The organism is Sphingomonas chungangi, from assembly GCF_013778325.1.
GTDB classification, from domain to species: Bacteria; Pseudomonadota; Alphaproteobacteria; order Sphingomonadales; family Sphingomonadaceae; genus Solisphingomonas; species Solisphingomonas chungangi.
In genome coordinates this window covers 1-769,913 of record NZ_JACEIB010000027.1, presented here as the reverse complement: position 1 = coordinate 769,913, position 769,913 = coordinate 1, and the positions used below count along the sequence as shown (strand labels likewise).

At 66.8% G+C, this 769,913-nt stretch carries 740 protein-coding genes, 7 tRNA genes, 2 other RNA genes and 4 pseudogenes; 419 read left to right on the top strand and 334 right to left on the bottom strand.

Annotation, left to right across the window (positions count from 1 at the left end; genetic code table 11):
* Positions 1 to 386: 386 nt before the first annotated feature.
* From HZF05_RS21595 to HZF05_RS21570, 6 genes are all read right to left on the bottom strand, one after another.
* Positions 387 to 1,568, bottom strand: a complete 1,182-nt coding sequence (locus tag HZF05_RS21595) for a glycosyltransferase family 4 protein (protein WP_246332123.1) — start codon at positions 1,566 to 1,568, stop codon at positions 387 to 389.
* Positions 1,568 to 1,903 (bottom strand): GtrA family protein, encoded by a 336-nt coding sequence (locus HZF05_RS21590; RefSeq protein WP_160364506.1) that lies wholly within the window; start codon positions 1,901 to 1,903, stop codon positions 1,568 to 1,570. The genes HZF05_RS21595 and HZF05_RS21590 overlap by 1 nt, the downstream gene beginning before the upstream one ends.
* Before the next feature lie 131 nt (positions 1,904 to 2,034).
* Complete coding sequence (locus HZF05_RS21585) at positions 2,035 to 3,039, bottom strand: ferritin-like domain-containing protein (RefSeq protein ID WP_246332122.1); 1,005 nt, start codon at positions 3,037 to 3,039, stop codon at positions 2,035 to 2,037.
* A complete protein-coding gene (locus HZF05_RS21580; protein ID WP_246332121.1) occupies positions 3,036 to 5,264 on the bottom strand; it encodes a xanthine dehydrogenase family protein molybdopterin-binding subunit in 2,229 nt (742 codons plus the stop codon). Before HZF05_RS21580 ends, HZF05_RS21585 begins: the two co-directional genes overlap by 4 nt.
* A gap of 2 nt (positions 5,265 to 5,266) precedes the next feature.
* Complete coding sequence (locus tag HZF05_RS21575) at positions 5,267 to 6,247, bottom strand: FAD binding domain-containing protein (RefSeq protein WP_160364504.1); 981 nt, start codon at positions 6,245 to 6,247, stop codon at positions 5,267 to 5,269.
* Complete coding sequence (locus HZF05_RS21570) at positions 6,244 to 6,795, bottom strand: 2Fe-2S iron-sulfur cluster-binding protein (protein WP_160364503.1); 552 nt, start codon at positions 6,793 to 6,795, stop codon at positions 6,244 to 6,246. The genes HZF05_RS21575 and HZF05_RS21570 overlap by 4 nt, the downstream gene beginning before the upstream one ends.
* Before the next feature lie 139 nt (positions 6,796 to 6,934).
* Here HZF05_RS21570 and moaA (HZF05_RS21565) point away from each other — a divergent pair, with 139 nt between their 5' ends.
* The 4 genes from moaA (HZF05_RS21565) to HZF05_RS21550 all read left to right on the top strand — a co-directional run bounded on the left by moaA (HZF05_RS21565) (position 6,935) and on the right by HZF05_RS21550 (position 9,033).
* Positions 6,935 to 7,963 (top strand): GTP 3',8-cyclase MoaA, encoded by a 1,029-nt coding sequence (gene moaA, locus HZF05_RS21565; protein ID WP_160364502.1) that lies wholly within the window; start codon positions 6,935 to 6,937, stop codon positions 7,961 to 7,963.
* A 29-nt stretch (positions 7,964 to 7,992) separates the two neighbouring features.
* Positions 7,993 to 8,250 carry a hypothetical protein gene (locus tag HZF05_RS21560; protein WP_181638936.1) on the top strand — a complete coding sequence of 86 codons (258 nt, stop codon included), beginning with the start codon at positions 7,993 to 7,995 and terminating at the stop codon, positions 8,248 to 8,250.
* 179 nt (positions 8,251 to 8,429) lie between these two features.
* A complete protein-coding gene (locus HZF05_RS21555; protein ID WP_160364500.1) occupies positions 8,430 to 8,603 on the top strand; it encodes a hypothetical protein in 174 nt (57 codons plus the stop codon).
* Positions 8,596 to 9,033: a DoxX family protein gene (locus HZF05_RS21550; RefSeq protein WP_160364499.1), complete on the top strand. Its 438-nt coding sequence runs from the start codon at positions 8,596 to 8,598 to the stop codon at positions 9,031 to 9,033. Before HZF05_RS21555 ends, HZF05_RS21550 begins: the two co-directional genes overlap by 8 nt.
* Before the next feature lie 132 nt (positions 9,034 to 9,165).
* Here the strand turns inward: HZF05_RS21550 and HZF05_RS21545 are convergent, their stop codons facing one another.
* The 5 genes from HZF05_RS21545 to HZF05_RS21525 form a co-directional block, all read right to left on the bottom strand.
* Positions 9,166 to 9,579 (bottom strand): low affinity iron permease family protein, encoded by a 414-nt coding sequence (locus HZF05_RS21545; RefSeq protein WP_160364498.1) that lies wholly within the window; start codon positions 9,577 to 9,579, stop codon positions 9,166 to 9,168.
* Between the two features lie 118 nt (positions 9,580 to 9,697).
* Positions 9,698 to 10,003, bottom strand: coding sequence for a hypothetical protein (locus HZF05_RS21540; RefSeq protein WP_160364497.1), 306 nt, complete (start codon positions 10,001 to 10,003; stop codon positions 9,698 to 9,700).
* A gap of 20 nt (positions 10,004 to 10,023) precedes the next feature.
* Positions 10,024 to 10,626: a general stress protein gene (locus HZF05_RS21535; protein WP_160364496.1), complete on the bottom strand. Its 603-nt coding sequence runs from the start codon at positions 10,624 to 10,626 to the stop codon at positions 10,024 to 10,026.
* Positions 10,627 to 10,687: 61 nt separating this feature from the next.
* Entirely contained in the window at positions 10,688 to 10,945 is a 258-nt protein-coding gene (locus tag HZF05_RS21530) for a GlsB/YeaQ/YmgE family stress response membrane protein (protein ID WP_160364495.1), read from the bottom strand.
* A 120-nt stretch (positions 10,946 to 11,065) separates the two neighbouring features.
* Complete coding sequence (locus tag HZF05_RS21525) at positions 11,066 to 12,568, bottom strand: helix-turn-helix transcriptional regulator (protein WP_160364494.1); 1,503 nt, start codon at positions 12,566 to 12,568, stop codon at positions 11,066 to 11,068.
* A gap of 155 nt (positions 12,569 to 12,723) precedes the next feature.
* On the opposite strand from HZF05_RS21525, the gene HZF05_RS21520 reads away from it, so the two are divergent.
* From HZF05_RS21520 to HZF05_RS21505, 4 genes are all read left to right on the top strand, one after another.
* On the top strand, positions 12,724 to 14,466 hold the full coding sequence (locus tag HZF05_RS21520; protein WP_246332120.1) for an FAD/NAD(P)-binding protein: 1,743 nt from the start codon (positions 12,724 to 12,726) through the stop codon (positions 14,464 to 14,466).
* A complete protein-coding gene (locus tag HZF05_RS21515; RefSeq protein WP_160364493.1) occupies positions 14,463 to 14,975 on the top strand; it encodes a DUF1543 domain-containing protein in 513 nt (170 codons plus the stop codon). The genes HZF05_RS21520 and HZF05_RS21515 overlap by 4 nt, the downstream gene beginning before the upstream one ends.
* A 90-nt stretch (positions 14,976 to 15,065) precedes the next feature.
* Positions 15,066 to 16,262, top strand: a complete 1,197-nt coding sequence (locus tag HZF05_RS21510) for a DUF2252 family protein (protein ID WP_160364492.1) — start codon at positions 15,066 to 15,068, stop codon at positions 16,260 to 16,262.
* Positions 16,262 to 16,756, top strand: a complete 495-nt coding sequence (locus HZF05_RS21505; RefSeq protein WP_160364491.1) for a nucleoside deaminase — start codon at positions 16,262 to 16,264, stop codon at positions 16,754 to 16,756. Before HZF05_RS21510 ends, HZF05_RS21505 begins: the two co-directional genes overlap by 1 nt.
* 18 nt (positions 16,757 to 16,774) lie before the next feature.
* Here HZF05_RS21505 and HZF05_RS21500 read toward each other — a convergent pair whose 3' ends face one another.
* From HZF05_RS21500 to HZF05_RS21465, 8 genes are all read right to left on the bottom strand, one after another.
* The gene (locus HZF05_RS21500) at positions 16,775 to 18,172 is read right to left on the bottom strand and encodes a phospholipase D-like domain-containing protein (protein ID WP_160364490.1); all 1,398 of its coding nucleotides are present in this window, start codon (positions 18,170 to 18,172) and stop codon (positions 16,775 to 16,777) included.
* Between the two features lie 340 nt (positions 18,173 to 18,512).
* A complete protein-coding gene (locus HZF05_RS21495; RefSeq protein ID WP_160364489.1) occupies positions 18,513 to 18,713 on the bottom strand; it encodes a helix-turn-helix transcriptional regulator in 201 nt (66 codons plus the stop codon).
* Positions 18,714 to 18,969: 256 nt separating this feature from the next.
* Positions 18,970 to 19,045: transfer RNA gene (locus tag HZF05_RS21490), tRNA-Lys, on the bottom strand.
* A gap of 95 nt (positions 19,046 to 19,140) precedes the next feature.
* Positions 19,141 to 20,256, bottom strand: a complete 1,116-nt coding sequence (gene rodA / locus HZF05_RS21485; RefSeq protein ID WP_160364488.1) for a rod shape-determining protein RodA — start codon at positions 20,254 to 20,256, stop codon at positions 19,141 to 19,143.
* On the bottom strand, positions 20,253 to 22,367 hold the full coding sequence (gene mrdA / locus HZF05_RS21480) for a penicillin-binding protein 2 (RefSeq protein ID WP_160364487.1): 2,115 nt from the start codon (positions 22,365 to 22,367) through the stop codon (positions 20,253 to 20,255). The genes rodA and mrdA overlap by 4 nt, the downstream gene beginning before the upstream one ends.
* A gap of 4 nt (positions 22,368 to 22,371) precedes the next feature.
* The gene (gene mreD, locus HZF05_RS21475; RefSeq protein ID WP_160364486.1) at positions 22,372 to 22,908 is read right to left on the bottom strand and encodes a rod shape-determining protein MreD; all 537 of its coding nucleotides are present in this window, start codon (positions 22,906 to 22,908) and stop codon (positions 22,372 to 22,374) included.
* Positions 22,908 to 23,792, bottom strand: a complete 885-nt coding sequence (locus tag HZF05_RS21470) for a rod shape-determining protein MreC (RefSeq protein WP_160364485.1) — start codon at positions 23,790 to 23,792, stop codon at positions 22,908 to 22,910. Before HZF05_RS21470 ends, mreD begins: the two co-directional genes overlap by 1 nt.
* Positions 23,793 to 23,934: 142 nt before the next feature.
* Positions 23,935 to 24,978, bottom strand: coding sequence for a rod shape-determining protein (locus HZF05_RS21465; protein WP_160364484.1), 1,044 nt, complete (start codon positions 24,976 to 24,978; stop codon positions 23,935 to 23,937).
* Positions 24,979 to 25,127: 149 nt separating this feature from the next.
* Between HZF05_RS21465 and mutL the strand changes: the two genes are divergently transcribed.
* The gene (gene mutL, locus HZF05_RS21460) at positions 25,128 to 26,897 is read left to right on the top strand and encodes a DNA mismatch repair endonuclease MutL (protein ID WP_160364483.1); all 1,770 of its coding nucleotides are present in this window, start codon (positions 25,128 to 25,130) and stop codon (positions 26,895 to 26,897) included.
* Positions 26,898 to 26,952: 55 nt separating this feature from the next.
* Here mutL and HZF05_RS21455 read toward each other — a convergent pair whose 3' ends face one another.
* Positions 26,953 to 27,231, bottom strand: coding sequence for a hypothetical protein (locus tag HZF05_RS21455; protein WP_160364482.1), 279 nt, complete (start codon positions 27,229 to 27,231; stop codon positions 26,953 to 26,955).
* Between the two features lie 284 nt (positions 27,232 to 27,515).
* Between HZF05_RS21455 and HZF05_RS21450 the strand changes: the two genes are divergently transcribed.
* The 5 genes from HZF05_RS21450 (at position 27,516) to kdpC (ending at position 32,688) form a co-directional block, all read left to right on the top strand.
* Positions 27,516 to 27,908, top strand: coding sequence for a glycine zipper 2TM domain-containing protein (locus HZF05_RS21450; RefSeq protein WP_160364481.1), 393 nt, complete (start codon positions 27,516 to 27,518; stop codon positions 27,906 to 27,908).
* Positions 27,909 to 28,256: 348 nt separating this feature from the next.
* Entirely contained in the window at positions 28,257 to 28,346 is a 90-nt protein-coding gene (gene kdpF, locus HZF05_RS22240; RefSeq protein ID WP_160364480.1) for a K(+)-transporting ATPase subunit F, read from the top strand.
* Between the two features lie 16 nt (positions 28,347 to 28,362).
* The gene (gene kdpA / locus HZF05_RS21440; protein ID WP_160364479.1) at positions 28,363 to 30,066 is read left to right on the top strand and encodes a potassium-transporting ATPase subunit KdpA; all 1,704 of its coding nucleotides are present in this window, start codon (positions 28,363 to 28,365) and stop codon (positions 30,064 to 30,066) included.
* Between the two features lie 11 nt (positions 30,067 to 30,077).
* Complete coding sequence (gene kdpB / locus HZF05_RS21435) at positions 30,078 to 32,102, top strand: potassium-transporting ATPase subunit KdpB (protein WP_160364478.1); 2,025 nt, start codon at positions 30,078 to 30,080, stop codon at positions 32,100 to 32,102.
* Positions 32,103 to 32,112: 10 nt separating this feature from the next.
* Positions 32,113 to 32,688, top strand: coding sequence for a potassium-transporting ATPase subunit KdpC (kdpC, locus tag HZF05_RS21430; protein WP_160364477.1), 576 nt, complete (start codon positions 32,113 to 32,115; stop codon positions 32,686 to 32,688).
* Between the two features lie 3 nt (positions 32,689 to 32,691).
* Here kdpC and HZF05_RS21425 read toward each other — a convergent pair whose 3' ends face one another.
* The 5 genes from HZF05_RS21425 to HZF05_RS21405 form a co-directional block, all read right to left on the bottom strand.
* A complete protein-coding gene (locus HZF05_RS21425) occupies positions 32,692 to 33,234 on the bottom strand; it encodes a DUF1697 domain-containing protein (RefSeq protein WP_160364476.1) in 543 nt (180 codons plus the stop codon).
* A 42-nt stretch (positions 33,235 to 33,276) separates the two neighbouring features.
* Entirely contained in the window at positions 33,277 to 33,468 is a 192-nt protein-coding gene (locus HZF05_RS21420) for a hypothetical protein (protein ID WP_160364475.1), read from the bottom strand.
* A 180-nt stretch (positions 33,469 to 33,648) separates the two neighbouring features.
* The gene (gene metK / locus HZF05_RS21415) at positions 33,649 to 34,848 is read right to left on the bottom strand and encodes a methionine adenosyltransferase (RefSeq protein WP_160364474.1); all 1,200 of its coding nucleotides are present in this window, start codon (positions 34,846 to 34,848) and stop codon (positions 33,649 to 33,651) included.
* A gap of 46 nt (positions 34,849 to 34,894) precedes the next feature.
* Positions 34,895 to 36,451 (bottom strand): apolipoprotein N-acyltransferase, encoded by a 1,557-nt coding sequence (gene lnt, locus HZF05_RS21410; RefSeq protein ID WP_160364473.1) that lies wholly within the window; start codon positions 36,449 to 36,451, stop codon positions 34,895 to 34,897.
* Positions 36,452 to 36,535: 84 nt separating this feature from the next.
* Positions 36,536 to 37,213, bottom strand: a complete 678-nt coding sequence (locus HZF05_RS21405; protein WP_160364472.1) for a hypothetical protein — start codon at positions 37,211 to 37,213, stop codon at positions 36,536 to 36,538.
* A gap of 183 nt (positions 37,214 to 37,396) precedes the next feature.
* Here HZF05_RS21405 and HZF05_RS21400 point away from each other — a divergent pair, with 183 nt between their 5' ends.
* A complete protein-coding gene (locus tag HZF05_RS21400) occupies positions 37,397 to 37,822 on the top strand; it encodes a VOC family protein (protein ID WP_160364471.1) in 426 nt (141 codons plus the stop codon).
* Positions 37,823 to 37,865: 43 nt separating this feature from the next.
* On the opposite strand, the gene HZF05_RS21395 is transcribed toward HZF05_RS21400, so the two are convergent.
* The 4 genes from HZF05_RS21395 to HZF05_RS21380 all read right to left on the bottom strand — a co-directional run bounded on the left by HZF05_RS21395 (position 37,866) and on the right by HZF05_RS21380 (position 41,437).
* A complete protein-coding gene (locus HZF05_RS21395; protein WP_160364470.1) occupies positions 37,866 to 38,126 on the bottom strand; it encodes a hypothetical protein in 261 nt (86 codons plus the stop codon).
* A gap of 158 nt (positions 38,127 to 38,284) precedes the next feature.
* Positions 38,285 to 38,575, bottom strand: coding sequence for a hypothetical protein (locus HZF05_RS21390; RefSeq protein WP_181638935.1), 291 nt, complete (start codon positions 38,573 to 38,575; stop codon positions 38,285 to 38,287).
* Positions 38,576 to 38,675: 100 nt separating this feature from the next.
* Complete coding sequence (locus tag HZF05_RS21385) at positions 38,676 to 40,016, bottom strand: PQQ-dependent sugar dehydrogenase (protein WP_160364469.1); 1,341 nt, start codon at positions 40,014 to 40,016, stop codon at positions 38,676 to 38,678.
* Between the two features lie 74 nt (positions 40,017 to 40,090).
* Entirely contained in the window at positions 40,091 to 41,437 is a 1,347-nt protein-coding gene (locus HZF05_RS21380) for a methyl-accepting chemotaxis protein (RefSeq protein WP_246332119.1), read from the bottom strand.
* 183 nt (positions 41,438 to 41,620) lie between these two features.
* On the opposite strand from HZF05_RS21380, the gene sdhC reads away from it, so the two are divergent.
* Genes sdhC through HZF05_RS21355 form a run of 5 tightly spaced genes read left to right on the top strand, consistent with a single transcriptional unit; the run spans position 41,621 to position 45,621 of the window.
* Positions 41,621 to 42,067, top strand: a complete 447-nt coding sequence (gene sdhC, locus HZF05_RS21375; RefSeq protein ID WP_160364468.1) for a succinate dehydrogenase, cytochrome b556 subunit — start codon at positions 41,621 to 41,623, stop codon at positions 42,065 to 42,067.
* Entirely contained in the window at positions 42,067 to 42,456 is a 390-nt protein-coding gene (gene sdhD / locus HZF05_RS21370) for a succinate dehydrogenase, hydrophobic membrane anchor protein (RefSeq protein ID WP_160364467.1), read from the top strand. Before sdhC ends, sdhD begins: the two co-directional genes overlap by 1 nt.
* Entirely contained in the window at positions 42,456 to 44,258 is a 1,803-nt protein-coding gene (sdhA, locus tag HZF05_RS21365; protein ID WP_160364466.1) for a succinate dehydrogenase flavoprotein subunit, read from the top strand. Before sdhD ends, sdhA begins: the two co-directional genes overlap by 1 nt.
* Before the next feature lie 9 nt (positions 44,259 to 44,267).
* Positions 44,268 to 45,122, top strand: coding sequence for a restriction endonuclease (locus HZF05_RS21360; protein WP_160364465.1), 855 nt, complete (start codon positions 44,268 to 44,270; stop codon positions 45,120 to 45,122).
* Positions 45,097 to 45,621 (top strand): hypothetical protein, encoded by a 525-nt coding sequence (locus HZF05_RS21355; RefSeq protein ID WP_160364464.1) that lies wholly within the window; start codon positions 45,097 to 45,099, stop codon positions 45,619 to 45,621. Before HZF05_RS21360 ends, HZF05_RS21355 begins: the two co-directional genes overlap by 26 nt.
* Before the next feature lie 9 nt (positions 45,622 to 45,630).
* On the opposite strand, the gene HZF05_RS21350 is transcribed toward HZF05_RS21355, so the two are convergent.
* Positions 45,631 to 46,374 carry an SDR family NAD(P)-dependent oxidoreductase gene (locus HZF05_RS21350; protein ID WP_160364463.1) on the bottom strand — a complete coding sequence of 248 codons (744 nt, stop codon included), beginning with the start codon at positions 46,372 to 46,374 and terminating at the stop codon, positions 45,631 to 45,633.
* Positions 46,375 to 46,589: 215 nt separating this feature from the next.
* Here HZF05_RS21350 and creD point away from each other — a divergent pair, with 215 nt between their 5' ends.
* Positions 46,590 to 47,939, top strand: coding sequence for a cell envelope integrity protein CreD (gene creD / locus HZF05_RS21345; protein ID WP_160364462.1), 1,350 nt, complete (start codon positions 46,590 to 46,592; stop codon positions 47,937 to 47,939).
* Here creD and HZF05_RS21340 read toward each other — a convergent pair.
* Positions 47,936 to 49,084: an alpha-hydroxy acid oxidase gene (locus tag HZF05_RS21340; RefSeq protein ID WP_160364461.1), complete on the bottom strand. Its 1,149-nt coding sequence runs from the start codon at positions 49,082 to 49,084 to the stop codon at positions 47,936 to 47,938. The genes creD and HZF05_RS21340 overlap by 4 nt on opposite strands.
* Positions 49,085 to 49,195: 111 nt before the next feature.
* Here HZF05_RS21340 and HZF05_RS21335 point away from each other — a divergent pair, with 111 nt between their 5' ends.
* The 11 genes from HZF05_RS21335 (at position 49,196) to HZF05_RS21285 (ending at position 60,920) form a co-directional block, all read left to right on the top strand.
* Positions 49,196 to 49,990 (top strand): succinate dehydrogenase iron-sulfur subunit, encoded by a 795-nt coding sequence (locus HZF05_RS21335; RefSeq protein WP_160364460.1) that lies wholly within the window; start codon positions 49,196 to 49,198, stop codon positions 49,988 to 49,990.
* A 10-nt stretch (positions 49,991 to 50,000) separates the two neighbouring features.
* Positions 50,001 to 50,453 (top strand): PaaI family thioesterase, encoded by a 453-nt coding sequence (locus tag HZF05_RS21330; protein ID WP_160364459.1) that lies wholly within the window; start codon positions 50,001 to 50,003, stop codon positions 50,451 to 50,453.
* 2 nt (positions 50,454 to 50,455) lie between these two features.
* Positions 50,456 to 51,568, top strand: a complete 1,113-nt coding sequence (gene zapE / locus HZF05_RS21325; RefSeq protein WP_160364458.1) for a cell division protein ZapE — start codon at positions 50,456 to 50,458, stop codon at positions 51,566 to 51,568.
* Positions 51,569 to 51,724: 156 nt separating this feature from the next.
* Positions 51,725 to 52,060 (top strand): heavy metal-binding domain-containing protein, encoded by a 336-nt coding sequence (locus HZF05_RS21320; protein ID WP_220129920.1) that lies wholly within the window; start codon positions 51,725 to 51,727, stop codon positions 52,058 to 52,060.
* Positions 52,060 to 52,362: a hypothetical protein gene (locus HZF05_RS21315; RefSeq protein ID WP_160364457.1), complete on the top strand. Its 303-nt coding sequence runs from the start codon at positions 52,060 to 52,062 to the stop codon at positions 52,360 to 52,362. The genes HZF05_RS21320 and HZF05_RS21315 overlap by 1 nt, the downstream gene beginning before the upstream one ends.
* Positions 52,363 to 52,507: 145 nt before the next feature.
* Positions 52,508 to 53,470, top strand: a complete 963-nt coding sequence (gene mdh, locus HZF05_RS21310) for a malate dehydrogenase (RefSeq protein WP_160364456.1) — start codon at positions 52,508 to 52,510, stop codon at positions 53,468 to 53,470.
* Positions 53,471 to 53,539: 69 nt separating this feature from the next.
* Entirely contained in the window at positions 53,540 to 54,430 is an 891-nt protein-coding gene (gene sucD, locus HZF05_RS21305; RefSeq protein ID WP_160364455.1) for a succinate--CoA ligase subunit alpha, read from the top strand.
* A gap of 90 nt (positions 54,431 to 54,520) precedes the next feature.
* On the top strand, positions 54,521 to 57,448 hold the full coding sequence (locus tag HZF05_RS21300; RefSeq protein ID WP_160364454.1) for a 2-oxoglutarate dehydrogenase E1 component: 2,928 nt from the start codon (positions 54,521 to 54,523) through the stop codon (positions 57,446 to 57,448).
* 30 nt (positions 57,449 to 57,478) lie between these two features.
* Entirely contained in the window at positions 57,479 to 58,681 is a 1,203-nt protein-coding gene (odhB, locus tag HZF05_RS21295; RefSeq protein ID WP_160364453.1) for a 2-oxoglutarate dehydrogenase complex dihydrolipoyllysine-residue succinyltransferase, read from the top strand.
* A gap of 120 nt (positions 58,682 to 58,801) precedes the next feature.
* On the top strand, positions 58,802 to 60,196 hold the full coding sequence (gene lpdA / locus HZF05_RS21290; RefSeq protein WP_160364452.1) for a dihydrolipoyl dehydrogenase: 1,395 nt from the start codon (positions 58,802 to 58,804) through the stop codon (positions 60,194 to 60,196).
* A gap of 58 nt (positions 60,197 to 60,254) precedes the next feature.
* Positions 60,255 to 60,920, top strand: a complete 666-nt coding sequence (locus tag HZF05_RS21285; RefSeq protein WP_343046936.1) for an esterase/lipase family protein — start codon at positions 60,255 to 60,257, stop codon at positions 60,918 to 60,920.
* Positions 60,921 to 60,926: 6 nt separating this feature from the next.
* On the opposite strand, the gene HZF05_RS21280 is transcribed toward HZF05_RS21285, so the two are convergent.
* Complete coding sequence (locus HZF05_RS21280; RefSeq protein ID WP_160364451.1) at positions 60,927 to 61,619, bottom strand: hypothetical protein; 693 nt, start codon at positions 61,617 to 61,619, stop codon at positions 60,927 to 60,929.
* Positions 61,620 to 61,759: 140 nt separating this feature from the next.
* Between HZF05_RS21280 and HZF05_RS21275 the strand changes: the two genes are divergently transcribed.
* Positions 61,760 to 61,906, top strand: coding sequence for a lmo0937 family membrane protein (locus HZF05_RS21275; RefSeq protein WP_160364450.1), 147 nt, complete (start codon positions 61,760 to 61,762; stop codon positions 61,904 to 61,906).
* On the opposite strand, the gene HZF05_RS21270 is transcribed toward HZF05_RS21275, so the two are convergent.
* On the bottom strand, positions 61,903 to 62,826 hold the full coding sequence (locus HZF05_RS21270) for a glutaminase (RefSeq protein ID WP_160364449.1): 924 nt from the start codon (positions 62,824 to 62,826) through the stop codon (positions 61,903 to 61,905). The two genes, HZF05_RS21275 and HZF05_RS21270, sit on opposite strands and share 4 nt — an antisense overlap.
* A gap of 116 nt (positions 62,827 to 62,942) precedes the next feature.
* Here HZF05_RS21270 and HZF05_RS21265 point away from each other — a divergent pair, with 116 nt between their 5' ends.
* The gene (locus HZF05_RS21265; RefSeq protein WP_160364448.1) at positions 62,943 to 63,569 is read left to right on the top strand and encodes a trimeric intracellular cation channel family protein; all 627 of its coding nucleotides are present in this window, start codon (positions 62,943 to 62,945) and stop codon (positions 63,567 to 63,569) included.
* 107 nt (positions 63,570 to 63,676) lie between these two features.
* Here HZF05_RS21265 and HZF05_RS21260 read toward each other — a convergent pair whose 3' ends face one another.
* Together HZF05_RS21260 and sppA are read right to left on the bottom strand one after the other, a co-directional pair.
* Positions 63,677 to 64,204 (bottom strand): GNAT family N-acetyltransferase, encoded by a 528-nt coding sequence (locus tag HZF05_RS21260; RefSeq protein ID WP_343046935.1) that lies wholly within the window; start codon positions 64,202 to 64,204, stop codon positions 63,677 to 63,679.
* Entirely contained in the window at positions 64,201 to 66,087 is a 1,887-nt protein-coding gene (gene sppA, locus HZF05_RS21255) for a signal peptide peptidase SppA (RefSeq protein WP_160364447.1), read from the bottom strand. The genes HZF05_RS21260 and sppA overlap by 4 nt, the downstream gene beginning before the upstream one ends.
* 263 nt (positions 66,088 to 66,350) lie before the next feature.
* Between sppA and groES the strand changes: the two genes are divergently transcribed.
* The 3 genes from groES to HZF05_RS21240 all read left to right on the top strand — a co-directional run bounded on the left by groES (position 66,351) and on the right by HZF05_RS21240 (position 69,488).
* A complete protein-coding gene (gene groES, locus HZF05_RS21250; RefSeq protein WP_160364446.1) occupies positions 66,351 to 66,638 on the top strand; it encodes a co-chaperone GroES in 288 nt (95 codons plus the stop codon).
* Between the two features lie 50 nt (positions 66,639 to 66,688).
* Positions 66,689 to 68,332, top strand: a complete 1,644-nt coding sequence (gene groL, locus HZF05_RS21245) for a chaperonin GroEL (protein ID WP_160364445.1) — start codon at positions 66,689 to 66,691, stop codon at positions 68,330 to 68,332.
* Positions 68,333 to 68,510: 178 nt separating this feature from the next.
* Positions 68,511 to 69,488, top strand: coding sequence for a helix-turn-helix domain-containing protein (locus tag HZF05_RS21240; protein WP_160364444.1), 978 nt, complete (start codon positions 68,511 to 68,513; stop codon positions 69,486 to 69,488).
* Positions 69,489 to 69,495: 7 nt separating this feature from the next.
* Here the strand turns inward: HZF05_RS21240 and HZF05_RS21235 are convergent, their stop codons facing one another.
* The 4 genes from HZF05_RS21235 to HZF05_RS21220 all read right to left on the bottom strand — a co-directional run bounded on the left by HZF05_RS21235 (position 69,496) and on the right by HZF05_RS21220 (position 72,136).
* Positions 69,496 to 69,723, bottom strand: a complete 228-nt coding sequence (locus HZF05_RS21235) for a hypothetical protein (protein WP_160364443.1) — start codon at positions 69,721 to 69,723, stop codon at positions 69,496 to 69,498.
* Positions 69,724 to 69,910: 187 nt separating this feature from the next.
* Positions 69,911 to 70,792, bottom strand: a complete 882-nt coding sequence (locus HZF05_RS21230) for an ion channel (protein WP_160364442.1) — start codon at positions 70,790 to 70,792, stop codon at positions 69,911 to 69,913.
* 142 nt (positions 70,793 to 70,934) lie between these two features.
* Positions 70,935 to 71,165, bottom strand: coding sequence for a hypothetical protein (locus HZF05_RS21225; protein ID WP_160364441.1), 231 nt, complete (start codon positions 71,163 to 71,165; stop codon positions 70,935 to 70,937).
* Between the two features lie 128 nt (positions 71,166 to 71,293).
* Entirely contained in the window at positions 71,294 to 72,136 is an 843-nt protein-coding gene (locus tag HZF05_RS21220) for an MlaA family lipoprotein (protein WP_160364440.1), read from the bottom strand.
* A gap of 125 nt (positions 72,137 to 72,261) precedes the next feature.
* Here HZF05_RS21220 and HZF05_RS21215 point away from each other — a divergent pair, with 125 nt between their 5' ends.
* From HZF05_RS21215 to HZF05_RS21195, 5 genes are all read left to right on the top strand, one after another.
* Positions 72,262 to 73,206, top strand: coding sequence for an ArsR/SmtB family transcription factor (locus tag HZF05_RS21215; protein ID WP_160364439.1), 945 nt, complete (start codon positions 72,262 to 72,264; stop codon positions 73,204 to 73,206).
* The gene (metF, locus tag HZF05_RS21210; protein ID WP_160364438.1) at positions 73,206 to 74,144 is read left to right on the top strand and encodes a methylenetetrahydrofolate reductase [NAD(P)H]; all 939 of its coding nucleotides are present in this window, start codon (positions 73,206 to 73,208) and stop codon (positions 74,142 to 74,144) included. The genes HZF05_RS21215 and metF overlap by 1 nt, the downstream gene beginning before the upstream one ends.
* The gene (locus HZF05_RS21205; protein WP_160364437.1) at positions 74,141 to 75,187 is read left to right on the top strand and encodes a homocysteine S-methyltransferase family protein; all 1,047 of its coding nucleotides are present in this window, start codon (positions 74,141 to 74,143) and stop codon (positions 75,185 to 75,187) included. The genes metF and HZF05_RS21205 overlap by 4 nt, the downstream gene beginning before the upstream one ends.
* 118 nt (positions 75,188 to 75,305) lie before the next feature.
* Complete coding sequence (gene metH, locus HZF05_RS21200) at positions 75,306 to 77,939, top strand: methionine synthase (RefSeq protein WP_181638933.1); 2,634 nt, start codon at positions 75,306 to 75,308, stop codon at positions 77,937 to 77,939.
* 70 nt (positions 77,940 to 78,009) lie between these two features.
* On the top strand, positions 78,010 to 78,939 hold the full coding sequence (locus HZF05_RS21195; protein WP_160364436.1) for a right-handed parallel beta-helix repeat-containing protein: 930 nt from the start codon (positions 78,010 to 78,012) through the stop codon (positions 78,937 to 78,939).
* Here HZF05_RS21195 and HZF05_RS21190 read toward each other — a convergent pair.
* The 4 genes from HZF05_RS21190 to moaA (HZF05_RS21175) form a co-directional block, all read right to left on the bottom strand.
* Entirely contained in the window at positions 78,936 to 80,009 is a 1,074-nt protein-coding gene (locus tag HZF05_RS21190; protein ID WP_160364435.1) for an NAD(P)H-dependent flavin oxidoreductase, read from the bottom strand. The genes HZF05_RS21195 and HZF05_RS21190 overlap by 4 nt on opposite strands.
* 115 nt (positions 80,010 to 80,124) lie before the next feature.
* Positions 80,125 to 80,199, bottom strand: a tRNA-Asn gene (locus HZF05_RS21185).
* A 97-nt stretch (positions 80,200 to 80,296) separates the two neighbouring features.
* On the bottom strand, positions 80,297 to 81,100 hold the full coding sequence (locus tag HZF05_RS21180; protein WP_160364434.1) for an NAD kinase: 804 nt from the start codon (positions 81,098 to 81,100) through the stop codon (positions 80,297 to 80,299).
* Positions 81,097 to 82,107 (bottom strand): GTP 3',8-cyclase MoaA, encoded by a 1,011-nt coding sequence (gene moaA, locus HZF05_RS21175; protein ID WP_160364433.1) that lies wholly within the window; start codon positions 82,105 to 82,107, stop codon positions 81,097 to 81,099. The genes HZF05_RS21180 and moaA (HZF05_RS21175) overlap by 4 nt, the downstream gene beginning before the upstream one ends.
* Positions 82,108 to 82,341: 234 nt before the next feature.
* On the opposite strand from moaA (HZF05_RS21175), the gene HZF05_RS21170 reads away from it, so the two are divergent.
* Positions 82,342 to 84,288, top strand: coding sequence for a putative bifunctional diguanylate cyclase/phosphodiesterase (locus HZF05_RS21170; RefSeq protein ID WP_160364432.1), 1,947 nt, complete (start codon positions 82,342 to 82,344; stop codon positions 84,286 to 84,288).
* Positions 84,289 to 84,446: 158 nt separating this feature from the next.
* A complete protein-coding gene (gene tgt, locus HZF05_RS21165) occupies positions 84,447 to 85,568 on the top strand; it encodes a tRNA guanosine(34) transglycosylase Tgt (RefSeq protein WP_160364567.1) in 1,122 nt (373 codons plus the stop codon).
* Position 85,569: 1 nt separating this feature from the next.
* Here the strand turns inward: tgt and HZF05_RS21160 are convergent, their stop codons facing one another.
* The 6 genes from HZF05_RS21160 to HZF05_RS21135 form a co-directional block, all read right to left on the bottom strand.
* Positions 85,570 to 85,914, bottom strand: a complete 345-nt coding sequence (locus HZF05_RS21160; protein ID WP_160364431.1) for a hypothetical protein — start codon at positions 85,912 to 85,914, stop codon at positions 85,570 to 85,572.
* Positions 85,915 to 85,988: 74 nt separating this feature from the next.
* Positions 85,989 to 87,377: a glycoside hydrolase family 47 protein gene (locus tag HZF05_RS21155; RefSeq protein ID WP_246332117.1), complete on the bottom strand. Its 1,389-nt coding sequence runs from the start codon at positions 87,375 to 87,377 to the stop codon at positions 85,989 to 85,991.
* A gap of 127 nt (positions 87,378 to 87,504) precedes the next feature.
* Complete coding sequence (gene rpsI / locus HZF05_RS21150; protein WP_160364430.1) at positions 87,505 to 88,038, bottom strand: 30S ribosomal protein S9; 534 nt, start codon at positions 88,036 to 88,038, stop codon at positions 87,505 to 87,507.
* Positions 88,038 to 88,517 (bottom strand): 50S ribosomal protein L13, encoded by a 480-nt coding sequence (gene rplM, locus HZF05_RS21145; protein ID WP_160364429.1) that lies wholly within the window; start codon positions 88,515 to 88,517, stop codon positions 88,038 to 88,040. Before rplM ends, rpsI begins: the two co-directional genes overlap by 1 nt.
* Before the next feature lie 131 nt (positions 88,518 to 88,648).
* Positions 88,649 to 89,497: a hypothetical protein gene (locus HZF05_RS21140; protein ID WP_160364428.1), complete on the bottom strand. Its 849-nt coding sequence runs from the start codon at positions 89,495 to 89,497 to the stop codon at positions 88,649 to 88,651.
* Positions 89,494 to 90,570, bottom strand: a complete 1,077-nt coding sequence (locus tag HZF05_RS21135; protein WP_160364427.1) for a COX15/CtaA family protein — start codon at positions 90,568 to 90,570, stop codon at positions 89,494 to 89,496. Before HZF05_RS21135 ends, HZF05_RS21140 begins: the two co-directional genes overlap by 4 nt.
* A 126-nt stretch (positions 90,571 to 90,696) precedes the next feature.
* Here HZF05_RS21135 and HZF05_RS21130 point away from each other — a divergent pair, with 126 nt between their 5' ends.
* The 6 genes from HZF05_RS21130 to HZF05_RS21105 all read left to right on the top strand — a co-directional run bounded on the left by HZF05_RS21130 (position 90,697) and on the right by HZF05_RS21105 (position 95,362).
* Positions 90,697 to 91,104 carry a MerC domain-containing protein gene (locus HZF05_RS21130; protein ID WP_160364426.1) on the top strand — a complete coding sequence of 136 codons (408 nt, stop codon included), beginning with the start codon at positions 90,697 to 90,699 and terminating at the stop codon, positions 91,102 to 91,104.
* A gap of 10 nt (positions 91,105 to 91,114) precedes the next feature.
* On the top strand, positions 91,115 to 91,600 hold the full coding sequence (locus tag HZF05_RS21125) for a Fur family transcriptional regulator (protein ID WP_160364425.1): 486 nt from the start codon (positions 91,115 to 91,117) through the stop codon (positions 91,598 to 91,600).
* A gap of 120 nt (positions 91,601 to 91,720) precedes the next feature.
* Positions 91,721 to 93,646 carry a 1-deoxy-D-xylulose-5-phosphate synthase gene (dxs, locus tag HZF05_RS21120; RefSeq protein WP_160364424.1) on the top strand — a complete coding sequence of 642 codons (1,926 nt, stop codon included), beginning with the start codon at positions 91,721 to 91,723 and terminating at the stop codon, positions 93,644 to 93,646.
* Between the two features lie 242 nt (positions 93,647 to 93,888).
* Positions 93,889 to 94,509 carry a PadR family transcriptional regulator gene (locus tag HZF05_RS21115; protein WP_160364423.1) on the top strand — a complete coding sequence of 207 codons (621 nt, stop codon included), beginning with the start codon at positions 93,889 to 93,891 and terminating at the stop codon, positions 94,507 to 94,509.
* Positions 94,510 to 94,662: 153 nt separating this feature from the next.
* Positions 94,663 to 94,950 (top strand): DUF2218 domain-containing protein, encoded by a 288-nt coding sequence (locus HZF05_RS21110; RefSeq protein WP_160364422.1) that lies wholly within the window; start codon positions 94,663 to 94,665, stop codon positions 94,948 to 94,950.
* A 97-nt stretch (positions 94,951 to 95,047) separates the two neighbouring features.
* Entirely contained in the window at positions 95,048 to 95,362 is a 315-nt protein-coding gene (locus HZF05_RS21105) for a hypothetical protein (RefSeq protein WP_246332116.1), read from the top strand.
* A 36-nt stretch (positions 95,363 to 95,398) separates the two neighbouring features.
* On the opposite strand, the gene HZF05_RS21100 is transcribed toward HZF05_RS21105, so the two are convergent.
* From HZF05_RS21100 to HZF05_RS21090, 3 genes are all read right to left on the bottom strand, one after another.
* Entirely contained in the window at positions 95,399 to 96,445 is a 1,047-nt protein-coding gene (locus HZF05_RS21100; protein WP_181638949.1) for a YeiH family protein, read from the bottom strand.
* A gap of 2 nt (positions 96,446 to 96,447) precedes the next feature.
* Entirely contained in the window at positions 96,448 to 97,656 is a 1,209-nt protein-coding gene (locus HZF05_RS21095) for a glycosyltransferase family 4 protein (protein ID WP_160364420.1), read from the bottom strand.
* Positions 97,657 to 97,821: 165 nt separating this feature from the next.
* Positions 97,822 to 98,781, bottom strand: coding sequence for an SDR family NAD(P)-dependent oxidoreductase (locus HZF05_RS21090; protein WP_160364419.1), 960 nt, complete (start codon positions 98,779 to 98,781; stop codon positions 97,822 to 97,824).
* 148 nt (positions 98,782 to 98,929) lie between these two features.
* Between HZF05_RS21090 and HZF05_RS21085 the strand changes: the two genes are divergently transcribed.
* Both HZF05_RS21085 and HZF05_RS21080 read left to right on the top strand, forming a co-directional pair.
* A complete protein-coding gene (locus tag HZF05_RS21085; RefSeq protein ID WP_160364418.1) occupies positions 98,930 to 99,817 on the top strand; it encodes an AraC family transcriptional regulator in 888 nt (295 codons plus the stop codon).
* A gap of 80 nt (positions 99,818 to 99,897) precedes the next feature.
* Positions 99,898 to 101,235: a methyltransferase family protein gene (locus HZF05_RS21080; protein WP_160364417.1), complete on the top strand. Its 1,338-nt coding sequence runs from the start codon at positions 99,898 to 99,900 to the stop codon at positions 101,233 to 101,235.
* A gap of 3 nt (positions 101,236 to 101,238) precedes the next feature.
* Here HZF05_RS21080 and HZF05_RS21075 read toward each other — a convergent pair whose 3' ends face one another.
* The gene (locus tag HZF05_RS21075; RefSeq protein ID WP_160364416.1) at positions 101,239 to 102,612 is read right to left on the bottom strand and encodes a glutamate--cysteine ligase; all 1,374 of its coding nucleotides are present in this window, start codon (positions 102,610 to 102,612) and stop codon (positions 101,239 to 101,241) included.
* 79 nt (positions 102,613 to 102,691) lie between these two features.
* Positions 102,692 to 103,423, bottom strand: coding sequence for a 16S rRNA (uracil(1498)-N(3))-methyltransferase (locus HZF05_RS21070; RefSeq protein WP_160364415.1), 732 nt, complete (start codon positions 103,421 to 103,423; stop codon positions 102,692 to 102,694).
* 116 nt (positions 103,424 to 103,539) lie between these two features.
* Between HZF05_RS21070 and HZF05_RS21065 the strand changes: the two genes are divergently transcribed.
* The 5 genes from HZF05_RS21065 (at position 103,540) to HZF05_RS21045 (ending at position 108,184) form a co-directional block, all read left to right on the top strand.
* Entirely contained in the window at positions 103,540 to 104,211 is a 672-nt protein-coding gene (locus HZF05_RS21065) for a L,D-transpeptidase family protein (protein WP_160364414.1), read from the top strand.
* A gap of 44 nt (positions 104,212 to 104,255) precedes the next feature.
* Complete coding sequence (gene ubiA / locus HZF05_RS21060; RefSeq protein ID WP_160364413.1) at positions 104,256 to 105,179, top strand: 4-hydroxybenzoate octaprenyltransferase; 924 nt, start codon at positions 104,256 to 104,258, stop codon at positions 105,177 to 105,179.
* A 32-nt stretch (positions 105,180 to 105,211) separates the two neighbouring features.
* Positions 105,212 to 106,558 (top strand): TldD/PmbA family protein, encoded by a 1,347-nt coding sequence (locus HZF05_RS21055; RefSeq protein ID WP_160364412.1) that lies wholly within the window; start codon positions 105,212 to 105,214, stop codon positions 106,556 to 106,558.
* A 5-nt stretch (positions 106,559 to 106,563) separates the two neighbouring features.
* Positions 106,564 to 107,352 (top strand): 3'(2'),5'-bisphosphate nucleotidase CysQ, encoded by a 789-nt coding sequence (locus HZF05_RS21050; protein ID WP_160364411.1) that lies wholly within the window; start codon positions 106,564 to 106,566, stop codon positions 107,350 to 107,352.
* A gap of 175 nt (positions 107,353 to 107,527) precedes the next feature.
* Positions 107,528 to 108,184: a L,D-transpeptidase family protein gene (locus HZF05_RS21045; RefSeq protein ID WP_220129919.1), complete on the top strand. Its 657-nt coding sequence runs from the start codon at positions 107,528 to 107,530 to the stop codon at positions 108,182 to 108,184.
* Positions 108,185 to 108,311: 127 nt separating this feature from the next.
* On the opposite strand, the gene HZF05_RS21040 is transcribed toward HZF05_RS21045, so the two are convergent.
* Positions 108,312 to 109,301, bottom strand: coding sequence for an NAD(P)H-dependent flavin oxidoreductase (locus tag HZF05_RS21040; RefSeq protein ID WP_181638941.1), 990 nt, complete (start codon positions 109,299 to 109,301; stop codon positions 108,312 to 108,314).
* A 163-nt stretch (positions 109,302 to 109,464) separates the two neighbouring features.
* A complete protein-coding gene (locus HZF05_RS21035) occupies positions 109,465 to 110,721 on the bottom strand; it encodes an aspartate kinase (protein WP_160364409.1) in 1,257 nt (418 codons plus the stop codon).
* Between the two features lie 69 nt (positions 110,722 to 110,790).
* Between HZF05_RS21035 and ubiG the strand changes: the two genes are divergently transcribed.
* A complete protein-coding gene (gene ubiG, locus HZF05_RS21030; RefSeq protein ID WP_160364408.1) occupies positions 110,791 to 111,519 on the top strand; it encodes a bifunctional 2-polyprenyl-6-hydroxyphenol methylase/3-demethylubiquinol 3-O-methyltransferase UbiG in 729 nt (242 codons plus the stop codon).
* On the opposite strand, the gene HZF05_RS21025 is transcribed toward ubiG, so the two are convergent.
* Positions 111,516 to 112,316, bottom strand: coding sequence for an SDR family NAD(P)-dependent oxidoreductase (locus HZF05_RS21025; RefSeq protein WP_160364407.1), 801 nt, complete (start codon positions 112,314 to 112,316; stop codon positions 111,516 to 111,518). The two genes, ubiG and HZF05_RS21025, sit on opposite strands and share 4 nt — an antisense overlap.
* Positions 112,317 to 112,386: 70 nt before the next feature.
* On the opposite strand from HZF05_RS21025, the gene HZF05_RS21020 reads away from it, so the two are divergent.
* Entirely contained in the window at positions 112,387 to 112,833 is a 447-nt protein-coding gene (locus HZF05_RS21020; RefSeq protein ID WP_160364406.1) for a winged helix-turn-helix transcriptional regulator, read from the top strand.
* Here the strand turns inward: HZF05_RS21020 and HZF05_RS21015 are convergent.
* Both HZF05_RS21015 and HZF05_RS21010 read right to left on the bottom strand, forming a co-directional pair.
* On the bottom strand, positions 112,821 to 114,239 hold the full coding sequence (locus HZF05_RS21015; protein ID WP_160364405.1) for a peptide MFS transporter: 1,419 nt from the start codon (positions 114,237 to 114,239) through the stop codon (positions 112,821 to 112,823). The two genes, HZF05_RS21020 and HZF05_RS21015, sit on opposite strands and share 13 nt — an antisense overlap.
* Positions 114,236 to 114,907, bottom strand: a complete 672-nt coding sequence (locus HZF05_RS21010) for a glutathione S-transferase family protein (protein ID WP_160364404.1) — start codon at positions 114,905 to 114,907, stop codon at positions 114,236 to 114,238. Before HZF05_RS21010 ends, HZF05_RS21015 begins: the two co-directional genes overlap by 4 nt.
* Before the next feature lie 70 nt (positions 114,908 to 114,977).
* Here HZF05_RS21010 and HZF05_RS21005 point away from each other — a divergent pair, with 70 nt between their 5' ends.
* Complete coding sequence (locus HZF05_RS21005; RefSeq protein WP_343046938.1) at positions 114,978 to 115,292, top strand: type II toxin-antitoxin system ParD family antitoxin; 315 nt, start codon at positions 114,978 to 114,980, stop codon at positions 115,290 to 115,292.
* Positions 115,289 to 115,585: a type II toxin-antitoxin system RelE/ParE family toxin gene (locus HZF05_RS21000; RefSeq protein WP_160364403.1), complete on the top strand. Its 297-nt coding sequence runs from the start codon at positions 115,289 to 115,291 to the stop codon at positions 115,583 to 115,585. Before HZF05_RS21005 ends, HZF05_RS21000 begins: the two co-directional genes overlap by 4 nt.
* 45 nt (positions 115,586 to 115,630) lie before the next feature.
* Here HZF05_RS21000 and gltB read toward each other — a convergent pair whose 3' ends face one another.
* From gltB to HZF05_RS20975, 5 genes are all read right to left on the bottom strand, one after another.
* Complete coding sequence (gene gltB, locus HZF05_RS20995; protein ID WP_160364402.1) at positions 115,631 to 120,160, bottom strand: glutamate synthase large subunit; 4,530 nt, start codon at positions 120,158 to 120,160, stop codon at positions 115,631 to 115,633.
* Positions 120,157 to 120,825 carry a DUF2059 domain-containing protein gene (locus HZF05_RS22055; protein WP_160364401.1) on the bottom strand — a complete coding sequence of 223 codons (669 nt, stop codon included), beginning with the start codon at positions 120,823 to 120,825 and terminating at the stop codon, positions 120,157 to 120,159. The genes gltB and HZF05_RS22055 overlap by 4 nt, the downstream gene beginning before the upstream one ends.
* Complete coding sequence (locus HZF05_RS20985) at positions 120,822 to 122,282, bottom strand: NAD(P)-dependent oxidoreductase (RefSeq protein WP_160364400.1); 1,461 nt, start codon at positions 122,280 to 122,282, stop codon at positions 120,822 to 120,824. The genes HZF05_RS22055 and HZF05_RS20985 overlap by 4 nt, the downstream gene beginning before the upstream one ends.
* Before the next feature lie 157 nt (positions 122,283 to 122,439).
* Positions 122,440 to 123,249 (bottom strand): undecaprenyl-diphosphate phosphatase, encoded by an 810-nt coding sequence (locus HZF05_RS20980; protein ID WP_160364399.1) that lies wholly within the window; start codon positions 123,247 to 123,249, stop codon positions 122,440 to 122,442.
* 87 nt (positions 123,250 to 123,336) lie between these two features.
* A complete protein-coding gene (locus HZF05_RS20975; protein ID WP_160364398.1) occupies positions 123,337 to 124,272 on the bottom strand; it encodes a complex I NDUFA9 subunit family protein in 936 nt (311 codons plus the stop codon).
* A 145-nt stretch (positions 124,273 to 124,417) separates the two neighbouring features.
* On the opposite strand from HZF05_RS20975, the gene HZF05_RS20970 reads away from it, so the two are divergent.
* Positions 124,418 to 124,504: transfer RNA gene (locus HZF05_RS20970), tRNA-Leu, on the top strand.
* Between the two features lie 380 nt (positions 124,505 to 124,884).
* Positions 124,885 to 125,079 (top strand): annotated as a pseudogene (locus HZF05_RS20965) (IS3 family transposase); the annotation flags it as partial.
* A 33-nt stretch (positions 125,080 to 125,112) separates the two neighbouring features.
* On the opposite strand, the gene HZF05_RS20960 reads toward HZF05_RS20965, so the two are convergent.
* On the bottom strand, positions 125,113 to 125,901 hold the full coding sequence (locus HZF05_RS20960) for an IclR family transcriptional regulator (RefSeq protein WP_160364397.1): 789 nt from the start codon (positions 125,899 to 125,901) through the stop codon (positions 125,113 to 125,115).
* Positions 125,902 to 125,908: 7 nt separating this feature from the next.
* Positions 125,909 to 127,054 carry an FAS1-like dehydratase domain-containing protein gene (locus HZF05_RS20955; RefSeq protein WP_160364396.1) on the bottom strand — a complete coding sequence of 382 codons (1,146 nt, stop codon included), beginning with the start codon at positions 127,052 to 127,054 and terminating at the stop codon, positions 125,909 to 125,911.
* Between the two features lie 437 nt (positions 127,055 to 127,491).
* On the opposite strand from HZF05_RS20955, the gene HZF05_RS20950 reads away from it, so the two are divergent.
* The 8 genes from HZF05_RS20950 to HZF05_RS20915 all read left to right on the top strand — a co-directional run bounded on the left by HZF05_RS20950 (position 127,492) and on the right by HZF05_RS20915 (position 136,724).
* Entirely contained in the window at positions 127,492 to 129,492 is a 2,001-nt protein-coding gene (locus HZF05_RS20950) for a TonB-dependent receptor domain-containing protein (protein WP_160364395.1), read from the top strand.
* An 88-nt stretch (positions 129,493 to 129,580) separates the two neighbouring features.
* Entirely contained in the window at positions 129,581 to 130,798 is a 1,218-nt protein-coding gene (locus HZF05_RS20945) for an MFS transporter (RefSeq protein ID WP_160364394.1), read from the top strand.
* The gene (locus tag HZF05_RS20940) at positions 130,795 to 132,360 is read left to right on the top strand and encodes a class I adenylate-forming enzyme family protein (RefSeq protein ID WP_160364393.1); all 1,566 of its coding nucleotides are present in this window, start codon (positions 130,795 to 130,797) and stop codon (positions 132,358 to 132,360) included. Before HZF05_RS20945 ends, HZF05_RS20940 begins: the two co-directional genes overlap by 4 nt.
* The gene (locus tag HZF05_RS20935) at positions 132,357 to 133,115 is read left to right on the top strand and encodes an SDR family NAD(P)-dependent oxidoreductase (RefSeq protein ID WP_220129918.1); all 759 of its coding nucleotides are present in this window, start codon (positions 132,357 to 132,359) and stop codon (positions 133,113 to 133,115) included. The genes HZF05_RS20940 and HZF05_RS20935 overlap by 4 nt, the downstream gene beginning before the upstream one ends.
* A 10-nt stretch (positions 133,116 to 133,125) precedes the next feature.
* Entirely contained in the window at positions 133,126 to 133,833 is a 708-nt protein-coding gene (locus HZF05_RS20930; RefSeq protein ID WP_160364392.1) for a CoA transferase subunit A, read from the top strand.
* Between the two features lies 1 nt (position 133,834).
* Positions 133,835 to 134,485, top strand: coding sequence for a 3-oxoacid CoA-transferase subunit B (locus HZF05_RS20925; RefSeq protein WP_160364391.1), 651 nt, complete (start codon positions 133,835 to 133,837; stop codon positions 134,483 to 134,485).
* Positions 134,486 to 134,490: 5 nt separating this feature from the next.
* Positions 134,491 to 135,663 carry an acyl-CoA dehydrogenase family protein gene (locus HZF05_RS20920; protein ID WP_181638932.1) on the top strand — a complete coding sequence of 391 codons (1,173 nt, stop codon included), beginning with the start codon at positions 134,491 to 134,493 and terminating at the stop codon, positions 135,661 to 135,663.
* Positions 135,660 to 136,724: a phosphotransferase gene (locus HZF05_RS20915; protein ID WP_160364390.1), complete on the top strand. Its 1,065-nt coding sequence runs from the start codon at positions 135,660 to 135,662 to the stop codon at positions 136,722 to 136,724. Before HZF05_RS20920 ends, HZF05_RS20915 begins: the two co-directional genes overlap by 4 nt.
* Before the next feature lie 164 nt (positions 136,725 to 136,888).
* On the opposite strand, the gene HZF05_RS20910 is transcribed toward HZF05_RS20915, so the two are convergent.
* The gene (locus HZF05_RS20910; protein ID WP_160364389.1) at positions 136,889 to 137,269 is read right to left on the bottom strand and encodes a DUF427 domain-containing protein; all 381 of its coding nucleotides are present in this window, start codon (positions 137,267 to 137,269) and stop codon (positions 136,889 to 136,891) included.
* Between the two features lie 44 nt (positions 137,270 to 137,313).
* Positions 137,314 to 137,439, bottom strand: a complete 126-nt coding sequence (locus tag HZF05_RS20905; protein WP_281367546.1) for an SDR family oxidoreductase — start codon at positions 137,437 to 137,439, stop codon at positions 137,314 to 137,316.
* A gap of 514 nt (positions 137,440 to 137,953) precedes the next feature.
* Here HZF05_RS20905 and HZF05_RS20900 point away from each other — a divergent pair.
* The gene (locus tag HZF05_RS20900) at positions 137,954 to 138,244 is read left to right on the top strand and encodes a hypothetical protein (protein ID WP_160364388.1); all 291 of its coding nucleotides are present in this window, start codon (positions 137,954 to 137,956) and stop codon (positions 138,242 to 138,244) included.
* Between the two features lie 34 nt (positions 138,245 to 138,278).
* Here HZF05_RS20900 and HZF05_RS20895 read toward each other — a convergent pair whose 3' ends face one another.
* The 4 genes from HZF05_RS20895 to HZF05_RS20880 form a co-directional block, all read right to left on the bottom strand.
* A complete protein-coding gene (locus HZF05_RS20895) occupies positions 138,279 to 139,040 on the bottom strand; it encodes a molybdopterin-binding protein (RefSeq protein ID WP_160364387.1) in 762 nt (253 codons plus the stop codon).
* Positions 139,037 to 139,855, bottom strand: a complete 819-nt coding sequence (locus HZF05_RS20890) for a cytochrome b/b6 domain-containing protein (RefSeq protein ID WP_160364386.1) — start codon at positions 139,853 to 139,855, stop codon at positions 139,037 to 139,039. Before HZF05_RS20890 ends, HZF05_RS20895 begins: the two co-directional genes overlap by 4 nt.
* 62 nt (positions 139,856 to 139,917) lie before the next feature.
* Positions 139,918 to 140,199 carry a pentapeptide MXKDX repeat protein gene (locus HZF05_RS20885; protein ID WP_160364385.1) on the bottom strand — a complete coding sequence of 94 codons (282 nt, stop codon included), beginning with the start codon at positions 140,197 to 140,199 and terminating at the stop codon, positions 139,918 to 139,920.
* Between the two features lie 70 nt (positions 140,200 to 140,269).
* The gene (locus HZF05_RS20880; RefSeq protein ID WP_246332114.1) at positions 140,270 to 140,950 is read right to left on the bottom strand and encodes a DUF1223 domain-containing protein; all 681 of its coding nucleotides are present in this window, start codon (positions 140,948 to 140,950) and stop codon (positions 140,270 to 140,272) included.
* Between the two features lie 140 nt (positions 140,951 to 141,090).
* On the opposite strand from HZF05_RS20880, the gene HZF05_RS20875 reads away from it, so the two are divergent.
* Together HZF05_RS20875 and HZF05_RS20870 are read left to right on the top strand one after the other, a co-directional pair.
* On the top strand, positions 141,091 to 141,627 hold the full coding sequence (locus tag HZF05_RS20875) for a sigma-70 family RNA polymerase sigma factor (RefSeq protein WP_160364383.1): 537 nt from the start codon (positions 141,091 to 141,093) through the stop codon (positions 141,625 to 141,627).
* Positions 141,624 to 142,265 (top strand): DUF1109 domain-containing protein, encoded by a 642-nt coding sequence (locus HZF05_RS20870; protein ID WP_160364382.1) that lies wholly within the window; start codon positions 141,624 to 141,626, stop codon positions 142,263 to 142,265. Before HZF05_RS20875 ends, HZF05_RS20870 begins: the two co-directional genes overlap by 4 nt.
* Positions 142,266 to 142,291: 26 nt before the next feature.
* Here HZF05_RS20870 and HZF05_RS20865 read toward each other — a convergent pair whose 3' ends face one another.
* The 6 genes from HZF05_RS20865 to HZF05_RS20840 form a co-directional block, all read right to left on the bottom strand.
* Positions 142,292 to 143,197 carry a mechanosensitive ion channel family protein gene (locus tag HZF05_RS20865; RefSeq protein WP_160364381.1) on the bottom strand — a complete coding sequence of 302 codons (906 nt, stop codon included), beginning with the start codon at positions 143,195 to 143,197 and terminating at the stop codon, positions 142,292 to 142,294.
* A gap of 69 nt (positions 143,198 to 143,266) precedes the next feature.
* On the bottom strand, positions 143,267 to 144,157 hold the full coding sequence (locus HZF05_RS20860) for a glycoside hydrolase family protein (protein WP_160364380.1): 891 nt from the start codon (positions 144,155 to 144,157) through the stop codon (positions 143,267 to 143,269).
* Position 144,158: 1 nt separating this feature from the next.
* The gene (locus tag HZF05_RS20855) at positions 144,159 to 144,926 is read right to left on the bottom strand and encodes an SDR family oxidoreductase (protein ID WP_160364379.1); all 768 of its coding nucleotides are present in this window, start codon (positions 144,924 to 144,926) and stop codon (positions 144,159 to 144,161) included.
* A gap of 89 nt (positions 144,927 to 145,015) precedes the next feature.
* On the bottom strand, positions 145,016 to 146,263 hold the full coding sequence (locus HZF05_RS20850) for a DUF2254 domain-containing protein (protein ID WP_246332113.1): 1,248 nt from the start codon (positions 146,261 to 146,263) through the stop codon (positions 145,016 to 145,018).
* Complete coding sequence (locus tag HZF05_RS20845; protein ID WP_160364378.1) at positions 146,260 to 147,453, bottom strand: cation:proton antiporter; 1,194 nt, start codon at positions 147,451 to 147,453, stop codon at positions 146,260 to 146,262. Before HZF05_RS20845 ends, HZF05_RS20850 begins: the two co-directional genes overlap by 4 nt.
* 40 nt (positions 147,454 to 147,493) lie before the next feature.
* Positions 147,494 to 148,720 (bottom strand): permease, encoded by a 1,227-nt coding sequence (locus HZF05_RS20840; RefSeq protein WP_181638931.1) that lies wholly within the window; start codon positions 148,718 to 148,720, stop codon positions 147,494 to 147,496.
* 161 nt (positions 148,721 to 148,881) lie between these two features.
* Between HZF05_RS20840 and HZF05_RS20835 the strand changes: the two genes are divergently transcribed.
* Positions 148,882 to 150,897 (top strand): GAF domain-containing protein, encoded by a 2,016-nt coding sequence (locus HZF05_RS20835; protein ID WP_160364376.1) that lies wholly within the window; start codon positions 148,882 to 148,884, stop codon positions 150,895 to 150,897.
* A 17-nt stretch (positions 150,898 to 150,914) separates the two neighbouring features.
* Positions 150,915 to 151,289, top strand: a complete 375-nt coding sequence (locus HZF05_RS20830) for a response regulator (protein ID WP_160364375.1) — start codon at positions 150,915 to 150,917, stop codon at positions 151,287 to 151,289.
* Positions 151,290 to 151,718: 429 nt separating this feature from the next.
* Here HZF05_RS20830 and HZF05_RS20825 read toward each other — a convergent pair whose 3' ends face one another.
* Together HZF05_RS20825 and HZF05_RS20820 are read right to left on the bottom strand one after the other, a co-directional pair.
* Positions 151,719 to 152,141 (bottom strand): response regulator, encoded by a 423-nt coding sequence (locus HZF05_RS20825; protein WP_160364374.1) that lies wholly within the window; start codon positions 152,139 to 152,141, stop codon positions 151,719 to 151,721.
* Between the two features lie 94 nt (positions 152,142 to 152,235).
* Positions 152,236 to 153,981: a hypothetical protein gene (locus HZF05_RS20820; protein WP_160364373.1), complete on the bottom strand. Its 1,746-nt coding sequence runs from the start codon at positions 153,979 to 153,981 to the stop codon at positions 152,236 to 152,238.
* Positions 153,982 to 154,225: 244 nt separating this feature from the next.
* On the opposite strand from HZF05_RS20820, the gene HZF05_RS20815 reads away from it, so the two are divergent.
* The 8 genes from HZF05_RS20815 to HZF05_RS20780 all read left to right on the top strand — a co-directional run bounded on the left by HZF05_RS20815 (position 154,226) and on the right by HZF05_RS20780 (position 164,688).
* Positions 154,226 to 155,665 carry a sensor histidine kinase gene (locus HZF05_RS20815; protein ID WP_160364372.1) on the top strand — a complete coding sequence of 480 codons (1,440 nt, stop codon included), beginning with the start codon at positions 154,226 to 154,228 and terminating at the stop codon, positions 155,663 to 155,665.
* A gap of 124 nt (positions 155,666 to 155,789) precedes the next feature.
* Positions 155,790 to 156,215 carry a hypothetical protein gene (locus HZF05_RS20810; protein WP_160364371.1) on the top strand — a complete coding sequence of 142 codons (426 nt, stop codon included), beginning with the start codon at positions 155,790 to 155,792 and terminating at the stop codon, positions 156,213 to 156,215.
* A 54-nt stretch (positions 156,216 to 156,269) separates the two neighbouring features.
* Entirely contained in the window at positions 156,270 to 156,950 is a 681-nt protein-coding gene (locus tag HZF05_RS20805; RefSeq protein WP_160364370.1) for a response regulator transcription factor, read from the top strand.
* Positions 156,951 to 156,963: 13 nt separating this feature from the next.
* On the top strand, positions 156,964 to 158,364 hold the full coding sequence (locus HZF05_RS20800; RefSeq protein WP_160364369.1) for a sensor histidine kinase: 1,401 nt from the start codon (positions 156,964 to 156,966) through the stop codon (positions 158,362 to 158,364).
* A gap of 120 nt (positions 158,365 to 158,484) precedes the next feature.
* On the top strand, positions 158,485 to 161,712 hold the full coding sequence (locus HZF05_RS20795; RefSeq protein ID WP_160364368.1) for an efflux RND transporter permease subunit: 3,228 nt from the start codon (positions 158,485 to 158,487) through the stop codon (positions 161,710 to 161,712).
* Positions 161,702 to 162,862, top strand: coding sequence for an efflux RND transporter periplasmic adaptor subunit (locus HZF05_RS20790; protein WP_246332111.1), 1,161 nt, complete (start codon positions 161,702 to 161,704; stop codon positions 162,860 to 162,862). Before HZF05_RS20795 ends, HZF05_RS20790 begins: the two co-directional genes overlap by 11 nt.
* Complete coding sequence (locus HZF05_RS20785; protein ID WP_160364367.1) at positions 162,855 to 164,297, top strand: efflux transporter outer membrane subunit; 1,443 nt, start codon at positions 162,855 to 162,857, stop codon at positions 164,295 to 164,297. Before HZF05_RS20790 ends, HZF05_RS20785 begins: the two co-directional genes overlap by 8 nt.
* A gap of 4 nt (positions 164,298 to 164,301) precedes the next feature.
* Positions 164,302 to 164,688: a hypothetical protein gene (locus HZF05_RS20780; protein WP_160364366.1), complete on the top strand. Its 387-nt coding sequence runs from the start codon at positions 164,302 to 164,304 to the stop codon at positions 164,686 to 164,688.
* Between the two features lie 265 nt (positions 164,689 to 164,953).
* Here HZF05_RS20780 and HZF05_RS20775 read toward each other — a convergent pair whose 3' ends face one another.
* The 15 genes from HZF05_RS20775 to miaA all read right to left on the bottom strand — a co-directional run bounded on the left by HZF05_RS20775 (position 164,954) and on the right by miaA (position 178,409).
* On the bottom strand, positions 164,954 to 166,093 hold the full coding sequence (locus tag HZF05_RS20775; protein ID WP_160364365.1) for a DUF1501 domain-containing protein: 1,140 nt from the start codon (positions 166,091 to 166,093) through the stop codon (positions 164,954 to 164,956).
* Between the two features lie 5 nt (positions 166,094 to 166,098).
* The gene (locus tag HZF05_RS20770; protein ID WP_160364364.1) at positions 166,099 to 167,529 is read right to left on the bottom strand and encodes a DUF1800 domain-containing protein; all 1,431 of its coding nucleotides are present in this window, start codon (positions 167,527 to 167,529) and stop codon (positions 166,099 to 166,101) included.
* A 43-nt stretch (positions 167,530 to 167,572) separates the two neighbouring features.
* A complete protein-coding gene (locus HZF05_RS20765; protein ID WP_160364363.1) occupies positions 167,573 to 168,037 on the bottom strand; it encodes a periplasmic heavy metal sensor in 465 nt (154 codons plus the stop codon).
* On the bottom strand, positions 168,038 to 168,433 hold the full coding sequence (locus HZF05_RS20760) for a hypothetical protein (RefSeq protein ID WP_160364362.1): 396 nt from the start codon (positions 168,431 to 168,433) through the stop codon (positions 168,038 to 168,040).
* Entirely contained in the window at positions 168,426 to 168,980 is a 555-nt protein-coding gene (locus HZF05_RS20755; RefSeq protein ID WP_160364361.1) for an RNA polymerase sigma factor, read from the bottom strand. The genes HZF05_RS20760 and HZF05_RS20755 overlap by 8 nt, the downstream gene beginning before the upstream one ends.
* A gap of 39 nt (positions 168,981 to 169,019) precedes the next feature.
* On the bottom strand, positions 169,020 to 169,337 hold the full coding sequence (locus HZF05_RS20750) for an EF-hand domain-containing protein (protein WP_246332110.1): 318 nt from the start codon (positions 169,335 to 169,337) through the stop codon (positions 169,020 to 169,022).
* 191 nt (positions 169,338 to 169,528) lie between these two features.
* Positions 169,529 to 169,789 carry a GCG_CRPN prefix-to-repeats domain-containing protein gene (locus HZF05_RS20745; RefSeq protein WP_160364359.1) on the bottom strand — a complete coding sequence of 87 codons (261 nt, stop codon included), beginning with the start codon at positions 169,787 to 169,789 and terminating at the stop codon, positions 169,529 to 169,531.
* A 702-nt stretch (positions 169,790 to 170,491) separates the two neighbouring features.
* Positions 170,492 to 172,030, bottom strand: a complete 1,539-nt coding sequence (locus HZF05_RS20740; RefSeq protein ID WP_160364358.1) for a 2-isopropylmalate synthase — start codon at positions 172,028 to 172,030, stop codon at positions 170,492 to 170,494.
* 246 nt (positions 172,031 to 172,276) lie between these two features.
* Positions 172,277 to 172,897, bottom strand: coding sequence for a YceI family protein (locus HZF05_RS20735; protein ID WP_160364357.1), 621 nt, complete (start codon positions 172,895 to 172,897; stop codon positions 172,277 to 172,279).
* A 72-nt stretch (positions 172,898 to 172,969) separates the two neighbouring features.
* The gene (locus HZF05_RS20730; protein ID WP_181638930.1) at positions 172,970 to 173,578 is read right to left on the bottom strand and encodes a YceI family protein; all 609 of its coding nucleotides are present in this window, start codon (positions 173,576 to 173,578) and stop codon (positions 172,970 to 172,972) included.
* A 140-nt stretch (positions 173,579 to 173,718) separates the two neighbouring features.
* Positions 173,719 to 174,738: a ketol-acid reductoisomerase gene (gene ilvC / locus HZF05_RS20725; protein WP_160364355.1), complete on the bottom strand. Its 1,020-nt coding sequence runs from the start codon at positions 174,736 to 174,738 to the stop codon at positions 173,719 to 173,721.
* Positions 174,739 to 174,790: 52 nt separating this feature from the next.
* The gene (ilvN, locus tag HZF05_RS20720) at positions 174,791 to 175,306 is read right to left on the bottom strand and encodes an acetolactate synthase small subunit (RefSeq protein WP_022692608.1); all 516 of its coding nucleotides are present in this window, start codon (positions 175,304 to 175,306) and stop codon (positions 174,791 to 174,793) included.
* 5 nt (positions 175,307 to 175,311) lie between these two features.
* A complete protein-coding gene (locus tag HZF05_RS20715) occupies positions 175,312 to 175,647 on the bottom strand; it encodes a hypothetical protein (RefSeq protein WP_160364354.1) in 336 nt (111 codons plus the stop codon).
* On the bottom strand, positions 175,647 to 177,398 hold the full coding sequence (locus HZF05_RS20710) for an acetolactate synthase 3 large subunit (protein WP_160364353.1): 1,752 nt from the start codon (positions 177,396 to 177,398) through the stop codon (positions 175,647 to 175,649). Before HZF05_RS20710 ends, HZF05_RS20715 begins: the two co-directional genes overlap by 1 nt.
* Before the next feature lie 72 nt (positions 177,399 to 177,470).
* Entirely contained in the window at positions 177,471 to 178,409 is a 939-nt protein-coding gene (gene miaA, locus HZF05_RS20705; protein WP_160364558.1) for a tRNA (adenosine(37)-N6)-dimethylallyltransferase MiaA, read from the bottom strand.
* Here miaA and serB point away from each other — a divergent pair.
* Complete coding sequence (gene serB / locus HZF05_RS20700; protein WP_160364352.1) at positions 178,408 to 179,307, top strand: phosphoserine phosphatase SerB; 900 nt, start codon at positions 178,408 to 178,410, stop codon at positions 179,305 to 179,307. The two genes, miaA and serB, sit on opposite strands and share 2 nt — an antisense overlap.
* A gap of 135 nt (positions 179,308 to 179,442) precedes the next feature.
* Here the strand turns inward: serB and HZF05_RS20695 are convergent, their stop codons facing one another.
* Both HZF05_RS20695 and HZF05_RS20690 read right to left on the bottom strand, forming a co-directional pair.
* A complete protein-coding gene (locus HZF05_RS20695) occupies positions 179,443 to 179,757 on the bottom strand; it encodes a hypothetical protein (RefSeq protein ID WP_160364351.1) in 315 nt (104 codons plus the stop codon).
* Between the two features lie 52 nt (positions 179,758 to 179,809).
* Positions 179,810 to 180,829 (bottom strand): SPOR domain-containing protein, encoded by a 1,020-nt coding sequence (locus tag HZF05_RS20690; protein ID WP_160364350.1) that lies wholly within the window; start codon positions 180,827 to 180,829, stop codon positions 179,810 to 179,812.
* Between the two features lie 150 nt (positions 180,830 to 180,979).
* On the opposite strand from HZF05_RS20690, the gene HZF05_RS20685 reads away from it, so the two are divergent.
* From HZF05_RS20685 to HZF05_RS20675, 3 genes are read left to right on the top strand one after another with little or no spacing between them, the layout of a single operon-like run.
* The gene (locus tag HZF05_RS20685) at positions 180,980 to 181,693 is read left to right on the top strand and encodes a ParA family protein (RefSeq protein ID WP_160364349.1); all 714 of its coding nucleotides are present in this window, start codon (positions 180,980 to 180,982) and stop codon (positions 181,691 to 181,693) included.
* Positions 181,694 to 181,707: 14 nt separating this feature from the next.
* Positions 181,708 to 182,325 carry a hypothetical protein gene (locus HZF05_RS20680; protein ID WP_160364348.1) on the top strand — a complete coding sequence of 206 codons (618 nt, stop codon included), beginning with the start codon at positions 181,708 to 181,710 and terminating at the stop codon, positions 182,323 to 182,325.
* Between the two features lie 23 nt (positions 182,326 to 182,348).
* Complete coding sequence (locus HZF05_RS20675; RefSeq protein WP_160364347.1) at positions 182,349 to 183,773, top strand: SPOR domain-containing protein; 1,425 nt, start codon at positions 182,349 to 182,351, stop codon at positions 183,771 to 183,773.
* Positions 183,774 to 183,930: 157 nt separating this feature from the next.
* Here the strand turns inward: HZF05_RS20675 and HZF05_RS20670 are convergent, their stop codons facing one another.
* Genes HZF05_RS20670 through HZF05_RS20650 form a run of 5 tightly spaced genes read right to left on the bottom strand, consistent with a single transcriptional unit; the run spans position 183,931 to position 188,528 of the window.
* Entirely contained in the window at positions 183,931 to 185,181 is a 1,251-nt protein-coding gene (locus HZF05_RS20670) for a dihydroorotase (RefSeq protein ID WP_160364346.1), read from the bottom strand.
* Positions 185,178 to 186,167 carry an aspartate carbamoyltransferase catalytic subunit gene (locus HZF05_RS20665; RefSeq protein ID WP_160364345.1) on the bottom strand — a complete coding sequence of 330 codons (990 nt, stop codon included), beginning with the start codon at positions 186,165 to 186,167 and terminating at the stop codon, positions 185,178 to 185,180. Before HZF05_RS20665 ends, HZF05_RS20670 begins: the two co-directional genes overlap by 4 nt.
* A 40-nt stretch (positions 186,168 to 186,207) precedes the next feature.
* Positions 186,208 to 186,906, bottom strand: coding sequence for a hypothetical protein (locus HZF05_RS20660; RefSeq protein ID WP_160364344.1), 699 nt, complete (start codon positions 186,904 to 186,906; stop codon positions 186,208 to 186,210).
* A gap of 51 nt (positions 186,907 to 186,957) precedes the next feature.
* Positions 186,958 to 187,413, bottom strand: coding sequence for a Holliday junction resolvase RuvX (gene ruvX, locus HZF05_RS20655; protein WP_160364343.1), 456 nt, complete (start codon positions 187,411 to 187,413; stop codon positions 186,958 to 186,960).
* Complete coding sequence (locus HZF05_RS20650; protein WP_160364342.1) at positions 187,410 to 188,528, bottom strand: DUF3089 domain-containing protein; 1,119 nt, start codon at positions 188,526 to 188,528, stop codon at positions 187,410 to 187,412. The genes ruvX and HZF05_RS20650 overlap by 4 nt, the downstream gene beginning before the upstream one ends.
* Before the next feature lie 137 nt (positions 188,529 to 188,665).
* On the opposite strand from HZF05_RS20650, the gene gatC reads away from it, so the two are divergent.
* The 3 genes from gatC to gatB all read left to right on the top strand — a co-directional run bounded on the left by gatC (position 188,666) and on the right by gatB (position 192,016).
* Positions 188,666 to 188,965, top strand: coding sequence for an Asp-tRNA(Asn)/Glu-tRNA(Gln) amidotransferase subunit GatC (gene gatC, locus HZF05_RS20645; protein ID WP_160364341.1), 300 nt, complete (start codon positions 188,666 to 188,668; stop codon positions 188,963 to 188,965).
* Positions 188,965 to 190,446, top strand: coding sequence for an Asp-tRNA(Asn)/Glu-tRNA(Gln) amidotransferase subunit GatA (gene gatA, locus HZF05_RS20640; RefSeq protein WP_160364340.1), 1,482 nt, complete (start codon positions 188,965 to 188,967; stop codon positions 190,444 to 190,446). Before gatC ends, gatA begins: the two co-directional genes overlap by 1 nt.
* Before the next feature lie 91 nt (positions 190,447 to 190,537).
* Positions 190,538 to 192,016 carry an Asp-tRNA(Asn)/Glu-tRNA(Gln) amidotransferase subunit GatB gene (gene gatB / locus HZF05_RS20635; protein ID WP_160364339.1) on the top strand — a complete coding sequence of 493 codons (1,479 nt, stop codon included), beginning with the start codon at positions 190,538 to 190,540 and terminating at the stop codon, positions 192,014 to 192,016.
* Between the two features lie 33 nt (positions 192,017 to 192,049).
* On the opposite strand, the gene HZF05_RS20630 is transcribed toward gatB, so the two are convergent.
* The gene (locus HZF05_RS20630) at positions 192,050 to 192,925 is read right to left on the bottom strand and encodes an aldose 1-epimerase family protein (protein ID WP_160364338.1); all 876 of its coding nucleotides are present in this window, start codon (positions 192,923 to 192,925) and stop codon (positions 192,050 to 192,052) included.
* Positions 192,926 to 193,077: 152 nt separating this feature from the next.
* On the opposite strand from HZF05_RS20630, the gene HZF05_RS20625 reads away from it, so the two are divergent.
* The 8 genes from HZF05_RS20625 (at position 193,078) to clpX (ending at position 200,954) form a co-directional block, all read left to right on the top strand.
* Positions 193,078 to 193,833: a hypothetical protein gene (locus HZF05_RS20625; protein ID WP_160364337.1), complete on the top strand. Its 756-nt coding sequence runs from the start codon at positions 193,078 to 193,080 to the stop codon at positions 193,831 to 193,833.
* Entirely contained in the window at positions 193,830 to 195,020 is a 1,191-nt protein-coding gene (locus HZF05_RS20620; protein WP_160364336.1) for a M48 family metallopeptidase, read from the top strand. The genes HZF05_RS20625 and HZF05_RS20620 overlap by 4 nt, the downstream gene beginning before the upstream one ends.
* A gap of 5 nt (positions 195,021 to 195,025) precedes the next feature.
* Complete coding sequence (locus tag HZF05_RS20615; RefSeq protein WP_160364335.1) at positions 195,026 to 195,637, top strand: hypothetical protein; 612 nt, start codon at positions 195,026 to 195,028, stop codon at positions 195,635 to 195,637.
* A gap of 90 nt (positions 195,638 to 195,727) precedes the next feature.
* Positions 195,728 to 195,812 (top strand) — tRNA-Leu (locus tag HZF05_RS20610).
* 57 nt (positions 195,813 to 195,869) lie between these two features.
* Positions 195,870 to 197,618, top strand: a complete 1,749-nt coding sequence (tig, locus tag HZF05_RS20605) for a trigger factor (RefSeq protein ID WP_160364334.1) — start codon at positions 195,870 to 195,872, stop codon at positions 197,616 to 197,618.
* A 114-nt stretch (positions 197,619 to 197,732) separates the two neighbouring features.
* The gene (locus HZF05_RS20600; protein ID WP_160364333.1) at positions 197,733 to 198,683 is read left to right on the top strand and encodes a glycosyltransferase family 2 protein; all 951 of its coding nucleotides are present in this window, start codon (positions 197,733 to 197,735) and stop codon (positions 198,681 to 198,683) included.
* A 232-nt stretch (positions 198,684 to 198,915) separates the two neighbouring features.
* Positions 198,916 to 199,572 carry an ATP-dependent Clp protease proteolytic subunit gene (locus HZF05_RS20595; RefSeq protein WP_160364332.1) on the top strand — a complete coding sequence of 219 codons (657 nt, stop codon included), beginning with the start codon at positions 198,916 to 198,918 and terminating at the stop codon, positions 199,570 to 199,572.
* 113 nt (positions 199,573 to 199,685) lie between these two features.
* Entirely contained in the window at positions 199,686 to 200,954 is a 1,269-nt protein-coding gene (clpX, locus tag HZF05_RS20590; RefSeq protein ID WP_160364331.1) for an ATP-dependent Clp protease ATP-binding subunit ClpX, read from the top strand.
* A gap of 70 nt (positions 200,955 to 201,024) precedes the next feature.
* Here the strand turns inward: clpX and HZF05_RS20585 are convergent, their stop codons facing one another.
* Positions 201,025 to 201,459 carry a hypothetical protein gene (locus tag HZF05_RS20585; protein ID WP_160364330.1) on the bottom strand — a complete coding sequence of 145 codons (435 nt, stop codon included), beginning with the start codon at positions 201,457 to 201,459 and terminating at the stop codon, positions 201,025 to 201,027.
* Positions 201,460 to 201,703: 244 nt separating this feature from the next.
* On the opposite strand from HZF05_RS20585, the gene lon reads away from it, so the two are divergent.
* The 3 genes from lon (at position 201,704) to HZF05_RS20570 (ending at position 204,728) form a co-directional block, all read left to right on the top strand.
* Positions 201,704 to 204,046, top strand: coding sequence for an endopeptidase La (gene lon, locus HZF05_RS20580; protein WP_425505652.1), 2,343 nt, complete (start codon positions 201,704 to 201,706; stop codon positions 204,044 to 204,046).
* Positions 204,047 to 204,211: 165 nt separating this feature from the next.
* Positions 204,212 to 204,484 (top strand): HU family DNA-binding protein, encoded by a 273-nt coding sequence (locus tag HZF05_RS20575; protein WP_160364328.1) that lies wholly within the window; start codon positions 204,212 to 204,214, stop codon positions 204,482 to 204,484.
* Between the two features lie 169 nt (positions 204,485 to 204,653).
* Positions 204,654 to 204,728, top strand: a tRNA-Val gene (locus HZF05_RS20570).
* Positions 204,729 to 204,742: 14 nt separating this feature from the next.
* Here the strand turns inward: HZF05_RS20570 and HZF05_RS20565 are convergent.
* A complete protein-coding gene (locus tag HZF05_RS20565) occupies positions 204,743 to 205,279 on the bottom strand; it encodes a hypothetical protein (RefSeq protein ID WP_160364327.1) in 537 nt (178 codons plus the stop codon).
* A gap of 267 nt (positions 205,280 to 205,546) precedes the next feature.
* Between HZF05_RS20565 and HZF05_RS20560 the strand changes: the two genes are divergently transcribed.
* The 14 genes from HZF05_RS20560 to pbpC all read left to right on the top strand — a co-directional run bounded on the left by HZF05_RS20560 (position 205,547) and on the right by pbpC (position 224,578).
* Positions 205,547 to 205,623, top strand: a tRNA-His gene (locus tag HZF05_RS20560).
* A gap of 90 nt (positions 205,624 to 205,713) precedes the next feature.
* The gene (locus HZF05_RS20555) at positions 205,714 to 206,757 is read left to right on the top strand and encodes a Glu/Leu/Phe/Val family dehydrogenase (protein ID WP_160364326.1); all 1,044 of its coding nucleotides are present in this window, start codon (positions 205,714 to 205,716) and stop codon (positions 206,755 to 206,757) included.
* A 72-nt stretch (positions 206,758 to 206,829) separates the two neighbouring features.
* The gene (gene ccmC, locus HZF05_RS20550) at positions 206,830 to 207,549 is read left to right on the top strand and encodes a heme ABC transporter permease CcmC (protein ID WP_160364325.1); all 720 of its coding nucleotides are present in this window, start codon (positions 206,830 to 206,832) and stop codon (positions 207,547 to 207,549) included.
* Positions 207,546 to 207,674: a hypothetical protein gene (locus HZF05_RS22235; RefSeq protein WP_281367545.1), complete on the top strand. Its 129-nt coding sequence runs from the start codon at positions 207,546 to 207,548 to the stop codon at positions 207,672 to 207,674. The genes ccmC and HZF05_RS22235 overlap by 4 nt, the downstream gene beginning before the upstream one ends.
* A complete protein-coding gene (gene ccmE, locus HZF05_RS20545; RefSeq protein WP_160364324.1) occupies positions 207,671 to 208,108 on the top strand; it encodes a cytochrome c maturation protein CcmE in 438 nt (145 codons plus the stop codon). The genes HZF05_RS22235 and ccmE overlap by 4 nt, the downstream gene beginning before the upstream one ends.
* A gap of 118 nt (positions 208,109 to 208,226) precedes the next feature.
* Positions 208,227 to 210,164 carry a heme lyase CcmF/NrfE family subunit gene (locus HZF05_RS20540; RefSeq protein WP_160364323.1) on the top strand — a complete coding sequence of 646 codons (1,938 nt, stop codon included), beginning with the start codon at positions 208,227 to 208,229 and terminating at the stop codon, positions 210,162 to 210,164.
* Positions 210,161 to 210,700, top strand: coding sequence for a DsbE family thiol:disulfide interchange protein (locus HZF05_RS20535; RefSeq protein WP_160364322.1), 540 nt, complete (start codon positions 210,161 to 210,163; stop codon positions 210,698 to 210,700). The genes HZF05_RS20540 and HZF05_RS20535 overlap by 4 nt, the downstream gene beginning before the upstream one ends.
* Positions 210,697 to 211,104: a cytochrome c-type biogenesis protein gene (locus tag HZF05_RS20530; protein WP_343046934.1), complete on the top strand. Its 408-nt coding sequence runs from the start codon at positions 210,697 to 210,699 to the stop codon at positions 211,102 to 211,104. Before HZF05_RS20535 ends, HZF05_RS20530 begins: the two co-directional genes overlap by 4 nt.
* The gene (locus HZF05_RS20525; RefSeq protein WP_160364321.1) at positions 211,101 to 211,754 is read left to right on the top strand and encodes a tetratricopeptide repeat protein; all 654 of its coding nucleotides are present in this window, start codon (positions 211,101 to 211,103) and stop codon (positions 211,752 to 211,754) included. The genes HZF05_RS20530 and HZF05_RS20525 overlap by 4 nt, the downstream gene beginning before the upstream one ends.
* Before the next feature lie 147 nt (positions 211,755 to 211,901).
* Positions 211,902 to 213,854, top strand: coding sequence for a potassium transporter Kup (locus HZF05_RS20520; RefSeq protein ID WP_160364320.1), 1,953 nt, complete (start codon positions 211,902 to 211,904; stop codon positions 213,852 to 213,854).
* Positions 213,855 to 213,928: 74 nt separating this feature from the next.
* On the top strand, positions 213,929 to 215,002 hold the full coding sequence (locus HZF05_RS20515) for a DUF2336 domain-containing protein (RefSeq protein ID WP_160364319.1): 1,074 nt from the start codon (positions 213,929 to 213,931) through the stop codon (positions 215,000 to 215,002).
* Positions 215,002 to 216,375: a sensor histidine kinase gene (locus HZF05_RS20510; RefSeq protein WP_160364318.1), complete on the top strand. Its 1,374-nt coding sequence runs from the start codon at positions 215,002 to 215,004 to the stop codon at positions 216,373 to 216,375. Before HZF05_RS20515 ends, HZF05_RS20510 begins: the two co-directional genes overlap by 1 nt.
* A gap of 96 nt (positions 216,376 to 216,471) precedes the next feature.
* Complete coding sequence (locus tag HZF05_RS20505) at positions 216,472 to 222,186, top strand: alpha-2-macroglobulin family protein (RefSeq protein WP_160364317.1); 5,715 nt, start codon at positions 216,472 to 216,474, stop codon at positions 222,184 to 222,186.
* A gap of 322 nt (positions 222,187 to 222,508) precedes the next feature.
* Entirely contained in the window at positions 222,509 to 224,578 is a 2,070-nt protein-coding gene (gene pbpC, locus HZF05_RS20500; RefSeq protein WP_160364556.1) for a penicillin-binding protein 1C, read from the top strand.
* 11 nt (positions 224,579 to 224,589) lie between these two features.
* Here the strand turns inward: pbpC and HZF05_RS20495 are convergent, their stop codons facing one another.
* Positions 224,590 to 225,276: a zf-HC2 domain-containing protein gene (locus tag HZF05_RS20495; RefSeq protein ID WP_160364316.1), complete on the bottom strand. Its 687-nt coding sequence runs from the start codon at positions 225,274 to 225,276 to the stop codon at positions 224,590 to 224,592.
* A 3-nt stretch (positions 225,277 to 225,279) separates the two neighbouring features.
* Positions 225,280 to 225,810: an RNA polymerase sigma factor gene (locus HZF05_RS20490; protein WP_160364315.1), complete on the bottom strand. Its 531-nt coding sequence runs from the start codon at positions 225,808 to 225,810 to the stop codon at positions 225,280 to 225,282.
* Between the two features lie 28 nt (positions 225,811 to 225,838).
* Here HZF05_RS20490 and HZF05_RS20485 point away from each other — a divergent pair, with 28 nt between their 5' ends.
* A complete protein-coding gene (locus HZF05_RS20485) occupies positions 225,839 to 227,152 on the top strand; it encodes a S8 family serine peptidase (protein ID WP_160364314.1) in 1,314 nt (437 codons plus the stop codon).
* Between the two features lie 87 nt (positions 227,153 to 227,239).
* Complete coding sequence (locus tag HZF05_RS20480; RefSeq protein WP_246332109.1) at positions 227,240 to 228,022, top strand: hypothetical protein; 783 nt, start codon at positions 227,240 to 227,242, stop codon at positions 228,020 to 228,022.
* Positions 228,023 to 228,076: 54 nt separating this feature from the next.
* Here HZF05_RS20480 and HZF05_RS20475 read toward each other — a convergent pair whose 3' ends face one another.
* The 5 genes from HZF05_RS20475 to HZF05_RS20455 form a co-directional block, all read right to left on the bottom strand.
* Positions 228,077 to 231,208 carry an autotransporter outer membrane beta-barrel domain-containing protein gene (locus HZF05_RS20475; RefSeq protein WP_160364313.1) on the bottom strand — a complete coding sequence of 1,044 codons (3,132 nt, stop codon included), beginning with the start codon at positions 231,206 to 231,208 and terminating at the stop codon, positions 228,077 to 228,079.
* Between the two features lie 142 nt (positions 231,209 to 231,350).
* Positions 231,351 to 233,774: a TonB-dependent receptor gene (locus tag HZF05_RS20470; protein ID WP_160364312.1), complete on the bottom strand. Its 2,424-nt coding sequence runs from the start codon at positions 233,772 to 233,774 to the stop codon at positions 231,351 to 231,353.
* Between the two features lie 38 nt (positions 233,775 to 233,812).
* Positions 233,813 to 234,736 carry a FecR family protein gene (locus HZF05_RS20465; protein WP_160364311.1) on the bottom strand — a complete coding sequence of 308 codons (924 nt, stop codon included), beginning with the start codon at positions 234,734 to 234,736 and terminating at the stop codon, positions 233,813 to 233,815.
* A 43-nt stretch (positions 234,737 to 234,779) separates the two neighbouring features.
* Positions 234,780 to 235,286 (bottom strand): RNA polymerase sigma factor, encoded by a 507-nt coding sequence (locus tag HZF05_RS20460; RefSeq protein ID WP_160364310.1) that lies wholly within the window; start codon positions 235,284 to 235,286, stop codon positions 234,780 to 234,782.
* Positions 235,287 to 235,296: 10 nt separating this feature from the next.
* The gene (locus tag HZF05_RS20455; RefSeq protein WP_160364309.1) at positions 235,297 to 236,832 is read right to left on the bottom strand and encodes an MDR family MFS transporter; all 1,536 of its coding nucleotides are present in this window, start codon (positions 236,830 to 236,832) and stop codon (positions 235,297 to 235,299) included.
* Positions 236,833 to 237,047: 215 nt separating this feature from the next.
* Between HZF05_RS20455 and HZF05_RS20450 the strand changes: the two genes are divergently transcribed.
* From HZF05_RS20450 to HZF05_RS20415, 8 genes are read left to right on the top strand one after another with little or no spacing between them, the layout of a single operon-like run.
* Positions 237,048 to 238,397 (top strand): efflux RND transporter periplasmic adaptor subunit, encoded by a 1,350-nt coding sequence (locus HZF05_RS20450; RefSeq protein WP_160364308.1) that lies wholly within the window; start codon positions 237,048 to 237,050, stop codon positions 238,395 to 238,397.
* A gap of 11 nt (positions 238,398 to 238,408) precedes the next feature.
* Entirely contained in the window at positions 238,409 to 241,534 is a 3,126-nt protein-coding gene (locus HZF05_RS20445; RefSeq protein WP_160364307.1) for an efflux RND transporter permease subunit, read from the top strand.
* Positions 241,531 to 244,830, top strand: coding sequence for an efflux RND transporter permease subunit (locus HZF05_RS20440; RefSeq protein WP_160364306.1), 3,300 nt, complete (start codon positions 241,531 to 241,533; stop codon positions 244,828 to 244,830). Before HZF05_RS20445 ends, HZF05_RS20440 begins: the two co-directional genes overlap by 4 nt.
* Positions 244,827 to 246,302, top strand: a complete 1,476-nt coding sequence (locus tag HZF05_RS20435; RefSeq protein ID WP_160364305.1) for an efflux transporter outer membrane subunit — start codon at positions 244,827 to 244,829, stop codon at positions 246,300 to 246,302. Before HZF05_RS20440 ends, HZF05_RS20435 begins: the two co-directional genes overlap by 4 nt.
* Entirely contained in the window at positions 246,299 to 246,661 is a 363-nt protein-coding gene (locus tag HZF05_RS20430) for a winged helix-turn-helix domain-containing protein (RefSeq protein WP_160364304.1), read from the top strand. Before HZF05_RS20435 ends, HZF05_RS20430 begins: the two co-directional genes overlap by 4 nt.
* A gap of 33 nt (positions 246,662 to 246,694) precedes the next feature.
* Positions 246,695 to 247,504 (top strand): molybdate ABC transporter substrate-binding protein, encoded by an 810-nt coding sequence (modA, locus tag HZF05_RS20425; RefSeq protein ID WP_425505646.1) that lies wholly within the window; start codon positions 246,695 to 246,697, stop codon positions 247,502 to 247,504.
* A 4-nt stretch (positions 247,505 to 247,508) separates the two neighbouring features.
* Positions 247,509 to 248,207: a molybdate ABC transporter permease subunit gene (gene modB, locus HZF05_RS20420; RefSeq protein WP_160364303.1), complete on the top strand. Its 699-nt coding sequence runs from the start codon at positions 247,509 to 247,511 to the stop codon at positions 248,205 to 248,207.
* On the top strand, positions 248,197 to 248,811 hold the full coding sequence (locus HZF05_RS20415) for an ATP-binding cassette domain-containing protein (protein WP_160364302.1): 615 nt from the start codon (positions 248,197 to 248,199) through the stop codon (positions 248,809 to 248,811). Before modB ends, HZF05_RS20415 begins: the two co-directional genes overlap by 11 nt.
* Position 248,812: 1 nt before the next feature.
* Here the strand turns inward: HZF05_RS20415 and HZF05_RS20410 are convergent, their stop codons facing one another.
* The gene (locus HZF05_RS20410) at positions 248,813 to 249,505 is read right to left on the bottom strand and encodes a glutathione binding-like protein (protein ID WP_160364301.1); all 693 of its coding nucleotides are present in this window, start codon (positions 249,503 to 249,505) and stop codon (positions 248,813 to 248,815) included.
* 147 nt (positions 249,506 to 249,652) lie between these two features.
* On the opposite strand from HZF05_RS20410, the gene HZF05_RS20405 reads away from it, so the two are divergent.
* Positions 249,653 to 251,929 carry an NADP-dependent malic enzyme gene (locus HZF05_RS20405; RefSeq protein WP_160364300.1) on the top strand — a complete coding sequence of 759 codons (2,277 nt, stop codon included), beginning with the start codon at positions 249,653 to 249,655 and terminating at the stop codon, positions 251,927 to 251,929.
* A 4-nt stretch (positions 251,930 to 251,933) separates the two neighbouring features.
* Here the strand turns inward: HZF05_RS20405 and HZF05_RS20400 are convergent, their stop codons facing one another.
* Both HZF05_RS20400 and HZF05_RS20395 read right to left on the bottom strand, forming a co-directional pair.
* The gene (locus HZF05_RS20400) at positions 251,934 to 253,619 is read right to left on the bottom strand and encodes an amidohydrolase (RefSeq protein WP_160364299.1); all 1,686 of its coding nucleotides are present in this window, start codon (positions 253,617 to 253,619) and stop codon (positions 251,934 to 251,936) included.
* Positions 253,616 to 254,485 (bottom strand): NAD(P)-dependent oxidoreductase, encoded by an 870-nt coding sequence (locus HZF05_RS20395; protein WP_160364298.1) that lies wholly within the window; start codon positions 254,483 to 254,485, stop codon positions 253,616 to 253,618. The genes HZF05_RS20400 and HZF05_RS20395 overlap by 4 nt, the downstream gene beginning before the upstream one ends.
* 61 nt (positions 254,486 to 254,546) lie before the next feature.
* Between HZF05_RS20395 and HZF05_RS20390 the strand changes: the two genes are divergently transcribed.
* The 6 genes from HZF05_RS20390 to HZF05_RS20365 all read left to right on the top strand — a co-directional run bounded on the left by HZF05_RS20390 (position 254,547) and on the right by HZF05_RS20365 (position 260,951).
* Complete coding sequence (locus tag HZF05_RS20390) at positions 254,547 to 255,797, top strand: threonine ammonia-lyase (protein WP_160364297.1); 1,251 nt, start codon at positions 254,547 to 254,549, stop codon at positions 255,795 to 255,797.
* A 209-nt stretch (positions 255,798 to 256,006) separates the two neighbouring features.
* Positions 256,007 to 256,804, top strand: coding sequence for an arginyltransferase (locus HZF05_RS20385; protein WP_160364296.1), 798 nt, complete (start codon positions 256,007 to 256,009; stop codon positions 256,802 to 256,804).
* A gap of 87 nt (positions 256,805 to 256,891) precedes the next feature.
* A complete protein-coding gene (locus HZF05_RS20380; protein ID WP_160364295.1) occupies positions 256,892 to 258,382 on the top strand; it encodes a circularly permuted type 2 ATP-grasp protein in 1,491 nt (496 codons plus the stop codon).
* The gene (locus tag HZF05_RS20375) at positions 258,382 to 259,317 is read left to right on the top strand and encodes an alpha-E domain-containing protein (protein WP_160364294.1); all 936 of its coding nucleotides are present in this window, start codon (positions 258,382 to 258,384) and stop codon (positions 259,315 to 259,317) included. Before HZF05_RS20380 ends, HZF05_RS20375 begins: the two co-directional genes overlap by 1 nt.
* Positions 259,317 to 260,150 carry a transglutaminase family protein gene (locus tag HZF05_RS20370; RefSeq protein WP_160364293.1) on the top strand — a complete coding sequence of 278 codons (834 nt, stop codon included), beginning with the start codon at positions 259,317 to 259,319 and terminating at the stop codon, positions 260,148 to 260,150. Before HZF05_RS20375 ends, HZF05_RS20370 begins: the two co-directional genes overlap by 1 nt.
* A gap of 54 nt (positions 260,151 to 260,204) precedes the next feature.
* A complete protein-coding gene (locus HZF05_RS20365) occupies positions 260,205 to 260,951 on the top strand; it encodes a proteasome-type protease (protein WP_160364292.1) in 747 nt (248 codons plus the stop codon).
* Here the strand turns inward: HZF05_RS20365 and HZF05_RS20360 are convergent.
* The 3 genes from HZF05_RS20360 to ubiE form a co-directional block, all read right to left on the bottom strand.
* The gene (locus tag HZF05_RS20360) at positions 260,938 to 261,792 is read right to left on the bottom strand and encodes an alpha/beta fold hydrolase (protein WP_160364291.1); all 855 of its coding nucleotides are present in this window, start codon (positions 261,790 to 261,792) and stop codon (positions 260,938 to 260,940) included. The genes HZF05_RS20365 and HZF05_RS20360 overlap by 14 nt on opposite strands.
* Complete coding sequence (gene ubiB / locus HZF05_RS20355) at positions 261,789 to 263,318, bottom strand: 2-polyprenylphenol 6-hydroxylase (RefSeq protein ID WP_160364290.1); 1,530 nt, start codon at positions 263,316 to 263,318, stop codon at positions 261,789 to 261,791. Before ubiB ends, HZF05_RS20360 begins: the two co-directional genes overlap by 4 nt.
* A gap of 133 nt (positions 263,319 to 263,451) precedes the next feature.
* On the bottom strand, positions 263,452 to 264,186 hold the full coding sequence (gene ubiE / locus HZF05_RS20350; protein WP_160364289.1) for a bifunctional demethylmenaquinone methyltransferase/2-methoxy-6-polyprenyl-1,4-benzoquinol methylase UbiE: 735 nt from the start codon (positions 264,184 to 264,186) through the stop codon (positions 263,452 to 263,454).
* A gap of 61 nt (positions 264,187 to 264,247) precedes the next feature.
* Here ubiE and mutM point away from each other — a divergent pair, with 61 nt between their 5' ends.
* The 3 genes from mutM to dnaA all read left to right on the top strand — a co-directional run bounded on the left by mutM (position 264,248) and on the right by dnaA (position 267,252).
* Positions 264,248 to 265,063 carry a bifunctional DNA-formamidopyrimidine glycosylase/DNA-(apurinic or apyrimidinic site) lyase gene (mutM, locus tag HZF05_RS20345; protein WP_160364288.1) on the top strand — a complete coding sequence of 272 codons (816 nt, stop codon included), beginning with the start codon at positions 264,248 to 264,250 and terminating at the stop codon, positions 265,061 to 265,063.
* Positions 265,064 to 265,169: 106 nt separating this feature from the next.
* Entirely contained in the window at positions 265,170 to 265,433 is a 264-nt protein-coding gene (rpsT, locus tag HZF05_RS20340; protein WP_160364287.1) for a 30S ribosomal protein S20, read from the top strand.
* Positions 265,434 to 265,875: 442 nt separating this feature from the next.
* Positions 265,876 to 267,252, top strand: a complete 1,377-nt coding sequence (dnaA, locus tag HZF05_RS20335) for a chromosomal replication initiator protein DnaA (protein ID WP_160364286.1) — start codon at positions 265,876 to 265,878, stop codon at positions 267,250 to 267,252.
* On the opposite strand, the gene HZF05_RS20330 is transcribed toward dnaA, so the two are convergent.
* The 5 genes from HZF05_RS20330 to secB all read right to left on the bottom strand — a co-directional run bounded on the left by HZF05_RS20330 (position 267,249) and on the right by secB (position 272,753).
* Positions 267,249 to 268,049, bottom strand: a complete 801-nt coding sequence (locus HZF05_RS20330; RefSeq protein ID WP_160364285.1) for a metallophosphoesterase — start codon at positions 268,047 to 268,049, stop codon at positions 267,249 to 267,251. The two genes, dnaA and HZF05_RS20330, sit on opposite strands and share 4 nt — an antisense overlap.
* Before the next feature lie 67 nt (positions 268,050 to 268,116).
* Positions 268,117 to 268,803, bottom strand: a complete 687-nt coding sequence (locus tag HZF05_RS20325) for a DUF4136 domain-containing protein (protein WP_160364284.1) — start codon at positions 268,801 to 268,803, stop codon at positions 268,117 to 268,119.
* A 94-nt stretch (positions 268,804 to 268,897) separates the two neighbouring features.
* Entirely contained in the window at positions 268,898 to 269,920 is a 1,023-nt protein-coding gene (gene trpS / locus HZF05_RS20320) for a tryptophan--tRNA ligase (protein WP_160364553.1), read from the bottom strand.
* 537 nt (positions 269,921 to 270,457) lie between these two features.
* The gene (gene murJ, locus HZF05_RS20315; protein WP_160364283.1) at positions 270,458 to 272,044 is read right to left on the bottom strand and encodes a murein biosynthesis integral membrane protein MurJ; all 1,587 of its coding nucleotides are present in this window, start codon (positions 272,042 to 272,044) and stop codon (positions 270,458 to 270,460) included.
* A gap of 205 nt (positions 272,045 to 272,249) precedes the next feature.
* Complete coding sequence (gene secB / locus HZF05_RS20310) at positions 272,250 to 272,753, bottom strand: protein-export chaperone SecB (RefSeq protein WP_160364282.1); 504 nt, start codon at positions 272,751 to 272,753, stop codon at positions 272,250 to 272,252.
* Between the two features lie 200 nt (positions 272,754 to 272,953).
* Between secB and HZF05_RS20305 the strand changes: the two genes are divergently transcribed.
* The 3 genes from HZF05_RS20305 (at position 272,954) to HZF05_RS22355 (ending at position 275,392) form a co-directional block, all read left to right on the top strand.
* Positions 272,954 to 273,613: a Tim44/TimA family putative adaptor protein gene (locus HZF05_RS20305; protein WP_160364281.1), complete on the top strand. Its 660-nt coding sequence runs from the start codon at positions 272,954 to 272,956 to the stop codon at positions 273,611 to 273,613.
* A complete protein-coding gene (gene mltA, locus HZF05_RS20300; protein WP_160364280.1) occupies positions 273,610 to 274,815 on the top strand; it encodes a murein transglycosylase A in 1,206 nt (401 codons plus the stop codon). Before HZF05_RS20305 ends, mltA begins: the two co-directional genes overlap by 4 nt.
* 199 nt (positions 274,816 to 275,014) lie before the next feature.
* Complete coding sequence (locus tag HZF05_RS22355) at positions 275,015 to 275,392, top strand: Smr/MutS family protein (RefSeq protein WP_343046933.1); 378 nt, start codon at positions 275,015 to 275,017, stop codon at positions 275,390 to 275,392.
* A gap of 458 nt (positions 275,393 to 275,850) precedes the next feature.
* Here the strand turns inward: HZF05_RS22355 and dapE are convergent, their stop codons facing one another.
* Entirely contained in the window at positions 275,851 to 276,984 is a 1,134-nt protein-coding gene (dapE, locus tag HZF05_RS20290) for a succinyl-diaminopimelate desuccinylase (RefSeq protein WP_160364278.1), read from the bottom strand.
* 47 nt (positions 276,985 to 277,031) lie between these two features.
* Here dapE and HZF05_RS20285 point away from each other — a divergent pair, with 47 nt between their 5' ends.
* Positions 277,032 to 277,472 (top strand): cupin domain-containing protein, encoded by a 441-nt coding sequence (locus tag HZF05_RS20285; RefSeq protein WP_160364277.1) that lies wholly within the window; start codon positions 277,032 to 277,034, stop codon positions 277,470 to 277,472.
* Positions 277,473 to 277,667: 195 nt separating this feature from the next.
* On the opposite strand, the gene HZF05_RS20280 is transcribed toward HZF05_RS20285, so the two are convergent.
* From HZF05_RS20280 to HZF05_RS20250, 7 genes are all read right to left on the bottom strand, one after another.
* Complete coding sequence (locus HZF05_RS20280; RefSeq protein WP_160364276.1) at positions 277,668 to 278,336, bottom strand: glutathione S-transferase family protein; 669 nt, start codon at positions 278,334 to 278,336, stop codon at positions 277,668 to 277,670.
* A gap of 186 nt (positions 278,337 to 278,522) precedes the next feature.
* Entirely contained in the window at positions 278,523 to 279,170 is a 648-nt protein-coding gene (yihA, locus tag HZF05_RS20275; RefSeq protein ID WP_181638929.1) for a ribosome biogenesis GTP-binding protein YihA/YsxC, read from the bottom strand.
* Entirely contained in the window at positions 279,167 to 280,858 is a 1,692-nt protein-coding gene (gene yidC, locus HZF05_RS20270) for a membrane protein insertase YidC (protein ID WP_160364275.1), read from the bottom strand. The genes yihA and yidC overlap by 4 nt, the downstream gene beginning before the upstream one ends.
* A 39-nt stretch (positions 280,859 to 280,897) precedes the next feature.
* Positions 280,898 to 281,110, bottom strand: a complete 213-nt coding sequence (gene yidD / locus HZF05_RS20265) for a membrane protein insertion efficiency factor YidD (RefSeq protein ID WP_110156770.1) — start codon at positions 281,108 to 281,110, stop codon at positions 280,898 to 280,900.
* Complete coding sequence (gene rnpA, locus HZF05_RS20260) at positions 281,107 to 281,427, bottom strand: ribonuclease P protein component (RefSeq protein WP_160364551.1); 321 nt, start codon at positions 281,425 to 281,427, stop codon at positions 281,107 to 281,109. The genes yidD and rnpA overlap by 4 nt, the downstream gene beginning before the upstream one ends.
* A gap of 17 nt (positions 281,428 to 281,444) precedes the next feature.
* Positions 281,445 to 281,579: a 50S ribosomal protein L34 gene (rpmH, locus tag HZF05_RS20255; RefSeq protein WP_026094665.1), complete on the bottom strand. Its 135-nt coding sequence runs from the start codon at positions 281,577 to 281,579 to the stop codon at positions 281,445 to 281,447.
* A 99-nt stretch (positions 281,580 to 281,678) separates the two neighbouring features.
* Positions 281,679 to 282,041: a hypothetical protein gene (locus tag HZF05_RS20250; RefSeq protein WP_246332106.1), complete on the bottom strand. Its 363-nt coding sequence runs from the start codon at positions 282,039 to 282,041 to the stop codon at positions 281,679 to 281,681.
* A gap of 181 nt (positions 282,042 to 282,222) precedes the next feature.
* Between HZF05_RS20250 and HZF05_RS20245 the strand changes: the two genes are divergently transcribed.
* From HZF05_RS20245 to HZF05_RS20220, 6 genes are all read left to right on the top strand, one after another.
* Positions 282,223 to 283,731 (top strand): YifB family Mg chelatase-like AAA ATPase, encoded by a 1,509-nt coding sequence (locus HZF05_RS20245; protein ID WP_160364274.1) that lies wholly within the window; start codon positions 282,223 to 282,225, stop codon positions 283,729 to 283,731.
* Positions 283,732 to 283,753: 22 nt separating this feature from the next.
* Entirely contained in the window at positions 283,754 to 284,296 is a 543-nt protein-coding gene (locus HZF05_RS20240) for a DUF805 domain-containing protein (RefSeq protein ID WP_160364273.1), read from the top strand.
* A 100-nt stretch (positions 284,297 to 284,396) separates the two neighbouring features.
* Entirely contained in the window at positions 284,397 to 285,350 is a 954-nt protein-coding gene (locus tag HZF05_RS20235; protein ID WP_160364272.1) for a metallophosphoesterase family protein, read from the top strand.
* A 25-nt stretch (positions 285,351 to 285,375) separates the two neighbouring features.
* Entirely contained in the window at positions 285,376 to 285,720 is a 345-nt protein-coding gene (locus HZF05_RS20230) for a cupredoxin domain-containing protein (protein ID WP_160364271.1), read from the top strand.
* Positions 285,721 to 285,752: 32 nt separating this feature from the next.
* Positions 285,753 to 286,352, top strand: a complete 600-nt coding sequence (locus tag HZF05_RS20225; RefSeq protein ID WP_160364270.1) for a sigma-70 family RNA polymerase sigma factor — start codon at positions 285,753 to 285,755, stop codon at positions 286,350 to 286,352.
* Positions 286,349 to 287,143 carry an anti-sigma factor family protein gene (locus HZF05_RS20220; RefSeq protein WP_160364269.1) on the top strand — a complete coding sequence of 265 codons (795 nt, stop codon included), beginning with the start codon at positions 286,349 to 286,351 and terminating at the stop codon, positions 287,141 to 287,143. Before HZF05_RS20225 ends, HZF05_RS20220 begins: the two co-directional genes overlap by 4 nt.
* A gap of 251 nt (positions 287,144 to 287,394) precedes the next feature.
* Here HZF05_RS20220 and HZF05_RS20215 read toward each other — a convergent pair whose 3' ends face one another.
* Positions 287,395 to 288,015, bottom strand: coding sequence for a murein L,D-transpeptidase catalytic domain family protein (locus HZF05_RS20215; RefSeq protein WP_160364268.1), 621 nt, complete (start codon positions 288,013 to 288,015; stop codon positions 287,395 to 287,397).
* A 515-nt stretch (positions 288,016 to 288,530) separates the two neighbouring features.
* Between HZF05_RS20215 and HZF05_RS20210 the strand changes: the two genes are divergently transcribed.
* From HZF05_RS20210 to HZF05_RS20195, 4 genes are read left to right on the top strand one after another with little or no spacing between them, the layout of a single operon-like run.
* Complete coding sequence (locus HZF05_RS20210) at positions 288,531 to 290,363, top strand: cellulose biosynthesis cyclic di-GMP-binding regulatory protein BcsB (RefSeq protein ID WP_160364267.1); 1,833 nt, start codon at positions 288,531 to 288,533, stop codon at positions 290,361 to 290,363.
* A 1-nt stretch (position 290,364) separates the two neighbouring features.
* Positions 290,365 to 291,354 carry a UDP-glucuronic acid decarboxylase family protein gene (locus HZF05_RS20205; RefSeq protein ID WP_160364266.1) on the top strand — a complete coding sequence of 330 codons (990 nt, stop codon included), beginning with the start codon at positions 290,365 to 290,367 and terminating at the stop codon, positions 291,352 to 291,354.
* 10 nt (positions 291,355 to 291,364) lie between these two features.
* Complete coding sequence (locus HZF05_RS20200) at positions 291,365 to 292,804, top strand: glycosyltransferase family 2 protein (RefSeq protein WP_160364265.1); 1,440 nt, start codon at positions 291,365 to 291,367, stop codon at positions 292,802 to 292,804.
* Positions 292,801 to 293,940: an NAD-dependent epimerase/dehydratase family protein gene (locus HZF05_RS20195; protein ID WP_160364264.1), complete on the top strand. Its 1,140-nt coding sequence runs from the start codon at positions 292,801 to 292,803 to the stop codon at positions 293,938 to 293,940. Before HZF05_RS20200 ends, HZF05_RS20195 begins: the two co-directional genes overlap by 4 nt.
* 178 nt (positions 293,941 to 294,118) lie before the next feature.
* Here HZF05_RS20195 and HZF05_RS20190 read toward each other — a convergent pair whose 3' ends face one another.
* The gene (locus HZF05_RS20190) at positions 294,119 to 295,189 is read right to left on the bottom strand and encodes an endo-1,4-beta-xylanase (protein WP_160364263.1); all 1,071 of its coding nucleotides are present in this window, start codon (positions 295,187 to 295,189) and stop codon (positions 294,119 to 294,121) included.
* A 171-nt stretch (positions 295,190 to 295,360) separates the two neighbouring features.
* On the bottom strand, positions 295,361 to 296,446 hold the full coding sequence (locus tag HZF05_RS20185; protein ID WP_160364262.1) for an endo-1,4-beta-xylanase: 1,086 nt from the start codon (positions 296,444 to 296,446) through the stop codon (positions 295,361 to 295,363).
* 89 nt (positions 296,447 to 296,535) lie between these two features.
* On the opposite strand from HZF05_RS20185, the gene HZF05_RS20180 reads away from it, so the two are divergent.
* A complete protein-coding gene (locus HZF05_RS20180; RefSeq protein ID WP_160364261.1) occupies positions 296,536 to 297,339 on the top strand; it encodes a transporter in 804 nt (267 codons plus the stop codon).
* 599 nt (positions 297,340 to 297,938) lie between these two features.
* Here the strand turns inward: HZF05_RS20180 and HZF05_RS20175 are convergent.
* The gene (locus HZF05_RS20175; protein ID WP_160364260.1) at positions 297,939 to 299,225 is read right to left on the bottom strand and encodes a citrate synthase; all 1,287 of its coding nucleotides are present in this window, start codon (positions 299,223 to 299,225) and stop codon (positions 297,939 to 297,941) included.
* A 65-nt stretch (positions 299,226 to 299,290) separates the two neighbouring features.
* Positions 299,291 to 300,715, bottom strand: a complete 1,425-nt coding sequence (gene gltX / locus HZF05_RS20170) for a glutamate--tRNA ligase (protein ID WP_160364259.1) — start codon at positions 300,713 to 300,715, stop codon at positions 299,291 to 299,293.
* Between the two features lie 110 nt (positions 300,716 to 300,825).
* On the opposite strand from gltX, the gene HZF05_RS20165 reads away from it, so the two are divergent.
* Both HZF05_RS20165 and HZF05_RS20160 read left to right on the top strand, forming a co-directional pair.
* Positions 300,826 to 303,114 (top strand): ComEC/Rec2 family competence protein, encoded by a 2,289-nt coding sequence (locus HZF05_RS20165; RefSeq protein ID WP_246332105.1) that lies wholly within the window; start codon positions 300,826 to 300,828, stop codon positions 303,112 to 303,114.
* Positions 303,115 to 303,223: 109 nt separating this feature from the next.
* On the top strand, positions 303,224 to 303,409 hold the full coding sequence (locus HZF05_RS20160; protein ID WP_160364258.1) for a hypothetical protein: 186 nt from the start codon (positions 303,224 to 303,226) through the stop codon (positions 303,407 to 303,409).
* A gap of 13 nt (positions 303,410 to 303,422) precedes the next feature.
* Here HZF05_RS20160 and HZF05_RS20155 read toward each other — a convergent pair whose 3' ends face one another.
* Positions 303,423 to 303,932, bottom strand: coding sequence for a hypothetical protein (locus HZF05_RS20155; protein WP_160364257.1), 510 nt, complete (start codon positions 303,930 to 303,932; stop codon positions 303,423 to 303,425).
* A 190-nt stretch (positions 303,933 to 304,122) separates the two neighbouring features.
* Here HZF05_RS20155 and HZF05_RS20150 point away from each other — a divergent pair, with 190 nt between their 5' ends.
* A complete protein-coding gene (locus HZF05_RS20150) occupies positions 304,123 to 304,749 on the top strand; it encodes a hypothetical protein (RefSeq protein ID WP_160364256.1) in 627 nt (208 codons plus the stop codon).
* 12 nt (positions 304,750 to 304,761) lie between these two features.
* Here HZF05_RS20150 and HZF05_RS20145 read toward each other — a convergent pair whose 3' ends face one another.
* The 11 genes from HZF05_RS20145 to HZF05_RS20095 form a co-directional block, all read right to left on the bottom strand.
* Complete coding sequence (locus HZF05_RS20145; RefSeq protein WP_160364255.1) at positions 304,762 to 305,553, bottom strand: SDR family oxidoreductase; 792 nt, start codon at positions 305,551 to 305,553, stop codon at positions 304,762 to 304,764.
* Between the two features lie 68 nt (positions 305,554 to 305,621).
* Positions 305,622 to 306,299: a transcriptional repressor LexA gene (gene lexA, locus HZF05_RS20140; protein ID WP_160364254.1), complete on the bottom strand. Its 678-nt coding sequence runs from the start codon at positions 306,297 to 306,299 to the stop codon at positions 305,622 to 305,624.
* A gap of 70 nt (positions 306,300 to 306,369) precedes the next feature.
* The gene (locus HZF05_RS20135) at positions 306,370 to 307,557 is read right to left on the bottom strand and encodes a molybdopterin molybdotransferase MoeA (RefSeq protein ID WP_160364253.1); all 1,188 of its coding nucleotides are present in this window, start codon (positions 307,555 to 307,557) and stop codon (positions 306,370 to 306,372) included.
* Positions 307,554 to 308,021: a cyclic pyranopterin monophosphate synthase MoaC gene (gene moaC, locus HZF05_RS20130; protein ID WP_160364252.1), complete on the bottom strand. Its 468-nt coding sequence runs from the start codon at positions 308,019 to 308,021 to the stop codon at positions 307,554 to 307,556. The genes HZF05_RS20135 and moaC overlap by 4 nt, the downstream gene beginning before the upstream one ends.
* Entirely contained in the window at positions 308,018 to 308,809 is a 792-nt protein-coding gene (trpC, locus tag HZF05_RS20125; protein WP_160364251.1) for an indole-3-glycerol phosphate synthase TrpC, read from the bottom strand. Before trpC ends, moaC begins: the two co-directional genes overlap by 4 nt.
* Positions 308,809 to 309,804, bottom strand: coding sequence for an anthranilate phosphoribosyltransferase (gene trpD, locus HZF05_RS20120; protein WP_160364250.1), 996 nt, complete (start codon positions 309,802 to 309,804; stop codon positions 308,809 to 308,811). Before trpD ends, trpC begins: the two co-directional genes overlap by 1 nt.
* A 12-nt stretch (positions 309,805 to 309,816) precedes the next feature.
* Entirely contained in the window at positions 309,817 to 310,569 is a 753-nt protein-coding gene (locus tag HZF05_RS20115) for a phosphodiester glycosidase family protein (protein WP_160364249.1), read from the bottom strand.
* A complete protein-coding gene (locus HZF05_RS20110; RefSeq protein ID WP_160364248.1) occupies positions 310,566 to 311,159 on the bottom strand; it encodes an anthranilate synthase component II in 594 nt (197 codons plus the stop codon). The genes HZF05_RS20115 and HZF05_RS20110 overlap by 4 nt, the downstream gene beginning before the upstream one ends.
* Positions 311,160 to 311,373: 214 nt before the next feature.
* Positions 311,374 to 312,774 carry a methyl-accepting chemotaxis protein gene (locus HZF05_RS20105; RefSeq protein ID WP_246332104.1) on the bottom strand — a complete coding sequence of 467 codons (1,401 nt, stop codon included), beginning with the start codon at positions 312,772 to 312,774 and terminating at the stop codon, positions 311,374 to 311,376.
* Positions 312,775 to 312,841: 67 nt separating this feature from the next.
* The gene (gene trpE, locus HZF05_RS20100; RefSeq protein WP_160364246.1) at positions 312,842 to 314,344 is read right to left on the bottom strand and encodes an anthranilate synthase component I; all 1,503 of its coding nucleotides are present in this window, start codon (positions 314,342 to 314,344) and stop codon (positions 312,842 to 312,844) included.
* Between the two features lie 11 nt (positions 314,345 to 314,355).
* Positions 314,356 to 316,305, bottom strand: a complete 1,950-nt coding sequence (locus tag HZF05_RS20095) for a peptidylprolyl isomerase (protein ID WP_160364245.1) — start codon at positions 316,303 to 316,305, stop codon at positions 314,356 to 314,358.
* 140 nt (positions 316,306 to 316,445) lie between these two features.
* Between HZF05_RS20095 and tpiA the strand changes: the two genes are divergently transcribed.
* The 4 genes and pseudogenes from tpiA to pyrG all read left to right on the top strand — a co-directional run bounded on the left by tpiA (position 316,446) and on the right by pyrG (position 320,932).
* On the top strand, positions 316,446 to 317,186 hold the full coding sequence (gene tpiA / locus HZF05_RS20090; protein WP_160364244.1) for a triose-phosphate isomerase: 741 nt from the start codon (positions 316,446 to 316,448) through the stop codon (positions 317,184 to 317,186).
* A gap of 187 nt (positions 317,187 to 317,373) precedes the next feature.
* Positions 317,374 to 317,919 (top strand): GNAT family N-acetyltransferase, encoded by a 546-nt coding sequence (locus HZF05_RS20085; RefSeq protein ID WP_160364243.1) that lies wholly within the window; start codon positions 317,374 to 317,376, stop codon positions 317,917 to 317,919.
* 574 nt (positions 317,920 to 318,493) lie between these two features.
* Positions 318,494 to 318,677, top strand: a pseudogene (gene secG / locus HZF05_RS21675) (preprotein translocase subunit SecG); the annotation flags it as partial.
* 617 nt (positions 318,678 to 319,294) lie between these two features.
* On the top strand, positions 319,295 to 320,932 hold the full coding sequence (gene pyrG / locus HZF05_RS20075) for a CTP synthase (RefSeq protein WP_160364241.1): 1,638 nt from the start codon (positions 319,295 to 319,297) through the stop codon (positions 320,930 to 320,932).
* A gap of 104 nt (positions 320,933 to 321,036) precedes the next feature.
* Here pyrG and HZF05_RS20070 read toward each other — a convergent pair whose 3' ends face one another.
* Together HZF05_RS20070 and HZF05_RS20065 are read right to left on the bottom strand one after the other, a co-directional pair.
* The gene (locus HZF05_RS20070) at positions 321,037 to 321,246 is read right to left on the bottom strand and encodes a hypothetical protein (protein ID WP_160364240.1); all 210 of its coding nucleotides are present in this window, start codon (positions 321,244 to 321,246) and stop codon (positions 321,037 to 321,039) included.
* A gap of 36 nt (positions 321,247 to 321,282) precedes the next feature.
* Positions 321,283 to 321,447 carry a hypothetical protein gene (locus tag HZF05_RS20065; RefSeq protein ID WP_160364239.1) on the bottom strand — a complete coding sequence of 55 codons (165 nt, stop codon included), beginning with the start codon at positions 321,445 to 321,447 and terminating at the stop codon, positions 321,283 to 321,285.
* 369 nt (positions 321,448 to 321,816) lie between these two features.
* On the opposite strand from HZF05_RS20065, the gene proS reads away from it, so the two are divergent.
* Genes proS through HZF05_RS20050 form a run of 3 tightly spaced genes read left to right on the top strand, consistent with a single transcriptional unit; the run spans position 321,817 to position 325,041 of the window.
* Entirely contained in the window at positions 321,817 to 323,133 is a 1,317-nt protein-coding gene (gene proS, locus HZF05_RS20060; protein ID WP_160364238.1) for a proline--tRNA ligase, read from the top strand.
* Positions 323,130 to 324,377 carry a lipoprotein-releasing ABC transporter permease subunit gene (locus tag HZF05_RS20055; protein WP_160364237.1) on the top strand — a complete coding sequence of 416 codons (1,248 nt, stop codon included), beginning with the start codon at positions 323,130 to 323,132 and terminating at the stop codon, positions 324,375 to 324,377. The genes proS and HZF05_RS20055 overlap by 4 nt, the downstream gene beginning before the upstream one ends.
* Positions 324,370 to 325,041 carry an ABC transporter ATP-binding protein gene (locus HZF05_RS20050; RefSeq protein WP_160364236.1) on the top strand — a complete coding sequence of 224 codons (672 nt, stop codon included), beginning with the start codon at positions 324,370 to 324,372 and terminating at the stop codon, positions 325,039 to 325,041. The genes HZF05_RS20055 and HZF05_RS20050 overlap by 8 nt, the downstream gene beginning before the upstream one ends.
* Here the strand turns inward: HZF05_RS20050 and HZF05_RS20045 are convergent.
* Positions 325,038 to 325,739, bottom strand: coding sequence for a L,D-transpeptidase family protein (locus HZF05_RS20045; protein WP_246332103.1), 702 nt, complete (start codon positions 325,737 to 325,739; stop codon positions 325,038 to 325,040). The genes HZF05_RS20050 and HZF05_RS20045 overlap by 4 nt on opposite strands.
* Before the next feature lie 133 nt (positions 325,740 to 325,872).
* On the opposite strand from HZF05_RS20045, the gene HZF05_RS20040 reads away from it, so the two are divergent.
* Positions 325,873 to 326,631 carry a hypothetical protein gene (locus tag HZF05_RS20040; protein ID WP_160364235.1) on the top strand — a complete coding sequence of 253 codons (759 nt, stop codon included), beginning with the start codon at positions 325,873 to 325,875 and terminating at the stop codon, positions 326,629 to 326,631.
* Positions 326,632 to 326,636: 5 nt separating this feature from the next.
* On the top strand, positions 326,637 to 327,026 hold the full coding sequence (locus HZF05_RS20035; protein WP_160364234.1) for a hypothetical protein: 390 nt from the start codon (positions 326,637 to 326,639) through the stop codon (positions 327,024 to 327,026).
* A gap of 112 nt (positions 327,027 to 327,138) precedes the next feature.
* Here HZF05_RS20035 and clpA read toward each other — a convergent pair whose 3' ends face one another.
* Complete coding sequence (gene clpA, locus HZF05_RS20030) at positions 327,139 to 329,460, bottom strand: ATP-dependent Clp protease ATP-binding subunit ClpA (RefSeq protein WP_160364233.1); 2,322 nt, start codon at positions 329,458 to 329,460, stop codon at positions 327,139 to 327,141.
* 136 nt (positions 329,461 to 329,596) lie between these two features.
* Positions 329,597 to 329,794 (bottom strand): DUF1192 domain-containing protein, encoded by a 198-nt coding sequence (locus tag HZF05_RS20025; RefSeq protein ID WP_160364232.1) that lies wholly within the window; start codon positions 329,792 to 329,794, stop codon positions 329,597 to 329,599.
* Between the two features lie 96 nt (positions 329,795 to 329,890).
* Between HZF05_RS20025 and HZF05_RS20020 the strand changes: the two genes are divergently transcribed.
* The 14 genes from HZF05_RS20020 to HZF05_RS19955 all read left to right on the top strand — a co-directional run bounded on the left by HZF05_RS20020 (position 329,891) and on the right by HZF05_RS19955 (position 345,520).
* On the top strand, positions 329,891 to 330,874 hold the full coding sequence (locus HZF05_RS20020) for an NAD(P)H-quinone oxidoreductase (RefSeq protein WP_160364547.1): 984 nt from the start codon (positions 329,891 to 329,893) through the stop codon (positions 330,872 to 330,874).
* Between the two features lie 85 nt (positions 330,875 to 330,959).
* The gene (locus HZF05_RS20015; RefSeq protein ID WP_160364231.1) at positions 330,960 to 331,577 is read left to right on the top strand and encodes a glutathione S-transferase family protein; all 618 of its coding nucleotides are present in this window, start codon (positions 330,960 to 330,962) and stop codon (positions 331,575 to 331,577) included.
* A gap of 116 nt (positions 331,578 to 331,693) precedes the next feature.
* The gene (locus HZF05_RS20010) at positions 331,694 to 332,353 is read left to right on the top strand and encodes a hypothetical protein (RefSeq protein WP_246332102.1); all 660 of its coding nucleotides are present in this window, start codon (positions 331,694 to 331,696) and stop codon (positions 332,351 to 332,353) included.
* 170 nt (positions 332,354 to 332,523) lie between these two features.
* Positions 332,524 to 333,216 carry a DUF1013 domain-containing protein gene (locus tag HZF05_RS20005; protein WP_160364545.1) on the top strand — a complete coding sequence of 231 codons (693 nt, stop codon included), beginning with the start codon at positions 332,524 to 332,526 and terminating at the stop codon, positions 333,214 to 333,216.
* A 236-nt stretch (positions 333,217 to 333,452) separates the two neighbouring features.
* Positions 333,453 to 333,695 (top strand): exodeoxyribonuclease VII small subunit, encoded by a 243-nt coding sequence (locus HZF05_RS20000; RefSeq protein ID WP_160364230.1) that lies wholly within the window; start codon positions 333,453 to 333,455, stop codon positions 333,693 to 333,695.
* Between the two features lie 4 nt (positions 333,696 to 333,699).
* Positions 333,700 to 334,602, top strand: a complete 903-nt coding sequence (locus HZF05_RS19995) for a polyprenyl synthetase family protein (protein WP_181638928.1) — start codon at positions 333,700 to 333,702, stop codon at positions 334,600 to 334,602.
* Positions 334,603 to 334,613: 11 nt separating this feature from the next.
* Positions 334,614 to 335,144: a pantetheine-phosphate adenylyltransferase gene (gene coaD, locus HZF05_RS19990; RefSeq protein WP_160364228.1), complete on the top strand. Its 531-nt coding sequence runs from the start codon at positions 334,614 to 334,616 to the stop codon at positions 335,142 to 335,144.
* A 67-nt stretch (positions 335,145 to 335,211) separates the two neighbouring features.
* Positions 335,212 to 335,943, top strand: coding sequence for a peptidylprolyl isomerase (locus HZF05_RS19985; RefSeq protein WP_160364227.1), 732 nt, complete (start codon positions 335,212 to 335,214; stop codon positions 335,941 to 335,943).
* 18 nt (positions 335,944 to 335,961) lie between these two features.
* Complete coding sequence (gene queA, locus HZF05_RS19980; RefSeq protein ID WP_160364226.1) at positions 335,962 to 336,990, top strand: tRNA preQ1(34) S-adenosylmethionine ribosyltransferase-isomerase QueA; 1,029 nt, start codon at positions 335,962 to 335,964, stop codon at positions 336,988 to 336,990.
* A 103-nt stretch (positions 336,991 to 337,093) separates the two neighbouring features.
* Positions 337,094 to 339,190 carry an NAD-dependent DNA ligase LigA gene (gene ligA, locus HZF05_RS19975; RefSeq protein ID WP_160364225.1) on the top strand — a complete coding sequence of 699 codons (2,097 nt, stop codon included), beginning with the start codon at positions 337,094 to 337,096 and terminating at the stop codon, positions 339,188 to 339,190.
* Positions 339,191 to 339,221: 31 nt separating this feature from the next.
* Positions 339,222 to 340,091 (top strand): phenylalanine 4-monooxygenase, encoded by an 870-nt coding sequence (gene phhA, locus HZF05_RS19970; protein ID WP_160364224.1) that lies wholly within the window; start codon positions 339,222 to 339,224, stop codon positions 340,089 to 340,091.
* 68 nt (positions 340,092 to 340,159) lie between these two features.
* The gene (locus HZF05_RS19965; protein WP_160364223.1) at positions 340,160 to 341,566 is read left to right on the top strand and encodes an APC family permease; all 1,407 of its coding nucleotides are present in this window, start codon (positions 340,160 to 340,162) and stop codon (positions 341,564 to 341,566) included.
* Between the two features lie 58 nt (positions 341,567 to 341,624).
* Complete coding sequence (gene dnaE / locus HZF05_RS19960) at positions 341,625 to 345,176, top strand: DNA polymerase III subunit alpha (RefSeq protein WP_160364222.1); 3,552 nt, start codon at positions 341,625 to 341,627, stop codon at positions 345,174 to 345,176.
* A gap of 2 nt (positions 345,177 to 345,178) precedes the next feature.
* A complete protein-coding gene (locus HZF05_RS19955) occupies positions 345,179 to 345,520 on the top strand; it encodes an Mpo1-like protein (protein WP_160364221.1) in 342 nt (113 codons plus the stop codon).
* Here the strand turns inward: HZF05_RS19955 and HZF05_RS19950 are convergent.
* A complete protein-coding gene (locus HZF05_RS19950; RefSeq protein ID WP_160364220.1) occupies positions 345,517 to 345,711 on the bottom strand; it encodes a hypothetical protein in 195 nt (64 codons plus the stop codon). The two genes, HZF05_RS19955 and HZF05_RS19950, sit on opposite strands and share 4 nt — an antisense overlap.
* Before the next feature lie 125 nt (positions 345,712 to 345,836).
* Between HZF05_RS19950 and HZF05_RS19945 the strand changes: the two genes are divergently transcribed.
* Complete coding sequence (locus HZF05_RS19945) at positions 345,837 to 346,043, top strand: hypothetical protein (protein WP_160364219.1); 207 nt, start codon at positions 345,837 to 345,839, stop codon at positions 346,041 to 346,043.
* 5 nt (positions 346,044 to 346,048) lie between these two features.
* Here HZF05_RS19945 and HZF05_RS19940 read toward each other — a convergent pair whose 3' ends face one another.
* A complete protein-coding gene (locus HZF05_RS19940) occupies positions 346,049 to 347,137 on the bottom strand; it encodes a PA0069 family radical SAM protein (protein WP_160364218.1) in 1,089 nt (362 codons plus the stop codon).
* 55 nt (positions 347,138 to 347,192) lie between these two features.
* Here HZF05_RS19940 and HZF05_RS19935 point away from each other — a divergent pair, with 55 nt between their 5' ends.
* Both HZF05_RS19935 and HZF05_RS19930 read left to right on the top strand, forming a co-directional pair.
* Complete coding sequence (locus HZF05_RS19935) at positions 347,193 to 347,531, top strand: VOC family protein (protein WP_160364217.1); 339 nt, start codon at positions 347,193 to 347,195, stop codon at positions 347,529 to 347,531.
* 77 nt (positions 347,532 to 347,608) lie between these two features.
* Positions 347,609 to 347,938 carry a hypothetical protein gene (locus HZF05_RS19930; RefSeq protein WP_181638948.1) on the top strand — a complete coding sequence of 110 codons (330 nt, stop codon included), beginning with the start codon at positions 347,609 to 347,611 and terminating at the stop codon, positions 347,936 to 347,938.
* Positions 347,939 to 347,967: 29 nt separating this feature from the next.
* On the opposite strand, the gene HZF05_RS19925 is transcribed toward HZF05_RS19930, so the two are convergent.
* The 4 genes from HZF05_RS19925 to HZF05_RS19910 form a co-directional block, all read right to left on the bottom strand.
* A complete protein-coding gene (locus HZF05_RS19925) occupies positions 347,968 to 348,636 on the bottom strand; it encodes a methyltransferase domain-containing protein (protein WP_160364216.1) in 669 nt (222 codons plus the stop codon).
* The gene (gene moaB / locus HZF05_RS19920; RefSeq protein WP_160364215.1) at positions 348,633 to 349,160 is read right to left on the bottom strand and encodes a molybdenum cofactor biosynthesis protein B; all 528 of its coding nucleotides are present in this window, start codon (positions 349,158 to 349,160) and stop codon (positions 348,633 to 348,635) included. Before moaB ends, HZF05_RS19925 begins: the two co-directional genes overlap by 4 nt.
* A gap of 1 nt (position 349,161) precedes the next feature.
* On the bottom strand, positions 349,162 to 350,886 hold the full coding sequence (locus HZF05_RS19915) for a lytic transglycosylase domain-containing protein (RefSeq protein ID WP_343046932.1): 1,725 nt from the start codon (positions 350,884 to 350,886) through the stop codon (positions 349,162 to 349,164).
* Between the two features lie 74 nt (positions 350,887 to 350,960).
* Complete coding sequence (locus tag HZF05_RS19910; protein WP_160364213.1) at positions 350,961 to 351,677, bottom strand: uracil-DNA glycosylase family protein; 717 nt, start codon at positions 351,675 to 351,677, stop codon at positions 350,961 to 350,963.
* Positions 351,678 to 351,811: 134 nt separating this feature from the next.
* Between HZF05_RS19910 and HZF05_RS19905 the strand changes: the two genes are divergently transcribed.
* From HZF05_RS19905 to HZF05_RS19870, 8 genes are all read left to right on the top strand, one after another.
* A complete protein-coding gene (locus tag HZF05_RS19905; protein WP_160364212.1) occupies positions 351,812 to 353,464 on the top strand; it encodes an electron transfer flavoprotein-ubiquinone oxidoreductase in 1,653 nt (550 codons plus the stop codon).
* A gap of 76 nt (positions 353,465 to 353,540) precedes the next feature.
* The gene (locus HZF05_RS19900) at positions 353,541 to 355,205 is read left to right on the top strand and encodes a tetratricopeptide repeat protein (protein ID WP_160364211.1); all 1,665 of its coding nucleotides are present in this window, start codon (positions 353,541 to 353,543) and stop codon (positions 355,203 to 355,205) included.
* Positions 355,205 to 356,056, top strand: coding sequence for a 4-(cytidine 5'-diphospho)-2-C-methyl-D-erythritol kinase (locus HZF05_RS19895; RefSeq protein ID WP_181638927.1), 852 nt, complete (start codon positions 355,205 to 355,207; stop codon positions 356,054 to 356,056). The genes HZF05_RS19900 and HZF05_RS19895 overlap by 1 nt, the downstream gene beginning before the upstream one ends.
* Before the next feature lie 82 nt (positions 356,057 to 356,138).
* Complete coding sequence (locus HZF05_RS19890) at positions 356,139 to 356,873, top strand: enoyl-CoA hydratase/isomerase family protein (RefSeq protein WP_246332101.1); 735 nt, start codon at positions 356,139 to 356,141, stop codon at positions 356,871 to 356,873.
* On the top strand, positions 356,870 to 357,643 hold the full coding sequence (locus HZF05_RS19885; RefSeq protein ID WP_160364209.1) for an N-formylglutamate amidohydrolase: 774 nt from the start codon (positions 356,870 to 356,872) through the stop codon (positions 357,641 to 357,643). Before HZF05_RS19890 ends, HZF05_RS19885 begins: the two co-directional genes overlap by 4 nt.
* Positions 357,644 to 357,654: 11 nt before the next feature.
* Complete coding sequence (locus tag HZF05_RS19880) at positions 357,655 to 358,038, top strand: hypothetical protein (RefSeq protein ID WP_160364208.1); 384 nt, start codon at positions 357,655 to 357,657, stop codon at positions 358,036 to 358,038.
* Positions 358,035 to 359,423, top strand: coding sequence for an NAD(P)H-hydrate dehydratase (locus HZF05_RS19875; protein ID WP_160364207.1), 1,389 nt, complete (start codon positions 358,035 to 358,037; stop codon positions 359,421 to 359,423). The genes HZF05_RS19880 and HZF05_RS19875 overlap by 4 nt, the downstream gene beginning before the upstream one ends.
* A 157-nt stretch (positions 359,424 to 359,580) precedes the next feature.
* Positions 359,581 to 360,729: a class I SAM-dependent RNA methyltransferase gene (locus HZF05_RS19870; protein WP_160364543.1), complete on the top strand. Its 1,149-nt coding sequence runs from the start codon at positions 359,581 to 359,583 to the stop codon at positions 360,727 to 360,729.
* On the opposite strand, the gene HZF05_RS19865 is transcribed toward HZF05_RS19870, so the two are convergent.
* The 3 genes from HZF05_RS19865 to HZF05_RS19855 form a co-directional block, all read right to left on the bottom strand.
* The gene (locus HZF05_RS19865) at positions 360,726 to 360,869 is read right to left on the bottom strand and encodes an entericidin EcnA/B family protein (RefSeq protein WP_160364206.1); all 144 of its coding nucleotides are present in this window, start codon (positions 360,867 to 360,869) and stop codon (positions 360,726 to 360,728) included. The genes HZF05_RS19870 and HZF05_RS19865 overlap by 4 nt on opposite strands.
* A 56-nt stretch (positions 360,870 to 360,925) precedes the next feature.
* Positions 360,926 to 361,987: a 1,9-bis(guanidino)-5-aza-nonane synthase gene (locus tag HZF05_RS19860; protein WP_160364205.1), complete on the bottom strand. Its 1,062-nt coding sequence runs from the start codon at positions 361,985 to 361,987 to the stop codon at positions 360,926 to 360,928.
* 79 nt (positions 361,988 to 362,066) lie between these two features.
* Positions 362,067 to 363,257, bottom strand: a complete 1,191-nt coding sequence (locus HZF05_RS19855; RefSeq protein WP_160364204.1) for a type III PLP-dependent enzyme — start codon at positions 363,255 to 363,257, stop codon at positions 362,067 to 362,069.
* A 192-nt stretch (positions 363,258 to 363,449) separates the two neighbouring features.
* Here HZF05_RS19855 and HZF05_RS19850 point away from each other — a divergent pair, with 192 nt between their 5' ends.
* Positions 363,450 to 364,373, top strand: coding sequence for a threonine ammonia-lyase (locus HZF05_RS19850; protein ID WP_425505650.1), 924 nt, complete (start codon positions 363,450 to 363,452; stop codon positions 364,371 to 364,373).
* Positions 364,370 to 364,561 carry a hypothetical protein gene (locus HZF05_RS19845; protein ID WP_160364203.1) on the top strand — a complete coding sequence of 64 codons (192 nt, stop codon included), beginning with the start codon at positions 364,370 to 364,372 and terminating at the stop codon, positions 364,559 to 364,561. The genes HZF05_RS19850 and HZF05_RS19845 overlap by 4 nt, the downstream gene beginning before the upstream one ends.
* A 32-nt stretch (positions 364,562 to 364,593) precedes the next feature.
* On the opposite strand, the gene HZF05_RS19840 is transcribed toward HZF05_RS19845, so the two are convergent.
* The gene (locus HZF05_RS19840) at positions 364,594 to 365,232 is read right to left on the bottom strand and encodes an alpha/beta hydrolase (RefSeq protein ID WP_160364202.1); all 639 of its coding nucleotides are present in this window, start codon (positions 365,230 to 365,232) and stop codon (positions 364,594 to 364,596) included.
* 105 nt (positions 365,233 to 365,337) lie between these two features.
* Between HZF05_RS19840 and HZF05_RS19835 the strand changes: the two genes are divergently transcribed.
* The 3 genes from HZF05_RS19835 to HZF05_RS19825 are packed head-to-tail and all read left to right on the top strand — an operon-like array spanning position 365,338 to position 367,846.
* Positions 365,338 to 366,411 (top strand): cysteine desulfurase family protein, encoded by a 1,074-nt coding sequence (locus HZF05_RS19835; RefSeq protein WP_160364201.1) that lies wholly within the window; start codon positions 365,338 to 365,340, stop codon positions 366,409 to 366,411.
* Positions 366,408 to 367,514 (top strand): cysteine desulfurase family protein, encoded by a 1,107-nt coding sequence (locus HZF05_RS19830; RefSeq protein ID WP_160364200.1) that lies wholly within the window; start codon positions 366,408 to 366,410, stop codon positions 367,512 to 367,514. The genes HZF05_RS19835 and HZF05_RS19830 overlap by 4 nt, the downstream gene beginning before the upstream one ends.
* Positions 367,511 to 367,846 carry a 2Fe-2S iron-sulfur cluster-binding protein gene (locus HZF05_RS19825; protein ID WP_160364199.1) on the top strand — a complete coding sequence of 112 codons (336 nt, stop codon included), beginning with the start codon at positions 367,511 to 367,513 and terminating at the stop codon, positions 367,844 to 367,846. The genes HZF05_RS19830 and HZF05_RS19825 overlap by 4 nt, the downstream gene beginning before the upstream one ends.
* A 3-nt stretch (positions 367,847 to 367,849) precedes the next feature.
* Here HZF05_RS19825 and HZF05_RS19820 read toward each other — a convergent pair whose 3' ends face one another.
* Entirely contained in the window at positions 367,850 to 368,275 is a 426-nt protein-coding gene (locus tag HZF05_RS19820) for a GFA family protein (RefSeq protein WP_246332100.1), read from the bottom strand.
* 37 nt (positions 368,276 to 368,312) lie between these two features.
* Here HZF05_RS19820 and ffs point away from each other — a divergent pair.
* The 3 genes from ffs (at position 368,313) to HZF05_RS19805 (ending at position 370,344) form a co-directional block, all read left to right on the top strand.
* Positions 368,313 to 368,410, top strand: an RNA gene (ffs, locus tag HZF05_RS19815) — signal recognition particle sRNA small type.
* Positions 368,411 to 368,437: 27 nt separating this feature from the next.
* Entirely contained in the window at positions 368,438 to 370,027 is a 1,590-nt protein-coding gene (locus HZF05_RS19810; RefSeq protein ID WP_160364198.1) for a DNA polymerase III subunit gamma/tau, read from the top strand.
* A complete protein-coding gene (locus tag HZF05_RS19805) occupies positions 370,024 to 370,344 on the top strand; it encodes a YbaB/EbfC family nucleoid-associated protein (protein ID WP_160364197.1) in 321 nt (106 codons plus the stop codon). The genes HZF05_RS19810 and HZF05_RS19805 overlap by 4 nt, the downstream gene beginning before the upstream one ends.
* A 51-nt stretch (positions 370,345 to 370,395) precedes the next feature.
* Here HZF05_RS19805 and HZF05_RS19800 read toward each other — a convergent pair whose 3' ends face one another.
* Complete coding sequence (locus tag HZF05_RS19800) at positions 370,396 to 371,148, bottom strand: class I SAM-dependent methyltransferase (RefSeq protein WP_160364196.1); 753 nt, start codon at positions 371,146 to 371,148, stop codon at positions 370,396 to 370,398.
* 62 nt (positions 371,149 to 371,210) lie between these two features.
* Entirely contained in the window at positions 371,211 to 371,936 is a 726-nt protein-coding gene (gene mtgA, locus HZF05_RS19795) for a monofunctional biosynthetic peptidoglycan transglycosylase (protein WP_181638939.1), read from the bottom strand.
* Between the two features lie 170 nt (positions 371,937 to 372,106).
* Between mtgA and HZF05_RS19790 the strand changes: the two genes are divergently transcribed.
* Positions 372,107 to 372,415, top strand: a complete 309-nt coding sequence (locus HZF05_RS19790) for a PilZ domain-containing protein (protein ID WP_160364195.1) — start codon at positions 372,107 to 372,109, stop codon at positions 372,413 to 372,415.
* A 69-nt stretch (positions 372,416 to 372,484) separates the two neighbouring features.
* Here HZF05_RS19790 and rpoH read toward each other — a convergent pair whose 3' ends face one another.
* Both rpoH and HZF05_RS19780 read right to left on the bottom strand, forming a co-directional pair.
* Complete coding sequence (gene rpoH, locus HZF05_RS19785; protein ID WP_160364194.1) at positions 372,485 to 373,393, bottom strand: RNA polymerase sigma factor RpoH; 909 nt, start codon at positions 373,391 to 373,393, stop codon at positions 372,485 to 372,487.
* Between the two features lie 58 nt (positions 373,394 to 373,451).
* Positions 373,452 to 374,405, bottom strand: coding sequence for an RluA family pseudouridine synthase (locus HZF05_RS19780; RefSeq protein WP_160364193.1), 954 nt, complete (start codon positions 374,403 to 374,405; stop codon positions 373,452 to 373,454).
* A 154-nt stretch (positions 374,406 to 374,559) separates the two neighbouring features.
* Between HZF05_RS19780 and HZF05_RS19775 the strand changes: the two genes are divergently transcribed.
* From HZF05_RS19775 to HZF05_RS19725, 11 genes are all read left to right on the top strand, one after another.
* On the top strand, positions 374,560 to 375,207 hold the full coding sequence (locus HZF05_RS19775; RefSeq protein ID WP_160364192.1) for a histidine phosphotransferase family protein: 648 nt from the start codon (positions 374,560 to 374,562) through the stop codon (positions 375,205 to 375,207).
* A gap of 189 nt (positions 375,208 to 375,396) precedes the next feature.
* Positions 375,397 to 377,733 carry a chemotaxis protein CheA gene (locus HZF05_RS19770; RefSeq protein WP_160364191.1) on the top strand — a complete coding sequence of 779 codons (2,337 nt, stop codon included), beginning with the start codon at positions 375,397 to 375,399 and terminating at the stop codon, positions 377,731 to 377,733.
* A gap of 1 nt (position 377,734) precedes the next feature.
* Positions 377,735 to 378,169: a chemotaxis protein CheW gene (locus tag HZF05_RS19765; protein ID WP_160364190.1), complete on the top strand. Its 435-nt coding sequence runs from the start codon at positions 377,735 to 377,737 to the stop codon at positions 378,167 to 378,169.
* Positions 378,170 to 378,246: 77 nt separating this feature from the next.
* The gene (locus HZF05_RS19760; protein ID WP_022692290.1) at positions 378,247 to 378,612 is read left to right on the top strand and encodes a response regulator; all 366 of its coding nucleotides are present in this window, start codon (positions 378,247 to 378,249) and stop codon (positions 378,610 to 378,612) included.
* 16 nt (positions 378,613 to 378,628) lie between these two features.
* Positions 378,629 to 379,747, top strand: coding sequence for a chemotaxis-specific protein-glutamate methyltransferase CheB (gene cheB / locus HZF05_RS19755; RefSeq protein ID WP_246332099.1), 1,119 nt, complete (start codon positions 378,629 to 378,631; stop codon positions 379,745 to 379,747).
* Positions 379,738 to 380,580, top strand: a complete 843-nt coding sequence (locus tag HZF05_RS19750; protein WP_343046931.1) for a CheR family methyltransferase — start codon at positions 379,738 to 379,740, stop codon at positions 380,578 to 380,580. Before cheB ends, HZF05_RS19750 begins: the two co-directional genes overlap by 10 nt.
* 39 nt (positions 380,581 to 380,619) lie before the next feature.
* Entirely contained in the window at positions 380,620 to 381,333 is a 714-nt protein-coding gene (locus HZF05_RS19745) for an N-acetylmuramoyl-L-alanine amidase (RefSeq protein ID WP_160364189.1), read from the top strand.
* A gap of 43 nt (positions 381,334 to 381,376) precedes the next feature.
* Positions 381,377 to 381,738: RNase P RNA component class A (rnpB, locus tag HZF05_RS19740), an RNA gene on the top strand.
* Positions 381,739 to 381,820: 82 nt separating this feature from the next.
* Positions 381,821 to 382,474, top strand: a complete 654-nt coding sequence (locus HZF05_RS19735; protein WP_160364188.1) for a YoaK family protein — start codon at positions 381,821 to 381,823, stop codon at positions 382,472 to 382,474.
* Positions 382,475 to 382,526: 52 nt separating this feature from the next.
* Positions 382,527 to 383,063, top strand: a complete 537-nt coding sequence (locus tag HZF05_RS19730) for a J domain-containing protein (RefSeq protein ID WP_160364187.1) — start codon at positions 382,527 to 382,529, stop codon at positions 383,061 to 383,063.
* Positions 383,064 to 383,071: 8 nt separating this feature from the next.
* Positions 383,072 to 383,359, top strand: a complete 288-nt coding sequence (locus tag HZF05_RS19725) for a (2Fe-2S) ferredoxin domain-containing protein (protein WP_343046930.1) — start codon at positions 383,072 to 383,074, stop codon at positions 383,357 to 383,359.
* Between the two features lie 141 nt (positions 383,360 to 383,500).
* On the opposite strand, the gene HZF05_RS19720 is transcribed toward HZF05_RS19725, so the two are convergent.
* The 9 genes from HZF05_RS19720 to pspA form a co-directional block, all read right to left on the bottom strand.
* Entirely contained in the window at positions 383,501 to 383,917 is a 417-nt protein-coding gene (locus tag HZF05_RS19720; protein WP_160364185.1) for a hypothetical protein, read from the bottom strand.
* 2 nt (positions 383,918 to 383,919) lie between these two features.
* Positions 383,920 to 384,333, bottom strand: coding sequence for a SufE family protein (locus HZF05_RS19715; RefSeq protein WP_160364184.1), 414 nt, complete (start codon positions 384,331 to 384,333; stop codon positions 383,920 to 383,922).
* Between the two features lie 109 nt (positions 384,334 to 384,442).
* Entirely contained in the window at positions 384,443 to 384,685 is a 243-nt protein-coding gene (locus HZF05_RS19710) for a hypothetical protein (RefSeq protein WP_160364183.1), read from the bottom strand.
* A 23-nt stretch (positions 384,686 to 384,708) separates the two neighbouring features.
* Entirely contained in the window at positions 384,709 to 385,080 is a 372-nt protein-coding gene (locus HZF05_RS22460; RefSeq protein ID WP_425505645.1) for a hypothetical protein, read from the bottom strand.
* Between the two features lie 18 nt (positions 385,081 to 385,098).
* A complete protein-coding gene (locus tag HZF05_RS19700; RefSeq protein ID WP_160364182.1) occupies positions 385,099 to 385,350 on the bottom strand; it encodes a hypothetical protein in 252 nt (83 codons plus the stop codon).
* Positions 385,351 to 385,369: 19 nt separating this feature from the next.
* Entirely contained in the window at positions 385,370 to 385,678 is a 309-nt protein-coding gene (locus HZF05_RS19695; protein ID WP_160364537.1) for a hypothetical protein, read from the bottom strand.
* 44 nt (positions 385,679 to 385,722) lie between these two features.
* Complete coding sequence (gene pspC / locus HZF05_RS19690) at positions 385,723 to 386,103, bottom strand: envelope stress response membrane protein PspC (protein ID WP_160364181.1); 381 nt, start codon at positions 386,101 to 386,103, stop codon at positions 385,723 to 385,725.
* A gap of 30 nt (positions 386,104 to 386,133) precedes the next feature.
* The gene (gene pspB, locus HZF05_RS19685) at positions 386,134 to 386,430 is read right to left on the bottom strand and encodes an envelope stress response membrane protein PspB (RefSeq protein ID WP_160364180.1); all 297 of its coding nucleotides are present in this window, start codon (positions 386,428 to 386,430) and stop codon (positions 386,134 to 386,136) included.
* Positions 386,431 to 386,434: 4 nt separating this feature from the next.
* Positions 386,435 to 387,115 (bottom strand): phage shock protein PspA, encoded by a 681-nt coding sequence (pspA, locus tag HZF05_RS19680; RefSeq protein ID WP_160364179.1) that lies wholly within the window; start codon positions 387,113 to 387,115, stop codon positions 386,435 to 386,437.
* Positions 387,116 to 387,486: 371 nt separating this feature from the next.
* Here pspA and pspF point away from each other — a divergent pair, with 371 nt between their 5' ends.
* Entirely contained in the window at positions 387,487 to 388,509 is a 1,023-nt protein-coding gene (gene pspF / locus HZF05_RS19675; RefSeq protein WP_160364178.1) for a phage shock protein operon transcriptional activator, read from the top strand.
* Between the two features lie 223 nt (positions 388,510 to 388,732).
* Entirely contained in the window at positions 388,733 to 389,359 is a 627-nt protein-coding gene (locus HZF05_RS19670; RefSeq protein WP_160364177.1) for a superoxide dismutase, read from the top strand.
* Between the two features lie 96 nt (positions 389,360 to 389,455).
* On the opposite strand, the gene HZF05_RS19665 is transcribed toward HZF05_RS19670, so the two are convergent.
* From HZF05_RS19665 to HZF05_RS19640, 6 genes are all read right to left on the bottom strand, one after another.
* Positions 389,456 to 390,292, bottom strand: coding sequence for a DUF1521 domain-containing protein (locus tag HZF05_RS19665; protein ID WP_160364176.1), 837 nt, complete (start codon positions 390,290 to 390,292; stop codon positions 389,456 to 389,458).
* A 101-nt stretch (positions 390,293 to 390,393) separates the two neighbouring features.
* The gene (gene ispZ / locus HZF05_RS19660; protein WP_181638926.1) at positions 390,394 to 391,011 is read right to left on the bottom strand and encodes a septation protein IspZ; all 618 of its coding nucleotides are present in this window, start codon (positions 391,009 to 391,011) and stop codon (positions 390,394 to 390,396) included.
* A 66-nt stretch (positions 391,012 to 391,077) separates the two neighbouring features.
* Positions 391,078 to 392,022: a signal recognition particle-docking protein FtsY gene (gene ftsY / locus HZF05_RS19655; RefSeq protein WP_160364175.1), complete on the bottom strand. Its 945-nt coding sequence runs from the start codon at positions 392,020 to 392,022 to the stop codon at positions 391,078 to 391,080.
* A complete protein-coding gene (gene mtaB / locus HZF05_RS19650) occupies positions 392,019 to 393,344 on the bottom strand; it encodes a tRNA (N(6)-L-threonylcarbamoyladenosine(37)-C(2))-methylthiotransferase MtaB (RefSeq protein ID WP_160364535.1) in 1,326 nt (441 codons plus the stop codon). The genes ftsY and mtaB overlap by 4 nt, the downstream gene beginning before the upstream one ends.
* A 50-nt stretch (positions 393,345 to 393,394) precedes the next feature.
* Positions 393,395 to 394,213 carry a diaminopimelate epimerase gene (gene dapF / locus HZF05_RS19645; RefSeq protein WP_160364174.1) on the bottom strand — a complete coding sequence of 273 codons (819 nt, stop codon included), beginning with the start codon at positions 394,211 to 394,213 and terminating at the stop codon, positions 393,395 to 393,397.
* 49 nt (positions 394,214 to 394,262) lie between these two features.
* Complete coding sequence (locus HZF05_RS19640; RefSeq protein ID WP_160364173.1) at positions 394,263 to 395,903, bottom strand: putative bifunctional diguanylate cyclase/phosphodiesterase; 1,641 nt, start codon at positions 395,901 to 395,903, stop codon at positions 394,263 to 394,265.
* Between the two features lie 410 nt (positions 395,904 to 396,313).
* On the opposite strand from HZF05_RS19640, the gene ffh reads away from it, so the two are divergent.
* The 6 genes from ffh to rplS all read left to right on the top strand — a co-directional run bounded on the left by ffh (position 396,314) and on the right by rplS (position 400,346).
* A complete protein-coding gene (gene ffh / locus HZF05_RS19635; RefSeq protein ID WP_160364172.1) occupies positions 396,314 to 397,810 on the top strand; it encodes a signal recognition particle protein in 1,497 nt (498 codons plus the stop codon).
* 44 nt (positions 397,811 to 397,854) lie between these two features.
* On the top strand, positions 397,855 to 398,295 hold the full coding sequence (gene rpsP / locus HZF05_RS19630) for a 30S ribosomal protein S16 (protein ID WP_160364171.1): 441 nt from the start codon (positions 397,855 to 397,857) through the stop codon (positions 398,293 to 398,295).
* A 140-nt stretch (positions 398,296 to 398,435) separates the two neighbouring features.
* The gene (gene rimM / locus HZF05_RS19625; protein ID WP_160364170.1) at positions 398,436 to 398,921 is read left to right on the top strand and encodes a ribosome maturation factor RimM; all 486 of its coding nucleotides are present in this window, start codon (positions 398,436 to 398,438) and stop codon (positions 398,919 to 398,921) included.
* On the top strand, positions 398,918 to 399,226 hold the full coding sequence (locus tag HZF05_RS19620) for a hypothetical protein (protein WP_160364169.1): 309 nt from the start codon (positions 398,918 to 398,920) through the stop codon (positions 399,224 to 399,226). Before rimM ends, HZF05_RS19620 begins: the two co-directional genes overlap by 4 nt.
* Positions 399,223 to 399,969 carry a tRNA (guanosine(37)-N1)-methyltransferase TrmD gene (gene trmD, locus HZF05_RS19615; RefSeq protein WP_160364168.1) on the top strand — a complete coding sequence of 249 codons (747 nt, stop codon included), beginning with the start codon at positions 399,223 to 399,225 and terminating at the stop codon, positions 399,967 to 399,969. The genes HZF05_RS19620 and trmD overlap by 4 nt, the downstream gene beginning before the upstream one ends.
* Positions 399,966 to 400,346 carry a 50S ribosomal protein L19 gene (gene rplS, locus HZF05_RS19610; protein WP_160364167.1) on the top strand — a complete coding sequence of 127 codons (381 nt, stop codon included), beginning with the start codon at positions 399,966 to 399,968 and terminating at the stop codon, positions 400,344 to 400,346. Before trmD ends, rplS begins: the two co-directional genes overlap by 4 nt.
* A gap of 207 nt (positions 400,347 to 400,553) precedes the next feature.
* Here the strand turns inward: rplS and HZF05_RS19605 are convergent, their stop codons facing one another.
* The gene (locus HZF05_RS19605) at positions 400,554 to 401,435 is read right to left on the bottom strand and encodes an MBL fold metallo-hydrolase (RefSeq protein ID WP_160364166.1); all 882 of its coding nucleotides are present in this window, start codon (positions 401,433 to 401,435) and stop codon (positions 400,554 to 400,556) included.
* A gap of 136 nt (positions 401,436 to 401,571) precedes the next feature.
* Between HZF05_RS19605 and HZF05_RS19600 the strand changes: the two genes are divergently transcribed.
* Positions 401,572 to 403,788 (top strand): S9 family peptidase, encoded by a 2,217-nt coding sequence (locus HZF05_RS19600; RefSeq protein ID WP_160364165.1) that lies wholly within the window; start codon positions 401,572 to 401,574, stop codon positions 403,786 to 403,788.
* A gap of 206 nt (positions 403,789 to 403,994) precedes the next feature.
* Here the strand turns inward: HZF05_RS19600 and HZF05_RS19595 are convergent, their stop codons facing one another.
* Positions 403,995 to 404,804 (bottom strand): DUF2189 domain-containing protein, encoded by an 810-nt coding sequence (locus HZF05_RS19595; protein WP_160364164.1) that lies wholly within the window; start codon positions 404,802 to 404,804, stop codon positions 403,995 to 403,997.
* A gap of 188 nt (positions 404,805 to 404,992) precedes the next feature.
* On the opposite strand from HZF05_RS19595, the gene HZF05_RS19590 reads away from it, so the two are divergent.
* The 3 genes from HZF05_RS19590 to HZF05_RS19580 are packed head-to-tail and all read left to right on the top strand — an operon-like array spanning position 404,993 to position 406,724.
* A complete protein-coding gene (locus HZF05_RS19590; protein WP_160364163.1) occupies positions 404,993 to 406,021 on the top strand; it encodes an aspartate-semialdehyde dehydrogenase in 1,029 nt (342 codons plus the stop codon).
* A 44-nt stretch (positions 406,022 to 406,065) separates the two neighbouring features.
* Positions 406,066 to 406,308, top strand: a complete 243-nt coding sequence (locus tag HZF05_RS19585; protein WP_181638946.1) for a FitA-like ribbon-helix-helix domain-containing protein — start codon at positions 406,066 to 406,068, stop codon at positions 406,306 to 406,308.
* Complete coding sequence (locus HZF05_RS19580) at positions 406,308 to 406,724, top strand: type II toxin-antitoxin system VapC family toxin (protein ID WP_160364162.1); 417 nt, start codon at positions 406,308 to 406,310, stop codon at positions 406,722 to 406,724. Before HZF05_RS19585 ends, HZF05_RS19580 begins: the two co-directional genes overlap by 1 nt.
* 5 nt (positions 406,725 to 406,729) lie before the next feature.
* On the opposite strand, the gene HZF05_RS19575 is transcribed toward HZF05_RS19580, so the two are convergent.
* A complete protein-coding gene (locus HZF05_RS19575) occupies positions 406,730 to 407,293 on the bottom strand; it encodes a YybH family protein (RefSeq protein WP_160364161.1) in 564 nt (187 codons plus the stop codon).
* Between the two features lie 85 nt (positions 407,294 to 407,378).
* On the opposite strand from HZF05_RS19575, the gene HZF05_RS19570 reads away from it, so the two are divergent.
* A complete protein-coding gene (locus HZF05_RS19570) occupies positions 407,379 to 407,816 on the top strand; it encodes a GFA family protein (RefSeq protein ID WP_160364160.1) in 438 nt (145 codons plus the stop codon).
* 6 nt (positions 407,817 to 407,822) lie between these two features.
* Here HZF05_RS19570 and HZF05_RS19565 read toward each other — a convergent pair whose 3' ends face one another.
* Positions 407,823 to 408,128 carry a PspC domain-containing protein gene (locus HZF05_RS19565; protein WP_181638925.1) on the bottom strand — a complete coding sequence of 102 codons (306 nt, stop codon included), beginning with the start codon at positions 408,126 to 408,128 and terminating at the stop codon, positions 407,823 to 407,825.
* Between the two features lie 201 nt (positions 408,129 to 408,329).
* Between HZF05_RS19565 and HZF05_RS19560 the strand changes: the two genes are divergently transcribed.
* The 3 genes from HZF05_RS19560 (at position 408,330) to HZF05_RS19550 (ending at position 410,836) form a co-directional block, all read left to right on the top strand.
* On the top strand, positions 408,330 to 408,776 hold the full coding sequence (locus HZF05_RS19560) for a GFA family protein (RefSeq protein ID WP_160364158.1): 447 nt from the start codon (positions 408,330 to 408,332) through the stop codon (positions 408,774 to 408,776).
* On the top strand, positions 408,757 to 409,524 hold the full coding sequence (locus HZF05_RS19555; RefSeq protein WP_160364157.1) for an alpha/beta fold hydrolase: 768 nt from the start codon (positions 408,757 to 408,759) through the stop codon (positions 409,522 to 409,524). The genes HZF05_RS19560 and HZF05_RS19555 overlap by 20 nt, the downstream gene beginning before the upstream one ends.
* Before the next feature lie 70 nt (positions 409,525 to 409,594).
* The gene (locus HZF05_RS19550; RefSeq protein WP_160364156.1) at positions 409,595 to 410,836 is read left to right on the top strand and encodes a GGDEF domain-containing protein; all 1,242 of its coding nucleotides are present in this window, start codon (positions 409,595 to 409,597) and stop codon (positions 410,834 to 410,836) included.
* A gap of 34 nt (positions 410,837 to 410,870) precedes the next feature.
* Here HZF05_RS19550 and HZF05_RS19545 read toward each other — a convergent pair whose 3' ends face one another.
* Together HZF05_RS19545 and HZF05_RS19540 are read right to left on the bottom strand one after the other, a co-directional pair.
* Positions 410,871 to 411,347: a peroxiredoxin gene (locus HZF05_RS19545; RefSeq protein ID WP_160364155.1), complete on the bottom strand. Its 477-nt coding sequence runs from the start codon at positions 411,345 to 411,347 to the stop codon at positions 410,871 to 410,873.
* A gap of 69 nt (positions 411,348 to 411,416) precedes the next feature.
* Positions 411,417 to 412,370 carry a glycosyltransferase family 2 protein gene (locus HZF05_RS19540; protein ID WP_160364154.1) on the bottom strand — a complete coding sequence of 318 codons (954 nt, stop codon included), beginning with the start codon at positions 412,368 to 412,370 and terminating at the stop codon, positions 411,417 to 411,419.
* Positions 412,371 to 412,472: 102 nt separating this feature from the next.
* Between HZF05_RS19540 and HZF05_RS19535 the strand changes: the two genes are divergently transcribed.
* The 10 genes from HZF05_RS19535 to trxA all read left to right on the top strand — a co-directional run bounded on the left by HZF05_RS19535 (position 412,473) and on the right by trxA (position 429,296).
* Positions 412,473 to 413,033, top strand: a complete 561-nt coding sequence (locus HZF05_RS19535; protein ID WP_160364153.1) for a YqgE/AlgH family protein — start codon at positions 412,473 to 412,475, stop codon at positions 413,031 to 413,033.
* A gap of 120 nt (positions 413,034 to 413,153) precedes the next feature.
* The gene (gene ahcY, locus HZF05_RS19530; protein WP_160364152.1) at positions 413,154 to 414,566 is read left to right on the top strand and encodes an adenosylhomocysteinase; all 1,413 of its coding nucleotides are present in this window, start codon (positions 413,154 to 413,156) and stop codon (positions 414,564 to 414,566) included.
* Between the two features lie 188 nt (positions 414,567 to 414,754).
* Entirely contained in the window at positions 414,755 to 417,904 is a 3,150-nt protein-coding gene (locus HZF05_RS19525) for a TonB-dependent receptor domain-containing protein (RefSeq protein WP_160364151.1), read from the top strand.
* 144 nt (positions 417,905 to 418,048) lie between these two features.
* Positions 418,049 to 420,397, top strand: coding sequence for a sensor histidine kinase (locus HZF05_RS19520; protein ID WP_160364150.1), 2,349 nt, complete (start codon positions 418,049 to 418,051; stop codon positions 420,395 to 420,397).
* A complete protein-coding gene (gene tsaE / locus HZF05_RS19515; protein WP_160364149.1) occupies positions 420,394 to 420,840 on the top strand; it encodes a tRNA (adenosine(37)-N6)-threonylcarbamoyltransferase complex ATPase subunit type 1 TsaE in 447 nt (148 codons plus the stop codon). The genes HZF05_RS19520 and tsaE overlap by 4 nt, the downstream gene beginning before the upstream one ends.
* A complete protein-coding gene (locus tag HZF05_RS19510) occupies positions 420,825 to 421,826 on the top strand; it encodes an aminoglycoside phosphotransferase family protein (RefSeq protein WP_484592871.1) in 1,002 nt (333 codons plus the stop codon). Before tsaE ends, HZF05_RS19510 begins: the two co-directional genes overlap by 16 nt.
* Positions 421,823 to 422,590: a nucleotidyltransferase family protein gene (locus HZF05_RS19505; protein WP_343046928.1), complete on the top strand. Its 768-nt coding sequence runs from the start codon at positions 421,823 to 421,825 to the stop codon at positions 422,588 to 422,590. The genes HZF05_RS19510 and HZF05_RS19505 overlap by 4 nt, the downstream gene beginning before the upstream one ends.
* Positions 422,583 to 425,513, top strand: a complete 2,931-nt coding sequence (addB, locus tag HZF05_RS19500) for a double-strand break repair protein AddB (RefSeq protein WP_160364148.1) — start codon at positions 422,583 to 422,585, stop codon at positions 425,511 to 425,513. The genes HZF05_RS19505 and addB overlap by 8 nt, the downstream gene beginning before the upstream one ends.
* Positions 425,510 to 428,887, top strand: coding sequence for a double-strand break repair helicase AddA (gene addA / locus HZF05_RS19495; protein WP_160364147.1), 3,378 nt, complete (start codon positions 425,510 to 425,512; stop codon positions 428,885 to 428,887). The genes addB and addA overlap by 4 nt, the downstream gene beginning before the upstream one ends.
* 88 nt (positions 428,888 to 428,975) lie before the next feature.
* Complete coding sequence (gene trxA / locus HZF05_RS19490) at positions 428,976 to 429,296, top strand: thioredoxin TrxA (protein ID WP_160364146.1); 321 nt, start codon at positions 428,976 to 428,978, stop codon at positions 429,294 to 429,296.
* Between the two features lies 1 nt (position 429,297).
* On the opposite strand, the gene HZF05_RS19485 is transcribed toward trxA, so the two are convergent.
* The 3 genes from HZF05_RS19485 to argJ are packed head-to-tail and all read right to left on the bottom strand — an operon-like array spanning position 429,298 to position 431,750.
* Positions 429,298 to 430,092 (bottom strand): inositol monophosphatase family protein, encoded by a 795-nt coding sequence (locus HZF05_RS19485; RefSeq protein ID WP_160364145.1) that lies wholly within the window; start codon positions 430,090 to 430,092, stop codon positions 429,298 to 429,300.
* Positions 430,089 to 430,520 carry a GFA family protein gene (locus tag HZF05_RS19480; RefSeq protein WP_160364144.1) on the bottom strand — a complete coding sequence of 144 codons (432 nt, stop codon included), beginning with the start codon at positions 430,518 to 430,520 and terminating at the stop codon, positions 430,089 to 430,091. The genes HZF05_RS19485 and HZF05_RS19480 overlap by 4 nt, the downstream gene beginning before the upstream one ends.
* Positions 430,521 to 430,523: 3 nt before the next feature.
* Entirely contained in the window at positions 430,524 to 431,750 is a 1,227-nt protein-coding gene (argJ, locus tag HZF05_RS19475) for a bifunctional glutamate N-acetyltransferase/amino-acid acetyltransferase ArgJ (RefSeq protein ID WP_160364143.1), read from the bottom strand.
* A 171-nt stretch (positions 431,751 to 431,921) separates the two neighbouring features.
* Here argJ and HZF05_RS19470 point away from each other — a divergent pair, with 171 nt between their 5' ends.
* The 6 genes from HZF05_RS19470 to HZF05_RS19445 all read left to right on the top strand — a co-directional run bounded on the left by HZF05_RS19470 (position 431,922) and on the right by HZF05_RS19445 (position 438,461).
* Positions 431,922 to 432,239 carry a hypothetical protein gene (locus HZF05_RS19470; protein WP_160364142.1) on the top strand — a complete coding sequence of 106 codons (318 nt, stop codon included), beginning with the start codon at positions 431,922 to 431,924 and terminating at the stop codon, positions 432,237 to 432,239.
* Positions 432,240 to 432,375: 136 nt separating this feature from the next.
* Complete coding sequence (locus HZF05_RS19465) at positions 432,376 to 432,960, top strand: energy transducer TonB (RefSeq protein WP_160364141.1); 585 nt, start codon at positions 432,376 to 432,378, stop codon at positions 432,958 to 432,960.
* A gap of 107 nt (positions 432,961 to 433,067) precedes the next feature.
* A complete protein-coding gene (gene secA, locus HZF05_RS19460) occupies positions 433,068 to 435,812 on the top strand; it encodes a preprotein translocase subunit SecA (RefSeq protein WP_160364140.1) in 2,745 nt (914 codons plus the stop codon).
* A gap of 77 nt (positions 435,813 to 435,889) precedes the next feature.
* Positions 435,890 to 436,546, top strand: a complete 657-nt coding sequence (locus HZF05_RS19455; RefSeq protein ID WP_160364139.1) for a DUF969 domain-containing protein — start codon at positions 435,890 to 435,892, stop codon at positions 436,544 to 436,546.
* Positions 436,543 to 437,454, top strand: a complete 912-nt coding sequence (locus tag HZF05_RS19450) for a DUF979 domain-containing protein (RefSeq protein WP_160364138.1) — start codon at positions 436,543 to 436,545, stop codon at positions 437,452 to 437,454. The genes HZF05_RS19455 and HZF05_RS19450 overlap by 4 nt, the downstream gene beginning before the upstream one ends.
* Positions 437,451 to 438,461 (top strand): DUF2891 domain-containing protein, encoded by a 1,011-nt coding sequence (locus HZF05_RS19445; protein WP_160364137.1) that lies wholly within the window; start codon positions 437,451 to 437,453, stop codon positions 438,459 to 438,461. The genes HZF05_RS19450 and HZF05_RS19445 overlap by 4 nt, the downstream gene beginning before the upstream one ends.
* Here HZF05_RS19445 and HZF05_RS19440 read toward each other — a convergent pair.
* The 5 genes from HZF05_RS19440 to HZF05_RS19420 all read right to left on the bottom strand — a co-directional run bounded on the left by HZF05_RS19440 (position 438,451) and on the right by HZF05_RS19420 (position 443,964).
* Positions 438,451 to 438,762 carry a PilZ domain-containing protein gene (locus HZF05_RS19440; RefSeq protein ID WP_160364136.1) on the bottom strand — a complete coding sequence of 104 codons (312 nt, stop codon included), beginning with the start codon at positions 438,760 to 438,762 and terminating at the stop codon, positions 438,451 to 438,453. The genes HZF05_RS19445 and HZF05_RS19440 overlap by 11 nt on opposite strands.
* Before the next feature lie 62 nt (positions 438,763 to 438,824).
* Complete coding sequence (locus HZF05_RS19435) at positions 438,825 to 440,078, bottom strand: N-succinylarginine dihydrolase (protein WP_160364135.1); 1,254 nt, start codon at positions 440,076 to 440,078, stop codon at positions 438,825 to 438,827.
* Positions 440,065 to 441,081 (bottom strand): arginine N-succinyltransferase, encoded by a 1,017-nt coding sequence (locus HZF05_RS19430; RefSeq protein WP_160364134.1) that lies wholly within the window; start codon positions 441,079 to 441,081, stop codon positions 440,065 to 440,067. Before HZF05_RS19430 ends, HZF05_RS19435 begins: the two co-directional genes overlap by 14 nt.
* Complete coding sequence (locus HZF05_RS19425; protein WP_160364532.1) at positions 441,078 to 442,283, bottom strand: hydrolase; 1,206 nt, start codon at positions 442,281 to 442,283, stop codon at positions 441,078 to 441,080. Before HZF05_RS19425 ends, HZF05_RS19430 begins: the two co-directional genes overlap by 4 nt.
* 46 nt (positions 442,284 to 442,329) lie before the next feature.
* The gene (locus HZF05_RS19420; protein ID WP_220129913.1) at positions 442,330 to 443,964 is read right to left on the bottom strand and encodes an ATP-binding protein; all 1,635 of its coding nucleotides are present in this window, start codon (positions 443,962 to 443,964) and stop codon (positions 442,330 to 442,332) included.
* 222 nt (positions 443,965 to 444,186) lie between these two features.
* Here HZF05_RS19420 and HZF05_RS19415 point away from each other — a divergent pair, with 222 nt between their 5' ends.
* Genes HZF05_RS19415 through HZF05_RS19405 form a run of 3 tightly spaced genes read left to right on the top strand, consistent with a single transcriptional unit; the run spans position 444,187 to position 448,430 of the window.
* Positions 444,187 to 445,359: an HlyD family secretion protein gene (locus HZF05_RS19415; protein WP_160364132.1), complete on the top strand. Its 1,173-nt coding sequence runs from the start codon at positions 444,187 to 444,189 to the stop codon at positions 445,357 to 445,359.
* Positions 445,360 to 445,362: 3 nt separating this feature from the next.
* Entirely contained in the window at positions 445,363 to 446,985 is a 1,623-nt protein-coding gene (locus HZF05_RS19410) for a DHA2 family efflux MFS transporter permease subunit (protein ID WP_343046927.1), read from the top strand.
* Positions 446,985 to 448,430 (top strand): efflux transporter outer membrane subunit, encoded by a 1,446-nt coding sequence (locus HZF05_RS19405; protein WP_160364131.1) that lies wholly within the window; start codon positions 446,985 to 446,987, stop codon positions 448,428 to 448,430. The genes HZF05_RS19410 and HZF05_RS19405 overlap by 1 nt, the downstream gene beginning before the upstream one ends.
* A 7-nt stretch (positions 448,431 to 448,437) precedes the next feature.
* Here the strand turns inward: HZF05_RS19405 and HZF05_RS19400 are convergent, their stop codons facing one another.
* On the bottom strand, positions 448,438 to 449,004 hold the full coding sequence (locus tag HZF05_RS19400; RefSeq protein WP_160364130.1) for a cytochrome b/b6 domain-containing protein: 567 nt from the start codon (positions 449,002 to 449,004) through the stop codon (positions 448,438 to 448,440).
* A gap of 93 nt (positions 449,005 to 449,097) precedes the next feature.
* On the opposite strand from HZF05_RS19400, the gene HZF05_RS19395 reads away from it, so the two are divergent.
* On the top strand, positions 449,098 to 450,531 hold the full coding sequence (locus HZF05_RS19395; protein WP_160364129.1) for a glycosyltransferase family 2 protein: 1,434 nt from the start codon (positions 449,098 to 449,100) through the stop codon (positions 450,529 to 450,531).
* On the opposite strand, the gene HZF05_RS19390 is transcribed toward HZF05_RS19395, so the two are convergent.
* The 3 genes from HZF05_RS19390 to HZF05_RS19380 are packed head-to-tail and all read right to left on the bottom strand — an operon-like array spanning position 450,528 to position 452,607.
* On the bottom strand, positions 450,528 to 451,277 hold the full coding sequence (locus tag HZF05_RS19390; RefSeq protein WP_343046937.1) for a kinase: 750 nt from the start codon (positions 451,275 to 451,277) through the stop codon (positions 450,528 to 450,530). The genes HZF05_RS19395 and HZF05_RS19390 overlap by 4 nt on opposite strands.
* 28 nt (positions 451,278 to 451,305) lie before the next feature.
* A complete protein-coding gene (locus HZF05_RS19385) occupies positions 451,306 to 452,268 on the bottom strand; it encodes a 2-hydroxyacid dehydrogenase (protein WP_160364127.1) in 963 nt (320 codons plus the stop codon).
* Between the two features lie 42 nt (positions 452,269 to 452,310).
* Positions 452,311 to 452,607, bottom strand: coding sequence for a hypothetical protein (locus HZF05_RS19380; protein ID WP_160364126.1), 297 nt, complete (start codon positions 452,605 to 452,607; stop codon positions 452,311 to 452,313).
* Positions 452,608 to 452,879: 272 nt separating this feature from the next.
* Between HZF05_RS19380 and HZF05_RS19375 the strand changes: the two genes are divergently transcribed.
* The gene (locus HZF05_RS19375) at positions 452,880 to 453,254 is read left to right on the top strand and encodes a hypothetical protein (RefSeq protein WP_160364125.1); all 375 of its coding nucleotides are present in this window, start codon (positions 452,880 to 452,882) and stop codon (positions 453,252 to 453,254) included.
* On the opposite strand, the gene HZF05_RS19370 is transcribed toward HZF05_RS19375, so the two are convergent.
* On the bottom strand, positions 453,251 to 454,657 hold the full coding sequence (locus HZF05_RS19370) for a helix-turn-helix domain-containing protein (RefSeq protein WP_160364124.1): 1,407 nt from the start codon (positions 454,655 to 454,657) through the stop codon (positions 453,251 to 453,253). The two genes, HZF05_RS19375 and HZF05_RS19370, sit on opposite strands and share 4 nt — an antisense overlap.
* Positions 454,658 to 454,767: 110 nt before the next feature.
* Here HZF05_RS19370 and HZF05_RS19365 point away from each other — a divergent pair, with 110 nt between their 5' ends.
* The 9 genes from HZF05_RS19365 (at position 454,768) to HZF05_RS19325 (ending at position 466,068) form a co-directional block, all read left to right on the top strand.
* Positions 454,768 to 456,294, top strand: coding sequence for a carboxyl transferase domain-containing protein (locus HZF05_RS19365; RefSeq protein WP_160364123.1), 1,527 nt, complete (start codon positions 454,768 to 454,770; stop codon positions 456,292 to 456,294).
* 11 nt (positions 456,295 to 456,305) lie between these two features.
* Complete coding sequence (locus HZF05_RS19360) at positions 456,306 to 457,487, top strand: acetyl-CoA C-acyltransferase (RefSeq protein WP_160364122.1); 1,182 nt, start codon at positions 456,306 to 456,308, stop codon at positions 457,485 to 457,487.
* Positions 457,487 to 457,927: a methylmalonyl-CoA epimerase gene (gene mce / locus HZF05_RS19355; protein WP_160364121.1), complete on the top strand. Its 441-nt coding sequence runs from the start codon at positions 457,487 to 457,489 to the stop codon at positions 457,925 to 457,927. The genes HZF05_RS19360 and mce overlap by 1 nt, the downstream gene beginning before the upstream one ends.
* Positions 457,928 to 458,000: 73 nt before the next feature.
* Positions 458,001 to 460,205, top strand: a complete 2,205-nt coding sequence (gene scpA, locus HZF05_RS19350) for a methylmalonyl-CoA mutase (RefSeq protein ID WP_181638924.1) — start codon at positions 458,001 to 458,003, stop codon at positions 460,203 to 460,205.
* Positions 460,205 to 461,191 carry a biotin synthase BioB gene (gene bioB, locus HZF05_RS19345; RefSeq protein WP_160364119.1) on the top strand — a complete coding sequence of 329 codons (987 nt, stop codon included), beginning with the start codon at positions 460,205 to 460,207 and terminating at the stop codon, positions 461,189 to 461,191. Before scpA ends, bioB begins: the two co-directional genes overlap by 1 nt.
* On the top strand, positions 461,192 to 461,743 hold the full coding sequence (locus HZF05_RS19340) for a hypothetical protein (protein WP_160364118.1): 552 nt from the start codon (positions 461,192 to 461,194) through the stop codon (positions 461,741 to 461,743).
* Positions 461,744 to 461,746: 3 nt separating this feature from the next.
* Complete coding sequence (locus HZF05_RS19335) at positions 461,747 to 463,741, top strand: ATP-binding protein (RefSeq protein WP_160364117.1); 1,995 nt, start codon at positions 461,747 to 461,749, stop codon at positions 463,739 to 463,741.
* Positions 463,742 to 463,940: 199 nt separating this feature from the next.
* The gene (gene wecB / locus HZF05_RS19330) at positions 463,941 to 465,038 is read left to right on the top strand and encodes a non-hydrolyzing UDP-N-acetylglucosamine 2-epimerase (RefSeq protein ID WP_160364116.1); all 1,098 of its coding nucleotides are present in this window, start codon (positions 463,941 to 463,943) and stop codon (positions 465,036 to 465,038) included.
* Positions 465,031 to 466,068 (top strand): 3-hydroxyisobutyryl-CoA hydrolase, encoded by a 1,038-nt coding sequence (locus HZF05_RS19325; protein ID WP_160364115.1) that lies wholly within the window; start codon positions 465,031 to 465,033, stop codon positions 466,066 to 466,068. The genes wecB and HZF05_RS19325 overlap by 8 nt, the downstream gene beginning before the upstream one ends.
* Before the next feature lie 28 nt (positions 466,069 to 466,096).
* Here the strand turns inward: HZF05_RS19325 and HZF05_RS19320 are convergent, their stop codons facing one another.
* The gene (locus HZF05_RS19320) at positions 466,097 to 466,297 is read right to left on the bottom strand and encodes a hypothetical protein (protein WP_160364114.1); all 201 of its coding nucleotides are present in this window, start codon (positions 466,295 to 466,297) and stop codon (positions 466,097 to 466,099) included.
* 118 nt (positions 466,298 to 466,415) lie between these two features.
* Here HZF05_RS19320 and HZF05_RS19315 point away from each other — a divergent pair, with 118 nt between their 5' ends.
* Together HZF05_RS19315 and HZF05_RS19310 are read left to right on the top strand one after the other, a co-directional pair.
* The gene (locus HZF05_RS19315; protein WP_160364113.1) at positions 466,416 to 468,752 is read left to right on the top strand and encodes a ribonuclease R family protein; all 2,337 of its coding nucleotides are present in this window, start codon (positions 466,416 to 466,418) and stop codon (positions 468,750 to 468,752) included.
* A 3-nt stretch (positions 468,753 to 468,755) separates the two neighbouring features.
* A complete protein-coding gene (locus tag HZF05_RS19310) occupies positions 468,756 to 469,841 on the top strand; it encodes an AI-2E family transporter (RefSeq protein WP_160364112.1) in 1,086 nt (361 codons plus the stop codon).
* On the opposite strand, the gene dcd is transcribed toward HZF05_RS19310, so the two are convergent.
* From dcd to HZF05_RS19295, 3 genes are all read right to left on the bottom strand, one after another.
* On the bottom strand, positions 469,838 to 470,392 hold the full coding sequence (dcd, locus tag HZF05_RS19305) for a dCTP deaminase (protein ID WP_160364111.1): 555 nt from the start codon (positions 470,390 to 470,392) through the stop codon (positions 469,838 to 469,840). The genes HZF05_RS19310 and dcd overlap by 4 nt on opposite strands.
* Before the next feature lie 420 nt (positions 470,393 to 470,812).
* The gene (gene mfd / locus HZF05_RS19300; protein ID WP_160364110.1) at positions 470,813 to 474,286 is read right to left on the bottom strand and encodes a transcription-repair coupling factor; all 3,474 of its coding nucleotides are present in this window, start codon (positions 474,284 to 474,286) and stop codon (positions 470,813 to 470,815) included.
* Between the two features lie 138 nt (positions 474,287 to 474,424).
* The gene (locus HZF05_RS19295; protein ID WP_160364109.1) at positions 474,425 to 474,712 is read right to left on the bottom strand and encodes an FAD assembly factor SdhE; all 288 of its coding nucleotides are present in this window, start codon (positions 474,710 to 474,712) and stop codon (positions 474,425 to 474,427) included.
* Positions 474,713 to 474,783: 71 nt separating this feature from the next.
* On the opposite strand from HZF05_RS19295, the gene recG reads away from it, so the two are divergent.
* Positions 474,784 to 476,847, top strand: coding sequence for an ATP-dependent DNA helicase RecG (gene recG / locus HZF05_RS19290; RefSeq protein ID WP_160364108.1), 2,064 nt, complete (start codon positions 474,784 to 474,786; stop codon positions 476,845 to 476,847).
* 189 nt (positions 476,848 to 477,036) lie between these two features.
* The gene (locus tag HZF05_RS19285; RefSeq protein WP_160364107.1) at positions 477,037 to 478,227 is read left to right on the top strand and encodes an HD-GYP domain-containing protein; all 1,191 of its coding nucleotides are present in this window, start codon (positions 477,037 to 477,039) and stop codon (positions 478,225 to 478,227) included.
* Between the two features lie 116 nt (positions 478,228 to 478,343).
* Here HZF05_RS19285 and HZF05_RS19280 read toward each other — a convergent pair whose 3' ends face one another.
* Together HZF05_RS19280 and tyrS are read right to left on the bottom strand one after the other, a co-directional pair.
* Positions 478,344 to 478,676: a PilZ domain-containing protein gene (locus HZF05_RS19280; RefSeq protein ID WP_160364106.1), complete on the bottom strand. Its 333-nt coding sequence runs from the start codon at positions 478,674 to 478,676 to the stop codon at positions 478,344 to 478,346.
* Positions 478,677 to 478,786: 110 nt separating this feature from the next.
* A complete protein-coding gene (tyrS, locus tag HZF05_RS19275; protein WP_160364105.1) occupies positions 478,787 to 480,016 on the bottom strand; it encodes a tyrosine--tRNA ligase in 1,230 nt (409 codons plus the stop codon).
* A gap of 32 nt (positions 480,017 to 480,048) precedes the next feature.
* On the opposite strand from tyrS, the gene HZF05_RS19270 reads away from it, so the two are divergent.
* Positions 480,049 to 481,149, top strand: coding sequence for an anhydro-N-acetylmuramic acid kinase (locus HZF05_RS19270; RefSeq protein ID WP_246332098.1), 1,101 nt, complete (start codon positions 480,049 to 480,051; stop codon positions 481,147 to 481,149).
* A gap of 36 nt (positions 481,150 to 481,185) precedes the next feature.
* On the opposite strand, the gene HZF05_RS19265 is transcribed toward HZF05_RS19270, so the two are convergent.
* From HZF05_RS19265 to HZF05_RS19245, 5 genes are all read right to left on the bottom strand, one after another.
* Positions 481,186 to 481,851, bottom strand: coding sequence for a DUF6975 family protein (locus HZF05_RS19265; RefSeq protein WP_160364104.1), 666 nt, complete (start codon positions 481,849 to 481,851; stop codon positions 481,186 to 481,188).
* A 133-nt stretch (positions 481,852 to 481,984) separates the two neighbouring features.
* Positions 481,985 to 484,030, bottom strand: a complete 2,046-nt coding sequence (gene rpoD, locus HZF05_RS19260; protein ID WP_160364103.1) for an RNA polymerase sigma factor RpoD — start codon at positions 484,028 to 484,030, stop codon at positions 481,985 to 481,987.
* Positions 484,031 to 484,038: 8 nt separating this feature from the next.
* Entirely contained in the window at positions 484,039 to 485,913 is a 1,875-nt protein-coding gene (gene dnaG, locus HZF05_RS19255; RefSeq protein WP_160364102.1) for a DNA primase, read from the bottom strand.
* Positions 485,910 to 486,263: an endonuclease domain-containing protein gene (locus tag HZF05_RS19250; RefSeq protein WP_246332097.1), complete on the bottom strand. Its 354-nt coding sequence runs from the start codon at positions 486,261 to 486,263 to the stop codon at positions 485,910 to 485,912. Before HZF05_RS19250 ends, dnaG begins: the two co-directional genes overlap by 4 nt.
* 89 nt (positions 486,264 to 486,352) lie before the next feature.
* Entirely contained in the window at positions 486,353 to 486,808 is a 456-nt protein-coding gene (locus tag HZF05_RS19245) for a GatB/YqeY domain-containing protein (RefSeq protein WP_160364100.1), read from the bottom strand.
* Positions 486,809 to 486,940: 132 nt separating this feature from the next.
* On the opposite strand from HZF05_RS19245, the gene carA reads away from it, so the two are divergent.
* The 5 genes from carA to HZF05_RS19220 all read left to right on the top strand — a co-directional run bounded on the left by carA (position 486,941) and on the right by HZF05_RS19220 (position 493,186).
* Complete coding sequence (carA, locus tag HZF05_RS19240; RefSeq protein WP_160364099.1) at positions 486,941 to 488,113, top strand: glutamine-hydrolyzing carbamoyl-phosphate synthase small subunit; 1,173 nt, start codon at positions 486,941 to 486,943, stop codon at positions 488,111 to 488,113.
* Entirely contained in the window at positions 488,110 to 488,538 is a 429-nt protein-coding gene (locus HZF05_RS19235; RefSeq protein ID WP_181638923.1) for a DUF5412 family protein, read from the top strand. The genes carA and HZF05_RS19235 overlap by 4 nt, the downstream gene beginning before the upstream one ends.
* Positions 488,539 to 488,541: 3 nt before the next feature.
* Positions 488,542 to 491,877, top strand: coding sequence for a carbamoyl-phosphate synthase large subunit (carB, locus tag HZF05_RS19230; protein ID WP_160364097.1), 3,336 nt, complete (start codon positions 488,542 to 488,544; stop codon positions 491,875 to 491,877).
* An 84-nt stretch (positions 491,878 to 491,961) separates the two neighbouring features.
* Entirely contained in the window at positions 491,962 to 492,441 is a 480-nt protein-coding gene (greA, locus tag HZF05_RS19225) for a transcription elongation factor GreA (RefSeq protein WP_160364096.1), read from the top strand.
* Between the two features lie 103 nt (positions 492,442 to 492,544).
* Entirely contained in the window at positions 492,545 to 493,186 is a 642-nt protein-coding gene (locus HZF05_RS19220; protein WP_160364095.1) for a rhomboid family intramembrane serine protease, read from the top strand.
* A 96-nt stretch (positions 493,187 to 493,282) separates the two neighbouring features.
* Here the strand turns inward: HZF05_RS19220 and HZF05_RS19215 are convergent, their stop codons facing one another.
* From HZF05_RS19215 to HZF05_RS19190, 6 genes are all read right to left on the bottom strand, one after another.
* A complete protein-coding gene (locus HZF05_RS19215) occupies positions 493,283 to 493,498 on the bottom strand; it encodes a DUF4170 domain-containing protein (RefSeq protein WP_160364094.1) in 216 nt (71 codons plus the stop codon).
* 155 nt (positions 493,499 to 493,653) lie between these two features.
* Entirely contained in the window at positions 493,654 to 494,256 is a 603-nt protein-coding gene (locus HZF05_RS19210) for an MlaC/ttg2D family ABC transporter substrate-binding protein (RefSeq protein ID WP_160364093.1), read from the bottom strand.
* A gap of 99 nt (positions 494,257 to 494,355) precedes the next feature.
* Positions 494,356 to 494,886 carry a hypothetical protein gene (locus HZF05_RS19205; RefSeq protein WP_160364092.1) on the bottom strand — a complete coding sequence of 177 codons (531 nt, stop codon included), beginning with the start codon at positions 494,884 to 494,886 and terminating at the stop codon, positions 494,356 to 494,358.
* A 12-nt stretch (positions 494,887 to 494,898) separates the two neighbouring features.
* A complete protein-coding gene (locus tag HZF05_RS19200) occupies positions 494,899 to 495,270 on the bottom strand; it encodes a DUF3618 domain-containing protein (RefSeq protein ID WP_160364091.1) in 372 nt (123 codons plus the stop codon).
* The gene (locus HZF05_RS19195; RefSeq protein WP_281367543.1) at positions 495,267 to 495,602 is read right to left on the bottom strand and encodes a phage holin family protein; all 336 of its coding nucleotides are present in this window, start codon (positions 495,600 to 495,602) and stop codon (positions 495,267 to 495,269) included. Before HZF05_RS19195 ends, HZF05_RS19200 begins: the two co-directional genes overlap by 4 nt.
* A 23-nt stretch (positions 495,603 to 495,625) precedes the next feature.
* Positions 495,626 to 496,207, bottom strand: a complete 582-nt coding sequence (locus tag HZF05_RS19190; RefSeq protein WP_160364089.1) for a hypothetical protein — start codon at positions 496,205 to 496,207, stop codon at positions 495,626 to 495,628.
* Between the two features lie 159 nt (positions 496,208 to 496,366).
* On the opposite strand from HZF05_RS19190, the gene eno reads away from it, so the two are divergent.
* From eno to HZF05_RS19170, 4 genes are all read left to right on the top strand, one after another.
* On the top strand, positions 496,367 to 497,653 hold the full coding sequence (gene eno, locus HZF05_RS19185) for a phosphopyruvate hydratase (RefSeq protein WP_160364088.1): 1,287 nt from the start codon (positions 496,367 to 496,369) through the stop codon (positions 497,651 to 497,653).
* 67 nt (positions 497,654 to 497,720) lie between these two features.
* Complete coding sequence (locus HZF05_RS19180) at positions 497,721 to 498,035, top strand: FtsB family cell division protein (RefSeq protein WP_160364087.1); 315 nt, start codon at positions 497,721 to 497,723, stop codon at positions 498,033 to 498,035.
* A gap of 279 nt (positions 498,036 to 498,314) precedes the next feature.
* Positions 498,315 to 499,376, top strand: a complete 1,062-nt coding sequence (gene pdhA / locus HZF05_RS19175) for a pyruvate dehydrogenase (acetyl-transferring) E1 component subunit alpha (protein WP_343046926.1) — start codon at positions 498,315 to 498,317, stop codon at positions 499,374 to 499,376.
* A gap of 1 nt (position 499,377) precedes the next feature.
* Positions 499,378 to 500,808 carry a pyruvate dehydrogenase complex E1 component subunit beta gene (locus tag HZF05_RS19170; RefSeq protein ID WP_160364086.1) on the top strand — a complete coding sequence of 477 codons (1,431 nt, stop codon included), beginning with the start codon at positions 499,378 to 499,380 and terminating at the stop codon, positions 500,806 to 500,808.
* A gap of 42 nt (positions 500,809 to 500,850) precedes the next feature.
* On the opposite strand, the gene HZF05_RS19165 is transcribed toward HZF05_RS19170, so the two are convergent.
* The 3 genes from HZF05_RS19165 to HZF05_RS19155 are packed head-to-tail and all read right to left on the bottom strand — an operon-like array spanning position 500,851 to position 504,163.
* A complete protein-coding gene (locus HZF05_RS19165; protein WP_160364085.1) occupies positions 500,851 to 501,492 on the bottom strand; it encodes a TadE/TadG family type IV pilus assembly protein in 642 nt (213 codons plus the stop codon).
* 11 nt (positions 501,493 to 501,503) lie between these two features.
* Positions 501,504 to 502,127, bottom strand: coding sequence for a TadE/TadG family type IV pilus assembly protein (locus HZF05_RS19160; protein WP_160364084.1), 624 nt, complete (start codon positions 502,125 to 502,127; stop codon positions 501,504 to 501,506).
* Positions 502,124 to 504,163 carry a TadE/TadG family type IV pilus assembly protein gene (locus tag HZF05_RS19155; protein ID WP_160364083.1) on the bottom strand — a complete coding sequence of 680 codons (2,040 nt, stop codon included), beginning with the start codon at positions 504,161 to 504,163 and terminating at the stop codon, positions 502,124 to 502,126. The genes HZF05_RS19160 and HZF05_RS19155 overlap by 4 nt, the downstream gene beginning before the upstream one ends.
* A gap of 136 nt (positions 504,164 to 504,299) precedes the next feature.
* Here HZF05_RS19155 and HZF05_RS19150 point away from each other — a divergent pair, with 136 nt between their 5' ends.
* Both HZF05_RS19150 and HZF05_RS19145 read left to right on the top strand, forming a co-directional pair.
* Entirely contained in the window at positions 504,300 to 504,974 is a 675-nt protein-coding gene (locus HZF05_RS19150; RefSeq protein ID WP_160364082.1) for a hypothetical protein, read from the top strand.
* Positions 504,975 to 505,001: 27 nt separating this feature from the next.
* Positions 505,002 to 505,499: an EF-hand domain-containing protein gene (locus tag HZF05_RS19145; RefSeq protein ID WP_160364081.1), complete on the top strand. Its 498-nt coding sequence runs from the start codon at positions 505,002 to 505,004 to the stop codon at positions 505,497 to 505,499.
* On the opposite strand, the gene trmFO is transcribed toward HZF05_RS19145, so the two are convergent.
* Positions 505,496 to 506,821, bottom strand: a complete 1,326-nt coding sequence (gene trmFO / locus HZF05_RS19140; protein WP_160364080.1) for a methylenetetrahydrofolate--tRNA-(uracil(54)-C(5))-methyltransferase (FADH(2)-oxidizing) TrmFO — start codon at positions 506,819 to 506,821, stop codon at positions 505,496 to 505,498. The genes HZF05_RS19145 and trmFO overlap by 4 nt on opposite strands.
* 80 nt (positions 506,822 to 506,901) lie before the next feature.
* Between trmFO and HZF05_RS19135 the strand changes: the two genes are divergently transcribed.
* A complete protein-coding gene (locus tag HZF05_RS19135) occupies positions 506,902 to 507,450 on the top strand; it encodes an HdeD family acid-resistance protein (protein WP_160364079.1) in 549 nt (182 codons plus the stop codon).
* Between the two features lie 106 nt (positions 507,451 to 507,556).
* Here HZF05_RS19135 and gyrA read toward each other — a convergent pair whose 3' ends face one another.
* Positions 507,557 to 510,349, bottom strand: coding sequence for a DNA gyrase subunit A (gene gyrA / locus HZF05_RS19130; protein ID WP_160364078.1), 2,793 nt, complete (start codon positions 510,347 to 510,349; stop codon positions 507,557 to 507,559).
* Positions 510,350 to 510,647: 298 nt separating this feature from the next.
* On the opposite strand from gyrA, the gene HZF05_RS19125 reads away from it, so the two are divergent.
* Positions 510,648 to 511,937 carry a tetratricopeptide repeat protein gene (locus HZF05_RS19125; protein WP_160364077.1) on the top strand — a complete coding sequence of 430 codons (1,290 nt, stop codon included), beginning with the start codon at positions 510,648 to 510,650 and terminating at the stop codon, positions 511,935 to 511,937.
* 54 nt (positions 511,938 to 511,991) lie between these two features.
* Here HZF05_RS19125 and HZF05_RS19120 read toward each other — a convergent pair whose 3' ends face one another.
* Positions 511,992 to 512,471 carry an Lrp/AsnC ligand binding domain-containing protein gene (locus tag HZF05_RS19120; protein ID WP_160364076.1) on the bottom strand — a complete coding sequence of 160 codons (480 nt, stop codon included), beginning with the start codon at positions 512,469 to 512,471 and terminating at the stop codon, positions 511,992 to 511,994.
* A gap of 171 nt (positions 512,472 to 512,642) precedes the next feature.
* On the opposite strand from HZF05_RS19120, the gene HZF05_RS22350 reads away from it, so the two are divergent.
* The 6 genes and pseudogenes from HZF05_RS22350 (at position 512,643) to HZF05_RS22035 (ending at position 516,936) form a co-directional block, all read left to right on the top strand.
* Positions 512,643 to 514,433: a histidine kinase dimerization/phospho-acceptor domain-containing protein gene (locus HZF05_RS22350; RefSeq protein ID WP_181638922.1), complete on the top strand. Its 1,791-nt coding sequence runs from the start codon at positions 512,643 to 512,645 to the stop codon at positions 514,431 to 514,433.
* A gap of 3 nt (positions 514,434 to 514,436) precedes the next feature.
* On the top strand, positions 514,437 to 515,480 hold the full coding sequence (locus tag HZF05_RS19110) for a polysaccharide deacetylase family protein (protein WP_160364074.1): 1,044 nt from the start codon (positions 514,437 to 514,439) through the stop codon (positions 515,478 to 515,480).
* A 30-nt stretch (positions 515,481 to 515,510) separates the two neighbouring features.
* Positions 515,511 to 515,586 (top strand) — tRNA-Ile (locus tag HZF05_RS19105).
* Positions 515,587 to 515,681: 95 nt separating this feature from the next.
* A pseudogene (locus HZF05_RS22455) lies at positions 515,682 to 515,894 on the top strand (Arm DNA-binding domain-containing protein); the annotation flags it as partial.
* Positions 515,895 to 516,097: 203 nt separating this feature from the next.
* Entirely contained in the window at positions 516,098 to 516,454 is a 357-nt protein-coding gene (locus tag HZF05_RS22450) for a phage integrase central domain-containing protein (protein WP_425505644.1), read from the top strand.
* 89 nt (positions 516,455 to 516,543) lie between these two features.
* Entirely contained in the window at positions 516,544 to 516,936 is a 393-nt protein-coding gene (locus HZF05_RS22035; RefSeq protein ID WP_246332095.1) for a tyrosine-type recombinase/integrase, read from the top strand.
* A 272-nt stretch (positions 516,937 to 517,208) separates the two neighbouring features.
* On the opposite strand, the gene HZF05_RS19095 is transcribed toward HZF05_RS22035, so the two are convergent.
* Complete coding sequence (locus tag HZF05_RS19095) at positions 517,209 to 517,367, bottom strand: hypothetical protein (RefSeq protein WP_181638945.1); 159 nt, start codon at positions 517,365 to 517,367, stop codon at positions 517,209 to 517,211.
* 268 nt (positions 517,368 to 517,635) lie between these two features.
* Between HZF05_RS19095 and HZF05_RS19085 the strand changes: the two genes are divergently transcribed.
* Complete coding sequence (locus HZF05_RS19085; RefSeq protein ID WP_425505642.1) at positions 517,636 to 517,854, top strand: DUF5818 domain-containing protein; 219 nt, start codon at positions 517,636 to 517,638, stop codon at positions 517,852 to 517,854.
* Between the two features lie 63 nt (positions 517,855 to 517,917).
* On the opposite strand, the gene HZF05_RS19080 is transcribed toward HZF05_RS19085, so the two are convergent.
* Positions 517,918 to 518,136: a hypothetical protein gene (locus HZF05_RS19080; RefSeq protein WP_160364072.1), complete on the bottom strand. Its 219-nt coding sequence runs from the start codon at positions 518,134 to 518,136 to the stop codon at positions 517,918 to 517,920.
* Between the two features lie 108 nt (positions 518,137 to 518,244).
* On the opposite strand from HZF05_RS19080, the gene HZF05_RS19075 reads away from it, so the two are divergent.
* The 11 genes from HZF05_RS19075 (at position 518,245) to HZF05_RS19025 (ending at position 528,629) form a co-directional block, all read left to right on the top strand.
* The gene (locus HZF05_RS19075) at positions 518,245 to 519,444 is read left to right on the top strand and encodes a LysR family transcriptional regulator (RefSeq protein WP_343046925.1); all 1,200 of its coding nucleotides are present in this window, start codon (positions 518,245 to 518,247) and stop codon (positions 519,442 to 519,444) included.
* A 67-nt stretch (positions 519,445 to 519,511) separates the two neighbouring features.
* On the top strand, positions 519,512 to 520,393 hold the full coding sequence (locus HZF05_RS19070) for an NAD(P)-dependent oxidoreductase (protein WP_160364071.1): 882 nt from the start codon (positions 519,512 to 519,514) through the stop codon (positions 520,391 to 520,393).
* Positions 520,390 to 521,406: an amidohydrolase family protein gene (locus HZF05_RS19065; RefSeq protein ID WP_160364070.1), complete on the top strand. Its 1,017-nt coding sequence runs from the start codon at positions 520,390 to 520,392 to the stop codon at positions 521,404 to 521,406. The genes HZF05_RS19070 and HZF05_RS19065 overlap by 4 nt, the downstream gene beginning before the upstream one ends.
* Positions 521,403 to 521,828, top strand: a complete 426-nt coding sequence (gene ligA, locus HZF05_RS19060) for a protocatechuate 4,5-dioxygenase subunit alpha (protein WP_160364069.1) — start codon at positions 521,403 to 521,405, stop codon at positions 521,826 to 521,828. Before HZF05_RS19065 ends, ligA (HZF05_RS19060) begins: the two co-directional genes overlap by 4 nt.
* Positions 521,828 to 522,670 carry a class III extradiol dioxygenase subunit beta gene (locus HZF05_RS19055; protein ID WP_160364068.1) on the top strand — a complete coding sequence of 281 codons (843 nt, stop codon included), beginning with the start codon at positions 521,828 to 521,830 and terminating at the stop codon, positions 522,668 to 522,670. The genes ligA (HZF05_RS19060) and HZF05_RS19055 overlap by 1 nt, the downstream gene beginning before the upstream one ends.
* A 136-nt stretch (positions 522,671 to 522,806) precedes the next feature.
* Complete coding sequence (locus HZF05_RS19050) at positions 522,807 to 523,748, top strand: Gfo/Idh/MocA family oxidoreductase (protein WP_160364067.1); 942 nt, start codon at positions 522,807 to 522,809, stop codon at positions 523,746 to 523,748.
* Positions 523,749 to 523,752: 4 nt separating this feature from the next.
* Entirely contained in the window at positions 523,753 to 524,760 is a 1,008-nt protein-coding gene (locus HZF05_RS19045) for an aldo/keto reductase (RefSeq protein WP_160364066.1), read from the top strand.
* An 8-nt stretch (positions 524,761 to 524,768) separates the two neighbouring features.
* Positions 524,769 to 525,443, top strand: a complete 675-nt coding sequence (gene ligK / locus HZF05_RS19040) for a 4-carboxy-4-hydroxy-2-oxoadipate aldolase/oxaloacetate decarboxylase (protein ID WP_160364526.1) — start codon at positions 524,769 to 524,771, stop codon at positions 525,441 to 525,443.
* Positions 525,436 to 526,491: a 4-oxalomesaconate tautomerase gene (locus tag HZF05_RS19035; RefSeq protein ID WP_160364065.1), complete on the top strand. Its 1,056-nt coding sequence runs from the start codon at positions 525,436 to 525,438 to the stop codon at positions 526,489 to 526,491. The genes ligK and HZF05_RS19035 overlap by 8 nt, the downstream gene beginning before the upstream one ends.
* Entirely contained in the window at positions 526,488 to 527,381 is an 894-nt protein-coding gene (locus HZF05_RS19030) for an amidohydrolase family protein (RefSeq protein WP_160364064.1), read from the top strand. The genes HZF05_RS19035 and HZF05_RS19030 overlap by 4 nt, the downstream gene beginning before the upstream one ends.
* Before the next feature lie 513 nt (positions 527,382 to 527,894).
* Complete coding sequence (locus tag HZF05_RS19025; protein WP_160364063.1) at positions 527,895 to 528,629, top strand: FadR/GntR family transcriptional regulator; 735 nt, start codon at positions 527,895 to 527,897, stop codon at positions 528,627 to 528,629.
* A gap of 113 nt (positions 528,630 to 528,742) precedes the next feature.
* On the opposite strand, the gene HZF05_RS19020 is transcribed toward HZF05_RS19025, so the two are convergent.
* From HZF05_RS19020 to HZF05_RS19000, 5 genes are all read right to left on the bottom strand, one after another.
* A complete protein-coding gene (locus tag HZF05_RS19020) occupies positions 528,743 to 529,852 on the bottom strand; it encodes a glycoside hydrolase 5 family protein (protein ID WP_160364062.1) in 1,110 nt (369 codons plus the stop codon).
* 25 nt (positions 529,853 to 529,877) lie between these two features.
* Entirely contained in the window at positions 529,878 to 531,008 is a 1,131-nt protein-coding gene (locus HZF05_RS19015) for an aldose epimerase family protein (RefSeq protein ID WP_160364061.1), read from the bottom strand.
* A gap of 73 nt (positions 531,009 to 531,081) precedes the next feature.
* Entirely contained in the window at positions 531,082 to 531,708 is a 627-nt protein-coding gene (locus HZF05_RS19010; RefSeq protein WP_160364060.1) for a 2-dehydro-3-deoxy-6-phosphogalactonate aldolase, read from the bottom strand.
* Complete coding sequence (locus HZF05_RS19005; protein ID WP_160364059.1) at positions 531,705 to 532,592, bottom strand: 2-dehydro-3-deoxygalactonokinase; 888 nt, start codon at positions 532,590 to 532,592, stop codon at positions 531,705 to 531,707. Before HZF05_RS19005 ends, HZF05_RS19010 begins: the two co-directional genes overlap by 4 nt.
* Complete coding sequence (locus tag HZF05_RS19000) at positions 532,589 to 533,446, bottom strand: SMP-30/gluconolactonase/LRE family protein (protein WP_160364058.1); 858 nt, start codon at positions 533,444 to 533,446, stop codon at positions 532,589 to 532,591. Before HZF05_RS19000 ends, HZF05_RS19005 begins: the two co-directional genes overlap by 4 nt.
* A gap of 121 nt (positions 533,447 to 533,567) precedes the next feature.
* Here HZF05_RS19000 and HZF05_RS18995 point away from each other — a divergent pair, with 121 nt between their 5' ends.
* Complete coding sequence (locus HZF05_RS18995) at positions 533,568 to 535,154, top strand: sodium:solute symporter family transporter (protein WP_160364057.1); 1,587 nt, start codon at positions 533,568 to 533,570, stop codon at positions 535,152 to 535,154.
* Positions 535,155 to 535,188: 34 nt separating this feature from the next.
* Here HZF05_RS18995 and HZF05_RS18990 read toward each other — a convergent pair whose 3' ends face one another.
* Positions 535,189 to 536,112, bottom strand: coding sequence for a Gfo/Idh/MocA family protein (locus HZF05_RS18990; protein WP_343046924.1), 924 nt, complete (start codon positions 536,110 to 536,112; stop codon positions 535,189 to 535,191).
* Between the two features lie 91 nt (positions 536,113 to 536,203).
* Between HZF05_RS18990 and HZF05_RS18985 the strand changes: the two genes are divergently transcribed.
* The 4 genes from HZF05_RS18985 to HZF05_RS18975 all read left to right on the top strand — a co-directional run bounded on the left by HZF05_RS18985 (position 536,204) and on the right by HZF05_RS18975 (position 540,311).
* A complete protein-coding gene (locus HZF05_RS18985; protein ID WP_160364055.1) occupies positions 536,204 to 538,003 on the top strand; it encodes an IlvD/Edd family dehydratase in 1,800 nt (599 codons plus the stop codon).
* Between the two features lie 310 nt (positions 538,004 to 538,313).
* Positions 538,314 to 538,985, top strand: a complete 672-nt coding sequence (locus HZF05_RS22225) for a family 43 glycosylhydrolase (RefSeq protein ID WP_281367542.1) — start codon at positions 538,314 to 538,316, stop codon at positions 538,983 to 538,985.
* Positions 538,942 to 539,352: a family 43 glycosylhydrolase gene (locus tag HZF05_RS22220; protein WP_281367541.1), complete on the top strand. Its 411-nt coding sequence runs from the start codon at positions 538,942 to 538,944 to the stop codon at positions 539,350 to 539,352. The genes HZF05_RS22225 and HZF05_RS22220 overlap by 44 nt, the downstream gene beginning before the upstream one ends.
* Positions 539,331 to 540,311, top strand: a complete 981-nt coding sequence (locus HZF05_RS18975; RefSeq protein WP_160364054.1) for an alpha/beta hydrolase — start codon at positions 539,331 to 539,333, stop codon at positions 540,309 to 540,311. The genes HZF05_RS22220 and HZF05_RS18975 overlap by 22 nt, the downstream gene beginning before the upstream one ends.
* 1 nt (position 540,312) lies before the next feature.
* Here the strand turns inward: HZF05_RS18975 and HZF05_RS18970 are convergent, their stop codons facing one another.
* From HZF05_RS18970 to HZF05_RS18960, 3 genes are read right to left on the bottom strand one after another with little or no spacing between them, the layout of a single operon-like run.
* Complete coding sequence (locus tag HZF05_RS18970) at positions 540,313 to 541,704, bottom strand: L-serine ammonia-lyase (RefSeq protein ID WP_160364053.1); 1,392 nt, start codon at positions 541,702 to 541,704, stop codon at positions 540,313 to 540,315.
* Between the two features lie 46 nt (positions 541,705 to 541,750).
* The gene (locus HZF05_RS18965; protein ID WP_160364052.1) at positions 541,751 to 542,512 is read right to left on the bottom strand and encodes a molybdopterin-dependent oxidoreductase; all 762 of its coding nucleotides are present in this window, start codon (positions 542,510 to 542,512) and stop codon (positions 541,751 to 541,753) included.
* Complete coding sequence (locus HZF05_RS18960) at positions 542,509 to 543,312, bottom strand: cytochrome b/b6 domain-containing protein (protein ID WP_160364051.1); 804 nt, start codon at positions 543,310 to 543,312, stop codon at positions 542,509 to 542,511. The genes HZF05_RS18965 and HZF05_RS18960 overlap by 4 nt, the downstream gene beginning before the upstream one ends.
* Before the next feature lie 222 nt (positions 543,313 to 543,534).
* Here HZF05_RS18960 and HZF05_RS18955 point away from each other — a divergent pair, with 222 nt between their 5' ends.
* The 3 genes from HZF05_RS18955 to HZF05_RS18945 are packed head-to-tail and all read left to right on the top strand — an operon-like array spanning position 543,535 to position 548,370.
* Positions 543,535 to 545,313, top strand: a complete 1,779-nt coding sequence (locus HZF05_RS18955; RefSeq protein ID WP_160364050.1) for an SLC13 family permease — start codon at positions 543,535 to 543,537, stop codon at positions 545,311 to 545,313.
* Between the two features lies 1 nt (position 545,314).
* Positions 545,315 to 546,733: a hypothetical protein gene (locus tag HZF05_RS18950; protein ID WP_160364049.1), complete on the top strand. Its 1,419-nt coding sequence runs from the start codon at positions 545,315 to 545,317 to the stop codon at positions 546,731 to 546,733.
* Positions 546,734 to 546,750: 17 nt separating this feature from the next.
* A complete protein-coding gene (locus tag HZF05_RS18945) occupies positions 546,751 to 548,370 on the top strand; it encodes an acyl-CoA dehydrogenase family protein (RefSeq protein WP_160364048.1) in 1,620 nt (539 codons plus the stop codon).
* On the opposite strand, the gene HZF05_RS18940 is transcribed toward HZF05_RS18945, so the two are convergent.
* From HZF05_RS18940 to HZF05_RS18910, 7 genes are all read right to left on the bottom strand, one after another.
* Positions 548,348 to 549,835, bottom strand: a complete 1,488-nt coding sequence (locus HZF05_RS18940) for a hypothetical protein (RefSeq protein WP_160364047.1) — start codon at positions 549,833 to 549,835, stop codon at positions 548,348 to 548,350. The two genes, HZF05_RS18945 and HZF05_RS18940, sit on opposite strands and share 23 nt — an antisense overlap.
* Complete coding sequence (locus HZF05_RS18935; RefSeq protein WP_160364046.1) at positions 549,832 to 550,824, bottom strand: glycosyltransferase family 2 protein; 993 nt, start codon at positions 550,822 to 550,824, stop codon at positions 549,832 to 549,834. Before HZF05_RS18935 ends, HZF05_RS18940 begins: the two co-directional genes overlap by 4 nt.
* Positions 550,821 to 551,753, bottom strand: a complete 933-nt coding sequence (locus tag HZF05_RS18930; RefSeq protein WP_160364045.1) for an NAD-dependent epimerase/dehydratase family protein — start codon at positions 551,751 to 551,753, stop codon at positions 550,821 to 550,823. Before HZF05_RS18930 ends, HZF05_RS18935 begins: the two co-directional genes overlap by 4 nt.
* A gap of 9 nt (positions 551,754 to 551,762) precedes the next feature.
* A complete protein-coding gene (gene rfbG / locus HZF05_RS18925; protein WP_160364044.1) occupies positions 551,763 to 552,809 on the bottom strand; it encodes a CDP-glucose 4,6-dehydratase in 1,047 nt (348 codons plus the stop codon).
* A gap of 106 nt (positions 552,810 to 552,915) precedes the next feature.
* Positions 552,916 to 553,692, bottom strand: a complete 777-nt coding sequence (gene rfbF, locus HZF05_RS18920) for a glucose-1-phosphate cytidylyltransferase (protein ID WP_160364043.1) — start codon at positions 553,690 to 553,692, stop codon at positions 552,916 to 552,918.
* A gap of 37 nt (positions 553,693 to 553,729) precedes the next feature.
* Positions 553,730 to 554,593 carry a transketolase family protein gene (locus HZF05_RS18915; protein WP_160364042.1) on the bottom strand — a complete coding sequence of 288 codons (864 nt, stop codon included), beginning with the start codon at positions 554,591 to 554,593 and terminating at the stop codon, positions 553,730 to 553,732.
* Complete coding sequence (locus tag HZF05_RS18910; RefSeq protein WP_160364041.1) at positions 554,586 to 555,431, bottom strand: transketolase; 846 nt, start codon at positions 555,429 to 555,431, stop codon at positions 554,586 to 554,588. Before HZF05_RS18910 ends, HZF05_RS18915 begins: the two co-directional genes overlap by 8 nt.
* A gap of 67 nt (positions 555,432 to 555,498) precedes the next feature.
* On the opposite strand from HZF05_RS18910, the gene HZF05_RS18905 reads away from it, so the two are divergent.
* From HZF05_RS18905 to HZF05_RS18895, 3 genes are all read left to right on the top strand, one after another.
* Positions 555,499 to 556,416 (top strand): class I SAM-dependent methyltransferase, encoded by a 918-nt coding sequence (locus HZF05_RS18905; RefSeq protein WP_246332094.1) that lies wholly within the window; start codon positions 555,499 to 555,501, stop codon positions 556,414 to 556,416.
* A 48-nt stretch (positions 556,417 to 556,464) separates the two neighbouring features.
* On the top strand, positions 556,465 to 557,079 hold the full coding sequence (locus HZF05_RS18900; protein WP_160364040.1) for a TetR/AcrR family transcriptional regulator: 615 nt from the start codon (positions 556,465 to 556,467) through the stop codon (positions 557,077 to 557,079).
* A gap of 289 nt (positions 557,080 to 557,368) precedes the next feature.
* Positions 557,369 to 557,743, top strand: a complete 375-nt coding sequence (locus HZF05_RS18895) for a hypothetical protein (RefSeq protein WP_160364039.1) — start codon at positions 557,369 to 557,371, stop codon at positions 557,741 to 557,743.
* A gap of 111 nt (positions 557,744 to 557,854) precedes the next feature.
* On the opposite strand, the gene HZF05_RS18890 is transcribed toward HZF05_RS18895, so the two are convergent.
* Together HZF05_RS18890 and HZF05_RS18885 are read right to left on the bottom strand one after the other, a co-directional pair.
* A complete protein-coding gene (locus HZF05_RS18890) occupies positions 557,855 to 558,364 on the bottom strand; it encodes a GAF domain-containing protein (RefSeq protein ID WP_160364038.1) in 510 nt (169 codons plus the stop codon).
* Positions 558,361 to 559,278 carry a GGDEF domain-containing protein gene (locus HZF05_RS18885; RefSeq protein WP_160364037.1) on the bottom strand — a complete coding sequence of 306 codons (918 nt, stop codon included), beginning with the start codon at positions 559,276 to 559,278 and terminating at the stop codon, positions 558,361 to 558,363. The genes HZF05_RS18890 and HZF05_RS18885 overlap by 4 nt, the downstream gene beginning before the upstream one ends.
* A 179-nt stretch (positions 559,279 to 559,457) precedes the next feature.
* Here HZF05_RS18885 and HZF05_RS18880 point away from each other — a divergent pair, with 179 nt between their 5' ends.
* Positions 559,458 to 559,988, top strand: a complete 531-nt coding sequence (locus tag HZF05_RS18880; protein ID WP_343046923.1) for a GNAT family N-acetyltransferase — start codon at positions 559,458 to 559,460, stop codon at positions 559,986 to 559,988.
* Here the strand turns inward: HZF05_RS18880 and HZF05_RS18875 are convergent.
* The 5 genes from HZF05_RS18875 to HZF05_RS18855 all read right to left on the bottom strand — a co-directional run bounded on the left by HZF05_RS18875 (position 559,968) and on the right by HZF05_RS18855 (position 562,915).
* Positions 559,968 to 560,444, bottom strand: coding sequence for a YbaK/EbsC family protein (locus HZF05_RS18875; protein WP_160364035.1), 477 nt, complete (start codon positions 560,442 to 560,444; stop codon positions 559,968 to 559,970). The two genes, HZF05_RS18880 and HZF05_RS18875, sit on opposite strands and share 21 nt — an antisense overlap.
* Positions 560,445 to 560,463: 19 nt before the next feature.
* Positions 560,464 to 560,739, bottom strand: coding sequence for an HU family DNA-binding protein (locus HZF05_RS18870; protein WP_160364524.1), 276 nt, complete (start codon positions 560,737 to 560,739; stop codon positions 560,464 to 560,466).
* Between the two features lie 86 nt (positions 560,740 to 560,825).
* On the bottom strand, positions 560,826 to 561,800 hold the full coding sequence (locus HZF05_RS18865) for a quinone oxidoreductase family protein (protein WP_160364034.1): 975 nt from the start codon (positions 561,798 to 561,800) through the stop codon (positions 560,826 to 560,828).
* A gap of 11 nt (positions 561,801 to 561,811) precedes the next feature.
* On the bottom strand, positions 561,812 to 562,279 hold the full coding sequence (locus HZF05_RS18860; RefSeq protein WP_160364033.1) for a GreA/GreB family elongation factor: 468 nt from the start codon (positions 562,277 to 562,279) through the stop codon (positions 561,812 to 561,814).
* A gap of 63 nt (positions 562,280 to 562,342) precedes the next feature.
* Positions 562,343 to 562,915, bottom strand: a complete 573-nt coding sequence (locus HZF05_RS18855; protein WP_160364032.1) for a DUF5655 domain-containing protein — start codon at positions 562,913 to 562,915, stop codon at positions 562,343 to 562,345.
* A gap of 72 nt (positions 562,916 to 562,987) precedes the next feature.
* Here HZF05_RS18855 and HZF05_RS18850 point away from each other — a divergent pair, with 72 nt between their 5' ends.
* The gene (locus tag HZF05_RS18850) at positions 562,988 to 565,042 is read left to right on the top strand and encodes an NAD(+) synthase (protein WP_160364031.1); all 2,055 of its coding nucleotides are present in this window, start codon (positions 562,988 to 562,990) and stop codon (positions 565,040 to 565,042) included.
* On the opposite strand, the gene HZF05_RS18845 is transcribed toward HZF05_RS18850, so the two are convergent.
* A complete protein-coding gene (locus HZF05_RS18845; protein ID WP_160364030.1) occupies positions 565,039 to 565,242 on the bottom strand; it encodes a hypervirulence associated TUDOR domain-containing protein in 204 nt (67 codons plus the stop codon). The two genes, HZF05_RS18850 and HZF05_RS18845, sit on opposite strands and share 4 nt — an antisense overlap.
* Before the next feature lie 67 nt (positions 565,243 to 565,309).
* On the opposite strand from HZF05_RS18845, the gene HZF05_RS18840 reads away from it, so the two are divergent.
* Both HZF05_RS18840 and HZF05_RS18835 read left to right on the top strand, forming a co-directional pair.
* On the top strand, positions 565,310 to 566,425 hold the full coding sequence (locus HZF05_RS18840) for a glycoside hydrolase family 130 protein (RefSeq protein WP_160364029.1): 1,116 nt from the start codon (positions 565,310 to 565,312) through the stop codon (positions 566,423 to 566,425).
* Positions 566,426 to 566,499: 74 nt separating this feature from the next.
* A complete protein-coding gene (locus HZF05_RS18835) occupies positions 566,500 to 566,721 on the top strand; it encodes a hypothetical protein (protein WP_160364028.1) in 222 nt (73 codons plus the stop codon).
* Here the strand turns inward: HZF05_RS18835 and HZF05_RS18830 are convergent.
* Positions 566,708 to 567,988, bottom strand: a complete 1,281-nt coding sequence (locus tag HZF05_RS18830) for an MFS transporter (RefSeq protein WP_160364027.1) — start codon at positions 567,986 to 567,988, stop codon at positions 566,708 to 566,710. The genes HZF05_RS18835 and HZF05_RS18830 overlap by 14 nt on opposite strands.
* Positions 567,989 to 568,138: 150 nt before the next feature.
* Here HZF05_RS18830 and pgsA point away from each other — a divergent pair, with 150 nt between their 5' ends.
* Genes pgsA through HZF05_RS18815 form a run of 3 tightly spaced genes read left to right on the top strand, consistent with a single transcriptional unit; the run spans position 568,139 to position 569,430 of the window.
* Positions 568,139 to 568,708, top strand: coding sequence for a CDP-diacylglycerol--glycerol-3-phosphate 3-phosphatidyltransferase (gene pgsA / locus HZF05_RS18825; RefSeq protein WP_160364026.1), 570 nt, complete (start codon positions 568,139 to 568,141; stop codon positions 568,706 to 568,708).
* 3 nt (positions 568,709 to 568,711) lie between these two features.
* Positions 568,712 to 568,966: a molybdopterin converting factor subunit 1 gene (moaD, locus tag HZF05_RS18820; RefSeq protein WP_160364025.1), complete on the top strand. Its 255-nt coding sequence runs from the start codon at positions 568,712 to 568,714 to the stop codon at positions 568,964 to 568,966.
* Positions 568,963 to 569,430 carry a molybdenum cofactor biosynthesis protein MoaE gene (locus HZF05_RS18815; RefSeq protein ID WP_160364024.1) on the top strand — a complete coding sequence of 156 codons (468 nt, stop codon included), beginning with the start codon at positions 568,963 to 568,965 and terminating at the stop codon, positions 569,428 to 569,430. Before moaD ends, HZF05_RS18815 begins: the two co-directional genes overlap by 4 nt.
* Here HZF05_RS18815 and HZF05_RS18810 read toward each other — a convergent pair.
* On the bottom strand, positions 569,427 to 570,326 hold the full coding sequence (locus HZF05_RS18810; protein ID WP_160364023.1) for a LysR substrate-binding domain-containing protein: 900 nt from the start codon (positions 570,324 to 570,326) through the stop codon (positions 569,427 to 569,429). The two genes, HZF05_RS18815 and HZF05_RS18810, sit on opposite strands and share 4 nt — an antisense overlap.
* A gap of 107 nt (positions 570,327 to 570,433) precedes the next feature.
* Between HZF05_RS18810 and HZF05_RS18805 the strand changes: the two genes are divergently transcribed.
* The 4 genes from HZF05_RS18805 (at position 570,434) to HZF05_RS18790 (ending at position 572,779) form a co-directional block, all read left to right on the top strand.
* Positions 570,434 to 570,976: a peroxiredoxin gene (locus HZF05_RS18805; RefSeq protein ID WP_160364022.1), complete on the top strand. Its 543-nt coding sequence runs from the start codon at positions 570,434 to 570,436 to the stop codon at positions 570,974 to 570,976.
* Positions 570,977 to 571,109: 133 nt separating this feature from the next.
* Positions 571,110 to 571,628, top strand: coding sequence for an alkylhydroperoxidase, AhpD family (ahpD, locus tag HZF05_RS18800; protein WP_160364021.1), 519 nt, complete (start codon positions 571,110 to 571,112; stop codon positions 571,626 to 571,628).
* A 102-nt stretch (positions 571,629 to 571,730) separates the two neighbouring features.
* Entirely contained in the window at positions 571,731 to 572,438 is a 708-nt protein-coding gene (gene epsC / locus HZF05_RS18795; protein ID WP_160364020.1) for a serine O-acetyltransferase EpsC, read from the top strand.
* Positions 572,435 to 572,779, top strand: coding sequence for a DUF2794 domain-containing protein (locus HZF05_RS18790; RefSeq protein ID WP_160364019.1), 345 nt, complete (start codon positions 572,435 to 572,437; stop codon positions 572,777 to 572,779). Before epsC ends, HZF05_RS18790 begins: the two co-directional genes overlap by 4 nt.
* Here HZF05_RS18790 and HZF05_RS18785 read toward each other — a convergent pair.
* From HZF05_RS18785 to HZF05_RS18770, 4 genes are all read right to left on the bottom strand, one after another.
* A complete protein-coding gene (locus HZF05_RS18785; protein ID WP_160364018.1) occupies positions 572,776 to 573,012 on the bottom strand; it encodes a hypothetical protein in 237 nt (78 codons plus the stop codon). The genes HZF05_RS18790 and HZF05_RS18785 overlap by 4 nt on opposite strands.
* 85 nt (positions 573,013 to 573,097) lie before the next feature.
* Positions 573,098 to 574,183: a hypothetical protein gene (locus HZF05_RS18780; RefSeq protein WP_160364017.1), complete on the bottom strand. Its 1,086-nt coding sequence runs from the start codon at positions 574,181 to 574,183 to the stop codon at positions 573,098 to 573,100.
* 169 nt (positions 574,184 to 574,352) lie between these two features.
* Positions 574,353 to 575,945 (bottom strand): isocitrate lyase, encoded by a 1,593-nt coding sequence (locus HZF05_RS18775; RefSeq protein ID WP_160364016.1) that lies wholly within the window; start codon positions 575,943 to 575,945, stop codon positions 574,353 to 574,355.
* A gap of 40 nt (positions 575,946 to 575,985) precedes the next feature.
* Positions 575,986 to 576,159, bottom strand: a complete 174-nt coding sequence (locus tag HZF05_RS18770) for a hypothetical protein (RefSeq protein WP_181638921.1) — start codon at positions 576,157 to 576,159, stop codon at positions 575,986 to 575,988.
* A gap of 255 nt (positions 576,160 to 576,414) precedes the next feature.
* On the opposite strand from HZF05_RS18770, the gene HZF05_RS21670 reads away from it, so the two are divergent.
* The gene (locus HZF05_RS21670) at positions 576,415 to 577,290 is read left to right on the top strand and encodes a hypothetical protein (protein ID WP_220129909.1); all 876 of its coding nucleotides are present in this window, start codon (positions 576,415 to 576,417) and stop codon (positions 577,288 to 577,290) included.
* Between the two features lie 34 nt (positions 577,291 to 577,324).
* Here HZF05_RS21670 and HZF05_RS18760 read toward each other — a convergent pair whose 3' ends face one another.
* The 6 genes from HZF05_RS18760 to HZF05_RS18735 all read right to left on the bottom strand — a co-directional run bounded on the left by HZF05_RS18760 (position 577,325) and on the right by HZF05_RS18735 (position 583,007).
* On the bottom strand, positions 577,325 to 577,960 hold the full coding sequence (locus HZF05_RS18760) for a hypothetical protein (RefSeq protein ID WP_160364015.1): 636 nt from the start codon (positions 577,958 to 577,960) through the stop codon (positions 577,325 to 577,327).
* Positions 577,960 to 579,096, bottom strand: a complete 1,137-nt coding sequence (locus HZF05_RS18755) for a hypothetical protein (RefSeq protein WP_160364014.1) — start codon at positions 579,094 to 579,096, stop codon at positions 577,960 to 577,962. The genes HZF05_RS18760 and HZF05_RS18755 overlap by 1 nt, the downstream gene beginning before the upstream one ends.
* An 80-nt stretch (positions 579,097 to 579,176) precedes the next feature.
* On the bottom strand, positions 579,177 to 579,875 hold the full coding sequence (gene phoB / locus HZF05_RS18750; RefSeq protein WP_160364013.1) for a phosphate regulon transcriptional regulator PhoB: 699 nt from the start codon (positions 579,873 to 579,875) through the stop codon (positions 579,177 to 579,179).
* A 4-nt stretch (positions 579,876 to 579,879) separates the two neighbouring features.
* Positions 579,880 to 580,584, bottom strand: coding sequence for a phosphate signaling complex protein PhoU (gene phoU, locus HZF05_RS18745; RefSeq protein WP_160364012.1), 705 nt, complete (start codon positions 580,582 to 580,584; stop codon positions 579,880 to 579,882).
* Positions 580,585 to 580,699: 115 nt separating this feature from the next.
* Entirely contained in the window at positions 580,700 to 581,590 is an 891-nt protein-coding gene (locus HZF05_RS18740) for a substrate-binding domain-containing protein (RefSeq protein WP_160364011.1), read from the bottom strand.
* Positions 581,591 to 581,777: 187 nt separating this feature from the next.
* Positions 581,778 to 583,007 carry an ATP-binding protein gene (locus HZF05_RS18735; protein WP_160364010.1) on the bottom strand — a complete coding sequence of 410 codons (1,230 nt, stop codon included), beginning with the start codon at positions 583,005 to 583,007 and terminating at the stop codon, positions 581,778 to 581,780.
* A gap of 100 nt (positions 583,008 to 583,107) precedes the next feature.
* On the opposite strand from HZF05_RS18735, the gene HZF05_RS18730 reads away from it, so the two are divergent.
* From HZF05_RS18730 to HZF05_RS18700, 7 genes are read left to right on the top strand one after another with little or no spacing between them, the layout of a single operon-like run.
* Positions 583,108 to 583,536, top strand: coding sequence for a hypothetical protein (locus HZF05_RS18730; protein ID WP_160364009.1), 429 nt, complete (start codon positions 583,108 to 583,110; stop codon positions 583,534 to 583,536).
* Between the two features lie 12 nt (positions 583,537 to 583,548).
* Positions 583,549 to 583,815, top strand: a complete 267-nt coding sequence (locus tag HZF05_RS18725; protein ID WP_160364008.1) for an HPr-rel-A system PqqD family peptide chaperone — start codon at positions 583,549 to 583,551, stop codon at positions 583,813 to 583,815.
* Positions 583,812 to 584,660: an HprK-related kinase A gene (locus HZF05_RS18720; protein ID WP_160364007.1), complete on the top strand. Its 849-nt coding sequence runs from the start codon at positions 583,812 to 583,814 to the stop codon at positions 584,658 to 584,660. Before HZF05_RS18725 ends, HZF05_RS18720 begins: the two co-directional genes overlap by 4 nt.
* Positions 584,657 to 585,670 carry a nucleotidyltransferase domain-containing protein gene (locus tag HZF05_RS18715; protein WP_246332093.1) on the top strand — a complete coding sequence of 338 codons (1,014 nt, stop codon included), beginning with the start codon at positions 584,657 to 584,659 and terminating at the stop codon, positions 585,668 to 585,670. The genes HZF05_RS18720 and HZF05_RS18715 overlap by 4 nt, the downstream gene beginning before the upstream one ends.
* 33 nt (positions 585,671 to 585,703) lie before the next feature.
* Entirely contained in the window at positions 585,704 to 586,027 is a 324-nt protein-coding gene (locus HZF05_RS18710) for a metalloregulator ArsR/SmtB family transcription factor (protein WP_160364006.1), read from the top strand.
* A complete protein-coding gene (locus HZF05_RS18705; RefSeq protein WP_160364005.1) occupies positions 586,014 to 586,472 on the top strand; it encodes an SRPBCC domain-containing protein in 459 nt (152 codons plus the stop codon). The genes HZF05_RS18710 and HZF05_RS18705 overlap by 14 nt, the downstream gene beginning before the upstream one ends.
* The gene (locus tag HZF05_RS18700) at positions 586,469 to 586,948 is read left to right on the top strand and encodes an SRPBCC domain-containing protein (protein ID WP_160364004.1); all 480 of its coding nucleotides are present in this window, start codon (positions 586,469 to 586,471) and stop codon (positions 586,946 to 586,948) included. Before HZF05_RS18705 ends, HZF05_RS18700 begins: the two co-directional genes overlap by 4 nt.
* On the opposite strand, the gene gph is transcribed toward HZF05_RS18700, so the two are convergent.
* Positions 586,945 to 587,610, bottom strand: a complete 666-nt coding sequence (gene gph, locus HZF05_RS18695; protein WP_160364003.1) for a phosphoglycolate phosphatase — start codon at positions 587,608 to 587,610, stop codon at positions 586,945 to 586,947. The two genes, HZF05_RS18700 and gph, sit on opposite strands and share 4 nt — an antisense overlap.
* A gap of 61 nt (positions 587,611 to 587,671) precedes the next feature.
* Here gph and glmU point away from each other — a divergent pair, with 61 nt between their 5' ends.
* Together glmU and glmS are read left to right on the top strand one after the other, a co-directional pair.
* On the top strand, positions 587,672 to 589,042 hold the full coding sequence (gene glmU, locus HZF05_RS18690) for a bifunctional UDP-N-acetylglucosamine diphosphorylase/glucosamine-1-phosphate N-acetyltransferase GlmU (protein WP_160364522.1): 1,371 nt from the start codon (positions 587,672 to 587,674) through the stop codon (positions 589,040 to 589,042).
* Positions 589,043 to 589,119: 77 nt separating this feature from the next.
* Positions 589,120 to 590,943: a glutamine--fructose-6-phosphate transaminase (isomerizing) gene (gene glmS, locus HZF05_RS18685; RefSeq protein WP_160364002.1), complete on the top strand. Its 1,824-nt coding sequence runs from the start codon at positions 589,120 to 589,122 to the stop codon at positions 590,941 to 590,943.
* Between the two features lie 131 nt (positions 590,944 to 591,074).
* Here glmS and HZF05_RS18680 read toward each other — a convergent pair whose 3' ends face one another.
* Entirely contained in the window at positions 591,075 to 591,497 is a 423-nt protein-coding gene (locus HZF05_RS18680) for a winged helix-turn-helix transcriptional regulator (RefSeq protein ID WP_160364001.1), read from the bottom strand.
* 104 nt (positions 591,498 to 591,601) lie between these two features.
* Here HZF05_RS18680 and HZF05_RS18675 point away from each other — a divergent pair, with 104 nt between their 5' ends.
* Positions 591,602 to 592,372 carry an SDR family oxidoreductase gene (locus HZF05_RS18675; RefSeq protein WP_160364000.1) on the top strand — a complete coding sequence of 257 codons (771 nt, stop codon included), beginning with the start codon at positions 591,602 to 591,604 and terminating at the stop codon, positions 592,370 to 592,372.
* A 55-nt stretch (positions 592,373 to 592,427) separates the two neighbouring features.
* Here the strand turns inward: HZF05_RS18675 and HZF05_RS18670 are convergent, their stop codons facing one another.
* Positions 592,428 to 592,850 (bottom strand): organic hydroperoxide resistance protein, encoded by a 423-nt coding sequence (locus HZF05_RS18670; protein ID WP_160363999.1) that lies wholly within the window; start codon positions 592,848 to 592,850, stop codon positions 592,428 to 592,430.
* Positions 592,851 to 592,992: 142 nt separating this feature from the next.
* On the opposite strand from HZF05_RS18670, the gene HZF05_RS18665 reads away from it, so the two are divergent.
* Positions 592,993 to 593,430, top strand: coding sequence for a MarR family winged helix-turn-helix transcriptional regulator (locus tag HZF05_RS18665; RefSeq protein ID WP_181638938.1), 438 nt, complete (start codon positions 592,993 to 592,995; stop codon positions 593,428 to 593,430).
* 168 nt (positions 593,431 to 593,598) lie between these two features.
* Here HZF05_RS18665 and HZF05_RS18660 read toward each other — a convergent pair whose 3' ends face one another.
* The 3 genes from HZF05_RS18660 to HZF05_RS18650 all read right to left on the bottom strand — a co-directional run bounded on the left by HZF05_RS18660 (position 593,599) and on the right by HZF05_RS18650 (position 600,068).
* Entirely contained in the window at positions 593,599 to 595,857 is a 2,259-nt protein-coding gene (locus HZF05_RS18660; protein WP_160363998.1) for a beta-glucosidase family protein, read from the bottom strand.
* 8 nt (positions 595,858 to 595,865) lie between these two features.
* Positions 595,866 to 597,440, bottom strand: coding sequence for a tryptophan halogenase family protein (locus tag HZF05_RS18655; RefSeq protein ID WP_246332091.1), 1,575 nt, complete (start codon positions 597,438 to 597,440; stop codon positions 595,866 to 595,868).
* 105 nt (positions 597,441 to 597,545) lie between these two features.
* Positions 597,546 to 600,068 (bottom strand): TonB-dependent receptor, encoded by a 2,523-nt coding sequence (locus HZF05_RS18650; protein WP_160363997.1) that lies wholly within the window; start codon positions 600,066 to 600,068, stop codon positions 597,546 to 597,548.
* Between the two features lie 206 nt (positions 600,069 to 600,274).
* On the opposite strand from HZF05_RS18650, the gene HZF05_RS18645 reads away from it, so the two are divergent.
* The 12 genes from HZF05_RS18645 to HZF05_RS18590 all read left to right on the top strand — a co-directional run bounded on the left by HZF05_RS18645 (position 600,275) and on the right by HZF05_RS18590 (position 612,314).
* Positions 600,275 to 600,826 carry a gamma carbonic anhydrase family protein gene (locus HZF05_RS18645; protein ID WP_343046922.1) on the top strand — a complete coding sequence of 184 codons (552 nt, stop codon included), beginning with the start codon at positions 600,275 to 600,277 and terminating at the stop codon, positions 600,824 to 600,826.
* Positions 600,827 to 600,898: 72 nt separating this feature from the next.
* The gene (locus HZF05_RS18640; protein ID WP_160363995.1) at positions 600,899 to 602,380 is read left to right on the top strand and encodes an aldehyde dehydrogenase; all 1,482 of its coding nucleotides are present in this window, start codon (positions 600,899 to 600,901) and stop codon (positions 602,378 to 602,380) included.
* Positions 602,377 to 603,750, top strand: a complete 1,374-nt coding sequence (locus HZF05_RS18635) for a glutamine synthetase family protein (protein ID WP_160363994.1) — start codon at positions 602,377 to 602,379, stop codon at positions 603,748 to 603,750. Before HZF05_RS18640 ends, HZF05_RS18635 begins: the two co-directional genes overlap by 4 nt.
* Positions 603,751 to 603,867: 117 nt before the next feature.
* Positions 603,868 to 604,731, top strand: coding sequence for an ABC transporter permease (locus tag HZF05_RS18630; RefSeq protein WP_160363993.1), 864 nt, complete (start codon positions 603,868 to 603,870; stop codon positions 604,729 to 604,731).
* Entirely contained in the window at positions 604,728 to 605,567 is an 840-nt protein-coding gene (locus HZF05_RS18625; RefSeq protein ID WP_160363992.1) for an ABC transporter permease, read from the top strand. The genes HZF05_RS18630 and HZF05_RS18625 overlap by 4 nt, the downstream gene beginning before the upstream one ends.
* Before the next feature lies 1 nt (position 605,568).
* Positions 605,569 to 606,687, top strand: a complete 1,119-nt coding sequence (locus HZF05_RS18620; RefSeq protein WP_160363991.1) for an ABC transporter ATP-binding protein — start codon at positions 605,569 to 605,571, stop codon at positions 606,685 to 606,687.
* Entirely contained in the window at positions 606,684 to 607,445 is a 762-nt protein-coding gene (locus HZF05_RS18615) for a gamma-glutamyl-gamma-aminobutyrate hydrolase family protein (RefSeq protein WP_160363990.1), read from the top strand. The genes HZF05_RS18620 and HZF05_RS18615 overlap by 4 nt, the downstream gene beginning before the upstream one ends.
* Entirely contained in the window at positions 607,442 to 608,857 is a 1,416-nt protein-coding gene (locus tag HZF05_RS18610; protein WP_160363989.1) for an aspartate aminotransferase family protein, read from the top strand. Before HZF05_RS18615 ends, HZF05_RS18610 begins: the two co-directional genes overlap by 4 nt.
* A gap of 2 nt (positions 608,858 to 608,859) precedes the next feature.
* A complete protein-coding gene (locus HZF05_RS18605) occupies positions 608,860 to 610,215 on the top strand; it encodes a glutamine synthetase family protein (RefSeq protein ID WP_160363988.1) in 1,356 nt (451 codons plus the stop codon).
* Positions 610,216 to 610,217: 2 nt separating this feature from the next.
* Positions 610,218 to 611,531, top strand: a complete 1,314-nt coding sequence (gene aptA, locus HZF05_RS18600) for an omega-aminotransferase AptA (protein ID WP_160363987.1) — start codon at positions 610,218 to 610,220, stop codon at positions 611,529 to 611,531.
* 20 nt (positions 611,532 to 611,551) lie between these two features.
* Positions 611,552 to 611,911 (top strand): GFA family protein, encoded by a 360-nt coding sequence (locus HZF05_RS18595; RefSeq protein ID WP_246332090.1) that lies wholly within the window; start codon positions 611,552 to 611,554, stop codon positions 611,909 to 611,911.
* A gap of 127 nt (positions 611,912 to 612,038) precedes the next feature.
* Positions 612,039 to 612,314, top strand: coding sequence for a hypothetical protein (locus HZF05_RS18590; RefSeq protein ID WP_160363986.1), 276 nt, complete (start codon positions 612,039 to 612,041; stop codon positions 612,312 to 612,314).
* Between the two features lie 68 nt (positions 612,315 to 612,382).
* Here the strand turns inward: HZF05_RS18590 and HZF05_RS18585 are convergent, their stop codons facing one another.
* The gene (locus HZF05_RS18585) at positions 612,383 to 613,432 is read right to left on the bottom strand and encodes an aldo/keto reductase (RefSeq protein ID WP_160363985.1); all 1,050 of its coding nucleotides are present in this window, start codon (positions 613,430 to 613,432) and stop codon (positions 612,383 to 612,385) included.
* 181 nt (positions 613,433 to 613,613) lie between these two features.
* On the opposite strand from HZF05_RS18585, the gene HZF05_RS18580 reads away from it, so the two are divergent.
* The gene (locus HZF05_RS18580; protein WP_160363984.1) at positions 613,614 to 614,702 is read left to right on the top strand and encodes a mechanosensitive ion channel family protein; all 1,089 of its coding nucleotides are present in this window, start codon (positions 613,614 to 613,616) and stop codon (positions 614,700 to 614,702) included.
* A 41-nt stretch (positions 614,703 to 614,743) separates the two neighbouring features.
* Entirely contained in the window at positions 614,744 to 615,067 is a 324-nt protein-coding gene (locus HZF05_RS18575) for a hypothetical protein (RefSeq protein WP_181638919.1), read from the top strand.
* A 7-nt stretch (positions 615,068 to 615,074) separates the two neighbouring features.
* Here the strand turns inward: HZF05_RS18575 and HZF05_RS18570 are convergent, their stop codons facing one another.
* From HZF05_RS18570 to otsB, 4 genes are all read right to left on the bottom strand, one after another.
* Positions 615,075 to 616,361 carry a methyl-accepting chemotaxis protein gene (locus HZF05_RS18570; protein WP_160363983.1) on the bottom strand — a complete coding sequence of 429 codons (1,287 nt, stop codon included), beginning with the start codon at positions 616,359 to 616,361 and terminating at the stop codon, positions 615,075 to 615,077.
* Between the two features lie 116 nt (positions 616,362 to 616,477).
* Positions 616,478 to 617,887, bottom strand: a complete 1,410-nt coding sequence (gene otsA, locus HZF05_RS18565; protein ID WP_160363982.1) for an alpha,alpha-trehalose-phosphate synthase (UDP-forming) — start codon at positions 617,885 to 617,887, stop codon at positions 616,478 to 616,480.
* Positions 617,884 to 619,713, bottom strand: a complete 1,830-nt coding sequence (locus HZF05_RS18560) for a glycoside hydrolase family 15 protein (RefSeq protein WP_160363981.1) — start codon at positions 619,711 to 619,713, stop codon at positions 617,884 to 617,886. Before HZF05_RS18560 ends, otsA begins: the two co-directional genes overlap by 4 nt.
* A complete protein-coding gene (otsB, locus tag HZF05_RS18555) occupies positions 619,680 to 620,447 on the bottom strand; it encodes a trehalose-phosphatase (protein ID WP_181638918.1) in 768 nt (255 codons plus the stop codon). Before otsB ends, HZF05_RS18560 begins: the two co-directional genes overlap by 34 nt.
* 169 nt (positions 620,448 to 620,616) lie before the next feature.
* Between otsB and HZF05_RS18550 the strand changes: the two genes are divergently transcribed.
* The 6 genes from HZF05_RS18550 (at position 620,617) to HZF05_RS18525 (ending at position 625,762) form a co-directional block, all read left to right on the top strand.
* On the top strand, positions 620,617 to 622,215 hold the full coding sequence (locus HZF05_RS18550) for an MFS transporter (RefSeq protein ID WP_343046920.1): 1,599 nt from the start codon (positions 620,617 to 620,619) through the stop codon (positions 622,213 to 622,215).
* Between the two features lie 28 nt (positions 622,216 to 622,243).
* Entirely contained in the window at positions 622,244 to 623,362 is a 1,119-nt protein-coding gene (alr, locus tag HZF05_RS18545; protein ID WP_160363980.1) for an alanine racemase, read from the top strand.
* Positions 623,359 to 624,156: an MlaE family ABC transporter permease gene (locus HZF05_RS18540; protein WP_160363979.1), complete on the top strand. Its 798-nt coding sequence runs from the start codon at positions 623,359 to 623,361 to the stop codon at positions 624,154 to 624,156. Before alr ends, HZF05_RS18540 begins: the two co-directional genes overlap by 4 nt.
* Entirely contained in the window at positions 624,156 to 624,911 is a 756-nt protein-coding gene (locus HZF05_RS18535) for an ABC transporter ATP-binding protein (RefSeq protein WP_160363978.1), read from the top strand. Before HZF05_RS18540 ends, HZF05_RS18535 begins: the two co-directional genes overlap by 1 nt.
* Before the next feature lie 78 nt (positions 624,912 to 624,989).
* Positions 624,990 to 625,160 (top strand): hypothetical protein, encoded by a 171-nt coding sequence (locus tag HZF05_RS18530; protein ID WP_160363977.1) that lies wholly within the window; start codon positions 624,990 to 624,992, stop codon positions 625,158 to 625,160.
* 50 nt (positions 625,161 to 625,210) lie between these two features.
* Positions 625,211 to 625,762 carry a YkgJ family cysteine cluster protein gene (locus HZF05_RS18525; protein ID WP_160363976.1) on the top strand — a complete coding sequence of 184 codons (552 nt, stop codon included), beginning with the start codon at positions 625,211 to 625,213 and terminating at the stop codon, positions 625,760 to 625,762.
* Positions 625,763 to 625,769: 7 nt separating this feature from the next.
* Here HZF05_RS18525 and ybaK read toward each other — a convergent pair whose 3' ends face one another.
* The 3 genes from ybaK to HZF05_RS18510 are packed head-to-tail and all read right to left on the bottom strand — an operon-like array spanning position 625,770 to position 628,479.
* On the bottom strand, positions 625,770 to 626,243 hold the full coding sequence (gene ybaK / locus HZF05_RS18520) for a Cys-tRNA(Pro) deacylase (protein ID WP_160363975.1): 474 nt from the start codon (positions 626,241 to 626,243) through the stop codon (positions 625,770 to 625,772).
* 5 nt (positions 626,244 to 626,248) lie between these two features.
* The gene (locus tag HZF05_RS18515; protein WP_160363974.1) at positions 626,249 to 627,421 is read right to left on the bottom strand and encodes an acetyl-CoA C-acetyltransferase; all 1,173 of its coding nucleotides are present in this window, start codon (positions 627,419 to 627,421) and stop codon (positions 626,249 to 626,251) included.
* 41 nt (positions 627,422 to 627,462) lie between these two features.
* Positions 627,463 to 628,479, bottom strand: coding sequence for an alpha/beta hydrolase (locus HZF05_RS18510; protein ID WP_246332089.1), 1,017 nt, complete (start codon positions 628,477 to 628,479; stop codon positions 627,463 to 627,465).
* Positions 628,480 to 628,564: 85 nt separating this feature from the next.
* Between HZF05_RS18510 and phaR the strand changes: the two genes are divergently transcribed.
* Positions 628,565 to 629,122 carry a polyhydroxyalkanoate synthesis repressor PhaR gene (phaR, locus tag HZF05_RS18505; RefSeq protein WP_160363972.1) on the top strand — a complete coding sequence of 186 codons (558 nt, stop codon included), beginning with the start codon at positions 628,565 to 628,567 and terminating at the stop codon, positions 629,120 to 629,122.
* A 6-nt stretch (positions 629,123 to 629,128) separates the two neighbouring features.
* On the opposite strand, the gene HZF05_RS18500 is transcribed toward phaR, so the two are convergent.
* The 9 genes from HZF05_RS18500 to HZF05_RS18460 form a co-directional block, all read right to left on the bottom strand.
* Complete coding sequence (locus HZF05_RS18500) at positions 629,129 to 629,695, bottom strand: hypothetical protein (protein ID WP_160363971.1); 567 nt, start codon at positions 629,693 to 629,695, stop codon at positions 629,129 to 629,131.
* A gap of 12 nt (positions 629,696 to 629,707) precedes the next feature.
* Positions 629,708 to 630,370, bottom strand: coding sequence for a hypothetical protein (locus HZF05_RS18495; RefSeq protein WP_160363970.1), 663 nt, complete (start codon positions 630,368 to 630,370; stop codon positions 629,708 to 629,710).
* The gene (locus HZF05_RS18490; protein WP_181638917.1) at positions 630,367 to 631,377 is read right to left on the bottom strand and encodes a class I SAM-dependent methyltransferase; all 1,011 of its coding nucleotides are present in this window, start codon (positions 631,375 to 631,377) and stop codon (positions 630,367 to 630,369) included. Before HZF05_RS18490 ends, HZF05_RS18495 begins: the two co-directional genes overlap by 4 nt.
* Before the next feature lie 62 nt (positions 631,378 to 631,439).
* A complete protein-coding gene (locus tag HZF05_RS18485; protein WP_160363969.1) occupies positions 631,440 to 632,945 on the bottom strand; it encodes a TadA family conjugal transfer-associated ATPase in 1,506 nt (501 codons plus the stop codon).
* A 108-nt stretch (positions 632,946 to 633,053) separates the two neighbouring features.
* A complete protein-coding gene (locus tag HZF05_RS18480; RefSeq protein WP_160363968.1) occupies positions 633,054 to 633,371 on the bottom strand; it encodes an ATP synthase F1 subunit epsilon in 318 nt (105 codons plus the stop codon).
* Positions 633,372 to 633,532: 161 nt separating this feature from the next.
* On the bottom strand, positions 633,533 to 634,984 hold the full coding sequence (gene atpD, locus HZF05_RS18475) for a F0F1 ATP synthase subunit beta (protein WP_160363967.1): 1,452 nt from the start codon (positions 634,982 to 634,984) through the stop codon (positions 633,533 to 633,535).
* Between the two features lie 17 nt (positions 634,985 to 635,001).
* The gene (locus HZF05_RS18470) at positions 635,002 to 635,901 is read right to left on the bottom strand and encodes a F0F1 ATP synthase subunit gamma (RefSeq protein ID WP_160363966.1); all 900 of its coding nucleotides are present in this window, start codon (positions 635,899 to 635,901) and stop codon (positions 635,002 to 635,004) included.
* A 354-nt stretch (positions 635,902 to 636,255) separates the two neighbouring features.
* Positions 636,256 to 637,785, bottom strand: coding sequence for a F0F1 ATP synthase subunit alpha (atpA, locus tag HZF05_RS18465; RefSeq protein WP_160363965.1), 1,530 nt, complete (start codon positions 637,783 to 637,785; stop codon positions 636,256 to 636,258).
* 2 nt (positions 637,786 to 637,787) lie between these two features.
* A complete protein-coding gene (locus HZF05_RS18460) occupies positions 637,788 to 638,342 on the bottom strand; it encodes a F0F1 ATP synthase subunit delta (RefSeq protein WP_160363964.1) in 555 nt (184 codons plus the stop codon).
* 215 nt (positions 638,343 to 638,557) lie between these two features.
* Here HZF05_RS18460 and HZF05_RS18455 point away from each other — a divergent pair, with 215 nt between their 5' ends.
* Complete coding sequence (locus tag HZF05_RS18455; RefSeq protein ID WP_160363963.1) at positions 638,558 to 639,019, top strand: DUF1203 domain-containing protein; 462 nt, start codon at positions 638,558 to 638,560, stop codon at positions 639,017 to 639,019.
* Positions 639,012 to 640,046 (top strand): bifunctional DNA-binding transcriptional regulator/O6-methylguanine-DNA methyltransferase Ada, encoded by a 1,035-nt coding sequence (ada, locus tag HZF05_RS18450; RefSeq protein WP_160363962.1) that lies wholly within the window; start codon positions 639,012 to 639,014, stop codon positions 640,044 to 640,046. The genes HZF05_RS18455 and ada overlap by 8 nt, the downstream gene beginning before the upstream one ends.
* Positions 640,047 to 640,049: 3 nt before the next feature.
* Here the strand turns inward: ada and HZF05_RS18445 are convergent, their stop codons facing one another.
* Both HZF05_RS18445 and HZF05_RS18440 read right to left on the bottom strand, forming a co-directional pair.
* Positions 640,050 to 640,538, bottom strand: a complete 489-nt coding sequence (locus HZF05_RS18445) for an EF-hand domain-containing protein (RefSeq protein ID WP_181638916.1) — start codon at positions 640,536 to 640,538, stop codon at positions 640,050 to 640,052.
* Between the two features lie 102 nt (positions 640,539 to 640,640).
* Positions 640,641 to 642,809: a primosomal protein N' gene (locus HZF05_RS18440; protein ID WP_160363960.1), complete on the bottom strand. Its 2,169-nt coding sequence runs from the start codon at positions 642,807 to 642,809 to the stop codon at positions 640,641 to 640,643.
* A 93-nt stretch (positions 642,810 to 642,902) separates the two neighbouring features.
* On the opposite strand from HZF05_RS18440, the gene HZF05_RS18435 reads away from it, so the two are divergent.
* The 5 genes from HZF05_RS18435 to flgM all read left to right on the top strand — a co-directional run bounded on the left by HZF05_RS18435 (position 642,903) and on the right by flgM (position 645,686).
* Complete coding sequence (locus HZF05_RS18435; RefSeq protein WP_160363959.1) at positions 642,903 to 643,403, top strand: GNAT family N-acetyltransferase; 501 nt, start codon at positions 642,903 to 642,905, stop codon at positions 643,401 to 643,403.
* On the top strand, positions 643,403 to 643,747 hold the full coding sequence (locus tag HZF05_RS18430; RefSeq protein WP_160363958.1) for a hypothetical protein: 345 nt from the start codon (positions 643,403 to 643,405) through the stop codon (positions 643,745 to 643,747). Before HZF05_RS18435 ends, HZF05_RS18430 begins: the two co-directional genes overlap by 1 nt.
* A gap of 56 nt (positions 643,748 to 643,803) precedes the next feature.
* Positions 643,804 to 644,364 (top strand): DUF484 family protein, encoded by a 561-nt coding sequence (locus tag HZF05_RS18425; RefSeq protein WP_160363957.1) that lies wholly within the window; start codon positions 643,804 to 643,806, stop codon positions 644,362 to 644,364.
* Positions 644,349 to 645,269, top strand: a complete 921-nt coding sequence (locus HZF05_RS18420; protein WP_160363956.1) for a tyrosine recombinase XerC — start codon at positions 644,349 to 644,351, stop codon at positions 645,267 to 645,269. Before HZF05_RS18425 ends, HZF05_RS18420 begins: the two co-directional genes overlap by 16 nt.
* A gap of 117 nt (positions 645,270 to 645,386) precedes the next feature.
* Positions 645,387 to 645,686, top strand: coding sequence for a flagellar biosynthesis anti-sigma factor FlgM (flgM, locus tag HZF05_RS18415; protein WP_160363955.1), 300 nt, complete (start codon positions 645,387 to 645,389; stop codon positions 645,684 to 645,686).
* Between the two features lie 25 nt (positions 645,687 to 645,711).
* Here the strand turns inward: flgM and gshB are convergent, their stop codons facing one another.
* From gshB to rsmI, 3 genes are all read right to left on the bottom strand, one after another.
* Complete coding sequence (gene gshB / locus HZF05_RS18410; RefSeq protein WP_160363954.1) at positions 645,712 to 646,665, bottom strand: glutathione synthase; 954 nt, start codon at positions 646,663 to 646,665, stop codon at positions 645,712 to 645,714.
* 121 nt (positions 646,666 to 646,786) lie between these two features.
* Positions 646,787 to 647,137 carry a YraN family protein gene (locus HZF05_RS18405; RefSeq protein ID WP_160363953.1) on the bottom strand — a complete coding sequence of 117 codons (351 nt, stop codon included), beginning with the start codon at positions 647,135 to 647,137 and terminating at the stop codon, positions 646,787 to 646,789.
* Positions 647,134 to 647,967 carry a 16S rRNA (cytidine(1402)-2'-O)-methyltransferase gene (gene rsmI, locus HZF05_RS18400; protein WP_181638915.1) on the bottom strand — a complete coding sequence of 278 codons (834 nt, stop codon included), beginning with the start codon at positions 647,965 to 647,967 and terminating at the stop codon, positions 647,134 to 647,136. Before rsmI ends, HZF05_RS18405 begins: the two co-directional genes overlap by 4 nt.
* Positions 647,968 to 647,980: 13 nt before the next feature.
* Between rsmI and HZF05_RS18395 the strand changes: the two genes are divergently transcribed.
* Positions 647,981 to 649,171, top strand: coding sequence for a penicillin-binding protein activator (locus HZF05_RS18395; RefSeq protein ID WP_160363951.1), 1,191 nt, complete (start codon positions 647,981 to 647,983; stop codon positions 649,169 to 649,171).
* Between the two features lie 16 nt (positions 649,172 to 649,187).
* On the top strand, positions 649,188 to 649,547 hold the full coding sequence (locus tag HZF05_RS18390) for a DUF1428 domain-containing protein (protein ID WP_160363950.1): 360 nt from the start codon (positions 649,188 to 649,190) through the stop codon (positions 649,545 to 649,547).
* Positions 649,548 to 649,648: 101 nt separating this feature from the next.
* On the opposite strand, the gene hemW is transcribed toward HZF05_RS18390, so the two are convergent.
* The 3 genes from hemW to rph are packed head-to-tail and all read right to left on the bottom strand — an operon-like array spanning position 649,649 to position 652,106.
* Complete coding sequence (gene hemW, locus HZF05_RS18385) at positions 649,649 to 650,788, bottom strand: radical SAM family heme chaperone HemW (protein ID WP_425505639.1); 1,140 nt, start codon at positions 650,786 to 650,788, stop codon at positions 649,649 to 649,651.
* 2 nt (positions 650,789 to 650,790) lie between these two features.
* A complete protein-coding gene (rdgB, locus tag HZF05_RS18380; RefSeq protein ID WP_160363949.1) occupies positions 650,791 to 651,393 on the bottom strand; it encodes an RdgB/HAM1 family non-canonical purine NTP pyrophosphatase in 603 nt (200 codons plus the stop codon).
* The gene (rph, locus tag HZF05_RS18375) at positions 651,390 to 652,106 is read right to left on the bottom strand and encodes a ribonuclease PH (RefSeq protein WP_160363948.1); all 717 of its coding nucleotides are present in this window, start codon (positions 652,104 to 652,106) and stop codon (positions 651,390 to 651,392) included. The genes rdgB and rph overlap by 4 nt, the downstream gene beginning before the upstream one ends.
* Before the next feature lie 229 nt (positions 652,107 to 652,335).
* On the opposite strand from rph, the gene hrcA reads away from it, so the two are divergent.
* The 4 genes from hrcA (at position 652,336) to HZF05_RS18355 (ending at position 655,201) form a co-directional block, all read left to right on the top strand.
* Positions 652,336 to 653,376, top strand: coding sequence for a heat-inducible transcriptional repressor HrcA (hrcA, locus tag HZF05_RS18370; protein WP_160363947.1), 1,041 nt, complete (start codon positions 652,336 to 652,338; stop codon positions 653,374 to 653,376).
* Positions 653,373 to 653,939 carry a nucleotide exchange factor GrpE gene (gene grpE, locus HZF05_RS18365; RefSeq protein WP_160363946.1) on the top strand — a complete coding sequence of 189 codons (567 nt, stop codon included), beginning with the start codon at positions 653,373 to 653,375 and terminating at the stop codon, positions 653,937 to 653,939. The genes hrcA and grpE overlap by 4 nt, the downstream gene beginning before the upstream one ends.
* Positions 653,940 to 654,023: 84 nt before the next feature.
* Complete coding sequence (locus tag HZF05_RS18360) at positions 654,024 to 654,485, top strand: hypothetical protein (protein WP_181638914.1); 462 nt, start codon at positions 654,024 to 654,026, stop codon at positions 654,483 to 654,485.
* A gap of 56 nt (positions 654,486 to 654,541) precedes the next feature.
* On the top strand, positions 654,542 to 655,201 hold the full coding sequence (locus tag HZF05_RS18355) for a glutathione S-transferase family protein (RefSeq protein WP_160363945.1): 660 nt from the start codon (positions 654,542 to 654,544) through the stop codon (positions 655,199 to 655,201).
* Between the two features lie 101 nt (positions 655,202 to 655,302).
* Here HZF05_RS18355 and dnaJ read toward each other — a convergent pair whose 3' ends face one another.
* Positions 655,303 to 656,418, bottom strand: coding sequence for a molecular chaperone DnaJ (gene dnaJ, locus HZF05_RS18350; RefSeq protein WP_160363944.1), 1,116 nt, complete (start codon positions 656,416 to 656,418; stop codon positions 655,303 to 655,305).
* Positions 656,419 to 656,588: 170 nt separating this feature from the next.
* Positions 656,589 to 658,481: a molecular chaperone DnaK gene (gene dnaK, locus HZF05_RS18345; RefSeq protein WP_160363943.1), complete on the bottom strand. Its 1,893-nt coding sequence runs from the start codon at positions 658,479 to 658,481 to the stop codon at positions 656,589 to 656,591.
* 169 nt (positions 658,482 to 658,650) lie between these two features.
* Here dnaK and HZF05_RS18340 point away from each other — a divergent pair, with 169 nt between their 5' ends.
* Genes HZF05_RS18340 through queG form a run of 4 tightly spaced genes read left to right on the top strand, consistent with a single transcriptional unit; the run spans position 658,651 to position 660,981 of the window.
* A complete protein-coding gene (locus HZF05_RS18340; RefSeq protein WP_160363942.1) occupies positions 658,651 to 659,094 on the top strand; it encodes a copper chaperone PCu(A)C in 444 nt (147 codons plus the stop codon).
* Complete coding sequence (locus tag HZF05_RS18335; RefSeq protein WP_160363941.1) at positions 659,094 to 659,549, top strand: vgr related protein; 456 nt, start codon at positions 659,094 to 659,096, stop codon at positions 659,547 to 659,549. The genes HZF05_RS18340 and HZF05_RS18335 overlap by 1 nt, the downstream gene beginning before the upstream one ends.
* A gap of 41 nt (positions 659,550 to 659,590) precedes the next feature.
* Positions 659,591 to 659,842, top strand: a complete 252-nt coding sequence (locus HZF05_RS18330; protein WP_160363940.1) for a hypothetical protein — start codon at positions 659,591 to 659,593, stop codon at positions 659,840 to 659,842.
* A 17-nt stretch (positions 659,843 to 659,859) separates the two neighbouring features.
* Positions 659,860 to 660,981 carry a tRNA epoxyqueuosine(34) reductase QueG gene (gene queG, locus HZF05_RS18325; RefSeq protein ID WP_160363939.1) on the top strand — a complete coding sequence of 374 codons (1,122 nt, stop codon included), beginning with the start codon at positions 659,860 to 659,862 and terminating at the stop codon, positions 660,979 to 660,981.
* A gap of 85 nt (positions 660,982 to 661,066) precedes the next feature.
* Here queG and HZF05_RS18320 read toward each other — a convergent pair whose 3' ends face one another.
* On the bottom strand, positions 661,067 to 661,447 hold the full coding sequence (locus tag HZF05_RS18320) for a hypothetical protein (RefSeq protein ID WP_160363938.1): 381 nt from the start codon (positions 661,445 to 661,447) through the stop codon (positions 661,067 to 661,069).
* 116 nt (positions 661,448 to 661,563) lie between these two features.
* Between HZF05_RS18320 and HZF05_RS18315 the strand changes: the two genes are divergently transcribed.
* On the top strand, positions 661,564 to 662,559 hold the full coding sequence (locus HZF05_RS18315) for a PfkB family carbohydrate kinase (RefSeq protein ID WP_160363937.1): 996 nt from the start codon (positions 661,564 to 661,566) through the stop codon (positions 662,557 to 662,559).
* 68 nt (positions 662,560 to 662,627) lie between these two features.
* Here HZF05_RS18315 and HZF05_RS18310 read toward each other — a convergent pair whose 3' ends face one another.
* The 8 genes and pseudogenes from HZF05_RS18310 to hisB all read right to left on the bottom strand — a co-directional run bounded on the left by HZF05_RS18310 (position 662,628) and on the right by hisB (position 668,412).
* Complete coding sequence (locus HZF05_RS18310; protein WP_160363936.1) at positions 662,628 to 664,199, bottom strand: amino acid permease; 1,572 nt, start codon at positions 664,197 to 664,199, stop codon at positions 662,628 to 662,630.
* 117 nt (positions 664,200 to 664,316) lie between these two features.
* The gene (locus HZF05_RS18305) at positions 664,317 to 664,697 is read right to left on the bottom strand and encodes a histidine triad nucleotide-binding protein (protein WP_160363935.1); all 381 of its coding nucleotides are present in this window, start codon (positions 664,695 to 664,697) and stop codon (positions 664,317 to 664,319) included.
* A 125-nt stretch (positions 664,698 to 664,822) separates the two neighbouring features.
* A pseudogene (locus tag HZF05_RS18300) lies at positions 664,823 to 665,131 on the bottom strand (phosphoribosyl-ATP diphosphatase); the annotation flags it as partial.
* Positions 665,132 to 665,181: 50 nt separating this feature from the next.
* Positions 665,182 to 665,574: a PEP-CTERM sorting domain-containing protein gene (locus HZF05_RS18295; protein WP_181638913.1), complete on the bottom strand. Its 393-nt coding sequence runs from the start codon at positions 665,572 to 665,574 to the stop codon at positions 665,182 to 665,184.
* Between the two features lie 132 nt (positions 665,575 to 665,706).
* The gene (gene hisF, locus HZF05_RS18290) at positions 665,707 to 666,468 is read right to left on the bottom strand and encodes an imidazole glycerol phosphate synthase subunit HisF (protein ID WP_160363933.1); all 762 of its coding nucleotides are present in this window, start codon (positions 666,466 to 666,468) and stop codon (positions 665,707 to 665,709) included.
* A complete protein-coding gene (gene hisA, locus HZF05_RS18285) occupies positions 666,465 to 667,214 on the bottom strand; it encodes a 1-(5-phosphoribosyl)-5-[(5-phosphoribosylamino)methylideneamino]imidazole-4-carboxamide isomerase (RefSeq protein ID WP_246332088.1) in 750 nt (249 codons plus the stop codon). The genes hisF and hisA overlap by 4 nt, the downstream gene beginning before the upstream one ends.
* On the bottom strand, positions 667,211 to 667,822 hold the full coding sequence (hisH, locus tag HZF05_RS18280) for an imidazole glycerol phosphate synthase subunit HisH (protein ID WP_160363932.1): 612 nt from the start codon (positions 667,820 to 667,822) through the stop codon (positions 667,211 to 667,213). Before hisH ends, hisA begins: the two co-directional genes overlap by 4 nt.
* Entirely contained in the window at positions 667,819 to 668,412 is a 594-nt protein-coding gene (hisB, locus tag HZF05_RS18275; protein ID WP_160363931.1) for an imidazoleglycerol-phosphate dehydratase HisB, read from the bottom strand. Before hisB ends, hisH begins: the two co-directional genes overlap by 4 nt.
* 98 nt (positions 668,413 to 668,510) lie before the next feature.
* Here hisB and HZF05_RS18270 point away from each other — a divergent pair, with 98 nt between their 5' ends.
* From HZF05_RS18270 to fumC, 3 genes are all read left to right on the top strand, one after another.
* A complete protein-coding gene (locus HZF05_RS18270; protein ID WP_160363930.1) occupies positions 668,511 to 668,990 on the top strand; it encodes an SspB family protein in 480 nt (159 codons plus the stop codon).
* Positions 668,991 to 669,062: 72 nt separating this feature from the next.
* Positions 669,063 to 669,518 carry a hypothetical protein gene (locus HZF05_RS18265; protein ID WP_160363929.1) on the top strand — a complete coding sequence of 152 codons (456 nt, stop codon included), beginning with the start codon at positions 669,063 to 669,065 and terminating at the stop codon, positions 669,516 to 669,518.
* Between the two features lie 89 nt (positions 669,519 to 669,607).
* Positions 669,608 to 670,996 (top strand): class II fumarate hydratase, encoded by a 1,389-nt coding sequence (gene fumC / locus HZF05_RS18260; protein ID WP_160363928.1) that lies wholly within the window; start codon positions 669,608 to 669,610, stop codon positions 670,994 to 670,996.
* A 144-nt stretch (positions 670,997 to 671,140) separates the two neighbouring features.
* On the opposite strand, the gene HZF05_RS18255 is transcribed toward fumC, so the two are convergent.
* The 3 genes from HZF05_RS18255 to purB are packed head-to-tail and all read right to left on the bottom strand — an operon-like array spanning position 671,141 to position 675,548.
* On the bottom strand, positions 671,141 to 673,690 hold the full coding sequence (locus tag HZF05_RS18255; protein WP_160363927.1) for an HWE histidine kinase domain-containing protein: 2,550 nt from the start codon (positions 673,688 to 673,690) through the stop codon (positions 671,141 to 671,143).
* A complete protein-coding gene (locus HZF05_RS18250; RefSeq protein ID WP_160363926.1) occupies positions 673,691 to 674,236 on the bottom strand; it encodes a biliverdin-producing heme oxygenase in 546 nt (181 codons plus the stop codon).
* On the bottom strand, positions 674,229 to 675,548 hold the full coding sequence (purB, locus tag HZF05_RS18245) for an adenylosuccinate lyase (protein ID WP_160363925.1): 1,320 nt from the start codon (positions 675,546 to 675,548) through the stop codon (positions 674,229 to 674,231). Before purB ends, HZF05_RS18250 begins: the two co-directional genes overlap by 8 nt.
* A gap of 157 nt (positions 675,549 to 675,705) precedes the next feature.
* Here purB and HZF05_RS18240 point away from each other — a divergent pair, with 157 nt between their 5' ends.
* Positions 675,706 to 676,155: an EF-hand domain-containing protein gene (locus HZF05_RS18240; protein ID WP_160363924.1), complete on the top strand. Its 450-nt coding sequence runs from the start codon at positions 675,706 to 675,708 to the stop codon at positions 676,153 to 676,155.
* Between the two features lie 315 nt (positions 676,156 to 676,470).
* Here the strand turns inward: HZF05_RS18240 and radC are convergent, their stop codons facing one another.
* On the bottom strand, positions 676,471 to 677,151 hold the full coding sequence (gene radC, locus HZF05_RS18235; RefSeq protein ID WP_160363923.1) for a RadC family protein: 681 nt from the start codon (positions 677,149 to 677,151) through the stop codon (positions 676,471 to 676,473).
* Positions 677,152 to 677,264: 113 nt separating this feature from the next.
* Between radC and HZF05_RS22345 the strand changes: the two genes are divergently transcribed.
* The 8 genes from HZF05_RS22345 (at position 677,265) to HZF05_RS18195 (ending at position 683,674) form a co-directional block, all read left to right on the top strand.
* Positions 677,265 to 680,429, top strand: a complete 3,165-nt coding sequence (locus tag HZF05_RS22345; RefSeq protein WP_160363922.1) for an intermembrane phospholipid transport protein YdbH family protein — start codon at positions 677,265 to 677,267, stop codon at positions 680,427 to 680,429.
* Between the two features lie 47 nt (positions 680,430 to 680,476).
* Complete coding sequence (locus HZF05_RS18225) at positions 680,477 to 680,662, top strand: YnbE family lipoprotein (protein WP_160364514.1); 186 nt, start codon at positions 680,477 to 680,479, stop codon at positions 680,660 to 680,662.
* On the top strand, positions 680,659 to 681,048 hold the full coding sequence (locus tag HZF05_RS18220; RefSeq protein ID WP_160363921.1) for a YdbL family probable chaperone protein: 390 nt from the start codon (positions 680,659 to 680,661) through the stop codon (positions 681,046 to 681,048). Before HZF05_RS18225 ends, HZF05_RS18220 begins: the two co-directional genes overlap by 4 nt.
* Before the next feature lie 105 nt (positions 681,049 to 681,153).
* Positions 681,154 to 681,474 carry an AtpZ/AtpI family protein gene (locus HZF05_RS22025; protein WP_160363920.1) on the top strand — a complete coding sequence of 107 codons (321 nt, stop codon included), beginning with the start codon at positions 681,154 to 681,156 and terminating at the stop codon, positions 681,472 to 681,474.
* Positions 681,475 to 681,506: 32 nt separating this feature from the next.
* Entirely contained in the window at positions 681,507 to 682,298 is a 792-nt protein-coding gene (locus HZF05_RS18210) for a F0F1 ATP synthase subunit A (RefSeq protein ID WP_181638912.1), read from the top strand.
* A 41-nt stretch (positions 682,299 to 682,339) separates the two neighbouring features.
* Entirely contained in the window at positions 682,340 to 682,573 is a 234-nt protein-coding gene (locus HZF05_RS18205; protein WP_160363919.1) for a F0F1 ATP synthase subunit C, read from the top strand.
* Positions 682,574 to 682,628: 55 nt separating this feature from the next.
* The gene (locus HZF05_RS18200) at positions 682,629 to 683,120 is read left to right on the top strand and encodes a F0F1 ATP synthase subunit B family protein (protein WP_160363918.1); all 492 of its coding nucleotides are present in this window, start codon (positions 682,629 to 682,631) and stop codon (positions 683,118 to 683,120) included.
* Positions 683,121 to 683,131: 11 nt separating this feature from the next.
* Complete coding sequence (locus HZF05_RS18195) at positions 683,132 to 683,674, top strand: F0F1 ATP synthase subunit B family protein (protein WP_160363917.1); 543 nt, start codon at positions 683,132 to 683,134, stop codon at positions 683,672 to 683,674.
* 155 nt (positions 683,675 to 683,829) lie between these two features.
* On the opposite strand, the gene HZF05_RS18190 is transcribed toward HZF05_RS18195, so the two are convergent.
* Complete coding sequence (locus HZF05_RS18190) at positions 683,830 to 684,375, bottom strand: DUF4337 family protein (RefSeq protein ID WP_160363916.1); 546 nt, start codon at positions 684,373 to 684,375, stop codon at positions 683,830 to 683,832.
* Positions 684,376 to 684,462: 87 nt separating this feature from the next.
* Here HZF05_RS18190 and HZF05_RS18185 point away from each other — a divergent pair, with 87 nt between their 5' ends.
* The 5 genes from HZF05_RS18185 to leuB all read left to right on the top strand — a co-directional run bounded on the left by HZF05_RS18185 (position 684,463) and on the right by leuB (position 689,683).
* On the top strand, positions 684,463 to 684,840 hold the full coding sequence (locus HZF05_RS18185) for a putative quinol monooxygenase (protein ID WP_160363915.1): 378 nt from the start codon (positions 684,463 to 684,465) through the stop codon (positions 684,838 to 684,840).
* Between the two features lie 31 nt (positions 684,841 to 684,871).
* Complete coding sequence (uvrC, locus tag HZF05_RS18180; protein ID WP_160363914.1) at positions 684,872 to 686,794, top strand: excinuclease ABC subunit UvrC; 1,923 nt, start codon at positions 684,872 to 684,874, stop codon at positions 686,792 to 686,794.
* A gap of 71 nt (positions 686,795 to 686,865) precedes the next feature.
* Positions 686,866 to 687,819: a polysaccharide deacetylase family protein gene (locus HZF05_RS18175; RefSeq protein WP_160363913.1), complete on the top strand. Its 954-nt coding sequence runs from the start codon at positions 686,866 to 686,868 to the stop codon at positions 687,817 to 687,819.
* A 38-nt stretch (positions 687,820 to 687,857) separates the two neighbouring features.
* A complete protein-coding gene (recO, locus tag HZF05_RS18170) occupies positions 687,858 to 688,592 on the top strand; it encodes a DNA repair protein RecO (RefSeq protein WP_160364512.1) in 735 nt (244 codons plus the stop codon).
* A gap of 47 nt (positions 688,593 to 688,639) precedes the next feature.
* Positions 688,640 to 689,683, top strand: a complete 1,044-nt coding sequence (leuB, locus tag HZF05_RS18165; RefSeq protein ID WP_160363912.1) for a 3-isopropylmalate dehydrogenase — start codon at positions 688,640 to 688,642, stop codon at positions 689,681 to 689,683.
* A 39-nt stretch (positions 689,684 to 689,722) separates the two neighbouring features.
* On the opposite strand, the gene HZF05_RS18160 is transcribed toward leuB, so the two are convergent.
* Positions 689,723 to 690,271 carry a glutathione peroxidase gene (locus HZF05_RS18160; RefSeq protein ID WP_160363911.1) on the bottom strand — a complete coding sequence of 183 codons (549 nt, stop codon included), beginning with the start codon at positions 690,269 to 690,271 and terminating at the stop codon, positions 689,723 to 689,725.
* 82 nt (positions 690,272 to 690,353) lie between these two features.
* Here HZF05_RS18160 and metZ point away from each other — a divergent pair, with 82 nt between their 5' ends.
* From metZ to HZF05_RS18145, 3 genes are read left to right on the top strand one after another with little or no spacing between them, the layout of a single operon-like run.
* Positions 690,354 to 691,562 carry an O-succinylhomoserine sulfhydrylase gene (gene metZ / locus HZF05_RS18155; RefSeq protein ID WP_160363910.1) on the top strand — a complete coding sequence of 403 codons (1,209 nt, stop codon included), beginning with the start codon at positions 690,354 to 690,356 and terminating at the stop codon, positions 691,560 to 691,562.
* Positions 691,559 to 691,957, top strand: coding sequence for a Co2+/Mg2+ efflux protein ApaG (gene apaG / locus HZF05_RS18150; RefSeq protein WP_160363909.1), 399 nt, complete (start codon positions 691,559 to 691,561; stop codon positions 691,955 to 691,957). The genes metZ and apaG overlap by 4 nt, the downstream gene beginning before the upstream one ends.
* On the top strand, positions 691,954 to 692,742 hold the full coding sequence (locus HZF05_RS18145) for a LysR family transcriptional regulator (protein WP_160363908.1): 789 nt from the start codon (positions 691,954 to 691,956) through the stop codon (positions 692,740 to 692,742). The genes apaG and HZF05_RS18145 overlap by 4 nt, the downstream gene beginning before the upstream one ends.
* Before the next feature lie 25 nt (positions 692,743 to 692,767).
* Here the strand turns inward: HZF05_RS18145 and HZF05_RS18140 are convergent, their stop codons facing one another.
* Positions 692,768 to 694,624: a M1 family metallopeptidase gene (locus tag HZF05_RS18140; protein ID WP_160363907.1), complete on the bottom strand. Its 1,857-nt coding sequence runs from the start codon at positions 694,622 to 694,624 to the stop codon at positions 692,768 to 692,770.
* 181 nt (positions 694,625 to 694,805) lie between these two features.
* Between HZF05_RS18140 and HZF05_RS18135 the strand changes: the two genes are divergently transcribed.
* Positions 694,806 to 695,240 (top strand): UrcA family protein, encoded by a 435-nt coding sequence (locus HZF05_RS18135; RefSeq protein ID WP_160363906.1) that lies wholly within the window; start codon positions 694,806 to 694,808, stop codon positions 695,238 to 695,240.
* Between the two features lie 35 nt (positions 695,241 to 695,275).
* On the opposite strand, the gene HZF05_RS18130 is transcribed toward HZF05_RS18135, so the two are convergent.
* Both HZF05_RS18130 and HZF05_RS18125 read right to left on the bottom strand, forming a co-directional pair.
* Entirely contained in the window at positions 695,276 to 695,656 is a 381-nt protein-coding gene (locus HZF05_RS18130; RefSeq protein ID WP_160363905.1) for a PilZ domain-containing protein, read from the bottom strand.
* Complete coding sequence (locus tag HZF05_RS18125) at positions 695,656 to 696,135, bottom strand: MarR family winged helix-turn-helix transcriptional regulator (protein ID WP_160363904.1); 480 nt, start codon at positions 696,133 to 696,135, stop codon at positions 695,656 to 695,658. The genes HZF05_RS18130 and HZF05_RS18125 overlap by 1 nt, the downstream gene beginning before the upstream one ends.
* Before the next feature lie 107 nt (positions 696,136 to 696,242).
* On the opposite strand from HZF05_RS18125, the gene HZF05_RS18120 reads away from it, so the two are divergent.
* From HZF05_RS18120 to HZF05_RS18100, 5 genes are all read left to right on the top strand, one after another.
* On the top strand, positions 696,243 to 696,956 hold the full coding sequence (locus HZF05_RS18120) for an NAD-dependent deacylase (protein ID WP_160363903.1): 714 nt from the start codon (positions 696,243 to 696,245) through the stop codon (positions 696,954 to 696,956).
* Positions 696,957 to 697,106: 150 nt separating this feature from the next.
* Entirely contained in the window at positions 697,107 to 700,037 is a 2,931-nt protein-coding gene (locus HZF05_RS18115) for a TonB-dependent receptor (RefSeq protein ID WP_160363902.1), read from the top strand.
* Positions 700,037 to 701,578: a glucoamylase family protein gene (locus tag HZF05_RS18110; protein WP_160363901.1), complete on the top strand. Its 1,542-nt coding sequence runs from the start codon at positions 700,037 to 700,039 to the stop codon at positions 701,576 to 701,578. The genes HZF05_RS18115 and HZF05_RS18110 overlap by 1 nt, the downstream gene beginning before the upstream one ends.
* Positions 701,575 to 703,845 carry a glycoside hydrolase family 3 N-terminal domain-containing protein gene (locus tag HZF05_RS18105; protein WP_160363900.1) on the top strand — a complete coding sequence of 757 codons (2,271 nt, stop codon included), beginning with the start codon at positions 701,575 to 701,577 and terminating at the stop codon, positions 703,843 to 703,845. The genes HZF05_RS18110 and HZF05_RS18105 overlap by 4 nt, the downstream gene beginning before the upstream one ends.
* 57 nt (positions 703,846 to 703,902) lie before the next feature.
* Positions 703,903 to 704,181, top strand: a complete 279-nt coding sequence (locus tag HZF05_RS18100; RefSeq protein ID WP_220129908.1) for a GlsB/YeaQ/YmgE family stress response membrane protein — start codon at positions 703,903 to 703,905, stop codon at positions 704,179 to 704,181.
* Here HZF05_RS18100 and HZF05_RS18095 read toward each other — a convergent pair.
* Positions 704,178 to 704,330, bottom strand: a complete 153-nt coding sequence (locus HZF05_RS18095) for a hypothetical protein (RefSeq protein ID WP_160363899.1) — start codon at positions 704,328 to 704,330, stop codon at positions 704,178 to 704,180. The genes HZF05_RS18100 and HZF05_RS18095 overlap by 4 nt on opposite strands.
* 235 nt (positions 704,331 to 704,565) lie before the next feature.
* Between HZF05_RS18095 and HZF05_RS18090 the strand changes: the two genes are divergently transcribed.
* Entirely contained in the window at positions 704,566 to 704,715 is a 150-nt protein-coding gene (locus tag HZF05_RS18090) for a hypothetical protein (protein WP_160363898.1), read from the top strand.
* A gap of 9 nt (positions 704,716 to 704,724) precedes the next feature.
* Here HZF05_RS18090 and HZF05_RS18085 read toward each other — a convergent pair whose 3' ends face one another.
* The 3 genes from HZF05_RS18085 to HZF05_RS18075 all read right to left on the bottom strand — a co-directional run bounded on the left by HZF05_RS18085 (position 704,725) and on the right by HZF05_RS18075 (position 709,630).
* A complete protein-coding gene (locus HZF05_RS18085; protein ID WP_160363897.1) occupies positions 704,725 to 706,812 on the bottom strand; it encodes a prolyl oligopeptidase family serine peptidase in 2,088 nt (695 codons plus the stop codon).
* A gap of 5 nt (positions 706,813 to 706,817) precedes the next feature.
* Positions 706,818 to 708,839 carry a M13 family metallopeptidase gene (locus tag HZF05_RS18080; protein ID WP_160363896.1) on the bottom strand — a complete coding sequence of 674 codons (2,022 nt, stop codon included), beginning with the start codon at positions 708,837 to 708,839 and terminating at the stop codon, positions 706,818 to 706,820.
* Positions 708,840 to 708,925: 86 nt separating this feature from the next.
* Positions 708,926 to 709,630 (bottom strand): glutathione S-transferase N-terminal domain-containing protein, encoded by a 705-nt coding sequence (locus tag HZF05_RS18075; RefSeq protein ID WP_160363895.1) that lies wholly within the window; start codon positions 709,628 to 709,630, stop codon positions 708,926 to 708,928.
* 180 nt (positions 709,631 to 709,810) lie between these two features.
* Here HZF05_RS18075 and HZF05_RS18070 point away from each other — a divergent pair, with 180 nt between their 5' ends.
* Positions 709,811 to 710,047, top strand: coding sequence for a hypothetical protein (locus HZF05_RS18070; protein WP_160363894.1), 237 nt, complete (start codon positions 709,811 to 709,813; stop codon positions 710,045 to 710,047).
* On the opposite strand, the gene HZF05_RS18065 is transcribed toward HZF05_RS18070, so the two are convergent.
* From HZF05_RS18065 to lepB, 6 genes are all read right to left on the bottom strand, one after another.
* Positions 710,044 to 712,791: a TonB-dependent receptor gene (locus tag HZF05_RS18065; protein ID WP_181638911.1), complete on the bottom strand. Its 2,748-nt coding sequence runs from the start codon at positions 712,789 to 712,791 to the stop codon at positions 710,044 to 710,046. The two genes, HZF05_RS18070 and HZF05_RS18065, sit on opposite strands and share 4 nt — an antisense overlap.
* 97 nt (positions 712,792 to 712,888) lie before the next feature.
* Positions 712,889 to 713,557, bottom strand: coding sequence for a peptidylprolyl isomerase (locus HZF05_RS18060; protein WP_160363893.1), 669 nt, complete (start codon positions 713,555 to 713,557; stop codon positions 712,889 to 712,891).
* A 22-nt stretch (positions 713,558 to 713,579) separates the two neighbouring features.
* Positions 713,580 to 714,272: an HAD family hydrolase gene (locus HZF05_RS18055; RefSeq protein WP_160363892.1), complete on the bottom strand. Its 693-nt coding sequence runs from the start codon at positions 714,270 to 714,272 to the stop codon at positions 713,580 to 713,582.
* Positions 714,272 to 715,168 carry a GTPase Era gene (gene era / locus HZF05_RS18050; protein WP_160363891.1) on the bottom strand — a complete coding sequence of 299 codons (897 nt, stop codon included), beginning with the start codon at positions 715,166 to 715,168 and terminating at the stop codon, positions 714,272 to 714,274. Before era ends, HZF05_RS18055 begins: the two co-directional genes overlap by 1 nt.
* A complete protein-coding gene (gene rnc, locus HZF05_RS18045; RefSeq protein ID WP_160363890.1) occupies positions 715,165 to 715,833 on the bottom strand; it encodes a ribonuclease III in 669 nt (222 codons plus the stop codon). The genes era and rnc overlap by 4 nt, the downstream gene beginning before the upstream one ends.
* Positions 715,830 to 716,678, bottom strand: coding sequence for a signal peptidase I (lepB, locus tag HZF05_RS18040; RefSeq protein WP_343046919.1), 849 nt, complete (start codon positions 716,676 to 716,678; stop codon positions 715,830 to 715,832). Before lepB ends, rnc begins: the two co-directional genes overlap by 4 nt.
* A 134-nt stretch (positions 716,679 to 716,812) precedes the next feature.
* Between lepB and gor the strand changes: the two genes are divergently transcribed.
* The 4 genes from gor (at position 716,813) to HZF05_RS18020 (ending at position 721,290) form a co-directional block, all read left to right on the top strand.
* Positions 716,813 to 718,159, top strand: a complete 1,347-nt coding sequence (gor, locus tag HZF05_RS18035; protein WP_160363889.1) for a glutathione-disulfide reductase — start codon at positions 716,813 to 716,815, stop codon at positions 718,157 to 718,159.
* A gap of 63 nt (positions 718,160 to 718,222) precedes the next feature.
* A complete protein-coding gene (locus HZF05_RS18030) occupies positions 718,223 to 719,962 on the top strand; it encodes an aspartyl protease family protein (protein ID WP_160363888.1) in 1,740 nt (579 codons plus the stop codon).
* Positions 719,963 to 720,063: 101 nt separating this feature from the next.
* Positions 720,064 to 720,888 carry a flagellin N-terminal helical domain-containing protein gene (locus HZF05_RS18025; protein WP_160363887.1) on the top strand — a complete coding sequence of 275 codons (825 nt, stop codon included), beginning with the start codon at positions 720,064 to 720,066 and terminating at the stop codon, positions 720,886 to 720,888.
* 60 nt (positions 720,889 to 720,948) lie between these two features.
* Positions 720,949 to 721,290 (top strand): polyhydroxyalkanoic acid system family protein, encoded by a 342-nt coding sequence (locus HZF05_RS18020; protein WP_246332087.1) that lies wholly within the window; start codon positions 720,949 to 720,951, stop codon positions 721,288 to 721,290.
* Here the strand turns inward: HZF05_RS18020 and HZF05_RS18015 are convergent.
* Positions 721,263 to 721,901, bottom strand: a complete 639-nt coding sequence (locus tag HZF05_RS18015) for a hypothetical protein (protein ID WP_160363886.1) — start codon at positions 721,899 to 721,901, stop codon at positions 721,263 to 721,265. The two genes, HZF05_RS18020 and HZF05_RS18015, sit on opposite strands and share 28 nt — an antisense overlap.
* 60 nt (positions 721,902 to 721,961) lie before the next feature.
* Positions 721,962 to 723,842 carry an acetate--CoA ligase gene (gene acs / locus HZF05_RS18010; protein WP_160363885.1) on the bottom strand — a complete coding sequence of 627 codons (1,881 nt, stop codon included), beginning with the start codon at positions 723,840 to 723,842 and terminating at the stop codon, positions 721,962 to 721,964.
* Between the two features lie 133 nt (positions 723,843 to 723,975).
* Between acs and HZF05_RS18005 the strand changes: the two genes are divergently transcribed.
* Together HZF05_RS18005 and galE are read left to right on the top strand one after the other, a co-directional pair.
* Positions 723,976 to 725,901, top strand: a complete 1,926-nt coding sequence (locus HZF05_RS18005) for a S9 family peptidase (protein ID WP_343046918.1) — start codon at positions 723,976 to 723,978, stop codon at positions 725,899 to 725,901.
* A 3-nt stretch (positions 725,902 to 725,904) separates the two neighbouring features.
* Positions 725,905 to 726,915 (top strand): UDP-glucose 4-epimerase GalE, encoded by a 1,011-nt coding sequence (galE, locus tag HZF05_RS18000; protein WP_160363884.1) that lies wholly within the window; start codon positions 725,905 to 725,907, stop codon positions 726,913 to 726,915.
* Positions 726,916 to 726,942: 27 nt separating this feature from the next.
* On the opposite strand, the gene HZF05_RS17995 is transcribed toward galE, so the two are convergent.
* Together HZF05_RS17995 and HZF05_RS22215 are read right to left on the bottom strand one after the other, a co-directional pair.
* Positions 726,943 to 727,383, bottom strand: a complete 441-nt coding sequence (locus HZF05_RS17995; RefSeq protein ID WP_160363883.1) for a hypothetical protein — start codon at positions 727,381 to 727,383, stop codon at positions 726,943 to 726,945.
* A gap of 117 nt (positions 727,384 to 727,500) precedes the next feature.
* Positions 727,501 to 730,563, bottom strand: a complete 3,063-nt coding sequence (locus tag HZF05_RS22215; RefSeq protein WP_160363882.1) for a matrixin family metalloprotease — start codon at positions 730,561 to 730,563, stop codon at positions 727,501 to 727,503.
* 169 nt (positions 730,564 to 730,732) lie between these two features.
* On the opposite strand from HZF05_RS22215, the gene HZF05_RS22210 reads away from it, so the two are divergent.
* Positions 730,733 to 735,394, top strand: a complete 4,662-nt coding sequence (locus tag HZF05_RS22210; RefSeq protein ID WP_160363881.1) for a beta strand repeat-containing protein — start codon at positions 730,733 to 730,735, stop codon at positions 735,392 to 735,394.
* 24 nt (positions 735,395 to 735,418) lie between these two features.
* Here HZF05_RS22210 and HZF05_RS17980 read toward each other — a convergent pair whose 3' ends face one another.
* On the bottom strand, positions 735,419 to 735,778 hold the full coding sequence (locus HZF05_RS17980; RefSeq protein WP_160363880.1) for a hypothetical protein: 360 nt from the start codon (positions 735,776 to 735,778) through the stop codon (positions 735,419 to 735,421).
* A gap of 341 nt (positions 735,779 to 736,119) precedes the next feature.
* Between HZF05_RS17980 and HZF05_RS17975 the strand changes: the two genes are divergently transcribed.
* Together HZF05_RS17975 and HZF05_RS17970 are read left to right on the top strand one after the other, a co-directional pair.
* Complete coding sequence (locus HZF05_RS17975) at positions 736,120 to 738,264, top strand: type I secretion system permease/ATPase (protein ID WP_160363879.1); 2,145 nt, start codon at positions 736,120 to 736,122, stop codon at positions 738,262 to 738,264.
* Positions 738,261 to 739,694, top strand: coding sequence for an HlyD family type I secretion periplasmic adaptor subunit (locus HZF05_RS17970; RefSeq protein ID WP_160363878.1), 1,434 nt, complete (start codon positions 738,261 to 738,263; stop codon positions 739,692 to 739,694). The genes HZF05_RS17975 and HZF05_RS17970 overlap by 4 nt, the downstream gene beginning before the upstream one ends.
* Before the next feature lie 4 nt (positions 739,695 to 739,698).
* Here HZF05_RS17970 and HZF05_RS17965 read toward each other — a convergent pair whose 3' ends face one another.
* Positions 739,699 to 741,009 (bottom strand): UDP-glucose dehydrogenase family protein, encoded by a 1,311-nt coding sequence (locus tag HZF05_RS17965; protein ID WP_160363877.1) that lies wholly within the window; start codon positions 741,007 to 741,009, stop codon positions 739,699 to 739,701.
* Positions 741,010 to 741,210: 201 nt separating this feature from the next.
* On the opposite strand from HZF05_RS17965, the gene rfbA reads away from it, so the two are divergent.
* From rfbA to HZF05_RS17890, 15 genes are all read left to right on the top strand, one after another.
* Entirely contained in the window at positions 741,211 to 742,092 is an 882-nt protein-coding gene (gene rfbA / locus HZF05_RS17960; RefSeq protein WP_160363876.1) for a glucose-1-phosphate thymidylyltransferase RfbA, read from the top strand.
* Positions 742,089 to 742,634, top strand: coding sequence for a dTDP-4-dehydrorhamnose 3,5-epimerase (rfbC, locus tag HZF05_RS17955; RefSeq protein WP_160363875.1), 546 nt, complete (start codon positions 742,089 to 742,091; stop codon positions 742,632 to 742,634). The genes rfbA and rfbC overlap by 4 nt, the downstream gene beginning before the upstream one ends.
* Positions 742,631 to 743,494 carry a dTDP-4-dehydrorhamnose reductase gene (gene rfbD, locus HZF05_RS17950; protein ID WP_160363874.1) on the top strand — a complete coding sequence of 288 codons (864 nt, stop codon included), beginning with the start codon at positions 742,631 to 742,633 and terminating at the stop codon, positions 743,492 to 743,494. The genes rfbC and rfbD overlap by 4 nt, the downstream gene beginning before the upstream one ends.
* Entirely contained in the window at positions 743,491 to 745,590 is a 2,100-nt protein-coding gene (locus HZF05_RS17945) for an SGNH hydrolase domain-containing protein (RefSeq protein WP_160363873.1), read from the top strand. Before rfbD ends, HZF05_RS17945 begins: the two co-directional genes overlap by 4 nt.
* Positions 745,587 to 746,600: an NAD-dependent epimerase/dehydratase family protein gene (locus HZF05_RS17940; protein ID WP_160363872.1), complete on the top strand. Its 1,014-nt coding sequence runs from the start codon at positions 745,587 to 745,589 to the stop codon at positions 746,598 to 746,600. The genes HZF05_RS17945 and HZF05_RS17940 overlap by 4 nt, the downstream gene beginning before the upstream one ends.
* Before the next feature lie 143 nt (positions 746,601 to 746,743).
* Entirely contained in the window at positions 746,744 to 747,184 is a 441-nt protein-coding gene (locus HZF05_RS17935) for a hypothetical protein (protein WP_160363871.1), read from the top strand.
* The gene (locus HZF05_RS17930; protein ID WP_160363870.1) at positions 747,181 to 748,587 is read left to right on the top strand and encodes a GDSL-type esterase/lipase family protein; all 1,407 of its coding nucleotides are present in this window, start codon (positions 747,181 to 747,183) and stop codon (positions 748,585 to 748,587) included. The genes HZF05_RS17935 and HZF05_RS17930 overlap by 4 nt, the downstream gene beginning before the upstream one ends.
* 215 nt (positions 748,588 to 748,802) lie before the next feature.
* Positions 748,803 to 749,897 carry a Gfo/Idh/MocA family protein gene (locus tag HZF05_RS17925; RefSeq protein WP_160363869.1) on the top strand — a complete coding sequence of 365 codons (1,095 nt, stop codon included), beginning with the start codon at positions 748,803 to 748,805 and terminating at the stop codon, positions 749,895 to 749,897.
* 35 nt (positions 749,898 to 749,932) lie between these two features.
* Entirely contained in the window at positions 749,933 to 750,808 is an 876-nt protein-coding gene (locus tag HZF05_RS17920; protein WP_160363868.1) for a WecB/TagA/CpsF family glycosyltransferase, read from the top strand.
* Between the two features lie 55 nt (positions 750,809 to 750,863).
* Complete coding sequence (locus HZF05_RS17915) at positions 750,864 to 751,745, top strand: hypothetical protein (protein ID WP_220129906.1); 882 nt, start codon at positions 750,864 to 750,866, stop codon at positions 751,743 to 751,745.
* A gap of 15 nt (positions 751,746 to 751,760) precedes the next feature.
* The gene (locus tag HZF05_RS17910; protein WP_160363867.1) at positions 751,761 to 753,422 is read left to right on the top strand and encodes a GMC oxidoreductase; all 1,662 of its coding nucleotides are present in this window, start codon (positions 751,761 to 751,763) and stop codon (positions 753,420 to 753,422) included.
* Positions 753,423 to 753,424: 2 nt separating this feature from the next.
* On the top strand, positions 753,425 to 754,651 hold the full coding sequence (locus tag HZF05_RS17905) for a glycosyltransferase (RefSeq protein WP_160363866.1): 1,227 nt from the start codon (positions 753,425 to 753,427) through the stop codon (positions 754,649 to 754,651).
* Positions 754,648 to 755,610: an aldo/keto reductase gene (locus HZF05_RS17900; RefSeq protein WP_160363865.1), complete on the top strand. Its 963-nt coding sequence runs from the start codon at positions 754,648 to 754,650 to the stop codon at positions 755,608 to 755,610. The genes HZF05_RS17905 and HZF05_RS17900 overlap by 4 nt, the downstream gene beginning before the upstream one ends.
* Positions 755,607 to 756,710, top strand: coding sequence for an acyltransferase family protein (locus HZF05_RS17895; RefSeq protein ID WP_160363864.1), 1,104 nt, complete (start codon positions 755,607 to 755,609; stop codon positions 756,708 to 756,710). The genes HZF05_RS17900 and HZF05_RS17895 overlap by 4 nt, the downstream gene beginning before the upstream one ends.
* A gap of 55 nt (positions 756,711 to 756,765) precedes the next feature.
* Positions 756,766 to 759,501 carry a hypothetical protein gene (locus HZF05_RS17890; RefSeq protein WP_160363863.1) on the top strand — a complete coding sequence of 912 codons (2,736 nt, stop codon included), beginning with the start codon at positions 756,766 to 756,768 and terminating at the stop codon, positions 759,499 to 759,501.
* Between the two features lie 16 nt (positions 759,502 to 759,517).
* Here HZF05_RS17890 and HZF05_RS17885 read toward each other — a convergent pair whose 3' ends face one another.
* The 3 genes from HZF05_RS17885 to HZF05_RS17875 are packed head-to-tail and all read right to left on the bottom strand — an operon-like array spanning position 759,518 to position 763,026.
* Positions 759,518 to 760,723, bottom strand: a complete 1,206-nt coding sequence (locus HZF05_RS17885; protein ID WP_160363862.1) for an acyltransferase family protein — start codon at positions 760,721 to 760,723, stop codon at positions 759,518 to 759,520.
* Positions 760,724 to 760,731: 8 nt separating this feature from the next.
* Positions 760,732 to 761,880 carry an endo-1,4-beta-xylanase gene (locus HZF05_RS17880; RefSeq protein ID WP_160363861.1) on the bottom strand — a complete coding sequence of 383 codons (1,149 nt, stop codon included), beginning with the start codon at positions 761,878 to 761,880 and terminating at the stop codon, positions 760,732 to 760,734.
* Positions 761,881 to 761,883: 3 nt separating this feature from the next.
* Positions 761,884 to 763,026: a glycosyltransferase gene (locus tag HZF05_RS17875; protein WP_160363860.1), complete on the bottom strand. Its 1,143-nt coding sequence runs from the start codon at positions 763,024 to 763,026 to the stop codon at positions 761,884 to 761,886.
* A gap of 394 nt (positions 763,027 to 763,420) precedes the next feature.
* Here HZF05_RS17875 and rfbB point away from each other — a divergent pair, with 394 nt between their 5' ends.
* The 4 genes from rfbB to HZF05_RS17855 all read left to right on the top strand — a co-directional run bounded on the left by rfbB (position 763,421) and on the right by HZF05_RS17855 (position 768,161).
* The gene (rfbB, locus tag HZF05_RS17870; protein WP_160363859.1) at positions 763,421 to 764,479 is read left to right on the top strand and encodes a dTDP-glucose 4,6-dehydratase; all 1,059 of its coding nucleotides are present in this window, start codon (positions 763,421 to 763,423) and stop codon (positions 764,477 to 764,479) included.
* A 69-nt stretch (positions 764,480 to 764,548) separates the two neighbouring features.
* On the top strand, positions 764,549 to 766,039 hold the full coding sequence (locus tag HZF05_RS17865) for an oligosaccharide flippase family protein (protein WP_160363858.1): 1,491 nt from the start codon (positions 764,549 to 764,551) through the stop codon (positions 766,037 to 766,039).
* Positions 766,040 to 766,059: 20 nt separating this feature from the next.
* Positions 766,060 to 767,094: a glycosyltransferase family 2 protein gene (locus HZF05_RS17860; RefSeq protein ID WP_160363857.1), complete on the top strand. Its 1,035-nt coding sequence runs from the start codon at positions 766,060 to 766,062 to the stop codon at positions 767,092 to 767,094.
* Positions 767,091 to 768,161 (top strand): acyltransferase family protein, encoded by a 1,071-nt coding sequence (locus tag HZF05_RS17855; RefSeq protein WP_160363856.1) that lies wholly within the window; start codon positions 767,091 to 767,093, stop codon positions 768,159 to 768,161. The genes HZF05_RS17860 and HZF05_RS17855 overlap by 4 nt, the downstream gene beginning before the upstream one ends.
* Positions 768,162 to 768,348: 187 nt before the next feature.
* Here HZF05_RS17855 and HZF05_RS17850 read toward each other — a convergent pair whose 3' ends face one another.
* Positions 768,349 to 769,677: a hypothetical protein gene (locus tag HZF05_RS17850; RefSeq protein WP_160363855.1), complete on the bottom strand. Its 1,329-nt coding sequence runs from the start codon at positions 769,675 to 769,677 to the stop codon at positions 768,349 to 768,351.
* Between the last annotated feature and the right edge of the window lie 236 nt (positions 769,678 to 769,913).

Here is a 769,913-nt window from a genome sequence, read left to right as displayed (position 1 = left end):
TGAAGCCGTTCGATGACCTCGAAGACAACCATTGGCAACCGGGCACAAGAAAGACAGCGACATGCGCAAATCAATTAGACAACATTGCGGCCTGACAATTTCCGGGCACCCATTGTCTAAAGCCGCCCGTTCAATCGAAGCGCGCGCGATCCATAACGTTCCCAACCAGCCGGGTGGTTGTTCGAGAGGACATGGCGTAGATGGATTCGCATCGCGACGAGGGATTCATACGATGGGAGCGCGCAAGCCTAACCGGCTCGACAAGCTGCGGCGGCGACTGGATCTCGTACCACCGGTCAATGAGCGCCGTACTGAACCCAAGCCCGAGAAACCGCCAGTGGAGCGGCCGACGTTGATCGAAGGGTCGAGGCGTCCGCGTCTCAGCGTCAAATGGTGACCCTGCCGGCCGATTGACGCTGGTTTCGGTTGATTAGTGATGGATGCTGAGCGCTTCGCACGGTCTGATAGACGCGTTCGACCGCGGCCGAGACATCGCTCCACGCATAAGCGTGGCTTTTGCGTTCGGCATGGGTGCCGATTTTGTGGCGGAGGTCAGGCGACCCGATCAGGGCTTCGAGCGCAGCGACATAGGCGGCGACGTCGTCGGCGGAGCAAAGCCACCCGTCGCTTCCATGGTCGATCAATGCCCGCGCGCTCGGTGCGTCGGCACTGACGACGGGCAAGCCACATGCCATTGCCTCGAGCACGACATTGCCGAACGTCTCGGTCATGCTGGGGGTGAGCATGATGTCGGCACTGGCAACCGCGCGCGCCAAGTCCCGGTCCTGGAGATGACCGGTCGCAACGACGCCGGCGAGCTCCGCGAAGTCGCTTCGGGCAGGACCGGCCCCGACCAGCAATGGGCGAACCGGTCGGCCGCGCGCCTGAAGCGTGCGGATCACCTCGACATAGGTTTCAACGCCCTTTTCGAGCACCAGACGGCCGAAGAACAGCACGACTGTCTCTTCATCGGCGATTCCCTGCGCCCGACGCCAAGCCATCTCGCGCCGCGTCGGATCGAAGATCGTGCGATCGACACCCCGGCTCCAAACAGTCACCCGCTCATCTCCCCGCAGGCGGCGCATGGCGACCGCAAGCGTCTCGGTGGGGGTCAGCACATGGTCGGCGCGACGATAGAAGCGGCGCAGATGCGTTTCGACCATGGGCTTGAGCCAGCCGAGCCGGTAATAGTCCAGATAGGTCTCGAACAAAGTGTGCTGGCTCGCGATTGCCGGCACGCCGCGCCTTTTCGCGAAGGTGAGCGCGCGGCTGCACAGGATGTCGGGTGTGGCGACATGGACCAGGTCGGGAGCGAAGCGGTCGATGTCCTCTCGGATCGCGGCGGGAAGGCCGAGCGCGAGCTGAAATTCGCCCCGCACCGGAAGCCGCACGGAGGGCACCGGGACCAGCGTTCCGGCCGGCTCGAAGGCCGGGGTCGAGGTCACCGGCGAATAGGCGCGAACGACATGGCCGGCCTCGGCCTCGAGATGATGCACCAGCCGGTTCAGCGCCTGGTTCGCGCCTTCGCGCAGATAGTTGTAGTTGCCCGAGAAGAGCGCGATCCGCATCACAGCCGCCGGAAATTGAGGATGGCGTTGAGCAGGAACACGGCGAGGCCGGCGAACACCGAGACCAGCACGCGGGCGACGATATAGTTGATCGGGGTGTAGTCGAGAAATGCGGCGTAGAGCGTGACGGTGATCGCGAGGCCAAGGGCCGCGTTGATCAGGAAATAGGCATAGCCCGATGTCAGCCCCCGCTCGGTGCCTGCGAAGATCCACGTCCGGCCGAGCGCGTAGTGGATGGTGTTGGCGACGACGAAGCCGAATGCGGCGGCTTCGAGCTTCCCCCAGCCAAGCCGCACCAGCCCCCAGAGCAGGACGAGGTCGAACAGGAAGGTCATGCAACTGACCGCGGTATTGCGGCCCAGCATTGCGGCAGCGCGGCGCGACAGTATGCGCCGTGCTAAGCGCGGCCGGTCGGTCGCAGTCGGATAGGTTTGGGCTGCGGGTTCCAACGGTCCAAGGTGTTCGCTCACAACGGCGCGCCGGCACCCGCGAGCGTAATCGCCGTTGGTGCGGTAGCGTCATTCGCATCACACCACGCTGTTCGGCGCTTGAGCTGCGGCGTCAGGAACAGGATCGGTAGCTTTAGGAACAGCAGTTCGGAATGGATGAAGCCGTCGATGCAACGCTCCCACCATGTCGAGCGATGGACGCTGCGCCGCTCGAGCCACGCTTCATAGGGCGCCCAGTGGCTCGGCTCGTCGCGACGGATGATCCGGAAGATTCTCATCAGCGTTGCATCGCCGCGCACGATTGGATGACGGAGCAGCGTCTCCACCTGCTGGTATCCGCGCCGCTCGGTCAACGCGATGACGCGGCAAAGCCGCTCGAACAGCGCGTCCCGTTCGACCAGATCGGTCGTATCGAGATCGTCGATTGACGAACCGAACATGATCTCAACGAAGCGGTCGATGTGGCCGCAGGTGCGGTCGACGCTGAATGGCATGACGCCGCGCAGCTGGAACCAGCGGCGGAACATCTCGTAATGCTTCCGCTCGTCGGCGCGGTGCTTTTCGATCGCGGAAAGAAAGCAGGGATCAAGCGGCGTTCGCGCCTTGATTGCCTCGATCACCCGATCGATGGCGGTGTATCCGCGATGCTCGTTATAGACGTAGATCGAGCCCAACAGCTCGAGATAGCGGCGACGAAACCATTGGATCATGTGGGGGTGTCTCGAAGCGAGAGGAATATCGACAATGACGGTGTTTGAAGGATGTTCCCGCACGAGATTATCGGCGACTTGCGCACCCGAGCGAGACTGCTCCGGTTGTCGAGTTGAGCAACCTAAAGCGATTGCCCTCGGGCGTCCTCGTCGGCTCGCGAAACGGTGGACATTGATTGGCTGCAGTCGGAGGCTCGTGCGACACGCCCTTATCAAGGCGGTGGCGATGATCGCGCGGGGCGTATGACGATAAGCCAGAGGTGGCGAGAGCAACATCCGGGGCGCCGTTAAAGAGCCCACCTCCGGCGTCATTTCATGTCCGGCAATCCGGCGAGTAGCTTGTCCAGCGTGATCGGAAACTCGCGCACGCGGACACCCGTCGCGTTGTAGACGGCATTGGCGACGGCCGCTGCGGCGCCGGATATGCCGAGCTCGCCGATGCCTTTCGCGTGGATCGGGTTCGCGTGGATGTCGCGCTCCTGGAGGAAATGCACCTCGAGCTGCGGCACGTCCGCGTTCACCGGCACGTGATACTCCGCCAGATCATGGTTCACGAGCTTGCCATTGCGGGTGTCGTGGTAGAGTTCCTCCGTCAGGGCAGCGCCTATGCCGAAGGTCATACCGCCGAGGCACTGCGACCGCGCGGTCTTGGCGTTGAGCACCCGGCCGGCGGCGAACACTCCGAGCATGCGTCGTACCCTGATCTCGCCGGTGACCATATTCACGCCCACCTCGGCGAAATGCGCACCGAAGGAGGCCTGCGTCGTCTCCTTCTCCTGCTTGCCGGGCTTGATGTGCCCGGTCGCTTCCAGGCCTTCGCCGGCAAGCTCTCCGATCGACACGGACCTATTGGCTCCGATCGCCATGCCGTCCTTCAGCGTGAGGGCATCCGCTTCCACATCCATGGCCTTTGCGAGCTTGTCCTTGAGCATCTCGCAGGCGAGGTAGACGGCGGAGCCCGACGACCCCGCGCCCCACGAGCCGCCCGATCCCGCGGCTGGCGGCGCGTTCGTGTCGCCAAGCTCCAGCGTGATACGCGCGACGGGAATGCCGAGGATCTCCGAGGCGATCTGCGCGAGGATCGTGTAGCTGCCCGTGCCGATGTCGGTCATTGCCGAGGACACCGTGGCCGAACCGTCCGGGTGTATCTCGACCTTGGCCGAGGATTCCATCAGCATGTTGCCGCGCACCGCGGATGCCATGCCCATCCCGACGAGCCACTCTCCGTCGCGCCGCGCAACCGGTCGCTCCTTCCATCCAAATCGCCGGGCGCCTTCGTCCAGGGCGGCTGTCAGGCTGCGGGACGAGAAGGGCACGCCTTTCTCCGGATCGATCGAGGCGTCGTTGAGTTTGCGAAGCGCGACCGGGTCCATGCCGAGCCTCTCGGCCAGTTCGTCCATTGCGCATTCGAGGCCGATCATGCCGACCGCCTCGCCAGGTGCGCGCATCGAGCCGGAAAGGACATAGTTTACGGGGATCTGGAGATGGCTGATCAGGCGGTTCTCGCCCGCATAGAGCATGTGTGTGCCGATGCCGACGGGCTCGAAATAGTCTTCGCCGGGCTGGTTCGAGACGTAGCTCTCCTGACCGATCGCCGCCAGCCGGCCGTCCGCATTCGCCGCGAGCCGGAGCCGCTGTTCGGTGTTGGAGCGGCGCACTGTCGCCTCGAAGACCTGCTGGCGCGCCATCACGGCCTTCACGGGCCGACCGACCTGCTTGGCCGCGATCGCCGCCGCCACGCTTTCCGGCGCAATGCCGAGCTTCGATCCGAAGCCGCCGCCGATGTAGCGCGAGACGATGCGGACCTTCTTTGCCGACAGGCCCAGAGACTTGGCGAGCTGCGACGCGTCCGAGGTCGGCATCTGATAGGCGCCGTAGAGCGTCAGCGAGCCGTCCTCCTCCCACACCGCCGTCGATGCGTGCGGCTCCATCGCCGCGGAGTTCTGGCTCGGTGTCGTGTAGGTCACGTCGATCGAGACCGGTGCTTCCGCCATCGCTTTGTCCACGTCGCCCTGCGCGAAGTGGCCTGGCGTGACGAGGTCCGGCGGCGTGTAGGCCTCGTCCCGATTTACCGCGAGGTCGAATACGCCTTGGCCGGCTTCGTAAGTGACGGGAAGCTGCAGCGCTGCGTCCCGCGCCGCCTCGTAGCTTTCCGCGACCACGATCGCGATGATCTCGCCTGAAAAGGCGATCTCCTGGACACCCTGCGTTGGCGCTTTCGTCTCACCGCCCTGGCCTGCGACCCGGATGAAGCGCTTGAAGTCCCAGACCACGTCGATGACGCCGGGAAGCGAGCGCACCGCGTCCGCATCGATCGAGACGACCTTGCCGGCACCTATCCGCGCACTGACGAGGAAGCCGTAGGCGAGATTGTCGAACTCGTATTCCGCCGCATAGGTCGCCGCGCCCGAGACTTTCTTCGGGCCATCGACGCGGTCGAACGGCCGGCTGATCGCACCCTGCACGCCGGTGTCGAGCAGGCTGGACGGATGCGGCTTGTCCATCGTCAGGCTGTTGGTGGTACCGAGACCGAACATGCTCATGCTCCCGTCAGATCGCGCAGGACCGCGATCAAAGTGCGGCGTGCCAAGGGTAGCTTGAAATCGTTCGAGCCGTGCCCCTTGGCATCGGCGACAAGCGCGTCGGCTGCGGCGGCAAACGCGTCGATGGTCGGCGCTTGTCCGATCAGCGCAGCCTCGACGGCGGGATCGCGCCATGGCATCGGTCCCAGGCCGCCGAACGCGAGCGATGCGTTCGCGATCCTGCCGCTCTCCATCCCGATGATCCCGGCGACGGAGACGAGCGCGAACGCGTAGGAGGCGCGGTCGCGCACTTTCCGATAGGATTGCCTGCCGCTTGGGGGCTTCGGCAAGGCGATGTGCGTGATAAGCTCGCCCCGCTCCAGCACGGTCTCGATGTGCGGCGTGTCGCCGGGCAGGCGGTAGAAATCGTGGATCGGTATCCGGCGTCGATCGCCATCGGCCTTCAGGGTGACGATGGTCGCGTCCAGGGCGCGCATTGCTACCGCCATGTCGCTGGGATGCGTCGCGATGCAATGCTCGCTCGTGCCGAGCACGGCGAGGATCCGGTTGATCCCGCCGATCGCATCGCATCCGCTCCCCGGCGAGCGCTTGTTGCAGCGCGACGCGAGGTCGTAGAAATAGTAGCAGCGCGTCCGTTGCAGGAGATTGCCGCCTGTCGAGGCCTTGTTGCGCAGCTGGCCCGAGGCGCCCGCCAACAGCGCGCGGCTCAGGACTTCATAGTTCGCGATTACGCGCGGGTCCGCGGCGAGATCGCTGTTCGGCACCATCGCCCCGATGAGCAGCCCGCCATCCTCCGCATCATCGATGGTCGCGAGATCGAGTCTGCTGATGTCGACCAGCTTCGCTGGGGTTTCGACCTGCAGCTTCATCAAGTCGAGCAGATTGGTGCCGCCGGCGATGAAACGTGCTCCGTCGGTCGCGATGTCGCGGACCGCCGCCTCGGGCGTATCCGCCTTTTCGTAGATGAAGCTCTTCACGCCAAAACCTCCCCGATCATCGCGGCGTCCTTCTCGTCGGCCGTCCGGCCCTCCGGTTCGGCCTGGGCGACCTCGCGGATCGCATCGACGATGTTGGGGTAGGCGGCGCAGCGGCAGAGGTTGCCGCTCATACGCTCGGAAATCTCGCCGTCGTCGAGCAAGGGGGCGGCCAGATCCTCGGATACATGGCTCGGCCAGCCCTTCGCGACCTCGTCGAGCATGCCGACGGCGGAGCAGATCTGGCCCGGCGTGCAATAACCGCACTGGTATCCGTCGTGGCGGACGAAGGCTTCCTGCAACGGATGCGGGTCGCCGATCTGCCCGAGGCCTTCGATCGTCGTGATCTCGTCGTCCTGATGCATCACAGCCAAAGTGAGGCAGCTGTTCACCCGCCGGCCGTCGATCAGCACGGTGCACGCACCGCACTGTCCATGGTCGCAGCCCTTCTTGGCACCTGTCAGCCCGAGATGCTCCCGGCACAGGTCCAGGATCGATGTGCGGATGTCGACGTCGGCCTCATAAGCCCGACCGTTGATCGTGAAGTGCATGGCGCGTCCCTCAGTTCGTCGAGCGAGAACGCCGCGCATTGCCTTCATGTTCAAACGGCGGCTGTGGACCCTGGAAATATCTTGGCGGTACGCTCGCTTTCCTGCGCGCCACGTGAGATCGTCGAGCGTTGGGAACCCGATGAACACAATCGCACCTGATCGAGAGGCCCTGCGTCGCCCGCTCGCCGACAGTTTCGGCCGCCGCATCACCTATCTTCGCCTTTCGGTCACCGACCGGTGCGACCTGCGCTGCCGTTACTGTATGAGCGAGGCCATGACCTTCATGCCCCGCAGCGAACTGCTGACGATCGAGGAGTTGGGATTGATCGCCGACGCCTTTGTCGCCCGTGGCGTCAAGCGGATCCGACTGACCGGCGGCGAGCCCCTCGTCCGGCGGGGAATCGACGACCTCGCTCTGCACATCGGGCGACAGTTGGGCGCGGGGAACCTTGACGAACTTACCCTGACGACGAACGCCACCCGGCTCGCAGAGCATGCGCACCTTTTGGTTCAGGCGGGCGTAAGTCGGGTCAACGTCAGTCTCGACAGTTTGGATGCCGATCGCTTTCGCCTCATCACTCGGACGGGGAACCTAGATAAGGTTCTGGGTGGGATCGCGGCGGGCAGGGCGGCGGGCCTGGCCATCAAGATCAACATGGTCGCTCTCAAGGGAATTAACGAGGACGAGATCGAGCCGATGATCCGCTGGTGCGGTGACGAGGGCTTCGACCTGACGCTTATCGAGACGATGCCGCTCGGCGTCGTCGACGAGGACCGGACGGACAGATACCTCCCGCTCGACGGCGTTCGCGAGCGCCTTGCGGAACGGTTCACGCTTGATCCGATAGCGGACCGCACGGGCGGGCCGGCACGCTACCTCCGGGTTCGCGAGACCGGCACCCACCTCGGGCTGATCACTCCACTGACGAACAACTTCTGCGACGGGTGCAATCGCGTCCGTCTCACGGCATCGGGGCGACTTTACATGTGTCTGGGACATGACGACCGGATCGATCTGAAGGCCGTCCTGCGGAACGATGGTAGAGGTGCCATTGATGCGGCGCTGGACAGCGCGCTGCTGTCGAAACCCGAACGTCACGCGTTCCGCATAGCAGGCCGCGGCGCGGCTCCGGCCGTCGACCGACACATGAGCGTCACCGGTGGCTGAGATGCCGGTACGAATTATGGCGAGCGGCGTTGGCGAGCGCGATGTGCCAACGGTTTATTGTCAAGCAGCCGCCCGCGAGATCGCAACGCTACGGAAATATTGAACTGCGCGCTCGTCTGGACATAGTGTTTGAAGTCGCTGCGATCGACGGGGGGCACCAACAGCGGTTCCAGCTTCGCGACGGCGAAACTCAACAATTTTCCCGCGCCAACGGCGGCTTCTGTTCCTACCGGACACTCACTCGCCTTATCGGGACGACGACGAATGGTCGCTTGCTGTATAAATGAAAGGGCCTGCGTTCGCAGAGGGAAATCGTCGCCGCTCACCGCGCCTCTGGGGCGCCGGTTTAGAGCGAGGTCCGATCTCCGGTGCAAGCCCGAGCGTTGTTTCGGGTTCGATTGCCATTCCACCATCGGGTGCCGATCCCTTCAGCCAATAGTTGTCAGCGGCAGAAGGAGACATCGCGATGACGACAATCGATGCTCGTGCTCATAACCGGCCCTCGAATGATGGTTGCAACGTGACCCAGGACCCAAGGCAGGCCTCTCTGATGGACACAGTCAGCGAACCCGATCCGGAGAGCGATCCTGCGGAACAGATCGAGGAAAAAGGAGAGCCCTTCGACGGCAACCATGCCTGACGCCGTGCACATACGCTGGACCGGCTCCGGTATAGCTCGCATCACCCTCGCGCCGATCTATGCGATCGCTGGCATCCTCCACATCGCGCACCCTGGCCCCTTCATCTCGGTTACGCCGCCAGCAGTCCCCCATCCCGGGTTGGTGATCCTGTTGACAGGGGTTGCTGAACTGGCTGGCGCAATCGGCCTTTTCATCCCGCGCACCCGCTATCTGGCGGGCATCATGCTCGCTTTGTATGCAGTCTGCGTATACCCGGCGAACATCCTCCAGGCGGTCCACGATCTGGGAACTGGCCACGGTCTCGGCTGGGCGTATCACTACCCGCGCCTGTTCGCCCAACCGTTCATCTGCTGGTGGGCGTTGGTCGCCGGCGGGGTCGTTGGAGGTATTCGACGCGGCTCGTACAAGCAGCGAGGCGCCACGCCCTAAACCCGCGACGCCTTGCCGCTTGTCGTGCTGTGAAAAGGAAGAATCCCGCGAGCTAGGTGGCAATCAATTGGGCGCATCCGCGTCAAGTCCGCCGATGTGTAATTTGGCATGCTCGACAACGCGAACAAGCCGTCAGGTCCGTTTGATCAGCCTGTCTACGCTTTCCTCGGGGGCCGGCTTGCCGTCCTTGCCGTCCTCGCCGCATTCCTCTTCGAGACTGCGGCGGATACCCTGTATCTCCCTGTCGGTATGATGCTCGATCCCGATGAACTGGCTTCGGGCCTCGGCTAGAGACCGGATGATCTCGTCGAGCTTGGCCTGCATGGCAGCACCATCGCGGTTCTGGGAATTCTGGATCAGGAAGACCATGAGGAAGGTCACGATCGTGGTCGAGGTGTTCACGACCAGCTGCCATGTGTCGGAATAGTGAAACACCGGTCCCGTGGCACCCCACAGAATCATCAGAGCCAGCGCGATGATGAAGGCCACGGGCTGACCCGCGAAGGCCGCGATACGGCTGGCGATGCTGGTGAAGATGCGATCCATGGTTACGCCTGAAGCCTGTTCGTTTCGGAAGCAAATTAAGCTTCCTCCATCTGCGGACGATTGCCCGCCGCGCCGATAGCAAGACGGCCAGGCGCAGTTCGCCTGGCCGCTCACATCCTTATTCTTCCGTTGTGACATTACCCTTGAAATCGAGCGCGACATGCATCTCAGTGCCGTCCTTCTGGGCGGTTCCCCGCCAGATACCATCCTTGTCCTTTTTCAGCTGTGACACGTGCGTGAAGCCGGACTTTAGGATGTGTTTGCGCGCCTCGGTCTGCGTGAAGCTGTTGGCACCGCGGCTCGCCGCGCCTTCGTTCACGGTGTGCGCGGATTTGATGGCTGCGTTGTCCTTGGCGCCTGCCTGTGCCAGCGCGGGCGCGCTGACCAGCAAAGCGACACCAATGAGGGTCGAGGTCGTCTTCATGCTGTCATTCCTTTTTTTGCTCACGACCGTTCGAAGCGCATGCGTTCGGCCTCGATCTCGTCAGCGGAATAAGACGGCGCGGCTTCGTCGAAGCGGCTCCAGCCTTCGCCTTCATAGGCGCGGCGACGATCGGCAATGTTGACCGTGCGATCGTCGCTGAGGATCGCGCGGGCGGTTGGAACGAGAGGCTCGTCGACCTTCGCCGTGACGAGCGTACCGCCTCGGCGGACTCCCTCGGCGTAGACATGCGCGTCGGCTTCGGGGACGCCCGCATGGGTGAGAGCGCCGACCAGGCCACCGGCTATTCCGCCGATGACGGCGCCGCCGGCCGCCCCGGCCGCAGTTGCCGCCAACCAGCCGGCCGCGACCACCGGACCGATACCGGGGATTGCGAGCAGACCGAGGCCGGCGAGCAGGCCTCCCAATCCGCCGACCGCGGCACCGATACTGGCTCCTGCGCCGGCATCCTGAGCGACCGGGTCGAGTTCGTCACGATGTGCGCCACGGACGTCGTTGGCAACGAGACTGATGTCGCGATGCGCGACGCCTGCGGCTTCGAGATCCTGGACGGCGCGACGTGCGTCGTCGTACCGGTCGAACAGCCCTGTGAGGGTCTGGGTCATGATATCTCTCTCCTGTGTCCGGCCGTAAACCCGCCGGCTTTGTTGGTGTGATGACGAGGGTTCAGCGCGCCGTGCCGCGGATGACCATGTGGTAGAGCACGAGCACGACGATCGCGCCGATGACGGCCACCACCAGGCTGTAGATGTTGAGCCCTGTGACACCAGCTGCGCCGAATTGATTGAACAGGAAGCCGCCGACGACCGCACCGATCACGCCGAGCACGATATCGAGGATGACACCCTCGCCGCTTCGGTTGACGATCTTGCTGCCGATGAAGCCCGCGATCAGGCCCAGCACGATCCATGCAAGAATGGACATAGGTCTTCTCCGATTGCTCCCGGAATTGGTTTCCGGATGCTGGAGAAGCTAAGAGGGAAGGGGAACTGGCCAAAGATGCGCCAGCACCCCATCGTCAGGTGCATCGGCACCCATTCGACCTTACTGAGGCTCGGCGGGGCCGAGATGGTGCCCACGATCGCGGGCCCAGATGATCGCCTCGGCGCGGCTGTGCGCGTCGATCTTGGCATAGAGCCTGGCAACGTGATTGCGGACCGTGTTGCGCTTGAGGCCCAGCGTATCGGCGATGACGTCGTCGCTTCGCCCCTGGGTGATCAGGCCGAGTACCTCTCGCTCGCGTCGCGTGAGTTCGACGGTTGGCAGCGCCGACCCTTGCGGTGCGGCAGGCGCCCGCAGCGCCGCCAATCGATCCATGATCTTCTGGCTGAGCCAGCTCGAATCCTGCATCGCGCCTTCGATCGCAGCAATGAGATCGAGTTCGGTGCGTTTGCGCTCGCTAATGTCCAAGAACGCAGCGAGGATGCAGAACTGGCCGTTGATCGTGACCGTTTCCGCCGACGCCAAACAGGTCACCAACTCGCCTTCACGGGCTTTCAGCTGGACCTCATATCCGCGAAAGGCGCCGCTCTCGGCGATCTTCCTTTCGATCTCGCGCCGCGTCGCCGCGGTCTCGAACAGTTCGAGGTCGGCGGGCTTGCGGCCGACCACGGACTCGTATCCCCAATCGGTCAGCGCCAGGAAGGCGTGGTTGACGTTGAGAATGCGGTGACCATCGAGGCTAGTGAGCAGCATGGGGACCGGGGCGAAGCGGAATGCGGTCGCAAACCGCTCCTCACTCTGCCGAAGCGCCTGCTCCGCGCGGTGTCGGGGTTCGAGATCGGCGAACGTGAAGATCATGCAGGGTTCGTTGTTGGGCATTTCGGCGGGATGACCGGCCAGCAGCACCAGCTTGGAGTTGCCGGCGGGGAGCGGCAAGCCGGCCTCCATCTGCGGAATGGTGTCGCCGTCTTTCAGGAGAGCCTTGGCCTTGTCGCGCTGTTCCGCTTCCGAGAGTATATCGAGATCATAGAGCGTGTGCCCGACGATCTGGTCGCGATCCCAGCCCGACAATTCGAGAAAACCTTCGTTGACCCGCACGAAACGCAAATCGGCTCGCCGCACGATGAGCGCCGGGGCCGGGTTGGCGTTGAACATGCTTTCGAAGCGCTCTTCTGCTTCATAAGCTTCGGTCGCGTCGCAGATGATCAGCACGAGACATTCGGGCTCACCCGCTACATCCTTCAGCACGAGTCCGCGCTCGCGGTGGATCCAGTCCGGCTCGCGTGTTCCATGCTTGCGCACCTCGACGACGAGATCGTCGAAGGTTTCGCCGCGGCACAGGCGTGCCATCGGCGTGACATCCTTGCCGATCTCACGGCCGCCTCTCAGCCGCAGGTCAAAGCGCTGACTGTAGGCCTTGACCGTGGTCCCCATGTCCGCGAGCGCGTCGCATCCGTGCATTCTCAGCGCCGACGGGTTTGCCGACAGGATCTGGCCATCCGGAGAGAGACGGATGACTCCGTAGCTCAAGGTTTCGATGATCTGTTCAAGTTGCGTGCGGTCGGGTGATAGCGCAGCCGCCGGGGAAGACTTCTTCTTGGTCATCGCGGCCAGACCAAAAAAGGCCGCGCTTTCTGCGGTTTGACGACGTCGAATTGCTGACATGGCGCCATTGCGGTTCTCCGCCTCCGGGAGCGCGCAAGCGGGTAGGGTTGTTCCATTATCGCCTTCCGAGGCCGCGCCCGTATCGACCTGCCCCTATGCTGCTCTCGATCTCCGTCGATTCACCTCAAGTTCCCCCGGTATCGTTTGCTGGCGGCGGACGTTCAGCGGCGATGACATCCACGATTGCATTCGTCGGCGCAGGCCCGACGACCATCTATACGCTCCATGCGCTGATAGAGGCAGCGCGGCAGCCGCTTTCGCTGACGATATTCGAGCAGCAGCCGAGCGCCGGTCGAGGAACGCCATATCGGCCAGGATGGAACGATCCGGCCATGCTCTCGAACATCGCCAGCATCGAGATCCCACCTCTGATCGAAACCCTCGTCGACTGGCTGCGCGCCCAGCCGGCGGATCGTCTCGCCAAGCTCGGCGTCGATCCGGCGGACATCGGGGAGCGCGTTTTCTATCCGAGGCTCGCGCTTGGTGATTATCTCCACGACCAGTTTCAGGCTCTGCTCGAACGAGCCCGCGTCCAGGGGCACGAGGTCGACGTCCGCATTCGAACTCGGGTCCTGGATGCTTTGAGCCAGCCTGATGGAATGATCCTGTCGGTGCGGGCGCGGGGTGGTGCGAAGACGCAGGAGAAGTTCGACCATGTCGTGCTGGCGACCGGCCATCAATGGCCGGACGAGCCGGAAGTGCGGCCCGGCTATTTCTTGAGCCCGTGGCCAGCGTCGGCGCTTGCCACGATCCGTCCCTCTGCCGTCGGAATCCGGGGCACGTCGCTCAGTGCGATCGATGCCTCGGTAGCGCTGGCGCTACGATATGGCACGTTTGACGCCGAAGAGGACGGGCGCCTGCGCTACGAGCCCGCCGCCGGCGCCGATGGCTTTCGCATGACCATGATGTCGCGCAAGGGACTGTTGCCAGAGGCCGATTTCTTTCATCCCATCCCCTATGAGCCGCTGACCATCTGCACGGCAGACGCAATCGAGGCGATCATCGCGGACGACGATGTAAAGCCGCTCGACGCGGCCTTTGCGCTTTTCAAGCGGGAGCTGGCAGCCGCGGACCCCGATTATGCCGCGGAGATCGAGCTCGAAGGCCTGTCGCTCGAGGAATTTTCCGACCGCTATTTTGCAGAGCGGGGAGACCTGGATCCGTTCGATTGGGCGGAATGGAACCTGACGGAGGCGAAGCATAACCATGCAGCGCGCATCACGGTGCCCTGGCGCTATGCGATCCTGCGCATGCATGAGACACTGGGAAACTTGGTCCCTCATCTCGACCAGGAGGATTACCGGCGCTTCTCGCAATTCCTGAAGCCCGTCTTCGTCGACGATTATGCGACGGTCCCGCATGAATCGATCGAGCGGATGCTCGCCCTGCACCGCGCCGGCAAGCTGGACATCCTCGCCATCGGCGATGACCACCGCGTCGATAGCCACCGCGAAGAGGGTGGCGCAGTAGTTCATATCGGTGACAAGCGCCTGACCTTCCCAGCCTTCATCGAGGCGACCGGACAGCGTCCTCTCGGGACCAAGGACTTTCCGTTTCAGTCGCTGCTCGACCAGGGCATCGTGCGCGACGCCCCTACGACCGATCCGCGGGAGGCGTCGCGGGGTATCGTCATCGACGACCAGTTTCACCCCGTGTCTGATGCCATTCCCGACGACCAGCTATTCTGCCTCAGCCTGCCCTTCCTGCTCGGCCGACATCCGTTCAGCCAAGGCATCACCAGCTCCCATGAAATGGGCAAGGTCGTCGGAGAGCAGGTCGCATTGGCGGTCGCGCAAGTTGCAGAGATGAGAGCCAACCCCGCTGTAGAGGCGGCATGAAGCTGTTCGCCGTCTACGTCGGAGGCGAGCACGCTGCCGCGAACATCGAACTGCACGACATGCGCTTCATCGTCGCACCGACGCTGCGCGACACTTTTTCCGAGCTGCGACGGCAGTGGTGGGGAAAGCCTGGCAGTCTGCATATCGACTGCTGGGCCGAAATCGACCAAGCCGATGGCTACGACGTGTCGCTGCGGCCCGAACCCTTCCAGGGATCCGAGCACCTCTTCTTTGTTAATCTCGGCGGCTACGAGCCTGGCGAATTCACCGAGCGCCACAAGTCGGTCTTCGTCGTGGCGGAAACCGAAGCCAAGGCGAAGGCGCGAGCGCTCAAGACAGTAACCGGCTGGAGCCTGCTCCACCGGGACAATCTGTATGAGGCCGAGCAGGCGTTTGCGCTCGATCAGGTGGCCGGCAGCTCCCGCCTGCATCTCCATCTCACGCGGAGCCAGGAACCCCGGGAACTCGCCTTCACCTGCGACTACATGCCGATACGAAAACGCGATTGATCCTTCTCCGGAGTTTCAGCTCATGCATTGGCCCCTGATCAACCACCCGCCTGTTAACAGATCGAGCGCCGTCACATTGGCCACGTCCTGATGCCGTTGATCGACGAGCGCCGCGCCGACCTCGAGCGCACGCGCGATCTCAAGATGGCGCGCTCTGTCCACGCCTATGTGCGGGGCAACACCGCGCAATTCTACCAGTGGCTGGCGGCCTCTCCGGTCGCTGATTCAATCCCGGCCGGTCCGCCGGTCTGGATTTGCGGGGATTGTCATCTCGGCAATCTGGGGCCGCTCGCCGATGCCGACCATGAGATCGATATCCAGATCCGCGATCTCGACCAGGCGGTCATCGGCAATCCTGCGATGGACCTGATCCGACTCGGCCTCTCGCTGGAGACAGCAGCGCGAAGCTCGGATCTCCCCGGCGTCACGACCGCGAAAATGGTCGAGGCGATGATCGATGGCTACGCCCGCGCCCTGACGCCCGAGCCGGAAGACGATCCGCTGGAGCCGGATGTCGTTCGGTCCGTCAGACGCGAGGCAGCGGGCCGCAAATGGCGGCATCTTGCTAACGAGAGACTGGAGGATGTCGAGCCGGAAATCCCGCTCGGCAAGCGCTTTTGGAAGCTCGACAAAGACGAGCGACGAGCGATCGACGCCCTGTTCGAGGATCCGGACGTCCGGTCGCGCGCGCTGTCGCTGGCCGGGCTTGGGCCCAAAGGGCGTATCCGGGTGATCGACGCGGCTTACTGGCGGAAGGGCTGCAGTTCGCTCGGCAAGCTGCGCTACGCCGTCCTGCTTGGTGTCGCCGGGAAAGGCGACAAGGCGGAGAATTATGCGCTCGTCGATATCAAGGAGGCTGTGGCCTCGGTCGCGCCTGCGGCGCCAAAGGTCTCGATGCCGGACGGCCCCGCAGAGCGCGTCGTGATGGGCGCCTGTGCGCTCTCGCCCAATCTCGGCGAACGGATGATCGCGGCGAAGCTCCTCGAAAAGCCGGTGGTACTCCGCGAGCTTGCTCCCCAGGATCTCAAGATCGAGGTCGATCAGTTCTCTCGGAAGGAGGCGATCGAGGCCGCGACTTATCTCGCTTATGTCGTCGGGATCGCCCACGCGCGCCAACTGACGTCGGATCAGCGACGTGAATGGCGGCAACAACTCGTGTCGGGCCAGGACGGCGACCTGGATGCGCCTTCCTGGCTTTGGCGGAGCATTATCGATCTCGCGGGCGCGCACGAGACGGGCTATCTCGAACATTGTCGGCGCTTTGCCCTCGCAGCGGAGCACGCTTGATGGGCGCGCTTCTCGACGAGAAATGGATGCGGCTCGCAATCGAGACTGCCACCCAGGATGGAGCCGACCCCGCAAAATCTCCGATCGGCTGCGTGATCGTCCTCGATGGGAAGGTGCTCGCAGCCGAGCGCAACCAGACCGAGCCTCTGAATGACGCGACGGCGCATGCCGAGATGATGGCGATCAGAAAGGCTGGTGCCGCACATGGTGACATGGAATTGCGCGGTGCGACGCTTTACTCGACGCTGCAGCCCTGCGGCATGTGCACGATGGCTTCTGTCTGGTCGAAGGTCGGGCGCGTCGTTTATGGCGCGCAGCGCGAAGATGTCCACCGGATGTATTTCGAGGCCCGCCACGTCGATACGATTGGCTTCGTGGAGGCCGCCTATCGCGACGATCTAGAGATAGAGGGAGGCTGCCTACGCCGTGAATGCGCCAAGCTTTATTACGGGCCCGATGACGATGTCCCGATCGATGATCAGGGAAATCTGTAGCACACGCGCCTGTCCCCGCTATCGATGCTTCGATCGGCGTAGTCGCCGGAGCAGCCCGCCGCCGGTCATCGGCTCGAACATCTCATCCGGACTCTCGGGGTCGAGCACCTCGTTGTCCGCAAGCCATTTGGTGACGGCAGCCAGGTCGGGAATCTGATAGGGTCGAAGCGAATGACCGGCCCGGCGCAGCCGCTCGATCGTCGCGATCAGCGAACCCGTCTGTTTGAGCACCGCGGCTACCCGCTCGGGCGGAACATCGAGATGTTCCGCAAGCAGTCCATTCCGGACGCCGGCGATACTGTCTTCAAGACCACTCCCCGATTGGCGGGCGGAATCGACCGAGACATCGCATTCGGTGTCGAGCCTCATCGATCGATTGTTGAGGTTGGCCGAGCCAATCCTGAGTTCGCAGTCATCGACGATCGTGATCTTTGCGTGGACGTAGATGGGCTCGCCAGCAGAGGTGAAGGGGTGGTAGATCGCCAGCCGACCATGCCGGTCACGGGCTTTGAGGGCGGCAACGAGGCGAGCCCGCGCGCTGTCCATCGCGATCGGCTGTAGCCAGCCTTCGGCGGTCTGAGGGTTGAGGATGACGATCTCGGGACCGTCCTCCTCTTCGAGCCGCTTGCCGATCGCCTCGGCGATGCGGCGGCACGCAAAATACTGGCTCTCGCAATATAGGAACCGCTTCGCAGATGCGATCTGACGGAGAAAAAGTTCCTCGATCTCATAGATCGGTTCCTGATCCTCCATCTTCGGATGCGTGCGCGCGATCGCGACATCCACGTCTGAGAATGTCGGCGCCAGTCCGTCCGGCCAACAGTTGACCTCGCCCTCGACCGGCGCGAGGCGTTTGCCTGTCGCGCGTTCCCAGCGGTCTCGACAGCCTTGCGCCAACGCTCCGGCTGCGGGACCGCTGAGCGCGGTCGTGGCATCATGCCAGGGCGGGTATGGTTTGCCGTCGGGACCGGTGCGACCGGGATCATTGTCGTGATGCGCCCGGCTATCCCAGCGTGATCCCGTCATGTCGATCCCGCCGCAAAAGGCAAAGCAATCGTCGATCGAAACGATCTTCTGATGATGGGACGATCCAGTCGGATGGTGGCCATCCAGCTTGAGATGAATGCGCGGGTGTCGCATCCATTTCAGCACGCGAAGCGCCGTCGAACCCCGGAACATCCCTTTGAGCGCGCCTACATCCCATCGCAGCAGATAGAGATGGAGGTCGGGGTTGCGCTCGATCAGCCAGGACAGCAGCTCACCGATTTGAGCGGGCTCGCCTGGAAGGCGCTTAGCAACATGCAGATCGACCCGGGAGTCGAAATCCCAGCCGACGAGCATGATGCGCTGCCGGGCCTGGAGAAACGCCTGGCGCGCGGTGGCGAAGTAATCCTCCGCGTCGACGATGACGGCCATTTGGTCGGCACGCTCTATGCGCCAGGTGCCCTCATATCCTTCGCGCAATCCATGTATCCCCGTGCTTCTCGCCGAAGCCGAAAGCCCTTAGCAGCTTCCGACGAAAGAACCGCCCCGACTGTTTCGGCCGACAACGGCAGAGCCGGCACAGCGCTCTTACTCGCGAGATTAACGGGTCGCTGGTTTTGGGCTTAGCAATTTTGCAACTAAGCGGCAGAGTCTGATCGAGAGCGGACCGGCTCTCGACCGCCCTGTGGCGCACCGCGACACTGAGGCTCAAGGACTGCGACCCCGAAGCGCGCTGTGATCACGCAGTTTAACGAGGTCGGCTCGGCCAGAGTCAAGGATCGCGTCGATAGTCGAGCGGCGCATCCATCCACTTCAGGACAGCCGACAACCGCCACGCCACCGCCCTTACTCCGATCCGTTCTTGTTTTGGGAATGTGCCATCGGCGACCATCCTATAGATGGCTGCCCGCGATCGTCCGGTACGCTCAATGACACCGGCAATCTTGATGAAGCGATCTTCCGAGACTTCCATGCAAACCGATCCTGAATCGGTCTGCCCGCGGAGCAGGTTATGCATTTGAAGCTGCCGCTGGGCAAGCAGCCTCGATTCGAAATGCTTTGCGCCAGCGGAGAGAGGGGCGACACCCTTATCCAAGGAGGTACCAAAACAGCGCACTGAAGCGCATCGGAAATGTTGCCCAGATGTTGCCCAGGAGACCGAATTTCGGAACCTGCGAATCGCAATTTTGCCGCCATCGGCCGCAACACGCTATAAAATGAGGAGATTTTGGTGGACGCACTTGGGCTCGAACCAAGGACCCGCTGATTAAGAGTCAGCTGCTCTACCAACTGAGCTATGCGTCCACACAGCGGAGAGGCCGGTGCCGGCCCTCGTTGGGAGGCGGCCAACTAGCAACCGAATCTCCGGCTGTAAACTGCTTTGTGTTGTGTCCGCGAAATTATCCGAAGGCGCCGCCCGGGCGGCGCTGGCTGCGGTCGATCGCCATCAGCAGGCCGAGGATGATCAGCACGGTCATCACCGCCGATCCGCCGTAGGAAACCAGTGGCAAGGGCACGCCGACGACGGGAGCCAAGCCCATCACCATCGCCAGGTTCACCGCTACGTAGAAGAAGATGGTGGTGGCCAACCCTGCCGCGGAAAGCCGCCCGAAACGGGTCTCCGCACGCTGGGCGACGCCCATGCCCCACCACACCACGCCCAGGAACGCGCAGATCAGGATCACGCCGCCGATCAGCCCCCATTCCTCGGACATTGTGGCGAAGACGAAGTCTGTCTGGCCTTCGGGCAGATAATCGAGGTGGCTCTGCGTGCCGTTCAGGAAGCCCTTGCCGAAGATGCCGCCCGATCCGATCGCGATCTTGGACTGGGTGATGTGATAGCCCTTGCCGAGCGGATCGAGATCGGGATCGAGGAAGATCAGGATGCGGTTGCGCTGGTAATCGTGGAGCATGCTCCACGCGCCCGCGCCGAGCGGGATCGCGGCCAGCACGCCACCGATGAACAGACGGAGCGGCAGGCCGGCCATAAACATCGTGACGAGCGCGCCCAGCGTCACCATCGTCGCGGTGCCGAGGTCGGGCTGGATCAGGATCAGGCCCGCCGGCACGCCGATCAGCAGCAAGGCGGGCCAGATTGCCGTCCAGCGTCGAATCTCGCCGGCGGGCAGCAGATCGTAGAAGCGGGCGAGGGTCAGCACGATCAGCGGTTTCATCAGCTCGGAAGGCTGGAGGCGGATGATGCCGAGGTTGAGCCAGCGCTGGCTGCCGCCCGCCACCTTGCCGAGCAGTTCGGTTGCAATCAGTGCGAGGATCAGCGTCACGTAGGCGGGCGCGACCGCCTGCTTGATCTGTTCCTCGCGCAGGCGCGAGATCGCTATCGACATGCCGAGGAACAGGCAGAAACGCGCGCCCTGTCCCAATGCCCAGGGCTGGAGGCTGCCGCCGGCGGCCGAATAGAGCACGGTCAGGCCGAAGGCGGTGATGCCGATCACCGTCAACAGCACCTTCCACGGCAATTGCGCCAGAGGGGCGGGGACGAGCGAGTTGCGGATCATTCGGGCGTCGCCTCGTTGGCGGGGACGGCGGTGTTCGCAGGCGCGGCGGTATCCTGCGTGTTGTCGGGTGCCTCCGAAGGTGGTGCGACGGCGGTCGCCACCGAGCTGTCCGGCGGCTGTGCGGCATTGGCCTGCGCGCCCATGTCGCCCTCGTCGGCGGGGGCGCCTTGGGGCTGGGCGAGCGCGGCCTGCTGCGCCGCCCAGTCGGCCTTCTCCTTGGCCATCCGGGTGTCGATGTCGCCGCCCCAGCTCGGCTGCAGCTTGGCCAGCGTGTCGAGCGCGCGCTGCTTGTCGAACAGATAGGTGTAGGCGTCGCGTGCGATCTGCGCGGCGGCGGCGCCGTGGCCCGCATGTTCTAGAATGATGCCGGCGGCGTAGCGCGGGGTTTCGACCGGCGCGAAGGAGATGAACAGGCCGTGGTCGCGCAGCTTCCATTCGCCCTGCGTGCCGAGCGCCTGCGCCCGGCCGGCAGCGCGATCGGCCATGCTGATGCGACGGACCTGCGCCGAGCCGGTCTTGCCGCCCATCGCGACGCCCGGCACCTGGATGCGCGCGCTGTTCGCCGTGCCGCCGGGGCCGACCACGTCGCCCATCGCTGAGTGGATGATGGCGAGATGCTCGGCCGAGACGCCCATGCTCTGCGGCGGCTGGTCCGAATGGCGGTGGACGACGCGCGGGATCAGCGTCTTGCCGCTGGCGATGCGCGCCGCCGCCACCGCGATCTGCAGCGGGTTGACCAGCGTGTAGCCTTGGCCGATCGACGAGTTCAGCGTGTCGCTGACCGTCCATTCCTTGTGGTATTTCCTCAGCTTCCAATCCGGATCCGGCACCGTGCCGTAGCGCTGGGAGCCGAAGGGCAGCGGATATTTCTCGCCGAGGCCGAGCCGCTTGAGCATGTCGGCGAATACCTTGGTGCCGACCTTGCGGGACATCTGGTAGAAATAGATGTCGCAGCTCTGCTCGATCGCGCGGTGCATGCTGATGGCGCCGTGGCCCTGGTGCCGCCAGCAATGGAAGAAGCTGTTGCCGACGCGCAACGCGCCCGAGCAGGCGACGGTCTCGTCCGGCGACACGCCGGCCTCGAGCAGCGCCAGCGCGTTCATCGGCTTCACCGTCGAGCCGGCCGGATAGAGGCCCTGTAGCGTCTTGTTGACGAGCGGCAGGTGATCGTTGGCCGACAGCATGTTCCACTCGTCGTGGCTGATGCCTTTGGAGAAGCTGTTGGGATCGTAGGCCGGCATCGAAACCATGGCGAGGATGTCGCCGGTCTGCGTGTCGATCACCACCGCCGAGCCGGACTGGTCGCCCATCCGCTCGGCGATGTAATCCTGCAATCCTGCGTCGATGGTGAGCTGGAGAGTGTTGCCGGGCGTCTCGGCCCTGGCGGGCAGTTCGCGCACCAGCTTGCCGCGCGCCGTGACCTCGGACGGCTTGGCGCCGGGCTGGCCGCGCAGGAAATGGTCGAAGCTCTTCTCCAGCCCCTGCTTTCCGATCTTGAAACCCGGCGTGATGAGGAGCGGGTTCTTGTCCTTCTTATAGTCCTCCGCCGACGCCGATCCGACATAGCCGATCAGATGGGCCACCGCCGGCCCCGCCGGATAGGAGCGCGAGAAGCCGCGCGCCGGCACCACGCCGGGCAGGTCCGGCAGGCGCAGGTTCACGGCGGCGAAATGCTCGTAGTCGAGATCCTCGGCCACCTGCACGGGCTGGAAGCCCGCCGCCTTGGGCAGATTGTCCTGCAGCCGCTCGATATCCTCCGGCGCGAGCTGGAGGAGATTCTGGAGCAGCTCGATCTCGCGCTTGGGATCGTCGAGCAGATCGGGGATCAGGTCGACGCGGAAATCGGAGCGGTTGATCGCGATCGGCTGGCCGGTGCGATCGATGATCCAGCCCCGGCGCGGCGGGATCAGCGTGGAGCGGGCGCGGTTGCTCTCCGCAAGCGCGGCATATTTGTCGTGCTCGGCGATGGTCAGCCACGCCATGCGGCCGACCAGCACGGCGCCGATCGCGCCCTGCGCGGCACCGACGAACAGCGCACGGCGGCTGAACGAGAATGTCTGCTGCGCCTCGGTGACGAGGCGCCCGCCGCGCGGAGGCTTGCCGAAGTTCAAAGGCTCAATCCTGTGCGCGGATTTTCCCGATCGCCAGCCGCCAGCGGTCGAGACGCGCGCATAGCCGCCCGATGATCGGGAAGCACAGGATCGAGATGGCGATCTGCGGCAGGATCAGCCGGATCGGCGTGGCGCCGCCCGTCCAGCAGGCGATCGCCCAGCCCGCGACCATCGCGAAGGCGATGGCGATCGCGGCGAGCAGCCATTCCTGCCAGTAATCGCGCCAGAGCAACCGTCCCTCGACCAAATCGGCGAGCAGCAGGCACGCCGTCCATGTGACCATCCCCGTGCCCAGCGTCTGCCCGGTCAGCAGATCATCCGCAAGACCGAGCGGCAGGCCGATCCACGCCATCCAGATTTCCGGGCGCAGCAGCCGCCACGCCAGCAGCATCAGCAGGCCGAGCGGCGGCCATGTGGGGGAGAGCGCGACGGTCGGCATCAGCGCGGTCGCCGAGCCGAGCAGGGTCGAGACGATCGGCACCACCTGCGCGCGTATCTCGATGGCGCGGGTGGGCGGCGCGGAGCTGGCCGGCGCACGCATCAGGGCTTGGCGGTCTTGGTGGGCTCGGGCGGCGGCGGGAGACCGGCGAAGGGCTGCTCCACCGTCGCGTAATCGAGCTGCGCCGGGTTGGCGAGCGGCCAGGCCACCGCGACGTCGCCGTCCTTGCTGAGGATCACGGCTACGGGAACGTCGGGCGGATAGAGGCCGCCGGTGCCCGAGGTCAGCACGATGTCGCCCCGGTTGAAGGGATTGCCGCCGGCACCCAGCGGGCGGATCTCGATCGATCCGTCGCCACGACCGGCCGCAAGAGCAGGAGCGCCGCCGCGCGCGAGGCGAACGGGGACGACGCTGGAACTGTCGGTGATCAGCAACACGCGCGAGGCGATCATGCCCGCATCGACGACATGGCCGACCAGCCCCTCGGGCGAGCGCACCGGCTGGCCGGGCTCGACGCCTTGCGCACGGCCCGCATCGAGCGTGGCATAACGGCGGCTGCTCACCCCGCTCGAGCCGACGATGCGCGCCACGGCGACCGAGCCGCCGCGATCGTCGACCAGCTTGAGCATCTTGCGCAGCCGCTCGTTTTCCAGCGCGAGGATGCGCGCGCGCACCAGCGCTGCGCGGTCGCGATCCAGCTCGCGCGCCATCTCGGCGTTCTTGGAGCCGGCGTAGAAATAGGCGCCGATGCCGTCGACGACTTTGCCTGCCCCGCGCACCACGCCGCGCGCCGCGCTGGAGATCGGCGCGGTCGCATCCAGCGCGCCGCCGCGGATAACGCCGAAGCCTGTCGGATCGACGTGCGCGATCACCACCAGCCCCAGGCCGACGAGGATTCCCGTCACCGCGATCACGTAGCTGAAGAACAACCCGTATTGCGCACGCCGGGAAAAACCGGGCCGCTTGTTGCGGGACGGGGCCTTCATGATGCCACTCCGCCAGCCACAAAATCTCCGTTCGCCCTGAGCTTGTCGAAGGGCTGCCTTTCTCTCGGGAAGAAGGAAGGACAGTGCTTCGACAAGCTCAGCACGAACGGGTTGATGGGCAAGATGTCCTCTGTGGGATGCCTCAGGCGGTCAGCAGGACGCCGCGATAGATCGGCTCTTCGAGCGCGCGGCCGGTGCCGAGCGCCACGCAGGTGAGCGGATCGTCCGCGATGGTGACGGGCAGGCCGGTCTCGTCGCGCAGCACCTCGTCGATGCCCTGGAGCAGCGCGCCGCCGCCGGTCAGCACGATGCCCTGGTCGACGATGTCGGCGGCGAGCTCCGGCGCGGTGTTCTCCAGCGCGATGCGCACGCCCTCGACGATCGTGCCGACCGGCTCGGCCAGCGCGTCGGCGATCTGGCCCTGGTTGATCGTGATCTCCTTGGGCACGCCGTTGACGAGGTCGCGACCCTTGATGTGGATCGTCTCGCCAATGCCGTCGGCGGGCATCTTGGCGATGCCGACTTCCTTCTTGATGCGCTCGGCGGTCGATTCGCCGATCAGCAGGTTGTGGTTGCGGCGGACGTAGGAGGCGATCGCCTCGTCCATCTTGTCGCCGCCGACGCGCACCGAGGTGGTGTAGGCGAGGCCGCGCAGCGACAGCACGGCGACTTCCGTCGTGCCGCCGCCGATGTCGACCACCATCGAGCCGACCGGCTCGGTGACGGGCATGTCGGCGCCGATCGCGGCGGCCATCGGCTCCTCGATCAGGAAGACCTGGCTGGCGCCGGCGTTGGAGGCGGCGTCACGGATCGCGCGGCGCTCGACCGAGGTGGAGCCCGACGGCACGCAGATCACGATCTCCGGGAAGCGCCAGGCGCGCATCTTGCCGCCATGCACCTTGTGGATGAAGTGCTTGATCATCTGCTCGGCGACGTCGATGTCGGCGATCACGCCGTCGCGCAGTGGGCGGATCGCCTCGATCGTCCCGGGGGTCTTGCCCATCATCAGCTTGGCGTCCTCGCCGACGGCGCGAACCTTCTTGACGCCCTGGATGGTCTCGATCGCAACCACCGACGGCTCGTTCAGCACGATGCCCCGCCCACGCAGGTAAACCAGCGTGTTGGCGGTCCCGAGATCGATCGCCATGTCGTGCGACATGAATTTGAAGAAACGACTGAACAACATCGTGTGCCCGCTCTCGCCCACTATCGCCGGCCTGGCCCCGTGGCCGGCATGATCCGGATGCACCGCTTCCACCGCCCCCGAAAAGCGGCCGAAAAACCTCTGATCGCAAGTGGTCGCGGAAGCCAGCCGCTTGGGCTAGGACTTGTGCCATGTCAATACGCCGCCTCCCCGAGCATCTGATCAACCGCATCGCAGCGGGCGAGGTGGTGGAACGGCCGGCCAGCGCGTTGAAGGAACTGGTCGAGAACGCGATCGACGCAGGCGCCACGCGGGTTTCCGTGACGCTAGGGGATGGCGGGCTGTCATCCGTGGAGGTGGCGGACGACGGCTGCGGCATGACGCCCGCCGAGATGGCGCTGGCGCTGGAGCGGCACGCCACCTCGAAGCTGCCTGACGATGCGATCGAAGCGGTTGAAACGCTTGGTTTTCGGGGTGAGGCGTTGCCCTCCATCGCCAGTGTCGCGCGGCTGATCATCGAAAGCCGCGTCAAGGGGGCGGATGGCTGGCGGCGAGTCGTCGATAATGGCATGGTCGCGGCCGAGGGGCCGGCGGCGCTCCCGCCCGGTACGCGGGTGCGGATGGAGGCGCTGTTCGATCGGGTGCCTGCGCGGCGCAAGTTCCTGCGATCGGCGCGATCGGAATATGCGGCCTGCGTCGATGTCGTGAAGCGTCTGGCGATGGCGCGGCCGGAGATCGGTTTCACGCTGGAGCATGACGGGCGCCGCGTGCTCTCCGTCCCGCCGGGCGAGAGCGAGCCGCAGCGGGTGGCGGCGCTCACCGATCGCGAGCTGGCGGGCAACAGCGTGGTACTCGATCACGCGCGGGGCGAGGTGCGGCTTGAAGGCGTCGCCGGGCTTCCCACCTTCAACCGGGGCGTGGCGGACCACCAATATCTCTTCGTCAACGGCCGGCCGGTGCGCGACCGGCTGCTCGTCGGCGCGGTGCGCGCGGCCTATCAGGAGATGCTGGCGCGGGACCGGCATCCGGTGGTGGCCCTGTTCATCACGCTTCCGGGCAGCGAGGTCGACGTCAACGTCCACCCCGCGAAGACCGAAGTCCGCTTCCGGGAGCCGGCCCAGATCCGGGGATTGATCGTGGGGGGGCTGCGCGCTGCGCTGGACGCGGCCGGCCATCGCAGCGTCCAGCGCCCGGCTGCGGATGCGCTGGCGGCGTGGCAGTCGGAGCCGATGGCGCCGATTGCGGCGGCTCTGCCCCTGCCGGTCGAGCAGCGCCAATATGGCGTCTGGGACTCGCGGCCATCCTTCTCTCATGCTCCTGCCGCGCCGGCGCCGCAGGGCAGGGCGGAGGTGGCCGTCTCGGCCCCGCCCGCCGCCGTCGAGCACCCGCTCGGCATCGCGCGCGGGCAGGTGGCGGCGACCTACATCGTGGCGGAAGCCGAGGACGGCCTGGTCCTCGTCGACCAGCATGCCGCGCACGAACGCCTGGTGCTGGAGAGGATGCGCCGCGCGATGGCGGACGGCGGCGTGGCGTCGCAGGCGCTGCTGCTGCCCGAGGTGGTCGAGCTCGACGAGACGGGCTGCGACCGTCTGGAGACGCGACTGGAGGAGCTCACCGCGATGGGGCTGGAGCTCGATCGTTTCGGTCCGCGAGCGATGCTGGTCCGCGCTGTGCCGGCGATGCTGGGCCGCACCGACGTGCGCGGCCTCGTTACCGAGCTCGCCGACGAGCTCGCCGCCTATGACGAGGCGCTGTCGCTGCGCGAGAAGCTGGATGCGGTGGCGGGCACGATGGCCTGCCACGGATCGGTGCGCGCCGGCCGCATCCTCTCTGTCGCCGAGATGAACGCGCTGCTGCGCGAGATGGAGGTCACGCCCCATTCCGGCCAGTGCAACCATGGCCGTCCGACCTGGGTAAAGCTCGGCCATGGCGACATCGAGAAACTGTTCGGCCGGAAATGAAAAGCCCCGCCTGCACGGGGCAGACGGGGCTTCTTTGGCAAAGCGTATGAAACGGTTACGGGCTCGTCGACTTGTTATTGTCGTCGAACGCACCGGCGGCGGCGGCGATGCCGACACCCGCGCCGGCCGCACCGACGAGCGCAAGAGCGAGCACACCGCCCTGCACGACGTCGGAACGCTTGCCCTTGGCGGTGGTACCGATACGGGCACCGGCGTTCATCTGCGCCACGGCGATCGGCGACAGCTGGACGGTCGACGGACGAACCGCCGCGACGCCCGACTGCGCGACGAGCATCGTGACGGCAGCAACGGCCATCAACTTCGTCGTTTTCATCGAAGACTCCCTTCATGAACGGCGATTTTGTTGCGCCGCGGGATGAAAGTATCATGGAAAGATCGCGTTGGGCAGCGCCCTATGGTCGATTGGTAGACGGAAATGCGCATTTGGACGCATTTCAATTCCGCAATGCGCAATGAGCCAGCCGGCAAGCGCCGGGATTCGAAACTTCGCTCCATTTTGTTCGTTTCGACCCTGAACCGATGCTGACGATCCAGTTCAGGCATCGCTCAAGGGCACGATGCTAAGGCGTTGGTGTCCAGACGAATGGGAGTGACAGGATGTTGAGGAAATTCGCCACTGCTGCTGCACTTGCGAGCATGATCGCAGCGGGCTCGGTCGCGCCGGCGCAGGCGCACGGCCATCATGGCTGGGGCGGTGGCGGCCATTACGGCCACGGCGGCGGCTGGGGTGGCCATCACGGCTATTACGGCGGCGGCCGGGGCTATTATGGTGGTCATGGTTATTACGGACGGGGCGGCTATTACCGCGGCGGCTATTACGGCCACTGCCACAGCGGCGGCGGCACCGGCGCGATCGTAGGCGCGCTGGCGGGCGGCCTGGCCGGCAATGCCATCGCCGGCCCCGGTGACCGCACCACCGGCACGATCATCGGCGCCGGCGGCGGCGCGCTGCTGGGTCATGCGATCGGTCGTCACCGGGTGCGCTGCTGATCTCCTGAGCTTTCCGCGCGACGCGGTGAGTACCGATTCCGACGACGGGTGATCCTGCCTCATCGAGTGCGGGGTCACCCGTCCTCGTTCGAACAGCGCGCCGCTACGCCGCGCGAATCCTATGCCGATCTTATGCAGGCGGCACCGGCCCGGTCTCGAATCCCTACGACCATCGCGCCTAATCCACTGTCGTCGCTGCCGGCGACGGCTGGCGGACGCTCATCCGCGGTCTCCTTTCATCCGGACACATCCTTATGCAGGACTTTCTCTGGATCGCCGCCATGGTCGGGCTGCTGGCGGCGACGCTCGCCTATGTCCGCCTGTGCGACCACGCCTGAGGCGCACGCCGTGACCCTCGACCTCTGGCTCGCCGGGCTGACCGCTGCCGGCCTTCTCGTCTATCTCGTCGCCGTGCTGCTCCGGCCCGAGCGATTCTGAGCCTGGAGACACTGACATGACCGTTTCAGGCTGGATCCTGATCCTCGCCTTCGTGGGTGTCTTGCTGGCGCTGACCAAGCCGGTCGGCGACTGGCTGTTCGCGCTCTACGAAGGCCGCCGCACGCCGCTCCATGCCGTGCTCGGCCCCGTCGAGCGCGGCTTCTACCGCCTGTCCGGCATCGATCCGGACGAGGAGCAGAGCTGGCGCCGCTACGCCGTGCACATGCTGGTGCTCAACGCGGTGCTGATGCTGTTCACCTACGCGATCCTGCGCCTGCAGGTGCTGCTGCCGCTCAACCCGATGGGATTTGCCGGCCTGCCCCAGCATCTTGCGGCGAACACGGCGGTGAGCTTCACCACCAACACCAACTGGCAGAGCTATTCGGGCGAGTCGACCATGTCGAACCTCAGCCAGATGCTCGGCCTCACCATCCACAACTTCATGAGCGCCGCGACCGGCATCGCGCTCGCCTTCGCGCTGTTCCGTGGCTTCGCGCGGCACGAGGCGAAGGGAATCGGCAATTTCTGGGCGGATTGCACCCGGATCACGCTCTACCTGCTGCTGCCGATCTCTTGTCTCTACGCGCTGTATCTCGTCGCCAGCGGCGTGCCGCAGACGCTCGCCGCCTCGGCGAACGTCACCACGCTGGAGGGCGTCAAGCAGACGCTGATGCTGGGGCCGGTCGCTTCGCAGGAGGCGATCAAGATGCTCGGCACCAACGGCGGCGGCTTCTTCAACGCCAACTCCGCGCACCCGTTCGAAAACCCGACGGCGCTCACGAATTTCGTGCAGATGCTGTCGATCTTCCTGATCGGCTTCGGCCTCACCTGGTGCTTCGGCAAGGCGGTGGGCAATACGAAGCAAGGCTGGGCGATCCTCTCCGCCATGGTGCTGATCTTTCTCGCCGGAGTGGCCGTCTGCTACTGGCAGGAGGCGTCTGGCAACCCCGTGCTCCACCATCTCGGCGTCCCAGGCGCCAACATGGAGGGCAAGGAGGTGCGCTTCGGCGCCGCCGCCTCCGCCTTGTTCGCGACCGTCACCACCGCCGCCTCGTGCGGTGCGGTCAACGCCATGCACGACAGCTTCACCGCGCTCGGCGGCCTCGTTCCCCTGTTCAACATCCAGCTTGGCGAGGTCGTGGTCGGCGGCGTCGGCGCGGGAATCTACGGCTTCCTGCTCTTCGCCATCCTCGCCGTGTTCGTCGCGGGGCTGATGGTGGGCCGCACGCCCGAATATGTCGGCAAGAAGATCGAGGCGCGCGAGGTGAAGCTCGCGGTGCTGGCGATCGCGGTGCTGCCGTTGGTCATCCTCGGCATGACGGCGATCTCCAGCGTCGTCGCGCCGGGCCTCGCCGGGCCGCTCAACAAGGGGCCGCATGGTTTCTCGGAAATCCTCTATGCCTTCACCAGCGCGGTCGGGAACAACGGCTCCGCTTTCGCCGGGCTGACCGCGAGCACGCCTTATTATGACGGCATGCTGGCGGTGGCGATGTGGATCGGCCGCTTCTTCATCATCGTGCCGATGCTGGCGGTCGCCGGATCGCTCGCCGGCAAGAAATATACGCCGGAGAGCGCGGGCTCCTTCCCGACGACCGGCCCTTTGTGGGTGGGCCTGCTGGTCGGGATCGTGCTGATCCTCGGCGGCCTCACCTTCCTGCCCAGCCTCGCGCTCGGCCCGATCGCCGATCATCTCGCGATGATCCACGGCCAGCTCTTCTGAAGGTCACGACAATGGCCCGTTCCGCCACTCTCTTCACGCCCGAGCTGATCCTGCCTGCGGTGGGCGACTCGTTCCGCAAGCTCAATCCGAAGGAGCTGGTCCGCAACCCGGTGATGTTCGTCACCGCCTGCGTGGCCGCCCTGCTCACCATCCTGCTGGTGGTGGAGCATGACGGCCTCGGCGTTGGTTTCAAGCTCCAGCTCGTCGTCTGGCTCTGGCTGACCGTACTGTTCGGCACCTTCGCCGAGGCACTCGCCGAGGGACGAGGCAAGGCGCAGGCCGCCTCGCTCCGCGCCACCAAGGCCGAGTTGACCGCCAAGCGCATGAAAGGCTCGTCGATCGAGCCAGTGCCCGCGAGCGCACTGCGCAAGGGCGACGTCGTGCTGGTCGAGACCGGCGATCTGATCCCCGCCGACGGCGAGGTTGTGGAGGGCGTCGCCTCGGTCAACGAGGCCGCGATCACCGGCGAGAGCGCGCCCGTGATCCGCGAGGCGGGCGGCGATCGATCGGCCGTCACCGCCGGCACGCGGGTGATCTCGGACCAGATCAGGGTGTGCGTCACCGTCGATCCCGGCCAGGGCTTCCTCGATCGCATGATCGCCCTGGTCGAAGGCGCCGAGCGGCAGAAGACCCCCAACGAGATCGCGCTCACCATCCTGCTTGTCGGCCTGACGATCATCTTCCTGATCGCGGTCGGCACCATTCCCGGCTTCACCGCCTATGCGGGCGGCGCGGTGCCGGTGGCGATCCTCGCGGCTTTGCTGATCACGCTGATCCCGACGACGATCGCGGCCCTGCTCTCGGCGATCGGCATTGCCGGGATGGACCGTCTGGTGCGTTTCAACGTGCTCGCCAAGTCCGGCCGCGCGGTGGAGGCGGCGGGGGACGTCGATACGCTGCTGCTCGACAAGACCGGCACGATCACCATCGGCGACCGCGCAGCGACGGAGTTCCGCCCGGTCACCGGCGTGACGCAGGCCGAGTTGGCCGAGGCGGCTCTGCTCGCCAGCCTCGCCGACGAGACACCCGAGGGGCGCTCTGTCGTGCTGCTCGCCCGCGAGAGCTTCGGCGTGAAGACGCAAGCGCTACCCGATGGCGCGGAGATCATCCCCTTCACCGCACAGACCCGGATTTCGGGCGTAAAATTCGGCGAGACGCTGATCGAGAAGGGCGCCGTCGATTCGATCCTCAAGGCCCATGCGGGCATGGGCGATTCCACCGCCGCCACCGATCTGCGCCGTGCCACCGAGGAAATCGCCCGCGCCGGCATGACCCCGCTGGCGGTCGCGAAGGACGGCCGCCTGCTCGGCTCGATCGCGCTGAAGGACATCGTGAAGGCCGGCATCAAGGAGCGGTTCGGCGAACTCCGCAAGATGGGCATCCGCACGGTGATGATCACCGGCGACAACCCGCTCACCGCCGCCGCCATCGCCGCCGAGGCGGGCGTCGACGATTTCCTCGCGCAGGCGACGCCCGAGGACAAATTGGACCTCATCCGCAGGGAGCAGGCCGGCGGCAAGCTCGTCGCGATGTGCGGAGACGGCACCAACGACGCCCCCGCGCTCGCCCAGGCCGATGTCGGCGTGGCGATGAACACCGGCACGCAGGCGGCGCGCGAGGCGGGCAACATGGTCGATCTCGACAGCGACCCTACCAAGCTGATCGAGGTCGTCGGCCTCGGCAAGCAGCTGCTGATGACGCGCGGCGCGCTCACCACCTTCTCGGTCGCCAACGACGTCGCGAAATATTTCGCGATCATCCCGGCGATGTTCGTGGCGATCTATCCGGGGCTGAAGGTGCTCAACGTCATGGGCCTCGCGACCCCGCAGTCGGCGATCCTGTCGGCGATCATCTTCAACGCGCTGATCATCCCGCTGCTGGTGCCGCTTGCGCTCAGGGGCGTGAAGTACCGCCCGATCGGTGCCGGCCCGCTGCTGCGCCGTAATCTCGCTATCTACGGGCTGGGCGGCCTGATCGCACCCTTCGTCGGCATCAAGCTGATCGACCTGCTGGTCGGCGGCCTGCACCTCGCCTGAGGATCATATCATGAGCAACGATCTCACCACCTCACTCCGCCCCGCGCTCGTCATGACCGGGCTGTTCGCGCTGACGCTCGGCATCGCCTATCCGCTCGCCATCACCGGCGTTGCGCAGGTCGCCTTCCCGCATCAGGCGAACGGCAGCCTCGTCGAGCGGGGCGGCAAGGCTATCGGCTCCACGTTGATTGGCCAGAATTTCGCGAGTGACCGCTATTTCCACCCGCGTCCATCCGCCGCCGGCAAGGGGTATGATGCGACTGCCTCGTCAGGCTCCAATCTCGGGCCGACGTCGCAGGCGCTCGCCGATCGCGTGAAGGGCGACGTCGCCAGGCTTCCCGTGACGGGGAAACCGATTCCACCCGACCTCGTCACCACCTCCGCCTCGGGCCTCGATCCCGATATCAGCCCCGAGGCGGCTCTGTATCAGGCGGACCGGGTGGCCACCGCGCGTCACCTCGATCCGGCACAGGTGAAGGCGTTGGTGCGGCGGTCGGTCGACACGCCGATCCTGGCTTTCCTCGGCGATCCGCACGTCAACGTGCTGGCGCTCAACCGCGCGCTGGATGCGATTGCGGCGCGCTGACGCTCAGCCCCCGGTCGCCATCTCCTGCAGCTTGAGCAGCGTGTTCCAGTTGCGACCGGTGGCGGGCGCGCCGACCAGTCGGTCGATCAGTGTCGGCGCCAGCTTCGAATCCGCTACGCCGTTGGTGAAGTGGAGCGCGATGTCGCGCGTGCCCCAGGCGGCGATCTTCTCGCCATGCTTCGCGCGCTCGCGCAGCGCTTCGATCGCGTCCGCTTGCGGCGGCTCTTTGCACGCGAGCAGGTGGAGCGCCTTGGGGGCCTCCCTCGCCTCATCGGGGAAGGGACAGGTCTCGATCAGCCTGTCCCACTGCGCGGCGGTGCGGACGACCACCGGCACGTCCAGCTCGAAGCGGGCGTGTATCAGCTTGGCGAGCGCCGCCTCGACATCCTTCGCGCTGCCATGATCGAGCACGACGTTGCCGCTCTGGATGTAGGTCTTCACCTCACCCAGACCTTCCTCGGCGCAGGCAGCGCGAAGCTCCGCCATGGGCAATTTGCGGGTCGATCCGACGTTGATGCCGCGGATCAAGGCGATGAGGCGGGCCATGGCGAGATGCTGCCCGACTCCGCGCGCCGATGCCAGTGCGACTCAGGCGGTGGATGCCGCGTCGCTCTCCGCGCTGCTGAACACGCGGCGGGATCGGCACCAGATCTCGAAGGGATCGTGGGGATGGATGCCGCGCCCCGCCGCGATCGCCTCGCGGTCGGTTTCGGCAGCGATGTCACGACCCTGCATGATCCTGCCGGTAGTCGGATTCAGCCCATAGAGGCGATAGTGCATAGGCGCGCTCCGTCGTCGGCCGGCGGCGGAAACAGGGCCACGGGCCGACGCCTGATCGCTCCCCCCGGAGACGATAGAATGCACCCTAGCAGCGAAACGGATATCCGTTGCTAATCGGGATCAAGTTTTCGGAAGTTCGTTGCGGGGCCGGAGAATGCCGGGCCGGCCCCGCGACACCGATCAGATCGTCGCCTTCAGCTTGTCGACGAGGTCGGTCTTTTCCCACGGGAAGAAATCGCCTTCGGCGTCGCGGCCGAAATGGCCGTAGGCGGCTGTCTTCTGGTAGATCGGCTTGTTGAGGCCGAGATGCTCGCGGATGCCCTTCGGCGTCAGGCGCACCAGCTTGGGCAGAGCCGCCTCGATCTTCGCCTCGTCCACCGTGCCGGTGCCGTGCGTGTCGACGTAGATCGAAAGCGGCTCGGCGATGCCGATCGCGTAGCTCAACTGGATCGTGCAGCGCTTGGCGAGGCCGGCGGCGACCACGTTCTTGGCGAGGTAGCGTGCGATATAGGCGGCCGAGCGATCCACCTTGGTCGGGTCCTTGCCCGAGAAGGCGCCGCCGCCGTGGGGGGACGCGCCGCCATAGGTGTCGACGATGATCTTGCGACCGGTGAGGCCCGCGTCGCCGTCCGGGCCGCCGATCTCGAACAGGCCGGTCGGGTTGACGTAGATCTGTTCCTCGGCGGGCAACCAGCCTTCGGGCAGAATCTTGGCGAACACGCCCTTCACATAGTCGCGCAGCTTGGCCTGGCCCGCCTCGTTGGAAAGCTCGGCCGAATGCTGGGTGGAGACGACCAGCGCCGTCGCCTTCACCGGCACGCCGTTCTCGTACTTCAGCGTCACCTGGCTCTTGGCGTCGGGCTCGAGGAAGGGGGCGGCGCCCGAATGGCGATCCTCCGCCATCGTCTCGAGGATCTTGTGGCTGTAATAGAGCGTCGCCGGCATCATGCCGGGCGTCTCGTCGGTGGCGTAGCCGAACATGATGCCCTGATCGCCCGCGCCCTCATCTTTGTTGCCGCTCTCGTCGACGCCCATCGCGATGTGGGCGGACTGCGGGTGCAGGTTGTTCTCGAAACGGAATTCCTGCCAGTGGAAGCCGGACTGCGCGTAGCCGATCCGCTTCACCGTGCCGCGCACGGCCTCCTCGATCTCGGCCTGGATGCCGGGCGCCCAATTGCCTTCCTTGTCCATGATGCCCTTGCCGCGGATTTCGCCGGCCAGCACCACCAGGTTGGTGGTCGTCAGCGTCTCGCAGGCGACGCGCGCCTCCGGGTCCTTGGAGAGGAAGAGATCGACGATCGCGTCGGAAATCTGATCGGCGACCTTGTCCGGATGGCCCTCGGACACGGACTCGGACGTGAAGAGATAGTCACTGCGCATAAGGTCGGATGATCCTCGGAAGCCAACGGACGATTTAAGGGAAGCTCTATATAAAGCTATCCTTATATCGCCTAGCGGCAAATGCCAGCCCGGCGAGAAGCAGGGCTATCAGCCCCACCGCCCAGTTGCCCATATGCGAGAAAGGGGTGGCCGGGCGGGGCGCGGGAAGGGGAAGCTCGATCATGCCGCTCTGATGGGCGTCGATCGAATGGAGGATGCGGCCGTCGGCGTCGATCAGGGCCGATATGCCGTTCTGGGTAGCGCGGGCGATCGGCAGCCCTTCCTCGATCGCGCGCATCCGCGCCTGGGCGAGATGCTGGGGTGGGCCGGACCGGCCGAACCAGGCATCATTCGATGGCGCGAAGATGAAGTCCGGCCGATAGACCTCGTTCACGACACGGCCCGAGAAGACGATCTCGTAGCAGAGCTGCATGCCGACCTTGCCGAAGCCCGGCACGTCGATGGTTGCGGGGCCGGGGCCGGGGCGGAAGTCGATCGCGCCGGGGACGAGGCGCGAGAGGCCGAGCGCGCTCATCAGCGGGCGCATCGGCAGATATTCGCCCCACGGCACGAGATGCGCCTTGTCGTAGCGGGCGTAGAGCGCGCCGCCATAGCCGATCGTGAAGATGCTGTTGCCGGCTTCGATCTCCTCGCCCGTCTTGTCGCGGATCGGGGATTCGCCGCCGCCCATCAGGAAGTCGGTGGGGCCGAGGATCGAGGCGACCTGCTCGCGGGCGGCCGGGTCCTCGAGCACGTTCTGCTCGATGCCGGATTCGGGCCACAGGATCAGGCGCGGCTTGTCTCCGGGGACGCCGGACAGCGCCTGCTCCAGCGCGAGATGCTTGGCCGCCTGCTGCGGATCGAAGCGCTCGCCCTGATCGATATTGGGCTGGATGATGCGGACCACCGGCCCCTTGGGGAAGGGCGGAGGCGGGGGAGGCGCAAACTGCCGGAGCAGCGCCGGCACGACATAGAGGCCGATCAGCAGGCCGAGGCCGATCGCGGCGGGAACGTTGGTCGCGGTGGCGATCGTCTTGCGGGTGAGCGCTTCCTTCGGCCGCATCGCGAGGATCACGATGAAGCCGGCCGAGGACACCACCAGCCCGGACAGCGCATAGGTGCCGACGAGGCGCGCGGCGTGCGCCAGCGGCAGATCGACCATCGAGACGGAGACGGGGTTCCAGGGGAAACCGGTGAAGACGGTGGCGCGCAGCCATTCGCACACGGCCCAGCCCGCCCCGAACAGAAGGGCCATGGTCGCTGCGCCGCCACGCAGCCTCCGCGTTCCCCACCAGGCGGCGAACACCGCCAGTGCCGGATAAATGGCGAGATAACAGGAGAGCAGCACGACCGCGACCCAGCCGAGCCACGCCGGCATGTTGGCCTGGTAGGTGAAGGCCTTGGCGATCCAGTCCAGCCCCAACACGAACTGGCCCAGGCCGAACAGCCAGCCGATCAGCGCGGCGCGCCAGCCCCGCTCCACCTTCGTCAGCGGCAAATAGAGCAGGCCGAAAGCCAGCAGCGTCAGTGGCCAGAGATTGAACGGCGCGAAGCCGAAGGCGGAGAGGATGCCGAGAAGCAGCGCGATTCCGAACGGAGCCATGGGCGCCCGCTAGACGGTTGCGCGCGCGAAAGGAAGCCGCGCGAGCAGCCCTCTCCCGCTTTCGCGGGAGAGGACCCGTCAAAGTCAGTGCGTCGACGTGGCGAGCGCCGTCTGCGTTACGCTGGCGGCGGCGGGCGCAGCTTCGGCTGCCTTGTAGTGCGCCAGCACCGTCAGTGCCGCGACCACGTCGGCCGGCAGCGTGACCGGCTGCTGCACGGGCGGAGGCGCGGCGAGCGCGACCACCGGGGGCAGGGCCTCCTCCTTCGCCGGCATGGCGGCCGCCATCACGACGGGTGTCGCCGGAGCCGCGCAGGCGCCGCCGGGCAGCGAGGCCGGGAAGACTCGCGACTCGGCCACCTGCTCGAGCTGGGCGGGCGCCGCCGCCGACCCCTCGTGCGCCAGCGCCGCCGCCTCGGCGCAGGTCGCCTCGGTGGTGGCATCGTCGCCGAACACGTTGGCGAGCGACGTGGCGAAGCGGTCGTAATCCGTCTGGTTGCCGCCAGCGGCCGCAAAATGCTGCTTGATCACGAAATTGGCCGCCGCGATCGCATCCTTCTGCGCGATCACGAAGCCGTCATAGTCCGCCGAGATGTCGATATGCGCCGCGCGGCACCGCAGCGCCGCCACCATCAGCATTGTCTGCATGTCGCGGACCTGTGCGGCACCTGTCTCGCGTGCTGTCCAGCAGCCCGCCTGCGCAGGCGCAGCCGCCCCCATCGCCGCGAGCACGAGGCCCGCGACCCACTTGTTAACCTTAGCCATGTTACTCGTCCCCGGCCGGCGCCCCCCGATTGGATCACCGGCACGGACGAAAGTGCGGTGCGCGCCTTTCCCGAACCTTTCCGGACATGGTTAGTATTGCCGCTTCGACCTTGGTATGTCGTTGTGATCTCGTAACTTTCGGCCTTGTTCCAAGCTCGGTTCGGTAAGCGCTATATTGACCTTATGAGCCTGCGCCCCTTCCATCTCGCTTTTCCGGTCCACGATCTCGCAGCGGCGCGCGCTTTCTATGGCGGCACGCTCGGTTGCGCGGAGGGACGGAGCAGCGATTCGTGGGTGGATTTCGATCTCTACGGTCACCAGATCGTTGCGCATCTTGATAGCGGGCGGGTGTCGGCCGATGTCGCCTCGAACCCGGTCGACGGGCATGATGTACCGGTGCCGCATTTCGGCGTCGTCCTGGGCTGGGGGGAATGGCACGCGCTCGCCGAACGGCTGGAGGCGGTGGGAACCGATTTTGGGATCGCGCCGCATATCCGCTTCGTCGGCCAGCCGGGCGAGCAGGCGACGATGTTCTTCCGTGATCCTTCGGGCAACGCGCTGGAGTTCAAGGCCTTCCGTGATCCGGCCAAGCTGTTCGCGACCGCATGAGGAAAGGGCCGGACGTTTCCGCCCGGCCCTTCGTCGTCAGCCGTTACCAGCCGTAATAGCCGCGGCCCTCATAGCCGTTATAGCCATAGTGGCGATGATGGTGGCGCCACTCGCGCTCTCGCTCGTGACGCCAATGGTCGCGGCGCCAGTCGCGATGGCGATCCCAGCGGTCGCCACGATCCCAGCCGTGGTGGTGACGATAGCCGCGGCCGTAGCCGTAATCGTGGGCAGAGGCAGGGGCGGCGGCGATCGCCGCCGTGCCGAGCGTGATGGCGGCAGCAAGCATGGTAAGACCCGTGCGCATGACGATACTCCTTCTTCTCATGACACGACTCACTCTAAGACCGGCCGCGTGAACTCGCGCTGAGAGGCATGTTCATAGGAGGGCAATCGTCCGGCCAGCTTCGCCAAGAAAAGGCCGGGCGTCTCCACCCGACCTTTTTTCGATCGCCAAGGAAGGTCTTACCAGCGGCGACCGTGCCAGCCGCCACGATAACCGTGGCCATACCAGCCACGATGCCAACCGCCATAGTAACGGCGGTGCCAGCCGCCGTAATAGCCGCCGTAAACGACGGGCGGCGGGGCGTAATAGCCGCCGTAATAAGCGGGGTAATAGCCGCCGCCGTAATAAGCCGGATAGGCCGGGGCACCGAAGCCGACCGACACGAAGGTCCGTGCCGAGGCAGGGGTGGCGACGACCGCGGTGCCGGCCAGCGCCGTGGCAGCGGCAAGGGCAATGGGAACAATACGCATGACGACACCTCTCGATTCGTTTCAGCATTCCATGTCTAGGCGTGTGCGGCTGAACCGGTGCTGATTGCCATGTTCACCTGCGCGCAAGCCTGATCCCGGTTCAACGCGCAAGCGGGGCAGTCGCTCCCGCCGGCGTCGCGCCGGTCACGCGCCAGATCGCATTGCCGCCGTCGTCCGCCACCAGCAGCGCGCCATCCTTCGCGATGGTCACGCCGACCGGACGGCCGTGGGTCTCGGTACCGTCGGGCGCGAGGAAGCCGGTCAGCACGTCGACGGGCTTGGCGCCGGTCGGGCGGTTGCCCGCGAAGGGCACGAATATCACCCGGTAGCCGGACGGCGGCTTGCGGTTCCACGATCCGTGCTGGCCGACGAAGGCACCGCCGGCAAAAGCCGGGCCGAGCTTCTGCCCGTCGGCGAAGGTGAGGCCGAGTGAGGCGGTGTGGGCGCCCAGCGCGTAATCGGGCTTGCGCGTCTCGTCGATATAATCGGGCTCCGGATCCTTCACCCGCTTGTCGACATGATCGCCCCAGTAGCGCCAGGGCCAGCCGTAGAAGCCGCCGGGCTGCACCGAGGTCAGGTAATCGGGCACGAGGTCGGAACCCAGCTCGTCGCGTTCGTTGGCGACTGTCCACAGCGTGCCGTCCGCCGTCCAGCCCATGCCGTTGGGGTTGCGGATGCCGGCGGCGTATGTGCGGTGCGCGCCGGTCCTGGGATCGACCTCCCAGATCTGGGCGCGATCCTTCTCCACCGCGATGCCCTTTTCGTCGACGTTCGAGTTGGAGCCGATGGTGACGTAGAGCTTCGATCCGTCCGGCGAGGCGATGACGTTCTTGGTCCAGTGGTGGTTGATCGTGCCGGCGGGCAGGTCGGTAATCTTGCGCGGCTTGGCCGTAATGGCGGTATCGCCGGTCTTGTACGGGAAGGCGAGCAGCGCGTCGGTGTCGGCAACGTAGAGCGTGTCGCCGACCAGCGCCATGCCGAAGGGCGAGTTCAGTCCGGAAAGAAACACGCTTTTCTGGTCCGCCACACCGTCGCCGTTGGTGTCGCGCAGCAGGAGGATGCGGTTGGGGCTGGGCGAAGCGCCACCCGCCTTCCTCAGCGCCATCCGCTCGAAGAAGCCGCGCAGGCCGGTGGCATCGTCGGGCTTGGGCGGGGCGTTGCTCTCGGCGACCAGCACGTCGCCATCGGGCAGCACCAGCAGCCAGCGCGGATGGTCGAGCCCGCGCGCGAAGGCGTCCACCTTCAGGCCGGGCGCAGGGGTGGGCGTCTCATCATCCTTCCAGCCGATGATCTTGGCGATCGAGACGGTAGGGATGAGGTGATGCACCTCGGGCAGGAGAGTGGGGTTCGGACCTTCTTCCGCCGAGACGTCCTGCTTCGCCTTCTCGCCGCACCCGGCAAGAAGGAGGGCGAGGGCGAGGGGGATGAGCGCACGCTTCATGGGAACGTCTCCAGCCGGGCGATCTGGTGTCGCCTATGGCCGGAACGTGCCGCGTGCGGAATGGATGCGTGGTGTCAGGCCGCGACGCGACTGACGAATTCTCCCGTGGTGCTCTCGAGGCGGGCGAGCTGATCGTCGACCGAGCGGAAGCCCGATTCGATGCGATCGATGTCGGAGGCGACCGCCTCAGTATCGACGCGGATGGCGGCGATGGTTCCGGACATCGAGTCGGCGGCGAGCGCGGTCTCGTCGACGGCGGCGGTGATCATGGTGACGGTCTGGGCCTGCGCCTCCATCGCCTCGCGGATGCGCTGGGCGGAGGTCTGCACCTCGCCGACAATGTCGCGGATCGAGCCGTTGACGTCGAGCGTCTGGCGCGAGGCGGACTGGATCGCGGCGATCTTGGCGGCGATGTCGTCGGTGGCGCGCGCGGTCTGGGAAGCGAGGCTCTTCACCTCCTGCGCGACGACCGCGAAGCCGCGGCCGGCGTCTCCGGCACGCGCCGCCTCGATCGTGGCGTTGAGCGCGAGCAGGTTGGTCTGGCCGGCAATGTCGCGGATCAGGCCGAGGATCGATTCGATCGCCTGGGCGTGGCCGGAGAGCGCATCGGCGACGACCACCGCCTGGGTGGACTGGTCGGCGGCGCGGGTGGCGACGCCGGCGGCGATCTCGACCTCGCGGCGAGCATCCTCGATGGCGCGGATCAGGCCGGCGGCGGTCTGCGCCGCCTCGCGCATCGCGACGGCCGACTGCTCGGCGGCGGCGGCGACTTCCGAGGCCTTGCCCAGCATGCCGCGCGCCGACTGCGAGGTCTGCACGGTCTGGTCGCGCAGCACCGACGAATCGGAGAGCGTGGTACCGAGGATCGCCGTCATCTGCTCGCGGAAGGCGGTGCCGGCCGACGCGCGCTCCTCGTTCGAGCGTTCGCGATAGATCTTGGTGATCTCCGAGAAGAGGATTTCGAGCTGGATCGAACCCAGCAGACGCAGCGTCTCCGCCGTCTCGCGGACGAAGGCTCGGTCTTCCGGGCAGCGCTCCCGAACGAGATCGAGCATGGCGGTGCCCATCGCATGGATGAACTGCACCACGACCGGGGTTGGGATCTGACGCTCGACGATCATGCGGCCCTCGCGGGCAATCATGCGCACCCACTCGGCATCGATCGGACCGCGCAGCGCGCGGCGCTGGCTCTCGTGCATCCGCTCGGAAAGCCTGTCCTGGTCGACGCCGGGAAGGGCTGCGATCTCGTCCCAGCAGCGGCGGCAGACTGTGACCAGATCCTCGCCGATGCGCCCCCACAATGCGGCCAGCCGCTGCCCGAATGCGCCGTCGCTGTTATAGGCCTGCAGTCGCTCCTCGATCGCCCGCTCGCTCAGCGAGACCATGCCGCCGTGCGGCAGGCTGGGGGAGGCATAGGTCATTAGAGGCTCACTCCGCATGTCGGTCTTCGCGAACCTGATAGGCGCGCAGTGGTAAATGAGCCGTTATGCACGATCGCCCGGACGGCCGAAAAAGGCGGCTCGCCCTCCGCTCCATTCATGTTGCATCGCGCCACCGTTTGGACCAAAGACCACCGCAACAAAGAAGATCGAGGGTGATTGTCCGTGTCCAGAAACGCCGCCCGGCCGCTATCCCCGCATTTGAGCATCTGGAGATGGGGCCCGCACATGCTGGTCTCGATCCTGCACCGCGCCACCGGCACGGCGCTGGCGATCGGCGGCGGTGTGATGCTCACCTGGTGGCTGGTCTCCGCCGCGATGAGCGCGGACGCCTACAATATCTTCTACCACTGGGTCGTCCAGTCGGACTCGTCGAGCCCGCATGAGGGCGCGCAGGCGCTGGTCAACATCCTCGCCAAGATCGTCGGCATCGGCCTGACCTGGAGCCTGTTCCAGCACATGGCCTCGGGCGTGCGGCACTTCGTGCTCGATACGGGCGCGGGCTACGAGCTCAAGACCAACCGTATGGGCGCTCTGCTCACCATCGCCTTCTCGATCACCGCGACCCTGGTGGTGTGGGCGATCCTCGTTGCAACCGGGAAGGTGTTCTGATGGGTACGGGAACCGGCCTTGGCCGCGTGCGGGGCCTCGGCTCCGCCAAATCGGGCACACATCACTGGTGGCTGCAGCGGGTCACCGCCGCCGCCAACCTGATCCTGATGATCTGGTTCGTGGTCTCGATCGTGCGCCTGCCGGTCGTCGATCACCAGGCCGTCGTGCTGTGGCTGAAGTCGCCGCTGGTGGCGGTGCCGCTGGTGCTGCTGGTGCTCTCCACATTCTGGCACCTGCGCCTCGGCATGCAGACCTTCATCGAGGATTATGTGCATGACGAGGGCAACAAGGTGGCGGTGCTGCTGCTGCTGAACGCCTACGTCTTCCTGTGCGGCGCGCTCTGCGTCTTCTCGATCCTCAAGATCGCCTTCGGCGGGGTGCCCGCATAATGACTGCTTCCTACAAGATCATCGATCACGTCTATGATGCCGTCGTCGTCGGGGCCGGCGGATCGGGCCTGCGCGCCACCATGGGCTGCGCCGAGAAGGGCCTGAAGACGGCCTGCATCACCAAGGTGTTCCCGACGCGCTCGCACACGGTGGCGGCGCAAGGCGGCATCGCGGCGAGCCTCGGCAACAACACGCCGGACCACTGGACCTGGCACATGTTCGACACCGTCAAGGGATCGGACTGGCTCGGCGACCAGGACGCGATCGAATATATGGTGCGCGAGGCGCCTGCGGCGGTGATCGAGCTGGAGCACGCGGGCGTGCCGTTCAGCCGCAACCCGGAAGGGACGATCTACCAGCGCCCGTTCGGCGGCCACATGCAGAATATGGGCGAAGGCCCGCCCGTGCAGCGCACCTGCGCCGCGGCAGACCGTACCGGCCACGCCATGCTCCACGCGCTCTACCAGCAGAGCCTCAAGTATGACGCCGACTTCTACATCGAATATTTCGCGCTCGACCTCATCATGGAGGACGGCGTCTGCAAGGGCGTGATCGCGCTCTGCATGGAAGACGGCACCATCCACCGCTTCCGCAGCCACGCCACCGTGCTGGCGACGGGCGGCGGCGGCCGCATGTATTTCTCGGCGACCTCGGCCCACACCTGCACCGGCGACGGCGGCGGCATGGTGCTGCGCGCCGGCCTGCCGCTGCAGGACATGGAGTTCGTCCAGTTTCACCCGACCGGCATCTACGGGGCGGGCGTGCTGATCACCGAGGGCGCGCGCGGCGAGGGCGGCTACCTCACCAACTCGGAAGGCGAGCGCTTCATGGAGCGCTATGCACCGTCGGCCAAGGACCTCGCTTCGCGAGACGTCGTCGCCCGCTCGATGGCGATGGAGATGCGCGAAGGCCGCGGCGTCGGCCCGAACAAGGACTATATCTACCTGCACCTCGATCATATCGATCCCAAGGTGCTGCACGAGCGGCTTCCGGGTATCACCGAGACCGGCAAGATCTTCGCCGGTGTGGATCTCACGCGCCAGCCCCTGCCTGTCACGCCAACGGTCCACTACAATATGGGCGGCATCCCCTGTAACTATCACGGCGAGGTCGTCACGCTGAAGGACGGCGAGCCGGACACGGTGGTGCCCGGCCTGTTCGCGGTCGGCGAGGCGGCCTGCGTGTCGGTGCACGGCGCCAACCGCCTCGGCTCCAATTCGCTGATCGATCTCGTGGTGTTCGGTCGCGCGACCGGCTTCCGCATCGCCGAGCTGGTCCAGCCCAACTCCAAGCACGGCGCGGTGGTGACGGCGGCGGACGACAAGGCGCTCGCCCGCCTCGACCATTACCGCAACGCCTCGGGCAGCACGAAGACGGCGGACATCCGCCTCGACATGCAGCGCACGATGCAGAAACACGCCGCCGTGTTCCGCGACACCGCGCTGCTCAGCGAAGGCGAGAAGCATATCGACGAGGTCTATGCCAAGCTCTCCGACGTGCAGGTCTCCGATCGCTCGCTGATCTGGAACACCGACCTGATCGAGACGCTGGAGCTGGACAACATGCTCCCGCAGGCGGTGATCACGATGCACTCGGCCGCCAACCGCAAGGAAAGCCGCGGCGCGCATATGCACGAGGATTTCCCCAAGCGCGACGACGCCGAGTGGATGAAGCACACGATCGCCTGGTTCGACTATGCGAACGGCGCGAAGGATCTGGTGAAGATCGACTACCGCCCGGTGCACGACTACACGCTGACCGACGACGTGAGCTACATCAAGCCGAAGGCGCGCGTGTATTGAGAGCGAATCGTGCGAGACGTTCCTACCTTCGATTCGCTGATGTGGCCTACTTTGGTTGCATTGAAGGCGACAGGTGGGTCGGCGTCAAATGAAGAACTTTTAGCAAAAATTATCGAGCTAGATGCGATTCCTGATGAAGTGGCATCTATCGTTCATACGGACGGGCGGCAGACAAAGCTCGCCTATAATCTTGCGTGGGCGAAGACCTATCTCAAGAAGGACGGGGTTCTCGATAACAGCCAGCGCGGTGTATGGTCACTCACCGAAAAGGGTGAGGGCATTACCAGGGAGCAGGTTCGTCTTATTCCTGCGGCCGTAAGAAAGGCTGATTTTGAACGCCGCCGCGATGTGGAGGGAGCGCCTACGACTGGCGCGGGAGAACAGGACGATAGCGAAAGCGAGGTGGCGTCCTGGCGCGACCGGCTTCTGTTGGTTCTCAAGAGCATGGAGCCTGCAGCGTTTGAGCGCCTGTCTCAGCGCATCTTGAGGGAAGCGGGCTTCGTTAAAGTGGAAGTCACAGGTCGATCCGGTGATGGCGGTATAGACGGCGTCGGAGTACTTCGGCTGAATCTTCTTAGTTTTATTACGCTATTCCAGTGCAAGCGGTATGTAGGTACGGTTGGGCCGGGAACGGTTCGAGATTTTCGAGGTGCTATGGTCGGCCGGAGTGACAAAGGATTGATTATCACGACCGGCACTTTCTCAACCGATGCAAGACGCGAGGCGACGAGAGATGGCGCACCAGCCATCGATCTAATTGATGGCGACCAACTCTGTACTTTGCTCAAAGATCTTAAGCTTGGTCTGAAGACTGAAATCGTTGAACGCGTTACCGTTGATGATGGTTGGTTCGCTCAACTTTAGTTCAACCTCGTCAACCCTTTGGCAAACTCTGCCGCGCTACCCTGCCGCCGTCATGTCCTATCGGAGACTCGTCCGGCGGCCGGAGTTCGAGCCGCGCAGCGATTCCGGCGCCGATCTCAGCGCCGGGTGGCGGGAATTCGTGCTCGCCGAGGTCGGCTATGACGAGGTCGCGCGCGAGCGGATCGCGCGGCGGGCGGATCGCCGGCGGGCCTTGGCGCGCTTTCTCAAGGGCCTGCTGTTCGGGCTGATCGTGGCCGCGCTGGCGTTCGCGGCGACATTCGTTGCGCGCTCGTGGCGGGAAGGGCGGTTCGATCGCTACCTGCCCAAGAGGGAAGAGGCGCCCACGCCGCCGTCGCCCTCCGCCCGCTGGGTGCATCAGGTTCCGGCAAAGGTGACCGGGCGCGATACCCACAAGGAATTCCCGGACATTCTGGTGCCTCCGCCCCGCATGTCGTCGGCCGATGCGGACGCTGCCACACCGGCCGAAGATGACGACTGACCGCTCCGGTCAGATCGAGAAGCCGCCGTCGATGTCGATCGTGGTGCCCGTGATCAACGAGGATTCGTCGCTCGCCAGGAAGGCGGCGAGGTTGGCGATTTCTTCCACCTTGCCGTAGCGGCCGATCGCCATCAGCGGCACCAGCACCTTGGCGAAATCGCCGTCCGCCGGGTTCATGTCGGTATCGACCGGGCCGGGCTGGATCACGTTGACGAGGATGCCGCGCGGGCCGAGATCGCGTGCCCAGCCGCGCGCCAGCCCGGCGACCGCCGCTTTGGTTGCGCCGTAGATCGCGCCTCCCGGTGTCGGCATGGTATGGGCGTTGACGCTTCCGATGATGATCACGCGGCCTCCGTCGCGCAGGTGCGGGATGGCGGCACTGGTGCCGGCGAATACACCGTCCACGTTGACGCCGAACTGCTGCCGGTAGCTGCCATCGCCGATCTCGCCTACTGGACCGAACTCGGCGACGCCGGCATTGTGAACGAGGATGTCGAGGCCGCCGAGGAATTCAGCCGCCTGGACGACGGCGGTGCGGCTGGCGGCCATGTCCGACGCGTCGGCGCGGATGGCGAGCGCTTTGCGGCCCTCGGCCTCGATCGCGGCGACCGTTTCGGCGGCGGCCGCCTCGTTGCCGGCATAGGTGATGACGACATTCGCGCCCTCGCGGGCCAGGCGCCTGGCGATCGCGGCGCCGATGCCGCGCGATCCGCCGGTGACGAGGGCGGTCTTGTCGGTGAGCATGGTGGTCATGGTCTGTCTCCAGAGGGTGGCCGGGAGGCTTGCCCTTGAAGCGGCAAGATACGCACGATCGTCGACCGTAACAGTCGGTAAGTGTGATCCGGATTGTTCTATAAAATAGACAAGATGATCGACCTGCATCGCTTCTGCATCGAAACTTCGGGAGCTTCGCATTTCGCTTCGCTGAGTCGGCGCGCTATGCCTCGCACAACAGGGAGGATGCGCATATGGCGACTGTCGCCGGAAAACCGGCCCCGGCCCGCACGCCGGGCTACAAGTTCGGGCTGGTCGTGTTGCTGGCGGCGCTGCTCGCGATCCCGCTCTTCTCGGTCTATCTGCTGGTCTACGATCGCCAGTCCCAATCGACCACCGCCAAGGATGCGATCGTCGCCGGCTGGGGTGACACGCAGACGCTCGCCGGCCCCTATCTGGTCGTGCCTTTCACCCACATGGTGCAGACCACCACGACCGAGAACGGCCAGACCCAGACGCACCAGGAAAGCCGCGACGATTCGCTGGTGATCGCGCCGACGAAGCTGGCGATCGACACGCAGCTGGAGCCGCAGCTGCGCAAGGTCTCGATTTACGAGGCGGTGATCTACACCGCCGACGTGCATGCGGCGGGCACCTTCCAGCTGCCCGATCTCGCCAAGCTCAACATCGATCCGGCCTCGGTGCACCTCGACCAGGCGCAGATCGCGATGGGGATCAGCAGCGCCAAGGGGCTCGCCGGATCGCAGCCGGTCGTCAGCGTCGACGGGCAGCGGCTGCCCCTGATCCCGGGATCGGGGCTGAGCGCGAACGACGGCAACGGCTTCAGCGGGCGGCTTGCCGGGCCGGTCGCGGCGGCGCGCGCGATCCCGTTCGACATCGCCTTCCAGCTGCGCGGCCACGACAGTCTGGCACTCGCACCGTCCGCGCAGGACACGCAATGGCATGTCTCGTCCAGCTGGGCATCCCCGAGCTTCCTCGGCGCCTTCCTGCCGGCGGCGCGCACCGTGACCAAGCAGGGTTTCGCCGCCGACTGGCGGATCGGCAACCTCGCGCTCAATCGCCCGATCGTCTCGATCGGCGAGCGCGATCCCGATCCGAACACGCAGGTGAGCGTCGCTCTGCTCGACACGGTGGATTTCTACAGCGAGGTCAACCGCGCGACGAAGTATGGCTTCCTGTTCATCGGCTTCACCTTCGTCGCGCTGCTGATGTTCGACATCCTGATGGGCGTTGCGGTGCCGGGGCCGGCCTATCTGCTGGTCGGCATCGGGCTGATCCTCTTCTTCGTGCTGCTGCTCGCCTTCGCCGAGTTGATCGGCTTCACGCCCGCCTACCTGCTGGCGAGCGGGGCGATCGCGGTGCTGCTCGCCTGCTATGCGGCGGCGATCCTGAAGAGCTGGCGGCGGGGTGGCACGGTCGGCGCGATGCTGGTGGCGCTCTATGCGGTGCTCTACGTGCTGCTGAGCCTCGAGGCCTACTCCCTGCTGATCGGTTCGCTGCTCACCTTCGCGGCGCTGGCGGCGGTGATGTACTTCACCCGCCGCGTGAACTGGCGGATCGCGGCGGAGGGGGAGGAAGCCTAACGCCAGCGCAGATTGGCGCGCGACAATTCGCCCACATTGCGTGCCCCCATCAGCTTCATGTCGCGCTCGATCTCGTCGCGCAGGCGACCGACGATGCGCTCGACCCCGGGCTGGCCCGCCGCCGCCAGCGCGTAGAGATAGAGCCGGCCGCCGCTCACCGCCTTCGCGCCGAGGCTGAGCGCCTTCAACACATGGCTGCCGCGGCGGACGCCGCCGTCTAGGATCACCTCGATCCGGTCGCCCACCGCGTCGACGATCTCGGCGAGCTGGTCGAACGGCGCGCGGCTGCCGTCGAGCTGACGGCCGCCGTGGTTGGAGATCATGATCGCGGTCGCGCCGATATCGACGGCGCGGCGGGCATCCTCCACCGACATGATGCCCTTCAGGCAGAAATGGCCGCCCCAGTCGGCGCGGATGCGCTCGGCGTCGGCCCAGTTCATGTTCTGGTCGAGCATCGTGTTGAGATAATCCGCCACCGAAATGGCGGTGTTGGTGCCCGCCGAGACATGATCCTTGAGGTTGGGCAGCTCGAAGGCGTCCCGCAGCAGGTAGTTGAGCGTCCAGCGCGGGTGGAACGCGAAACTCGCGGCCGATCGCGGCGTCAACCTAGGCGGGGAGGTGAAGCCGGTGCGCAGGCAGCGCTCGCGATTCCCTCCGACGATCGTGTCGACGGTCAGCGCGATCGCGTCGAACCTGGCTTCCTTGCAGCGCTCGATCATCGACCGGTTCAGGCCCGTATCCTTGTGCACGTAGAGCTGAAACAGCTTGGGGCTCGAAATGGTGCGGCCGATCTCCTCGATGCTGACGGTGCCGATCGTGGAGATGCCGAACCATGTGCCGAACTTCTCCGCCACCGCCGCCACCGCGCGCTCGCCCTGCCAGTGAAACAGTCGCTGCAGCGCGGTGGGCGAGAGGAAGAGCGGCATCGCGATCTCCCTGCCCATCAACGTGATGCGCATGTCGATCGTCTCGACGCCGGCGAGTACGCTGGGCACCAGGTCGCAATCGGCGAAGGCGGCGGTGTTGCGGTCCTTGGTCAGCTCGTCGTCGGCAGCGCCGTCGATATAGTGGAAGATCGGGTAGGGCAGGCGGGCCTTCGCCAGCTTCCGGAAATCCTCGACATTGTGGCAGTCGCTCAGCCGCATCGCGCTCTCCCTTTGCCCCCGGCATAGCGCAGCGCAGCAAATGTCTCACATAGGACTTTGACACGGGGCGCCGGGGCGCTAACGGGGAGCGAACGCGAAAGGATCGTCTCGGTGGCCGAATTCTCTCTCCCCGCCAACTCGAAGATCAAGGGCAAGGGCAAGACGTACAAGTCGACGTCCGGCGGCCACAAAAAGCGCAGCTTCAAAATCTATCGTTACGATCCCGATTCGGGCGAGAACCCGCGCTACGACCGCTATGAGCTCGATCTCGACGAGACCGGCCCGATGGTGCTGGACGCGCTGATCAAGATCAAGAACGAGGTCGACCCGACGCTCACCTTCCGCCGTTCCTGCCGCGAGGGCATCTGCGGTTCGTGCGCGATGAACATGGACGGCAAGAACGGTCTCGCCTGCACCACCGCGATCGAGGATTGCGGTGGCGGCAAGGGCGAGCTGCAGATCACACCGCTGCCGCACCAGGACGTGGTGAAGGATCTGGTGCCGGACCTCACCCACTTCTACGCGCAATATGCCTCGATCAAGCCGTGGCTGCAGACGGTCACGCCGGCGCCCGCCGGGAAGGAGCGCCTGCAGTCGCCCGAGGATCGCGAGAAGCTGGACGGCCTCTACGAGTGCATCCTGTGCGCCTGCTGCTCGACCTCGTGCCCAAGCTACTGGTGGAATTCGGACCGCTTCCTCGGCCCGGCGATTCTACTCCAGGCCTATCGCTGGCTGGCCGACAGCCGCGACGAGATGACCGGCGAGCGGCTCGACGAGCTGGAAGATCCCTTCCGCCTCTATCGCTGCCACACCATCATGAATTGCGCGAATGTCTGCCCCAAGGGCCTCTCGCCCGCCAAGGCGATCGCCGAGATCAAGAAGATGGAAGTCGAGCGCGCGGTCTGATCGCGTGGGCATGATTCTGTCGCCGTCTGGACCCCGAACCGAGGGGCCGGACGAGGATGGCTTCTACACGACCTATTTCGAGGGACCGAGCTTCAACGGCACGTTCGGGGAGATCCGCAGCCGCGTCGAAGGCTCGGTCGCGCGGGTCCGCATCGCGACGGGGCCGGGGCGAGCCAATCCGCTCGGTGCGTTGCATGGCGGCTTCCTGCTCGGCTTCCTTGATCAGGCGGTTTTCGTTGGCCCGGCGACGCTGGGCCGGCTCGTCATGCCGAACTGGGCGGTGACGCTCAACTTCGCGACCCAGTTCATGGCGCCCGGTCGCGCCGATCTCCCTCTCGATTGCGTGATCGAGGTCGTCAGCGAGACCGGCAAGCTCCTGTTTTTGCGCGGGCAGATGGAGCAGGAGAGGCAAGCGCTGCTGACCTTTCAGGCGACGCTCCGCAAGATTCGTCTCGGGGGCTGATCATGGCCAGGGTGCTCGCCCGCTACGATGCGCTCGTCTCGGCGGGCGAGCTGCGGCCGGATCCCGCGCAGCGGTCCGTCGCGCAGCGGCTGGACCGGTGCGCCGGCCAGCTGGAACAGGCGCCCAAGCGGGGATCGATCCTGTGGCGCGCGCTCGGCAAGCGGCCCGAGCCGGTGAAGGGCGTCTATCTCTGGGGTGGCGTGGGGCGGGGCAAGTCCATGCTGATGGACATGTTCTTCGCGCAGGCCGACATCAAGGCGAAGCGCCGCGTCCACTTCCACGAATTCATGCAGGAGGTGCACGATCGCCTGCGTGTCGAGCGATCGCGCGAGGTGCAGGACCCGGTGATGCCGGTCGCCGACGCGATCGCCGAGGAGGCGCGGCTGCTGGCGTTCGACGAGATGATCGTCACCAATTCGGCCGACGCGATGATCCTTAGCCGCCTGTTCACGCGGATCATGAGCCACGACGTGACGGTGGTGGCGACCTCCAACCGCGCGCCCAACCAGCTCTACCTGAACGGGCTCAACCGCGAGCATTTCCTCCCCTTCATCGCGCTGCTGGAGCAGAAGCTCGACGTCATCGGGCTGGACGGCGAAACCGATTACCGCCTCGCGCGCCTCGCCGGTTTCCCGACCTGGTACGTGCCCAATGGCAAGGCGGCGACCGAGGCGCTAAGTCGCGCCTTCTTCCGCCTCACCGACTTTCCGGTCGAGGATCGCGCCAACGTGCCGTCCGAGGACATTGCCGTGCCGGGCGGGCGCGAGCTGCACGTGCCGAAGAGCCTGAAGGGCGTCGCCGTCTTCTCCTTCGCAAGGCTGTGCCGCGAGCCGCGCGGCGTGCCGGACTATCTGGCGATCGCGCGGCGCTATCACACCGTGATCGTGGTCGGCATTCCGCTGTTCGACGCGGACCGGCGCAACGAGGCGGCGCGATTCAAGCTGCTGGTCGATACGCTGTACGAGCATGGCGTGAAGCTGCTCGCGGCGGCGGATGCCCAGCCGGAGAAGCTCTACGCGGGCGGCGACGACGGCTTCGAGTTCGAGCGCACGGTGTCGCGGCTGATGGAAATGCAGTCGGCGGATTATCTTGCGAAAGGGCATGGCGTTTCCTGATTGGTGAAAGCCATCCTCCGTTCGTCCTGGGCGTAGTCGAAGGACGGGCTGCAAGCGCGGCGCCTGAGGCCCGCACTTCGACTACGCTCAGTGCGAACGGGGTATATAAAATCGCCCAGGTGGCCTAGCTTGCCTCCATCAACAGGGGAGGCCCGGATGCCCGAAGGCGTGATCGTTTCCACCACCGAAACCGTCGCGGGGCACCGCACCGTCGCCACGCTGGGCCAGGTGTTCGGCGTGGTCGTCCGCTCGCGCGGGATCGGCGGCAATATCGCGGCCGGTCTGCGATCGATCGTCGGCGGCGAGATCAAGGAATATACCTCGCTGGTCGAGGAGACGCGGCGCCACGCGATCGATCGGCTGATCCAGAACGCCACGCTCATGGGCGGCAACGCCGTCGTGATGATGCGCTTCGACTCGGGTTCGATCGGCGAAACGATGAACGAGGTCGTCGCCTATGGCACGGCCGTGATCATCGAGAAGGACGGCTGATGCTGCGCTCGATCGTCGCGGTCGTCTCGATCGTCTTCGTCGCCTTCGGGCTGGCGCTGACGTGGATGGATCGCGCGGGCTGGCCGATGCTGGCGGTGGCCCTGCTGTTCGCCTTCGGTTGCCTCTACGAACGGCGCTATCACGCGGGCCGCGCGGGGCTTTCGCCGGACGCGCGCTTCCGCCCCACGGGTGAGCGTTTCGCCGATCCGGAGACCGGCCGCGCGATGACCGTCTGGGCCGATCCCGCGACCGGCGAGCGTCGCTATGTCGCCGACGGGGAGCCGCCCACTCCGATCCCTTGAGCAGGTGCAGCAAAAAAGCTTGTGAAAGCGCTGTCAGGGCGGTTGCCCCCGCGCGATCATGGGTCTAAGCGCAACCCGCTTTTCCGGCTGGCCGCCGGTTCTCGCGCGGCCGCGCCCACGTAATGACTGACCCCGTGGAGGCATAATGGCACGCAAGAAGATCGCGCTCATCGGCGCCGGCAACATCGGCGGCACGCTCGCCCATATTGCCGCCCAGAAGGAACTCGGCGACATCGTCCTGTTCGATGTCGTGGACGGCGTGCCGCAGGGCAAGGCGCTCGATCTCTCGCAGTGCGGACCGGTCGAGGGCTTCGACGCCAAGATCACCGGCACCAACGATTATGCCGATATCGCCGGCGCCGACGTGATCATCGTCACCGCCGGCGTGCCGCGCAAGCCCGGCATGAGCCGCGACGATCTGCTCGGCATCAACCTCAAGGTCATGAAGGCGGTGGGCGAGGGCATCAAGGCGCACGCGCCGGATGCCTTCGTGATCTGCATCACCAACCCGCTCGACGCCATGGTGTGGGCGCTGCGCGAATTTTCCGGCCTGCCGCACGAGAAGGTGGTGGGCATGGCGGGCGTGCTCGACTCGGCCCGCTTCTCGACCTTCCTCGCGCAGGAATTCGGCGTCTCGATCCGCGACGTGAACACCTTCGTGCTCGGCGGGCACGGCGACACGATGGTGCCGGTCGTCCAGTATTCGACGGTCAACGGCATCCCGGTGCCGGATCTCGTCAAGATGGGCCTTTCCACCCAGGAGAAGATCGACGCGATCGTCACCCGCACCCGCGGTGGCGGCGGCGAGATCGTCGGCCTGCTGAAGACCGGCTCGGCCTTCTACGCCCCGGCCGCCTCGGGCATCGCGATGGCGGAGGCCTATCTCAACGACCAGAAGCGCATCCTGCCGGTCGCGGCCTATGTGTCCGGTGAGTACGGCGTCGATGGCCTCTATGTCGGCGTGCCGGCGGTGATCGGCGCCGGCGGCGTCGAGAAGATCGTCGAGATCGAGCTGGACGAGGAGGCCAAGGGCAACCTTCAGGTGTCGGTCGACGCCGTGAAGGAACTGCTGGTCGCCTGCAAGGGCATCGACGAGAGCCTCGCGTAACAACAGACAAATCGCCCGCGCCGGTCTCCCGATCGGCGCGGGTTTCATCGAAAGGGTAAGCGGGACCGTATGTCGATCCTCGTCAACAAGAACACCAAGGTCATCACCCAGGGGATGACCGGCAAGACCGGCACCTTCCACACGAAGGCGGCGCTCGACTACGGCACCCAGATGGTCGGCGGCGTGACCCCGGGCAAGGGCGGCACGATGCACGAGGAGCTGGGCCTGCCCAACTTCGACACCGTGCACGAGGCCGTCGCCAAGACCGGCGCCGATGCGTCCGTGATCTACGTTCCGCCGCCCTTCGCCGCCGACTCGATCCTCGAGGCGATCGATGCGCAGGTTCCGCTGATCGTCTGCATCACCGAGGGCATCCCGGTGCTCGACATGGTGCGCGTGAAGCGCGCCCTCTCCGGCTCCAAGTCGCGCCTGATCGGGCCGAACTGCCCGGGCGTGCTGACGCCGGGCGAGTGCAAGATCGGCATCATGCCGGGCAGCATCTTCTCGAAGGGCTCGGTGGGCGTTGTTTCGCGCTCGGGCACGCTTACCTATGAGGCCGTGTTCCAGACCACCAACGAGGGCCTCGGCCAGACCACCGCTGTCGGCATCGGCGGCGATCCGGTCAACGGCACCAACTTCATCGACGTGCTGGAGCTGTACCTCGCCGACGAGGCGACCAAGTCGATCATCATGATCGGCGAGATCGGCGGCTCGGCCGAAGAGGAAGCGGCGCAGTTCCTGATCGACGAGGCCAAAAAGGGCCGCAAGAAACCGATGGTCGGCTTCATCGCGGGCCGCACGGCGCCTCCGGGCCGCCGCATGGGCCATGCCGGCGCGATCGTGTCGGGCGGCCAGGGCGGCGCCGAGGACAAGATCGCGGCGATGGAAGCCGCCGGGATCGTCGTGTCGCCGAGCCCGTCCGAGCTCGGCGTGACGCTCTCGAAGGTGCTTAAGGGCTGATTAACCATGCGCCGGCCAGATGGCCGGCGCAAACCATTGTATGAGGCCCGGTGACAGCGTTTCCCCGACCGGGCGTGCGAGGACGGTGACATGGGTTACGAGGGTCAAGAACTCGATTTCGCGGGCGCGAGCCCCGCGTTCGTCGAGGATCTGTACCGGCGTTGGCAGCGGGACGAGGCTTCGGTCGATCCCACCTGGGGCAATTACTTCCGCTCCGTGGAGCAGGCGGTGTCCGGCCCGAGCTGGCAGAAGCCCAACTGGCCGCCGACCGAGACCGACCAGCTGACCGCCGGCCTCGATCCCACCCAGATGCAGCCGGCGCCTAAGCCTGCCAAGGGCGGCGCCGCCAAGGCCGCCCCGCAGGCCGAGGAAGCCCCCAAGGCGGCCCCGTCCGGCGCCACCGTCGAAGCCGCCGCGCTCGACTCGATCCGCGCGATGATGCTGATCCGCACCTACCGGGTGCGCGGCCACCTCGCCGCCGATCTCGATCCGCTCGGCCTCACCAGCCGCGACCTGCCGGCCGATCTCACGCCCGAATATCACGGCTTCCTCGACAGCGACCTCGACCGTCCGATCTATCTCGGCGGCACGCTCGGCCTCGATCGTGCGACGGTGCGCGAGATCGTCGACATCCTGCGCCGCAATTATTGCGGCCATGTCGGCCTCGAATACATGCACATCGGCGATGTCGAGGAGCGCCGCTTCCTGCAGGAGCGGATGGAAGGCCGCGACAAGGAGATCACCTTCTCGCCCGAGGGCAAGCAGGCGATCCTCTCCAAGGTCATCCAGGGCGAGCAGTACGAGAAGTTCCTCGGCAAGAAGTACGTGGGCACCAAGCGCTTCGGCCTCGACGGCGGCGAGAGCGCGCTGCCGGCGCTGGAAGCGGTCATCAAGTATGGCGGCGCGGCCGGCGTCGAGGCGATCGAGATCGGCATGCCGCATCGCGGCCGCCTCAACGTCCTCGTCAACGTGATGGGCAAGCCCTATCGCGCGGTGTTCAGCGAGTTCGCCGGCGGCTCCGCCAACCCCGAGGATGTCGGCGGTTCGGGCGACGTGAAATACCACCTCGGCACCTCGACCGATCGCGAATTCGACGGGATCAAGGTCCATATGTCGCTCGCCGCCAACCCCTCGCATCTCGAGGCGGTGGACCCGGTGGTGCTGGGCAAGGCGCGCGCCAAGCAGACCAAGCTCAAGGACAATGCGCGCTCCAAGGTGCTGCCGATCCTGATGCACGGCGACGCCGCGTTCGCCGGGCAGGGCGTGATCATGGAGTGCTTCGGCTTCTCCGGCCTGCGCGGTTACTCGACGGGCGGCACGATCCATTTCGTCGTGAACAACCAGATCGGCTTCACGACCAGCCCGCAGTTCGCGCGGTCCTCGCCTTACCCGACCGATATCGCCAAGATGGTGCAGGCGCCGATCCTGCACGTGAACGGCGACGATCCCGAGGCCGTCACCTTCGCCTGCAAGCTGGCGACCGATTTCCGCCAGACCTTCAAGCGCGACGTCGTGATCGACATGTGGTGCTATCGCCGCTTCGGCCACAACGAGGGCGACGAGCCGGGCTTCACCCAGCCACTCATGTACGACGAGATCCGCAAGCATCCGCCGGTCTCCGCCATCTATGGCGAGCGCCTGAAGGCCGAGGGCGTGATCGACGATGCGTGGGTCGCCGCCGAGGAGGCCAAGGTCGTCGCCACGCTGGACGAGGAGTTCGAGGCGGGCAAGAGCTACAAGGTCAACAAGGCCGACTGGTTCGAGGGCGACTGGGCTGGCCTGCAGCAGGCCAAGGAGCTCGGCCGTCGCGCCGGCACCACCGCCGTCGCGAAGGACCAGATCGACAAGCTCGTGCCGATCCTCACCGAGGCGCCGGCCGGTTTCAACCTGCACAAGACGCTGGCCCGCGTGCTCGATGCCAAGAAGCAGATGTTCGCCTCCGGCGAGGGCTTCGACTGGGCGACCGGCGAGGCGCTGGCGTTCGGCACCCTGCTGCTCGACGGCTACGGCGTGCGCCTCTCCGGCCAGGACGTGGTGCGCGGCACCTTCTCGCACCGCCATGCCGGCTGGAACGACCAGAAGGACGGCCATCGCTACTTCCCGCTCTCCGAAGTCGATCGCAGCTTCCAGGTGCTCGACAGCCCGCTCAGCGAATATGGCGTGCTCGGCTTCGAGTACGGTTACGCCTCCGCCGCGCCCAAGACGCTGGTGATGTGGGAAGCGCAGTTCGGCGATTTCGCGAACACCGCGCAGGTGATCATGGACCAGTTCATCTCGGGATCGGAGAGCAAGTGGCTGCGCTCCAACGGCCTCGTGATGCTGCTGCCGCACGGCTATGAGGGGCAGGGGCCGGAGCATAGCTCCGCCCGTCTGGAGCGCTATCTCCAGCTCTGCGCCGAGGACAATATGCAGGTCGCAAACTGCACCACGCCGGCCAATTACTTCCACATGCTGCGCCGGCAGATGGTCCGCGATTTCCGCAAGCCGCTGATCGTGATGAGCCCGAAGTCGCTGCTCCGCCACAAGGCGGCGGTGTCGAAGATCGAGGACTTCATCGGCGACAGCCGCTTCCATCGCGTGCTGTTCGATCCGAAGGCGCCGGCCGACAAGGACGTGCGCCGCGTCGTGCTGTGCTCGGGCAAGGTCGCCTACGATCTGTTCGACGCGCGCGACGAGGCCGGCGACGCCAACACCGTCATCCTGCGCTGCGAGCAGCTCTATCCCTTCCCGAGCGACGTCATCGTCGAGCAACTCAAGGCCTATACCAACGCCGAGACATTGGTGTGGGCGCAGGAAGAGCCGAAGAACCAGGGCAGCTGGACCTTCGTCGAGGATCTGCTGGAAGAGTGCCTCGTCGAAGCCGGTGGCAAGGTGCAGCGCCCGGTCTATGCCGGCCGCAAGGCATCCGCTTCCACCGCGACCGGATCGGCAAAGCGCCACGCCGCCGAACAGAAGCAGCTCGTGGCCGATGCGCTCGGCCACACGCCCGAAACCTCCTCGTCGGCCAAGGCCGCCTAAGAACCGAATTCTGGAAAGCAGGACAATTCCATGACCACCGAAGTGAAGGTGCCGGCCCTCGGCGAATCGATCACCGAAGGCACGCTCGGCCAGTGGCTCAAGAAGCCGGGCGACGCCGTGAAGGTCGACGAGGCGATCGCCAGCCTGGAAACCGACAAAGTCGCCATCGAGGTGAACGCGCCGGTCGCCGGCGTGATCGGCGCGCTGACGGTGAACGAGGGCGACACGGTCGAGGTCGGCGCGGTGATTGCGACGATCGAGGAAGGTGGGGCCGCTGCCGCGTCCGCTCCGGCGCCCAAGGCGGAGGAGAAGGCTCCGGCCGCCGCCGCGCAGCAGGCTCCGGCCGAGCCGTCCAAGACCAGCGACGCGCTGTCCCCCTCCGCCAAGCGCGCGGCGGGCGAGACCGGCGTCGATCCGTCGACGGTCGCCGGCACCGGCAAGGATGGCCGCGTGACCCGCGTCGATATCGAAGGCGCTGCCGCTTCCAAGCCTGCTGCTCCGGCTCCGGCCGCTGCCCCGGCCTCGTCGGGCGGTCGCAAGGAGGAGCGCGTGAAGATGACGCGCCTGCGCCAGACGGTCGCCAAGCGCCTCAAGGAAGCGCAGAACACCGCAGCGATGCTGACCACGTTCAACGACGTGGACATGTCGGCCGTGATCGAGGCGCGCGCCAAGTACAAGGATCTGTTCGAGAAGAAGCACGGCGTCCGCCTCGGCTTCATGGGCTTCTTCGTGAAGGCCGCCGTGCAGGCTCTCCGCGACATCCCCGCCGTCAACGGATCGATCGAGGGCGACGAGATCGTGTACCACGATTATGTCGACGTCTCGGTCGCGGTCTCGGCGCCGAACGGCCTCGTCGTGCCGGTGATCCGCGACGCGCAGGACCTGTCGGTCGCCGGCATCGAGAAGACGATCGGCGATTTCGGCAAGCGCGCCAAGGACGGCACGCTCAAGATGGAAGAGATGAAGGGCGGCACCTTCACCATCTCCAACGGCGGCGTGTTCGGCTCGCTGATGTCGACCCCGATCATCAACCCGCCGCAGTCGGCGGTGCTGGGCCTCCACCGTATTGAGGATCGCCCGGTGGTGGTGGATGGCCAGGTCGTCGTCCGCCCGATGATGTACCTCGCGCTCAGCTACGACCACCGCCTGATCGACGGCCGCGAGGCGGTGACGTTCCTGGTGGCGCTCAAGAACGCGATCGAGGACCCGACCCGGCTGCTGATCGACCTGTAAGTTTCGCGCGCGAAATCTTATATCTCCGTTCGGGCTGAGCCTGTCGAAGCCCCGTCCTTCCTTTTTGCGAAGGCGAAGAAAGACAGCCCTTCGACAGGCTCAGGGCGAACGGAGTTTTCGATGGCTGACTACGACTTCGACGTCCTCGTGATCGGTGCCGGGCCCGGCGGCTATGTGGCCGCGATCCGCGCGGCGCAGCTGGGGCTGAAGACCGGTTGCGTGGAGAGCCGCGCGACGCTCGGCGGCACCTGCCTCAACGTCGGCTGCATCCCCTCCAAGGCGATGCTGCACGCGAGCGAGTTCTACGATCACGCCGCGAACGGCCACCTCGCCAAGCTCGGTATCAAAGCGTCGGGCGTGGAGCTCGATCTCGACACCATGCATGGCCAACGGCTCGATGCGGTGAAGAACCTGACCGGCGGCGTCGAATTCCTGTTCAAGAAGAACAAGATCGAGTGGCTGAAAGGCCATGCCACCTTCGAGAGCGCGGACAGCGTGAAGGTCGGTGATCGCACCGTGCGGGCGAAGAATATCGTGATCGCCACCGGTTCCTCGGTGACCCCTCTGCCGGGCGTCGAGATCGACGAGAAGGTGGTCGTGTCCTCCACCGGCGCGCTGGAGCTCGCCAAGGTGCCCGAGACGATGGTCGTGATCGGCGGCGGCGTGATCGGGCTGGAGCTCGGCTCGGTGTGGAAACGCCTCGGCGCCAAGGTCACCGTCGTCGAATTCCTCGACCAGATGCTGCCCGGCTTCGACGGCGATGTCCGCAAGGAAACCAACAAGATCATGAAGAAGCAGGGTCTGGAGTTCAGGCTCTCGACCAAGGTGACGGGCGTGAAGGTCGATGGCGGCAAGGCGACTCTCACCGTCGAGCCCGCCGCCGGTGGCGCTGCCGAGACGATCGAGGCGGACGCGGTGCTGGTCTCGATCGGCCGCAAGCCGAACACCGACGGCCTCGGCCTCGACAAGGCGGGCCTCGAGGTCAACAAGCGCGGGCAGATCGAGATCGACCATGATTTCCGCACCAAGGTGCCGGGCATCTGGGCGATCGGCGACGTCGTGCCCGGCCCGATGCTCGCCCACAAGGCCGAGGACGAGGGCATCGCGGTGGCCGAGAACATCGCCGGCCAGACCGGCATCGTGAACCACGACGTGATCCCGAGCGTGGTCTACACCATGCCCGAGATCGCCGGCGTCGGCCTCACCGAAGAGGCCGCCAAGGAGCGCGGCGAGGTGAAGGTCGGCAAGTTCCCGATGCTCGCCAACTCGCGCGCCAAGACCAACCACGAGCCGGACGGCTTCGTGAAGGTGATCGCCGACGCCAAGACCGATCGCGTGCTCGGCGTGTGGTGCATCGCCTCGGTCGCCGGCACGATGATCGCGCAGGCCGCGCAGGCGATGGAATTCGGCGCCACCAGCGAGGATATCGCCTACACCTGCCACGCCCACCCGACCCACTCGGAGGCGGTGAAGGAAGCGGCGATGGCTGTCACCGGAAAGCCCATCCATATCTGATCCCGCCAAGTCCGAAGATCGCGACCGCCCCCCGAGCTTCGGCCAGTGGGCGGTCGAGGTGCCGCGCGCGGCCTTCGCAGTCGCCTCGCTGGTGCCTGCTCGCCGGATGCTGGAAGCGGCGCCCAAAGGCGACGGGCGACCGGTGATGCTGTTGCCGGGGCTGGTCAATTCGGATTTCTCGATGGCGATCATGCGGCGCTATCTCAACCGGCTGGGCTATCGCGCGGTCGGTTGGGGGCTGGGCCGCAATCTCGGCGCGCGGGCGATCGGCGCGGAGGGCGGCAAGCTGCTTGCGCAGGTCGCGAAGCTGCACGGCCAGACCGGCGAGACGATCACGCTGATCGGCGTAAGCCTCGGCGGCATCATGGCGCGCTTCGTGGCGCATCGCATGCCCGATGCGGTGCGCGAGGTGATCACCGTCGCCTCGCCTTATGCCGGCAATCCGCGCGCGACGCGGGTGTGGCGCCAGTTTCAGTGGCTGACCGGTGAGAGCCTGAATAATCCGGACGTCATCGCCCGGCGGATGGAGATCGTGAAGCCGCTGCCGGTCCCCGCCACCGCGATCTGGAGCCGCAGCGACGGCCTCGTCAACGGCCTGATCTGCCGCGCGCCGGATGAACCGGGGCTGCGGTGCATCGAGATACGCAGCGGCCATCTCGGCGTGCAGGTCCGCCCGCAGACGTTGCGCGCGATCGCGGATGTGCTCGGCGGTGTAGCGCGCTGATCCAGATCAGCTTGTCGGCCACTCCGGCCGCGCGGCGAGCGGCTTGCCGTCCGCGCCAAGGTGGCATTGATCCCGGCCGTGCCGCATATCGGCGACGTCTTTGGGAAGCGGCCGGATACCCATTTCGCCGATATTGGCGAGATACTGGTCTGACGCGATCACCATCCACCGATTCAGCGAACGCAGTCGCGCGGACGCGAGGAGAATGCGATCCCGCCCGGTCGCGTCGATGGCCGGAGCCTCCAGATCGGAGAGCAACTGCGTCTCTTGCTCGTTCCAGTTCGCCATGATCCGGATCGCCGAGAACTGGCCGGCATATTCGAGCATCTCATCCGGCTTCATATGCGCGGACGCCTGCGACGTGGTCACGACCGTCCACGCATCGGTCGTCCAGATCCGGACTGGGATATCGGGGTGGGTGTTCGGATCGATCGACTTCCCGGCCCGTACGACGGTATCCACCGACTTGAGATAGGCGAGCGCGCAATCCGCCATCGCCTTGCGCTCGATCGCGAGAACGGCCTCGTCCCGCAACTCCGATCGCATCGTGTCGCGCGCTTCGTGGACCTGTTCGCGCCAGTGCAGGATCTCGGCGATCTGCTCGGCGCCGAGCGCGATCATCACGCCCAGCACGATGATGCCGACCTCGCCGAAAAATTCCCGCCAGCCGTGGACCGGTTTGATCTTGTGGATGTCCATGCGCCCCCCGCTGCAGCCCTTCTCCCATTAACCGGCAATTCAATCGTTGTCAGCCCGTCACGAAATTCGGAACGGACTGAAAGGCGTGGCGTTTTGAAAGTCTTCCCGCCGTCTGGGTGGCGGGTGCAGGGAGACGAACCATGCTTTGGACGATCGCCGTCATCCTCGTAATTCTGTGGCTGCTAGGCTTCGGCTTCCATGTTGCAGGCGCGTTGATCCACCTGCTGCTGGTGATCGCGCTGATCGTGATCGTGGTGCAGCTGGTGACCGGCCGCCGCGGGGTCTAGCCCGCGAACACGCTCCAGCCGGTGGCCTCCGCAAGCCTTTCGAGCGCGAGGCCGCCGAGCTGCGAGTTGCCGCTGGCATTGAGCCCCGGCGACCACACCACGATCGAGGCCTTGCCCGGCACCACCGCAAGGATGCCGCCGCCGACGCCCGACTTGCCGGGCATGCCGACGCGGAAGGCGAAGTCTCCGCTTGCGTCGTAATGGCCGCAGGTCAGCATCAGCGAGAGGATGCGCCGGGCACGGCGCGCGGGGACGACGCGGCCACCGTCGGGGTGCAGGCCGCCGAGCATCAGAAAGCGTCCGGCCCGCGCCAGCTGCCGGCAACTCATCTCGATCGCGCAGGCGTGGAAATAGCTGCCAAGCACCAGGTCGGGCGCGTGGTGGAGCGTCCCGTAGGACTTCATGAAATGGGCGAGCGCACGGTTGCGCTCGCCGGTCTGTTCCTCGGACCGGGCAACCGTCTCGTCGATTGCGATCGTCTCGTCGCTGGCAACGTAGCGGACGAACTGGACAAGCTCGCCGATCGCCTCGCGCGGGCGATAGCCGGCGAGGTTGACGTCGGCGAGCACGATGGCGCCAGCGTTGATAAACGGGTTGCGGGGAATGCCCTTCTCCGCTTCCAGCTGGACGATCGAGTTGAACGCATTGCCCGAGGGCTCGCGGCCGACGCGGCCCCACAACCGGTCGCCAACCTTGCCGAGCGCTAGCGTGAGCAGGAAGACCTTCGAAATGGACTGGATCGAGAAGCCGGCCTCCGCATCGCCGCCGGTGAAGGTCTCGCCCTCGGCGGTGGCGATCGCGATGCCGAACTGCGCGGGGTCGATCTTGGCGAGGCTGGGGATGTAGCTTGCCACCGTGCCGCGATCCGGGGCGGTGCGCATTTCCTCGACGATGGCCGCGATGATATTCGAAAGGTTCATGGCGCCCCTTAAACCCGTTCGGGCTGAGCTTGTCGAAGCCCTGTCCTTCTCCTCGAGCGCTTAAAGGGAAGGACAGCCCTTCGACAAGCTCAGGGCGAACGGAGTAGAGACCGGGCATGCACCCTCACCTGCTGCCCGAGCTCAACCCCCTCTACCCCTGGCTCGATCGCGCCGGCCTCGCAGTGTTCGCGGCGTCGGGCGCGCTGGCGGCGGCGCGGGCGCAGCGGGACATCGTGGCGGCCTGCTTCTTCGCGATCGTCACCGCGACCGGCGGCGGCACGATGCGCGATCTGCTGATCGACGCGCCGGTCTTCTGGATGCACGATCCGGTGCCGGTGATCATCTGCCTGGTCACGGCCGCGGCGGTATGGCTGGTGCCGCGCCGTTGGTGGCCGGAGCGTGCGCTCGACTGGTGCGACGCGGTGGGGCTCGCGGCCTATGCGGTCTATGGCGCTGGCAAGGCGCTGCATTTCGGCATCCCGCCGCTGCCCGCCGCGATCATGGGCGTGGTGACGGCCTGCATGGGCGGCATCATCCGCGACGTGGTGGCGGGCGTGCCCTCGATCATCCTGCGCCGCGAACTGTACGTGACGGCGGCGGCGCTGGCGGCGGGGTCGTTCGTGGGGCTGACGCTGCTCGGGCTGATCGCGCCGTGGCCGATGCTGATCGCGGTGGTGGCGGGGTTCGGGCTACGCGCCGGATCGATTGCGCGGGGGTTGTCGCTGCCGGGATACAAGGGCTGATACCCCCCACTGTTTGGGCTGAGCCTGTCGAAGCCCTGTCCTTCTTCTTCAGCGCCGGGCCGAAGAGAAGGGCAGCACTTCGACAAGCTCAGTGCGAACGGATGATTTTAGGCGAGAGGTTCCTTGGGTTCCCTCATCCTCTCCGCCAGATCCTTCTGCCAGAATACCACATCGTGCCAGCCGCCATGCTTGTAGCCGATGCCGGGCTGGGTGCCGGTGTCGACGAAGCCGAGCCGTTCGTGCAGCGCCGTCGAAGCGGGGTTGCCGGCGGTCATCACCCCCATCGCAGCGACGAAGCCGCGTCGGTGCAACTCATCCAGCAAAGCCCGGTAGAGCGGCGTCCCGATCCGCTGCCCTCGCGCGGCGTCCGCTACGTAGATGCCGGTTTCCGCCACCCAGCGATAGGCGGCGCGAGTTCGGTAGGCGGAGCCATAGGCATAGCCCAGCACCGCGCCGTCGACCTCGGCCACCAGCCAGGGATGGGTCGGGGTGATCCGCTCGATCCGGGCGCGCATCTCCTCCGCGTCGGGCGCATCGATCTCGAAGGTGATCACCGTGTCGGTCACGTAGGGTCGGTAGATCGCCGCGATCGTCTCCGCGTCGTCGGGCGTCGCCGGCCGTATCGTCAGCGTCACAGCGCCGCCTTGGCCATCATCGCATGCGCGGCGCGGATGTCGGCGGGCGAGGGCGGTTCACCCCCGCACTCCAGGCAGCGCGCCTGCACCGCCGGGCCGGAGAGGATGCGCCGCGCGTCACCCAGCGCCCGCGCCAGCGCCAGGTCCGGCTTCTGCCTCAGCGTGCCGAACGGATCGACCGCCGCAGTGGCGTCGTCGCTGCTGCTGCTGCTGTTGCCGGTGAGCATCCTGAGGAAGCGCACGAAGGCCGAGCTTTCGCGTTCGATATAGACCGGATGCACCTTGTCCGGATCGAGCTTGGCGCGCTTCGCCGCTTCGTCGATCGCGTCGTCGAGGCTGCCGAAGCGATCGACCAGCCCGATCTTCTTCGCGCTCATGCCGTCCCACACGCGGCCCTGCGCGATCTCCTCCACCTTCGCGACCGGCATGTGGCGCGCCTGCGCGACGATCCCGGTGAAGCGGGCGTAGGTCTGGTTGATCCCGGCCTGGATGAGATTGTCGACCACCGGCGTCGTGCCGCGCAGCACGTCGGGCTGGCCGGAGAGCGGCGTCGCACCGACGCCGTCCGCCGACAGGCCGACCTTGGCGAGCGATCCCTCGAAGGTCGGGATGATGCCGAACACGCCGATCGATCCGGTGATCGTGTCGGGATCGGCGTAGATCACGTCGCCCGCGGTCGACACCCAATAGCCGCCGGACGCCGCCACCGTGCCCATCGACACGACCACCGGCAGCCCTTTGGCCTTGGCGGCGAGGATGGCCGAGCGGATGCGATCCGACGCCGTCACCGATCCACCGGGCGAGTCGACCCGCACCACCAGCGCCTTGAGGTCGCCCTTGGCCACCGCCTTGCCGAGCGCGTCGGCGATGCTGGTGCCGCCCGCCGTGCCCTGCGGCGCCTTGCCGTCGACGATGTCGCCGGCGATGGTCAGCACGCCGATCGCCGGGCCGGAGGTGGAGGCGGGGTTGGCCTGCACCCAGTCGGCGAGATCGATCTTCTTGTAGCTGCCGGGCGCGGCCTTGTCGGGCGTGCCGGCGATCTGCGCGACGCGGTTGCCGAAGGCGATGCGATCACCCAGATGATCGACCAGCCCGAACGAGGCGGCGACCTCGGCCAGCGTGCCGTTGGGCGTCTGGCCCGAAGTCAGCTGCGCGAGATAATTGGCGAAATGCGCCTTGGGCCGGGCCTTGCCGACCTCAGCCTGCCAATTGCCCCACAGCGCATCGATCAGCGCCTGGTCTTCCTGCTTGGCCTCGGGCGAGGCTTCGGTGCGGGTATAGGGCTCGACATAGCTCTTATACTTGCCGACGCGGTAGATGTGCGCGGTGACGCCGAGCTTGTCGAGCAGGCCCTTGTAATAGAGCTGCGATCCGCCCGGCCCGGCGGTCAGCACCGCGCCCAGCGGATCCATCCACACCTCGCTCGCGTGGCTTGCGAGCAGGTAGCTGGCGTCGTCGTAGCCGATCGCGAAGGCGAGCACCGGCTTGCCCTTGGCGCGCACGTCGTCGAGAGCGGCGCCGACCTGGCTGATCGCCGCCTGGCCGCCGCCGGTGAAACCGTCGAGATCGAGCACCACCGCCTTCACCCGATCGTCGTCGACCGCTTCCTCGATGGCGCGGGTGACGTCGCGCAGGCGATACTGGTCCTGATCCGAGCCGCCGCCGCCGGAGATCAGATCGGTCGCGCTGACATCGGAGGGCTGTTCGGCGAGGCTGCCGTGCAGATCGACTAGAAGCGCGCCGCCGCCTGCCGGTATCTTGGTCTTGCCGCCGGCGGCGAGGCCCGCCGAGATCAGCCCGAAGAAGATCAGCAGCACGATCAGTGCCAGCGCGTCCTTCACGCCGACGAGGAACTTCCAGAGACCTTTGAAGAAGCGCTTCACGTGCCGTCACCTTTTCGTCTTGCGTCCGGGCTAGAGGATGGGCGGAGCGCTGGCAATCGGCCTGTCCCGGTGCAGGCACGCATTACGTCCGGCGGCTTGAAAATTTCCGCGCGAGGTCGCCTTGACGCTTCCGCATCGCTCGCCATATCTCGCGCTGGCACTCGCCTATGGGGAGTGCTAACAATGCCATCAATGCCGGCATCCGAGTCTCTCCCGCCGGGAGGGGGCGGGGGCCGGTAGCACACCGAGGAAAGGGTAGCCTCATGAATTTCCGTCCCCTGCACGATCGCGTGCTTGTGAAGCGCGTCGATGCCGAGGAGAAGACCTCCGGCGGCATCATCATCCCCGACACCGCCAAGGAAAAGCCGCAGGAGGGCGAGGTCGTCGCCGCCGGCGCCGGCGCCAAGGACGAGACCGGCAAGGTCACCCCGCTGGACGTCAAGGCCGGCGACAAGATCCTGTTCGGCAAGTGGTCGGGCACCGAGGTCAAGATCGACGGGCAGGACCTGCTGATCATGAAGGAATCGGACATCCTGGGCATCATCGGCTGAGCCGAACCCCAAGATCGTTCTTCAATCTATTCTAACTCAAGGAATTTCAAATGGCTGCGAAAGACGTCAAGTTTTCGCGTGACGCCCGTGAGCGCATGCTGCGCGGTGTCGACATCCTCGCCGATGCGGTGAAGGTGACCCTGGGCCCCAAGGGCCGCAACGTCGTGATCGACAAGTCGTTCGGCGCCCCGCGCATCACCAAGGACGGCGTCACCGTCGCCAAGGAGATCGAGCTCAAGGACAAGTTCGAGAACATGGGCGCGCAGATGATGCGCGAAGTGGCCTCGAAGCAGAACGACAAGGCCGGCGACGGCACCACCACCGCGACCGTGCTCGCTCAGGCGATCGTGCGCGAGGGCATGAAGTCTGTGGCCGCCGGCATGAATCCGATGGATCTGAAGCGCGGCATCGATCTGGCCGTGACCAAGGTCGTCGAGGACATCAAGGCGCGCTCCAAGCCCGTCTCCGGCACCAATGAGATCGCCCAGGTCGGCATCATCTCGGCCAATGGTGACGAGGAAGTCGGCCGCAAGATCGCGGAAGCGATGGAGAAGGTCGGCAAGGAAGGCGTCATCACCGTCGAGGAGGCCAAGGGCCTCGAGTTCGAGCTGGACGTCGTCGAGGGCATGCAGTTCGATCGCGGCTACCTGTCGCCCTACTTCATCACCAACCCGGAGAAGATGTCGGTCGAGCTCAACGACCCGTTCATCCTGATCCACGAGAAGAAGCTGTCGTCGCTGCAGGCGATGCTGCCGATCCTCGAGGCGGTGGTGCAGTCGGGCCGTCCGCTGCTGATCATCGCCGAGGACATCGAGGGCGAGGCTCTGGCCACGCTCGTCGTGAACAAGCTGCGTGGTGGCCTGAAGGTCGCGGCCGTGAAGGCGCCGGGCTTCGGCGATCGCCGCAAGGCGATGCTCGAGGACATCGCCGTGCTCACCAAGGGCGAGGTGATCTCCGAGGATCTCGGCATCAAGCTCGAGTCCGTGACGCTCAACATGCTCGGCACCGCCAAGCGCGTCTCGATCGACAAGGACAACACCACGCTGGTCGACGGCGCCGGTGACGAGGGCTCGATCAAGGCCCGCGTCGAGCAGATCCGCCAGCAGATCGAGATCACGACCTCCGACTACGACCGTGAGAAGCTTCAGGAGCGCCTCGCGAAGCTGGCCGGCGGCGTCGCCGTGATCAAGGTCGGCGGCTCGACCGAGGTCGAGGTGAAGGAGCGCAAGGACCGCGTCGACGACGCTCTCCATGCGACCCGCGCGGCCGTGGAAGAGGGCATCGTCCCGGGCGGCGGCGTGGCGCTGCTGTACGCGGCGAAGGCGCTCGACGGCCTGAAGGGCGCCAACGACGACCAGACCCGCGGTGTGGACATCATCCGCAAGGCGCTGCAGTCGCCGGTCCGCCAGATCGCCCAGAATGCGGGCGTGGACGGTGCGGTGGTCGCCGGCAAGCTGATCGACGCCAACGACGAGACGCTCGGCTTCAACGCGCAGACCGAGACGTACGAGAACCTCGTCGCCGCCGGCGTGATCGACCCGACCAAGGTCGTCCGCACCGCGCTGCAGGACGCCGCCTCGGTCTCCGGCCTGCTCATCACCACCGAGGCTTCGGTGGCCGAGCTGCCCGAGGACAAGCCCGCGATGCCGGCGATGCCCGGCGGCATGGGCGGCATGGGCGGCATGGACTTCTAATCCGCAGCACGGGGTTCTCCCCGCGCGGAAGTCGCCGAACAGAGGGAAGGGCCGGAGGAGCGATCCTCCGGCCCTTTTCCTATACGGACATACCGGACGAGTCCCGTGGACATCTCATCTTGCAAAGTCCGGATTATCGCTGCATCGCACAAGCAAGCGGCGCCGGGGGTGCAAGGGCATGGCTTTGCTGGATAATTCCGACGATCGATTGATTCCGGTCATCCGCTTCTCGACCGACGGCATGCGCCAGTCCGATGCGCACGAAGCCTGGCTGCAACGCGACTGGCCGAGCGCCAATATCCTGTTCGACACGACGCCGCTGGTGCCGTTCAGAACGACATCCGAGGCGTTCCAGCTCGGTTCGCTGCTGATCATGCACGCGAAGATGGGCAGCCAGCGCTGGGCGCGCGACGAGAAGAGAATCCGCCGCGACGACATCGATCACGTCACTTTCAGCGTCCGCGTTTCCGGTGGCGCGCGGGGTGAGGCGAACGGGCGCTCCTTCCACGCCGCGACGGGGTCGATCGTGGCCGTCGATCTCGCCCGTCCGAACAGCCACGATTCCGATTCCTCGCGCACCATCCAGATCGCCGTGCCGCGGGCGATCACCGAGGCTCGGCTGGGACGGGTGGAGCATCTGAACGGGGCGATCGCCAGTTCGTTTGGAGCTGGCTTGGTGCGATCCCACATCCTCCAGCTCTGTAGCCGAATCGGTGCGATTCCGGGCAACCAGCAGGATCGGCTGGCGGACACCGTGCTCGATCTGCTTGCGGTCGCTTATGCCGATAGCGGCGTGATCGCGCCCCGCGAGCGAGGCGACGCCGCCCTGCAGTATAAGGCGCGGCAGCAGATCGAGTCCCGGTTGGGCTCGCCGTCGCTGACGGTGGCGGCGCTCTGCAAACAGATGGGGTTTTCGCGATCGACCTTGTACCGCCTGTTCCACGACGAGGGTGGCGTGCAGACATTCATCCGGCAGCGGCGGCTGGAGGCCGTGCGCAGCGAGCTGTCCGATCCGGCGATCCGGGCGCCGATTACGGAAATTGCCGAGCGCTGGGGATTTTGCGACGCCGCCTATCTGGGGCGTCTGTTCCGCGAGAGCTACGGCATGACGCCGGGCGAAGCGCGCAACCAGGCGTTGGAGGCCTCGCGCAGCTAGCGAGCGGCTACCTGTGCGAGGCCTCTTCTTCTGCCTGTCGCGACGTCTGGCGCTCCTCCCGTCGCCGGGGGCTCGCATCCTTGCGCTCGTCGAACGCGCGCCATTGATCACGCTCGTCCTTGATGAGCGATGCGCCGCAGCGGACGCATTCCGATCGCCAGTTCAGGCCATCGTCCCAAATCCGCCGCTGCGACCGGACATGGCCTGAAAGGCGGCAACGCAACTTCGCGAACATGCAGTTCCCCCCCGGAACCAGACACCGGCACTCCCGGGCGGCGGGATGGGCGCTTCGGAGGGCAACCGCAACCGGCTCGCCTATTGCCGGTGTGTCATCGGCATTGAGTGCGTTTCAGCGCGAGACCTACCTTGTAACCACGAGCAGCGAACAAAGGGTCTGTCGATGCGAGTCGGCCCCGGCTCGGTCAGGGCACAGGGATGGTCACTGAACCGGCCCTTGGATGCGCGTCGTGGAGCTTCGTCAGGTCGAATTCCAGCAGATCCCGGCTGTCGTCCATCATGTCGGCGAACTCGTGGTCGATCAGCACCGCCTCGCGCGGATAGCTCTCGCCGCCGAGCGCCTGGCTGGCCAGCAAGGTGTCGGTGCCGCTGACCGTCACGGTCAGGCGGAATTCGCCGTCGCCGCGCAGCGTCTCCAGCATCGGCGAGCCGTCCTCGATCTCGTGGACCAAAGTCCAGGCGAAGGCCATCGAGGGATTGTGCGAGCGGACCAGCGGCAGCTCGACCAGTTGGCGGTAGGAGCGCCCGTCGGTCAGCGTCACCTTCTCCAGCCAGGACATCTGGGCAGAGACGTCGGCGATCGGCCGCAGCCGGGTCGAGGCGACGCGCACCATCAGCACCGATCGGTTCTCGCGCCTGCCGATCACCGCGATGCGGCTGAACACGAAGCTGGTGCGCGGCCTTGCGAAGCGGGCGAAGATCAGCCCGGTCATCGTGGCCGAGAAGAACAGGCCGAGCAGGATCTCGATCGCCGCGATGAAATGGCCGAGATGGGTTGCCGGCGCCATGTTGCCGTAGCCGACAGTGCCTAAGGTCTCGACCGAGAAGAAGAAGCCGTCGGCGATCGATCCCGGCGCGGCGTTGATCAGCGCGCCGGGCAGCGCCGCGTAGAGGATGCCGAAGGCGAGGTTGATCAGCACGAAGAAAACGGCGACGAGGCCGATGAACGCCGGCCAGCTCATCTCCATCGTCGCGTAATAGAGGTCGCTCGCGGCGGACGGCCGGCCGATCTTGACCGCGCGGAAGCCGCCGAGATCGAGCATGTGGCGGCGGGGGCGGCGTGGCATGGCCCAAGCCTAGTCGAGCGGCGCGGAGATCGCCAGCCGCCGCGGATCGGCTGGATGATCGCTAGACAAAAAGGCCGCAGCGCCCCGTGAGGAGCGCGCGGCCTTTCCGTTCACCGATCGGGCTGAAGCCCGACCTGGATGACTACATCGCGTTCGAAGCGTTCGCGTCGGTCGCGGCGGCGTTGTCCACGGCGGCGGCCGAGTTGTCGGTCGCGTCGGCGGTCGCGGCGTTGACGTCGGCGATCGCGTCGTTGGCGGCCGCGTTCAGATCGGCCGAAACGTCCGCGTTGTTGGCGGCGTCGGTCTTCTTCGAGCAGGCGGCAGCGCCCATGGCAACCGCAACGATGAGCGGCAGCGCGACAATCTTCTTCATGTGCGTCTCTTCCCTGATGACGGAGCACTGGTTCGGCTTACCGGGTGCATATTTCAGCAAGCCCCCCCAAGCCGTCCGCAGGCCTAGCGCCTTGCGCGCCGCCTTGCAATGCCGAGTGTGTGGCGGGTTTATTTCGGCGATGCACCGGTCTCCGGCGTCGGCGCAGGCTGCGGCTGGTCCGGCGTGGGAACGGTCGCGGCGGGTGCTGCGCCGTTGTCCGGCCCGAGATCGTCGAGCGCGGCGTTGAGCGCGGCATCGTCGCTGCCGCCGTTGCCGCCGTCGTCGCGATCCTCGATCTGCGCCTGACGATGCTGGAGATAGGCGGAACGCGCGACCGCGTAGCTGTCCGCGCTGCTATCGAGCAGCGAATCCGCGCCGGAGTCGATCAGGTTGGCGCGCGCATCGACGAATTCGAAGGCGGTAAGCCCTGCTGCGGGCCAGAAGCTCAGTTCCTTGCGGATCACGATGCGATACGGATCGACCCATTGCGAGGCGATCGTGCCGATGCCGTCGCGGATCGTCGTCGGGCCGTAGAGGGGCAGCACGAGATAGGTCGATTTCTTGGCGCCCCACACCGCGAAGGTCTGGCCCAGATCCTCGGGCGTCTTGGGATAGCCGTTGCGGCCGGCCACATCCATGAAGCCGCCGAGGCCGACCGTCGTGTTGATCACGAAGCGGCCGAGCGAATTGAGCGCACGCTTGGGCTTGCCCTGCAGCATGCCGTTGATGAAGGAGAACGGCTCCGTCACGTTGTCGAGCATGTTGGAGAGGCCGTGGCGCACCGGATGCGGCATCACGGCGATATAGCCCTTGGCGACGGGCTTCATCACCGCCTTGTCGAGCCCTTCGTCGAGCTTCCACATCTTGCGGTTAAAGCCTTCGTAGGGATCACCCGGAGTCTTGGGGCCGGTGGTCGCGCAAGCGGCCAGAAGCATGAGAGCGGGGAGGGCTTTCCAGGCGCGCGTCGACAAATCATCCCCCCTTTCAGGAACGGCGGTGTAACACTTTCGCCGGAGATAGGTTGCCGCTTGCCACGCAGGAAGAGGCATCACAAGGCGATTGACCGATATAAGGATATCTTTATATCGTTATCCCAATGAAGGACGCGCTCGCCATCTTCCGTGCTCTCGCCGATCCGACCCGGCTCAGGATCGTCGCGCTGCTGCGCGTGATGGAACTTTCGGTGGGCGAACTGGCGCAGGTGCTGGGGCAAAGCCAGCCGCGGGTCTCGCGTCACGTGAAGATCCTCGCCGATGCGGGCCTCACCGACCGTCGGCGCGAGGGGAGCTGGGTGTTCCTGGCGTTGGGCGATCCGCACCGGGTGTCGCCGGTGTTCGATGCGATCGACGCCTGGGGACAGGGGGATGTGTCGGGCGATCTCGCCCGCCTCGATGCGGTGCGGGCCGAGCGCTCTATTGCTGCCGAGCGCTATTTCGAAGGCCATGCGGCGGAGTGGGACGCGATCCGTTCGCTCCACGTCGCCGAGGCCGAGGTGGAGGCGGCGATCGGCCGTGCGCTGGGTGAGGGGCCAATCGGACGCCTCGTCGATGTCGGCACCGGCACGGGGCGGATGATCGAATTGCTCGGGCCGCGCGCGGAGAGCGCGATCGGGATCGACCGTTCGCCGGAAATGCTCCGCTTTGCCCGCGCCAAGCTTTCCTCGCGCGCGGAGATGGCCAAGGCCGAGCTACGGCAGGGCGACATGTATGCCCTGCCGCTTCAGGACCGGTCCGCCGATGTCGTCGTGCTCCATCTGGTGCTGCATTATGCGCAGCAGCCTGCGGCTGCAGTGGCCGAGGCGGCAAGGCTGCTCGGGCCCGGCGGCCGCTTGCTGATCGCCGACTTCGCGCCGCACGAACGCGAGGAATTACGCGATCAGGCCGCGCACGCCCGCCTGGGCTTCTCGGATCAGCAGATGGCCGAGTGGTTCGGCGCGGCGGGGCTGGCCCCGGCGCAGATCGAGGCGCTGGCGGGCGGAGAATTGACCGTGAAGCTGTGGCTGGGCGAGCGCCCGGCCGAGTCGGTCCGGAGGGTTGCGTGATGCCGACGATGTCCGAACTCGAAGAGGCGCGCCGCGCGCTCGATGCGCCGCTGTTCGCCGATCTGGCGGGCGACGCACAGGTGTCGTTCGAATTCTTCCCGCCGAAAAGCGAGAAGATGGAAGCGCAATTGTGGGATGCGATCCAGACACTGAGCCCGCTGGGGCCGCGTTTCGTCGCCGTGACCTACGGCGCGGGCGGCTCGACCCGCGAGCGCACCCATGCGACCGTCGCGCGGATCGCCAGCGAGACCGCGATTCCGGCCGCCGCGCACCTCACCTGCGTCGATGCGACGAAGGAGGAGGTCGACGAGATCGCGCGGGCCTATTGGGAGGCCGGGGTGCGCCACATCGTAGCGCTGCGCGGTGATCCGCCGCGGGCGGGCGAGAGCTTCGAGCAGCATCCCGGCGGCTATCGCAACGCCGCCGATCTGGTGGCGGGTCTCCGGAAGATCGCGCCTTTCGAGATTTCGGTTGCCGCCTATCCCGAATGCCACCCGGATTCGCTCTCCGTCGCGGCCGATCTTGAAAATCTGAAGGCCAAGATCGATGCCGGCGCGACGCGGGCAACGACGCAATTCTTCTTCGAGCCCGAATGCTTCTTCCGCTTCCGCGACAAGGTGGCGGCGCACGGCATGGACATCGAGATCCTGCCCGGCATCATGCCGGTGACCAACTTCGCCGCGATCAGCCGGATGGCGGCGATGAACGGCACCGCCGTGCCGAGCTGGATGGGCCGCCTGTTCGAGGGGCTGGACGATCACCCCGCCGCGCGCCAGCTGGTCGCCGCGACGGTCGCTGCCGAGCTCTGCCGCAAGCTCTATGCGGGCGGGGTGCGCCACTTCCATTTCTACACGCTCAACCGCGCCGAGCTGGCCTTCGCGATCTGCCACCTGCTCGGGCTGCGCGCGAACGCCAAGGCGCTGGAGAAAGCCGCATGAGCAAGGCCGATCTATTCCGCGCCGAGGCCGCGAAGCGCATCCTGCTGACCGACGGCGCCTTCGGCACGATGATCCAGGGCTATGGCCTCGACGAAGCCGCCTACCGCGGCGAGTACGACACCGGCTTCGACCAGAAGGGCAATAACGACCTGCTGGCGCTGACCCGGCCGGACATCATCGATGCGATCACCCGCGAGTATCTGGCAGCGGGATCGGACATCGTCTCCACCAACACCTTCAACGCCAACACGATCAGCCAGGCTGATTACGGCGCCCAGTTTCTGGTGCGCGCGATGAATCTTGCAGCAGCGAAGATCGCTCGGCAGGCGGCCGACGATTTCGAGGCGAAGGACGGCCGCCCGCGCTTCGTGGCGGGCGCGGTGGGGCCGACCAACAAGACGCTGTCGCTCTCGCCCGACGTCAACGATCCCGGCTTCCGCGCCATCGACTTCGACGAGCTGAAAGAGGTGTATCGCGATCAGGTCGATGCGCTGCTCGACGGCGGGTGTGACTTCATCCTGATCGAGACGATCTTCGACACGCTGAACGCCAAGGCCGGCATCATGGCGGTGATCGAGGCCGGTGATGCGCGCGGTGAGCCGGTGCCGCTGATGATCTCGATGACGATCACCGACATGTCCGGCCGCAATCTGTCCGGGCATTCGGTCGAGGCCTTCTGGGCGGCGGTGCGCCATGCCCGGCCGCTGACGATCGGGCTCAACTGCTCGTTCGGCGCGCCGCAGCTGCGCCCGCACGTCGCGACGCTGGCCGCGCAGGCCGATGCGCTGATGATGGTCTATCCGAACGCCGGCCTGCCTAACGAACTGGGCGCCTATGACGAGGAACCGCACACCACCGGCGGCTTCATTGCGGAGTGGGCGGCGACCGGGCTGATCAACATCGTCGGCGGCTGCTGCGGCACCACGCCCGCGCACATCGCGAAGATGGCCGAGGCGGTGCAGGGGCATACGCCGCGCGCATTACCCACGCCGCCGGTGAAGATGATGCTCGCCGGTCTCGAGCCGTTCGTGATCGCGGCCTAATCCGCCGCCCCCTTTTGCCGAACATCCGTTCGGCCTGAGCGCAGTCGAAGGCCATGCGCGAACGGTGGCTGCACTTCGACTTCGTTCAGCGCGAACGGACCTTGGAAGATCGAGTTTGATGGCCACCGCACCCGACATGACGCCCGATGACGAACCCCGGACCCGCGCCACCTTCGTCAACATCGGCGAGCGTACCAACGTCACCGGATCGGCGGCGTTCAAGAAGCTGATCATGGCCGGCGACTATGTGAAGGCGGTCGAGGTCGCGCGCGCGCAGGTCGAGAACGGCGCGCAGGTGATCGACGTCAACATGGACGAGGGCCTGCTCGACGCCGAGCATGCCATGACCACCTTCCTCAAGCTGATCGCCGCCGAGCCGGACATCGCGCGCGTGCCGGTAATGGTGGACTCGTCCAAGTGGTCGGTGATCGAGGCGGGCCTCAAATGCGTATCGGGCAAGCCGATCGTCAACTCGATCAGCATGAAGGAGGGCGAGGAGGCCTTCCTGTATCACGCCCGCAAGTGCATGGCCTACGGTGCCGCCGTGGTCGTCATGGCGTTCGACGAGACCGGCCAGGCCGACACCAAGGCGCGCAAGATCGAGATCTGCGGGCGCGCCTACAAGCTGCTCGTCGGCATCGGCTTCCCGCCCGAGGACATCATCTTTGATCCCAACATCTTCGCGGTGGCGACGGGGATCGAGGAGCACAACAATTATGGCGTCGACTTCATCGAGGCGACTCGGGAAATCCGCCAGCGCTGCCCGCACGCCCATATCTCCGGCGGCCTCTCGAACCTCAGTTTCTCGTTCCGCGGCAACGAGCCGGTGCGCCGCGCGATGCACTCGATCTTCCTGTACCACGCCATTCCGGCGGGCATGGACATGGGCATCGTCAACGCCGGACAGCTCGACGTGTACGACCAGATCGATCCCGAGCTGCGCGTCGCCTGCGAGGACGTGATCCTCAACAAGGACCCGGACGCCACCGAGCGGCTGATCACGATCGCCGAGAAATATCGCGGCCAGAAGGATACGGTCGCCGAGAAGGCCGCCGAGGAATGGCGCGGCTGGCCGGTGGCGAAGCGGCTGGAGCATGCGCTGGTCAAGGGCCTCGACGCCTTCGTAGTCGAGGATACCGAGGAGGCGCGGCAGAATTTCCCGCGCCCGATCGAGGTGATCGAAGGCCCGCTGATGGACGGCATGAATGTCGTCGGCGATCTGTTCGGCTCCGGCAAGATGTTCCTGCCGCAGGTGGTGAAGTCCGCGCGCGTGATGAAGAAGGCGGTGGCGCACCTGCTGCCCTTCATCGAGGCTGCCAAGGAAATCGGCGCGCGCCCCAAGGGCCGCATCGTGATGGCGACGGTGAAGGGCGACGTGCACGACATCGGCAAGAACATCGTCGGCGTCGTGCTGGCCTGTAACGGCTACGACATCATCGATCTCGGCGTGATGGTGCCGTGGACGCAGATCCTGGAATCGGCGAACGAGAATGACGCCGACATGATCGGCCTCTCCGGCCTCATCACCCCCTCGCTCGACGAGATGGTGACGGTTGCGGCCGAGATGCAGCGGATCGGCATGACCATGCCTCTGCTGATCGGCGGCGCGACCACGTCGAAGGTCCACACCGCGATCAAGATCGCGCCGGCTTACAAGGGGCCGGTGGTGCATGTGCTGGACGCATCGCGCGCGGTGGGTGTCGCCTCGACGCTGATGAGCGACACGCAGAAGGACGGTTTCGTCGAGAAGACGGCCGCCGAATATGACGCGGTCCGCAGGGCGCGCGAGGGCAAGGGCCAGAACGAGCTCGCCACGCTGGCCGAGGCGCGGGCGAATGCCTTCGCCTTCGATCCGGCGCAGATGGCGCCTGCGGCGGCGAAGCCCGGCCTGCATGTGTTCGAGGATTGGGACCTCGCCGACCTGCGCGACACTATCGATTGGACGCCCTTCTTCCGCGCCTGGGAACTGGCCGGCAACTTCCCCACGATCCTCGACGACGCGGTGGTGGGGGAGAGCGCCCGCTCGCTCTACGCCGACGCGCAGGCGATGCTGGACCGGATTGTCGCCGAGAAATGGCTGACCGCCAGGGGTGTGGCGGGCCTGTGGCCGTGCCGGCGCGACGGCGACGACATTCTGGTCCGCTCGGGCGATGCCGAGGTGCGGATGCCGATGCTCCGCCAGCAGATCAGGAAGCGCGAGGGGCGGGCGAACATGTGCCTCGCCGATTTCATCAGCCCGGACGGGGACTGGATCGGCGGCTTCGCGGTGACGGCGGGCCACGGGATCGACGAGCGCTCCGCCGCCTTCCGCGCTGCCCACGACGACTATAGCGACATCATGCTCAAGGCGCTGGCCGATCGCCTCGCCGAGGCCTTCGCCGAGCGGCTGCACGCGCATGTCCGCGCCGATCTGTGGGGCTATGCGTTGGGCGAGCAGCTGACCAACGAGGCGCTGATCCGCGAGCAGTATCGCGGCATCCGCCCCGCGCCCGGCTATCCCGCCTGCCCGGATCACAGCCTCAAGCCGATCCTGTTCGATCTGCTCAAGGCGACCGACGCCACCGGCGTCACGCTGACCGAGCATTTCGCGATGCTGCCGACGGCCGCCGTCTCGGGCTTCTATTTCGGTCATGCCGACAGCCAGTATTTCGGCGTCGCGCGGATCGGGAAGGACCAGCTGGAAGATTATGCCCAGCGGCGCCAGGTCGATATCGAGACGGCAGAGCGCTGGCTGCGTCCCAATCTGGACTAGGCGAACATGACGAGCGCTTGAGGGCGGCGGCGGTCAATGGCAGCGTCCGCGCGCCATAGGAGTACGCCCCATGAAGTCTCTCGCCGCGTTCGTCGTGCTGTTGTCCGCCACCGCCGCGCAGGCACAGTCCGCGCCGCCCTTCGTGGTGCAGGAGAGTGGCAAGGGCTTCTGGCGGCTCGACGATGCCGTGAAGTCGGTCAACGGCGGCGACGCGACGATCGTAATCGCGCCGGGCACCTATCACGATTGCGCGAAGGTGAATCAGGGCCGCGTCGCCTTCCGCGCGAAGGTTTCGGGCAGCGTGATCTTCGACGGCGGCATGTGCGACGGCAAGGCGACCCTGGTATTCGAGGGCACGGATGCGATGGTCGACGGCCTGACCTTCCAGAACCTCTCCAACCAGGACGGGAACGGCGCCGGCATCCGCCTGACCAAGGGCAACCTCACGGTGATGAACTCCATCTTCCGCAATTCGGAGGAAGGTATCCTGACGGGCGAGGATCCGAACGGGGAAATTCGAGTCGATCGATCGACTTTCAGCGGCCTCGGCAGCTGTGCGAAGTCGTCCGGCTGCGCGCATGCGCTCTATGTCGGCCATTACGGCAAGCTCTACGTGACCCGCTCGCGCTTCGAGAAGGGGCGGGGCGGCCATTATCTGAAGACCCGCTCGGCCGTGGTCTCGATCACCGACAACAGCTTCGACGACGCGCAGGGACACGGCACCAACTACACGATGGACCTGTGCGCGGGTGCCACCGGCCTGATCGCGCGCAACGTGATGTCGGGCGGGCCGGACCGCGAGAACCACTCCGCCTTCATCGTGATCGGCGCCGAGCAGCGCGACAATCCGTCCGCCGGCCTCACCATCACCGGCAACACCGCGACGCTGACGCCGGGTGTAAGTTATTCGACCACCTTCGTGGCCGATTACACGCACGAGCCGATGAAGATCAGCGGCAATACGCTGGGTCGCGGCATCAAGGATTTCGAGACGCGCTAATCGCGGCTGCGCGCCTCTTCCAATTCGCGCGCCAGAGTCGCGACCAGTTCCGCCGCCGGCATGAAGCGGACGAGGGGTGCGCCTTGCCCCGCCCACTGGGCGCCGAAGCCGTATTCGCCGCGCGCCTTGCCGGCGGCGTGCAGTGCCTTCCCGAGATCGTAGGCGATCGGATAAGCGGGGATGGCGCCGCTGGGAACGGTGGCGCCGATCGCCGTGAATCGGTTGGCGAGCGAACGCGCGGGGCGGCCGGAGATGGCGCGCGTCATCGTCGTGTGATGCGCGGCATCGCTGGCGAGCGCGGCCCGATATCCTTCATCGGCCAGACTCTCGTCACAGCCGACGAAGGCGGTGCCGAGCTGTGCCGCCGCGGCACCGAGATCGAGGGTGGCGGCGATGTCGGCACCGTCCATGATCCCGCCCGCCGCGATCACCGGTAGCCGCGTCTCGCGCACCAGCAGCCGGACGAGCGCCATGGTGCCGAGCCGGTCATCGGGCTGGTCGGGATCGAAGACGCCGCGATGGCCGCCGGCCTCCCAGCCTTGCGCGACGATCGCGTCGATACCTGCCGCCTCGATGGCGCGCGCCTCGGCGAGGCTGGTCGCGGAGGCGAGCAGGAGGATGCCGGCTTCACGCAGGGCCTGTAGAGCGGCGTTCGAGGGAAGCCCGAAGTGGAAACTGACGACTGCCGGTCGCGCATCCAGCAACATACGCAGCATCGCCTCGTCGGCCACGAAGCTGCGGTAGATTTCGGAGAGCCCGGCGGGGGGCGTCGCGCCCAGCGTCTCGAACTCGGGCCGTAACCGCGCGATCCATTCTCCCTCGACAACGGCATCGGCAATCGCCGGACGGTGGCAGAACAGGTTGACGTTGAAGGGCTTCGATGTCCCGTCCCGAGTTGCCGCGATCATCGCGCGGGCTTGCCCGGCATCCACCGCGCCCACGCCGATCGAACCGAGCCCGCCTGCCTCGCTGACAGCCGCTGCCATGGCGGGCGAGGACGTGCCCGCCATCGGTGCCTGTATGATTGGTAGCCTGACGCCGATCCGATCGAGCAGGGAGGTAGCCGTCATGCTGCGTCCTCGCGGATTCGGGGCCGGCAGGCTTCCGGGCCGTTCGCCGTCGATAGTCGACGCAATAGAAATCGGCCGGAGGAGGCTCCGCATGGCAAGCCGGAAATCGTCGGAATGGCTCCCCGGGTAGGATTCGAACCTACGGCCGCTCGATTAACAGTCGAGAGCTCTACCGCTGAGCTACCGAGGAATGGCCATTTCGCATCACCCGTTTCCGGGCGAGGCGCGCCCTATGCAACGTCTGCCGGGGCGTTGCAACCCCCTTCGCACCGCATGGCTAACAAAGCCTAAACGGCGAATTGCTCCATGGTTATACGATCGTCGAGAGCATGCTCGGGATCGAACATCAGCGTCAGCGCGATCGATCGGTCCATCGAGATCTGCACCACTGAAACGTCGCGGATCTCGCGCTGGTCAGCGACCGCCGAGACCGGGCGCTTGACCGGGTCGATCACCCGGAAGGAGACGCGTGCCGTCTCGGGTAGGATCGCGCCGCGCCAGCGCCGCGGGCGGAAGGCGCTGATCGGGGTGAGCGCGACAAGACCCGAGCCGAGCGGCAGGATCGGCCCCTGCGCGGACAGGTTGTAGGCGGTGGAGCCCGCCGCCGTCGCCACCAGCACGCCGTCGCAGACCAGCTCGGGCAGAACCACCCGGCCGTCGACGCTCACCTCCACCCAGGCGGTCTGGCGCGTCTCGCGCAGCAGCGACACCTCATTGATGGCGGGCGATGCGAAGCGTTCGCCGTCGATCGTCTCGGCATCCATGCGCAGCGGCGCGACCGAGAAGCTGCGCGCGCGCGCCAGCCGATCCGACAGCGCATCCAGTCGCCACTCGTTCATCAGGAAACCGACCGTGCCGAGATTCATGCCGAACACCGGACGGACGCGGTGCCGATCCAGCATGCCGTGCAAAGTCTGGAGCATGAAGCCGTCGCCACCGAGCGCGATGACGACGTCGGCGTCGTCCACCATCGTGAACTCGTAGCGCGCGCGCAACTCGGCCTCCGCAGCCTGCGCAGCGGGCGCGGGCGAGGCGACGAGCGCCATGCGGCGAAGCTCCTGCCGGGTATCCCGGCCTCTCTGGTCGCTCATCCGCCGGTGACGCTCATGTGACGGGACACGGCGGGCGCCGCGCCGCGTCCGGCGATCGCGAAATGGTGCCGGCGCGGCTTGAGGCGGAGCGCTTCGTCGATCGCCTCGTCGAGCGCGGCACGGCCGCCCCCGCGCAGCGCTTTCTTGAGATCGACGTGATCCTCGTGGCCCAGGCACATCGTGAGCTTGCCGTCGATGGTGACTCGCAGCCTGTTGCATCCCTCGCAGAAATTGTCGGTGAGGGGGGTGATGAAGCCGATCCGTCCGCCCGTCTCGGCGACGCGGGCGTAACGCGCCGGGCCACCGGTGCGATGTGTGTCGGGGACGAAAGTGAAGCATTCCTCGAGCCGGGCACGCACGCCATCGAGCGGCAGATAGCGATCCGTCCGGTCCTCGTCGACGACGCCCAATGGCATCGTCTCGATCAGCGTGAGATCGAAGCCGCGATCACCGCACCACCGGATCATCGGTGCGATCTCGTCCTCGTTGAGTCCCTTGAGCGCCACCATGTTGATCTTGACGCGCAGCCCGGCGGCCCGTGCCGCTTCGATGCCGCCGAGCACCTGATCCAGATCGCCCGTTCGCGTGATATGACGGAAGCGATCGGGATCACGGCTGTCGAGACTGACGTTGATCCGCCGCACGCCGGCATCGAACAGCGCTCCGGCATGATCGGCGAGGCGGGTCGCATTGGTGGTGAGCGTCAGCTCCTCCAGCCCTTGCCCGATCTGCCGGCCGATGCTGCGCGCCAGATCGTCGATGCCGCGTCGGGCGAGTGGTTCGCCGCCGGTCAGCCGGATGCGCGTGACGCCGCGCGTGACGAAGGCATTGGCCACCTCCGCCAGTTCCTCCAGCGTCAGCACCTCGCGGCGCGGCAGGAAGGACATCGCCTCGCTCATGCAATAACGGCAGCGCAGATCGCAGCGATCGGTCACCGAAAGACGGACATAGCTGATCCGCCGGCCGAAGGCGTCGCTGAGCGACGGCGCGGGGGAGGGGATCGCCATGACAGGGAGTTAGGGCCTCGGATGCCCGCCAGCAAGCCCAGCCGCGCCCATCGCGGGACAGATCGAGCGGCGAATCCCATTGGAGGCTTGAGGTGCGCGCGATAGCGTGCTTCCGCTCCGGGCCCATTGCGAGCCCGGAGGGGGAGAGCGACCATTTCGGCCAGCGACGAGTTTCCGGCGGGTTCGGCGCCTCTGTTCCTGCTGTCGTTCCGGCAGCGTGACGAGCTCGCCCATATGGCGGAGCGCGCCGGCTGGGCGGCGATCGCGGCGCGGCGCATTGAGGGGCTGGAGCGGCGCTTCCTCGCCAGCGGCGCATCCGTGGTGGTGATCGACGCACGCGCAACGCTTGCGGAGGGACTGGCGGCGGCCCGTCAGCTTTCCGATGCGGTGCAGGCCAATGGCGCTGCGCTGCTCTTCCTCGTCGGGCGGCGCGAAGCCTCGGCGGTGGCGGCCGCATTCGAGGCCGGGGCGACTCACTACCTCGCCATGCCCTTCGCCGAAGGGGAGTTCGCGCAGGCGCTCCGCTTCGCCCAGCGCCATGCCGAACGGCTGGCCGGCGGGCATCGCGCGGCGGCGGGCCGGGCGCGGCTGGTCGAGAGCGAGGCGATGGTGTGGCGCTGGTCGCCGGAGAAGCCCGCCAAGCTCGCGCTGAGCCCTGCGCTGGCGCAGGCGAGTGGCTTCGCCGAGGAGCAGACCGAGCTACCGCGCAACGTGGCCCAGCGGCTGCTCGGGCGCGGCGGGATGCGCGCGGCGCTGCACGCTGTGGCGCGGCTGCGGCAGGAGGGCGGCGTCTCGCCCTTCGCGCACAATGCGCTCGACGGGCGTCGCGTCGCGCACCACGTGATGTGGGAGGAGGGGACGATCGTCGGCCATGTCGAGCCGCTCGATGCGACCCGCGCTTCCGACGCCGCGCCGCGCGATCCTCTTACCGGCCTGGATGACGGCTATGGTGCGCGGCGCTGGATCGAGGGGCGCATCGCGCAGGGGCAGGCGCCGATCCTGATCGTGCTCGGCCTGTCGCGCTTCGACATGGTCAACGCCGCCTTCGGGCGCCCGGTGGGGGACGCGATCATCCGGTCGGTGGCGCGCCGTATCGAGCGGCTGGCGGTAGGCAGCGGCGCGCGGCGTCGGCTGGTCGCGCGGCTGGCGGGTGCCGAGTTCGCGGTCGGCCTGCCCCAGCCGGCGACGATCGAGGAAGCCGAGATGCTGGCCGGCGAGCTGGTCGCGGCGATCGCGCGACCGTTCGTGGCGGGCGAGCATGTCGTCAATCTGACCGCGCGCGTCGGCATCGCCAGCGCCGGCGGATCGGATGCCGGCGAGCTGTTGCGCCATGCCAGCCTCGCGCTCGCCGATGCGCGCGAGCAGGAGCCGGCACGGGTCCGCGTCTTCGAGCTGGGGCAGGAAAGCCGCCGCGCCGAGGACCGCCGGCTGGAGCTTGATTTGCGCCTCGCGCTCGACGAGGACCGGATCGAGATCCTCTGGCAACCGCAGGTCGCGGTGGCGAGCGCCGAGATCATCGGCGTCGAGGCGCTGGCGCGCTGGAACCACCCGGTGCTGGGCGAGCTCGGTGCCGAGGCGTTGTTCGCCGCCGCCGAACGCTCCGATTATCTGGTCGAGCTCTCCCGCCATGTTCAGGCCAAAGCGATCAAGGCAGCGGCGGCGTGGGATGGGGAACTGGCAGGGCTGCATGTCGCAGTGAACGTCACGGCCGCCGACATTGCCGAACCGGGCTTCGCCGAGCGGATGCTGGCGATGGCGGCCCAGGCCGGTCTCATCGATCGGCTGACGGTCGAGATTACGGAGAGCGGGTTGATGGAGGATCTGGGCAGCGCTGCGGAGTTGCTGGCCCAGCTCCGCTCGGGCGGCCTGCGCGTCGCGATCGACGATTTCGGCACCGGCTATTCCAGCCTTGCATATCTGAAGGCGCTGCCGCTCGACACGATCAAGATCGACCGCCGGCTGACGCAGGACATCGCCGGATCGGCGCGTGACCGCATCGTGGTGCGTGGCGTGATCGACATGGCCCGATCGCTTGGGTTGGCCGTGGTGGCGGAAGGAGTGGAGACCGAGGAACAGCTCCACCTGCTCGCGGCTGAGGGCTGCACCTATTATCAGGGCTTCCTCTGCTCGCCCCCGGTGGATGTGCGGGCGATGGAAACGCTCCTGAACCGTTCGTCCTGAGGAGGGACTGAGCGGAGCGCAGCGAAGTCGAAGGCCCGTCTCGAAGGACGCTGCTCCGGGAGCTATGCTTCGAGACGCCACTTCGACAAGCTCAGTGGCTCCTCAGCACGAACGGTGCGGATTTGGAAGTGGCGAGAAATCTCGTAAAGCCCGCCGCCATGACTCGTTTCTCCTTCACCATCGCCGCCACCGACGGCCGCGCCCGCACCGGCGCGATCGCCATGCGGCGCGGCGAAATCCGCACGCCTGCCTTCATGCCGGTCGGTACCGCAGGCACCGTCAAGGCGGTGAAGCCTGCGGACGTGCGCGCGGCTGGCGCCGACATCATCCTCGGCAACACCTATCACCTGATGCTGCGGCCGGGTGCCGAGCGGGTCGCGAAGCTGGGCGGGCTGCACAGTTTCATGCAATGGGATCGGCCGATCCTCACCGATTCGGGCGGTTATCAGGTGATGTCGCTGTCGGCTCTCACCAAACGGAGCGAGGAGGGCGTGGCCTTCGCCAGCCATCTCGACGGGTCGCGCCACATGCTTTCCCCCGAGCGATCGATGGAGATCCAGCGCCTGCTCGGCTCGGACATCGTCATGGCCTTCGACGAGCTGGTGCCGACCACCTCGACGCGCGAGATGCAGACCGCCGCGATGGAGCGATCGATGCGCTGGGCGCGGCGATCGCGCGATGCCTTCGATGCTGGCGGCGCGCATGCGGAGCGCGCGGCGTTGTTCGGTATCCAGCAGGGCGCGCTCGACGAAGGGCTGCGCAAGGCCTCGGCCGATGCGCTGCTCGACATCGGGTTCGACGGCTATGCGGTCGGCGGCCTTGCGGTGGGCGAGGGGCAGGAGGCGATGTTCGGCTGCCTCGATTACGCACCGGGCCAGCTCGATCCGATAAAGCCGCGCTACCTGATGGGTGTCGGCAAGCCCGACGACATCGTCGGCGCAGTGGAGCGCGGCATCGACATGTTCGACTGCGTGCTGCCGACCCGCTCGGGACGCAACGGGCAGGCCTTCACGTGGGATGGGCCGATCAACATTCGCAACGCCAAGTTCGCGGAGGACCAGACCCCGCTCGACCCGGAAAGCCCGACTGCCCGGTGGACCAAGGCCTATCTCCATCACCTGATCAAATCGGGCGAGATGCTCGGTGCGATGCTGATGACCGAGCATAATCTCTGGTTTTACCAGCGGCTGATGCAGGGTTTGCGTGATGCGATCGCGCAGCAGCGGCTGACGGCGTTCGCCGACGATTTCCGGGCGCGATACAAGGGCGGAAAGGGCTGAGTTACTTCAGCTCCTTCATCGCCATGTCGCGCAGCGCCTTGCGGGTCTTGTCGGTGTTTCCCTTCACGAAATCTGCCGTGTTGCCGAGCTGGTAGAGCTGCGCCAGCGCAGAAAGCGAGGAGGCGTAGTTCGCCTCCTTCGTGCCGCATTCGGCGATGGCGGCGTCGGCCACCTTGTCGTGATCCTTGACCTTGCCGGCCTTGTGGTGCGTCTCCCTGAGCACGCAATTGCGCCACTGGCCGTAGGCGAACACCTCCGTCGCGGTGACGCGATCCTGCGCGGATTGCCCATCGGCGGGCGTGGTCGTGGGAGCGGCCAATTGCGCCGCGACGAGAAACACCAGCACCGAAAACTCCCGCGTGGAGCGATTATCATACAAAAGAGAGGGTGAGCGGCGTCAAGCGTGAAAGGGCTTTGAATTCACGCCCCGCGCCGGAATCCCAGCAGCACGTTGCCCTCGGTGGAGAGGTAGTTGCGCTTGTAGTCGAAGCGCGGCGTGTCGGAGAACAGCAGGTAGTAATATTTCATCTGCTCGGACCACCAGTAACCGGGGCAATGATCCGCCTGCCGCTTGGGATTGGACGTCACGTCGGCGAGATCGGTGTAACCGTAGGTCGCCTTGTTCCAGCGCTTCATGGCTAGGAAGTGGGCGCGGCCGATCTCCCGCCAGCGGGGCTCGGGATCGAGCAGCCAGAGGTTGAACGCCGCATCCGCCAGCTCCGGCCGCAGCGAATTGCTCACCTGTGTCGGCCGGACGGCGGCGTAGTCATAGCCCTCGGGTAGCACACCGTAGCGATCCTGCACCGTCGCCCAGCTTTCGGTATAGGCGGCGCCCTGCTTCATTGCGCCTCCCTGACCCAGCAGCCCGCCATAGAAGGAGGCAAGCTCGTCCTGCTCGGTGGTGACGATCGCACCCGTTTCGAAATCCACATCCGGAAACCATAGCCGGCTGCCCTTCCAGACCTGTTGATGCTTCAGGATCGCGGCCGTGCAGGTGTCGTACATCCGCTTCCATTCGGGATCGCCGAACAGCTGCCAGCCGTCCCACAGATATTCGAAGAAGCTGTCGCCATAGGAGCCGACCGTTGCGGTGCGGGATTTCCATTCGCCGCTCAGCACGTCGATCTGCGTGGCGACCAGATCGAGTTTCGACCGGCGATCGAACACGGCAAGCGCCGCCTTGCGCGCGGCATCGCTGTAGCGCGGATCCCCGGTGAGGCGGCTGAGCGTCCCCCATTCGGGCCAGTAGGTGGCGATGCCGGCGGGGCTGTTGACGCCGTTCCGCACCGCGCCGGTCTTGAGGTTGATCGTGCCCCACGGCATGCCGGTCGGCGTGCCGAACGCCGGGAGCAGGCGATCGGCGAGATCTTTCGCTTTCGCGAGTAGCACCGGATCGCCGCAGGCATGATGCGCGGAGAGCAGACCGCCGACCAGCCGGATCGAGGTCTCGAACACAGAGACATCGCCGTCGACGTCGAAATCGAGGTTCGCCTTCACCCAGTCGACGCCGTCCTGGAAGCGGCTGTCGAGGCCCATCACCCACAAGGTATCGAGCGCCTCGATCAGGCTCAGCCCAAGATGATGGCCGTTCCTGAGCGGGAAGCTGGAGACGGTGCGGCTGACCGGCCTGATCTCGTCCTTGCCCCAGGCGTGGGCCTTATACTGATCCCATGCCCAGGCCATCTGGGTCTTCACGTCTTCGGCCAGTGTGCGCCAGTCGGCGGGGCCGGATCGGCCGACGGAGGCCAGCCCGGCCCCGCTCCACGCCGCCGCCGCGCCTGCCATCACGCCACGCCTGCCGATCCGCATCGCGAAACCTCGCAAAAGCCGACCCTCTAGCGGAGGAGCAAGCAGCCTCGCAACGTGCCGCCCAAACGGAAAGGGCGGCCCCGGCATCCCGGGACCGCCCTTCCGAAAGGCTCGCTGTCCTTGAAGCTTAGCGCTTCGAGAACTGGAAGCTGCGGCGGGCCTTCGCCTTGCCGTACTTCTTGCGCTCCACCGCGCGGCTGTCCCGGGTGAGGAAACCGGCGGCCTTGACCGGCGAGCGCAGCACCGGCTCGAAGCGGGTCAGTGCCTGGGCGATGCCGTGCTTCACGGCACCGGCCTGGCCCGAGAGACCGCCGCCCTTTACGGTGGCGATCACGTCATACTGGCCCTCGCGCTCGGACACGCCGAACGGCTGGTTGATGACGAGGCGCAACGTGGGGCGCGCGAAGTAGATTTCCTGATCGCGGCCGTTGACCGTGATCTTGCCGGTGCCGGGCTTCAGCCACACGCGGGCGACGGCATCCTTGCGGCGGCCGGTGGCGTAGGCGCGGCCCTGCGCGTCGACCTGCTTCTCGCGGAGCGGGGCGGCCGAGACGGTCTCGCCGAGCGGCGCGGTGGCCGGGCCACCGGCAACGGCCGGAGCCGGAGCCTCGCCCCCGGTCAGGCCGGCGAGATCGGAAAGGGACTGGCGATTGTCGGACATCAGGCGCCCACCTTGTTCTTGCGGTTCATCGACGCGACGTCGAGGACTTCGGGGTTCTGCGCGGTGTGGTCATGCTCGGCACCGGCGAAGATGCGCAGGTTGCGCATCTGCTGGCGGCCCAGCGGACCGCGCGGGATCATGCGCTCCACGGCCTTCTCAAGCACGCGCTCCGGGAAGCGGCCCTCGAGCACCTTGCCTGCGGTGATCTCCTTCAGGCCGCCGGCATAGCCGGTGTGCTTGTAGTAGATCTTGTCCTTCAGCTTCTTGCCGGTGAAGTGGACCTTGCCGGCGTTGACGATGATGACGTTGTCGCCGCAATCCATGAACGGGGTGAAGCTCGGCTTGTGCTTGCCGCGCAGGATGTTGGCGACGATCGAGGCGAGGCGGCCGACGACCAGCCCTTCCGCGTCGATGAGAAGCCACTTCTTCTCGATGGTGGCGGGCGTCGCCACCTTCGTGGTTTTCATGAGCGCCTTCATGGCCCCAATCTCCAGTTCGTATAAACAAAGCGCGCGACCCGTCGCCGGATCGCGCCACGGCGGCCCCAATGACGATTCGGGTGCTGAAAGTCAAGCAACGGCGCGGGTTTTTAGAAGGGTATTATGATACCCTATTGCGAGACGAGCATCAGGCCGCGCTGCGAGACGGGGCGCTCGCCGCCCGGTGCGGCGGGGTCGATCCGGGCGAACTTGCTCACGGACGAGAGAAGAAGGCCGCTGCTTGCCGACAGGCTCGTCTCGCGATGCTCGTGCAGGCTTTGCACAGCGATGGCATCGGCGGGGGCGCCGGTCGTGCGCGTCTGCGCGGCGATGCGACGGGCGGCATCGGGATCGCTGGAGAGATCGGCGCTGTAGCGGATCGCGCCGTCCCGGTCGGTGTCTCGCCGCACCGTCCCGCTGCAGGCGATCGGGATGCCGAGCGGCGTGTCCATGGTTTCGGCGAGCGGTCCGGAGCCGCCCTCCGGTAACGGCGGCAGCGACAGGCCGAGCAGGGCGATGGCGGGGCCTTTCAGCATCGCTTCGCGGGCCGGTGCCGGCATGGCCCGGAAGCCCGCCAGCATCGGGCCGATACCGTTGCGCGGCGGGGAGGCGGTCGCGGCGGCCTGTTCGATCGACTGGACGACGCGCTGCCAGGTCGCATCCGCATCGATCACCTCGCCGGGCTCGCCGGCGGCGGAGAGCCGGGTGGCGACCGGGATACCGATGAAGGGTTTCATACCCGCCCGAAAAGAAGCGGCCGCGGCGTCCGGAGCCTGCGCCTCGGCCGAAAGCGCGCGCACCGTCAGGATGTAGCCGGTGCCGTCGCGCGTGAAGCGCACCTCTTCGGTAAGGGTGAAGTGCGCCGCCGATCCATCCGGCGCGATGCGATCCTCGGTCTGGCGGTAGACGAGGGGCTTGTCGATCGGCGGAGCGAAGGGCAGGGCATCGGCCGCGAGCAGGGCGGTAGCGAACAGGATCATGCCGCGCGTGTCTCGCCCAGCGCGTGGCTGCCCCATATCAGGGTGCCGAGCAGGACGGTGGCCATCGCCTGATGTGCCACCGCGATCTCGATCTGCACGCCGGTGAGCAGCGTCGCGATGCCGAGCAGGATCTGCGCGATCACCGCCGCGACGATCGCGGTCGCGGCGCGGCCGCTGCCCGCCTGCTTCGCGAAGCGCGCGACCGCTATCACCGCGACCAGCGCCACCCAGGCCCACCAGCGATGCACGAACTGCACGGCGATCGGATTGTCGACGAGGTTGCGCAGCGTGGACCATTCAGGGCGCCAGCCGCCGGCCGGGAACCAGTCGTCGCCCATCTTGGGCCAGCTCGAAAAGGCGTAGCCCGCGCGCAAACCGGCGGTGAATGCGCCCAGCATGATCTGCAAGGCGAGGATGGCGATCGCTGCCGCCGCCAGCGGCACCAGTCGCGCCGGTTTCGAGGCGGGGTCGCGGGAGAGCGCGAACAGGTCGAGCGCGGTCCAGATCAGGTAGGAATAGATCAGCAGCGCGGTCAGCAGGTGCGCGGCGAGACGGATATGGCTCACCTCGGTGCGGAACTGCAGACCCGAATAGACCATCCACCAGCCGACTACGCCCTGCAGCCCGCCCAGCAGGAAGATCGCCACCGCGCGCCGGCCGAACCCCTCGGGGATCGCGCGCCGCCACCAGAACACCGCCAGCACCGCCAGCAGCACCGCGCCGATGCCGCGGGCGATCAGGCGATGGAGATATTCCCAGAAGAAGATGTGCTGGAACCCTTCCAGCGTCATGCCCTGGTTGAAGGCCCTGTATTGCGGGATAGCCTTGTAGCCGTCGAACGCCGTTTGCCATTGCGCGTGGGTGAGCGGCGGGATGGCGCCGAGGATTGGATCCCACTCGACGATCGAGAGACCGCTCTCCGTCAGCCGGGTGATCCCGCCGACGATCACGATCGCCAGCACCATCGCCGCGACGACGAGCAGCCAGACGCCGAATGCGCGCGGGGCGGGGCGCGGCGCCGCGGGGCGGCCGGGGAGGCGGATCAGAAGCGAGGAGGCGAGGACTTCGGACATCGAAGCCGCTCTAGCGTGGTGGGATGCGCACCGCCAATGCCCAAAACACCGTCAGCCCGAACGGAATTTGCGGCTGCGCAAATGTGATATTGTATCATTGTCCGCCCGGTGCCATATGCGCCGGCGATGGCGACGCACCTCCCCGAGTCTCCGCGTGAGCGGGCCACCAGCCGCCTCGATCGGATCGCGATCGGGCTCTCCAGCCTCTGCCTTGTCCACTGCGTCGCGACCGTGTTGCTCGCCGCGACCTTCGCGACGGCGGGCGCGGCGCTTGCCAATCCGGCGTGGCACGAGATCGGTTTCTCGCTTGCCATTTTTATCGGCGCCGTCGCGCTCGGGCGGGGCTATGCCGCGCACCGCGATGCTCGGCCGCTGCTGATCGGTCTTGCCGGGCTGGCGTTGATGGCGATCGGCCTGATCCGGGCGGAAGGCCTGCCCGAAATCCTGTCGACCATGGCGGGCGTCGCCCTGCTCGCATTCGCGCATCGATTGAACGCACGAGGCCACCTTGCCGGAAGCCGCGGCCACGCCTAATTTGGCGGCTATGGCCACCGCCACCAAACATTCGCACGCGCACCATCATGGCGCCGCCCTCGCCGAGGCCGCGCAGGCCGAGCTGGAATCGCGCGGCGAACAGTGGACGCAACTCCGCGCCGCGGTCTTCGAGATCCTGAACGGCTTCGAAAAGCCCGCCTCCGCCTATGACATCACCGAGCAGCTTTCCGCCGCGCAGGGGCGCCGGATCGCGGCGAACAGCGTTTACCGCATCCTCGATCTGTTCGTGGGCTCCAACCTCGCCCAGCGGATCGAGAGCGCCAACGCCTACATCGCCAACCCGCATCCGGGCTGTCGGCACGACTGCATCTTCCTGGTGTGCGACACGTGCGGGCAGGCGACCCACGTCGACGACGACGCGGTGGCGGCCAAGGTGCGCGAGGCGGCAGAAAAGGTCGGCTTCGCGCCGGAGCGTCCGGTGATCGAGGTGCACGGTGTCTGCACCGATTGTGCCGTGAAAAGCACAGCTTCCTGACAATTCTGCCCGATTTTCGCCGGAAACCCGCGCCATAAGCCAGAGCTGTGGATTAAGGTTTGTTCACCGTTCGACAGGGCGAATGGCTTGGCGTAAGCAGCGCGGTCCAAGGAGATTTTTGTGTCCGAACGCCCCTTCACCCCCCTTTTGGATACCGTCATCGTCCCCGCCGACCTGCGCAAGCTGAAGCCGGAGCAACTCCGCCAGCTGGCCGAAGAGCTGCGCGCTGAGATGATCTCGGCCGTGGGCGTGACGGGCGGCCATCTGGGGTCGGGCCTCGGCGTGGTCGAGCTCACCACCGCACTCCATTATGTGTTCGACACGCCCGACGACAAATTGATCTGGGATGTCGGGCACCAATGCTACCCTCACAAGATCATCACCGGCCGGCGCGACCGCATTCGCACGCTGCGTCAGGGCGGGGGGCTCTCGGGTTTCACCCAGCGCGCCGAGAGCGAATATGATCCGTTCGGCGCAGCGCACAGCTCGACCTCGATCTCGGCGGCTATCGGCTTTGCCGTAGCGAACAAGCTGGCGGGCAAGCCCGGCAAGGCGATCGCCGTCATCGGCGATGGATCGATGTCCGCCGGCATGGCCTACGAGGCGATGAACAATGCCGAGCAGGCGGGCAACCGGCTGGTCGTCATCCTCAACGACAACGACATGTCGATCGCGCCGCCTGTGGGTGGCCTTTCGGCCTATCTGGCGCGGATCGTGTCGAGCCGGCCGTTCCTGTCCTTGCGCGATCTCGCCAAGAAGTTCGCCAACAAGCTGCCGCGCCCGCTCGCCGAGGCCGCGCGCAAGACCGACGAGTTCGCCCGCGGCATGACGATGGGCGGCACGCTCTTCGAGGAGCTGGGCTTCTATTATGTCGGCCCGATCGACGGCCACAATCTCGATCACCTGATCCCCGTGCTGGAGAATGTGCGGGATGCCAAGGACGGCCCGGTGCTGATCCACGTCGTCACCAAGAAGGGCCATGGCTATGCCCCGGCCGAGGCGGCGGCGGACAAGTATCACGGCGTCCAGAAGTTCGACGTGATCACCGGCGAGCAGGCCAAGGCTCCCGCCGGCCCGCCGAGCTATACCGGTGTGTTCGCCAAAGCGCTGATGGCCGAGGCCGAGCGCGATCCGACGATCGTCGCGATCACCGCGGCGATGCCGGGCGGCACCGGCCTCGACAAGTTCCAGCAGAAGTTTCCGGAGCGGACGTTCGACGTCGGTATCGCCGAGCAGCATGCCGTGACCTTCGCGGCGGGCCTCGCCGCGCAGGGGATGCGGCCGTTCGCAGCGATCTACTCGACCTTCCTGCAGCGCGCCTACGACCAGGTGGTGCACGACGTTGCGATCCAGAACCTGCCGGTGCGCTTCGCGATCGACCGCGCCGGCCTGGTGGGCGCGGACGGATCGACCCACGCCGGTTCGTTCGACGTCACCTATCTGGCGACGCTGCCGAACATGGTGGTGATGGCGGCCGCCGACGAGGCCGAGCTGGTCCACATGGTCCACACCGCTGCCGTGTACGACGACGGCCCGATCGCGCTGCGCTATCCGCGCGGCAACGGCATCGGAGTGGCGCTGCCCGAGACCCCGCAACAGCTGGAGATCGGCAAGGGCCGCATCGTCCGCGAGGGCAAGAAGGTGGCGATCCTGTCGCTCGGCACCCGGCTCGAGGAGGCGATGAAGGCCGCCGACCGGCTCGACGCGCAGGGCCTCTCCGCGACCGTCGCTGACCTGCGCTTCGCCAAGCCGCTCGATCAGGCGCTGATCCGCAAGCTCTGCGCTACCCACGAGGTGGTGGTGACGATCGAGGAGGGCGCGGTCGGCGGCGTCGGCGCGCATGTGCTGACGCTGGCGTCGGACGAGGGGCTGACCGATGCCGGCCTCAAGATCCGTACCTTGCGCCTGCCGGATATCTTCCAGGCGCAGGACAAGCCCGAGAAGCAATATGCCGAGGCCGGTCTCGATGCGGACGGTATCGTCGAGACGGTGCTGAAGGCGCTGCGCCACAATTCGGTCGGTGTGATCGGCGGCGCGCGGGCATAAAGCCCGCCGCCAACGGATTCGATCCGGCTGCCTTCAAAACCGTTCGTGCTGAGTAGCCGCTGAGCCTGTCGAAGCGGCGTATCGAAGCAATGCCACGCGCGCCAAACCCTTCGATACGGGCCTTCGACTACGCTCAGTCCCTACTCAGAGCGAACGGGAGACAGGAATGTCTAAGATATATCTTGTATAGATCGCTATCTAAGATATATCTAAGTGCGATTCAGATAGGAGATAGTCACATCATGCGTTTTGGTTTTCACCATCGCGGTGGCCGCCACGGCCACCATCAGGGCCATGAGGAATGGCATGCCATGCGCGGCGGCTTCGGTCGCGGCCGGGGCTTCGAGCATTTCATGGCCCATTTCGCGGAAGGCCGCGAAGGGCGCGGCGGCGGTCGTCGCCGGTTGTTCGACGGGGGTGAGCTCCGGCTCGTCCTGCTCCGCCTGATCGGCGACCAGCCGCGCCACGGCTACGACCTGATCCGCGCCATCGAGGAGCGCACCGCCGGCGTCTATGCGCCGAGCCCGGGCGTGGTCTATCCGACTCTCACCATGCTGGGCGACATGGGGCAGATCGAGGAGCAGGCTCCAACGGATTCTGGCTCAGGCAACCGCAAGGTCTTCGCCGCCACCGCCGAGGGCCTGAGGGTCCTCACCGAAAAGGCCGAGGAGGTCGCCGAGTTGATGGCGCGTCTCGACGGGCTGGGCGAGGCGCGCGAGCGCACCGACAGCGCCTCGATCCGCCGCGCCATGCACAACCTCAAGGCGGTCATCATCCACAAGCTGGCCGATGCCGAGATCGAGACGATCCAGGAAGCCGTCGCCCTCATCGACGAGGCGGCCGGCAAGATCGAGCGGCTCTGACAATGACGCGGCTGGAGCTTCTGCGCTGCCGCCTCGGCCTCGAAGCACGGAAATCCGCTCGGGCTGAGCCCGTCGAAGCCCTGTCCTTCTTCTCGAAAGGGAAGGGCAGCACTTCGACAAGCGCGGTGCGAACGGAAGAAGGGATATGCATCCATGAGTAATGCTGCCACCGCGATCACCCCCACGACCAATGCCAGCCGCTACCTTCAGCAGCTCGCTAAGCACTGGTCGCACAAGCTGGAGGTGGAGTTCACTCCCGTCCACGCCACGATCCGCTTCCCGAGCGGGGCGGTGGCGACGCTCGACGCAAACGAGGAGGCGCTCACCTCCACCATTGAGGCTCCCGATTCCGAGACGCTCGATCGGATGAAGACGGTCGTCGCCGAGCATCTCGACCGCTTCGCCTTCCGCGAGGCGCCGCTGCCGTTCGCCTGGAGCTGAGGCGGGCTGCGATGAACGGACGACGAACGCCGTTGCGTCATCCGCCTCGGCACCGCATCATCGCGCGGTGACCAAGCGAGGCGGAGACGACACAGGCATGAGCGCGCGTAACGAGGGCAAGTTGCCCGAGAATGTGGACCGGCTGCACGGGGACAAGCGCTCCACCGTCGTTTCGGACGAGCTCAACAAGCTGCTGACGCTGCTGCGCGATTCGCTGCCCAAGGAAGCGGCGATCAGTTTCCTGTTCGACGGCAGGCTGTCGGTCAGGATCGACGTGCGCCAGCTCGAGCAGGTGCTGGCGATCGAGATGGTGCTGCCCCAACTCGGCGGCGGCATCTTCCACGACGTACAGCGCGGCCAGGCGCCCAACCACAGCTTCATGCACCGGGTTACGGCGCGGGTGGACCGGTAGGCTTCTCATCCTCCCCATCTGCGATGGAGAGGATGTTCAGCGGATCAAAAACGCCGCCGTCGCGCACGACAGCACCAGCGCCACAACGCTCGCGATCGAGATCGTCAGCAGCGGCTTCGGCCCCGTCTCCAGCAGGCTCGCCATCGGCGAGCGGATGCCCGTGGCGGTCACCGCGCAGACCAGCATCGCGGTGGCGAGATCGGTCGCGCCCTCGCCGATCTTCGCGGGTACCATCCCGGTCGAATTGATCGCCGCCAGCACGAAGAAGCCCGCCACGTACCAGGGGAGGATCGGCTGCTTGGCGGTCTGCTCGCCCTGCTGCGGGAAGAGCCGCGCGACGATCGCCAGCGCGGGGGCTAGCAAGGCCACCCGCGTCAGTTTGACGATCGCGGCATTCTGCCCGGCCGCCGGGCTGAACGCATAGCCCGCGCCCAGCGATTGCGCGACGTCGTGGATCGCGGCGCCCAGCACGAATCCGGCCTGCTTGTCCGCGAAGCCGAGATGGTGGCAGATCGCCGGATAGGCGACCATCGCCGCAGCACTCCATGCCGCGATGCCGACCAGCACCAGCGCAAGCTGCGCCTGGCTGACCCGCTTCTCGCCCAACACCGTCGCCAGCGCGAGCGCCGCCGAGGCGCCGCAGATCGCCACGGCGCCGCCGGCCAATGCCCCGAATGCACGACCGAAGCCGAGCCGCTCCGCCGCCAGCACGCCGGCCAGCATCGTCGCCGCCGTGATCACGATCACCGCGACGAGCGCCACCGGTCCAAGCCCCACCACCTGCGCCAGCGTCACCCGCGCCCCGACCAGTACGATGCCGATCCGCAGCAGCGTCCGCGACGCGAAGGCGAGGCCCGGTCCCAGCCGCTTGTCGCCGTTGAGGAAGTTCAGCGCGAGGCCCACCAGCAGGGCCATCAGCGTCAGCGGCGCACCGTAATGCTCGGCGAGATAGGCGGAGGCGAAGGATGCCAGTACGGCCACCACCAACCCCGGCGGATAATCCCGCCAGCGCTCCTCCTTCGGCGGCTGGATATCGCCGTAGAGATCGGCGGCGACCGGAAGAGGGCGGGGCGGGGCGTCCAAGCTCAGGGCCGCCGGCTGCCGGGCCACGGCACGCGCTGAAGGCCGGGCGTGCCCATGCTGCCGCGCTCGCGCTGGCGGCCGATGCGCAGATATTGGTCGACCAAGGCCTGGTTCACCTTGTCCCATTCATAGGCGCGGCTGGCGACGCGGCCGGCATGGCCCGCCGCCCGACGCTTGGCATCGTCCTGTACGTAATGCGCCAAGGCGTCGGCAAAGAAATGGATCGCGCCGGGGCGCACCAGCTCGCCGGTGATGCCGGGTTCGACGAGGCTCTGGCTGCCGGTGGCGTCTGCCGCGATCACGGGGATGCCCGCCGCCATCGCCTCCAATGTCACGTTGCCGAATGTCTCCGTGACGGAAGGGTTGAACAGCAGGTCCATCGAGGCGGCCGCCCGGCCGAGATCGCGGCCGCCCTGGAAACCGGCGAAGACGGCGTTCTCGGGCAGGCGTTTCTCGAACCAGTCGCGCGCCGGGCCGTCGCCGACGATCAGCAGGCGGTGCTTCACGCCGCGTCGGATCAGTTGGTCCACGGTGTCGGCGAAGACGTCGAGGCCTTTTTCCATCACGAGGCGGCCGATATAGCCGACCGCGACCTCGTCGTCGGCGATGCCGAGCGAGCGGCGCCATTCCGTATCGCGCCGCTCGGGCGAGAAGATGTCGCGCTCGACACCGCGCGACCAGATGCCGACATCGAAGTTCATGCGCTGATCGCGCAGCAGCTGCGCCATCGATTCGGACGGCGCGAAGATCGCGTCGCAGCGACGGTAGAAGCGGCGCAAACCCGCCTCGACCAGCCCCTCCATGAAGGCGAAACCGTAATAGCGAGGATAGGTTTCGAACCTCGTATGGACGGAGGCGACCACCGGCAGCTTGTTCTTGTGCGCGTGGCGCACGGCCGCGTGGCCCAGCACCTCCGGCGAGGCGACGTGCATGATGTTGGGATCGAAGCGGTGGAGATCCTTCTTCACGCCGGGCGTGAGCAGGATCGGCGCGCGATATTCGGCACGTCCGGGCAGGGGGATCGCCGGCACGCCGACCAGATCGCCGACGTGATCGAAGGCGGGTCTGCTCACCTTGGGGGAGTAGATGCGCACCGCGGCGCCCTGGCGCAGCAGATATTCCACCAGCCGGTTGAGCGCTTGGTTCGCGCCGTCGCGCACGTAATTGTAGTTGCCGGAAAACAGGGCAACGCGCAGGTCCGTCACGTCCATCGGCGGCTCATAGGCCGGGGCGAGCGCGAGGTGAAGAGCGTAACGAACCTGTGCCTGCTCCCGGCCTCCATTCGCGCTGAGCGATGTCGAAGTGCAGCCAACGGCCGCGCATGGCCTTCGATTTCGCTCAGGCCGAACGGATGTCAGGATCGGGTGGGAAGAGGATCAGAACGTCTCGCCGACCATCTCTTCGCTTTTCGCCCAGAGCGCCGTTGCGTTGTCGGGATCGAGCGCATAGGCCTGCACGCCGCCGCGGATGCCCGGATCGCGTGAGATGTCAGCGACGTGGCAATCCTCGCAATAGCGACCGCCCGCCTCATCCGTGCCGGCGACGAAGCCAGCCCAGACCGAAGTGGCCGCGCCCTGCGGGATGGTCTTCCATGCGAAGCTCTGGCCCTCGGGCTGCGATGCGTTGAGCCGATCGACCAGCGCCTGCAACTCGCCCTCGCTCATGTGGCGGCCGAGCTCGGTCTGGATACCGCCCGGATGGACGGCGGTGGCGCGCACGCCGCGATGCTTGTGGCGGCGATCGAACTCCACCGCGAACAGGATGTTGGCGGTCTTGGAGCGGCCATAGGCGCCGAACGGCGTGTATTCGGTCGTCTCGAAATTCGGATCGAGCAGGTCGACGTCCGAATAGCGATGCCCGGCCGAGGACAGGTTCACCAGCCGACCGCCGTCCTTGATCAGGCCGACGACGCGGTTGACCAGCACGAAATGGCCGAGATGATTGGTGCCGAACTGCATCTCGAAGCCATCGGCGGTTTCGCGCTTCTCGGGCACCGCCATCACGCCCGCATTGGCGATCACGACGTCGAACTTTTCGCCCTTGGCATCGAGCGCATCGGCGCAGGCGCGGACGCTGGCGAGCGAACCTAGGTCGCATTCGACGAATTCGAGCTTGCCCGGTCCGTCGATCTCGGCGGTGGCGCGGCGCGCCTTGTCGAGATCGCGCGCGGCGCCGACGACATGCGCGCCGTGGGCGACCAGCACGCGCGCCGTCTCGACGCCGAGCCCGGCCGAGACGCCGGTGACGAGCACGCGCTTGTCCGAAAGATCGATGCTGTCGAGGACCTCGTCGGTGGTCGAGGTCGCGCCGAAGCGGGTGAGGGTGATGGTATCCATGATCCGGTGATCCTCCTTCTGGATGAGCGGGAGATAGGAGGACGGCGATGCCGGTGAGCGCCCGATGCTGCCCGATCCTTGCCCGATCCTCTCAATGACGGGAAGGGAGTGCTTGCCATCGCGGCGCGGCGATCCGATCTTGCCACTCATGGATATGATGCTCGAGGAGATGCGCGCGCTGGTCGCGCGCCATGCCGGCGCGCCGGTCTCGCCACGGTTGCGCCTGACGGTGTCGCAGTCGACCGCGCCGACGCCGCCGACGCACGGCCTCTATCAGCCGATGCTCTGCTTCGTCCTGCAGGGCGGGAAGCGCGTGATCATCGGCGATCGGATGATCGACTACCGCGCCGGCCACTTCCTCGTCGCCTCGGTCGATCTCCCGGTGATCGGCCAAGTGACGGAGGCGAGCACTGAAAAGCCTTATATGGTGGTAGGCCTCAAGCTCGATCCAGCAGCGATCGCCGCCTTGCTGATCGACCTGCCGCATGCCGGCGAAGGGCCCGGCGAGGCGGGGATCAGCATCAGCGCGATGACCGCCGATCTGCTCGATCCGCTGCTGCGCATGATGCGGCTGCTCGATACACCGGGCGACGTGCCGGTGATGGCCCCGATGCTGGAGCGCGAGATCCTGTACCGGGTGCTGCAGGGGCCGCAGGGAGCGATCCTGCGCCAGATCGCGCGGAGCGACAGCCGCCTCTCGCAGGTCCGTCGCGCGATCGAGTGGATCCGGCAGAACTATGCCGAGCCCCTGCGGGTGGAGCAACTCGCCGGGCTGGCGGGAATGAGCGCTTCCTCCTTCCACCGCCATTTCAAGGCGGTGACGGCGATGAGCCCGCTTGCCTACCACAAGCAGATCCGCTTGCAGGAAGCCCGCCGCCGCCTGATCGCCGCGCCCGCCGAAGCGGCACGTGTCGCCTATGCGGTGGGCTATGAGAGCGCCTCCCAGTTCAGCCGCGAATATGCCCGGATGTTCGGAAGACCGCCGATGCGCGATGCCGCGAGGCTGCGGGCGGGTCAGGCGCTGGAGGATGCGTGACTGTCTTTCTTCCGCGATCTTCACCGCTTGCTTACGGCTGATCGGTTAGGCAGCCTGTCCTGAACAGGGACACCGATGCCATGGACGACAGCAACGCCACTTCCCAAACTCCGCGCTCGGCGGTGTCGGCGGCGGTCGGTTTCGTGGGGCTGGCCGGCCTCGGCCTGTTCTATATCGCCGTCCGTATCTGGCATTTCGATGCGCCCTGGGTGCCGCTTGCCGGGTTGCTCGCCTGCGCGGCGCCGATGGTGCTGTGGTCGGTGCTGGTCGATCGCGTCCACCGCAACCCCACCACCGGCATCGACTGGACAGCCGAGCCGCGCAGCTGGCGCGATGCGTTCGACACCGGCCTCGTCAAGCTTGCCGGCCTGTGGGCGACCTGGGGGCTTATCGCCTGCTTCTACGCGCTTGGCCGCTGGTATTGGAGCGACGGCAGCTATCTCTACGCGATGCAGGTGCTGTCGACCGCCCTGATCCCGCTGGTCGCGCTTTCCATCCCCTACGTGGTCTGGCTCGATCGTCGCCTGATCGACCGGCAGGACGGCGCCTGGGTGTTCGGCCACTGGCTGATGACGCTGGGCAGCGGCTTTGATCCGGCGCTGAAACCAAAGCTCGCCGAGCATTGGCGAAGCTGGGCGATCAAGGGCTTCTTCACCGCGTTCATGTTTTCGGCGCTGCCAGGCAACTGGAGCTCGGCCATCCACGCCTACCCGCGGCAGATGTGGGATGATCCCATGAAGCTCGCCGAGGCGACCGCCGCGCTAATGTTCCTCGTGGACGTCAGCATCGGCACGGTGGGCTATATCCTGACGCTGAAGCCGCTGGATTCGCATATCCGATCGGGCAATCCGTTCATGCAGGGCTGGGTGGCGGCGCTGATCTGCTACCCGCCCTTCATGCTGATGAACAACGGCGGCCCGCTCGATTACAGCCCGGGGCAGCTCGGCTGGGAGCGCGCCTTCTCGGATCACCCGATGCTCCAGCCATTGTGGGCCTTCGCGCTGATGGGGCTGACCGGCTGCTACGCCTGGGCGACGGTGGCGTTCGGCATCCGCTTCTCCAACCTCACCTATCGCGGCCTGCTGACCAACGGGCCGTACCGCTTCACCAAGCACCCGGCCTATCTGTCCAAGAACCTGTTCTGGTGGATGTCGACGCTGCCGATCCTGACCACCACCGGCTGGTGGGGCGATGGCGCGCGCAACACGGTGATCCTGGCGCTGATCAGCGCAGTCTATTTCTGGCGCGCCAAGACCGAGGAGCGCCACATGTTGCGCGAAGACCCGGCATATCAGGCCTATGCCGACTGGATGGCCGAGCATGGCGCGATCACGAAGTGGTTCGTCCGGGCGCAGCGGCTGTGGAGGGCGCCGCCTAGCGCTGTGCCGCTGGCAACGCCGGCGGAGCAGCGTCGATAGCCATCAGTACGCCATCTCGTCATAGACACGCGTGATGTCGCCGCCCCACGAGCCATTGTAACGGTCGAGCAGGTCCTGTGCGGGCACCCTGCCGCTCGCCACGATCTCGTGGAGCGGGGTGAGGAAGCCGGTCTCGTCGTCGCCGGACGCGTTGAAACGCTGGCGGGCAGCGAGGCCCTCGTGGGCGATCTCCAGCACCTGCTTGCCGAGATCGAGGAAGGAGCGACCGCGCGGGCCTTTCGTATCCAGCGCGAGGCGAGGCACCTGCTCGCGGATGCGGTGATGGTCCTCGACCGTCCAGTGCTTCACCAGATCCCAGGCCGCATCGAGCGCCTGGTCGTCGTAGAGCAGACCTACCCAGAAAGCCGGGAGCGCGCAGATCTTGTTCCACGGGCCGCCGTCCGCGCCGCGCATCTCGAGGAAGGATTTCAGCCGCACTTCGGGGAAGGCGGTGGAGAGATGGTCGTTCCAGTCGGCCTTGGTCGGCTTCTCGCCGGGCAGGACGGACAGTTCACCCTTCAGGAAATCGCGGAAGGAGAGGCCGGCCGCATCGACGTAGCCGCCCTCGCGGAAGGCGAAATACATCGGCACGTCGAGCATGTAGTCGGCATAGCGCTCGTAGCCGAAGCCGTCCTCGAACACGAAGGGCAGCATGCCGGTGCGTTTCGGATCGGTGTCGGTCCAGATGTGCGAGCGGTAGGAGAGGTAGCCGTTGGGCTTGCTCTCGGTGAAGGGCGAATTGGCGAACAAGGCGGTGGCGAGCGGCTGGAGCGCGAGGCTCACGCGGAACTTCTTCACCATGTCCGCCTCGCTGGAATAGTCGAGGTTGGTCTGGATGGTGCAGGTCCGCAGCATCATGTCGAGGCCCAGCGAGCCGACGCGCGGCATGTGGTCCAGCATGATCTTGTAGCGGCCCTTGGGCATGATCGGCAGTTCGGCGCGGGTCTTGTCCGGCCAGAAGCCGAGACCCAGGAAGCCGATGCCGAGCTTGTCGCCGATCTCCTTGCACTGGGCGAGGTGGCGGCCGGTCTCGGCGCAGGTCTCGTGCAGATTGTCGAGCGGGGCGCCGCTGAGTTCGAACTGGCCGGCGGGCTCGAGGCTGATGCCGCCGTCCCGGCCGGTGAGGCCGATGACGTTCTCACCCTCGATGATCGGCGTCCAGCCGAACTTGGTGAGGCCGATCATCAACGCGTGGATGCCGCCCGGCTCCTCGTAGGAGGGCGCGCGCTTGCTGTCCTTCCAGAACACGAACTTCTCGTGCTCGGTGCCGATGCGCCACTGATCCTTCGGCTTCTCGCCCTTCTGGAAGACGGCGAGCAGATCGTCGCGCGATTCGATGATCGGATCGGCGGCGGTGGAGGCGGTGCGGGTCGACATCGCCGCGCCCTAGCCGTTACCGATCGGTATGGAAAGGGGTCTCATTGCCCCCTCGCCGGGAGGGAGAGGGACCATCTCGCTACCAATCCCCCGCCGCACTCATCCACACGGCCGCCGCCGCCAGCGCCGCCGTCTCGGCGCGCAGGATGCGGGGGCCGAGCGAGATGCCCCGCGCCTGTGGGTGTGCGCGGATCGCGTCGCGCTCTTGCGGGTCGAATCCTCCCTCCGGCCCGATCAGGATCGCGGCGGGGCCGGGCTGAGGGGTGAAGCGCTCGCCGCCGGTCTCGTCCGCGAAATACAGCGTGCGATCGGCGGGCCAGTCCCTGAGCAATCGCTCCAGTTTCACCGGCTCGTCGAGCGCGGGAAGCGCCGTGCGGCCGCATTGCTCGGCCGCCTCGATCATGTGCGTGCGCAGGCGATCGAGGTTGAGCTTGTCCACGACCGATCGGCGCGTCAGCACCGGCACGAAACGGTCGACGCCCAGCTCGCAGGCTTTCTCGGCCATCCAGTCGATACGCTGGCGCTTGATCGGGGCGACGACCATCCAGAAATCGGGCACGGGCTCGCGCGGGGCGAGATGCGTCACCATCTGCAGCCGGGCATCGCGCTTTCCGGAGGACGACAACTCGGCCGCCCACTCGCCACTCTTGTCGTCGAAGCAGCGCACCGCGTCGCCGGCCCTGAGCCGCATCACGTTGATCAGGTAGTTGGCCTGCGCGGAATCGAGCGTCACCTGGGCGCCCTCGGAGAGCGGCTGGTCGATGAACAGGCGCGGCGCGCTTTCGGGCGGCCAAGTGGGGGTGGCGGGCATGATCCTCCATGAGCGTCGTTTCGGGCCAGCCTAGCGCCGATCGTCGCGTCCCGCGATGAGGCGATGCGCGCGACAGCATGCTTTCCGTTAATCCTGTCGTGGCATAGACCGGAACCATGCAGAAGCAGCGCCTCCTTTCCTTCGTCATGCGCCACAAGGTCTGGCTCACGGCGGCGATCGGCATCGCGGCGCTGGCGCCGGCCGTCGTGCGCATCGCGGACACCGTCGGCGGCCAGGCGGATGCGCGGCCGGCGCCGCACCAGCCCGTGGCGAAGCCTGCGAAGGTGGCTGCTGTCGTGCGACCCGCCAAAGCCGATGACGCCAGCTACGCCGTGAAGCGCGTGCTCGACGTGCCCGAGCCGATGAAGATCGGCGACTATGTGTGGAACGAGGACGGCGCACCCAAGACGGGCCGGATCATCATCACCGTCGATCTGGCGGCGGGCGTGATGTCGGTGTTCCGTGATGGCTACGAGATCGGCGCGGCGGCGATCATGTACGGTGCGGACGATCACCCGACCCCGCTCGGCGTGTTCGCGATCTCGCAGAAGGACGCGCATCACGTATCCAACCTCTACGACGCGCCGATGCCCTACATGATGCGGCTGACCAACGACGGCATCACCATCCACGGATCGAAGATGCGCTGGAACGGCGCGACCCACGGCTGCGTCGGCGTGCCGGAGGATTTTGCCCACAAGGTGTTCGATCAGGTGAAGCTGGGCGACCGCGTGATTGTCACCAAGGGCGAGATGCTGGGCGTCGGCGAGGCGATCAAGGCGGCCTGAACCGCGCCATGGCATCCCGCCGCCGATCGGGCTAGGGCGGGGCGATGACCGCGATCCCCTCCGACACGGCGGTGCCCGATACCGAACGGCGCGGGCTGCTGCGGCTGCTCCCCGCCGGTGTGCGGCCCTACGCGCTGCTCGCGCGTTTCGATCGGCCGATCGGGGCGTGGCTGCTGTTCTGGCCGGGCGCCTGGGCAATCTTGCTGGCGGGGCCGTCGGCAGCCGAGGCGGTGCGGCTGATCGTGCTGTTCGGCATCGGCGCGATCGCGATGCGCGGCGCGGGATGTGTCTATAACGACATCGTCGATCGCGATCTCGATGCCCGCGTCGCGCGCACCCGCGACCGGCCGTTGGCGAATGGGCGGGTGACGCTGAAATCGGCCTGGGCCTTCCTGATCGCGCTCTGCCTGATCGGGCTGGCGGTGCTGGTCGGGCTCGACTGGCCGGCGCGCTGGATCGCGGTGGCGAGCCTCGCCCCCGTCGCCTGCTATCCCTTCATGAAGCGGATCACCTGGTGGCCGCAGGCATGGCTGGGCATCGTCTTCTCCTGGGCGGCGCTGGTGGGCTGGGCGGCCGCCGCCGGCGTGGTTCCGGCGGCTGGGCTGTTGCTCTATGCCGGATCTATCCTCTGGGTGATCGGCTACGACACGATCTACGCGCTGCAGGACATCGAGGACGACGTGCTGGCCGGCGTGAAGTCCTCCGCGCGCGCCATGGGTCGGCATGTGAAGCCCGGTGTAGCGGCCTGCTATGTCGGGGCACTGCTGTTGTGGGGTGGGGCCTACTGGCTGCGGCGCCCCGATCCTCTTGCCCTGCTGGCGCTGCTGCCGATGGCGCTGCACCTGATCTGGCAGGCGGCAACGATGGATACTACCGACCCGGCGGGCGCGCTCCACCGCTTCCGATCGAACCGAACGGCGGGCCTGCTGATGGCGATGGCGGCGCTGGCGGTGGGAAGCGCGGGCTAGACGGGGGTCGGCCGGCTTCCTAAGTGCGATCCATGTTGACCGTCGCCGAAGCCCAGACCCGCGTCTCCGATCTCGTCGCCCAGGCGAAGAAGGCGGGCGCCGATGCCGCCGACGGCCTGTACGTCTGCAACGAATCGACCGCCGTGTCGGTGCGGCTCGGCGCACTCGAGGATGTCGAGCGGTCGGAGGGCGAGACGATCGGGCTCAGGCTCTTCGTCGGCCGCCGATCGGCAAGTGTCTCGTCGTCGGACCTTTCGGCCGAGGCTCTGGCGACGTTGGTCGACCGCGCCGTCGCGATGGCGAAGGAGGCGCCCGAGGATGCCTATGCCGGTCTCGCGCCCGAGGATCGCCTGCTGCGCGGGGACGCGCCTTCGGTCGATGGCGACGACGCCACGGGCGTCCCGCCCGAGGAGCTGCGCGCCCGCGCCCTGATCGCGGAGGAGGCTGCACGCGCCGTTTCCGGCGTCACCAACAGCGAGGGCGCGTCCGCTAGCCACGGGCGGACGATCATCGCGCTCGCCACCAGCCACGGCTTCACCGGCGGCTATGCGACCAGCGGCCACGGCTGTTCGGCGAGCGTGATCGCGGGCGAGGGCGGCGCGATGCAGCGCGATTACGCGCACCGATCCGCCCGCCACCTCGCCGATCTCGAAGGGGCCGAGGCGATCGGCCGCCGCGCCGGCGAGCGGACCGTGGCGCGGCTCAACCCGGCCAAGCTCCCGTCGGGCGCGATGCCGATCCTGTTCGATCCGCGCGTCGGCGCCAGCCTGCTTGGCCATCTGGCGGGCGCCATCACCGGCTCGTCGATCGCGCGCAAGACGAGCTTCCTGCTCGATGCATTGGAGACGGAGGTGTTCGCCAGGGGCATCACCATCGTCGACGATCCGCTGCGCGCGCGGGGCCTCGGCTCCAAGCCATTCGACGGCGAGGGCCTGCCCACCGCGCGGCGCGCTCTGATCGCGGACGGCGTGCTGACCGGCTGGCTGCTCGACAGCGCCTCGGCGCGCCAGCTCGGCCTCCAGCCGACCGGCAACGCGCAGCGCGGCGTCGGGGGGCCGCCGGGTGCGGGAACGACCAACCTCTACATGGAAGCGGGATCGCTCTCGCCCGCGGAGCTGATGAAAGACGTGAAGCGTGGCCTCTACGTCACGGAGCTGATCGGGCAGGGCGTGAACCCCGTCACAGGCGACTATTCGCGCGGCGCCGCCGGCTTCATGATCGAGGACGGGGAGATAGGCGCCGCCGTAGCCGAGATCACCATCGCCGGAAATCTGAAGGACATGTTCCGGGCTGTCGTCCCCGCCGACGACCTGAAGTTCGAGCGCGCCACCGACGTGCCGACCATCCGCATCGACGGGATGACCGTAGCCGGTGCCTGATCCCAATGACTGACTGGCGCCTCGACGCCGTTGCCGCCATGGCCGCCGAAGCCGGCGCACTGGCGCTCGGCAGGGCGAAGGATGGCTTCAGGCGCTGGGAGAAAGCTGGCGGCGAGCCGGTCTGCGAGATCGATCTTGCGGTGGACACGTTCCTGAAGGCGCGACTCGCGAAGATCGACCCCGAGGCCGGCTGGCTTTCCGAGGAAACGGCGGATGACAAGGCGCGGCTCGCCAAACAGCGCGTATGGGTGGTCGATCCGATCGACGGCACGCGCGACTATCTGCGCGGGCGGCCCGGCTGGGCGGTATCGGTGGCGCTGGTCGAGGATGGGCACCCCGTGCTCGGCGTGCTGGAGGCGCCCGCAAGGGGCGAGCGCTGGACCGCCATTGCGGGCGAAGGCGCATGGCGCAATGGCGAGCCGATCCATGTGACGCCGCGTGACGCGATCGTCGGCGCGCGCGTCCCCGCCGATCAGCTGCCACGTCGGGACAGCGATCTGGTGTCGGTTCCCAAGCCCAATTCGATCGCGCTACGCATCGCGATGGTCGCCGCCGGAGAGGCCGATCTGGTCGCGACCATGCGCTGGGGCCACGAGTGGGACATCGCTGCCGCCGTGCTGATCGCGTCGGAAGCCGGGGCGACGATCACCGATGCGCTCGGCGTGCCGCTGGCGTTCAACACGGCCAGCGCCGAGGCCTTCGGCGTGCTGGTGACGCCGCCCGGCATCCACGCGGCCGCCGTCGAGCGGCTTGCGGCCTATGCCGCCATAGCGGAGCGCGTCGGCGCGCGCTGAGCGCATTCCGCTTTCGTCAAGCGCAATCGTGGTGAACGCGACGACTTCGCGGCACCAATCGTCGCGTTCGTCGTTGTGTCGAGGGAATCGGCATCGCGATCGCAACGTGCTGCTCGTCGAGCGACGGACGGCATAGGAGCGTTCGCGCCCGGGAGGACATGGAAGGGAAGTCGCCATGCGTCGTTCGTTTTCGATGGCTCTCGTTGCGACTGCGATCATGGCGGCTGCGATCCCTGCGCAGGTGCTCGCGCAGGGGCCGGTGCCGGCCTTCGATCCGGTGACGGCCGGCGACGCGCCGGTGCTGAGCATCGCCGATGCCGATACGCTGAAGCCCGGCGAATATCTCTGGCATCCGGAGCTTGGCTCGGACGGCGCAGTGGCGCTGGTGGTCGATCTCGATAAGCAGGTGGCGTTCGTCTATCGCGGCGATGCGCTGATCGGCATCACGACGATCTCGACGGGCAAGGACGGCAAGGAGACGCCGCTTGGCACCTATCCGATCCTGCAGAAGGAGGTGAAGCACCGCTCCAACCTCTATGGCGCGGCACCGATGCCCTATATGCAGCGGCTGACCTGGGACGGCGTGGCGCTGCACGCCGGCAGCGTACCCGGCTATCGCAGCTCGCATGGCTGCGTGCATCTGCCCGATGCCTTCGCCAAGGCGCTCTACGACGAAACAGATGTCGGCGCGACGGTGGCGATCACCGAGGACGGCACCACCATGGCGGACGCGCTGCCGATAACGCCGCAGGTAACCCCGGCCGATCCCGACGCGCCGACGCTGGACGATACCGAGCAGGCCCCCGCCGTGGTGGCGAGCAGCGCGCCTTGATGTCCGGAAATTAGCAAAGATACCGTTCGCACTGAGCGAAGTCGAAGCACGGGCTACAAATGATGTCGCCTGAGGCCCGTCCTTCGACTTCGCTCGGGAAGAACGGAGTGTTTGTGGCTGGCGTTGTTTATCCGCCCGAGCGGCGTTCCAGCGCGTGCGCGCCCTCGTCGACAAGGCTCCTGAGGATCTCCGCCAGCGGCTCCTCCTTCGTTACCATGCCGACCGACTGGCCCGCCATCACCGAGCCATGCTCGACATCGCCGTCGATCACCGCGCGGCGCAGCGCGCCGGCCCAATAATGCTCGATCTGGAGCTGGGCCTCCATCATCGCGACCCTGCCCTCGTCGAGCGCCTGCGCGACCTCGCGCTGCTTGGCGGTGAACAGCTCGCCGGCCGCATTCTTGAGCGCGCGCACCGGGATCACCGGCAGGCGGGGGTCGATCTGCACCGAGGCGATCGCGTCGCGGGCCGAGGCGCGGATGAAGGCCTTCTTGAAGTTCGGGTGCGCGATGCACTCGGTCGCGCATACGAAGCGCGTGCCGAGCTGCACGCCGGCCGCGCCCATTTCCAGATAGCCGGCCATCGCCTCGCCGCGCCCGATGCCGCCCGCGACGAAGACGGGCAACTCGGTCGCCACCGCCGGCAGGATCTCCTGCGCCAGCACGCTGGTCGAGACCGGGCCGATATGACCGCCGGCCTCCATCCCCTCGATCACCAGCGCATCGACGCCGGAGCGGACCAGCTTCTTCGCGAACGCCAGCGTCGGCGGGAAGCAGATCACCTTGGCGTCCGAACCCTTGATCCGCTCGATCGCGCCGCCGGGCGGCAGCCCGCCCGCCAGCACGACATGGCCGACACCGTGCTTGGCGCACACATCGATCAGATCGTTGAGCATCGGGTGCATGGTGATGAGGTTGACGCCGAACGGCTTGACGGTGAGCGCCTTGGTGGCGGCGATCTCGGCATCGAGCAGTTCGGGCGACATCGCCCCGCAGGCGATGACGCCGAAGCCGCCGGCGTTGGACATGGCCGAGACGAGGTTGCGCTCGCTCACCCACGACATCGCGCCCGCCATGATGGCGACCTCGCTCCCGAGGAAATCGGTGCCCCGCTTCATCAGGCGGGCGAGGCGATCGTGGCCTACTCCCTCTTCCGCTTGCGGGAGAGGGTTGGGGTGAGGGGCCGAGTGGAGCGAGGCTTCTGAGCTATCCATGGGCGTTGCCATAGAAGAAAGAAGACCCTCACCCAACCCTCTCCCGCAAGCGGGAGAGGGCTAGAGATTACGCCGCATCCTCCGCGTCCAGCCCGTAGGCCGTGTGCAGCACGCGCACCGCAAGCTCGGTATAGTCCTGGTGGATCAGCACGCTTACCTTGATCTCGGACGTGGTGATCGCCTGGATGTTGATGCCGCGCCCGGCCAGCGCCTGGAACATCGTCGCCGCGACGCCCGCGTGGCTGCGCATGCCGACGCCCACCACCGAAATCTTGCAGACCTCGGTATCGGGCACCAATTTCTCGTAGCCGATCGTCTCGCGCGCCTTCTCCAACACGTCGAGCGAGCGGGCCAGCTCGGCGCCCGGCACGGTGAAGGTCACGTCGGTCGATCCGGTGCCGTGCGCGACGTTCTGCACGATCATGTCGACGTTGATGCTCGCCTCGGCCAGCGGGTTGAAGATCGAGGCCACCGCGCCGGGGCGATCGGGCACCGCGACCAGCGTGATCTTCGCCTCGTTGCGGTCATAGGCGATGCCGGTGATGAGCTGCTGTTCCACTTGGCCTTCTCCGATTTCGTCTTCCCCCACCACGAAGGTGCCGGGGGTGGGCTCGGCGTCCGGGTCTCCGAAGGAGGAGAGTACCTGAACGCGCACCTTCTCCTTCATGGCGAGCCCCACCGAGCGGGTCTGGAGCACCTTGGCGCCGACCGACGCCAGCTCCAGCATTTCCTCGTAGGTGATCTTGGGGATTTTTCTCGCACGCGGGACGATGCGCGGGTCAGTCGTATAGACGCCGTCGACGTCGGTGTAGATGTCGCACCGATCGGCCTTCATCGCCGCCGCCACCGCCACCGCCGACGTGTCCGAACCGCCTCGGCCGAGCGTGGTGACGCGGCCTTCCTCGGTCTGGCCCTGAAAGCCGGGGATCACCGCGACTTCGCCCGAAGCGAGGCTGGCGTTGAGCGCCTCGGTGTCGATCGTCGCAATGCGGGCGGAGGCATGGGCGTCGGACGTGCGGATCGGCAGCTGCCAGCCGAGCCAGCTGCGCGCCGGCACTCCGATCGCCTGCAGCGCGATCGCCAGCAGGCCGCTCGTCACCTGCTCGCCCGACGCGACGACGACATCATATTCCTTCGCATCGTAGAGCGGCGAGGCCTCACGGCAGAAATTGACGAGGCGATCGGTCTCGCCCGACATGGCGGAGACCACCACCGCGACCTGCTCGCCCTTGGCCCACTCGCGTTTCACCTGCCGCGCCACGTTGCGGATACGCTCGATGCCCGCCATCGACGTGCCACCGAACTTCATCACGATACGGGCCATGGGACTGCTCGATTGTTGCGGCAGGAATTGCCTGTGGGAAAGAAAGAGGCGCCCTGTTAGGGGCAAGATATGAGTGACGCAACCACGATCGATCCCGCCGAAGCCCAGCATTTCGGCAGGCTCGCCGCCGAATGGTGGGACCCGAAGGGATCATCCGCGATGCTGCACAGGCTGAACCCGGTGCGGCTGGGTTTCGTGCGCGAGACGGTGGACCAGCATTTCGGCACGGAGCGCACCGAGCGGCGGCCGCTGGCGGGCAAACGCGCGCTCGATGTCGGCTGTGGCGCGGGGCTGCTGACCGAGCCGCTGGCGCGGATGGGCGCTGAGGCGACGGGGCTGGACGCGGCGCCCGAGAATATCGCGGCGGCGACTCTCCATGCCGAGGGGCAGGGGCTGGCGATCGATTACCGCCACGGCAGCGTCGAGACGCTGGGCGCAGGCGAGACCTTCGATCTGGTCTGCTCGATGGAGGTGGTGGAGCACGTCACCGATCCGGCGGCGTTCGTCGCCGGGCTGGCGCGTGCACTGGCGCCCGGCGGGCTGATGATGCTCTCGACCCCCAACCGCACTGCGCTCTCGCGGCTGGCGCTGATCACGGTTGGCGAGGGGACCGGCCAGATCCCCAAAGGCACGCACGACTGGCAGAAATTCCTGAAGCCCGACGAACTGGAGGCATTGCTCCAGCAGGCCGGGCTCCGGGTGATCGAGACGCGCGGGCTGTCGCTCGATCCGATGAAGGGCTTCGTCCTCTCGAACGACGTCCGGATGGATTATCTGATGGCGGCAGTGGTGGCTTAGGCGGCCACCGCCTCCCGATAGCGCTCCGCCACCGCGCTCTTCGACAGGTTCGGGCCCATCGCGGCGCGGGCTTGCTGCATCGCGTCGAACTGGCCCATGTCGGGGAGCGGAGGGATGGTCACCGGCTCGCGGCGATCGAAGCCGACCAGCGCGGCGTCGACGAGATCGTCCGCCGCCATCACGAAGCCTTCCGGGAAGGCATCAACATCCTTGCCCGAACGCTCCCAAATCTCGGTGCGCGTCGCGCCCGGCAGCACCGCCTGCGTATAGACCCCCTTTTCCGAGAGCTGCGCGGCCATCGCCTGGCTGAGGTTGAGCAGGTGCGCCTTGGTGCCGCTGTAGACGCCGTCGAACATCTCGGGCGCTAGCGCCAGCACAGAGGCGATGTTGATCACCGCGCCCTCGCCCTTGGCCGCGAACACCTTCGCCGCCGCCGCCGCGAGCCGGGTCGGCGCGGTGATGTTGAGCGCGATGATGCGGCTGAGTTCGGTCGGCCCGTTCTCGAGAATGCTGCCGTTGAGCGACATGCCGGCATTGTTGATCAGGATGCCGATGTCGCCCTTAGCCAGCCGCACTTCGATCTTCGCGAGGTCGGTATCGAGGGTGAGATCGGCCCCGATGATCTCGATCGCGACGCCGGTCTGGCCGCGCAGGCGCTCGGCCAGCGCCTCCATGCGACCCATGTCGCGGGCAACGAGGACGAGGTCGTGGCCGCGCTTGGCGAAGCGATCCGCATAGACCGCGCCGATGCCGGTGGACGCTCCCGTGATGAGGACGGTGTCCTTGTTGATGCTCATGATCTGTCTCCGTTCGACTCGGTCCAACGAGTCGCTTGCGTTTTGATAGTTACGTGACTATCATTGTGCAATGGACACCGGGAAATTTTCCGCCGGACCTTGCCCCGTCGCCCGCGCGCTGGTCCGGGTTGGCGACGCCTGGAGCATGATGATCCTGCGCGACGCGGGCTATGGCGCCACGCGTTTCGACCAGTTCCGTACCTCGCTGGGCATCGCGCCCAATATCCTGACGCGCCGGTTGGCGGCGCTGACGGAGGACGGATTGCTGGAGAAGCGCCGCTATTCGGAGCGCCCGCCGCGCGACGAATATGTGCTGACGGAGAAGGGGCGCGATTTCCTGCCCATCCTCGCCGCGATCGGTGCGTGGGGCGCGAGACATCATGGCGAGGGCGGCACCAGCCGGATCGTCGATGTCGAAACGGGAGTGCCGGTGGAAACGGCCGTGGTCGATCGCGCGACGGGCCGGCCGCTGGGGGCGTTCAAGACGCGGCTGGTGTTGCCGGATCAGGCCGGCTGAGGTTCCGCTTCCGGATCGACGGTCGGTGCCAGCAGGCGCCCCGCGGTGCTGCGCGCGATCAGGAAGATCACGCCGGCCAGCGCCATCAGCGCCGAATGCATGCCCCAAAAGGCGGTGCCCGATATGACTTCCATGAGCGTTGCCAGCTTGGCGACGATCAGGCCGGACAGAAACAGGGCGATCAGGAACACCGCGATCATCGTCGATCCAAGTGCCTTCGGTGCGGCACGCGAATACAAGGCCAGCCCGACCGGATAGGCGTTGGAAAAACCGATATCGTTGATCAGGTGGAAGCTTACCGCCCAGACGAGGCCGACCTTCTGGCCGGTCGCCGCCTCCTGGATCGATCCTGCCACCAGCGCCAGCGGCGCGAGCGCGGCGATGAAGGTACCGATCGTCATCTTGGTGATCTCGTCGGGCTCCTTGTGGTTGGTGCCCCACCAGCGCCAGAAGATCACCGATCCGCCGATCGTGACCACCGAGACGATGGCATCGAGCGAGAGCAGATAGGCGGCCGACAGCTTGTGGCCCATGAACGACAGGCTGTAGTGCAGATCACCCCAGATCAAATAGCCGCCGAGCAGTTGCTGGTTGCCGACGAAGGCCAGCGCGATCACCGGCACAAGCAGCAGCAGGATCGCGACGCGCTTGCCTTCGCCGGGCGCCAGCTTCGGCCGGGGCTCGACGATGCCGCCCTCATGCTCAGGTGCCGGCTCGGGTGGCAGCCAGCGCAACCCTGCCACATAGATGACGAGGCCGACCACCATGCCGATCCCGGCCGCGCCGAAGCCCCAGTGATAGCCGAGCGCCTGCGCCAGCCCGCCCGTCACCAAAGGCGCAAAGATCACCGCGATCTGGATCGCCATCGTGTAGATCTGGAAGGCGTCGGCACGGCGCAGGTCGCCCGCCGCGTAGAGATCGCCGACCTGCGTCGCGAGATTGCCCTTGAACAGTCCGACGCCGGTCAGGATGCAGACCAAGGCGGGCAGATAGGTCTGGTCGAACGCCATCAGGAAGTGGCCGAGCGCCATTAACGCCGCGCCGGCAATCACCGCGTGGGTGCGGCCGGTGATGCGATCGGCGATCAGGCCGCCGAACAAAGGCGTGAGATAGACGAGACCCCCATAGATGCCCGCGATCGCTCCACCCAAGGTCAGCGGCGTAAGTGTGCCGAACAGGGCCTCCAGAAAGGCGCGGAACGGGCCGAAGCCCCAAATGCGCTCGATATGACCCGGCTGGAACAGTGCGTCCTTGCCGTAGAGCGGCAGCAGCGCCGACATGCCGTAATAAGAGAAGCGCTCCCAGAATTCGGTGAAGGCGAGGAAGCCCAGCCCGCGCGGATGGCCGATGAAGGCGCGATCGGTCTGGTAGGCCGGAATGGCCTCGTCGTCGTTGGAAGGGATCATTCCCAGAAATCGACCTTATCGTAATGCGGGGGGGGCGTGATCACCTCCATACGCTCGGACAGCATCGGGCGGAAGGAGGGGCGGCTCTTCAGCCCGGCATACCATTGCTTCGTCTGCTCGTGCCCGCGCCAGTCGATCCCGCCGAGATAGTCGGCGACGGACAAGTGCGCGGCGGCGGCGAGATCGGCGAGGCTCAGCACCGGGCCGCCCAGCCAGCGGCGATGATCGATCAGCCAGTCGATATAATCGAGGTGGCCATTGGCGTTCTTCATCGCCTCGCGCAGGATCTTGGCGTCCGGCGAGGCGCGATGGACGAGGCGCTTGAGCATGCGCTCCTCCATCAGCGGGCCGACCACCTCGCGGAAGAACTTCTCGTCGAACCAGGCGACCAGCCGGCGGATCTCGGCGCGCGCGGCGGCGTCGCCGGGGATCATCGGCGCGCGATCGATCGTCTCCTCGAAATATTCGCAGATCGCCCAGCTGTCGCGCAGGCGAAGCTGCCCCTGCACCATCACCGGCGTGGTGCCGGCGGGGTTGAGATCGATGAACTCGTCGCGATGCAGCCAGGGCGATTCGCGGACCAGCTCATAGCCCACCCCCTTCTCGCCCAGCATCAGCCGGACCTTGCGGGAGAACGGGCATAAGGGGAATTGCAGAAGCTGCCACATGATCGCCCCTGCTTAGGGGCGGGATGGGGCGGGGGGAAGGGGGCGTGTATGGAGGACGCAATTGCGGACGATGGCATTTTTTGCCATATGCGAGCGAGGAGATCACGGCATGGCATCCATGAACATTTCGCTGCCCGATCCGATGCGGGACTATGTGCAGAACCGGATCGACAGCGGCCAATATGCCAGTGTCAGCGACTATGTGCGCGACCTGATCCGTCGCGATCAGGGCGGGGTCGAGGACGAGGAGCGTTGGCTGCGCGATCTGGATGCTTCCATCGTGCAGAGTCTTGCTGAAATGAGTGCAGGCGGCGGCGTCGATCTCGACGAAGCCTGTGACATGGCACTTCGCGATCTGGACAGGGCGGGCAAGGCTCGCCGGTGAGAGTCGTTTTCTCATCTCTCGCTGTCACCGACCTGAGGCGGATCAGCCAGTTCATCGCCCAGGACAATCCCTCCCGCGCCGTTTCCTTCGTGGCGGAGTTGCGCGAAACGGCGCTGCGGCTTGCCGATCTGCCGCAAGGCTTCCCTATTGTGCCGCGCTATGAACGCCACGGCATTCGTCGGCGCTCATGGAAGGGATATGGAATTCTCTATTCGGCGCTTCCCGACCGCGTGTTCGTCCACCGCATCATCGGCCCTGGCCAGGATCTCGACCGCGTCTTGCGATTGAGTTGATGCCGTTGTCGTCACCTCGGGTCGAGCCCGAGGTGACGACAGCGTTTATTCAGCCGCCACCGCCGTCGCCTCGTCGCTCAGCGGGTGCGAGAGCCGCGTCACCATCTCCTTCGGGCAGACCTGCCAGATGCGCGCGCGCCAATGCGCCCAGTCGGCGAGCACGGTGTGCGCCCACTTGCTGTCGGTGCGTTGCGCATGCTCCTCGATGAAGGCCTTGCAGACGCCTTCCCAATGGGCCGAGGCGAAGCGCTGCCAGAGGATGCTCTCGGGGTTGGCGTGGCGCTCGAAACGGCCGTCCTCGTCGAGGATGAAGGCCATGCCGCCCGTCATGCCGGCGCCGAAATTCTCGCCGACCGATCCCAGGATCACCGCGACGCCGCCGGTCATGTACTCGCAGCCGTTGGCGCCGCAGCCCTCGATCACGACGTTGGCGCCGGAGTTGCGCACCGCGAAGCGCTCGCCCGCCTGGCCTGCCGCGAACAGCGAGCCCGAGGTCGCGCCGTAGAGCACGGTGTTGCCGATGATCGCGTTGCGGCGGCTTTCCAGCGGCGAGGAGACGGTCGGCCGCACCGCGATGATGCCGCCCGAAAGTCCCTTGCCGACATAATCGTTGGAATCGCCGAACACCTCCAGCGTCACGCCCTTGCACAGGAAGGCGCCGAGCGACTGGCCGGCCGATCCGCGCAGGCGGACGTGGACGTGTCCGTCCGCCAGATGGCTCATGCCAAACTTGGCCGTCACCTCCGCCGAGAAGCGCGTGCCGACCGCGCGGTGCGTGTTGCGCACCGAATAGGTCAGCTGCATCTTCTCGCCGCGCGCGAAGACGGGGGCGGCATCGCGGATCATCTGCGCGTCGAGGCTGTCCGGCACCTCGTTGCGATTGCCCTCGATATTGTAGCGGCGGAGGTGATCCGGCGCGTCGACCTTGGCGAGGATCGGGTTGAGATCGAGGTCGTCGAGATGCTCGGCGCCGCGGCTGACCTGGCGGAGCAGCTCGGTGCGGCCGATGATCTCGTCGAGCGAGCGCACGCCCAAGCGGGCGAGGATCTCGCGCACCTCCTCGGCGATGAAGGTCATCAGGTTGATCACCTTCTCGGGCGTGCCGACGAACTTGCTCCGGAGCTTCTCGTCCTGCGTGCACACGCCGACGGGGCAGGTGTTGCTATGGCACTGGCGTACCATGATGCAGCCCATCGCCACCAGCGACAGCGTGCCGATGCCGAACTCCTCGGCGCCGAGGATCGCGGCGATCACGATGTCGCGCCCGGTCTTGAGGCCGCCGTCGGTGCGCAGCTTCACCTTGTGGCGCAGGCCGTTGAGGGTGAGGACCTGATTGGCTTCGGTGAGGCCCATCTCCCACGGCGTGCCGGCGTACTTCACCGAGGTCTGCGGCGAAGCGCCCGTGCCGCCGACATGGCCGGCGATCAGGATCGCGTCGGCATGCGCCTTCGCGACACCCGCCGCGATCGTCCCGATGCCCGCCGACGAGACCAGCTTCACGCACACGCGGGCGCGCGGGTTGATCTGTTTGAGGTCGTAGATGAGCTGCGCCAGATCCTCGATCGAATAGATGTCATGGTGCGGCGGGGGTGAGATCAGCATCACGCCCGGCGTCGAGTGGCGCAGCTTGGCGATGAACTCGGTGACCTTGAAGCCGGGCAGCTGGCCGCCCTCGCCGGGCTTGGCACCCTGCGCGACCTTGATCTCCAGTTCCTCGGCCGAGCCCAGATATTCCGCCGTCACGCCGAAGCGGCCTGACGCCACCTGCTTGATCACCGAGTTGGCGTTGTCGCCATTCTCGTAGGGGACGTAGCGCGACTTGTCCTCGCCGCCCTCGCCGGAGACGGCCTTGGCACCGATCCGGTTCATGGCGATCGCCAGCGTCTCGTGCGCCTCCGGGGAGAGAGCGCCCAGCGACATGCCCGGCGTCACGAAGCGCTTGCGGATCTCGGTGATCGCCTCGACCTCGTCGATCGGGATCGCCTCGCGCGCCCAGTTGAACTCCAGCAGATCGCGCAGATAGACCGGCGGCAGATCGCGCACGCCCCGCGAAAATTGCAGGTAGGTCGAGTAGCTGTCCGTGCCGACCGAGCTTTGCAGCAGGTGCATCAGCGTCGCGGAATAAGCATGCGTCTCGCCGCCGGCGCGCTGGCGGTAGAAGCCGCCGATCGGCAGCGTCGCCACCGACGCGTCGAACGCCTTTTCGTGCCGCTCGACCGCATTGACGCGCAGCGAGGCATAGCCCTCGCCCGAAATCTTGGCCGGCATGCCGGGGAAGAGATCGTTGCAGAGCGCGCGGCTGAGGCCCACCGCCTCGAAATTGTAGCCGCCGCGATAGGAGGAGATCACCGCGATCCCCATCTTCGCCATGATCTTGAGCAGACCGTCGTCGATCGCCTTGCGGTAGCGCTTGATGCACTCTTCCAGCGACCGCTCGCCGAACAGGCCGCGCGACTGGCGGTCGGCGATCGCGGCTTCGGAGAGATAGGCGTTCACCGTGGTTGCACCGACGCCGATCAGCACCGCGAAATAATGCGTGTCGAGGCACTCGGCCGAGCGCACGTTGATCGAGGCGTAGGAGCGCAGGCCCCGCCGCACGAGGTGCGTATGCACGGCGGCGGCGGCCAGCACCATCTGGATGGCGCAGCGATCCGGCCCGACATGCTCGTCGGTCAGGAACAGCTCGGAACGGCCCTCGCGCACCGCCTGCTCGGCCTGGCGGCGGATCTCGGCGATGGCGTTGCGCAGCGCCTCCGGCCCGCCCGAGGGATCGAATGTGCAGTCGATCTCGGCGGTGGTCGCGCCGAAATAGGCCTTGAGCGTCGCCCAGTCGGTCGACGACAGCACCGGCGAATCCAGCACCAGCACGCTCGATTGGACCAGCCCGGTATCGAGGATGTTGGCCAGGTTGCCGAAGCGCGTCGACAGGCTCATCACCCGCGTCTCGCGCAGGCTGTCGATCGGCGGGTTGGTCACCTGGCTGAAATTCTGGCGGAAGAACTGGCTGATGACGCGCGGCTTGTCCGAGATGACGGCGAGCGGCGTATCGTCGCCCATCGATCCGATCGCCTCCTTGGCATCCTCGACGGCGGGGGCCAGGATCAGCTCCATATCCTCCATCGTCTGCCCGGCGGCGACCTGGCGGCGGACCAGCTCGGCGCGCTCGAAGCGGACGAGATGATCGCCTTCCGGCACCGGCAGATCGGCCAGCGTGCGGAAGCCCTTCACGTAATCGGAGAAGGGATGCTCGCCCGCCAGACGGTCCTTGAGCTCAAGATCGGAGAACAATTTGCCCTCGTCGAGATCGACCGCGATCATCATGCCCGGCCCGATCCGCCCCTTGGCGATGATCGTGCTCTCCGGCACCACCACCATTCCGGTCTCCGAACCGACGATCAGCAGGTTGTCGGCGGTCAGCGTGGTGCGCAGCGGGCGCAGCGCGTTGCGATCGACGCCCGCCACCACCCAGCGCCCGTCCGTCATGGCGAGCGCGGCGGGGCCGTCCCACGGCTCCATCACCGAGGCGTAATACGCATACATGTCCCGATGCTCGGGCTTCATGTCGGTCGAGTTCTGCCACGCTTCGGGCACCAGCATCAGCTTGGCGGTGGGCGCGTCGCGGCCGGCGCGCACGATCGCCTCGTACACGGCATCGAGCGCGGCGGTGTCCGAAGCGCCGGCCGGGATCAGCGGCTTGATGTCTTCGGAATGCTCCCCGAAGGCGATCGCCGCCATCTTGATCTCGTGGCTCTTCATCCAGTTCTTGTTGCCGCGGATCGTGTTGATCTCGCCGTTATGGGCGAGCGTGCGGAACGGCTGGGCCAGCCACCATTGCGGGAAGGTGTTGGTCGAATAACGCTGGTGGAAGATGGCGAAGCGGCTGACGAAGCGCTCGTCCATCAGGTCCGGGTAGAAGACCGACAGCTCTTCGGCGAGGAACAGCCCCTTGTAGATGATCGATCGGCACGACAGCGAGCAGATGTAGAAGCCCTGGATCTGCGCCTCGATCACCTTGCGCTCGATACGCCTACGGATGAGGTAGAGGTTCTTCTCGAACTCGGCGGCGTCCATCTGGTCCGGGGCAGGGCCCTGGATCATGATTTGCTCGATCTCGGGGCGCGTCATGAGCGCCTTCTCGCCGATCACCGAGACGTCGACCGGCACCTGCCGCCAGCCGTAGATGGTGTAGCCGAAATCGATGATCTCGCTCTCGACGATGGTGCGGCACGCCTCCTGCGCTCCGAGATCGGTGCGCGGCAGGAAGATCATGCCGACGGCGAGGCGCCCGGCGCCCGGCTTGTGGCCGCCATTCTCGATCGCGTCGTCGAAGAAGTGGACGGGCAGCTCGACGTTGATGCCGGCGCCGTCGCCGGTCTTGCCGTCGGCATCGACGGCGCCGCGGTGCCACACCGCCTTCAGCGCGTCGATCGCGGCGGAAACGACGCGGCGCGAGGGCTGCCCGTCGGTCGCGGCGACGAGGCCGACACCGCACGCATCGCCCTCGAATTCGGGGCGATACATGCCGTGCTCGGCGAGATAGGCGTGCTGGGGCGTCGGCAGCATGTGGTCGGTCATCGTGCGCTCCCCGAATGAGCGTTGTATTGGGCGAGGGCAGCGTCCATGCCGGCGTTGCCATCTCGTTCGATTTCAGACTTGAGCGATTGAGCCCAGCCGATCCTGATTTTATGGCGTTCGAGATTGGCGGCCTCGAAATCGCGAGCCGCCGAGGTCTTCGCAAAGGCGGCCATTTGCTGCCGTTCCTTGCGCGTAAAGAAACGGTCCAATCCGAAACGAGCCGGATTTTCCATTCCTTCCCGATCTATGCTCGAATAACCCTGAGCGATCAGTTTTCTGCCCAGCGGGCTGCGGAAATGGGCCAACAAAGCGTTCAAGTCGGCAATCGATAGCTTGCGGTCGAACATGGCGGCAATTCGACGCTGTCCAGCTGGATATTCTCTGCGCAAGATCGCCGCTTCCGCCGATTGCCCGGCGTCCAGCACCGATTCAAACTCTTTTGGCCGCTTGCGGGCGATCGAAGCGAATTTGGGCTCCTGAGGCGCAGTTTCTTCCATGATCTCCCGAAAGATGCGCCCGCTATCCGCGACGATCTTATCTGCCGGGTCGAGCAGATCGGCTAGTTGCCTTCCCAGAGTTTCGGTGTTGGACGCTGGAGCTTGGGCAGGGACCGGCAATGCGGTCGCCACCGCCGCCATTCCGAAAATGAGCGCTGCGGTCTTCACGCCGCCACCGTCTCGGCAGCCTTCGCGGCCTTCGCCTTGTCCTTGAGCCAGCTGTGCATCCGCTCACTGACATCGCGGCCGTCGCGGACCCCCCACACGACGAGGCTGGCGCCGCGCACGATGTCGCCAGCCGCGAAGACGCCCGGCAGCGAGGTCTGCATCGTCTTGTGGTCGACGCGCAGCGTGCCCCAGCGGGTCACCGAAAGTTCCGGCGCGCCGAACATCTGCGGCAGATCCTCGGGATCGAAGCCGAGCGCCTGGATGACGATATCGGCGTCGAGACGGAATTCGCTGCCCGGATCGGCCTCCGGTGCGCGGCGGCCCGAGGCGTCCGGCGCACCGAGACGCATGCGGGACGCGCGCACGCCCGCTACCTTGGCGTCGCCGTCGAAGGCGTCCGGCGCGGAGAGCCAGACGAACTCGACGCCTTCCTCCTCGGCATTCGCCACCTCGCGCTGCGATCCCGGCATGTTGGCGCGGTCGCGGCGGTAGAGGCACTTCACCGACTTGGCGCCCTGGCGGATCGCGGTCCGCACGCAGTCCATCGCGGTATCGCCGCCGCCGACCACGACGACGTTCTTGCCCTCGGCATTCAGCCCGCCGTTGAGGAACTCCGGCACGACATCGCCGAAACCCATGCGGTTCGACGCGATCAGGTAATCCAGCGCCTTCACCACGCCGCCCGCGCCGACACCCGGCGCCTTGATCGCGCGCGCCTTGTAGACGCCGGTGGCGATCAGCAGCGCGTCATGCTTCTGGCGCAGCTCGGCGAGCGTCGCGTCCTTGCCGACCTCGAAGCTCAGGTGGAAACGGATGCCGCTGTCGCGCAGCCGCTCGAAGCGGCGGTTGACGACCTCCTTCTCCAGCTTGAAGCCGGGGATGCCGTAAACGAGCAGGCCGCCGGCGCGGTCGTGCCGATCGTAGACATGCACCTCATAGCCGTGGCCGCGCAGATATTCGGCCGCCGTGAGGCCTGCCGGCCCCGCGCCGATGATGCCCACGGATTGCCCCGAGCGATCGCGCACCGGGGTGATCGGCTCGACCCAGCCTTCCTTCCAGGCGGTGTCGGTGATGAACTTCTCGATCGATCCGATGGTGACGGCGCCGTGGCCGGAAAATTCGATGACGCAATTGCCCTCGCACAGCCGATCCTGTGGGCAGATGCGGCCACAGATCTCCGGCATGGTCGAGGTGGCGGCGGAGAGCTCATAGGCTTCGCGCAGCCGGCCTTCGGCGGTGAGGCGCAGCCAGTCCGGGATATGGTTGTGGAGCGGGCAGTGGGTCGAGCAATAGGGCACGCCGCATTGCGAGCAGCGCCCGGCCTGCTCCTCGGCCTTGGCGGTCAGGTACGCCTTGGTGATCTCGGCGAAGTCCTCGGCGCGCACTTCGGGTGCACGCTTTTCGGGATAGGCCTGGCCCGTCCCCACGAACTTCAGCATCGGATTCTCAGCAGCCATCGCAACCTCCACTCGGAGGCTGCGAAAAGCATAGATTCAGGGCAGAGTCACGAAAGGATTCGGCGATAGGTCAGCTAGTATGACCATATTATGGCCAAAATTTTGCCGATCCGCTCGAATTGCGCGCCGGGAAGATTTCGATAGGTCCGATTCGGCCTTACTTCATCATCAGCCAAGCTAGCGCACCGGCTCCGGCAATGATGCGATACCAAGCGAACGGGCCGAAGCCGTGCTTGGTCACGAAGCCGACAAAGGCCTTCACCACCACGAGCGCGACGAGGAACGACACGAGGAAACCGATCGCAATCTCGCTCGCTCCGACATGAACGACACCGGGGGGCAGGGGAGCGGGCTTCTTGGCAAGCTCGACCACCGTCGCGCCCAGCATGGTGGGAATGGCGAGGAAGAAGCTGAACTCAGCCGCCGTCCGCCGCTCGACGCCCAGCGACAGCGCGCCGAGGATGGTCGCGCCCGATCGGCTGACGCCCGGGATCATTGCGAGGCACTGGACGATGCCGATGCCGAGCGTCGTCTTCACCGGCACGTCCGCCACGCCGGCGATCGTCTGCCGCTTGGCCAGCTTTTCAATCACGAGGATCGCAATGCCCCCGACGATCAGCGCGACGCAGACCAGCTTCGGCTTCGAAAGCAGCGCCTCGATCTTCTTGTGCAGCGCCAACCCGATCACGGCTGCCGGTAGGAAGGCGAGCAGAATGTTGCGCACGAAGCGGATCGATTCCGGCCGCCGCGCGATCAGCCCCATCAGCACCGCCCAGAAGGTCCGCCAGTAGAGCACCACAATCGCGAGGATCGCGCCCAGCTGGATGACGATGTCGAACGTCGCCCACGCCGTGTCGTCATAGCCGAGCAGTGCGCCCGCCAGGATCAGGTGGCCGGTCGACGAGACGGGCAGGAACTCGGTGAGGCCCTCGACGATGCCGAGGATGATTGGCTGCAGGATCATCATGCGCGCATGTCTCCCTTATTGCGGCGCACAAGGGAAGGGCGCGCTTGGGTTAATTCTTGCCAATGTTTCCCGGATGGGGAGGGCTCCTCAGAAGGCCTTCCGCTCCGCCCCGAAACGGCCCTGCCTGCGGTAGCGCACCAGCCACGACGGCGCGACCGCGCCCAGCGGCGTCGGCTGCACGCCCAGCGCGGTGAGACCCTGCATGCCCGGCGTCACGATATTGTCGTGCTGAAGCATCCGCCACTGGTCCTTGGTGATCGGCGCACCGGGCAGGAAGCCGAAGCTCGCGATCAGGCCGGAAAGCGCATCGGGCAGGTCGAGGAAGGTCGGCGTCGCGCCGATCATCGCTGCGGTCCGGCGGACGAGCTCGCCCATGGTGAGCACTTCCGGGCCGCCCAGCTCGAACGACGCGCCGCCATAGGTCTCCGGCGCCAGCGCCGCCTCGGCGATCGCCTTGGCCACGTCCGCCACGAACACCGGTTGGAACTTCGTGCCCGCGCCCATGATCGGCACGGCCGGCGCGGACTGGATCATCGCGGCGAAGCGGTTGATGAATTCGTCCTCCGATCCGAACAGGATCGACGGGCGGATGATCGTCGCGCCCTCAAAGGCAGCCTGCACTGCCGTCTCACCCTCGCCTTTGGTGCGGGCGTAGGGTACATCGGAAGCGGCATCGCCTCCGATTGCCGAGACATGAACCATCGCCGTGGCGCCCGCCGCCTTCGCCGCATCGGCGACATTGCGCGCGCCGTCGACCTGCACCGCCTGGAAATCGCCCGACATGATGCCGACGAGGTTGATCACCGCGTCGCTGCCCTGCACGGCGCGCTCGACGGTCTGGCGCTTGGTGACGTCGGCGGCGATGAACTGTGTCTGGCCGAGCCCGCCGAGCGGCTTGACGAAGAATGCGCGCTTGGGATCGCGCTCGACGATCCGCACCCGCGCGCCGCGCTGGAGGAGTGCCTGCGCGACATAGCGCCCCAGGAACCCGCCGCCGCCGAACACCGTGACCAGCCGAGTCATGCTACCAACCTCATCCTTGCGCGAACCACCGTACTGCGCCGCATTGCCAACGCTGGAGCGCGAAAACAAGGCGTCAGAAAAAAGAGTGGGGGAGGGGCGTTGACAAGCCCGAGCCCCCGCCGCTAGAGGCCGCCGCCTACCCCGTGCCCAGATGGCGGAATTGGTAGACGCACCAGCTTCAGGTGCTGGCGATCGCAAGGTCGTGGAGGTTCGAGTCCTCTTCTGGGCACCACTCCCGGTCAAAGCTGGGCACCACCGGCTTGCCGATAGCGACGCCTGCCTCGAGGGCAGCCATCGGTCCGGAGACGATGACGTCGTTGAGCGCGACGCGGACATCGGACACGAACATCCGGATGTAGGATGATCGCATGGCCTGATCGTCCCCTCTGAGCTTGGTCTTGAGCAGGTCGCCGAACCGGTCGACGCTTTCCTCCGTAATGCGGGTCGTGCCGCGCGACAGCTGCGCCTCCAGCGTGTCGATCCGGGCGGAGACCGTCGCGAGATGAGCGCGGTTGGTGGCCATGCGATCCGCAAAGATCGGATCTCTAGGTCCGATGTCGCCTTGTTCGACCAGGATGAGCAGCCGCTCGACGGCGCTACGCAGCCGGGTCTGCAGAGAGCTTCTTCTCGTCGCTCAAGCGTGAGCGCATCCGGCGCCGCACCTATAAAACGCGCGAGGAAGCTCGGCAGGACGTGTTCGATTACATCGAGATGTTCTACAACCCGGTGCGCAAGCAGGCCAGGAACAGGATGCTGTCACCCGTCGAGTTCGAACGGCAGCAGATTCTGAAAGCCGAAGGCGTCTAGAAAACTAGGGGCTGCTCGGTCGTGTATACGCCCTCAGGCGGAGTCGGAAGAAACTTTTCCCGCGGCAGGCATATACACGGGAGCACCACTGCGAAGCGAGAGCTCTCCCGCGGCGTCGAGGAGCAAGCGCACGAGACGTGGTTCCTCGGATGGCAAAACTTTGTCGTCAGGAAACGCCAGGCTCAAGACACCGATGATATTCTGCGACTTTCCGACCACAGGAGCACCGATCGCGCCGAGCCCTAAAGTCGATTCGTTGCGGACGACGCTATAGCCTTGGCGAGCGACCTGCCCGAGAATGTCTCGCAACATGGGGAGATCGACCACCGTGAAAGGGGTGATCTTGGCAAGACCCTCCCGTTCAAGGATAGCATTCTGCTGCTCTCTGGTTTGATAGGCGAGCAATACCCTGCCGGCAGAGGTTGCATGCCAAGGCATGAACATGCCTGCTCGCCAGCCGGTTTGCATTAACATGGGGCCTTCAATTCCCATGAAGTAGACAACTTTCCCTTGCGCGACGATCGAGAGGCGAACGCTCTGGCCGCTGCTATCCACCAGTCCCCGCATGATAGGGAGGCTGGCCCGGACAAGCTCACTGCCAGCCAGGAACCGCGAGCCGAGCGAAAACGCCAGGAAGCCAACGGAATATCGCCGTGTCGCTGGATCCTGCGAGACAAATCCACTGTCCCTAAAGGTCGCGAGTATCTTCGAAACCTGTCCCTTGGTGAGTTCGCAGCGCGCTGCGAGCTCACCAACGCCCCAGCTGTCCTGATCGCTGGCAAAGGCTGATAGCACCCTCAACGCCGTTTCCAGAGATTTCATTCGCTTGTTACCCGGCGGCTCCCTTGAGAGGCAGTTCAACAACCGCACGGCCCGTTGCTGTGACCTCTCCCGTCTGGATTACAGCCGAGAGCATGATCTCGACAAGGCCCCTGCCGCCGTCGATCCGCTTGCCGACGACTTCCCCGCGCGTATAGGTCACATCGCCGAAGATGACGGGCTTTTTCAGCCTCACGCTCAGTGAACGCATTTCAGCGTCGTCTCCCATCCAATTCGTAACGCATGAGCTCAAGAAGCCAATCCGCTGAGGCCCGTTATCATATGGCCCGGGCATGCCCAGTTCACTGACCGCGATCTTGGCATCCTGATGGCCGATAGACGGCAGCACGGCTGCGCCATAGTAGCTGGGGTCGTAATTGTTGGGAAGCAACTCGGGTGAATTGCGCGCCCAATGGCCATATTTCCATCGCAACTTGGTCGACTTGTATCCGGACGTTCCCACTGCACCTGCATAATAGGCCGTCATGTCGATCTGGATCAGGGGCCCCCGGGCCGTGCCGGGCAGCTTTTCGCCGACCGCGACATCCTCCCAGAACAAAGCCTCCTTCCCGCGGCGATACTCGTTCATGACGGCCGCCTCGATCTCGGCCATTTCCTGCGACGTATATGTAGCCGCAGGACGTGCTTCATAGCGCAGGCCTCCTTCGGCCGACTGTCGAGGGACGCGGAAGCAATGGGAGAAGACCTGGCCGACACGTTCGCCGTCTTCGGTCCAGTAGCTTACATCGCCGGTCTGGAGTACCATCCGGGAAACCTGATCGCCGCTCACCTCCTTAGCGCCGCTATATTCAGCTTTTGCTACTATCGCTTCGTTGCGGCGCAGAGGCCGATCAAAGGTCCAGTCCGCGCCCGCGTAAAACCATTGGATATCGGGAAGTCCCGGCGCTACAACCGCATCGAATATTCCGTAGAGAAATGTTGGTGGCGCAATAATTGTTCCCCAACGCGAATTATTAGCATAATTTGGATCGCTATATAGCGGGTTATCGTCACCAATTCCCCACGCGTAATGGCGAATAGTGTCTCGCGAGGCTTCGTTATTCCATTGCTCGATACGGATGTCGGTACCAAGCAACGCCTTGGCCTGAGCGTACGATGAATCGTCGAGCGACGGCGCTAGAAGGGAATCTGCCATCCTATTCCTCCGTTCAGTTTCTTATTACGAAACTATGTTCCGTTTTCAGCACCCATTCGTACGCATGTCAATGCGCATTGGCGGGCCATCGTCGACACATGACCGGAAAATGTTTCTCTATAAGAAACCTAGTATCACAATGGTTGACATGGGCTGAGCCGTCTGCCACCCCGTCGTTCGAAAGCCCGGCGATAAGAGCGGGCTCGTCGATAATTCGCACGCCGATGCTTGGAGGTGAGGAGATGGGGATGTTTCGTCGGATTGGGCTCGTTGGTTCGTCGCTGCTCGTTGTGGCGTTGCTCGCTCCCGGTGTTCGGTCGCAGACCGTCCCCGCTGACAATACGTCTCCTGCCGCAAGCCCGACGTCGGCTGCCTCGGAGGCGCCATCGGCTGCTGCTCCATCGACGGCGCCTGCGTCATCCGGCGGGGGAGACATCGTGGTGACCGCCCAGCGGCGCTCGGAGCGCCTTGTCGACGTGCCTGTATCGATATCGGTCGTTCCCGGTGCGCAGCTATCTCAAGGCGGGGCTTCTATCGAGGCCGCTACCAAGCTTGTGCCGGGCGTCGTAATCGCGCGCAATGGGCTCGCGATTCAGCCAACGATCCGCGGCATAGGAACGAACGTGAGCGGAGTGGGCGTGGATCCCAACGTCGCGATCTATCTCGATGGTGTCTATCAATCGAGCCAAGCCGGCAACATCTTCGATCTGGTCAATGTGGATCAGGTCCAGATTCTCAAAGGGCCCCAAGGCACGCTTTTTGGCCGCAACGCGACTGGCGGTGCGATCCTCGTCACCACCAAGGCGCCGTCGTTTACACCGACGGCGGAGTTCAACCTCTCCTATGCGCGCTATAACGAGGTAACGGCGAACGCTTATGGCTCGACCGGTATCGGCGACAAGGTTGCTGTCGACCTGGCCGTCTATTACCGTCATTCGGACGGATGGATGCGGGATCTCCGCACCGGGCAGGACGTTAACGAGCAGCGCAGCTACGATGTCCGCTCAAAAATTCTGTTCGAGCCGACGGACAAGCTGAAATTCACTCTGGGCTTGTCGCATTCCTACACGTCGGATCCGACCGGTTTCGCCTTCGAGGCGCTGAACGGCGACAGTATCGGCCGGCCTAGGCCCGGTTCGACACCGATCGCTGCCGATCGCAACGAACTCTCGCAGGACACGCTGCCGGTTATCCAGATCAAGGCAAATAATATCCAGCTCAATGGATCTTACGATCTTGGGTTCGCGACCTTGGCATCAATCACCGATTATCGGACCGAGCGGGATCATTTTGTTGCCGATCTGGACAGTAGCTATGCTCCGGTTCAATATGAATCCTATACGCCGCATTATCGCGATTTCAGCCAGGAGGTGACGCTGACCTCACCGTCCCACGGGAAATTCACGTGGGTGGCCGGCGCCTATTATTTTCACGAGAAGGCATACATTTCCGATTTCTATCTGAACGGATCGAGTTACATCGACTCCGACGTCCACACGGACGCGGTCGCGGGCTTCGCCGACGGCACCTACAACATAGGTCGACTGGCGTTGATCGGCGGCATTCGCTTCAGTTCGGAGCAGAAGCAGTTTGCCGCGGATCGCCCATCGACGGGCGCAAGCGTGGCGGACAAGACGCGGTGGAACAGCTGGACTCCGCGAGCGGGCCTCCGCTTCACACTGTCACCGCATGCGAATATTTACGCGACCTATAGCAAGGGGTTCAAGAGCGGCGCCTACAATCCTACCAGCCTCGATACCAAGCCGATCAATCCCGAGAAAGTCGACGCCTACGAGATCGGCTTCAAGTCGTCGACGAGATTGCTGTCGATCAACCTTGCGGCGTTCTATTATAACTATAATGACATACAGGTCAGTGCCTACGATTTCTCGGTCGGGACACAGCGCCTGTTCAATGCGGCCCGCGCCAAAATTTACGGTGCGGAAGCGGATGCGGCCTACCACGTGACGGATGCGCTGGATGTCCATGCCGCCTTTGCCTACACGCACAGCGAATATTCCTCTTTCCCCGGTGCGCCGCAATTCCTGCCGGCGCCTCCCGGCAATGTCGGCAACGTGTCCACCTCCGGCGGTATTGACGCGAGCGGCAACGCCATGATCCGCGCGCCGAAATTCACCGTCAGTGGCACGGCGAGCTACAAGATCGATCTGCCCAAGGGATCGGTCACCATTTCGGCCACGCCCTATTGGTCCAGCCGGGTCTACTACACCTTCGACGAGCGCCTGAGCCAGGCGCCGTATTTCACGATGGACGCCCGGATCGCGTGGGCACCGACCGACAGGCTAACCTTGTCGGTTTTCGGACGGAATCTGACTGACAAGACCTACGCCACTTACATCACGGCAAGCCAGGCGCGCGACGGCGTGCAATTTGCCCGGCCGCGGACGTTCGGCGTCGCACTCGGCTTCAAATATTGATCCGAAATCCAAAGTACGGGCGGGTGGTGGCCGGACGACCCGATCTTCGCCATCGCCCTACTCCCCAAGGATAAACCAGAGCGCTGAGATGGAAGAATTCGAGAAGAATTGGACGGTTGCGTTGCTCAGTTTTCTGGGTGTGGCGTTCAGCATCCAATCCATACCCTTCTATAGCTTCGGCATCATAGCGCCTCACATCGCGAAAGAGTGGGGCTGGTCGATGAGCGACGTCATCTTCGGCATCACCATCGTGATGTTCTCTCTCGTGCCGTTGCCACCCTTGATCGGACTGCTGGCCGATCGCATCGGAACCCGCGCCGTCGTGCTGGTGTCCGCCGTCGTCTTCGGCGTGTCGCTCTTCGGCCTTGCTGTGATCCCCCCGTCGCGGCCGCTCTATTACGGCCTGTGGGTCGTCATGGCGATCGGTGGCGCCGGGACTTCTCCGATGGTCTGGGCGCGCTATGTTTCGCGCTTCTTCACTGTTCACACGGGATTGGCGATTGGTATTGCGGTAACGGGTGCCGGCGTATTCGGCACGGTGGTGAAACCGATCCTCACTACCTTCGTCCTCCACCATGGTTGGCGACCCGGCATGATGATGCTCGGTGCGCTGTCGCTCGTCATTGTGCCGCTTGGTCTCCTGACGTTCCGGGACGATTCCGCTGACGCTGGAGCGGCTGCAGCCGGTTCACCCCATGGGCCGGACGGCGTGACGCTTCAAGAAGCGTCGCGGACGCGGCGCTTCGCCACTCTGGCATTCGTCGGATTTGTGGCCAACATGTGCCTGGCCGGGCTGCTGCCGCAGATCGAGAACCTGTTGAGCAGCTATCGCTTTGCCGAAACGGCAGTAGCGACGATCACCCCCGTTCTCGGATTGTCGGTCATTGCCGGCCGACTGTTCGGCGGCGCCGTGCAGGACCGCTTCTGGGCCCCCGGAGTCGGGTTCTGTTTCTTCGCCATCAGCGCGATCGGCATGGTCATCTTCGCGTTCGGAATCGGAAGCGTAGCGTCCGGGCGGATCGCACTCGGGCTCGTGGGACTGTCCGGCGGAATGGAATATGTGCTGCTCCCATATTGCGTCGCTCGCTATTTCGGCGTCGCGCACCATGGCGCCATCTATGGCGCGATTTACGCGATCATGTCGCTTGGCGGGGCATTGGGGACGGTCCTCTACTCGCGCTGTGCGGATCTGACCGGCTCCTACCAGATCGCGCTGATTGGTGCCGCGAGCCTGCTCTCGGCGATTGCGTTGTTACTGCTCACGCTCGGACGGTATCGAACCTCTGTCGAAGCGAAGCAGGCATGAACTTCGCCGGTTTTCTGGAGCTGCACGCGCGCAGCAATCCACATCGCCTGGCGCTGGCGGACAACCGTTGCCGCCTGAGCTTTGCAGAATTCGACGATCTCGCAAGCCGGTTTGCCGAAGCCATGGCGGAGTTGGGCCTGGTTCGCGGAGATCGGGTCGGCATCTTTCTGCCCAACCGGGTCGAGGTCGCCATCGTGCTTCTGGGATGCATGAAGGCCGGCTATCTTCCGGTGCCGTTCAACTCGCGGTTGCGCGGCGACGATCTGACGCGCGTCGTAGGACATAGCGATCCGGCCTGCATCGTCACGACAGCTGCGGCGCTGCCTGAATTCATCTTTACGAGGGCGAGGTCGGTTCTCACAGTCGACGAGGAACAGCGTACCGGCGGCTTCTGGACTGCGCTCGAGCGGATGACGGGGCATTATCCGTCGATCGGGGTCCAGGCAGGCGAACCGGCCAATCTGCTCTACACGTCGGGAACGACAGCGACGCCGAAGGCGGCGATCCATACGCACGGTATGCGGATCGCCATTGCAGGAGCCATGGCGGACAGCTTCCGGCTTTCGCAGACCGATATCGCGTTGGCCGTGTCGCCGCTGTTTCACACGAGCGGCATGAGCGTGCTCTCCAATGCCATCTTCGTCGGCTGTCCGTGTATCATGGTGGAGAAATGGGATCTGGATGATTTTCTGCGCGTCGTGGAAAGCGAGCGGGTGACATTCATGCACATGATCGCGACCCTGATTGTGGACGTCGCAACGGCCGACGAGGTCCGCTTCGCACAGCTCACCCATCGCATGCGGATGACATGGGGCGGCGGACATAAGGTCGATCCGGCGGTGCTCGAGCAGTTCGAGCAGCGCATGGGTGGCGTCCTTCTCCAGGGCTACAGCCGCACGGAGGGTGGCCTCACTTACAACAGACTTCCTCCGATGGAGCGGCGCTTCGATCACAACGGCTACGAGAATTTCAACAGTTCGCGGGTGGCGATCTTCGATCCCGACACCCACGCCCCCGTCCCGGTTGGCGAGACCGGTTTGATCGCCGTCCAAGGCGACGGCGTGTCGCCTGGCTATTGGGACGGCGATTTCGTTCGTCGACCGAAGCTGATCGACAATGTTTGGCAGCCGACAGGTGACATTGGATTTCTCGACGACGCCGGAGCGCTGCATTTCATCGGGCGATTAGATTATATGATCAAAACAGGAGGAGAGAATGTCTTCCCATCTGAGGTGGAGGCGGTTCTGCTGGCGCTCGATCAGGTGACCGACGCGGTCGTCGTCGGTATTGACGATACGCGCTTCGGCCAGCGGGTATGTGCCATCGTCGTGCCGTCTCGCGCGGGGGCATCGGCGGACGAAATCATTACCGCCTGCCGCCGGTCGCTGAGCGGGTTCAAGATACCCAAAACGATACTCTTCCAGGACCATCTGCCCAGGCTTGGCAATTCGAAGGTGGATATCAAGGCCTGCGTGGCCCTCGTCGAGGCATCGCTGGAACCGCATCCGGACGCTAGTAGCCGGCGAAACACTCCGTCGGTGCGGGATGGCGTGGCACAATGATGGCGCTGCACCCGTCGCTCCAAGGCCGTCGCGCGCTCGTCACGGGAGCCTCGTCCGGCATCGGGCTTCATGTGGCGCAGGTCCTCGCGACAGCAGGCGCCGAGGTGGTGCTGGCGGCTCGACGCTTTAACGAGCTCGAAGCCGCGGCAGATCAGATCAGGATCGGCGGAGGTCGCGCTCGCGCGCTCGTCTTGGATATCCGCAACCCTTCTGCTGTTGCGGAGGCGATTGCCGCATGCCCGCCCTTCGACATTCTAATCAACAACGCCGGCATGGTCCGCTCCGGCGGCGCGCTCGATCAGGCAGAAGCCGATTGGGACTCGGTTCTCGACACCAATCTCAAGGGGATGTTTTTCGTTACGCAGGCCGTCGCGCGGGCCATGCGCGAGGGTAAGCGCGCCGGCTCGATCGTAAATGTCGCGTCTATTCTGGGGCTGAGACAGGCTGGCGGCGTACTGCCCTATGCGGTCTCCAAAGCCGGCGTTATCCAGATGACGAAATCGATGGCGCTGGAATTGGCGCGCCACGATATCCGGGTGAACGCTATTGCCCCCGGCTATCTGTCGACCGACCTCAACCGGGAATTCTTCGAAAGCCCGACCGGTCAGGCGATGATCGCGCGTATACCCCAGCGGCGGCTCGGTGAGCTTGAGGATCTCGACGGCCCGTTGCTGCTGCTCGCGTCGGATCTGTCGCGATACATGACCGGCTCCGTCCTCACCGTCGACGGCGGTCACCTCGTCGGCTCGCTTTGAAAGGTTGCCGATGGTTCAGAAGATCTATTCCAATGCAGTTGCGGCGCTCGATGGGCATCTCATTGATGGGATGACGATCGTGGCGGGCGGATTCGGTCTTTGCGGGATTCCCGAGACACTGATTGCCGCGATCCGCGCGGCGGGCACGCGAGATCTGACCGTCGTTTCGAACAACGCCGGAGTGGACGATTTCGGACTGGGGCTGCTGCTCCGGACGCGGCAGATCCGGAAGATGATATCATCCTATGTCGGCGAAAACCGGGAATTCGAGCGGCAGTATCTCGCCGGCGAGCTCGAAATTGAATTCAGCCCACAGGGTACGCTGGCCGAACGGATGCGTGCGGGTGGTGCAGGGATAGCCGGTTTTTATACCCGAACCGGCGTCGGAACCTCGCTGGCCGAGGGCAGGGAGGTCCGTGTTTTCGACAGCGAGACTTATCTGTTGGAGCGCGGAATCGTTGCGGATCTCGCCATCGTGAAGGCATGGCGAGCCGATCCCCACGGCAATCTGGTATTCCGCAAGGCGGCGCGAAACTTCAATCCGTTGGCGGCGACGTGCGGACGCGTCACGATTGTGGAAGTGGAGGAGTTCGTGGGATCCGGCGAGATCGATCCGGACCATATCCATACACCCGGAGTGTTCGTCCAGCGGCTCATCCTCGCCGAGAACAACGAAAAGCGCATCGAGCAGCGCACCATTCGGGCGGAGGCTGCCTGACATGGAGGTTTTGCCCACAGGCTGGACCCGCAACGAAATGGCGAAGCTCGCCGCAATCGAACTGCAAGACGGATTTTACGTGAACCTCGGCATCGGCATTCCGACACTGGTCGCCAATCACATCGGGCCGGAGATCGATGTCACGCTCCAGTCCGAGAATGGCATGTTGGGCCTGGGCCCCTATCCGATGGCAGATCAGGTCGACGCCGACATCATCAACGCTGGCAAGCAGACGATCACTGAACTGCCACGGACGAGTTATTGCTCGTCCGCGGACAGTTTCGGCATGATTCGCGGTGGCCACATCCAGCTCTCGATCCTGGGTGCGATGGAAGTCGCGGAAAATGGCGACATCGCAAACTGGATGATGCCGGGCAAGATGGTCAAAGGCCCCGGCGGAGCCATGGACCTGGTTGCGGGGGTTCGCCGGATCATCGTGCTGATGGATCATGTTTCCAAGGACGGAATAGCGAAATTCCGCAGATCCTGTTCGCTGCCGCTGACTGGCCAGAACGTCGTCGACATGGTGATCACGAACCTTGCGATTTTTGAGCGCCCGGACAGGCAGTCTCCCTTTGTTTTGAGACGCCTCGCCCCCGGCATTGACGCCGCTTTGGTAGCGGACCTCACCGAGGCGCATTTTGAAAGGTGATGGAAATGCTTCATGGTGCCGACGGCGTTGCGAAGATGCTGGCGAAGCGGGTCGAGCAGTTCGTGCGGGACGTCGTAGCGCCGTATGAGCAGGATCCGCGGCTAGGCGCGCACGGCCCATCGGAAGAGCTTGTTGCCGAGTTGCGCGCCAAGGCGAAGGCGGCGGGCGTGCTGACGCCGCACATTTTGGAGGGCGGGGCGCACTTGACCCAGCGCGAGACGGCGGCGGTGCTGAAGCCGTCCGGCCTTTCACCGCTGGGGCCCGTCGCGGTCAACACCATGGCGCCCGACGAGGGCAACATGTACCTGCTTGGCAAGATCGCGACTGCCGAGCAGAAGGCGCACTTTCTGGCGCCGCTGGTCGCGGGCGAGGTACGCTCGGCCTTCTTCATGACGGAGCCGGCGGCCGACGGCGGCGCTGGCTCGGACCCTTCGATGATGCAGACCGTTGCGCGACCGGACGGCAACCACTGGGTGATCGATGGGCGCAAGGCGTTCATCACCGGCGCGCAGGGCGCGAAGGTTGGCATCGTCATGGCGAAATCGGACGAGGGTGCGACGATGTTCCTCGTTGACCTGCCCGATCCGGCGATCCGCATCGTGCGGGTGCTGGACACGATCGATAGCTCGATGCCGGGCGGTCATTCGGTGGTGGCGATCGAAGGCCTGCGCGTGCCTGCCAACCAGATACTGGGCGCGCCGGGCGAAGGTTTCAAGCTCGCGCAGGTGCGTTTGTCGCCGGCGCGGCTGTCGCACTGCATGCGCTGGCATGGTGCCGCCACGCGCGCGAACGAGATCGCCACAGCCTATGCCTGCAGGCGCCAGGCTTTCGGCAAGCCGCTGGTCGATCATGAGGGCGTCGGCTTCATGCTGGCGGAGAATCTTATCGACCTACAACAGGCCGAACTGATGATCGACTGGTGCGCGGACGTGCTCGACACGGGGGCGCTCGGCACGGCGGAGAGCTCGATGGCGAAGGTGGCGGTCTCCGAAGCGCTGATGCGGGTCGCCGACCGCTGCGTGCAGGTGATGGGGGGCACCGGCGTCTCGGGCGACACGATCGTTGAGCAGGTGTTCCGCGAGATCCGCGCCTTCCGCATCTATGACGGACCCACCGAAGTGCACAAATGGAGCTTGGCCAAGAAGATCAAGCGCGACTGGAAGTCCGCGCAGGGATGACCGCGGTCGCGGATGCGAACAGTGGCACCACGGCGGTGCGTGCGGGCTATGTGCTCGATAAGGCGGCGCTCGACGGATGGATGCGCGCGCACGTCGATGGCTATGCGGGGCCGCTCTCGATCGAGCAATTCAAAGGCGGCCAGTCCAATCCGACCTACAAGCTGGTGACGCCCGGTCAGGCCTATGTGCTGCGCAAGCAGCCGGCAGGCCCGTTGCTGAAGGGCGCGCACGCCGTCGACCGCGAGGCGAAGGTGCTGACAGGCCTTGCCAAAGCGGGTTTCCCGGCTGCCCGGGTGCGTGGCCTGTGCATCGACCCGTCCGTGCTCGGCACGCTCTTCTACGTGATGGATATGGTCGAAGGCCGGATCTTCTGGGACGCGACCATTCCCGGCGTGCCGAACGCGGAGCGCGCCGCGCTGTTCGACGCGATGAACGCGACGATCGCGCAACTTCACGGTATCGACTACGAAGCAGCAGGCTTGGGTGACTATGGTCGGCCGGGCAATTATTTCGTACGCCAGATTGGCCGCTGGTCCCAACAATATCTCGAGGATCCCGATGCGGGGCGCGATCCGAACATGGACAGGCTGGTTGAATGGCTGCCGCACAACATTCCGCCGGGCGACGAGACCAGCATCGTCCATGGCGACTTCCGCATCGACAACATGATCTTCCATCCCACCGAGCCGCGCGTCCTCGCCGTGCTCGACTGGGAGTTGTCGACGCTGGGCCATCCGGGCGCGGACTTCGCCTATCATGCGATGATGTACCGCATGCCGCCGCACATCGTGGCGGGGCTAGGCGGCGCCGACATCGCCACCCTCGGTATTCCGAATGAAGAGGACTATCTTGCCGCATATTGCGGTAGGCGGGGAATTGATGTGATGCCCGGCTACACCTTTTACTTGGCGTTCAACTTTTTTCGGCTCGCGGCGATCTTCCACGGTATCAGGGGCCGGGTCATTCGCGGCACTGCCTCGTCGGCGCAGGCAAGGGACCGCGTGAAGGTGCTTCCGCAACTCGCCGAGCTGGCATGGTTGCAAGCCAAGAGCGTTGCTTAAACATACTCCAGAGAGTTGCCGGACCGCTTCGCGCCCTAATGCCGGTCATAGAACCGTCTTCGGACGCTCCCTAATTGCCGACGGTCAGCTTTTCGAGAGAGCGGTGATCGGCAAAGGCGCCAGCTTTGGCCAATCTGGCGCCTTCCGACATAAAGGCGCAATGATCAGTTGGCGATCTCTTCGATCGCATCAACCCTGTCGGGATAGAAGGCGAGATGGTCCTCGATCGCGGCTACAGCGTCGTAAGGCGCCTCGTAGGTCCAGATCGCATTCACCGAGCGCTCGCCGCCTGCAGGAATGCTGAAGTAGGCGGCGTCGCCCTTGTATGGGCAGTAGCTGGCGTGATCGGTCCGTTCGAGCGCCGCCATATCGACATCCTTGCGGGGGATGTACTGGACGGCAGGGTAGCTCGCCTCGCGAAGGATGAGAGCGTCGGTGGTGTCGGCGATCACCTTGCCGCCAAGTGTGACGATGACGCGACCGGCATTGTGCTCGATCGTGATCGGATGATCGGGACCGGGGATCTTGATGACCTTGTCGGACATGGAGCGTCTCCTGGAAAATGTTGAGAGGGATATGGGGTGTCGGATCAGAGCTTCGAGCCGCCATCGACTCGCAGCGTGTCTCCGCTGACCCAGCGTGCCGCATCGGAGGCGAGGAAGGCGATCGCACCGGCGATGTCCTCCGGCTGGGCCACGCGCTTCAGGGCCTGCATGCCGAGCGTAAGGTCGCGGCCTTCGTCTCCCTCGTTGCATCGACGCGGGGTGTCGCCCTGCTTCCCGCCTACGTAGAGCCGCTGCTGCCTTGGTCGGTTGTCAGCCGGCCGCTCAAGGGCGAGCCACCGACGATCGATCTCGCCGTGGGATATCGCAGCGATAACTCGTCGACCGTGTTGCGGACCTTCCTGTCGAACATCGACGAATTGATCGCGGCGGGGCCGGCGGGGTTGCGAGCAAAGGCAGGGTAGCGCCTACCTGCCGCCGTTCCGAGGCATTTTCACGGACCCTGAAACCTTCCATTCCTTCATTTTCCGCAAAATGGCGCAATCACCCTCGAAGCTATCGCTTGGGCTGGGACATTCCCGCCAAGCAGTTATTGGCGCACAACGTTACGTCAGCTGCCGTTCCAGGCAGCGGGGAATTTTCCTAGCAATGCGATGGCGTCCGACAAGCGTTAACCTGGCCGAGAGACCGATCCGCTATCCTATGCAAACGCGATCGGACGAAAGCATGCTGACGACCGTCAATTATAGCACTCCCGTGACGGTCAACGGCTTTCGCTGCAAGAATTGCAGCGAGGTCGATCTCGCTGCGCGTCACGTCGACCCCGCGCATCCGCAGTCGGGCCCTTACAATGTCAACGCTGGAGAGGACCCGACACGCCCGCTCCCCGATCGCGAGAAGATAGAGGCCACCAAGCAGGCGGCCGACGCGACAAAAGCTCAGGTCGTCGGCTATCACGGCACTGGACTGCGGATGGCGGCGGCGACGACCGGACAGCTGGTAGACATCCGCGCCTGAGCGTCTCGCCCGGCGACGGGCGCAACCGGCTAAGCTAGATCCCCGCATACCATTGATAGTCGGCGGAATCCTCCCAATAGCCGCCCTTGCCGGCGCCGATCCGCTGGAGGCTGTCGACGGCTTCGATCCGCATGACATATTTCGCCTGCTTGTAGCCGAGCTGGCGTTCCACGCGGAGGCGAAGCGGCGCGCCATGACGGACGCTGAGCGGCTGGTCGTTCATGGCCCAGGCGAGGATCGTCTGCGGATGGAAGGCATCGATCAGATCGATGCTCTCATAATAGGGATCGCCATCGAAATCGTCGGCGCAGTGGAAGACGATGTAGCGCGCGGAAGGCAGCACACCCACTGCATCGAGCGCCAACTTGAGCGGGAGGCCCGTCCATTTGCCGATCGCGCTCCAGCCCTCGACACAATCGTGGCGGGTGATCTGGGTGCGCGTCGGCATCGCCTTGATCTGCGCCAGCGACAGGGCGGCGGGCCGCCGCACCATTCCATCGATGACCAGCCTCCAGTTGGCAAAATTGTCGGTCATGTGGGCTTGGTAGGCGTCGCTTTCTGGCATCGTATTGCCGTTGGTCCGAAACACCGGTGACATGTCGGATGCCGTAAACTCACGCGCCAGCGCGGTGCGATCGGTGACGAGCCTTTGCGCGCGCATCGTGAGGCCCTCGCCGAGGCCGATCACGTCGCGCACCTTGGGCGCGGCGACGATCTTGTCGCATCCGGAAAGCAGCAGTCCGCCGGCACCGGCGCCGATCGATCCAATCAAGCCACGGCGGGTCAGGAGGGTCATTCCGCGCGCTCCTTCGGCAGGCGATACCAGCCCGTGATGATCGAGCGCAGCTCGTTGAAGGGGCCTGCGAGCACCACCATCAGCAGATGGACCAGGATGAAGGCGACGAGCAAAGCGGCGCAGATGAAGTGAATCGAGCGCGCCGACTGGCGGCCGCCGAAGAGGTCGAGCAACCACGGCCAAGCCGCGTCGATGTCGGGTGACATAGTCAGCCCCGTCAGCACCATTGCGGGCAGCAAGCCGAAGATCACGCCGACATAGCTGAGCTTCTGGAGGACGTTGTAGCGGCGTGCCTTCTCGCCGCCGTGAAAGCGCAAGCGCGCATGATCCTTGATGTCCTGCCACAGATTTCGAGGCCGCAATTCTTCCGGCGTGGGCGCGAGATCGTTCTGGACATGTCGCGTCGCAATTCCCCAGGCCCAGAAGAGCAATCCGGGCACGACGAGCAGCCAGGCGAAGAAAAAATGCCATGCCCTAGCGGTGGCGAGATCGTAACTCGTCGGAATGGTCACGAGCGGCGGAAACGCGATCTCCTGACCACCCACCTGACCGAGTACGCCGGTCGTCGGTAGGGTGACGGGACCGAGCTGCAGATAGCCGCGCCCGTCGGCGCTGCCAATCTCCAGCCAGGGCGCCTCGTGATTGGCGCCGTATTGGCCCCAGTAGAGCTGCGGATGCGCGTTGAAGATCATCAGCCCGCTCATCAGCATGACGATGACGGTGAACGCGTTCAGCCAATGCCAGGCACGCACCGGGCGTCGCTGACGATAGACAAGGTCACCGCCGGTCGGTGGCTCTAGTGGTTCGGACGACATGGCGAGGCTCCGAATTACGAAGGTCGGGGGCGTGCCGGATGCCACGCCCCCCAGAGATTGGCTCAGTGACCCATCATGTCGTCATGCTGCATCATGTCGGGGTGCATCTTCATCATCTTCATGCAGCCGGCATTCTTCATCATCATGTCGTGCGACATGGCGTTGCAGGATTTCATCTTGCGCATGCTGGCGGCGGACATCTTGCCGCCTGACATCATCTTATCGCCGGACATCTTGTCTCCGGCCATCATCTTGTCGTGCGAGGCCATCGCATCCTGCGCCATCGCCGGAGCGGCGGCGGAAAGCGAGAGAGAAGAGATCGCGAGCAGGGTGAGGATGCGCATGGGGTATCTCCTTGGGGAAAAATGGCGCCTGACAAGGGCAACCCGCCGCGACGCCGGCGGCGGGCAGAATTCAGATGCGACGGGCGGCGGTAATCGGACCACCGGTCCCTTGCTGGACGAGGATTGCGGAAGCGAGACCCTGTTCGTCGGGCGGTGGCACGCGGAACGTGGCGGCGGCCCCGTTCCAGCTGCCGAGTTTCGTCAATTCCCGCACGATGTCGCGGTGGGGTAGGGTTCGGCCACCATTCTCGCCGGCGCGGATCGGCACGTTGCGGACGCGCGGATCATAGCGGACGAGCCAGACGATCGAAGATTTGGCACGCGGCGCGGCGCCAAGTTTGAGGATGCCACTCTCGACGATGAGTTCGGGGCCGCCGCGCGGGGCGCCTGCCTGCGCGATCAGCGCGTCAAGCTGGTGGCGATCGCTGCCGACGATCGTCGGCCCACCGTTGACGATCACCTGTGGGGTGGCGACCTCGCCGCGCCCCGCCTGATTGGCATAGTCCCATTGCCGCGCCGTCCAGCGTGGCGAGCCGAACGTGTCCTTCCAGCCAAGCTGATCCCAGTAGGTTACGGCAAAAGACAAAGCGAGGATGTCTGGCCGGTCGGCGATCGCATTGATGTTCGCGTTTGCGGGCGGGCATGACGAGCAACCCTGGCTCTGGAACAGCTCGACGACGGTGGGGTGATCGCTCGATGCGCCGGGAACGACTGCCGCAGCCGATGCAATCGTCGGGAAAAAAGCGCCCATTAAAAGGAAATGCGCGCGAATGAGGATAGTCGAGCGTTTCATAACGACTATACGAGACGTCGACTGCTTCGGTTACACCCGTAGAATATCCTCTGTGTAACCACGGCTTCCCTCAGGCACGTATAGGAACCGGAGCGTGCATGCGGGTTAGCGAGGATCAGCTCAGGGCGTGGATGACGGGCGGCCTCGATGGGGACGCCGTGGCCCATGCTGCGCTTCTGAAAGCGCTGGTTCCTATATTGCGCGCCTTCTACCGCCGTCGTCTGAGCGACAGTGGGGAAATCGAGGACCTCGTGCAGGAAACGCTCATCGCCGTGCATACGCGTCGCGCCAGCTACGACCGCGACCGCCCCTTCACGGCCTGGCTGTTCTCGGTCGCGCGCTACAAGATGATCGACAGTTTTCGGCGCGAGCGCCGCCACTGCAACATCGAGGGTCTTGACGAAATTTTCGGGACGGAAGGCTTCGAGGAAGCGAGCAACGCACGGGTCGACGTGGACCGGCTGCTCGATGGACTGCCGGCAAAGCAGGCGGGTGCGATCCGGAAAACCCGCTTGGACGGGCTCAGCACGGCGGAGGCGGCCGATGCGGCCGGGATCAGCGAATCAGACGTGAAAATCTCCGTCCATCGCGGGCTGAAGGCCCTGGCGGCCCGGATCAGGGGCGAAGGGCGATGAACACCGATACGCTCATCGACCAGCTGGCGGGCGACGTGCCGCGCGTGCCGCGTCGCGCCCGGCTGTACCGCCTCGGGGGTGGCATCGTCGCGGGCGCGATCGTCACCCTGATGGCCGTCACGCTGGGATTGGGCGTCAGGCCCGATCTGGCCATCGCGATGCACGGCTTCGCTTTCTGGATGAAGTGGATCTACACGATCTCGCTCGGGATCGGCTCACTCGCTGTGACCGCGCAACTGGCCCGCCCCGAGGCTCCGCGGCTCAGGCGCTTCTGGCCGCTGGTGATCCCCTTCCTTCTGCTCGGAGCGGTCGGCGCGGTCGAGATGGCGCACGTGCCGACTGCGGACTGGCTGGCGATGTGGCTCGGCAAGTCGTGGAAGATATGCCCCTGGTTGGTACTAGTGCTCGCGGCGCCGATCTTCGTTGGCCTGCTCTGGTCGTTTAGGCGACTGGCGCCGACACGCCTGCGTGCCGCTGGTGCTGCGGCGGGATTTACGGCGGCCGCCTGGGCAGCGACGCTCTACTGCCTGCACTGTCCCGAGGTGTCGGCTATGTTCGTGCTCACTTGGTACACGCTCGGTATGATGCTCGCGGCCTGTGTCGGCGCTCTATGTGGGCCTCGCCTGTTGCGCTGGTGACCGGATGCCGGCGGTTGCAGTCGCTTCTATTCGTCGTGTTTTCCGTCGAGCGGGGGCGCTTCTTGCTGCGTCTCGCTTGCCCGTTTGAGAGGCAAAGCCTCTTTGAAGGTGAGCGTGCGATAGGGGAAAGGTATCTCCATCCCGGCCTCGTCGAGCGCGCGCTTAACCTTACGGACGACGCCGTCCCGCGTCCGGTGCATGTCGATCGGCCTTGATCCTGCCCACCAACGGACCGTGAAGTTCATCGAGCTGTCGCCGAATTCGGTGGCGAAAACGTCGATCCGCTTGTCCGCGTCGACACCCTCGACACTTTGCACCGCCTTCTCGATCACCGCCGCCGCCGCGTCGAGGTCGACATCATAGCCGACGCCCACGGTCACGGAGTAGCGACGCTGGGTTTCGTCGGTCAGGATTTTGACCGGGTTCTTGAACAGGAAGGAATTGGGTACCACCACGAGCTCGTTCGACAGGTGGCGCAGATGGGTATCGCGCAGGCTGATATTCTCGACCCGTCCGGCCACATCCTGACACTCGATCATGTCGCCGATCCGCATCGGCTTGCGCAGCATGATGAGAATGCCGGCGAGGAAATTCTCGAAGATATCCTTGAATGCGAAGCCGACCGCGACCGACCCGAGGCCGAGGACGGCAAGGATGTTGGCGGGCGTGACGCTCGGCACCACGATCGACATCGCGATCAGGATGCCGACGATCCAGATCGCGACGCCGATCAGCGTTTCGCCGAGATTGACGAGCGTGCCGCGCGTGTCGGTCTGGCTCAACATGCGCTCGGCGAGACGGCGTGAGAATCTGACAATCGCCCAGGTCGCGACCAGCACCAGCAGCGCGATCGCCATCTGGGGGAGCAGTTTGATGAACTCGGTCGCCATCTCCCACAGGCGATGGAACAGGATGTTGACGAGGTTCACCATGGGAGTGTCGCTGGCAGCATGACGTGCCAACGCATCACCGGCCGATTGCTCTCCCGTTCATGATGCTCGTCAGCGATAATGCCGGATCATGGCCCGCCTCAGGATGCGGTCCTCCAGTGAGTAATAGAGTGCGATCATCTCGCCTTCGATGATCGTCGAGGCGGCGAAAGCGATGTCTGTCGCGGACCGATCCCTGGCGGGCGGGGGCAGGAGAAGCGGCTCGAGGCCGCGTCCCGTGACACGCGTGAATGCCGGATCGAAACTGATCCACCCGATGCGCCATCGGGCGTCGTGCGTGGCGCCATTGTAAAACATCACCGGGTCGCGGCCGTCGATTTGGGTCATCGGTCCGGTCGAGAGGTGCCAGTTATCCCAGCTGTCGTCGCGGATGCCGAAGGGGTCTGGCAATACGGTCCATGGGCCTTCGGGGTTTGGGCTCGACGCCCAGCCGATGCGAGAGGCATCTTCGGCCGCATATTCGTAGAAGAGCCGCCAATCGCCCGCCGAGGTCTGAGCGAGCGTCGCTTCCTTGAAGTTTCCTTCATTGGGCGGCGCTTTGAGGACCACATCCTTCTTCTGGAGCGAACCCAGATCCGTGCCGGAAGCGAGGATCATGCAACCCTGCTTCCGCTCCGCATCGACGCCGGTGTAATAGACAAGATAGCCGTCGCCCGTCTTGAGGACGGTCGGGTCCTCGCATCCGCCGGCATCGTCCGACCCGGGAGTCGGCATGATCGCAAGCCTTTGGTCGAGCGTGAAGTTCAACCCGTCCGTACTGGTTCCTCCGGCGACGAGGCCCGTCGGATCGGTGGGGCCGAGCGGATCGGGGACACCGCGGATCATCGCGCGATAGATCGCGCCCTCCTTCCAGACGAAGGGGCTCATGAGGTCCATGCCGTCGATCGGCGATCCCTTCGAGACGATCACCGTGTCGAGCCGCTCCACCGCGTAGGTCGGCATGTCAGGCGCCCTGGGCCACGGTGAGGGAGAGGGCACCGTCGATCGTCACCGTGGTTCCCGTGATGTAGTCGGCCACCGGCGACAGCAGGAATTTGACCAGCTCGGCAACCTCGTCCGGTCTGCCTGCGCGCCCCCACGGGATGGCCTCCTGCTTGGTCTTCAGTTCCTGCGGATCGTCGATCGCGGACTGGTTCATCGGCGTCAGGATCATGCCGGGCGCGACGCCGTTCACGGCGATGCCCTTGGGGGCGAGTTCGAGCGCCAGCGTCGCCGTCAGCTGCGACAGGCCGCCCTTGGCGGAGTCGTAATCGACGCCGCCGGGTCGTGGCGCCTTCTCATGGATCGAGGAGATGTTGACGATCCGCCCCTTCATCCCCTTCGCTTCCAAGGCTCTCACCAGCGCGCGGCAGGTCAGGAACGGGCCGTAGAGGTCGGATCGGATCACCCGATCGAACTGCGCGAACTGCATGTCGACGAGGTTGACGCCGCTCATGTTGAGCCCGGCGGAATTGACGAGGAGAGAGGCAGTGCCGAACGACTTCTCGGCAGCCTCGAAGAGACGCGCGACGGAGGCTTCATCGCCGACATCCGTCTGGACCGGTATCGCGCGCGCTTCGTCTCCGATCGACCGACACACAGCCGCTGCGGCATCCGCATCCTTGAAATAGGTCGCGACGACGCGCGCGCCGGCTTCACCCAGCGCCTTGGCGCAAGCGGCCCCGATGCCCGATTCCGCGCCTGTGACGATCGCTATGCTATTGTCGAACACTGAATTCTCCTTCGCTGGCCAAGCGCTTGGCACCAGCGCGGAGTTGCGCGCCGAACCGACATTGCCTGTTTGTCATGCTTCGGTGCGCGTCACCCGCCAGCCGGCCAATATCTCGCGTGGATCCTGGCAAGACGCTCAGCGTCGGCCGCGCTGTCGAATGCTGGGTGGGCGCGGCTGAGCGCGTCGGTGGCGACCGCTGCACAATCCGCTCGAGCCCCCTCATCGATGTGCTGAAGCGCGGCGAGCGCCTTCTGGAGTCGCACGCCCACCTCGATTGTGCCTGCGCCGTCTCTTGCAATCGGCCGGTACAGGTCCTCCAGCAGGTCCGGCAGGGCAAAGGGCGGGACATTGACGCCCGCAGGCGGCGAGCGATCCGGATCGGGCTTGTGGCGCAAGATCCTGGCCATCACGCGCGTGCCGGCCTCGATGACTGCGATCGCGGTCCCCGGATCGTTGACGGCGGGGGACAGCGCGCGCGAGGCGATCTCCGAGAGCACGACGAGGCCGAAGCGCGGATCGTGATCGAAGGTGCGGTTGTGCTCGATCGTGAAGGCGTCGCGGATGCTCTGTACCTGCTTGTCGTCGAGTGTCGCGGTCGTCCAGGCGAGCAGGCGCGCCGGATCGACGAGCGTTCCGGGAAGCGCGACGGGGTTGATCTCGGCGCCAGCATCCTCGGCGACGTCGGCAAGCTGCGCGAGATCGACATAGGTGACGCGGCCGATCCCGGTATGGTGGATCTTCGTGGCGCTATCGGGGATGGCAATCCGCTCACGCGGCCCGAAGCGGGGGCGCTGCGCCATGCCATGGACCGCGCCCATCGCCGCGCGCTCGACCCGTTCGATCGTGTCCGACACTCGCCCGAAGCGGGCGATATGCTCGATCCACCGCACGAACGTCACCACGATCACCACGATGACGAGGATCGTGCCGGCGTAGAGGATGACTCGACCCGTCTCGCCGTAGAGCCCGGTGGACAGAGCGATGATCCCGACGATCGCGAACAGGAAACTGCCGAGGAATGTCGCGAGCGCGTTCTGTGCCGTGCTGTCCTCGATCAGAAGCTGGACGGCGCGGGGCGTGATGTTGCTCGTCGCCCCGGAATATGCCGACACCATTGCGGTGAGCGAGAAAGTGGTCACCGCCAGCATGCTCGATGCGAGCACGTTCAGGATGTTGTCGACCGACTTGGCGCCGATCTTGCTCGCGAAATCGTAGGAGATGGCGTGGCCGATGAGCGCGCCTGCGAGCGCGAGCACCACGGCGAACACGCAGAACAGGGCCGAACGGAACCACATGCGGCGGGTGAGAAGGCGAAGCGCCCATTGCCATCGGGTCATTGCGGATCTCCGGAACGTGCTTTCGCCTTGCGCAGCAGAAACGGCATCGTGGCGCCCTGGATGAAGATCGAGAACGCCACGACCGCGAAGGCAACGCCGATCAGGACGTCATGCTCCGGCAGCGTGGTCGGTATGGCCAGGGCTAGTGCGAGAGCGAGCGCGCCGCGCAAGCCACCCCAGAAGAGGATCGCGCCGGTCAGCCCGTCGATCGCGGCACGGCTGCGCGCGAACAGGCCGGCAATGGGGAAGATCGCGGCTGCACGTCCGGCCAGGACGAGGAGCGTCGCGATCGCCGCCGGCCACAGGATGGCGAACAGGGACTGTTCGGCCTCGCGGCTTCCGATCAGCAGGAAGATCACCGAGTTGGCAAGGAATGCTGCGAAGTCCCAGAAGCGGATCAGCGCCTCGCCACCACGCTCGGTCAGTGTCCGCGCGGGGCCGATATTGCCGACCAGCATGCCCGCCGCGAGCGTGGCGAGCACGGGTGAGACACCGATCGCCTCGGCGATCAGGAAGGAGCCATAGGCGGCCAGCACCGTCAGCGTCAGCTCGACGAGATGATCGTCCGCCCGCCCCGCCACGAGAAGCAAGCCGCCCGCCACGACCACGCCGCACAGGATGCCGCCCACGACGGTCACGGCGAAGCTGAGCGCGATCGTGCCGGCGCTCGTCGAGGCTCCCGCCGCGGCGGCTACGCACAATCCGAACAGCACCGCCGCCGCGCCGTCATTCAGCAGGCTCTCGGCCTCCATGACGAAGCGCAGTCGGGGCTCGGCGTCCTGCTCCTTCATCATCGCGACGACCGACACGGGATCGGTCGCGGCGATGAGCGAGCCGAACAGCAGCGAGGCGAGCCACCCCCATCCGACCAGCCAGTGCATGCCCGCTGCCACGACCGCTGCGGAGAGCAACGTCCCCCCGAAGGCGAGGCTGAGGACGAGCGACGCTTCCTCGCGAAACCGCCGCCACTTGAGGTGAAGGGCCGCTTCGAACACGAGCGGCGGGAGCAGGAAGGTGAAGATCAGCTCCGGCGTCAGCTCGATATTGCTGCGATAGCCGGCGACGCTGAGGCCGATGCCCGCGACGACCAGTCCGATCGTGTACGGCAGTCCGATCCGTCGCGTGACGATCGCGACGACGCAGGCCACGAACAAGAGCAGCCCCAGCGTGACGACGTTTACGTGGTTCATCAGGCGTCGTCGCGGACTGACAGGGGAGAGCGAACGCGCATCATGCCGCTGTGTGACCGTGGTGGGAATGATCGTGCATCGGTGCCGGGCGTGCTTTCCAGAACAGCCATCCTGCCAGAAGGGCGGCGATGACGTTGAGATAGAAACTGTAGTCGAATGCGAACGTCGCCAACGTGGCTTGGACGCCTGCTACAGGCTTCGGCGTCAGCCCGGTGAGGTCGAACACCCCGCCCATGACCAGCGCTGCGACAACCATCGAGACATACAGCGTCGCAGCAATTGCCAACGCCATCTTCAGGCCGAAATAGCGCCGATAGGCGTCGATCAGCGGCAGCACGATGAGATCGGCATAGAGGAAGGCGAGCACGCCGACGAAGCCGACGCCGCCACCCCACAAGGTCGCCGCAAGCGGCACGTTGCCGATCGAGCAGACGAAAGTGAGGATGGCGACCAGTGGCCCGATCAGCGCCTCCGCGAACACGCGCCATCCCTCCGGCAGGCCCGACAGGAACAGGGTCCGCCAGAGGTCGCCCGGCACGACGGCCGACAGCATTCCAGCGATCAGGAAACCGGCGACAAGGTCCTTCCAGAGCATTCGCCAGTCCATGGCGAACGCGGCCGCGATGACGTTCAGCGCCTTGGGATCGCGCAGGCGGTCTCGCCATGTCTCGCCCGACAGGGTCATCGCGCCATGGTCGTGCCCGCGTCCGGCCTCTTCGTGATCGCGCGCGGCTTCTATGAGGCGCTGAGAGACGAAAGCGCGTGACAGCGGCACCATGATCGCGATCAGCACCAGACCGCCCAGCCACTCCGCGAGCATGAACCGCCAGCCGAGCAGCAGCCACAGGATCACGCCCAGCTCCAGCACGAGATTGGTGGACGCCACGAGGAAGGCCAGGCTTGGCCCGAGCGCGGCGCCCTTCTTGAAGAGAGTCCGCATGATGGCGGCGGATGCATAGGAACAGCTCGAACTGGCCGCACCGGCAAGGGTGGCGATGGCGACCGGCCTAAGATGGTTCGACCCCAGCTTTTCGCGCAGCGCCTGCGGCGCGACGATCGATTGCAGGACGGCCGACACAGTGAAGCCCAGCACGAGGCTCCAGCCGGTCTTCCACGCCATGGCTGCCGCGAGAACCAGGCCTTTGAGGATCAGGTTGATTCCAGTCATCAGAGCGAGACGGCTCTGGGGAAGGAAGAGTTCCTTGCGATTGGGTGCTTCATAAAAGCCTGTGTCGGCGAACCGATCGATCCGGCTCCGCTTCGACATGGGCGTGAAGCACCGTCCTTCGATACGTCTGCCACAGGGATCGCGTTTTTCTATTCCGCTCGGATCCGTTGCCAAGTGTCGGAAGTTAGTCCAATTCCAGCCGGGGGAAATCGGTAGCCAATCTCGACATGGTTGATTCTACACGCGTTCATAAGTCGGATGTGGCCGATCCACGTCTCCTGGCTCTGCAGAGCTACGGCATTCTCGATACGCCTCCCGAAAAGGCGTTCGACGACATCGTCGAAGCCGCCTCGGCTTTCTGCGCCGTGCCGATCGCCCTCGTCAGCCTCGTCGATTCCGAGCGGCAGTGGTTCAAGGCCTGTCTCGGACTCAACGTATCCGAAACGCCGGTCGATCAGGCGGTCTGTGCGATCGCGATCAGGCAGGCTGAACCGCTGGTCATCCCCGATCTCGCGCTGGACCCGCGCACGGCCGCCAATCCGCTGGTGACCAACGATCCCCGCATCCGTTTCTATGCGGGGGCGCAACTCGTCACGCGGGACGGGCATGCGCTCGGGACGCTGTGCGTGATCGATACCGTTCCGCGGCCCGAAGGTCTGACGGATGCCCAGCTTCGCGGCCTCGTCTCGCTTGCCCGGCAGGTCACGCATCTGATCGAGATGCGGCAGGCGGTGGAGGAGCGCGACGCCTCGATCGTCACCTATCTCCGTCTCGGCGACGAAGCGAGCGCCCGCGCCCTCGAGAGCGAGGAGGCCAGAAACCTCGCCGAAGAACGGGACGAGCGGTCGACGGCTGCCCAGGAGGCGGGGCGGATTGGAACATTCGAGCTGGACGTGGCGACGGATATCGCTGTCGTGTCGCCCCAGTTCTGCCGGATATTCGGCCTGCCGGTGTCGCCAACCTACAGCTTCGAGGAGATCGAGGCGAACATGGTCGCCGACGAGACGCCTGGACATTCGGTTCGCCGCAACCGCTCCGACGGATCGGCCGCGCCCGACGTCGAATACCGGATAAGGCGTGCCAGCGACGGACAGATCCGCTGGATCGCGCGGCGTGCGAGCTTCGTGCGCGAGAACGGTCGCGTCGTCAAAATGTTCGGCACGGTACACGACGTGACCGAGCGGCGGCAGGACGCGCAGCGCGTCTCCGCCCTACTCGAACTCGGCGACCGATTGCGCGACGCGGAAAACATTGCGGACACCATCGCGCTGGCGTCCGCCATCCTCGGTCGCGAGATCGACGCCGATCGTGTCGGCTACGCGACCATCGACCAGGCGGCTGGCACCTTCGCGATCGCGCGCGACTGGACGGCGCCGGGCGTTCCGTCGCTTGTCGGCACACATGCACTCGCCGGTTTCGCCCATACGCTGGCGCGACTGGCCTCGGACGTGACGATGTCCATCGCCAACGTGCCCGCCGCGGACTGGCTGGGGGATGACCGGAACTCCTACGCCTCGTTCGGCGCGAAGGCACTGATCAACGTGCCGCTTGTCGTCCGTGAGGATCTGAAGGGCGTGCTCTTCGTCCATGCCGGACAGTCGCGGGCGTGGACCAGTGGTGAGATCGGCTTCGCCCACGGCGTTGCGGATCGAACCTACGCGACCATCGCCCAACTCGAGGCGGAGGAGCAGCGCAATGTCCTCAATCTCGAACTCAGCCACCGCATGAAGAACATGCTGGCGATGGTCCAGGCGATCGCCGCCCAGACGCTGAAGGGCGTCGATGATCGAGACGCCGTCGAGGCGCTCGATCAGCGGCTGATGGCGCTCAGCTCGGCGCACGACGTTCTGCTGCAGGATCACTGGTCGGCTGCATGGGTCGGCGGGGTCGTCGAGCGGGTGCTCACCGCCATCGGTGTGGCCGATCGGATCCGGGCACAGGGGCCGGCAGTCTCCTTCGGTCCGCGCGCTGCCCTGGCTCTGTCGCTGCTGCTTCACGAACTCTCCACCAACGCCGTGAAATATGGATCCCTGTCCGTCGAGGGTGGCCTTGTCGCTCTGGACTGGCGGGTGGATGGCGTGGGCACGGATGCGATGTTCAGGATGGATTGGCGCGAAGTCGGCGGCCCCGGGGCCACCGAGCCGAGCCGCAAGGGATTTGGCTCCCGACTTATAAGGATGGGTTTGCTAGGAACAGGCGGCACAACCACCCGTTATCTTCCTTCGGGCTTCGAAGCCCACTTCTCCGTTCCACTGGATCGCGCAAATGCCGAATAGCAAAAAGGAATTGCGCGATGCCATCATCGAGGCGGCATAAGGCGATCGTGCTCGTCGTCGAGGACGAGCCCATTCTGAGGATGATGGCGGTCGACATCGTCGAGGAAGGCGGGTTCGAGGCGATCGAGGCATCCGACGCGAACGAGGCGATCGCCATCCTCGAAGCTCGCCACGACATTCGCCTGGTCTTCACCGACGTCGACATGCCGGGTGGGATGGACGGGCTCAAGCTCGCGGCCGCCATCCGCGACCGCTGGCCGCCGATCGAGGTCATCGTGACATCGGGCAAAGCGCTTCCCGAAGGTATCGACCTGCCGGCGCGGGTGATCTTCATACCGAAGCCGTTCGACATGAAGCGCCTGAAGTCTGCTCTGCAGCAGATGGCCGCGTAAGGCCCTGACCCAAAGAGCGCCAGGGACGGCGCTAGCCCCGGTCGAAGCGGCCTGGCGGGATGAGCCGAAACACAGCCAAAGAATGAAGATTAGCAGGTAAACGATGGTAAAGACCCAGATCGGGATCGACCGATAAATCAGCGCGTCAACTGTGCGCGTAATTAAGAGGCTGGCTCTCAGGTGCGCCTTCTGGAAGAATATCTTGCCAAATTGTGAGGATGCACACGCGGCCGAGCGCCGCTTGGCGGCGATGAGTCCTATAAGGCGCACGACATCGCCCGTGGCATCGAGGATCTGTTCCCGTAACTCCAGCCAAGGAGTGTTCAATCGACGCCGCGCCTGTCTCCGAGGCGTTCAGCAAATCGGCCGCATGGGTCAATCGCTGAACGTGGCCTTGCATCCGGCAGGTTTCGCGGAAATGCTCCGAGATCAGGACCGCCGCGCGGACAATGGTGCGAGGATTGCCGCGAGTTCGTCTTTCCGGAACGGCTTGGTCAATCGTAGGAGTTCGGGGTCGAGACACTCCGCTTCAGCATAGCCCGACACGATGAGCGAAGGCGGATCCGGTACGAGCGAACCGAGTTCGCGGATCAACTGGGCGCCGTTCATGCCCGGCATGAGATGATCGGTGACGAGCAGGTCTGGGCGCAGGCCGTCGTGTGCGACGCCGCCCGTGAGGCTCGCTATCGCCTCTATCTCCTGACTTTGGCGCAGCGCTTCCTGGCCGCTTCGAGTTCGGCCTGTGCCACGAGCTGAGCCGAGATGTCCTTGGCGTGGTGTAGCAACGCTTCGCGAAGAGAGTTCCGCGCGCGACCATCCGTGATCGGCATCACGCGCAATTTTACGGGCCATGCTTTTCGCCGAGATCGTGAGCGACTGTTGGTAGGAAGATCATCATTGGTAGAATGGTCGCCCGGATGCCTGGGGCATCCGGGCGTTTATCCGATCAGAACGGATAGTAACGGAAGGTCACGAACGCCATGTTGTTGTGTGTCTGCGGCATGCCCGCATAGGCCGGGAGGTCGTCGCCCGCGCCTGTGCCGTCGAACAGCTGGCGCTGCGTATAGCTCCACTGGAAGCCGATCTGGGCGCGGCCGAACGAGCCGTTGTAGATCTTGTCCCAGGCACCGGCCGTCAGCTGGCGGATGCGGCGGGTGTTGCCGGCGCAGCCGAACGCCGTCGCGGTGGTCGGGGCTTCGACGAAGCAGCCCGAATTGTCCGCGTTCAGCACGCCGAGGCCCTTGGTGCCGCCGTCGTAAAGCTGGCGCCGCTCCTGCTCCTCGCCCGCGAAGGCGTAGATGTCGAGCTGCGGCGTGGCATGGAGCGTGCCGCCGGCAAGCAGCATGAACTCCTTGAGCGGATGCAGGTTACCCTCCGCGTCCGCCGTCACGTCAGGCAGGCCGGCCGAGCCGTAGCGGCCGATGCCGCGACCGCCGATGCCGGAGAGTTGCACGTCGAGGACCTTCGGCACGATGTTGAGCGCGATGCTGCCGCCATAACCGAAGGCATGGGCATCCCGGTTGGTCGAGGTGCCGTCGAGATGGGTCGAGAAGGTGCGGTAGATGCCGAAGCCCTCGATGTGGACCGTGTGACCTGCGATCTTGTCCTCATAGGCAACCTTGCCGATGAAGTCCGGGGTGTGGTTGAGCGACAGCGATGAGCCGACGCCGTTGTAGAATTGCTGGAAGCCGCCCGCCGGGTTGACCTGGTTCGAGGTGGACTGGCTGCTGCCCTGTCCACTGACCACGGACACGACGGTCCCAGGCAGGCCGCTGCCGCCGAAGGTGGTCTGCGGATTTTCGGCCGAGACGCCGAGCCACAGGTGGTGATCCATGAAATCGCCGACCAGGCGGATGCCGGGCTGGCGCGCCCAGGCGAAGCCGGGAACGTACTGCGCGTCGATCTGCGGCGGCGTGACTTCGGAGCGCGGCGTGATGCCCTTGCTCTGCATCGTCAGCAGCGACCAGTTCTGGCCCGCCAGCACGTGCAGGCCGTAGCTGCCCTCGTCCCAGTCCACCGTGCCGTAGAGGTTGCGGATGCGCGGCACGTAGCTGTTCGACTGGTTGGAGTTGGACGTCTGCGCGCCACCCTGGAAATCGAACTCGCCGTACATGGCGAGCTTGGTGTGGGCGTTCGGCGCCCCCTGCGCGAGCAGCGAGACGCGGCTCTGGCGGGCCGAGAAGCGGTTCTCGGACGTGTGCGATGCGTGGCTCTGGCCCGGGAAGGGCACGTTGAAGCTCGACGCGATATCGTCACCCTGGAAGCGGCTGCGATAGATATCCGACAGTTCGAGGAAACCGCCGGGCTGGATGGTGATGCCCTTGAAGTAGAACTTGTCGTTGTGATGCTCCTTGTCGATCGCGCTCGCGATCTGGGAGTTCACCTGATCCTTGGTGACCGGCGGAGTCGCGGCGACCTGCTGCTGTACGGCCTGGACCTGGGTCTGGGTCGTCTGGAGCGCGCTTTCGGTGGTGTCGACGCGCGCGGCGGTCACAGTCTGCGCGTTCCGCTGCGTCTCCACTTCGCCACGCAGGCTTTCCACCTCGGACTGGAGTGCCTTCACCTGCGCCAGCAGCGCGGCATTGGAGGAGGTGGCAGCGCGATGCGCCTTCTTGTGCGTGGCGGCATCGGCCGCACCGGCGATAAGCATGTTCGCCGCGGCGGTCGCCAGCAGCGCAGTACGGATCTTCATGATGTGTTGCCCCTTGGTAGGTTGGAACCCGCAAGGCGCCGCTAGGAAGATCGCGTGACTATTGTGTTACATTTGGAGTCGAACCATCGAATACATAGGATATATCGAAGTGAAATTAATTTCACTTTGCAAAGCTTACGAGTAATACTACCCAAATATCCAAACGCGTGAGGGCGGTTCACGCGCGATGAACTGTGTTCAGGCGCAGAGCCCTCCGAGTTTGCCATGATATCTGTCGAATCCGATGCTGGCTGATCGGCTGCGCATCCGGGATATCCGCAACACCAGCACGTTCCGGCTGACCCTGCTGTTCGGCATGGTGTTCCTGCTGGGCGTGACCGTCCTGCTTTGGCTCATCTACGGGCTTTCGGCGCGCGAGCTCACGCGGCGCAGCGATCGCATCCTGCGGCTGGAAGCCACGATGCTGGAGCGGACGCCCGCCGACGCCCTGCCAGATCGCATTCGCGGCGAGATCGCGCGCAGCGCCAGCGGGCTCAACTATTTCGAGCTGCGATCGATCGACGGCGATCATGTCGCCGGCAACATCCGCGTGGGCGATATGCCGCCGTACGACACGCCGGTGGAGCGCATGGCCGGCGATGGCAAGCCGGTGCGGCTGCTCGCGGTGGAGACACCGACGCAGGAGACATTGCTGATCGGCCGGGACATCTCGCCGGTGGTCGACCTGCGGCGGCAGGTGCTGATGATCCTGATCGCCAGCGGGCTGATCACCGCGATCGCGGTGCTGGTCTGCGGCTTCCTGCTCAGCCTCGCGCCACTGCGGCGGGTGCGCGACCTGCAGCGCGCGATCGAGACGATCTCGGCCGGCGACATGGAGGCGCGCATGCCGCTCGCCGGGCGCGGCGACGAGCTCGATCTGTTCGCCGGCACGGTGAACCAGATGATCGACGAGATCGAGCGCGCGATCGCGCAGGTGAAGGGCGTGACCGACGCGATCGCGCATGACCTCCGCACGCCGCTCACCCGCGTACGCAGCCAGCTCTACCGGCTGAGCCAGTCGAGCGAGGTGCAGGCGCCCGCCGTCCGCATGATCGGCGCGGCGACGAGCGACCTCGACACAGTGCTGGAGCGTTTCGGGGCGTTGCTGCGGATCTCGGAACTGGAGGCGGGGCGCCGCCGGGCAGGTTTCGGGCCGGTCGATCTCGCCGCGCTGCTGGCGCGCATGCAGGAGTTGTACGAGCCCTTGGCCGAGGATCAGGGCATCTCCCTGATGTTGGACGCTCCCGGCGGCGCGACCGCCCCTGGTGACGAGAAACTGCTGTTCGAGGCACTGAGCAATCTGGTCGACAATGCGCTCAAGTTCACGCCGCCAGGCGGTCAGGTGACGTTGGCGCTGGTGACGGACGCGCACGGACCGGTGATCGAGGTGCGCGATACCGGCCCCGGCATCGCCGTTGCCGAGCGTCAGGCCGTGATCCGCCGCTTCCATCGTGGCAGCAACGCCGCCGACGTCCCCGGCACCGGGCTCGGGCTAAGTCTGGTCGTTGCGATCCTGCACCTTCACGGGTTCGCGCTGGGGTTTCGCGACGGTTTCCCGGGCTTGGTCGTGGACGTTCGCTGCCACGGCCATGAAAGCGAGGAGGCAGTGAAATTCATTTCACTAGCCGGATCGAAAGAAGCGGCGCATCTGGAGAGGGCCGGACAGAGAGTAGAAGCGGTTTAAGCCCCGCCCACTGCTTGCGATCTGGCCCCATAACTGGGTCGTCGGCCCGCTCGCCGACGAAAATACGTCACCGGCAGTCCGCTCGACTGCCGGTGACGGCACCCATTTCTCGGAGTCTTCTTGCATGAAGAAGTATCTGCTTGCCCTCTTCTCGGCGGGGACCTTGATCGCTTGCGCCGGCATCGCGATCGCCGCCCAGCCGGGGCTGAGCTTCGCCGCGCTCGAATATCAGCAGCCGCGCGATCCGCTGCTCCCCTCGAACCAGTCCGCCGACATCGTCGAGCACACGCCGCAGGCAGACATCGCCCCCGCAGTCGACGAGATCAGCGCCGCGATCCCCGCCGGCACGCCGCGTGCCGCCGCCGAGGCGCTCCTTGCCCGCGCCGGCGCACACTGCCGCCAGCGCGATGCGGCGTCCGAACGCTGCACCTATTTCGACGTCGAGACCCGCGACGAATATGTCGATGCGGTCCACTGGAATGTCCGGCTGAACCTCGCCGGCGATCAGGTGCAGGGTATCTCCGTCGATCGCAGCTGGGTACGCAGCTGACTCTCTACCGGCCGCCGGCCTTGCGGTGTCGGCGGCCGGGCCTAAGAAAAGACCATGGCCCGAATATTGGTGATCGAGGACGACGCTGCCACGGCGCAGGAGATCGTCACGGAATTGGGCAGCCACGGGCACGAGACGGTCCACGCCGACAATGGCGACCTGGGCCTCGAAAAGGCCACGCGCGAGCCCTTCGATCTCATCACGCTGGATCGCATGCTGCCCGGCATCGATGGCCTCGCGCTGGTCGAGCGATTGCGCGAACGGCGCATCCATCTGCCCGTATTGATGATCAGCGCGCTCTCCGATGTGGACGAACGCATCGCCGGCCTGCGCGCCGGTGGCGACGACTACATGACAAAGCCCTTCGCGTCCAACGAGATGGCGATGCGCGTCGAGGTGCTGCTCCGCCGTCAGGCCCAGCAGCCGGCCGAGGAGGCGATCCTGCGCGTCGGCGGGATCGACATCGATCTCATCCGCCGCAAGGTGAAGGTGGATGGCGAGCCCGTCCGTCTTCTCCACATGGAATTGCGGCTGCTCGAATTCCTCGCGCGACATGCCGGCGACATTGTCAGCCGCAAGATCATCTTCGAGAAGGTTTGGGGCTATTATTTCGATCCCGGCGCCAACCTGATCAACGTCCATATCGCGCGTCTGCGCAAGAAGCTGGACCGTCCGGGCAAGCCCTCGGCGATCGTTACCGTGAAGGGCGAAGGCTACCGTCTCGAAGCGGTTTGATTATAGGGGCGCAATGCGCTCCTCGCTGCATCCCCGAACGCCCCCCGAACGGCTGCGCCTGCGGGACATCCGCAATACCAGTACGTTCCGGCTGACCCTGCTGCTCGGCGGGGTGGCGCTGATCGGCGTGGTGATGCTGACGGTGCTGATCTACGCGCTTTCGGCCCGCGAACTGAACGCACGCAGCGATCGTATCCTGCATGTCGAGGCCACGCGGCTGATGACGAAGCCGCCGCGTTCTCTGGGCAGCGAGGTGAATTTCGCCATCTCTCACAATGCCAGCGGCCTCAACTATTACGGGCTGCTCGATCCCAGGGGACGGCGGATCGCCGGTAACCTGCGTGGATCGTCGGGCTTCACGCCGGGCCATGCGCGCGAGATACCCGAGCGCGCCGGCCGCCACGGGCCGATCCGCCTGCTCGCCGAACGCCTGCCGACCGGCGAGATCTTGCTGATCGGCCGCGACATCACGCCGCTGGTCGATCTGCGCTGGCGGGTGACGATCGTGCTGGTGGTGAGCGCGTTGGCCCTCGCCCTGCTGATCGTCGGGACGGCCATCGCGCTCAGCCTCGCCCCTTTGCGGCGCGTCAGCCAGCTCCAGCGCACCGCGCACGAGATCGCCGCCGGGCATTTGGACCAGCGCATGCCGATCCTGGGGCGCGGCGACGAGCTCGATCTGCTGGCTGGCACGGTCAACACGATGGTCGACGAGGTGGGCCGCGTCATCGGGCAGGTGAAATCGGTCACCGACGCGATCGCGCACGACCTGCGCACGCCGCTCACACGCATGCGCAGCCATCTCGATCGGGCGCGGCGGCAGGAAGATATCGATCTGGCCACGGCGGAGCGGCTCGATCTCGTGATCGCCGACCTCGATACCGTGCTGGAGCGTTTTACCGCGCTGCTGCGCATCTCGGAGATCGAGGCCGGCAGCCGCCGCGCGGGCTTCGCCGAGGTGCCGCTCAGTCCACTCCTGAGCTCTGTCCGGGACCTCTACCAGCCGCTCGCGGAGGAGCGCGGTATCGCGCTTGCACTGGAGACACTGCCGGGTGCCGTCGTGTTCGGCGACCAGAGCCTGATGTTCGAGGCGCTCAGCAACCTCGTCGACAATGCGATCAAGTTCGCGCCTCAAGGCGGGCAGGTCAGCCTTTTCGTTTCGCGGGACGAAAAGGGCCTGGTGGTCGAGGTCCGCGACAATGGCCCAGGCATCGCGGAAGACCAGCGGCAGTCGGTGCTCCGTCGTTTCGATCGCGGCGAGGCTACTGCGCAAATCCCGGGGTCGGGATTGGGGCTCAGCGTGGTCGTTGCCATAGTCCATCTCCACCAGTTTACCTTGGTGCTGGACGATAGCGCTCCCGGCCTGATCGCGCGCATCCTTGCGCCGGACCATTCCAAATTCCCGATTCAGCCGTGAAATTCATTTCACTAGCCTGATCGTGCCGCCCGGCCGATGAGGCCGGGGTCGGTGGTGCGTCGCAGCGTAACCCCCTCTCGCGCCCGCGCCACCGGCACAATGTCCGCCATCGGGATGGCCATGCTTCAGCTCGTCAAGCTTGCGCTCAGCAAGCCCTATACCTTCGTCGTCCTCGCGATCCTGATACTGCTGTCGGGCTCGATCGCCTGGGAAGAAACCGCGACCGACATCTTCCCGGACATCAAGATCCCGGTGATCGCGGCCGTATGGACCTATCGCGGCCTGCCGCCGCAGGACATGGCCGGCCGCGTCGTCTATTATTACGAGCGGCAGCTCTCCACGACCGTCAACGACATCGATCATATCGAGAGCCAGTCGCTGAACGGCATCGGCATCGTGAAGATCTTCTTCCGGCCGGGCGTGGATATCCGCACCGCGACGGCGCAGGTGACGTCGGTTTCGCAGACGGTGCTGAAGCAGATGCCGCCGGGCATCACGCCGCCGCTGATCCTGAACTACAACGCCTCGACGGTGCCGATCCTGCAGCTGGCGCTCTCCTCGGGCGACTTGTCCGAGCAGAAGATCTTCGACCTCGGGCAGAATTTCATCCGGCCCGCGCTCGCCTCGGTGCAGGGCGCCGCTATCCCCTCGCCCTATGGCGGCAAGGAGCGGCAGATCCAGATCGATCTCGATCCCGATCTCCTGCAGGCGCGCAAGCTGTCGGCGACGGACGTCGGCGCGGCGCTGGCGGCGCAGAACCAGATCGTGCCGGCCGGCACCACGAAGATCGGCCAGTACGAATATAACGTCCGCCTCAACAATTCGCCCGAGGTGGTCGACCAGCTCAACAACCTGCCGATCAAGACGGTGGACGGCACGACGGTCTATATGCGCGACGTCGCCCACGTTCGGGACGGTTCGCCGCCCCAGCGCAACGAGGTGCGTGTCGACGGCCGCCGCGCGGTGCTGATGACGGTGCTGAAGTCGGGCTCCGCCTCCACCATCGCGATCGTCGATCAGGTGAAGGCGCTGTTGCCGAAGCTGAAGGAGACGCTGCCCGCGGGCCTGAACGTCCAGCCGCTCTCCGACCAGTCGCTGTTCGTGAAGGCGGCGGTGTCCGGCGTGGTGCGCGAGGGCGTGATCGCCGCGACGCTCACCAGCCTGATGATCCTGCTGTTCCTCGGATCGTGGCGATCGACGGTGATCATCGCCGCCTCGATCCCGCTCGCCATCCTCGCCGCCGTGGCGATGCTCTCGGTGACGGGCGAGACGCTCAACATCATGACGCTGGGCGGCCTCGCGCTCGCGGTCGGCATCCTCGTCGACGACGCGACCGTCACCATCGAGAACATCAACTGGCATCTGGAGCAAGGCAAGCAGGTGCGCGAGGCGATCCTCGACGGTGCGCGCCAGATCGTCGGCCCGGCGTTCGTGTCGCTGCTGTGCATCTGCATCGCCTTCGTGCCGATGTTCTTCCTGCCCGGGATCGCCGGCTTCCTGTTCGCGCCGATGGCCAAGGCGGTGGTGTTCGCGATGATCGCGAGCTTCGTCCTCTCGCGCACCTTGGTGCCGACAATGGGCAATTACCTGCTGCGCGATCACGCCACCGAGCACACCGCCGAGATCCTCGCCAGCCACGACGCGATGGCGGGGCGCCCGAAGAGCCGCAACCCGTTCCGCCGCTTCCAGCAGGGCTTCGAGCAGCAATTCGAGAAGGTGCGGACCTACTACGTCTCGATCCTCGAATTCGCGCTGGCCCGACGCAAGGTCTTCGTGCCCGCCTTCCTCGGCGTGGTGCTGATCTCCTTCGCACTGATCCCGCTACTCGGCCGCAATTTCTTCCCGACCGTCGATGCCGGCCAGATCAACCTCCACGTCCGCGCGCCGGTCGGCACGCGGTTGGAAGAAACGGCGGCGCTGTTCGATCATATCGAGGATCGCATTCGCGGGCAGATCCCGCCGGACGAACTGGTCTCGATCGTCGATAACATCGGCCTGCCGGTTTCGGGCATCAACCGTGCCTATTCCAACACCGGCGGCGTCGGCCCTCAGGACGGCGACATCCTGATCACGCTCAGCAAGGATCACCATGCGACCGCCGGATATGTGAAGGCGCTGCGCAAGGCGCTGCCCGATGCCTTCCCGGGATCGACCTTCTCCTTCTTGCCCGCCGACATCATCAGCCAGATCCTGAACTTCGGCGCGCCGGCTCCGATCGACGTGATGGTCACCGGCCCCGACGTGAAGGCCAACGAGAGCTACGCGCACGAGCTGGTCGAGAAGATGGGCCATGTCGCCGGCATCGCCGACGTCCGGCTCCAGCAGGCGAGCGACTATCCGGAACTGGGCTTCGACGTCGATCGCACGCAGGCCGATCGGCTGGGCATCACCGAGAATGACGTGACCAAGAGCCTCGCGGTCAACCTTGCCGGCAGCTTCCAGGTCGCGCCCGCTTTCTGGCTGAACCCGAAGAACGGCGTCTCCTATCCGATCGTGGTCCAGACCCCGCAATATCGCACCGACTCCATGTCCGACATGTCGAACATCCCGGTGACGGGATCGAAGCCCGGCGATTTCCAGGTGCTCGGCGCGCTCGGCACGATGCACCGCGAGCCTTCGCCAGCGGTGATCTCGCATTACGCGGTGCAGCCCGCCTATGACGTCTATGCGACCACGCAGGGGCGCGATCTCGGCGCCGTCTCGGGCGACATCCAGAAGATCCTCGACCAGACCAAGAGCGATCTGCCCAAGGGCGCGACCGTGAAGCTGCGCGGTCAGGTCGAGACGATGAACACCGCCTTCACCGGGCTGATCCTCGGCCTGCTCGGCGCGATCGTGCTGATCTACCTGCTGATCGTCGTGAACTTCCAGAGCTGGGTTGATCCCGCCGTGATCGTCTCGGCGCTGCCCGCCGCGCTCGCCGGGATCGTGTGGATGCTGTTCGCGACGCACACGCCGCTCTCGGTGCCGGCGCTCACCGGCGCGATCATGTGCATGGGCGTCGCCACTGCCAATTCGGTGCTGGTGACCAGCTTCGCCCGCGACCGGCTCGCCGAACTCGGCGACAGCGTGAAGGCCGCCGCCGAGGCCGGCGCAACGCGCTTCCGTCCGGTGGTGATGACCGCGCTCGCGATGATCATCGGCATGGCGCCGATGGCGCTCGGCCTGGGCGAAGGCGGCGAGCAGAACGCCCCGCTCGGCCGCGCCGTCATCGGCGGCCTGATCTGCGCGACCATCGCCACGCTCGTCTTCGTGCCGGTCGTCTTCTCGATCGCCCACCGCAACCATGGCCGGAAGGCCGATCCCTCCCCCGAACATCCCCAAGGGAATCTGGTCTATGCAGAGTGACACCATGGCCGAGGCCCCGGCCGCGCCGAAGGGGCTGAAGGTGGCCGGCATCGCCGCCGTGATCGTCGCAGCCGGCGTGGTCGTCATCGGAACGATGAGCCGCGCCAACGACACGCACGAGGCGCAGAGCTGGTCGAACGCGCGATCGGTGCCGACTGTGCACCTCGTGGACGCCAAGGATTCCGCCGCGACCGATGGCCTGACACTGCCCGGCACCATGGCCGCCTGGAACGCCGCCAAGCTCTACGCGCGGGTCGGCGGCTATGTGCAGGGCTGGTCGAAGGATATCGGCGCGGAGGTTGGCGGCGGCACGCCGCTCGGCACGATCGAGACGCCGGAACTGGACCAGCAGATCATCCAGGCACGCGCCGCCCTGGCCAAGGCCAAGGCGGATGCCTCGCTCGCCAAATCAACCGCAACCCGATGGAACGACCTGCTCACCGATCATTCGGTCTCCGAGCAGGAAGCCGACGAGAAGAACGGCGATTTCGCGGCCAAGAACGCCGCCGTGCAGGGTGCCGAGGCCGATCTCGGCCGGCTGATGGCGCTCAAGTCCTACGCCACGGTGCGCGCGCCCTTCGCGGGCGTGGTGACGGCTCGCAACGTCGATATCGGCGATCTCGTCGGCCCCGGCGCCAGCACCCAGCAGCCGATGTTCTCGATCGCTGACGTGCGCCGCATCCGCCTCTACGTGAGCGTGCCGCAGGCCTATGCGGCGGCGATGGCGTCCGGCCTCGACGCGACGCTGAGCGTGCCCGATCAGCCTGGCCGCAGCTTCGACGCCAAGGTGATCGGCACGTCGGGATCGATCAATCCGCAGACCGGCACGCTGGAGGTCCAGCTCGTCGCCGACAATCCGGGTCGGGTGCTGAAACCCGGCGGCTACGCGCAAGTGAAATTTTCGGTGCCTGGGCAGGCCGGCACGGTGACGATCCCGTCGAGCAGCCTCGTCTTCCGCGCGGCGGGCACGCAGGTCGCGATGGTCGATCCGAACGACCACATTCACATGCAGCCGGTGACGCTCGGCCGCGATCTCGGCGGCACGGTGGAGGTGGTCACCGGCCTCGGCCGCAACGCGAAGATCGTCGACAATCCCCCGGATTCGATCGCGCAGGGCGAGCTGGTGCGGGTCGGCAACGATCATGGCTGAGGCGCGCCGGCTGCTCGCACTGGCGGGGCTGACGGCGCTCACGGGCTGCTCCTTCGCGCCGGCCTATCACCCGCCCGCGACAGTCGCTCCCGTCGCGTACAAGGAGGCAGGGCCGTGGCAGCCCGCTGCGCCGACCGATCTCTCGGCGGCTGGTGACTGGTGGACTCTCTACAACGATCCGACGCTGAACGGTCTCGCCACAAGGATCGGCAACGACAACCCGACACTGGCCGGCGCGCTTGGCCGCTATGACGAGGCGCGCGCCTATCTGGCGGAGGCGCGCTCCGGCCTGTTCCCGCACATCGGGGTGAGCACGGACATCACCGACAACCGCCAGTCTGACAACCGGCCGCTGCGCGGCGCCAACCAGCCCGATCTCTACCCAGCCGACACGGTGGGCGGCGACATCGGCTACGAGCTCGATCTCTGGGGCCGGGTGCGCAATTCGGTCGCCGCCGGCAAGGCCGAGGCGCAGGCAAGCGGCGACGATCTCGCCGAACTCCGGCTCAGCCTCCAGGCCAAGCTCGCCACCAGCTATTTCGCGCTGCGCGGCTACGATCGGCAGATCGGCCTGCTGGAGAAGACGGTCGATGCCTTCTCCAAGGCCGATGCGATGACCCGTCGCCGCTTTCAGGGCGGCATCGCCAACGGCATCGCCACCGGCCAGTCCGGCGCGGAGCTCGCCGAGGCGCAGGCCCAGCTGGAGGATGTCCGCAACGCCCGCGCGCTGACTGAGCATGCCATCGCCAGTCTGGTCGGCACGCCGGCCTCGACCTTCACGATCGCTCCTGAGCCAGTCGATCTCGCTATTCCCGAGGTGCCGGTCGGCCTGCCCTCAACCCTGCTGCAGCGCCGTCCCGACGTCGCGGCCGCCGAACGCCGCATGTACGCCGCCAATCGTGAGATCGGCGTGGCGAAGGCAGCGTTCTTCCCCTCCATCTCGCTGAGCGGCCAGGGCGGCTTCCAGAATACCGGCCTGCCGAGCCTGTTCACCGCCCCCAACATCTTCTGGTCGGTGGGGCCGAGCGCGATGCTCAACCTGTTCGACGGCGGACGCCGCCGTGCGCAGGTCGCCGTCGCGCGCGCCAGTTGGGCGCAGGCGACCGCCGACTATCGCGGCCAGGTGCTCAAGGCCTTCCAGGATGTCGAGGACGGGCTTTCAGAGCTTCATCATCTCGGTGCCGAGGGAACCGCGGAGGATCAGGCCGTGCAGCAAGCGGCGCAGGCCGAGCGCCTGACCCTCAATCGCTACGTGAAGGGCGCCGTCAATTACCTTGACGTCGTCACCGCGCAGACGACCGCGCTGCGCGTCCGCCGTCAGGCGATCGCGCTCGACACCCAGCGCCTTCAGGCCAGCGTCGCGCTGATCCAGGCGGTCGGCGGCGGGTGGACCGCGAGCGCTCCAGAGCCAGCCCCCTCAGCCAGCAAGGGATGACGATATGAAAAAGCGAGTCTGGATCATCGGCGCGGGCCTCGCGGCCGCAGCCGCCGGTCCCGCGACGGCCCTGCCGCCGCTGCCCGATTGGCAGCAGCTGGAAAGCTATCATCATCAGGATAATGGCACTGGGCTGGCCCAGCGAAGCATCCTCGCCGCGTTGCCGCCGGGAACACCCATCTTAACCGCCCGCGCGACGCTGATCGCCGATGGCGCCACCTGCCGGCAACCGCGAAACAGGCAAGGCATCGAAAAATGCCTAATCCACCAATATTCGCTGCTCGACGGTGCGGCGGACGATGTGCGTTGGACGCTGACGCTGAAGGAAGAGCGGGGACAGATTTCATCAATCCTCGTCAATCGTTATGTCGATCGGCACGGCTCCGCCTGACGGCACCGGTGGAGCATACGCCCTTGATACGGTATCGAACTTTTTAGGGCTACGACCGCCCGGTACGGGCGCTCTGCTGCCCAATTAAAGCGAACGTCCGTTTCAGGTGGAAGCGGAGATCTTCCCGCGCTTCGACGAACGACACTGATCGGTCACGAGCTGACAGGCCGACCAGAGCCGGGGCAGCAGTCCTTCAGGAATGCGCCCATTTGTCGTCATTCATTGGTGCAGCCAGGATTCCGGTAACCTGCCGGCATTTCCACCCTCAAACGACAATTAAATCGCCCATCGAGCTTGCACCGCCGAACAGCCTTCGAGCGACATGATCGGGATCGATACCGAGGCTTTGACCCGCGGCGCCGGCGATGAGACTGTCCATGCTCGCGGTGGGCTTGAGATCCCGCCCTTCGTAGAGCTTTGAGGGGGCAAGGCCCGGCCAGTCCGAAACGACGCGCCCGCCCCGGACCGCGCCGCCGACCAGCATCGCGGCCGATCCGGTGCCGTGATCGGTCCCGCCCGTCCCGTTGGCGGCGGCGGTGCGCCCGAACTCGGTGGCGATCAGCACCGTCGTGCGCGTCCAGACCGGGCCGAGACCATCGCGCAATGACGCGAGCAGCGTGTCGAGCGCTCTGAGTTGCGCGGAGAGACGGCCGTCCTGGCCCGTGTGGGTGTCCCACCCGCCGGTTTCCAGCATCGCGATGCGCGGGCCGTCGGGCTTGGTCAGGAAGCTCGCGGTGAGCTTGCCGAGGCTGGCGGGATCCTGCCGGGTTGCGCTCCCTTCCGCGAGACCCCGAGCCTCCAGCGCCGAAGACCAGAGCGGATGGAGTTGCGGATCGGCGGCATAGAGCTGGCCGACCCGCAGCATCAGATCGTCGGAGGGCGTAGGCAAGGCGGACGGCGCGTAGGAGGTAACCTGCGCCGGCCCGCGCAGCGCCATCGGCACGGTCGGGGCGAGCGCGATCGCCTCGTCCCTGGATTTGGGCATCATCGCCACCAGCCGGTTCAGCCAGCCGTCCTTGATCTCATAGGGTTGCGTGCCACCGGTCTCGAGCACGTTCTGGCCGTCGAAGTGGGAGCGATCGCGATAGGGGGAGGCTACCGCGTGGACGAACAGGGCCTGACGCTGACCGTACATCTTCGCGATCTCGACCAGCGAGGGATGCAACGCGAAGCTGCCGTCCAATTTCGTCGCTTTCGCCGGATCGATCGCGAGTCCGCCGCGGAGATTGGCGTAAGTGGGGTCTGCATAGGGGATGACGATGTTGAGCCCGTCGGCGGCCCCGCGCTGGATTATGAACACAAAACGTCCATCGGTGGGCACGGTGGCCAGCGCCATGCGTGGGGCGACCAGCAGCGAGCCCGCGCCGACGGCGGAGAAGGACAGGAAAGAGCGGCGATCGATCACGACGTTCACCTCCGGAGGAAATCGGGCGAGATGAGCAGCAGGGCGAGCGCGCTGCCAGGGCTTTCCGCGCGGCTGACCTGCTCGGCGGTCGCGGGGCTGAACGATGCCGGGATGAGCTTGGGCCCGAGCACGCGCGCATCGATCGTATCGCCGATCGGCGCGACCAGCCGCTGCGCGAACTCGACGCGGCGGAGGAGCGCATCGGGCGCCGCCCAGCTCGCGGCCGTGTCGTCCCACCCGGCTGGCGAACCCGGCTTCCACAATGGCTGGCCGAGCTGGCTCTGAACACCCGCCATCTGGAGCTGGCCGACCTGCTCGCGGCCGAGGCCGCGTAGCGCGGAGACCGTCCATTCCCACGGCGTCTTGAACTTGAGGGGAGTGGGCGCCCACCCCTCAGCGCTTTCGATCAATGTGCGATAGAGAGACGGGAGATCGCCTCGGCTCTTCGTGAAGGTGGCCGTCAACCGCGCGACCAACGCGGGCGGCGGCATGTCACCCGCGAAATGGCGTGCGAGCTTCGTCGCGACATGGGTGGCGGTTGCGGGCGACCGGGCGAAATCGATCAGCACCGCCCGCGCCTGCTCCACGCCGGCCTGATCGTAAGTCTTGCCAAGGATCGTGCGCGGGCCGGGTTCGTGAAGGTTGGGGCGAAAGGCGAAATCGTCCGCATTGCCATCATCCTGCGGCCCCTGCGCGCCGACGCTCCAGCCGGTCAGCGCGCGGGCGAATTCCGTGACGTCGGCCTGCGTATATCCCGATCGCACACCCAGCGTGTGCAGCTCCATGACCTCGCGCCCGAGATTCTCGTTGAGGCCGCGTACCTTGCCGGGACTGCGCGCGGCGGCGCGCCGCGCTGCGAGGCTGTCGGGGCCGATCGACTGGATCTGGTTGAGATAGATCAGCATCGCGGGATGCTGCTCGACGGCGAGCAGCATGTCCTCGAAGCGGCCGAGCACGTGCGGGCGGATCGCATCGCGCTCGAACGCGCCGACGAAGGCGCTGGTTTGCGGATTGTCTGCCGAGACGCAGAAATGGTTGGACCAGAAATGGACCATCCGTTCGATGAAGGGCGCCTGCGTCTCGAGCGCGCTCTGGGTGCGGGCCTGCACCGCCTGGCGGTAGAGCGCCTGCACGTCCTGCGCGAAATCCTGCCGCACGGCCATCTGCTCGGCGGTCTTCGCGGGTTTGGTGGGAACGGTATCGGCGGTAGGCGCCAAGCGCGCCGCTTGCCGCATCGCTTGCTGCTGCTCTCGATAGGATTTCACCATCGCGCCGGCATCGGGCAGCGCCACGAAAACGGCGGGGCGAGCATCGAAGCGATCGAACTGCGCGGTCAGCCAACGTCTAGCGTCGGTGGGCGGCGCTTCGGACGGCTTCGCGCCGAGCCCGAAGCGATTGAGCGCGATCGCGGCGGGGGAAAGGCCGGTAATGGACATGGCAGACGCTGCCTTCCGAAAGGGCGGATATCGGTTGAACGGACTAGGGCTGCGTTTCCGTCGCCATAGTCGCCGCACGGGCACGCCGCATTTCTATCCCTTCAGCGAGCTTGGCGCGCTCTTCGGGTGGGAGCGTCGCTGCGTAAGCGATGGCGCGCTCCTCGACGTGAGCCCGGATCGCGATGTCGGCAGCACGGATGCGGGCCAGCGCGTCGGCGAGCTTTGCCTGATCGAGCGTCGGCGCGCTGAGCAGCGCGGCAGCCTCCTCGCGCGCCTGCCGCCCGGCCATAGCGGTTGGTCGCATCTCGAGGCGGGCTTCGCGGAGCGCTTGACGGAAAGCGCGGCGTTCGTCCTTTGGCAGCTCGCTGCCGGCGACGCGGATCGAGCCGACCCCGATCATCGGATGGCGCGCCTTGACCCATGCCGCGCCGCCGATCGCCGCGCCGAGCAGGAAGACGTTGAGCAGGATCGAAACCGCGCAGATGATCTTGAGAGTGCGGGGCGACATTCAGCTATCCTGCTGCGAGAGATCGCCGAACGCTGTGGCGTCGTCCGACACGGCATGATCCGAAGGAAGGGCAGCCGACGCCGCGACCGATCCGGCCACCGCGCCAGCCAGCGCCGTCGCGATGCCGATGCCCGACCACCACAGGCGTGCCCGGCGGGACAGCGGCGTACGGTGCGAGGAAATGACACGGTCGCGTAACGCCGCTGACGGGGCCTCCACCGTCCACAGATCGAGCCGCGTATCGAGGCGCTCGGCCTCGACGAGCACCGCCTGCATAGCGGGCCGTGTCGCCATCGCCATCGCATCGGCGCGCACCGCCTCGGGCCAGCGTGCGACGACGGCACCATAGGCATCGGCGAGTTCGATGAAGCGGGCTTCGGTCAGGGTTTCAGTCATCACGCGTGTCCCGTGCGGCAAAGGTGGCGCGCAGCGACCGGCGGCCGCGCGAAAGGAGGCTTTCCAGCGCCTCGACGCTGATCTCCATCGCGTCTGCCGCGGCGATGTTGGTAAGGTCCTGATAGTGGACGAGCAATAAGGCTTCGCGCTGGCGTTCGGGAAGCGCGTCGATCGCCCTCTGAACGGCACCGGCCTGCGCTGCCTCGTCGACCATCGCATCGGCCGGTGGTTGGGGATCGACGACCTCGGGCAATTCCGGCATCACTGTCTCTTGCCGTCGGCGCAGCCTGTCCCGGCACAGATTGAGCGTGACCGTATGCAACCAGGTATCGAAGCGCGCCGCACCCGGCTGCCAGCGTGCGGCCTGCTTCCAGGCCCTTAGGAAGGTTTCCTGCGCGACGTCTTCGGCCTCCGCCGCATCGCCCAGCATTCGCCGCGCGAGCGCCAGTATCCGGGGCAGCTTGGCGCCGACGAACATCCGCGTCGCAACCTCGTCGCCCCGGCCGATGCGCGCGACCAGTCCGGCATCCGGATCGTCCGCGCTCAAGCAATGCGGCTCCCGTGATCATCGCGGCGGATCATTCTTTCAGGGCTGCGGGCTTACCACTGGACTGGCGGAGTTGGCCTCTTTTTCCCGCATGCGGCCAGTCTCCCGTTCATCGGGCGTGAGCACACCGTCGCCATTGCGATCAAGCCGGTGGAAGCGCCGGGTGAGGGCGGCCCGGATCTCGCTGGCGTCGAGCATGCCGTCATGGTTGGCATCCATAGCATCGAAGCGGCGCGAGGGATCGTGCCCGTTCCTTGCCGCCGCCGCCATCTCCGCGCGACTGACCTTGCCGTCGCCATCGGTGTCGGCCGCCATGATCCGGCTGGTCTGGCGTGACAGGAACTGATCGAGCGACATTCCGCCGGTCGCTGACGGCGGAGCCGGTTGGCCGCCGGCGGCAAAGGCCAATGGCAAGGTCACGAGGGTAAGCCAAGATCGAACGAAACGCATGATGTCGAGTCCATAAACGCAGCGGCCGGAGCGGCGCGACGCAGCAAATCAGCTGCATCGCGCCCTCCTGCTTAGGAAAGGGGGCAGACGCCCTGCGTTTAGCGGTAGCGCCAGCCGCCATGCCAGCGATAGCGATGGCCCCAATAACGGCTGCCATCCCAATAGCCGCGGCCACCATAATAGACGCCGATGACTGGCGCTCTCGGACCTACGACGACCGGGCCGGGGCCGAGATTCGGGCGGCATCCGCCATATGGCCCACGATGAAATCCCACGCCACAGCCGCCACGGGCGTCGGCCGGCGAAATGGTGGTCACCGCCGCTCCAGCGGCGAGGACGAAAATCAGGAGTTTCTTCATAAAGTCCTTCTCCAACGCTACATTTCCGACGCCGTGGTGGCCATCGGATATGGGTTGAACGGGACACGGCGGGATTTCCGTCGGAAGAAAATGTTCTCACCGTCCCGGGCCGCGACCATTTCAATCTGTACAGGTAAGGCTCCGATCCCTTGGGCTTGTACAACGATCGCTTGGCAGATGCAGGCGAGGGCAGGACAAGGACCTATCCGCGCCGGAGCGACCTGACAATTTTGGCCATGAATTAAAAAGGTATCCTGGCGGATCTGCGTCTGACGGACTTTCCGGCTGCCTCAACCTGCGCCGCCCGGCAACGCCGCCCATATCCAGGGCGGTGATCGTGAGGCAGTCGCCGTTGATCCGAATGCCGACGATGGGACCGATGTCGCTCATCTGATCGCTATCCCGTAAAAACGAAAAGCGCCCTAATCGCCTCGCGACCTAACGGCGTAACTTGACGAAACGAAGATACCTGATGTGCAGCGTGACGAATTCGCCGACACTATCCAGCAATTGTAACCCGCCTCACATGCAGCGCGCGGGAGAATTTCGCCGTGTCGATTGCGAGGGCCTTACCGCACCTTCCGAACCACCCGTTCGAAATCAACTCATCCGGTCTCGGGCGCGGTATGACGAGTACGGCGGAGAGATGCCCCTCCACCGTCCCGTAGCGATTATGCTCTCATGCAAGCCGGAGACCTCGCCTTATCCCGCCATCGCGTCCGGCGCGCGCTTGCCGCGTTTGACCAGCATCTTATTGAGCGCGTTCGTATAAGCGCGAACGCTCGCCACCATCGTGTCGTGATGCGCGCCCGTGCCGCGCGTAGTGCGGCCGTTCTCCGAAAGCACCACCGACACCTCGGCCTGCGCATCGGTGCCGCCGGTGACGGCGTGCACCTCATAGCGGTCCATCATCGATGCCTCGTGCGGCACGATCGTGCGGATCGCGTTGAACAGGGCATCGACCGGGCCGTTGCCGCGCGTCGCCGCCGTCTTCTCGACGCCGTCGATCTCCAGCGTCAGAATGGCGCGGGCCGGGCCGGTGCCGCAGTGGATCTCGACATCCTTGACCTGGATGGCGTCATGCCCGCGCAGCACTTCGTCGTCGACCAGCGCGACGATATCCTCGTCGAACACCGCCTTCTTGGCGTCGGCCAGCGCCTTGAAGCGCACGAACGCATCCTGGAAGGCGTTATCGCCCAGTTCGTAGCCCAGTGCCTCGAGCTTCGAGCGGAAGGCGGCGCGGCCCGAATGCTTGCCCATCACCAGATTGGAGGTCGAGACGCCGACGCTCTCGGGCGTCATGATCTCGTAGGTAGAGCTATCCTTCAGCATCCCGTCCTGGTGGATGCCGCTTTCGTGCGCGAAGGCGTTGGCGCCGACGATCGCCTTGTTGGGCTGCACCTGGAAGCCGGTGACGGCCTGCACCAGCCGGCTCGACTTCATGATCTCGGTGGAGACGACGTTGGTGCGGAACGGCATCACGTCGCCGCGCACCTTGATCGCCATCGCGATCTCCTCGACCGAGGCGTTGCCCGCCCGCTCGCCGATGCCGTTGATCGTCGATTCGACCTGCCGTGCGCCGCCCATCACCGCAGCCAGGGTGTTGGCGACGGCGAGGCCCAGATCGTTGTGGCAATGGGTCGAGAACACGGCCTTGTCGGCGTTGGGCACTCGGCCGATCATGTCCTTGAACATTGCGCCGTAGGTTTCGGGCGTGGCGTAGCCGACAGTATCCGGCAGGTTGATCGTGCGCGCACCGCACTTGATCGCCGTCTCGATCGCGCGGGCGAGGAAATCGGGATCGGAGCGGGTGGCGTCCTCGCCCGACCATTCCACATCCTCGCAAAGGTTGCGGGCATGGCCGACGGTGCGCTCGATCGCCTCGATCACCTCCTCGGGCGTCTTGTTCAACTTGACCCGCATGTGCAGCGGCGAGGTGGCGATGAAGGTGTGGATACGGGGACGGCGAGCGTGCTTCACCGCCTCCCACGCGCGATCGATGTCGCCGATCGCGGCACGGGCGAGGCTGGCGATCACCGCCTTGTCGGCCTGCTTGGCGACCTCGCTCACCGCCTCGAAATCGCCCTCGGAGGCGATGGCGAAGCCCGCCTCGATGATGTCGACGCCCATCGCCTCGAGCTGGGCGGCGACCTTCAGTTTCTCTTCCAGGTTCATCGAGCAGCCGGGGGACTGCTCGCCGTCTCGCAGCGTGGTGTCGAAGATCAGGATGGTATCGGTCATGTCTGCCACTCCGGTGCGCCATCGGCTTGGGCGCTCAAATCGTCGGTAAGGCCCGGCTGTCTCGGCGGGCTGCGATCTGTCCCCTCAGGCGCGGCGCAAGTTCGGTACCCGCGCGGAAACGACACGCCTCAGGGGCGCGTAAGTCGAAGCAGGGGAAGGCGGATCGCCGCGGACATGACGGAGCCTTTGTGGCAGGCCTTGGTAAATGTCCAGTAATTTCGTGCGCCGGGGGCGCGGTTCAGCGCATCATTGCTGCTCGAATGCCGCCGCGATCGTAATCTGCACTTGATCGGAGACCAGTGGCACGCCCCCGCCGATGCCATATTCGCTGCGGTTGATCGCGGTGCGCGCGTCGAAGCCGATCGACTGGCCCTTGCCCATCAGGCTCTTGCCGGCGCCGTGGAGCTTCACCGTCATCTGCACCGGATGCGTCTGCCCGTGGAGTGTGAGGTTGCCGTTGAGCAGCACCTTGCCGTCCGGCCCGAGCAGCACGCTGGTCGAGGCGAAGGTGGCATTGGGCCAATGCTGCACGTCGAAGAATTTCGGGCCGATCAGTTCGTCGTTCAGTTCCCTGCTCGACGTGTAGATCGAATCGATCGGGATCGTGACCTCAAGCTTGGTCGCGCCGAGATTTCGGGGATCGAGCTTCAGCGTGCCAGAGGCGTTCGAGAGGAAACCCCGGAAGATCGAGAAACCGAGATGATCGAGCGCGAACATGACCTGCGTGTGGCCGGGTTCGATCGCGTAGGTGCCGGCGGTGACGGCGGCGGGATCGGGCTTGCCGGGCGGGGTGGTGGGGAGATGCATCGGCGCCTGCGCGGCGGCGGGCGCGAGGGCGAGCAGGGCGGCGAGGGCGAAAAAGCGCATCGGTCGGCTCCGGAAACGAGAACGGGCCGCACGCTCGCGCGCCGGCCCGTTCCTGTCAAATCGCCGGGTGGATCACTGCTTTTCGAAGGCGGCGGCGATCGTGAGCTCGACATGATCGGAGACGACCGGCACGTACTTGGTCACGCCGAAATCGCTGCGATTGAAGCCAATTCGCGCGTCGAAACCGGTGGTGAGCACCTTGTCCATCGGGTTGATGCCGGCGCCGTGGAAATGCACCTGCATCCGCTCGGGCTTCGTCACGCCATGGATGGTGAGGTTGCCGTCGACCAGCGCGGTGTTGTTCGGCCCGACCGTGATTGCGGTCGAGACGAAGGTCGCGTCAGGGAATTTCGCGGCGTCGAACCAGTCGGCCGAAACCAGTTCCTCGTTGAGCTTGGGGTTGCTCGTCTGCACCGAAGCGATCGGCACGCTCACGGAAAGCTGGGACTTGGTCGGGTTGGCGGGGTCGATCGTGAGCGTTCCGGAGGCGCCGGTGAACGCGCCGCGGAAGATCGAGAAGCCGAAGTGATCGACCGCAAAGCCGACCTGCGTGTGGTACGGCTCGACCTTGTACGTGCCGGCGGTGACGCGCGCGGTCTCGGGCGCGCCGGGGAGGGCGGGGGCCTGCGCGGCGGCGGGCAGCGTGGCGAGAACGGTGAGGGCAGAAAGGAAAGCGCGCATCAAGGGAAGCCTCCGGGAATGGAGGTTAGCCTTTTAGCGAGGCGCTATGATCCGCCTAGCATGACAATCTTGGCCGGATTGTTCGATCAAATAGAAAAGTGAAAAGCCCCCTCCCTTCCAGGGAGGAGGCTTCAAGTCCCTCAGTTCTTGTCCTTGTCGACCAGCTTGCCGGCGCCGATCCACGGCATCATCGCCCGCAGTTTGGCGCCGGTCTGCTCGATCGGGTGGGCGGCGGCCTGCTTGCGGGCAGCCTTCAGCTCCGGCTGGCCGGCGCGGTTGTCGAGGACGAAATTCTTCACGAACCGGCCGCCCTGGATGTCGGCGAGGACGCGCTTCATCTCGGCCTTGGTCTCTGCGGTGATGATGCGCGGGCCGGTGGTGATGTCGCCATATTCGGCGGTGTTCGAGATCGAATAGCGCATGTTGGCGATGCCGCCCTCATACATAAGATCGACGATCAGCTTCACCTCGTGAAGGCACTCGAAATAGGCCATTTCCGGGGCGTAGCCGGCCTCGGTCAGCGTCTCGAAGCCCGCCTGGATCAGGTGGGTCAGGCCGCCGCAGAGCACCGCCTGCTCGCCGAACAGATCGGTTTCGCACTCCTCCCGGAAGTTGGTCTCGATGACGCCCGAGCGACCGCCGCCGATCGCCGAGGCGTAGGACAGCGCCACGTCCTGCGCGTTGCCCGATGCGTCCTGGTGGATCGCGATCAGGCAGGGCACGCCGCCGCCGCGCACATATTCGGAGCGGACGGTGTGGCCCGGGCCCTTGGGCGCGACCATGATCACGTCGATGGTCGACTTGGGCTCGATCAGGCCGAAATGGACGTTGAGGCCGTGCGCGAAGGCGATGGTGGCGCCGTCGCGGATGTTCGGCGCGATGTCGTCGGCATAGATCTGCGCCTGATGCTCGTCGGGCGCGAGGATCATGATGATGTCGGCCCAGGCGGACGCCTCGGCGGTGGACATCACCTTGAAGCCGGCGCCTTCGGCCTTCTTCGCGGTCGCCGAGCCGGCACGCAGCGCGATCACCACCTCGCCGACGCCGCTGTCGCGCAGGTTCTGCGCATGGGCGTGGCCCTGCGAACCATAGCCGACGATCGCGACCTTCTTCTGCTTGATCAGCCCGGCATCGGCATCGGCATCATAATAAACGCGCATTCAAAGTCCCCTTTCGGACGGGATGGGCCGCGTGGCGGCCGATGGTGTGGGTTCAGGCGGCCTCTCGTCCGCGAGCCATTGCAGCGACGCCGGTGCGGGCGACTTCGACCAAGCCGACCTCCCGCATCAGCTCGCAGAATTTGTCGATTTTCTCTGGATTTCCCGTAACTTCGAAGACGAAGCTCGCAATCGTGCTGTCCACCACGCGCGCGCGATAGACTTCGGCGAGGCGCAGCGCCTCGATGCGGTGATCGCCGGTGCCGGCCACCTTCACCAGCGCCATCTCGCGCTCGATATGCGGGCCGAGATCGCTGAGGTCGGTCACGCGATGCACCGGCACCAGCCGGTCGAGTTGGGCGATGATCTGGTCGATCATCTCGGGCACGCCGTAGGTGACGATGGTGATCCGGCTGACACCATGATCCTCGGTGATATCCGCCACCGTCAGCGAGGCGATGTTGTAGCCGCGCGCCGTGAACATCCCGGCGATCCGCGCGAGGATGCCCGCCTCGTTGTCGACGACGATCGACAGGGTATGCCGCTCGGCGGCCTGTTCCTTGATGTGCATGGCGATTATTCTTTCTCGGGGGCGAGCAGGACGTTGCCGACCATCGCGAAATGCCAGTAGAGGCGGCCGCCTTCCTCCTTGCGGGGATATTGGATGTTCACGGCGGTAAAGCCGAACCCGTCCAGTACCTTGGAGACGGTTTCTCCTGCGTAGCGGGAGGAAATCTTGATCTTGTCGAACTCGTCCTCGCCGATCTGGGCGGGGCGGTCGAGATGGACCACCCAGTCCGAATAGGCCGGCGTCGCCTGCGCGGTCCAGCCGGTCAGATCGGGGGTGCCGCCATTGAGCCGCCCGAAATCGAACGGCTCCGCGACGTGCACGATGAGGCGCATCTTCGGCATCAGACGAGCGCCTTCGCCTCATCCGTGGCTTCGCCCACCACTTCCTCGGCGTGGAGGATCATGTCTGTATGCGCGGCGCCCGACGGGATCATCGGGAAGCAGTTGGCGAGTTGCGCGACGCGGCAATCGACCATCACCGGGCCGGGCGCGCTCAGCATCGCCTCGATGCCGCCATCCAGATCGCCCGGCTGCTCGATGCGCAGGCCGGTCCAGCCGAAGCTCTCCGCAAGCTTCACGAAGTCCGGCAAAGCCTCGCTGTAACTCTCTGAATAGCGGGAGGCATAGATCAGCTCCTGCCACTGGCGGACCATCCCCATGTACATGTTGTTGAGGATGAAGATCTTGATCGGCAGCCGGTATTGCGCAGCGGTGGACATCTCCTGGATGTTCATCAACACCGAGGCGTCGCCCGACAGGCCGATCACCAGCCGATCAGGATTGCCGACCTGCGCGCCGATCGCTGCCGGGAGCCCATAGCCCATCGTGCCGAGTCCGCCCGAGGTCAGCCAGCGGTTCGGGTCCTGGAAATGGAAATGCTGGGCCGCCCACATCTGGTGCTGGCCGACTTCCGTCGTGACGATCGGGTCCTTGTCCTTCGTCATCTCCCAGATGCGCTGGATTGCCTTCTGCGGCATGATCTCGTGATCGGAGGCCGGGAAGGCGAGGCTCTGGCGCGCGCGCCAGCCCTCGATGCGCCGCCACCATTCGCCGAGATCGGCCTTCTCATGCCCGCGCGCCTTCCACACCGCCAGCATGTCCGCCAGCGCCGATCCGACGTCGGCGACGACGGGCAGGTCGACGCGGACATTCTTGTTGATCGAGGAACGATCGATGTCGACGTGGATCTTGCGGCTCTCGGGCGAGAAGGCATCCAGCCGCCCGGTCACGCGATCGTCGAAGCGGGCGCCGAGGCAGAGGATCAGGTCCGCCTTGTTCATCGCCATGTTCGCTTCGTAGGTGCCGTGCATGCCGAGCATGCCGAGCCAGGCATCGTCGCTCGCCGGGAAGGCGCCGAGACCCATCAGCGTCGAGGTGACGGGCGCGCCGGTCAGCGCCTGCAACTCGCGCAGCAGCGTCGAGGCGTAGGGGCCGGCGTTGATGATGCCGCCGCCGGTGTAGAGGATCGGCCGCTCGGCGGCCGCCAGCATCTCGACCGCCGCCTCGATCGCCGCCGCCTCGGCCTTCACCTGCGGGCGATAGGTCTTGTGCTGGAGCGGGCCTTCGGGCTTGCGATAAGTCGCCGCTGCAATCTGGACATCCTTGGGCAGATCGATGACGACCGGGCCGGGGCGGCCCGAGGTCGCGATATGGAAGGCCTCGTGGACGATCGCGCCGAGGCTCGCCGGATCCTTCACCAGGTAGTTGTGCTTGGTGCAGTGGCGCGTGATGCCGACCGTGTCCGCCTCCTGGAAGGCGTCGGTGCCGATCAGCTGGGTCGGCACCTGGCCGGTGATCACGACCAGCGGGATCGAATCCATCAGCGCGTCGGCGAGGCCGGTGACGACGTTGGTGGCGCCTGGGCCGGACGTGACGAGCACGACGCCCGGCTTGCCGGTCGAGCGGGCATAACCCTCCGCCGCATGCGCCGCGCCGCCTTCCTGACGGACGAGGATGTGGCGGATCTTCGCCTGCTTGAAGATGGCGTCGTAAATGGGGAGTACCGCGCCGCCCGGATAGCCGAACACGACCTCCACGCCGAGGTCCGTCAGGGCCTGGACGAGGATATCGGCTCCGCTTCGTTCGGTCGTCATGGTGAATCACCTCAAGAATAAGCGCCCGCCGCCTAGCAGAAGCGGAGGAGGGGCGCAGCTACCGGTAACAAACTAGCGTGTCAACCGGCTTATATGAAATAATCTGTCGATCTGTAGATTATCTGAATCATAAGATTGCGTGAGGCGCGGCCAATCGGGCGGCGGCTGGTGCCGGAACCATGTCCGCTGGCGCTTGGCGTACTGGCGGCTGGCGGTCTGCGCGCGCTCGATCATCGCTTCGCGGGAGAGCGTACCGGCGAGCCAAGCGGCGATCTCTGAAACCCCGATCGCCCGCATCGCGGGGAGGGCGGGATCGAGGTGGCGGGCGGCCAGTACCTCGACTTCCTCGACGGCGCCCTGATCGAGCATTGCGGCGAAGCGACGGTCGATCCGATCGGAGAGCCATGCGCCGTCCGGCACGAGCAGGAGGGGGGCGAGGTTGATGGCGTGGCCGATACCGCCGATCTTGTCCTGCTGCCAGTCGGCGAGCGTGCGGCCTGTGGAGCGCACCACCTCCAGCGCGCGGGCGACGCGTGTCGTGTCGCTGGGGCGGAGGCGGATGGCGGCTTCAGCATCCTCTCGTTCGAGCGCAACGTGGGCATCCGCCACGGCCAGGGCGCGGACTTCTGCTCGGATGGCGGGATCGATCTCGGGCACCGGCGCGATGCCGTCGAGCAGGGTGCGGATGTAGAGGCCGGTACCGCCGACGAGGATCGGCGTGCCTCCGCCCGCGTGAATATCAGCGACGACGGCCTTGGCCTCGCCCGCCCAGATGGCGGCGTTGTGGGGCTCGGCCGCATCGACATGGCCGAACAGCCGGTGCGGGGCGCGCGCCTCTTCCTCCGGCGAGGGGCGGGCGGTGACGACGCGCAGGTCGCGATAGACCTGGCTGGCGTCGGCGTTGACGATGGTGCCGCCGATCCGCTCGGCCAGCGCCAGCGCGAGAGCGCTCTTGCCGCTCGCGGTCGGCCCTGCGATGAGCGCCACCGGCGGCAATTCGGGAGAATCCATGTTCACGGCGACGCTGATAGCAGCAGAAGGCCAGGGTGTCGGCGATCTCGACTTGGTTTCGGTCCTGCTCGCTGAACAGGGGTGCATCTCATCCAACCCGGCGGAGTGGCAAACGCCTGTATGGATCGACGAAGGTTATGCCATCGATTTTGCGTTCGACCAAAACCCAGCTGCTGCACGCGAGGTTCTTGAAGGCGAACTAGGGCCGATCGACGTTATCGTCCAGCCCGCTGCGAACCGCCGCAAGAAGCTGCTCGTCGCCGACATGGATTCGACGATGATCACAGTCGAGTGCATCGACGAACTCGCCGATTATGCCGGCATCAAGGACCGGATCGCCGCGGTCACCGAGGCGGCGATGCGCGGCGAGCTCGATTTCGCCGAGGCGCTTGATGCGCGCGTCGCCCTGCTCAAGGATCTGGAGGCCTCGGCGATCGATCGCTGCCGGGCGGAGCGAGTGCGGCTGATGCCCGGCGCCAAGGCGCTGATCCGCACGATGAAGGCGCACGGCGCGCGTACCGTTCTGGTCTCGGGCGGCTTCACCGTGTTCGCGGAGCCGGTAGCGGCGGAAATCGGCTTCGACGTCGCCATCGCCAACCGGCTGGGGATCGCCGGAGACCGGCTCGACGGACTGGTTGCGAAGCCGATCGTCGATGCCGCGACCAAGCGCATCACGATCGAGGCCGAGCGGATGGCGCTGGGGCTGGAGGTGTCGGAGACGCTGGCGGTCGGCGACGGCGCCAACGACATCCCGATGATCCAGGCGGCGGGGCTGGGAGTGGCCTATCACGCCAAGCCCAAGACGGCGGCGGCGGCCGGTGCCCGGGTCGATCATGGAGATCTGACGGCTTTGCTGTGGGCGCAGGGGTACAAGCGCAGCGAGTGGGTGACGGATTGAGACTCCGTTCGTCCTGAGGAGGGCCTGAGCTTGGCGAAGGCCCGTCTCGAAGGGCTTTGCGCGGTGCATGTGCTTCGAGATGCCGCTTCGACAGGCTCAGCGGCTCCTCAGCACGAACGGTTTGTGAGGTTAGGCTTAGCCGGCTTTCCGCATATCCGTCGCGATAACGGCCAGCGCGAACGCCACCGAAGTCTCGCTCCGATCGAAGCGCAGATGGAGCCCCTGCCGGTCCTGCCCGATCACCTCGGCGGAAACCGTGCCCGCCTGCGGATGGCGCAGCGTCACCGCCATGCCCATGTCGAGCCGTGCATGGGTCTCGATCCATGCGCCAGCGCCGGAGACCTCGCGCAGCGCGACGGGCAGCGGCCGGTCGGCGAGCAGCAGACAGAGCGGCCGCCGCCCTTCCGGCAGCAGCGTCCGATCCTTCGCGAGCCAGTTCCCTGAAGCCATACGCCCTCCACGCCCCGACCGGGGATGATGGCAGGCAAGCCCGAAGGAAGCGTTAAGGCGCGACCGGGAAGCAGGCCGCCCCGGCGGACTTCGCAGCGGCGCAGGCTTTCGCGGCGGCGGCCTTGTCGGCAAGCGGCCCGGCGCGCAGGCGCACGACGGCGCCGGCTTTCTCGTAGCTGGGACGCAGCCCCCCCATCTTGCCGGCAATCTTGCCCCACGCGGTCGCGGCGCCGTCCTGCGATCCGTAAGCGCCGAGCTGCACCATCCACTTGCCGCCCGACGAGGCGAGCGCGGGCGCCGCCTTGGGCGCAGGAGCGGGCTTGGGAGCCGGCGACGGAGCGGCTTCCGCCACCTGCGACGCTGGCTTCGGGGCTTTGGGCGTCTTGCCCGCCTTGGGCTTGGCCGGCATCGCGGAAAGATCGCTCGGCGGCGGCGGCGAGGCCACCGGCACCGATGCCGTCACCGCGACGTCGGAGCCGCCGCCCGTCACCAGCTGTCGCCCGGTCGGCGGGATCGGGCGAGAGGCCATCTGGCTGGCCAGCTGGAGGCCCCTTTGCCGATCGTCGGCGCTCATATACTGATCCATCTGGCTCAGGCTCGTCGTCGCCTGCGGCAGGCCGGCGGCGGCGGCGCGGGTCATCAGCGCATAGGCCTTGGGCCAGTCCTTGGCGGCGAGGTCGCCGTTGAACAGGGCGGTACCCAGCACGTATTGCGCGCGGGGATCGCCGGCATCCGCCGCCTTGCTGATCCACGGCATCGCGGAGCGGCGATCGCCGTCCTGGAACAGCAGCAGGCCGTAATTGGCCGCGCCCTGGATGTGCCCCGCCTGCGCGGACTTGCCGTACCACGTCTTCGCTTGCCCGAGATCGGTCGGCACGCCGCGCCCGAGCTTGTAGGCCTGCGCAAGATCGAAGGCGGCATCGGGGTCGTTCGCCTCGGCGAGCGGGCGCCAGATCGAGACAGCACCCGAATAGTCGCCGCGCTGCCAGGCATCGACGCCGTCCTTCACGCTCGCCGCCGCCGCCGGCGTGGCGATCACCGCCGCCACTATCATCGCCCCCGCAATCCGCATCGTGGGAATCCCCTTTGCCATCACTCCCGTTCGCACATGGAATATCACGCGTTAACGATAAGTGTGCGCAGAAAAGCAGGGCCTTCTTAACCGGATATTAGGCCTGCCCGTGGGATTTCCTGCTCAAATCTCACGGTTGAAGGGCAGGGCATGCGGGTTCTGGCATTGGCATCGCAGAAGGGCGGATCGGGCAAGACGACGCTCTCGGGTCATCTGGCGGTGCAGGCGCAGCTGGCCGGCGCCGGCCCGGTTGTGCTGATCGACATCGATCCGCAGGGCTCGCTCGCCGACTGGTGGAACGAGCGCGAGGCCGACATGCCGGCCTTCGCCCAGACGACCGTCGCGCGCCTTGCCGCCGATCTGGAGGTGTTGCGCCAGCAGGGGTTCAAGCTCGCCATCATCGATACGCCGCCGGCGATCACCATGGCGATCCAGAGCGTCATCCAGGTCGCCGAGCTGATCGTCATCCCGACCCGCCCGTCGCCCCACGATCTGCGCGCCGTCGGCGCCACCGTCGATCTCTGCGAGCGTTCGGGCAAGCCGCTGCTGTTCGTGGTCAACGCCGCGACTCCCAAGGCGCGCATCACCCACGAGGCGGCGATCGCGCTCAGCCAGCATGGCACCGTCGCGCCGATCACCGTCCACCACCGCACCGATTTCGCCGCGTCGATGATCGACGGTCGCACCGTGATGGAGGTCGATCCCAAGGGCCGCTCGGCGGGCGAGATCGTCGATCTGTGGTCCTATATCTGGGATCGGCTCGAGAAGAATTTCCGCCGCACCGTGTTCGCGGCCCCCACGCCGGGTGCCGCCGTCATGGCGCCCCGGCCCGCGAGCGGCTTCGGCCGCCGCGTGGTCCAGTAAGGGAGGCCGTGAGTATGCGTGACAACAAGGCTTTCGCATCGCTCTCCTCGGGCCTGCTGGCCCGCAAGGGGCAGGCGCGGCCGGCGATGCGCCCGCAAGGCTTCGGCTTCAACACCACCGGGCTCGACGATCTCGGCTGGAACGACATGGGCCACGATGCGCCTGCGCCGCGCCCCGTGACCGCCCGCCTGCCGGCGAATCTCGCCGGCCCGGCGACGTCCGCGCCGATGCCGGTGGAGGTGCCGCAGGTCGTCCGCCAGCAGGAAGAGATCGCCCGCGAATTCGCCGCGCCGGTGGAGCCGGCAGTGGTCGAGGAGCCGGTCGTCGAGCCTGTGGCCGAGATCGTCGCCGAGGCTCCGGCCCCCGTTGCGCCCAAACCCAAGGCCGCGCCGAAGAAGGCCAAGGTCCCGAAGGCCACCGTCTCCGCGCCCAAGGGCGTGGCGAAGCGCGCCGAGGGCCGCAAGGCCGCCTTCACGCTGCGCCTCGATACCGAGCGCCATCTTCGTCTGCGTCTCGCCTGCGCCGTGCAGAACCGTTCTGCTCAGCTGCTCGTCACCGACGCGCTCGACCAGTTGCTTGAATCGCTTCCCGACGTCGCCCGGCTGGCCGCCAGCCTGCCGGCGAAAGACTGACATTCACGCGGGGGAACAGGAATATGAACCGCAGGACTCTCGGCCGGATCGGCATGCTGTCGCTGATGCTCGGCGTCTCGACGGTGGCGTGCACCACCGGCACCAGCCATGTCGCCTCGCTCGCCGATCAGGCGCCGAAGGCCAAGGAAGTCGCCGCCAAGTCCGCCGACAAGGCGCGCGCCGCGCTGGCCGCCCACAAGGGCCTCGTCGCGGTCGCGGCGGCCGAGCAGGCGGTGTCGCTGTCGCCGAACGATGCGGGCTACCGGATGCTGCTCGGCCAGTCCTACCTCGCCGCCGGCCGCTTCGCCTCGGCCGCGACGAGCTTCCGCGATTCGCTGACGCTCAACCCCGATCAGCCGAAAGCCAAGTTCAACATGGCGCTCGCCGAGATCGCCCAGGGCCAGGCGGGTGAGGCGCAAAGCGTGCTCCACAGCCTCGACGGTCAGATCCCGGTCGCCGACCTCGGCCTCGCGCTGGCGCTGTCGGGGGACCGCCAGACCGCGATCAACACGCTCAGTGACTATGTCCGCTCGGGCAAGTCGGATGCGCGGGCACGTCAGAACCTGGCGCTCGCCTTCGCGCTGAACGGCCAGTGGCGTGAGGCGCGCGGCGTCGCGATGCAGGATACGCCGCCGAACCAGATCAACGACCAGATCGCGCACTGGGCCGAGCTCGCCACGCCGCAGGCCGCCGGCCCGGTGCAGGTCGCCTCGATGCTGGGCGTGAAGCCGGCGAGCGATCCGGGCCTGCCGACCGCGCTGGCGCTCGCCGCGCCGGCTCCGGGCGAGGCGCCGGTCGCGCTCGCCGCTGCCGATCCGGCTCCGGCCGCTATGCCGGCGCAGGTTGCCGCCAACGACGCGCCGTCGGTGACGGTGCCGCTCGACGATGCGCCCAAGGCCGATGCGACGCCCGCCGATGCGCCGGCCGCCGCCGTGGTGCTCGCCGCCCAGCATGTCTCGGCGCCCGAGCCGGAAGCCGCGACGCCGGCGCTGCTCCGCGCGCCGAAGACGCCGTTCCGGTCGGCGGTGCTGAGCGTGCAGCCGAAGCCCGCCTTCCGCTCCAGCGGCTATGTCGTCCAGCTCGGCGCCTTCTCCCGTGCCGGTGCGATCCAGACGGCGTGGGACCAGGCCTCGAAGGCGATGCCGCGTCTCGCGGGCTATGCCCCGGCGCGCGCGCAGTTCAGCTTCTCGGGCGCCTCGCTGGTGCGCCTCTCGGTCTCGGGCTTCGCCGATCGCGAAGCGGCCGTGGCGCTGTGCGAGCAGATCCACGCCAAGGGCAGCGCCTGCTTCGTCCGCGCCACCGCCGGCGATGCGCCGCTACAGTGGGTGAAGGCGGACGCGAAAACGCAGACCGCGAAGCGCGACGTGCCGGTGAAGGTGGCGGCGAAGGCGGGTGTCCCGCCGCTGCTCGCCAAGCGCGATGCGGGCGTGCAGGTGGCCTCGCGGTAAAACAGGAAACCCCGTTCGCCCTGAGGAGGGACTGAGCGGAGCGAAGCGCAGTCGAAGTCCCGTCTCGAAGGGTAAGCGCTGCGGCTATGCTTCGAGACGCCGCTTCGACAAGCTCAGCGGCTCCTCAGCACGAACGGGATAGGAACCAAGGGGGCGGTCAGCCGATGGGCTGGCCGCCCTTGATCGTTTTCAGCACGCGGCCCTGCACCGGGAGGCCATCGAACGGCGTGTTGCCCGCCTTGCCGGCGAGCTTGTCGCCGACGATCTTCCACGGCTTGCCGTCGTCGACCAGGATTAGGTCGGCCGGCGCGCCGATCGCCATGCGGCCCGCCTCCAGCCCGAAGAGCTTTGCCGGCGCGGTCGCCAGCAGATCGAACAGGCGGGGCAGGGTGACGACACCCTCCTGCACCAGCGCCAGCGACAGGGTGAGCAGGGTCTCGGCGCCCGCCATGCCCGGCTCGGCCGAGACATAGGGCAGGCGCTTCGCCTCCGGCCCGCGCGGATCGTGGGCGGAGGCGATCAGGTCCACCGTGCCGTCGCGCACCGCCTCGATCACCGCCTTGCGATCGTCCTCGGAACGAAGCGGCGGCGAGAGGCGGGCGAAGGTCTTGAACGGCCCGATCGCCTGATCCGACAGCAGGAAATGCGCAGGGCTCACCCCGCACGTCACCGCGACGCCGCGCTTCTTGGCCGCACGCACGAGATCGAAAGCGCGGGCGGTCGAGAGCTGGCGGAAGTGGAGCCGCGCGCCGGTCTCCTCGGCGAGCATCAGGTCGCGCGCCACCGCCATCGCCTCGGCGATCGCGGGGGCGGAGGCGAGGCCGAGCCGGCTCGCCATCTCGCCGTCGGTCGCGACCGCGCCCTTCACCAGCCCGCCATCCTCGGCATGGGTGATCACGATCATGTCGAAGGCGGAGGCATAGGCCATGATCCGGGCCATCAGCTCCGAATCGGCGATCCACTGGCGCCCGGTACACACCGCGACCGCACCGGCGCGCTTCATCAGGCCGATCTCGGCCATCTCGCGGCCGGCGAGCCCGCGCGTCGCGGCGGCGAAGGGGACGATGCTCACGGCATCGGCCGGGAAGCTAGCCGCCTGCCGGATCAGGGCCGGGGCATCGAGCGGCGGCGCCTGGTCGGGCATCAGCAGCGAGGTGGTGATGCCGCCCGCCGTTGCCGCCCTGGGATCGATCGCGAAGGCACCGACATCCACCAGACCCGGCGCGATCAGCGCGCCGCGCGCGTCGGCCACCACGTCGGACTTGCGGAACACGCCATGCTCGATCTCGCCGAACGCCTCGATGCGGCCGTCCTTGATGAGGACGCCGCCTTCCTCGACCGTACCGGCCACCGGATCGACGATCCGTCCATTGCGGATGGCGAGCGTGCCCTTAGTCACGCCGTTCATGCCCAGCCCTCCACGCCGCGCCGGCTTCGGGTCAACACGTCGAGGCAGGCCATGCGCACCGCTACGCCCATCTCCACCTGCTCGGTGATCGCCGATTGCTGGATGTCGTCGGCGACGTCGGAGGTGATCTCGATACCCCGGTTCATCGGGCCGGGGTGCATGACCAGCGCGTCCTTGGCGGCCAGCGCCAGCCGCTCGCGGGTGAGGCCATAAAAATGGTGGTATTCGCGCGGGGAGGGGACGAACGCCCCGTCCATCCGCTCGAGCTGGAGGCGGAGCATCATCACCACCTCGGCGCCCTCCAGCGCCGCGTCGAAATCGGTATAGGCCTTCACCCCCATCCGCTCGACGGCGGGTGGCAGCAGCGTCGGCGGCGCCACAACGCGCACCTCGGCGCCCAGCGTGCCGAGCAGCAGGATGTTGGAGCGCGCCACCCGGCTGTGCAGAACGTCGCCACAGATGGTGACGACGGTGCCGTTGATCCGGCCGACGCGTCGGCGAATGGTCAGCGCGTCGAGCAGCGCCTGCGTGGGATGCTCGTGCCGCCCGTCGCCGGCGTTGAGCACCGGGCAATCCACCTTGTCGGCGATCAGGCCGACCGCGCCGGAGGCATCGTGGCGGATCACAATCACGTCCGGCTTCATCGCGTTGAGCGTCGCCGTGGTGTCGAGCAGCGTCTCGCCCTTCTTCACGCTGGATTGGGCCGCGTGCATATTGATCACGTCCATGCCCAACCGCTTGCCGGCGATCTCGAAGCTCAGCAGCGTGCGGGTGCTGTTCTCGAAGAAGGCGTTGATTTGAGTCAGGCCCGCCAGCCGGTCGTCATGCTTGGCGGTGGCGCGGTTGAGCGCGATCCACTGCTCGGCCTCGTTCAGCAGGAAGCCGATCTCCCATGGCTGCAGCCCGGCGATGCCGGTGAGGTGCTTGTGCGGGAAAGGGTGGACGCCATCGGGGAGGGCGAACTCGGACGGAGCGTCGGCTGGCATGAACGCGCCTCCTATCGGGAGGCACCGGGAGGCACAAGCCTCACCGTGCCACCCCGGCGACGGCCGGAAGGATATTGCCGCAGAAGCGGGCCTGCGCCGCGGAGTCCGGCATCTCCAGCGTGTCCGGCTTGAGCCCGAGACGCGCGGCCGTCTCGGCGAGGCCGTGCAGATTCACGACGTAATTTCCACTCATGGAGCGGATCGAGAGGACCTGCTTGTGGATCAGCCGCAGATCAGCATCGCTCAGCTGATGAGCACCGTTGAATTCGTTGAGCGTACCCCATGCGTCCAACTCCTGCGCCTGAAACCGGTCGAGGTTCATCAGCACGTCGTAGAGCCGGGCATAATCGAGCTGGTCATCGAGCGGCATCTGCGCAGCGGTCTGGCCGGATTTGACGATGTCCCACACGCTCGATCGGACATGGTAAAAGGATATGCCATGGATATCGTCGGTGAGCGTGATCGGCCGGCCCGCCCGCCACGAGGCTACCCATGAATCGACGGCATTGAGCCTGCGATCGACGCAATCCTGCTCCGCGACCCTGAACGTCATCGTCCCCAGATCATGATCCAGCTCCGCTTTCAGCGCCTCGCGCGCCTCGGCGGTCTGAGTGTTCCAATGGATATCGTCGGCGACTTGCTGCGCGCCGAGCGCCAGCAGCACGCCGATCAGCACGACGCCGACCTCGCCGAAGAAAGCGCGCCATCCGTGCAGCGGTTTCGGCCAACTGAATTTCATGCAACGCCCCCGAGCTCCGGCACTGGCGTAGCCCGGATCGGCGCCTTCTGCCTAGGCCATCGCGTCGATCGCGCCCTGCAGGATGTAGGCGGCCGCCATCTTGTCGACCACCTCGGCCCGCCTCGCGCGGCTGGCATCCGCTTCGAGCAATGTGCGCGTGACGGCGGCGGTGGACCAGCGCTCGTCCCACAGCAGGATCGGCAAGTCGAGCGGCTTCAGATTGCGGGCGAAGGCACGGATCGCCTGCGTGCGCGGCGAATCGGTGCCGTCCATGTTGAGCGGCAGGCCCAGCACCAGCCCGCGGATCGACTGGCTCGCCACCACCTTGCGCAAGGCCTCCAGATCGGCGCCGAACTTGGTCCGGCGGATCGTCTCGGCGGGCGTCGCGATCGTCCAGCCGGCGTCGCAATAAGCGAGGCCGATCGTCTTGGTGCCGACGTCCAGACCGGCCAGCCGTCCACCCTCGGGCAAGCTGTCGCGAAATTCGAGCGTCGATCCGGTGATCACCTGCGATGCTTTTCGAACGCCGCCAGCCTACGCTCGGCATCGGCGCGGACGTTCGCCCAGAACAAGGCGTAATCGAAGACGTGGAAGTTGTTGCCGGGCAGCACCATCACCCCGAAGCCATCCGGCGGCGGACCGATCAGCAGCAGCCCGGCCGGATCGCATCGTGCCGGGACCAGCCGGGGCGTCAGTGTCGCCTTCGTGTAGGTCTCGTTCGGCTTGATCGCGCCGAGATTGGCGTTCGCGTCCGCCGTGCCGCCCTGCGTGCCGGTGATCGGATTGACGCAGAGCGCCGGCGTGTTGGCGCGCGGCTGGCCGGTGAAGCCTACCCCCGCGTCGTAGCGGGTGCGCAGCTGCGCAGCGTCGGCAGGCTCGGCGAAGCTCTCCCAGCTCAGGATGCAGCCGTGCTCGTCGGGCGCGGTGCAGGCGGGCAAGCCGAGCTTGGGCAGGTCCGTCGTCACCGAGACAGGCCAGCCGACCAGGTAGGCGGCGAGGATCCGCTTCCTCAGTTTCTTGTCGCCCGCCACCCGATCCTTGAGCAGGTGGAGCAGGTGGTAGCTGCCCTGGCTGTGCCCGGCGAGGATGATCGGCGCATCGGGCGGCGCCTGATCGAGGAAGGCGTCGAACGCGCGGCTCACGTCGCCATAGGCCAGCTGCAGCGCCTTGGCGGCATCGGGCTTGGTGGTGAGGAAGGCGCCGACCGTCGCCTCGCGATATTTCGGCGCCCACACCCGCCCGACATTGGTGAAGGCGGACAGCTGCGTCGGCACGAACTTCTTCGCGCGCTCGTTCATGCTCTTGTCGTCGATCGGCGCATTCCAGTGGCCGCGATCGAGATAGGTGGTGGGCGGCACGAAGAAGACGACCGCCTTGGTTTTCGCCGCGCCCTTCACGCCGTCGGGCAGCCATTGCGCGGGGTCGTTCGGCAGACCGGGGCGGGAGAGCCAGGCGCTCTGGTCTCGATAGTCCGGCCCGCCGTCGGGCGGAGCCGCGAAGGAGATGGTCGGCACGAACGTCCAGCGCATCACCGCTTCGGGGAACAGCGTCCAGACGATGCCGCCGGCGAGGATCAGGAATATGATCGCGGCGATCACGTAGAGAAAGCGACGTGCGGCCAAACCATCCTCCGTCACCCCGGCGGAGGCCGGGGTCCAGCTTCCAGCGCCGGATCTGGATACCGGCCTTCGCCGGTATGACGATCAAGGTCAAGGTTGGGCGCTTGAAGTGCAGGGTTGCGGGTGATAGCCGCGCCGTCATGTCAGTCGACCTCGCCACCGTCCGCAAGATCGCCGGCCTCGCGCGCATCGCCACCAGCGATGCCGAGGCCGAGGCGCTCCTTCCCGAGCTCAACAACATCCTCGGCTGGATCGAGCAACTCGGCGAGGTGAACACCGACGGCGTCGAGCCGCTCGCCGCCGTCATCCCCAACCATCTGCGCCTGCGCGACGACGTGGTGACCCACGATCAGACCGGCGGCGGCATCCGCGACGCCGTCCTCGCCAACGCCCCCCAGGCCGAGCATGGCTTCTTCGCCGTGCCCAAGGTGATCGAATAATGACCGATTTGACCAACCTCGGCATCGCCGACATCCGCGACGGCGTCGCCGCCGGCACTTTCTCCGCGCGCGAGGTGGCGAGCGCTTTCAATGCGGCGGTTGCCAAAGGCAAGCCGCTCAACGCCTGGCTGGTCGAGACCCCCGACCATGCGCTCGCCGCGGCCGATGCGGCCGATGCGGCGCGCGCCTCCGGCGATCTCAAGCCACTCTCCGGCGTGCCGCTCGGCATCAAGGATCTGTTCTGCACCAAGGGGGTGGAGACCACCGCGGCATCCGGCATCCTCAAGGGCTTCGTGCCGCAGTATGAATCCACCATCACGTCGAAGCTGTTCGGCGCCGGCGCGGGGATGCTCGGCAAGCTCAACATGGACCAGTTCGCGATGGGCTCGTCCAACGAGACCAGCGCCTTCGGCAACGTGATCTCGCCCTGGAAGCGCAACGACGGCGGCAATGCGGCGCTGGCGCCGGGCGGCTCCTCGGGCGGGTCTTCGGCGGCCGTCTCGGCGCGGATGGCGCCGGGCGTGACGGGCACCGACACCGGCGGTTCGATCCGCCAGCCCGCCGCCTTCACCGGCATTTCGGGCATCAAGCCGACCTATGGGCGCTGCTCGCGCTGGGGCGTGGTGGCGTTCGCCTCCTCGCTCGATCAGGCGGGGCCGATGGCGAAGGACGTGCGTGACTGCGCGATCATGCTGGAGGCGATGTCCGGCTTCGATCCCAAGGACGCCACCTCGCTGGACCTGCCGGTGCCGGCGTGGGAAAAGAGATTGTCGGGCGATCTCAAGGGCAAGCGCGTCGGTATTCCCAGGGAATATCGGGTCGACAACATGCCCGCCGAGATCGAGGCGCTGTGGGAACAGGGCATTGCCTGGGCCAAGGATGCGGGCGCGGAGATCGTCGAGGTCTCGCTTCCGCACACCAAATACGCGCTGCCGACCTATTACATCATCGCGCCGGCGGAGGCCTCCTCCAACCTCGCGCGCTATGACGGCGTGCGCTACGGTCTGCGCGACCTGCCCGACGGCGCCAACCTGCAGGAGATGTACGCCGCGACCCGCGCCGACGGTTTCGGCGCCGAGGTGAAGCGCCGCATCATGATCGGCACCTACGTGCTCTCGGCCGGCTTCTACGACGCCTATTTCACCAAGGCGCAGAAGGTCCGGTCGCTGATCGTGCGCGATTTCGAGCAGGCCTTCGAGAAGTGCGACGTGCTGCTGACGCCGACCGCGCCCTCCGCCGCCTTCGGGCTGGGCGAGAAGGCGGCCGATCCGATCGCCATGTATCTCAACGACGTCTTCACCGTGCCCTCATCGCTGGCAGGCCTGCCGGCGATGTCGGTGCCGGGCGGGCTGGACGGGCAGGGGCTGCCGCTGGGCCTCCAGATCATCGGCCGCCCGCTCGATGAGCAAGGCGTGCTCAACGCCGGGTTGGCGATCGAGGAGCGCGCGGGCTTCACGGCGCGGCCGGGGGCGTGGTGGTAACCGAGTTAAACCGTTCGTCCCGAGCGTAGTCGAGGGACGTGACACTGGGCGAAGCGTGTCTCGACTTCGCTCGACACGAACGGAAGTTGGTATGACTGAATCAACCTATCGCATTCAGGGCGGCACTGGCGAGTGGGAGGTCGTGATCGGCCTCGAGGTCCATGCGCAGGTCACGTCGCAGTCCAAGCTCTTCTCGGGCGCGGCGACCGCGTTCGGGGCGGAGCCGAACAGCCAGGTCAGCCTGATCGACGCGGCGATGCCCGGCATGTTGCCCGTGCCGAACGCCGAGTGCATCCGCCAGGCGGTCCGCACCGGCATGGCGATCAATGCGCCGATCAACCGCTGGTCGCGGTTCGATCGGAAGAATTATTTCTACGCCGATCTGCCGCAGGGCTACCAGATTTCGCAGCTTTATCATCCGCTTGTCGGCGAAGGTTCGATCGAGATCGAACCCGAGGGCGCCGAGCCCAAGACGATCGGCATCGAGCGCATCCATGTCGAGCAGGATGCCGGCAAGCTTATGCACGATCAGCACCCGACGCGCTCCTATGTCGACCTCAACCGGTCGGGCGTGGCGCTGATGGAGATCGTGTCGAAGCCGGACATGCGGTCGCCCGCCGAAGCAGGCGCTTACGTCAAGAAGCTGCGATCGATCCTGCGCTATGTCGGCTCGTGCGACGGAAACATGGAGCAGGGCTCGATGCGCGCCGACGTGAACGTCAGCGTGCGCAAGCCCGGCGATCCGTTCGGCACCCGCACCGAGACCAAGAACGTCAACTCGATCCGCTTCGTCATGGCGACGATCGAGATCGAGGCGCGCCGTCAGGTCGATCTGATCGAGGATGGCGGCACGGTGGTGCAGGAAACGCGGCTGTTCGATCCGGACGGCAATGGCGGCAAGGGCGTGACGCGCTCGATGCGCTCCAAGGAAGACGCGCACGATTACCGCTACTTCCCCGATCCGGATCTGCTGCCGCTGGAGCTGGACGAGGCGTTTCTGGAGGAGGCGCGCGCCTCGCTGCCCGAACTGCCCGACGCCAAGCGCAAGCGCTACGAGGGCGATCTCGGCCTCACCGCCTACAATGCCGACGTGCTGACCGCGGATGTCGAGACGGCGCGCTGGTTCGAGGCGATGCTGGCCGAGGGCGCTGCGCCCAAGCCCGCCTCCAACTGGGTGACGTCCGAACTGTTCGGCGCTCTCAACCGGCTGGGCAAGGATATCGGCGAGAGCCCGGTGTCGCCGAAGCAGGCGGCGGAGCTCAACAAGCTGGTGGCGGACGGCACGCTCTCCGGCACGCTCGCCAAGCAGGTGTTCGAGGTGATGCTGGAGACCGGCGACGATCCCGCCAAGATCGTCGAGGAGCGCGGCCTCAGGCAGACCAGCGACACCGGCGCGATCGAGGCGGAGATCGCCAAGGTGATGGACGCCAACCCCGACAAGGTGGCCGAATATCGCGGCGGCAAGGACAAGCTGTTCGGCTTCTTCGTCGGCCAGACGATGCGCGCCATGGCCGGCAAGGCGAACCCGGCGGTGGTCAACGAGCTGCTGAAGAAGGCGCTGGACGTGTAAAATTCCTCCCTGAGCAAGCTTGGGGAGGAATTTTTAGAACGGCACCCCGAACGTCATCGCCATCGCGAAGTCGTGCGTTTCGCCCGGCGCCAGCGTCACCACGCAGGGCTTCTCCGCGAACTCGCCGTGGAAGCCCTCGTCGTCGGCGTGGCTCGCCCAGGGCTCGATGCACAGATAGCCCGCACCCGGCTTCATCCAGATGCCGAGATAGTTGAGCCCGGCGAAATCCACCCGCACGCCGGGATGCTCGGGCACGCCGTACCACAGGCCCCGGCTGTTCGGCCGGTCGAGCACGAGCGCGTCATGTTCGAACAGCGAATCGTGGAGCTGCAGCTCATCCCCGTCGATCGGGGTGCGCGCGGGTGGGCCGATCAGGCCGTCGGGCGTCACGCCACGGATCGGTTCCGGTTCCTCGGCGTCGAAGCGCAGCAGATGCTGCGTCTTGGAATTGCCGCCCGTCCCCGGTAGCGGCCAGCGCAGCGCCGGGTGGAAGCCGAAACCCGCAGGCATCGGCGCGTCACCGATATTGGTGACGGTCGCCACCGTCTCCAGCACCGCGCCGTCGAGCCGGTGGGTGACGTCGAGGCGGAACGTGAAGGGATAGACGGCCCGCGTGTCGTCGCTGTCCTCCAGCCGGAAGGTGGCGCTGTGGTCCAGCGTCTCGATCACCGCGAACGGCTTTTTCCGCGCGAAGCCGTGCTTCGGCATGGCGAACTCGCGCCCGCCGAAACGCGCGACCCCGTTCGCCATCATGCCGACCGTGGGGAACAGCAGCGGCGCGCGCCCCGTCCACCAGCGTTCGTCGCCGTCCCACAGCCAGTCGTGGCCCTGTATGTCCCGGATCGACTGCAATTCGGCGCCGATCTCCGAAATCGTCACCTCCAGCTCGGTGCTTCGCAAAGTAATCATGCCGCGTTCGTACCTTTTGTCGCAGGGCCTGTCGCCTCTCGAATGATCCTGCTCGCAACCTGTTGCACGCCGGTGAAAAATTAGACTTGTCGGGCGACATCCTCCGCGATAGCTCTTCGTCCGCCACTGGGGAGTGGCTGACAGGGGGTGTCATGAAATCGGTGTTGCTTTGCGCCGCGGCGGTCGTCGCGTGTGCCCTTTCCGTCCCGTCCATCGCCAAGCCGCTCGCCGCGCCGGGCTATGACGTGCCCGCCGGCAAGCCGATGCGCATCGTCGTGCTGCGCCCCGACGTCGAGGTCGGCTCGCTGACCGCCGGCGGCGTCGCCGAGCCCAATGCGGACTGGACCGCGACCGCGCGCGGCCTGCTCGGCACCTCGCTCGATTCCGAGGCCAAGGCGCACGGCAACACGATCGTGATGATGCCCGATCTGCAGGGCGACGACGGCCAGACGGTTGCCGACTATCAGGCGCTGTTCCGCGCCGTCTCCGATGCGATCGTCCAGCACAAGGTGCTGCCGGGCCAGCGCCTGCCGACCAAGAAGGAGGCGTTCGACTGGACGCTCGGTCCGGGCGCCTCCAAGCTTGGCGATCTCGCCGGTGGCGCGGATTACGCGCTGATGCTCTACGATCGCGACAGCTTCGGCACGGCGGGCCGCAAGGCGCTGCAGATATTCACGCTGCTGGCCACCTCGGCGATCGGTGCGGGCGTGTTCATCCCGGGCGGCGTGCACATCTGCTACGCTTCGCTGGTCGATCTCAGGACCGGCAACGTCGTGTGGTTCAACCTGCTGCCGAGCTCGGCCGGCGACATCCGCACGGCGGAGGGCTCGGGCGCGGTGGTCAACAAGCTGCTCACCGGCATGCCCGGCACGACCGCCGTTCCGGCTCTGGTCGCGGCCGCGAAATGATCCTGCGCAGGGCGGCGCTCACCGGCGCCGCGCTTGCCAGCCTTGTCCGCCCCGCGCTGGCGGGGGACCTGCCGGTAGCGCCCGTTTCCGTGGCGGCGCAACTGCCGTCGCAGGGGCTGGCCTACCAGCCGCAGGACAAGGTGGAGCGCGGTATCTGGATGCAGATGGACGAGGCGGAGCGGAAGTTCCGCACGTCCAGCTTCGTGATCCGTGACAAGGCGCTCAACGATTATGTGCGCGGCGTCTTCTGCCGGACGGTGGGCGACGCGAATTGCGCGGGCGTGCGCATCTACATCGTGCGCACCGCCGCCTTCAACGCCAGCATGGCGCCCAACGGCATGATGCTGGTGTGGTCCGGCCTGTTCCTGCGCGTGCGCGACGAGGCGCAGTTCGCTGCCGTGCTCGGCCACGAATATACCCACTATGCCAACAAGCACAGCCTGCAGCTGTTCCGGGAGGTGGAGGATCGCTCCGCCGGCATGGCCTTTTTCGGCGCCTTCGGGCTCTTCGGTCTGCCCTTCATGCTGGGCGAGCTCGGTTCCGCCTTCGCGTTCAGCCGCGACATGGAGCGGGAGGCCGATGCGGGATCGGTGACGCTGCTGGCGAAGGCCGGCTACGATCCGATGGCGGCGTCGAAGATCTGGGAGCAGCTTCGGGCCGAGCAGGACGCGACCGCCGTCGCGCGCAACGTCGCCAGCCGCAAGGACAAGAATGGCGGCATGTTCGCCACCCACCCGCCGACCGCCGAGCGCATGGCGACGCTGAAGGATCTCGCCTCGAAGCAGGCGGTAGTCGGTACGCCGGTGACCAACCGCGCCGCCTATATGGCCGCGCTGGCGCCTTTCTGGGCCGGGTTCGTGGACGATCAGATCAAGCTCAACGATTTCGGCGGCACCGACTTCCTGCTGACCTCGCTCGGCACCGAAGGCTGGACGCCGCAGCTCTATTACGCGCGCGGCGAACTGCTGCGCAGCCGGGGGCGGCCGGAGGATTTGAAGGCGGCGATCGACGCCTATCGATCGGCGGCGACAGGGGTGGGCGCGGTGCCCGAGGCGTGGCGCGGGCTCGGCCTCGCGCTGCTCCGTAATGGCCAGACGGTCGAAGGGCAGGACGCGCTTCGCAAATATATGGCGGCCCGGCCCGACGCGGCCGACAAGCCGATGATGACGATGCTCGCAGGGGGATGAGACTGATGCGGTATGTGATGTTTGCGTGCTCGGCGGTGGCCGTGCTTTCGGCGATGCCGGCGACGGCGGCCTATCACCTGATGACGTCGGGCACGCCGGAATATGTGGCGAAGTCGGGCCTGTCGGTGACGCCTTCGCAGGACTGGAACCGGCTCGGCAGCCGCCCGGGCCGCAATGCCGAGAGCTGGACGCTGGATGGCCTCGCGCTCAACGACATGACCTTCTACGGCGGCATCGGCAACGACGAGACGCTGTTTCGCGATGCGCAGAAGAAGGACATGCCGCTGCCGCATTTCTCCTCGACGATGCTGGCGCCCGACGTCGCCCAGCTGTTCGAGGGCAGCTATCGCGTCGCCAACAACACCACGTTGATGTCGGTCGATTCGATCGAACCGGCGCAGGTGGGCGATCAGAAGGGCTTCCGCTTCACCTACAGCTTCACCAAGCAGGACGAGGAGGTGAAGCGCAAGGGCGAGGCGCTGGGCGCGATCGTCGGCGGCAAGCTCTACCTGCTGACCTTCGAGGCGCCGGCGATCTTCTATTTCGATCGCGACATCGCGTCCGCCCGCGCGCTGATGACGAGCGCGAAGATCGGGCCGGCCCCCAAGTCCAACTGATCCGGATCACGGACGGCGGAGACTCGCGTCTCCGCCGCTTGCCCTTGCGCGCCGGCCTGCTATAGACGCGCGCCGACCGGCGGTTGCCGCGCGGGCGTGGCGGAACTGGTAGACGCGCTGGATTTAGGTTCCAGTATCGCAAGATGTGGGGGTTCGAGTCCCTTCGCCCGCACCAGTCCCGCCGCCCGGGCTGGTGCCGCCTCAACGAGATTCGTGGGAAAGAAGAGCCGAGATGCAGACTGTCGAGACGTTGAACGAGGGGCTGAAGCGGGCATACAAGGTCACGATCCCGGCGAAGGACATCGCCGCGCGGGTCGAGACCCAGGTGAAGCAGCTGGCGCCGCAGATGAAGATGCCCGGCTTCCGCCCCGGCAAGGTTCCCGCGAATCTCGTCAAGAAGATGCACGGCCCGGCGCTGCACCAGGACGCGCTGAACGCGACCGTGCAGGAGAGCGTGCAGTCGCTGCTCGCCGAGCACAAGCTGCGCCCGGCGACCCAGCCGGCGGTCGAGCTCGACAAGGATTATGAGGAAGGCAAGGACGCCGCGCTCGACGTGACGCTTGAGGTCTTGCCGGACGTGCCTGCGCCGCAGATCGAGGGGCTCAAGCTGGAGCGCCTGACCGTCGAGGCCCCCGAGGCCGAGATCGACGAGCAGATCTCGCGCATCGCCTCGCAGTCCAAGCGCCACGAGGCGGCTTCGGAAGGGCATCCGGCGGTCGAGGGCGATCTCGTCGTGATGGACTACAAGGGCACCGTGAACGGCGTCGCCTTCGACGGCGGCACCGGTGAGGGCATGTCGGTCGAGCTCGGCTCGGGCCGCCTGATCCCGGGCTTCGAGGAGCAGCTGGAGGGCGTGAAGCAGGGCGAGAGCCGCGAGCTCAATGTCACCTTCCCGAAGGATTATCCGGCCAAGGAGCTGGCCGGCAAGGACGCCGTCTTCGCCGTGACCGTCACCGAGGTGAAGGTGCCGGCCGAGCAGGTGATCGACGACGAGTTCGCCAAGCAGCTCGGCCTCACCGGCCTCGACCAGCTCAAGGAGCTGATCAAGGGCCAGGTGGAGCAGGAGCTGAACGGGCTCACCCGCACCTACATGAAGCGCAAGCTGCTCGACCAGCTGGCCGAGGGCCACGATTTCCCGGTGCCGCCGTCGATGGTCGACGCCGAGTTCCAGCAGATCTGGCAGCAGCTGGAGCACGAGACCACGCACGAGGCCGATCCGACCGCCGCTATGGCCGAGCTGGAGGCCGACAAGGCCGATTACCAGGCGATTGCGGAGCGTCGCGTGCGCCTGGGCCTGCTCCTGTCCGAGATCGGCCAAGCCAATGGCGTCGAGGTGAGCCAGGCTGAGATGCAGCGCCTGATCGCGCAGGCCGCCCAGCAGTACAACCCGAAGGATCGCGAGCGCTTCGCCCAGTATGTCCAGCAGGATGCGATGGCCGCCGCCCAGCTGCGCGCGCCGCTCTACGAGGACAAGGTCGTCGACTTCCTGTTCGGCAAGGCCGAGATCAGCGACCGCTCCGTGACCCGCGAGGAGCTGGAAGCCGCGATCGAAAGCGAGGACGGCTTCGCATCGGGCACGCACGTCCACAACCATGATCACGATCATGACCACCACGATCATGACCACGACCACGATCATGATCATGATCACAAGCCGAAGGCGAAGAAGGCTGCCGCCAAGAAGACCGAGGGCCCGGCCGAGGACGAAGTGACGGCCGAGCCGGCGAAGAAGGCGCCTGCCAAGAAGGCCGCTGCGGCGAAGGCCGAGCAGGCCGCCGAGGAGGCCGAGGCCGCTCCGGCGAAGAAGCCGGCGGCGAAGAAGGCCGCCGCGCCGAAGGCCGAGGAGGCTCCCGCCGAGGAGGCCAAGCCGGCTCCGGCCAAGAAGGCCGCGCCGAAGAAGGCGGAGGCCGCCGAGGCCGAGGTCGCTCCGGCCAAGAAGCCGGCCGCCAAGAAGGCCCCGGCGAAGAAGGCCGACGCCTGATACTGAACGCAACGCTTGCGCCGCCGTTCGTCCTGAGCGAAGTCGAAGGACGGGCAGCGGGCGCTGCGTTTGCGGCCCGCACTTCGACTACGCTCAGTGCGAACGGAGGATTTGATGGCGAGTGAGGGGTCAGCGGTTCGTCAGCCCCGCATCGCCGTCATCCTGCCCTGCTACAATGAGGAAGCGGCGATCGGGCAGACCGTCGCCGGTTTCCGCGCCGCGCTCCCCGGCGCCGCCATCTACGTCTACGACAACAACAGCAAGGACCGCACGGTCGACTATGCCCGTGCCGCCGGCGCGATCGTCCGCACCGAGCGGATGCAGGGCAAGGGCAACGTCGTCCGCCGCATGTTCGCGGATGTCGACGCCGACATCTACGTGATGGCCGACGGCGACGCGACCTACGACGCCGCCGCCGCGCCCGCTCTGGTCGCCCGCCTGATCGACGAGAATCTCGACATGGTCGTGGGCTCGCGCCGCTCCGAGGTGGAGCTGGCCTACCGGCGCGGCCACCGGCTCGGCAACCGGATGCTGACCGGCATGCTGGCGCAGCTTTTCGGCCGCAGCTTTTCGGACATCCTGTCTGGCTACCGCGTCTTCTCGCGCCGCTTCGTGAAGAGCTTCCCGATCCTGTCCGCCGGCTTCGAGATCGAGACCGAGATCAGCGTCCACGCGCTGGAGCTGCGTATGCCGGTCGCCGAGATCGAGACCGAGTATGGCGCGCGGCCCGAGGGATCGGAATCGAAGTTGTCCACCTACAGCGACGGCTGGCGAATCCTGAAGACGATCCTCAACCTCTACCGGGTCGAGCGGCCGGTGCTGTTCTTCGGCAATATCGGGCTGGTGCTGCTGATCCTCGCGCTGATCCTCGCGATCCCGCTGATCTCCACCTTCGCGCAGACCGGCCTCGTCCCGCGCTTCCCCACCGCGATCCTGATCACGGGTCTGACGATCCTGGCGTTCCTGAGCTTCTTCTCCGGCCTGATCCTAGACACGGTGACGCGCGGCAGGCGGGAGATGCGCCGCCTCGCCTATCTCTCGCTGCCTCCTCCGGGCGAGGGCTAACCAAAAGCCCTCTACCGCCTGCGGGAGAGGGAGGGGCCCCGCCGCGAAGCGGTGGGGAGGGTGAGGGTCTTCTTCCTCGAAGATATCTCGAGCCTCGAAAAAGAAGACCCTCACCCAACCCTCTCCCGCGAAAGCGGGAGAGGGCTATGGCGCCCCGCGATCTTCCCCTTGAAGTCCCTTGCGCAAGCGCCGATGTAGTCCCGGCTAAGGGCAGAAGGACGCTTGAAATCCCATGACCGTTGAGACCCCACACGGCATTTTCCACAACGACGCGGCCGCCGGACTGGTGCCGATCGTGATCGAGCAGTCGAGCCGCGGCGAGCGCAGCTTCGACATCTACTCGCGCCTGCTCCGCGAGCGCATCGTGTTCATCACCGGCGGCGTCGAGGACCATATGGCCTCGCTGATCTGCGCGCAGCTGCTCTTCCTCGAGTCCGAGAACCCGAAGAAGGACATCTTCATGTACATCAATTCGCCGGGCGGCGTCGTGACCGCGGGCCTCGCGATCCACGACACCATGCAGTATATCCGCCCGCGCGTCGGCACGCTCTGCATCGGCCAGGCGGCCTCGATGGGCAGCTTCCTGCTGGCCGCCGGCGAGCCCGGCATGCGGATCGCCACCACCAACAGCCGGATCATGATCCACCAGCCCTCGGGCGGCGCGCAGGGCATGGCGGCGGACATCGAGATCCAGGCGCGCGAGATCCTGCGTATGCGCCATCGCCTCAACTCGCTTTACGCGAAATATACCGGCAAGCCGATAGAGGCGATCGAAGCGGCGATGGATCGCGACAAGTTCCTGGAGGCCGACGAGGCTAAGGAATTCGGCCTGATCGACGAGGTGTTCGACAAGCGTCCGGCGCCTACGGAAGAGAAGGCGGCAGCCTGAACCGGGACAGGCCGAGCCGGGTGATGGGCGAATCCCCATTGCCCGACCGGCCCAACCGGCTAGACTACGATTAAATGACAGTCGGGCGTGGCCCGGCGCCAAGGAAAGCGAATATGCCCAATCTGAGTGGCGGCGACAGCAAGAGCACCCTCTATTGCTCCTTCTGCGGGAAGAGCCAGCACGAGGTCCGCAAGCTGATCGCAGGCCCGACCGTGTTCATCTGCGACGAGTGCGTGGAGCTTTGCAACGACATCATCCGCGAAGAGACGAAGTCCGCCCTGGTCTCCAAGAAGGACGGCGGTGTGCCCACCCCGCAGGAGATCTGCGACGTCCTCGACGATTACGTGATCGGCCAGTCCAAGGCCAAGCGCGTGCTCTCGGTCGCGGTGCACAACCACTACAAGCGCCTGAACCACGGCGCGAAGGGTGCCGACGTCGAGCTCGCCAAGTCCAACATCCTGCTCGTCGGCCCGACCGGCTGCGGCAAGACGCTGCTCGCGCAGACTCTGGCGCGCATCCTCGACGTGCCGTTCACGATGGCCGACGCGACGACGCTGACCGAGGCCGGCTACGTCGGCGAGGATGTCGAGAACATCATCCTCAAGCTGCTCCAGGCCTCCGACTACAATGTCGAGCGGGCGCAGCGCGGCATCGTCTATATCGACGAGATCGACAAGATCAGCCGCAAGGCGGACAATCCCTCGATCACGCGCGACGTATCGGGCGAGGGCGTGCAGCAGGCGCTGCTCAAGCTCATGGAGGGCACCACCGCGAGCGTTCCGCCGCAGGGCGGCCGCAAGCATCCGCAGCAGGAGTTCCTGCAGGTCGACACGACGAACATCCTGTTCATCTGCGGCGGCGCCTTCTCGGGCCTCGAGAAGATCATCGCCGACCGCCTGCAGGGCAAGTCGATCGGCTTCGGCGCCTATGTCGCCTCGCCCGAGGAGCGCCGCACCGGTGAGGTGTTGCGCCAGTGCGAGCCCGAGGACCTGCTCAAGTTCGGCCTGATCCCCGAGTTCGTCGGCCGCCTGCCGGTGATCGCGACGCTGGAGGATCTCGACGAGACCGCGCTGGTCAAGATCCTCGCCGAGCCGAAGAACGCGCTGGTCAAGCAGTATCAGAAGCTGTTCGACATGGAGACCGTGAAGCTCGGCTTCACCGACGAGGCGCTGGTGGCCGTCGCCAAGAAGGCGATCGACCGCAAGACCGGCGCGCGCGGCCTGCGCTCGATCATCGAGGCGATCCTGCTCGACACCATGTTCGAGCTGCCCTCAATGGAGGGCGTCGACGAGGTCATGATCGACAAGGACGTGGTCGAGGGCCGCAAGGAACCGGTACGCGTCTTCGCGAAGAAGCAGAAGGAAGCGCCCGGCGCGGCGTGAGCTTCAGGGCAACGACATAGGGAAGGGCGTCCGGAGTTTGTCCGGGCGCCCTTTTCGCGAAAGCGGTGCGTCAGTCGGCCCGGACGCAGTGCAGCACGGTATCGTTCTGCTGAAGGAGGTGGCCGCGCATGACCAGCTTGCTCTCCCCCGCGCCGCGCGTACCGTCGGCGTTGAAACGCAGAATCTGAGACGTCACGGGCCCATCATTCGGGAAGCGGGTGGTGCCAGCCATGGTGAGACCGCCGCTTTCGACCAGAATGTGCTGACCTCCGCCATCGTGGAAGACCGTGCGTTTCGATGGTCCGACGATCGTGATCGTTCGAGCCTGCTCGTCAAGGATGTAGCGGATATTCGACGAAAATCGCCGAACGGGTATGGCATGACCGGTGATCGTGTAACTTGCCTGTGTGAAGTCCTGACGGCAACGAATGTCGATCGGGTCGGCCAGCGCCGGCAGGCTGGCGAAAATACCTCCAATCGCCGCGATCAATATGACGGCCTTCATGGCGCGCTCCTCGCTTCCGTTATTTCAACGCGCGAAAGGTCCCCTGGAGCCGTGCGTTCCGATATTGGTAAGGCTGACTACGGAAGACGATGCGGCTATCGCACCAGGTTCATTGATCCTTCGCTCTCCTACCTCCATATTGAGCCGTGAACCGGGGCAGGACTCAAGCACCGCCCCCACGGAGACTGAATTGACCGAGACTCTTCCCGTACTGCCGCTGCGCGATATCGTCGTCTTCCCGCACATGATCGTGCCGCTGTTCGTCGGCCGCGAGAAATCGGTCGCGGCGCTCGAGGCGGCGATGGCCGCCGACAAGAACATCTTCCTGGTGGCGCAGCTCGATCCGGCCGAGGACGATCCCGATCGCACGGCGCTCTACGATCTCGGCGTCGTCGCCACCGTGCTGCAGCTTCTCAAGCTGCCCGATGGCACCGTGCGCGTGCTCGTCGAGGGCAAGCAGCGCGCGACGCTGGAGTCGCTGGAGGAGGGCGAGCTCAAGCTGCTCACCGCCACCATCACCCTGCTGGACGATCCCGAGGAGACCGACAGCCCCGAGGCGCAGGCGCTGATGCGCTCGGTGCTCGACCAGTTCGACAATTACGCCAAGCTCAACAAGAAGCTGCCGGCCGAGACCTCGACGCAGCTTGCGCAGGTCGATACCGCCGCCAAGCTCTCCGACATGGTCGCCGCCAACATCGCGGTGAAGGTCGCCGACAAGCAGGCGCTGCTCACCGAGGGCGATCCGCTCAAGCGGCTTGAGATGGCCTTCGCCTTCATGGAGGGCGAGCTCGGCGTGCTGAAGGTCGAGAAGAAGATTCGCAGCCGCGTGAAGCGCCAGATGGAGAAGACCCAGCGCGAATATTATCTCAACGAGCAGCTCAAGGCGATCCAGCGCGAGCTCGGCGCCGAGGGCGACGACGAGAGCAACGAGATCGCCGAGCTGACGCAGAAGATCGCGACGCTCAAGCTCTCGAAGGAAGCCCGCACCAAGGCCACCGCCGAGATCAAGAAGCTCAAGACGATGGCGCCGATGTCGGCCGAGGCCACCGTCGTGCGCAACTATCTCGACGTGCTGCTTGGCCTGCCGTGGGGCAAGAAGAGCAAGGTCAAGAAGGACATCGCCGCCGCCCAGGCGATCCTCGACGAGGATCATTACGCGCTGGAGAAGGTGAAGGAGCGCATCGTCGAATATCTCGCGGTGCAGGCGCGCACCAACAAGCTGAAGGGGCCGATCCTGTGCCTCGTCGGCCCGCCGGGCGTGGGCAAGACCAGCCTCGGCAAGAGCATCGCCAAGGCGACCGGGCGCGAGTTCATCCGCCAGTCCTTGGGCGGCGTGCGCGACGAGGCCGAGATCAGGGGCCACCGCCGCACGTACATCGGCTCGATGCCGGGCAAGATCGTCAACAACCTCAAGCGCGCCGGCACCAGCAACCCGCTGTTCCTGCTCGACGAGATCGACAAGCTCGGCCAGGATTTCCGCGGCGACCCGGCCTCGGCGCTGCTCGAGGTGCTTGACCCGGAGCAGAACAGCAAGTTCCAGGATCATTATCTGGAGATCGACATCGATCTTTCGGACGTGATGTTCGTGTGCACCGCGAACAGCTTGAACCTGCCGCAGCCGCTGCTCGATCGCATGGAGATCATCCGGCTCGAAGGCTATACCGAACAGGAGAAGCTGGAGATCGCCAAGGCGCATCTCGTCAAGAAGCAGGTGGAGGCGCATGGCCTGAAGGACGGTGAGTTCACGCTCACCGACGAGGGCCTGACCGACCTGATCCGCTATTACACGCGGGAGGCCGGCGTCCGCACGCTGGAGCGCGAGATCGCGCGGCTGGCGCGCAAGGCGCTGCGCCGCATCCTGGAGAAGAAGACGGAGGCCGTGACGGTCGATGCCGCCAACCTCGCCGAGTTCGCAGGCGTACGGAAGTATCGCTACGGCGTCTCCGATACCGAGGACCAGATTGGCGCGGTGACCGGCCTCGCCTGGACCGAGGTGGGCGGCGAGCTGCTCACCATCGAGGCGGTGACGGTGCCCGGCAAGGGCGCGGTGCAGACCACCGGCAAGCTCGGCGACGTGATGAAGGAATCGGTGCAGGCCGCCTGGTCCTTCGTCAAGGCGCGTGCGCCGGCCTATGGCGTGCGGCCCAGCCTGTTCCAGCGCAAGGACGTCCATATCCACCTGCCGGAAGGCGCGGTACCGAAGGATGGCCCATCCGCCGGTATCGGTCTTGCGACAGCCATCATCTCGACGCTGACCGGCGTCGCGGTGCGTAAGGACGTAGCGATGACCGGCGAGGTAACGCTGCGCGGCCGTGTGCTGCCCATCGGCGGTCTCAAGGAGAAGCTGCTGGCGGCATTGCGCGGTGGCATCCGCACGGTGCTGATCCCGGCCGAGAACGAGAAGGATCTTGCCGAGATCCCGGCCTCGATCACCAATGGACTGGAGATCGTGCCGGTCAGCCACCTCGATGAGGTGCTGGCGCGCGCGCTGGCCTCGCCGATCGATCCGATCGAATGGACCGAAGCGGATGAACTGGCGGCAACGATTCGCCCCGAATCGGCCGGTGAACAGGCGATTCGCCACTGAATCCAAACTGAATCCAACGGTTCATCGCATGCGGGGGCGGGTCGTATTGACTCGCCCCTTTTTTGCGCCCCTCTTCTGCAACAAGGCCGCACAGGTCGTGCGGCCGGACAGTTCCACGCGGGCGCTTGATAATGCCCGGGCATGAGGACAGGGGGTTTTGGAAGGATGAACAAGCAGGAGCTTATCGGTGCGGTCGCTGAGTCCGCCGGCCTGACGCGCGCGGATGCGAGCAAGGCGGTGGAGAGCGTGTTCGACAGCATCTCGGCCGCGCTGAAGAAGGGCGACGAAGTCCGCCTCGTCGGTTTCGGCACCTTCTCGGTCAGCAAGCGCAAGGCCTCCACCGGCCGCAACCCGCGCACCGGCGAGCCGATGTCGATCGCGGCGTCCAGCCAGCCGAAGTTCAAGGCCGGCAAGGGCCTGAAGGATTCGGTCAACTAAAGGCAAGGAATGCGGCGGTCGCTTCGGGGGAGCGGCCGCCATTTCTTTCTACGGCTCCATTCTGGTGTGGACAGCACGCCCAAGGCGCGCTAACCGCGCCGCCTCGACGGAGCATCGCCCGTCGCGCCGGAACGAGGCCTAGCCTCTTCAAGCCCGGCAACCCGGACGTGGGCGCGTAGCTCAGCGGTAGAGCACACCCTTCACACGGGTGGGGTCACAGGTTCAATCCCTGTCGCGCCCACCACGTCCGCTCATCCCTTACGGCACTCCGACGACATCCGAGGGCTGCTCGGGATAATCGTGGAGCAGGGCGTTGCTCAGGTCCGCAGCGACCTTCTGATCCGCGCCGGACGGTCGCACCGTGACGGCGGCTCCTTTCCAGACGATCGCAGGATCGCCGCGCTTGCGGATCACCAGTTCGATGCGGGTGCGCTGGAGGGCGACCACCTGGGAGCGGCCGGTCGACAGGGGGACAACCACACCCGTGCCGACCACACTGACGGACGCATCGCCCTTGCTCTTGCCGTACCCGGTGCCGACATCGGCGCGGTCCAGCGTCAGCTCGGCCTGGTACGCGCTGTGGCCGGTCGGATCGAGGACGGTGAAGCCCTTGTCGGTCAGCGTTTCCACCGCTGCAGCCACGAACGTGTTGAGCGCGGGATCGTAGTCGCCGTCCGCCGTCTTCGGCGAAATGACGATCGTGCCGCCGGCCGGGGCCGTGGCGGCCGACGCCGGGCTCGCCAGCGACACGAGGGCCAGCGAAGCGGCCGCGATCAATCCCGAATATCTGCCCATAGATGCTCCAACAGCGCTGAAAGAGTGTTCGAGCCCGATAGATAGTGCGTCGGCCTGAACTTCATATGGATCATGCTTCCGGATTCGCGCCGGGTAGCGGACCGCTCGCCCGCCGGTCACTTCGCTACAATCCAGCCCGCCCTCGCGAACGAATCTGTTGCGTTCGACGGCAATTCTATTATCGGTGCGCGTCCCGACGGACGCGCCTTGACGCGGCTCGGCGGGCACCCCTATGGCCGCGCCCACGCTGCCATGGACGGCTTAGTGGCGATCGTAGCTCAGTTGGTTAGAGCGCCGGTTTGTGGTACCGGAGGTCGCGGGTTCAAGACCCGTCGATCGCCCCACCGTCCTCCTCATCGCAGCGCACGTTCGGGGGCGGGTCGGCCGGCTTCCCCGGATCTGCCCTGTTCCAGACCGGCCGCGAGGTGATCGCCATGGCCCCCTGGGACTATCCCGATTTCGACGAGCATGAAGGCGTCCATTTCTTCCGGGACGCGGCCTCGGGGCTCAGCGCGATCATCGCCATTCACTCGACCCATCTCGGGCCGGCTGCGGGCGGTTGCCGCTACTGGGGCTACGTCAAGAGCGCGGAGGCCGTCACCGACGCGCTGCGCCTGTCGCGCGGCATGAGCTACAAGAACGCGATGGCGGGCCTGCCGATGGGCGGCGGCAAGGCGGTGATCCTCGCCGATCCGGCGGTGCCGAAGTCACCCGAGTTGCTGGCGGCGTTCGGCCGCTCGGTCGAGGCGCTGGGCGGCCGTTATGTCACTGCCGAGGATGTCGGCATCTCGGATGCGGACATGGTCGAGGTCTCGAAGCAGACGAAGCACGTCTCCGGCCTGCCGGTGGCGGGCGGGGCTGCGGGCGGCGATCCCGGCCCGTTCACCGCGCACGGCGTCTATCTGGGCGTCAAGGCGGCGGTGCGCAGGGCGTTGAAGCGCGAGGAGATGGCCGGCGTGCATGTCGCCATCCAGGGCGTCGGCAGCGTCGGCGGTGGGCTGGCGAGGCTGTTGGCGAAGGACGGCGCGAAGCTGACGCTCGCCGACGTCAACGCCGATCGTGCCAAGGCGCTGGCCGCCGAGCTGGGTGGCGAAGCCGTGCCCGCCGACGCGATCCTGACGATCGAGGCGGACGTGATCAGCCCTTGTGCGCTGGGCGCGATACTGACCGCCGAGAGCATCGCCGCGTTGCGCGCGCCGGTGGTGGCGGGCGGCGCCAACAACCAGCTCGCGACGCCGGACGACGGCTGGCGCATCCACGCGCGCGGCATCACCTACGCGCCGGACTATGTGATCAACGCGGGCGGCATCATCAATGTCGGCCTCGAATATCTCGGGCAGGGCGACCGCGCCGAAGTGGAGAAGCGTATCGCCGAGATTCCCGGCCGCCTCGAAACGATCTGGCGAGAAAGTGCAACGAGCAGCGAGCCGGCCTCGATCGTGGCGGACCGCATGGCGCAGAAGCTGATCGGGCGGTGATCGTCGGGAAGCGGGCTTGCACCAAAGCCCGCTTCCCCCCGCGCGCGCGTCATCGTAGAGCGTCCGCCACCGATGCATATCTTCGCCAACCCCGTCCGTTTCCTGCAGCTCGCGCGCCCGCTCACCGGATGGTGCGGCTGGATCGGTGCGGTGCTGGTCGTTGCGGGATTGGGCGCCGGCCTGTTCCTCACCCCGCCCGATTACCTGCAGGGCGAGACGGTGCGGATCATGTATCTCCATGTGCCGAGCGCATGGCTGGGCATGGCGGGGTGGGGCGGCATCGCCGTTGCCTCGATCATGGAGCTTGTGTGGCGGCATCCGCTCGCGGGCATCGCCGCACGCGCGGTGGCTCTACCGGGCGCCGTCTTCACCGGCATCTGCCTCGCCACCGGATCGATCTGGGGCCGCCCGACCTGGGGGACCTGGTGGGAGTGGGACGGGCGGCTGACCTCGATGCTCGTCCTGCTGTTCGTTTACATCGCCTATATCGCGCTGGCCGAGGCCGAGGCGGATCGCGGCGGGCAGGGGCGGATCGCGGCGATCTTCGGAATCGTCGGCGTCGTCAACCTGCCGATCATCCACTTCTCGGTCTTGTGGTGGCGCACGCTGCATCAGGGCGAGAGCATCGGGATCACCGGCTCCTCCATCGCCGGATCGATCCTGTGGCCGTTGCCGGTGGCGCTCGTCGGCTTCACCCTGTTGTTCGTGAGTATCGTGCTGATGCGGATGCGCGCGATGCTCGCCCGCCAGAAAGTCGAGGCGCGGCTGCGGCGGATGGGGACCGAGCCATGAGCCAATGGCCGTTCGTGATCGCCGCCTACGTGCTGGCCGGCGTGGCGACGCTGGCGCTGGCGCTGGCCAGCTTCGTGCAGATGCGCAAGGCCGAGCGCGCCGCAGAGGCTCTGAAACGCCGGTGAAAGCCAAGAACCAACGCCTCGTGCTGGCGCTACTGGCGCTTGTCGCGCTGGTCGGCGCGGTGCTGCTCGGCATGTCCGCGCTCAAAGACCAGGCCTCCTATTTCTACAGCCCGAGCGATGCGGTGCGCGATCACGTCGAGCTCGGCCGTACGGTGCGGCTGGGCGGCATGGTGGAGAAAGGCTCGCTCCGCCGCGAGCCGGACGGCGTGACCATCGACTTCCGCGTCACCGACGGCGCCGCAACCGTCACCGCGCGCTATACCGGCATCGTGCCGGACCTGTTTCGCGAAGGATCGGGCGTGGTGGCGGAGGGGCGCTTCACCGCGCCGGGCCGGTTCGCCGCTGACACGATCCTCGCCAAGCATGACGAGAATTACAAACCGCCCGAACTCGCCGGCAACGGCATGCACGAGACCGGGAGTTTGAAGCGGTGAAGGTGGTCCACCCGCATCGTGCTCCGGCGAAGGCCGGAGCGCTGGGAAGGAGGCGCCGCGTCTCCGCCGACAACGCTCAGGCCTTCGCCGGAGCACAGATAGGTTTGGAGATTCGCCCGTGATCGCCGAGGCTGGCCTCGCGGCGCTGTGGATCGCGGCCATGCTGGCGGCGTTGCAGGCGTTTCTCGGGCTCGGATCGCTGAAGGCGGGCGGCGAGGAGCTGCTGCGCGCCGTTCGCCCCGTGGCGGTGGCGCAGGCGGTGATGACGCTCGGCGCCTTCGCGGCTTTGATGTGGCTGTTCTATTCCACCGATCTCTCGGTGGAGCTCGTCGCCGAAGACAGCGCATCCACCGTTCCCACCCTCTACCGCATCGCCGGGACATGGGGGAACCACGAGGGCTCGATGCTGCTCTGGGTCACGATCCTCGCGATCGCGGGCGCGGCGGTGGCTTTGCTTGAGCGGCGCCTGCCGGAGCGGACACTGGCCGCCACCATCGCCGCGCAGGGGGTGATCGCGCTCGGCTTCTTCGCCTTCCTGCTCTTCTCGTCCAACCCCTTCGCGCGGCTCGACATCGCGCCGGCCGAGGGCAACGGCTTCAACCCGCTGCTGCAGGATCCCGGCCTCGCCTTCCATCCGCCGACCCTCTACGTCGGCTATGTCGGGCTGTCGGTGGCCTTCTCCTTCGCGGTCGGCGCGCTGCTGACGCGCGATGTCGGCCCGGCTTTCGCTAAGGCGATGCGGCCATGGGTGCTGGGCGCGTGGGTGTTCCTGACGCTCGGCATCACGGCGGGCAGCTACTGGGCCTATTACGAACTCGGCTGGGGCGGCTGGTGGTTCTGGGACCCGACCGAGAACGCTTCGCTCATGCCGTGGCTGGCGGCGACCGCCTTGCTTCATTCGGTGACGGTACTCGCCACCCGCGACGGGCTGCGCGCGTGGACGGTGATGCTGGCGGTGGTCGCCTTCTCGATGAGCATGGTGGGCACCTTCCTGGTGCGCTCCGGTATCCTCACCTCGGTGCACGCCTTCGCGCTCGATCCGAAGCGCGGCGCCTTCATCCTGGTGCTGCTGGCGCTCTATATCGGTGGCGCGCTGGCGCTGTTCGGCGCGCGGATCGCGACGGTGGCGGAGGGTAACCGCTTCGACCCGGTGAGCCGCGAGGGCGCGCTGGTGATCAACAACCTGCTGCTGTCGGTGATCCTCGCGCTGGTGCTGATCGGCACGCTCTATCCGCTCGCCGCCGAGAGCATGACCGGCGAGAAACTCTCGGTCGGCCCGCCTTATTTCAACGCCACCGCCGGGCCGCTGGCGCTGATCCTCGTCGCGGTGATGGCGGCCGGGCCGGCGATGCGCTGGCGGCGGGATGAGATCGTGGCGGTGGCGAGGCGGATTGCGATCCCGGCGGCGCTGACGGTGATCGCGCTGGTCGCGATATTGTTGTTGGCGCCGGGCCTCCGTATCCTGCCGCTGCTCGGACTGACGCTGGCGGCAGGGGTCGCGGCGGCGAGCGTGGCGCCGTTGTGGAAGCGCAACCTGCGCCGCACGCCGCTCTTCACCTGGGGCATGGTGATGGCGCATCTCGGGGCCGCGGTGAGCCTCGCCGGCATGGCTTCTGAGAGCGCGTTCACCAAGGAGACGCTGATCGCGGCGCGGCCGGGCGAGACCGTCTCGGTCGGCCCCTATGCGATCCGGTTCGCCGCGGTCGATCCGGTGCCGGGGCAGAATTTCACCGCCGTGCAGGCCACCCTGATCGCGACGCGCGGTTCGGCCGATCCGATCACGCTCACCCCTGCGCAGCGCACCTTCGACAATCCGCCGCAGACGACCAGCGAAAGCGCCATCGCGACGCGTTGGGACGGGCAGCTCTACACGGTGGTCGGTGAGCCGGTGCCGGGCGGGCGCTGGCAGTTGCGCCTGTGGTGGAAACCGTTCGTAACCTTGATCTGGCTGGGCGGCGCGCTGATCGCGATCGGCGGCGCGCTGTCGCTGCTCGGCCGCTCGCTGCCACGCCGCAAGGTAGTGGCCGAATCCACCGGTTTCGCGAGGTTCGGATGAGCCTGCGGACGATCCGCATCCTGCTCTGGCTGCCGCTGGTCGGCTTCCTGATCGTGCTCGGCCTGGTCTTCACCGGCCTGATCAGGCCGCACGACGCCAGCATCCGTTCGCAGATGGTCGGCAGGCCATTGCCGGCCTTCTCCTTGCCGAGCACGCGCCCTCGCCAGCCGCCGCTGACGTCGGCCAGCTTCGCGGACGGCAAGGTGCGGCTGGTCAACATCTTCGCGAGCTGGTGCGTGCCCTGCGTCGTCGAGATGCCGCAGCTGGCGCAGCTCAAGCAGGCGGGCGTCGCGATCGAAGGGATCGCCAGCCGCGATACGCCGGCCGACAGCCTCGCCTTCCTCCAGCGCAACGGCGATCCCTACGATCGGATCGGCGACGACAAGACCTCCGCCGCCCAGATTGCGATCGGTTCGTCGGGCGTGCCGGAAACCTATGTGGTGGACGGCAAGGGCGTCATCCGCGCCCAGCATATCGGCCCGATCCAGCCGCAGGACGTCGCCGACATCCTCGCCGCCGTGAGGGATGCGCAGTGAAGCGGGTGATCGCTCTCACGCTGATCCTCGCGCCCACCGTTTCGTGGGCCGATCCCACCATGGCGCCCGAACCGCTCTCCTACACGCAGCTTCCCGATCCGGCTCAGGAGGCGGCGGCGCAGGCGCTGATGCAGACGATCCGCTGCGTGGTCTGCCAGGGTCAGTCGATCGCCGATTCGGATGCCGATCTCGCCGGAGACATGCGCGCGCTCGTCCGCCAGAAGATTGCGGCAGGGGAAAAGCCCGAAGCGATACGCGCATGGCTGATCCAGCGTTACGGCCGCTGGGTGAGCTACAGGCCGCCGGTCGATGCGGTGACGTGGCCGCTATGGGCGGCGCCGATCCTGCTGCTTGCGGTCGGCGGACTGCTTGCCCGATCGGCGTTCCGGAGGCGGCGGACGTGATCGGCTGGCTGATTTTCCTCCTGCTCGCGCTCGTGGTGCTCGGCCTGCTGACCTGGCCCATGCGGCTCGCGCGGCCGGCGCTGATGCTAGTTGGGGCGGCGCTGTTCACGGCCGCCGCAGGCTATGCCTGGCAGGGCAGCCCCGGCCTGACAGGCGCGCCCTCGGCAGCGGCCGAACGGCCGTTGCGCCCCGATTCGCTGTTCGCTGCCGAACGGATGCGTTTCCTCAATCATTATGGAGAGACCGGCATCGCGCTCGGCACGGCCGATGCCTTCAACCGCATGGGCGAGGACGAGGGGGCCGCCTGGCTATTGCGCAATGCCATCGTCAAGCGCCCGAACGACGCCGACCTGCGCGTCGGTTACGCTCATGCGCTGTTCGTGCTGGCGAAGGGGCATGTCACGCCGGCGGTGACGCTCGCGTTCGATCGGGCGGATGCCGTCGCCAAGCCCGGAAACCCGGCGCCTGCTTATTTCCGGGGGCTCGCCTATCTCGAAGGCGGCGATCTCGATGAGGCCCAGCAGGTCTGGCGATCGCTTCGCGCCGCGCTTCCGGCGGCGTCGCCCTGGATCAAGCCGATGGAGGAGCGGATCGCGCTGGTCGATATTCTCCGCCAGCGGGCAACGATGGGCGCCCAGCCCGCGCCGTGACGGAACGGCCGCTCATGCACGGCGTTGCAGCACGGGCGGGTGGGTGCTAGGGCGACAGCCCATCAGCCGGATCGGGGGACCCGGCGCGTGGCGGGGAATGGTTCTTGTGATTTTCCGACGTCATCGCCTCCATCCGATGACCAGCCGATGAACGACCCGCAGGATACGGCTCTTCCGCCGAAACCCGGCGACGAATCGCTCATCCCGCAGGAGCATGAGGGTCATGCGGGCGAAAGCCTGCTGAAGCTCGCCGTCGGCGCGATCGGCGTGGTGTTCGGCGATATCGGCACCAGCCCGATCTACGCCTTCCGCGAGACCTTCGCCGGCCACCACAAGCTGATGCCCGATACCGGCCATGTGATGGGTGTGCTCAGCCTCATCTTCTGGTCGATGATGGTGGTGGTGACACTGAAATACGTCTCCATCATCATGCGCGCGGACAACAAGGGCGAGGGCGGCAGCCTCGCGCTGCTGGCGCTGGTGTCGCGCTCGCTCAAGGGCGAGAAGCGCTGGACCAAGGGGCTGGTGCTGCTCGGCGTGTTCGCCACCGCGCTCTTCTTCGGCGATTCGATGATCACCCCGGCCATCTCGGTGCTGTCGGCGGTGGAAGGCCTCACCGTCGTCGAGAGCGGTATGGGCGAGTTCGTCATCCCGATCGCGATCGGCATCCTGATCGGCCTGTTCATGCTCCAGGCGCGCGGCACCGCGCGGATCGGCGTGCTGTTCGGCCCGATCATGCTGCTATACTTCGCGGTGCTGGCGGTGCTGGGCATCGTCAACCTTGTCGCCAAGCCCGGCGTGCTGTGGGCGATCAACCCGATCTACGCCCTCGAATTCTTCGCGATCCAGCCGCTCCACGCCTTCCTCGCCATGGGCTCGGTGGTGCTGGCGGTGACCGGCGCCGAGGCGCTCTACGCCGACATGGGCCATTTCGGGCGCGAGCCGATCCGGCTGTCCTGGCTGGTCTTCGTGCTGCCGGCGCTGATGCTCAACTATATGGGGCAGGGGGCGATGATCCTCTCCGCCACGCCGAATGCGGCGCTGGAGATCATCAAGTCGCCTTTCTTCCTGCTCGCGCCGGACCAGTTCCGCCTGCCGCTGGTGATCCTCGCCACCATGGCGACCGTGATCGCCTCGCAGGCCGTGATCTCGGGCGCCTTCTCCGTCACCCAGCAGGCGATCCAGCTGGGCTTCATCCCGCGCCTGCGCATCACCCATACGTCCGCCGCCGCCGCCGGGCAGATCTACATCCCGGCGATCAACTGGATGCTGATGGTGATGGTGATCCTGCTGGTGCTGGGCTTCAAGACCTCCACCAATCTCGCCGCCGCCTACGGCATCGCGGTGACGGGCGCGATGCTGATCGACACGCTGCTGCTCGCGGTGCTGCTCTTCTCGCTGTGGAAGTGGAACAAGATCGGCGCGGGCGTGCTGATCGCGCTCTTCCTGCTGGTCGATCTCGCCTATTTCTCGGCGAACCTCACCAAGGTGCCGGACGGTGGCTGGTTCCCGTTGCTGATCGGCTTCATCGCCTTCACCCTGCTCACCACCTGGGCGAAGGGCCGCGAGCTGATGCTCAAGCGGCTGAGCGAAGTGGCGATGCCGGTGCAGGTGTTCGTGAAGTCCGCCGCCAATTCGGCCGAGCGCGTGCCCGGCACCGCCGTGTTCATGACGACGGCGCGCGACGGCGTGCCGCATGCACTGCTCCACAACCTCAAGCACAACAAGGTGCTGCACGAGCGCGTGATCCTGCTGACCGTGCGGATCGAGGACGTGCCCTATGTCAGCCAGGCCTATCGCACGCAGGTGAAGGAGTTCGGGCAGGGCTTCTACCGCATGGTCGTCCATTACGGCTTCATGCAGGAGCCGGACGTGCCCGCCGCTCTCTCCAACGTGCAGGGGATCGGCGCGCCGCTGCGCATGATGGACACGAGCTTCTTCCTCGCCCGTCAGACGCTGATCGCCTCCTCACGGCCCGGCATGTGGATCTGGCGCGAGAAGCTCTTCGCCTGGATGCTGAGGAACGCCGAAAGCGCGATGGAATTCTTCAAGCTCCCCTCGAACCGCGTCGTGGAACTGGGCAGCCAGGTCGAGATTTGACGGCGGCTGGCCGGAACGCCCGGCATCGTCCATATTTAGGAAGCCGTTAACCATGTCTCGCTAGGGGTGTTGGCATGACCGTGCCGCAGCCGTCCAACCTGTCCGCGTTTCCGGGCGTCTCCGTATCGGGCGATGCCCTGCTCACCGCCGCGCATGGCGCCGAGGCCTTGCTGGGCGATCGTGTCGCCGCCGCCGGGATCGAGCTTGCCCGCCCGCCCGCCTTCGGCATCGACGACGAGATGCGCGCGCGTGCCGGTCAGCTGATCCACGCTACGATCGACGCCACCGAACGGGCGCTGCGTGCCGCCGAGCCAATGCTCGACGAAGGACCTTCCGGCGAACTGGGCGAGCGCTTCATCGTCGCCGGGTTACTCTCCCGTTCCGGATTAGCGGCCGCCGCCCTGCTGCGGGCGGAAGAACATCGGCTGGCCGCCGCATTGGTGCGGGGTGCGGGCGAGGCCGAGGGACCGGGCGCCCAGCGGCTCGATCCGATCGGCGGAGAGTTCGCAGCCGAGAGCTTCGCTGTCCGTGCCGCCGAGGCCGCGCGCATCGAGCGCACCGGCGATCCGCTGCTGCCGCTGCACGATGTGCCGGCCGAGGATCGCCATGCCCTGTTCTGGCAGGTCGCGGCCTGCCTCGCCGATCGGGCACTGAGCAAGGGCGCCGACGAAAGCGCCTTGCACCGCGCCGCCAGCGCCGCCGTCTCGCGCGGGCTCGCCACCATCGACGATGGCGAGGGGATCGCGCCCGCCGCGATGCGCCTTGCCCACAGCCTCGATGCGGCGCGCCAGCTCGACGATGCGCTGCTGGCCGGGACGCTCGCCGCCGGCCGGGTCTCGAGCCTTGCAGGCATGCTGGCCGTTCGCGTCGGCATCCCATTCGACGATGCCCGCGCCATGCTGACCGACGCCGCCCGCTTCGCCGTGCTGCTGCGCGCCTGCGAGGTGGAGCGCGGCATCGCCGCCGCCATGATTCTGGCGCTGTCGCTGGCGCTCGATCGTGGTTTCGGTACCGATCCGGCTGAGGCGGCTGCGACGCTGGTCGAAGGCTATGGCGCGCTCGGCGTCGAGCGGGCGCGGGGCGAAGTCCGCCGCGCGCGGCTCGAGCCTCATTATCGGGACGCGCTCGCCGCGCTGTCAGGCCGCTGATGCAGGAACAGGACAGCAGCTCCGTTCAAGGCCGCGTCGATGCGGACGGCCGGCTGGTATCGGCAGATCCGGCGCTGGCCGACCTGCATGCCCGCGCCGGCGGCGAGCCAGGAGGCCCGCTTGCCGTGCCGCAGCTCGCGCAGCTGGCGCGCCTCGTGCGCCGTCTCTCGATCCCTGTGTCGCGCGCCGTGCTGGCGGCGGACGGCGAGGACGATCTCGATCTCTGGGTCCGCGCGAAGCCGGACGGCGCCTCGGTCGAGCTGGCGATCGCCGGCTGGACGCATCGTTCAGCGGCCTTCGCTCCGATGCCTGCGCCGCACCACGACCGTGAAGCCGATTTCCTCCGTGCCGAGGCGGACTGGACTTGGGAGACCGATGCGGCTTTGCGCCTTTCGTCGCTGTCTGCGGCGGGCATGGCGGCGTTGTCCGGCGAAGCGTCCGGCCCGGTGCTGGGCGATGCCTTGACCCGGCTGTTCGTGCTGGAAGATGGTCGTGAGGCAGGGCCTCCGCTGCTGGAGGCGCTCGCCAACCAGGCGGGCTTCGAGGATCAATATGTCGTCCTGCGCGGATCGACGCGACGCTTCCGCCTTGCCGGCGTGCCGATCCTGGGATCGGGCGGCGCGCTGACCGGATTCAGGGGCGGGGGCTTCGCTATCGCCGACGAGCCGACGCTGACGCCCGCCGCGCCCAAGCCCGCCAATGACGGCCCGAGCGCCTTCGCGCAACGGCTGGAAACCGCCCTGCGTGGGCCGATCCACCGCATCGTCGCGACTGCCGAACAGATTCGCGAGCAGGAGGATGGCCCGGTCCGCGCCGACTATAACGGCTATGCGGGCGACATCGCCAATGCCGGGCGCCATCTGCTCGGCCTGATCGAGGATCTCGTCGATCTGGAGGCGGTCGAGCGCGCCGATCTGGAGGTCGAGCAGGAGACGCTCGACATGGCTGATCTCGCACGCCGGGCCGGGGGGCTTCTGTCGGTGCGCGCCGATGACAAGGACATGCGGATCGAGCAGCCCGACATCGCCGAAAAGCTGGAGGCGATCGGCGATTTCAAGCGGTCCCTGCAGGTGCTGGTCAATCTCGTCGGCAATGCGGTGCGTTACGGCCCCGAATCGTCGACCGTGCGTGTGTCGATCGAGGCGCGCGGCGCGCACGTGGCGGCGATCGTCGCCGACCAGGGGCGTGGCATCGCGCCGGAGAATCACGAGCTGGTCTTCGCCAAGTTCGAGCGGCTGGGCACGCGTGAGCCGGGATCGGGCCTCGGCCTCTACATTTCCCGCCGGCTCGCCCGCGCGATGGGGGGCGATATCCTGATCGAGAGCGGCGCCGATAAGGGCGCGCGTTTCGTTTTCACACTGCCCGCGAAATAGCGCGCCATTATTTCGTTTCATCGATGAAATGGCACGGTTCGGCGCTGGACGTGCCGATCCGGTTCAGGCATGCTCGCCTCATACAGGGAGATGGGTATGCGGGGCTTGGCTGCACGAGTCGCGGTGGTCCTTCTGGCGCTCGCGCCGGTAACGGCGTCGGGCGACTCACCCGCGACCGTCCTCCAGGCCATCCCCGGCACCGACGGCAATGCGATCGCCCGCTTCACGATGCGCTTTTCGGAAGCGATGGCGCCGCTCGGCGGGGGCGATGCGCCGATCACCATGGAGTGCGCCGTCGACGGCGCGGGGCGGTGGGTCGATCCCACCACCTACGTATGGGAATATAGCCACGCGCTGCCCGGCGACACGACCTGCACGGCCAAGCTCAAGCCCGGCCTCAAGACGCTCTCCGGCCACGACGTGCGCGGAACGCAGAGCTTCACGATCGATACCGGCGGTCCCTATGCCAAGGCAGTGCTCCCGGACGAGGATGGCGGGAACGAGATCGAGGAAGGACAGACCTTCTTCGTCGCCACCAACGGGCCGGTCGATCGCAACTCCGTGGCCTCGGGCGCCTATTGCGCGGTGGACGGGATCGGCGAGCGGATTGCAGTCAACGTGTTGCCGCAGGACGAGGTTGCGCGCGTCTTCACCGGGCTCGGCACCGACTACCGGCTGTCGAGCTTCCTCGATAGCGCCGGCGTGCCCTCGCCGCTTCCCGAGAAGGCCCAGGACAAGACGACCGCGCTCGCCAACGTGGTGGCGCTGCAATGCCGCCGGCCGCTGCCGCCGGGGCGTGACATGGCGCTGGTGTGGGGCGCATCGATCCGCGCGCCGAGCGGAAAGACCGCGGGGATCGACAAGCGCTTCGACTTCACCGTGCGGCAGGAGTTCGCCGCCAAGCTCACCTGCTCGCGCGTAAACGCGGCGTCCGGCTGCGAGCCGGTCGAGCCGGTCAACGTCGAGTTCACCGCCCCGGTGCCGCGCGCGCAGGCGATGGCGGTCAGGCTCGACGTCGGCGGCGGGAGCGTGCTCAAGCCGGTCGACGACAAGGGACACGACGCGACGCTGTCGAGCGTGAAGTTCGCGCCCGTCTTCCCGCCATCGATTACCGCGAAGCTGACGATTCCTGCCGATCTCAAGGACGAGAGTGGCCGGCCCCTATCCAACGCGCGACGCTTCCCGCTGGATGTCGTGATCGCCGAGGCGCCGCCGCTGGTGAAGTTCGCGGCACCCTTCGGCATCCTCGAGGCCAAGCAGGGCGGTGTGCTGCCGGTCACGGTGCGCGGGGTCGAGCCGGGGCTGGGGCAGGCGGTGAGCGCCGTCGCGGGCGGCACCGCGCGGATCGAGGCGGATGACGGCAAGATCGCCGACTGGCTGAGGCGCGTGACGGAAGCGCAGGCCAACCAATATACCGAGGAGGGACCGCAGGGCCACAAGCACAGCGTCAACCACACTGGTGATACCTCGGTGCTGGGCGATGCGCCGGTCAGCCGGATGACGCTGGCACTGCCCGGCCAGGGGCGGCAGTTCGAGGTGGTCGGCGTGCCGCTGAGCAAGCCCGGTTTCTACGTGGTCGAGCTGCAAAGTCCGGTGCTGGGGCAGGCGCTGCTCGGTCGCAAGGCGATCCGCTACGTGAATGCCGCCGCGCTCGTCACCGACATGGCGGTGCACTTCAAATGGGGACGCGGCAATTCGCTCGCCTGGGTGACCTCGCTCGACAGCGGCCTGCCTGTGGCGGGCGCCAGCGTGAAGATCAGCGACAGCTGCACCGGCCAGCAGTTCGCCACGGGCACCACCGGCAGCGACGGCCGGGTCGTCATTCCGGGCGGCCTGCCCGATCCATCCACCTACGGCGGATGCGACAGCGACAGCTCTCACCCGCTCATCGTCTCGGCCCGCAAGGGCGACGATTACAGCTTCGTTCTGACGGACTGGGACCAGGGCATCGCGCCATCGGATTTCGACCAGCCTTTCGGCTATTCCCCGGCCGAGCCGGTCTTCCACACCATCTTCGACCGCACCCTGCTGCGCGCCGGCGAGACGGTGCACATGAAGCATGTCTATCGCGCCCAGACGCCGACCGGCTTCCGCTCGGGCGGCGCGGTCGAGGGCACGCTGACGATGAGCCACGATGGCTCCGGCACGACCTTCGATATCCCGATCAGGCTCCGCGGCGACGGCATCGGCGAGAGCAGCTGGACGCCACCCAAGGGTGCGCCGATGGGCGATTACAGCCTGCAGGTGAAGATCGGCGACAAGACCATCTACACCGGCCAATCGGTCCGCGTCGATGAATATCGCCTGCCGACGATGCGCGCCTCGGTGAGCGGGCCGAAGGAGAAGCAGGTCAATCCGAAGCAGGTACCGATCGACATGTATGTCGGCTATCTCTCGGGGGGCGGGGCGGGCCATGCTCCGATCAAGGTGCGGACCGCTTACGACACGCTCTCCGACAATCCCGACGGGTGGGACGGCTGGACCTTCGGCGGGCAGGCGGTGAAGGAAGGCACCGTTCCGCTCGACCAGGACGACAACGACAACAACGCCCCGCAGCTGCCGAGCGCGACGACGATCCCGCTGGCGCTCGACGCGCACGGCGCGTTGCGGACACCGCTTGACATCCCCAAGCTCCAGCAGGCCGTCAACATGACGGTGGAGATGGATTATCAGGACTCGAACGGCGAGACACTGACCGCCTCCGGTTCGGTGCCGATCTACACCTCCGCCGTGCGCCTCGGCATCAAGCCGGACGGGTGGATGCAGCGCGCGGTGGACTATCGGCTGCAGGTCGCGGCGCTCGATCTCAAGGGCAATCCGATCCGTGGCCAGCACGTCAGGATCGCGCTCTATACACGCGAGATATTGTCGGCGCGGCGGCGGCTGATCGGCGGCTTCTACGCCTTCGACAATACGGCGAAGACGACCAGGCTCGACGTCGATTGCTCGGGGACGACAGACGACAAGGGGCTGGCGACGTGCAAGCTCGATCCCGGCGTCTCGGGCGAGGTGATCGCGGTCGCCACCACCACCGACGCCGACGGCAACGAGGCGCGCGCCGTCACCTCAACCTATCTGGCGGGCGACGATGACTGGTGGTTCGGCGGCGACAATGGCGACCGGATGGACATCGTCGCCGACCAGAAGAGCTACCATGTCGGCGACGTCGCGCATGTGCAGGTGCGCATGCCGTTCCGCACCGCCACCGCGCTGGTGACCGTGGAACGCGAGGGCGTGATGTCGTCTTTCGTCACCACGCTCTCGGGCAAGGACCCGGTGGTGAACGTGCCGCTGGAGGGCAGCTATGCGCCCGACGTCTTCATCTCGGTGGAGGCGGTGCGCGGGCGGATATCGGGCTGGCGGCTGTGGCTCGCCGATCTGGCCCGCAAGTGGCATCTGCCGTTCTTCAGCCGGGAGGGCGCATCGCCCACCGCGTTGGTCGACCTCGCCAAGCCCAGCTACCGGATCGGCATGACCAAGGTTCAGGTCGGCTGGGAAGGGCATGAGCTCCACGTCGCGATGCGCGCCGATCGCGCGACCTACCATATCCGCGATCGCGCCAGGGTGGCGGTGCAGGTGCTCGGGCCGGACGGCAAGGCGCCGAAGGAGGCCGAAATCGCCTTCGCGGCGGTGGACGAGGCGCTGCTCCAGCTCTCGCCCAACGACAGCTGGAACATCCTCGGCGCGATGATGGGCGATCGGCCGCTCTCCGTGCTGACCTCCACCGCGCAGATGCAGGTGGTCGGCAAGCGGCATTACGGCCGCAAGGCGGTGGCCTCGGGTGGCGGCGGGGGCGGGGACATGTCCGCGCTCACTCGCGCCGATTTCCGGCCGGTCCTGCTGTGGCGGGGCCGGGTGAAGCTCGATGCCAATGGCCGCGCCGCGCTGGTCGTGCCGCTGGCGGACTCGCTTTCGGCCTACAAGCTGGTCGCGGTGGCGACGGCGGGGGGCGAACTGTTCGGCACCGGTGCGACCGAGATCCGCACCACGCAGGATCTGCAGATCTTCTCGGGCATCCCGCCGCTGGTGCGCTCCGGCGATTTCTACGGCGCGACCTTCACGCTGAGGAATGGCTCGGACAAGCCGATGATGGTGACGGCCAATGTCGACGTCCAGCCCGCCATCGCCCACGGTCATCCACTGACCGTGACGATCCCGGCGGGCGGCGCGATGCCGGTGACGTGGCGCCTGACAGCCCCCGAGTATCTCTCCTCGCTGCGCTGGACGGTGACGGCCAAGTCGGCGGACGGCCGCGCGGGCGACCGGATGCAGGTGGACGAGCAGGTGATCCCGGCCGTGCCGGAGGAGACTTGGGCCGCCACCTTCCTGCACATCGGCGATGGCTCTCAGGTGCCGGTGACGATGCCCGCTGGCGCGCTGCCGGGCCGGGGCGGGATCGAGGTGGCGCTGACCTCCTCGCCGGCCGCTCCGCTTTCGGGTGTGCGGGCCTACATGCTGGCCTATCCGTTCGGCTGCTTCGAGCAACGGCTCTCCAAGGCCGTCTCGCTCGACGATCGCGCGGCGTGGACGCAGCAGATGGCCGACCTGCCGACCTACCTATCCGACAACGGCCTTCTGCGTTACTGGCCCGACCAGAATCAGACCGGCTCGATCGCGCTCTCGGCCTATGCGCTGTCGATGACGGCGGAGGCTGGGCTGGCCTGGCCCGAGGACGGCAAGGCCAAGGTAATGGATGCGCTGCGCGGCGTCGTCGACGGGCGCATCACCGAGGAGGGCGAGGGGCCGTCCGACAAGCGGCTGCTGCGCTTGGCCGCCTTGGCGGCGCTGGCGCGGAACGGGGCCTCGACCACGGCGATGCTGGGTCAGGTGGCGATTCCCGTCACCGACATGCCGACCGCCACGCTCGCCGACTGGCTGGTGACGCTCGACAAGACGCCGGGCGCCGATCCCAAACTCAAGGCGCAGGCCGAGCAGACGCTGCGCTCGCGCATCGTCTATGAGGGCACGCGGCTCGATCTTGTCGACAAGCAATTGGCGCCCTGGTGGATGATGATCTCGGACGACGAGATGGCGATCAAGGCGCTGATGGCGGTCACCGGCCGGCCGGGCTGGGAACAGGATGCGCCGAAGATGATGATCGGCGTCTCGCTGCGCCAGATGCGCGGCCATTGGGACACGACGCCCGCCAATGCCTGGGGCACGGTGGCGGTGCGCCGCTTTGCCGCCGCCTATCCGGGTACGGCGACGGGCGTGACGACGGCGAAGCTGGGCGGCCAGACGATGAGCCGCACCTGGCCGCAACCGACGCCGATGTTCCTGCGTGCGCCCTCCGGCCCGGCCTCGCTCTTGCTCTCGCATTCGAGCCAGCCGGGGCCGTGGGCGACCGTCTCGGTGAAGGCGGCGGTGCCGCTGACTGCGCCGGCCTTCGCGGGCTATCGGGTGAAGCGCGAGGTGTTCTTCGTCGAGCGCAAGGACCCGCATCGCCTGAGCCGCGGCGACGTGCTGCGCGTGCGGCTGACGGTGGACGCACCGGTCGACCGGACGTGGGTGGTGATCGAGGATCCGATCCCGGCGGGTGCGTCGATCGTCAGCGGCGAGGGTGGGCAGTCGCAGATATTGGCGGGCGAGGCCAATGCGGGCGGCATCGCATGGCCCGGCTATGTCGAGCGCGGGCTGGATGCGTGGCGCGGCTATTTCGCGTGGCTGCCCAAGGGGCAGATGACGACGGAATATGTGGTACGTGTGAACGGCGCCGGTCGCTTCCTGCTGCCGCCGACACGGGTGGAGGCGATGTATTCGCCCGAAATCCACGCCGAACTGCCGAACCGTCCGCTGGCGGTGGCGCCGTGAACGCCTGCCACAGGCAAGCCGTTCGTCCTGAGCGAAGTCGAAGGACGGGCCACAGGCGCGCCGCTTGCAGCACGCACTTCGACTTCGCTCAGTGCGAACGGGGGAAAGGGAGATCCGTTCGGGCTGAGCCTGTCGAAGCCCCGTCCTTCCTTCGTCCGCCGTTCGAAGAAGAAGGGCAGCCCCCTTCGGCTGGCTGGCAAAGCCAGCCGCTCAGGACAGGCTTCGACAAGCTCAGGGCGAACGGGGTTTTCTAGTGGAGAAGCTGCGCTCCGCCTTGGCTTGGCTCCGCCGTCGGCCGCTGGTGTGGCTTTTGGCGGTGGCGATGCTGCCGGTGGGGATCAGTCTTTGGTGCCTTCCGCCCTCGATGCCGTCCTACGCCGCGACCCGCTCGGCATGGCGCCCCAGCGAGGCGTGGCTGCGTGATCGCAACGGGCGTCTGCTGGAGACCGTCCGCATCAATTTCCAGGTCCGGCGGCTCGACTGGGTTCCGCTTGATCACATTTCGCCGGCATTGCAGCAGGCGGTGATCGCGTCGGAGGACAAGCGCTTTGCTGCGCACAATGGCGTCGACTGGCACGGCCTCGCCGGCTCCGCATGGGCGGCGCTGCACGGGCATTCCGCGCGCGGTGCCAGCACCATCACCATGCAGCTCGCCGGCTTCCTCGCGTCCCAGCTCGACGCGCCCGGAGCGCGTTCCTTCCGCGACAAACTGCGCCAGATCCGCGCCGCGCGCGCGATCGAGGCGCATTGGAGCAAGGACCAGATCCTCGAAGCCTATCTCAACCTCGCCAGCTTCCGGGGCGAGACGCAGGGCGTCGCCGCCGCCACCCGGTCGCTGTTCGGCAAGGCGCCCGATACGCTGGGGCAGGACGATGCCTTGCTGATGGCGGCGCTGCTGCCCTCGCCGCAGGCCGATCCGATCACCGTCGCGCGTCGCGCCTGCCGGCTGGGCAAGGTCGGTGATTGTGACACGATGATCGCCGAGGCAGAGGCGATGACCGGCGCTACCCGCCGCCTCGCCGACGATCCCGGCCTCGCGCCGCACCTCGCCTACGATCTGCTGCGGGCACCCGGCGAGACGGTGAGGTCCACGCTCGATCTCAACGTGCAGGCGATGGCCACCAGCGCGCTGCGTCGCCAGTTGCTCGGCCTCGGTGGCGACCGTGCGCGGGACGGGGCGGTGGTGGTGGTCGACAACGCCAGCGGGGACGTGCTGGCTTATGTCGGCGGCGTTTCGGGCGGCAATTCCACCGCGCCTGCGGTCGACAATGCCGATGCCTATCGGCAGGCCGGATCGACGCTCAAGCCCTTCCTCTACGGGCAGGCGATCGAGCGCGGCTTCCTCACCCCGGCGTCGATCCTTGATGACTCGCCGGTGCAGCTCGACACCGCCTCGGGCCTCTACGTGCCCAAGGATTACGACCACGATTTCAAGGGGCCGGTGAGCGTGCGTACCGCACTCGCAGGGTCGCTCAACGTGCCGGCGGTGCGCGCGCTGCTGCTCGACGGGGTCGAGGATTTTCGCGATCGGCTGTGGGACATGGGCTATCGCGGGCTCACCGAGGACGGCGACTATTACGGCTATTCGCTGGCGCTGGGATCGGCCGAGGTGACGCTGCTCGAACAGGCGCAGGCCTATCGCGCGCTGGAGGATGGCGGGCGGGTGCTGCCGCTGCGCCTGCGCGCCGACGATCCGACGGGCGAGCGGCGCGCCGTGATGTCGCCCGCCGCCGCCTGGATGGTGGCCGACATGATGTCGGACCCGGATGCGCGTGCCGTCACCTTCGGTGTGGACAGCGCGCTTCGGCTCCCTTTCTGGGCGGCGGCGAAGACGGGCACCTCCAAGGCGATGCGCGACAATTGGTGCATCGGCTTCTCGGATCGCTTCACCGTCGCGGTGTGGGTCGGCAATGCCGAGGGCGACAGCATGACGCGGGTTTCCGGGACCAGCGGCGCGGCGCCCGTCTGGCGCGAGGTGATGCTGGCGCTGCATCGCGATCGTCCGGGCGCTCAACCGAGGATGCCTATGGGGATCGAGCGCCGCACAGTGCGGTTCTCGGATGGTGTCGAGCCGTCGCGCAGCGAATATTTCCTCGGGCGCACCGGCCAGTCCGATCTGATAGAAGCGCCCGCTGCCGCCCGCCGTCCGCGCATCGTCAATCCGGTGTCCGGCGCGGTCTATGCGCTCGATCCCGATATCCCGATCGATCGACAGCGTATCCGGCTGGCAGCGACTGGGGCCGTTTCGGGTGAGCATCTGCGGATGGACGCGCAGGATCTCGGCCCTGCCGACGACAGCCCGATGGTGCTGCCCGGGCCCGGCGGGCATCATCTGCTGCTGGTCGATACCTCCGGCAAGGTGATCGACCGCGCCTTCTTCACCGTTCGATAGATGAGGGGCCGCTAGTGCCAGCTGGCGGCGATCGCCTTGCGCTCGCCCGCCGCGTCGAGCGGATCGCCCGCGATCATCGTGGCGACGACCTTGGCACTGGCCGCGTCGCCGCCCGCCATGCGGTAGTCGCCGCGCTGCCCATCGACCGGCGCGGCATAGCGCAGCTGCCAGCCGCCGCCCGTCTTGCACGCCACCCCGCCGATATATTGCGCGACGAAGCTGCGGCACAACTCCCCGTCATGATCCTTGAAGCTGAGCGCGACGTTGACCGTGCCGAGATCGCCCGACGTCTGCCGGTCGAGCGCCTGCGCCACGGGAGCCGACAACGCCAGAGCCCCGGCGCGATCGGGAACACCGAGTGGGGCGTTGCTGTGCCCGGCCAGCACGCCGACCAGCAGGCTCGCCGCCACTGCGCCGGGCCAGGCCCAGCCGCGCCAGTTGCGTTTGGACTCGGTTGCCTGCGCGCGCTCCTCGCGCACCGCCGCGAGCGAGACGACCTGCGCCGGCTTGCGTCGGGGCAGGGGAACGGGATCGTCGAGCAGCGGCGTGAAGGCGGCGGCGAAACGCGCGCGGATGCGGCGGTGGCGATCGGCGATGACGGTGAGCGCCGGATCGGCGGCGACGGCCGCCTCCACCTCGGCCGCTTCCTCGGGCGTCAGTTCGCCGTCGATCCAGGCGATGATCCTCGTTTCATCCATCGCTCAATCCTCCAGCATCGCGGCCAGCGCCTGTCGGCCGCGCACGAGGCGGCTGGTCAGCGTGCCTATCGGTACTTCCAGCAGTTCGGCGGCTTCCGCATAGGCCAGCCCTTCGATCATCACCAGCGCCACCGCCTCGCGCTGCTCGTCGGGCAGGCGATCCATGGCGCGCATCAGGAAATGCAATTCGGCGCGGCCCTCCGCCTCGCCCGATACGCCGACCGTCTCGCCCAGTTCCTCCGGCGCCAGTACGGCATCGCGGCGCTGGCGGCTGCGGCCGGTGTCGATCCACAGGTTGCGCATGATCCGGTAGGTCCAGGCCTGAAGGCTGGTGCCCGGCTGCCACTGGTCGCGCGCTTTCAGCGCCCGCTCGGCGGTCTGTTGCGTCAGGTCGTCCGCGTCGGCGGTGTCGCGCGCCAGCCCGTGCGCGAAGCGGCGCAGGCGGGGAAGCAACGCCGCCAGCGCGGTCTCGAAATCGTCCAAGGGCTTGTTTCTCCGGCATGGGGATGAAACGACGGCATGCGCTCGTTTCATCCATCGGACAGCGAAAAAAGGAAAGAGCATGCGTGGACGGTGGATGGCGATGGCGGCGATGCTGGGGCTGGCGATGCCGGTGACGGCGCAGCTGCTGCCCTCGCTGGGCGGAGGCGGCGCGGGCGCGCCGCTCGGCGGGCTGACCGGCGGGCTGTTGGGGCAGCGCGGCGACGGGGGCATGGCGCTGGGTGAAGGCATCCAGGGTGGCCTCGATTTCGTCGGTGGCATCGCCCGCGACCTGTCCCCCGCGGATCTGCTTTCATTGCGAAAGGATCGGCTGCGCGAGCTGGTGCGGGACAATCGCGCGGCGCTGGATGTCGACGACAGCGGCAATCCGATCCGGCGCGACGAGATCGTCGCCACCGCGCCGACCGACGCCGCGCTGTCCGCCGCGCGGCACTCCGGTTTCACGGTGCTACGGCGCGAGACGGTGGAGGGGCTGGACCTGCCGCTGGTCGTGCTCGCGCCGCCCCATGGCGTTCCCGCGCGCAAGGCGATCGCCAAGCTGGAGGCCGCCGATCCGCAGGGAAGCTACGCGCTCAACCATGTCTACGAGCCGGCTTTCGCGGATCTGCAGCCAGGCGGCGGCGCTGCGAAGCAGGGGCGTGCCGGCGGCGCGGCGATGGGGCTGATCGACGGAGGCATCGGGTCGCACCCCGCCTTCGCAGGCGCCGCGATCGAGCAGCGTGGTTTCGCGGGCGCAGTGAAGGCGAGCGGCCACGGCACCGCTGTCGCCTCGCTGATGGTGGGGCAGGCCGGCGCCTTTCACGGCGTGCTTCCCGGCGGGCGATTGCTGGCGGCGGACGTCTATGGCGGATCGGAGGCGAACGGATCGGCAGAGGCGATCGTCCGTGCGCTTGGCTGGCTGACGGCGCGGGGCGTGCGGGTGGTCAATGTCAGCCTGGTGGGGCCGTCCAACCCTTTACTGGCGGCGGGCGTCCGCGCCGCGCAGGCGAAGGGCGTCCTGATCGTCGCGGCGGTCGGCAATGACGGCCCGGCCGCGCCGCCGCAATATCCGGCGTCCTATCCGGGCGTCGTGGCGGTGACGGGCGTCGATGCGAAGGGCCGCGTGCTGATCGAGGCGGGGCAGGCGGCGCATCTCGATTTCGCGGCGCCGGGCGCCGACATGGCGGGGGCCGTGCCGGGCGGCAAGTGGGAGGCGCTGCGCGGTACCTCCTTCGCGGCGCCGCTGGTGGCGGCCAGCCTCGCCAGGCTCGATCGCGGCGATGGCGGGCAGGCGCTCGCCGCGCTGGGGGGCGAGGCGAAGCCGGGCCGCAAGGTCGGGCGCGGGATCGTCTGCGGTGATTGCGCGATTGCGCCACGGGCGGTCGGCATAAAATAATTCGCCGCACGGGATGAAAGCCGGGTGAGCCGTCGTTGCTCTTCATGCAGGCCGGGCAGAGCGCCCGGCGAGGACTGGAGAGAGACTATGACCAAGCGGAACGAAATCCGGGCGCACTTCCTGGCCGCGGCGGCGCTGATCGGCCTCACGGCGGCGCCCGCGAGCGCGCAGCTGCTGGGTGGTCGTGGCGGTGGCCTCGGCGGTGCGGTCGGCGGCGTGACGGGTGGCCTCGGCGGCGCCAACGGTGCGTTGTCCAGTACCATGTCGGGCGCCGGCAACATCACGGGCAATGCAGGCTCGCTTGGCTCCGCGACGGGCAGCCTCAGCCACAGCGTCACCGGCTCGGGCGGCGCGCATGCCACCAAATCGGTCGACGCCAAGTCGGGCAAGGCGAGCGCCGATGCCGGCCTCGCCGGTACCGTCTCGGGCACCGTGGACAGCGCGGCGGGCGCCACCGGTCCGGCCGGCAACACGGTCGGCGGCAGCAGCTCGCTGGCGGGCAGCGGCAGTGTCGACAAGAATGTCGGCCTGAGCGCCAGCACGATCGGCACGAATCAGGTCCGCCAGACCGCCGGCACCGTGCGCGACGGCACGACCTCGGCCGTGGGCAATGCGCGCGACCGCGCCACTTCGACGGTCGGCACGGCCCGTGACCGGGCTACCTCGGCGGTCGGCACCGTGCGCGATCGCGCCGGCTCGACCGTGGCCAGCGCTCGTGATCGCGCTACGAGCGCCGCCAGCCGTGCCAGCGGCGCGGGCAGCACTGCCGCCAACAGCGCGGGCTCGCTCGCCGGATCGGTGAGTGGCGCGAACGTCTCCGGATCGGCCGACGGATCGGCGACGGGCAGCGCCTCGACGCCCCGGCGCTGATCGAGGGATCAAAGCTGGCGCCGCCGGGATATCCTCCGGCGGCGCTCGCTTGTTTTAGAAGCCGACCTGCAGCCCGGCGCGGAGCGCGATCGATACGTGATCCTGCTGCTGCTCGCCGTCGAACTCGCCGCTGATCGTGTAGCCGCTGGTGCCGCCCTTCAGACGGAAGGCGCCGGTCCAGCCGCTGGTGCGATCGTCGGCGGTCAGCGTGAAGTCCTGCCCGCCGGTGAAGCGGGCGACAGTATCGCCCAGCTTGCTGCTGATCAGCTGGCGGCGGCCGCCTTCCAGCTCGGCGCGGAAGAAGCCGCCCTCGTCCGCTCTCTCGTCGAAGAACTGGTAGCCGAGCGCCACCGATCCGTTGGCGGCGAACTCGTCGCTGGTGCGGCCGTCGACGATCAGGTCCATTCCGGTGCCGCCGCCATCTTCCGAATAGCCGCCCTCGTGCAGGTGGTAATAATCGACCGAGGCCTGCGGCCGCAGCGAGAACTTGCCGAGCTTGAGGCTGTAGGAGAGCCCGCCCGAGCCCGAGAAGAGCTTGCCGTTCCAGCGGCCGTCGGCGGTGCGGATCACCTGGCTGCCGTCATCCTCTCCCTCGAAGCGGCGATGGCTGTGGAAGTTGATCGTTGCGCCTGAAGCGCGCGCCCAGGTGTGCAGGCCGCCCCAGTCGCCGCGCCAGTAGAGCGAGGCCTCGTACTGGTTGGAGGTGACGCTGTTCTGCGTGCCCTCGTCGTCGTTGGTGCCCGACAGATAGGCGAGTCCGATGCCGAAACGGCCGAAGCCCGTCTTGATCTCGCCGCCGCCCGACGCGCCCCAGCCGGTGATCTTGTAACCGGCGGTGTCGTCGATCGCCTTGGTGCGGCCCCAGCCGACCTGCTGCAGCCAGAAGCCCCAATTGCCTTCGTCGACCAGTGGCGCGTCGGGATCGGCGAGGAAGCGCGCGGTGGCGCGCGATCCGGAGGTCACCGTATCGAAGGAACCGCCGGCATGATCGGGCAGCAGCGAGCGCAGCGCGTGGATGAAGCTGTTGCCGTCCGCGATGCTGAGGAAGCTGTCGCCGATCGGCTTGTCGCCGGAGATCGCGGTGTAGATCGCGTCGTAGGCCGAGCTCTCCGAGCGATTGAGGCCGAGGTCGGCGGCGGTCTTGCGCGCGACGACCACGTCCACCGCGTTGCCGGCGGTGTTGGTGGTGACGCTGCTCTTGTAGAGCCACGGTAGCGCAACGCCGGTGGTGGAGAGATTGTCCACTCCGGTTAGCGAACCCGCCGTGATCACCTGATAGGTGCCGATCGTGTGGTTGATATCGGAGAAGTGCAGCGCCAGTTTCGATCCGCTGTCGAAGCTGGCGGCGCCCGCCACCTGGTAGAGCGTCGAGGCGCCGGTGGTGCCGTCGACCACCACGCCGAGCGTGCCGCCGCCGGTCACCTGCAGCGATCCGAGCGCGGTGGCGCCGGTGCTGGAGAGGCCGAGCGTGCCGCCCGAGACCTTCACCGCGACGCCGCCCGCATTGGTGAGCGATCCGCTGAAGCTCGACGTGTCGGCGATCGTCAGGTTGCCCGCGCCGCCGCCGAAATCGGTGGTGCCGGCATAGGTGGAGGTACCGGAGAGCGCCATGGTGTTGGTGCCGCCGCCGAAGCTCACGTTGCCGGCCACCGATCCGGCCGAGACGGTCAGCGTGTCGCTGCCGCTGCCAAACCGGATATCGCCGGTGATCGAGGGGGCGGTGCTGCCCGATGCGGCGGCGGACTGGGTCACTGCCGTATTGGCGGTCGCGGCCGAGAGATCGATCGCGACGTTGGTGGCGGTCGATCCGCTCGCCTTGATCGTGCCGGTGTTGGTGACGGCGGTGACGGTGCCGGACTTGTCGAGGATCGCATAGGCGTTGGCCGCGGGACTCGACGCGGTGGCCGTGATCGTTCCCGAATTGGCGATGGACGAGACATTGCCGCCCGCGTCGATCTGGAGCGCGGTGCTGCTGTCCCCGGCCTTGTAGGCGCCGCTCGCCGTGATCGTCCCGCTGCTGGTGATCGCCGGCACGCTGGCGCCGCTGCCGATGCGGATCGCGGTCGCGCTGGCGTCATTGGAGGTGGCGGTGACGCTGCCGGCCAGCGTCATGCCGTTCGTGATCGTCACCGCGCCGCCCTGGCCGCCGATGACGAGGCCGCTGGCGGTCTTGCCGTCATAGACGCCGTTGCCGGTAAGGCTGCCGTTGATGACGAGGCCGTTCTTGTTGGTGTCGGATGCGACCGATCCCAGCGTGATGGCGTGATCTGCGGCGCCGATCAGCAGCGCCGGCGAACTGCCGTAGGTGGTGAGCGAGGAGGCCGCCGTCGTCACCGTGTTGCCGCTCGAATCGGTGGTCGAGCTCGCCGTGGTGAACAGCGCGCCGCCGGCGATGCTGCCCGTGATCGCCATGGCCGGGCCGCCCTGCAGCAGGTTCTGGTCGGTGAGCTTGCTGGTATCGGTCGGCGGGGTGGTGGCACTGTAGCCGGTCGAGGTGATCGTCGCTTGCACCACCAGCGCGCCGCCGATGTCGCCGTTCATCTGCACGCCGGACGCGTTGCCGCCGGTCGCCGAGATGGTGCCGTTGATCGCCGCGTCGCCCGAGATCGCATTGGCGCGGACGCCGACACTGTCGTCGCCGGTTACGCTGATCGTACCGCTCTGGGTGAGCGAGCCGGTCAGCGGCCCGTCGAGCGAGATGCCGGCAGAATCGTTGCCCTCGATGGTGATCGTGCCCGAATTCACCACGTTGCCGGTGAAGGCGCCGGCGGTGCGGATGCCGTAGCGGTCGGAGCCTTGCGCCCACGCGCCGTCGAGCACGCCGTCGCCATTGGTGTCGGTGCGGGTGTAATCCTCGTTGACGGTGATCGTGCCGCTGTTGGTGATCGTGCCGGCGGTGCCCGCATTGGCGAGGATGCCGATCGCCCCGTTCGAGCCCGTGATCGTGATCCCGCCGGCGTTGGTGACGCTGTTGTTGCTGTCGATGGTGACGGCGGTGCCGGAGGTTGGCGTGATCGATCCGGCGCTGGTGATGCTGATGTCGGCGGGGCCGCCGCTGTCGGCGGTCGAGGTCTTCACAGGCGTCGTCTGGGCCGCGCCGATCGTCACGGTGGCGGCGATGGCGGGCGACACGAACAACCCGAGCGCGATCGGCGTCAGGCAGGTGGTAGCGAACAGGCGACGCATGAAACCCCTTCCGGCTGTGCGGGCGCGGCTCTGCCGTCACCCCGATAGACCGAGGACGGAGACCTCGGCGCGCAGCCTTCGGAGTCTTCTTTGAAAATGCGCGGAAGGGCGCATTCTGGACATGGGCCGGTGCGGCCCTTCCTCAAAAATGCGCGTCGAAGCCGATGCGGACGGTGCGCGGCTGGAGTGGGGTGATTTCGGTGCTGCGGATCACGTCGATCGGCGTGCCGAGCGCAAAGCGGTTTCCCACCGTATCGAGCAGGTTGGTGGCGGACAGCGTCACGCCGTAATTGTCGCGGCCGACGCGGACCGAGAGGCCGGTGTCGACATAGTCGCCCTCCTTGCCGCCCAGCACCGGCCCGACGCCGAGACGGGACTTGCCGATGTAGCGCGCCCAGCCGTTCGCGGTGAGATCGTAGGGGCCGATCGTCTGGTGCCAATCCACGCCTACGCGCCCGCCCAGCTCGGCGACGTTGGGAAGCTGTTCCTCCACCTTCTCCGCGGTGGCGAGAAGGCGGAAGAACTGGAGTGGAGCATAATCGGGTCGCGTCAGGCGGCTGTCGTTGACGACCACCGATCCCTCCAGCCGGAGCGACGGGAAGGGGCGCCACGCCACGCGCGCGTCGAACGACCAGATCCGGCCGTCGCCGATATTGGTAGTGACGGGCAGGCCGTCCGAGTCGACGAAATCAGCCTGGATATCGTGCCAGTCCGTATAGGCGACCGAGGCGGCGAGGCTGATCGCGTCGTCGCCGGGGCGGTCGTAGCGCACACCCATCTCGGCCGTCGACACCCGGTCGCTGCGGAAACGGCGGACGAGGTTGTTGCCGATCGCAAGGCCGCCCGGCCGGAAGCCTTGCTGGAAGCGGGTGTAGAGGATCAGGCCGCGCGCCGGCTCGATGGAAGCCGAGAGCGAGGGCAGCAGCTTGGTCTCGGACCGGCTGTGCTGGACCCGCGCGATGTCGGCGAAGCTCTGGACGACCTGGTAGGGCGGGCTGTCGGACGTCGCGCTCGGCGCGGTGTAGTCGCCCTGGAAATTGAAGGGCAGCAGGCCGACCATGTCGCCGATCGCATGCCCCGCCAGCCGCGAATGGGTGAGGCGCGCGCCGGCGGTGAGGGTCAGCCCGCGTAGCGGCTGCACCGAAACCTCCCCGTACAGCGTCTCCTCGTCGATCCGGTTGAGCACGCCGGCGGCGGGCGAGAGCGCGTCGACCGGCCCGATCTCGCGCGTGATGCGGGCGCTGTTGTTGAGGTAGCTGGTGCCGATCACCCAGCCGAAACCGTCCGTCATCGACCGCGACAGCCGGTTCTCGGTGGTAAAGAGCGAGGTATGGTTGCGCTGACGGAACAGGCGTGGAGCGCCGCCCGGCAGGGTCGCGTCGAAACGCTCGTCGACATCCTGCCGCACGAAGGCGTTGGAGGAGGTGAAGCGCAGGCTGCCCAGATCCTTGGTGATCGTCACCTCGCCCATCGCGTAGAGATCGTCATAGGGCTGGGCGATCGGGCTTGCGCGGGTCAGCGGGGCTGCGTCCTTGTCGGCGTACTGGCTGTCGTCGCCGTGGATGTCCTGCACCACCGCACCGAGCCGGATCGACCAGCCGGCGCCCGGCTCGATGCGCAGCGCCGCACGGCCCCCTTCGGTGCGGGTGCGGTTGATGTTGTTCCTGTCCGTGGTGACGTTGTCGATATAGCCGCCGTCGGTGCTGGCATAGCCGACGAGGCGGAGCGCGACCTTGTCGTCGTCGATCGGCAGGTTGAGCATCGCCGATCCGTCGCCGCCCATAGCGCCATGCGCGACGGTGGAGACGCCGCCGGTCACGGCTGCCTCGAAACGGCCCGGCACCGGATCGTTACGCACGATGCGAATGATGCCGCCGGGAGATCCTGCGCCGTAGAGCGTGCCCTGCGGCCCCTCCAAAATCTCGACCGAAGCGATGTCGTAGAGTTGCAGGCTCGGATCCGGCGCGTTGTAGCTGATCCGCAGATCGCCGAAATACTGGCCGACCGTGGCCTGGCTCTGCCCGACCAGCCCGGAATCGGCGACGCCGCGGATGAACAGCTTGTCGCGCCCGTTGCCGAGGTGAGTGGAGGTGACGTTGGAGGCGCGGTTGGCGATCGCGTCGCTGCCCGCCGGGCCGACGGTGCCGAAGGTCGCGCCGGAGAAGACCGTCACCGATCCGGGGAAGTCGCCGAGCCGGACGTCGCGCTTGCTGGCGCTCACCACGATATCGGGCGTCGGCGGTTCGACGGGCAACCGGATCACGGCCGGGATGAGCTTGGGCTCGGGCCGATCGGCGGGCGCGATCTGCCACGTGTCGCCGCCCAGCGCGACCGGCCGCGCGCCGCTGCCGGCCAGCAGCTTCTCGAGCGCCTGCTCCACGCTCATGCGGCCATGGACGGCGCGCACCGAGTGCTGCCACAGGATAGGGTCGGTCAGGCGGATGCTGGCGCCGGTGCCGCGGCTGAGCGCGACGATCGCCTCGCCCAACGGCCCGGCGGGAAGGTCGATCGAGGATCGCGCTCCGGCATGCGCCGCCGACGGCGCCAGCAGCGCGACCGAGGCCATGAGGGAAGCAACGCGGTGTCTCACTGCCGGGGCAGGGTCTAGGGCCTTCTGGTCAAGGTCACGCGCCCCTGATCCTGTTTCACCCCGACGTCAAGCAGCGGGCCGAGCCGGCCCAGGAATTGCGCCTTGTCCCCGCCATAAGCGATGACGCCGGTAAAGGGTTTCTCGGCGATCCTGTCGTCGACGCCGATCGGCAGCCCCAGCCCGCGCGACAGATCGGCCGCGACAACCGAGAGCGGCGCCTGGCGGTAGCTCAGCCGATCCTCGCGCCAGCTGCCGATATCGGAGGTGGCGGCGGTCGCGACGCGCAGTTCGGCGGCCGAGCGAGCGGCATCCAGCGTCTGGCCGGGCCCGAGACGGACCGCTTCGGCCTTGGGATTATAGACGACCATGCCTTCGGCGACCGCGACACGGGTGCCGGTATGATCGTGAGTCACGTCGAAGCGGGTGCCGACATCCTGCACCTCGTCGTCGCCCACCTTCACCGCGAACGGGTGGGCCTCGTCGTGCTTCACGTCGAACAGCGCCTCGCCGCGATCGAGCGTGGCGTGGTGCGGATCGTGGCGATCGACCACCAGCCGCGTGTCGCCGTTGAGCGCGATGGTGGCGGTGTCGAGCGCGATGGTGCGATGTTCGCCGGGGCCGGTCTCGAACACGACGGGCGCCGGGCGCAGATTGAAATAGCCGAAGCCGATCACGGCGACGAGTCCGGCCGCCAGTGCGCCGCCTACCGCCTGCCGCCGCCAGATCGGGGGCTTCGCGGGTGCGGGTTCCGAAGCGGGCACGACCCGAAGCGCGGGCTCGGCCGCATCGGCAGCGGCCAGCACCGCATCATAGGCGGACGCGTGCGCGGGATCGGCTTCCAGCCAAGCCAGGAAGCCGTCCCAATCGGCGAAGGCCGGATCGGCCTGGGCCATCACCCAGTTGATCGCCGCCTCGCGGATGTCTCCACGATCCGTCATGCATGTCCTTTCAAGGGAAGGACGGAGTCGGCGCGCAGCAGCCTCATTCCGGCTTCTCCCGGGCTTGCGCGACGGCGCGATAGGCCTTGCGCATGTCCGCCTCGACGGTGCTGAGGCTCACGCCCATGCGCGTGGCGATGTCGCGCTGGGCGAGCCCCTCGATCCGGTGGAGGCGAAACACGCTGCGGGCGCGGTCGCCGATCGCGGCGAGCGCTGCCTCGATCCGGGCCAGCTCCGCGCGCGCGATCAGCACCCGTTCTCCAGTGGGCGTATCGGAAACGCCGGGGAGCGCGGGGCTGTTCGTTTCATCCCACGCAGTGTCGCGCAGGATCGACTGGCGGCTGGCACGATGGCGGTCCCGCATCAGATTCTCGGCCGCGCGGAACAGATAGGAGAGCGGATTGGCGATCGGGCCGGATGGTGCCGCGGAAACCTTGATCCACAGTTCCTGCAGCACGTCTTCAGCGTCGTCCCCGGCACCGCGCGCGGCGACGAAGCGAAGCAACGTCGCCCGGTTCGCCAGTAGGATCGCCTGCAGGCCTTCGCTCATCCGAAGCGCGTTAGCGCAGGCGGGGGGCGGGTTCCATCGTCTTGCGCGACGTGGCCGCACGGCCGCTGATCTCCGCGCCGGCATCGGGGTGGAAGCGCAGGTTCCAGATCGTCGCCAGCAGCGAGATGGCGGTCACCGTCCAGAAGGCAGCAGTGAAATCGATGAGGGCAGGCTTCTTCACGCCGTGGACCAGCATCGAGAGATGCAGCACGCTGGCGGCGGTGCAGATGCCGAGCGACAACATCAGCTGCTGCACGGTGGAATAGAAGCTGGTCGCCGATGACATGTGTGGCTTGTCGATGCCGTCATAGGCGATGGCATTGTAGGCGGTGAACTGGAGCGAGAAGAAGAAACCGCAAAAGGCGAGCGTGGCGACGATCGCCCACATCGGCCAGTCGGGCCGGAACAGGCCGACGATGGCATAGCCGAGCGCGCCGATCAGCCCCGCCCCCACCATCGCCGTGCGGAAGCCGAAGCGGCGCAGCAAGCGGGGCGCCACGCCCTTCATCAGCAGCGAGCCGATGGCGGGGCCGACGGTGATCGTGCCGCTCTGCGCGGCAGAGAGTCCGAAACCGAGTTGCATCATCAGCGGGAGCAGGAAGGGCAGCGATCCCTGGGTGATGCGGGTCAGCGATCCCGCGATCATCGACAGCCGGAAATTCTCGTCGCCGAGCAGGTCGAGATCGATGATCGGCGCCTCGTGGCGGCGGGCATGGCGGATGTAGAGCAGGCCGAAGACGCCGCCGATCCCGATCAGCGCGATGGCGATCGGCAGGGCGCCGGGCCGGCTCGTCATCTCAAAGCCGAACAGCAGGCAGCCGAGCGACACGCCGCTCAGCACGAAACCCTGCGGATCGAAGGGATGCGGATGCTCTTCCCTGAAATTGGCGATGTACCGGCCGACCAGCACGAAGCCGAGCAGCCCGATCGGCAGATTGACGTAGAAGATCCAGCGCCAGTCCAGATAGGTGACGATGTAACCACCCAGCGGCGGCCCCAGGATCGGCCCGATCAGCGCCGGCATGATCAGCCACGACATGGCGCTCACCATGTCCTTCTTGGTGACGCTGCGCAGCAGCACCAGCCGCCCCACCGGCAGCATCATGGCGCCGCCGATCCCCTGCACGAAGCGGGCTGCGACGATCACCCAGAGCGCGGGCGCCTGCGCGCTGACCAGCGATCCCGCCATGAACAGGGCGATCGCTGCCTGGAACACCGGGCGAGACCCGAAACGGTCCGCCATCGTGCCCGATGCCGGGATGAACACGGCGAGCGCCAGCAGATAGGAGGTCAGCGCGATGCTCATCTGCGGCGCCCGCACGCCGAAATCGCGCGCCATCGTCGGCAGTGCGGTCGCCAGCACCGTGGCGTCGAGATTTTCCATCAGCAGCGCGCAGGCGATGATCAGCGCGACGATGCGATAATTGATGCCCGAAGTCTCGGGGCCTTCGTCGTGCGTCTTGGCGAGTGCGCCGGCAGCGGGGACGATGCCGTCGCGCACCTCGGCATTCACCGAGGCCATGCCGCGCCGCCGGGGCCTCAGCATGAAGAGGCCTCGGATCGGGAGGAGGGGATACGAACCGTCATCGGATACCGGCCACATAGGCCGCTCGTTTCGATAATGGTACCATCCGGGGGAGAAAAAAAGGGGTGCGAGGTGTTTCCGGCTTCCGGAGGGCGGGTGTTCGGCGTTGCAACCTTGACATAAGGCTGCATCCGTTGGCCGTTACGGCCCCGTCGAAACGCTAGTACGGACCCTGCATGACCGATGATCATCTGCCCGAGGCCGGGCGCCCCGACACGGAGCACGCGCATTGGGTGGATGAGGAGCCGCGACGCTTCTCCGGCCGCGCCCGCATCATCAGCTGGATCGCCGGCATCGTCGCCGTGCTCGCGTTGATCGGGCTGGCGGTGTGGCTGTCGCACGGCGCCTCATCGTCGAGCGGCGGACAGGGCGGCGGCGGTCGTCATCACCCTGGTGGCTCCGGCGGTGGCGGGCGCGGCGGCGGTGGGCCGTTCAGCTTCCGCAGCCAGACCACGACGGTCGGCACCGCCAAGGCCGCGACCGCCGACCTGCCGGTGCAGACCGAGGCGCTCGGCACCGTCACCCCGGCCGCGACCGTCACCGTGATCCCCCAGGTGTCCGGCACGATCACGCAAATCCTGTTCCAGGAAGGTCAGAAGGTGTCGCGCGGCCAGGCGCTCGCGATCATCGATCCGCGCCCGTACAAGGCGGCGCTGCTGCAGGCGCAGGGCACTCTGGTGCGTGACAGGGCGCAGCTGGAGAATGCGAAGCTGCTGCTCAAGCGCTACGACATCCTGAACGCGCAGGATTCGATTGCGCGTCAGGATCGCGACACGCAGGCCGCCACCGTCCACCAACTCGAAGGCACGGTGATGACCGATCAGGGCGCGGTGCAGGCGGCGCAGGTCAATCTCGGCTTCACGCGGATCGTCTCGCCCGTTTCGGGCCGGATCGGCCTGCGCGTGGTGGATATCGGCAACTACGTCTCGTCCGGCACGACCGGCGGCATCGCGGTGGTGACGACGCTGCAGCCGATCGACGTCGAGTTCGCGATCCCGCAACAGCAGGCCCCGTCCATCGAGAAGCGCATCGCGCAAGGCGCCTCGATCCCGGCGCTGGCGCTCGACAGCACGCGGACGCAGACGCTCGACACCGGCAAGTTCTCGACGCTGAACAATCAGGTCGACACCACCACCGGCACGATCAAGGGCAAGGCGCGCTTCCCGAACAACGGGACGCAGCTCTATCCGAGCCAGTTCGTCAACGTGCGGCTGACCATCGACACGGTGGCGGGCGCGATCACCGTGCCGCCCTCCGCCGTGCGGACCGGGCCGGACGGTGATTTCGTGTGGCTGCTCAAGCCCGATCGCACCGTCACCCAGCGCGTGGTCAAGACCGGCGTCAACACCGCAGACAAGATCCAGATCACCACCGGCCTCGCGGTGGGCGATACGGTCGTCACCGATGGCGGCGATCGCCTGACCGAGGGCGCCAAGGTGGCGCTGCCGGGCGACAATCCGCAAACGGCGGGCGGCGGCAAGAACGGTGGCAAGCACCATCGCCGCAGCGGCGGAAACGGCGGTTGATAGCCTGAACAATGGGCCCCTCGCGCATCTTCATCCTGCGGCCGGTGGCGACGGCCCTGTTCATGGTCGCCATCGTGCTGGCGGGCCTCGTCGGCTTCCGCTCGCTCTCGCTCTCGGCGCTCCCGGAGGTGGATTATCCCACCATCCAGGTGACGACGCTCTATCCGGGCGGCAGCCCCGAGGTGATGAGCCAGACGGTGACGGCCCCGCTGGAGCGCAATTTCGGCGAGATGCCGGGCCTCAGCCGCATGGCCTCGACCAGTTCGGCGGGCGCCTCGGTGATCACGCTCCAGTTCGGGCTGACCGAGGGCCTCGACGTCGCCGAGCAGGAGGTGCAGGCGGCGATCAACGCGTCCAACGCGCTGCTGCCGGCCGATCTGCCGGCGCCGCCGGTCTATGCCAAGATCAATCCGGCCGACGCGCCGGTCATGACGATCGCGGTCACTTCCAAGACGCTGCCGCTGACGCAGGTGCAATCGCTGGTCGATACGCGCCTCGCCCAGAAGATCAGCCAGATTTCGGGCGTCGGCCTCGTCAGCCTCGCTGGCGGGCAGAAGCCGGCGATGCGGATCCGCGCCGACACGCAGGCGCTCAGCAGCTACGGGCTCAGCCTCGCGCAGGTGCGCACCGCGATCGACAATGCCAATGCCAACAGCGCCAAGGGCAGCTTCGATGGGCCGAACCGATCCTACCAGATCAACGCCAACGACCAGCTGGAAACGGTCGACGACTACAAGAACCTGATCGTCACCTACCAGAACAACGCCCCCGTCCGCCTGAAGGACGTGGCGCAGGTGGTGGAGGGGGCGGAGAACAGCCGGCTCGGCGCGCTCGCCAACACGACGCCGGCGATCATCCTCAACGTCCAGCGCCAGCCCGGCGCCAACGTGATCGCCACCGTGGATGCGATCAAGGCGCAACTGCCGGAGCTGCTCCGCCAGCTGCCCGCCGGCCTCGACACGCAGGTGCTGGCCGACCGCACCACCGGCATCCGCGCTTCGGTGCACGATGTCGAGTTCGAGCTGGTGCTGGCCGTCGTGCTCGTCGTGCTGGTGATCTTCTTCTTCCTCCACTCCGCGCGGGCGACGCTGGTGGCGGGTCTTGCCGTGCCGATCTCGCTGATGGGCACGTTCGGGGTGATGTACCTGCTGGACTACAGCCTCGATAACCTCAGCCTCATGGCGCTCACCATCGCGACCGGCTTCGTGGTCGACGACGCGATCGTGATGATCGAGAACATCCAGCGCCATATCGAGGAGGGCATTCCCCCCTTCGAGGCGGCGTTGAAGGGCGCCGGCGAGATCGGCTTCACGATCATCTCGCTCACCGTATCGCTGATCGCGGTGCTGATCCCCTTGCTGTTCATGGGCGACATCGTCGGCCGCTTGTTCCGCGAGTTCGCCGTCACGCTGGCGGTGACGATCCTGATTTCGGCGGTGGTGTCGCTGACGCTGACGCCGATGCTCTCGGCGCGCTGGCTTAAGGCGCCGCAGGACGAGAAGCCGAGCCGCATCGCCCAGCGCTCCGCCGCTGCCTTCACGTGGGTGGAGCGACGTTACGAGCGCGGCCTCGATTTCATTCTGGCGCGGCGCTTCGCCACGTTGCTGGTGGCGATCGGCACCCTGGTGCTGACCGTGCTGCTGTATCTCGTCATCCCCAAGGGCCTGTTCCCGACGCAGGATACCGGTCAGCTCGAGGCGAGGATCGTCGCGACCTCCAGCATCTCCTACGATCGCATGGCCGAGCTTCAGAAGCGCGCGGCGGACGCGATCCTGCAGGACGATGCGGTTGATTCGCTGTCGTCCTTCGTCGGGGTGGACGGATCGGACAATGCCAGCCTCAATTCGGGCACGATGCTGGTCAATCTGAAGGACGACCATCCCAGCCAGGAAAAGGTGATGCGGCGACTCAAGCGCGCCGTCGGCCAGATCCCCGGCCTCACCCTCTATCTTCAGCCGACGCAGGACCTGACGATCGATGCCGAGAGCGGGCCGACCCAGTACCGCCTCTCAGTCGAGGGATCGAACACGGCGGACGTGAACAGCGAGGCGCTGCGCATCGTCAAGGCGCTGCAATCGGTTTCCAAGGTGCGCAACGTCACCACCGATGCGGGGCAGGAGGGTTCCTCCGCCAACATCGCGATCGATCGCGACGCGGCGGCGCGGCTCAACATCACCGCCTCGTCGGTGGACGACACGCTCTATTCGGCGTTCGGCCAGCGCATCGTTTCGACCATCTTCACCGAGACCACCCAGTATCGCGTGATCATGGAGGCGGCGCCCGGCCTGCTCACCGATCCGCAATCGCTAGGGCTGCTGCATCTGCCGGCATCCGGCGGCGCGACGCCGCTCAATGCGGTGGCGACGATCACCGAAGGCAAATCGCCGCTCCAGATCACCCACGTCGCGCAATTCCCGGCCGCGACGATCGGCTTCGACACCGCACCCGGCGTCTCGCTCGGCACCGCGACCAAGGCGATCCAGAGCAAGATCGACGCGATCGGCCTGAAACCCGGCATCTCGACCAGCTTCCTCGGCGCGGCGGGGGCCTTCTCGTCCTCGCTGAACAACCAGCTGGCGCTGATCCTCGCGGCGGTGGTGTGCGTCTACATCGTGCTGGGCGTGCTCTACGAGAGCTTCATCCATCCGGTGACGATTCTCTCGACCCTGCCCTCGGCGGGCGTCGGCGCGCTGTTCGCATTGTGGATCACCGGCCATGATCTCGACATCATCGGCATCATCGGCATCGTGCTGCTGATCGGCATCGTGAAGAAGAACGCGATCATGATGATCGACTTCGCCATCGCCGCCGAGCGCGACGAGGGGCTGCCTCCGGCCGAGGCGATCCGGCAGGCCGCGATCCTGCGCTTCCGCCCGATCCTGATGACGACGCTGGCCGCTTTGTTCGCCGCCGTGCCGCTGATGGTCGGCATGGGGCAGGGGGCGGAGCTGCGCCGGCCGCTCGGCATCGCGATCTTCGGCGGCCTGCTGGTCAGCCAAATGCTGACCATCTTCACGACGCCGATCGTCTATCTCTATTTCGATCGCGGCCAGCAGTTCTTCGCGCGGCGCGGCTGGGGCGTGCGCGGCTCGACGCCGGACCAGGGCCCGCCGGTCGGGCCCGAGGCTACGCCTTGAACCTCTCCGCGCCCTTCATCCGGCGCCCGATCGCCACCATCCTGCTGACGATCGGGCTGGCGCTGTCGGGCATCGCGGGTTTCTTCTCGCTACCGGTGGCGCCGCTGCCGCAGGTCGATTTCCCGACGATCAGCGTTTCGGCGAGCTTGTCCGGCGCCAGCCCCGAGGTGATGGCGCAGAGCATCGCCACCCCGCTGGAAAGGCGCCTCTCCACCATCGCGGGTGTCACCGAGATGACCTCGCAATCGTCGCTCGGTTCGACGCGGATCACGCTGCAGTTCGATCTCTCCAAGGACATTGACGGTGCCGCGCGCGAGGTGGAGGCGGCGATCAACGCCAGCCGCGTCGATCTGCCGGCGACGCTCAAGCAGAACCCCACCTACAACAAGGTCAATCCGGCCAACCAGCCGGTGGTGACGCTGGCGCTCACTTCCGACACGATGACGGCCGGGCAGATCTACGACGCCGTCTCCAACGTGGTGCAGCAGCGCATCTCGCAGGTGCAGGGCGTGGGGCAGGTCGAGGTCGGCGGCGGATCGTTGCCCGCGGTGCGCGTCGATATCGATCCCTATCGCCTCAACAGCTACGGCATCGCGATGGAAGACGTGCGCGCCGCGATTGAGGCCGCCAACGCCAACCGCCCCAAGGGCCTGCTGCAGGCGCCGGACGGGCGGGCGTGGCAGATCTACACCAACGCCGCCGGGCGCTATGCGGCGGATTACCGGTCGCTGGTGATCGCTTGGCGCAACAACGCGCCGGTGCGGCTGGGCGACGTCGCCGACGTCACCGACAGCGTCGCCGACACCCACACGATGGGACTCTACAACGGCAAGCGCGCGATCATCGTCAACATCACGCAGCAGCCGGGCGCCAACCTGATCCAGATGGTCGATGCGATCCGCGCCGAACTGCCGCTGATGCAGGAGCAACTGCCCGCCGACATCAAGATCAACGTCGCGATGGACCGCACCAGCTCGATCCGCGCTTCGATCCGCGAGATCGAGATCACCGTCTACATCGCGCTGGCGCTGGTGGTGATCGTGGTCTTCGCCTTCCTGCGCGACGTGCGATCGACGATGATCCCGGCGATCGCGACGATCGTCTCGCTGCTCGGCACGTTCGGCGTGATGTACCTGCTGGGGTTCAGCCTCAACAATCTGTCGCTGATGGCGATCACGGTGGCGACGGGCTTCGTGGTGGACGACGCGATCGTCGTGCTGGAGAACACCACCCGCCATCTGGAGCAGGGCATGGGCCGGTTCGAGGCCGCGCTGCAGGGTGCGCGCGAGGTGGGCTTCACGGTGCTCTCCATCTCGGTGAGCCTCGTCGCGGTGTTCATCCCCCTGCTGTTCATGGGCGGCATCATCGGCCGCCTGTTCCGCGAGTTCGCGGTGACGTTGTCGGTCTCGGTGCTGATCAGCCTCGTGCTGTCGCTGACGATGACACCGATGCTCTGCGCCTGGTTCCTGCGGACTGAGAAGAAGGGTCCTCCCGGTCGCATCTCGCGCACCTTGGAGCGCGGCTACGGTTTCGCCGAGCGATGCTACGCCGCCAGTCTCGACTGGGCGCTGGCGATGAAGCCGCTGGTGCTGGTGCTGCTCGCCGTGGTGATCGCGCTGACAGCCTATCTCTACGTCGTGGTGCCCAAGGGCTTCTTCCCGCAGCAACAGTCGCCGCTGGTGATGGCGGGCGTGCGGGCGGACGAGAGCGTCTCCTTCCAGTCGATGCAGGACAAGCTGCAGACGATCGTGAAGATCATCAAGGGCGACAGGGCGGTGCAGTCGGTCGTCGGCTTCACCGGCGGCAGCCGCGCGGGCGGCGCCTTCATCATGATCTCGCTGAAGCCGGTCGGGCAGCGCCACGGCCTCACCAGCGCCGACGTGATCCAGCGCCTGCAGAGGAAGCTCCAGCCGGTCGCCGGCATCCGCCTGTTCCTGAGCCCGGTGCAGGATCTGCGTATCGGCGGGCGGCAGGGCAACTCGACCTACCAATATACGCTGATGGCCGACAATGTCGTCGATCTGCAGAAATGGGCGCAGAAGCTCAACGACGCGCTGGTGGACAGCAAGGTCGTCACCAACGTCGACAGCGATCTCGCCGAAAATGGCGTCGAGAGCTTCGTCACGATCGACAAGGACGCGGCCTCGCGCCTCGGCATCAGCCCGCTCGACGTCGACAACGCGCTCTACGACGCCTTTGGCCAGCGCAGTGCCGCGACCATCTACGAGGACATCAACCAGTATAGCGTGATTCTCGGCTGGCGACCGGCCGCGACCACCGGCCCGCAGAACCTGCCCGACGTGCGCATCCCCGCCGACGCGGTCGCAGCGGATGCTGCCGCGCAGGCGGCGAACACCAGCGCGTCGGGGGCCTCCAGCGCGGTCGCCAGCCCGGTGGCGACGCAGACGACCAGCAGCACCGGCGCGAGCAGCACGGGCACCAGCACCAGCGGAACGACCACCGCCGTGCCGACCAATCCGGCGCTGCGCGATCCCTCGACCGGATCGGCGCTCAGCACCAGCGCGCACAACATGGTGCCGCTGCCCACCATCGCGACGTTCAGCCAGGCGCCGACCGCCGCCAGCGTCAATCATCAGGGCACCGAGCTTGCGGCGACCATCTCGTTCGACCTCCAGCCCGGCAAGGCGCTGTCCGACGCGCAGACCGAGATCGCGTCCGCCGAGGCACGGATCGGCCTGCCCAACAACATCCACGGCACGTTCGCCGGTACCGCCCAGGCCTTCCAGCAGAGCCAGGGGTCGCAGCCGCTGCTGATCCTGGCGGCGCTGGTGACGATCTATATCGTGCTCGGCATGCTCTACGAGAACCTGATCCACCCGATCACGGTGCTCTCCACCCTGCCGGCGGCGGGCGTGGGGGCGGTGCTGGCGCTGATGATCCTCGGCATGCAATTCGATATCATCGCGCTGATCGGGCTGTTCCTGCTGCTCGGCATCGTCAAGAAGAACGCCATCCTGATCATCGACTTCGCCCTAGAGGCGCAGCGCGCACGCGGCCTCACCGCCGAACAGGCGGCGCGCGAGGCGTCGCTGCTGCGCTTCCGCCCGATCCTGATGACGACGCTCGCCGCCGCGCTCGGCGCGCTGCCGCTGGCGATCGGCTTCGGCGAAGGTGCGGAGCTGCGCCGTCCGCTCGGCGTCGCGATCGTCGGCGGGCTGATCGCCAGCCAGGTCCTCACCCTGATCACCACGCCGGTCGTCTATGTCTGCCTCGACAAGCTGGCGCACCGCAAGGGCCGCCAGCGCCGCCGGCCGCTGAGAGAAATCCGCGTATGAAGAAGACCCTGCTCCTGCTGCCGCTGCTCCTCGCCGGCTGTTCCTTCGCGCCGCATTATCAGCGGCCCTCGACCCCGCCAGCGACCCAGTGGAAGCCGGTCGAAGGCTGGCAGCCTGCGGCGCCCGCCGACGACCGCCCGCGCGGCGACTGGTGGACGGCGTTCGACGACGCCACGCTCAACGACCTGATGGGTCGGGCGATCGCGCGCAACAACACGCTGGCGCAGGCCGTCGCCACTTATCGGGAGGCGCGCGCCGCGACCAAGGAGGCGCGGGCAAGCTTCTTCCCGACCGTCAGCCTCGACGGATCGGTGACCCATACCGCGACCGGCGCCTCGCGCACCATCGTCAACGGCTCGACCTCGTCCACTGGCTCGAAAAGCTCGACCAACTATGCGGTGACGCTCGGCGCGAGCTGGGAGCCGGATCTGTTCGGCAAGGTCGCCAACACCGTCTCCAACGCCAAGGCGACCGAGCAGGCGCGGCTGGCCGATCTGGCCAATGCGCGCCTCGCGCTCGAAGGCGAGCTCGCCACCGATTATCTGAGCCTGCGCGCATCGGACGCGCAGATCGCCAGCTACACTGCCACGTTGGCCGCCTACCAGCGCGCGCTCCAGATCACGACCAACCAGTACAATGCGGGCATCGCGCCGCATTCGGACGTCTATCAGGCGCAGTCCCAGCTCGCCTCCGCCCAGTCCGACCTCGAAGGCGAGAAGCGCACGCGGACGCAGTTCGAGGATGCGATCGCGGTGCTGGTCGGCGAGAATCCCGCGACCTTCACTCTGCCTTCGATCGGCACGACATGGGCGCCGACGGTGCCGGACGTGCCGGTGGCGCTCCCGTCGGCGATCCTCCAGCGCCGGCCCGACATCGCGTCCGCCGAGCGGCAGGTCGCCGCCGCCAATGCCGAGATCGGCGTCGAGAAGGCGGCCTTCTTCCCGACCGTCAGCCTGTCGGCCGACGGCGGCTTCAACAACAATTCGCTCGCCGGCCTGTTCACCTCGGCGGCCTCGCTCTGGTCGGTGGGTGCGCAGGTGGCGGAAACCATCCTCGATTTCGGCGCGCGATCGGCTCGCGTTCGGCAGGCGCGCGAAGCCTATAACGCGCAGGTCGCCAATTACCGGCAGGTGACGCTCACCGCCTTCCAGGACGTGCAGGACAATCTCGTCGCCAGCGTCGTGCTGGCCAAGCAGGAGACGTTGCTCCGCCAGGCTTCGGTCGCGGCGGACAAGAGCGAGCAGTCGCTGCTCAACCAGTATCGGGCGGGCACCATCGCCTATACCGATGTGGCGACCGCGCAGGCGACGGCGCTGACGGCGCGGCGCGCGCTGATCCAGGCGCAGGTCGATCGCCAGAATGCGGCGGTGGCGCTGGTGCAGGCTTTGGGCGGCGGCTGGCAGCAGGCGGATCTCACCAACGGCGCGGAGGCGCAGCGGGCGGAGGATCTGCACAAGGCGGAACAGCCATGACCCTCAAGCTCAAGGCCCGGATCCTGTGCGGCGAGGAAATCGCGATGGGGCCGGGCAAGGCCGATCTGCTCGACGCGATCGATCGCGAGGGATCGATCACCAAAGCCGGCAGGGCGATGGGCATGAGCTATCGCCGCGCCTGGATGCTGGTCGACGCCATGAACCGTTGCTGGGCCGCGCCCCTGGTCGAGGCCGCGGCGGGCGGCGCGAAAGGTGGCGGAGCGCGGCTGACCGATGGGGGACGGGAGGTGCTCGCGGCCTATCGCGCACTGGAAGCGGCGATCGCCAAGGCAGCGCACGAGGATGAAGCGACTCTTGCCCGGCTCGTCCGTACCGAGCCTCTGCCAGCGAACCCCTGATCTCGGTCGTTGCGCTCGACGCGATATCCAGCCATGCACGACGAAACCTTCGCCGGAGCCTTTGCCATGCGCCCGATGTCCCGTCTGATCCTGTCGCTGGTTGTCGCGCTGTCGATGCCTTCGGCGCTGCTCGCCAAGGCGCCGCTCGTCTTCGCCGCCGCCAGCCTGCAGGAATCGCTGAACGCCGTGGCCGATGCCTGGGCGGCGAAGCATCACGATCGCCCGACCATCTCATTCGCGGCCTCCTCCGCGCTCGCCAAGCAGATCGACGCGGGCGCGCCGGCCGACATCTTCATATCGGCCGACGAGCCGTGGATGGACGACGTGCAGAAGAATGGCCTCGTCGCGCCCGGTACGCGCGTTTCCTTCCTCGCCAACACGCTGGTGCTGGTCGCGCCCGCCGGCGGCACCGACAAGATCGCGATCAAGCCCGGCTTCCCGCTCGCCAAGGCGCTGGGCGACGGCAAGCTCGCCATGGCGGACCCGGATTCGGTGCCGGCCGGCAAGTACGGCAAGGCTGCGCTGACGGTGCTGGGCGTCTGGCCTCAGGTGCAGGACAAGGTGGTGCGCGGCGACAGCGTGCGCTCGGCGCTGGCCTTCGTGGAACGGGGCGAGGCGCCCTACGGCATCGTCTATGCGACTGACGCCTTCGCCTCCAAGAAGGTGCGGATCGTCGGTGTCTTTCCGAACAGCAGCCACGCGCCGATCACCTATCCGATCGCGCGGCTGAGCGCGGCCTCCAGCCCCGATGCCGAGGGCTTCCGCCTGTTCGTGATCTCGAAGGAAGGCCGCGCGATCTTCCGCAGGTACGGCTTTCTCGCGCACTTCCCCAACGCCAACTGAGGCGATGCTGCTGACGCCGGAAGAGTGGGGGATCGTCCGGCTTTCGCTGAAGGTGACGATCGTGGCGGTGGCGCTGGCGACGCCGGTGGCGTTCGCGCTCGCCTATCTGCTCGCCCGCGCGCGCTTTCCTGGCAAGGTGCTGGTCGACGCTCTGGTCCACCTGCCGCTGGTGCTGCCGCCGGTAGTGACGGGCTGGCTGCTGCTGATCGGCTTCGGGGTGAAGGGGCCGATTGGCGGGCTTCTGCACGACTGGTTCGGGCTGACCCTGATCTTCCGCTGGACCGGCGCCGCGCTGGCGTCCGCGATCATGGCGCTGCCGCTGATGGTGCGCGCGATGCGGCTGTCGATCGAGGCGGTGGACCGGAGGCTGGAGGGCGCGGCGCGAACGCTGGGCGCCCCGCCGTGGCGGGTGTTCTGGACGATCACCGTGCCGCTCGCACTGCCGGGCATCCTTGCGGGCGCGGTGCTGGGCTTCGCGCGCTCGATCGGCGAGTTCGGCGCGACCATCACCTTCGTCTCCAACATCCCGGGCGAGACCGAAACACTGCCGATCGCGATCTACGCCGCCTTGCAGGTGCCGGGATCGGAGGGCGTGGTGACCCGGCTGGCGATCATCTCGGTGGTGCTGTCGCTGGGGGCGCTGGTGACATCCGAAATCCTCTCGCGCCGGGCGGACGCGGGAAGGGGGCAGCATGTCCTTTGACGTCGACGTCCGCCGCCGCATGGGGCCGGATGCCGAGGTGGCGGTGCGCTTCAGCAGCGGGCCGGGGCTGACGGCCCTGTTCGGCCCCTCGGGCGTCGGCAAGACGAGCGTGCTGGCGATGGTGGCGGGGCTGCTCAAGCCGGACACCGGGCACGTCCGCGTCGGCCGGGAGACCCTGTTCGGCGAGCGCGTGGATGTGCCCGCCGACCGCCGTGCGGCTGGCTATGTCTTCCAGGATGCCCGGCTGTTCCCGCACTATCGGGTGCGCGGCAATTTGCTCTACGGCGCGCGGCGGTCCGGCGGACAGGGCATGGGGCCGGCGGAGGTCGCCGACTTCCTCGGCATCGCGCATCTGCTCGATCGCTGGCCGCGCACGCTCTCGGGTGGCGAGGCACAGCGGGTGGCGATCGGTCGCGCGCTGCTCTCCGGCCCGCGCTTTCTGCTGATGGACGAGCCGCTCGCCTCGCTCGATGCGGCGCGGCGGCAGGAAATCATGGGGTTGATCGAGCGGGTGCGTGACGAGTTGGGCCTGCCAATCCTCTACGTCAGCCACGATCGCGGCGAGGTGGAGCGCCTCGCCTCGACGGTGGTGGAGATGGGCTGAGCTACCGGGCGCCCTGCCCGAAGAGGATCTTGCGACTTTCCTCATCGCTCACGCTCGGCACGATGTTGATCGTGTCCGACAGCGCATAGGCTCGGCGGGTCCCCGATCGCTCTGCGATCGCCTCGAACCAGCGCTTCAGGTTGGGCGTGTCATCCAGATTCTGCCCCTGCCGCTCGTAGGGGACGATCCACGGATAGCTCGCCATGTCCGCGATCGAATAGGCGTCGCCCGCCAGGAACGGCCGATCCGCCAGCCGCTTGTCCATAACGCCGTAGAGGCGCCGCGTCTCGCGCACGTAGCGGTCGATCGCATAGGGAATCTTCTCGGGCGCGTAATTGCTGAAATGGTGGTTCTGCCCGGCCATCGGGCCGAGGCCGCCCATCTGCCAGAACAGCCATTGCAGCACCTCGGCGCGGCCGTGCGGGTCGCTCGGCACGAAGCGTTCGATCTTGTCGGCGAGATAGAGCAGGATCGCCCCGCTCTCGAACAGGGCGATCGGCTCGCCGCCGCCCTTGGGTTCGTGGTCGACGATGGCGGGGATGCGATTGTTGGGGGCGATGGAGAGGAAGTCCGGTTCGAACTGCTCGCCCTTGCCGATGTTCACCGGGCGGATCGTGTAGGGGAGGCCGGCTTCCTCCAGAAACATCGTGATCTTGTGGCCGTTGGGCGTGGTCCAGTAATAGAGGTCGATCACCGATCGGTTCCCTTTTTCGACGCTTCCGATGGCGGCCAGATGGGGGCGCTCGGGAACCTCCGCCAGAGCGTCGTCAAACTTTCGCGATAAGCGGTTCACCGTCCGTGACGCTGCGGCTATGGGACGGCCAGCCCCCAAGGAGACACCATGGACGAGACGCTCCGCCAGTCCGCGCTCACCTATCATCGCGAGCCGCGCCCCGGTAAGCTCACCATCGAGCCGACCAAGCGGATGGAGACGCAGCGCGACCTTGCTCTCGCTTATTCGCCCGGCGTGGCGGCGCCCTGCCTCGACATCGCGGCGGATCCGGACAAGGCGCGCGAATATACGGCACGGGCCAATCTGGTCGGCGTGATCTCGAACGGCACGGCGGTGCTCGGCCTCGGCAATATCGGCGCGCTCGCCTCCAAGCCGGTGATGGAGGGCAAGGCGGTGCTCTTCAAGAAATTCGCCGGGATCGACGTGTTCGACATCGAGGTGGACGAGACCGACATCGATCGCTTCGTCGACGTGGTGGCAGCGCTGGAGCCGACCTTCGGCGCGATCAACCTGGAGGATATCAAGGCGCCGGAATGCTTCGCGATCGAGGCGAAGCTGCGCGCGCGGATGAACATCCCGGTCTTCCACGACGACCAGCACGGCACCGCGATCGTCTGCGCGGCGGCCGTGCGCAACGGGCTGCTGCTGCAGGGCAAGAAGCTCGGCGACGTGAAGGTGGTGACGTCGGGCGCGGGCGCGGCGGCGATGGCCTGTGTGCGGCTGCTGGTGGCGATGGGCCTGCCGCAGGACAATGTCACACTCACCGACATCAAGGGCGTGATCTACAAGGGCCGCGAGGGGCTGACCCCGGAGCTGGAGCCCTTCGCGCGCGAGACCAACGCACGGACGCTCGGCGACGTGATCGGTGGGGCGGACCTGTTCCTGGGCCTCTCGGCACCGAGGGTCTTGAAGGAAGAGTGGCTGCCGCTGCTGGCGGAAAAGCCGCTGATCCTCGCGCTCGCCAATCCCGAACCGGAAGTGCTGCCCGAGATCGTCAAGCAGGTCCGCCCCGACGCGATCATGGCGACCGGCCGTTCGGATTATCCGAACCAGGTCAACAACGTGCTGTGCTTCCCTTACATCTTCCGGGGTGCGCTCGATTGCGGCGCGACGACGATCAACGCCGAAATGGAGGTCGCCGCCGTCGAGGCGATCGCCGAGCTCGCCCGCATCGAGCCGGATGAGAGCGTGACGCGCGCTTATGGCGGCGCTCAGATCGTGTTCGGGCCGGACTATATTATTCCCAAACCCTTCGATCCGCGCCTGGCCCTGCTGGTGGCGCCGGCGGTGGCGCGCGCGGCCATGCAGACGGGGGTGGCCAAGCATCCGATCGACGATTTCCCGGCCTATGAGCAGCAGCTCATGCGCTTCGCCTATCGATCCGGCCAACTGATGCACCCGGTGTTCGAGCAGGCGCGCGCCTCGCTCAAGAAGATCGCCTATGCCGAGGGCGAGGATCCGCGCGTGCTGCGTGCCGCCCAGGTGGTGATCGACGAGAAGCTGGCGCGACCGGTGCTGGTCGCGCGGCGCGAGCTGGTGGTGAAGAAGATCCGCGAACTGGGCCTACGCATGGTCGAGGGCCGGGATTTCGACATCTTCGATCCGCTGACCGACGAGGAGACCGTCCCCCGCCTGATCGATGCGTACAACCGGCTGGTCGAGCGGCGCGGCGTGACGCCGGGCGCCGCCGCCTATCGCATCCGCCGTCGCCCGGCGATCACCGCGGCGATGATGCTGCGCGAGGGGCTGGTCGACGGCGCGCTGTGCGGCGGCACCGCCGACTGGTGGCAGCAGACCGCCGACATCCTGCCCGTCATCCCCCGCCTGCCCGGGTTGAAGCGCATCTACGCGATGTCGGCGCTGATCGTTGACGAGAAGACCCTGTTCTTCTGTGACACCCACATGAACGTCGATCCCGATGCGCAGGAGATCGCCGAGATGACGCTGCTGGCGGCCGATGCGGTGCGGCGCTTCGGCATCACGCCGCGCGCGGCCTTGCTCAGCCACAGCAATTTCGGCGCGTCCAACTCGCCCTCGGCCAAGAAGATGCGCAAGGCGCTCAAGCTGATCCGCGAGGACGCGCCCGAGCTGGAGATCGACGGCGAGATGCATGCCGACGCCGCGCTGATCCCGGCGGTGCGCGACATCCTCGTGGGGTCCAGCACGCTCAAGGGCAGCGCCAACCTGCTGGTGATGCCGACGCTGGATGCCGCCAACATCGCCTTCACTTTGCTCGCTGCGGCGACCAACGCATTGCCGGTCGGCCCGGCTCTGCTCGGCATGTCCAAGCCGGTGCACGTGCTGACCGCGAGCGCAACGGCGCGGGGTATCGTCAACATGACGGCGCTGGCTGCGGCTGCGGCCAGCCGATCCGACGAGGGTTAAAAGGCTATTTCTTCACCCACACCCGCGATCCGCCGATCCAGGTTTCCAGCACCTGCGTGCGGCGGATCGCCTGGCTGTCCTGCGTCGTCAGCGGATCGGTGTCGACCAGCACGAAGTCGGCATAGTGGCCGGGCTCCAGCGAGCCGACCTTGTCCTCCGCCTGCGCCGCATAGGCCGCGCCCGATGTGAAGGCGGCCAGCGCCTGCGGCATGGTGATCACCTGCTCCGGATGCCAGCCGCCCGCCGGCTGGCCCTGCGCGTCCTGCCGGCTGACGGCGGCAGCAAGCCCGGGGAAGGGGTTCGGGCTCTCGGTCGGGTAATCGGAGCCGAAGGCGAGCGGCACATGCTCGCTCTCCATCGTCGCCCAGGCATAGGCGCCCTTGAGGCGATCAGGGCCTAGGCGTTTCTCCGCCATCTTCCAGTCGTCGGTCTCGTGGGTCGGCTGCATCGAGGCGATGATGCCGTTGTTGGCGAAGCGCGGCAGGTCGGCAGGATCGACGATCTGGGCATGCTCGATCCGCCAGCGACGATCGCCCTTGTAGGTCTCGGACAATTCCTCGATCGCCGAGAGCGCCTCCTCGTTGGCGGCGTCGCCGATCGCATGCATCGCGACCTGCAGGTTGTCCATCGCCGCGCGGCTCATCAGATTCTTGAGCTTGGTGTCGTCGAGGCGGGGCAGGCCCTTGGTGGAGGGCATGTCGCTGTAAGGCTGCTTGAGCCACGCGCCGCGCGAACCGAGCGCGCCGTCGAGGAACAGTTTCACGCCGACCATGCGCAGATGGTCGCTGTAGAGCCACCTGGTCGGCGAGTTGCCCGCGATCGACAGCGCCGTCTCCACGCCGTCGCCATAGGCCACGATGCGCAGGCGGATCGCGTTGACGTCGCCGGCGCGGCGGAAGACGTTCCAATCGTCCTGCGTGGTCTTCATGTCGCAGGTCGAGGTAATGCCGAAGGCGAGCAGCGCCTCCTGCGCCTTGCGGAAGGCGTCGTCGCGCTCGATCGGGGCAGGAGCGGGGACGGCGCGCATGATCAGGTCGACGGCGTTGTCGACGAACACGCCGGTCGGATTGCCCTTGGCGTCGCGCACGATCTGGCCGCCGACGGGGTCCTTGGTGGAGGCGGTGATCCCGGCCGCGCGCATCGCGGCGGTGTTGGCGAGCAGCGCGTGGCCGTCGATGCGCTGGAGCACGACCGGTCGATCCTTCACCGCCAGATCGAGATCGGCGGCGGTCGGGAAGCGACCCAGCCCCCATTGTTCCTGGTTCCAGCCCCAGCCCTGCACCCAGCCGGGCTCCTGATGGCTGGCGGAATAGTTCGCCACCTTGGTCTGCATGTCGGCGAGGCTGGTGGTGCCGGTCAAGTCGACATGGGTGAGCGCGAAGCCCAGGTCCATGAAATGACCATGCGCGTCGATCAGGCCCGGCAGGAGCGTGCGGCCGTGGCCGTCGAGCCGGAAATCCAGCCAGTCGGGGCGTTTGTCGCCGGGCTGGAGGAGCGCCTTCACCTTGCCGTCCTTGCCGATCAGCAGGCCGTTGAAGCGCTTGACCGTCCCGTCGCGGGCGATGGTGTAGCCGTTGACGTCGTCGAGCAGCCCGCCTTCGGTTTCCGGGGCGGGACCGTATTTCTTCTTCGCGTGCGCCGGGGCCGAAAGCAAAGCGAGAACGGCCAGCGCCGCGAGCGTCGATCTCATTTTGGTAGTCTCCGGATGAGCGCGGAGACATCCTGTCGGTGGCCGCCCTCCATGCGCTGCACGTCGGCATAGAATTGATCGACCAGCGCCGCCACCGGCAGCGCCGCGCCGTTGGCGTGTGCCTCGTCGATCGCGAGGCCGAGATCCTTGCGGAACCAGTCCACCGCGAGGCCGAAGTCGAATTCCTCCCTCGCCATCGTCTCCCAGCGGTTGGTCATCTGCCAGCTCGACGCGGCGCCGGTGGAGATTGCCTGGAACACCTTGTCGAGCTTCAGCCCCGCCGCCTGCGCGAAGCGCATCGCCTCGGCGACGCCCTGCGCATTGGCGGCGAGGGCGATCTGGTTGACCATCTTGGTGGTCTGCCCGGTGCCCGATCCACCGATATGGACGATGATCCGGGCGTAAGCATGCATCAGCGGCTCGGCCGCCTCGAAAGCCTTCCTCGGGCCCCCGCACATCAAGGCAAGCCGGCCTTCCTCCGCACCTTTCTGCCCGCCTGTCACCGGCGCGTCGAGCACGAGGAAGCCGCGATCCTTGCCCTCGACGCCCAACTGGCGGGCGATCTTGGCGGAGACGGTGGTGTGATCGACGAACAGGGCGCCTTGCCGCATAGATCGGAAGGCGCCGGACGGTCCCAGCGTCACCTCGGCGAGATCGTCGTCGGTGCCGACGCAGGTGAACACGCCGTCCGCGCCCTCGGCCGCCTCGGCCGCATTGTCCGCAGCCCTGCCGCCATGCGCAGCCACCCACGCCTCGGACTTGGCGTGGGTGCGGTTATAGACGGTGAGATCGTGGCCGGCCGCCGCGAGATGCCTGGCGATCGGTCCCCCGATCGTGCCCAGCCCGATGAATGCCAGTTTCGCCATAGGGGCGGGGGCATAACCCACCTTCCGTGGGACCGCCAGATGGTCTAGGCCGCGCCGCACTATGGCAACCGCAGAAGCAACGCTCCGCCCGCTGGATCCTCCCGTCGTCACCGTGGCGGACATTCGCATGGCGCATGAGCGGATTGCCCCCTCCATCGTGCGGACGCCGACGCTCCATTCGATCACGCTTTCGCAGCTGACCGGCGCCAATGTCTGGCTGAAGTTCGAGAATCTCCAGTTCACCGCCGCCTACAAGGAGCGCGGCGCGCTCAACCGCCTGCTCCAGCTCACCGAGGAGGAGCGCGCGCGCGGTGTGATCGCGGCATCGGCCGGCAACCATGCGCAGGGCCTCGCCTATCACGGTCGCCGGCTCGGCATCCCGGTGACGATCGTGATGCCGAAGCCGACGCCCACGGTGAAGGTGCAGCAGACCGAGGGCCATGGCGCTGAGGTGATCCAGGTCGGCGAGCGCTTCGACGACGCGCAAGCCGCCGCCTACGAGATCGCCGCCGAGCGCGGGCTCACCTTCGTCCATCCCTTCGACGAGGCCGCGATCATCGCGGGGCAGGGCACCGTAGCGCTCGAGATGCTGGCCGACGTGCCGCAGATCGACACGCTGGCGATTCCGATCGGCGGCGGTGGCCTGATCTCTGGCTGCACGATCGCGGCGCACGGGATCAATCCCGATATCGACGTGGTCGGCGTGCAGGCCGAGCTCTATCCCTCCATGTATGCCGAGATGAACGGCGTCACGCTGCCGGACGGCGGCGACACGCTGGCCGAGGGCATCGCCGTCAAGGTGCCGGGCAAGGTAACGCGCGAGATCGTGCGGTCGCTGGTGAAGGACATCGTCCTCGTCTCCGAGCGCGATCTGGAGAAGGCGCTGTCGCTGCTGCTGCAGATCGAGAAGACGGTGGTGGAGGGGGCGGGCGCCGCCGGCCTCGCCGCGCTGCTGGCGCATCCCGAGCGCTTCGCGGGCCGCAACGTCGGGCTCGTGCTGACCGGCGGCAATATCGACACGCGCCTGCTCGCCAACGTGCTGCTGCGCGATCTCGCCCGCTCGGGCCGGCTCGCCCGCCTGCGCATCCGGTTGCAGGACCGGCCGGGCGCGCTCTATGCGGTGGCGCGGATCTTCCAGGAGGAGAACGCCAACATCCTGGAGCTCTATCACCAGCGCATCTTCACCAACCTGCCGGCGAAGGGCCTGACGCTCGACGTCGAGTGCGAGACGCGGGATGCCGAGCATCTCGATCGCCTCGTCGCCGCGATCGTGCGCGAGGGATATGAAGTGAGCCGGGTCGAGCTGGCTTAACCATATTTACCGCCGGCGCGGGCCGATTCGTCCGCTCCGGCAAGCCCCAAAAGTTAACTTATCCACAGCTGAATGGGGTTTTCGGGCACGTTTCGTCGCGAAACGGGCCTGTTAATCTTCTTTTAAGACTTACCGCTCTTTCGCCCGCGCAACTCTTGCCTCATAAAGAGGTTGGCAACCATGTTGGGCATGAGAGGACGGCCAGGCCGGTGAGCGCACCTTTTCGCTTTCCACGCTTTTTCGTGACGACGCCGAGCCCGTGCCCGTATCTGCCCGGCAAGACCGAGCGGAAGGTGTTCACCGAACTCAGTGGCCCGCATGCCAGCGAGCTCAACGATGCGCTTGGCCGGATCGGCTTCCGCCGCTCGCAATCGGTCGCCTACCGCCCGAGCTGCCAAGGCTGCACCGCCTGCGTGTCGGTGCGCGTCGCGGCCGCCGAGTTCAAGCCGAACAAGACGCAGGCGCGGATGCTGAAGAAGCATGGCGACCTCGTCGTCACCGCCTGCAAGCCATGGACCACCGAGGAGCAGTTCGCGCTGCTCCGCCGCTATCTCTCGGCGCGCCACCCCGGCGGCGGCATGGCCGACATGGACGAGTTCGATTTCGCCGACATGGTGGAGCAGACGCCGGTCAAGAGCTTCGTCATCGAATATCGCGAACCCGGCCGCAACGGCCGCCCCGGCAAGCTGGTCGGCGCCTGCCTGACCGACCAGCAGGGTGACGGGCTGTCGATGATCTACAGCTTCTTCGATCCCGATCATGCCGAGCGCGACGGGCTCGGCACCTTCATCATCCTCGATCATATCCGCCGTGCGGCGCGGGCCAAGCTGCCCTACGTCTATCTCGGCTACTGGGTCGAGGGATCGGCGCGGATGCAGTACAAGACGCGGTTCCGCCCGATCGAGAAGCTGACCGTCTCGGGCTGGCAGCGCTTCGATCCGCCGGCGCCGCAGCCGATGCCCGGCAAGCGCGAGCCGCTGCCGGCCAAGGAGCGCGTGATCGGCTGATTTGCCGGAGAGGCGCTTTGCCTCTTGTGCACCGCAAAAAAGCGCGTCAGTCTTTCATCGAACCGACATGAATCGGATCGGAGGGCGATGCGGGTACCGGCGTTCGACGAAGTCTGGGGCAGCGCAGGGCCGGATGCCTCGCGCGAAGGGTTCGAGGCGCTGGCCGCCTGGATCGCCGACACGCCGCCGCACGAGCTCAATCGCCGCCAGCAGGCCGCGGAGGCCGCCTTTCGCCAGCTCGGCATCACTTTTGCGGTCTATGGCGAGGATGAGGCTGCCGAGCGCATCATCCCCTTCGATATCGTCCCCCGGATCTTCGCCGCCTCGGAATGGCGCAACCTGAAGGCGGGGCTTGAGCAGCGGGTCGAGGCGATCAACGCCTTTCTTGCCGATGTCTATGGCCCGCGCCGCATCCTGCGCGACGGCGTGCTTCCCGCCGAGCTCGTGCTCGCCAATCCGCAATTCCGCCCGCAGGTCGCCGGGTCACGGCCGCCGCATGACGTTTATGCCCACATTTGCGGCATCGACATGGTGCGCACGGGGCCGAACGACTTCTTCGTGCTGGAGGACAATGCCCGCACGCCGTCGGGTGTTTCCTACATGCTGGAAAATCGCGAGGCGATGATCCGGCTCTGCCCGGAGCTGTTCGAGATGTTCCCGGTCGAGCCGGTGGACGACTATACCGACCTGCTGCTCTCCACGCTGCGTTCGGTGGCGCCGCACGGGCGGGGAAGCGAGCCGGTGTGCGTGCTGCTGACGCCCGGCCATTTCAACTCGGCCTTCTACGAGCACAGCTTCCTCGCGGACGCGATGGGGATCGAGCTGGTCGAATCGGCAGATCTCGAGGTGGACGACGACATCGTCTGGATGCGGACGATCGACGGGCGGGTGCGGGTGGACGTGATCTACCGCCGGCTCGACGACGATTATATCGATCCGTTGGTCTTCCGGCCGGACTCGATGCTTGGCGTGCCGGGGCTGATGGCGGCCTATCTCGGGGGCAACGTGACGCTTGCCAATGCGCCCGGCACCGGCATCGCCGACGACAAGGCGATCTACAGCTACATGCCCGAGATCGTGCGCTATTATACCGGCGCCGAGGCCAAGCTCCCGAACGTCGAAACCTGGCGCTGCCGCGAGAAGCAGGCGCTCACCTACACGCTGGAGAATCTCGACAAGCTGGTGGTCAAGCTGGTCGACGGCTCGGGCGGCTACGGCATGCTGGTCGGCCCGACCGCAAGCAAGGCCGAAATCGAGCGCTTCCGCGAGGCGCTGGTCGCCGAGCCGCATCGCTACATCGCCCAGCCGACGCTGGCGCTCTCCACCGTGCCGACGCTCACCGAAAAAGGCGTGGCGCCGCGCCACGTCGACTTCCGACCTTTCTGCCTCAGCGGTGCGGACGGCATTCGGATCGTGCCGGGCGGCCTTACGCGCGTGGCGTTGCGCGAAGGATCGCTGGTGGTCAATTCGTCGCAGGGTGGCGGCACCAAGGACAGCCTGATCCTGGCAGACCGCCCGCGCCGGCGGGGCAAGACCACCGTACCCGAAGTCGCGCCGCTGCGATCGGGGGCCGACTGATGCTCTCGCGCACCGCCGCCTCGCTCTACTGGCTCGGCCGCTACGTCGAGCGCGCGGAGTTCACTGCGCGCCTCATCGAGGCGACGATCCGGCTCGATTTGCTGTCCGCGCGCCCGGCGGGAGAGGGGGCGTGGGAAAGCGCGCTCGCGGTCGTGGCCGCCGAGGACGGTTTCTGGTTCACCGGCGAGCCGGTCAGCCCCGAGGCGGTGGGGCGCTATCTCGCGCTCAGCCTGGACAATCCCAGCTCGATCCGCTCCTGCCTCGATCTGGCGCGCAACAACGCCAAGTCGGTGCGCACCGCGCTGACCCGCGAAGCGTGGGAGGCGATCAACCGCGCTTGGCTCGGCGTGCGCGACGTGCGGGTGAGCGACGGCACCCCCGCCGCGCTCGCCATGATCGAGAAGCTCAAGGCCGAAGCGCGGGGCTTCGAAGGCGCGCTTCACCGGATGCTCCGCAACGAGGCGAGCTTCTTCGTCCGCCTCGGCGCGGCGATCGAGCGCGCCGACAACACCGCGCGGCTGATCGACGTCAAATATCACCTGCTGCTGCCGGAGGGCGAGAAGGTCGGCGGCCCGATCGACCGTGACCAGTGGACGACGATCCTCCACACCGTTTCGGCCGTCACCGCCTATCGCTGGCTCTATCGCGAGGGTCTCAGGCCCGGCCACGTCGTCGATCTGCTGGTGCTGCGTCATGAGATGCCGCGCTCGATCGCGGCATCCTCCGACGAGGTGGTGCAGATGCTGAACGCGATCGGCCGCATGCTCGGCCGGCAGGGCGAGGCCGATCGCGCCGCGCGCATCCGTCAGCAGATGCTCAACCGCTCCACCGTCAACGGCATCATCGCCGGCGGGCTCCACGAATTCCTGCGCGGCTTCATCGCCGACAACGCCCGGCTCGATTTCGCGATCGGCCAGCAGTTCCGGTTCCAGTGATGCGTCTGAGGATCGAGCACCGCACCCATTACGAGTTCAGCCAGCCGCAGCGCCGGCTGGTCCAGTTGCTGCGCGTCACCCCGCCGAGCTTCGACGGGCAGGCGGTGGTGGACTGGCATGTCGAGGTCGATTGCGACGCGCGGCTGAAGCGCAGCCGCGACGGCTACGGCAATGAGGTGACGATGCTGTACGTCGACGGCCCGATCGACCGGATCGCGCTCACCGTCGGCGGCGAGGTGCTGACCGATGACAAGGCCGGCATGGTGCAGGGCGCGCCCGAGCCGCTTCCGGTCGAGCTGTTCCTGCGGCCGACCCCGCAGACGATCGCCGACGCCGCGATCACCGAGTTCGCGCGCGACATCGCCGAGAGCGCCGCCGATCCGCTATCGCGCCTCCATGGCCTATGCGGGGCGCTGTGGCGGCAGATCCGCTTCGATGCGGGAGATGGCAACCCGCATCGCGACGCCGCCTCGACCTTCGCGGACGGCCACGGCGTCTGCCAGGATCACGCCCACGTCTTCGTTGCGGCGGCGCGCGTGCTGGGTCATCCGGCGCGCTACATTTCCGGGCATCTGTGGCGGTCGGACGGGCAGAACGTCCAGCCCGCCGCGCATGCGTGGGCGGAGGCGTGGGTGGATGGCTATGGCTGGATCGGCTTCGATCCCGCCAACGGCGCCTCGCCGACCGACGCCTATGTCCGCGTCGCGATCGGGCTCGACTATCGCGACGCCGCGCCGATCGCCGGAGCGCGGGTCGGCGGCGGCGCGGAGACGATGCATGTCGAAGTTGCGGTTGCGGAGGCGATCCAGCAGAGGCAAAGCCAGAGCCAGTGACGGGCAAGTGGCGCTGCGACGCCGGACGATAGGATCGGGGGTGACGGTCGGGACATGACCTATTGCGTGGGGATGCTGGTCGAGGCGGGCCTGGTGATGATCGCGGACACCCGCACCAATGCGGGCGTCGACGACATTTCGGTGTACCGCAAGCTGCACACCCTCGCCGAAGGCCCGGACCGCACCGTGTTCGCCGCGACGGCGGGCAATCTTTCGACCACGCAGAACGTGCTGGCCCAGCTCGCGGAGGGACTGCCCCCGACCGAGCAGGGCGCCCTGCCGCGCCGCATCGCCGACATGTCGAGCATGTTCCGCGTCGCCCAGCTGGTCGGCGAGGCGATCCAGAGCGCCAATGCCGTGATCGGCAAGGCGCTGGAGGCGGCGCAGGTCTCGGCGGGGGTGTCCTTCCTTGTCGGCGGGCGCATCGGCGACGGGCCGCTGGCACTCTACCGCCTCTATCCCGAAGGCAATTTCATCGAGTGCCAGAAGGAGCAGCCCTTCCTGCAGATCGGCGAGACCAAGTACGGCAAGCCGATCCTCGATCGCGCGCTGCAATATGGCACCGAGCTGTCGGAGGCGGTGAAGGTCGGGCTGATCTCGTTCGATTCGACGCTGCGGTCGAACCTCGCCGTGGGCAAGCCGCTCGATCTGGTGGTGGTGCCGTCGGATGTCGGGCAGCCGATCAACCAGCGCCGTATCGGCGTGGATGACGTCTATTTCAACGATCTCTCGGCGCGCTGGTCGCTGATGCTGAACGAGGCCCGCGCGACGATCCCCGATCCGCCCTTCATGCTGGGCTGAGGAAGGCGGAAACCTCTTCCACAAAGGCGTCGAGTCTGTCGTGCTGCACCCAGTGGCCGGCATCGTCGAACGTCGCCAGCCGGGCGTCCGGGATGGCGCGGCAGCCGGGATGGCCCTCGTCGATCCGCGCCCAGCTGTCGCGGCCCTGGACGAGCAGCGTGGGGCATGTGATCGCGGCGAAGATCGCGAGCTCCTCGTCCGGGGTCAGCTCGACCGGAGTGCGCGGACGGGCGAGGGGATCGAACTTCCAGCGGTATCGGCCGTCCCCATCCTGCCGGGTGCCGTGGCGCGCGAGGTGCAGCGCCAGTGCGTCGGACAGGCGCGGATTGACCACGCGCATGCGCGCTCCCGCTTCCTCGAGCGTCGCGTAACGCGGCGGAGCCTTGGCGATGAAGGTGCGCTGGCGACTATAATAGTCGCGGATGCGATCGGCTGGGGCTGCCGTCGTGGCGGTGCCGAACAGGCCCTCGATCGCGACGAGGCGGGAGACGGTCTCGGGAAAAATGCCCGCATGGCGCAGCGCCACCCGCGCGCCGAAGCTGTGCGCTACGACCGGGACCGGCCCGCCGCCCAGCTGCCGGATCAGCTCGGCGAGATCGATGACGTGGGCGGTCACGGAATAATTACCGTCGGGCGACCAGTCGCTGTCGCCATGCCCGCGTAGATCGGGTGCGACGATATGGAAGCGGCCGCGCAGCCGCCGCGCCACGTCGTCCCAGCTGCGTGCATGATCGTTGCCGCCATGGAGGAGGATCAGCGGCGGGGCGCCCTCGTTGCCCCAATCGATGTAGTGCAGCCGCAAACGGTGTGAGAGGAAGTGGCGGGAAACGGGCTCCGTCAATGGACCAGCCACATCGCCAGCGCGCCGAGCGCGGCGCAGACGATGCCGACCACGATCATGCGCACCCCGCCCGCGCGCACGACATGGACCTCGGGCAGCGGCGGGGGCGGGGGCGCGGCACCCGGATGGGGGAAGGCGCGGTCGATCCGCTCCAGCAGATCGGGGATGCGACGGACCAGTCGGCCGATCTCCAGCATGCGATCGGCAAGGAACGCTTCCGGACCCAGCTCGCCGCGCAGCCATTCGCGCACGAAGGGAGCGGCGACGTCCCACATGTTGATATCGGGATCGAGGCCGGTCGCCACGCCCTCCACCATCACCATCGTCTTCTGGAGCAGCAGCAGATGCGGCTGCACCGGCATGTCGAAATCGCGGGTGATCGAGAACAGGCCGTCGAGCATCTGGCCGATCGAGATGTCCTTCACCGGCAGGCCGCGGATCGGCTCGCCGGCGGCGCGCAGCGCGGTCGCGAACTCGTCGAGATTGTGGTGGGCCGGGACGTAGCCCGCTTCGAAGTGGATTTCTGCGACGCGGCGGTAATTGGCGGTGATCAGGCCGTGCAGGATCTCGGCGAGCCAGACGCGTGCCTGCCGGTTGATCCGGCCCATGATGCCGAAGTCGATCGCGGCGATGCGGCCGTCGGGCAATGCGAAGAGATTGCCCTGGTGGAGATCGGCGTGGAAGAAGCCCTCCGCGATCGCCTGTCGTAGGAACACGCGCACCAGCGTGGCGGCGAGCGCCCTGCGATCGTGCCCGGCGGCTTCGAGTCCCGCCATGTCGGAAAGCTTCACGCCGTCCAGCCATTCGAGCGTCAGCACGCGGCGCGCGGTGCGCTGCCAGTCGATCGCCGGCACGTGGAAGCCGGGCTCGGCCTCCATGCCGCGTGCCAGTTCGGAGGCCGAGGCGGCCTCGCGGCGCAGATCGAGCTCGCGCGCGGTCCACTGCTTGAAGGTTGCGACCACTAGGCGCGGGCGCAGGCGGCCGATCTCGCCGCCCATATGCTCGGCCTGGGCGGCCGCCCATTCATAGGTGTCGATGGCGCGGGCGAAATCCTGCTCGACGCCGGGGCGCAGCACCTTGACCGCCACGTGCCTGCCCTCGGTGGTGACGGCGCGGTGGACCTGCGCGATCGAGGCGGCTCCGACCGGTATTTCGTCGATGCTGGCGTACAGCTCCTCCAGCGGGCGGCCGAGCGCCTGCTCGATGCTGGCGCGGATCAGCGGGAAGGGGACGGGGGGCAGCGCGTCCTGCAGGCGATACAGATCGAGCGCCGCCGCCTCGCCGACCAGATCGGGGCGCGTCGCGAGCGCCTGCCCGAACTTGATCGCGGCGGGGCCGATCGCCTCGAGCGCGTCGGCGTAGCGGGGTTCCTTCGGCACGCGGAAGCCGAAGCGTGCGAGGCGCACCCCGCGGCGCAGCGGCGTCGGCGTGAGCGGATCACGCTCGATCCCCATCAGCGCGCCGTGCCGGGCCAGCGTGCGGCCCCAGCGGAACAGGCGCCAGCCATGGGTGAGGGAGGAGGTCATAGGCGGGCGCCAGAACGCACGACTTCCGTTCGCACTGAGCGAAGTCGAAGTGCAGCCACCGCTCGCGCATGGCCTCCGACTGCGCTCAGGCCGAACGGAGGCTGGATCCTGATCGCAAAAACCTGCACCGGGCTCAAATCTTCCAGCCGCTGTGGATCGCCACCAGCCCGCCGAGGATCGGCTCGACCTTCGCGTTCACGAAGCCGGCCTCGCCGATCATCGCCTTGAAGGTCGGCATGTCCGGGAAGCGGCGGATTGATTCGACCAGGTAGCGATAGCTGTCCTCGTCGTCGGCGATCAGCTTGCCGAGACGGGGGACGAGCTTGTGCGAGTAGGTGTCGTACACCTCCTTGAAGCCCGGCCATGTGGTGGTCGAGAACTCCAGGCAGTAGAAGCGTCCGCCGCGCTTCAGCACGCGATGTGCCTCGCTGAGCGCCTTGGGGATGTCCGTCACGTTCCGGATGCCGAAGGCGATTGTGTAGGCGTCGAAGGCCTTGTCGGCGAAGGAGAGCGCCTCGGCATTCTCCTCGGCCCACAGCAGGCCCTCGATAGCCTTCTTGTTCGCCCGCTCCATGCCGACCGCCAGCATGTTGGGGTTGATGTCCGCGACCGTGATCTCCGCGCCCTTGCGCGCCATGCGGAAGGCGATGTCGCCGGTGCCGCCCGCCATGTCGAGGATGTGCTCGCCCTGCCGGGGCTTCACGCGGGCGACGAACTGGTCCTTCCACAGGCGATGGAGGCCGCCCGACATCGCATCGTTCATGATGTCGTAGCGCTTCGCCACCTTGGCGAACACGTCGCCCACCATGCGGGTCTTCTCTTCGGGGGCTACCTCGCTGTAGCCGAACGAGACGGTGTCGCTGCTCATGCATCCGCGCTTAGCCGCCGCTTGTGGAGGGCGCAATTCGATCCTAGCTGTTGGAGCAGATATGCCCGAACTTCCCGAAGTCGAGACCACCGTACGCGGGCTGGAGAGCGTGCTCGCCGGCCGCATGCTGACCCGCGTCGAGCCGCGCCGCGCCGATCTGCGCCGCGCCTTCCCGCCGGACCTGCGCCAGCGGCTGACCGGCGCGCGGGTGACGGGGCTGGGCAGGCGCGCGAAGTACGGGCTGATCCACACCGATCGCGGCGACACGATGGTGTTCCATCTCGGCATGTCGGGCCGCTGGCGGGTCGATCCGGAGGCGGTCGGCACGCACGACCATCTCGTGCTGGAAACCGACGAGGGGCGGCGACTGTCGCTGATGGACCCGCGCCGCTTCGGATCGGTGGACCTGATGGCGACGGAGGCGCTGCCGGAGTGGGCGCCCTTCAAGGCGCTGGGGCCGGAGCCGCTCTCCGCCGATTTCAACGCCGGGCAGCTCGGCGAGGCGCTGAAAGGTCGGATCGCGCCGATCAAGGCGATGCTGCTCGACCAGCGGATCGTGGCGGGGCTCGGCAATATCTATGTGTGCGAGGCGCTCAATATCGCTCGTATCGCGCCGACGCGACAGGCTGGGAAACTGACGGCGCCGAAGCGGACCTTGCTGGTGGAAGCGGCGCGGCAGGTGCTGACCGAGGCCATCGCGGCGGGCGGATCGAGTTTGCGCGACTATGCCCGGCCCGACGGCGAGCTCGGCTATTTCTCCAAGCAGTTCCGTGTCTATGGGCGCGAAGGGGAGCCGTGCCCCTGCGGCAAAGGCATGGTCGCGCGGCGGGTGGATTCGGGCCGTTCGACCTTCCATTGTCCCGCCTGCCAGAAGTAATGTCGCGGGCGGTTGACGAATCTCCCGCACCTGCGTAGAGGGCACGCCTTCCCGGCGCTGGGGCGACCCACGCCGCCATCCCATTTGAGCAGGTTCGAGGACACACATGGCGAACACGCCGCAGGCCAAGAAGCGGATCCGTCGCAACGAGCGTCGCAAGGTGATCAACGGTAACCGCGTCAGCCGCATCCGCACCTTCGTCAAGAAGGTCGAGGCCGCGATCGCGTCGGGCGACAAGGCTGTCGCCACCGAGGCGCTGAAGGCCGCCCAGCCGGAGATGCAGCGCGGCGTGTCGAAGGGCGTGCTCCACAAGAACACCGTGGCGCGCAAATATTCGCGCCTGACCAAGGCGGTCGCCGCGCTCGGCTGACGCTTTTGTTACACGAAGGTCGCAAGGGCCCGCCGGTCATTCGATCGGCGGGTTTTTTCGTGACAAAATCGTTTCAGGGAAAAGTCCAGCTTTTCCCACGATTCGCGGCTGAGCCGTTTCGGAACAGAAAGTTAATGCGCTGAAAAACGCCGATAAATGGGCGTTTCGGGCAAATCCGGCGGCTTTGCGTGTCAAGCGCCTATATTTCAGTCGAATGACTCTTCTGTGCTTGATTGCCGCCCTTCGCGGTACCTAAAAAGGCCCTCCCGGCGACGTCGAATCGCTTCGACAGACCGGCGGGGATCAGAGTTTTGTAACAGTCCGGAAGCCGGCGCGCGGGGTGTCTCCGGCAACGGGAAAGCTTTGTCTTCAAAGACCCGGAGGTGGGCTTCCGGGCGCGGGGGAGATTTGCGTGCAAAAGCCAGTGGGAGCGTTGGGAGCGATGCCTGTCACGATCGACGATCCGGTCGAGCTGGCGTGGGAGTCGATCCGCACCGGACTGCGTCGCGATTGCGGTGCGCGCACCTTCGACAATTGGCTGAAGCCCTCCCGCCTCGCCGGCTATGACGAGGACGAGGCGACCGTCCGCATCGCGCTGCCGTCCGAATTCATGGCGAACTGGGTCGACACCCATTATGCCGAGCGCCTGCTCCACGCGTGGCGCGCGCACCTGCCGCAGGTCCGCCGCGTGGTGGTGACGGCCGGTGTCGATTCGCTCAAACCCGCGCTGTTCACGGTGGCGCCCGTCGCCTCGCCCGAGCCCGAGGAGGCGGAGGAGCCGACCGGCACCGTCGAGGGCATCCAGCTCGAGGCGCGCTACACGTTCGACAGCTTCGTGACGGGCAAGCCCAACGAGGTCGCCTACAACGCCGCGCGCACGGTCGCCGAAGGCGGGGCGCTGACCTTCAACCCGCTCTTCCTCCATGGCGGAACCGGGCTCGGCAAGACGCACCTGATGCATGCGATCGGCCATGAATATCGCCGCCGGGTGCCGAAGGCGAAGATCGTCTACATGTCGGCCGAGAAGTTCATGTTCGAGTTCGTCGGTGCGCTCCGCGCCAAGGACACGCACAATTTCAAGCAGCGGCTGCGCTCGGCCGACCTGCTGATGATCGACGACGTGCAGTTCATCGCCGGCAAGGATTCCACCCAGGAAGAGTTCTTCCACACGATGAACGAGATCATCTCGGCCGGTAAGCGGCTGGTGATCACCGCCGACCGCTCGCCGCAGGACCTCGAGGGCATCGAGGCGCGCATCCTCTCGCGCCTGTCCTGGGGTCTGGTCGCCGACGTCAACCCGGCCGATTTCGAGCTGCGTCTCAACATCATCCAGCGCAAGCTGGAATCGATGCCGCACGTCGCCGTGCCACAGGACGTCCAGCTGTTCCTCGCCAAGCGGATCGCCTCGAACGTGCGCGAACTGGAGGGTGCGCTCAACCGGGTCATCGCCTATGCGATGCTCAACAATCGCCCCATCGACGTCGCCTTCGTGGAGGAGACGCTGACCGACGTGCTGCGCGCCCACCAGCGCCGCATCACGATCGACGAGATCCAGCGCAAGGTCTCGGACCATTTCCGCATCCGCCAGGCCGAGATGACCTCGGCCCGGCGCGCGCGCGAAGTCGCCCGGCCGCGCCAGATCGCCATGTATCTCGCCAAGCAGCTGACCCCGCGCTCGCTGCCCGAGATCGGCCGCCGTTTCGGTGGGCGCGACCACACGACCGTTATCCACGCCGTCCGCCAGATCGAGAAGCTGCGCAAGGCCGATGCCGAGCTGGATGCCGACGTGCGCCTGCTGCTCCGCCAGCTGGAGGCCTAGGGGCCGAAGTCGATCACCCAGAGATCGGGGGGAGCGCCGAGTCGCAGCGGCAGGTTGCTCGTCCCGAGTCCCCCGGTGACGATGATCGAGCGGGCGCCTTCGTGGATGACCCCGCAGGCGTAGCGCCGACCGTAGGCCGACGCCGTGAACAGCGGACCGAACGGCCATGGCGCGATCTGTCCGCAATGCGTGTGGCCCGCAAGCACCAGGCGGAGCGACGGGTCCAGCTCCGGCGTCACATCGGGTTCGTGTGCCAGCGCGACGGTCAGGCCGCCGAGCGGGCGGGCGGCGGCGAATGCTTCGGCGGGACGGCTATGGCCGGTGAAGGTGTCGCCGGTTCCGACGATGGTGAGCGGACCGCGCCGTACCGCACGGTTTTCCAGCAGCGTGACCCGCATGCGGGGCAGCAGGGCTTCGAGCCGGCGCCGGCCCTGATCGTCGTGATTGCCGAGAACCGCGATCGTACCGAGCGGGGCGTGCAGTCCCGCGAGGGGCGCCACCGCGTCGCCGGGCGAGGCGGCGAAGGCAAGCGAGTCGGTCGACAGGAAGTCCCCCGCGATCAGCACGAGATCCGGATGGAGCCGGTTCACCTGCGCGACCGTTTGGCGCAGCCGCGCAGGGCTGTCACCGGGCGTCGCGACATGCAGATCGGACAGCAGCACGACGCGCGTCGGCGGCACGGGGGCATGGACGCGCATATCGCGTTCCACCGGCGCGCTCGACGCCAGCAGGAGCATGTGGAGCAGCAATGCCCATCCTGCCGAGGCAACGAGCATTGCGGCGTCGCGCAGCCTCATCGCCTTCCCCCAAAAGAAGAGGCGCCGGGATCGCTCCCGGCGCCCTCGTCGCGATCGGTCAGCCCGCTCAGGAGGCCTTGGGCTTCTGGCGCGGCGGGATGGTGATCTTGATGTCCTGCCCCGAATTGCCCGGGAAGCCGGTGAACATCGCGTCGATCAGGTTCGGCACGAGCTGGGTCAGGTCGTCCGTCGTCGAATGGGCGCGCGCACGGCCCTCGAACAGGCGGGCGCCGTCGGAGCGCGTGATCGTCATGCCGAGATAGCTGGAATAGACGGTATAGCTCTCGACGTCCGGGCAGCCCCACGGGCCGTACGGATCGCCCCAGCCGAAGCCCCAGCCGCGGCCGCCCCAGCCGTAGCCGCCCCAGCGACCGAAGCCGCCGCCCCAGCCCCAGCCGCCGCCCCAGCCCGGGCCGCCGAAGCCGCAATCGAAGCCGCCGGGCGTGGTGGTGACCTTCTGCTGGCCATGATCGACGCCGTAGCCGACCTGCACGATCATGTCGGCCGGTCCGCCGGGCGCCGCCTCGTGATAGCCGACCTGGGTCAGGTGCGCGGAGACCTCCTGCGCGTAGGTGGCGAATTCGAGGCCGCCGCGCTCCTGCGGGTTGCTCGCCTCGATGCGATATGTCTGCCCCTGCGGCGCGGGAAGGCGCTGGAATCGCGAGACATTGGCTTGGAAATTGGTGGCGCAGCCCGAAACGCCCAGCAGGGCGATCGGGGCGGCGACGGAAAGCAACAGGCGTTTGATGGTCATGGACGTGCCTCTGTCGCGGAGGATTCCGCATGTCAGGACGTGACGGCCACTCCTCCGCCAAGCGTGCTGAATATGCGTTGAACGCATGCGCTTGTCATCGGGTTTCTCGGTTCAGCCCGAGCGCGGCATAGGCCCCCGCGACGACCGGCTCCGCAGCGGCGCGCGCCTTGGCCGCGCCGGCGGCAAGGATGCGATCTAGCTCGGCGGGATCCTGCTCCAGCTCGGCCAAGCGGGTGGCGATCGGCTTCAGCGTCTCGACCAGCAGCTCGGCGAGCGCCGGCTTGAACGCGCCGAAGCCCTGGCCCTCGAAGCGGGCGAGCACCTGCGCAGGCGTTTCATCCGCGAGTGCCGCGTAGATGCCGACGAGGTTGCGCGCCTCGGGCCGCTCGGCAAGGCCCGCCGGATCGCCGGGTATCGGCTCGGGATCGGTGCGCGCCTTGCGGATCTTCGCGGTGATCGAATCGGCATCGTCGGTGAGGTTGATGCGGCTCATGTCCGACGGATCGGACTTGGACATCTTGGCCGAACCGTCGCGTAAAGACATGATCCGGGCGGCGGACGGCGGGATCATCGGCTCGGGCAGGACGAACAGCTCGGTGTCGAAATCGGTGTTGAACTTGGTGGCGATGTCGCGCGCCAGCTCCAGATGCTGCTTCTGGTCCTCGCCCACCGGAACGTGAGTGGCGCGGTAGATCAGCACGTCGGCGGCCTGCAGCACCGGATAGGCGAACAGCCCGATCGAGGCGCCCTCGCGATCCTTGCCCGATTTCTCCTTGAACTGGGTCATGCGGTTCAGCCAGCCGATCCGCGCGGTGCAGTTGAGGATCCAGGCGAGCTCGGCATGGGCGGAGACGGCGGCCTGGTTGAACAGGGTCGACTTCGCCGGATCGACGCCGGTCGCGATCAGCGCTGCCGCCATCGAGCGGACGTTGGCCGCCAGCGCCTTGGGATCGTTATAGACGGTGATGGCGTGGAGATCGGCGAGGAAGAAGAAGCACTCGCCCCCGTCGCGCGCCACCTCGTCCTGCATCCGCACCCAGTTGCGGATCGCGCCGAGATAATTGCCCAGGTGCAGGTTTCCGGTGGGCTGGATGCCCGAGACGACGCGCTTGCTCATAGTGGGGCGGCGTGTCGCCCAGCGTTTGACGAAGGTCAAGCGCAGCCTTCTCCCCTCCCTTTTACGTAGGCGCTTTATTGGTCGCTATGTCTGGTGGCGGACCTCGATTGCTGCGATTAAGCTGGCATCATGAAGATACTCCCTATCGCCGCTATCGCTCTTCTTGCGAGCGGATGCTCTATGGTCGACTCCGAGACTACCGCAACGCCTTGGCAGCCGTCCCCGTCGGGCGAATGGCTCACGAGGAGAGTCAAGAAGGACGTCAGCGGTCCGGGCAATAACTTCTTGGACGAGACCGTTCAGGTCAAAAGACCCGGGTCAGACAAGGCTGTCAGCGTGATGGCTTTAGACGAGGGGACCGGCCCCGCGGTGCTTAAGCTTCAATGGCGGGATGCTTCCAATCTCGTCATTATGTACGCGAATGGGAGGGTGGAATTTCAAGTCGCAAAGGTCGATGGCCTTCAAATTGAAACCTTGCCATTGGCAAGTAAATAGCATGCGCAGATTTCGTCTGCGGTATTCATTCCACTAACCCGGCTACCCCCGCCGCCTCTGCAGCAACGCCTTGGCCTCGCTCCACCGGAACGCGCCGAACAGGAAGGCGCAGAGGAAATAGAGCGCGCCCGCTGGCCCCACCAGGGTCAGGATGCCGATCGCGCGGGGCAGCGGGCCGCCGCTCAGATGCGGCTCCACAGTCGGGCGCACCAGCAGGATCACCGCGCCCATCGCGATCGCCGCGAGCAACAGGCGCGGCGCGCGGCGGCGCAGCTGCGCGTCGGTGTGGAACAGGTCGCGCTTGCGCAGCACGTAATAGAGCAGGCCGGCGTTGATCCACGCGCAGGTCGCGCCCGAAATGGCGAGGCCGACGAAGGCGAGCTTCGTCCCGAACACCAGAGCGAGGTTGAGCGCCATGTTGCATGCCATCTCGAACATCGCGATGCGCACCGGCGTCCGCGTGTCGCCGCGCGCGTAGAAGCCTGGCGTGAACACCTTGATCAGGATGTAGGCGGGCAGGCCGAAGGAGAGGGCGGTCAGCACCATCGCGGTGTTGTCGGTGTCCTGCGGGCGGAACTCGCCGCTCTGCATCAGGCCGTGGATAAGCGGGTGCGCCGCCGTCATCAGCCCGGCCGCGCTCGGCAGCGCCAGCAGCAGCGACAGCTCGATCGCACGGTTCTGGGTGTGGACCGCCGCAGCCTCCTCGCCGCGCCCGATCTGGCGCGAGATCACCGGCAGGATCGCGGTGCCCACCCCGATGCCGACCAGCGCCAGCGGCAGCTGGTTCAGCCGGTCCGCATAATAGATGTAGGAGACCGCACCCTGGCTGAGGAAGCCGGCGGCGAGCATGGTGATGATCAGCAGGTTGATCTGCACCGCGCCCTGCCCGACGATCGCGGGGCCGAGGATCGAGAGGAACTTCCTCACCTCGGGCGAGGGGGTGGGGCGCTTCAGCTTCAGCACGACGCCGGCCTGACGCCCGGACCAGATCAGCCATGCCAGCTGCGCCACGCCCGATACGGTGACGGCGATCGCCTGCGTCCGCGCGGTGTCGATCTGGTTGTGGCCGCGGAAGAACAGGATGCCCGCGATCATGCAGATGTTGAGCAGCACCGGCGCCGCCGCATTCACCCAGAAGCGGTTGAGCGAATTCATGATCCCGCCCATCAGCGAGACGAGGCTGATCAGCGCCAGATAGGGGAAGGTGATCTGGGTGAGTTCGGTGGCGAGCGCGAACTTTTGAGGCCCTCCGCCTTCCTTGAACCCAAGCGTGATCAGCCAGACCACCGGCTTGGGGAAAGCCATGATCAAAGTCGTGAAGACGCACAGGAACGGCAGCAGGATCGACAGCACGTTTTCGGCGAAGCGGATGCCGGCGGGCAGGCCTTCGCCGCCGGCTTTCTCGTCCTCGGCGATGATCCGGTTGAACATCGGCACATAGGCGGCCGAGAAGGCGCCTTCCGCGAACAGTTGGCGGAACAGGTTGGGCAGCCGCCACGCGACGAGGAACGCGTCCGATGCGAAGCCCGCGCCGACGAAATGCGCCATCAGCTGATCGCGCATGAAGCCGAGGATACGGCTGACGAGGGTGAGCCCGCCGATCGTCGCGGTGTTGCGGACGAGGCTCATGGAACTGGCCTCATGATAACCAACCCCGTTCGCCCTGAGGAGGGACTGAGCGCAGTCGAAGCCTGTCCTGAGCGACGCCGCAGGCGGCGTCGAAGGGGCCCGTCTCGAAGGGCATGCGCAGCGCCGGTGCTTCGGGACGCCACTTCGACAAGCTCAGTGGCTCCTCAGCACGAACGGGTTGGTTGGTAAGGCCGGGCCGTTGAGGTCAGGCCTGGCCGGCCGGCTCGCCCATCAGGCCGCCCTGCTGCATCTGGGCGAAGAAGAGCGCGTTGAAATCGATCGGATCGAGCATCAGCGGCGGGAAGCCGCCGTCGCGCACCGCATCGGCCACCACGCGGCGGGCGAACGGAAAGAGCAGGCGCGGCGCCTCGCCGAGCAGGAAGGGCTGGAGCGAATCCGCCGGCACGTTGCGCAGCGCGAACAGGCCGCCATAGAGCAGCTCGAGCTGGAAGGCGGTGCCCTCGGGCGCCTTGGCGGTCACCTCGATCTTGAGCGCGGTCTCGTGCAGGTCGTCGGCGATCTGCTGGGTGCCGATGTTGAACTGCACGTCGATCTGCGGCTGGTTCTGCCAGTTGTAGACGGCCGGCGCATTCGGGTTCTCGAACGAAAAGTCCTTCACATATTGCGCGACCATGCCGACCTGCGGCTGGGTATCCTCGCCGTTGGCGGGCGGCACGGTCAGGAAATCGGGGGCCTCGTTCTCGGCCATCGGGCACATCCTCAAGTCGCTGGAGCCGGCGGCAAGCCCGCGCGGCGGATCGCTGCGGCGCCTAGCAGCCGGGCGATACGAGGGCAATGGTGCCGAAGCCGGGGCGTGCGGGATTTGAAACCGGGCGCATCCTCCTCTATGTAGGAAGGCAACTCATTGGGAGGCTGGGGCGTTGCGTTGGCCTCAGCTGTGGAGGTTTGGTGCCTGAGATCATCATTTTGGCCTGTGTCGCGCTCTTCGTCGCCTTCCGGCTTTACGCCGTGCTGGGGCGCCGGACAGGGCACGAGCAGCCGATCGTCAAGCCGGCCGATCTCCAGCAGGCTCCGCTCGTCGCGCGCCCCGCGATCGAGCCGGCGGCGGAGCGCAAACCCGAGCCGATGGGCACCGTGGCCGCGATGATCGATCCCCACGCGCTCGACGGCGTGCGGCGGATCGTCGCCGCCGATCCTCATTTCGATGTCGCCACCTTTCTGGACGGAGCGCGCTCGGCCTATCGCATGACGCTGGAAGCGTTCTGGCGCGGCGACGAGGCGGAGCTGCGCAAGCTGGTCGACGACGAGGTTTACGACGCCTTCGTTGAATCGATCGCGGCGCGCCGGGAGGCGGGCGAGACGGTGGATAACAAGCTCGTCTCGATCGAGCGCTCGACGATCGACCAGGCCGGCATGGCGGGCCAGATGGCGATCGTCACCGTCCGCTTCGACGCCGACATCGCGGCGGTGACGCGCGATGCCGAGGGCAATGTCGTCGCCGGATCGCTCGACGATGCGGTACAGACGCGCGACCTCTGGACGTTCAGCCGCCACGTGAAGGCCGATGACCCCAACTGGATCCTGATCGAGACCGACGAGGCGGCATGAAGGCCCGCGCGCTGGCGGTTGCGACCGTCTCCTCGCTGGCGCTGGCATCGTGCGTAGGCCCCCAGGGACGGCAGGCGGAAAATCTGCCGCCGCCGCCCGTTCCGTCGCAACCGTCTAACCCCGCTGCCAAGACCGCGATCCTCGCAGGCGTGACGCGCGGGCCGACGGTCGCCTCGCTGTCGATCGATCCGGCCAAGGCCGATCTGGTGCTGGCAGCGTTTCGCTCCTCCTGCGCGGCCTTGCTCAAGCGCAGCGACACCAGCGGCCTGACCACCACCGCCGACTGGCAACCCGCCTGCGCCGCCGCATCGAGCTGGCCGCAGGGGCAGGGGGTGAACTTCTTCCAGCGCTATTTCGAGACGGCGAGGATCGGGCAGGGCGCGCTCTACGCGACCGGCTATTACGAGCCGCAGATCGCGGGGACGACCACGCCGCAGCTCGGCTACGACGTCCCGATCTACGGCCCGCCCGACGATATGGTGAGCGCCGATCTCGGCCAGTTCGCGCCCGATCTCAAGGGACGGACGATCCGCGGCAAGGTGCAGAACGGCAAGCTCGTCCCCTATCCGGACCGCAGCCAGATCCAGGGCGGCGCGATCAACGGCCACGCGCCGGTGATCGGCTATGCGGCGGACAAGATCGATTTCTTCTTCCTGCAGATCCAGGGATCGGGGCAGCTTCGCCAGCCCAACGGCAGCGTGGTGCGGATCGGTTATGCCGGGCAGAACGGCCAGCCTTATACCGGCATCGGCAAGTGGATGCTGGCGCAGGGGATGCTGCAGCCCGGACAGGCCTCGATGCAGGGCATCGTCGGCTGGCTGCGTGCGCATCCCGATCAGGCCGATGCGGTGATGGACCAGAACCGCAGCTACGTGTTCTTCAAATATCTGAACACGCCGCCGCTGGGTGCCTTGGGCGTGCCGGTGACGGGGCGTGTGTCGGTGGCGGCGGACCCGGCGTTCACGCCGCTCGGCGCGCCGGTGTGGCTGGCGCCCGATCGCGCCGAGGCGGCGGGGCTGTGGGTGGCGCAGGATACCGGCGGCGCGATCAAGGGCGCCAACCGCTTCGACACCTTCTGGGGCGCGGGCGCCGATGCCGAGCGCATCGCGGGCGGCATGTCGGCGCACGGATCGGCTTATGTGCTGCTGCCGGCCGGCACGCTCGCGAGGCTTGGCCGTGCCGGGCAAATCCCCCAGGCCTGACGGCGACGCGCTCTGGCAGCGCGTCGTGGAGGATGTGAGGCCGCTCAAGGGGCGGAGGGCTGCTCAGAAGGCAGCGGTCCCCAAAATAACAACAGTCGCCAAGCCCAACCCCGTTCGTCCTGAGCCTGTCGAAGGACGGGCCCCAAGCGCGCCGCCCGCTGCCCGTCCTTCGACTTCGCTCAGGACGAACGGTGTTAGTGTGGCCGCCGTCAAACCGCCCGCGAACACCCTCGACGCCTCCTGGGACCGCAAGCTCGCGCGCGGGCTCGTGGCGCCCGATCTCACCATCGATCTCCACGGCTTCACTGTGTCCGCCGCCCATGCCGAGCTGGAGGCGGGCCTTACGCGAGCCGTGGCGATGCAGGCGCGGCTGATCCTGCTGGTGACGGGCCGCCCGCCGCCGCCGGGCCGCAGCCGCCTCGATAACCCCTTGCGCGGCGTGATCCGCGCCTCGATCGGCGACTGGCTCCACCACGCCCGCCACGCGAGCCACATCGCAGCGGTGCGGAACGCCCACCCGAGGCACGGCGGGGCGGGGGCGTTGTATGTGGTACTGAAGCGGGCGAGGGGTGCTTAAGACGGTGGAGTGCCCGGCGGCATCGAGAGCTTTCTCCAAAGAGAGGCGATGCCTTCGGCGCAAACGCCAGACGTTTTGCAATTCAGCGTCTGATCCATCGTGTCACGGACGGATTTGACCATGTCGCATGGCGCGCCCATTTCCGTTTCAAGGAATACGTCTATCGGAGGATTGTCGATTTTCGCGACGGACTTCAGAGACGAGGACAGTTCTGCAACAGATATGCGTTTGCCATCCGCATATAGAATTCCGTCTCTGTCTATGGCGAGGCTGATCCTTGGGTTCTGTAGCCCGCCGGTAAAATGCGGCGCCTGCCAATATGTTCTCGGAGACGTGCAGGCTCGCGCTTGTTCTTTGGCCCGATGACAACCGGCGACGAATAAGAGTGAGCCGATTAATCCAGTGAGGGCGTGAATTCTCATAGCCTACAGAGTGTCACGCCTACAGACCAATAGCCATCACACTCTGAAAACCTGCCGCAACACTGCCTCGTAAACATCCGCCAGCACGCGCAAATCCTCCACCGCCGCCGCTTCGTCGAGCTTGTGCATGGTGGCGTTGGGCAGGCCGAATTCCACGGTCGGCGCGATCTGAGAGAGGAAGCGGGCGTCGGAGGTGCCGCCGGTGGTCGAATAGGTCGCCTCCACCCCTGTCACGGTGCGTATCGCGTCCGATACCAGAGAGGACAGCGCGCCCGGCTCGGTGAGGAAGGCTTCGCCCGAGATCATCGCCTCCACGCGCGCGAGCGGGGCCTCCTCCGCCGTCACCCGCCGGATTTCGGCTTCCAGCGCAGCACCTTGCTGTTCGTCGTTGAAACGGATGTTGAGCCGCGCGCGGGCCGTGCCGGGGATGATGTTGGTGGCGCCGCTCGCCACCTCGATGTCGGTCACTTCGAGGTTGGAGGGCTGGAACCAGGCATTGCCGTCGTCGAGGTGCCAGCGCTGCAGCCGGTCGAGGATGCGGACCAGCCGCGTCACCGGGTTGTCGGCGAGGTGGGGGTAGGCGACATGGCCCTGCGTGCCGGGCACCTCGATCCAGGCGTTGATCGATCCGCGCCGGCCGATCTTGATCGTGTCGCCGAGCCGCACGTCGGAGGTCGGCTCGCCGACCAGCACCATGTCCGGCCGGATGCCGCGCGCGTCCATCCACTCGATGATGGCTCGCGTGCCGTGGATGGCGGGGCCTTCCTCGTCGCCGGTGATCAGCAGGCTGAGCGTGCCTGTATGGCCTTGCACCCGTTCGGCGGCGGCGATGAAGGCGGCGATCGCGCCCTTCATGTCGACCGCACCGCGCCCGTAGAGCAGGTCGCCCCGGATTGCGGGTTCGAAGGCGCCGGCCGTCCAGCCCTCGCCGGCGGGCACCACGTCGCTGTGACCCGCGAAGGCGAAATGCGGCGCACCTTCGCCCCGGATCGCGACCAGATTCTCCACCGGCCCGTGCGGCGCCTCTCCGCTGGTAAAGCGGTGGACGGTGAAGCCCTGCGCCTCCAGCGCCTGCGTCAGCACGTCCTGGGCGCCGGCATCGGCGGGAGTGACGCTGGCGCAGCGGATCAGATCGGCGGTCAGCGCCACGGGATCGATTGGACCGGTCATGACGGGTGCGTTAGGCTGGAGCGCGCCATTTGCCTAGCGGGGAGGCCATGCCGAAGATCGATATCGACGCCATCGAGGGCAAGACGAGCAGCGACTATCCCGATCCCTACAATCTCGGGCATCACGGCCGTGTCTATCGGTCGCTCGCGAAGGCGGGCGGAATCGCCGATTTCGAGGCCAACCATGTCATCCTGCCGCCGGGCGCCTGGTCCAGCCAGCGCCACTGGCACGAGGGGGAGGACGAGTTTCTCGTCATGACATCGGGCACGGCAATCCTGAAGGACGATCGGGGCGAGACGGTGCTGAAGGCGGGAGACTGCGCGGCCTTCCCGAAGATGGACCGAAACGGTCACCACCTGATCGGCGGGCCGGAGGGCGCGACCTTCGTGGTGGTCGGCATCACCGAGACCAGCCCGTGCCACTATCCGGATATCGACCTCAGGGCCGAGGGGCCCCGGTATCTGCACAAGGACGGGACGCCTTACTGATCCCCTCGAAAGGACGCAGGGGAGGCGACTATCGCGCCTGTCGAGCGTTGGGGCCTGCATGAAGGAACGAACCAAGACGCTTCTGGCCTTCGCCGCTGTGCTGCTGGTGGTGGTCGGGAGCTACGAGCTGCTGGAGCATCGGTCCGCCGCCTATAGCGGATAAGGCAGCCGGCCCTGCCGTCGGGAAACCGGGGCTCACGCCGCCGGCAGCGTCTCGAACTTCTCGATCACCCAGTCCTCGGCCTGCGCGCCGCCGACCCATTCCTGCAGAAACGGATGCAGGAACATCGCCTGCATGTAAGGGATGGCGAAGCGCGGCAGCGGTAGCTGGTAGGTGACGATCCGGGTGCAGACCGGCGCGAACATGATGTCGGCGGCGCTGAAATCGCCGAACAGGAACTCGCCTCCCGAGCCGAAGCGGGCGCGCGCCTGCGCCCACAGCTCGTAAAGCCGGGCGAGATCGGCTTCCACGGCGGCGGAGGGCGTGTAGTCCGGAAAGCGCTGGCGGATGTTCATCGAGCATTCGCGGCGCAGCGCGGCGAAGCTGGAATGCATCTCGGCCGCCATCGAACGCGCCATGCCCCGTGCGCTGTCGTCCGCCGGCCAGAACTTTTCGCGGCCCACCCGGTCGGCCAGCCAGTCGACGATGGCGAGCGAATCCCACACCACCGTGTCGCCGTCCCACAGGATCGGCACCTTGCCGGAGGAGGGGGCGAACTCGTCGCCCTCGCGGCGCTTGTCCCAGTCGGCATCGTAGAGCGGCACGACGATCTCCTCGAAGGGGAGACCGGACTGCTTCACCGCCAGCCAGCCGCGCATGGACCAGCTGGAATAGGCCTTGTTGCCGATGATGAGCTTGAGCATGGGCGCGGGTGTGGCGGGGGAAGAGGATGCGGTCAAGCGCGACCTAAAGCCCTCTCCCGCTTTCGCGGGAGAGGGTTGGGTGAGGGTCTTCTTCTTGGATCCAAGCACTACGATCGAAGAAGAAGACCCTCACCCTCCCCACCGCTATGCGGCGGGTCCCCTCCCTCTCCCGCAAGCGGGAGAGGGCTAAGAAGAGATCGCGTCCAGCACCGCCGCCCTTAGCTCGGGGATGCCGCCGCCGAGCTCGCTGGATGTCGGCAGGATCACCGGATGCGCCGCGACATGCTTGCGCGCCTCCGCTTCCACCGCCGCCGTCACGGCCGCGAGCTCGGTGGCTTTCACCTTGTCCGACTTGGTGAGCACGACCTGATACGACACCGCCGCCTTGTCGAGCATTCCCATCAGCTCGCGGTCGACATCCTTCACGCCGTGGCGCGAATCGATCAGCACCAGCACGCGGGCCAGCACGGCGCGGCCGCGCAGATAGTCGTTCACCAGGAACTTCCAGCGCTTCACCAGATCCTTGGGCGCCCTGGCGAAGCCATAGCCCGGCATGTCGACCAGCCGGAACGCGATCGGATCGCCGACGTCGAAGATGTTGAGCTCCTGCGTGCGCCCCGGCGTGTTCGAGGTGCGCGCGAGGCCGGAGCGGCCGGTCAGCGCGTTGATCAGCGTCGACTTGCCGACGTTGGAGCGGCCGGCGAAGGCCACTTCCGGCGCGGTGGGATCGGGCAGGAACTTGAGCTCCGGCGCGGACTTCAGGAACTCGACCTTGCCGGCGAAGAGCCTGCGTCCCGCCTCCAGCCGCTCGTCCGCCTCCGGCAGATCCCTCACGTCTTCGGCGCCGGCATGCGCGTGTTGAGCAGCTGCATCTGCCCCACCGTGATCAGGTTGGAGAGGATGTAATAGACCTGCAGGCCCGCCGCGAAGGGGGACATGATGAACATCATGAACCACGGCATCAGCGAGAAGATCTGCTTCTGCGCCGGATCCATGTTCATCTGCGGGTTGAGCTTGAACTGCAGCCACATCGTGCAGCCGAGCAGGATCGCCAGCACCGACAGATGCAGGAAGCCGGTCGGCTGGAAGGGCAAATAGCCGAACAGGTTGACAGGCGTCAGCGGATCGGGCGCGGAGAGATCCTTGATCCACAGGATGAAGGGCTGGTGGCGCATCTCCAGCGTCAGCGTCAGCACCTTGTAGAGCGAGAAGAAGATCGGGATCTGCAGCAGCACCGGCGCGCAGCCGGCCAGCGGGTTGATCTTCTCTTCCTTGTAGAGCTTCATCATCTCTTCCTGGAGGCGCTGCTTGTCCTCCTTGTGACGCTCCTGCAGGGCCTTCATCTTGGGCTGCACGATCTTCATCTGCTGGCCGGACTTGAACTGCTTGTGCGCGATCGGGAACATCACCGCGCGCACGATCACCGTCAGCAGCAGGATCGCCACGCCGAAATTGCCGACCTGCTTGAACAGCCAGTCGAGCAGGTAGAAGATCGGTTTCTCGATCACGCGGAACCAGCCCCAGTCGATCGCGTGGTCCAGCTTGTCGAAGCCGTACTTCGAATCGTAGGAATCGAGCAGCGAGGCGTCCTTGCCGCCCGCGAACAGGTAGGAGGTCTGCGTCGCGGTCTGCGTCGGGCCGACGGGCTGGACGAGGGGCGAGAACTCGGCCTGATATTGGCCGTTGGTGCCCGCGAAGGCCGCTTCCACCTGCGCCTTGGGATCGGGAATCGCGGCGGCGAGCCAATATTTGTCGGAGAAGCCGATCCAGCCGCCGGTCGACTGGAACTTCTGGCCGGCCGCGCCCGCCGCATCCAGATCCTTCCAGTTGGTGTTGTACTGAGCGACGCCGCCCATCACGCCGATCGGGCCGACATGGACCTGCCAGCTCGACGGATCCTTCGACTGGCCGGTGCGCGAGACGATGCTGTACGGGCGCAGCGCCACGGGAGCGCCGGTACCGTTGGTGACGCTCTGCTGGATGGTGAAGAGGTAGTTGTCGTCCACCGCCAGCTTGATCGCGAAGGCTTGGCCCTGCTCGTTGTTCCACGTCAGGGTGACGGGCTTGCCGGGCGCCAGCACGTCGCCGGCCGCCGTCCACACCGTGTTGGCGTCGGGCAGCTTCACGTTCTGGCCGCTCCAGCCGAACGAGGCGAAATAGGCGTCCTGCGTGCCCTGCGGCGAGAACAGGCGGACCGGGGGCGAATTCTTGTCGATCGTCTCGCGCTGGGTGGTGAGGACGAGGTCGTCGATCTCGGCGCCGTGCAGGTCGATCGAACCGGCGAGCTTGGGCGTCATGATCTTCACGCGCGGCGTGGAGGCAAGCACCTTGTCGCGATTCTGCACCTGCGCGGGGCCGTTGGGCACCGGGGTCGGCTGGGGCAGCGCCACCGTCTTGCCGTTGACGATCTGCGTCGCGGGCTTGTTGGCGGTCGGGAAGAACTTGTCGGAGAGCAAAGCCCATCCGAGCAATACGATCGCCGACAGCACCAGCGCCGTGATCATGTTACGCTGTTCGTTCACCGAAGAACCCCCGAATCCGTGTCTTTCATGATGCCTCGCTCAAGGCACCGGGTCGTAGCCGTGGCCGCCCAGCGGGTGGCAGCGGCAGATGCGCCGCGCCGCCAGCCAGGAGCCGCGCGCCGCGCCATAGCGCGTCCAGGCCTCGATCGCATAGGCCGAACAGGATGGCGTGAAGCGGCAGGTCGGCCCCATCATCGCGGACGGCCCCGCCTGCCAGGCTTTCGCCACCAGCACGAGGGCCTGCGTCATCATGCCGCGAGCTTCCTCAGCGCCTTGGCCAGCTCTTCCTGGAGCAGCGCATAATCCCGCTCGATCCCGCCGTTGCGGCCGATCAGGACATGGTCGGCGCCGGCGATGCCATGGGCGGGGAGCAGCTCGCGGCCGAGCGCGCGGAAGCGGCGCTTCATGCGGTTGCGGACCACCGCGTTGCCGATCTTCTTGGTCACCGTGATGCCGAGGCGCATCGCCGGATCGCCGTCTTCGCGCGGGCGCACCAAAAGCACGAAGCCGGGCATGGCCCGGCGCGCGCCTCCGTTCGCCGCGAGGAAATCCGCGCGGCGCCGGAGGATGACGTAAGCGTCTTGGCTCAGGCCGAGAGCGACTTGCGGCCGCGCGCGCGGCGGGCGGCGAGCACCTTGCGGCCGGCGGCGGTGGCCGAGCGGGTGCGGAAGCCGTGGCGGCGCTTGCGCACGAGGTTGCTGGGCTGGAAAGTGCGCTTCATCGTCTCGGTCCTCGAACGTCTGATCTGTGCAACGAAAAAGGGCAGCCGAACGGGCGGCCGCCTCTGTCGGGGCGCGGATAGGCAAAGTGGGCGCCGGAGTCAATTGGCGGCGGCGGCCAGCGCCAGCTTTTCGCGCTCGCGGCGGCGGGCCGCGCTCTTGCGGCGAAGTCCCCAATCGACCCACGACCCGATCCGGGGCCAGCGGCGTTTGGCGCGGACATATTTACGTTTCGCCCAAGGGGAGGTCTGGAGCACCAGTGCAAGGCCGGCCGCGAACACGATCGTTCCGCCCGGACCCGGTATCGGGCCGACGAGCGGAGCCAGCACTATCAGGAGCCAGCCGAGCGCGAAGATCGCATGCCGGATGCCATGCGTCCGCTTCCAGACCCGCCATCGCTCGCGCCACGTCATGGCAGGAATGTGGGCGGTGAATGTGACGGCGGCAAGGCTGAGGTGGGTCAACGCGAGGAAATCCGGTCGCCCTGAGCTTGTCGAAGGGCTGTCCTTTCTTTTTCAGCGCTGGAAGAAGGGCAGGGCTTCGACAGGCTCAGCCCGAACGGATTGGTTTTCATCGGAATTGGCTGGACAGGCCATCTGTTGCCGCTACGTTCCGTCCCCAGCAGGGGCATGAACGGGGGTCTTGGTGGTCGCGATCGTCTCGACCGTGGCGTTTCTCGGGCTGGAGGCTCGCGCCGTCGAGGTGCAGGTGCAGCTGCTTCCCGGCCTCCCCAATTTCATCGTCGTGGGCCTCGCCGACAAGGCCGTGACCGAGGCGCGGGAGCGGGTGCGGGCCGCGCTCGGCGCGATCGGGCTGGCGCTGCCCCCCAAGCGAATTACGGTCAACCTGTCGCCCGCCGACCTGCCCAAGGAAGGATCGCATTTCGATCTGCCGATCGCGCTGGCCCTGCTCGGCGCGATGGGCGTGATCGATGCCGAGACGCTCTCCGAATATGTGGCGGTGGGCGAGCTCGGGCTGGATGGGCGGATCGCGCCGGCGCCGGGTGTGCTGCTGGCGGCGCTCCATGCCTCGGAACTGGATCGCGGCCTGATCTGTCCTGCCGCACAGGGGCCGGAGGCGGCGTGGGCGGGACGGATCGAGGTGCTGGCGGCGCCGGACCTGCTGGCGCTTATCAATCACCTCAAGGGCACCGGCCAGCTTTCCCCACCCACCAAGGGGCAGGCCGATCCGCCCGCCGGAGGCCCCGATCTCCGCCAAGTGAAAGGGCAGGAGACCGCCAAGCGCGCGCTGGAGATCGCGGCGGCGGGCGGCCACAATCTTCTGATGGTCGGGCCGCCGGGCGCAGGCAAATCGCTGATGGCGGCCTGCCTGCCCGGTATCCTGCCGGACCTTACGCCGTCCGAGGCGCTGGAAGTGTCGATGGTCGCCTCGGTGGCTGGCGAGCTGCCCGGCGGCCGCCTGATCCGCGCGCGGCCGTTCCGAGCACCGCACCATTCGGCTTCGATGGCGGCGCTGACCGGCGGCGGCCTCAAGGCGCGGCCCGGAGAGGTCAGCCTCGCCCACCTCGGCGTGCTGTTCCTCGACGAATTGGCCGAATTCCAGCGCCCGGTGCTCGATTCGCTCCGCCAGCCGGTCGAGACGGGCAAGGTGACGGTCGCACGCGCCAATGCCCACGTCACCTTCCCGGCGCGGGTGCAGTTGATCGCTGCCATGAATCCATGCCGCTGCGGCCATCTCGGCGATCCCGCGCTCGCTTGCGCCCGCGCGCCGCGCTGTGCCGCCGACTATCAGGCGAAGGTCTCCGGCCCGCTGCTCGATCGCATCGACCTGCACGTCGAGGTGCGCGCCGTCTCCGCCGCCGATCTGATCCTGCCACCGCCCGCCGAGGGATCGGGTGAAGTCGGCAAGCGCGTTAGCGAGGCACGGGCGGTGCAGACCGAGCGCTACGCCACGTACGGCCTGCGCACCAATGCCGAGGCGGACGGCGATCTGCTCGACGCCGTCGCCACCCCCGACGAAGCGGGGCGCCTGCTTCTTGCCAAGGCGGCCGAGCAGATGCGACTGTCCGCGCGGGGCTATCACCGCGTGCTGCGGGTGGCGCGCACCGTCGCCGATCTGGCTGGCGCCGACGGCGTCGGCCGCGTCCACGTCGCGGAGGCATTGAGCTACCGGCGGAGGGCGCCGGTCAACTGATCACAACAGGAGGGACGACACGATGGAATGGATGATCCTGCCGCTGAAGCGCTATGCGCAATTTTCGGGGCGCTCTCCGCGCCGCGAATATTGGATGTTCTTCCTGTTCAACATCATCGTCCAGATCGTGCTGACCTTCCTCGACAACGTGCTGGGCCTCGGCGGGCACAGCAGCAGCTACGACAGCGCGGGTGCGAACGGCTATGCGGCGGGCGGCGCCGCGTCCGGGGGCATCCTGTCCGGGCTCTGGTCGCTGGCGATCCTGATCCCTTCGATCGCGGTGGCCGTCCGGCGGCTGCACGACCTCGACCGGTCGGGCTGGTGGCTGGTGGCGCCGATGATCCTGATCCCGATCGCGATGGTCGCTGCGCTTGGGCGGCTGGGCGACAATGCGGCGGCCTCCATGGCCGGCTTCGGTATCTTCTTCCTGGTCATGGGCTTGGCCGCCGTCGTCATGGGCATCGTGCTGCTCGTGTGGTTCTGCATGCACGGCACGCGCGGCCCGAACCGTTTCGGGCCGGATCCCTATGCCGCCATGGACGATCTGCACGAGACGTTCCGCTAGGCCGCCCCGGCTGCGTCCCGAAAATATTTCGGGGCTGGAGGAATAATCGCCCGATGCCTCCGGTCCTGTGCTGCGAACCTCAACGCAGCGGGACGCAGCCATGGACGACCACGACATCCTGAACCCCCGGGTGGACCGGCGCGGCATGCTGACGCGCTGCGCCGGCTGGGCCGGGACGGCGGCGCTCTACACCGTGTCGGGGGGCATCGTCTCCTCGATGGGGCTGGACGCGGCGCTGGCGGGGACTCCGCGCCCCGGCAGGACGAAGCCCTTCACCTTCCTCCAGATCAGCGACACCCATATCGGCTTCGACAAGGCCGCCAATCCGGACGCGCGCGGCACCGCGATCAAGGCGGTCGAGCGGATCAGGGCACTGCCGGTGAAGCCGGATCTGATCCTCCACACCGGCGACATCACGCACCTCTCGAAGGATGAGCAGTTCGACGACGCCAAGCAGATCCTCTCCGATCTCGGCGCGCCGATATTCTTCGTGCCGGGCGAGCACGATTTCCTCGATGAAGGGCAGGGCAAGGCCTATCTCGCCCACCACGGCCAGGGCACGCTGGGCAGCGGCTGGCAGAGCTTCGACCATGACGGCGTCCACTTCGTCGGCCTCAACAATGTCGCGGCGCTGAAGCCCGGCGGCATGGCGCATCTCGGCGACGATCAGCTCGCCTGGCTGGCCAAGGATTTGGCGCCGCTTTCCGCCAGCACGCCGATCGTGGTGTTCGGCCACATCCCGCTCTGGACGGTGTACGAGGCGTGGGGCTGGGGGACGGACGACAGCGCACAGGCGCTGGCCCTGCTCGCCCGCTTCGGCTCGGTCACCGTGCTCAACGGCCATATCCACCAGATCATCAGCAAGGTGGAAGGCAATGTCACATTCCACTCGGCGCGCTCCACGGCTTATCCGCAGCCGGCGCCGGGTGCTGCTCCGTCGCCCGGACCGCTCAAGGTGCCGACGGAGCAGCTTCCCTCCATGCTCGGCATCCGCAGCGCGCTGTTCAGGCGCGGGAGCGATCCGATCGCGCTGATCGAGCAGACGCTCGCCTGATTTTCTTCCCCCCTAGGAGATTGCCATGACCCTGTTTTCCCGTGCCCTTCTGCTCGCCCTGTTGGCGGCGCCTTCCGTCACGCTTGCGGCCTCCCAGGTCGCGGCGGCGGTGCCTGCCAAGCAGCAGAGCGTCGCGATCAAGATGTTCGCCTTCACCCCGCAGGTGCTCGTCGTTGCGCCCGGCACCACCGTCACCTGGACCAATGCGGACGAGGACCCGCACACCGTCACGGCCAACGACAAGAGCTTCCACTCCGCCGCGATGGACGAGGACGAGAAGTACAGCTTCACCTTCACCAAGCCGGGCGAATATGCCTATTTCTGCTCGCTCCACCCGCATATGACGGGCAAGGTCATCGTGAAGGGCTGACGGGTGCGCGCGCGGGGCAGGAGCGATCGGCGATGAAGGGCGGATTCTTCCGGCCCCGGCTCGTCTTCTCCGCTGCGAAGGCGGTGGAGGCCCCGCGCGCGCCCGATCAGGCGGAGCGCTTCCGTAGCGTGATGCTGCCGCACATGGATGCGGCCTACACGCTCGCCCGCTACCTCACCCGCGATTCCAGTGCCGCCGAGGATATCGTGCAGGAGGCGTTCCTGCGCGCCTATCGCAGCTTCGCCGACCGGCGCGGCGAGGCGCCCAAGGCGTGGCTGCTGGCGATCGTGCGCAACTGCTTCCTCAACAGCGTCTCCACCGCCGCCGCCCGCGCGCGGACACAGGACATCCATGATTGGCAGGGCGACGTGCCGGCCCAGCTGATCGAACGCGACAACCCGGAATCCCTGCTCGCCGACCGCAGCGAGGCGGCGATGCTGCGCGCGACGATCGAGCAATTGCCCGAGCCGTTCCGGGAGACGCTGGTGCTGCGCGAGCTGGAAGAGATGAGCTACAAGGACATCGCCACCATCGCGCAGGTTCCCATCGGTACCGTCATGTCCCGCCTCTCCCGAGCCCGCCAGATGCTGGCGGAAATGCTGCTCCCCGATGCGAAGGGGGCACGGGCATGAGCCTCCATCCCGACAAGCTGCCGCTGATCCACGGCCTGCTCGACGGCGAGCTGGACGCCGCCAACGCGCTGGCGATCGAGGCGCACCTGAAAGGCTGCGGCGATTGCCGGGCGGAGATGGACCGCATCCAGCACGTCCGCGATCGGCTGGGCGCGGCGCCGCTGCGAGATCGCGCGCCGGATCGCCTGCGCGGGGCGATCGAGGCGATGCTGGAGGCGGAGACCGGCGCCGCACCTGCTCCGAAACCAGTGGTCTCGCCGCGTAAGCCTGGGTTCGCATCGCACGTGTGGAACGCGCGCTGGGCCTCCGGCGCAATGACCGGCGCTATCGCCGCCAGCCTCGCTCTGGTGTTCGCGGTGCCGCAGCTGGCATATACCGACACCGAGGACCAGCTCGTCCAGAGCCACGTCCGCTCGCTGCTGGTCGGCCATGTCGTCGATGTCGCGACCTCCAACCGGCACGTCGTGAAGCCGTGGTTCAACGGCAAGGTCGATTTCGCGCCGCCGGTGCCCGAGCTTGCCGACGAGGGCTTCCCGCTGGTCGGCGGGCGGCTCGACTATCTCGACGATCACGAGGTGGCGGCGATCGTTTACCGGCGGCGGCTGCACACCATCAATCTGTTCGTGCGCCCGGCGAAGACGCTGTCGCTGCCCGGCGCGGTGGCGACGCGGCACGAAGGCTACAGCCTGCTGCGCTGGACCTCCGGGGGCCTCGAATTCTGGGCCGTCTCCGATCTCGACGAGACCGAGCTCCGGCTGTTCCGCCAGATCTATACCGCTCGCGCGTCCTGACCGGGGCACGGCGGGATAGCAGGGATCTTCCCCGTCGAGTCCCGGATCGCGCTCCGCACCGCTTCGAGGTGGCGGAGATTGTCGAAGCCGCTCGCGCCGTCGACCATCGGGTTGTAACCGTGCGGGACCACGCCCTGTCCGTCGAGCGCCGCGAACCAGCTGGCGTCGCGGAACAGTTCGTCATGGCTGGATTGCTAGATGATGGAATAAGCGGTTTCCGTCACCGATGCCGCCGATTTTTGTGGCCGGGCTCATGACTGGACCCGTCCCGCATAAAGCAACCGTCCCTCGCCGAGCGCCGAGAGCACCGTCCCGATATCCGCGGGCGAAACCGCGAAGCAACCGTCGCTGCGTCCGAGCTTGCCCTGTCGGGCGAGTACCGACGCATCGGCGTACCAGGCCGAATGGATGACGATCGCGCGCTCTTCGGCATGGGCATTGGTGGGATCGAGACCGGTCAGCCGTCGCGAGAGGCCGTGGACGCCGGTGTAGATCGGACCGGTGAGATAGGCGCCCTCCGAAGTCGCGGCCGATCCCACCACGTCCGAGAAGCTTTGCAGCATGCCGGTATGATCCGGGTCCGATCCGCGCCCGTGGGTGACGCGCAGGCTGGCGGTGGTACCTGTCAGGATATCGACCAGATGCAGGCGCGGGGTGGCCGAGGGCAGGCCGAAATCGGCGATCGCGATCACGTCGCGCGACCAGACCAGTGGGTTGTGCCGCGCCAGCGCATCGAGCGCGCGGTTCACGAGCACGGGATTCACACCGGTCGCGGCGGCGGCGAGGCCGTGCTGGGTCGTCGCCCGGCCGATCGCCGGCAGGCTCGCCATCATGCCGAGCAGAGTGCGACGCGAGAAAGCGGAGGCGAGCATGGATCGAGCCTAGCACGACGCCGGCATTCGCCCGCGCGCTGAATTTGCGGAACCCCCGATGCTGCGAGGCCGTTGGCACGATTGGATTGCACGACGATCCCTGCGGCCCCGATACGGCGTGCAGAAAATTGATCGAGGTTGCGGAACCCGATCGCCCTCCAAGCGCTTTGTTGACCCGTATGGTAAATGCCACACCTGTGGCTTCTACTGTGATTCGCCCTCAGCGCGCGAAATTATCCACAGGCCACCATGAATCCGACAAGCATAACCAAGTAACAATTCCGCACTCGTGGAATATCTGTAAGTATCTATTCGTAAACAACAATGGTTAACCAATTCGGTTCGTCGCGCCGGAGCGGCAATTGATCTTGGAGAGTTCGTCGCGCGCTTGACATAGGTAGGGTATCGAAACCCATCTCCCTCATCGGTCACAGCCCCGTTGTCTTGCGGGATGTGGCCGAAGCGTAAAGGGAGTCGGTATGGTGGCATCGCGGCGGATCAGGGGTGCAGGGGTCATGGCCGCCCTGCTGGCATCGGCGGCGGTCGGCCTTCCTACCGCCATGGCGCAGGCACCAGTTGCGAGTGCCGCTTCACCGTCGGCCAACCAGACATCGCCTGCAGCCTCCACCGCGCCGCTGCTCAGCCTCGCCGGGATCGGTTATCGCGACGGCATCGAATTCACCGGATACGAAGGCAAGCGCGATCTCTTCTTCACCGTTCCGTCGGGCGCGTGGCTGAGTGGGACGCATCTGCTGCTCCCCTATGAGGCGAGCGCAGCCACAGGCGCGGGCCGCCGGACGCTGACGGTGATGGCGGGCGGCAAGGTGCTGCGTCAGATCGCGCTCACGGACGGCGCGGGCGTCGCCGACATTCCCGTGCCGGCCGAGGCGATCGACGGCGGCACACTGCGCGCCACGCTGATCTACAGCGGCGGAGAGGGCGCCAATCGTTGCCAGGATCGCCGGATGGGGGCGGACCATCTCCATCTCGATCCCGAGGGCGGGCTGGCGCTCGACATCGCGGCGGGCGCGCAGGTGCCGGTGAGCGTCGCCGCCGCGCTGATCGGGCCGAAGCCTGCGATCGCGATGCCCGCTTCGCCGACGTCGGAGCAGGCGGCCGCCGCGCTTACCGTGATCGCGGCGCGGGGCGGCGGCACGCTCGGCACGGGTGGCGCCGTCCAGATCGCCGGCGCCTCCGATCCGGCGTTGCGCTCGACCAACGACGGCGGCAAGCCCGGCCTCGCGATCGGCGGGCAGGATCCGGCGGCGGCGGCGCGCGCGGCCTTCTCCGGCCTCTCCGATCTGCTCGCCGCGCCGACCATCCAGCAGCTCACGCTGCGCCCGCATCGTGACGACAAGCTTCATCTCGGCGACCTCGGCGCCGACCCCCGCGCCGTCGAGATCGCCGACGAGGGCGGCTGGACGATCGCGCTCCCCGCCTCGCGCCTGCCCAAGGGCAAGACGGTGAAGGGCCTGTCGATCGACGTCGCCGCCGTGCCGGACGGCAATCCGCACCGTGCCAGCCTGTCGGCGTGGATGAACGGCGTGCTGCTCGGCAGCGTGCCGATGGCGGACGAGGGCGCCACCCATCTCGACGTCCGCGTGCCGGACGGAATGGTCCACTCGCTCAACGGCATCGAGGTGCGCGTCACTCGCCAGCAGAACACCGACTGCGGCGATATCCCACGTGGTTTCCCGGTTCAGCTGCTCGGCACCAGTGAGGTTCTGCTGGGTGACGCCGGCAAGCTGGAGGCCTTCCACGATTTCGCCGCCGCCTCGGGGCAGGGGCTGACCGTGGTGGTGCCCGATGCCTCGGCGCTGCCGCTCGCCGGCAAGGCGGTGGCCGGGCTGGTCGGGGCCGATGTTCCGATCAGAGTTTCCTACGGTACGATGCCCGCCGATGGCCCGGTCCTCTATGTCGGCGCGACGCCGCCTCCGGGGACTACGCCCAAGGTCGGCCTCGCGGGCGGTCGCATCACGCTCGCTGACGACAAGGGGCAGGCCGACATCGACCTTCCCGACGCCGGAACGCAGACGCTGGCGCAGCTGCTCGATGCGAACGGCCGCCCGATCCTCTGGGTTCGCCCGGCGACGCAGGGGCCGGTGCCCGCGACGCTGTGGCTCGATCAGGGCGATGTCGCGTTTGTCTCGGGGGACGGCTCGGTCACGCCGCTCTCCACCGCACACGACCGGCTGACCCCGCTGATCGGCCCGCCGCCGCCACCGCCGTGGTGGCAGACCTACCAGCACTGGATCTTCCTGGTGCTCGGCCTGCTGGTCGGAATCCTGATCGTCGCCTGGTCGTTCCGGCCGTCGATCAAGAAGGCCAAGCCGGGGCAGGAACTTTAACATGAGGAGTAAGGCGTTGCAGATACTGGTCACAGGGGGCGCAGGGTTCGTCGGGTCTCACCTGTGCGAGCGACTTCTGCGCGAAGGCCACCGGGTCGTGTGCCTCGACAATTTCTCCACCGGCATGGTCGAGAACGTCCGCGCCATGCCGCACGCCGAGCGGTTCACGGTGATCGATCGCGACGTCTGCGATCCGATCCTGATGGATCTGCCCAAGTTCGACGAGATCTACAATCTCGCCTGCCCGGCCTCGCCGCCGCACTACCAGGCCGACATGGTGGCGACGATGCGCACCTGCTCGGACGGCACGCGCAACGTGCTCGATCGCGCGATCCGCGACGGCGCGCGGGTCTTCCACGCGTCCACCTCCGAAATCTACGGCGATCCGGAGGTGCATCCGCAGGTCGAGGATTATACCGGCAACGTCCACACGATCGGCCCGCGCGCCTGCTACGACGAAGGCAAGCGCTATGCGGAATCGCTGGTTCATGCCTATGCCGAGCAGCATGGCGTCGACGCCAAGATCGCCCGGCTGTTCAACACCTACGGCCCGCGCATGCGGACCGACGACGGGCGGTTGATCTCCAACTTCGTGACGCAGGCGCTGACCGGCGCCGACGTCACCGTCTATGGCGACGGCACCCACACCCGCTCGCTCTGCTATGTCGAGGATACGGTGGAGGGCATCCTTCGCCTGATGCGCTCGCATGTGCCGGCGGACGTGCCGGTCAATCTCGGTAACCCGGTCGAGATGCGGGTGATCGACATCGCGCGCGCCGTGCTGGCGGCGACGGGCAGCGCGTCGGCGATCGTCCATCGCGACCTGCCGGTGCACGATCCGATGCGGCGCATGCCGGATATCCAGCGCGCCCTGGCGCTGCTCGGCTGGAAGCCGACGATCGGGCTGCAGGAGGGCCTGAATCGCACCATCGCCTATTTCCAGGGCCGGATCTGCGAGGAGCAGACCGGCGGCATGGCCGCGGCCGGCTGAGGCCGCCTCCATGCCGGGGGAAACCGATACCCTGACGGCGGTGCTGTGCGTGGCGTTCGTGGTGACGCAGGTGCTGTATGCGCTGGCATTCTGCGTCGACATCTACCTCTTCCGCCTGCCGGTCGACCGTGTCGACATGCGGAACGCGGAGCATCTCCAGCCGGAGGACTATCCGCGCATCGTCCTCTTCTACCCCGTGCTGCGGGAGTTGGAGGAGACGATGCGCACCACCTTCATCTCGCTGCGCCAGCTTCGTTACCCCCAGCACCTGTTCCGCGTCGTCTCGATTCCCAATGCGGACGACACGGTGACGGTGGCGGCGCTGCGCCGGCTCCAGCAGGAGTTCGACTTCCTTGAGGTAATGGAGATCCCCAAGACCTCCGACTCCTCGTGGAGCGCGGTGTGGGATCAGTGGGAGGCGAACCCCAAGGCCTATTGGTGGCACGACGGCCCGCGCGCCGGGGTGAAGGATCTGCCGCCCAAGAAGACACGCCAGCTGATCTACGCTTTCTACACGCTCGCGAAAGAGAAGCTGGCGACCGAAGGCGACTTCCTGATCAACTATATCGATGCCGACAGCTGCCCGCCCGAGGATCACCTGATCGCCGCCGCGATCGGCATGCAGCGCTTCGACGTGCTGCAGGCGAGCAACATCGCCGGCAACCTCAACGACAGCCTCGCGTGCAGCTTCCACGCCTTCGATCACATGGCGTGGGACGGGCGGAAGTATCCGCACCTGACGGCGGACGGAAAGCAGCCCTTCTGGGTTCTGGGCAAGGGGCTGTTCTTCAAGGCGTCGGACCTCGTCGAGCTGGGCGGTTTCCACCCGTGGATCACGATCGAGGATCCGGAAGTCGGCCTGCGCTTCTGGAAGAACGGCAAGCGGCTCGGTTACATCGAGAATCCGCTGATCGAGGAGGTGCCCGCCACCTTCGGGCGCGGCATCACGCAGCGCAAGCGGTGGGTCGCGGGCTTCTTCCAGAGCCTCGACGTGCCCTTGAAGGCGCTCGGCTATACCTGGCTGGAGCGCGTGAAGGCGTGGATGATCTTCCTTCCCTGCCTCAGCTACTGGATCAACCCGATCGGTCTGCCCGTCGGCATCTGGGCGCTCTGGCGCTGGGCGGACGGCAGCGGCCCGCTGCCGGCGTGGACGGTGATGCTCTCGATGGCGAACATCACCTGCTACGGGCTGGCGATGGTGCTGCTCTACCTCTCGGTATGGCGGCGTACCGCTCTGGTTCTGGAGCGCAAGCGCGACCGGCTGCGCTATCTCGTCCGCTGCAATCCCGTCTTCCTGATGATCTGGGGCCTGATCTGGATCGCGCCGCTGTGGATCGGCTGGCGGATGTACCGGAAGGACGGCGGCCTCGTCTGGGAGCGCACCGAAAAGATCGACGCCAACAACAAGCTCGTGCGCCGCGTCCGCGGCGGGAATGAGGAGACCGCATGACCACCAAGCATGTCCTGATCACCGGCGGCGCCGGCTTCATCGGATCGCACCTCGCCGACGTCATGATCGAGCGCGGATTTCGGGTGACGGTGCTCGACGCGCTGCTGCCGCAGGTGCACGGCGACGCGGCGATGGATGCGGAGGGGTGGCCCGTCTATCTCAACCCCAACGTGCTGCGCATCAAGGGCAACGTGCTCGACGCCGACACCTTCCGCGATGCGCTGGACGGGGTGACGCACCTCGCGCACCTCGCGGCCTCTGTGGGGGTCGGCCAGAGCATGACCGACATCCTCGAATATACCCGCAACAACACGCTCGCCGCCGCCGTGATGCTGCAGGTGCTGAGCGAGGGCGGCCATAAGATCGAACGGATCGCGGTGGCCTCGTCCATGTCGATCTACGGGGAGGGCGCGTACCGTAACGCGGAATCCGGGGAGCGCGCCGCGCCGCTGCCGCGATCGGCCGATCAGCTCAAGGCGCAGGAGTGGGATCTCACCGAGAACGGCGCCGCGCTGGAGCCGCTTCCCACCAACGAGGACAAGCCGCTCCAGCCCGGATCGATCTATGCGATCAACAAGCGCGACCATGAGGAGATGTTCCTCTCGGTCGGCCGCGCGCTCGACATCCCGACGGTCGCGCTGCGCCTGTTCAATGCCTACGGATCGCGGCAGGCGCTCTCCAATCCCTATACCGGTGTGGCGGCGATCTTCATATCGCGGCTGGTCAACGACAGCGCGCCTTTGATCTTCGAGGATGGCGAGCAGCGCCGCGATTTCGTCCATGTCCGCGACGTGGCGGAGGCCTTCGCCGCCGTGCTGGAAAGCGACAAGCGCATCTGGGATGCGTTCAACGTCGGCTCGGGCAAGTCGATCACGGTGCGCGAGATCGCGCAGGTGCTGGCGCGGTTGCTCGGCAAGAACATCGCGCCGGAAATTCTCGGCCGCTACCGGGTGGGCGATATCCGGCATTGCTTTGCCGACATCTCCAAGCTCGAGCGGGTGTTCGGGATTGCGCCGAAGCGCGACTTCGAGAGCGGCATGGCCGAACTGATCGAATGGGTGAAGACCGCGCAGAAGCCGGTCGACCGGTCGAGCGAGAGCATGGCGCAGCTGGAACGGGGCAAGCTGCTTGTCTGACGGCTCCCATACCGTTCGCCCTGAGGAGCCGCTGAGCTTGTCGGAGCGGCGTCTCGACGGGCCAAAATTGGGCACAGCCCTTCGAGACGGGCCCCTTCGACGCCGCCTGCGGCGTCGCTCAGGACAGGCTTCGACTTCGCTCAGTCCCTCCTCAGGGCGAACGGGGTGGCCAGTTTGTTCAAACCATGCTCACAGCCCGCTGCAGGGCAGCGTGCATCGGCTTCGCGCGCATCTCGCCGTCGAAGGGCAGGCCGCGATTCATCGCGCCGCAGTCGATCGGCGAGCAGGCCTGCGCCGCCTTCGTGACGGGCAGCCGATCCTGCAGCCAGCTCTGCTTGTCGGAAAGGCCCCAGGTGACAACACTGCTCACCGCCTTCTGGTTAGCCACGACATCCAGCAAATCCTGCGCCGCCTGCGCCACGCGCGCATCGCGCTCTTCGACCGGGCGGTTCAGATCGTCCTCCAACACGTCGAGCTCGGTGATCGCCACCTCGACGCCCATGCCGGCGAGATCGGCCATGAAGCGCGCCACCTTGGGCTGCGAGATGCGGCCCTTGCGCAGTTCCAGATGGCCCTGCAGCCCGACCATGTCGAGCGGGGTGCCGCTCGCCTTGATCCGCTCGACCAGTCGCAGCATCTGGTTGCGCCGCGCCTCGTCGACCGGATTGTCGTAGAGCAGCGAATAATCGTTGATCATCAGCTTCGCCTGCGGATCGAGCACGCGGGCCGTCTCCAGCGCGCGGCGGACGTAATCATTGCCATAGGCGCGCTGGAAGCTGGTGCGGCGGAAGCCGTGATCGCCATGCTCGGTGTCGATCATCTCGTTGACGACGATCCATTCGCGGATGCGGCCCGCGTAGCGCGGAAGCAGCGTCGCGAAGTGACGCTCGATCGTATTCCAGTCCTTGCCGTGCAGCATCTCGTCGCGCGCCCAGTCGGGCGTCATCTGCTCCCAGATCAGCGAGTGGCCACGCACCTGCTGGCCATGCTTCTCCGCGAAATCGCAGATCGCGTCGTAATTGCCGTACCACGGATCGCCGCGCCGCCATTCGACCGCGCTCCACTGGCCGTGATATTCGGGCACGAGCAGGCCGCAGCCGCGGATCGCCTGCAACAGGGGAGTCTCGTCGGTGAGCTGATCGGGCCGCACGGCGGCGCCGAACAGGCGCGCGACCGGCTTGCGCGCGGGCGGCGCGGCGCCGTCGCCGAGAAAATTCGGCACGGTTTCAGCGGGACCGGCAGACGCCATGGCCAAGGTCATAGGCGCAGCCGCCATCACGGACAAAAGCCCGCGACGAGACACGTTGAAAAGCATTTCGAGGCAGTCCGAAACCTGCGCTCCCCCGCACAGGGACTTGCCTCCGGCCCGCTTAACCGGGTGGAATCATCGAGCGTTAAAGTTGTGGTAACCAGCCGGCGTTCAGCCGCCACGCAGCGCGTAAGCCTCGGAAATTGCGTGATACATGGGCTTGGGATGCAACGCGCTGTCGAGCGGGAGGCCGCGATTCGCGCCGGCCTTGCCACCGGGCGACTCCAGCCAGCTGTAGCGATCGGTCAGGCCCCAGCATCCGATCGTGCCGACCGCGCGATTGGCCATCGCGACATCGAGATAGCGGCGCACGGCGTCGGCAACGCGCGCATCGCGTTCGGCGGTGGGCAGCGTGCCGTCGGCCTCCTTCACGTCCAGCTCGCTGATCCGGACCTCGAGGCCGAGGCTGCCGACATCGTCGAAGAACTGCGCCAGCGCCCTGGGATCGAAATGCGCCTGCTTGGCGATCTCCAGATGCGCCTGCATGCCGAGCCCGTCGATCGGCGCGCCAGATTTCTTCAATCCTTCCAGCAGCTTGAGCAGCAGGTAGCGCTTGTCCCGCTCTACCTGGAAATCATAGTCGAGCCCGAATTCGTTGATGAACAGCTTGGCCCTGGGCGCGAACAGGCGGGCATCCTCCAGCGCGCGGCGGATATAGTCCGGCCCGAACGCGGCGAGGTAGGGCGAGGGGCGCAGGCCGTCCATGCGGTGTCCCATCTCCATCGGCTCGTTGACGACGTCCCATGTGTTCGTCACCTCGCCGTAGCGCGGGATCACCGAGGCGAGGAAGCGGCGCACGATCGTCCAGTCCGGATTGTCGCCCAGCGCTTCGGCCGCCCACGGGGCGATGCTGAGGTGCCAGAGCAGCGCATGGCCGTGCATCGCCTTGCCGGTCCGTGCGGCGAAGCTGGCGATCTGGTCGGCATCGGTGAAGCTGAGCTGGCCGCGCTGGGGCTCCAGCCACGCCCATTTCAGCTCCAGTTCGGGCGTGATCACGCTGCACTCACGGGTGATCGCGGCGCGGAAATCCGCGTCCTCGCGCAGCTGGCTCGCCCGCACCGCCACGCCGAACAGCATGCCTGCGCGGCCGGCGCGGTCCTTCATCGCCTCTTCGCGCGCGAAGCTCATCAACGGAAGGGCGGCCGCGCCCGCCAGCACCGCGCGGCGGTTCCATCGGGACTTGCGCGGGTCAATCATGTTTCGAGGGGTCGTTAACCATGAATGTTGCGTTCAAGCTGCGGAAAGAGCGTCTGCGGTTCGCCGCGAGCAGAAGGAAAGGCGCCATCATGCGCAAGCGCCATGCGGTGGGCCTTGCCGCGATCGCGACGGGAGCGGGGATTGGGGGATTGCTCCCCGCCGCCGCGCATGCCGACGGCTGGACGATGCCGGCGGGGCAGGGTCGGATGATCGTCACCGCGCTCTATTCGCACGCAGGCGACAGCTTCGACAGCCACGGCAACCTCTACAACGCCAGCAACTACGATCAGTATAACGTCTATTTCTCGACGGAATACGGCCTGACCAACAATCTCAGCCTGCTCGCCACGCCCAGCCTGCGCCGCGTGACGGTGCAGGACGGCAAGGACAGTTTCGGCCTCGGCTACACCGAGCTCGGCGCGCGCTACAAGGTGGCGGGCGGCGGCGACTGGGTGGTCTCGCTCAAGAGCACCGTCTTCATCCCCGGCAAGCGCCGCGACGACATCCCCGCACAGATCGGATCGACCGACGTGCAGGAGGATACCCGCGTCGAGGTCGGCAAGTCGTTCAAGCTGCTCGGGCTGGACGGCTATTCGATCGCCGAGGGCGGCTACCGCTTCCGCTCGCGCGGCGAGCCCAACGAGTGGCATGCCGATCTGCAGGTCGGCCTGCATTTGACCAAGCGGCTGACGTTCCAGGCGAACAGCTACAACACCTTCTCCGACGGGGCGGGGAGCCGCTACCCCTCCTACCGTTACAGCACCTTCTATGCGGGCGGCGTGTACGATCTCACCGATCGCGTGGCGCTCCAGCTCGGCGGCATCGCGACGGTGACGGGGCGCAACGCTCTGCGCGAGCGCGGCGTCTATACGGGGCTGTGGATCAGGTTTTGAGGGTGAGGGGGGGGCTAGTGGGTTCCGGCCGGACAGTTTTCGGCTGAGCCGATGGGAAAGTCGCCCATTTTCAAAGGGGCCAAGATGGCAGCGGCGGTGTTCCCTTGCGGGCACACGCGTGTTCGTCAAGCGTCAGAGTTAAGCCTTGAGCGGTTGCATGGACCGTATCGCCCACGCGACAGGTTAGGCCAGCCCTCAAAACTTCCTTGGTTCCATCAAGACCATCGGCAGTCCGTGCCTCGATCACCAATTGGTCGGTATTCCATTTCGGAGAAACATGCGGCCTTATATCGACGACAACTGCCTGAACTTCGCGCCTTGGTTGATCAGTGCAGGCAGTTACCGCAACTGCCGCCATTAGCACGCAAAAAGGCCGCTTCGTCATAGCCCATGATGACCACTTTTTCGGGATGACCGCAATCGGGTCCTGAACGATGCCGCCAGAACGACTGCTCGTGGAGCGATAGCTGCCATCCAACGTTCAACGGAATGAGGAAGCTGGACCCCGGCTCGGGGCCGGGGTGACGAAATATGGCAGTCGCTCAAAAGAAAAAGGCGGCCGCCGCAGCGACCGCCCCTTTCTTACCATCGTATCCGGCTCAACGCTCGCCGAGCGGCACGTAGTCGCGCTGCGTCGGGCCGGTGTAGAGCTGGCGCGGGCGGCCGATCTTCTGGGCGGGATCCGTGATCATCTCGTTCCACTGCGCCACCCAGCCCACGGTGCGGGCCAGCGCGAACAGCACGGTGAACATGGTGGTCGGGAAGCCGATCGCCGACAGGATCACGCCCGAATAGAAGTCCACGTTCGGGTAGAGCTTCTTGTCGATGAAATACTGGTCCTTGAGCGCCAGCTGCTCGAGCTCGCGGGCGGTATCGAGCACCGGATCGTTGATGCCGAGCTTGTCGAGCACCTCGGTCGCCGCCTTGGACAGCACCTTCGCGCGCGGATCGAAATTCTTGTACACGCGATGGCCGAAGCCCATCAGGCGGAACGGATCGTCCTTGTTCTTGGCGCGCGCGATGAACTCGGGAATGCGGTCCGGCGTGCCGATCTCGCGCAGCATGTTGAGCGCCGCCTCGTTGGCGCCGCCATGCGCCGGGCCCCACAGGCAGGCGATGCCCGCCGCGATGCAGGCGAAGGGGTTGGCGCCCGACGAACCGGCGAGGCGCACGGTCGATGTCGAGGCGTTCTGCTCGTGGTCGGCATGGAGGATGAAGATCTTGTCCATCGCCGAAGCGATGATCGGATCGATCTCATACTCCTCGGCCGGCACCGAGTAGGTCATGTTCAGGAAATTCTCGGTGTAGCTCAGCGAGTTCTTCGGATAGACGAAGGGCTGGCCGACCGAATATTTATACGCCATCGCCGCGATCGTCGGCATCTTGGCGATCAGGCGGTGCGAGGCGATCTCGCGCTGCTTGGGATCGTTGATGTCGGTGGAATCGTGGTAGAAGGACGACAGCGCGCCGACCACGCCGCACATGATCGCCATCGGGTGCGCATCGCGGCGGAAGCCGCGGAAGAAGGTCGAAAGCTGCTCGTGCACCATGGTGTGGCGCGTGATGTGGGTGTTGAAGGTCTCGAACTCGCTCTTCGAAGGCAGTTCGCCGTTGAGGAGCAGGTAGGCGACCTCCATGAAGCTCGACTGCTCGGCGAGCTGGTCGATCGGGTAGCCGCGATGCAGCAGGATACCGGCGTCGCCGTCGATATAGGTCAGGCCCGACTCGCAGCTGGCGGTCGAGGTGAAGCCCGGATCGTAGGTGAACATGTCCGTGTCGCCGTAGAGCTTGCGGATGTCGATCACCTGCGGCCCGACGGTGCCCGACATGATCGGGTAGTCGGTGCTCTTGTCGCCGAGCGCCAGCTTGGCGGTGCCGTCAGCCATGTTCATCGTCCTCCAAAAGGGCGCCGTTGGCGAGCCCGAGGACCGGGCTCAACGGCGCCGTGAGATCAGTTCGCGGTCGCCAGCTGGTCCGAGAGCCGCGCGAGGCTCTCCTCCCGTCCGAGCAACAGCAACACGTCGAAGATGCCGGGCGAGGTGGTCCGGCCGGTAAGCGCCGCGCGGAGCGGCTGCGCCACCTTGCCGAGCCCGACGCCGGCCTCCTCGGCCACGCCGCGCACCGCCGCATCGAGCGCTTCGTTCGTCCACTCCACGGACGAGAGCGCCGTCGTCACGGCGGCAAGCAACTGCGCACCCTGACCCTCCAGAAGAGCCAGAGCCCGCTCCTCCATATCTAGGGGGCGAGTGCGAAAAAGGAAAGTCGCGCCCTCGGCCAATTCCAGCAAATCCTTGGCGCGCGGCTTCAGAAACTCAATGCTGCGATGCAGAAGGTTGATGTCCGTCGCTGTCATGTCACGGCCGATCTTCTGCGCCACGAACGGGGCGGTGAGATCGGTCAGGCGCCGGTCGTCGGCGGCGCGGATATAATGGCCGTTGACGTTTTCCAGCTTCTTGCGATCGGTGCGGCCGGGCGAGCGGCCGATGCCGGATACGTCGAAGATCTCGATCGCGCGGTCGCGGTCGATCAGTTCCTCGTCGCCATGGCCCCAGCCGATGCGCAGCAGGTAATTGTTGAGCGCTTCGGGCAGGATGCCCATCTCGTCGCGATAGGCATCGACCGCCAGGGCGCCGTGGCGCTTGGAGAGCTTCTGTCCGTCGTCGCCGTGGATCAGCGGGACGTGGCCGTAGATCGGCTCCGGCCAGTTCATCGCACGGATGATGCCGAGCTGGCGGAAGGCGTTGTTGAGATGGTCGTCGCCGCGGATCACATGGGTGATGCCCATGTCGTGATCGTCGACCACGACGGCCAGCATGTAGGTCGGCGTGCCGTCCGAGCGGAGCAGCACCATGTCGTCCAGCTCGGAATTGCGGACGGTGACGTCGCCCTGGACGAGATCGCGGATCGTCGTCTCGCCTTCGGTCTCGGCCTTCAGGCGGACGACGAAGGGTGCGCCCTCGGGCGCCTCTTTCGGGTCGCGGTTCCGCCAGCGGCCGTCGTACCGCATGGGCAGCTTGGCGGCGCGCTGCTGCTCGCGCATCTCGGCGAGCTCCTCCGCGGTGGCGAAGCATTTGTAGGCGTGGCCGCGCTCGAGCAGGTCGAACGCCACCTCGGCGTGACGGCTGGCGCGGGCGAACTGGTAGATTTCGTCGCCGTCCCAATCGAGGCCGAGCCAGCGCATCCCGTCGAGGATCGCCTCGATCGCCGGCTGGGTGGAGCGGGCGCGATCGGTATCCTCGATGCGCAGCAGGAACTTGCCGCCGGTGTGGCGCGCCCACAGCCAGTTGAACAACGCCGTGCGGGCGCCGCCGATGTGCAGGAATCCGGTAGGAGAGGGGGCAAAACGTGTGACCACCGGCGCCGACGCTGCCGTCATGGTCGAATCACTTCTGTCGTCGCTTGCACCCACGCAGGCTTTCTCCACACTGAACATCCATGGGGGATGTTGCGCGCGGCCCTAGCATGGCGTTCTGGAACCGGCAAACCATGCCGAAATGGCCTGGTTTCCGGCCGCTTTCGCTTGCCTCGGCGCGACTCGAAGACTGGCTGGAGGCGGAACGAACGCAGCTGCCGCTGTGGTTGCCGGTGGGGATGGTCGCCGGAGTCGCGGGCTGGTTCTGGCTGCCGGGCGAGCAAGCGTGGGAAGGCCTGCTGCTCTCGATGGCGGCGCTGGCGTTGGCGGGCTTCGCCTTCGGGCGTGGCGGACGGGCGGGGCGGTCGGTCGCGATCTTCGCATTGTCGGTGGCGATCGGTTGCGGCCTGATCTGGTGGAAGGCAGAGCGTGCTGGCGCGCCGGTGCTGGCGCGGGATGGCATCGCAAACCTCACGGCACGGATCGAGCGAGTCGAACCGCTGCCCGCGCGGCAAGCGGTTCGGGTGACGCTGCTGCCGCTATCGTGCTCCGACGAAGGCCGAAGCGCCGGCGTCTGCGACGCGGCGCTCGCCCCACAGCACTCCCGCCTGCGCCGGAGTGCGGTGGGCGTGATCCGCATCAACATCCCCGACGAGAATGCCGTCCCTGGCCTCGCGCCCGGCGCCGTCATCGCTTTGCGCGCGCGACTGGTGCCGCCGCCCTCGGCGGCCGTGCCGGGCGCCTACGATTATTCCGCGGTCGCCTGGTTCTCCGGCATCCCCGCAACGGGCAAAGCGCTCGATCCGGTGAAGCTCATCACCCCGGCACCCACCGGCGGCCCTGCCGAATGGCTGGCCGACGCGCGGATCGGGCTGACCGCGCACATCATGACCGAGCTGCCGCCGGGGCAGGCCGGCGTCGCCGCCGCGCTCGTCACCGGCGACATGGGCGGGGTGACGCAGGACGACAACGACGCCTTTCGCCGATCGGGCCTCGCGCACCTCCTCTCGGTGAGCGGCCTGCACCTGACGGCGGCGGTGGGCGCGACCATGTTCCTCGCGCTCCGCCTGCTGGCGCTGTGGCCGCGCCTCGCACTCCGCGCGCCGCTGTTGCTGATCGCAGCGGGTTGTGGCGCCGTCATGGGCATCGCCTATACCTTGCTGACCGGCGCCGAGGTGCCGACCGTGCGCTCGCTGATCGCCGCGCTGGTGGTATTGGCGGGCGTCGCGCTGGGGCGCGAGGCGATGACGCTGAGGCTGGTCGCGGCGGGCGCGCTGGTCTGCGTGCTGTTCTGGCCCGAATCGGTCGCCGGGCCGAGCTTCCAGCTGAGCTTCGCCGCGATTCTTTCGATCGTCGCTCTCCACGAACTGCAATGGACCCGCCGCACCTTCGAGAAGCGCGAGGAGCCGTGGCTGCGCCGCCTGCTGCGCGAACTCGCCGCCTTGCTGCTCACCGGTCTCGTCGTCGAGGCCGCGCTGGCGCCGATCGCAATCTTCCACTTCCATCGCGCCGGCCTCTACGGCGCGGCGGCGAACATCGTCGCGATCCCGCTCACCACCTTCGTGATCATGCCCGCCGAGGCGCTGGCGCTGATCGCCGATTGCGTGGGGCTTGGCGCGCCCTTCTGGTGGGTGACGGGCAGGGCGCTCGCGCTGCTGCTGTGGATCGCGCACTCGGTCGGGTCGCTGCCCGGCGCCGTCACGTTCGTGCCGACCATGTCGCGCGCCGCCTTCGCCCTGATCGCCGTGGGCGGTCTGTGGCTGGCCCTGTGGCGGACACGGGCGCGTTTGCTCGGCCTGCTGCCGATCGCGGCCGGCGCGGCGATGACGCTGGCGACGCACCCCGCCGACATCTTCATCACCGGCGACGGCCGCCATCTCGCGGTGCGCGGTCTCGACGGCCGCGTGGCGCTGCTGCGCGAGCGCACCGGCGATTATATGCGCGACACCCTCTCCGAAATCTCCGGCCGCGAAGGGGACGATGCGATCGCGCTCGATGACCTGCCCGGCGCGGTCTGCGGGCCGGACAGCTGCACGGCAACGCTGATCCGCGACAATCGTGTCTGGCACCTCCTCGCGACGCGCAGCGCCTACCGCATCGACCGCGCGGCGATGGAGCCGGCCTGCGCCGCCGCCGATATCGTCGCCAGCGACCGCCGCCTGCCCGATTGGTGCCGCCCGCGCTGGCTGAAGGCGGACCCCAATTTGCTCGCGAAGACCGGCGGCCTCGCGATCCGGCTGGTCGACCCGGGCGTCACCAGCGTCGCGGAGTTGCAGGCGGCGCACCCCTGGGCCATGGTCGCGACCGACCATGACGACAGGCCTCTCCCGCAGAACGATCCGAATTTCGCCCGGCGGGCCTGGGCGGCGCGCGATCCTTGGCGCGACGACCGTCCTGCTGATGCTGGCGGCATGCAGCGATAAGCCGGCTGCCGACAACAATAGCGCCCCAGCGCCTTCGGCCGCAGGCACACCATCGAATGCGGCGGAGCCAGCCTCCGACGGCGGCGTCAATCCGCTTGGCTCGCAGGCAGTGAAGGACGCGATCCATCGCGCTATGCGCACCGGCCAGACCCAGCGCTGGTCCGATGCCGGCCTGACCGGTTACGCGGTGCCGAGCGCCACCGCCGACGCGCGAGGCTGCCGCACCGTCCGCTACACGATCGATCAGCAGCCGGAGCGAAGCTTCCCGGTGATCACCGCCTGCGACGCGGGGTGATCCCGACGCGGGATCAGTCGAGGTCGCCGGGGCTGCATTCGATGTCGGTGCGCTCGCCCATGCCGTGGATGAGGGCTTTCAGCCGGTCGTAATGCGCGTTCAGCCGGGTTTCGGGATAGATGGCCGTGCCGTCTCCCTTGTCGACCTCGACTCCGCCGCAGCAGAAGCACACCGCGATCTCCCCGACCTTGCGATGCTGCGCATCGAAATAGCGGAAGAAATGGTGCGGCATGAAGCAGGCGGCGACATCTTCCTTGCCGTAATTGTCGTTCCAGACCAGCGCGCTTTCGAGGATCTTCCGCTGGCCGGCCGTCAAGGCATGGCCGTCCTTCGGCGTCAGGACCGGGTGGAAATGGGCGTCGGTCCGGCCGGTATCGACGAACAGGCGGGCCTCGGTCGCGGCGGGGAACAGGTGGATGACGTGCGGCCCCTCGGCCGTCTGCGCCACGGCGCTGTTCCCGGACTTGTCCCCATGGCATCCGGCAAGAAGCAGCAGCACCATCGACGCCCGGATTGCTTTCATCGTCGCCCCGCCATGCCTGATGGCGCACGCTAATGGTGGAGGTGGGGGAATCGCAACCCGGGAAGCGCTTCGACCGCGAGCGGCGACGAGCATGTTTGCCCTGCGGCACTGAGCGTGTGCGGGGCGCCATTCCCGCTTGAGCGGGGCGGTGTTCCTGGTGTTCCTCTCGGCATCGACGGAGGAGCGAGCCATGACCGATGCATCCCTTCGCGCGTCCGGCGCGTGCCTCTGTGCCGCGGCGGTGGCGACGCTGGCGCTGAACCTGCTGGTGTCGCCGCACCTGCCGGCCGGTTCGTTCGCGGTCATCGCCGCTTCCCGGGTCTATTTCCTCCGGCAGGTGATCGCGTCGGCGGTCGCGCTGGCGCTTGTTTTTGGATTGGCTGGCGTACGCGACGGGCGATTGGCGGGAAGCGGCGCCTTTGCGGCGATCGCCTGCACTTCGGCGCTCGGGGGGCAAGTGCTGCTGTTCGCGGTCGAATATGGCCAGGCCTTCTTCGTGCACGATTACGCGCTGCATGCGCCCGCCGCGCTGGATGCCGCGATGGGCGGTCCGCATGGGCCGCTCGCGATCGGGGCGGTGCTTGCCATCGCCGTCTTCTATCTGGGCTGGCTGCTGCTCGCGATCGCCCTGTTGCTGGCGCGACGCATACCGCGATCGATCACCGCGCTGCTGCTGTTCGGCTTCGTCGCCACGCCGGTGCTCAATGCGATCAAGGCGCTCGGCGTGGCGGGCGGAATCCTCGCCAGCCTGATCGTCGGCGCCGGCTGGTTCCTGCTGGGTCTGCGGATGATCCGCACGCCGCGCGGCGAGCCGTAGCGATCCGCCTGCTCAGCCCGGCGACGCGGCGGAGCCGGCGAGCAGCCCGCCGTCGATGTGGAATTCCGAGCCGGTGACGTAGGCGGATTCGTCCGAGGCGAGATAGACCGCCATCGCGGCGACCTCCTCCACCGTGCCGAAGCGCCTGAGCGGGGTGTTGGCGACGAGCGAGGCTTCGCGATCCGCGCGGTCGGGACCGTCGCCGAGCATCGCGTCCCACATCGGCGTCAGGATCGCGGCGGGATGGATCGAGTTGCAGCGGATTGCGAGGCCCTGCTGCGCGCACCACAGCGCCACCGATTTGCTGTGGTTGCGCACCGCCGCCTTGGACGAAGCATAAGCGGCGGCGCCGGGGATGCCGACAAGGCCGGAACGCGACGAGATATTGATGATCGAGCCGCTGCCGGTGGGCCGCATCGCCCGGATCGCGGCGCGGCAGCCGAGGAAGGTGCCGTCGAGATTGGTCGCATGGACGGCGCGCCAGTCGTCCAGCGAGGCGTTCTCGGGATCATGCGGGCCGGCGCTCGCCTCGAACCCGGTGACGCCCGCATTGTTGACGAGGACATCGAGCCGCCCGTCGCGCTTCAGCAGTGCCGCGATCGCAGCGTCCCATTCCGTTTCGCTGCGGACGTCCAGCCGCGCGGATCGCGCCTGTGCACCCAGTGCCTCCGCCGAGGCGCTCGCATCGGCGATGTCGGTTAGCCAGACCCGCGCACCGTCTGCGACGAAGGCTCGGGCGATCGCCTCCCCGATGCCGCGCGCCGCGCCGGTGACGAGCGCGACCTTGCCGTTCAATCGCCCCATGCGCCGTCTCCTGCTTCGGGAGAGGCATCCTTAACGAAGCCGCCCGCGAGCAGCCAGCGACGCGTCGCTCAATAGCGGCGGAGCAGCCCCGCGAGCTTGCCCTGCACGCGCACCTGGCCGGACTGGTAGCGCTGCGGCGAATAGGCATGGTTGGCCGGATCGAGCCGGATCATCTGCCCTTCGCGGCGGAAATATTTGAGCGTCGCCTCGGCCTCGTCGACCAGCGCCACCACGATCTCGCCGTCGCGCGCCGTCTCGGTGCGGCGGATCAGCGCATAGTCGCCGTCGAGGATGCCGGCCTCGATCATCGAGTCGCCGGACACCTCCAGGGCATAATGCTCGCCCGGCCCGAGCAGGGCGGCAGGGACGGACAGACTCGACTGGCCCTCCATCGCCTCGATCGGCATACCGGCGGCAATGCGGCCGTGGAGCGGGATCTCGAGCACGCTGTCGTTGGCGGCGACCGGGATCTTCGGCGCGGCGGGGGCCAGGGCGGGCGCGGCGGCGGCCGCCGCCTTGGCGGGGATCACCCGCTCGGGCATGCGCAGCACCTCGAGCGCGCGCGCCCGGTTGGGCAGGCGGCGGATGAAGTCACGCTCCTCCAGCGCCCGGATCAGGCGGTGCACGCCGGACTTGGACTTGAGGTCCAGCGCATCCTTCATCTCCTCGAACGAGGGCGACACGCCGGTTTCGGCCAGACGGTCGTGAATGAAGAGGAGCAGTTCGTGTTGCTTGCGCGTCAGCATCGCCAATTCCTATCTGGAACGGATGGCGAACGTGTAGGAAACCGAAACGACCCTGTCAATGCCCCTCGACCTAGCCGAGATCGAGCATTTCCGCCGAGTCTCCGATTTCGGCCGGAGGAACATGCGGTGGACGAACGATCAACCCGTCCGCCGCCGCCAGCGCAACCAGGGCGGCGGAATCCTGCCCATCGGGAGCGAAGGCGCGGCCGTTCTCGATGCGCGCGCGCAGATAATCCTGCCGCTCGCCATTGGCGGGGAGGGCGGCGCCGAGCGTGACGGTGCGCGTCTTCGGCAGGGCATCGACGGCTCCGCCCATCCGCGCGATCAGCGGCAACAGGAACAGGCATGCAGTGACGTAGGCGGACACCGGATTGCCGGGCAGGCCGAGCACGATCGCGTCGCCGAGCGTGCCCGCCAGCAACGGCTTGCCCGGCTTCATCGCAACCCGCCAGAAATCGAGGGTCGCCCCGGCCCGCTCCAGCGCCGGTCGGACGAGATCGCGGGCGCCGACCGAGACGCCGCCGGTGGTGACGATGATATCGGCCTCGGCAGCGGCGTCGCGGAAGGCCCGCGCGATGCGATCCAGATCGTCGGGCACGACGCCGTGATCGCGCACCTCGGCCGGCCGGTCGGCGAGCAGGGCCGCCAGCATCGCGGCGTTGGAGGCGGGGAGGCTGGCGCCCGGCGTCGGCGCGCCGAGCGGCACCAGCTCGTCACCGGTGGAGATCAGGGCGATGCGGGGGCGGCGACGCACCGCGATCGTGCCGTGGCCGCCGATGCCGGCGAGCGCGACGTGACGGGCATCGATCCGGGTGCCCGCCGTGACGAGCAGGGCGTCGCGCCCGAAATCCATCGCCCTGGGGCGGATGTTCCCGCCGATCCGGCGCGGCCCTTCGCCGGTCATGGAGAGTCGATCGCCGTCGCGCGCGGCCTCTTCCTGCACCAGCACGCAGTCGGCGCCTTCGGGCACGGGCGCGCCGGTGAAGATGCGGGCGGCTTCGCGCGGGCGGAGCGGGCGGTCGTAGCCGGCACCGGCCGCGCTTTCGCCGACGACGGTCCACGGCCCGGGGCGCTCGGCATAGCGGATCGCATAACCGTCCATCGCCGAGAGATCGTGGCTCGGCTGATCCCGCCGGGCGAGCACGTCCTCCACCGACCAGCGGCCGACGGCATCGACCAGCGATACCGTCTCGACCGGCAGGGGAGAGGCCAGCGCGAGCAGGCGGGCCTGCGCGTCGGTGACCGGCAGCAGGCTCATGCCCGCCAGTCGCCCGATCGCCCACCTGATTTGGTGAGCAGGCGGATTTCGCCGATCACCATGCCGCGATCGATCGCCTTGGCCATATCGTAGATCGTGAGGAGTGCCGCGGAAACGGCTGTCATCGCTTCCATTTCCACGCCGGTGCTGTGGGTGGTGCGGGCCGTCGCGGTGGCGGTGACGCCCTCAGCCTCGACCGCGAGGTCCAGCGTCACGCCCGAGAGTGGCAGCGGATGGCAGAGCGGAATGAGATCGGCGGTGCGCTTGGCCGCCATGATCCCCGCCACCCGTGCGACGGCGAGCACGTCGCCCTTCTTCACCGCGCCATCGCGGATGGCGGCGGCGGCTTGCGCCGACATGGTGATGCGGCCGGAGGCGGTCGCCGCGCGCGCGGTGGCGGGCTTGGCGGAGACGTCGACCATGCGAGCGGCCCCATCTTCATCGAGATGGGTAAGGCCGCTCATACGCCCGTCAGCAGCGTGCGCGTCGCCGCCGCCACGTCGGCCTGCCGCATCAGCGTCTCGCCGACGAGGAAGCGGTGGATGCCGGCGGCCGCCAGCCGGTCGAGATCGGCCTTGGTGGCGAGGCCGCTTTCGGCGACGATCTGCGTGCCGGCCGGCATAAGCTTCGCCAGCGTCTCCGTGCGGCCGAGATCGACGGTGAAGTCGCGCAGATCGCGGTTGTTCACGCCGATCAGCCGGGACTTGAGCCGCAGCGCGCGCTCCAGCTCGGCCTCGTCATGCACCTCGATCAGCGCGTCCATGCCATGATCGATCGCGGCCGCCTCGATTTCCGCCATGGCACCGTCGTCGAGCGCGGCGACGATGATCAGGATCGCGTCCGCCCCGATCGCGCGCGCCTCGGCGACCTGCCAGGGATCGACCATGAAATCCTTGCGGATCGCCGGCAGCGAGCAGGCCGCCCGCGCCGCGATCAGATACTCCTCGTCGCCCCGGAAGAAGGGCTTGTCGGTCAGCACCGAGAGGCAGGCGGCGCCACCCGCCTCATAATCGCGGGCATGGGCTGGGGGATCGAAATCCTCGCGGATCAATCCCTTGGAGGGCGATGCTTTCTTGATTTCCGCGATCAGCGCGTGGCCTGTGTCGGCCTTGCGCGAGAGCGCCGCCGCGAAGCCGCGCGGGGGCTGCTGTGCGCGCGCCGTTGCCTCGAGCGCGGAGAGCGTTGTCTCAGCGCTGCGGCGAGCCACCTCGGCGCGAGTGGTCTCGATGATCCTGTCGAGAACGGTGCCCATCAGAAGGCGATCCAGCGCTGGAGCAGGCGTTCGGCCGATCCGTCGTCGATCGCTTCGCCGGCGATATCGGCGCCTTCCTGCCAGTCGGTGGTACGCCCGGCGACGATCAGCGCCGCCGAGGCGTTGAGCAGCACCGCGTCGCGATACGGCCCGGCCTCGCCCTGCAGCAGCCGGGCGAGCGCGGCGGCGTTGTAGGCGGAGTCTCCGCCCCGAATCGCGGTGAGCGGATGCGGCTCCACGCCGACGTCGCCGGGGACGACATGCTCCTCGCGGTCGCCGATCGCGCCCAGGCGGATGATCCGGCTGCCGCCCGCGATCGAGAGCTCGTCCAGACCCTCGTCGCCGGCCACGATCATCGCGCTCTCGGTGCCGAGCAGATCGAGCGCGCGGGCGACGGTGCCGAGATAGTCGGTGCGTGCCACGCCCATCAACTGGCGGGTGACGCGGCCGGGATTGCACAGCGGGCCGACGATGTTGAAGATCGTCCGCCGTCCGATCGCCTTGCGCACCGGCGCGAGCTTGCCGAGCGCGGGATGGTGGGTCTGCGCGAAGAGGAACGCCAAACCCAGTTCTTCCAGGGACTCCTCGGCCGTCGCTGCGGCCCTGTCGAGGTTCAGGCCGAGCGCCTCCAGCGTGTCGGCGGCGCCCGCCTTGGAGGAGGCGGCGCGGTTGCCGTGCTTGGCGACCGGCACGCCGGCGGCCGCCACCACGATCGCGACGGCGGTGGAGATGTTGAGACTGTGCGCGCCGTCGCCGCCGGTGCCGCAGACGTCGATCGCGCCCGCCGGCGCCTTCACCTCGATCATCCGCTCGCGGAGAGCCCGGGCGGCGGCGGCGATCTCGGTAGCGGTCTCCTCGCGCAGCGTCAGATCGGTGATGAACCGGATGATCGCTTCTTCGGGCACGCGGCCGTCGAGGATGTCGGCGAAGGCGGCCTCGGCCGTCTCGAACTCGAGCGGCGTGGCGGGATCGGGAAGCAGGGCGACCTCTGTCATCGTGCGAGCGCGCTACTTGCTTTGCTCGGCGACGACAATCGGGCCGAGCGGGGCGCGGGCATCGAGCCGGTCGGCGGCCGGGTCCCACAGGCTGGAGACGGTGCCGTCGAGATAGAGCGCGTCCTTGCAGGCGAGCTTGTCGCGGAACAGGCGGGCGAAGCGGCCGAACGAGACCGGCGCCTCGCTGATCGCGAACCAGGCCACGCCTTTTTCATCGACGCAGACGCCGTTGCGCCGCTTCTGCGAAGGGCCGTTGGCGTTGATCTGCGGGTTTAACGCGCCGTCCACCAGCAGCATCGGGCCGGACTGGGTGGCGAAGCGCAGGCCGTCATGCTGGTCGGTGGCATATGTGTCGGTATCGGCGACATGCCATCCTGTGGCATCCTCGTAGAATACCCCGTTGGGTTTCAAGTAGAAGTTGCCCGAGCCCTTCTTCCGGCTGAGCGGCTTCTCCTGCTTGCCGTCGATCACCAGCAGGCCTACCGGCAGGCCCCTCGCATCGAACATGCCGGCATTCATCGCGAAGGCGACCGAGGCTTTGCCGCCGAGCGCCTTGAGCTTCGCGAAGCGGCGCAGCGGCTTGCCGTCCGGCCCGCGATCGACGAGACGGAGCGTCTGCTTGCCGGGCACGGCCTTGCAGAGCGTGAATTGGGCGCCCTCGAACTGGGCCGGGCGGCAGGCATCGTCGGGCGGCGGCTTGGTCCAGGCGAGCGCGGCCGAGGGCAGCAGCCCGAACGCGAGGATCAGGGCCGCCCGCGCGATCATGCCCGTTCCAGCACGGGGATGCCCGCCGCCCGCATGAAATTGGCCAGCATCGCATGGCCATGTTCGGTGGCGATGCTTTCGGGGTGGAACTGGACTCCGTGGATCGGCAGCTCCACGTGGCGGAAGCCCATGATCGTGCCGTCCTCGCTGCGCGCGTTGACGATCAGCTCCGGCGGCAGGCCCGCTTCCTCGACGATCAGCGAATGATAGCGGGTGCCGGTGAAGGGCGAGGGCAGGCCTGCGAACAGGCCGGTGCCGTCATGGCTGACGAGGCTGGTCTTGCCGTGCATCAACTGCCGCGCGCGGGAGACGGTGCCGCCAAAGCTCTGCCCGATCGACTGGTGGCCGAGGCACACGCCGAGCAGCGGCCTGCGGTCCTCCACGCAGGCGGCGACGAGATCGAGGCTGATCCCGGCCTCGTTGGGCGTGCAGGGGCCGGGCGAGATCAGGAAGGCGTCCGCCCCGCTCGACATCGCCTGGCCTACGCCGATCGCGTCGTTGCGCACCACCTCCACGGCGGCACCGAGCTCCTGGAGGTAGTGCACCAGGTTCCAGGTGAAGCTGTCGTAATTGTCGATGACGAGGATCATGATCCTCGCGACTTAGCGCGGAAGGGCGCGAGTGCAAGGAAGGAAAGCTTGTTGGCGGCTCCAACCCCGTTCGCCCTGAGGAGGGACTGAGCGGAGCGGAGCGCAGTCGAAGGCCCATCTCGAAGGGCTTGCGTTGCGGCTGTGCTTCGAGACGCCGCTTCGACTGCGCTCAGTGGCTCCTCAGCACGAACGGCTGATGGAGTTTCTTCCGAGGTTACCCCTGATCCTGATAGGCGAGCTGCAGGATGCCCCAATGCCGCCCGCCGACATGGATCGAGGCGATCACCTGCTTGAGCAGCATCACGCCCCCGGATGCGATCGGCCGGCGGTAGGCCTTGATCAGGAAGGGCTGGGTCGTCTTGCACTGCTGCACGGTATCGGCGAACGCGAAGATCTGCTGGTGGCGGCTATATTCCTCGTTCCACGCCTTGTCCTGCCGCTCGGGCTGCGAGCGCTCGGGCATCGCCACCGGGCCGAACGCGTTGCGATCGGTGACGGTCAGGCCGAAGAAGCCAGGCAGCCTGCGCGCCGCCTCCTGGTGCGGCCGTGCCGCCGGCACCACGAACGGCACGATCGGATGATCGTATTTCTGCGGATGGCTGCCCACGATCGGCCGGTAATTCTCGCTCATCACCTCGGCGAGCGTGACTCGGCCTTCGGCGATCGCGCCCTCGATCTTGGTGGCGATATCGGCGGCCATGTCGGTGGCGAAGCGGATGTAGGGCGAATCGGGAATGTCGACCGCGCTCTCGGCGATATATTGGAGCAGCGCGTTGGTATCGTCCGACACGCTGCTCAGCAGGCGGCTGAGTTGGTTGAGATCGGTGGCGTTGTCGCTGCTGGTGTCGCCCAGCGCGCCGATGCCGTGGCGCACGCCCGAGACCGATCCGACGATCGATTCCATCGACCGCGCGACCGCGTCGGTGTCGCCGCTCAGGCCCTGCATCAGCCCGCCCACCTCGGCGGTCATCGCCTCGATCTGGCGGGTGCCGGTGTGCGCGGCGCGGGCCTTGTCGACGCCGCTCTCGATGCGGTGGAGCATCACGTCGGCCTCGACGGTCAGACCCTTCACCGCCTGGTCGATCTTCTGGGTGGCGGAAGCCGTCTCCAGCGCGAGCTTCTTCACCTCCTGCGCCACCACCGCGAAGCCGCGCCCGGCGTCGCCCGCGCGCGCCGCCTCGATCGTGGCGTTGAGCGCGAGCAGGTTGACCTGGCTGGTGATGCGGCTGATCGCCTCGGTCACCTGCGCCACCGAGGCGAGCGCGGCGTTGAAGCTGCCGAGGCCAGCGTGGATCTGGCTGACCTGATCGATGAGCTCGACGACGTTGGCGTTGGCGGCGGAAAGGCGGCGCGTCGAATCGTCGATCACCGTGGAGGCGGCGGACGCCTTCTCCTTGGCCTCGCGCGCGGCGATCGAGACGGCCTGCTGATCGCGCTCGAGCCGATCGGTGTCGAGGCCGATCCGCTCGACGGTGGCGGCCTGTTCGGTGACGCGCTCGGCCAATGCGGCGATGTTCGCCTGCAGATCGAGCGTGCGAATGCCGAGGTCGCCGGACAGCTTGGCCGCCTTGCGCACGGTGTTCGCGAGTTGGGTCGGGCCGTTGTCCATGAACATGGCCCGCTTTGTGCGGCGGTTTCGACTAAGGGATAGTTAAGTTTGATACCGGTTTTGCGGCGAGTTGCTATTGGCCGTAGCCCGCGTCCAGCGACCGTGCCTCGGCCTCGCGCGCCGCCGCGAACAAAGCCCCGGCCTTCGCCTCGCACTCGCGCTGTTCGGAGGCGGGATCGCTGTCCGCGACGATGCCGGCGCCGGCCTGGACGTGCATCACACCGTTCTTCACCACCGCCGTCCTCAATACGATGCAGCTGTCCATCGATCCGTCGGGCGAGAAATAGCCGACGCCACCGGCATAGGCGCCGCGCGTCTCGGGCTCCAGTTCGGCGATGATCTCGCAGGCGCGCACCTTGGGCGCCCCCGACACCGTGCCCGCCGGAAAGCCGCCGAGCAAGGCGTCGATCGCGTCCTTGTTCGGATCGAGCCGGCCGGTCACGTTCGAGACGATGTGCATGACGTGGCTGTAGAGCTCGACCGTATAGCTCTCCGTCACCGTCACGGTGCCCGCCGCTGCCACCCGGCCGACATCGTTGCGGCCGAGATCGAGCAGCATCAGATGCTCGGCGCGCTCCTTCGGATCGGCGAGCAGTTCCTCGCGCCGCGCGGCGTCCTCGGCGTCGGTCTTGCCACGAGGGCGGGTGCCTGCGATCGGGCGGATCGTCACCTCGCCATCGCGGGCGCGGACGAGGATTTCGGGGCTGGAGCCGATCAGCGCGAAGCCCGGGAGATCGAGGAAATAGAGGAAGGGCGAAGGGTTGATCCGCCTGAGCGCCCGGTAGAGATCGAAAGGCGGCAGCGGGAACGGCCGAGTGAAACGCTGCGCCAGCACCACCTGGAAGATGTCGCCGGCGGCGATGTAGTCCTTGGCGGCGGCGACCATTGCGCCGTAGCGGCCGGCGGGGAGCGTGGATGTCAGGCCCGCCTCGCTCGGCTCGGCGGCGATGCGTGAGGCTGCCGGCACCGGCTGCGCGAGCCGCGCCTGCGCCGTCTCGATCCGCTCCAGCGCCTGTGCCATCGTGCCGCCCGTGTCCGGCCACACCGGCGCGACCCAGAAGAGCTCGTCGGTCAGGCGATCGAACAGCAGGATCAGGCTCGGCCGCACGAACAGCATGTCGGGCAGGTCGAGCGGATTGGGGGCGGGGCGGGGCAGATCCTCGACCAGCCCGACCGTCTCGTATGCGAAATAGCCGACCAGGCAGGCGAGGGCCTTGGGCAGCCCCTCCGGCACGTCCATCCGGCAGCGGCCGACCAGCGCGCGGAGCGCCGAAAGGCTGTCGCCCTCGCAAGGGCCGAACGCCTCACGATCCGCCAGCCAGCGCGGGTTGATCGCCGCCTCGCGACCGCGTGCACGGAAGACGAGGTCGGGAGCCAGTCCGATCATCGAGTGGCGGCCGCGGGTGCGCCCGCCCTCCACCGATTCGAGCAGATAGTCGCCGCGCCCCGGCTCGATCAGCTTGAGCGCGGCCGAGACCGGCGTTTCGGTATCCGCGATCTGCCGCCGCCAGACGAGCGCCGGGCGGCCGGAGGCCAGCGCCTCGGCGGCGCGCTGATCGGCGGCGGCGTCGCTCACGTCCTTCGGATTCACTGGGCCGGCGTCGCGCCGAGCAGCTTCGCGCGCACGCCCTGGATGGCGCCCTCGTCCCGCTTGGCGCCGACCGCGATCTTCGCTGCCGTCGACAATTGCTGGAGATATTCGTCGTTGGCCGCCGGCAGGAAGTGGTTGCGCGCTTCCTGGATGGCGGGTGCCAGCGCCTTGTCGTCGGCGGGCGTCACCTTGCCGACATGCACGACGTACCAGCCCTGGCCGCCCGGCGCGGCGACCAGCTGGGCCGAGCCGAGCGTCGTGCTGAACAGAGCGGCGACCGGCGGCGGGATGTTGCCCTGCATCCGGGCGAGATCGATGCGGCGGCCCTCCGTCGGCTTGGGCGCATCGAGCTTCACCGGCGCATGCGCGAAGGCTTCGGCCATGCTGGTGCCGGCCTTCACCTTGGCCTGCAGCGCGGTGGCGATCGCCTTGGCCTGATCGTTGGCGCGCGACGCGACGAAGTCCGCCTTCACGCGATCCTGCACCTGCGCGAAGGGGATCGGCGCCGACGGCGTGACGTGGCCGACCGCGAGCAGCGCGTAGCGCTCGTCGGGCGTGATCGGCTGCACCGAGGCGGGATCGTCCGGATTGGCCTTGAAGCCGGGCTGGAGCAGCGGCAGCAGATCGGGCGCGGGCTTGAACGCGGGCTGGCCGGGGATCTGGCCGGCGGCCGACACCGCCGGGCTCTCGACGATGGCGAGGCCGTTCGCCTTGACGATGTCCGCGAAGCCCTGGCCGTTGTCCAGCGCGTCCTGCACCTTGGCGACCAGATCGGACAGCGCCTTGTCCTGCTTGGTCTTGACGAGATCGCCGGCGATCTGGGCCTTGGCGGTGTCATAGGGCGTGGCGGCGATCTTGCTCACCGCGTTCACCTTCACGACGACCCAGCCGAAATCGGACTTCACGGGATCGGTGACGCCGCCCTGAGGGGCCGCGAAGGCGGCGGCAGCGACGGCCGCGCCGGCCTGCTGGGCGAACTGGTTCTGCGTCTTGACGCCGACGCCGGTGTCGGCGGCGCTAAAGCCGGCGGCCTGCGCGGCCTCGGCGAAGCTCTTGCCGCCCGCGACCGAGGCCTTGAAAGCCTTGGCCTTGGCCTCGTCGGGCAGCACCACCTGGCTCAGGTCGCGGGTTTCGCGCGCGGCATATTTGTCCGGATTGGCGTCATAGACCTGCTTGATCTCGGCATCGGTCGGGATCGCCTTCGCCGCCACCTGCTCGCGGCCCAGCAGCGCGTAGCGCAGCGTGCGAAGCTCGGGCGTGGTGTAGACGGCGATGTGGCTCTTGTAGAAGCCCTGCAGGTCGGCGGCGCTCGGCGTCACGCTGCCCTGCGTCGCGCTGATCGGCACGAAGCCGATCTCGCCCGAACGGGTTTCCATGAACAGATTGGCATAGGGCTTCACCAGCCCGTCCGGCAGTGTCTGCGCGCCGGTGACGGGCAGGTAGATCATCTGGCGCAGGATGGTGCCGCCGATATCGGCGCGTACCGATTTGTCGGTCAGATGCTGCTGCTGGAGCGCGCCTTCGTACAGCTGCTGGCTGAACTTGCCGTCCGGCCCGTGGAAGGCGGGGATGCCCGCGATCTGGCCGTTGATCTGCTTGTCGCTGGCGGCGAGGCCGATCTGGCGGGCATATTGCTCCATCGCGGTGGCGCCGATCGACTGATCGACGAGCTGCTCGAACGTGCCGCCCGACAGGAAGGTCGGCATGTCGAGCGTCGGCTGCTGCTGTTGTGCCTGGGCGAAGCGGTTGCGGACCTGCTGCTCCAGATCGTCCGCCGAGATGCTGGTGTCGCCGATCGTGGCGATCGCGCCGGTGCTCGATCCGCTTCCGCCGCCGGTGAAGCCGGACATCCCCCCCTTGTCGACGAGCGTCACGACGAAGGCGATCGTGACGATGGCGAAGATCGCGATCACGATCTTGGGGTTGTTGCGGAAGATCGAAAGCATGCGGGTTCCCGGTCGTGACTGTGAGCCTCCCCTAGAACGGCGGGCGCCCCGCGACAAGCGAGGCTGGTGCGGGGGCACATCGCCCGCTATCGACCCAAGGGGACTTCTTGTCCGATACAGGACATTTTCGGGGGATATCGATGCGCAGGCGGCTGATCGCGGGCAATTGGAAGATGAACGGCAGCCGCGAGAGCCTCGCCGAGCTGGACGGCATCGCCGCCGCCGCTGGGGCCGCGCCGGGCGTCGATGTCGCGATCTGCCCGCCCTTCACCCTGATCGAGCGCGCCGCCGCCCGCACGCCCACGCTCCCGATCGGCGCGCAGGATTGCCATTCGGCGCCGAAGGGTGCGCATACCGGCTGCGTGTCGGCGGGGATGCTGGCGGAGGCGGGGGCGAGGCTCGTCATCGTCGGCCATTCGGAACGCCGCGCCGCGCAGGGCGAGACCGACGCGCAGGTGAAGGCCAAGGCGGAGGCCGCGATCGCCGCCGGCCTCACCGCCATCGTCTGCGTCGGCGAGACGGAAGAGCAGCGCGAGGCGGGCGAGGCGGAAGCGGTGGTCTCGGCGCAACTGCGCGGATCGGTGCCGGTGGCGGGCGGCGACGTGCTGGTGGTCGCCTACGAGCCAGTCTGGGCGATCGGCACCGGGCGCATCCCTTCGCTGGAGGACGTGCGCGTCATGCACCTGGAGGTGCGCGCCGTGCTCTCCGACCTGCTGGGCGCGGATCGTGCCGAGGCGGTGCGCATCCTCTACGGCGGATCGATGAACGCCGCGAACGCCGCCGACCTGCTGGCGGTGCCCAACGTCGACGGCGGCCTGATCGGCGGCGCCAGCCTGACCGCGGCGGCGTTCGTGCCGATCATCGAGGCGGCGGCGGGGTAGGGGGTGACGCCGGTGACGGCCGCTTTCTTCGGAGGGAGTGTCATCGCGAGCCGCGAAGCGGCGTGGCGATCCATAGGCCGCACCATGGATTGCTTCGCTACGCTCGCAATGACGGGAGGGGTGGATTCTTGCCCGACAGGTTTGCAATTGCCATGCTGGGATAGCTGTCCCTAGACCCGAGAAATCTATGGCCAATGTGACGCTTCGTAGGGCTAACCAGTTAGACGCCGCAGCGCTTGGCGCTCTGCACGTCGCCTCGTGGCACGAAACATACACCGGCATTCTTCCTGACGAGATGTTGGCGGGGCTATCCGTCGATGCAAGAGCAGCGATGTGGAGCAAAATCATTGGCTCACCGAATGAGTTCGGGTGTGCTGCCGTCTTCGTCGCCGAAGATAATGGGCGTGTTGTAGGCTTTGGTTCCTGCGGGCAGCAGCGAGAAGATATCTTGACGGGCAAGGGTTTCAGCGGCGAGTTCAGCGCGATCTATGTGCTTCGCTCGCATCAGGGGCGCGGCATCGGGCGATCAATAATAGCTGCGATGTCGAACGAGCTAGCCGCTGTTGGGCACACCGCTGCGTGTTTGTGGGTGCTACGCCAAAACACCCCGGCGCGAGCTTTCTATGAAAAACTGGGCGGCATCATCGTGGACGAAAAGATCGACGAGAAGCCAGACGCGACTCTCATCGAAGATGCATACGGCTGGCGCGACCTATCGTTTTTGGGAAAGTAACGGGAAACTCGCTCAGCGCGCTCTACGTCGCCTTGTGGGGCGATAGCCGACCATGGGTCGTTCTGGCGTTTGTTCTCAATTTGTTCTTGACATTTCGAGCCGGATCGTCTAGCCCTCGGACCGAGTGCCGCGCTCCTGATCAGCGCGCGGTGCATCCCTTCGGGCGGTGGCGCGAAGCCATGGCGGCCCGGAGGGGCGGTCGGTGGTTGTCGTCCCTCCCACCAGGGCCGTCGTGATCGGCGCGGCATCCCCAGCGAAGCTTCCCCGCCACGACCACCCGAACCCGCCCGGCGCAGCACACGGCCGAATGCGCGCCGTCCCTCACGCGCCACCCCCTCGCGAGGCGAAGGCGATCGCGAGACCACCGGCCGTCCCCCGTCGATATCGAGGGGAGAGGTGTGTCCGGAAATCCTACACCCTTCTTAGCCCTTCCTTGAAAGGGAGGGGGAACGATGTCCCGCTGCTGCGCATCCCCTCCATTGCCACCATCCGCCGCACACGCTAGAGGGCGGCGCTTGTCGTCCGGACCTTGGGGCCGGGCGCCCATATACATGCGCGAGAGACTGTCCGCCCGATGATTACCTTCCTGCTCGTCGTCCACGCGATCATCGCGGCCATGCTCGTCGGCGTGATCCTGATGCAGAAGTCGGAAGGCGGCGGGCTCGGCATGGGCGGCGGCCCCGCCGGGCTGATGACCGCGCGCGGCGCGGCCGATTTCCTCACCCGCGCCACCTCGATCCTGGCGACCTTGTTCGTGATCATGGCGTTCGTGATCGCCGCGCTCGCCTCGCGCAACGGCGGCGCCACCAAGATCGACGCCAATGCCGCGACGACCGGCCCGATCGGCCCGATCACCGCGCCGGGCCAGACCGGCAACTCGCCGCTGCCGGGCATCCCGATGGCGGGCCAGCCGGTCGCGCCCGCGCCCGACGCCGCGACCCAGCAGGCGCTCCAGCCCGCTGCCGCCGGCCTGCCGACGGCCAACCAGCAGGCGCCCGCGCTCACCGCCAAGGAGCAGGCCGCCCAGCTCCGAGCGCAGGCCGACGCGATGCGCAAGGCCGCGCCCGCGCCCGAGATCAAGAAGATCGACACCTCCAGGGCCGACAAGGCGCTCGGCGGCATCGGCAACATCTCGATCGCCAACAAGCCGGCGACCGTGGCCCCCGCCGCGACCCCCGCACCCAAGCCTGCGGTGCCGACGCTCAACATTCCTGCCCCGGCGACGGCGCCCGCCTCGAACGGCGCGACGCCGCAATAATCCACAGATTTCCGTGAATGTCCCGCCCGCGCCGCCCGGCGCGGGCGTTCCTTTGTGCGCGTGACAGGAGTCCCAGTCTTGCCCTTCCTCGATTCGTCCCGCTAAGGCCCGACTCCCATGGCGCGGTTCATCTTCATCACCGGCGGCGTGGTCTCCTCGCTCGGCAAGGGTCTCATGGCGGCGAGCCTCGCGGCTCTGTTGCAGGCACGCGGTTATCGCGTGCGCATCCGCAAGTTCGATCCCTATCTGAACGTCGATCCGGGCACGATGTCGCCCTATCAGCACGGCGAGGTCTTCGTGACCGACGACGGCGCGGAAACCGATCTCGATCTCGGCCATTACGAGCGCTTCACCGGCGTTCCGGGTCGCCAGAGCGACAATGTGACGTCCGGGCGCATCTACCAGACGATCATCGCCAAGGAGCGCAGGGGCGACTATCTCGGCGCCACGGTGCAGGTGATTCCGCACGTCACCGACGCGATCAAGGCCTTCGCCCGCGCCGACACCGACGACCTCGATTTCGTGCTGTGCGAGATCGGCGGCACGGTGGGCGACATCGAATCGCTGCCTTTCATGGAGGCGATCCGCCAGCTCAAGAACGATCTCGGCCGCGGCAACGCGATCTTCGTGCACCTGACGCTGGTGCCCTACATCGCGGCGGCCGGCGAGCTGAAGACCAAGCCGACCCAGCATTCCGTCCGCGACCTGACCGCGCTCGGCATCCAGCCCGACGTGCTGGTCTGCCGCTGCGAGCAGCCGCTGCCGCAGGGTGAGCGCGCCAAGATCGCGCTGTTCTGCAACGTGCGGCCGGAGGCGGTGATCCCCGCCCTGGACGCCCAATCGATCTACGGCGTGCCGCAGCAATATCATGCGGAAGGGCTGGACGCCGAGGTTTTGCGCGCCTTCGACATCGATCCGGACAGCAACGCGCCCGATCTGCGTCGCTGGGCCGACATTGAGGATCGCCTCGCCAATCCCGAGGGCGAGGTGACGATCGGCGTCGTCGGCAAATATACCGGCATGAAGGATGCCTATAAGTCGCTGCACGAGGCGCTCGTCCACGGCGGCATCGCCAACCGGGTGAAGGTCAACATCCGCTGGCTGGATGCCGAGTTGTTCGAGGGACCGGAGGCGGACATCGCCCCCGCGCTCGAGCCGATGCACGCGATCCTGGTGCCGGGCGGCTTCGGCGAGCGCGGCTCCGAGGGCAAGATCGCCAGCGTGCGATTCGCCCGCGAACGGGGCGTGCCCTATTTCGGCATCTGCCTCGGCATGCAGATGGCCTGCATCGAGGGCGCGCGGAACACGGCGGGAATCGCGAAGGCCTCCACCACCGAATTCGGCCCGACCGAGGAGCCCGTGGTCGGCCTGATCACCGAGTGGATGACCGAGGCGGGCCTGCAGAAGCGCGAGGAAGGCGGCGATCTCGGCGGAACGATGCGGCTGGGGGCCTATGAGGCGAAGCTGGCGGGGAACAGCCATGTGTCGTCGATCTACGGCTCGACCGACATCTCCGAGCGCCATCGCCACCGCTACGAGGTGAACGTCCACTACAAGGATGCGCTGGAGAAGGGCGGGCTGGTCTTTTCCGGCATGTCGCCCGACGGCGAGCTGCCCGAGATCGTCGAGCGGCCTGATCATCCCTGGTTCGTCGGCGTGCAGTTCCACCCGGAGCTGAAGAGCAAACCGTTCGATCCGCACCCGCTGTTCGCCAGCTTCATCGAGGCGGCGCTGAAGCAGAGCCGGTTGGTGTGATCACCGATTCCGTTCGCCCTGAGCTCGTCGAAGGGCTGCCCTTCTTTTCTCGACGCTGAAAAGAAGAAGGGCAGGGCTTCGACAGGCTCAGCCCGAACGGATTTCTACTTGATCCCGTCCAGCGCGTTGACCGCCGCCTGCACGTCGGCGGCGTCGGCCGCCGCATCGGCATTGTCCTGCGCGCTGGCGGCGGCGCCCGTGGCGCGGTGCGGCTCGCCGCCGGCGAAATCGGCCGCGGTCCACAGGATGCCGCCCGCCCACAGCAGCGCGACCCAGCGGCTCTTGAACACGGATCGGGTCTTGATCGGCAGCATGTCGCCGCTTCTGCGCCCGATCCGGTTAGCGCGAAGTTAGCGCCCGTCCGGTGTCGGATGATTGCCGGGTAGCGGCGGTTGGCCGGGATCGACGCCCGGCGCAGTCGGATCGGTGGGCGAGGGCACGGGCGGATCGACCGGCTCCGGCACAGGCACGTCGATCGGCAGGCTGGGGTCGGCTTCGGGCGGGCGGGTGGCCATGGACAATCTCCTCGCCACAGAAACGTATTGAAATCCCAAGAGGTCCGAATCGAAACGCCCGGACCAGTCGGCCCGGGCGTCCCGCGTGACGAATGCTCGTCAGCCCCCTTTTTGTTGGCTCCGGCCCGCTCGCTGGTCCTCCCCCCTCAGAAAGGACCGCGGGGCCTTCGCCCTCCCCGAACCATGGCGTTGCCTGTGTTCGTGCCGCTTGCTTACTGCCGAAAATGTCGCCTTGTCACCGGCCTTGAACAATCGTGCAGGCGAATGAATTAACTCTGTGACGATTCCGCAACATAGCCGCGAGGTTGCCTCGCGGGCGCTCCCCGCATAGAGCCTCGAGGCCGCCGCATCCCGCGGCCAGAGAGACCGATGCGCCTTTCCCGCCATTTCCTGCCCGTCCTCAAGGAATCGCCGTCCGACGCGCAGATCGTCAGCCACAAGCTGATGCTCCGCGCCGGGCTGGTGCGCCAGACCGCCGCCGGCATCTACGCCTGGCTGCCGCTGGGGCAGCGGGTGCTCCAGAAGATCGCGCAGATCGTCCGCGAGGAGCAGGATCGCGCCGGCGCCATCGAACTGCTGATGCCGACGCTGCAATCCGCCGACCTCTGGCGCGAATCGGGCCGCTACGATGCCTACGGCCCCGAGATGCTGCGCATCACCGACCGCCACGACCGCGAGATGCTTTACGGCCCCACCAACGAGGAGATGATCACCGCCATCTTCCGGGATTCGGCACGCAGCTATCGCGACCTGCCGCGCACGCTCTACCATATCCAGTGGAAGTTCCGCGACGAGGTGCGCCCCCGCTTCGGCGTGATGCGCGGCCGCGAGTTCCTGATGAAGGACGCCTACAGCTTCGATATCGACGAGGCCGGCGCGCGCCACAGCTACAACCGGATGTTCGTGGCGTATCTCAACACCTTCGCGCGGATGGGCCTGCGCGCCATTCCGATGCAGGCGGACACCGGCCCGATCGGTGGAGATCTCAGCCACGAGTTCATCGTGCTGGCGCCGACCGGCGAGAGCGAGGTGTTCTACCATTCGAACTGGGAGAAGCCGGCGGAACTGTCGTCGGTGGATTTCGACGATGTCGCCGGGCTGCAATCGATCGTCTCTACCTACACCGCCGATTACGCCGCTACCGACGAGAAGCGCGACGAGGCGGCCGAGGCAGCGGCGGGCGATGCCCTGCGCCAGTCGCGCGGTGTCGAGGTCGGGCACATCTTCTACTTCGGCGAGAAATATTCGAAGCCGATGAACCTGCGCGTGCAGGGGCCGGACGGCGCCGAGGTGATCCCGCACATGGGCAGCTACGGCATCGGCGTCTCGCGCCTGATGGGCGCGATCATCGAGGCGAGCCACGACGACAACGGCATCATCTGGCCGGACGCGGTGGCCCCGTACAAGGTCGGCATCATCAACATGCGGGTGGATGACGAGGCCTGCACCGCGGCGGCGGACGACCTCTACGCCAAGCTGCAGGCGGCGGGCGTCGAGACGCTGTACGACGACCGCGACGAGCGCGGCGGCGCCAAGTTCGCCACGATGGACCTGATCGGCATCCCCTGGCAGATCGTCATCGGCCCCAAGGGGCTGGCCAAGGGAGTGGTGGAGCTGAAGCGCCGCGCGACCGGCGAGAAGGAAGAGCTCTCGATCGAGGACGCGCTGGCGAAGGTGAGCGCTTGATCCTCGGCCGTACCGAGCGGATGGTCGCCCGGCGCTATCTGCTGCCGGGGCGGGGCGAGGCGTTCATCTTCCTCGTCGCCTCGATCAGCCTCGCGGCCGTCGCGCTTGGCGTGGCCGCGCTCATCGTCGTGATGAGCGTGATGAACGGTTTCCGCGCCGAATTGTTCGACAAGATCGTCGGCCTCAACGGCCACGCCGTGGTGCAGGGCTATTCGGGCCGCAACATCACCGACTGGCAGGCGATCGCGGACGAGGCGAAGGCCACCCCCGGTGTCACATCCGCCATTCCATTGATCGAGCAGCCGCTCTTCGCGCAGGTGGAAGGCAGGGCCGAGCCGATCCTGTTGCGCGGGATGCGCCTCGCCGATCTCCGCCAGACCATCCAGTCCCACGTCAAGGCCGGCAATCTTGCGGATGTGACGCCGGGTTCGAGCAATGTCGCGATCGGCACGGGCCTGGCGGAGTCACTCGGCGTGACGGTGGGCGACTATATCTCGGTCCTCAACCCCGCCGGCCAGTCGACGCCTTTCGGTACCGCACCGCGCATCGTCAGCTACCGTGTCGCCGCCACCTTCGAGATCGGCGTCTATGACTACGACAAGGCCTATGTCGTGCTGCCGATGGAGGACGCTCAGGACCTGCTGCTGATGGGCAACACCGTCGGCATGGTCGAGCTGCGCGTCACCGATCCCGACAAGGTGACGCAGATCCTCGCCCCGCTCGCGCCCAAGGTGATCAAGGACGGCGTCCTGGTCGACTGGCGGCAGATGAATTCCGCGCTGTTCCAGGCGCTGGAGGTGGAGCGGGTGACGATGTTCGTGGTGCTCGGCATCGTCATCCTGATCGCCGCCTTCAACATCCTCTCCTCGCTGATCATGCTGGTGCGCGCCAAGACACGCGACATTGCCATCCTGCGCACGATGGGCGCGAGCCGGGGCGCGATGCTGCGCATCTTCATGACGATCGGCATGGCGATCGGCGTGCTCGGCATCGGCGCGGGCATCCTGCTCGGCACGGTGTTCCTGTTCTTCCGCCAGAATGTGGTCGACCTGATCCAGTATCTGACCGGCGCGCAGCTGTGGGACCCCTCCGTCCGGATGCTGACCGAATTGCCCTCCAAACCCGATCTGCTCGACAATATCGTGATCGTGGTGATGACTTTGGTGCTGACATTTCTCGCGACACTCTATCCGGCGTTCAAGGCGTCGAGCACCGATCCGGTGCAGGTGTTGCGCTATGAGTGACGTGCTTGCCGTCACCGACCTGCGCCGCGCCTACAGCCAGGGCGGCCTCACTATCCATGTGCTGCGCGGGGTGAACCTGTCCGTCGCGCGGGGCGAGATCGTCGCGCTGCTCGGCCCCTCGGGATCGGGCAAGTCGACCATGCTGCAGGCGGTCGGCCTGCTGGAAGGCGGCTTCGAGGGATCGATCCGCATCGCCGGCGAGGAGGCCGCGCAGCTCGACAATGACGGCCGCACCCGCGTGCGGCGCGACAGCCTGGGCTTCGTCTATCAGTTCCACCACCTGCTCCCCGATTTCACGGCGGAGGAGAATGTGGTGCTGCCCCAGATCATCCACGGCGCCACCCGCGCCGAGGCGGACGCGCGGGCGAAATCGCTGCTGACGACGCTGGGCCTTTCGCACCGTCTCGATCACCGGCCGAGCAAGTTGTCGGGCGGCGAGCAGCAGCGCGTGGCCGTGGCCCGCGCGCTCGCCAACCGTCCGGCACTGGTGCTGGCCGACGAGCCGACCGGCAATCTCGACGAGGCGACGGCCGATATCGTGCTGGTCGAGTTCCTGCGGCTGGTGCGCGGGGAAGGATCGGCGGCGCTGATCGCCACCCACAACGAGCGCCTTGCGGCGCGCATGGACCGCGTGGTCCGGCTGCACGACGGGGTGCTGGGCTAGAGCATCGTCGCCGTGACGTAGGCGATCGTCTTGTCCGTGCTCATCACCGCAATCTGCCGGCCGGGCGAGAGCGGCGCGGTATGCGCCGGATCGGCCGCGGTCATCTGAAGATCGGGCGCCTCGATGATCGGGCTCGGCGCGGCCAGCGGCGGCGCGCGCATCACCACCACCGTGCCGCCCACCCGCGTCGCCTGGAACAATATCCGCGCGAAGCCATAGGGCAGGCGGATGCAGCCGTGCGAGGCGGGGCGGCCGGGATTGTAGCCGGCGTGGAGCGCGATGCCGCCCCAGGTCAGCCGCTGCATGAACGGCATCGGCGCGCTGGAATAGATGTTGGAGCGGTGGAAGCGCGCTTTCTCCAGGATCGGGAAGGTGCCGGTCGGCGTGCCGTGCCCGCGCCGGCCGCTGGAGATCGCCGCGATGCCGACCAGCGCCTGACCCTGGAACACGAACGCCCGCTGGTTGGTGAGATCGATCGCGATGCTGACCGGCGCGGGATCGTCATAGGCGGCCCAGCGGAACTGGCCTGGCCGCAGTCGCATCGCATCGCTCAGCGTGAAGCGCGAGGCGAGCGCGGATGCCGGATAAGGCTTGTCCACCCAATAGCCCTGCTCGCGCATGGCGACGGGCACCCCGGTGCCGGCGGTGAGGCCGAGCGCGACGAGCGCGAGCAGCAACGGGCGCTTCGGCCTGTGCATCGACGAGAAGACCCTTGGAAAGCGGAAGAAACGGCACGCGGAACAGGGCTGGAGAGGGAGCGGGCGCGCCCTTTCGTTAACCATCTTCGTTAACGTGGCACGCGCATCGCGACGGCGCCAGCGATTCGGCGCGTTGGCCGCGATCGATCCGTCCGCGCAGTTAACCACGAAAGCTGCGTTTCGCGTGCTGACAGAAGGGTTCGGAGGCGATATGATCGCTGGCGTCGCCCATTTGGCGGCTTCGACGAAGGGGGCGCGTCATGAGCCTGGTCGCCGTTCTGTTGCTGCTGACGGGGCAGCCGTCATCCGCCAGCGTTTCCGGTATCACGGTCCAGCCGGACAGCGGGGGCATTCCGACGACGCCGCCGCCGCCGCCGCCCCAGCCTTTCCCCAGCCTGCCGCCGCCCAACCCGCACAGCTAGGGCAGGCGATGCAGCCGGAAGCGCAGATCGTCGTCTTCGCGCTGGTCTCGCTGCTGTTCTTCATGATCTCGCTGTTCGCGAGCAATGAGGACTGGCTGGCCTCGGCCGGCTGCACCGGCGTGCTGGTGGCCTACTGGGCGCTCAACACGATCCTGTGGATGATGCGCATCGTCGAGGATTGGTCACTGCCCAGCGATATCCTCTTCGCGCTCGGCACGGGGTGGCTCGCCTACACGCTGCGCAAGCCATGGCTGGCGGTGCTGGCCGGGCTGTTCGTCGTCAATCTGGTGCTGGACGGCCTGCACCTGGCCGGCCGGCTCGGCTATGGCAGCTGGGCGGAGGCGGGGAACATCACCTTCGTCCTGCAGCTCGGCACGGCGAGCTTTCCGGGACTGGTGCGGGTGACGCGGAGCTTGGTGGGACAGCAATCAGCTTCGACTGCGGCACCATCCCCATTGCATCAAGACTGACAAGAATGTTTTCTCTGGCTCTATATTTGCTCGCTGCGGCGCCAATCCCAGTCTCACCTCCTGATGGCTATCCGGGTGAAGTGATGTGCCTAGGTGGCCCGGTTTTTAGCTTTGCCGCCCATTCCTCTCGCTTCGACCGTGACACCACGCGCGCCAATTTGGTTTCTTGGATGGAAAATTTGCAGGATGGCGTCTTTGCAGGCGGATGGATGGTGGTCTATCCGGCTGTCGAAGATATCAAAGATTTGCACCAGATATCGCTCGTGAAACGGCGCGAGCGAGCGATCATCAAAGCGATGACGGGGATTGGACTGGAGCGTTCGCGGATACGGTTCGCGCCCATCAATGCGTCGGGAGCCGATCAGGATGATCGTGATATATATGCCGCATGCTAGGAACAACTGAGCAGCGGTGGAACGAGCGTCATACCCCGGGAGTCTATTGCTGACTCAAAAACGGCCGGGCACACCGCCCGGCCGCTCCGTTCACCCCGCTCAGGGGTAGCGCTTACGCCTTGCTCGGCGCCTTCTTCTTCGGCGGGGCCTTCTTCTTCGATCCCTTCGGCGCGGCAGGCGTGATCTCGAAGGCGAGCGCCTCGTCCTTCATCTTCACGCGGACCTCGCCGCCGTTGACCAGCTTGCCGAACAGCAGCTCCTCGGCGAGCGGCTGCTTGATCTTCTCCTGGATCAGGCGGCCCATCGGGCGCGCGCCGTAGAGCTTGTCGTAGCCCTTCTCGGTCAGCCAGTCGCGGGCGTCGTCCTCCAGCGCGATATGGACGTTGCGGTCCGACAGCTGCAGTTCCAGCTGGAGGATGAACTTCTCCACCACCCGCGCGATCACCGGGGTCGGCAGGTAGCCGAACGGCACCACCGCATCGAGGCGGTTGCGGAATTCCGGCGTGAACATCTTGTTGATCGCCTCTTCCTGCACATCCTCGCGCGAGGAGGCGCCGAAGCCCACCGTCTCGCGCGCCATGTCGCTGGCGCCCGCATTGGTGGTCATGATCAGGATCGTGTTGCGGAAATCGACCGTCTTGCCGTGGTGATCGGTGAGCTTGCCGTTGTCCATCACCTGCAGGAGGATGTTGAACAGGTCCGGGTGCGCCTTCTCGATCTCGTCGAGCAGCAGGACCGAGTGAGGCTGCTGGTCCACCGCATCGGTGAGCAGGCCGCCCTGGTCGAAGCCGACATAGCCCGGAGGCGCGCCGATCAGCCGGCTGACCGAATGGCGCTCCATATATTCGGACATGTCAAAGCGCTGGAGCGGGATGCCGAGGATCTCGGCGAGCTGGCGCGCCACCTCCGTCTTGCCGACGCCGGTGGGGCCGGAGAAGAGATAGTTGCCGATCGGCTTGTTCGGCTCGCGCAGACCGGCGCGGCTGAGCTTGATCGCCGAGGACAGCACCTCGATCGCCTTGTCCTGCCCGAACACGACGCGCTTGAGATCGGTCTCGAGGCTGGCGAGCACCGTCTTGTCGTCGGCCGAGACCGATTTCGGGGGAATGCGCGCCATCGTGGCGATCACCGCCTCGATCTCCTTGGGGCCGATCACCTTCTTGCGGCGGCTTTCGGGCAGCAGCATCTGCATCGCGCCCGCCTCGTCGATCACGTCGATCGCCTTGTCGGGCAGCTTGCGGTCGTTGATGTAGCGCGCCGAAAGCTCGACCGCCGTCTTCACCGCGTCGGTGGTGTAGCGCAGGTGGTGGTGCGCCTCGAACGAGGGGCGCAGGCCGGCGATGATCTTGATCGTGTCCTCGACCGAAGGCTCGTTGACGTCGATCTTCTGGAAGCGCCGGAGCAGCGCCCGGTCCTTCTCGAAATGGTTGCGGAATTCCTTGTAGGTGGTCGAGCCGATGCAGCGGATCTGGCCGCCGGACAGCGCGGGCTTGAGCAGGTTCGACGCATCCATCGCGCCGCCCGAGGTGGCGCCGGCGCCGATCACGGTGTGGATCTCGTCGATGAAGAGCACCGCGTGAGGCAGCTTCTCCAACTCCGAGACGACCTGCTTCAGCCGCTCCTCGAAATCGCCGCGATAGCGGGTGCCGGCGAGCAGCGCGCCCATGTCGAGCGAGTAGATCACGGCGGGCTTGAGCACCTCGGGCACATTGCCTTCGATGATCTTGCGCGCGAGACCTTCGGCGATGGCGGTCTTGCCGACGCCCGGATCGCCCACGTAGAGCGGGTTGTTCTTGGAACGGCGGCAGAGGATCTGGATCGTGCGATCCACCTCGGCATGGCGGCCGATCAGCGGATCGACGCGGCCCTCCTTCGCCTTCTCGTTGAGGTTGACGGTGAACTGCTTCAGCGCGCTGTCGCCCTTCTGCTTGGGCTCGGCCTTCGGCTGCTTGTCTTCCTCGTTGCCTTTCACTTCACGCGCCTCCGTGGGCTGGCCACCCTTGCCGACGCCGTGGCTGATGAAGCTCACGGCATCGAGGCGGGTCATGTCCTGCTGCTGCAGGAAATAGACGGCGTAGCTCTCGCGCTCGCTGAAGAGCGCGACCAGCACGTTGGCGCCGGTCACCTCCTCGCGACCCGAGGACTGGACGTGCAGGATCGCGCGCTGGATCACGCGCTGGAAGCCGCTCGTCGGCGAAGGATCGGTTTCGGTATCGGTCTTGAGCGCATCCAGCTCGGTATCGAGATAGTGCGTCACGGCATCCTTGAGCTCGGACAATTCCACGCCGCAGCCCGACATCACCTGCGCGGCATGCTCGTCGCCGATCAGGGCGAGGAGGAGATGCTCCAGCGTGGCATATTCGTGCTTGCGCGTGCTGGCGGCGGCCAGCGCGTTGTGGAGGGTGGTTTCAAGCTCTCGGGCAAAGGACGGCATCTAGATCAACTCCTCAGCGGCGGCCCGACGAAGCGGAACGCCGTATCCGCTATGTCGGAAGGCGAAACCGTTTCATCAAGGATGCCCACCCCGTTGCGGGGTTCGGTGCGATCGCCGCTCTGGGAGGGGGCTGTCCTCATCGCTTGAATAAGCTGTCCGCGGTTGCGCGATGGTTAACGGCGCCTTCAATCTTTCGTCGAGTGCGGGCGATCTCGGTTTCGAGGGCCGTCACGCGGGCCGTAAGCTCTTCGACGGAAAGCGGATCGAGATCCTGGCGTGCCAGCGCGGCGACGGGATCGTCGGCGCGGCGGGGCAGGTCGTCTTCCGGGCTCATGGATGGATCGTTGACCCTGCGCCGCCTGCTGTCAATAACGGCTTGCCGCGATGCGGCGCGAAAGCGGGGGATAAATTGGCCGACCTTCCCAAGACGATGCTGGCGATCGACCCCGAGGCGGCCGGCGGGCCCGAGGTGCTGGCGCCGGTCGAGCGGCCGGTGCCCGTTGCCGGGCCGGGCGAATATCTCGTCAAGGTTGCGGCGGCCGGGGTGAACCGGCCGGACGTCATGCAGCGCAAGGGCATGTATCCGCCGCCGCCCGGCGCGCCTTCGATCCTGGGCCTCGAGATTGCCGGTACGGTGGTCGCGGCGGGCGAGGGGGCGGATGCCTCGATGATCGGCAGCAAGGTCTGCGCTCTGGTCGCGGGCGGGGGGTATGCCGAATATTGCGCGGCGCCCGCCGGCCAGTGCCTGCCGGTGCCGCCCGCCATCTCGATGGTCGAGGCGGCGGCCATCCCCGAGACATTGTTCACCGTCTGGAGCAACCTGTTCGAGCGCGCCTATGCGATCGAGGGCGACACGGTGCTGGTCCATGGCGGCACGTCGGGGATCGGCACGATGGCGATCCTGCTGGGCAAGCTGTTCGAGCTGGTCGTGATCGTCACCTGCGGGTCGGACGACAAATGTGCCCGCGCGCTGGAGATCGGCGCGGCGCACGCGATCAACTACAAGACGCAGGATTTCGTCGAGGAGGTGAAGCGCATCACCGGCGGCAAGGGCGTGCAGGCCGTGCTCGATATGGTCGGTGGCGACTATGTGCCGCGCAACCTGCAATGCCTCGCGCCGGAGGGGCGCCACGTCACCATCGCGGTGCAGGGCGGCCCCAAGGCGACGGTGAGCCTGGTCGACATCATGCTCCGCCGCCTGACGATGACGGGATCGACGCTGCGCGCACGGGAGCTGGCGTTCAAGGCGCTGGTGGCGGACGAGCTCAAGCGCGAGGTCTGGCCGCATGCGGCGGAGGGGCGGCTCAAGCCGATCATCGACGCGACGTTCCCGCTGGCGGAGGCGGCCAAGGCCCACGAGCGCATGGATGGCGGGGATCATGTCGGCAAGATCGTGCTGACGGTCGAAGGATAAGGCTGCTTTATCGAAGTCAGCCGGATTTCCGGTTTTTCCCAGCTTGATTGCCCGCTAGCGGGATCCCGGCAAAAGGGAGGCCCCGATGGAAAAGCTGACGCTGCACGAATACGCCCCGTCGGGGAATTGCTACAAGATCCGACTCGTCGCATCCCATCTCGGAGTGACGCTGGGGCGGCGCCATTACGACATCCTCAACGGCGAAACGCGCACGCCCGATTTCCTTCGCACCGTCAACGGCAACGGCCGCATCCCGGTCCTCCAGATCGGCGATCGCTACCTGCCGGAAAGCGGTGCGGCCTGTTTCTATCTGGCCGAAGGCTCTTCGCTGATCCCCGACGACCGCTTCGATCGCGCCGATATGCTGCGCTGGATGAATTTCGAGCAGTACAATCACGAGCCCAATGTCGCGACGCTGCGCTTCTGGCTGGCCTTCATCGGGGAAGGCGGTCTGAGCGATTTCCAGAAAGCCCAGCTTCCCGGCAAACGTGCTGCCGGCGATGCCGCGCTCGATCTGATGGAACGGCACCTTGCCGATCGCGCCTTCTTCGTCGCCGATCGCTTCACGCTCGCCGATGTGGCCTTGTTCGCCTACACCCATGTCGCGGACGAAGGCGGCTTCGATCTCGCCTCGCGCCCCGCGATCCGCACCTGGATCGACAGGATTTCCGCGCTTCCCGGCCATATTCCGATCGATGCCTGACAGCGCTGGCCTTGCCGTCTTTTTGCCCACAAGCTGAACACAACATAAATTAAGGAACCACGCCTCCCAAGTGTTCGTTCGGCGGTCCGACCAATCAAGGTCTAGGAGATTGGGTCATGACCCGCTTTGGTATGTATATGCGGGGGGCTTCCGTTTCGGCACTTCTGGCGTTCGCCGTGGTGCCCGCGCATGCCGGCTGGGGGAAAGCCGATCGTGCGCATGCCGAGATTTCGGCTGCACAGGCCAAGATCGATGCGGCCAACAAGATCGGCGCCAGCGGCAACACGCCGGCGATGGTCGCCAACGCGCAGGCCGCGCTGAACGTCGCGAAGGAAAATCTCGCGAACGGCAACAAGGACGAGGCGATCGCCGATGCCATCCATGCCGGCCAACTGGCCGACACGGCGGTGGGTGCGGCGCACCAGGCCCAGGGTCGGGCGGCCGAGGCGCGCGTCGCCGACGCCAATGCGCAGGCCCAGCAGGCCCAGCAGGATGCCGCCGACGCGCAGAACGACGCGCAGGCGCGCATCGCCGACGCCAACAGCCGCGCCGACAATGCCAGCGCCGCTGCGCAGGCCTCGGCCGCTTCGGCCGCCGCCGCGCAGGAGAATCTGGATGCCATGCGCAACCAGCCGCCGACGGTCGTGACCACCACGACCGAGAAGACCAGCACGCCGGTGCACCACGTCGTCCATCGCGTCGTGCATCGTCCGGTCACCGGCACCACCACTGCCGAGCGCACCACGACGACGGTCAGCACCGGCACGCCGGAGTAACCGTGACGCTGGCCCGGCCGCTCCGCGCGAGCGGTCGGGCTTAGCATGTACGGAAGCGCTTGCCCCACGTCGCGGCAGGCACTACATTCCCGCCATGCACAGGCCGCTCCCGCGTTGGGGCGGCCCTTTCTTTATCTGCTCGGAGAGGTTCCACCGTGGCCCAGCCCCTCATGCCCCATGCGACAGCCTCCTGGCTGGTCGACAACAGCTCGCTGAGCTTCCAGCAGATCGCGGAGTTCTGCGGCCTCCACATCCTCGAGGTGCAGGCGATCGCCGACGACACCGCCGGCACCAAGCTGACCGGCCGCGATCCCGTGCGCGCGCACGAGATCACCCAGGAGGAGATCGAGAAGGGCCAGGCGAACCCGAACTATAAACTCCAGATGTCCAAGGGGCCGGAGCAGGCGCGCCGCACGAAGGGTCCGCGCTACACGCCGGTCTCCAAGCGGCAGGACAAGCCGGATGGCATCGCCTGGATCATCCGCAACCACCCGGAAGTGTCGGATGGCGCGATCGGCAAGCTGATCGGCACCACGCGCACGACGATCGGCGCGATCCGCGATCGCAGCCACTGGAACATCGCCAACATCACACCGAAGGATCCCGTGACGCTCGGCCTCTGCTCGCAGCGCGAGCTGGATGCGGCGATCACCAAGGCGGCGAAGGCGGCGGGGATCGAGGCGCCGGTCGACGAGCGCCTCTCGGGCGACCGCGCCGCGCTGATCGAGGAGTTGCGCGCCCAGCGCGACGCGGCGCACCGCCCGGCGGTAGGCGGCGACGCGGTTCCTGCGGATGGCGAGGAAGAGGCGCCGCGCCCGAGCTACCAGTTGCCCGAGGGCGTGGTCGATCCGTTCAAGCGCTGAACAAGTCACTTTCTTTCCGTTCGTCCCGAGCGAAGTTGAGGGACAGTCGCAGCCTCCGTTCGCACTGAGCGCAGTCGAAGTGCGGCCACAGCGCATGGCTTTCGACTGCGCTGAGGCCGAACGGGGTTTGGTTGTTGAGGCTGCGCCTCGACTTCGCTCGGCACGAACGGAAAGAGTGACGCTGGGCATCAGGCCTTTCCCTTGACCCTTCCTTCCCCCCGGACCACAAGCGCCCCATGGCAGACGACGCAATCGCCGAACTGAGCTTCGAGGACGCGCTGAAGCGGCTGGAGGAGATCGTCCGCCGGCTGGAGAGCGGCGAAGAGTCACTCGAAAACTCGATCCGGCTCTATCAGGAGGGCGACAGGCTGCGCTCGCAGTGCGAGGCCCGCCTCAAGAGCGCGCAGGCCAAGATCGACCAGATCCAGCTGGGCGGCGACGGCGCGCCCGCCGGCCTGCGGCCCTTCGATGCCGAATGATCCGATGACGAGCCCCGTCTCCCTGAGCCTCGCGGACGCGATGCAGTCGGTCGCCGCCGAGATCGACGATTTGTTCGATCAGGTGCTGGCCGTGCCGGACGACCCCCGCGCGGTGCTCTATGAAGCCATGCGCCACGCCGCGATCGGTGGCGGCAAGCGGCTGCGCCCTCTGCTGGTCTTCGCCTCGGCCAACCTGTTCAACGTAGGCCGCACGGCCGCGCTGCGCACCGGCCTCGCGATCGAGGCGCTGCACGTTTACAGTCTCGTCCACGACGACATGCCCTGCATGGACGACGACGACCTTCGCCGCGGCAAGCCCACCGTCCACAAGCAATGGGACGAGGCGATCGCGGTGCTGGCGGGCGACGCGCTGCATGCGCTGGCCTTCGAGATCGTCGCCGATCCCGAAACCCATGCCGATCCCTTCGTCCGCGCCGAACTGGCGTTGGAACTGGCCAAGGCGAGTGGCCCGGCGGGCATGGCGGGCGGCCAGATGATGGACCTCGTGGCGGAGGAGACGACCTTCGATCTTTCCACCACCACGCGCCTTCAGCAGCTCAAGACCGGCGCGCTGATCAGCTTCTGCCTGGAAGCCGGCGCGATCCTCGGCCGGGTGCCGCCGGAAGGGCGCCGCGGCCTGCGCGCCTATGCCCGCGATATCGGCCTCGCCTTCCAGATCGCCGACGATCTGCTCGACGTCGAGGGTGATGCCGAGGTGGTCGGCAAGGCGACCGGCAAGGATGCCGATGCCGGCAAGGCGACCTTCGTATCGCTGCTCGGCATCGAGCGGGCACGCACCCAGGCGACGATGCTGGTCGATCAGGCGATCGCCCATCTCTCGTCCTTCGGTGCGGAGGCCGATCTGCTGCGCGCGATCGCGCGCTACGTCGTCGAACGCGATCATTGAAGGGGGGAGCGATGAGCGAGCGCATCGGGATCTATCCGGGCACGTTCGATCCGGTCACGCTGGGCCACATGGACATCATCCGCCGTGCCACCGCGCTGGTGGACAAGTTGGTGATCGGGGTCACCACGAATCCCTCGAAATCGCCGATGTTCACGCTCGACGAGCGCCTCGCCATGGTCCGCCGCGAGACGGCTGGGCTGGACAAGGCGAAGATCGAAGTGGTGTCCTTCGACAGCCTGCTGATCCACTTCGCCCGCTCGCGCGGCGCTTCGGTGATCGTGCGCGGCCTGCGCGCCGTCGCGGACTTCGAGTACGAATATCAGATGGCCGGCATGAACCAGCAGCTCGATCGCAAGATCGAGACGGTGTTCCTGATGGCGGACGTCGCGCTGCAGCCGATCGCCTCACGCCTCGTCAAGGAGATCGCGATGTACGGGGGCGACATCGATGCCTTCGTCCCCGAAACGGTCGCCGCCGAGGTGGCGGAACGCGTTCAGCGCCTCGGCGTGAAGGGCGATCCAGCGCTTCGCGTTCAGCGATAGGAAAGCGCCGCCGCATCAGCTAGGTGCATGTCATGAACCCCGCCGCATCCCGGAGCCCGGCTACCCCATGAAGATCGCTGCCGCCCTCATTCTCACGACCGCCCTGGTGCTCAGCGGCGCGGCCGACGCGAAGAACCACAAGGCCAAGAAGGTGCGCATCCGCGCCGCCGACCAGGTCGCTGCGACCAACCTGACCGCCTTCCTGCCGCCGCCGGTCACGCCCGCGAACACCTGGGATCTCGATCTCTCGGACGGCGGCCGCGTGGTGATCCAGCTCCGCCCGGACAAGGCGCCCAAGATGGTCGAGCGGATCAAGGCGCTGACCCAGCAGGGTTTCTACAACGGCCTGATGTTTCACCGCGTGATCAGCGGCTTCATGGCGCAGGGCGGCGATCCCAAGGGCACCGGCGAGGGCGGATCGACGCTGCCGGATGTCCCGGCCGAGTTCAACGACCTGCCGCATGTGCGCGGCGCGGTGGCGGCGGCGCGCGCCAACGATCCGAACAGCGCCAACAGCCAGTTCTACATCATGTTCATGCCCAACCTGAAGCTGGACCTGCATTATACGGTGTTCGGCCGCGTCGTGTCAGGCATGCAATATGTCGATGCGATCCAGAAGGGCGAGCCGCCGGCCAATCCGACGCGGATCGTGCGCGCCATCATGGGCGACGATCCCAACGTCGATACGCCGCCCCCGCCGTTGCCCGCTGCCGCCCCGGCCGCACAGGCGCCGGCGGCCTTGCCCTCGGGCGCGATGGACCAGTCGACCCCGCCGCAAGGGACGCCGCAGCAGCAATAAGGCTGCTCGCAGACACGAATGCGCGTCGATCTCTTCGATTTCGATCTCCCGGCGGACCGTATCGCCCTCCGTCCGGCGTCCCCGCGCGATTCGGCGCGGATGCTGGTCGTGCGTCCGGACGGGCTGGCCGACCGGACCATGCTCGATCTCGCCGACGCGCTCAGGCCGGGCGACTGCCTGGTGTTCAACGACACGCGGGTGATCCCCGCGCAGCTCGAAGGCCGGCGGGGCGACGCGAAGATCGGCGCGACGCTCCACAAGCGCGAGGGGCCGCGCGACTGGCGCGCCTTCATCCGCAATGCCAAGCGGTTGCGGGACGGCGACAGCGTCGATTTCGGCGCGGGCGTCTCGGCGATCGCCTCGGATCGCGGCGAGGATGGCAGCTGGCGCCTGAGCTTCGACGGGGACGAGCCGGTCGAGCTGCTGCTGGAGCGGGCGGGGCGGATGCCGCTGCCGCCTTATCTCGCCGGAAAACGCCCCACCGACGCGCGCGACGCCGAGGATTATCAGACGATGTTCGCGCGGAAAGCCGGCGCGGTGGCGGCGCCGACCGCATCGCTCCACTTCACCCCGCGCCTGATGGAGCGGCTGGCGGCGGCCGGGATCGGCCATGAGACGCTGACGCTGCATGTCGGCGCGGGCACCTTCCTGCCGGTGAAGGCCGACGATACCGACGACCATCGGATGCACGCCGAGTGGGGCCGCATCGATGCCGCCACCGCCGAACGTCTCAACGCGGTGAAGGCGCGGGGCGGGCGCCTGATCGCGGCGGGCACCACCAGCCTGCGCCTGCTCGAAAGCGCCGCACGCGCTGATGGCACGATCGCGCCGTTCGAGGGCGACACCGCGATCTTCATCACGCCGGGCTACCGATTTCGCGCGATCGACGGGCTGGTGACCAATTTCCACCTGCCGAAATCCACACTGTTCATGCTGGTCTCGGCGCTGATGGGGCTGGAGACGATGCAGGCGGTCTATGCGCACGCGATTGCGGCACAGTATCGCTTCTACAGCTATGGGGACGGGAGCCTGCTTCTCCCGGCTTGATCGTCTTCGCGAGGGGCGAAGCGTCCTGACGATCAACATGCCCCGCCCTGGATCGCTTCGCTACGCTCGCAATGACAAACGAGGGCGGATAGGAATTGCGGCCATGACGACCGAGTCCGAAGCCGCCGACCGCCTTGAGTTCCTCGCCGCCGAGATCGCGCGGCACAACCGGCTCTACCACGATCGGGACTCGCCCGAGATTTCGGACGCCGACTATGATGCGCTGATGCGCGAGAACAAGGCGCTGGAGGAGCGATTTCCGGCGTTGATCCGCGCCGATTCACCCTCGAAACTGGTCGGCGCGGTGCCCTCGGGTCACCTCGCCAAGGTGCAGCACGCCAAGCCGATGCTGAGCCTCGACAACGCCTTCGCCGACGAGGATGTCGCGGAGTTCGTGGCGCGCGTCCGCCGCTTCCTCGCTTTGCCCGAGGATGCCGAGGTGGCGCTCACCGCCGAGCCCAAGATCGACGGCCTGTCCTGCTCGCTGCGCTACGAGAAGGGCAAGCTGGTGCAGGCGGCGACGCGCGGCGACGGTGCGATCGGCGAGGATGTGACGGCCAACGTCCGCACCATCGCCGATATTCCGCAGACCCTGCACGGAGCCGCCCCCGCCGTGTTCGAGGTGCGCGGCGAGGTCTATATGGCCAAGGCCGATTTCGCCGCGCTCAACGACAAACTGGCGGGCGAGCGGGTGTTCGCCAACCCGCGCAACGCGGCCGCCGGATCGCTGCGCCAGAAGGATTCCAAGATTACCGCCGAGCGCCCGCTGCGCTTTCTCGCGCATGGCTGGGGCGAGGTGTCCGAGGTTCCCGGCGAGACGCAGACCGACGTGATGCGCGCGATCGAAAGGTTCGGCCTGCCGCTCGCCAAAGCCTTCGTTCGCGTGACGTCGGCCGAAGCCGCGCTGGCCCACTATCGCGCCATCGAGGCGAGCCGTGCCGACCTGCCGTTCGACATCGACGGCGTGGTGTACAAAGTCGATCGGCTCGACTGGCAGCAGCGGCTGGGACAGGTGGCGAGGGCGCCGCGTTGGGCGATCGCGCACAAATTCCCGGCCGAGAAGGCGCAGACATTGCTGCGCGCCATCGACATCCAGGTCGGCCGCACCGGCAAGCTCACCCCGGTCGCCCGGCTGGAGCCGGTAACGGTGGGAGGCGTCGTCGTCTCGAACGCGACGCTCCACAATGCCGACGAGATCGAGCGGCTGGGGGCCCGGCCCGGCGACCGCGTCGTCGTCCAGCGCGCCGGTGATGTGATCCCGCAGATCGTCGAGGTGCTGACCCGTGGCGAGGATCGGCCTGCCTTCGTCTATCCGACACATTGCCCGGTCTGCGGATCGGAGGCGGTCCGTGAGGAGGGTGAGGTCGATATCCGCTGCACCGGCGGCCTGATCTGCGCCGTGCAGCGCTTCGAGCGGCTGCGCCACTTCGTCAGCCGCGGCGCGCTCGACATCGAGGGGCTGGGCGAGAAGAGCATCGACGAATTCCTGGAGCTGGGCTGGATCAAGGAGCCCGCCGACATCTTCCGCCTCGCCGCACATCGCGAGGAGCTGCTGGGGCGGGAAGGCTGGAAGGAGATCTCGGTCGATAAGTTGCTCACCGCGATCGAGGCCAAGCGCGCACCCGATGCGGCGCGGCTGCTGTTCGGGCTCGGCATCCGCCACGTCGGCATCGTCACCGCGCGCGATCTGCTCAAGCGCTACCGGACGTTGCCGGATATTCGCGCACTGGCCGGCGACCTGATCGCACTCCGCGAGGCGACCGTGCCCGCGCTGGGCGAGGACGACAGCCGCTTCCGCAACCGGCTGGACAAGGCGATCGCGGAGAAGATCGGCGTCGAGAATGTCGGCTCGGCGGTCGGCCATGCGCTCGCCGATTTCTTCCACGAGCCGCACAATGTCGCGGCGTGGGACGATCTGCTGGCGGAGGTAGCACCGCCGGAGTTCGTCGTCGACACGATCGCCTCGGAGGTATCCGGCAAGACAGTGGTGTTCACCGGCAAGCTCCTCACCATGTCGCGCGACGAGGCCAAGGCGCAGGCCGAGCGGCTGGGCGCCAAGGCGGCGGGCTCGGTGTCCAAGGCGACCGATCTGGTGGTGGCCGGCGCCGATGCCGGTTCCAAGCTCAAGAAGGCGCAGGAACTCGGCATCCGGGTGGTGACCGAGGAGGAGTGGGCGGCGATCGTCGCGGCGGCGGGCTAGCCAAACCCGTTTCAGATGTTACCTTCCAGGCATGGCAGAGCATGTTCTAGAATCCCCGCCCCAGGGCGCCGCACCGGACTGGACCATCCCCCAGGACTGGGCCGCCTACACGGCCGAGGATCACGAAACCTGGGACATTCTCTTCGCCCGCCAGTCGAAGCAGTTGCCGGATCGCGCGGCAGAGGCGTTCCTGCGCGGGCTGGATGTGCTGCGGCTCTCCAACCCCGGCATCCCGAACTATGACGAGCTCAACGAGCGCCTGATGCGGGCGACCGGCTGGCAGGTGGTGGCGGTGCCGGGGCTGGTGCCGGACGATGTGTTCTTCGATCACCTCGCCAACCGCCGCTTCGTGGCGGGCAACTTCATCCGCAGGCGAGACCAGCTGGATTACCTGCAGGAGCCGGACGTTTTCCACGACGTGTTCGGCCACGTGCCGATGCTCGCCGACCCGGTGTTCGCCGACTACATGCAGGCATACGGGCAGGGCGGGCTGCGCTCGCTGGGCTTCGGATCGCTCGACAAGCTGGCGCGGCTCTACTGGTACACGGTGGAATTCGGGCTGGTCCGCGAGGGTGACGGTATCAGGCTGTTCGGATCGGGCATCGTCTCCAGCCACGGCGAGAGCGTGTTCGCGCTCGATGATCCGAGTCCCAACCGTATCCGGTTCGATCTGGAACGGGTGATGCGCACCCGCTACCGGATCGACGATTACCAGCAGGTCTATTTCGTCATCGACAGCTTCGAGGACCTGCTGCGCCAGACGATCGAGACCGACTTCGCGCCGCTCTACGAACGGCTTGCGGGGCAGCCCGATCTCGGCCCGGCCGATCTGGCCCCGGATGACGAGATTATCACGCGCGGCACGCAGGCCTATGCGACGGAGCGCGCCGGGGCGGTCTGAGCCGGTCGCGGTGGCCAGCCGTGGCCAACTCGCCTAACAGTCCGCGACCCTGCCACGGAGATGCGAGAATGACCGGACGGAGCGCGCTGGCCACGATCCTGCGCTGCAAGCCGATCATCGAGGCCGGCGCGGACGACGGCCACGGTCATCTCGCGCGCACCATCGGGCTATTCCAGCTCACCATGCTGGGCGTCGGCGCGACGATCGGCACAGGCATCTTCGTGGCGCTGACCACCGCCGTGCCGGAAGCCGGGCCGGCGGTGATCGTCTCGTTCGTGATCGCAGGCATCACTGCAGCGCTGACCGCGCTCTGCTACGCCGAGCTCGCTTCGTGCGTGCCGGCGGCGGGCTCGTCCTATTCCTACGCCTATGCGACGCTGGGCGAGCTGGCGGCCTTCCTCATCGGCGCCTGCCTGCTCCTCGAATATGGCGTGTCGGCCTCGGCCATCGCGGTCGGCTGGGGGCAGTACCTCAACGAGCTGTTCGCGGTGACGATGGGTTGGCATATCCCCGACGCCATCGCCAATCCGCCCGGCCATGGCGGCATCGTCAACCTGCCGGCGGTGCTGCTGGTCGCGCTCTGCCTGATCCTGCTGCTGCGCGGCGCGAAGGAATCGACCACCGCCAACGCCGTGCTGGTCGTCGCCAAGCTGGCGGTGCTGGCGCTGTTCGTGGTGATCGCGCTGGCGCACGGGAAGGCGGCGAATTTCAAGCCTTTCGCGCCACTGGGGATCGCCGGGATCGGATCGGCGGCCTCGTCGATCTTCTTCTCCTATATTGGCATCGACGCCGTTTCGACGGCGGGCGAGGAGGTGAAGGACCCGCGCCGCACCCTGCCGCTGGCGATCGTGCTGTCGCTGCTGATCGTGACGGCCGCCTATATCCTCGTCGCGATCGCCGCGGTCGGCGCGCAGCCGTGGACCGCGTTTGCCGGGCAGGAGGCGGGGTTGGCCGTGATCCTCCACAACCTCACCGGCGCGGCGTGGCCGGCGGTTTTGCTGTCGCTTGGCGCCATCGCCTCGATCTTCAGCGTGACTTTGGTGGTGCTCTACGGGCAGACCCGTATCCTTTACGCGATGGGCCGCGACGGACTGCTGCCCGCCTTCTTCAGCCGGGTCGATCCGGCGAGCCAGGTGCCGCGCCAGAATACCTGGGTGGTGGCGATCGGCGTGGCGCTGCTGGCGGCGCTGGTGCCGCTCGACGTGCTGGTGAACCTCACCAGCATGGGGACGCTGATCGCCTTCGCCACCGTATCGCTGGGCGTCATCCTGCTGCGCCGCGCCCGGCCCGATCTGCCGCGCGGCTATCGCGTGCCGCTCTATCCCGCGCTGCCGATCGCGAGCGTGCTGTTCTGCCTCTACCTGATCGTCGGGCTGCCGGCCGACACCTGGCTGCTCTTCGCCGTCTGGCTGGGCGCCGCCTGCCTGATCTATTTCGGCTATTCGATGCGACGATCGGCCCTGTCCGGCGCATAGCTGTGGATAAGCGGGCGGTGCGGTTGAACCGACTCGGGGCGGCGCCCATAGTCCCACGATGGCGAACCCCTTCATCCCGCTGCGCGTCTTCACCGCCTACACCATGCTGGAGGGCGCGATCGATCCGAAGGTGCTGGCCAAGCAGGCGAAGAAGCTGGGTTTCCCCGCCGCCGCGATCTGCGACCGCAACGGGCTCTACGCCGCCATGGCCTTCTGCGCTGCTGCGAAGGGCGAGGGCGTGCAGCCGATCGTCGGCACGCTGCTGGCTGTCGCGCGGCCGGCGGAGTGCGGCGGCGCCGAGCCGGGCAAGCCGCCCGTCATCGACTGGTTGCCACTCTACGCGCAGGACGCGTCGGGCTACGACAATCTCTGCGCGCTGGTCTCCGCCGCGCATCTCGATCGCCCGATCGAGGAGGACGCCCATGTCCGCCTCGACGCGCTGGAGGGCCGCACCGACGGGCTGATCGCGCTGACCGGCGCGGGCGAGGGCGCGCTCGCCCGCCTGCTCGCCGAAGGGCAGGAGATGCACGCCGCGCTTTACGCCGGGCGGCTGGAGACACTGTTCGGCGACCGCCTCTACATCGAACTCGCCCGGCGCGGCAATGCGATCGAGGAGGCGGCCGAGGCCCGGTTGATCGATCTCGCTTATGCCCGCGATCTGCCGCTGGTCGCCACCAACCCAACATGTTTTACCGAGGCGAGCTTCCACGAAGCGCACGACGCCATGCTCTGCATCGCGGACTCCGCCTACGTGGACAGCGACGATCGCCGCCGCTCCTCGCCCGACACCTGGCTCAAGCCGGCTGCCGCGATGGACGCTCTGTTCGAGGATTTGCCCGAGGCGCTTCTCAACACCGTCGTCGTCGCCCAGCGCACCGCCTTCGCCGCACCCAAGCGCAAGCCGATCCTGCCCAGCCTCGCCGGCGATCGCGAGGGCGAGGCCGCGATGCTGCGGCAAGATGCCTATAACGGCCTGCTCGCCCGCCTGCGCTTCGCCGACGAGGCGGTGGCCAGCGCCTCCGACGCCGAGGTGGAGGCGAAATACCCCACCTATTTCGAGCGCCTCGCCTTCGAGACCGACATCATCGTCGGCATGGGCTTCCCCGGCTACTTCCTGATCGTCGCCGACTTCATCAAGTGGGCGAAGGATCACGACATTCCGGTCGGGCCGGGCCGCGGCTCCGGTGCCGGATCGGTGGTCGCCTGGGCGCTGACCATCACCGATCTCGATCCGTTGCGCCTCGGCCTGCTGTTCGAGCGCTTCCTCAATCCCGAGCGCGTCTCGATGCCGGATTTCGACATCGACTTCTGCGAAACCCGGCGCGGCGAGGTGATCCGCTACGTGCAGGAGAAATACGGGCGCGATCACGTCGCGCAGATCATCACTTTCGGGCGGCTGAAAGCGCGCGCCGTGCTCAAGGACACCGGCCGCGTGCTCCAGATGAGCTACGGCCAGGTCGATCGCCTCGCCAAGCTGGTGCCCAACCACCCGACCGATCCGTGGACGCTGGAACGCTCGCTCAACGGCGTCGCCGAGCTGGTGAACGAATATGAACGCGAGCCCGAGGTGAAGCGGCTGCTCGATCTCGCCAAGCAGTTGGAGGGCTTCCCGCGCCACTCCTCCACCCACGCCGCCGGCGTGGTGATCGGCGACCGCCCGCTCGATCAGCTGGTGCCGCTCTATCGCGATCCACGATCGGACATGCCGGTCACCCAGTTCGACATGAAGCATGTCGAGGATGCGGGGCTGGTGAAGTTCGACTTCCTCGGGCTCAAGACGCTGTCGGTGCTGCAGAAGGCCGTGCAGATGCTGGCGAAGCGCGGCATCGAGGTCGATCTCGCCAAGCTGGCGTGGGATGATCCGGCGGTGTTCGAGCTGCTGATGTCCGGCAACACGGTGGGCGTGTTCCAGCTGGAATCGGAAGGCATGCGCCGCACGCTGTCCGCCGTCCGCCCGACCTGCTTCGAGGACATCATCGCGCTCGTCTCGCTCTATCGGCCCGGCCCGATGGACAATATCCCGATGTTCGGCGCGCGCAAGAACGGGCGCGAGCCGATCGAATATCCGCATGCCCTGCTCGAAGGCATCCTTTCCGAAACCTACGGCATCTTCGTCTATCAGGAACAGGTGATGCAGGCGGCGCAGGTGCTCGCCGGCTACACGCTGGGCGGCGCCGACATGCTGCGCCGCGCGATGGGCAAGAAGATCAAGGCGGAGATGGACGCCCAGCGCGAGATCTTCGTGAAGGGCTGCGCCGAGGTGAACGCCATCCCGGCGCAGAAGGCCAACGAGCTGTTCGACTTGATCGACAAGTTCGCCGGCTACGGCTTCAACAAGTCGCACGCCGCCGCCTACGCCCTCGTCGCCTACCAGACCGCGTGGATGAAGGCGCACCACAAGCCTGAGTTCTTCGCCGCCTCGATGTGCTTCGACATGGCGCAGACCGACAAGCTCTCTATCTTCGTCGAGGACATGCGGCGCATGGATGTGCCGGGCCTGCCGCCCTCGATCAACCACAGCGAGGCCGAGTTCAGCGTCGAGGAGGGGCCGGAAGGGCCATCGGTCCGCTACGCGCTGGGCGCGCTCAAGGGCGTCGGCGAGAAGGCGATGGAGGAACTGTGCGCCGAGCGGGTGCGCGGCGGCCCGTTTAGGTCGATCGAGGATTTCGCCGACCGGATCGACCCCCGGATGCTCAACCAGCGCCAGTTGGAAAGCCTCGCGGCGGGCGGCGCGTTCGAGTGCCTCGGGCTGGAGCGCGCGACCGTCCATGGTGGCGCCGAGACCGTCCTCGCCCACGCCAAGGCCGCGCACGAAGGGCGGACCAGCGGGCAGGGCGGACTGTTCGGCGGCGACGATATCGAAGTGCCGCCGATCCGACTGCCCGCCGGCGCGCACTGGTCGATGATCGAGACCATGGCACAGGAGAAGGATGCGTTCGGCTTCTATTTCTCCTCGCACCCGACCGATCGCTACCGCCATTTGGCGCAAGCGCACGGCGCGCGCAGCTTCGCCGAGTGGTGCGCGCTGCCGACGCCCGTTGCCCCGCCGCCCGACGAGCGCGGCCGCCGCCAGCCGGCGCCGACCGTCGCGATGGCCGTGCTGGTCGAGGATGCGCGCTGGCGCACGGCGGCGAAGAGCGGGCGGCGCTATCTGTTCGCCAGCTGCTCCGATGCCTCGGGCCAGTTCATGGCAAGTTGTTTTGACGACGACGTGTCCGCGCGGATCGAGGAGACCGCCAAGGCCGGCGGCTGCGGCCTGCTTGCCGTGGAGCTGGACCGGCGCGAGGGCGACGAGACGCCGCGCGTCACGATCCGTGGCATCCGGCCCTTCGACGGCATGTCGATGGCCACGACGCGGCTGAGGCTGGACGTCGTCGTTGACGTGCCCGAGGCGGCCGAGGCGCTGGCCGCCATCCTGTCCGACAAGTGCGGCGGGCGCGGCGAGCTGCATCTGTCCGCGAAGATGCCCGATGGCCTCCGCGCGCATCTGCTCGCCGGGCGCGGTTACAATTTCGATGCCGAGCTGGTTGCGCGGATCGAGAAGCTACCCGGGATCGGCTCGGCTCGTCTTGGCCCGATCGAGGCGCCGCGCCTCGCGCTGGTGGGGTGATCATGGCGGGCGAGCGCTTCACCAGCTTCGCCCAATTCTGGCCCTTCTACCTGCGCGAGCACAGCAAGTCGGCGACCCGTGCGCTCCACTATGTCGGTACGACGCTGGTGCTGATCTGCCTGATCGCAGGCATCGTCACCGGCCATGCGCTGCTATTCGCGGCGATGCCGGTGGCGGGCTATTTCTTCGCCTGGCTCGCCCACTTCACGATCGAGCGCAACCGGCCGGCGACCTTCACCTATCCGTTGTGGAGCCTTGCTGCCGATTTCGTGATGTACGGCTGCTGGGTCAGCGGCCGGCTGGGTCGCGAACTGGCGCGCGCCGGGGTGAAAGGCGGGCGCTAAAGGCCCAGCGCATCGGCGAGCTGGCCGATGCCGTTCAGGGCGTAGGGAAACTCGATCAGGCCGGTCAGCAGCATCGCGACGATAATCAGGCCAGCCAGCACCAGCCCGCCATGCCTGGTGGTCGGCGCCGTCGGGCTGGGGCGATCCGGCGAGGGCTCCCGGCGTCGGTAGTCGAGTGGGTCGAACGGCATGGCCGATCCCCTGGATTGGACACCGCCAGCCTATCATGGCGCGGATTTTCGTTCCAGCTGCCCGGCGCGCGCGGAACCGAACACGCCGCCCTGCGTCTCCTGCTCATCGGCGTTCGAGAGTATCGATGAGCAGCAAGAACGATCTCATGATCCTGTCTCCCGGCGAGACGCTGGAGGAGCGGATCGCCGATCTCGTCGCATTTGAGGAACAGCAGCAGGCGATCGTCCGGCAGGCACGGGATCGCGGACTCCGCGTGGCGAATGCAAGGACGCTGCTCTACGAGATACAGGGCGCACTCACCGAGCTTCGCGGCTGCTGCGCCGCAGCCTGAGATTCCTAGAAAAGTGACATCTGCGTCCCCGGCAGCACCGGTGGCGTGAACAGGTCTGCGCGTAGCTGGAAGCGCTGGCGGCCGAGGCCGTGCTTGCGGCTGGCAATCTGGATGCGGCTGCGGATGAGGTCCGCCCATGGCCCATGGCCCTTCATGCGCGTGAAGAAGTCGGGATCGTTGTCCCGCCCGCCACGGATCGCTTGGATCGTCGCCATCACCTTGGCCGCACGGTCGGGATGATGCGCTTCCAGCCAGGCGCGGAACAAGGGCGCCACCTCGTGCGGCAGGCGGACGGGGATGAAGGAGACGCCGCGCGCGCCGGCCTCCGCCGCGCGCTCGACGAGATGCTCGATTTCGTGATCGGTCACCTGCGGCACGATCGGCGCGATCGAGACGTGGACGGGGATACCGGCATCCGCCAGCTTGCGCACCGCCGTCAGCCGCCGTTCGGGATGCGGCGCGCGCGGCTCCAGCGTCCGCGCGGTCTTCGGATCGAGCGACGTGACCGAGATCGACACCGCCGCGAGATCGTCGCGCGCCATGCCGCGCAGCAGTTCGATGTCGGACACGACGCGATCCGACTTGGTGGTGATGGTGATCGGGTGGCGGCACCCCGCCAGCAGCTCGAGACAGGCCCGGGTGATGCGGTAGCGCCCCTCGATCGGCTGGTAGGGATCGGTGTTGGTGCCGAACGCGATTGGCCGGCACTGATAGGATGGCGCTGCCAGCTCTTTCGCCAGCAATTCGGCCGCATTGGGCTTGGCGAACAGCCTCGTCTCGAAATCGAGGCCGGGCGAGAGATCGTGGAAGGCGTGCGTCGGCCGGGCGAAACAATAGATGCAGCCATGCTCGCAGCCTCGATACGGATTGATCGAGCGATCGAACCCGACGTCCGGAGACGCGTTCTTCGTGATGATCGTGCGCGGGCTTTCGATCGTTACCGTAGTGCGGAGCGGCGGCGGCTCGCCGTCGAGCGCTTCGCGCGTATCGAGCCAGTCGCCATCCGCCTCGCGCGCGGCCAGACCGAAGCGCCGGGGCACCTCGTTGACGGTCGCGCCGCGCCCGGCGCGCTGCTCTGGAAAGCGACTCGGCATTGACAGAGCGTAGCGGATGAGTCAGAACAAAGAAAGAACATCGATGGAGTGGCGGATGGCCCGGATCAATTATGTCGAGCTGCCGGTCGCGGACACGGCCGTGGCGAAGAGCTTCTACGAGGTGGCGTTCGGCTGGCTGATGAGCGAGTTCGGGCCGACCTATGCGGCGACGACGATGGGCGACGTCGATCTCGGGCTGCAGGGCGATGCGGCCGAGGCGACGAAGGCGCCGCTGCCCGTGATCGACGTCGAGGGGCTGGATTCATGGCCGGCCAAGGTGGAGGCGGCGGGGGGCACGGTGGTGAAGCCGATCTTCGCCTTTCCGGGCGGCCGTCGTTTTCACTTCCGCGATCCTTCGGGCAACGAGCTTGCCGTGGTCGAGGCAAGCCATTGATCCACCTGTCCGATTTGTAAGGCAACATTCCGTTTCGCGGCCGGTTTGTCTCTCGCGGGGCCGAGAGGAGAAGAATCGTGAACAGGAAGCTGCTGATCGCCCTGACTGGGGCTGCCATGGCCCTTCCGCTCGCCGGTTGTGTGAGCGACGGCTATTATGACGGGCCGGGCGGGCCGGGGCCGATCGCCTATGACGGCTATTACGACGACTATTACGGCCCGATCTATGACGGATATTGGGGCGATGGCGATGCCTTTTATTATCGCACCAGCGAGCATGGCCATTGGCGACACGATACGGGCGGCCATTTCCGCCATGACATGGGCCAGCCGGCCGGCGGCGGCCATGCCTTCCACCCCATGCACGGCAGCTTCACGCCCCCGATGGGCGGCGGGCGGCATCACTGATCGACCTCGGCTGTCGGTCCTGTCGCCGGTCAGGCCTTTCGAGCCGTGATGAGAAGGGATGCGGGGAGCGGTGCACCGGGCGTGCACGGTTCCCCGATCCCGATCAGTCGCCATGACTCCGAAATCGTTTTCACCCAATTGCCAAGCGTTCGGAACATCCAGGGCATTTCGGCCCATGGTGCGTTCCCGAAGCCGTCAAATCGCTCGGTGCGCCAACCGTCGGCATAGGGTGGCGCCACGGTGAGCGGGTGCACCGTCTGGATAACGAGGTGAGCGCCCGGGGCCGCTATTCGTGCAAGCGCGGACAGCAGCGCTGCGACGCGATCGTCGAGCAGCGCGAAATTGCAGGCGATCAGGTCGAAATCCGCGCCGGCTGCGGCGGGCGTCTCGATCAGCCGCGCGTAATCGCGGCAGAGGAATTCCGCACCGCCCGAAGCTCTTGCGTACTCGATCAACTCCGGCGAGCCGTCCACGCCTGTAATGGTCTCGATCTGACCGGCCAGGGCGCGGCATAGCCAGCCTTCGCCGCAGCCGACGTCCAGCATCCGGCGCGGACGGTGGCGGAGCACCGCCTCGACGATCGCGGCGTCGGTGATCTCGCGCCGGCTGGCGATGCAGTGTCCGCGCACGGCGTCGGTCCAGGCTTCGGCATTGACCGACCAGCTGTCGAGCAGCGTGTCGGCAGGATTACCGGTCACGCCTCGCGCAGCCTCGGCATCAGTTCGACGAAATTGCAGGGGCGGTGGCGGATATCGAGCTGGGAGGCGAGGATGCCGTCCCACCCGTCCTTCACCGCGCCGGTCGAGCCGGGCAGCGCGAACAGGTAGGTGCCGCGCGCGACACCCGCGCACGCGCGTGACTGGATCGTCGAGGTGCCGATCTTGGCGTAGCTCAGCCAGCGGAAAAGCTCGCCGAAGCCCTCGATCTGCTTATCCCACACTTGCGCGAAGGCCTCGGGCGTCACGTCGCGGCCGGTGACGCCGGTGCCGCCGGTGGAGATCACGCAATCCACCTGCGGATCGGCGATCCAGCCGAGCAGCCGGCCCGTGATCGTCTCGGCATCGTCTTTCTCGATCGCGCGATCGGCGAGGATGTGGCCGGCGGTGGTCAGCCGCTCGACCAGCGTGTCGCCGGATCGGTCGTCGGCGAGCGTCCGCGTGTCCGACACCGTCAGGACGGCGATGCGGACCGGCCTGAACGCGATGCCCTCGTCAAGAGACATGTCAGTTGTTGGCGATGGTCGAGCGCGTCGCGTCGGCCGACGCGGTGCCGGTCCGCACGCCCGCCTGCATGGTCGAGGGGAAGCGCGGCCAGGCACCCTGCGCCAGCGCCTTGAGGCTGGCGGTCTGCTCGCCGGACTGGCGCTCGTACATCCAGTAGTTGCGCAGCACCGTGGTCACGTAACCGCGCGTCTCGGCATAGGGGATGCTCTCGATATAGAGCAGGGGATCGTTCTGGGCGCGATTGTTGATGTCCCAGCGGGCGACCGCATTGGGGCCGGCATTATAGGCGGCGATCACCTTGGGCAGCAGGCCGCCGGTCGCGTCGCGCAGCTGCTGGAGATAGGCCTGCCCATAGGCCATGTTGACCTGCGGGCTGGAGAGGCTGGCGCGATCGACGGTGATGCCGGAGCCGCGCTTGCGCTCGATCAGGTCGGCGGTGGTGGGCAGTACCTGCATCAGCCCGCGTGCGCCGGCGGCGGAGAGCGCATCGGTGCGGAACCGCGATTCCTGCATCACGTGCGCGAAGACCAGCGCCTTGTCGACTTGCCAGCCGCCCTGCGGCACCCAGTTGGGCGCGGGATAGCGGGCCGATGCCTCGACGATCTCGCCCGTCGGGCAATTGTGCGCGAGCCAGATCTGGGTGGCGGGAAGATCGAGCCGCGCGGCGAGGTGGAGCAGCGACTTGTGCTCGTTGTCCGAACCGATGCGGGCCTGCCACCGCAGCATCTCGTCGGCGAGGCCATATTCGCCGATCTCGGCGAGCGCGGCGGCGCGGCGAACGTCGGCATGGACCGACAACTCGGCCCACTCCTCGGTGGTGAGCTTGGGCGCGGCCGCCGAGGCCGGCACCGCCATGCCGAGCAGGCGCGCGGCGACGAGGCCGTAGAAGGTCTCGGGGTTGCGCGCGGCGGTGCGCAGGTGCTGCTGGACGGACGAGAAGCGCCCGCACTTCATCTCGGCGCGCGCCGACCAGAATTGCCCGGCCGAGCGCATCTCGGCATCGCTGCCGTTGGCGGCGACGCGCGAGAAGGCATCGTCGGCGCCCTTGCAGTCGTTCTGGCGCCAGGCGGAGAGGCCCTGCACCCAGCTCGCCTGCACGGCCCATTCACCGGGGCCTCGCGACGCGAGCGAGGCCAGCCTTGTGGCGTTGGCGTCGTCGTTGTTGAGGAAGTAGCTCCAGGCGATGCGCTGCTGCCATTCGGTAGCGGCCTCGGGGCTCAGCTGAGCGAAGCTGGCGTTGAGCAGCGCCTCGGCGCCGGCCGGATTGTCGGCCTTGAGCAGCGGGCGGGCCTGCGCGGTGAGCGAGGCGGCGGCGAGATCGTTGGCGGTCGGGCGCGCGGCGATGCGGCTCGGCGCACCGTTCACCCAGTCGAGATCACGCGGGGTGGGCAGCGCGGGAAGGTCGGTTGCGCCGCGCTTCTTCGCCAGCAGGGCAAGCTGCGGAGCCTGCGGGAGGTCGGGCGCCTGCGACAGCAAGGCGAGCAGATCGGCCTGCGCGATGCGCGGGCTGTTCTTTGCCAGGAACAGCTCGGCGCGGGCGACCGGGGTCAGCACGCCATCGGGCTGCGCGGCGAGGCCGGCCTGAGCATCGCTCCAGCGACCGTTGCGGATCGCCTCGAACACCGCCTCATAGGCTGCGCGCTGGTCGGCCGTCAGCACGGCACCGCTGCCGGAGGTGGTGATGACCTGCGGCGTGGAGGAAACCGGGTAGGTTGTCGCCGGCACGGAGACGTCCGCGGCAGCCACGGCCGATGCGGAACAGCAGGCCAGGGCCAGCACCGATGCGAGGGACCGAAACGTCACTGGCCGAGAACTCCGAGCAGCAGGCGCATGTCCGCCCAGGCGCTCGCCTTGAGGGCGGGCATCCGGCGCAGGTGGCGCGGGTGAAAGGTCGCGATGGCGGGCACCGTGCCGCCGTCATGGTTAACGTGTCGTAAACCGCCGCGAATTTGCAGTGTTTCGGGCCCGATGAGCCAGCGCGCCGGCTCGTCGCCGAAGATCATCAATGTTTTGGGGGTGGCAAGCGCGATGTGGCGGCGCATCAGAATGGTGAGCGCTTCGCCCTGCTCCGGCGCGATCCGTCCCGCCGCGCGGGCAGGCGAGAAGGGGGCGAGATAGATACCGCCGCGATCGACACCCATCGCAGCGAGCATGGCGTCGAACAGCTTCGCGGTCTCCCCCGCGAAAAGGTGCCCGGCGTCGTCGGCATCGGGCATGTCCGCTATGATCATCAGCGCCGCGCCGGGCGCACCGGACGGCGCGATGCGGCGACCGGGCGGGGCGGATTGCGGGGCATAGTCGCCGGTCGCCAGCAAGGCGTGGAGCGCCTCGATCCCCTCCGGCAAGCTCGGCGAAGGCGCTGCGGCCGGAGCTTCCGTCACCTTCGGGGCTTTGGCCGGCGGCTCGAGCCAATCGCGCGGCTGCTCGTCCGCAAGCGTATCGAGGCCGGCCTCCGCCCACCAGCCGATCGTGCTGGCGATCACGTCCCGAAAACGGTGCTGCCCCCCATTAAGCATGATCGGCACATGCCTTGCGGTTGACGCGGAGGTCAATCTCGGGAAACGCGGATTGAGGCCGGAGCGTTACGGGATTGCGCCGATCCGCAGATTTTCGCGGATTCCGTAGAGGTGGACGAGGGGAAGGAGTGAAGATGTCGGATCGCGAATCGATGGAGTATGACGTCGTCGTAGTGGGCGCGGGGCCTGCGGGACTGTCGGCGGCGATCCGATTGAAGCAACTCGCCGAAGCGGAAGGCCGCGAGCTTTCGGTCTGCGTGCTGGAGAAGGGCTCCGAGGTTGGCGCGCATATCCTGTCCGGTGCGGTGGTCGATCCGATCGCGCTCAACGAGCTCATTCCCAACTGGAAGGAGCTCGACAGCCCGCTCAGCGTGCCGGTGACGGACAACCAGCATTGGGTGCTGAGCAAGAACGGCAAGTGGGAAATGCCCCACCTGATGATGCCGCCCTTCATGAACAACAAGGGCACCTACACGCTCTCGCTCGGCAATCTGTGCCGCTGGCTGGCCTCGCAGGCCGAGAATCTGGGCGTCGAGATTTTCCCCGGCTTCGCGGCGGCCGAAATCCTGTTCGACGAGGACGGCGCGGTGAAGGGCGTCGCCACCGGCGACATGGGAATCTCGCGAACCGGCGAGCACAAGGGTGACTACCAGCCCGGCATGGAGCTGCACGGCAAATACACCTTCTTCGCGGAAGGCGCGCGTGGGCATCTGACCAAGGAGCTCAAGCGCCTGTTCGATCTGGAGCGCGATTGCGATCCCCAGGTCTATGGCATCGGCCTCAAGGAGCTTTGGGACATCGATCCCGCCAAGCATGTGCCGGGCCGCGTGATCCACACCCAGGGCTGGCCGCTCGACGACGCATGGGGCGGCGGCTTCCTCTATCATCAGGCCAACAACCAGGTCGCGCTCGGCTTCGTGGTGGCGCTCGACTACAAGAATCCGTGGCTCTCGCCCTTCGAGGAATTCCAGCGCTGGAAGCAGCACCCTGATATCAAGGCGATCTTGGAGGGCGGCCGCCGCGTCTCCTACGGCGCGCGCGCGATCAACGAGGGCGGCTGGCAGTCGGTGCCGAAACTCACTTTCCCGGGCGGTGCGCTGATCGGCTGCTCGGCGGGCTTCGTCAACGTGCCGCGCATCAAGGGCAGCCACACCGCGATGAAGAGCGGCATGCTCGCCGCCGAGGCCGCCTTCGACGCGCTCAAGGCGGATCGCAAGCAGGACGAGCTGGCGAGCTACCCGGACGCGCTCAACGCGAGCTGGGTGGCCAAGGAGCTCAAGATGGTCCGCAACGCGGAGCCCGCTGTCGCCAAGTTCGGCGGCACGGTCGGCACCCTCGTCTCGGGTCTCGATCTCTGGATGCGCTATCTCAAGATCGGCCTGCCCTTCACGCTCAAGCACAAGCACACCGATGCGGAATCGCTCTGGAAGGCGAACATCTGCCCGAAGATCGACTATCCCAAGCCCGACGGCGTGATCAGCTTCGATCGCCTCTCCTCGGTGTTCATCTCGGGCGTGAACCATGAGGAGGACCAGCCGGTCCACCTGACGCTCAAGGATGCCTCGGTGCCGATCGAGGTGAACCTCAGGGAGTTCGAGGCGCCCGAGCAGCGTTATTGCCCGGCCGGCGTCTACGAGATCGTGGGGCGCGAGGAAGGCGAGCCGCGCCTGCAGATCAACGCGCAGAACTGCGTCCACTGCAAGACCTGCGACATCAAGGACCCGACCCAGAACATCAATTGGGTGGTGCCCGAGGGCGGCGGCGGCCCGAACTATCCGAATATGTGAGGGCAAGCCGCTTGCCACGGGCGGTGGGATCGACAAAGGATCGGTGCGGGGCGTAACTGTACCGAGCATGTCATCGATGAAGACCTTCCGCCCGCTTCTGATCGCCGCGCTCGCAGCGACAGCCTTCAACCCCGCCATCGCCGACGCGCCCCGCCATCCGGCCAGGAGCGATCCGGTGGTGGACTATGTCCGCGCCCGCGCCGCCGACGATCTCGGCGAGCTGTCGGTCGCGGCGAACGGCTATGCGGCGGCGGCGGCCGAGAATCCCGGCAACATGACGCTGGCGCTCCGGGCCTATCGTCAGGCGGTCGCGGCGGGCGACATGGCGCTGGCGCTGAAAGGCGCGCGATCGCTCGACGCGCAGAAGTCGCTGCCGCCGGACGGAACGCTGCTGCTGCTCGCCGATGCGGTCCAGTCGAAGGACTGGAAGCGCGCGCGGACGTTCGCCGATCGGGTCACGGCGGAGAAACTGTTCGCCTTCATGGTTCCGGCGATGCGCGCGTGGATCGCCTACGGCGCGCATGACAATGATCCGCTGGCGCCGCTGAAGGCGCTGCCGCCCGGCAGCCTGGCCGAGACATATGGCAGCGAACAGCAGGGCCTGATCCTGATCGCGATGGGCAAGGACACCGAGGGCGTCGCCGCGATCAACGCGCTCCAGCTGCCCGAGGGCGCGCGATCGGCCCGCATCCGGATCGCGGCGGCGGCCGAGCTCGACAAACGGCACAAGCACGATGCGGCGCTCGCGATGCTGGTGGGCGACGAGCCGGCGATCGCCCGGGCGCGGGACATGCTGACGGCGCGGCGCAAGCTGCCCGGCGCGATCGACACCCCGGCCGCAGGCATTGCCGAACTCAACGTGCGGATCGCGGCCGATCTCAACCGCCAGCAGGCAGCGCCCTTGGCGCTTGGCTTCGCGCGGATCGCGACGATGCTGGCGCCCGATGCGAGCGAGCCGTGGCTGGTCACTGCCAGCCTGCTCTCGCTCGGCGGTGCGGACGATGCGGCGCTCGATGCGGTAAACCACGTTTCCCCGGACGATCCCTTCGCCGGCGCGGCCCGCGATACACGCGTGATGCTTCTGGTTCGTGCCGGCCATTCCGACCAGGCGCTCGCCGAGGCGCAGGCGGCGACGCAGGCGCCCGGCGCGACGCTGGGTGACTGGACGCGGCTCGGCGATCTGCTCTCCGCCGCCAAGAAGCCGACCGAGGCGGCGCAGGCCTATGACCATGCGCTGACGATGGCGGGTGGCGAGAAGGCGCCGGCCGAGATCGCCTGGCCGCTGCTGCTGCAGGAGGCCAATGCCGTGCTGGAGGCGGGCGATTGGCCGACCGCACGCGTCAAGGCGGCGCGCGCGCTGGCGCTGGCGCCGCAGCAGCCCGAGGTGCTCAACTTCCTGGGCTATTCCGAGCTGGAGCATGGCGAGGATATTCCTGGTGCCGGTGCGATGATCGCCAAGGCCAGCGCGCTGGCGCCCGACAATCCATCGATCACCGACTCGCTCGGCTGGTCCTGGTATCTGCGCGGCAATATCGATCGTGCGATCCCGTTGCTGGAACGCGCCGCGCAGGGCGCTCCGGCCGAGACCGATATCAACGAGCATCTCGGCGACGCCTACTGGAAGGCGAACCGCAAGCTCGACGCGCGCTACGCCTGGCGCGCGGCGCTCGTGGCGGCCGACGATGACGAGAAGGCGCGGATCAAGGCCAAGATCGATAATGGGCTGATCGCGAAGCCGTGATGAGTCCTGACAAGGTGTTGGCCGAGACGGCCTACGCCAAGATCAACCTGGCCCTGCACGTCCGCCGCCGACGGGCGGACGGCTATCACGATCTCGAAACGCTCTTCGCCTTCTGCACGGACGGCGACAAGCTGACCGTCGAGCCGGCCGATACCCTGTCGCTGGCGATCGAGGGGCCGTTCGGCGAGGGGCTGTCGGTCGGTGAGGACAATCTGGTGCTTCGCGCCGCTCATGCCTTGCGGAAAGCTTGCGGAACGGCAGGCGGGGCGGCGATCCGGCTCGACAAGCGCCTGCCGATCGCGTCCGGGATCGGCGGCGGCTCCGCCGACGCCGCGGCGGCGTTGCGCCTGCTCGTCCGGCTGTGGGGCGTCGCTATGCCGCAATCCTCCCTCCACGAGATCGCCGCTGGTCTCGGCGCGGATGTGCCCGCCTGCCTCGTCTCGAAGAGCCTGAGGGGGGAAGGGGTGGGCGACGCGCTCGATCTCCTCGACGACGCCCCCCTGCGCGGGATGCCGGTGTTGCTGGTCAACCCGCGCGTGCCGGTGCCGACCGGGCCGGTGTTCAAAGGCTGGGACGGGATCGATCGCGGACCGCTCGGCGGCGGCGATCCGCTGGCCGCAGCGCTTGCCGGACGGAATGATCTGGAAGCGCCGGCGATCGCGATGCAGCCAGTCATCGCCGATACGATCGCCGCGCTTGCTGCCATGCCGGGGGTGATGCTGGCACGCATGTCCGGCTCGGGCGCGACCTGCTTCGCTCTTTTTGGCACAGCGGAAGAGCGGAATGGCGCGCGCGATGCCATAGAGAATCATTTCCCCCAGTGGTGGACTCTGGCAACCTTGTTGCGTTGACGTGACAGCCGGCGATTCTGGTTGCATGATGCAACCGGATGGGAATTGCCGAGTTGCTCATCTGGAGAGAATGAGGATGTCGATGTTCAGACTCGAACTGGAAGGTCCGGTCGCCCGCGTCGTGATCGATCGCGGTGAGAAACGCAATGCGATCCCGATCGGGCAATGGAGCGCGCTGGAGAAGACGGTGAACGAGGCCGCCGCGAGCGACGCGCGGCTGGTGATCATCACCTCCGCCGATCCGATGAGCTTCTGCGCCGGTGCCGATCTTTCCGAAATGCCCGGCCTGATCGACGACGTGAAAAAGCGCCACATCTTCCGCGGTGCGATGACGAGCGCGCTCGCTCGCATCCGTGCGGTCAACAAGCCGACGCTGGCGATCGTCGAGGGCGGGTGCTTCGGCGCCGGCGTCTCGCTCGCCATGGCATGCGACATGCGGATCGCCGGGCCGAAATCCACCTACGCGATCACTCCGGCACGCTTCGGCATCTCCTATCCGCAGCCCGATCTTGCGCGCCTCGCAGAACTGGTCGGTCCGGGGCAGGCGGCGCGCCTGCTTTTCACTGCTACCTTCATCGACGCCGAGGAAGCGCATCGCATCGGCCTCGTCGAGATGGTCTGCGGGCAGGCGGCGACCGGCTGCGACATCATCGATTCGATCGCCGGCAATGCGCCCTACAGCCTGTATGCGCTCAAGGCGACGCTGGCGGGCCGCTTCGGTGTCGACAAGCGCTTCGACGACGCCTTCGCCTCCGCCGATTTCCAGGAGGGCTGGAAGGCCTTCCGCTCCGGCCGCAAGCCCGATTTCGCGGGATGAGCAATAACCGGGCCGAGGCCTGGGAAGCGATCGGCGATGGTGAGGCAAGGGGCGGCGTCCTGATCGTCGCCGATCATGCCTCGGCGCACGTTCCGCCTGACATCGATCTCGGCATTCCGGCCGAAATCATGACGCGCCACGTCGCGATCGACATCGGCGTGGCGCCGCTCGCGAAGGCGCTGTGCGCGCGGATGGGCTGGGAGGCGATCCTCGGCGGCGTCTCGCGGCTGGTCTGCGATTTCAACCGCGAGGAAGATGCGCCTGGCCTGATCCCGCTGTCGAGCGACGGCATCGATATCGCCGCCAACCATCTCGACGCCGAGGCGCGCGAGGTGCGGCTTGCGCGGTTCTTCCGACCGTATCATGGCGCGGTTGCCGCAGCGATCGCGCGGAGGCGGCCAGCGCTGATCGTCTCGCTGCACAGCTTCACGCCCCGGCTGGAGACGCGGCCCGAGGAACGGCGTCCGTGGGAGATCGGCATCCTCTACAATCAGGACGAGCGCGCAGCACGGATCGCGATCCCGCTGCTGAAGGCGGCCGGCATCGCCACCGGCGACAATAAGCCTTATTCGGGCCGGCTGCTCAACGCGACGATGAACCGTCATGCGGAAGGCGCGGGCATCCCCTATCTCGGTATCGAGGTGCGGCAGGACCTGATCGGCGAAGAGGCCGGGGTGACGGTTTGGGCCGATCGGCTGGCGCCGGTGATCGGCGCGACTTGGGACAGGTTCGCGCAAAAGGGGCCTGTTTCGGTGCGACTGCAGGCGTAAGGATGCAGTTCATGCGCCGCATCACTCTTCTTCCGCTCCTGCTGACCATCCCGCTCGCGGCCTGCGATCAGGCGCCTTCGGGGATAGGCGGCGGCAGCCAGGAAGCCGGTGGCGCGTCGATCCCCTGTGCGCTGGCTGGTGCCACCGAGTTCAAGTCGGAATGCACCGTCGAGCGCAGCGCGATGGCGGACGGCATCGTGCTCACGCTCCACCATCCCGATGGCGGCTTCCGCCGTTTGCAGGTCGCCAACGACGGGCGCGGTGTGATCACGGCGGATGGCGCGGACGCGGCATCGGTGAAGGTGGTCGGCGCCGATGCGATCGAGGTGAGCATCGGCGAGGATCGCTACCGCCTGCCTGCGACCGTCAAGGGGCAGGCCGCCCCGGCGCGATGAGCGGTCGCCCAATCCTCACCGCCGCCGAAACCAAGGCGGCCGAGGAAGCGGTGTTTGCGCGCGGCGTGTCGGTGTTCGGGCTGATGACCAAGGCCGGCCGCGCGGCGGCGGAGATCGCCTGGGACCGCTTCGGCCCGCGCGAGACGCTGGTGCTGTGCGGCCCCGGCAACAACGGTGGCGACGGTTATGTGATCGCCGCGCGGCTGCGGGAGTGCGGCGTACGCGTGCGGGTGGCGGCCTCTGGCGATCCGACGACCGATGCGGCGCGTGAGGCGCGGCGCGCGTGGGGCGGCCCGGTTGAGGTGCTGGACGAGGCGGCGCCGGCGCCGCTGGTGATCGATGCGCTGTTCGGCACCGGCCTCTCGCGTCCGCTGAAGAACAAGATCGCGGAGCCGGCCTCCCGCCTGCTCGCGGCAGCCGCGTATCGCGTGGCGGTCGACTTGCCGAGCGGCATCGCAACCGATGACGGCGCGGTGCTGACCGAATTGCCGCCCGCGCATCTCACCGTCGCGCTGGGTGCGCTCAAGCGCGCGCACCGGCTAATGCCGGCAGCGGCGCGCTGCGGCGAGGTGGTGGTCGCCGATATCGGCCTGGGCGATCCACCGCGGGGCGTGATCGAGATCGGCCGCCCCCCGATCGCGGCACCGGGCTTCGAGGCCAACAAATATACGCGCGGCAAGGTGGTGGTGGCCGCCGGCCGGATGCCGGGCGCGACGATGCTCGCCTCGCTCGCCGCGCAGCGGGCGGGCGCGGGCTATGTCGAGTTGCTCGGCGCGGAGGGCGAGGGTGTGCCGCACGCGCTGGTCCGCCGCGCGTGGGATGACGAAGCGCTCGCGGACAAGCGGATCGGCGCGATGGTGATCGGCCCCGGCCTCGGCACGGAGGGTGAGGGACGGCGGCGACTCGATCTCGCGCTCGCCACAGATCACCCGCTGGTACTCGACGCGGATGCGCTTACTTTGCTGGCGAGGGACGGGCTCGATCGCCTGCCCGCCCGCAAGGCACTGGCCGTGTTGACGCCGCATGGCGGCGAATATGCACGTCTGTTCCCCGATGCCGGGGGCACCGCGCTCGATAAGGCGCTGGTCGGCGCCCGCAAGACGGGCGCGGTCATACTGCTCAAGGGCGTCTGCACCGTCGTCGCGCATCCGGACGGCCGCGCCGCGATCGGCGCGCCGGCCCCGGCCTGGCTGGCGAGCGCGGGAACGGGCGACGTGCTCGCCGGTATCCTCGGCACGATGCTGGCGCAGATGGACGACCCGTTCGAGGCGGCACAGGCGGCGGTGTGGCTCCATTCGGAAGCCGGTCGGCGCGCGGGCCCGTTGCTGATCGCGGACGATCTGGTGGAGCATCTGCGCGGCGCGGTGGCCGGGTGCCTGGCCTGAAAGGCCGCTCCTTTTAAGGGAGGGGTTGGGGTGGGTGCAGGCTTGATGATACGGGCGCCTTGTGACCGACGACAACCGTACCGCGCGCCAAGACCCACCCCCGGCCCCTCCCTTCCAGGGAGAGGCGATTGTCCGCCTCGCCGCGCGTGGCGACGGCATGACCGCCGATGGCCGCGCCGTGCCGCTTGCCGCGCCCGGCGATACGCTTCTGGCCGACGGTGGCATCGTTCCCGGTCCGCATCACCAGAAGCCGCCCTGCCGCCATTTCCCGACCTGCGGGGGCTGCACGCTCCAGCATGTCGATGACGCCGCTTATGCCGACTATCTGGTCGATCGCATCGCAGGCGCGCTCGGCCAGCAGGGACTGACCGCCGAGATCGCGCGCCCGCACCTCTCGCCGCCGCGCACCCGCCGCCGCGCCTCGCTCCGGGCGGAGCGGATCGGGCGCAAGATCCTGCTCGGCTTCAACGAGGGGCAGAGCCGGAAGATCGTCGATCTGGCTGAATGCTGGATATTGCTGCCCGAACTGTTCGCGCTGCTCGCCCCGCTGAGACCGCTGCTGGCCAAGTTGCTGGCGGATAGGCGCGGTTGCGGCGTGGAACTGGCGCTGGTGGATCAGGGCATCGACCTGCTTCTCACGGGCGTCGAGGCGGATGGACTTGCTGCGATCGAGGCGATCAACGCCTTTGCCGAAGCGCATGTGCTGGCACGCGTTTCCGTGGACGGCGGATATGGTGCGGAGACGCGCTGGGAACCCCGCCCCGTCACGGTCACGCTCGGCGGTGTGGCGGTCGGCCTGCCGGCAGGGGGGTTCCTGCAAGCGACGATGGACGGTGAGGCGGTGTTGCTTGCCTCGGTGCGCGACGTGGTAGGCGATGCGAAGACCGTCGCCGATCTCTTTTCGGGCCTCGGCACCTTCGCCCTGCCGCTGTCCGCTTCCGCGAAGGTGCTGTCGGCGGAAGGCGCGCGCGACGCGATCCTGTCGCTCAAGGCTGCCGCTGCGCGGGCGGGCCGGCAGGTGGTCGCGGATCATCGCGATCTTTTCCGCCGGCCCTATACCGCCGCCGAGCTATCGCGTTTCGGCGCGGTGGTGCTCGATCCGCCGCGCGCGGGGGCCAAGGAGCAGACGACGGAGCTGGCGAAGGCCGAGCTCCGTCGTATCGCCTACGTCTCGTGCAACCCCTCCACCTTCGCACGTGACGCGAAGACGCTGGTGGACGGTGGCTGGCGGCTGGAGTGGATCAGGCCGGTCGGCCAGTTCCGCTGGTCGACCCATGTGGAGCTGGCGGCCAGCTTCCACCGCTAGCGGTTCTGCTTGTTCCCGTCCGGATCGTGCGAGAAGACGCGGCCGACGGACTTCGCGTCCTGTCCGACGCCGTGAACGGTGTTGCAGGCGGTGACGAGCAGGGTGCCTGCCAGCAGGGCCAGAGTGGTGATCGTGCGCATAAGTCTCCCTCGCTCCGGACAGCATAGCGCAGGCCCGGAGCGAGGGGAATCCCGCCTCAATCGTCGGCGAACATCTTCGCGAACGAGCGCTTCTCGCGGGTCTTCCAGTGGCCGCGATGGTAAGCGTCGGAAGCCAGCAACGGCATCACCGAGGTGGCCTCGGCATAGACCATCTGCTCCAGCGCGGTGCTCACCTTGCCCCACGAGGCCGCTTCCTGCAGCGTCGAGGAGGAGCAGGCGCCGTCGCGCACATCCGCCACGGTGATCTGCACGGCGTATTTGTGCACCTCGCAATCGTCGTGGCCGAGGATCTCGGCGCACACCACCGTGTCCTGCACGAAGTTCTTCGGCACGCCGCCGCCGATCATCAGCAGGCCGGTGGTGCCCGCCTTGATCTTGATGTCGGTCAGCTCGCGGAAGTCGGCGATCGAGTCGATGGTGAGGTAGGGCTTGCCCGCCTTCATCGCATCGACCTGGTGCTTCACGAGGCCGAAGCCCGCCGACGAGTCGGTGAAGGCCGGGCAGAAGATCGGCACATCATGCTCGAACGCCAGCTTGACGAGGCTGTTGTCCTTGGCGCCGTTCTGGGTGAGATAGCGGCCCATCTCGCGGATGAAGGCGCGCGACGAATAGGCCTTGGCCGGCAGCGTCTCGGCGATCTCGAAGATGGTGTGATCGACGTTCTGGAGCGCCACCTCGTCGATATAGGTGTCGTAGATGCGATCGATGTAGAGCGAGCGCAGCGTGTCGTCGTCGGGGATTTCCTTGGCCTGATAATGCTTGTGGCCGAGGCCCTCGAAGAAATCCATGTCGACGATCGAGGCGCCGGTGGCGACGATCGCGTCCACCATGTTGTTGCGCACCAGCTCGGCATAGAGATCCATGCAGCCGCCGGCCGAGGTCGAGCCCGCGATCACGAGGACGATCGAGCAATCCTTGTCCGCCAGCATCTGGTTGTAGATGTCGGTCGCGCGGCCGAGATCGCGCGAGGTGAAGCTCATCTTCTTCATCGCATCGACGATCGGGCGCGCGTCGAAGCTGGTGATGTCGACATGCTCGACGACAGTGGAAAGCAGCTCCGCCTTGCGGGTGTCGTTGATCGGGGATTGGTCGTTCATGGTCTCGCTCCCGAGAATAGAAAAGGGCGACGCGGGCCGAGGCCCGCGCCGGGAGTGGGTTCCTTGTTGGCCGAAGCCTTTACAGCTTGATGACGCGGCCCGCCACCGTCGCGGGTTCCGCAACCGTGGTGTAGAGGCTGACCATCGGCTCGTCGTCGACGATGACCGTCTCGCCGTTGGTGAAGCCGTTGAAGGCGGTGCGCATCGCGCTGCCATAGGCACCGAGCATGCCGATCTCGATGAAATCACCGACACGGGTGTCCGCCGGCAGATCGAACGGACCGACCATGTGGTCCATGTCGTCGCAGGTCGGGCCGTAGAAGCTGAAGCCGACATCCTTGGCGTGGCTCTCGGGCTCGCGCAGCAGCGCGACCGGGAAGCGCCAGCCGATGTGCGCCGCATCGAACAGCGCGCCATAGGCGCCGTCGTTGATGTAGAGCTCGTCGCCGCGGCGGCGCTCGACGCGGACCAGCACCGAGGCATATTCCGCCGACAGCGCACGGCCAGGCTCGCACCACAGCTCCGCCGAGTAGGAGACGGGCAGGCTCTCGAACGCCTCGTGGATGACGCGGAAATACTGCTCCAGCGGCGGCGGGGTCATGCCCGGATAGGCCGACGGGAAGCCGCCGCCGACGTCGATGACGTCCACGGTGACCGAGGCCGAGACGATCGCGGCACGCACGCGGGCGAGCGCATCCGAATAGGCCTGCGGGCTCATCGCCTGCGAACCGACGTGGAAGCAGATGCCGAGCGCGTCGGCGACCTGGCGGGTCGCCATCAGCAGCGAGGCGGCATCGGCCAGATCCACGCCGAACTTCGACGCGAGGCTGAGCTTCGAATGATCGGAGGACACGCGAATACGCACGCACAGCGTCAGGTCGGTCGCGCCCTTGGTGGCGCGCACGATCTTGTCCAGCTCCTCATGGCTGTCGAGCGAGAAGGTGCGGACGCCGTGCGTGAAATACGCTTCGGCAATCGCTTCCTCGGCCTTCACCGGGTGCATGAAGCAGAGCGTCGCTTCCGGAAGGGTGCGCGCGACCAGACGGACCTCGGCGATCGAGGCGACGTCATAGTGCGTGATCCCGCCTTCCCACAAAGTGAGCAGGAGATCGGGCGACGGATTCGCCTTTACCGCATAGAGCGACCGGCCCGGAAACTTCTCCGAGAAGAAGCGGGCTGCACGCGTGGCGGCGTGCGGACGGACGAGCGTGACCGGCTGAACCGGACGAAGGGCGGTTGCTACCCCCAGCGCGCTATGGTGCTTGTGCAATTCAAGGGACCTCCAGGTGCAGTTACAGAGCAAATGCTGCCTTGCGGTTGGAAGTCCCATGGGGCAGCGAGGGGGTGCGATATACGGATCGCTGACCCCCCTGTAAAGGCCCACGGAAACCCGCGGAGAACAGCCATTTCTTCTGCCGAATCAACCCAATCGTTAACGTCCGGGTCACCGACACTTGAGGGTATCCAGGCCGCAGCCCTTGCCCTGAAGGGTATAGGGGTCCGCACACCCCTGATTTCAACCGAGATCCGGGGCGAGCCGGTGCATATCAAGGCCGAGTGCCTCCAGCGGACCGGCAGCTTCAAGCTGAGAGGCGCGTGGTGGCGGTTGACGTCGTTGAATGAAACGGAGAAGCGGGCGGGAGTCGTGGCATTTTCGTCGGGCAACCACGCGCAGGGCGTCGCGTGGGCGGCGCAGCGGCTGGGGATGCCGGCGCTGATCGTGATGCCCGCCGATGCACCGGCCGCGAAGGTGGCGGGCACGCGGGCGAGCGGGGCGGAGATCGTCTTCTACGATCGCCTGACGGAAAGCCGCGAGGAGATCGCCGCGCGCATCGCGGCCGAGCGCGGCGCGGTGCTCGTGCCGAGCTTCGATGACCCATGGATCGTCGAGGGGCAGGGCACCACGGGGCTAGAGATCGTCGAGCAGTATCGCGAGGCGGCCGGGAAAGAGGTGAAGCGCATCGTGGTGTGCTGCGGCGGCGGTGGCCTGTCCTCGGGCATCTCGCTGGCCGCGCCCGATGCCGAAATCGTCGTCGTCGAGCCGGAGGGTTGGGACGACATGGGCGAATCGCTCCGCCGGGGCGAGATCGTGCCCGTCGAGCAGAACCCGCCATCGACGGCCTGTGACGCTTTGCAGACGCTGCGCGTGGCCGAACTGACCTTCGGCATCCTTAAGGGGCGTGGCGCGACCGGAGTTTCGGTGAGCGAGGCCGAGGTGGCGAACGCGATGCGCTTCGCCTTCGAACGGCTCAAGATCGTGGCGGAGCCCGGTGGCGCGGTCGCGCTGGCGGCGGCGCTGGCGGGCAAGGTGCCGCTCGACGGCACAGTGCTGCTGGTCTCGGGCGGCAATGTCGATCCGGCCAAGTTCCAGGCGCTCACGGCATGATCCTGGGGAGCGGCTTCGCCACCTTCGCGCTGAGCGTCGCGATGATCGCCGCGTTCGTGCTCGGTGTCTTCGGCATCCGCCTGATCGCCACCGGTCAGGACCGCAAGCGCGGCGCCCTGATGCTGGGCGTCGCGGTCGTGCTGGTGATCAACGTGCTGATCTGGGCGTGGCCGATGCCGACCCAATAAGCCCCTCCCTTCCAGGGAGGGGCTCAGCGGCCTTACTTCAGCCGCATGTCCAGATAGCCGTCCACCGATTGCATCAGCTCGGTCATCTCGTCCGCAAAGAAGTGGTTCGCGTGCGGGATGGTGTCGTGGTGGATGGTGATGTGCTTCTGGGTGCGCAGCTTGTCGACCAGCTTCTGCGTCGCGGCGGGCGTCGCCACCTCGTCGGCGTCGCCCTGGATCAGGATGCCGGAGGAGGGGCAGGGCGCCAGGAAGCTGAAATCGTACATGCTCGCCGGCGGCGCGATCGAGATGAAGCCGCGCGCCTCCGGTCGGCGCATCAGCAGCTGCATGCCGATCCACGCGCCGAAGCTGTAGCCGGCGATCCAGGTCTGCGTCGCCTCGGGATGGATCGACTGTACCCAGTCGAGCGCCGAGGCTGCATCGGAAAGCTCGCCGATGCCGTTGTCGAACACGCCCTGCGACTTGCCGACGCCCCGGAAGTTGAAGCGCAAGGTCGCGAAGCCGCGCCGCACGAATGTCTTGAACAGCGCCTGCACGATGGCGTTGTTCATCGTGCCGCCCGCCTGCGGGTGCGGGTGGAGGATCAGCGCGACGGGCGCGCGCGGGCGCGGGCCGGGGGTGAAACGGCCTTCAAGACGGCCTTCGGGGCCAGGGAAAATGACTTCGGGCATCGCACCTGTACGAGAAACGGAGGGGGCGGCTCTGGCCGCGTGAATGGCGTCCTATATAGAAGGGGAAGTGTTTCGCGCAACGAATCCGGGAGCGTATCTGTCTCAATGTCGTCCCGCGTCTATCTGGACCATGCCGCGACCACCCCGCTGAGCCCCGTGGCCCGCGCTGCGATGCTGGACGCATACGAGGCGTGGGCGAACCCATCCTCGCCCCATGCCGAGGGCCGCGCGGCGCGCGCGGGGCTGGAAGCGACGCGGGTGCGGATCGCCGAGGCTCTGGGCTGGCGCGGCGCGATCCTGTTCACCAGCGGCGCCAGCGAGGCGATCGCGATGGTGATGGCGCGGGCGAAGGCGGGGCGGCGGATCGTCTCGGCCGTCGAGCATGACGCGGTGCGCCGCCATGGCGAAGGCGCGGTGGAGCTTCCTGTCGGTGCCGATGGGCGGGTGACCGATGTCGGGCTCGCGCTGGCGATCGAGCGGGCCGGCGAGGCGCCGCTGGTCGCGGTGCAGGCGGTGAACAGCGAGACGGGCGTGATCCAGCCGCTCGACGCGATCGGCGAGGCGACGCGCGGGGCCGGCGGCCTGTGGCTTTGCGACGCGACGCAGGCGGTCGGCAAGATGGCGCTGCCCGATGCGGATTTCCTCGCTTTCTCCGCGCACAAGTTCGGCGGTCCGTCCGGGATCGGCGCGCTGCTGGTGAAGGATCTCGCCATGCTGGCGCCGAGCGGAGGCCAGGAACAGGGGTATCGCGGCGGCACCGAGGACTGGCCGTCGATCGCCGGCATGGCCGCCGCGCTGGGCGAAGGGTCGGGCTGGATCGAGCGGGCCGACGATCTGCGCGCCTATCTCGACGCGGCGATCGAGGAGGCGGGCGGGGAGGTGATCGCCCGCCATGCGCCGCGCCTCGCTACCATCGCCTCCTACCGGATGCCGGGCATGGCGGCGGCGGCACAGCTGATCCGCCTCGACAGCGCGGGTTTCGCGGTGTCGGCGGGCAGCGCCTGCTCGTCGGGGAGCCTCAAGCCCAGCCATGTTCTTGCGGCGATGGGGCTGGATGCGAAGGCGGCCGGCGAGGTGATCCGGGTGAGCTTCGGGCGGACCACGCGCCGCGAGGACGTCTGGCGCTTCGCCGAACAATGGCGCGCGATCGCGGGCGATGCGAAGGCGCGCGCGGCATGATCTATCTCGATTATCAGGCGACCACGCCGCTCGCGCCCGAAGCGCTGGCCGCGATGCGCCCGCTGCTGGAGGAGGGCTTCGGAAATCCACACTCGCCGCACCGCATGGGCCGCGCGGCGAAGGCGGCGGTGGAGGTGGCGCGCGATCAGGTCGCGGCGCCGTTCGGGCCGGGCGGGCGGCTGCTGTTCACGAGCGGCGCCACCGAGGCACTCAACTGGGCGATCAAGGGGATCGCCGAGACAAGCCCGCGCCGCCGCATCGTCACCACCGCGATCGAGCATGCCGCCGTGCTCGACACGGTCGCGTGGCTCGGCGGGCGAGGGCATGACGTCATCGTGCTGCCGGTCGATCATGAAGGTATCGTCGATCTCGATGCGGCGCGCGCCGCGATCGACGGCGACACGGCACTCGTCGCGGCGATGCTCGTCAACAACGAGATCGGCACGATCCAGCCGGTCGCCGCGCTTGGTGCGATGGCGCGCGAGGCGGGCGCGACGATGATCTGCGACGCGGTGCAGGGCTATGGGCGCGTGCCGCTCCCGGTGGACGCCTGCGACCTGATCGCCATCTCCGCGCACAAGATCCATGGACCCAAGGGCATCGGCGCGCTGTGGCTGCGCGATGGCTTCGAACCGGCACCGCTGATGCACGGCGGCGGGCAGGAGGGCGGGCTACGTTCCGGCACGCTCGCTCCCGCGCTCTGCGCCGGCTTCGGCGCGGCGGCGAAGCTGGCGTTCGAGCGGATCGAGACGGATGCGGACCATGTTTTCGGTCTATTCGGGCGCGCTCACTCGATGCTCGGCGGCTGGATCGTAAATGGTGCGCTCGATCGTCGCTACTTCGGGAATCTAAATATCCGCCATGACGGTCTCGACGTGTCGCGCCTCATGGCCGACGTACGCGATGTTGCTTTTTCGGCCGGCTCCGCCTGCGCGAGCGGTTCGGGGCGGCCGAGCCATGTGCTGGAAGCGATCGGCCTCGCGGCGGCGGAGGCTCGCTCCAGTATCCGCTTGGGATTCGGCCGCTACACGACGGGCGAGGAGATCGACACCGCCATCGCCCTGATCCTCGACGCCGCCGATCGCCAGCGGGCTTTCGCATGACCCGCATCCGCTTCCTCGATCCGCGCGGCGAGCTTTCCGCCGAAGTCGAGGCTCCGGCCGGCGAACGCCTGCTCGATGTCGCGCAGGCGGCCGGCCAGCCGCTGGAGGGCACGTGCGAGGGGCAGATGGCCTGCTCCACCTGCCACGTCATCGTCGATCCGGCGGATTTCGGGTTGCTGCCACCAGCCTCCGAAATGGAGGAGGATCTGCTCGATCTCGCCGCGCACGTCTCGCGCACTTCACGGCTCGCCTGCCAGGTTTACCTCTCCGCTGAGCTGGATCGTCTGACCGTCCGCATGCCGGGCGTGGCGCACGACATGACCGGCCGCTGACGCTCAGTCGTAACGCTCGATATGGTCGCCCGGAATCGCGACCCATGGATGCTGCCGCCCCTCGTAGACCGTGACGCGCGGCGGCGGAAAAGACGGATCGGCGAACCCACCCACCGGGATCGTGACGAAGCCCGGCATCTCGTCGGTCACGTAGAAGACGATCGAGCTGCAGGTCGGGCAGAAGCGGAAGCGGGCGTGGCTGCCCTCGTCGCCGGTCCGCATCCATTCGCGCCATTCGCCCGAGATAGTCACATGGTCGCCGGGAAAGCGGGCCTGCACCGCGAAGGCGCTGCCAGAGCGCTTCTGACATTCGAGGCAATGGCAGACCGAGACGCGCACCGGATCGCCCTCGCAGATGGCGATGAGGGCGCCGCAGGAGCAGGAGGCGGTGCGGGAGATCATCGCCCGCGAGACTAGCCGATAGGCCATCCCCTTGCCAGCACAGGCCTTGTCCCCTATCTGGCGCGCCGGGAGTCGGGCGGACGTCGTCGTCGCCAACTTGGTCAGGTCCGGAAGGAAGCAGCCACAACGATTTCTCGCCGGGTCGTTCCGGCTCCCACCGTCGGCCCTTTCCGGCTAGATATCCTCTCCATGAGCGAATCTCCCGCACCGTACCGCGTCCTCGCGCGCAAATATCGCCCGCAGACTTTCGGCGAGCTGATCGGGCAGGATGCGATGGTCCAGACGCTGGGCAATGCGATCCGGCGCGGGCGGCTGGCGCACGCCTTCCTGATGACGGGCGTGCGCGGGGTGGGCAAGACCTCCACCGCGCGGCTGATCGCCAAGGCGCTCAACTGTATCGGGCTGGACGGGCAGGGTGGGCCGACGATCGATCCCTGCGGCATTTGCGAGCCGTGCAAGGCGATCGCCGAGGGACGGCATATCGACGTGGTCGAGATGGACGCCGCCAGCCACACCGGTGTCGACGACGTGCGCGAGATCATCGAGGCAGTTCGCTATGCCGCCGTCTCGGCGCGCTACAAGATCTACATCATCGACGAAGTCCACATGCTGTCCAAGAACGCGTTCAACGCGCTTCTGAAGACGCTCGAGGAACCCCCTGCCCACGTCAAGTTTCTGTTCGCGACGACCGAAGTGAACAAGGTGCCGGTCACGGTGCTGTCGCGCTGCCAGCGCTTCGATCTGCGGCGTATTCCGGCAGACCTGCTGGCGACGCATTTTCAGCATGTCGTGGACGAGGAGAAGGTTTCGGCCGAGTCCGAGGCGCTGGCGCTGATCGCGCGCGCGGCGGAAGGGAGCGCGCGCGACGGTCTCTCGATTCTCGACCAGGCGATCGCCCACGCGGGCACCGAAGAAGGCGGCGTGACGGCGGTGCAGGTGCGCGAGATGCTGGGACTGTCCGATCGCGGCGCGGTCCGGCGGCTGTTCGCGCTGCTTCTTTCGGGCGATGCGCCGGCCGTGCTGACGGCGCTTGCCGAGCAGCATGCGCTGGGCGTGGAGCCGGCCGCGCTGTTCCGGGGCCTGCTGGAGGCGGTCCACGGCGTCACACGCGCAAAGGCCGGCGGCGCGCCCGATCCGGCACAGTCGGTCGAGGAGCGCGCTGCGCTGGAGGAATGGGCGGGCAAGCTCGGCCACGCGACGCTGCATCGCCTGTGGCAGTTGCTGCTCAAGGGCCTGGGCGAGGTCGAAACCACGGCGATGCCGATGGAGGCGGCCGAGATGGCGCTGCTGCGCGTCGTCCACGCCGGCACGCTGCCCGATCCGGGGGAACTGCTGCGCCGGCTCCAGTCAGGCGAGCCTATGCCGGCGGTGGACAACGCCGCGCCAATGGCGAGCGGTGCTCCCACGATGGCCGCCAAGCCGGTGGCGCGCGTGCCGGAGACCTTCCCCGGACTGATCGAGGGCATCGCCAGCCGCCACGCCCATCTCGCGCAGCAGCTGCACGATTATGCCAGCCTGGTCCGCTATGCACCGCCCGAACTGGCGATCCATCCCAAGCGGCCGATAGACGGTAATATCGCCAAGGCTCTGGGCGAGGTCTTTCCGATCGACTGGCAGGTCGCGCTGACGGACCAGCCCTGTGAACCGACCTTGCGCGAGCAGGAACTTGCCGCCAAGGCGGCCGCCGAACGGGAAATCCTCGACAGCCCGGTGGTGGCGGCGATCCGCTCCGCCTTTCCGGGTGCCGAGCTCATCGAAGACGAACGGAGCATCGCATGAATCTCGAAGAGCTGATGAAAGCCGCCCAGAATGTGCAGGACCAGCTCAGCAAGGCGCAGGACACGCTCGACAAGGTCGAGGTGGAGGGCGTCGCCGGCGGCGGTCTGGTCAGGGTGAAGGCCACCGCCAAGGGCCGCATCATCGGCGTCGATCTTGATGACAGCCTGCTCCAGCCGTCGGAGAAGCAGATGCTGGAGGACCTGATTGCCGCCGCCTTCAACGATGCGCGCGCCAAGGCCGATGCGGTGAGCCAGCAGGAGATGGGCAAGATGACCCAGGGGCTGCCGCTGCCGCCGGGCTTCAAGCTGCCGTTCTGAGCCTGAGCTTCAAAACCCGTTCGCCCGAAGGGGTTCGGGCGTGGTGGGCGATCAGCCCGGCTTTCTGAACCGCAGGATGAACTGGTCCGTATGCCCGCGGATCGAGGGATCGAAGACGTTGGCGGTGCGCGGGTCGGCCGGGTTGGCCAGAACCTTCGATTCCCCGTCCAGCTTGAAGCCGGCGGCCAGCACCTCCCGCTTCACCACCGCTTCGTCGATGCGGTGCAGTTTCTTGACGCCGGCCTCGTCGAGCCCCGGCGCTCCAGCGTGATCGAGCACGACATAGAGACCGCCGGGCTTCAGCGCGGCGAACACCGCCGTGTTGAGCTGCGCGGTGGCGGCAGCGCCACCGAAGATGTGGACGTCATGATAATTCTGGGAGGTCCACACCAGATCGACCGGGGCGGGTACGTTGAGCGAACCACCGCTGGCGATCGCGTCATGTACGTTGCCGCGGCCCGGCTCGGCGGTAACGGACGGCGGGGGAGCCTTGCCGATCTTCGCGAAAACATCGAGCAGCATCTGCGGCGTGACCGCATAAACAAGGCCGGAGGGGCCGACGGCGGCGCTGAACAGGCGGGTGAAATAGCCCTTGCTCGGGATGTAATCGACGATGGTCTGGCCCGGCCTCACGTGCGCGAAGGCGAGCATAGCGGCGGGCTTGCGGTCGGCGTCGCGCGCAATATCCTCGGCGGGGCGGGCGGGATCGGCGACGGCGGCAGTGTAGGTGCTGGCGGCGGAGATGGCGATCGCCGGCGTCGCCAGCGCGGCGAGCAGCGCGATCAGGTGAGTGCGGCGGATCATGGCTTGCTCCTTGTTATGGTCTCGGTACAGCCAGAAGGTTCGACGCTAGGCGCGCCGAGGTTTCAGCGCAGGCAGCTATCGTAGCCTCCCGCGTGCACCGCGCCAATCCGTCGCGAGATGGTATTGCCGTAGCGGAGCACGAAACCCTTGGGTGCCACCGCGCCGCGCTTCTTGGGTAGCGGCAGCACGGCGGCGATGCGCGCCGCCTCGATCGGCGTCAGGTGGCTGGCATCGTGGTGGAAATAACGCTCTGCGCCGGCATTGACGCCATAGGTGCCGATCCCGGTCTCGGCGACGTTCAGATACATCTCCATGATCCGCCGCTTGCCCCACAGCGTTTCGATCAACACGGTGAAATACGCCTCGAACACCTTGCGGACGTAGGAGCGGCCCTGCCAGAGAAAGACGTTCTTGGCGGTCTGCTGGCTGATCGTTGAGCCGCCGCGGATGCGCTTGCTGTCCTCGTTGTGCGCCATCGCCTTCTCGATCGCGGTGAAATCGAAGCCGTGATGGGTGCAAAAGCGCGCATCCTCGGCGCCGATCGCGGCGCGGGCCATGTCGGGATCGATCCTCGAGAGCGGCATCCAGTCCTTGGTGATGCCGCGCCCGTCGAGCGCGTTGGTGAGCATGGTGACGGTCACCGGCGGCGGCACGAAGCGGTAGATGCTCACCCAGACGATGGAGGTGACTACGAACCAGATCACGGCCTTGAAACACCAGCGCACGAGGCGGCGCAGGGTGAAGCGGCGACGGGGCGGGGCTCCGGTGGTTGCGGCGAGGTCGTCCATCGCCACCGGACTAGCGGGGCGGCGGCGGGTTGGACAAGCGGGAAACCGGCCCGGTCATGGCTGGTAACGGCTCCGAAACCAGTCCCACCATAGTCTAACGATGGTGGTAGTGTCGCGTTTAACCAGAAGCCACAGAGCGAGAGATGAGACACGACCCCCTTCTGGAAAGCATGTCAGTCCGGTTCCAGGAGCCGCGCCTGGCGACGGAGCTTCCGGCGGCGATGATCCTCGACGAGGGCGCGCCGATCGAGGCGGCGCTGGTCAATTTCTCGCGCCATGGCTTCCGCCTGCATGTCGAGGGCCGCTATCAGGCGGGCGAGACTTTCCGGCTCGAGGTGGCGGGCTGGCCGCGCCTGGTCGGCCGGGTGATCTGGAGCGACAAGGGCAGGATCGGTTGCCTGTTCGACGAGCCGCCGAGCGGCAAGGTCTTCACGGCGATGTGCGCTTCGGCGACGGGGTTCGACCGGGCCGCCTTCTGATCTGGCACACATGCTAAAAGGACGCCCGCCTCGCGGCGGACGCCCCATCCATAAGGTAACGACGAAGCCTCACGCCATCGCGGGCAGGAGCCCCTTGCCGCCGGCGAGCCGGAGCATCGCCTTCTGCAGCTTGTCGAAGGCGCGCACCTCGATCTGGCGGACGCGCTCGCGCGACACGCCATAGACCTGGCTCAGTTCCTCCAGCGTCTTCGGATCGTCCGACAGCCGACGCTCGGCGAGGATGTGCTTCTCGCGATCGTTCAGATCGTCCATCGCCTCGACCAGCAGGTCGTGGCGCACGTCCTTCTCCTCGCTTTCCGCGAGCCGCTCGTCCTGCAGCGGATCGGTGTCGACCAGCCAGTCCTGCCAGGTGCCTTCGCCATCCTCGCGCATCGGCGCGTTGAGCGACGAGTCGCCGCCCATCGCCATGCGGCGGTTCATCGAGTTGACCTCGTCCTCGGTCACGCCGAGATCCTTGGCGATCTTGGCGAGATGCTCGGGGTTGAGATCGCCCTCCTCGAAGGCGTCGAGCTTGGACTTCATCCTGCGCAGGTTGAAGAACAGCTTCTTCTGCGCCGCGGTGGTGCCCATCTTCACGAGGCTCCACGACCGCAGGATATATTCCTGGATCGAGGCCCTGATCCACCACATCGCGTAGGTGGCGAGGCGGAAGCCGCGATCGGGCTCGAACTTCTTCACGCCCTGCATCAGGCCGATATTGCCTTCCGAGATCAGCTCGGACGCGGGCAGGCCATAGCCCCGGTAGCCCATCGCGATCTTCGCGACGAGGCGCAGGTGCGAGGTGACCAGCTTGGACGCGGCCTCGGTGTCGCCATGCTCCTGATAGCGCTTGGCGAGCATATATTCCTCCTCGGGCGCGAGGAGCGGAAAGCGGCGGATCTCCGACAGGTAGCGGTTGAGGCTCTGCTCACCACCAAGGGCGGGGATGGTCGCGGGGACTTTTGCGGCGGTTGCCATGTTTGTGTCTCCCAAACCTTGTGGAGCCGACTCGAAAATCGGTTCCGACTTGAAACCTTTATAGCGAGAGTTCGCTGAACAGTCGCTGCATATCGTCAGGAATTTTGCTGATCAGACTGATAGACTGGCTTGTTATCGGGTGGATGAAACCGAGTACCGCCGCGTGTAACGCCTGCCTTTGAAAGCCTAACTCCTTCAACAGCTTGCCGTGCCGCGACCCGGCGCGCCCGTAGACCGGATCGCCGAGCAGCGGGTGGCCGATCGAGGCCATGTGGACGCGGACCTGGTGGGTCCGGCCTGTCTCCAGCCGGCATTCCACGAGGGCCGCATCCTGTAGTTTCGACTCCAGCCGCCAGTGGGTTACGGCATGCTTGGCGTGCGAAGATTGCACGATCGCCATCTTCTTGCGGTCGTGCGGCGAGCGCGCCAAAGGCGCGTCCACCCTTCCCGCGAGCTGCAGCGGCGTCCCATGGACGATCGCCTTGTAGCGCCGGTCGATCGAGTGCTTCGCGAACTGCTTGGCGAGGCCTTCGTGCGCCCGGTCGTGCTTGGCGGCGACGATCAGCCCCGACGTGTCCTTGTCGATGCGATGCACGATGCCCGGCCGCGCCACCCCGCCGATGCCCGACAATTCGCCGTGGCAATGGTGGAGCAACGCATTCACCAGCGTGCCGTCGAGGTTGCCGCAGGCTGGATGAACCACCAGGCCGGCGGGCTTGTCGACGACGATCAGATGCTCGTCCTCATAGGCGACGACGAGCGGGATATCCTGCGCCTCGTTATGGGCGGGGGCGGGTTCCGGCACCGCGACCGTGAAGATCGCGCCGGCCTTCGCCTTCGCCGAAGGATCGCGGACCAGCAACCCGTCGTTGCTGACGGCGCCCGACGAGATCAACGCCTTCAGCCGCTCGCGCGACAATGTCGGCACCGCCGCCGCCAGCGCGCGATCGAGCCGCCAGCCGTCCGCGTCGGCCGGGATCAGCGCATCGATGTTGGAAACCCCCGAAATCATCCGCTGGCGGATGTGGGCAATGCCGCCGAAATTTCAAGGGGTCGCGTTGCGGCGCACCGAATGTTTGCGCCGGTCGATCTCGTCGTCTGTGGTTGCACTCGCGAGGCGCAATCGCCACAAGGGCGGCGTTTCGAGAAGTGTGCGGGAGGACGACATGGCGGCAGGCGACGGCATCGAATTTGCGAGCCTGCTCTGCTCCCGCCTGTGCCACGATCTGCTGAGCCCGGTCGGTGCGCTGAACAACGGCATCGAGCTGCTCGCCGACGAGCATGATCCGGAGATGCGCGCCCGCTGCCTCGATCTGCTGGCCGAGAGCGCGCGGGCATCCGCCAACAAGCTGAAGTTCTTCCGGCTGGCCTTTGGTGCGGCGGGCGGCTTCGGCGATTCGGTGGACACGCGCGAGGTGCGCGCCGCGATCGAGGGGCTGTTCGGTGGCGATCGCCGGATTTCCGTGGGCTGGATGGTGGGCGATGCCTCGCTCGGCAAGGGGCCGATCAAGATCCTGCTCAACCTCGCTCTGATTGCCGGCGATGCGCTGGTCCGCGGCGGACGGCTGGACATTGGCGTCGAGAATACCGGCACCGCCACCGAGATCGTGATCCGCGCCGAAGGGCCGCGGATCGTGCTCGACCCCGAGCTGCGTACCGCGCTGACGGGCGGCACGTCGCAGGATGCTCTGACCCCGCGCGCGTCCGCAGCGTGGCTGGTGTGGCACCTCGCCAGCGAGCGCAAGGGTGACGTCATGATCGCGGAGCCCGAGGACGGTGTGCTTATGCTCGGATGTTCCTTGCCTGTCGGCTGAAAGTTTCTTGGAGAATGCGCGAAAGAGCGCATTCTCGCGGCACCGGCCCTCTCCCCCGCCCAGCCTCCCGATCCAGCGTCATCCTGTCGGGAGGCTGGGCGGGGGAGAGGGCCGGTGCGGTTCTTCAAACTAACGCGTTCTTTACCATCGCTGGACGATAGCGATCCCGTATCTGTGTGAGCGGGGTCGATGGAAGAACTGCTGGGCGAATTCATCGCGGAAACGCGCGAGACGCTGGAGCCGCTGGCAGGCGAGATCGTCGCCTGGGAAGCCGACCCGTCGGACCGAGGGCGGCTCGATTCGATCTTCCGCTTCGTCCACACCGTGAAGGGCAGTTGCGGCTTCCTCGATCTCCCGCGTCTCGAGCGCCTGAGCCACGCAGCCGAGAGCGCGCTGGCCGAGGTTCGCTCCGGCGATCGCACGCCGGATCGCAAGCTGGTCAACGCGGTGCTCGCGATCATCGATCGCATCGGCGAATATGTCGAGGCGCTTGCCGCCGGTGAAACCTATCCGGAAGGCGGCGACGAAGCTCTGATCCTCGCGCTGGAAGACAATGAGGTCGAGGCACCCGAGCCGACGCCTGCGATCGTCGCGCAGCAGCAATCGACGCCGCGAGCACCCGCGCGCTCCATCCGCCTGCCGGTCGAACTGCTCGATCGCATGATGGCGGGTGTGTCCGACATGGTGCTCGCCCGCAACGAGCTCTCCCGCCGCCTGCGTGAGCGGGGCGGGGATGCGATCGTCGATACCGCTTTCGAGCGCCTCTCGGCCTGCGTCGCCGAGATGCGCGAATCGATCACCCGCACCCGCATGCAGCGGATCGACGGTCTGTTTTCCGCGCTGCCCCGCATGGTGCGCGATCTCTCGGCCGAGCTCCACAAACAGGTCCACCTGATCATCGACGGCGGCGACGTCGAGCTCGATCGCGAGATGATCGAGATGATCCGCGATCCGCTCACCCACATCGTCCGCAACTCGATCGACCACGGTATCGAAGGACCGGCCGATCGCGCCGCCGCCGGTAAGGCGGTGGGCGGCACGCTGCGCGTCGACGCGCGCCAGTCGGGCAACCAGATCCTGATCGAGATCGCCGACGACGGGCGCGGCATCGACGACGAGAAACTGCTCGCCAAGGCACTCGCCGCCGGCCTCGTCACGCGCGAGCGTGCTCAGCGCATGGACCGGCAGGAGCGGCTGGAGCTGATCTTCGCCGCCGGGCTTTCGACCGCGCAGGCGGTTACCGCCATTTCCGGGCGCGGGGTCGGCATGGACGTGGTGCGCGCCAACGTCGAGCGCATCGGCGGCACCGTCGAGATCGACACCACGCTGGGCCGTGGCACGCGGCTCACGCTGCGCGTCCCGATGACGCTCACCATCATCCCCGCGCTGACCTTCGCGGTGGGCGCCGAGCTGTTCGCCATCCCGCGTGGCGCGGTGGACGAGATCGTGCGGTCCTACGGCGGTTCGGTCGAGGTCGAGATGGTCGGCTCGGCACCGGTCGCGCGTATTCGCGGCGAGCGGGTGCCAGTGGTCGAGCTTGCGAAGCTGCTCGGCGTGCCCAGCTACTCGGGCGGCCGCTCGATCCTCGTGGTGGTGCGCGCGTCTTCCGGTGAGCGCTACGCGCTCTCCGTCGACAGCGTACAGGATCACGAGGAACTGGTGGTGAAGCCCGCCGCGCCGGCGATCATGGCGACCGGCGTCTATGCCGGCACCACGCTGCCGGACAATGGCCGCCCGATGCTGCTGATTGATCCGGCCGGCGTCGCGCAGGTGGCCGGCGTCCGTGCCCCCGACGCCGCGATCCCGGCCAAGGCCGAAGCCGAGGAAGCGCGCATCGAGACCGTGCCGACCCTGCTGTTCCGCGCCTGCGACCATGCGGTGCGCGCGATCCGCCTGGGCCTCGTCGAGCGCATCGAGGATGTCGCCGCCTCCGCCATCGCGCGGGTCGGGGGCAGGCTGCGCCTGAGCCACGACGGCCGTATCCTGCCGTTGTTCGGCTGCGATGCCGCGATGCCCGACAAGGACGACCGCGTGCGCGTCCTGCTGCTCGGCGACGGCACCACCGAGATCGCCTACGCGATCGGCGAGGTGATCGACATCCATGCGCTCGATCCCGCCTTCCTGCCCGCCGCCGAGCCCGGCCCGATCGCGGGCGTGATGCTGGTCGGCGAGATCCAGGTCGAGCTGGTCGACTGCTTCTGGCTGTTCGGCCAGGCTGGTGCTGGAGTGGCGTCGCCCGAGCGCCCGCTCTGTGTTCTCGACAGCACCGATCCCTGGATGCGCGACATCCTGCGCCCGATCGTCGAGCAGGCCGGCTACCGTGTAGGCTGGAGTGGCGAGGGAGACGAGGCGGCCGCCATCGCCATCCTCTCGGTGGACAAGGCTCCGGCCGCGCCGCTTCCGGCCGCATCGGTCATCCGCCTGCGCGCCACCGCCGACGAAACGGCTGCGTCGGCCGGCAGCATCTACCGCTACGATCGCCACGGCCTGATCGCCGCGCTGGCCGCCGCGCAGGGGAGGCGTTGAGATGGAAGACCTGAAGCTCATCGCCCGCATCGCTGGGCAGGAGGTCGCGATCTCGGCCGACGCGGTCGAATCGGTGGTCGAGATCGACGCGATCACGCCGGTGCCGCTCGCCGCCGGCCACATCGCCGGCCTCGCCGCGCTGCGCAGCCGCGTGCTGACCATCATCGATACCTATGCCGCGCTGAAGCTCGGCCAGTCGCCCCGCGACGGCGTGATCCAGGCGATCGTGGTGACGATCGACAACCATCTCTACGGGCTTCTGGTGGACGAGGTGGTGGATGTCGCCGCGATCACCGGCGATCCGCAGACGCTCCATGCCGGCCTGTCGCCGGGCTGGGCGCATGCGGCGCTCGGCCTCGTCGAACATCAGGATCGCGCGCTGCTGCTGCTCGATCCTGCCCGCATAGTCGCCGGCCCGCTTTCTGCGGCAGCCTGAGCGACAACGTTAACCCGGTCCTTACCGACCGTGGTCTAATCCTTTTGCGCACAAGTGCTTGCATCGAGGGTATGGTGATGAAGACCTGTCTGGTTGTCGACGATTCCAAGGTGATCCGGAAGGTCGCCCGCCACATCCTGGAGACGCTGGAGTTCACCGTCAGCGAGGCCGGAGACGGCCAGGAAGCGCTCGACAGCTGCCGCGTGTCGGCGCCCGACGTGGTGCTGCTCGACTGGAACATGCCGGTGATGAGCGGCATCGAATTCCTCCGTGCGCTCGGCCAGGAAGAGTTCGAGACGCGCCCGAAGGTGATCTTCTGCACCACCGAGAACGGCATCGCCCACATCCGCGCCGCGATCGACGCCGGCGCCGACGAATATGTCATGAAGCCGTTCGACCGCGAGACGCTCGAAAGCAAGTTCCAGCTGGTCGGCGTCGCCTGACCTTGCGCGCGCGGCGATGCCAGCCCAGTCCCTCTACGGGCGCAAGACGGAGCCCAAGCCGATCAGGCTGATGATCGTCGACGATTCGATCGTCGCGCGATCGGTGTTCCAGACGATCCTCGGCGAATATCCCGAGTTCGAGATCGTCGCGACCGCCAGCACCGCCGATCAGGCGCTCGACAAGCTGCGCACCTGCGTCGTCGATATCGTGCTGCTGGATCTCGCCATGCCGGGCATGGACGGGTTCACGGCATTGCCCGAGATCATCGCGCGCGGGCGGGGGGCGCGCGTACTGATCGTATCGACTTCTGCCGCCGACGGCGCCGAGGCCTGCGTTCGGGCGCTGACGCTGGGCGCAGCCGACACGCTGGAAAAGCCTCACGCCGGCACCTATCGTGATCGTTTCGCCGCCGCGCTGGTCGAAAAGCTCCGCCGTGTCGGCGAGAGCCGCAGCCCGGACCGCGAGGAGCCCCGCGTCGCTGCCCAAGCTGCGCCCGTTCTGCCCGATGTCGTCCGTCCGCAGGTTTCCGGACCGGTCGACTGCCTCGCCATCGGTTCGTCGACGGGCGGCCTGCACGCGCTCGCCGAACTGTTCGACGCATTGCCGTCGGCCTGCGACATGCCGGTCCTGATCACCCAGCATTTGCCGGCCAGCTTCATGCCCTATTTCGCCAAGCAGATGACCGAAATCGCCGGCCGCCCCGCGACAGTGGCGAAAGATGGCGTGAGCCTGCTGCGCGGCCAGATCCTCGTTGCGCCGGGCGACGCGCATATCGGGCTGCGATCGATCGGCGGCCTGCCGCGCGTGATCCTCAATCGCGATCCGGCACCCTCGGGCTGCCTTCCTTCGGTGGATCCCATGTTTCAGGCGGTCGCCCAGCAATTTGGCGAACGTGCCTTCGCCGTCGTCCTAACCGGCATGGGCCGCGACGGATCGATCGGCGCACGGGACATCGTCGCGGCCGGTGGCGAGATCGCCGCACAAGATCGTGCGACCTCGGTGATCTGGGGTATGCCGGGCAGCGTCGCTGCCGCGGGACTCGCATCCAGCATCGCGCGACCGTCGGTGATCGCCACCCGCATCGCCGATCGTATGCGCGTGGGCAACGCGACGCGGAGGCCCGCGTGGAGATAAGCGATGGCGCGGTCCGCATCCTTGCCGGCCTGCTGGAGGCGAGGACGGGGCAGCAGCTCGCGATCGGCCGCCGCTGGCGGATCGACACCGCATTGCGGCCGCTGATCGCCAAGCACGATATCCCGACGCTCGACGACCTGGTTCACCGCATCGTTTCCGGCCGCAGCGCCGCGCTGGCCGACGAGGCGATCGAGGCACTCCTCAACCACGAGACCTTCTTCTACCGCGATCTCAACGCCTTCCGGCTGCTCGACGAGCAGGGTATGGGGCGCCTCCATGCGGCGCGCGCCGGCACGCAGCGGCTGCGCATCTGGTCGGCCGGCTGCTCGACGGGGCAGGAGGCCTATACGATCGCGATGATGATCGCCGACCGGCCCGATCGCTGGCGCGGCTGGACGATCGACATCCTCGGCACCGATCTCTCGCCTGCCGCGATCGAGCGGGCGAAGGAAGGGCGCTATTCCCAGTTCGAGATCCAGCGCGGCCTGCCCGTGACGCAGATGCTGCGACGCTTCGATCAGGACGGTGAGCATTGGCAGGCCTCCAGCCTGCTGCGCCAGTCCGTACGCTTCCGTGTTCATAACCTGCTCACCGCCCCGCCGGTTGGCATGTTCGATGTCGTACTGTGCCGTAACGTGCTGCTTTATTTCTCGCCCGACGTGCGGACCCTGGTGTTCAGCAGGATCGCGAGCGCGATGCAGGCCGACGCCGTTCTCATGCTCGGCGCCGGCGAGACGGTGATGGGCCAGACCGACGCGTTCGTTTCGGACTTCGAGGCGCGGGGCCTGTATCGCAAGCGCATCGACGCCACTGCGGTCGCTGCCTTCCGCTGACGACTTGACGCGGTAACCTAGGCGCGCGAGTGCTGCGCCATGGCCGCTATCATCGAGTGCCCCTCGCCGAACTTCGACGAGCGGTCTCTGCCCGTCTCGATCATCGTGCTGCACTATACCGGCATGCAGGACGGCGCCTCCGCGCTCCGCCGGCTGACCGATGCCGAGGCCAAGGTCTCCTCGCACTATCTGATCGCCGAGGACGGGCAGGTCGTGCGTCTTGTCGAGGAGGGCAAGCGTGCCTGGCATGCCGGCCGCAGCTATTGGCGGGGCGTCACCGACGTCAATTCGGCGAGCATCGGGATCGAGCTGGTCAATCCCGGCCACGAATTCGGCTACCGGCCCTTTCCGGACGAGCAGATGGCGGCGCTCGTCACGCTGATGATGGGGATCGTGCCACGCTACGGCATCACGCGCGGCAACATCGTCGGCCATTCGGACATCGCCCCGGCTCGCAAAGAGGATCCGGGCGAGCTGTTCGACTGGGAGCGGCTGGCGCGGCTCCGCCTCGCGCTGCCGAAACCCGAGAAATACCTCACCGATCCGCACTGGACCGACGCCGGCTTCCTGCTCGCGCTGGAACGGTTCGGCTACGACATCGTCGATCAGGAAGCGGCGGTGCGCGCCTTCCAGCGGCGCTTCCGGCCGGACAATCTCGACGGCGTGATCGACGGCCAGTGCCGCGCGATCCTGCTCTCGCTGCTGACCGGCGGTGACAAGGGTGCGGCGTTGCGCGCGGGCGACACCTACTGATTTCGCTTTCGTGACAGTCGCGATGCGGCTAACAGCCGCTCCGCCAGAGGGTCGGGCGGCCGCGTCGCGCAAGCGTCGAGGAAAGTCCGGGCTCCACGGAAAGCACGGTGCCGGGTAACGCCCGGCGGGGGCGACCCCAGGGAAAGTGCCACAGAAAGGACACCGCCGTCGCTTCGGCACGGTAAGGGCGAAAGGGTGCGGCAAGAGCGCACCGCGGCTCCGGCAACGGGACCGGCACGGCAAACCCCACCGGGAGCAAGACCGAATAGGGACCGCATATGGGGCCGCTTCCGCCCCGTGGTCCGGGTTGGTTGCTGGAGGCCGGGAGCGATCCCGGCCCGAGAGGAATGGTCGCACAGTCCCGCAAGGGATGGACAGAACCCGGCTTACAGACCCTCTGGCGCTTTCATCCTCCCCCTGGCGGGGGAGATAAAGGATTAACGAACCCTCTTCCGCTTTCGCGCATCACGCCCTAGCAATATCGGCGATGCTCGAAGTTTCGACGCCTGACCGGAAGGCCACCGTCCTGCTGCTGCTGGCCATTGCGGGCTGCGTCGATGCCGTGGGACTGTACGAGACCGGCCGCTACTTCGTCTCGTTCATGAGCGGCAACACCACGCAGGTGGCACAGCATCTCGCTTTCCACGATTTCGCGAGCGCGGGGCTGCCGGCCGGGCTGATCGCATTGTTCGTCGCCGGCTGCACGATCGGCACGATGATCGCCAAGAGGGCGGGCGCAGCGCGGGCCGCAGGCATCCTGCTGTTGATCGAGGCCGCCTTGCTGGCCGCATCGGTGTGGGCGTTCGGATCGCCCTGGCCGCAGATCGGCATCATCCTGTTGCCGGTCGGCATGGGGCTTGCCAACATCGTCACCGTCCATGCCGGGCGCGCCGAGCCTGGCGCGACGCACGCGACCGGCGCGTTGGTGAAACTCGGCATCCTGCTGGCCGACGCGGGAGAACGCGGGCGGATCGCCGACATGGGGTTTCAGTTCGCGATGTGGCTGGCGTTGCTGGTCGGCAGCATCCTAGGCGCGTTCGGGCGGCTCCATCGCGGCATCGAGACCTTGTGGGTGCCGGTCGCGATCCTCGTCCTGCTCGGAATCGTCGATCTGATCGCCAATCGGCGCCGGCCGGCCTGATTTTTCCGTTTTCGCGGTCGCGGAATCGCTCGCTTCGACCTAGATAGGGAGGATGGCGCGACGGCAGACACGATCGGACGATTGGGGCTTTCCCCGCTGGCGGGGCTATGGGTCGGAGCGGGGCGCGACCAAGGTCCGCATGTGCGATCGCGACGGCTGCGACCGTCCCGGCGACCGCCCCGCGCCCAAATCCCCGAATAGCCCCGAACGCTGGTGGTTCTGCGAGGAGCATGCCGCCGAATACAATCGCAACTGGGACTATTTTCAGGGCCTCTCCGCCGAGGAAGCGGCCAAGCGCGAACGCGACGAGCGACGCACCTCGGCGGGCTATGCGGACTCGTCCTACAACAGTTGGGGCGGCCCCGGCGACGGCAGCCGTTCGCGCGACGAGATCCGCGCGCTGGAGGTGCTGGAGCTCGATGCCGATGCCGGCTTCGAGGATGCGAAGGCGGCATGGCGGCGGCTCGCCAAGGCCAATCACCCGGATGTGAAGCCGGGTGACGATGCCGCTGCCGAGCGTTTCCGCAAGGTGCAGGCGGCGTGGGATGTGCTCAGGACCGCCGAGGAGCGCCGGCAGGGCGTCTCGTGAAGCTTTCGGTGAGGTCCAATTGGTCCGCGACGATCCTCGTTTGCGGCAAATGTTCGAAGAAGCTTGGCGGCGGTTTCGGCGAGAAGGGCAGGACTCCGCTCGCCAAGGCGCTCAGGAAACTGGCTGGGGGCAAGAAGCGCAAGGCCGATTTCGGCGTGATCGAGACGCGCTGTCTCGGCGTTTGTCCCAAGGGCGCGGTGACGGTGATCGACGCTGCGCATCCGGGGAAGTGGATGCTGGTGGAGGAAGGCGCGCCGATCGACGAGCTGGCGGCGCGGCTGGGGTTGCCCTCCTAGCCTTCTCCCGCTTGCGGGAGAAGGAGGGGACCCATCGTGAAGCGATGGGGAGGATGAGGGTCTTCCTCTTGGACGATGGCCCTTACGTCCAAGAGGAAGACCCTCACCCAACCCTCTCCCGCAAGCGGGAGAGGGCTAAGATCACTCATCCCCCTCCGAATCCGGCAGCGGATCGCGGCCCGAGATGCGGCGGGCCATCGCGGCGGTCGCGTCATAATCCCCGAAATCGCCCGAAATGGCGAGGACATGGTCGCTCGCGAGTGCGTCCGCAGGGCTGGTGCCGAGCGGCTTGCCGTCGAGCGTGCAGGTGAGCTTGTCTCCCGCCTTGCCGCCGATCGCGGTGGCGGCCGCCGGGGTCAGCGTGATCATCAGCGAAGGCTTGCCGGTCATGTCCGGAATGGCGCGCGCGTCCATCACCTCGGTTGCCGAGATCTTGTGGTCGGCGACGGCGAACGCGCCGGTCGGGTAGGTCTTCACCGGCTTGGCCGGAGCCGAAGCGACCGCGCTACCGGCCAGCAGCAGCGCGAATCCGAGGGTGGCGAGGGCGCGTCTAGGCAAGCTCATGCCCCTGCATAACGCGTCGCGGTCTCGCGGATAAGCGCGATCATGTTGGGGATGCCCTGCGTGCGGTTGGAGCTGAGCTGGTTCTTCAGGTCGAACGGGGCGAGCAGGCCCTCGATGTTGGTCTGCGCGATTTCGGCCGCCGGTTTGTCCTGCACGGTCAGCAGCACCAGCGCGATGATCCCCTTGGTGATCGCGGCGTTGGAATCGGCGAGGAAGTGGAGGCGGTCTTCATCCGGCTGGGTGGGATAGACCCATACCGAGGCGGAGCAGCCTCTCACCAACGTCGCATCGGTCTTGAGCGCTTCGGGCATCGGCTCGAGCTGGCGGCCGAGATCGATCAGCAGGCGGTAGCGGTCGTCGGAATCGAGGAACTCATATTCCTCGCGGATATCGTCGAGAGTGTCGGCCATGCGGGGCGGTTAGCAGCCCTGCTTTCTCTCGTCACCCCGGCGGAGGCCGGGGTCCGGCTTCAGCGATCGATCTGGATACCGGCCTTCGCCGGTATGACGGGGAAAAGCCTCACAGATCGATCCCCGCCGCGATCGCCTCGAGCTTGCGCACGCGCTCCCTGAGGTCGGCGAGCTCGATGCGGGCGCCAGTGTTGGCCGGCGCGGGCTCCGGCATGTCGTGATGATCGCCCGCCAGCGCGGTGCGCTGCAGGTCGAGCCAGCCGCGCCAGCCGGCGAGCGCTGCGGCGGTCACCATCGCCAGGCCGGCGAGGCCCGCGATGGACAAAGTGAGGATGGAGACGGTCTCGGTCATCGCATCGGTCCTTGAGGGTGAAGTTACAGGCGGTCCGTGCTCGTCGGGGCCGGCCGGTCGCGCGCTTCGGTGCTGGCGCGATCGTAGGGACGATCGCGGAGGGCCTCGATCTCGCGATCGAGCTGGGTCGGGCTATCGGTAGCGATCCGTTCCAGCACCGCGATGCGGTCCTTGAGGGCGCGGACTTCCTCGCGCAGGCGCTGGTTCTCGGCGTCGTCGGCGCCGCCGCCGCCGAAGCCTTGGCGCGGTGTGTCGTAGCGGTTGTTGTTGCGCCGGCGGCCGCCGAACGGCCCCCACGCATCCTGCCCGCGGGAGGCACAGCGATCGCGATAGATGCGCGCGCCGATCACCATGGCCACGATCAGGATGATCATCACATGAGAGGACATCGTCATTCTCCCCGAATGGGCAGGTCAGTTGAGGGGGGTGTCGCGCAGCCGGTCGATCTCGTCGGCCAGGTTGGCGGAACGGTCGGTCAGGATCCGCTCCAGCACGGCGACGCGCTGCTCCAGCCGCTCGGTCTTGGCGGCATATTGCGCCGCCTTCTCGACCGTCTGGCTGTGCATGATCTCCAGCTTCCTTTCCTGGAAGCGGATCCACATCTTCACTACGCCGGCGCCGATGCCGCACACGATCGCGACGATGGGAACTATGAAAGGGCTCATGGTCGGGTCCTCCGCGTGATCAATTGGCGGGGCCGCGCAGACCGTCGATCTCGCGATCGAGGCGGTAGGCGCCGTCGGTGACAATCCGCTCGATTGTGGCGAGCCGATCCTTGACCGAGCCGATCTCGGCACGGAGCTGGGCATTGTCTTGCGTCAGCAGCCGAACGCGCTCGATCGTCTCGCCCGAGTTCAGCGGATAGACCGCATCGTTGGCGTCCCCGAGCGGATAACCGTGGCGCATCCGCATCCAGGTGGTCAGCACCCAGCCGCCGATACCCAGCACGATCGCGGCGAGAGTGATGGCAGCGCCGATCCTGACGATCTCCATCTGCATGGTATTCGGGTCCATCGAACGTCTCCCCTCTCAGCGGCTCAGCGCAGGCTGTCGATCTCGTCGGCGAGGCGACGGTTGTGGCTGGTGTAATAGACTTCCAGGTCGCTCAGCCGGCGGTCGATGTCGCGGAAGCGGCTGCGCACGTCGCGGACGGTGTTGCCCGGCTTGGCGCGGACGCCCTGCCAGAACTTGCGATCCTCGCGGCTCATGTCCTCGAACTCGAGCGGCTTGTCCGATGCGATCCAGGCGGTGATCCAATAGGCGATCAGCGTCCAGGGGAAGCCGCCGATGAGCGTGAGGATCACGGCGGAGACGCGGACGATGGTCGCATCCAGACCGGTATAATCCGCGATCCCCGAGCAGACGCCGAGCCATTTGGCATTCCGCTTGTCGAGGTAGAATTTGGTGTGACGGGGCATGGGAAGTCTCCCTAATCCTTGTTCTTCGGTTCAGGCGCGGCCCTGCCAGTCGTCCGCATCGCGGCCGAGATCGCGGGTGATGTCGCGGCTCGGGCGTTCCGATGTGCCGGGGCGCCAGTTGGGATTGTCGGCGGCGACGATACGCTCGATCGTCGAGAGCCGATCGTCGAGGCGGCGGGCGAGATCGTGCAGGCCGTCGAGGAGGTTCTCGTCCTCGATCGAGAGGCCGCGGGCACGCTTCCACTGAGTGACGTAGTGGAAGATGATCCACGGCAACCCGATGAACAGGATGCCGACGATCACGATCGGAACGACGGTGTCCTCCATCGGATCAGCCCTCCTGGCCGGCAGACTTGCCCATGCGGGCCTTGAGCGCCTCGAGCTCGGCATCGACCTTCTCGGACGACTTGAGGTCGGCGATCTCCTCCTCCAGCGTGCGCGGCGCGGCGCCCATGCCGGCGGCGTCGGCGCGCCCTTCCGCGAAGTCCACGCGGCGCTCCAGCGTCTCGAAGCGGGCGAAGGCCTCGTCGATCTTCGGGCCGTTGGTCATTTCGCGCAGCTTGTAGCGATTGTGCGCGCTCTCCAGCCGGGCGACGATCGAGCTCTGGCGGGCACGCGCCTCGCGCAGCTTGTTCTGCAGCTTGGTGATGTCCGCTTCGGAGGCCTCGAGCGCCTCGTCGAGCACGCCGATCTCCTCCTTCAGGCGCTCGGCCATGTCGGTCGCCTTGCCTTTCTCGACAAGCGCAGCCTTGGCGAGATCCTCGCGGCCCTTGCTCAGCGCCAGCTCGGCCTTCTCGGTCCAGCTCTCCTGGAGCTTGTCGAGCTTGGCGATGTGGCGGCGCATCTCCTTCTGGTCGGCGATGGTGCGGGCGGCCGAGGCGCGGACCTCGATCAGCGTCTCTTCCATCTCCATGATGATCATGCGGATCATCTTCGCCGGGTCCTCGGCCTTGTCGAGCAGGTCGGTGACGTTGGCGGCGATGATGTCGCGGGTGCGGGAGAAAATTCCCATGTTCGGCACTCCAGATTGGAATTGGGTGGGGAAGGGCCGGCGGGGGCGGGGACATGCCCCCGCCGGCGGGGCGCCGGTCAGGACAGAGCCGGACCGACGGCGGCGGCGACGCAGGCGAAGCTTGCGGCGGCCGTCGCGACCAGGGTGACGAGGGCTACCGTGATCCGGCTGCGCTCCGTGGCATCGAGTGTGAACATGGCGACTTCTCCGTCTTCGATCTTTTGAACCGCGAGGTGCGGTGACGAGAACAGTTCTGCAGAGAGCGTGCCAGTTTCGACGAACGACCATTTCCCGCCGTTTCTTGCCGTGTTAATACAGCAAGACGCCATGTGAGGCTTGCCAAGCGTTGGTGAAATATCCCAACTGGCCCGATGGATCGCGACCAGAAGTTCATCGGCGAATCGACCGCCTTCCTCGATGCCGTCGAGCGCGCCAGCCGCGCCGCCACGTTGAACCGCCCCGTCCTCGTGATCGGCGAGCGAGGCACGGGCAAGGAGTTGATCGCCGAGCGCCTTCATCACCTCTCGCCTCGCTGGGCCGGGCCGTTCGTGACGCTCAACTGCGCGGCGCTGCCCGAGACGCTGATCGAGGCCGAATTGTTCGGGCACGAGGCAGGGGCCTTTACCGGCGCCACCAAGGCGCGGGCGGGGCGCTTCGAGGAGGCGGACGGCGGAACGCTCTTCCTCGACGAACTGGCGACCATGTCGTCGGGCGCGCAGGAGCGGCTGCTCCGCGCTGTGGAATATGGCGAGGTGACGCGGATCGGCTCGTCCAAGGCAATGCGGGTCGATTGTCGGATCGTGGCGGCGACCAACGAGCATCTGCCCGCATTGGTCGAAAGCGGGCGGTTCCGCGCCGACCTGCTCGATCGCCTGTCGTTCGAGGTGGTGACGCTGCCGCCGCTGCGCCATCGCGAGGGCGATATCCCCGTGCTCGCCGATTTCTTCGGCCGGCGCATGGCGATCGAGGTGGGCTGGGAGCGCTGGCCGGGCTTCGGCCCCAAGGCGATGGGCGCGCTGGTCGGCTACGAATGGCCGGGCAATGTCCGGGAGTTGCGCAACGTGATCGAGCGCGCGGTCTATCGCTGGGAGGAAGGCAAGCCGATCGAGACGATCGAGTTCGATCCCTTTGCCTCGCCCTGGATGCCGCAAGGCGCGGGAGCGCGACCTGCGATGACGGCTGAGCCCGGACCGGCACAGGCCGTGGCGGTGGTCGAGGAGCCGGAGATCAACGACTTCAAGGCGGCTTGCGAAGCTTACGAGAAGCGGTTGCTGGAGGCGGCGTTGAAACGTTGCCGCTTCAACCAGCGCACTACGGCGGCGGCGCTGTCGCTGACCTATGACCAGCTGCGCCACGCGCTCAAGAAGCACAGCCTGCTGGACCGGACCTCCTAGGGTGAGAGCGGAGGGCCGGGAGGGGGACTTCCGTTTGTTGAGGGATGGAAGGACCCGATCCTCCGCTCTCATGACGCATGACGGAGGCGATCGTCGTCGGCCTTGGTTCCGTTTCGGCTCCGTTCTGTGAGAATGGTTCGCAACAGGCTTTTTTGCTGCACTTTTGCTCGCGCTGGGCGTTAGGAGCGCGAACGGATTCCCTCAAGAAGCCAGGAGACGCCCGATGGCCTTCGTCCTTCCCCCGCTGCCCTTCGACAAGACCGCGCTCGATCCGATCATGTCGGCCGAAACCTTCGATTATCACCATGGCAAGCACCACAACGCCTATGTCCAGAAGGTCAATGGCTGGGAAGAGGAGAAGGGCCTCAAGGGCAAGAGCCTCGTCGAGGTGATCCACCTGTCCAAGGACAAGGGCGACAAGGGCCTGTTCAACAACGCCGCCCAGATATGGAACCACACCTTCTTCTGGAACAGCCTGGCCCCGGCCGGCACCACCCAACCCTCCGAGAAGCTCGCCAAGTTGATCGACGATTTCGGCGGCCAGGACGCGCTGATCGCCAAGTTGAAGGAGGAGGCTGTCGGCCATTTCGCCTCCGGCTGGGCGTGGCTGGTGCTCGATGGCGGCGCGCTCAAGGTCACCTCGCTGCACGACGCCGACACGCCGGTGGTGCATGACGGCATGAAGCCGCTCCTCACGCTCGATGTGTGGGAGCACGCTTATTATATCGACTATCGCAATGCCCGCCCGGACTTCGCCGAGAAGGTGTTGAAGAATGTCGTGAACTGGGATTTCGTGTCGCAGAACCTCGACGGCGAGGGCATCGGCCGCGCGGACCAGCCGGCGGTCTGACCCGCCGTACCGCGGGACTCAAGAAGGGGCTGCGGGAGGATATCCCGCAGCCCCTTCTCTTTCCTGCCGCCCGATACGCCGGCGGCAGGGCGGGGATCAGGCGAAGATCTGCGCGCGGCCTTCAGCATGGGCGTGCATCCCATGCGAAATGTCCGAGCCCATCTCGGCGGCAAATCCGAACAGCACCGCGCCGGCGAGGAACTGGCCGAACAGCCCACTCAACTGTTGCAGCGTCTCGAAGGCCGAGCCGGGCTTGGTCTCGTCGAGATCCGCCTGGGTGGCGTCCTGCCCCGTATAGGCGGAAGTCCAGCCGCTGCCTTCGGTCTTCTCGTCGAGCACGTAGCCGTCCGCCGTCGCGCTATCGAGCGCGTAGCCATTCTGGCCCATGGTGATCGCGAGATCGCCCTTGGTCTGCTCCGACAGGCCGGTGACGGTCAGGCCCTGGCTACCCTTGGTGATGGTCAGCGTGTCGGCATAATAGACGTCCGGGTTGCTCTGGCTCTGCTGGGTGTTCACCGTGATCTTGGTGCCGTTGGGCAGCGTGAAGGTCGTGGTGCCGTAGAAGTCGAACTGGTGCTGGCCGTTCACATTGACGTGGGGATCCCCCCAGATCTGCGTCGTCTGGCCGGTGTTCGCGTCGGTGATCGTGGCCGACGAGCTGTTCTCGTCGAGCTGGAGCGAATAGCCGTCGCCGAGATCGATCGAGGCCTGCCCCTCGGCCCCGGTCGAGGCAGTCCACTGCGCCTGCGGCTGGTTGTTGGAGAAGAGCGCGGCGGTCCACATGGACGGCAACTGCGCGCTCGCCCAGGGGCGGGCACCGAGCGGATTGAACATGTGGCCCACGATTCCGGCGGCGAAGACGAACTCCTGCGCGGTGGTGGTGGCCTGCAGATTCCGGGTGGCGCTGGCAGAGGCGGTAGTGATCGTGGTCATGGGGCGATCCTTTACGCGTTTCCGAACATCCGGGATGATGCACGGCCCGCTTTGGGAGCGCCCTCCACATTCCGACTAGGCGAGCTAGTCGGTTCGACTAGTCACTCGGTCGGTGGGGCATCCGCGATCGCCTCGGCCTGCGTCTCGCCAAGGCCGTGCTTGAGCAGCATCGGCATGTTGGCGACCGCGAAGATCATCGTGGCGGGTATCGCACCCCATAATTTGTAGCCGAGCCAGGCCGAGGTCGAGAAATTGCGCCAGACCGCTTCGTTGGCGATGGCCATCACGATGAAGAATACCGCCCAGTTGCGCGACAGCAGCATCCAGCCGCGCTCGTCGAGCCCCGGATAGGCGGAGCCGAGCGCGAGTTTGAGCGTCGGCTTGCCGGTCCACAGGCCGAACCAGAGGATGCCCGAGACCATCAGATAATAGATGGTCGGCTTGATCTTGATGAACCAGTCTTCGTGTAGCCAGAGCGTCAGCCCGCCCAGCACCAGCACCATCGCGCTGGAAAACCACTGCATCGCCGAGATCCAGCCGAAGCGGATCCGCGAGAAGAGCATGGCCGCGATCGTCGCCGCCATGAAGATGCCGGTGGCGGCGAAGATGTTCTTGCCCGTCAGCGAATAGGCCAGGAAATAGACCACCAGCGGCCCGAGATCGAGCACGACACGGAGCAGCGGCCCGGCTTCGGGCTTGGGCGCGGTAGCGGTGGTCAAAGGCGTCCTCTTTATATCGTATGGCCGGGTTTAGCGCATGGAACGCTGACAGGCGATGAACGGCATTTATTTCACGCTGGCCTTCGATCCCGCGATCAGCCCGGCGACCTCGTCCGGATCGAAGGAGCGGAAATCCTCCAGCGTCTCGCCCACGCCGATCGCATGGATCGGCAGGCCGAACTTCTCCGCCGCCGCGACCAGCACGCCACCCTTGGCGGTGCCGTCCAGCTTGGTCATGACGAGGCCGGTGACGCCGGCATCCCGGCCGAATATCTCGATCTGGCTGATCGCGTTCTGGCCGGTGGTGGCGTCCAGCACCAGCACGACGTCGTGCGGCGCGGCCGGATTGAGCCGGCCGAGCACGCGACGGATCTTGCTGAGTTCGTCCATCAGCCCGGCCTTGTTCTGGAGGCGGCCGGCGGTATCGACGATCAGCACGTCGGTACCGATCGCGGTGCCCTGCTTCACGCCTTCCCATACGAGGCTGGCCGCGTCGCCGCCCTCCTTGCCCGAGATGATCGGCACGCCGATCCGCTCCGCCCAGACCTTGAGCTGCCCGATCGCGGCGGCGCGGAACGTGTCTCCGGCGACCAGCATCACCTGATAGTCCTGCTCCTGCAGCAGGTGGGCGAGCTTGGCGATCGTAGTCGTCTTGCCCGATCCGTTGACGCCGATGACGAGGATCACCTGCGGGCGCGGAAAAGCCTCGATCTCCAGCGGCTTGGCGACGGGGCGCAGCACCTTGGCCACTTCCTCGGCGACGATCTTGCGCACGCCGGCCTCGTCGAGATCCTTGTCGTAGCGCTCATCCTCCAGCCGGTCGCGGATGCGCATGGCGGTGACGGGGCCGAGGTCCGACGCGATCAGCGCCTCCTCGATCGCGTCGAGTGTCTGCCGGTCGAGCTTTTCCTTGTTGAACAGGCTGTCGAGATTGCTGCCCAGTCGGTCGGCGGTGCGGCGGAAGCCGGCGGCGAGCTTGTCGTGCCAAGGGGTGTTGCGGGTATCGCTCAAAGGGCCTCTCCGACGAGCATCTCGCCTTCGATGTGGGTGACGCGAATGGCGACGACATCGCCGCGCCGGACGGCATTGGTGGCCGCGCCGCGCGGGGCAGCGCCGGAAGCGAGGCGGGCGGGGGCGTAAGCGGCGGTATGGCCGCGCCCGTCGATGCGCTCGACCAGCAGCGATTGCTCGGTGCCGACCAGCGTTTCCAACCAGCGACCGCGACGCGCCTCGGCTGCCTCGCGCAGCCGGCGGGCGCGGGCGGCGACCAGCACCGGATCGAGCGCTGGCATCCGCGCGGCGGGTGTGTCGGCGCGGGGCGAGAAGGGGAAGACATGCGCGTGGACGATGTCGCAATCGTCGAGAAGGGCGACGCTGTTCAGGGCCTGTGCCTCGGTCTCGGTCGGGAAGCCGGCGATCAGGTCGGCGCCGATCGCGATTTCGGGGCGCTTGGCCTTAAGCCGCTCGACCATCGCGACCGATTGCGCGCGCAAGTGGCGGCGTTTCATCCGCTTCAGGATCATGTCGTCGCCGGCCTGCAACGAGAGATGGAGATGCGGCTGGATGCGCCGCTCGCCGGTGACGAGATCGAACAGGCGGTCGTCGATCTCGACGCTGTCGAGCGAGGAGAGGCGCAAGCGCGCGAGGCCCGGCACCAGCCTGAGCACCCGTTCGACGAGATGGCCGAGGCTCTGGTCGCCCGGCAGGTCCGGCCCGTAGCTGGTGGCATCGACGCCGGTGAGCACCACTTCATTGTAACCCTCGTCGACCAGCGCCTTGATGCGATCGACGACGAGGCCGGCGGGCACCGACCGGCTCGGCCCGCGCGCGAAGGGGATGATGCAGAAGGTGCAGCGATGATCGCAGCCGTTCTGCACCTCGACGAAGGCGCGCGCGCGGTCGCCGAACCCGGCGGCGAGGTGCGGAGCGGTGTCGCGGACGGCCATGATGTCGGAGACGCGGATCTTTTCTTCCAAGGTCGCCCCAAACATCCCGTTCGTCCTGAGCGAAGTCGAAGGACGTGCGGCAGGCGGCGCGCTCGGGCCACGCACTTGGACTTCGCTCAGTGCGAGCGGATCGCGGGCGGTGGCGGAGGGGCCAAAAGAAGCAGCCTCCCATTTCTCCCTGTTGCCGATCACCGCCGCCACCTCGGGCATGGAAGCGAAGCGCTCCGGCTCCACCTGCGCCGCGCAGCCTGTCACGACGATGCGCGCGCCGGGCCGTCGCTTGGCCGCGCGGCGTATTTCCTTTCGCGCCTGTTTCACCGCCTCGGCCGTCACCGCGCAAGAATTGACGATGACGAGATCGTCCCGGTCGCCGGCCAGCGCGCGCATGGCCTCGCTCTCGGCGGCGTTGAGCCGGCAGCCGAGGGTCAGGATCTCGGTCACGCCGGGAAGGCTGCGAGATCTATCTCGCCCGAGAAGACATGGGTTGCCGGGCCGGTCATGCGGATCGTGCCGCCGGGCTGCCAGTCGATCACCAGGTCTCCGCCGGACAGCGCGACCGTCACGCCGCTCTTGGCCCGGCCGGCACGGATCGCGGCGACCGCGGTGGCGCAGGCGCCGGTGCCGCAGGCGAGCGTCGCGCCCGATCCGCGCTCCCAGACGCGCAAACGGATGCGAGTCCGGCTCTCGATCGTGGCGAAATTGACGTTAACACGCTCCGGGAAGATCGGGTCATTCTCGATCGGACGGCCCAGCGCCTCGATATCGAGGGCATCCGCATCCGCCACGAACAGGATGACGTGGGGGTTGCCGACGCTCAGCGCCATCGGCGGGGCAATCGTTTCCACGCCGCCCCACGCCAGCGGCAAGGCGAGCGTGTCCATCGCATAGGCGAGCGGCACCGCGTCCCACTCGAAACGTGGCGCTCCCATGTCGACGCTGGCGCCGTCGATCGTGACGGACGCATCGAGCACGCCGCCCAGCGTCTCGATCGTCGCGCCGTCCCCGAGCAGGGTGGCGACGCAGCGCGTGGCATTGCCGCAGCTTTCCACCTCGCCGCCGTCGGCATTCCAGATACGCATCCGGGCGGTCGCCACGTCGGATGGTTCGATCAGGACCAGCTGGTCGCAACCGACGCCGAAATGGCGATCCGCAATCGCACGGGCACGCGCCGCCGACATCGCGACGGCGCCCCCGCGCGCGTCGAACACGACGAAGTCGTTGCCCAATCCGTGCATCTTGCGAAAAGGTTGCGGCATCGCGCGCATCTAGGGGCGCGTCGGCGTCAAGTCCACACTCGGCGAAGGATCAGGCGCGGCGTTGCGCAGGCGCTTCGGCCTCGATCGCGCGCGCGCTCGGCAGCAGGCCCTTCTCGGCGAGCAGGCGGCGTGCGGCGGTGACCGTCATCGGCTTGCCGAAATGCCACCCCTGGCCTTTGTGCAATCCCATGCTGCGGAGGCTGTCGTAGATGCCCTGATCCTCGATCCCCTCGGCGGTGATCGGCAGGTTGAGGCTCTCGCCGAGCTTGGAAATGGCGTTGACGATCGCCATCGACTCGGGGTCCTTGTTCATCGCCGTGACGAAGCTCTTGTCGATCTTGATGCGATCGAAGGGCAGGGCGCGGAGATGGGCGAGAGAGGAATAGCCGGTGCCGAAATCGTCGAGCGCGAGGCGGATACCCTGATTCTTGAGCGACCCGACGATCGACTGGGCCAAGCTGAGATTCTGGAACAGCGAGCTTTCGGTGATCTCGATTTCCAGCCGGTTGGCGGGGTAGCCGGTCTCGACCAGCAGCTTGACGATCTTCTGCGCCAGCCACGGATCCTTGAGCTGGGCGGGCGAGATGTTGACCGAGAGCGTGATGCTCTGGTCCCAGTCGCGCGCCTCCGTGAAGGCGCGGCGCATCACCGAGACGGACATGTCGGCGATCAGCCCGCATTCCTCGGCGACCGGGATGAAACTGTCCGGCGGGATCACGCCGCGCGTCGGATGTTCCCAGCGGGCCAGCACCTCGAAGCCGATGATCGCGCCGCTCTCCAGATCGACCTGCGGCTCGTAATAGGGGACGAACTGACCGAGCGGGATGCCCTCGCGCAGGCCCGCCTCGATCGCGTTGCGGCTGACCAGCTCGCGCTCCATCGTCGCGTCGAACCAGGCGTGGCGGCCGCGGCCGGCGGCCTTGGCGGCGTGCATCGCGATGTTGGCGCGGCGCAGCAGCGCCTCGACGCTCTGACAGTCGGCCTCGGTGCGGGCGATGCCGATACTGGCGCCGATATGCGCGGTAACGCCTTTGGTGATCAGCGGCTGGGCGAGCGCGCCGACGATATAGTCTGCGATCGAATCGACCGTGCTCATGTGGCGCGGATCGAAGGGCAGCAGCACCGCGAACTCGTCGCCGTCGAGCCGGCCGGCGACGGCGGAGGCGGGGAGCGCTTTACGGATGATGTCGGTGGCGGCACGCAGGATGGTGTCGCCGGCGAGATGGCCATGCACCTCGTTGACCGTCTTGAAGTGATCGAGATCGACGACGAGCAGCGCCACCGCCTTGTCGCGGCGCAGGCCGTTGGCGATCACCGCCGCGCCTTCCTCGGCGAGCGAGCGGCGATTGAGGAAGCCGGTCAGCTCGTCGGTGCGGGCGAGGGTGGTGGCGCGGGCCTCGGCCTCGTCGCGCTGGCTGCTGGTGGCGACCAGATCGCGGTAGCGGCGCCAGCCGAACAGGATCAGTGCGAGGTTAAGCAGCATGCCCGCCATCAGGATGCGATCGCCGGAGGCAAGGTCGGCGGCGTGGCTGGTCGTGCCCAGCATCCGCTCGACGGAGGCGACGTAGCGCCACCCGCCGGTGACCAGCACGGCCAGCGCGGCCAGCAGGATCGCGCCGGCGAGCAGATCGCGGCGGGCACGGCTGACCGCCTTCGCGGCCCTGCTGTCCTCGCCCTTCCGCCTCGTCATCCTGCCATATCCCCGTTTCGGCACTCTGCGTTCTGGCGGGAAAGCGTGTAGAAGCGGTAAAGAGCCGCAGATTTTCGGGGATTGTCACGGATGCGATAAACGCCGGCCCCGTTCGCCCTGAGGAGGGATTGAGCGAAGCGTAAGCGAAGTCGAAGGCCCGTCTCGAAGGGTGTTGCGCGGTGCATGTGATTCGAGACGCCGCTTCGACAAGCTCAGCGGCTCCTCAGCACGAACGGGTGTGGAGCGTGGGTTGCCATTCGCCGAGCCTTCCGCTATCGGCCGCCACGATCGTTCCGCAAGGTTCGTGATGGCTCCAGCGCCTGACCCCCGAGAGGGTGGCGCACGCCGGCCGGCGAGTTTCGCCCGCCGGCGCTTTGTGCGTTGGGGCTGTTGGGATTTGGAGTAGGCGCATGTTCGAGAGTCTGAGCGAAAGGCTGGGTGGGGTTTTCGATAAACTCCGCGGCCGTGGTGCGCTCAACGAGAATGACGTGCGCGCGGCGATGCGCGAGGTCCGCATCGCGTTGCTCGAGGCCGACGTCGCGCTGCCGGTGGTGCGCGAGTTCGTCGACAAGGTTACCGAGCAGGCGGTCGGCCAGTCGGTCCTTCGCTCGGTCACGCCGGGCCAGCAGGTCGTCAAGATCGTCAATGACGCGCTGACCGAGATGCTGGGTTCGGAAGCCGCCGATCTCCAGCTCGACGTGACGCCGCCCGCCATCGTGATGATGGTCGGCCTGCAGGGTTCGGGCAAGACCACCACCACCGCCAAGATTGCGCGCCGCCTGCGGGAGAAGGGCCGCAAGAAGGTGCTGATGGCGTCGCTCGACGTCAATCGCCCGGCGGCGCAGGAACAGCTGGCCGTGCTCGGCACGCAGGCCGAGGTGCAGACGCTGCCGATCGTCGCCGGGCAGCAGCCGGTCGATATCGCCAAGCGCGCGCTCAACGCCGCGAAGCTGCAGGGCTTCGACGTGCTGCTGCTCGACACCGCCGGCCGTCTCCACGTCGATCAGGCGCTGATGGACGAGATGAAGGCGGTCGCCTCCGTCTCCGAGCCGGACGAGATCCTGCTCGTCGTCGACTCGTTGACCGGCCAGGATGCCGTCAACGTCGCCAAGTCGTTCTCCGAGCAGGTGAACCTCACCGGCGTCGTGCTCACCCGCATGGACGGCGATGCGCGCGGCGGCGCGGCGCTGTCGATGCGCGCCGTCACCGGCAAGCCGATCAAGTTCGTCGGCACCGGCGAGAAGCTCGACGGGCTGGAGCTGTTCCAGCCGGGCCGCGTCGCCGGCCGCATCCTCGGCATGGGCGACGTCGTGTCGCTGGTCGAGCGCGCCGCCGAGACGATCAAGCAGGAAGACGCCGAAAAGCTCGCCGAGCGGATGAGCAAGGGCCAGTTCGACCTGAACGACCTGCGCAGCCAGCTAAACCAGATGCGCAAGATGGGCGGCCTCGGCGCGCTCGCCTCGATGCTGCCGGGCGTCGCCAAGGTGAAGAACGCCATGGCCAACGGCCAGGTCGACGACAAGGTGCTGATCCACATGGACGCGATCATCGGTTCGATGACGCCCAAGGAGCGCGCCAAGCCCGAGCTGCTCAACGCCAAGCGCAAGATCCGGGTGGCCAAGGGCTCCGGCACCACGGTGCAGGAGGTCAACAAGATCCTGAAGATGCATCAGGAAATGGCCACCGCCATGAAGAAGATCAAGAAGATGGGCGGCCTCAAGGGCCTCGCCGCTCTGTTCGGCAAGGGCGGGGGCGGCATGGGTGGCCTCGGCGGCGCCGGTGGTCCTGGTGGCGACATGCCGCCGGGCTTCGGCGGGGCTGGCGGCGGTGGGCTGGGTGGTCTGCCCGGCCTTCCCGGCGGGCAGAATTTGCCGCCCGGCTTCCAGAATTTCATGAAGAAGAAGTGAGAAGTTTGGCCGTCAGGCTATTGATTTGAAGAAGGAAGAAGAGAATGTCCGTTTCGATCCGTCTGTCGCGTGGTGGCTCCAAGAAGCGCCCGTACTACCGCATCGTCGTCGCCAACTCGACGGCGCCGCGCGATGGCGCCTATCTCGAGAAGATCGGCACCTACAACCCGATGCTCGCCAAGGATGACGAGAAGCGGGTGATCCTCGACGGCGAGCGCGCCAAGCATTGGCTGAGCGTCGGCGCGCAGCCGACCGACCGCGTCGCCCGCTTCCTCGACGCCGCCGGCGTGAAGGAGCGTGTCGCCAAGAACAACCCGAAGAAGGCCGAGCCGGGCGAGAAGGCCAAGGAGCGCGCCGAGGAGCGCGAGGCGAAGGCCGCCGCCGCCGCGGAAGCCGCCGCCGAGGCCGCCAAGCCGAAGGAAGAGCCGGTCGCGGAGGCGCCCGCCGAGGAGGCCCCGGCCGCCGAGGAAACCACCGAGGCGTAAGCCTTACTTCCCCCCTCCCTTTCAAGGGAGGGGACGGGGGTGGGTGTTGGCTGGGTGATACGGGAGCGCGCGGACGGACCATGTCCGTATCGCGCGCCTCCACCCACCCCAAACCCCTCCCTTGAAAGGGAGGGGCTTTCTTGCCCGATCAATCCGAGAAGCTCGTAACCCTCGCCGCCGTGATCGGCGCGCACGGGATAGCGGGCGAGGTGCGCCTCAAGCTCTTCACCGACGATCTGGCGCGCTACCCCGCGCTGAACGCGGGGGAGCGTACGCTCACGCTCAAATCGGTCCGCCCCGGGCCCAACGGCGCCGTCGCGCGCTTCGCCGAGGTGACCGACCGCAACGCGGCGGAAGCGCTGCGTGGTACCCAGCTCGCCGTGCCGCGCGCCTCGCTGCCCGATCTCGGCGACGACGAATATTACCATGCCGACCTGATCGGCGAAGCCTGCCTCTCCACCACCGGCGAGGCGTTGGGCAAGGTGGTCGACGTCATGGATTACGGCGCCGGCGACCTGATCGAGATCGAGCGCCCCGACGGCCGCCGCTTCCTCGTGCCGGTGAAGGCCGGCGTCGACGATCTGGGTCCGCCGATCCGCATCCACGAGGAGTTCGTCGAGGCATGAGCCCGGACGCCCTGATCTTCTTCGCCACGGTCGGCGCGCAGCTGTTCTTCACGGGACTACTGATCTGGATCGTCGCGCGGCGCGTGCCGAAGCGCGTGCGGCTCTACCGCTTCGTCGCTCCCGTGCCGGTGCCGTTCTTCTGCGGCGGCATGGCGGTGTTCGCCTTCCTGAACTGGCCGGGGCGGCAGATGCTGGCGTCCTCCACCGAGACCGGTATCCTCGCGCGGATGGTGATCGGCTATCTGGTGCTGTGGCTGGTCGGTGTCCTCTGGGCAAGTATGGTCGCGCGCTGGACCCAGCGGTGAGCTTCGCGGCCACTGTCCTCACGCTCTATCCGGAGATGTTCCCCGGGCCGCTCGGCATCAGCCTCGCGGGGCGCGCGCTGGCGGAGGGGAAGTGGTCGCTCGACGCGGTGCAGATCCGCGATTTCGCGACAGACAAGCATCGTTCGGTGGACGATACGCCAGCAGGCGGCGGCGCAGGCATGGTGATGCGCGCCGACGTGCTGGCCTCCGCGCTCGACGCCACCGCAGCGCGCAATCCCGGCGTCCCCGTCCTCACCATGACGCCGCGGGGGAGCCCGCTCACGCAGGCCCGCGTCCGCAATCTCGCGCAAGGCCCCGGCGCCATCATCCTGTGCGGCCGGTTCGAGGGGATCGACCAGCGGCTGTTCGACGCGCGGCGGATCGAGGAGGTCTCGATCGGCGACTATATCCTCTCGGGCGGCGAAATGGCCGCCTTGACGCTTCTGGACGCTTGCATCCGGCTGCTTCCCGGCGTAATGGGCGCCGCTTCGAGCGGAGACGACGAGAGCTTCGAGACGGGGCTGCTCGAATATCCGCATTATACCCGACCCCAGGAATGGGAAGGGCGCACGATCCCCGAAGTGCTGCGATCGGGGGATCATGCGAGGATCGCGGCTTGGCGGAAACGCGAGGCCGAGGCCATCACACGGCTAAGGCGGCCGGACCTTTGGGAGCGCCACGGTGGCACTCCGGGTCGGTCGCCCTCTGGCGCGCGGCACGAAGACTGGGACGATAAGTCATGAACCTGATCCAGCAGCTCGAGGCCGAGGCCATCGCGCATTTCAACGAGACCAAGAAGATTCCGGAATTCCGCCCCGGTGACACCCTGCGCGTCGGCGTGAAGGTAGTCGAGGGCGAGCGCACCCGCGTGCAGGCCTTCGAGGGCGTGTGCATCGCGCGCTCGAACAAAGGCATGGGCTCCAGCTTCACCGTCCGCAAGATCTCGTTCGGCGAGGGCGTGGAGCGCGTCTTCCCGCTCTACTCGCCCAACGTCGATTCGATCGATGTGGTGCGCAAGGGCGCCGTCCGCCGCGCGAAGCTCTATTATCTGCGCGGCCGCACCGGCAAGTCGGCCCGCATCGCCGAGCGCAAGGACAATCGCGAGACCGCGAAGGCATAAGCCTTTCGCGACGCGAGAGCCTTTTAAGAGGGCGTCGGCGGGAAGCTGCCGGCGCCCTTTCTTTATCCCAATCTCCGTTCGCCCTGAGGGAAGGACTGAGCGGAGCGGAGCGCAGTCGAAGGCCTGTCTCGAAGGGTATGCGCTGCGACCGTGCTTCGAGACGCCGCTTCGACAGGCTCAGCGGCTCGTCAGCACGAACGGGATGGGTTATTTGGGCATATCCGCCTGCCAACTGTATCCATCCCTCGCCTTCACCACGTAGCCCACCCCCGGAAACGGGAAGTGCGGCGCGAAGATGCGCTGGTGGCCGGCGGCGAGCTTCGCGAGTTCCGCCTTGCGCGTGGAGCGTCCCTCGTCGGCATCGGTGTCATATTCGATCGTCCAGTCCGGCTTCGCCAGCGAGATGATGGACGAATGCGCTGTGTCGCCGATATCCAGTAGCGCATCCTTGCCCATCCCGATCAGGTAGCCGGAATGGCCTGGCGTATGCCCCGGCAGCGGCACGGAACGGATGCCCGGCACCACCTCGGCGCCCGGCTCGAACGGCTGCACCTTGGGGCGGATCGCGTCGAGCATCGCCTTGTTGCCCTTGGCCTGCAGGAAGGCCCATTCGGGCGCCGACATGCGGATCGTCGCATTGGGGAAGGCGAGGCCGCCCACCCTGGTCAGCAAGCCGCCGATATGGTCGCCATGGCTGTGGGTGATGAGGATGTCGGTGACGCTAGCGGGCGCGACATGCGCCTCGGCGAGGCTGAGCGGCAGCACGCCGCCGACCTTCGGCCCCAACCCCGTGTCGAGTAGCACGACATGGCCCGGCAGGATCGCCAGCAGCGCATCGACGCCGAGCGGGATCTGGTCGGTCGCAGCACCATGCGCCTTGAGCACGGCGGCCACCTGATCGGTCGGCACGCCGACACCGAACACGCTGCCGTCATTGGGCACGACGTTGCTCATGTCGCGCAGCGCTACGAACTTCACCTTGCCGATCGAGAAACGCGTTGCGGCGGGCGCGGCCGGGGCGGGCTTCGCGCAGGCCGGCATGGTCGCGAACAGGGCGAGAGCGAGCGCGGGAAGCAATCGATGGGCCATCGTCATCCTCTTCATCGTATCCCGACCTTACTCCGTTCGGGCTGAGCTTGTCGAAGCCTTGTCCTTCCTTTTGCCACGCTGAAAGAGGAAGGACAGCCCTTCGACAAGCTCAGGGCGAACGGATAGGGAGTGGGGCATGCGTTCGCTCCTCCTCGCGGCTTTGCCGCTGCTCCTCGCCGCCGCGCCCGTTCCGCAACAGCCGCTCACCATCGACAGGATCTTCGCGAGCCCCTCGCTCTCCGGCCCGACACCCCGCCAGCTCAAGCTCTCGCCGGACGGGAAGTGGGTAACCCTGCTCAAGCCGCGCGCCGACGATCGCGACCGCTTCGATCTCTGGGCGGTCGACACATCGACCGGCGCGCAAAAGATGCTGGTGGACAGCAAGAAGGTCGGCTCCGGTGCCGCGCTCAGCGAGGCGGAGAAGATGCGGCGCGAGCGGGCGCGGGTCGGCGGCACCGAAGGCATCGTCGAATATGACTGGGCGCCGGACGGCAAGGCACTGCTCGTGCCGATCGACGGCGATCTCTATCTGGCGACGCTCGACGGCAAGGTGCGCAAGCTGACCAGCGGCGAGGCGGTGCTCGATCCGCATGTTTCCGAGGCCGGCCATTACGTCAGCTTCGTGCGCGACCAGAATCTCGTCGCGCTCGATCTGGCGAGCGGTAAGGCGAGCCCGCTCACCAGCGTCGGCGGCGGCACCGTCACCTGCGGCACAGCCGAGTTCGTCGCGCAGGAGGAGATGGATCGCACCGAAGGCGCCTGGTGGTCGCCGGACGACGCCCATGTCGCGGTCGAATGTTATGACGAGGTCAGGGTGAAGGTCGTCACCCGCGCCGCGATCGGGGCGGACGGGACCAAGACGTTCGACCAGCGCTATCCGGCCGCCGGCACGCTCAACGTCACCGTTGCGCTCAGCATCATCTCGCCGACGACGGGCAAGGCGGTAAAGGTTGATCTCGACTCCGATCCCGACATCTACATCGCCCGCGTGAACTGGGCACCGGATGGCCGCACCCTCTACGTCCAGCGCGAGACGCGCGACCAGAAGCGGCTCGACATGCTGGCGGTCGATCCCGCGACCGGCGCGGCGAAGGTTCTGTTCAGCGAGACATCCAGGACCTGGATCGATCTCAACGACGACTTCAAGCCGCTCAAGGACGGCAGCTTGATCTGGGGATCGGCGCGCAGCGGCTTCCTGCATCTCTACCGCTTCGCGAACGGGCAGTGGACGCAACTCACCCACGGCGACTGGTCGGTGGAGATGAACGGCCAGTCCGCCCACGCCGGCCTGATCGGGGTGGACGAGGCGAGCCACCGCCTGTTCTTCACCGCCAACAAGGACGATGTGCTGGAAAGCCAGCTCTACACGATCGACTATCTCAACCCCGCCGAACCCGAGCGCCTCACCGAGCGCGGCTGGTGGAACGAGGCGGTGATGGACAAGGCGGCGACGCGGATGGTCGTCACCCGCTCTTCGCCGAGCCAGCCGCCGCAGGTCTATCTCGCCGATGCCACCGGCAAGCGGATCGCGTGGATCGAGGAGAACCGGCTCGATGCGAGCCATCCCTACGCGCCCTTTCTGGCGGCGCATCGCCCCGTCACCTACGGCACGATGAAGGCGGCGGACGGCTCCACGATCTATTACGAGATGATCACGCCGAAGCTGGAGGCGGGCAAGCGCTACCCGGTGTTCTTCGAGCATTATGGCGGCCCCGGATCGCAGCAGGTGAAGCGGGCGTGGATGGCGCCGATGGCGCAATATTGGGTGTCGAAGGGCTGGATCTACTTCCAGATCGACAATCGTGGTTCGCCCAACCGCGGCACCGCCTTCCAGGACCAGATCTACCACGCGATGGGGACGGTCGAGGTGGAGGACCAGGCCACCGCCGCGCGCTGGCTGCAGCAGCAGGCGTTCGTGGACCCGAAGAAGATCGCGATCTTCGGCTGGTCCTATGGCGGCTATATGACGCTCAAGATGCTGGAGAAAGATCGGGGCCTCTACGCCGCCGGCATCGCGGGCGCGCCGGTGACCAAGTGGGAACTCTACGACACCCATTATACCGAGCGCTATCTCGGCAGCCCGCTCACCGATCCGAAGACCTACGCGACCTCAGACGCGATCGCCGACGCGCCCTCGATTAAGACACCGCTTCTGCTCATGCATGGTCTGTCCGACGACAACGTCGTGTTCGAGAACTCGGCGGCGCTGATCAACAAGTTGCAGGAGACTGACACGCCGTTCGACATGATGCTCTATGTCGGCCAGACCCACCATATCGCGGGTGAAGGGCGGCAGGCGCACGTCCAGAAGACGATCGAGCGGTTCCTGGACGAGAAGGTGCTGGGGGAGTAGGCTGAGGCTGGGTCCCGCTAGCCGGAACCAAGCTTGCGCTTGCCCTTGGTCCGGCTGGTCAGGTGGTAGCGATCGCACCGATCGCAGCGATAGGGCCGCAAGGGGAAATTGGCGGCGCGCGCCGATCGCGCCGCGTCATCCTCGGAAGAGAACCGCTTCTTCCTGATGCAAACGCTCAGCTTCGTCCGCACGCGGCTCCCCTCGTATCAGGATCGCGCCCAGGCCTCCCGATCGACGACCCGCGTGTAGAGATGCCATGTGGCATATCCCAGCCATGGCAGCATCACGGCCAGCCCCACGAACGCCGGGATCGATCCCAGCATCAGCAGCACCGCGACCGTCAGGCCCCAGCGCGCCGCCATCGCCGGGTTGACGGCCATCGCGCGCAGCGAGGTGGAGATCGCCGTCCAGCTGTCGGTCGGCCGATCGACCAGCATCGGCATCGCCACCCAGGTCAGCGCCAGCGTGACGATCGCATAGGCCAGGCCGACGAGGTTGCCGACGATCATCATCTCCCAGCCCTGCTCCGTGCCGAACAGCCGGGTGAGGAAAGCGCCGACGCTCGGTGGCGGCACGTTGGTCATGAAGGCGTCGTGGATCGCGCCGGCGAAATAGATCCACGATCCGAAGAGCATGATCATGCCGATCGCGATGCCGAGAAGCGAGCCCATCGAGGCGCTGCGCAGCGGATCGAAGAAGTGGCTCCAGCCCCTCTCCAGCCCCGCTTCGCGCCGCCGCGCCAGTTCGTAGAAGCCCACCGCGACCAGCGGGCCCATCAGCGACAGCCCCGCCGCCAGCGGGAAGAAGAGATGCAGCGGCAATCCGTCCAGCGCGAGGAAGGCCGTCACCAGCCCGACCAGTGGATAGATCAACGCCACGAACAGGATGTCGCCGCGCATTGCCCGGAAATCGCCCCAGCCGAGGCTGAGCGCGATGCGGATGTCGGCCGGGCCTATCCGTCTGATCGGCACCGCCGGCGGCGACACGGAGGATGCGGGTGCGGATACGGCTACCATGGCGACTCTCCTACAGCGTTCTTATATCTCCATCGGTCGGGGACGGGGCGTCGCCCGTCGGCGATCGTGCAAGCCCAGCTTGGCCGCAACGATGTTTTACCACGGATGGCCGGGATGGACAAAATGCCATGCCGCGCTATGCCGCCCGCGCAATCCTGCGCAAGACGAAGGCATATTGGAGCAGTAAGATGGGTTACCGTGTCGTGGTCGCTGGTGCTACGGGCAATGTCGGGCGTGAGATGCTCGCCATTCTCGCCGAGCGCGAGTTTCCGATCGACGAGATCGCGGTAGTCGCATCCTCGCGCTCCACCGGCGATCAGGTCGAGTTCGGCGATACCGGCAAGATGCTCACGGTGAAAAACATCGAGCATTTCGATCCGGCGGGTTGGGACATCGCGCTCTTCGCGATCGGATCGGAGGCGACCAAGATCCACGCGCCGCGCTTCGCCAAGGCGGGCTGCACGGTGATCGACAATTCGTCGCTCTACCGCATGGACCCGGACGTGCCGCTGATCGTGCCCGAGGTGAACCCCGAGGCGATCGACGGCTACGCGCGCAAGAACATCATCGCGAACCCGAACTGCTCGACCGCGCAGATGGTGGTGGCGCTGAAGCCGATCCACGATGCGGCGAAGATCACGCGGGTGGTGGTCTCGACCTACCAGTCGGTCTCCGGCGCGGGCAAGGCGGGCATGGACGAGCTGTTCGAGCAGAGCCGCAACATCTTCGTCGGCGACGTCGCCGAGCCCAAGAAGTTCACCAAGCAGATCGCCTTCAACGTGATTCCGCACATCGATTCCTTCCTCGACGACGGCTTCACCAAGGAAGAGTGGAAGATGGTGGTCGAGACCAAGAAGATCCTCGATCCCAAGATCAAGGTGGTCGCTACCTGCGTGCGCGTGCCGGTTTTCGTCGGCCACTCGGAAGCCATCACCATCGAGATGGAGAACGAGCTTTCTGCCGAGGATGCGCAGCGCATCCTGCGCGAGGCGCCCGGCGTGATGCTGATCGATAAGCGCGAGGACGGCGGCTATACGACGCCCGTCGAGTGCGTCGGCGACTTCGCCACCTTCGTCAGCCGTGTGCGCGAGGATCCGACCGTGGAGAACGGGCTGGTTCTGTGGTGTGTGTCCGATAACCTCCGCAAGGGGGCGGCGCTGAACGCGGTGCAGATCGCCGAGCTGCTCGGCCGTCGCCATCTGAAGAAGGCGGCCTGATCTATCCAGTTGAGCCGATGCTATCGCTATGATAGCATCGGCTCATGGGACAGGTGCTGATCCGTAATCTCGATGACTCGCTCATCGCCGACTATCGCGAGGCAGCGCAGCGCAACCAGCGCTCGCTGGAAGCAGAACTCCGAGAGGCTTTGGCGCGAGTGCGGCCGATGATCGGGAGGCGGCGGCAGGATGTGCTGGACGAGTTGGCCCGCATTCGGGCGATGGCGCCGAAGGGCGTCGCCCAGACGCCCGCTTCGCAACTCGTGCGGGAAGATCGCGACCGCTGATGCTCGTGGTGGACGCGAGCGTCGCGGTCAAATGGGTGGTGCCGGAAGACGGTGAGGCGGGGGGCGGCACCGATGCTGCCTTGGCTCTTCTGGAAAGGGGCCTGCTCGCCCCTGATTTCCTTCTCGCCGAGTTCGGCAATGTACTGTGGAAGAAGGTCCGGCGAGGCGAGACCGCAGTTCAACAAGCTTCCGATGCCCTGCGCATCCTGCCGACGATCGTGTCGCTCGTTCCGGCCGCGTCCTACATGGACAAGGCGTTCGAGATTGCCGTGGCGCTGGACCATCCTGTCTATGATTGCATCTATCTTGCCGTTGCGCAGGTGCACGATGTGGCCCTTGCTACGGCGGATCGAAGATTGGCGGAGCGGTGCCGCTCGTCGAAATTCTCGGTGTCGATCGTCGATCTTGCCAGCTAGAGGCTCTATTTCTTCTCGATGACGCAGTCGCCATTGGCGCGGGCGAGGAAGCAGTGCTTCGGCTTGGCGGGCGGGGCGGGAGGTGCTGCCGCAACCGGCTGCGCCGCCGTCGGCAGCTGCGAGATCACCGCCGTGTCCTGCGCCGAGACGATCTGCCACTGGCCGCCCGCCTTGCGCAGCGTCTGGCTCTGTATGAGGTGCACCGTACCGACATCGCCGCCGTCCGGCCCCTTGGCGCCGTCTAGCGTCCAGGCGATGTGGACGGTGGCCACATCCGGCGTCACGCTCGTCACCTCGATCTGGTCGGCATGGATGCGGCTCTGCGCGAACAGATTGGTGTAGGCCCAACCCATTTTGCGCTGGATCTCGTCGTGGCTCTTCCACCACAGGCCGAAGGCGGTGACGAACTGGGCGTCCGGCGCGTAGGGCTGCGTCCAGGCGACGATGTCGTGGGCGTTCCAGGAGGCTTCCTGCTGCGCCTCGATCCCCCTGATCGCAGTCTCGTCCGGGCTCTGCGCCTGTGCCGAAGCCGTTGCCAGCAACGCGCCGATGATTGCCCACCGTTTCATGACTGCCCCTTTCAGCTCGAATCTCGGCGATCCTTTCAGATCGCGCTATAGGCGGCAACCGTCATTGCATGGGCAGGAGCAAAAGATGCCGATCACCGGAGGATGCCGTTGCGGCGCGGTACGCTACACGCTGGCGATCGACGACCTGCCGCGCGGCTATGCTTGCCATTGTCACCAGTGCCAGCGGTGGAGCGGCAGCGCGTTCAGCCTGCAGGCGATGGTTCCGGAAAGCGTGATTGCGCTGACCGGTCCCGTCGTGAGCTTCAAGAAAGTGACCGAAGACCGCACCAGCACCCAGCATGTCTGCGGCGAGTGCCACGGGCGCCTCTACAACACCAATACACGGCGCCCCGGCATCGCGGTGGTGCGGGCCGGGACACTGGATCGGTCGGAGGAGCTGGAATGCGCCTTCCACATCTACACGGCGTTCAGGCAGCGCTGGTTCACGCTGCCCGAAGGCGTGCCGGCCTGGGCCGAGATCGGCTCTCCCGAGGAGATGATCGCGGCGCTGCAGGGCGGTTAAGGTCGCTCAGGCGGCGATCGCCATTTCTTCGGCCGGCCGCGAACCGTGGACGGACGATACGGCTTCGACGATGACCGGGGCGGCAATCTTCGGCGCCTTCGGCTTGCGGATCAGCAGGCGGCTCGCCAGCACGGCGATGCCCATCGCGGCGTATGCGATCAGCGTCCACTTGGCGCTGAAGATGATGGCGACGGCCAGCGGGATGCGCAGGAAGATCGGGTTGAAGCCAAAATCCTCGCCGATCGCATGGCAGATGCCCAGAAGGTTGTCCTTGGCGGCCGGAGCGTCGGTCTGGGTCTGATAAGCGGACATCGGTTCAACTCCATGCATCGGGCGGGGTTTCCCGCGGTCATGCCGGGTGTTTTGCAGGCTTCGTGCCAAATGCCGAAAACCCCCCGAATGCGGGCGCTCCTCTAGGGCGCTCAAGCTTTCCGATTGGTGAATATCGCCAAGGGCTGGCGCGATTGGCGAAATTTCCCAACCGGATTATCCTGCGGGCGAAGGAGAGCGGCGATGACCGATATCATGACCGGCGGCTGCCAGTGCCGGCGCGTACGCTATGCGGTGAAGGTCGCCGACGGCGAGGCCTATCTGTGCCACTGCAATTACTGCAAGCGGGCGACGGGCGGCGTCTCGATCGCGTTCAAGAATGTACGGCAGGCCGATGTGGATTGGACCGCGTCGCCGCCGGACTATTACCAGTCCTCGCCGATCGCCAAGCGGCCCTTCTGCGCGGCATGCGGCACGCCGCTCGGCTTCCAATTCCTCGACAGCGAGAATATGGACCTGACCGTCGGCTCGTTCGACGACCCCGCCCGTTTCCGCCCCACCTCCAACTTCTCGATCGAGACGGCGCTGGAGGCGTGGATGGACGTCACAAACCTGCCCGGCAAGCGGCTGGACGAACATGCCGCTGCCGTCGATCGCTGGATGAACGCCGTTGGCAAGCTCCCCGACTGACCTGCCCGTCCGCCGCTTCAAAAGCTTCGATGGTGAGGAGATCGCCTATCGCGAACTGGGTGAGGGGCGGCCGCTCGTCCTGATCCATGGCTTCTTCTCGACCGCGACGGTCAACTGGCTGCGCTATGGGCACGCCGAACGGATCGCCGCCGAGGGCTATCGCGTGATCATGCCCGACCTGCGTGGCCATGGCGACAGCACCAAGTCGCACGATCCCGCCGCCTATCCGAAGGATGCGCTGGCCGACGACGGCTTCGCGCTGATCGAGCATCTCGGCCTCACCGATTACGATCTCGGCGGCTATTCGCTTGGCGGACGCACGACGATGCGGATGCTGGTGCGGGGTGCGAAACCCGCCAAGGCGATCTGCGGCGGCATGGGCCTGCAGGGCACGGTCAACGCGGTCGGGCGGGGCGGGCACTTCCGGAATATCCTCACCCATCTCGGCACGTTCGAGCGCGGATCGCCGGAATGGATGGCGGAGGCTTTCCTCAAGACCACCGGCGGCGATCCGGTCGCGCTGCTCCACGTACTGGAGACCTTCGTCGACACGCCGATCGAGGCGATCCGTGCCACCGAGGCGCCTGTCCTCGTAGTCTCCGGCAAGGATGACGACGACAACGGTTCGGCCGAGTCGCTCGCCGATGCGCTGCCCCATGGAGAGTTCGCGATCGTGCCTGGAAATCATATGAGCGCCGTAACAAATAAGGCGCTGGGCGAGGCGATGGCGCGATTCCTCGCGGGGTAATTGCACGATCGGGCGAAATCGCCTGGGAATTTAGCAAATCTTTCACGAGGATGGCCGGATAGAGCCGGGGATGGAATCCGCGGTGATCGTCCTCTTCAGCCTGGTGGCGACGAGTTTGCTGCTCAGCATTGCGCTCGCCGTCGCCTGGCGCGCCTTCGGGCGCGAAGCGCATGCGGCGCTATGGTCGCTGGCCTATGGCCTGTCCGCCGCCAACTGGGCGGCCAACCTGCTCAAGGTTTGGTTGCTGCCCGCCAATTCCGGTCTAACCCTGATCTCCGCGATCTGCTCGATCGGCAGCTTTGCGCTGATTGCCCTGGGGTTTCGGCGTCGCGCCGGGATGGCGCTGCGGTGGGATGCGATCATGGCGGCGGCGAGCGTCACCGTCTTCTTCGCCGGCGCGGCGATCCTGCGATCGAACGAGGCCGGCTTCACGCGCGCGCTCGTGGTTCTGTTCTGCGCTGCCATGCTGGTCGTCTCGGCGATGTCGCTACGTGCCGGGGCGCGCAACGGACGGCTCGCCACGGGCGGCGCGGCCTTCTGGATGCTCGTGCTCTTCGCCGCCTACACGACCGCGCTCGGCGCGCTGGCGCTGTGCACGCCGACCGGCTCGGCTTATCCGACCGAGGATCCCGCCTTCCGCCTCTACCGGCTGATGATGCTGATGGGCGTGCCGACCGGCCTGTTCGGGGTCGGTCTGTTCGCGATGTTCCTGCTTGCAGCCGATCTGGCGGAGGGGATGCGGAGATTGGCTGGCAGCGATCCGCTGACGGGCATCCTCAACCGGCGCGGGTTCGAGCAGGCGGCGCTGCCGCTGCTCGCGCAGGCGCAGCGCAAGGGGCGGCCGCTGGCGGTGGTGATCGCCGACATCGATCGCTTCAAGGCGGTGAACGACCGCTTCGGCCATTCGCTCGGCGATCTCGCGCTCCAGCGCTTCGCCACCCATGTGACGAGCGTCATCCGCGGTTGCGACCTGTTCGGCCGGCTGGGCGGCGAGGAGTTCGTGCTCGTCCTGCCCGATACCGGTGACCGCGCGGCGATGGAGGCGATGGAGCGCGTCCGCGCCGGTTTCGCCGCCGCCGTGCCGGAGCTCGGGCCGGACTATCGCATCACCGCGAGCTTCGGTGTCGCGGTTCTCGCCGGCCGGCACGACACGCTGGCCGATATGATGCAGCGCGCCGACCAGGCGCTCTATGCATCGAAGATGGACGGGCGCGACCGGATCACGCTGGCGCCGCCGCGCTTCGTGCCGGCGGAATCGGGCCGCCAGCCCAAATTCGATTATGCAGTGATGCCGCGACGCGCGGCCGGCTGAGGCGGCCGGACCGGGAGCCCGACCGCCAGAGGCCTCAGAGCTGGCCGAGCATATGGTCGGCGGTGCTGACCTTGAACTCGCCCGGACCCTCGACGTTGAGCTGCTTCACCACGCCGTCCTCGACCAGCATCGAGTAACGCTGCGAGCGCGTGCCCATGCCGAACTTGGAGCCGTCCATGGTGAGGCCCACGGCTTCGGCGAAGGCGCCGTTGCCGTCCGCCAGCATGGTGATGCCCTCGGCACCGCTGGACTTGCCCCAGGCGCCCATCACGAACACGTCGTTGACCGAGGTGCAGGCGATGGCGTCCACGCCCTTGGCCTTGAGCTCGTCGGCCTTATCGATGAATCCGGGCAGGTGCTTGGCCGAGCAGGTCGGCGTGAAGGCGCCGGGCACCGCGAACAGCGCCACCGTCTTGCCGGCGAAGAAGTCGTTGCCCACCGGCTCGGGGCCGCTCTCGGTCATCGTCGTGAAGGTCACGTCGGGAAGCGTGTCGCCGATCTGGATGGTCATGGCAGGCGTCCTTTCCTTGGGGCTTTGGTTCGGCGACGGCCTAGCCGAGCCCGGCGGCGGCGCCAACCCTTACCCTTCAGCGAGCTCCTGTCGGCGGCGCCAGGCAAGCACGGGGCGGGCGAGCGGGGGCATAGCGGAAAAGATCGGCATCATCATGCGCCAGCGTGGTGAGCGGCGCTCGGCGTGGGACAGTCGGAGCATCGCGAGGCCGTCGCGAGTCTTCCCGGCGATGACGAGATCTTCGCCTTCCACCCAGCCCGCCTCGTCGCGCATCGCCGCCGCCATGGCTGCGGCGGTGGCGGCTTCGGCGCGATGGGCGAGGCGCAGCGCCGCCTTGTCGTACATCATGGCGGCGGCGTGGCGCAGCTTCAGCGTCGAAGTGGAGAGCGAGCCGGGGCGGCGGCGGTACAGCACCAGCGGATCGGAGACCCGGCCGATCGGCCAGCCGCTTTCGGCGATCCGGATCCACAGATCGAGATCCTCGGCCGCGACAAGCTCCTCGTCGAAGCCGCCGACGGTCTCGATCACCTCGCGACGCATGATCGAGGCGATGAAGATGTTGAACCGCCGTGCGATGATCGCATCAAGGCTGCGCTCGCCGTCCTGCGCCGAATAATCGGAGAAGCGCCGGCCGGCGCGCGTCGTCTGGCCGGTGAAGATGGCGTCGCACGTTACCAGTCCGAGCGCCGGATCGGCCGAGATCGCACCCACCATCCGCTCGAGATAGCCCGGCATGTAGAGATCGTCGCCGTCGAGCAGAGCGATCAATGGCGCGCGAGCTGCTTTCAGCGCGTGGTTGCGTGCCGCCGACACGCCGCCGCGCGGGCTCGGCACGAAGCGGATGCGCGGATCGCCTTCCGTGTAAGGCGCGACGGCAGGCTCTACCGTCGGATCGCCGTCATCGACGACGATTGCTTCCCAATCTTCAAAGCCCTGCGATTGGAGCGACACCAGCGCCTCACCGACGAGGTGAGCGACACCCCAGGCCGGAATGATCACGGATACGGCGGGAAGCGGGCTCATCTTCTGCCAATATAGCACGCCGAATCGCTGACATTGCATGAACAAGCGGGCGATCCCGCCGGAAAGTGGACCGCTTCGGGACATGCCGCTACACCGAATCCCATGGACGGCCCTCGCTTTCTCACCGGCCAGCTGTTGCTCGCCATGCCCGGCATGACCGATCCGCGCTTCGAACGCGCCGTGATCGCGATGTGCAACCATGACGAGCAGGGCGCGCTCGGCATCGGCATCGGCCACCATGTCGCGGGGATCACGCTGCACACGTTGATGCGGCAACTCGATCTCGATCCCGGCGTCGCGCCCGACGCGCCGCTCTTCATGGGCGGGCCGGTCGAGCAGAATCGCGGTTTCGTCGTCCATTCGGAGGATTGGGAGGGCGAAGGCAGCATCGATGTCGCCGGCCTCTGGCGGCTGACATCGACGCTCGACGTTTTGCGCGCGATCGGGGAAGGGCGGGGCCCGCGCAAATGGCTGGCGGCGCTGGGCTATGCCGGCTGGGGGGCGGGGCAGCTCGACGACGAGTTGCTCTCCAACGGCTGGTTCGGCGTGCCCGGAAACGATGCCCTGCTATTCGAGCGCGAGGTCGGCCATCGCTGGACGGCCGCCTTCGCATCCGGCGGGATCGACGTGCGCCTGCTCTCGGCCAGCAGCGGCCACGCATGACGGTTTCAAGACGGATATAAAGACATCTTTATATTTGCATTCACTGCCCCCCGCCATTAGGTGACGGTCCATTGCCGGCCGCATGTCGCTGGGCCGGCCCGAGACTCCGGGAGCCTTTCCGTGGCCACTGCCTCCGTTCTGCCCGCCAACGACTTCGTCATCCGCGACATCTCGCTCGCCGCCTTCGGCCGCAAGGAGATCGAGATCGCCGAGACGGAAATGCCCGGCCTGATGGCGCTGCGCGAGGAATTCGGCGCCTCGCAGCCGCTGAAAGGCGCCCGCATCACCGGCTCGCTGCACATGACGATCCAGACCGCCGTGCTGATCGAGACGCTGGCCGCGCTCGGCGCCGAGCTGCGCTGGGCGACCTGCAACATCTACTCCACCCAGGATCATGCCGCCGCCGCCATCGCCGCCTCGGGCATCCCCGTCTTCGCCGTCAAGGGCGAGACGCTGGAGGAATATTGGGACTACGTCGTCCGCATCTTCGACTGGGGTCAGGATCAGACCTGCAATATGATCCTCGACGACGGCGGTGACGCGACGATGTTCGCGCTGTGGGGCGCGCGTGTCGAGGCCGGGGAAGAGCTTTTCGCGCCGGGCAACGAGGAAGAGGAGATCTTCGTCGCGACGCTCAAGCGCTTCCTCGCCGAGCGTCCGGGCTATCTGACCCGCACCGTCCAGGCGATCAAGGGCGTATCGGAGGAAACCACCACCGGTGTGCATCGCCTCTACGAGCTCGCCAAGAAGGGCAAGCTGCCCTTCCCGGCGATCAACGTGAACGACAGCGTCACCAAATCGAAGTTCGACAATCTCTACGGCTGCAAGGAGTCGCTGGTCGACGCGATCCGCCGCGCCACCGACGTGATGCTGGCCGGCAAGGTCGCCTGCGTTGCGGGCTTCGGCGACGTCGGCAAGGGGTCCGCCGCGTCGCTGCGTAACGGCGGCGCGCGCGTGATCGTCACCGAGATCGATCCGATCTGCGCGCTGCAGGCGGCGATGGAGGGCTATGAGGTCGTGACGATGGAGGAGGCCGCGAGCCGCGCCGACATCTTCGTGACGGCGACCGGCAACGAGGACATCATCACCGTCGATCACATGCGCGCGATGAAGAACATGGCCATCGTGTGCAATATCGGCCACTTCGACAGCGAGATCCAGGTCGCGGGCCTCAGCAACATGAAGTGGACCGAGATCAAGCCGCAGGTCGACGAGATCGAGTTCGCCGACGGCAAGAAGATCATCCTGCTCGCCAAGGGCCGCCTGGTGAACCTGGGCTGCGCGACCGGCCATCCGAGTTTCGTGATGTCCTCCAGCTTCACCAACCAGACGCTGGCGCAGATCGAGCTTTTCACCGGCGCGGAGAAGTACGAGAACAAGGTCTACGTGCTGCCGAAGCACCTCGACGAGAAGGTCGCGCGCCTCCATCTCGACAAGCTGGGCGTGAAGCTTTCCAAGCTGACGAGCAAGCAGGCGGCCTATATCGGCGTCACGCCGGAAGGGCCGTTCAAGCCGGATCACTATCGCTACTGATCGCTCCCTGCGGGTGGCTGTTGCAATCCAGCATCAGCCACACTGAGCGAGATTGTTGCAATCCAGCATCAACCAGCTGTTAAAATCTCGCCGCCTAGGCAGTTTCCTGAACGGAGGCTTGCCGAAGCGGCGACATGATGAAACTTTCATGTCGCCCAGGGGCAAGGGCGGAAAACAGGGAGTTCATCATGCGCAATCGTACCCTTCTGCTAGCAGGAGGCTCCGCGCTCGTCGCGTTCATGCAGCCAGCTTATGCGCAAGCGCAGAAGTCGCCCACGGCAGAGGCCTGCAAGCCTCCCGTCAAGGATCAGTCGGGCGAGCAGAGCGCGCAGGCGTCGACGGATTGCGCGCCTCAGGCGGCCACGGTCGACAGCGGCGCCCCCAGCGGCAACGAAATCGTCGTCACCGGCACCCGCCTGGCGCGGGCCGGCTTCACCGGCATGCAGCCCGCCGCCGTGATCGGCGCGGCCGAGATCGAGAAGCGCGGCTACACCAACCTGTTGGATGCGCTGAACGAGCTTCCGCAGTTCGGCGTGCCGGGCAACAGCTCGGTCGGCGCGCAGTCCGGTTTCGGCGCCGGCCAGAGCTTCGTCGACTTCCTGGGCCTCGGCTCGCAGCGCACGCTGACGCTGGTCAACGGCCGCCGCTTCGTGTCTTCCAACACCGCCTCGATCTTCGGTCCGGTCGATGCGGGCAGCCAGGTCGATCTCAACAACATCCCCGAGGTGTTGGTCGATCGCGTCGAGACGATCGCGACGGGCGGCGCGCCGATCTACGGCTCGGACGCTATCGCCGGCACCGTCAACATCATCCTGAAGCACAATTACAACGGCTTCGGCATCGAGGCGACCAACGGCATCTCGCAGCGCAAGGATGCCGGCGATCACCGCATCAGCGCGATCTTCGGCAAGAATTTCGACGACGATCGCGGCAATTTCGTCGTGTCCGGCGAGTGGAACAAGAGCGACGGCCTGCGGACCTCGGATCGATATCTGACCTCGTCGCGGGCGCCTTTTTTTGATGCGCCGAACGACCCCTCTTCGCCTTACGGCAATGTCCTCTACCAAGGCGGGCAGCACTATCTCCCCTTCACATCTAACGGTGTGCCCTTCCAAGCCGATTTCTATGATCCCACGGCGCTCGGTATTTTCGACTCCAACGGGAATCCGCTAGCCTTCAACAGCCAGGGCCGGCTGGCGCCGCTCAATACCGGAACTCCAACCGGCGATGGAATCAGCAGCGCCGGCGGCAATGGCTTCAATATCGCCGATTTCGGCAATCTTCAGGTCAAGTCGGAACGCTATCTCGGTGTTGCGCAAGGCAGTTACAAAGTCTCGGATGGACTGCGTTTCTTTGGCGAAGCTTGGTATTCGCACAGCAAAGCGACCAATCTTGTCGATCAGCCTTACTACAGCACGTACCTTTTTGACCCGACGGCGGGCACGGTCAACGGTAATCTGTTGATCAGTCTGGACAATCCCTTCCTCAATCCTGCCGATCGGGCGACCATTGAGGCCAATCTCGCCACGTTCCCGGCGGGCGGGATCGATCTCAACGGTGATGGAAATCCGGATATCGTTCCGACCCCGCCAGGCACGTTCGCTCTTGGTCGCGCGAACACCGATTGGCAAACCGGCCGTGCTTCGACCACGGTTGAACTTTTCAGGTTCGTGGGTGGTGTCGATGGCGACTTCAACATCGGCGGAAAGTCGTGGCATTACGAGGCGTCGCTGAACTACGGCCATTCCAAAGCGCGCAGCGCAGCGCCCAATCTGGTTTACCAGAATCTGATCAATGCTCTCAATTCCACACGTGATGCGAGCGGAAACATCATCTGCGCGCCTGGATATACCAGCGCGCCGATCGCGACATTGAGCTCGACCTGCGCTGCGCTCGATCCGTTCGGCCAAAGCAATACGGCGATGCAGCGTGCTGCAATCGACTACATCACGGCGATCGCCCACTCGACCTCGCTCGACAAACAGTTCGTAGGGAACATCAACGCGCAAGGGTCGCTGGTGACGTTGCCGGGCGGCGATGTCCGGATGTCGATCGGTTATGAGCATCGCTACGAGTCGACAAATTTTGATCCGGGCGCCTTCTATTATGGCGAAACCTTGCCGGACGGCTCCCGCGAAGGTTTTGGCAACTCGATCCCGATCGATCCGATCGCGGGCAAGTTTCATACTGATGAGGGCTTCGCTGAGTTGCAGATCCCCGTGGTCTCGCCACAGATGAACCTGAGCTTCCTGAATCGCCTGCAGCTCGAAGGTGCGGCGCGCTATGTGAAAAACTCGTTGTCGGGTGGTGCGTGGACTTACACCTTGGGCGGCGAGATCGCGCCGATCAAGGATGTGACGTTCCGCGGTAACTACACGCGCTCGATCCGTTCTCCCGCAATTACAGAGGTATTCAATCCGACCTCACAGATTTTTCAGAGCGGTGACGACCCGTGCGACGCTCGTTATATCGACGGCGGCCCCGATCCAGCGCGCCGTGCGGCCAACTGCGCCGCTGCGGGTGTCCCTGAAAATTTCAGCTCCAATTATTCCAAATTCACGATCCCCGGCAGTGTCTCCGGCAACCCTAACCTGAAGAACGAGACTGCCGACAGCTATACATTCGGCACTGTCGTACAACCGCGCTTTATCCCGGGCCTTACCGTTTCGGCCGACTATATCAATATCTCGATCAAGAACGAGATCGTGTCCCTGTCGGGCGACGACATTCTCGACGCATGCTATGATGCGGCGGACTATCCGAACTCCTTCTGCGCTCTGGCTCCGCGTGACTCGAACGGCCAGATCACGTTTATCAAGGAAGGCTATTACAATGCGGCCATAGCCAAGCTGAAGGCGGTACAGGCGGAAATCGCATACAACGCTGATCTCAGCCGCTTCGGGCTTGGCGCCAACGCTGGCAACATCAATTTCTCGTTCAATTTCTATCACGTGATTAACCAGTACACCAAGGTTGGCACTGGTGACGTCAACCATTCGGACGGTGAGATCGGTAACCCGAAAAACTCGTTCACGGCGAATCTGGGCTATGCCAACAAAGGCTTCAGCTTCCTGTGGCAGACCCAGTATTTCGGCCCGAGCAAGATCGACGCCGATGCGGCTGCGGACACCTACCAGTATCCGGGCAACAAGCACTGGTATCTGTTCAACGCCACGGTCGGCTATTCTATTTCCGATCACTACAAGCTGCAGTTCATCGTCGACAACGTGTTCGACAAGGCGCCGCCGTTCCCGGCTCCGGCCGGTGGTGGTACGATCACCTACTTCAAGGGGATCCTCGGCCGCTACTTCAAGGTCTCGGTCTCCGCGGCCTTCTGATCATCCACTCTTCGAAACGAGGCCGCCGGAGCATCCGGCGGCCTTTTTCGTATCCGGGTGCTTTCGTCCCGCGCGCTCTCGCCCTAGAGAATGGCGCATGGGGAGTGCGCGCGTAGGGATGCTGGCCGGTCGACGGGAGGGCGGATGATCGTCCTCGATCCCCTGCATGCGACGCTCGCCGGGCTGATCCTCGCCGTCTGGCTGGCGGCAGCGGTGGTCGCGGTCACGCTCGGGTGGCGGCGGCACAATGCCGCGCGGAGCGGCGTCGCCGAGCTGGGACGCCTGCGCTACATGCTCGCGGGCGCGCCTGCGCTGCCGGTCCTCGTCTCGTCGGACGGCCGGCTGCGCGCGCACGAGCGGGTGGCCGACTGGTTCGGGCTGGATCGCATGCCGCGCCACCTTTCCGATCTGTCGCCCCGACTGGAGCCGGGCGATGCGGAAGCGCTGGCGCGGGACATCCTCGCCGTCCAGCGCGGCGGCGCCGAATTCCAGCGCGCGCTCAGGCCGATCGATGCACGGCGCGTGCTGCTGGTGCGTGGGCGACCGGCGGCGGCGGCGCTGGGCGAGGGCGCGGCGTTGCTCTGGCTGTTCGACGCCACCGAGAGCGAGGAGGAGATCGCGCGGCTGGAAGGCGAGCGCGATCGGCTGGCCGGCGCGCTCGACGCGCTTGCCGGGCTGATCGAGGCGGCGCCGATCCCGATGTGGCACCGCAGCCCCGATCTGCGGCTCAGCCTCGTCAACTCGGCCTACATGCGCGCCGTGGACGGCGAGAGCGCGCACGACGTGATCGAGCGCGGGCTGGAGCTGATCGACGGGCAGGGGCCGGGCAGCCCACTCGCCACGGCGGCGGCGGCGCGCGACGAGGGCGAGATGTCGGTGCGCACGGTGCCCGCCACGATCGGCGGCGAGCGGCGCATGCTGCGCGTGGTCGACGTGCCGCTCGGCGTTAGCGGCATCGCCGGCTATGCGATCGACATCGAGGAGATCGAGCAGGCGCGGCAGGATCTCGTCCGCTTCGCCGAGGCGCAGCGCGACATGCTTGACCGGCTTTCGGCGGGCGTCGCGCAGTTCGATTCCAGCCGGCACATGACCTTCTCCAACGCCGCCTTCCAGCGCCTATTCGCGATGCTGCCGGAATGGATCGCCGATCGGCCGGAATTCGATCGCGTGCTGGAGCGGATGCGCGAGGCCGATCGCCTGCCCGAAAGCCGGGACTTCCCTGGCTGGAAGGCTGAGCGGCGGCGCTGGTTCCTCTCCGAGGAGGCACAGGAGGAGGCGTGGCAGCTGCCCTCCGGCACGCACCTGCGCGTCGTCGCCCAGCCGCTGCCCGATGGCGGCATCCTGATGATCTTCGAGGACCGTACCGAGCAGGTGCGGCTGCGCTCCGAAGCCGACACGCTGCTGCGCGTCCGCACCGCGACGTTCAACAACATGAACGAGGCGGTCGGCGTGTTCGCGGCGGACGGCCGCCTCCACCTCTGGAACAACCGCTTCTCGGACGTCTGGCAATTGAGCGAGGAGGAACTGGCCCGGCACCCGCGCGTCGATGCGCTGGTGAACATGGTGGCGCCGCGTCTCGCCAATCCGGCGCGCGCCGGGCTGATCCGCGAGCTGGTGCGCCTCGCCACCGCCGAGAGGCAGCGCCGGGCCGGGCGGATCGCCTTCGCGGACGGCCGCCATTTCCAGTTCGCCGCCGTTCCGCTGCCGGACGGCAATGCGCTCTTCACGTTGCTCGACATCACCGACAGTCGCCGCGCCGAGCAGGCCCTTCGGGATCGCGCGGCCGCGCTGGAGGAGGGCGATCGCGTCAAGTCCGCCTTCATGGCGACGATGAGCTACGAGTTGCGCACGCCGCTCACCTCGATCGGCGGCTTCGCGGAAATGCTGCAGGCGGGCTTCGCCGGTCCGCTGACGACGCGCGGCGACGAATATGTCCGCTCGATCCTCAGCGCCTCGGCACGGCTGGGCCAACTTATCGACGAAGTGCTGGATCTCACCCGCAGTGCGGCGGGCAATCTCGATCTCGAACATGTGCCGATCGAATTGGAGACGTTGTGCAGGGGCTTGGCCGGCGATCTCGCGGCACAGGCCGAGCAGCGCAAGCTCGAGATGATCGTCGCGATCGAGCCATCAGCCGGCGTGGTGACGGGCGATGTGCGGCGTCTGCGGCAGGCGATCGAGAACGTGTTGCGCAATGCCGTCGATTACACGCCGGAAGGCGGGCGCATCTTCTTCCACGCATCGGGCGACGTGGAGCAGGCGACCGTCGTGGTGTCGGACAACGGCAACGGCATCGCGCCCGAGAGCCGCGCCAAGCTGTTCGATCCTTTCCACCGCGTCAGCGATCGTGGCGACCGGCGAGAAGGCTCGATCGGCCTCGGCCTGCCGCTGACACGCCACTATATCGAGGCGCATGGCGGCGAGGTGATGCTCGATACCGAGATCGGCCAGGGGACCACCATCTCGATCCGCCTACCGAGGATACGGGCGTGATCCATCTGCCCGATGCCGCCGCGACGGAGGAGGTGGGACGTCAGCTCGGGAACCTCCTGAAGCCGGGCGATGTCGTCGCGCTGTTCGGTGATCTTGGCGCCGGCAAGACCAGCCTTGCGCGGGGCGCGCTGGCCGCACTCGGACTCGCCGAGGAAGCACCGAGCCCGACGTTCGCGATCGTCCAGCCTTACACGCCACCGGAAGTGTCGCTGCCCGTCGCGCACGTGGATCTCTATCGCATCGACGATCCGGATGACACGCAGGAACTGGGCCTCGACGAGATGTTGGAGGAAGGCGCCCTGCTGGTCGAATGGCCCGAGCGGCTGGGCGAGGCGCTGTGGCCTCAGGCGCTCCGTCTGACGCTGGAGCCCGATCACTCCGGCGGGCGGCGCTTGACTTGGGCGGCCCCGGCGGCATGGGAGGCGCGATGGCCGCCCCGATGATTCCGCCCGCTCACGCGCCCGCCTTCCTCGCCGCGAATGGGTGGGGCGGGGCGGAGATCCTGCCGCTTGCCGGCGATGCGTCCTTTCGCCGCTACTTCCGCGTCGTCGATGGCGAGCGGCAGGCCGTGCTGATGGACGCGCCGCCCGAGCATGAGGATGTGGGGCCATTCCTCGCCATCGCCGGGCATCTCGACAGGCTGGGCCTCTCCGCGCCGCGCAGCCACGCAGTCGATCGCACGGGCGGCCTGCTGCTGCTGGAGGATTTCGGCGATCGACTGGTCGGCCCGCTGTTGCGCGCCGGGGCGGAGGACGAGGCGCCGATCTATCGCGACGCGATCACGTTGCTCGCGCGTCTGGCGGAGCAGCCGGTACCGGCGAGGCTCGCCCCCTACGATATGGCGGTACTGCGGCGCGAGATCGGGCTTTTCCCCGAATGGTATGTGCCCGCCGTCGATCTCGACGTCGATCTCGAAAGCTGGGCACGGGCGTGGGATGCAGTGTTGCCCCGCGTCGCCGATCCAAAGCCGCCGGTGCTGGTGCTGCGCGACTACCATGTCGACAACATCATCCTGCTCGATCGCATCGGGCTGAGGCGGCTCGGCCTGCTCGACTTCCAGGATGCACTGGCGGGTCATCCGGCCTACGATCTCGTCTCGCTGCTGCAGGATGCGCGGCGGGACGTGTCGCCCGCTCTGGAGGCCGGGATGCTGGAGGCTTATTCCGCCGAAGCCCGCGTCGCCGACGTGGACGCCTTCCGCGCCGACTACGAGATCCTGGGCGCGCAGCGGAACACCAAGATCCTCGGCATTTTCACGCGGCTGTGGAAGCGCGACGGCAAGCGCAACTACCTGCCTTTCCAGCCGCGCGTGTGGGCCTATCTGGAGCGCAACCTGAAGCACCCGGCGCTGGCGCCGGTGGCGGCGTGGTTCGAGGGCAACGTGCCGCCCGAATATCGCGCGGCCCACTGGACGGAGACGAGCGCGTGAGCAAATTCGCCAAGCCCCTCTCCCTCCGCCCCGATCCGCATGCCGAGCAGGAGCTTCCCGATACGGCGATGCTGCTGGCGGCCGGGCTCGGCAAGCGGATGCGCCCGCTCACCGCGACGCGCCCCAAGCCGCTGATCGAGGTTGCCGGCAAGTCGCTGCTCGATCATTCGCTCGATCGGGTGCGCGCGGCCGGCGTCAAGAAGGTGGTGGTCAACGTCCACTATCTGGCCGACGCGCTGGAGGCGCATGTCCGCCGCCACGCCGCCGATCTCGATGTCACCATCTCGGACGAGCGGGCGACGCTGCTGGAGACGGGCGGCGGGGTGGTCCATGCGTTGCCTCTGCTCGGCGACAAGCCCTTCTTCGTGATCAACAGCGACAATCTCTGGGTCGACGGACCGGTCGATACGCTGCGTCTGCTTGCCAACCGCTGGGAAGACGAGAGCATGGATGCGCTGTTGCTGGTCGTCGCGCTGGCGCGGGCCACGGCGCACAGCGGGCAGGGTGATTTCCATATGGACGCCACCGGCCACCTGCGTCGCCGCGAGCCGCGCAAGGTCGCGCCCTTCGTTTATACCGGCGTGCAATTGGTCTCGCCGCGGCTGTTCGCCGATGCGCCGGAGGGGCCGTTCTCCACCAACATCCTGTGGGATCGCGCCATCGCCAAGGGCCGCGCTTTCGGTGTGGTGCATCAGGGCCTGTGGTGCGACGTCGGCACGCCGGTCGCTTTGCCGTTGGCGGAAGAGCTGTTGAAGGGTGGCTGAGGCCGGCCCGTCCGTCTTCACCGTTCCCGCGCACCGGCCCTTCGCCGATGCGCTCGCCGAAGGGCTGATCGCGCTGGCGGATGGGGACCGCATGACGCTGGCGCGGGGCCTGATCCTCGTCCCCAACAACCGCGCCCAGCGCGCCATCACCGATGCCTTCGTGCGCCGGGCCGAGGGCGGCCTGCTGCTGCCCCGCATGGCACCGATCGGCGCATTCGATCCGGACGAGGCGCTGGGGCAGTTGCTCGATCCAGCGGATGCCGAGCCGGTGCCGCCCGCGATCGAGGCGATGCCGCGCCGGATGATGCTCGCCCGCCTGATAGCGGAGGAGCGTGCACGGATCGGCGAGCCGGTCGATGCGGCCGAGGCGGTGCGGCTGGCGCAGGCACTCGTGCGCACGCTCGATCAGCTGGCGGTCGAGGAGAAGCCGATCCGCGACCTGCTGGACATGCAGGTTGAGGGCGAACTTTCCGAACACTGGCAGCGTGCGCTCGGCGTACTGACGGCGGTGCTGGCGCGCTGGCCCGGCGAGCTGAAGGCGGCGGGCAAGATTGAGCCGGGAGAGCGGCGCAACCGCCTGCTCGATCGCGCGGCGGCAATCTGGCGTGCGCGACCGCCCGCTTCGTTCGTGGTTGCGGCGGGGATCACCGACACGGCCCCGGCGGTCGGCCGCCTGCTCGGCGATATCGCGCGGTTGCATGGCGGATCGGTGCTGCTGCCGTCGCTCGATCTCGCCATGCCGGAGGCGGAGTGGGATGCGCTCGGGCCGGATGAGAAGGGCCGCAGCATCGAGACTCACCCGCAATTCCACCTCAAGCTGCTGCTGGATCGGATGAGCGTCGCACGGGGCGAGGTGCAGCGCTGGCGATGGAGCGGGCGGACCGCGCCGGGCGCCTCGGCGGCGCGGGGCAGGGCGGCGGCGAACGCGATGGCGCCGGCGCGCTTCACGGGCAAGTGGCAGGCCTTGCCGCCTGCGGAACGCCGCCTCTCCGGCATCCGCGCGCTCGAATGCGCGACCCCGGCGGAGGAGGCGCAGGCCATCGCCATCGCGTTGCGGCAGGAGATCGAGACACCCGGCCGAACCGCCGCGCTGGTGACGCCGGATCGCGCATTGGCCCGCCGCGTATCCGCACACCTCGCGCGATGGGGCATAGCGGCGGATGACTCCGCCGGCCGTCCGCTCTCGGCAACCCCACCCGGTACCCTGATCATTGCGCTGGCCGAGGCGGCTGCGAGCGGCTTCGCGCCGGTCGAGCTGCTGACGCTGCTCAAGCATCCGCTGATCCAGGCCGGGGATCGCCTGCCGTGGCTCGACCATGTCCGCGCGCTCGATCTCGCGCTGCGCGGCCCCCGCCCCGCGCCGGGGCTGGAGGGGATCACCGGGAAGCTGGCCGAAGCCAAGAAATTGCCTCGCGGTCTGGCCGAGTGGTGGACGGAGCAGGTCGCTTTGTTAGCACCACTGGAAGCAGTCTTCGCGCGGGATACCACGCTTTCCGATACCCTGCCGCTGATCCGCGAGGCGATCGCGGCGCTCACCGAGGACGCGGCGTGGGCCGGGCCGTCCGGTCGTGCGGCAGCCGAACTGTTCGCGGATGTCGAGCATGCGGCCCCGCTCGGTCCGCGCGAACTGGCCTCCTCTGCCGTCTCACCGTTGCTCACCCGGCTGATGGACGACGTGGCGGTACGCCCGCCGCAGGGCGGCCATCCGCGCGTGTTCATATGGGGCCTGATCGAGCAGCGGCTCCAGCATGCCGACTTCGCCGTCGCCGCCGGGCTCAACGAGGGCGTGTGGCCGGCGCTGCCAAGCCCCGATCCATGGCTCGGTCCGCGCGTGCGCAGCGAACTGGGGCTGCCGGGGCTGGAGCGGCGGATCGGCATCGCCGCGCACGATTTCACCAGCGTGCTCGGCAGCCCGCGCGTGCTTGTCACGCGGGCGCGCCGCGATGCGCGCGCTCCGGCGGTCGTTTCGCGCTTCTGGCTTCGGCTGGAGGCGATGACCGGCGGCATCGCCCGCTCGCCCGAATTGCGCCGCTGGATGGCGGCGATCGACCGGCCCGGCACATTCGATCCGGCGCAGCGCCCACGCCCCGCGCCGCCGGTCGATCATCGCCCGCGCAAGCTGGCGGTGACGCGGCTCGACCGGCTCAAGGCCGATCCCTTCGCCTTCTACGCGCAGGAGATGCTGAAGCTCGCCGCGCTCGATCCGATCGACGCCGATCCCAGCGCCGCGTGGCGGGGCAACGCCGTCCATGAGGTGCTGGAAACGTGGGCCAAGGAGGATGGCTACGATCCGGCCAAGCTCCCGGCCCGCGCCGAAGAGATGCTCGACGGGATCGCCGCGCATCCGGTGCTGCGCGCGCTATGGGCGCCGCGCCTGCGCGAGGCGATCGGGTGGATCGCCGACCGGATGATCGAGGATGCCGCGACCGGCCGCAAGCCGATCCTCGCTGAGACCTTCGGGGAGCGCGAGATCGGGGGCATCCGTCTCTACGGCAAGGTCGATCGCATCGACCGGCTGGCCGACGGCAGCCTCGCCATCGTCGACTACAAGACCGGCCAGCCGCCTGCGCCGAAGCAGGTGGCGGGCGGTTATGCGATGCAGCTGGGGCTGCTCGGCCTGATCGCGGAGCAGGGCGGCTTCCCCGAAACGGACGGCATCGCCAGGGGCTTCGAATATTGGTCGCTGGCGCAGAAGGACGGGCAGCTCGGCTATGTCGCCAACGCGATATCGAGCCGGTCCGGCCTCGATCCGGCGGACTTCACCAGCCTCGCACACCACCACTTCACCGAGGCCGCCGCAAAATGGCTGCTCGGCGAAGAGCCGTTCGTCGCCAAGCTGCATCCCGAATATTCGCCCTACACCGATTATGATCAGCTGATGCGGCTCGACGAATGGTACGGCCGGCAGGAGGGCGCCGAATGAGCCGCCGCCCTTCGTTGCTCAAGCCACTGGAGGGCGCGCAGGCCGAGGCCTCCGATCCCAGGCGGCTGGTCTGGCTGTCGGCATCGGCCGGCACCGGCAAGACCCATGTGCTGACCGCGCGCGTGATCCGCCTGTTGCTGGCGGGGAACGATCCGGCGGCGATCCTCTGCCTCACCTTCACCAAGGCCGGGGCCGCCGAGATGGCGGACCGCATCCATGCGCGCCTCGCGAGTTGGGTGCGGATGAAGCAGGCCGATCTGCGCAAGGAGCTGTTCGCGCTCGGCGAGCCCAATGACGACGAGGCGATCGCCGAGGCGCGCACCCTTTTCGCGCGTGTGCTGGAGGCGACGGGCGGCGGCCTGCGTATCCAGACGATCCATGCCTTCTGTCAGACGTTGCTGGCGGGCTTCCCGTCCGAGGCGGGGCTGATCCCCGGCTTCCGCCCGCTGGAGGAGCGCGAGGAGCAGGCTCTCGCCCACGCCACGCTCGCGCAGATGCTGGTCGAGGCCGAGCGCGGCGGAGACCTGCCGCTGATCCGCGACATACAGGTGATGAGCCGCCGGCTGGGCGAGCAGGGCGCCGAAAGCTTCCTCCGTCAATGCGCGCGCTCGGCCGAGGCGATGGCCGCGCTGGGTCCGGGTATCGAGGCGAAGCTGCGCCGTGCGATGGGCGTGCCCGACGGCGACGTCGAGGAGGCGATCGAGGAAGCCTGTGGCGACGGGCATTTCGATCGCCGCACATTGGAACGGGTTTCGGCGGCGCTGGCGGGATGGGGCACGAAGGGCGCGCTCGCCAGTGCCGATACGATCGCTGCGTGGCTCGCGGCCTCGCCGGCGAGGCGGGCCGAGACCCTGGACGATCTGCACCTCGTCTGGGCGAAGAAGGATGGCGAGCTGCGCTCCTTCGCCAAGGGCAAGGCGCCGCCCGATCCCTCCTATCCTGACGACGCCACTCGGATGTTCGATCTGTGCGGCGGCCTGCTGGCCTTGCGCGCCAAGGCGGCGTTCGCGGCGCTGCTGGCGGCGGGGCTGCGCGCGGGGCAGGCCTATGCCCGCGCCTATGCGGAGGCGAAGCGGGCGGCCGGCGCGGTGGATTTCGAGGATCTGATCCGGAAGGCCGTCCGCCTGCTTGGCACGCCGGGCATGGGCGAGTGGGTGCGCTACAAGCTGGACCAGCGCACCGATCACATCCTGGTCGACGAGGCGCAGGATACGAATGTCCATCAATGGTCGATCGTCGCGGCGCTGGCGGGCGAGTTCTTCGCGGGCGAGGGTGCGAAGGAAGGCGTGCTGCGCACCATCTTCACGGTGGGCGACTTCAAGCAGGCTATCTTCGGTTTCCAGGGCACCAACCCGCTCGCCTTCGAGGCGGCCGAGCGGCATTTCTCCGCCCGCGCCGAGGGTGGGCAGCGCAGTTTCCGTCGGCTCTCGCTCGATCGCTCCTTCCGGTCGACGCCGCCGGTGCTGGCGGTGGTCGACAAGCTGATCGGCCATCTCGGTGCCGCCGCGCTGGGCCTTGCGGACGAGGTTCCCCCGCACGAGGCCGCGAAGAAGGGGGCCGGACGCGTGCTGCTCTGGCCGCCGGTGATCGCGGTCGAGGCGGAAGAGGTCGCGGCCGGTGAGGAAGGCTGGCTCGACGACGCCACGCGCCTCTTCGCCGATCGCCTCGCGCGGCAGGTGAAGGCGTGGATCGACGCCAAACCCTGGATGGCGACCAAGGACCGGCCGCTGCGCCCCGAGGACATCATGATCCTCGTCCGCAAGCGCGGCGAGCTCGCTTCGCTGCTGGTGGCGCGGCTGCACGCGCACGGCGTGCCGGTGGCGGGTGTCGACCGGCTCAGCCTCGGCGCGCCGCTGGCGGTGAAGGATCTGCTCGCTGCCGCCCGCTTTGCGCTCCAGCCGGCGGACGATCTCAACCTTGCGGGGCTGCTGGTGTCGCCGCTGCTCGGTTTGTCTCAGCTGGACCTGTATGACATCGGCCATGGCCGCCCCGGCACGCTCTGGGCGGCGCTCCCCGAGGGGGAAACCCGTGAAACGCTCGGCCGCATCCTGGCCGCGGTCGACCTCGTCACGCCGTATCGCTTCTTCGAGGAAATGCTGTCCGGCCCGTTGCAGGGCCGCCGCAAGCTGCTGCGCCGGTTGGGCGAGGAAGCTCGCGATCCGATCGAGGAACTGCTCAACGCCGCCCTGCTCTTTGAGGAGAACGGCACGCCCTCGCTCCAGCTCTTCCTCGACTGGTTCGATCGCGGCGAGGTGCAGATCAAGCGCGATCCCTCCGCACCGCTCGACGCGGTACGGGTGATGACCGCGCACGGCTCCAAGGGTTTGCAGGCGCCTTTGGTGGTGCTGGCGGACGCGACCGGCGATCCTGATCGCTCTCCGGGCGGCGGCATCGGCTGGTCGCACGAGGAGGGCGGAGAGGCGGTGCCGGTGATCCGCCCGAAGAAGGAGGAACGCTTCGCCCCTTTCGCCGATCTGATCGAGGAGGCGGAGCGCCGCGACCTGGAGGAGCATTGGCGCCTGCTCTACGTCGCGGCGACGCGGGCCGAGGAATGGCTGGCGATCGGCGGCGCACTGGGGCCGGGCGCGCGGGGCGTGATCCCGGCGAACAGCTGGTATGCGGCGCTGGACGCGGCGCTGGACGGGCTGGAATCGGCGGAGGCGGGCGATGCCTTGTGGGGCAAGGTTCGCGCCCACGGCCGGGAGGCTGTGCGGGGGAGAGAAAGGCCGCCGCGCGCGGCAAGCGTGGAATCGGCGCCGCCGGCTTGGCTTCATGCGCCCGCGCCCGAGGAAGCCCGGCCGCCGCGGCCGCTGGCGCCGTCTTCGATCGGAATCGATACCATCGCCAATCCGCCGCCCGGCGCCAAGATGCGCGAGGCGGCGGAACGGGGGCGGCTGCTTCACGCCTTGTTCGAGCGTCTGCCCGACCTGGCGTCCGAAGCCCGCGCGGGAGCGGCCGACCGGTGGCTCATGCAATCGGCGGGAGTGTCCGATCCGGCGCTGCGGAGCGCGCTGATCCGGGACGCCTTGGCGGTTATCGAAGACCCGCGCTTCGGGGCGATCTTCTCCAGCGCAGCTCTCGCCGAGGCGCCGATCGCCGCCGTCGTGGGCGGCGAGGTGATCGCGGGCACCGTCGACCGCCTGCTGGTGACCGACGACAAGGTCATGGTGATCGACTTCAAGACCGGCCGTCGCGCGTCGGCCGCGCTCGGTCGGGTGCCGGAGCATCATCTCGACCAGATGGGCGCCTATGCCGCCGCGCTGGCGGCGATCTTCCCGGGCCGCGCGATCGAGGCGGCCTTGCTCTACACGGCCGGTCCGACGCTGATCATCGTCCCGCCCGAGGTGCTGGCCGATCACAAGCCGGGCTTATAGCCCACGGAGCAAAGTTTGGGCGCGACCCGTTGAGCCAGGGCCTGTCCCCGCCTACATCCTTGCTCAACACGAACAGGAGTTCCGTTCCATGGCCACCAAGACGATCACCGATGCCAGCTTCCAGGCCGACGTTCTTTCTGCCGATGGCCCCGTGCTGGTCGATTTCTGGGCGGAATGGTGCGGGCCGTGCAAGATGATCGGCCCGGCGCTGGAGGAGTTGTCCGACGAGCTTGGCGAGAAGGTGACGATCGCCAAGCTCAACATCGACGAGAATCCCGGTGCGCCGGGCAAGTACGGCGTGCGCGGCATCCCGACGATGATCCTCTTCAAGGGCGGTGCGCCCGCAGCGACCCAGGTCGGCGCGGCGCCGAAGAGCCGGCTCAAGGCCTTCATCGAAGAGTCGATCTGATCTAGCCGAACAGCAATTTCGCCGCTTCGTCCCACAATCGGGGCGAGGCGGCGGAAAGCAGGCCGGTGCGATCGTCGCCGAGCCGATAGGGCGTGCCATCCAGCCGCGCGACGCGGCCGCCCGCTTCCTCCACGAACAGCGATCCGGGCGCGTGATCCCACGGCATCGAGCGCCAGAACAGCGCAAGGTCGTTCGTTCCCAGCACGACGCGCGGATATTGCTCGCCGGCGCAATGCGGGACCTCGACCTCGGTGATGTGGCCAGCGGCGCGGGCCAGCACGGACGCACGGACGTCCGGCGGCAGATAGCGCGTCGCCAGCGCCGCAATTGGCAGCGCCGCGCCGGTCTTGCGCGCCATGATCCGCTTGTTGTCGACGAACGCGCCTCCTCCCAGCGCCGCGTGGCACATCCGGCGCGTCACAGGATCCAGGATCCAGCCCGCCTGCACGATTCCCTCCTCGGCCAGCGCGACCATGATCGCGAAGGGCGTGCGGCCGGCGGCATAATTGCCGGTGCCGTCGATAGGATCGACGATCCACGCCTGGCCTTGCGCGATGCGATCCAACACGGAAGCGTCGGCCGCGACCGCTTCCTCGCCGATCACATGGCTGCCCGGCAGGATCGCCATCAGCCCCTCGGTCAGCCGTTCCTCGGACAGCTTGTCGGCGACGGTGACATAGTCGTCCTTCGCCTTCTGCTCGATGTCGGCTGCATCGAGGTTGCGGAATCGCGCCATCACGACGTCGCGCCCGATCTTGCGCATGAGGCCGTCGACGGCGGCGTGGAGCGGGCTCATTCCGGTCGATCCCCCGGCATAAGCCCGCGCGCGTCGATGCCGAAGCCTTCGTAGGCCGGAAGTCCGTCGGCCAGCTTCACCCATTCGATCTTCTGGTCGATGAAGATGTGGAACTCGGGCGTCACCGCCCCCGGATCATCGAGGCTGGCGCAGGCGACGTCGATCTCCTCCTTCTGGTAATTGACGTGGATAGTGAGCGATGTGCCACAGCGCGGGCAAAAGCCGCGCTCCCCGTAGTCGACCAGCCTCACGATCGCCACGGGACCCTGCTCGATCACGAAATCCTTGAGAGCGCAGGTGGTGAAGGCCATCGCCGGTGCGCCCGAGCTCTTTTGACACAGCCGGCAGTGGCACCAGCCGGTATCGTATGCCGGACCATCGATGCGGTAGCGGGTCGCGCCGCAGGCGCATCCTCCGGTGAGCGCCATGGCCTAGCTCCGATAATCTGCATTGATAGAGATGTAGCCGTGGGTCAGGTCGCAGGTCCAGACCGTCGCACGGCCTTCGCCCAGGCCGATATCGACGACGATGCGGACTTCCTGGCTCTTGAGGTGCGCGGCGACGGGCGCCTCTTCATAGCCCTCCACTGCAAGCCCGCCAGAAGCCACCTGCGTGTCGCCGAAGCGGATCGCCAGCCGGTCGCGCTCGGCGGGCTCGCCCGCCTTGCCGACCGCCATTACGACGCGGCCCCAGTTCGCGTCCTCACCCGCGATCGCAGTCTTGACCAAGGGCGAATTGGCGATCGACATGGCGATGCGATGGGCGCTGCGATCGCTCTCGGCGCCTTCGACGGATACCTCGATGAACTTCGAGGCGCCTTCGCCGTCCTTCACCACCAGATGCGCGAGCTGGAGGCAGACATCGTTCAGCGCGGCCGCGAAGGCATCGGCGCCAGCGTCGTCGAAGGAGGAGAGGGGAGCGTTGCCGGCTGTGGCGGTCGCGAAGGCCAGAACCGTGTCGGAGGTCGAGGTGTCGCCGTCCACCGTGATGCAGGAGAAGCTCCGGCCGTTCGCCGCGTTGAGCATCTGCTGAAGAAACAGGGGATCGATCGCGGCATCGGTGAAGACGAAGCCCAGCATCGTCGCCATGTCCGGCGCGATCATGCCTGATCCCTTGATGACGCCGACGATGTTCACCGTCCGGTCGCCGATCACGGCGCGGGCCATCGCGCCCTTGGGGAAGGTGTCGGTGGTCGAGATCGCGGCGGCGACCTCCTCCCAGCCCACCTGCGGGGCCGTCAGCGCGGCGTCGATCCCGGCCTCGGCGGTGGGGATGGGGAGCGGTACGCCGATCACGCCGGTGGAGGCGACGAAGACGTCGGAGGGTTGACATCCGATACCGGCCGCCACTCGCGCCGCGATGGCCTCCACCGCTGCACGACCGCGATTGCCGGTGAAGGCGTTGGAGTTGCCCGCATTCACCACCAGCGCCCGCGCGCGGCCGAGCGGCAGCGCGGCGCGGCACCATTCCACCTCGGGCGAGGGGCATTTCGATTGTGTGGTGACGCCTGCTACGGCGGTCCCCTCGTCGAGCAGCGCCAGCGTGAGATCGTGGCGTTCCCACGCCTTGTAGCCGGCGCGCACGGTCGCGATGTGGGCGCCGGTGACCGGCGGCATCGCGGGAAACGGCGTGGCGAGGGGGGAGACGGCGTCGGACATGAGCGATTCCTCGAAGCCTTGCGGTTCTCAGCGGCCGCTATCGGGCCGGAGCCGCCGGATCAACCGCCGTTCGTGCCTGAACCATGGCTGCATGTCGCGTTCGCGGCGCATTCAGGCCCGCACCGCTAGACCAAATTACACGCGGTGTTCGCGTAATGGAGGGTTTGAACCATGAAGACTTCGCATCGGATCATCGCGGCCCTGATGAGCATCGGCTTCGTCGCCGGCGCCGCGCAGGCGCAGGGTGTCGATCAGCGCCATGCCGACCAGCAGCACCGCATCGACAACGGCCTGCGCAATGGCAGCATGACGCCTGGCGAGGCGCACCGGGTCGAGCGCCAGCAGCACTCGATCGACCGCCAGGAGGCGCGTATGCGCTACCGCCACGGCGGTCGCCTCAATGGCTACGACCGCGCCGTGCTCCAGCACCGCGAGGATCGCGCGAGCCGCCACATCTATCGCGCGAAGCACAACGGCCGCCGCTGGTAATCCTTGGTGACCGAAACAAGGACGGCCGCGCTCCCGATGGAGCGCGGCCGTTCTGCTGTCCCCATGCCACCCGCACCGGCTCCCTTGCGAGAACGTCGCTCTCGGCTAGGCTGGAACGGAAGACGGGGGGACATCCATGCTTTTGCTGTTCGGGCTAGCAGTCGCCACTACGGCAATAGAGCAGCCGCCTCGACCCGTTCGCCCGGATATGTGGGTGTCGCCCGACGACTATCCTCCCGAAGCCTTGCGGAACATGTGGGACGGTCTGGTGGGCTTCACGCTCTACCTGTCGTCTCAGGGGCAGGTCACGGGGTGTGCAGTGACGCAATCAAGCGGCCACTCCGTGCTGGACGATGCAACCTGCACGCTTATGGCTGCTCATGCGCGTTTCGTTCCGGGCAAGGATGCTGGGGGCCAGTCCGTCGCGGGGGAATATCAAGGCCATGTAAACTGGCAAATTCCGGATAGAGGGCCGGTGCCTCTCGCGCCATCGTCGGGTACGGTCGAATTCGACGTGGATGCAAGCGGACGGGTGCATGATTGCAAGTCCACCCTTCCCGACGAAAGCTGGCCGAATCTTGGAGATCTTTGCACGCATTTCCAGCAGCTTCCGAATGTGCCGCCTGTGGTTTTTGCACCGGGCTTGGGCAAAAATGGCCAGCCCGTTCCGCGCCATGTCGTGATCCGCGTTGACATGACAGTCTCGCCATCCGCCGATTGATTGACACCCCCTTGCCCCGTCCCTAGATCAGCCGCCTGCTCGCGCGGGGGTTCGCGGGGCGTTTGCGCGTGCCAGTCCCCCGCCGTCCCGTTCGTATAGGAATGCCCATGCTCGGCGGCATCGCCAAGGCCATTTTCGGTTCGTCCAACGACCGCTATGTCAAGTCGCTGCGCGGCACCGTCGCCAAGATCGCGTCCCATGAAGACGCCGTCGTCGCGATGGACGACGCCACGCTCGCCAACCAGACCGCGTTGTTCAAGGCGCGGCTGGAGCAGGGCGAGACGCTCGACGACCTGCTGCCCGAGGCGTTCGCCACGGTGCGCGAGGCGGCGAAGCGCGTGCTCGGCCAGCGTCACTACGACGTGCAGATGATCGGTGGCATGGTGCTCCATCGCGGCGAGATCGCCGAGATGCGGACCGGCGAGGGCAAGACGCTGGTGGCGACGCTCGCCACTTACCTGAACGCGCTCAGCGGCAAGGGCGTCCACGTCGTCACCGTCAACGACTATCTCGCCAAGCGCGACGCCGAGTGGATGGGCCAGGTCTATCGCTTCATGGGGCTGACCGTGGGCGTGATCATCCCCAACATCCCCGATCACGAGCGCCGTGACGCCTATCACGCGGACATCACCTACGGCACGAATAACGAGTTCGGCTTTGACTACCTGCGCGACAACATGAAGTACGACCGCGCCCAGATGGTGCAGCGGCCCTTCAACTTCGCGATCGTCGACGAGGTGGATTCGATCCTGATCGACGAGGCGCGCACGCCGCTGATCATCTCCGGCCCGACCGATGACAAATCGGAGCTCTACATGAGCGTCGATGCGGTGGTGAAGCAGCTCCACCCCGACGATTACGAGCATGACGAGAAGCAGCGCTCGGTCATCCTCACCGAGGATGGCACCGAGAAGGTCGAGCGCATGCTGGAGGCGGCCGGGCTTCTGGAAGGCGACAATCTCTACGATTACGAGAACACCCAGGTCGTCCACCATCTGAACCAGGCGCTGCGGGCGAATGTCGGCTTCAAGCGCGACATCGATTACATCGTCAAGGACGACAAGGTCATCATCATCGACGAGTTCACCGGCCGCATGATGGACGGCCGGCGCTGGTCGGACGGTCTGCACCAGGCGGTGGAGGCCAAGGAAGGCGTCAAGATCGAGCCCGAGAACCAGACGCTCGCCTCGATCACCTTCCAGAACTATTTCCGCATGTACCCGAAGCTCGGCGGCATGACCGGCACGGCGGCGACCGAGGCGCCGGAATTCTTCGAGATCTACAAGATGAACGTGGTCTCGATCCCGACCAACGTGCCGGTGCAGCGCCGCGACGACGACGATGAGTTCTACAAGAATATCACCGACAAGTTCGGCGCGATCGCCAAGGCGATCCGCGGCAAGCAGGAAACCGGCGGCCAGCCGATCCTGGTCGGCACCGTCTCGATCGAGAAAAGCGAGCTGCTGTCCGAGTATCTGAACAAGGAAGGCGTGAAGCACAACGTGCTCAACGCCCGCCATCACGAGAGCGAGGCGCATCTCGTGGCGCAGGCTGGCCGCATCGGCGCGGTGACGATCGCCACCAACATGGCGGGCCGCGGCACCGACATCCAGCTGGGCGGCAATCTCGAATTCCGGATGCTCGACGAGTTCCCGGATCTCGTCGCCGGCACGCCCGAATATGAGGCGAAGGCGAAGGAGATCGAGGCCGAGATCGTCACCGAGAAGGCGGCGGTGCTCGCTGCCGGTGGCCTGTTCGTGCTCGGCACCGAGCGCCACGAGAGCCGCCGCATCGACAACCAGCTGCGCGGCCGCTCGGGCCGTCAGGGCGATCCGGGCCTCAGCCGCTTCTACCTGAGCCTCGACGACGACCTGCTGCGCATCTTCGGGCCCCAGACCCTGTTCGCCAAGATGATGAACAAGAATCTGGAGGACGGGGAAGCGATCATCTCGCCCTGGATCACCAAGGCGATCGAGACCGCGCAGAAGAAGGTCGAGGCGCGCAACTACGACATCCGCAAACAGGTCGTCGAATATGACGACGTGATGAACGACCAGCGCAAGATCATCTACGAGCAGCGCTCCGACATCATGGACCAGGCGACGGTCGACGACGTCACCGACGAGATGCGCGGCGAGACGGTGTCGTCGCTGGTCGGCGATGCCTGCCCGGTCGGCTCCTATCCCGAGCAGTGGGATGCCGAAGGGTTGCAGGCCCGCGTGCAGGAGGTCTTCGGCATCGAGCTGCCGGTGACCGCGTGGGTCGCCGAGGAAGGCATCGAGCCCGAGGTTCTCGCCGAGCGGATCAAGGGGCAGGCCGACGCGCAGGTCCAGTCTAAAATCGGCGAGATCAGCGAGGAAAGCTGGCGCGGCATCGAGAAGAGCGTGTTGCTCCAGAGCCTCGACGAGCATTGGAAGGACCACCTTTCACGGCTCGATTCTCTGCGACAGGTGATCCATCTGCGCGCCTATGCACAGAAGACGCCGATCAACGAATACAAGCAGGAAGCATTCGCGATGTTCGAGCGCATGCTCGAGACGATCCGCGAGGACGTGACGCGCATCCTGGCGCAGGTGCAGTTCCAGGCGCCGCCGCCGCTGCCCGAGCTGCCGGAATTCCTGACGACGCACCTCGATCCGTTCACGGGCAGCGACGACACGTCGGATCGCGACGGCTACGACCAGGGCTTCATCACCACCCGCATCGCGCCGATGCAGACACCGCAGTTCGACGCTCCCGAGGGCAGCAACCTCGGCGAGGACCCTGCGAGCTGGGAGGGGCAGGTGAGCCGCAACGCGGCGTGCCCGTGCGGTTCGGGCAAGAAATACAAGCACTGCCACGGGGCGCTGTGACCTGCGTTCCCCTCTCTTACAGGGGGGGCTTTCCGGTCCGCGATTGACCCGCGCCTTTTGGCCGCCGACAAGACCACATGCTTGTCCTCGCCGGCATCGCGGTCATCGCGCTCGGGTTCCTGTTGCGCTTCAATCCGCTGCTGGTGGTCGCCGCCTCGGCGGCGGTGACGGGGATCGCGGCGGGGCTCGATCCCCTCAAGATCCTCGCCGCCTTCGGGCATGCCTTCAACGAAACGCGCTACGTCACGATCATCTGGATCGTGCTGCCGGTGATCGGCCTGCTCGAACGCTTCGGCCTGCAGGAGCGGGCGAGGGCGGTGGTGGCGGGCTTCGGACGGGCGACAGCGGGGCGCTTGCTGATTGTTTACCTGCTGTTCCGCCAGCTCACCGCCGCACTGGGCCTCACCTCTATCGCCGGACCGGCGCCGACCGTCCGCCCGCTCGTCGCGCCGATGGCGGAAGCGCTGGCGGAGCGGCAGGCCGGTGCGTTGGATGATGCTCAACGCGAACGGGTGAAGGCGCTGGCGGCGGCAACCGACAATGTCGGGCTGTTTTTCGGCGAGGACATCTTCCTCGCGATCGGTTCGATCCTGCTGATGAAGGGGCTGCTGGAGCAGTTCGGGATCGAGTTGCAGCCGTTCCAGCTTTCGGTCTGGGCAATCCCGAGCGCGATCGCGGCTTTCGTGATCCATGGCTTCCGGCTGTGGTTGCTCGACCGGGAGCTCGCCCGATGATCGGCCTGCCGTTCGTCTATGCCATCGCAGGCGCGCTGTTCGCGATCTACGCGGTGCTGGGCGCGATTGATCGGCGCTGGGCCAACGCCGCTTTCTGGGCGCTGGTCGCGGTCAGTTTCCTGCTTGGCGATCGGCTGGGCGACATTGGCAACGGCGTGCTGGTGCTGGGGCTCGTCGCGATTGGCGGCTTCGGTTTCACCAAGGCTCCGCGACCACGCACGGACGAGAAGGCACCGCGCGGCGATGCGATCTTCCTGCCCGTGCTGATCGTGCCGGCGGTCGCGCTGGCCGGCACCTTCGCGGCGCGCTGGTGGCCGGGCTGGGCCGATCCAAAGCAGGCGACTCTGGTCTGCCTCACCATCGGCGTGCTGATCGCGCTGGCCGTTTCCATGGTGTGGCTGAGGCCGCATCCGGCGACGCCGTTCCGCGAAGGACTCCGCCTGATGGATTCGGTCGGCTGGGCGGCGCTTCTCCCGCAGATGCTGGCGAGCCTCGGCGCGATATTCGCGCTTTCCGGCGTTGGCACGGTGGTCGGCGGACTGATCGGCGATGTCATTCCCAACGGAAGCCTGATCGGCGCGACGATCGCCTACGGGCTCGGCATGGCGCTGTTCACGATCGTGATGGGAAATGCCTTCGCTGCCTTTCCGGTGATGATGGCGGCGGTGGGACTGCCGTTGCTGATCCATCAGCATCATGGCAATCCCGCGATCGTCAGTGCGATCGGCATGCTGTCCGGCTTCTGCGGCACGCTGCTGACGCCGATGGCGGCCAACTTCAACATCGTCCCTGCCGTGCTGCTGGAGCTGAAGGACCGTAACGGCGTGATCCGCGCGCAGGCGCCGACCGCGCTGCCGTTGCTCCTCGTCAATATCCTGCTGATCTGGTGGCTGGCTTTCCCGAGATGATCACGCCCAAAATCACTGGCGACACCGCATCCCGCTTCGCGCGGCTCACGCTGGGCCATATCGGCCAGGAATATCCCAGCATGCTCCAGCACGTGCTGGCCGGGCCGGAGGATGCCCGCACGCCGTCCGAACTGCATCCGATCTTCTACGGCAGCTTCGACTGGCATAGCTGTGTTCATGGCTGGTGGCAGCTGCTGCGGCTGCGTCGGCTGTTTCCCAATATGCCGGAGGCGATCGAGATCGCCATGCGCGCCGATGTGATGCTGGTGCCGGAGAAGGTGGCCGGCGAACTGGCCTATCTCGCCCGCCCCACCGCGCGCGGCTTCGAACGGCCTTATGGCTGGGCCTGGCTGCTGGCGCTGCATGGCGAGGCTGCACGACACGATGGGTCGTGGGCGGCGGCGCTGGAGCCGCTGGCAAGGGCTTTCGCCGATCGCTTCAAGGCGCATCTGCCGCAGCTGACCTACGCGATCCGCAGCGGAGCGCACTTCAACACCGCCTTTGCGCTGGTGCTGGCGTTCGACTGGGCGCGGGATCACGATCCGGCACTGGCCGATCTGATCGCGGAACGCGCGCTCGGATGGTTTGGTCGGGATCGCGCCGCGCAGGCGTGGGAGCCGAGCGGCGACGATTTCCTCTCGCCGACGCTGGCCGAGGCGCTGCTGATGAGCCGTTTGCTCGACGGGCCGGGCTTCGCCCGCTGGCTCGATGCCTTTCTACCGGAAGCTTCGGTCGAGCGGCCGGATACGCTCTTCGCGCCGGCTCACGTCTCGGATCGCAGCGATGGCAAGATCGCGCATCTCGACGGACTGAACCTCAGCCGCGCCTGGTGCTGGCGGGGGATCGCGGTAGCGCTCGGCGACGAGCATCCGGCTACGCCGATGGCGAAAGCAGCGGCCGAGCGGCACCTCACCGCCAGCCTGCCGCATGTCGAGGGGGATTATATGGGCGAGCACTGGCTCGCCACCTTCGCCCTGCTCGCGCTGGAACAGCCGATCAGCCGTTGAGGTGGTGCTGGCCCTGGTTGACGAGGAATTTCTCGTCGATCGAGTGGTCGAACGCGACGCCGAAGCGCGTCTCCTCCACCCACGCCACCTTGCCGGCGACCTTCAGCTCGCCGTGGATCAGCGTGACCGTCTCGCCACGTGCGGGCACGCGATCGGCATCGAGCTTGGCGCCCGAGTGCGAGATGTTGAGGAGGTGGACCTCGATCGTGCCGAAGTCGCACTCCATCTGCGCCGTCAGCAGTAGCCGCGACCGCTTGTTGTCCCGCTTGTCGAGCGGCAGCTCGAACGCCGATGCGGCCATGCCCGCCTCCGAATGAAATCCGGTGCGCGTGATGGCACGGAAATTCCTAAAAGCGGGTTAATTCAGACCAGTTCGGAAAGGTCTAGCGCTTCCAGCAGCGTCTTGCGCGCCGCGACCGCGTCCGGCCACGCGCCGAGCGTCTCGATCTGGTCGGGATGCACGCTCCCGGGCCAGTGTGCCTCGATCACGGCGGCGAGCCGGTCCAGCTTCGCCTCGTCGACAAGGAAGCGGGGATCGACTGTCGCGGGGTCGCACACCACGCGCAGCCGCAGGCACGCGGGGCCGCCGCCATTCGCCATCGATTCGCGCACGTCGACCGGGATCAGCCGGCGGATCGGACCGTTGCCAGCGACCAGCGCTTCCAGCCATTCCCATACGCGGCCGATATTTTGCGCCTCGGTCGGCAGGATCAGCGCCATGCCGCCGCCGTCGGGCAGGGTGACGAGCTGGGCGTTGAAGAGGTAGCTGGCGATCGCGTCCTTGAGACTCACCGCCTCGGCCGGCACCTCGACGATCTCGACCGAAGGGAGGCGTTCGCGCAGCTCAGCGAAGAAGCGCGCCTTGTCGGCGAAGGCCTGCCCGTGCGCGAACAGCACGCGCTCGTTGGCGACGGCGACGACGTCGTTGTGGAAGGCGCCGGCGGCGATGGCCTCGTCGGACTGGCGCACGAACATCGCATCGTTCAGGCGGTGGCGGCGTGCGATGGCGCCGCTGGCCTGCAGGTGCTGACGGGCGGGGAAGGGGCCGCCGCCCTCGCCATAGACGAAGACCTCGACGCCCGGCGTGTCGTGGCGATCGCACAGGCGCATGTGATTGGCGGCCCCTTCATCCCCGAATGGGGCCGGGACGGGGCCGTGAACGGCGAAGGCTTCGTGCGCAAAGGCGAGTTTCAGCTGCGCCAGCGTGCCGGGCCATTCGTGGCTGCGGTGCGGCATGGTGACGAGGTTGGCGACGGTCAGGTGGCAGCGGCCGTCGGCGCTGTCCGGCGCGGGCGAGACGGTCGCGGCATTGGCCGCCCACATCGCCGAGGCCGAGGTCGCGGCGGGCCAGAGCGGGCCGGGAGTCGCCGCATCGGTGGCGAGCACGTCGAGCCATCCTGTATCCGGCCGCCGGTGGGGCAGGAGGATGCCCTGGCGAAGCCCGAGCGCGATGTTGGCGCGCATTTTCGCCAACCCCTGCAGTGCGGCTGCGCGCGGATGCGAGGTCTGCCCGGCATTCCTTTTCGACGCGAGATTGCCCAGGCTCAGCCCCGCATAATTGTGCGTCGGGCCGACGATGCCGTCGAAATTGATCTCGACCAGATCAGCGCGCGACATGGACGATCTCGTCGCCGGCCGTGACGCCCAACAGGCTCGCGCTCTCGGCGTCGATCACCGCGTCGCCGTCCTTCTCCTCGATCGTGCCGTGGACGCAGACGAAAGCCTCCAGTCGGCCCTTGGCGATCAGGCCCTTCTGGCCGCCGGCGGCGTCGGTAGCGACCAGCGTCGCGGTCTTGGCGTCGCGCACGGTGCGGATCTTGTCGGTCTGCGCCGCCATGGTCGGGCCGCCGTCGAAGATGTCGATATAGCCTTCGTGGTGGAAACCCTCGCCCTCCAGCATGCGCATCGCGGCGCGGCCGGTCGGGTGCGGCATGCCCATCACCGCGCGTGCCGTATCGGGCAGCATGGCGGTGTAGATCGGATGCTTGGGCATGAGGTCGGCGATGAACTGGTTGCCGTGGACGGCATTGAACTGGTCCGCCTCCTGGAAGCTCATGCCGAAGAACTTGCCGGCGAGCCCATCCCAGAAGGGCGATCCGCCCGCCTCGTCGATCACGCCGCGCAGCTCGGCGATCACGCGGTCCGCGAAGCGCTGGCGGTGCTGGCGGATGAACAGATATCGCGATCGGGCGAGCAGCAGGCCGAGGCCGCCCGCTCTTTCCCGAGGATGCAGGAACAGGCCGCCGACCTCGGTGGTGCCTTCGTAGTCGGTGGTGAGGCTCAGCATCTCGGCGCGGAAGGTGCGGCCGAGTTCCTGGCTCGCCTGGCTCAGCACGCCGATGCGATAGCTGTAGAAGGGCCAGCGGTTGCCGATCGTCGAGAAAACCTGGCCGGTGCCGATCACCTGGCCCGTCTCCACCTTCTCCAGCATGAGGAGATAGACGTCGTCACCCGTCGTGTCCTCGGCCTTGGCGAAGGCTTGCGCCGAGCGGGTCAGCTTGGCGGCGAGCGCGTCCTTGTCGGCAGGCAGGTTGGTGAAGCCGCCGCCGGTCAGTTTCGCCATCTCGTAGAGCGAATCGAGGTCGGTCGCACGGGATGCGCGGATGCGGAAGCCGCTCATGGGCGGCCCCGCTCGGCGAGCTCGAGCAGCACGAGGGTGGACAGGCGGGCGCGTTCGGCCAAGCTCTCGACGATCAGAAATTCCTCCCCGGAGTGTATGGCGCCGCCGCGGACGCCCATCGTGTCGACCACGGGCACGCCGCAGGCCGCTATGTTGTTGCCGTCGCAGACGCCGCCGCCGGGCGCCCACGCTATCGCCTGCCCGAGCCGCGCGCCGCAATCGCGAACCAGCTGGAACAGCCGCTCGGCCGTCGGATCGAGCGGCTTGGGCGGCCGGTTGAAGCCGCCGTGGCAGTGGATGTGGACGCCATGCTCGGCGGCGACCATCGCGATCGCGGCATCGAGATGCGATTGCGCGCGCGCCTGATCCCCGCTCGTCGCGGGGCGCATGTTGACGCGCAGCACCGCATGATCGGGCACGACGTTGTTGGGGCCGCCGCCGTCGATCTTCGCGGGGTTGACCGAGAGGCGCGGGCCTTTCGCCTTCGAGAGCCGGAGCGCCAGATCGGCGGCGGCGAGCACGGCATTGCGCCCGTCCTCCGGATTGCGGCCGGCATGGGCCGAGCGGCCGGTGATGACGATCGAGAAATTTCCGCTGCCGGGTCGCGCGCCGGCGAGCAGGCCCTCGGGCGTGGCGGCGGGTTCGTAGGTGAGGGCCGCCGCCTTGCCCTGCGCAGCGCGCGCGATCAGCGCGGCGGAGCCATGGCTGCCCGTCTCCTCGTCCGAGTTGATCACGACCTCGTAGCCGATGCGATCGCGCAAGGGGCTGGCCTCCAGCCCCGTGAGCGCGGCGAGGATGATCGCGACGCCGCCCTTCATGTCCGCGACGCCGGGGCCGTTGATGCGGCCGTCGTCCAGCGTGCGGATCGACTGGAACGAGTGATCGGCGCCGAACACCGTGTCCATGTGGCCGGTGAGCAGCACCTGCACCGGCGCCTCAGGGCGCACAGTGAGGTGCAGGTTGCGCCCGCGTTCGGTCGTTTTCGTCGCGCCGTCCGGCAGGATGGACTCGACCGGATCGGCCTCCAGCAGCGTCAAGTCTCCAGGCAGCGCGGAAAACGCATCCGCCAGCTTGCTGGCTACAGCGCCGAGGCCCGCGAGATTGCCCGTCCCGCTGTTGATCGCCGCCCAATCGAGCGTCTGGTCCAGCATCGGCTGGCCGGCGGCGGTGTCGAGACTGGTTTCGGTGCCGGTTGGTGACATCCGCAACCATTAGTGCGGGGCGGGCCGGCGGCCAACCCCCACAGCCTCAGTCCTGCGGACGAATCAAACGCCCAACCCGCCGCACCAGGTCGTCGATCGCAAAGGGCTTGGTCAGCACCTCCATGCCCGGCTCGACATGGCCGTGGTTGAGCACGGCGTTCTCGGCATAGCCGGTGACGAACAGTACGGGCAGATCCGGCCGCAGGTCGCGCGCCGCCTCCGCGACCTGTCGCCCGTTGAGGCCGCCCGGCAGGCCGACGTCGGTGATCATCATGCTGATCCGGGCATCGGATTGAAGGATCTTCAATCCTGCCGGTCCATCGGCCGCCTCGATGCAGGAATAGCCCATCTCCGACAGCGAATCGACGATCAGGAGTCGCACGGTCGGCTCGTCGTCCACCACCAGGATCGATTCGCCGGCACCGCCTTCGGTCAGCGGGGGCAGCTGAAACTCGACGGTGATATCCTCCTCGCCGCGATGGCGGGGCAGGTAGATGCAGACCATCGTGCCCTGGCCGACCTCCGAATAGATGCGGACGTGGCCGTTGCTCTGGCGCGCGAAGCCGTAGACCATCGACAGGCCGAGCCCGGTGCCCTGGCCGATCGGCTTGGTGGTGAAGAAGGGATCGAACACCCGGTCGATGATCGCCTTGTCGATGCCGGTGCCGGTGTCGCTAACGCAGACGGACACATATTGGCCCGGCTCCAGCGCATGCTCCTTGGCGGCGCGCTCGTCGAGCCAGCGATTGCCGGTCTCGATCATGATCCTGCCTCCGCCGGGCATCGCGTCGCGCGCGTTGATGCAGAGGTTGAGCAGCGCATTCTCGAGCTGGTTGGTGTCCACCAGCGCCGGCCACAGCCCGGTCGCCGCGACCGTCTCGACCTCGATCGCGGGGCCGACAGTGCGATGGACCAGTTCGGTGACGTCCGGCAGCAGCCGGTTGACCACCACGGCGCTGGGCGTCAGCGTCTGCCGGCGCGAAAAGGCGAGCAGCCGGTGGGTGAGGGCGGCGGCGCGACGTGTCGCGCCCTGCCCCGCCGCCAGATAGCGATCGACCTCGCCGCTGCGGCCCTGTGCGATCCGCGCGGCGATCATTTCGAACGCACCCGAGATACCGGCGAGCAGGTTATTGAAATCATGGGCAAGGCCGCCGCTCAGCTGGCCGACCGCCTCCATCTTCTGGATCTGGCGAAGCGCGGATTCGGCCTCTTCGCGCTCGGCAAGCGCCTCGGCAATGCGGATTTCGAGGCTGCTGTTGAGCTCGTTGAGGGCGTTCTCGGCGCGCACCTGATCGGTCACATCCTTGAACAGCACCGCGACCTGATGATCCTCGAACGGTCCGACCCGGAAGGAAGAGACTTCCAGATGCCGGCCGGTGGCCACCAGCTCGCGGCGGAAGCGGATCGGCTTTCCAGTGTGGAGCACGCTGCCGTAAAGCTCGACCCAGCCATCCGCCTCTTCTGGCACCATCTCACGAAGCTTCTGGCCGACCACGTTGGGAATGCCGGCATTGCGCTCGTAGGCGGCGTTGGCCTCGACATGGATGTAGTCGCTCAGCGGCCCGTTGGGTCCATCGAAGAACTCGATGATGCAGAAGCCGTCGTCCATCGTCTCGAACAGTGTGCGATACCGGTTCAGATGGGACATGGCGTCGGCTGGGAGGTCGTCGTCGGCGTCCATTCGGTTTCTCATGCTGTCCGGCCGGAAATTAACTTGGATAAGGGGATTCACTTCGAAACGCGATGACGCGGGCTTAGGTCCATGTCACGGCTCGTCTTTTCCGGAAGGCGGGACATAGTCTAATGCGTCACGGGCGTGGAACGAAATCCGTCGTCCGGAGTCGAGACCTGCGGCAAAGGGCGGCCCGCTTCAGGAGGGCCGAGTACTGGGAGCAGCCAAGGGATGAGCGATCGCGACGACGACGACCGCGAGCACCGTGACGATGCCAACCGGAACGGCGACGAAAAGCAGCAGGGCGACGATCCGAAGGACGATGATGGCGACGGCGAGGAGGAAGAGGATTCCGGCCCGCCGCTCTACAAGAAGCCGATTTTCTGGATCATCCTGATCGTTGTAGCGGTGATATCGATCGTCGGCGGTACGTTGTTTTGGCTGCATAAGCGCCAGTACGAATCCACCGACGATGCCTTCGTCGATGCGCATATCGTGCGGATCGCGGCGGAGGTGCAGGGCAAGCTCACCCATGTCGCGGATATCGACAACCGCCATGTTCAGGCGGGCACCCTGCTGGCGACGATCGAGCCGTATGCCTCCGCCGCGTCGCTCGATCAGGCCAAGGCGCAGGCGATACAGGCGGATGCGGGCATACAGCAGGCACAGGCTCAGGTCGTCTCCGCGCAGGCCCAGCAGAGGCAGGCCGAGGCTCAGGCCCGCGATCCGGAGGCGCAGGCGATGAAGGCGGCGGCTGATCTGCAGCGCTATCTCGCCCTGCAGAAGCTCGATTCCGCCGCCGTGTCGGGCACCCAGATCGATCAGGCGCGCGAGGCTGCCAAGAGCAGCGCCGCTCAGGCTGCCGCCGCCCGCCGCGCGGTTGATAATGCCGCCGCGCAGGTCGCGGTCGCGCAGAAGCAGGTGAAGGCCAACGAAGCGCAGAAACAGGCCGCCGAGGCACAAATCCGCTCCGCCCAGGTGACCGTTGGCCATCTCGACCTCCGTGCCCCCGTTTCAGGTCAGGTGGTCAACCGCAGCGTCAATCTCGGCTCCTATGTATCGCCCGGCACGCAGCTGATGGCGATCGTGCCAGACCGGATGTGGGTGACGGCCAACTTCAAGGAAACCCAACTCGCCCACATGGCGATCGGCCAGCACGTCGCGATCAGCGTCGATGCCTTCCCCGAAGTCGCGTTCGACGGCCATGTCGATTCGATCCAGCGAGGCGCAGGGCAGGCCTTCGCGCTGCTGCCGCCGCAGAATGCGACGGGCAACTATGTGAAGGTCGTCCAGCGTGTGCCGGTGCGCATCCTGTTCGATCGCCCGCGCCGCGACAGCCCGGATCCGCACAATTATCCGATCGGCCCCGGCATGTCGGTGGTGCCAACCGTCAAGGTGCGCTGAGCGGTGGCGAGCGCCGCCGGCGCCAAGCGGTCGAAACCGAAGCAGGCCGATCCGGACGCCGGCTGGTCGGACGAGCGCTCCGCCGCTGGAAATCGCAACCCCTGGCTGATCGTGCTCGTGATCAGCCTCGCCACCTTCATGGAAGTGCTCGACACCTCGATCGCCAACGTCTCGCTTCCGCACATCGCCGGCAGCCTCGCCGTCTCGAATGACGAGGCGACGTGGGTGCTGACCAGTTATCTGGTGTCGAACGCGATCGTGGTACCGATCTCCGGATGGCTGAGCGACGTCATGGGGCGCAAGCGCTTCTACATGATGTCGGTGGCGCTGTTCACGATCTCGTCCCTGTTCTGCGGGCTTGCGCCAAGCCTCGGCATTCTCGTCGTGTCGCGCATAGTTCAGGGGATTGGCGGCGGCGGGCTGGCGAGTTCCGAACAGAGCTTCCTCGCCGACACCTTCCCGCCCTCCCAGCGGGGCACGGCCTTTGCCGCCTACGGCGTCGTAGTGGTCGTGGCGCCGGTGATCGGCCCGTCGATCGGCGGGTGGATCACGGACAATATCAGCTGGCACTGGATCTTCCTGATCAACGTGCCGGTCGGCATCATATCCTTGATCCTCGTCCAGCTGCTGGTGGTCGAGCCCGACGCGCTGGAGAAGGAACGGCGCAAGCGGCTCCGAAAGGGTCTGAAGGTCGACGGCTTCGGCTTCGCGCTCGTCGCTCTTGGGCTCGGCTGCCTCGAGGTGTTCATGGATCGTGGGCAGCGGGACGACTGGTTCGGCTCCTCCTTCATCTGCACGATGGGGCTGATCGCGGCCGTATCGCTGGTGCTGCTGGTGGTGTGGGAGCTCAACCGCAAAGACCCGATCGTCGATATGCGCCTGTTCGGCGTCTTCAATTTCGCCACCTGCTTCATGATGATGATGCTCGTCGGCGTGATCATCTACGGATCGACGCAGGTCATCCCGCAGATGTTGCAGGAAGTGTTCGGCTATACGGCGACCGATGCGGGCCTGACGCTCACCATGGGCGGCATGTTGTCGCTGGTGGCGATGATGATGGCAGGCGTGCTTTCCAGCAAGGTGCAGGGGCGCTGGTTGCTGGCCTTCGGTTTCCTCATGCAGAGCGTGGGCATGTGGATCTATTCGCATTTCAACGTGAACACCGCGTTCAATCAGTTCGCGTTGGCCAGACTGGCGCAGGCGGTCGGTATTCCCTTCCTGTTCGTGACGATCCTCACCCAATCCTATGCCGGTCTGAAGCCGGAACGCTACAATCATGCCTCGGCGCTGATGAACGTGGCGCGAAACCTCGGCGGTTCAATCGGCATTTCGGCGTCGCAGGCCCTACTTGCGCAGCGCGAGCAATTCCATCAGGCGCGGCTGGTCGAAGGGCTCAACCCGCTCAATCCCAATTATGTCGAGGGCCTGCAGCAGATCGGCGCGACGCTGGGTAATCCAGGCACTGGCGGCGATCCCTCGCAGACGCAACTCGCCACGCTCTATCAGCAGATGTCGACGCAGGCGGCGATGCTCTCCTATATCGACGTCTTCCGTGCGCTGATGATGTTCATGCTTGTCGCCGTCGCGATGGCCTTCCTTCTGAAACCGATGAAGGGAGGCCATTGATGCGTCGCTCCGTCGCCCTCGTTCTGCCCCTGATCGTTGCCGGTTGCACCGTGGGGCCGAATTATCAGGAGCCCAAGCCTGATGTTCCGTCCGCCTTCGCGTCGCCGCAGCCGAACCAAACGGCCGATGTCGACCTCGCGCACTGGTGGACGGCGTTCCACGATCCCGAGCTGGAGCATCTGATCGAGATCGGCCTGCAGAACGCGCCCGATCTGCAGACCGCCGCCTCCAAGGTACGCGAGGCGCGGTTGCAGATCGTCCAGGCACGCGCGCAGGGCCTGCCGGAGATCGATGCGACCGGCAGCGGTCAATATACGAGGATCAAGCCGGTCGGCGGATCGGATGTCGGCAAGCTGGTCAACCAGATCGGCGGTGGCCAACAGGGCGGCTCCGGCGGATCGTCCTTCTCGATTCCCAAATATTACGCCACCACCTCGGCCGGCTTCGATGCGAGCTGGGAACTGGATCTGTTCGGCGGCGTCCGGCGCGGCGTCGAGGCGGCGCGCGCGCAGGCCGAGGCGGCGGAATGGGATGCGCGGGACGCCCGCGTCAGCCTCGCCGCCGAGATCGCCAGCGATTACCTCCAGATGCGCGGCTACCAGGACCAGGCCCGCATCGCGCAGGCTGAGGCGGATCGGCAGGGTCGATCGCTCTCGATCCTCGAACACACCGCGCAGGTCGGCCTCGTGCCGCAGGGCAATGCGATCAGGCAACGGACGCAACTCGCGCAGGCGCAGGCGCAGGTGGCGCCGCTGGAGGGACAGGCGCGCACCCAGATGCACGCGCTGGCGGTGCTGGTCGGCGAGCAGCCCGAGGCTCTGGTCGACGAACTCGCGCAGGCGCGCGCGCTGCCGCCGGTGCCGCCGGAGATTCCTCCGGGCCTGCCGATCGACCTGATCCGCCGTCGCCCGGATGTCCGCGCCGCCGAGCGCCGGCTGGCGGCCGCCACCGCGCAGATCGGCGTGGCGGTGGCAGACATGTATCCCAAGATCTCGCTGACCGCGTCCGACGCGCTGAGCTGGCTATGGCTCGGCCATTTCTTCCTCGGCAAGACGCTGCAGTTGACGGGGCAGGGTTCGGCAAGCTTTCCGATCTTCGATTTCGGGCGCCGCCGCGCGCAGGTGGACATCGACAAGGAAGAGCGCGAGCAGGCCTATATTGCCTGGCGCCAGACGGTCCTCGGTGCGCTGCGTGATGTGGAGGATGCGCTGGTGCGTGTCGATACGGAGCGAACCAGCAACGCACAGCTCCGCTCCGGCGTCACCGATGCGCAACGGGCGCTCGGCACGGTGGAGGCGCAGTACAAGGTCGGCCTGTCCGATTACACGCCGGTGCTCGACGGGCAGCAGACCTTGCTTCAGACCCAGAACAGCCTTAGCCAGAGCGACGTCAGGCTGCGGCAGGACATGGCCTCGCTCTACAAGGCGCTCGGCGGGGGCTGGTAGGCGCCGCTCAGTCGCGGCCGGGCCACATCCGCTGGAGCTCGGCCTCGCGATCGAGCCACTGGTGTTTCAGCGCGCCGCCGACATGCAGTGAGAACAGCGCGTAGAGGGCATAGGCGCCCGCTACGTGGCCTGCGCCGAACAGACCGTGCAACCGGTCCATCGTCGCCGGATCGAGATGCTGGAAGAAGGCGATGCGCGGCCATTCGAAGGTGCCGAAATAGTGCATCGGGTGGCTCGCCGCATCCTTCCACGCCGAATCCATGATCCAGCCGGTCAGCGGCATGGCGAACATGATCAGGTAGAGCAGCCAGTGGACGGCATGCGAGGATGCCCGCTCCCACGGCCTGTAGCCCGCAGGGTAGGCGGGCGGGCGGTGGGTGAGCCGCCACAGCAGTCGCATGATCGCGAGGCCGAGCACGGTGACGCCGATCGACTTGTGGATGTCGATCGCCGGGCGCACCTGTTCGTCGGCGAGGTGCGGCCAGATCCAGGCAAGCGCCACGTTGAGGATGATTCCGGCCGCTATCAGCCAGTGCAGGAGAATGGCGATCCCCGTGTAACGCTCTCTTGTCACCGAAACCCTCTCTTCTACGAAGCAGCCTCCGGGACGGTCTAGCGGGTGCGTAATGAAAGCCAAGGTTCGAGATCGACGGATGGGGGCGGCGTAATGAACATGATGTCGCGCAGCTTCGAGGCTCAATCGCCCCGGCTGACACCGCGCGCGGTGCCGATCGCCAGCCGGCTGATCGGGCTTGTCGGACCGCTGTTGTTCGTCACACTGTTGGTGCAGGCGTTCGAGCGGCAGGGAGTCGGATCGTGGTCGGTGGGGATCGCCTACATCCTCTACGATACCGCGCTGCTGGCGTTCACCGCCTGGAAGATCCTGCCGCTGCGCCGGCCGCTGCCGCCCTTGCCGCAGTCGACCCGCCGGCCGAGCATGGCGGTGATCGTCGCCGCCTATAACGAGGCTCCGGTGCTCGGCGTCACGATAGACGCGCTGGCAGGCCAGAGCGATCCACCCGACCTGATCCTGCTGGCCGACGACGGATCGAGCGATGACAGTGCGGAGGTGCTGCGCAGACTATACGGGCTGGAAGCACCGCCATGCGGCGAGATGAGCGGGCCGTCGCCCGGTCAGCCGACACTGCTCTGGCTGCGCTTGCCCCGTGGCGGCAAGGCGCGGGCGCTCAACGAGGCGATGCTGCGGATCGATGCCGACCTCGTGTTGACGATCGATGCCGACACCCTGCTCGCGCCCGGCGCGCTCGCCGCGATGCGCGAAGCCTTCGCGGCGGAACCGGAACTGGTCGCCGCGACCGGCGTCCTCGCGCCGATCTGCGGGCCGCAGCCGATGGCGCGGCTGTTCCAGTGGTTCCAGGGCTATGAATATGTCCGCAACTTCCTCTCCCGTTACGCCTGGATGCGGATGGACAGCCTGCTGCTGATCTCGGGCGCCTTCGCCGGCTTCCGGCGCGAGGCGGTGGTCGAGGTCGGCGGCTTCGATCCGGACTGCATGGTCGAGGATTATGAACTGATCCATCGGTTGCTCCGACACGCCTACGACACTGGGCAGGACTGGCGCACGCGCGTGATCGGTCGCGCGCTCGCCAGCACCGACGCGCCGGCCAGTCCGATGGCGTTCCTGCGCCAGCGGCGGCGCTGGTTCGGCGGTTTCCTGCAGACCCAGCGCTGGAATCGCGACATCGTCGGCAACCGCCGCTACGGCACGCTCGGACTGTTCCACTTGCCGGTGAAGGCACTGGACACGCTGCAGCCCATCTACGGCCTTGCCGCCTTCGCGATCCTCATCGGTTTGGTCGTCACCGGCCGCTTCCGCATCGCTTTGCCGATCCTGATCATCATGATCGCCAAGATCGCGGTGGATCTGACCTTCCATCTTTGGTCGCTCGGCCTCTACAAGCGCTGGACCGGGCAGACGGAGGGGTTGCGGATCGGCCCGGCACTGCTCGCCTCGTTCGCGGAGCCGTTCAGCTTCCAGCTGCTGCGCCATGCCGGCGCGGCGTGGGGGTGGATCGCCTTCCTGTCGGGCCGCGAGAATTGGGGACACCAGACGCGGACCGCTATCACGCCATCGCGCTAGATACTTAGCGAGCGGTCTTCGTCCAGCGGGATCGTCAGATCGGCGTAAGCCGGCATGTCGGCGAGGATGTGGCGGGTCAGCCGCTCGTAATGCAGGACGAAGCGGCCGATCGCCGCATCGCTCATCCCGCCGCCCCGCGTCTCGCGAAGCCGATGCTCCTGCTCGGTGCGCCAGCGTCGAACGACCTCGAAACCGGGTGCGACGAGCAGAATGAGCAGATCCAGCCGTTCGAACAGTGCACGGTAGGGACCGGCCAGCGCGGCGTTGGCGGTGCGTCGCCAGATACCGTCCGGATCTTCCAACCGTTCGAGCATATTGACCGGTTCTGACAACGCCGTATCGGGCTGCGGCCGTGCGCCGACGCACCAGCCTTCGAGCAACAATAGCCGCGTTCCTGTCGGGGCTTCGATCCACGTCGAAGGCGGAAGCCGTTCGTCGCGCGCCTTGTCGAAACGCGGCAGGCGGCAATCGCTGCCTGTCGCCAGCGCGTCGATCACCGCGAGGCCGAGCGGGATGTCGTGCGTGCCGGGCACGCCCCTCGTGCGAAACAGCGGATGAACCTCGCGGGCCTTTTCCTCGCGTTCGGCCTTCGTCAGATAGAGATCGTCGATCGACAGGATGGCGGTCGGGACGCCTTCGGCTTTGAACAGTGCGGAGAGACCGGCGGCAAGCGTCGACTTGCCGCTGCCCTGCGCGCCGCACAGGCCGACCACGAGCAGGCCGCCGCGCAGTCGCGGGCGGATCACGGACGCAGCGAGAAACGGGGTGCGCGGGTCAGGCGACACGGTTGGGCAGATTCCGGCCGTCGAAGAAGGCTTCGAGATTGTCGGCCGCCTGCATGCCCATTGCGGTGCGGGTTTCCACCGTCGCGCTGCCGAGATGGGGCAGCAGTACGGCATTCTCGCAGGCGACGAGATCGGGATGGACGGAGGGCTCGCGCTCGTAGACGTCGAGGCCCGCGGCGGCGATCCGGCCTTCCCGAACAGCAGCCGCCAGCGCCGCCTCGTCGACGACGGGGCCGCGCGCGGTGTTGATGAGGATCGCGGTCGGCTTCATCCGACCGATCAGTCCCGCATCGACGAGGTGCCGCGTCTCCACGCCGCCGGGGGTATGGAGCGAGAGGATATCCGCCTCGGCCGCCAATGTCTCAAGCGAGGGTGCATAGCCGGGCTCTCCTGACGGCTTCCTGCTATGGTGCAGCACGCGCATCCCGAAAACCTCCGCGCGTCGGCCAGTGGCACGCGCGATGCGGCCGTAGCCGACAAGGCCGAGCGTCCGGCCGCCCAGTGCCTGGCCCATCAGGTGGGTCGGGCGCCAGCCCGTCCAACGGCCGGTGCGCAGCTCGCGCTCCCCCTCGCCGGCGCGGCGCGAGGCCATCAGCATCAGCAGGATGGCGATGTCTGCCGTCGCATCGGTCAGCGCGTCGGGTGTGTTGGCGACGGCGATACCGGCGCCGGAGGCCGCGGCGAGATCGATATGCTCCACGCCCGCGCCGAAATTCGCCAGGACGCGCGCGCGCCGGCCCGGCGTCGTGAGAAGAGCGCTGTCGAACCGGTCCGTGATGGTGGGCAGGATCGCATCGTGCCCGCGTATCGCCGCTTCCAGCGCGTCACGGCTGCGAGGCTCGTCCTCCGGATTGAAGGTAACGGAGAAACGCTTCGCCAAACGGGCTTCCACCGCCTCCGGCAGGCGGCGTGTCACAAACAGTCTCGGCCGCTCTGCCCCGCCTTCGCCCATCATCGATTCCGCTGCCGTCAGGACGGCGGGTCTAGCAGATCGTCAGCTCTGGTCCTCCGCTTTGTGATGCTCGCGAAATGCCGCGGGCACATGCGGCAGCCAGCGATCCGCGACCACCACCTTGCGGAACAGACGCGGCCCCATCACAGCCAGCGCGACGCCGGCGCTCGCCAGCAGAAAGGTTGCAAGCGCGAGCAGATAGGCCAGCGGCGGCTCGTGCCCCGCATGGCCTAAGCCGATCGCGGCAAGCCCATGCTCGCTCGCCCCTGCCATCATGAACAGGATTACCCCGCCACCGTGCAGCAGCCAAGGCCATCTGCGGAGCATGATTTGTGCCATCCGGGCCTCCATAGGTCGATGTCCAGCCTTCCATCTGGAGCCGATACCGTAAGGGTTCGAGATGCGTCGTGCGCCATCGTCGTAAGCATTGCGTATAGTTAAGGCAGCATGCTGCGTTGCAGTCGCCTCCAGCAATCCTATGTTCACGCAGGCGGTCGCATCTGGCTTTTCTCGCGCTTGACAGCGTGCCTCCCATCGGTAGGCGGCTCGGGTGCGGCGGCGGTCGGGTTCCGGCGGCCTTGTCCTTGGTTCTAGAGCGAAAGGAGGCGAATATGGCGTATCGGGCGACCGTCCGTACCGGCATCGATCCGCAGCCCGTTTCGCCCGAGATCGAACCCTTTCGCATCACCCCGATGGAGCCCGCCAGCTTCTCCGCGCTGGAGGAACAGGTGATCGTGCTGGCCCGCTCCGACAGACTTGGCAGCATCGAGGAGCCCGGCGTGGTCGAGCGGCTCGTGACCAAGCTGTTCGGCCTCAATCCGGAACGCCGGGCGCTTGCCGATCCCCGGCTGGAAACGCTGCGCCGAGCCGTGGTGGTGGCGCGCCACCGTCATCACCTGCCGGACATGCAGGCGGCGGAACTGCGCGAGGCTGGATTTTCGGTGGCGCAGATCCGGGTGATCGAGACGAAGGCGATCACCGTCTAGTCGAACCGGTAGGGCACCACCTCGCGCCGCTCGGGATCGATGCGCAGCGCGCGGCCGGAGGGCGGGAAGGCGCGCTGATCGCAATCCTCGCGCGGACAGATGCGGCAGGAGACGCCGATCGGTGTGGCGGCGTCGGCGCGCGTCAGGTCGAGATGATCGGCATAGACGAAATCCTTGGCCTCGCCGATCTCGCAGCCCAGAGCCACGGCATAGCGACGGGGCGAGCGGGCGTAGCTTCCGCTTTCCTTCACCAGTCCCTTGGCGATCGCGACATAGCGCGTGCCTTCCGGCATTTCGGCGAGCTGGGTCAGGATGCGGTCGGGGATCGCGACAGCCTCGTGCATGATCCAGAGCGGGCAGGCGCCGCCGAAGCGCGCGAATTGCAGGCGCGTGGCGGAATGGCGCTTGGTGATGTTGCCCGCCATGTCCACCCGGCAGAAGAAGAAGGGCAGGCCGCGCGCATCGGGCCGCTGGAGGGTGGAGAGGCGGTGGCAGGCCTGCTCGAAGCTGACGGTGAAGCGACGGCGCAGGCGGTCGATGTCGTGGCGCAGGCGGCGCGCTTCGGAGCGGAAAGCCTCGTAGGGCATCAGGATTGCGCCGGCCGCGTAGTTTGCGAGGCCGATCGAGAGCAGCCGCGTCGCCTCCACCGACGGCATGGTGGCGCGGGCGAGCACCTGACCGATCTCCTCGGCCAGTTCGATGCGGGCGAGCTGGTGGGCGAGTTGGAAAGCGCGGCTCTCGGGCGCCTGCGCGGGGTCGAGCGTCAGGACGCGGTGCGCGGGATCGAAGGCGCGTAATGGGGCGGCTTCGGCACCGGGTGAGCGCAGCGTGATGCGGTGGCGGTCGCGCAGCCGTTCGGCCAGAGCTTCCGGACCGGGCTCAAGGATATTGCCGATCGCCTCGGCAGCGGTGTCGATCAGGTCGACATAATTGCCGGCATCGTGGAACCAGTCGCGCACCTCGTCCCACGGCAGGCGGCCGCCGGAGGGGGCGCCGGCATCGTAGGCGTCGTCGAGGCGCTGCAATTGGTCCTCGGCGCGGCGCCACGCGGCGTGCATCGCCACGAAGCGGCGGGCGAGGGCGGGTTGTTGCTCCACCGCGCGGGCGAGCAGCTCGGGCTCGGGCGGCGCCTCGGGCAGCAACGGCTCGGCGGCGGCCTCGGCGAGGCCGGCGAGCAGGCGCGCGCCTTCATCTTCGTCGATGCCGGCCCAGTCCGCCGGGAAGGATGCGTGAAGCGCCAGCGCAACGGCGGCGGTGAGCGGGCGGCCGTCCGTCTCGATCTGCGACAGATAGGAGACGGAGATGCCGACCCGCTCCGCCATCGCGACCTGGCTCATGCGCAGCCTCGTGCGCAACTCGCGGATGCGCGTGCCGGCGTAGAGGGGGCGGGGCTGGCGGGCCATGTCTCCACCTATTTCACAAAACCGCCATTCGCAACTTCACAAAACCACATTTGCCTCTCGCGCGCACCCGGTGCAGTCCCCGCAACCGTCGCTTCGCGAAAGGAGAGCCCGTGGCCACGACGCTGGAAGTCCTCGAACACCGCCGCGCCTCGGCGCGTCTGGGAGGCGGGCAGAAGCGCATCGACGCGCAGCACGCCAAGGGCCGCCTCACCGCCCGCGAGCGCATCGACATCCTGCTCGACGAAGGCTCGTTCGAGGAACTCGACATGTTCGTCGAGCACAATTGCACCGATTTCGGCATGGACGAGACTCACATCGCGGGCGACGGCGTCGTCACCGGATCGGGCACCGTCAACGGCCGCCTCGTCTTCGTGTTCAGTCAGGATTTCACCGTGTTCGGCGGCTCGCTCTCCGAACGCCACGCGCAGAAGATCTGCAAGATCATGGACATGGCGCTGAAGGTCGGGGCCCCGGTGATCGGCCTCAACGACAGCGGCGGCGCGCGCATCCAGGAGGGCGTCGCGTCGCTCGGCGGCTATGCCGAGGTGTTCCAGCGCAACGTGCTCGCCTCGGGCGTGGTGCCCCAACTCAGCCTCATCATGGGACCGTGCGCGGGAGGCGCCGTGTACAGCCCGGCGATGACCGACTTCATCTTCATGGTGAAGGACTCGTCCTACATGTTCATCACCGGCCCGGACGTGGTGAAGACCGTCACCAACGAGGTGGTGACGCAGGAGGAACTGGGCGGCGCCGTCGCCCACACGCAGAAATCGGGCGTAGCCGATCAGGCTTTCGAGAACGACGTCGAGGCGCTGCTCGCCGCGCGCGACTTCATCGATTTCCTGCCCGAGAGCAACCGCTCGGGCGTGCCCGTCCGTCCCACCGAGGATGCGTGGGACCGCATGGAGCCGAGCCTCGACACGCTGATCCCGGACAGCGCCAACAAGCCCTACGACATGCACGAGCTGATCCGGAAGACGGTCGACGAGGGCGATTTCTTCGAGTTGCAGCCGAACTATGCCGGCAACATCATCATCGGCTTCGGCCGGATCGAGGGCCGCACCGTCGGCATCGTCGCCAACCAGCCGATGGTGCTGGCTGGCGTGCTGGACATCTCGGCGAGCCGCAAGGCCGGCCGCTTCGTGCGCTTCTGCGACGCCTTCGACATCCCGATCGTCACCTTCGTGGACGTGCCGGGCTTCCTGCCGGGCGTTTCGCAGGAGCATAACGGCATCATCACCCACGGCGCGAAATTGCTCTTCGCCTATGCCGAGGCGACGGTGCCAAAGATCACGGTGATCACGCGTAAAGCCTATGGCGGCGCCTATGACGTCATGGCCTCCAAGCATCTGCGCGGTGATTTCAATTATGCCTGGCCGACCGCCGAGATCGCGGTGATGGGCGCCAAGGGCGCGGTGGAGATCATCTTCCGCGGCAAGACGCCGGAGGAGATCGCCGAGCGCACCGCCGAGTACGAGGCCCGCTTCGCCAACCCCTTCGTGGCGGCGTCCAAGGGCTTCATCGACGAGATCATCATGCCGCATTCCACCCGCAAGCGCGTGGCGCTGGGACTTCGCAAGCTGCGCAACAAGCAGCTCGAGAACCCATGGAAGAAGCACGACAACATCCCCCTGTGAGGAGCGACATCATGTCGACCACCGATCCCGTAGTCTTCCTGTCCTTCGCCCGCACGCCGATGGGCGGCATGATGGGCGAGCTGTCCTCGCTCACCGCCACCGAACTCGGCGCGATCGCCGTCAAGGGCGCGGTCGAGCGCTCCGGGCTCACCCCGGAGCAGATCGAGCGCTGCTACATGGGCTGCGTGCTGCCCGCCGGCCTCGGCCAGGCGCCGGCGCGGCAGGCGGCGATCTATGCCGGCCTGCCCGACACCGTCGAGGCGACCACCATCAACAAGATGTGCGGCTCGGCCATGCAGGCCGCGATCATGGCGTCCGACGCGATCGCCGCCGGCTCCGCCGACATCATCGTCGCGGGCGGGCTGGAGAGCATGTCCAACGCGCCCTACCTCAACCTCAAGCACCGCGCCGGTGCACGCATCGGCCATGACCGGCTCTACGACCACATGTTCTTCGACGGGCTCGAGGACGTGTACGAGAAGGGCAAGCTGATGGGCAATTTCGCCGAGGACGTGGCAGGCGAATACCAGTTCACCCGCGAGGCGCAGGACGAGTTCGCGATCAACTCGCTGACCCGCGCGCAGCAGCATGTCGGCCATCTCGCAAACGAGATCGTGCCGGTGACGGTGAAGACCCGCAAGGGTGAGGTGGTCGTCGACACCGACGAGCAGCCGCGCAACGCCAACCTCGCCAAGATCCCGACGCTGAAGCCCGCCTTCGCCAAGGACGGCACGATCACGGCGGCCAACGCCTCCTCGATCTCGGATGGTGCTGCGGCGCTGGTGATGACGCGCATGAGCGTCGCCGACAAGCTCGGCGTCAAGCCGATCGCGCGGGTGGTGAGCCACGCCGCCTTCGCCCATGCCCCGCAATATTTCACCACGGCGCCGGTCGGCTCGTCCAAGCGCGCGCTGGAGAAAGCGGGTTGGACGACCAAGGATGTCGACCTGTTCGAGGTCAACGAGGCCTTCGCCACCGTCGCGATGATCGCGATGCACGATCTCGGCATTTCGCACGACGTGCTCAACATCCACGGCGGCGCCTGCGCGCTCGGCCATCCGGTGGGCGCTTCCGGTGCACGCATCCTCGGCGCGCTGATCAACGGCTTGCAGGTCAACGGCCTGAAGCGCGGCCTTGCCTCCATCTGTCTGGGTGGCGGCGAGGCGACTTCGATGGCGGTGGAACTGGTCTGATGAAACTGGGGCGGCTCAACCATATCGGCATCGCGACGCCCTCGATCGAGACGTCGGTGGCCTATTACCGCGACGTGATGGGCGCGACGACGATCCACGAGCCGTTCGACCTGCCCGCGCAGGGCGTGAAGGTGTGCTTCGTCGATACGCCGGGCGAGGGTGGCACGGCGGGCACCCAGATCGAACTGATCGAGCCGCTGGGCGAGGCCTCGCCGATCCACGGCTTCATCGCCAAGAACCCGGCCGGCGGCCAGCACCACATGTGCTACGAGGTGCCCGACATCCATGCGGCCAAGGCGTGGTTCGAGGGCAAGGGCGCCAAGGTGCTCGGCGAACCGCGCATCGGCGCGCATGGCACGTTGATCTTCTTCGTCCACCCCAAGGACATGAACGGGGTGCTGACCGAGATCATGGAGACGCCGAAGGACGGGGCGCACTGATGATCACTCGCGCCATTCCAGCCCCGTTCGTGCCGAGCGAAGTCGAGGTACGTGCGGCAGGCGGTGGCGTTCGATGCACGTCCCTCGACTACGCTCGGGACGAACGGGGATTTTGGCGGAGTTTCAGGAAGTGACCGACAAGCCGACGCTGGATCAATGGCAGGCCGCCTCCGACAAGGAGGTGAAGGGCAAGGACCTGACCTGGCACACGCCGGAAGGAATCGATGTCAAGCCTCTCTATACTGAGGAAGATGTCGAAGGCTGGGAACCCGGCCTGCCGGGCTTCGCGCCCTTCACGCGCGGCGTGCGTGCCTCGATGTACGCCGGCCGGCCGTGGACGATCCGCCAGTACGCCGGCTTCTCCACCGCCGAGGAATCCAACGCCTTCTACCACCGCAACCTCAAGGCGGGGCAGAAGGGCCTCTCGGTCGCCTTCGATCTCGCTACCCATCGCGGCTATGACAGCGACCATCCGCGCGTCACCGGCGATGTCGGCAAGGCGGGCGTGGCGATCGACACGATCGACGACATGAAGATCCTGTTCGACGGCATTCCGCTCGACAAGATGTCCGTGTCGATGACGATGAACGGCGCGGTGATCCCGATCCTCGCCTTCTTCATCGTCGCGGGCGAGGAGCAGGGCGTTCCCCAGGAGCTTCTGGACGGCACCATCCAGAACGACATCCTGAAGGAGTTCATGGTCCGCAACACCTATATCTACCCGCCCGAACCATCGATGCGGATCATCTCCGATATCTTCGGATACACGTCCCGCAACATGCCGAAATTCAACAGCATTTCGATCTCCGGCTATCACATGCAGGAGGCCGGTGCGACGCAGGTGCAGGAGCTTGCGTTCACCATCGCGGACGGCGCGGAATATGTGAAATACGGCGTCGCGAGCGGGCTCGATATCGACAAGTTCGCGGGCCGCCTGAGCTTCTTCTTCGCGATCGGCATGAACTTCTTCATGGAGATCGCCAAGCTGCGCGCCGCGCGCGTGCTGTGGCACCGGGTGATGACCAAGCTGGGCGCAAAGGACGAGCGCTCCAAGATGCTGCGCACCCATTGCCAGACGTCGGGTGTCTCGCTGACCGAGAAGGATCCCTACAACAACGTCATGCGCACCACGATCGAGGCGATGGCGGCGATGCTGGGCGGCACCCAGAGCCTCCATACCAACGCCCTCGACGAAGCCATTGCCTTGCCGACCGATTTCTCCGCCCGGATCGCCCGCAACACCCAGCTGGTGATCCAGGAGGAGACCGGCATGTGCAACGTCGTCGATCCGCTCGGCGGCAGCTACTACATCGAGAGCCTCACCAAGGAACTCGTCGATCGCGCCTGGGAGATCATCGAGAAGGTGGAGGCCGAGGGCGGCATGGCTAAGGCCGTCGCGGCGGGCTGGCCCAAGGCGATGATCGAGGAGGCCGCCGCCGCCAAGGCCGCGCGGATCGATCGCCGCGAGGAGGTCGTCGTCGGCGTCAACAAATATGCCAAGGACAAGGAAGACCCGATCGACATCCTCGATGTCGACAATGTCGCCGTCCGCTCCGCGCAGATCGCGCGTATCGAGAAGGTGAAGGCGGGCCGCGACGAGGCGGCGTGCCAGGCGGCGCTCGCAGCGTTGACCGAAGGGGCGCGGGGCAAGGAAAACCTGCTCGGGCTCGCCGTCGAATGTGCGCGCAAGCGGGCGACCTTGGGCGAGATCTCCTCGGCGATGGAGGCGGTGTTCGGCCGCTACGGCACTAGCCCCACGCCAGTGAAGGGCATCTATGGCGGCGCCTATGGCGAGGATGTGCGCTGGGTCGGGCTGATCGAGGGCGTGTCGGCGGTGGAGCGGCGTAAGGGCCGCAAGCCCAAGATGTTCGTCGCCAAGATGGGGCAGGACGGCCACGATCGCGGCGCCAACCTCGTGTCGTCGGCGTTCGGCGATCTCGGCTTCGACATCGTCGCCGGCCCGCTGTTCCAGACGCCGGCCGAGGCGGTGGAGGTCGCGATCGCGGAGGATGTCGACGTGGTCGGCGCCTCCAGCCTCGCGGCCGGGCACAAGACGCTGATCCCCGAACTCATCAACCTGCTGCGCGAGAAGGGGCGGAGCGACATCAAGGTCGTCGCCGGCGGCGTGATCCCCGCGCAGGACTATCAGGCGCTCTACGACGCGGGCGTCTCGGCGATCTTCGGGCCGGGAACCAACCTTGCGGATGCGGCCGCGGAGGTGTTGAAGCTGTTGGGCCACAACATGCCGCCCGAGAGCGAGAAAGAGAAAGCCGCGTGATGCGCAACGACTGGACCCGCGAGGAGATTGCCGATCTCTTCGACCTGCCCTTCCTCGATCTGGTGGCGCGCGCGCACGACGTGCATGTGCGGCACCATCCCGAGAACGAGGTGCAGCTCTCGACGCTGCTGTCGATCAAGACCGGCGGCTGTGTCGAGGATTGCGGCTATTGCAACCAGTCCGCCCACGCCGAGACCGGGCTGAAGGCCACCAAGCTGATGGAGGTCCAGCAGGTACTGCAGGCGGCGGCGCAGGCCAAGGATCATGGCTCGACCCGCTTCTGCATGGGCGCCGCCTGGCGCAACCCCAAGGACAAGGACATCCCCGCGCTGGCCGCGATGATCCGGGGCGTGCGCGAGATGGGGATGGAGACCTGCATGACGCTCGGCATGCTGACGCCCGATCAGGCGCACAAGCTGGGCGAGGCGGGGCTCGATTACTACAACCACAATATCGATACCTCGCCGGAGAATTACGCCAACGTGATCTCGACGCGGACCTTCGAGGATCGCCTCGACACGCTGGAGAATGTGCGCGGGGCGGGGATCAACGTCTGCTCGGGCGGCATCATGGGCATGGGCGAGACGCGCGGCGATCGGGTCGGCTTCATCCACGCGCTGGCGACCTTGCCGGTGCATCCGGGATCGGTGCCGATCAACGCGCTGGTGCCGGTGGCGGGCACGGTGCTGGGCGACATATTGAAGGATGTACCCTCGGCGAAGATCGACGACATCGAGTTCGTCCGCACGGTCGCGGTGGCGCGGATCACGATGCCGGAGAGCATGGTGCGCCTGTCGGCCGGCCGCGAGAGCATGCCGGACAGCACGCAGGCGCTTTGCTTCATGGCGGGGGCCAACTCGATCTTCACCGGCGACAAGCTGCTGACCACCGGAAACGCCGGCGACGACCGCGACGCCGCCCTCTTCGCCAAGCTCGGCATCGTGCCGATGCGGGTGGAGCAGGCGCATCTGGAAGCGGCCGAGTAGATGTCGTTCGAGTGCCTGAAATCGGATAAGCGCCGCAAAGGCGTTTTATCTGATTGGGAGATCTGGCTGCGAGAGGCCGATCGTCTCTACTGTCGATATCTTGAAGAGATTGAAGAATCTCCCTTCAATTTCAATGAGGTGTCGGCGGTCGGATTCTTGTCTTCCGCAGCAGCTCGATCAGGTTTCCTCACTCTTAACGAGTATGAAATCATCAAGCGAGATCAAAGTGATCGGCGTCGAAAGCGGCCTGGCCGCGCGGACCTATGGCTTAATGGTGAGAAGCGATCTTATTCGTTTGAATTCAAGCGCGCATGGCACGCCGCCACGATCCACAATCTCGAAAGCACGCTGAGTTCTGCACGGGGCGATATCGACGTCGTTGATAAGGACGAATCTCATTACGCGGCTGGAGTGGTCCTTGCCTATGTTCGCGATGAGCATCGTATCGAACGATATCGGAATTTCGCTCAGCATGAGAGCGTCGACGTTGCGTATCGCATTGGCCCCGATGGCGAAGCTGGCGGCTATTTATTCTTCTCGATCAAGGGGTAACGGGTGTTCAAGAAAATCCTGATCGCCAATCGCGGCGAGATCGCCTGCCGTGTCATCCGCACCGCGAAGAAGATGGGCATCAAGACCGTCGCGGTCTATTCGGATGCGGATGCGCTCAGCCCGCATGTGAAGATGGCGGACGAGGCGGTGCGGCTCGGGCCGCCGCCGGCCGCCGAAAGCTATCTGCTCGCCGACGCGATCGTCGAGGCCTGCAAGGCGACCGGCGCCGAGGCCGTCCACCCCGGCTACGGCTTCCTTTCCGAGCGGCAGAGCTTCGCCAAGGCGCTGAAGGATGCCGGCATCGCCTTCATCGGCCCGCCGGTGAACGCCATCGCCGCGATGGGCGACAAAATCGAATCGAAGAAGCTCGCCAAGCAGGCCGGCGTCAACGTCGTCCCCGGCTTCCTCGGCGAGATCGCGACCACCGATGATGCGGTGAAGATCGCGAACGACATCGGCTATCCGGTGATGATGAAGGCGTCTGCCGGCGGCGGCGGCAAGGGGATGCGCCTCGCGTGGAGCGAGCAGGACGTGCGCGAGGGCTTCGAGGCGACCAAGCGCGAAGGCCTCGCCTCCTTCGGCGACGACCGCGTGTTCATCGAGAAGTTCATCGAGAGCCCGCGCCACATCGAGATCCAGGTGCTGGGCGACCAGCACGGTAGCATCGTCTATCTGAACGAGCGCGAATGCTCGATCCAGCGCCGCCACCAGAAGGTCGTCGAGGAGGCGCCGTCGCCCTTCGTCTCGCCGGAGATGCGCAAGGCGATGGGCGAGCAGGCGGTCGCGCTGGCGGCGGCGGTGGGATACTATAGCGCGGGCACGGTCGAGCTGATCGTCTCGGGCGCCGACACCACCGGCCAGAGCTTCTACTTCCTCGAGATGAACACCCGCCTGCAGGTGGAGCATCCCGTCACCGAGGAGATCACCGGGCTCGATCTGGTCGAGCAGATGATCCGGGTGGCCTATGGCGAGAAGCTGGCGTTCACGCAGGCGGATGTCGGGATCAACGGCTGGTCGGTCGAGACGCGCGTCTATGCCGAGGATCCGTATCGCAACTTCCTGCCTTCGACCGGGCGGCTGACCCGCTACAATCCGCCTAGGGAGAGCCGTTCGGATACCGCCGTGGTCCGCGTCGATACCGGCGTGGAGGAGGGCGGCGAGGTCTCGATGTTCTACGATCCGATGATCGCCAAGCTGGTGACCTGGGCGCCGACGAGGCTGGAGGCGATCGACCTGCAGATCGGCGCGCTGGATGCGTATGAGATCGCGGGCGTCGGCACCAACATGGATTTCCTCTCGGCGCTGTCGCAGCACGAGCGCTTCCGTTCGGGCAACATCACGACGGGCTTCATCGCCGAGGAATATCCCGAAGGCTTCCACGGCGCGCCCGAGACGAACGCTAATGCGCAGGCGGTCGCCGCCGTTGCCGCCGCCATCACGCAGGCGGACTCTGCCCGCTCGCTGCATGTCGATGGTCAGCTCGGCACGCCGCTGGAGGCGGGATCGCACTGGGTGGTCCGCATCGATGGCGCGGAGCATGAGGTCGAGCTGGAGGCGGATTGCGCCGAGGTGGATGGCAGGAGCGTGAGCCTCACGCTCGGCTACCGGCCGGGCGCGACCTTGGTCGAGGCGGAGGTGGACGGGCAGCCGATCACGCTGCGCGTCGCCCGCAAGCGCAACGCGATGACCATCACGACGGCCGGCAGAGCGCGCGTTGTGCAGGTGATGCGCCCGGCGGTGGCGGCGCTGCGTCGGCACATGATCGAGAAGATCCCGCCGGACATGAGCAAGTTCCTCGTCTCGCCGATGCCGGGCCTGCTGACCCGCCTGCTGGTGAAGCTCGGCGACACGGTGGAGGCCGGCCAGCCGCTTGCCACCGTCGAGGCGATGAAGATGGAGAACATGCTCCGCGCCGAGAAAACGGCGGTGGTCAGCAAGGTCGCGGCGGGAGAGGGCGAGAGCCTGGCGATCGACCAGGTGATCCTCGAGTTCGAGTAACTCAGAAACACCCGTTCGCCCTGAGGAGGGTCTGAGCGAAGTCGAAGGCCCGTCTCGAAGGGTATGCGCAAGGCATGTGCTTCGAGACGCCGCTTCGACAGGCTCAGCGGCTCCTCGGCACGAACGGTTAGGGTTTTAGCATCCCGGTTAACCCTCAAACTCAGTGGCATTGTCACAGGCTCAGGCTAGGGTGGCCCGCATGACCTCTCCCAAGCGCGTCCACCTGATCGCCGCGGCGCGGCCCAATTTCATGAAGGTGGCGCCGCTCTGGCACGCGCTCACCGCCGCGCCCGATTTCCAGCCGGTGCTGATCCACACCGGCCAGCATTACGACGCCAACATGTCCGACGCGATCTTCGCGGACCTGTCGCTGCCGCAGCCCGACCATCATCTCGGCGTCGGGTCGGGCAGCCATGCCGAGCAGACCGGCAACGTGATGATCGCCTATGAGAAGATCGCGATCGCGGAACGGCCCGACTGGCTGGTGATCGTCGGCGACGTGAATTCCACGCTGGCCTGCGGGCTGGTCGGCACCAAGCTGCGTATCCCGACGGTGCATCTGGAGGCGGGCCTGCGCTCGCGCGACCGCGACATGCCCGAGGAGATCAACCGGCTGGCGGTCGATGCCATCGCCGACGTGCTGTGGACGCCGTCCCCCGACGGCGACGAGAATCTGCTTAGCGAAGGCTGCTCGCCCGCACGGATCACCAATGTCGGCAACATCATGATGGACAGCTTCGAGCTGGTCCGCCCCAAGATCGAGGCGGCGGCCGAGCCGGCCGCGCTGGGTCTGCCGGAACGCTACGGCGTGGTGACGCTGCATCGCCCGTCGAACGTCGATACGCCCGAGGCGCTGACCGCGCTGGTCGAGGCTCTGCTGGCCGTGCAGGCGACGCTTCCGCTGGTCTTCCCGGTCCATCCGCGCACCGCGCAGCGACTGGCCGCCGCCGGGCTGGATGCCAGGCTCGAGCAGGGTGGCGTCAAGCTGGCCGGCCCGCTCCCGTACGTGCGCTTCATGAGCCTCGTCGCCGGCGCCACCGCCGCGATCACCGATTCGGGCGGCATCCAGGAAGAAACCACCTATCTCGGCATCCCCTGCCTGACGCTGCGCGAGAATACCGAGCGGCCGATCACGATCACGCAGGGCACCAACCGGCTGGTGAACGCATCGACCTTGCTGGAGGCCCTGACGGAGGCACTGGCCCAGCCGCGCTCCGAACGCGCGCGGCCGGCCAACTGGGATGGCAAGACGGCGCAACGCTGCATCGACGATCTGAGGAGACGGGGGAGTGACTGACGAGGTTCTGACGCAGGTCGACGGCAAGGCGGGACGGCTGAGGCTCAACCGGCCGCGCGCCATTCACGCGCTGACGCAGCCGATGTGCATCGCGATGATCGCGGCGCTGCAGGGCTGGCGCGGCGACGAGGCGGTCGAGGTGGTGCTGATCGACCATGCCGAAGGGCGCGGCTTCTGCGCCGGCGGCGACGTGGTGCAGTTGGCTAGCGACGCAGTCGCGGCGCGCGCCTTCTTCCACGAGGAATATCGCCTCAACCATCTGCTCTTCACCTATGCCAAGCCGGTCGTCGCGTTCATGGACGGCGTGACGATGGGCGGCGGCGTCGGCATCTCGCAGCCGGCCAAGTATCGCATCGCCACCGAGAACACCCTGTTCGCCATGCCGGAGACGGGCATCGGCCTGTTCACCGATGTCGGCGGCGGCTGGTATCTCTCGCGCCTGCCAGGTCACTTCGGCGAATATCTCGCGCTGACCGGGGCGCGGCTGGACGGGGCGGAGTGCGTCGCGCTCGGCATCTGCACGCACTACATCCCGTCCGAGGACCTGCCTGCGCTGAAGGCGGCGATCGCGGCCGATCCACAGTCGGTCGGGCGGCTGCTGGACGAGGCGGCGATCGAGCCGCCGGCCGCCGGTATCCTCGCCCGAGCCGAAGAGATCGAACGGCTATTCGTCGCCGATCGCTACGAGGACATCCTCGCCGCGCTGGCGGCCGACAAGTCCGAATGGGCGGAGGCGCAACTGCGCACGCTCGGCAAGAAATCGCCGCAGACCTGCAAGGTGTGCCTGCGGCTGGTCAAGGACGGGCGAGAGCGCACCGACTTCGCCGACGAGATGCGTGCCGAATATGGCGTGGCGGTCCACGTCATCCAGCGGCCGGACTTCGCGGAAGGGGTGCGCGCCCTGCTGGTCGATCGCGACAACAAGCCTGTCTGGAACCCTGCGACGCCGGACGGCGTCACGGATCAGATGATCGATACGATTTTCTCGCCTCTTTCCGACGATGAGGCGTGGACGCCGCTCGGTCGCTGACCGGGCGGCGCCCCGCCTTCAATCCCGCTTACCAGCAGCGGCGAACGCGGTGATGGTGGCGCCATGTGGTGGTGCAACGGCGATGATGGCCGCCGCCGTGCCAGCCATGGCCGTTGCCGTGCCAGCCATGACCATGGCCGTGCCAGTGGTTCGGCCGGGCGGCGGCGGGCGCGGCGGAGAGGCCGGCGGTGACGAGCGTTGCGGCGGCGACGAGTGCGAACAGACGCATCCAGATGTCCTCCTGTTGGTGATGGCGGGGTGTTCCCCGTCCGTAACGAGCGATACGCCTTTCGGTGCCGTCTGCCCAGAGGTGACGCAGCGCTTCGCAGCGTCTAGACCCGCTTGTGATGTCCAAGCCCAAAGTCGTCCCCGGCCTGCCGAGCCGCGACCAGATCCTCCGCTTCATCGAGGAAAGCGATCAGCCCGCCGGCAAGCGCGAGATCGCGCGTGCCTTCGGCCTGAAGGGCAATGAGAAAATCCAGCTCAAGGCGCTGCTGAAGGACATGGCCGACGAGGGCCTGATCGACGGCGGGCCCGGGCGGGCCTTTCACAAGATGGGCGGCGTGCCGAAGGTGACGGTGCTGCGCGTCATCGACGTCGACGACGGCCAGGTGATCGCGACCCCTGAACATTGGGTAGCGGAAGGACTCCCCGCGCCGCGCCTGCGCGTGATGGAGCGGCGTGGACGCGGAATCGCGGCGCTGGGCGTGGGTGACCGCATCCTCGCGCGCACCGAGGAGGCGGGCAAGGGATGGGTCGCCCACCCGATGAAGAAGCTCGCGCGGGGCGAGGAACTGGTGCTGGGCGTCGTCCACAAGGAGGGCGATCGGCTGTGGCTCAAGCCCGTGGACAAGCGCGAGCGCCACGATCTGCCGATCTCGGACGTGGGGGAAGCCGATGTCGGCGATCTGGTGCTGGCCGAGAAGGCAGGGCGTCCGCCGAAGATCATGGCGCGCGTGACCGAGATTCTCGGCGATCCTTTTGCGCCGCGCAGTTTCTCGCTGATCGCGATCCACAAGTTCGGTATTCCGGACATATTCTCCGAGGCAGCGCTGGAAGAGGCGGATCGCTCCGCGAAGCAGCCGCTGGGCGAGGGCAGGGAGGATCTGCGCCACTTGCCGATCGTCGCGATCGATCCGGCCGATGCGCGCGATCATGACGATGCGATCTGGGCCGCTCAGGACGATCATCCCGGAAACGAAGGCGGCTGGCAGGCGATCGTCGCCATCGCCGACGTCTCCTTCTACGTCCGCCCCGGCACCGCACTGGACAGGGAGGCGCGCAAGCGCGGCAATTCGGTCTATTTCCCCGATCGCGTCGTGCCGATGCTGCCGGAGATATTGTCGGCGGACGTCTGCTCGCTGGGCGAGGGGGCGGACCGCGCGGCGATGGCCTGCCACCTGACGATCGACGCGAAGGGCGAGATCAAGGCCTTCCGCTTCGCCCGCGCGGTGGTGCGGATCGCGGCGGTGATCGCCTACGAGGATGCGCAGGCGGCGATCGATTCCGTTTCTTCGCCAGCCTCAAACACCCCGTTCGTCCTGAGCGAAGTCGAAGGACGTGCAGCAAGCGAGTCGCCTGAAGCCCGCACTTCGACTTCGCTCAGTGCGAACGGACCGATTTTGGATGCGCTGAAGAACCTGTGGAGCGCCTGGTCTCTCCTCAAGGCTGCGCGGGACCGGCGCGAGCCGTTGGCGCTCGATCTGCCCGAGCAACGCGTGATGCTCGACGAGAAGGGACGCATCGCTTCGGTGAGTGCCCGCGAGCGTCTCGATGCGCATCAGGTTGTCGAGGATTTCATGATCGCCGCCAACGTCGCGGCGGCCAAGGCGCTGGAGAAGAAGCAGGCGCCGGTCATGTACCGCATCCACGAGACGCCGAGCCGCGAGAAGCTGGTCGCGCTCAAGGACTATCTCGCCACCTTCGACGTGTCGCTGGCGCTGGGGCAGGTGGTACGGCCCAAGACGTTCAACCATATCCTGGACCTGATCGAGGACCGGCTGGAGCGCCCCGAGATCATGACGCAGGTGCTCCGCACCCAGATGCAGGCGGTCTACAGCCCCAACAATGTCGGTCATTTCGGCCTGGCGCTGGGCAGCTACGCGCACTTCACCTCGCCGATCCGCCGCTATGCCGACCTGCTCGTCCATCGCGCGCTGGTGGGGGCGTATCTGCTCGATCCGGCGGCGGAGGAGACGCGGCTCTCCAGCCACGACACCAACCATATGGAGGAGCTCGGCGAAAAGATCAGCCAGGCCGAGCGTCGCGCTATGGAGGCCGAGCGCGAGACGATCGACCGCTACATCGCCGCCTATCTTTCCACAAAGGTGGGCGAACTGGTCGAGACGCGGATCACGGGCGTGCAGCGCTTCGGTTTCTTCGCCACCGTGGAGGGGCTGGGCGGCGACGGGCTGGTTCCCGTCTCGACGCTGGGCGCCGAGCGTTTCCACCACGACGAGGCGACGCACAGCCTGATCGGCGAGGAGAGCGGCGAGCGCTACCATGTCGGCCAGCGGCTGACGCTGCGGCTGGTGGAGGCCAATGTCGCCTCCGGTGCGTTGCGCTTCGAACTGGCCGAAGGGGCCAACCACATGCCGGGCCGCCGGCTGATCCGCCGTGACGGGCGGCGGCCGGTCGGCAAGCGCGGCAGGCCGGCGAACATCCGGCATCAGGGGAGACGTTGATCCATGGGTGAACCCGTCGCCGGCACCGAGCCCTTGCCCGGACAGAAACGCGCACGGCTGATCCTGGCGCTGGTGCTGCTCGCGCTCGGTATCTGGATCACGCACACCTTTCTGCCGGCGCTGATCTGGGCGGCGGTGCTCGCGATCGCTTTCATGCCGCTTTACGAACGCGCGGTCAGCCGTTGGCCGCGCTTTCGCAAGGGAGCCGTGATGCCGGCAATCTTCACGCTCGGCATTGGACTGCTTGTGGTGATCCCGGTCGGTCTCGGCCTGTTCCGCGCGATCGCCGAGGTGAAGGATCTGATGCACTGGTTCTACATGGCTCGGGAGACCGGCGTACCGGTGCCACACTGGCTATCCTCACTGCCGTTCGAGCGTGATGCCGCGGTTGCCTGGTGGCAGGAGCATCTCGCCACGCCCGAGGCGACGCAGGCCGAGCTTGCCCGCTTCGATCAGCAGCAATTGCTCCGACATACGCAGAAGATCGGTGGTGCCATCGTCCATTCGGGCGTGATCTTCGCCTTCACCCTGATCGCCCTGTTCTTCCTGCTACGCGACAGCGATCTGCTCGTCGCGCAGCTGCGCGCCGCGAGCAACCGGCTGTTCGGCCCTTCCGGAGAGCGGATCGGACGGCAGGTCATCCAGTCGGTGCGCGGCACGATCGACGGGCTGGTGCTGGTCGGGCTGGGCGAGGGTGCGGTGATGGCCGTGGTCTATGTGCTGCTCGGCGTGCCGCACCCGATCCTACTCGGCATCGCCACCGCGATCGCGGCGATGATTCCCTTCGGCGCGGCGGTGATGTTCGAGGTTGCGGCCTTCGCGCTGCTCACCCAGGATTCGGTGACGGGCGCGATCCTGATCAACGTGATCGGCTTCGCGGTGGTGGGCCTCGCCGACCATTTCATCCGCCCCGTGCTGATCGGCGGCGCGACCCGGCTGCCCTTCATTTGGGTGCTGATCGGCATCCTGGGCGGCGTGGAGACGCTGGGGCTGCTCGGCCTGTTCGTCGGCCCGGCGACGATGGCGGTACTTGTGATGCTGTGGCGCGAGTTCGTCGAACGGAAGACGATGCCGGTCGAACTTCCCTAGAGCCGCGGCAGCGTCACGCCGCGCTGGCCCATATATTTGCCGGCGCGATCGGCGTAGCTCGTCTCGCAGGGCTCGTTGCCCTTGAGGAACAGGAACTGGCACGCGCCCTCGTTGGCGTAGATCTTGGCGGGCAGCGGCGTGGTGTTGGAGAATTCCAGCGTGACATGGCCTTCCCACTCCGGCTCCAGCGGGGTCACGTTCACGATGATGCCGCAGCGGGCGTAGGTGGACTTGCCGAGGCAGATCACCAGCACGTCGCGCGGCACGCGGAAATATTCCACCGTGCGGGCCAGCGCGAAGCTGTTGGGCGGGATGATGCAGCAGTCGGTCTGGCGATCGACGAAGCTGTTGGCGGCGAAATCCTTGGGATCCACCACCGCGCTGTCGATGTTGGTGAATATCTTGAACTCGTCGGCCACGCGCGCATCGTAGCCGTAGCTGGACAGGCCGTAGCTGATGCAGCCCTCGCGCCGCTGTGCCTCGACGAAGGGCTCGATCATGCCATGGTTCAGCGCCTGCTCGCGAATCCAGCGGTCGGATAATATTGCCATGGCCAGACCTTTCGCGGGATGCGGGGCAGGGAGCAAGCCTTTAGCGCGAAGCGAAATCGGGACGGAGCCGTTCTGTCCGGTGGATGCGTTGATGCGCTGAACAGAGCGCTTCGCAGCTGCAGCATGACGACCGGTTAACCATTATCCGTTATCAGGTGTCCGGCAAAAGGACATGTCGGGGGACATATGCTGGTTCAGATCGTGGGCGCGACCCTGTTTTCGGTGATGGCGGTTTCGCTCTGCGGCGTGCTCCAGCGGATCGGGAAGATGCTCTGACATTCCAAGATCCGTTCGCCCTGAAGAGGGGCTGAGCGGAGCGAAGCGGAGGCGAAGGCCTGTCTCGAAGGGCCTGTGCAGGTGCTTCGAGACGCCGCTTCGACAGGCTCAGCGGCTCCTCAGCACGAACGGGGTTGGGGTTCGCTACCCCGCCGCTTTCGCCAGCCCCTTCGCCAGCTGCGTCGCGCCGTGCAGGCGCGCGGCCGGGTCGACCCAGTTGCGGGTGATGACCAGCTTTTGATCCGGGCGCAGCTTGGCCGTGTCCTTCAGCCGCTCCAGATAAGCGAGCAGCCCTTTCACGTTGGGGAAGCCGCCGTCGGCGAACGTGACCAGCGCGCCCTTGGCACCCACGTCCAGCCGCGAAATCCGCGCCTTCTTGCAATCGAGCTTGATGCCGATCACGTCGATCAGGTTCTTCGTCGCCTCCGGCAATTTCCCGAAGCGATCGATCATCTCGGCTGCGAAGGCCTCGATGCCGCCCTTGTCCTCGATCTCGTTCATCCGGCGATAGAGGCCCATGCGCAGGTCGAGATCGGGCACATACTCCTCTGGGATGAGGATCGGCGCATCCACCGTGATCTGCGGCGAGAAATCGGTCTTCGATTCGGGGATCTCGGTGCCGCCCGACTTGGCGATGACGATCGCCTCCTCCAGCATCGACTGGTAGAGTTCGAAGCCGACCTCCTTGATGTGGCCCGATTGCTCGTCGCCGACGAGATTGCCCGCGCCGCGGATGTCGAGATCGTGCGACGCCAGCTGGAAGCCCGCGCCGAGGCTGTCGAGATTCGCCAGCACCTGCAGGCGCTTCTCTGCGCTCTCGGTGGTGATCCGGCCGGCGGGCGTGGTGAAGTAGGCATAGGCGCGCGTCTTGGAACGACCGACGCGCCCGCGCAGCTGGTAGAGCTGGGCGAGGCCGAAGCGATCCGCGCGGTGCAGGATGATCGTGTTGGCGCTCGGGATGTCGATGCCGCTCTCGATGATCGTGGTGGAGAGCAGCACGTCGTACTTGCGATCGTAGAAGGCGGACATCTTGTCCTCGACTTCCGTGGCGCCCATCTGGCCGTGCGCGGTGACGAAGGTGATCTCCGGCACCTCGTCGCGCAGGAATTTCTCGATGTCGGGCAGGTCCTTGACGCGGGGTGCCACGAAATAGGCCTGGCCGCCGCGATAATGTTCGCGCAGCAGCGCCTCGCGCACCACGACCGGGTCCCATGGCATCACATAGGTGCGCACCGCGAGGCGATCGACCGGCGGGGTCTGGATCACGCTCAGTTCGCGCAGGCCGGACATCGCCATCTGCAGCGTGCGCGGGATCGGCGTGGCGGTGAGGGTGAGGACGTGGACGTCCGCCTTCATCGCCTTCAGCCGCTCCTTGTGGGTGACGCCGAAGCGCTGCTCCTCGTCGACGATGACGAGGCCCAGCCGCTTGAACTCCACCTGCTTGGCGATGATCGCGTGGGTGCCGACGACGATGTCGATCGTGCCGTCGGCGATGCCGTCGCGCGTCGCCTTGGCCTCGGCGGCGGGGACGAGGCGCGAGAGGCGGCCGATGCGCAGCGGGAAGCCCTCGAAGCGCGCGACGAAATTCTGGTAGTGCTGGCGCGCGAGCAACGTGGTCGGGCAGACCACCGCGACCTGCTGCCCCGCCATCGCCGCGACGAAGGCGGCGCGCAACGCCACCTCGGTCTTGCCGAAGCCGACGTCGCCGACGATCAGCCGGTCCATCGGCTTGCCGGCGGTCAGATCCTCCAGCGTGTCGACGATCGCGCGGTCCTGATCCTCGGTCTCCTCGTAGGGGAAGCGGTTGACGAATTCGGGGTAGGCGGCGTCCGGATCGAGCACCTCGGCGGGGCGGAGCGCGCGGGCGGCGGCGGTGGCCATCAGCTCACCCGCAATCTCGCGGATGCGCTCCTTCATCTTCGCCTTGCGCGCCTGCCACGCGACGCCGCCCAGTTTGTCGAGGCCGACACCCTCGCTATCCGCGCCGTAGCGGCTCAGGACTTCGAGATTTTCGACCGGCACATAGAGCTTGTCGCCACCGGCATATTCGAGCTGGACGCAATCGTGCGGCGCCTTGCTGACGGGAATCGAGGTCAGCCCCTCGTAGCGGCCGATGCCGTGATCGACGTGCACCACGAGGTCGCCGGGCGAGAGCGTCGCCAGCTCCTGCATGAAGGCGTCGGCGGATTTCTTGCGGCGCTGGCGGCGGACGAGGCGATCGCCCAGCATGTCCTGCTCGGTGAGCAGCGCGACCTCGGGCGTGGTGAAGCCGTGATCGAGGGGCAGGACGGTGAGCGCCACCGCGCCCTTCGCGCTCGCCTTGGCCGCGCCCAGCGCCTCCTGCCAGCTGTCGACCAGTTCCAGCCGATCCAGCCCGTGATCCGCCAGCAGTCCGGCCAGCCGCTCGCGCGAGCCGATCGAGTAGCTGGCGAGGATCAGCTTGCGGCCGTCGCGATGCAGCTTGCGCGAATGCGCCGCGACCGCCTCGTAGACATTCTCCTGCGCGGTGCGCTCGGGCGTGAAGTCGCGCGGGCCTTCCACATCGAAATCCAGCACGGTCGCACTCTCCGGCTCGCGGAAGGGCGTGCTGAGGTGGAGCGGGCGGTCGGCGATCTGCTGCTCCCACTCCTGCTCGGAGAGATACAGCGTGTCGGCCTTGAGCGGGCGATAGCTGCCCGGATCGCTCGACTGCGCGCGGACGCGGTTGGCGTGATAGTCGGCGATCGCCTCGAAGCGGTTCTGCGCCGCCGCCGGCGCGCCCGAATCACGGATGATCACGTCCTCGTCGGAGAGGTGATCGAACAGGGTCGCCAGCTTCTCCTCGAACAGCGGCAGCCAATGCTCCATGCCGGCGAGGCGGCGGCCATCGCTCACCGCCTGGTAGAGCGGATCGCCGGTCGCGGTGGCGCCGAAGCGCTCGCGATAGCCGGAGCGGAAGCGCTTGATGCTGTCCTCGTCGAGCAAAGCCTCGCTGGCGGGCAGCAGGGTGAAGCCGTCGACGCGATCGACGGTGCGCTGGTCGGCGGGGTCGAAGCGGCGGACGCTCTCGATCTCGTCGCCGAAGAAGTCGAGGCGTAGCGCCAGTTCCTCGCCCGACGGCCAGAGATCGACCAGCCCGCCGCGCACCGCATATTCGCCCGGATCGGCGACGGTGTCGGTACGGACATAGCCGTTGGCCTGCAGCAGATGCGCGAGCTTGTCGCGATCGATCCGCTCGCCCGGCGCGAGCTTCGCGACCAGCTGGCGGATGCGGAATGGGGTGAGGGTGCGCTGGGTCGCGGCGTTGACCGTGGTCACCAGCAGGGTGGGGCCCTTGGCGGGCTTCTGGAGCGCCTGCAGCGTCGCCAGCCGCTCGGCGGAGGACCTGAGCGAGGGGGAGGCGCGGTCGAAGGGCAGGCAATCCCACGCCGGGAAGGCGAGCGTGGTGAGCTCCGGCGCGAAGAAGGCGGCGGCGTCGCTGACGGCGCGCATCTGGATATCGTCGGCGGCGACGAACACGGCGCGGCTCTTCGCGGCGCGCGCGAGGTCGGCCAGCAGCCACGGCAGGAAGCCCGGCGGCACGGCCGAGAGGGTGAGGGGCTTGGTGGCCTTGAGGATTTGGGAGAGATTGTCCGCCAAATTACACCGTTCGAAATGGAAGCAACCCCAAACCCCGTTCGTCCTGAGCTTGTCGAAGGACGTGCGGCAGGCGCCGCGCTTGGGGCACGCACTTCGACAGGCTCAGTGCGAACGGGGTGGGGGTATCGCGCAAATCCATCAATGCGCCCGCGAGGCCGGAGTCCCCGGCAGCGGCACGTAGTCCAGCGTCTGCATCGCCCGCATCAGCGGCCCGTCATACGCCTCCGGCACCGGCTGCGTGCCCATCGCCCAGGCCATGACATCGACATCGTCCTCCACCAGCAGCGCCTCGAACCACCCCAGCTCCGCCTCGCCCCAGCCGGGCGAATATCGATCGAAGAAGCCGCCGATCAGATAGTCCGCCTCGCGTGTACCGCGATGCCAGGCGCGGAAGCCGAGGCGCTTGAGGAGATGTTCGCGATCCATGTCCATCCAATAGCCAAATAGCCGGCGGGCGCTTCCGGCGCGCGTCGGCTCAGGGTAGAGGCCATGTAGGCATGAGACCGGGCATCCTCAATCCATTGTTCGCCGAGGTGGAGGCGCTGAAGGGCGTCGGCGCCGCTTTGGCCAAGCCGCTGGCGAAACTCGGCATCGCGCGCGTGGTGGACCTGCTGTTCCACCTGCCCACCGGCATGGTCGAGCGCCGCCGGATCGAGCGACTCGACATGGCCGATGCCGGACGTGGCGTGATCGTCACGCTGACGGCGGTGTCCTACAAGGGTTCGTCCAGCCCGCGCGGCCCCTTCCGGGTGCAGGCGACGGACTTCGAGGGCAATTACGTCAGCCTCGTCTTCTTCGGCGGCAATTCGGGCTGGGCGAGGAAGCAGTTCCCGCTGAACGAGCGGCGCATCGTGGCGGGGCGGCTCGATCTCTACGGGCAGGAGCTCCAGATCGTGCACCCCGAATCGGTGCCGCTGGAGGAGGCCGGCGAGATCGTGGAGCGCGAGCCGGTCTATCCGCTGTCGGCCGGCATCACCTCCAAGCGGCTGGCGCAGCTGGTGGCGCAAGCGCTGGAGCGCGTGCCGAGCCTGCCCGAATGGATCGAGCCGAGCCTGATCGCGCAGAAGGGCTGGCCGACTTTCTCGCAGGCGCTGGAGCGTGCGCATGGCGATCCCGCCGATACTATGTCGCGCGAGCGGCTGGCCTATGACGAGGTTTTCGCCAACCAGCTCGCCTTGATGCTGGTGCGCGGCGCCACCCGCCGCCGCAAGGGCCGCGCGCTCGCGGGCGACGGGCGGCTGCGCGCGAAGCTTGACCTGCCCTACGTCCCCACAGGCGCACAGGCGCGTGCGATCGCCGAGATCGAGGGCGACATCGCGCAGGAGACGCCGATGCTGCGGCTCCTCCAGGGCGATGTCGGCGCGGGCAAGACGCTGGTGGCGACGATGGCGTTGCTGGTGGCGGTGGAGGCGGGGGCGCAGGGCGCGCTGCTGGCACCGACCGAGATCCTCGCCCGCCAGCATTTCGCGACGCTGCAACGCCAGCTCTCGCCGCTCGGCCTGACGGTCGCGATCCTCACCGGCAGGGAGAAAGGGCGGGCGCGGGAATCGACGCTGATGGGCCTCGCCGACGGATCGATCGACATCCTGATCGGCACCCACGCCATCTTCCAGGAGGCGGTGGCCTACAAGGCGCTCGGCCTCGTGGTGGTGGACGAGCAGCATCGCTTCGGCGTCGCCCAGCGGCTGATGCTGGCTGCCAAGGGCGAACGCCCCCCGCACATGCTGGTGATGACCGCCACGCCGATCCCGCGCACCCTGCTGCTGGCGAGCCATGGCGAGATGGATGTCAGCCGCCTCGACGAGATGCCGCCCGGCCGCCAGCCGATCGAGACGCGCGTGATCGCGGTCGAGCGGATGGACGAGGTGGTGGCGGGGCTCGGCCGCCATGTCTCGGCTGGAGGACAGGCCTATTGGGTATGCCCGCTGGTCGAGGAGACCGAGGCGGGCGACGATGCGGCGGCCGAGAGCCGGGCGGCGGCGCTGCGCCTCGCCTTCGGCGAGGACAAGGTCGGCCTCGTCCACGGCCGCATGAAGGGGCCGGACAAGGATGCGGTGATGGCCGCCTTCCAGCAGAATGACCTAGCCGTGCTGGTCGCGACGACGGTGATCGAGGTCGGCGTCGACGTGCCCAACGCCACCCTGATCGTGATCGAGGGCGCCGAGCGCTTCGGCTTGGCCCAGCTCCACCAGCTGCGCGGTCGCGTCGGGCGGGGCAGCGGCAAGTCGACCTGCCTCCTGCTGCGCGGCAATGCGCTGAGCGAGACGACGCGCGCGAGGCTCACGCTGATGCGCGACACCAATGACGGCTTCCTCATCGCCGAGAAGGACCTCGAACTGCGCGGCGGCGGCGAGATCCTCGGCACCCGCCAGTCCGGCGAGCAGGGCGCGCGCCTCGCCGACGCCACGCAGACGGCGCTGCTGATCCCCACCGCCCACGCCGACGCTCGCCTGCTTACCGATCGCGACGGCGGCCTCGAAGCGCCGCGCGGGCAGGCGGCGCGAATTCTGCTCTATCTGTTCGAGCGCGATGCCGCCGTAGGATTGCTGCGCGCTGGATAAATCCAGTGCTTATCTGCGTTGGCGGACCACGAATACGCGAGCGCCCTGATCTATATTAAGTCGATTGTTTTCCGTTGGATACCACTTCTCAATGTTTCGAACTTAGTCGCGAATTCTTCGATCCGGGGGATACGGGCAAGGTGACGGGCGGCAGGCAGCGAATCTCGAGCGGAGCGAGGCACTGACCGGATGCTGCGGCGGATCAGCCCCTGCAATGTCGAGCTTGGCATGTACGTTCACGCGTTGGAGGGGCGCTGGGCGGACCAGCCCCATTGGCGCCTGCAATGCGTGCTCGACGACGAGGCCGAGGTCGAGCGGCTGCGTCATGGCGTGCTCACCGCCGTCGTGATCGATACCGACAAGGGGCGCACGGTTCCCTTCGACACGCGCCGCGCGCCTGCGGCCGCCGCCGGCACGGTCGCCGGCCTGCAGGTCGGCAAGACGGCCGATCCGAACATGAAGGGCCTGCTCCAGACGGTCGGTCGCTCGCGGCGCGAGGTGAGGAAGATCGTCGAGGACGTGCGGCTCGGTCGGCCGATCTCGGTGGCGCGGTTGGGGCCGGCGCTGGCCGATCTGTCCGAGCAGGTAGAGCGCAACGCCGCCGCCTTCCTCGGCATCCTGCGGCTGAAGGCGCGCGACGAATATACCTATCTCCATTCCGTCGCGGTCTCGGCCCTGATGATGAACTTCGCGCGCGTGCTGGATCGGCCGGCCGACGAGGTGTCGGCGCTCGGCATGGCGGGGCTGCTCCACGATGTCGGCAAGATCGCGATGCCGCCGGCGATCCTCAACAAGCCGGGCAAGCTGACCGACGAGGAATTCGCGGTGATGCGCCGCCATTCGGAGGACGGCGCACGCATCCTCAAGGCGGGTACCGGCGTTCCGGACGAAGCCTTCGATGTCTGCCTTCACCATCACGAGCGGATGGACGGCCGAGGCTATCCGTTCGGATTGACGGGGGACAGGCTCAGCCTCGCCGCGCGGATGGGTGCGATCTGCGACGTGTACGATGCGCTTACCTCGCACCGGGCCTACAAGGATGCCTGGTCGCCGCAGAAGGCACTGGCCGAGATGAAGGCGTGGGAGGGGCATTTCGATCCGGTGCTGCTGCGGGCCTTCATCCGCAGCCTCGGAATCTTCCCGCGTGGATCGCTGGTGCGGCTGCGCGACAGCCTGCTGGGCGTCGTGGTGGAAGACAATATCGAGCAGCCGACGCGCCCGACCGTGCGATGTTTTCATTCGATCCCGATGAAGGCGCCGATCCCGCCCGAGGACGTGCGGCTGGCGCACGACAATGTGCTGTCGCTGGAAGATCCGATGGACTGGCGGATAGTTGACTGGCCGTCGGTGCGGGCGAGATTGCTGGGCGACGTAGGCTGAAGCCTACAGAAACACTCCGTTGGTCCTGAGCGAAGTCGAAGGATGGGCTGCAAGCGCAGCGCTTGAGGCCCGCACTTCGACTTCGCTCAGGACGAACGGGGTGGAGTGGGTGAGTGTTAGAACTCGTTCCAGGCCGGCTTGTCGTTGGGTGCGCGCTTGAGCATCATCGCATAGATGTCCGAAGCGATCGGATCGAGGAACTCGCCGCCGACGCGGCCGCCCAGCGACCAGACGATCTGCGCCGCGCGATTGCCGACAACGGGCAGCTTCACCGCCACCACGTCGCCCGGCGTCAGCGGCGCCTGGCAGCGGGACATGAAGCCGAAAGGCGAGATGTCGACCATCAGCACCGATGTGCGGATGCTCGCGGGCCCGTCCAACGGGGCGCGGAAGGACACGATGTCGCGCGGTGCGCGGCGGCTTTCGATACTCGAAACTGCGGTCGCCATTTACTTAAAACCCCCGGATACACGGCGATTTTGCGGGCGCAGCATGAACGGCGCCTCAAGCGATAGCGTTAAGACGCCTTTACCGACGATGGTATGACGCCTGGCGCTATCTAGCGCATCAGAATCCCGTGCCGCTTCTTGCCGAGGCTGAGCTTCACCGGCACGTCCTCCAGCACGATCTCGAAGGCCGGATCGGTGATCGCGAGGTCGTTGAGCCGCACCGCGCCCTCGCCGATCTTGCGCCGCGCCTCGCCGTTGGAGGCGGCGAAGCCCAGCACGGTCAGCGCCTGGACGATGCCGATCGATCCGCCGTCGATGCGCAGCGTCGGCAGGTCGCCGCCGGCCGCGCCCTCCTCGAACGTCCTGCGTGCGGTCTCTGCGGCGTCGCGCGCGGCCTCGGTGCCCCGGCACAGCGCCGTCGCCTCGTTGGCGAGGATTTTCTTGGCCTCGTTGATCTCGGCGCCACTGAGCGCGGCCAGCCGGGCGATCTCGTCCATCGGCAGATCGGTGAACAGGCGCAGGCGCACCTCGACATCGGCATCCTGCGTGTTCCGCCAGAACTGCCAGTAATCGTAGGTCGGCAGCTGCTCCTCGTTGAGCCACACGGCGCCGCCCACCGTCTTGCCCATCTTGGTGCCGTCGGCGTTGGTCAGCAGCGGGGTCGTGAGGCCGAACACCTGCTCGCCGGCGACGCGCCGGGTCAGCTCAATGCCGTTGACGATGTTGCCCCACTGATCGGAGCCGCCCATCTGCAGCCGGCATCCGGCGCGGCGGGCCAGTTCCAGGAAGTCATAGCCCTGGAGGATCATGTAGTTGAATTCGAGGAAGCTCAGTGACTGTTCGCGATCAAGGCGCAGCTTCACCGAATCGAAGCTCAGCATCCGGTTGACCGAGAAATGCTGACCGATCTCGCGCAGGAAGGGGATGTATTCCAGCTTGTCCAGCCACTCGGCGTTGTCGAGCATCACGGCATCGCTCGGGCCGTCGCCGAACGTCAGGAAGCGCTCGAACACGCGCTTGATCGAGGCGATGTTCTCGTTGAGCGTATCGACCGTCAGCAGCTTGCGCGCCTCGTCCTTGAACGAGGGGTCGCCGATCTTGCCGGTGCCGCCGCCCATCAGCACGATCGGCTTGTGGCCGGCCTGCTGGAGACGCCTGAGCATCATGATCGAGACGAGGTGGCCGACGTGCAGCGAGGGTGCCGTCGGATCGTAGCCGATATAGCCCGGCACCACCTGGCGCGCGGCGAGGGCATCCAGCCCTTCCGCGTCGGTCAGCTGGTGGATATAGCCGCGCTCGTTCAGTAGGCGCAGCAGGGTGGACTGGTAGCTGGTCGTCATGGCGGCGCGGGCGATAGCATGGGGGAAAGCGCATGGGTAGCGAGACGATGCTGGCGATCGGCCTGATGTCCGGCACCTCGCTCGACGGCATCGACGCGGCGCTGATCGAGACGGACGGGGAGGGCCTGGTCAGACCCATCGCCTTCCGGTCCGAGCCCTATTCGGATGCGGCGCGGAAGCAGCTGCAGGAGACGACGCAGCTGGCGCTGACCTATGAGAAGCCGCGCCTCTCGCCCGAGATCGGCGCGGCGACCGAGATGCTGACGCGCCGCCACCTGATCCTGATCCACCAGCTGATGGCCTCCGCAGGGAAGGATGTGAAGGAGGTCGACGTGATCGGCTTCCATGGCCAGACGGTCGCGCACCGTCCCGATCGCGGCTGGACTTGGCAGATCGGCGATGGTGGCATGATGGCAGCCGCGCTCGGCGTGCCGGTGGTGCACGAGCTGCGCTACGCGGACGTCGCGGCGGGCGGACAGGGGGCACCGCTGCTGCCGGTCTATCATCGGGCCTTGCTCGCCGGTGCCGAGCTGCCTGTGGCGGTGCTGAACCTCGGCGGAGTGGGCAACATCACCTTCGTCGGCAAGGACGGCACGCTGGTGGCGTTCGACACCGGCCCGGCAAACGGCCTCGTCGACGACTGGATGGCGCAGGAAACCGGCAAGGAGTTCGACGGCGGCGGCGCCTTCGCGGCGACCGGCACGATCGACAAGGCGGTACTGGCGGTCATGCTGGACAATCCGTGGTTCGATCTGGCCCCGCCCAAGTCGCTGGATCGCGCTGACTTCACCATCCAGCCTGCGCGCGGCCTTGGTGCTGCCGATGGCGCGGCGACGCTCACCGCCTTCACCGCCGCCACGGTCGCGCTGGCGCTCGATCACCTGCCCGAACGGCCGACCAGACTGATCGTCGCCGGCGGCGGGCGGCACAACGCCACGATGATGGCGATGCTTTCGGATGCCTGCGAAATTCCCGTGGAGCCGATCGAGGCGCTCGGGCGGAATGGCGACGCCACCGAGGCCGAGGGATTCGCCTATATGGCGGTGCGCTCGCTCAAGGGGCTGCCGATCAGCTTTCCGGGCACTACCGGAGTACCCGAGCCGATGACCGGGGGACGGCTCAGCAGACCGTGAAGAGGAGGTTCGTGCCGCTCGATAGCGCGGGACGGATCAGACGTTGCGGCGGGCGCTCTCGCGGCTCTCGAGCAGATCCCACAGGCCGCGATGCTGGACGAGCAGCTGCTGCGCGCCGAAGGCCATGGCGCGTTCGATCCCCGGCGTCTCGGCGACTTCGCCGACGACGGTGAGCGTTTCGGTGAGGCCCGGCAGGTCGAGCGGCGGCACCTGGATGCCGAAGCGCTGCGCGGCGGCATCGAGTACGCGGCGGATCGGGCGCCAGTCCAACACCAGCGCCACGGCCGCACCGATCGCGGTGCCGTTGCGCTCGGACTGGGCGAGGGTGGCGAGCGCGTGGCTCTGGTTGCCGACGGCCGCCTCGCTCTGCGCCTGGCCGAGCGTGGAGGGCAGCGGGCCGGCCGCGACGACGAGCCGGGTGAGATAGGAACGCTCCGCCGCGAAACCGGGCGCGGCGCGATAGATGAAGCTCCGGGCGGCGGGATGTACGACGCGGGCGGCGGCATGATCGATCACGCCCGGATAGCGGCCGTGCAGCAGGCAGATAAAATGAGCGACATCGGCGAGATTGCGGATCGCAGGATCGCCCTCCAGCGCCGGAGACGTGAGATAGGGGTGGCCTGCGCTGCCGTCGGTCGCGACCATGGACGACATGAGCTCGGCTACGCCGGAGGGCTGCCTGTCGATCGCCTGCGATGCCATCCGCCGCCCTCCGCGCTCATGTCGAAACGCGGCCCGGAGACCGCACTGGCGAATGGCTCTACGCGAAAGGGGTAAAGGCGCGGTTTACGACGGGGCCTATTCCTCCCCGAGCGAGCTCGGGGAGGAATTATCATTACTGATCGAGGAAGCTGCGCATCTTGCGGCTGCGGCTCGGGTGCTTGAGCTTTCTCAGCGCCTTCGCCTCGATCTGGCGGATGCGCTCGCGGGTCACGCTGAACTGCTGACCGACCTCTTCGAGAGTGTGATCGGTGTTCATGCCGATGCCGAAGCGCATGCGCAACACGCGCTCCTCGCGTGGCGTCAGGCTGGCCAGAACCCGCGTCACCGTCTCCTTGAGGTTCTGTTGGATCGCGGCGTCCACCGGGATGATCGCATTCTTGTCCTCGATGAAATCGCCGAGGTGCGAATCCTCCTCGTCGCCGATCGGCGTTTCGAGGGAGATCGGCTCCTTGGCGATCTTCATCACCTTGCGGACCTTCTCGAGCGGCATGGAGAGGCGCTCGGCCAGCTCTTCCGGCGTCGGCTCGCGGCCGGTCTCGTGGAGGAACTGGCGGCTGGTGCGCACCAGCTTGTTGATCGTCTCGATCATGTGGACCGGGATGCGGATGGTCCGCGCCTGGTCGGCGATCGAGCGGGTGATCGCCTGCCGGATCCACCACGTCGCGTAGGTCGAGAACTTGTAGCCGCGGCGATACTCGAACTTGTCGACCGCCTTCATCAGGCCGATGTTTCCCTCCTGGATGAGATCCAGGAACTGCAGGCCGCGGTTGGTGTACTTCTTGGCGATCGAGATGACGAGGCGGAGATTGGCCTCGACCATCTCCTTCTTGGCGATACGCGCCTCGCGCTCGCCCTTCTGCACCATGTTCACGATGCGGCGGAATTCGGGCAGCGCCATGCCGGTGGCGCCGACGATCTCGCTGATCTCGTTGCGGATGCGGTCGACGGCATGGCCCTCGGCGGCGGCGAAGGCGGCGAACTTCTTGTCGATGCCCTTCACGCGATCGAGCCAGCCATCCTCCAGCTCATGATCGATGTAGCTGTCGAGGAAGGCCTTGCGCGGCACCTTGTGGCGCTCGGCGAGACGCAGCATCTGGCCGCCCAGCGCGGTCAGGCGACGGTTGAAGGCATAGAGCTGGTCGACGAGATGCTCGATCTTGGCGCCGTGGAACTGGACGCTCTCCACCTCGGCGGTGAGCTGTTCGCGCAGGCCCTGATACTTGGCCTCCTCGCGCTCCGGATAGCCGCCCGAATTGAGCGCATCGACGCGCGCCTGCTGGATCTTGGCGAACTGGTGGTAGAGGCTGGTGATCGTCGCGAAGCGCTCGAGCGCCAGCGGCTTCAGCTGCTCCTCCATCTGGGCGAGGCTGAGGGTGTTGTCCTCCTCGTCCTCCTCTACGGGGCGCTGGGTGCGGCGTTCGGTGAGGTTGTCCTCATCCTCGTCCTCGGCGGCCGGCTCCTCTTCGGGCTCCTCTTCCTCCTTGTAGGACTTGCCGGCGGTCTTCTCGGAGATCTCGCCGTTGTCGTCGCCGTCATCGTCGTCGGACATGTTCTCCGGCGCCGGATCCTTGTTCAGCATCGCGTCGAGATCGAGGATCTCGCGCAGCTGCATCGTGCCCTCGTTGAGCGCGGTGGACCATTCGATGATGGCGTTGAAAGTGATCGGGCTTTCGCACAGCCCGAGGATCATCGTGTCGCGGCCGGCCTCGATGCGCTTGGCGATGGCGATCTCGCCCTCGCGGCTGAGCAGTTCGACGGCGCCCATCTCGCGCAGGTACATGCGGACGGGATCGTCGGTGCGATCGACCGTCTCCTTTTTCGGCTGGACCTGGAAGACCTCGCCCGAGCCGTCGTCGGAGGATTGCTCCTCGTCGCCGTCATCCTGGTCCTGCGGCTTCTCGTCCTCGCCGGCGTCCTCGTTCTCGACGATGTTTACGCCCATCTCGTTGAGCGCGGCCATGATGTCTTCGTACTTGTCGGGATCGATCTGATCCTGCGGCAGCGCCTCGTTGAGCTCGTCGAAGGTGAGATAGCCGCGCTTCTTGGCGCGCGCGATCAGCTTCTTGAGGCCGGCTTCGTTCAGGTCGACGATCGGCGCATCGCCCGGCTCGACCGTTCCCGCTCCGTCACCGCCACCAGTACCGTTCGTCTTCGCCATGCCTACCCTCAGAATTCGGCCTGCTCCCTCAACTCGGAGAGCCGCCGTTCCGTTTCGTGTCTTTCAAGTAAGAGGTGCTGCTGCTCCTCCCACCCTTTTTCGTCCATCGTTCGGCCAAAGCCGATCGTCGTTTCTGCGAGCCGGGCATCCAGTTCTGAACGCCTGACCATAGTGTCGATCATTTCCCCAAGGTCACGACGAGCACGCTCAATCTGCGCATCGCCGTGCTTTCGCGAAAAGGCAAGCCTGTTCGCACGGCCTTTCGTGGAAAGGAGGTCAATCGCGCCGACTCGCTGCAATATGGTGGCTAGTCCTTCACCTTCAAGCGTTTCGCCATGATAGGCGGCTTGAACGAGCGCATCGCGCACGCCGTCCAGCTTCGCATCGTTGAACTGGAGACGCGAAAGCGGTTCCGCATTGAGGCGGATCACATCTGGTATGGCGAGCAGTCCGAGCAAGAGCATGTGCGCTTCGGCCGCGCCGACTGCGCCAGCCTGTTGAAAAGACTTGGTGGCGGCGTGGGGCGGGGTCGGGGCGTCAACCCACCGGCCGCGCCGGTCCTGTACCTTCTTTGGGCGGAAGCTTCCCGTGCCGCCGTACGACTGCCGATCGCGGCGTTGCGGCGCGAATCTCTCGTCGATCCGTTCGCGGAATGCGTTGAAATATTGGCTCGACACGTCGCGGTCAGCGATCGCCCGGCTGTGCTCGACGAGCCGCTGCTTGAGGCCGGCGCGGGCCTCCGGCGTGTCCAGGGGCAGAGCGGCCTCCTCGTGGCGCCAGAGGCGGTCGACCAAAGGCTCGGGGGTTTCGAGCAACCCCTCCATCGCCGCGCGGCCACCGGAGCGGATCACGTCGTCGGGGTCTTGTCCGCCGGGCAGCGTCAGGAAGCGCAGCGTGCGGCCCGGGCTAAGGAAGGGCAGCGCGCGGCCGATCGCCCGCACCGCCGCCTTCTGCCCGGCATTGTCGCCGTCGAAGCAGAGGATCGGCTGCGTATCCATCCGCCACAGCCGCTCCAGCTGCCCCTCGGTGAGCGCCGTGCCGAGCGGGGCGACCGCCTCCTCGATCCCCGCGCCGGCGAGCGCGATCACGTCCATATAGCCCTCGACCACGATCACGCGGTTGGCCTTGCGGCTCGCGGCGGCGGCGAGGTCGAGGTTGAACAGGGTGCGGCCCTTGTCGAACAGCACCGTCTCGGGCGAATTCAGATATTTCGGCTCGCCCTCGCCGAGGATGCGGCCACCGAACGCGATGGTCCGCCCGCGCGCGTCGCGGATCGGGATCATCAGGCGGCCGCGGAAGCGATCGTAGGATTCGCGGCCGCCTTCCTCGGGGCGGATCAGCAGGCCGCATTCGACCAGCTTGTCGTCGCCGGCCTCTTTGAGCGCCGAACGTAGGCCGGTACGCGTATCGGGTGAGAAGCCGATGCGGAACCGGCGGGCGAGCGCTTCGGATATGCCGCGCTTCTTCAGATAGGCGCGGGCATGCGCGCCCTCGGCGCGGCCGAGCTGCTCGACGAACCAGGCTTCGGCCTGCGCCATGACATCATGCAGCGTGGAGGCGCGCTCGGCCTTCTCGCGGGCGCGCGGGTCCTGCGCGGGCACCTCCATGCCGGCGGCCTGCGCGAGTTCCTTCACCGCATCCATGAAGGGCAGGCCGCGCTGGTCGGTCATCCAGCGGATCGCATCGCCATGCGCGCCGCAGCCGAAGCAATGGTAGAAGCCTTTGTCGTCGTTGATCGTGAAGCTGGGCGTCTTTTCGTTGTGGAACGGGCAGCACGCCTTCCACTCGCGGCCCGCGCGCTGGAGCTTGGTGGACTTGCCGATGAGGGCGGAGAGGAGCGTGCGGGCGCGAAGCTCGTCCAGCCAGGCGGGGGAGAGGGTCAAGAAAGCCCCTCCCTTTCAAGGGAGGGGTTGGGGTGGGTGAAACGGTCGACACGCTCGTCGAGCGCGGAGAGGATCACGAACAGCACGCCGTCGAGATTATCCATCACCTCGCGATTGGTGAACCGAAGAGTGCGGTAGCCGAGATTGGCCAACCGGGCGTCACGCAGCCGATCCGCCTCCGCCACATGCGTATCGCCATCCACCTCGACGATCAGCGCCTTCATCCGGCAGACGAAATCGCAGATTGCACTGTCGATCACGATCTGGCGGCTGAACTTGTATCCGCCCAATTGGGAGGCTCGAAGTGATTGCCACAACCGTGCCTCAGGCTCGGTTGGTCCGCTCCGCATCTTGCGGGCGTGTCCCTCGAGTCTTGCGTTGATCCGAAGCGCCATCACCCACCCCAACCCCTCCCTTGAAAGGGAGGGGCTTTACTGCTTCACCCCGCCAGCCGCGCCTTCACCAGCCCGCTCGCCTTGGCCATGTCGAGGCTGGTCGCATGCCGCGCTTTCAGTTCGGCCATCACCTTGCCCATGTCCTTCAGCCCCTCGGCGCCGATCTCCGCCTTGATCGCGTCGATTGCGGCGACGGTCTCCTCGTCGGACATGCGCTTGGGCATGAAGCCTTCGATGACGGCCAGCTCACCAGCCTCGGCCGCCGCCAGTTCCGGGCGGTTGCCTTTCTCGTACATCTCGATCGATTCGCGGCGCTGCTTGGCCATCTTGTTGAGGACTTCGACCACCAGCGCGTCGTCGTCGTCGGGCGCCTTGCCGGTGCGCGCCTCGATGTCGCGGTTCTTGATCGCCGACTGGATCAGGCGGATGGCGGCGGTTTTCTCGGCCTCGCGGGCCTTCATGGCCGTCACGAGGGCGGTCTTGATGTCGTCTCTGATCATGGGAACCCGGCTGAAATCGGAAAGGCGGAGCTATAGCGGAGCCGGCCCGAACTTACTAGATTGACCGGGCGGGACCGCGTCCCTAGGTACCCGGCCGTTTACCCGCCAGTCACCCAAGAGGAGAGCCAGCCGATGGCCGATACCAACACGCGCGTCCCCGATGGAGCGACCGGCGTTCTGGTTCTGGCGAGCGGCGTGGTGCTGTTCGGGCGCGGCTTCGGCGCCGTGGGCTCAGCGGTGGGCGAGGTCTGCTTCCACACCGCGATGACCGGCTATCAGGAGGCGATGACCGATCCCTCCTTCGAGAAGCAGATCATCACCTTCACCTTCCCGCACATCGGCAATGTCGGCGCCAACGCCGAGGATATCGAGGCGACCAACGCCCACGCGCTCGGCTGCGTGGTGCGCGAGGACGTGACCGCGCCCTCCAATTTCCGCGCCGCCCAGCGTTTCGACGAGTGGCTGAAGGCGAACGGCCGCATCGGGCTTGCGGGCATCGACACCCGCGCGCTGACCCGCTCGATCCGCGTGAACGGCGCCCCCAACGGCGTGATCGCGCACGATCCGGATGGCAAGTTCGACATCCCCGCGCTGATCGAGCAGGCCAAGGCCTGGCCGGGGCTGGAGGGAATGGATCTGGCGAAGGACGTCTCCGCGCTCCAGAGCTACCAGTGGGGTGACGGCCTGTGGACGCTGGGCGAGGGCTACAAGGCGGACGAGGCGAAGGCCGACGCCCCCCACGTCGTCGCGATCGATTACGGGCTCAAGCGCAACATCCTGCGCAACCTCGTCGCCGCCGGCGCGCGGGTGACGGTGGTGCCGGCGACCGCCAGCTTCGAGGACGTGATGCGCCACGAGCCCGACGGCGTGTTCCTCTCCAACGGCCCCGGCGATCCCGCCGCGACCGGCGAGTATGCGGTGCCGGTGATCAAGCAGTTGCTGGAGGTGGGCAAGCCGATCTTCGGCATCTGCCTCGGCCACCAGATGCTGGGGCTGGCGGTGGGCGCGAAGACCTATAAGATGCACCAGGGCCATCGCGGCGCGAACCATCCGGTGAAGCGCGTCGGATCGGTCGAGGGCGCGGGCCGCGTCGAGATCACCAGCATGAACCACGGCTTCGCAGTGGACGCCGACACGCTCCCCGCCAATGCCGAGGCGACGCACGTCTCGCTGTTCGACGGCAGCCTCGCGGGCCTGCGCCTCACCGACAAGCCGGCCTTCTCCGTCCAGTACCACCCCGAAGCCAGCCCCGGCCCACAGGACAGCCATTATCTGTTCGAGCAGTTCGTGGGCGCGCTTCGTTGAGCATGAGCGCGAATCCGAGGCGGATCATTATCGGCCTACTGATTGCTCTCATTCTTCTCATTGTTGGTTTCCTAGTCGCCATGACGATGCTTTTCTCTGGGTGGTCCCAACGGACGATCTATCAGCGAGCGAAGTCACCCGACGGATGGCATGAAGCTCGTGTGCAATTCGATGATGCAGGCGCATTGAGCGATTTCTCGCGCTTAGTTTTCGTGAAGCACACATGGAATGGCGGCGACGAGCCGCTGATGAGTTGTCGGGCTTTCTGGGGGAACGGCGAGGCTGATGTGAAGCTCTCTTGGGCCGACAACAATACGCTGGTCATTCGTCATCATTTCGCTCCGCAAAACGTGGAAGCGGTCGCTAAGAATTGTGGATCGGTTCGCATCGTCGCGCAGTCGGTCCCGCCCTACGAAAGCTACTGAACGATGCCCAAACGCACCGACATCTCCTCCATCCTGGTCATCGGCGCGGGGCCGATCGTCATCGGGCAGGCGTGCGAGTTCGATTATTCGGGCACGCAGGCGATCAAGGCGCTCAAGGAAGAGGGCTATCGCATCGTCCTGGTCAATTCGAACCCGGCGACGATCATGACCGATCCCGAATTCGCCGACGCCACCTATGTCGAGCCGATCACCCCGGCGATCGTCGCCAAGATCATCGAGAAGGAGCGGCCGGATGCGGTGCTCCCCACGATGGGCGGGCAGACCGCGCTCAACACCGCGCTGGCGCTGTTCAACGACGGCACGCTGGAGAAGTTCGGCGTCACCATGATCGGCGCCGATGCCGAGGCGATCGACAAGGCGGAGGACCGGCAGAAGTTCCGCGCCGCGATGGACAAGATCGGCCTCGAAAGCGCGCGCTCGGGCGTGGCGCACACGATGGACGAGGCGATGGCGGCGCTGGAGACGGTCGGCCTGCCGGCGATCATCCGCCCGTCCTTCACGCTGGGCGGCACCGGCGGCGGCGTCGCCTACAACAAGGAGGAGTTCGTCCGCATCGTCGGCACCGGCCTCGATGCGTCGCCCACCACCGAGGTGCTGATCGAGGAGTCCCTCCTCGGTTGGAAGGAATATGAGATGGAGGTCGTTCGGGACAAGAACGACAATTGCATCATCATCTGCTCGATCGAGAATGTCGATCCGATGGGCGTCCATACGGGCGATTCCATCACCGTCGCGCCGGCGCTGACGCTGACCGACAAGGAATATCAGATCATGCGCAACGCCAGCATCGCGGTGCTGCGCGAGATCGGCGTCGAGACGGGCGGATCGAACGTCCAGTTCGCGGTCAATCCGAAGGACGGCCGCCTGATCGTGATCGAGATGAACCCGCGCGTCTCGCGCTCCTCGGCGCTGGCGTCGAAGGCGACCGGCTTCCCGATCGCCAAGGTCGCCGCCAAGCTGGCGGTGGGCTACACGCTCGACGAGATCATGAACGACATCACCGGGGCGACGCCGGCGAGCTTCGAGCCGACGATCGATTATGTCGTCACCAAGATCCCGCGCTTCGCCTTCGAGAAGTTCAAGGGTTCGGACGACACGCTCACAACGGCGATGAAGAGCGTCGGCGAAGTCATGGCGATCGGGCGGAATATCCATGAGTCGCTGCAGAAGGCGCTGCGCGGGCTGGAGACGGGGCTGTGCGGCTTCAACCCGGCCCAGCACCTCGCCGGGCGCCCGCGATCGGAGATCGAGGCGGCGCTGGCGCGGCCGACGCCGGACCGGCTGCTCTATGCGGCGCAGGCGCTGCGGGAAGGCTTCACCGTCGATGAGATCCACGCCATCGCCAAATACGATCCGTGGTTCCTCGAGCGCATCCGCGAGATCGTGCTCGCCGAGGAGGAAGTGCGCGCGGGCGGGCTTCCCCGTGACGCTGCGGGCATGCGCCGCCTGAAGGCGATGGGCTTTTCCGATCGCCGCCTCGCCTGGCTGGCGCTGGAGAGCGCGAACCTGCGCCCCGGCACCGAGCGGATGCAGGCGCGCGGTTCCGGCCTGATTCACGACACGCTGAAGGCGATGACCGGCGGCGTCACCGAGGCCGAGGTGCGCGCGCTGCGTCATAAGCTCGGCGTGCGCCCGGTCTTTAAGCGCATCGATACCTGCGCGGCCGAGTTCGAGGCCAAGACGCCCTACATGTACTCGACCTACGAGGCGCCCGTCTTCGGCGAGCCCGAGAACGAGGCGATGCCGAGCGACCGGAAGAAGGTGGTGATCTTGGGCGGCGGGCCCAATCGGATCGGGCAGGGCATCGAATTCGATTATTGCTGCTGCCACGCCTGCTTCGCGCTGGCCGATGCCGGCTACGAGACGATCATGGTCAACTGCAACCCGGAGACGGTGAGCACCGACTATGACACGTCCGACCGCCTCTATTTCGAGCCGCTGACCGTCGAGGACGTGCTGGAGATCCTGCATGTCGAGATGTCGAACGGCACGCTGCACGGCGTGATCGTCCAGTTCGGCGGGCAGACCCCGCTCAAGCTGGCGGCGGAGCTGGAGGCGGCGGGCATCCCGATCCTCGGCACCTCGCCCGACGCGATCGATCTGGCGGAGGACCGCGAGCGTTTCGCCGCGCTGGTGACGCGCCTCGGCCTCAAGCAGCCGCGCAACGGCATCGCGCGCTCGCGGGAAGAGGCGATCGCGGTCGCCGAGCGGGTCGGCTACCCGGTGCTGATGCGGCCGAGCTACGTGCTCGGCGGCCGGGCGATGGAGATCGTCGACAGCCAGGAGCAGCTGGAAAACTACATCCAGACCGCCGTACAAGTGTCTGGCGACTCGCCGGTTCTGATTGACCAGTATCTGCGCGATGCGATCGAGGTGGACGTCGATGCCATCGCCGACGGCACCGACGTGGTGGTCGCGGGCGTGATGCAGCATATCGAGGAGGCGGGCGTCCATTCGGGCGACAGCGCCTGCACCTTGCCGCCCTACAGTCTCTCCGACGCGATCATCGTCGAGATCAAGAAGCAGGCGGATGCGCTCGCCCGCGCGCTGATGGTCAAGGGCCTGATGAACATCCAGTTCGCGGTGAAGGATGGCGAGGTCTATCTGATCGAGGTCAATCCGCGCGCCAGCCGCACCGTGCCGTTCGTGGCGAAGGCGATCGGCGTGCCGGTCGCCAAGATCGCGGCGCGAGTGATGGCGGGCGAGAAGCTCGCCACCTTCCCTAGCATCGAGCGCAAGCCCGAGCATATCGCGATCAAGGAAGCCGTGTTCCCCTGGGCGCGCTTCCCGGGGGTCGATCCGGTCCTCTCGCCGGAGATGAAGTCCACCGGCGAAGTCATGGGAATCGATACCAATTTCGAAGCGGCGTTCCTGAAGTCGCAGCTTGGCGGCGGCGTTGTCCTGCCGACCGGCGGCCGGGTCTTCGTTTCGGTGAAGGACGGCGACAAGGCGCATATCCTGCCCGGCGCCAAGGCGCTGGCCGACATCGGCTTCGCCATCGTCGCGACCGGCGGCACGGCGGACTATCTCGCGCAGAACGATATCGCGGTCGAGAAGGTCAACAAGGTGGCGCAGGGGCGTCCGCACATCGTCGACATGATCAAGGACGGCGGGATCGACCTGATTTTCAACACGACGGAAGGCTGGCAGTCGCTGCTCGACAGCCGCGCGATCCGCGTTTCGGCGGTGGCGGGCAAGATTCCGTATTTCACAACTGCCGCCGCCAGCGTGGCTGCGGCGCGTGCAATCGCTGCGTTGCGGGACAGGCCGCTTGAAGTGCGGCCGCTCCAATCCTACTATACTCCGCTGCCGCTTTGATCTCCCGATCATCACAAGACTAGGAACGGCCCATAGGGAGGGGCCGGAAGCGGTTGATATTGACGACGAAAGGCAGTGGGTAGGATGGCGACCGTCGAGAAGATGCCGATGCTCAAGGAGGGCTACGAGCTTATCTCCAAGGAGCTGGTGCGCCTGAAAACGATCGAGCGCCCCGAGGTGATCGATGCGATCGAGGAAGCGCGCGCGCACGGTGACCTTTCGGAGAATGCCGAATATCACGCCGCCAAGGAGCGTCAGGGCCAGATCGAGGCGACCATCGCCGATTACGAGGACCGGATGAGCCGCGCGGTCGTGATCGACCCGACCGAGCTTTCCGGCGACAAAGTGGTGTTCGGCGCCACCGTCACGCTGCTCGATGAGGACGACAAGCCGGTGAAGTACCAGATCGTCGGCCAGATCGAGGCCGACGCCAAGAAGGGCATGATCTCGTACAATTCGCCGCTGGGCCGCGCGCTGATTGGCCGCAGGATCGGCGACGACGTCGAGGTGACGGTGCCGTCGGGCGACCGCTATTACGCGGTCGACAAGATCGAGTTCATCTGAGCTTTCGCCACATGAAGATCGTCATTGCGAGCGAAGCGATCCAAGGCGGCAACGCCGGCGTGGATTGCTTCGCTGCTTCGCTCTTTGCAATGACGGTGTTCTGATGCGCCTGCCACCCGCCCGCGCGACGATCGCGATCGCCGCCGTCACCGCGCTCGCCTGGGTGGCGGCCGTGCTGGCGGGGCAGACCGATCGCATCGCAATGCTCGCCGGCTTCATCCCCGCGCGCATCGGCGGACTGCAGATCGAGGGCGCAGCGCCAGTGTGGCTGACGCCGCTCAGCGCCACGCTGGTCCATGCCGGCATCTGGCACGTCGGCTTCAACCTGCTGATGATCGTCTTCTGTGGTCGGCTGGTCGAGGCGTCGATCGGGCCGGGTGGCGTAATCATCGCCTATGTCGTGGGCGCCTACGTCGCTTGTGCCGCACAATATGCGGTCGCGCCGCACTCCGGAATTCCGATGGTCGGCGCGAGCGGGGCGGGATCGGCGCTGATCGGCGCCTATTCGCTGCTCTACAGCCGGCGTCGGGCGGAAGGGTGGGGCCCCTTTACAGGCCAGTTCCTGCAAATTCTATGGCTGGCTATCGCCTGGATCGGGATCCAGATCCTGCTGGACTACGCTTCGGCCGATGTGCCCGGCATGCCGGAAGGCGCGCTGATCGCGGCACCCGCGCACGTCGGCGGCTTCCTGACCGGGCTCGCGCTCGCCCGGCCGCTGCTTCTGTTCCGCTATCGCGACGCCTAATCCGGGAAAGCCGATCGCCCTGAGCTAGGGATGCCTTTCTTATTAGCTCCGCGAAGGACTGGGCTTCGACAGACTCGGCCTGGACGGCCGAAAGGCTTAGAGATCCTGCTCTTCCAGCAGGCGGTGCAGGTGCACCACGACATATTTCATCTCGGCATCGTCGATCGACTTCTGCGAGGCTGAGCGCCACGCGTCCTTGGCGGACGCGAAATCGGGATAGACGCCGACGAAGTCGATCGCTTTCAGATCCTCGAAATCGAGGCCCTGCGGATCGGTCACGCGACCGCCGAAAACAAGATGGAGCTTGCTCATGATTGCACCTGCCGCTGGAGGTTATGCGGCAGCCGCCTAGCGGGCGTTGTCGCATCGCACAAGAGGCGACGCGACAACGCTGACATCGCCGGTGAGGCGGTGCCGGGCCGACACCGAAGGAGAATGCGATCTTTCTCGCATTCTGCAAAGGGCTCTTAGCCGCGGGACTTCATGAAGGTCACGAGCTTGTCGAAGCCGTTCTTCTGCACATACGCATCGAAGTCCGCCGTCTGGGTCAGTACGAGATTGATGCCGGAGACAGTGAGGTTCGAGACCTTATAGCCACCGCCGATGCGCTGCACCGTCCAGATCGCGTTGATCGGCGCCTGGCCCGGCTGGATCACCTGGCTTACCACCGCCGCGCCGTCGCCGCGCGGCACCGAACGGACGACCTTCACCTGTGCGTTGGCGTAATCGAACAGCCGGTCCGCATAGGTGTTGATGATGAAGCCCGGCAGTGCCGCCTTGTAGGCCGAATATTGGGCAGGCGTGATCTGCGGCTTCCAGCGCGCGATCAGCTTGTCGCCGATCTGGTCGACCGCGAAATACTGGCCGAGCAGCGAGCGGAACTGCGCCTTTGCGGCCGATTGGCTGCCTGTGTGCAGCACGCTGAAAGCCGAGCCCGACAGCGTCGAGATGAAGCGCGAGGGGTCGCTGTTGTCGACGTTCGCGGCGGCGGCCGGCGCCGCGACGAGCGTTGCGGTGAGGCCGGAGGCCCCCAGCAGTACGGCACCGAACATCAGACGGAAACGGGACATGCAATACTCCGTGGAACGTCGCCCGGCGGAATCGCCGCCGGGAAATGGATAGGCCGTGCTATGGCCCGGCCGATATGAACGCAGCCTGTGCCAGTTGGTTCAGGCCGACTTCTTCCTGGCGCTTTCGATCGCGGCGGTGGCGCCCGACCCTGCGGCAGCGATGGCGCCGTCGAGCAACGACTTCATCGTCTCGCGCGCATGTTCCTTGCTGAGGCCCAGCTCGTCGAGCTTGTCGCGACCGGCGCCCTTGGCGGCCTCGATCGCCTCGCTTGCGGCGCCGCGCACCTTCTCGCCGACTGCGCCCAGCGCCTTGGCCTCGCGCTCGGTACGGGGCAGCAGGGCGCCGACGACGGCGCCGATCGCGATACCGCCGAGCAGCGCGGCCAGCGGATTGTTCTCGAACCCGTTGGCGGCTTTGCCGCGCGCGGAAGCATAGGCTTCGGAGGCCCTTTCGCGCCCCGAGGCATAAGCGTCGTTCACTTTGCCTTTCGCCTGATCGAGCCCGTCCTTGGTGCGTTCGACGGCGGTGTGGGCTGCCTTGCTGGCCTTGGCATAGGCGTCGTCGATGCCGTCTCGGATCGCCTGGCGAGTGGTGGCCTGGGTCTCGTCGCTGCCGGAGGTCTCGGTCATGGGACTGGTCCTTTACGTCGCGGGCTTGGGGGATTTGCGGCTACGGGGAGAACGGCGCTTGAGCGCCGGGGTTTCATCGGGCTCGACCTTGGCCTTGCCGAACAGCCGCGAAAGTGGCTTGGCGGCCAGCAGGAGTCCGATGCCGGCGGCAGTCGCCGCGACCGTGGCAGGGCGATCGCGGACCACCTTGCCGGCGCTTTGGGCGAGCTCGGTAGAGCGCGTCTTCACCTGCTCGATCGCCTCGTCCATCAGTGTGGAAGGCGCGATGCGCTGCTGGATCTGCTCGATCGTCGCCATCAGCCGGCCGCGCGCGGCCTCGACCTGCGACTGCGCGACATCCACATCGTTGATGTTCGAGAAGAGGCGTTTGAGCACGTTCGTCATGCGGGCGTCTCCGGTTCGGGCTTGCGCGGCGGACCGGCGAGCAGACGAATCGCGAGCCAGCCGAGAAAGGCCGCCATCGCCAGCCCACCGGCCAGAAGAATCAAGCCCGCGAGCGCGGCGCCGACCAGCGGCGCCAGTGCCAGCACGAGGCCTAGCATCAGCGCGACGACCGAAGCGAATGCCAGGCACGCCGCGATCAGCAGCAGGACGATCGCCGTGCGCGACCGGCGCAGGATCGCGAAGGCCTTGCTCTTGAGCAGGTTGACCTCTGCCTGCGCGAGCGAGCGCGCGTCCTCGATCAACTGCGTGATCAGGCCCCCGAGACCCAGCATCGCCCCCTGCCGCTCCGGATCGCTCAGGAGGTGGTGCGCGGCTTGCGCTTGGCGGGCGCCTTGCGAGTGGCGGCGCTCACGGTCTCGGCACCGTCGCTCGCGGCCTTCTTGGTCTTGGTCGCCTTGGGTTCGGCCGCCTTGGCGGTCTCGTCCAGTGCTTCGCTGCCGGCCTTGACGATGCGGGCGATGACGAAGCCGGCCGCTGCCGCCGCGCCGATCGCGATCGCAGGGGAACGACGCACGAGATCACGGGCGTCGTCGAGCAGTTCCTCGACATCCTTGTCGCGCAGCGAGGCGGAAAAATCGGACACCGCGTCGCCGGCCCTGCGGGCATAGTCGCCGTAAGCGGCGCCCAGCTTGTCGTCGATCTGGGAGGCGCTGTCCGAGATCATCTTCGCGACCGAATCCAGACCGGCGGCGGCGCGGGTCTTGCCCTCATCTGCATATTCGCGCGCCTTGTCGCTTGCCTGGCCCTTAATGTCGGCGGCCTTCGCCGACGCCTTGCTGCGCAGATCTGCGGCGTCCGCCTTCAGCTTCTCCCGGGTGGAACTGTTCTGCGCACCGGGAATGACGTGATCGGTGCCTTCGGGAAGCTCGTCGGCCATGGCGAACCCTTTCGTTCGTTACGCGCGCGATCATAGACGCGCCTTCAGGGACAAAACCAGCCGTCTTTGGCCCGGTTCCGTCGAAAGCGGCGGGTCGAGCCGATTGCCTCGCCGGTGTTGCGCCGCTAACAGCCGCGCGAAGCTTTGGAAGGGACCGACATGACCGCCATCATCGACATCCACGCCCGCGAGATCCTCGACAGCCGCGGCAACCCGACCGTCGAGGTGGACGTGACGCTGGAGGACGGCAGCTTCGGTCGTGCTGCCGTGCCCTCGGGCGCGTCGACCGGCGCGCACGAGGCGGTAGAGAAGCGTGACGGCGACAAGAGCCGCTACGGCGGCAAGGGCGTGAAGGACGCGGTGAAGGCCGTGAACGGCAAGATCGCCAAGCTGCTCGCCGATTACGAGGCCGAGGACCAAGCCGAGATCGACGCCGCGATGATCGACCTCGACGGCACCGAGAACAAGTCGAAGCTTGGCGCCAACGCAATCCTCGGCGTCAGTCTCGCGGTCGCCAAGGCGGCGGCGGAGAGCCGGGGCCTGCCGCTCTACCGCTATGTCGGCGGCGTTTCGGCGCACGTGCTGCCGACCCCGATGATGAATATCATCAACGGCGGCGAGCATGCCGACAATCCGATCGACTTCCAGGAATTCATGATCGTCCCCCACGGCGCGGACACGCTGGCCGACGCGGTGCGCTGGGGCGCGGAAATCTTCCACACGCTGAAGAAGGGGCTGTCGGAAGCGGGCCTCTCCACCGGCATCGGCGACGAAGGCGGCTTCGCCCCCAACATCGGCTCGACCAACGAAGCGATCGAGTTCATCCTGAAATCGATCGAGAAGGCCGGCTACAAGCCGGGCGAGCAGGTCGCGCTGGCGCTCGATTGCGCCGCGACCGAATTCTACAAGGGCGGCAACTACGTCATCTCGGGCGAGGGTAAGACGCTGAGCTCGGCCGGGATGGTCGACTATCTCGCCGATCTCGCCGCGCGTTACCCGATCTGGTCGATCGAGGATGGCATGGCCGAGGACGATTGGGACGGCTGGAAGCTGCTCACCGAGAAACTGGGCGACAAGGTGCAGCTGGTGGGCGACGATCTGTTCGTCACCAATTCCAAGCGGTTGGCGACCGGCATCGAGAAGGGCATCGCCAACTCGATCCTGGTGAAGGTCAACCAGATCGGCTCGCTGACCGAGACTCTTGACGCGGTGAATATGGCGCAACGCGCCCGCTACACGGCGGTGATGTCGCATCGTTCGGGCGAGACCGAGGATTCGACCATTGCCGACCTCGCCGTCGCCACCAACTGCGGCCAGATCAAGACCGGCTCGCTGGCGCGTTCCGACCGGCTCGCCAAATACAACCAGCTGATCCGGATCGAGGAGGAGCTGGGCACAGCGGCGCGCTATGCGGGCAAGGGAGCTTTTGCGACGAAAGTTGCCTGAATCTTTGAAAATTTTTGGCGAAAAGAGGCTTGAGTCGCGATTCGTTTGACTCGATAATGACGGCGCAATGCGAAGCAAGCGTCGTCCTGTCGAGATCATCCGAGCCGCGGCCTTGCCCGCGCTGGCGCTGCTCGTCATCGGCAATTTTGCGGGCTACGCGATCGCCGGGCCGAACGGACTGCTGGCGCTCGGCGACTACAAGAGCCAGCTCGCGCAGCGCCAGGCGCAGCTCAAGGTGATCGAGGCTCAGCGGCAGGAACTGGCGCGCAAGGTCGCACTGCTCGATGCCAAGCATGTCGATCCGGATATGGCCGATGAACTGGTGCGCCGGGACATGGGGCTGGCGCGGCCCGACGAAGTGATCATCCAGACCACGCCGTAAAGCTTCCACATGTCTCCAACCCCGTTCGTCCCGAGCGAAGTCTAGGGACGTGCCACGAAAACCAACCTCCGTTTGGCCTGAGCGCAGTCGAAGGCCATGCCCGGCGACGGCACTTCGACTTTGCTCAGGCCGAACGGATCGAATGACGTTGACGGCATAAGGATGCAACCCTTGCAATTGCATCCCCTGCAAACGCAACCATGCCCTCCCGTTGCGTGTTTGCGCTGTCAGCGCCTATAACGCGGGCCAACGAAGCCCATTCCCCGAGAGGCCTGAACCGTGGCGAGAACCCCTGCCAAGAGCCCTGCGGCTGCCAAGCCCAAGGCCGATCCCATCCCCAATCGCGAGCGTCCCGGCGAGCCCGACCGCTACAAGGCGAGCAAGGAAGAGCTGCTCGAATTCTACCGCCAGATGACGCTGATCCGCCGCTTCGAGGAGCGTGCCGGCCAGCTCTACGGCCTCGGCCTGATCGGTGGCTTCTGCCACCTCTATATCGGGCAGGAGGCGGTCGCAGTCGGCCTGCAGTCCGCGCTGAACAACGATACGGACAGCGTGATCACGGGCTATCGCGATCACGGCCACATGCTCGCTTACGGCATCGATCCCAAGCTGATCATGGCCGAGCTCACGGGGCGCCAGGCCGGCATCTCGAAGGGGAAGGGCGGCTCGATGCACATGTTCAGCGTCGAGCACAAATTCTACGGCGGCCACGGCATCGTCGGCGCGCAGGTCAGCCTCGGCACCGGTCTCGCGTTCAAGCATAAATACGCCAATGACGGCGGCGTCTGCCTCGCTTATTTCGGCGATGGCGCGGCCAATCAGGGCCAGGTTTACGAGAGCATGAACATGGCGGAGCTGTGGAAGCTCCCGATCATCTTCGTGATCGAGAACAACGGCTATGCCATGGGCACTGCGGTCGGCCGCTCCTCGTCCGAGGATCAGCTCTACCGGCGCGGCGAGAGTTTCCGCGTTCCGGGCATGCAGGTCGACGGTATGGACGTGCTCGCGGTGCGCGGGGCGATCGAGGAGGCGCTCAAGTGGGTTCGCGCCGGCAAGGGGCCGATCGTGATGGAGCTCAAGACCTATCGCTATCGCGGCCACTCGATGTCCGATCCCGCCAAATACCGGACCCGCGAGGAAGTGCAGGCGATGAAGGACTCGTCCGACTGCATCGACCACGCAAAGCGCGAGCTGGAGGCGATGGGCGTCAGCGAGGGCGACCTCAAGAAGATCGACAAGGACATCCGTCAGATCGTCGCGGAGGCGGCCGACTTCGCCGAGCAGTCTCCGGAACCGAACCCGGAAGAGCTTTATACCGACGTGCTGGTGGGGACCTACTGAGATGGCGATCGAACTGAAGATGCCGGCGCTCTCCCCCACGATGGAGGAGGGCACGCTCGCCAAATGGCTGGTGAAGGAAGGTGACGCGGTGAAATCCGGCGACATCCTCGCCGAGATCGAGACCGACAAGGCGACGATGGAATTCGAGGCGGTGGACGAGGGCACGATCGCCCAGATCCTCGTGCCCGAAGGCACCGACGGCGTGAAGGTCGGCGCGCCGATCGCGATGCTCGCCGCCGAGGGCGAGGATGCCTCCGCTGCGAAGCCGGCTCCCAAGGCCGAAGAGCCGAAGGAAGAAGCGCCCAAGGAAGAGGCCAAGCCGGCCGTTCCCGATGCCACCACGCCGCACCAGATGGAGACTGCCGCCCGCCAGCTCGTCGCCGATGTCGCGGCCGCCGAGAAGGCCGGCGTCGATGCGCGCGATCCGGAGATCCCCGAGGGCACCGAGATGGTGAAGACCACGGTGCGCGAGGCGCTGCGCGACGCGATGGCCGAGGAGATGCGCGCCGACGACCGCGTCTTCGTGATGGGCGAGGAAGTCGCGCAATATCAGGGCGCCTACAAGGTGACCCAGGGCCTGCTCGACGAGTTCGGCGATCGCCGCGTGATCGACACGCCGATCACGGAGTACGGCTTCGCGGGCGTCGGCACCGGCGCGGCGATGGCGGGCCTGCGCCCGATCGTCGAGTTCATGACCTTCAACTTCGCGATGCAGGCGATCGACCACATCATCAACTCGGCCGCCAAGACCAACTATATGTCCGGCGGCCAGATGCGCGCGCCGATCGTGTTCCGTGGTCCCAACGGCGCCGCCGCCCGCGTGGGTGCGCAGCACAGTCAGAATTACGGCCCGTGGTACGCTTCGGTGCCGGGCTTGATCGTGATCGCGCCGTATAGCGCGGCTGATGCAAAGGGCCTGCTCAAGGCGGCGATCCGCAGCGAGGATCCCGTCGTGTTCCTCGAGAACGAGTTGCTCTACGGGCAGAGCTTCCCGGTGCCCAAGCTCGACGATTTCGTGCTGCCGATCGGCAAGGCGCGGATCGCCAAGGAGGGCAAGGACGTCACCTTGGTGAGCTACTCGATCGGCGTCGGCGTTGCCCTTGAGGCGGCGGTGAAGCTGGCCGAGGAGGGCATCGACGCCGAGGTGATCGATCTGCGCACGCTGCGCCCGCTCGATACCGAGACGGTGCTCAAGTCGCTCGCCAAGACCAACCGTTTGGTGGTGGTTGAAGAGGGTTGGCCGACCTGCTCGATCGCGTCCGAGATTTCGGCGGTGGTAATGGAGCAGGGCTTCGACGATCTCGACGCGCCGGTGTTGCGCGTCACTAACGTCGACGTGCCGCTGCCCTACGCCGCGAACCTCGAGAAGCTGGCGCTGATCAAGGCGGACGACGTCGTCACCGCCGCGAAGAAGGTCTGCTATAAGGCCTGATCGATCCGGGCGCCGTCCCTCTCGCAGGGACGGCGCCGCCGATCAGCAGCTCGACGCCGTGGCTTTCTCGTTATTGTAGATCTGCGTGAGGTCGCGCCGGTCGCGCACCGACATCGAGGCGAATTCGTCGAACGTCGTGCTGGGGATCATCGTGCCCAGCGTAAGCAGCGGTTTGTACGGCAGGTAGATCTCCACGAACATCGTCGCATTGTCGGTCTGCGTCGTCACCTGCGATCCGGCCGGGCCGATGCCGGTCAGGTTGTCCGTGCCGGCCGTGCCGAACTTGGATGCGTGGGTGCCGCTGCCGTAGCAGCGCTGCCACATGATCTTGTACTTGCCGGCGTGGTTGGGGTCGGCTTCGAGATCGGACAGGATGACCCGGCCCGTATTCCGCAGGTTGAGCGCGCCCCCCTGCATGTTGCCGCCGATGAAGACGTCGTTGATGTCGGTCTCGCTCACCGTCTTGGCGGAAAGCTGGCTGCCCTCGCCCATGCGGGCGGCGTTGTCCGCCATCTGGAGCGCCAGCTGGCTGACGCGCATGCGCACGGTGATATAGTTGCACAGCTCCGCGCCGGTCAGCGCCATCAGCAGGAATACCGGCAGTGCGAGCGCGAATTCCAGCAGCGCCAGCCCGCGATCGGCGCGCCGGAACCGGGTGGTGAACCGGGAGAGGCGGATCGGCATGGCGGGCTCCGTCATGTGCAGTTGTGGACCTGGGGCGTGGTGTAGGTGCCCTGATCCGAATAAGGTTGGTTCTCGAGGACCGTCGTGGCGCTGAGCTTCACGTATTTCGATCCACCGATGAAATTGTAGATCGGGAAGAGGTGCGGGTAGTTGAGCGACACCGTGTAGACGGTGCGATCCTTCGCACCGCCCTGGCCGCCATTGCCACCGTCCTTGTCCCAGACGTTGTTGTTGTTGTCGTCCTCATAGGGCTCGCCATGGTCGCAGGTGCCGTCCTTGTCGGTGTCGGTCCACGGCTCGGCCTTTGCGGCGGCGGCGTCGGAGAAGGTGCGGTAATAGCGGCGCGTGAAAACCGGCGTGACGCGGTTGTTGAGCGCCTTCACCTGCGCGGTGACGGTCGCGTCGATGTCGGGCAACACCGTGTCGTCCGAGCTTTCCAGCGTGGAATCGCGCGCGGCCTTCTGCACGATGCCCTGCAGCACCGTCTGCATGTAGAGCGTGTGGGCGAGATCGAACGCGCCCATCAGCAGCAGGCAGAGCACCGGCGCGATGATGCCGAACTCGACGATCGTCGCGCCGCGCGCGTCCCGGGGCAGGACCGCGCGATGCCCCGGCCAGGCGCGCAGCGTCGTCATTTGGTGAGCCTCAGCTGCGAGATCTGGTTGGCGATGTTGGCGAAGGTCGTCTGCAGTGCCGCCGAGTTGGTCGCCTGGAAGAACCGGCCCGGAGAGGCGCAGGTCTGCATCTGCGTCGCCACGTTCGAGCTCGCGGAGCCGAAATAGACGATCCACAGCGTGATGTTCTTGTTCTTGATCGCCGTGCACAGCGCTGCGCTGCGCAGGTTGACCTGCTGGGTCAGCGTGCCCGGCGTCTTCACGCCGGCGGTGCAGCCGTCGGTCGGTACCTGCGACGGGTCGGTCTGACGGCGATCGTACCAGGCGATGCCGTAGGCCTGATAGTTCATGTCGTCGGTGCAGGCGTCACCGTCTGTCATGAATATCATGTTGCGCAGGATCTCGCCGCCCTGCGGGGTGAAGGCGTTCTCCGACGCGAACAGGCCGGTCGGCGACATCAGGCGCGCACCCCACAGCAGGCCGATGTCGTGGTAGGTGTTGCCGCCCGGCTGCAGGCTGTCGACATAGGTGTCGAAGGCGTCGACGTCGGTCCACTGCTCCAGCTTGTGGGCCGGGGCGGGGCAATCGTAATTCTGGCCGGTATAGCTCTGGTTGAAAGTCGTTACCGGATCGAGCGTGTAGGAGCCCGAATTGGTGTAGCTCGCCTTGCGCGGCCAGACCACGCCCTTGATCAGCGGCCCCCACAGCGAATCCGCATCGCTTTGCGAGGGTACGCCGTCGATGTCGAGATCGCGCGCGCCCGACGGGATCGGATCGTAGCTGGTCGCGCGGATTGTCTTGCGTTCCTCGATGCAGCCGTCCCACGCGAAGGTGGTGTTGGCATAGCTGCTGCCCAGCGGCAGGGTGACGCCGCTGTTCCAGTTCACGCCGGTGCTGGACGCCTTCAGGCTGGAGACGTCGAGCGTCACCTGCTTGTAGGTCCAGGCCGGGAATTGGATGGCGCTGCTCGGCGGATGCGACGGATCGGCGACGCGATCCCAGTTGGCATCGCGCAGGATCGTGCGCGAGCGCGACTGCTGGTAGCACATCTTCGCGGAGCTGTTGTAGCTCAGCTGGTAGGTGGTCTGATTCGTCGAGACGTAGCCGCGCCAGCCGCTGTCCGATTCCGTGCCGCTGTCGGGCCAGGAAGCCGTGCCGGTGATCTGGTAGTTATCCGCCGGGATCGGGACGAGCGAGGATTTGCAGGCGCCGCTGTTGCTGGCGCTCGCCTGCACGCCGGTGTTGGCCCAGGCGCTGTAGGTGCCGGCGCTCTTGGTCGTTGGGTTCGATCCGTACCAGCTGTTGAAGGTGCCGGGCACCGTCGTCGCCTGGCGCGACTGGTAGGGCCAGCTGTTGGCGAACCATTCGGTCGGCAGCAGGCGGCCGACATTGACGTCCTGATCGTAGGGCACGAACCCGAAGCGCACCTGCACCTGGCTGTCGAGGCCGCCGGTCGGCGTGCCGGTCGAGCAGTTGGCGTCGGTGTCCTGGCGCGCCACGATCTCGTAGAAGCACTTCACGGCGGTGTGCAGCGCGGAGATCTTGGACTGGGTGTCGCCCGGCAGCGTCTCGGACATCGAGCCCGTATTATCGAGCACGAACATCACGTCGGTGTTGGGCAGGCGCATTTCGGCGTCGCAGGTCACCGAGACCGCTGCCTGCTTCAGCCCGAAGATCTGCATGAGCGTGAGCGGCACGTTGGCCGATGCCGTGCCCGAAACCTTGCCGGCATTCTCGGTGAAACCGTAGGCGAGGTTCTTCGAGCCGTAGCTGCCGGCGATGAAGTTGCCGACGAAGAACTGGTTCGCCGTCGTGCGCGGCATGTAGCTGCTCTGATCCCAGGTGCCGCCGCCCATCGCCTTGCGACCGGCCAGCGTGCCGGCATCGCAGGCGTGCTGGAGGCGCGTCTTGACGATGTAGATGCGCGCCATGTCGATGCCGCCGCCGACCAGGCCGGCGAGCGGAATGATCGACGCCGCCATGATCGCCAGCGCGTTGCCCCTGACATCCTTGCGCAGACGAGTCAGGAACCCCCTGACACCGATTCCTCGTGCCATGTCGTATCTCAATCCCCACCGACCGGTCCCAAGACTTCCGGTCCATCGCACGCCATGGCAGGCAGCCCTTCAAGGGCGCGTTCATGAAGATGGTAAACGAGATTTTTCCGGAAGCCGGACTGTGCCAGAGAGAGGCATGGACAGCATCGTCTCCGTCGAACATCCTGAGCGGCAGCTGGCGATCGCCCATGCCGCACGGCTGTCGCGCGAGAGCCTGACCACATTGTTCGCGCTCGACGAGCGGCTGGCGGGCCTTGTCTGGCGCGCCCGCGAGCCGACCATCGGGCTCATGCGGCTGGTCTGGTGGCGCGATGCGCTGGTCGCGCTGGACGAAGAGCCGCCACCGGGCGAGCCGCTGCTCCATGCCGCCGCCGCCCTCCGGCCGGATCGGATTGCGGGGCATGAGCTTGCCGCGATGACCGAGGGCTGGGAGGCGTTGCTCGACGATCCCGATTGGTCGGCGGAGACGATGGCGGTGCACGGCAAGGCGCGGGGCGCGCAGCTGTTCCGCCTCGCCGGGCGCGTGCTGGGACGCGAGCATGAGCGGATCGATGCGGCGGGCGAGGGCTGGGCCTTGGCCGATCTCGCGCGGCAAGCGAGTGATCCTGCCAGGGCGAAGGCGCTTCTCGATATGGCCGAGGCGCCTCTGGAAAAGGGCATAGCCGGCGGCTGGCCGCACGTATTACGGCCGCTCGGCATGCTGGCGGTGCTGGCGCGCGAGGATGTTCGGCGCGGCCACGGCGCACTCCGCCCGCCTGCCTCGCGCTGGCGGCTGCTGCGGCTGCTGGCGCATCGCTGGACCGGCCGCTAGTCTCGCTCCCGACAGGGGAGTCGGGTCATGTGGCGATATCTGGTGGGCGGCGTCGCGGCGCTGCTGATGGCGGGCGCGGGGGTGCTGATCTGGTCGGGGCTCGCTTCGCGCGACAATCGCATTCCGCCACCGCCGGCGGCAGTCATGGCCCCGGCAGCCTCGGTAGCGCCAGCCGTCGTCGAAACGCCCGATCCTCCGCAGGCGACCGAAAAGACGAAAGAACAGAAGCGCTTCAGCCGCTACGATCACGACAAGGACGGCAAGATCGAGCTGTCCGAATATCTCCAGGCCCGGCGCCGCAACTTCGACAAGCTCGACATCAATCACGATGGCAAGCTGAGCTTCGACGAATATGCCGCCAAGGCCGAAGCCAAGTTCGCCGGCGCCGATGCCGACAAGTCCGGCGCACTATCGCCCTCCGAGTTTGCGACGACGCGCGTGGTACGCAAGGCCAAGCCGCGTTGCGCACCCGCCCGGCAGGCCGCCGTCCCGGCTCCCGCCGAGGCGGACGACGACAACGGCTAGGCCGGCAGCGGCGCGATCTCGTCCTGCCAGAGCGCGAGGTCGGCGCGGGCGCGGGCGGTGTAGGCGGCCTTGCGGTCGGCCTTCTTCGGCAGGCTCTCGAAGGGTGGAAACAGGCCGAAATTGACGTTCATCGGCTGGTAGGTCGCAGCCTCCGCCTCGCCGGTGATGTGACCAAGCAACGCGCCCAGCGCTGTGGTCGGCGGCGGAGCGGGCAGGGTGCGGCCGATCAGTTCGGCAGCGGCGAAGCGGCCCGCCAGCAAGCCGATCGCGGCGCTCTCGACATAGCCCTCGCAACCCGTGATCTGGCCGGCGAAGCGCACGTTGGGCCGGCTCTTCAGGCGCAGCGTGCCGTCGAGCAGGATCGGCGAGCGGATGAAGGTGTTGCGGTGGAGCCCGCCCAGCCGCGCGAACTCGGCATTCCGGAGGCCGGGGATCATGCGGAAGATGCGCACCTGTTCTGCGTGCTTGAGCTTGGTCTGGAAGCCGACGATGTTCCAAAGCGTCGCCTGTTTGTTGTCCTGCCTGAGCTGGACCACCGCATAGGGCCAGCGCCCGGTGCGCGGATCGTCGAGACCGACCGGCTTCATCGGCCCGTGCCGCAGCGTATCGACCCCGCGCGACGCCATCACCTCGATCGGCATGCAGCCGTCGAAATAGGGCGTGTCCTTTTCCCACTGCTTGAACTCGGTCTTCTCACCCGTGTTCAGGGCCTCGATGAAGGCGAGATACTCGTCCTTGTTCATCGGGCAGTTGATGTAATCCTTGCCGTCGCCCTTGTTCCAGCGGCTCTGGAACCAGCAGATCTCCATGTCGATGCTGTCGCGGTGGACGATCGGCGCGATCGCGTCGAAGAAGGCGAGCGCATCCTGCCCGGTCTCGGACTGGATGGCGCCGGCGAGGTTCGCGGCGGTGAGCGGGCCGGTGGCGATGATCGCGGGGACTTCCGGTAGCGCATCCACCCGCTCGCGGATCAGCTCGATATTCGGATGCGCCTCGATCGCGGCGGTGACGCCGGCCGAGAAACCGTCGCGATCCATCGCCAGCGCCGATCCGGCGGGGACGCGATGGGCGTCGCCCTCGCGCAGGATCAGCGAGCCGAGCGCGCGCATCTCGGCATGGAGCAGGCCCACCGCATTCTTCTCGGCATCGTCCGATCGGAAGCTGTTCGAGCAGACCAGCTCGGCCAGTCCGTCGGTATGATGGGCGGGAGTCCCCTCGACGCCCCGCATTTCGGAAAGGCGCACCTTGAAGCCCGCCTCGGCGAGCTGCCACGCGGCCTCCGATCCGGCGAGGCCGCCGCCGATGATGTGAATGTCGTGCATGGGCGCAAGCCCATAGCGCCAAGGAACCGGGGCGGCGACCGCTTTGTTGATCCACCGGGCGGGCATTGGAGGAAACGAACATGGCGACCGCTGCCGGCCCGCATCCCGTCAACCGCTGGACCTGGACGATGGCGTGCGGCGTGATCCTGCTGCTCGCCGGCATATTCTGCCTCGCCGCGCCCGGCTTCACCACCGCGGCGATCGCCGTGCTGATCGGCTGGATATTGCTGTTCACTGGCATCGCCGGGGTGGTGATGGGCTTCCGCAGCCATGGCAGCGAGAAGCGCTGGAACGAGATTCTCTACGGTCTCGGTTCGATCATCGTCGGGCTGCTGGTGATCGTCGATCCGGCCGCCGGCGCGGCCACGCTGGCGCTGTTCGTGGCGATATGGCTGTTCTGGCGCGGCATGGTGTCATTCGGCGCCGGGCGGGTCGCGGGGCCGGGGCCGGTGCGGGGCATGCTGCTCGGCATCGGCGTGGTCGACTGGCTGCTGGCCCTGTTGCTCGTGCTGAGCTGGCCGTTTCCGGCGGTGCAGATGCTGGGCGTGTTTGTCGGCCTCAGCCTCGTGCTCGGTGGGGGCGTGACGATATTGGCGGCGTGGCAGCTGCGCGGCAGCGTCGCCGCCTAGATCAGCCGGCGCAGCGTCAGCACCAAAGCACCGAACAGGAAAACCAGGGCGAGCAGGCCCAGAAACTTCAGCCAGACCATCAGCGCCTCGCGGCGGGGCGAGGGTGTCATCCCTCGCCGCCGTCGGCCAGATCCTCGCCGGTATCGCCGTCGACCTGCGGGTCGATAGCGGGTGCCACAGTCTCGTCTCCGAGATCGGCCTCCGCCTCCTCCTCACTCTCCTCGATGCGAGCCGCCGAGACGACATGCTCGTCGTCCGCCACGCGGAACAGGATCACGCCCGAGCTGCCGCGCCCGATCACGCGGGTATCCCCCACCGACATGCGGATCAGCTTCGCCTGATCGGTGACGAGCATCAGTTGCTCGCCATTGTGCGCCGGGAAGCTGGCCACGACGGGGCCATTGCGCTTCAGATTGTCGATGTTGGTGATGCCCTGGCCGCCGCGCCCGATCCGGCGGTACTCGTAGGCGGATGAGCGCTTGCCGTAACCGTTGGCGCACACCGTCATGACGAACTCTTCCGCGTCGGCCATTGCTTGCATCGTCGCGGCATCGAGCGTCGGTTCGGCCTCGTTGTCCTTCCACGGCGCGGCACGAAGATAGGCCTCGCGGGTCTCGGTATCCTGATCCCACGGCGTGCCGCGCAGGATCGAAAGCGAGATCACCTCGTCGTCGCCGAGCAGCTTCGCCCCGCGCACGCCGGCCGAGGTGCGGCTCTGGAACTCTCGCACGTCGGTCGCACGGAAACGGATCGCCTTGCCGTTGCGCGTGGCGAGCAGGACGTCGTCATTCTCGGTGAGCAGGGTGACGCCGATCAGCCGGTCGGTCGTGGTCTCCACCGCATCGTCGTCGCTGTCGCTCTCCGAAAAACGCATCGCGATCTTGCCGGCGGTCGGCACGCGGGTGAACTGGTCCATGCTGTTGCGGCGGACGAGGCCCTTGGCGGTCGCGAACAGGATGTGGAGATTGCCCCACTCCTCCTCGTTCTCGGGTAGCGGCAGGACGGTGGAGATCGTCTCGCCCTCGGCCAGCGGGAGCAGGTTCACCATCGGTCGGCCACGCGCCTGCGGGGCGCCTTCGGGCAGCTTCCAGACCTTCTTGCGATAGACCTTGCCGGCGGTCGAGAAGAACAATACCGGCGTGTGCGTCGAGGTGACGAACAGCTTGGTGATCGCATCCTCGTCCTTGGTCGCCATGCCGGAGCGACCCTTGCCGCCCTTGGCCTGTGTGCGGAAGGCATCGAGCGGGGTGCGCTTGATGTAGCCGCCGAGCGTGACGGTGACGACCATGTCCTCGCGCTCGATGAGGTCCTCGTCCTCGATGTCGTCGCCCGCCGGCATCAGGGTGGAGCGGCGCGGCGTCGAGAAGGCGGCGGAGACAGCGTCCAGCTCCTCGACCAGCACCTCGTAGAGGCGTACGCGGTTCGAAAGGATGTGAAGCAGTTCGCCGATCGAACCGGCCAGCTCCTTGAGCTCGTCGCCAATCTCGTCGCGGCCGAGCGCGGTCAGGCGATGCAGGCGCAGATCGAGGATGGCGCGGACCTGCGCGTCGGAGAGCTGGTAGGTGTCGCCCTCGTGGGTCTTCTCCACCGCCTCGACCAGCGCGATATATTGGGCGATGTCGCCGATCGGCCATTCGCGGGCGAGCAGTGCGGCGCGTGCTGCGGCGGGAGAGGACGATCCCCGGATGATCCGCACCACTTCGTCGAGGTTCGACACGGCGACGACGAGACCGAGCAACAGGTGCGCTCGCTCCCGGGCCTTGAGCAGCTCGAACTTGGAGCGGCGGGTGATCACCTGCTCGCGGAACTGGACGAAGGCCTGGATGATGTCGCGCAGGCCCAGCAGCTCGGGCCGGCCGCCACGAATGGCGAGCATGTTGGCCGGGAAGCTGGTCTGCGCCGGCGTGTGGCGCCACAGCTGGTTCAGCACCACGTCGGGCGTCGCGTCGCGCTTCAGGTCGATGACGATGCGGACGCCTTCGCGGTTGGATTCGTCACGGATATCCGAGACGCCCTCGATCCGCTTTTCCTTGGCGGCCTCGGCGATCTTCTCGACCAGGCCGGATTTGCCGACCTGATAGGGGATTTCGGTGAGCACGATCGAGGTGCGGTCCCGCTTGGTCTCGATCTCGTGGCGCGAGCGCATGATGATCGAGCCACGGCCCGTGTTGTAGGCGTTGCGCGCCCCGCCTTGCCCCAGGATCAGGGCGCCGGTCGGAAAGTCCGGACCCGGCACCAGCTCCATCAGTTCCTCGGTGGTGACGAGGGTGCCGCCATGGACCTCCCTGTCGATGTAGAGCTTGCAGGCGGCGATCACCTCGCCGAGATTGTGGGGCGGCACGTTGGTCGCCATGCCGACGGCGATGCCGCCAGCGCCGTTGACCAGCAGGTTCGGGAAGCGCGCCGGCAGGACGGTCGGCTCCTCGCGCGAACCGTCATAGTTCGGCTGAAAATCGACGGTATCCTTGTCCCAATCCTCGAGCAGGGTCATCGCGACCTTGGCGAGGCGGGCCTCCGTATAGCGCATCGAGGCGGGCGGATCGGGGTCCATCGACCCGAAATTGCCCTGGCCGTCGATCAAGGGCACGCGCATCGACCAGTCCTGCGCCAGACGCGCGAGAGCATCGTAGATCGAGGCGTCGCCGTGCGGATGATAGTTGCCCATCACGTCGCCGACGATCTTGGCGGACTTGCGGTAGGGCCGGCCGGGGACGAAGCCACCCTCTTGGCTGGCGTAGAGCACGCGACGGTGGACCGGCTTCAGGCCGTCGCGCACGTCGGGCAGCGCGCGGCTGACGATCACCGACATCGCATAGTCGAGATAGCTCGACTTCATCTCGTCGACGATGGAGACGGGGGAAATGTCCGAAGGTTCGATGGTCGGCGGGGCGCTGGCCAAGGGTGATGCTTTCCGGTTCTGTTTTGGTGTGGGCGTCAGGGCGACGCGATCGTCATCCCTCCTAGACTAGCCGTATCGGCAGCGCCACCCCTCGCGTGCGCGCACGCGTGCGCACGGAGACCGTGACGCCTTCGTGACGAAGCCATGCAACCGGTGCGTTCAATGCGTGTTCAGCCCATGGGCGCCAGTGTTTCCGGCGGTCCGGGCTTGAACAGGGACGTGGCTTGAACAGAAACGGGGCAGCGGTTAGCACCTCTGCCCGCGGCGCACCCCCTCGGTGCCGACAGAGGAGAGTTTCATGAAATTGGTATCGATGACGGCGCTTTCGCTGACCCTCGCGCTCGGCGCGGTGGCGGTGACCGGCGCAACCCCGGCGGTCGCGAAAAAGAGCGACGCCGCAGCGGCGGCGCCGGCCGCCAAGTATAGCGACGGCTTCCGCAAGGTGGCGCCCGCGGTGCAGGACGCGATCGGCAAGCAGGACTGGGCGACCGCCAAGGCGGGCCTGCCGGGCGTCCAGGCCGCCGCTTCGACCGATGACGACAAGTATATGGCGAGCGTCTTCGCCCTCCAGATCGCGCAGGGCACCAATGATCAGGCGGGCCTGTCGGCGGCGGTCGATGCCGTTCTGGCCACCGGCAAGGCCTCGCCCGATCTCCAGACGCAACTCTACACCATGCAGGGCCAGACGGCGTTCAACGCCGGCAAGCTGGATGCCGCAGACAAGGCGTTCACCCAGGTCAACACGCTGAAGCCCAATGATCCGGATGTGCTGATCTCGCTCGCGGCGGTTAAGTCGCGCGAGAACCAGGCCCCGGCCGCCTTGCAATATACCGATCAGGCGATCGCCGCGCGGAAGGCCTCCGGCCAGGCGGTGGACGAGGACTGGTACCGTCGTGCGCTCTCGATCGCCTATGATGGCAAGAATCCGCAGGGCGTGATCAAATATGGCCAGCAACTGGTCGATGCCTACCCGCGTGCGGACATCTGGCGCATCGGCCTGCAAACTTATCGCGACACCAGCCAGCTCGATCCGCAGGTAGATCTCGACACGCTGCGCCTGATGCGCGCCACCAACTCGCTGGCCGGCGAGCGCGACTATTACGAGTATGCCAACACCGCGCTCAACAAGGGCTATCCGGGCGAGGCCAAGGCTGTGATCGACCAGGGCATGAGCTCCAACATGGTCGACAACAAGGCGCTCGCCACCAGCAAGGCGCTGGCCGAGATCAAGACGATCGCAGGCGGCAAGGTGGCGGCCGACAAGGCCGATCTGCCGGTTTCGGACAAGAAGGCGCGTGCTGCAGCGAATGGCAACATGGCCTATCAGACGGCCGACGCCTATCTGGGCTATGCGATGTATCCGCAGGCAATCGAACTCTACAAGATCGCGCTCCAGAAGGGCGGCCCGGACGCCAACCTCGTCAACCTGCACATGGGAGAGGCGCAGGCGCTGAGCGGTGACAAGGCCGGTGCGGCAGCAAGCTTCGCCAAGGTCACCGGCCCCAGCCAGGTGATCGCGCAATATTGGACGATCTATGCGAACAAGGGCGCGGCCCCGGCTGCTGCTGCGGCGCCTGCCGCGAAGTAAGGATCACTTAGTTGCGGGCGCCGTCCCTTCCCCGGGGGCGGCGCCGGCCTCGTTTCAGGCCTTGTCGACCGGCACGCCCGGCTGATCCTTGGACGTGCGGATGGTCAGCGAGGTCTTCACGCTCGCCACATGCGGCGCGGTCGTGAGCTTCGACGTGAGGAAGCTCTGGAAGCTCTGCAGGTCGTGGGCGACGATCTTCAGGATGAAATCGATCTCGCCGTTGAGCATGTGGCATTCGCGCACTTCGGGCAGGGTCGCGACATGCGCCTCGAAGCCGCGCAGGTCCTCCTCGGCCTGGCTGCGTAGCGAGACGAGCGCGAATACGGTGATGCCGTAGCCCAGCGCCGCCGGATTGAGGCGCGCATGATAGCCGTTAATGACGCCCGCTTCCTCAAGCGACCGGACTCGACGCAGGCAGGGCGGCGCCGTGAGACCCGCGCGGCGTGCGAGCTCCACGTTGGTGATCCGGCCATCGTCCTGCAGCTCGGAGAGGATGGTCCGGTCGATCGAATCCAGCAATAAAGGTGAGGCCACAACGAGGCTTCCTTATTCAGTATGACGCCGGTCTATAAGAATGTTGCGGTGAATGGCAATTGTCCCACTATGCGACGTCGGCAGAAAAGTCGCTTTGCACCCCGAAAAGGGAACAGATAGTCAACTTTGATCCGGCAAGGGCGATCGCTCGCCGGGTGCGTGGAGGAGCGGGTGCGGTTCGACGATATGCTTGCCACGGTACTTGCCCGGCCGGCCGAAAGGCCGGCGGACCGGGTGGCGCAGTGGCGGCAGTTGCTGGACCTGCTCGCGCAGCACCGGCCCGGCTCCGATCCCGGCGTTGCGCGCAGGGCGCTGGCACGACTGCAGGACCTGCGCCGCGACGTGCCCGTGGCGATCCGTCGCGAGACGGCCTCCGCTTTCGCCGGGCGTGCCTTGCCAGCGCCGCTCGTCGTGTTCCTCTCCGCGGATGTTCCCGTGGTGGCGAGCGCAATGCTGGGCCACGTCCGGCTGAGCGAGGCCGACTGGCTGGTCGTGCTTCCTCGCCTGTCGCCCACCGGGCGCGGAGTTTTGCGTCACCGCCGCGATCTTGGCATCCGGGTAGAGCAGGCGCTAACGGCATTCGGCCGCACCGATCTGGCACTGCATGGCGTGAGCGGCGTGGGCGTCGAGGCCGACCCGGCGACGGTCGAAGAAGCGCGTCCGCCGGTCGTCGAGACGTCGCTCGCGCCGATCGCTGAATCCGAAAATGAAGTGGTGGACTTAGAGGAATCCGTCGAGCCGCTTGCGGCCGAGCAGGAAGCCTCTGCCGCCCGGGAACCGGAGGCTGCGATGCCGGCGGTTCCGATCCAGGCGTTGGAGCATGGCGCCGGCGAAGGGCAGATCCGCGCCATCATCGATCGCATCGCCGGCTTCCGCCAACGTCGCGAGGACACGCCAGCCACCGAACCCGAAGCGCATCGCGTGCCCGACAGCTTCCGCTTCGAGACGGGATCGGACGGTGTGATCCGCTGGGTCGACGGCATGCCGCGCGGTCCGCTGATCGGCGAGACCATAGCCACGGCGGCCTCCGGCCCCATCGGCGTCGACGCACAGGCGCCGGGCGCCTTCCGCCGACGCGCCACCTTCCGCGATGCGCGGCTCACCGTGGCGGGCGGGTCCGAGGCGGCGGGTGAGTGGCGGATCGCGGGGGTCCCGGTCTTCGCGCCCGACACCGGCCGCTTTCAGGGCTATCGTGGCACCGCGCGTCGGCCACGTACCGAGGAAAGGGCCGAAAGCGCATCGCTCGGTCTTTACGGCGTCGGCCTGGAGCCGGATTCGCTGCGCCAGCTGGTCCACGAGCTCCGCACCCCGCTCAACGCGATTGGCGGCTTTGCCGAGATGATTCGTCGGCAGATGCGCGGTCCCGTTTCCACCGCCTATCGCGAGCGCGCGCAGGAGATCGCGGAGCAGGCGGGGCGTTTGCTGGCTGCAGTGGACGACCTGGATGTCGCGGCCCGACTGGAAACGCAGCGGCTTGATCTCCAGCGCGTGGAGGTCGATCTTGGCGCCATGGTGCAGTTGGTGTGCGGTAATCATGCGGAAAGCGCTCGCCACCGTGGTGCGACGCTCGCCTGTGATATCGGCAGGGCGCCTCTGTCCGTGCAGGGCGATCCGGCCGCGCTCCGGCGCATGATCGGCCGGCTGGTCGGCGGTGTTGCCGCGCTTGCCGGGAAGGGCGAGGCGGTTCGCGTCGATCTCCGGCCCGTGTCCGAGGATGCGGTCATGTTGCGGGTCGACCGGCCGACCCGAATTGCCGATCTTCCCGAGACAACGCTGCTGGATCCGGGTTTCGGGCCGGACGGCGACGCACCTGACGCGCCGCTGCTGGGCCTGGGCTTCACGCTTCATCTCGTGCGCCGCCTCGCAGCGACGGTCGGCGGCACACTGTCGATCGAGCCCGGGTGTCTCGTGCTGCGCCTGCCGACCGAAGCATCGGCGGAGCATGCCGGGACCGGCGGCTGACCCATGCGCGAGGCGACGGCGGATGGCCGCATCGATCAGCCGCCGGCCCCCGGCGATCGGCTGAGCCCACCGGTTTCGATCGGCCGGCGTTTCCTGGTGTTCGTCGACACCGAGGAGGAGTTCGACTGGACCGCGCCGCGCAGCCGCGATGCGACCGCGACCACCGCGATCGCCGCACTGCCGGAGGCGCATCGCCGTCTCGCCGGATTCGGCATCTGCCCCACCTATCTGGTCGATTATCCGGTGGCATCGGCGCCGGCCGCGGTCGAGACGCTCCGCCCGCTGGTGGAAGCGGGGGAGTGTGCAATCGGAACGCAGCTCCATCCCTGGGTCAACCCGCCTTTCGACGAGGTGCTGACGGTAGCCAACAGCTTTGCCGGCAACCTGCCGCCCGCGCTGGAACAGGCGAAGCTGGAAGCGCTGACCAATCGCATCGCCGCCGCGTTCGGCAAGCGGCCTCAGGTCTATCGGGCCGGCCGATACGGCATAGGCCCCAACACCGCGCGCCTGCTCGAAGCGGCCGGCTATCGGCTGGACGTCTCGGTACGGGCACTGTTCGATTATTCGGCGGAAGGCGGCCCGGATTTCTCGCGACGCGACGCGACGCCCTGCTGGGCAGGGCCGCAGCGACTGCTGATGGAGCTGCCGCTGACGGCCGTCTATACAGGCTTTGCACGAAGCCTCGGCGGACGGCTCTATCCGGCCGCCGGGCGAGTGGCTCGACTGCGCGGCCTGCTCGCGCGATCGGGCGCGCTCGAGCGGATCGCGCTCACCCCGGAAGGCACGCCTCTTCCCGACGCGCAGCGCGCGATCCGGACGTTGCTGGACGACGGTGCGCAGCTGATCACGATTTCCTTCCATTCGCCGTCCGTGGAGCCGGGGCACACGCCCTATGTTCGTGACGCGGGGGACCTGCGGGCGTTCTACGGCTGGTGGGACGGCGTGCTGGGCCTGCTCGCGCGCGAAGGCGTGGAGCCGATCGGCGCGGACGCTCTGATCGCCGCTGCCTGGGCGGCGCGCGACGTCGGCTTGAAGCTTGCCAGATGAACGACGCGCGGGCTATCGAGCGCGCGGGTGGGGCCTGTAGCTCAATGGTTAGAGCTGGCCGCTCATAACGGCTAGGTTGCGGGTTCGAGTCCTGCCGGGCCCACCACAGCGCCATCTCGCGAGAGATCGCAGACCCTCGAAAACATTGAGTTTCCGAGAGTTTTTGATATATTGAGGCTCATTTTGTTCTCATCGCCTCTTATGCCCTATCTGGGGGTATCGATGCCTTTGACCGCGATCGACGCCAGAAATGCCAAACCAGCGGAGCGGGAGTACAAACTCTACGATTCGAAGGGCCTCTTCCTGCTTGTCACCAAGCATGGGAACCGGTCTTGGCGCTTCAAATATCGCTATGGGCCGAAAGAGAAGCTGTTGACCTTCGGTCTTTATCCCGAGGTCTCGCTGGCCGGGGCTCGCGAGCAACGAGATCAGGCGCGAGAGGTGCTCCGCGCCGGCAAGGACCCCGGCGTCGAAGCGCTCAAGCTCAAGCAGGCCCTGATCGCGGCAGCAGCCACTACGTTCAAGGCCGTCGGCGAAGCGTGGTTCGAAGATGAACTGCCGGGCTGGTCGACGTCGCACGCCAAGCGCGTTAAATTCAGGCTGGAAAAGACATCTATTTGGCGTTCGGAAAACTGCCGGTCGTCGACATCGACAGCCGGACGATTCTCGCGGCGCTCCGCAAGATCGAGCAACGCGGCTCTATCGAAACGGCCAAGCGGGTTCGCGGCTATGTCTTTGCCATCTTCGAGCGCGCGATCGGCGATTGCCTGCTCGACAAGGAGGTGAATCCCGCCGCGCGTATCGCCAAGAGCCTGAAAAAAAACGCCCGTAGGCGCGAAGCAGCCGGCGCTTACCGATCTCTCGGCCTTGATCGTGCTTCAACAGGATGTCGATCACGCCCGGGCGCGGACGATCACCAAGCTGGCCTCCCGCTTCCTTGCACTGACGACGGTTCGGGTCGGCGTACTCCCTGAGGGCGACGTGGGATGAGTTCGAGGGCATCGCGTGGGATCGGCCGGAAGACGATTCATCGTCCGCAATCTGGCGGATACCTGCCGCTAAGATGAAGCTCAATGTCGAGGACAAGGCGAACGAGGCCTTTGGCCATGATGTTCCGCTCTCAAGGCAGGCGGTCGACGTTCTCCGGGCTGTCCGGATCATGACGGGTTTTCGTCCCTGGCTTTTCCCGAACGACAGATCGTGGCGGGAGCCAATGAGCGATGCGGCGATCAGCACGATGTACAAGCGGATGCGTGCCGGCGCCTACAAGGGACGAATGGTTCCTCACGGCTGGCGAGCCGCTTTCTCCACGCTGATGAATGAGTGGGCGGCGGAACACGGGCGCGAGGGTGACCGGATGATCATCGACATGATCCTGGCTCACGTTCCCGCCGGCATGTCGGCTTCGGAATGGGCTTACAATCGTGCGCGTTACCTTAAACGCAGAAGGAAATAGCTAAAGATTTGGGGTGATATGGTCACCTGTGACTTGGTCGATCCGATGGCCTTGATCGGCGATAGCCGGTAGCGGTCCGCAAATCCGTGGGAGACGTGGTCGGAACTTTCTCCGCCAATGAGCTGGTTCTCTGCTGGTGGTGCAGAAGGCGAAACCTTCACAAAGTCGCCCACGGCTCCACCATTTCTGCGCGGTAACGACTGATTTGCATCAATAAATTTCTGTTGGCTGGTTGTTGCCATCATTCGTTCCCACATATTCTGGCTCGTCGCCTAGAGCGTGCAGTCCCTATGGCTGGCGTTGATCGAGATTGGGCGGACCAAGACACCATGCTTGCGCGCGTCCGAGACGATCTGGGCGGTGGCGTAAATCCCCATGGGCTGGACATTCAGCAGCGCCGCACAGAACACATCGGGATGGTGGTGCTTCATCCAACAGCTCGGGACGGTTGTTTGCGCGACCCGCTGCAGCGTTCGAACAGCTCAAGAGCTTATCGACTTTTCGTCCGCTCCGGTCATCTTCTCTCATTCAAACCTGTAACCGTCGGGCCGCGATCGATGAGGCATATTCGTTGACATCGCAGTGGTCGCAAGTTCAATCCTTGCCGCGCCCACCAGATAAAAGCCCGTCATCTCCAGGGGATGGCGGGCTTTCCCTATTTCTTTTAGGATGAAATCCGGGCCTTTTAGCGCGGTAAAAGTGCGGCAAAACGTCATCATGGGGATAGGCAGCAGCATCGAGGAGACCAGGACGCTAGTGCGCGATGGCGGCGGGTTCGCGCTGCGTCGGGATGCTGGCGGACGGTACCGTCTCGATCTGCACCGGCTGCCGATCGACGAGGTTGAGAAGCGGGTGCGTGTTGTGGGCACGCTTGTCGAGGACGAACTCGTCGACGTGGACGGTGTGTCGGCGGTCTGACGCCCTTGCCGCGTATCTGAGAAGAAGATGCTGGCATGTGGCCGCCGCCATTCACCACGCCTTTCAATCCAGCTTGAAGGTTTTCGGCGGAGACTCCGCTATCCTGAGGGGATGCGACCAACGGAGATTGGATTCGGACGACGACCGGCCGCCATCCTTTGGAGCGCAGAGAGTGCAGTCGGACCAGGTGAAGATGGCCCCGAGGCGCTCGGCGAAGATGCTGACCTTCGTCGGGCCGAAGCGCTCGCGATCCGGTTCGAACGCGAGATGCATGAGATCCATCCGCGTCTCCTTGGTGCTCACCGCCCAGTGGCGGAACATGGCGGTCGCTCAGGTCTCGGTATCATGCCCGCCTTGCGACAGCTCGACCGGTTGCTGTAGCAGGCCCAAGTGGACTTGCAGGCCGTCCCTTTTCCCGATCCGTTCGATCTCAATCTGCGCCACCTCATGGCCGTCCAGGTCCTGCAACGACATCGCTCGGTGGGGGGCGCGGCACAGGAGATCGGACTCAGCCAGCCCGCTTTGACGCAAGGCCTCAACAAGCTCGAGGCGCAATTGGGTGGCCGATTGTTCGAGCGCGGGAGCGCCGGGCTGGTCGCGACTCGCGAAGGTGAGGGGCTGATCGAGCGCGCGGCGCGCGCACGCCGACATCTGCGCGCAGCGCTTGGCAACCGTGCCCGGCCCGAGCTTGCCGCGACGGGCGCGCAACTACGGGCATTGCTGGGGCTTGCGGATAATCGCGGCTTTGCCGCGGCCGCGACTGCCCTCGGCCTTGCGGAGGGAACATTGCATCGCGCGGTGCGTGCGCTGGAAACAGCGCTCGGCGTGCCACTCGCGGCGCGGTGCGGGCGCAGCGTCATGCTGACGGTGCAGGGCGAACGACTCGCTCGCGCTGCTCGGCTGGCGTTCGGCGAAATTGCCGCCGCCATATCCGAATTCGATCCAGCTGGTTCGCGCGAGACGCGCTTGACCATCGGGGCCATGCCACTGTGCCGCGCCCAACTGCTGCCCCTTGCGCTTCATGCCATGCTGGCGCGCTGGCCGAGCGCGCGCATCCGGATCGTCGAGGGCTCGTGGAACGAGCTGGTAGGGCCGCTGCGCGGCGGTGTACTTGATCTGATGATCGGAGCCCTGCGCGAGGATCCTGCACCGCCGGACCTGCGCCAGACGCCCCTCTTCGAAGACCGGCTGGTCATCGTTGCCGGGCCGGAGCATCCATTGCACGGGGTGGTACGACCGTCGCTCGAAGATTTCGCCGGCTACGACTGGATCGTCGGCCCGGCCGGCTCGCCGCTGCGCCAGCATTGGGAGCGGCTGTTCGCGGGCCGTGCGCTGCCGGCCGCGCCGATCGAATGCGGATCAGTGATGACGACCCGCGGGCTGCTGCGTGCCAACCCCTTGCTGACCCTGCTTTCGCCCGCGCAGATCAGTGTAGAGCTCGAAAGTGGTGCGCTCGCGGTGATCGGCGACCCACTCCCCGATGGCGTGCGTACGATCGGTGTTGCGATGCGCGCCGACTGGCGGCCCACGCCGGTGCAAAATGCCTTGCTGGAGGCACTGGTCCAAGCATCCGCCACGATGAGACTTTGAAAATACTTATGGCGGCGGCCTAATTCGGATTGGGCGGGCCGGTCTGCCGGGCCTAGTGATCCAGACCATGGAGACAATAGCGCTGATCGGATTCGGCGAAGCGGCGTCCGCGTTCGTCGGCGGCTGGGCCGAGCGACCGGCTTCGCTGCGTGCATTCGACATCAAGACGCTGAATTCCACGACGGCTCCTGCCAAGCGAGCCGATTATGTCGCGGCCGGCGTGGCAGGAGCCGATAGTGCAGCTGAAGCGGTGGACGGCGCGGCCGCGATACTCTCACTCGTCACCGCCGATCAGGCATTTGCCGCCGCCGAGGGGGCGGCTCGTTCGATTGCGCCGGGTGGACTGTTCATCGATATGAATAGCGTGGCCCCCGATACGAAGCGTGCCGCGGCGCGCGCGATCGAGACGGCAGGCGCTCGATATCTCGACGTCGCGGTGATGGCACCGGTGGATCCGGCACGGGCTGCCGTGCCGCTGCTAGTTTCCGGTCCCCATGCCGAGGAGGGTGCCCGGGCGCTGCGCGCCATCGGCTTCATCAAGGTTCGCGTCGTCGGAGACGAGGTGGGGCGTGCATCCTCGATTAAGATGATCCGCTCGGTGATCGTGAAGGGCATCGAGGCGCTCACCGCCGAATGTGCGCTTGCTGCCGACAAGGCTGGGGTGCTGGCGGACGTGCTGGCCTCGCTCGATGCCAGTTCCGCTCCCGCGACATGGGCGGAGCGGGCCGATTATAATCTCGATCGGATGATGGTGCACGGCCTGCGTCGCGCCGCCGAGATGGAGGAGGTGGTCAAGACGCTCGACGCGCTCGGTACCGGCTCGACGATATCGCGAGGTACGGTCGAGCGGCAGCGCGCGATCGGCGGGCTCGGTTACGGCCGGCCGCCGGCCGGGCTCGAGGCGAAACTGACGGCACTGGCCGGGGCAAACAAGGTTGAAGCAGCATGATCATTGATTGCCACGGCCACTATACCGTTCTGCCCAAGGGGCACGACGCCTGGCGCGAAGGGCAGAAGAAAGCGTTCAAGGAAGGTCGCGAGGCGCCGCCTTACCCCGACATCTCCGACGATGAGATCCGCGAGACGATCGAGGCAAATCAACTGCGCCTGATCAAGCAGCGCGGCGCGGACATGACGATCTTCAGCCCCCGCGCCTCGGCGATGGCGCCGCATGTCGGCGATGCCGCCGTCGCCAAGGAGTGGGCGACCCGCTGCAACGACCTGATCGCGCGGGTGGTGGGGCTTTACCCGGAGGTCTTCGCGGGTGTCTGCATGCTGCCCCAGTCGCCCAATACCGACATGGCCAATTCGATCGCCGAACTCGAGCGGTGCGTGGGCATGGGCTTCATCGGCTGCAACCTCAATCCCGATCCGGGGGGCGGCCACTTCACCGCGCCGCCGCTGACGGATCGCTATTGGTATCCCTTCTACGAGGCGATGGTCGCACTCGACGTGCCGGCGATGATCCATGTCTCGGGCAGCTGCAACCCGGCGATGCACGCGACCGGCGGCTATTACATCGCCGCCGACACGCTCGCCTTCATGCAATTGCTGGAGGGCGACCTGTTTGCCGATTTTCCGACGCTCCGTTTCATCATCCCGCATGGCGGAGGTGCGGTGCCCTATCATTGGGGCCGCTACCGGGGCCTCGCCGACATGCTCAAGAAACCGGCGCTCGATGGGCATCTGATGAACAACGTGTTCTTCGACACCTGCGTCTATCACCAGCCGGGCATCGATCTGCTGGCCGACGTGATCGAGAGCAAGAACATCCTGTTCGGATCCGAGATGGTGGGTGCGGTGCGGGGCATCGATCCCACCACCGGCCATTATTTCGATGACACCAAGCGCTATGTCGATGCGCTCGATATCAGCGATGCCGAGCGCCACGCGATCTTCGAGGGCAATGCGCGCCGCGTCTTCCCCCGCCTCGACGCGCAGCTGAAGGCGCGGGGCCTATGACCGGCGCCGACAAGAAGGATGTGGGTGATATCCACGCCTATCTCGCCGAGTTCGACGATATCCCTGGTACGCGCGTCTTCACCGCGAAGCGCGCACGGCAGGGCTATCAGCTGAACCAGTTCGCGATGAGCCTGATGAGACCTGAAAATCGCGAGCGCTGGAAGGCCGACGAGCGCGCCTATCTCGAGGGATGGAAGCTCAGTGAGGACCAGAAGCAGGCGGTGCTGGACCGTGATTACAACCGCCTGCTCGATCTCGGCGGCAACATCTACTTCCTCTCGAAGATCTTCTCGAGCGACGGGCAGAGCTTCCTCCAGGCGGTCAGCACGATGAGCGGGATGAGCCTCGAGGATTATGCCGAGATGATGATCGCCGGTGGCCGCTCTCCGCAAGGGCAACGCTCGATCAAGGACAAATATTGATGGCCCGCATCACCGCCGGCGTCGCCTCCAGCCACATCCCGGCGCTCGGCGTGGCGTCCGATTTCGACAAGACGCAGGAGGAGTATTGGCGCCCCGCCTTCGCTGGCTTCGAATGGACCAAGGCGTGGGAAGCGGCGCAGAAGCCCGACGTCGTGATCCTCGTCTACAACGATCACGCCTCGGCCTTCGACATGAAGATCATCCCGACCTTCGCGATCGGCTGCGGCGAGGAATTCAAGCCCGCCGACGAGGGCTGGGGGCCGCGACCGGTGCCGGTGGTCGAGGGCCATCCCGATCTCGCCTGGCACATCGCGCAGAGCTGCATCCTCGACGAGTTCGACATGACCATCATCAACGAGATGGACGTCGATCACGGCCTCACCGTCCCGCTCTCGATGATGTTCGGCAAGCCCGCGAAATGGCCGTGCAAGGTGATCCCGCTGGCGGTCAACGTCGTCACCTATCCGCCGCCGTCCGGCAATCGCTGCTGGGCGCTGGGCGAGGCGATCGCGCGCGCCGTGGCGAGCCACGAGGAGGATCTCAACGTCCAGATCTGGGGCACGGGCGGTATGAGCCACCAGCTCCAGGGGACGCGCGCCGGGCTGATCAATGCGGAGTGGGACAACCGCTTCCTCGATCGTCTCGTCGGCACCACCGACGAACTGCGCCACATCCCCCACATCGAATATCTGCGCGAGACCGGATCGGAGGGGATCGAGCTGGTGATGTGGCTGATCATGCGCGGCGCGCTCGGCCGCGAGACCCGGCAGCTCCATCGCCACTACCACGTCCCTGCCAGCAACACCGCGGTCGGGCATATCGTGCTCGAACCGGTGAGTTAGCGAACCTCCCATCGTCACCCCGGCCTTGAGCCGGGGTCCCGCTTCTTCTTCTGATCCGCCGGGAAGGAAGAAGCGGGATGCCGGATCAAGTCCGGCATGACGGAAGTATTTTGGCGGCGATGATGGAGTTTGACGCATGAAAATAGCCCTCGCCGGCGCCGGCGCCTTCGGCGAAAAGCATCTCGACGGCCTGCAGAAGATCGACGGGGTCGAGGTGGTGAGCCTGATCGGGCGGACGCTGGATGCCACCCAGAAGGTCGCCGAGAAATACGGCATCGCTCATGTCTCGACTGATCTCGCCGATGCGCTGGCGATGTCCGAGGTCGACGCGGTGATCCTCTGTACGCCGACCCAGCTTCATGCCGAGCAGGCGATCGCCTGCATGAACGCCGGCAAGCACGTGCAGGTCGAGATCCCGCTCGCCGACAGCCTCGCCGATGCCGAGGCCGTGCTGGCGAAGCAGCAGGAGACCGGCCTCGTCTGCATGGTCGGCCACACCCGCCGCTTCAATCCCAGCCACCAGTACGTCCACGACAAGATCGTCGCTGGCGAGATCGCCATCCAGCAGATGGATGTGCAGACCTATTTCTTCCGGCGGAAGAACATCAACGCCAAGGGCGAGCCGCGCAGCTGGACCGACCATCTGCTCTGGCATCACGCCGCGCACACGATCGATCTCTTCGCCTATCAGGCGGGGCCGATCGTCAAGGCCAATGCGATCGAGGGGCCGATCCATCCCGAGCTCGGCATCGCGATGGACATGTCGATCCAGCTCAAGGCGGAAAGCGGCGCGATCTGCACGCTCTCGCTCAGCTTCAACAATGACGGGCCGCTCGGCACCTTCTTCCGCTACATCTGCGACAACGGCACCTGGATCGCGCGCTACGACGATCTGGTGACGGGCAAGGAAGAGCCGGTCGACGTCTCCCATGTCGATGTCTCGATGAACGGCATCGAGCTGCAGGATCGCGAGTTCATCGCCGCGATCCGCGAGGAGCGCGAACCCAATTCGTCGGTGGCGCAGGTGATGCCCTGCTACCGCGTGCTAGGGGCGCTGGAAGAGCAATTGAAAGGCTGATTCCATGGCGCTGCCCACCCGCACACTCGGACCGTTAAAAGTCTCCGCGATCGGTCTCGGCTGCATGAACCTGAGCCAGGCCTATCCGCCGATCCCGAGCGACGAGGATGGGGGACGGCTGCTCAACCACGCGCTCGATGCGGGGGTGACGTTTCTCGACACGGCGGCGCTCTACGGCGACGGGCATAACGAGCGGCTGCTCGGCAGCGCGGTGATGCACCGGCGTGGCGAGTTCACGCTGGCGAGCAAGTGCGTGCTCGACGTCGTCGACGGCAAGCGCACGCTGGACGGCCGACCCGAGCGGATCAAGGCGACGTGCGAGGCGGCGCTGACCCGCCTGCGCACCGACGTGATCGACCTCTATTACATGCACCGGCTCGACCGGAACGTGCCGATCGAGGAGTCGATGGGCGCGATGGCCGATCTGGTCGCGGAGGGGAAGATCCGCGCGATCGGCCTCTCCGAAATGTCGGCGACGACGATCGAGCGGGCGCATGCCGTTCACACCGTCTCGGCGGTGCAGAGCGAATATTCGCTGGTCGTCCGCAATCCCGAGGTGGCGGTGCTGGAGACCTGCCGGCGACTGGGGATCGGCTTCGTGCCTTTTTCCCCGGTGGCGCGGGGGCTGCTGTCCGAAGGCGTGACCCACGACCGCTACGAGCAGGGCGATATCCGCGCCGCCATGCCGCGCTTCGTCGGCGAGAAGCTGGCGGAGAATCTCGATCGCATCGCCGCCTTCAACCGGCTGGCGCGCGAGGCGGATCGTACACCGGCGCAGCTCGCGATCGGCTGGCTGCTGGCGCAGGGCGACGACATCGTGCCGATCCCCGGCACGCGCAGCATCGCCCATCTCGACGAGGATATCGCCGCCACGACGATCGCCTTCGATTCGTCGGTGATAGCCGCCGCCGGCGCCCTGTTCCCGCCCAACGCCCTCACCGGCGCGCGCTATGCCGCGCCGATGCAGGCGCAGATCGATACCGAGCTGCTCGCGCACGAAGAGCTCGCCTGAGGAGATTGCTGATGCCCGTCGTCGTCCAGACCATCGAGCGCGCGGACACCGCCGTGATCGACGGCCTCGCTCATGCCGGGGTCGCCACCGTGCACGAGGCGCAGGCGCGGATCGGGCTGCTCGCGCATCACATGCGCCCGATCTATCCCGGCGCGCGCATCGCCGGATCGGCCGTCACCATCTCGGCGCCGCCGGGCGACAACTGGATGGTCCACGTCGCGATCGAACAATTGAAGGACGGCGACATCCTCGTCCTCGCGCCGACCTCGCCCTGCGTGGACGGCTATTTCGGTGATCTCCTCGCGACCTCGGCGATGGCGCGGGGCTGCCGGGGCCTCATCATCGATGCGGGGGTGCGCGATGTGCGCGATCTGACGCAGATGGGGTTCCCGGTCTGGTCGAAGGCGGTGTTCGCCCAAGGGACGGTCAAGGCGACGCTCGGGTCGGTCAATGTGCCGGTGGTGTGCGCCGGCGCCGCGATCGAGCCCGGCGATGTGATCGTCGCCGACGACGACGGCGTCTGCGTGGTGAAGCGCGCCGATGCCGCCGCCGTCCTCGAGAAGGCGCAAGAGCGCGAGGCGGCGGAGGAGGGGAAGCGCAAGCGCCTCGCCGCCGGTGAACTCGGCCTCGATATCTATGACATGCGCGGAAAGCTGGAGCAGATGGGCCTGAAATATGTCTGAGGGCGTACCTTGCATGTGGATGCGTGGCGGCACGTCCAAGGGCGGCTATTTTCTGAAGAGTGACCTGCCCGCCGACGCGCGCGAGCGCGACAGCTTCCTGCTGCACGTGATGGGCTCCCCCGATCCGCGCCAGATCGACGGTATGGGCGGCGCCGATCCGCTCACCTCCAAGGTCGGTGTGGTGGCGAAGTCGGAGCGGGAAGGGGTCGATATCGATTACCTGTTCCTACAGGTCTTTGTAGATCAAGCGATCGTCACCGACGCGCAGAATTGCGGCAATATTCTCGCCGGCATCGGCCCTTTCGCGATCGAACGCGGGTTGGTGGAGACGCAGGATGGCGAGACCCGCGTCGCCATCTTCATGGAAAATACCGGGCAGGTCGCGGTCGCCACCGTCCAGACGCCGGGCAGGATCGTCACCTATGAGGGCGATGCGTCGATCAGTGGCGTGCCCGGCACTTCCGCGCCGATCCCGCTGGCCTTCCGCGACACTGCGGGCTCGTCGTGCGGCGCCCTTCTGCCCACTTGTAACGGCGTTGACGAGATCGACGGGGTGAAGGTGACGTTGATCGACAACGGCATGCCCTGCGTGGTGTTCGCCGCTGCCGACGTCGGCGTGACGGGCTATGAGGATCGCGACGTGCTCGACGCCAATTCCGAGGTGAAGGCGAGGATCGAAGCGATCAGGCTGAAGGCTGGGCCGATGATGAATCTCGGCGATGTCACCAAGAAATCGGTGCCCAAGATGATGCTGGTCGCGCCGCCGAAGGATGGTGGTGCGGTCGCGGTGCGCTCGCTGATCCCGCATCGCGTCCACGCATCGATCGGGGTGCTGGGTGCGGTCAGCGTCGCCACCGCTTGCCTGATCGAAGGATCGCCCGCGCACGCGGTCGCGGTGGTACCGGAGGGCGCCACCAAGACGCTCGGCGTCGAGCACCCGACTGGGGTCACCGAATGCGTGGTGACGGTGGATGGGGAGGGCCAGCCGGTCGAGGCGGGCATGCTGCGTACCGCGCGCAAACTGATGGACGGGATGGTATTCGGATGAGCACCGACGAGAAAGGCCGCATCCGAAGCTGGATGCTCACCCCCTCCAAGCCCGCTTTCGTGCCGCCACGGGGTGCGATCGACGCGCATTGCCACGTTTTCGGGCCGATGGCGGAGTTCCCGTTCAGCCCGAAGGCCAAATATCTGCCGCAGGATGCCGGCCCCGAGATGCTGTTCGCGCTCCGAGACCAACTTGGCTTCTCGCGCAACATCATCGTGCAGGCGAGCTGCCACGGCACCGACAATGCTGCGACACTGAACGGCATTGCAAAATCGAACGGCAAGGCGCGCGGCGTCGCGGTGGTCGATCCCGACATCGCCGATGTCGATCTCGATGCGCTGCACGAAGGCGGCATCCGCGGCATCCGCTTCAACTTCCTCAAGCGGTTGGTCGACAACGCGCCGAAGGACAAGTTCCTGGAGGTGTCGCATCGCATCGGGCGATTGGGATGGCACGTTGTCGTCTATTTCGAGGCGGACATCCTGGAGGAGATGCGGCCCTTCCTCGCTGCGTTGCCCGTGCCGGTCGTCATCGATCATATGGGCCGCCCGGATGTCGCGCAGGGGCCCGTCGGCGCCGACATGACCGCCTTCCGCGCGCTTCTCGACAGCCGGCCGGACATCTGGGTGAAGACCACCTGCCCGGACAGGCTCTCGCCCCAGGGCGAGCCCTATGACGATTTCGTCGCGGCGGTGCGCCCGCTTGTCGAGGACTATCAGGACCGCGTGCTGTGGGGCACGGACTGGCCCCATCCGAACATGGAGCAACGCATTCCCGACGATGGTGGGCTGGTCGACGTCATCCCGCGGATCGCGCCCACCCCCGATCTCCAGTGCAAACTGCTCATCGACAATCCCATGCGGCTTTACTGGCCCGAAGAAGTCCTCTGACGCGTTCAGAACGCTCGGTCGTGCCGGCAATCGTGGGCGATGCGACATGACCATTGGACGGTCGTCGAGCCGCCGCGATCGAAGGCCGGAATGTACCGTCGCAGGTTCCTCGGGTGTGGGACCGTTCTCAGCGATCGCTTATGATGTCTTTAGAACTCGGACGGAGTGGCTTGTTCGGCTGAAAAATCCTGCCGATATGTCGATGGGATGTTGATTTGATCGCAGCAACAATCAGAATTTTAGGCAGATATGGTGCCATAGATTGGTATTTTTCGCGGCTCCATCTCATCTTGTTTGTGTCGACACCGCAGTGGTTACAAGTTCAATCCTTGTGGCGCGCGCCAGATTAATCCAGGGAACCTTTGGTTTTCGGATTTTTTTGCTTCTCGTGCGACGAGGACGAGAAGCCGCGCCGGCTCAATCTGCAGCATTCTTCCAACACCCAGAAGAATGCTGCGCCCTGACGAGACGGGAGTTGCGCTCCGTTGCAAGATAGGCGACGACGCAGCAACCATGGACGATGCAGCCACCGACATACGGTCCTCGCTCGGGCGCAACCTCACCCACGGCATGCTCGACGCGCTGGGCCGCGCGATCGTGACGGGGGAGTTTAGCGGCAAGGTTTTCCCGACCGAGGCGGACCTTGCGAAGCATTACGCGGTCAGCCGCTCGGTCACGCGCGAGGCGGTGAAGATGCTCACCGCCAAGGGGCTGCTTTCCGCCCGCCCGCGACAGGGTACGATCGTCCAGCCTGAGGGATCGTGGAACCTGTTCGATTCGGACGTGCTGCGCTGGCTGCTCGAGCGGAAATTCTCGATCGGCCTGCTGCGCCAATTCAGCGAGCTGCGCGTTTCCATTGAGCCCGCCGCCGCCGAGCTCGCCGCGCGTGCCGCGACGCCGGAACGGCTCACCCTGATCGATGCCGGCTATCGCCGCATGGTAGCGGCCGAGACTGGCAAGGACGATGCGCTGGACGCCGACATCGCCTTCCACGTCGCGGTACTGGAGGCATCCGGCAACCCTTTCTACGCGCAGTTCCGGGATGTCGTGGAGACGGCGCTACGCACCTCGATCCGCTTCACCAACCGCTTCAAGGGCCGGACGGCAAGTCTGCCGGCGCACGAGGCGGTGAAGGACGCGATCGAGGCGCGTGACGGCGCCGCCGCGCGCAGTGCGATGACGTTGATCATAAGCGAGGTGATGCTGCTGATCGCCGAGGCCGAACGGAAGGGCGCGGTCGAGGGGTAAGCGGTCTTCCCATCGTCATTGCGGGCGCGGCGAAGCAATCCGGCGCCCCACGCGCTGCGCCCGCGGATTGCTTCGTCGCTTCGCTCCTCTCAATGACGAGGAGGAACGCCGGATTATTCTTCGCTCGTCATCCGTCTGATCAGGTCTACTTCCGCCTGCCGGTACGGCGTACCGTCGGTGTGCAGGACGTCGTGGAACCAGACGGTCGGCTCGCGCACCACATAGGGGAATTGCCAGCTGTCCCAGGGCAGGTTGGTCTGCTCCTTGCCCTGCACGAAGCCCCAGTTGATCATGCCGACATGGTGCGCCTTGCCGACCGGCAGCGATCCGTCGAAGGTCGGTCCCGCGCCGCGCGCCATATATTCGGTGCAGATGATCGGGCGGCCATAGCCTTCCAGCATGGAGATGCGCTTCTCCATCTGCTCGGGCCAGCCGTAATCGTGGAAGGTGATGACGTCGGACTGGCCGAGCTGAACGTCCTCCATCGCGCTGTGCCTGTCGCCCGGCGCCCATTCCATATGCTGCCACACGCCGCTGGTGAGCGGCTGTGTCGGGTTGGCGCTGCGTGCCCATTCGAAGACGTGGGGGAGGAGGGCGGTGACGAGCGCGGCCTTGTCGACGGGCTGGCCCTTATACTGGTCCGCGCCGTTGTCCGGCTCGTTCCACACGTCCCAGCCGAGGATGCGGTCGTCCTTGGCGAACGCGCCGACAACACCCTTCACATAGGCTTCGAGACGGGGATATTGCTTCGGGTCCTGCAACGCGGCGGTGCCGGGCGACTGGACCCAGCCCGAATTGTGCACGCCGGGAATCGGCGGATGCTGGAGGCCGAGCTTCGGTTTTGGGTCCCAGCAGCTATCGAACAACACGAACAGCGGTTTGATGCCGTGCTTGTGGGCGATCGTCAGGAAGGTATCGATGGGCCTGGCGAAGCCCTTGGGATCCTGCTGCCAGAGCTGATCGTGGAGGAACACGCGCATCGTGTTCATGCCCATCTTCTGCGCCCAGCCGAGCTCCAGGTCGATCCGCGCGGGATCGAAACTGTCGGCCTGCCACATCTCCAGCTGGTTGATCGCATCGGCGGGCAGGTAGTTGGAACCGACCAGCCATTTCTGCTCACCGTACCAGGCCTTGGCCTGATCGGGCGTCCAGCGGTCGCGCGCGTGCGCCGGGTTCGCCAGCAGTGCAGTGCCGGCGAGGAGGGCGAGGATCGCCGATTTCATGGTGCTCACTCCCTGATAGGTCTGGTCAGCGCGCCGAGAAGCGGAAGACGATGTGGTTCGCGTAGGTCTGGCCCGGATCGAGGCGGACGGAGCCGAATTCCGGGCGGTTGGGCGTATCGGGGAACATCTGCGGCTCCAGCACGATCGCGTCGCCCTCGCGGTAGATGTGGCCGGACTTGCCGGTGATCGTGCCGTCGAGGAAGTTGCCCGAATAGAATTGCAGGCCGGGCTGATCCGACAGCACCTCCATCACGCGGCCGGTGATCGGGTCCGCGACGCGGGCCATCAGTTGCATGCCCTTGGGCTTCGCCTTGGTGATCACCCAATTGTGGTCGTAGCCGCGGCCGAAACGGAGTTGCTCGTCCTTGCCGTCGCGCACGCGCAGGCCGATCGCGGTGGGCGTGCGGAAATCGAACGGCGTGCCGGCGACGGGGCGCATCTCGCCGGTCGGGATCGCGGTGGCGTCGGTGGGGGTATAGGCGGCGGCGGGGATCGTCATCTTCAGCCCCATCGCACCCGCGACCGAACCCTCGCCGTCGAGGTTCCAGTAGGTATGGTTGGAGATGTTGACGACGGTCGGCCCGTCGGTGGTCGCGCCGTAGTCGACCGCGAGGTTGCCCGCATCGTCGAGGCTGTAGGTGGCCGTGGCGGTCAGCGTGCCGGGATAGCCCTGGTCACCGTCCGGGCTGACATAGCGGAGCGTCACGCTGGGCTTGGCGCCGCCCTTCGCGGAGACGACCTGCCACACCACCTTGTCGAAGCCCTTGGTGCCGCCGTGCAGTGCGTTGGGGCCGTCGTTGACGGGGGTCTGGTACTCCTTGCCGTCGAGCGTGAAGCGCCCCTTGGCGATACGGTTGGCGACGCGGCCCACCGTGGCGCCGAAATAATTGGGCTTGGCGACGTAGCCGGCGAGATCGTCATAGCCGAGCACGACATCGCCAGGCTTGCCGGTGCGATCGGGGGCGACGACCGACTGCACGCTGGCGCCGAGCGTGAGGATCGTGGCCCTCATCCCTTTGGCATTGGCAAGCGTGATCGCCTCGACGGCGGTGCCGTCCGGCATCTGACCGAAGGGCTTGCGCTCGATGGTTCCGGCCAGGGCCGGGGTCGCCAGCGCGGCGGCGAGGGCGATCATGGTGCCCGTTTTCGCGATCATGTCGCTTGTATCTCCTCTCCTGATGACCCGCTTGTGGGTCGGGGAGGGGAGGATGTCCAGAATTATATGATAATTAGATGGTCCGCCACGCTTCGACCAATGCCTTCGCCCGTGCGCCGACGGTCCCGGCATCATCGCCGGCCTTGTAGAGTGCACCGCCGACGCCGATGCCTTCGCAGCCGGCCGCCAGCCATTCTCCGATATTGGCGGCGCCGGTGCCGCCCACCGCCCAGGCCTTTATACCTACCGGCAGCACCTCGCGGATCGCCTTGAGGTAGCCAGTGCCGAAGCCCGTCGCCGGGAACAGCTTGAGCCGCTTCGCCCCCGCCGCGACCGCCGTGAATGCCTCGGTCGGTGTCGCGAAGCCGGGCATGGGCTCCATGCCGAGCTCGACGCCGCGCGCAATCACCGCCGGGTTGACGTTGGGCGTGACGAGTAGCCTGCCACCGACGCCCGCCACCGCATCGACCATCGCCGGCTCCAGCACGGTGCCGGCGCCGCAGAGCGCGCGGTCGCCCATCGCGTCCACCAGCCGACGGATGCCCTCGATCGGATCGGGCGAGTTGAGCGGCACCTCAATCAGCCGGATGCCGGCCGCGACGAGCGCCTCACCGATGCCGACTACCGTGTCCGGCGTCACGCCGCGCAGGATCGCGACCACCGGCGGGGCGCCTTCGGCCAGGATATCGTCGATAATCATGCGGGCTCCTTCAGCAAAGCGAGGCCGGCGATCGCGCAGGCGTCGCCGTCGAGATGGGTGACGGTCAGGCCGTGCTTCCCGGCAGCCTGCCGGTAGAGCGCCGAGAGGCCGGGATCGCCGATCAGGGCGATGCGCTCCGGCGTGTCGCCGGCGAGCGCCAGCGCTTCGGCGAACTCGCCACCGATCAGCAGGCCCGAGAGCAGGCCAAGCGCCCAGCCGAGGCTCTTGCCCTCGATCAACTGAGCGGCGCGCGCCTCGAACAGGCCGGCGATCAGGCCGGTGCCGGCGCGGGCCAGACCGTCGGCGAAACCCTCTTCGCGCCCCGTCGAGTCCGTCCCGGCACGGGTCAGCGTCGAATGATCGCGCAGCAGCGCGAACAACTCGCCGGTGGGGAAGGTGTGGAAGCGCTCGACGCGGCCGTCGATCAGCTCGGCCCATTTGCTGTGCGTGCCGGGCAGGACGAGCATCGCGCGGCCTTCGGCCAGCGTGGGATCGAGCGCGGCGGCCCCGAAGATCTGCGTCTCCTCGCCGCGCATCACGTCGGCGTGGCTGGAGAAATTGGCGCTGCTCAGGCCCGGCGCGACCGACACCGTGATGCCGGCCACCTCAACGGTGGAGAGGCTCGATCGCCACGCCGCGACGTCGGCAGGGCAGGGGGCATAGGGCACTTCGACCAGCCCGTTGCGCGATCCCGCCATGCCGCACAGCAGGACGCCGGAGTCGCGCGCCGCCTCTCGCCACGGCGCCAGCGTCGCCGCCAGCGTCTCGGCGGGCGAGCCGGCGAGCTGTCCGATGCCGGGGCCGTCGAGCCGGTCGACGATCGCGCCATTCTCGAGGCGGAAGAGGCGGAGGCGGGTGGTGCCCCAGTCACCGAGGATGGTCATGCGTCGAGCCTCGCGGGGGTGACGGGAGCGCCCGGTACATCAACGGCGAAACGGAAGATGCCACCCGCCAGCGGCTGCTCCGCCAAGGCCGCATCGTCCAGCCCGGCACGCGCCGTGGTGGCGAAGGCGGTCTTGAGGTCCGGCCCGCCGAAGGCCAGCTTGGTGATGTTGGCGACCGGCAAGCGCACTTCCTGCACCAGCGTGCCGTCCGGCGCGTAGCGCCGCGCCGCCCAGCCGCCCCACAGGCCGACCCAGACATGATCTGCGGCATCGATCGTCACGCCATCCGGATTGCCGGCGCCGTCCTCGATACGAACGAAGACCTCGCCGTCGCGCAGTTGGTTGGTGTCGGCTACGTCGAACCGCCAGATCGCCCGCTCGACCGTATCGACATGGTAAAGCCAGCGCGCATCACCGCTAACGGCCGGGCCGTTGGTGATCACCGCCTCGCCGCCGGCCATGTGGATCGCGCCATCGACGTGGACGTGCACCACGCCCGAGCGCTCGGCTTCCAGATTGTCCATCGATCCGAACCACAGGCGCCCGCGCGCATCGGTGGTGGCGTCGTTGAAGCGGTTGTCGGCACGCGCACCGACGCGGCCGATCTCGCCGACGATCCGCTCGCCGTCGAAATGGTGGAGCGTGCTGCGATCGCCCACCACGAAACCGCCGCCCGCGCGAGGCAGGATGAAGCTCGGCATTCCGCCGACCTCGAAGGTCCCGCGGTCGCTGCCGTCCCCGTTGCAGCGGTGGATGCGCCCCTGCTTGATGTCGACGAACCACAAAGCCTGGGTGTCGACATCCCAGAGCGGGCCTTCGCCGAGCGTCGCGCCCAGCGGCCAGATGCACTCCATCAACGCTCTCCCATGCCCGGCGCGGATTGCCATCGGCTAATAATCATATAAATGAGGGCGGCAAGACAAACATGCCTCGCAGCTGCCTCCCGAGCGGCGCGTGACAGGGAGGATGGTTCGAGTGTCGCTTGCCCCGATCGATATCGCCGTGATCGTGATCTACGCGATCTTCATCTTCGGCCTCGCCCAGTGGGTGAGCCGCGACAAGAAGGGGGCGGGGCCGAAGGACACGACCGACTATTTCCTCGCGTCCAAGAACCTGCCCTGGTGGGCGATCGGTGCCTCGCTGATCGCGGCCAACATCTCGGCCGAGCAGATCGTCGGCATGGCGGGATCGGGCTATGCGATCGGCCTCGCCATCGCCTCCTACGAGTGGATGGCGGCGCTGACCCTGCTGATCGTCGGCAAGTTCTTCCTGCCGATCTTCCTGCGCAACGAGATCTACACGATGCCGCAGTTCCTGGAGCGGCGGTACGGGAAGAACATCCGCACGCTGATGGCGATCTTCTGGCTCGCGCTCTACGTGTTCGTGAACCTCACCTCGATCATCTGGCTGGGTTCGATCGCCGTCACCAAGGTGGCGGGGATCGACCAGATGCTTGCGCTGGTGATCCTGGGCGCCTTCGCCTTGCTCTACCAGATCCGCGGCGGGCTGAAGGCGGTGGCGCTCACCGACATCGTGCAGGTGACCCTGCTGGTGCTGGGCGGCCTGATCATAGCCTGGTTGACGCTCGGCAAGCTCGGTGATGGGCAGGACATCCTGGCGGGCTGGCACAAGCTGACGAGCAGCATCCCCGATCACTTCCACATGATCCTGAAGAAGGGCGATCCGCATTATACCGACCTGCCCGGCCTCTCGGTGCTGATCGGCGGCATGTGGATCGCGAACCTCAGCTACTGGGGCTTCAACCAGTATATCATCCAGCGCGCGCTCGCCGCGAAGGATCTGCCCGAAGCGCAGAAGGGCATCATCTTCGCCGCCGGTCTCAAGCTGCTGATGCCGGTGATCATCGTGCTGCCGGGCATCGCCGCCGTGCTGCTCGCGCCGGGCCTGCCGAAACCGGACGAGGCGTATCCGACGATGATGCGGTTGCTGCCGACCGGTCTGCTCGGCCTCGTCTTCGCGGCGCTGATCGCGGCGATCATCGCGTCCACCGCGTCCAAGATCAACTCGATCGCGACCATCTTCACGCTCGATGTCTATGCCAAGATGAAGGGGCAGGCGGCGCAGGAGGGCAAGCAGGGCCACGAGCGGCACCTCGTGCTGGTCGGCCGGATCGCCGCGATCGTGGCGATCATCATCGCGATCCTCACCGCCAAGCCGCTGGTCGGCGCGTCCGAACAGGCGTTCCAGTTCATCCAGGAGTTCACCGGCTTCTTCACGCCGGGCATCACCGTGATCTTCCTGCTCGGCCTGTTCTGGAAGCGCGCCAACGAGGCGGGCGCGATCTGCGCGGCGGTGGCCTCGGTGCTGCTGTCGTGGCTGTTCAAGGCTGAGTGGTCGTCGCTGCCCTTCATGGATCGGATGGGCGTGGTGTTCCTGATCGCGCTGGCGCTGGCGGTGGTGGTGTCGCTGGTGACCCCGGCCAAGGCGGGGGCGGACACGATCGAGACCGGCGACGTGCGCTACGCGACGAACGCCGGCTTCAACATCGGCGCGACGGCGGTGTGCCTGGTGCTGGTGGCGCTGTACGCGACCTGGTGGTGAGGTAGCAAAATCCTCCCCGCCAGGGGGAGGATACTTAGGGCTCGAACGCTTCCGCTTCGCTGATCCGCGCCAGCAGGAAGGCGTCAGCCACCAGCCGGAGCGGGCGGGCGTCCACCTCCGATCGGCTACCCGCGATCAGCGCCGCGAAATGCGCGTAGATCGCCGGATATTCCGCCTTGGGTTGGTGCCGCCTCTCGCCGCCATCGAGGATCAGCGTCGCGCCACCGTCGCGCAGTTCGAGCGTGCCGCCACCCTCCGTCTCCAGCGCGATCGTCCATTCGGCCGTATCGTCGTCGTGGAAATGGAGGTCCGCCGCGACAGGCGCGCCGCCCACCCGCATCTCCAGCTGTGCCGAGATCGGCGCGTGCAGCCCCACCGGGATCTGGAAATCGGAGCGGGCGATGCTCCACGGCGCATCCGTGATCGCGGTCAGGATCGAGAAGGCGTTGATCGTCGGATCGAACACCCCCATGCCGCCTGGCTGCCAAAGCCAGTGCTGCCCCGGATGCCAGCGATGCGCGTCCTCGCGCCAGACGAGCCGGCCGGAGCGGATCGTGCGCCCTGCCAGCCAGTCACGCGCGGGCGCCACCATCGGGGCGAAGCGCGAGTGCCAGGTGGCATAGACGGTGCGACCGGGCCGCGCCGCCGCCTCGATCGCGGCGACTTCGCTCAAGGTCGCGGCGGGCGGCTTTTCCATCAGCACATGCAGCCCGGCCGCCATCGCCTCCAGCACGAGTCCGGTCCGCACCTGCGGCGGCGTGCAGATTGCGACGGCATCGACCGCCGGCCCTGCCTTCAACAGACCGGCGAGCGAGGCGAATACCGGAACCCCCAGATCGGGCAACGCCGGATCCACGATCGCGGTCAGCATAAAGGCTTCGCTACCCGCAATGGCCGGCATATGCTGGTCGCGCGCGATCTTTCCCGCGCCGATGATCGCTAGAGCCGTGGTTGTCACATCAGGTCCTTGCTTCCGAAACGAATCGCATTTATCTGATAAATAGAAAATTGCCGCCCGATTGTCATGGCCGGCGCAGGGAGGGTCGATCTTGTCCGACACCGATACGCCACGCGGATTGCGTTCGCGAGCGTGGTTCAACGACCCCGCGCGCCCGGACATGACGGCGCTCTATCTGGAGCGCTATCTGAATTACGGAATCAGCCGCGAGGAATTGCAGTCCGACCGGCCGATCATCGGCATCGCGCAGACCGGCAGCGACCTCTCGCCGTGCAACCGCCACCACATCGTCCTCGCCGAGCGCGTGAAGGACGGCATCCGCGAGGCGGGCGGCGTGCCCGTGGAATTCCCGGTCCATCCGATCCAGGAGACCGGCAAGCGGCCCACCGCCGGGCTCGACCGCAACCTCGCTTATCTCAGTCTCGTCGAGACGCTCTACGGCTATCCGCTCGACGGCGTGGTGCTGACGATCGGCTGCGACAAGACCACCCCGGCTCTGCTGATGGCGGCGGCGACGGTGGATCTGCCTGCCATCGCGCTGTCGGTCGGCCCGATGCTCAACGGCTGGTTCAAGGGCGAGCGCACCGGCTCCGGCACGATCGTGTGGAAGGCGCGGCAGATGCTGGCCGCGGGCGAGATCGACTATACCGGCTTCGTCGATCTGGTCGCCTCCTCGGCGCCGTCCACCGGCTATTGCAACACTATGGGCACGGCGACGACGATGAATTCGCTGGCCGAGGCTCTGGGCATGCAGCTTCCCGGCTCGGCGGCGATCCCCGCGCCCTACCGCCAGCGCGTCGAGATGGCGTGGCGGACCGGCCGGCGCATCGTCGACATGGTGCGCGAGGATCTGAAGCCCTCCGACATCATGACGCGCGACGCCTTCCTCAACGCGATCGCGGTGAACTCGGCGATCGGCGGATCGACCAACGCGCCGATCCACCTCGCCGCCATCGCGCGCCATGTCGGCGTGGAGCTGAGCCTGGCCGACTGGCAGGCGATCGGCCACGACATCCCGCTGCTGGTGAATCTCCAGCCGGCGGGCGAGTATCTCGGCGAGGACTATTATCATGCCGGCGGCGTCCCCGCCGTGATCGGCGAGCTGATCCGGCAGGGGTCGATCCGCGAGGACGCCATCACCGCCAACGGCCGCAGCATCGGCGACAATTGCCGCGACGTGACCACCCAGTCGCCCGACGTGATCCGACCGTTCGACCGGCCGTTGAAGCAGCGCGCCGGCTTCCTCGTCATGACCGGCAACCTGTTCGACAGCGCCATCATGAAGACCAGCGTGATCTCGGAAGGTTTCCGCGATCGCTTCCTGCGCAACCCCGCCGACCCCGACGCTTTCGAGGGGCGTGCGATCGTGTTCGACGGGCCGGAGGATTATCATACCCGCATCGACGATCCGTCGCTGGCGATCACCGCCACCGACATCCTCGTCATCCGAGGCTGCGGGCCGATCGGCTATCCGGGTGCGGCGGAGGTCGTGAACATGCGACCGCCCAGCTATCTGGTGAAGGCGGGCGTCACCGAGCTGCCATGTCTTGGCGACGGGCGCCAGTCCGGCACCAGCGGCTCGCCCTCGATCCTCAACGCTTCGCCCGAGGCGGCGGCGGGCGGCAATCTCGCCTTGCTGCGCACCTATGATCGCCTGCGCGTCGATCTCGGCAAGGGGCGGGTGGACGTGCTGCTCGCGGATGGCGAACTGGAACGTCGCCGGGCCGATCTGGATGCCGCGGGCGGCTATGCCTATCCGCCATCGCAGACTCCGTGGCAGGAGATCCAGCGTCGCGATGTCGGCCAGCTCGGCACTGGCGCGATCCTCGAAGGCGCCGAACGCTTCCAGAAGATCGACCGGACTTTCGGAATCCCGCGGGACAGCCACTGATCATCCGCGGATTTCCGCACCCCGAACAGCGCAGCAATTTTTACCATAAAATCGTAGCGTATTTCTCATTTATCGGATAAATTGATCAAGCGCAATTCGGACCAGATCGTCGACGCGATCGTCGCGCAGGATATCGGCAAGTTTCCCGATCCCACCGTCGCCTCGGACCCGGCCCGTATCAGGGCACGCGGCAGGTCGCGATCGACGCGATCCGCTATGCCAAGGATGGCCGCATCCTGCCGATCCGCATGACCGACGGCCCGCCGCCGCTTTCGCCTCTCCCCGCCCAGTCCTGCAAGGAGCCCCGCCGATGATCGCCGCCGACCGCCGTGGATTGCTGAAAGGGGCGCTGTCGCTCTCCGCCGTCTCGCTGCTCCCCCGCGCCGCTGCAGCCGATACGGCGCCGGACACGCTGAACGCGCATCTCACCGGCTATCACACCGGCCTGCACGATCCGGTGATGATCCGCGAGGGCGACACCTATCATGTCTTCGGATCGGGCGGCTGGGCCGGCAAGCCGGGGCCGAGCTGGCGCATCTCCAAGGATCTCCAGAATTGGACCGACAACGATCCGCCTTTCGGCATCCCCGATTGGGCGCATGAGGCGATCCCCGACGCGAAGAGCGTCTGGGCGCCGCACATCTCCTATGTCGATGGCCTGTACCGGATGTATTATTCGGTCTCGACCGGCGGATCGATGCGATCGGTGACGGGCTTCGCGACGACGCCGACGCTCGATCGCAATGCACCCCACTACAAGTGGACCGATCACGGCCTCGTCGTCGAGACGCATCCTAGCATCGGCTACAACGCGATCGATTCCAATTTCGTCCGCGACGCGAACGGCGAGGATTGGTTGGAGTTCGGCAGCTATTGGGGTGGCCTCAAGCTGATCAAGCTCGACAAAAAAACGGGCAAGCGCGCCCGGAGACACGCGTATGTGGTCGCTCGCCTATCGCCCCGCGCCGGAAGGGGCGGATAACCCGATCGAGGGCGGCTTCATCTTCCGCCATGGCGATTATTACTATCTCTTCGCCAGCTACGATTATTGTTGTCGCAAGCTTGCCTCCAACTACTTCGTCGCGTGCGGACGATCGAAGACGGTCACCGGACCTTACGTGGACAAGGAAGGCAAGCCGATGATGGAGGGTGCCGCCAAGACCGTCCTCATCGAGCGTCCCCGGGGCGGCACGCGCTGGCACGGCCCCGGCCATTGCGGCCTCTTCCACGACAAGGACCGCGACATCATCGTCTACCATGCCTACGATGCCGAGCATGACGCCGCGCCGACCCTCCGCCTCGCCGAACTGCGCTGGGATGCCGACGGATGGCCGGTGGCACTGACGTGATCGACCGGCGGGCGTTGATCGGATCGGCGGTTGTGGCGGGCGTGGCAGGGCCGCTGTTGGCGCAGCAACCGGCCATGCCCGCATGGCCGCCCAAGGAGGCGATCCGTCTCTGGCCGAGCCGGCCGCCGGGTGCGGGCGCGACGCTGCCCAGGCCCGATCTCCAGCTCCACGGCACGGCGGCCCAGCCCGACCTCCAGTTGCGCGGCGTCGCCGATCCGACGCTCTACGTGCTGCGTCCCGCGCGACCCAACGGCATCGGGCTGCTGACTATCCCCGGCGGCGGCTATGCCTATGAGGCGGTGTCGCACGAAGGGCTGGATGTCGCGAAACGCTTCGGGGCGCTCGGCTACACGATCTTCCTGCTCGCCTATCGCCTCCCGGGCGACGGGTGGCAGCATCGTTCCGACGTGCCGTTGCAGGATGCGCAGCGCGCGATCCGGCTGATCAGGGCTGGAGCGAGGGGCTTTGGCGTCGATCCGGCGCGGGTCGGCACGCTGGGTTTCTCGGCGGGCGGACACCTCGCGGCCAGCCTGACGACGGCCTATAACGAGGCGGTCTATGTGCCCGTCGACGCAGCGGATCGCTTGCCGGCCCGGCCGGATTTTTCCGGGCTAATCTACGCCGTCACCACGCTGAGGATGCCCGGCACTCATCCGGGCTCGCGCGCGCTCCTGCTCGGGCCGGACGCTTCACCGCAACTGATCGACCATCGTTCGCCGGTGCTGCATGTCGATGCGCGCACGCCGCCCTGCTTCCTGCTCCAGGCGTTCGACGACACTGTCGTGCCGCCGTCGTGCAGCGAGCAATGGCTCGCCGCCTGTCGCGCGCACGACGTATCGGTGGAGGCGCATCTGATCCGCAACGGCGGGCATGGCTTCGGTGTCAGCCTGCCGGACAGCAACCCCGGCTCGCTCTGGCCTTTGCTGTTCGATCGGTGGGCGAGGGGCCTGCTCGCCTAGCTCAGCACTCCACCACGTTCACCGCCAGCCCGCCGAGGCTGGTTTCCTTGTACTTGCTCTTCATGTCCTCGCCTGTCTGGCGCATCGTCTCGATCACCTGATCGAGACTGACGATGTGCCGCCCGTCGCCGTGCAGCGCCAGATAGGCGGCGTTGATCGCCTTGATCGCGCCCATCGTGTTGCGCTCGATGCAGGGGATCTGCACCAGCCCGCCGATCGGATCGCAGGTGAGGCCGAGATTGTGCTCCATGCCGATCTCGGCGGCGTTCTCGACCTGGTGGTTGGTGCCACCCAGCGCTGCCGCAAGCCCGCCTGCCGCCATCGAGCAGGCGACGCCGACCTCGCCCTGGCAGCCCATCTCGGCCGCCGAGATCGAGGCCCGTTTCTTGTAGAGGAAGCCGATCGCCGAGGCGGTGTAGAGCAATTTGCGCGATCCCTCCGGCGTCGATCCGTGCACGAAGGTCTCGTAATATTTGAGCACCGCCGGGATCACGCCCGCAGCTCCGTTGGTCGGCGCGGTGACGACGCGGCCGCCTACCGCATTCTCCTCGTTCACCGCGAGCGCGTAGAGGCTGACCCATTCGAACACGAGGCCGGGATCGGCGCGGGGGCCGCGATCGAGCAGCTTCTGCTTCATAGCGGCGGCGCGGCGCTGGACCTTGAGGCCGCCGGGCAGCTCCCCGTCGCCCTTGCAGCCGCGATCGATCGATCCGAACATCGCCGCGCGCACCGCGCCGAGGAAGGCGTCGGTCTCAGCGTCGTCGCGCCATGCCGCCTCGTTGGCGCGGACGATGTCGGCGATCGACAGGCCGGTCGCGTCGCCGATCGCGAGCAGTTCGTCGGCCGATCCGAACGGATAAGGTATCTCGACATTGGCGCGAACCGGCTGCTCGCCCTCCATGCGGATCGCGCCGCCGCCGATCGAGTAATATCGGCGCACGATCCGGCTGCCGTCGGCCAGGACGGCGGTGAAGGCCATGCCGTTGGGGTGGGCGGGCAGGAAGCTCTTGTGGAAGATGAGATCCTTCGCCTCGCAGAACGGCACCTCTTCGCCGCCGCCCAGCGGCAGGTGCTTCTCGTTCCGGATGCGCTCGACCAGCGCCGGCACCGCATCGGGATCGACGCCCTCGGGCGTCTCGCCGGCGAGGCCGAGGATCACGGCGCCGTCCGTCCCGTGGCCCTTGCCGGTGAGCGAGAGCGATCCGTAGAGATCGCATTTGATCCGTGCCGGAACGATGCCGTCCTCGCGCAGGCTCCGCGCGAAATCGTGAGCCGCGCGCATCGGGCCGACGGTGTGCGAGCTCGACGGGCCGATGCCGATCGTGAACAATTCGGTGACGCTGATCGCCGGGCTCTGCTGGCCAGTGGCGGCGGGAAGGGGGCTGCTCTCCATGCGCCGCCGCTACTCCTTTCGGCGGGCGAAGGCACGGGCCAATCGCCTAGATGCCGGCATACCATTGATAGCCGACGACATCCTCCCAATAGCCCCCCTTGCCGCCGCCGATGCCGGCGAGGCTCGCGACCGCTTCGACGCGCATCACGTACTTGGCCTGCTTGTAACCGAGCTGCCGTTCCACGCGCAGCCGCAGGGGCGCGCCGTGGCCGACGTCGAGCGTCTGGCCGTTCATGCCCCAGGCGAGGATGGTCTGGGGATGGAAGGCGTCGATCAGGTCGATCGACTCGTAATAGGGCACGCCGCGCGAGAGATCGGCGCAGTGGAACACCACGTAGCGCGCGGCCGAGCGCAGCCCCGCCTGCTTGAGAAGCATGCCGAGCGGCAGGCCGGTCCACTGGCCGATCGCGCTCCAGCCCTCGACGCAATCGTGGCGGGTGATCTGGGTGCGGCGGGGCAGGCTGCGGATCTGCGCTAGCGACAGCGAGAGCGGGTTCGCCACCAGCCCATCCACCGCCAGTTGCCAGTCTGCGAAGCCGTTCGCGACATGCGTATCATATTCGGGCGTGCCGGGGTCGCGGTTGCCATTGGTGCGGAAGAAGGGCGACATGTCCGACGCGGTATATTCGGGCGCCAGCGCGGCGCGGTCCGATACGATGCGCTGCGCCCTGAACGTCGCCTTCTCGCCGAGGCCGAGCAGCGATTGGACGGCGGGCGAAGAATTGATCTTGTCGCAGCCGGAGAGCAGCAGCCCCCCGGCGCCCGCGCCCAGCGAGCCGATCAGGCGGCGGCGGGAGAGGCGGATCACTCGGCCTTCTCCCTGGGCAGGCGATAGCGGCCGGTGATCATCGACCGGACCTCGTTGATCGGCCCGGCCAGCACCACCATCAACAGGTGGATCAGGATGAAGGCAGCCAGCCCCATTGCGCATAGGAAGTGGATCGATCGCGCGGACGGGCGCCCGCCGAACAGATGGAGCAGCCACGGCCACGCCGCGTCCATCCCGGGCGACATGGTGAGCCCGGTCAGCACCACGCCGGGCAGCAGCACGAAGATCACCATGCCGTAGGCGATCTTCTGGAGGATGTTGTAGCGCCGCGCCGCCTCGCCGGTCGGGAAGCGCAGGCGAGCGTGGTCGCTGATGTCGTGCCAGAGGTGGCGGGGTGTCAGTTCCTCGCGGCCGGGCGCGAGGTCGCGCCAGAAATGGCGGCGGACGAGGCCCCAGAGCAGGAAGCATAGGCCCGGCACCACGAGCAGCCACGCGAAGGCGAAATGCCACTGCCGCGCCCCGGCGAGGTCGTAATGCGTGGGGATGGTCGCCCAAGGCGGAAAGGCAACGGTACGGCCGCCCGATTGTACGCCGAGCAGGTGGGGCGTCGGAATGGTCAGCGGACCGATGCGCAGGTGTCCCGGTGTGATGTCCAGCCAGCTATGATCGTAGTTCGCGCCATACTGGCCCCAATAGAGGTGGGGATGGGCGTTGAAGATCATCAACCCGCTCATCAGCATCACGAACACCGCGAGCGCGTTCGCCCAGTGCCACAGCCGGACGGGCAACCGGTGCCGATAGACGGTGTCGCCACCCCTGGGAGTTTCTCGCTCGTCCATCTCGCACCTCCCGTTCGCGCTGAGCCTGTCGAAGCCTGTCCTCTCCCTTTGCCGCTCGAAGAACAAGGGCAGAGCTTCGACAAGCTCGGCCCGAGCGGAATGGAACGCATGGGATTACGCGCGTTGACCCCGATCGGTTACAGCCGCGCAACTTTCTCGCCCGTGGCGCGTCGGTGGGGATCAGGTGACGAAGCGTGTTTCGTCCGCTACGCTCGGAGGCGCATGACGACACCCCAGATCCTGTCGTTCGCGCTCGTCGGCGGGGCGATCGCGACTTTCGCCTGGGGCCGCTTCCGCTACGATCTCGTTTCCCTCGTGGTACTGTTGATCGGCATGGCCATGGGTGTCGTGCCCGTGAAGGAGGCCTTCACGGGCTTCACCAGCGACGTCGTGGTGATCATCGCCACCGCCCTGATCGTCTCGGCCGCCATCGCCAAATCGGGCGTGATCGAGAGCGGGCTGAGGCCGCTCCTCTCCCGCCTCAAGCGGCTGCGCGTGCAGGTGCCGGTGATGGCGGGCGCGACCGGCCTGCTTTCGATGCTCACCAAGAATGTCGGTGCGCTGGCGATCCTGATGCCGACTGCGCTCAAGCTCGGCCGCACCGAGGGCAGCTCGGTCTCGGCGCTGCTGATGCCGATGAGCTTCATGTCGCTGCTCGGTGGGCTGGTGACGCTGGTCGGCACGTCGACCAACATCATCGTCAGCCAGGTGCGGCAGGAGGAGACCGGCCACCCCTTCGCGATGTTCGACTTCGCGCCGGTGGGTCTGGGGCTGACCTTCCTCGGGCTGGTCGTGGTGACATTCTGCTGGCCGCTGCTGCCGCGCAGGGTCGGCGGCGGCGGGCTGCAGGAGGTGGTGTCGACCGCCTCCTATTCCACCGAGGCGACGATTCCCGACGAACTGCCCGAAAACCTCAAGACCATCGCCGATCTGGACCTCGATAAGGATGGCGTCGAACTGGTCGCGATCGAACGGGCAGACGGCACCCGCACTTCGGCCAGCCCGTCCGCGCCGCTGAAGCCCGGCGAGGTGCTGGTGCTGGAGGGCGACGACGACGCGCTCTCGCGCCTGTTCGATCGCCTGCCGCTCAAGCAGGCGCACGACGAAAAGGATGTCGAGAAGGCGACCCCCAAGGAGGAGATCCGCTCGGTCGAGGCCGTCGTGCAGCCGGAATCGCCGCTCATAGGCACCTCGGCGGCGCGCGCACGGCTGCAGGATCGCTACGGGGTGAAGCTGCTCGCCATCGGCCGTTCCAGCCAGCGCATCACCGAGCGGTTGCGCGAGGTGACGATCCGCGCCGGCGACGTGCTGCTGCTTCAGTCCGGCGAGGAGGCGATGCCGGATTTCCTGAGCCAGACAGGGCTGCTGCCGCTGGCCGAGCGATCGGTGAAGCTCGGCAATTCGCGCCAGCGCTATGGCCCGATCGCGATCCTCGCCGTGGCGCTGGTGTTGGTGGCGTTCAAGGTGATCTCAATTGCGGCTGCCTTCTTCGGCGCGGCGGTGCTGATCGTGCTGATCGGCTCGCTGACGATGCGCGAGGCCTATGGCGCGCTCGAGCCAGAGGTGCTGGTGCTGATCGGCGCGCTGACACCGGTGAGCGAGGCGGTGCGCCACACCGGCGGCACCGACCTTATCGCGCACGGCCTCGCGACCGTGCTGACCGGATCGCCGCCGATGCTCGTGCTGGGCACGCTGATGCTGGCCTCGATGCTCTGCTCGCCCTTCCTCCACAATGCGCCGACCGTGCTGGTGCTGGGTCCGATCGCGGTGTCCGTCGCGAAGGCGCTCGGCCTCTCGCCGGATCCGTTCCTGATGGCGGTGGCGACGGGGGCGGGATGCGACTTCCTCACGCCCGTCGGCCATCAGTGCAACACGCTGGTGATGGGGCCGGGCGGATACCGCTTCTGGGACTATGCGCGGCTGGGCGCGCCGCTCTCGGTGATGGTGATCGTCGTGGGCACGCCGCTGATCGCCTTTTTCTGGCCTTTGACCGGACATTGAAATGAGGCGTGCGCGGGTTGTCGGAACCTGGCCGCCGCTGATCGTGGCGTTGCTGCTGTTGGTCGCCTGCGCGGCCCTCGCGTGGCCCGGCATCGCCGCCTACGACGCGACCACCCAGTTCGCCCAGGCCATCACCGGCCGGTATGATGACTGGCACCCGCCGATCATGGCGCGATTGTGGTCGCTGTTCCTGAAAGCCGGTGCTTGGGGCACGGCGCCGATGCTGCTGCTGCAGCTTGTATTGCTGTGGTCAGGGCTGGCGATGCTGGCGGTGGCGCTACGGCGGGCACGGGCGCCGATCGCGGGCTGGTGCGTGCTGGCGGTCGGGTTGCTGCCGCCGGTGCTCGACTGGATGGTGGTGGTCGACAAGGACTGCCAGATGATCGGCGCGCTCGCCTGCGCGATCGGGCTGGTCGCGCTGTTCCGGCTGGCGAAGCGGCCGTTGCCGTGGTGGGCGGTGATCGTCGTGGCGGTGCTGCTTGCCTATGCGATGTTGCTGCGCGCGAACTCGGTATTCGCGGTGATGCCGCTGGCGCTGATGTGGGGCGGTTGGCTCGGGCTCAGGCGCTGGTGGGCGAGGATCGGGCTGTTGCTCGGCGCGATGCTGGCGGTGATCGGCATCTCCGGGCCGATCAACCACGGGCTGCTGGGAGCGGACCGCTCGGGCGTGCAATATACGCTGCCGATCTTTGATCTCGCCGGCATCTCCGATCGCGCGCATCTCGCCGCGATGCCGGGCTTGTCGGACGCGGATTGGGCGAAGGCGGAGCAGTTGCATTGTACGACGCCCTTCTATTGGGATCCCTTCGCCGATCCGGCGCGCTGCGGGCCGATGGGCAATGGGCTGGTCTCGGACGATAACGGGCCGCCGCCGCTGTTCCACAACTGGATCGCGGCGATCATCGCACACCCGCTGGCCTATGCCGAGCATCGCGCCGCTCACCTCAACTCGACCTTGCGGATCGTCACGCCACCGGACGAGCACAGCGCCGCCGCACCGTTCCAGACGCCCGAAAATCTGTACAATGTCGGCGCGAAGGCGAGCGGCGCCACGGTCGCGCTCAGCCGCGTCGCCGGAGCGATCGAGGAGACGCCGATCGGTGTGCCGGCCGTCTGGCTGGTCGCGACGCTGGCAATCGGGTGGGTATTGCTCGCCACGCCGCGACAGCCGGCGCGGACGCTGGCGCTTTCACTCGCCGTTTCGGCGATGCTGATGACGGCGAGCTTCGCGGTGGTGAGCATCGCGTCGGACCTCCGCTATCATTTGTGGCTGATCCTCTCCACCGCGCTGGCGGCGGTGCTGCTGGGGGGATGCCGACGCGTGCCGCGCGGGCGGCTGGCGATTGCGGCGGGTGCCGTTGTGGTGGCGTGCGTCGCGTCGGTCCTGCTGCGCGCCGGGGCACCCCCGATGCGCTACTGACTGTGCTAGGGAGCGCCATGGCCCCGCTCGATCCGATCGCCGATCTCGACACCCACGAGGTCACCAACCAGCCGCTCCCCTTCGAGGATGTCGATCTCTTTGCGACGGATCGCGCGCTGTCCGATGCCGCGGCGAAGGCGGGTGGGGCTAAGCACGCGGCGCGGCTGGGCCAGATCGGCCGCCGAGCCGGATCGGCCGAGGTGATCGGCTGGGGGGTCGAGGCCAACCGCCATCCGCCCGAGCTCGACACGCACGATCGCTGGGGCCGCCGTATCGACGAGGTGCGTTTCCATCCGGCTTATCATTGGTTGATGGAGTTCGGCCTCGGCTCCGGTGTCGCCAGCGTGGCTTGGGATGGCACGCCCGCCGGGCATGTCGCCCACGCCGCAACGCTCTTCCTCACCGGCCAGCCGGATTCGGGCACGAGCTGCCCGATGACGATGACCTACGCTTCGGTGCCCGCTTTGTCGGTCGAGCCGGCGGTGCGCGACGAATGGGTGCCGCGTATCACCGCCGGCCGCTACGATCCCGCAGTCCGGCCGGCCAGCGAGAAGACCGGCGTCACCATCGGCATGGCGATGACCGAGAAGCAGGGCGGCTCCGACGTCCGCGCAAACACCACACACGCCGAGCCGATCGCGGACGGCGACGGCTGGTATCGGCTGACCGGCCACAAATGGTTCTGCTCGGCACCGATGTGCGACGCCTTCCTGACGCTCGCTTATGCGCCGGGCGGGCTCACCTGCTTCCTGCTGCCGCGCTGGCTGCCGGACGGCACGCGCAATGCGGGTTTCCGCATCGTGCGGCTGAAGGACAAGATGGGCGACAAGTCCAACGCCTCCTCCGAGGTGGAATATCACGGCGCGCTGGCCCGGCGGATTGGCGAGGAAGGGCGGGGCGTCGCCACCATCATCCGGATGGTGCAGCACACGCGGCTGGATTGTGTGATCGGTTCGGCCTCTCAGATGCGTGCCGCGCTGGCGCAGGCGCTATGGCACACCGCACATCGATCGGCCTTCCAGAAACGGCTTATCGACCAGCCTGCGATGGCGGCGGTACTCGCCGACTTGAGCGTAGAGAGCGAGGCGGCCACGGCGCTCTCGCTGCGCATCGCGCAAGCGTTCGACGAAGACGATCAGGTTGCCCGCTTATTGACCCCGATCGCCAAATACTGGATCTGCAAGCGCGCGCCCGCCCTCGTGAACGAGGCGATGGAGTGCCACGGAGGCGCAGGCTATATCGAGACCGGCCCGATGCCGCGCCTGTTCCGCCAGTCGCCGCTCAACGCGATCTGGGAAGGATCGGGTAACGTCATCGCGCTCGATCTGCTGCGTGGGCTGACGCGCGAGCCTGAAGGCGTCGAGGCGCTGCGGGCGTTCTTCGACGGCGCGCGGGGACGGGATCGGTTCTACGATGCCTGGCTCGATGATCTTGATTTCATGGCCGACGAAGGGCGTGCCCGGTTGCTCGTGGAAAAGCTTGCATTGGCCGCGCAGGCGGCGGTGCTGCTCCAGTGGGACAATCCGATGGCAGAGGCCTTCTGCCGGTTGCGGCTGACGTCGCGCGGATCGGCTTATGGTGCCTTCGAGGCCGCGGTGGACGTGCGCGCGATTATCAGCCGGTCCATGCCGGGGTGATCCATCCGCGCGACCAGCAACGCGGAGGGTCGCGGCGCGGATCGACGATCTCGGCCGGCCGGACCGGCAAGGCGGAGACGGACGCCAGATAGGTGGCGTTCGGCACGATCATGCCGGTCTGCCTCGTCCACACGCCCGGCAGCGAGCAGAGTGGCGGGGGCGAGGCACGCATGGTCAGCACCGGGAACAGCTCGGACAGCATGGTCAACGATCCGATCGCCAGCATGACGAAGCAATAGCGGCGTAGATTCGGTCGATTCTCGCGCAGAAGCAGGTCGGCGATGGCTGCGGCGAGCAGGCAGAGCGGCACGATCGTCACGCGCATCTGGAAATCCGCCCAGTCGCCGATCCGCCAGAGCGGGGCGAGGACGAGAAGCACGACAGCGATCCACAGCGGCGCCCGGCCGAAGCGCGTGCCGGCGATCAGCGCCGGCAAGACGAACGGCGCGACCTCCAGCAACAGGCTCAGCGCATAGAAAAGCGGATCGGGGCGGTTCGGCCCGTTGTAGAGTGTTGCTGCGCCCGCATGCTGATACCAGAGCGCCGGCGCCGAGATCGCCAGAGCGAGCAGCGGCAGCGCGCAATCGGCGGGGCGCAACCGCTTCAGATCGCGCAGGCCCGCATAAGCGAGGAACGGCACCGCGCCCGCCACCGCCAATGGCGACCAGAAGGCGAAGAGAGGTACCCCCGCGGCGGCCGTGCCGATCCGCACCTTGCCTTGCTGCCACAGCAGAAACAGCGCTGCGCAGGCCCAGCCCGCCAACGCATGCTGCGGCGCCCAGAATAGCTGGCTGATCGTCGCGGTATATTGGAGGCCCCAAGCCCAGTTCTCGAGATGATAGAAGGAGGCGGCGTGACCCATCGCGTGGGCGATCAGCATGCCGATGGCGTCCAACCCGCTGAACAGGAAGAAGACGGTTGCGGCCGCGCGCCGGGGTCTTCCGGCCGCGAATAGCGACGAAGCTATTGCCAGCACCAGCCCGAGCACGATCGCATTCTGTCCGAGCAGCGCGAGATCGAGAGCTCTTTGTCCGCCACCTGCGAGTGCGGGCAGCAGGTACATGCCGAGCGGCGCGCGCAGGATCTTCGAGCCGTCCGGCAGCACATAGGCGAACGGCCAGCGATGGCGACCGAGGTCGGCGAGCACGGCATCACGGATCTGCCAGTCGGCCGGAGCGAAAAGCAGCCGCCCTTCGCCGCCGAGGATCAAGAGCGCCAGCGCCAGCCCGAAGCAGATCGCGAGGGTACGCCCGACGATGCGCGTCTCATCTGCCTCGCTCCCCAGGACGAGCAGGCTGATGCCGCCCGCGCCGACGATGACGAGCGGAATAGACAAGAAAGCAGGCAGGCCGAGAAACGCCGGCAGCAGCAGGCCGCTCGCTGCCACCAGCGCGAAGAGCGTGGCGATAAGCCAGCGAAGTGGTATGCCGGGCGCGCGGCGGGCCGCCGCCTCGGCCGCCGTCATCCGTTGATGACCAGCCGTTGCAGTTCGTGGACCGGGTTCTCGTCGGCACCCATGTTGATTCGCTCGCGCTCGACCACAAGCGGGCGCTTCCTCACCTGCGAATGGATCGATGTAACGTACTCGCCCAGGATGCCGATGAAGGCGAGCTGCACGCCCGACAGGAAGAACAAGGCGGTGATCAGCGTCGCCATGCCGCGCGGGCTGTGCCCCGGCATCGCGAAATAGAGCACCACCGACAGCATCGCGTAGAAGATCGACAGCGCCGATAGGCTGAGCCCGGCGAAGGTGCACAGCCGCATCGGCGCGCTGGTGAAGGAGAAGATGCCGTTCAGTGCCTGGTCGATCAGGCGGGGCAGGTTGTTCTTGGACAAGCCCTTCTTCCGGGCTTCCCACGTGTAGGGCACGATCACGCGGCGGAAGCCGACCGAGGCGATGATGCCCCGGATATAGGGATAATGGTCGTCATGCTCGACCACCGCCTTCCACACCTTTCGGTCAATCAGCTGGAACTCGCCGACGTTGAGCGGGATGTCTATGTCCGACAGCGTGTTGACGACGCGGTAGAAGATCGCGCGGCAGGTGCGCAAGCCAAGGCTCTCCTGCCGGTTGACGCGCGCGCCGGCGACCACCTCGATGCCGCTCTCCCAGAGTTGCACGAAGTCCGCGATCATGTGCGGCGGGTCCTGTAGGTCGACAGGCAGGAAGACCAGCACGGCATCCCCGGTCGCGGTGCGCAGCGCGTTGAAGTTGGACCGGAATGGGCCGTAATTGCGCGCGTTCAGGATCACCTTCATGTCGGGATCGTCGGCCGCCATTGCGCGCAGGATATCGACGGTGCCGTCGGCGGACGCGTTGTCTGCGAAGATGTGCTCGTGCGCGTACATGGCGAGTGGGCCGCCCTCGGCGAACAGCGCCTTCACCGCATCGCGGCAGGCGCGGACATTCTCCGCCTCGTTGAAGCAGGGCGAGATGATCGAGATCGTCTTCATGCGGCTTGCTTCCTGATGGCGCGCATCCAGTCGACAGTCTGCGCGAGGCCGGTGTCGAGGGAGATAGAGGGCGCCCAGCCGGTCGCGCGCAGGCGGGTATTGTCGCCTTCGAGATGCATGATCTGGCCGGCGCCGAAGGGCATGTCGCCGAAGCGCAGCGGCAGGCCCGGCGCGGCATGGTCGCGCAAACGCTCGATGATCGAGCGGACGGTGGCGGGCTGGCCGCTGGAGAGGTTGATGGCGCCGGTCGCGTCATCCGAGACGGCGGCGGCCAGCGTGCCGGTCGCGACGTCGTGGACGTGGAGATAATCCCAGTGCTGTGTGCCCTCGGTGGTGCGTGGCGCGATGCCGTCGAGCAGTCGTGCGGTCACGCTCGGGATGAGCCAATTGGGATTGTCGCCCGGTCCGTAAACCGAGAAGAGGCGCAACCACGCGAATCCGACGTCCGCTGCCTCGCAGCGCTGGCGGGTGAGGTGGCAGGCGGAGAGTTTGGCAGCGCCGTAGAGCATCGTGGGGTTGGGCAGGTCGTCTTCCGTGATGCGCCGATCGAAGCGACCATATTCGGCCTGGCTGCCGATCCCGACGAACTTGGAGCACCCAACTGCGATGGCGGCATCGGCCAGCGCACAGGTGGTACGGATATTCTCGAACTGGATGTCGCCGGCGCGTGAAGGGCCGCCGACGCCTTCCCAGGCCGAGTGGATGACGATGTCAGGCCGCGCCTCGTAAAGCACCGCCGAGATGCGCGCGCTATCGGCAAGATCGGAGACGTAGATCGGAATATCGAGGCCGGTCAGCCGCGCGGCGCCGGGCGTGCGGACCAGCGCGATCGGGTGATGCCCCGCCGCCAGCGCCGCGTGCACCACCGCCGCACCGACGAAGCCGCCTGCGCCGGTGACCAGAATCCGCCTGGATGTCGAAGCTCCCATGGGAGCCAGCTATGAAAGATAGTGGTTAATTTGCTGTTGCGAGAGCGCCGTCACATCGCCCTTCGATGCGGCGAGCCGATACCAGTCGGCGGACCATCGCAGCGCTTCGTCGAGCGCGAGGCGCGGCGTCCAGCCCAAAGTCTCGATCGCCGCAGTGGAATCGAGCGTGAGGAGCGCGGCCTCGTGCGGATGCTCGCCGGGCTGAGGCACCACCTCGGTGCCGCCGCCCCAGTGGCGGGCGAATAGATCGATCACCGTGCCGACCGGCGCGACATCGGCGGCGGAGGGGCCGAAATTCCAGCCTTTGGCGAAGGTGTTGCGATCGGCGTGCAGCCGTTGGGCTAGCAGGAGGTAGCCGGCGATCGGCTCCAGCACATGCTGCCAGGGGCGGGTCGCGTTGGGGTTGCGGATTTCGAGCGGCCGGCTCGCCGCGAAGGCGCGCGCGGCATCGGGCACCAGCCGGTCCTCGGCGAAATCGCCGCCCCCGATCACGTTGCCGGCGCGCGCGGTGGCGAGGCCGATGTCGGCGGCCGCGAGGAAGCTGTCGCGATAGGATTGCGCGGCAAGCTCGGCGCAGGCCTTGGAGTTGGAATAGGGATCATGCCCGCCGAGCGGCGCATCCTCGAGATAGCCTTCGGCGCGGCCGTCGTTGCGGTAGCATTTGTCGGTCGTGATCGAGACGATGGTCTTAACTTCCGGTGCGCGGCGGCAGGCATCGAGGACGTTGACCGTGCCCATCAGATTGGCGGCGTAGGTCTCCACCGGCGTGAGGTAGGATGCACGCACGAGTGGTTGCGCGGCGAGGTGCAGCACGATCTCCGAATCCCGGATCGCGGCTTCGATGGCGGCGAGATCGCGGATGTCGCCGACGACATGGCGGCAGCGGGCGGGGCCGTCGATCATGTCGAACATCGAGGGCTTGGTCGGAGGGGCCAGCGCGAAGCCGGTCACGTCAGCGCCTAGCCGCTCCAGCAGCAGGAGCAGCCAGCTGCCCTTGAAGCCGGTGTGGCCGGTTACGAAGACCTTGCGGTTGGACCAGAATTCCGCGCTCAGCATCCCGAACTCCGTTCGGCCTGAGCGCAGTCGAAGGCCATGCGGTGCGGTGGCTGCACTTCGACTACGCTCAGTGCGAACGGAGGTAGAGAAGGTGGAGAAGCACGCTTCAGTGCCACGTCTTCCACGGCGCCTCGTGCCGCTCCCACAGACCTTCGAGCATCTGGCGGTCGCGCAGCGTGTCCATCGGCTGCCAGAAGCCATCGTGGAAGTAGGACTTGAGTTCGCCGTCGGCGGCCAGCCGCTCGAGCGGCTCGCGCTCCCACACGCAGGCATCCGAATTGCCGAGATACTGACCGATCGATCGGTTCAGCACGAAGAAGCCGCCGTTGATCCAGCCGCCTTCCTCCACCGGCTTCTCGGCAAAGGCGGCGACGGTGTCGCCGGCCAGATCGAGCATGCCGAAGCGCGAGGCGGGGCGCACGGCGGTCACCGTCGCGCGGCGGCCATGCTCCTTGTGGAAGGCGATCGCCGCGCCGACGTCCAGATCCGACACGCCGTCACCGTAGGTCAGGCAGAAATCCTCGTCGTCACCGAGATACTGGAGCGCCTGGCGTAAGCGGCCGCCCGTCATCGTCTCGGCGCCGGTGTCGATTAGCGAGATCTTCCAGTCTTCCGACGCATTGCGATGCACTTCGGTGGTGCCGCGCCGCATGTCGATTGTGATGTCCGACATGTGCATGGCGTAGTTGAAGAAATATTCCTTGATCATGTAGCCCTTGTAGCCAAGGCACACGATGAATTCGGTGACGCCGTGCTGGGCGTAGATTTTCATGATGTGCCAGAGGATCGGCTTGCCGCCGATCTCCACCATGGGCTTCGGACGAAGCGAGGTTTCTTCGGCAAGGCGCGTCCCGAGACCGCCGGCAAGGATGATGGCTTTCATGGGCCCGATCCTATGAAGGGATGTGGTAAAGATTGGGTTAGGCCACGAGGCCTCCGAGGCGGTTGAGCGTCGCTTGGCCGGCGACCATGTCGCAGACGTCGGCGGAAAGCGCGATCGGCTTCACCTTGGCGGCGTCCGGCGTGCCGGCGACCGATTCCATCAGCCACGATCCGAAGCCGCCGTCCTGCAGATGATCCTCGCAGGTTGTTACCTCCCAGCGGCGCGCGAGCTGCGCGGGCTGGCACGGCTTGGATGCCATCCCCCAGAGCGGCATCGAGAAAACGGCGCGATCCTCCGCGCGCTGAATCGCGGCACCCAGCGCGGCGCCCGTCGAGAGCATCACCCGCTTGGGATCGCCGTCGCGCACCTCGATCCATCTGCCGGGCGCGACATCGGGGATAGCGTCATGGAAGCGCGGCTCGCCCGCCTTGCCGAGGCGGAGATAGGAGGGACCGGGGTTCGCCACCAGCCAGCGCAGACAGGCCCGCGTCTCGAGCGGATCGCCGGGCGCCGCGATCGTCATGTGCGGCATCGCGCGCATCAGCGCATAATCCTGCACCGCGTGGTGCGAGTAACCGAGCGCGCCGTAGGAGACGCCACCGCCCACCGCCACCACCGTCACGGGCAGACGATGATGGTCGACGTCGTTGCGGATATGCTCGGCGCAGCGGAAGGTCGGGAAGTTGGCGATCGAGTAGGTGAAGACGTGATAGCCCTCGCTCGCCATGCCGGCGGCGAGGCCGGTCATGTTCTGCTCGGCGACGCCGGCATTGACGAAGCGGTCGGGAAAGCGATCGGCGAACGGCTCGATCACGTTGAAGCCGAGATCGCCGACGACCAGCGCGATATTGTCGTGGGCGGCGGCGAGCGCCACCAGCTCTTCGATGAAGGCGTCACGCATCGGCCGTCTCCCCGATCTCGGCCAGCGCCTGCGCGAGCTGTTCGGGCGAGGGGTTGCGATAGTGCCAGAGCACCTGGTTCTCCATGAAGCTGACGCCCTTGCCCTTGGTGGTGTGCGCGATCAGCAGCGAGGGCTTGCCGGGCGCCCACGGCGCGCCGGCGAGCGCCTCGCGCAGCGCGGCATGATCGTGGCCGTCGAGCTCGCGCACCGCCCAGCCGAACGCCTCGAACTTGGAATGGAGCGGCTCCAGCCGTAGCGTCTCGTCGACGCTCCTGAGGCTCTGGAGCTTGTTGTAGTCGAGGATGCAGACGAGGTTGTCGAGGCCGTGATGGGCGGCGAACAGAGCCGCCTCCCAGTTGCTGCCCTCACCCCATTCGCCATCGCTGGTGAGCACCATTGTGCGCCACGAAGCGCCGCGCTTCTTGGCCGCCAGCGCCTTGCCGGTCCCGAAGGGCAGGCCATGGCCGAGCGCGCCGGTGGAGAATTCCACACCCGGCACCTGATGGCTGATATGCGCCATCAGCGGCGAGAGATCGGTGCCGTAGGTCGCCAGCGTCTCGCGCGGGATGAAGCCGGTCTCGGCGAGCGCGGCATAGACGGCGACGCAGGCATGGCCCTTGGAGAGCAGGAAGCGATCGCGCCCGGGATGATCGGGGGCCGAGGGATCGACCTTCAGCACGCCGCCGTACAGCACCGCGACAATGTCCGCGATCGACAGTGCCGAGCCGATGTGGCTGGCTTTCGCGCGCGTCACCATGCGCAGCGCCTGGGCGCGTATGCGGCGGGCGAGATCGATGGTGCCGGCGTCCGACGCGGCGGCGAGGGGAACGTGCTCCATGGCCGGGATCAATGGCCGGATATGGTTAAGAATTGCTCAAGCATCTCGCGCTAGCAAAGGCGATATGATGCACGAGACCATCGCCGCAGCCCGCCCCTGCCCCCTCTGTGGATCGGGAAGCGATCACGCCGAACCCTTCCTGTCGGACAGCCGCGACGCGGCGAAGGTCAGCGCGTCGAGCTTTGCGTCGCGCAAGGTCCCCGAATATATGAGCCACGCGATGGTCCGCTGCCGGGTGTGCGACCTTGCCTATGTCGATCGTGCGCCGAGCCAGGCCACGCTCGCCGCCTCCTATCACGAGGCCGATTACGACAGCGCCGATGAGGCTGAAGATGCCGCCGATGCCTACGCCCGCGCGATCGCGCCGGTGCTGGAGACGCTGAAGGGCAGGGGGGCGGCACTGGAGATCGGCACCGGCACCGGTGCCTTTCTCGAACGGCTGCAGAAGGCGGGATTTCAGGAACTTGTCGGCGTCGAACCGTCGCCGGCCGCGATCGCGGCAGCTCCTGCCCACCGCAAGCCCTGGATCCGCGAGGGCATCTTCGTCGAGCAGGATTTCGCGCCCGGCAGCTTCGATTTGATCTGCTGCTTCATGACCCTGGAGCATGTCCGCGATCCCGGCGCGCTGGTTGCCTCGGCGCGGCGCCTGCTTAAGCCGGGCGGCGTGTTCGTCAGCGTCACCCACGATCGCCGCGCCTGGCTCAACCGCCTGCTCGGTTGCCGCTCGCCGATCGTCGATATCGAGCATATGCAGCTCTTCTCGGACGAGAGCGCGAAGGGGCTGCTGGCCCGCAACGGCTATGTCGAGGTCGGCGGCGCGAGCTTCCGCAACGCTTACAGCCCGAGCTACTGGCTGCGCCTCGTACCTATGCCCGATCGACTAAAGTCGAACCTCACCGCCGCCCTGCGCGGGACGTGGCTGGACCGCCGCAAACTGGCGGCAAATGTCGGTAATTTCATGAGCTGGGGGTTCCGGCCGCACTGATTTGGGCGCAGGTGGACTATCGCCCCCCGAATCACTATATCGAGCGGTATGAAAAACATGGACACAGCCGTAGCGACGCGCGGTCGCCCGCGCGAATTCGACGCCGACGAGGCGTTGGCGGCGGCGCTCAGGGTCTTCTGGACGCGAGGATATGAAGGCGCCTCGCTCACCGAGCTGACCGAGGCGATGGGCATCACCCGTCCGAGCCTCTACGCTTGCTTCGGCAACAAGGAAGCGCTGTTCAAGAAGGCGCTCGATCTCTACGAAACCGAGAAGCTGGCTTACATGGAGACGGCGCTGGAAGCGCCCACCGCGCGGGGCGTGGCCGAGCGGCTGCTGCGCGGCGCGCTGCAGAACCAGGCAAGCACCTGCGATCCCAAGGGGTGCCTGGGTGTGATCTCGTCCGTCGCGTGCGGGCCGGAGGCGGAGGCGATCAAGGCCGAGGTGGTGGCACGCCGGGCATCGTCCAAGCGCGCGGTGGTCGATCGCTTCGCGCGGGCCAAGGCCGAGGGCGACCTTCCGGAGCATATCGATCCCGAAGCGCTGACAAACTACGTCTTCGCGCTCTTCCAGGGTCTGTCCGTCCAGTCCGGGACGGGGACGTGCTGCGAGGATCTCGGCCGGATGGTCGATACCGCGCTGGCGATGTGGCCGGGGCGCTGAACGCCGGCAACGGCGGCTAATGGGTAGCGTCAAAAAACTTTATCAGCCGGTACAGAAATCGGTTGACGGACTCGCCGCCCGGCTATTATATACCGCTCAGTAAGGAACGAGCGAAAGGGAGCCGGTCATGCTCCGCATCATTCGATGTCCGATCCGGTGATGGAGCGACCGCGCCCCCTCTGACCGCAACAAGGCCGTCGCCCGGCGGCTCCGTCTGACTATCGCATCATCGCGCTCGCCAGCTGACGGCGCGCGGGGCGGGGATGCCGCATCCGAAAGGGGAAATCCCATGGCCTATCTCGACACACGCGAGGCCTTCACCACCGCGGCGCCGATCGGCAGCTCCACTATTCCCGCCGCGTTCGAGCGCAGCGAATGGGAAGTGATCGTGCTCGCCCAGCGGGACGATCTCGCCTCCCTTCGCGCGCCGGGGTGGGTCGCCCGGACCTTTGCCGCGCTTTTTGGAGGCAATCCGGATCGCCGGCTCGCCAGCCCCCGGTTGGAGGCGCTGCGTCGTCTTGCGGTGCACGCCTGGCATCGCGGATATGCCGTGCCGGTTTCGGCAATGAAGAATTTCAAGGATGCAGGCTTCTCGCCCGATCAACTGGAACTGTTGCTGGCCAGCGTTTCGCAGGGCCGCACCGCTGATCGGCGCCACGCCTGAACTAAGTCACTCGGTTCGGGGGCGATCATCTTCTCCCCAGTGAGGTCGCCCCTGCGATCCCCGGCCGGTCTCTCCCCCTCCACCGGCCGGGGACTTCCCTGTTCGATGGCGTCAGTGCTTGAGGGCGTGGACGCGGTCCATGGCCTTGCGGGCCAGTGCGGCCATCGCGTCGAGCCTGGCCTGATCGGGCACCTCGCGCCGTTCGCGATCGATCACGCACAGGGCGCCGAGCGGCTGCCCGCTTCCCGAGACGAGTGGCATTCCCAGATAAAAACGGATGTCCGGCCCCGACAGCACGAGCGGGTTGCCCGCGAAACGCGCGTCTGCGGTCGCGTCGGTGACGCACATCGGCTTCCGGCAATCGAGCATGGCGTGCGCGCAGAACGACGCCGCCCGTGGCGTTTCGGAGGCATCAAGGCCGATCCCCACCGGGAAATATTGCCGCTCGTGATCGACGATCGAGATCGCCGCGATCGGCGTACCGAATAATTTGGCGGCTTCGTGCACGATCGCGTCGAGCGTCGGGTCGCCGGCGGCTTCGAGAAATCCCGATTCATCGACCGCGCGCTGGCGCTCGTCCTCGTCCGCGGGGCGGTTGGCGGGGGTGTAGTATATCGTCATGCCGCGTCGGCCATCCCCTCCTGCGTCGCCAGCCGCCGATCGGGCATGGGCCTCGCCGGCAGTTCGGTTATGGTCGGCTGGAGATCCAGCCGCGCGACGCGCAGTGCATTCTTACCCGACTTTTTCACTTCGTACATCAGACCATCGGCTGCCTCTATCAGCCTGTTCGTGCTTGCGATCTTGTTGGCCTCGACCACCATGGCGCCCATGCTGCACGTCACGGCATAGCCGGTGTCGCGCAGGATGCGGCTGAGCCGATAATGCAGTGCCTCGGCCGCAACGTCGCCCTGGCCGCAATTGGGAACGGTCATCAGCGTCACGAATTCGTCGCCGCCGATGCGCGCGAACAGATCGTGCGCGCGGATCGCATCGGCGCCCTTCTCTGCAAAGTCGCAGAGCAAGGTGTCGCCGGCGGCATGGCCGAAGCCGTCGTTGACGCCCTTGAAGCCGTCGAGATCGACATAGGCCAGCACGACCGATTCCTGGCGTCGCTGGGCATGACTGATCAGCGCGCGCAGGCGGCGGTTGAAGCCGGCCTTGTTGAGCACACCGGTGAGCGGATCGGTGGTCGCGCTCCAGCGCGCGTGATCGAGCGAGTGCCGCAGCCCGCTGGCGAGCGCGACCATCACCGTCATGGAGAGCGAGCGGCCGATCATGTTCCATGCGAGCGCCACAGGCTTGATCGCCGCAACCTGTCCGGGCGCGCCGAACCCGTTGATGTGGCCGAGCATGACGACCGAAACCGCACCGATACCAAGCCCCACGCGCTCGCCCAGGCACCAGGAACCGAAGCAGGCGAGGCCGAGATAGAGGATGACGACGTTGACCTGCGGGCCGGTTACATGATCGATGACGATCGTCGCCACCAGGCCGGCACCAAGCAGCGCCCAGGCGCGCGAGCGCGAAAGGCGCATCGATGCCTCCGCCGCGCGCGCGAAGAATTTCGTCAATGGAGAAGCGGTCGGGGGTTTCCGCTGCACTTACGTCCTCCGGTCAATGTCGGATGGCTAATCTGGATTGGTTACCCAGGGGTTGAGAGTGGGATGGGTTGCGACCTTCGTCTAAGGCGGCGGCGCAAATCAGGAGAATGTGCGTGGAATGGCGGTTGCGGCAGGCGGGTATCGAGGATGCAGAGCGGCTGGCGCTGATCGGCGGGGCGACGTTTCTCGAAACCTTTGCGGGCTTGCTGGAAGGCGACGCGATCGTCGCGCACTGCGCCGCGGAGCATGGTGCGGAGACCTATCGCGCTTTGCTCGGTCATCCCGACAGCGCCGCCTGGGTGGCGGAGGCGCGGACGGGCGGCGCGCCGCTCGGCTACGCCTTGGTGGCGTCGCCGAAGCTGGTACAGGCCGAACCCGGCGATATCGAGCTCAAGCGGATCTACAGCTTCTCGCGCACGCACGGTACCGGTCTGGGCGCCGCACTGATGGGACGGTCGACGGCGCATGCCGAGGCGATGGGGGCGAAGCGCCTGCTGCTGGGCGTCTTCGTTGGCAATGTGCGGGCGCTGGCTTTCTATCGGCGCCACGGCTTCGAAAAGATCGGCGAGCGCCGCTTCCGGGTCGGCAGCCAGGATTGCGAAGATGTCGTGCTGGCGAAGCCGTTAGTCGGCGAGGGCCGGTAGCGAGCAGACGTCGATCCAGCGCGCGCCGACCAGATCGGCGAGTCGTTCTGGCGTGAGCCGCACCGAAGAGGTCCGCGATCCGGCGGCCGGATATACGTCCGCGAAATCCCTGAGCGACTGGTCGCAGTAGATGGGGAGGGGCGTGGCGAGCCCGAAGGGGCAGACGCCGCCGATCGGATGGCCGGTAAGCGCTTCGACCTCCTCGGCGCCCAGCATCCGCGGGCGGCCTCCGAAGACGGCCTTGGTCTTGCGGTTGTCGAGCCGGGCGTCGCCTCTCGCGACGATCAATATGGCGTCGTCATTGACCCTGATGGACAGGGTCTTGGCGATCTGCCCGGGCTCGACTCCCAGTGCCAGCGCCGCCTCGGACACCGTGGCGGTACTGGCACCTTGGTCTATAATCTTGATATCGGGCGCTTTTTCCAGAAGGAAGGCGCGAACGCTATCGAGACTCACAAGTCAGTTTCTTGGGGACTTAGCCGTTCAGCTTGTCCTTGACGGCCTTGGCCGGCGAGAAGCCGAGCTTCTTGGACGCGGCGATGGTCATCGCCGCACCCGTGGCCGGGTTACGGCCTTCGCGAGCCGGGCTGTCCTTCACCTTGAACTTGCCGAAGCCCGAGATGGAAACTTCGGTGCCCTTGGCGGCCGCATCGGTGATGGCGGCGAAAACGGCGTCGACGACCTTACGGGCGTCCGCCTTCGACAGGCCGTGGCCGGCAGCAATCTGCTCGGCGAGCTCGGTGTTGTTCATGGAACTCGTCTCCTCCTTAACGAAGGTCGACCACATAGACGCTCGAAATGGCGAAGGTCCAGTGTCTCCGGCATTTTTCGGGCGATTTAGGGCAGCAGCAGGGTCGAGCCAGTGGTCGAGCGGGATTCGAGTGCCCTATGTGCATCCGCAGCATCGGCGAGCGCGAAGATCCGGCCGATCGGAATGGTGAGGCCGTTCCCGATCCGCTCGAACAGCCGGCCGGCAAGGTCGCGCCGTTCCGCGGCGTCGCTCGCATAGCTGAAGAGGGTGGGCCGGGTGACGAAGATCGAGCCGGCTTTCGACAGCACGAGCGGATCGATCGGCGGCACCGGGCCGCTTGCATTGCCATAGGTTACGACGATACCGCGTATCGCGATCGAGCCGATCGACGCATCCCAGCTGGCCTTGCCGACGCCGTCCAGAACCGCCTCAACACCCCTGCCGTCCGTGATCTCGCGCACCCGAGCCGCCAGCTCATCCATCGGGCAGGAGAAGGCGTGATGCGCGCCCAGCTGCTTGGCGATTACCGCCTTCTCCTCGGATCCGGCGTGCGCGATCACGGTCGCCCCGATCGCCCCAAGCCATTGCACGAGGATGGAGCCGACCCCGCCGGCGGCCGCATGGACCAGCACATGTTGCCCAGCCTCGATCTTCGCGCATGGCCCGATCAGATAAGCAGCGGTCATGCCCTTGAGCATCGCGGCGGCGGCGGTGCGATCGTCGACGGTATCAGGCAAGGGGACGAGCAGATCGGCCGGCACCGTCCGGACGGTGGCGTAACTGCCGGGCTTGCCGAGTGCGTAGGCCGCACGATCGCCGACCTTCAGATCGGTCACCCCGTCGCCGACCGCCTCCACGACACCCGCAGCCTCGTTGCCAAGGCCCGAGGGCAGATCGACCGGGTAGAGGCCGGTGCGATGATAGGTATCGATGAAGTTCAGCCCGATCGCGGTCTGGCGGATACGCGCCTCGCCGGCGCCTGGCTCGGTCGGCGCGATCTCCTCACGCTCAATCCGCTCCGGGCCGCCATGCCGGCGGACGATCATGCGGAAATCGGACATGGAATTCTCCGTCAGTCGGGGATGGTTTCCGTCGAGAGGATCTCGATCGCCTCGGTCTCGCCGCCGAAATCGACCTTCTCGCCCGCATAGCCTCCGATCAGCGCGCGGGCGAGCGGGGCCGAGAACGCGATCCGGCCCTCGTTCGGATCGGCCTCATCGTCGCCGACGATGTCGATCCGCTTCGTCTGGCCATTCAACGCAAAGGAGACGCGCGAGCCGAAGGCCACCTCGTCTTCCGGCGGCGGCGGGGCGGGCTGGGCGGTCGCCTGCCGGGTACGCCAGTAACGCAGCACTCGCAGATGCTGCTCGCGCTCGGCATCGGGGAGGGGGGCGGCGTCGATCGCCTCTAGTTCCGCCACCTTCGCTTCGATCAGAGCCAGGCCGCGCGCGGTGACCAGATTTGGCCCCGGCGGCAGCGGCAGCTCGAATTTCGGTTCCTTATGCTCGTCGTCGCTCTCGCGGCGGAACGCTACGCTCACTGTATCCCTCTCCCTCTTTCGAGAGGGCGATATGGCGATGGCGCTCCGGTTGCGCCAGTGTGATCAGGATGCCTCCCACGCCTGCCGGATCGTCGCCTTGAGCGGAGCGAGATCGGCGATCACGCTAAGCCGAACCTCGCTCTTCAGCCGTTCCGACCAGACAGTCCGTTTCGGCGCAGCCAGGCCCGGCGCCACATCAGGTTCCACTGCGAGGCCAAGCAGCACCGCCCCCTTGTCCGGCCGAAGCGCGGCGAACTGATAGGCGCGTGAGAAGGCCGAATAGGTCTTGCGCTGGCCGATCACCACGTCGGGCAGGGCCGTGATCTCGGCCTTCACCGCCTCGAAGATCGCGCGCAGGCCGGCATCCTTCCACAACGTGTCGGCAAGCGTATCGGGCTGACTCCACCCGGTATCCGATGGAAAGGCGATGTTGAGAATGACCGAGGCCCGATTCTGCCCGAGCCCGTAATGCTCCTTCATCCAGCCGAGCCGGGCGCGATGCCTCGTCTCCGGGCAGGTGCGGGCGATGACGGCCCATTCGTCCAGCGTCTTGCCGGTCTCCCTGACCAGATTCTCCCTGATCGAGGCCATCCAGGCCTTCTGCTGCGCGGTCATCGTCTCGACGGGTGCGGGCATGGTCATCCTCCCTGATGCGCTGGCGATCATAAGGCGCTAGATGCGGAGGCGAAACAGGCCCGGAGCAAGCGGTTGAGCAAGGCGGACAGGCATTTCCACTCGATCCACGCCCACGGCTTCGTGCGCGTGGCGGCGGCGACCCCGATCGCGACCGCCGGGGATCCTGCGCGCAATGCCGAGGCGGCGCTGGCACTAGCGAGCGAGGCGGATGCGGCGGGTGTCGATCTCGTCGTCTATCCGGAGCTCAACATCTCCTCCTACGCGGTCGACGATCTCCATCTGCAGGACGGCTTTATCGCCGCGACCGGGGCGGCGATCGCGGCCGTCGTGGCGGGCAGCAAGAAGCTGAAGCCGGTGCTGCTGGTCGGCGCGCCGCTGCTGAGGAACGGGCGGCTCTACAATTGCGTTTATGCGATTGCGCGGGGGCGGCTGCTCGGCATCGTGCCCAAGAGCTTCCTGCCCAATTACCGCGAATATTACGAGAAGCGCTGGTTCGCGCCGGGCGTCGGCCTTACCGGGCTGAGTGTCGAGATCGGCGGCGAGGCGGTGCCGTTCGGCACCGACCTGATCTTCGCCGCCTCCGATCTGCCCGGTTTCGTCTTCGCGGCGGAAATCTGCGAGGATTATTGGGCGCCGACGCCGCCCTCCACCAGCGCCGCTCTGGCGGGCGCGCTGATCCTGTGCAACCTCTCGGCCTCCAACACCGTCATCGGCAAGGCGCGCGAGCGGGCGATGCTGGCGGCGGCACATTCTGCGCGGACCTGCTCGGCCTACGCCTTCGCCGCCGCCGGGCCGGGCGAGAGCACCACCGATCTGAGCTGGGACGGGCAGGCGTTCGTCTATGAGCTGGGCGACGAACTGGCCGCCTCTTCGCGTTTCTCGGGCACGGCGGAATTGACCATCGCCGATGTCGACACCGGTCGCCTGCGCGCCGAAAGGATGCGCTTCGGCACCTTCAACGACGCCGCCGCCGCCGCCGGCCATCCCGAGACGCGCTATCGGCGGGTGAGCTTCGATCGCCAGCCGGTCTTTGCCGATATCGGCCTGAAACGCGCCGTCGCGCGCTTCCCGTTCGTGCCCGATCATCCCGCCCGGCTCGACGAGGATTGCTATGAGGCGTTCAACATCCAGGTGGAGGGCTTGCTCAAGCGCGTCGCAGCGTCGGGCGCGAAACGGCTGGTGATCGGCGTCTCCGGCGGCCTCGATTCCACCCACGCGCTGATCGTCGCCGCCAAGGCGTTCGACCGGCTGGGGCGCAGCCGTTCCGATATTCTCGGCTTCACCATGCCCGGTTTCGCCACCGGCGATGCCACCAAAGGCAATGCCTGGGCACTGATGGAGGCGCTCGGCATCACCGGCGCCGAGATCGACATCCGCCCGGCCGCCACGCGGATGCTAGAGGATATGGACCACCCCTTCGCGGGTGGCGAGCCGGTCTATGACGTGACCTTCGAGAATGTGCAGGCGGGCCTGCGCACCGACTATCTCTTCCGCCTCGCCAACCAGCGTGACGGATTGGTGGTCGGCACCGGCGATCTCTCCGAGCTGGCGCTCGGATGGTGCACCTACGGCGTCGGCGACCAGATGAGCCATTATGCGGTCAATTGCGGCGTGCCCAAGACGCTCATCCAGTTCCTGATCCGCTGGTGCATCCAGACGAGGCAGTATGACGTCGCCACGGACACGGTGCTGGACCGTATCCTCGGCACCGAAATCTCGCCCGAGCTGGTGCCGGCGGGTGCGGACGGTGCGATCCAGTCGACCGAGGCCAAGATCGGTCCCTATGCACTCAACGATTTCTTCCTGCACCATATCGTGCGCTGGGGCATGGACCCGGCCAAGATCGCCTATCTTGCGCTGCAGGCATGGGGCGACGCGGAGAAAGGCGAATGGCCGCTCGGCGTGCCCGAGGCGCAAAGGGTAGCGTACGACTTGCCGACGATCCGGCATTGGCTGGAGCGCTTCCTGTTCCGCTTTTTCCAGATCAGTCAGTTCAAGCGCTCGGCGATCCCGAACGGCCCCAAGGTCTCGACGGCCGGGGCGCTGAGCCCGAGAGGAGACTGGCGCGCACCGTCGGACGGCACGGCGGCCCCGTGGCTGGCGGCGCTGGATCGGGTACCGTCCTAGGCCTTCCGCAGCGCATCCGGCTTGTGCGCCGCCCGCTTTCCCTCGTCGGTCTCGACGATGAACTGCGGATCGTCCTTCGAGGCCGCGACCGTGTGGCCCTTCACGCTGGTCCGCCTCGTGACCTTCTTCACGACCTCGCCTTCCGCGGTACCGCCATGGGAGTTCCACTCCACCCGGTCGCCTGCCTTCACCTTCGCCATGTCCGATCTCCTCGAGCACAAGGAACGGGCGGGCGCGGCGCGGCGTTCCCGGGTAAGCGGAGGCCCCATGAGCGACGACTATCTGATCTTCACGCCCGACGACGTCGATCTCGCGCGATCGCCGCTCCGGCGCTCGATCGCCGAGCCGACCTTCGTGCTCGGCGCCTTCAACCCGGCGCTGACCCGGCTGCGGTCGGGCAATCTGCTGCTGATGGTACGCGTCGCCGAGGCGCTGGTGACGCCTGTCGAGGGCGATCACGCCCGCGCGATCCGCTGGACTGCGGACGGCTATGTGCTCGATCCGCATCATGTCGAGCGGATCGATATGGCCGATCCGCGCTATTTTCTCGTGAAGGGCGGCGCCTATCCGCAGATGGGGCTGACCTCGCTGAGTTGGCTGCTGCCGGTCGAGCTGACGCCTGACGGGCGGGGGATCGTCGCGGTCCATTACGATCGCGCGATCGAGCCGCGCGCTGCTTATCAGGATTATGGCATCGAGGACCCCCGAATCAGCCCGATCGACGGGCGCTATTACATGACCGTCTGCTCTTGCTCGGCGGAGCGGCACGGCACTTCGCTCTACACGTCGGACGATGCGTTCGAATGGCGGCTGGAGGGCCTCGTTCTCGATCACCAGAACAAGGACATGCTGCTGTTCGAGGGCAAGCCGGGAGGCAAGTTCTGGGCACTCACCCGGCCGCTCGGCGAGCTTTATTTCGCCTATCCCGAGGATGCGGGTTTTGCCGGCGGGCCGGTAATTCACCTCGCATCTTCACCGGACGCACTGCACTGGAAACCCTGCGACCAGCCTGGCGTGCGTGCGCGGAGCGGCTCGACGTCTGCGATGAAGGTCGGCGGCGGTACGCCCCCGATCCTGACGGAAAAAGGCTGGCTCATGCTCTACCACGGGGTCGAGCCGCAGGAGAAGGTGGGTGTGTATCGCACCTTCTGGGCACTGCTCGATCGCGACGACCCAGCGAAGGTCCTGCGCATGGAGGACGAGGTGCCCCTGATCGAGGCCGATCCGGAACAGACCCATCCGATCGCGCATCGGCTCTATCTGCCGACGCCCGTGGTCTTCACCACCGGGATCGTCGATGCCGGAGACAGCTATATCGTGGCGAGTGGGGAGGCCGATCTCGCCTGCCGGATCACGCACATTCCGAAGACGCGCTTCGCCTGAAACGTCCCGCGCCGGGACGGCCGGGACGGCGAAATTTTGCACCCAAAGGGTAAACGGTTCGTTAAGCTGCGATCATGTTTCAGGCATCGCCCACGCTTACCGAGCCGTCGCTGTCCGCGGCGCTGATCCGTCGCCGCAAGCCGCTGCTGCTGGCGCCGCCGGCCTGTCAGGTCACGATGCCTGTCGAGGTGGTGGAACAGGCCGAACCGCGCTGGCCGACCTGGCGCGAGGATCTGCGCTTCTTCGCCGGCTGCTATGCTGCCGGACTGATCTTCTTCATCATCATGTTGAGCTGAACGCCGGCGCGCACGCCCGATGCAGCCGCCAGGCGATGGCGGCCGCCGCGACGCTGCCCGCCGCCGTCACCAGCAGCGTATCCGCCACCGGAACGCCGAATCGCACCAAGCCTGCGAAGAGCAAGGCGCCCAGCACCATGGCACCCGAATTGACGATGTTGTTCGCCGCCACCGTGCGCGCGGTGTGAAGCTTGTCCACCGTCGTGGTCAGGAAGGCGTACAGCGGCACCACGAACATGCCGCCGAACACCGCGACCCCGAACAGATCGAGCAGCACATGCTTGGCATGGTCGAGTGCTACGAAGGCCTTCCAGCCGATCATCGTGTCCGGCGCATCCCAATGGGCGGCGACATGATGGAGATCGAGCAGGCAGGCCCCCATCAGCAAGGCGGAGGCAGGTGCGAAGCGGGCCGAAACGGTGCCTCCCAGCAGGCGATTGATGGCGATCGAGCCGACGCCGACGCCGACCGAGAAGACCGCGAGGAACAAAGTCGCGACGGCCTGGTCCGCCTCCAGCACATTCTTCACTAGCGGCACGAACAGGGTGCCGAGGATCGCCGCCTGCATCCAGAAACAACTGATCGCGGCCACAGCCAGCATCAGGCGCGGCACGTGCAGCGTCTCGGACACCAGGCGGATCGAAGCGCGCACGACATGCAGATCGATACTGTGATCCTCGACCACGGGCGGGGCCGGAGGAACCTGGGCACCGGTGACGCGGCCGATCAGCGCGATCGCCAGCACCGTCGCCGCGACTGCAGGGGCGGGAATCACGCCGCCCGCGAGGATGCCGACCAGCACACCGATATAGGTGCCGGCCTCGATCAGCCCGGTGCCGCCGAGTACCTCGTCACGGTGCAGGTGCTGGGGCAGCAGCGCATATTTGATCGGGCCGATGAAGGTGGAATGCGCGCCCATGGCGAACAGCGCGAGCAGCAGCAGCGTCACCGAATGGAGGAGCAGGCCCACCGCGCCGACCGCCATGATGGCGATCTCCGCAGTCTTCACCAGCCGGATGATCCAGGCCTTGTCGCGGCAGTCCGCCAACTGGCCGGCGAGTGCGGAAAACAGGAAGAAGGGCAGGATATAGAGAGCGTTGGCCGCGGCATTGAAGGCCGCCTCGAGATGATCGTCCGAGAAGATCCGATAGGTGACGAGCATCACCATCGACGTCTTGAACAGATTGTCGTTGAAGGCCCCCAGAAACTGGGTGGTGAAAAGCGGCAGGAATCGCCTGCGCGCGAGAAGCCTCAAGGATGCCTGCATATCGGAACGCGAAAACCCGTCTTTCCCCCAAGGTGAGGTGCGACATAGCGCAGGCGGACGCCAACACCAAATCATACAATGGCCGAACCGCACCGGGGGTTCAACGGGATGGTTCAAACCGTCGCGCCGTTGGGCTAGGCTGCCGCACCGATGCTGTCCCTACCTAACATCCTCACCCTGTCCCGCATCTTCGCCGTGCCGATCCTCGTCGGCCTGCTGTGGCATCCGGGGCCGGTCGGCTACGTGCTGGCCTTCCTGCTGTACGCGCTTGCCGGCATCACCGATTATTTCGATGGCTATCTGGCGCGCGCGCAGGGCACGGTGTCGAAGCTCGGCATCTTCCTCGATCCGATCGCGGACAAGATCATGGTGGCTGCAGTGATCGTGATGCTGATCTCCACCGAACGGGTGATCGGCCCGCATCCGGTGGTGACCGGCTGGCACGTGATCGCGGCGCTGGTGATCCTGTTGCGCGAGATCGCGGTCTCTGGCCTGCGCGAGTTCCTGGCGCAGCTTTCGGTCTCGATGCCCGTCAGCAGACTCGCCAAGTGGAAGACGGCATTCCAGATGGGCGCGCTCGGCCTGTTGATCCTGGCGGGCGCGCTGGCGCAATGGCCGTGGGTGCAGCAGATCGGCCTCGCCTGCCTGTGGCTGGCGGCGGCGCTGACTCTGATCACCGGCTGGGATTATCTGCGCGTCGGCCTGAAGCACATGGATTGAGCGATGGTGCAACTGCTCTACTTCGCCTGGGTGCGCGAGCGGATCGGCCGGGACGGCGAGGCGGTCGATGTGCCGGCGGGCGTCGTCGACGTCGCGGGTCTCGTCGATTGGCTGGCCGCGAGAGGCGGGGGCTATGCCGAAGCGTTTGCAGAGCCGGCCCGATTGCGCGCGGCGGTCGACCAGACTTTCGCGCCGCTCGACGCGCCCATCGCGGGAGCGAGCGAGATCGCGCTGTTCCCCCCGGTGACGGGCGGATGAGTGCCCGCGTCGCCGTGCAGGAGGCAGATTTCGACCTTGCTGCCGAGTTCGCGCGGCTGGAGGCGCTCGGTGGAGGCGGGGTGGCGAGCTTCACCGGCGTCGTGCGCGGCGGGGAGGGGCTGACGGCGCTCCGCCTCGAAGCCTATCCCGGCATGACCGGGCGCGCGCTGGATGCGATCGCGGCACAAGCGATCACGCGCTGGTCGCTGCTCGGCTGCACCCTGATCCACCGCCACGGCACGCTGTCGGTGGGTGAGCGGATCGTGCTGGTCGGCACGGCGGCGCGACACCGGGCGGCGGCGCTGGAGGCCTGCGCCTTCCTGATCGACTGGGCCAAGACCAAGGCGCCCCTCTGGAAGCAGGAAATCTTCGCTGACGGATCGAGCCGCTGGGTTGAGCCGCGCGCCGAGGACGACGCCGCGGCCGCCGAATGGGATGCCAGTGCGGAACATGGAAAGCCTTAGGCGACTTTCTTCAGCGCATCCGCCAGCAGCGTGAATTCCTTGGCCCTCGGGCTGCCCTTGCGCCATGCGAGGGCTATACGACGGCTGGGCTTCTCCGCGTCGAGCGGGCGGGTAAGGACGCTGGTACCGTTGAGGATGCCGGCATCGATCGCCATCTCCGGCAGCAGCGTCACCCCCAGCCCGTTGTCCACCATCTGCACCAGGGTATGCAACGAGGTGCCGAGCATGGCCGCTTCGGCGCCGAGCTCCGGGCGGTTGCATGCGGCGAGCGCGTGGTCCTTGAGGCAATGCCCGTCCTCGAGCAGCAGGAGTTCGCGCTCGTCGATCGCTTCGGGTGGCACTCGATTGGCGAACTCGGCTTTCTGGGATGCGGGGAAGGCGAAGAACAGCTTGTCTTCGAACATGTCTGCGGATTCGACGTCGCCGCAGCGATAGGGAAGGGCCAGCAGCACGCAGTCCAGTCGTCCGCGCTGGAGGGAATCGCAGGCTGCCGCCGTCACCTCCTCGCGCAGGTAGAGCTTCAGGTCGGGCCATTCGGCACGCAGCCTGGGCAGCAAGCGGGGCAGAAGGAAGGGTGCGATGGTGGGGATCACTCCCATGCGCAGCTCGCCCGACAGGGGCTTTCCTGCCGCGCGTGCGAGATCTGTCAACACGTCCGCTTCGGCCAGCACGCGCCGCGCCTGCTTTGCGATCCGCTCGCCCACCGGCGTGAAGCGCACCACCCGCCGCGTGCGCTCGACCAGCGTCAGCCCCAGCAACGACTCGAGCTCTCGCAAACCCGCGGAAAGCGTGGATTGCGTGACGAAGCAGGCTTCGGCCGCGTTGCCGAAATGGCCATGCTCCTGCAGCGCCACCAGATATTGGAGCTGCTTGAGCGTGGGAAGGTACGTGCTCATAAAACGGCTTTTTCGATCATAGGGCTAAGAATAATCGATTTGCTTCCTACATTGCAATGCGGCAAATGCCCCCTCGTTCAACACGCCCTCTCAGGAGAATCGAAACCATGCTGACCGTTGGCGACAAGTTTCCGGCCCTCACCCTCCCCGTCCAGCAGGGCGTCGACGCGCTCCCGAACGGCGAGACGATCGATACCGGGGACACCGGCGGCAAGTGGAAGGTCGTGTTCTTCTGGCCGAAGGATTTCACCTTCATCTGCCCGACCGAGATCATCGGCTATGGTGAGCTGAAGGGTGACTTCGCCGATCGCGACGCGGTGCTGATCGGCGCCTCGACCGACACCGATTTCGTCCACTTCGCGTGGCGCAAGTCCGACGAGCGCCTGGCGAATTGCGATTTCCCGTGGATCGCTGACAATTCGAAGAAGCTCGCCCATGCGCTGGGCATCGTCGCGGAGCCGGAGGGCGTCGCCTTCCGCGCGACCTTCATCGTCGATCCGCACAATGTCATCCAGCACGTCACGGTGAACGGCCTCAACCAGGGCCGCAACCCGGCCGAGGCGCTCCGCGTCCTCGACGCGCTGCAGACCGACGAGCTCTGCCCCTGCAATTGGTCGCAGGGCGAAGAGGTCCTGAAGCCGGCCGCGTAACCGCCCGCTTCATACACCCCTAGCGCCGCCGGGCTTCTCCCCCTCCCCGAACCGGCAGCGCTCACTGGGGCGCGCGGGACCGTGTCTCGCGCGCCCCTTTCTATTTTTGGCCTTTCTGTCTCAGGAGATTTCCATGTCGCTCAAGACCTTCGCTGAAGCTCTTCCCGATTACGCCAAGGATCTGCGCCTCAACATCGGCTCGCTGGTCGGCGACCAGACGCTGGGCGATCAGCGCAAATTCGGCCTGCTGCTCGCTTGCGCGCACGGCACCGGCTACAAGCCGATCGTCGAGGCCGCCGAGGCAGAGGTGGAGGGCAAGCTCTCGCCGGAAGCCGCCAACGCCGCCCGCGCCGCGGCTGCGATCATGGCGATGAACAACGTCTATTATCGCTTCGTCCACCTCGCCTCGAACCCGGAATATGGCACGCTGCCGGCCAAGCTGCGGATGAACGTGATCGGCAATCCTGGCATCGAGAAGGACGATTTCGAACTGTTCAGCCTGGCCGTCTCCGCGATGAACGGCTGCGGCATGTGCATCGATGCCCATGAGAAGGTGCTGAAGGGACATGGTGTCGCCGCGGACGTGATCCAGACGGCCGCGCGCATCGGGGCGGTGATCAAAGCGGTCGCGACGGTGCACGCAACGCTCTGATTTCCTATCATAAGCGGGCAGGGGGGCTTCCATAAGGAGGCACCCCCTCGCAATCTTTACCGTCCGGTCCTAAATAGCGATCAGGACAAGGGGAGTTGCATCATGCCCGGCCGTCTCGTGGCCTATCTGGATTCGATCAAGGCGCGCGATCCCGCGCCCCGTTCGCGTTGGGAGGTGCTACTCTACCCGGGCGTGTGGTCGGTCTTCTATCACCGCATCGCCCACGCGCTGTTTCGGCAGCGACTGTTCTTCCTCGCGCGGCTCGTGAACCACTGGTCGCGCATGGTGACGGGCAACGACATCCATCCCGGCGCGGTGATCGGGCGCAACCTGTTCATCGATCACGGCTGGACGGTGATCGGCGAGACGGCGGTGATCGGCGACAATGTCACGCTCTATCAGCATGTGACGCTGGGCGGCACCAATCCCGTCAACGGCATCGGTGGCAAGCGCCATCCGACCCTCCTGGATGGTGCCGTGCTCGGCTCCGGCGCACAAGTGCTGGGGCCGGTGACGGTGGGCGAGGGCGCCAAGGTGGGCGCGAACGCGGTCGTCACGCGCGATGTGCCGGCGGGCGCCACGATGATCGGCATCCCGGCCAAGCCGATGCTGGTCGACGCCGCGGAGACGCAGCGCTTCACGCCCTATGGCACGCCCTGCTGCGACCAGTTCGATCCGGCCTCCCAGCGGCTCGAGATCATGCGCTGCGAGATCGAGCGGCTTTCCGGCAAGATCGAGGAACTGATCCGCGAACGTGATGACGCCCGCAGCAAGCTCAGTCGCGCGGCGCCCGATCGGGAGAGTGCGTGAGCGCGGTCGTAACACCCTTTCCGGGAAGCGGGCGGCCGAATCAGGTCGCCTTCGAGCGGCCCGAGCTGATGCGCATCCTCGATCTCTACGGCCGGATGGTCGCGGCCGGTCACTGGAAGGATTATGCGATCGATTTCGGTCGCGAGGCGGCGACCTTTTCGGCATTCCGCCGCACCGCCGAGCGACCCGAGTTCCGCATCGAGAAACGCCCGGCCTTGCGTCATCGACAAGGTATGTGGGCTTTGGTTGGCGAGCATGGCGCGGTGTTGAAGCGCGGGCAGGATCTGGGGCCGGTGCTGGCGCCGGTCGAGCGCAAGCTGATGAAGCTGGTCGAAGACTAGAAGCGCATCCGGAACTTCACCTTCTTGCCCCGGATCTTCACGATCGGCGGATCGCGAGGCGGGCCGGGGGGCGGTTCGATATCTTCGGTCAGCCAGCGCGATACGCCTTGGTGACGGACTTGCTTGGATGTCGGCCGGATTATGAAGCTGGCGAGATCGAAGCTGCTGGCGAACGGCACGCGACCGAAGTCTGCCGGCGCAGCGTTGGCCGCGACGTCGGGAAAGAGCATCACTAAGACAAGCCACCGGAGCATGACTTGAACCCGAACTTCATGACAGCGGGTTCAAATCATGAATGCGCGAGCAGGTTCCCCGGGATCAGGCGGGGTGCGCCAAGGTCGGGTCGGGGTGATGTGCTTCGGGTAGCCTGGCGCGCAATCCCTCCGGCAGCGCGGCGAGCACCGCGGCGCGCACATTCGGCCAGTAGGCCGAGAGCATCAGCAGCGCGGAGCCCAGCACCAGCGCCGTCAGGGCGATGTTGAGGCTGACCGCACCGAACTCGCGGAAGAGCTCGGACAGCGCATAGAGCACGTAAGCGAGGGCGGAGACCATCAGCGCCCGCCGGTCGATCGCCAGCGCGACCAAGCCCATGGCGATATAGAGAGCGACCACGACGCTCGCACCACCGAGGCCGACGCCACCCTGCAGCAGCCCCATCATCGCGAACACCGGATGCACGATCAGCGGGGCCGCGAGCAGATGCAGCCAGAAGGCTACGTCGGCGCGGCGCGTCTCGCGCTTCGGGTCGCTCATGTCCCAGCGCATGGCAAGGCCGAACACCGCGAGGCCGCCGATAAACGCCGGGACGGCAAGGCGATCCTGCAGGTCGGGAACGATCGAGACGATCAGCGCCAGCAAGACCGCAACACCCGATCCGGCACCCGCCGCAACCGTGATCGGCACATGGAAGCGCCGCCAGTGCAGCCATGCGCCACCACCCGCGACGAGCGCTGAGCCGGCGATCACCAGCGTGCCGATCGTCCGGTCGAGCCGTTCCGCGTCGACATTGTCGAGCATGGCGGCGAGCGCCGATCCGGTCAGCGCGAACAGCCCGCCGACGAAGCCGAGCAGCAGCAGGATCGACGGCAGCGCCATGCGGCGGCGCGCCGTGAACATCTCGGCGAGTCCCCAGCTCGCGGCCGCCACGAACAGACCGCCGAGCGGGCGCGGACCGTTCTGGAGACCGATCGGGATCGCCTGCCCGATCCAGCCCAGTGCCACCAGCAGCAGCACGCAGGCGATCGATACGAAGATGTCGTTGAAGCCGGTGATCAGCCGGAAATGCTCCTCGTCGACTGCCGACGTGCGGCTGGATCGGGCGAGGAAATCGCGCATCCGTTCGATCGATTGCCGGTCCACCACGCCCGCCGCGATCACGGCTTCCAGATCGTCGTCGCTGTACATGGCATTCCCTCCTGTGGGTGGGAGAATATACCTAGTGTATTAGTGTTGCAATACGGTAAGTTTCTACTCTCTCGGAAGGGTGGGCTGAGCGCACGGCAAACGGCCCGGGCGATCGCTCGCCCGGGCCGCCGGCATCCTCGCCAGGCTGCTCGCGATGACCGTCCGTTCTCTATGCGAACTGGTTCATCGTGTTGTGGACGCCGCCGGCCTTCAACGCGGCCTCGCCGGCAAAAGCTTCCTTGTGGTCGTCGCCGATGTCGGAGCCCGACATGTTCTGGTGGCGGACGCAGGCGATGCCCTCGCGGATTTCCTTGCGCTGAACGCCTGCGACATAGCCGAGCATCCCCGCCTCGCCGAAATATTCCTTGGCGAGATTGTCGGTGCTGAGCGCGGCCGTGTGGTAGGTCGGCAGCGTGATCAGGTGGTGGAAGATGCCGGCGCGCTTCGCCGCGTCCTTCTGGAAGGTGCGGATCTTCTCGTCGGCTTCCTTGGCCAGCTCGGTCGTGTCGTAGATCACGCTCATCAGCGCGGCGCGCTCGTAATCGGACACATCCTTGCCGGCTTCGGCCCAAGCATCATAGACCTGCTGGCGGAAGTTCAGAGTCCAGTTGAAGCTGGGCGAGTTGTTGTAGACCAGCTTCGCGTTCGGGATCACCTCGCGGATGCGATCGACCATGCTGGCGATCTGCTCGATATGCGGCTTCTCGGTCTCGATCCACAGCAGGTCGGCGCCGTGCTGGAGCGAGGTGATGCAATCGAGCACACAGCGGTCCGCGCCGGTGCCGGCCCGGAACTGGAAGAGGTTCGAGGGCAGGCGCTTGGGGCGCATCAGCTTGCCGTCGCGGTTGAGGATGACATCACCGTTGCGCGCGGTCGCCGGATCGATCTCCTCGCAATCGAGGAAGCTGTTATACTGGTCGCCGATGTCGCCCGGCTCGTTCGAGACGGCAATCTGCTTGGTGAGACCGGCGCCCAGCGAGTCGGTGCGCGTGACGATGATGCCGTCGTCGACGCCCAGCTCGAGGAAGGCGTAGCGGCAGGCGCGGACCTTTGCGAGGAAGTCCTCGTGCGGCACGGTGACCTTGCCGTCCTGATGGCCGCACTGCTTCTCGTCGGACACCTGGTTCTCGATCTGCAGCGCGCAGGCGCCGGCCTCGATCATCTTCCTGGCGAGCAGGTAGGTCGCCTCGGCATTGCCGAAGCCCGCATCGATGTCGGCGATGATCGGCACGACGTGGGTCTGGTAGGTGTCGATCTCGTTGGTCAGGAAGCGCTCGCGCGCCGTGTCGCCGGCCTCGCGCGCCTTGTCGAGGTCGCGGAAGATCATACCGAGCTCGCGGGCGTCGGCCTGCTTGAGGAAGGTGTAGAGCTCCTCGATCAGCGCGGGCACGCTGGTCTTCTCGTGCATCGACTGATCGGGCAGCGGGCCGAACTCGGAGCGCAGCGCGGCGACCATCCAGCCGGACAAATACAGATACTTGCCCTTGGTGGTGCCGAAATGCTTCTTGATCGAGATCAGCTTCTGCTGCCCGATGAATCCGTGCCAGCAGCCCAGCGACTGGGTGTAGTTGGCCGGATCGGCATCATAGGCCGCCATGTCGGCACGCATGATCTTCGCGGTATATTTGGCGATGTCGAGGCCGGTGTTGAAGCGGTTCTGCAGCTTCATGCGCGCCACCGCTTCCGGGCTGATTCCGTCCCAGGTGCCGTTGTGGCGCTGGATCAGCGCGCTCGTGGTGTCGATCTCGGTCTGATAGGTCATGATGCTTCCTGGGACGTTGGGTAATTTGGGAAGGCCGGCCTCAGCCGAGGCGACCGAGGCGGTGGTAGAGGTTGCTGAACTTGACCGATTCCGGGCTGTCCGCGACCGTCTTGAGATGCGCGGCGACGGCCTCGCGCAGCAGCTTGAAGTCCTCGGTCGAGAAGACGGCGCGAGCGCGGGCGGGCTCGGGGCGGGTCAGGGTGTCGGTGGTCATCGTGTCTCTCCGTTTCGTGGCGATCCGCAGCGGCGGGATCGCGTCATGAACGGGGAGATGCGCCTATCGGTCCGGCATTTGAAGGACGATAAGTGACGTTTGGTAGCTGCATGACACGATCATTTTGTCATATTGTGACAATGTGATCGGTACCGGATGGTCGGTACCGGATGGTCAGGCCCGGTTCAGTCGTGGAGGCCGACAAGCCTCGCGGCAGGGTTGCTTTTTTCGAGGTTCGATATGCAGAGCGGTACCATGTCGCATCGCTTGTTGCTGCTGGCCGGCGCGTCCGCCATGCTGGTCTCGTCGGGGGCGACGGCCGCGCTTGCGCAGCCGCCCGCCCAGGGCGATTACGATTCCTACCAGTCCGCGCCGCCGCCGGGTTATGACGACCAGCAGGGGCAGGGCGACGGCTACTATGACGACAATGGGGGACCGCCTCCGTCGCAGGGTCAGGGCGGATATCCGCCCCCGCCGCCTGCTCAAGGTGGCTATGCGCCGCCGCCTCCGGGGCAGAGCGGGCAATATTCTTCGGCGCCGCCCTCGAACGGCTATTATGGCTATAGCGGATCGCAGACGCCGCCCCCGCCGCCGCCATCCGGATATGACGGCTCGCAGCCGCCCCCGCCGCCCCCCGGTTATCAGGCGGGCCCGGATGCCGGGCAGCAGGCCGCGCAGGATCAGCAATATGCCGCTTATGCCCAGCAGTGGGCGCAGGCCTATTGCGTGAAGGCGCATGCCGATACCGGCGCAGGCGCGGTGATCGGCGGTGCGATCGGCGCGCTGCTCGGGGCCGGCGTCGCGGGACGCCACGATCGCGGTGCCGGAGCGCTGGTCGGAGCGGGCGTGGGGGCGCTCGGCGGCGCGGCCGTCGCCAGCGGGTCGAACAGCAATGCGACGAGCCCCGGCTGTCCGCCCGGCTTCGTGGTGCGCGGCGGTGCCCCTGCCTTCGCCTATGGCGGGCCGAGCTACGCCTATGCGGCGCCGGGCTGGTATCGTCCATGGGTGATGTATGGCGGGGTGTGGACCTATCGGCCCTATCCCTATCACGTCTGGTATTACCGCCATTATGGCTGGGCTCCGCGCGACTATTATCACGGACCGCGCGGCTACTATCGCCGGCGCTGGTAGTTCGAAACGCCGGGGCCGCCCCCGCGTCCCGGCGTCAGCGCTTGCGGGGGCTGCCCAGCACCGCCTGATCGTGGCTCACCGTCTTGCCCTCGTCGTCGACGATGTCGAACAGCAGGGTCGCGGGGCTGCCGCGCTTCCAGCCGACGAGATCCGTATCCGGCCCGCCGCCGAACGCCTTGTGCGATCGCAACCCGACCGCCTCGACGAAATCCGGTCGGTGATCCACCCGGACGACACCCTGGCCAAGCGCGGAGACCGGCTCGCCGGGCGCGAAGCGATAGATGCCGACGCTCAGCCGCCCGCCGTCGGGCGAAAGGCAATCGCCATCCTGCGAGCCGAGCAACCGGATCGCCTGCTGTTCGCGATCGACATGCCATTCCCACAGCAGCCGCCCGTCGGCGGCGAAGCGGCGCAGGCGGGTGAAGGGGCGCACCGCCGATGCCCACCCGCAACCGCCGGGCTTGACGGGCGCATGGCCGAATATGCCGCGCTCGTCGGTGATCATGTCCGGATCCGAGACCATCTGATCGCCGACGAGGCGGCCGCCCGTCCTGATCTCGCCCGTCACGCTGGTGACGGCGCCCGGCTGCCCCTCGATCCGCCATGTCGAGACGGGGGGCGCCAGGCTGGCGCTCGCGGCCGTCGCGATCAGGAGAAGCGGCAGTGCCATCAGGGCGTGCGCACGAACGATCCCGGCGCGGCGCTGAGCGTCGTTCCGGAGCCGACGATGCGGTCGGCACGGGCCGCGGGATCGGTCATGACTTTGGGCATGTCACGCTGGGCGATGAATTCGGTCACGATCTTGGGTTCATAGTCCGCGCGCTGGGCCGCCGTCCACTGGGTCGGATCGGCCGGCGCCTTCGGATTCGCCGCGTAGAAGGCGTCGAGCGTCTTGCCGAGCGTGCCAGCGACATGGCCGGGCCGGTTGACGCTCTCGTCCAGTACCAACGCCGCGCCCTGCTCGGACGTGAGATAGGAGGAGACCGGCTGCGTATAGGCCGTGCCCTTCGGTACGACCGCCATCGCGGTATCGAGCCGTGGCTTGAAATCCTTGATCTGGAAAGCCTGGAAGGCGGGATCGCGACCGGCCTTGAGAAGCGGATCGAGCGCCGCGTTCCACTGATCGGGGCTCGCCTTGTCCTTGATGTAGGCGACGGTCTGCGCGGGCGTCATCGCCTTGCCGTTCGCCGTGAAGGTCATCGTGTAATCGCCGGAACCGGTGCCCTTGCCGGTGTGGGCGACCGTCCAGCCCTTGTCGGCGAACAGGCTCTTGTACCCTGCCGGGTTGGCACGGGAGAAATCATAGACCTGCTTGGACAATTCGCCGGTGCCGTTGGGCGCGATCGTCTTCTGCATGGCGCCCATCGTCATCGCCTGATCGTCGTAGGACTGGACCGAGTCGAGATGGCCCTCGTTCATCGCCATCCGGCTGATCACCCGCTGCTCGGAGGCGGTGAACTGGCCGGACTTGACGAGGCCGGGCCAGACCGGGCTGGTCGCGATGCTGTTGACCGGATCGGCTGGCGTGCGGGCGAAATAGGCCGGGCCGCCGATCTTGTGATAGGGAATCCAGTGCGGCAGCTCGGTCTGCAGCATCTGGTTCAGGCGGGAGACGTCTCCGGTGCGGCCGGCCTTGACCATCGCCGTCTCCAGCGCCTGGCGATCCTTGGGATGCGCCTGGATGTGTAGGGCCAGGTCGCCGATGCTGGCCGTCTGCGCCAGTGTCTTGAGGCTGGGCGGATTGCCACCCGCGCCGGTTGTCGTGGTGTTGGCCGGCTGCGTCGCTACGCCTGTCAGTCCCGTCATGATCCGCCATCCCGTCCTGCGTTGCGACGGGAGTGCCGGAAATGTCCGGATCGGGCGATAATCGTTGCGATTAGGCGGGGTTACGCAGTGCCTTCGGAATCCAGCGCATAGCCTGCCGAGCGGACGGTGCGGATGATGTCCGGCATCGCGCCATCGTCGTTGATCGCCTTGCGCAGGCGGCGGATGTGGACGTCCACCGTGCGCGGTTCGATGTCTGCCTCGCGGCCCCAGACCGAGTCCAGCAGCCGTTCGCGCGAGAAGACGCGGCCGGGATGTTCGAGGAAGTGACGGAGCAGTCGGAACTCGGTCGGTCCGAGCGCGATCGGCGAGCCGTCGCGGCGGACCTTGTGGCCGACCAGGTCCATCTCGATGCCGCCATATTCCAGCCGCTCGCCGGCCAGCGCCGGGCGCACGCGGCGCAGCACCGCCGAGACGCGGGCGAGCAGCTCGCGGGGCGAGAAGGGCTTGGTCACGTAGTCGTCGGCGCCGGTTTCGAGGCCGCGCACGCGATCCTCTTCCTCGCCGCGCGCGGTGAGCATGATGATCGGCAGGTTGGCGGTCTCGGGGCGGCGGCGCAGGCGTCGGCACACCTCGATGCCCGACAGGCCCTCGACCATCCAGTCGAGCAGCACCAGATCCGGCGTCTGCTCGGCGGCAAGCAACAGCGCCTCCTCGCCGTCGGGCGTGCGCTCGACGTCGAAGCCCTCACGCTCGAGATGCCACGAGACGAGCTCGGCCAGCGCCGCGTCGTCCTCGACCAGCAATACCCGTCCGGGCATCGCGTTACTCCGCCTCCACCGCCAGCGGATCGCCGCCACGCGGGCGCTCGATCAGCTGTTCGCCGGTGGCGGCGAAGAACACCATCTCGGCGATGTTGGTGGCGTGATCGCCGATCCGCTCCAGATTCTTGGCGATGAAGAGCAGGTGCGCCGACTCCGTGATGCTGGTCGGGTTCTCCATCATGTACGTGAGGAGCGTCCGGAACAGCGAGTTGTAGAAATCGTCGACGTGGCGATCGGCTTCCTGCACCGCGACCGCGCCGGCGGCGTCACGCGCGGCATAGGCGTCGAGCGCGCCGCGCACCATGTCGGAGACCGACCGCGCCATTGCCGGCAGGATCGCCATCGGCTCGGACGAGCGCATCTCGGACAGCAGGGGCACGCGCTTGGCGATGTTCTTGGCATAGTCGCCGATGCGCTCGATCACTCCCGAAATCTTGAGCGCGGCGACGGCGTCGCGCAGGTCGTCGGCGAGCGGCGCGCGCAGCGCGATCAGGCGGAGCACGGCACGCTCGATCTCGGCTTCCAGCTCGTCGATCCGGCGATCTTCCTGCACCACCTGCGCGGCCGCCTCAAGGTCGATGCGCTGGAGCGCCTGGATCGAGGCGCTGATCGCCGCCTCGGCGCGGCCGCCCATCTCGGAGACGAGGCCGCGAATCTGCCCCAGATCGCTGTCGAACGCCTTAACGGTGTGGCCCGTGCTCGCCATGTCTTGAAAGTCCCCAGTCATGCGCCACAGCCTAGTCCGCGCCGGCCGCGAACGAAAGGTGGATGCGCCGGCGACGCCTCTGCACGGCAATTGTTACAATATCGGGTCAAGGCGGTCAGAGGATAGGCATGACGACTTGGAACTCCTTGTGCGGCTGAGCGAGTGCGTCGCGGTAATAGTCCAGCAAGCGGTCGAGGCCTGGTATCCGGCTTGCGTCTTTTGGCCGCGTGACGATGAAGAGCGGCAGAGCGTCGCCGTAGGTGTTTGCCATGCCGGCGGTATTGCCCTTCGCATCGTCCAGGCCAGGCAAGCCATCCCCCAGGCGGACGACCGCCAATGTCTCCTCGTGTGCTAGCGCCTGCGAGAGCGGAACGATGCCGACCGTCCCCAGTTTCCCGGCTACGATACGCGCGACCAGCCCGGCGTCGGCCCCGTGGCCGGTATAAGCACCGTCGGTTCGGACTTTCTCGCCGTCCTGCAGGAACGGGCCGTAGAGCGTGTCGGCAATGCCGGGCGTCGGTGTCGGGCCATGGATCGCGATCGGGATCGCGGGCAGGCCGGGGCGAACATCGGCCCAGGTCTTCACGTTCGAAGTGAGCGCCTTCGCGACATCGATCCGGTTGAGGCCGGGGATCGGCGGCGCGCCCTTCGCCTCGACCAGTGCGGCGGCGGTGGTGCCGATCTGCTTCTGCTCGACGTCGCTCGATCCGTTGGCGGCGCAGCGGGCCCGCTCGTCTGCGGTCATCTCGCGTGTGGTGATGAGGATGTCGGGTCGGGTCGGGTTGTCGGGATCGCAGAAGCGGGCGATGCCCTCGCCGGTGCCGCCGGCGCGGACGAGGGGCGCCAGCACGTCCGGGTCCTCGCGCATTAGCCGCTCGGCGACCTCGGTAGAGAGCAGGTAGCCGGCGCTGGAACCCGCGATGTGGATCTGGTGTGGGGCGGTGCCGGTGGGCGCCTTCGAGCAGGCGGCGAGGGGGAGGAGGCAGAGGAGGGCGAGGCGGCGCATGGGCCTTGGGTAGCGCGGGGATGCTGCAACACAAGCCTTCTCCCGCCTTCGCGGGAGAAGAAGGGGACCCGCCGCGTCAGCAGCGGCGGGGAGGATGAGGGTCTTCTTTTTGCGGCGATCGCTTGCGGCAAAAAAGAAGACCCTCACCCAACCCTCTCCCACGAAGGCGGGAGAAGGCTTTAGGACGTCACTCCGCCGCGACGCTGTGGCCCGTCTCCGCCGCGATCGGCAGCAGCACCGTCACCGTTGTGCCGACGCCCTGCGTGCTGGTGATGTCGAGCCGCCCGCGATGGCGCTCGACGATATGCTTGACGATGGCGAGGCCGAGGCCGGTGCCGCCCGCCTGCCGGCTGCGGCCGGCATCGACGCGATAGAAACGCTCGGTCAGGCGCGGCAGGTGCTGGGCGGCGATGCCCTCGCCTTCGTCCGCCACCGCGAGCTTGATCATCGTCGTGCCGCTGCGCATCACCTTCACCCGCACCGGCTTTTCCGGGTCGCCATATTTGAGCGCGTTGCCGACGAGATTGTGGAGCAGCTGCGAGAGCTGTGCGCGATCGCCCGTCACCGGCGGCAGGCCGTCCTCGACCGCCAGTTCGATCCGGGTCCGCCAGCGTTCGCCGCGTAGCGTGTCGGCGGTCTCGCGCGCCAGAGCGCCGAGCGCGATCGGGTCGGCAGGGGTGCGATGCTTGTCCGCTTCGATCCGGGAGAGCGAGATCAGGTCGTCGACCAGCCTCTGCATGCGCCGCGCTTCGCCCGCCATGATCTTGAGGAAGCGCTCCCGCACCGGGGCCTCGTCCGGGCCGTTGGCATCCTCCAGCGTCTCAATGAAGCCGATCAGGCTGGCGAGCGGCGTGCGCAGTTCGTGGCTGGCATTGGCGACGAAATCGACGCGGATGCGTTCGCTGGCGCGGGTCGCGGTGCGGTCGGACAGGCGCACCAGCTTCGCGCCCTGGCCCAGCGGCTGGATGGAGAGCAGCCAGTGGCGATCGGCCGCGCCCAGTCCGATCAGCTCTACGCTGCCCTCGAGGTGGGACTCGCCCGCCAGGAGCTCGGCAGCGACGGGATGACGGATCGCGACGCGGACGTCCTCGCCGACGACATGCTCGCCGAGGACGCGGATTGCCGCGGCATTGGCGCGCATCACCTGCCGGCCTTCCACGAGCAGTAGCGGATCGTCGACCGCGCCGAGCAGATCCTCCAGCTTCGGCGCCGGCCGGGCGGGGGGCGGCGCGGGCTCCGCCTCGGCCTCGGGCTCGCGGCTCCAGTGTTGTGCCACCCACATCAGCAGCGCGATGCCGACGCCCAGCAGGACACCGGCCGTGAGCGTCACCGGCTCGGCCGCGGCGGCGAGCGCCAGCGCCAGCCCGCAGGCCAGTGCCAATACGCCGATCACGCCCGCGATACCGATACGCTCCATCCGTCACCCGTCCCGCTTTGCACCGATCCCGTGGAACCGCCCCTTTATGCGTCGCTCCGTTTACGTCTATGGTAGGAGGCATAACGCATTTGGGGGCTAGATGGCCGAGGATTGTGACAAGCCGGAGAATTCCGCCGAAAATGGCGGAAACGACCGCCTCGCTTCGACGGGGCGGCGGGGCGTGCTGATGCTCGGCGCGGTCGCGGCCTCGTCGGTGGTGACGATCCGGCCGGCGCTTGCGTCGACGGCGGCCTCGGTGCTCAATTGCAAGATCCCGATCCCGGATCCGCCCCATGGCGGGAAATATATCACGACCGACGGCAAGCTGGTGGCGCCGAACACGCAGGGCGCCTTCGCGCCCGCGCCGCGCCCGGTAACGGGCGACGAGGCGAGGAAGATGATCAACGGCCAGTCGCCGGCGGGATTCGACCCCAATGCGCGGCAGGCCTACGTCAATTACATCCGCCGGCTCCAGCACGGTACGAGCGGCTTCACCTGCTACGCCTCCCTGCAGATGCCGGGGCGCTGAGCGGCGCCTGACATGCGCTATGCGGCCGATCCTCCGGCGGCCCGGCTGACGATCGCGCTGGACGAGCTGGTCGCGATCTACCACCGCCCCTCGGGTGCGACGCATCTACTGGCGCCGCCCGCGCCCGAACTGCTCGATGCGTTGGCGGAGGGACCGGCCGACGCGCCCACGCTGTTGGCGCGGCTTTCGCGGCAGTTCGACCTTCCCGATGCCGATCCGCAGGCCATCGCGGCGCGGATGGAGGAGCTGGTGATCGCCGGGCTGGCCTGGCGGGCATGAGACATCGTTTCTCGGTTCAGGTGGGGGCCGTGGGTTTCCGCATCGGCTCGGCGTGGCGCGGGCCGATCGCGGCGCTGGAACGGCTCTACGTCGGCTATCCGAAGCCGGATGTGCCGGACATGACGGTGCGGCTATTTCCGGAAAAGCCGTGGCGGCGTTTCGCGCGGCCATCGGTGGCCATCTCGGGGGATTTCTGGTTGCCCGACGCGGCGCCGCTGCCGTTGCGTCAAGGGCTGCTCGCCGCCGAGATGGGGATGAACCTGCAGGTCGCGCTCGGCTGGCGGAGGCACCTGCTGCTGCACTGTTCGGCCGTGGAGCGGGACGGACGGGTGCTGCTGATGTCAGGCGCGTCGGGATCGGGCAAATCGACGCTTGCCACGATGCTAGCGCTGCGCGGCTGGCGTTTCCTCGGCGACGAGTTCGCGTTCGTGGATCTGGAAGATGGCCGCATCCATCCCTTTCCCCGCGCCTCGAGCCTCAAGAACGAGGCGGTGGCGGCGGTGCGCTCGGCGGGCGGCGCGGTCGGCCCGGTGCTGGAGGGCACGCCCAAGGGAATGATCGGCTACTGGCGCCCGCCCGAAATCGCCATCGCGCGAATGACGGAGGCCGCGCCGCCCGCTATGCTGCTCTTCCCGCGTTTCGGGCGGCCGGAGAATGTCGAGCGGCTGGCGGCAAGCGAGACCTTCATGCTGCTCACCCAGGCTTCCACCAATTATGTTTCGCTCGGTGAGGCGGGGTTTGGCGCCCTGACCCGGCTGGTGCAAGACCTGCCGGCGCTTGCGATCGACTATCCGGACGGCGAGGCGGGGATGATGCTGGTTGATCGATTGTGGGGCGAAACTTGAAGGCCGCGCGGCTTCTCGTCACGGCCTTGCGCGATCCCGAGACCGTAGCCGGGATCGAGATGGCCGACTGGACCGCGCTGTTGACGGCAGCCCGCGCGGAACGGCTGCTGGGTACGCTCGCTTGCCGGCTCGATTCGCGGGCGGTGCCGGCTTCGGTCGCGCGCATCCTCGCCGATGCGCGCGCGGGCGCCGACGAGGAACGCCGCGCCGCCTTGTGGGAAGCGGAGATGGCGCGGCGGGCTCTGGCGCCGCTCGGTATCCCCGTCGTGCTGCTCAAGGGCACCGCCTTCGTCGCGGCCGGGCTGGATGCGGGGCAGGGACGCTCGATCGGCGATCTCGACATCCTCGTCCCGCGCGAGGCGCTCGGCGAGGCGGAGGCGGCCTTGCGCGCGACCGGCTGGGAGTGGGTGAAGGAAAACGCCTATGACGATTCCTATTATCGCCGCTGGATGCACGAGCTGCCCCCGCTGATCCACCGCGACCGGGACCGGATGATCGACGTACACCACACGATCCTGCCGCCGACCGCGCGCCCGACGCCGGATGCGGCCGCCTTGCTCGCAGGCGCGGTGCTGCTCGGCAACGGACTGTCGGTGTTGTCGAACGAGGACATTATCATCCACGCCGTCGCGCATCTCTTCGCCGATGGCGATCTTTCCGGCGGCCTGCGCAACCTGTGGGACATCGATCGGCTGATCCGCGAGTTCGACGGCGAGAGCTTCTGGGTCCGCTTGCAGGAACGCGCCGAGCGCCACGATCTGCGCCCCGCCGTCGAACGCGCTGCCCGGCAGGCCAACGATCTTTACGGCACACCGATCCCCAAGAGGTGGCGGGTGTGGGACAGCGGCGATCCGCTGATCAAGCGCCGCCTGCTCGCCCGCGATGGTTGGGGGCGGCAGGGCTATCCCTTCACGCGGCTGTATTTCTTCGTCCGGTCGCACTGGATGCGGATGCCGCCGCTGATGCTGGCGAAGCACCTCTGGACCAAGGCCATCCGCAAGCCGGCTTGACACGCAACCATATGGTTGCCTATGAGTCGCGGCGTGGATGAGGACCTGCTGTTCCGTGCGCTCGCCGATCCCGTCCGCCGTCAGTTGCTGGACCGGCTGCGCGCGGCGCAGGGGCTGACGCTGGCCGTCCTGATCGACGGACTGCCGATGACCCGGCAGGGCGCCTCCAAGCACCTCGCCATGCTGGAGGCGGCGAACCTCGTCGCGGTTGTGCGGCGGGGACGGGAGAAACTGCATTACCTGAACCCCGTGCCGATCCAGCAGATCGCGGCGCGCTGGATCGGGGCGTTCGAGGCGGATCGCGTGGCCGGTCTCGTCGAGTTCAAGCGGAGGATCGAAGAGGATGGACAAGCCTGATCTGGTCTACATCGCCTTCATCGCGACCGATGTCGAAAAACTCTGGCGCTTGCTCACCAGCGAGGCGGACAGCCCGTTCTGGTTCTTCGGCTGCCGGATCGAGATCGGCGGGGCGGCGGGTGGTCCCTACCGGGTCCTGGGCCCGGACGGCGCGCTGGCGGTCGATGGCGAAATCCTCGCGATCGAACCGCCGCATCGCCTGCGCATCCTCTGGCGGATGCCCGGCAATCCGCTGGGCGAGGGCCGCCAGAACGAGATCCAATATCGCATCGAGCCCGCGACCGAAGGCGTCGTGAAGCTCAGCGTGTCGGAATTTCACCACCTGCCGGTGCCCGATGCCTGGCAGGAGGCGGGTCGCGAGGGTTGGTCCAAGATTCTCTCGGCGCTCAAGACCTTATGCGAAACCGGGCGGCCCCTGCCGCTTGCCATGGGAGAACAACCGTGAGCGATTCGGACTATGTCTATGTCGTTTATATCCGCGCGTCGGCCCAGTCGGTGTGGGACGCACTGACCGACGGCCGTTCCACCGCCGCCTTCTGGTATGGTCGCACCAACGAATCGGGCTGGCGGAAGGGCGATACCGTCATCTTCCGGCGCCCGGATGGCGGCATCGATTTTTCCGGCGAGGTGTTCGAGGCCGATCCGCCTCACCGGCTCTCCCACGGCTTTCTCCATCCTGCGCCGGGACCGATGCATGATGAAGGGGATACGCGCGTGACCTACGACATCGTCGAGGTGGGCGGTGGCGCTGTACGGCTGACGATGACGCATTCCGGCTTCGTCGAGGGCAGCATCATCCGCCCCGGCGTCGCGAGGGGTTGGCCCGTGATCCTGTCGGGCCTCAAGTCTCTGCTGGAGACCGGCGAACCGCTGCCGGACCGGCTCGACCTGGATCATGTCGTGGAGTGCGATCCGGCCTAAAGGCTGATCAGCGCCGGGATCAGCTCGTTCCAGTGATTGATCAGCCGGTCGGCGCCGAGCTCTTCCGGCGGCCGGTCGTGGAACCCGAAGCTGAGCGCGACGCACGGCAGCCCGGCCGCCTTGGCCGTGTCGGTATCGGTGATCGAATCGCCGACGAACACCGCCGGGCCTTCGCCGCCGGATCGCTCGATCGCGGCGAAGAGCGGGGCCGGATCGGGTTTGCGCACGTCCAGCGTGTCGCCGCCGACCACGGCGGCGAAGCGGCTCTCCCAGCCCATCGCCTTCAGAAAGCGGTGGGTCAGCCCTTCGAGCTTGTTGGTGCAGATCGCGATCGTCACGCCGTTCGCCACCAGCGCGTCCAGCGTCTCTTCGACGCCTTCGAACGGGTGCGAATGATCGGCGATATGCTCTTCATAATAAGCGATGAAGAGAGGGAATCCCTGTTCGACCAGTGCCTCCGAAACCTCGCCCGTCGCCGCCAGCCCCTTGCGCAGCAACGCGCGTGCGCCGTGGCCGACCATGTGGCGCACGTCCTCCGCCGGGATCGGCTCGCGCCCCAACTCGCGCATCGCGTGGTTGAGCGCAGCGGTGAGATCCGGCGCGGTATCGGCGAGGGTGCCGTCGAGATCGAACACGACGGTGCGGAAGCGGTGCGTGGCCATAAGCGGACCGCATGGCGAAGGCGGCTGGAACTGGCAAGCCGCCCGTGGCATTTCCCGCGCCATGACCGAGCACGCCACCCCAGCACCGTTTGCCACCGTGATCCTCGCCGCCGGCAAGGGCACGCGCATGAAGTCCGACACGCACAAGGTGCTGCACCCGATCGCTGGGCGGCCGATGCTGTCGCATCTGCTGGCGAGCGTCGAGGCGCTCGGGCCGGTGGCGGAGGTGATCGTTGTCGGCCATGGCCGCGAGCAGATCGAGAAGGCGGTCGCCGAGCGTGGCGCCCGGGTAGCGACGCAGGAACCGCAGCTCGGCACCGGCCATGCGGTCCAGCAGGCCGAGGCGTCGCTGGAAGGCTTCGAGGGCGACATCCTCATCCTCTACGGTGATGTGCCGATGGTGCCGACCGAGACGATGGCGCGGATGCTGGAGAGGCTGCACGCCGAAGATGCGCCTGCCGTCGTGGTGTTGGGCTTCCGTCCGCCGGTGCCCGGCGCCTATGGCCGGGTGATCGCCGACGAGACGGGCGTTATATCCAAGATGGTCGAGGCCAAGGATGCCACGAGCGAGGAATATGCCGTAACCCTCTGCAATTCCGGGCTGATGGCGGTGCGCTCGGCCGATCTATGGCCGCTGCTGGCGCGGGTCGGCAACGACAATGCGGCGGACGAATATTATCTCGTCGACATCGTCAACCTGGCGCAGGCGGACGGCCGCAAGTCGGCGGTGATCGAGACCGAGGCGTGGGAAGTGGCGGGCGTCAACAGCCGCGCCGAGCTTGCCGGGGTCGAGGCCGAATGGCAGGGCCGCCGTCGGGCGCAGGCGATGGCGGACGGCGTCACACTCGTCGCGCCTGAGACTGTGTGGTTCGCCTACGACACGGTGGTCGGCCGCGACGTCACGATCGAGCAGAACGTCGTCTTCGCCCCCGGCGTGACGGTGGCGGATGGCGCCGTGATCCGTGCCTTCACCCATCTGGAGAAGGCCGAGATCGGCGCTGGTGCGCTGATCGGCCCCTATGCCCGCCTGCGGCCCGGCGCGAAGATCGGCACCAAGGCGCATATCGGCAATTTCGTCGAGGTGAAGAACGTGACGGTGGGCGAGGGCGCCAAGGCCAACCACCTGACCTATCTGGGCGATGGCGAGGTCGGCGCAGGGGCGAACATCGGCGCGGGCACGATTTTCTGCAACTATGACGGCTTCCTCAAATACCGGACGATCGTCGGCGAGGGGGCTTTCATCGGCTCCAACAGCGCGCTGGTGGCGCCGGTGACGATCGGCAAGGGCGCGATCGTTGCGGCGGGCGCGGTGGTGACGAAGGACGTGGCGCCCGAGGCGCTGGCGCTGGTCCGCCCCAACCAGGAGGAAAAGCCCGGCTGGGCCACTCGCTTCCGCGCCCGCATGAGCGAGCGCAAGAAGAGCGGCGGCTGAGCCTGTTCAGCATCGATCAATCGCTCTAGGGACTAGGGCGACGGCAGGGTCGGCCAATCTTTCTCGGGGTTGTTTCCATGTGCGGAATCATCGGAATTCTCGGAACCGAAGCGGTCGCGCCGCGCCTGCTGGCGGGGCTGCGCCGGCTCGAATATCGCGGCTATGACTCGGCCGGCATCGCGACCGATCATGACGGCCTGATCGATCGCCGCCGCGCCGCCGGCAAGCTCGACAACCTGGCGAAGGTACTCGAGGATCAGCCGCTGCCCGGTACCACTGGCATCGCGCACACCCGCTGGGCGACCCACGGCGCGCCGACCGAGGACAATGCCCACCCCCACGCCACCGACGAGGTGGCCGTCGTCCACAACGGCATCATCGAGAATTTCAAGCCGCTGCGCGACGAACTGATCGCGCGCGGCCGGGTGTTCAAGTCGCAGACCGATACCGAAGTGGTCTGCCACCTGATCTCCGAGCAGGTGGAGAAGGGGCTCGATCCGGTCGAGGCGGTGCGCGTGACGCTCAAACGCCTGCACGGCGCCTTCGCGCTCGCCATCCTGTTCCGCTCCAACCCGGATTTGCTGATCGGCGCGCGGCTGGGCTCGCCGCTGGTCGTCGGCTTCGGCGAGACCGAGAGCTATCTGGGCTCCGACGCTCTGGCGCTGGCACCGCTCACCCAGCGCATCTGCTATCTGGAGGAGGGCGACTGGTGCGTGCTCACCCGCGACGGCACCACGGTCTACGATCGCGACGATCAGCCGGTCGAGCGCCCCGTCATACTCTCGGGCGCGAGCGACGTCACCATCTCCAAGGGCAACCACCGCCACTTCATGCTCAAGGAGATTTACGAGCAGCCGATCGTGGTCGCGCAGACCTTGCGTGCCTATGTCCGCGGGTTCGAGGGGCAGGTTTCGCTGCCGACCGAGGATTTCGATCTGTCGTCGGTGCGGCGCGTCACCATCGTCGCGTGCGGCACCAGTTTCTATGCCGGCATGGTCGCCAAATACTGGTTCGAGCAGTTCGCCCGCGTGCCCGTCGACATCGATGTGGCGAGCGAGTTCCGCTATCGCGAGCCTGTGATGGAGGAGGGCGGCCTCGCCCTCTTCATCTCGCAGTCGGGCGAAACGGCGGACACGCTGGCGGCGCTGCGCCACGCGCGGGCCAACGGGCAGAAGATCGCGGTGGTGGTCAACGTGCCGACCTCCACCATGGCGCGCGAGGCGGACCTGCTGCTCGCCACCCATGCCGGGCCGGAGATCGGCGTCGCCTCGACCAAGGCCTTCACCTGCCAGCTGGCGGTGCTGGCGACCTTCGCCGCCAATCTGGCGCGCGCCAAGGGGCGGCTGAGCGCCGACGAGGAGCGCAACATCGTCCGCCATCTTTCGGAGGCGCCCGCCGCTCTGAACGGCGCGCTCGCCTATGACGAGGCGATCGAGGCGATGGCGCCGATGATCGCCAAGGCGCGGGACGTGCTCTATCTCGGGCGCGGGCCGGACTATCCGCTGGCGCTGGAAGGCGCGCTGAAGCTCAAGGAAATCAGCTACATCCACGCCGAGGGCTATGCCGCGGGCGAGATGAAGCACGGCCCGATCGCGCTGATCGACGAGAATGTGCCGGTGATCGTGCTGGCCCCGTCCGGCCCGCTGTTCGAGAAGACCGTCTCCAACATGCAGGAGGTGCAGGCGCGCGGTGGGCAGGTGGTGCTGATCTCCGACTATGACGGGGTGGAGCAGGCCGGCGAGGGCTGCATCGCCACTATCACCATGCCCAAGGTCCATCCGCTGATCGCGCCGCTGGTGTATGCGATCCCGGTGCAGCTGCTGGCCTATCATGTGGCGGTGGCCAAGGGCACCGACGTCGATCAGCCTCGCAACCTCGCGAAGAGCGTAACGGTGGAGTGAGCCTAATGCCCTCTCCCCTTCAGGGGAGAGGGAGGGGATCCGCCGCGAAGCGGTGAGGAGGGGAGGGGGACGCCAGTGCTCGGCTTCGCCTCGCCCCCTCTCCCAACCCTCTCCCCTGAAGGGGAGAGGGCTTACCGCCTGTCGAACGCTTCCCGCGCTGCCTCCACCTTGCCGAAATTGTCCTCCGCCCAGATCCACACGCCGCAGAAGGCCACGCCGAGGCTTTGGCCGAGTTCGGTGAGGCGATAGTCCACGCGCGGCGGGATTACCGGGTGGACGGTGCGCGTCACCATGCCGTCGCGCTCCATCTGGCGGAGCGTCTGGGTCAGCATCTTCTGGCTGATGCCGGGGACCTGCCGGCCGAGTTGGGTGAAGCGCAGTTCCTCATGCTCGGTCAGCGTCTCGAGGATGATCATCGTCCACTTGTCGGCGACGCGGCCGATCAGATCGTTGACCAGCGCCTCGACACGCGGATCGCATTGCGTCGGTGGAGTGTTCTCCGCGATGCGACGCGCGCGGCGGATGGTGGCATCGTCGAAGGGCAGGCTCGACATCGGGTCGCTCTCTTTCGGGTAAGTATAAATCTTGTCGGTGCCTTCTACCCATCGGAAAGTGGCGGACTACATCCGCGCCATCAATTCTGCGAAGGAGCAGTCCCATGAAGAACCAGGGCAACACGATCCTCATCACCGGCGGCGGATCGGGCATCGGCGAGGCGCTGGCGCATCGCTTCCACGATGCCGGCAACACCGTGATCGTCGCGGGACGCCGGCAGGACGTGCTCGACAAGGCGATCGAAGGCCGCGCGAACATGCACGCGCTGACGCTCGACGTGGAGAGCGCGGAGGGCGTCGCCGATTTCGCCAAGCGGCTGCTCGCGGCGCATCCCGCGCTCAACGTGGTGATCAACAATGCCGGCATCATGCGCTTCGAGGATGTCACGAAGTCGCGCGATCTCGCCGATGCCGAGGCGACGATCACCACCAACCTGCTCGGCCCGATCCGCATCCTCGACGCGCTGATCGATCATCTGGTGGCGCAGGACGATGCGGCGATCGTCAACGTGACGTCGGGCCTCGCCTTCGTGCCGATGACCGTGGCGCCGACCTATTGCGCGACCAAGGCGGCAATCCATTCCTATACGATCGCGCTGCGCGAGGAGCTGAAGGGCAGGGTCGAGGTGATCGAGCTGGTGCCGCCGGCGGTGCAGACCGGCCTCACGCCGGGCCAGGAGACTCGTCCGGGCTATCAGCCGCTCGACGAATTCACCGACCAGGTGATGGTAAAGTTCATGCAGCAGCCGACGCCGAGGGAGATCGTGGTCAATCGTGCCGTCGCCCTGCGTTCGGCGGAGGCGGAGGGCCGCTTCGACGAGACGCTGACCCAGCTCAACGCCTTCGCGAAGCAGGCGCGCGAAGGGCAAAACTGAGGCACGCAAAAAGGGGCGCGAAGCGGTGTGCTTCGCGCCCCTTTTGCCGGGAAGGTCAGGCGACCGACAGCACCAGCTTGGCGCCGTTGTGGACGAGGTGGGAATAGGGGCACACCACGTCCGCCGCTGCGACCAGTTCCTCCGCCGTCGCGCGATCGACGCCCGGGATCGCGACGCTGAGCGCGATGTCGAGGCCGAAACCCTGGCCGTCCTCACGCGGGCCGATGCCGACCGAGGCGGTGACGGTGGTGGCCTCGTCGATCTTCACTTTCTTCTGCCCGGCGACATACTTCAGCGCGCCCAGGAAGCAGGCCGAATAACCGGCCGCGAACAGCTGCTCCGGATTGGTGCCGTCACCGCCGGCGCCGCCCAGCTCCTTCACCGTATCGAGCGTGACCGACAGCCGACCGTCCGCCGTCTTCGAGGTGCCGGTGCGGCCGCCGGTGGAGGTGGCTTCGGTGCGATACAGGATGGTCATGGCGAGTCTCCTTGGATTATTTCGCGATAATCGTTATCGCGATAATTACCAGGTGGACGTGTGCGACCGGCTTGTAAAGAGAGAAATTTATCGCGATATCGATTTTCGTGAAAAAATTTTGGAAGAGGCCGGAGATGCGCCGATGAACGGACCCATTCCCCCGCTCGGACTGGACGATCAGCTCTGCTACGCCGTCTATTCGGCAGGGATCGCGATCAATCGCGCGTATCGCCCGCTGCTGGACGAGCTGGGGATCACCTATCCCCAATATCTCGTGCTGCTCGCGCTGTGGGAGCAGGATGGGCAGACGATCGGCGCGATCGCTGAGCGACTGGCACTGGAGTCCAGCACAATCACGCCGCTGGTGAAAAGGCTGGAGGCAGGTGGGCTGCTCACGCGAGAGCGCAACCCGGCGGACGAACGGCAGGTGTTCGTGCGGCTGACCGACAAGGGACGCGAGATGCAGGAGCGCAGCACGTGCCTTGCGGAGCGGTTGCTGGAGAGATCCGGCCTTACGGTGCCCGATCTCCAGCGGCTGAACATGCAGGTAAAAGCTCTGAGGGATGCGTTGGCGGAGTAATGCCCTCTCTCGCTTGGGAGAGGGAGGGGACCCGACGCGAAGCGGTGGGGAGGATGAGGGCCTGTTGGCAGGCGCGGCGGTCGCCTCATGCCCTCACCCAACTCCGACTAGGCAGCAAGCTGCCAAGTCTTCGTATCCCTCTCCCGCTCAGCGGAAGAGGGCTTGTCGTCAAGGCCTGAACTTCGCGTCCGTCAGCGCAGCTTCACCCTTGAGCGCGGCGTCGCCGGCATGGTGGCCGATCGCCACGGCATAGCGGCCGCCCGCCAAATGCCAGCCGCGCGCCGTCTCGTCCCACGCCGCGAGCGTCCGGCGCTCGGCGGTCAGCGTCACGTGCCTGGTCTCGCCCGGCTGCAGCGTCACGCGCTCGAAGCCCGCGAGGCGCGCCTGGGTACCGCCCGCCGGCGGCGTCACATAAAGCTGCGGCACGTCGGCGCCCGCGACCTTGCCGCTGTTGGTGACGTCGAAGGAGACGGTGAGCGTCGCGCCGCCCGTCACTTTCAGGTTGGCGTAGGCGAAATGCGTGTAGGAGAGGCCGAAGCCGAACGGGAAGAGCGGCGTCTCGCCTTTCTTCGCGTACCAGCGATAGCCGGCGTCGGCGCCCTCCGGATAATCGACCGGGAAACTGTCCATCTTGCCGCCCGGCGATCCGGCATTGGCGGCGGCGTCATTCTGCGCAGTGAGGGCGAGGCCGACCGGCTCCGGACGCGGCGCCTGGCCGGCGGCGGCGGGGAAGGTGATCGGCAGGCGGCCCGAGGGGTTCACCTTGCCGAACAGGATATTGGCGATCGCCTCGCCGCCCTTCTGCCCCGGATACCAGGCGGCGAGCACCGCCGGCACCTTGCCCAGCCACGGCATCAGCACCGGGCCGCCGGTTTCCAGCACCACCGCCGTCTTCGGGTTGGCGGCGGCGACGGCCGCGATCAGCGCGTCCTGATCGTCGGGGAGGGAGAGGGTGGTGATGTCCTCCGCCTCCGTGCGCCACTGGGTCGCGAAGATCAGGGCGATGTCGGCGGACTTGGCAGCGGCAGCAGCGGCTTGCGCGTCGCTGCCGTCGACATAGATCACCTCGGCGCCCGGATTGAGCGCCTGCACCGCCTTCAACGGCGACGAATTGTGCCAGGTCGTGCGCGCGAAGCTGGCGGCGGGGCCGCCCTTGAGCGGAATCTCCACCGGCACGCCGCCGGTCGAGCGCACCTGCGAGGAGCCGCCGCCCGACAGCACACCGACATCGGCATGGCCGCCGATGATGACGATCTTCTTTGCGGTCGCCGCCAGCGGCAGGATATTGCCCTCGTTACGGAGCAGCACGATGCCTTCCTCGGCCGCCTTCTGCGCGACCAGCGCATGGGCGTCGGTGTCGATGGGCTGCACCATCTGCGGCGAGGGATCGTCGTAGAGGCCGCTCTCGATCACGCCGGTCAGGATGTTGCGTACCATCGCGTCGAGCCGGGCTTGCGGCACGCTGCCCTTGGCCACCGCCGCACGCAGCTTGTCGCGGAACCAGTCGCCGTCGTCCAGCTCGCCGCCCGAATCCTGATCAAGGCCGGCATTTGCGGCCTTCTCGGTCGAGTGGACGGCGCCCCAGTCGGACATCACCCAGCCCTTGTAGCCCCAGTCGCCGCGCAGCACGTTGGTCAGCGTCTCGTGGCTCTCGCAGCCATGATCGCCGTTGATGATGTTGTAGGAGCACATCACCGATCCGGGCCGGCCCTTCTCGATGCCGATCTGGAAAGCGAGCAGGTCGCTCTCGTGCAGCGCGGACTGGCCGATCCGCGCGTCATAGACCATGCGGCCGGTCTCCTGCGCGTTCAGCACGTAATGCTTGATTGTCGAGACGATGTGGTTGCTCTGCACGCCCTTGATGTGCGCGCCGACCATGATGCCGGAGAGCAGGGGATCCTCGCCGAGATATTCGAAGTCGCGCCCGCCCCACGGATCGCGGGTGAGGTTGGTGCCGCCCGCCAGCAGCACGTTGAAGCGCTTGGCGCGCGCCTCCGCGCCGATCATGGCGCCGCCCTCGTAGGCGACCTCGGGATCGAAGCTTGCGGCGGTGGCGAGGCTGGCGGGGAGCGCGGTGGCGGTGTCGCCCTTGCGCTGCTCGACCTGGTTGGCAACGCCGAGGCTGGCATCGCTCTCGCGCAGTGTCGGGATGCCGAGGCGCGGGATGCCGACCATCTCGCCGGCGGACGGGATCATGTCGGTCGGCGCGCCGGGCTTGCCGGTGGAAAGCGGCGGGAACCAGGTGCGGACCAGCTGGAACTTCTCGTCCGGCGTCATTGCCTTCACCAGCGCGGCGGCGCGGGCCTCGGGCGAGAGCGTGCGATCGAGCCAGGGCTTGGCGGGCGCCGCCGCTATGGCGGGGGCGGAAAGGCTGAGCGCGATGCCGGACAGGAGAACGGTACGCAGGGCAGGTCGGGTCGCGCGCATATTACCTCTCAGGTGCGATGATATTGGTCGATGAGGGAACGGTGGTCGGGCAGCGCCTGCAGCGCGGCCTGTGCCGACTGGCGGACCTTGCCGAAGGCGGCGATCGCCTCGCGCGCCCGTGTCGGATCGGCGGCCAGCGCACCCTTGCCGGCGTCCGTCTCGTAGCCGAGGCCGTGGAGGATGTAGGCCCAGCTCGGCGGCAGGAAGGTCTCGAAATCGACAACGAAATCGAAGCGTGAGGCCAAACGATGGCGCCATTGCGCCAGCTTGTCCTTCAGGCCCTCGGGCCAGCTCGCCGGATCGGTGTTGTCGCGCCAATAGGCGGTGTCGGCGCGGCGGCTGACGCAATAATGGAGCTTGAGGAACTCGACGATCGCCTCGAAGCGGGCGGACATGTGGCGGTTGAAGCCGCGCGCCGAGGCCTCCAGCGCGGCCTTGTCGACTGGGCCGCGCAGCATGTCGGCGACCATCCGCGCGGCGACCTCGATCAGCATGATGCCGGTCGATTCCAGCGGCTCGAAGAAGCCAGCGGATAGCCCGATGGCGACGGTGTTGCCGATCCACTGCCTTGTCCGATAGCCGGTGCGGAATTTCAGCAGGCGGGTGTTGAGCGTCGCGCCCTGCGGACCGGCATAGCGGCGGATCACCTGCTCGGCCTCGTCGTCCGACATGTGGCGGCTCGAATAGACGTAGCCGGTGCCGCGCCGCGTCGGCAGGCCGATGTCCCATATCCAGCCGGCCTCGTGCGCGGTGGCGCGGGTATAAGGGGCGATCGGCTGGCCCGGCCGCTCGTCGGGCACCTGCATCGCGATTGCGCGATCGTTGAACAGCACGTCCTCGACGGACTTGAACGGCGCGCCGAGCGTGTCGCCGATCAGCAGCGCGCGGAAGCCCGAGCAGTCGATGAAGAGGTCGCCCTCGATGCTCTGTCCGTCGGAAAGCGCCAGCGAGGCGATGTCTCCATCCTCGCGGCGCGCGACGGTCGCGACGGTTCCCTCGATCCGGGCGATGCCGTTGGCCGTCGAAACCTCGCGCAGCCACGCGGCCAGCTTCCCGGCGTCGAAATGATAGGCGTAGTTCATCGGGCCCGAGAAATCGGGGTCCTCGCGCCGCTTCGGCCCCTTGTCGGCGCGGATCAGCCGCTCCTGCACGGTGACGGCGTCGGCGTAGGACGGGCGCGCCGGATCGGGCGCGCTGTCCAGCCAGTAAGGCAGCAGCCCCGGCGTGTCGCCGCCGAAGGGCAAGTTGAACGGGTGGAAATAATCGTCGGCGTTGGAGCCCGGCGTCGGGCCGCCTGCCCATCCGACGAAGCGCACGCCCTGCTTGAAGGTCGCATCGCTGGCGCGGAGGAATTCGGCCTCGGATCGGCCGAGCGTGGCCAGTGTGCTGCGCAGCGACGGGAAGCTGCCCTCGCCGACGCCGATCGTGCCGATTTCGGATGATTCGACGAGCGTGATCGCCCAGCCGTTCGCCTGATCGGTGGAGGGGAGCGCCCGGGAGAGATAGGCGGCGGTCAGCCACCCGGCGGTCCCACCGCCCACGATCACGATGCGCTTGCCCATGATGTCTTCGACCTTCTTCATCTGTGGAGAGAGGTCGCCTTTTTCCGAAGAAAATGCGGCCACCGCCAGAGACATCCAGCGATGGCCGCGAGTGCCCGGCTCACGCGAGCCGGGCAGGGGGAAGCCTTAGAACTTGGCCCGGACGCGCACGCCCCAGGTGCGCGGCGGCTCGTAATTGGACAGGAACACCGTCGGCTGCGGCGGCGACGCGGTCGGGCCGGAGACGCTGGCGCCCGTACGGATGCGCTTGTCGGTGACGTTGAGCGAGAAGGCCTCGATCTCGTACCGGTCGTCCGGCGAGGCGTAGGTCAGGCCGAGATCGATCTTGGCATAGGCCTTCTGCTTGTCGAACGCGGTGCCGAAGTTCAGGTCGACATGGTTTGGATCGGTCCCCGGGCCGCCGTAGCGGGAGGCATCGTCGCCGTTGAAGTAGCTCAGCCAGCTACGCGTCTCGTAATGCACCGTACCGCGCGGCGTGATGCGAGCGCCGTTGGCGAGCTCGAAATCATGCTCGTAGGTGGTGGTCATCGAGAAGTGCGGTGCGTGCGGAAGCTCGTTGCCCTTCAGGTTTTCCAGGCCACGGAGCGGCAGGCCGTCCTTGACGTCCGGGCCCAGATAGAGCCGGCCGTCCTGCGTGATCAGGCTGTCGAACTTGGTGTGCTGGTAGGTGCCCGCGAAGGTCACGCGATCCAGCCGCGTCAGGTTCGCGGTCAGCTCGGCCTCGAAGCCGTAGGCCTTGGCGCCCTTGGCGTTAGTGGTGACGATCTGGCTGCCGGTGATGTTGCCGGACGTATCGACCGTCGTCACCGCCTGGTTGACCTGATAGCCCTTGAAGTCCTCGTAATAGGCCGCGAGGTTCAGGGTGGCGTGGCCGCCGAACAGCTTCGATTTCGAGCCGACCTCGTAGTTGGTCAGCGTCTCGGGGCCGGCGAGCAGGCCGCCATCCTCGATGTTGCCGGACTTGAAGCCGGTGCTGACCGATCCGTAGACCAGAGTGCCGGGCGTCACCTGCGCGTCGGCGCGGGCCAGCCAGGTCACTTTGTTCCACTTGCCGTGGGTGTCGTTGGGCGAGATGCCCCACAGATTGCCGTAGCCGAGCGCAGTGCTCTGCGCGTTGAGCGCGTTCACCACGTCCTGCGCGTTGCCGGCGCCATTGAGATCGATGTTGAAGATGCCCGGAATGTTCGGCGTGTTGTAGCAGTTCGGGTTGCCGTCGTTGGGCGCTCCGCAATAGGTGATGTTGCGGCCGCCGATGTCCTTCTTCTTGTCGGACGTGTAGCGGATGCCGCCGGTCAGGTTGATCCAGTTGTTGACGTGCCAGATCGCCTGGCCGAACGCGGCGCGCGAGTCGATCTCGCGGTCCGCCTGGATGAAGGTGCCGGCCCAGTTGAAGGTGCCGTCGCGGTAGCCGTTGCGCTGATCGATGTCGAAACGGATCTTGTTGACTTCGTGGCTGTAGTAACCGCCGAGGATCCAGTCGATCGTGTTGTGGCCGGTCGACTTCAGCTGGAGTTCGTGGCTCCAAAAGTCGTAGCGCGAGTAAGAGGTGCGGTTCTCGCCGAAAGCCCCGTTCGGCAGCTGGAGCGCGCCCGTATCGTCGATAAAGGGCAGGTGCGCGCCGGCATCCGCATCCGAATCCGCCGTGCCGCCGACCCGCGAGAAGCCCGCGATATACGCCGCCTCGATATGATCGGAGACGTCATAGGTCATGTTGGAGCGGACGCTCCACGAATAGCGATCCGTCTCCGGCGCGGTATCGACCGAGGCGGACCAGAACTTCTGGCCGGCGCGCGGGGTCTGCATAAGCGACAGGATCGGCGAACCGGTGTCCTTGTAATATTCGCCGTTCAGGTTCCACTTGAAGCGGCCGAGATCCCAGCGGCCCGACACGCGGAACGACTTCTGGTCGCCGGCATAATATTTCTTGCCGCCGGTCACGAAGGCCGACGCATTGACGCCGGTAACGTTCGGCGCCGGCTGATAATCAATATAGCCGTCATGGCGATCGGTGATGAAGGCGGCGCGCAGCGCGAAATTGTCGGTCACCGGGATGTTGATCATCCCCTTGACGCCGAAGCGGTTGTAGGAGCCGCCCACGGCCTCGACGTTGGCGTGGAAGCCGTCGAAGGTCGGCTTGGCGGTGACCATGTTGATCGCGCCGACGGTCGCGTTACGGCCGAACAAAGTGCCCTGCGGGCCGCGCAGCACTTCGACGCGCTCCATGTCGTAGAGCAGCACGGAGGCGCCCTGCGCACGGGCCGAATAGAGGCCGTCGATGTAGATCGCGACTTCGGGGTCGGCGACCTCGGTATAGGCGCTGTCGTTGCCGATGCCGCGCATGGTGAGCAGGATGCCGCCCTGATCGCCCTGCTGGGCGAAGTGCAGGCTGGGCACGAAATCGGCGAGACCGGTGACGTCCTTCACCTGCTGCTTGTCGAGGCTGGCCTGGCTGAAGGCGGAAATGGCGATCGGGGTGCGCTGCAGGCTGGTCTCGCGCTTGGTGGCGGTGACGACGATGTCCTGCACCTGGCCGCTGTCCGCGGCCGGCGCCGGAGCGGCGACCGGCGCGGCATCCTGTGCGAAAGCGGCGGACGTGAAGATAAGAGAAGCCACGAGCGCCGTGCTCGCGGCAAGACTATGCCGGGTCATGCATCCCTCCCAGAGTTCACCCGTCTTTCACGGGGTTGGCGAGCCTCTACTCCCAATATGACAAGGATGTCAAAAGTTTTTGACATCGTTGTCTGTCACGTCCGTAACCGCGCGGAAATCCGGCATTTCAGTCATGTCCCGTTCAGCCGTCCTTGTCGTTCCATGTGGCTGCGATAGCATCGTGGATGGTTTCGACGGAGGCGGATGTGCAGGTTGATTCGGCGCGCTGGGGCGGTGGACAGGTCTATGCGCTGGGCGATCTCGTGCCGCGCATCGCCGACGACGTGTTCCTGGCGCCCGGCGTGGTGGTGGTTGGCGACGTCGAGATCGGCGCGGGATCGAGCATATGGTTCAACTGCGTGTTGCGCGCGGACGTCGAGGCGATCCGGATCGGCGCGCGGACCAACATCCAGGACGGAACGACCATCCATGCCGACAAGGGATTCCCGACGATCATCGGCGACGACGTGCTGGTCGGTCACATGGTGATGCTGCACGGAGCGACGATCGAGGATCGCGGCTTCGTGGGGCTGAGTACCACTCTACTCAACGGCTCGAGGGTCGAAGGCGACGGGATGCTCGGTGCGGGAGCATTACTGACCGGCGGCAAGGCGGTGCGCGCGGGCGAACTCTGGGCCGGGCGCCCGGCCAAGCTGGTGCGCGCCCTGAACGACGCGCAGATCGCCGGCATGCGGCAGGGCGCCGCGCACTATGCCGAGAATGCCAGGCGCTATCTGCGCGATTTGAAGCCGCTCTAGCGAAAGCGGGGTTGGCGGCTCCCCGGACTTGAGCTAGGCTGTGATCACAGTGACCGGGTAAGCGGGGGAATCATGACCGATGCGGTGACGATCGAAGGGCTCCGGATGCCCGGCGATGCGATCATCGACGGTGTTCCGGTGGTATCGTCCGATGTCTTCGACAATGTGACGCCACGCGACGGAAGCCTGATCGGAAAGGTCGCGCTGTGCAGTCCGGCGGACGTCGATCGCGCGGTCGCCTCGGCGCGAGCGGCCTTTGAGGATGGGCGCTGGGGCGACCTGCCCTACAACGACAAGAAAGCGGTGCTGTTCAGGCTCGCCGACCTGATCGAGGCGAACCTCGACGAACTGGCGACGCTGGAAAGCCTCGACATGGGCAAGCCCGTCGCCGACGCGCGCGCCTTCGACATCCCGGCCTCGGTCAAGACCTTCCGCTATTATGCCGAGGCGCTGGACAAGGTGTATGGCGAGGTCGGGCCGCACCATCCTGGCCGCATCTCCTGGGTGCAGCACGAGCCGCTCGGCGTGATCGGCTGCATCGTGCCGTGGAATTTCCCGCTCAACATGGCGGCATGGAAGGTCGCGCCGGCGCTGGCGATGGGCAATTCGGTGGTGCTGAAGCCCGCCGAGCAGTCCCCGCTCACCGCGATCCGGCTGGGCGAACTGGCGCTGGAGGCGGGGCTGCCTGCGGGTGTGCTCAACGTCATCCCCGGCACCGGTGAGATGACGGGGCAGGCGCTCGCCAGGCATATGGACGTGGACATGATCGCCTTCACCGGCTCCGGCCCCGTGGGCGGCCTGCTGATGCGCTATGCCGGCGAGAGCAATCTCAAGCGCGTCTCGCTGGAACTGGGCGGCAAGTCTCCGCAGATCGTGTTTGCCGATTGCCCGGACATGGAGGCGGCGGCGCAGGCGGCGGCGTGGGCGATCTTCTTCAACCAGGGCGAGGTTTGCACCGCCGGATCGCGGCTGCTGGTGCAGAACAGCATCAAGGCGGAGTTTCTGGAGCGCGTCGTCGCGGTGGCGAAGACGATCGTGCCGGGCGACCCGCTCGATCCCGCCACCCGCTTCGGCGCGATGGTGAGCGAGGAGCAGATGAACGGCGTTCTCCGCCGCATCGAGCGGGCCAAGGCGGACGGAGCGAAGCTGCTGATCGGCGGCCACCGCGTGCGCGAGGAGAGCGGCGGCTTCTACATCACGCCGACCATCTTCGACGGCGTCGATCCGTCGTCCGCGCTGGCGACCGAAGAGGTATTCGGCCCGGTGCTGGGCGCGATCGGCTTCGATACGCCGGAGGAGGCTTTCAAGCTGGCCAATTCCACCATCTACGGCCTCGCGGCGGGCGTGTGGACGGCGGACGTCAACCTCGCCCATCGTGCGGCGCGCAGGATCCGGTCGGGCCTCGTCTGGATCAACGGCTGGGATGCCTGCGATATCACCATGCCGTTCGGCGGCTTCCGCCAGTCCGGCTTCGGGCGCGATCGCTCGATGCACGCGCTGGAGAAATATGCGGACCTCAAGGCGGTGACGATCAGCTTCACGGGTGCCGCATGAGCGGGTTTCAGGCCGAGGCGCGGGAAGCGCGGGACTTCCTCGCCGCGCATCCCGACGTCGAATTTTTCGAGATGTTCTTCACCTCGCTCACTGGGGTGCCGCGCGGCAAGCGCCTGCGGCGGTCCGAAGTGATGAAGCTGTACGAGGGTTCGGCCTTCCTGCCCGGCTCGATCGTGGCGGTCGATATCCTCGGCGCCGATTGCGAGGACACCGGCATGGTGTGGGAGACGGGCGACGCCGATCGCATTGCCTGCGCGGTGCCCGGCGGCATCGTCCCCGCGCCGTGGATCGGCGAGGATGCGGCGCAGGTGATGTGCTCGCTCCACGATCTCGGCGGGGAGGTGACGCCGTTCGATCCGCGCGCGGTGCTGCAGCGGGTGTTGGATCGGTACGCCGCCGATGGCCTGACGCCGATGGTGGCGTGCGAGATGGAATTCTACCTCGTCGAGAGCCGGCGGGGCCGGGTGTCGCTGAGGAGTTCGCCTTTCACGCGGCGCAAGCCCGTCGCCAACGAGGCGCACGGCCTGCCTGAGACCGAGGATGCCGCCGATTTCCTCCGCGCCTTGTGGAAGGCCGCCGATGCGCAGGGCGTGCCGGTCGAGGGCGCCAGTTCCGAGGCCTCGCCGGGGCAGCTCGAACTGACGCTTCACCACAAGGCCGACGCGCTGGCGGCGGGCGACGACGCGGTGCTGTTCAAGCGCATGGCCAAGGGCGTCGCCCGCCCGCTCGGCTGCGAGGCGACCTTCATGGCCAAGCCCTTCGCCGAGATCGCAGGCTCCGGCATGCACATCCACATGTCTATGCTGGACGCCAATTGCGCCAACATCTTCGCGTCAGACGCGGCCGAGGGGACGGAGCAGCTTCGCCACGCGATTGGCGGCATGGCACAGACGATGGCCGATGCGATGGCGGTGCTGGCGCCCAACGCCAACAGCTTCCGCCGCTACGTCGCGCGCAGCTACGCGCCGGTGTCGCCGACCTGGGGCGTCAACAACCGCACCGTGGCGCTGCGCATTCCGGCGGGCTCGGCCGCCTCGCGCCGGGTGGAGCATCGCGTCGCGGGTGCCGACGCCAACCCATATCTCGCGCTCGCCGTGGTGCTGGCCGGTGCCCATTACGGCCTGACCAACAAGCTCGATCCCGGTGCAATGACGCATGGCGACGGCTATTCCGCCCCGGTCGCGGCGGGCGATCCGCTGCCGACCGACTGGCTCAAGGCGATCGATCGCTTCGCGGCGTCGAGCGTGATGAGCGAGTATCTCGGCGACGCTTTCGTCGATCTCTACGCCACCGTGAAGCGCACCGAGCAAGCACGGTTCAACGCGGTCGTCACCTCCCTCGATCACGACTGGTATCTCCAGAATGCGTGACGCGACGCGCCTCTCCGTTCGTCCTGAGCCTGTCGAAGGACGTGCCGCAAGCGCGGCGCCCGCTGCCTGTCCTTCGACTTCGCTCAGGACGAACGGGATTTTGGTGGAGAGGCTGGGATGAGCACCGAGCAGCCTTGGTCTCGCGCCAAAGGCCCCTTCGCCGCAGTGTTCACCGCGCCGGCTCTGTGGCTGCTGTTCTTCTTCCTCGTGCCGCTGGCGATCATCTGGGCCTACAGCTTCGGCACCACCCAGGGCCTCACCGACATCGACATCAACGGCACCTTCTCGAACTACGTCCGCATCGCCGATCCGGTCTATATCGAGGTGTTCGTGAAGTCGCTCTGGTATGCGGCGCTGACCACTTTCCTGTGCCTCGTCGTCGGCTTTCCGGTGGCGCTGGCGATCACCTTTTCATCCGATCGCCAGAAGGTGTGGCTGCTGCTGCTGATCATGCTGCCCTTCTGGACCAACCTGCTGGTCCGCACCTACGCGCTGATGGCGGTTCTCCGCACCGAAGGCTTCGTCAACGACATGCTCGGCTGGGTGGGGCTGGGGCCGTGGCCGTTACTGCACAACAATTTCGCGGTGGTGTTCGGGCTGGTCTACGTCAACTTGCCCTTCCTCGTGCTGCCCCTCTATTCCGCGCTCGACCGGCTCGATCGCTCGCTGCTGGAGGCGAGCCTCGATCTTGGCGCGGGGCACATCCGCACGATCTTCGAGGTCGTGGTGCCGCTAGCTTTGCCTGGCATCCTTTCGGGCCTGCTGATCACCTTCATCCCGGCGCTCGGCTCCTACCTGACGCCGGACCTGCTCGGCGGGCCGGACAGCCAGATGATCGCCAACGTCATCGAGCGCCAGTTCAAGCGCGCCAACGACTGGCCGTTCGGCTCCGCGCTCTCCTTCATCCTCATGTACCTCACCTTCTTCGCGATAGCCGCGCAGGGGCTGGTGGCGAAGCGCCGGAAGGGGCTGGAGCAATGAGCAAGAAAGCTGCCCCGCTCGACTATCTTTCCCGCTGGCCGCTGAGGCTGTGGCTCGTGCTGGTCGCGATCTTCCTCTATGCGCCGCTGCTGACGCTGATGGCGTTCAGCTTCAACGACAGCCGCCGCAACATCGTCTGGCAGGGCTTCACGCTCGACTGGTACGGCGCCGTCTTCCAGGACAGCGACCTACTGACCGCATTCGGCAACTCGCTGACCATCGCGGCGATCTCGACCGTCGTCAGCCTGATCCTCGGCGCGATGGTGGCGGTGGCGTGCTGGCGCTTCCGCTTCCCGCTGAAGCCCGCCTTCGAGGGTGCGCTGGCGCTGCCGATCGTGGTGCCGGAAATCTGCATGGGCGTCGCCATGCTGGTCTTCTTCTCGCGCGTCATGCCGTGGCCGGACGACCTGCCGTGGCCGTTCAGCCTCGGCGCGATCATCATCGCGCACATCTCGTTCAGCTTCCCGTTCGTGGCGGTGATCGTCCGCGCGCGCCTCGCCTCGTTCAACCGCGAGCTGGAGGAGGCGGCGAAGGATCTCGGGGCCTCGGAATGGCGCGCCTTCATGGACGTGCTGGTGCCGCACATGAAGCCTGCGCTGATCGCCGGCGCGTTGCTCGCCTTCACGCTCAGCCTCGACGATTTCGTGATCACCTTCTTCACCGCTGGGCCGGACACCGTGACCTTCCCGGTGAAGGTCTATTCGATGGTGCGCTTCTCGGTGACGCCCGAGGTGAATGCGGCGTCCACGCTGCTGATCGTGGTGACGGTGCTGCTGACCGCGATCGGCCTGAAGATGCAGGGCAAGGACGTCGCTAAGATGGAAGGGGGACAGTGATTTGGCCGAGCCGCTGATCCGGATCGAGGGCGTCTGCAAGCGCTTCGGCGATTTCGCCGCGGTGGACAATGTGGACCTCGCCATCGAGGAGGGTGAGTTCTTCGCGCTGCTCGGGCCTTCGGGCTGCGGCAAGACGACCTTGTTGCGCATGCTGGCGGGGCTCGAGGTGCCGACCGAGGGCCGCATCCTGATCGACGGCAAGGACATGGAGGGCATCCCGCCCAACAAGCGTCCGGTCAACATGGTGTTCCAGTCCTATGCGGTTTTCCCGCACATGACGGTGGAGCAGAATGTCGGCTACGGCCTGCGCATCGACGGCGTAGCCAAGGATGAGCGCGCGCAGCGCGTGCAGGAAGCGCTTGGGCTGGTGAAGCTTGATGGCTTCGAGAAGCGCAAACCGGATCAGTTGTCCGGCGGCCAACGACAGCGCGTCGCTTTGGCCCGCGCGCTGGTGAAGCGCCCGCGTGTGCTGCTGCTCGACGAGCCGCTCTCCGCGCTCGACGCCAAGTTGCGCGAGGCGATGCGCTCCGAACTCGCGATCATTCAGGACAAGGTGGGCGTCACCTTCGTGATGGTCACGCACGACCAGGACGAGGCGCTGGCGATGGCCTGCCGCTGCGGCGTGATGAACAAGGGCGTGCTGCAGCAGGTGGCGACGCCGAGCGATCTTTACGAATATCCCGCCAACCGCTTCGTCGCGGATTTCATCGGCAGCGTGAACCTGTTCGAGGGCAAGCTGGTGATCGACGAGACGAGCCAGGCGCTGATCGAGGCGGACGGCGCCCGCGTCTGGGTCGATCATGGCGTGACGGGCGCGACCGGCGGCACGGTATGGGCGGCGCTCAGACCCGAGAAGATCGAGCTGTCGCATCGGGAGGAGGGTGGCCATCGACCGCCGGTTGCAGCCGGCACGCCCGAGGGCGCCAACATGCTTGCCGGCACGGTACGGCATTATTCCTATCTCGGCAGCGAGACCGTTTACGAGATCGAGGCGGCGGGCGGCCGGATGATCAAGGTGCTGCGCTCGAACGTGCGGCGCTACGAGGATCGTGGCTTCGACTATGACCAGCCGGTGTGGCTGAGCTGGTCGCCGCAGTCGCCGGCGGTGCTGCTGTCGTGACCCGCCCGCTTATCGGCATCTCGGCGGACACGCGGCCCTATGGCGACGAGACGGCGCAGCTCGTCATCGAACGCTATATGGAGGCGGTGATCCGCAACGCCGATGTCGATGCGGTGCTGATCCCGGCGCGGCCGGACCTGATCGATCCGAAGGCGGTGGCGGCGCGGCTCGACGGGCTGCTGCTGACCGGCAGCCCCTCCAACGTCGCGCCGGCGCGCTACGGCGATGCGAGCGAGGGCAACGGCCCGTTCGACCTCGGCCGCGACGAGATGACCGCGCGGCTGATCGCGGCGATGGTCGATCGCGCGCGGCCGGTGCTCGGCATCTGCCGGGGGTTCCAGGAGCTCAATGTCGCGTTCGGCGGTACGCTGGCGCGCGATCTCGGCGACGAGGGGCGGACGCTCAACCACCATGCGCCGGAAGGCGTGCCGCTCGCCGCAATGTTCGGGCATGAGCATGATGTGATCCTTACGCCCGGTGGCATCCTAGCCAGCGCCTTCGGGCGCGAGCGGCTGACGGTGAATTCGGTCCACTATCAGGGCGTCGACCGGCTGGGCGAGGGCCTGTCGGTGGAAGCCGAGGCGCCGGACGGGGTGATCGAGGCCGTCTCGGCCAGCCCCAACGGCGCGGCCGTGCTCGCTGTCCAGTGGCACCCCGAATGGCAGACCGACCGGGATGCCGCCTCGCAGGGTGTCTTCCAAATCTTCGGCCGGGCCTTGCGGGGCGAACCGGCCACCTCACCGGAGAAGGTCCCATGACCCGCCGCAATCACGACATCGCCGAACTCAAGCGCCTCGACGTCGCGCACCACCTGCCCGCGCAATCCTCCTACAAGCTCCAGCGCGACATCGGCGGTAGCCGGATCATCGTCCATGCCGAGGGCTCGACGATCTTCGATGGCGACGGCAACGCCATCCTCGACGGCATGGCGGGCCTGTGGTGCGTCGATGTCGGCTACGGACGCGCCGAACTCGCCGAGGTGGCGCGCGAGCAGATGCTCGAACTGCCCTTCTACAATACCTTCTTCCGCACCGCGACGCCGCCGCCGATCGAGCTGGCGGCCAAGCTGGCCGGGCTGCTGGGTGGCGACCTGCAGCATATCTTCTTCAACTCTTCCGGATCGGAATCGAACGATACGGTATTCCGGCTGGTCCGCACCTATTGGGGCATCAAGGGCGAGCCCGAGCGCAAGGTCTTCATCAGCCGCCGCAACGCCTATCACGGATCGACCGTGGCGGGCGCCAGCCTCGGCGGCATGAGCTACATGCACGTGCAGGGCGACCTGCCGATCCCCGGCGTCGAGCATGTCATGCAGCCTTACGTCTTCGGTGACGGCTTCGACGAAGACCCGGCCGATTTCTGCGCCCGCGCGGTGCAGGACATCGAGGACCGCATCCTCGCGGTCGGCCCGGAGAAGGTCGCGGCCTTCATCGGCGAGCCGGTGCAGGGCGCGGGCGGCGTGATCATCCCGCCGGATGGCTACTGGAAGGGCGTCGAGGCGGTGTGCCGGAAATACGGCATCCTGCTGGTGTCGGACGAGGTGATCTGCGGCTTCGGGCGCCTGGGCGAATGGTTCGGCTTCCAGCATTTCGGGATCACGCCGGATATCGTCAGCATGGCGAAGGGCCTGTCCTCGGGCTATATGCCGATCTCGGCCACCGCCGTTTCGTCGGACATCGTCGAGACGCTGCGTTCGGTCGATGACGATTTCGTCCATGGCTACACCTATTCGGGCCATCCGGTCGCCGCTGCCGTGGCGCTCCGCAACATCGAGATCATCGAGCGCGAGAAGCTGGTGGATCGGGTGCGCGACGACATCGGGCCGTATTTTGCCAAGGCGCTGGCCAAGCTCTCCGATCACCCGCTGGTCGGCGAGGCGCGCTCGCTGGGCTTCATCGGCGCAATCGAGATCGTTGCGCGCAAGGGCACCAACCGCCGCTTCGGCGGCAAGGAAGGGCTGGCCGGCCCGATCGTCCGCGACGCCTGTATCGGACGCGGCCTGATGGTCCGCGCGGTGCGCGACAGCCTTGTCATGTGCCCGCCTTATGTGATGACCCACGAGGAGATCGATCGCATGGTCTCGATCATAGCCGCCGCGCTGGACGAGACGAGCGAGACGTTGAGGGCGCTGGACATGCCGGTACTCGAAGGCGCGGGCGAGGGGCTCTGATCATGGCCGAGGATTTCGCCAACTGGATCAAGGAAAAACGGATCAGCGAGGTGGAGTGCCTCGTGCCGGACATGAACGGGGTCATCCGCGGCAAGGTGTGGCCGGCGAACAAGTTCGTCTCTTCGGTCCAGAACGACAGCCTGCGCATGCCGTCGAGCATCTTCTCGGTCACCGTCACCGGCCAATATGCCGACGAGCCGGGCGACGAGGAGTCTTTCCAGGACCGCGATGTCTCGCTGCATCCCGATGTCGACACGCTCTGCGTCGCGCCGGGCTTCAAGACGCCGACCGCCTTCGTCTTCGCCGACGCGCACCACAAGGGCGGCGGCCCCTACGAGACCAGCCCACGCTACGTGCTCAAGAAGGTGCTCGAGCTCTACGACGAGATGGGCTGGAAGATATTCGTCGCGCCCGAGCTCGAATTCTATCTCACCCAGATCAACACCGATCCCGATCTGCCGCTGGAGCCGCCCGCCGGGCGCTCGGGCCGCGCCGAGACATCGCCGCAGCCTTACGGCCTCGAAGCGGTCACCGAGTATGAGGACCTGATCGAGGATATCTACGACTATGCCGAGGTGGCCTCGCTCCACCTCGACACGATGATCCACGAGGCGGGCACCGCCCAACTCGAGATCAACTTCAACCACGGCGATCCCATCCACCTGTGCGATCAGGTGATCCTGTTCAAGCGCATCGTCCGGCAGGTGGCGCTCAAGCACGGCGTCTACGCCACCTTCATGGCGAAACCGCACGAGAACCAGCCCGGCTCGGCGATGCACCAGCATATCTCCGCGGTGGATGCCAAGACCGGCAAGAACCTGTTCGGGGATGGCAAGGGCAAGGAGGGGCTGAGCAAGACCTTCCGCCACTTCGTCGGCGGAATGCAGACGCTGCTCCCCGAAGTGGCGCCACTGTTCGCGCCCAACGTCAACAGCTTCCGCCGGATGCGGCCCGACCACTCTGCTCCGATCAACCTGCAATGGGGCTATGACAACCGGTCCTGCGGCTTGCGCGTGCCGATCACCGACATGCCCAACACCCGTATCGAAAACCGCGTGCCGGGGGCCGATTCCAACCCCTATCTGGCGATCGCGGCGTCGCTGGTGTGCGGCTATATCGGCGTGCGCGACGGCATCAAGCCGGAGGCGATGGTGGAGGGCAACGCCTATCGCCACGCCCGCACCCTGCCGCGCAATCTGGACGAGGCGCTGTTCCGCTTCACCCAGTGCAAGGAAGTGATCGAGATCCTCGGCGAGGATTTCGTCCGCGCCTTCATCCGCATCAAGTCCGACGAGCTCAACGCCTATGAGGGTGTGATCAGCTCGTGGGAGCGGGACCATCTGTTGCTGAAGGTGTGATCATGACCGGCATGCCCAACGACCTCTCCGCCTTCTGGATGCCGTTCACCGACAATCGCGGCTACAAGGCCGAGCCGCGCATGTTCGAGAGGGCCAAGGGCATGCATTACTGGACGCCGGACGGGCGGCAGGTGCTGGACGGCACCGGCGGCCTGTGGTGCGTCAATGCCGGGCACTGCCGCGAGCCGATCACCCAGGCGATCGCCGAGGCGGCGGGCGAACTGGATTTCGCGCCGACGTTCCAGCTGGCGCATCCGAGCGTCTTCCGCCTCGCCACGAAGCTGGCCGAGATCACGCCCGAGGGGCTGGACCGCATCTTCTTCACCAACAGCGGATCGGAATCGGTCGACACCGCGCTCAAGATCGCGCTCGCCTACCAGCGCTCGATCGGGCAGGGGACGCGGACGCGGCTGATCGGGCGCCAGCGCGGCTATCACGGCGTCAATTTCGGCGGCATCTCGGTGGGTGGGATCGTCGGCAACCGGCGGCAATTCCTGTCGCTGCCCGGCGTCGATCACCTGACCCACACCTACAATGCCGAACACCAGGCATTCACGCGCGGCCAGCCCGAATGGGGCGCGCATCTCGCCGACGAACTGGAGGCGCTGATCAACCTCCACGGCGCCGAGACCATCGCGGCGGTGATCGTCGAGCCGATGGCGGGCTCCACCGGCGTGCTTCCGCCGCCCAAGGGCTATCTGGAGAAGCTGCGCGCGATCACGAGCAAGCACGGCATCCTGCTGATCTTCGACGAGGTGATCACCGGCTTCGGCCGCGTCGGCGCGGCATTCGCGGCGCAGGCCTTTGGCGTCACGCCGGATATGATCACCATGGCCAAGGGCCTCACCAACGGCGCGGTGCCGATGGGCGCGGTGGCCTGCGCCGAGTTCATCCATGACGGTATCGTCGACAATGCGCCGCCGGGGATCGAGCTGGCGCACGGCTACACCTATTCGGGCCATCCGCTAGCCGCCGCTGCCGGCCTCGCGACGCTGGGCATCTATGCCGATGAAGGCCTGTTCGAGCGCGGTGCGGCGCTGGCCGGGCCGTGGGCCGATGCGATCCACGCGCTGCGCGACCTTGATGTGGTGCAGGACATCCGCACCATCGGCTTCGTTGCAGGTGTCGAGATGAAGGCGAAGCCCGATGCAATCGGCGCGCGCGGCAAGGCGGTGTTCCACCGCGCCTTCGACGACGGCCTGCTGGTCCGCGCCACCGCCGATACGATCGCGCTCTCGCCCCCGCTGATCGCCAGCGAGGCGGACATCGGCGAGATCGCCGACAAGCTGCGCAAGGCCATCGTCACCGCCGCCTGAACCCGCTAAAGCGCCGCGCCATGACGACGATGAAAGTGGAAGGCGGCTGCCATTGCGGCATGGTCCGCTTCGAAGCGTATGTGGACGGCCCCGAAGTCGAGGTGCTGGACTGCGATTGCGACATCTGCCGCATGTCCGGCTATCTCCACCTGATCTTGCCGGACGACAAGTTCAAGTTGGTCGAGGGCCAGAGGGACACCACCGCCTACCGCTTCGGCACCGGCCGGGCACGGCACATCTTCTGCACGCAATGCGGCATCAAGAGCTTTTATCGCCCGCGCTCACACCCCGACGGGATCAGCATCCACTGGCATTGCCTCGACGAAGGGCACGGGCTTGCTGCCAAAATCGTCAAGTTCGATGGAGCCTATCCGGTCTGAGCGGACCCCGGGCAAATGTTTCTGCATTGCAGCATCGGCCGTCAACAATGCCCGACTTGAAATCCGGCGGAAGCGCTCGCGCCCTAGGGCCGCAATCGGGAGTTTCTCGATTGCGTAGGAAAAATTCATGGCCGATCTGAACGAAGCGAGCATTCCTCTGTTCGCAGCGACCAACACCGGCAGCCTGAGCCTCCGTCTGACATTCAAGCTGCTCGCCTGGCTCTATGAGGCCGACAAGCTCGATCGCGATGAACTGGAGGCGATCGCCGGCGGCTTGATCGCAGAGCTGGGCTCGGACGCGGAGCGTTTCGAGCAATGGCAGATGCTGCGCGACTGGGTGCCCGATCTGCGCAAGCCGCGCGATCCAGCCAAGTCGGCGGCGGTGGAGCGCAAGGCCGCCTGAAGCGCTCCCATCCTCTCCGAGCCACGCTCAGGGAGGATGGAAAGGTCATTCTACCATCTGGCGGAAGTTCAGCCCTTCCGCGCCTGCTCGAGCAGCCCGCGCCGATATTCGCCCTGCCGCTCCAGCATCCAGCCGGGATATTCCGCCGGCATCGAGCTGACCTCGGCCAGCGTCTTCAGTTCATCCTCGCTCAGCGTCACCTCCGTCGAGGCGATATTGTCGTCGAGCTGGTCCTTGCGCTTGGCACCGACGATCACGCTCGTCACGACCGGCTGGTGGAGCAGCCACGCCAGCGCGATCTGAGCGATCGACACACTCTTGGCCTCGGCGATCGGCCGCATCGCATCGATCACGGCGAAACCGCGATCCTTGTCGACTGGCGGGAAGTCGAACGCGGCGCGGCGGCCTTCGGTCGCCTTCTCGTCGTCGCGGCTATACTTGCCCGAGAGAAGGCCGCCGGCGAGCGGGCTCCAGACCATCAGGCCGACATTCTCGGACGTCAGCATCGGCACGATCTCGCGCTCCAGATCGCGACCGGCGATGGTGTAATAGGCCTGCAGGCTGGCGAAGCGGGAAAGGCCGAGCCGTTCGGAGATGCCGACCGCCTTGGCGATCTGCCACGCCGCCCAGTTGGAGACGCCGATGTAGCGGACCATGCCGGCGCCCACTAGCTCGTCCATCGCGCGGAGTGTCTCCTCCATCGGCGTCGCGGGATCGAAGCCGTGGATCTGGTAGAGATCGATATGATCGAGGCCGAGCCGCTCCAGGCTGTCCTCCACCGCCTGCATGATGTGGTAGCGTGACGCGCCGCGCTGGTTGACGCCGGAACCGGTCTCGCCCAGGAACTTGGTGGCGAGCACGTAATCGTCACGCTTCAGGCCGAGTTTGCGGATCGCCTCGCCGGTGATCTTTTCGGAACGGCCCTGGCCGTAGACGTTGGCGGTGTCGATGAAGTTGATGCCGGCATCCACCGATGCCTTGAGCAGATCGGTGGCCTCGTCGACCTGCAGGTCGCCGATGGCGCTCCACAAGCCTTCGTTGCCGCCGCCGAAGGTCATGGTGCCGAGACACAGCTCGGACACGAACAGGCCGGTCTGGCCTAGCCGGTTGTAGCGCATGGGATGCTCCGAAAGACATGAGGACGCGCGAGAGCGGCGCTGTTGGAAAATGGAGGGCAAGCGGCGTTGCGCAAGCCTCCGCGTCGCCGAAACGATCGGCCCGCGCGGCGGGCCGAAAGCCGGGAACATCATTGCCGCCGCCCCGTTCGCACATGCAGCACGCGATACCAAGGAGGCGCCGATGCGCGATCCCGCAGGCTGGCCGACGCTATTCGGCTCGGATGCCGCGCTCTGGACCCGATATCTGATCGTCGCGGCGGTCGCGATCGTTGCGGCGGGCATCGTCCACGCTGGGTTCGTCTTCGTCGCGAAGCGGGCGACGGCACGGACGAAGACGCAGACGGATGACATCCTGCTCGCGCGGCTGCGCGGCCCCTCGCGCTGGCTATTCGCCGCCGTCGCGCTGATGATCGCACAGCCGGCGATGCAACTCGGGCCAACGGGGCAGGGGTGGTGGCATTTCCTCGCCGGGCTGCTGACCCCGGCGCTGGTCGGCTGGCTGCTGATCGCGCTGCTCAGTGCGGGCAACGACATCGTGCAGGCGCGTGCCGACATTTCGGTGGCGGACAACCTTCGCGCCCGGCGCAAGCGCACCCGCGCCGGTATCCTCTACCGCATCTGCTTCTTCGTCGTGCTGATGGTGACCATCTGCCTGATGCTGATGTCGATCCCGGCGGTGCGGACGATAGGCGTGACGCTGGCGGCATCGGCCGGCTTGGCCGCGATCGCGCTGGGGGCGGCCGCGCAACCCGCGCTCAAGAACATCATCGGCGGCATCCAGATGGCTTTCACCGAGCCGATCCGTATCGACGACGTGGTGATCGTCGACGGCGAATGGGGCAAGATCGAGGAGATCAACCTCACCTTCGTGGTGGTTCGAATCTGGGACGACCGGCGGCTAGTGGTTCCGGTCTCCAAGTTCATGGAGGAGAATTTCCAGAACTGGACGCGCCATACGTCCGATCTGCTCGGCACCGCGTTCCTGCATGTCGACCGCACGGCCGACGTGCCGCGCCTGCGCCGCAAGCTGACCGAGATCGTCTCCAACGATCCGCTGTGGGACGGGCGGGTGTGCGGCCTTCAGGTGACCGACAGCTTTCCGTGGCATATCGAATTGCGCTGCCTGGTGAGCGCGGCGGACGCCGGTAAGGCGTTCGACCTGCGCTGCAACGTCCGCGAGGCGATGACCGCCTACATCGCGAGCGAGATGCCCGAGGCGCTGCCGCAGCAGCGCGAAGCGATTACCCTGTCTCCGGTGCCTAAGCCGTGACGTTCATTGCGCGGACAGCCCGATCGGGTGTAACTGGCGCCATGAAGATACTGCTCCCCTTCATTGGCCTGACGTTGCTGCCCGCCGCAGCGCTGTCAGCGCAGGCGGCGCCCGACACGCTTAGGCTGAGCGACGCGCAGAAGCAGGAACTGCTCGCCCACAACACCGAATCCAGCGTCGATGCGGCGCGTGCCGGGCTGGGCAATGGCGCACCCGGCCGCCAGATTCACGGCGAGATCGGCGCGATGTTCGGCACCCACGGCACGCGCGGTATCTACGGCACTGCCGCTGTCCCGATCGGCGACAATGCGAGTGCGGCGGTATCGTTCGAGGACAGCCGTTACGGCTACGGCCGGCATCGCTGAGGCTGGTTCAGGCGGTTTCCCGCAGGGTCTGAAGAAATCCCTCTACCCGCTGGCCCAATTGTACCGACGACGCCGCGAGCGCGCCGGCCACGCGCTTCATTTCGCCCGCGCCATGGGCGGCGGCCTGCGCGGTCTCGTTGATCGTCTCGACGTTGGCGCGGATATTGCGGCTGGCGGTTGCGGCCTGCCCGGCGCCCTCGGCGATGCCGAGCGTCATCATGCGCTGCGCCTGCACGGTCGCGTCGACTGTGCGCGCGATGCTTTCGACGCTGGCGATGATCTGTTCGATTCCGCCCTGGCCGGCGACGACATCCTCCGCCGCACCGCGCATCTCGGTGGAATGGCCGGCAATCTCTTCGGCAGCCTCCCTCGTCTGGGCGGCGAGCGCGCGTACCTCGTTGGCAACAACCGCGAAACCCCGCCCGGCGTCGCCCGCACGCGCCGCCTCGATCGTGGCGTTGATTGCCAGCATGTTGACCTTGCCGGCGAGGCTGTCGATCAGTGCCGTGATGCGCTCGATCGAGAGCGTCGATTCCTGAAGCACGACGGCGCGGCGGGCGCCGGCCGCCACCAGAGCCACCGCTTCGCCTGCTGTGGATTTGGCGCGCGCCGTCTCGGCCTGCAGCCCGTCGAGCGCGTTGACCTGCGCGTTGCCGTGCGCAGCGAGCGAGGCCATCGTCTCGCCGGTCTGCCCTGCGGCGGCCGCGACCATGCTTGCCCGGCGGCCGGTCTCCTCGCCCCGGCGCGCCGTGGCGCCGGCCGAGCTCTCGAGATCGGAGGCGAGGCTGCCGAGCATGCCGACCAACCGGTTGATCTCGCGCTCGAACGATTGGCCTGCCTCGTGGAGCAGGCGAAACTGCTGCTCGCGCCGATGCATCCGCTCCATCTCATGGGCGCCGGCGGCCGAGACGAGCTCGCGATTCTCGATCACGCCGCGATATCGTCCGTCGCTCGTCAGGATCATGCCCTCGCGACCGCCAGCATGCGCGTAGATGCTCAGCAATTCGCCGAGATCGCTGTCCACCTCTGCCGTCGGGCAGGGGCGCACGCGGTCCCTGAGCGTGCGCCCGAAGCTCGGGTTGCGCAGCAGCGCGTGACCGTAGGGATTGAAGAGGATCTGGCGAACGTCCTCCTCGAAGATCGCGCCGATCGGCTCGCGCGCCGCCGACAGCACCGGCAGGATGCGCAGGCCGGGATGGGCCTGGAACAGGGCGATCGCATCCGCCGCCGACGCCATGACGTCAACGAAGATCGATTCGCTGCCCGGTTTGCGAAGCTGCTCGGTCGTGCGCATGGGCAGGAGGGCTCGCATCGGCTTCTGAAGGGAACGCATACTCACTGACGCGATCCCTAGAGGGCGATGGTAAATGCGGGTTTGATATTGCGTGACGGGACGATGACAGCGCAGGTTTATTCCTGATCGGCCGTCTCGGCTTCCAGCGCCTGGCCCTCGCCCATCAGCGTGTGCGTGAAGCAGCGGCGCCACCAGAGCACGTCCTGTTTCTCCACGCCGTCCATCAACGCGCGCCAGCGACGGATGCGCTCTTCCTTGGGCATGGCGAGAGCCTGCACGATGGCATCGGACATCTCCTCGGCCGAATAGGGGTTCACGAGGACGGCCTCGTGCATCTGCTCGGAGGCGCCCGCGAATTTGGAGAGGATGAGGACGCCGGGATCCTCGGGATCCTGTGCCGCCACATATTCCTTGGCGACGAGGTTCATGCCGTCTCTCAGCGGCGTCACCAGCCCGATCCGCGCGGCGCGATAGATGCCGGCCAGGACATGGCGCGGGAAGCCCTGGTTGACGTAACGGATGGGGACCCAGTCGATATCGGCATAGGCGCCGTTGATCCGACCGGAAATGCGCTCGAGCTGCACGCGGATGCGCTGGTAGCTCTCGACATCGCCGCGGGACGGCGGGGCGATCTGAAGGAGGAAGACCTCTTTTCTCTGCTCGGGATGGTCGACGAGGAAGCGCTCATAGCCGAGGAAGCGCTCTTCCAGTCCCTTGGAATAATCGAGCCTGTCGACCCCGACGATCAGGTCGCGCCCGTCGGCGGAATCGCGCATCCGGCGATAGGTCAGCCGCGCGGTCGGGCTCTGCGCTGCCTCGACGAACTCCTTGGTGTCGATGCCGATCGGGCAGGCGACGGCTCGCACCGATCGATCGCCTAGGTGGATCGTGCCGTCCTCTTCCAAGGTCGCACCGAGATCCTGCACGGCATAGTCTTGAAAGGCCTCGAGCCATTCCTTCGTGTGGAAACCGACCACGTCATAGGCCAGCAGCGTCTTCACCAGATGCGCGGCGTTGGGCAGCGAGGAGAGCAGTCGGCGCGGCGGCCAGGGGATGTGCAGGAAAAAGCCCATCCGGTTCTTGCAGCCGCGCTCGCGCAACTCGTGGCCGAGCGGGATCATGTGGTAATCCTGCACCCACACCACGTCGTCCGGCTCGATCAGCGGGCGAACGGTATCGGCGAAGCGCTCGTTGACGCGCTGGTAGCCGTCCTCGAACCCGCGCTCGAACTCGGCGAGATCGATGCGGTAGTGGAAGAGCGGCCACAAAGTCCGGTTGGCGTAGCCGTTATAATATTCCTCGACGTCCTGCTCCTCGAGGTCGACCGTCGCGGTGGTGACCCCCTGCTCGCGCTGGAAGTGGATCTGGCCGGTGAATTCGTCGGTCAGCTCGCCCGACCAGCCGAACCAGATGCCGCGATATTCGCGCAACGCCGCCTGAAAGGCGACCGCGAGTCCGCCCTGGGCGCCCGCCGACTGGCCCTTGGGTGCCGAAACCCGGTTGGAGATGACGATCAGGCGGCTCATCGGATCGCCTGCCATGGCTTCGACAGCAGCACGGCGCAATTGATCATGCCGACCAGCGAGTAGGTCTGCGGATAGTTGCCCCACAGCTCGCCGCTGGTTGGGTCGATATCCTCGGAAAGCAGCCCGGCGGCGGTGCGGCGCTTGAGCATCTCCTCGAACAGCGTCCGTGCATCTTCGTGCCGGCCGGTGAGATACAGCGCCTCGATCAGCCAGAAGGTGCAGACGTTGAAGGCGGAATGCGGCACGCCGAAATCGTCCTCGCTGTCGTAGCGCAGCATGTCGGTGCCGCGCCTCAGGCCGGTCTCCAGCGCGTAGAGCGTCGCCCGGTAGCGTTTGTCCTGTGGGCTGAGGAAGCGCAGGTCCAGCAACTGGATCAAGCTGGCGTCGAGATCGTCGCCCGAGAAGGTGGCGGACAGGCGCTGCGTCTCGGTGCGCCACGCTTTCTCGACGATCGTGGCGTGGATCTGGTCGGCGCGGTCCTGCCAAAAGTGATAACGCTCCTCGAGGCCGAGCTTGTGCGCGGCGTTGGCGAGCCGGTCGCAGGCTGCCCAGCACATCGCCGCCGAATAGGTGTGGACCGACTGGCGGGTGCGCAGTTCCCACAGGCCGGCATCGGGTTTGTCGTGCACCTCCCACGCAAGATCGCCGATCGCCTCCAGCGCCTCGAAATCCTCGATCCCGGCCATGCGGAACAGGCGATGGTCGAAGAAGGCCTGGACGTTGCAGAGGATGATCTGGCCGTAGGCGTCGTGCTGTATCTGCTCATAGGCTTGATTGCCGACGCGCACGGGGCCCATGCCGCGATATCCGACGAGGCCGTCCTCGATCCGCTCCTCCAGCTTGGCTTCGCCGAGCACGCCGTAGAGCGGCTGGACGTGGCCGCCCTTAGCGCTTTCCACGATGTTGCGCAGGTAGGCGAGGTAGCTTTCCAGCACGTCGAGCGCGCCCAGTCGGTTTAGCGCCTGCACGGTGTAATAAGCGTCGCGGATCCAGCAGTAGCGATAATCCCAGTTGCGGCCCGAGTCGGCGTGTTCCGGGATCGAGGTGGTCAGCGCCGCGACGATCGCGCCGGTTTCCTCATGCTGGCAGAGCTTGAGCGTGATCGCCGATCGGATGACGATGTCCTGCCATTCGTAGGGCGTGGCGAGGCCGCGTACCCAATGCTGCCATTCGCCCGTCGTGTCGTGGAGCATCCGCATGCAGGCGGGCATCAGCGCGGTGGAGAAGCTCTCGTCTGGGCCGAGGAAGAAATGGAGTGGGTGCTCCAGACGGAACAGCCGTTCCTCCTGAATGTAGCCGACCGGCGCATCGGTCGAGAGACGCACCGATTCGTCGTTCAGGACGTAGCGGATATGGTGCGATCCGGCGGTGGTGGTGACGTCGGCATTGCCCCAGCCACGCGTCGGGCGCAGGCGGACGCGGATGCGCGGCGAGCCGGAGACGGGCCGCACCATCCGCACGAAGGCGACCGGGCGATAGATGCGCTCGTTGCTGGTGTAGCGCGGGCAGAAATCGGTCACTTCGATGGCGTTGCCATGCTCGTCCTCGTGACGGGTCACGAGGATCGGGGTGTTGCGGATGTAGCTCTGCTCGGTCTTGGCGACGCCATCGAGCTCGATCGCCCAGACACCCGTCGCCTTGTCGTCCCCCGCCTCGATGCCGGAGAGCAGGGAAGGGAAGACCGGCTCGCCATCGACGCGCGGCAGGCAAGCCCAGACGAGGCGTCCAGAACGATCGACAAGGCCCGAGACCTGGCAATTGCCGATCGGCCAAAGATCGAGATTGGTCGTCGTCACGTCGTTACCCCCGCCAAGCCACCGAGCCATCTGTGCACATCGCTTACCCCGCCGAGCCGATAACGCGCCGCCGTCTCGCGAGGTCCGCCGACTAAGACGCCCCAGCCGCCAAGCTCCTCCGCCGCGCGGAAACCGGCCTCGTCGGTGAGATCGTCGCCGATGAAGACGGGGCGAGTGCCCGTCATCGGCGACTCGTTCATGAAGCGGCGGACGGCATCGCCCTTATCGGCGCCCAGGACGCGCAACTCGACCACCATCTTGCCGTGCTGGAGTGTGAAGCCAGTGCGCGTGGCGATTTCTTCGGCGAGTGTGTCGCAGGCGGGGCCGGCATTCGGTGCCTGTCGATAATGGAGTGCCGCGCCGAACGGTTTCTCTTCCACGATCACGCCGGGATGCCCGTCCACCAGTGCCTCGAACGCGGCGACCGCCTCGTCCAGTCCTTCGGGCCGCGCAGGGGCTTCGGAACGGCCGTCGCTCCAGCGCAGTTCGAGGCCGTGGCTGCCCGCGACGGCGAATGGCGCGGTGCCTTCGATCCCGAGATAGGACAGAATGTCTTCGGCGCTTCGCCCGCTCACTACGGCCACCCGCCCGTCCAGACGATCAGCCAATGCGGTCACGAGGCGGCCGAGTGTCGGCTCGACCACCACCGCATCATGGCGCTCGGCGATGTCGACGAGAGTGCCGTCAAAATCGAGGAAAAGGCTGATTTCCGCCCCCTCCGCAAGATCGGGCGGGGCAGGCAGGGAGAATATATCGTCGGGCATGGGGTTCCGGTCTGGCGGCAGGGACAGTGAGCAAACGCAGCACGGCAGGATCGTTCCGCAACCGAACGTATTTTTCGGTGGCATCGCCGCACCGCCGCTTGATCGATCCGCTTTGCGCGAGGCGCCGAAACCGCCTAGCATTACCCGCAAACAGGTTTCGGGGGCGGACGTGTCGCAGACATTGGACGAGTTGGAGGAGGGCGCGACGATCGGCGCGGCCCGGGCGAGGCTGGTGATCGCGGCATCGTCGCTCGGCACCATCTTCGAATGGTACGACTTCTTCATCTACGGCACGCTGGCGCCGATCATTGGCAAACTGTTCTTCCCGTCGGGCAATCCGACGCTGGAATTCCTGGCGGCGCTGGCCTCGTTCGGCGTGGGTTTCGGCGTGCGTCCGTTCGGCGCTGTGGTGTTCGGCTATCTCGGCGACAAGCTCGGCCGAAAATACACCTTCCTGCTGACGGTCGCGCTGATGGGCCTCGCCACGGCGGGCGTAGGCTTCGTGCCGACGCACGCGCAGATCGGCGTGGCGGCGCCGGTGATCCTCGTGGCGTTGCGGGCGCTGCAGGGCCTCGCCCTCGGCGGCGAATATGGCGGCGCCACGACCTACGTCGCCGAGCATGCGCCCCGCAACAAGCGCGGCTTCTACACCAGCTTTATCCAGGCGAGCGTGATCGGCGGCTTCCTGCTAAGCCTGATCGTGGTGCTGACCTCCCAGCAGACGGTGACCGGGCCGGAATGGGATCAATGGGGCTGGCGCATACCGTTCCTCTTCTCGCTGGTGCTGCTGGTGATCTCGCTGTGGATGCGGTTGAAGCTGCACGAGAGTCCGATCTTCAAGGCGCTCAAGGCCGCCGATCGTGTCGCTGACAACCCGCTGACCGAAGCCTTCTCCACCAAAGGCAATATCAAGCTCATCATCGTCGCGATGCTAGGCATCGCCGCGGGCCTGACGGTGATCTGGTACACCGCGCAGTTCGGAGCGCTCTATTTCCTCCAGAATGCACAGCGGCTGGACGACACCTGGGCGCGCGTGCTGATCGGCATCGGTGCGGTGATCTCGCTCGGCTGGTTCATTCTGTTCGGCTCGCTCTCCGACCGGATCGGCCGCAAGCCCTCGATCGTGCTGGGCTACGCGTTGACCCTGGCGCTGCTCTTCCCGCTCTTCCACCTGATGGCATCAGCCGCGAACCCCGATCTCGCCAACGCGCAGCGCCGCGCGGCGGTGACCGTCTCGGGGCCTGACTGCCGCTACGATCCGTTCATCGCCGGTAAACAGGCGACCGAATGCGCCAAGATCATCGAACATCTGGCTGGCAAGGGCATCAACTACACCAAGATCAGGACGCCCGGCACGGCGCTGATCGTCGGCAATCGTGCCGTAGCAGACCATTCGCCGGCCGCGATCGATGCCGCGCTCACCGCCGGCGGCTGGTCGGTCGCCAAGGTGAAGCCGTCGATCAAGGGGGCGGTGATCATCGTCTTCTCGGTGGCGATGCTCGGCATGCTGTCGGGCATGACATACGGACCGGTGGCGGCCTTGCTGGCCGAACTGTTCCCGGCCCGGATCCGCTACTCGTCAATGTCGATCCCCTATCATATCGGGACGGGCTATTTCGGCGGATTCCTGCCGCTGATCAGCCAGTATATCGTGGCGCGCACCGGCAACCCCTTTTCGGGCCTGTGGTACACCTTCGCGGTGGTGGCGATGGCGCTGGTGATCACGATCTTCTGGGTGCCCGAGACGCGGGGCAACGATCTCGACTAGCCGCGCTTCCCCCGCTATCGGCGCCACGGTGTTCGAGTCCGTACCTGCCGCCCTGCGCCTGACCATCGACGGCGACGCGCTTGCCGCCAACTGGCGCTGGCTGCGCGCGCGGGGCGGGGAGGCCGCCTGCGGGGCCGCGGTGAAGGCGGACGGCTACGGTCTCGGCGCGCGCGGCGTGGTCGACCGGCTGGCGCGCGAGGGCTGCCGCGATTTCTTCGTGTCGAGCTGGGCCGAGGCGGCGGCGCTGGGGCCGATGCCCGAAGGCGTTGCGCTGTCGGTGCTGCACGGCGTGCGGGAGGCGGACATGCCCGCCGCGCTCTCCGGCATCGCGAGGCCGGTGCTGAACTCGGCCGAGCAGGTCGCGCGGTGGAAGGCGGCGGGTGGGGCGGCGTGCGACGTAATGATCGACACCGGCATTAACCGGCTGGGGCTTCGCCCGGAAGAGGCAGGCGTGCTGGCAGGGCTCGAAATCGAGACGCTGATGAGCCACCTCGCCTGCGCCGACGAGCCCGACCATCCAATGAACGAGCGCCAGCTCGCGCGGTTCAGGCAGGTGCGGGCCGCGATCCCGGCGAAGCGCTACAGCCTCGCCAATTCGGCGGGCATCTGCCTTGGCAAGAAATATGCGTTCGGGGTGACGCGGCCGGGGCTGGCGCTTTACGGCGGCATTCCTGTGATCGGCCATTCGGTTCAGGAACAAGGGCTTCGGCCAGTCGCGGCGGTGGAAACGGAGGTCATCCAGATCCGCCAGGTCGAGGCCGGAGAGACCGTCGGCTATGGCGCAACCTGGCAGGCGCATCATCCCACCAAGGTGGCAATCCTCAACGTCGGCTATGCGGACGGCATCCTCCGCCAGTTTGCCGAGCATCTACCGATCCGGGTCGGTGATCAGGTTTTCGGGATGATCGGTCGCATCTCCATGGACCTGATCGCGGTCGACGTGACCGATCATGATCATGTCGTCATTACCGAGCATGATGGCGAGGGTTGGACGAGCCACAAACGGCTCCGTACCCCAGCCAATGTCCGCGAAGGCGATTGGCTGACCCTACCGCTGCACCTTCCTTGGCTCTCCAGATCGACCACCCTCTCGCAATATGAGTTGCTGACTACGCTCGGCCACCGCTATCAGCGCCGCTGGACATGACCGAAGGCCCGCTTGCTCCCCCCGTGAAAGGATTCGCCGCGATCGGACGGGCCGTAATTGGCTTGTTCGCGATGGTCGGGCGCGTCACGCTGTTCGCCTTCACCACTTTGATCCGCGCTTTGACCCCGCCTTATTACCCGGCGCGCTTCTTCGCGCAGCTGATGGAGATCGGCTGGTATTCGCTGCCGGTGGTGGGGTTGACCGCCATCTTCACCGGCTCCGCGCTTGCCCAGCAGATCTACACCGGCGGATCGCGCTTCGACGCGTCCTCCACCGTGCCCGCGATCGTCGTGTTCGGCATGGTGCGCGAGCTGGGGCCGGTGCTGTGCGGGCTGATGGTGGCGGGCCGCGTCGCCTCCGCCATGGCGGCCGAGCTCGGCACGATGCGCGTCACCGAGCAGCTCGACGCGCTCACCACGCTGCGCACCGACGCCTTCCGTTACCTGATCGCGCCGCGCCTGTTCGCGTGCGTGATCGCGCTACCGATCATGGTGCTGATCGCCAACACGATCGGGATCATGGGCGGATACCTGCTGGCGGTCTATAAGCTCGGCTTCAACGCCTCCGCCTATCTCACCAGCACGCGGCAATATCTTCAGATGGACGATGTCGAGATGGCGCTGGTGAAGGCGGCGGTGTTCGGCTTCATCATCGCGATCATGGGCTGCTACAACGGTTTCCGCACCGGCGGCGGCGCGGCGGGCGTCGGCAAGGCGACCACCGATGCGGTGGTATCCTCGTTTATGCTGATCCTGTTCAGCGATCTCATCATCACCATCGTGGCGTTCGGCTGATGGGCGAGCCGAAGATCAAGCTCGCCGAGGTGAAGAAGCATTTCGGCGAGAAGATCGTTCTCGACGGGGTGAACCTGTCGGTCGAGCCCGGCGAATCCGTCGCGATCATCGGCGGATCGGGCACCGGCAAATCGGTGACGCTGAAATGCATCCTCGGGCTGCTCACGCCGGACAGCGGATCGGTGCAGGTCGACGGGCAGGAGATCGTCGGTGCCAAGCCACGCGAGATCGAGAAGGTGCGAGCCAAGTTCGGCATGCTCTTCCAGGGCGGCGCGCTGTTCGATTCGCTGCCGGTGTGGCGCAACGTCACCTTCGGGTTGACCCAGGGCCGGATGCGTCACGCCGCCGAGATGCGGAAGATCGCCGAGGAGAATCTGGAGCGCGTCGGCCTCAAGGCGGACATCCTGAACCTCAGGCCTAACGAGCTTTCCGGCGGCATGCAGAAGCGCGTGGCGCTGGCTCGCGCGATCGCGCCGCGCCCGGAGATCATCTTCTTCGACGAGCCGACCACCGGCCTCGATCCGATCCGCGCGGACGTGATCAACGATCTGATCACCTCGCTCGTGGAGGATCTCGGAGTCACTGCGCTCACCATCACCCACGACATGGCCTCGGCCCGCAAGATCGCCCACCGGGTGGCGATGCTCTACAACGGCCGCATCGTCTGGCACGGCCCGCGCGACCGACTCTACGACAGCGGCAACCCTTATGTGGACCAGTTCGTCCAGGGCCGCGCGGACGGGCCGATCCGCTGATCAAAACGGGCTAAAGCTTCGCGCCGATCCGTCGTTAACCCTGTCGAGGCCGCTGTGGGGCGGCTCTGGGGGACCATCATGACGACGACGGCGCACTGGCTTCATCTCCGGCTCGGGCTTCCGCTGGTCGAGGTGAATGTCGATGAGGTTGCGCCGGTGCGGGAGCCGGAGTGTGCCGAGGCGGACATCGTCGCCCGCCAGCGGGCTTATGCCGCCGCACCGCTGGGCGTACAGTTCCCGGCGCGCTGATCGCGACACGTCACTTGCCTTCGCGCGGAGAGGGCGGCAATCCGTCCCGTATGCCCGCCGATCTCGATCTCGAAGACGCTTTGCTGGGCACGGTGGTGGCCGGGCGGCAATGCGGCGGATGCACCGCCTGCTGCGAGATCCTCAAGATCGACACGCCCGATCTCAAGAAGCCGGCCGGCACGCCGTGCGAACACCGCGGTGCCGGGGGTTGCGCCATCCACACCGTGCGCCCACCCATATGCCGGGCATGGTTCTGCGGGTGGCGCAGGATCGCGGCGATGCCGGATGAGGCCCGGCCCGATCGCAGCGGCCTGATGGTCTCGCTGGATTTCGTCCGCGAGCCGCGCAACTGCCTGGAGGGCGTCTCGATCGTGGTGCGGGCGATCGAAGCGCGCGGGGCGTTCAAGTCCGATGTCGCCGAGCATATCGTCGATCTCCTGTGCGACCGGCTGGTGCCGGTATGGCTGCACGATGGATCGCAGAAGATACTGATCCACCCGGAAGGCGACGTGGCCCGGCACGTGATATCGGGGGATACGCCGCCGGCCCATCTCCGCGAGGAAGTCTCGGCGTGGCGTTCGCGCTACGGGATGTTCGCCTGACGGCGATTCACGCCGAGAAGTCGGCGATGATGGCGCCCAATCCTCGCACCAGATCTTCGGGCGCGAGCCGCATCTGGAGTCCGCGTCGGCCGCCGTTGACGAACAGATAGGCCTCTTCTGTCGCAGCCGCCTCCACGAAGATCGGCACAGCCTTGCGCTGGCCGAACGGGCTGATCCCTCCGACATTGTATCCGGTCAGCCGCTCGGCGGAAGAGACGGGCATCATCTTCGCCGACTTCGCATCGGCTGCCGCCGCGATTCGCTTCATCGAGACCTCGCGATCCGACGGCAGCACCGCGCAGACCGGCTTGCCGTCCGCCTCGATCAGCAATGTCTTGAACACCCGCGAGGGCGGTTCGCCCAGCGCCTCGGCAGCGGCGACGCCGACGCTGTCGGCATCCGGATCATAGACATATTCGACGAGATCGAAGGAGATGCCCGCCTTGGCCGCAGCGACCGTCGCGGGCGTCCCCTTCGCCATTCAGTTCAGCGCTCGACGCACATGGCGATACCCATGCCGCCGCCGATGCAGAGCGTGGCGAGCCCCTTCTTCGCATCGCGTTTCTCCATTTCATAGAGAAGCGTGGTGAGCACGCGCGCGCCCGACGCACCGATCGGATGGCCGATCGCGATGGCGCCGCCGTTGACGTTCACCTTGTCGCCCGGAAGACCCAGTTCCTGGCAGACCGACAGCGCCTGCGACGCGAAGGCCTCGTTGGCCTCGATCAGGTCGAGATCGTCGACGGTCCAGCCGGCCTTCTCCAGCGCCTTCTTCACCGCCGGCACCGGGCCGATGCCCATGATCGCGGGATCGACGCCGGCCGACGCCCAGCTCTTGACCGTCGCCAATACCTTGGAACCGCGCTTCGCCGCTTCCTCCGCCGACATCAGCACGAGCGCTGCGGCGCCGTCGTTGAGGCCCGAGGCGTTGGCGGCGGTGACCGTGCCGTCCTTCTTGAACGCGGGCTTGAGCTTCTCCATCGCCTCGATCGTGGCGCCGGCGCGGATATATTCGTCGTCCTCGACCACCACATCGCCCTTGCGGCCCTTCACCGTGACCGGTGCGATCTCGTCCTTGAAGCGGCCCTCGGCGCGCGCCTTCTCGGCCTTGTTCTGCGATCCGACCGCGAACTGGTCCTGCGTCGCGCGGGCGATCTGGTACTTCTCGGCAAGATTCTCCGCGGTGATGCCCATGTGATAGGCGTTGAAGGCGTCGGTCAGGCCATCGACGATCATCGTGTCGACCAGGCTGACATTGCCCATCTTAGAGCCGGCTCGCAGATTCTGGGCGTGGTTGGCGAGCGACATGCTCTCCTGACCTCCCGCGACCATGATCGTTGCATCGCCGTTGGCGATCGACTGCGCCGCGAGCGCGACCGCGCGCAGGCCCGATCCGCAAACCTGGTTGACGCCCCAGGCGGGCACCTCCTTGGGAATGCCGGCGGCCATCGAGGCCTGGCGGGCGGGGTTCTGGCCCTGCGCGGCGGTGAGCACCTGGCCGAGGATCACTTCGGACACTTCCTCGCCCTTCACGCCAGCCTGCGCCAGCGCGGCCTCGATCGCGACGCGGCCGAGCTCATGCGCGGGCGTCGCGCCGAAAGCGCCGAGAAAGCTGCCGACGGGGGTGCGCTTCGCCGCGGTGATGACGACGTCGGTCATGTATCAACTCCTGCGATGGGAAGGGTTCGGGCGGTCTCTTATCAGCGCATATGGGGTTGCGCGAGCCATTGCGCGAGGGGTTGCCACAAGGTCTCACGCGCCCGCCCCCCGACGATCATGCCGACATGACCGAGGCCGAGCGTCATGGCGTCACCAACGCCCGTTCCGCTGACTGCGGATGCGGCCGGCACGATACGATCTGTCGAGGAGACGATGTCGAGCAGGGGGCAGGCAAGGGCGGCGGGATTGATCACCTTGCCCGCGACCTGCCAGCGGCCCGATCCAGGGATGTCGTCCCGGAAGAAGTCTTCCGCCATCTCGCGCCCGGCGGCGGCTGTGAGCGGAGCACCACCGTTCGCCCAATCCTCCAGCGCGACGAAGAGGCGCGTGGCCTCTGGCGAGGCCTGCTTTCGCCCGAAGGCGATGAATTTCTCCACCGTGCGGCGGGGATCGAGCCGCCAAAAGGCGGTCTGCAACACTTCCAGCGGCATCATGCCCATCGATTCGACGGTTGGGCGGGTCTGCTCCCAGAGATCGGCGATACCCTTGCGGGACTTTTCCGGAAATCCCGCGAACCGCCACGGCGCGGCAATCGTCACAAGGGCCGATGGCGAGCGGCACAAAGCGGCGGCGAGCGCCATCGTGCCGCCGAGGCAATAGCCGGCCAGTGCGGCATCGGGCCCGATCGCCTCGATTAGAGGCAGCAGCATCCCGACATGGTCGCCGATGGACATATCGCGTTCGTCGGGCGACGGCGCGCCCCAGTCGACCAGTAGCGGCCGAACGCCTTGCGTGGAAAGCCAGCGCAGCAGCGAGGTTTCGGGCAGCAGATCGAGCACGTCATGCGAATTGATCAGCGATGGGACGAAGATGACCGGCCGCCCGGCGCCGCCATAATCGCGCAGAACGGCGCGGCCAGACGTCGCGACCACCGGCATGGGAGGGGTAGAGGCAAGGCGCTTTGCGGTCTGATAAGCGCGCAATCCGGCGAGCCCGGCCGCCAGCGCATCCCCATCGCCCACGGTTTCGCTGCGCAGCATCGCAAGAAAGAGCGGCAAAGGGCGCGGTCTGTGTTGCGGTGCGGAATTGTTTAATGCTAGCGTGTCGGCTCCCGGCGTTGCGTCGGTTTGAGAGGGGCTTGCCATGGCGAAATCTGGGTCTCCGTCCGATACCGTCATCATCAAGAAGTACGCCAATCGGCGGCTCTACAATACCGAGACGTCGAGCTATATCACGCTCGATCATCTCGCCGCGATGACGCGCGAAGGCCGCGATTTCAAGGTTCTCGACGCACGGACGGACGAGGATATCACGCACAACGTGCTCACCCAGATCATCATGGACGAGGAATCGCACGGCCAGACGCTGCTGCCGGTCAGCTTCCTGCGCCAGCTGATCGCTCTCTACGGCGATTCGATGCAGTCGATGGTGCCGCAATATCTGGAAGCCTCGATGGAGGCGTTCCGGCGCAACCAGCAGCAGTTCCGCAGCGCAATGGAAGGCGCCTTCGGCGGCGGCCCGTTCGCCGAAATCGCCAAGCGCAACATGGCGATGTTCGAGGCGGCGGCGGATGCCTTCAAGCCCGGCACGAAGCCGGCCGCCGGGGCACCCGAGCCCGCCAAGGAAGGTGGTGACGATATCGCGGCGCTGAAGGCGCAGCTCGCCAGCCTTCAGGACAAGATCGACAAGATGGGCAAGTGATCCGGCTCAGCCGCCGGTGAGCCGGCCGAACAGGATCACGATATAGCCGATGATGAAGGCCGTCGCGGCGATCGCGACGGCCAATTGTGTAGGCTCCGTCCGGAAGCGCAACGCCACCAGCGAGATCGCCGCGAACACGCCATGCCCGGCGAGATCGATCGGGTTGGCGCTGTGATGCGGCAGCGACAGATCCTTGGCGACGCTGACCGCCAGCATCGCCAGCATGATCGCGAAGAAGGCGGTGACGTGCTCGCGATAATGCACGGCGAGGTCGATCACGCCCTCCCCGGCATCGGGCAGCACGATCGCGGCCAGCATATAGAGCAGGACGGTCTGAAGCAGGATCAGGCCGAACACGCCGAACGTCCAAACCCGCACGTCGGTCAGGCCGAAGCTCGACCACCAGCTTTGCGTGGCGAGCACGAGGATCAGCACGCTCCAGATGATCGTCGGCGCGAACAGCTTCACCCGCCGTCGCGCCAGCAGCATGGCGCGATAACCCTGCAGCACCTGCGTTATCGCCAGCCCGATTATGATCGAGAGCAGGACGGAGAGGTAGGAAAAGGCGTCCATGTCGCGCCGGGCTCAGCTGGTGGAGCGCAGCAGCTGGTCCACCGTCTCGCCATGCGTGAGCGCATCGGACACGCGCAGTCGGGCGTCGTGATAGAAAATGGCGGGATCGTCGCGGCCTTGCGCGCGCAGTCGGGCGACATCGGCGTCGGAGAGCGTGCTTTCCCGCGCCACATAGTCGGCATACCCCTCCTTCACCCAGGTAGGGAGGCGGGCGAAGCCGACCAGGCCGAGCCGTTCGCGCTGCAGCACGTGGACCGTTTCGTGTGCCACCACGCCGGACAGCGTGCGCCTGTATCCGCGCGCGAACACCGTGTCGCTAGCGATATCGCTGCGGTTGACGACCGTGCCGCCGAGCATCGGACGGGTGACCGCGAACGCCCGGTCGTTCGTCAGCGCGAGCAGGTGCCAGCGCCAGCCGCCATCGGTAAGGTAGAGCGTCGGGCGCAGCGCCCTGTCGTCGATCGGCGAGGCGCCGAGCAGCGTACTCGAGCGCGCCAGTTCAGCCTGCAGCTGCGGCGCGGGCGGCACGTCGGCATAGACGTCGTATCGGCCGAACTGCCCGTGCCAGCCCCATGACAGCAGGCTCGGCTTCGCCACGGCTGCGGCGGGCACGGCGATCAGGGCGAGCGCGATCAGACTACGGCGATCGAAGCCGAGAAGCCGACGCCAGTTCATTGCGGCTTACCTTGCGGCTGATCCCCGAGCGCGGACGGGTCGGTCGAGAGCCGCGGCGTTGTGGGTTGATCGCCGGGCGTCACCTGCTCCGCCGGCGGAGCATCGGCGGCGGGCGCGTTCGGATCGGGCTTGACGAACTTGAGCGTCATCCGGTCGCTCTCGCCGATCGCGGCATATTTGGCCTTGTCCTTGTCGCCCGCCTTGTAGGTCGGCGGTAGGTCCCACACGCCATCGGGATGATCGTGATCGTCCTTGGGGTTGGCGTTGACGTTGCTGGTGCCGACCCACTGGAAGCCGGCGGCCGTCGCCAGCCTGATCACGGTGGAGAGCTTGACGTAGCCGCTGGTCTTCTCGCGCGCGGTATCCATCGTCTCGGGCAGGCGATGCTCCTCGATGCCGAGGACGCCACCCGGCTTGAGCGCGCGGAACCAGTCCGCGAAGGCCTGCGGGGCGTTGCCGTCGCCCGGCTGATCGGGCGATCCGAGCAGGTTGTGGATGTTGCGGAAGGTGAGGATCATGTCCGCCGTACCGTCCGGCACGAAGCTGCTGGCCTGGCCGATATTGAACGGCACCGTCTGCGCCTTGCCGTAGCGATCGGCGTCGGTGGCGAGAAATGCCTTGAAATCATCCATGTCGCCCGGCTCGACGGCGGCGACGTAATGGCCCTGATCGGTAAGGTAGGGGATCAGAATCTCGCTGTACCAGCCCTTGCCGGGGATCATCTCGATCACCGTCATGCCGGGCTGCAGGCCGAAGAAGGTCAGCGTCTGCGCGGGGTGGCGATATTTGTCGCGCGCCACATTCTCCGGCTTGCGATGTGGATCCTCGATCACCTGGCGAAGGCCGGGGTCGACCATCATCTGCGGCCGCGTGGGCGCGGTGACGCCCTTCTTCGCGGCCGGTTTCACAGCGGATTTGGCAATCGCCTTGGGCGCGGGCTTGGCGGAGAGCGGCGCGCTCGTCAGCGCGAGCAGGGATACGGCAAGCAGGACACGGCGCACAGGCATCTCTCCGGATCGTTACGCGCCGATGCTGGCCCGCTTCCGATCCGGAGACAAGCGGTTACGCGTCAGAGGCAGGCTTCGAGGAACGGCTGGTCGAAGCCGTACTGCTTGGCCTTGTCGAGCGTGTAGGGGCGCAGGCCCATCGAGCGATATTCGCCGATGATCTTGCCGTCGGCGCTCTCGTCCAGATATTCGAACTTGAAGAGCTCCTGCGTGACGATCACCGGGCCTTCCATGCCGATCACCTCGGTGATGTTGGTGACGCGGCGCGAGCCGTCGCGCAGGCGCTTCACCTGGATGATGAGATCGACCGAATCGGCGATCTGGCGGCTGATCGCCTCCTTGGGCATCTTGATGTCGCCCATCATCACCATGTTCTCCATACGGCCCAGGCACTCGCGCGGGCTGTTGGAGTGGAGCGTGCACATCGATCCGTCGTGGCCGGTGTTCATGGCGGAGAGCAGATCGAAGCATTCCGATCCGCGAATCTCGCCGAGGATGATGCGATCCGGGCGCATACGCAGCGAGTTCTTGACGAGATCGCGGATGGTGATCTCGCCCTGGCCCTCGAGGTTCGGCGGGCGGGTTTCGAGCGGCAGCCAGTGCGGCTGCTGCAGGCGAAGCTCGGCCGCGTCCTCGATGGTCAGCACACGCTCGCCCGGATCGATCATCTTCGACAGGGCGTTGAGCATCGTCGTCTTGCCCGAGCCGGTACCGCCGGAGATGACGATGTTGAAGCGGCAGGCGCCGGCGATCTTCAGCGCGGTCGCCATCTTCGGGCTCATTGATCCGAAGCCGACATACATGTCGAGCGTGATCGGCTTTGCCGAGAACTTACGAATCGAGATGGCGGTGCCACGCAGCGACAGCGGCGGCACGATCACGTTGACGCGGGAACCGTCCGGCAGGCGAGCGTCGGCCAGTGGCGTGGTCTGGTCGACGCGACGGCCGACCTTGTTGACGATGCGCTGGGCGATCTGGAAGAGGTGCTGCTCGTCGCGGAACTGGATCTGGGCGAGCTGCAGCTTGCCTTTCTTTTCGATGAAGGTCTGTTCCGGGCCGTTGACCATGATGTCGCTGACGTCCGGATCGGACAGCAGCTCTTCGAGCGGCCCGAGCCCGAGCAGCTCGTCGACCAGCACCTTTTCCAGCGCGAACTGCTCGCGGCGGTTGAGGTTGATCTTCAGCTCGGCGAGCACCTCGCCGATGATCGGGCGGAATTCCTCGGCCAGCTCGTCCTTGCTGAGCGTCGCGGCGGCTTCCGGATCGACGCGCTCGAGCAGTCGGGGAAGCACCTGCTCCTTGATCTTGTGGACGGAAGCCTCGAAGCCCTCGATCTTGGGCGAGGCGGCGTCGCCCGATCCCTGCTGGCGATCGTTGAGGCGGGCCATCGCATCGCCGGCGGCGACGCTGCTGCTCGGATCGGAGGAGCCGGCGCCCGGCAGCGGCACCGATTCGATCGGCGGGAACTGGGCACCGCCCGGCTCGGGGCTGTGCATCGGGCGGGCCACGCCGAAAGCCGGCCGCTGACCGCCGCCGCCTGTGCCATTCCGCTTGCCGAACGCGCTCATCCGTTTCCATCCCCACGAAAATGCACCCGGGCGAAGCCGGGCCGTCGGGCGGGATGTTACGGTTAAGGGACTACCAAATGCCTAACGGCTTGGGAGCGCGGGTCTTGCTTAGTGATCCGCGCGCGCCGGGCGGCCGTGCGAGGAGGCTTCGGCACCGGCGCCGCTCAGGATCTCGGCATGCTCGGCCAGGATGGTGAGGCCCTTGTCGGTCACCTCGGCGAAGCCGCCCTGCACGCGGATGCGCTGGGTGATATTGGTCATCGAGGAATAGACCAGCACCTCGCCGTCGCGCACCGTCGACATCAAGGGCGCGTGACCGGCGAGCACGCCGAAATCGCCCTCGGTGCCGGGAACGACGACCATATAGGCGTCCTCCGACAGGATCTTCTTCTCCGGGGTGACGAGCTCGAAATGTACGTCGGCCATTGCTTCCAACCTAAAGCCCTCTCCCGCCTGCGGGAGAGGGAGGGGACCCGCCGCCGGAGGCGGTGGGGAGGGTGAGGGTCTTCCTTCCTTCGAGGCTGGAGCCGCGCATCCGCGCGGCCCCTCACCCCGACCCTCTCCCGCAAGCGGGAGAGGGAGTTAAATCAGGCCGCCTCGGCCAGCTTCTTGCCCTTCTCGACCGCCTCGTCGATGCCGCCGACCATGTAGAAGGCGGCTTCCGGCAGGTGATCGTACTCGCCATCCACCACGGCCTTGAACGACTTCACCGTGTCCTCGACCTGTACGAACTTGCCGCTGATGCCGGTGAAGACCTCGGCGACGTGGAACGGCTGGCTGAGGAAGCGCTGGATCTTGCGGGCGCGGCTGACGGTCAGCTTATCCTCTTCGGAAAGCTCATCCATGCCGAGGATCGCGATGATGTCCTGCAGCGACTTGTACTTCTGCAGCGTCTCCTGGACGCGGCGGGCGACGTCGTAATGCTCCTGGCCGACGACGGCCGGGGTCAGCGCGCGCGAGGTCGAGTCGAGCGGATCGACCGCCGGGTAGATGCCCAGCTCCGAAATGGCGCGGTTGAGGTTGGTCGTCGCGTCGAGGTGGGCGAAGGACGTGGCCGGCGCCGGATCGGTAAGATCGTCGGCGGGCACGTAGATCGCCTGCACCGAGGTGATCGAGCCCTTGTTGGTCGAGGTGATGCGCTCCTGCAGGGCGCCCATGTCGGTCGACAGGGTCGGCTGGTAGCCCACCGCCGACGGGATGCGGCCGAGCAGCGCCGACACTTCGGCGCCCGCCTGGGTGAAGCGGAAGATGTTGTCGACGAAGAACAGCACGTCCTGGCCCTCGACGTCGCGGAAATATTCCGCGTTGGCGAGGCCCGAGAGCGCGACGCGGGCGCGGGCGCCCGGCGGCTCGTTCATCTGGCCGAACACGAGCGCGACCTTGGAGCCCTCGCTGATCGGGTTGCCGTCGGCATCCTTGGCGATGACGCCCGCATCGAGGAACTCGTGATAGAGATCGTTGCCCTCGCGGGTGCGCTCGCCGACGCCGGCGAACACCGAGGTGCCGCCGTGGCCCTTGGCGATGTTGTTGATCAGCTCCTGGATGAGCACGGTCTTGCCCACGCCGGCGCCGCCGAACAGGCCGATCTTGCCGCCCTTGGTGTAGGGGGCGAGCAGGTCGATCACCTTGATGCCGGTGACGAGGATGCTGGTCTCGGTCGACTGGTCGACGAAGGGCGGGGCGTCGGCGTGGATCGGCGAGTGGGTCTCGGCATTGACCGGGCCGCGCTCGTCGATCGGCTCGCCGATGACGTTGAGGATGCGGCCGAGCGTCTTCGGGCCGACCGGCACCGAGATCTGTGCGCCGGTGTCCCTGACTTCCTGGCCGCGGGTGAGGCCGTCGGTGCCGTCCATCGCGATCGTGCGGACGGTGTTCTCGCCGAGGTGCTGCGCGACCTCGAGGATCAGGCGGACGCCGTTGTTGTGCGTCTCGAGCGCCGAGAGGATCTTCGGCAGCGGGCCGTCGAAGGTGACGTCGACGACGGCGCCGATCACCTGGCTGATGCGGCCGACATTGTTGGTAGCGGGTGCGGTTGCCATGACGATTTCCTGCCTTCTTAACCCTTGAGCGCTTCGGCGCCGGAGATGATCTCGACCAGCTCGGTCGTGATCGCCGCCTGGCGGGAGCGGTTATACTGGATGGTGAGCTTCTTGATCATGTCGCCGGCGTTGCGCGTGGCGTTGTCCATCGCGGTCATGCGGCTGCCCTGCTCGGACGCGGCATTCTCCTGGAAGGCGCGGAACAGCTGGACGGCGATGTTGCGCGGCAGCAGCGCGGCGAGGATTTCCTCCTCGTCGGGCTCATACTCGAACGCCGCGACCGGGCCGCCGCTCTCGGGTGTCTTGTCGTTGGCGGCGGCGGGGATTTCCACCGGGATGATCTGCGTCTCGGTCGGGATCTGGACGAGCGCCGACTGGAACTTGGCGAAATAGAGCCGCGCCACGTCGAACTCTCCCGCCTCGAAGCGGTGCATGATGTCCTGCGCCACTTCGAGCGCGTCGTCGAACGACACGGTCTTGATGTGGGTCTGGTCGACCTGATGGACGATCTTGCCGGGGAACAGGCGGTTGATCACCGCGCGGCCCTTCTTGCCGATCAGGTAGAATTTGACCTGCTTGCCCTGCGCCTCCAGCTCGCGCGCCTTGCGGACGGCCGCGCGCACGATGTTGGAGTTGAACGCGCCCGCCAGGCCGCGCTCCGACGTGGCGACGACCAGCAGCTGGTTGGTGTCCTTGCCGGTGCCGGCGAGCAGCTTCGGGCTCTCCGGGCCGACAGTGACGCCCGACGCGAGCCGCGCCATGACCTTGGTCAGCTCCTCGGCATAGGGACGGCCGGCTTCCGCCGCCTCCTGCGCGCGGCGCAGCTTGGCGGCGGCGACCATCTTCATCGCCTTGGTGATCTTCTGCGTCGACTTCACCGAGCCGATGCGGATCTTGAGGGCCTTGAGTGACGGCATTCTACTTCCCTGTTCCCCCGCCTAAGGCATCAGCAGTAGCTGCATTAACATCGGCAATGGCTGCATTCGCAACATCGTCCAGCTGTTGTGAATTCATGCCAGAATAATCGGTCGTTGAACTGCTTAACGCCTCACCGTTCGGCGCGAGTTGGTTATACGATAGTTGCTGATGAGCCAGATATATAAACGTAGGCGCAGCAAGCAGCGATAGTATGAACCCGACATAGCCTACGGTTCGTGAGGACGAGCCAGCGGGAGCTGCGAGCGAAGCTTGAAGCATGCTCAGGCCTTTGATCACCAAGTAGGTGCAGCCTAGCCATGTTATGATTTCAAGCACGCTCGCTTATTCCCAGCTTACCCGAACGTCTTCGCGAAGGCCGTGACGGCGTCCTTGAGCTGGCCCTTGACGGCGTCGCCGAGGTCCTTGGTCTCGCGGATCGTCTTGAGCACCTCGGCGTGGTTCGCGCGGAGATCGGCGAGCAGGCCGGCCTCGAAGCGGGTCACGTCGGAGACGGGAATGCCGTCCAGGAAGCCCTGCGTGCCGGCGAAGATCGACGCCACCTGCTCCTCGAAGGGCAGCGGCTGGAACTGCGGCTGCTTGAGCAGCTCGGTCAGGCGCGCGCCACGGTTCAGCAGCTTCTGCGTCGAGGCATCGAGGTCCGAGCCGAACTGCGCGAAGGCGGCCATCTCGCGATACTGGGCCAGCTCCAGCTTGATCGAGCCGGCGACCTTCTTCATCGCCTTGGTCTGCGCGGCCGAGCCGACGCGCGACACCGAGAGGCCGACGTTGATGGCGGGGCGGATGCCCTGATAGAACAGATCGGTCTCGAGGAAGATCTGGCCGTCGGTGATCGAGATCACGTTGGTCGGGATGTAGGCGGACACGTCGCCGGCCTGCGTCTCGATGACGGGGAGCGCGGTCAGCGAGCCCGAGCCGTGCGCGTCCGACATCTTGGCGGCGCGCTCGAGCAGGCGGGAGTGGAGGAAGAACACGTCGCCCGGATAGGCTTCGCGGCCCGGCGGACGGCGCAGCAGCAGCGACATCTGGCGGTAGGCGACGGCCTGCTTGGAAAGGTCGTCATACACGATCAGGCCGTGCATGCCGTTGTCGCGGAAATACTCGCCCATCGCGCAGCCGGTATAGGGCGCGAGGAACTGTAGCGGGGCCGGGTCCGAAGCCGTGGCGGCGACGACGATGGTATATTCCATCGCGCCATTCTCTTCGAGCTGGCGGACGATCTGGGCGACCGTGGAGCGCTTCTGGCCGACGGCGACATAGATGCAGTAGAGCTTCTGCTTCTCGTCGTCTCCGGCGTTGGCCTTCTTCTGGTTGATGAAGGCGTCGATCGCGACGGCGGTCTTGCCGGTCTGGCGATCGCCGATGATCAGCTCACGCTGGCCACGGCCGACGGGGACGAGCGCGTCGAGCGCCTTGAGGCCGGTCTGCACCGGCTCATGGACCGACTGCCTCGGGATGATGCCGGGCGCCTTGGTCTCGACGCGGGCGCGCTGATCGGAGACGATCGGGCCCTTGCCGTCGATCGGGTTGCCGAGGCCGTCGACCACGCGGCCGAGCAGACCCTTGCCGACCGGCACGTCCACGATGGTGCCGGTGCGCTTGACGGTGTCGCCTTCGCGGATTTCCGAGTCCGAGCCGAAGATCACGGCGCCGACATTGTCGGCCTCGAGGTTGAGGGCCATGCCCTGCGTGCCGTTGGCGAACTCGATCATCTCGCCGGCCTGCACGTTGTCGAGGCCGAAGATGCGGGCGATGCCGTCACCGACGCTCAGCACCTGGCCGACCTCGGAGACTTCCGCCTCGGTGCCGAAATTGGCGATCTGGTCGCGGATGACCTTGGAGATTTCTGCGGCGCGGATATCCATGTTCAGCCCTTCATCGCGTTTGCGAGACTATTGAGTTTGGTGCGGATCGAGCCGTCGATCTGCTGCGAGCCCATCTTCACGATGAGGCCGCCGAGAATATCGGGGTCCACCTTCGCCTCGATCGCGACGTCGCGGCCGAACTTCTGGCGAAGCTTGTCCTTGAGCGCGCCGGTCTGCTCGGCGTCGAGCGGGTGGGCAGAGGTGACTTCGGCAGTGGTCTCGCCGCGATGGGCGGCGGCCAGTGCCCTGAAGCCGCGGATGATCGCGGGAAGCTGGTTCAGCCGGCCATTATGGCCAAGCAGGCCGAGCGTGTTGCTGACCGTCTTGCCGAGGCCCATGCTCGCGGCGACGGCGAGGATCGCCTTGGTCGCCGCGTCGCGGCCGATCAGCGGGCTGCTGGTGAGCGCGCGGAAATCGGCGCTTTCGGCCAGAGCCGCCTTGATCGTGTCGAGATCGACCGAAACCGCGTCCAGCTCGCGCTGGTCGCGCGCCAGCTCGAACAGCGCCATCGCGTAGCGCCCGCTCAAGCTCGCCTGAATACCGCCGGAAATGTCCACGCCAGACCCATCCCCCGAAATTGCTTGTCCCCATACGAAAAAGGGGGCGCCCCATAAGGCGTCCCCGCATGGGTCGCGGGCCGGTTAGCAGGGGAGGGCGGGGGATGCAAGGCTGGCGGGCATGACCTTTGGGACGAGGTGTTTGAGAGCAAGCGGCGGGACGCGGGTACGGAGAATCGCGCCTAGATCGAGGTCTCCAAACCGATGGAGAGTATATGACCTACCGTATCCAAGGCCTCGACCCCGCTCGCTTCGCCGATGCGGAGGCGTTAATCGCGGAAGGAGCGATTCGCATGAAGGCTGACAGCGAAAGCGGCTATCCGTGCCGGGTGACGCTGCAGGATGCCGAGCCGGGCGAGAACGTGCTGTTGCTGAATTATCTGCATGCCGACGTGCAGACGCCTTTTCGCGCCCGCCACGCCATCTTCGTGCGCGAGGGGGCGGTCGCAGCGTCACATTACGAGGATGTCGCGCCGCCCTATCTGGAGCAACGGCCGCTGAGCCTGCGCGGCTTTGACGGCGCCGGCATGATCCTAGTGGCGTCGACGGCGGAGCCGGGCGGGGCGGATGCGGGCATCCGGGGGCTGCTGGAAAACGGGGAGATCGACTATGTGGATGTCCATCATGCCGCCTGGGGCTGTTTCCTCGCGCGGGCCGAACGGAGCGGACATGCCTGAGACGGACGACCGGCGCTGGGATGCGGTGCTCCGGCGCGACCGAGCAGCGGACGGATCGTTCGTCACCGGCGTGCTGACGACGGGCATCTATTGCCGCCCGTCCTGCGCGGCGCGGCATCCCCGGCGCGAGAATGTCCGCTTCTTCGCGGACGGAGCGGCGGCGCGGGCGACGGGCTTGCGCCCTTGCCGGCGCTGCAAGCCCGACGAAGTGGCGCGCGATGCAGAAGGCGTGGCGAAGGCGGTGGCGCTGATTGAGCGCGCCGAGACTCCTCCGACTTTGGAGGAGATAGCGGCGGAGGCTGGTTACGCCCCGCACCACTTCCACCGCCTGTTCCGCAAGCGCACCGGCGTCACGCCGGCCGCTTACGCGCGAGCGGTGCGCGCGAAGCGGATGGAGACGGCGCTCAAGGAGAATGAGCGCGTGACCGATGCGATCTACGATGCCGGCTTCTCCGGCCCGGGGCGCTTCTACGAAGAGGCGGATCAGCGGCTCGGCATGGCGCCGTCGGCGTGGCGACGCGGCGGCGGCGGCGAGACGATCCGCTGGGCGAGCGCCGACACCAGCTTCGGCCCGGTCACTGTCGCGGCGACGGAGCGGGGCATTTGCCGACTGACCTTCGGCGGCGTTGCGCAGTTGGAGCAGGACTTCCCGCTGGCGATAATCGAGGAGGGCGGCTCGGACATGATCGATCTCGTCGAGCAGGCCGTAGCGGTGGTCGAAGAACCGGGCCGCGCGCATGATCTGCCGCTCGACGTGCGCGGCACCGCCTTCCAGGAGGCGATCTGGCGCGAACTCTCGCAGATTCCGCCGGGCGAATCGGTGAGCTATGCCGCGCTCGCCGCCCGCGTCGGCAAACCGGGCGCTACCCGTGCCGCCGGGACGGCCTGCGGGGCGAATCCGGTGCCGATCCTCATCCCCTGCCACCGTGCACGGCGCAGCGACGGTTCGGCGGGCGGCTATGCGCTAGGGTTGGAGATGAAGGCCAGGCTGTTGGAGCGCGAAGGCGGCGAGACGCGCCTGCTCTGAGGCTCAGCGCCCCGGTGGCTGCTGCTGGCCGAGCGTCGGCCCGTTCGCGGGCAGATCCGGCGCGTCCTGATGCGCCGCCGCCTTCTCGGCCGCGGTGAGGATGCCGTCATGATTGGTGTCCATCATGTCGAACGCTTTCAACGGCCGCACGCTCGCTTCCGACAGGCTGAGCTTGCCGTCATGATTGGCGTCGACATTGTTGAACGCCCGGTTGGCGGCGTCGAGCATGCGTTGCGCATCCTCCTTGGTCGGCGGCGCGTCGCGGTTGAGGATCACCGTCATCCGCTTGGCGAACTCGGCGCGGCTGATGAAGCCGTCATGGTTGGTGTCGGCCAGTTCGAAGGTCTTCTTGATCTGCGCCATCATCTGCGTGCGGGTGATGTCGCCCGTTGCGAGCGGCGGTGTCGGCCTAGCGACCAGCGGCTTGGTGGAGACCGGGGCGGCATTCTTCTTCGCGGGCGCCTTCTTCTCCGGCGCGGCGACGAGCGGCATCGATATTCCGAGGCTAATCAGCACGATCGTGGCAACTGCGGAGGCGCGGGCAAACAGCAAGGGCAGTCTCCAGATCATCATCGGCCAGTGCAGGGTGCACGCTTACAGGAAGCTGTACGGGTCCACATCCACCGCGACGCGGACGCCGCGCGGCCATTCGAGCGCGCTTAACCATATCCGGATCACGTCCTGCACGTCCAGCGACCGCCGTGCATGGACGAGCAGGCGCTGGCGGTGGCGGCCCCTCAGCATGGCGAGCGGGGCAGGGGCGGGGCCGAACACCATCATCCCTTCGGTTTCGGGCGCGGAGAGGCCGATACGGTTGGCGGTCTCCACGGCTTCGTCGAGCTTTTCGGAGGAGACGATGATCGCGGCATAGCGACCGAAGGGCGGAGCGCCGGCCTCGCGGCGGCTTTCGGTCTCGGCCTCGTAGAAGCTTTCGGCGTCTCCCGTCACCAGCGCCTGGATCACTGGCGCGCCGGGCTCGCGGGTCTGGAGGAAGACGCGGCCGGGCTTCGAGCCTCGCCCGGCGCGCCCCGCCACCTGCGCGATCTGCTGGAAGCTGCGCTCGGCCGCGCGCAGGTCGCCGCCCTGCAGGCCCAGATCCGCGTCCACCACGCCGACCAGCGTCAGGTTGGGGAAGTGATAGCCTTTGGTGATGAGCTGGGTGCCGATGACGATGTCGATGTCGCCCGCCTCCATGCGGTTGACGAATTCGGCGGCCTTGGCGGGGGACCAGATCGTGTCCGAGGTGACGATCGCCACCTTCGCCTCCGGGAACAGCGCCGAGACTTCATCGGCGATGCGCTCGACACCGGGCCCGCAGGCGACGAGGCTGTCCTCCTCATGGCATTCCGGGCAGGCGGCGGGCGGCGGCATGACGTGGCCGCAATGGTGGCAGGCGAGGCGGGCGGTCAGCCGGTGCTCGACCATCCACGCGGTGCAGTTCGGGCAGCGGAAGCGGTGGCCGCAATGGCGGCACAAGGTCAGCGGCGCATAGCCGCGCCGGTTGAGGAACAGCAAAGCCTGCTCGCCTTTGCCGACGGTCTCCTCGATCGCAGCGACCAGCGAGGGGGCGAGCCAGCGTTGCTTCGTGGGCGGATCCTGCGTGAGGTCGATCGTTTCGATCGTCGGCATCTGTGCGGCGCCGTAGCGGCCCGGCAGCTTGAGTTCGCGGTATTTGCCGATCTCGACCATCTGGCGCGTCTCGATCGCGGGGGTGGCGGAGGCGAGCACGATCGGCACTTGTTCGAACGAGGCGCGCATCACCGCGACGTCGCGGGCGTGGTACATCACGCCGTCTTCCTGCTTGAAGCTGGTCTCATGCGCCTCGTCGACAACGATCAGGCCGAGATGCTTGTACGGCAGGAACAGGGCGGATCGCGCCCCGCACACCACCTTCGCCTCGCCGGACGCGATCGCCCGCCAGGCGCGGCGGCGCTGGGATTGGCGGAGGTCCGAATGCCAGGCGACGGGAAGGTGGCCGAAGCGCGCCTCGAAGCGCTTGAGGAAGGGTTCGGTCAGCGCGATCTCGGGGAGGAGGACGAGGCTCTGCTTGCCCGCCGCCAGCGCGGCGGCGATGCCCTCGAAATAGACCTCGGTCTTACCCGATCCGGTCACGCCGTCGAGCAGATAGGGCTGGAAGGCGTGCGCCTCGACAGCCGAGACGATCGTGTCCGCCACCGCCTTCTGCTCGGCGGAAAGCTCGGGCGGGGCGAAGGACGGATCGGGCAGCGGATAGGGATCGTCGACCGCGACTTCCACCGCCTCGATCGCGCCGGCCTTCACCAACCCCCGTATCACCCCGTCCGACACGTCGGCGATGGCGGCCAGCTCGCGCACCAGTCCCTGCCGCTCTCCGATCCGCTCGAGAGCCTGTTGGCGCTGCGCGGTCAGCCGCTCCGGCAGATGGCCGGTGGCGCGATACTCGATCACGGTCCGCCCCCCGTCGAGCGCGCTCGCCGAGGCCAGCGCCATGCGCAGCACGGCGGCAGGCGGGGCGAGGTAGTAATTGGCGGTCCACTCGATCAGCCGGCGCAGCGCCGCCGCAAGCGGGGGCAGATCGTAAACGCCGAGCAGATTGCGCAGGCGGTTGTCGCCGACCTCCGCGTCGGAGGGCATCTTCTCCGGCTCCCACACCACGCCGGCGATCTGGCGTGGACCGAGCGGGGCCAAAACGATCGATCCCGGCTCGACACTCATCTCGCGCGGAACGCGGTAATCGAGCGGGCCGAGCGCGGAGTTGAGCAGGAGGACGCGGGCGCGGGACATCGCTCTTCACATCGGGGATCGATCGGCCAAGCGCAACCGGGCTTCCCAGCGCAACGCTCAGGTGCTCTACTATGCTGGTACAGTGGGGTGGCGATGCTCGAAACCGAACGACTGACGATCCGGCGTATCACGCTTGGCGATACCGCCTTCATGATCGAGACGCTCAACGATCCGGGCTTCCTCGCCAATATCGGCGATCGCGGCGTTCGGACGATCGAGGAGGCGGAGACCTATATCCGCGATCGTATCCTCGCGTCCTACGAGGCGAACGGCTTCGGCATGTTTCGTGTCGCGCTGAAAGACAGCGATGAGGGCATCGGCACGGTCGGCTTCGTCAGCCGCGAAGGGCTGGACGGGCCGGATCTTGGTTTCGCCTTCCTCGCAGCACATACCGGCAAGGGCTACGGGTACGAGGCGGCGAACGCGCTGCTTGATTGGGGTCGCGAGGTATTGAGCCTGCCGCCGCTGCTCGCCATCACCGCGCCGGAGAACGTCGCTTCGGCCGCCCTGCTCGTGAAGCTCGGCTTCCGCGAAGAGGGACGCATCACGCTGCCGACCCACGGTGGCGAGAGCCGATTGTTCGTGCAGGGCTGATGCTGGCGCTGCTGCTCGCGCTGGCCACGCCGGACATCGATACGGCGATCAGGGACACGATCGATCCCTGCGCGGCGGCTAGACGCGAGCGTGGCGCCATCACGGTCTGCGCGCAGACGAAGGAAGAAAAGGATCGCCGCTTCCGTTTGCCGCAGATGCCCGATCGCGGCTTCGACCCGCTGGGATCGGTCGACAGCGTCTCGCGCGAGCGACACCGCCTGATCGATGGCGACGGCGCCAACACGGACCTGACGCGCGGGTCGTGCAGCGCGGTCGGCGCGAGCGGCTGGACCGGTTGCCAGATCAAGGAATGGCGCGAGAAGGATCAGCAGAAAGGGTGGTGATCGGCTCGTCGCAGGCCGCCATTTCCTTTTAACCATGTCGCGTTAAGCTCCGCCGCATGGGCAGTGTGATCAGTTTCGAGGACCGGGCCGTCGCGACGTTGCGCGCGCGTGTCGCCGAGGTGGAGGAGGCCAATCAGGATCTCATCGCCTTCGCGCGCGGCCATTCCGGCGCCGTCGCCCAGATTCACGGCGCGGTGCTCGCCGCGATCGAGGCCGAAGGGCTCGAGCATCTGATCCATGTCGTGACGCAGGACTGGCCGCAGATGCTCGGCGTCGATGCGGTGGCGCTGGCGCTGTTCGTCGGAGATGTCGGCTTCTGCGCCGATGCGGACGGCCTCCGGATGGTCGAGCCGCGCATGATCGAGCATGCCATTGCCGGGATCGACGGCGTGGTCCTTCGGGGTGTCGAGCGCGGTCATCCGCTGTTCGGCCCGGCCGCGCCGCTGATCCGCGCCGAAGCGCTGGTGCGACTGGACAATCCCGCACCCTTGCCCTGCGGCCTGATCGCGCTCGGCCAGCGCGCCGAGCAGCGCTTCGAGACGCGTCACGGTTCGGAACTGCTGGCCTTCCTCGGCAGCGTGCTGGCGCGTATGGTCGGGCGGTGGCTGCTCCCCTGACATTGGACGATCATCCGGCGCGGCAGGCCGCTGCTGCCTTCGCCGATCATCTCCGCCGCAACCGCCTGCGATCCGCTCATACGGTGCGCGCCTATGTAGCAACCGCGCATCGGCTGATCGCCTTTCTCGGTCGGCATCGCGGAGAGGCCATCGATACCGGTTTCCTGTCGGCCATCGAGCCCGCCGACCTGCGTGCCTATCTCGCGCATCGTCGTGGTGAGGGGCTGACCAACGCTTCGGCTGCGCGCGAGCTTTCCGCGGTGCGGACTTTCCTCGGCTTCGTGAATGGCGAAGGAGCGGCCATCCCGCGCGTGCAAGCTCCGCGCGTGAAGCGGGGCGTGCCGCGTCCGGTCACGCCGGCCGAGGCGAAGGCTTTGGCAAAGGATGCGGCGGACGCGCACGACGTCCCCTGGCTCGCCGCGCGCGATCTCGCGGTGCTGCTGCTGCTCTACGGTGCGGGCCTGCGCGTCGGCGAGGCGATGGGGCTTGATGCCGGGCTGTTGCCGCTCGGCGAGGCAATCACCGTGACAGGCAAGGGCAACAAGGCGCGCGTGGTACCGCTGCTTCCGGTCGTGCGCGAAGCGATACAATGCTATGCGGAGCTTTGCCCCTATCCACTGGCCCGTGGGATAATGCTTTTTCGGGGAGCCAAGGGTGGCGCGCTCGATGCCGCGATCGTCCGTAAGGCGGTGCGTGCGGCACGGGGGCGGCTCGGTCTGTCCGAGCGCACGACACCCCATGCGCTCCGCCACAGCTTCGCCACCCACCTGCTCGGGCGCGGGGCGGACCTGCGTCAGCTCCAGGAGTTGCTCGGCCACGCCAGCCTGTCGTCGACGCAGATCTACACGGCCGTCGATGCGACACACCTGATGGACGTCTATCGCGCCGCGCATCCCCGGGCCTGAAACGCCGACCAAATCGGCCCGGTAACGTTTCGAAAAATTCTTTTACCGGGCCTTTAAAGTTTTCACGCGCGCTGCCGTTACCGCTCGTAGGGAACCAACCTCAGTAGGACTACGGGCATGGACGGCATCGACAAGGCAGGGGGAGCAACCGACGTTTCGCGGCTGCGGCCGTCGTCGGTCCAACCCACGCAGGCGGCGGCTCCGGTCGCGGCGGCTCAGGCGAAAATTGCAACCAACGCGGGTCTGTCGGACGCGTTCGCCGCGCTGGCCGACACCTCGGTGCCGGTCGACAGCAAGAAGGTCGACGCGATCAAGTCGCTCATCCAGAGCGGTGCTTATCCCATCGATCCGCAGAAGATCGCGGCGAAGATGGTGGCGCTCGACTTTCCCGAGCGCGGCGAGAGCGCCGACGCCTGAGAGGCGACGAAAACGAAGGACGGGATCAGGCTCGCGCGTGCACGCGGGCTTCGATGGCGTCCCAGATGAGGGCCGGGGTATCGGTGCCGTTGAACTTGTCGATGGCGACGATGCCGGTCGGCGAGGTGACGTTGATCTCGGTGAGATAGCCGGCGATCACGTCGATGCCGACGAATACCAGCCCCCGCTTGGCGAGCTCTGGGCCTAGGGCGCCGCAGATTTCGAGTTCGCGCGCCGTCAATTCGGTCTGCGCGCCCGATCCGCCGACCGCGAGGTTTGAGCGGATCTCGCCCTTCTTCGGCAGGCGGTTGACCGCGCCGGCCGGCTTGCCGTCCACCAGCACGATGCGCTTGTCCCCGAGCGCCACGTCCGGGAGGAAGGCCTGCACCATGAACGGCTCGCGCCACACCTGCCCGAACAATTCGGTGAGCGCGGCGAGGTTGGCGTCGGTCTTGCCGACATGGAACACCGCCGAGCCCGCGTTGCCGTAAAGCGGTTTCACCACGACCTCGCCATGCGCCTGATGGAAGGCGCGCGCTTCATCGAGGCTGCGCGTGATCAGAGTCGGCGGCATGAACTGCGCATAATCCAGCACGAACAGCTTTTCGGGTGCGTTGCGGACGGACGCCGGATCGTTGACCACTAGGGTCTCGTGCTGAATGCGTTCGAGCAGATGGGTCGCGGTGATATAGGCGAGATCGAAGGGTGGGTCCTGTCGCATCAGGATGACGTCGGTGTCGGCGCCGAGATCGAGCAGCTTCGTTTCACCGAATTTGAAATGGTCACCGGCGACACGCTGGACCGTGACCGGACGGGCCGGTGCATAGACGCGACCGTCGCGGTAGGAGAGATCCCCGGCGGCATAGTGATAGAGGCTGTGGCCGCGCGCCTGGGCCGAGAGCATCAGGGCGAACGTGGAATCGCCCGCGATGTTGATGCCCTCCATGGGATCCATCTGGACGGCGACGGTGAGCGACATGGACTACCCCTTCCGTTCGTCCCGAGCGAAGTCGAGGGACGTGCAGCGAGCGCTGCGTCTGTGGCGCGTGCCTCGACTTCGCTCGGCACGAACGGCGAGGTAGGGGCGGGCGACAAAATTGTCACCCCTGCCAGACGTGCTCCAGATGCTTCGGCGGCTTTCCGGGCGCGATCAGCACCGCGTCGATGCGGATGTCGTCGCCCGGCTGGGCGTAGCGCGGGATCAGCATCTCGGCCGCCGCCGCGACACGGACCAGCCTCTGCCGATCCAGCGAGAGATCGAGCGCCGCCTGATCCTTGCGGCTCTTCACCTCGACGAAGGCGACGAGGCCCGGCTTGCGCATCACGATGTCCACCTCGCCGGCCGGTGTGCGGACGCGGCGATCGAGAATCGTCCAGCCCTTGAGGCGGAGGAAATTGGCGGCGATCGTCTCGGCGACGCGGCCGCTTGCTTCCGCCGCCTGACGCTTCATGCCTTCAGTTCCAGCGCGCGGTTGTAGAGCTCGTGGCGATCGAGACCGGTGGCCGCCGCCACTTCCTTGGCCGCCTTGGCGACGGGCAAACGGTCCAAAGCCTCGCGGAGCAAGGCATCGACATCGTCGACTTCCGGCGGCGGCGCGTCACCGGGTGGGCCGACGACGATCACGATCTCGCCCTTGGGACCGTGTTCGGCGTAGCGTTCCGCCAACTCCGCGAGTGTTCCGGTCACGCATTCCTCGAACGCCTTGCTGATCTCGCGCGCGACCGCCGCATCGCGCGATCCCAGTCCCTTCACCAACGCTGCCAGTGTCGCACCCAGCCTCGGCCCGCTCTCGTAAAGGACGAGGCTCGCCCGGATCGCCGCCACCTCGGCGATGGAATCGGCGCGCGCCTTCTCCTTGGATGGCAGGAAACCGAGGAACAGGAAGCGGTCGGTCGGCAACCCTGCCAGTGTCAGCGCCGCGATCGCCGCGCTCGGGCCGGGGATGGTGACGATATGTGCGCCCGTAGCCCGTGCATCACGCACCAGCTTGAAGCCCGGATCCGAGATCATCGGTGTGCCGGCATCGGAAACCAGCGCGATCGCTTCGACCCGCATCCGCTCGATCAGCCCGGGCCGCACCCGATCGGCATTGTGATCGTGATAGGGGGTCATCGGCCGTTCGGAGCCGACATGCCGCAACAGTTTCGCGGTCACGCGCGTATCCTCCGCGGCGATCAGGCTCGCGCGTGACAGGATGTCGGCGGCGCGGGGCGAAAGGTCGCCGAGATTGCCGATCGGGGTCGCGACGATGTAGAGGCCGGGCGGGAGAGGTTCGGTCATAGTAGGGGATTTCATGGCAGAGGCACTGGTGAAGCCGCAACCGGCGATGCGCGCGACGATGAAGCGGGCCGTCAGCCTGCTGCTCGCGGCGCTGCTCGCGGGCTGCTCCACGATGGTGCCGAAAGGGCCGCAGCAGGCCCCGCCGCCGCCCACCAAGCAGCCAGGCACCACGCAGCCCGGTCGGCTGCCCGAAGACCAGCGCGATCGCGTCGCCGTGCTGGTGCCGCTCAGCGGGCCGGAAGCTGGTATCGGCCAGTCCATCGCCAATGCCGCCAACATGGCGCTGATCGATTCGGGTGGCCAGGGCGTGCGCCTCACCATGTACGACACCGCGACCGGCGCTGCGATGGCGGCGCAGAAGGCACTGTCGGAGGGCAACAAGCTGATCCTTGGCCCGCTATTGTCCGACGACGTGCGCGCGATCGCGCCGATCGCCGCGGCCCAGCATGTGCCGGTGGTGGCCTTCTCGAACGACGTCAGCGTGGCGGGCAGCGGCATCTACCTGCTGGGCTTCACGCCGACCGAATCGGTCGATCGCATCGTCTCCTACGCCAAGGAGCGCGGACTCGGGCGGCTCGCGGCGCTGGTGCCGAACGGCGTCTATGGCCGCCGCGCCTCCAACGCGATGCTCCGTGCCGCCGAGAATACGGGGGCGACAGTGGTGTCGATGCAGAGCTTCGATCGCTCGCCCGCCTCGCTCACTACCGCGATCAAGCGGCTGGGTGACCCCAAGGGCTATGACGCGCTGCTGATCGCGGACAATGGCCGTATCGCGCTGGCGGCGGCGCCGCTGGTGCGCAAGTCCGGCTCGGCGGCCAAACTGCTCGGCACCGAACTCTGGAACACCGAGCCCCAACTGGCCGCCAGCAAGGTGATGAGCGGCGCCTGGTTCGCGGCGGTGTCCGACGGGCTTTATTCGCAGTTCGCCGGCAAGTACCGTGCGCGTTTCGGCAAGGGGCCGTACCGGCTTTCCAGCCTCGGCTATGATTCGGTGCTGCTGGCGGTGCGAATCTCCGCAGACTGGCGGCCCGGCACCGATTTCCCGCTGGATCGCCTGGCCGACAAGGGCGGCTTCTCGGGCGTCGACGGCGCCTTCCGCTTCGATCGCGACGGCATCGCCGAGCGCGTGCTGGAGGTGAAGCAGATCGGCATGGGAGGTGTCACCGTGGTGTCGCCGGCGCCGCAGGGTTTCGGAGACCAATAGCCGAGGGAGACGCGCGATGGGCTATGTTCAGGGCTTCCTGATACCGGTGCCGGCAGCGAACAAGGATGCGTATCGGGACATGGCCGCGAAGACCGCGCCGATCTTCATCGAATATGGCGCGACGCGTATCGTCGAGACCTGGGGCGACAATCTGCCCGACGGCACCACCACCGATTTCCGCAAGGCGGTGAAGGCGGAGGAGGGGGAGAACGTCGTCTTCTCGTGGATCGTCTGGCCGGACCGGTCGACGGCGGATGCCGCGCACGAGAAGATCTGGTCCGATCCGCGCATGGCCGTGCCGGACGGGCCGATACCGTTCGACGGCAAGCGCATGATCTACGGCGGGTTCGTGCCGATCTTCGATACGGAGGATTGATTCTCCGACGTCGCCATTGCGAGCGGAGCGAAGCATCCAGAGTCGCGAGCGTCGTGCATGTGGATGGCTCGCGTCGCTTCGCTCCTCGCAATGACGGACAGCTAGCGCACGATCTCGACGAGGATGCCGTCCAGCAGGAGCATGCCGGCTTCGCGCACTAAGAGGTGATCGCCCTCGCGCTTCAGCAGGCCGTGTGTGGAAAGCCGGTCGATCGCGGCCTCGTTGACGATCGCGTCGATCGCCAGCCCGGTCTCCGTCGCGATCCACGCGAGATCGACACCCTCGTCGAGCCGCAGCCCCATCAGCAGCGCCTCTTCGGCGCGCGTGGCGCCGTCGAGCGCTTCCTCGCTCTCGATGCCGTGGCCATTGCGCGCGACGGCTGCCAGCCAGTTCTCCGGCTTCTTGCGGCGGAGGCTGGCGGCACGGCCGCGTCGTCCGTGGGCGCCGGGGCCGACGCCGAGATAGTCGCGATAGCGCCAGTAAGCGAGGTTGTGGCGGCTCTCCGCCCCTGGTCGGGCATGGTTCGATATTTCGTAGGCCGGAATGCCCGCCTCGGCGGTCACAGTGCGGGTGATCTCGAAGAGATGGGCGGCCTCGTCCGGACCGAGCGTCGGCAGTTCGCCCTTCGCCACCAGCGCGGCGAAGCGCGTGCCAGGCTCGATGGTGAGCTGGTAGAGCGAAAGATGCTCGGTGCCGAAGCCGAGCGCCCGATACAGCTCCGCCAGCCACTGCGCCTCGGTCTGGTCGGGCCGCGCATAGATCAGGTCGATGCTGACCCGATCGAACGCCGCCTGAGCGGTGTCGAGCGCGGCAAGGCTCTCCGCCACTCCGTGCGCGCGGCCGAGGAAGCGCAGTGCATCGTCGTCGAGCGCCTGCAGGCCCAACGAGACGCGATTCACGCCGGCACTCGCCAAAGCCTGGAAGTTCGCCGCCTCGACCGAGGAGGGATTCGCCTCCAGCGTGATCTCGATGCCGGGCGCGAAGCCCCAATGGTGCTCGGCCGCGTTCAGCACGGCCTCGACGGTGGCAGGCGCCATCAGCGAGGGCGTCCCCCCGCCGAAGAAGATCGATCCAAGCGGTCGCTCCGCCGTCAGCGCCGCCTCATGCGCGAGGTCCGCGAGCAATGAATCCCGCCACGCCGCCTCGTCGATTTCGGCGCGGACGTGGCTGTTGAAGTCGCAATAGGGACATTTGGAAATGCAGAACGGCCAATGGACGTAGAGCGCGAGCGGATCACCCACGCTCAGAACACGGCCGCCACCAGCTTGCGGAAGGCGTCCGCGCGGTGGCTCATGGCGTGCTTTCTGTCAGGATCCATCTCGCCGAAGGTGATGTCGTGGTGCCAGGGCTGGAAGACCGGATCGTAGCCGAAGCCTTTGTCACCGCGCGGCGGCCAGACGAGATGGCCGTCGACCCGGCCCTCGACCGTGACGATATGCCCGTCCGGCCAGCAGAGCGATAGCGCGCAGACGAAATGCGCGTCGCGGCCCGCTTCCGGCCCCTTGGCGGCGAGATTGCGCTCGACCAGCTCCATCGCCCGGCCGAAATCCTTGCCCGACCCGGCCCAGCGCGCCGAGAAGATGCCGGGGTCGCCGTCCAGCGCCTCGACGCACAGGCCGCTGTCGTCCGCAAGCGCGGGCAGGCCGGTGAGATCGGCGGAGAAGCGCGCCTTCAGCTCGGCATTGGCGGCGAAGCTGGTGCCGGTCTCTTCCGGTTCCGGGACGTCGAGCTCGCCCGCCGAGACGATGTCCATTCCATAGGGGCCGAGCAGGGCGGCAATCTCGGGGATCTTGCCCTTGTTGTGACTGGCGATCACCAGCCTGCCCGGCTCCAGGCGGCGCTTCACCGGCCGGCGGCCTTCAGTTGCGCGGCGAAGATTTCGCTGCAGCCGATCCGCGCGAGGCGGAGCAGATCGAGCAGCGCCGCTTCGTCATAGGTCGCGCCTTCCGCCGTCGCCTGAGTTTCGGCGATGTTCCCATTGGAAAGCAGCACGAAATTGCCGTCGGCGTGCGCATTCGAATCCTCGATATAATCAAGGTCGAGCACCGGCGTGCCCTCGTAGATACCGCAGGAGACGGCGGCGACCTGCGCAGTGATCGGATCGGCCGTCAGCCTGCCCTCGGCGAGCAGCTTGTCGACCGCGAGGCGGAGTGCCACCCAAGCGCCCGAGATCGAGGCGGTGCGAGTGCCGCCGTCGGCCTGGATCACGTCGCAATCGAGCGTGATCTGGCGCTCACCGAGCAGCGTCATGTCGCAGACGGCGCGCAAGCTACGGCCGATAAGCCGCTGGATTTCCTGCGTGCGCCCGGATTGCTTGCCCTTTGCAGCCTCACGCGATCCGCGCGTGTGAGTGGCGCGGGGCAGCATCCCGTATTCGGCCGTCACCCAGCCTTGGCCCTTGCCGCGCAGGAAGGGCGGCACGCGCTCCTCGATCGAGGCGGTGACCAGCACCCTGGTGTCGCCGAAGCTGATCATGCAGCTGCCCTCGGCATGGCGGGTGGCGTTCGGCTCGATGATGATGGCGCGCATCTGATCTGGCGCACGGCCGGAGGGTCGCATGAGGGCTCCTGTGATAAAGTCGGGGCGCTGTAGCGGTATAAGGCCCCAACGTCACCACCGTTCGCCCCGAGCCTGTCGAAGCCTGTCCTGAACGCCCGCCTTGGCAGGTAGTCGAAGGGCTGCCCTTGTTCCTTCGGCGCCGGAATAAGAAAGGGCAGGGCTTCGACAAGCTCAGCCCGAACGGGTTTGAGGTGTTGAGTGGCGGAGTCGTTCTCCCTACATCCCTGTCATGGGTCCCGCAGTCCCCGAGCTCTCCGATCGCGCCCGCGCGATCTTTCGCGTGGTGGTGGAATCGTATCTGCGCTCCGGCACGCCGGTGGGATCGCGGACCATTTCGCAACTCTCCGGCCTCAATCTCTCTCCGGCCTCGATCCGCAACGTGATGCAGGATCTGGAGGAGGCGGGGTTGCTAGCCGCGCCGCATATCTCCGCCGGGCGGATGCCGACCGAGACCGGTCTCAGGCTGTTCGTTGACGGCATGATGCAGGCCGACGAACCCAACGAGCAGGAGCGCGCCGCGATCGAGCGTCAGATCGGCCAGACCGGCCCGATCGAGGATGCGCTGGCGGCGGCCTCCGCCGTGCTGTCGGGCCTCTCTGCCTGCGCCGGTCTCGTGCTGGTGCCGAAGCAGGAGCCGATCCTCCGCCAGTTCGCCTTCGTGCCGCTGTCCCGCGAGCAAGCTCTTGCCGTGCTGGTTGGCGCGGACGGCACGGTGGAGAATCGCGTCGTCGCGCTCCCGCCGGGCACCGATCCTTCGGCGCTGATCGAGGCGGCCAACTACATCTCCTCCGAACTGGCGGGGTGCACGCTCAGCCAGGCGCAGGCGCGGCTCACGGCGGAGATCGGGCTGGGCCGCGCGCAACTCGATCGCGCCAGCCACGATCTCGTCCAGCGCGGGCTTGCCGTCTGGTCCACCGACGGCGCCGACAGGCCGGTGCTGATCGTGCGGGGCCAAGCGAATCTGATCGATCAGTCCGCGGCCGACGATCTAGAGCGCATCCGTCTGCTGCTCGACGAACTCGAGGGCAAGGAGGAGATTTCCCGCCTGCTCGAGGGCGCCCGCGCGGGTTCCGCCACGAAGATCTTCATCGGATCGGAGAACAAGCTCTTTGCGTTGTCCGGTTCGTCGATTATCGCCGCCCCCTACCGCGCCCGGGAGGGCCGGGTGGTGGGTGTGGTCGGCGTGATTGGGCCGACCCGATTGAACTATGCGCGCGTCGTTCCCATGGTGGATTTCACCGCGCACGCGCTTTCCAGGCTGATGGCATGACAGAAGAAACGATGAGCAACGACAACACCGAAGACCTCCGCACCGAAACCGCCGACGCGGCGCCCGAAGTCGCCGAGCACGACAAGCTGCGTGCCGAGCTGGAGGAAGCGAAGCAGAATGCCCTCTACGTGCAGGCCGAAATGCAGAACCTTCGTCGCCGCACCGAGAAGGAGATGGCCGATGCCCGCGCTTACGCCACCACCGGCTTCGCACGCGATCTGCTCTCGGTGGCCGACAATCTGCAGCGCGCGCTGGCTGCGATCCCGGCCGAGCTGCGGTCCGACGACAAGCTGAAGCCTCTCGTCACGGGCATCGAGATGACCGGTAAGGAACTGGAAAGCGTCTTCCAGCGCAACGGCGTGACCCGCATCGAGGCGGTCGGCCAGCCGCTCGATCCGAACCGGCACCAGGCGATCATGGAAATGGAATCGGCCGATGCCGCACCCGGCACCGTGATCCACGAGATGCAGACCGGGTGGATGATCAAGGACCGGCTGTTGCGCGCCGCGATGGTCGGCGTCGCCAAGGCGCCGGAAGGAGCGGGAATCGACGCGACCGCATGATCCGATGCCGTTGCGTAGCATCCAAAAACGTATTTGTGCGTTTAAGGAAGGTTAACGAGAGGGGCTTCGCTTAGGAGCTTTGTCATGAAGAAGATCGGTTTGATGTTGGCCGCCGTGAGCGGTGCCTTGTTGATCACCGCGACGCCGGCCGTCGCCCAGCATGGCGGTGGCGGTCATGGCGGCGGCGGTGGAGGCGGTGGCTTCCATGGCGGCGGCGGCGGCGGTTTCCACGGCGGCGGCGGTTTCCACGGCGGTGGCGGTTTCCATGGCGGTGGCGGTTTCCATGGCGGCGGCGGCTGGCACGGCGGCGGCGGCTGGCACGGCGGCGGCTGGCACGGCGGTGGCTGGCGTGGCGGCGGCTGGGGTTGGGGCGGCGGCTGGTACGGCTGGCCTGCCGGCTTTGGATGGGATGATTATCCCGGCTATTATGGCGACGGTTATTACGGCGACTATGGCGATGGATATTATGGCGATAACGGATGGGGTTACGGCTGCCAGCCGGTCTGGGATCCGTCGCTGAACAGCTACGTGCCGGGCTGCAACTGACCCGGGCTTCCCGCGATCGGCGGAAACTGCGATGAGGGCGGCAAAGGAGCTATCCGATGTCGCCCTTGCCTGTTCTCCACGCGCACCTTTTCTCGTCTTATTGCTGGAAGGTTCTGATCGCGCTTTACGAGAACGAAACGCCGTTCGAACTCCGGCTGGTCGAGGATGAGGCCAGCTGGGCCGAACTGGAGCGGCTTTGGCCGATGAAGCTGATGCCGGTGCTGGTGGATGGCGATCGTGAGGTCGTCGAATCCAGCATCATTATCGAATATCTCGCGCTATTCCATAGCGGGCCGGTAAGCCTGATCCCGTTCGATCCGGACAAGGCGTTGCGTGTGCGCTTCCTGGATCGCGCGTTCGATAGCTACGTCATGACGCCGATGAACAAGATCGTCGGCGACCATCTCCGGTCCGAGGCGGATCGCGATGCCTATGGTGTAAGCGAGGCCCGCGCGAAGCTGGATCGCTCCTACCGCTGGATCGAGACTTGTCTCGCGGACGGGGGTTGGGCGGCGGGCGCGGATTTCACGCTCGCCGACTGTGCGGCCGCGCCTTCGCTCTTCTATGCGGATTGGGTGCACCCGATCCCTGCGGATTGTCCGAAGGCGCGCGACTATCGTGCGCGTCTGCTCGCGAGGCCATCGGTCGCGAGGGCCGTGGACGAGGCGCGGCCCTATCGGCGGTATTTCCCGCCAGGCGCGCCCGATCGGGACTGAACGGTTCGATCGGAATATGGTCGACCCACGGGCCGCGGCGATCGGGAGCGCGCCGAGGCCGATCACCGGCACGCCGCAAGTCGCGATGATGCTGGCGTGGGTTATTCCCCGAACATGCCTTTCAGCTTGTCGAAGAAGCCGGTCGAGGCAGGGCATTCCTCGCCCGTCTCGGTCTCACGGAACTGCTGGAGCAGTTCCTTCTGGCGGGCGGAGAGCTTGGTCGGCGTCTCGACCGCGATCTCCAGCACAAGATCGCCGCGCCCGCGCCCGTTGAGGACGGGCATGCCGGAGCCGCGATGGCGCAGCTGCTTGCCGGACTGGATACCGATGGGGATTTTCACGGTAATGACCTCACCGTCGAGGTTCGGCACCTCTATCTCGCCGCCCAGCGCGGCGGTGGTGAAGCTGATCGGGCAGCGCGCGGCGAGATTGGTGCCGTCCCGCTCGAAGATGGCGTGTCGCTTGACGTGCAGGAAGATGTAGAGGTCGCCGGCAGGAGCGCCGCGACCGCCGGCCTCACCCTCGCCGGTGATACGGATTCGGGTGCCTTCGTCGACGCCGGCCGGGATCTTCACCTCCAGCGTCTTCTCCTTGTCGACGCGGCCCTCGCCCCGGCAGCCGGGGCAGGGATCGGCGATTACCTGGCCCGCGCCGTGGCAGGTCGGGCAGGCGCGCTCGATCACGAAGAAGCCCTGCTGCGCGCGGACCTTGCCGTGGCCGGCGCATGTCTGGCAGGTGCGCGCCGAGGTGCCCGGCTTGGCGCCGGTGCCCTCGCACAGCTCGCAATTGGCGGCGACATCGATGACGACCGTCTCAGTCTTGCCGTGGAAGGCGTCTTCCAGGCTGATCGTCACGTCGTAACGCAGGTCCGCGCCGCGGCGCGGGCCGCCGCGCTGCTGGCGTCCGCCGCCCATGAAATCGCCGAACACGCTCTCGAAGATGTCGGAGAAGCCCTCGAAGCCTTGCTGCTGGCCGGCACCCGCGCCGCCCTGCCGGAAGGCGGCATGGCCGAAGCGATCGTAGGCGGCGCGCTTCTGTGGGTCCTTCAGGCAGTCATAGGCCTCGGAAATGGCCTTGAACTTCGCCTCGGCTTCATGGTTGCCGGGGTTCTTGTCGGGATGGAACTGCATGGCGAGCCGCCGGTAGGACGACTTGATCACCTTGTCGTCGGCCGTGCGCTCGACTTCCAGCAGCTCGTAAAAATCGATCTCGGTCATTCGGCCCTGCGGGTCTCTGGCCCTCTCCCGTTCGTCACGGGAGAGGGAGGGGCCCCGGCAGAGCCGGGGAGGGTGAGGATCTTCTTCTTAGGCGCAGTTGCCCGCGTCGAAGAAGAAGAGGACCCTCACCCAACCCTCTCCCGCGAAGGCGGGAGAGGGTTTCGGTTGCGTCACTTGTTGTCGTCGACCTCGGAGAATTCCGCGTCCACGACATCGTCGTCCTTCGGACCTTCGGCGCCGGGCGAGGCCTGCGCTGCCTGATCCTTCTCGTAGATCGCCTGGCCGAGCTTCATCGCGACCTGCGCGAGGGCCTGGGCCTTCTCGCTCATCTGGGCCGCGTCGTTGCTCTCGACGGCGGTCTTCGCCTCGGCGACCGCCGCCTCGATCTCGGACTTCAGAGCAGCATCGACCTTGTCGCCATGCTCTTCGAGCTGGCGCTCGGTCGAGTGGATCAGGCCTTCGGCGTTGTTCTTCGCCTCGGCCGCCTCGCGACGCTTCTTGTCCTCCTCGGCGAACTTCTCCGCGTCCTTCACCATCTGGTCGATGTCGTTGTCCGACAAACCACCCGAGGCCTGGATCTTGATCTGCTGCTCCTTGCCGGTGCCGCGATCCTTGGCCGAGACGTTGACGATGCCGTTGGCGTCGATGTCGAAGGTCACCTCGATCTGCGGCACGCCGCGCGGGGCCGGCGGGATGCCGATCAGGTCGAACTGGCCGAGCATCTTGTTGTCCGCCGCCATCTCGCGCTCGCCCTGGAAGACGCGGATCGTCACCGCGCCCTGATTGTCCTCGGCGGTCGAGTAGGTCTGCGACTTCTTGGTCGGGATCGTCGTGTTGCGGTCGATCATGCGGGTGAACACGCCACCCAGCGTCTCGATGCCCAGCGACAGCGGGGTCACGTCGAGCAGCAGAACGTCCTTCACGTCGCCCTGCAGCACGCCGGCCTGCACCGCCGCGCCGATCGCTACGACCTCATCGGGATTAACGCCGGTGTGCGGCTCCTTACCGAAGAAGTCCTTCACGGCCTGGCGGACGCGCGGCATGCGGGTCATGCCGCCCACCAGCACGACCTCGTCGATCGCGTCGGCCTTGAGGCCGGCGTCGGCGAGCGCCTTCTTCACCGGCTCCATCGTGCGACGGACCAGATCCTCGACCAGCTTCTCGAGATCCGAGCGGGTGATCGTCTTGACGAGGTGCTTCGGGCCGTTCTGGTCGGCGGTGATGAAGGGCAAGTTCACTTCCGTGGACTGCGCCGACGACAGCTCGATCTTGGCCTTCTCGGCCGCTTCCTTCAGACGCTGGAGAGCCAGCTTGTCCTTGGAAAGATCGATGCCCTCGTCCTTCTTGAAGCCCTCGGCGAGATATTCGACGATCTTGTTGTCGAAATCCTCGCCGCCCAGAAAGGTGTCGCCGTTGGTCGACTTCACCTCGAACACACCGTCGCCGATCTCGAGCACCGAGATGTCGAACGTGCCGCCGCCAAGGTCATAGACCGCGATCGTCTTGCCGTCGTTCTTCTCGAGGCCGTAGGCGAGCGCCGCTGCGGTCGGCTCGTTGATGATGCGCAGCACCTCGAGGCCGGCGATCTTGCCGGCGTCCTTGGTAGCCTGGCGCTGGGCGTCGTTGAAGTAGGCGGGAACCGTGATGACGGCCTGCGTCACCGGCTCGCCGAGATACGACTCCGCCGTTTCCTTCATCTTCTGCAGCGTGAAGGCCGACACCTGCGAAGGCGAGTAATCCTCGCCGCCGGCCTGCACCCACGCATCGCCGTTCGGGCCCTTCACGATGTGATAGGGCACCAGCTCGGTGTCCTTCTTGGTGATGGGATCGTCGAAGCGGCGGCCGATCAGGCGCTTCACCGCGAAGATGGTGTTGTTCGGGTTGGTCACCGCCTGGCGCTTCGCCGGCTGGCCGATCAACCGCTCGCCGTCCTTGGTGAAGGCGACGATGGAGGGGGTCGTGCGCGCGCCCTCCGCATTCTCGATAACCTTGGGCTTGCCGCCCTCCATCACGGCCACGCACGAGTTCGTGGTGCCGAGATCGATGCCGATAACCTTAGCCATTCATTATCCCCGTAATCTAACTCTCGAATGTTCGACGAGCCGCTCGTCCCCCCTCATCAAGCGAAGGACGAGAGGAATGCTCCATGCGGCGATATAAGAGGCGTTTCGCTTGCTGCAAGCCGGTTGGCGCCCTAATCCACGGGGCGTAACGATCGGGGACAGATTGGGCATGAGGATCGCGGGTTTGGTGCCGTTCGCGCTGCTGGCGCTGGCGGGGTGCCATCGTGAGGCGAAGCTGTCGGCGGACCAGGCGTGGGTGCGGCTGCCGGCGGTGGCGGGGCATCCGGGGGCGGGATACCTGACGATCCATGGCGGGCCGGAGGCGGAGCGGCTGCTGGCGGTGGAAAGCCCGGCGGCGGGCTCCACGGAACTGCACGAGAGCATGAAGATGGGGCCGGGCGGAATGACCGGCATGCAGCGGCTCGACGGGCTGGATGTGTCGGCGAACGGCACGGTGGCCTTCGCACCGGGCGGCAATCACGTGATGATGTTCGGGCTGAGCCCAAGCCTCAGGCCGGGCGGCACGGTCCCGTTCAGCGTCCGCTTCGCCAAGGGGCCGCCGCTGACGGTTGAAGCCAAGGTCGTCGGCGCGGGCGACGCGGCGCCCTATTGATGGAGGGTGGCCGTCCGCTCACGCTGGGAGAGACCGCGCTCGCCCATCTGATCTTCGGCGACGCGATCGATTACGAGGCTGCGTGGATCGTTAACCGCCGCTGGTTCCCCTTTCAGCCGCGCGAAACGGTGATGGCGCCGGATGGGCATATCTGGATTCCGCCGGGAAGCTCGGCCTGGTGCGAGGATTTCTCGGCGGCCAGCCAATCGATGCAGGGCCTCTTCATCCATGAGATGACCCATGTCTGGCAGGCCCAGAAGGGCGGCCGCTGGTATCTGCCGCTGATGCGCCATCCATTCTGTCGCTACGGCTATGTGCTGACGCCGGGGAAGCCGTTCCACCGTTACGGCATCGAACAGCAGGCCGAAATCGTCCGCCACGCCTGGTCCGCGCGCCGAGCCGGCGGCCGGGCGGCGAGCGAGCTCGAAGCGATCCTGCCCTTCCGTCGCGCCTGATCCGCCGCAATTCCGCCGCTCTGGCTCGGTAGATGGGCGGAATGAAGCCCGTGCCTCTCCTCGTACTCGCCGGCTGCCTGACGCTGCCGGGCTGCGTCGTCCACACCGCCTACGATGTCGCGACCGAGCCGGTGCGCGTCGGCTCCAAGGTGGTGGACTGGAGTACCACCAGCCAGTCCGAGGCCGATCGCAACCGTGGCCGCAAGATGCGCAAGGAGCAGGCGCGGCAGGAGAAGGAAGCGCGTAGGCAAGCGAAGCGCCGGCGCGAGCAGGGTTATCAATCGCCTTACTAGGAGCGATAGTGCCGCCGATGCCCGATGCCACGCTCACTGAACGCCTGAAGGCCGAGGCCGCGCGGCTCGGCTTCGTCGCGTGCGGGGTGACGCGGGCGGTGGACGAGCCGCTGCCGGGCGAACGGCTGATGGAATGGCTGGGCGAGGGCGCCCACGGATCGATGGGCTGGATGGAGGCGCGGGCCGACTGGCGGCGTTCTCCGCGCGCGCTGTGGGCCGAGGTGCAATCGGTGGTGGCGCTCGGCATGAGCTATGCGCCGTCCGAGAACCCGATGCGCCTCGCCGCCGAGATGGAGACCGCGCGGATTTCGGTCTATGCGCAAGGGCAGGATTATCACGACGTCGTCAAGAAGGCGCTGAAGGGGCTCGCCCGCTGGCTGGCGGCGGAGGCGGAGGGCGCGCTCAAGGTGTTCGTCGACACCGCACCGGTGATGGAGAAGCCGCTGGCGATGGCCGCAGGCCTCGGCTGGCAGGGCAAGCACACCAACCTCGTCAGCCGCGAGCATGGCAGCTGGCTGCTGCTCGGCTGCCTGATGACCGAACTGGAGCTGGAGCCGGACGCGCCGAGCCGCGATACCTGCGGATCGTGCGACGCATGCCAGGTGGCGTGCCCGACGGGGGCCTTTCCGGCGCCCTACCGGATCGATGCGCGGCGCTGCATCTCCTACCTCACGATCGAGCATGATGGCCCGATCCCGCGCGATCTGCGCGCGGGGATCGGCAATCACGTTTATGGTTGCGACGATTGCCTCTCCGTCTGCCCGTGGAACAAGTTCGCGCAGGCAGGGCGCGCGAACCTCGCCTTCGCGAGCCGCGCCGAGCTGGCGGCTCTGCAGGTCGCCGACCTGCTGGCGCTTGACGATGCGAACTTCCGGCAGGTTTTCTCCGGCTCGCCGATCAAGCGCATCGGCCGCGACCGGATGGTGAGGAACGCGGCGATCGTGGCGGGCAATAGTGCGCGGCCGGCGCTGGCGGGACAGCTGGAACCGTTGCTCGACGATCCCTCGCCGCTGGTGCGCGGGGCGGTGGTGTGGGCGCTGGGGAAGTTGGGCAGACTTGATCCGGCGCGGATGACCAACGAGCAAGACGATGCCGTTCGCGAGGAATGGAACGCTGCCCTATCCACCCGTTCGCCCTGAGCTTGTCGAAGGGCCGTCCTTCCTTCCCGAGAGTAAAAGAAGACGGGCAGCGTTTCGACAAGCTCGGCCCGAACGGGATTGAGCGTCAGGGCGCCGCCGCCCGCCGGCTGAGCGCCGCGATGCACGAGGCGCGATCGATGTCGTCGCCGGTCGGCAGGCGCGCGTCGATATAGGTCGCGACCGGCTCAGCACCGTCCTTCGACGGATAGAGATAGGCGTCGAGCACGCACACCGGCCCGACGAACTGCAGTTTGCGCGCCTGCCCCTCGCGCCCGTCGAGATCGGCGGGGCCGAACAAGGCGACGAGCTGCGCGGCCGTCTTGCCGATCACCCGTTCCAGGCCGGCCTCGTGCATGTTGGCGGGCTTTTCGGATGCCGGCGCGGGCGCGCCCTGCTGACCTGTCGGGGTGGTGCAGGCCGCGAGCAGCAGCGCGGGGGTGAGGAGGAGCGGCAGTCGGCGAATCATGCCCCTCCCTGCCATGCCGGCTCGTCCTCGCAAACCGTGCCGCGCGGTATCGTGCAAAGATTGCGCGCCAGCCTGCCGCCCGCTAGGCGCGGCCCCATCCTTTTCCGGAGACTTTCGTGACCGATACCACGCTCGACATCATCGCCATCGGCAATGCGCTGGTGGACGTGCTCGCCCCCGCCGACGACGCTTTTCTCGCCGCCGAAGGGCTGACCAAGGGTGCGATGCAGCTGATCAATGCCGATCGCGCCACATCGCTCTACGGCCATATGGGGCCGGGCAAGGAGATTTCGGGCGGCTCGGCCGGTAACACCGTGGCGGGTGCCGCGATGATGGGCGCGCGCTGCGCCTTCATCGGGCAGGTAGCCAAGGACCAGCTCGGCGAGGTGTTCGTCCACGATCTCGAATCGCAGGGCATCGCTTTCACCGTTGCGCCGCGCGAGGCCGACATCCCGACCGGTCGCTGCCTGATCCTGGTCGGCGAGTGCGGCGAGCGAACGATGAACACCTATCTCGGCGCCGCCCAGTTCCTGCCGCCGTCCTCAGTGGACGAGGCGCAGGTCGCCTCCGCCAAGGTGCTGCTGCTCGAAGGCTATCTGTGGGACCCGGCCGAGCCGCGTGCGGCGATGCAGGCGGCGATCAGGATGGCGCGCAAGGCGGGTCGGCAGGTCGCGCTGGGCGTGTCGGCGGTGTTCTGCATCATGAACCACCTGAGCGACTTCCGCGCGCTGGTGGACGATGGCGACATCGACATCCTGTTCGCCAACGAGGAGGAACTGCTGGCGCTGACCGGCGAGGCGACGTTCGACGCGGCGATGGACGCGCTGGCTCCGAAATTGTCCCTGGTGGTGGCAACGCGCGGCAAGGACGGGGCCTGGGCGGCGGCGAACGGCGAGCGCTTCCATGTGCCGGCCGAGCCAGTGGAGCGGGTCGTGGACACCACCGGCGCGGGCGATCTCTTCTCGGCGGGCTATCTGGTCGGCCATGTGCAGGGGCGCCCCGTGGAAGAGTGTCTGCGCATGGGCGCGATCGCGGCGGCCGAGGTGATCTCGCACTACGGCGCCCGGCCGGAGCAGGATTTGAACGCGCTGATCGCCGCCAGACTGGACTGATCTTCTCCAGACAAGGAAAAGGGCCGGAGGCGGCGTCGCCTCCGGCCCTTTCTTGCCGGTTTCCGCGATCAGTGCTGGACCGCGGTGATGTCGTCGTCCTCGTCGCCGTCGACCACGCCGCGCGCCACGTTCGAGTGGCGGAAGCCGTAGAGGAAGTAGAAGACGAGGCCGATCGCGGTCCAGCCGAAGAAGACGCCCTTCGATTCGGCATTCAGGCTCATGAACAGCACGATGCACCCGATGATCGCGAGCGGCGCGAACACCCACACCAGCGGCGTGCGGAACGGGCGCGGGCGGCTCGGATCCTTCACGCGCAGGATCATCACGCCCAGTGACACCACCGCGAAGGCGAACAGCGTCCCCGAATTGGAGTAATCCGCCAGCGAGCTGACCGGCAGGAAGGCCGAGAATAGCGCCGCCACACCGCCCGTCATGATCGTTACCACCCACGGCGTCTTGAAGCGCGGGTGCACCGTCGACAGCTTGCGCGGCAGCAGCCCGTCTCGCGCCATCACGAAGAAGATGCGCGTCTGGCCGTACATCATCAGCAGCACGACCGACGGCAGCGCGAGGGTCGCCGCCAGGCCGACGATATCGCCGAGCCACGGGGTCGATACCTGGCGCATCACATAGGCCAGCGCCTCCTTCGAGCAGACCAAAGGCGCCGTCGCGCTGTGGCAGGCGGCGGACGCGTAAAGCTCGGGCGAGCCTTCGACGAAATACTTGCCCGTCGCCGGGTTCATCAGCGGCTGCGCGCCATAGGAGCCGATCGCCCCGCCCGCCACCAGCATGTAGAAGATGGTGCAGATCAGCAGCGATCCGATCAGGCCGATCGGCACGTTGCGCTGCGGGTTCTTGGTTTCCTCGGCCGCGGTGGAAACCGCGTCGAATCCCACATAGGCAAAGAAGATCGAGGCCGCGGCGCCCAACACGCCGACGCCCTCCGATCCGAAGGGGTTGCCCCAGCCGCGCGGCGTGAAGGGATGGAAGTTCGAGGCATGGCCGGAGATCATCGGCACCGTCACCGCGACGAACAGGATCAGTGCAGCCACCTTGATCGCGACGAGTACGGCGTTGACGGTCGCGCTCTCCTTGGTGCCGATCACCAGCAGCCAGGTGACCAGCCCGACGATCAGGACGGCCGGCAGATTGACGATGCCGCCGACCTCACCACCCTTGATGAAGCCGAGCTCGATCTTGGGGCCTACGGATAACGCGTGTGGAAGATGGACTCCCAGCGAGTCCAGCAGCCCGACGATATGGCCGGACCAACCGACCGCCACGGCACTCGCGCCCAGCGCATATTCGAGGATCAGCGCCCAGCCGACCAGCCAGGCCATCAGCTCGCCCATCACCGCGTAGGAATAGGTGTAGGCGGAGCCGGCGACCGGCACCATCGACGACAGTTCCGAATAGCAGAGCGCCGCGAAGGCGCAGACCAAGCCGGCGACGGCGAAGGACAGCATCATGCCTGGCCCGGCCTTCTGCGCCGCCGTGGCGGTCAGCACGAAGATGCCGGTGCCGATCACGGCGCCGATGCCCAGCATGGTCAGTTGGAAGGCACCCAAGGATCGGTGCAGCGACTTCTTTTCTGCGGTCGCGAGGATCGCGTCCAGCGGCTTTACACGGCCGAAGATCATCAATGTGTCCCCTGCGCGGCTGCACCCTCCCGGCGCGCCGCTGCTCTGGGGACGGGAGCCTAGCGGCTCATCCGTCCCGCGCAAGCGCGATGCGTCAACCGGATGATCGCCGTCGCATCACTCGGGCGCGAGCATATGGTAGAACTGCCGCCCGCCGAACAGATGGACGTGAAGGTGGGGCACTTCCTGATGGCCATGACCGCCGATATTGGCGAGCAGGCGATAGCCCGGCTCGACCAGACGATTGTCTCGCGCGACCTGCCCGACGGCACGGACGAAGCCCGCAATCTCCGCATCCGACGCCTTGGCGGAAAAATCCTCCCACGACACGTAGCGGCCCTTGGGGATCACCAGGATGTGAATCGGTGCCTGCGGATTGATGTCGTGGAAGGCGAGCGCATACTCGTCCTCGTAGACGTTTCTCGACGGGATCTCGCCGCGCAGGATCTTGGCGAAGATGTTGGCGTCGTCATAGGGCAGGGTGGCGTCGATCGGCATCATCCCCTCCGGATGCGGCGGCGTGAGGCGGGGGCCGGCCCGCCCAGCGCGATGCCCGGCGCCGGTTCGGGAGCGGCGGGCGCAGATAGCGGCTTTGGCGCCGCTTCGGCTTCGGGGGCGATGGTGCGGGAGGCCTTCTCGTCGAGGCCAGATACGCCCTCGCGACGATCGAGCTCGGCCAGCACTTCGGCCAGTGGCACTCCGCTCGCATCCAGCAGTACCAGCAGGTGGAAGAGGAGATCGGCCGCTTCGCCGGTCACGGCCTTCGGATCGCGCTGCATGGCGGCGATCACCGTCTCGGTCGCTTCCTCACCGAGCTTCTGCGCGATCTTCGGCAGGCCATTGGCGAACAGCGAGGCGGTATAGGAGGAGCCGGCGTCGGCGCCCTTTCGGGCGGCGATGGTGGCGGCGAGCCTGTTCAGCGTATCGACCATGCCGGCCGCCTTATGGGGCGGCCGGTGGTCGGGTCAACAGTTAGAAGGGCTCAGGCGCGGCGCTTGGCGCGCGCGTGGAGCTTCCGGCCGATCACGACGCCGGCGGCGCCCATGAGCAGCAGGATCGCGTCCGACGGCTCGGGAACCGAAGTGCCGCCCGACGACGAGGAGGTGGTGGTGCCGCCCGACGAACTCGGCATGCCGCCCGAAGTGGTCGTGGTGTTGCCGCCCGAGGTGGTCGTGCCACCGGACGTCGTGGTGGTGGTGCCGCCCGACGTCGAGGTGTGGCCGCCCGACGTCGACGTCGACATGTAGCCTCCCGTGGTCGACCCCCAGCCGCCCGAGGTGGACGAGGACGAACCGCGATGACCGCCGGCCTGGGCCGGAGCGGCAGCGATCGCCGCGAGGGCGGCGGCCGCGAAAAGCGTGTGCGCGAACTTCATGAGCGAATCCCTTTCGACCCTGACAATGTCGCCCCCGACAGCGAATCATGCGTTGCGACAAACGGACGTTACAGGTGCGCCCGTCAGAATCGGGAGCGCAATCGCCGGCACCTGTTTCGAAATGGGGCGGCTTCAGCTGCGGACGGGCAAACCGGCGTTTTTTAGGGCCTTATGGGCATCGGCGACGCTGTGATGACCGAAGTGGAAGATCGACGCGGCGAGCACGGCCGAGGCGTGGCCTTCCGTCACGCCATCGACGAGATGATCGAGATTGCCGACTCCGCCGCTCGCGATCACGGGCACGGAAACGGCATCCGAAATCGCACGGGTGAGCGCGAGGTCGTAGCCGTCCCGGGTTCCATCACGATCCATCGAGGTGACGAGCAGCTCGCCGGCACCGCGCGAGGCGAGGTCGCGGGCGTGGGCGACGGCGTCGATGCCGGTCGGCTTGCGTCCGCCATGGGTGTAGATTTCCCATCTGCCGGGCGACACCTGCCGCGCATCGATCGCGCCGACCACGCATTGCGCGCCGAATCGCTCGGCCATCTCGCCGACCAAAGCGGGCCGGGCCACGGCGGCGGAGTTGACCGCCACCTTGTCGGCGCCGGCGAGCAGCAGGGCGCGGGCATCCTCCACCTTGCGGACGCCGCCGCCCACGGTGAGCGGCATGAAGCAGACCGATGCGGTGCGCGCGACCACGTCGAGGATGGTGCCGCGCTCCTCGTGAGAAGCTGTGATGTCGAGGAAGCAAAGTTCGTCGGCTTGTGCGGCGTCATAGACCCGAGCCTGCTCGACCGGATCGCCGGCATCGGCGAGGTCGACGAAGTTCACGCCCTTGACCACCCGCCCGCCGGCGACGTCGAGACAGGGAATGACGCGGACGCGGACGGTCATCCCGCCGCCATCCTGAGCGCCTCGACCAGATCGAGCCGGCCGTCGTAAAGTGCGCGGCCGGTGATGACGCCCTCTATCCCGCCCTCGACTATGCCGGAACGGGCGATCATCAGCGCCTCGATATCCTCGATCCCTGCGACACCGCCGCTGGCGATGACGGGGATGCTGCTCGCGTGCGCCAACGCCTGCGTGGCCTCGACATTGCAGCCCCGGAGCAGCCCGTCACGGCCGACATCGGTGAACAGCAAGGCTGCGACGCCGACATCGGCGAAGCGCTCGGCAAGATCCACCACGCGGACCTCGGAGACATCCGCCCAGCCCTTGGTGGCGACGAAGCCGTCACGCGCGTCCACCGCGACGACGATCCGGCCGGGCAGGTCCCGCGCCGCCTGCTCGACGAAATCGGGATGGTCCAGCGCGGCGGTGCCGATCACCACCCGGTCGATGCCCAGCCCGAGCCAGCGATCGACCGCCGTACGGTCTCGGATGCCGCCGCCGAGCTGCACTTTGCCGGGAAAGGTCGCGACGATGCTCTCAACGGCCGATGCGTTCACGGCCTTGCCGGCGAAGGCTCCGTCCAGATCGACGACATGGAGGTGCGTTGCGCCTCCTTCGGCGAACAGCTGCGCCTGATGCGCCGGATCGTCGCCATACACGGTGGCGCGGTCCATATCGCCTTCGGCTAGGCGGACGACCTGGCCACCCTTGAGGTCGATGGCGGGAAAGACGATCAGCGGCGCGGTCAAGGTTTCCACTCCAGAAAACGCCCGAGAAGCGCCAGCCCGTAGGCCTGACTCTTCTCGGGATGGAATTGCACGCCGAGCATGTTGTCGCGCCCTACGGCGGCGGTGACGGGGCCGCCATGATCGGTGGCGGCGATCAGCTCGGAGGGATTGGTGACGTCGAAGGCGTAGCTGTGTAGGAAATAGGCCTCGCCCGGCACGATCAGCGGATGCGTGCACGCCGGCACGACATCGTTCCAGCCCATGTGCGGCACCTTGAGGTCCGGTACATCGGGCAGCTGGCGCACAGTGCCCTCGACCCAGCCCAAGCCGGGGAAGATGCCCATTTCCTCACCGGCATTGGCCATCAGCTGCATGCCGACGCAGATGCCGAGGAAGGGCGTGCCCCGATCGACCACCCGCTCGTTCAGCGCCTCGATCATTCCGTCGAGCGCCGAAAGCGCTCCCATGCAGGCCCCGAACGCGCCGACGCCGGGCAGGACGATGCGGTCTGCGGCCCGGACGACCTCCGGATCGGCGGTGACGGCCACCTCGGCGGCGCCCGCCGCCTTCAGCGCATTCTCCACCGAGCGCAGGTTGCCGGCGCCATAGTCGATCAGCGCGAGGGTCACCCGCCCAGCGTTCCCTTGGTGGAGGGGATGGCGTCGGCCTTGCGTGGATCGATCTCCACCGCGCCCCTCAGCGCCCGGGCGAGACCCTTGAAGGCGCTCTCCGCGATGTGATGGTTGTTGGTGCCGTACAGCGTCTCGACATGCAGGGTCAGGCCGCCGGTCTGCGCGAAGCTCTGGAACCAGTGCTCGAACATCTCGGTGTCCATCTCGCCCAGCCTTTTCTGGCTGAACTCGGTCTTCCACACGAGATAAGGCCGGCCGGAAATGTCGATCGCCACACGCGTCAGCGTCTCGTCCATAGGCGAGAGCGCGTCGGCGTAGCGGCGGATGCCCTTCTTGTCACCCAGCGCCTTGGACAGCGCCTCGCCGATCGCGAGGCCGGTATCCTCGACGGTATGGTGCTGATCGATATGCAGATCGCCCTTCGCCTCGACCGTCAGGTCGATCAGCGAATGACGGGAGAGCTGCTCGAGCATGTGATCGAGGAAACCGATGCCGGTGGAGACGGCATAGCTGCCCGTTCCGTCGAGATCGAGCTCGACGGCGATCCGGGTTTCGGTCGTTTCGCGGCGGACTTGCGCGCGACGCATGGCGTTCCCCCTGGGCTTCAGGCGCGGTCCTCATAGCGCGACACCGCCGTGACGCAACGATCTTGACCATAGCGACGGGCACGTTCAGGTACGTCCCCATGACCGACGGTACCGTGCCAGATAGCCTGATTCCCTACGACGAGATCGTGCAGGAGGCGCTGCGCGCCGTCGTCGGCCGCGTGCTGGGCGAGGTGGAGCGTGGCGGCGGCCTGCCGGGCGAGCACCATTTCTACATCACCTTCAAGACGCAGGCGCCGGGCGTGGACATCCCCCAGCACCTGATCCAGCGCTTCCCCGACGAGATGACCATCGTCATCCAGAACCGCTTCTGGGATCTGAAGGTGGAACCCGATGCGTTCGAGGTCGGCCTGAGCTTCAACCAGGTCCCGGCCAAGCTGCACGTTCCCTTCGCCGCGGTGACCGGCTTCGTCGACCCGGCGGTGAACTTCGCGCTGCAGTTCCAGGCGCAGTCCGAGGACGGCGAGGCCGAGCCCGGCGAGCCCGAGAACGACACGCCGATCGCCACCAGCGAGGACGGATCGAACGTCGTGTCGGTGGATTTCACGCGGAAGAAATAGGATTCGGGCCGTCCGGCCTGCGATTTCAGCGATAGTTTGCGTAGCGTATTCTCCAACCCCGGGGGTTCCCAGATGATACGCACTGTCCTGATGGGCGCGGCCGCCTTTGCCGCCTTTGCTTCTGTCTCCGCCGCTGGCGCCAAGATGTACGTCGACTACACGCCGGAGAAGGGCGCATGGGAGATCAACGCCGTCGAGGTCGATCCCAACCATGTCGACGATTATCTGGTCGGCTTGCGCCACACCCAGATCCCGCTGTTCGAGATCCTGAAGAAGCATGCGCTGATCGACGACTACAAGGTCGTGGTGCGCAACGGCTACACCAAGGGTAGCCCGAACGTGCTGATCGAGACGCACGTGCCGAGCCTGGCATTGCTGGAGCCGGACAAGGCGCGAGACATGATGCTCGAAAAGGAGATGCTCGCGACCCTGCCCGAGGAACAGGGCAAGGCGGCGATCGCCGGCTACGAGAAGTACCGCCAGTTCCTCGATGACGCCTATTGGAGCGAAGTGACGTTCGCGAAATGACCGTGTCGGGGAGGGCGAGTCCTTCCCCGATGCCTTGAATTGTCACGGGCGCATGCCAGCTTGGGGCCTCGACATCAGGAGGCCCGACCATGACCGAGACTCGCACCGAAACCGACAGCTTCGGGCCGATCGAGGTGCCGGCCTCCGCCTATTGGGGCGCGCAGACCGAACGCTCGATCCACAATTTTCCGTTCGGATCGCAGGAGCGGATGCCGATTGGCATCATCCACGCGCTGGCGATCGTGAAACAGGCGGCGGCGCGGGTGAACCGGGCGCATGGGCTCGATGCGGAGATCGCCGACGCGATCGAGAAGGCTGCGGCGTCGGTGGCGGCGGGGGAGCATGACGACCAGTTCCCGCTGGTGATCTGGCAGACCGGATCCGGCACCCAGAGCAACATGAACGTCAACGAGGTCATCGCGGGCATCGCCAACGAAGCGCTGACGGGGAAGCGCGGCGGCAAGTCCCCGGTCCACCCCAACGATCACGTCAACAAGAGCCAGTCCTCCAACGACAGCTTCCCGACCGCGCTGCATGTGGCGGCGGCGCTGGCGGTGACGAAGCGGCTGATCCCGGCTCTCGATTCGCTATGCGGTGAACTCACGTCGTGTCGCGATGCATGGGACGATATCGTGAAGATCGGCCGGACGCATTTGCAGGATGCGACTCCGCTGACCTTGGGCCAGGAATTTTCCGGTTACGTCCAGCAACTGCGCAACAACTATCAGCGGCTCCGGGCGGTGTTGCCGCGCCTGCATCTTCTGGCGCAGGGCGGCACGGCCGTAGGTACGGGCCTGAACGCTCCCAAGGGCTTCGATGTGGCGATTGCCGACGCCATCGCGGAGTTGACGGGCGAACCGTTCGAAACCGCCCCCAACAAGTTCGAGGCGCTGGCATCCAACGACACGCTCGTGGAGCTTTCAGGGGTGCTCAACACGTTGGCCGTGTCGCTCTCCAAGATCGCCAACGATATCCGCCTGCTCGGCTCGGGGCCGCGCTGTGGCCTCGGTGAACTCAAGCTGCCGGAGAACGAACCCGGCAGCTCGATCATGCCGGGCAAGGTCAACCCGACCCAGTGCGAGATGGTGACGATGGTCGCCGCGCAGGTGATGGGCAACCATGTCGCCATCACGATCGGGGGGCTACAGGGGCATATGGAGCTCAACGTCTTCAAGCCGCTGATCGGCGCCAACGTGCTACGCTCGGTCGAATTGCTGGCAACCGCGATGGACAGCTTCCGCGAGCGCTGCGTCGAGGGGCTGGAGCCGGATCGCGCACGGATCGCGGCTCTGCTCGATCGCTCGCTGATGCTGGTGACGGCGCTTGCGCCCGAGATCGGCTACGACAATGCCGCGAAGATCGCCAAGCACGCACACCACGAAGGACTGACGCTCAAGGAGGCGGGGCTGGAACTGGGGATGGTCGATGCCGAGACGTTCGACCGCGTGGTGAAGCCGGAGACGATGCTGGGGCGGTGAGAAAGGAAATCCTCCCCCGCCAGGGAGGTGGCGCCCGCAGGGCGTCGGAGGGGGCGGGCGGAGAGGATCTCGCTTGTTAAACTCCGCCGTTTTCCCCTCCGTCACGCTTCGCGTGCCACCTCCCCCTGACGGGGGAGGATCGGATCACCCCTTGCTCAGCAATCCGCCCAGACCGCGCGCGACATTCTCGATCGTGTAGGGCTTCTGCAGCACCGGCGCGTCGGCATGCGCCTCCGGCAGTCTCGCCTGCTCGCCATAGCCGGTGGCGAAAAGGTAGGGTACGCCCATCGCCTTCAGTCGGTCGGCGATCGGCATGCTCGTCTCGCTGCCGAGGTTGATGTCGAGGATCGCCAACGTCGGCTGGAAACGGCGCAACTCGTCCATCGCGACCGGCACGGTGGAGGCGGTCGCCACGCTCTCTGCGCCGAGGCGGGTGAGGATGTCCTCCGCGTCCATCGCGATGATCAGGCTGTCCTCTACCAGCAACACCGGGCCGGAGATCAGCGGGCCCGCGGCGGTGGCTGCCGGCTCCTCGGCTTCAGCGACCGATGCGGTCACCTTCGCGACGCGCTGCGTGACGTGGCGTTCCGGGATAGCGAAATGGGCCGAGAGGCCGAGCGGCAGATATTCGACGCTTGCCTCGCCGCCGAGGTCGTAGGGGATCGATCGGCGGATGATCGTGCTGCCGAATCCCTGTCTGGTCGGCGCCTGCACGACTGGGCCGCCGCTCTCCTGCCAGTCGAGCTGGAGCCAGCCCTGGCCGTCGACCAGCCATCGCACGTCGACATGGCCGTTGTCGGAGAGCGCGCCGTATTTGGCGCTGTTGGTCATCAGTTCGTGGAGCACGAGCGCCAGCGTCGAGAAGGCGGTCGGCGCGAGCAGTATCTCCGGCCCCTCGGTGCGCACCCGCGTCGCCTTGCCGGCGAGATAGGCAGCGGCCTCGGTCTCGATCAGGCCGCGCAGCGGGGCGGGGCCCCAATTGTCGCTGGTAATCTGGTTGTGCGCGCGGGCGAGCGCATGGATGCGGCCGTCCAATTCGATCACGTAATCGTCGATCGAACCCGAGCCGCGCGTCTGGCGGACGAGGCCGCGGATCAGCGAGAGGATGTTGCGGACGCGATGGTTCAATTCGGCGATCAGCAGTTCCTGCCGCTCGGCTGCCTGCTGGCGCTCGGCGTGCGCCTCGTCGGACATGCGCAGCACCACCTCGATCAATGTCGCGCGCAGCGATTCGGCGACCTGCCGCTCCAAATCGGAAAAGGGCTGCGACCGGCCGCGAACCGTCTCGCTCCATGCCTCGAAGCTTTTGCGTGGGGAAAGACGGTCGCCGTTGGGGCCGAATTCCTTGGGCAGATAGGGATCGCCCGCCCAGCGCACGGTCCGAATGATCTCCTGTCGGAACAATACGACATAATCGCGGGGCGAACGCGAAATGGGCAAGGCCAGCATCCCGGCGGCGCGATCGGACCAGCGTTCTGCCTCCGGAAAGAAAGCGGCGATCCGGTCGGTGGCGAACACCTTTCCGGCGGTGGTGCGGTTGAGTTCGCGCGTCAGGCGCAGGAAGCTGTCTTCGTCGGGCGCCAGGCCGGCGATGGCGATATGGCCGTTGATGACGACGCCGATGCCGTCCGCTGGGATCGCGTCGCCAAGCGTTTCCGCTAGCCAGGCCGGATCGTCACGCAGCGAGGCGTCTCCGGCAAGCTGGACCAGCAGCCGTTCGGATACGCCACGTGCGCGCTCGGCATAGGCGGCCGATTCGCGCCGTTCCAATGCCTCCAGCTTCATCGCGAACATCTGACCGAACAGCTCGGACAGCGAACGCCGCTCGAGGCCGGGACAGCGTGCCGAATAATGGTGGCAGGCGAACAGACCCCATAGCCGCCCCTCGATCATGATCGAGATGGAGAGTGACGCGCCGACGCCCATATTGCCGAGATATTCGATGTGAATCGGCGAAACCGCGCGCAACACCGAGAGCGAGAGATCGAGCGGTGCGCCGCGCTCGTTGAGCGTCGGGATCACCGGCACCGGCACGCTCTTCACGTCCGCTATGATGCGGAACAGGTTGCGGTTGTAGAGCGCACGCGCCTGCGCGGGGATGTCGGTGTGCGGGTAGTGGAGGTGGAGGAAGCTGCCGATGCCGCTGCGCGCCGCCTCGGCCATCACCTCGCCATTGCCGTCTGCGTCGAACTTGTAGACCATCACCCGGTCGAAGCCGGTGAGAGCGCGCACCTGCCGGGCGCCCTCGCGCAGGAAAGCCTCCATGGTCCTCGCCTGGTCGAGCCGGGACATCATCGAGCGGATCGTGCCGGCGCCGTCGCCGAGCTCGGGCTGGCTGGGTTCCGCCTCGATGACGATCCCGCCGTCTGACAGGTGGAGAGCCACGTCGAACGGCTGCTCGACGCCAGCCAGCTTCAGCCCGAACATCCGCTCGGTGGCGTCTGCGCCACGCAGCAGCGCGACACGGTTGCGGATGGCGTGGACGGCCTCGGCACCCAATATGTCGGTGACGGGGCGGCCGAGCAATTCATCGTGCGCGACGCCGATGAAGTCTGCCGTATTCGCCGAAGCCCGCGCGATCAGCCAATCGGAGGACAGCGCGAGCAGGAAACCGAAGGGCTGGATCAGTCCCGGGATGTGGATCGGTTCGCGATCGCAGTTGGTCAGATCGACCTGGTCCCGAACATCGCTCACTTAATCGGTCGCTCCCCTGACCATCTTTCCGGCCTGCTCGAACAAGCCGAACGTCGCACGGGCGCTTTCGGTTGCGTGCGCGACGTCTTGGGGGAGGGGAAGCGCCTTGTCGAGATTATCCAGAAATTTCCGCCAGCTACCGGGTGGCTGGGCCGATCCAAGATAAGATTTGGGCATGCCCTCCGGCACGGAGCGGGCGAGCAGGGCGCCGCCAAGGCGGGAACCCTCGATCACATAGGCCGCCCCCCACTGCGCTGCCGAGGTGTCGAGCGGCGGTGCGGAGAGAGTGGTAGGCATCGCTTCACCGATCGCCGAAAGATCGGCAGCGACGGCATCGCCCCGCTTGCGATCTGGCCAGTCCTCGAGCGTGCTTGCGAAGCCGGCCGCGTCCAGCGCCTGCTCGACCGCCGTCAGCGCCATCGCATGCGCCGTCAGGAACGCCCTATAATCCTGCGGATTGCTAAGTCGGAAACCGCCGAACAGGGCATCCAGCCGCCCGTGATCGGCCGCCGTTCCCTTGCGCAGCGCGGCCCGTGCCTCATGCATGCCGGCCGAACACCCGGTCGAAAATCGTGTCGACATGCTTGAAATGGTAGGCGAGATCGAACTTGTCCTCGATCTCCGCCTGGCTGAGCGCGGCGGTGACTTCCGGATCGGCCTTGAGCAGTTCGAGCAGCGACAGCTCGCCGTCCGATTCCCACACCTTCATCGCGTTGCGCTGAACGAGGCGGTAGGCATCCTCGCGGCTCACGCCCGCCTGGGTCAGCGCCAGCAACACGCGCTGTGAGTGGACGAGGCCGCCCATCTTGTCCAAATTCTTCTGCATCCGCGCGGGATAGACCAGCAGCTTGTCGATCACGCCGGTGAGGCGAGCGAGCGCGAAGTCGAGCGTGATCGTCGCGTCCGGCCCGATGCCGCGTTCCACCGAGGAGTGCGAGATGTCGCGCTCGTGCCATAGCGCCACATTCTCCATCGCCGGCGTCACCGCCGAGCGGACGAGGCGGGCGAGGCCGGTGAGATTCTCGGTCAGCACCGGATTGCGCTTGTGCGGCATCGCTGACGAGCCCTTCTGCCCCGGCGAGAAATATTCCTCCGCCTCCAGCACCTCGGTGCGCTGGAGGTGGCGGACCTCGATCGCCAGCCGCTCGATCGACGAGGCGACGACGCCCAGCACCGCGAAGAACATCGCGTGGCGATCGCGCGGGATCACCTGGGTCGAGACCGGCTCGGGCGCGAGGCCGAGCTTCTCGGCGACATACACCTCCACCTGCGGGTCGATGTTGGCGAAGGTGCCGACCGCGCCGGAGATCGCGCAGGTCGCGATTTCCTCGCGCGCATCGACCAGACGCTTGCGGCAGCGGGCGAACTCGGCGTGCGCCTCGGCCAGCTTGAGGCCGAAGGTGACGGGCTCGGCATGGATGCCGTGGCTGCGGCCGATCGTGGGAGTGAGCTTGTGCTCGATCGCGCGGCGCTCCAGCACGTCGAGCAGCTTGTCGACGTCGGCGATCAGGATGTCGGCGGCACGCTTCAGCTGCACCGCGAGGCAGGTGTCGAGCACATCGGACGAGGTCATGCCCTGGTGCATGAAGCGCGCCTCGTCGCCCACCTGCTCGGCTACCCAGGTGAGGAAAGCGATCACATCATGCTTGGTGACGGCCTCGATCGCGTCGATCGCGGCGACGTCGATGGCGGGCTTCGTCGCCCACCAGTCCCACAGCGCCTTGGCGGCCGAGGCGGGCACGACGCCCAGCTCGCCGAGCTTCTCGGTGGCGTGAGCCTCGATCTCGAACCAGATGGCGAAGCGGCTCTCGGGAGTCCAGATCGCCACCATGTCGGGGCGCGAGTAACGGGGGATCATACAGGGCCTCGGCGGATGCGCGGGAAAGTCGGCCGCGCGACTAGCAGAGGAGTCCCAAAGCGGCAACAAAACGGCGCAGGCGCGGAACGATCCGGCGCCGGGTTCATGCGTGGGCAAGGCGATGGCGCTATGGGGCGCGACCAAGGAGTATGCCACCATGTCGATATTGCTGGGCGCGTTGCTTGCGGCTGCCGCACCGGTCGCAACGACGTCCGTTGCCGCGCCGAAGCCGGCTCCCGCGAAGCCCGCCGCCCGACCGACGCGCGATCAGGTGATGGCCGCCGTCCGCGCCGAATGGCCAAAATACGACGCCGGCGCCAAGGGCAAGCTGACCCCGCTGGAGTTCAGCACGTGGGTGATGAAATCCCATGGTGCCACGGTCGCGCCGCGCGCCCATGCCGGCGGGATCGCGCCCGTCTCGGCGATGAACGCCTCGTCCACCGCCTTCGCGCGTGCCGATCTCAACCATGATGGGGGCGTGACGCCGGATGAGATGACGCGCTTCCTGATGACGCCACCGGTGCCGACTGCGCTGACGAAGGCGAAGATGGCGGCAAAGTCCACGGCGGCTGTCGCCACGCAGACAGCAACGGCGGTCGGAAACTGAACGGGCTCCGATCCGTTAGAATTCCTGATAGAAGCTGCTGATATCGAACCAGACCTCGCGCTTCGTCACGTTTTGCGGATCGCTGGCTTCCAGCATGTCGTAAGGCTTCTTGCCGATGACGAGATCCTGCGAATCGACGTGGAGGCCGAGCGTCGCGACGACATCGTACTCGTCTTTTACGCTTCGCGCCTCGAACGCGTTTCCTTGGACAAGCTATCGCGGTGCGCGAGGATATGCTGGATGCGCCCGTTGGGCGCCGCCGACGAAGCGGCGGCGGCGATCGCAAGAACAAGAACTCGATACATATCACGCCCCCTAGATCAGGCCCTGCCCCCGCAGGCTGACGTGGCCCTTGCTGCCGATGATCACGTGATCGTGCACCGCTAACCCTATGGAGCGCCCGGCCTCGATGATCTGCTGGGTCAGCGCGATGTCCTGGCGGCTTGGCGAGGGATCGCCGCTCGGATGGTTGTGGACGAGGATGATCGCCGCAGATCCTAGCTCCATCGCTCGTTTCACCACCTCGCGGACATGGACGGCGGACTGGTCGATCGAGCCTTCCGAGATGGTCTCGTCGCGGATCAGCATGTTCTTGGTGTTGAGGTGGAGTATGCGCACTCGCTCGATACCGATATGCCCCATGTCGGCCTGCAGATAGTCGAGCAGCGCCTGCCAGCCGGACAGGATGGGCTGGTCCGAGGCTTTCGTCTTGAGCAGTCGATGCGCCGCGGTACGCGCGATCAGCATCGCGGCGGCGCCCGATTCGCCGACGCGCGCCACTCGCATCAGTTCATGAGGCTTGGCGGAGAGAACGCCGCCCAGGCCGTTGAATTCGCGGATCAAGGCCTTGGCGATCGGCTTGGTGTCGATGCGCGGCATTGCCAGCATCAGCAGATATTCGACGATCTCGTAATCCTGCAGCGAGTCCGGCGCGTCGAGCAGGCGCGCGCGGAGGCGGGCGCGGTGTCCGGCGGCATCGGGCGGTGGCTCGCTCATCGAAAGCCTTGCTAGGGCAGGTAGAGCGCTTTGCGCAATGTGGCCGTTCAGGGCTGGGCAAGCGGGGGGCGGCTTGCTTATGCATGGGCGCAAGGTCCGGGTCGGGAGCGCGCGTGGAGGAGGAAGAGGTCGCACAGCCTGCACGCACCCGCCGGAGGATCGGCGTGGCGGCGGCATTGGCGGGCGGCGTAGCGCTCGCCGGGCTGCTGGCGGTGTGGGCCGAGCGCAAGCCGATCATCGCGCACTTCGTCGATCGCAAGCTGGCCGAGGCGCATGTCCCGGCTTCTTACAAGCTCACCGCGATCGGGCCGTTCGTGCAGCGTCTCGACGATGTGCGGATTGGCGACCCGGTCGCGCCCGATCTGGTGGCGAAGAGTCTGGTGCTCCAGCTCGGCTATGGATGGAGCGGCCCTTATCTCCATGCGGTGGAGGCGGACGGCGTGCGGCTGAACGCCCGCGTCGTGAACGGTAAGGTCTCGCTAGGCAAGATCGACCGGCTGTTGCCCAGAACATCCGGCAACCAGCCGCTGGCGCTGCCGGACATCAACGTGCGCGTCACCGATACACAGATCGCCCTCGATACGCCCGCCGGTACGCTCGGTGCGGTGGTGGAAGGCGACGGCAACCTGCAGGACGGTTTCCACGGGACGCTGACGGCGCAGGCTCCGCTGCTGGCGACGGGGGGATGCGCGGCGCGCGGCCTGTCGGTGCTGGTCGACGTGAAGATCGCTGCAAAGCAGCCGACGTTGGCGGGACCGGTGACGCTCGCTGCGCTGGCCTGCCCGAAGTTCGGCCTGGCCTTGGGTTCTGGCAAGGCCGTCATCAACGCGCGTTTGGCGACCTCGCTCGATCATGGCGAAGGCGGCTTCTCGCTGGCCGGCTTCGGCGGTCGGGCGGGAAGCGCGCGATTCGATTCGGTTTCGGGCCTGATCACCGCGACCGGCGGCGCGAAGCAACTCGACGGCGCGACCGGGATCACGCTCACCAATCTGGTCGCGCCGGACGGACATGCGGCCAAGACGCTGCTCGGCGGACGCTTCCGCTACCTGCCCGAATCGGCGGGTCTGGTGTTCAACGGCGATGCGGCGCTGCGCAATGCGGCGCTTGGCGACCCACGACGTAGGGCGTTGCTGGCTACCATGACGTCACTCGATGGCTCGCCGGCCGAGCCGCTGGCGCGGAAGTTCGCCATCGCCGCCGACCGTCTGCTCGGCGATGCGAACGTCGCCGCGCGCCTCTCGCTGGTGGCGGGTGGGCCGGACGGGACCACACTCACGATCCGGACGATGGCGCTCGCAGGGCGTGGCGGCGCATTCCTCAGGATGCGCGACGAGGGCGCGGGTTTCGGCTGGTCGGCACGTACCGGCCAGTGGCGGGCTGACGGGCACATCGTCGCGGGCGGCGGCGGGCTGCCCGGGCTCGACATCCGGCTGAAGCAGGCGGTCGCCGGTGCGCCGATGGATGGCGTAGTCAGGCTCGATCCCTATGCGGCGGGATCGGCACGGTTGGCTCTGACGCCAGTGCGCTTCTCGGTGTCCGGCAAGGGCACGCGTTTCGATACGGTGTTGACCTTCGATGGGCCGCTGCCGTCGGGGCAGGTGACGGGGTTGATGTTGCCGATCGCCGGCCATCTCGATTCGCGCGGCGGCTTCGCGATCGGGGAGGGCTGCGTTCCCGTCTCGATCAAGGGTGCGAGAACGGGCGGGATGAGCCTCGATCCTGCCCGCGCGACGCTGTGCGGCATCGGCGGCGCGCCGATCGTGGCGAAGCCGGTGGGCGGGGCGCTGCGCTATGGAGCGGTCGGCACAAACCTGAAGCTCACAGGCCATTCCGGCGAATCGCCGCTGCTGGTCGCCGCCGATCGCACCGAGATTTCCGCCGCCGGCATATCGGCCGCCAACCTGAAGGTGCGGATCGGCAAAGACGATTCGGTCACCCGGCTCGACGTCGCCACGCTCGAGGGGCGTTACAGGGGCGGAGTGTTGACCGGGCCGTTCGACGGCGCCTCGGCGCAGATCGGCCATGTTCCGCTGCTGCTCGACAAGATGGCGGGCCAGTGGGAGTTCGCGGGCGGCGCGCTGGTGCTGAACGGTGGCCTCACCGTCTCCGACGCAATCGCTACCCCGCGTTTCGAGCCATTGGTGGCTCGCGATGCCACGCTGCGCTTCGGGGATGGCAAGATCGACGCCGCCGCCAAGCTGCGCGAACCCAAGAGCGATATCGCGATCAGCGATGTCGATGTGCATCACGATCTGTCGAGCGGCAGCGGCCATGCGACGCTCGATGTGGCCGGGATTACCTTCATTCCGAAGGGGCTGCAGCCCGAAGCTCTCACCCCGTTGACGCTCGGCGTGATCGCCAACGTCAACGGCACGATCATCGGGCAGGGGCGGATCGACTGGGATGCCAGGGGCGTCACCAGCACCGGCGACTTCCACACCGACGGCACCGATTTCGCCGCCGCCTTCGGCCCGGTCAGCAAGGTTTCGGGCGGTCTCCATTTCTCCGATCTGCTGGCGATGGCCACGCCGCCGCATCAGGAAGTGCATATCCAGGAGGTTAATCCCGGCATCGCCGTCTCCAACGGCGTGGCCCACGTCCAGTTGCTGCCGGGGCAGAAGGTGCAGGTCGAGGACGCCCACTGGCCCTTCGCCGGCGGTACGCTCGATCTCGAGCCGAGCCTGCTCAGCTTCGATCAGGCGGCGCAGCGGCACCTCACCTTCCGGATTGAGGCGCTGGACGCCGCGCAGTTCGTCCAGCAGCTCGATTTTCCGAACATCGCGGCGACCGGCACGTTCGACGGCACGCTGCCGATGATCTTCGATCAGAGCGGCGGGCGGATCGAGGGCGGCTTCCTCAAGGCCCGGTCGGGCGGCGGGGACATCGCCTATGTCGGCGAGCTCACCACCGCCCAGCTCGGGACCATGGGCAAGCTCGCCTTCGATGCGCTCAAGAAGATTCGCTACCAGAGCCTGACGATCACGCTCGACGGCCGGCTCGACGGCGAGATCGTCAGCGGCGTGAAGTTCGACGGCGTGCGCCAGGCGACGGGTGATAAGTCGATGGTCGCGCGGATGATCGCCAACCTGCCATTCCGCTTCAACATCAAGATACGGGCGCCGTTCCGCGGCCTGATGGGCTCGGCCCGCGCCTTCGTCGATCCGTCCGTGCTGCTCAAGGACGGCGTGCCGGTCGCGCCGCCGCCCGATGCGCCGCCTGTTGCCGCCCCGAATCAACCCGCTGCCATTCAGCCTGCCGAAAGCGAGCCCGTGCGATGAACGCTATCAGATTGACGATGAGCTGTTGGAGTGTCAGCCCTTCGGCTATGATGAGGACGGTCCTTCCGGTTTTGCTCGGCGCTGTGATGCTGGGCGGTTGCGTGTCGGTGAAGGCGCCGGACAAGCCGATCGAGATCAACTTGAACATCAACGTCAAGCAGGAGGTCGTGGTCAGCCTGAAACAGGATGCCCAGGATCTCATCACCAACAACCCGGAGCTGTTCCCGAAATGACGCGCAAATCGAAGATTGCCCTGATGATGACCGGCCTCGCGCTGGCCATGGGCAGCGTCGCGCCCGCGCTGGCGCAGATGGACGGCGAGGTGGAGACAGCGATGGCCTCCGGCGCCGTCGGCGAGCAGGCGGACGGCTATCTCGGCTTCGCCAAGGCACCCGACGGCACGCTCAAGGCCAAGGTCGATGCGATCAACATCAAGCGGCGCGAGGCCTTCACAAAGCTCGCCCAGCAGAAGAACGTACCGATCGAGGCGTTCGCCGCGTCGGTCGGCTGTCAGACGCTCGGCGGCCTGAAGCCGGGTCGCGTCTATAGTGTCTCCAAGGGCGTGTGGGCCACCAAGGGCGCCGCGCCGGTGCAGCTTCCCAGCCAGTGCGGCGGCTGACCTTTAGGACGACCTTCCCCAAGTTGACTCGGCCATAACCCCCCCCTAAGGGGGGCGCGCCTAGGGGGCTCGCCCACGGCATGACCCACCGGCAGAGGAGGGTTCGTGGCCGAGGAAGAGCCCCGGCAAGTCCCGGATATCGGGGCTGGGGGAGTTGGATCGTCGCTCGATGAGCGGCTCAAGGCAGCCCGCAGCGCCGAGGTGGCACGGACGAGCCGCGCACCTGCTCCGCCCAAATCGGGCTACAAGCAGGGCAGTCGCGTGCTCGCCGAGTTGATCGGGGCACTTGCAGGCGGGGGTATTGTCGGCTGGTTGCTGGACCGGCTGCTGGGAACCTCGCCCTGGCTCCTGCTCGTGATGCTCGGTCTCGCGATCGTCGTCGCCTTCAGGAACATCATCCGGATTTCGAACGAGCGCCCGGAGTGATTCGGGCGCTTCGAGCATAAGAGGGTTCCAAGTTGGCGGCTGAAAGCGCAGGCGCGATCGATCCGATGAGCCAGTTCTCGGTGAACCCCGTTGTGGGCGCCGACTGGACCCTGTTCGGGCACAATATCGCCTTCACCAATAGCGCCGCCTTCATGCTGGTCATCCTTGGCGTGCTGTGGGTGTTCATGCTGGGCGGCATGAAGCGCCAGCTGGTGCCCGGCCGCTGGCAGGCCGCGGTCGAGACGATGACCGACTTCGTCGCCAACATGATCGAGGCCAATATCGGGCCGAAGGGCAAGAAGTTCACGCCCTACGTGTTCTCGCTGTTCATGTTCATCCTGTGCGCGAACCTGATCGGCCTGTTCCCGCTGGCGGTGATCCCCGGCCTCCATGCCTTCACCGTGACGAGCCACATCACCGTCACCGGCGTGCTGGCGATCATGAGCTTCTCGATCGTGCTGATCGTTGGCTTCTGGAAGCACGGGCTGCACTTCTTCTCGCTGTTCGTGCCGCACGGCACGCCGTTCATCCTGATCCCGCTGATCTTCCTGATCGAGCTGGTTTCCTTCCTCGTCCGCCCTTTCAGCCTCGGTCTGCGACTGTTCGTCGCGATGACCGCCGGTCACATCCTGCTCGACGTGTTCGCGAGCTTCGTGATCCAGGGGCTGAATTCGGGCGGCGCGATCGGCCCCGTGGTGTCGCTGCTGAGCTTCGTGATGATCGTCGGCGTCTCGGCGCTGGAGATCCTGGTCGCCGCGATCCAGGCCTATGTGTTCGCGCTGCTGACCTCGCTCTATCTCAACGACGCGATCAACCTTCACTGAGTTCTCTTCGCAACTTACTCGTTCAACACAAGGAAAAGACAATGGATCTCGCTTCTGCCAAGGTCATCGGCGCCGGTCTCGCGGCGATCGGCGTGGGTCTCGCGGCGCTCGGCGTGGGCAACGTGTTCGGCTCGTTCCTGAGCTCGGCCGTGCGCAACCCGTCGGCCGCCGACAGCCAGCAGGGCCGCCTGTTCATCGGCTTCGCCGCCGCCGAGCTTCTGGGCCTGATCGCGTTCGTCGTCGCGATCCTCATCCTCTTCGTCGTCAAGGGCTGACGCCCTTTCTCGGGGCCGGCACCCGTCGGCCCCGGTTGACGGGCGGAGGAGACACATGCCTCAAATCGATCAGATCTCGACGATCTACGCCTCGCAGCTGCTGTGGCTGCTGCTGGTGTTCGCCATCATCTTCGTGGTGATCGGCAACTGGATGATGCCGAAGATCGAGGGCACCATCCACGCCCGCAACGACAAGATCCAGGGTGATCTCGACGCCGCCGAGAAGGCGCGCGACGAGTCCGCCTCGACGCAGGCCGCCTACACCGCCGAGATGGACACCGCGCATCGCGGCGCCCACGATGCCGTGCAGGCCGCCAAGGATGCCGCCACGCGCGACACCGAGGCGAAGCTGAAGGCAGCGGGCGAGGCGGTGGCCGAGCGCGTCGCCCATGCCGAGGTCGCGCTGGCCGATGCGCGCGGCCGCGCGCTGGCCGAGATCGAGAATGTCGCGGCCGATGCGGTGCGCGACATCGTCGAGCGCCTGTCCGGCGCGAAGGTGGAGGAGGGCGAGGCGCTCTCCGCCGTCCGCGCCTCGCTGGCCGCCTGAGGAACCCAACCATGAGTGAGCCTTCCCCGGGCATGATGGCCCACACCGCGCAGGTCGAGGCCGAGCACGAGATCAACTTCCACGGCATCACCGCGCCGGCCTTCGTCGCGCTGTCGATGGTCGTGGTGCTGCTGATCATCTGGTTCGCCGGCGGCTTCAAGGCGATGGGCAAGGGCCTCGACGGCAAGATCGCCACGATCCGCAAGCAGCTCGACGAGGCCGCCGCTTTGCGTGCCGAGGCCGAGAAGCTGCGTGCCGAGGCGCAGGCCCAGGCCGCCGCCGCGCACAAGGACGCCGAGGCGATCCTGGCGGGCGCCAAGGCCGAGGCCGCCACTCTGGTGGCGCAGGCGAAGGTCGATGCCGACACTTTGATCGATCGCCGCGCCAGGATGGCCGAGGACAAGATCGCCGCCGCCGAGCGCTCGGCGATCGCCGAGGTCCGTGCCAAGGCCGCTGCCGCGGCGGCAGGGGCTGCGGCGAAGCTGATCGCCGAGAAGCACGATGCGAACTCTGACAAGGCGCTGATCGACAGGACCATCGCCAGCCTCAACTGATCCAATTCCTCCCCAAGCTTGCTTGGGGAGGGGGACCGTACGAAGTGCGGTGGAGGGGCCGTCGGCATAAGCCGGCGGTCTTCCTGTTTCTGGCGACCCGCAATTCCTCTCCACCATCGGATTCGTCGGCGGTCCGGGAGAGCTCGGGGAGGATGTCAGGATAGGAACGCCACCAGCGCGTCCGGATGGATCGGCAACTGCGCGAAGCCGGCGACAAGGAACAATATCCCCAGTGTCGCGGCGCCCCACGCGACACACAGCACCCAGAAGCCTTCGACGAGCGCCGCGATCGCCGCCACCGCCAGCGCGATCGACAGGAACCCGTCCGAGAGGTCGAACTGGTCGTCACGGCGGCCCTGCACGTCATAATCGTCCGCCGCCGCCATGGCCTGCGCCTTCAGGCCCGACGCCTCGCCCTTGTAGCGCGCCGCTTCCTGCGCCGCCCTGGCAGAGTCCTCGACCGCGTTCAGTCGCCCGAGCAGCAACGCCGCCGTCATCTGGTCGTGCGCCTTGATCTGGGTGGACTGATATTCGCCCCACAGGTCGATCTTGGCCGCCTGGTCGGCCTGCATGGCCTGGACGATGTTGTCGTCCTTGATCTTGCCCACCGCCATCACCACGCTGAGCGCGACCACCGTGGTCGCGACCATCCGGTTCAGCCGCCGGTCATTGCCCTCGGGCGCGTCGATGCCTTCGCTCATGGGACGCGATCTAGCCTCGCGCGGAGAGGAATCGTCGTGAAATCGCCGTCATCTTGCGGACCCCGAGCGCCGCGATAGGATGTGACCATGGAGCGCCGCACCTTCCTCGCCGGATCGGCCCTGCTGGGCCTGATGAATACCGCCGCCAACGCCGCGCCGGGCCAGCCACTCTACGGGCTGATCGGCAAGATGAAGGCGGTCCCCGGCCAGCGCGATGCGCTGATCGCGGCGATCCTCGAAGGCAGCGCGGCGATGCCCGGCTGCCTCAGCTACGTCGTCGCGAAGGATGCCGACGACGCCGACGCGATCTGGATCACCGAAGTGTGGGACAGCGAGGCCAGCCACGACGCCTCACTGCAACTGCCGGCGGTGCAGGCCTCGATCGCCAAAGCCAAGGATCTGGTCGCCTCGATGGAGACCGGCGTCGTGACGACACCGGTCGGCGGGATCGGCCTGAAGGCCTGACAATTCTCTCGCACGAGCCTACATCGCGACCGTGAACGACCCGACCAGCACCGACCGCTTCAACGAACAGAAGTCCGTCTACACCGTCCGCGGATCGGACCAGCCCGATCTCGAAACCGGGGTGGCAGCGATCCGCAACGTGCTGAAGACGTTGCCGATCCGCCCCGGCGTTTACCGGATGCAGGATGCCAGGGGCGACGTGCTCTACGTCGGCAAGGCACGCGCGCTGCGCAATCGCGTGACCAACTACACACAGGTCGCGCGGTTGCCCAAACGGCTGCAACGGATGGTCTCGCAAACGCGCTCGATGACGATCGTCACCACCAATACCGAGGCCGAGGCGCTGCTGCTCGAGGCGCAGCTGATCAAGCGCTTCCGCCCGCCCTACAACGTGCTGTTGCGCGACGATAAAAGCTTTCCTTTCATCCTCTTGCGCGAGGATCATGCCTTCCCGCGCGTGCAGAAGCATCGCGGCGCGCGGCGCGCCAAGGGGCAATATTACGGGCCGTTCGCCTCCGCCGGATCGGTGACTCGAACGCTTAACGCACTGCAGAAGCTGTTCCTGCTAAGGAGCTGTACCGACAGTTTTTTCAACAATCGCGATCGGCCCTGCCTGCTCTATCAGATCAAGCGCTGCTCAGCGCCGTGCGTCGATCGCATCTCCGCGCCTGATTATGCCGAACTGGTGGAGGACGCGAAGTCCTTCCTCGCCGGTAAATCGAGCCAGGTGCAGAAGAAGCTGGCAGAACAGATGTCCTCAGCCGCCGAGAATATGGATTTCGAACTGGCAGCCGTCTTCCGCGACAGGCTGAAGGCGCTCACCTTCATCCAGGGCGCGCAGGCGATCAACGCCGAGGGCGTGTCCGATGCCGACGTCTGGGCGATCGCCGCCAAGGGCGCGACCGCCTGCATCCAGGCCTTCTTCATCCGCGGCGGACAGAATTGGGGCCATCGCAGCTTCTTTCCCGCACACACGTCCGAAGTGCCCGAGGAGGAAGTGCTGCAAAGCTTCCTCGCCCAGTTCTACGAGGAGGTGCCGCCAGCCCGCGTCGTGCTGATCGATCGCGATCTGGAGGAGCAGGCCTTGCTTGCCGATGCACTGTCGGAGCGGGCGGGGCGCCGGATCGATCTGCGCCGTCCGCAGCGCGGCGAGCAGCGCCGTCTGCTGGAGCAGGCCACCCGCAACGCCGAGGAGGCGCTGGATCGTCACCTCGCCGAATCGACCACGCAGGGGAAGATCCTGCGCGAGCTCACCGAGCTGTTCGAGCTGGGCGAGGTGCCGAACCGCATCGAGATCTACGACAACAGCCACATCATGGGCACCGACATGATCGGCGCGATGGTGGTCGCAGGGCCGGAGGGGATGCGCAAGGGCGCCTACCGCAAGTTCAACATCCGCAACCCGGAGACGAAGCCCGGCGACGATTTCGCGATGATGCGCGAAGTGCTGGAACGCCGCTTCGCCCGGCTGGAGCGCGAGGACCCGGATCGCAAGTCGGGCGAATGGCCCGATCTGCTGCTGATCGACGGCGGCAAGGGGCAGGTTTCGGCCGTGTGCGAGACGCTGCAGGAAATGGGCGTGGAGGACGTGCCGATCGTCGGCATCTCCAAGGGACCGGACCGCAATGCCGGGCGCGAGCATTTTCACCTGCCGGACGGCCGCGAATCGATGCTGCCGTTGAACTCGCCGCTGCTCTTCTACCTCCAGCGGCTGCGCGACGAGGCGCACCGCTTCGCGATCGGCACCCACCGGGCGAAGCGCGCCAAGAGCTTCGTCGCCAATCCGCTCGACGACGTCCCCGGCATCGGCCCTTCGCGCAAGAAGGCGCTGCTGATGCATTTCGGATCGGCCAAGGCGGTGAAGGGCGCGGCGCTGCCGGATCTGGAGCGCGCGCCGGGCATTTCGAAGGCGATGGCGCAGGCGATCCACGATCATTTCCACCCGCGCGGCTGATCGCCTCCGTATCGAGACGAAAGGGCTGATCTCTTTACGAAAAAGTCGGTTCTTGCCGCTAGGCCGGGAGCATGACGGGGGTCTTGCTCAGCATCGATACGGAGTTCACCTGGCGGGCGCACGAAGGCGGCGCCGGCTGGCTGGAAAATTACCAGCGCTCGATCGAGCCGGGCGGGGCTGGGATCACGTACCAGCTCGCGACACTGGGCAGGCACGGGCTGAAGGCCTGCTTCTTCGTCGATCCCCTTCCGGCACTGCTGTTCGGCATCGAGCCGATCGAGCGGATCGTGGGAACGATCCTCGATGCCGGGCAGGAGGTGCAGCTGCACCTTCACCCGATGTGGACGCAGGCCGATCGCCGCGTGAAGCGCACCGATCCGGTGCGCTTCGAGTTGACCCAGTTTTCGGAGGACGAGCAGCTAGCCCTGATCCTGCAGGCGCGCGAGTTGCTGAGGCAGGCGGGGGCGCCCGATCCGGTTGCCTTTCGGGCCGGCAGCTTCGCTGCAAATGTAGAGACACTCCGCGCGATCCAGCGCGCCGGCTTCCGCATCGACAGCAGCCACAATGGCAGCCTGATGCCCTGGCCCTGCGATACCGGTCTGCCTGAGACGGCGATGTCACCCCTGCCGGCGGGCAAGCTGATCGAATTGCCGGTCGGGTTGATCGACGAAGGGGCCGGCAAGCTGCGCCACCTTCAGGTTGGAGCGGTGTCGCTGACGGAGATGCGGGCGGCGTTGCTCCATGCCGAATTGCAGGGATCGCCGCTGGTCACTTTGGTCGGCCACAGTTTCGAGCTCGCGACCCGCGACGGCGAGCGCGCCAACGATATCGTCCGCCATCGCTTCGACAGCCTTTGCGCGTGGCTGGGTGGCGCCGCCGATCGCTTCCCGACCTGCTTCATCACGGACCTGTTGGATGTCGCGCTCGATGTTCCGGCGACACCCTGTCCCGTGTCGCAGGCGGCCCGGCTCGGACGAATGGCCATGCAGGGCCTCTCCAACCTCCGCTACGAGCGGCGCTTCTAGCCCTCGACAAGGGCTTGGCCCGACGCCACATCGAGGCGATGCTGATCCGCGCCACCGCCATCGTATGCGCCGTTCGCGCCCATGGTGAGCATGGCGCGATCGCGCGGCTGTTGACGCCGGAGGACGGTTTGCAGCCGGGCTATGTGCGGGGTGGTCATTCGCGGGCGATGCGACCGGTGCTGCTGCCAGGCAACCTCGTCTCGGCCGAGTTTCGCGCGCGATCGGAGGAGCAGCTGGCCGGGCTGACGGTGGAACTGGTTCACAGCCGGGCCGGCTTGTTCGCCGAGCCGCTGCCCGCCGCCGCGATCGAGTGGGTGACGGCGCTGACCGCCGTCACGTTGCCGGAGGGGCAGCCTTATCCGCGATTATATGCGGCGCTCGATGGCGTTCTCGGCGCGGTCGAGGCGGCACCGTCAGCGCGAGGCTGGGCGGGAGCGCTTCTTAGGTACGAACTGCTGCTGTTGTCCGAACTCGGCTTCGGTCTCGACCTGACGTCCTGCGCGGCGAGTGGGGCTACCGAGGATCTCGCCTGGGTCAGTCCGAAGAGCGGCCAGGCGGTCTCGCGCGCGGCGGGAGCGCCCTATGCGGACAAGCTGCTCCCCTTGCCGCGTTTTCTGATCGACGGTGGGGAGGCGGACTGGCCCCATATCCGTGAGGCGCTGCGCCTGACCGGCTTCTTCCTCAATCGCGATCTGCTCGCCGGGCCTCGGGGTTCCGTGCTCGATGCACGGGAACGGCTGACGGCGCGCATCCGGCGGCTTGCCGAGGGGTAAGCCTGCTGGCATGGGCGCGGCAATTCCATTCCCACGGAGGATTGCCCATGCTTGTCGCGCTGCTGCCCGGAGACGGGATCGGACCCGAGGTGATCGTGCAGGCCAAGCGTGTGCTCGATGCGGTGTGCGGCGATGCGCTGCGCTACGAGGAGGCGCCGGTCGGCGGCGCGGCGCACAAGGCGGAAGGGCATCCGCTGCCGCCCGCCACGCTCGATCTGGCGAGGCGCGCCGATGCGATCCTGTTCGGCGCGGTCGGCGATCCGGATTGCGACGGGCTGGAGCGCCATCTGCGTCCAGAACAGGCGATCCTCGGCCTGCGCAAGGAACTGACGCTCTTCGCCAATCTGCGGCCTGCCACGCTCTTCCCGGAGTTGGCCGACGCGTCCGCGCTGCGGCCGGAGGTGGCGAAGGCGATCGACATGGTGATCGTCCGCGAGCTCAACGGCGACGTCTATTTCGGCGAGAAGGGGATGCGCACGAGCGCCTCGGGCCGCCGCCAGGGCTATGACGTGATGAGCTACGACGAGGACGAGGTGGCCCGCATCGCCCATGTCGGCTTCCAGACGGCTCGTGCGAGACGCGGCAAGCTTTGCTCGGTGGACAAGGCCAATGTGCTGGAAACCTCGCAGCTGTGGCGCGACGTGGTGATCGAGGTGGCGGCCGATTATCCCGACATCGAGCTCAGCCACATGTATGTCGACAACGCCGCGATGCAGCTGGTGCGCAACCCCGGCCAGTTCGACGTGATCGTCACCGGCAACCTGTTCGGAGATATCCTCTCCGATCAGGCGAGCATGTGCGCGGGATCGATCGGGATGCTGCCCTCGGCCTCGCTCGATGCCGACCAGAAGGGATTGTACGAGCCGATCCATGGCTCGGCGCCGGATATTGCGGGGCAGGGCAAGGCCAATCCGCTGGCGACGATCCTCTCGGCCGCGATGATGCTGCGCTATTCACTGGGCAAGGCGGCCGAGGCGGATCGCATCGAGGCAGCCGTGGCGAAAGCACTCGCCGCCGGACATCGCACCGCCGATCTGGGAGGGAGCGTGACGACCGAGCAGATGGGCGACGCAGTGCTGGCGGCGCTGTAACCACATCCTCCCCGAGCGAGCTCGGGGAGGACCCGAGCCTTATTCGCTCGCGTGGAGCTCGCGCTCGATCGCGCTGACGATGCGGTCGTCATCGGGCGCCATGTCGGGAGAGAAGCGCGCTACCACGTCGCCGTCTCGGCCGATCAGGAATTTCTCGAAGTTCCACAGCACTTCGGGCTCCGGGTTCGGCGTCATCCCGTAACCTTCGAGGCGTTCGCGAAAGGTCGTGGTGCCTTCCGCTTCCGGCTCGGCCGCGATCAGCGCGGCGTAGAGCGGGTGCTTGTCCTCGCCCGCGACGGAAATCTTCGAGAACATCGGGAAATCGACCGAGAAGCTGGTCGTGCAGAAGCTGGCGATCTCGTCGTCGCTGCCCGGCTCCTGCCCCGCGAAATTATTGGCCGGGAAGCCCAGCACCGCGAAGCCGTCGTCCCTGTATTTGGTGTAGAGCGATTCCAGCCCCTCATATTGCGGCGTCAGACCGCATTTGGAGGCGGTGTTCACGACCAGCAGCACCTTGCCGGCATAGGCGCCGAGACTGCTGTCCCGTCCGTCGATGGTCTTGAGCGGGATCGTCTGGAGATCGGTCATCGGGTGGCACTCCTCCCTTGGGGTCCGCGAACGATATAGGCGCATTGACGCGGGTACCAAGGGCGCGGCAAAGCAGCCCGCGATGAAAAGGAAGACCGGACAGGATCGCGACGTCACCACGAAGTGGCGGCCGGCGACGCAGGCGGTGCGCGGCGGCACCGCGCGCTCCGAATGGGGGGAGACGTCCGAGGCGCTCTTCCTCACCTCGGGCTATGCCTATGATTGTGCGGGGGACGCGGCGGCGCGCTTCGCCGGCGAGCAGCAGGGCATGACCTATTCGCGCCTCCAGAACCCCACCGTGGAGATGCTGGAAAAGCGCATCGCCCTGCTGGAGGGCGCAGAGGCCGCTCGCTGCATGGCGACGGGCATGGCGGCGATGACGGCAGCCCTGCTGTGCCAGCTTTCGGCGGGCGACCACCTGATCGGCGCAAAGGCGGCGTTCGGATCGTGCCGCTGGCTGACCGACACGCTGCTGCCGCGCTTCGGCATCCAGACGACGATCGTCGATGGGCGTGACACGCACGCCTGGGAAGCGGCGGTGCGGCCCAACACGAAGGTCTTCTTCTTCGAGACGCCGGCCAACCCGACGCTCGACATCTGCGACATCGCCGCGATTTGCGACATCGCGAAGAAGCACGGCATCACCACGGTGGTGGACAATGCCTTCGCCTCGCCGGTGCTGCAGCGGCCGATGGAGTTCGGCGCGGACATCGTCGCTTACTCGGCCACCAAGATGATGGACGGGCAGGGCCGCGTGCTCGCCGGCGCGGTGGTGGGGAATGAGGAGTTCATCGAGACCACGCTGCTCGCCTTTACCCGCAATACCGGGCCGACGCTGTCGCCGTTCAACGCCTGGGTGGTGCTGAAGGGGCTGGAGACGCTCGACCTGCGCGTCCGCCGCCAGAGCGAGAATGCGCTAAAGGTGGCGGGATTCCTGGAGAAGCGTGTGCCCAAGGCGCTCAATCCAGGTCTGGCCTCGCATCCCCAGCACGATCTGGCGATGCGCCAGATGGCGGCGGGCGGCAACATCGTCGCGATCTTCCTCGACGGCGGGCGCAAGCAGGCGCACGGCCTGCTCGATGCCATGGAGCTGGTCGATATCTCTAACAATCTCGGCGATTCGCGCAGCCTGATGACGCATCCGGCCTCGACCACCCACGCGAGCCTTTCGGACGAAGTGAAAGCGGACATGGGGATCACCGAGGGCATGTTGCGCCTCTCGGTAGGCCTGGAAGACCCGGACGACGTGATCGAGGATTTCGACCATGCGCTGAAGGTTGTCGGCCTGTGAAGGCGCTCTTTCCCTACGAGGCGACGACGCGGGACGTCACGGTGCGCGTCTCGGTCAGCTACCTGCCCGAACAGTCCGAACCCGCGCACGGCCGCTGGTTCTGGGCCTATCATATCCGCATCGAGAATGACGGCGACGAGGCTGTTCAGCTCCTTACCCGCCACTGGATGATCGCCGACGGGCGTGGGCTGGTCGAGGAGGTGCGCGGCGATGGCGTAGTCGGCGACCAGCCGATGATCGATCCGGGCGAGAGCTACGACTACGTTTCGGGCTGCCCGCTCAAGACGCCGACAGGCTCGATGAAAGGCAGCTACGGCATGGTCGACATGGACGGGATGCCGTTCGATGTCGTGATCCCGCTGTTCCCGCTCCATTCGCCGGCCACTGCCCGGTGAAGCGTACCCACCTCCCCCTTAACGGCCTGCGCGTGCTGGATGCCGCCGCGCGCCACCTGAGCTTCACCCGAGCCGCCGACGAGCTGGCGGTGACGCCGGCCGCCGTCGGCCAGCAGATCCGTGCGCTGGAGGATACGCTGGGTGTCGTCCTGTTCCGCCGCACCACGCGAGGGCTGGAGCTGACACAGGAAGGCGAGGCGGGGCTGGAGGCGCTTCGCGCCGGTTTCCTGCAATTCGAGGAGGCGGTGCGCGCCATGCAGGCGGGCCAGTCCTCCAAGACGCTGACCATCGCCGCCCCGCGCGACTTCGCCGCCAAGTGGCTGGCGCCGAGGCTGGCGGACTATGCCAAGACCGATCCCGAGCTGCGCTTCGTGCTGCTCTCGTCGGACGACGGGCTGGATTTCACCCAGGCCAATCTCGATCTCGCCGTTTGCCTGTCCAAGGAGAAAGGCGAGCATGAGGGCGTGTCGCTGGGAAGCGCTGGCTATGTAGCCGTCGGAGCCGAGGACGGTGCTGAGACGGCTATCTCTTGGCCCGGTTGTCCGGACGACGAGGCCAAAGGCGCCAGCCTGACGGTAGAGGATGCCGGCATGGCGCTCGATTCCGCTGCCGCGGGCTTCGGTCGTGCGACGGTGCCGGCGCTGCTCGCAGCTGGCGACATCGCCTCCGGCCGGGTGACGCGCTTCGGCGAGACGCTGTCCGAGCATAGTTACTGGCTGATCGCGCCGCTGCCGCAATGGCGTCAGAAGAAGGTACGTTCGCTGGTCGCGGCGTTGACCGCTTAATCCCGCAATTCAATGGGTCGAGAAGCTAGCTCCCAAGCACCTTCTCGATCGCCGCCTGCGCGACCGGATGATAACCCGGCTTCGCCTTGGCGTAGATGCGGCGCGCGATCGGCATGCCCCATTCGCTCTGATCCTTGAGCGCCTTGTAGACCGGCACGATCAGCAGCATCCGCCCGACGTGCGTCAGGTGATCCTCGATCGCGGGAATGGCCGGTTCGAAATGGTTGGCGATGGCGATCTGCAGCCAGGCGCAACGGATATAGGCGTTGGGCGAAGCCGATAGCCCGAACGTCTTGTCCATCTCGACCAGCCGCTCGGGCGCCTGGCTGCGCGGCAGGCCGTTCAGGAAGCGCAGCCATTCCTGGGTCGACCACCCGGTCGTGTCGATCGAGCTTGCCGCCGCGCCCAGATCGAAGCGTTTGCGATCCTCATCGATCTTGGCGAGCGTCGATGAGGTGACGTGCACCGCATTGTCTGGCAGGCCCGGTTGATAGGCCCATTTGTCGAGCTGCAGCTTGGCTTCGAGAGCGGCATCCCCCTTGATCAGGTTTTTGCGCAGATCGGCGAGGAAGCCGGCCGTGGTTTGCGGCTGGAAGGCGTGGCGATCGAAATAGGAGGCAAGATAGGCATCCCAGCGCGGGCGGCCGACCGTAGCCTCGATCGTGCGCAGGAAGGTCGAGCCCTTGTTGTAGTCCATCTCGCCATAGGCGCCCTCCGGGTCGCCGTGCAGGCGCGTGCCGGCCGGATCGGAGGCCTTGAGGTCGCGCTGCAGATCGTCCCAGCTGAGGTCCGCCAGCGTCGCGGCGCGTTCCCTGCCATAGACCGCCTCGTCGATACGGTTCTCGAAATAGACGGTGAAGCCCTCGTTGAGCCAGCTGTCCGACCATGTCGCGTTGGTGACGAGGTTGCCCGACCAGCTGTGCGCCAGTTCGTGCGCGATCACGTCGACGTTGGACTTGTCGCCGGTGATGATCGTCGGCGTGGCGAAGGTGAGGGTGGGGTTCTCCATGCCGCCGAACGGGAAGGAGGGCGGCAGGACGAGAATGTCGTAGCGGCCCCAGCGATAGGGGCCGTAGAGTTGCTCGGCCGCCGTCACCATCTTCTCGGTGTCGGAGAGCTCTTTGGCGGCCTTATCCAGCATCGCCGGCTCGGTGTAGACGCCGGTGCGCGGGCCGAGCGAGCGGAAGGCGAGATCGCCCACCGCAAGCGCGATCAGGTAGGGCGGGACATTGTGGTCCATGCGGAAGCGGTAACTGTGCTGGCCGTCCGCGGCCGGCTCGCCGTCGGGCGTCAGTCGCTCCGCGCTCATCACGGCGGTGAGACCCGCCGGCACGGTGATCTTCGCCGACCAGCTCTGGCGGATGCCGGGGCTGTCCTGCGTGGGGATCCAGCTGCGGTTGTTGATCGATTCGCCCTGGCTGAACAAATAGGGCCTGGTCTTGCCGGCGGTGAGTTCGGGCGGCAGCCATTGGAGCGCGCTCGCATCGGGGCTGGACGTGTAGTGGATCACGATCCGCCGCGCGTCGCCGATCTGCACGGTAAGCGGCGCACCCTTGTAGTCGTCCGCCGGGCCGACCGCATATTGCAGTGCGTTGCCGGCATCGTCGGTGATGCTGGCGATATCCAGCTTCTTGTCGTCGAGGACGATCTGCTTCGCGTTCTTCTGCGCGTCGATGTCCAACGTCGCGGTGCCGGTCATCACATGCTTCGTGAAATCGGCGGTGAGATCGAGATCGACATGGGTCACGCGCGCGACCTTGGGGTCGGCGTAGGTCAGCACGTCCTTCGCTTCGGGCGTCGTCAGGATCGGCGAGGGCGGATCGGCGGCGAACACCGGGACTGCAGCCAGCGACAGGACGGAAAAGCTCAGGAGCGCACGCATGGCACAAACCTTCATGACGGAATGTGCCGTGGCTAGGCCAGCGGGACGGGCCGGGCAAGAGGCGCGGCGAGCGGTGCGATTGCCGGAACCGGCGCCGTGACGCGCGGGTTATTCGCTCCAGCAACGGGGGCTTTGGATCGTGCCCCCGGATCGGGTGGCACCTTGATGTGGGAGAGCCACCTTGAAGATTATCGCCAAAATCCTGGGCGGCCTTTGTATGGGCGCCGCCGCCATCGCGGTCGCCGCGCCGGCCTCGGCACAGAGCGACGAGATCGTCGTCCAGGGGCATTATGGCCGCGATCTGCAGGACGCTCCGTCGGCTTCGATGCCGGTGAGCTATGCCGATCTCGACCTCACCTCGCCGATCGATCAGGATCGGCTGACCCATCGCATCCAGCATGCCGCGCGCTATCTGTGCGACAAGCTCGGCGAATCGAGCGGCAGCGACGGATTGATGCCATCCTGCGAGCAGGCGGCGGTGTCCGACGCGATGGACCGGATCTGGACGGTGGAGCGTGACGTCGCTCCGCGTGATACGGCGTGGGTTGCGCCGCGCTATTCGCCCGCGGCCTATCCGCAGGATAGCTATCCGGCGGACAGTTACGACGGCTACTGATGCGATAAGAGGGCGTCCGGCAATCCCGGGCGCCCTCAGCCCGTCATGACCTCGGCGAGCTCGTCGGCGGTCAATGCGCGGAGCAGCCGGCAGCCGATATCCTCGCCGATCTGCCAGGCGATATAGGCCCGGCGCCGCATCCCGTTGTTGAAGCGGACGATCACCTTGGTGCCCTTGCGGAGTGCCATCGGCGAATGGCAGCGGAAGCCCGAGGCCGAGATGTTGGTCACTTCGTTGGACAGCGGCAGGCCATCAACCGTTGATACCTCCACCGGCACGCTCACGTCGTAACGCGAGGCGCGACGCCGATCGGATGGAACGGCGACGCTCGGGGTCGGGGCGGGCTGGGCGGGCGCGACTGTCGGCATGGTTACCGTGATAGTCACACCCCATTGAGAAAGGGTGAAGGCGTCCATCAGTCCGGACTGGTTTGTGCGTCCTCGCGATTCCGCTGGCCGATCTCGATCAGCGCGGCGAGGGTGCGGCGCGTCGCCGCGATATCATCGGGGCTGACCCGATTTGCCAGCTCGGCATCGATGCGATCACGCGCCGCCCCCTGCGTCTCTGCCGCCGCCTGGCCGCGCGGGGTGAGCGTGACGATCAGCTTGCGCCGATCCTCGGCATCGATGGTCCGATCGAGATAGCCGCGCAGAACCAGCGTATCGACCAGCTGCCCGGCGGCCTGCTTCGTCACCCGTAATTCGCGGACGAGCTGGCCGATCGTGATGCCCTCCCGATCGATGGCGAGGCCGCCGATGATGTAGAGACCGTTAGCCGGGATATCGTCGTAACCCGCCTCCGCCAGCGCGCGACGCATGGCCTGCCCGTATGTGGCGCGCGCATGTCGCAGCAAGGCGGGCATGACGATCTGATCGTACCAGGGTGTTTCGTCCATGGCGTCCTCCTGAGGACAATATCTTTATAGTCAAGTTACTTGACAGTCAACTAAATTGGAGATGGTTGGACTGGCTCCGTTCATCGCGGGCGCGCTATGATCGCATCATGGCCGAGATAGAAAACATCGTAATCCTCACCGGTGCCGGCATATCGGCGGAAAGCGGCCTCGCGACGTTCCGCGGCCCGGACGGCTTGTGGGAGGGCCGGCGCGTCGAGGAGATCTGCACGCCGGAGGCGCTCGCCGCCGACCGCGGGTTGGTGCTCGATTTCTACGATCAGCGCCGCCGGGCGCTTGGCTCGGTTGAACCGAACGCAGCGCACAAGGCTCTGGCGTTTCTGGACGCGCACTGGCCGGGCGAGCTGCTGATCGTCACCCAGAATGTCGATGATCTGCATGAGCGGGCCGGGGCGGGCCGGATGCTCCACATGCATGGCGAGCTCCTTTCTTCGCTGTGCGCTTCGTGCGGCGAACGCGCGGACTTCGGCGGCGACATGATCGACGGCCCGCGCTGCGTCGCCTGCGGGCAGAACGAGTTGCGCCCCGACATCGTCTTTTTCGGTGAGATGCCCTACGAGATGGAGCGGATCGAGCGCGCGCTCATGCGGGCCGATCTGTTCGTGTCGATCGGCACGTCCGGCGCGGTCTATCCGGCGGCCGGTTTCGTCCAGATCGCGCGGCACGCCAGCGCCGAGACGCTGGAACTCAATCTCGATCCGTCGGCGGGCAGCGTCTATTTCCACGAAACCCGCCTCGGCCCGGCGAGCGCGCTGGTGCCCGCATGGGTGGACGAGCTGCTCACGACCAGCGCAAGCGCCTGAATCCGGATCAATCGCCGTCCCGGCGCGACCAGCCGCCACCGTGGCGGAACAAACCTCGATCAAGCTGAATTGTTTCTCTCGCGCCACCGTCAGGCGCCAAGGGCCGGAAGGGCAGGGTCAATCCCTCCCGGCCTGACAGGGAGGACAGGGATGCACTCTTCAGCCGTTCGTGCGCGTGCGTTGCTTCGTGTCGCGCTGCTCGCTTCCGCCGTCGCCGTGGCGACACCATCGTTCGCGCAAACCACGACAGCCTCGATCCGAGGCACGGTTGCGCACGGTGCCAATGCGCAGATTACCGCCGTGGACACCAACAGCGGCGCATCGCGCCATACCACGGCCGACGCGAATGGCGTCTACACCCTGCCGGGTCTGCGCCCGGGGACGTATGACATCACATTTGCCGCCGGCGCACAGACCACGAAGCAGCAGGTCACCGTCGGCGTCGGCGAGAATTCGACGCTCGACGTGGATGTCGCCCCGCCGCCCCAGACCGCCAACGCAGCGCCCGGTGCGGGCCAGATCGTGGTGACCGGCCGCCGGCTGGTCGAGACGCGCACGTCCGAACTCGGCACCAACGTCACCACCCAGCAGATCCAGAACCTGCCGCAGGCGAGCCGCAACTTCCTCAACTTCGCTCAGCTGGCGCCGGGCGTGCGGGTCAGCAGCAACCCCAATCGCAAGACCTTCTCGGGCGCGGGGGTGAGCCAGGATCCGAACGGCGAGAGCCTGGGCGGGCCGCAGGTCAACGTCTTCATCGACGGCGTCAGCCTGAAATCGGACATCAACCAGGGCGGCATCGTCGGCGGAGACAGCTCCAAGGGCAACCCGTTCCCGCAGGCCGCGGTGCAGGAATTCCGCGTCATCTCGTCCAACTACAAGGCCGAATATGAGGATGCCGGCACTACCGTGATCTCGGCCGTCACCAAGTCGGGCGGCAACGAGTTCCACGGCGAGGCCTTCGGCTTCTTCCAGCTCAACTCGCTGCGGTCGAAGGATTATTTCCAGAAGCAGAATGCGCGTGACGGCATCGCCGACAACAGCGATTTCAGCCAGAAGCAATATGGCGCCTCGCTCGGCGGTCCGATCGTCAAGGACAAGCTGCACTTCTTCGTCGCCTACGAGGCCAATCAGCAGAACAACGTGCAGAGCGTCGTGCTCGGACGCCGGACCGAGCCGGGCGTGCTCGATCAGTTCGGCAAATATGAGGGCACCTTCAACACGCCGTTCCACGAGGATCTCGGCTTCGCCAAGCTGACGCTGGAGGCGACCGAGGCGGACACGATCGATCTGTCCGGCTCGATCCGCAAGGAGAAGGACCTGCAGGGCTTCGGTGGGCAGACCGCGCGTACCGTGGCCTCCGACGTGAAGAACACCGTCTATACCGGTCGCCTGCGCTGGGCTCACAACAAGGGCGACTTCCTGAACGAGGCCTCGATCGATTACCTCTACTTCAAGTTCGCGCCGACGCCGGACGACCCGACCGATGTACAGCAGGCCTACGACCAGACGATCACCATCGGCGGAGCCTCGACCAGCCAGAAGGTCGTGCAGAAGGGCTTCACCCTGCGCGACAACATGACCTTCTCGAACGTCGATTTCCTGGGCGGCAACCATGTGTTCAAGCTGGGCGGCAAGGTCGCCTTCGTCGACTATACGGTGAACAACGACCTCAACGGCAACCCGATCTTCAAGTACCAGAACCGCCCTGATCTGGATGAAGACTTCACCCAGCCCTACGAGGCCAATTACGGCGTCGGCGATCCGACGATCCACGCCAAGGACACCCAGATCGGCGTCTTCGCGCAGGACGATTGGAAGGCGACCGACAAGCTGACCTTCAATATCGGCCTGCGCTGGGATTACGAGACCAATGCCAAGAACAACGATTACGTCACCCCGGCCGATGCGGCGACCGCGCTGCGGAACCTCCAGACCCAGCTCAACGCCGTGGGCGTCACCTCCTTCAAGGCATCCGACTACATTTCCGACGGACACAACCGGAAGCCGTACTGGAAGGAGTTCCAGCCGCGCCTCGGCGTCTCGTACGACATTTTCGGCAACCAGCGCACCGTCGCCTTCATGGGCTGGGGTCGCTATTTCGATCGCACCCTGTTCCGCAACGCGGCCGAGGAGGCGCTCTTCCGCCAGTTCGCCTCGCGCACCTTCGAATTCTCGAAGGACGGCGGCATTCGCGACGGCAAGCAGACGATACAGTGGGATCCCAAATATCTGAGCAAGGACGGGCTCGACGCGCTGATCGCCGACAGCGTCGCCCCGCCGGGCGAACTGCGCATCACCCGCAACGACATGAAGCCGCCGCGCACCGACCAGTTCAGCGTGGGCATCCGCCAGAAGATCGGCCGGCTGATCAACACCTCGATCGCCTACAACCACGTCGTGGCGAAGGATCAGGTCGGCTACTACCCCGTCAACCGGATGCCGACGCCCAATGCCGACGGCGGCTACGACGCGATTCCTGTGCCGGGCTTCGGCGACGTCATCGCGATGACGCAGGCGCGGGCCAGCAAATATGACGGCATGTACGTCACCATCGACAAGGCCTTCACCAAGGCCTCGCCCTGGTCGATCAACATCGCCTACACGCTCTCCTTCTCGAAGGAGCGGGGCTATGCCTTCAACTTCGACCATCCGGACGTGGCGGCGCAGCCGTACCTGCCGAACGCGGGCGACGAGCGGCATCGCGTCGTGATTTCCGGGCTTGCGCAGCTGCCCTGGGACTTCCAGATTTCGACGCTGATGGTATTCGGATCCGGTCAGCCCTATCAGGTGACGGATCAGACCAACGGCCCGGGAGCGTTCCAGACGGTGTCGAATGTGGGCCACACCAAGCCGTTCCGGCAGGTCGATCTGCGCCTGACCAAGGACATCCACCTGTTCGGCCACGACAGGACTGACTTCCAGCTGATCGCGGAGGTGTTCAACGTCTTCAACCGGGCCAATTTCCAGGATTATGACGGCTTCATCCCGACGCCGCCGCAGACCAACAGCAATTTCGGCAATCCGACCGATCTTGCCGGCCCGCCAAGGACCTTTCAGTTCGGTGCGCGTTTCAGCTTCTGATGCAGGATGGAACGGGTGATGGTGGCCGGATCGGCCGGAGGGCGCTGATCGGCGCGGGGCTGGCCGGCCTCGCGGGATGCAGCAACGTCAAGTTCCAGCTGCCGATCGCGATCCGCTCGCCCCTGATCTTCTCCTCGGCGTCGTCCGGCGCGCCGCCGCTGGCGCAGACGCCCGAGGTGGAGGCTTTCCTCGACGACGTGCAGCTGCGCACCTTCGCGTATTTCTGGTGGACCACCGAGCCCAAGCGCGGGCTGGCACCCGATCGCTTCCCCAGCGGCGGCTTCGCCAGCATCGCGTCGATGGGCTTCGCGCTCACCGCCTTCGTGATCGGTGTGGAGCGTGGCTACATCCCGCGCGCGCAGGCTGCGGAGCGCACGCTGACCATGCTGCGCTTCCTCGCCGGCGCCGAACAGGGCGCCAAGCCGGACGGCGTCACCGGCTATCAGGGCTTCTTCTACCACTTCCTCGGCATGAAGGACGGGGTGCGCTTCGGCGGCTGCGAGATTTCGACCGTCGATACCGCGCTGCTGATGATGGGAATCCTGCTCGCCCAGACCTATTACGACCAGCCGCAGGAGAAGGAGATCCGCGACCTCGCGGACAAGCTCTACACGCAGGTCGATTGGCGCTGGGCGATGACCCGCGCGCCCGTCATCGCGCTCGGCTGGACGCCGGAAGGCGAGTTCATCCCCTATGACTGGGTGGCCTATAACGAGGGCATGCTGGTTTACATCCTGGCCCTCGGCGCGCCGGTCTATGGCCTGCCCAAGGAAAGCTGGGACGCGTGGAGCCAGCGCCTGGCCACCTTCTGGACGGACAGCGGCGATCTCTCGATGCTCCGCTTCCCGCCGATGTTCGGCCATCAGTACAGCCACGTCTGGATCGATTTCCGCAAGATCCAGGACGAGTTCATGGCCACCAAGGGCAGCGACTATTTCGAGAACAGCCGCCGTGCGACGATCGCCCAGCGCAACTATGCGCTCGCCAATCCGATGGGCTGGCGTGGCTATGCCTCCGATCAGTTCGGCCTGACCGCCTGCGACGGCCCTGCCGACGTCACGCTCGATTCCGGCGGCGAGCAGCGTGTCTTCCATTCCTACGTGGCGCGCGGCGTCGGTGCGATCGACGACGGTACTATCGCGCCCACGGCGGCGGGCGGTTCGATCCCGTTCGCGCCGGAAATCTGCATCCCGGCGCTGATGGGGATGCGCCAGCGCTACGGCGACACGCTCTATGGTACCTACGGCTTCTTCGACGCCTTCAACCTCAGTTTCCAGGACGAGAAGGCCAAGCTCGATCGCGGCAAGGTGGTGCCGGGCAAGGGCTGGTTCGATACCGACTGGGTGGGGATCGATCAGGGGCCAATTTTGGCGATGATCGAGAATTACCGGACCGGGCTGATCTGGAACATAATGCGGCGCAACCCCTACATCCAGGCGGGGCTGAAGAAGGCCGGGTTCCATGGCGGCTGGCTGGCCGATCTGGCGCCCGCCGCGCCGCAGGCTCCATCCCTGCCACAGGCTCCAGAGGACAAGAAATGACGGGAGAGATCGGGCGCAGGGCCCTGCTGGCTGGCGCCGGCGCGGCGGGTCTGGCGGGGCGGGCTTTCGGGCTGGCGCTGGGGCCGTCGCCCTCGGCCGCGCCGGGCTTCGTCGGCGATCTGATCGCGAAGATGACGCCGGACGAGAAAGCGGGCCAGCTCTCGATCATGGCATCGGCGATCGGCGGCGGGGCGGCGACCAAGCTGAACCCGGTGACCAACACGTCCAACGTGTCCAAGCAGCTCGCCGATGCCCGCGCAGGCCGCATGACGGGCATCTTCAACGGGCAGGGCGCCGATTGGCATCGCCGGCTCCAGCAGGAGGCGGTGAAGAGCCGGCTCGGCATTCCCCTGCTGTTCGCCGCAGACGTGATCCACGGCATGCGCACGGTGTTCCCGGTGCCGCTAGCGGAGGCTGCGAGCTTCGATCCCGATCTCGCGATGCGCACGGCGCGGACGGCTGCCTACGAGGCATCGGCCGCCGGCATCGCGCTAACCTTCGCGCCGATGGTCGACATCGCGCGCGATCAGCGCTGGGGGCGCGGCGTCGAGGCGGCGGGTGAGGACGTGCTGGTCGGCACCCGTTTCGCGGCGGCGCGGGTGAAGGGCTTCCAGGGTGAGAGTCTTGCTCGCGACGACGCGGTCGCCGCCTGCGCCAAGCATTTCGCCGCCTACGGCGCGGGCGAGGCGGGGCTGGATTACAACAGTGTCGACATTTCAGAGCGGACGCTGCGCGAGGTCTATTTCCCGCCCTTCCAGTCGGCGCTGGGCGCCGGGGCTGCGTCGCTGATGCCTTCGTTCAACGAGATCGACGGCATACCCTCCTCGGGAAACCGCTGGCTGCTTTCGGACGTATTGCGCGGCGAGTGGAATTTCCGCGGCCTCGTGATCTCCGATTACACCGCCGACGAGGAGATGATCGCCGCCGGCTTTGCCAAGGATGGGCGCGATGCGGCGAAGAAGGCGATCCTCGCCGGTGTGGACGTCAGCATGCAGAGCGGCCTCTACCAGAAACACCTGCCGGACCTCGTGAAATCCGGTGAGGTGCCGATGGCGCGGGTGGACGACGCGGTGCGGCGCGTGCTGGAGCTGAAGGTCCGGCTCGGCCTGTTCGACGATCCGTTCAACCGGCTGGGGCCGGGGCGCGAGCAGCAGCGCATCTTGACCCCCATCGCCCGCGATCTGGCGCGCGAGGCGGCACAGCGATCAATGGTGCTGCTCAAGAATCAAGGTGGCGTCCTCCCGCTGAAGGCGGATGGCGCGCAGACCATCGCGCTGATCGGCCCGCATGCCGCCGGTCCGCATGACCTGATAGGCCCATGGAACGTCTATGGCGACGACGCGCAGGCGATCGATCTCGCCACGGGCCTGCGCGCCGCGATGCGCGATCCGGCGCGGCTGACGGTGACTGCGGGATCGGATGTCGAGAAACCGATCGCCGGCGGCATCGAGACCGCCGTGGCGGCGGCGCGGGCGGCGGACGTCGTGCTGCTCGCGATTGGCGAGAGCCAGGAAATGTCCGGCGAGGCGCAGTCGCGCACGGAGGTTGTGCTGCCCTGGCCGCAGCAGCGGCTCGCCGAGGCGGTAGTGGCGACGGGCAAGCCGGTGATCGTCATCCTCAAGAATGGCCGGGCGCTGGCGCTGGAGGGTGCGGTGCTGGATGCGCAGGCGATCCTCGTCACCTGGTTTCTCGGCACCGAGACCGGCCATGCCCTCGCCGACATCCTGTTCGGCACCGTCTGCCCTTCGGGGCGGCTTCCTGTCAGCTTCCCTTACGAGAGCGGGCAGGAGCCGCTGCACTACGATCACAAGCCCACCGGCCGCCCTGCGCCGGAAGGGCCGCGCCAGCCCTTCAAGGCACAGTATCGCACGGCGCCCGATGCCGCGCGCTTCGCCTTCGGTCATGGCCTCACCTACGGCGAGATCGATTATTCGGGCCTCGAGCTCGGCGGTGGCAAGCTGGCCGGCGAAGGCCTCATCATCTCGGCCGAGATCCGCAATCACGGCGACCGCTCCGCCGAGGAGGTGGTGCAACTCTACGTCCACCCCCGCGTCTCCGGCATCACCCAGCCGGTGCGCCGCCTGATCGACTGGCAGCGGGTGAAGCTCGCGCCGGGCGGATCGGCGAAGGTCCGCTTCACCATTACCCGCGAGATGCTCATGCGGCTCGGGCCGGACCTGAAACCCGCCGTCGAGCCCGGCACCATCGACATCTGGATCGCGCCGTCCGCACAGGATGGCCTCAAGGGAACGTTCGAGCTGAGCTAGCGGGGAACGAGGGAGGCCGCCGTTCATTGGAGGGCGATCGGCTAGTCGGAGATTATCATGCACACCACCTTGAGCGGCGAAAACATGCTGATCGCCTTTCTGATCTGGATCATCATCGGCGCGATCATCGGCTGGCTGGCCGGGCTGCTGGTGCAGGGGGGCGGCTTCGGCTTCATCGCCGATGCGCTGATCGGCATCTTCGGATCGGTGCTGGCGGGCTGGCTGTTTCCGAGCCTCGGGCTGGAGATCGGGCACGGCCTGATCGGATCGGTGCTCGCCTCCGTGGTGGGCGCGGCGATCGTCGTGCTGGTGGTCCGGTTGCTGAGGCGGATCTAGGCGCCGAACAGCGGGCGGAGCATTCCGCCGATCTGGGCGCCGTGGCACATGGCGACGTGGCGCGCGGCGAAAACCAGCGCGAACATCAGCGCGAAGTCGCCCGCGACCAGGCCACCACGATCGCGGGTGAATCGGCTTACACTGCGCATGGCGGGCACCTCCGATCCCGGTTTTGCGGGCAACAGGGTTAATTGCGGGTAAACCACGTGCACAGCTGGACGCGAGAGGAATGCTTGAGCCGGCGTTAACGCTTCGGGGTCCGACGGCTCATCCGTTAGCTGAGGTTTTCCGGGCTTTCGGATTTCACGGGCGGGAAATTTACCCGATCTTTACCACGCCGGTTGATAGTCGCCGCAGTCGGGGGACGACCGGCGAGTAAGGATTATGACCTACACCATCGACGACGTCATCGCGAAGATGACCACGCAGGAACTGGAGCAGGCGCTCGACACCGCGCTGGAGGATGTGGACAGCCGCCTCGTCTGGCGTTTGATCGACGAGATCGAGCGGCGCGACCACGACAGGTCGCTCTGATCCACCGCCTCAGGACTTGAGATAGCGATCGAACCAGGCGAGCCAGCGTTCCGCGCGGTCCTTGAGGAAGCTCGGCCGCGTGAAGCCGTGATATTCGCCGGGATAGATAATCAGCTGCGTGTCGATGCCCCGGCTCTTCAGCGCCTGGTACATCTGTTCGCTGTTGAGCAGCGGCACGTTGAAATCCTTGTCGCCCGCCATGAACAATGTCGGTGTGACGATCCGGTCGTTATGATAGAAGGGATAGGAGTTGCGGAGCCAGACATCCATGTGCTCCCACGGCTTGCCCATCTCCATCTCGTAATCGCGGATATACTGGTCGGTGCCGTAGCCGGCGAGGATGTTGGAGATGCCCGCGCCGCTCGCCGCCGCCTTGAAGCGGGTATCCGACGCGATGACGTAGTTGGTGAGCATCGCGCCGTAGCTCCAGCCCGCCACACCGAGGCGGTTCGGATCGGCGATGCCCTTCGCCACCGCATCGTCCACGGCCGACAGCGCGTCGGGCACGGCGGGGCCGCCCCAATCGGCGTAGAGCGCCTTGGCGTAATCCTGCCCGCGCCCGGTCGATCCGCGCGGATTGGTCGCGACGACGATGTAGCCGTGTCCGGCGAAGAGCTGCCAGCGCTCCTCGAACCCGGCATCGAACTGCGATTGCGGGCCACCATGGTTGACGAGGATGGTCGGCAGCTTGCTGGCGGAGGAGACGCCCGGCGGCAGGATCAGGAAGCCGTGAACCTCGGTGCCGTCCCTGCTGCGCAGCACCGTGCGCGTGACGGTGCCGAGCGCGACCTCCCTGAGCCAGCCGTCGTTGGCGTGGCTGAGCTCGCGGAGACTGGTGCCTTCCAGCGCATAGACTTCGTCCGGTGACGACGGCGTGGAGAGAAGCACGGCCATGCGCCCTTTTGGGCCGCCGCCGGGCGCATGGATCAGCCGGAAGCCGCCCACCACCGGCTTCACCGGGCCACCTGCCGCCGATACTTCGGCGATGCGCGACGTCTCGTCATCTTCCACCGAGAAACGGAGCGATCGGCTGTCCGCCGACCAGACCGGATCGTTGACGTTACGATCGAGCGCCGCGGTGACGACGTGCGGCGTGCCTCCGGCGGCCGGGATCACCGCAAGATGGCGGACGCCGTAGGAGAACAGCTCGACCGGGCCACCCTGCAGATAGGCGATGCTCCGGCCATCCGGGCTCCAGGCGGGGTGGCTGCCCCATTCGGGATCGTTGTCGGCTCCTGCATAGGTGGTGAGCTGATGGGGCTCGGCGGGCGCGCCGCCAACGCTCACAGTGAACAGATTGAAGTCGTAGCTGCGATCGGGATCGGGCAGGCGCTTGGAGCTGAATGCGATGCTTCGCCCGTCCGGCGACCATGCCGGCAGATATTCGTCATAATCGCCCGTCGTCGCGCGCCGCATGGTCTGCGTGGCAAGATCGTAGAGCCACAGCCGATGGCGCTGCCGGCCGAGATAGCCGGTGATGTCTTCCTTGAACTGAAAGCGATCGATCACGATCGGCTTGGGCGGCTTCCCGTCCTTCTTGACCGACGCCACGGCGGCAGGCTTGGCCTCGGGCTTTTGCGGCGTTCCGGCCGCCGGCGCCGCGGCGGTACCGGCTTCGGCGGCGGCATTGGCCTTCTCGTTCGGATCGGGATCCTTGACGATCAGCGCGATCGTCTTCGCATCCGGCGACCAGGCGATATCCTCGACCGATCCCTCGATCCCCGGCAGCTTGCGGCCTTCGCCGCCGGCGCGGTCCATCAGCCAGAGCTGATCGTCGTCATGCTCGTCGCCGCGCCCGGAAATGAAGGCGATCCAGTGGCCGTCTGGCGAGAAGCGCGGGCTGCTCTCGCTCTCGGCCTTGCGGCCGGTGAGCTGGACGGTGCGAGCGCCGTCCCAACTCGTCATCCATAGGTGGGTGAAGCGCTTGTCCGCCTCTACGTCGGTGGTCTCGACGCTGTAGGCGACCCATTCCCCCTTGGGGTCGACCTGGGGATCGGATACCGCCGCCATCCGGGCCAGATCGTCCGGCCCGAATGGGTGGGTGGCGTGGGCCGGCAGCGCCGCGCTCGCGAGCAGGATCGCTGCCAGCCCCCGCACGGCGATCAATCCACCCAGATGTGCACGCGCTGGTCCGGCGGCAGATAGAGCTTGTCGCCGGGCTTCACGTCGAACGCCTTGTACCAGGGATCGAAGTTGCGGAGGATGCCGTTGGTCCGATACTCGCCGGGGCTGTGCGGATCGGCGAGCAGCTGTGCACGCAGCGTGCCCTCGCGCTCCTTCTCCTGCCAGTGGAAGGCGAAGGAGAGCAGGAAGCGCTGATCGGCGGTGTAGCCGTCCTTCACGCCCGGATCGCCATGCGTCGCGACGTAGCGGCGCCACGCACCCCACGCCATCTCCAGCCCGCCGAGATCGCCGACATTCTCGCCCATCGTCAGCTCGCCCTTGATGTGCGTGCCGGGGATGGGCTCGTAGCTGTCGAACTGCTTGCCCAGCATGGCGGTGCGCGCCTTGAACTTGTCCTCGGCTTCCTTCGACCACCAGTTGCGGACCTTGCCGGTGCCGTCGAACTGGCTGCCCTGATCGTCGAAGCCGTGGCCCATCTCGTGGCCGATCACCGATCCGATCGCGCCGTAATTCACTGCCGGATCGGCGTTGGGATCGAAGAAGCTCGGCTGCAGGATCGCCGCCGGGAAGGTGATCTGGTTCTGGGTGGGGTCGTAATAGGCGTTCACCTCCTGCGGGGTCATGTCCCACAAGGTGCGGTCGATCGGCTTGGGGAAGCGCGAGAGCTGCAGGTTCCACTCGAACTTCTCGGAACGCGTCGCATTGCCGAGCAGATCGCCGCGATCCACCTTGAAGCTGGAATAATCGATATACTTCACCGGGTGGCCGACGCGCGGGTCGAAGGCGGCTAGCTTGTCGAGCGCCTGCTTGCGGGTGGCGTCGTCCATCCAGGCGAGGTGGGTCAGTTCCTGGTTGAGCGAAGCCTCGAGATTGCCGATCATCTCCTTGATCTGGCGGTCGCTCTCGGCCGGGTAATGCTGCTCGACGTAGATCTTGCCGACCGCCTCGCCGAGCATCGAATCGACCAGGCGGACGCCGCGCTTCCATCGCGCCTTCTGCTCGGGCTGGTCGTAGAGCGTCTTGTTGAAGAAGTTGAAGCGCGCATCGTCGAACGCCTTGGGCAGATACGACGCGTGATCGCTGATGAAGTGGAAGGCGACGTAGTCCTTCCAGGTATCGAGCGGGGTCGAGCCCAGAAGCTTGCCGGCATCCGTCACCGCGCTCGGCTCGATCACGATCACGTTGGTGACCGAGCCGAGGCCAGCCGTCTTCAGGAAATCGGGCCAGGCAAATTGCGGGGCCAACGCCTGCAGCTTGGCGACCGACATCGGGTTGTTGATCGCTTTGATGTCGCGATCCTGCTCGGGTGTCCATTGCGAGGTCGCCATCGCGGTTTCGAGCGCGACGATCCTGTCTGCGCGCGCCGCCGCATTGGAGAAGCCGGCCAGCGTGAGCACCTGCGCGACATAAGCGCGGAACGCGGTGCGATAGGCGTCGTATTTCTCGCCCTTGAGCAGATAGTAGTCGCGCGTCGGCATGGTCAGGCCGCCCTGACCGATGGCGACGGTGTAATGGCCGGGATTGTTGAAATCGGCGGTGATCCCCGCGCCCGCCGGGCCGGCGAAGCCGGGTTCGGCCATCAGCATGGCGAGATCGTGCTTGTCCTTCAGCGCGGCGATGCGGGTGAGGTACGGCTTGAGCGGCGCGGTGCCGAGCTTCTCGATCGCGGCCTGATCCATCCAGCTCGCATAGAGATCGCCGATCTGCTTCTCGATCGGGCCGTTCGGGCGAGCCTCGCTCTGCTCGGCGATGGCGCGGACCTGCACCTCGGCCTCGTCGGCGAGCAGGGTGAAGGCGTCCATCGAGACGTGGTCGGCAGGCAGTTGCACGGTGTCGAGCCAGTGGCCGTTGACGTAGCGATAGAAATCGTCGCCCGGCTTTACGCTGGTATCGCGATCCGTGAGCTTCACGCCCCACGGCGCGAACTTTGGCGCGGTCTGGGCGGCCAGCGGCGTGGCGAGCGCAACGATGGATACGGCGAGCAGTGCCGAGCGACGCATGCGATTGATCCTCCGGAAGAAACCCCTCGCCGCAAGCTAGGCCGAGGCCCTGCGGTTTGGCAAATGTATTATTGAAGCAATACGCTTCAGGGGCGCGCCGGGATTGTCACGCCGCGCTGCACGGCTGGCCGCGCGACGCAGCGATCGAGCCAGCCGGGCACGTGCTTCAGCGCATCATAATCCGTGATCTCGCGCGCCTCGTAGAAGCCGATCAGGTTGCGCACCCAACCGAGCAGCGCGATATCGACCATGCCGTATTCCTCGCCCATCATATAGGCGCGGCTGGACAGCCGATCGTCGAGCACGCCGAGCAGACGCTTGGTTTCCGCAAGGTAACGGTCGCGCGGGCGCTTATCTTCATACTCCTTGCCGGCGAAGCGGTGGAAGAAACCGAGCTGGCCGAACATCGGGCCGACCGCCGCCATCTGGAAGAAAATCCACTGCAGCGCCTCGTAGCGTTGGGCCGGGTCGATCGGCATCAGCTTGCCCGTCTTGTCGGCGAGGTAGATCAGGATCGCCCCGCTCTCGAACAGGCCGATCGGCTTTCCGCCGGGGCCGTCCGGATCGATGATCGCCGGGATCTTGCCGTTGGGGTTGAGCGAGAGATATTCGGGCGTCCACGTCTCGTTCCTGCCGATGTCGATCGCGTGCGGTTCGTAGGGAAGCTCCAGTTCCTCCAGCGCGATGCTGACCTTCACGCCGTTGGGCGTCGGCAGCGAATAGAGCTGGATGACGTCCGGCCGCTGCGCAGGCCATTTCGCGGTGACGGGGAAGGCGGACAGGTCGGCCATGACGAGACTCCGATGGTTTCGGCTTCGTCATGTCGGGCGGCACCTCGCGATTGGCAAGCGACGGTGGTGCGGCACCGTATTATTACCGTGCCAGGTTGCAATGCATCCGTTACAATTAGACTTGTCGGGAAGCGGGTCGATGGGAGTAAGCAGTAGAAAACAGGACCGTGGGAGAGGCACATGTTGGTTCTGATAGACTATCTGCGCCTGTCCAGGGTGCGGCGGCGTGAGGCGCGGCGGGAAGCGGGGCTGCTCGTCCATGAACATGGCGAGGATGCGATACAGGTCGTGCGCCGGAAAATGGCCGATCCGGCGCGATCGGTTTCACGGAGCGAGCTGCGCCTGACGCTTCACCATGTCCGCGAGCTGCTCAAGGCGCGACGCAAGAGGCCGCAGTCGCGCCGGCGGCGCTCCTAGAAGAACAGCTTGCGGATGCTCAGCTTGATCGTCCGCCCCATCGGATCGAGATAGGCCGGCTGATAGCTGAGCGGCGTGTCGCCGTTGGCATCGCGGACATGCTGACGGCTGTCGGTGATGTTGTTGATCGACAGCGTCACCCGCATGCCGCGCGCCCATTTGTGCTTCATCAGTGCCGGGTTCTGCCCGAGATCCGCGAAGATCCGCAGGTTGGCGGTGGCGAGCGACGAGAAATGCAGATCGCCGGTCGCGCTGTCGGTGCCGCCGTTCACGGTGGTGGCGCTCTGCCATTCGCCGGTGAGGCGGACGCCGATGCCGTTGTTGGTCGCGCCGAGCTGGACGTCGATCTGGTGGCGTGGCTGGCCGCCGCCCGAGCCCGAAGTGCCGCCGTCGAGCAGATCGAGCGTCGGCCCGCCGGGGCGCGTCAGGATGTCGTCGCGAAAATACCAGGTGTGGTAGATCGAGAGCTGGAGCCGTCCGCCGCCGCCTCCAAAGCCGCCGCCGCGTCCACCGCCGCCGCCGAATCCTCCACGGCCTCCTCCGCCACCGCCTCGGCCGCCAGCGGAGCCTCCGCCGTTGCCGCCGCCGGGCGACGGAGCATTGCGATCTCCGGCGGCCGTGCCACCGCTGCCACCCTGAGGCGGCGGAGGCGCATCGCCACCGCCGGGCGGACGCCGGAAAGCACCGGATTCGCGCAGCGCGCGGAAGGCATCGATCACCTTCTTCGAGGTCTTCAGCTTCTGCGTGAAGTTCAGGCCCCAGCGCAGCTCCTCGCGCCGCTCGCGGTAGAGATTGACCGGGCGGACGTCGATCGCGGTCAGGTCCCCGTCGTCATCGCGCGTGAAGCGATCGGGAAAGGCCTCCTCGATCGCCGCGGTGGGGGAGGGCAAGGCCGCGATCGCGTTGCGGATCGTCGAATGGATATAGTTGGCGGTGAAGGTGAGGTCGGTCTTCGCGAAGGGCTTCAGCGTCAGGCCGACCTTCTCGACATGGCGGCTGTCGGCCTTCAGGTCCGGGTTGCCCCCGGCGATCTCGGTGACGTCGACCGTCTGGCCGGTGCGATAGTCGAAGACGCGCGCACCCGGCGTCGCGATCACCGGATTGCCGAGCTGCTGGATGGTCGGCGCGCCGCGATCGTGGGTGGCTGACGCGATGAAGGTGATGCCGTCGCGCGGCGTCCAGTTGGCGCCGTAGCCCAGCGTCCAGAGCGTGCCGAAATCCGAAAGTTGATCCACCGCTACGTTGGCGTTGGCGGTGAGATCGCCGATCGCGCCCAGTACATGATGCTTGCGGCTGGTCAGCGGTAGATCGAAGTTGAACTGCGCGCTGCCGTCGCGCCGCGAGAGGCTGGTCTCCTGCGTCTCACCCAAGCGGCTCGATGTCGAATGGAAACCGCTGGCGGTCAGGCCGAGCTTCACGGTTGTCGAGAAGGGGCCGGCCGGAAGATCGAACAGCGGCCCGGTGCCGACGAACTGCACGTTGCCGCTGTTCGACACGCCGCGCGCCTTCGTGGTCAGCGTGCCGCCGATCAGGCTCGCCGGAATGGTGCCGAACAGGTTGAGCGTCGGATCACCGGACGCCAGCGCATCGTTCAGATCGCCGATATCGGTGCCGGTCTGTGTGTGCGTCAGCGTCTCGGCATAGTCGTAGTTGGCGGTGAAATTCAGCCGCCACTTCGCCACATCGGCATTGAGCGTGCCGCCGAGATGCCCGGAGATCGACTGTGTCCGCTGCCTCAGCGGATCGCTGCCGAGATAGCGGTAGAGCGCGATATCCTCGCCGAACGGATTGAACGGATCGGTCGAAGGCACCAGCAGGTTGGAGCCGGCCAGCCCCCGCAATGCGTCGCTCTGGCTCGCATCGAACGTGCCGTTGAGCGTGCCGTTGATCTTGCGCGAGAAGGGGTGCGCCAGCACCGCGTTGAGCGTCGCTTCCTTGGTGGCGGGCGTCAGCGTGCGATAAGGCGAGATGTCGGTGGTGTTGGCGACGCCGGCGTTGAAGTCGCCGAGCGTCGGCGTGCCGCTCGCCGCACCCGGGCCGACGCCTGCGACGCTCGCCCCGCCGAGCGCATCGAGACTGCCGTCCGATGCGACGACGTTGCCGATACGATCATAGGGCCGCCCGGTTGCGCGCGAGACCAGATCGCGGTCGCTTTCCAGCAGGCTGTCGGCGCCCTGAACCTTGGCGTCGATATTGAGGCGGTCGTCGCCATGGATGCGGGTCAGCGTGAAATCGCCAAGGCCGTTCGTGCCGCCGCCATCGGTGGAAGTGGCGCCGTTGCCCTCCACCGTCAGCGCGCGAAAGCGGCGGCGCAGCACGATGTTCACCACCTTCTGATCGGCCGAATAGCCGTATTTGAGCGCGACCTCCTCCGGCAGGATGTCGACACGCAGGATCGCCTCGGTCGGCAGGTCGCGGATTTCCGAGAAGCTTGAGATGCGCCGCCCGTTGAGCAGCACTGCCGGCGCCTCGCCGCCGCGCCCGCGCACCGAGGTGATTTCGGGCGCCAGCTCGTTGAGCAGGTCCGCGACGGAGCTCACGCCATAAGCGCGGATATCGGCGGGGCCATATTGCAGCTCGGGCGGGATGTCGCCGACCACCGCGCCGGGCAGCGCCTGATGGACGCCGTTGACGACGATCTCCTGATCGACATTGTCGGGCGCGGGCGCATCCTGCGCGAATGCCGGGTGGCAGGCCGCCAACGCCCCGAGCGCCACCGACAGGCGCCAATACCCCTTGTACACGATCGTCTTTCCCGCCCTTTGAACGGTGCGCCCCTAGCATGTTGTCCGTCGCACTCGATTGCATCGCTGCAAGAGAGGCGGAAACCTGCGGGAAACGTCAGGAAGCCGGGGCGGGCGGGGGCGGCGGTGCGGGCGGCGTGATCGGCGTATTGGTCCGCCGCGCGGAGATGATCTTGATGGGGGCGGCGATGATCTGGTTGGCCATGCCGTCGGCCTTGCCCTTGTTCGGATCGGTCGGTGCGTCGAGGATCCTGCGGGCGATGTCCATGCCCTGCACGACCCTGCCGAACACCGCATAGCCCGGTTGCGTGGCGGTCGCGTCCATCGAGGGTGAGGCACCGACCATGATGAAGAAATCGCCCCGCGCGGTGCCGGGCGCATTCATCGCCATCGAGATCGCGCCGTCGACATGGCTGAGCCCGGTCTTGGTGGTCGGCTCGTGCCTGATCGGGGGGAAGGCTTTCTTCGGATCCTGCCCGATGCCGCCCTGCACCAGCCCGAAGCCGTCCGCCACCTTCACGGTGCGGTAGAAGGTCGTGCCGTCGAAGCGTTTCGCATCGACATAATGGAGGAAGTTGGCGGTGGTGATCGGCGCCTTGTCCTTCTCCAGCGCGAGGATGATCGGCCCCTCGCTGGTGGTGAGCGTGACTTGCACGGTCGCGGCGGGCGTGGGCGCGGCGGCGGGTGCGGTCGGTGTCGGAGCCGTCTGGGCGAAGGCGGCACCGGCGACCAGCGCGGCGAGGGGGAGGGCGAGTCTGCGGATCATGGCCGCAGCCTAACCGAAGCGATCAGAGGCTGTCGATCCACTCCACCACTTCGGCCAGTCGCTCCAACTTGCGGAAGCGCGGATGGTCGGTCGGTTCGTCGGCCATTTCGTGCGCCCATGGAAGGGCGTGCGGGACGTGTGCCGCGAAGGCGCCGGCCGAGAGTGCGGGCAGGATGTCCGATCGCAAGGAATCGCCCGCCATCAGTGCGCGGTCGGCCGTGACGTCATGGCGTTGGAAGACCCGGCGGAACGTGTCCGCAGTCTTGTCGCTGACGATCTCGATGCCGGAGAAGCGCTCGCCCAGGCCGGACGCGGCCAGCTTGGTCTCCTGGTGCAGCAGGTCGCCCTTGGTGACGAGTACCAGCCGGGCGCGATCCGCCAGCGCGTCCAGCGTCTCCTCGATGCCCGGCAGCAACTCGACCGGATGCGCCAGCAATTCGCGTCCCGCCGCGAGGATGCAGGCCACGGCGTCGCCCGGCATCCGATCGCCGCCGACCTCCAGCGCCGCCTCGATCATCGAGAGGGTGAAGCTCTTCGCGCCATAGCCGTAGAGCTTCAGGTTGCGGATCTGGACCGCGTCGAGCGTTTCGCGCGCGATGCCTGCCTCGTCGAACGGGGCGACGATATGTTCGAAGGCGGCGAAGGTCGCGCCGAAATGCTTCTCGTTGTGCCAGAGCGTGTCGTCGGCATCGAGGCAGATCAGCGCGATTCCCATCAGTCGACCCAGTCCAGCCCGATCTCGCGATAGAGGGCGCGGTCCTCCTCCCAATCCGGCTTCACCTTCACGTGGAGGAAGAGGTGGACCTTCTTGGCGCCTAGCAGCGTCGCCAGTTCGCCGCGCGCGCGGCTGCCGATCTCCTTCAGCCGCGCGCCACGCGCCCCGAGGATGATCGCCTTCTGGCTGTCCCGCGCGACGAGAATCTGCTGGTGGATCGCGACCGAACCGTCGCTACGCTCCTCATATTTCTCGGTCTCGACCGCGCAGGCGTAGGGCAGCTCCGCGTGGAGCTGGAGGTAGAGCTGTTCGCGGGTCACTTCGGCCGCGAGCATGCGGTCGGTGGCGTCGGAGACCTGATCTTCGGGGAAGTGCCACGGCCCTTCCGGCACGCGGCTCGCCAGCAGCGTCTTGAGTTGCGGGATGCCGTCACCTGTGGTCGCAGAGACGAACAGGATATCCTCGGGCGACAGCTGCTCCTGCAGCGCCTGCGCGGTGGCGAGCAGCTTTTCCTTCGGCGTCACGTCCACCTTGTTGAGGATGACGATCTTGGGCTCGGGCCGCTTGGCGAGCGTGTCGACCAGCGGCTGCACGCGCTTGGTGACGCCAGTCTTGGCGTCGATGACGAGTGCGATCACATCGGCATTCTCGGCACCGCTCCACGCTGCCGCGACCATCGCGCGATCGAGCCTGCGGCGCGGATCGAAGATACCGGGCGTATCGACCAGCAGGATCTGGCTGTCGCCCTCGATCGCGATGCCCATCAGGCGGACGCGGGTGGTCTGCGCCTTGGGGCTGACGATCGCCACCTTCTGCCCGACGAGTGCGTTGACGAGGGTGGACTTGCCCGCATTGGGCGCGCCGACGACGGCGACGAGGCCGCAGCGCTGGGTCATGACTTCAATTCCTTGAGTAGATTGCGCGCCGCCTCGGTCTCGGCCTCCTGCTTGGAGCTGCCCTTGGCCTCGGCGCTGGCGCGGCCGGGGATCGAGACGGTGATAGTGAAGACGGGCGCATGGTGCGGGCCGCCGCGGTGGGTGGTTTCATAAACGGGCGGGCGCCACTGCTTCGCGGCGGCGAATTCCTGTAGCTCCGCCTTGGGATGCTTAGGCGCCTTGCCCTGCGAGTGGACGCGATCACCCCAGGCCTTGCGAATGAAGGCACGGGCGCCATCGATCCCGGCCTCGACGAACAGCGCGCCGATCAACGCCTCCACCACGTCGCCCAGCACGTAGGTGGAATATTGCGCGCCGTCGTCGCGCGCCTGCTTGCCCATGCGGATGTGGCGGCCGAGATCGAGTTCCTTCGCGATCTCCGCGCAGGTCTCGCCGGATACCAGCGCGTTCAAACGGCGCGAGAGCTTGCCCTCGGGCTCGGACGGGAAGGTCTTGAACAGCCATTCACCCATGACGAGGCCGAGCACGCGGTCGCCGAGGAATTCCAGCCGTTGATAGCTCTCGCCGGCATGGCTGGAATGGGTGAGCGCGGTCAGGAAGAGGGCGGGATCGCGAGGCTCGTGGTCGAGGACTTGCGTGATCTCCGGAGGCGGCGCGTCGCTCACCGGAAGCCGTGCCCGATCCGGTCGGGCCTCAGCGCGTGCCACCAGCTGGCGGGATTTGTCCAGTGCGAGGAGCCGTCGGTCGACCAGATGGTGAAGAGCGCGCGGCCCTCCAGATTCTCGGCCGGCACGAAGCCGATGCCGGCGCCGGGGACGGCCGGGAAGCGGCTGTCGGCGGACATGTCGCGATTGTCGCCCATCATGAAATAGTGGCCAGCGGGCACGGTGAAGACGGGCGTGTCGTCCTGCGGCGTGTCGCCCTGGTCGAGTACGTCGTAGCTCACGCCGCCCGGCAGCGTCTCGCGGTAGCGCGCGAAGCGGCAGGTCTGCCTGCCCTCGATGTCGGCGCCGGGGCCGTAGGGCGTCTCGACATTGGCGATCGTGCTGCACTCGGTATTGGGCGCGATCGGGATCAGGAAATCGCTCTCGCGCACCTTGGGCACCGGCTTGCCGTTCAGCCAGAGCTGGCCGCCCTTCATCTGGATGCGGTCGCCCGGCAGGCCGATCAGTCGCTTGATGTAGTCGGACCTGTCGTCCGGCGGCGCGCGGAACACGACGACGTCGCCGCGCTGCGGGGCCATCGCGAACAGGCGGCCGTGCGGCGCGGGAGGCGCCCAAGGCAGGCTGAAGCGCGAGAATCCGTAGGGCCACTTCGCGACCATCAGATAGTCGCCGACCAGCAGGCGCGGCATCATCGATTCGGACGGGATGCTGCGCGGCATCACGACGAAGCTACGGAGCGCCAGCCCCATCAGGGCGACCGACAGCACGAAGCGAATGACGCCGCCCCAGCCTTCGGAGGAACGACGGCGGTCGGATTTTGCTGGAGTCGAAAGCGTGGTGGCCACGTTCGGGCTTTGCGAGAGGGGCCGGCGGAGGTCAAGCTGAGTCGGCCCTCCGATCAGTCTAATCGGCACAGTGCGTTGGCGGAACGCGATCCGCTCGCTACATCGCGCCGCGACACTCACGCGAAGGAACCTCCATGCCCGATCATGACTATGACCTGTTCGTGATCGGCGGCGGCTCAGGCGGAGTGCGCGCGGCACGCATTTCCGCCGCGCACGGCGCGAAGGTGGCGATGGCCGAGGAATATCGCGTCGGCGGCACCTGCGTCATCCGGGGCTGCGTGCCCAAGAAGCTGCTCATCTACGGCGCGCATTTCGCCGAGGACCTGAAGGACGCCAAGCGCTTCGGCTGGCAGGTGCCGGATTGCGATTTCGACTGGAAGACGCTGCGCGACAATGTGCTGGCCGATGTCGACCGGCTGGAAGGGCTCTATCAGAACACGCTCGACAGCCATGGCGTGGAGACCTTCCACCAGCGCGCCGTGGTGACTGGGCCGAATGAGATCGAACTGGCCGACGGGACCCGCAAGACCGCGCGGATTATCCTGATCGCCACAGGCGCGCGGCCCGCCGTGCCGTCCTGCCCCGGCCACGAGCATGGCATTACCTCCAACGAGGCCTTCCATCTCGACAATGTGCCGAAGCGCATCGTGATCGCCGGCGGCGGCTACATCGCCAACGAATTCGCCGGCATCTTCAACGAGTTCGGCGCCAAGGTGACCCTGGTCAACCGCGGCGGGGACATCCTGCGCCATTACGATGCCAGCGTGCGCGATCGCCTGCTCCAGATTTCGGTAAAGAAGGGCATCGATTTTCGTTTCAATGCCATCTTCGAGAAGGTCGAGAAGCGCGAAGACGGCACTTTGCTCGTCCACGCCAAGGGGCAGGACCCGATCGAGACCGACTGCCTGATGTTCGCCACCGGCCGGCGTCCCAACAGCGAGGGGCTGGGCCTCGAGGCGCTGGGCGTCGCGATCGACGAGATGGGCGCGATCAAGGTGGATGAGGACAGCCGCTCGACCGTGCCCTCGATCTTCGCGGTGGGCGACGTCACCAACCGCATCCAGCTCACGCCCGTGGCGATCCGCGAGGGCCACGCCTTCGCCGACACCCAGTTCGGCAACAATCCGCGCCGGATCGACTATCATTGCGTGCCGAGCGCGGTGTTCAGCCATCCGCCGATAGCCGCCGTGGGCCTCACCGAGGCCGAGGCGAAGAACCGCTACGGCACGGTGAAGGTCTATTCGTCGGATTTCCGCCCGATGAAGAACGTGCTCGCCAACCGCGACGAGCGCGCTCTCTACAAGATGGTCTGCGATGCCTCGACCGATAAGGTGCTGGGCCTCCACATGATCGGCCCGGACGCGCCCGAGATCCTGCAGGCGGCGGCGGTGGCGGTGAAGGCGGGCCTCACCAAGCAGCAGTTCGACGATGTCGTCGCGCTCCACCCGACCATGGCGGAAGAGCTCGTCCTGCTGAAATAGCACGGCTTTCCTCCGCCCCGAGACCCGCTAGGCTGGCAGCGGGGGACGAATCGGGGATGTGCCGTGGGCGTGCGTTGGATGCTTGCCGGTGTGCTGTTTACGATCGCGTCGCCGGCGCTGGCCGATTGCACGGTCAGCCGGATCGCCGAATTGCCCGTCACCATGCAAGCCTTGCGGCCAATGGTGGACGTCAAGATCAACGGCTCGCCGGTGCGCCTGATGGCGGACAGCGGCGCTTTCTACAGCGGCATCACGCCGGGCAGCGCCGCGACGTTGGGCCTGCGGCTGGAGCCCGGGCCGCCGGGCATGTACGTCAAGGGCATCAACGGCACTGCGTCGATCAGCGTCGCGACGGTGAAGACCTTCACCCTGGCCGGCGTCGATCTGCCCAATGTGCAGTTCCTGGTCGGCGGCAGCGAGACGCCGGGATCGGGTATGCTCGGGCAGAACATCCTGGGCTTCGCGGATGTCGAATATGATCTGCCCCACGGCATGATCCGGCTGATGAAGCCGCAGGGATGCGGCCGCATGGATCTCGCCTACTGGGCAACAGGCAGGCCCTATTCGGAGATCGACATCGCATCGCGCGATGCCCGCAACCCGCACACGATCGGCACGATCGAGCTCAACGGCGTGAAGCTGCGCGCGACTTTCGATACCGGTGCGTCGACCACCGTCGTCTCGCTCGCCGCCGCTGCGCGCGCCGGTATCAGGACGGACAGCCCCGGGGTTCAGCCGGCCGGCGTGATGAGGGGGTTCGGGCGTGGGGTCATGCGCGTCTGGACGGCGCCCTTCGCCAGCTTCAAGCTCGATCAGGAAGAGATCAGGAACGTCCGCATCCAGATCGGGCAGATGGATATCGATACCGACATGCTGATCGGATCGGACTTCTTCATCGCCCACCGCATCTATGTCTCGAACGCGCAGCATCGCATGTTCCTGACCTACGAGGGCGGGCCGGTGTTCAATGTCACCGCGCACTATCAGGACAGCAGCGGCGCGGCTGTGCAGCTTCCCGCGAGAGATGCGGAGCCGACCGATGCGGACGGCTATGCGCGACAGGGCGCCGTCGCCATGGCGCAGCATGACGCCAAAGCCGCGATCGCCGCATTCACCCAGGCCATCGCCAAGGCGCCGGCCGAGCCGCGCTACCTCGTCCAGCGCGCCGGCGCCTATGCCGCGACCGGCCAGGGCGCGCAGGCCGCGGCCGATCTCGATGCCGCGATCAGGCTCAAGCCCGATGACGTCGATACCCTGATCGACCGCGCCGAATTGCGGCTGCGCGAGGGCAGGAAGGCGGGTGCATTGGCCGATCTCGGCGCGGCGGCGCAGGCGGCCGCGCCGGCCGCCGACGAGCGATTCCAGCTCGGTGGCCTGTTCTCGGAGGTCGATCAGTCGGCGCGCGCCGTCGAGCAATATGATCTGTGGATCAAGGCGCATCCGGACGATGCGCGGAGGCCGGGCGCGCTCAACGGCCGCTGCTGGGCGCGCGCTCTGGCCGGGACGGACTTGGAGGCCGCGCTGTCCGATTGCAATTCGGCGGTCCGGCAGCGGCCCGGCGATCTGGCGTTCGTCGACAGTCGCGGGCTGGTCGAATTGCGCATGGGCAATCTCGACAAGGCGTTGCAGGATTATGACGCCGTGCTGGCGAAGGAGCCGAGGATGGCCTGGTCGCTCTACGGGCGCGGGATCATCCGACAGCGCCGGGGCGATGCGGCGGGAGCCAAGGCCGATTTCGAAGCGGCGGCGGCGGCGGCGCCCCGGCTGGCGGATCGCGCGAATGCGCTCGGGATCGTGCCGTGACGATGCGTTCGACCATCGTCTAGCGGCAAGTCCGTGGCTTCCCGGTCGTTAACCAACACAGGACGGCGGCGATATCCGCCTGACCGTCCGGGGGAAGCACTATGACCGTCATCAATTCGAACAGCGCCGCTCTGCGTGCGCAAAACGGCTCGCGTCTGGCCAACAGCGCCCTGCAGACCGCCATGTCCCGCCTGTCGTCCGGCAAGCGCATCAATTCCGCGTCGGACGATGCCGCCGGCCTCGCCATCTCCAACTCGATGCAGTCGCAAATCGGCGGCATGAACCAGGCGATCCGCAATTCCAACGACGGCATCAGCCTCGCCCAAGCGGCCGAAGGCTCGCTGAGCGAAGTCACCAACATGCTCCAGCGCATCCGCGAGCTGGCCGTCCAGTCCGCCTCGGGCACCTACAGCGACGATGACCGCGCCGACATGCAGGTCGAGGTGAGCCAGCTACAGAACCAGATCGGCAGCGTGCTGGTCAAGACCGACTATAACGGCGCACCGATGTTCAGCATGACCGCCGACACGACGACCACGATCCAGACCGGCTCCGACAAGGGCCAGACGGTCGACATCGTGATCGGCAAGCTGGACAAGGTGTCGGCGGCGCTCAGCCTCAAGGTCGATACGCAGGCCGACGCCAATACGACTCTCGCGACGACCGGCGGCATCGACGATGCGCTGAAGCAGGTCGATACCGTCCGCGCCGGTCTTGGAGCGTCGGAAAGCCAGCTGAACTCGGTGGTCAACAACCTGACCAACAACGTCACCAACCTCACCGATGCCAAGTCGCGCATCTCCGACGCCGATTTCTCCGCCGAAACCACCAACCTCGCCAAGGCGCAGATCCTCAACCAGGCCGCCACCGCGATGCTCGCCCAGGCGAACCAGTCGCAGCAGGGCGTGATGAAGCTGCTGAGCTAACTTCCCAGCGCGGGGCGATGCCGGTAGGAGCCGGCACCGTCCTCAGGCGTTGGAGGTGGCATGGCGTCCACGATGCAATTCGACATTCCCCACACGCTCGGCAAGGCCGAGGCCAAGCGGCGCATCGGCGCCGGCATCCCCAAGCTGGAGCGGCATATCCCCGGCGGCGGCACGGTGCAGGCGCACTGGACCGGCGATGACCGGCTGGCGATGACCGTCACCGCGATGGGCCAGAAAGTTGTTGTCGACATGATGGTGGAGGAAGCTGTGGTGCGCGCCTCCGTCCAGGTGCCGATGATGCTGTCGATGATGGCGGGCGCGATCTCCGGCTTCGTGCAGACCAGCGCGCAGAAGATGCTCGAAAAACCTGCCGATCAGTCCGGCCCGCCACCGCACGCATAGGCGTCGCGCGCGCAGGCGTCGCTCTGCTGGCGCCAATCGGCCAGGTGCTGCTGATAGTCGGACTGATCGGCCTGATAGCGCTGCATATCCTGCGCGTGTGCCGCGAGTGCAGCCTGATATTGCGCGTGTTCGGCGGCATAGCTGCCGGACGAGCCAGTCATCGACGCGCCGTTATAGCCTTGCCACGGGCGGCGATTGAGTGACGCGGTGCGGGCGCGATCGGCGCGGTGCGCGGCGTCGTTGGGGCTGCCCTGATCGACCTGATCCTGGCGGGCGTATGGCTTGGGAGTTTTCCATCCGTTGGCCGGCGCCGGCTGCGGGTTTGATCCCGTCGCTGGTCCCGATCCCGGTCCCGAGGCCTGCGGCTGTGCAGACGCCGGCCCGCCATAGGGATCATAGCCATAGCCCTGCGGAACCGGAGGTGGCGCCGGCGTCTGGTCGACGTGGTGATGGAGATCCGCCGTGCCGTAACTTTCAGACGTGCCGCCGCGCCATTGTGCATCGTCATCCTGATAGGTCGGCATCTGGCGCGGCGCGGGCGCCGACGGTGCAGGCTGGGCATAAGCGGCGACCGGCATCACCAGCGCGGCCAGAATGAGCGGGCGGTACAAGGCAAGCCTCCGTGACGAACGACTCGCCTTATACAGCAACCCCTGACGAAGGGGTGAACATCAGCCGACGCGGTTCCTGACCAGATCGTCGACCACCGAAGGATCGGCGAGCGTCGAGGTGTCGCCCAGCGCGCCGATTTCCCCCTCCGCGATCTTGCGCAGGATGCGGCGCATGATCTTGCCCGAGCGGGTCTTGGGCAGTCCGGGGGCGAACTGGATGGCGTCGGGCGTCGCGATCGGCCCGATCTCGTGGCGGACATGGGCCTTGAGCGCCTTCAGCAGATCCTCACTCGCCTCGACGCCGGAGTTGAGCGTCACATAAGCGTAGATACCCTGGCCCTTAACGTCATGCGGGAAGCCGACCACCGCCGCTTCCGCTACATCGTCGTGCAGCACGAGCGCGCTTTCCACCTCGGCCGTGCCCATGCGATGGCCGGAGACGTTGATCACGTCGTCGACCCGGCCGGTGATCCACCAATAGCCGTCGGCATCGCGCCGCGCCCCGTCGCCGGTCGTATAGACGCCGGGGAAGGTGCGGAAATAGGTCTCGAAGAAGCGCTTCTCGTCGCCCCACACGCCACGCATCATACCGGGCCATGCGCGCGCAATGATCAGGTTGCCCTCGGCCTCTCCGTGCAATTCCTTGCCCTCGCCGTCGAGCAGCTTGGGCTCGACGCCGTAGAAGGGGAGCGTCGCCGATCCCGGCTTGGTCGGGGTGTCTGGGAAGGGGGTGATCATGTGGCCGCCGGTTTCGGTCTGCCACCAGGTGTCGACGATCGGGCAGCGGCCGTCGCCGACGACGTCATGATACCAGCGCCACGCCTCCGGGTTGATCGGCTCGCCGACCGTACCGAGCAGGCGCAAGGATTTGCGCGACGTCGCCTTCACGATGTCGTCGCCTTCCTTCATCAGCGAGCGCAACGCGGTTGGCGCGGTGTAGAGCGTCGCGACCTGATGGCGGTTCACCACCTCCCAGATGCGCGCGGCGGTCGGCCAATTGGGCACGCCCTCGAAGACCAGCGTGGTCGCCGCATTGGCAAGCGGGCCGTAGACGAGATAGGAATGGCCGGTCACCCAGCCCACGTCGGCGGTGCACCAGAAGACCTCCGGCGCCTTGTAGTCGAACGTCGTCCTGAACGTCAGCGTGGCCCACAACAGGTAGCCGCCGGTGGTGTGGACCACCCCCTTGGGCTTGCCGGTCGATCCGCTGGTGTAGAGGATGAACAGCGGGTCCTCGGCCTTCATCGGCTCGGGCGGGCAATCGGCGGGCACCTTCGATGCTGCCTCGTGATACCAGACGTCTCGGCCTCTGGTCATGGGCACGTCCTTGCCAGTGCACTTGACCACCAGAACCGTCTTCACGCCGCCGAAGATCTTCGCGGCTTCGTCCACCGTGGTCTTGAGCGGGACGGTCTTGCCGCCGCGCCGGCCTTCGTCGGCGGTGATGACGACGGCGCTGCCGCAATCCTCCATACGCCCGGCCAGCGAATCCGCCGAAAAGCCGCCGAACACCACCGAATGGATCGCGCCGATCCGCGCGCAGGCGAGCAGCGCGAAGGCGGCCTCCGGGATCATCGGCATATAGACGGTGACGCGGTCGCCCTTCTTCACGCCCTGCGCCTTCAGCACGTTGGCGAAGTGGCAGACCTCCGCATGCACCTCGGCGTAGGTGAAATGCTGCGGCTCGACCCTGGCGTCGTCCGGCTCCCAGATGATCGCCGTGCGGTTGGCATGTTCGGGGAGGTGCCGGTCTAGACAGTTGGCCGAGACGTTGAGCACGCCGTCCTCGAACCAGCGGACATGGAATTCGGCCTCGTCGAAGGACCAGTCGCCCGCTTTGGTCGGCGGCGTGATCCAGTCGAGCGCCTTGGCCTGCTCCAGCCAGAAGCCGTCCGGATCGTCGAGCGAACGCTGATGCTGCACGGTACGACTCTCGGCCATGGCTTCCTCCCGGACTGTGCGGCGCCTTGTGATGCGGAGAAGGGGTGGTTGCAAGGGTCATCACGGCCGTTGCGCGGGCGCATCGACATGCTATCGCTGTTACGTGGGGGCTTGTGACCAACAAGGGTGATCCGTGCGCACCAGTATCGCTCCGGCGCTAGCTTTCCTCCTCGCCTCGGCCGCGCCGCTTGCCGCCCAGCCGCTCCATCAATTCACCGGGCTCGTCATCGCGCCGGCCGGCGATCGCGTCGCCAGCGTCGAGAGCGCGCAGGAGCCGGACGCGCTCGTCGCTTCGCACGGCGCGATCGTGGTGCGCGGGGCCAGTGACGGCCATGTTCTCGCGCGGATCGACCCCTGTAAGGTCTGCGACTATTCGGCGCTGGCCTACGGGCCGGACGGCCAGCTCGTCTTCGTTGCGCGCGATCGGCGTGCGGGCACCGCTACGCTCATGCTGCTGAGCGGGCGGGATGCGCGGCGGCTCGCTACGGTCAATGGCCTCGCCGCGGACACGCGCTGGTCCCCCGACGGGCGCAGCATCGCGCTGCTGGTGACGATCGGCGCGCAGAAGGAAACGGGCGCAGTGCAGGCCGGCACGCGGCAGGTCGGCGAGATCGGCGAGGCGAACGACGAGAAAAGGATCGCCGTCGTGCCGGCGTCCGGCGGCACGTTGCGCACCATCTCGCCGCCCGATCGCTTCGTCTACGAATTTGACTGGACGCCCGACGGCAAGGGCTTCGTCGCCACGACCGCGAAGGGCAATGGCGACGTCAACTGGTGGGTCGCGACCATCGACGCGATCGATGCCGCGACGGGTGCGGTCCGCACCATTACCGCGCCGGCGGCGCAGGCCAACTTTCCGCGCATCTCGCCCGACGGGCAGACGGTCGCCTTCATCGGCGGGCTGATGAGCGATTTCGGCTCGGTCGGCGGGGACATCTGGACGGTGCCGTTCGCCGGCGGCGTCGCGAAAGACGTCACACCCGGCTATCGCGGGACCTTCACCTCGCTCCAGTGGGACAAGGGCGGGGGCGGCATCCGGACCACGGCGCTGCTCGGCGATCAGGCGGCGGTCGTCCCGGTCGATCCGGCGGGCGGAGCCGGAGAGCCGCTTTGGACCGCGCGCGCCAAGGTCGATGCCGAGGGCGGTGGGGCCGCCTTCGCCAAGGCCGGGACGATGGCGATGGTCGCGCAGGATTATGAGCACGCGCCGGAGATATTCGCCGGCCCGGTGGCGACCCCGGTGCAGATCACGACCGACAACGGCGCCTACCGCCCGATCGTGTCCGCGCGGAGCATCACCTGGAAGAGCGGCGGCCATGACGTGCAGGGCTGGCTGCTCGCGCCGCGCGGCGCTGTCGCCACGACCGGCAGGGCGCCGATGATCACCGTCGTCCATGGCGGGCCAGCCGCTGCGGTGACGCCGGAATTTCTCTGGAAGGGCGACGATGCCGCGCTGATCGCGGCGGGCTACTGGCTGTTCTACCCCAATCCGCGCGGCAGTTACGGGCAGGGCGAAGCCTTCGTGGCCGCCAACAAGCGCGATTTCGGTGGCGGCGACCTGAAGGACATCCTCGCCGGTATCGATGCGGCCGAGCGGGTCGCGCCGATCGACGACGCCCGGCTTGGCCTCAAGGGTCACAGCTATGGCGGCTTCATGGCGATGTGGGCCAACACCCAGACCGATCGCTTCAAGGCGATCCATGCAGGCGCCGGCATATCGGACTGGATCAGCTATTACGGCACGAACGGAATCAACACCTGGATGATCCCCTATTTCGGCAAGAGCCTCTACGAAGACAGCAAGCCCTATTGGGATATCTCGGCGATCCAGTTCATCGATCGCGCGAAGACACCGACGCTGATCACCGTCGGCGAGCGCGATATCGAGGTGCCGCCGAGCCAATCGCTGGAATATTGGAACGGGCTGAAGACCCACGGCGTGCCGACGAGCCTTGTCATCTACCCGGATGAAGGCCACGGTTTCCACGATCCGGCCCATGTCGCCGACGAGCGGCAGCGCGTGGTGGAGTGGTTCGATCGCTACTTGAGGGGGAGATAGCGGATGACGACCAAACCCTTTCCTGTGCTGGTGACCGGCGGCGCCGGCTATATCGGCAGCCACGCCGTGCTCGCGCTGGAGGATGCCGGGTGGCAGGCGGTGGTGCTCGACAATCTCTGCACAGGTTTCCGCTGGGCGCTGGACGCGCGGGCGAGCTTCGTCGAGGGCGACGTCGGCGATGCGCAACTGCTCGCCCGCACGATCGAAAGCTTCGGGATCGGCGCGATCATGCACTTCGCCGGATCGGTGGTGGTGCCAGAATCCGTCTCCGACCCGCTCAAATATTACGGCAACAACACCGCCAACAGCCGCACGCTGATCGAGGCGGCGGTGGCCGGCGGGGTAAAGCATTTCATCTTCTCCTCCACCGCGGCGACCTACGGCGTGCCCGATGTCAGCCCGGTGCGGGAAGACACGCCGACCGTGCCGATCAATCCCTACGGCATGTCCAAGCTGATGACCGAGATCATGCTGAAGGACACGGCGGCCGCGCATCCGATCAATTATTGCGCGCTGCGCTATTTCAACGTCGCCGGCGCCGATCCGGATGGTCGCGCAGGGCAGGCGACCGAAGGGGCGACGCACCTGATCAAGGTCGCGGTCGAGGCGGCGCTGGGCAAGCGCAGCCATGTCGCGGTGTTCGGCACCGACTTCCCGACGCCCGACGGCACCGGCGTGCGGGATTATATTCACGTCACCGATCTGGCGGCCGCGCATGTACTGGCGCTCGATGCGCTGATCGCCGAGCCGGAGCGCAGCTTGACGCTCAATTGCGGCTATGGGCGCGGCTTCTCGGTGCTGGAGGTGCTGGATGCGGTCGAGAAGATCAGCGGGCTTTCGATCGAGCGTCGTATGGAAGGGCGTCGCGCCGGCGATCCCGACGCGCTGATCGCCGGCAACGAGGCGATCCTGGAGACGTTCGGCTGGCAGCCGCGCTACGGGCAACTCGATACGATCGTGGCGCACGCGCTCGCCTGGGAACGCGGGCTGGAGGTGCGGCGGGGCGAACGCTGAGGCCTGCCGGCCCCGGCGTCGGATCGCTCAATTGTCGGCCGGCCGCTCGATGTCGGTCGATGTCTCGGTTCGCGGAGCAGGGCGTGGGCGGGACGCGAGACCATGCTCTTCCGGATAGCCGTTGATCTGCTGCAGCGCGTGGACCTTCATCTCGAGCATTTCGATGCGCAGCTCGAGCTGCTTGATCTGGGCGTCCTGCGAATCCATGCGGCGCTCGTCCTCGCTGCTTGAGCTTGGCGCGAAGGCTGGACCTCCGCCGCCAAGGGGCAGGTTCATCCACAGCAGGGCCAGCCCCGCGACGAGCAGCGGTATCCCGATCAGATAGCGCAGGATCTTCCGGCCGGCCGGCGGCGCGGGGACGATCGGGACCGGCCGGCGCAGCGGTGCCGCATTGGGTGAGGGTGTCAGGCCCAGCCGCTCGTAGATCGAGCGGCTCGATCCGGGGGGAGGGTCGCCGGGTTGCGTCATGATCCGGATGGCTCGTCCGTGTTGCCGCGCGGAGCGGGATCGAAGCATCGATCCCGCCTGCCGTCCGGCATCTCATGACGCGGGGCCGTATGCAAGCCGCCCCTGTCGACGACGCGCTCAGGTGAAGTGGAAGTTGCTGGCGACGAGTTGCGTCTTCTGCACGTTCTGGAGCGTGATGCTGTTGGACGGATCGATCGTGATGACCGTGTCGGCCCCGATCTGCTGGGCATCCGCCATCACCGCCGCGAAGTTGCTCAGAATCGTGTGATCGATCGCGATGATATCGTGCTCCGGGCTGGTGTTGCCTGCGGTGAAGTTCTTGAGCGTGTCGTGGCCGAAGCCGGGGCCGAAGACGAAGGTGTCGACCCCGGTCCCGCCGTCCAGCACGTTGTTGCCACTGTTTCCGGTGATCACGTTGTTATAGCCGTTGCCGGTGGCGTTGATGTTGGCCGTGCCGGTCAGCGTCAGGTTTTCGGTGTAGCTGCTCGCCAGCGAATAGGAAACGGAGGCGAACACCGAGTCGGTGCCCTCGCCGGGCTGCTCGACCACGAAATCGTTGGGGCTGTCGACATAATAAGTGTCGTTGCCGGTGCCGCCGACCAGCGAGTCGCTGCCGGCCCCACCATCGAGGATATCGTCGCCCGCGCCGCCGGTCAGGACGTTGGCGGCGCTGTTGCCGATCAGCGTGTCGCCATAGGCCGATCCAGTGATGCAGGCGATGTTCTGCAGCGTGTCCGTGCCGAAGCCGGTGGCGATCCCGGTCGAGAGATTGGCGTTCACCGGTCCCGTCGCGTTGGCGAAGGAGGCGGTGTCCTTGCCGGTGCCGCCGTTCAACACGTTGTTGCCTGCGTTGCCGGTGAGGATGTTGTTGTAGCCGTTGCCGGTGGCGTTGATGTTGGCCGTGCCGCTCAGCGTCAGATTCTCGACATAGCTGCTGGCGAGCGAATAGCTGACCGAGGCGATCACCGTGTCGGTGCCCTGATTGGCATATTCGACGGCGATGTCGCTGCTGTTGTCGACATAGAAGGTGTCGTCGCCGAGGCCGCCGTACATGATGTCGGCGCCCCCGCCGCCATCCAGCACGTCGTTGCCCGCGCCGCCATCGAGCACGTTGACCGCGCCGTTGCCGGTAAGAGTGTCGCCATAGGATGAGCCGGTGAGGTTGGTGATTGCCTGCAGCGTGTCGTTGCCGAAGCCGGTCGCCACGCCCGTCGTCAGATTGGCGTTCACCGGTCCGGTCGCGTTGGCGAAGGAGGCGGTGTCCTTGCCGCCTGCACCGTTCAGCACATTGTCGCCGGCATTGCCGGTCAGCACGTTGGCGAGGCTGTTGCCGGTGGCGTTGATGTTGGCCGTGCCGGTCAGCGTCAGGTTGTCGGTGTAGCTGCTGGCGAGCGAATAGCTGACCGAGGCGATCACCGTGTCGGTGCCCTCGTTGGGATTTTCGACTGCGATGTCGCTACTGTTGTCGACGTAGAAGGTGTCGTCGCCGAGGCCGCCGTACATGATGTCGGCGCCGCTGCCGCCGTCCAGCACGTCGTTGCCCGCGCCGCCATCGAGCACGTTGGCAGCGCTGTTGCCGGTGAGCGTGTCGCCATAAGACGAGCCGGTCAGGTTGGTGATGTTTTGAAGCGTGTCCGTGCCGAAGCCGGTCGCCACGCCGGTGGCCAGGCTGGCGTTCACCGGTCCGGTCGCGTTGACGAAAGACGCGGTATCCTTGCCGCCGCCGCCGTCCAGCACGTTGTTGCCGGCATTTCCGGTCAGCACGTTGGCGAGGCTGTTGCCGGTGGCGTTGATATTGTCTGTGCCGTCGAGGATCAGGTTCTCGAAATTGGCGGGCAGGGTGAAGCTGATCGTCGCATGGACGGTGTCGGTGCCCGCGTTCGGGTCCTCGCCCATGTAATCGCCGGTATTGTCGACATAATAGGTGTCGTTGCCCTGGCCGCCGAACATGCCGTCCGCGCCGGTGCCGCCGTCGAGCACGTCGTTGCCCGAGCCGGTGACGATATAGTCGTTGCCGCCGAGCCCATAAACCTGCGTGTTGCCGCTGCCGTCGCCGTAGAGCGTGTTGCCGTCGGCATTGCCGGTGAGCGTCAGCCCCGAGCCGTAGACCTGCCCGGAATCGACATTGGCCGGCAGCGTGTAGTTGATGCCGCGCGCATAGACGAAATCGTAGCCGCCGTTCGGCTGCTCGATCACCTGATCGCCGCTATTGTCGACATAATAGGTGTCGTTGCCGGCGCCGCCGGTCATGATGTCGGCGCCCGGACCGCCGTCGATATAGTCGTTGCCCGATCCGCCGGTGAGCGTGTCGTTGCCGTTGAGGCCGAACAGCCGGTCGTTGCCGCCATTGCCGGTGATGACGTCGCCCAGCGAGGTTCCGGTGATGGTCTCGTCGGCGCTGGTGCCGGTTTCCGTCATCACGTTCGTGCTGGCGTTCCAGCTCCAGGCGATGGCGGTGCCCGCCAGCGTGCCGGACCCGCTGTCCGTATAGACCCCGCCCGATCCTGCCGCGCCGTAGATGTGCGCCGCTGCATCCATGTCGAGCTGGAGGATGTGCGGCGTGCTGTTGGACGACGTGTCCCCCACCGTCGCCATGATGGTGCGGGTCGGGTCGTCCGAGGACAGCACCTGATCGTGCGTGGCGAACGGCGAATAGACCGTTTCGGTCGGGTGCTTGAGGCCGATTGCATGGCCGATCTCATGAAGCAGCGTACCGTAGTTGACCGTGCCGTCCGAGGCATATTGGCTGTTCATGAACACGTCGCCGGACGAGTCGAGGTCGCTCCGGAAATTCGCCGACGGCGTCGTGGGCGTGGGCTGGGTCAGATAGTCCCAGTCGCCGAACGGGTAGAAGCCGATGCCTCCGGGGCTGCCATAGGAACTGGTGCTGAGGTTCACCAATTGGAAGTTGATATCGCCCTGGCCCGGCGCCACCTCGACGAAGACGATGCCGGAGGCAGCGGACCATTCCGCGAGCGCCTTGCGCGCCTGATCCTGCTCGTCGCTGTTGAACGCCTGGAAGCTCGACACGGTGGCGGCGGTGAAGCCGGCCACTGACGAATCGTAGGACGGGGCGGCGGTCGGGAAGGAATAGGTGACGATCTGGCCCTTACCGGTCGTCTCGATACCGCCCCAATACTGGCCGGAAAGCAGCGCCGTGTAGTCTGACACCGTTGGCATGACGACCCCCTCGTCCTGCTGGAAGGTGATTGTGGCTTAGCCGATCTCGGCCACCCGAAAAAGCGCTAACGAAGAGCGTCAGTCGTTTATGTAAAAATTGCCGCTTTTCTTCGTGAGAACTTGTCTTCGCCCCATGATAGGAACGGATGGGGGTAAGGGGAGATTCGCCATGGCGACTGTCAACATAACCGCTCCGAACGGCACGGCCGGCGCCAATGGATCGACCCCCGGGGCCAGTGGGGGCGACGGCACCAAGAGCTATTCCTCCCTGATCACCAACGCGACGGCCGACAAGGCCAACACCACCTATCTCCACGGTGGCAGCGGCGGTGCGGGCGGCAGCGGCGCGGCATCCTCCTCCGGTGCGGGCGGCAACGGTGGCAACGGCGGTGCTGGCGGCGGCGTCAGCGGCAAGACCATCACCAGCGTCGCGAGCAACGGCCCGAACACGGCCGAATCGGATTCCTACGGCGGCGCGGGCGGCAACGGCGGAGCGAGCGGCGCTGGATCGCCGAGCGGGAGTGGCGGCACGCCGGGAGTCGGCGGGGGCGCGATCGCTTATGCGACCGCCACCAACACCGATACCGGCGCTACCTCTTCGGTCACAGCCACATCCACCGCCAATGGCGGCAATGGTGGCAACGCGCTGGGCACGGCCGATGGCGGAGCCGGAGCGCAGGGCGTTGCCCAGTCCGCCGCGAACGGAAAATGGGATGCCACCGCCTCGGCCAGCGGCAAGGGTGGAGACGGCGGCACCGGCATGGGCGCGGGGCATACCGGCGGCGCCGGCGGCACGGCATCGATCTCCGCCAATGCCACCGGCGTTACGTCCGCGACGGCCAAGGCCATCCAGACCGGCGGCAACGGCGGCGCCGGCCTGAACGGCGCGAACGGCGGCGCCGGCGGATCGAGCAGCATGGGCAACCATGCCCTAGGCTCGGATACGGCCGGACCGCTCTCGCTCACCCAGTTCGCGACCGGCGGCAATGGCGGCGACAGCAGCGCCGCGACCGGCGGCAATGGCGGAGCCGCCTCGGCCGGCTTCGTGCTGAGCGATACCGGGCCGACGACGATCACGATGTCGACCCGCGCGACCGGCGGCAACGGCGGGGCCAGCGTCGGCCATGCCGGTGCCGCGGGGGGTGCTGGCGCCGCGTCGAGCTACGTCAACGCCAGCCGGGCTCTGTCCAACGGGCTGAGCGGCACCGGCGGCAATGGCGGCTCGGCCACCAACGGCACCGGCGGGGCGGGTGGCACCGGCTCGGCCAATGCCAACAGCAAGGCGACGGGCGCTTCGACCAGCTTCGGCACCGCGACCGGCGGCAGGGGTGGCGACGCGACCAACGGTAGCGGCGGCGTGGGCGGATCCGCGACCAGCTCGGACAACGGCTCGGGCAGTAGTTCGGCCGCGAGCGGGAGTGCTGGCGTTCTCTCCATAGGCGGCGCAGGCGGATCGGCCTCGGGCGCCGGTTACAGCGGCGGTACGGGCGGGGCGACCGTGGCGGGCGCCAGCTTCGCCGGCTCGTCGAACGGCAACGTGCAGGTGAGCGTGGAGCAGCGCGGCGGCGCCGGCGGCGCGGGCCTGTCGGGCGCGAGCGGGGGCGCAGGAGCGGACGTCTCGGTCAACAACCGGGTCACGGGATCGACGAACAATGGTCAACTGACGCTGATCGAGCTGGGCACCGGCGGCGCGGGCGGGGCGAGCGCGGGCGGCACCACGAGGGTGGGTGGCAGCGGCACCTCCTATCTCAATTTCGACGATACGAAGAATGCGACGGCGAGCCACATCATCACCACCAAGGTCGGCGCCTATGGCGGTGCGGGCGGGGCCGGTTCGTCGGGGTCGAGCGGCGCGGCGGGCGGCGCGGCCACAGCGACGGACATCGTGACCGGCGTTTACAACAGCGATCCGGATCTCAGCAGCGGGATCAACGCTACCGTGGCGGCGCAGGGCGGCGCGGGCGGCAATTCGGCGACCGCCAACGGCGGCGCGGGGGGCGCGGCCAGCGCCGCCGTCACGATCAACAACGTATCGGGAATCCTGTCCGTCTCCGCGATCGGTGGGACCGGCGGCACTGGGTCGGGCGCGGGACACAAGGGCGGGGCGGGTGGTGTCGCTTCCACCAGCGCGGCTTCCAACGCGCCGCTTCCCGTGTCGTACCCGGCCAAGGTGACGCTGGTCCAGCAAGGCGGCAATGGCGGGGCGGGGCTGAGCGGCGCCAGCGGCGGCGCTGGGGCGTATTCGTCGATCAGCGGCGGCTTCGTCAATTCCTATACGACGGGTACACAGGGCGTCATCCTGAGCCAGACGGCCCAGGGCGGCGCCGGCGGGGCGAGCGCGGGCGGAACTGCCGGAACGGGCGGCGTGGCGTCTTCGGTGGTGAGCTATTCGAGCTCGGCCTCTCTCACCGGCAGTTTCGCGTCGATCGCGATCGGCGGGGCCGGGGGCGCGGGCTCGGCCGGAAGCGCGGGAGCCATGGGCGGCAGCGCGCAGGCGACGATCAGCGTGCCCGCCACCCCCGACAGCGCGACGGTGTCGGCGACCGGCGGGGCGGGCGGCAGTGCGGCGGCGGGCGCCAATGGCGGCGCGGGCGGCAGCGCGACGGCGCAGGCAGATGCCATCGACACCAACGCGCAGCTGACGGCGAAGGGCGGTGCCGGCGGCGCCAGCGCGGGCGGATCGGGCGGCGCGGGCGGTGTCGCCACGGTGGACGGTCCGAGCGGCACGATCATCGCCATCGGCGGCGCGGGCGGATCGGGCAGCGGGGTCGGCAAGACGGGCGGCGCGGGCGGCACCGTCTCGATCCTGGATCGGACCAATCAGTCGACCGCATCGCTCACGGCCGCAGGCGGCGACGGTGGCGACGGCCTTTCGGGCGCGGCGGGCGGTGCCGGCGGATCGGTCACGCTCAGCAATGTCGGCAACGGCGCGGTGGCGCAGGGCGGCACCGGCGGGGACAGCGACGGCGGCACCGCCGGCACCGGCGGCAATGCGACGATCACCCTCACGGTGAGCGGCACCCCGATCGCCTCGCTGTCCACCAAGGCCGAAGGCGGGCGCGGCGGCAGCGGTTCGTCCGGCAGTGCCGGTGCCGCCGGCGGAATCGGTTCCGCGACGGTGAGCGGCGCCTATGCGGTTTCGGTCGAGGCGGATGGCGGCATCGGCGGTTTCTCCGACACCGGCACGTCCGGCGCCGGCGGCGCCGCGCATGCGAGCGGGACGGCGACCAACCCGAATGCCGCCCCGACGGGCAGCGGCAACGCCTCCGCCGCTTCGGCGGAGGTGATGGCGACGGGCGGGAATGCCAGCACCAGCAGCTCGGGCAATGGCGGCGCCGGTGGCACGGCGACGGGCAGCGGCAGCGCCACCGGCTCGAATGCGCGGGCCACCGTCAACAGCGACGGCGGAGAAGGCGGGACCGCAAACGGTTCGGGCAAAGTTGCCGGGGCTGGCGGGAGCGCCACCGGCACGGCCTATGCCAACGATTCCAACGGTGACTCCCAGTCCGCCGCCACGGCGACGCTGACCGCGGACGGCGGCACCGGGGGCTATGGCGCGAACGGCGCGACGGGCGGCGCCGGCGGCTCCGTCTCGCTGGTCAATGCGGTGTCCGGCGTGACCGATGGCTACGCCATCCACCTCCAGCAGACCGCCGCGGGCGGTGCCGGCGGACAGTCGGACACCGGCAGGGTCGGCGCTGGAGGCAACGCGACGTCGCACCTCACGTTCGACGACAGCGGGAGCGCCACGCCGGCCGCTACCATCACCTCGACCGTGAAAGCCTATGGCGGCGGCAACGGCTATGGGAGCAGCGGCCACAACGGCGCGGCCGGCAATGCCGACGCGGCGCAGACCATCACGGGCTCCCACGACGTGACGGCCGACACCATCGCTTATGGTGGGATTGGCCCGACTGCCGGAAATTCCAGCGCCAACGGGATAGCAACGGCCGGTGGCGTGCTGTCGGAGAGTTCCTATGCAGGTGTTACCGTCGGCGGTCGCGCGACGGCAAGTTCGACCGGCACGGGGACGTCAGGAACGATTTCCGCCGGCGCAGGACTACTCAATTATGCTGATGGTGTTGGAGTATCTTCGTCTGGAATCGGCGCTGGAAGGGATGTCGCGACTTTCGGTTACGGAGGGGTAACGCCGGGATTCGACAGCCAGTCTCAAGGTGTCGCCACGCTCATCTATACGCCGGCCAGCACAAGCTCGTCTCCGGTTCTTTCGTCGAACAGTAACATCAACGCGGCGTTCGCCGGTGAGAATGTCCTCGCCATGGGCGAATTGGGCGGCGGCCACAGCTCGGCCGCCGCCGGAAGCCAGACGGTATCGGGCGAAACGACGTTCCTCGTCTCCAGCCCCGCGAACGGACATTTCAGTTTGGCTTTTTATGGAGGAACGAATGTAGGGTCTGGTGTCACCGGTGTATCCGTCGAGGTGGATGCCGGCCCCTATGAAATACTCAGAAGGACGTTTTCAAGTGTCAATGATATGGTGCAATACTTCAACAATGATGTAGTTTTAAATGGAAGTATTTTGAGCAGTGTTGAGTATGAAATATATTTCAATGTCACGGCATCGTCGGCGGATTCGGGATTTTATTTCGGGTATATGGTCGGAAGCGGGCCGGGTGCCTATCCATCGCCTTCCACTGGTGCCGGCACGGCCCCGTCGACTCAAAAGGCCGCCACGCAACTCGTGTCCGCAATGTCGGCGTTCGATGACGGCGGTTCCCTGTCGCCGTCACCCATAGCCGTGCGCTCGGCGTTGCCCGCGTTCACCACGCTGGCACCGCCCGCGCATATGCCTGTGATGCACGCCGCCTGACGGAGCGGCGTGCGACGCGTGTGCTCAATGTCGCCGGTTGCGCGCCTCGGCTTCGGCGACGCTCACCTCGTTGCGGTGCTTCGCTTCGGCGGTGGCCCGCCGGTTGCGCGCCTCGGCCTCGGACACGCTGACATCGTTCCGGTGCACGGCCTCGGAAGTAGCGCGGCGATTGCGGGCCTCCGCCTCCGACACGCTGACCTCGTTCTGGTGCTTCGCCTCGGCCGTCGCGCGGCTGTTGCGAGCCTCGGCTTTAGAGACGCTGACCTGGTTCTGGTGCATGGCTTCCGCCCGGCTGCGGCTATAGGCATCTGCAGATGCCGAGGTGGCCGCCATTCCGATCAGGGTGGCGGCAGCTACAGACGCGGCGATGATCCGTGTGTTCACGAGGAAATCCTCTCGAGGCCTGTATCCCGCACGATACCGGAAAAGCGCGCGGGACGGGCAGCGACATGCTCGCTTTCGGCCTGGAAAACACATGGTCGCGCCGGAAGATTGCGGCGACAGACCGTCGCCGCCGGCCAGCGTGCCTAATCGTCGAAAATGAAAGGCGAAATGATGATGCGTTTCGACACATTAAATGATCGTCATGCCTCGGAACCACCGATTTGCAGCTTGCAACCCGGTCTGGCGAAACGGATCATCATGGCCGACCGGGGATAGGCGAGGCCCCGCATCCGCGATAACGACGTATCGGTGTTCGCTATTCGAGGGGGGCCTCGGGGCTGATGGCGGAAGGACGGACAAGCGACGGCGGCGCGGAGGCGTTCGCGCTCGCCTGCGTGCTGCACGGCGTACCCGCCGATCCCGCCGACATGACTGCGTGCTTCGCACCCTCGGGGTCTTTCGACGAGACCGCGATGCTGCGCGCCGCCGGTGCTTCGGGCCTGCGCGCTCGCCTCGTCCGCCCCGCGCCGGATCGTCTGGGCCGCCAGCCCTTGCCGGCGCTGGCCCGCGACGCCGACGGGCGCTGGCTGGTCGTCGCGCGGATCGCCGGTCCGGACGGCGCCGGTCGCGTGCTGTTCCAATATCCCGGCCGCCAGCCCGAGGTGAAGGCGATCGACGATTTCGTCGCCGGCTGGGACGGCACCCTGCTGCTGATGCGGCGCAAGGAGCCGCTCGCCTCGGCGGAGCGGCGCTTCGGACTCGGCTGGTTCCTCGCAGCGGTGATGCGGTATCGCCGGGTGCTGTCCGAGGTGCTGGTCGCCAGCGTGGCGCTGCAGCTGCTCGGCCTCGCGACGCCGCTGTTCTTCCAGGTGGTGGTGGACAAGGTGCTGGTCCATCGCGGCTTCTCGACGCTCGACGTCGTGGTCACGGGCATGGCGATCGCCCTGACCTTCGAGGTGCTGCTGGGTGGCATCCGCTCCTATCTCTTCTCGCACACGGCCAACCGGATCGACGTCGAGCTCGGCGCGCGCACCTATCGCCATCTGCTGTCGCTGCCGCTCGGCTATTTCGGCGCGCGGCGGGTGGGTGACAGCGTCGCGCGCGTTCGCGAGCTGGAGAGCATCCGCCAGTTCATGACCGGATCGACGCTGACGCTGGCGATCGACCTCACCTTCGGCAGCCTCTACCTCGCGCTGATCTTCTGGTACGCGCCGCTGATCGGATGGGTGGTGACGGCCTCGATCCCGCTCTACGTGCTCATCTCGCTGATCGCGACGCCGGTGCTGCGAGATCGCATCAACGAGCGCTTCCGGCGCGGTGCCGAGAATCAGGCGCTGCTGGTCGAAAGCGTGACGGGCATCGAGACGATCAAGGCGATGGCCGTCGAGCCGGGGATGCAGCGGCGCTGGGAGACGCAGCTCGCCAGCTATGTCGCCGCCGCCTTCTCGGCGATGCGGGTGGGCATCGTCGCGACCCAGGCGGCGACGTTCGTCAGCCGGCTGACCACGCTGCTCGTCCTCTATCTTGGTGCCCATGCTGTGATCCGGGGCGACCTCACCATCGGCGAGTTGGTCGCGGTCAACATGCTCGCCGGGCAGATCGCGACGCCCGTGTTGCGCCTCGCCCAGCTCTGGCAGGATTTCCAGCAGGCGCGCATTTCGGTCGAGCGGGTGGGTGACATCCTGAACAGCCCGGCCGAACCACGCCGCACCGCCTCGGCGCCCCCGCCGTTGCTGTCGGGCGCGGTGACGTTCGAGGATGTCCGCTTCCGCTATCGGATCGACGCACCGCCCGCGCTCGATGGACTGACGCTGCACGTGCCCGCCGGCAGGATCATCGGCGTCGTCGGCCCGTCCGGTTCGGGCAAGTCGACCATCGCACGGCTCGTCCAGCGGCTGCACGTGCCGGAGACAGGGCGGGTGCTGATCGACGGGATCGACGCGGCGATGCTCGATCCCGCCTGGCTGCGCAGGCAGGTGGGGCTCGTGCTTCAGGACAGCATGCTGTTCCGGGGCAGCGTCCACGAGAATATTGCGCTTTCCAACCCCGGCATGACGATCGATCGCGTGGTCGCCGCCGCGCGGCTGGCCGGCGCCTATGATTTCATCGCCGCGCTGCCGCAGGGCTTCGAGACGGAGGTGGGAGAGCGCGGCGCCACCCTGTCCGGCGGTCAGCGACAGCGGATCGCGATCGCGCGGATGCTCGCCACCGATCCCCGCATCCTGATCTTCGACGAGGCGACCAGCGCGCTCGACCTCGAGAGTGAGCAGGCCATCCAGCAGAACATGCAGGCGATCTGCCAGGGGCGTACCGTGATCATCATCGCGCACCGTCTCTCCGCGCTGCGCATGGCCGACCGGATCGTGACGGTGGAGGGCGGCCGCATCATCGAGGACGGCAACCACGCGTCCCTTCTGGCCGCCGGCGGGCGCTACGCGCGACTGTGGCGCGCGCAGATCTCGGGAATCGAGCGGCAGACGGCATGACGATGCTGCCCGCCCGCATCGGCGACGCGCGCCGATCGCTCGTCCGGCAGTGGCGGGCGCTGGGTGACGGCGCGAAAATCGATGCGCTGTTCGGCGGCGCAGGACGTGACGAGCTGGATTTTCTGCCCGCCGCGCTGGAGATCGTCGAAGCGCCGCCGTCGCCCGCTGCGCGCGTGACCGGCTATGTGATCGCGGCACTGGTGGGACTGATCCTGCTGTGGGGTTTCATCGGCAAGGTCGACATGACCGCGACCGCGCCGGGCGAGGTCGCCTCCGATGGCGGCGGCAAGGTCATCCAGCCGCTCGACGCCGCGCGGGTCGAGGAGATCCTGGTCCATGACGGGCAGAGCGTGCCCGCCGGCGCCGTGCTGCTGCGTCTCCAGCCGACCGAGGCGCAGGCCGATCGGGACATGCTGCGCGGCCAGCTGAACGCCGAGCGGCTGGAGGTGGCGCGGCTGCGCACGACCGCGCTGGGCGAGCCTTTCGCCGCACCGCCCGGGGCCGATCCCACCGCCGCGCGCCTCGCCCGCCAGCAGGCGACGGACGATATCGCCGCGCGCGACGCCAAGCTGGCCGAGCTCGATCGCGTCGTCGTCGAGAAACAGGCCGAGCTGGCCGGCGGGCAGGCCGATCTCGATCGGCTGACCGCGCTCTCCAAGGTCGCCGACAAGCGACTGGGAATCTACGAGGTCCTGGCGCGCAAGGGTTTCACCTCGGATCTGCGGATGGTCGATGCCGAGGGGCAGGCGAAGGATGCGACCGCCTCGATAGCGGCGCAGAGGCAGCGCATGCCGGGGATCGCGGCGGCGTTGGCTGCGGCGCGCAGCGATCGGGCGGGCAGCGCCGCCGACATCCGGCAGAAGGCGCTCGCCGATCTGGCCGAGGCCAGTGCCAAGGCCGATTCGCTGCAGGACCAGCTCGACAAGGCAGCCTCGCACCTTGCCGGCATGACGCTGCGCGCGCCGGTCTCCGGCACGGTGCAGGAACTGGCCGTCCACACGATCGGCGGTGTCGTCCAGCCTGGTCAGCCGGTGATGCGGCTATCGCCGGCCGGCGGCGGCGTCGAGGTTCGCGCCCGGCTGGAGAATCGCGATGTCGGCTTCGTTCGCGCCGGCATGCCGGCAGAGGTGAAGATCGACAGCTTTCCGTTCACCCGATACGGTACCGTGCCGGCCGTGGTCGTCTCGGTCTCGGCTGACGCGATGACGCCGACCTACGATCCCGCGCATCCCAACGCCAATGCCGGCGCGCCCGTCTATGCCGCGCGCATCCGCCTGCTGCGTCCGACCATTCTGGTCGATGGCGCGCAGCGGGCGATCACGCCGGGTATGGCAGTCGTGGCCGAGATCAAGACGGGGCGCCGCCGCCTCGCCGATTACGTGCTCTCGCCCGTCCAGCGCGTCTTCGCCGAGGCCGGGCACGAGCGATAGGCGGCTATGCCCCCTTGCCGACCCCGGTATAGTCCAGGCCGGCATCGATCACGTCCTGCGGCGGATAGATGTTGCGAAGGTCGACGAGGATCGGCTGCTTGAGCTGCCCGGCGATGCGCTTGAGGTCGAGCGCGCGGAACGCGTCCCATTCGGTGACGATCACCAGCGCGTCGGCGGCGTCGGCCACCTCGTAGGCGCCGTCCATGAATTCGACGCCGGTCAGCACCTTCCGGGCCTGCTCATGGCCTTCCGGGTCGAAGGCGCGGATCGTTGCGCCGGCATCCTGCAGCGTCTGGATAACGGCGATGGCGGGCGAATCGCGCATGTCGTCGGTATTGGGCTTAAAGGTGAGGCCCAGCACGCCGATCGTCTTGCCGCGCACCTCGCCGCCCATCGCCCTGATGACCTTGCGGCCCATCGCGCGCTTGCGGGCGTCGTTGGCGTTGATCGTTGCTTCGACGATACGCAACGGGCTCTCGAAATCGTCGGCGGTCTTGAGCAGCGCCAGCGTGTCCTTGGGGAAGCAGGAGCCGCCGTAGCCGGGGCCGGCGTGCAGGAACTTGCGGCCGATGCGGTTGTCCAATCCGATGCCGCGCGAGACCTCCTGCACATCCGCGCCCACCGCTTCGCAGAGATCGGCGATCTCGTTGATGAAGGTGATCTTGGTCGCCAGGAAGGCGTTGGCGGCGTATTTGATCAGCTCGGCCGTGCGGCGGCCGGTGAACATCACAGGCGCCGACTGGTTGAGCGAGAGCGGGCGGTAGATGGCGGAAAGCACGGCCCGCGCACCCTCGTCGTCGGTACCGCAGACGACGCGATCGGGCCGTTTGAAATCGTCGATCGCGGCGCCTTCGCGCAGGAACTCCGGATTGGAGGCGACGGTGATGCCCTTGCCGGGCGCGGCCTCGGCGACGATGCGCTCGACCTCATCGCCGGTGCCGACAGGCACGGTGGACTTGGTGATCAGCACCGCCGGCCCGTCCAGCGCTTCGGCCACTTCCTTCACGGCCGCGAAGACATAGCTCAGGTCGGCATGGCCGTCGCCGCGTCGCGACGGCGTGCCGACGGCGATGAACACGGCATCGGCGCCCTTGACGCCCTCGGCGAGGTCGGTGGTGAACGACAGGCGGCCGGCGCGCACGTTGGCGGCGACCAGCGCGTCCAGCCCCGGCTCATAAATCGGCATCACATTCTGGTGCAGGGCAGCGATCTTGGCGTCGTCCTTGTCGACGCAGACCACCTCATGACCGAAATCCGAGAAGCACGCCCCGGAAACAAGGCCGACATAGCCGGTGCCGATCATCGTGATGCGCATGGAACCCCTGCTTTCGCCGCGAAAGAATGCGTGCTGCATTGCATCGGTTTCGCGACTCGCGCAAGCGAGGCGGCGAAGCGGAATTGCAAACAGGCGCAGCATTTCGCCATTCCGTCGAGCATCGCGTCTTGGTGCTGCGTTGCAATGCGACGGGCGGTCGGGTAACTGGCTGGGCACGAGGATGGCTGCGGGCGGGGGCGAATGCGCAAGGGAATCATCTTGGCCGGCGGCTCGGGAACACGGCTCTATCCGCTGACTCGCGGCGTCTCGAAGCAGCTGATGCCGGTCTATGACAAGCCGATGATCTATTATCCGCTGTCGACGCTGATGATGGCGGGCATCCGCGAGATGCTGATCATCACCACCCCGCATGACCAGGCGGCGTTCAAGGCGGTGCTGGGCGACGGCGGCGAGCTCGGCCTTTCGATCGACTATGCCGTGCAACCCGAGCCCAACGGGCTGGCCGAGGCCTATCGCATCGGTGCCGGCTTCGTGGGCGAGGATCCGTCTGCGCTCGTGCTGGGCGACAACATCTTCTACGGCCACGGCTTTCCGGAACTTCTCCAGAAAGCGGACAGCCGCACCGATGGCGCGACGGTGTTCGGATATCGCGTCAAGGACGCGACGGCCTACGGCGTCGTCTCCTTCGACGCCGAGGGCCGGGCCGAGACGATCGAGGAAAAGCCGGCCGCGCCCAAATCCAATTATGCGGTGACCGGCCTCTATTTCTACGACGGCACGGCGGTGGCGCGGGCGAAGGACCTGAAGCCCTCGGCTCGCGGCGAGCTGGAGATCACCGATCTCAACCGCCTCTATCTGGACGAGGGCAGCCTCTCGGTCGAGATCATGGGGCGGGGCTATGCCTGGCTCGACACCGGCACGCATGGCAGCCTGCTCGATGCCGGGCTCTACGTGCGGATCACCGAGGAGCGGCAGGGCCTCAAGATCTGCTGCCCGGAGGAGATCGCCTGGCGGCAGGGCTTCATCGACGCCGCCGCGCTGGAGCGGGTGGCGACGCCGCTGCGCAAGAGCGGCTATGGCGATTATCTGCTCGGTCTGCTCGAAGGCAGGGGCGCGCTATGAAGCTGATCGAGACCGCCATTCCCGGCCCAGTGATCATCGAGCCGCAGGTTTTCGGCGACGATCGCGGCTTCTTCATGGAAAGCTGGAACCAGGCCCGCTTCGCCGATCTGGGGCTGGACCTCAGCTTCGTGCAGGACAATCACAGCCGATCGCGGCGCGGCGTGCTGCGCGGCCTGCATTTCCAGAACCCCAACCCGCAGGGCAAGCTGGTGCGCGTCGTGAACGGGCGCGTATGGGACGTCGCGGTCGACATCCGCCGGTCCTCGCCGCATTTCGGCCAATGGGTCGGCGTCGAGCTTTCCGCAGCGAACAAGCGGATGTTCTGGGTGCCGCCGGGCTTCGCCCACGGTTTCCTGAGCCTGGAGGACGGCACCGACTTCCTCTACAAATGCACCGCGCTCTACGAGCCGGCGAACGAGCATTCGCTGCTGTGGAACGACCCGACGGTCGGCATCGAATGGCCACTCGAGGGGATCGAGCCCGAGCTTTCCGCCAAGGACCAGGTCGGCAAGCCGCTCGCCGAGATCGAGGCCTTCGCGTGAAGGCGCTGATCGTCGGCGGCAAGGGCCAGCTCGGCCGGGGGCTCGCCGCGACCGCGCCCGAGGGCGTCGAGATCGTCTCGCACGATGTCGACACGCTCGACATCACCGATCGCGCCGCCGTCACGGCGTTGATCGATGCGGAGAGGCCGGCGCTGCTTCTCAACGCGGCGGCCTATACCGCGGTCGACAAGGCCGAGGCCGAGGAGGATGCGGCCTATGCCGTCAATGCCGCCGCTGTCGGCATCCTGGCCGATGCGGCGCGGAACGCGGGGGCGCGGCTGGTCCACGTCTCGACCGACTTCGTGTTCGACGGGGCATCGGGCATACCCTATGCGCCATCCGCACCGACCAGCCCGCTCGGTGCTTATGGCCGCACCAAGCTGGCCGGCGAGGTGGCGGCGGGCGAGGACACGCTGATCGTCCGCACCGCCTGGGTCTATGCGCCGACCGGCGGCAATTTCGTGCGCACCATGCTGCGTCTGATGGGGCAGCACCCGCAAGTGCGTGTCGTCGCCGACCAGATCGGCACGCCGACCTACGCGCCTGGCCTCGCCGCCGCCTTGTGGGCGCTGGCCGGGCAGGGCGCGAGCGGCATCTACCACTATACCGACAGTGGTGCTGCGAGCTGGTACGATTTCGCGGTCGCCATCCAGGAGGAGGCGCTCGCGATCGGATTGCTGGACAAGGCGGTGCCGGTCGTCCCGATCTCCACCGCCGATTTCCCGACACCGGCGCGGCGCCCATCCTATTCGGTGCTCGACAAGGAGGCGACCTGGGCCGCGCTCGGCGGCCCGGCGCCGCACTGGCGCGCCAATCTGCGCATCATGATGGCGGAGATCGCGAAAGAGCCTTTGGCGTGAGTGCTGCAACGGCGGGAGTGAGACACGTCACCGCCGGCGACGGTCGCGCCGCAACCCATCCCTATTTTCCCGGTATCGACGGGCTGCGGGCGCTGGCCGTGCTGGGCGTGGTCCTGTTCCACGTCCACGAGAGCTGGATGCCCGGGGGGTTCGTCGGCGTCGACGTTTTCTTCGTGATCTCCGGCTACGTCGTGGCGCAATCGGTTTCGGAGGCGAACCCCTCGTCGCTCTCCGACTATTTCATCTGGTTCTACAGACGGCGGTTCGCCCGTATCTTTCCGGCGCTCTTCCTCTATGTGATCGTGGTCGAAATCCTGGGGATGCTCTTCATTCCGGGCGGACGGGAAACGCAATATATCGCGATGACGGGAACGTCTTCGCTGTTCGGCCTGAGCAACGTCGTGCTGTTCTTCAAGTCGGGCGACTATTTTTCGCCAGGAACGGCGTTCAACACCTTCACGCACACCTGGTCGCTCGCTGTAGAAGAGCAATATTATTTCATATTCCCGTTTTTCTCCTACTGGCTCATCGCGCGCCGGTCGGCAGGGAAATCGAAGATCGCGCTCGCGGTGCTGGTGGCGGCGACATTGGGGTCGCTGCTCGCGTGCTGGCTGGTCACGAGGCGATCGCACGAATTCGCCTTCTACATGCTGCCCACCCGGTTCTGGGAGTTGGGAATCGGCTTCCTCCTGAAGCTCGCGCTGTCGCGCGAGCGCAGGGCGATCTCCGGGGGCCGGGGCATGGCCGTGGTGGGCGCGGTGGGCTTCGTCGTGCTGATCGCTTCGTTCGTCCTGACCCCGTCCGATCCATTTCCGTTCCCGTTCGCGATACCGGCCTGTCTCGGCACCGCCGCCGTGATCGCATGCATCGTGACGATGCCGACGCACTGGGCCAACGTCCTCCTCACGCGGGAATGGCTGCGCCATGTCGGGCGGATCAGCTATTCTCTGTATCTGTGGCATTGGGGCGTCGTCGTTTTGCTGCGCTGGACAGTCGGCCTCGACACGTCTGTCCTTCGGGTCATCGCCTTCGCGGCGACCTTCGCTCTGGCGGAGGCGAGCTATCATTGGGTGGAACGCCCGATCCGTTCGGCGGCATGGCTGAAGACGATCTCCGCGCCACGCTATTTCGCGACCTTCGGCGGCGTGGCGGCCTTGCTGGCCGTATCGTGCACGGCGCTGGACGGCGCCAAGCCGACGCTCGGGCTGGCGGCCTCGAACGACGTGACGGTCTGGGACGCTTATGCGTGGCCGGGCGCGGCCTCGGCCCAATGTGCGAACCAGAAGCGGAGCGTGCATTTCGGCGGAGGGCAGCTGACCACGTGGTCGCCGGCCTGCGCCCCCGCCGCGCCCGCCGGGCTCTTCGTGCTCGGCGATTCGCATGCCGGTGCCTACACCCGGATGCTTTGGCAGGTGGCCGCTTCCGGGCGGTATGATGTACGGCTCTACTCGCTCGGGGGATGCCGCCCGATCCAGACCCTCGCGAACACCACCATCCCTGCCTGCGACGCTTTCCTGAACCGGTCGATCGCGGACATCAGGGCGCGTGCGCGGCCGGGCGACGTGATCTTCCTCCCGGCGCTCGCCGTGCCGCGCGTCCGCGACGGCGACGGAAGTCTTCGGACCCCGGAAGGGCCGGTCGGCGCGCAGGACCGGCAGAGAAACCGCGTCCGGCTCGGTCAATTGCTCTCGACCGGCGCCCGCGTCATCATTGAGGAGCCGAAGCCGGTGACCGCGGTCGAGCTGGTGCGCTGCGCCGATCCGTTCAACCGGATCAGCGACTATTGCAGGATCGGCCCCGATCTGCCGCGATCGATGCTGGAGAAGCGGGCGGCCCCGGCGCGCGCGCTCTATGCCGCGCTCGCGCAGCCGGGGGTCTATTACTGGGATCCGTTCCCGGCGCTGTGCGATACGCCGGAGTGCCATGGCTATCTCGACGGCCGGCCGCTCTATTCCGACACGGACCATCTGTCCGGCTTCGCCAACGACCTGCTGCTGCCGAATTTCCTGCAATTCGTCGACCGGGTGCGGGCGGACACCGGAACCGGACCCCTCGATCAGACCGCGAATGCGCAACACGGAGTGGTGACGAAATGACGATCCTGGTGACCGGCGCGGCGGGCTTCATCGCGTCGCACGTGATCCGTCTCCTGGCGGCCCGAGGCGAGCGCGTGGTCGGCATCGACTGCCTGACGGACTATAATCCCGTGTCGCTCAAGCGGGACAGGCTGGAGGCGATCCGCCGGGCGCCGGGCGGGACCGATCTGTTCACCTTCCACGAGATCGACTTCGCCGATCACGAGGCGATGGACGCCGCGCTGGCGGGCGAGGAAATCCGCAGCATCGTCCATCTCGGCGCGCAGGCGGGCGTGCGCTACTCGATCCTCAACCCGCGCGCTTACGCCCATTCCAACCTCGTCGGCCATCTCAACATGCTGGAGCTGGCGCGGCAGCGGCGAGTGGCGCACATGGTCTACGCTTCCTCCTCGTCGGTGTACGGCACCAGCCCCGACCTGCCGTTCCGTGTCGAGGCGCGGGTGGATTTTCCGATCTCGCTCTACGCCGCGACCAAGAAGGCGGACGAGCTGCTCAGCGAATCCTATTCGCATCTCTATCGCATCCCGCAGACCGGCCTGCGCTTCTTCACCGTCTATGGCCCATGGGGCCGGCCCGACATGGCGGTGTGGGGCTTCACCGAGAAGGTGTTGAAGGGCGAACCGATCACCGTGTTCAACGGCGGCAACATGCGGCGGGATTTCACCTTCATCGACGATATCGTCGCCGGCGTGATCGCCTCGCTGGATAATCCGCCGCCGGACGACGGCGCGGAGAAGGCGGGCGGCAGCCGGTCGCCGCACCGGCTCTACAATATCGGCAACAATCAGGCCGAGCAGCTCGAGACGCTGATCGCGCTGATCGAGGAGAGCTGCGGCCGCAAGGCGATCCGGATCGAGCAGCCGATGCAGCCGGGCGACGTGCCGGCGACCTATGCCGACATCTCGGCGATCCAGCGCGATCTCGGTTTCCAGCCGTCGACGCCGCTGTCTGTCGGCATCCCGCTCTGGGTGGACTGGTACAAGGGCTATATCGCCGGCAAAACCGGCTGATTTCAGGCTGAAATTTTAGGCGGACGTGATTGCCGGCGGCCGACCGCCACCGGCCGCGCATGATTTTGCTTGCATTTTCGAACCATTTTGGTTATAGGATTGCATCCTCGATAACCTGATATTCATGCAAGGGAGCGTCGACCATGGCTGCCGACCCGAATCCGCTCGTCTTCAACCCGTCGCCCACCATTACCTCGCACGCCGTCGCCTACGGCCAGCCCGGTTCCGCCGCCGTCGCGGTCGATCCCGATCACCCGCTTCCGGTCGGCCAGCGATGGACCGCCGCCACCGCGACCCCGCTCGTCGGATCGGCATCGGCGAGCGGCGCCGCAGGCCCTTTCACGCCCGAACTCGGCCGCGCCATCTGGCTGACCCTCGGCGGCACCTGGGCGGGCACCGTGCGCGTGCTGCGCTCGCTCGACGGCGGCACCACCTGCCTGCCGCTCAGCGCCGGCGGCCAGCCCTGGGGCGTCTTCACCGCCAACGCGCAGGAGCCGGTGCGCGAGGAGACGGTGGCGGGCGCCACCTACTGGCTCGACATCGCGCTGACCTCCGGCACGCTGACCTACGAGGTGCGCCAGTGAGCGAGGATTATACCGCGCAGGCGCTCGCGGCCCGGGCCGCGCTGCTCGCCCGGCCGGCCGCGCCGGTGCCGCACATCGCGGTGATCGGCGACAGCAAGGTCGCGCCCGATTCCAACATCGGCAACCGCGTCACGCCGGTGACGAGCACGAGCGTGCTCAAGGGAGCCAACGGCTACATGGCCTGGGCGCTGGCGCTCTGCGGGCAGCGCGCGCGGATGCCGGCCGAGAGCAACGTCTGGGCCTTTCCGGGGATGGAGACCGGCACCATCCTCGCCAACCTGCCGGCCTTCCTCGCCGCCATGCCGCATGCGCCGGGCGCGGTGGTGGTGGATTGCGGCACCAACAACATCCTGCACGGCACCGCGACGTCGAGCTTCGCCGCGATCACCGCCGACTGGCTGCAGATCGCGCAGCTGCTGGCGGCGCGGGGGATGCGCTGCCTGTTCGTGCCGATCCTGCCCCGCGATCCGGTGCAGGGCGGCGGCACCGCCTTCACCCCCGCCCAATATGACGTGCTCGATCGCTGCAACCGCTGGCTGCACACGCTGGCGGCGCGGTCGGGCGGCTGGATCGCGGTCGCGTCCGGCTGCCTGGTCGATCTCACCAATCCGCTGGGCGAAGGCGCCAAGCCCAAGGCGAACATGACGGTGGACGGCACCCACCCCGGCGTGCTCGGCGCTTATTACGTCGGCAAGGCGATCGCGGCGATCCTGCGCCAATGGTATCCGCCGATCGACCTGCTGCCGACGAGCAACATGAAGTGCCAGCCGGGCGCGCCGAACGGCAACATGCTGCTCAACCCGATGATGGTCTCCGGCACAGGCTACGGCACCGGCACGCTCGTCGCGGCGACCGGCGGCGCGAGCCTGACGGGCACGGTGGCGGACGCCTGGACGCTCGACATGTCGCCGACCTCGGGACTCAGTTGCGTCGCCTCGCTCGTCACCAACGCGTCCGGGCAGCCGATGCAGCAATTGGCCTTCGGCGGCGGCTACACGATCAGCGGGGCGGGAACCTACACATACGCGCAATATGCCCGGCTCTATCAGGGCGTATCCTCGGCCGCTTTGTCCAGCCTGGCCGCCGGGGACACGATCGAGGCGCTGATGGCGTTCGAGATCGACGCGGGCAACAGCATGATCTCCTTCCCCTCGCTGCTGATGCGCTGGCAGGGATCGACCAATTACAATGCCGATCTGGCCAGCGCGCAGCGGGATCTTCCGGGCGAGGCGATCAGCGGCGTGATGCGGACGCCGATGCACACGCTGACGGCGCCACCGGCAGCCAGCGACCTGCAGATCCTCGCAACCGCTTTCCTGCGCAGCTATCCGAACGGGCCGGTATCGCCGCCGGGCACGATCCGCTTCGGCCGAGCCTGCATCGTAAAGGTCGATCCGGCGTAGGAGCCGGACGATCCGCGAAACCGGCGGGCGCTACGGTCCGGGCGCCCGCCAAGCCGGCAACAAAACCGGACATCGCGGATTTCCGTCCCATTTTCGGATTTCGGGCGGTTATCGTCAAAGGCTGCATCATCAATTTGAAACGCTCCGAAGCTTGACAGAAGGGGGGCGGGCGGCCACGCTGCATTGCAGCACCATTGGACTTTGGGGGATGGACATTGACGGTCAAGGTCGCAGTGGTCGGGTTGGGCAAAATGGGCCTTTCCCACCTCGCCATGGTGAATGCGCTCGACGATTTCGAGGTTGTCGCGATCTGCGACAGCGCGGCGATGGTCGGGTCGGTCATCGAGAAGTACGGCAAGCTCCGCTATGTCGCCGACTATGACCAGCTGCTGAAGTTGCCCGAGCTGGAAGCGGTGGTGATCGCGACGCCGACCACCACCCACGAGCCGATGGCGCGCAAGGCGCTGGAGCGCGGGCTGCACATCTTCTGCGAGAAGCCGCTGACGCTTTCCGCGCAGCAAAGCCGGGAGCTGGCGGAGCTCGCCGCGTCCAAGGGACTGATCGCGCAGGTTGGCTACCACAATCGATTCATCGGCACCTTCTCCGAGGTCAAGAAACTGCTCGACGCGGGCGCGCTCGGCCGGATCACGCATGTTCAGGGCGAGGCCTACGGCCCGGTGGTGCTCAAGCCCGCCAAGCCGACCTGGCGTGGCAAGGCCGGCAATGGCGGCGGCTGCCTCTACGATTATGCGGCCCACCCCCTGAACCTGCTCAACTGGTATTTCGGCCGCCCGCTCGCCTGCTCGGGCGCGGTGCTGAAGAGCGGCTTCTCCGCCGAAGTCGACGACGAGGTCTATGCCACGCTCGGCTTCGAAGGCGGTGTGACCGGGCAGCTTTCGGTCAACTGGTCCGATCCTTCGGTGCGCAAGATGACGACGCGCGTGTCGGTATGGGGCGAGGGCGGCAAGCTCTATGCGGACCGACAGGAGATCCAGGTGTTCCTGACCGGCAGCGCCCCGATCCCCGAGGGATACCGGCAAGGCTGGACGGTCAACTACATCACCCACCTGACGCCGCCAGTGAGCTTCTACCTGCGTGGCGAGGAATATACCGCCCAGCTGGAGGCCTTCGCCCGCGCCATCATCGAAAAGCGGACCACCTACGGCAACAGCTTCGCCGGCGCCGCCGACACCGATGCAGCGATCGAGATGATCCGCTCGGCGGCGGCGGGCAGCACCGGGGTGATCGAGCTCGCCGCGCCACAACAGCGCAAGGCGGGCGGTCTGGTCGGGCGCATGTTCGGGCGCTGAGCGTCCGGACGTCCGCGAAAGGGAAAGGATCGGCGATGCCGAATTTCTGCGATGTCGATCAGCCCGGCCACAAGCCCTGGCGGCGTTCGCGCATACAGAACGCCTGGGTCGACAATCTCAGCATGAACGAGCTGATGGAGCGGCTCGATGAGGGGCTGGTCCTCACGCTCAACCCGGATCACCTCTATCACCTCCGGCGCAACCCCGAGTTCGCCGAGATCTACAGCCAGGCCGACTACGTCACCTCGGACAGCAAATATGTCTATTGGGCGCTGGGCTTTCTCGGCCGGCGCATCCAGGAGAAGGTGTCCGGATCGGACATCGTGCCGACCTACTGGAAGCGGCACGCGCAGAACCCCGACGTGCGCATCTTCTTCCTCGGTGCCGGCCCCGGCATCGCCCAGCGCGCGATGGACCGCATCAACGGCCAGACCGGACGCGAGACGGTGGTCGGCGCGTTCGGCCCGTCCTACAACTTCGTGAACGACGAGGCCGAAATCCAGGAGGCGATCGACCGGATCAACGCCTGCCGCGCCACCTGCGTGATCATCGGCCTGGGCGCCCCCAAGCAGGAAATCTGGGTCAAGCGCTACCGTCACCTGATGCCGCATGTGAAAATCTACATGGGCGTCGGCGCGACGATCGACTACGAGGCGGACGCGGTGCGTCGCGCCCCCGGCTGGATGGGCCGCAACGGGCTCGAATGGGTCTATCGCATGGCGACCGAGCCGCGCCGTTACTGGCGTCGTTACTATCGCACGATCGGTTTCTTCGGGCATGTGCTGCTCGACCGCATCGGCCTGTACCGTCCGCCGCCCTTCCCGTCGCCGGCCTTTCCGGGGCCGGGCAGCACGGCTGCTCCTGCGGCGTCGCCGAAGGGCGCGTCGGCCGGGACGTCCGAAACCGTTTGAGCTTATTCCCGTTCGCGGCGGCTTCGGTTCGCCGCGACCTTCTGGAGCCTGATCCGTGGAACGCATCCTCTTCGGCGACAACCAGTTTTTCGGCATCAACCACATGTCGGAAGAGAAGGCCCGCCAGCAGGCGATGCGCTTCCAGTCGACCGATGCGATCATCGAGGTGCTGCAGGCCGCGCTGCACGCTGGCGCCGGCGGCTTCATGTGCACCACTCATGACACGATCGAGAAGATCGCCGACGACGTGCGCGCGCGGCCGGACATGTGGAAGGGCTTCACCTTCTATCCGGGCATGCCCTACGCGCACAAATACGCCAATGCGGTGACCGAGCTCGGCTATTTCGACGCGCTGCGCAAGTTCCTGCCCAAGGAGGGCCTGGTCGATACCGTGCTGCGCGGCTCCAAGGCGGTGCTGGGCAAGGATATCGAGAGCATGATGACCCTGCTCGTCGATGCCGAGATGAAGATGTTCGAGGGGCTGGAGACGCCGGTCATCTTCCTGCAGAACGTCGTCACCGATCTGGTGCAGGGGCTGGGCTTCGTCGATGCCTTCCGCATCTTTTCGGAACATTGCCGCAAGCGCTACAATGCCGAGGCCGGCTTCATCACGATGAACGTGCCGAAGCTGCTGCCCATGCTGCACGAGGCGGGCGTCGAGAACCCGATCGTATGCGCCAACGTCAACAAGCTGGCCTTTCGCATGTCGGGCGGGATCGAGGGCTATCGCGAGGCGGTGAAGCGTCATCCGGCGCGCATGATCGCCATGTCGGTACTGGCATCGGGAGGCATCTCCCCGCGCGAGGCGATCGAGTGGGTGGTCAACGAGCCCTATGTCAGCTCGATCCTGTTCGGCGCCTCCAGCCGCGCGAACATCGAGAACACCGTGGCGCTGATCCGCGAATATGACGGCGCGCGGGCCGCGGTCGCGGCCTGATCGACCGTTGAAGTCATGCTGACCGACGGCATCGCCGGGCTGGAGGCGGCAGGGCACGATCTGTGCATCGTCGGCTCGGGGCCCGTCGGGCTGGCGATCGCGACCGATCTGGCGAGGCGCGGCCGCCGCGTGCTGCTGCTCGAATCGGGTGGCGATGCGGCCGACGCGCAGGTCCAGTCGCTTGCCGCCGCCGGCTTCACGGACGCGCGCCGCCACGACGACATGAGCATCGCCACGGCGCGACGGCTCGGTGGAACCTCGAACCTGTGGGGCGCGCGTTGCCTGCCCTTCGATCCGATCGATTTCGAGGCGCGCGACTGGGTGGAGGCCCGCTGGCCGATCTCTCATGCCGATTACGTACCCTGGATCGCGCCGGCGGTGGAGGCGACGCGATCGGGCGCCCCCTTTTATCGCGAGCCGATCCCGGGTGTGGCACTGGCCGACGACGGCTTCGACTGCACGACGCTGGAGCGCTGGGCGAACCGGCAGCAGGCGCAGATCATCCATGCCGAGGCGATCGCGCGCGATCCGAAGCTCGACGTGCGCACCCACGCCACGCTGGTCGACATCGCCTTTGCCGAAAGCGGCGCCGTTACCCACATCACCGTCGCGCACACGAAGAGCGGCGAGCGGGTGCGGCTGCCGGTCTCGATGCTGGTGATCGCGGCGGGCGGGGTGGAGAGTGCGCGCCTGCTGCTCGCCGCGCAGCAGCAGTCGCCGGGGCGTTTCGGCGGCGAGGACGGTCCGCTCGGCCGTTATTATATGGGCCATGTTCTCGGCGAGATCGCCGACATCGTGCTCGACGGCGATCTCGATCGCAATTTCGGTTTCCATGTCGATGCCCACGGCTCCTATGTCCGTCGGCGCTTCACCGCGAGCGCGGAGACGCAGCGCGCGCATCGCCTGCTCAACACCGCGCTGTGGCCGATCGTGCCTCCCATCTCCGATCCCCGCCACGGCAGTGCGATCCTCTCGCTGGTCTATCTGGCGATGAGCGTCGGTCCGCTCGGGCGGCGGCTGGTGGCCGAGGCGATCCGCAAGCTGCACGTGCCGGCCGGGCCGAAGCGCCGCCTGCCGCACATCGCCAATCTCGCGACCGGCATGCCGGCGGCCGCGATCTTCGGCGTCGATTTCCTGCGCCGGCGCTACGACAAGTCCACCCGCCTGCCGGGCTTCTTCGTGCTCAACAAGGCGCATCGCTACGGCCTGCAATATCATGCCGAGCAGGCGCCGCGTGCGGACAGCCGGGTGCGCCTTTCCGGCGAACGCGACAGGCTCGGCCTGCCGTCACTGCATATCGACTACCGCTTCTGCGAGCAGGACGCCGATTCGGTCGTCCGCATGCACGATCTGCTGGAGGATTGGCTGGTGCGCAGCCGCATCGGGCGGCTCGAGTATCGCGTGCCGCGCGAGGCGCGTGCGGCCCGCGTGCTGGAAACGGCGGCGCACGGCACCCACCAGATCGGCCTCGTCCGCATGGGTGCCAACCGCAGCGAGGGCGTGGTAGATGGCGATCTTCGCTGCTTCGATGCGCCGAATCTGTTCGTGGCGAGCACGGCCGTGCTGCCGACGTCGAGCCAGGCCAATCCGACGCTGAGCGCGGTGGCGCTCGGCCTCAGGCTGGCCGATCGGCTGGCGGCGGAGGCGTCACGGCCGCTCGAAGTGGTGGGAGCCTGATCATGGGGGTGGAAATGGCGAAGTCCGAGGTCGGGTCCGCGAAGCCACGTTATCGCGTCGCCTTGTTCAACAGCGGCGATCCGCGCGGAAGTAAGGTCGGCGGGATCGAGACCTACATCCGCGACTATATCTATTATCACCCCGAGGACATGGACCTGCTGTTCGTCGGCGCCGACGAGAGCGGGAAGCTGCCGATCAACGAGATCAGCGAGGTCGAATTCCGGGGACGGACCTTCAAGTTCCTGCCTCTGCTCCGGCTCGACGACCTGAGCAACGCCTATGGCGAGGGTATCACCAAGTCCGACACGTGGCGTTTCGCCTCGCTGCTGGTGAAGAATTGGGGGATGCTGCGCCGGGTGCTGAAGGGCGGCGGCTATTCGGCCGAGATCCGCCGGGTGGAATATGCCCCGATCCTGCGATCGATGGGCATCCCGGTGATCCAGATGGTGCATATATGGGGCGGCAAGGACCAGCAGATGTCGAGCTCGCTCGGCAAGCACTGGTATATCCGTGATGCGACCGAGTTCGTCGCCGCCGCCGTGTCCAAGAAATATTATGCGGTCAACCCGAACATGACCGCGATGTACAAGAAGAAGTACTGGCCGTTCGCCAAGAAGTTCGACACCCTGACCACTTGGGCGAACACGACCATCTTCCAGCCGACGCCCTACCGCTTCGATGACGGGCTGATGCACGTGATGTTCGCCGGGCGGCTCGATCTGTTCAAGCGGCCGGATTTTATGTTTCGGGTGATCGCGGCGCTGCGCGCCCTCAACCCGAACGTCCGCTTCCACTATGTCGGCGACGGCGATCCCGAGCAGTTTCCGGAGTTCGCCGCGATCCGCGACATCACCATCCGGCACGGCATCAAGAACAGCATCGAGATCGCCGCGATGCTGGAGAGCAAGCATATCGGCATCCTCACCTCCGATTTCGAGGGCATGCCGCGCGTGGTCATGGAGTTCCTCACCGCCGGACGGCCGGTGGTGGCGCGCCACCTGCCGCAGCTGGAGCAGGTGATCACCGACGGCGTCAGCGGCTATCTCATCCCGCATGTCGACGATCATATCGAGCTGCAGGCGCGCCGCATGGTCGAGATCTTCGAGGCGATGAAGGCGGGCACGATCACGCCCGAGAGCGTCAACCGCTCGGTCGAGGCGTTCCGCCCCGAGACGCTGCTTGGCAAGATCTGGAAGGATCACCGCCTGCTGCACGGACTGCCGGCGTGAGCGTCGCGCGGGTTCGCATGGCCCGGCTCGGCGCGGACGTGTCGGCGCTGGGATTCGGCTGCGCCTCGCTCGGCTCGCGGATTTCGGCCGGCAACGGGCTGGCGGCGCTGGAACGGGCGTGGGACGCAGGGATCAGCTGGTACGACGTCGCGCCCTCCTACGGCGATGGTGAAGCGGAAGGGCTGCTCGGCCGCTTCTTTGCCGGCAAGCCGCGCGATGCCTTCCAGATCGTCACCAAGGTCGGCATTCCGCCGTCTCCGCCGTCGCTCAAGCAGCGGATCGCGCGGCCCGTGTTGCGGGTGGCGCTGGAGGTGGCGCCGGGGCTGCGCGCGGCGATCCGCCGCCGCCGCCCTCCGCCCACCAAGCCGCCGATCGACGCTGCGATGATTCCGGTCAGCGTCGAATCGAGCCTGCGACGGCTGGGCGTCGATCATGTCGACGTGCTGGCGCTGCACGAGGCGAAACCCGACGAGGTCGTGCGCGACGACGTGCTGGAGGCGCTGACCCGCGTGATCCGGGCCGGCAAGGTGAAGGTCGCCGCGATCGCATCGAGCCCCGAGGCGGCGGCGGCGGGGCTGGCCGCCGCGCCCGATCTCTACGGCATGATCCAGACCGCCGGAAACCCGTTCCTGCCCGCCGCCGATCCGGGCCTCGCCGCCGATCGCGTCACCCACAGCGCGTACGGTAATGACGGCGGACCGGCGCGCCTTGCCGCGATGATCGAGAGCGACGGGGAATTGCGGGCCGCCTTCGCGGCAGCCGGCTACGATGCGGACTTCGCGCGCGCCGCCAAGGATTTCCTGGCCGACTACGCCTTCGCCGCCAATGCGGGCGGGGTCGTCATCATGTCGATGTTCCACCCCGGCCACCTTGCCGACAATCTCGCCCGCCATGCGCGCCCGCGCGACGATGCGGCGATCCTCCGGCTTGGCGCGATGGTGCGGAGCCGGGCGGGGTGACGACGGCCTCCGTTCCGCCGAAGAAGGCGCTGCCGCAGATCGTCGGCATCCAGTATCTGCGCGGCGTGGCGGCGATGATGGTCGTCGTCTTCCACCTAGGCTCGCAGATGCCGCGCCTCGGCTATGGCGGTCCGTGGCTGCCTGGCCTGTCGAGCGGCGTCGACATCTTCTTCGTGATCAGCGGCTTCATCATGTGGGTGACGACGTTCGGCCGTCCGATCACGCCGATGGAGTTCTGGCGCCGCCGGATCGTGCGGATCGTGCCGCTCTACTGGCTCGTGACGACCCTGATGGTGGTGCTGATGTTCGTGGCACCCCACGCGCTGCAAAGCTCTCGCTTCGCCGCCGCGCACGTGGTCAGCTCCTATTTCTTCCTGCCGGCCCCGCATCCCGTGACGCACGGGCTCGATCCGGTGGTGGTTCCGGGCTGGACGCTCAATTACGAGATGTTCTTCTACCTGATCTTCGGCCTATTCCTGCTCGCCAGGCCACGCCTGCGCTTCTGGGGCACGGTGGGGGCGCTGCTGGTGCTGGTCGGCGTGGGAGAGGCGGCCGGTTTCCCGATGCTGAGCCGCGCCGGCTTCTACACGTCGAGCATCATGCTGGAGTTCGCGACCGGCATGGCGCTGGGCTTGGCGACGACGCGCAGCGGCGTCTTTCCACGTCTTTCGCCGGTGCTGGGCTGGGCGCTGCTGATCGGCGGTTTCGCTGCGGTGGTGGCGCTGCCGGGGCTGATCGACGGTGACTCGTCGCGTTTCCTGGTGCGCGGCATCGCGGCGACGGCGGTGGTGGCGGGCATGCTGGGCCTCGAGGCGCGGGGCAGGATCGGGATGATACCGGCACTGACGCTGCTCGGCGACGCATCCTATTCGATCTACCTGTCGCACGTCGTCACGCTCTCGGTGGCGAGCCAGGCGTGGCGCAAGCTGCACCTCGACCATCTGCCCGGCTCGGTGCCCTTGTTCGCGATCGTCGCGACGATCGCGGCGGCGGCAGTGGGCATATTGTGCTACCGCTATGTCGAGCGACCGCTGACCGATCTGGTCAGCCCCCGGCGGCGCCTTGCGCCGATGCACCGACCCGAGATCGAAACGGTCTAGGCCTACGAAGAACGATGCGATCAGCTTCTGGGCATTGTGGGAATGCGAGGTTGGTATGACGAACGCAGCTGTTGTTTCGGTGATTGATCGGGCCACGATGAAGACCATCACGGGGGCGGCTATCGGACAGTGCGTTATCCTGACAGAAGCGGCTCGATCGGGAGTCTTTCGATGGGATCCCATGGTTTCGATCGATTGGCGATCGATCGATTCTCAAGAGGGGATATTCGTTTTTCCAAGTCAGTCCGCCGATGGCGCCTGGGTGAGGATTTATTCCGGCGCGCTCGATGTGACATGGTTCGGCGCCGTGGGCGACTGCCCTGATCTTTCAGAATTGTCGCCGAGCGCGGATCAATCGGCGATCTCCGCGGCCGTCGCCAGCGCTACGGACGACTGGAACTATATCCAGGTTGCGCTGCGAGTCGCGTTCAAACTTGGCGGCGGCGTCGTCGATGTCGGACGCGAAGGACGTATCCACCGCGTGACGCTCAATCTGGCTCAACCGGCGCTCGCCGTGGGTGCGAACACGACCCTGCGTGGGATTGACGGTGGTCGGATCGAACTTGACCCCTCTCAGATCACCAACTGGAAGTCGAATCACTGGACGGTGCCAGCTGGGACAGGCGTAGCAATGCTGTACGGGACGATCGGGGCTGGCGATCCGATGACAGGTTGCCGGCCAACTCCGGCCACACCGACCGGACCCAACGGAAGCCTTGTGGGCGTGGGTGCCGTGGACGGTCAGGCTGCCTATCCTGCCAGTTCCATGACCCTCGATCGTATGATCGGCTGCGTTCGATTCGTGGGCTTGGATATACGATGCCATCAGCGTGTGAATTGGAGAGGGTGGCCTGCCACCGGACCTGATGCACAGGATTGGCGTCTCGCTGGTATTACGAATTATTTTACTTACGATAGCGAGGTTGTCGACTGCCATGTTCATGGAGTGCCGAACACGGGAATCAATTTCTTTGGGGGTTTTAATAGGAAGATAGAAAACTGCCGAACGTCCTTTTGCGGGTTCGGCGCGCAGTTAGGTGGAAGTTGCAACGGTGTCCAGATCGCTCCGGCCTGGATAGCCGATAACCCTGAGATAAGCAGTCATGATGACAGGATCATTAACATAATATCGCGTTACACCAAGGACTCTGGTGTTGCTTTTGGCTATTCAAGAGGGATCATCATTGATGAAATTACTTCAAAGGGCGATCATGATCAAGTAATAGAAGGAATTTTTCCTTCTAATGTTTCCGTTGATAACGAAATTTCTATAACGAACGTCTCGTTCGACGGGCAGCATGATATCTGCCTTTTGGCGAAAACCGCAAACGTCGGTGACTTAACCGTTACGCTCAATGATGCGTTCATGGTTCAACCCAATGATACAGGTACGAACGACCGCTATCTCTTCATCAAAGGAGCCGGTTCTGGCGGTAGTGACGGCCCGTTCGCAATCGTCGGAACGGATTTGGTCAACAACGTCGTGACCCTCGGCGCCTCTATCCAGGCGGCAATCCCGGCCGGCACTCCATGCTATACGCGGGCGCGGCGCGTCATCGGTCTCGGCACCGGAAATCGGGGTCGCGTCAATATCAGCGCGGTGCGAGGCCACTCGATCTATGGTGTATTCAGCCTCTTCGACTGCATCTGGAAATACGACACGAGCGTTGATCCGAATAATCACACTACTAATCCGGTAACGGACAAGCCGAGCTATGCAAGTTTCACCGATATAGAAGTGAGTGATTTTTATTGCGCCTCAACCACCGCGTTGATTAGCAGTACGGCGTCTCACACTGTAATTAACGGACTACGCGCTTTCAGCGTGAGCGGTACAGATGCCTGTTACGCCGTCAATCTGAGCGGCGGTTTAGTCTCTGCTGTGATTACAGGCGTTGATATTGATCCAGGGCTCACCGTGTTCGCGCAATTGGGAAGCACCACTGGGATCTCGACCGTCCGGATTTACGATAATGTTGTCCGCGGAACCCATCAGAGCGCTATCGTATTGCGCGCAACGAGTTCGGCGGATCATATCTTGATTGAAGACAATGTCTTCATCAACTTAAACGCCAGTGGCGCGTATAACTCGGGCGTATTGCAAATATACGAGCCGACTTCGAAAATTTCGTCTCTTGTTGTGCGTCGCAACAAAGTGACCGCCGTGCGAGCGATGGGGCGGCCCATCTCTTTCGCACAGCCGGCTTCCAGTTATAGCAATGTCGGCTTTCTCACTTCGGTGACTGTGGAAGGCAATGATTGGGGTGGCGCCTCCGCGATGGGGATGTTCGGAAGTTATGGCAGCGGTGGTGGCAATTATGATCCTTATATTGCTGCGAGCTTTGATAATTCGACGAACTACGCCGGGAGCGTGATTGATCGGAATAACGAGCTGGCTGGCCAGCGCCAGCTTCGACAATCGTCAAGCACGATTGGGGGCACCTACGGTAAGGGCGACCGGATCGACTATAGCGATCCATTAGCGGGATCGGCACCCGGTGCTATTTGCACGATCTCCGGCACGTTCGGTGCGATACCGGGAGGCACGACCGTATCGGCGACTTCGGGGGGCGCCTATCAAACCCTTACTCTTTCGTCGGTGGCGGGATTGGTGCCAGGAAGCTGGATCAATGTCGGTAGCTCAGGTCTGAACCCGATGTTGCGCAGGGTGGTCGCTGTAAACGGCAATGTCATCACCATGTCGGAAGCCCTGAACACCGGCGTGCTCGCTGGTGCGATCGTAACCAATCAAGAGCCTGTGCTGAAATCCGTGGGGTACTTGGCTTCGTAGCCGGCTTTACCCCGCCTCAATCAGCGGCGCGTGCCCGTGAACCAAAGCGATGGCGCAGCCGGAGCATCGGCCGTTCGACGAGATGATAGGATAGCGTGGCAAGGCCGAATGCTCCGATCAATCTTGCCGCCAGCACGATCTCGCGCGACATGCCGCCGACGACCGGATAGACGACGAACGGGGCGGCGATGTGCCAAACGTAGAGCGAGTAGCTGAGCCGCCCGATCCACACCAATGGTCGGGAGTTCAGCAGCCGACGGGCGATTCCCGGATCGGGCTGAAATAGGACGGCGGCCGTTATCAACATGATCGCCGCGCTGGTCAGCGTGTAGCGCAGCGTCTCGCGGAAATAGGCGTCGCGCACCACCAGACAGCCGAGGATTACCATGAAGGCGGCGATCGTGATCGTCGGGCGAGTGGCGCGCTTCAAGAATGCGCGCCCGGTGCCATCCTCGCAAAGGGCTGCGATCAGAACCCCGAAGGCGATCGCATCAAGCCGAAATTCAGTGCGGAAGTAAAAATATTTTGAACTCAGAAGATGCGGCTCGGTCCATGCGACGCCTGTTCGCAACGCCAGACAGACCAAGCATACGGAGATCATCAATCCGATGATCGCGCGGGGCCTGCCGCGCAGCAGCCAGAAGCTTAGCGGGAATAGCAGGTAGAAATGCTCCTCCACCGACAGCGACCAGAATATCTCCAGCGGCATGCTTGGGTGGATCGACGGGGCGACGCTGCGCGCGCCATAGAGATAGTTGGCAAAGTAGAACAGCGCGGAGGCCGGCTGGAGCCACTCAATCGGCCGTGCGGTGACGAGATAAAACGTGACGACGGCGCCGGTGTAGAGCGCCACCACCGGATAGAGCCGCAGGGCGCGCCGGAGGTAGAAACCGCCGAACGCGAATCCTTTCGTCCTCTTCCATTCGGAAAAGATCAGCCGGCTGATCAGGAAGCCGGAAATAACGAAAAAGACGGAGACGCCGAGCCCGCCGGGAAAGAGCTTGGGCGAGATGTAGTGCGCGCCGATCACCAGCAGGATGCTGATCGCGCGCATGCCGTCCAGGCTCGGGATGTAGCCGGGCGTCGCCGGCATCCGTTCCGGCGTAAGATAGAGCGCGGCCGTGCCATGTTCGCGCGGATGCGGGCCGGCCGTCGGCGGCGCGGCACCGGCGTCCGTCAGTGCCACTGCCTCGGCCGGTCCGTTGCCCTGTCCCCCCGTCATGCTGCTCCCTATCGGTTCGGCGCGGCGTCGAGCGCGGCGGCGATGGCGTTCCACATCGGCTTCTTCTGGTAGCCGGCGTCGTACAGGCCCGGCCGGAGCAGCTGTCGATCGGCGCGCTGTCGATCCTCGGTGCCCTTTTCGTGCAGCCAGGTGTAATTGTCGGTCATGCTCCAGCTGATCACGCCGACGCATTCACGGAAGCTGAACGACACGTCGAGGAAGGCCTTGGCGAGCGCGGCGGCGCTGGCGTCGCGGGCGGGGACGTCGCCGGGAAAACCGCGATCGTTGACGTCGAACTCGGTGACCATCAGCTTCAGGCCCATCTGCGTGACTTCATGGAGGAAGTCGGCATATTTGCGCTCGGAGAAGGGATAGTAACCGGTGATGTGGCCCTCGATCCCGAGGCCCTGGACCGGGACGCCGCGCTTCAGCAGGCGCTCGAGCAGCCGCAGCATGCCCGCGCGGAAGGCGTCGAACACCGCGTGATCCTGTTCCAGCACGGCTCCGTTGGTGAACAGCAGGGCGTTGGGATCGGCCGCACGCGTGGCGTGGAAGGCAAGGTCCATATAGCCTTCGCCGAGCTTCGTCAGGAAGGCGTTGTGGCGATAGCCCGGCACATCGACATAGGGCGGCTCGTTCACCACCTCGTAGTGGACCACCTTGCCGGCCCAGGCGGTGGCGACCTTCTGCACGTAGGACGTCAGCAGATCGCCGGCCTGCCTGGTCGAGAGTGTCGGCACCAGCGCGTTGACCCACTTGGGCGTCGTCTGGTCATAGACCAGATCGTGGCAGCGCATCTTGGCGCCGGATGCCTGCGCCAGCGCATAGACCGGATCGACCTGCGAGAAATCGAGCGGCGCATCCTGGGCCGACTGGACGCGCGTCCAGTTGAAGCCGTTGCCGGGTACCAGCATGTTGCAGTCGGCCATCGCCGCCGCGCGGAGCTTCTGGTCGGTGTTGACCTCGGGAACGTCGAGCGCGCAGCCGAAATAGAGACCCTTGGCGGCGGCGCGCGCCTTGAGCGATCCGCCGGCGGGCGGGATTGCCGCGAGCGTCGACTGGCCGAGCAGGCCGGTCCCGGCAAAGGGAATGCCCGCCATGAGTCCGCCCGCGATCCACTCGCGCCGGTTGATCGTGATGTCCGTTTCGTCCGTCATGCCTCAGCCTCCGTAGGTTTCGCGCATGACCCTGTCCCAGGTCGCCGCGGCGGCTTTCGCCTCGGCTGCCTTCGCCATCTCTTCCCGCAACGCGGGGTCTTCCTTCAGCCGCGTGATGGCGGCCGCCACTCCCTCGGCATCGTGCTCGGCGACCAGCAGACCCGTCCTGCCGTCCTCCACCGCCTCGGGGATGCCGCCCGATCGTGTCGCCACCGACGGCACAGCGTAGGCCCCGGCCTCCAGAAAGACGAGGCCGAATCCTTCCACCCGCCCGCCATCGTCCTGATAACCGGGCAGGCAGAACAGATCGGCGGCGGCGAGCCGACGCTGCACGTCCTCCGTCGGCAGGCTGCCGAGGAACTCGGTCCGCGCCGGCAGGTCGGCGGTCTTCGCCTCCAGCGTCTTCGCATAATCGGGCTCGATCGCCGGGCCGACGACCCACCATCGCAGGTTGCGGGCCACCGGCTCGGGAAGCAGCGCCAGCGCGTCGGCCAGCACGCCATGCCCCTTGCGCGGGACGATCCGGCCGAGCGAGGCGACGACGAAATCCCCGTCGTCCAGCCCGTAGCCCTGCCTCGCCTCCGCGCGCGGGATGCGCGCGCTCCGCCAGGCATCGGAGACCGCCAGCGGCACGGGATAAGCATGCGCCTCGTCGATTGCCGGGAAGGAACGCAGCAGGAGTTCGTGCGTGTAGCGGCTGTTGCTGATCCAGGTCGCCCAGCCCTTGCGCCAGAAGCCGATCAGATCGAGCAGCCGCTTCCGCCTGGGCGCCTGCATGTAGATGATCTCGGTGCCGTGCACCGTGAGCAGCGCCTTCGCGCCGCGCAGCATTCCGCGCGCGAGGCGGACGGGAATGAAATAGGGCCAGTCGACCGCGTGCACGATGTCGAATCGCTCGCGCTTGAGCAGGCGCCGGGTGGCGAGGATGCGGCGGGGCAGGCCTTTCGCATCCGATACCCCGCCGGGCGCGCGGATCACCTGGAAGGGAAAAGCGGAATCGATCGCGCTCTGATCGGCATCGTAGCCCGGTGCGACCAGCGTTACTTGGTGCCCCGCCTGCGCTGCGGCCGTCGCCAGTTCGCGCGCATAGGCGCCGATGCCGCCGTGGAAGGGCAGGAACTCGCTGGTGAGAAGCAGGATCTTCACGGCGTCGCGGCTTTCATTCCGAACGGCATGTCTCGCGTCGCAATGATGCCGCACCACGCATCGAGCATTGCCTTGTCCCGCCGCGTTGTCATTCCGCCGCCTCCCGCGCGCCGTCATAGGCGCGCGATGCCGTCCGCTCAAAGTGTATTCTGCAACGCAGCGAAAGCTTTTGTCAAAAGACCGCTACCGGATTGCATTGTGTCTCGTTGCGAGCGGGCTGAGCATTGTGTGCCGCAACAATCGGGTTGAAGGCGGGTGCCGATCCTGCGACAACATGGCGCGGGATGGGGCGGAAGCTTCGGTGCAAGCCGATGCTTCCGGATCGATGCCATGGCCCGCGTTTACCATCGTGGTACGTGTGGCTTCGAGGCTCGGCAGGAATCAGGATCGGCACATGCGCATTCTCGTCACCGGCGGCGCCGGCTTCATCGGATCGGCCCTCGTCCGGCATCTGGTCCAGGACAGCGGCCATGACGTCCTGAACTACGACAAGCTGACCTATGCCGGCGTGCTCTCCTCGCTGGAGCCGGTCGCCGCGAGCAACCGCTACCGCTTCGTGCAGGGCGACATCTGCGACGCCGACGCCGTGCGCCGCGCGTTCGAGGATTTCAGACCGCAGATCGTCGCGCATCTCGCCGCCGAGAGCCATGTCGATCGCTCGATCGACGGACCGGGCGCCTTCGTGCAGACCAATCTGGTCGGCACTTTCACCATGCTGCAGGAGGCGCTGCGCCACTGGCGCGGGCTGGAGGGCGAGGAGGCCGCCAACTTCCGCTTCCACCATATCTCCACCGACGAGGTGTTCGGCTCGCTGGGCGAGGACGGCTTCTTCACCGAGGAGACGCCCTACGATCCGCGCTCGCCTTATTCGGCATCCAAGGCGGGATCGGACCACCTCGTCCGCGCCTGGGGCCACACCTACGGTCTGCCGGTGCTGGTGACCAACTGCTCGAACAATTACGGGCCCTATCACTTCCCCGAGAAGCTGATCCCGCTGATCATCATCCGCGCGCTCAACGGCGAGCCGCTGCCCGTCTATGGCGACGGGAGCAACGTGCGCGACTGGCTGTTCGTGGAGGATCACGCCCGCGCGCTGCGCCGCGTGTTCGAGGCGGGCAAGCCGGGCGAGACCTACAATGTCGGCGGCAATTCGGAACGCAAGAATATCGAGGTCGTGCGGACGATCTGCGCCACGCTCGACCGGCTCCAGCCGCGCGCCGACGGCAAGGCCTATGCCGATCAGATCACCTTCGTGGCGGATCGGCCGGGCCACGACCATCGCTACGCGATCGACGCCTCGAAGATCCGCACGGAACTCGGCTGGTCGCCCGAGCAGACCTTCGAGAAAGGGATCGAGGCGACGGTGCGCTGGTATCTCGACAATCGCGGCTGGTGGCAGGACATCCTCGATCGCCGCTACGCGACCGAGCGGCTGGGGCTGCAGGCAGCCTGACGCCGCTTTTCTCCCGGTGCCCGTGCGGGAGGGCGCCGGTCTTTCGACTTCAAGGGGCGGGAACGGGACGTGGCGAAGCCGGAACGCAGCAAGCTGATCAGGAACATCTCGTCCAATCTGCTGGGCGCGCTGATCCCGATCGCCGTCACCCTGTTCACCGTTCCGATCTATCTCTCGCACATCGGCGCGAGCCGCTACGGCGTGGTGCTCGTCGCCTGGTCGCTGCTCGGCTATTTCGGCTTCATGGACCTCGGCATCTCGCGGGCGACGACCAACGCGCTCTCGAAGATGGCGGATGGGGACGGGCGCGGCGCCAAGCATCGCGTCTTCTGGTCATCCTTCATCATCAACGGCTGCATGGGGCTGATCGGCGGCCTGATCCTCTACGTGTGCGGTTCGTACCTCTTCCTGCACGTCATGAAGGTGGCGCCGGAGGTCCGCGGCGAAATCGCCGGCTCGATCGGCTATCTCGCGGCGATGCTGCCGATGGCGCTGATGCTTGGCGTCGGCGTCGGCACCGTCGAGGCGCACGAGAAGTTCGTGACGCTCAACATCATCCAGACGACCGGCATGATTCTGGGCCAGGTGCTGCCGCTTGCCGCGGTGATGCACTGGGGGCCGTCGCTCGAGGTGATCATGCCGGTGATGCTGGTGGTGCGAGCCTTCACCTTCTGCTCGGTGATGCTCTACGCGATCAAGGTGTCCGGCGTGTCGCTGAAGCCGGTGGTGGACATCCCGCTGCTGAAATCGCTGTTCGCCTTCGGCGGCTGGGTGACCGTCACCAACGTGATCAGCCCGATCATGACCGACGTCGACCAGTTCGTGATCGGATCGCTGCGCAACGTAGCGGTGATCCCGTTCTACTCGGTGCCGATGAACATCGTCCAGCGATCGCAGATCCTGCCGACAATGCTGACCCGCACGCTGTTCCCGGTCTTCTCCCGGCTGAACCGGGACGACAGCCGCGACATCGTCTCGGTGACGCTCTGCCATCTCGGCACGATCGTCAGCCTCGTCTATATCGCGGCGATCTTCCTGTGCGGCCAGTTCCTCAACATCTGGCTCGGCCCGGAGATGATGGCCAGGGGCGGCCCGGTCTTCCGGCTGCTGGCGATGGGCGCGTGGTGGAACAGCCTCGCCTTCGTGCTGTTCAGCGCGATCCAGGGCCAGGGGCGGCCGCGCGCGGTGGCGACGATCCACATGAGCGAGGTGCTGCCCTATGTCGGGCTGATGCTGCTGCTCGTCCATTTCTACGGCGTCACCGGCGCGGCGGTGGCATGGATGATCCGGGTGACGATCGACGCCATGCTGCTGGCGGCGGTGCACAAGGTCGACCGGCCGGTCCTCGCCGCGCTGGCGCCGGGCCTCGCCTGCATGATCGTCTCGTTCGCGGCGGTGACGCTGCTCGATCTCGGGCTGATCGGCAGCATCGTCGGCTGCATCGTGATGTGGGCGGTGTTCCTGGTGCTCAACGCGACGACCAACCGGCCCTTCCGCGATGTGCTCGTCTCGTTCCGCCGCTCGGGCTTTCGATTGCGCCCCGTCGACGTGCCGCAATAAACCACGGTGGGGAGCGGCGGATGATCTACACGATCCTGGTCAACTGGAACGGCTGGCGCGACACGATCGAGTGCCTGGAATCGCTCGACGCCGCGCGGCAGGACGGGCTGACCGTGGTGATCTGCGACAATGCCTCGGCCGACGATTCGCTCGTGCGACTGCGCGGCTGGGCGGAGCGCCGCTTCGTCGGCGCCCCGCCACGCGATATCTCGGCCGAGCTGACGCGGGCGCGGGGCGGCACGCTGTGGGAAGCGCCGGCGGCCGGCGAGGGGCGGGGCGTCTTCCGCGTCGTGCTGGTCGATGTCGGGGCGAACCTCGGCTTTGCGGGCGGCAACAATGTCGGCATCGCCTATGCCCTGGAAGATGATGCCTGCCGCTACATCTTCATCCTCAACAACGATACCGAGATCGATCCCGGCGCGCTGATCGCGCTGGAGCGCAAGATGGATGCCGCGCCGGACGTCGCGGTATGCGGCGCGACTTTGGTGTATCATGACGATCGCGGCACTGTGCAGGGGATCGGGGGCACCTATGACAAGGTGAAGGCGCGCGCCGACCATCTCTGGCGCGGCCGCCCGCTCGCCGATCTGCCCGACGAGACGACCGCCGAGGCGGCGATCGGCTACGTGATCGGCGCCGCTATCTTCGTGCGGCCCTCGCTGTTCCGTCGGCTGGGCGGCCTCAGCGAAACCTATTTCCTGTATTACGAGGAGCTCGACCTCAGCCAGCGCCTGCTCCCCGGCGAGCGGCTGGGCTGGGCGCGCGACGCGGTGATCGCGCACAAGGTCGGCGGCTCGATCGGCACCGGCGGCGCCAGCGCGCGCGCCTCCGATCTCAGCATCTATTACGATCATCGCAGCAAGGCGCGCTTCTACTGGCGCTACTGGCGACCCTACATGCCCTTCATGCTGCTGCGGTTGGGCCACTCCACGCTGGCCTATCTGCGCCGGGGCGACGTTCGTGCGGTGAAGGCGATGTGGATCGCGATGGGCGATGTCGTTCTCCACGATGCCAGCTTCCGCCGCACCTTTCCGCGCAGGGCTGCCCGGGGATGAGGGCCGAGACGCGGCGACCGACCGCCTGGCCCAGCATGAAATACGAGCCCGCGCTGGACGGCCTGCGCGCGATCGCGGTGCTGGGCGTGGTGATCTTCCACGTCTCGTCCACGGCGTTGCCGGGCGGCTGGGCCGGCGTCGACCTGTTCTTCGTGCTGAGCGGTTTCCTAATCACCCGCCTGCTGGATGACGAAGCGGCGCGGACCGGGCATATCAGTATCCGCCATTTCTACATCCGGCGTCTGCTGCGGCTCACGCCTGCCTTCTGGTGCCTGCTGGCGTTCGTGGTCGTGCTCGCGATCGTCGAGCGGCGCTGGCAGATCCTGGAATCGGTATTTCTGGCCGGCACCTACCTGATGAACTGGGCGAGGGCCTTCTCGATCGGCTGGCGCGATTATCTCGGTCACACCTGGTCGCTGGCGATGGAGGAGCAATTCTATCTGCTGTGGCCGCTCGCCTTCCGGAAGATCCGCGAGGGCAACCCGCGGCGCTGGCTTATCGCGGCGCTTATCGCGGTGGTGGCGTGGCGCTGCCTGCTCGCGACCATCGGCGCGGAGCCGTCACGGACCTATAATGGCTTCGACACCCATTCCGACGGGCTTCTCGCCGGCTGTCTGCTGGCGCTGACTCCGGTGCCCACCCGCTGGCTCGCCATCTGCGCGCGCTGGGCGATCCTGCCGGTATTGATGGTGATTCCGATCTTCGCCGGCCTGAACGAAGATTGGTACGCCACCGCGACGTGGGGGCTGGTGCTGACTTGGCTCGTCTCGGTCTGGCTGATCGTCGCGTCGCTGCATCCGGGCTGGCTGCGGCGGGCGATGTCGCTCACCCCTTTCGTGTTCGTGGGGCGGATGTCCTACGGCCTGTATCTCTGGCACTATCCGCTCATCATGTTGCTGGAGCCGCGCTACGGTATGGTCGGCAGCATCGCGGGGGCCGTGATCGGCTTCGGATTGGCGGTGCTTTCCTACTACACGGTCGAGAAGGCGTTCCGCCAACTGCGTGTCCGCTTCGAGACCACCAAATCCGCCGCCGCGCGGCAGACGGCCGAAGGTACCCGCATCTAGTCGCTTGGCCGTCCTCGTCCGCCCATTCGTCCGACCGGAGCCGATCGAGCCAATCGCCGCCAGGCTCGATACCGCGCCCGAAACGCAAAAACCGCGTTCTCTCGACGTCACGCGGCAGCGAATGGGATCGCTCTCCGACGCTTCGGCTGTACAAATCGCATCGCCAACGACGCGCGTCCGCCCGAAATCAGGCCTTGGTGCCCGCCGGAACACGCGCAGCGGCCGCGCGAACGCGAGGGCGGCGTGAAAGCACGGAGCGGCTCGCATAGCCAATCGACAGTGCCAATATCAGCGCACCGCCCTCTTCCCACAGAAAGGTGCTCGTCGTCTGCATGATCGCCACGAACAGGAAGAGGCTCGTCAGCGTCCTGCCGATCACGATGTCGCTGTCGGGTCGTCCGCCCGCCGACTTCACGAACCGATAGACCAGCATATTGCAGAGCAGCAGCAGCAGCAGCCCGAGCATGCCGAACTGCAGGAATTCGCCGAGATAGCCGATGTCGGACGGTGCGAGGATGCTGTTGCCATAGACGGAGGCCAGATCATCCGCCGTCCCATACAGGCCCGTGCCCAGCAACGGATAGGCATGGATGAAATCGAAGGCTATTTCCGCTTCGTAATAGCGCACGAGTCCGGTCGCGTCCGACTGCAGCACGCCGTAGATGTTGAAGGAAAAGATTGCCAGCACGGCCGACCCGATCAAAGTGACCAGGATGAAGCCCATGCCGGCCTTGAGCTTGGTGGCCCGGGAGAGCGGAATGAAGCTGATCACGGCCGTCAGCAGGATGGCGGCCATCATGAACCGGAAGTCGCAGATCGCGATGCAGAAGCCGAAGAACAAGGTGATGCCCAGCCACGTCGTCGATCGTCGGGCGCGATATTGCTCGAGCGCGTAGAAGAAGCCGAAGGCGAGGTGGATCGCCGAAACAGCAATACGGAACGCGGCATCGGACACCGAGGTGCCCTCCACGCCGTGCGCGATCATGATCGAACTGCCCGTTTCCAGCCCGTGCGAGCGGGCCACAGCCAGCTGGTAGGCGTCTATGCTGTAGTGGAAATGCAGAAATGTCAGGGCGTAGGCAAAGCAGGCGGCGAAGATCATGCGCATCGCGCGATCCAGCGGATATTGCCTCGCATAGATCGCGATCAGGCCGCAGGAGAACAGGCCAGGAAAGGATGCGAGCGAGGCAGCGTAGAATTTGAGGCCGAAATGGAGAACGAAGACCATCAGCTCGATGAAGATGAAGGTCGCCATCGCGATGATGAAATTGCGCGCCGTCGGATGTAGCATGACCGCAAGCACCAGGAATATGGCGTTGCTCGCGAACATGTAGGTGTTGACCAGGCTCTTGCCGCCCGGAAAAAATTCGAATGTACGGCTGAAGAATATCGCGACCAGGAACAGGTTGAAGACGAGGATGCCGTCCAGCAGCGTCGTCGGGAGGTAGGCATGAAGCCCGCGCAGCGACTGCGCGTTTCTCCATGTCCGGATCGGCGGGGCGGGTTGGGTTGCCATATTACAATACCGGCCTTGTGTGCCCGATCTGCATGCTCGACCGGATGATCATCACGCGCGCTCGCGCTGTCGTGGCAAGGCTGGCGGATGGGGATGCGCTAAAAAGGCGACCCGATCCCGCCGGCCCGTGATCCCGCCGGTTCAGCCCCGACTCCACGGCCATTTACGGTGGTTTTGGTTATCCTGTTTGTCGCCGTAGGAGTAGGAGTAGGTGTAGTTGTACCCGTATCCGTAAC

Bases quoted from the DNA above. Each gene is read 5' to 3' on its own strand.
- HZF05_RS18845 (WP_160364030.1), bottom strand. From the start codon at position 565,242: ATGGCGAAGGTGAAGGCAGGCGACCGGGTGGAGTGGAACTCCCATGGC.
- HZF05_RS18650 (WP_160363997.1), bottom strand. From the start codon at position 600,068: ATGACCCGGCATAGTCTTGCCGCGAGCACGGCGCTCGTGGCTTCTCTT.
- HZF05_RS18515 (WP_160363974.1), bottom strand. From the start codon at position 627,421: ATGACCGACGTCGTCATCACCGCGGCGAAGCGCACCCCCGTCGGCAGC.
- HZF05_RS18395 (WP_160363951.1), top strand. From the start codon at position 647,981: ATGGCAGAGGCACTGGTGAAGCCGCAACCGGCGATGCGCGCGACGATG.
- rfbA (WP_160363876.1), top strand. From the start codon at position 741,211: ATGCGCAAGGGAATCATCTTGGCCGGCGGCTCGGGAACACGGCTCTAT.
- HZF05_RS20205 (WP_160364266.1), top strand. From the start codon at position 290,365: ATGAGGAGTAAGGCGTTGCAGATACTGGTCACAGGGGGCGCAGGGTTC.
- HZF05_RS18725 (WP_160364008.1), top strand. From the start codon at position 583,549: ATGCGCTATGCGGCCGATCCTCCGGCGGCCCGGCTGACGATCGCGCTG.
- groL (WP_160364445.1), top strand. From the start codon at position 66,689: ATGGCTGCGAAAGACGTCAAGTTTTCGCGTGACGCCCGTGAGCGCATG.
- HZF05_RS19280 (WP_160364106.1), bottom strand. From the start codon at position 478,676: ATGGCGACCGCAGTTTCGAGTATCGAAAGCCGCCGCGCACCGCGCGAC.
- ligA (WP_160364069.1), top strand. From the start codon at position 521,403: ATGACCGGCGCCGACAAGAAGGATGTGGGTGATATCCACGCCTATCTC.
- HZF05_RS18220 (WP_160363921.1), top strand. From the start codon at position 680,659: ATGACGCGCAAATCGAAGATTGCCCTGATGATGACCGGCCTCGCGCTG.
- HZF05_RS21230 (WP_160364442.1), bottom strand. From the start codon at position 70,792: ATGCCACGCCGCCCCCGCCGCCACATGCTCGATCTCGGCGGCTTCCGC.
- mtaB (WP_160364535.1), bottom strand. From the start codon at position 393,344: ATGCGCGCGCTGGCCGGCGACCGGGACGATCTCGTCATCGTCAATTCT.
- HZF05_RS19805 (WP_160364197.1), top strand. From the start codon at position 370,024: ATGAATCTCGAAGAGCTGATGAAAGCCGCCCAGAATGTGCAGGACCAG.
- HZF05_RS20520 (WP_160364320.1), top strand. From the start codon at position 211,902: ATGAACGACCCGCAGGATACGGCTCTTCCGCCGAAACCCGGCGACGAA.
- HZF05_RS19730 (WP_160364187.1), top strand. From the start codon at position 382,527: ATGGCGCGACGGCAGACACGATCGGACGATTGGGGCTTTCCCCGCTGG.
- HZF05_RS21385 (WP_160364469.1), bottom strand. From the start codon at position 40,016: ATGAAGCGTGCGCTCATCCCCCTCGCCCTCGCCCTCCTTCTTGCCGGG.
- HZF05_RS19320 (WP_160364114.1), bottom strand. From the start codon at position 466,297: ATGCGTCTGTTCGCACTCGTCGCCGCCGCAACGCTCGTCACCGCCGGC.
- HZF05_RS18440 (WP_160363960.1), bottom strand. From the start codon at position 642,809: ATGTCCCGCGCCCGCGTCCTCCTGCTCAACTCCGCGCTCGGCCCGCTC.
- HZF05_RS19375 (WP_160364125.1), top strand. From the start codon at position 452,880: ATGGCGTATCGGGCGACCGTCCGTACCGGCATCGATCCGCAGCCCGTT.
- HZF05_RS20860 (WP_160364380.1), bottom strand. From the start codon at position 144,157: ATGCCGACCTACGCGGTGGAGCGGCTCGACACGGTGATCGTCTCGAAG.
- tig (WP_160364334.1), top strand. From the start codon at position 195,870: ATGCAGACTGTCGAGACGTTGAACGAGGGGCTGAAGCGGGCATACAAG.
- HZF05_RS18495 (WP_160363970.1), bottom strand. From the start codon at position 630,370: ATGAACTGGCGTCGGCTTCTCGGCTTCGATCGCCGTAGTCTGATCGCG.
- HZF05_RS21580 (WP_246332121.1), bottom strand. From the start codon at position 5,264: ATGTTCGGTCTCGGTACCACCAACAGCCTGACGATGGACAAGCCGCAT.
- HZF05_RS19315 (WP_160364113.1), top strand. From the start codon at position 466,416: ATGTCCAAGCCCAAAGTCGTCCCCGGCCTGCCGAGCCGCGACCAGATC.
- HZF05_RS21090 (WP_160364419.1), bottom strand. From the start codon at position 98,781: ATGGATACCATCACCCTCACCCGCTTCGGCGCGACCTCGACCACCGAC.
- ligA (WP_160364225.1), top strand. From the start codon at position 337,094: ATGACGACCGAGTCCGAAGCCGCCGACCGCCTTGAGTTCCTCGCCGCC.
- HZF05_RS19270 (WP_246332098.1), top strand. From the start codon at position 480,049: ATGGGTAGCGAGACGATGCTGGCGATCGGCCTGATGTCCGGCACCTCG.
- HZF05_RS18195 (WP_160363917.1), top strand. From the start codon at position 683,132: ATGAGTGAGCCTTCCCCGGGCATGATGGCCCACACCGCGCAGGTCGAG.
- HZF05_RS22035 (WP_246332095.1), top strand. From the start codon at position 516,544: ATGAAGCTCAATGTCGAGGACAAGGCGAACGAGGCCTTTGGCCATGAT.
- HZF05_RS18840 (WP_160364029.1), top strand. From the start codon at position 565,310: ATGAGCGACGACTATCTGATCTTCACGCCCGACGACGTCGATCTCGCG.
- HZF05_RS19425 (WP_160364532.1), bottom strand. From the start codon at position 442,283: ATGTCACCAACCGGCACCGAAACCAGTCTCGACACCGCCGCCGGCCAG.
- greA (WP_160364096.1), top strand. From the start codon at position 491,962: ATGGCGACCGTCGAGAAGATGCCGATGCTCAAGGAGGGCTACGAGCTT.
- atpA (WP_160363965.1), bottom strand. From the start codon at position 637,785: ATGGATATCCGCGCCGCAGAAATCTCCAAGGTCATCCGCGACCAGATC.
- gatA (WP_160364340.1), top strand. From the start codon at position 188,965: ATGACCGATTTGACCAACCTCGGCATCGCCGACATCCGCGACGGCGTC.
- ybaK (WP_160363975.1), bottom strand. From the start codon at position 626,243: ATGGCGAAGGGGACGCCCGCGACGGTCGCTGCGGCCAAGGCGGGCATC.
- metH (WP_181638933.1), top strand. From the start codon at position 75,306: ATGGCCACCGCACCCGACATGACGCCCGATGACGAACCCCGGACCCGC.
- HZF05_RS19145 (WP_160364081.1), top strand. From the start codon at position 505,002: ATGTGGCGATATCTGGTGGGCGGCGTCGCGGCGCTGCTGATGGCGGGC.
- HZF05_RS19050 (WP_160364067.1), top strand. From the start codon at position 522,807: ATGAAAATAGCCCTCGCCGGCGCCGGCGCCTTCGGCGAAAAGCATCTC.
- moaC (WP_160364252.1), bottom strand. From the start codon at position 308,021: ATGAGCGGCCTTACCCATCTCGATGAAGATGGGGCCGCTCGCATGGTC.
- HZF05_RS21155 (WP_246332117.1), bottom strand. From the start codon at position 87,377: ATGCGGATCGGCAGGCGTGGCGTGATGGCAGGCGCGGCGGCGGCGTGG.
- HZF05_RS20515 (WP_160364319.1), top strand. From the start codon at position 213,929: ATGACCGTGCCGCAGCCGTCCAACCTGTCCGCGTTTCCGGGCGTCTCC.
- HZF05_RS20905 (WP_281367546.1), bottom strand. From the start codon at position 137,439: ATGCAGGCCCTGAAGCGCGTGGCCCAGCCGGAGGACATCGCCGGTGCG.
- argJ (WP_160364143.1), bottom strand. From the start codon at position 431,750: ATGTCCGACGCCGTCTCCCCCCTCGCCACGCCGTTTCCCGCGATGCCG.
- HZF05_RS19180 (WP_160364087.1), top strand. From the start codon at position 497,721: ATGCGAAGCAAGCGTCGTCCTGTCGAGATCATCCGAGCCGCGGCCTTG.
- HZF05_RS21495 (WP_160364489.1), bottom strand. From the start codon at position 18,713: ATGGAAGTCTCGGAAGATCGCTTCATCAAGATTGCCGGTGTCATTGAG.
- pspB (WP_160364180.1), bottom strand. From the start codon at position 386,430: ATGGAGGACACCGTCGTTCCGATCGTGATCGTCGGCATCCTGTTCATC.
- HZF05_RS21080 (WP_160364417.1), top strand. From the start codon at position 99,898: ATGGACGACAGCAACGCCACTTCCCAAACTCCGCGCTCGGCGGTGTCG.
- HZF05_RS20870 (WP_160364382.1), top strand. From the start codon at position 141,624: ATGAACACCGATACGCTCATCGACCAGCTGGCGGGCGACGTGCCGCGC.
- HZF05_RS17855 (WP_160363856.1), top strand. From the start codon at position 767,091: ATGAGGGCCGAGACGCGGCGACCGACCGCCTGGCCCAGCATGAAATAC.
- HZF05_RS21105 (WP_246332116.1), top strand. From the start codon at position 95,048: ATGAGCGCGCGTAACGAGGGCAAGTTGCCCGAGAATGTGGACCGGCTG.
- HZF05_RS20465 (WP_160364311.1), bottom strand. From the start codon at position 234,736: ATGACGGATCGTGGAGACATCCGCGAGGCGGCGATCAACTGGGTGATG.
- HZF05_RS18095 (WP_160363899.1), bottom strand. From the start codon at position 704,330: ATGCGCAGTGTAAGCCGATTCACCCGCGATCGTGGTGGCCTGGTCGCG.
- HZF05_RS19155 (WP_160364083.1), bottom strand. From the start codon at position 504,163: ATGGCACGAGGAATCGGTGTCAGGGGGTTCCTGACTCGTCTGCGCAAG.
- HZF05_RS18490 (WP_181638917.1), bottom strand. From the start codon at position 631,377: ATGCCTGTGCGCCGTGTCCTGCTTGCCGTATCCCTGCTCGCGCTGACG.
- pspC (WP_160364181.1), bottom strand. From the start codon at position 386,103: ATGCCCCGTCACACCAAATTCTACCTCGACAAGCGGAATGCCAAATGG.
- groES (WP_160364446.1), top strand. From the start codon at position 66,351: ATGAATTTCCGTCCCCTGCACGATCGCGTGCTTGTGAAGCGCGTCGAT.
- HZF05_RS20390 (WP_160364297.1), top strand. From the start codon at position 254,547: ATGGCAACCGCAGAAGCAACGCTCCGCCCGCTGGATCCTCCCGTCGTC.
- HZF05_RS21350 (WP_160364463.1), bottom strand. From the start codon at position 46,374: ATGACCACCATGCTCACCGACAAGACCGCCCTCGTCACCGGCGGATCG.
- HZF05_RS20445 (WP_160364307.1), top strand. From the start codon at position 238,409: ATGGGCCCCTCGCGCATCTTCATCCTGCGGCCGGTGGCGACGGCCCTG.
- HZF05_RS18105 (WP_160363900.1), top strand. From the start codon at position 701,575: ATGACGGGAGAGATCGGGCGCAGGGCCCTGCTGGCTGGCGCCGGCGCG.
- HZF05_RS20010 (WP_246332102.1), top strand. From the start codon at position 331,694: ATGACCCGCTTTGGTATGTATATGCGGGGGGCTTCCGTTTCGGCACTT.
- HZF05_RS20280 (WP_160364276.1), bottom strand. From the start codon at position 278,336: ATGCTCAAGCTCATCATCGGCAACAAGGCCTATTCCAGCTGGTCCATG.
- HZF05_RS21075 (WP_160364416.1), bottom strand. From the start codon at position 102,612: ATGTCGACCCGCACCGCCTCCACCGCCGCCGATCCGATCATCGAATCG.
- HZF05_RS21425 (WP_160364476.1), bottom strand. From the start codon at position 33,234: ATGGCCCGCCTCATCGCCTTGATCCGCGGCATCAACGTCGGATCGACC.
- HZF05_RS21455 (WP_160364482.1), bottom strand. From the start codon at position 27,231: ATGAAAACGACGAAGTTGATGGCCGTTGCTGCCGTCACGATGCTCGTC.
- lpdA (WP_160364452.1), top strand. From the start codon at position 58,802: ATGGCTGACTACGACTTCGACGTCCTCGTGATCGGTGCCGGGCCCGGC.
- dapE (WP_160364278.1), bottom strand. From the start codon at position 276,984: ATGACCGGTCCAATCGATCCCGTGGCGCTGACCGCCGATCTGATCCGC.
- HZF05_RS18945 (WP_160364048.1), top strand. From the start codon at position 546,751: ATGGCCCCGCTCGATCCGATCGCCGATCTCGACACCCACGAGGTCACC.
- gatC (WP_160364341.1), top strand. From the start codon at position 188,666: ATGTCAGTCGACCTCGCCACCGTCCGCAAGATCGCCGGCCTCGCGCGC.
- HZF05_RS19420 (WP_220129913.1), bottom strand. From the start codon at position 443,964: ATGGACGCCGACGACGACCTCCCAGCCGACGCCATGTCCCATCTGAAC.
- bioB (WP_160364119.1), top strand. From the start codon at position 460,205: ATGCGCAACGACTGGACCCGCGAGGAGATTGCCGATCTCTTCGACCTG.
- HZF05_RS19895 (WP_181638927.1), top strand. From the start codon at position 355,205: ATGAGTCCTGACAAGGTGTTGGCCGAGACGGCCTACGCCAAGATCAAC.
- odhB (WP_160364453.1), top strand. From the start codon at position 57,479: ATGACCACCGAAGTGAAGGTGCCGGCCCTCGGCGAATCGATCACCGAA.
- HZF05_RS20210 (WP_160364267.1), top strand. From the start codon at position 288,531: ATGGCCGCCCTGCTGGCATCGGCGGCGGTCGGCCTTCCTACCGCCATG.
- HZF05_RS20795 (WP_160364368.1), top strand. From the start codon at position 158,485: ATGCTTCAGCTCGTCAAGCTTGCGCTCAGCAAGCCCTATACCTTCGTC.
- HZF05_RS19360 (WP_160364122.1), top strand. From the start codon at position 456,306: ATGTCGACCACCGATCCCGTAGTCTTCCTGTCCTTCGCCCGCACGCCG.
- HZF05_RS22235 (WP_281367545.1), top strand. From the start codon at position 207,546: ATGAGCCAATGGCCGTTCGTGATCGCCGCCTACGTGCTGGCCGGCGTG.
- HZF05_RS18705 (WP_160364005.1), top strand. From the start codon at position 586,014: ATGGACAAGCCTGATCTGGTCTACATCGCCTTCATCGCGACCGATGTC.
- HZF05_RS18735 (WP_160364010.1), bottom strand. From the start codon at position 583,007: ATGGAGCGTATCGGTATCGCGGGCGTGATCGGCGTATTGGCACTGGCC.
- clpX (WP_160364331.1), top strand. From the start codon at position 199,686: ATGCCCAATCTGAGTGGCGGCGACAGCAAGAGCACCCTCTATTGCTCC.
- HZF05_RS20400 (WP_160364299.1), bottom strand. From the start codon at position 253,619: ATGAGATCGACGCTCGCGGCGCTGGCCGTTCTCGCTTTGCTTTCGGCC.
- HZF05_RS21235 (WP_160364443.1), bottom strand. From the start codon at position 69,723: ATGTTCGCGAAGTTGCGTTGCCGCCTTTCAGGCCATGTCCGGTCGCAG.
- HZF05_RS19200 (WP_160364091.1), bottom strand. From the start codon at position 495,270: ATGACGAACGTGCTCAAACGCCTCTTCTCGAACATCAACGATGTGGAT.
- HZF05_RS20020 (WP_160364547.1), top strand. From the start codon at position 329,891: ATGCTGGCGATCGACCCCGAGGCGGCCGGCGGGCCCGAGGTGCTGGCG.
- addA (WP_160364147.1), top strand. From the start codon at position 425,510: ATGAGCCGCCGCCCTTCGTTGCTCAAGCCACTGGAGGGCGCGCAGGCC.
- HZF05_RS19150 (WP_160364082.1), top strand. From the start codon at position 504,300: ATGGACAGCATCGTCTCCGTCGAACATCCTGAGCGGCAGCTGGCGATC.
- HZF05_RS18025 (WP_160363887.1), top strand. From the start codon at position 720,064: ATGACCGTCATCAATTCGAACAGCGCCGCTCTGCGTGCGCAAAACGGC.
- HZF05_RS19945 (WP_160364219.1), top strand. From the start codon at position 345,837: ATGAGCAGCAAGAACGATCTCATGATCCTGTCTCCCGGCGAGACGCTG.
- HZF05_RS18770 (WP_181638921.1), bottom strand. From the start codon at position 576,159: ATGACCACCGACACCCTGACCCGCCCCGAGCCCGCCCGCGCTCGCGCC.
- HZF05_RS20110 (WP_160364248.1), bottom strand. From the start codon at position 311,159: ATGATCCTCGTCATCGACAATTACGACAGCTTCACCTGGAACCTGGTG.
- HZF05_RS20735 (WP_160364357.1), bottom strand. From the start codon at position 172,897: ATGCGCTTTTTCGCCCTCGCCGCCCTGCTCGCCCTCGCGCCCGCCGCC.
- HZF05_RS20575 (WP_160364328.1), top strand. From the start codon at position 204,212: ATGAACAAGCAGGAGCTTATCGGTGCGGTCGCTGAGTCCGCCGGCCTG.
- HZF05_RS19710 (WP_160364183.1), bottom strand. From the start codon at position 384,685: ATGACCGAGACCGTCTCCATCCTCACTTTGTCCATCGCGGGCCTCGCC.
- hisB (WP_160363931.1), bottom strand. From the start codon at position 668,412: ATGCGTCGCGCGCAAGTCCGCCGCGAAACGACCGAAACCCGGATCGCC.
- recO (WP_160364512.1), top strand. From the start codon at position 687,858: ATGCTGATCCGCGCCACCGCCATCGTATGCGCCGTTCGCGCCCATGGT.
- queA (WP_160364226.1), top strand. From the start codon at position 335,962: ATGCGCGTCGATCTCTTCGATTTCGATCTCCCGGCGGACCGTATCGCC.
- HZF05_RS19210 (WP_160364093.1), bottom strand. From the start codon at position 494,256: ATGTCCCGTTTCCGTCTGATGTTCGGTGCCGTACTGCTGGGGGCCTCC.
- HZF05_RS18485 (WP_160363969.1), bottom strand. From the start codon at position 632,945: ATGAGCGCGTTCGGCAAGCGGAATGGCACAGGCGGCGGCGGTCAGCGG.
- HZF05_RS21110 (WP_160364422.1), top strand. From the start codon at position 94,663: ATGAGTAATGCTGCCACCGCGATCACCCCCACGACCAATGCCAGCCGC.
- HZF05_RS18445 (WP_181638916.1), bottom strand. From the start codon at position 640,538: ATGCCGCTCGTCGCCGCGCCGGAGAAGAAGGCGCCCGCGAAGAAGAAT.
- HZF05_RS19765 (WP_160364190.1), top strand. From the start codon at position 377,735: ATGGAAGACCTGAAGCTCATCGCCCGCATCGCTGGGCAGGAGGTCGCG.
- rfbF (WP_160364043.1), bottom strand. From the start codon at position 553,692: ATGAAAGCCATCATCCTTGCCGGCGGTCTCGGGACGCGCCTTGCCGAA.
- HZF05_RS20845 (WP_160364378.1), bottom strand. From the start codon at position 147,453: ATGAACCACGTAAACGTCGTCACGCTGGGGCTGCTCTTGTTCGTGGCC.
- acs (WP_160363885.1), bottom strand. From the start codon at position 723,842: ATGGCCGAGAGTCGTACCGTGCAGCATCAGCGTTCGCTCGACGATCCG.
- HZF05_RS21470 (WP_160364485.1), bottom strand. From the start codon at position 23,792: ATGAAGGCCCCGTCCCGCAACAAGCGGCCCGGTTTTTCCCGGCGTGCG.
- HZF05_RS18895 (WP_160364039.1), top strand. From the start codon at position 557,369: ATGGCCTATCTCGACACACGCGAGGCCTTCACCACCGCGGCGCCGATC.
- HZF05_RS18775 (WP_160364016.1), bottom strand. From the start codon at position 575,945: ATGACCTATCAGACCGAGATCGACACCACGAGCGCGCTGATCCAGCGC.
- HZF05_RS21125 (WP_160364425.1), top strand. From the start codon at position 91,115: ATGGCCACCGCCACCAAACATTCGCACGCGCACCATCATGGCGCCGCC.
- HZF05_RS19640 (WP_160364173.1), bottom strand. From the start codon at position 395,903: ATGACGAGGCGGAAGGGCGAGGACAGCAGGGCCGCGAAGGCGGTCAGC.
- ubiE (WP_160364289.1), bottom strand. From the start codon at position 264,186: ATGAGCAGCGACACCGTCTCGTTCGGCTACAGCGAGGTAGCCCCCGAA.
- mutL (WP_160364483.1), top strand. From the start codon at position 25,128: ATGTCAATACGCCGCCTCCCCGAGCATCTGATCAACCGCATCGCAGCG.
- HZF05_RS18675 (WP_160364000.1), top strand. From the start codon at position 591,602: ATGAAGAACCAGGGCAACACGATCCTCATCACCGGCGGCGGATCGGGC.
- HZF05_RS20085 (WP_160364243.1), top strand. From the start codon at position 317,374: ATGGCCAATGTGACGCTTCGTAGGGCTAACCAGTTAGACGCCGCAGCG.
- HZF05_RS19165 (WP_160364085.1), bottom strand. From the start codon at position 501,492: ATGCCGATCCGCCTCTCCCGGTTCACCACCCGGTTCCGGCGCGCCGAT.
- HZF05_RS20150 (WP_160364256.1), top strand. From the start codon at position 304,123: ATGACCGATGCATCCCTTCGCGCGTCCGGCGCGTGCCTCTGTGCCGCG.
- HZF05_RS21270 (WP_160364449.1), bottom strand. From the start codon at position 62,826: ATGAACCTTTCGAATATCATCGCGGCCATCGTCGAGGAAATGCGCACC.
- HZF05_RS18355 (WP_160363945.1), top strand. From the start codon at position 654,542: ATGTCGCCCTTGCCTGTTCTCCACGCGCACCTTTTCTCGTCTTATTGC.
- HZF05_RS18975 (WP_160364054.1), top strand. From the start codon at position 539,331: ATGGCCGGTGGCACTGACGTGATCGACCGGCGGGCGTTGATCGGATCG.
- HZF05_RS18815 (WP_160364024.1), top strand. From the start codon at position 568,963: ATGAGTGCCCGCGTCGCCGTGCAGGAGGCAGATTTCGACCTTGCTGCC.
- HZF05_RS21570 (WP_160364503.1), bottom strand. From the start codon at position 6,795: ATGCACTTCACGATCAACGGTCGGGCTTATGAGGCCGACGTCGACATC.
- HZF05_RS18585 (WP_160363985.1), bottom strand. From the start codon at position 613,432: ATGCGCTACAACCGGCTAGGCCAGACCGGCCTGTTCGTGTCCGAGCTG.
- HZF05_RS19215 (WP_160364094.1), bottom strand. From the start codon at position 493,498: ATGAGCAAGCTCCATCTTGTTTTCGGCGGTCGCGTGACCGATCCGCAG.
- rpmH (WP_026094665.1), bottom strand. From the start codon at position 281,579: ATGAAGCGCACTTTCCAGCCCAGCAACCTCGTGCGCAAGCGCCGCCAC.
- HZF05_RS19285 (WP_160364107.1), top strand. From the start codon at position 477,037: ATGCTGCGGCGGATCAGCCCCTGCAATGTCGAGCTTGGCATGTACGTT.
- galE (WP_160363884.1), top strand. From the start codon at position 725,905: ATGACGACCAAACCCTTTCCTGTGCTGGTGACCGGCGGCGCCGGCTAT.
- HZF05_RS18680 (WP_160364001.1), bottom strand. From the start codon at position 591,497: ATGTCGAGCCTGCCCTTCGACGATGCCACCATCCGCCGCGCGCGTCGC.
- HZF05_RS20865 (WP_160364381.1), bottom strand. From the start codon at position 143,197: ATGGTGAACCTCGTCAACATCCTGTTCCATCGCCTGTGGGAGATGGCG.
- HZF05_RS21330 (WP_160364459.1), top strand. From the start codon at position 50,001: ATGATTCTGTCGCCGTCTGGACCCCGAACCGAGGGGCCGGACGAGGAT.
- HZF05_RS21025 (WP_160364407.1), bottom strand. From the start codon at position 112,316: ATGAGCATCAACAAGGACACCGTCCTCATCACGGGAGCGTCCACCGGC.
- HZF05_RS21065 (WP_160364414.1), top strand. From the start codon at position 103,540: ATGCAGAAGCAGCGCCTCCTTTCCTTCGTCATGCGCCACAAGGTCTGG.
- kdpC (WP_160364477.1), top strand. From the start codon at position 32,113: ATGAGCAACGATCTCACCACCTCACTCCGCCCCGCGCTCGTCATGACC.
- dnaE (WP_160364222.1), top strand. From the start codon at position 341,625: ATGGCGAACCCCTTCATCCCGCTGCGCGTCTTCACCGCCTACACCATG.
- HZF05_RS17965 (WP_160363877.1), bottom strand. From the start codon at position 741,009: ATGCGCATCACGATGATCGGCACCGGCTATGTCGGCCTTGTTTCCGGG.
- HZF05_RS20240 (WP_160364273.1), top strand. From the start codon at position 283,754: ATGGAATGGATGATCCTGCCGCTGAAGCGCTATGCGCAATTTTCGGGG.
- HZF05_RS21400 (WP_160364471.1), top strand. From the start codon at position 37,397: ATGAGCCTGCGCCCCTTCCATCTCGCTTTTCCGGTCCACGATCTCGCA.
- HZF05_RS20820 (WP_160364373.1), bottom strand. From the start codon at position 153,981: ATGAAGATCCGTACTGCGCTGCTGGCGACCGCCGCGGCGAACATGCTT.
- HZF05_RS18320 (WP_160363938.1), bottom strand. From the start codon at position 661,447: ATGATTCGCCGACTGCCGCTCCTCCTCACCCCCGCGCTGCTGCTCGCG.
- ubiB (WP_160364290.1), bottom strand. From the start codon at position 263,318: ATGACCTCCTCCCTCACCCATGGCTGGCGCCTGTTCCGCTGGGGCCGC.
- HZF05_RS17880 (WP_160363861.1), bottom strand. From the start codon at position 761,880: ATGACGGACGAAACGGACATCACGATCAACCGGCGCGAGTGGATCGCG.
- HZF05_RS21005 (WP_343046938.1), top strand. From the start codon at position 114,978: ATGGCATTTTTTGCCATATGCGAGCGAGGAGATCACGGCATGGCATCC.
- HZF05_RS19835 (WP_160364201.1), top strand. From the start codon at position 365,338: ATGTCGTCCCGCGTCTATCTGGACCATGCCGCGACCACCCCGCTGAGC.
- HZF05_RS18340 (WP_160363942.1), top strand. From the start codon at position 658,651: ATGAGGATCGCGGGTTTGGTGCCGTTCGCGCTGCTGGCGCTGGCGGGG.
- HZF05_RS20750 (WP_246332110.1), bottom strand. From the start codon at position 169,337: ATGTCGCTCGATCAGTTCCTGTCACGCCAGACCAGCCGGATCATGGCG.
- purB (WP_160363925.1), bottom strand. From the start codon at position 675,548: ATGATCCCCCGTTACTCGCGCCCCGACATGGTGGCGATCTGGACTCCC.
- dnaK (WP_160363943.1), bottom strand. From the start codon at position 658,481: ATGGCTAAGGTTATCGGCATCGATCTCGGCACCACGAACTCGTGCGTG.
- HZF05_RS20025 (WP_160364232.1), bottom strand. From the start codon at position 329,794: ATGAGCCCGGAAGACGACCTGCCCCGCCGCGCCGACGATCCCGTCGCC.
- HZF05_RS18330 (WP_160363940.1), top strand. From the start codon at position 659,591: ATGAAGCCCGTGCCTCTCCTCGTACTCGCCGGCTGCCTGACGCTGCCG.
- HZF05_RS18970 (WP_160364053.1), bottom strand. From the start codon at position 541,704: ATGGAGAGCAGCCCCCTTCCCGCCGCCACTGGCCAGCAGAGCCCGGCG.
- pgsA (WP_160364026.1), top strand. From the start codon at position 568,139: ATGCTGTCCCTACCTAACATCCTCACCCTGTCCCGCATCTTCGCCGTG.
- gltB (WP_160364402.1), bottom strand. From the start codon at position 120,160: ATGACCGACCACATGCTGCCGACGCCCCAGCACGCCTATCTCGCCGAG.
- HZF05_RS18200 (WP_160363918.1), top strand. From the start codon at position 682,629: ATGCCTCAAATCGATCAGATCTCGACGATCTACGCCTCGCAGCTGCTG.
- kdpB (WP_160364478.1), top strand. From the start codon at position 30,078: ATGGCCCGTTCCGCCACTCTCTTCACGCCCGAGCTGATCCTGCCTGCG.
- HZF05_RS19760 (WP_022692290.1), top strand. From the start codon at position 378,247: ATGAAGACCTGTCTGGTTGTCGACGATTCCAAGGTGATCCGGAAGGTC.
- HZF05_RS20495 (WP_160364316.1), bottom strand. From the start codon at position 225,276: ATGGATGAAACGAGGATCATCGCCTGGATCGACGGCGAACTGACGCCC.
- HZF05_RS19715 (WP_160364184.1), bottom strand. From the start codon at position 384,333: ATGGCCGACACTCTCGACGATATCCGCGAGGAATATGAGTTCCTCGAT.
- HZF05_RS19520 (WP_160364150.1), top strand. From the start codon at position 418,049: ATGATCGTCCTCGATCCCCTGCATGCGACGCTCGCCGGGCTGATCCTC.
- HZF05_RS20595 (WP_160364332.1), top strand. From the start codon at position 198,916: ATGACCGTTGAGACCCCACACGGCATTTTCCACAACGACGCGGCCGCC.
- HZF05_RS18140 (WP_160363907.1), bottom strand. From the start codon at position 694,624: ATGCGTGCGCTCCTGAGCTTTTCCGTCCTGTCGCTGGCTGCAGTCCCG.
- HZF05_RS20285 (WP_160364277.1), top strand. From the start codon at position 277,032: ATGCCGAAGATCGATATCGACGCCATCGAGGGCAAGACGAGCAGCGAC.
- HZF05_RS19780 (WP_160364193.1), bottom strand. From the start codon at position 374,405: ATGATTTCGGGGGTTTCCAACATCGATGCGCTGATCCCGGCCGACGCG.
- HZF05_RS20070 (WP_160364240.1), bottom strand. From the start codon at position 321,246: ATGCTGCCGATCAAGACCCGATCCGTGTTCAAGAGCCGCTGGGTCGCG.
- HZF05_RS19790 (WP_160364195.1), top strand. From the start codon at position 372,107: ATGTCAGTCCGGTTCCAGGAGCCGCGCCTGGCGACGGAGCTTCCGGCG.
- HZF05_RS18125 (WP_160363904.1), bottom strand. From the start codon at position 696,135: ATGGACGAAACACCCTGGTACGATCAGATCGTCATGCCCGCCTTGCTG.
- HZF05_RS19995 (WP_181638928.1), top strand. From the start codon at position 333,700: ATGACGAGCCCCGTCTCCCTGAGCCTCGCGGACGCGATGCAGTCGGTC.
- dnaJ (WP_160363944.1), bottom strand. From the start codon at position 656,418: ATGACCGAGATCGATTTTTACGAGCTGCTGGAAGTCGAGCGCACGGCC.
- HZF05_RS21135 (WP_160364427.1), bottom strand. From the start codon at position 90,570: ATGTCCGAAGTCCTCGCCTCCTCGCTTCTGATCCGCCTCCCCGGCCGC.
- tpiA (WP_160364244.1), top strand. From the start codon at position 316,446: ATGCGCAGGCGGCTGATCGCGGGCAATTGGAAGATGAACGGCAGCCGC.
- HZF05_RS21670 (WP_220129909.1), top strand. From the start codon at position 576,415: ATGTCGCATCGCTTGTTGCTGCTGGCCGGCGCGTCCGCCATGCTGGTC.
- HZF05_RS20380 (WP_160364295.1), top strand. From the start codon at position 256,892: ATGCGGGTACCGGCGTTCGACGAAGTCTGGGGCAGCGCAGGGCCGGAT.
- HZF05_RS20330 (WP_160364285.1), bottom strand. From the start codon at position 268,049: ATGAGGCTGCGCGACGCCGCAATGCTCGTTGCCTCGGCAGGATGGGCA.
- HZF05_RS19810 (WP_160364198.1), top strand. From the start codon at position 368,438: ATGAGCGAATCTCCCGCACCGTACCGCGTCCTCGCGCGCAAATATCGC.
- fumC (WP_160363928.1), top strand. From the start codon at position 669,608: ATGACCGAGACTCGCACCGAAACCGACAGCTTCGGGCCGATCGAGGTG.
- HZF05_RS20945 (WP_160364394.1), top strand. From the start codon at position 129,581: ATGGAAGAATTCGAGAAGAATTGGACGGTTGCGTTGCTCAGTTTTCTG.
- HZF05_RS18250 (WP_160363926.1), bottom strand. From the start codon at position 674,236: ATGCATGAGGCACGGGCCGCGCTGCGCAAGGGAACGGCGGCCGATCAC.
- HZF05_RS18535 (WP_160363978.1), top strand. From the start codon at position 624,156: ATGGGCGAGCCGAAGATCAAGCTCGCCGAGGTGAAGAAGCATTTCGGC.
- HZF05_RS20715 (WP_160364354.1), bottom strand. From the start codon at position 175,647: ATGCCGAAGATGCGCCTCATCGTGCACGTCGCGGAGCCGTTCGATTTC.
- rpoD (WP_160364103.1), bottom strand. From the start codon at position 484,030: ATGGCGAAGACGAACGGTACTGGTGGCGGTGACGGAGCGGGAACGGTC.
- HZF05_RS18940 (WP_160364047.1), bottom strand. From the start codon at position 549,835: ATGACGGCGGCCGAGGCGGCGGCCCGCCGCGCGCCCGGCATACCACTT.
- HZF05_RS19430 (WP_160364134.1), bottom strand. From the start codon at position 441,081: ATGAGCGGCTTCCGCATCCGCGCATCCCGTGCGACCGACCTCGATTCG.
- HZF05_RS19580 (WP_160364162.1), top strand. From the start codon at position 406,308: ATGCTCGTGGTGGACGCGAGCGTCGCGGTCAAATGGGTGGTGCCGGAA.
- proS (WP_160364238.1), top strand. From the start codon at position 321,817: ATGCGCCTTTCCCGCCATTTCCTGCCCGTCCTCAAGGAATCGCCGTCC.
- rfbC (WP_160363875.1), top strand. From the start codon at position 742,089: ATGAAGCTGATCGAGACCGCCATTCCCGGCCCAGTGATCATCGAGCCG.
- mutM (WP_160364288.1), top strand. From the start codon at position 264,248: ATGCCCGAACTTCCCGAAGTCGAGACCACCGTACGCGGGCTGGAGAGC.
- HZF05_RS19110 (WP_160364074.1), top strand. From the start codon at position 514,437: ATGCGCGAGGCGACGGCGGATGGCCGCATCGATCAGCCGCCGGCCCCC.
- HZF05_RS19905 (WP_160364212.1), top strand. From the start codon at position 351,812: ATGTCGGATCGCGAATCGATGGAGTATGACGTCGTCGTAGTGGGCGCG.
- otsB (WP_181638918.1), bottom strand. From the start codon at position 620,447: ATGCCCGACGATATATTCTCCCTGCCTGCCCCGCCCGATCTTGCGGAG.
- recG (WP_160364108.1), top strand. From the start codon at position 474,784: ATGAGACCGGGCATCCTCAATCCATTGTTCGCCGAGGTGGAGGCGCTG.
- HZF05_RS19245 (WP_160364100.1), bottom strand. From the start codon at position 486,808: ATGATCAGAGACGACATCAAGACCGCCCTCGTGACGGCCATGAAGGCC.
- HZF05_RS19605 (WP_160364166.1), bottom strand. From the start codon at position 401,435: ATGGCCCATCGATTGCTTCCCGCGCTCGCTCTCGCCCTGTTCGCGACC.
- HZF05_RS20975 (WP_160364398.1), bottom strand. From the start codon at position 124,272: ATGACTCGGCTGGTCACGGTGTTCGGCGGCGGCGGGTTCCTGGGGCGC.
- HZF05_RS20625 (WP_160364337.1), top strand. From the start codon at position 193,078: ATGAAATCGGTGTTGCTTTGCGCCGCGGCGGTCGTCGCGTGTGCCCTT.
- radC (WP_160363923.1), bottom strand. From the start codon at position 677,151: ATGAGCGAGCCACCGCCCGATGCCGCCGGACACCGCGCCCGCCTCCGC.
- HZF05_RS21240 (WP_160364444.1), top strand. From the start codon at position 68,511: ATGGCTTTGCTGGATAATTCCGACGATCGATTGATTCCGGTCATCCGC.
- HZF05_RS21070 (WP_160364415.1), bottom strand. From the start codon at position 103,423: ATGCCCGCCACCCCCACTTGGCCGCCCGAAAGCGCGCCGCGCCTGTTC.
- HZF05_RS19560 (WP_160364158.1), top strand. From the start codon at position 408,330: ATGACCGATATCATGACCGGCGGCTGCCAGTGCCGGCGCGTACGCTAT.
- HZF05_RS20630 (WP_160364338.1), bottom strand. From the start codon at position 192,925: ATGATTACTTTGCGAAGCACCGAGCTGGAGGTGACGATTTCGGAGATC.
- HZF05_RS21510 (WP_160364492.1), top strand. From the start codon at position 15,066: ATGCCGTTGATCGACGAGCGCCGCGCCGACCTCGAGCGCACGCGCGAT.
- HZF05_RS20155 (WP_160364257.1), bottom strand. From the start codon at position 303,932: ATGAAAGCAATCCGGGCGTCGATGGTGCTGCTGCTTCTTGCCGGATGC.
- HZF05_RS18670 (WP_160363999.1), bottom strand. From the start codon at position 592,850: ATGACCATCCTGTATCGCACCGAAGCCACCTCCACCGGCGGCCGCACC.
- HZF05_RS19540 (WP_160364154.1), bottom strand. From the start codon at position 412,370: ATGAGCCCGCTTCCCGCCGTATCCGTGATCATTCCGGCCTGGGGTGTC.
- trpC (WP_160364251.1), bottom strand. From the start codon at position 308,809: ATGGGCACCGTTCTCGACAGGATCATCGAGACCACTCGCGCCGAGGTG.
- ubiA (WP_160364413.1), top strand. From the start codon at position 104,256: ATGACCGCGATCCCCTCCGACACGGCGGTGCCCGATACCGAACGGCGC.
- HZF05_RS18605 (WP_160363988.1), top strand. From the start codon at position 608,860: ATGGCCGAGGATTTCGCCAACTGGATCAAGGAAAAACGGATCAGCGAG.
- HZF05_RS21265 (WP_160364448.1), top strand. From the start codon at position 62,943: ATGCACCCTCACCTGCTGCCCGAGCTCAACCCCCTCTACCCCTGGCTC.
- HZF05_RS20555 (WP_160364326.1), top strand. From the start codon at position 205,714: ATGGCCCCCTGGGACTATCCCGATTTCGACGAGCATGAAGGCGTCCAT.
- HZF05_RS19900 (WP_160364211.1), top strand. From the start codon at position 353,541: ATGAAGACCTTCCGCCCGCTTCTGATCGCCGCGCTCGCAGCGACAGCC.
- HZF05_RS18540 (WP_160363979.1), top strand. From the start codon at position 623,359: ATGACCGAAGGCCCGCTTGCTCCCCCCGTGAAAGGATTCGCCGCGATC.
- HZF05_RS20485 (WP_160364314.1), top strand. From the start codon at position 225,839: ATGCGTGGACGGTGGATGGCGATGGCGGCGATGCTGGGGCTGGCGATG.
- HZF05_RS20850 (WP_246332113.1), bottom strand. From the start codon at position 146,263: ATGACCCGATGGCAATGGGCGCTTCGCCTTCTCACCCGCCGCATGTGG.
- HZF05_RS21045 (WP_220129919.1), top strand. From the start codon at position 107,528: ATGCGTCGTTCGTTTTCGATGGCTCTCGTTGCGACTGCGATCATGGCG.
- HZF05_RS20325 (WP_160364284.1), bottom strand. From the start codon at position 268,803: ATGACCATCAAACGCCTGTTGCTTTCCGTCGCCGCCCCGATCGCCCTG.
- ubiG (WP_160364408.1), top strand. From the start codon at position 110,791: ATGAGTGACGCAACCACGATCGATCCCGCCGAAGCCCAGCATTTCGGC.
- HZF05_RS20395 (WP_160364298.1), bottom strand. From the start codon at position 254,485: ATGGCGAAACTGGCATTCATCGGGCTGGGCACGATCGGGGGACCGATC.
- yidD (WP_110156770.1), bottom strand. From the start codon at position 281,110: ATGATGACGCAGGCCCTCGTGCTGGTGGCGAAAGCCTGGCAGGCGGGG.
- HZF05_RS19010 (WP_160364060.1), bottom strand. From the start codon at position 531,708: ATGATTATCGACGATATCCTGGCCGAAGGCGCCCCGCCGGTGGTCGCG.
- HZF05_RS21595 (WP_246332123.1), bottom strand. From the start codon at position 1,568: ATGCGGATCGCGCTCTTCTCGGGCAACTACAACTATCTGCGCGAAGGC.
- gor (WP_160363889.1), top strand. From the start codon at position 716,813: ATGCCCGATCATGACTATGACCTGTTCGTGATCGGCGGCGGCTCAGGC.
- HZF05_RS20415 (WP_160364302.1), top strand. From the start codon at position 248,197: ATGTCCTTTGACGTCGACGTCCGCCGCCGCATGGGGCCGGATGCCGAG.
- HZF05_RS18935 (WP_160364046.1), bottom strand. From the start codon at position 550,824: ATGAAGACGATCTCGATCATCTCGCCCTGCTTCAACGAGGCGGAGAAT.
- HZF05_RS18115 (WP_160363902.1), top strand. From the start codon at position 697,107: ATGCACTCTTCAGCCGTTCGTGCGCGTGCGTTGCTTCGTGTCGCGCTG.
- HZF05_RS22460 (WP_425505645.1), bottom strand. From the start codon at position 385,080: ATGACGATGTCCTCTCATGTGATGATCATCCTGATCGTGGCCATGGTG.
- HZF05_RS19575 (WP_160364161.1), bottom strand. From the start codon at position 407,293: ATGAAACGGTGGGCAATCATCGGCGCGTTGCTGGCAACGGCTTCGGCA.
- HZF05_RS20435 (WP_160364305.1), top strand. From the start codon at position 244,827: ATGAAGAAGACCCTGCTCCTGCTGCCGCTGCTCCTCGCCGGCTGTTCC.
- HZF05_RS20585 (WP_160364330.1), bottom strand. From the start codon at position 201,459: ATGAAGGCCGTCATATTGATCGCGGCGATTGGAGGTATTTTCGCCAGC.
- ilvN (WP_022692608.1), bottom strand. From the start codon at position 175,306: ATGCACATCAAGGAACAGGCCGCCGAGCGGCATACCCTGTCGATCGTC.
- HZF05_RS19025 (WP_160364063.1), top strand. From the start codon at position 527,895: ATGGACGATGCAGCCACCGACATACGGTCCTCGCTCGGGCGCAACCTC.
- HZF05_RS21535 (WP_160364496.1), bottom strand. From the start codon at position 10,626: ATGACCCAGACCCTCACAGGGCTGTTCGACCGGTACGACGACGCACGT.
- HZF05_RS20480 (WP_246332109.1), top strand. From the start codon at position 227,240: ATGACCAAGCGGAACGAAATCCGGGCGCACTTCCTGGCCGCGGCGGCG.
- HZF05_RS20890 (WP_160364386.1), bottom strand. From the start codon at position 139,855: ATGTCGTCCGAACCACTAGAGCCACCGACCGGCGGTGACCTTGTCTAT.
- HZF05_RS18435 (WP_160363959.1), top strand. From the start codon at position 642,903: ATGCTCGAAACCGAACGACTGACGATCCGGCGTATCACGCTTGGCGAT.
- HZF05_RS20185 (WP_160364262.1), bottom strand. From the start codon at position 296,446: ATGATTGACCCGCGCAAGTCCCGATGGAACCGCCGCGCGGTGCTGGCG.
- HZF05_RS19880 (WP_160364208.1), top strand. From the start codon at position 357,655: ATGCGCCGCATCACTCTTCTTCCGCTCCTGCTGACCATCCCGCTCGCG.
- flgM (WP_160363955.1), top strand. From the start codon at position 645,387: ATGGACGGCATCGACAAGGCAGGGGGAGCAACCGACGTTTCGCGGCTG.
- HZF05_RS18070 (WP_160363894.1), top strand. From the start codon at position 709,811: ATGTTGGTTCTGATAGACTATCTGCGCCTGTCCAGGGTGCGGCGGCGT.
- HZF05_RS19535 (WP_160364153.1), top strand. From the start codon at position 412,473: ATGGACGGCCCTCGCTTTCTCACCGGCCAGCTGTTGCTCGCCATGCCC.
- HZF05_RS19170 (WP_160364086.1), top strand. From the start codon at position 499,378: ATGGCGATCGAACTGAAGATGCCGGCGCTCTCCCCCACGATGGAGGAG.
- HZF05_RS20105 (WP_246332104.1), bottom strand. From the start codon at position 312,774: ATGTTCATGGACAACGGCCCGACCCAACTCGCGAACACCGTGCGCAAG.
- HZF05_RS18310 (WP_160363936.1), bottom strand. From the start codon at position 664,199: ATGATCTTCGGCCGTGTAAAGCCGCTGGACGCGATCCTCGCGACCGCA.
- coaD (WP_160364228.1), top strand. From the start codon at position 334,614: ATGAGCGAGCGCATCGGGATCTATCCGGGCACGTTCGATCCGGTCACG.
- HZF05_RS20370 (WP_160364293.1), top strand. From the start codon at position 259,317: ATGCGTCTGAGGATCGAGCACCGCACCCATTACGAGTTCAGCCAGCCG.
- pspA (WP_160364179.1), bottom strand. From the start codon at position 387,115: ATGGGAATTTTCTCCCGCACCCGCGACATCATCGCCGCCAACGTCACC.
- HZF05_RS19955 (WP_160364221.1), top strand. From the start codon at position 345,179: ATGGCGGGCGAGCGCTTCACCAGCTTCGCCCAATTCTGGCCCTTCTAC.
- HZF05_RS18405 (WP_160363953.1), bottom strand. From the start codon at position 647,137: ATGAAGCGTCAGGCGGCGGAAGCAAGCGGCCGCGTCGCCGAGACGATC.
- HZF05_RS20235 (WP_160364272.1), top strand. From the start codon at position 284,397: ATGGACGACCACGACATCCTGAACCCCCGGGTGGACCGGCGCGGCATG.
- HZF05_RS21020 (WP_160364406.1), top strand. From the start codon at position 112,387: ATGGACACCGGGAAATTTTCCGCCGGACCTTGCCCCGTCGCCCGCGCG.
- clpA (WP_160364233.1), bottom strand. From the start codon at position 329,460: ATGCCGTCCTTTGCCCGAGAGCTTGAAACCACCCTCCACAACGCGCTG.
- HZF05_RS19440 (WP_160364136.1), bottom strand. From the start codon at position 438,762: ATGGCCGCATCGGCGTTCGAGCTGCCGCTCGACAAGCGGGACAACAAG.
- HZF05_RS20900 (WP_160364388.1), top strand. From the start codon at position 137,954: ATGCTGACGACCGTCAATTATAGCACTCCCGTGACGGTCAACGGCTTT.
- HZF05_RS19820 (WP_246332100.1), bottom strand. From the start codon at position 368,275: ATGGCCTATCGGCTAGTCTCGCGGGCGATGATCTCCCGCACCGCCTCC.
- HZF05_RS19620 (WP_160364169.1), top strand. From the start codon at position 398,918: ATGAGCCCGGACGCCCTGATCTTCTTCGCCACGGTCGGCGCGCAGCTG.
- HZF05_RS19910 (WP_160364213.1), bottom strand. From the start codon at position 351,677: ATGCTTAATGGGGGGCAGCACCGTTTTCGGGACGTGATCGCCAGCACG.
- HZF05_RS18090 (WP_160363898.1), top strand. From the start codon at position 704,566: ATGACCTACACCATCGACGACGTCATCGCGAAGATGACCACGCAGGAA.
- HZF05_RS17995 (WP_160363883.1), bottom strand. From the start codon at position 727,383: ATGACGCAACCCGGCGACCCTCCCCCCGGATCGAGCCGCTCGATCTAC.
- HZF05_RS20475 (WP_160364313.1), bottom strand. From the start codon at position 231,208: ATGCGTCGCCTGTTCGCTACCACCTGCCTGACGCCGATCGCGCTCGGG.
- HZF05_RS20675 (WP_160364347.1), top strand. From the start codon at position 182,349: ATGAACCGCAGGACTCTCGGCCGGATCGGCATGCTGTCGCTGATGCTC.
- HZF05_RS18595 (WP_246332090.1), top strand. From the start codon at position 611,552: ATGACGACGATGAAAGTGGAAGGCGGCTGCCATTGCGGCATGGTCCGC.
- HZF05_RS21340 (WP_160364461.1), bottom strand. From the start codon at position 49,084: ATGCGGCTGAGCGACTGCCACAATGTCGAGGATTTCCGGAAGCTGGCG.
- HZF05_RS21500 (WP_160364490.1), bottom strand. From the start codon at position 18,172: ATGGCCGTCATCGTCGACGCGGAGGATTACTTCGCCACCGCGCGCCAG.
- HZF05_RS19885 (WP_160364209.1), top strand. From the start codon at position 356,870: ATGAGCAATAACCGGGCCGAGGCCTGGGAAGCGATCGGCGATGGTGAG.
- phoB (WP_160364013.1), bottom strand. From the start codon at position 579,875: ATGCCCGGACGGGTATTGCTGGTCGAGGACGACGCGGCGCTGGCCGAG.
- eno (WP_160364088.1), top strand. From the start codon at position 496,367: ATGACCGCCATCATCGACATCCACGCCCGCGAGATCCTCGACAGCCGC.
- secA (WP_160364140.1), top strand. From the start codon at position 433,068: ATGCTCGGCGGCATCGCCAAGGCCATTTTCGGTTCGTCCAACGACCGC.
- HZF05_RS21085 (WP_160364418.1), top strand. From the start codon at position 98,930: ATGGATATGATGCTCGAGGAGATGCGCGCGCTGGTCGCGCGCCATGCC.
- mce (WP_160364121.1), top strand. From the start codon at position 457,487: ATGAAACTGGGGCGGCTCAACCATATCGGCATCGCGACGCCCTCGATC.
- HZF05_RS21465 (WP_160364484.1), bottom strand. From the start codon at position 24,978: ATGTTGTTCAGTCGTTTCTTCAAATTCATGTCGCACGACATGGCGATC.
- HZF05_RS20015 (WP_160364231.1), top strand. From the start codon at position 330,960: ATGGAAAAGCTGACGCTGCACGAATACGCCCCGTCGGGGAATTGCTAC.
- HZF05_RS19510 (WP_484592871.1), top strand. From the start codon at position 420,825: ATGGCCGCCCCGATGATTCCGCCCGCTCACGCGCCCGCCTTCCTCGCC.
- HZF05_RS20730 (WP_181638930.1), bottom strand. From the start codon at position 173,578: ATGCGCGCTTTCCTTTCTGCCCTCACCGTTCTCGCCACGCTGCCCGCC.
- HZF05_RS20065 (WP_160364239.1), bottom strand. From the start codon at position 321,447: ATGGCCACCCGCCCGCCCGAAGCCGACCCCAGCCTGCCGATCGACGTG.
- HZF05_RS20005 (WP_160364545.1), top strand. From the start codon at position 332,524: ATGCCCCATGCGACAGCCTCCTGGCTGGTCGACAACAGCTCGCTGAGC.
- HZF05_RS19220 (WP_160364095.1), top strand. From the start codon at position 492,545: ATGCGCCTGCCACCCGCCCGCGCGACGATCGCGATCGCCGCCGTCACC.
- HZF05_RS18625 (WP_160363992.1), top strand. From the start codon at position 604,728: ATGAGCAAGAAAGCTGCCCCGCTCGACTATCTTTCCCGCTGGCCGCTG.
- HZF05_RS18590 (WP_160363986.1), top strand. From the start codon at position 612,039: ATGGCCGATCTGAACGAAGCGAGCATTCCTCTGTTCGCAGCGACCAAC.
- otsA (WP_160363982.1), bottom strand. From the start codon at position 617,887: ATGAGCCGCCTGATCGTCATCTCCAACCGGGTTTCGGCACCCAAGGGC.
- HZF05_RS18665 (WP_181638938.1), top strand. From the start codon at position 592,993: ATGAACGGACCCATTCCCCCGCTCGGACTGGACGATCAGCTCTGCTAC.
- trpD (WP_160364250.1), bottom strand. From the start codon at position 309,804: ATGACAGAGGTCGCCCTGCTTCCCGATCCCGCCACGCCGCTCGAGTTC.
- HZF05_RS20220 (WP_160364269.1), top strand. From the start codon at position 286,349: ATGAGCCTCCATCCCGACAAGCTGCCGCTGATCCACGGCCTGCTCGAC.
- HZF05_RS19860 (WP_160364205.1), bottom strand. From the start codon at position 361,987: ATGAACGACCAATCCCCGATCAACGACACCCGCAAGGCGGAGCTGCTT.
- HZF05_RS20790 (WP_246332111.1), top strand. From the start codon at position 161,702: ATGCAGAGTGACACCATGGCCGAGGCCCCGGCCGCGCCGAAGGGGCTG.
- HZF05_RS18100 (WP_220129908.1), top strand. From the start codon at position 703,903: ATGCACACCACCTTGAGCGGCGAAAACATGCTGATCGCCTTTCTGATC.
- HZF05_RS18575 (WP_181638919.1), top strand. From the start codon at position 614,744: ATGAAGATACTGCTCCCCTTCATTGGCCTGACGTTGCTGCCCGCCGCA.
- HZF05_RS19380 (WP_160364126.1), bottom strand. From the start codon at position 452,607: ATGGCACAAATCATGCTCCGCAGATGGCCTTGGCTGCTGCACGGTGGC.
- HZF05_RS20165 (WP_246332105.1), top strand. From the start codon at position 300,826: ATGCCGAAATGGCCTGGTTTCCGGCCGCTTTCGCTTGCCTCGGCGCGA.
- HZF05_RS19825 (WP_160364199.1), top strand. From the start codon at position 367,511: ATGACCCGCATCCGCTTCCTCGATCCGCGCGGCGAGCTTTCCGCCGAA.
- HZF05_RS18120 (WP_160363903.1), top strand. From the start codon at position 696,243: ATGGCCGAGATAGAAAACATCGTAATCCTCACCGGTGCCGGCATATCG.
- HZF05_RS17890 (WP_160363863.1), top strand. From the start codon at position 756,766: ATGACGAACGCAGCTGTTGTTTCGGTGATTGATCGGGCCACGATGAAG.
- ilvC (WP_160364355.1), bottom strand. From the start codon at position 174,738: ATGCGCGTTTATTATGATGCCGATGCCGATGCCGGGCTGATCAAGCAG.
- HZF05_RS17975 (WP_160363879.1), top strand. From the start codon at position 736,120: ATGGCGGAAGGACGGACAAGCGACGGCGGCGCGGAGGCGTTCGCGCTC.
- HZF05_RS21040 (WP_181638941.1), bottom strand. From the start codon at position 109,301: ATGAAGCGGGGCACCGATTTCCTCGGGAGCGAGGTCGCCATCATGGCG.
- HZF05_RS18885 (WP_160364037.1), bottom strand. From the start codon at position 559,278: ATGCGCCTTTCGCGCTCGCGCGCCTGGGCGCTGCTTGGTGCCGGCCTG.
- HZF05_RS19160 (WP_160364084.1), bottom strand. From the start codon at position 502,127: ATGACGACGCTGCGCGCCTGGCCGGGGCATCGCGCGGTCCTGCCCCGG.
- HZF05_RS18360 (WP_181638914.1), top strand. From the start codon at position 654,024: ATGAAGAAGATCGGTTTGATGTTGGCCGCCGTGAGCGGTGCCTTGTTG.
- HZF05_RS21205 (WP_160364437.1), top strand. From the start codon at position 74,141: ATGAGCAAGGCCGATCTATTCCGCGCCGAGGCCGCGAAGCGCATCCTG.
- HZF05_RS20800 (WP_160364369.1), top strand. From the start codon at position 156,964: ATGCGCTCCTCGCTGCATCCCCGAACGCCCCCCGAACGGCTGCGCCTG.
- mtgA (WP_181638939.1), bottom strand. From the start codon at position 371,936: ATGGACGACCTCGCCGCAACCACCGGAGCCCCGCCCCGTCGCCGCTTC.
- HZF05_RS18660 (WP_160363998.1), bottom strand. From the start codon at position 595,857: ATGCGCGCGACCCGACCTGCCCTGCGTACCGTTCTCCTGTCCGGCATC.
- HZF05_RS21300 (WP_160364454.1), top strand. From the start codon at position 54,521: ATGGGTTACGAGGGTCAAGAACTCGATTTCGCGGGCGCGAGCCCCGCG.
- HZF05_RS19195 (WP_281367543.1), bottom strand. From the start codon at position 495,602: ATGCTGGGTCTCGGGGGCCTGATCACGCAGTTGATCGAGGACGCGCGC.
- HZF05_RS22225 (WP_281367542.1), top strand. From the start codon at position 538,314: ATGATCGCCGCCGACCGCCGTGGATTGCTGAAAGGGGCGCTGTCGCTC.
- HZF05_RS21130 (WP_160364426.1), top strand. From the start codon at position 90,697: ATGGCGACGCACCTCCCCGAGTCTCCGCGTGAGCGGGCCACCAGCCGC.
- HZF05_RS20195 (WP_160364264.1), top strand. From the start codon at position 292,801: ATGACCACCAAGCATGTCCTGATCACCGGCGGCGCCGGCTTCATCGGA.
- HZF05_RS20925 (WP_160364391.1), top strand. From the start codon at position 133,835: ATGGAGGTTTTGCCCACAGGCTGGACCCGCAACGAAATGGCGAAGCTC.
- HZF05_RS18835 (WP_160364028.1), top strand. From the start codon at position 566,500: ATGTTTCAGGCATCGCCCACGCTTACCGAGCCGTCGCTGTCCGCGGCG.
- gatB (WP_160364339.1), top strand. From the start codon at position 190,538: ATGACTGAATCAACCTATCGCATTCAGGGCGGCACTGGCGAGTGGGAG.
- kdpA (WP_160364479.1), top strand. From the start codon at position 28,363: ATGACCGTTTCAGGCTGGATCCTGATCCTCGCCTTCGTGGGTGTCTTG.
- HZF05_RS19465 (WP_160364141.1), top strand. From the start codon at position 432,376: ATGCTTTTGCTGTTCGGGCTAGCAGTCGCCACTACGGCAATAGAGCAG.
- HZF05_RS18635 (WP_160363994.1), top strand. From the start codon at position 602,377: ATGAGCGGGTTTCAGGCCGAGGCGCGGGAAGCGCGGGACTTCCTCGCC.
- HZF05_RS19865 (WP_160364206.1), bottom strand. From the start codon at position 360,869: ATGCGCACGATCACCACTCTGGCCCTGCTGGCAGGCACCCTGCTCGTC.
- rplS (WP_160364167.1), top strand. From the start codon at position 399,966: ATGAACCTGATCCAGCAGCTCGAGGCCGAGGCCATCGCGCATTTCAAC.
- wecB (WP_160364116.1), top strand. From the start codon at position 463,941: ATGACCTCTCCCAAGCGCGTCCACCTGATCGCCGCGGCGCGGCCCAAT.
- phaR (WP_160363972.1), top strand. From the start codon at position 628,565: ATGGCGAAATCTGGGTCTCCGTCCGATACCGTCATCATCAAGAAGTAC.
- creD (WP_160364462.1), top strand. From the start codon at position 46,590: ATGGCGACTGTCGCCGGAAAACCGGCCCCGGCCCGCACGCCGGGCTAC.
- trmFO (WP_160364080.1), bottom strand. From the start codon at position 506,821: ATGCACGACATTCACATCATCGGCGGCGGCCTCGCCGGATCGGAGGCC.
- HZF05_RS19455 (WP_160364139.1), top strand. From the start codon at position 435,890: ATGCTTGTCCTCGCCGGCATCGCGGTCATCGCGCTCGGGTTCCTGTTG.
- HZF05_RS19590 (WP_160364163.1), top strand. From the start codon at position 404,993: ATGGGTTACCGTGTCGTGGTCGCTGGTGCTACGGGCAATGTCGGGCGT.
- HZF05_RS18610 (WP_160363989.1), top strand. From the start codon at position 607,442: ATGACCCGCCGCAATCACGACATCGCCGAACTCAAGCGCCTCGACGTC.
- HZF05_RS19385 (WP_160364127.1), bottom strand. From the start codon at position 452,268: ATGGGCGAAGGCGGGGCAGAGCGGCCGAGACTGTTTGTGACACGCCGC.
- HZF05_RS21315 (WP_160364457.1), top strand. From the start codon at position 52,060: ATGCTGCGCTCGATCGTCGCGGTCGTCTCGATCGTCTTCGTCGCCTTC.
- HZF05_RS17905 (WP_160363866.1), top strand. From the start codon at position 753,425: ATGGGGGTGGAAATGGCGAAGTCCGAGGTCGGGTCCGCGAAGCCACGT.
- HZF05_RS20095 (WP_160364245.1), bottom strand. From the start codon at position 316,305: ATGCTTTCGATCTTCCGCAACAACCCCAAGATCGTGATCGCGATCTTC.
- HZF05_RS18160 (WP_160363911.1), bottom strand. From the start codon at position 690,271: ATGACCGATCTCCAGACGATCCCGCTCAAGACCATCGACGGACGGGAC.
- HZF05_RS21055 (WP_160364412.1), top strand. From the start codon at position 105,212: ATGTTGACCGTCGCCGAAGCCCAGACCCGCGTCTCCGATCTCGTCGCC.
- HZF05_RS19565 (WP_181638925.1), bottom strand. From the start codon at position 408,128: ATGTCCGCTTATCAGACCCAGACCGACGCTCCGGCCGCCAAGGACAAC.
- HZF05_RS20980 (WP_160364399.1), bottom strand. From the start codon at position 123,249: ATGATGATCCTGCAGCCAATCATCCTCGGCATCGTCGAGGGCCTCACC.
- HZF05_RS20760 (WP_160364362.1), bottom strand. From the start codon at position 168,433: ATGACTGAAACCCTGACCGAAGCCCGCTTCATCGAACTCGCCGATGCC.
- HZF05_RS18640 (WP_160363995.1), top strand. From the start codon at position 600,899: ATGACCGATGCGGTGACGATCGAAGGGCTCCGGATGCCCGGCGATGCG.
- HZF05_RS21140 (WP_160364428.1), bottom strand. From the start codon at position 89,497: ATGATCCTGTTCGCTACCGCCCTGCTCGCGGCCGATGCCCTGCCCTTC.
- HZF05_RS20620 (WP_160364336.1), top strand. From the start codon at position 193,830: ATGATCCTGCGCAGGGCGGCGCTCACCGGCGCCGCGCTTGCCAGCCTT.
- HZF05_RS18470 (WP_160363966.1), bottom strand. From the start codon at position 635,901: ATGCCGTCACTCAAGGCCCTCAAGATCCGCATCGGCTCGGTGAAGTCG.
- HZF05_RS19055 (WP_160364068.1), top strand. From the start codon at position 521,828: ATGGCCCGCATCACCGCCGGCGTCGCCTCCAGCCACATCCCGGCGCTC.
- mdh (WP_160364456.1), top strand. From the start codon at position 52,508: ATGGCACGCAAGAAGATCGCGCTCATCGGCGCCGGCAACATCGGCGGC.
- lnt (WP_160364473.1), bottom strand. From the start codon at position 36,451: ATGGCTCCGTTCGGAATCGCGCTGCTTCTCGGCATCCTCTCCGCCTTC.
- HZF05_RS20230 (WP_160364271.1), top strand. From the start codon at position 285,376: ATGACCCTGTTTTCCCGTGCCCTTCTGCTCGCCCTGTTGGCGGCGCCT.
- HZF05_RS18865 (WP_160364034.1), bottom strand. From the start codon at position 561,800: ATGTCCGATTTCCGCATGATCGTCCGCCGGCATGGCGGCCCGGAGCGG.
- rpoH (WP_160364194.1), bottom strand. From the start codon at position 373,393: ATGGCAACCGCCGCAAAAGTCCCCGCGACCATCCCCGCCCTTGGTGGT.
- HZF05_RS19015 (WP_160364061.1), bottom strand. From the start codon at position 531,008: ATGATCGCGAAAACGGGCACCATGATCGCCCTCGCCGCCGCGCTGGCG.
- HZF05_RS19310 (WP_160364112.1), top strand. From the start codon at position 468,756: ATGGGTGAACCCGTCGCCGGCACCGAGCCCTTGCCCGGACAGAAACGC.
- HZF05_RS18890 (WP_160364038.1), bottom strand. From the start codon at position 558,364: ATGACGATATACTACACCCCCGCCAACCGCCCCGCGGACGAGGACGAG.
- HZF05_RS21050 (WP_160364411.1), top strand. From the start codon at position 106,564: ATGACTGACTGGCGCCTCGACGCCGTTGCCGCCATGGCCGCCGAAGCC.
- HZF05_RS20740 (WP_160364358.1), bottom strand. From the start codon at position 172,030: ATGACCGATACCATCCTGATCTTCGACACCACGCTGCGAGACGGCGAG.
- HZF05_RS19550 (WP_160364156.1), top strand. From the start codon at position 409,595: ATGGAATCCGCGGTGATCGTCCTCTTCAGCCTGGTGGCGACGAGTTTG.
- HZF05_RS18530 (WP_160363977.1), top strand. From the start codon at position 624,990: ATGACGACGACGGCGCACTGGCTTCATCTCCGGCTCGGGCTTCCGCTG.
- HZF05_RS18805 (WP_160364022.1), top strand. From the start codon at position 570,434: ATGCTGACCGTTGGCGACAAGTTTCCGGCCCTCACCCTCCCCGTCCAG.
- miaA (WP_160364558.1), bottom strand. From the start codon at position 178,409: ATGGATTCTCCCGAATTGCCGCCGGTGGCGCTCATCGCAGGGCCGACC.
- rplM (WP_160364429.1), bottom strand. From the start codon at position 88,517: ATGAAGGCGCTCATGAAAACCACGAAGGTGGCGACGCCCGCCACCATC.
- HZF05_RS20180 (WP_160364261.1), top strand. From the start codon at position 296,536: ATGCGCAAGCGCCATGCGGTGGGCCTTGCCGCGATCGCGACGGGAGCG.
- mltA (WP_160364280.1), top strand. From the start codon at position 273,610: ATGAAGGCCCGCGCGCTGGCGGTTGCGACCGTCTCCTCGCTGGCGCTG.
- rodA (WP_160364488.1), bottom strand. From the start codon at position 20,256: ATGATCCGCAACTCGCTCGTCCCCGCCCCTCTGGCGCAATTGCCGTGG.
- metK (WP_160364474.1), bottom strand. From the start codon at position 34,848: ATGCGCAGTGACTATCTCTTCACGTCCGAGTCCGTGTCCGAGGGCCAT.
- HZF05_RS21225 (WP_160364441.1), bottom strand. From the start codon at position 71,165: ATGAAGAAGATTGTCGCGCTGCCGCTCATCGTTGCGGTTGCCATGGGC.
- pyrG (WP_160364241.1), top strand. From the start codon at position 319,295: ATGGCGCGGTTCATCTTCATCACCGGCGGCGTGGTCTCCTCGCTCGGC.
- HZF05_RS21540 (WP_160364497.1), bottom strand. From the start codon at position 10,003: ATGAAGACGACCTCGACCCTCATTGGTGTCGCTTTGCTGGTCAGCGCG.
- HZF05_RS19450 (WP_160364138.1), top strand. From the start codon at position 436,543: ATGATCGGCCTGCCGTTCGTCTATGCCATCGCAGGCGCGCTGTTCGCG.
- HZF05_RS20940 (WP_160364393.1), top strand. From the start codon at position 130,795: ATGAACTTCGCCGGTTTTCTGGAGCTGCACGCGCGCAGCAATCCACAT.
- HZF05_RS20115 (WP_160364249.1), bottom strand. From the start codon at position 310,569: ATGATCGCGCGGGCGGCCCTGATCCTCGCGTTCGGGCTGCTGCCCTCG.
- HZF05_RS18905 (WP_246332094.1), top strand. From the start codon at position 555,499: ATGCACGAGACCATCGCCGCAGCCCGCCCCTGCCCCCTCTGTGGATCG.
- HZF05_RS21115 (WP_160364423.1), top strand. From the start codon at position 93,889: ATGCGTTTTGGTTTTCACCATCGCGGTGGCCGCCACGGCCACCATCAG.
- HZF05_RS21215 (WP_160364439.1), top strand. From the start codon at position 72,262: ATGAAGGACGCGCTCGCCATCTTCCGTGCTCTCGCCGATCCGACCCGG.
- HZF05_RS19135 (WP_160364079.1), top strand. From the start codon at position 506,902: ATGGCGACCGCTGCCGGCCCGCATCCCGTCAACCGCTGGACCTGGACG.
- HZF05_RS21180 (WP_160364434.1), bottom strand. From the start codon at position 81,100: ATGAGCGACCAGAGAGGCCGGGATACCCGGCAGGAGCTTCGCCGCATG.
- HZF05_RS19095 (WP_181638945.1), bottom strand. From the start codon at position 517,367: ATGAAGCACCACCATCCCGATGTGTTCTGTGCGGCGCTGCTGAATGTC.
- HZF05_RS20000 (WP_160364230.1), top strand. From the start codon at position 333,453: ATGGCAGACGACGCAATCGCCGAACTGAGCTTCGAGGACGCGCTGAAG.
- rpsT (WP_160364287.1), top strand. From the start codon at position 265,170: ATGGCGAACACGCCGCAGGCCAAGAAGCGGATCCGTCGCAACGAGCGT.
- dcd (WP_160364111.1), bottom strand. From the start codon at position 470,392: ATGGCAATATTATCCGACCGCTGGATTCGCGAGCAGGCGCTGAACCAT.
- rfbB (WP_160363859.1), top strand. From the start codon at position 763,421: ATGCGCATTCTCGTCACCGGCGGCGCCGGCTTCATCGGATCGGCCCTC.
- HZF05_RS18910 (WP_160364041.1), bottom strand. From the start codon at position 555,431: ATGGAGCACGTTCCCCTCGCCGCCGCGTCGGACGCCGGCACCATCGAT.
- lexA (WP_160364254.1), bottom strand. From the start codon at position 306,299: ATGCTGACGCGCAAGCAACACGAACTGCTCCTCTTCATTCACGACCGT.
- HZF05_RS21275 (WP_160364450.1), top strand. From the start codon at position 61,760: ATGCTTTGGACGATCGCCGTCATCCTCGTAATTCTGTGGCTGCTAGGC.
- era (WP_160363891.1), bottom strand. From the start codon at position 715,168: ATGACCCAGCGCTGCGGCCTCGTCGCCGTCGTCGGCGCGCCCAATGCG.
- HZF05_RS19665 (WP_160364176.1), bottom strand. From the start codon at position 390,292: ATGACCACGATCACTACCGCCTCTGCCAGCGCCACCCGGAATCTGCAG.
- HZF05_RS18570 (WP_160363983.1), bottom strand. From the start codon at position 616,361: ATGCGCACGACCGAGCAGCTTCGCAAACCGGGCAGCGAATCGATCTTC.
- HZF05_RS20455 (WP_160364309.1), bottom strand. From the start codon at position 236,832: ATGCTGAGGCCCCGGCGGCGCGGCATGGCCTCGGTGAATGCCGAGGTG.
- HZF05_RS19000 (WP_160364058.1), bottom strand. From the start codon at position 533,446: ATGGAGTGCATCTGGCCGCTGGGCGCGACGCTCGGCGAAGGCCCGCTC.
- murJ (WP_160364283.1), bottom strand. From the start codon at position 272,044: ATGAGCCTCGTCCGCAACACCGCGACGATCGGCGGGCTCACCCTCGTC.
- HZF05_RS19190 (WP_160364089.1), bottom strand. From the start codon at position 496,207: ATGGCCGACGAGCTTCCCGAAGGCACCGATCACGTCATTCCCGGTGCG.
- HZF05_RS20375 (WP_160364294.1), top strand. From the start codon at position 258,382: ATGCTCTCGCGCACCGCCGCCTCGCTCTACTGGCTCGGCCGCTACGTC.
- HZF05_RS19940 (WP_160364218.1), bottom strand. From the start codon at position 347,137: ATGCCGAGTCGCTTTCCAGAGCAGCGCGCCGGGCGCGGCGCGACCGTC.
- HZF05_RS18455 (WP_160363963.1), top strand. From the start codon at position 638,558: ATGACCTACCGTATCCAAGGCCTCGACCCCGCTCGCTTCGCCGATGCG.
- HZF05_RS20470 (WP_160364312.1), bottom strand. From the start codon at position 233,774: ATGGCCTCGGTCGCGCTGCTGGCGCCGTCGGCGGCGCATGCCGGAGCG.
- metZ (WP_160363910.1), top strand. From the start codon at position 690,354: ATGAAAAGGAAGACCGGACAGGATCGCGACGTCACCACGAAGTGGCGG.
- HZF05_RS21585 (WP_246332122.1), bottom strand. From the start codon at position 3,039: ATGACGCCGGAGGTGGGCTCTTTAACGGCGCCCCGGATGTTGCTCTCG.
- HZF05_RS20915 (WP_160364390.1), top strand. From the start codon at position 135,660: ATGACCGCGGTCGCGGATGCGAACAGTGGCACCACGGCGGTGCGTGCG.
- HZF05_RS18335 (WP_160363941.1), top strand. From the start codon at position 659,094: ATGGAGGGTGGCCGTCCGCTCACGCTGGGAGAGACCGCGCTCGCCCAT.
- HZF05_RS20460 (WP_160364310.1), bottom strand. From the start codon at position 235,286: ATGAGCGAAGGCCTGCAGGCGATCCTACTGGCGAACCGGGCGACGTTG.
- HZF05_RS18580 (WP_160363984.1), top strand. From the start codon at position 613,614: ATGCGCGATCCCGCAGGCTGGCCGACGCTATTCGGCTCGGATGCCGCG.
- HZF05_RS19250 (WP_246332097.1), bottom strand. From the start codon at position 486,263: ATGCGGAGCGGACCAACCGAGCCTGAGGCACGGTTGTGGCAATCACTT.
- HZF05_RS20895 (WP_160364387.1), bottom strand. From the start codon at position 139,040: ATGACCCTCCTGACCCGCCGTGGCTTGATTGGATCGATCGGCGCCGGT.
- HZF05_RS20690 (WP_160364350.1), bottom strand. From the start codon at position 180,829: ATGCGGATTGCGGGGGCGATGATAGTGGCGGCGGTGATCGCCACGCCG.
- HZF05_RS18305 (WP_160363935.1), bottom strand. From the start codon at position 664,697: ATGCCGATCGACGCCACCCTGCCCTATGACGACGCCAACATCTTCGCC.
- HZF05_RS21390 (WP_181638935.1), bottom strand. From the start codon at position 38,575: ATGCGTATTGTTCCCATTGCCCTTGCCGCTGCCACGGCGCTGGCCGGC.
- HZF05_RS18655 (WP_246332091.1), bottom strand. From the start codon at position 597,440: ATGAAGAAGGTCGAAGACATCATGGGCAAGCGCATCGTGATCGTGGGC.
- HZF05_RS20930 (WP_160364392.1), top strand. From the start codon at position 133,126: ATGGTTCAGAAGATCTATTCCAATGCAGTTGCGGCGCTCGATGGGCAT.
- moaB (WP_160364215.1), bottom strand. From the start codon at position 349,160: ATGTCTCTTGACGAGGGCATCGCGTTCAGGCCGGTCCGCATCGCCGTC.
- HZF05_RS18390 (WP_160363950.1), top strand. From the start codon at position 649,188: ATGGGCTATGTTCAGGGCTTCCTGATACCGGTGCCGGCAGCGAACAAG.
- HZF05_RS18950 (WP_160364049.1), top strand. From the start codon at position 545,315: ATGAGGCGTGCGCGGGTTGTCGGAACCTGGCCGCCGCTGATCGTGGCG.
- HZF05_RS18480 (WP_160363968.1), bottom strand. From the start codon at position 633,371: ATGGCCGACGTACATTTCGAGCTCGTCACCCCGGAGAAGAAGATCCTG.
- HZF05_RS20490 (WP_160364315.1), bottom strand. From the start codon at position 225,810: ATGAAACGAGCGCATGCCGTCGTTTCATCCCCATGCCGGAGAAACAAG.
- dnaA (WP_160364286.1), top strand. From the start codon at position 265,876: ATGCCTGTCACGATCGACGATCCGGTCGAGCTGGCGTGGGAGTCGATC.
- atpD (WP_160363967.1), bottom strand. From the start codon at position 634,984: ATGGCAACCGCACCCGCTACCAACAATGTCGGCCGCATCAGCCAGGTG.
- rpsI (WP_160364430.1), bottom strand. From the start codon at position 88,038: ATGTCCGACAATCGCCAGTCCCTTTCCGATCTCGCCGGCCTGACCGGG.
- HZF05_RS20135 (WP_160364253.1), bottom strand. From the start codon at position 307,557: ATGAGCCTGCTGCCGGTCACCGACGCGCAGGCCCGCCTGCTCGCGCTG.
- HZF05_RS20680 (WP_160364348.1), top strand. From the start codon at position 181,708: ATGCGTGACAACAAGGCTTTCGCATCGCTCTCCTCGGGCCTGCTGGCC.
- zapE (WP_160364458.1), top strand. From the start codon at position 50,456: ATGGCCAGGGTGCTCGCCCGCTACGATGCGCTCGTCTCGGCGGGCGAG.
- HZF05_RS18190 (WP_160363916.1), bottom strand. From the start codon at position 684,375: ATGAGCGAAGGCATCGACGCGCCCGAGGGCAATGACCGGCGGCTGAAC.
- HZF05_RS19405 (WP_160364131.1), top strand. From the start codon at position 446,985: ATGCGTCGCTCCGTCGCCCTCGTTCTGCCCCTGATCGTTGCCGGTTGC.
- HZF05_RS18830 (WP_160364027.1), bottom strand. From the start codon at position 567,988: ATGCAGGCATCCTTGAGGCTTCTCGCGCGCAGGCGATTCCTGCCGCTT.
- HZF05_RS21320 (WP_220129920.1), top strand. From the start codon at position 51,725: ATGCCCGAAGGCGTGATCGTTTCCACCACCGAAACCGTCGCGGGGCAC.
- moaD (WP_160364025.1), top strand. From the start codon at position 568,712: ATGGTGCAACTGCTCTACTTCGCCTGGGTGCGCGAGCGGATCGGCCGG.
- HZF05_RS20745 (WP_160364359.1), bottom strand. From the start codon at position 169,789: ATGAAGAAACTCCTGATTTTCGTCCTCGCCGCTGGAGCGGCGGTGACC.
- HZF05_RS19070 (WP_160364071.1), top strand. From the start codon at position 519,512: ATGGAGACAATAGCGCTGATCGGATTCGGCGAAGCGGCGTCCGCGTTC.
- modB (WP_160364303.1), top strand. From the start codon at position 247,509: ATGCTGCTGACGCCGGAAGAGTGGGGGATCGTCCGGCTTTCGCTGAAG.
- HZF05_RS18080 (WP_160363896.1), bottom strand. From the start codon at position 708,839: ATGCGTCGCTCGGCACTGCTCGCCGTATCCATCGTTGCGCTCGCCACG.
- metF (WP_160364438.1), top strand. From the start codon at position 73,206: ATGCCGACGATGTCCGAACTCGAAGAGGCGCGCCGCGCGCTCGATGCG.
- HZF05_RS20190 (WP_160364263.1), bottom strand. From the start codon at position 295,189: ATGGCGTCTGCCGGTCCCGCTGAAACCGTGCCGAATTTTCTCGGCGAC.
- HZF05_RS18110 (WP_160363901.1), top strand. From the start codon at position 700,037: ATGCAGGATGGAACGGGTGATGGTGGCCGGATCGGCCGGAGGGCGCTG.
- HZF05_RS20765 (WP_160364363.1), bottom strand. From the start codon at position 168,037: ATGTCGCCCCGCACTCTCAAGATCATCTGCGCGGTTTCGATCCTGCTC.
- rsmI (WP_181638915.1), bottom strand. From the start codon at position 647,967: ATGACCGAACCTCTCCCGCCCGGCCTCTACATCGTCGCGACCCCGATC.
- HZF05_RS18295 (WP_181638913.1), bottom strand. From the start codon at position 665,574: ATGAAGTTCGCGCACACGCTTTTCGCGGCCGCCGCCCTCGCGGCGATC.
- HZF05_RS18500 (WP_160363971.1), bottom strand. From the start codon at position 629,695: ATGGACGCCTTTTCCTACCTCTCCGTCCTGCTCTCGATCATAATCGGG.
- HZF05_RS19585 (WP_181638946.1), top strand. From the start codon at position 406,066: ATGGGACAGGTGCTGATCCGTAATCTCGATGACTCGCTCATCGCCGAC.
- HZF05_RS21010 (WP_160364404.1), bottom strand. From the start codon at position 114,907: ATGTGGCAGCTTCTGCAATTCCCCTTATGCCCGTTCTCCCGCAAGGTC.
- HZF05_RS20770 (WP_160364364.1), bottom strand. From the start codon at position 167,529: ATGTCCATTACCGGCCTTTCCCCCGCCGCGATCGCGCTCAATCGCTTC.
- HZF05_RS18130 (WP_160363905.1), bottom strand. From the start codon at position 695,656: ATGGACGCCTTCACCCTTTCTCAATGGGGTGTGACTATCACGGTAACC.
- HZF05_RS19830 (WP_160364200.1), top strand. From the start codon at position 366,408: ATGATCTATCTCGATTATCAGGCGACCACGCCGCTCGCGCCCGAAGCG.
- HZF05_RS18740 (WP_160364011.1), bottom strand. From the start codon at position 581,590: ATGCGCCGCCTCGCCCTCCTCTGCCTCCTCCCCCTCGCCGCCTGCTCG.
- HZF05_RS18270 (WP_160363930.1), top strand. From the start codon at position 668,511: ATGACCGACGGTACCGTGCCAGATAGCCTGATTCCCTACGACGAGATC.
- HZF05_RS19670 (WP_160364177.1), top strand. From the start codon at position 388,733: ATGGCCTTCGTCCTTCCCCCGCTGCCCTTCGACAAGACCGCGCTCGAT.
- HZF05_RS19870 (WP_160364543.1), top strand. From the start codon at position 359,581: ATGACCGCCGATGGCCGCGCCGTGCCGCTTGCCGCGCCCGGCGATACG.
- HZF05_RS21520 (WP_246332120.1), top strand. From the start codon at position 12,724: ATGCTGCTCTCGATCTCCGTCGATTCACCTCAAGTTCCCCCGGTATCG.
- HZF05_RS19030 (WP_160364064.1), top strand. From the start codon at position 526,488: ATGAGCACCGACGAGAAAGGCCGCATCCGAAGCTGGATGCTCACCCCC.
- hrcA (WP_160363947.1), top strand. From the start codon at position 652,336: ATGGGTCCCGCAGTCCCCGAGCTCTCCGATCGCGCCCGCGCGATCTTT.
- hisF (WP_160363933.1), bottom strand. From the start codon at position 666,468: ATGACCGTCCGCGTCCGCGTCATTCCCTGTCTCGACGTCGCCGGCGGG.
- HZF05_RS19435 (WP_160364135.1), bottom strand. From the start codon at position 440,078: ATGTCGCGCGCTGATCTGGTCGAGATCAATTTCGACGGCATCGTCGGC.
- HZF05_RS20035 (WP_160364234.1), top strand. From the start codon at position 326,637: ATGTTTTCTCTGGCTCTATATTTGCTCGCTGCGGCGCCAATCCCAGTC.
- HZF05_RS20710 (WP_160364353.1), bottom strand. From the start codon at position 177,398: ATGACGACCGAACGAAGCGGAGCCGATATCCTCGTCCAGGCCCTGACG.
- HZF05_RS19445 (WP_160364137.1), top strand. From the start codon at position 437,451: ATGATCACGCCCAAAATCACTGGCGACACCGCATCCCGCTTCGCGCGG.
- phoU (WP_160364012.1), bottom strand. From the start codon at position 580,584: ATGGCGAGCACGGGCCACACCGTTAAGGCGTTCGACAGCGATCTGGGG.
- HZF05_RS19800 (WP_160364196.1), bottom strand. From the start codon at position 371,148: ATGATCCGCCGCACTCACCTGATCGCGCTGCTCGCCGCGCTGGCGACG.
- HZF05_RS19965 (WP_160364223.1), top strand. From the start codon at position 340,160: ATGACCGGACGGAGCGCGCTGGCCACGATCCTGCGCTGCAAGCCGATC.
- ahpD (WP_160364021.1), top strand. From the start codon at position 571,110: ATGTCGCTCAAGACCTTCGCTGAAGCTCTTCCCGATTACGCCAAGGAT.
- HZF05_RS19370 (WP_160364124.1), bottom strand. From the start codon at position 454,657: ATGGCCCGCCAGCCCCGCCCCCTCTACGCCGGCACGCGCATCCGCGAG.
- HZF05_RS21505 (WP_160364491.1), top strand. From the start codon at position 16,262: ATGGGCGCGCTTCTCGACGAGAAATGGATGCGGCTCGCAATCGAGACT.
- HZF05_RS21015 (WP_160364405.1), bottom strand. From the start codon at position 114,239: ATGATCCCTTCCAACGACGACGAGGCCATTCCGGCCTACCAGACCGAT.
- HZF05_RS17920 (WP_160363868.1), top strand. From the start codon at position 749,933: ATGCCGAATTTCTGCGATGTCGATCAGCCCGGCCACAAGCCCTGGCGG.
- HZF05_RS19205 (WP_160364092.1), bottom strand. From the start codon at position 494,886: ATGACCGAGACCTCCGGCAGCGACGAGACCCAGGCCACCACTCGCCAG.
- HZF05_RS18780 (WP_160364017.1), bottom strand. From the start codon at position 574,183: ATGTACAGCGACGACGATCTGGAAGCCGTGATCGCGGCGGGCGTGGTG.
- HZF05_RS19950 (WP_160364220.1), bottom strand. From the start codon at position 345,711: ATGCCGTTCGACCCACTCGACTACCGACGCCGGGAGCCCTCGCCGGAT.
- HZF05_RS18525 (WP_160363976.1), top strand. From the start codon at position 625,211: ATGCCCGCCGATCTCGATCTCGAAGACGCTTTGCTGGGCACGGTGGTG.
- HZF05_RS20365 (WP_160364292.1), top strand. From the start codon at position 260,205: ATGACCTATTGCGTGGGGATGCTGGTCGAGGCGGGCCTGGTGATGATC.
- ccmC (WP_160364325.1), top strand. From the start codon at position 206,830: ATGCATATCTTCGCCAACCCCGTCCGTTTCCTGCAGCTCGCGCGCCCG.
- HZF05_RS18870 (WP_160364524.1), bottom strand. From the start codon at position 560,739: ATGAACAACACCGAGCTCGCCGAGCAGATTGCTGCCGGCCACGGCCTG.
- HZF05_RS20225 (WP_160364270.1), top strand. From the start codon at position 285,753: ATGAAGGGCGGATTCTTCCGGCCCCGGCTCGTCTTCTCCGCTGCGAAG.
- HZF05_RS18075 (WP_160363895.1), bottom strand. From the start codon at position 709,630: ATGGCCGACCTGTCCGCCTTCCCCGTCACCGCGAAATGGCCTGCGCAG.
- HZF05_RS18855 (WP_160364032.1), bottom strand. From the start codon at position 562,915: ATGCCCGCACCCGTCGAGACGATGACCGCGCAGCAGAAGGCCTGGATG.
- HZF05_RS19035 (WP_160364065.1), top strand. From the start codon at position 525,436: ATGTCTGAGGGCGTACCTTGCATGTGGATGCGTGGCGGCACGTCCAAG.
- carB (WP_160364097.1), top strand. From the start codon at position 488,542: ATGCCCAAACGCACCGACATCTCCTCCATCCTGGTCATCGGCGCGGGG.
- tyrS (WP_160364105.1), bottom strand. From the start codon at position 480,016: ATGACGACCAGCTACCAGTCCACCCTGCTGCGCCTACTGAACGAGCGC.
- HZF05_RS18205 (WP_160363919.1), top strand. From the start codon at position 682,340: ATGGATCTCGCTTCTGCCAAGGTCATCGGCGCCGGTCTCGCGGCGATC.
- leuB (WP_160363912.1), top strand. From the start codon at position 688,640: ATGCTTGTCGCGCTGCTGCCCGGAGACGGGATCGGACCCGAGGTGATC.
- secB (WP_160364282.1), bottom strand. From the start codon at position 272,753: ATGGCCGAGAACGAGGCCCCCGATTTCCTGACCGTGCCGCCCGCCAAC.
- HZF05_RS20830 (WP_160364375.1), top strand. From the start codon at position 150,915: ATGCCATCATCGAGGCGGCATAAGGCGATCGTGCTCGTCGTCGAGGAC.
- grpE (WP_160363946.1), top strand. From the start codon at position 653,373: ATGACAGAAGAAACGATGAGCAACGACAACACCGAAGACCTCCGCACC.
- HZF05_RS20505 (WP_160364317.1), top strand. From the start codon at position 216,472: ATGCGGGGCTTGGCTGCACGAGTCGCGGTGGTCCTTCTGGCGCTCGCG.
- HZF05_RS21420 (WP_160364475.1), bottom strand. From the start codon at position 33,468: ATGCACTATCGCCTCTATGGGCTGAATCCGACTACCGGCAGGATCATG.
- HZF05_RS19340 (WP_160364118.1), top strand. From the start codon at position 461,192: ATGTCGTTCGAGTGCCTGAAATCGGATAAGCGCCGCAAAGGCGTTTTA.
- HZF05_RS17940 (WP_160363872.1), top strand. From the start codon at position 745,587: ATGACGATCCTGGTGACCGGCGCGGCGGGCTTCATCGCGTCGCACGTG.
- ada (WP_160363962.1), top strand. From the start codon at position 639,012: ATGCCTGAGACGGACGACCGGCGCTGGGATGCGGTGCTCCGGCGCGAC.
- HZF05_RS18810 (WP_160364023.1), bottom strand. From the start codon at position 570,326: ATGAGCACGTACCTTCCCACGCTCAAGCAGCTCCAATATCTGGTGGCG.
- HZF05_RS21515 (WP_160364493.1), top strand. From the start codon at position 14,463: ATGAAGCTGTTCGCCGTCTACGTCGGAGGCGAGCACGCTGCCGCGAAC.
- HZF05_RS21555 (WP_160364500.1), top strand. From the start codon at position 8,430: ATGACGACAATCGATGCTCGTGCTCATAACCGGCCCTCGAATGATGGT.
- HZF05_RS20615 (WP_160364335.1), top strand. From the start codon at position 195,026: ATGCGGTATGTGATGTTTGCGTGCTCGGCGGTGGCCGTGCTTTCGGCG.
- HZF05_RS19395 (WP_160364129.1), top strand. From the start codon at position 449,098: ATGAACATGATGTCGCGCAGCTTCGAGGCTCAATCGCCCCGGCTGACA.
- HZF05_RS21195 (WP_160364436.1), top strand. From the start codon at position 78,010: ATGAAGTCTCTCGCCGCGTTCGTCGTGCTGTTGTCCGCCACCGCCGCG.
- HZF05_RS18915 (WP_160364042.1), bottom strand. From the start codon at position 554,593: ATGCGTGACGCCTTCATCGAAGAGCTGGTGGCGCTCGCCGCCGCCCAC.
- HZF05_RS19045 (WP_160364066.1), top strand. From the start codon at position 523,753: ATGGCGCTGCCCACCCGCACACTCGGACCGTTAAAAGTCTCCGCGATC.
- HZF05_RS18720 (WP_160364007.1), top strand. From the start codon at position 583,812: ATGAGACATCGTTTCTCGGTTCAGGTGGGGGCCGTGGGTTTCCGCATC.
- HZF05_RS20810 (WP_160364371.1), top strand. From the start codon at position 155,790: ATGAAGAAGTATCTGCTTGCCCTCTTCTCGGCGGGGACCTTGATCGCT.
- HZF05_RS19845 (WP_160364203.1), top strand. From the start codon at position 364,370: ATGATCCTGGGGAGCGGCTTCGCCACCTTCGCGCTGAGCGTCGCGATG.
- HZF05_RS18955 (WP_160364050.1), top strand. From the start codon at position 543,535: ATGACGACACCCCAGATCCTGTCGTTCGCGCTCGTCGGCGGGGCGATC.
- rfbG (WP_160364044.1), bottom strand. From the start codon at position 552,809: ATGCTGAGCGCGGAATTCTGGTCCAACCGCAAGGTCTTCGTAACCGGC.
- HZF05_RS18430 (WP_160363958.1), top strand. From the start codon at position 643,403: ATGCTGGCGCTGCTGCTCGCGCTGGCCACGCCGGACATCGATACGGCG.
- HZF05_RS19480 (WP_160364144.1), bottom strand. From the start codon at position 430,520: ATGGCGCTCACCGGAGGATGCGCCTGCGGCGCGACCCGCTACCGCATC.
- epsC (WP_160364020.1), top strand. From the start codon at position 571,731: ATGCCCGGCCGTCTCGTGGCCTATCTGGATTCGATCAAGGCGCGCGAT.
- HZF05_RS21450 (WP_160364481.1), top strand. From the start codon at position 27,516: ATGTTGAGGAAATTCGCCACTGCTGCTGCACTTGCGAGCATGATCGCA.
- HZF05_RS19295 (WP_160364109.1), bottom strand. From the start codon at position 474,712: ATGGATCGCGAACATCTCCTCAAGCGCCTCGGCTTCCGCGCCTGGCAT.
- HZF05_RS21395 (WP_160364470.1), bottom strand. From the start codon at position 38,126: ATGCGCACGGGTCTTACCATGCTTGCTGCCGCCATCACGCTCGGCACG.
- HZF05_RS19125 (WP_160364077.1), top strand. From the start codon at position 510,648: ATGAAATTGGTATCGATGACGGCGCTTTCGCTGACCCTCGCGCTCGGC.
- HZF05_RS19875 (WP_160364207.1), top strand. From the start codon at position 358,035: ATGAGCGGTCGCCCAATCCTCACCGCCGCCGAAACCAAGGCGGCCGAG.
- HZF05_RS20405 (WP_160364300.1), top strand. From the start codon at position 249,653: ATGGACGAGACGCTCCGCCAGTCCGCGCTCACCTATCATCGCGAGCCG.
- HZF05_RS20875 (WP_160364383.1), top strand. From the start codon at position 141,091: ATGCGGGTTAGCGAGGATCAGCTCAGGGCGTGGATGACGGGCGGCCTC.
- HZF05_RS19700 (WP_160364182.1), bottom strand. From the start codon at position 385,350: ATGAGCCCTTTCATAGTTCCCATCGTCGCGATCGTGTGCGGCATCGGC.
- HZF05_RS20985 (WP_160364400.1), bottom strand. From the start codon at position 122,282: ATGGCTGCTGAGAATCCGATGCTGAAGTTCGTGGGGACGGGCCAGGCC.
- HZF05_RS18020 (WP_246332087.1), top strand. From the start codon at position 720,949: ATGGCGTCCACGATGCAATTCGACATTCCCCACACGCTCGGCAAGGCC.
- HZF05_RS20045 (WP_246332103.1), bottom strand. From the start codon at position 325,739: ATGCACAGGCCGAAGCGCCCGTTGCTGCTCGCGCTCGTCGCGCTCGGC.
- phhA (WP_160364224.1), top strand. From the start codon at position 339,222: ATGGCAGAGCATGTTCTAGAATCCCCGCCCCAGGGCGCCGCACCGGAC.
- HZF05_RS19020 (WP_160364062.1), bottom strand. From the start codon at position 529,852: ATGAAATCGGCGATCCTCGCCCTCCTCGCCGGCACTGCACTGCTGGCG.
- HZF05_RS21280 (WP_160364451.1), bottom strand. From the start codon at position 61,619: ATGGACATCCACAAGATCAAACCGGTCCACGGCTGGCGGGAATTTTTC.
- cheB (WP_246332099.1), top strand. From the start codon at position 378,629: ATGCCAGCCCAGTCCCTCTACGGGCGCAAGACGGAGCCCAAGCCGATC.
- HZF05_RS17850 (WP_160363855.1), bottom strand. From the start codon at position 769,677: ATGGCAACCCAACCCGCCCCGCCGATCCGGACATGGAGAAACGCGCAG.
- HZF05_RS20910 (WP_160364389.1), bottom strand. From the start codon at position 137,269: ATGTCCGACAAGGTCATCAAGATCCCCGGTCCCGATCATCCGATCACG.
- HZF05_RS19840 (WP_160364202.1), bottom strand. From the start codon at position 365,232: ATGCCCGAAGTCATTTTCCCTGGCCCCGAAGGCCGTCTTGAAGGCCGT.
- HZF05_RS20780 (WP_160364366.1), top strand. From the start codon at position 164,302: ATGAAAAAGCGAGTCTGGATCATCGGCGCGGGCCTCGCGGCCGCAGCC.
- mreD (WP_160364486.1), bottom strand. From the start codon at position 22,908: ATGCGTGCGCCGGCCAGCTCCGCGCCGCCCACCCGCGCCATCGAGATA.
- HZF05_RS21405 (WP_160364472.1), bottom strand. From the start codon at position 37,213: ATGGCTAAGGTTAACAAGTGGGTCGCGGGCCTCGTGCTCGCGGCGATG.
- HZF05_RS19595 (WP_160364164.1), bottom strand. From the start codon at position 404,804: ATGGTAGCCGTATCCGCACCCGCATCCTCCGTGTCGCCGCCGGCGGTG.
- HZF05_RS17885 (WP_160363862.1), bottom strand. From the start codon at position 760,723: ATGACGGGGGGACAGGGCAACGGACCGGCCGAGGCAGTGGCACTGACG.
- HZF05_RS20200 (WP_160364265.1), top strand. From the start codon at position 291,365: ATGCCGGGGGAAACCGATACCCTGACGGCGGTGCTGTGCGTGGCGTTC.
- HZF05_RS20880 (WP_246332114.1), bottom strand. From the start codon at position 140,950: ATGGGCGCTTTTTTCCCGACGATTGCATCGGCTGCGGCAGTCGTTCCC.
- pbpC (WP_160364556.1), top strand. From the start codon at position 222,509: ATGCTGCCGGTGGGGATCAGTCTTTGGTGCCTTCCGCCCTCGATGCCG.
- HZF05_RS19770 (WP_160364191.1), top strand. From the start codon at position 375,397: ATGGAAGAACTGCTGGGCGAATTCATCGCGGAAACGCGCGAGACGCTG.
- HZF05_RS20955 (WP_160364396.1), bottom strand. From the start codon at position 127,054: ATGGCAGATTCCCTTCTAGCGCCGTCGCTCGACGATTCATCGTACGCT.
- HZF05_RS21525 (WP_160364494.1), bottom strand. From the start codon at position 12,568: ATGACCAAGAAGAAGTCTTCCCCGGCGGCTGCGCTATCACCCGACCGC.
- sdhD (WP_160364467.1), top strand. From the start codon at position 42,067: ATGGGTACGGGAACCGGCCTTGGCCGCGTGCGGGGCCTCGGCTCCGCC.
- HZF05_RS20685 (WP_160364349.1), top strand. From the start codon at position 180,980: ATGCGGGTTCTGGCATTGGCATCGCAGAAGGGCGGATCGGGCAAGACG.
- HZF05_RS19935 (WP_160364217.1), top strand. From the start codon at position 347,193: ATGGCCCGGATCAATTATGTCGAGCTGCCGGTCGCGGACACGGCCGTG.
- HZF05_RS19065 (WP_160364070.1), top strand. From the start codon at position 520,390: ATGATCATTGATTGCCACGGCCACTATACCGTTCTGCCCAAGGGGCAC.
- rph (WP_160363948.1), bottom strand. From the start codon at position 652,106: ATGCGACCCTCCGGCCGTGCGCCAGATCAGATGCGCGCCATCATCATC.
- HZF05_RS19775 (WP_160364192.1), top strand. From the start codon at position 374,560: ATGGCGGCAGGCGACGGCATCGAATTTGCGAGCCTGCTCTGCTCCCGC.
- tgt (WP_160364567.1), top strand. From the start codon at position 84,447: ATGACTCGTTTCTCCTTCACCATCGCCGCCACCGACGGCCGCGCCCGC.
- HZF05_RS21530 (WP_160364495.1), bottom strand. From the start codon at position 10,945: ATGTCCATTCTTGCATGGATCGTGCTGGGCCTGATCGCGGGCTTCATC.
- HZF05_RS19985 (WP_160364227.1), top strand. From the start codon at position 335,212: ATGAAGATCGCTGCCGCCCTCATTCTCACGACCGCCCTGGTGCTCAGC.
- HZF05_RS19485 (WP_160364145.1), bottom strand. From the start codon at position 430,092: ATGAGCCCGCTCCACGCCGCCGTCGACGGCCTCATGCGCAAGATCGGG.
- HZF05_RS20660 (WP_160364344.1), bottom strand. From the start codon at position 186,906: ATGAAATTCAGTTGGCCGAAACCGCTGCACGGATGGCGCGCTTTCTTC.
- glmS (WP_160364002.1), top strand. From the start codon at position 589,120: ATGTGCGGAATCATCGGAATTCTCGGAACCGAAGCGGTCGCGCCGCGC.
- trpS (WP_160364553.1), bottom strand. From the start codon at position 269,920: ATGAGCAAGCGCGTCGTCTCGGGCATCCAGCCCACCGGAAACCTGCAC.
- HZF05_RS18760 (WP_160364015.1), bottom strand. From the start codon at position 577,960: ATGGCACTGCCGCTTCTCCTGATCGCGACGGCCGCGAGCGCCAGCCTG.
- HZF05_RS18185 (WP_160363915.1), top strand. From the start codon at position 684,463: ATGGAGCGCCGCACCTTCCTCGCCGGATCGGCCCTGCTGGGCCTGATG.
- HZF05_RS20960 (WP_160364397.1), bottom strand. From the start codon at position 125,901: ATGAAATCTCTGGAAACGGCGTTGAGGGTGCTATCAGCCTTTGCCAGC.
- HZF05_RS20935 (WP_220129918.1), top strand. From the start codon at position 132,357: ATGATGGCGCTGCACCCGTCGCTCCAAGGCCGTCGCGCGCTCGTCACG.
- HZF05_RS21380 (WP_246332119.1), bottom strand. From the start codon at position 41,437: ATGACCTATGCCTCCCCCAGCCTGCCGCACGGCGGCATGGTCTCGCTG.
- HZF05_RS20600 (WP_160364333.1), top strand. From the start codon at position 197,733: ATGGCGAGTGAGGGGTCAGCGGTTCGTCAGCCCCGCATCGCCGTCATC.
- HZF05_RS21590 (WP_160364506.1), bottom strand. From the start codon at position 1,903: ATGACCTTCCTGTTCGACCTCGTCCTGCTCTGGGGGCTGGTGCGGCTT.
- HZF05_RS18900 (WP_160364040.1), top strand. From the start codon at position 556,465: ATGAAAAACATGGACACAGCCGTAGCGACGCGCGGTCGCCCGCGCGAA.
- HZF05_RS20535 (WP_160364322.1), top strand. From the start codon at position 210,161: ATGAGCCTGCGGACGATCCGCATCCTGCTCTGGCTGCCGCTGGTCGGC.
- gshB (WP_160363954.1), bottom strand. From the start codon at position 646,665: ATGTCGCTCACCGTCGCCGTCCAGATGGATCCCATGGAGGGCATCAAC.
- gltX (WP_160364259.1), bottom strand. From the start codon at position 300,715: ATGACGGCAGCGTCGGCGCCGGTGGTCACACGTTTTGCCCCCTCTCCT.
- HZF05_RS21550 (WP_160364499.1), top strand. From the start codon at position 8,596: ATGCCTGACGCCGTGCACATACGCTGGACCGGCTCCGGTATAGCTCGC.
- HZF05_RS20785 (WP_160364367.1), top strand. From the start codon at position 162,855: ATGGCTGAGGCGCGCCGGCTGCTCGCACTGGCGGGGCTGACGGCGCTC.
- HZF05_RS18960 (WP_160364051.1), bottom strand. From the start codon at position 543,312: ATGGACGAGCGAGAAACTCCCAGGGGTGGCGACACCGTCTATCGGCAC.
- HZF05_RS20670 (WP_160364346.1), bottom strand. From the start codon at position 185,181: ATGAACGGCGTGACTAAGGGCACGCTCGCCATCCGCAATGGACGGATC.
- HZF05_RS17910 (WP_160363867.1), top strand. From the start codon at position 751,761: ATGCTGACCGACGGCATCGCCGGGCTGGAGGCGGCAGGGCACGATCTG.
- HZF05_RS18730 (WP_160364009.1), top strand. From the start codon at position 583,108: ATGGCCGAGGATTGTGACAAGCCGGAGAATTCCGCCGAAAATGGCGGA.
- HZF05_RS18060 (WP_160363893.1), bottom strand. From the start codon at position 713,557: ATGATCCGCAGACTCGCCCTCCCCCTCGCCGCGCTGGTCGCCGGTGCC.
- HZF05_RS19005 (WP_160364059.1), bottom strand. From the start codon at position 532,592: ATGACCATCCTCGGTGACTGGGGCACCACCCGCCTCCGCCTCTTCCGC.
- HZF05_RS20145 (WP_160364255.1), bottom strand. From the start codon at position 305,553: ATGGGGCGATTGAACGGCAAGGTCGCGCTCGTCACCGGCGCGGCGCGC.
- HZF05_RS18055 (WP_160363892.1), bottom strand. From the start codon at position 714,272: ATGGGAATCGCGCTGATCTGCCTCGATGCCGACGACACGCTCTGGCAC.
- HZF05_RS20665 (WP_160364345.1), bottom strand. From the start codon at position 186,167: ATGCCAGCCGACGCTCCGTCCGAGTTCGCCCTCCCCGATGGCGTCCAC.
- HZF05_RS19735 (WP_160364188.1), top strand. From the start codon at position 381,821: ATGCTCGAAGTTTCGACGCCTGACCGGAAGGCCACCGTCCTGCTGCTG.
- HZF05_RS20805 (WP_160364370.1), top strand. From the start codon at position 156,270: ATGGCCCGAATATTGGTGATCGAGGACGACGCTGCCACGGCGCAGGAG.
- HZF05_RS20815 (WP_160364372.1), top strand. From the start codon at position 154,226: ATGCTGGCTGATCGGCTGCGCATCCGGGATATCCGCAACACCAGCACG.
- HZF05_RS20510 (WP_160364318.1), top strand. From the start codon at position 215,002: ATGCAGGAACAGGACAGCAGCTCCGTTCAAGGCCGCGTCGATGCGGAC.
- HZF05_RS19745 (WP_160364189.1), top strand. From the start codon at position 380,620: ATGGCCGCTATCATCGAGTGCCCCTCGCCGAACTTCGACGAGCGGTCT.
- scpA (WP_181638924.1), top strand. From the start codon at position 458,001: ATGCACGTCCCTCGACTACGCTCGGGACGAACGGGGATTTTGGCGGAG.
- HZF05_RS18425 (WP_160363957.1), top strand. From the start codon at position 643,804: ATGGGCAGTGTGATCAGTTTCGAGGACCGGGCCGTCGCGACGTTGCGC.
- dapF (WP_160364174.1), bottom strand. From the start codon at position 394,213: ATGCCGCAACCTTTTCGCAAGATGCACGGATTGGGCAACGACTTCGTC.
- sucD (WP_160364455.1), top strand. From the start codon at position 53,540: ATGTCGATCCTCGTCAACAAGAACACCAAGGTCATCACCCAGGGGATG.
- HZF05_RS19080 (WP_160364072.1), bottom strand. From the start codon at position 518,136: ATGGATCTCATGCATCTCGCGTTCGAACCGGATCGCGAGCGCTTCGGC.
- HZF05_RS20920 (WP_181638932.1), top strand. From the start codon at position 134,491: ATGCTTCATGGTGCCGACGGCGTTGCGAAGATGCTGGCGAAGCGGGTC.
- HZF05_RS18755 (WP_160364014.1), bottom strand. From the start codon at position 579,096: ATGACGGGACTGACAGGCGTAGCGACGCAGCCGGCCAACACCACGACA.
- glmU (WP_160364522.1), top strand. From the start codon at position 587,672: ATGACCGAGCACGCCACCCCAGCACCGTTTGCCACCGTGATCCTCGCC.
- HZF05_RS21545 (WP_160364498.1), bottom strand. From the start codon at position 9,579: ATGGATCGCATCTTCACCAGCATCGCCAGCCGTATCGCGGCCTTCGCG.
- HZF05_RS18240 (WP_160363924.1), top strand. From the start codon at position 675,706: ATGTCGATATTGCTGGGCGCGTTGCTTGCGGCTGCCGCACCGGTCGCA.
- HZF05_RS17935 (WP_160363871.1), top strand. From the start codon at position 746,744: ATGGCTGCCGACCCGAATCCGCTCGTCTTCAACCCGTCGCCCACCATT.
- queG (WP_160363939.1), top strand. From the start codon at position 659,860: ATGCCCGATGCCACGCTCACTGAACGCCTGAAGGCCGAGGCCGCGCGG.
- lon (WP_425505652.1), top strand. From the start codon at position 201,704: ATGATCGTGCCGCTGTTCGTCGGCCGCGAGAAATCGGTCGCGGCGCTC.
- HZF05_RS20695 (WP_160364351.1), bottom strand. From the start codon at position 179,757: ATGGCTTCAGGGAACTGGCTCGCGAAGGATCGGACGCTGCTGCCGGAA.
- HZF05_RS20825 (WP_160364374.1), bottom strand. From the start codon at position 152,141: ATGGCCCGTAAAATTGCGCGTGATGCCGATCACGGATGGTCGCGCGCG.
- HZF05_RS21190 (WP_160364435.1), bottom strand. From the start codon at position 80,009: ATGACGGCTACCTCCCTGCTCGATCGGATCGGCGTCAGGCTACCAATC.
- HZF05_RS18225 (WP_160364514.1), top strand. From the start codon at position 680,477: ATGATGAGGACGGTCCTTCCGGTTTTGCTCGGCGCTGTGATGCTGGGC.
- HZF05_RS20050 (WP_160364236.1), top strand. From the start codon at position 324,370: ATGAGTGACGTGCTTGCCGTCACCGACCTGCGCCGCGCCTACAGCCAG.
- pspF (WP_160364178.1), top strand. From the start codon at position 387,487: ATGGATCGCGACCAGAAGTTCATCGGCGAATCGACCGCCTTCCTCGAT.
- HZF05_RS21035 (WP_160364409.1), bottom strand. From the start codon at position 110,721: ATGGCCCGTATCGTGATGAAGTTCGGTGGCACGTCGATGGCGGGCATC.
- HZF05_RS18630 (WP_160363993.1), top strand. From the start codon at position 603,868: ATGAGCACCGAGCAGCCTTGGTCTCGCGCCAAAGGCCCCTTCGCCGCA.
- HZF05_RS19470 (WP_160364142.1), top strand. From the start codon at position 431,922: ATGAAGACTTCGCATCGGATCATCGCGGCCCTGATGAGCATCGGCTTC.
- moaA (WP_160364433.1), bottom strand. From the start codon at position 82,107: ATGGCGATCCCCTCCCCCGCGCCGTCGCTCAGCGACGCCTTCGGCCGG.
- aptA (WP_160363987.1), top strand. From the start codon at position 610,218: ATGACCGGCATGCCCAACGACCTCTCCGCCTTCTGGATGCCGTTCACC.
- HZF05_RS18175 (WP_160363913.1), top strand. From the start codon at position 686,866: ATGACGGGGGTCTTGCTCAGCATCGATACGGAGTTCACCTGGCGGGCG.
- HZF05_RS17970 (WP_160363878.1), top strand. From the start codon at position 738,261: ATGACGATGCTGCCCGCCCGCATCGGCGACGCGCGCCGATCGCTCGTC.
- HZF05_RS22220 (WP_281367541.1), top strand. From the start codon at position 538,942: ATGTGGTCGCTCGCCTATCGCCCCGCGCCGGAAGGGGCGGATAACCCG.
- serB (WP_160364352.1), top strand. From the start codon at position 178,408: ATGTTCACGGCGACGCTGATAGCAGCAGAAGGCCAGGGTGTCGGCGAT.
- carA (WP_160364099.1), top strand. From the start codon at position 486,941: ATGGCCGATACCAACACGCGCGTCCCCGATGGAGCGACCGGCGTTCTG.
- rpsP (WP_160364171.1), top strand. From the start codon at position 397,855: ATGTCCGTTTCGATCCGTCTGTCGCGTGGTGGCTCCAAGAAGCGCCCG.
- HZF05_RS19525 (WP_160364151.1), top strand. From the start codon at position 414,755: ATGCGCAATCGTACCCTTCTGCTAGCAGGAGGCTCCGCGCTCGTCGCG.
- HZF05_RS21095 (WP_160364420.1), bottom strand. From the start codon at position 97,656: ATGGACGTGACGGACCTGCGCGTTGCCCTGTTTTCCGGCAACTACAAT.
- HZF05_RS18560 (WP_160363981.1), bottom strand. From the start codon at position 619,713: ATGGCTCGGTGGCTTGGCGGGGGTAACGACGTGACGACGACCAATCTC.
- HZF05_RS17860 (WP_160363857.1), top strand. From the start codon at position 766,060: ATGATCTACACGATCCTGGTCAACTGGAACGGCTGGCGCGACACGATC.
- HZF05_RS19600 (WP_160364165.1), top strand. From the start codon at position 401,572: ATGCGTTCGCTCCTCCTCGCGGCTTTGCCGCTGCTCCTCGCCGCCGCG.
- ffh (WP_160364172.1), top strand. From the start codon at position 396,314: ATGTTCGAGAGTCTGAGCGAAAGGCTGGGTGGGGTTTTCGATAAACTC.
- HZF05_RS19695 (WP_160364537.1), bottom strand. From the start codon at position 385,678: ATGGAGATCGTCAGGATCGGCGCTGCCATCACTCTCGCCGCGATCGTG.
- HZF05_RS20840 (WP_181638931.1), bottom strand. From the start codon at position 148,720: ATGTCGAAGCGGAGCCGGATCGATCGGTTCGCCGACACAGGCTTTTAT.
- HZF05_RS19545 (WP_160364155.1), bottom strand. From the start codon at position 411,347: ATGACCATCCAGATCGGCGACACGCTTCCCGACGTGACCTTCACGACG.
- HZF05_RS18930 (WP_160364045.1), bottom strand. From the start codon at position 551,753: ATGGGAGCTTCGACATCCAGGCGGATTCTGGTCACCGGCGCAGGCGGC.
- HZF05_RS20885 (WP_160364385.1), bottom strand. From the start codon at position 140,199: ATGCGCATCCTCACCCTGCTCGCGATCTCTTCTCTCTCGCTTTCCGCC.
- sdhA (WP_160364466.1), top strand. From the start codon at position 42,456: ATGACTGCTTCCTACAAGATCATCGATCACGTCTATGATGCCGTCGTC.
- HZF05_RS20450 (WP_160364308.1), top strand. From the start codon at position 237,048: ATGACCGATGATCATCTGCCCGAGGCCGGGCGCCCCGACACGGAGCAC.
- HZF05_RS20430 (WP_160364304.1), top strand. From the start codon at position 246,299: ATGACCCTCAAGCTCAAGGCCCGGATCCTGTGCGGCGAGGAAATCGCG.
- gph (WP_160364003.1), bottom strand. From the start codon at position 587,610: ATGGCCACGCACCGCTTCCGCACCGTCGTGTTCGATCTCGACGGCACC.
- HZF05_RS19890 (WP_246332101.1), top strand. From the start codon at position 356,139: ATGTTCAGACTCGAACTGGAAGGTCCGGTCGCCCGCGTCGTGATCGAT.
- trxA (WP_160364146.1), top strand. From the start codon at position 428,976: ATGGCCACCAAGACGATCACCGATGCCAGCTTCCAGGCCGACGTTCTT.
- HZF05_RS19265 (WP_160364104.1), bottom strand. From the start codon at position 481,851: ATGGCATCGCAGGCGATCGACAGGCAGCCCTCCGGCGTAGCCGAGCTC.
- HZF05_RS20565 (WP_160364327.1), bottom strand. From the start codon at position 205,279: ATGGGCAGATATTCGGGATTGATCGCGGCCGCTTCGCTGGCCCTCGTG.
- moaA (WP_160364502.1), top strand. From the start codon at position 6,935: ATGAACACAATCGCACCTGATCGAGAGGCCCTGCGTCGCCCGCTCGCC.
- HZF05_RS19415 (WP_160364132.1), top strand. From the start codon at position 444,187: ATGAGCGATCGCGACGACGACGACCGCGAGCACCGTGACGATGCCAAC.
- modA (WP_425505646.1), top strand. From the start codon at position 246,695: ATGCACGACGAAACCTTCGCCGGAGCCTTTGCCATGCGCCCGATGTCC.
- HZF05_RS20175 (WP_160364260.1), bottom strand. From the start codon at position 299,225: ATGGCTGACGGCACCGCCAAGCTGGCGCTCGGCGACAAGAGCACCGAC.
- HZF05_RS21170 (WP_160364432.1), top strand. From the start codon at position 82,342: ATGGCGGAGCGCGCCGGCTGGGCGGCGATCGCGGCGCGGCGCATTGAG.
- HZF05_RS21355 (WP_160364464.1), top strand. From the start codon at position 45,097: ATGATGGTTGGTTCGCTCAACTTTAGTTCAACCTCGTCAACCCTTTGG.
- HZF05_RS18265 (WP_160363929.1), top strand. From the start codon at position 669,063: ATGATACGCACTGTCCTGATGGGCGCGGCCGCCTTTGCCGCCTTTGCT.
- HZF05_RS20215 (WP_160364268.1), bottom strand. From the start codon at position 288,015: ATGCTCGCCTCCGCTTTCTCGCGTCGCACTCTGCTCGGCATGATGGCG.
- HZF05_RS22210 (WP_160363881.1), top strand. From the start codon at position 730,733: ATGGCGACTGTCAACATAACCGCTCCGAACGGCACGGCCGGCGCCAAT.
- HZF05_RS22215 (WP_160363882.1), bottom strand. From the start codon at position 730,563: ATGCCAACGGTGTCAGACTACACGGCGCTGCTTTCCGGCCAGTATTGG.
- HZF05_RS19570 (WP_160364160.1), top strand. From the start codon at position 407,379: ATGCCGATCACCGGAGGATGCCGTTGCGGCGCGGTACGCTACACGCTG.